General features: G+C 52.8%; 830 protein-coding genes, 17 tRNA genes, 1 other RNA gene and 1 pseudogene (1 of these 849 only partly in view). 435 read left to right on the plus strand and 414 right to left on the minus strand.

Going from position 1 to position 922,746, the window contains the following annotated elements:
• The 11 genes from pheA to E0F26_RS06390 all read left to right on the plus strand — a co-directional run.
• Window positions 1-574: the 3' portion of a prephenate dehydratase gene (gene pheA / locus E0F26_RS06340; RefSeq protein ID WP_279240827.1), read on the plus strand. The gene continues 521 nt to the left of window position 1, outside the view; the window shows 574 of its 1,095 coding nt (coding positions 522-1,095); its start codon lies off the left edge, out of view; it ends in the stop codon at window positions 572-574.
• Entirely contained in the window at window positions 574-1,476 is a 903-nt protein-coding gene (locus E0F26_RS06345; protein WP_279240828.1) for a prephenate dehydrogenase, read from the plus strand. The genes pheA and E0F26_RS06345 overlap by 1 nt, the downstream gene beginning before the upstream one ends.
• On the plus strand, window positions 1,473-2,771 hold the full coding sequence (gene aroA / locus E0F26_RS06350; protein ID WP_279240829.1) for a 3-phosphoshikimate 1-carboxyvinyltransferase: 1,299 nt from the start codon (window positions 1,473-1,475) through the stop codon (window positions 2,769-2,771). The genes E0F26_RS06345 and aroA overlap by 4 nt, the downstream gene beginning before the upstream one ends.
• A gap of 2 nt (window positions 2,772-2,773) precedes the next feature.
• Window positions 2,774-3,460, plus strand: coding sequence for a (d)CMP kinase (gene cmk / locus E0F26_RS06355; RefSeq protein ID WP_279240830.1), 687 nt, complete (start codon window positions 2,774-2,776; stop codon window positions 3,458-3,460).
• Between the two features lie 95 nt (window positions 3,461-3,555).
• Window positions 3,556-5,229, plus strand: a complete 1,674-nt coding sequence (rpsA, locus tag E0F26_RS06360; protein WP_279240831.1) for a 30S ribosomal protein S1 — start codon at window positions 3,556-3,558, stop codon at window positions 5,227-5,229.
• Between the two features lie 343 nt (window positions 5,230-5,572).
• A complete protein-coding gene (locus tag E0F26_RS06365) occupies window positions 5,573-5,869 on the plus strand; it encodes an integration host factor subunit beta (RefSeq protein WP_279240832.1) in 297 nt (98 codons plus the stop codon).
• Window positions 5,869-6,162, plus strand: coding sequence for a LapA family protein (locus E0F26_RS06370; protein WP_279240833.1), 294 nt, complete (start codon window positions 5,869-5,871; stop codon window positions 6,160-6,162). Before E0F26_RS06365 ends, E0F26_RS06370 begins: the two co-directional genes overlap by 1 nt.
• Window positions 6,155-7,336, plus strand: coding sequence for a hypothetical protein (locus E0F26_RS06375; RefSeq protein WP_279240834.1), 1,182 nt, complete (start codon window positions 6,155-6,157; stop codon window positions 7,334-7,336). Before E0F26_RS06370 ends, E0F26_RS06375 begins: the two co-directional genes overlap by 8 nt.
• A gap of 20 nt (window positions 7,337-7,356) precedes the next feature.
• Window positions 7,357-8,046: an orotidine-5'-phosphate decarboxylase gene (pyrF, locus tag E0F26_RS06380; protein WP_279240835.1), complete on the plus strand. Its 690-nt coding sequence runs from the start codon at window positions 7,357-7,359 to the stop codon at window positions 8,044-8,046.
• Between the two features lie 111 nt (window positions 8,047-8,157).
• The gene (locus tag E0F26_RS06385) at window positions 8,158-8,490 is read left to right on the plus strand and encodes a ComEA family DNA-binding protein (RefSeq protein ID WP_279240836.1); all 333 of its coding nucleotides are present in this window, start codon (window positions 8,158-8,160) and stop codon (window positions 8,488-8,490) included.
• 78 nt (window positions 8,491-8,568) lie between these two features.
• Window positions 8,569-9,522: a DHH family phosphoesterase gene (locus tag E0F26_RS06390; RefSeq protein ID WP_279240837.1), complete on the plus strand. Its 954-nt coding sequence runs from the start codon at window positions 8,569-8,571 to the stop codon at window positions 9,520-9,522.
• Window position 9,523: 1 nt separating this feature from the next.
• Here E0F26_RS06390 and E0F26_RS06395 read toward each other — a convergent pair whose 3' ends face one another.
• Entirely contained in the window at window positions 9,524-10,195 is a 672-nt protein-coding gene (locus E0F26_RS06395; protein ID WP_279240838.1) for a TetR/AcrR family transcriptional regulator, read from the minus strand.
• A 154-nt stretch (window positions 10,196-10,349) separates the two neighbouring features.
• Between E0F26_RS06395 and E0F26_RS06400 the strand changes: the two genes are divergently transcribed.
• The 9 genes from E0F26_RS06400 to E0F26_RS06440 all read left to right on the plus strand — a co-directional run bounded on the left by E0F26_RS06400 (window position 10,350) and on the right by E0F26_RS06440 (window position 21,488).
• Window positions 10,350-12,140: an acyclic terpene utilization AtuA family protein gene (locus E0F26_RS06400; RefSeq protein WP_279240839.1), complete on the plus strand. Its 1,791-nt coding sequence runs from the start codon at window positions 10,350-10,352 to the stop codon at window positions 12,138-12,140.
• 1 nt (window position 12,141) lies between these two features.
• Window positions 12,142-13,764, plus strand: a complete 1,623-nt coding sequence (locus E0F26_RS06405) for an acyl-CoA carboxylase subunit beta (RefSeq protein ID WP_279240840.1) — start codon at window positions 12,142-12,144, stop codon at window positions 13,762-13,764.
• 2 nt (window positions 13,765-13,766) lie between these two features.
• Window positions 13,767-14,570, plus strand: coding sequence for an enoyl-CoA hydratase/isomerase family protein (locus tag E0F26_RS06410; RefSeq protein WP_279240841.1), 804 nt, complete (start codon window positions 13,767-13,769; stop codon window positions 14,568-14,570).
• A gap of 2 nt (window positions 14,571-14,572) precedes the next feature.
• Window positions 14,573-16,576, plus strand: coding sequence for an acetyl-CoA carboxylase biotin carboxylase subunit (locus E0F26_RS06415; protein WP_279240842.1), 2,004 nt, complete (start codon window positions 14,573-14,575; stop codon window positions 16,574-16,576).
• On the plus strand, window positions 16,573-17,724 hold the full coding sequence (locus tag E0F26_RS06420; RefSeq protein ID WP_279240843.1) for a nitronate monooxygenase: 1,152 nt from the start codon (window positions 16,573-16,575) through the stop codon (window positions 17,722-17,724). Before E0F26_RS06415 ends, E0F26_RS06420 begins: the two co-directional genes overlap by 4 nt.
• The gene (locus E0F26_RS06425; RefSeq protein WP_279243202.1) at window positions 17,724-18,521 is read left to right on the plus strand and encodes a TIGR03084 family metal-binding protein; all 798 of its coding nucleotides are present in this window, start codon (window positions 17,724-17,726) and stop codon (window positions 18,519-18,521) included. Before E0F26_RS06420 ends, E0F26_RS06425 begins: the two co-directional genes overlap by 1 nt.
• Window positions 18,522-18,587: 66 nt before the next feature.
• Window positions 18,588-19,256 carry a hypothetical protein gene (locus E0F26_RS06430; RefSeq protein WP_279240844.1) on the plus strand — a complete coding sequence of 223 codons (669 nt, stop codon included), beginning with the start codon at window positions 18,588-18,590 and terminating at the stop codon, window positions 19,254-19,256.
• A gap of 178 nt (window positions 19,257-19,434) precedes the next feature.
• On the plus strand, window positions 19,435-20,238 hold the full coding sequence (locus tag E0F26_RS06435; RefSeq protein WP_279240845.1) for an enoyl-CoA hydratase/isomerase family protein: 804 nt from the start codon (window positions 19,435-19,437) through the stop codon (window positions 20,236-20,238).
• A 32-nt stretch (window positions 20,239-20,270) separates the two neighbouring features.
• Complete coding sequence (locus tag E0F26_RS06440; protein WP_279240846.1) at window positions 20,271-21,488, plus strand: serine hydrolase domain-containing protein; 1,218 nt, start codon at window positions 20,271-20,273, stop codon at window positions 21,486-21,488.
• Between the two features lie 31 nt (window positions 21,489-21,519).
• Here the strand turns inward: E0F26_RS06440 and E0F26_RS06445 are convergent, their stop codons facing one another.
• The 3 genes from E0F26_RS06445 to E0F26_RS06455 form a co-directional block, all read right to left on the minus strand.
• Window positions 21,520-22,326 (minus strand): enoyl-CoA hydratase-related protein, encoded by an 807-nt coding sequence (locus E0F26_RS06445; RefSeq protein ID WP_279240847.1) that lies wholly within the window; start codon window positions 22,324-22,326, stop codon window positions 21,520-21,522.
• A 110-nt stretch (window positions 22,327-22,436) separates the two neighbouring features.
• Window positions 22,437-22,661, minus strand: a complete 225-nt coding sequence (locus tag E0F26_RS06450) for a helix-turn-helix transcriptional regulator (RefSeq protein ID WP_279240848.1) — start codon at window positions 22,659-22,661, stop codon at window positions 22,437-22,439.
• A gap of 105 nt (window positions 22,662-22,766) precedes the next feature.
• Complete coding sequence (locus tag E0F26_RS06455; protein ID WP_279240849.1) at window positions 22,767-23,156, minus strand: DUF6249 domain-containing protein; 390 nt, start codon at window positions 23,154-23,156, stop codon at window positions 22,767-22,769.
• A gap of 273 nt (window positions 23,157-23,429) precedes the next feature.
• Between E0F26_RS06455 and dbpA the strand changes: the two genes are divergently transcribed.
• On the plus strand, window positions 23,430-24,827 hold the full coding sequence (gene dbpA, locus E0F26_RS06460; protein ID WP_279240850.1) for an ATP-dependent RNA helicase DbpA: 1,398 nt from the start codon (window positions 23,430-23,432) through the stop codon (window positions 24,825-24,827).
• 285 nt (window positions 24,828-25,112) lie between these two features.
• Here the strand turns inward: dbpA and E0F26_RS06465 are convergent.
• Window positions 25,113-25,188, minus strand: a tRNA-Asn gene (locus E0F26_RS06465).
• A 127-nt stretch (window positions 25,189-25,315) separates the two neighbouring features.
• Between E0F26_RS06465 and uvrB the strand changes: the two genes are divergently transcribed.
• From uvrB to E0F26_RS06480, 3 genes are read left to right on the plus strand one after another with little or no spacing between them, the layout of a single operon-like run.
• Window positions 25,316-27,340 carry an excinuclease ABC subunit UvrB gene (gene uvrB, locus E0F26_RS06470; RefSeq protein WP_279243203.1) on the plus strand — a complete coding sequence of 675 codons (2,025 nt, stop codon included), beginning with the start codon at window positions 25,316-25,318 and terminating at the stop codon, window positions 27,338-27,340.
• Between the two features lie 8 nt (window positions 27,341-27,348).
• A complete protein-coding gene (locus E0F26_RS06475; RefSeq protein WP_279240851.1) occupies window positions 27,349-28,053 on the plus strand; it encodes an OmpA family protein in 705 nt (234 codons plus the stop codon).
• Between the two features lie 17 nt (window positions 28,054-28,070).
• On the plus strand, window positions 28,071-28,319 hold the full coding sequence (locus E0F26_RS06480; RefSeq protein ID WP_279240852.1) for a hypothetical protein: 249 nt from the start codon (window positions 28,071-28,073) through the stop codon (window positions 28,317-28,319).
• A gap of 33 nt (window positions 28,320-28,352) precedes the next feature.
• Here the strand turns inward: E0F26_RS06480 and E0F26_RS06485 are convergent, their stop codons facing one another.
• Window positions 28,353-28,694 carry a hypothetical protein gene (locus E0F26_RS06485; RefSeq protein ID WP_279240853.1) on the minus strand — a complete coding sequence of 114 codons (342 nt, stop codon included), beginning with the start codon at window positions 28,692-28,694 and terminating at the stop codon, window positions 28,353-28,355.
• A gap of 440 nt (window positions 28,695-29,134) precedes the next feature.
• On the opposite strand from E0F26_RS06485, the gene E0F26_RS06490 reads away from it, so the two are divergent.
• The 12 genes from E0F26_RS06490 to E0F26_RS06540 all read left to right on the plus strand — a co-directional run bounded on the left by E0F26_RS06490 (window position 29,135) and on the right by E0F26_RS06540 (window position 37,998).
• Window positions 29,135-30,547: a cytochrome ubiquinol oxidase subunit I gene (locus E0F26_RS06490; protein ID WP_279240854.1), complete on the plus strand. Its 1,413-nt coding sequence runs from the start codon at window positions 29,135-29,137 to the stop codon at window positions 30,545-30,547.
• The gene (gene cydB / locus E0F26_RS06495) at window positions 30,540-31,550 is read left to right on the plus strand and encodes a cytochrome d ubiquinol oxidase subunit II (RefSeq protein WP_279240855.1); all 1,011 of its coding nucleotides are present in this window, start codon (window positions 30,540-30,542) and stop codon (window positions 31,548-31,550) included. Before E0F26_RS06490 ends, cydB begins: the two co-directional genes overlap by 8 nt.
• A complete protein-coding gene (locus tag E0F26_RS12515; RefSeq protein ID WP_420887683.1) occupies window positions 31,537-31,662 on the plus strand; it encodes a DUF2474 family protein in 126 nt (41 codons plus the stop codon). Before cydB ends, E0F26_RS12515 begins: the two co-directional genes overlap by 14 nt.
• 161 nt (window positions 31,663-31,823) lie before the next feature.
• Window positions 31,824-32,366 (plus strand): translation initiation factor IF-3, encoded by a 543-nt coding sequence (infC, locus tag E0F26_RS06500; protein WP_478210046.1) that lies wholly within the window; start codon window positions 31,824-31,826, stop codon window positions 32,364-32,366.
• A gap of 79 nt (window positions 32,367-32,445) precedes the next feature.
• Window positions 32,446-32,640, plus strand: a complete 195-nt coding sequence (gene rpmI / locus E0F26_RS06505) for a 50S ribosomal protein L35 (RefSeq protein ID WP_040801095.1) — start codon at window positions 32,446-32,448, stop codon at window positions 32,638-32,640.
• A 25-nt stretch (window positions 32,641-32,665) separates the two neighbouring features.
• Window positions 32,666-33,025, plus strand: a complete 360-nt coding sequence (gene rplT / locus E0F26_RS06510; RefSeq protein ID WP_279240856.1) for a 50S ribosomal protein L20 — start codon at window positions 32,666-32,668, stop codon at window positions 33,023-33,025.
• A 92-nt stretch (window positions 33,026-33,117) separates the two neighbouring features.
• The gene (pheS, locus tag E0F26_RS06515) at window positions 33,118-34,137 is read left to right on the plus strand and encodes a phenylalanine--tRNA ligase subunit alpha (protein WP_279240857.1); all 1,020 of its coding nucleotides are present in this window, start codon (window positions 33,118-33,120) and stop codon (window positions 34,135-34,137) included.
• Window positions 34,138-34,146: 9 nt separating this feature from the next.
• Window positions 34,147-36,513 (plus strand): phenylalanine--tRNA ligase subunit beta, encoded by a 2,367-nt coding sequence (pheT, locus tag E0F26_RS06520; protein ID WP_279240858.1) that lies wholly within the window; start codon window positions 34,147-34,149, stop codon window positions 36,511-36,513.
• Between the two features lie 7 nt (window positions 36,514-36,520).
• The gene (ihfA, locus tag E0F26_RS06525; RefSeq protein ID WP_279240859.1) at window positions 36,521-36,820 is read left to right on the plus strand and encodes an integration host factor subunit alpha; all 300 of its coding nucleotides are present in this window, start codon (window positions 36,521-36,523) and stop codon (window positions 36,818-36,820) included.
• Window positions 36,813-37,175 (plus strand): MerR family transcriptional regulator, encoded by a 363-nt coding sequence (locus E0F26_RS06530; RefSeq protein WP_279240860.1) that lies wholly within the window; start codon window positions 36,813-36,815, stop codon window positions 37,173-37,175. The genes ihfA and E0F26_RS06530 overlap by 8 nt, the downstream gene beginning before the upstream one ends.
• Window positions 37,176-37,348: 173 nt before the next feature.
• Window positions 37,349-37,425 (plus strand) — tRNA-Pro (locus E0F26_RS06535).
• A 147-nt stretch (window positions 37,426-37,572) separates the two neighbouring features.
• On the plus strand, window positions 37,573-37,998 hold the full coding sequence (locus E0F26_RS06540; protein WP_279240861.1) for a hypothetical protein: 426 nt from the start codon (window positions 37,573-37,575) through the stop codon (window positions 37,996-37,998).
• 309 nt (window positions 37,999-38,307) lie between these two features.
• Here the strand turns inward: E0F26_RS06540 and E0F26_RS06545 are convergent, their stop codons facing one another.
• Window positions 38,308-38,499: a hypothetical protein gene (locus tag E0F26_RS06545; protein ID WP_279240862.1), complete on the minus strand. Its 192-nt coding sequence runs from the start codon at window positions 38,497-38,499 to the stop codon at window positions 38,308-38,310.
• Between the two features lie 174 nt (window positions 38,500-38,673).
• On the opposite strand from E0F26_RS06545, the gene E0F26_RS06550 reads away from it, so the two are divergent.
• Together E0F26_RS06550 and E0F26_RS06555 are read left to right on the plus strand one after the other, a co-directional pair.
• Window positions 38,674-38,949: a hypothetical protein gene (locus E0F26_RS06550; RefSeq protein ID WP_279240863.1), complete on the plus strand. Its 276-nt coding sequence runs from the start codon at window positions 38,674-38,676 to the stop codon at window positions 38,947-38,949.
• 115 nt (window positions 38,950-39,064) lie between these two features.
• Entirely contained in the window at window positions 39,065-39,430 is a 366-nt protein-coding gene (locus E0F26_RS06555; protein WP_279240864.1) for a hypothetical protein, read from the plus strand.
• 44 nt (window positions 39,431-39,474) lie between these two features.
• Here E0F26_RS06555 and E0F26_RS06560 read toward each other — a convergent pair whose 3' ends face one another.
• Window positions 39,475-39,609 carry a hypothetical protein gene (locus tag E0F26_RS06560; RefSeq protein ID WP_279240865.1) on the minus strand — a complete coding sequence of 45 codons (135 nt, stop codon included), beginning with the start codon at window positions 39,607-39,609 and terminating at the stop codon, window positions 39,475-39,477.
• A 3-nt stretch (window positions 39,610-39,612) separates the two neighbouring features.
• Complete coding sequence (locus E0F26_RS06565; protein WP_279240866.1) at window positions 39,613-39,798, minus strand: hypothetical protein; 186 nt, start codon at window positions 39,796-39,798, stop codon at window positions 39,613-39,615.
• Between the two features lie 175 nt (window positions 39,799-39,973).
• On the opposite strand from E0F26_RS06565, the gene E0F26_RS06570 reads away from it, so the two are divergent.
• The 4 genes from E0F26_RS06570 to E0F26_RS06585 all read left to right on the plus strand — a co-directional run bounded on the left by E0F26_RS06570 (window position 39,974) and on the right by E0F26_RS06585 (window position 43,330).
• Window positions 39,974-40,408, plus strand: coding sequence for a hypothetical protein (locus tag E0F26_RS06570; protein WP_279240867.1), 435 nt, complete (start codon window positions 39,974-39,976; stop codon window positions 40,406-40,408).
• A gap of 477 nt (window positions 40,409-40,885) precedes the next feature.
• Window positions 40,886-41,422 (plus strand): DUF2059 domain-containing protein, encoded by a 537-nt coding sequence (locus E0F26_RS06575; RefSeq protein ID WP_279240868.1) that lies wholly within the window; start codon window positions 40,886-40,888, stop codon window positions 41,420-41,422.
• A 239-nt stretch (window positions 41,423-41,661) separates the two neighbouring features.
• Complete coding sequence (locus E0F26_RS06580) at window positions 41,662-42,774, plus strand: energy transducer TonB (protein ID WP_279240869.1); 1,113 nt, start codon at window positions 41,662-41,664, stop codon at window positions 42,772-42,774.
• Between the two features lie 55 nt (window positions 42,775-42,829).
• Window positions 42,830-43,330 carry a hypothetical protein gene (locus E0F26_RS06585; RefSeq protein WP_279240870.1) on the plus strand — a complete coding sequence of 167 codons (501 nt, stop codon included), beginning with the start codon at window positions 42,830-42,832 and terminating at the stop codon, window positions 43,328-43,330.
• A 297-nt stretch (window positions 43,331-43,627) separates the two neighbouring features.
• Here the strand turns inward: E0F26_RS06585 and E0F26_RS06590 are convergent, their stop codons facing one another.
• Window positions 43,628-43,903, minus strand: a complete 276-nt coding sequence (locus E0F26_RS06590; protein WP_279240871.1) for a hypothetical protein — start codon at window positions 43,901-43,903, stop codon at window positions 43,628-43,630.
• 100 nt (window positions 43,904-44,003) lie between these two features.
• Here E0F26_RS06590 and E0F26_RS06595 point away from each other — a divergent pair.
• Window positions 44,004-44,080: transfer RNA gene (locus E0F26_RS06595), tRNA-Pro, on the plus strand.
• A 409-nt stretch (window positions 44,081-44,489) separates the two neighbouring features.
• Here the strand turns inward: E0F26_RS06595 and E0F26_RS06600 are convergent.
• The 3 genes from E0F26_RS06600 to E0F26_RS06610 all read right to left on the minus strand — a co-directional run bounded on the left by E0F26_RS06600 (window position 44,490) and on the right by E0F26_RS06610 (window position 47,498).
• Entirely contained in the window at window positions 44,490-44,897 is a 408-nt protein-coding gene (locus E0F26_RS06600; RefSeq protein ID WP_279240872.1) for a globin, read from the minus strand.
• Window positions 44,898-45,024: 127 nt separating this feature from the next.
• Window positions 45,025-46,443, minus strand: coding sequence for an aldehyde dehydrogenase family protein (locus tag E0F26_RS06605; protein ID WP_279240873.1), 1,419 nt, complete (start codon window positions 46,441-46,443; stop codon window positions 45,025-45,027).
• A gap of 50 nt (window positions 46,444-46,493) precedes the next feature.
• The gene (locus E0F26_RS06610; RefSeq protein WP_279240874.1) at window positions 46,494-47,498 is read right to left on the minus strand and encodes an NADP-dependent oxidoreductase; all 1,005 of its coding nucleotides are present in this window, start codon (window positions 47,496-47,498) and stop codon (window positions 46,494-46,496) included.
• Between the two features lie 254 nt (window positions 47,499-47,752).
• Between E0F26_RS06610 and E0F26_RS06615 the strand changes: the two genes are divergently transcribed.
• From E0F26_RS06615 to E0F26_RS06650, 8 genes are all read left to right on the plus strand, one after another.
• Complete coding sequence (locus tag E0F26_RS06615) at window positions 47,753-48,937, plus strand: acyl-CoA dehydrogenase (protein ID WP_279240875.1); 1,185 nt, start codon at window positions 47,753-47,755, stop codon at window positions 48,935-48,937.
• 27 nt (window positions 48,938-48,964) lie between these two features.
• A complete protein-coding gene (locus tag E0F26_RS06620; RefSeq protein WP_279240876.1) occupies window positions 48,965-49,600 on the plus strand; it encodes a hypothetical protein in 636 nt (211 codons plus the stop codon).
• Between the two features lie 233 nt (window positions 49,601-49,833).
• Complete coding sequence (locus E0F26_RS06625; protein ID WP_279240877.1) at window positions 49,834-51,234, plus strand: carotenoid oxygenase family protein; 1,401 nt, start codon at window positions 49,834-49,836, stop codon at window positions 51,232-51,234.
• Window positions 51,235-51,445: 211 nt separating this feature from the next.
• On the plus strand, window positions 51,446-52,564 hold the full coding sequence (locus E0F26_RS06630) for a TauD/TfdA family dioxygenase (protein WP_279240878.1): 1,119 nt from the start codon (window positions 51,446-51,448) through the stop codon (window positions 52,562-52,564).
• Entirely contained in the window at window positions 52,557-53,105 is a 549-nt protein-coding gene (locus E0F26_RS06635; RefSeq protein ID WP_279240879.1) for an HD domain-containing protein, read from the plus strand. Before E0F26_RS06630 ends, E0F26_RS06635 begins: the two co-directional genes overlap by 8 nt.
• A gap of 85 nt (window positions 53,106-53,190) precedes the next feature.
• Window positions 53,191-54,459: a molybdopterin molybdotransferase MoeA gene (locus E0F26_RS06640; RefSeq protein ID WP_279240880.1), complete on the plus strand. Its 1,269-nt coding sequence runs from the start codon at window positions 53,191-53,193 to the stop codon at window positions 54,457-54,459.
• Window positions 54,456-55,079, plus strand: coding sequence for a molybdenum cofactor guanylyltransferase (mobA, locus tag E0F26_RS06645; RefSeq protein WP_279240881.1), 624 nt, complete (start codon window positions 54,456-54,458; stop codon window positions 55,077-55,079). Before E0F26_RS06640 ends, mobA begins: the two co-directional genes overlap by 4 nt.
• A gap of 97 nt (window positions 55,080-55,176) precedes the next feature.
• Complete coding sequence (locus E0F26_RS06650) at window positions 55,177-56,277, plus strand: pyridoxal phosphate-dependent aminotransferase (RefSeq protein WP_279240882.1); 1,101 nt, start codon at window positions 55,177-55,179, stop codon at window positions 56,275-56,277.
• A gap of 65 nt (window positions 56,278-56,342) precedes the next feature.
• Here the strand turns inward: E0F26_RS06650 and E0F26_RS06655 are convergent, their stop codons facing one another.
• Window positions 56,343-58,058, minus strand: a complete 1,716-nt coding sequence (locus tag E0F26_RS06655; RefSeq protein ID WP_279240883.1) for an amidohydrolase — start codon at window positions 58,056-58,058, stop codon at window positions 56,343-56,345.
• Window positions 58,059-58,144: 86 nt separating this feature from the next.
• Entirely contained in the window at window positions 58,145-58,828 is a 684-nt protein-coding gene (locus tag E0F26_RS06660) for a M15 family metallopeptidase (protein WP_279240884.1), read from the minus strand.
• Window positions 58,829-58,891: 63 nt separating this feature from the next.
• Between E0F26_RS06660 and E0F26_RS06665 the strand changes: the two genes are divergently transcribed.
• The 4 genes from E0F26_RS06665 (at window position 58,892) to E0F26_RS06680 (ending at window position 63,240) form a co-directional block, all read left to right on the plus strand.
• Window positions 58,892-59,917 carry a S66 peptidase family protein gene (locus tag E0F26_RS06665; RefSeq protein ID WP_279240885.1) on the plus strand — a complete coding sequence of 342 codons (1,026 nt, stop codon included), beginning with the start codon at window positions 58,892-58,894 and terminating at the stop codon, window positions 59,915-59,917.
• 195 nt (window positions 59,918-60,112) lie between these two features.
• Complete coding sequence (locus tag E0F26_RS06670) at window positions 60,113-62,062, plus strand: S9 family peptidase (RefSeq protein WP_279240886.1); 1,950 nt, start codon at window positions 60,113-60,115, stop codon at window positions 62,060-62,062.
• A gap of 153 nt (window positions 62,063-62,215) precedes the next feature.
• Window positions 62,216-62,794 carry a carboxymuconolactone decarboxylase family protein gene (locus E0F26_RS06675; RefSeq protein ID WP_279240887.1) on the plus strand — a complete coding sequence of 193 codons (579 nt, stop codon included), beginning with the start codon at window positions 62,216-62,218 and terminating at the stop codon, window positions 62,792-62,794.
• Window positions 62,795-62,859: 65 nt separating this feature from the next.
• Window positions 62,860-63,240, plus strand: coding sequence for a PaaI family thioesterase (locus E0F26_RS06680; RefSeq protein WP_279240888.1), 381 nt, complete (start codon window positions 62,860-62,862; stop codon window positions 63,238-63,240).
• A 15-nt stretch (window positions 63,241-63,255) separates the two neighbouring features.
• Here E0F26_RS06680 and E0F26_RS06685 read toward each other — a convergent pair whose 3' ends face one another.
• The 3 genes from E0F26_RS06685 to E0F26_RS06695 form a co-directional block, all read right to left on the minus strand.
• Complete coding sequence (locus E0F26_RS06685) at window positions 63,256-63,729, minus strand: NfeD family protein (protein ID WP_279240889.1); 474 nt, start codon at window positions 63,727-63,729, stop codon at window positions 63,256-63,258.
• 4 nt (window positions 63,730-63,733) lie between these two features.
• Window positions 63,734-64,678: an SPFH domain-containing protein gene (locus E0F26_RS06690; RefSeq protein ID WP_279240890.1), complete on the minus strand. Its 945-nt coding sequence runs from the start codon at window positions 64,676-64,678 to the stop codon at window positions 63,734-63,736.
• A 109-nt stretch (window positions 64,679-64,787) separates the two neighbouring features.
• Window positions 64,788-65,228: a BLUF domain-containing protein gene (locus E0F26_RS06695; RefSeq protein WP_279240891.1), complete on the minus strand. Its 441-nt coding sequence runs from the start codon at window positions 65,226-65,228 to the stop codon at window positions 64,788-64,790.
• Window positions 65,229-65,371: 143 nt separating this feature from the next.
• Between E0F26_RS06695 and acsF the strand changes: the two genes are divergently transcribed.
• A complete protein-coding gene (gene acsF / locus E0F26_RS06700) occupies window positions 65,372-66,436 on the plus strand; it encodes a magnesium-protoporphyrin IX monomethyl ester (oxidative) cyclase (RefSeq protein WP_279240892.1) in 1,065 nt (354 codons plus the stop codon).
• Window positions 66,437-66,572: 136 nt separating this feature from the next.
• Here acsF and E0F26_RS06705 read toward each other — a convergent pair whose 3' ends face one another.
• The 5 genes from E0F26_RS06705 to ppsR form a co-directional block, all read right to left on the minus strand.
• Window positions 66,573-66,842 (minus strand): hypothetical protein, encoded by a 270-nt coding sequence (locus E0F26_RS06705; protein WP_279240893.1) that lies wholly within the window; start codon window positions 66,840-66,842, stop codon window positions 66,573-66,575.
• 3 nt (window positions 66,843-66,845) lie between these two features.
• Complete coding sequence (locus E0F26_RS06710; RefSeq protein WP_279240894.1) at window positions 66,846-68,048, minus strand: geranylgeranyl diphosphate reductase; 1,203 nt, start codon at window positions 68,046-68,048, stop codon at window positions 66,846-66,848.
• Complete coding sequence (locus tag E0F26_RS06715) at window positions 68,045-69,412, minus strand: BCD family MFS transporter (RefSeq protein WP_279240895.1); 1,368 nt, start codon at window positions 69,410-69,412, stop codon at window positions 68,045-68,047. The genes E0F26_RS06710 and E0F26_RS06715 overlap by 4 nt, the downstream gene beginning before the upstream one ends.
• Window positions 69,405-70,316 carry a chlorophyll synthase ChlG gene (gene chlG, locus E0F26_RS06720; protein WP_279240896.1) on the minus strand — a complete coding sequence of 304 codons (912 nt, stop codon included), beginning with the start codon at window positions 70,314-70,316 and terminating at the stop codon, window positions 69,405-69,407. Before chlG ends, E0F26_RS06715 begins: the two co-directional genes overlap by 8 nt.
• A gap of 67 nt (window positions 70,317-70,383) precedes the next feature.
• The gene (gene ppsR, locus E0F26_RS06725) at window positions 70,384-71,760 is read right to left on the minus strand and encodes a transcriptional regulator PpsR (RefSeq protein ID WP_279240897.1); all 1,377 of its coding nucleotides are present in this window, start codon (window positions 71,758-71,760) and stop codon (window positions 70,384-70,386) included.
• 270 nt (window positions 71,761-72,030) lie between these two features.
• Between ppsR and bchF the strand changes: the two genes are divergently transcribed.
• From bchF to E0F26_RS06785, 12 genes are all read left to right on the plus strand, one after another.
• Complete coding sequence (gene bchF / locus E0F26_RS06730) at window positions 72,031-72,564, plus strand: 2-vinyl bacteriochlorophyllide hydratase (RefSeq protein WP_279240898.1); 534 nt, start codon at window positions 72,031-72,033, stop codon at window positions 72,562-72,564.
• Window positions 72,561-73,850: a ferredoxin:protochlorophyllide reductase (ATP-dependent) subunit N gene (locus tag E0F26_RS06735; protein ID WP_279240899.1), complete on the plus strand. Its 1,290-nt coding sequence runs from the start codon at window positions 72,561-72,563 to the stop codon at window positions 73,848-73,850. Before bchF ends, E0F26_RS06735 begins: the two co-directional genes overlap by 4 nt.
• Window positions 73,841-75,397, plus strand: a complete 1,557-nt coding sequence (gene bchB, locus E0F26_RS06740) for a ferredoxin:protochlorophyllide reductase (ATP-dependent) subunit B (RefSeq protein WP_279240900.1) — start codon at window positions 73,841-73,843, stop codon at window positions 75,395-75,397. The genes E0F26_RS06735 and bchB overlap by 10 nt, the downstream gene beginning before the upstream one ends.
• On the plus strand, window positions 75,369-79,103 hold the full coding sequence (locus E0F26_RS06745) for a magnesium chelatase subunit H (protein ID WP_279240901.1): 3,735 nt from the start codon (window positions 75,369-75,371) through the stop codon (window positions 79,101-79,103). The genes bchB and E0F26_RS06745 overlap by 29 nt, the downstream gene beginning before the upstream one ends.
• Entirely contained in the window at window positions 79,100-80,005 is a 906-nt protein-coding gene (gene bchL / locus E0F26_RS06750) for a ferredoxin:protochlorophyllide reductase (ATP-dependent) iron-sulfur ATP-binding protein (RefSeq protein WP_279240902.1), read from the plus strand. The genes E0F26_RS06745 and bchL overlap by 4 nt, the downstream gene beginning before the upstream one ends.
• Entirely contained in the window at window positions 80,005-80,709 is a 705-nt protein-coding gene (gene bchM, locus E0F26_RS06755) for a magnesium protoporphyrin IX methyltransferase (RefSeq protein ID WP_279240903.1), read from the plus strand. The genes bchL and bchM overlap by 1 nt, the downstream gene beginning before the upstream one ends.
• Window positions 80,703-82,133: a BCD family MFS transporter gene (locus E0F26_RS06760; RefSeq protein WP_279240904.1), complete on the plus strand. Its 1,431-nt coding sequence runs from the start codon at window positions 80,703-80,705 to the stop codon at window positions 82,131-82,133. Before bchM ends, E0F26_RS06760 begins: the two co-directional genes overlap by 7 nt.
• A gap of 24 nt (window positions 82,134-82,157) precedes the next feature.
• Window positions 82,158-82,916, plus strand: a complete 759-nt coding sequence (puhA, locus tag E0F26_RS06765; RefSeq protein ID WP_279240905.1) for a photosynthetic reaction center subunit H — start codon at window positions 82,158-82,160, stop codon at window positions 82,914-82,916.
• Window positions 82,913-83,533, plus strand: a complete 621-nt coding sequence (gene puhB, locus E0F26_RS06770; RefSeq protein WP_279240906.1) for a photosynthetic complex putative assembly protein PuhB — start codon at window positions 82,913-82,915, stop codon at window positions 83,531-83,533. The genes puhA and puhB overlap by 4 nt, the downstream gene beginning before the upstream one ends.
• Window positions 83,534-83,565: 32 nt before the next feature.
• Window positions 83,566-84,048, plus strand: a complete 483-nt coding sequence (gene puhC, locus E0F26_RS06775) for a photosynthetic complex assembly protein PuhC (protein WP_279240907.1) — start codon at window positions 83,566-83,568, stop codon at window positions 84,046-84,048.
• Window positions 84,048-84,827 carry a putative photosynthetic complex assembly protein PuhE gene (gene puhE, locus E0F26_RS06780; protein ID WP_279240908.1) on the plus strand — a complete coding sequence of 260 codons (780 nt, stop codon included), beginning with the start codon at window positions 84,048-84,050 and terminating at the stop codon, window positions 84,825-84,827. Before puhC ends, puhE begins: the two co-directional genes overlap by 1 nt.
• Before the next feature lie 200 nt (window positions 84,828-85,027).
• A complete protein-coding gene (locus E0F26_RS06785) occupies window positions 85,028-86,341 on the plus strand; it encodes a coproporphyrinogen-III oxidase family protein (RefSeq protein ID WP_279240909.1) in 1,314 nt (437 codons plus the stop codon).
• A 4-nt stretch (window positions 86,342-86,345) separates the two neighbouring features.
• Here E0F26_RS06785 and idi read toward each other — a convergent pair whose 3' ends face one another.
• From idi to E0F26_RS06850, 13 genes are all read right to left on the minus strand, one after another.
• Entirely contained in the window at window positions 86,346-86,918 is a 573-nt protein-coding gene (gene idi, locus E0F26_RS06790) for an isopentenyl-diphosphate Delta-isomerase (RefSeq protein ID WP_279240910.1), read from the minus strand.
• Window positions 86,919-87,138: 220 nt separating this feature from the next.
• Window positions 87,139-87,339: a light-harvesting antenna LH1, alpha subunit gene (gene pufA, locus E0F26_RS06795; RefSeq protein WP_279240911.1), complete on the minus strand. Its 201-nt coding sequence runs from the start codon at window positions 87,337-87,339 to the stop codon at window positions 87,139-87,141.
• Between the two features lie 73 nt (window positions 87,340-87,412).
• Window positions 87,413-87,565: a light-harvesting protein gene (locus E0F26_RS06800; protein ID WP_279240912.1), complete on the minus strand. Its 153-nt coding sequence runs from the start codon at window positions 87,563-87,565 to the stop codon at window positions 87,413-87,415.
• Between the two features lie 232 nt (window positions 87,566-87,797).
• The gene (gene pufC / locus E0F26_RS06805) at window positions 87,798-88,889 is read right to left on the minus strand and encodes a photosynthetic reaction center cytochrome PufC (protein WP_279240913.1); all 1,092 of its coding nucleotides are present in this window, start codon (window positions 88,887-88,889) and stop codon (window positions 87,798-87,800) included.
• Window positions 88,886-89,860, minus strand: a complete 975-nt coding sequence (gene pufM / locus E0F26_RS06810) for a photosynthetic reaction center subunit M (protein WP_279240914.1) — start codon at window positions 89,858-89,860, stop codon at window positions 88,886-88,888. Before pufM ends, pufC begins: the two co-directional genes overlap by 4 nt.
• Window positions 89,861-89,876: 16 nt before the next feature.
• The gene (pufL, locus tag E0F26_RS06815; RefSeq protein ID WP_279240915.1) at window positions 89,877-90,701 is read right to left on the minus strand and encodes a photosynthetic reaction center subunit L; all 825 of its coding nucleotides are present in this window, start codon (window positions 90,699-90,701) and stop codon (window positions 89,877-89,879) included.
• 110 nt (window positions 90,702-90,811) lie between these two features.
• A complete protein-coding gene (locus E0F26_RS06820) occupies window positions 90,812-91,075 on the minus strand; it encodes a hypothetical protein (RefSeq protein ID WP_279240916.1) in 264 nt (87 codons plus the stop codon).
• A complete protein-coding gene (bchZ, locus tag E0F26_RS06825; RefSeq protein WP_279240917.1) occupies window positions 91,072-92,517 on the minus strand; it encodes a chlorophyllide a reductase subunit Z in 1,446 nt (481 codons plus the stop codon). Before bchZ ends, E0F26_RS06820 begins: the two co-directional genes overlap by 4 nt.
• Window positions 92,517-93,980 carry a chlorophyllide a reductase subunit Y gene (bchY, locus tag E0F26_RS06830; RefSeq protein WP_279240918.1) on the minus strand — a complete coding sequence of 488 codons (1,464 nt, stop codon included), beginning with the start codon at window positions 93,978-93,980 and terminating at the stop codon, window positions 92,517-92,519. Before bchY ends, bchZ begins: the two co-directional genes overlap by 1 nt.
• Window positions 93,967-94,968, minus strand: a complete 1,002-nt coding sequence (locus tag E0F26_RS06835; RefSeq protein WP_279240919.1) for a chlorophyllide a reductase iron protein subunit X — start codon at window positions 94,966-94,968, stop codon at window positions 93,967-93,969. Before E0F26_RS06835 ends, bchY begins: the two co-directional genes overlap by 14 nt.
• Window positions 94,965-95,915: a chlorophyll synthesis pathway protein BchC gene (gene bchC, locus E0F26_RS06840; RefSeq protein ID WP_279240920.1), complete on the minus strand. Its 951-nt coding sequence runs from the start codon at window positions 95,913-95,915 to the stop codon at window positions 94,965-94,967. The genes E0F26_RS06835 and bchC overlap by 4 nt, the downstream gene beginning before the upstream one ends.
• Before the next feature lie 94 nt (window positions 95,916-96,009).
• Window positions 96,010-97,164, minus strand: coding sequence for a methyltransferase (locus tag E0F26_RS06845; protein ID WP_279240921.1), 1,155 nt, complete (start codon window positions 97,162-97,164; stop codon window positions 96,010-96,012).
• On the minus strand, window positions 97,164-98,042 hold the full coding sequence (locus E0F26_RS06850) for a polyprenyl synthetase family protein (protein ID WP_279240922.1): 879 nt from the start codon (window positions 98,040-98,042) through the stop codon (window positions 97,164-97,166). The genes E0F26_RS06845 and E0F26_RS06850 overlap by 1 nt, the downstream gene beginning before the upstream one ends.
• A 114-nt stretch (window positions 98,043-98,156) precedes the next feature.
• Here E0F26_RS06850 and E0F26_RS06855 point away from each other — a divergent pair, with 114 nt between their 5' ends.
• Window positions 98,157-99,161, plus strand: a complete 1,005-nt coding sequence (locus E0F26_RS06855; RefSeq protein WP_279240923.1) for a hypothetical protein — start codon at window positions 98,157-98,159, stop codon at window positions 99,159-99,161.
• Here the strand turns inward: E0F26_RS06855 and E0F26_RS06860 are convergent.
• From E0F26_RS06860 to bchI, 5 genes are all read right to left on the minus strand, one after another.
• Window positions 99,111-100,157 (minus strand): phytoene/squalene synthase family protein, encoded by a 1,047-nt coding sequence (locus E0F26_RS06860; RefSeq protein WP_279240924.1) that lies wholly within the window; start codon window positions 100,155-100,157, stop codon window positions 99,111-99,113. The genes E0F26_RS06855 and E0F26_RS06860 overlap by 51 nt on opposite strands.
• A complete protein-coding gene (locus E0F26_RS06865; protein WP_279240925.1) occupies window positions 100,147-101,673 on the minus strand; it encodes a phytoene desaturase in 1,527 nt (508 codons plus the stop codon). The genes E0F26_RS06860 and E0F26_RS06865 overlap by 11 nt, the downstream gene beginning before the upstream one ends.
• A gap of 67 nt (window positions 101,674-101,740) precedes the next feature.
• The gene (gene bchO / locus E0F26_RS06870) at window positions 101,741-102,604 is read right to left on the minus strand and encodes an alpha/beta fold hydrolase BchO (protein ID WP_279240926.1); all 864 of its coding nucleotides are present in this window, start codon (window positions 102,602-102,604) and stop codon (window positions 101,741-101,743) included.
• A gap of 11 nt (window positions 102,605-102,615) precedes the next feature.
• The gene (locus E0F26_RS06875; RefSeq protein WP_279240927.1) at window positions 102,616-104,409 is read right to left on the minus strand and encodes a magnesium chelatase subunit D; all 1,794 of its coding nucleotides are present in this window, start codon (window positions 104,407-104,409) and stop codon (window positions 102,616-102,618) included.
• Complete coding sequence (gene bchI, locus E0F26_RS06880; protein WP_279240928.1) at window positions 104,354-105,370, minus strand: magnesium chelatase ATPase subunit I; 1,017 nt, start codon at window positions 105,368-105,370, stop codon at window positions 104,354-104,356. Before bchI ends, E0F26_RS06875 begins: the two co-directional genes overlap by 56 nt.
• A 179-nt stretch (window positions 105,371-105,549) precedes the next feature.
• Between bchI and E0F26_RS06885 the strand changes: the two genes are divergently transcribed.
• A complete protein-coding gene (locus E0F26_RS06885; protein WP_279240929.1) occupies window positions 105,550-106,416 on the plus strand; it encodes an alpha/beta fold hydrolase in 867 nt (288 codons plus the stop codon).
• Here E0F26_RS06885 and crtD read toward each other — a convergent pair.
• Window positions 106,413-107,897 (minus strand): 1-hydroxycarotenoid 3,4-desaturase CrtD, encoded by a 1,485-nt coding sequence (gene crtD, locus E0F26_RS06890; protein WP_279240930.1) that lies wholly within the window; start codon window positions 107,895-107,897, stop codon window positions 106,413-106,415. The two genes, E0F26_RS06885 and crtD, sit on opposite strands and share 4 nt — an antisense overlap.
• Complete coding sequence (locus E0F26_RS06895) at window positions 107,894-108,643, minus strand: hypothetical protein (protein ID WP_279240931.1); 750 nt, start codon at window positions 108,641-108,643, stop codon at window positions 107,894-107,896. The genes crtD and E0F26_RS06895 overlap by 4 nt, the downstream gene beginning before the upstream one ends.
• Window positions 108,644-108,691: 48 nt before the next feature.
• On the opposite strand from E0F26_RS06895, the gene E0F26_RS06900 reads away from it, so the two are divergent.
• The gene (locus tag E0F26_RS06900) at window positions 108,692-110,068 is read left to right on the plus strand and encodes a cytochrome P450 (RefSeq protein WP_279240932.1); all 1,377 of its coding nucleotides are present in this window, start codon (window positions 108,692-108,694) and stop codon (window positions 110,066-110,068) included.
• Here the strand turns inward: E0F26_RS06900 and E0F26_RS06905 are convergent.
• On the minus strand, window positions 110,040-110,435 hold the full coding sequence (locus E0F26_RS06905; RefSeq protein WP_279240933.1) for a hypothetical protein: 396 nt from the start codon (window positions 110,433-110,435) through the stop codon (window positions 110,040-110,042). The two genes, E0F26_RS06900 and E0F26_RS06905, sit on opposite strands and share 29 nt — an antisense overlap.
• Window positions 110,436-110,442: 7 nt before the next feature.
• Window positions 110,443-111,330, minus strand: a complete 888-nt coding sequence (locus E0F26_RS06910; protein WP_279240934.1) for a sterol desaturase family protein — start codon at window positions 111,328-111,330, stop codon at window positions 110,443-110,445.
• A 130-nt stretch (window positions 111,331-111,460) separates the two neighbouring features.
• Here E0F26_RS06910 and E0F26_RS06915 point away from each other — a divergent pair, with 130 nt between their 5' ends.
• Window positions 111,461-112,744 carry an alkyl sulfatase dimerization domain-containing protein gene (locus tag E0F26_RS06915; protein ID WP_279240935.1) on the plus strand — a complete coding sequence of 428 codons (1,284 nt, stop codon included), beginning with the start codon at window positions 111,461-111,463 and terminating at the stop codon, window positions 112,742-112,744.
• Here E0F26_RS06915 and E0F26_RS06920 read toward each other — a convergent pair.
• The gene (locus E0F26_RS06920) at window positions 112,741-114,144 is read right to left on the minus strand and encodes an MATE family efflux transporter (RefSeq protein ID WP_279240936.1); all 1,404 of its coding nucleotides are present in this window, start codon (window positions 114,142-114,144) and stop codon (window positions 112,741-112,743) included. The genes E0F26_RS06915 and E0F26_RS06920 overlap by 4 nt on opposite strands.
• A gap of 214 nt (window positions 114,145-114,358) precedes the next feature.
• Between E0F26_RS06920 and E0F26_RS06925 the strand changes: the two genes are divergently transcribed.
• From E0F26_RS06925 to E0F26_RS06935, 3 genes are all read left to right on the plus strand, one after another.
• Entirely contained in the window at window positions 114,359-115,567 is a 1,209-nt protein-coding gene (locus tag E0F26_RS06925; RefSeq protein ID WP_279240937.1) for an acetyl-CoA C-acetyltransferase, read from the plus strand.
• 22 nt (window positions 115,568-115,589) lie between these two features.
• Complete coding sequence (locus E0F26_RS06930; RefSeq protein WP_279240938.1) at window positions 115,590-117,734, plus strand: 3-hydroxyacyl-CoA dehydrogenase NAD-binding domain-containing protein; 2,145 nt, start codon at window positions 115,590-115,592, stop codon at window positions 117,732-117,734.
• A 127-nt stretch (window positions 117,735-117,861) separates the two neighbouring features.
• Entirely contained in the window at window positions 117,862-118,257 is a 396-nt protein-coding gene (locus E0F26_RS06935; protein ID WP_279240939.1) for a DoxX family protein, read from the plus strand.
• An 11-nt stretch (window positions 118,258-118,268) separates the two neighbouring features.
• On the opposite strand, the gene E0F26_RS06940 is transcribed toward E0F26_RS06935, so the two are convergent.
• Window positions 118,269-119,435, minus strand: coding sequence for a saccharopine dehydrogenase family protein (locus E0F26_RS06940; protein ID WP_279240940.1), 1,167 nt, complete (start codon window positions 119,433-119,435; stop codon window positions 118,269-118,271).
• 191 nt (window positions 119,436-119,626) lie between these two features.
• On the opposite strand from E0F26_RS06940, the gene E0F26_RS06945 reads away from it, so the two are divergent.
• Both E0F26_RS06945 and E0F26_RS06950 read left to right on the plus strand, forming a co-directional pair.
• Window positions 119,627-121,309 (plus strand): DUF1800 domain-containing protein, encoded by a 1,683-nt coding sequence (locus tag E0F26_RS06945; protein WP_279240941.1) that lies wholly within the window; start codon window positions 119,627-119,629, stop codon window positions 121,307-121,309.
• Window positions 121,306-122,664: a DUF1501 domain-containing protein gene (locus E0F26_RS06950; protein ID WP_279240942.1), complete on the plus strand. Its 1,359-nt coding sequence runs from the start codon at window positions 121,306-121,308 to the stop codon at window positions 122,662-122,664. Before E0F26_RS06945 ends, E0F26_RS06950 begins: the two co-directional genes overlap by 4 nt.
• Here the strand turns inward: E0F26_RS06950 and E0F26_RS06955 are convergent.
• The 4 genes from E0F26_RS06955 to E0F26_RS06970 all read right to left on the minus strand — a co-directional run bounded on the left by E0F26_RS06955 (window position 122,661) and on the right by E0F26_RS06970 (window position 125,945).
• A complete protein-coding gene (locus tag E0F26_RS06955) occupies window positions 122,661-123,515 on the minus strand; it encodes a class I SAM-dependent methyltransferase (protein WP_279240943.1) in 855 nt (284 codons plus the stop codon). The two genes, E0F26_RS06950 and E0F26_RS06955, sit on opposite strands and share 4 nt — an antisense overlap.
• 11 nt (window positions 123,516-123,526) lie before the next feature.
• Window positions 123,527-124,138, minus strand: a complete 612-nt coding sequence (locus E0F26_RS06960; RefSeq protein ID WP_279240944.1) for a nucleotidyltransferase family protein — start codon at window positions 124,136-124,138, stop codon at window positions 123,527-123,529.
• The gene (locus E0F26_RS06965) at window positions 124,131-125,150 is read right to left on the minus strand and encodes an XdhC family protein (RefSeq protein WP_279240945.1); all 1,020 of its coding nucleotides are present in this window, start codon (window positions 125,148-125,150) and stop codon (window positions 124,131-124,133) included. Before E0F26_RS06965 ends, E0F26_RS06960 begins: the two co-directional genes overlap by 8 nt.
• Before the next feature lie 135 nt (window positions 125,151-125,285).
• Window positions 125,286-125,945 carry a TetR/AcrR family transcriptional regulator gene (locus E0F26_RS06970; protein ID WP_279240946.1) on the minus strand — a complete coding sequence of 220 codons (660 nt, stop codon included), beginning with the start codon at window positions 125,943-125,945 and terminating at the stop codon, window positions 125,286-125,288.
• A gap of 181 nt (window positions 125,946-126,126) precedes the next feature.
• Between E0F26_RS06970 and E0F26_RS06975 the strand changes: the two genes are divergently transcribed.
• Together E0F26_RS06975 and E0F26_RS06980 are read left to right on the plus strand one after the other, a co-directional pair.
• A complete protein-coding gene (locus E0F26_RS06975) occupies window positions 126,127-126,618 on the plus strand; it encodes a (2Fe-2S)-binding protein (RefSeq protein ID WP_279240947.1) in 492 nt (163 codons plus the stop codon).
• A complete protein-coding gene (locus tag E0F26_RS06980; RefSeq protein ID WP_279240948.1) occupies window positions 126,611-128,887 on the plus strand; it encodes a xanthine dehydrogenase family protein molybdopterin-binding subunit in 2,277 nt (758 codons plus the stop codon). The genes E0F26_RS06975 and E0F26_RS06980 overlap by 8 nt, the downstream gene beginning before the upstream one ends.
• An 84-nt stretch (window positions 128,888-128,971) precedes the next feature.
• Here E0F26_RS06980 and E0F26_RS06985 read toward each other — a convergent pair whose 3' ends face one another.
• From E0F26_RS06985 to E0F26_RS07015, 7 genes are all read right to left on the minus strand, one after another.
• On the minus strand, window positions 128,972-131,182 hold the full coding sequence (locus E0F26_RS06985; RefSeq protein WP_279240949.1) for a xanthine dehydrogenase family protein molybdopterin-binding subunit: 2,211 nt from the start codon (window positions 131,180-131,182) through the stop codon (window positions 128,972-128,974).
• Window positions 131,179-131,691 (minus strand): (2Fe-2S)-binding protein, encoded by a 513-nt coding sequence (locus E0F26_RS06990; RefSeq protein ID WP_420887704.1) that lies wholly within the window; start codon window positions 131,689-131,691, stop codon window positions 131,179-131,181. The genes E0F26_RS06985 and E0F26_RS06990 overlap by 4 nt, the downstream gene beginning before the upstream one ends.
• A gap of 366 nt (window positions 131,692-132,057) precedes the next feature.
• Window positions 132,058-135,159: an efflux RND transporter permease subunit gene (locus E0F26_RS06995; protein WP_279240950.1), complete on the minus strand. Its 3,102-nt coding sequence runs from the start codon at window positions 135,157-135,159 to the stop codon at window positions 132,058-132,060.
• 41 nt (window positions 135,160-135,200) lie between these two features.
• A complete protein-coding gene (locus tag E0F26_RS07000; protein WP_279240951.1) occupies window positions 135,201-136,286 on the minus strand; it encodes an efflux RND transporter periplasmic adaptor subunit in 1,086 nt (361 codons plus the stop codon).
• Between the two features lie 183 nt (window positions 136,287-136,469).
• Window positions 136,470-138,014: an acetolactate synthase large subunit gene (locus tag E0F26_RS07005; RefSeq protein ID WP_279240952.1), complete on the minus strand. Its 1,545-nt coding sequence runs from the start codon at window positions 138,012-138,014 to the stop codon at window positions 136,470-136,472.
• 126 nt (window positions 138,015-138,140) lie between these two features.
• Window positions 138,141-139,061 carry a glycosyl hydrolase family 17 protein gene (locus tag E0F26_RS07010; RefSeq protein ID WP_279240953.1) on the minus strand — a complete coding sequence of 307 codons (921 nt, stop codon included), beginning with the start codon at window positions 139,059-139,061 and terminating at the stop codon, window positions 138,141-138,143.
• 8 nt (window positions 139,062-139,069) lie between these two features.
• Window positions 139,070-139,978: a glycoside hydrolase family 17 protein gene (locus E0F26_RS07015; protein WP_279240954.1), complete on the minus strand. Its 909-nt coding sequence runs from the start codon at window positions 139,976-139,978 to the stop codon at window positions 139,070-139,072.
• A 325-nt stretch (window positions 139,979-140,303) separates the two neighbouring features.
• Here E0F26_RS07015 and E0F26_RS07020 point away from each other — a divergent pair, with 325 nt between their 5' ends.
• Window positions 140,304-143,771 (plus strand): hypothetical protein, encoded by a 3,468-nt coding sequence (locus E0F26_RS07020; RefSeq protein ID WP_279240955.1) that lies wholly within the window; start codon window positions 140,304-140,306, stop codon window positions 143,769-143,771.
• A 212-nt stretch (window positions 143,772-143,983) separates the two neighbouring features.
• Here the strand turns inward: E0F26_RS07020 and E0F26_RS07025 are convergent, their stop codons facing one another.
• The 3 genes from E0F26_RS07025 to E0F26_RS07035 form a co-directional block, all read right to left on the minus strand.
• On the minus strand, window positions 143,984-145,438 hold the full coding sequence (locus E0F26_RS07025; RefSeq protein WP_279240956.1) for an MFS transporter: 1,455 nt from the start codon (window positions 145,436-145,438) through the stop codon (window positions 143,984-143,986).
• Window positions 145,435-146,706 carry a glycoside hydrolase family 2 TIM barrel-domain containing protein gene (locus E0F26_RS07030; RefSeq protein ID WP_279240957.1) on the minus strand — a complete coding sequence of 424 codons (1,272 nt, stop codon included), beginning with the start codon at window positions 146,704-146,706 and terminating at the stop codon, window positions 145,435-145,437. Before E0F26_RS07030 ends, E0F26_RS07025 begins: the two co-directional genes overlap by 4 nt.
• A 246-nt stretch (window positions 146,707-146,952) precedes the next feature.
• On the minus strand, window positions 146,953-149,040 hold the full coding sequence (locus E0F26_RS07035) for an acylase (RefSeq protein ID WP_279240958.1): 2,088 nt from the start codon (window positions 149,038-149,040) through the stop codon (window positions 146,953-146,955).
• Window positions 149,041-149,264: 224 nt separating this feature from the next.
• On the opposite strand from E0F26_RS07035, the gene E0F26_RS07040 reads away from it, so the two are divergent.
• A complete protein-coding gene (locus E0F26_RS07040; protein WP_279240959.1) occupies window positions 149,265-150,476 on the plus strand; it encodes a sterol desaturase family protein in 1,212 nt (403 codons plus the stop codon).
• Window positions 150,477-150,481: 5 nt separating this feature from the next.
• On the opposite strand, the gene E0F26_RS07045 is transcribed toward E0F26_RS07040, so the two are convergent.
• Window positions 150,482-150,919, minus strand: coding sequence for a c-type cytochrome (locus tag E0F26_RS07045; RefSeq protein ID WP_279240960.1), 438 nt, complete (start codon window positions 150,917-150,919; stop codon window positions 150,482-150,484).
• Window positions 150,920-151,240: 321 nt separating this feature from the next.
• On the opposite strand from E0F26_RS07045, the gene E0F26_RS07050 reads away from it, so the two are divergent.
• Together E0F26_RS07050 and E0F26_RS07055 are read left to right on the plus strand one after the other, a co-directional pair.
• Complete coding sequence (locus tag E0F26_RS07050) at window positions 151,241-151,660, plus strand: acyl-CoA thioesterase (protein ID WP_279240961.1); 420 nt, start codon at window positions 151,241-151,243, stop codon at window positions 151,658-151,660.
• 78 nt (window positions 151,661-151,738) lie between these two features.
• Entirely contained in the window at window positions 151,739-152,308 is a 570-nt protein-coding gene (locus E0F26_RS07055; protein WP_279240962.1) for a DUF2452 domain-containing protein, read from the plus strand.
• Here the strand turns inward: E0F26_RS07055 and E0F26_RS07060 are convergent.
• A complete protein-coding gene (locus E0F26_RS07060) occupies window positions 152,267-153,727 on the minus strand; it encodes a M20 family metallopeptidase (RefSeq protein WP_279240963.1) in 1,461 nt (486 codons plus the stop codon). The genes E0F26_RS07055 and E0F26_RS07060 overlap by 42 nt on opposite strands.
• Before the next feature lie 236 nt (window positions 153,728-153,963).
• Between E0F26_RS07060 and E0F26_RS07065 the strand changes: the two genes are divergently transcribed.
• The 7 genes from E0F26_RS07065 (at window position 153,964) to E0F26_RS07095 (ending at window position 161,058) form a co-directional block, all read left to right on the plus strand.
• Window positions 153,964-154,554, plus strand: coding sequence for a TetR/AcrR family transcriptional regulator (locus tag E0F26_RS07065; protein WP_279240964.1), 591 nt, complete (start codon window positions 153,964-153,966; stop codon window positions 154,552-154,554).
• 135 nt (window positions 154,555-154,689) lie between these two features.
• Complete coding sequence (locus tag E0F26_RS07070; protein ID WP_279240965.1) at window positions 154,690-156,360, plus strand: sulfatase; 1,671 nt, start codon at window positions 154,690-154,692, stop codon at window positions 156,358-156,360.
• 63 nt (window positions 156,361-156,423) lie between these two features.
• Window positions 156,424-156,852 (plus strand): DUF1330 domain-containing protein, encoded by a 429-nt coding sequence (locus E0F26_RS07075; RefSeq protein WP_279240966.1) that lies wholly within the window; start codon window positions 156,424-156,426, stop codon window positions 156,850-156,852.
• A gap of 11 nt (window positions 156,853-156,863) precedes the next feature.
• Complete coding sequence (locus E0F26_RS07080; RefSeq protein WP_279240967.1) at window positions 156,864-157,718, plus strand: type 1 glutamine amidotransferase domain-containing protein; 855 nt, start codon at window positions 156,864-156,866, stop codon at window positions 157,716-157,718.
• A 27-nt stretch (window positions 157,719-157,745) separates the two neighbouring features.
• The gene (locus E0F26_RS07085) at window positions 157,746-158,120 is read left to right on the plus strand and encodes a hypothetical protein (protein WP_279240968.1); all 375 of its coding nucleotides are present in this window, start codon (window positions 157,746-157,748) and stop codon (window positions 158,118-158,120) included.
• Window positions 158,121-159,929 (plus strand): arylsulfatase, encoded by a 1,809-nt coding sequence (locus E0F26_RS07090; RefSeq protein WP_279240969.1) that lies wholly within the window; start codon window positions 158,121-158,123, stop codon window positions 159,927-159,929.
• Window position 159,930: 1 nt separating this feature from the next.
• On the plus strand, window positions 159,931-161,058 hold the full coding sequence (locus E0F26_RS07095; RefSeq protein WP_279240970.1) for a glutathione S-transferase N-terminal domain-containing protein: 1,128 nt from the start codon (window positions 159,931-159,933) through the stop codon (window positions 161,056-161,058).
• Window positions 161,059-161,142: 84 nt separating this feature from the next.
• On the opposite strand, the gene E0F26_RS07100 is transcribed toward E0F26_RS07095, so the two are convergent.
• Window positions 161,143-161,772, minus strand: coding sequence for a hypothetical protein (locus tag E0F26_RS07100; RefSeq protein ID WP_279240971.1), 630 nt, complete (start codon window positions 161,770-161,772; stop codon window positions 161,143-161,145).
• A gap of 37 nt (window positions 161,773-161,809) precedes the next feature.
• The gene (locus tag E0F26_RS07105; protein WP_279240972.1) at window positions 161,810-162,853 is read right to left on the minus strand and encodes a glutathione S-transferase C-terminal domain-containing protein; all 1,044 of its coding nucleotides are present in this window, start codon (window positions 162,851-162,853) and stop codon (window positions 161,810-161,812) included.
• Between the two features lie 94 nt (window positions 162,854-162,947).
• Between E0F26_RS07105 and E0F26_RS07110 the strand changes: the two genes are divergently transcribed.
• Complete coding sequence (locus E0F26_RS07110; RefSeq protein WP_279240973.1) at window positions 162,948-163,982, plus strand: glutathione S-transferase N-terminal domain-containing protein; 1,035 nt, start codon at window positions 162,948-162,950, stop codon at window positions 163,980-163,982.
• A gap of 85 nt (window positions 163,983-164,067) precedes the next feature.
• The gene (locus E0F26_RS07115; protein WP_279240974.1) at window positions 164,068-165,285 is read left to right on the plus strand and encodes an acyl-CoA dehydrogenase family protein; all 1,218 of its coding nucleotides are present in this window, start codon (window positions 164,068-164,070) and stop codon (window positions 165,283-165,285) included.
• Window positions 165,286-165,362: 77 nt separating this feature from the next.
• Here the strand turns inward: E0F26_RS07115 and E0F26_RS07120 are convergent, their stop codons facing one another.
• Window positions 165,363-166,445 (minus strand): haloalkane dehalogenase, encoded by a 1,083-nt coding sequence (locus E0F26_RS07120; RefSeq protein WP_279240975.1) that lies wholly within the window; start codon window positions 166,443-166,445, stop codon window positions 165,363-165,365.
• Between the two features lie 155 nt (window positions 166,446-166,600).
• On the opposite strand from E0F26_RS07120, the gene E0F26_RS07125 reads away from it, so the two are divergent.
• Entirely contained in the window at window positions 166,601-167,272 is a 672-nt protein-coding gene (locus tag E0F26_RS07125) for a nitroreductase (RefSeq protein WP_279240976.1), read from the plus strand.
• Between the two features lie 106 nt (window positions 167,273-167,378).
• Here the strand turns inward: E0F26_RS07125 and E0F26_RS07130 are convergent, their stop codons facing one another.
• Window positions 167,379-167,840, minus strand: coding sequence for an Lrp/AsnC ligand binding domain-containing protein (locus tag E0F26_RS07130; RefSeq protein WP_279240977.1), 462 nt, complete (start codon window positions 167,838-167,840; stop codon window positions 167,379-167,381).
• Between the two features lie 174 nt (window positions 167,841-168,014).
• Between E0F26_RS07130 and ald the strand changes: the two genes are divergently transcribed.
• The 6 genes from ald to E0F26_RS07160 all read left to right on the plus strand — a co-directional run bounded on the left by ald (window position 168,015) and on the right by E0F26_RS07160 (window position 174,745).
• Window positions 168,015-169,130: an alanine dehydrogenase gene (gene ald / locus E0F26_RS07135; protein ID WP_279243206.1), complete on the plus strand. Its 1,116-nt coding sequence runs from the start codon at window positions 168,015-168,017 to the stop codon at window positions 169,128-169,130.
• A 43-nt stretch (window positions 169,131-169,173) separates the two neighbouring features.
• A complete protein-coding gene (locus E0F26_RS07140; protein WP_279240978.1) occupies window positions 169,174-169,713 on the plus strand; it encodes a demethoxyubiquinone hydroxylase family protein in 540 nt (179 codons plus the stop codon).
• 151 nt (window positions 169,714-169,864) lie between these two features.
• The gene (locus tag E0F26_RS07145) at window positions 169,865-171,181 is read left to right on the plus strand and encodes an MFS transporter (protein WP_279240979.1); all 1,317 of its coding nucleotides are present in this window, start codon (window positions 169,865-169,867) and stop codon (window positions 171,179-171,181) included.
• Window positions 171,171-172,661, plus strand: a complete 1,491-nt coding sequence (locus tag E0F26_RS07150; protein ID WP_279240980.1) for an acyl-CoA synthetase — start codon at window positions 171,171-171,173, stop codon at window positions 172,659-172,661. Before E0F26_RS07145 ends, E0F26_RS07150 begins: the two co-directional genes overlap by 11 nt.
• 50 nt (window positions 172,662-172,711) lie before the next feature.
• Window positions 172,712-173,779, plus strand: a complete 1,068-nt coding sequence (gene dinB / locus E0F26_RS07155) for a DNA polymerase IV (RefSeq protein ID WP_279240981.1) — start codon at window positions 172,712-172,714, stop codon at window positions 173,777-173,779.
• Window positions 173,780-173,986: 207 nt separating this feature from the next.
• Entirely contained in the window at window positions 173,987-174,745 is a 759-nt protein-coding gene (locus E0F26_RS07160) for a VOC family protein (RefSeq protein WP_279240982.1), read from the plus strand.
• A 152-nt stretch (window positions 174,746-174,897) separates the two neighbouring features.
• Here E0F26_RS07160 and E0F26_RS07165 read toward each other — a convergent pair whose 3' ends face one another.
• Together E0F26_RS07165 and E0F26_RS07170 are read right to left on the minus strand one after the other, a co-directional pair.
• The gene (locus tag E0F26_RS07165; RefSeq protein ID WP_279240983.1) at window positions 174,898-176,097 is read right to left on the minus strand and encodes a serine hydrolase domain-containing protein; all 1,200 of its coding nucleotides are present in this window, start codon (window positions 176,095-176,097) and stop codon (window positions 174,898-174,900) included.
• Window positions 176,098-176,172: 75 nt separating this feature from the next.
• The gene (locus tag E0F26_RS07170) at window positions 176,173-178,278 is read right to left on the minus strand and encodes a S9 family peptidase (RefSeq protein ID WP_279240984.1); all 2,106 of its coding nucleotides are present in this window, start codon (window positions 178,276-178,278) and stop codon (window positions 176,173-176,175) included.
• A 275-nt stretch (window positions 178,279-178,553) separates the two neighbouring features.
• Between E0F26_RS07170 and E0F26_RS07175 the strand changes: the two genes are divergently transcribed.
• Entirely contained in the window at window positions 178,554-178,898 is a 345-nt protein-coding gene (locus E0F26_RS07175) for a hypothetical protein (protein WP_279240985.1), read from the plus strand.
• Here the strand turns inward: E0F26_RS07175 and E0F26_RS07180 are convergent.
• Entirely contained in the window at window positions 178,885-180,804 is a 1,920-nt protein-coding gene (locus E0F26_RS07180; protein ID WP_279240986.1) for a DUF3604 domain-containing protein, read from the minus strand. The genes E0F26_RS07175 and E0F26_RS07180 overlap by 14 nt on opposite strands.
• A 228-nt stretch (window positions 180,805-181,032) precedes the next feature.
• On the opposite strand from E0F26_RS07180, the gene E0F26_RS07185 reads away from it, so the two are divergent.
• The 7 genes from E0F26_RS07185 to E0F26_RS07215 all read left to right on the plus strand — a co-directional run bounded on the left by E0F26_RS07185 (window position 181,033) and on the right by E0F26_RS07215 (window position 191,701).
• On the plus strand, window positions 181,033-182,922 hold the full coding sequence (locus E0F26_RS07185; RefSeq protein WP_279240987.1) for an NAD(P)-binding protein: 1,890 nt from the start codon (window positions 181,033-181,035) through the stop codon (window positions 182,920-182,922).
• A 168-nt stretch (window positions 182,923-183,090) separates the two neighbouring features.
• A complete protein-coding gene (locus E0F26_RS07190) occupies window positions 183,091-183,564 on the plus strand; it encodes a cupin domain-containing protein (protein WP_279240988.1) in 474 nt (157 codons plus the stop codon).
• Between the two features lie 48 nt (window positions 183,565-183,612).
• Entirely contained in the window at window positions 183,613-184,038 is a 426-nt protein-coding gene (locus tag E0F26_RS07195) for an ACT domain-containing protein (RefSeq protein WP_279240989.1), read from the plus strand.
• A 440-nt stretch (window positions 184,039-184,478) separates the two neighbouring features.
• Window positions 184,479-187,565: a TonB-dependent receptor domain-containing protein gene (locus E0F26_RS07200; protein WP_279240990.1), complete on the plus strand. Its 3,087-nt coding sequence runs from the start codon at window positions 184,479-184,481 to the stop codon at window positions 187,563-187,565.
• Window positions 187,566-187,770: 205 nt separating this feature from the next.
• Window positions 187,771-189,063 carry a purine-cytosine permease family protein gene (locus E0F26_RS07205; RefSeq protein WP_279240991.1) on the plus strand — a complete coding sequence of 431 codons (1,293 nt, stop codon included), beginning with the start codon at window positions 187,771-187,773 and terminating at the stop codon, window positions 189,061-189,063.
• Between the two features lies 1 nt (window position 189,064).
• Window positions 189,065-190,606: a hydantoinase/oxoprolinase family protein gene (locus E0F26_RS07210; RefSeq protein ID WP_279240992.1), complete on the plus strand. Its 1,542-nt coding sequence runs from the start codon at window positions 189,065-189,067 to the stop codon at window positions 190,604-190,606.
• 3 nt (window positions 190,607-190,609) lie between these two features.
• The gene (locus E0F26_RS07215; RefSeq protein WP_279240993.1) at window positions 190,610-191,701 is read left to right on the plus strand and encodes a DUF917 domain-containing protein; all 1,092 of its coding nucleotides are present in this window, start codon (window positions 190,610-190,612) and stop codon (window positions 191,699-191,701) included.
• Between the two features lie 8 nt (window positions 191,702-191,709).
• Here the strand turns inward: E0F26_RS07215 and E0F26_RS07220 are convergent, their stop codons facing one another.
• The 3 genes from E0F26_RS07220 to E0F26_RS07230 all read right to left on the minus strand — a co-directional run bounded on the left by E0F26_RS07220 (window position 191,710) and on the right by E0F26_RS07230 (window position 197,311).
• Entirely contained in the window at window positions 191,710-194,886 is a 3,177-nt protein-coding gene (locus E0F26_RS07220) for an efflux RND transporter permease subunit (RefSeq protein WP_279240994.1), read from the minus strand.
• 10 nt (window positions 194,887-194,896) lie between these two features.
• Window positions 194,897-196,063 carry an efflux RND transporter periplasmic adaptor subunit gene (locus E0F26_RS07225; protein WP_279240995.1) on the minus strand — a complete coding sequence of 389 codons (1,167 nt, stop codon included), beginning with the start codon at window positions 196,061-196,063 and terminating at the stop codon, window positions 194,897-194,899.
• A gap of 147 nt (window positions 196,064-196,210) precedes the next feature.
• Complete coding sequence (locus E0F26_RS07230) at window positions 196,211-197,311, minus strand: Rieske 2Fe-2S domain-containing protein (protein ID WP_279240996.1); 1,101 nt, start codon at window positions 197,309-197,311, stop codon at window positions 196,211-196,213.
• A gap of 187 nt (window positions 197,312-197,498) precedes the next feature.
• Between E0F26_RS07230 and E0F26_RS07235 the strand changes: the two genes are divergently transcribed.
• The gene (locus tag E0F26_RS07235; RefSeq protein WP_279240997.1) at window positions 197,499-198,710 is read left to right on the plus strand and encodes an acyl-CoA dehydrogenase family protein; all 1,212 of its coding nucleotides are present in this window, start codon (window positions 197,499-197,501) and stop codon (window positions 198,708-198,710) included.
• Window positions 198,707-199,810: an acyl-CoA dehydrogenase family protein gene (locus tag E0F26_RS07240; RefSeq protein WP_279240998.1), complete on the plus strand. Its 1,104-nt coding sequence runs from the start codon at window positions 198,707-198,709 to the stop codon at window positions 199,808-199,810. Before E0F26_RS07235 ends, E0F26_RS07240 begins: the two co-directional genes overlap by 4 nt.
• A gap of 218 nt (window positions 199,811-200,028) precedes the next feature.
• On the opposite strand, the gene E0F26_RS07245 is transcribed toward E0F26_RS07240, so the two are convergent.
• The gene (locus E0F26_RS07245; protein ID WP_279240999.1) at window positions 200,029-201,036 is read right to left on the minus strand and encodes an aromatic ring-hydroxylating oxygenase subunit alpha; all 1,008 of its coding nucleotides are present in this window, start codon (window positions 201,034-201,036) and stop codon (window positions 200,029-200,031) included.
• A gap of 195 nt (window positions 201,037-201,231) precedes the next feature.
• Here E0F26_RS07245 and E0F26_RS07250 point away from each other — a divergent pair, with 195 nt between their 5' ends.
• A complete protein-coding gene (locus E0F26_RS07250; RefSeq protein ID WP_279241000.1) occupies window positions 201,232-202,911 on the plus strand; it encodes a class I adenylate-forming enzyme family protein in 1,680 nt (559 codons plus the stop codon).
• 81 nt (window positions 202,912-202,992) lie between these two features.
• On the opposite strand, the gene E0F26_RS07255 is transcribed toward E0F26_RS07250, so the two are convergent.
• Window positions 202,993-203,763 (minus strand): SDR family NAD(P)-dependent oxidoreductase, encoded by a 771-nt coding sequence (locus tag E0F26_RS07255; protein WP_279241001.1) that lies wholly within the window; start codon window positions 203,761-203,763, stop codon window positions 202,993-202,995.
• Window positions 203,764-203,880: 117 nt separating this feature from the next.
• Entirely contained in the window at window positions 203,881-206,610 is a 2,730-nt protein-coding gene (locus E0F26_RS07260) for a TonB-dependent receptor (RefSeq protein ID WP_279241002.1), read from the minus strand.
• Window positions 206,611-206,999: 389 nt separating this feature from the next.
• On the opposite strand from E0F26_RS07260, the gene E0F26_RS07265 reads away from it, so the two are divergent.
• Window positions 207,000-208,046 carry an alcohol dehydrogenase catalytic domain-containing protein gene (locus E0F26_RS07265; protein WP_279241003.1) on the plus strand — a complete coding sequence of 349 codons (1,047 nt, stop codon included), beginning with the start codon at window positions 207,000-207,002 and terminating at the stop codon, window positions 208,044-208,046.
• A 57-nt stretch (window positions 208,047-208,103) separates the two neighbouring features.
• On the opposite strand, the gene E0F26_RS07270 is transcribed toward E0F26_RS07265, so the two are convergent.
• Window positions 208,104-208,853 carry an SDR family oxidoreductase gene (locus tag E0F26_RS07270; RefSeq protein ID WP_279241004.1) on the minus strand — a complete coding sequence of 250 codons (750 nt, stop codon included), beginning with the start codon at window positions 208,851-208,853 and terminating at the stop codon, window positions 208,104-208,106.
• A gap of 235 nt (window positions 208,854-209,088) precedes the next feature.
• Here E0F26_RS07270 and E0F26_RS07275 point away from each other — a divergent pair, with 235 nt between their 5' ends.
• Together E0F26_RS07275 and E0F26_RS07280 are read left to right on the plus strand one after the other, a co-directional pair.
• A complete protein-coding gene (locus tag E0F26_RS07275; RefSeq protein ID WP_279241005.1) occupies window positions 209,089-209,868 on the plus strand; it encodes an SDR family oxidoreductase in 780 nt (259 codons plus the stop codon).
• A gap of 157 nt (window positions 209,869-210,025) precedes the next feature.
• Window positions 210,026-210,502 carry an SRPBCC domain-containing protein gene (locus tag E0F26_RS07280; protein WP_279241006.1) on the plus strand — a complete coding sequence of 159 codons (477 nt, stop codon included), beginning with the start codon at window positions 210,026-210,028 and terminating at the stop codon, window positions 210,500-210,502.
• Between the two features lie 16 nt (window positions 210,503-210,518).
• On the opposite strand, the gene E0F26_RS07285 is transcribed toward E0F26_RS07280, so the two are convergent.
• The 9 genes from E0F26_RS07285 to E0F26_RS07325 all read right to left on the minus strand — a co-directional run bounded on the left by E0F26_RS07285 (window position 210,519) and on the right by E0F26_RS07325 (window position 220,269).
• A complete protein-coding gene (locus E0F26_RS07285; RefSeq protein ID WP_279241007.1) occupies window positions 210,519-211,670 on the minus strand; it encodes a sulfotransferase family protein in 1,152 nt (383 codons plus the stop codon).
• Window positions 211,671-211,689: 19 nt separating this feature from the next.
• The gene (locus E0F26_RS07290; protein ID WP_279241008.1) at window positions 211,690-213,102 is read right to left on the minus strand and encodes a DUF1214 domain-containing protein; all 1,413 of its coding nucleotides are present in this window, start codon (window positions 213,100-213,102) and stop codon (window positions 211,690-211,692) included.
• A 35-nt stretch (window positions 213,103-213,137) separates the two neighbouring features.
• The gene (locus tag E0F26_RS07295) at window positions 213,138-214,223 is read right to left on the minus strand and encodes a DUF1214 domain-containing protein (RefSeq protein ID WP_279241009.1); all 1,086 of its coding nucleotides are present in this window, start codon (window positions 214,221-214,223) and stop codon (window positions 213,138-213,140) included.
• Window positions 214,224-214,233: 10 nt separating this feature from the next.
• Entirely contained in the window at window positions 214,234-214,743 is a 510-nt protein-coding gene (locus E0F26_RS07300) for a nuclear transport factor 2 family protein (protein WP_279241010.1), read from the minus strand.
• Window positions 214,744-214,745: 2 nt separating this feature from the next.
• Window positions 214,746-215,519: an acetoacetate decarboxylase family protein gene (locus E0F26_RS07305; RefSeq protein ID WP_279241011.1), complete on the minus strand. Its 774-nt coding sequence runs from the start codon at window positions 215,517-215,519 to the stop codon at window positions 214,746-214,748.
• An 85-nt stretch (window positions 215,520-215,604) separates the two neighbouring features.
• Window positions 215,605-216,489: an SDR family NAD(P)-dependent oxidoreductase gene (locus tag E0F26_RS07310; protein WP_279241012.1), complete on the minus strand. Its 885-nt coding sequence runs from the start codon at window positions 216,487-216,489 to the stop codon at window positions 215,605-215,607.
• Complete coding sequence (locus tag E0F26_RS07315) at window positions 216,486-217,451, minus strand: Rieske 2Fe-2S domain-containing protein (protein ID WP_279241013.1); 966 nt, start codon at window positions 217,449-217,451, stop codon at window positions 216,486-216,488. Before E0F26_RS07315 ends, E0F26_RS07310 begins: the two co-directional genes overlap by 4 nt.
• 30 nt (window positions 217,452-217,481) lie before the next feature.
• On the minus strand, window positions 217,482-218,699 hold the full coding sequence (locus tag E0F26_RS07320) for an amidohydrolase family protein (protein WP_279241014.1): 1,218 nt from the start codon (window positions 218,697-218,699) through the stop codon (window positions 217,482-217,484).
• Window positions 218,700-218,892: 193 nt separating this feature from the next.
• Window positions 218,893-220,269 (minus strand): MBL fold metallo-hydrolase, encoded by a 1,377-nt coding sequence (locus E0F26_RS07325; protein WP_279241015.1) that lies wholly within the window; start codon window positions 220,267-220,269, stop codon window positions 218,893-218,895.
• A gap of 116 nt (window positions 220,270-220,385) precedes the next feature.
• Between E0F26_RS07325 and E0F26_RS07330 the strand changes: the two genes are divergently transcribed.
• From E0F26_RS07330 to E0F26_RS07340, 3 genes are all read left to right on the plus strand, one after another.
• The gene (locus E0F26_RS07330) at window positions 220,386-222,005 is read left to right on the plus strand and encodes a sulfatase-like hydrolase/transferase (protein ID WP_279241016.1); all 1,620 of its coding nucleotides are present in this window, start codon (window positions 220,386-220,388) and stop codon (window positions 222,003-222,005) included.
• Between the two features lie 194 nt (window positions 222,006-222,199).
• Window positions 222,200-223,450 (plus strand): cytochrome P450, encoded by a 1,251-nt coding sequence (locus tag E0F26_RS07335; RefSeq protein WP_279241017.1) that lies wholly within the window; start codon window positions 222,200-222,202, stop codon window positions 223,448-223,450.
• A 72-nt stretch (window positions 223,451-223,522) separates the two neighbouring features.
• Complete coding sequence (locus E0F26_RS07340) at window positions 223,523-224,293, plus strand: SDR family NAD(P)-dependent oxidoreductase (protein ID WP_279241018.1); 771 nt, start codon at window positions 223,523-223,525, stop codon at window positions 224,291-224,293.
• A 25-nt stretch (window positions 224,294-224,318) separates the two neighbouring features.
• On the opposite strand, the gene E0F26_RS07345 is transcribed toward E0F26_RS07340, so the two are convergent.
• Window positions 224,319-225,617, minus strand: coding sequence for a hypothetical protein (locus E0F26_RS07345; protein WP_279241019.1), 1,299 nt, complete (start codon window positions 225,615-225,617; stop codon window positions 224,319-224,321).
• A 286-nt stretch (window positions 225,618-225,903) separates the two neighbouring features.
• Between E0F26_RS07345 and E0F26_RS07350 the strand changes: the two genes are divergently transcribed.
• The 4 genes from E0F26_RS07350 to E0F26_RS07365 all read left to right on the plus strand — a co-directional run bounded on the left by E0F26_RS07350 (window position 225,904) and on the right by E0F26_RS07365 (window position 230,597).
• Window positions 225,904-227,136, plus strand: coding sequence for an NADH:flavin oxidoreductase (locus E0F26_RS07350; RefSeq protein WP_279241020.1), 1,233 nt, complete (start codon window positions 225,904-225,906; stop codon window positions 227,134-227,136).
• A gap of 65 nt (window positions 227,137-227,201) precedes the next feature.
• Entirely contained in the window at window positions 227,202-227,648 is a 447-nt protein-coding gene (locus E0F26_RS07355) for an SRPBCC domain-containing protein (protein ID WP_279241021.1), read from the plus strand.
• Window positions 227,649-227,677: 29 nt separating this feature from the next.
• Window positions 227,678-228,556 carry an SDR family NAD(P)-dependent oxidoreductase gene (locus E0F26_RS07360; RefSeq protein WP_279241022.1) on the plus strand — a complete coding sequence of 293 codons (879 nt, stop codon included), beginning with the start codon at window positions 227,678-227,680 and terminating at the stop codon, window positions 228,554-228,556.
• Between the two features lie 130 nt (window positions 228,557-228,686).
• Window positions 228,687-230,597: a DUF3604 domain-containing protein gene (locus E0F26_RS07365; RefSeq protein ID WP_279241023.1), complete on the plus strand. Its 1,911-nt coding sequence runs from the start codon at window positions 228,687-228,689 to the stop codon at window positions 230,595-230,597.
• 11 nt (window positions 230,598-230,608) lie between these two features.
• Here E0F26_RS07365 and E0F26_RS07370 read toward each other — a convergent pair whose 3' ends face one another.
• Window positions 230,609-231,580, minus strand: coding sequence for a phosphatidylethanolamine N-methyltransferase family domain-containing protein (locus E0F26_RS07370; protein ID WP_279241024.1), 972 nt, complete (start codon window positions 231,578-231,580; stop codon window positions 230,609-230,611).
• Here E0F26_RS07370 and E0F26_RS07375 point away from each other — a divergent pair.
• Genes E0F26_RS07375 through E0F26_RS07390 form a run of 4 tightly spaced genes read left to right on the plus strand, consistent with a single transcriptional unit; the run spans window position 231,564 to window position 235,696 of the window.
• Window positions 231,564-233,027, plus strand: a complete 1,464-nt coding sequence (locus E0F26_RS07375) for an FAD-dependent oxidoreductase (protein ID WP_279241025.1) — start codon at window positions 231,564-231,566, stop codon at window positions 233,025-233,027. The genes E0F26_RS07370 and E0F26_RS07375 overlap by 17 nt on opposite strands.
• A gap of 12 nt (window positions 233,028-233,039) precedes the next feature.
• Window positions 233,040-233,681 carry a nuclear transport factor 2 family protein gene (locus E0F26_RS07380; RefSeq protein WP_279241026.1) on the plus strand — a complete coding sequence of 214 codons (642 nt, stop codon included), beginning with the start codon at window positions 233,040-233,042 and terminating at the stop codon, window positions 233,679-233,681.
• A gap of 12 nt (window positions 233,682-233,693) precedes the next feature.
• Window positions 233,694-234,773 carry an alkene reductase gene (locus E0F26_RS07385; protein WP_279241027.1) on the plus strand — a complete coding sequence of 360 codons (1,080 nt, stop codon included), beginning with the start codon at window positions 233,694-233,696 and terminating at the stop codon, window positions 234,771-234,773.
• A 53-nt stretch (window positions 234,774-234,826) separates the two neighbouring features.
• A complete protein-coding gene (locus E0F26_RS07390) occupies window positions 234,827-235,696 on the plus strand; it encodes an amidohydrolase family protein (RefSeq protein ID WP_279241028.1) in 870 nt (289 codons plus the stop codon).
• A 111-nt stretch (window positions 235,697-235,807) separates the two neighbouring features.
• Here E0F26_RS07390 and E0F26_RS07395 read toward each other — a convergent pair whose 3' ends face one another.
• Window positions 235,808-236,269: a MaoC family dehydratase gene (locus E0F26_RS07395; RefSeq protein WP_279241029.1), complete on the minus strand. Its 462-nt coding sequence runs from the start codon at window positions 236,267-236,269 to the stop codon at window positions 235,808-235,810.
• Between the two features lie 243 nt (window positions 236,270-236,512).
• Here E0F26_RS07395 and E0F26_RS07400 point away from each other — a divergent pair, with 243 nt between their 5' ends.
• Complete coding sequence (locus tag E0F26_RS07400; RefSeq protein ID WP_279241030.1) at window positions 236,513-237,289, plus strand: SDR family oxidoreductase; 777 nt, start codon at window positions 236,513-236,515, stop codon at window positions 237,287-237,289.
• On the opposite strand, the gene E0F26_RS07405 is transcribed toward E0F26_RS07400, so the two are convergent.
• From E0F26_RS07405 to E0F26_RS07415, 3 genes are all read right to left on the minus strand, one after another.
• Window positions 237,264-239,276, minus strand: a complete 2,013-nt coding sequence (locus E0F26_RS07405) for a DUF3604 domain-containing protein (protein WP_279241031.1) — start codon at window positions 239,274-239,276, stop codon at window positions 237,264-237,266. The two genes, E0F26_RS07400 and E0F26_RS07405, sit on opposite strands and share 26 nt — an antisense overlap.
• Before the next feature lie 90 nt (window positions 239,277-239,366).
• Window positions 239,367-240,125, minus strand: coding sequence for an SDR family oxidoreductase (locus E0F26_RS07410; protein ID WP_279241032.1), 759 nt, complete (start codon window positions 240,123-240,125; stop codon window positions 239,367-239,369).
• A 28-nt stretch (window positions 240,126-240,153) separates the two neighbouring features.
• Window positions 240,154-240,966, minus strand: a complete 813-nt coding sequence (locus E0F26_RS07415; protein ID WP_279241033.1) for an SDR family NAD(P)-dependent oxidoreductase — start codon at window positions 240,964-240,966, stop codon at window positions 240,154-240,156.
• 166 nt (window positions 240,967-241,132) lie between these two features.
• On the opposite strand from E0F26_RS07415, the gene E0F26_RS07420 reads away from it, so the two are divergent.
• Window positions 241,133-241,894 carry an SDR family NAD(P)-dependent oxidoreductase gene (locus E0F26_RS07420; RefSeq protein WP_279241034.1) on the plus strand — a complete coding sequence of 254 codons (762 nt, stop codon included), beginning with the start codon at window positions 241,133-241,135 and terminating at the stop codon, window positions 241,892-241,894.
• A gap of 18 nt (window positions 241,895-241,912) precedes the next feature.
• Here the strand turns inward: E0F26_RS07420 and E0F26_RS07425 are convergent, their stop codons facing one another.
• The 3 genes from E0F26_RS07425 to E0F26_RS07435 are packed head-to-tail and all read right to left on the minus strand — an operon-like array spanning window position 241,913 to window position 245,085.
• Window positions 241,913-242,695 (minus strand): SDR family NAD(P)-dependent oxidoreductase, encoded by a 783-nt coding sequence (locus tag E0F26_RS07425; RefSeq protein ID WP_279241035.1) that lies wholly within the window; start codon window positions 242,693-242,695, stop codon window positions 241,913-241,915.
• 22 nt (window positions 242,696-242,717) lie between these two features.
• Window positions 242,718-243,404: a hypothetical protein gene (locus E0F26_RS07430; protein ID WP_279241036.1), complete on the minus strand. Its 687-nt coding sequence runs from the start codon at window positions 243,402-243,404 to the stop codon at window positions 242,718-242,720.
• Window positions 243,397-245,085: a class I adenylate-forming enzyme family protein gene (locus E0F26_RS07435; RefSeq protein ID WP_279241037.1), complete on the minus strand. Its 1,689-nt coding sequence runs from the start codon at window positions 245,083-245,085 to the stop codon at window positions 243,397-243,399. Before E0F26_RS07435 ends, E0F26_RS07430 begins: the two co-directional genes overlap by 8 nt.
• A gap of 165 nt (window positions 245,086-245,250) precedes the next feature.
• On the opposite strand from E0F26_RS07435, the gene E0F26_RS07440 reads away from it, so the two are divergent.
• From E0F26_RS07440 to E0F26_RS07450, 3 genes are all read left to right on the plus strand, one after another.
• A complete protein-coding gene (locus E0F26_RS07440; protein ID WP_279241038.1) occupies window positions 245,251-246,321 on the plus strand; it encodes an NAD(P)H-dependent flavin oxidoreductase in 1,071 nt (356 codons plus the stop codon).
• Window positions 246,322-246,331: 10 nt separating this feature from the next.
• Window positions 246,332-247,078 carry an enoyl-CoA hydratase family protein gene (locus E0F26_RS07445; RefSeq protein ID WP_279241039.1) on the plus strand — a complete coding sequence of 249 codons (747 nt, stop codon included), beginning with the start codon at window positions 246,332-246,334 and terminating at the stop codon, window positions 247,076-247,078.
• A gap of 66 nt (window positions 247,079-247,144) precedes the next feature.
• Window positions 247,145-247,516 (plus strand): nuclear transport factor 2 family protein, encoded by a 372-nt coding sequence (locus E0F26_RS07450; protein ID WP_279241040.1) that lies wholly within the window; start codon window positions 247,145-247,147, stop codon window positions 247,514-247,516.
• Window positions 247,517-247,565: 49 nt separating this feature from the next.
• On the opposite strand, the gene E0F26_RS07455 is transcribed toward E0F26_RS07450, so the two are convergent.
• From E0F26_RS07455 to E0F26_RS07490, 8 genes are all read right to left on the minus strand, one after another.
• Window positions 247,566-248,708 (minus strand): helix-turn-helix transcriptional regulator, encoded by a 1,143-nt coding sequence (locus E0F26_RS07455; RefSeq protein WP_279241041.1) that lies wholly within the window; start codon window positions 248,706-248,708, stop codon window positions 247,566-247,568.
• A gap of 74 nt (window positions 248,709-248,782) precedes the next feature.
• Window positions 248,783-249,805 (minus strand): 4-hydroxy-2-oxovalerate aldolase, encoded by a 1,023-nt coding sequence (gene dmpG, locus E0F26_RS07460; RefSeq protein ID WP_279241042.1) that lies wholly within the window; start codon window positions 249,803-249,805, stop codon window positions 248,783-248,785.
• A 10-nt stretch (window positions 249,806-249,815) separates the two neighbouring features.
• Window positions 249,816-250,700 carry an acetaldehyde dehydrogenase (acetylating) gene (locus E0F26_RS07465; RefSeq protein ID WP_279241043.1) on the minus strand — a complete coding sequence of 295 codons (885 nt, stop codon included), beginning with the start codon at window positions 250,698-250,700 and terminating at the stop codon, window positions 249,816-249,818.
• 13 nt (window positions 250,701-250,713) lie between these two features.
• On the minus strand, window positions 250,714-251,520 hold the full coding sequence (locus E0F26_RS07470; RefSeq protein ID WP_279241044.1) for a fumarylacetoacetate hydrolase family protein: 807 nt from the start codon (window positions 251,518-251,520) through the stop codon (window positions 250,714-250,716).
• Between the two features lie 42 nt (window positions 251,521-251,562).
• Window positions 251,563-252,396: an alpha/beta fold hydrolase gene (locus E0F26_RS07475; RefSeq protein ID WP_279241045.1), complete on the minus strand. Its 834-nt coding sequence runs from the start codon at window positions 252,394-252,396 to the stop codon at window positions 251,563-251,565.
• Complete coding sequence (locus tag E0F26_RS07480) at window positions 252,396-253,526, minus strand: acyl-CoA dehydrogenase family protein (RefSeq protein WP_279241046.1); 1,131 nt, start codon at window positions 253,524-253,526, stop codon at window positions 252,396-252,398. The genes E0F26_RS07475 and E0F26_RS07480 overlap by 1 nt, the downstream gene beginning before the upstream one ends.
• Window positions 253,527-253,638: 112 nt before the next feature.
• The gene (locus E0F26_RS07485) at window positions 253,639-254,544 is read right to left on the minus strand and encodes a VOC family protein (protein WP_279241047.1); all 906 of its coding nucleotides are present in this window, start codon (window positions 254,542-254,544) and stop codon (window positions 253,639-253,641) included.
• 69 nt (window positions 254,545-254,613) lie between these two features.
• Complete coding sequence (locus E0F26_RS07490; protein ID WP_279241048.1) at window positions 254,614-256,197, minus strand: FadD3 family acyl-CoA ligase; 1,584 nt, start codon at window positions 256,195-256,197, stop codon at window positions 254,614-254,616.
• A 136-nt stretch (window positions 256,198-256,333) separates the two neighbouring features.
• On the opposite strand from E0F26_RS07490, the gene E0F26_RS07495 reads away from it, so the two are divergent.
• The 13 genes from E0F26_RS07495 to E0F26_RS07555 all read left to right on the plus strand — a co-directional run bounded on the left by E0F26_RS07495 (window position 256,334) and on the right by E0F26_RS07555 (window position 269,916).
• Window positions 256,334-257,206, plus strand: a complete 873-nt coding sequence (locus E0F26_RS07495) for a CoA transferase subunit A (protein ID WP_279241049.1) — start codon at window positions 256,334-256,336, stop codon at window positions 257,204-257,206.
• Window positions 257,207-257,218: 12 nt separating this feature from the next.
• Window positions 257,219-258,010, plus strand: a complete 792-nt coding sequence (locus E0F26_RS07500) for a CoA-transferase subunit beta (RefSeq protein WP_279241050.1) — start codon at window positions 257,219-257,221, stop codon at window positions 258,008-258,010.
• Window positions 258,011-258,024: 14 nt separating this feature from the next.
• On the plus strand, window positions 258,025-258,900 hold the full coding sequence (locus tag E0F26_RS07505; protein WP_279241051.1) for an enoyl-CoA hydratase: 876 nt from the start codon (window positions 258,025-258,027) through the stop codon (window positions 258,898-258,900).
• A gap of 4 nt (window positions 258,901-258,904) precedes the next feature.
• The gene (locus tag E0F26_RS07510; protein WP_279241052.1) at window positions 258,905-260,071 is read left to right on the plus strand and encodes an acyl-CoA dehydrogenase family protein; all 1,167 of its coding nucleotides are present in this window, start codon (window positions 258,905-258,907) and stop codon (window positions 260,069-260,071) included.
• 10 nt (window positions 260,072-260,081) lie between these two features.
• Window positions 260,082-261,173: an acyl-CoA dehydrogenase family protein gene (locus E0F26_RS07515; protein ID WP_279241053.1), complete on the plus strand. Its 1,092-nt coding sequence runs from the start codon at window positions 260,082-260,084 to the stop codon at window positions 261,171-261,173.
• A gap of 33 nt (window positions 261,174-261,206) precedes the next feature.
• On the plus strand, window positions 261,207-262,364 hold the full coding sequence (locus E0F26_RS07520) for an acetyl-CoA C-acetyltransferase (RefSeq protein WP_279241054.1): 1,158 nt from the start codon (window positions 261,207-261,209) through the stop codon (window positions 262,362-262,364).
• Between the two features lie 25 nt (window positions 262,365-262,389).
• Window positions 262,390-263,274: an SDR family oxidoreductase gene (locus E0F26_RS07525; RefSeq protein ID WP_279241055.1), complete on the plus strand. Its 885-nt coding sequence runs from the start codon at window positions 262,390-262,392 to the stop codon at window positions 263,272-263,274.
• A gap of 8 nt (window positions 263,275-263,282) precedes the next feature.
• Entirely contained in the window at window positions 263,283-264,428 is a 1,146-nt protein-coding gene (locus E0F26_RS07530) for an acyl-CoA dehydrogenase family protein (protein ID WP_279241056.1), read from the plus strand.
• Entirely contained in the window at window positions 264,419-265,615 is a 1,197-nt protein-coding gene (locus tag E0F26_RS07535; protein ID WP_279241057.1) for an acyl-CoA dehydrogenase family protein, read from the plus strand. Before E0F26_RS07530 ends, E0F26_RS07535 begins: the two co-directional genes overlap by 10 nt.
• 15 nt (window positions 265,616-265,630) lie before the next feature.
• The gene (locus E0F26_RS07540) at window positions 265,631-266,419 is read left to right on the plus strand and encodes an SDR family oxidoreductase (protein ID WP_279241058.1); all 789 of its coding nucleotides are present in this window, start codon (window positions 265,631-265,633) and stop codon (window positions 266,417-266,419) included.
• A gap of 97 nt (window positions 266,420-266,516) precedes the next feature.
• Window positions 266,517-268,217, plus strand: a complete 1,701-nt coding sequence (locus E0F26_RS07545) for an FAD-binding protein (RefSeq protein WP_279241059.1) — start codon at window positions 266,517-266,519, stop codon at window positions 268,215-268,217.
• A 9-nt stretch (window positions 268,218-268,226) separates the two neighbouring features.
• The gene (locus tag E0F26_RS07550) at window positions 268,227-268,685 is read left to right on the plus strand and encodes a nuclear transport factor 2 family protein (RefSeq protein WP_279241060.1); all 459 of its coding nucleotides are present in this window, start codon (window positions 268,227-268,229) and stop codon (window positions 268,683-268,685) included.
• Window positions 268,686-268,731: 46 nt separating this feature from the next.
• Window positions 268,732-269,916: a thiolase family protein gene (locus tag E0F26_RS07555; RefSeq protein WP_279241061.1), complete on the plus strand. Its 1,185-nt coding sequence runs from the start codon at window positions 268,732-268,734 to the stop codon at window positions 269,914-269,916.
• A gap of 188 nt (window positions 269,917-270,104) precedes the next feature.
• Here E0F26_RS07555 and E0F26_RS07560 read toward each other — a convergent pair whose 3' ends face one another.
• The 4 genes from E0F26_RS07560 to E0F26_RS07575 form a co-directional block, all read right to left on the minus strand.
• Complete coding sequence (locus E0F26_RS07560; protein ID WP_279241062.1) at window positions 270,105-271,475, minus strand: FAD-dependent oxidoreductase; 1,371 nt, start codon at window positions 271,473-271,475, stop codon at window positions 270,105-270,107.
• A 127-nt stretch (window positions 271,476-271,602) separates the two neighbouring features.
• Window positions 271,603-272,526, minus strand: coding sequence for a YeiH family protein (locus E0F26_RS07565; protein ID WP_279241063.1), 924 nt, complete (start codon window positions 272,524-272,526; stop codon window positions 271,603-271,605).
• A 152-nt stretch (window positions 272,527-272,678) separates the two neighbouring features.
• Entirely contained in the window at window positions 272,679-274,004 is a 1,326-nt protein-coding gene (locus E0F26_RS07570; protein WP_279241064.1) for a M20/M25/M40 family metallo-hydrolase, read from the minus strand.
• Window positions 274,005-274,019: 15 nt separating this feature from the next.
• A complete protein-coding gene (locus E0F26_RS07575; protein WP_279241065.1) occupies window positions 274,020-277,316 on the minus strand; it encodes an amidohydrolase family protein in 3,297 nt (1,098 codons plus the stop codon).
• 153 nt (window positions 277,317-277,469) lie between these two features.
• On the opposite strand from E0F26_RS07575, the gene E0F26_RS07580 reads away from it, so the two are divergent.
• Entirely contained in the window at window positions 277,470-279,080 is a 1,611-nt protein-coding gene (locus E0F26_RS07580) for a sodium:solute symporter family transporter (protein ID WP_279241066.1), read from the plus strand.
• On the opposite strand, the gene E0F26_RS07585 is transcribed toward E0F26_RS07580, so the two are convergent.
• The gene (locus tag E0F26_RS07585; protein ID WP_279241067.1) at window positions 279,058-280,089 is read right to left on the minus strand and encodes a sterol desaturase family protein; all 1,032 of its coding nucleotides are present in this window, start codon (window positions 280,087-280,089) and stop codon (window positions 279,058-279,060) included. The two genes, E0F26_RS07580 and E0F26_RS07585, sit on opposite strands and share 23 nt — an antisense overlap.
• Before the next feature lie 409 nt (window positions 280,090-280,498).
• Between E0F26_RS07585 and E0F26_RS07590 the strand changes: the two genes are divergently transcribed.
• Window positions 280,499-282,733 carry a TonB-dependent receptor gene (locus E0F26_RS07590; RefSeq protein WP_279241068.1) on the plus strand — a complete coding sequence of 745 codons (2,235 nt, stop codon included), beginning with the start codon at window positions 280,499-280,501 and terminating at the stop codon, window positions 282,731-282,733.
• A gap of 159 nt (window positions 282,734-282,892) precedes the next feature.
• Window positions 282,893-282,969, plus strand: a tRNA-Arg gene (locus tag E0F26_RS07595).
• Window positions 282,970-283,121: 152 nt separating this feature from the next.
• Here the strand turns inward: E0F26_RS07595 and E0F26_RS12520 are convergent.
• Both E0F26_RS12520 and E0F26_RS07600 read right to left on the minus strand, forming a co-directional pair.
• A pseudogene (locus E0F26_RS12520) lies at window positions 283,122-283,547 on the minus strand (PAS domain-containing protein); the annotation flags it as partial.
• 55 nt (window positions 283,548-283,602) lie between these two features.
• Window positions 283,603-284,094 carry a hypothetical protein gene (locus E0F26_RS07600; protein WP_279241069.1) on the minus strand — a complete coding sequence of 164 codons (492 nt, stop codon included), beginning with the start codon at window positions 284,092-284,094 and terminating at the stop codon, window positions 283,603-283,605.
• A 171-nt stretch (window positions 284,095-284,265) separates the two neighbouring features.
• Between E0F26_RS07600 and E0F26_RS07605 the strand changes: the two genes are divergently transcribed.
• Window positions 284,266-285,264, plus strand: coding sequence for an Ldh family oxidoreductase (locus tag E0F26_RS07605; RefSeq protein ID WP_279241070.1), 999 nt, complete (start codon window positions 284,266-284,268; stop codon window positions 285,262-285,264).
• Window positions 285,265-285,331: 67 nt separating this feature from the next.
• Here E0F26_RS07605 and E0F26_RS07610 read toward each other — a convergent pair whose 3' ends face one another.
• The 8 genes from E0F26_RS07610 to E0F26_RS07645 all read right to left on the minus strand — a co-directional run bounded on the left by E0F26_RS07610 (window position 285,332) and on the right by E0F26_RS07645 (window position 295,431).
• Window positions 285,332-285,892 (minus strand): aminomethyltransferase family protein, encoded by a 561-nt coding sequence (locus E0F26_RS07610; protein ID WP_279241071.1) that lies wholly within the window; start codon window positions 285,890-285,892, stop codon window positions 285,332-285,334.
• Complete coding sequence (locus E0F26_RS07615; protein ID WP_279241072.1) at window positions 285,889-288,834, minus strand: FAD-dependent oxidoreductase; 2,946 nt, start codon at window positions 288,832-288,834, stop codon at window positions 285,889-285,891. The genes E0F26_RS07610 and E0F26_RS07615 overlap by 4 nt, the downstream gene beginning before the upstream one ends.
• On the minus strand, window positions 288,831-289,127 hold the full coding sequence (locus E0F26_RS07620) for a sarcosine oxidase subunit delta (RefSeq protein ID WP_279241073.1): 297 nt from the start codon (window positions 289,125-289,127) through the stop codon (window positions 288,831-288,833). The genes E0F26_RS07615 and E0F26_RS07620 overlap by 4 nt, the downstream gene beginning before the upstream one ends.
• Before the next feature lie 8 nt (window positions 289,128-289,135).
• Complete coding sequence (locus E0F26_RS07625; RefSeq protein ID WP_279241074.1) at window positions 289,136-290,383, minus strand: FAD-dependent oxidoreductase; 1,248 nt, start codon at window positions 290,381-290,383, stop codon at window positions 289,136-289,138.
• 81 nt (window positions 290,384-290,464) lie between these two features.
• Window positions 290,465-291,220, minus strand: coding sequence for a DUF3726 domain-containing protein (locus E0F26_RS07630; RefSeq protein ID WP_279241075.1), 756 nt, complete (start codon window positions 291,218-291,220; stop codon window positions 290,465-290,467).
• Window positions 291,217-292,947, minus strand: a complete 1,731-nt coding sequence (locus E0F26_RS07635) for a hypothetical protein (RefSeq protein ID WP_279241076.1) — start codon at window positions 292,945-292,947, stop codon at window positions 291,217-291,219. Before E0F26_RS07635 ends, E0F26_RS07630 begins: the two co-directional genes overlap by 4 nt.
• An 18-nt stretch (window positions 292,948-292,965) precedes the next feature.
• The gene (locus E0F26_RS07640) at window positions 292,966-293,973 is read right to left on the minus strand and encodes a membrane dipeptidase (RefSeq protein ID WP_279241077.1); all 1,008 of its coding nucleotides are present in this window, start codon (window positions 293,971-293,973) and stop codon (window positions 292,966-292,968) included.
• A gap of 15 nt (window positions 293,974-293,988) precedes the next feature.
• Window positions 293,989-295,431, minus strand: a complete 1,443-nt coding sequence (locus E0F26_RS07645) for an aldehyde dehydrogenase family protein (protein ID WP_279241078.1) — start codon at window positions 295,429-295,431, stop codon at window positions 293,989-293,991.
• Between the two features lie 232 nt (window positions 295,432-295,663).
• Here E0F26_RS07645 and E0F26_RS07650 point away from each other — a divergent pair, with 232 nt between their 5' ends.
• Window positions 295,664-296,410: a pseudouridine synthase gene (locus tag E0F26_RS07650; RefSeq protein WP_279241079.1), complete on the plus strand. Its 747-nt coding sequence runs from the start codon at window positions 295,664-295,666 to the stop codon at window positions 296,408-296,410.
• A gap of 123 nt (window positions 296,411-296,533) precedes the next feature.
• On the opposite strand, the gene E0F26_RS07655 is transcribed toward E0F26_RS07650, so the two are convergent.
• From E0F26_RS07655 to E0F26_RS07670, 4 genes are all read right to left on the minus strand, one after another.
• Window positions 296,534-297,934, minus strand: coding sequence for an L-serine ammonia-lyase (locus E0F26_RS07655; protein WP_279241080.1), 1,401 nt, complete (start codon window positions 297,932-297,934; stop codon window positions 296,534-296,536).
• 160 nt (window positions 297,935-298,094) lie between these two features.
• On the minus strand, window positions 298,095-299,300 hold the full coding sequence (kynU, locus tag E0F26_RS07660) for a kynureninase (RefSeq protein ID WP_279241081.1): 1,206 nt from the start codon (window positions 299,298-299,300) through the stop codon (window positions 298,095-298,097).
• Window positions 299,297-300,133 carry an alpha/beta hydrolase family protein gene (locus E0F26_RS07665; protein WP_279241082.1) on the minus strand — a complete coding sequence of 279 codons (837 nt, stop codon included), beginning with the start codon at window positions 300,131-300,133 and terminating at the stop codon, window positions 299,297-299,299. The genes kynU and E0F26_RS07665 overlap by 4 nt, the downstream gene beginning before the upstream one ends.
• Window positions 300,134-300,204: 71 nt before the next feature.
• Window positions 300,205-300,642, minus strand: coding sequence for a phosphate-starvation-inducible PsiE family protein (locus E0F26_RS07670; RefSeq protein WP_279241083.1), 438 nt, complete (start codon window positions 300,640-300,642; stop codon window positions 300,205-300,207).
• A gap of 160 nt (window positions 300,643-300,802) precedes the next feature.
• Between E0F26_RS07670 and E0F26_RS07675 the strand changes: the two genes are divergently transcribed.
• Entirely contained in the window at window positions 300,803-302,344 is a 1,542-nt protein-coding gene (locus E0F26_RS07675) for a class I adenylate-forming enzyme family protein (protein WP_279241084.1), read from the plus strand.
• Here E0F26_RS07675 and E0F26_RS07680 read toward each other — a convergent pair.
• The 5 genes from E0F26_RS07680 to E0F26_RS07700 form a co-directional block, all read right to left on the minus strand.
• The gene (locus E0F26_RS07680) at window positions 302,341-303,621 is read right to left on the minus strand and encodes an amidohydrolase (RefSeq protein ID WP_279241085.1); all 1,281 of its coding nucleotides are present in this window, start codon (window positions 303,619-303,621) and stop codon (window positions 302,341-302,343) included. The genes E0F26_RS07675 and E0F26_RS07680 overlap by 4 nt on opposite strands.
• 146 nt (window positions 303,622-303,767) lie before the next feature.
• Window positions 303,768-305,219: an MFS transporter gene (locus E0F26_RS07685; protein ID WP_279241086.1), complete on the minus strand. Its 1,452-nt coding sequence runs from the start codon at window positions 305,217-305,219 to the stop codon at window positions 303,768-303,770.
• 134 nt (window positions 305,220-305,353) lie between these two features.
• Window positions 305,354-309,004 carry an SDR family NAD(P)-dependent oxidoreductase gene (locus tag E0F26_RS07690; protein ID WP_279241087.1) on the minus strand — a complete coding sequence of 1,217 codons (3,651 nt, stop codon included), beginning with the start codon at window positions 309,002-309,004 and terminating at the stop codon, window positions 305,354-305,356.
• Window positions 309,001-314,412: an AMP-binding protein gene (locus tag E0F26_RS07695; protein WP_279241088.1), complete on the minus strand. Its 5,412-nt coding sequence runs from the start codon at window positions 314,410-314,412 to the stop codon at window positions 309,001-309,003. The genes E0F26_RS07690 and E0F26_RS07695 overlap by 4 nt, the downstream gene beginning before the upstream one ends.
• 209 nt (window positions 314,413-314,621) lie before the next feature.
• Window positions 314,622-315,596 (minus strand): threonine ammonia-lyase, encoded by a 975-nt coding sequence (locus E0F26_RS07700; RefSeq protein ID WP_279241089.1) that lies wholly within the window; start codon window positions 315,594-315,596, stop codon window positions 314,622-314,624.
• A gap of 116 nt (window positions 315,597-315,712) precedes the next feature.
• Here E0F26_RS07700 and E0F26_RS07705 point away from each other — a divergent pair, with 116 nt between their 5' ends.
• A complete protein-coding gene (locus tag E0F26_RS07705; protein ID WP_279241090.1) occupies window positions 315,713-316,126 on the plus strand; it encodes a hypothetical protein in 414 nt (137 codons plus the stop codon).
• A gap of 15 nt (window positions 316,127-316,141) precedes the next feature.
• Here the strand turns inward: E0F26_RS07705 and E0F26_RS07710 are convergent, their stop codons facing one another.
• Both E0F26_RS07710 and E0F26_RS07720 read right to left on the minus strand, forming a co-directional pair.
• Window positions 316,142-316,591 (minus strand): YcgN family cysteine cluster protein, encoded by a 450-nt coding sequence (locus E0F26_RS07710; RefSeq protein ID WP_279241091.1) that lies wholly within the window; start codon window positions 316,589-316,591, stop codon window positions 316,142-316,144.
• 47 nt (window positions 316,592-316,638) lie between these two features.
• Window positions 316,639-317,940 (minus strand): NAD(P)-binding domain-containing protein, encoded by a 1,302-nt coding sequence (locus E0F26_RS07720; RefSeq protein WP_320416183.1) that lies wholly within the window; start codon window positions 317,938-317,940, stop codon window positions 316,639-316,641.
• A gap of 52 nt (window positions 317,941-317,992) precedes the next feature.
• On the opposite strand from E0F26_RS07720, the gene E0F26_RS07725 reads away from it, so the two are divergent.
• Together E0F26_RS07725 and E0F26_RS07730 are read left to right on the plus strand one after the other, a co-directional pair.
• Complete coding sequence (locus tag E0F26_RS07725; protein WP_279241092.1) at window positions 317,993-319,774, plus strand: gamma-glutamyltransferase family protein; 1,782 nt, start codon at window positions 317,993-317,995, stop codon at window positions 319,772-319,774.
• The gene (locus E0F26_RS07730) at window positions 319,764-320,486 is read left to right on the plus strand and encodes an SDR family NAD(P)-dependent oxidoreductase (protein ID WP_279241093.1); all 723 of its coding nucleotides are present in this window, start codon (window positions 319,764-319,766) and stop codon (window positions 320,484-320,486) included. Before E0F26_RS07725 ends, E0F26_RS07730 begins: the two co-directional genes overlap by 11 nt.
• 30 nt (window positions 320,487-320,516) lie before the next feature.
• Here E0F26_RS07730 and folE read toward each other — a convergent pair whose 3' ends face one another.
• The gene (gene folE / locus E0F26_RS07735; protein ID WP_279241094.1) at window positions 320,517-321,200 is read right to left on the minus strand and encodes a GTP cyclohydrolase I FolE; all 684 of its coding nucleotides are present in this window, start codon (window positions 321,198-321,200) and stop codon (window positions 320,517-320,519) included.
• A 123-nt stretch (window positions 321,201-321,323) separates the two neighbouring features.
• On the opposite strand from folE, the gene E0F26_RS07740 reads away from it, so the two are divergent.
• Window positions 321,324-321,893 carry a lipid-binding SYLF domain-containing protein gene (locus E0F26_RS07740; RefSeq protein ID WP_279241095.1) on the plus strand — a complete coding sequence of 190 codons (570 nt, stop codon included), beginning with the start codon at window positions 321,324-321,326 and terminating at the stop codon, window positions 321,891-321,893.
• Between the two features lies 1 nt (window position 321,894).
• On the opposite strand, the gene E0F26_RS07745 is transcribed toward E0F26_RS07740, so the two are convergent.
• Window positions 321,895-323,106, minus strand: a complete 1,212-nt coding sequence (locus E0F26_RS07745) for a saccharopine dehydrogenase family protein (RefSeq protein ID WP_279241096.1) — start codon at window positions 323,104-323,106, stop codon at window positions 321,895-321,897.
• A 136-nt stretch (window positions 323,107-323,242) separates the two neighbouring features.
• Between E0F26_RS07745 and E0F26_RS07750 the strand changes: the two genes are divergently transcribed.
• Window positions 323,243-324,412: an efflux RND transporter periplasmic adaptor subunit gene (locus E0F26_RS07750; RefSeq protein ID WP_279241097.1), complete on the plus strand. Its 1,170-nt coding sequence runs from the start codon at window positions 323,243-323,245 to the stop codon at window positions 324,410-324,412.
• 3 nt (window positions 324,413-324,415) lie between these two features.
• Window positions 324,416-327,496, plus strand: a complete 3,081-nt coding sequence (locus tag E0F26_RS07755) for an efflux RND transporter permease subunit (RefSeq protein ID WP_279241098.1) — start codon at window positions 324,416-324,418, stop codon at window positions 327,494-327,496.
• A gap of 182 nt (window positions 327,497-327,678) precedes the next feature.
• Here the strand turns inward: E0F26_RS07755 and E0F26_RS07760 are convergent, their stop codons facing one another.
• Both E0F26_RS07760 and E0F26_RS07765 read right to left on the minus strand, forming a co-directional pair.
• Complete coding sequence (locus tag E0F26_RS07760; RefSeq protein ID WP_279241099.1) at window positions 327,679-329,223, minus strand: peptide MFS transporter; 1,545 nt, start codon at window positions 329,221-329,223, stop codon at window positions 327,679-327,681.
• A 70-nt stretch (window positions 329,224-329,293) separates the two neighbouring features.
• Complete coding sequence (locus E0F26_RS07765; protein ID WP_279241100.1) at window positions 329,294-330,289, minus strand: tRNA dihydrouridine synthase; 996 nt, start codon at window positions 330,287-330,289, stop codon at window positions 329,294-329,296.
• Between the two features lie 107 nt (window positions 330,290-330,396).
• Between E0F26_RS07765 and E0F26_RS07770 the strand changes: the two genes are divergently transcribed.
• From E0F26_RS07770 to E0F26_RS07820, 11 genes are all read left to right on the plus strand, one after another.
• The gene (locus tag E0F26_RS07770; protein ID WP_279241101.1) at window positions 330,397-331,347 is read left to right on the plus strand and encodes an acetyl-CoA carboxylase carboxyl transferase subunit alpha; all 951 of its coding nucleotides are present in this window, start codon (window positions 330,397-330,399) and stop codon (window positions 331,345-331,347) included.
• Window positions 331,348-331,351: 4 nt separating this feature from the next.
• Window positions 331,352-332,650 (plus strand): tRNA lysidine(34) synthetase TilS, encoded by a 1,299-nt coding sequence (tilS, locus tag E0F26_RS07775; protein ID WP_279241102.1) that lies wholly within the window; start codon window positions 331,352-331,354, stop codon window positions 332,648-332,650.
• 100 nt (window positions 332,651-332,750) lie between these two features.
• Entirely contained in the window at window positions 332,751-334,376 is a 1,626-nt protein-coding gene (locus tag E0F26_RS07780) for a CTP synthase (RefSeq protein ID WP_279241103.1), read from the plus strand.
• A complete protein-coding gene (kdsA, locus tag E0F26_RS07785) occupies window positions 334,376-335,227 on the plus strand; it encodes a 3-deoxy-8-phosphooctulonate synthase (RefSeq protein WP_279241104.1) in 852 nt (283 codons plus the stop codon). The genes E0F26_RS07780 and kdsA overlap by 1 nt, the downstream gene beginning before the upstream one ends.
• An 18-nt stretch (window positions 335,228-335,245) precedes the next feature.
• The gene (gene eno / locus E0F26_RS07790; RefSeq protein WP_279241105.1) at window positions 335,246-336,538 is read left to right on the plus strand and encodes a phosphopyruvate hydratase; all 1,293 of its coding nucleotides are present in this window, start codon (window positions 335,246-335,248) and stop codon (window positions 336,536-336,538) included.
• On the plus strand, window positions 336,539-336,835 hold the full coding sequence (locus E0F26_RS07795; RefSeq protein WP_279241106.1) for an FtsB family cell division protein: 297 nt from the start codon (window positions 336,539-336,541) through the stop codon (window positions 336,833-336,835).
• A complete protein-coding gene (ispD, locus tag E0F26_RS07800) occupies window positions 336,832-337,539 on the plus strand; it encodes a 2-C-methyl-D-erythritol 4-phosphate cytidylyltransferase (RefSeq protein WP_279241107.1) in 708 nt (235 codons plus the stop codon). Before E0F26_RS07795 ends, ispD begins: the two co-directional genes overlap by 4 nt.
• Window positions 337,536-338,030 (plus strand): 2-C-methyl-D-erythritol 2,4-cyclodiphosphate synthase, encoded by a 495-nt coding sequence (gene ispF, locus E0F26_RS07805; protein WP_279241108.1) that lies wholly within the window; start codon window positions 337,536-337,538, stop codon window positions 338,028-338,030. Before ispD ends, ispF begins: the two co-directional genes overlap by 4 nt.
• A gap of 20 nt (window positions 338,031-338,050) precedes the next feature.
• Window positions 338,051-338,683: a protein-L-isoaspartate(D-aspartate) O-methyltransferase gene (locus E0F26_RS07810; protein WP_279243208.1), complete on the plus strand. Its 633-nt coding sequence runs from the start codon at window positions 338,051-338,053 to the stop codon at window positions 338,681-338,683.
• Window positions 338,680-339,609 (plus strand): DUF368 domain-containing protein, encoded by a 930-nt coding sequence (locus E0F26_RS07815; RefSeq protein ID WP_279241109.1) that lies wholly within the window; start codon window positions 338,680-338,682, stop codon window positions 339,607-339,609. Before E0F26_RS07810 ends, E0F26_RS07815 begins: the two co-directional genes overlap by 4 nt.
• A gap of 14 nt (window positions 339,610-339,623) precedes the next feature.
• Window positions 339,624-340,544, plus strand: a complete 921-nt coding sequence (locus E0F26_RS07820; RefSeq protein WP_279241110.1) for a peptidoglycan DD-metalloendopeptidase family protein — start codon at window positions 339,624-339,626, stop codon at window positions 340,542-340,544.
• Between the two features lie 223 nt (window positions 340,545-340,767).
• Here E0F26_RS07820 and fdxA read toward each other — a convergent pair whose 3' ends face one another.
• Window positions 340,768-341,091 (minus strand): ferredoxin FdxA, encoded by a 324-nt coding sequence (gene fdxA / locus E0F26_RS07825; protein ID WP_279241111.1) that lies wholly within the window; start codon window positions 341,089-341,091, stop codon window positions 340,768-340,770.
• 67 nt (window positions 341,092-341,158) lie between these two features.
• Window positions 341,159-343,723 carry a DNA mismatch repair protein MutS gene (mutS, locus tag E0F26_RS07830; protein ID WP_420887684.1) on the minus strand — a complete coding sequence of 855 codons (2,565 nt, stop codon included), beginning with the start codon at window positions 343,721-343,723 and terminating at the stop codon, window positions 341,159-341,161.
• Between the two features lie 190 nt (window positions 343,724-343,913).
• On the opposite strand from mutS, the gene E0F26_RS07835 reads away from it, so the two are divergent.
• The 4 genes from E0F26_RS07835 to E0F26_RS07850 all read left to right on the plus strand — a co-directional run bounded on the left by E0F26_RS07835 (window position 343,914) and on the right by E0F26_RS07850 (window position 347,941).
• Window positions 343,914-345,203, plus strand: coding sequence for a metal-dependent hydrolase family protein (locus E0F26_RS07835; protein WP_279241112.1), 1,290 nt, complete (start codon window positions 343,914-343,916; stop codon window positions 345,201-345,203).
• Window positions 345,200-346,189, plus strand: coding sequence for an isoaspartyl peptidase/L-asparaginase family protein (locus E0F26_RS07840; RefSeq protein ID WP_279241113.1), 990 nt, complete (start codon window positions 345,200-345,202; stop codon window positions 346,187-346,189). Before E0F26_RS07835 ends, E0F26_RS07840 begins: the two co-directional genes overlap by 4 nt.
• Before the next feature lie 217 nt (window positions 346,190-346,406).
• Window positions 346,407-347,450 (plus strand): recombinase RecA, encoded by a 1,044-nt coding sequence (gene recA, locus E0F26_RS07845; protein WP_279241114.1) that lies wholly within the window; start codon window positions 346,407-346,409, stop codon window positions 347,448-347,450.
• 8 nt (window positions 347,451-347,458) lie between these two features.
• Window positions 347,459-347,941 (plus strand): regulatory protein RecX, encoded by a 483-nt coding sequence (locus E0F26_RS07850; RefSeq protein ID WP_279241115.1) that lies wholly within the window; start codon window positions 347,459-347,461, stop codon window positions 347,939-347,941.
• A 72-nt stretch (window positions 347,942-348,013) separates the two neighbouring features.
• Here E0F26_RS07850 and E0F26_RS07855 read toward each other — a convergent pair whose 3' ends face one another.
• From E0F26_RS07855 to E0F26_RS07870, 4 genes are all read right to left on the minus strand, one after another.
• The gene (locus E0F26_RS07855; RefSeq protein ID WP_279241116.1) at window positions 348,014-348,853 is read right to left on the minus strand and encodes a DUF3014 domain-containing protein; all 840 of its coding nucleotides are present in this window, start codon (window positions 348,851-348,853) and stop codon (window positions 348,014-348,016) included.
• Between the two features lie 88 nt (window positions 348,854-348,941).
• Window positions 348,942-349,577, minus strand: coding sequence for a flavin reductase family protein (locus tag E0F26_RS07860; RefSeq protein WP_279241117.1), 636 nt, complete (start codon window positions 349,575-349,577; stop codon window positions 348,942-348,944).
• On the minus strand, window positions 349,574-349,981 hold the full coding sequence (locus E0F26_RS07865; protein WP_279241118.1) for a thiol-disulfide oxidoreductase DCC family protein: 408 nt from the start codon (window positions 349,979-349,981) through the stop codon (window positions 349,574-349,576). The genes E0F26_RS07860 and E0F26_RS07865 overlap by 4 nt, the downstream gene beginning before the upstream one ends.
• Before the next feature lie 78 nt (window positions 349,982-350,059).
• Window positions 350,060-350,605 (minus strand): TlpA family protein disulfide reductase, encoded by a 546-nt coding sequence (locus E0F26_RS07870; RefSeq protein ID WP_279241119.1) that lies wholly within the window; start codon window positions 350,603-350,605, stop codon window positions 350,060-350,062.
• A 306-nt stretch (window positions 350,606-350,911) separates the two neighbouring features.
• Here E0F26_RS07870 and E0F26_RS07875 point away from each other — a divergent pair, with 306 nt between their 5' ends.
• Window positions 350,912-351,352 carry a type IV pilin protein gene (locus E0F26_RS07875; protein ID WP_279241120.1) on the plus strand — a complete coding sequence of 147 codons (441 nt, stop codon included), beginning with the start codon at window positions 350,912-350,914 and terminating at the stop codon, window positions 351,350-351,352.
• A 73-nt stretch (window positions 351,353-351,425) separates the two neighbouring features.
• Window positions 351,426-352,193: a hypothetical protein gene (locus E0F26_RS07880; protein ID WP_279241121.1), complete on the plus strand. Its 768-nt coding sequence runs from the start codon at window positions 351,426-351,428 to the stop codon at window positions 352,191-352,193.
• Between the two features lie 272 nt (window positions 352,194-352,465).
• Here the strand turns inward: E0F26_RS07880 and E0F26_RS07885 are convergent, their stop codons facing one another.
• The 7 genes from E0F26_RS07885 to E0F26_RS07915 all read right to left on the minus strand — a co-directional run bounded on the left by E0F26_RS07885 (window position 352,466) and on the right by E0F26_RS07915 (window position 359,942).
• Window positions 352,466-353,449, minus strand: coding sequence for a hypothetical protein (locus E0F26_RS07885; RefSeq protein WP_279241122.1), 984 nt, complete (start codon window positions 353,447-353,449; stop codon window positions 352,466-352,468).
• Between the two features lie 14 nt (window positions 353,450-353,463).
• Complete coding sequence (locus E0F26_RS07890) at window positions 353,464-353,961, minus strand: hypothetical protein (protein WP_279241123.1); 498 nt, start codon at window positions 353,959-353,961, stop codon at window positions 353,464-353,466.
• A 125-nt stretch (window positions 353,962-354,086) separates the two neighbouring features.
• Window positions 354,087-354,845 carry a PilW family protein gene (locus E0F26_RS07895; RefSeq protein WP_279241124.1) on the minus strand — a complete coding sequence of 253 codons (759 nt, stop codon included), beginning with the start codon at window positions 354,843-354,845 and terminating at the stop codon, window positions 354,087-354,089.
• Complete coding sequence (locus E0F26_RS07900; RefSeq protein WP_279241125.1) at window positions 354,839-355,342, minus strand: pilus assembly FimT family protein; 504 nt, start codon at window positions 355,340-355,342, stop codon at window positions 354,839-354,841. The genes E0F26_RS07895 and E0F26_RS07900 overlap by 7 nt, the downstream gene beginning before the upstream one ends.
• Window positions 355,343-355,470: 128 nt before the next feature.
• Entirely contained in the window at window positions 355,471-357,618 is a 2,148-nt protein-coding gene (locus E0F26_RS07905; protein WP_279241126.1) for a TauD/TfdA family dioxygenase, read from the minus strand.
• A 165-nt stretch (window positions 357,619-357,783) separates the two neighbouring features.
• A complete protein-coding gene (locus tag E0F26_RS07910) occupies window positions 357,784-358,980 on the minus strand; it encodes a hydroxymethylglutaryl-CoA reductase (protein ID WP_279241127.1) in 1,197 nt (398 codons plus the stop codon).
• Between the two features lie 2 nt (window positions 358,981-358,982).
• On the minus strand, window positions 358,983-359,942 hold the full coding sequence (locus E0F26_RS07915) for an NAD(P)H-dependent flavin oxidoreductase (RefSeq protein WP_279241128.1): 960 nt from the start codon (window positions 359,940-359,942) through the stop codon (window positions 358,983-358,985).
• Window positions 359,943-360,114: 172 nt separating this feature from the next.
• Here E0F26_RS07915 and E0F26_RS07920 point away from each other — a divergent pair, with 172 nt between their 5' ends.
• Together E0F26_RS07920 and E0F26_RS07925 are read left to right on the plus strand one after the other, a co-directional pair.
• Window positions 360,115-361,905 (plus strand): ExeA family protein, encoded by a 1,791-nt coding sequence (locus E0F26_RS07920; RefSeq protein WP_279241129.1) that lies wholly within the window; start codon window positions 360,115-360,117, stop codon window positions 361,903-361,905.
• Entirely contained in the window at window positions 361,905-362,933 is a 1,029-nt protein-coding gene (locus tag E0F26_RS07925) for a general secretion pathway protein GspB (RefSeq protein WP_279241130.1), read from the plus strand. The genes E0F26_RS07920 and E0F26_RS07925 overlap by 1 nt, the downstream gene beginning before the upstream one ends.
• A 234-nt stretch (window positions 362,934-363,167) precedes the next feature.
• Here E0F26_RS07925 and E0F26_RS07930 read toward each other — a convergent pair whose 3' ends face one another.
• Complete coding sequence (locus tag E0F26_RS07930; RefSeq protein ID WP_279241131.1) at window positions 363,168-364,196, minus strand: NADP(H)-dependent aldo-keto reductase; 1,029 nt, start codon at window positions 364,194-364,196, stop codon at window positions 363,168-363,170.
• Window positions 364,197-364,198: 2 nt separating this feature from the next.
• Complete coding sequence (locus E0F26_RS07935; RefSeq protein ID WP_279241132.1) at window positions 364,199-365,569, minus strand: alkaline phosphatase; 1,371 nt, start codon at window positions 365,567-365,569, stop codon at window positions 364,199-364,201.
• A gap of 211 nt (window positions 365,570-365,780) precedes the next feature.
• Between E0F26_RS07935 and E0F26_RS07940 the strand changes: the two genes are divergently transcribed.
• Window positions 365,781-367,037, plus strand: a complete 1,257-nt coding sequence (locus E0F26_RS07940; protein ID WP_279243210.1) for an ammonium transporter — start codon at window positions 365,781-365,783, stop codon at window positions 367,035-367,037.
• Between the two features lie 65 nt (window positions 367,038-367,102).
• Here the strand turns inward: E0F26_RS07940 and E0F26_RS07945 are convergent, their stop codons facing one another.
• The 3 genes from E0F26_RS07945 to E0F26_RS07955 all read right to left on the minus strand — a co-directional run bounded on the left by E0F26_RS07945 (window position 367,103) and on the right by E0F26_RS07955 (window position 370,684).
• Complete coding sequence (locus tag E0F26_RS07945; protein ID WP_279241133.1) at window positions 367,103-368,635, minus strand: Ppx/GppA phosphatase family protein; 1,533 nt, start codon at window positions 368,633-368,635, stop codon at window positions 367,103-367,105.
• Window positions 368,636-368,707: 72 nt separating this feature from the next.
• Window positions 368,708-369,793, minus strand: a complete 1,086-nt coding sequence (alr, locus tag E0F26_RS07950) for an alanine racemase (protein WP_279241134.1) — start codon at window positions 369,791-369,793, stop codon at window positions 368,708-368,710.
• A gap of 27 nt (window positions 369,794-369,820) precedes the next feature.
• On the minus strand, window positions 369,821-370,684 hold the full coding sequence (locus E0F26_RS07955; protein WP_279241135.1) for an aminotransferase class IV: 864 nt from the start codon (window positions 370,682-370,684) through the stop codon (window positions 369,821-369,823).
• Window positions 370,685-370,776: 92 nt separating this feature from the next.
• On the opposite strand from E0F26_RS07955, the gene E0F26_RS07960 reads away from it, so the two are divergent.
• Window positions 370,777-372,294 (plus strand): acyl-CoA synthetase, encoded by a 1,518-nt coding sequence (locus E0F26_RS07960; RefSeq protein WP_279241136.1) that lies wholly within the window; start codon window positions 370,777-370,779, stop codon window positions 372,292-372,294.
• Between the two features lie 55 nt (window positions 372,295-372,349).
• Here the strand turns inward: E0F26_RS07960 and E0F26_RS07965 are convergent, their stop codons facing one another.
• Window positions 372,350-373,711, minus strand: a complete 1,362-nt coding sequence (locus E0F26_RS07965; RefSeq protein ID WP_279241137.1) for a GntP family permease — start codon at window positions 373,709-373,711, stop codon at window positions 372,350-372,352.
• A 123-nt stretch (window positions 373,712-373,834) separates the two neighbouring features.
• On the opposite strand from E0F26_RS07965, the gene E0F26_RS07970 reads away from it, so the two are divergent.
• Window positions 373,835-375,571, plus strand: coding sequence for a response regulator (locus E0F26_RS07970; protein WP_279241138.1), 1,737 nt, complete (start codon window positions 373,835-373,837; stop codon window positions 375,569-375,571).
• On the opposite strand, the gene E0F26_RS07975 is transcribed toward E0F26_RS07970, so the two are convergent.
• On the minus strand, window positions 375,568-376,581 hold the full coding sequence (locus E0F26_RS07975) for a phosphotransferase family protein (protein ID WP_279241139.1): 1,014 nt from the start codon (window positions 376,579-376,581) through the stop codon (window positions 375,568-375,570). The two genes, E0F26_RS07970 and E0F26_RS07975, sit on opposite strands and share 4 nt — an antisense overlap.
• A gap of 160 nt (window positions 376,582-376,741) precedes the next feature.
• On the opposite strand from E0F26_RS07975, the gene E0F26_RS07980 reads away from it, so the two are divergent.
• From E0F26_RS07980 to E0F26_RS07990, 3 genes are all read left to right on the plus strand, one after another.
• Window positions 376,742-378,451: a class I adenylate-forming enzyme family protein gene (locus tag E0F26_RS07980; protein ID WP_279241140.1), complete on the plus strand. Its 1,710-nt coding sequence runs from the start codon at window positions 376,742-376,744 to the stop codon at window positions 378,449-378,451.
• Window positions 378,452-378,531: 80 nt separating this feature from the next.
• A complete protein-coding gene (locus E0F26_RS07985) occupies window positions 378,532-379,320 on the plus strand; it encodes an enoyl-CoA hydratase/isomerase family protein (RefSeq protein WP_279241141.1) in 789 nt (262 codons plus the stop codon).
• Between the two features lie 30 nt (window positions 379,321-379,350).
• On the plus strand, window positions 379,351-381,216 hold the full coding sequence (locus E0F26_RS07990; RefSeq protein ID WP_279241142.1) for a DUF3604 domain-containing protein: 1,866 nt from the start codon (window positions 379,351-379,353) through the stop codon (window positions 381,214-381,216).
• Between the two features lie 42 nt (window positions 381,217-381,258).
• On the opposite strand, the gene E0F26_RS07995 is transcribed toward E0F26_RS07990, so the two are convergent.
• The 3 genes from E0F26_RS07995 to E0F26_RS08005 form a co-directional block, all read right to left on the minus strand.
• Window positions 381,259-383,961 carry a helicase-related protein gene (locus tag E0F26_RS07995; RefSeq protein WP_279241143.1) on the minus strand — a complete coding sequence of 901 codons (2,703 nt, stop codon included), beginning with the start codon at window positions 383,959-383,961 and terminating at the stop codon, window positions 381,259-381,261.
• A gap of 8 nt (window positions 383,962-383,969) precedes the next feature.
• Entirely contained in the window at window positions 383,970-384,773 is an 804-nt protein-coding gene (locus tag E0F26_RS08000) for a TatD family hydrolase (protein ID WP_279241144.1), read from the minus strand.
• A gap of 62 nt (window positions 384,774-384,835) precedes the next feature.
• Window positions 384,836-385,777: a LysR family transcriptional regulator gene (locus tag E0F26_RS08005; protein ID WP_279241145.1), complete on the minus strand. Its 942-nt coding sequence runs from the start codon at window positions 385,775-385,777 to the stop codon at window positions 384,836-384,838.
• Between the two features lie 230 nt (window positions 385,778-386,007).
• Here E0F26_RS08005 and E0F26_RS08010 point away from each other — a divergent pair, with 230 nt between their 5' ends.
• Window positions 386,008-387,153 carry a hypothetical protein gene (locus E0F26_RS08010; protein WP_279241146.1) on the plus strand — a complete coding sequence of 382 codons (1,146 nt, stop codon included), beginning with the start codon at window positions 386,008-386,010 and terminating at the stop codon, window positions 387,151-387,153.
• A 4-nt stretch (window positions 387,154-387,157) separates the two neighbouring features.
• Here the strand turns inward: E0F26_RS08010 and E0F26_RS08015 are convergent, their stop codons facing one another.
• From E0F26_RS08015 to E0F26_RS08035, 5 genes are read right to left on the minus strand one after another with little or no spacing between them, the layout of a single operon-like run.
• Window positions 387,158-387,772: a class I SAM-dependent methyltransferase gene (locus tag E0F26_RS08015; RefSeq protein WP_279241147.1), complete on the minus strand. Its 615-nt coding sequence runs from the start codon at window positions 387,770-387,772 to the stop codon at window positions 387,158-387,160.
• Between the two features lie 43 nt (window positions 387,773-387,815).
• A complete protein-coding gene (locus E0F26_RS08020; RefSeq protein ID WP_279241148.1) occupies window positions 387,816-388,031 on the minus strand; it encodes a cold-shock protein in 216 nt (71 codons plus the stop codon).
• A 55-nt stretch (window positions 388,032-388,086) separates the two neighbouring features.
• The gene (locus E0F26_RS08025) at window positions 388,087-390,849 is read right to left on the minus strand and encodes a valine--tRNA ligase (RefSeq protein WP_279241149.1); all 2,763 of its coding nucleotides are present in this window, start codon (window positions 390,847-390,849) and stop codon (window positions 388,087-388,089) included.
• Between the two features lie 42 nt (window positions 390,850-390,891).
• A complete protein-coding gene (locus tag E0F26_RS08030; protein WP_279241150.1) occupies window positions 390,892-391,314 on the minus strand; it encodes a DNA polymerase III subunit chi in 423 nt (140 codons plus the stop codon).
• Window positions 391,315-391,331: 17 nt separating this feature from the next.
• A complete protein-coding gene (locus E0F26_RS08035; protein ID WP_279241151.1) occupies window positions 391,332-392,816 on the minus strand; it encodes a leucyl aminopeptidase in 1,485 nt (494 codons plus the stop codon).
• A 121-nt stretch (window positions 392,817-392,937) separates the two neighbouring features.
• Between E0F26_RS08035 and lptF the strand changes: the two genes are divergently transcribed.
• Entirely contained in the window at window positions 392,938-394,068 is a 1,131-nt protein-coding gene (gene lptF, locus E0F26_RS08040) for an LPS export ABC transporter permease LptF (RefSeq protein WP_279241152.1), read from the plus strand.
• Entirely contained in the window at window positions 394,065-395,126 is a 1,062-nt protein-coding gene (gene lptG / locus E0F26_RS08045) for an LPS export ABC transporter permease LptG (protein WP_279241153.1), read from the plus strand. Before lptF ends, lptG begins: the two co-directional genes overlap by 4 nt.
• Before the next feature lie 116 nt (window positions 395,127-395,242).
• Here the strand turns inward: lptG and E0F26_RS08050 are convergent, their stop codons facing one another.
• Window positions 395,243-395,797: an RDD family protein gene (locus E0F26_RS08050; protein WP_279241154.1), complete on the minus strand. Its 555-nt coding sequence runs from the start codon at window positions 395,795-395,797 to the stop codon at window positions 395,243-395,245.
• 23 nt (window positions 395,798-395,820) lie between these two features.
• On the minus strand, window positions 395,821-396,204 hold the full coding sequence (locus E0F26_RS08055) for a hypothetical protein (RefSeq protein ID WP_279241155.1): 384 nt from the start codon (window positions 396,202-396,204) through the stop codon (window positions 395,821-395,823).
• A 61-nt stretch (window positions 396,205-396,265) separates the two neighbouring features.
• On the opposite strand from E0F26_RS08055, the gene E0F26_RS08060 reads away from it, so the two are divergent.
• On the plus strand, window positions 396,266-396,577 hold the full coding sequence (locus tag E0F26_RS08060) for a BolA family protein (protein WP_279241156.1): 312 nt from the start codon (window positions 396,266-396,268) through the stop codon (window positions 396,575-396,577).
• Window positions 396,577-397,521 (plus strand): oxygen-dependent tRNA uridine(34) hydroxylase TrhO, encoded by a 945-nt coding sequence (gene trhO / locus E0F26_RS08065; RefSeq protein WP_279241157.1) that lies wholly within the window; start codon window positions 396,577-396,579, stop codon window positions 397,519-397,521. The genes E0F26_RS08060 and trhO overlap by 1 nt, the downstream gene beginning before the upstream one ends.
• A 1-nt stretch (window position 397,522) precedes the next feature.
• Here trhO and E0F26_RS08070 read toward each other — a convergent pair whose 3' ends face one another.
• The gene (locus E0F26_RS08070) at window positions 397,523-398,191 is read right to left on the minus strand and encodes a trypsin-like serine peptidase (protein WP_279241158.1); all 669 of its coding nucleotides are present in this window, start codon (window positions 398,189-398,191) and stop codon (window positions 397,523-397,525) included.
• 130 nt (window positions 398,192-398,321) lie between these two features.
• Here E0F26_RS08070 and rarD point away from each other — a divergent pair, with 130 nt between their 5' ends.
• Entirely contained in the window at window positions 398,322-399,230 is a 909-nt protein-coding gene (gene rarD / locus E0F26_RS08075) for an EamA family transporter RarD (RefSeq protein WP_279241159.1), read from the plus strand.
• Here rarD and E0F26_RS08080 read toward each other — a convergent pair.
• The gene (locus tag E0F26_RS08080) at window positions 399,192-402,599 is read right to left on the minus strand and encodes a DUF1631 family protein (RefSeq protein WP_279243211.1); all 3,408 of its coding nucleotides are present in this window, start codon (window positions 402,597-402,599) and stop codon (window positions 399,192-399,194) included. The genes rarD and E0F26_RS08080 overlap by 39 nt on opposite strands.
• A 97-nt stretch (window positions 402,600-402,696) precedes the next feature.
• On the opposite strand from E0F26_RS08080, the gene ung reads away from it, so the two are divergent.
• Complete coding sequence (gene ung / locus E0F26_RS08085) at window positions 402,697-403,380, plus strand: uracil-DNA glycosylase (RefSeq protein ID WP_279241160.1); 684 nt, start codon at window positions 402,697-402,699, stop codon at window positions 403,378-403,380.
• Here ung and ygfZ read toward each other — a convergent pair.
• Window positions 403,377-404,192: a CAF17-like 4Fe-4S cluster assembly/insertion protein YgfZ gene (gene ygfZ, locus E0F26_RS08090; RefSeq protein WP_279241161.1), complete on the minus strand. Its 816-nt coding sequence runs from the start codon at window positions 404,190-404,192 to the stop codon at window positions 403,377-403,379. The genes ung and ygfZ overlap by 4 nt on opposite strands.
• 63 nt (window positions 404,193-404,255) lie before the next feature.
• Here ygfZ and E0F26_RS08095 point away from each other — a divergent pair, with 63 nt between their 5' ends.
• Entirely contained in the window at window positions 404,256-404,546 is a 291-nt protein-coding gene (locus tag E0F26_RS08095) for an FAD assembly factor SdhE (RefSeq protein WP_279241162.1), read from the plus strand.
• Here the strand turns inward: E0F26_RS08095 and nadB are convergent.
• The gene (gene nadB, locus E0F26_RS08100) at window positions 404,517-406,139 is read right to left on the minus strand and encodes an L-aspartate oxidase (RefSeq protein ID WP_279243212.1); all 1,623 of its coding nucleotides are present in this window, start codon (window positions 406,137-406,139) and stop codon (window positions 404,517-404,519) included. The genes E0F26_RS08095 and nadB overlap by 30 nt on opposite strands.
• A 179-nt stretch (window positions 406,140-406,318) precedes the next feature.
• Between nadB and rpoE the strand changes: the two genes are divergently transcribed.
• From rpoE to E0F26_RS08200, 20 genes are all read left to right on the plus strand, one after another.
• Window positions 406,319-406,897 (plus strand): RNA polymerase sigma factor RpoE, encoded by a 579-nt coding sequence (gene rpoE / locus E0F26_RS08105; RefSeq protein ID WP_279241163.1) that lies wholly within the window; start codon window positions 406,319-406,321, stop codon window positions 406,895-406,897.
• Window positions 406,898-406,899: 2 nt separating this feature from the next.
• Window positions 406,900-407,538 (plus strand): sigma-E factor negative regulatory protein, encoded by a 639-nt coding sequence (locus E0F26_RS08110; protein ID WP_279241164.1) that lies wholly within the window; start codon window positions 406,900-406,902, stop codon window positions 407,536-407,538.
• Between the two features lie 3 nt (window positions 407,539-407,541).
• Complete coding sequence (locus E0F26_RS08115) at window positions 407,542-408,414, plus strand: MucB/RseB C-terminal domain-containing protein (protein WP_279241165.1); 873 nt, start codon at window positions 407,542-407,544, stop codon at window positions 408,412-408,414.
• A 2-nt stretch (window positions 408,415-408,416) separates the two neighbouring features.
• Window positions 408,417-408,896, plus strand: a complete 480-nt coding sequence (locus E0F26_RS08120) for a SoxR reducing system RseC family protein (protein ID WP_279241166.1) — start codon at window positions 408,417-408,419, stop codon at window positions 408,894-408,896.
• A 104-nt stretch (window positions 408,897-409,000) separates the two neighbouring features.
• Window positions 409,001-410,344 (plus strand): Do family serine endopeptidase, encoded by a 1,344-nt coding sequence (locus E0F26_RS08125; RefSeq protein WP_279241167.1) that lies wholly within the window; start codon window positions 409,001-409,003, stop codon window positions 410,342-410,344.
• Between the two features lie 89 nt (window positions 410,345-410,433).
• The gene (gene lepA / locus E0F26_RS08130) at window positions 410,434-412,230 is read left to right on the plus strand and encodes a translation elongation factor 4 (protein WP_279241168.1); all 1,797 of its coding nucleotides are present in this window, start codon (window positions 410,434-410,436) and stop codon (window positions 412,228-412,230) included.
• A 25-nt stretch (window positions 412,231-412,255) separates the two neighbouring features.
• The gene (gene lepB, locus E0F26_RS08135) at window positions 412,256-413,095 is read left to right on the plus strand and encodes a signal peptidase I (protein ID WP_279241169.1); all 840 of its coding nucleotides are present in this window, start codon (window positions 412,256-412,258) and stop codon (window positions 413,093-413,095) included.
• Complete coding sequence (locus E0F26_RS08140; protein WP_279241170.1) at window positions 413,092-413,475, plus strand: DUF4845 domain-containing protein; 384 nt, start codon at window positions 413,092-413,094, stop codon at window positions 413,473-413,475. Before lepB ends, E0F26_RS08140 begins: the two co-directional genes overlap by 4 nt.
• Window positions 413,476-413,494: 19 nt before the next feature.
• Window positions 413,495-414,184, plus strand: a complete 690-nt coding sequence (rnc, locus tag E0F26_RS08145) for a ribonuclease III (protein ID WP_279241171.1) — start codon at window positions 413,495-413,497, stop codon at window positions 414,182-414,184.
• Window positions 414,177-415,085, plus strand: a complete 909-nt coding sequence (gene era / locus E0F26_RS08150) for a GTPase Era (RefSeq protein ID WP_279241172.1) — start codon at window positions 414,177-414,179, stop codon at window positions 415,083-415,085. The genes rnc and era overlap by 8 nt, the downstream gene beginning before the upstream one ends.
• Window positions 415,082-415,825: a DNA repair protein RecO gene (gene recO / locus E0F26_RS08155; RefSeq protein WP_279241173.1), complete on the plus strand. Its 744-nt coding sequence runs from the start codon at window positions 415,082-415,084 to the stop codon at window positions 415,823-415,825. Before era ends, recO begins: the two co-directional genes overlap by 4 nt.
• Window positions 415,826-416,188 carry a holo-ACP synthase gene (gene acpS / locus E0F26_RS08160; RefSeq protein ID WP_279241174.1) on the plus strand — a complete coding sequence of 121 codons (363 nt, stop codon included), beginning with the start codon at window positions 415,826-415,828 and terminating at the stop codon, window positions 416,186-416,188.
• Between the two features lie 45 nt (window positions 416,189-416,233).
• A complete protein-coding gene (gene cysM, locus E0F26_RS08165; protein ID WP_279241175.1) occupies window positions 416,234-417,133 on the plus strand; it encodes a cysteine synthase CysM in 900 nt (299 codons plus the stop codon).
• Entirely contained in the window at window positions 417,130-417,954 is an 825-nt protein-coding gene (mazG, locus tag E0F26_RS08170; protein ID WP_279241176.1) for a nucleoside triphosphate pyrophosphohydrolase, read from the plus strand. The genes cysM and mazG overlap by 4 nt, the downstream gene beginning before the upstream one ends.
• Window positions 417,955-418,025: 71 nt before the next feature.
• Window positions 418,026-418,664 carry an adenylate kinase gene (adk, locus tag E0F26_RS08175; RefSeq protein WP_279241177.1) on the plus strand — a complete coding sequence of 213 codons (639 nt, stop codon included), beginning with the start codon at window positions 418,026-418,028 and terminating at the stop codon, window positions 418,662-418,664.
• Window positions 418,665-418,718: 54 nt separating this feature from the next.
• The gene (locus tag E0F26_RS08180) at window positions 418,719-419,642 is read left to right on the plus strand and encodes a glutathione S-transferase family protein (protein ID WP_279241178.1); all 924 of its coding nucleotides are present in this window, start codon (window positions 418,719-418,721) and stop codon (window positions 419,640-419,642) included.
• A gap of 90 nt (window positions 419,643-419,732) precedes the next feature.
• The gene (locus tag E0F26_RS08185; protein ID WP_279241179.1) at window positions 419,733-420,494 is read left to right on the plus strand and encodes an SDR family NAD(P)-dependent oxidoreductase; all 762 of its coding nucleotides are present in this window, start codon (window positions 419,733-419,735) and stop codon (window positions 420,492-420,494) included.
• 89 nt (window positions 420,495-420,583) lie between these two features.
• Complete coding sequence (locus E0F26_RS08190; RefSeq protein ID WP_279241180.1) at window positions 420,584-420,901, plus strand: 2Fe-2S iron-sulfur cluster-binding protein; 318 nt, start codon at window positions 420,584-420,586, stop codon at window positions 420,899-420,901.
• Between the two features lie 25 nt (window positions 420,902-420,926).
• Complete coding sequence (locus E0F26_RS08195; protein ID WP_279241181.1) at window positions 420,927-422,177, plus strand: cytochrome P450; 1,251 nt, start codon at window positions 420,927-420,929, stop codon at window positions 422,175-422,177.
• A 35-nt stretch (window positions 422,178-422,212) separates the two neighbouring features.
• A complete protein-coding gene (locus E0F26_RS08200) occupies window positions 422,213-422,965 on the plus strand; it encodes a DUF429 domain-containing protein (protein WP_279241182.1) in 753 nt (250 codons plus the stop codon).
• Here E0F26_RS08200 and E0F26_RS08205 read toward each other — a convergent pair.
• Window positions 422,962-424,725 (minus strand): N-acyl-D-amino-acid deacylase family protein, encoded by a 1,764-nt coding sequence (locus E0F26_RS08205; protein ID WP_279241183.1) that lies wholly within the window; start codon window positions 424,723-424,725, stop codon window positions 422,962-422,964. The two genes, E0F26_RS08200 and E0F26_RS08205, sit on opposite strands and share 4 nt — an antisense overlap.
• A 180-nt stretch (window positions 424,726-424,905) precedes the next feature.
• Here E0F26_RS08205 and E0F26_RS08210 point away from each other — a divergent pair, with 180 nt between their 5' ends.
• The 4 genes from E0F26_RS08210 (at window position 424,906) to E0F26_RS08225 (ending at window position 429,109) form a co-directional block, all read left to right on the plus strand.
• Entirely contained in the window at window positions 424,906-426,171 is a 1,266-nt protein-coding gene (locus E0F26_RS08210; RefSeq protein WP_279241184.1) for an acyl-CoA dehydrogenase family protein, read from the plus strand.
• Window positions 426,172-426,176: 5 nt separating this feature from the next.
• The gene (locus tag E0F26_RS08215) at window positions 426,177-427,568 is read left to right on the plus strand and encodes a phosphotransferase family protein (protein WP_279241185.1); all 1,392 of its coding nucleotides are present in this window, start codon (window positions 426,177-426,179) and stop codon (window positions 427,566-427,568) included.
• Between the two features lie 84 nt (window positions 427,569-427,652).
• Window positions 427,653-427,728: transfer RNA gene (locus tag E0F26_RS08220), tRNA-Arg, on the plus strand.
• Window positions 427,729-427,975: 247 nt separating this feature from the next.
• Window positions 427,976-429,109: a class I SAM-dependent RNA methyltransferase gene (locus E0F26_RS08225; RefSeq protein ID WP_279241186.1), complete on the plus strand. Its 1,134-nt coding sequence runs from the start codon at window positions 427,976-427,978 to the stop codon at window positions 429,107-429,109.
• Between the two features lie 66 nt (window positions 429,110-429,175).
• Here the strand turns inward: E0F26_RS08225 and mnmH are convergent, their stop codons facing one another.
• Both mnmH and selD read right to left on the minus strand, forming a co-directional pair.
• On the minus strand, window positions 429,176-430,330 hold the full coding sequence (mnmH, locus tag E0F26_RS08230) for a tRNA 2-selenouridine(34) synthase MnmH (protein ID WP_320416184.1): 1,155 nt from the start codon (window positions 430,328-430,330) through the stop codon (window positions 429,176-429,178).
• The gene (gene selD / locus E0F26_RS08235) at window positions 430,323-431,378 is read right to left on the minus strand and encodes a selenide, water dikinase SelD (RefSeq protein WP_279241187.1); all 1,056 of its coding nucleotides are present in this window, start codon (window positions 431,376-431,378) and stop codon (window positions 430,323-430,325) included. The genes mnmH and selD overlap by 8 nt, the downstream gene beginning before the upstream one ends.
• 201 nt (window positions 431,379-431,579) lie before the next feature.
• Between selD and E0F26_RS08240 the strand changes: the two genes are divergently transcribed.
• Both E0F26_RS08240 and E0F26_RS08245 read left to right on the plus strand, forming a co-directional pair.
• Window positions 431,580-433,388, plus strand: coding sequence for a transglycosylase SLT domain-containing protein (locus E0F26_RS08240; RefSeq protein WP_279241188.1), 1,809 nt, complete (start codon window positions 431,580-431,582; stop codon window positions 433,386-433,388).
• A 118-nt stretch (window positions 433,389-433,506) separates the two neighbouring features.
• The gene (locus E0F26_RS08245; RefSeq protein ID WP_279241189.1) at window positions 433,507-434,622 is read left to right on the plus strand and encodes a zinc-binding dehydrogenase; all 1,116 of its coding nucleotides are present in this window, start codon (window positions 433,507-433,509) and stop codon (window positions 434,620-434,622) included.
• A gap of 13 nt (window positions 434,623-434,635) precedes the next feature.
• Here the strand turns inward: E0F26_RS08245 and E0F26_RS12500 are convergent, their stop codons facing one another.
• On the minus strand, window positions 434,636-434,866 hold the full coding sequence (locus E0F26_RS12500) for a translation initiation factor (RefSeq protein WP_320416185.1): 231 nt from the start codon (window positions 434,864-434,866) through the stop codon (window positions 434,636-434,638).
• A 227-nt stretch (window positions 434,867-435,093) separates the two neighbouring features.
• On the opposite strand from E0F26_RS12500, the gene E0F26_RS08255 reads away from it, so the two are divergent.
• Together E0F26_RS08255 and E0F26_RS08260 are read left to right on the plus strand one after the other, a co-directional pair.
• Window positions 435,094-435,318 carry a SlyX family protein gene (locus E0F26_RS08255; RefSeq protein ID WP_279241191.1) on the plus strand — a complete coding sequence of 75 codons (225 nt, stop codon included), beginning with the start codon at window positions 435,094-435,096 and terminating at the stop codon, window positions 435,316-435,318.
• A 56-nt stretch (window positions 435,319-435,374) separates the two neighbouring features.
• A complete protein-coding gene (locus E0F26_RS08260; RefSeq protein ID WP_279241192.1) occupies window positions 435,375-437,081 on the plus strand; it encodes an amidohydrolase in 1,707 nt (568 codons plus the stop codon).
• Between the two features lie 4 nt (window positions 437,082-437,085).
• Here E0F26_RS08260 and E0F26_RS08265 read toward each other — a convergent pair whose 3' ends face one another.
• The 3 genes from E0F26_RS08265 to E0F26_RS08275 all read right to left on the minus strand — a co-directional run bounded on the left by E0F26_RS08265 (window position 437,086) and on the right by E0F26_RS08275 (window position 440,318).
• Complete coding sequence (locus tag E0F26_RS08265) at window positions 437,086-438,243, minus strand: epoxide hydrolase family protein (protein ID WP_279241193.1); 1,158 nt, start codon at window positions 438,241-438,243, stop codon at window positions 437,086-437,088.
• A 149-nt stretch (window positions 438,244-438,392) separates the two neighbouring features.
• Entirely contained in the window at window positions 438,393-439,811 is a 1,419-nt protein-coding gene (locus tag E0F26_RS08270; RefSeq protein WP_279241194.1) for an SDR family NAD(P)-dependent oxidoreductase, read from the minus strand.
• A 177-nt stretch (window positions 439,812-439,988) separates the two neighbouring features.
• The gene (locus tag E0F26_RS08275; protein ID WP_279241195.1) at window positions 439,989-440,318 is read right to left on the minus strand and encodes a hypothetical protein; all 330 of its coding nucleotides are present in this window, start codon (window positions 440,316-440,318) and stop codon (window positions 439,989-439,991) included.
• 132 nt (window positions 440,319-440,450) lie between these two features.
• Between E0F26_RS08275 and E0F26_RS08280 the strand changes: the two genes are divergently transcribed.
• The 21 genes from E0F26_RS08280 to E0F26_RS08380 all read left to right on the plus strand — a co-directional run bounded on the left by E0F26_RS08280 (window position 440,451) and on the right by E0F26_RS08380 (window position 463,569).
• A complete protein-coding gene (locus E0F26_RS08280) occupies window positions 440,451-441,200 on the plus strand; it encodes a lysophospholipid acyltransferase family protein (protein WP_279241196.1) in 750 nt (249 codons plus the stop codon).
• Window positions 441,201-441,276: 76 nt separating this feature from the next.
• On the plus strand, window positions 441,277-441,900 hold the full coding sequence (locus E0F26_RS08285) for a class I SAM-dependent methyltransferase (RefSeq protein ID WP_279241197.1): 624 nt from the start codon (window positions 441,277-441,279) through the stop codon (window positions 441,898-441,900).
• Window positions 441,901-441,995: 95 nt separating this feature from the next.
• Window positions 441,996-443,525 carry an acyl-CoA synthetase gene (locus E0F26_RS08290; protein WP_279241198.1) on the plus strand — a complete coding sequence of 510 codons (1,530 nt, stop codon included), beginning with the start codon at window positions 441,996-441,998 and terminating at the stop codon, window positions 443,523-443,525.
• Between the two features lie 55 nt (window positions 443,526-443,580).
• A complete protein-coding gene (locus tag E0F26_RS08295; RefSeq protein WP_279241199.1) occupies window positions 443,581-444,228 on the plus strand; it encodes a hypothetical protein in 648 nt (215 codons plus the stop codon).
• The gene (locus tag E0F26_RS08300; protein ID WP_279241200.1) at window positions 444,213-445,340 is read left to right on the plus strand and encodes a hypothetical protein; all 1,128 of its coding nucleotides are present in this window, start codon (window positions 444,213-444,215) and stop codon (window positions 445,338-445,340) included. Before E0F26_RS08295 ends, E0F26_RS08300 begins: the two co-directional genes overlap by 16 nt.
• A complete protein-coding gene (gene rlmKL, locus E0F26_RS08305) occupies window positions 445,337-447,529 on the plus strand; it encodes a bifunctional 23S rRNA (guanine(2069)-N(7))-methyltransferase RlmK/23S rRNA (guanine(2445)-N(2))-methyltransferase RlmL (protein WP_279241201.1) in 2,193 nt (730 codons plus the stop codon). The genes E0F26_RS08300 and rlmKL overlap by 4 nt, the downstream gene beginning before the upstream one ends.
• Window positions 447,530-447,805: 276 nt before the next feature.
• Complete coding sequence (gene leuC, locus E0F26_RS08310) at window positions 447,806-449,233, plus strand: 3-isopropylmalate dehydratase large subunit (RefSeq protein WP_279243214.1); 1,428 nt, start codon at window positions 447,806-447,808, stop codon at window positions 449,231-449,233.
• A gap of 3 nt (window positions 449,234-449,236) precedes the next feature.
• Window positions 449,237-449,887, plus strand: coding sequence for a 3-isopropylmalate dehydratase small subunit (gene leuD / locus E0F26_RS08315; protein WP_279241202.1), 651 nt, complete (start codon window positions 449,237-449,239; stop codon window positions 449,885-449,887).
• Window positions 449,884-450,969, plus strand: coding sequence for a 3-isopropylmalate dehydrogenase (leuB, locus tag E0F26_RS08320; protein ID WP_279241203.1), 1,086 nt, complete (start codon window positions 449,884-449,886; stop codon window positions 450,967-450,969). The genes leuD and leuB overlap by 4 nt, the downstream gene beginning before the upstream one ends.
• A gap of 15 nt (window positions 450,970-450,984) precedes the next feature.
• Window positions 450,985-452,004, plus strand: a complete 1,020-nt coding sequence (locus E0F26_RS08325; RefSeq protein ID WP_279241204.1) for an aspartate-semialdehyde dehydrogenase — start codon at window positions 450,985-450,987, stop codon at window positions 452,002-452,004.
• A 52-nt stretch (window positions 452,005-452,056) separates the two neighbouring features.
• Entirely contained in the window at window positions 452,057-453,988 is a 1,932-nt protein-coding gene (locus tag E0F26_RS08330) for a motility hub landmark protein FimV (protein ID WP_279241205.1), read from the plus strand.
• A 5-nt stretch (window positions 453,989-453,993) separates the two neighbouring features.
• Complete coding sequence (gene truA, locus E0F26_RS08335) at window positions 453,994-454,824, plus strand: tRNA pseudouridine(38-40) synthase TruA (RefSeq protein WP_279241206.1); 831 nt, start codon at window positions 453,994-453,996, stop codon at window positions 454,822-454,824.
• A 29-nt stretch (window positions 454,825-454,853) separates the two neighbouring features.
• Window positions 454,854-455,483, plus strand: coding sequence for a phosphoribosylanthranilate isomerase (locus tag E0F26_RS08340; RefSeq protein ID WP_279241207.1), 630 nt, complete (start codon window positions 454,854-454,856; stop codon window positions 455,481-455,483).
• Entirely contained in the window at window positions 455,480-456,709 is a 1,230-nt protein-coding gene (gene trpB, locus E0F26_RS08345) for a tryptophan synthase subunit beta (RefSeq protein WP_279241208.1), read from the plus strand. The genes E0F26_RS08340 and trpB overlap by 4 nt, the downstream gene beginning before the upstream one ends.
• Window positions 456,709-457,533: a tryptophan synthase subunit alpha gene (gene trpA, locus E0F26_RS08350; protein ID WP_279241209.1), complete on the plus strand. Its 825-nt coding sequence runs from the start codon at window positions 456,709-456,711 to the stop codon at window positions 457,531-457,533. The genes trpB and trpA overlap by 1 nt, the downstream gene beginning before the upstream one ends.
• 47 nt (window positions 457,534-457,580) lie before the next feature.
• Complete coding sequence (gene accD / locus E0F26_RS08355; RefSeq protein ID WP_279241210.1) at window positions 457,581-458,447, plus strand: acetyl-CoA carboxylase, carboxyltransferase subunit beta; 867 nt, start codon at window positions 457,581-457,583, stop codon at window positions 458,445-458,447.
• Window positions 458,448-458,456: 9 nt separating this feature from the next.
• Complete coding sequence (locus tag E0F26_RS08360; protein WP_279241211.1) at window positions 458,457-459,719, plus strand: bifunctional folylpolyglutamate synthase/dihydrofolate synthase; 1,263 nt, start codon at window positions 458,457-458,459, stop codon at window positions 459,717-459,719.
• Complete coding sequence (locus E0F26_RS08365) at window positions 459,712-460,290, plus strand: SPOR domain-containing protein (protein WP_279241212.1); 579 nt, start codon at window positions 459,712-459,714, stop codon at window positions 460,288-460,290. The genes E0F26_RS08360 and E0F26_RS08365 overlap by 8 nt, the downstream gene beginning before the upstream one ends.
• 6 nt (window positions 460,291-460,296) lie before the next feature.
• Window positions 460,297-460,857: a CvpA family protein gene (locus tag E0F26_RS08370; RefSeq protein WP_279241213.1), complete on the plus strand. Its 561-nt coding sequence runs from the start codon at window positions 460,297-460,299 to the stop codon at window positions 460,855-460,857.
• A gap of 11 nt (window positions 460,858-460,868) precedes the next feature.
• Window positions 460,869-462,371 (plus strand): amidophosphoribosyltransferase, encoded by a 1,503-nt coding sequence (gene purF, locus E0F26_RS08375; protein WP_279241214.1) that lies wholly within the window; start codon window positions 460,869-460,871, stop codon window positions 462,369-462,371.
• Window positions 462,358-463,569 carry an O-succinylhomoserine sulfhydrylase gene (locus tag E0F26_RS08380; protein ID WP_279243215.1) on the plus strand — a complete coding sequence of 404 codons (1,212 nt, stop codon included), beginning with the start codon at window positions 462,358-462,360 and terminating at the stop codon, window positions 463,567-463,569. The genes purF and E0F26_RS08380 overlap by 14 nt, the downstream gene beginning before the upstream one ends.
• Window positions 463,570-463,706: 137 nt before the next feature.
• On the opposite strand, the gene acnB is transcribed toward E0F26_RS08380, so the two are convergent.
• Complete coding sequence (gene acnB / locus E0F26_RS08385; RefSeq protein ID WP_279241215.1) at window positions 463,707-466,319, minus strand: bifunctional aconitate hydratase 2/2-methylisocitrate dehydratase; 2,613 nt, start codon at window positions 466,317-466,319, stop codon at window positions 463,707-463,709.
• A gap of 90 nt (window positions 466,320-466,409) precedes the next feature.
• Here acnB and E0F26_RS08390 point away from each other — a divergent pair, with 90 nt between their 5' ends.
• Both E0F26_RS08390 and E0F26_RS08395 read left to right on the plus strand, forming a co-directional pair.
• Window positions 466,410-466,961, plus strand: coding sequence for a DUF1289 domain-containing protein (locus E0F26_RS08390; RefSeq protein WP_320416186.1), 552 nt, complete (start codon window positions 466,410-466,412; stop codon window positions 466,959-466,961).
• Window positions 466,962-466,970: 9 nt separating this feature from the next.
• Complete coding sequence (locus E0F26_RS08395) at window positions 466,971-467,588, plus strand: MiaE family protein (protein WP_279241216.1); 618 nt, start codon at window positions 466,971-466,973, stop codon at window positions 467,586-467,588.
• A gap of 13 nt (window positions 467,589-467,601) precedes the next feature.
• Here E0F26_RS08395 and E0F26_RS08400 read toward each other — a convergent pair whose 3' ends face one another.
• Together E0F26_RS08400 and E0F26_RS08405 are read right to left on the minus strand one after the other, a co-directional pair.
• Entirely contained in the window at window positions 467,602-468,327 is a 726-nt protein-coding gene (locus E0F26_RS08400; protein ID WP_279241217.1) for a UDP-2,3-diacylglucosamine diphosphatase, read from the minus strand.
• A gap of 2 nt (window positions 468,328-468,329) precedes the next feature.
• Window positions 468,330-468,839 carry a peptidylprolyl isomerase gene (locus E0F26_RS08405; protein WP_279243217.1) on the minus strand — a complete coding sequence of 170 codons (510 nt, stop codon included), beginning with the start codon at window positions 468,837-468,839 and terminating at the stop codon, window positions 468,330-468,332.
• Between the two features lie 149 nt (window positions 468,840-468,988).
• Between E0F26_RS08405 and E0F26_RS08410 the strand changes: the two genes are divergently transcribed.
• Window positions 468,989-470,641, plus strand: coding sequence for a glutamine--tRNA ligase/YqeY domain fusion protein (locus E0F26_RS08410; RefSeq protein ID WP_279241218.1), 1,653 nt, complete (start codon window positions 468,989-468,991; stop codon window positions 470,639-470,641).
• Window positions 470,634-472,007, plus strand: a complete 1,374-nt coding sequence (gene cysS / locus E0F26_RS08415; RefSeq protein WP_279241219.1) for a cysteine--tRNA ligase — start codon at window positions 470,634-470,636, stop codon at window positions 472,005-472,007. The genes E0F26_RS08410 and cysS overlap by 8 nt, the downstream gene beginning before the upstream one ends.
• A 5-nt stretch (window positions 472,008-472,012) precedes the next feature.
• Here the strand turns inward: cysS and E0F26_RS08420 are convergent, their stop codons facing one another.
• Window positions 472,013-473,014, minus strand: coding sequence for an alpha/beta fold hydrolase (locus E0F26_RS08420; protein WP_279241220.1), 1,002 nt, complete (start codon window positions 473,012-473,014; stop codon window positions 472,013-472,015).
• A gap of 36 nt (window positions 473,015-473,050) precedes the next feature.
• The gene (gene folD / locus E0F26_RS08425; RefSeq protein ID WP_279241221.1) at window positions 473,051-473,896 is read right to left on the minus strand and encodes a bifunctional methylenetetrahydrofolate dehydrogenase/methenyltetrahydrofolate cyclohydrolase FolD; all 846 of its coding nucleotides are present in this window, start codon (window positions 473,894-473,896) and stop codon (window positions 473,051-473,053) included.
• Between the two features lie 134 nt (window positions 473,897-474,030).
• Between folD and E0F26_RS08430 the strand changes: the two genes are divergently transcribed.
• Window positions 474,031-474,107, plus strand: a tRNA-Pro gene (locus tag E0F26_RS08430).
• 56 nt (window positions 474,108-474,163) lie between these two features.
• A tRNA-His gene (locus E0F26_RS08435) sits at window positions 474,164-474,239 on the plus strand.
• 20 nt (window positions 474,240-474,259) lie between these two features.
• On the opposite strand, the gene E0F26_RS08440 is transcribed toward E0F26_RS08435, so the two are convergent.
• A complete protein-coding gene (locus tag E0F26_RS08440) occupies window positions 474,260-475,327 on the minus strand; it encodes a Glu/Leu/Phe/Val dehydrogenase dimerization domain-containing protein (protein WP_279241222.1) in 1,068 nt (355 codons plus the stop codon).
• 251 nt (window positions 475,328-475,578) lie between these two features.
• Here E0F26_RS08440 and E0F26_RS08445 point away from each other — a divergent pair, with 251 nt between their 5' ends.
• Window positions 475,579-476,058, plus strand: coding sequence for an Lrp/AsnC family transcriptional regulator (locus E0F26_RS08445; RefSeq protein ID WP_279241223.1), 480 nt, complete (start codon window positions 475,579-475,581; stop codon window positions 476,056-476,058).
• Between the two features lie 12 nt (window positions 476,059-476,070).
• Here E0F26_RS08445 and E0F26_RS08450 read toward each other — a convergent pair whose 3' ends face one another.
• Window positions 476,071-477,459, minus strand: a complete 1,389-nt coding sequence (locus tag E0F26_RS08450; RefSeq protein ID WP_279241224.1) for a cytochrome P450 — start codon at window positions 477,457-477,459, stop codon at window positions 476,071-476,073.
• A gap of 360 nt (window positions 477,460-477,819) precedes the next feature.
• Between E0F26_RS08450 and E0F26_RS08455 the strand changes: the two genes are divergently transcribed.
• The 4 genes from E0F26_RS08455 to E0F26_RS08470 all read left to right on the plus strand — a co-directional run bounded on the left by E0F26_RS08455 (window position 477,820) and on the right by E0F26_RS08470 (window position 481,042).
• A complete protein-coding gene (locus E0F26_RS08455) occupies window positions 477,820-478,443 on the plus strand; it encodes a class I SAM-dependent DNA methyltransferase (RefSeq protein ID WP_279241225.1) in 624 nt (207 codons plus the stop codon).
• A gap of 323 nt (window positions 478,444-478,766) precedes the next feature.
• Entirely contained in the window at window positions 478,767-479,180 is a 414-nt protein-coding gene (locus E0F26_RS08460) for a VOC family protein (RefSeq protein ID WP_279241226.1), read from the plus strand.
• A 604-nt stretch (window positions 479,181-479,784) separates the two neighbouring features.
• The gene (locus E0F26_RS08465) at window positions 479,785-480,690 is read left to right on the plus strand and encodes an energy transducer TonB (protein ID WP_279241227.1); all 906 of its coding nucleotides are present in this window, start codon (window positions 479,785-479,787) and stop codon (window positions 480,688-480,690) included.
• A 148-nt stretch (window positions 480,691-480,838) separates the two neighbouring features.
• Window positions 480,839-481,042, plus strand: a complete 204-nt coding sequence (locus E0F26_RS08470) for a flagellin (protein WP_279241228.1) — start codon at window positions 480,839-480,841, stop codon at window positions 481,040-481,042.
• Between the two features lie 125 nt (window positions 481,043-481,167).
• On the opposite strand, the gene E0F26_RS08475 is transcribed toward E0F26_RS08470, so the two are convergent.
• The 5 genes from E0F26_RS08475 to E0F26_RS08495 form a co-directional block, all read right to left on the minus strand.
• Window positions 481,168-481,244 (minus strand) — tRNA-Arg (locus E0F26_RS08475).
• A 40-nt stretch (window positions 481,245-481,284) separates the two neighbouring features.
• Complete coding sequence (locus E0F26_RS08480) at window positions 481,285-481,602, minus strand: hypothetical protein (RefSeq protein ID WP_279241229.1); 318 nt, start codon at window positions 481,600-481,602, stop codon at window positions 481,285-481,287.
• An 88-nt stretch (window positions 481,603-481,690) separates the two neighbouring features.
• Window positions 481,691-482,299 carry a TetR/AcrR family transcriptional regulator gene (locus E0F26_RS08485; protein WP_279241230.1) on the minus strand — a complete coding sequence of 203 codons (609 nt, stop codon included), beginning with the start codon at window positions 482,297-482,299 and terminating at the stop codon, window positions 481,691-481,693.
• The gene (locus tag E0F26_RS08490; protein WP_279241231.1) at window positions 482,296-485,421 is read right to left on the minus strand and encodes an efflux RND transporter permease subunit; all 3,126 of its coding nucleotides are present in this window, start codon (window positions 485,419-485,421) and stop codon (window positions 482,296-482,298) included. Before E0F26_RS08490 ends, E0F26_RS08485 begins: the two co-directional genes overlap by 4 nt.
• Window positions 485,422-485,429: 8 nt before the next feature.
• Window positions 485,430-486,554: an efflux RND transporter periplasmic adaptor subunit gene (locus tag E0F26_RS08495; protein ID WP_279241232.1), complete on the minus strand. Its 1,125-nt coding sequence runs from the start codon at window positions 486,552-486,554 to the stop codon at window positions 485,430-485,432.
• Window positions 486,555-486,735: 181 nt separating this feature from the next.
• Between E0F26_RS08495 and ffs the strand changes: the two genes are divergently transcribed.
• The 10 genes from ffs to E0F26_RS08545 all read left to right on the plus strand — a co-directional run bounded on the left by ffs (window position 486,736) and on the right by E0F26_RS08545 (window position 496,892).
• Window positions 486,736-486,832: signal recognition particle sRNA small type (ffs, locus tag E0F26_RS08500), an RNA gene on the plus strand.
• Window positions 486,833-486,860: 28 nt separating this feature from the next.
• The gene (gene dnaX, locus E0F26_RS08505) at window positions 486,861-488,762 is read left to right on the plus strand and encodes a DNA polymerase III subunit gamma/tau (protein ID WP_279241233.1); all 1,902 of its coding nucleotides are present in this window, start codon (window positions 486,861-486,863) and stop codon (window positions 488,760-488,762) included.
• 19 nt (window positions 488,763-488,781) lie between these two features.
• Window positions 488,782-489,387: a recombination mediator RecR gene (recR, locus tag E0F26_RS08510; RefSeq protein WP_279241234.1), complete on the plus strand. Its 606-nt coding sequence runs from the start codon at window positions 488,782-488,784 to the stop codon at window positions 489,385-489,387.
• Window positions 489,384-490,487 carry a ribonuclease D gene (rnd, locus tag E0F26_RS08515; RefSeq protein ID WP_279241235.1) on the plus strand — a complete coding sequence of 368 codons (1,104 nt, stop codon included), beginning with the start codon at window positions 489,384-489,386 and terminating at the stop codon, window positions 490,485-490,487. The genes recR and rnd overlap by 4 nt, the downstream gene beginning before the upstream one ends.
• A gap of 9 nt (window positions 490,488-490,496) precedes the next feature.
• Complete coding sequence (locus tag E0F26_RS08520) at window positions 490,497-491,876, plus strand: MATE family efflux transporter (protein WP_279241236.1); 1,380 nt, start codon at window positions 490,497-490,499, stop codon at window positions 491,874-491,876.
• A gap of 22 nt (window positions 491,877-491,898) precedes the next feature.
• On the plus strand, window positions 491,899-492,144 hold the full coding sequence (locus E0F26_RS08525) for a YcgL domain-containing protein (protein WP_279241237.1): 246 nt from the start codon (window positions 491,899-491,901) through the stop codon (window positions 492,142-492,144).
• Window positions 492,141-492,476 (plus strand): hypothetical protein, encoded by a 336-nt coding sequence (locus E0F26_RS08530; protein ID WP_279241238.1) that lies wholly within the window; start codon window positions 492,141-492,143, stop codon window positions 492,474-492,476. Before E0F26_RS08525 ends, E0F26_RS08530 begins: the two co-directional genes overlap by 4 nt.
• A gap of 96 nt (window positions 492,477-492,572) precedes the next feature.
• Window positions 492,573-493,421, plus strand: a complete 849-nt coding sequence (locus E0F26_RS08535; protein WP_279241239.1) for an AAA family ATPase — start codon at window positions 492,573-492,575, stop codon at window positions 493,419-493,421.
• Between the two features lie 11 nt (window positions 493,422-493,432).
• Entirely contained in the window at window positions 493,433-494,608 is a 1,176-nt protein-coding gene (locus tag E0F26_RS08540; protein ID WP_279241240.1) for a vWA domain-containing protein, read from the plus strand.
• Window positions 494,609-494,678: 70 nt separating this feature from the next.
• Window positions 494,679-496,892 carry a PQQ-dependent dehydrogenase, methanol/ethanol family gene (locus E0F26_RS08545; RefSeq protein WP_279241241.1) on the plus strand — a complete coding sequence of 738 codons (2,214 nt, stop codon included), beginning with the start codon at window positions 494,679-494,681 and terminating at the stop codon, window positions 496,890-496,892.
• 13 nt (window positions 496,893-496,905) lie between these two features.
• Here E0F26_RS08545 and E0F26_RS08550 read toward each other — a convergent pair whose 3' ends face one another.
• Window positions 496,906-497,649 (minus strand): TrmH family RNA methyltransferase, encoded by a 744-nt coding sequence (locus E0F26_RS08550; RefSeq protein WP_279241242.1) that lies wholly within the window; start codon window positions 497,647-497,649, stop codon window positions 496,906-496,908.
• A 60-nt stretch (window positions 497,650-497,709) separates the two neighbouring features.
• Here E0F26_RS08550 and E0F26_RS08555 point away from each other — a divergent pair, with 60 nt between their 5' ends.
• Entirely contained in the window at window positions 497,710-497,928 is a 219-nt protein-coding gene (locus tag E0F26_RS08555; protein WP_279241243.1) for a glutaredoxin family protein, read from the plus strand.
• A 2-nt stretch (window positions 497,929-497,930) separates the two neighbouring features.
• Here the strand turns inward: E0F26_RS08555 and E0F26_RS08560 are convergent, their stop codons facing one another.
• Window positions 497,931-498,368, minus strand: a complete 438-nt coding sequence (locus E0F26_RS08560; RefSeq protein WP_279241244.1) for a universal stress protein — start codon at window positions 498,366-498,368, stop codon at window positions 497,931-497,933.
• A 72-nt stretch (window positions 498,369-498,440) separates the two neighbouring features.
• Between E0F26_RS08560 and E0F26_RS08565 the strand changes: the two genes are divergently transcribed.
• The 4 genes from E0F26_RS08565 (at window position 498,441) to E0F26_RS08580 (ending at window position 502,549) form a co-directional block, all read left to right on the plus strand.
• Window positions 498,441-498,893: a hypothetical protein gene (locus tag E0F26_RS08565; protein WP_279241245.1), complete on the plus strand. Its 453-nt coding sequence runs from the start codon at window positions 498,441-498,443 to the stop codon at window positions 498,891-498,893.
• Between the two features lie 120 nt (window positions 498,894-499,013).
• Window positions 499,014-501,728, plus strand: a complete 2,715-nt coding sequence (gene topA / locus E0F26_RS08570; RefSeq protein ID WP_279241246.1) for a type I DNA topoisomerase — start codon at window positions 499,014-499,016, stop codon at window positions 501,726-501,728.
• Window positions 501,729-501,794: 66 nt separating this feature from the next.
• Window positions 501,795-502,208 (plus strand): hypothetical protein, encoded by a 414-nt coding sequence (locus tag E0F26_RS08575; RefSeq protein WP_279241247.1) that lies wholly within the window; start codon window positions 501,795-501,797, stop codon window positions 502,206-502,208.
• 80 nt (window positions 502,209-502,288) lie between these two features.
• A complete protein-coding gene (locus E0F26_RS08580) occupies window positions 502,289-502,549 on the plus strand; it encodes a hypothetical protein (RefSeq protein ID WP_279241248.1) in 261 nt (86 codons plus the stop codon).
• A 13-nt stretch (window positions 502,550-502,562) separates the two neighbouring features.
• Here the strand turns inward: E0F26_RS08580 and lexA are convergent, their stop codons facing one another.
• A complete protein-coding gene (lexA, locus tag E0F26_RS08585; RefSeq protein ID WP_279241249.1) occupies window positions 502,563-503,156 on the minus strand; it encodes a transcriptional repressor LexA in 594 nt (197 codons plus the stop codon).
• 112 nt (window positions 503,157-503,268) lie between these two features.
• Here lexA and E0F26_RS08590 point away from each other — a divergent pair, with 112 nt between their 5' ends.
• The gene (locus E0F26_RS08590; protein ID WP_279241250.1) at window positions 503,269-504,357 is read left to right on the plus strand and encodes a mechanosensitive ion channel family protein; all 1,089 of its coding nucleotides are present in this window, start codon (window positions 503,269-503,271) and stop codon (window positions 504,355-504,357) included.
• Here the strand turns inward: E0F26_RS08590 and E0F26_RS08595 are convergent.
• Together E0F26_RS08595 and mfd are read right to left on the minus strand one after the other, a co-directional pair.
• Entirely contained in the window at window positions 504,347-506,179 is a 1,833-nt protein-coding gene (locus tag E0F26_RS08595; protein WP_279241251.1) for a hypothetical protein, read from the minus strand. The two genes, E0F26_RS08590 and E0F26_RS08595, sit on opposite strands and share 11 nt — an antisense overlap.
• Window positions 506,161-509,634, minus strand: coding sequence for a transcription-repair coupling factor (mfd, locus tag E0F26_RS08600; RefSeq protein ID WP_279241252.1), 3,474 nt, complete (start codon window positions 509,632-509,634; stop codon window positions 506,161-506,163). Before mfd ends, E0F26_RS08595 begins: the two co-directional genes overlap by 19 nt.
• A 147-nt stretch (window positions 509,635-509,781) precedes the next feature.
• Here mfd and E0F26_RS08605 point away from each other — a divergent pair, with 147 nt between their 5' ends.
• The 12 genes from E0F26_RS08605 to E0F26_RS08660 all read left to right on the plus strand — a co-directional run bounded on the left by E0F26_RS08605 (window position 509,782) and on the right by E0F26_RS08660 (window position 521,784).
• The gene (locus E0F26_RS08605) at window positions 509,782-511,263 is read left to right on the plus strand and encodes a glyceraldehyde-3-phosphate dehydrogenase (RefSeq protein WP_279241253.1); all 1,482 of its coding nucleotides are present in this window, start codon (window positions 509,782-509,784) and stop codon (window positions 511,261-511,263) included.
• Between the two features lie 249 nt (window positions 511,264-511,512).
• Window positions 511,513-512,859, plus strand: coding sequence for a Na(+)-translocating NADH-quinone reductase subunit A (locus E0F26_RS08610; protein WP_279241254.1), 1,347 nt, complete (start codon window positions 511,513-511,515; stop codon window positions 512,857-512,859).
• Window positions 512,860-512,862: 3 nt separating this feature from the next.
• Window positions 512,863-514,062 (plus strand): NADH:ubiquinone reductase (Na(+)-transporting) subunit B, encoded by a 1,200-nt coding sequence (locus E0F26_RS08615; protein ID WP_279241255.1) that lies wholly within the window; start codon window positions 512,863-512,865, stop codon window positions 514,060-514,062.
• Window positions 514,052-514,828 (plus strand): Na(+)-translocating NADH-quinone reductase subunit C, encoded by a 777-nt coding sequence (locus E0F26_RS08620; protein ID WP_279241256.1) that lies wholly within the window; start codon window positions 514,052-514,054, stop codon window positions 514,826-514,828. Before E0F26_RS08615 ends, E0F26_RS08620 begins: the two co-directional genes overlap by 11 nt.
• Window positions 514,828-515,487: an NADH:ubiquinone reductase (Na(+)-transporting) subunit D gene (locus tag E0F26_RS08625; RefSeq protein WP_279241257.1), complete on the plus strand. Its 660-nt coding sequence runs from the start codon at window positions 514,828-514,830 to the stop codon at window positions 515,485-515,487. Before E0F26_RS08620 ends, E0F26_RS08625 begins: the two co-directional genes overlap by 1 nt.
• Window positions 515,487-516,095: an NADH:ubiquinone reductase (Na(+)-transporting) subunit E gene (nqrE, locus tag E0F26_RS08630; protein ID WP_279241258.1), complete on the plus strand. Its 609-nt coding sequence runs from the start codon at window positions 515,487-515,489 to the stop codon at window positions 516,093-516,095. The genes E0F26_RS08625 and nqrE overlap by 1 nt, the downstream gene beginning before the upstream one ends.
• A 58-nt stretch (window positions 516,096-516,153) precedes the next feature.
• Window positions 516,154-517,347 (plus strand): NADH:ubiquinone reductase (Na(+)-transporting) subunit F, encoded by a 1,194-nt coding sequence (gene nqrF / locus E0F26_RS08635; protein ID WP_420887705.1) that lies wholly within the window; start codon window positions 516,154-516,156, stop codon window positions 517,345-517,347.
• A 10-nt stretch (window positions 517,348-517,357) separates the two neighbouring features.
• Window positions 517,358-518,395 carry an FAD:protein FMN transferase gene (locus tag E0F26_RS08640; RefSeq protein ID WP_279241260.1) on the plus strand — a complete coding sequence of 346 codons (1,038 nt, stop codon included), beginning with the start codon at window positions 517,358-517,360 and terminating at the stop codon, window positions 518,393-518,395.
• A complete protein-coding gene (gene nqrM / locus E0F26_RS08645) occupies window positions 518,395-518,658 on the plus strand; it encodes a (Na+)-NQR maturation NqrM (protein WP_279241261.1) in 264 nt (87 codons plus the stop codon). Before E0F26_RS08640 ends, nqrM begins: the two co-directional genes overlap by 1 nt.
• A 5-nt stretch (window positions 518,659-518,663) precedes the next feature.
• On the plus strand, window positions 518,664-519,893 hold the full coding sequence (locus tag E0F26_RS08650; RefSeq protein WP_279241262.1) for an ABC transporter permease: 1,230 nt from the start codon (window positions 518,664-518,666) through the stop codon (window positions 519,891-519,893).
• The gene (locus E0F26_RS08655) at window positions 519,890-520,564 is read left to right on the plus strand and encodes an ABC transporter ATP-binding protein (protein WP_279241263.1); all 675 of its coding nucleotides are present in this window, start codon (window positions 519,890-519,892) and stop codon (window positions 520,562-520,564) included. Before E0F26_RS08650 ends, E0F26_RS08655 begins: the two co-directional genes overlap by 4 nt.
• Window positions 520,552-521,784, plus strand: coding sequence for an FtsX-like permease family protein (locus tag E0F26_RS08660; protein WP_279241264.1), 1,233 nt, complete (start codon window positions 520,552-520,554; stop codon window positions 521,782-521,784). The genes E0F26_RS08655 and E0F26_RS08660 overlap by 13 nt, the downstream gene beginning before the upstream one ends.
• Here the strand turns inward: E0F26_RS08660 and E0F26_RS08665 are convergent.
• On the minus strand, window positions 521,781-522,320 hold the full coding sequence (locus tag E0F26_RS08665) for a DUF2062 domain-containing protein (protein ID WP_279241265.1): 540 nt from the start codon (window positions 522,318-522,320) through the stop codon (window positions 521,781-521,783). The two genes, E0F26_RS08660 and E0F26_RS08665, sit on opposite strands and share 4 nt — an antisense overlap.
• A gap of 216 nt (window positions 522,321-522,536) precedes the next feature.
• On the opposite strand from E0F26_RS08665, the gene E0F26_RS08670 reads away from it, so the two are divergent.
• The 11 genes from E0F26_RS08670 to E0F26_RS08720 all read left to right on the plus strand — a co-directional run bounded on the left by E0F26_RS08670 (window position 522,537) and on the right by E0F26_RS08720 (window position 533,712).
• Complete coding sequence (locus E0F26_RS08670) at window positions 522,537-524,741, plus strand: DNA internalization-related competence protein ComEC/Rec2 (protein WP_279241266.1); 2,205 nt, start codon at window positions 522,537-522,539, stop codon at window positions 524,739-524,741.
• A 72-nt stretch (window positions 524,742-524,813) separates the two neighbouring features.
• Window positions 524,814-525,431, plus strand: a complete 618-nt coding sequence (locus E0F26_RS08675; protein WP_279241267.1) for a MotA/TolQ/ExbB proton channel family protein — start codon at window positions 524,814-524,816, stop codon at window positions 525,429-525,431.
• A 2-nt stretch (window positions 525,432-525,433) separates the two neighbouring features.
• Window positions 525,434-525,853: an ExbD/TolR family protein gene (locus E0F26_RS08680; RefSeq protein ID WP_279241268.1), complete on the plus strand. Its 420-nt coding sequence runs from the start codon at window positions 525,434-525,436 to the stop codon at window positions 525,851-525,853.
• A gap of 2 nt (window positions 525,854-525,855) precedes the next feature.
• Window positions 525,856-527,679, plus strand: coding sequence for a lipid A export permease/ATP-binding protein MsbA (msbA, locus tag E0F26_RS08685; protein WP_279241269.1), 1,824 nt, complete (start codon window positions 525,856-525,858; stop codon window positions 527,677-527,679).
• A complete protein-coding gene (gene lpxK, locus E0F26_RS08690) occupies window positions 527,676-528,686 on the plus strand; it encodes a tetraacyldisaccharide 4'-kinase (RefSeq protein WP_279241270.1) in 1,011 nt (336 codons plus the stop codon). Before msbA ends, lpxK begins: the two co-directional genes overlap by 4 nt.
• Before the next feature lie 11 nt (window positions 528,687-528,697).
• Complete coding sequence (gene kdsB, locus E0F26_RS08695) at window positions 528,698-529,441, plus strand: 3-deoxy-manno-octulosonate cytidylyltransferase (RefSeq protein WP_279241271.1); 744 nt, start codon at window positions 528,698-528,700, stop codon at window positions 529,439-529,441.
• The gene (murB, locus tag E0F26_RS08700) at window positions 529,438-530,460 is read left to right on the plus strand and encodes a UDP-N-acetylmuramate dehydrogenase (RefSeq protein WP_279241272.1); all 1,023 of its coding nucleotides are present in this window, start codon (window positions 529,438-529,440) and stop codon (window positions 530,458-530,460) included. The genes kdsB and murB overlap by 4 nt, the downstream gene beginning before the upstream one ends.
• A 2-nt stretch (window positions 530,461-530,462) precedes the next feature.
• Window positions 530,463-532,295, plus strand: a complete 1,833-nt coding sequence (gene uvrC, locus E0F26_RS08705) for an excinuclease ABC subunit UvrC (RefSeq protein WP_279241273.1) — start codon at window positions 530,463-530,465, stop codon at window positions 532,293-532,295.
• Between the two features lie 14 nt (window positions 532,296-532,309).
• Complete coding sequence (gene pgsA / locus E0F26_RS08710) at window positions 532,310-532,879, plus strand: CDP-diacylglycerol--glycerol-3-phosphate 3-phosphatidyltransferase (protein WP_279241274.1); 570 nt, start codon at window positions 532,310-532,312, stop codon at window positions 532,877-532,879.
• Between the two features lie 33 nt (window positions 532,880-532,912).
• Window positions 532,913-532,988: transfer RNA gene (locus E0F26_RS08715), tRNA-Gly, on the plus strand.
• A 79-nt stretch (window positions 532,989-533,067) separates the two neighbouring features.
• The gene (locus E0F26_RS08720) at window positions 533,068-533,712 is read left to right on the plus strand and encodes a LysE family translocator (protein WP_279241275.1); all 645 of its coding nucleotides are present in this window, start codon (window positions 533,068-533,070) and stop codon (window positions 533,710-533,712) included.
• Between the two features lie 11 nt (window positions 533,713-533,723).
• Here E0F26_RS08720 and E0F26_RS08725 read toward each other — a convergent pair whose 3' ends face one another.
• From E0F26_RS08725 to E0F26_RS08745, 5 genes are all read right to left on the minus strand, one after another.
• Entirely contained in the window at window positions 533,724-534,698 is a 975-nt protein-coding gene (locus E0F26_RS08725; protein WP_279241276.1) for a serine hydrolase domain-containing protein, read from the minus strand.
• A 51-nt stretch (window positions 534,699-534,749) separates the two neighbouring features.
• On the minus strand, window positions 534,750-535,088 hold the full coding sequence (locus E0F26_RS08730; RefSeq protein ID WP_279241277.1) for a hypothetical protein: 339 nt from the start codon (window positions 535,086-535,088) through the stop codon (window positions 534,750-534,752).
• 18 nt (window positions 535,089-535,106) lie between these two features.
• On the minus strand, window positions 535,107-536,732 hold the full coding sequence (locus E0F26_RS08735; protein WP_279241278.1) for an acyl-CoA synthetase: 1,626 nt from the start codon (window positions 536,730-536,732) through the stop codon (window positions 535,107-535,109).
• Window positions 536,733-536,863: 131 nt separating this feature from the next.
• Window positions 536,864-538,603 (minus strand): DEAD/DEAH box helicase, encoded by a 1,740-nt coding sequence (locus E0F26_RS08740; RefSeq protein ID WP_279241279.1) that lies wholly within the window; start codon window positions 538,601-538,603, stop codon window positions 536,864-536,866.
• Window positions 538,604-538,741: 138 nt separating this feature from the next.
• Window positions 538,742-540,019, minus strand: a complete 1,278-nt coding sequence (locus E0F26_RS08745) for a spinster family MFS transporter (protein WP_279241280.1) — start codon at window positions 540,017-540,019, stop codon at window positions 538,742-538,744.
• Between the two features lie 117 nt (window positions 540,020-540,136).
• On the opposite strand from E0F26_RS08745, the gene moaC reads away from it, so the two are divergent.
• The 18 genes from moaC to E0F26_RS08835 all read left to right on the plus strand — a co-directional run bounded on the left by moaC (window position 540,137) and on the right by E0F26_RS08835 (window position 557,178).
• Complete coding sequence (gene moaC / locus E0F26_RS08750) at window positions 540,137-540,631, plus strand: cyclic pyranopterin monophosphate synthase MoaC (RefSeq protein ID WP_279241281.1); 495 nt, start codon at window positions 540,137-540,139, stop codon at window positions 540,629-540,631.
• Window positions 540,615-540,869, plus strand: coding sequence for a molybdopterin converting factor subunit 1 (gene moaD, locus E0F26_RS08755; protein WP_279241282.1), 255 nt, complete (start codon window positions 540,615-540,617; stop codon window positions 540,867-540,869). The genes moaC and moaD overlap by 17 nt, the downstream gene beginning before the upstream one ends.
• Window position 540,870: 1 nt before the next feature.
• Window positions 540,871-541,335 carry a molybdenum cofactor biosynthesis protein MoaE gene (locus tag E0F26_RS08760; protein ID WP_279241283.1) on the plus strand — a complete coding sequence of 155 codons (465 nt, stop codon included), beginning with the start codon at window positions 540,871-540,873 and terminating at the stop codon, window positions 541,333-541,335.
• On the plus strand, window positions 541,332-541,880 hold the full coding sequence (locus tag E0F26_RS08765) for an NUDIX hydrolase (protein ID WP_279241284.1): 549 nt from the start codon (window positions 541,332-541,334) through the stop codon (window positions 541,878-541,880). Before E0F26_RS08760 ends, E0F26_RS08765 begins: the two co-directional genes overlap by 4 nt.
• A 51-nt stretch (window positions 541,881-541,931) precedes the next feature.
• Complete coding sequence (gene bcp / locus E0F26_RS08770; RefSeq protein WP_279241285.1) at window positions 541,932-542,408, plus strand: thioredoxin-dependent thiol peroxidase; 477 nt, start codon at window positions 541,932-541,934, stop codon at window positions 542,406-542,408.
• Window positions 542,405-543,106, plus strand: a complete 702-nt coding sequence (locus tag E0F26_RS08775; protein ID WP_279241286.1) for a glutathione S-transferase family protein — start codon at window positions 542,405-542,407, stop codon at window positions 543,104-543,106. The genes bcp and E0F26_RS08775 overlap by 4 nt, the downstream gene beginning before the upstream one ends.
• A gap of 4 nt (window positions 543,107-543,110) precedes the next feature.
• Entirely contained in the window at window positions 543,111-543,881 is a 771-nt protein-coding gene (locus tag E0F26_RS08780) for an exodeoxyribonuclease III (protein ID WP_279241287.1), read from the plus strand.
• Window positions 543,882-543,932: 51 nt separating this feature from the next.
• The gene (yajC, locus tag E0F26_RS08785; RefSeq protein ID WP_279241288.1) at window positions 543,933-544,265 is read left to right on the plus strand and encodes a preprotein translocase subunit YajC; all 333 of its coding nucleotides are present in this window, start codon (window positions 543,933-543,935) and stop codon (window positions 544,263-544,265) included.
• Between the two features lie 40 nt (window positions 544,266-544,305).
• A complete protein-coding gene (locus tag E0F26_RS08790; protein ID WP_320416199.1) occupies window positions 544,306-545,274 on the plus strand; it encodes a 1-aminocyclopropane-1-carboxylate deaminase/D-cysteine desulfhydrase in 969 nt (322 codons plus the stop codon).
• A 37-nt stretch (window positions 545,275-545,311) separates the two neighbouring features.
• Window positions 545,312-546,676: an alanine/glycine:cation symporter family protein gene (locus E0F26_RS08795; protein ID WP_279241289.1), complete on the plus strand. Its 1,365-nt coding sequence runs from the start codon at window positions 545,312-545,314 to the stop codon at window positions 546,674-546,676.
• A gap of 38 nt (window positions 546,677-546,714) precedes the next feature.
• Window positions 546,715-547,617 (plus strand): 5'-nucleotidase, encoded by a 903-nt coding sequence (locus E0F26_RS08800; RefSeq protein WP_279241290.1) that lies wholly within the window; start codon window positions 546,715-546,717, stop codon window positions 547,615-547,617.
• A 67-nt stretch (window positions 547,618-547,684) separates the two neighbouring features.
• Complete coding sequence (gene cysB, locus E0F26_RS08805; protein WP_279241291.1) at window positions 547,685-548,659, plus strand: HTH-type transcriptional regulator CysB; 975 nt, start codon at window positions 547,685-547,687, stop codon at window positions 548,657-548,659.
• A gap of 167 nt (window positions 548,660-548,826) precedes the next feature.
• A complete protein-coding gene (locus tag E0F26_RS08810) occupies window positions 548,827-550,536 on the plus strand; it encodes an acyl-CoA carboxylase subunit beta (protein ID WP_279241292.1) in 1,710 nt (569 codons plus the stop codon).
• Between the two features lie 29 nt (window positions 550,537-550,565).
• Window positions 550,566-553,340, plus strand: a complete 2,775-nt coding sequence (locus E0F26_RS08815) for an ATP-binding protein (RefSeq protein ID WP_279241293.1) — start codon at window positions 550,566-550,568, stop codon at window positions 553,338-553,340.
• Window positions 553,341-553,355: 15 nt separating this feature from the next.
• A complete protein-coding gene (mce, locus tag E0F26_RS08820) occupies window positions 553,356-553,766 on the plus strand; it encodes a methylmalonyl-CoA epimerase (RefSeq protein WP_279241294.1) in 411 nt (136 codons plus the stop codon).
• A complete protein-coding gene (gene scpA / locus E0F26_RS08825) occupies window positions 553,766-555,913 on the plus strand; it encodes a methylmalonyl-CoA mutase (protein ID WP_279241295.1) in 2,148 nt (715 codons plus the stop codon). The genes mce and scpA overlap by 1 nt, the downstream gene beginning before the upstream one ends.
• The gene (gene meaB, locus E0F26_RS08830) at window positions 555,891-556,865 is read left to right on the plus strand and encodes a methylmalonyl Co-A mutase-associated GTPase MeaB (protein ID WP_279241296.1); all 975 of its coding nucleotides are present in this window, start codon (window positions 555,891-555,893) and stop codon (window positions 556,863-556,865) included. The genes scpA and meaB overlap by 23 nt, the downstream gene beginning before the upstream one ends.
• A gap of 4 nt (window positions 556,866-556,869) precedes the next feature.
• Entirely contained in the window at window positions 556,870-557,178 is a 309-nt protein-coding gene (locus E0F26_RS08835) for a Rieske (2Fe-2S) protein (protein WP_279241297.1), read from the plus strand.
• Here the strand turns inward: E0F26_RS08835 and E0F26_RS08840 are convergent.
• From E0F26_RS08840 to E0F26_RS08865, 6 genes are read right to left on the minus strand one after another with little or no spacing between them, the layout of a single operon-like run.
• Window positions 557,175-558,284 carry a cupin domain-containing protein gene (locus tag E0F26_RS08840; RefSeq protein WP_279241298.1) on the minus strand — a complete coding sequence of 370 codons (1,110 nt, stop codon included), beginning with the start codon at window positions 558,282-558,284 and terminating at the stop codon, window positions 557,175-557,177. The two genes, E0F26_RS08835 and E0F26_RS08840, sit on opposite strands and share 4 nt — an antisense overlap.
• Before the next feature lie 4 nt (window positions 558,285-558,288).
• The gene (gene purB, locus E0F26_RS08845) at window positions 558,289-559,659 is read right to left on the minus strand and encodes an adenylosuccinate lyase (RefSeq protein WP_279241299.1); all 1,371 of its coding nucleotides are present in this window, start codon (window positions 559,657-559,659) and stop codon (window positions 558,289-558,291) included.
• Window positions 559,660-559,702: 43 nt separating this feature from the next.
• On the minus strand, window positions 559,703-560,362 hold the full coding sequence (gene hflD, locus E0F26_RS08850; protein WP_279241300.1) for a high frequency lysogenization protein HflD: 660 nt from the start codon (window positions 560,360-560,362) through the stop codon (window positions 559,703-559,705).
• Window positions 560,359-561,474 carry a tRNA 2-thiouridine(34) synthase MnmA gene (mnmA, locus tag E0F26_RS08855; protein WP_279241301.1) on the minus strand — a complete coding sequence of 372 codons (1,116 nt, stop codon included), beginning with the start codon at window positions 561,472-561,474 and terminating at the stop codon, window positions 560,359-560,361. The genes hflD and mnmA overlap by 4 nt, the downstream gene beginning before the upstream one ends.
• A complete protein-coding gene (locus tag E0F26_RS08860; RefSeq protein ID WP_279241302.1) occupies window positions 561,471-561,923 on the minus strand; it encodes an NUDIX domain-containing protein in 453 nt (150 codons plus the stop codon). Before E0F26_RS08860 ends, mnmA begins: the two co-directional genes overlap by 4 nt.
• Window positions 561,913-562,578, minus strand: coding sequence for a pseudouridine synthase (locus E0F26_RS08865; protein ID WP_279241303.1), 666 nt, complete (start codon window positions 562,576-562,578; stop codon window positions 561,913-561,915). Before E0F26_RS08865 ends, E0F26_RS08860 begins: the two co-directional genes overlap by 11 nt.
• 147 nt (window positions 562,579-562,725) lie before the next feature.
• Here E0F26_RS08865 and icd point away from each other — a divergent pair, with 147 nt between their 5' ends.
• The 4 genes from icd to infA all read left to right on the plus strand — a co-directional run bounded on the left by icd (window position 562,726) and on the right by infA (window position 567,267).
• Window positions 562,726-563,982 carry an NADP-dependent isocitrate dehydrogenase gene (icd, locus tag E0F26_RS08870; RefSeq protein ID WP_279241304.1) on the plus strand — a complete coding sequence of 419 codons (1,257 nt, stop codon included), beginning with the start codon at window positions 562,726-562,728 and terminating at the stop codon, window positions 563,980-563,982.
• A 328-nt stretch (window positions 563,983-564,310) separates the two neighbouring features.
• Window positions 564,311-564,673, plus strand: coding sequence for an ATP-dependent Clp protease adapter ClpS (gene clpS, locus E0F26_RS08875; RefSeq protein WP_279241305.1), 363 nt, complete (start codon window positions 564,311-564,313; stop codon window positions 564,671-564,673).
• 3 nt (window positions 564,674-564,676) lie between these two features.
• A complete protein-coding gene (gene clpA, locus E0F26_RS08880) occupies window positions 564,677-566,959 on the plus strand; it encodes an ATP-dependent Clp protease ATP-binding subunit ClpA (RefSeq protein WP_279241306.1) in 2,283 nt (760 codons plus the stop codon).
• 89 nt (window positions 566,960-567,048) lie between these two features.
• Window positions 567,049-567,267 carry a translation initiation factor IF-1 gene (infA, locus tag E0F26_RS08885; RefSeq protein ID WP_007233846.1) on the plus strand — a complete coding sequence of 73 codons (219 nt, stop codon included), beginning with the start codon at window positions 567,049-567,051 and terminating at the stop codon, window positions 567,265-567,267.
• Window positions 567,268-567,269: 2 nt separating this feature from the next.
• On the opposite strand, the gene E0F26_RS08890 is transcribed toward infA, so the two are convergent.
• Window positions 567,270-568,040, minus strand: a complete 771-nt coding sequence (locus E0F26_RS08890) for an arginyltransferase (protein WP_279241307.1) — start codon at window positions 568,038-568,040, stop codon at window positions 567,270-567,272.
• 370 nt (window positions 568,041-568,410) lie between these two features.
• Here E0F26_RS08890 and E0F26_RS08895 point away from each other — a divergent pair, with 370 nt between their 5' ends.
• A complete protein-coding gene (locus E0F26_RS08895; protein WP_279241308.1) occupies window positions 568,411-569,064 on the plus strand; it encodes a hypothetical protein in 654 nt (217 codons plus the stop codon).
• A gap of 43 nt (window positions 569,065-569,107) precedes the next feature.
• Here E0F26_RS08895 and aat read toward each other — a convergent pair whose 3' ends face one another.
• Both aat and trxB read right to left on the minus strand, forming a co-directional pair.
• Window positions 569,108-569,749: a leucyl/phenylalanyl-tRNA--protein transferase gene (gene aat, locus E0F26_RS08900; protein WP_279241309.1), complete on the minus strand. Its 642-nt coding sequence runs from the start codon at window positions 569,747-569,749 to the stop codon at window positions 569,108-569,110.
• Window positions 569,750-569,763: 14 nt separating this feature from the next.
• The gene (gene trxB, locus E0F26_RS08905) at window positions 569,764-570,711 is read right to left on the minus strand and encodes a thioredoxin-disulfide reductase (RefSeq protein WP_279241310.1); all 948 of its coding nucleotides are present in this window, start codon (window positions 570,709-570,711) and stop codon (window positions 569,764-569,766) included.
• 189 nt (window positions 570,712-570,900) lie between these two features.
• Between trxB and E0F26_RS08910 the strand changes: the two genes are divergently transcribed.
• Genes E0F26_RS08910 through serS form a run of 4 tightly spaced genes read left to right on the plus strand, consistent with a single transcriptional unit; the run spans window position 570,901 to window position 575,556 of the window.
• On the plus strand, window positions 570,901-573,234 hold the full coding sequence (locus tag E0F26_RS08910) for a DNA translocase FtsK (RefSeq protein ID WP_420887685.1): 2,334 nt from the start codon (window positions 570,901-570,903) through the stop codon (window positions 573,232-573,234).
• Window positions 573,231-573,827 carry a LolA family protein gene (locus tag E0F26_RS08915; RefSeq protein WP_279241311.1) on the plus strand — a complete coding sequence of 199 codons (597 nt, stop codon included), beginning with the start codon at window positions 573,231-573,233 and terminating at the stop codon, window positions 573,825-573,827. The genes E0F26_RS08910 and E0F26_RS08915 overlap by 4 nt, the downstream gene beginning before the upstream one ends.
• Entirely contained in the window at window positions 573,824-574,198 is a 375-nt protein-coding gene (locus E0F26_RS08920) for a fluoride efflux transporter FluC (RefSeq protein WP_279241312.1), read from the plus strand. The genes E0F26_RS08915 and E0F26_RS08920 overlap by 4 nt, the downstream gene beginning before the upstream one ends.
• A 59-nt stretch (window positions 574,199-574,257) precedes the next feature.
• Window positions 574,258-575,556, plus strand: coding sequence for a serine--tRNA ligase (gene serS / locus E0F26_RS08925; protein ID WP_279241313.1), 1,299 nt, complete (start codon window positions 574,258-574,260; stop codon window positions 575,554-575,556).
• Window positions 575,557-575,596: 40 nt separating this feature from the next.
• Here the strand turns inward: serS and E0F26_RS08930 are convergent, their stop codons facing one another.
• Window positions 575,597-577,693 (minus strand): carboxy terminal-processing peptidase, encoded by a 2,097-nt coding sequence (locus E0F26_RS08930; RefSeq protein WP_279241314.1) that lies wholly within the window; start codon window positions 577,691-577,693, stop codon window positions 575,597-575,599.
• 239 nt (window positions 577,694-577,932) lie between these two features.
• On the opposite strand from E0F26_RS08930, the gene E0F26_RS08935 reads away from it, so the two are divergent.
• Window positions 577,933-578,847, plus strand: coding sequence for an MBL fold metallo-hydrolase (locus tag E0F26_RS08935; protein WP_279241315.1), 915 nt, complete (start codon window positions 577,933-577,935; stop codon window positions 578,845-578,847).
• Window positions 578,848-578,910: 63 nt separating this feature from the next.
• On the opposite strand, the gene E0F26_RS08940 is transcribed toward E0F26_RS08935, so the two are convergent.
• From E0F26_RS08940 to nudC, 3 genes are all read right to left on the minus strand, one after another.
• Window positions 578,911-580,131 carry an acyl-CoA dehydrogenase family protein gene (locus E0F26_RS08940; RefSeq protein WP_279241316.1) on the minus strand — a complete coding sequence of 407 codons (1,221 nt, stop codon included), beginning with the start codon at window positions 580,129-580,131 and terminating at the stop codon, window positions 578,911-578,913.
• Between the two features lie 133 nt (window positions 580,132-580,264).
• On the minus strand, window positions 580,265-581,344 hold the full coding sequence (gene sohB / locus E0F26_RS08945; RefSeq protein WP_279241317.1) for a protease SohB: 1,080 nt from the start codon (window positions 581,342-581,344) through the stop codon (window positions 580,265-580,267).
• A 16-nt stretch (window positions 581,345-581,360) separates the two neighbouring features.
• Window positions 581,361-582,173, minus strand: coding sequence for an NAD(+) diphosphatase (nudC, locus tag E0F26_RS08950; RefSeq protein ID WP_279241318.1), 813 nt, complete (start codon window positions 582,171-582,173; stop codon window positions 581,361-581,363).
• Between the two features lie 210 nt (window positions 582,174-582,383).
• Between nudC and nhaB the strand changes: the two genes are divergently transcribed.
• On the plus strand, window positions 582,384-583,889 hold the full coding sequence (gene nhaB / locus E0F26_RS08955) for a sodium/proton antiporter NhaB (protein WP_279241319.1): 1,506 nt from the start codon (window positions 582,384-582,386) through the stop codon (window positions 583,887-583,889).
• Between the two features lie 27 nt (window positions 583,890-583,916).
• Here the strand turns inward: nhaB and dnaQ are convergent, their stop codons facing one another.
• The 3 genes from dnaQ to E0F26_RS08970 are packed head-to-tail and all read right to left on the minus strand — an operon-like array spanning window position 583,917 to window position 585,866.
• Complete coding sequence (gene dnaQ, locus E0F26_RS08960; protein WP_279241320.1) at window positions 583,917-584,630, minus strand: DNA polymerase III subunit epsilon; 714 nt, start codon at window positions 584,628-584,630, stop codon at window positions 583,917-583,919.
• A 1-nt stretch (window position 584,631) separates the two neighbouring features.
• The gene (gene rnhA, locus E0F26_RS08965) at window positions 584,632-585,072 is read right to left on the minus strand and encodes a ribonuclease HI (RefSeq protein WP_279241321.1); all 441 of its coding nucleotides are present in this window, start codon (window positions 585,070-585,072) and stop codon (window positions 584,632-584,634) included.
• Window positions 585,069-585,866 carry a class I SAM-dependent methyltransferase gene (locus E0F26_RS08970; RefSeq protein ID WP_279241322.1) on the minus strand — a complete coding sequence of 266 codons (798 nt, stop codon included), beginning with the start codon at window positions 585,864-585,866 and terminating at the stop codon, window positions 585,069-585,071. The genes rnhA and E0F26_RS08970 overlap by 4 nt, the downstream gene beginning before the upstream one ends.
• A 62-nt stretch (window positions 585,867-585,928) precedes the next feature.
• On the opposite strand from E0F26_RS08970, the gene gloB reads away from it, so the two are divergent.
• The gene (gloB, locus tag E0F26_RS08975; protein ID WP_279241323.1) at window positions 585,929-586,690 is read left to right on the plus strand and encodes a hydroxyacylglutathione hydrolase; all 762 of its coding nucleotides are present in this window, start codon (window positions 585,929-585,931) and stop codon (window positions 586,688-586,690) included.
• Between the two features lie 158 nt (window positions 586,691-586,848).
• On the opposite strand, the gene E0F26_RS08980 is transcribed toward gloB, so the two are convergent.
• Both E0F26_RS08980 and E0F26_RS08985 read right to left on the minus strand, forming a co-directional pair.
• Window positions 586,849-590,184 carry a UvrD-helicase domain-containing protein gene (locus E0F26_RS08980; protein WP_279241324.1) on the minus strand — a complete coding sequence of 1,112 codons (3,336 nt, stop codon included), beginning with the start codon at window positions 590,182-590,184 and terminating at the stop codon, window positions 586,849-586,851.
• Window positions 590,177-592,828: a PD-(D/E)XK nuclease family protein gene (locus tag E0F26_RS08985; protein ID WP_279241325.1), complete on the minus strand. Its 2,652-nt coding sequence runs from the start codon at window positions 592,826-592,828 to the stop codon at window positions 590,177-590,179. Before E0F26_RS08985 ends, E0F26_RS08980 begins: the two co-directional genes overlap by 8 nt.
• Before the next feature lie 120 nt (window positions 592,829-592,948).
• Here E0F26_RS08985 and E0F26_RS08990 point away from each other — a divergent pair, with 120 nt between their 5' ends.
• A complete protein-coding gene (locus E0F26_RS08990; protein WP_279241326.1) occupies window positions 592,949-594,019 on the plus strand; it encodes a 3-deoxy-7-phosphoheptulonate synthase in 1,071 nt (356 codons plus the stop codon).
• Between the two features lie 14 nt (window positions 594,020-594,033).
• On the opposite strand, the gene nfuA is transcribed toward E0F26_RS08990, so the two are convergent.
• A complete protein-coding gene (nfuA, locus tag E0F26_RS08995) occupies window positions 594,034-594,609 on the minus strand; it encodes a Fe-S biogenesis protein NfuA (RefSeq protein WP_279241327.1) in 576 nt (191 codons plus the stop codon).
• A 113-nt stretch (window positions 594,610-594,722) separates the two neighbouring features.
• Here nfuA and E0F26_RS09000 point away from each other — a divergent pair, with 113 nt between their 5' ends.
• Window positions 594,723-594,905 carry a DUF2970 domain-containing protein gene (locus E0F26_RS09000; RefSeq protein WP_279241328.1) on the plus strand — a complete coding sequence of 61 codons (183 nt, stop codon included), beginning with the start codon at window positions 594,723-594,725 and terminating at the stop codon, window positions 594,903-594,905.
• Here the strand turns inward: E0F26_RS09000 and E0F26_RS09005 are convergent.
• Genes E0F26_RS09005 through E0F26_RS09015 form a run of 3 tightly spaced genes read right to left on the minus strand, consistent with a single transcriptional unit; the run spans window position 594,902 to window position 596,724 of the window.
• Window positions 594,902-595,012, minus strand: a complete 111-nt coding sequence (locus tag E0F26_RS09005; RefSeq protein ID WP_279241329.1) for a methionine synthase — start codon at window positions 595,010-595,012, stop codon at window positions 594,902-594,904. The genes E0F26_RS09000 and E0F26_RS09005 overlap by 4 nt on opposite strands.
• Window positions 595,013-595,045: 33 nt before the next feature.
• Entirely contained in the window at window positions 595,046-595,975 is a 930-nt protein-coding gene (locus E0F26_RS09010; protein ID WP_279241330.1) for an electron transfer flavoprotein subunit alpha/FixB family protein, read from the minus strand.
• Window positions 595,972-596,724: an electron transfer flavoprotein subunit beta/FixA family protein gene (locus E0F26_RS09015; RefSeq protein WP_279241331.1), complete on the minus strand. Its 753-nt coding sequence runs from the start codon at window positions 596,722-596,724 to the stop codon at window positions 595,972-595,974. Before E0F26_RS09015 ends, E0F26_RS09010 begins: the two co-directional genes overlap by 4 nt.
• 179 nt (window positions 596,725-596,903) lie before the next feature.
• On the opposite strand from E0F26_RS09015, the gene E0F26_RS09020 reads away from it, so the two are divergent.
• Window positions 596,904-598,553: an electron transfer flavoprotein-ubiquinone oxidoreductase gene (locus E0F26_RS09020; protein WP_279241332.1), complete on the plus strand. Its 1,650-nt coding sequence runs from the start codon at window positions 596,904-596,906 to the stop codon at window positions 598,551-598,553.
• 14 nt (window positions 598,554-598,567) lie between these two features.
• Here E0F26_RS09020 and E0F26_RS09025 read toward each other — a convergent pair whose 3' ends face one another.
• The 18 genes from E0F26_RS09025 to E0F26_RS09110 form a co-directional block, all read right to left on the minus strand.
• A complete protein-coding gene (locus E0F26_RS09025) occupies window positions 598,568-599,158 on the minus strand; it encodes a DUF1285 domain-containing protein (RefSeq protein ID WP_279241333.1) in 591 nt (196 codons plus the stop codon).
• 23 nt (window positions 599,159-599,181) lie between these two features.
• Entirely contained in the window at window positions 599,182-601,056 is a 1,875-nt protein-coding gene (locus E0F26_RS09030; RefSeq protein WP_279241334.1) for a SurA N-terminal domain-containing protein, read from the minus strand.
• A gap of 98 nt (window positions 601,057-601,154) precedes the next feature.
• Complete coding sequence (locus E0F26_RS09035) at window positions 601,155-601,430, minus strand: HU family DNA-binding protein (RefSeq protein ID WP_009470833.1); 276 nt, start codon at window positions 601,428-601,430, stop codon at window positions 601,155-601,157.
• 130 nt (window positions 601,431-601,560) lie between these two features.
• Entirely contained in the window at window positions 601,561-603,981 is a 2,421-nt protein-coding gene (gene lon / locus E0F26_RS09040; protein ID WP_279241335.1) for an endopeptidase La, read from the minus strand.
• A gap of 102 nt (window positions 603,982-604,083) precedes the next feature.
• Complete coding sequence (gene clpX, locus E0F26_RS09045) at window positions 604,084-605,361, minus strand: ATP-dependent Clp protease ATP-binding subunit ClpX (protein ID WP_279241336.1); 1,278 nt, start codon at window positions 605,359-605,361, stop codon at window positions 604,084-604,086.
• A gap of 96 nt (window positions 605,362-605,457) precedes the next feature.
• Window positions 605,458-606,075, minus strand: coding sequence for an ATP-dependent Clp endopeptidase proteolytic subunit ClpP (gene clpP, locus E0F26_RS09050; RefSeq protein ID WP_279241337.1), 618 nt, complete (start codon window positions 606,073-606,075; stop codon window positions 605,458-605,460).
• 27 nt (window positions 606,076-606,102) lie between these two features.
• Complete coding sequence (gene tig, locus E0F26_RS09055; protein ID WP_279241338.1) at window positions 606,103-607,431, minus strand: trigger factor; 1,329 nt, start codon at window positions 607,429-607,431, stop codon at window positions 606,103-606,105.
• 64 nt (window positions 607,432-607,495) lie between these two features.
• Window positions 607,496-607,580, minus strand: a tRNA-Leu gene (locus tag E0F26_RS09060).
• 133 nt (window positions 607,581-607,713) lie between these two features.
• A complete protein-coding gene (locus tag E0F26_RS09065) occupies window positions 607,714-608,058 on the minus strand; it encodes a PilZ domain-containing protein (RefSeq protein ID WP_279241339.1) in 345 nt (114 codons plus the stop codon).
• A 41-nt stretch (window positions 608,059-608,099) separates the two neighbouring features.
• Window positions 608,100-609,062 (minus strand): AAA family ATPase, encoded by a 963-nt coding sequence (locus E0F26_RS09070; RefSeq protein ID WP_279241340.1) that lies wholly within the window; start codon window positions 609,060-609,062, stop codon window positions 608,100-608,102.
• A complete protein-coding gene (gene tmk / locus E0F26_RS09075) occupies window positions 609,055-609,702 on the minus strand; it encodes a dTMP kinase (protein WP_279241341.1) in 648 nt (215 codons plus the stop codon). The genes E0F26_RS09070 and tmk overlap by 8 nt, the downstream gene beginning before the upstream one ends.
• Window positions 609,702-610,736, minus strand: a complete 1,035-nt coding sequence (gene mltG, locus E0F26_RS09080; protein ID WP_279241342.1) for an endolytic transglycosylase MltG — start codon at window positions 610,734-610,736, stop codon at window positions 609,702-609,704. Before mltG ends, tmk begins: the two co-directional genes overlap by 1 nt.
• Before the next feature lie 20 nt (window positions 610,737-610,756).
• A complete protein-coding gene (gene fabF / locus E0F26_RS09085) occupies window positions 610,757-611,998 on the minus strand; it encodes a beta-ketoacyl-ACP synthase II (protein WP_279241343.1) in 1,242 nt (413 codons plus the stop codon).
• Between the two features lie 97 nt (window positions 611,999-612,095).
• Window positions 612,096-612,332 carry an acyl carrier protein gene (gene acpP / locus E0F26_RS09090; RefSeq protein WP_009470843.1) on the minus strand — a complete coding sequence of 79 codons (237 nt, stop codon included), beginning with the start codon at window positions 612,330-612,332 and terminating at the stop codon, window positions 612,096-612,098.
• Window positions 612,333-612,434: 102 nt separating this feature from the next.
• The gene (gene fabG / locus E0F26_RS09095) at window positions 612,435-613,175 is read right to left on the minus strand and encodes a 3-oxoacyl-ACP reductase FabG (protein ID WP_279241344.1); all 741 of its coding nucleotides are present in this window, start codon (window positions 613,173-613,175) and stop codon (window positions 612,435-612,437) included.
• Between the two features lie 81 nt (window positions 613,176-613,256).
• Entirely contained in the window at window positions 613,257-614,189 is a 933-nt protein-coding gene (fabD, locus tag E0F26_RS09100) for an ACP S-malonyltransferase (RefSeq protein WP_279241345.1), read from the minus strand.
• 4 nt (window positions 614,190-614,193) lie between these two features.
• Window positions 614,194-614,376: a 50S ribosomal protein L32 gene (rpmF, locus tag E0F26_RS09105; protein ID WP_279241346.1), complete on the minus strand. Its 183-nt coding sequence runs from the start codon at window positions 614,374-614,376 to the stop codon at window positions 614,194-614,196.
• Window positions 614,377-614,442: 66 nt separating this feature from the next.
• A complete protein-coding gene (locus tag E0F26_RS09110) occupies window positions 614,443-614,973 on the minus strand; it encodes a YceD family protein (RefSeq protein ID WP_279241347.1) in 531 nt (176 codons plus the stop codon).
• 82 nt (window positions 614,974-615,055) lie between these two features.
• On the opposite strand from E0F26_RS09110, the gene E0F26_RS09115 reads away from it, so the two are divergent.
• Window positions 615,056-615,628: a Maf family protein gene (locus E0F26_RS09115; RefSeq protein WP_279241348.1), complete on the plus strand. Its 573-nt coding sequence runs from the start codon at window positions 615,056-615,058 to the stop codon at window positions 615,626-615,628.
• Window positions 615,629-615,651: 23 nt separating this feature from the next.
• Here E0F26_RS09115 and rluC read toward each other — a convergent pair whose 3' ends face one another.
• Entirely contained in the window at window positions 615,652-616,587 is a 936-nt protein-coding gene (gene rluC, locus E0F26_RS09120; RefSeq protein ID WP_279241349.1) for a 23S rRNA pseudouridine(955/2504/2580) synthase RluC, read from the minus strand.
• A 391-nt stretch (window positions 616,588-616,978) separates the two neighbouring features.
• Between rluC and E0F26_RS09125 the strand changes: the two genes are divergently transcribed.
• Window positions 616,979-619,726 carry an Rne/Rng family ribonuclease gene (locus tag E0F26_RS09125; RefSeq protein WP_279241350.1) on the plus strand — a complete coding sequence of 916 codons (2,748 nt, stop codon included), beginning with the start codon at window positions 616,979-616,981 and terminating at the stop codon, window positions 619,724-619,726.
• Between the two features lie 60 nt (window positions 619,727-619,786).
• Window positions 619,787-619,874: transfer RNA gene (locus E0F26_RS09130), tRNA-Ser, on the plus strand.
• 258 nt (window positions 619,875-620,132) lie between these two features.
• Here E0F26_RS09130 and E0F26_RS09135 read toward each other — a convergent pair.
• On the minus strand, window positions 620,133-623,066 hold the full coding sequence (locus E0F26_RS09135; RefSeq protein ID WP_279241351.1) for a reprolysin-like metallopeptidase: 2,934 nt from the start codon (window positions 623,064-623,066) through the stop codon (window positions 620,133-620,135).
• Window positions 623,067-623,346: 280 nt separating this feature from the next.
• Window positions 623,347-624,750 carry a M20/M25/M40 family metallo-hydrolase gene (locus E0F26_RS09140; RefSeq protein WP_279241352.1) on the minus strand — a complete coding sequence of 468 codons (1,404 nt, stop codon included), beginning with the start codon at window positions 624,748-624,750 and terminating at the stop codon, window positions 623,347-623,349.
• A 127-nt stretch (window positions 624,751-624,877) separates the two neighbouring features.
• Here E0F26_RS09140 and E0F26_RS09145 point away from each other — a divergent pair, with 127 nt between their 5' ends.
• From E0F26_RS09145 to E0F26_RS09180, 8 genes are all read left to right on the plus strand, one after another.
• Window positions 624,878-625,588: an SIMPL domain-containing protein gene (locus E0F26_RS09145; RefSeq protein WP_279241353.1), complete on the plus strand. Its 711-nt coding sequence runs from the start codon at window positions 624,878-624,880 to the stop codon at window positions 625,586-625,588.
• A gap of 78 nt (window positions 625,589-625,666) precedes the next feature.
• Window positions 625,667-626,341, plus strand: a complete 675-nt coding sequence (locus E0F26_RS09150) for a Bax inhibitor-1/YccA family protein (protein WP_279241354.1) — start codon at window positions 625,667-625,669, stop codon at window positions 626,339-626,341.
• 50 nt (window positions 626,342-626,391) lie between these two features.
• Window positions 626,392-626,706, plus strand: a complete 315-nt coding sequence (locus E0F26_RS09155; RefSeq protein ID WP_279241355.1) for a DsrE family protein — start codon at window positions 626,392-626,394, stop codon at window positions 626,704-626,706.
• A complete protein-coding gene (locus E0F26_RS09160; RefSeq protein WP_279241356.1) occupies window positions 626,699-627,052 on the plus strand; it encodes a DsrE family protein in 354 nt (117 codons plus the stop codon). The genes E0F26_RS09155 and E0F26_RS09160 overlap by 8 nt, the downstream gene beginning before the upstream one ends.
• Window position 627,053: 1 nt before the next feature.
• Window positions 627,054-627,320, plus strand: coding sequence for a hypothetical protein (locus E0F26_RS09165; protein WP_279241357.1), 267 nt, complete (start codon window positions 627,054-627,056; stop codon window positions 627,318-627,320).
• A gap of 1 nt (window position 627,321) precedes the next feature.
• Window positions 627,322-627,648 (plus strand): TusE/DsrC/DsvC family sulfur relay protein, encoded by a 327-nt coding sequence (locus E0F26_RS09170; RefSeq protein WP_279241358.1) that lies wholly within the window; start codon window positions 627,322-627,324, stop codon window positions 627,646-627,648.
• 2 nt (window positions 627,649-627,650) lie between these two features.
• Entirely contained in the window at window positions 627,651-628,760 is a 1,110-nt protein-coding gene (gene trmA, locus E0F26_RS09175) for a tRNA (uridine(54)-C5)-methyltransferase TrmA (RefSeq protein ID WP_279241359.1), read from the plus strand.
• Entirely contained in the window at window positions 628,757-629,041 is a 285-nt protein-coding gene (locus tag E0F26_RS09180) for a 4a-hydroxytetrahydrobiopterin dehydratase (RefSeq protein WP_279241360.1), read from the plus strand. Before trmA ends, E0F26_RS09180 begins: the two co-directional genes overlap by 4 nt.
• Window positions 629,042-629,049: 8 nt before the next feature.
• Here the strand turns inward: E0F26_RS09180 and E0F26_RS09185 are convergent, their stop codons facing one another.
• The gene (locus E0F26_RS09185) at window positions 629,050-629,904 is read right to left on the minus strand and encodes an alpha/beta fold hydrolase (protein WP_279241361.1); all 855 of its coding nucleotides are present in this window, start codon (window positions 629,902-629,904) and stop codon (window positions 629,050-629,052) included.
• 75 nt (window positions 629,905-629,979) lie between these two features.
• Window positions 629,980-630,594 (minus strand): dUTP diphosphatase, encoded by a 615-nt coding sequence (locus tag E0F26_RS09190; protein ID WP_279241362.1) that lies wholly within the window; start codon window positions 630,592-630,594, stop codon window positions 629,980-629,982.
• A gap of 78 nt (window positions 630,595-630,672) precedes the next feature.
• On the opposite strand from E0F26_RS09190, the gene E0F26_RS09195 reads away from it, so the two are divergent.
• Both E0F26_RS09195 and E0F26_RS09200 read left to right on the plus strand, forming a co-directional pair.
• Window positions 630,673-631,107: a PaaI family thioesterase gene (locus E0F26_RS09195; protein ID WP_279241363.1), complete on the plus strand. Its 435-nt coding sequence runs from the start codon at window positions 630,673-630,675 to the stop codon at window positions 631,105-631,107.
• Between the two features lie 129 nt (window positions 631,108-631,236).
• The gene (locus tag E0F26_RS09200; protein ID WP_279241364.1) at window positions 631,237-631,608 is read left to right on the plus strand and encodes a glycine zipper family protein; all 372 of its coding nucleotides are present in this window, start codon (window positions 631,237-631,239) and stop codon (window positions 631,606-631,608) included.
• 49 nt (window positions 631,609-631,657) lie between these two features.
• On the opposite strand, the gene E0F26_RS09205 is transcribed toward E0F26_RS09200, so the two are convergent.
• Window positions 631,658-632,971: a serine hydrolase domain-containing protein gene (locus tag E0F26_RS09205; RefSeq protein ID WP_279241365.1), complete on the minus strand. Its 1,314-nt coding sequence runs from the start codon at window positions 632,969-632,971 to the stop codon at window positions 631,658-631,660.
• Window positions 632,972-633,411: 440 nt separating this feature from the next.
• Between E0F26_RS09205 and E0F26_RS09210 the strand changes: the two genes are divergently transcribed.
• Window positions 633,412-635,034 carry a PKD domain-containing protein gene (locus E0F26_RS09210; protein ID WP_279241366.1) on the plus strand — a complete coding sequence of 541 codons (1,623 nt, stop codon included), beginning with the start codon at window positions 633,412-633,414 and terminating at the stop codon, window positions 635,032-635,034.
• Window positions 635,035-635,088: 54 nt separating this feature from the next.
• On the opposite strand, the gene E0F26_RS09215 is transcribed toward E0F26_RS09210, so the two are convergent.
• Window positions 635,089-635,176 (minus strand) — tRNA-Leu (locus E0F26_RS09215).
• Between the two features lie 110 nt (window positions 635,177-635,286).
• On the opposite strand from E0F26_RS09215, the gene E0F26_RS09220 reads away from it, so the two are divergent.
• Window positions 635,287-636,633 (plus strand): sodium-dependent transporter, encoded by a 1,347-nt coding sequence (locus E0F26_RS09220; RefSeq protein ID WP_279241367.1) that lies wholly within the window; start codon window positions 635,287-635,289, stop codon window positions 636,631-636,633.
• Between the two features lie 181 nt (window positions 636,634-636,814).
• Here E0F26_RS09220 and E0F26_RS09225 read toward each other — a convergent pair whose 3' ends face one another.
• A complete protein-coding gene (locus tag E0F26_RS09225; protein ID WP_279241368.1) occupies window positions 636,815-637,816 on the minus strand; it encodes a MerR family transcriptional regulator in 1,002 nt (333 codons plus the stop codon).
• A 179-nt stretch (window positions 637,817-637,995) separates the two neighbouring features.
• Between E0F26_RS09225 and E0F26_RS09230 the strand changes: the two genes are divergently transcribed.
• Complete coding sequence (locus tag E0F26_RS09230; RefSeq protein ID WP_279241369.1) at window positions 637,996-639,285, plus strand: sigma-70 family RNA polymerase sigma factor; 1,290 nt, start codon at window positions 637,996-637,998, stop codon at window positions 639,283-639,285.
• Window positions 639,286-639,287: 2 nt separating this feature from the next.
• On the opposite strand, the gene E0F26_RS09235 is transcribed toward E0F26_RS09230, so the two are convergent.
• On the minus strand, window positions 639,288-640,166 hold the full coding sequence (locus E0F26_RS09235) for a TIGR01777 family oxidoreductase (protein ID WP_279241370.1): 879 nt from the start codon (window positions 640,164-640,166) through the stop codon (window positions 639,288-639,290).
• A 57-nt stretch (window positions 640,167-640,223) separates the two neighbouring features.
• Here E0F26_RS09235 and E0F26_RS09240 point away from each other — a divergent pair, with 57 nt between their 5' ends.
• Window positions 640,224-641,081, plus strand: coding sequence for an NAD-dependent protein deacetylase (locus E0F26_RS09240; protein ID WP_279243220.1), 858 nt, complete (start codon window positions 640,224-640,226; stop codon window positions 641,079-641,081).
• Complete coding sequence (locus tag E0F26_RS09245) at window positions 641,078-642,523, plus strand: cryptochrome/photolyase family protein (RefSeq protein ID WP_279241371.1); 1,446 nt, start codon at window positions 641,078-641,080, stop codon at window positions 642,521-642,523. The genes E0F26_RS09240 and E0F26_RS09245 overlap by 4 nt, the downstream gene beginning before the upstream one ends.
• Here E0F26_RS09245 and E0F26_RS09250 read toward each other — a convergent pair.
• Window positions 642,520-643,308, minus strand: coding sequence for a cyclase family protein (locus E0F26_RS09250; protein WP_279241372.1), 789 nt, complete (start codon window positions 643,306-643,308; stop codon window positions 642,520-642,522). The two genes, E0F26_RS09245 and E0F26_RS09250, sit on opposite strands and share 4 nt — an antisense overlap.
• Window positions 643,309-643,459: 151 nt before the next feature.
• Here E0F26_RS09250 and E0F26_RS09255 point away from each other — a divergent pair, with 151 nt between their 5' ends.
• Window positions 643,460-644,833 (plus strand): amidohydrolase, encoded by a 1,374-nt coding sequence (locus E0F26_RS09255; protein WP_279241373.1) that lies wholly within the window; start codon window positions 643,460-643,462, stop codon window positions 644,831-644,833.
• A complete protein-coding gene (locus E0F26_RS09260) occupies window positions 644,830-646,056 on the plus strand; it encodes an amidohydrolase family protein (protein WP_279241374.1) in 1,227 nt (408 codons plus the stop codon). Before E0F26_RS09255 ends, E0F26_RS09260 begins: the two co-directional genes overlap by 4 nt.
• A gap of 1 nt (window position 646,057) precedes the next feature.
• On the opposite strand, the gene hldE is transcribed toward E0F26_RS09260, so the two are convergent.
• From hldE to E0F26_RS09275, 3 genes are read right to left on the minus strand one after another with little or no spacing between them, the layout of a single operon-like run.
• On the minus strand, window positions 646,058-647,500 hold the full coding sequence (hldE, locus tag E0F26_RS09265; RefSeq protein WP_279241375.1) for a bifunctional D-glycero-beta-D-manno-heptose-7-phosphate kinase/D-glycero-beta-D-manno-heptose 1-phosphate adenylyltransferase HldE: 1,443 nt from the start codon (window positions 647,498-647,500) through the stop codon (window positions 646,058-646,060).
• A complete protein-coding gene (locus E0F26_RS09270) occupies window positions 647,493-648,560 on the minus strand; it encodes a glycosyltransferase family 9 protein (protein WP_279241376.1) in 1,068 nt (355 codons plus the stop codon). The genes hldE and E0F26_RS09270 overlap by 8 nt, the downstream gene beginning before the upstream one ends.
• Before the next feature lie 7 nt (window positions 648,561-648,567).
• Window positions 648,568-649,785: an O-antigen ligase family protein gene (locus tag E0F26_RS09275; RefSeq protein WP_279241377.1), complete on the minus strand. Its 1,218-nt coding sequence runs from the start codon at window positions 649,783-649,785 to the stop codon at window positions 648,568-648,570.
• 148 nt (window positions 649,786-649,933) lie between these two features.
• Between E0F26_RS09275 and E0F26_RS09280 the strand changes: the two genes are divergently transcribed.
• A complete protein-coding gene (locus E0F26_RS09280) occupies window positions 649,934-650,584 on the plus strand; it encodes a sulfotransferase family 2 domain-containing protein (RefSeq protein ID WP_279241378.1) in 651 nt (216 codons plus the stop codon).
• 57 nt (window positions 650,585-650,641) lie between these two features.
• Here E0F26_RS09280 and E0F26_RS09285 read toward each other — a convergent pair whose 3' ends face one another.
• The 4 genes from E0F26_RS09285 to E0F26_RS09300 all read right to left on the minus strand — a co-directional run bounded on the left by E0F26_RS09285 (window position 650,642) and on the right by E0F26_RS09300 (window position 652,899).
• A complete protein-coding gene (locus E0F26_RS09285; RefSeq protein WP_279241379.1) occupies window positions 650,642-651,184 on the minus strand; it encodes a D-glycero-alpha-D-manno-heptose-1,7-bisphosphate 7-phosphatase in 543 nt (180 codons plus the stop codon).
• 2 nt (window positions 651,185-651,186) lie between these two features.
• Window positions 651,187-651,762: a D-sedoheptulose-7-phosphate isomerase gene (locus E0F26_RS09290; RefSeq protein WP_279241380.1), complete on the minus strand. Its 576-nt coding sequence runs from the start codon at window positions 651,760-651,762 to the stop codon at window positions 651,187-651,189.
• A gap of 260 nt (window positions 651,763-652,022) precedes the next feature.
• Entirely contained in the window at window positions 652,023-652,355 is a 333-nt protein-coding gene (locus tag E0F26_RS09295; RefSeq protein ID WP_279241381.1) for a YbjQ family protein, read from the minus strand.
• Between the two features lie 13 nt (window positions 652,356-652,368).
• Window positions 652,369-652,899 (minus strand): RidA family protein, encoded by a 531-nt coding sequence (locus E0F26_RS09300; protein ID WP_279241382.1) that lies wholly within the window; start codon window positions 652,897-652,899, stop codon window positions 652,369-652,371.
• Here E0F26_RS09300 and E0F26_RS09305 point away from each other — a divergent pair.
• Complete coding sequence (locus E0F26_RS09305; RefSeq protein WP_279241383.1) at window positions 652,898-653,518, plus strand: LysE family translocator; 621 nt, start codon at window positions 652,898-652,900, stop codon at window positions 653,516-653,518. The genes E0F26_RS09300 and E0F26_RS09305 overlap by 2 nt on opposite strands.
• On the opposite strand, the gene E0F26_RS09310 is transcribed toward E0F26_RS09305, so the two are convergent.
• Window positions 653,515-654,441: an alpha/beta fold hydrolase gene (locus E0F26_RS09310; RefSeq protein ID WP_279241384.1), complete on the minus strand. Its 927-nt coding sequence runs from the start codon at window positions 654,439-654,441 to the stop codon at window positions 653,515-653,517. The genes E0F26_RS09305 and E0F26_RS09310 overlap by 4 nt on opposite strands.
• A 60-nt stretch (window positions 654,442-654,501) precedes the next feature.
• Between E0F26_RS09310 and E0F26_RS09315 the strand changes: the two genes are divergently transcribed.
• Complete coding sequence (locus E0F26_RS09315; RefSeq protein WP_279241385.1) at window positions 654,502-655,527, plus strand: 2OG-Fe(II) oxygenase; 1,026 nt, start codon at window positions 654,502-654,504, stop codon at window positions 655,525-655,527.
• A 112-nt stretch (window positions 655,528-655,639) separates the two neighbouring features.
• On the opposite strand, the gene E0F26_RS09320 is transcribed toward E0F26_RS09315, so the two are convergent.
• From E0F26_RS09320 to E0F26_RS09345, 6 genes are all read right to left on the minus strand, one after another.
• A complete protein-coding gene (locus E0F26_RS09320) occupies window positions 655,640-657,343 on the minus strand; it encodes an FkbM family methyltransferase (protein WP_279241386.1) in 1,704 nt (567 codons plus the stop codon).
• Between the two features lie 42 nt (window positions 657,344-657,385).
• A complete protein-coding gene (locus E0F26_RS09325) occupies window positions 657,386-658,741 on the minus strand; it encodes a M24 family metallopeptidase (RefSeq protein ID WP_279241387.1) in 1,356 nt (451 codons plus the stop codon).
• Window positions 658,742-658,846: 105 nt separating this feature from the next.
• A complete protein-coding gene (locus E0F26_RS09330; RefSeq protein WP_279241388.1) occupies window positions 658,847-659,368 on the minus strand; it encodes a protein tyrosine phosphatase family protein in 522 nt (173 codons plus the stop codon).
• A gap of 118 nt (window positions 659,369-659,486) precedes the next feature.
• Window positions 659,487-659,825 (minus strand): hypothetical protein, encoded by a 339-nt coding sequence (locus E0F26_RS09335; RefSeq protein ID WP_279241389.1) that lies wholly within the window; start codon window positions 659,823-659,825, stop codon window positions 659,487-659,489.
• A 365-nt stretch (window positions 659,826-660,190) separates the two neighbouring features.
• The gene (locus E0F26_RS09340; protein ID WP_279241390.1) at window positions 660,191-660,676 is read right to left on the minus strand and encodes a hypothetical protein; all 486 of its coding nucleotides are present in this window, start codon (window positions 660,674-660,676) and stop codon (window positions 660,191-660,193) included.
• A 50-nt stretch (window positions 660,677-660,726) separates the two neighbouring features.
• On the minus strand, window positions 660,727-660,885 hold the full coding sequence (locus E0F26_RS09345; protein ID WP_279241391.1) for a hypothetical protein: 159 nt from the start codon (window positions 660,883-660,885) through the stop codon (window positions 660,727-660,729).
• Between the two features lie 328 nt (window positions 660,886-661,213).
• Between E0F26_RS09345 and E0F26_RS09350 the strand changes: the two genes are divergently transcribed.
• Entirely contained in the window at window positions 661,214-661,744 is a 531-nt protein-coding gene (locus E0F26_RS09350; RefSeq protein ID WP_279241392.1) for a hypothetical protein, read from the plus strand.
• A gap of 27 nt (window positions 661,745-661,771) precedes the next feature.
• Here the strand turns inward: E0F26_RS09350 and E0F26_RS09355 are convergent, their stop codons facing one another.
• Window positions 661,772-662,731, minus strand: coding sequence for an alpha/beta hydrolase (locus tag E0F26_RS09355; RefSeq protein ID WP_279241393.1), 960 nt, complete (start codon window positions 662,729-662,731; stop codon window positions 661,772-661,774).
• A gap of 194 nt (window positions 662,732-662,925) precedes the next feature.
• Between E0F26_RS09355 and E0F26_RS09360 the strand changes: the two genes are divergently transcribed.
• Entirely contained in the window at window positions 662,926-663,705 is a 780-nt protein-coding gene (locus E0F26_RS09360; protein ID WP_279241394.1) for an SDR family NAD(P)-dependent oxidoreductase, read from the plus strand.
• On the plus strand, window positions 663,705-664,430 hold the full coding sequence (locus tag E0F26_RS09365) for an SDR family NAD(P)-dependent oxidoreductase (protein ID WP_279241395.1): 726 nt from the start codon (window positions 663,705-663,707) through the stop codon (window positions 664,428-664,430). The genes E0F26_RS09360 and E0F26_RS09365 overlap by 1 nt, the downstream gene beginning before the upstream one ends.
• Before the next feature lie 164 nt (window positions 664,431-664,594).
• On the opposite strand, the gene E0F26_RS09370 is transcribed toward E0F26_RS09365, so the two are convergent.
• A complete protein-coding gene (locus E0F26_RS09370; RefSeq protein WP_279241396.1) occupies window positions 664,595-665,044 on the minus strand; it encodes a PaaI family thioesterase in 450 nt (149 codons plus the stop codon).
• A 157-nt stretch (window positions 665,045-665,201) separates the two neighbouring features.
• Here E0F26_RS09370 and E0F26_RS09375 point away from each other — a divergent pair, with 157 nt between their 5' ends.
• Window positions 665,202-665,945 (plus strand): NUDIX hydrolase, encoded by a 744-nt coding sequence (locus E0F26_RS09375; RefSeq protein WP_279241397.1) that lies wholly within the window; start codon window positions 665,202-665,204, stop codon window positions 665,943-665,945.
• A gap of 354 nt (window positions 665,946-666,299) precedes the next feature.
• Here E0F26_RS09375 and E0F26_RS09380 read toward each other — a convergent pair whose 3' ends face one another.
• From E0F26_RS09380 to cysG, 8 genes are all read right to left on the minus strand, one after another.
• Window positions 666,300-666,731, minus strand: a complete 432-nt coding sequence (locus E0F26_RS09380; protein ID WP_279241398.1) for a hypothetical protein — start codon at window positions 666,729-666,731, stop codon at window positions 666,300-666,302.
• Between the two features lie 35 nt (window positions 666,732-666,766).
• On the minus strand, window positions 666,767-667,234 hold the full coding sequence (locus E0F26_RS09385) for a hypothetical protein (RefSeq protein WP_279241399.1): 468 nt from the start codon (window positions 667,232-667,234) through the stop codon (window positions 666,767-666,769).
• Between the two features lie 327 nt (window positions 667,235-667,561).
• Window positions 667,562-667,635, minus strand: a tRNA-Cys gene (locus E0F26_RS09390).
• Between the two features lie 75 nt (window positions 667,636-667,710).
• Window positions 667,711-668,079, minus strand: coding sequence for a DUF934 domain-containing protein (locus tag E0F26_RS09395; protein ID WP_279241400.1), 369 nt, complete (start codon window positions 668,077-668,079; stop codon window positions 667,711-667,713).
• Entirely contained in the window at window positions 668,076-668,840 is a 765-nt protein-coding gene (locus tag E0F26_RS09400; RefSeq protein ID WP_279241401.1) for a phosphoadenylyl-sulfate reductase, read from the minus strand. The genes E0F26_RS09395 and E0F26_RS09400 overlap by 4 nt, the downstream gene beginning before the upstream one ends.
• A complete protein-coding gene (locus tag E0F26_RS09405; protein WP_279241402.1) occupies window positions 668,818-670,470 on the minus strand; it encodes a nitrite/sulfite reductase in 1,653 nt (550 codons plus the stop codon). Before E0F26_RS09405 ends, E0F26_RS09400 begins: the two co-directional genes overlap by 23 nt.
• A complete protein-coding gene (locus E0F26_RS09410) occupies window positions 670,470-670,781 on the minus strand; it encodes a DUF2849 domain-containing protein (protein WP_279241403.1) in 312 nt (103 codons plus the stop codon). The genes E0F26_RS09405 and E0F26_RS09410 overlap by 1 nt, the downstream gene beginning before the upstream one ends.
• Window positions 670,768-672,171: a siroheme synthase CysG gene (cysG, locus tag E0F26_RS09415; protein ID WP_279241404.1), complete on the minus strand. Its 1,404-nt coding sequence runs from the start codon at window positions 672,169-672,171 to the stop codon at window positions 670,768-670,770. The genes E0F26_RS09410 and cysG overlap by 14 nt, the downstream gene beginning before the upstream one ends.
• Before the next feature lie 148 nt (window positions 672,172-672,319).
• Here cysG and E0F26_RS09420 point away from each other — a divergent pair, with 148 nt between their 5' ends.
• From E0F26_RS09420 to E0F26_RS09430, 3 genes are all read left to right on the plus strand, one after another.
• The gene (locus E0F26_RS09420) at window positions 672,320-672,769 is read left to right on the plus strand and encodes an Lrp/AsnC family transcriptional regulator (RefSeq protein ID WP_279241405.1); all 450 of its coding nucleotides are present in this window, start codon (window positions 672,320-672,322) and stop codon (window positions 672,767-672,769) included.
• A 74-nt stretch (window positions 672,770-672,843) separates the two neighbouring features.
• Window positions 672,844-673,125: a PepSY domain-containing protein gene (locus E0F26_RS09425; protein ID WP_279241406.1), complete on the plus strand. Its 282-nt coding sequence runs from the start codon at window positions 672,844-672,846 to the stop codon at window positions 673,123-673,125.
• 8 nt (window positions 673,126-673,133) lie between these two features.
• Complete coding sequence (locus E0F26_RS09430; RefSeq protein ID WP_279241407.1) at window positions 673,134-673,628, plus strand: cytochrome b/b6 domain-containing protein; 495 nt, start codon at window positions 673,134-673,136, stop codon at window positions 673,626-673,628.
• Between the two features lie 103 nt (window positions 673,629-673,731).
• On the opposite strand, the gene E0F26_RS09435 is transcribed toward E0F26_RS09430, so the two are convergent.
• Both E0F26_RS09435 and E0F26_RS09440 read right to left on the minus strand, forming a co-directional pair.
• A complete protein-coding gene (locus tag E0F26_RS09435) occupies window positions 673,732-673,995 on the minus strand; it encodes a hypothetical protein (protein ID WP_279241408.1) in 264 nt (87 codons plus the stop codon).
• Window positions 673,996-674,484: 489 nt separating this feature from the next.
• The gene (locus tag E0F26_RS09440; RefSeq protein WP_279241409.1) at window positions 674,485-675,459 is read right to left on the minus strand and encodes a serine/threonine protein kinase; all 975 of its coding nucleotides are present in this window, start codon (window positions 675,457-675,459) and stop codon (window positions 674,485-674,487) included.
• Between the two features lie 154 nt (window positions 675,460-675,613).
• Here E0F26_RS09440 and E0F26_RS09445 point away from each other — a divergent pair, with 154 nt between their 5' ends.
• The gene (locus tag E0F26_RS09445) at window positions 675,614-676,315 is read left to right on the plus strand and encodes a VOC family protein (protein ID WP_279241410.1); all 702 of its coding nucleotides are present in this window, start codon (window positions 675,614-675,616) and stop codon (window positions 676,313-676,315) included.
• Window positions 676,316-676,499: 184 nt separating this feature from the next.
• Window positions 676,500-677,093 carry a DUF938 domain-containing protein gene (locus tag E0F26_RS09450; protein ID WP_279241411.1) on the plus strand — a complete coding sequence of 198 codons (594 nt, stop codon included), beginning with the start codon at window positions 676,500-676,502 and terminating at the stop codon, window positions 677,091-677,093.
• An 8-nt stretch (window positions 677,094-677,101) separates the two neighbouring features.
• Here the strand turns inward: E0F26_RS09450 and E0F26_RS09455 are convergent, their stop codons facing one another.
• Entirely contained in the window at window positions 677,102-677,899 is a 798-nt protein-coding gene (locus E0F26_RS09455; RefSeq protein WP_279241412.1) for an enoyl-CoA hydratase/isomerase family protein, read from the minus strand.
• Between the two features lie 209 nt (window positions 677,900-678,108).
• Here E0F26_RS09455 and E0F26_RS09460 point away from each other — a divergent pair, with 209 nt between their 5' ends.
• The 3 genes from E0F26_RS09460 to E0F26_RS09470 all read left to right on the plus strand — a co-directional run bounded on the left by E0F26_RS09460 (window position 678,109) and on the right by E0F26_RS09470 (window position 681,001).
• Entirely contained in the window at window positions 678,109-678,243 is a 135-nt protein-coding gene (locus tag E0F26_RS09460) for a hypothetical protein (protein WP_279241413.1), read from the plus strand.
• A 107-nt stretch (window positions 678,244-678,350) separates the two neighbouring features.
• Window positions 678,351-678,878 (plus strand): hypothetical protein, encoded by a 528-nt coding sequence (locus E0F26_RS09465; RefSeq protein ID WP_279241414.1) that lies wholly within the window; start codon window positions 678,351-678,353, stop codon window positions 678,876-678,878.
• 113 nt (window positions 678,879-678,991) lie between these two features.
• The gene (locus E0F26_RS09470; protein ID WP_279241415.1) at window positions 678,992-681,001 is read left to right on the plus strand and encodes a TonB-dependent receptor; all 2,010 of its coding nucleotides are present in this window, start codon (window positions 678,992-678,994) and stop codon (window positions 680,999-681,001) included.
• 10 nt (window positions 681,002-681,011) lie between these two features.
• Here E0F26_RS09470 and E0F26_RS09475 read toward each other — a convergent pair whose 3' ends face one another.
• Window positions 681,012-684,266 (minus strand): VPS10 domain-containing protein, encoded by a 3,255-nt coding sequence (locus E0F26_RS09475; RefSeq protein WP_279241416.1) that lies wholly within the window; start codon window positions 684,264-684,266, stop codon window positions 681,012-681,014.
• A gap of 308 nt (window positions 684,267-684,574) precedes the next feature.
• Between E0F26_RS09475 and E0F26_RS09480 the strand changes: the two genes are divergently transcribed.
• From E0F26_RS09480 to E0F26_RS09495, 4 genes are all read left to right on the plus strand, one after another.
• Window positions 684,575-687,577, plus strand: a complete 3,003-nt coding sequence (locus E0F26_RS09480; protein ID WP_279241417.1) for a carbohydrate-binding domain-containing protein — start codon at window positions 684,575-684,577, stop codon at window positions 687,575-687,577.
• 9 nt (window positions 687,578-687,586) lie between these two features.
• A complete protein-coding gene (locus E0F26_RS09485; protein ID WP_279241418.1) occupies window positions 687,587-688,900 on the plus strand; it encodes a DUF1501 domain-containing protein in 1,314 nt (437 codons plus the stop codon).
• A gap of 532 nt (window positions 688,901-689,432) precedes the next feature.
• Window positions 689,433-689,714 carry a hypothetical protein gene (locus E0F26_RS09490; RefSeq protein ID WP_279241419.1) on the plus strand — a complete coding sequence of 94 codons (282 nt, stop codon included), beginning with the start codon at window positions 689,433-689,435 and terminating at the stop codon, window positions 689,712-689,714.
• Window positions 689,715-689,826: 112 nt separating this feature from the next.
• Complete coding sequence (locus E0F26_RS09495) at window positions 689,827-690,147, plus strand: hypothetical protein (protein ID WP_279241420.1); 321 nt, start codon at window positions 689,827-689,829, stop codon at window positions 690,145-690,147.
• A gap of 62 nt (window positions 690,148-690,209) precedes the next feature.
• Here the strand turns inward: E0F26_RS09495 and E0F26_RS09500 are convergent, their stop codons facing one another.
• The 3 genes from E0F26_RS09500 to E0F26_RS09505 form a co-directional block, all read right to left on the minus strand.
• Window positions 690,210-690,692 carry a hypothetical protein gene (locus E0F26_RS09500; protein WP_279241421.1) on the minus strand — a complete coding sequence of 161 codons (483 nt, stop codon included), beginning with the start codon at window positions 690,690-690,692 and terminating at the stop codon, window positions 690,210-690,212.
• A 6-nt stretch (window positions 690,693-690,698) separates the two neighbouring features.
• Window positions 690,699-691,298, minus strand: coding sequence for a DUF4328 domain-containing protein (locus E0F26_RS12525; RefSeq protein WP_420887686.1), 600 nt, complete (start codon window positions 691,296-691,298; stop codon window positions 690,699-690,701).
• Between the two features lie 191 nt (window positions 691,299-691,489).
• Window positions 691,490-692,410, minus strand: coding sequence for a tetratricopeptide repeat protein (locus E0F26_RS09505; protein WP_279241422.1), 921 nt, complete (start codon window positions 692,408-692,410; stop codon window positions 691,490-691,492).
• A 175-nt stretch (window positions 692,411-692,585) separates the two neighbouring features.
• Between E0F26_RS09505 and E0F26_RS09510 the strand changes: the two genes are divergently transcribed.
• From E0F26_RS09510 to E0F26_RS09560, 11 genes are all read left to right on the plus strand, one after another.
• Window positions 692,586-693,152: a hypothetical protein gene (locus E0F26_RS09510; protein WP_279241423.1), complete on the plus strand. Its 567-nt coding sequence runs from the start codon at window positions 692,586-692,588 to the stop codon at window positions 693,150-693,152.
• Window positions 693,152-693,325, plus strand: a complete 174-nt coding sequence (locus tag E0F26_RS09515) for a hypothetical protein (RefSeq protein WP_279241424.1) — start codon at window positions 693,152-693,154, stop codon at window positions 693,323-693,325. Before E0F26_RS09510 ends, E0F26_RS09515 begins: the two co-directional genes overlap by 1 nt.
• Before the next feature lie 83 nt (window positions 693,326-693,408).
• On the plus strand, window positions 693,409-693,822 hold the full coding sequence (locus tag E0F26_RS09520) for a hypothetical protein (RefSeq protein ID WP_279241425.1): 414 nt from the start codon (window positions 693,409-693,411) through the stop codon (window positions 693,820-693,822).
• Window positions 693,823-693,866: 44 nt separating this feature from the next.
• The gene (locus E0F26_RS09525) at window positions 693,867-695,090 is read left to right on the plus strand and encodes a hypothetical protein (RefSeq protein ID WP_279241426.1); all 1,224 of its coding nucleotides are present in this window, start codon (window positions 693,867-693,869) and stop codon (window positions 695,088-695,090) included.
• Complete coding sequence (locus E0F26_RS09530; protein WP_279241427.1) at window positions 695,087-695,395, plus strand: hypothetical protein; 309 nt, start codon at window positions 695,087-695,089, stop codon at window positions 695,393-695,395. Before E0F26_RS09525 ends, E0F26_RS09530 begins: the two co-directional genes overlap by 4 nt.
• Before the next feature lie 3 nt (window positions 695,396-695,398).
• Window positions 695,399-695,767: a hypothetical protein gene (locus tag E0F26_RS09535; RefSeq protein WP_279241428.1), complete on the plus strand. Its 369-nt coding sequence runs from the start codon at window positions 695,399-695,401 to the stop codon at window positions 695,765-695,767.
• 73 nt (window positions 695,768-695,840) lie between these two features.
• On the plus strand, window positions 695,841-696,170 hold the full coding sequence (locus tag E0F26_RS09540) for a hypothetical protein (RefSeq protein WP_279241429.1): 330 nt from the start codon (window positions 695,841-695,843) through the stop codon (window positions 696,168-696,170).
• A gap of 26 nt (window positions 696,171-696,196) precedes the next feature.
• Window positions 696,197-697,249, plus strand: coding sequence for a S1C family serine protease (locus tag E0F26_RS09545; protein ID WP_279241430.1), 1,053 nt, complete (start codon window positions 696,197-696,199; stop codon window positions 697,247-697,249).
• 96 nt (window positions 697,250-697,345) lie between these two features.
• Window positions 697,346-697,621, plus strand: a complete 276-nt coding sequence (locus E0F26_RS09550; protein ID WP_279241431.1) for a hypothetical protein — start codon at window positions 697,346-697,348, stop codon at window positions 697,619-697,621.
• Entirely contained in the window at window positions 697,612-698,487 is an 876-nt protein-coding gene (locus E0F26_RS09555; RefSeq protein WP_279241432.1) for a hypothetical protein, read from the plus strand. The genes E0F26_RS09550 and E0F26_RS09555 overlap by 10 nt, the downstream gene beginning before the upstream one ends.
• Window positions 698,488-698,719: 232 nt before the next feature.
• The gene (locus E0F26_RS09560; RefSeq protein ID WP_279241433.1) at window positions 698,720-698,914 is read left to right on the plus strand and encodes a hypothetical protein; all 195 of its coding nucleotides are present in this window, start codon (window positions 698,720-698,722) and stop codon (window positions 698,912-698,914) included.
• 264 nt (window positions 698,915-699,178) lie between these two features.
• Here E0F26_RS09560 and E0F26_RS09565 read toward each other — a convergent pair whose 3' ends face one another.
• The 11 genes from E0F26_RS09565 to E0F26_RS09615 all read right to left on the minus strand — a co-directional run bounded on the left by E0F26_RS09565 (window position 699,179) and on the right by E0F26_RS09615 (window position 707,885).
• Window positions 699,179-700,183 (minus strand): AAA family ATPase, encoded by a 1,005-nt coding sequence (locus E0F26_RS09565; protein WP_279241434.1) that lies wholly within the window; start codon window positions 700,181-700,183, stop codon window positions 699,179-699,181.
• Window positions 700,173-700,586, minus strand: a complete 414-nt coding sequence (locus E0F26_RS09570) for a CHC2 zinc finger domain-containing protein (RefSeq protein WP_279241435.1) — start codon at window positions 700,584-700,586, stop codon at window positions 700,173-700,175. Before E0F26_RS09570 ends, E0F26_RS09565 begins: the two co-directional genes overlap by 11 nt.
• Window positions 700,574-700,750 carry a hypothetical protein gene (locus E0F26_RS09575; protein ID WP_279241436.1) on the minus strand — a complete coding sequence of 59 codons (177 nt, stop codon included), beginning with the start codon at window positions 700,748-700,750 and terminating at the stop codon, window positions 700,574-700,576. The genes E0F26_RS09570 and E0F26_RS09575 overlap by 13 nt, the downstream gene beginning before the upstream one ends.
• Window positions 700,751-700,838: 88 nt before the next feature.
• Window positions 700,839-701,018 (minus strand): helix-turn-helix transcriptional regulator, encoded by a 180-nt coding sequence (locus E0F26_RS09580; protein ID WP_279241437.1) that lies wholly within the window; start codon window positions 701,016-701,018, stop codon window positions 700,839-700,841.
• 170 nt (window positions 701,019-701,188) lie between these two features.
• The gene (locus tag E0F26_RS09585; RefSeq protein ID WP_279241438.1) at window positions 701,189-701,953 is read right to left on the minus strand and encodes a hypothetical protein; all 765 of its coding nucleotides are present in this window, start codon (window positions 701,951-701,953) and stop codon (window positions 701,189-701,191) included.
• On the minus strand, window positions 701,950-703,119 hold the full coding sequence (locus E0F26_RS09590) for a tyrosine-type recombinase/integrase (protein ID WP_279241439.1): 1,170 nt from the start codon (window positions 703,117-703,119) through the stop codon (window positions 701,950-701,952). Before E0F26_RS09590 ends, E0F26_RS09585 begins: the two co-directional genes overlap by 4 nt.
• 134 nt (window positions 703,120-703,253) lie before the next feature.
• Window positions 703,254-703,341: transfer RNA gene (locus E0F26_RS09595), tRNA-Ser, on the minus strand.
• A 94-nt stretch (window positions 703,342-703,435) separates the two neighbouring features.
• Window positions 703,436-705,334 (minus strand): N-acyl-D-amino-acid deacylase family protein, encoded by a 1,899-nt coding sequence (locus E0F26_RS09600; protein WP_279241440.1) that lies wholly within the window; start codon window positions 705,332-705,334, stop codon window positions 703,436-703,438.
• 93 nt (window positions 705,335-705,427) lie between these two features.
• On the minus strand, window positions 705,428-706,195 hold the full coding sequence (locus tag E0F26_RS09605; protein WP_279241441.1) for an NADPH-dependent 7-cyano-7-deazaguanine reductase QueF: 768 nt from the start codon (window positions 706,193-706,195) through the stop codon (window positions 705,428-705,430).
• 2 nt (window positions 706,196-706,197) lie between these two features.
• The gene (locus E0F26_RS09610; protein ID WP_279241442.1) at window positions 706,198-706,971 is read right to left on the minus strand and encodes an ABC transporter permease; all 774 of its coding nucleotides are present in this window, start codon (window positions 706,969-706,971) and stop codon (window positions 706,198-706,200) included.
• Window positions 706,968-707,885, minus strand: coding sequence for an ABC transporter ATP-binding protein (locus E0F26_RS09615; RefSeq protein WP_279241443.1), 918 nt, complete (start codon window positions 707,883-707,885; stop codon window positions 706,968-706,970). Before E0F26_RS09615 ends, E0F26_RS09610 begins: the two co-directional genes overlap by 4 nt.
• A 141-nt stretch (window positions 707,886-708,026) precedes the next feature.
• On the opposite strand from E0F26_RS09615, the gene E0F26_RS09620 reads away from it, so the two are divergent.
• The 5 genes from E0F26_RS09620 (at window position 708,027) to E0F26_RS09640 (ending at window position 711,309) form a co-directional block, all read left to right on the plus strand.
• Window positions 708,027-708,102: transfer RNA gene (locus E0F26_RS09620), tRNA-Glu, on the plus strand.
• Between the two features lie 6 nt (window positions 708,103-708,108).
• Window positions 708,109-708,184, plus strand: a tRNA-Gly gene (locus tag E0F26_RS09625).
• Window positions 708,185-708,265: 81 nt separating this feature from the next.
• A complete protein-coding gene (locus tag E0F26_RS09630) occupies window positions 708,266-709,579 on the plus strand; it encodes an O-acetylhomoserine aminocarboxypropyltransferase (protein ID WP_279241444.1) in 1,314 nt (437 codons plus the stop codon).
• Window positions 709,576-710,370 (plus strand): alpha/beta fold hydrolase, encoded by a 795-nt coding sequence (locus E0F26_RS09635; RefSeq protein ID WP_279241445.1) that lies wholly within the window; start codon window positions 709,576-709,578, stop codon window positions 710,368-710,370. Before E0F26_RS09630 ends, E0F26_RS09635 begins: the two co-directional genes overlap by 4 nt.
• 24 nt (window positions 710,371-710,394) lie before the next feature.
• A complete protein-coding gene (locus E0F26_RS09640) occupies window positions 710,395-711,309 on the plus strand; it encodes a homocysteine S-methyltransferase family protein (RefSeq protein ID WP_279241446.1) in 915 nt (304 codons plus the stop codon).
• 36 nt (window positions 711,310-711,345) lie between these two features.
• Here E0F26_RS09640 and msrB read toward each other — a convergent pair whose 3' ends face one another.
• The 5 genes from msrB to E0F26_RS09665 all read right to left on the minus strand — a co-directional run bounded on the left by msrB (window position 711,346) and on the right by E0F26_RS09665 (window position 714,532).
• On the minus strand, window positions 711,346-711,735 hold the full coding sequence (gene msrB / locus E0F26_RS09645; protein WP_279241447.1) for a peptide-methionine (R)-S-oxide reductase MsrB: 390 nt from the start codon (window positions 711,733-711,735) through the stop codon (window positions 711,346-711,348).
• Between the two features lie 62 nt (window positions 711,736-711,797).
• Window positions 711,798-712,925: a 4-phosphoerythronate dehydrogenase gene (locus E0F26_RS09650; protein ID WP_279241448.1), complete on the minus strand. Its 1,128-nt coding sequence runs from the start codon at window positions 712,923-712,925 to the stop codon at window positions 711,798-711,800.
• A 21-nt stretch (window positions 712,926-712,946) separates the two neighbouring features.
• Window positions 712,947-713,462, minus strand: coding sequence for an elongation factor P hydroxylase (locus tag E0F26_RS09655; RefSeq protein WP_279241449.1), 516 nt, complete (start codon window positions 713,460-713,462; stop codon window positions 712,947-712,949).
• Window positions 713,463-713,696 carry a sulfurtransferase TusA gene (tusA, locus tag E0F26_RS09660; RefSeq protein WP_279241450.1) on the minus strand — a complete coding sequence of 78 codons (234 nt, stop codon included), beginning with the start codon at window positions 713,694-713,696 and terminating at the stop codon, window positions 713,463-713,465.
• 2 nt (window positions 713,697-713,698) lie between these two features.
• Window positions 713,699-714,532 carry a class I SAM-dependent methyltransferase gene (locus E0F26_RS09665; RefSeq protein WP_279241451.1) on the minus strand — a complete coding sequence of 278 codons (834 nt, stop codon included), beginning with the start codon at window positions 714,530-714,532 and terminating at the stop codon, window positions 713,699-713,701.
• Window positions 714,533-714,634: 102 nt separating this feature from the next.
• On the opposite strand from E0F26_RS09665, the gene E0F26_RS09670 reads away from it, so the two are divergent.
• The gene (locus tag E0F26_RS09670) at window positions 714,635-715,156 is read left to right on the plus strand and encodes a glycine cleavage system transcriptional repressor (RefSeq protein ID WP_279241452.1); all 522 of its coding nucleotides are present in this window, start codon (window positions 714,635-714,637) and stop codon (window positions 715,154-715,156) included.
• An 18-nt stretch (window positions 715,157-715,174) separates the two neighbouring features.
• Here the strand turns inward: E0F26_RS09670 and E0F26_RS09675 are convergent, their stop codons facing one another.
• The 15 genes from E0F26_RS09675 to sdhC all read right to left on the minus strand — a co-directional run bounded on the left by E0F26_RS09675 (window position 715,175) and on the right by sdhC (window position 732,213).
• Window positions 715,175-715,387 (minus strand): hypothetical protein, encoded by a 213-nt coding sequence (locus E0F26_RS09675; protein WP_279241453.1) that lies wholly within the window; start codon window positions 715,385-715,387, stop codon window positions 715,175-715,177.
• A gap of 8 nt (window positions 715,388-715,395) precedes the next feature.
• The gene (gene aroC, locus E0F26_RS09680) at window positions 715,396-716,481 is read right to left on the minus strand and encodes a chorismate synthase (protein ID WP_279241454.1); all 1,086 of its coding nucleotides are present in this window, start codon (window positions 716,479-716,481) and stop codon (window positions 715,396-715,398) included.
• A gap of 33 nt (window positions 716,482-716,514) precedes the next feature.
• The gene (prmB, locus tag E0F26_RS09685) at window positions 716,515-717,405 is read right to left on the minus strand and encodes a 50S ribosomal protein L3 N(5)-glutamine methyltransferase (RefSeq protein WP_279241455.1); all 891 of its coding nucleotides are present in this window, start codon (window positions 717,403-717,405) and stop codon (window positions 716,515-716,517) included.
• Between the two features lie 212 nt (window positions 717,406-717,617).
• A complete protein-coding gene (locus E0F26_RS09690; RefSeq protein ID WP_279241456.1) occupies window positions 717,618-718,520 on the minus strand; it encodes an alpha/beta hydrolase in 903 nt (300 codons plus the stop codon).
• Window positions 718,517-718,990, minus strand: coding sequence for a SixA phosphatase family protein (locus E0F26_RS09695; protein ID WP_279241457.1), 474 nt, complete (start codon window positions 718,988-718,990; stop codon window positions 718,517-718,519). The genes E0F26_RS09690 and E0F26_RS09695 overlap by 4 nt, the downstream gene beginning before the upstream one ends.
• Window position 718,991: 1 nt before the next feature.
• Window positions 718,992-720,884 (minus strand): molecular chaperone HtpG, encoded by a 1,893-nt coding sequence (gene htpG / locus E0F26_RS09700; protein WP_279241458.1) that lies wholly within the window; start codon window positions 720,882-720,884, stop codon window positions 718,992-718,994.
• Window positions 720,885-721,060: 176 nt separating this feature from the next.
• Window positions 721,061-721,933, minus strand: a complete 873-nt coding sequence (gene sucD / locus E0F26_RS09705; protein ID WP_279241459.1) for a succinate--CoA ligase subunit alpha — start codon at window positions 721,931-721,933, stop codon at window positions 721,061-721,063.
• Window positions 721,930-723,099, minus strand: a complete 1,170-nt coding sequence (gene sucC / locus E0F26_RS09710; protein ID WP_279241460.1) for an ADP-forming succinate--CoA ligase subunit beta — start codon at window positions 723,097-723,099, stop codon at window positions 721,930-721,932. Before sucC ends, sucD begins: the two co-directional genes overlap by 4 nt.
• Window positions 723,100-723,182: 83 nt before the next feature.
• A complete protein-coding gene (gene lpdA, locus E0F26_RS09715) occupies window positions 723,183-724,619 on the minus strand; it encodes a dihydrolipoyl dehydrogenase (RefSeq protein WP_279241461.1) in 1,437 nt (478 codons plus the stop codon).
• Window positions 724,620-724,636: 17 nt separating this feature from the next.
• Window positions 724,637-725,863: a 2-oxoglutarate dehydrogenase complex dihydrolipoyllysine-residue succinyltransferase gene (odhB, locus tag E0F26_RS09720; protein WP_279241462.1), complete on the minus strand. Its 1,227-nt coding sequence runs from the start codon at window positions 725,861-725,863 to the stop codon at window positions 724,637-724,639.
• A 36-nt stretch (window positions 725,864-725,899) separates the two neighbouring features.
• Window positions 725,900-728,749 (minus strand): 2-oxoglutarate dehydrogenase E1 component, encoded by a 2,850-nt coding sequence (locus tag E0F26_RS09725; RefSeq protein ID WP_279241463.1) that lies wholly within the window; start codon window positions 728,747-728,749, stop codon window positions 725,900-725,902.
• Between the two features lie 192 nt (window positions 728,750-728,941).
• Window positions 728,942-729,649, minus strand: a complete 708-nt coding sequence (locus E0F26_RS09730) for a succinate dehydrogenase iron-sulfur subunit (protein ID WP_279241464.1) — start codon at window positions 729,647-729,649, stop codon at window positions 728,942-728,944.
• A gap of 18 nt (window positions 729,650-729,667) precedes the next feature.
• Window positions 729,668-731,431 (minus strand): succinate dehydrogenase flavoprotein subunit, encoded by a 1,764-nt coding sequence (sdhA, locus tag E0F26_RS09735; RefSeq protein ID WP_279241465.1) that lies wholly within the window; start codon window positions 731,429-731,431, stop codon window positions 729,668-729,670.
• 39 nt (window positions 731,432-731,470) lie between these two features.
• Window positions 731,471-731,830 carry a succinate dehydrogenase, hydrophobic membrane anchor protein gene (sdhD, locus tag E0F26_RS09740; RefSeq protein ID WP_279241466.1) on the minus strand — a complete coding sequence of 120 codons (360 nt, stop codon included), beginning with the start codon at window positions 731,828-731,830 and terminating at the stop codon, window positions 731,471-731,473.
• Window positions 731,824-732,213 (minus strand): succinate dehydrogenase, cytochrome b556 subunit, encoded by a 390-nt coding sequence (sdhC, locus tag E0F26_RS09745; RefSeq protein ID WP_279241467.1) that lies wholly within the window; start codon window positions 732,211-732,213, stop codon window positions 731,824-731,826. The genes sdhD and sdhC overlap by 7 nt, the downstream gene beginning before the upstream one ends.
• A 191-nt stretch (window positions 732,214-732,404) precedes the next feature.
• On the opposite strand from sdhC, the gene gltA reads away from it, so the two are divergent.
• Both gltA and E0F26_RS09755 read left to right on the plus strand, forming a co-directional pair.
• Complete coding sequence (gltA, locus tag E0F26_RS09750) at window positions 732,405-733,700, plus strand: citrate synthase (RefSeq protein ID WP_279241468.1); 1,296 nt, start codon at window positions 732,405-732,407, stop codon at window positions 733,698-733,700.
• Between the two features lie 2 nt (window positions 733,701-733,702).
• Window positions 733,703-734,836, plus strand: a complete 1,134-nt coding sequence (locus E0F26_RS09755; protein WP_279241469.1) for a beta-ketoacyl-ACP synthase III — start codon at window positions 733,703-733,705, stop codon at window positions 734,834-734,836.
• Between the two features lie 10 nt (window positions 734,837-734,846).
• Here E0F26_RS09755 and E0F26_RS09760 read toward each other — a convergent pair whose 3' ends face one another.
• From E0F26_RS09760 to ttcA, 22 genes are all read right to left on the minus strand, one after another.
• Entirely contained in the window at window positions 734,847-735,914 is a 1,068-nt protein-coding gene (locus tag E0F26_RS09760) for a pyridoxal phosphate-dependent aminotransferase (protein WP_279241470.1), read from the minus strand.
• A 47-nt stretch (window positions 735,915-735,961) separates the two neighbouring features.
• Complete coding sequence (phoU, locus tag E0F26_RS09765) at window positions 735,962-736,675, minus strand: phosphate signaling complex protein PhoU (RefSeq protein ID WP_279241471.1); 714 nt, start codon at window positions 736,673-736,675, stop codon at window positions 735,962-735,964.
• A gap of 18 nt (window positions 736,676-736,693) precedes the next feature.
• Window positions 736,694-737,497: a phosphate ABC transporter ATP-binding protein PstB gene (gene pstB, locus E0F26_RS09770; protein ID WP_279241472.1), complete on the minus strand. Its 804-nt coding sequence runs from the start codon at window positions 737,495-737,497 to the stop codon at window positions 736,694-736,696.
• 11 nt (window positions 737,498-737,508) lie between these two features.
• Window positions 737,509-738,459, minus strand: a complete 951-nt coding sequence (locus E0F26_RS09775) for a PstA family ABC transporter permease (protein WP_279241473.1) — start codon at window positions 738,457-738,459, stop codon at window positions 737,509-737,511.
• Window positions 738,460-738,535: 76 nt separating this feature from the next.
• The gene (locus E0F26_RS09780; RefSeq protein WP_279241474.1) at window positions 738,536-740,281 is read right to left on the minus strand and encodes an ABC transporter permease subunit; all 1,746 of its coding nucleotides are present in this window, start codon (window positions 740,279-740,281) and stop codon (window positions 738,536-738,538) included.
• Complete coding sequence (locus E0F26_RS09785) at window positions 740,268-741,140, minus strand: PstS family phosphate ABC transporter substrate-binding protein (protein ID WP_279241475.1); 873 nt, start codon at window positions 741,138-741,140, stop codon at window positions 740,268-740,270. Before E0F26_RS09785 ends, E0F26_RS09780 begins: the two co-directional genes overlap by 14 nt.
• A gap of 40 nt (window positions 741,141-741,180) precedes the next feature.
• Window positions 741,181-742,467: a phosphate regulon sensor histidine kinase PhoR gene (gene phoR, locus E0F26_RS09790; RefSeq protein WP_279241476.1), complete on the minus strand. Its 1,287-nt coding sequence runs from the start codon at window positions 742,465-742,467 to the stop codon at window positions 741,181-741,183.
• The gene (phoB, locus tag E0F26_RS09795) at window positions 742,464-743,174 is read right to left on the minus strand and encodes a phosphate regulon transcriptional regulator PhoB (RefSeq protein ID WP_279241477.1); all 711 of its coding nucleotides are present in this window, start codon (window positions 743,172-743,174) and stop codon (window positions 742,464-742,466) included. Before phoB ends, phoR begins: the two co-directional genes overlap by 4 nt.
• A gap of 63 nt (window positions 743,175-743,237) precedes the next feature.
• Window positions 743,238-743,831 carry a transglycosylase SLT domain-containing protein gene (locus E0F26_RS09800; RefSeq protein WP_279243221.1) on the minus strand — a complete coding sequence of 198 codons (594 nt, stop codon included), beginning with the start codon at window positions 743,829-743,831 and terminating at the stop codon, window positions 743,238-743,240.
• A 14-nt stretch (window positions 743,832-743,845) separates the two neighbouring features.
• Entirely contained in the window at window positions 743,846-745,861 is a 2,016-nt protein-coding gene (gene ligA / locus E0F26_RS09805; RefSeq protein ID WP_279241478.1) for an NAD-dependent DNA ligase LigA, read from the minus strand.
• Entirely contained in the window at window positions 745,861-746,736 is an 876-nt protein-coding gene (zipA, locus tag E0F26_RS09810) for a cell division protein ZipA (RefSeq protein WP_279241479.1), read from the minus strand. The genes ligA and zipA overlap by 1 nt, the downstream gene beginning before the upstream one ends.
• Window positions 746,737-746,748: 12 nt before the next feature.
• On the minus strand, window positions 746,749-750,246 hold the full coding sequence (gene smc / locus E0F26_RS09815; RefSeq protein ID WP_279241480.1) for a chromosome segregation protein SMC: 3,498 nt from the start codon (window positions 750,244-750,246) through the stop codon (window positions 746,749-746,751).
• A gap of 104 nt (window positions 750,247-750,350) precedes the next feature.
• A complete protein-coding gene (locus tag E0F26_RS09820) occupies window positions 750,351-751,553 on the minus strand; it encodes a tetratricopeptide repeat protein (protein WP_279241481.1) in 1,203 nt (400 codons plus the stop codon).
• Between the two features lie 2 nt (window positions 751,554-751,555).
• The gene (locus E0F26_RS09825; protein ID WP_279241482.1) at window positions 751,556-752,023 is read right to left on the minus strand and encodes a cytochrome c-type biogenesis protein; all 468 of its coding nucleotides are present in this window, start codon (window positions 752,021-752,023) and stop codon (window positions 751,556-751,558) included.
• On the minus strand, window positions 752,023-752,547 hold the full coding sequence (locus tag E0F26_RS09830) for a DsbE family thiol:disulfide interchange protein (RefSeq protein ID WP_279241483.1): 525 nt from the start codon (window positions 752,545-752,547) through the stop codon (window positions 752,023-752,025). Before E0F26_RS09830 ends, E0F26_RS09825 begins: the two co-directional genes overlap by 1 nt.
• Window positions 752,528-754,501, minus strand: coding sequence for a heme lyase CcmF/NrfE family subunit (locus E0F26_RS09835; RefSeq protein ID WP_279241484.1), 1,974 nt, complete (start codon window positions 754,499-754,501; stop codon window positions 752,528-752,530). The genes E0F26_RS09830 and E0F26_RS09835 overlap by 20 nt, the downstream gene beginning before the upstream one ends.
• Window positions 754,498-754,941 (minus strand): cytochrome c maturation protein CcmE, encoded by a 444-nt coding sequence (gene ccmE / locus E0F26_RS09840; protein ID WP_279241485.1) that lies wholly within the window; start codon window positions 754,939-754,941, stop codon window positions 754,498-754,500. Before ccmE ends, E0F26_RS09835 begins: the two co-directional genes overlap by 4 nt.
• Window positions 754,925-755,158 carry a heme exporter protein CcmD gene (gene ccmD, locus E0F26_RS09845; RefSeq protein ID WP_279241486.1) on the minus strand — a complete coding sequence of 78 codons (234 nt, stop codon included), beginning with the start codon at window positions 755,156-755,158 and terminating at the stop codon, window positions 754,925-754,927. Before ccmD ends, ccmE begins: the two co-directional genes overlap by 17 nt.
• A 1-nt stretch (window position 755,159) precedes the next feature.
• Window positions 755,160-755,894, minus strand: a complete 735-nt coding sequence (locus E0F26_RS09850) for a heme ABC transporter permease (protein WP_279241487.1) — start codon at window positions 755,892-755,894, stop codon at window positions 755,160-755,162.
• A gap of 37 nt (window positions 755,895-755,931) precedes the next feature.
• A complete protein-coding gene (gene ccmB, locus E0F26_RS09855) occupies window positions 755,932-756,630 on the minus strand; it encodes a heme exporter protein CcmB (protein WP_279241488.1) in 699 nt (232 codons plus the stop codon).
• On the minus strand, window positions 756,620-757,222 hold the full coding sequence (gene ccmA / locus E0F26_RS09860) for a heme ABC exporter ATP-binding protein CcmA (RefSeq protein WP_279241489.1): 603 nt from the start codon (window positions 757,220-757,222) through the stop codon (window positions 756,620-756,622). Before ccmA ends, ccmB begins: the two co-directional genes overlap by 11 nt.
• Window positions 757,219-758,121, minus strand: coding sequence for a tRNA 2-thiocytidine(32) synthetase TtcA (gene ttcA / locus E0F26_RS09865; protein WP_279241490.1), 903 nt, complete (start codon window positions 758,119-758,121; stop codon window positions 757,219-757,221). Before ttcA ends, ccmA begins: the two co-directional genes overlap by 4 nt.
• A 185-nt stretch (window positions 758,122-758,306) precedes the next feature.
• On the opposite strand from ttcA, the gene E0F26_RS09870 reads away from it, so the two are divergent.
• Complete coding sequence (locus E0F26_RS09870; RefSeq protein ID WP_279241491.1) at window positions 758,307-759,287, plus strand: malate dehydrogenase; 981 nt, start codon at window positions 758,307-758,309, stop codon at window positions 759,285-759,287.
• Between the two features lie 76 nt (window positions 759,288-759,363).
• On the opposite strand, the gene E0F26_RS09875 is transcribed toward E0F26_RS09870, so the two are convergent.
• Window positions 759,364-761,838 carry an ABC transporter permease gene (locus tag E0F26_RS09875; protein WP_279241492.1) on the minus strand — a complete coding sequence of 825 codons (2,475 nt, stop codon included), beginning with the start codon at window positions 761,836-761,838 and terminating at the stop codon, window positions 759,364-759,366.
• Complete coding sequence (locus tag E0F26_RS09880; RefSeq protein ID WP_279241493.1) at window positions 761,835-762,500, minus strand: ABC transporter ATP-binding protein; 666 nt, start codon at window positions 762,498-762,500, stop codon at window positions 761,835-761,837. The genes E0F26_RS09875 and E0F26_RS09880 overlap by 4 nt, the downstream gene beginning before the upstream one ends.
• On the opposite strand from E0F26_RS09880, the gene E0F26_RS09885 reads away from it, so the two are divergent.
• The 4 genes from E0F26_RS09885 (at window position 762,499) to E0F26_RS09900 (ending at window position 769,013) form a co-directional block, all read left to right on the plus strand.
• The gene (locus E0F26_RS09885) at window positions 762,499-763,239 is read left to right on the plus strand and encodes an arylesterase (RefSeq protein ID WP_279241494.1); all 741 of its coding nucleotides are present in this window, start codon (window positions 762,499-762,501) and stop codon (window positions 763,237-763,239) included. The two genes, E0F26_RS09880 and E0F26_RS09885, sit on opposite strands and share 2 nt — an antisense overlap.
• Window positions 763,236-764,099: an ion transporter gene (locus tag E0F26_RS09890; protein ID WP_279241495.1), complete on the plus strand. Its 864-nt coding sequence runs from the start codon at window positions 763,236-763,238 to the stop codon at window positions 764,097-764,099. Before E0F26_RS09885 ends, E0F26_RS09890 begins: the two co-directional genes overlap by 4 nt.
• Before the next feature lie 74 nt (window positions 764,100-764,173).
• Window positions 764,174-766,207: a YgiQ family radical SAM protein gene (locus tag E0F26_RS09895; protein ID WP_279243222.1), complete on the plus strand. Its 2,034-nt coding sequence runs from the start codon at window positions 764,174-764,176 to the stop codon at window positions 766,205-766,207.
• A 247-nt stretch (window positions 766,208-766,454) separates the two neighbouring features.
• Window positions 766,455-769,013, plus strand: coding sequence for a TonB-dependent receptor (locus E0F26_RS09900; RefSeq protein WP_279241496.1), 2,559 nt, complete (start codon window positions 766,455-766,457; stop codon window positions 769,011-769,013).
• Window positions 769,014-769,027: 14 nt separating this feature from the next.
• Here the strand turns inward: E0F26_RS09900 and E0F26_RS09905 are convergent, their stop codons facing one another.
• Window positions 769,028-769,933 carry a hydrogen peroxide-inducible genes activator gene (locus E0F26_RS09905; protein ID WP_279241497.1) on the minus strand — a complete coding sequence of 302 codons (906 nt, stop codon included), beginning with the start codon at window positions 769,931-769,933 and terminating at the stop codon, window positions 769,028-769,030.
• Between the two features lie 180 nt (window positions 769,934-770,113).
• Between E0F26_RS09905 and E0F26_RS09910 the strand changes: the two genes are divergently transcribed.
• The 3 genes from E0F26_RS09910 to E0F26_RS09920 all read left to right on the plus strand — a co-directional run bounded on the left by E0F26_RS09910 (window position 770,114) and on the right by E0F26_RS09920 (window position 772,551).
• Window positions 770,114-770,533, plus strand: a complete 420-nt coding sequence (locus E0F26_RS09910; protein WP_154015538.1) for a rubrerythrin family protein — start codon at window positions 770,114-770,116, stop codon at window positions 770,531-770,533.
• A 77-nt stretch (window positions 770,534-770,610) separates the two neighbouring features.
• Window positions 770,611-771,939: a heterodisulfide reductase-related iron-sulfur binding cluster gene (locus E0F26_RS09915; protein ID WP_279241498.1), complete on the plus strand. Its 1,329-nt coding sequence runs from the start codon at window positions 770,611-770,613 to the stop codon at window positions 771,937-771,939.
• A gap of 15 nt (window positions 771,940-771,954) precedes the next feature.
• Entirely contained in the window at window positions 771,955-772,551 is a 597-nt protein-coding gene (locus E0F26_RS09920; RefSeq protein ID WP_279241499.1) for a DUF3501 family protein, read from the plus strand.
• Between the two features lie 63 nt (window positions 772,552-772,614).
• Here E0F26_RS09920 and E0F26_RS09925 read toward each other — a convergent pair whose 3' ends face one another.
• Window positions 772,615-773,865 carry an NAD(P)/FAD-dependent oxidoreductase gene (locus E0F26_RS09925; protein ID WP_279241500.1) on the minus strand — a complete coding sequence of 417 codons (1,251 nt, stop codon included), beginning with the start codon at window positions 773,863-773,865 and terminating at the stop codon, window positions 772,615-772,617.
• A gap of 244 nt (window positions 773,866-774,109) precedes the next feature.
• Between E0F26_RS09925 and E0F26_RS09930 the strand changes: the two genes are divergently transcribed.
• The 4 genes from E0F26_RS09930 to E0F26_RS09945 all read left to right on the plus strand — a co-directional run bounded on the left by E0F26_RS09930 (window position 774,110) and on the right by E0F26_RS09945 (window position 777,080).
• The gene (locus E0F26_RS09930; protein WP_279241501.1) at window positions 774,110-774,934 is read left to right on the plus strand and encodes an HAD family hydrolase; all 825 of its coding nucleotides are present in this window, start codon (window positions 774,110-774,112) and stop codon (window positions 774,932-774,934) included.
• 461 nt (window positions 774,935-775,395) lie between these two features.
• Complete coding sequence (locus E0F26_RS09935) at window positions 775,396-776,124, plus strand: alpha/beta hydrolase (protein WP_279241502.1); 729 nt, start codon at window positions 775,396-775,398, stop codon at window positions 776,122-776,124.
• 111 nt (window positions 776,125-776,235) lie between these two features.
• On the plus strand, window positions 776,236-776,778 hold the full coding sequence (locus E0F26_RS09940; protein ID WP_279241503.1) for a glutathione peroxidase: 543 nt from the start codon (window positions 776,236-776,238) through the stop codon (window positions 776,776-776,778).
• An 8-nt stretch (window positions 776,779-776,786) separates the two neighbouring features.
• Entirely contained in the window at window positions 776,787-777,080 is a 294-nt protein-coding gene (locus E0F26_RS09945; RefSeq protein ID WP_279241504.1) for a hypothetical protein, read from the plus strand.
• A gap of 112 nt (window positions 777,081-777,192) precedes the next feature.
• On the opposite strand, the gene udk is transcribed toward E0F26_RS09945, so the two are convergent.
• From udk to tpiA, 6 genes are read right to left on the minus strand one after another with little or no spacing between them, the layout of a single operon-like run.
• Window positions 777,193-777,804 carry a uridine kinase gene (udk, locus tag E0F26_RS09950; RefSeq protein WP_279241505.1) on the minus strand — a complete coding sequence of 204 codons (612 nt, stop codon included), beginning with the start codon at window positions 777,802-777,804 and terminating at the stop codon, window positions 777,193-777,195.
• Between the two features lie 45 nt (window positions 777,805-777,849).
• Window positions 777,850-779,616 carry a carboxylesterase/lipase family protein gene (locus E0F26_RS09955; RefSeq protein ID WP_279241506.1) on the minus strand — a complete coding sequence of 589 codons (1,767 nt, stop codon included), beginning with the start codon at window positions 779,614-779,616 and terminating at the stop codon, window positions 777,850-777,852.
• A gap of 57 nt (window positions 779,617-779,673) precedes the next feature.
• Window positions 779,674-780,441: a crotonase/enoyl-CoA hydratase family protein gene (locus tag E0F26_RS09960; RefSeq protein ID WP_279241507.1), complete on the minus strand. Its 768-nt coding sequence runs from the start codon at window positions 780,439-780,441 to the stop codon at window positions 779,674-779,676.
• A 30-nt stretch (window positions 780,442-780,471) separates the two neighbouring features.
• Window positions 780,472-781,245 carry an SDR family NAD(P)-dependent oxidoreductase gene (locus tag E0F26_RS09965; RefSeq protein ID WP_279241508.1) on the minus strand — a complete coding sequence of 258 codons (774 nt, stop codon included), beginning with the start codon at window positions 781,243-781,245 and terminating at the stop codon, window positions 780,472-780,474.
• 26 nt (window positions 781,246-781,271) lie between these two features.
• Window positions 781,272-782,807 (minus strand): hypothetical protein, encoded by a 1,536-nt coding sequence (locus tag E0F26_RS09970; protein WP_279241509.1) that lies wholly within the window; start codon window positions 782,805-782,807, stop codon window positions 781,272-781,274.
• Between the two features lie 5 nt (window positions 782,808-782,812).
• Window positions 782,813-783,535: a triose-phosphate isomerase gene (gene tpiA / locus E0F26_RS09975; protein WP_279241510.1), complete on the minus strand. Its 723-nt coding sequence runs from the start codon at window positions 783,533-783,535 to the stop codon at window positions 782,813-782,815.
• Between the two features lie 86 nt (window positions 783,536-783,621).
• Here tpiA and E0F26_RS09980 point away from each other — a divergent pair, with 86 nt between their 5' ends.
• Window positions 783,622-784,896 carry a valine--pyruvate transaminase gene (locus E0F26_RS09980; RefSeq protein ID WP_279241511.1) on the plus strand — a complete coding sequence of 425 codons (1,275 nt, stop codon included), beginning with the start codon at window positions 783,622-783,624 and terminating at the stop codon, window positions 784,894-784,896.
• Here E0F26_RS09980 and sat read toward each other — a convergent pair.
• A complete protein-coding gene (gene sat, locus E0F26_RS09985) occupies window positions 784,885-786,075 on the minus strand; it encodes a sulfate adenylyltransferase (RefSeq protein WP_279241512.1) in 1,191 nt (396 codons plus the stop codon). The genes E0F26_RS09980 and sat overlap by 12 nt on opposite strands.
• Window positions 786,076-786,143: 68 nt before the next feature.
• Window positions 786,144-786,761 (minus strand): adenylyl-sulfate kinase, encoded by a 618-nt coding sequence (gene cysC, locus E0F26_RS09990; protein WP_279241513.1) that lies wholly within the window; start codon window positions 786,759-786,761, stop codon window positions 786,144-786,146.
• A 94-nt stretch (window positions 786,762-786,855) separates the two neighbouring features.
• Between cysC and E0F26_RS09995 the strand changes: the two genes are divergently transcribed.
• On the plus strand, window positions 786,856-787,740 hold the full coding sequence (locus E0F26_RS09995) for a LysR substrate-binding domain-containing protein (protein ID WP_279241514.1): 885 nt from the start codon (window positions 786,856-786,858) through the stop codon (window positions 787,738-787,740).
• Window positions 787,741-787,785: 45 nt separating this feature from the next.
• The gene (locus E0F26_RS10000) at window positions 787,786-788,394 is read left to right on the plus strand and encodes an NADPH-dependent FMN reductase (RefSeq protein WP_279241515.1); all 609 of its coding nucleotides are present in this window, start codon (window positions 787,786-787,788) and stop codon (window positions 788,392-788,394) included.
• 31 nt (window positions 788,395-788,425) lie between these two features.
• Here E0F26_RS10000 and E0F26_RS10005 read toward each other — a convergent pair whose 3' ends face one another.
• Window positions 788,426-788,890 carry a flavin reductase family protein gene (locus E0F26_RS10005; RefSeq protein WP_279241516.1) on the minus strand — a complete coding sequence of 155 codons (465 nt, stop codon included), beginning with the start codon at window positions 788,888-788,890 and terminating at the stop codon, window positions 788,426-788,428.
• Between the two features lie 310 nt (window positions 788,891-789,200).
• Here E0F26_RS10005 and E0F26_RS10010 point away from each other — a divergent pair, with 310 nt between their 5' ends.
• Window positions 789,201-790,370 (plus strand): isovaleryl-CoA dehydrogenase, encoded by a 1,170-nt coding sequence (locus E0F26_RS10010; RefSeq protein WP_279241517.1) that lies wholly within the window; start codon window positions 789,201-789,203, stop codon window positions 790,368-790,370.
• 137 nt (window positions 790,371-790,507) lie between these two features.
• Window positions 790,508-791,554, plus strand: a complete 1,047-nt coding sequence (locus tag E0F26_RS10015; protein WP_279241518.1) for a 3-deoxy-7-phosphoheptulonate synthase — start codon at window positions 790,508-790,510, stop codon at window positions 791,552-791,554.
• A 207-nt stretch (window positions 791,555-791,761) separates the two neighbouring features.
• On the opposite strand, the gene E0F26_RS10020 is transcribed toward E0F26_RS10015, so the two are convergent.
• Window positions 791,762-792,427 carry an enoyl-CoA hydratase/isomerase family protein gene (locus E0F26_RS10020; RefSeq protein WP_279241519.1) on the minus strand — a complete coding sequence of 222 codons (666 nt, stop codon included), beginning with the start codon at window positions 792,425-792,427 and terminating at the stop codon, window positions 791,762-791,764.
• 105 nt (window positions 792,428-792,532) lie between these two features.
• Here E0F26_RS10020 and tal point away from each other — a divergent pair, with 105 nt between their 5' ends.
• A complete protein-coding gene (gene tal / locus E0F26_RS10025; protein WP_279241520.1) occupies window positions 792,533-793,438 on the plus strand; it encodes a transaldolase in 906 nt (301 codons plus the stop codon).
• Window positions 793,439-793,545: 107 nt separating this feature from the next.
• On the opposite strand, the gene E0F26_RS10030 is transcribed toward tal, so the two are convergent.
• Complete coding sequence (locus E0F26_RS10030) at window positions 793,546-794,328, minus strand: crotonase/enoyl-CoA hydratase family protein (protein ID WP_279241521.1); 783 nt, start codon at window positions 794,326-794,328, stop codon at window positions 793,546-793,548.
• A 435-nt stretch (window positions 794,329-794,763) separates the two neighbouring features.
• Here E0F26_RS10030 and E0F26_RS10035 point away from each other — a divergent pair, with 435 nt between their 5' ends.
• Entirely contained in the window at window positions 794,764-796,233 is a 1,470-nt protein-coding gene (locus tag E0F26_RS10035) for an aldehyde dehydrogenase family protein (protein WP_279241522.1), read from the plus strand.
• Window positions 796,234-796,307: 74 nt separating this feature from the next.
• On the opposite strand, the gene E0F26_RS10040 is transcribed toward E0F26_RS10035, so the two are convergent.
• Both E0F26_RS10040 and E0F26_RS10045 read right to left on the minus strand, forming a co-directional pair.
• Window positions 796,308-797,888 (minus strand): sodium/sugar symporter, encoded by a 1,581-nt coding sequence (locus E0F26_RS10040; protein WP_279241523.1) that lies wholly within the window; start codon window positions 797,886-797,888, stop codon window positions 796,308-796,310.
• A gap of 44 nt (window positions 797,889-797,932) precedes the next feature.
• Window positions 797,933-800,431 (minus strand): glycoside hydrolase family 3 protein, encoded by a 2,499-nt coding sequence (locus E0F26_RS10045; protein WP_279241524.1) that lies wholly within the window; start codon window positions 800,429-800,431, stop codon window positions 797,933-797,935.
• A 407-nt stretch (window positions 800,432-800,838) separates the two neighbouring features.
• On the opposite strand from E0F26_RS10045, the gene E0F26_RS10050 reads away from it, so the two are divergent.
• The 5 genes from E0F26_RS10050 to E0F26_RS10070 all read left to right on the plus strand — a co-directional run bounded on the left by E0F26_RS10050 (window position 800,839) and on the right by E0F26_RS10070 (window position 808,717).
• Window positions 800,839-803,790, plus strand: a complete 2,952-nt coding sequence (locus tag E0F26_RS10050; RefSeq protein ID WP_279241525.1) for a TonB-dependent receptor — start codon at window positions 800,839-800,841, stop codon at window positions 803,788-803,790.
• A gap of 106 nt (window positions 803,791-803,896) precedes the next feature.
• Window positions 803,897-805,465, plus strand: coding sequence for a tryptophan halogenase family protein (locus E0F26_RS10055; RefSeq protein ID WP_279241526.1), 1,569 nt, complete (start codon window positions 803,897-803,899; stop codon window positions 805,463-805,465).
• A gap of 10 nt (window positions 805,466-805,475) precedes the next feature.
• The gene (locus tag E0F26_RS10060) at window positions 805,476-806,192 is read left to right on the plus strand and encodes a SapC family protein (protein WP_279241527.1); all 717 of its coding nucleotides are present in this window, start codon (window positions 805,476-805,478) and stop codon (window positions 806,190-806,192) included.
• 4 nt (window positions 806,193-806,196) lie between these two features.
• Window positions 806,197-807,219 (plus strand): cupin-like domain-containing protein, encoded by a 1,023-nt coding sequence (locus tag E0F26_RS10065; protein WP_279241528.1) that lies wholly within the window; start codon window positions 806,197-806,199, stop codon window positions 807,217-807,219.
• A 7-nt stretch (window positions 807,220-807,226) separates the two neighbouring features.
• Window positions 807,227-808,717 carry a tryptophan halogenase family protein gene (locus E0F26_RS10070; protein ID WP_279241529.1) on the plus strand — a complete coding sequence of 497 codons (1,491 nt, stop codon included), beginning with the start codon at window positions 807,227-807,229 and terminating at the stop codon, window positions 808,715-808,717.
• Here the strand turns inward: E0F26_RS10070 and E0F26_RS10075 are convergent.
• From E0F26_RS10075 to E0F26_RS10100, 6 genes are all read right to left on the minus strand, one after another.
• A complete protein-coding gene (locus E0F26_RS10075; RefSeq protein WP_279241530.1) occupies window positions 808,714-811,962 on the minus strand; it encodes a putative Ig domain-containing protein in 3,249 nt (1,082 codons plus the stop codon). The two genes, E0F26_RS10070 and E0F26_RS10075, sit on opposite strands and share 4 nt — an antisense overlap.
• A 482-nt stretch (window positions 811,963-812,444) precedes the next feature.
• The gene (locus E0F26_RS10080; RefSeq protein ID WP_279241531.1) at window positions 812,445-816,077 is read right to left on the minus strand and encodes a glycoside hydrolase family 16 protein; all 3,633 of its coding nucleotides are present in this window, start codon (window positions 816,075-816,077) and stop codon (window positions 812,445-812,447) included.
• A 132-nt stretch (window positions 816,078-816,209) separates the two neighbouring features.
• The gene (locus E0F26_RS10085) at window positions 816,210-816,995 is read right to left on the minus strand and encodes a LytR/AlgR family response regulator transcription factor (protein ID WP_279241532.1); all 786 of its coding nucleotides are present in this window, start codon (window positions 816,993-816,995) and stop codon (window positions 816,210-816,212) included.
• Window positions 816,992-818,146: a sensor histidine kinase gene (locus E0F26_RS10090; RefSeq protein WP_279241533.1), complete on the minus strand. Its 1,155-nt coding sequence runs from the start codon at window positions 818,144-818,146 to the stop codon at window positions 816,992-816,994. The genes E0F26_RS10085 and E0F26_RS10090 overlap by 4 nt, the downstream gene beginning before the upstream one ends.
• A 30-nt stretch (window positions 818,147-818,176) precedes the next feature.
• The gene (locus E0F26_RS10095) at window positions 818,177-819,472 is read right to left on the minus strand and encodes a 3-hydroxyacyl-CoA dehydrogenase (RefSeq protein WP_279241534.1); all 1,296 of its coding nucleotides are present in this window, start codon (window positions 819,470-819,472) and stop codon (window positions 818,177-818,179) included.
• A 110-nt stretch (window positions 819,473-819,582) separates the two neighbouring features.
• Window positions 819,583-819,732 carry a hypothetical protein gene (locus E0F26_RS10100; RefSeq protein ID WP_279241535.1) on the minus strand — a complete coding sequence of 50 codons (150 nt, stop codon included), beginning with the start codon at window positions 819,730-819,732 and terminating at the stop codon, window positions 819,583-819,585.
• An 81-nt stretch (window positions 819,733-819,813) separates the two neighbouring features.
• On the opposite strand from E0F26_RS10100, the gene E0F26_RS10105 reads away from it, so the two are divergent.
• Window positions 819,814-822,504, plus strand: a complete 2,691-nt coding sequence (locus tag E0F26_RS10105) for a glycoside hydrolase family 3 N-terminal domain-containing protein (protein ID WP_279241536.1) — start codon at window positions 819,814-819,816, stop codon at window positions 822,502-822,504.
• 85 nt (window positions 822,505-822,589) lie between these two features.
• Here E0F26_RS10105 and E0F26_RS10110 read toward each other — a convergent pair whose 3' ends face one another.
• Both E0F26_RS10110 and E0F26_RS10115 read right to left on the minus strand, forming a co-directional pair.
• Complete coding sequence (locus tag E0F26_RS10110; RefSeq protein WP_279241537.1) at window positions 822,590-824,050, minus strand: NAD-dependent succinate-semialdehyde dehydrogenase; 1,461 nt, start codon at window positions 824,048-824,050, stop codon at window positions 822,590-822,592.
• Between the two features lie 45 nt (window positions 824,051-824,095).
• Complete coding sequence (locus E0F26_RS10115) at window positions 824,096-825,229, minus strand: CaiB/BaiF CoA transferase family protein (protein ID WP_279241538.1); 1,134 nt, start codon at window positions 825,227-825,229, stop codon at window positions 824,096-824,098.
• Between the two features lie 272 nt (window positions 825,230-825,501).
• Here E0F26_RS10115 and E0F26_RS10120 point away from each other — a divergent pair, with 272 nt between their 5' ends.
• A complete protein-coding gene (locus tag E0F26_RS10120) occupies window positions 825,502-826,455 on the plus strand; it encodes a cyclase family protein (RefSeq protein ID WP_279241539.1) in 954 nt (317 codons plus the stop codon).
• Between the two features lie 72 nt (window positions 826,456-826,527).
• Here the strand turns inward: E0F26_RS10120 and E0F26_RS10125 are convergent, their stop codons facing one another.
• From E0F26_RS10125 to E0F26_RS10145, 5 genes are all read right to left on the minus strand, one after another.
• Entirely contained in the window at window positions 826,528-827,676 is a 1,149-nt protein-coding gene (locus E0F26_RS10125; RefSeq protein ID WP_279241540.1) for an acyl-CoA dehydrogenase family protein, read from the minus strand.
• 161 nt (window positions 827,677-827,837) lie between these two features.
• Window positions 827,838-828,887: a zinc-binding dehydrogenase gene (locus tag E0F26_RS10130; RefSeq protein WP_279241541.1), complete on the minus strand. Its 1,050-nt coding sequence runs from the start codon at window positions 828,885-828,887 to the stop codon at window positions 827,838-827,840.
• A gap of 79 nt (window positions 828,888-828,966) precedes the next feature.
• A complete protein-coding gene (locus E0F26_RS10135) occupies window positions 828,967-829,725 on the minus strand; it encodes a CDP-alcohol phosphatidyltransferase family protein (RefSeq protein WP_279241542.1) in 759 nt (252 codons plus the stop codon).
• On the minus strand, window positions 829,722-830,423 hold the full coding sequence (locus E0F26_RS10140; protein WP_279241543.1) for a phosphatidylserine decarboxylase: 702 nt from the start codon (window positions 830,421-830,423) through the stop codon (window positions 829,722-829,724). The genes E0F26_RS10135 and E0F26_RS10140 overlap by 4 nt, the downstream gene beginning before the upstream one ends.
• Window positions 830,424-830,568: 145 nt before the next feature.
• The gene (locus tag E0F26_RS10145; protein WP_279241544.1) at window positions 830,569-831,510 is read right to left on the minus strand and encodes an N-acetylmuramoyl-L-alanine amidase; all 942 of its coding nucleotides are present in this window, start codon (window positions 831,508-831,510) and stop codon (window positions 830,569-830,571) included.
• Window positions 831,511-831,808: 298 nt separating this feature from the next.
• Here E0F26_RS10145 and E0F26_RS10150 point away from each other — a divergent pair, with 298 nt between their 5' ends.
• Window positions 831,809-832,912 carry a DUF2855 family protein gene (locus E0F26_RS10150; RefSeq protein ID WP_279241545.1) on the plus strand — a complete coding sequence of 368 codons (1,104 nt, stop codon included), beginning with the start codon at window positions 831,809-831,811 and terminating at the stop codon, window positions 832,910-832,912.
• 20 nt (window positions 832,913-832,932) lie between these two features.
• Complete coding sequence (locus tag E0F26_RS10155) at window positions 832,933-833,619, plus strand: hypothetical protein (RefSeq protein WP_279241546.1); 687 nt, start codon at window positions 832,933-832,935, stop codon at window positions 833,617-833,619.
• A 10-nt stretch (window positions 833,620-833,629) separates the two neighbouring features.
• On the opposite strand, the gene E0F26_RS10160 is transcribed toward E0F26_RS10155, so the two are convergent.
• Window positions 833,630-834,238 (minus strand): 2-hydroxychromene-2-carboxylate isomerase, encoded by a 609-nt coding sequence (locus E0F26_RS10160; protein ID WP_279241547.1) that lies wholly within the window; start codon window positions 834,236-834,238, stop codon window positions 833,630-833,632.
• A 164-nt stretch (window positions 834,239-834,402) separates the two neighbouring features.
• Between E0F26_RS10160 and E0F26_RS10165 the strand changes: the two genes are divergently transcribed.
• Window positions 834,403-835,044 carry a glutathione S-transferase family protein gene (locus E0F26_RS10165; RefSeq protein ID WP_279241548.1) on the plus strand — a complete coding sequence of 214 codons (642 nt, stop codon included), beginning with the start codon at window positions 834,403-834,405 and terminating at the stop codon, window positions 835,042-835,044.
• Between the two features lie 80 nt (window positions 835,045-835,124).
• Here E0F26_RS10165 and E0F26_RS10170 read toward each other — a convergent pair whose 3' ends face one another.
• From E0F26_RS10170 to E0F26_RS10205, 8 genes are all read right to left on the minus strand, one after another.
• Window positions 835,125-836,492, minus strand: a complete 1,368-nt coding sequence (locus E0F26_RS10170) for a DsbA family protein (protein ID WP_279241549.1) — start codon at window positions 836,490-836,492, stop codon at window positions 835,125-835,127.
• A 163-nt stretch (window positions 836,493-836,655) separates the two neighbouring features.
• Entirely contained in the window at window positions 836,656-837,252 is a 597-nt protein-coding gene (locus E0F26_RS10175) for a TetR/AcrR family transcriptional regulator (RefSeq protein WP_279241550.1), read from the minus strand.
• A gap of 245 nt (window positions 837,253-837,497) precedes the next feature.
• Window positions 837,498-838,280, minus strand: a complete 783-nt coding sequence (gene fdhD, locus E0F26_RS10180) for a formate dehydrogenase accessory sulfurtransferase FdhD (protein WP_279241551.1) — start codon at window positions 838,278-838,280, stop codon at window positions 837,498-837,500.
• The gene (gene fdhF, locus E0F26_RS10185) at window positions 838,273-841,131 is read right to left on the minus strand and encodes a formate dehydrogenase subunit alpha (RefSeq protein ID WP_420887687.1); all 2,859 of its coding nucleotides are present in this window, start codon (window positions 841,129-841,131) and stop codon (window positions 838,273-838,275) included. Before fdhF ends, fdhD begins: the two co-directional genes overlap by 8 nt.
• Window positions 841,128-842,687, minus strand: coding sequence for a formate dehydrogenase beta subunit (locus E0F26_RS10190; protein WP_279241552.1), 1,560 nt, complete (start codon window positions 842,685-842,687; stop codon window positions 841,128-841,130). Before E0F26_RS10190 ends, fdhF begins: the two co-directional genes overlap by 4 nt.
• Window positions 842,684-843,175, minus strand: a complete 492-nt coding sequence (locus E0F26_RS10195; protein ID WP_279241553.1) for an NAD(P)H-dependent oxidoreductase subunit E — start codon at window positions 843,173-843,175, stop codon at window positions 842,684-842,686. The genes E0F26_RS10190 and E0F26_RS10195 overlap by 4 nt, the downstream gene beginning before the upstream one ends.
• 296 nt (window positions 843,176-843,471) lie before the next feature.
• Window positions 843,472-844,083 (minus strand): SOS response-associated peptidase, encoded by a 612-nt coding sequence (locus E0F26_RS10200; protein ID WP_279241554.1) that lies wholly within the window; start codon window positions 844,081-844,083, stop codon window positions 843,472-843,474.
• A gap of 44 nt (window positions 844,084-844,127) precedes the next feature.
• Complete coding sequence (locus E0F26_RS10205) at window positions 844,128-844,991, minus strand: dienelactone hydrolase family protein (protein ID WP_279241555.1); 864 nt, start codon at window positions 844,989-844,991, stop codon at window positions 844,128-844,130.
• A 397-nt stretch (window positions 844,992-845,388) separates the two neighbouring features.
• Here E0F26_RS10205 and E0F26_RS10210 point away from each other — a divergent pair, with 397 nt between their 5' ends.
• A complete protein-coding gene (locus E0F26_RS10210) occupies window positions 845,389-846,492 on the plus strand; it encodes a hypothetical protein (protein WP_279241556.1) in 1,104 nt (367 codons plus the stop codon).
• 108 nt (window positions 846,493-846,600) lie between these two features.
• Here the strand turns inward: E0F26_RS10210 and E0F26_RS10215 are convergent, their stop codons facing one another.
• From E0F26_RS10215 to E0F26_RS10225, 3 genes are all read right to left on the minus strand, one after another.
• Window positions 846,601-847,080: a hypothetical protein gene (locus tag E0F26_RS10215; protein ID WP_279241557.1), complete on the minus strand. Its 480-nt coding sequence runs from the start codon at window positions 847,078-847,080 to the stop codon at window positions 846,601-846,603.
• Between the two features lie 91 nt (window positions 847,081-847,171).
• Window positions 847,172-847,405, minus strand: a complete 234-nt coding sequence (locus E0F26_RS10220; RefSeq protein WP_279241558.1) for a hypothetical protein — start codon at window positions 847,403-847,405, stop codon at window positions 847,172-847,174.
• Window positions 847,406-847,657: 252 nt separating this feature from the next.
• Window positions 847,658-847,734: transfer RNA gene (locus E0F26_RS10225), tRNA-Arg, on the minus strand.
• Between the two features lie 114 nt (window positions 847,735-847,848).
• On the opposite strand from E0F26_RS10225, the gene E0F26_RS10230 reads away from it, so the two are divergent.
• The 5 genes from E0F26_RS10230 to E0F26_RS10250 all read left to right on the plus strand — a co-directional run bounded on the left by E0F26_RS10230 (window position 847,849) and on the right by E0F26_RS10250 (window position 852,136).
• The gene (locus tag E0F26_RS10230; RefSeq protein WP_279241559.1) at window positions 847,849-848,202 is read left to right on the plus strand and encodes a hypothetical protein; all 354 of its coding nucleotides are present in this window, start codon (window positions 847,849-847,851) and stop codon (window positions 848,200-848,202) included.
• Entirely contained in the window at window positions 848,199-849,416 is a 1,218-nt protein-coding gene (locus E0F26_RS10235; protein WP_279241560.1) for a multidrug effflux MFS transporter, read from the plus strand. The genes E0F26_RS10230 and E0F26_RS10235 overlap by 4 nt, the downstream gene beginning before the upstream one ends.
• An 84-nt stretch (window positions 849,417-849,500) precedes the next feature.
• Window positions 849,501-850,847 (plus strand): pyridoxal phosphate-dependent decarboxylase family protein, encoded by a 1,347-nt coding sequence (locus tag E0F26_RS10240; RefSeq protein WP_279241561.1) that lies wholly within the window; start codon window positions 849,501-849,503, stop codon window positions 850,845-850,847.
• Between the two features lie 9 nt (window positions 850,848-850,856).
• Window positions 850,857-851,732, plus strand: coding sequence for a helix-turn-helix transcriptional regulator (locus tag E0F26_RS10245; RefSeq protein ID WP_279241562.1), 876 nt, complete (start codon window positions 850,857-850,859; stop codon window positions 851,730-851,732).
• 95 nt (window positions 851,733-851,827) lie between these two features.
• A complete protein-coding gene (locus E0F26_RS10250) occupies window positions 851,828-852,136 on the plus strand; it encodes a hypothetical protein (RefSeq protein ID WP_279241563.1) in 309 nt (102 codons plus the stop codon).
• Window positions 852,137-852,144: 8 nt separating this feature from the next.
• On the opposite strand, the gene ppk1 is transcribed toward E0F26_RS10250, so the two are convergent.
• Complete coding sequence (ppk1, locus tag E0F26_RS10255) at window positions 852,145-854,289, minus strand: polyphosphate kinase 1 (RefSeq protein ID WP_279241564.1); 2,145 nt, start codon at window positions 854,287-854,289, stop codon at window positions 852,145-852,147.
• A 75-nt stretch (window positions 854,290-854,364) separates the two neighbouring features.
• Window positions 854,365-855,189, minus strand: a complete 825-nt coding sequence (locus E0F26_RS10260; RefSeq protein WP_279241565.1) for an alpha/beta fold hydrolase — start codon at window positions 855,187-855,189, stop codon at window positions 854,365-854,367.
• Window positions 855,190-855,285: 96 nt separating this feature from the next.
• Here E0F26_RS10260 and E0F26_RS10265 point away from each other — a divergent pair, with 96 nt between their 5' ends.
• Window positions 855,286-856,788: an amidohydrolase family protein gene (locus tag E0F26_RS10265; protein ID WP_279241566.1), complete on the plus strand. Its 1,503-nt coding sequence runs from the start codon at window positions 855,286-855,288 to the stop codon at window positions 856,786-856,788.
• On the opposite strand, the gene E0F26_RS10270 is transcribed toward E0F26_RS10265, so the two are convergent.
• The 5 genes from E0F26_RS10270 to pspA are packed head-to-tail and all read right to left on the minus strand — an operon-like array spanning window position 856,785 to window position 859,347.
• A complete protein-coding gene (locus E0F26_RS10270; RefSeq protein WP_279241567.1) occupies window positions 856,785-857,252 on the minus strand; it encodes a PspC domain-containing protein in 468 nt (155 codons plus the stop codon). The genes E0F26_RS10265 and E0F26_RS10270 overlap by 4 nt on opposite strands.
• On the minus strand, window positions 857,249-857,494 hold the full coding sequence (pspB, locus tag E0F26_RS10275; protein WP_279241568.1) for an envelope stress response membrane protein PspB: 246 nt from the start codon (window positions 857,492-857,494) through the stop codon (window positions 857,249-857,251). Before pspB ends, E0F26_RS10270 begins: the two co-directional genes overlap by 4 nt.
• 32 nt (window positions 857,495-857,526) lie before the next feature.
• Complete coding sequence (locus tag E0F26_RS10280; RefSeq protein ID WP_279241569.1) at window positions 857,527-857,943, minus strand: hypothetical protein; 417 nt, start codon at window positions 857,941-857,943, stop codon at window positions 857,527-857,529.
• A gap of 53 nt (window positions 857,944-857,996) precedes the next feature.
• Complete coding sequence (locus tag E0F26_RS10285; protein ID WP_279241570.1) at window positions 857,997-858,659, minus strand: GIN domain-containing protein; 663 nt, start codon at window positions 858,657-858,659, stop codon at window positions 857,997-857,999.
• Entirely contained in the window at window positions 858,652-859,347 is a 696-nt protein-coding gene (gene pspA / locus E0F26_RS10290; RefSeq protein ID WP_279241571.1) for a phage shock protein PspA, read from the minus strand. The genes E0F26_RS10285 and pspA overlap by 8 nt, the downstream gene beginning before the upstream one ends.
• Before the next feature lie 204 nt (window positions 859,348-859,551).
• Here pspA and pspF point away from each other — a divergent pair, with 204 nt between their 5' ends.
• Window positions 859,552-860,562, plus strand: coding sequence for a phage shock protein operon transcriptional activator (pspF, locus tag E0F26_RS10295; protein ID WP_279241572.1), 1,011 nt, complete (start codon window positions 859,552-859,554; stop codon window positions 860,560-860,562).
• Window positions 860,563-860,615: 53 nt separating this feature from the next.
• On the opposite strand, the gene E0F26_RS10300 is transcribed toward pspF, so the two are convergent.
• The 5 genes from E0F26_RS10300 to E0F26_RS10320 form a co-directional block, all read right to left on the minus strand.
• The gene (locus E0F26_RS10300) at window positions 860,616-861,698 is read right to left on the minus strand and encodes a glycosyltransferase (protein ID WP_279241573.1); all 1,083 of its coding nucleotides are present in this window, start codon (window positions 861,696-861,698) and stop codon (window positions 860,616-860,618) included.
• Between the two features lie 16 nt (window positions 861,699-861,714).
• Window positions 861,715-863,061 (minus strand): aminotransferase, encoded by a 1,347-nt coding sequence (locus tag E0F26_RS10305; protein ID WP_279241574.1) that lies wholly within the window; start codon window positions 863,059-863,061, stop codon window positions 861,715-861,717.
• A gap of 311 nt (window positions 863,062-863,372) precedes the next feature.
• The gene (glpK, locus tag E0F26_RS10310; protein WP_279241575.1) at window positions 863,373-864,863 is read right to left on the minus strand and encodes a glycerol kinase GlpK; all 1,491 of its coding nucleotides are present in this window, start codon (window positions 864,861-864,863) and stop codon (window positions 863,373-863,375) included.
• Window positions 864,864-864,898: 35 nt separating this feature from the next.
• A complete protein-coding gene (locus tag E0F26_RS10315) occupies window positions 864,899-866,329 on the minus strand; it encodes an aldehyde dehydrogenase family protein (protein ID WP_279241576.1) in 1,431 nt (476 codons plus the stop codon).
• 53 nt (window positions 866,330-866,382) lie between these two features.
• Window positions 866,383-867,261 (minus strand): phytanoyl-CoA dioxygenase family protein, encoded by an 879-nt coding sequence (locus tag E0F26_RS10320; protein ID WP_279241577.1) that lies wholly within the window; start codon window positions 867,259-867,261, stop codon window positions 866,383-866,385.
• Window positions 867,262-867,333: 72 nt separating this feature from the next.
• On the opposite strand from E0F26_RS10320, the gene E0F26_RS10325 reads away from it, so the two are divergent.
• Both E0F26_RS10325 and E0F26_RS10330 read left to right on the plus strand, forming a co-directional pair.
• Entirely contained in the window at window positions 867,334-868,485 is a 1,152-nt protein-coding gene (locus tag E0F26_RS10325; RefSeq protein ID WP_279241578.1) for an acyl-CoA dehydrogenase family protein, read from the plus strand.
• Window positions 868,486-868,516: 31 nt separating this feature from the next.
• Window positions 868,517-870,289 (plus strand): DUF885 domain-containing protein, encoded by a 1,773-nt coding sequence (locus E0F26_RS10330; protein WP_279241579.1) that lies wholly within the window; start codon window positions 868,517-868,519, stop codon window positions 870,287-870,289.
• Here the strand turns inward: E0F26_RS10330 and E0F26_RS10335 are convergent.
• A complete protein-coding gene (locus E0F26_RS10335) occupies window positions 870,286-871,107 on the minus strand; it encodes a PhzF family phenazine biosynthesis protein (RefSeq protein ID WP_279241580.1) in 822 nt (273 codons plus the stop codon). The two genes, E0F26_RS10330 and E0F26_RS10335, sit on opposite strands and share 4 nt — an antisense overlap.
• 35 nt (window positions 871,108-871,142) lie before the next feature.
• Entirely contained in the window at window positions 871,143-872,459 is a 1,317-nt protein-coding gene (gene aptA / locus E0F26_RS10340; protein ID WP_279241581.1) for an omega-aminotransferase AptA, read from the minus strand.
• A 180-nt stretch (window positions 872,460-872,639) separates the two neighbouring features.
• On the opposite strand from aptA, the gene E0F26_RS10345 reads away from it, so the two are divergent.
• Window positions 872,640-873,113 carry a c-type cytochrome gene (locus E0F26_RS10345; RefSeq protein ID WP_279241582.1) on the plus strand — a complete coding sequence of 158 codons (474 nt, stop codon included), beginning with the start codon at window positions 872,640-872,642 and terminating at the stop codon, window positions 873,111-873,113.
• Window positions 873,114-873,224: 111 nt separating this feature from the next.
• Here the strand turns inward: E0F26_RS10345 and E0F26_RS10350 are convergent, their stop codons facing one another.
• Together E0F26_RS10350 and E0F26_RS10355 are read right to left on the minus strand one after the other, a co-directional pair.
• Window positions 873,225-873,887, minus strand: a complete 663-nt coding sequence (locus E0F26_RS10350; protein ID WP_279241583.1) for a cytochrome b/b6 domain-containing protein — start codon at window positions 873,885-873,887, stop codon at window positions 873,225-873,227.
• Window positions 873,887-875,218, minus strand: a complete 1,332-nt coding sequence (locus E0F26_RS10355) for an amidohydrolase (RefSeq protein WP_279241584.1) — start codon at window positions 875,216-875,218, stop codon at window positions 873,887-873,889. Before E0F26_RS10355 ends, E0F26_RS10350 begins: the two co-directional genes overlap by 1 nt.
• A gap of 181 nt (window positions 875,219-875,399) precedes the next feature.
• Here E0F26_RS10355 and E0F26_RS10360 point away from each other — a divergent pair, with 181 nt between their 5' ends.
• A complete protein-coding gene (locus E0F26_RS10360; RefSeq protein ID WP_279241585.1) occupies window positions 875,400-875,933 on the plus strand; it encodes a hypothetical protein in 534 nt (177 codons plus the stop codon).
• On the opposite strand, the gene E0F26_RS10365 is transcribed toward E0F26_RS10360, so the two are convergent.
• Complete coding sequence (locus tag E0F26_RS10365; RefSeq protein ID WP_279241586.1) at window positions 875,914-876,321, minus strand: protein tyrosine phosphatase family protein; 408 nt, start codon at window positions 876,319-876,321, stop codon at window positions 875,914-875,916. The genes E0F26_RS10360 and E0F26_RS10365 overlap by 20 nt on opposite strands.
• 20 nt (window positions 876,322-876,341) lie before the next feature.
• A complete protein-coding gene (gene purC / locus E0F26_RS10370) occupies window positions 876,342-877,436 on the minus strand; it encodes a phosphoribosylaminoimidazolesuccinocarboxamide synthase (protein ID WP_279241587.1) in 1,095 nt (364 codons plus the stop codon).
• 126 nt (window positions 877,437-877,562) lie between these two features.
• Here purC and E0F26_RS10375 point away from each other — a divergent pair, with 126 nt between their 5' ends.
• Window positions 877,563-879,593: a TonB-dependent receptor gene (locus E0F26_RS10375; protein ID WP_279241588.1), complete on the plus strand. Its 2,031-nt coding sequence runs from the start codon at window positions 877,563-877,565 to the stop codon at window positions 879,591-879,593.
• Between the two features lie 18 nt (window positions 879,594-879,611).
• Window positions 879,612-880,091: a hypothetical protein gene (locus E0F26_RS10380; protein WP_279241589.1), complete on the plus strand. Its 480-nt coding sequence runs from the start codon at window positions 879,612-879,614 to the stop codon at window positions 880,089-880,091.
• Window positions 880,092-880,233: 142 nt separating this feature from the next.
• On the opposite strand, the gene trpS is transcribed toward E0F26_RS10380, so the two are convergent.
• The 7 genes from trpS to E0F26_RS10415 form a co-directional block, all read right to left on the minus strand.
• Window positions 880,234-881,241 (minus strand): tryptophan--tRNA ligase, encoded by a 1,008-nt coding sequence (trpS, locus tag E0F26_RS10385; RefSeq protein WP_279241590.1) that lies wholly within the window; start codon window positions 881,239-881,241, stop codon window positions 880,234-880,236.
• A gap of 147 nt (window positions 881,242-881,388) precedes the next feature.
• On the minus strand, window positions 881,389-882,195 hold the full coding sequence (locus E0F26_RS10390; protein WP_279241591.1) for an undecaprenyl-diphosphate phosphatase: 807 nt from the start codon (window positions 882,193-882,195) through the stop codon (window positions 881,389-881,391).
• The gene (tsaB, locus tag E0F26_RS10395) at window positions 882,195-882,917 is read right to left on the minus strand and encodes a tRNA (adenosine(37)-N6)-threonylcarbamoyltransferase complex dimerization subunit type 1 TsaB (RefSeq protein WP_279241592.1); all 723 of its coding nucleotides are present in this window, start codon (window positions 882,915-882,917) and stop codon (window positions 882,195-882,197) included. The genes E0F26_RS10390 and tsaB overlap by 1 nt, the downstream gene beginning before the upstream one ends.
• A 53-nt stretch (window positions 882,918-882,970) precedes the next feature.
• Window positions 882,971-883,405 (minus strand): DUF3429 domain-containing protein, encoded by a 435-nt coding sequence (locus E0F26_RS10400; protein ID WP_279241593.1) that lies wholly within the window; start codon window positions 883,403-883,405, stop codon window positions 882,971-882,973.
• A complete protein-coding gene (locus E0F26_RS10405) occupies window positions 883,390-883,944 on the minus strand; it encodes a DUF3833 family protein (RefSeq protein WP_279241594.1) in 555 nt (184 codons plus the stop codon). The genes E0F26_RS10400 and E0F26_RS10405 overlap by 16 nt, the downstream gene beginning before the upstream one ends.
• Before the next feature lie 228 nt (window positions 883,945-884,172).
• Window positions 884,173-887,019, minus strand: a complete 2,847-nt coding sequence (locus E0F26_RS10410; protein ID WP_279241595.1) for a hypothetical protein — start codon at window positions 887,017-887,019, stop codon at window positions 884,173-884,175.
• Window positions 887,020-887,066: 47 nt separating this feature from the next.
• Window positions 887,067-890,234 carry a TonB-dependent receptor domain-containing protein gene (locus E0F26_RS10415; RefSeq protein WP_279241596.1) on the minus strand — a complete coding sequence of 1,056 codons (3,168 nt, stop codon included), beginning with the start codon at window positions 890,232-890,234 and terminating at the stop codon, window positions 887,067-887,069.
• Between the two features lie 358 nt (window positions 890,235-890,592).
• Between E0F26_RS10415 and olsF the strand changes: the two genes are divergently transcribed.
• From olsF to E0F26_RS10430, 3 genes are all read left to right on the plus strand, one after another.
• Window positions 890,593-892,332, plus strand: coding sequence for a bifunctional ornithine lipid synthase OlsF (gene olsF / locus E0F26_RS10420; RefSeq protein ID WP_279241597.1), 1,740 nt, complete (start codon window positions 890,593-890,595; stop codon window positions 892,330-892,332).
• A gap of 312 nt (window positions 892,333-892,644) precedes the next feature.
• Complete coding sequence (locus tag E0F26_RS10425) at window positions 892,645-893,952, plus strand: DEAD/DEAH box helicase (RefSeq protein WP_279241598.1); 1,308 nt, start codon at window positions 892,645-892,647, stop codon at window positions 893,950-893,952.
• A gap of 268 nt (window positions 893,953-894,220) precedes the next feature.
• Complete coding sequence (locus tag E0F26_RS10430; RefSeq protein WP_279241599.1) at window positions 894,221-894,706, plus strand: CIA30 family protein; 486 nt, start codon at window positions 894,221-894,223, stop codon at window positions 894,704-894,706.
• A 210-nt stretch (window positions 894,707-894,916) separates the two neighbouring features.
• Here the strand turns inward: E0F26_RS10430 and E0F26_RS10435 are convergent, their stop codons facing one another.
• The gene (locus E0F26_RS10435) at window positions 894,917-895,219 is read right to left on the minus strand and encodes a hypothetical protein (protein WP_279241600.1); all 303 of its coding nucleotides are present in this window, start codon (window positions 895,217-895,219) and stop codon (window positions 894,917-894,919) included.
• A 72-nt stretch (window positions 895,220-895,291) separates the two neighbouring features.
• Here E0F26_RS10435 and E0F26_RS10440 point away from each other — a divergent pair, with 72 nt between their 5' ends.
• The 7 genes from E0F26_RS10440 (at window position 895,292) to E0F26_RS10470 (ending at window position 902,335) form a co-directional block, all read left to right on the plus strand.
• Window positions 895,292-895,435 (plus strand): hypothetical protein, encoded by a 144-nt coding sequence (locus E0F26_RS10440; RefSeq protein ID WP_279241601.1) that lies wholly within the window; start codon window positions 895,292-895,294, stop codon window positions 895,433-895,435.
• Window positions 895,436-895,614: 179 nt separating this feature from the next.
• Complete coding sequence (locus E0F26_RS10445) at window positions 895,615-896,571, plus strand: AAA family ATPase (protein WP_279241602.1); 957 nt, start codon at window positions 895,615-895,617, stop codon at window positions 896,569-896,571.
• 10 nt (window positions 896,572-896,581) lie between these two features.
• Complete coding sequence (locus E0F26_RS10450; RefSeq protein ID WP_279241603.1) at window positions 896,582-897,508, plus strand: DUF58 domain-containing protein; 927 nt, start codon at window positions 896,582-896,584, stop codon at window positions 897,506-897,508.
• Window positions 897,505-897,960 carry a DUF4381 domain-containing protein gene (locus tag E0F26_RS10455; protein WP_279241604.1) on the plus strand — a complete coding sequence of 152 codons (456 nt, stop codon included), beginning with the start codon at window positions 897,505-897,507 and terminating at the stop codon, window positions 897,958-897,960. The genes E0F26_RS10450 and E0F26_RS10455 overlap by 4 nt, the downstream gene beginning before the upstream one ends.
• Window positions 897,953-898,945, plus strand: coding sequence for a VWA domain-containing protein (locus E0F26_RS10460; protein ID WP_279241605.1), 993 nt, complete (start codon window positions 897,953-897,955; stop codon window positions 898,943-898,945). The genes E0F26_RS10455 and E0F26_RS10460 overlap by 8 nt, the downstream gene beginning before the upstream one ends.
• Complete coding sequence (locus E0F26_RS10465; RefSeq protein WP_279241606.1) at window positions 898,942-900,702, plus strand: VWA domain-containing protein; 1,761 nt, start codon at window positions 898,942-898,944, stop codon at window positions 900,700-900,702. The genes E0F26_RS10460 and E0F26_RS10465 overlap by 4 nt, the downstream gene beginning before the upstream one ends.
• Complete coding sequence (locus E0F26_RS10470) at window positions 900,683-902,335, plus strand: BatD family protein (protein WP_279241607.1); 1,653 nt, start codon at window positions 900,683-900,685, stop codon at window positions 902,333-902,335. The genes E0F26_RS10465 and E0F26_RS10470 overlap by 20 nt, the downstream gene beginning before the upstream one ends.
• Before the next feature lie 151 nt (window positions 902,336-902,486).
• On the opposite strand, the gene pepN is transcribed toward E0F26_RS10470, so the two are convergent.
• From pepN to E0F26_RS10510, 8 genes are all read right to left on the minus strand, one after another.
• Window positions 902,487-905,093 carry an aminopeptidase N gene (gene pepN, locus E0F26_RS10475; protein ID WP_320416187.1) on the minus strand — a complete coding sequence of 869 codons (2,607 nt, stop codon included), beginning with the start codon at window positions 905,091-905,093 and terminating at the stop codon, window positions 902,487-902,489.
• Window positions 905,090-905,917, minus strand: coding sequence for a DUF2797 domain-containing protein (locus E0F26_RS10480; RefSeq protein WP_279241608.1), 828 nt, complete (start codon window positions 905,915-905,917; stop codon window positions 905,090-905,092). The genes pepN and E0F26_RS10480 overlap by 4 nt, the downstream gene beginning before the upstream one ends.
• Before the next feature lie 14 nt (window positions 905,918-905,931).
• Window positions 905,932-906,183, minus strand: a complete 252-nt coding sequence (locus tag E0F26_RS10485; RefSeq protein WP_279241609.1) for a DUF1315 family protein — start codon at window positions 906,181-906,183, stop codon at window positions 905,932-905,934.
• Window positions 906,184-906,189: 6 nt separating this feature from the next.
• Window positions 906,190-906,822 carry a rhomboid family intramembrane serine protease gene (locus E0F26_RS10490; RefSeq protein WP_279241610.1) on the minus strand — a complete coding sequence of 211 codons (633 nt, stop codon included), beginning with the start codon at window positions 906,820-906,822 and terminating at the stop codon, window positions 906,190-906,192.
• Window positions 906,806-907,690, minus strand: coding sequence for an NAD(+) kinase (locus tag E0F26_RS10495; RefSeq protein WP_279241611.1), 885 nt, complete (start codon window positions 907,688-907,690; stop codon window positions 906,806-906,808). Before E0F26_RS10495 ends, E0F26_RS10490 begins: the two co-directional genes overlap by 17 nt.
• A gap of 11 nt (window positions 907,691-907,701) precedes the next feature.
• A complete protein-coding gene (locus E0F26_RS10500; RefSeq protein ID WP_279241612.1) occupies window positions 907,702-908,889 on the minus strand; it encodes a glycosyltransferase in 1,188 nt (395 codons plus the stop codon).
• A 12-nt stretch (window positions 908,890-908,901) separates the two neighbouring features.
• Window positions 908,902-909,903, minus strand: a complete 1,002-nt coding sequence (gene lipA / locus E0F26_RS10505; RefSeq protein WP_279241613.1) for a lipoyl synthase — start codon at window positions 909,901-909,903, stop codon at window positions 908,902-908,904.
• A gap of 835 nt (window positions 909,904-910,738) precedes the next feature.
• Window positions 910,739-912,058, minus strand: coding sequence for a spinster family MFS transporter (locus E0F26_RS10510; protein ID WP_279241614.1), 1,320 nt, complete (start codon window positions 912,056-912,058; stop codon window positions 910,739-910,741).
• Between the two features lie 228 nt (window positions 912,059-912,286).
• On the opposite strand from E0F26_RS10510, the gene E0F26_RS10515 reads away from it, so the two are divergent.
• Window positions 912,287-913,645 carry an MFS transporter gene (locus E0F26_RS10515; RefSeq protein ID WP_279241615.1) on the plus strand — a complete coding sequence of 453 codons (1,359 nt, stop codon included), beginning with the start codon at window positions 912,287-912,289 and terminating at the stop codon, window positions 913,643-913,645.
• Window positions 913,646-913,859: 214 nt separating this feature from the next.
• On the opposite strand, the gene E0F26_RS10520 is transcribed toward E0F26_RS10515, so the two are convergent.
• The gene (locus tag E0F26_RS10520) at window positions 913,860-914,309 is read right to left on the minus strand and encodes a GNAT family N-acetyltransferase (protein WP_279241616.1); all 450 of its coding nucleotides are present in this window, start codon (window positions 914,307-914,309) and stop codon (window positions 913,860-913,862) included.
• A gap of 170 nt (window positions 914,310-914,479) precedes the next feature.
• Between E0F26_RS10520 and E0F26_RS10525 the strand changes: the two genes are divergently transcribed.
• Window positions 914,480-915,598 (plus strand): NAD(P)/FAD-dependent oxidoreductase, encoded by a 1,119-nt coding sequence (locus tag E0F26_RS10525; protein ID WP_279241617.1) that lies wholly within the window; start codon window positions 914,480-914,482, stop codon window positions 915,596-915,598.
• A gap of 11 nt (window positions 915,599-915,609) precedes the next feature.
• Here the strand turns inward: E0F26_RS10525 and E0F26_RS10530 are convergent, their stop codons facing one another.
• From E0F26_RS10530 to argE, 3 genes are all read right to left on the minus strand, one after another.
• Window positions 915,610-916,644 (minus strand): hypothetical protein, encoded by a 1,035-nt coding sequence (locus tag E0F26_RS10530; protein ID WP_279241618.1) that lies wholly within the window; start codon window positions 916,642-916,644, stop codon window positions 915,610-915,612.
• Window positions 916,645-916,853: 209 nt separating this feature from the next.
• Window positions 916,854-917,828 carry a quinone oxidoreductase family protein gene (locus tag E0F26_RS10535; RefSeq protein WP_279241619.1) on the minus strand — a complete coding sequence of 325 codons (975 nt, stop codon included), beginning with the start codon at window positions 917,826-917,828 and terminating at the stop codon, window positions 916,854-916,856.
• 24 nt (window positions 917,829-917,852) lie between these two features.
• Entirely contained in the window at window positions 917,853-919,025 is a 1,173-nt protein-coding gene (argE, locus tag E0F26_RS10540) for an acetylornithine deacetylase (RefSeq protein ID WP_279241620.1), read from the minus strand.
• 93 nt (window positions 919,026-919,118) lie between these two features.
• Here argE and E0F26_RS10545 point away from each other — a divergent pair, with 93 nt between their 5' ends.
• Window positions 919,119-920,084, plus strand: a complete 966-nt coding sequence (locus E0F26_RS10545) for an aldose epimerase family protein (RefSeq protein WP_279241621.1) — start codon at window positions 919,119-919,121, stop codon at window positions 920,082-920,084.
• 81 nt (window positions 920,085-920,165) lie between these two features.
• Here the strand turns inward: E0F26_RS10545 and E0F26_RS10550 are convergent, their stop codons facing one another.
• Both E0F26_RS10550 and E0F26_RS10555 read right to left on the minus strand, forming a co-directional pair.
• Window positions 920,166-921,014, minus strand: coding sequence for a crotonase/enoyl-CoA hydratase family protein (locus E0F26_RS10550; RefSeq protein ID WP_279241622.1), 849 nt, complete (start codon window positions 921,012-921,014; stop codon window positions 920,166-920,168).
• Window positions 921,015-921,110: 96 nt separating this feature from the next.
• Window positions 921,111-921,497 carry an SRPBCC family protein gene (locus E0F26_RS10555; RefSeq protein WP_279241623.1) on the minus strand — a complete coding sequence of 129 codons (387 nt, stop codon included), beginning with the start codon at window positions 921,495-921,497 and terminating at the stop codon, window positions 921,111-921,113.
• A gap of 145 nt (window positions 921,498-921,642) precedes the next feature.
• Here E0F26_RS10555 and arsC point away from each other — a divergent pair, with 145 nt between their 5' ends.
• Window positions 921,643-921,990 carry an arsenate reductase (glutaredoxin) gene (gene arsC / locus E0F26_RS10560; RefSeq protein ID WP_279241624.1) on the plus strand — a complete coding sequence of 116 codons (348 nt, stop codon included), beginning with the start codon at window positions 921,643-921,645 and terminating at the stop codon, window positions 921,988-921,990.
• Window positions 921,991-922,082: 92 nt separating this feature from the next.
• On the opposite strand, the gene E0F26_RS10565 is transcribed toward arsC, so the two are convergent.
• The gene (locus E0F26_RS10565; protein WP_279241625.1) at window positions 922,083-922,223 is read right to left on the minus strand and encodes a hypothetical protein; all 141 of its coding nucleotides are present in this window, start codon (window positions 922,221-922,223) and stop codon (window positions 922,083-922,085) included.
• 182 nt (window positions 922,224-922,405) lie between these two features.
• Between E0F26_RS10565 and E0F26_RS10570 the strand changes: the two genes are divergently transcribed.
• Window positions 922,406-922,603 carry a hypothetical protein gene (locus tag E0F26_RS10570; protein WP_279241626.1) on the plus strand — a complete coding sequence of 66 codons (198 nt, stop codon included), beginning with the start codon at window positions 922,406-922,408 and terminating at the stop codon, window positions 922,601-922,603.
• Window positions 922,604-922,746 lie beyond the last annotated feature (143 nt).

Consider the following 922,746-nt stretch of genomic DNA (forward strand, 5'->3'; position numbering starts at 1 on the left):
CGTGGTTCATCATCTTCTCGCGGGATCCTCGCAATCGCTCGATGACATTACGGTGGTCTGTGGTCACGAGCAGGCGTTAGGTCAGTGTCGCGACTGGCTCGACGCCAACTTGCCGGGTGTTCCTCGGGACGTGTGTCGCAGTAACGGGGAGGCGGCGCAACGTGCGAAAAACGAGCCAAATGTTGCGGCCATCGCGGGCGACCTTGCTGTTGAAAATTACGATCTCGCTAAACTGAGCGAGGCGATTCAAGACATTGCGCACAACACCACGCGCTTTTATGTCATTGGACGGGAAACCGTACCCGCCAGCGGCGCGGATAAAACCTCGATCTTAATCGCCAGTCGAAATCGACCGGGTGCTCTGCTTAATCTGTTGCGGCCGTTTGAAGAGCGGGGCATTAGTCTGACACGCATTGATTCCCGGCCGTCCAAAACGGAAAAGTGGACCTACATGTTCTTTATCGAGTTCGAGGGCCATCTCTCAGATGACTTGGTGAAGGGCGTCATGTCCGCGCTCGAGGAAAACTCGATTTTATTGAAACCCTTGGGCTCATACCCGAAAGCGCCCATCTGATGACTGCTTTTCATGCGCGCACCGTGGCGTTGGTTGGATTGGGGCTGATTTCTGGGTCGCTCGCCCGTGCACTTAAATCCAGTCAGTGGGACGGCAGGCTTATCGCCTGGGGCCCGAGGGAGCCGAGTCTTAAGCGCGGGCTTGAGCTGGGTGTCATCGACGATTACTCCCTGATGCTGAGCGATATCGTAGAGCAGGCGGATGTGATTGTTGTTGGTGCGCCACCCATTGCAACGGCTGAGGTCTTAAGCGAGCTAACAGCGCTTGTTGTCGACGCGACACGAAAACCGGTCATTACCGACCTTGCCAGCATTAAAGGCTATGTGGTGGACGCCCTGAGCGTTGATTATCCGGACTTTGTACCTGGTCACCCCATTGCTGGGTCAGAGCACAGTGGTGTTGAAAATGCGGATGCTGCGCTCTTTAACGGACGCGAAATCATTCTCACGCCGTTACCAGGGACTAATCCTACGGCCATCGAGACAGTCAGTGCGATGTGGGCGTTAACCGGTGGCTATATTCGTCATATGTCGGTAACAGCGCACGACGCCATGCTGGCGGCGAGTTCTCACATGCCTCATTTAGTGTCTTATGCCCTAACAGGTGCACTCGAGCGCGATGAATCCGACCCCATGGTTCATGGGGGTGGCGCTCTCAGGGATATGACCCGGATTGCCGCGTCTGACCCGCTTATGTGGACGGATATTGCGATCACGAATCGCGATGCTTTGCTCCACTCCATTGACCAGTTTGAGACAGAGATGCAATTGCTGAGAACAATGGTGGATGCACAAGATGCAGAGGCCCTACAGTCGTATTTTGCCAGGTGTCGAACGCACCGGCGCGAGCACGACAGTATTCTTAACCCTTTACTTCAAAGTACGACAGAGGAGACGTCATGAGGTTTTTGGTCGAGCCGGGTGGCTCGCTCACCGGCTCTGTCCGAGTGCCGGGCGATAAATCAATGTCACACCGTACCGTCATGTTGGGCGCCCTAGCCGAAGGGACCACGGTAGCGACTGGTTTTCTAGAAGGTCAAGACGCGCTCTGCACGGTCCAGGCATTTAGGGGTATGGGCGTCACCATACGCGGTCCTGAGCAGGGAAAAATCGAAATTGACGGCGTGGGCATGCATGGGTTGAAGCCCCCCGTTGACGTGCTTGATATGGGAAATTCAGGTACCAGTATTCGTTTGCTCAGTGGGTTACTCGCGGCACAGTCGTTCGACTCAACCATGACGGGCGATGTGTCGCTGCAAAAACGCCCCATGGGGCGGGTGACAACACCGCTGGCGGCCATGGGCGCCGTGATTGATAGCGACGAGGGTCGTCCTCCGCTGCACATAAAAGGGGGCAAATCGCTCAGAAGCATTCACTACGACATGCCGGTTGCCAGTGCACAGGTAAAGTCATGCGTTTTGTTGGCGGGACTGTTCGCCGAGGGTCGAACCTCCGTGACGGAGCCTGCGCCAACGCGCGATCACACTGAGCGGATGCTGCGTGGTTTTGGTTACGACGTAGAGTGTGAAAATGAAGTGATCAGCTTGCAAGGCGGTGGCGCCTTAAAAGCAGCGACACTTGATATCCCCGCGGACATTTCGTCAGCGGCCTTTTTCTTGGTGGCTGCCTCCATTGCCGAAGGCTCTGACCTGACCCTTGAGCACGTAGGCATGAACCCAACACGCTCGGGTGTTATCACTATCCTGACGCTGATGGGTGCAGATATCGAGGTATTGAATGAGCGCGAGGTCGGCGGTGAGCCTGTGGCTGATTTGCGCGTTCGGTCTGCTTCCTTGACGGGCATTGAAATACCGCAGGATCTGGTTCCTCTCGCAATCGATGAGTTTCCGATCCTCTTTATTGCGGCTGCGTGTGCGGCTGGAACGACGACATTGTCCGGTGCCGAGGAACTCCGTGTGAAAGAGAGCGATCGCATTGCATCTATGGCCGAGGGATTGACGCGGCTGGGTGTTCAAAATGAGGTCAGGTCGGACGGTATTGTCATAACAGGTGGCCAAATGACGGGTGGCGAGGTGAATACCTTTCATGACCATCGGATCGCCATGTCATTTTCCATTGCGGCGTTGCGCGCAAACGGTCCCATTCAAGTCAACGATTGCGATCACGTCGCCACTTCCTTCCCTGGCTTTGCGGCGCTTGCACAGGGCGCGGGATTGCGTATTTCCGAGGTGTTTTAATCGTGAGCACCACCGTAATATGTGTTGACGGGCCTAGCGGCTCGGGCAAAGGCACCTTGTCACAGCGCTTAGCAGAAGCGCTTAATTTCCACCTTCTGGACAGTGGAGCGCTCTACCGCGTAGTGGGTTATGCCGCCACGGTTAATGCTATCGACTGGTCTGATGAGGCCGGCGTGACACAGATTGCCCGCTCATTAGACGTAGCGTTTCTCAGTTCAGCGACCGGTGTACGCGTCATCTATTCCGGTGCCGATGTGACCGACTCCGTGCGAAGTGTGAGAGGCGGTGAGGGGGCTTCCGCGGTTGCCGCCATCGCGTCGGTCAGAGATGCACTGTTATCGCGTCAGAGGGAGCTTGCTTGTCCCCCGGGGTTGGTGGCAGATGGTCGCGATATGGGTACGGTCGTTTTTCCCAAAGCACCTCTAAAGATTTTTCTTGAGGCGTCAGCAGCTGCGCGGGCTCAAAGGCGACAAAGCCAGTTGCAGCAGCAAGGCGAGAATGTTAGTCTGCCGCGCCTTTTGGAGGCCATAGAGGCTCGTGACCTGCGGGATAGGACCCGCTCAGCGTCACCACTCATGCCAGCAGAGGACGCGGTGATTGTCGACAGCACGGCAATGACAGCGGACGACGTTTTCGCGCATGTGATGTCTCTAGTAACTCTAAAAGGGCTAGTGCACTCAGACGGATAAAGGCCTTACCCCTCGACTCAGTGCGTTTTTAACCGACCCAACCGGGTAAGATGGTTGGTGCTGCGTTGTTTGCAGCGACACGACAGGTATATTCAATGAGCGAATCATTCGCCGAGTTATTCGAAGAAAGTTTAAAGACAGTAGACATGGAGCCCGGCTCAATCGTAACGGGCGTTGTTATCGACATCGATAACGAGTGGGTTACTGTCCACGCAGGTCTCAAATCTGAGGGTGTCATTCCTCGCGATCAATTCACCAACGCCGGCGGCGAGTGCACACTTAACATTGGTGATGAAGTTCAAGTAGCACTTGAGACCGTTGAAGACGGTTTTGGCGAGACGAAGCTGTCGCGTGAAAAAGCGAAGCGCGCCGAAGCGTGGAAGACCTTGGAAGCCGCGCATGTTGCGCAAGAGGTTGTTATTGGTGTCATTAACGGGAAAGTCAAAGGCGGCTTCACAGTCGACGTGGACTCTATCCGTGCCTTCCTACCTGGCTCACTCATCGACGTACGTCCGATTCGTGAAACAGCGCATCTCGAAGGTAAAGAACTCGAATTCAAAGTGATCAAGCTCGATCAGAAGCGCAACAACGTTGTTGTCTCTCGTCGCGCGGTCATGGAAGCAGCTAACAGCGCCGAGCGCGATGAGTTGCTGGAAAACCTCCAAGAAGGTCAGAGCGTCAAGGGTGTGGTCAAGAACCTCACCGACTACGGTGCGTTCGTTGATCTGGGTGGTGTTGACGGCCTACTGCACATCACAGACATGGCGTGGAAGCGCATTAAGCATCCAAGCGAAGTGGTCGAAGTCGGTCAAGAAATGGATGTCAAAGTACTCAAGTTCGACCGTGAGCGAAACCGTGTATCACTTGGTCTTAAGCAATTGGGCGAAGATCCGTGGGTTGAGATCACTAATCGTTACCCAGAAGGTAGCCGTGTGAATGCACGCATTACCAACCTCACTGATTACGGCTGTTTTGCTGAGATCGAAGAGGGTGTTGAAGGTCTGGTTCACGTCTCCGAAATGGATTGGACTAATAAGAACGTTCACCCTTCCAAGATCGTCAATTTGGGCGATGAAGTTGAGGTGATGGTTCTTGATATCGACCAAGAGCGTCGTCGTATCTCACTCGGCATCAAGCAATGCCAGCAGAACCCGTGGGATGCGTTCGCCTCGCAGCATGCGACAGGCGATAAGATTTCAGGTTCGATCAAGTCGATCACTGATTTCGGTATCTTCATCGGTCTAGCGGGCAACATCGACGGCTTGGTTCACCTCAGTGATATCAGCTGGAACGAGACTGGCGAAGAGGCGGTCCGCAACTACAAGAAGGGTGACGAGATCGAAACTGTCATCTTGAGCATCGATCCTGAGCGTGAGCGTATTTCTCTGGGTATCAAGCAACTCGAGGAAGATTCATTCTCCATTTACTTGGGTGAGTCAGACAAGGGCAGCATCGTTACAGGCGAAGTTACCGAGGTGGATGCTAAGGGTGCGGTCGTTAAGCTTAACGAAGAGGTCGATGGTTACATCAAGGTAGCTGATCTTAGCCGTGATCGCGTTGAAGACGCGCGCTCGGTTCTGAGTGTCGGTGAAAAAGTTGAAGCTAAGATCGTCGCGATTGATCGCAAGACACGTGCTATTGGCTTGTCGATCAAAGCCAAGGATATGGACGACGAGAAAGAAGCAGTTCAGTCACTCAAGCAGCAAGACGGTGCAGCATCTCCGGGTACTATCGGTGACTTGATCAAGGCGCAGATGGACAACCAGTAAGTCGGTTCATTTGTTGCAACACCTAAAAAAGCCGGCATTGCCGGCTTTTTTTTTGGCAAGTACAACGATAATGGTCTGGTCGAACTGGGAAGGTTTGAGGGTTTTAAGGTCACTAAAGAGTGCACCTGAATAGGCGCCTGAGCGCGCGAGTCTACACAGCACATGCACTCATCGATGTCGTTCACAAAGTTAAAACAGCAGATGTCGAGTCTGTTTTAATAAAACCCTTACACTGTAAGTCCCCGAAAATTCTCTCGAGCGACTCTGAAAGAGAGCAGGTAAGGGTTTTTGCCCTTGTGTGTGCCCGCTATGGTGTGGACAATACGGCAAGGAGCGAGGAAACATGACACGTAGCGAACTTATCGACTTAATGGCGTCACAGCACAACCAGCTAACCACAAAAGACGTTGAGCTGGCCGTGAAGTTAATGATTGATCACATGGCTGACTCGCTTTCATCTGGAGAGCGTATTGAGATTCGTGGCTTCGGAAGTTTTTCTCTGCATTATCGCGAGCCGCGTAAAGGTCGCAATCCCAAGACGGGCGATACCGTCGACCTCGAGGGTAAGCATGTTCCGCATTTCAAGCCGGGTAAAGAGCTGAGGGAGCGGGTGAATCGCTCGATCAAGGCGGTATTTTAATGCTCGGTTGGCTGCGTGCCGCGCTAGCCTTTAGTCTCCTCGTCGCATCCGTATTTATCGGCGCTGTCTTTGCGACCCAAAACACCTCAGTGGTGCCGCTTTCCCTTTTTGTGATCACGCTTCCTGAGCAAACAATGGCGGTTTGGCTGCTCTTGTTTTTGATTGCGGGCCTCGCCACGGGGAGTCTTATCAGCAGTGGCATTGTTTTGCGTCAACGCGCAGGCCTCGCGGCGCTAAGACGCGAAAATACGCGCTTAAAGCAACGTATGGAGCGCGCGCCGAGCAATGGCTGAGCCGAGCACACTCCTTCTTGCCTTGCTGTTTCTTGCAGTGGCGGCTGGCTGGGTGCTTGGCCGCGGTGCGTCTGGGCGTGATGACGAAGTGGATCAAACGCCTCCCTCGCAATATTACTTGGGTTTGAACTTCCTGCTCGATGGTGAGCAAGAGTCGGCGTTGAAAGCCTTCAGTGAAGCATTAGCTGTTAATGCTGAGACCTTCGAGACGCATATCACATTTGGCAGTTTGCTGAGAAAACGGGGGGAGGTGGATAACGCGATTAAGATTCACCAGTCACTGTTGTCTCGAACGAAGCTTCCTGACGCACAGAAGAATCAGGCACACCTTGAATTAGCGAAGGATTTTATTGCAGCGGGTTTATTGGATCGCGCAGAGCAACTATTAAAGGATCTAATCGACTTGTCAGAAGAGCACGAAGCCGATGCCAAAGTGCTTCTTCTTGACGTGTTTGAAGCGAGCCGAGACTGGGCTCAAGCACGTCGTTTGGGGGAGTCACAACTTAAAACGGCGCTGGCGGCGACGGTGTCGCCAACGTCAAAAGCGAAGGCGGATAAGATAAAAGCACGTCTTGCAAATTACTGTTGTGAGGCCGCAGAAGACTTAGAAGCCAAAAAGTCTTGGGCCTTGGCGCGTGAGGAAGCCGCCGAGGGGTTGCGGTGGGATGATACGAGCATCTGGCCACATTTAATCATGGCGCGGATCGATGTCGAGGAGGGCGCACTAAAGCAAGCGTTTGATCGGCTACTCTCTGCGGCGACTGTGGCACCATCGCGCATTCCTGAGTTCATCGATGTGTTTCGCACGGTTTGTGATGCCCTCGATTACAGAAGTCGGTTGATTCCACTTGTTTCGGGGTTTCTTGGGGACCGTGATGATCCCCAACTTAGAGCGCTACTCGCTGAGGAATATCTCGCAGAAGGCAGGGACGCTGAAGCGCTTGAGATCATCGTTGAGGGCCTCGACCACAAACCCACATCAGCTCTCCTAGAAAAAGCGCTTGATCTCATGAGTGAACAAGTCAGCCGTCCAGAGGTTATTAAGGCCGCGCGTAAATTGTCAGCGAAGCAGTCAACTTATCTCTGTGGGGTCTGCGGATTTCATGGGCCCAGTTTTTACTGGCAATGTCCTGGGTGCAAAAATTGGGATACGCTTTACCGACCCGCCCGTTAACTTTGTTTTAAGAGAATGTTATGCGAAGCCCTCTGATTGTCGCGCTCGACTTCCCGACACTTGACCAAGCTGTTGCCTGCGCCCAGCTGCTGGACCCAAAAGTTGTTCGTGTGAAGGTGGGTAAACAATTGTTTACGAGCGAGGGCCCAGCTGTCCTCTCTGCACTTCATAATTTGGGGTTCGACGTGTTCTTGGATCTCAAATTTCACGATATTCCCAACACCGTTGCAGGCGCGGTTAGCGCAGCTGCAGATTTGGGCGTCTGGATGGTTAATGTTCATGCCTCGGGCGGGCGACGGATGATGGAAGCCGCTGCGAATAGTGTGGCGCAGAGGGGAAACAAAACACAGCTCATTGCTGTCACGGTCCTGACGAGTATGGACGATGCGGATCTGGCTGACCTCGGGATTACAGAGACGCCTGCGGAGCAGGTGTTGAGGTTGGCCACACTTGCGCAAAGTAGTGGTATGGATGGCGTTGTTTGTTCCGCGCAGGAAGCGACATTGCTTAGTCGGCAGTTTGGGCGGGATTTTTCGCTGGTGACACCTGGCATTCGTCTGCCCGAAGACGACGCGAGTGATCAGCGCCGCGTGGTTACACCGTGGGACGCCATCGATGGCGGTGCCACCCATTTGGTCATGGGGCGCTCGATTACCGGGGCATCCTCTCCTGCGGACGTTGTTGATCAAATCATCGCACGGCTCGCGTAATCTCAACCCGCCTAATTTCATCAATATGAGGCAGCGATCTCCTTGGAGCGGCTGCATCATACCTATTCTCAATCAGACTCATTCCAGTCTTTATTTACGAGGATAGAAACGATGGTTAGTAACACTATTTACAGTAATTCGAGTTCAAGCTTGGCGGCGTCTCACGGGTCACTTGCACGCCATGTGTTCGGTATTTTTCTGACGGCGGTACTCACATTTTTTGTTGTCGATTCGGTCGGTGCGGCAGAGACTGTCAACATCAATACCGCAGACATCAGTACCTTAGCGGCGGAACTTGTAGGTGTGGGGCCACAGCTTGCGCGCCGAATCGTTGAGTTTCGTGAGCGCTATGGTGATTTTGAAACCGTTGAAGCACTTAAAGATGTTCAGGGTATTGGCGAGGCGTTACTTGCGAGAAACGTAGATAAAATCGCCCTGCAGTAGTCGGTGTCGATTTGAGGACCACGACATTTATGAAGACAATCTGGTAGCATGCGCCCCGCGAAAAAGGGGCGTTTTTACATGGATTACGATGTTTTTAATGGCGATGCGGACGGTATTTGCGCACTAATCCAGTTGCGCCGCGCTGATCCGAGGCCCAACGCTGAGCTTGTTACCGGTGTTAAACGCGACATCCAATTACTCGAGCGTGTTCCCGGTGTGGCCGGCGGACAGGTCACTGCACTAGACATCTCTTTCGATAAAAATCGGGATCACGTGAGTCGATTGCTCGACGCGGATGCCAAGGTCTTTTTTTGCGATCACCATTTTGCGGGTGACATTCCGCAACACCCTTTATTAGACGTATTGATTAGTCCCGCTCCCGAGGTTTGTACCAGTGCACTCATCAACGGACGGTTACGAGGGCGTTTTACCGAATGGGCTTGTGTTGGTGCGTTTGGGGACAATTTCGATTCAACGGCTGACAAGCTCATTGAAAATCTCGATATCACTGTCGATCGCGATGCACTGCGGCAGCTGGGTGTGTGCGTAAATTACAATGCGTACGGTGCAAGTCTCTCTGATCTTCATTTCGCACCTGCTGAGCTTTACCAACGCATGGCTCAGTTCGACACTCCCTCAGTGTTGATCGAGGAGGATGGCGCCCTATTCGAGACATTGACCGATGCTTATACGCAAGATATGCACGCCGCGAACACGGCGCCTCGTGCAGTGGAAGACGATGACATTGCCGTGATTTCACTACCTGACGCGGCTTGGGCGAGAAGGGTCAGCGGTGTGTACGGCAACGACCTTGCTAATCAGTCTCCGGGCAGGGCCCATGCCGTGCTTACTGACATAGAAGGCGGCTACTTAGTCAGCGTGAGAGCCCCGCTCAATAATCGTTCAGGTGCCGACGCGGTATGCCGGCAATTTGAGACGGGCGGTGGTCGTGCAGCTGCTGCGGGGATTAATAAGTTACCGCACGCTGAGCTGGGTAGGTTTATTGATGCGCTTCGCGCACAGTGGAGCTAGTTCACCAGCGCGTAATCTCGTTTTCTAAGCGACGTAGCAGTTCAAGCGCTGCATCTTTCGACCCGACTTCTTGCTTGCTCGGCTTATGTTTTAAGCGATAGCCGTCGAATAAGCTAAGTAAGTTGTCTACGACGCGCGTGTCGAAGGGTTTATTGCGCAGCACCAGTGTTCGTGCAGAGTGCTCTAAGGTGCCATAAAATACGTCGCGCATTTGCCATACAGGTGTTGCCGCCTCCAGTTCGCCCGATGTGATTCCTCGTTGCATAATGAGGTCAAACACCCGAACGTATTCCCTGATCTGAGGTAATTGCCGTCCCGGTTCACCATGGCGCTGACGCGCGCGCGAGGTGATTTCAACAATCTTAAAATCGTCAATCAGTGAGCTTAAGTGGTAATTCGCCAGTTCGGTTAGTTGCTGACTTAGGGGCGCATCAGCTGTAATTGCGGCTTTGGCACCTTTTGTAAGCTCGCGCCAAAACCGGTCTACAACAGCTTCTAAAAGTTCATGCTTATTCTTGTAGTAGAGGTAGACCGTTCCCTCCGCGACATCGGCCCGTCGCGCAATTTCAGCCATGCGAGCACCGTCGACGCCGGACTCACCAAAGAGTGAGGTAGCGGCTGCAAGGATCGCCTCCTCGCGCGCTTCAAGTCTCTGTCGTTGGGTATCGCCCAAAGTACCGCCTTTTTCAGTTTGTATCGCAGGCAGATGACGGCCTAAGTGCAGTCACCTCATATTGCTTGCTGTAATTTTTAATAACACCTATAGTCAATGAGTATGCCTCATTATTAATGAGGCGCAATCATTTTTGCGGGAGGCTTCGGCTAAAGTGGCAAATAAAACAATCAAAATTGGCGGGGCGACAGGGTTTTGGGGTGAGACGGATATGGCCATGGCGCAATTTTTGCGCGAGGGTAACCTTGACTACATCGTCTTTGACTATCTCGCCGAAATAACGATGTCCATCATGGCGAGAGCTCGGGCCTCAGATCCAACGCTGGGTTATGCGTCCGATTTTGTATCGGCCATCGTGAAGAGGAATCTCGAGCGTATTGCGGACGCTGGCATCAAGTTGATTAGTAATGCTGGGGGAGTGAATCCGGAGGCCTGTGGTGAGGCACTTCGCAAGGTTATCAGTGATGCAGGATTGGACCTGAAGGTTGTTGTCGTGACCGGTGATGACTTGATAGCTGATCTGGACCGATTGGCGGCGAGTAACGCTTCCGAGATGTTTACGGGCGAGACATTTCCACCAAGAGAGAAAATTGCGAGCGCGAATGCCTACATTGGCGCCTTTCCTATTGCTGCGGCCTTAAATGCAGGGGCTGATATTGTTGTCACGGGTCGGTGTGTGGACAGCGCCGTGACACTCGGTGCGTGTATTCACGAGTTTGGTTGGTCAGCCGACGAGCTCGACAAGTTGGCTGCAGGCTCTGCAGTGGGACATCTGATCGAATGTGGCCCTCAGGCGACTGGCGGTAACTTCACGGACTGGGAGCAAGTTGCTGGATCACTGCATGAGGTGGGCTACCCCATCGCTGAGGTTTATGAAGATGGCCGTTGCGATATTTATAAGCCCGAAAAAACAGGTGGGATTGTTAATCGCGGCAGTGTGGCTGAGCAGTTGCTCTACGAAATTGGCGACCCTGCGGCGTATATATTGCCGGATGTAATTTGCGACTTTACACAAATTCAGCTTGAGCAAGTTGGGCCCGACCGCGTGCAAATGACAGGCGCAAGGGGTCGGGGTGTTCCATCGACGTACAAGACAAGCATGACCTGGGCAGATGGCTTCAGAGCGGGTTCCACATTTTGGTACGTGGGTCGGCGCGCCGCGGACAAAGCCCGTATTTTTGCCGATGAGGCCGTGGCGCGTGCACGCAGAAAGCTGACGGCAATGGGCGCCGACGATTTTGACGAGATCGCTATTGATATCGTTGGTGAGGAGCATTTTTGGGGTGCACATTCAGCGGTATCTGACACCCGAGAGGTAGCGTTAAAGGTCGCCTGTAAGCATCAGGATGCCCGAGCTGTGGGTCTCTTCTTGCGAGAGATGACGGGCTGCGCACTGGGTGCACCTGCCGGGATGGCCTTTTTTGCGGGTGCCCGGGCAAAGCCCTCTCCCGTTATTCGCTTGTTCTCATTGCTGGTCGATAAGTCATCACTCGCTCTCAAACTTGTCAGTGACGATGGCGAGTTCGACTTTACGCCGCCCGCGACGCGAACAGATGTTCTCGCCGCCAATGCGGATCCCATTCCACAGCCAACGAGCACTACTGACTTGATTGACGTGCCCTTAGAAACACTGGCGTGGGGTCGGTCTGGTGACAAGGGAGATAAAGCCAATATCGGAATCATTGCGAGAAAGGCGGAGTACTTACCTTGGATTGCTCAAGCGCTTACCGCCGACTATGTGCGTGACCGCTTTGCTCATTTCATGACAGAACCTGCTATCGATCGTTTCTACATGCCCGGGCTGCCGGCATTGAACTTTTTACTCCACAACGCGCTTGGTGGAGGCGGTATTGCCAGTTTGAGAAACGATCCTCAGGCAAAGGCCTACGCGCAAGTTCTACTGGATACTCCCATCTCTATTCCTCACCATTTGCTGGAGGCCTGATATGACAACGTTGACCTCAACTGTTCAGCCATCGAGCGACAGTTTCAAAGAAAACAGAGCGAGCATGTTTGAGCTCATTGAACACTGGCGTGGACTCGAACAACGCACGATTGACGCTTCAAATAAGCGACTGAAAACCTTTAAGTCTCGGGGTCAGCTCTCACCGCGTGAGCGACTCGAGCGACTGCTTGATCCGGGCATGCCGTTTTTGCAGATGCACTCTATGGCCAACTACTGTGTTGAGAATCCGGATCGCGAGACGAGTGTGCCCGGGGCCTCCGTTATCGTGGGAGTTGGGTTTGTCGAGGGCGTGCGTTGCATGATCTGGGTTGACGACTCAGGGATTTCAGCCGGTGCAGCGACAGAATCTACAGGGTTTGTATCGACCTCCATCCTCGAGATGTGTATGCGACAAAAGTTACCGGTAATCCATTTGGTCGAGTCCGCCGGTGCAAACCTTCTGAAGTACAAAGTCGAATTGTGGTCTCGGTTTGGCAATGTGTTTAGGGATCTTGCAAGGCTGTCAGCTGCGGGCATTCCCACCATGGTGGTTTTACACGGCGGCTCCACGGCGGGAGGAGCCTACATGCCTGGCATGTCTGATTACGTTATAGGCGTTAAGGAAAACGGTATGGCCGCCCTTGGTGGTGCCGCTCTCGTTAAAGCCGCGACGGGTGAAGAAGCCAACGACCGCGAGCTAGGCGGCAGCGAAATGCACGCGAGTGTCTCCGGTGTGGTGGAGTACCTGGTGGAGGACGATGCCCACGGGATTCTCAAGGCGCGCGAGGTGATGAAAAGCATCGATTGGAATAAGCGTGTAACGACTGTCGTGCGACGACCTTATGAGCCACCCAGGTATCCAGCTGAAGAGCTTGCAGGTGCGATTCCAGTTGATCCCAAAGTGCCTTACGACTTCCGGGAAGTGCTGACTAGGATCGTTGATGACTCTTGCGTGGAGGAGTTTAAGTCACGCTATGGCGTCTCCACGGTATGTGGTTATGCCTCCATCACGGGCATTAGCTTTGGCTTCATTGGTAACAACGGACCGATTGACCCCAATGGAGCGACGAAGGCTGCACAGTTCATACAGCTTTGCGACGCGGCTGACATGCCTATTTTGTTCTTCAATAACACCACCGGCTACATGGTGGGCACCGAGTACGAGCAGGCCGGAATGATTAAGCACGGTGCAAAGATGATTCAAGCCGTCTCGAATGCGCGGGTGCCCAAAATCTCACTCTATATCGGCGCAAGCTTCGGTGCCGGAAATTACGGAATGTGTGGCTGGTCGTACCAGCCCGATTTCTTATTCGCGTGGCCGAATGCTCGCACCGGTGTCATGGCGGGACAAAGCGCCGCCGATACGATGTCTGAGGTGGCTCGAGTGGGTGCCGCGAGGAAGGGGCAAGAGATTCCAGAGGGGGTGCTGGAGCAGCAAGCAGCCACCATTCGTGCGCACTTTGACGCACAGGAAGATGCCTTCTTTACCTCCGGCCGCGTACTTGATCACGGCATTATTGATCCGAGAGATACGCGAAAGGTCTTGGCATTTTGTTTGGAGACAGTGCTTGAGAGTCGTTTGAGAGAGACAAGAGCCAACGCCTTTGGCGTTGCGAGGATGTGATCATGGCGACACTACCTGAGACAAAAACTCTCGCGCTTGAGCTCGATCAGGGATGGCTTACCGTTTGGTTTAACCAACCTGAGCGACGCAATCCGCTAACGGATGAGGCCGTGGAGGACCTGGCGACCGTCATCACGTCGATTGCTCCGCAACGTGATATTCGCGGTATGACCATTCGCGGCAAAGGTGGCTTTTTCTGCGCGGGCGGCGATCTCAAGGGCTTTAAGGCCCTGGCATCTGGCGAGAACGACGCCTCGATGACCATGAGTCGTCGCATTGGCGATGTGCTTGCCGATCTTAATGCGCTACCGCAGGTGACCGTGGCGGTCATCGAGGGTGCAGCTATGGCAGGCGGCTTGGGTGTTGCTTGTTGTTGCGATGTCACGATCGGTATGAAGGATGCAAAATTTGGATTCTCTGAAACCCGCATCGGCATAACACCTGCCCAAATCGCGCGATATGTTTTACAAAAGTGTGGGTACTCAACAGGTCGTCGTCTCATGGTGACGGCCGCGCGCTTCAAAGGGGAAGAGGCGGGTAGATTGGGTGTCCTCGATTTCGTGGCTGAAACTGCCGAGGATCTGGCTTCAACAGAAAAACGTGTGAAGCAAGACGTACTCGAATGCGCTCCCGGTGCAGTGGCTGCCTGTAAAGCGTTAATTATTGGTATGCCCGGTACGCCGGATACGGAGAAGGTCGAGTTCGCCGCACAAAATTTCAGCGGATGCTTGCAGGGTGATGAGGGTAAAGAGGGCGTTGCCTCCTTTCTCGAGAAACGAAAGCCCAATTGGCACACGGAGATCTAAAGATGAAAGCATTAACGACATTACTCGTTGCCAACCGCGGTGAAATCGCCGTAAGAGTTATGCGCACCGCCAAAGCGATGGGTATGAAAACCGTAGCTGTTTATTCAGAAGCTGATGCAAACGCTCAGCATGTACGCGAGGCTGATCAGTCTGTCTGCATTGGTCCCGCTCCGGTTACCGAATCTTACCTGCAAGTCGATGCGATACTCGATGCGGCTGCACAAACGGGGGCAGATTGTATCCATCCTGGCTATGGTTTCCTGTCCGAGAACCAAGCGTTTGCATCAGAGTGTGAGGCACGCGGTATCGAGTTTATTGGCCCACCAAATGCGGCTATTGAGGTGATGGGCGATAAAGCGCGAGCAAAACGCGCGATGATCGAGGCCGGTGTCCCATGTGTGCCCGGTTACCAAGGCGATGATCAATCGGTTGAAACGCTGGTGGCTGAGGCGACGCAGATGGGTATGCCGGTAATGGTCAAAGCGGCAGCCGGTGGTGGCGGTCGTGGTATGCGACTCGTCAATGATGCCTCTGAACTTGAGTCAGCGATTGATCTCGCCCAGTCAGAAGCTCAAAACGCGTTTGGCTCGAGCGAGCTGATTATTGAAAAAGCGGTCATGCGACCACGGCACGTTGAGATTCAAGTTTTTGCAGATAAGGCGGGTAACACCGTTTATCTCGGCGAGCGCGATTGCTCCATTCAGCGGCGACACCAGAAGGTGGTGGAAGAGGCGCCTTGCCCTGTTATGACGCCTGAACTCAGAGAGGCCATGGGGCAAGCCGCGGTGGATGCGGCTAAGGCGGTTGACTATGTGGGTGCTGGCACAGTGGAGTTCTTACTCGACGAGGCCGGTGAGTTTTATTTTCTCGAAATGAATACGCGCCTTCAGGTCGAGCATCCGGTGACCGAGATGGTGACTGGCTATGACCTCGTCGAGTGGCAGATTCGTGTTGCCCGAGGTGAGGCGTTACCCGCCGAGCAAGACGACATTGAGCTTTTTGGTCACGCCATAGAGGTTAGGCTCTATGCTGAGGACCCTGCAGCGGGTTTCCTGCCAAGCACGGGTCAAATCAAACTCTTTACGCAGCCACAGGGCGAGGGTGTTCGTGTGGATGCAGGTGTGGAAACGGGTGACGAGGTAACACCGTTTTACGACGCGATGGTCGCCAAAATCATCACTTACGGCGAAACACGTGAAGACGCTCGCATGAAAATGCGCTCCGCCCTTCAAAAAACGGCACTTTTTGGCCCCGAGAATAATCGTGATTTCCTGATCGATGTCATGGATAAAGATGAATTTATTCGAGGCGATGCGACCACCGCATTTATTGGTGATAACTACGGCGAAGCGTTCTCTCCGAGGGCGATCGACTCCTCAGACCTGGCGGTAGCTGCTGCAACTCAACATGTCGTGGCTATGGAGACGCATCACAGCCAGGCGGCCTCAGTAAACGAGGAGCTGCTTGACTGGGTTTCGATGGGGCGCGTCACCGACACAAAGTGTTACGAAGCCAATGGTGTGCCTCAGGAAGTGACATTGATTCCTTTAACTATCGGTGAGTACGAAGTGTCAGTAGGTGACAAGACACATCACGTCACTGTAAGCGAGATGGGTGAGAACGACTTGTCTGCTGAGGTGGATGGACTGATGCAGCGCTATCACTACGTTAGCGAAGCTCCGGCTTCGCTATACCTCGCTTCGAGTGACCGCTCAGCATTATTGGCCGACAGCACGCGCATTCCACCAGAAGCAGAGGATGCTGCTGGCGGAGGAACCATCGCGGCACCTATGCACGGTCAGCTGCTTTCTATCGATGTTGAGACGGGTGCACGTGTTAGTAAGGGCCAGCGAATAGCTGTACTCGAGGCCATGAAAATGCAGCACGAGTTGACCGCGCCCGGTGACGGTACGGTCGTCGATATTGCGGCTGTGGCGGGTAAGCAGATTGGTGCGGGCGACCTGATTATGGTGCTGGAACTAGAGGGTCTGGAGAGCGAAGAATGAGCGCGTCTCTAACCACAACATTTGATATCGAGTTTCCACTCTTTGCCTTCAGTCACTGTCGCGATGTGGTGGCAGCCGTCTCGCGAAACGGTGGATTCGGTGTATTGGGCGCTGTTGAGCTAACCCCGGAGGAGCTCAGGGTGGAGCTTGATTGGATAGTCGCTCACACGAACGGTCGTCCCTTTGGGCTGGACCTAATCGTTCCGAATAAAGTTGAGGGACGGGGAGAGCAGATCTCGGATGAGGCGATGATTGCACGCATCCCCGACGAGCATCGGGAATTTGCCGCTGCGGTACTCGATGCTCAAGGTATTGACGCCGGTGATCTTGATGAACGACGCAAGGGCCAGCTGACTTTTCACCACAATGTAAGTGGGGATAAAACGGACGCCATGTTGGCAGTGGCGGCTGAGTATCCCATCGCATTACTTGTGAACGCATTGGGGGTTCCACCCCCTGAGATGTTCGATTTCGCACGGCGCCATAACATCAAGGTTGGGGCGTTAGTTGGGACCGTAAATCACGCTTTAAATCAGGCTCGCGCAGGCGTAGATGTACTCATTGCGGCGGGCGGTGAAGCGGGTGGGCATTGTGGCGCGGTAAGCACGATGGTGTTGATACCCGAGGTGTGCCGTGCGTTGCACCAGCACAATTTAGAGGTTCCTGTGCTTGCAGCGGGCGGCATTGCAACGGGTGAGCAGATGGCGGCGGCTATGGCGATGGGCGCAGAGGGGGCATGGTGTGGCAGCGTTTGGTTGACCACAGTCGAAGCTGAGACAACGCCGACGGTGAAAGCGAAGATGCTGCAAGCGTCTGCGAGCGATACGGTGCGAGCGAAATCTCGAACGGGCAAACCGTCGCGACAGTTGCGTTCCGTCTGGACCGACGCTTGGGAGAGGGTTGATGCACCTGCACCTCTCCCCATGCCCTTACAAGGGCTGGTGTCTGAGCCAGCACTTAAAAAGGTCGATGCGGCTGCCGCAGCAGGTCACCGAGGTGCAGAGGCTTTGGCAACCTACTGGGTTGGGCAAGCGGTGGGCCTCATGAATGAGGAGCGCTCCGTTGCTGATGTCATGATGGAGTTTAAAAACGAGTATTTAGAGGCCTTTCAGCGTGTTGAGAGGTTCTTGGTGGGAGTGGGTGAGTGATGCAACAGGCAAACGATTTTCGTGAGGAAAGCCTCACGCTGAAGGCTGTAATCAAGGATCTCGACGATGGGGCCTTTGAGGCGGTGACACAGTTCAAGGGTTGGACCATTAACGATGTTTTCCGGCACCTCCACTTTTGGAACAAAGCTGTGATGGTGGCGAGTCAGGGGGAAGAGGCCTTCGGTGAATTCTTTCAAGGCGTTGGTGCCCACATGACCAAGGGCGGTTCTCTACCGGAGTACGAAAAGCAATATCTCGAGGGGTTGAGTGGTGGGGCTTTGCGTTCAGCGTGGTCTGACTTGGTCGATGAGACGGCGAATGCGTATGCCGCCATGGATCCAAGTGCTCGTGTGCCTTGGGCGGGTCCAAGTATGAGTGCACGTTCGTCTATCTCTGCTCGGCAGATGGAGACTTGGGCTCACGGGCAAGAGGTCTTTGATGCGCTCGGCGCTGACCGTTGTGAGCACGATAGGATCCGAAATATTGTGGTCTTGGGTATTAATACTTTCGGCTGGACCTTCAAGGTACGTAATGAGGCGCCGCCTGAGCCTATGCCATACGTAGAATTGGTCGCTCCCAGTGGTGAGCTTTGGACCTACGGTGACCTGCAAGAGGACAACTTCGTGCGTGGTGCCGCGGTCGATTTTGCTCGAGTTGTCACCCAGACACGTAATGTGGCCGATACGGCGTTGACGGTGATGGGCGACCCCGCAGAAACATGGATGTCAAAGGCACAGTGTTTTGCAGGCGCAGCAAATCCCCCCCCGGCTAAGGGCTCGCGCTTCAAAGTCGCGTAACCAGCATTGAAAACGGTTGTTATTCAGTCCGCCCCCCCAACGCGACCCGATTGGGTCGAAGGCTGCATGGCGGGTGTCAAGCAGTGGGCTGAAAATAATGACTTTGAGTACAACTGCTTGGCCGATGAGTTCTTTGACGTTTTGCCCATCGGGTACAGACAGAAGCTGGAGGGTAGAGGGCCTATCCTCGCCGACCTAGCCCGCTTGATCCATGCAAGAGCCGCGTTACAGGACGGTTATGAAGCCGTGGTTTGGTGCGATTCAGATACGCTCGTCATTGAGCCTGATTGGCAGCCCACCACGCCTTCCCACAGCATCTTTGGCCAGGAGCTCTGGCTACAGCGGGATAAAGCAGGGCGCTTAGAAATACGTAAGCAACCGCACAATGCCTATTTCATGTTTACGGCGAGCTCCCCTGTGCTCGACTTTTTGATACACACGGTCGAGTCGATTATCCACCGCGCAGATCCAGCGCACATAGCGCCCCAAATGGTCGGGCCAAAGCTGTTAAAAGCCCTCAATACGTTTGCCGATTTTGATCTGGAGCCGGGTGCAGGTGCGATGAGCCCATTACTCAGTGAGTCCTTGCTGAACGATCAGAGCGATATTACTTCCTACTTTAAGGCGGCTCAGCAGACCGCACCGAAACTCATAAATCTTTGTGCGAGTTTAGTGGGGGCCGATTCCTTGGATATCGATAAACTCAAGCTAAGCGTCAGACGCGCCTTGTGGTAACGAGAAGTGATCGATTCAAGACACCACTTTCTTTTGGGGTCCGGATCGCTTGATACTTCAGGCGGTTGAGTGAATCGAATACCAAGCGCTGGCAATAAGCTAATATGAAAACGCCGGTGAGGAAGTTGACGTAGAGATCAGTGGTGCTGACCGTGCCACACAATAATAGAGAGCCATTATGTCCACAGTTGAAGAGAGGTCGCTGATAAAGCTAAACGTCGAGGCCGATGTTGCAACGATCGTCTTGAATCGTCCCGATGTAAGAAACGCGCTAAATCGGCAGCTAATGATCGATTTGATCGACGTCGCCCAGTCCGTATCCGACCGAGAGGATATACGTGCGGTTCTGCTTACCTCAGAGGGCCAAGATTTTTCGGTTGGTGCCGACTTAAAAGAAGTCGCTGGTATGGACCCTGCAGGTTCTCTCCTACGTGCGCGCCGAGACGCCGAGTTGGGTCGAAAGCTGTTGACGACCATTAAAAGTATCCACCAACCAACGATTTGCGCCGTAAGAGGGGTTACCACGGGTGGTGGTGCCTGTCTCGCTGCCGCCTGCGACTTTCGCATTGCGAGTCAGAGTGCTCGCATAGGCCTTGGTGAGGTGAAGGTGGGAATGAACCTTATGTGGAATGCCGTCCCATTATTTGTGGAGTTGCTGGGTCTATCACGGGCAAAGCGCCTCATCATGTCGGGCGACCTGCTCGGTGCCGAGACGCTGGAGCAGTGGGGGCTGCTGGATGAGGTTTGTCCGGACACTGAGCTTAAAAACGTCGCTGTTCAATGGGCTCGTCAATACGCCGACCTGCCACCCGTTGCTGTGCAAATGATCAAGCGCAGTGTGAATCAATATGCTCTCGCTTTAAGCGAGGCAGTAATGCACATGGATGAGGATCAGTGGATCTTGGCTGCGCGCAGCGACGACTTTAAAGAATGTGTTAGCGCTTTCGTTGAGAAGCGTACTGCTAAGCCGACAGGTTTCTGATCACCCAACCTATAAAACACAGGTAAAACAAAATGAGTGAACGCATTGTCTCGGGCTATTGCGACCCCAGGTTCGCCGCTATCGAAGACGAACTTTCGAAGGCCATTCAGAGCGGTTTCGATACGGGTGCCTCCGTCGCCATCGAGTATCAAGGCGAGATGGTGGTTAATCTATGGGGTGGTTACAAGGATCGACAGCGAACGCAACCTTGGCTTGAAGACACCATTGTGAACGTTTTTTCGACCACCAAGGCGATTACCGCTACCTGCATTTTGCAACTTATCGAGCGTGGGAAATTGGACCTGAACGCCCCTGTCTCGGATTACTGGCCTGAATATGGCTGCAAGGGTAAAGAAGCGACAAAGGTGAGCGATTTTCTATGTCATCGCGCAGCTATGCATGGGTTTCAGGGGGGGGTTCCACAGTTTGACTACCGTGATTGGGACAAATGGACTGCGGCCCTTGCGGCACAGGCGCCTTTTAGAACGCCCGGTACCACTCAGGGGTATCACGCACTGACTTACGGTTGGTTGGTGGGTGAATTAATTCGTCGTGTAGACGGTAGGAGCGCTGGTAGATATTTTCGCGAGGAGATTGCAGAGCCGCTTTGCCTTGATTTTCACATTGGCTTAGACGAAGCGGCGATGGCGCGTTGCGGCGACATTTTGGTCGATTCGTCGCCCAAACCTTGGGCGTTGATGGCCCTCACCTTGGTTCCCGATTTCTTGTTGTCACCGCAGTTGCGTCACGTAAAAAAATACGTGCGCTTGGGCGATATGAAAGTTGCCTTTTCGTCGAGAGGGAGTTCGACCGGCGGGTTCGAGATGAACACAGAAGAATGGCGGCAGGCGGAGATTCCCTCTGCCAATGGTCATGGAACAGCCGCGGCCTTAGCGAAGTTGTTTGGTGTGCTCAGCACAGGTGGTGAACGAGATGGTCATAAAATCATGGATCCAGAGACCATTGAGCTCGCTGTTACTCCCCTTTCCGAGGGTCCAGACACCGTTATTCTGGGGGCTCCGATCCGCTTTGGCGTAGGCTACGACCTCGGCCTTGGTACGACCACGATAGGCTCGGAACCACATCCTGACCGCCTCTTTGGGCACTGCGGTATTGGCGGCACAGTGGCGTTTGGTGATCCCGAGCATGGGTTGGGTTACGGATTCTTATGCAACCGAATGCATAACCCTAGAATGCTTTATCGCACGTCGAATCAGTTAACCAAAACGCTACTGGAGATCGTTGGTTGAGTTGACCTCGGGCGTTTACACGTTGGGAGAATTAACTTACATCGCGAAAGTTTGGTTTGCGTTTTTCGATAAAGGCACGAACACCCTCTGCGACATGGGGGAAGTCGAATAACATCCTCTGAGTTTCCTTCTCGTATTCTAATTGTTCACTCAAGGTGTTGGAGAGAGCGCGGTCATGAGCCTTTACGACAGCCTTTAAACCAATTGTTGGGCCATCTGCGAGACGCCCTGCAATCGTTTGAGCTTTCGTGAGAAGTTGGTCATCGGGCACACAGTCCCAAATAAGCCCCCAATCCTTTGCAGTCGCAGCGGGCAGGTCATCTCCGAGCAGCGCTAAACCGTTGGCACGGGCTCTACCAACGAGATTGGGCAGGAACCAAGATGCACCCATATCGGGGATGATTCCCAAATTGGGGCCAAAGACAAGTTTGAACTTGGCCGATTCGCTGGCGATGGTAATGTCGCCTGCGAGCGCCAGGCCAACGCCGCCACCCGCCGCGATACCGTTGATAGCAGTCACGACAGGCTTTGTGGATTGAGAAACTGCTTTCACAAGCGGGTTGAACCCGCGATCCATACTAGCCGCCGTCGCCTCGCCTGCAGATAAACCTTTGGGCGATGGCCAGCTCTTGCTGTCGAGGTCGGCTCCTGCACAGAATGCGCGTCCTGAGCCAGTAATGACGATCGCCCGAACGTCTTTGTTTGCTCGCGCATCGTTCAGTGCGCTGAGTAAATTCATGGTTAGCGTTTCGTTGAGTGAATTGAGAACTTCTGGCCGGTTGAGCGTGAGGGTAAGGACACCGTTGTCGGCAAGGTCTGTAAGCAGGGTAATTGACATAATTTACTGGTTCTTTCTGTTGTTTTACCCCGTCAACTTTAATCAGCTATGGTTATGAGGACCAGTTATTTGGCGCCTTACTGACCATTGAGTCGGCCGATTGACGCTGTTTAAGATTCGGCCCGTGGGAGTCGGAACAGGTCCTCAACTGAGCACCCAAGTGTCCGAGCGATTTTGAGCGAAAGGACGGTTGACGGCACATACATGCCATTTTCGATCGCGTTAATGCTTTTACGTGAGACACCGGCAAATTTGCTGAGCTGTGCCTGCGTTAGATTTGCTTCACGCCGCTTAGTCTCGAGGTTGTTGAGCAGTTTTGGGTGGTGTTTTCCCATAATAAAAGCCTTTAGCTATCTCGAAAACATGCGATTCAGGTGGCTCGCCGCCAACCACTGGATGCGCTCAACGACGGCGAGTTAAGTCGCATGTGTGTAGGGTGCTTATCGCTCCTCGAAGTCTTCAACAGCCTGATTGATTTCATTGCTGGACGGTGGGTAGAGGTAACCTGCGGCCGTAATGCCAAAGCCGATAAAACCGACGAGTGCGCCGGCGGCCTTGAAAAAATTGCCAAACGCATAAAAACCCAGGGCGTAAATACCCAGTCCGACAAATAAGGTGATGAGACCACCTCGCCGGTAATCGGTTGGTTCTTCTTTTTTTTCATCGAGCATCTTGAGCAGTTCATCGAGCTTATCGGGATCGTCGATGGTGCGAGATATCTCTAAGATCGTCTCTCGACGCTCTCTGCCTTCTTGGTATTGCCAGAAGAAGACTGACAACGGAATGATGAGGCCGGTCAACATGCCAAATATTGGAATTAGTTCGCCCATTTGATTACTCCTCAATACTCAATATGTAACGTAAAGGTATCATTTCATGGTTGGGAAGTAAACGTTACATTTCTCTCGGCCATCAGGCCATCAAAATGGACGCACATTTCGAATCAATTTAGTGCTTTTTAACAAACGAAGGGACGCCGACAGGGTCGCAATACGCGAAGTCTGTTTGAAATTATGGTAATGCGTCGGATCTTCCCTTGATTCATAACCACCCTTTGCTGTCCTTTTGCTATGGTCGCGTCTCACAAAACTTGTTTCCCTGCCATGACTTCACTTGATTTTTCATCACTGCCTATCAGTCCCGAGCAACTCGAGGCGTTGGATGGGGCCGGTTTTACTAAGATGACGCCTGTGCAGGCCGAGAGTTTGCCGCTCATACTTGAGCGAAAAGACGTGATTATTCAAGCACAGACAGGCAGCGGAAAAACCGCGGCGTTTGGTATTGGTTTGTTGAACCATTTAAACCCCCGGTTTTTTGGCGTGCAGGCCTTGGTGATGTGTCCCACTCGTGAGCTTGCTGAGCAGGTCTCCCAGTCGATACGACAGTTGGCGAGTCGAATGTCGAACATCAAGACAGTGCTCTTGTGCGGCGGAAAACCGTTTGGCCCACAGCGAGATTCCTTGCGGCATGGTGCTCATATTGTTGTCGGTACTCCTGGGCGTATCGAAGATCATCTCCAACGCGGTAACTTGGAGCTGAAGGGGGTTAAGACCTTTGTGCTGGACGAGGCTGATCGTATGTTGGACATGGGATTTGCTCAGGTGATGGCTGATATCACAGCGCGCTTGCCAAAAAACCGACAGACGCTTTTGTTGTCGGCTACTTTTCCAGAAGACATCAAAAAAGTCAGTCGATCAATTCAACTAAACCCTCTGCAAATCCGTGTTGAGGAGCCGGCAAGACGTGAGAAACAGATTGTTGAGCAGCTTTTCTTTGAAGTTCAGAAGCATGAGCGTGACCGGTGTTTACTCGCGTTGTTTGAGCATTATCGTCCGCGAAATGCCATGGTTTTTTGTAACACCAAACAGCAGTGTGCCGAAGTTGCTCGCTTTCTAAGAACGCATGATATTGAGGCGGCCGCGATTCATGGTGACCTTGATCAGCGCGAGCGAGACCAGGTGCTACTGCAATTTGCCAACGATTCGTGCCCTGTTTTAGTGGCCAGCGACGTTGCCGCTCGTGGACTAGACATTCCTTTGCTAGAGATGGTTGTCAATTACGAGTTACCTCGAGACGCTGATACGTACGTACACCGAATTGGGCGTACGGGAAGGGCTGGCGAGTCTGGTCAGGCGTTTAGCTTGGTGACGCCTCCTGAGGCCCCGCGTATGAGGGTTGTAGAGGAGTACTTGAGCACTAATTGCATCTGCGATGTACTTTCCTCACTCGATCGAGATCCCAATTATCAATTGCAAGGCAGTAGGGTCACGCTCCAATTTGACGCTGGCAGAAAACAAAAAATTCGCCCGGGCGACCTACTGGGTGCCCTGACCGGCGACGCGGGTCTGTCGGGTGGTCAAATCGGCAAGATTACAATTGCCGAAACCAGCAGCTACGTTGCAATTGATCGCTTAGCGCTGCGTCAAGCGATGAATTACCTCGCAAACGGGAAAGTCAAAGGCCGAGCCATACGCGCAAGACGTTTGAAGGCTCAGCAGTAGCCGCGCGTGCAGGCACATATTTCAGCGGTGGACGTGCAGTTCCCGCCCTAAGTGTTTATCAAGGCTTACTCTGTACGGTGATCGTTGTGCTCAGGCGGGCTTGAGCCGAACCGTCTACGTTATGCGGTTTACCGAGCGTCGCCCCAATCCCAAAATGGTGAGTGATAGAGGTGGGACGAGGGGTTCCGGATAGACGGATTCCTTGGTCTTGTCGCCTGCAAAGCGATCGTTTCAGACAAAAAAAAAGAGTCAACACCTAAAGATGTCGACCCTTCTTATTTGATTTGGCTCCGGCTGCTGGGCTCGAACCAGCGACCCAATGATTAACAGTCATTTGCTCTACCAACTGAGCTAAGCCGGAATAGTCTCTTTCGAGGACGCGGACTATACACGTCCGGATTTTCTTGCGTCAAGAAGAACAGAGCGTACAAATCACACAGACAATTCCGTTAAGCTATGTGGCCGTCAAAACCGAGCATCATTGGATCGTGGCCAAACAATTTGATCTTCAATCTTCGTATCAACCGGCGGGTGATCAGCCCGGCGCGATAGACCAATTGATTAATGGCATTGGAGCGGGCCTCGCGTCACAGACACTGCTGGGTGTAACCGGTAGTGGTAAAACCTTCACAATGGCCAACGTGATTCACAAATTGCAGCGTCCAACGATTGTTATGGCGCACAATAAGACGCTGGCTGCGCAGTTATACGGCGAATTTAAAGAATTTTTCCCTAATAACGCGGTTGAGTATTTCGTGTCCTACTACGACTACTATCAGCCAGAAGCCTACGTGCCTTCCTCTGACACATTCATTGAGAAGGACGCGCAGGTAAACGACCATATCGAGCAGATGCGACTGTCGGCAACGAAAGCCTTGCTGGAGCGGCCCGACTGTCTCGTGGTTTCAACCGTTTCGTCAATTTATGGTCTTGGCGACCCGCAGTCTTATTTCAAGATGATTATGCATTTGTCGCGCGGTGAGATTATCAATCAGCGCGGTATCTTGCGGCAGCTTGCCGAATTGCAATACACCCGAAATGACTTGGACTTCAAGCGCGGTACTTACCGAGTGAGGGGTGACGTTATTGATATCTTCCCGGCAGACTCCGATGAGCTTGCTATTCGGATCGAGCTCTTTGATGAAGAGATAGAAAATATTTGCAGCTTCGACCCTCTCACGGGCGCAGTAGAGGAAAAACTTCCCAGAATCACGATTTTCCCTAAAACCCACTATGTTGCGTCAAGAGACACCATGTTAAGTGCTGTTGATCTGATCGAAGAAGAGCTTGAACTGCGCGTAAAGCAGTTTAAAGAGGCAGAGAAGCACCTAGAGGCACAACGTATTGCCCAGCGCACTCGATACGATATCGAGATGATACGAGAGTTGGGTTACTGCCAGGGTATCGAAAATTACTCTCGGTACTTATCAGGTAGGGCGCCGGGTGAGCCGCCACCGACGCTTTTTGAATATTTGCCCGATAACGCGCTAATGATTATCGATGAGTCGCACGTGACAGTGCCACAAATTGGCGCTATGTATCGCGGAGACCGCTCTCGAAAAGAGACGCTCGTGGAGTATGGGTTCCGGTTGCCTTCAGCGCTTGATAACCGGCCGATGAAATTTGAAGAGTGGGAGTCAATGGCCCCCCAGGCAATTTTTGTCTCTGCGACACCGGGCAAGTACGAAAACGAGAATGCGGGTGCTACGGTTGAGCAGGTGGTCAGACCAACAGGTCTTGTTGACCCTATTGTTGAAATAAGACCGGCCCGTACCCAGGTCGATGATCTTCTAGCTGAGATCAGAGAGACCACCGCCAAGGGCGACCGCGTGTTAGTGACAACACTGACGAAGCGTATGTCAGAAGACCTTACCGAGTACTTGAGCGAGCACGATGTACGCGTCCGTTACTTACACTCTGACATTGATACCGTTGAGCGAGTGGAGATCATCCGAGATCTTCGGCTCGGCCATTTCGATGTTCTTGTGGGCATTAACTTGCTTCGAGAGGGGCTCGATATGCCGGAGGTGTCACTGGTCACTATTTTGGATGCGGATAAGGAAGGGTTTTTGCGAAGTGACAGATCCCTGATTCAAACCATTGGTCGTGCAGCGCGAAACCTGAATGGCCGCGCGATTTTATACGCGGATAAAATGACGGGCTCGATGGAGCGTGCCATTAACGAGACCCAGAGGAGGCGTGACAAGCAACTCGAATTTAACGAGCAAAATGGCGTAGTGCCAAAGGGTATTGAGAAGTCTGTCCGCGATATTCTAGAGGGTGCGAGGCGGATGCCCACAAAAGCGCGAGGTGCGCGTGAGACAAAGATTGCAAATGACAGAGCAAGCTTTGCTCAGGAAATAATGAGCATGACGCCAGCGGCGTTGTCGCGTAAATTAAACGCGTTAGAAAATACTATGGCTGAGCATGCGAAGAACCTAGAGTTTGAAGAGGCGGCATCGGTGCGAGATCAGATCGCAGAGCTGAAACAAATCGCCTTCATCGGTGCTTAAAGGTCAAAATGAGTGTAACCGCAGGGAAGCCGGCAAACCGGTTGTTGAGAATGATGAAAAACCTCGTATTTCCGCTTTTGGTGTTGGGCTTGCTCAGTGCATGCGCTACCAGCACGGATAAGGAATATATTCGATGCCTGCAGGGGTTTAATGACCCCAGCACGGGTGCGGGAATTCCCGGTGGTAAGGCGGCTTCCGTAATCGGGGCCGGTACAGTGGGAGCGGCAGCGGCACTCGTATTGTGCGAAGAGCCCGAGATCACCGAATCTCCAGATATGTTAGACGTGAGTGTTGAGGGAAACCTTTCTCAGCCCTTAGAGGTGCGTGAGCCACTGCTCGTGTTCGAGGCGCCTGCCCCCGCAGCCCAGCCGGTGCTTTTTACATTCGACTCTCGGACGCTTCAGTTTGAACTCGACCGCGCCGAATTGATGCCTGGCTCTAAAGAGGCGTTAGTGGCCGTCGTCGACTATCTTCGTGAACTGCCGGAGGTCATCGTCACCATCGCAGGACATACTTGTTGGCTCGGGACTGAGGCACATAATCAAAAACTCGCTGAGCAACGCGCAAAGGCGGTAGCGAACTTTATTGTGAGTCAGGGTATCGGGCCCGATCGTCTGGTGGTAGAAGCGTTTGGCGAAGCTCAGCCGGTGGCTACCAATCAGACCGAAGAGGGGCGCAAACGTAACCGACGCGTTGAGGTCGTAAAGCGTTAGCCCTGACAGGAGTTAGCATGGAAAATAGTGACCAGTCAGGCGTCCAAAAAGACGCCCCCCGCGGGTTCCTCTCCGCCTTGCTCGCATTTATTAGCGATATTTTCAAAGACGTAGCGTCCAGTATGTTGGTCGTTGTGTTGACGTTTTGTTTTGCTACGGTGGTTACCGCAGGGATGCTCTGGTATTACCAATGGCCCCTGTTTTTATCGCCTGTCGGCGGGTTTATTGTTCTGGGTGTCATACTGCTACTTTGGAATGACAGCTAGGGCACCCAAGCGACTTGTTCATGAGCCTGCGATTTAAGCGTCGGGTATATGAATCAACAGGGCGATGGCCCCGTTCAAAAAACCTGATCCGTACATCGTCAGGTCGTAGAGCGCATTGAGCTCGCCGGCGGGGTACGCGGCGAACGGCATGCCAATAAGTGAGATCACGATGCTAGGGAGGAAAACCCAGCGGGCTTTGGTGCTACCCACAAGTATGAGGAGCAAGCTGACGAGGTAACCTAGCGAGCCGATCGCGGTGAGGGTATTCCCCCAGTTCGCTGGCTGTTCTGGGATCGGCGTCACCATCGCAGCTGCTGCAAGTATTGCCAGCGATGCGACGACGAGAACACGAAGTGGCGTCAGGTGATTCATCATGTTTGACCCATTTTTTATTGTTTGAAAACCATACTCCTTTTCTTTACTTCGATACACTGGGAACGTGTCACACGTGAGCCGCTTTAAGACTCTGGGTTCCGGCTTGTTTGAGTTGCGATGTATAGAGCCGCTAGTTGAATTTTCCGCTGTGAAGCTTTTCGTGCCCTGACGTGTCGTCTATCCGCCGTGGCACAACGCTCCGGTGCGATTTACGCAACGTCTCTACTCAGAACAGGCTCTTTGAAATCTCGGTATAGATTTTGGGAATGGCCCTCTGTCACTGTATTCGCTTTATGGATTTTAGAAATTGGGCTCAACTTGGGCTCATCCTTATTGCGGGCGTCCAAATCCTCTATAATCCGGCGCGAAAGATCGGGGATCCGTAGCCGCGATCTATTACCACGTGGTGACATAGCCACCTCAAACACAGTGACATGATCATGTTCGAATTGTTCGATGCCTTGCTGCTTGCACGCATTCAATTTGCGTTTACCGTTGCATTTCACATCATATTTCCGGCGTTTTCGATTGGGCTAGCAAGCTACCTCTTTGTTCTTGAAGGGCTTTGGCTCTGGACGGGCCGAGATGTTTACTTACGGCTTTTTAAGTATTGGTTGAAGGTATTCGCTATCGCATTCGGTATGGGGGTCGTGTCGGGCCTAGTGATGTCCTATCAGTTTGGAACAAACTGGAGTGTTTTCTCCGATCTTGCCGGTCCGGTCATCGGGCCGCTCATGGCTTACGAAGTGATGTCCGCCTTTTTCCTGGAGGCCGGTTTCCTTGGCATTATGCTTTTCGGCATGAACCGGGTAGGCAAAGGGTTGCACTTTGCGGCGACTGGAATGGTGGCTTTCGGAACCGTACTGTCGGCCACCTGGATCCTAGCCGTTAACAGCTGGATGCATACGCCAGCGGGCTACGAGATAAATGAGGTAGGGCAGTTTATTCCGGTTGATTGGCTCGCTGTTATCTTTAATCCTAGTTTCCCCTATCGACTCGTCCACATGACGCTCGCCGCTTACCTAACAACGGCCTTCGTTGTTGGCGCGACGGGAGCCTGGCACTTATCGCGCGGAAGTCAGACCAAAGATGCGAAAAAGATGCTGAGTATGGCAATGTGGATGGCCACTTTCGTGGCGCCCCTGCAAATATTAGCGGGCGATTTTCACGGTCTAAATACGCTAGAGCATCAGCCCATGAAAGTGGCTGCGATGGAAGGGCATTGGGAGCGCCAGAAGGGGGCGCCCTTTATCATCATTGGTTTTCCTGATGAAGAGACCGAATCAAACGGGTTCGAGCTTGAAATCCCCTACGCGTCAGCGCTGATCCTCACCCACGACTTGAACGGTGAGACCCCGGGACTTAAAGACGTGCCTCCCGAGGAGAGGCCACCTGTTGCAACCGTCTTTTGGTCGTTCAGGGTAATGATTGGGATTGGTACCCTCATGATGCTGATTGGCCTTGTGTCACTCTGGTTACGCGTCAAAGGTAAGCTGTACACAAGCCGACCCTTCCTGCAGTGGGCAACGTTTATGGGGCCTTCAGGGTTCATTGCCGTCGTTGCAGGTTGGATCGTGACTGAGGTCGGGCGTCAGCCTTACACGGTCTATGGCGTGCTCACGACAGCTCAATCTGCTTCCCCGATCGAGGCACCTGCCGTTGCGGGATCTCTCTTAGCGTTCATCGTCGTATACTTCCTCCTCTTCGGAGCGGGTGTTATGTACATTTTGAGAATTCTCGCAACCTCACCTAACAAAGATGAACTGCCCATGGGGCAGCCTACTCGCGCCGCCGGGACAACACCGGTCGCTTCAATGCTGAACGTGGGAGAGGTGGCACCACAAAATGGGTGAGGCAATTGATCTACCGCTGATTTGGGCCGCCATACTCAGTCTTGCTGTCTTCATCTACGTGGTATTGGACGGCTTTGACTTGGGTATCGGTATTTTATTCCCGTATCTACAGAGCGATACCCAGCGCGATGTAGCGATGAATACTGTTGCACCCGTTTGGGATGGGAATGAGACTTGGTTGATTTTGGGTGGTGGCGGCCTTTTCGCCGCATTTCCATTGGCCTATGCCATTGTCATGCCCGCCTTGTACGCACCGTTCATCCTCATGATGCTTGCGCTTGTGTTTCGCGGTGTATCGTTTGAATATCGCTGGCGAGACCCCGATCATCGTAAGTGGTGGGACTTAAGTTTCCACTGGGGATCGGTGGTGGCGACGTTTATGCAAGGCATTGTCCTTGGTGCTTTTGTTCAGGGCATTGAGGTTGACGGTCGTGCTTACGGCGGTGGCTGGTGGGATTGGCTGACGCCCTTCACCATTATGTGTGGGTTTGCTCTGCTTGCGAGCTACTCCTTACTGGGCTCAGCCTGGTTGGTGATGAAAACGTCTGACGATATACGGGACATTGCGTACAAATACAGTTTCCGAATGGCGCTCGTTACTTTGGGCTTTGCCGCGGTGGTAAGTGTGTGGGTGCCGTTTCAGTCGCCGCTTGTCTGGGATCGCTGGTTCACCACGCCCAATTTCTGGTACGTCGCGCCGATTCCTGCGCTGACGCTATGGACGGCTGGCATTATCTTTAGCGCCATCCGCAGACGCCGAGACTACATGCTGTATCCTGCCGTTATCGTACTGAACACACTCGGTTTTGTTGGGCTCGGCGTAGGCTTGGCCCCCTATATCGTGCCGCATGCGGTTACGATCCACGAGGCGGCGGGACCCGACGTAAGCCTAGGGTTTATGCTGGTTGGCGCGGGCTTGTTACTCCCCGTCATCTTGTTGTACACCGGGTACTCTTACTACATTTTTCGCGGCAAGGTGACGGCAGAAAATGGCTACCACTGAGTCGAAACCCAGTTGGCTTAACCGCATTCTATGGTTTGTCGGAATCTGGGCTGCAAGCGTCGTATCGATGAGTGTTATCGCCTTCTTGCTGCGATCAATTTTATTGCCGTAATGCGCCGTCGATGACTTGGAGGCGTTGTTCTTCGAAAAAGCCAGCTAAAACAAGGCGTCAGCCTTGTTATCCCAGCCGCTTCACTATAAAATCGCCGCCCTATTTTGGGTGGTGCGTGCGGCTATAACTGGTTTCTCTAGTCGCGGCACCAAAACCTGTGTTTGGAGAGATTCAGTATCAAGAACGACAGCAAGAGCAAAAAAGCTCTGACGAATGAGCAGATCGAAGCGCCAAATGTGCGTTTGATTGATGCCGATGGCAGTCAGGTCGGGATCGTGACCAACGCGGAAGCGATGGGCAAGGCAGAGGCCGCGGGAATGGACTTAGTCATGATGGCAGACGGTGAAACGCCTGTTTGCAAAATCATGGACTACGGAAAGCACATTTTCGAGTCTAAGAAGCAGAAAGCGGCTCAGAAAAAGAAAGCTAAGCGGACACAGATTAAAGAGATGAAATTTCGCCCTGGTACAGACGAGGGTGATTATCAGGTCAAGCTTCGCAGTTTGACCCGATTCTTGGAAAACGGTGATAAAGCCAAAGTGACGCTGCGTTATCGCGGTCGTGAAATGGCTCACCAGGAACTCGGCATGGAAATTCTCAAACGCGTTGAGAGTGACCTGAGCGAGTTGGGAGCAGTCGAGCAGTTTCCAAAAATGGAAGGTCGTCAGTTGACGATGGTGATTGCACCCAAGAAACGAGGGTAGTGGCCCGTGAATGCCCTATACCTCGGTTGATGAAACGCTTGAGCAGTCCGCTGCGAGAGCCCTAGTAGGAGTATCTAAGATGCCTAAAGCAAAAATTCACAGTGGTGCCGCTAAGCGGTTTAAGAAGACGGCCAGTGGTTATAAGCGCAAAAGTGCTTATAAGAGCCACATCCTGACGAAAATGACGACGAAGCGTAAGCGTCAGCTTCGAGGCACATCCATGATTCACAAGTCCGACGTGGTACTCGTGGATCGTATGTTGCGCGCCAAGTAATCGTTAACCAGTTAGGAGATAAGACATGCCTCGTGTAAAGCGTGGTGTCACGGCTCACCGTCGACACAAGAAGATTTTAAAGCAAGCGAAAGGTTACTACGGCGCACGTTCACGTGTATTCCGCGTAGCAAAGCAAGCAGTCACTAAAGCAGGCCAGTATGCCTATCGCGACCGTCGTCAGCGCAAGCGTCAGTTCCGTGCACTTTGGATTACGCGTATTAATGCGCAATCCCGTGCTAACGGCATGACCTACAGCCGACTCATAAACGGCCTCAAGCGTGCTGAAATTGCTCTCGATCGCCGCGTATTGGCTGACCTGGCTGTCCATGACAAGCCGGCGTTTGCAGCGGTGGTAGAACGAGCAAAGTCTGCCCTCGCGGCTTAAACGCACTTCGGACTACCAACCCAAAACAGGTAGAGCGAACAGTGTAAAGGAGGCTACGGCCTCCTTTTTTGAATGAGTGGAGCTAGCGCAACATGCAGTCACTGGAAGATATCAAGGCGGAGGCGGCAGCGGCGATCGATGCGGCTGCTGATATCGCATCCCTCGAGGAGCTGCGTGTCAGTTACCTGGGCAAAAAGGGGGCGCTTACCGGCTTGCTTAAGGGCTTAGGTCAGCTCTCCGCAGAAGAACGACCCAAGGCGGGTGCGGAGATTAATGCCGTCAAGCAAGTCTTGAACGAGCAGTTAAATTCGCGCAGATATGCCCTGCAGAGTGAGGCTTTATCGGCGCAACTCGCGACCGAGGCCATCGACGTGACCCTCCCGGGTCGTCGCGCAGAGGCGGGAGCCTTGCACCCAATTACCCGCACTATTCAGCGCATGGAAACGTTTTTCGCATCCATGGGCTTTGACGTTGTTGAAGGTCCAGAAATTGAGGATGACTATCACAACTTCGAAGCGCTCAACATTCCTGCGCACCATCCAGCGCGTGCAATGCACGATACGTTTTACGTCGATGACACCCACGTGCTGAGAACTCATACCTCGGGCGTGCAGGTGCGCACAATGGAGACGCAGTCACCACCGATTCGCGTGATTTGTCCGGGCCGCGTTTATCGCTGTGATTCAGACTTAACCCACTCGCCGATGTTCCATCAGGTCGAGGGGTTATTAATCGACGAGACATCTAATTTTGGCCATCTCAAAGGACTGCTTGAAGATTTTCTACAGGCCTTTTTCGAGCGAGATGATCTGTCGGTCAGACTACGTCCCTCATATTTCCCATTCACCGAGCCTTCTGCAGAGGTCGATATTCAGTGCGTGAAATGCTCGGGCGAGGGCTGTCGTGTTTGCTCGCACACAGGATGGATTGAAGTACTCGGTTGCGGCATGGTCAACCCAAAAGTCCTCGAAATGAGTGGCATAGACCCCGACAAGTATCGCGGCTTTGCGTTTGGTATGGGCGTCGAGCGACTCTCCATGCTGCGCTACGGGATTGGCGATTTACGCCTGAATTTTGACAATGATTTGCGCTTTTTAGCGCAATTTATGTGAGTTAGCACCATGATTATTTCGGAGCAGTGGCTGCGTACTTGGGTGGACGTCTCGGTAACGACACAAGAACTGAGTCATAAGTTAACAATGATCGGCCTTGAGGTGGACAGCATCAACGCCGCTGCCGAGCCTTTCTCTGGTGTAGTCGTCGCTGAAATTATCAGTGCAGAGCAGCACCCGGATGCTGATAAGTTGCGGGTTTGCAAGGTTAACGTCGGTGATGAAATTGTACAGATCGTGTGTGGTGCGCCCAATGCTCGTGCAGGACTTGTAGCGCCGCTGGCGCGAGTCGGCGCCGTTTTGCCTGGCGGTTTCAAGATCAAAAAAGCGAAGCTACGTGGTGTTGAATCGCAGGGTATGCTGTGTGCAGGTGCTGAACTGACGATATCTGAAGATAACGACGGTTTAATGGAGCTGCCTTCTGACGCGCCCATAGGTACTAATATCCGAGATTATCTCGGTCTAGACGATCAGGTTATCGAGCTGGGTTTGACACCTAATCGCGCCGACTGTCTAAGCATGCGGGGTGTCGCCCGCGACGTTGCTGTCGCACTCGATGAGGCGCTTCTTGAGCCAACAATTCCTAATGTCTCACCCGTCGTTGATGATGAGTTTCCTGTGGTCATCGAAGCGACAGCTCAATGTCCTCGCTATTTGGGACGGGTTATCAAAAATGTTGATCTGTCGCGCCCAACGCCTGATTACATGCGTGAGCGCCTGCAGCGAGCGGGGCTCAGATCTATTGATGCAGCCGTGGACGTTACCAACTACGTGTTGCTCGAGCTTGGCCAGCCACTTCACGCGTTTGATCTTGATCAGTTAAGTGGCGGTATTGTCGTCAGGGAGTGTCTAGAGGGCGAGGTACTCACATTACTCGATGGTGTGGAGCAGAAACTGCAAAAGGGTACCCTCGTGATTGCAGATCACGACAAACCACTCGCGATGGCCGGAATTATGGGTGGCGAGGCGAGTGGCGTCAGCGACGAGACCCACAACCTATTTTTGGAGAGTGCTTTTTTCACGCCCGAATTGATGGCGGGAAGAGCCCGTTCTTACGGTTTACATACGGACGCATCACACCGATATGAGCGTGGGGTGGATTTTCAACTGCAGCGTCAAGCGATGGAGCGTGCTACAGCGCTGTTCCTCGACGCGGTGGGTGGGGAAGCAGGTCCAATTACTGAGGTCTGCTCAGAAGACACGCTCCCAGTTAACGAGGCGGTACTCTTGCGCGAGACCCAAATTGAAAAGGTGCTGGGTGTTTCGATTGGGCGCATTGATGTCGAGCGTATTCTTCGAGGGCTCGGATTTTGGGTTGTATCACATGAGCTGGGTTGGTTGTGTACGGCACCAAGCTGGCGTTTTGACATGGGACTCGAGGTCGATCTCATTGAAGAGCTCGCCCGCATCATTGGCTACGACGCAGTACCCTCACAGCCTATTACAGCCAACCTAATTTCAACGCCAGTGCCCGAGCATATAAGGGTGCTCCGCGAAGTGAAAAACGAGCTGGTAGCGCGAGGTTACTACGAGGCGGTGACTTTTAGTTTTGTCTCGCCTGAAATTCAAGCTCTCTTCGATCCGGAGCTCTCCCCAGTCCCATTGCGCAATCCCATCTCAACGGATCTCGCCGTGATGCGCACCAGCTTGATACCAGGCTTGGTGAAAGCCATTGCGCACAATACAAGTCGTCAACAGAACCGCGTTCGCCTGTTTGAAACCGGTCTCAAATTCCTTCCTACGGAGCAGACCGAGCAAGTTCCTATGGTGGCGCTCGCCATGTCGGGGCTTAGGGATGTTGAAGGTTGGTCGAGCGAGAAAGCAGCCGCTGACTTTTATGACTTGAAAGGTACCGTTGAAGCGTTACTCGCAAGTCTTGGCGATCGTATTACTTTCGAGGCGCGCGTCTATCCAGGGCTTCATGATGGGCAGAGCGCAGCTATATTGCTTGACGGTCGTGAAGTAGGGCGCATGGGAGCCGTTCACCCTACGATTCGTAAAGCACTGGGTGTGCCTGTTAACACCGTTGTTGCAGAGCTCGAGCAAGTCGTTGCGACTGAAGTGGCGATGCCGGCTTATCAGGATATCTCCAAGTACCCCGAGACTCGTCGTGATCTTGCGCTTGTGGCCGATCATGCCGTTTCTTCTGGTGAGGTCATGAAGCTGGTGCACGAGGCCGCGGGCCCACTTATGAAAAAGCTGGATTTATTCGATGTCTATGAAGGTGCAGGATTAGCGGATGGCAAGAAAAGTCTTGCTATAGGTTTGACATTCCAAGACCAAAGTCGCACCCTCGACGAGTCAGAGGTGGCGAGTGCTGTTGATCACGTGCTTGCTAAGCTGAAGTCTCAACTGGATATCGAACTGCGAAGCTAAGAGTAATATGTCCGCGTTAACCAAATCAGAGATGGCCGATAAGCTTTTTGAGGAACTTGGTTTCAATAAGCGCGAGGCTAAGGAACTGGTTGAGCAGTTCTTTGAGGAAATTCGGATCTGCCTCGAGAACAATGAGCAAGTGAAGCTCTCGGGCTTTGGTAACTTTGACCTCCGCGACAAGGGCACTCGACCGGGTCGTAACCCAAAGACGGGTGAAGAAGTGCCGATCTCGGCGAGACGCGTGGTCACCTTCAAGCCAGGTCAAAAGTTGCGGGCACGAGTAGAGAAGATCCAAGGCGATGCTTGAGCCAAGTCATAACAACGAACTGCCCCCCATTCCAGGTAAGCGCTATTTCACGATCGGTGAGGTAAGCACGCTGTGTGCTGTTAAGCCCCATGTACTGCGCTACTGGGAAGCCGAATTTCCTCAGTTAAAACCCGTGAAACGCCGCGGTAATCGTCGTTATTATCGGCGAGGCGACGTTGAACTGGTGCGCGCAATCCGAGGCCTGCTGTACGAGGAAGGCTACACGATTGGTGGTGCACGTCAGCGATTGACGAGTGAAGATGGTCCCAGCCCTGTTGAACTTATGACAACCGTTCGAGATTCTTTACGCGATTTGGAGTTGGCAAGGGGACTGTTGGCTCGAGATCCGGACTAGCCGGCGCCTCCTAAAAATAAGTCATTTCTTTCATGTCATAGCTCGGGTATCGGGGTTTTTCCGATGCCCCGCGCTTGTCTGAAAGCGCACGATCGCCCTATCGCTTAAGAGGCGTTCCCATGGGTTAATTGCGATTCCCTATCGTTGTGAATACCCGTATAATCCGCGATCTTCGGGGCGTAGCGCAGTCTGGTAGCGCACCACACTGGGGGTGTGGTGGTCGCAGGTTCAAATCCTGCCGTCCCGACCATTTTTTTAGCTTACCTAAGCCATTTTTAGCGATTTCCCTCTACAAGCTAGTCGCTGTTTGGTAGTGCGCTACATTCCTAAATTTTCTTGATTTTCCAAGGCTTTCTCGTAATTCTGTTACCCAAAAGTTACCCAGCGACTTTTGCAAATGAAACAGATAAAGCTCACCAAGGCTAATCTAGAGAAGTTAGTGGCCAATCCACCGTCTCAACGTGATGAGTATCGAACAGATATCGGTGGGTGCTATTTACGTGTCGGTCCTTCTTCAATGTCCATTTCAGTATTGAGAAGAGACTCTAAGAAAAAGCAGGTGAGGGTAAGCATTCCAATAGACACCTTGGACTTACCGAATTTGCCTGCGCTGAAGAGACTAATCAGACAAGCTAAAGAGTCTGACAGTCATTCGATGAAGCGAGAGAAGCTCTTAAAAACCTCTCTTCGCAGTGCTGGAGAGTACGTCATTGAGGCCAAGCAGTTAGCAAGTGGAACAGAGGCAAACTACCTCAGGTGTTTAAATCAGCTAGTTGCCTTTACCGACGATAAGGTGCCAGAGAAAGGAGTGGATATTAAGTAAGAATAGATAAGTTTTAATAGAGAAGAGTCGCCAGCAAGCTAGCGACCCGCTGTGAGAGTATGTTGGTGTAGAGTGCGTACCGATGAATAAACTTTCAGTGCTTTTTGGTTCGTTGGCAGTTCTATTTTTGGGATTGTCGGTGTTCGCACCACCTTCTTGGTATGAGTGGATACCTACGAGAGGGGGAGACCCAGTGGTCTGGTTCCCCTCGTTATGTGCAACCTTCACCCTTATATGGTTGGCACAAATACCCCTAATCAACAAATACCTAATGAGAAAAGGTATTTTGGTTGATCCATCAAAGAAGGATTAGTCCTCACTCTTATCCTTCTTCCACATCGGATGAGATGCGAGACGCATTATTGCAATGAGGAATACTAGATTTGCGAGACCACCCATCCATCCATCACCTGTTTTGTATTCACCAAAATGCAAACCAATGATGACAAGAAAGGAAAACCAGAACTCGTGTTTGACGATGAAATCCCAAAGTGTCTTCATGGTGACTCTCAACAATTAAACCCGCCTCGATTGAACATTGAAGCTAAGTGGTGCCAAACAATCAAATTCCAGCATCGAAATTGACACAGTTGGGTATCACTTCAGATGGAGCCGCGTGACTTCGTGGATTGAGGTTTCTACACTGCTTTTAGAGCCATCATGGAGAAATTTGTTATGAACAAAGCTTTTGGGGCCAGTGTGTTTTTGATGCTGGTGTCAGCAATTGCGTTATCTGAAATCGACGATTATTTCGGTTCTTGGGCGTTTTACGCGCTCGGAACAATAATGGTGACAGTTGCATACCTTCGAAAAGGGGATGCTATCTACTTCTGGGCAGGCATCTTTATTATGGGAGTGACTTTTGGCGCCGCAAACATAACGAGCGAAATATACCGTGAGACGAGCGACATGTATCAAGAAGCCGCTGGGTCGACTGAGTCAGATTACTAACAGAGATTGACCTAAATTGCTGGATACGCTTAACGATTTTTTGAGGGTATTTATTCGCTTCGAAAGCTTTTTATTTCGTCTTTCATATTTAAGTTTGACAGCACTAGCATTATTGGTGGTTGACATTCATCAAGCTGACTCGATTGAGCTGTTTTGGGAAATCAAAAGGGCTGAGTCAGAGGCGCCTTTCTTCGGCTTGATTACATTACCTTTTTGGCTTGACGTGCTTGCTTGGTCAATCACTATCCCTTCTTTTATGGTTTTAATTGCCTATTTTTGTGACATGCGGGGGAAGGGTATCTTCAAATATACGCCACTGCGGTTTGTCATCGTCTTTCTTCTGTATCTTATTTTCTTCACCTTCATTTTTTCTTTCCGAACAGCATCGAACCCCATCATCATGGAGTACGTTGGCCTATGGGTGATTGTGAACCTTCTTACTTTTCTTACGTTCAATCCCAGCTACGGCTATTCATCATAGCTGTCCCAAGAGGCGATAGGGTGCTGGTGGCTAGCTTGGCCCTGTCAGCTGAATAACCACTGGCGGTAAGTCCACCAACTCTGTTTCTTCTTTAGCCGCTGGCTTTCCATACGCTCGGTCGAGTAGGGCGTTAGCGGCTGAGACTCTAGCGGCATCTGTACGACCATTTCTGGGCTCACAACTTAGTCTTTACTCTTCTTCCACATTGGGTGCATTGCTAGACGAATTCCTGCAATCAAAAACATTACCAGTGCGAGATTACCCATCCTCATCTCACCTGTTTGGTCTTCAGCAAGATACAAACCAATGATGACGAGACAAGAAAACCAGAACTCGTGTTTGGCTAGGAAATCCCAAACTTTCTTCATAGTGACTCTCAACAACTGACCTCGCCTCGATTGAACATTGACGCTAGGTGGTGCCAACGAGTCAAATTACAGCATCGAAATTGACACAAAGGGGTATCACTTCAGATGGAGCTGCGTGACTTCGTAAGTTCCGCCTTCTAGACTGATTCAAACTTTGATGCTTGAACGGTATGCCATGAAAAGATTAGCAATCTGTTTTCTCTTTATCGCTTCACCTCTTTTCGCTGACGAAGGGTTGTCGCCACAGCAGGTCGTCGAAAACTACTTCGAGTTTTTCAACAATGAAGACAGAGCGTCACTTAACTCGTCTTCAGGAGAACCCTTTGTATTCATCATTGGGGGAAAGCCTACTGCTTATCCAAAATATGGTGATGCTGTCGACTTCGATGGGATGAAGGCGTCGGGATGGTCTTACTCTCGAATCCATAAGAATGAGCTCGTTTATCAAGACGATATATCCGCAATGGTCGATATCAACTTCTCGCGATACAACGACGATGACGAAGTGATTTCCACCACAGATGTCGTTTATTTGCTCGTCATGCGAGATGGCGTGTGGAAGGTTAAAGGTGGTTTCGTAAACGGGAGCCTAACGCTTGGTAGAGATTGACTCGAAACCATGTCTTCAGACCTCCATGTGAGGGTTAGATTATGAATGACGAGTTCTTGGGTAGATTAATACGGTTTAAAAGCTTTGGATTTTGGTGAGGGGGTGAATTAAGTGGTTACAAGAGAAATGAATTTGGTCTACGGGTACCTAAATCTTTTTGCTGCTGCATTCGGCGGTTATGGCTGGTACTCAGGCGATTTTGGTCAAGTTAGTGATGCAAGACTTTTATTTTTTGTGGCAGTACTTGGCTCAATAGTGTTTTTTTGGAAGGCGAGAAAGCGTAGTAGCGAATGAGAGATGCATTGTGCGTGGGGAGTCTCTATGAAGGTCTTTTTGTACATGCACCTCCTGACAATTATTACTACTGTGTCTGAGTTGTCACCTATCACTCTGCGCTCCCTAAAAAAGCTTTACATCAATATCTCGCCCCCATTAGCGTAAATAAGCAACGCTATCGCCATTTCTAGGAGAGAAGTTATGTTTATTAGCCGTCACATGGTTATCAATGTTTACAAGGGGCTCGCCACTCTAGTTTTGGGAGTGACGATCTCAACTGCAAGTGCCAGTAATGAGGATTTGGTTTGGGAAATCATTGACGCGTCGGGAATGGTTGAAAGCATGGAAATTGCGCAGACTGAAGGCTTGAAAGCCGCCATTGCTCCCATAGCACAGCAGCTAGAACCTCTTGGTGAATGTGGTGACCCAGTGCTGAAGGCTCTGGAATCTGATGTGGCTTCTCTAATGACAGCGTTTACTGACAAAACCCTTTTGGAAGCAACCGCGAAGATTTATGCAGAGAAATTCTCTGAGGACGAGTTGAGAGCAATGCTGGACTTCTATAAGAGTCCGATTGGTAAAAAATTGAAAGCAATGGCGCCAGACTTGGCGCTTGCGGGTGTCGAAGCGGGACAGAAAGCGATGATGGATGTCATGCCGACGTTCCAATCTAAAATTCAAGCAACAATGGTCAGGGTCGGTGCGGAAGCGCAGCAGTGTATGGCTGCCAAAGGTTGAGGCTACCTCCTCACTTTGAATAAAGAGATCTCCGCTATCGAATATCTGAAAAAGGGGGACATATCAGCATCCTTTGAACAAAGGTCAGCTTGAGTCGGAGTTGAGACTGTCGTGACCTCTGAAGCTGCTCCTAAAAATATTTTCTTTTTGATCACCTTAATTGTGATCATTACCTCTGCGGTTTATGGACTCGCCGTGATGCCTACGCCGTATAAGGGGTACTCATTGTGGAGGGCGTCATGAAATACATATCGGCATTGGTCTTCTTTACAATCTGTAGCTCATCCCTCTCGTTTACAGCTCAAGCCAGCGACTCTAAAGACGCGTTGAACCGCGGATTTCAAAAGCTTTATTTGCAGGAGCTTAATCGGTATATCGCGTGTCGCGAGGAGAGTGCTGAGCGTTGCCAGTTTAGTGAGGTAGAGTTTTATCTAGAACTCATGGGTCTCAAGAAGGTTAGGAAAACTGCGCCTGTTAAGTATCCAAAGTCGGCTCAACTCAGAGGGTACGCGGCTGTTGTTGATAGTTTAATTTCGATTAATGAAGACGGATCTGTCGAGAGCGTAGAGGTTTTGTATTGCAGTTCAGGGAAGGGAGATCCACGCCTGCAGTTCAATTGGTCGGAGGGTGGTCAGTACTGTAGTAATTTTGCGAAAGCCAGCGTCAAGGCACTTGCCGAGTGGAAATTTAAGCCACTGCCTGAGCGTCTACAAAGCATTCCTCGGAAGTTTCAACACAGAGTCGTCTTCTCCCTCCCAAACCAGAGTAGTCAGGATATCAATATCCAGATTACTGAACTCAAAAAGTCGCAGGTGCGGAAAATCCAAAAGTTGACTGCGGCAAAAGAGTGGTCGGAGCTTGAGGCTTACGCACTAAAAAATATCGATAAAAATCCAGTATTTCGGTACTACGCCGCGGACTCAGCGTGGATGATGGGTAATCAGGCGCTGGCAATAGAGCGTTTTACCGAGTTTCTTGAAAACGGTGGCAACAGTTATTGGCACTTCGGTATCAAGGCGGCCGCGATAGTCATCCCCCATTACTACGAGTTAGGAAACGATAAGAAAGTGGTGGAGTTGGCAAGACCGTCGCTGTTAGGGCCATATCTCAGAGAGGGCAATGTCGTCAGCAAGAGTGCCGTTGCTCAGGCCATTATCTTCTATGCCACATCGCTGATGTTCCAAGATAAGCCAGAGATATCCTACGCATTAACTCGTTTTAAAAGCTTGAAGAAATATGGCAGACGCTACGGCGGAATTACTAGCGATCAGATGCGCATGATTAACGAACAAATCGCCAATTTAGAGGCGCAGGTGATCAAAATCGGTCAGAGCGATAGCGGGGCGAAGTGATGCTTACCCACGAGTCCAGAAGACACTTTTAGAATTCCTATAAGAGGTTTAGGTTATGAACGACGAGTTCTTGGGTAGATTCATACGTTTTGAAAGTTATCGATTCCGAATCGGATATTGGGTGAGTCTCGTTGTTGGCTTTTTCTTTTGCGTGGTTGAGCAGAAGGGATCGATTCATATCGTTCGTGCGCAAGCCTTAGAAGCCGCTAAATCTCCCCTTTTTGGTTTGGTCGACGCACCCTTCGTGGTTGATGTGTTCGCTATTCTCGTAGTTATTGCACTGCTGATAGCTTTCTTTGCCTACATAACGAATCCAACGTTGGGTACAGGGTTAATTGCCTACACGCCCAGAAGATTTCTGATTTGTATGATGCTCTTCATGTCGGTCAGCCTTGGCCTGATGTTCTACAGAGGCATTGTCGATATGACGGAGTTTACCCCTTATTTTTCGGCTTTTGGAATCTCATCTTTTGCAGTACTTTTTCTGGTATTTGTCGAGCCTCGTTCTGTCGGCAGAATGATTGGAAATTCGTTTGTGCGGAATCGAAATGGCTGACAGAAATCGCAATCCCTTGGTTTGGATTTTGTTACGCATACTTTTTTTGAGAGGCGGGTTCTGGGTGGGAGACTTAACGCGGCTATTTTTTCTTTTGCCTATTTGCCATTCTCGAATTTTTTGCTCCGCCACCATTGGATTTTTGGTTTCAGGGCGATTACCAATTTAAAAATGGCAGAGGGGAGGTTTTTTTCTTTGAGCATCTGTATGGGTTTCTCTGCCTGTTGAGTTTGAGTGAGGTGCTTAAAGAATTCCCTAGGTGGCGAGCGCGACGCAAGAAAAAATGCTAGCGGCTCTTCATTTTGTAAGCTGAATAACCACTGGTGGTAAATCCACTATCTCTTGTTCTTCTTTAACCGCAGACTTGCCGTAGGCTCGGTCTAGTAGGGCGTTAGCGGCAGAGACTCTAGCGGCATCTGTACGACCGTTTCTGGCAGCCTCCACGAGTGTTTGGAGTGCTTCCTCGGTGTGTGCCTTGGCAAGCTCTGAGAGGCGTTGAGATTGCTCAGGAGAGGATTTATTGGTGGAGCCTGATGGACGCCCTGCTCCTTTTCGAAAGCCGCCACGAGCCATTTACAAGCCTCAGAAATCAAACCAAAATCAAAGCTAACTATAGCTCGATGTAGGCGCTTAATTCCCGAAAAATGTTACCCAATTGTTACCCAGCCACCTTCGGGGCATAGCGCAGTCTGGTAGCGCACCACACTGGGGGTGTGGTGGTCGCAGGTTCAAATCCTGCTGTCCCGACCATTTTTTTCCTTTGCCTAAGTCAATATAAGTGCTTATCTACGCCTTTGTTAGGTGATCGCGTCGGTTGCTCGTTTCTCTTTGGCCATCTTGGCCTGTCCCCGAATTTTTCTCCGCCTAATTGCGCCGGCTTCCGTCTCCTCAGCGTTAGGGTCTTAGTCCCTCAACTGATTTCTCATCACTCAAACTGAAGCATGCATTTTGCTCTGTAAGCTCTTCATAGTTTCGCGTCAAACGTAAGTCACCGCACTCAAAATCCCGGCTCTGTTGGTCTTGAAATCATCCGCAGAACAGCGAGGTAACGATGTTGATTTGATGATCCCTAAGCAAGCGGCCTTCCATAGGCTCGTTCGAGTAGGGTATTCGCCCCAGAGACTCTAACAGCCTGCTCGTTGTGGTTTATCACATGCGGTCAGAACTGTGCGACTTGCTGCATGATGCGGGCTATACGGCTCGCCCAAGCGTGTTGCCACTCGGGTCGCCATTCGGCGCCTAAGTCTTTTTCGAACACGTCACGCATACTTTGGAACAAGCTTTCGTACATGGCTGTGGTCGTAGAGTAGGCCTTGATGTGGTTTTCTAACTCCCACGCCAGATAGCCGCCTGGATCCAAGTGTTCATCTGATAGAAAGAGTTCGAGGACCGATGCAAACATACGTCCCCGCATGTACTCATCCGAGTACTCCATTAGCGCTGCAGCCTCAAGATTAAGCTCGAAAAAGCGCATGTAGACTCTAGGCGCTATATCACCATGGCGCTCGGCATAAAGCTCGAGCGAGTCTGAAATAAGTTCAATCTCTTTCGCGGTATCGGTTACCAAGGGCTAGTACCGAGGTGCTCTCGCTGGTGCGCTTTTAGGGGCTTGTTGGCACATAATGTCTTTTCATGCTCACCCTCGTGAGGCCAAAGCAGTCGTATCGGCTACAAAGCACCATGATACGCGCTGGCTAACTCAGTTTTGTGATGACATCACCGAATAGTTCTTCGTCATTTGGCAGTGTCTTCGCTTGCGCGAGCGGCTTGGAGACCCAGGTGATGTTCACCAAATGCTTCCAGTTAATGTTTTCATTGGTGGAATTACCGCCCCAGCTACCGCAACCGAGAGAGAAGGTTTGGCGCATGCCATTCCACAGATTGCCACTGTTCGACGCTGCCTGAGGCTGATTGACCATGACGCGCGAGGTTTTGGTGCCACTCGCGAGGGTGATGATGTTGTCATCGCTGTTGGAGTAGATGCCACAGGAGTGGCCCATGCCCTGGTATTCCTGGATGGCGTTGGTGAGCGCAACGGCTTCGTGAATATCGGCGACTTTATAAAATGCCATAACGGCAGAGAGCTTTTCGCCCGAGAAGGGGTGGTCCGGACCAACACCCTCGTATGGCACGATAATAAATTTTCGGTCTTCCGGAATGGAGAACCCAGACATCTCAGCGAGTACCTGCGGCTGCTTGACGACTGCCGCGGTGTTGAGCGCGCCATTGTGCCAAAGGACCGTTGCAATCTTCTCGGCCTCTTCTGGTGAGGCAACATAACCGCCTTCGGCGATCAGATTTCCAAGAAGTGCGTCATAGACGCTCTCAAGAACAATGACTGAGTTGTCTGATGAGCAAGATGCAGCGAGATCGAGTGTTTTGGAGATGCGAATCTTTTCAGCAGTATCAATGAGGTCGGCGGTGTCGTCGACCGTAATAACGGCATTGCCGGCTCCAACGCCCAGCGCGGGTGTACCGCTTGAGTAAGCTGCAGTGACCATTCCAGGTCCACCCGTGGCAAGAATAAGGTCACACTGACGCATCAATTCCTCAGTTTTCCCGATCGACGGTTGCGCCATAGTTTGGACGAGGTCCGCTGGCGCACCCATTTTTACAAGGGCATCGCGCATCTTGTTAACGATGGTCATATTGATGAACTTTGCACGGGGGTGTGGGGCGATGACGATGGCGTTGCGACCTTTCACAGCATTAATGCTCTTTATGACGGGTGTCGCTTCAGGGTTCGTGGAGGGTGATAGCGCGCCGATAACACCAACCGGCTTACAAATCTTGATGATATTGCGCTCGACGTCTTCCTCGATAACGCCAACCGACTTATCGGGAAGGATATCCATCAGTGATGCACGGGTTTTCACCGAAATTTTCGCAAATTTACCGTTGTAGTCGCCGAGTTGTGTCTCATCGAGTGTTTGCTGCGCAAGCTCCTCGGCTACGCCTGGTTGTGCACACGACCAAACCATGGCTTTTAGAAGCTGGTCGACCTGGTCTTGTGTGTAATCAGCAATGGCTGCTTGAGCGGTTCGTGCACGACTAATAAGCGCTTCGACCTCTGCTACTTCCTCGGGCAGCGCCACTGTTGCGGGTGTAGCCATGAAAATCCCCTTATCGTTTTTATGACCAGATTATAGGTGCATGCTGAACATTACGCGACACGAATCATGCGCTTCCCGCGATTTTCGCCGGCCAACAGGCCGATCAATCCGGCCGGCGCATTTTCGAGCCCTTCGATGATGTCCTCGAAGAGCATGAGACCACCTTGGTGCTCCCACATTGAGAGGTCATGTAGGGCGTCTGCGTCGAGGTGCGCATAGTCGCTAACAATAAAGCCCTCCATTCGGAGCCGTTTGGTTACGAGCAGACCGGGCACGCCAAAAGGCCCCGGCTTAGGCTTTGTGTCATACATCGAGACGGCGCCACAGCAGGCTATACGGCCCTTTAAATTCATAGCAAACAAAGCGGTTTGAAGAATATCTCCGCCTGTATTGTCAAAGTAAACATCAATGCCATTGGGTGCTGCAGCTTGGAGTTGGTCACGCAATTGCCGGTCTTCACTTTTGTAGTTTATGCAGACGTCAAACCCCAGCTCGCGCTCGACCCACCGACATTTAGCGTCATCGCCTGCGACACCAATAATACGCGCACCTTTTATGCGCCCAATCTGGCCGACAATCGATCCAACCGAGCCTGCCGCAGCGGAGACGAGTAAGGTCTCGCCCGCGTGAATCCCAGCCACATTGATTAAACCGTGATAAGCCGTTAATCCCGCGACGCCAAGGAGTGATAATCCGTGGCTTATTGGGCCTTTGTGATTTGGCGCTGCGGTCACCTGTCCGCCGTCGATCACGGCGTATTCTTGCCAGCCGATATCCGCCATCACCAGATCACCGGGTTTCCACGCGGCATCTTTGGACTCAATGACTTCTCCAATCCCATAGCTTGCCATGACATCACCGCCGACAAGCGCACTGCGATAGGTAGCACCCTGCATCCAAGCTCGATTCGCGGCGTCTTGAGACAGCAAAAGAGTTTTTATGCAGACCTGACCCACTTCAAGATCCGGTACCGGGACTTGATCGCTGTCAAAGCAATCGAGACTCAGTTTATCGGTCGGTAATTGGCTAAGAAGAATTCGTTTATTTGTTAGCATAGCCACCTCAGATTCGGTCACTGATGAGGGGACCGATTTAAAGCCACAAAAATTTGAGTGTACCTTCACGCGTAGACTTATTCGCGCAAACGCGATCCAAAGTCGTTAATTTAGCGGAAATACGAATTGCCTTGCGCGCTCTTGGGTTTACTCGCAGGTCGACCCACACCCACTGCGGGTTAGGTCTTCATTTGTGGCGTTGGCGCAGGGACATCAATAATTTAACCTATGTCTTTTGCGAGTAGGTAAAGTCGATGGGATCAGCCACAAATTGGACAAAGCTCAATTGGGAAGACCCGTTCGAACTCGACGCGCAGTTGACCGAAGAGCAGCGGATGGTGCGAGAGTCTGCGCGGCAGTACGCTCAAGATAGGCTTGCTCCTCGAGTGACCGACGCTTTTAGGAGCGAGAGCACGGACCCCGCTATTTTCCGAGAGATGGGGGAGGTCGGCTTGTTGGGTCCAACCATTGAAGGTTATGGCTGTCCCGGTGTCGATTACGTGAGCTACGGTCTCATAGCCCGCGAGATAGAGCGCGTTGATTCGGGTTATCGGTCAATGTTAAGCGTCCAGTCGTCGCTCGTAATGTATCCCATATTTGCCTACGGCAATGATACGCAACGAGAGAAATACCTCCCCAAGCTCGCCACCGGTGAGTGGATAGGTTGTTTCGGTTTGACTGAACCTGATCACGGGTCTGATCCGGGTGGAATGATTACACGGGCTCGCACAACTGATGGTGGCTACCGTCTGACAGGCGCTAAGATGTGGATTTCCAATAGCCCTATTGCTGATGTCTTCGTCGTCTGGGCGAAGACCGACGATGACATTATCCGCGGTTTCATTCTCGACAAAGGTATGCCGGGGCTCTCTGCGCCAAAAATTGAGGGGAAATTGGCGCTACGTGCATCGGTTACCGGTGAAATCGTTATGGATGATGTCTTTGTCCCTGAAGAAAACTTACTCCCCAATGTGTCAGGTCTTAAGGGACCATTCGGTTGTTTGAATAACGCCCGCTTCGGTATCGCTTGGGGAACGCTGGGTGCAGCAGAAACCTGTTGGCACACGGCGCGCAATTACACGCTAGATCGAAAGCAGTTCGGTAAGCCACTTGCGGCAACACAGCTTGTTCAGAAAAAGTTGGCCGACATGCAGTCGGAAATCGCGATTGGATTACAGTCCTGCTTGCGAGCTGGCCAGATGTTAAGTGATGGGGCAATCTCTCCAGATCTCATCAGTTTGATAAAGCGCAATTCTTGCGGCAAAGCGCTGGAGATAGCGCGTACCGCGCGGGACATGTTGGGGGGCAATGGTATTTCCGACGAGTACCCGATTATGAGACACATGGTTAACCTTGAAGTCGTCAATACCTATGAGGGTACGCATGACATTCACGCGCTGATACTGGGCCGCGCGCAAACGGGGATCGCCGCCTTTTAATCAAATCGAGTTACAGGATGGGTAGTTATGGGACGATTACTGTTGGCTTGCGCGTTTCTTGCCGTACCCTGTTTCGCTGACGATACCGCATCGGTTGATGCAATTATTGACGCTTATTACGACGTGATATCAGGTCCAGAGGGGTTTGTTTATGACGCCGACCGAGATGCGAATATTCATGCCAAAGAGGCGTTGATAACCAAGTTCTCACTGGACGGATCAATGCAGCAACACCCGTTTGAGACAGAGCAAGCCTTGGTTGTCAGTCCTTACGAGTCCGCGTTTTTTGAGGTTGAAGTCGACAGGCAGGTAAAGCGGTTTGGCAACGTGGCTCATGTCTGGAGTGAGTTTGAGATGAAAACGGCGCCAGAGGGCCAAGCCTATGGCGGAGGATTTAACAGTATTTCATTGCTCTTTATGGCGGATCGATGGTGGATTTCGTCCTGGGCAACTCAGTACACAGAACCGGGTGCGAAATTGACTAATCTGCCGTCAGCTCAGCTCGTTGATCTCGATACAGACGAATTTGCCGAGGTCGTCAAGTCGATCGTTCAAGATACGCTTCAGGCTTGCGAGGTCCGAGGAGGTATGGAAGGACGGGCTAAAATGAATCTTGCCGTTGTCGGCGAGGTCAAAGCTAAATTGATTTGTGCCAAAGACTGATACTGCGGTTGTGATCCTCTAAGGGCTGGCTTTAGCATCTAGATTGCTTCATTTGGTCAGTCACGCGGATGGTGTGATGCCTGACTAGGCGCCGCTGAACTTAACGAACTATGTCATCTCCGCCGGTTTGGCTATTCGGCTCGGAGCCTAGGTGTGCCCTCGTTCAGTTGCTATCCGAAAGTACTGAAGTTGCGTAAGATCGATAGACACTCCAGTAACGAGATTTTCAGCTTATGGCTGCTCCACTCCCGAATCATCCACAACTTCGCGGTAACTACGGACCCATTAATTTCGAGGCGTCATGTGACGACTTGGTCATTGAAGGCAATGTCCCCGCTGACTTATCAGGTTCGCTTTATCGAATAGGGCCTAATCCAAAATTTGTCGAGGGAACCTACCACTGGTTTTTTGGTACCGGCATGATTCACGCATTCCATGTCGACCAGGGAAAAGTCGGGTACGTGAACCGTTGGGTAAGAACGCCGAAGTTTGAGAAAGAGATTGAGCTGGGAAGGGGCCTTAACCTCGAAATCAATATCAACAAAGAAACAGGGCAAATTGAAAGTAACCGCCGTAATGGTGTTGCTAATACTCATATTATGGCGCACGGCGATCATTTGGTGGCCTTGGAAGAGGGCAGTCATCCGTTTAGCGTGGCTCCCCAATCACTTGAGTCAGAGGGTTATGGTCACTATGCGGACGGTATAAAAGGCGCTATGACCGCGCACCCTAAAATTGACCCTGAAACGGGTGAGCTTCACGGCTTCGGCTACATGACTGACCATTTTGGTAGTAAGACGATGACCTATCATGTTATTGATCGAAACGGTCAGATGCTACGCTCAGATGTTTTCGAAGCACCGTACGCCGCGATGGTCCACGACTTTATGATCACTCGTGATTACGTGATTTTCCCTCTGTTTCCTCTGACGTGTGATTTGGATCGCGTTGCCAAATTTGGTTTCCCTTTTGCATTTGATCGAAGCGCCGGCGCCTACATTGGCGTCTTAAAGCGAGGCGCACCGGTCTCGAGTATTCGTTGGCTAGAGGCCCCCGTCTGTTACGTCTTCCATTACCTAAATGCATGGAATGAGGGGTCAAAGGTGACCTTTGATTCGGTCGATTTTCCCGTTGCGCCCAACTTCCCTAATGCCGATGGCAGTATTCCAGCTCACGCGGATGCGCAGGGTAAGTTGACGCGGTGGACCTTGGATGTCGACACCGGGGCGATAGATCGATACCAGACGCTGGATGTGGCCTCAGAATTCCCGCGCATCGATAATCGGTTTGCTGCCTCCCGTCACCGTCATGGCTATATCGCCGCCGCTTCACAGCGCGCCAAGGGGGATGGTGGGTTGTTCCATGAGATCACGCACATTGACTGTGATACGGGTGACGTCAGCACCTGGGACGCGGGTTTTGGTAACGGTGTTTCGGAGCCTGTATTTGTTGAAAAGAATAGTGGCGCAAAAGAGGGAGAGGGCTGGCTGCTCGCGACGGTGTATGACAGCCAGAAAAGCACATCCTCGCTGGTGATTCTTAACGCGCAAGCGGTCGGCGATGGGCCCGTCGCAGTCGCTATGCTAGACCATCGCATACCCTACGGCTTCCACGGCAGCTGGCGCAATAACTGAACGTAAGTAGCTTCGAGGTCAGACTCAAGGGGTGAGATTCCCTTGGTATTACGTCCCTGTAATGTCCGCTAAAGGCGGGTGTTTTTGAAGAGAAAAATCGTGGCAATAGCGGCAGCGTGTAGCTCGTTTAGGGCCCTTCATTTTGCGTCGAGATGCCGTCGGTTTTTGTCTTGATTTCGCCTTTATTTTGGTTTTCTATAGTGCGAGATAGGTGCTCGTAGTCGCAGAGGAAAACCATGCGGGATGCCACTCAATGAATGCCGAGGCACTCGGTAACGTTCAGGTCAACTGGCCCGATGGCGAACGTATGAGTTTGCCCATCTTGTGGCTTCGTGATGTTTGTCCCTGCGAGGCGTGTCGGATTGCTCAGACACAGGAGAAACGCTTTCATCTCGCAACCCTTGAAACCGTGAGTATTGAGACGCTTGGGGTCAGCGATGAGGCACTTTGGGTTGCGTGGACAGGTGGGCATTCGAGTCAATACCCCAGAAGCTTTCTCGCCAAGGATCATGCTCGTGTGATGCCTCAGTGGCAGCCTTGGAGCGATGACTACACGCCTGCTTATTTCGACTTTCAGGCGTTTCAAGCGAATGACCGAATGGCCTTGCTGGCTATCGAAGAATTTTTGAGGTCCGGTGTACTCATACTTTCAAACGCACCAACCGAAGAGGCGACACTGGAATTACTGGCCAAGCGGCTTGGCCCTATCCGTGAAGTGCTGTTTGAGCGCATCCACAATGTGAAAGTAGACCCTAGGGGCTACAACGTCGCCCACACCAACTTAGGTCTGCCGCCGCATAACGATTTTGCAAGCTATTCATGGCCGCCAAGTGTGCAGGCGCTTCATATGCTAGCCAACGAGGCGAGCGGCGGGCGATCGACGATTTTTGATGGCTGGGCACTCTTGGAGGAGTTTCGATCAGCGGAGCCCGAGGCTTTCGATGTCCTATGCCGCGTGGAAGTACCCTTTAGAGAGTTTGATGAGAGCAACGAGACGTACGCTTGTGAACCCATCATCCGGCTAAATACTAAGGGCGAAATTGTTATTTTCCGTTATTCGAATCAGTTGATGCAGGTAATGAACCCTGCAGATCCTGATACGGCTGTGTTTTACGATGCCTATTACAAACTAAGCCGCCGCTTGTTCAGTAGTGACAAGGTGAGGCGCTTTCGGTTGGAGGGTGGGCAGATATTGATTGTCGCAAGTCACCGAGTCCTTCACGGACGCGAGGTCATCGACGATGCGGGTTATCGGCATCTACAGGATGCGTATTTCGAGCACGATAATGTGCGCAACATGCTTACGGTATTAGCGAGGTCGCATGACTGAAGTTTCATTTACCCAAATGAAAGATGGCACCCAAGCCGACTATGTATTTTTGGAGCAGCTGGAGGACGACCATATTAAGGGGCTGCCGGGTCGCATTATGAAAGCTTTAGCTGGCTTATCGGATGGGCTAGCCGGGTACAAGATTGATCGGTTGCACCACTCTCTGCAGACCGCAACGCGTGCGGAGGATGAAGGCGCGAGTATTGATTGGATAGTCGCGGCCTTGGTGCACGACATCGGCGATGAGCTTGCCCCATTGAGTCACGCAGAGTTTGCGGCGGCACTTTTGAAGCCGTTTGTCAGCGATGAGATCGTCTGGGTGGTAGAGAAGCACGGCTTATTTCAGGCGTACTATTACGCCCATCATGTCGGTGGCGATCGTCACGCGCGAGACCAATACAAAGATCATCCGTTTTATGATCAATGCGTTCACTTTTGTGAGGCATGGGATCAGGCATCCTTCGACCCGACGTACCCCACGCGCTCGCTTGACCATTTCGAGCCCATGGTCAGAGAGGTTTTTTCGCGAAGAGCGCACTGACACCCTCCTGATAAGAATGCACTGGCTCTGTTGCCCCGTAAGCGGCGCGACAGCACAATAGCGGCTCGATCTTCGAGGCTCACCTATGATTAGCTTTGCACAAGCACAGGAAAATTTAGAGCGTTTATGCCGGTCATGGTTGGCATCAAATCCTGAGGTGAGTGAGACGCTGTGCTTGGGTGAGGCACTTGGCCGTTACCTGACGGCAGACATTGTTGCCGCGCTAGAATTACCGAGGTCAGATGTTTCAGCGATGGATGGCTACGCTATCTGCTCCCCCGACGCAGTGGGTGCCAAATCCTCCCAGACCTTTACGCTAAAGGGAGAGTCTCGCGCTGGTGAACCCTTTGAAGGTGGAGCATTGGCGCCGGGTGAGTGCATTCGTATTTTCACAGGGGCAGTGGTCCCCGCATCCGCGGATACGGTGGTCATCCAGGAAAATGTTGAGCGCGACCATGACCTGATTCACATGCGCCATGACACGCCAACTGGTTCGAATATTCGTCGTCGAGGCGAGGAGATAGCCAGGGATACCGTTATTGCAAGATATGGCCAATTGATAAGGCCCAACATGATTCCGCTACTCGCGAGTCAAGGTATAGCGCAGGTGGAGGTTCGACGAAAACTGCGTGTTGCATTTTTTGCCACAGGAGACGAATTGAAAGCCGCCGGCGAGGTCTTAGATGAGGGGGATATCTACGAAAGTAATCTCGCGTCTATCGATGCCGTGCTTCAGCAGTATCCAGTTGAGCTCATAAATATGGGCGTCATCGAGGATACGCCCGAAGCCATAAAGGCGTGTTTAACAAGAGCAAGCACCGAGGCAGATGTCGTCATCAGCAGTGGAGGCGTGTCCGTTGGAGACTACGACTACGTGCGACAGTGCGTAGAGTCCATGGGTGTCATTTCCGACTACAAAGTCGCCATGAAGCCTGGCAAACCTGTCTGTTTCGGCCATCTTGATCGAGGGCAGGGCAGTAAGGCGCTGTTTTTTGGCCTGCCCGGAAATGCCGTCTCCTCTTTTGTTGTCCTGACTGAGCTTTATCTGCCTGTGATTAAGCTCCTTTCAAACCGAGAGGTTGTCGTAGCCAATACGCAACGAGAAGCTGTGCTGGATGCTGACCTCACTCGACGTGGTGGTCGCTTGGAGTTTCAACGCGGCATCTTACGAGGCGATATTGATGACGCCGGGAATCAAGTGATGCGTGTCGCAGCCTTAGGTAGTCAAGATTCTCATCGCGTTTTTGGCCTTGCTCGCGCCAACTGCACCATCAAGATCGATGCAGATATCGAACACATCTGCGCAGGTTCCAAGGTTTCAGTTTCCGTCTTTCCGTGGGCAGAGGATCTGTGAGCGATCTTCGCTCCGTCATTGCCGTGGCCATCCTCGCCGGAGGAAATAGCCGCCGTATGGGTGAAGATAAGGCGGCCCTAGTAGAGGCGCATCAATCGCTTATTTCACATCAAGTTCTCGACCTTCGCCGCGTATTGCCAGCTCTTCCGGTCTTTGTTTGTGCGGGCTCTCGGCGTTACCCGGAGCTTTTGCCTCACGGTATTCATTATGTATCAGACAAGGTCGATGATGCGGGTCCCTTGGCGGGAATTGCAGAGGCCTTGAAGGCAGCCAAGGCATTAAATGGCGGTGATGGGTATGTTTTGGTTATGCCAACAGATTCGCTGATTCCACCCTCACAGATACACCGCCTATTAGTCGATACCGCGACAGAATCCGCGGACGTAGTGCTGCTAAAAGGGCGGCGATTACATCCATTGCATGGCCTTTTCTCGACTCAGCTCGCCCCCAGCATGGAGCGCTATCTGATAGCTGGTGGTCGGGCCGTTATGGGCTTTTTAGATAACGAGCGTTGGCAAACTGCGCTCGCGCCCGACGACTGGGAGCCTTGTCTCAATTTCAATACGCCCGAGGAATATACGCACGCGCGCTCAGCATTGGCGGAGACTACTGTCGTATAGCTTTGTTTTGAGGCCGACAATCTGCACGGGAAAAAATCAGTTGAGAGGCTTATAGTGGTGCTGGGCGTTTAGTGAAGTAAACCGCAGGGTATCAACAATGAAACGACGACATTTTTTATCTGCATTGGGGACCGCGACACTGGCAGGCTCTGCCATGCCCGCCCTTGCTCAATACCTTGTTCCCGAGGGGCAGGTGCGGCTGGTGTTTAATGAAAACCCTTATGGGCCCAGTCCTCGGGCGTTGGCTGAGGTGCGAAAAATTCTGCCATTGAGCGCCTACTATCCGGATTCCCCCTACGATTATCCGATTCGCGATGATTTATTTGACGTCATCGCCGGTAACCATGGGCTTGACCACGAAAACGTGTTTGTCTCATCGGGATCCAACGAGGGACTTCAAGCGGCTCTTATGGCTTATGGGCAACGCGGTAAAGTCATGACGCCAAGTCTGACCTACGATGCGCACCTTGGCTATGCTGAGGCCCTGGGTGTATCGGTTACGCGGGTGCCATTACGCAGTGATCTACAAGTCGATTTGGACGCCATGGAAGCCCAGCTTGATGATTCAGTAGCCGTGGTTTACCTCGCTAATCCAAATAATCCAACGGGCTTGCCAATCGATGCGGAGCGGTTGCGCGCATTCTGCCGCTCGGTAGGTCCCAAGGCGCTGGTAATCATCGACGAGGCCTACAATGAGCTTACCGACGAGCCTGAGAAAGATACGATGGTCGATCTGGTTCGAGAGGGACACAACGTTCTCGTTACGCGCACGTTTTCGAAAATATTCGGAATGGCAGGGTTACGGGTGGGCTACGGGATTGCGCGCCCAGACATCATTAAGAAAACATCCAAGCACATCATGGCCTGGCCAAATGGTGTGGGCCTGACCGCCGCTTACCACAGTTACATTGACTCAGATTTCATTCGATTTTCGCGGGAGAAAGTTCTCCAAGGCCGAGCCATGGTTGAAAAAACATGTGCGCAGATGGGTCTGACGCCCGTGCCATCACAGACCAATTTCGTCTTTGTGGATGTGGGCCGGGACGCGATGACCGTAAGGCGTGCCATGGCGAAAGAGGGCGTGCTGATTAACGCAGGATACGACGGCTACCCGCAACACTTGAGAGTCAGTATGGGTAGGCTTGAAGATTTGAAGACCTTCGATCGCGTGTTCAAGCGGGTCATGTCAGGCGCATAAGAGCGCTTTGACAGACTCAGGCAGCACATGCGCGACATACGATCATTGCAGTGAGGGTGAGGCGCCTATTTTTCGTGAACGATTTCTCCGTTCACCACCGTCATAGCCACATTCGTTGCGCTGATTGTCTCAGCTGGGATGTCAAACAAGTCCTTTTGCAAGAGAACCAAATCAGCCAACTTGCCCTCGGTAATTGAGCCTAGGGAGTCGAGTTCACCCACCTGAATCGCAGTATTTCGTGTCATCGCAATAATAGCTTCAGCCAAAGAAACAGATTGAGCTGGATTGCGAGGAGGCATTTCTGGCTGGCCAGGCAGACGACGCGTGATAGCAGATTCGATCAGCTCAAGTGGTTTATAGGTTGAGAGATAGGCTGAGGCAGGCCAATCCGCGCCAAAACTTTGATTGACGCCTGCATCCATAATGGATCGGACGGGGTAAGCATTTTCAACCTTCTCCATGCCGACGAACGAGCCGATATTAAAATAAGAGGGGTCTCGCGCCGCCCACTGAATTGACGTTTGCGCGGTTACGTTGAGCGCCGCGAAGCGTTCTATGTCATCGGGATGTACGAAGTCCATATGCGCGATGGTGGCCCTAACGGTTTGGTTCTGGGTGGCTGCCCGAGCCGCTTCTATCGCATCGAGTGATTGACGCACAGCAGCGCCGCCTATGGCGTGAATATGAATCGGTATATTTTGGGCAAAGTACGTCTCAATATTCGCCTTCATTTCGGCTTTTGACATCATGGGCTTGCCAAAGTCTTCATTAGAAGAGTCGACATAGGGGGTGAGTAAATAGGCGGTGTGCCCCTCTGGTACGCCGTCAGCGGCCATTTTCACCGCTTCCGGGCGAACCATGGAATTGCTGTATTGGGCAGTGTAATCAGCGAATCGCTCTGCAATGATATCCGCATCATCGAGCTCACGAACCGCCCCGAATACCCTAAGCGAGAGTGCTCCACGCGCATTTAATTCCTGCCAGATCTGATACGCCTCTTCCTCCGTGGGCGCACCGGCCCAGGCATCAAAGACACTGGTGAGTCCCGCAGCTGAAGCTCTGGGCAGCCAGCTTATCAATCGTTCCTTGTAGGCGGCTTTATCACCGGGAATAAAGGCCTCCTTAATATGATTGCCGGCTTTTTCTCTTGCTGTCCCCAAGGGTCGATTCGTCAGTGGATCTCGCTCAAAAAAGCTGACGCCGGGTTCAGGATCAGGGAAGGACTCGTCCACGCCACCTTCTAAGAGCGCGCGAGAGGAGAACCAGGTGGAATGTCCGTCAACAGATTGGAGAATGACGACCCGATCCCCAAAAATGGTATCGAGGATCTCTGCCTCAGGGCCTGATTTGGGAAATAGATGATTTTGCCAGCCGCGTGCATAAATGGGTTCCTCGCCCGGCTGATCGTCTCTAATTTGTTCCAATGCCACTTGTAATTTTTCGGGTGTATCGGCGTGACTAAGGTTAACTCCTACATCGGTAAATGAACCCATGAAGATGTGCGTATGCGAGTCCATGAGGCCGGGGATTAATAATCCGTCGCCGATGGGTATCTGGCGCGTACGCTCATCCACAAAAACCTCAACACCCTCTGAGCTGCCTACATATACGATTCGGTCATCTCTGACGGCGACTGCCGAGGCTTGGGGCCTTAGAGGGTCTGCTGTGAAAATATGGCCACCAGAGAAGACAAGGTCGGCTGGTTCGACCTTATCCGAATTTGAACAGGCACTGAGAAGGGTCAAGCTGACTAAGCTTAGAGCAAGGTGTACGAGGCGCATACAGGGTTTCCTCAGTCCGTTATTCTTGGGCGTAGTCGATAGTATCGGATTCTTGAGACTCGAGGGAGGTCTGATTAAGTAGGGGTTCACTCGATGGGTATATCGAAGTACGTGTTGGGAAACGGTTCGTTTACAAGGCTAAAGTGCCACCATTCCGCGAAGTAGCCTCTGAAGCCCGCACCTTCCATGATTCGCTTAAGCGTGTGCCGGTTTGCCCGGGCGTCGGCACTCACCAGATTACTTTGTGTGTGGGAGCGCTCGTCAAAGAAATCCCAGGGCGTTCCCATGTTGAGCGTCTCGCCTGTCTCAGTCGAGACAAGCGTGAGGTCAACCGTGCTCCCCCTCGAGTGTCCCGAGCGTTCTGCTATGTACCCTTGTTGGATCAGCTCTGCTCGCGGTATGTGAGGATAATAGATTGCTTTTGTGGGCTCTTCTTCATGGCTGTTGACCCAGTTAACGAAGTCATCAACGGCACGCTGTGGGCGATAACAGTCATAAATCAAGAGCGCCATACCTTCCTTTTTAGCGAAGTCTTGGGCGCGAAATAAAGCTTCTGTGGCCTCTGGAGTGAGCAGGCAGTGGGCTTTTCCATAGCCCTTTGCGGAGCGTCCCAAAAAGTTAGCAGTACCGGCGTAGCGAATGTCTGTCATGACGCCTTCAATCGCGCCTCCAGCGTTGATCAACACACGGGGCTCTGCGAGCGCCGACGTTATCGTCAATACAATGAAGCCTGCGATTAATTTGGCGCTTACATAGCGTGGCTCAATCATGTGGCTAGCTTGCCGTGCGCAGCCTGCTCTGCCAAGCTCGGATCGATGAATTGAGGGGGAATTATGAAACGACGATCATTGCTTCAGCTCAGCTCAGCAGCGGCGCTTCTTGGCACTGTGCCGGCTTATGCTAAATCCGATGTGGTGACGCGGCCGAGACGGCTTCGCAAGGGTCAAACTGTTGCTATTGTGGCGCCTGCTTCGGTGACCTATGAGTCGCTGCAGTTACAGCTCGCACTTGAGGCCTTGGAGGCCATGGGTCTGAACGCAAAAGTCGGTGATCACGTGATGGACCGTTTTGGCTATCTTGCGGGTCAAGACAGTGATCGAGCGGCAGACATCAACGAGGCTTTTTTGGACCCTGACGTGGACGCGATCTTCGCGCTTCGAGGCGGCTGGGGCGCCAGTCGATTATTACCTTTTATCGATTTCGACGGCATACGGGAAAACCCTAAAATTTTACTGGGCTACAGCGATATCACGAGTCTGTTAAATGCGATTTACGCAAGAGCAGGGGTCGTTGCATTTCATGGCCCCAACTTGATGTCACGCTGGAATCAGTTCACATATGACTCCATGCGTGAGGTCCTATTCGATGCGAAGCCCGCCCGATACATGAACCCTACAGAGCCAGATGATGACCTTGTTGCACGCAAGCACAGAATCCAAACCATTGTGCCGGGGCGCGCAGAGGGGCATCTTATCGGCGGGAACCTCACGCTCATGAGCGCGCTGGTGGGCACGCCTTATCTCCCTAAATTTGATAACGCAATTCTCTTTCTCGAGGATGTCGGTGAGGCTATTTATCGTGTCGACCGGATGCTCACACAACTTAAATTAAGTGGGCACTTGCAACGAGTAGCCGGCATTGTTTTCGGGCACTTTACCGGTGTGAAGCCCAACCCCGGGCTGGGTAACTTCGCATTAATGGATGTTTTAAAGCAACACTGCCTGCCTTTGGGTGTGCCTTGCTATTTTGGTGCCATGATTGGTCATCTCGAGCAACAGAGCACGGTACCGGTTGGTGGACTGGCGCGCATGGATGCGTCGCGAGGCGTAATTGAATTAACTGAGCCGGCGGTGAGGTAAATAGTCGAGCTAAATAGGGCGGTGAGACACCGATAGTTGAAGCGTGACACAGCGTGTACAGGTGCGAAAGCGTTGATCACTCAACGCACGACAGGTGGGTGGTGACTGCAGTTGGATGTGAGGGCCATTGAGGATCCGCTTCGATAGTTAAGTGCGGCTTCATTGGAATAATTGTTTTAAGGGAGGAATAGGGTGGTGTTGAGAAGAAGTGTCAGTCTGAGTTTGCTCTTGTTCGCCGTGAGTTTGGTCGGGTGCTCTGGAGGGGAGGACGCCGACACGCTTGAGGCCATTTTGCCGCAGAAGGAAGCGTTATCTGTGGGAATGGCTGGCGATACGCCTGCAGATATCAGTCGTTACCTATTAGCGAGTGGTGCTTCGGCACCTCAGCTATCGCCCGACGGTCAAGATGTCGTTTTTCGGTCGTCTATAACAGGCACGCCGCAGTTGTGGACGCTGCCCGTCGCGGGTGGCGCACCTCGCCAGTTAACTTTTGGCAACGGTGTCACGTTCGCGAGATGGATGCCCGATAGTTCAGGGATTCTCTATGGGGCGGACAACAACGGCGATGAGCAGGAGTCGTATCTATTCATCAGTCGTGATGGTTCGTCCGAGCGCGAGATCTTCTCTGCAACGCAAGGCGGTTTTCGATCCCTAGGGGATATTGGTTCAGACAACGATAGCCTATTTCTGGCTTCAACCGAGCGCACAGGACTGCACTACGATATTTATCAGGGATCCATCAGCTCGGGCGATTTACAACTCATTTTTGAGGGTAACTACGGAAATTTCGCCCGTGCGCTCTCGCCTGACGGTCGTTATCTGGTCGTTACGGAAACAGTTGGGGAGGACTCTGACTACCTCTACTTGCTGGACACAACTACCCGTGAGCTGCGTGTAGTTTCCCAGCCAGAATCGCGAGCAAATCACGGTGATGGCGGGTTTGCCTGGTCGCCAGATAGCCAGACGCTTTATATGAGTAGTAACACTGATCGCGAATTTGCTGCCGTCGTTGCTTACGATGTCATCGATGGGCGTTTTGAGTCCCTAGTCGAGTCTGAGTTTGACTTAGCAGATGTGCAATTGTGTGGCGAAAATGGAGCCTTCCTTGTATGGACTGAAAACCGGAATGGCTTTGATGTGCTTGGTGGCCGTCACCTTGCGTCGGGTTCGTCCATCGCGTTCCCCGCCATACCTGAGGGTGTCTACTCACTTAGCTGCTCCCAACAGAGCAGCACCCTAATCGTCGGTGTGAACGGCTGGCAGACCCCTGGGGATATTCACGCGATTGATTTGTTGGGGGGAGTAGGAAAGCCGTTGGTCGATTCTAATCTAGCCGGGATCCAAGTCGAGTCACTCGTGCGACCAGAAAGCATCACCATGGTGGCGAGAGATGGGGTAGAACTGCAGGGCTTGCTCTACCTTCCGCTCGGCGGTGATCAGGCATCGCCACCACCCGTTATTTTTGAAGTTCACGGTGGACCAACAGCGCAATCACGCGCCAGCTTCGACCCTGTCTCCCAATATCACGTCGCGCGCGGCATTGCTGTGTTTAAGCCCAATGTTCGCGGCTCCACAGGTTTTGGGCGCACTTACGTAAAACTGGATGACCAAAAGCAACGACTGGACAGTGTTAGAGACTTAGTCGATATGCTGGACTTCTTTAAGACAGATGGACGCGTTGACGCTTTTCGAGCGGCGGTATCAGGAGGCTCTTACGGCGGCTACATGGTCAATGCTGTGCTGGCTAACTACCCCAGTGCATTTGCCGCGGGCGTGTCTCGTTATGGCGTAGCAGATTGGGTGACGGCCTTGCAGGTTGCATCGCCCGCACTCAAGGCGTCCGATCGCATTGAATACGGCGATATCCGTGATCCGAAGTGGCGAGCGTTTTACACGGTTAATTCGCCGATCCGTCAGGCGGATAAGATTCGGGTTCCAGTGCTCTACTCTCATGGTGTGATGGATCCAAGGATTGATATTTACGAAACCGAAGTGATGGTTCGTACCCTGCGAGCAAATGGTATCGAGGCACCTTATATAAAAGTGCCAGATGAGGGGCACGGTTGGCGAAAGCTCGGGAATCGTCTTTTTTATTACCGCCGACAAGCTGAGTTCCTCGAAGCACATCTTGGTATTAGAGATTGAAAGGTGGGAGGTCTGAGGTGTTAAACGCCCCTTTATAAGGCGTTTCATAAGGCGTCTCATAAGGCGTTTTGAAAAATAGGGGGCAAGTGTACTCATCGCACTGCCGGGGCACAGGAAGCGACGAGTGCCGTGACTTAAAAATAGGAGGTCAACATGGCACGAATTTCAACCTTATCGAGGGAGCAGTTACCCGACTTTGAACCCATGTTCCAGATCTTGGACAACACAATGGGTTACATCCCCAATAACTTTTTATCGATGGCGCACTGGCCAGAACTGTTGGGGGCTTTTAGTGGACTTGGTGCGACTATTCTCCAGACTGGTGAGGTTGATTCGGGTCTCAAGCAACTTGTGGCGATGGTCGCCAGCGCAGCGAACGGTTGCCATTACTGCCAGGCCCACACCTCGCACTCGGCAAATAACCTCGGTGTATCGTCAGAAAAGATCGCTGCTGCATTTGAATTTGAGCACTCGCCTCTTTTCTCGGATGCGGAGCGAGCCGCATTACGGCTTGCCTGGCACGGTGCATTACAGCCTAACGCGTCAACCGATGCGGACTTCGAAGCGCTGTCGGTCCATTTTAGTGAGCGAGAGATCGTTGAGATCGTGGCTGTAATCAGCTTATTTGGATTTCTTAATCGCTGGAGTGACACAATGAAGTCAGACCTTGAATCCAAGCCCCTCGAGTTCGCGCAGGCCATCGAGTTGGCAGATAAACAACTCTCGGATTGACTACAGCGAAGGTGGCTTGTTGACGATATACTCGCGCGCGTCCGAGTCAGTAGTGAGAGCGTTTTATGCAACATGAGGGTTTTGCCGAGTTAGTTGGTCTTGAGATCTTTCCCGAGTCAAATGGCACAAGTGTTGGGTCACTCCTTATCCAAAAAGCGCACTTAAACCCTAACGGCGTTGCTCATGGTGGCGCCCTGTTTACTTTGGTTGATACATGCTTAGGAGCGGCATTAATGCAGCGCCTGGATGCGGGGGAGATATGCGCGACGCTTCAGATTTCGATGAACTTCCTGAAGCCTGTTCTCGCGGGAGAGGTGAGTTGTAAGGCTTACGTTGTCAGTAAAGGGAAGCGCGTTGCGAACGTGCGCGGCGAGCTTTACGTCAAAGAAAAGCTCGTCTGCACGGCCGATGGTAACTTTGCCATTATGCAGCCGCCCAAGGCATAGGGCTGCACTCAAGCCCTAGATTGCGGCAACCACCAGGATTCCGGGGTGCAATGCAACGACACGTACCCTGTCGCCCGCGGCAAGTGATTTGTCTTGATCTTCGCGAGCGAGCTCCACGCGCCATGAGACACCCGAGAATTGATGAGTCGAGGTGTTTTCAACATCGAGCAGGCTCGAGAGCGTGAACTCCATGCCCAGGAAGTCAGAGCTCTCCCCAGATCGGGGGACTTCCGCCTCTTGATACCGCTTAAGGGGTTTCCACAATAAGACGCCTGCTGCAAATGCAATGATGCCGGTTACAGCCGTTCCCAATAACCAGCCCTCTCCTAATATGCCCATGTACATGAGCGTGCCGGTCGCAAGAGCGCCAATACCCAGCATAAATAAAATAATGGTGCTCATACCGAGCACCAATAACTCAACGATGAGAGCGAGCGCACCTAATGCAAACCAAAAACTCGCTTGATTTTCATTAAAATACTCAAGCATTGGCTCAGCCCTTTTGATTCACGTCATTAAGACGATTGACGATGGTCATTGCCTCGGCAACCACATTTGACGCATTAGTCTGACTGTCGCTCAGGAGTACCACTGAGGAGTCTCTGGCAATGGCTTGCTTGGCTGATATCGCTTGCTCTGCGAGGTCAAGCTGAACCGCTTTTTGCCCGTCTTCAGTGTTAGCCGCGGCCCCCACCTTATTGAGCGCTTCAGCTTTCGCCTCAGCGACGGCAATAATCGCGTTTGCCTCTCCCTCTGCCTTTAATATCTGCTCAGCTTTTTCGGCTTCAGCTTTAAGGACGCGGGCTTGCTTCTCACCCTCAGCGACGTTGATAGACGATTGACGATCGCCCTCGGATTCTAAAATAGCGGCACGCTTCTCTCGCTCTGCCTTCATCTGGCGCTCCATCGCGTCGAGGACGGTTCGCGGAGGCTCGATGTCCTTTATTTCATAACGCAGCACCATCACACCCCAAGGGCCCGCAGCTTCATTAATTTGCGACACAATATTGTTGTTGAGTGCTTCTCGCTCTTCGAAGGTCTTATCGAGTTCGATCTTACCGATCTCGCTTCGCATGGTGGTTTGAGCGAGCTGCGTCACCGCATAGACGTAGTCATCAACGCCATAGGAGGCTTTGTAGGGGTCCAACACTTTCAGGTACAGCACGCCATCAACTATCAGTGAAATATTGTCGCGTGTAATGGCCCCTTGGGAGGGTACATCGACAGCTTGTTCCTTGAGTGTTCGGTTGTAGGCAACCCGATCGAAAAAGGGATTGAGAAAGTTGAGCCCCGCCTCCAGCGTCCGCGTGTATTTGCCGAAGCGCTCAACGACAAACGCTCTATTTTGTGGGACGAATTTTACGGCTTTGGCCAGAATGACGACCAATATTATGGCAACCGCCAAGGAGCTGACGAGGCCGAATGAAATGATTTCCATCTTGATTTACCCCCAACTTATTTAATGATTACTCAAGTTATAGGGGCGTGCGGTATGTATTTCAAGGCTGAGAGCCAATAAGGTTTGCCTTAGTGACGATACTGACGGGTTATTCCATTGAGCGAAACATGAGGGCTAAACGCTTACCGCGACTGAGATTCTCGAGGAAATCTTTGGCGTTATCTTCGCGACTCAAAAAGTCTGAATAGCCTGTTAATGCGCTGAGCTCGACACCGTCTAGATTGATAAAGCCCATTTGCCAGTCGGCGAACTCGCGTTGTTCAACCGTCCCCTCGAAGAGGACGTCTACCGCGGTGTGTCGATCGTCGCGTTCTATCCCCTCGAAAGTGCGTTTTACTTCTTCTTCAGGGCCCTCGAGAACTTGATAAAAAGACTTCTCTCGATGTAACAAAAGGCCGGTGAGATTGCGCTCAGTGTTAACACGACGCGCCTCTATTAGCAGCTCGACCATACCTTGGGTGCCAAGGTGGCCTGTTTCGGTGCTCACGTATCCAAGATGAAAGAGGGGCTCAGCAGGTGCGCTAGACATGAAAATAACCTTTTGGTTTAAGCATAGGGTCCCCTAACTTGATTGAACTGCCAAGGTAAAATAAAGTTGACAGCAAATTAATCTAAAAATTTGTACTAAGAGCTATTCGAAACACTCCACCTTAGTGCATATACGGGGGAAACATGACACAAGATTCAAAAGCTGAGGCACTGAATACCAGTACGGCACAAGCCCTGGAAAGTCGAGCGCTTGCTCCCCGATTCTATACGACTAACTGCAAAGAGATTGGTGAATACGACATCGAGCCCGTTCGTAGCGAGTGGGATGCAATGATGGCCGCTTTTGACCTTGATACGAACCGAGAGCATTTTAAGCAAAATTACGATTTCGATCCTGCGGAACTCGATGCGGATCCTGAGCTAAAAGCGGAGTTTCTCGATTTACTAGTCAGTTCAATTACTGCGGAGTACTCGGGGTGTGTTTTGTATCAGGAAATTGAAAGTAAGGTGGGGAATCCTGAGATCGCCAAACTTTTTCGGTACATGGCGCGAGATGAGTCTCGTCACGCGGGCTTCATTAATCGAGCGCTCAACAAGTTAGGTGTCGCGGTCGATTTAAGTGTTCTGAAGCGCGATAAGGAGTACACCTATTTCCGCCCTAAGTTTATCTTTTACGCCACCTATCTCTCCGAGAAGATCGGCTACGCTCGCTATATAACGATATACCGTCACTTAGAGCGTAATCCTGAGCGTCGATTCCATCCCATATTTAAGTGGTTTTTAGAGTGGTGTAATGATGAATTTGCTCACGGAGAGGCGTTTGCCTTGCTGATGCGGGCAAACCCTAAGTTGCTCACGGGAGTCAATAAGCTCTACATCAAAATGTTCCTGGTGCTGGTGTACACCACAATGTACGTGCGAGACCACTCTCGGCCAAAGCTTTATGAGGCGTTTGGCATGGATGTCACGGAGTTTGATCACACTGTTTTCGACATCACGACTGAGATTTCAAAGCAGGTGTTCCCGCTCACACTGAATACCCGATCGCCAAAATTCCAACGGGGTCTCGAGCGGCTGCTCGATCTGAATATTCGAGTGGATGCGTTAGAGGGGCAAACAGGACTGTTCACAGGTTTACGTCGGCTCGCTCTTCAAGCCGGTATCGCAACGACAATATTGCGGCTGTTCTTGCTGCCTGCGTCCTGCAATGAGATGCCAAAGCAAGTGGCTATGCAGCCGGCCTGGTAATGGGCGGATGTTCGTAACTGGGGCATGACAGCTGGGCGCCTTGCCTCCCTTTTTGGGGAGGCGAATTTGCTCGCGAACCTGGCGCTAAGGTCGTGTTTGGGGTGCCTCTCTGAGTCGGTAAGGCTTCAAGAGTCGTTTAATCCCCGCGCCAGTATTCGGTAAATTCCCTCAGATGAAAAATGCCGGCGAGCCCAAGGAGTATGAGTAATAGGGCGGTCGAGGCGTCCCACACGGCTGATTGAACCGCCAGCATCAACGTAGCCCCTGCAGCAAGATTTAAAACAAAGCGACGCGGTATTTTTCCCCGTCCCGTTGTGCGGTATCGGCGCGAGAGAATAACCGCCTCGCTTATCATTAATACACCGATGAAGGCGATTAATAGCCCCGATTCGAGGAGTGATTCCACAAACTAGGCAGCCGTTTTGGATAGGCCGAGTAACTGCGCCACATCTTTCAGAAAAACCCGGATGTGCTCTTTGCGCTTCTTTTTCACCAGTTTTTTCTGCGTGTACGACTGCCAAGTGAGCGTTTGCACATCTTCGTCTTTACACATCTCTACAAATTGTTCTCGGCGCTTGTCGCTGTGGTACCAAAAGTATTGCAGGAGGCCCAAAGCCCAGAAGGTGCGTCCATGCAATTTCATGAATCGTTTGCGTGGTGCCTTGAGCGCAGAGGCTTTTCCAGTAACGAGGAATTCTTTTATCGCGTCAGCGCTGAGTCGCCCACAGAGCATTGCGTAGTAGATGCCTTCACCTGAGGCTGGTGCCACAACGCCTGCAGCGTCTCCTGAAACTAAGATCCCTTTTCCGTCGTCCCAGCGTTTCATGGGCTTCATAGGGATTGGCGCGCCCTCTTTTCGGATGGTCGGTGCATTATCTAACCCTGAGATACTTCGTAGCTCAGCTACCGAATCTTTGGCAGAGAAGTCTTTAAAAGCACTGCCCACACCGATGCTCGCGGACGTCCCGTGCGGGAAGACCCAAGCATAGAAGTCCGGTGACAACTTTCCTTGATACCAAACCTCGCAGCGCTCGGGGTCGTAATCTTGTGTCGCGGTACTCGGCGCTTCGACAATCTCGTGGTAGGCCAAAACCCAAGGGATATCGGCGTACTTTGGCACACCTTGTCTGGCGACTTTGGAGCGAGCACCGTCGGCACCGAGCACACAGCGCGCGGTGGCTGTGCACACTTCCGATTCCTCATCTTTGGAGACGTAGGTAACTTCGATTGTGTTGTCATCGAGGTATTTGAGTGATTTGAATGCAGCAAGCTCTAGCTCTGCGCCAGCACGTTGGGCGCGAAGTCTCAACCATGGGTCGAATTCATCCCGATCGACCATTCCCACAAAGGTTCCTTCGATCGGCATATCCACCTTTTGAGCTTTCGGCGAGATCATTCGCGCTGATTGAATTTCAGCTTTTAGCAGAGACCTCGGGATATCGAACTCACCCAGTATGCAGGGTGGAATGGCACCTCCGCATGGCTTGATTCGGAAGGCACGTTCAAGAAGAAGAACGCGATGTCCCGCGAGCGCGATCTCGTGGGCTGCTGTGGCGCCGGATGGCCCTCCACCTACGACAATGACATCAAAATCGGACTTTGCGTCGGTCATGGGTTGATACCCCCTAATGGATTTTCTAGTGGAAACCGTTCTGTGGTTACTTCGTTTTCCCGGTCTGTATTTTGAACTTGTTGATCAATGTCAAAAATAAGGCTGGCGGCCCAGACGAACAGGGCTGCTTCAGCAAAAAACACCAGTCCGTAGGCGGCTGGGTTGTCTAGCCATAGACTTGCAACGTCAACAGCGACAGTTCCGAGGAACCCTCCCAGCGCAAAAGAGATGGCTTGAGCAGCGCCCCACAGCCCCATTCTTAGCCCATCTCGTTGCGAGCGACCCTGACTCGCCAGCATCATCATCCCGCCAATGGCCGCAACGGCAAAGCTTCCGTTAGCAACACCCAGAATGAATACATTCAGGTTGATGGGCCAAGAGGTGCCTCCTATGAGACCGCCAAGCGCCAATAGGGCCAGAGATGCTGCCGATATCAGGCATCCGCCTCTGATCCATAAATGTAGGATGTGGCGCGTTCTAGACTTGAAAGCATAGGTCGAAAAAGCCATGGCGAACATGCCCAGCAACATACCCGCATGTTGCATGCCTGCCAGTGCAGTCGTCTCGCCCACAGTCCAGCCAAAGGTGAGGCCTACGAAGGGCTCCAAAATGAGATCTTGTGCGCTGTAGGCGAGCATGGAGGCAAAGACAAAAATGGTGAAGCGCCGAGCGTGATCCTCGCCCCACACCTCTTTAATAGCCACACTGAAAGGAGGCTTCTTTTCGACAGCTCCGGCTGCGTCAGGCTGCGAGTTGTTCTGTGTTTTCTCAATACCGATCACGGCGATAAAGCTCATGACGAGGGCGATTACGGCTGTGCCTGAAACGACCCACAGCAGCCTCATTTCTGAGAACGGATCGAGCAATTGCCCCGTTACGCCGCCGGTAATAGCAAAGCCCATGATCATCATAAACCACACTAAAGAAGCCGCAGCGGGTTTGCGGTCATCACTTACTTGTTTAGACAGAAGTACGAGTAGGGAAGTACCAGCAGCGCCCGATCCCACACCGATGAGCAGGTAGCCGAGTGCGGCAATTAGGTGACCTCCAATGCCGAGAGAGGGAATCAGTGTTGCGCCCAGCGTGGCGGTGAAACTCCCCGCAGCCAGGATGATCATCCCACCAACGATCCAAGGGGTTCTTCGACTGCCGCCGTCGCTGCCATAACCTATGTATGGACGCGCGAGTTGCACGACATGGTGCAGCGTAATTAAGAATCCTGGAATTGATGCGGCGAGCGCGTACTCGACGACCATGATTCGATTCAGGGTGTTGGTCGGCAAAAAGACGAGTGCACCGAGCGCCGTTTGAATCAGGCCCAATCGAAAAATGGCAAACCACGACAGCGTCTGAAAGTTAGACAAGGTAGCCTCCCATTGCACTGGCCGTAACCATCATTCCAGCGACGTATTGGGTAACGCCAATACCGTTGTACCAAGGCGCGAGTGATTTTGGGTCGCGAAGAAAGCGTGACATGGCCAGTACTTGGCCGACAACTAATACGGCAACCAAGGTGGCGGCGAGGGTATGCCCCCAGTTTTGCATTAGGACCAAGACGGCAAGTTGAGGCGTTAGCATGACCCCGCAGGCGAGCCGAGCAGCGCGCTCGGGGCCAAGTTGGACGGGCAGCGTTCGGATACCAATGGCAAGGTCGCCTTCAATGGCTTTGAAGTCGTTGAGCGTCATGATGCCGTGAGCGCCTAAACTGTAAAGAAAGGCAATCAGTAAAATACTGCTGCTAGGGAGGTCACCGCCGATGGCGATGGCCGCGCCTGTCACCCATGCGAGGCCTTCATAGCTTAGCGCCACGGATAAGTTGCCCCACCATCCGTTTTGCTTCAGTCGAAGCGGCGGTGCGCTGTAAGCCCAAGCGAGAATGAGGCCGACGGCTGTAGCGCAAGCCACCCAGATTCCAAGGCTAAAGCTCCATATTTGAGCGATGAGCGACCAGAGAAAAGCGAACTGCAGGGCGCGTCTTTCGTGGACTCGCCCAGAGGGGATGGGCCTGTCGGGTTCATTAATGGCATCGACTTCCCTGTCGCACCAGTCATTAATGATTTGACTCGCACCACAGACCAAGGGCCCCGTAAGTATAATTCCGAATGCAAATAACCAGGGATCACTGATTGGTGTGACACCGGCAGAGACAAGGCCGCACATGAGTGCCCACATGGGAGGAAACCATGTGATGGGTTTAAGGAGCTGAATATAGTCGCTGATCGATGATCCGGACGTCGCCCCCGCTGTAACCGTCGTCGAATTTGCCATCTCAGCATGGTGTACATGCCGAGAGAAACAGTCAACAAATCATTACAAATTATAAGTAATTATTTATTTACACCGCTTCGCGGTCAATGTCGACCTCGGCATCGCCCAAGTCAAAACGTCGAAGCTTTGTGTACAAACTCTGACGGCTTAGGCCCAGAAGTTCAGCTGCTGAAGCACGGTTGCCACTCGTAAGTTTTAGCGCAGCTTCGATGCAGAGCGCTTCGATAACATCTGTTGATTCGCGCACAAGTTCTTTCAATGGGACCCGCCCCACACGATCCGTAATTTGTTCAATCGACCTCGGCAGGTGATCGTCTACGGATTGGTCTGGTGTGATTCTTCGACTGATATCGCGGATAAATAAAAGAACGCGAGTGGAGCCATTTTTACCGACACGCGCAACCGAGAGCTCTATGTCGACCGATGATTCGGTCTCAGTTCGCAGGGTTGTGGAATAAAGCCGAACCGATCCCTCTTGCTTTGAGTGGTCGAGCACAATATTCAGGTCAACTGCGGATCGACCGATCCATCGGTCGGCTCGTCTACCTTCGATGAGCTCAATAGACGCGAGTCCGGCCATTTCGAGGAACGAGCCATTGGCCGCGGTTACAATTCCCTGCTCGTCGAGCTCTAAAATACCGTCCGGTGCGTCGTTGAAGAAGGGTTGGAATTCAGCCCCGGCGACATCTCGCTCACTGTCATCTCTGAGCCTGACGAGTAATCTGCCTTCGCCCGATTGTCGGAGGTAGGTCATCGCTATATTGAGCTCAAGACCCCCGTCATTCCTCAGCATACCGTCTACGGTAGTAGTGACACTTCGCGCTTCGCGGGTCAGTCGCTCGACAATACTGCGAGCGGCATCATCCAGACCCACAGGGAATGCTTTTCCGACTAAGTTGGCGCCGGGCGCCGCCAGCAACATCGCAGCGACCGGATTGGCTTCAAGAATTCGACCGCTGTTGTCATCGACAACAACAAACCCATCGGAAACCATATCGAGTAGTCTGCGGTACCGTGCTTCTAGTCTGCGCTTCGACCAATAGTCACGTTCCATAGCATGCTGAGCATTGAGTAATTGATGGCGAAGGCTCGCCTCGGGCAATAAGTCTAGCGCGGCCACTCGAACGTCGTCGTTATTACTCTCGCAGCACAGCCAGCAAAGTAGCGGTACGGAATTGCTGCTACGGGGTGTTAGGGTGATATCGCACCGAACCGCGGTGCCCTTGTTTCGACGCGCTTCAGTAAGTTTGGCGCTCAATGCCGGCGCCGATTCAGCGGCAATTACCTCGTTGATCGAGCTTCCAACCAGGTCGTCGGGCTGCAACGTGCTGGAGGGATTGTTCACATCGGTATCGACGATGAAGCCCGTACCACTGATGGTGAATTGAATGCTCGCGAGATGCTGAAGCAAAAGTTCAGAAGAGGGCGCTGATACGGTATTCACTGCGTGCGTAACTCCGAGACTGCTTTAAGCGGCTGTGCCGACTTTATTGTCTTGTAAATCCAAATGTTACACAGCGTTCGACGGGTCGTCATCAGTCTCTTTACACTTCAATGGCAATATCTTTAATACGTCCAATCTTTAGTTCAGGATCACTGTAATATTTAGTTGACACTGTTTAGGCCGAACACTACTCTGCAAATTCATAAGATGACGCGAAATCTGCGTGCGATGCGCCGGTAAACGTGTCACGTGCATAGCGGGGTTAATGCCGTGAGTGACAATGCGAGAGACTCGATAAGTGGTGGCCTGTATACGCCCGAGCAAAAGAAGCGTCGCGATGAGACGGTGTGGACGCTCGTCCAAGGTGTACTGGCTCCGCTTCAGTTCTTGGTGTTCGCCATTAGTACGGTTTTCGTGGTGAACTTTCTGCTTAACGGCACCGGTCTTCTCGCGGCCACGGCATCAGTCATATTAAAAACATTCATTCTGTACTCGATCATGGTCACAGGCGCCATCTGGGAGAAGGTGGTGTTTGGGCGTTATCTGTTTGCGCCGGCGTTCTTTTGGGAGGACGTGGTAAGTATGGGGGTAATCGCACTGCATACACTTTACTTACTGATGTGGCTCTCAAGTTTCGGGACGCCACAAGAGCAAATGATGGTCGCGCTTGCGGCCTATGTTGCTTACCTAGTCAACGCGATTCAGTTCCTAATGAAATTTCAGCAAGCACGGTCGGCCTCGCCCGATGTGTCAAGCCAGCCTGCTTATGCGGGACTCGATTTAAATAATGGAGCTAAGTCATGAGTGGTGTGATCGCAAGTTCGGTTGAAGAGCACCATCCGGGCCCGCAAACCCAAGAGCGCGGGCAACGCGCAGTATTTTGTGGCCTTACCTCGATTATCTGGCTTCACCGCCGAATACAGGACGCCTTTTTCCTCGTCGTTGGATCAAGAACATGCGCCCATCTCATTCAGTCGGCTGCAGGCGTTATGATTTTCGCTGAGCCCCGATTTGCGACGGCCATCCTTGGTGAGCGTGACTTAGCAGGTATGGCTGACTGTCACGAGGAGCTAGATCGTGTTGTATCCGAGTTGATTGCTCGCCGATCTGGCATCAACCGCCTATTTTTGGTTGGCTCCTGCCCATCTGAGGTCATCAAACTTGACTTGGAAACCGCGGCAGTCAAGTTGCAAGCCAAGCATGAAAACAAAGTCCGCATTTCAGCGTTTAGCGGCAGTGGTATTGAGACAACTTTCACGCAAGGGGAAGACCAATGCCTAAAGAGCACGGTGGCTGAGCTGCCCTCGTTGGCGAGCACTGAGGAGAATTTAATCGTTCTCGGTACAGTCTCTGACATCGTTGAAGATCAATTTAGACGATTGTTCGATGATCTGGGTATCGCCAATGTGCACTTCTACCCTGGTCGCAAAGCCGGTGATTTACCCGCAGTCGGGAAAGGCACACGACTTGTTGCGGCACAACCGTTCGTTGGAGAGACGGCTCGCGCCTTAATTGAGCGTGGCGCAAATCTCATAGAGGCGCCTTTCCCACTGGGTGCCGAGGGCTCAAAGTCGTGGTTTGAGGCCATTGCAAAAACGCACGGTGTCGATGATTCCCGTACACAGCAAGTCCTCGAGTTACCTTATCAGCGGGCAAAGCGTGCTGTTGCCTCGCACGCGTCTAAGCTTGACGGCAAGCGCGTACATTTTTTACCCGACTCCCAGCTTGAAATTCCCATGGCTCGCTTTTTAAGTGAGGAGTGTGGTCTGAGCATCAACGAGATCGGGACACCCTTCCACGATCAATTGATCATGCGAGGTGAGCTGCGACGCCTGTCTCCCGATGTTCGGATTGTCGAGGGCCAAGATTTAGATCCGGCGCTCAATCGTGTTCGCGAGGCGCGGCCTGACCTCACTATCTGTGGAATGGGTATTGCGAATGCGCTGGAGTCAGAAGGACTGCGAACAAAGTGGTCGATTGAGCTCGTATTTTCGCCGGTGCAGGGGTTCGACCAAGCAGGTGATCTCGCAGGGCTCTTCGCTAAGCCTCTGGTTCGGGAAGCGATTCTGGAGGTCGGCTCATGGAGCTAACACTCTGGACATACGAGGGGCCACCTCATGTGGGGGCAATCCGGATCGCGGCCTCTATGCGCGATGTACACCTTATGCTGCACTCGCCCCAAGGCGATACCTATGCTGATCTCCTATTTACGATGATCGAGCGCGATGGGCAACGACCGCCCGTTACCTACACGACATTCCAGGCTCGTGATCTTGGAGCATCCACCGCGGAGATGGTTATTCAGTCGCTTCGCGAGTCTGCTGAGCGATTTAAGCCGCAGGTTCTGATGGTGGCTGACTCTTGCACTGCAGAGCTTATTCAAGATCAACCCGGGGCATTGGCCCTTGGTGCAGATTTGCCTGTCCCGGTTATTCCGCTGGAAATGGCCGCGTACACACGTAAAGAAAACTGGGGCGCGTCAGAAACGTTTTATCAGCTCGTGCGCGGACTGCTCTCGCGGCAGGCACCCGCACCCGGTACAGAGCGACCAAAACGAGACCCGGCTGTCCGCCCAAGCGTTAACTTGCTGGGCCCGACCAAGTTGGGCTTTAGGTGTCGTGATGATGTGGTGGAAATTGAGAGACTGCTCGCCTCAATGGGGGTTGACGTAAATGTTGTAGCACCACTGGGTGCTTCGCCATGGGACCTGCAATCGATACCGAATGCCGATGCCAACGTTAACTTGTGTCCTGAGGTTTCAGATCTCACCTGCAGCTGGTTGGCGCGAACATTCGGCATGCCAACGATCCAAACGATGCCAATGGGATGGGGTGCAACCCGCGATTTCATTGCTGAAGTAGCTCAAGTGTTGGGCCTGACTATCAATATCGATTCAGTGGGTGACTCGCGGCTTCCGTGGTACTCACGATCTATCGACTCGACTTATCTTACGGGTAAGCGTGTCTTTGTCTTTGCTGATGGCAGTCACGCGATAGCCGCGGCGCGGATAGCGCGCGATGAGATGGGCTTTGAAGTGGTGGGCTTGGGTACTTACAGCCGCGAGCGGGCTCGCGATGTGAGAGCCGCAGCCAAAGAGTACGGCCTTGAAGCACTCATTACTGACAACTATTTGGAAGTCGAAGCCAGAGTTCAGGAGCTCCAACCTGAGATGGTTTTAGGTACGCAGATGGAGCGGCATATTGCCAAACGACTGGGCATACCGTGTGCCGTTATTTCAACGCCAGCGCATGTCCAAGATTACCCTGCTCGGTACTCGCCACAAATGGGTTTTGAAGGGGCAAATGTACTGTTCGACACCTGGGTACATCCACTGATCATGGGCCTTGAAGAGCATCTACTGCACATGTTTCGTGACGATTTTGAGTTCAATGACAGTGTGGGTCCCTCTCACTTGGGAAGTGAGGGAGAGGGCGCTCGCTCAAAGAGCGAGACTGGTGAAGTAATTAACGAAAGCAACATTGTTTGGGCCTTCGAAGCGGAAAAGGAGTTGCGAAAAATTCCGTTCTTCGTAAGAGGTAAGGCGCGTCGAAATACAGAGCGTTTTGCGGAAGAGCAGGGCATTTCAACGATTCAAGTAGATACGCTATATGACGCGAAAGCACACTTTAGCAGCTGACGCCGCGACGCCTATCAACGTCGTTCTCGTCACACTTGATAACCATGTCAATGGCGCGATCACGCGCGCCGAGAAACGCCTTGTCTGCGACCTACCTGCCGTAAATTTCAAAAGCTTTGCCGCCACAGAGTGGGAGGCGGATGCCTCAGCGCTGAAGCACTGTAAGGATGCGATCGCCTCAGGCGACATCATTATTGTGACGATGCTGTTTATGGAACCCCATATCAAAGCGATTTCTGATGCACTCGCTGCGCGTCGAGACAACTGCGATGCCATGGTCTGCTGCATGTCCGCACCCGAGATCATGCAATTTACTCGAATGGGTCGATTCACCATGGATGGGGAGCCCTCGGGCCCCGTAGCACTTCTCAAGCGTCTTCGTGGTGCCCCAAAAGATGGAAAACCCGGCGCATCCGGGGAGCGCCAGCTCGCTATGTTGAGGCGTTTACCTCGCATTCTTCGGTTTATTCCCGGAACGGCACAGGATGTTCGTGCCTACTTCCTAACACTGCAATACTGGCTCGCAGGCTCAGAGGACAACTTAACCCGGCTTGTGAGTTTTCTGATTCATCGCTATGCAGCGGGACCACGTGAGGTACTGAGAAAAGTGGCTCGCGAGGAGCCGCCGATTGAGTATCCCGATGTGGGTGTCTACCACGTCGACGGCAGGCAGCGTATAAGCGATACCGTGGCACCCGTGGATGATGCGGCTCAAACGCAAGGGACGGTGGGTTTACTGTTGATGCGCTCGTATGCGCTGGCGGGGAATACGCGCCACTATGACGCGGTCATTCGCGCCATCGAAGCGCGCGGGCTGCGCGTAATACCTGCCTTTGCATCTGGCTTGGACGCGCGTCCTGCCGTCAAACGATTTTTCATGAGCGAGGGCGAGTCAATTGTTGACGCGGTGATCTCGCTTACGGGATTTTCACTCGTTGGCGGGCCAGCCTACAACGATACGGATGCCGCACAAGAAATGCTGGCTCAGCTGAATGTGCCGTATTTGGCCGTTCAGGCGCTAGAGTTCCAGAGTATTAACCAGTGGCGAGAATCGCCCATGGGGCTTATGCCTGTTGAGGCAACCATCATGGTGGCGATACCCGAGTTGGATGGAGCCACGGGACCGATGGTATTCAGCGGCCGTGACCGAGAGGACCCCAAGCGTTCGTTTGACATGAGTCCCGAGACCGAGCGCATTGATCGCCTGGCGAGCCGGGTATCAAAGCTCGTTGCGTTACGACGCAAGCAAAGGTCAGAGAGAAAGATCGCAATTACGCTGTTTAATTTCCCACCTAATAGCGGCGCAATGGGAACGGCGGCGCACCTGAGTGTCTTTGAGTCGCTCTACAATAGTTTGAAAGCCCTGAGTCGAGCGGGTTACGACGTCGAGCTCCCAGAGAGTGTTGAGGCGCTTCGGGATTCTCTGTTAAAGGGTAATGCCGAGCTTTATGGCGCTGAGGCAAATGTCCACGCAACCATTTCTGTAGATGATCATGTGGCCCGTGAGCCTTACCTCGAGGAGATTGAAAAACAATGGGGACCTGCCCCGGGTAAGCATTGGACCGATGGCCGACGTTTATTTGTTTTGGGTCAATCGTTTGGAAATGTATTTGTCGGGGTACAGCCTGCCATGGGGTACGAGGGAGACCCTATGCGACTGCTCTTTGAGGGCGGTTTGGCGCCGACCCATGTTTTCTCCGCCTACTATCGCTGGTTACGGGAAGATTACGCGGCGGACGCGGTTCTTCACTTTGGTACCCACGGTGCGCTTGAATTCATGCCCGGGAAGCAGGTGGGACTCTCGAGCAAATGCTGGCCAGACAGGCTCATAGCGGATCTACCCAACTTCTATCTTTATGCGGCCAATAATCCGTCAGAGGGTTTGATAGCCAAACGCCGGTCTGCTGCCACCCTAATTAGTTATCTGACACCACCGGTTACAAAGGCTGACTTACACAAAGAGTTTCAAGAACTGCGTTCAATGATTGATCTGTGGCGGGGTCGTGAGCCGGGTGCGACAGAGACTCATCTTCAGCAACTGTTGGAAGCCATCTCCGCCCAAGCCGACCGTTGCGAGCTCGTCCATGATCCATTGGAGGCCTCTGCACTTGAAGCGGACCTTTGGATTTCAAAACTCAGGTCACAGCTAGATGAAATAGAGCAATCACTCATCCCATTTGGGATGCACGTCATTGGTGGGTCCCTTCTCGCGTCAGAACGCGCGGAAACCATTGCGGCCATTGCAGAGGCAGGTGGTGCGCACGAGATTGATCCCGCCCGATTGGATGGCTATCTGCAGTCCAACGACATGGGAGGGCTGAAAGGACTTCTTGCAGAGCATCTGGTCCCGTCGGATGATATTGATGAACTCGCCAATCGATTGCTGACAGCCTCAGAGAATTTAGGCACCGAGCACGAATTACCCGCTCTCATTAGCGCACTTGATGGTCACTTCATCTCGCCCGTATCAGGCGGTGATCTGATCAGAAACCCAGAGAGCCTCCCGACGGGGCGCAACATCCACGGTTTCGATCCCTTTCGTTTGCCTAGTGCATTCGCTGTGATTGAGGGACGCCGCCAGGCCGAGCAGTTAACGCAGAGACATTTTGAGGATGCTGGCGTGATGCCGACCTCTATCGCCTTGGTTCTCTGGGGCACAGATAACTTAAAGAGCGAGGGTATCGCTATTGGGCAGGCCCTCGCGCTCATGGGTGCCAGACCGCGGTTCGACAGCTATGGCCGTCTGAGTGGCGCAGAGTTAATCGATCTCGAAGAATTGGGCCGACCGCGTGTTGATGTCGTTGTGACGCTCTCGGGGATCTTCAGAGACCTCCTTCCTATGCAAACCCGGCTTCTGGCTGAGGCGGCGTATCTAGCGGCTGAAGCCGATGAGCCACTCGACTTAAATCCAATACGACGAAATGCGCTCGCTTATCAAGCGGCAAATAACTGTGATCTTGAAACAGCAGCTTTGAGGGTTTTCAGTAACTCAGAAGGCGCTTACGGCTCGAACGTGAATCTATTGGTGGATTCAGGACGCTGGGATGATGAATCTCAGTTTGCCGACACCTACACGAACCGTAAAGGCTTCGCCTATGGACGATCGGGCGCGGTATCTCAGCAGACAGAATTACTCAACGACGTGCTTGGAAATGTCGATCTCGCCTATCAGAACTTGGATTCTGTGGAGTTGGGCATAACCACCGTCGATCATTATTTTGACACCCTTGGCGGAATCAGCAGTGCTGTGCAGCGTGCCAAGGGCAATACGGTTCCAGTTTACATCGCAGACCACACGGGTGGTGGCGATGGAAAAGTCCGTACGCTCGACGAGCAAGTGGCGCTCGAGACGCGTACTCGGCTTCTAAATCCCAAGTGGTATGAGTCTATGCTCGATCACGGGTACGAGGGTGTTCGCCAAATTGAGGCACATCTGACCAATACTATGGGGTGGTCCGCCACAGCAGGCGGCGTTGCTCCATGGGTCTACAAGCAAGTTTCAGAAACATTCATTCTTGATGAGGACATGAGACGTCGGTTGGCCGAGCTAAATCCGGTCGCGGCATCGCGTGTAGCAAACAGGCTCATCGAAGCACAAGAAAGAGACTATTGGGGAGCCGACGAGGAACAGCTGGAGGCGCTACGGCGCGCTGGCGAAGACCTTGAAGACCTTCTTGAAGGGATCACGGGGGAGGTTGCAGCATGAATTCACCAAATCAGTTTATTCCAGTTAAGAACGTAGGTCCTGGGGATGGCGAGGGGAGCCTCCAGGTTCACCTTGACGAACAGATCGATGTCGCCAAAGCGAAGGTATTTGCGATTTACGGCAAGGGGGGCATCGGGAAAAGCACGACATCATCTAATTTGTCGGTGGCGTTCTCCAAGCTTGGCAAGCGCGTCATTCAGATTGGATGCGACCCGAAACACGATTCTACGTTCACACTTACGAAGGCATTGATGCCGACGGTTATTGACGTTCTTGAGTCTGTCGAATTCCATGCTGAAGAGCTACGGACTGAGGATTACGTGCACGTTGGCTACAACGGCGTTATGTGTGTTGAAGCAGGTGGTCCCCCAGCGGGTACCGGTTGTGGCGGATACGTCGTGGGCCAGACGGTAAAATTGCTCAAGCAACACCACCTCCTCGACGATGCAGATGTCGTTATTTTCGATGTTCTGGGCGATGTCGTGTGCGGGGGCTTTGCGTCACCACTGCAACATGCAGAGCGCGCGATGGTTGTGACGGCTAATGATTTTGACTCTATTTTTGCGATGAACCGGATCGCTGCTGCGATTGAAGCAAAATCCAAAAATTATGGGGTCCGTTTGGGTGGCGTTATCGCGAATCGAAGTGCTGGTACTGACGAGATAGATCGCTTCAACGATGCCGTCGGTCTAAAACGAGTGGCGCACTTTCCTGACCTCGACGTCATCCGCAAAAGTCGTCTTAAAAAGTCGACGCTATTTGAGTTGCCAGATTCGCCTGAATTGAAGGCGGTTCAAGATGAATACATGCAGCTTGCCGAAGGGATGTGGAATGGGGCTGAGGCGCTTGACGTAAAGCCTATGAAGGATCGCGACCTGTTTGATTTCTTGGGGTTTGATTGATGGCAACGGCTAACTATCAACAAAGGCGCGAGCAGATCGAACATTACTTTGATCGCACCGCTGCTGATGTTTGGGCTCGTCTTACGTCCGATGAGCCCGTTAGCGGCGTCCGCGAAACGGTCCGTGCCGGACGCGAATCTATGCGCAATTTATTGTTGAGCTGGTTGCCGCAAGATCTCACCGGTAAGCAAGTGCTTGATGCGGGCTGCGGGACGGGTGTGATCTCTATTGAGCTGGCAAAACGCGGTGCTGAAGTGATCGCGGTCGATCTTTCTCAGTCCTTAATCGATCTGGCCAACGAGCGTTACTCCGGTGTTGATGAATACCATCGTATCCAGTTCGTTGTTGGCGATATGCGCCAAGTTCAAGGCGAACGCTTTGATCATGTTATCGCAATGGATTCGATTATCCATTACGCCGCCCGCGATGGCGTAAAGACGCTGGAGACACTCGCGCAGAACGTAAATGACTCTATGGTGTTTACCTTCGCACCTAAGACACTGCCACTCGCTGCGATGCATGCCGTCGGAAAACTTTTTCCGCGAGCTGATCGCGCACCGGCTATTGAACCGATCTCTCCGCATTCGTTGACGCAGGAATTGTCTAATTCTTCTGCATTGCAAGATTGGAAAATAGGCAAAGGGCATCGCGTTTCGACAGGCTTTTACACCTCGCAAGCCATGGAGATCGCGCGAATATGCTGATTTCTCGAGAGCAATTCATGGCACTGACTGCGCGCATTAATGCGCGCTATCTGCCATGGCTAAATGTTGTCGAGGGTGACCTAACCCTGTCGAAATTAGCGAGGCTCTCCCTGTTTCAGGTGTCAGTCGGTATCTGCTTCGTCCTACTTAATGGCACATTGAACCGCATAATGGTTGTCGAGTTAGGAAGAGCGGCTTGGCTTGTTTCCGCGATGCTCGCACTGCCGCTTTTGTTAGCACCTGCGCGAGTACTTATAGGTTACCGGTCAGATAATCATCAATCGTTCTTGGGTTTCCGGCGCCTACCGTATCTCTGGATGGGCACCATGGGGCAGTTTGGTGGGTTGGCACTCATGCCCTTTGTATTGATACTCATGACATCGGGCGACCCCAGTTCCGCATGGATGGGTTTCGTCATGTCATTGGGCGCGCTGTTTTTAGTGGGCGCGGGTATGCATGCTACGCAAACGGCAGGGCTTGCTCTCGCTACGGATCTGGCGAGCGAGAAGACTCGGCACCAGGTTGTCACGATGCTTTATCTCATGCTTTTGGTCGGCATGGTGATAGGCGCTCTTGGCTTCTCGCTGCTACTTGAGCCCTTTAGTTACTTTCGACTTATTCAAGTCATTCAAGGCTCCGCTTTAGTCGTTGCAGGCCTTAATTTGATCGCTATGTGGCAGATGGAGCCGCGGCGTCCCGACTTAACCGACTTTAACATCGCTCGCCCAACGTTTATCGAGTCATGGAAAGCGCTCTCCGCAAGTGCAGGCGCGCATCGACTGTTAATCGCCGTCGCACTTGGGACGCTTGGGTTCAGTATGCAAGAAATTCTATTAGAGCCCTATGGCGCTGAAGTGTTGGGTATGACGGTCAGTCAGACGACCCGCCTAACCGCTATGTTTGGCGTTGGAATGCTTCTCGCTATGGCACTCTCAGCGCGGTATCTGGGTAACGCAGGCGAACCTATTCGCCTCGCCGCTTATGGCTCTGTCGTGGGTGTGTTTGCGTTTGCCGCCGTCATTATCGCAGGTGCGACCGACTCGCTCGGACTTTTTGCTGCGGGAACATTTTTAATTGGTGTGGGTAACGGCTTGTTTGCTGTCGGCACGCTCACCGCTGCCATGCTGCTGGCAAGCAACGCCACGGCCGGTATTGTGATCGGCACATGGGGTGCCGTTCAAGCAACGGCGGCGGGCATAGCGGTATTTATGGGTGGGGCTCTGCGAGACATCACTGAAGCCCTCATCCTGCGCAGCGGCTTTACGACCGACCTATTTGGGTCAGCCACACCTTACGGCGCTGTTTATCACCTAGAAATAATCGTCCTATTCGCCTCTCTGATTGCACTGGGTCCATTGGTGCGCCGGTTAGGCAATAACAAAAACCAACCACTCACTATGCAACTTGCAGATTTCCCAAGCTGATAACCACTACCAGGAGGACACACCATGGGTACTGGAGAATTTTACTTTGACTTTGCAGCTATTATGTTCACCGCATTTTGCGGGGCATTTGTTTACCTAGTGCTTTACCTTCACAAAGAAGGTAAGCGCGAGGGCTTTCCGATTCGACACGACGGTGTCGTTGATAACTACAGTGACGGCGTCGGCGGTTTACCCGACCCCAAAACCTACAAGCTGGCGCATGGTCAGGGGGAGCGAACCGTTCCCGGTCCCATGCCTGAGCAGTATGAATTGAAGGCCAAGCCAGTCCACCCGCATCCGGGTTCACCATTAGAGCCAACCGGCGACCCGATGGTCGACGGCGTTGGTCCTGCGGCGTACGCAATCAGACCTGAACACCCCGATCTTACCGTTGACGGTGAGCCGCGAATTGTTCCGCTGCGTGTTGATGCCGACCATAAGGTACATGGCAACGATCCCGATCCAAGAGGGAAGGCGGTATTTGGTTGCGATGGCGCAAAAGGTGCCACGGTTGTTGACCTATGGGTTGATCGAGCCGAGCCACATTTTCGGTATGCGGAACTAGACGTTGGTGAGCGCCGTGTGTTGTTGCCGATGACCATGGCACGCGTCAAGCGCGACGGTACTGTGCATGTTAAATCGATTCGTAGCGATCAATTCCAACAGGTGCCCGGATTGGCTAACCCTGACCAGGTAACCCTTCAAGAAGAGGATAAGATCGTCGCCTTCTACGGGGGCGGCACGATGTACGCCATGCCCGGTCGTCAAGGTCCAGTGTTGTGAACGAATATTCACATGAACCCATTCCTGGGTTGCCGGGTGAACTGCCGGAGGGCGAGCAGGTCCTCTGGCAGGCATCTCCAAGTTGGGACGCAATGGCAAAACGCGTGTTTCAAGTTTATACAGCGGCTCTGTATTTCTTGATACTGATTGTTGCCCATCTCATCTATCGAATAATGGATGGAGCGCCTTTATCAATGTTGACGGGCACCTTGGCATGGCAAGGCGGATTGGCACTGGCGGTGGTGGGCATATTAGCCATTATGTCCAAGCTCTATGCCGCTAGCACGCTTTACACCATTACGAGCCGAAGATTGATTATTCGCTCGGGCGTAGCGCTACCAATGATTGTCAATCTGCCACTAACCAAGGTTGAGTCAGCAGGATTGCGACGCTTACGAGATGGCACGGGCGACATAAGCTTTTTGCCTGTTGAAGGCACTAAGGTGTTTTGGCTGATGTTGTGGCCGCACGTGAGACCGCTACATTTCAGTCGAGTTCAGCCCTTGTTGAGAGGTGTAGAGGACCCGGATGCGGTGGCTAGACTGTTAGTCAATGTCATAGAAGATATTCCCAAAACATCAAACGAAATCGAAGCGACGCAGATCGCAGCGGTCTAAACACGCTAGCGTATTGCTAGCTGGGGGGTAATGTGGGTTGGTCCGGAATGTTATTCGGGGTGCTTAGGCATCCCATTTTTCTTTTGCTCGCCGCAGTAGGCTTGGGGTGGGCCCTCATTTCTGTAAATAACGAGGGATACCAAGGGCCACCAGAGAAACCAGAGTCCAACGTCGTTGCGAGTGTAACCTTGGCTGTTTTGGACGGTGATAACGGGTCGGTTAAGGTCCTAACTGCCAATAACTCGGTTGAGGTTCGCGCTTATGGACCGGGCGAGGGCAGCTTTCTCAGAGGGGTGATTCGGACGCTGGTTCGTGAGCGCACCGCTCGCAATATTGAGAGTGCCCCGACTTTCGATCTCGAGCTAACTGACCGGGGCGGTCTATTTTTGATCGATCAGACCACAGGGTACTGGATCGCTATAGAGGCCTTTGGCCCAACCAGTTACAAAGAGTTCAGGGCCATTTTTGACCGAGCGCATAGAGAATCTGCACCCATTTTGGCGGATCGTCTTTAATGCTAGTACCGGCCATAGTCATCGCTGTGTCCGCTTGGTGGCTGTTGACCGGTCTAGCTCTTTTGTTGGTTCATCAAAGTCAGAAAGTCGCACACCGAGGCTTCATCACGCATTCGTTGTTTACATTGGTGGCCTGGCTTTGCCTTCCCTTAAACGCATCGACAACGACGCCGATAGCGGTAGCCGCTGGCTTTTTAATTGGCTTGGTTATTTGGGGCTGGCTCGAGCTCAGTTACCTATTGGGTTACGTCAACGGCCCCAACCACTCGGTCTGTAAGGCTGGGGCCTCGACTTGGAGCCGATTTAAAGGAGCGCTTGCAACCACGATTTACCACGAGGCCGCGGTTATTGCGTCGGTGGCTTTGTTAGCGGCGGTGAGCGCAAGCCAGCCCAACCCGACCGCCTTCTACACTGTGGCAGTGCTTTGTTTGATGCGTTGGAGTGCAAAACTCAACCTATTTTTTGGTGTCAGGGTATTCAACGACCGATGGTTACCCAATCACCTTCACTACCTGACATCCTATTTGCGCGTTGGAAAGTCGAGCTGGTTATTGCCGGCAAGCGCGATGCTTGGCTTTTTTGTAACGATGCAAATTTACTCATTAGCAGGCGCATCTGAGGTGGTTTCGTATCAGCTATCCCTTTATCTTGTAGCAAGTTTGATGCTTCTGGCGTCAATCGAGCATGTTTTCCTTATGTTTCCTGTTAATGAGTCGACGCTTTGGCGGTGGGCCAAGCAGGATACAAACGAAATCCGGGTAGTCCGACAACAAAAATAACCGTGTGTCTACTATCACCGTGTCTAGATGATGTCCAAGTTTCCTTGACGATCTTATTTTGGAGGTCTAGGGTAGTGGAGTGGGAGAAGGTTTTTTTTTCGCCTACTACTGACTGGTGCTCCAGTAGCGCTTCCGTTTGCGGTCTTCGGTCGATGAACCCAGCCAGCGATTAACGCGGTATTGAACGGGATGCAATGAACATGAAATGGTCGAAACATAAGCCTCCGGGTTTGGACGATATCTTCGAAAGACACCATAGTCCTCATGCAATAGCAGGGGACGCAGTGGCTGTCATCGATGCTAAATCACACCAGATACTCACCACGGCGATTACGGAATCCCCGGTAAAAGGGATAGGGCTCTATGTCCACATTCCGTTTTGTCCGAGCCGTTGCTTGAGCTGCGACCATCTCACACTGATTGAACATGATCGGACAGCCATCGATAACTACTTAGACGTCTTGGCTGCTGAGCTCAGTATGATGGCCAGTGCTTCAAAACGCCCGATCACGGTCGAGCAGCTGCACATCGGTGGCGGTTCTCCGAACTACTTAAATGATATCCAGCTTGCGCGTCTGATGGCATCGATTCATAGCGCTTTTGATGTGGCACCCGATGCGAAGATCTCTATGGAGATCAACCCGAGGCGAACATCGCGCTCGCAGTTCGACTTGCTTCTGGGGCTGGGTATTCGCCATTTACATCTCGAGGTCAGAGATGTGGACTCCAGGGTTCAAAGTGAGCTGGGTCGAACACAGTCCTTTAGTATTTTGGAGGACGTCTTTGGTATGGCGAGGGACATGAATTTTGACTCGCTGACCATGGATCTCCTGTTTGGATTGCCAGGCCAGACGTCCGCCTCAGTGAAAGAGAGCGTTGCGATGATCTGTGAATTGGGGCCTGACGTGCTGGTTTGTCAGCAATACACCCGCCGTCCCCACCAATTCCCGCATCAGGCCGCGATCGACGAGGCAGCTTTGCCTAGCCTCGCTGAGAAATTATCAATCTTTAATTCCGTTGTTGTAGGGCTAGAGAATCGAGGCTACGAGTGGGTTGGACTGAATGCGTTTGTGACAAAAGGGCATGCTTTGTCTCAGGCTCAGCAGAATCAAACGCTTGAGTACAGCGCGCTGGGTTACAGTGCCAAAAAAACCGAGCAAACATTGGGTGTTGGCATTGGCGCAGTGAGTGAAGTTCAGGATATTGTCGGACAAAATTACGTTGATCTTGACGCTTGGCGTATTGCAATTAAACAAGGTCATTTGGCCACGCAATACCTCATCGAGGCGAGTGAGTTTGAGGTGGCGAGGCGGTCTGTGATGCGTCGTCTTATGTGCAACGCCAGCGTACCGCTCTCAATCCTTTCTCAGCCGAAGGTGGCGGAATTGGTTGAGTCGCTAGAAAGTCAGGGATATGCCGAGCGAGAGGAAGGGGTCGTTAATATTACGTCTTTAGGCCGGCTTGCGTTACCGCATTTTTGGTCCGACTCTTCGCCGATGTATCGCTGGCTTTAATCGCTCAGGCTGATAATTTCAGGGCGGACTCGAAGTCAGCCCTCAATCGTTCCCATTCCATAGCAAACCAAGGGGTGGTTCCGATGAGTTCACTGTCAAGCCAGCCGCTGACCTCATCAGAGTCTAACCATTGGCAGTCTTGGATTTCTGATGCGTTATAAGACGGCTCTGGACGCCCATTGACGTGTCCAATGAATACAGAACACAGCTCGTGTTCGCTACCCACGTTTTTGAATTGAGCTTGATATTCGAACTTGAATAGAAAAGTGAGTTTTGCCGAAAGGTTTAGTTCTTCTCGTAAGCGCCGCCGCGTCGCTTGTTCAAGTGTTTCGCCGCGTCTTGGGTGGCTACAGCAAGTATTCGACCAATACCCAGGCCACAAGGGCTTCAGTTCACTTCGTCTTTGCAGTAGTACCTCGCCCATGTCGTTGAAGAGGAAAATAGAGAAAGCTCTGTGCAATTTTCCACGACCTTTGTGAGCGTTTAATTTCTCTTCAAAGCCAATGATGTTGTCGCTTGGGTCAACAAGCATGAGGGGTTCGTCGTCAAACGATACAATCGTGGTGTTGTCTCTCATTGGGAGTACCTACTGTCGTTGACGCGCAAAATAGAGTAAAAAGACCCACTCCTTGGGGAAGGACGCGCGAATTTAGCAATTCGGGTGGAGATCGGCGATCGTAGCTCTGGGGGCAGGGTGATCGCGAAGTCCCGATTGGATTCGCACTGCATCGTCTGGGGGCAGCCGGTGCGTGGGTCGAAACATCGGGGCCCTAAAGGGCCCGATTAAGTGACGGTACTTACTGCCGTGAGGGAGGGAGTGCCTCCGCCATGGCTGCAGGTGCCGCATATGGACCATCGATCCAGTTGTACTTCGCAGAGCTCAACAGGACGAAGTGGATCAGTACAGCTACTGAGAACAGGAACACGCCCTGCGCTACAAGTACCCGACGTGGATCAAATATTCTCCAGATCCGTGAGAAGGGTTGAGTTAAGATCATTTCATCTCTCCATTTGGAATCACGACGAGCCCGTCAAGCCGGACAGTCGCTAAGTTAAAGTGGTAGTCCCGGATTACATTCCGAACCAGGGCTGCCACTCCCATACGGCCCAGTGGGCTACGCTTGCAATAAACACAAACGTCCACATGCCTTTTTCGTAAGACCGCATGAACTCGCTAGCTTCGCTAGCTGTGAGTCCTGACATGCCTACATTTTCATCACTCATGGTTTTACCTCCCATGTAGTAGTTCGCGATCTGTCGCAGCTCAGTAATGAATACCGTGTTACGACGTTCTTCATCGGACCATCCCTGTAGAACATGTCAGGTCTGATGATCTTCCTAAAGAGGCGTCTGTGTTAGCACGCAACCTCGGGTAGATATGTCCACAGTTAACTGTGGTAACGAGGGCAGGGCAGGTGCCCTCGTCAAATTATTCATTCACTCCCTGCCGAGCGCTTTACTGGTCACCGCCGGTTGTCATATCAGCCGCTGCATCAGACATGTCTGTTGAATCTTCGGCGGGCGCCTCTTCAGGCTCTGCTTTGGCGAGCTTTGCAAGGTTCGGGTAGTCCTTGATCATGTTCGCGCCAAGTAGGGGCTTGAAAGCACCTTGGTGACAGGTTTCGCAGTTAACTTTTTGTGCATCACCGAGCTTTCCTAGGCGGTGAGGGGGTAGCCAGTCTGTGGTGGGATCAACGTATTCGTTGTTCATCTCACGGACCATGCGGATACCGTGCCATGCCCTTACGCGCTGTGGTGAGCTCTCTTCCCAAGCGAAGAATGCACGCGAGTTGTGGCAGTAAGTACAGTTGACGCCCAGTGCGCTTGAGAAGTGCATCATGAGACTGTAGCCCCACTCTGATTCTTTCAGCGATACACCGCCCTCATCGCGAAGCGCAGTCGTTCCCGCGTGACGTCCATTACGGTCATCTAAGAGGTAAGGCGTAAAGGGATCGACAGGAAGTGACGCTAGACCCGCTGCAACCGATGACACGTTTTGCATCTGGTTTTTCATGCCGCCTGCGACCTTGTGGCCAGGGTTTATATTCCACACATACTCAGGAACGTTGTTACCACGGTGGCAGGTGTAGCAGGTTACCCCTGCTCCGCCGACGTGCTGGCTCCAGTTTTCGTTGGCATTCTGGGTCATCTGTATCATTACCCGAGCCACCTTCTTCGTGTAGAGCGTGTCTGCAGCGAAGCCTTCGCCCGCTACGTGACAGTAGTTACAACCTTCTTCGGGCGATACCCACTGTGTTATGGCCGCCATCAGTCGTGTGAACTCACCAACAGAGAGGTCGCCCAACACTTCAACATTTTGATAAATGTCTTTCGCCTTGGGTCCAACAGCCGGTACGGCGGGTATCGCTTCTGGCATTACGTTGTCAGAGGCGAGCTCATCGAGACGATCAGGGTTGTATAAACCCTCCATTCCGGTGCCTCGATAGCCCCATTGAGTTGATTCGGGTGGTGGCATTTCACAGCCGCCGAGCAATAGAGCAGTACCCAGACCAACAGTTGCAAAGAGTTTGGTCATTAGCGTTTTCATTGTGCACCCTCAGTCAGTAGTGGATCGACGACTGCTTCGCCAATCATTGGATAGCTTGGAACCAGGCCATGCTTCATGCCCCATAGGTACCAGTTTTCAACGACGGTGCCGGTCAGGATGATGCCGATACCGCCGGTAACGCAGGTCAGCACACCGAACCACCACGCCCACTTATGGATTGACTCCATTGAGGCGTTGAAGCCCATGGTCCATCTCCAGAACAGGGCGCCGCGCTCAGCAGCTGTACCGCGATCGGTGATTTGATCGATTTCCCGGTCAGCGCCATAGCGGCTTGTCGCCAAAATAGTCGCACCGTGCATAGCGAACAGGACCGCTGATCCATAGAGGAAGAAGATGCTCCACATGTGGAAAGGGTTGTAGAACAAGTTTCCGTATCTCAGTGAGAACGCCGCTGTCCAGTCGAGGTGCGGGAAGATCCCAAAGGGCACCGCTTCGGACCAACTACCCATCAATACTGGACGGATAAAACCTAGCACTAAGTAGAGCCAAATCGCGGCGGCAAATGCCCAAGCCATTTGGTTACCCATGCCATAGTTGTTGCCGAGGGCGAAGGTTCGCCACCACCACAACATAATCGACAGTGTCAGGAAGGCGCCCGCAATGAGCCACCAACCGCCATCGTTAAGCGGTGGGAAAGATAAGCCGTACTGAGGTCCGGGCGGCTCTAAGGCAAGCCAGAATAGCTGTCGCACGAACTCAATAGGATCCCAATTCACTGACGCAAACATGTTGAGTCCAATGATTAGGAAGGCAATGGTGCCGGTAAAGAGGGCTGCGACGCCCAACGGACCCAGATAGATGGGGCCGATCTGAGCATCACCCAATTTGCCCATCAAGTAGCTGTGAGTCAGGACACCGGTCCGATCATCATGCGTATTCTCGACGGGGACGCCTTCGTAGTCCGGTGCTGCCACCTGAACCGTTGTAAAGATATTTTGATATTCAATCATCGTAGAGATCCCCTTATCAGTACCAGATTGGTAGCGTTAGCCACCAGTTCCACCATTCAGGCCATCCCTTTGTCCAGAATGGTCCACTGATGACGATACAAACAGCGCTCCAGAAGGCCGCTGAAATAGCCACAAACGTACCGAGTCGGTGGATGCCTAAGGCGCCGATGGAGTAGCCAATGTCATCACGGAAGTAGGTGTTCTCGTGTTCACCGGTCTTCACGGTTTCGCCTGCCCGAGGGTTGGTTGCCATGAGGATGAGAGAACCGTGCATTGACAACGCCAGTGCAGTCGTAAAGAAGAACGTCACCGCCAGCATGTGTGCTGGGTTGTAGTGGAAGTGGAGGAACTGATAGCCCACATTCGAAACCCAGTCTAAGTGGCTCATGATGCCGTAGGGGAAGCCGTGACCCCATGCGCCAAGCAATACGGGTCGAATGATGACCAGTGTTACGTATGCCAAGACGGCAAAGGAGAAGGCGAAGGGAACGTGCAGACCCATACCGAGCTTTCGTGATATCTCAACTTGACGAAGGATCCACGATACGAAGGCACCCGTCGCGCAAATCGTAATGATTTGCCAGAGTCCGCCCTCCTTCAACGGTGCCAAGCCCAGACCGTATGACAGGTCAGGTGGCGCAATATTTATCCGCCAAATATTCCACGTATCACCCAGGGCCGCTCCATAGAAAATCAGGGCTGTTCCTGTGACGGCGAAGAAAAGGGTCGTTATCCCGAAGAAACCGACGTAAAACGGCCCCATCCAGAAATCGAAAAGATCTCCGCCGAGAAGGGTTCCCCCTCGGACTCGATACTTTTTCTCAAAGCTCATCATCGACATTGCATACTTCTCCCATCCGAGCGCTAGACGCTCCGTTCTCCTGGTCCTCGGTGGCGCTTCGGACCGTGTTATCTATTTCCAAGCTCCGAGGAGCCTGGCACCACACAAAGCTAAATTTTCATAAAAGCGTAAGGCGCCACGCTGCTTGCAGCCCGTTTTGCCTCTTGCCAACAGTTGAGTTCGTGCTGTCGCACCAACTTCACCCGATTAATCACCGCCTGCCCCAAAAACCACATGAACATCGTGATAAACAGCATCCGAAACTGAAGGTGTTCCCATACAGTTTTGCGTTCTGTGTTTCGCTTGGTTGTGGTCATGCTTCCTCCCGTCATCGACGTTTGTCGTGCCGTGTTGTTGTAATGTGTTTTCCTCATGCAGCCCCCCTCAATTGAAGGTCTTGGCCTGCGTTGAGTACATGCATGTCCGTTACGGAGTCGGAGTCAGCGGCTCGAGCCGCTTGCTCGGCGCTATCGCGCAGACGCTTGGCCGCAGAGATGCGTACTAAAACGGGTTGCTCTTCGATAATCTGATCAAGCAGCGCTTGCGCTTCGTCCAACCAGGGGAGGCTGGCACGCGCCGGTGTTGAAACCGTTTGGTCAAGGTCTGTGCCCAAAGGCAATATGTTAAAGAGGGCATCAAAGAGTGCGTTGCATACTTCTTGAATGAGGTAACAGGCACCGGCGTATCCCATGAAGGGCGTACCCGTGTGACGACGAATAATCGTGCCGGGCAACGATGCAGGAATGAACATACTTCTACCGCCTGCTTCTGCCGCATACATCCGCTCGTTGTAGCCACCAAAGACAATAAGAGGGCCTTTGCTGTGAATCGCCTCTCTTACTTCTTTGTTATCAGGTTTTACGCCAGCTTTTCGCGAATAGTGGAATGCGCAGGGCAGCCCCAGATCCTCTTCTAGGAAGTGTCTGAGTCCGCGGGTATAGGTTTCGGTCGCCACAACCCCAAAGTTCGCCGTTGCGAAGAAATCTTGTGTAACAGACCGCCATAAATCCCAAACGGGCTTGAGCGTCGTCATCTTTTCTTGCGCGATGAAGGGCTCTGGGTCGATATCGAGCAATTCCCCGAGCTTTTGCAGGAATTTTGTCGTGCTGTTTAGACCAATTGGAGCCTGGAGATAAGGCTTATCAAGGGCCTCGCACAGTTTCCTACCGAATTCCCGATACATACAAATATTGACCGCTGCATCGTCGAGCTTTGGAATCTCATTAAGGTGGCAACCCAATGGGAAGACCATGTTTACCTCAACGCCCATTCCTGCGAGAAGCCGCTGAATTTCGGCGAGATCCGACCAGGTATTGAAGTAACCGTAGGCGGGTCCAATGATATTGACCTTCTTGGAGGGTGTTTCAGGTGCCTTTTTCGCTTTGCGCTTTTTGTTGGCGCCGTATTGCTCCCAAAGCCATACCAATGCGCGATCAGCACTTTGCCATTGATCCTCGTCAATGGTGCGAGGTAGGAAACGTTTGATATTTGTATCTTCAGGCGTTACTCCGCCACCAATCATCTCGGCAATCGATCCTGTTACCACAACCGATGGCTTTTTCGGGTCGAGTGTATGGTGCGCCCGTCTCAGTGCCCCTTCAGTTCCGTGCTGGCCGAGTTCCTCCTCAGCGAGTCCTGTGACAACAATGGGAAGTTCGTGGGGGGGGAGGCCGTCTGTATAGTGAAGCACCGATGTAACAGGTAGGTTTTCACAACCCACCGGTCCGTCGATAATCACTTGCAAGCCCTTTACCGCCGTGAAGACGTAAACGGAGCCCCAATATCCACCTGCGCGATCGTGATCAAGTACAAGCATTAGCAGGTACCTCCCACGCCGGTTTTGGCGATTATTTCGGGGGTCCAAACGCCACTGGTTGGGCCTTCGCCCACACCTTCGAAGAACGATTCCATCGCAATCATGCGGGGCTGGTTCGCTAGAGCACTGTTGATTACCTGGGCAACGGAACCCGCACCCGCAGCACCCATTAATGGGCGAGCAGAAATGAGGTTCGTAAAATATAAGCTCGGGATTGATCGCTCTTTCGCTTTCTGCACGATCGGCGTCGTCCCGATAACAAGATCGGGCTTGAATGTCTCCATCGCGATGAGATCATCCTCTAACGAGGCTCTGAATTTGACAGAGACGCCCTTGCTTTCAAGCCATTCGGCGTCCAGCGCTGAGAATTCGGTTTTCGGGCAGGCAGAGCCCACATAAGCAACATCAGCTCCGCTCTCAATAAGCAGTCGAGCCACTAATAGTTCGGAACCCTCGTAGCCAGACAAGGTTATTCGCGCATCGATAGGGTTGTTATCCAGAGCCGCCCTAATGGCGCTTTTCTGTGTGGCGACAGCGGCATCGATAGACGCTTTATCTGCGCCTAAGAGTTTGCCCATGGCTTCGAGCCATGCGGCCGTGCCATCAACACCGACAGGCGCTGAACCAATGAGTGGCCTACCGGCCGCTCTGAACTGCCTCGCTGTAGCGGCATAAAAGGGATGGATCATCGCCGCTGCTTTGCAGTCGAGTGCGCCATAAAGCTCGCGCCACTCTCGGGTAGGTACAACGGGGCCCGCTGCACCACCCAATGAGTCGAGTAGCCGATCAATGGTGATTGCATCCACGGGGAACATTTCACCCACGAGCGCGACCGTTGGCTTGTCTTTTTGTGATTCACTCTGGACGGGACGGGCGACGGGACCCGCTTCGATTTCACCTCGAGCGTATTCCAGCATGGCGCCAGCGAGTACGTCTTTTGCCTCAGCGTGCGTCGGCACACCGAAACCAGGAACATCGATACCGACAATTCGCACCCCATTGATTTCCTTAGGCAGGAGATCAAGTGGCACACCTGAAGCCGTCGGCACACATAAGTTAATGATAACCACTGCGTCATTCGCGTCCGGATCCGCAAGATCATGTGCAGCTTCGCGAATATCCTCAAAGAGCTTACCTGTTACCAGGGACTCTGAGTCGAACGGAACGTAACCAACGGTGCGCTTTGCTCCGTAGAAGTGCGAGGTAAAGGTCAGGCCGTACACACAGCAAGCTGATCCAGAGAGAACGGTTGCCGTTCTGCGCATTCGTAGACCGACCCGCAATGAGCCAAACGCAGGACACATGCTCTGCGGTTGATCGTGTGGACCCTTGGGGTAGTCCTCAGCAAATTGTGCCATGAGCTCATTTTTACCCGCCGCCGTTGCCGCGGCAGCTAGTTGCTCGGCACTCGCGTGGCACCCAAGGTCCGTTGTCTCGATGATATCGGCGTCAGACGTTGTCATAGACGACCTCGAGAGATGGTTTGTTGAGTGTTTCGACACTGCAAAGATCCGCAAGGGTGGCGGGTTGGAGTACGACGTCACGACCGACCTCATCACTGTCAAACAGTCCCAAGAGTTCGTCTTGAGTCATTGGAGTCGGTCTGTGGGGCGATGATTCGGCCGCATTTTGTGCCAGTCCCGCAAAAAGAGGACCCCAGTCACCATCGGGGTGACCGATGATCTCGTAACTTGCACTTTTGCGACGAATATCTTCATTTGCTGGGATGGAGGCGAGCTCGGGGATCCCAACCGCCTTGCAGAAAGCTTGCGCTTGACCGGTTCCGTCATCCTTATTGGTGACCATACCTGCAACGCCGACGTTGCCACCGAGCTTTCGGAAGTATTCAACCGCCGAGCAGACATTGTTGGCCACATAAAGCGATTGCAGGTCATTGGATGCGACAACAATCACTTTTTGACACATGTCTCGGGCGATCGGCAGACCAAAGCCACCGCAAACGACATCACCTAGGAAGTCGAGCAATACATAGTCGAAGTCCCAGTCATGAAATCCAAGCTTTTCTAAAGTTTCGAAGCCATGAATGATCCCGCGGCCGCCACAACCTCGGCCCACTTCGGGACCACCTAGTTCCATGGCGTACACGCCGTCGCGCTTAAAGCAAACGTCTTCGACGCGGCACTCTTCCCCCGCCGCTTTCTTTGCTGAAGCGGTTTCAATGATGGTAGGGCAGGCTTTTCCGCCGAAGAGGAGTGACGTGGTGTCACTTTTAGGGTCACAGCCGATCAGCAACACTTTTTTGCCTTGCTGGGCCATCATGTAGCTCAAATTCGCGAGCGTGAAGCTTTTGCCTATGCCGCCTTTGCCATAAATGGCGATAATTTGGGTGCCTTCGGCACTATCAGCTGAGGTTGCAAGTAGGTCTGCCCGTTCTCCACTTGCTTCTAAGCCTGGATCATATTCTGTTGCGCTTGCAATCGTTGTACTCATATCGATCTCCAGTCGATGACCATTTTTAGGCAGCTTTTATCGTTAAAAGCTCGGTTATAAGCTGATTCGGCTTGAGCAGCCGGCAGCATGTCGGTGATTAAATCTGAGAGATTCAAGTCACCGTCCGATGCGAGTTTTGCCGCTTCTTGTAGGTCTTGTGGTTGCCATTCCGCACTCACTAAGAGATTGATTTCCCTCATGAATGCAGGTGGAAAGTCGAATGTCACAGCGGATGAGTAGAACCCGGCCATAACAACAGTCGCGCCAGGGCGGCAGCGAGAAATCATTTGGTTTAATGCGCTTGCACTGCCACTAACATCGCAAACAACGCCATAGTCTTGGCGTGGGTCAGTTTCCAGGTCGCAAACGCGATATTTGCCTTTGCTGGCTTTTCGCTGTGGGTCTATCTCCCAAACCACGGGGGACTGGCCATGCAAGGTCTCGGTGAGTCGAGCGATGAGCTGTCCTAGTACGCCGTGCCCAACAATGAGCTCGGGAGGCCCAACAGACTCGCATCGCCTGAGCGCATGTCTGGCTGTCGCGGCGAGAGCAAGTAGCACACCTTCTTGAGCGAGATCATCGTTGATGGGTACAACCCGTTCTTGCGGGCATATGACGTGGCGCGCACTGCCACCGAACAGATTTTTGGCATCGGTAAATCCAACACCTCCAGGGACGAAAACGCGCATACCCTCTGAGATGGGAGAGTTGGGAGGCGCACTGATGACTCGACCTGTCGTTTCGTAACCCGGTACCAGTGGATAACCTAAGCCGGGGAAGGGCGGCATTTGGCCTGTAAGCATCAGTCGTTCAGTGCCCGTTGAGATTCCAGACCAGTCGGACTCGATAAGACACTCATTAGCGGCCGGCGCGCGCAGAGAAGCCTCACGAAGCTCTAATGCTCCGGGCTTTTCAAAAATAACCGCTGTAGTCTTTTTATAAGTCACGGTTTTACAGGCCTCATTGCCAGTCGAGTGCGAACTGGGTCTGTCCAAAAACAATTACGCTAATACTGTAAGTTTAATAGTACATATAAAAGTGTCAACAAAAAATGACATTTGGTTTTTTTGCTGTGATAACGCGTACTAGCGCCGGAATATGGGTCTTCTTCTCCCGAATTCCTGCGAAGCCGGCGTGCTCCAGCATGCGATATAGCTCAGATTTTTCTCTTGGGCGTCCGCTGCCCATCGCCCAAAGGTAAAATCCGAAATAGGTATGACCAATCGATTCGGCGCCACGGGTCCCTGCCATCGGTTCAGCAATAATGATCTGGCCTCCGCTTGGAAGGGCATCAAAACAACGTGCCAATAGGCGCTCGACCGGCAGATCGTCATGATCATGTAAAATTCGAACGAGGCTAATGGTGTTGAACCCCTCTGGGAGCGTGTCGTTGAACATGTCGCCCGAATAAGCTCGGAGTTGCTGGCTGTGTTTGGGGGGTATTGATGCAATGACTTGAGGTAGATCGAAGACGGCCGTTTCTGAGTGGGGGAAACGGTCTGCCGCTAAACGCGCAAACGTGCCGGTACCACCACCAACGTCGAGAAGACGTGATGTTCCCGTCAAGCTGATCGAGTCTAAAATATGATTTGCGATGAGGTGTTGTGAGTCCGCCATCAGCTCGCTGTATCGCGCAGCGGCAGCTGGATCGTTGTGATCGCCGTCCACGTAGGGCCAGTAGCCACGTAAGGATGCGTTTTCCCTGCGCCGAAGCAGTTGAGCGGGGTCTGCCATGTCGCTGTACAGCAAATCATGGTGCCTCAGCATGCTTTGAACCCCGGGGTTTCCGTGGATAGAAGCGCCAAGCTCACCTAGCGTCCAGTGCGCATTGTCGACTTTTTGAAGCAGGTCGATCGCGACCGCCGCATTGACTAGAGTAAAAGCGGCTTCTTTTTCGAGCTCACAGTACTCAGCTATTTCATCAAGTGTGGCGATGCGATCTTTTAAACACTCCAGTAAGCCCAGCTTGTAAGATGCGCTAAGCGTTTGGGAGTAAACAAAGCCAGCGAGAATGTGGTGTAGGTCCGTCGCGCGTTGCCGGGCAATCGATTGACTCAGGGGTAATCTTGCCGCCCACTTTTGAAAAGAAGCGCTTCTTAGTAGCCGATTTCTCCAAAGTAAGAACCGCGCGTAGCGACTTTTCGGTTTATCGCTGGTAAGCGCAAAGCCTTCACTTGTAGCCGATCGTGAGGGCATTAGGCGGCCACTTGACCGAGCTTTTCGGGAATAAATCGACTCGATTGTGCGCGAACCAGTTTATACAGCATATTCTGACCGGCACAGGAGGGCATGCTGTCGAGGCCGGATTCAAGGCAGTCTTTTAAGCGACTGACGGCGCCTTCAAGGCCCAGCTCACGCACAGCACTGGGTCGGTCAAGTTTTACATCGATACCAACTGGTTTTCCTAATGTTTCAGGGTCAGATACGGCGTCTTTTATATCGTCGGCGATTTGATACGCTTCACCAATACTTGCGCCTAGGTTTACCCAAGGGCCAGGGTCTACACCTGCTGAAGCTGCACCGGCGCAGGTGGCTGCCACGAACAAAGCGCCGGTTTTTGCGCGGTGGTATCGCGCAAGATCGACTCGTTGCTCGCACTCCCATGCCTGACCGGCACAAATGCCGTGCGGAGCGCCAACGCCTCTTGCAACAATGGTTGTGACAAGCGGTACTCGTTCGATTCGTACTGCGTGCACTGCGTGCGCCGCAAGTGTTTGAAATGCAGCGACGATGAGTGCGTCTCCAGTCAGGACCGCAATGCGTTCGCCAAACTTAGCGTGTACCGAGGGCTTTCCTCGTCGTTGAGTCGCGTCGTCAAAGCAGGGAAGGTCGTCGTGTACTAGCGATGCACAATGTAAAAGCTCAACGGCAGTAGCTGCCGCGCTTGCCAGTCCGACATCGCTGGAATTGTTGGCTAGCGCTACAGCTTTACATAGCTGTGGCCTCACGCGCGCGCCACCCGGGAATACGGCGTAGTTCAGGGCCTGAGCCAGTAGTGGAGGGCATTGAGCTGTGGCGTGCTCGGCCATTGCGTCTTCGATGTGCTGCTCGCAATCAAGTAATGAGCTGTCCATGGCCGCTACCTCGCGTGTTAGTGTTATTTTAATTGTACATTTATAACTGTCTATATTAATTTACACATTACGCCGATCTTGCAGGCCCTGCAAGCGAAGAGCGAGAGATAACTAATGAAGCAAGGGTTGTTAGCGCACAGGGAAGGTTTGGGTTTCGATTCTCCCGTTGGGAAAAATGGCTACCGGTGGTGGTATGTCGACGGCTTCAGTGACTGTGGTCGCCATGGTGTTACGCTCATCTTCTTTATTGGTACCGTGTTTTCGCCTTTTTATGCCGCTGCGAGAAAGCGGGGAGAGGCTGACCCGCGCGAATTCGTCTGCGTAAATGCCGTATTTTATGAGCCGAGGCGCAAGTACTGGGCCATGACCGAGCGTCGCCTTCGCGACTTGGCGGTGTCCCCGAATACCCTCGCTATTGGGCCGTCTTCAATGTCATTCGATGGCCGCTACTTGCAGGTTGCTTTGGATGAGCGTTCGGCACCGATGCGTCGTCCTATTAGAGGGACTGTGCGCGTCGACCTCCAGCACAGGACAGAGACGTGCTTCGGCTTACATTCAGAGGGGCAACACAGATGGTGGCCCATTGCGCCGGCAACCAAGGTTGAGGTAACGCTTGATGCGCCTGAACTCAGCTGGTCGGGTCGGGCTTATATGGATACGAACGGTGGGACGGTACCGTTAGAGCAGACTTTTAGCGACTGGCACTGGTCCAGGTCCGACTTGGGAGAAAACTGTCGTGTTGTTTACGAGGCACATGCCCGCGACGGTGAGAGTTGTTTGCTCAGTTTGTTTGGTAATGGCGAGGCCGGGATGGCATCTGAGCATTCAGCGCCTCGACGCGATCTTTCTACAGGCCCCCTCTGGCGCGTTAAGCGACCAGCGCGAAGTCATCAGGGCTTCACAGTGCAGAAAACACTTGAAGACACACCTTTTTACACGCGCAGTCATCTTCATGATGCGTTAGGCAATAGTGTGATGCATGAAAGTTTAGACTTGGACCGCTTCGCCTCACCTTGGGTGCAGCGCTTGTTACCCTTCAGGATGCGCAAGATATTGTACGGTTTTCCCTTAACGGGCGATTCGCGCGTTACGATCCCGTTCTCTAAGGGTCTCAAATAGATCGAGCATCCAGAGTGTTCGAACCTTAAAAGGATCCGATTTTACGTGTGGAGCACCCACCCCTGTTTCTACGACTGAATCAATCAGGAACTGATTGTGTGGGAGTGCGGGGGTGTCCATGCCTTCGCTGCGAGGTTGTTTAAAGGCAATCGCGGTAGAGAGTAGGCTGAACTTTTTGCTCGTTGCAACGATCGCACGCTCGTCAACGGAGTTGTAACCGATCTCGCCGACTTTTTCTCCGATAGCAGCATAAAGCTTGCGCGCGGCTCGAATACCGGGTTGGTATTTGCGCGGTAATTGCGCGATGCCGTTGTCTGCGCGGTGATATAGCCATTGCGCCCGTTCGAGAAGGCGTTTTGTGACAACGCCAACACCTTCGCTAAACTGCGGCACCGTAAGCAGCTCTTCTGGATTCACGCCTTCGGCAGTTAGCTCATCCAAAGGCAGGTAAATTCTTCCCAGGCGCGCGTCCTCACCTACATCTCTTGCAATGTTTGTGAGTTGCATAGCTGTGCCAAGATCCGCTGCACGTGCAAGGGTTTTGGGGTCGCGTACGCCCATAAGGACCGACATCATGACGCCAACCGCACCTGCAACGCGTGCGCTGTAGTCGTATACATCATCTATTGAGTGATAGATTTTGCCTTCTGCGTCCCAGGCAAAGCCTTCTAGGAGCGCATTTAAAAGACCACGCGGCATATGGTAGGTGTGCACAATTTGGGTCAGTACTCGATCAGTGTGCCGATATTCAGGCTTTCCCTGATAAATTTTATCGAGCCGCTCATGCAGAAGCGCAAGAGCTGCTTTTGGGTCGTCGCCCTCGTCGACAAGGTCGTCGGCTTCTCGGCAAAAAGCATAGAGCCCGCAGGCCGCATGCTGCATGACTGACGGCAGTAGGTGAGAGGCAAAATAAAAGGAGCGCGAGCCATTAGACAGCTGCTGCTTGCAAAGGCCCATATCCGTGCTGGGCGTCGGTAGGAAGGCGTTAACTGACATGACTAACCGCGGGAATCAGATTGTCGATCACTTTGGCCGATGACAACACAGCGGGCATACCCGCGCCGGGGTGGGTGCCAGCGCCCACAAGATAAAGCCCGTCAACCTCTTCGCTTTTGTTGTGAGGTCTGAAGTAAGCGCTTTGGGTAATTCGAGGCTCGAGTGAAAAGCCTGCGCCTTTGACGGAGTTGAGTCTGTTTTGAAAGTCCAATGGTGTCAGCATTAGCGATGTCGCGAGGTTTTCGCTAAGTCCTGGAAGACCCGTTTCTTCGAGTCGCTCCTCGACCGCTTTTCTGAAGGTTTCAGCGTGCGTAGTCCAGTCGGTACCGGAGTCGAGATGCGGGACGGGAACGAGAGCGTAAAAAGCATCGCAACCCTCGGGCGCCATGGAGGGGTCCGTGGCGGTCGGTCGATGCAAATAGAGGCTGAAATCATCCGTTGGTTTCTTATGCTTAAAGATGTCGGTGAGCAGACTCTTATATCGTGGTCCGAGGATTATCGAGTGGTGCGGAATATCGGGATACTGTTTCTTGGTGCCGAAATACCAGACAAAAAGGCCGTTTGAGTAGTGAGCCTTGTCGATTCGGCGCTCTGTCCATTTACGTTTGACGGTCTCTGAGAGCAGGTGCTTGTAGGTCCATGCAGAGTCTGCGTTCGATATAACGAGATTAGCTGCAATGTGCTCGCCCGATTTGAGTCTGACCCCGGTAACCTTGCCGCCTGCGGTAGTAATTTGATCGACTTCGGTGTTGACGCGAATGTCCGTTCCCTGGCCTTTGATGAGATTTCCCATGGCCTCAACGATTCGGCCGGTTCCGCCCATGGCTGACCAGACACCGCCGGTAACCTCGAGGTGCGAAATCAATGAATATAAACTGCTTGCCGTAAAGGGGTTTCCGCCAATTAGCAGGGGGTGAAAACTAACGGCCTGTCGGAGCTGCTCATTTTTGATGTATTTGGACACTAAGGTATAAACGCTTTGATCTCCCCTTAATCGAACGAGATCGGGGGCGAAACGCATAAGTTGTGCGAGCGTGCTAAAGGGTTTGTCCAGTAAGTCGAATCCTACTTTGTGGCGCGCTTCGCTCGCCTTGAGATATCGCTCATACCCCCGCGCGTCATCGGGGTTGTATTCTCGGATCTGTCTGAGGTTTTCTGACTTTTCATTTGAGTAGTCGAAAATACGTCCGTCATCAAAACGAATCCGATAAAAGGGATTCATGAGTCGTAGATCGACATCACTGCTCATGGTTTTGCCGCAGAGCGCCCATAATTCCTCGAACAGCTCGGGGACGGTGACGATAGTGGGTCCCCCATCAAAGGTGAAGCCATCCTGTCGATAGGTGTATCCGCGGCCACCTAAAGCATCGAGCTTCTCCAGAAGCGTGACATGGTAGCCTTTCGCTGCGAGGCGGATTGCTGCGGCTAATCCACCAAAGCCACTGCCAATAACAATGGCGCGCTCATTGGGGTTGGCATGATGGAGCTTGTCGAAGTCCGGATGCGCTGTGTTCATTATTAGTTACGCCAATCATGTCCATTTATTTGGACAGTCTACCACCGGATTTCATATTGCACACCCGTTAATTGAAGCGATCAGAAAGCCGCATAAATTCGGCAAATACGCGCTCTGGAGCTGCTTCGTGTACGAGATGTCCCGCATTGTGAAGGGTTATGGCCGATGCGCTTGGGATAAGTCGCTTAACGCGGTGCGCCCGCAGGGCGGGAACAATATGATCCTTATCACAGCCAATGAGATGAATTGGGGTCCTAAGCGTGGGAAGATCCTTGGCAAGTTGGCCTAACTCCCATCCCCCCATCATCCTGAGTGCGCCCTCGATATGGGATTGTTGTGAAATAAGGAATGAGTAACGAGCGATCATAGGCTCTGATATTTCAGCACCTGTGTCTCGAAGGGCCCTTCTGACATCTGCCGTACCTGTGCCACGCCGAGCGAGAAAGCCAGTTATTGAGTCCGATCGACTCAAGAATCGGGCTGTTTTCAGCATGATGGGCTCAATGAAGGCGCCAAAGGGGAGTAGGGCGCCGTTTATCGAAAGTAATGCAGCGGGTGATGCGCGAGTATCCAAACACATTCGAATGGCGACGGCGGCGCCGGCAGAGTGCCCGATAATAAACCGGGGTTCGGTCTGAAGGGACTCACACAGACTTTGGACGGCCATGGCCATCGCGGGCAATAGATGTTCCCGCTCAGGAAGCGCCGTTGTTAATCCATGGCCGGGCAGGTCGACCAATACGCAGGTGTAGTGATCGCTCAGTGCCATCGCTAAATCGGCCATAGAGTGTGTTGAGGCACCGGTGCCGTGGAGCAATAGCACCGGTGGTCCCGAGCCGATGATTTGGACGTGCCAGCGAATGCCCTCGCGTTCAATCAGTTGGCTCGCGTGCCTAAGCGGCCAGTCGGATGGCATATCGGAGAGCTGCAAGTGACGCTGCCTTAGCTAAGTGCTCGCACAGAGTCATTGATTGACTCAGCCGAAGCGTTGGGGAGCGGTAAATAGGTAGCATCCATTGCATTCGCTAGCTCGCGAGCTCTGGGGCTCGGTCGTGCAGCCGTGTCAACGAGTATGCCGCGATAGTCTGCGCAGGCAATCACCTTTGCGGCCTTCATGGCATCCTCGGTCCCGGCGCTACGGCTTTTCGTCCCGTCTCTAGCTACGTTTGCCGCACCATCGGTCAGTAAAATAAAGCTCGGTGTGGCACCTGTAGTTGCTGTGGCAACCGCTAGGTCGTGCATGGCTTGAAGTGCGGCACCCATGGGTGTTCCGCCGCCACCCGGTAGTTGCGCTAATGTCCGTTTTGCTCTGACTAGCGATCTTGTGGGGGGGAGAAGTAGCTCAGCGCTCTCGCCTTTAAAGGCAATAAGTGCAACCTCTGTGCGATGTGAATAACAGTCGGCCAATATAAGCTCAATCGCGCCTTTAGCTTCCGCCATTCGCTGGTAAGCACTGCTACCCGATGCGTCAACGACAAAGATCATCACGCTGGATTTGCGCTGCTCGAAACGCTTTACACGAATGTCCGATGCTTCGATGTATAACCCGCGTTTTGTCTGCCCGGCATCATCCCACCGCGCGCGTGCGCGTTGAAAGGGAGCGGCTGTTCTGAGTGTCGCAGGAATATCAATCCGGTGGCCTCGCTTGATATCGCCGCGGCGAACTCCCACGGGCCTACCACGCTGCTTATCCTGTGACAGGTGTCCTGCATTGCCCGCTTTGTTTTGTCTCTGTCGGCTCCGCTCAGCTCGACTTAGTAACATCGCAAGGAGGTCAGTCGGAAGCGCTGCCATCGCAGCTTGCACTAATTCTTCGGTATTGCTCTGAGGTTCTGAAGACGGTTGGGGTGGTTCGCTCTCGTCGGTGTCCTCTGGTTGCTGCTCAGCCTCTGGCGGCTCAGGTTCGTGTTGCTGCGGTATCTGAGTTGCTCGAGGCAGCAGGACCAGACGAATCACGGGCCCAATAACGTGTTCATGGGTTTCGGGTAACCCAAGCAGGAGCGCGACGCTCTTGCAGGTCTGTGCGGCAAAGAGAAGCGGTCTCGTCGAATGAACCCCCAAAGAGGCTGCGAGCTCTGCAAGTAGCTTGACTGTTGAGTCCGCCAATTTGTAGTGCCGGAGTTTGTCTCGAGCTTCGACAATACAGCTTGGTGTGAATTCGGTGTCCTCGACGCCATGAATCGAGATTGCCTCGAGTTGGATGTTGAGTGCCAAGCGTTCTATGAGTACTTCGGGGGGCGCTTCCTCTTCGATGCCCTCGTCCATTGCAATAACGGTAATCGCTGCATCGGAGGTATGGTTTATGCCATCTCTAGCTACGTTGACTTGCCCCGAGTCAAGCGCGGCACACCAGTGCCCTGCATACTCGCTTGGTAGTCTTTCCGCCATGGGCAGAATAATGGTTCTGTTGTGGCATTCAGCCAGGACACCGGTTGAGGAAACGGGCTTGCCAAGGCGCATACTCTGCGTGATATCCATTCCGCCCAATAAGCGATCTGTGGGTGTGTTTGCTGGTATTTTTCTTAAGGGTGATTGCTGAAGATCCTCTAGCATCTGAAGCCAGAAGTCTCGTACCGGCCCTGGCTGCGCAGATAATCGGACACCGCCACACCGGTGGCCAAGCACGGCAACGACCGCTGCGGCTAGCTGTGCGTCCCGCCAAAGACTCGAGACTTCGAGCTCAGGGGAGGACGGTTGCGATGGTGCGCTCGACGCGAGCATCAGCACTAGACTCATCCATGGGGTCGCGTCTTAAGCGGTGGCGAAGCACGAATAAGGCGACATGTTTTAGGTGCTCTAGTGAGGCGGTGTTCTCGCCTTCCAAAGCGGCGAGGGCGCGAGCACTTCTGATGAGCGTGAGCTCGCCACGCAGTCCATCAGTTCCCAGCGCCAAACAAAGCTCAGCTGCCTTTTCGAGTACCTCGGCCGGTATATCAACCGTTTCGACCACTTCTCGGGCGGCATCAATTTTTCGGCGAAGTGCACCTTCTTTTCGTGAGAATCGTTTGCTGAAGCCTTCAGGGTCAAGGTCAAACGCGTCGCGCATCTTTATAATTTCTACACGGGTGGGTATATCTCGTGGCGTTCTCACATCGAGGGATAAACCGAACCGGTCTAGTAGCTGTGGCCGTAATTCGCCTTCCTCGGGGTTACCGCTCCCCACCAGAACGAATCGCGCAGGGTGCCGAATGCTCAGGCCTTCTCGTTCCACAACGTTGGTGCCGGAGGCGGCAACATCAAGCAGTGCATCGACAATGTGATCCTCGAGTAAATTCACTTCATCAATGTACAAAAAGCCTCTATTGGCAGCGGCAAGAAGACCGGGTTGAAAGGCCTTTTCTCCATTGTGAATGGCTTTTTCGATATCCAGAGCGCCCAGTACGCGGTCTTCTGTGGCGCCCAATGGAAGATCTACGACGGGAATCGGGATTTTGTGAGTCTTGGACTTTGTGACGTCCTGACATTTAGGACATGAATTTTTGACTGACGCGTCAGGCGAACATTGGTAAGGACAATCTTTGACTGCGGTTATCTTGGGAAGCAACTGGGCAAGGGCGCGAATCGTGGTTGATTTTCCAGTGCCGCGCTCTCCAAATACCAGCACGCCGCCAATGCCTGGGTCCACCGCTGCAATGGCGAGCGCAAGCTTCATATCATCCTGCCCGACGATCGCCGTGAAGGGATACGCTACAGTCATGACAAGTCCCCCAACTTGAGCCCGTTTGTACACAGGCGTCTCGGCCTATTCTTGGTTAGCCGTATTAGTGTCAGTTTATTTAAACACAAATAATGTAAAAATTTATTTATTTTTTCGCGTGGGTAAGTCGAGGCGTATGCGATTGCGTATACATGACGTTGAGTAGGGAGTTATTCAAAATGTATCAATTAGATAGCGCTATCGATTGTGGGGGAGCGTATTTCCAGGGCCACTGCGGACACAATCTTTATTGGTACTTTGACACCCAGGGGACGGAGAGGCCGGTACTCTTCATTCACAGCATCAACGCTGCGCCTAGCGCGATTGAGTTGAAGCCGCTCTTTACCCATTTTAAGTCGTCGAGGTCCGTTTTTGCACCGGACTTGCCCGGTTTCGGGCGCTCGACCCGAAACATAGGTCACTTCACGCCCAAGGATTTTGCACGTGAAATTGCTGCCATGATGGAGGCCATACCGGGTGATGAACCGCCCGATGTCATTGCCCTCTCTCTCGGGTGTGAATTTGTGGCGCGAGCCATCACTGATTTTGGTGCGCGAGCACGAAGTCTCACGTTTATTTCTCCCTCAGGGTTTTCCGCGCGAAAACCACCCTCACAAAAAGCGCAAAAGCGATTGAAAGGGGTTCTAAATTTTGCGGGGCTTGGACGAAACGCATTCAAATTGCTGCGCACTGAGCGAAGTATTCGCTATTTTTACGGTATGAATTTTTCGGGTGTCATACCGAGTGAACTGGTGGACTACGCCTTAAAAACGACGAAAGCACCGGACGCCCATTCGATGCCGCTGCAGTTCCTATCGATGGGTTTGTTTACTCAAGACGCCGTGGACACCCTGTACAAGCGCTTAAATCTGCCTGTGCTAGTTATTTTTGATCGTGACCCAAACGTGTCATTTGAGCGCTTTGCGGACTTTAAAACGGATACTAACTGGCAATTTTCTCGCGTCACACCGAGTTTAGGTATGCCGCATTGGGAGCATCCGCAAGAGACCATTTCGGTGATCGAAACATTTTACGCCCAGTGCTAGACAGCGCGTCCAAGAATTTCACGGGCCGCCAGCGACCCTGAGAGCGTCGCCATGGGCACGCCCGGTCCGGGGTGAACACTTCCACCGGCCAAAAAGAGACCGCGCACCCGACTTTTCGCTGAAGCGCGGGTAAAGCTGGAAAACATACCGTGCGATGCGGCACCGTAAAGCGAACCGCCGCTTGCAGGGAAGCGCGCATGCCAATCGTCGGGGCCTGTCGCGACACAATTTTCTTCCTCGACTAAAATGTCGACTCCGCCACGCTTGATCACGTCCATCGCACGGTCTCGCTGCTGGCGCAATGTGTCAGGCGTCCATGTGCTGCGGTCGCCATCGGCTGGCGCGTTAACCAACACCAACAGTCGCTCACCCTCAGTCGATTTGCATTCCCCATTCACTCTGTCTTGAGCGCATACATAGACTGTGGGTTCAGCACAGATGCCGCGATGATCGAAGATGCTCGTAAACTCGCGTTCGTAATTTTCGGCAAAGAAGACGTTGTGATGATCGAGGTCGAGTCCCGATGTGCGAGCGCGCATGCACCATGTGATGGCCGATAACCCCCGTTCTTTGCGGCTGCGTGGCGCCGCTGCTTTACGAACACGGTCACCCAATAGACCGTCGTTTAAAGCGGCGGCGTCGCCATTAAAAATAACGACATCGGCTTTATAGGTCTCCCCTGACTTGAGCCGCACGCCAGACACACTGTGTGCATCACCCGTGATTTCCTCAACTGGGCTGTTGAAGTGGAAGTTGGCGCCGTTGTCGAGGGCGACCTCCGCCATCGCGTGGGCCAGTGCACGCATACCGCCCTCCACGCACCACACACCCTGGCGTTCAACATGGGCGATAAGCATAAGGGTCGAGGGTGTGAGCAGCGGCGATGAGCCGACATAAGTCGCATACCTACCGTAAAGCTGCCTCAGCCGAGGGTCACTAAAATAACGACTTAGCGCTTTCCATAAAGATTGATGAGGCGCGACGGCGAGCGCGTTCTTGCCGCCGTCCCTAAGTAGCCGATACCCCAGTTTTGCAGGGGAGGGTTGGGGGCAGGCCATAAAATTATCTTTTAACAGGTCGTGGATAATCTCGCCATGCTCACAAAATCGTCGATAGCCCTCGACATTTTCCTCGTCCGAGAAGCGGGCTATGGCGTCACTGGACAGGTCGATGTCGTGAAATAAATCGAGGTGACTGCCATCCGTCCACGCGTGTCTCGCTAAGCGACGACTCTCGGTGAGTGATACACAATCGTCGATGTGTCTGCCGCCGCGTTTAAACAATTCTTCAAAGACCCAGTGCATCGTAAACACGGTTGGACCACCGTCTATTCCAACCCCTCCCACGTCTCGCTGATGCATCTTACCGCCGGGTTCAGGGTGCGCTTCGAAAACGTCTACTTGCCAACCGGCTGCAGCGAGCTCGATAGCGCTTGAGAGTCCACCTGCACCTGCGCCAACAACAATGGCCCGCTTGCTCATCCGGTGGGCTGGATGCGGCGTTGCGGCGCCATGACAGCCCGCTGGTGATAAATGATGAGCGTGAGTCCTGTAACCAGAGGGATCGCCCACAGTCCGGGTGTGAGTGCAATTTCGGGCAGCAGTCTAACGGCGCCAAATGCGAAGAAGGCGGTGTAGACGGAAATGCCAGCACCGACCAGCGACTTGATATGTTCTTTAATTCGCGCCTTGGGTGTCAGTGGCTTTCGGTAGATGAACCAGAGGTTGGTGGCGACGGTTGCGAAGCCGACGAATGCGATCCCCATCATCATTGGCTGGTTAAGCTCGAAGCCTCTGACGAAGCAATTGGCGGAAGTGGCAGTCAGTACGGCTTGCGAGAGGAGGTTATGCCAGGCGGCATTTTTGTGGTGCGCACGTTTGTTGCGCATACAGAGCCAGCCATGCCATGCCAGATTGATCGTCAATGTGGCTAGATAAAGCATCATCCACCCGAATATCCCAGCAATGAGCTTTGGGTCGCTGAATAACGCATGGTCGGTGAGATGCGGATGAGTGCCGGTTGGGTCAGAAAGGGTTGTCAGAGATATACCTGTGGCGACGAGTCCTGTGGTCAGCATGCTAGTGATGAATATATTTCCAGCTTGCCTGTGAAGTAGGCCGCCCTTTTGACCTGCAATGGGAACCCAGACAGAGATAAGCCCTACGGTCCCCGTAATGATGTGCATGATCACCAGCGATTCAAAAATGCTATGGGTCGACAGGCCCATGTTGGCGCTCCATACTGTGCATAGTGTCAATACTATTGGATAGTTTCCGTGGATGAAACACTTTACATACCGCCAAAGCCAAACTCTCTGCCCGCGGTCATTGCGCTAATCCGGTCGTTGTGGAAGGGAGACGGCAATTTGTTGGAGCTCCTTCCCGCTGAGGCTTACCACTTCGATATCGGGCATCTTGGTCGTTCTCGGCGGGGAACCGTGCTCTTTAACCGCCCCTCGGCAGTCAAAGAAATTATGCGCGACGAACAAGGCGTCTTTCCTAAGAGCGATTTAATGGTGGGGGCGCTTGATCCACTTATTGGCGAGAGCATGTTTGTGACAGACGGTCCTAAATGGCGTCGTCAGCGTGCAATGATCGACCCCGCATTCAGTTTGATGCGCTTGAACATCGCGTACGGTGCAATGTGCGCCGCGACAAATGACCATGTTGCCGCGATCAGTGAGCTGGCAGATTCAGGAGAATCCTTTTCATTGGATTTGGCGATGAGTCACCTAACGGCAGACGTTATCTGTCGCACGGTATTTTCAACACCACTGGCCTCGAATGTCGCCAAAGAGGTTTTCGAGGACTTCACGCTCTTTGAAAAATCAGTGGCGCAGGTCGACATACTCGGAATGATCTTGAAGCCGGCTTGGTCGGAGATAAAACAAACCCCTGAAGTCCTTGGGGCATGTGAGCGAATCAGACATCACATTGGGTCGTTGATTGATACCCATTTAAATGCGGCGGAGGGTGAGTTCAATGATATCGCCTCAGCCGTAATCGAAGCGAAAGATAAAGATACAGGATTACCCTTCAGTCGCGATGAGTTGATCGATCAGTTGGGTGTTTTTTTTCTTGCAGGTCACGAGACCACGGCAAGCGCGCTGACCTGGGTCTTTTACATGTTGGCCGAGCGACCCCAGTGGCTCGCGCGATTACGCGAAGAGATTGATCCCTACATGAGTGAGGGTGATCTGTCTTTTGAAGCCACGAAGAAGTTGCCGTTGACGCGGGCGTTTTTCAAAGAGGCGCTGAGGCTTTATCCGCCCATCACCTTTGTCCCGCGTGTCGCCCTTGAAAAGGTGGAGATTGAAGGTAAGCGACTGCCCAAGGGAGCTCTGGTAATGATCGCGCCCTGGACCTTACAGCGTCACAGCAAATACTGGGAAGACCCCCACGCTTTCAAGCCCGAGCGGTTTCTACCTGAGAATGAAAAAAACCTCACTCAGGGGGCCTATATACCGTTTGGCCAGGGCCCCCACCTTTGTGTCGGTGCGGGTTTTGCACAAGTTGAGAGCCTGCTCATTATGTCGCAACTTGTGAGTAAATTTGATTTTGAGCTCGTCCCAGACCAAACCGTTGTACCAGCCGCCAGACTGACAACGCGACCTGCAGAGCAGGTCATGATGCATGTACGCCATCGGACATAGCGACGTGTCTTGCTAGCGCTTGGGAAAGCTTTTTATCGAATTGCGTGACATCGCCGTTGCAGGCACCGAGTTCATCATCGTTAAGCAATGTACGGTAGCCACCAGCTGAGTCTTTTAGTACGACGCACGGCAGTTGGCTGGACAGTGTCGTCCTCGTTTTACTGTCCAAATCGTTGCGGTGTATCCACTCGATGTCGGGACGTGTTTCACAGTATTGGTGCCAGTTCTTTTTTCCAAAGGGGTTCAACCCATGCGAGATATCGCACAGCGAGCACTGGCGCGTACCCGTGACTTTGCCTATGGCATAGGCAATTTCGCCAAGCACAGTAAAGTCCGCATCGTATATAGCCAAAATTTGATCAGTCACAGAAAGCTTACGCGTTCCTCAGCGTGTCAGATCGTAGGTCAGGTCCATCGTGGCTCCATCCTGGCGCCTTGAAAATATAACCCAGCTTGTCGCACCACGTGGCTGCTCGACGAAAATCGCGCCACATAGCACCGTACTCGCCAAACGCCACGCGCATGACTTTGTGAGTCTCGATGTTCTTCGTAAGACCGTACCGTACGGGCTCCTCCGGTACTTCCTCAGAAAAGGTACCGAATAGCCGATCCCAGATGATGAGCGTCGCACCGTGATTACGGTCGAGATAGCGTATGTTTGACCCGTGGTGTACGCGGTGGTGCGAGGGCGTGTTGAAGATGAACTCGATGGGTCTTGGAAACTTGTAGAACGCCTCTGTGTGGAGCCAGTACTGATAGATCAGGCTCACGCTCAGCATGGTAACAATCATGGCGGGGTGAAAGCCCATGGCAGCTAGCGGGAGCCAGAACGGGTACTTCAAGATGCGCTCACCAACACCTTGTCTCAGCGCTGTGCCCAGATTGTAGTACTGGGAACTGTGGTGAGAGACATGACCTGCCCAGAGTAGGCGGACTTCATGGTTGCCCCGGTGAAAACAGTAATAGGTTAGATCATCGAGAAAAAACAGTAACACCCACCAGTACCAGCTGGTGTCGACAAGCCCCTTCAAGGGTGCGCGCGAATAGACCGCGAACATTAAACCAATACCGATAGCTTTCGGAATCAAGTCGACAAAAACGGTGAGCAACATGACACGCATGCTCGTCCAAAAGTCGACTGACTCGTAATGCTTCGTAGTGACGTTGTAGGCCCACAGAACCTCAAGGGCAAGCGCGCCAAAGAAAAATGGCAGGGCCATCATGACCCAGTCGTCTTGCATAACCGCCATTACTTGGTCCATCTCTTCTGCCCCCAGAATGTATATGTGGTTATCGTTCGCGGATTAGTCGTTGCACTGAGTGTAATCGAAAATTTAGAGTGTAGGCACAGCGTATTCCTGACAAAAGCTGAAATAACAACGAGGAAGCAACATGGCTGATTTACTCAAGATGTCTGCGGATATCATCGATGGACGCACTGATATAAGCGAAACCGGGCCGATTAATCGCATAAATCATCAGCTATCGGAGCTGTCCTCAGAGGTGGCTGTGGTTGAGGCCTTTTCGCATTCCATCGTGTTCAAAACAGATGATGGACTGGTGACCTTTGACACATCGAATGAGCATGGCGGCACAAAGTGTGTCCACGCCATTCAGTCGTGGACGCGCGATCCCTTTAATACGGTGGTCTTCACGCACGGGCACATTGACCACGTGGGCGGATGTGGCGCATTTTGCGCGGCCTATGAAGGGCGTAAACCTACGATCGTAGGGCACGAGAATGTAGCTGCACGCTTTGATCGCTACCGAATGACAAATGGGTATAACCATGTCATCAACGAGCGGCAGTTTGGTCAGTTCAAGAAAAAAGGATACGACCTTGCTGGACAGTCTCACTTTTTGCCAATCGATACGCCAGCGCCCGACGTTACCTACAAAAATGACCTGGCAATGTCCGTAGGCGGGCTCGAGATTCAGCTTAACCACGCAAAAGGTGAGACCGACGACCATACCTGGGCCTGGATTCCCAAGCACAAAGCGATTTGCGCTGGTGACTTTTTCATTTGGGCGTTTCCCAACGCCGGTAATCCTCAGAAAGCACAGCGATACCCAAAGGAGTGGGCCGCCGCATTGAGGGATATGGCCTCTCGGGATGCAGAGCTCTTTTTACCGGCACACGGCTTACCCATCGAGGGTAAGGATCGCATTAAACAAGTGTTAAACGAGGTTGCCACGGTTCTGGAGACCATGGTCAGTCAAACGCTGGCGTTAATGAACGAAGGGGCCTCGTTGAACGATATTATCCATGCGGTGCAGGTTGCGCCGGAGTTACTGGCAAAGCCGTACTTGGGCCCCACCTATGACGAGCCAGAGTTTGTAGTCAGAAATATTTGGCGTTTATACGGCGGCTGGTATGAAGGCAATCCCGCCAATCTGAAGCCTGCCCGCGATGCAGCGGTTGCGGCGGAGCTTGCGAAACTCTCCGGTGGTGCGCTCAAGCTGGCGCAGCGTGCGCGAGAGATAGCTGAGACCGACACGAGACTAGCCTGTCATCTGGCGGAATTTGCGGCGCAAGCGGAACCAGAAAATAAAGCCGTTCATCATTTACGCGCGGAGGTGTATCAGAAGCGTCGTGAGGGCGAAACATCACTGATGGCGAAGGGTATTTTCGGTACGGCAGCAAACCAGTCGAAGCAGCAGTGTGATTCAGACTAGACCTGACTGGTACTCACAGGTACTTGCCGGCGCCACGCGCCGCCTTTCATCGAGGCCGTTACGATAGCGGAGTAGGCAAACATCCCCCCGACCGCGCCGATAAACACCCCTGTCATACCCATGTCCATAGGACCGAGTAAAAAGAATGCCAGGCCAATCGCTACTACCGGGCGGGCGATCAAGGCTGCGACAGGGCCCCGCATGGCACCCGCCCCCTGCGAGGCGAAGTAGAGCGCCCAACCAACACCATGGATGGCGAGACAAGGGCCGACGATTTGAATGAATCCTTTGGCCGTTTTATAGACCATCGGATCATCGGTGAAAATGGGTATCCAGACGTGGGGGAAAACCGCAAGTAACGTGCCGATAACACCCCCTAAGATGAAGGACATACCTGCGCCAGTCCAACCAATTTCTTCCGCACGATCGGCGTTCTTGGCGCCAATACTCATACCCACCAGCGATGTCATTGTCGCTCCAATGCCAAAAATGAGCGATGACATTAAGAACTCGATGCGTGAGCCAATCCCATAGCCAGCGAGAGCCTCCTCACCGAATTGTCCCACCAGTCCGGTGAGCACCAAAATAGTGGTGACGGTTGAAATGGGGGACAGTGACGCGGGCAAGGCGACACGACCAATGTCCTGAAAGTGGTGCCGCTGAAGCTTTAAGCGAGAGAGTCGCAGGTTCGCGGGCAATTTTGCCTTTACGAGACGCGTAAGGATGACGATAGCCATGACAGCGCTCGTTGCTATGACGGACACCGCCGCGCCAAATAAACCGAGCTTCGGTGCCCCAAAGTAACCCAGGATCAAGGCACCCGAGAATGGGACTTGTATCAGCGATGCGACAATCATCATTCGAGCGGGGTAGCGCATGTCCCCTAGGCCTCGAAAAATGGAGCTTGCCACGCCCATCATCCAGATCGTGACGCTGCCTCCGAACAACATGGCGCTGTAGGCAAAGGCCAGATCGAGGATTTCGCCGGTGCCGCCCAGCAGAGATAAAAAGAACTTTCCTGAAATCAAAAATGCGATGAGCAATATGATTGGCCCCACCACAGCTAAGATCAGCCCATGCCACATTAACTCCTCAGCGCGCTCTTGATGGCCGGCCCCTAAAGCCCGTGCGATTGCTGATGAGACGGCGTTCCCCAATGCGCCCACTGACAACATCTGCATAAGCATCAGCATTGGGAAAACCAAAGCCATGGCTGCAAGTGGGGTGCTCCCGAGCTGACCTACGTACCAGACCTCGGTCAAACTCACCGTCGATTGCACAATAAAAGCGACGCTGCTCGGTAGCGATAGTTTCGTAAGCAGGGGGAGTGCTGGTGCCGTGAGTAGGTATTGAGTGCGCTGGTCCATCCACGCATTAGCTATGAACTTGGTCTGCGGCACAAGTCTTTTCGAAGTTTAGTCAGCTTATGGCGATCGCAAACAGACATCCCATTTGTTTGACGGGGTTTTGCGAGAAGTACGCGAGGCATGCTCAGAATTTAAAAAACATACTCAAAGTTCAAATTTATCGCCGTAAATTATCGATTTTCCTGTCGAGTTTTGGCACTGTGTACGACCGAAAAATGATGAAACCTCACTCAGTTGGAGACTCTCTATGCCACACGCAGCTTATATATTTGATGCGATTCGCACGCCGCGGAGTAAAGGAAAAAAAGACGGTACGCTTCACGAAGTAAAGCCCGTGGATCTGGGGGCGGGCTTGCTGCGGGAGCTTCAATCACGTCAGGACCTCGATACGAGTTATGTGGATGATGTCGTTATGGGGTGTGTGACACCTGTCGGCGAGCAAGGATCTGACATCACAAAAATGATCGTTCAAAACGCTGACTGGGATGAGTCCGTTCCCGGCGTTCAGCTGGACCGGTTTTGTGCGTCTGGGCTTGAGGCAGTCAACACGGCAGCGCAGAAAGTTGCGTCAGGCTGGGATGATCTGGTGGTCGCCGGCGGCATCGAGTGTATGTCTCGCGTGCCTATGGGTTCCAATGGCGGTGCCATGGCCAGTGATCCCGCGTTTGCACTGAAGACGGGTTTTGTTCCGCAAGGCATTGGTGCCGATATGATTGCCACCATTGACGGGTACAGCCGTGAAGATGTCGACGCGTACGCAGTAGAGTCACAGCGAAGAGCTGCACACGCACGTGATAGTGGCTGGTTCGACAGATCAGTTGTGCCGGTTAAAGACGCATCGGGCATCACTATTTTAGAGCGCGACGACTTTATCAAAGCGGACACCACGATGGAGGGTTTGGCAAGACTCAAGCCTTCGTTTGAAATGCCCGGGCAGATGGGCTTCGACGACGTGATCCTTGCGAAGTACAACGAATACAGCAAAGTAGAGCACGTGCATACACCGGGCAATTCCTCGGGCATTGTGGATGGCTCTAGCGCCGTTCTGATTGGCAGTGAAAAAGCCGGAAACGATTTGGGCCTTACGCCCCGAGCTCGGGTCGTTGCAACGACTGTCTTATCGACGGACCCCATCATTATGCTGACCGGGCCGGGGCCCGCCGCAAAGAAGTGCCTGAAGAAAGCAGGCCTTACGCCAGATGATATTGATCTGTGGGAGATAAACGAGGCCTTTGCATCAGTGGCACTTCGCTATATGAAGGATCTCGGAATCAGCCACGAGATAACAAATGTTGTCGGTGGCGCTATTGCAATGGGACACCCACTGGGGGCAACAGGTGGCTGTCTGGTCAGTGCCATGGTTGATGAGCTTGAACGTCGTGATTTAAAGCGCGCCATGCTCTCACTCTGTGTTGGCGGTGGTATGGGTATTTCGACAATCATCGAACGGGTTTAAGCGGTAACAGGAGTTTTACGAAATGAGTTTCCATTACGAAAAAGACAGCAACCACGTCGTCACCGTCACCATGGACATGGACGGTCCAGTCAATTCGATGAGCGACGCCTTTCTGCCGCTTTTTGAAGCAACGCTCGATAGGTTAGAAGCTGAGACAGAACTGGCAGGGGTTGTTTTGACGTCGGGCAAATCTACTTTTTTTGCCGGCGGTGATCTGAATATGCTGTGTGAGGTCACCGAAGAGACCGTTGAAGATTTTTTCAACGGAATGTGCGCAACCAAGGCCGCTATGCGTCGGCTGGAGAAGTTAGATGCGCCGGTATGTGCCGCTATCAATGGTGCCGCTTTGGGCGGTGGCCTTGAGCTTGCGCTGTCATGTCATCACCGGATTGCGTGGAACCATCGCAGCGTGCAGCTTGGCTTTCCTGAAGTCACTCTGGGTCTTCTTCCCGGTGGTGGCGGTAACGTCAAGGCGGTTTACCTCATGGGGCTCATGGCGGCAAACGAATATATCGTTGAGGGCAAGCGTGTTGCGCCTGAAAAGGCATTGGGGTCGGGTTTGATTGACGCCGTTGTCGATACCAAGGACGAACTGCTTACTGTCGCCAAGCAATGGGTGCTGGATAACAAAGATGATGAGGCGGCGCGAACTCAGCCATGGGACACAAAGGGTTACAAGATCCCCGGCGGTAATATTCGTAATCCCCAAGTTGCCCAGATGGTGACCATGGGTGCACCCATGATTCGAAAGAATACGCGCGGTCTGCTTCCCGCTCCCGAAAAGATTTTTGACGTGGCTGTGCAGGCGCTTACGGTCGATTTTGAAACGGCGATGCGTATTGAGAGCCGGGGTCTGGCCGAGCTTGCGCTTACGCCCCAAGCTAAGAACATGATCAATACGTTCTTCTTCCAGATGAACAAGATCAATGGTGGTGCCTCGCGTCCCAAAGACGTTCCCCCACAAAAAACCGAGAAGGTTGGTGTGCTGGGCGCGGGTATGATGGGGCAGGGGATCGCTTATTCCTCTGCCATGGTGGGGATTCAGGTCGTGCTTAAAGACATTAGTCTGGAAGCCGCAGAAAAGGGTAAGGCGTACACAGAAGCGCTGCTTCAAAAGCGAGTCGACAAAGGTCGAATGACTACGGAGAAGATGACAGAAGTCTTGTCCTTGATTCACCCAACGGCCTCGGATGAGGACCTCGATGGTTGCGATCTAATTATCGAAGCCGTGTTTGAGAACATGAAGCTCAAACACCAAATGACACGTGATCTCGAGCCTCGTCTCGCAGAGGGAGGTATTTGGGGTTCAAATACGTCTACGCTGCCTATTACCCAGCTTGCTGAGGCGAGCCAAAACCCCCAAAACTTCGTCGGAATTCATTTCTTTTCTCCGGTCGACAAGATGCCGCTGGTTGAGATCATCGTGGGTGAGAAAACAGGCGATGTCGCGCTTGCGAAGGCTTTCGATTACACCAAGCAGATCAAAAAGACGCCCATTGTGGTCAACGATTCGCTTGGTTTCTTCACTTCACGCACCTTTGGCACTTACCTCGATGAGGGGGTGCGGATGCTTGTGGAGGGTGTGAAACCTGTCCGTATCGATAACCTCGGTAAAGCAGTCGGAATGCCCGTGGGACCGCTTACAGTCTACGACGAGGTCAGTCTTGAGTTATCTCGCAAAGCACAAGAGACATGGAAAGAGATGGGCCTTGTTATTGACGGAGACGATCGCTCTATTACCGCGGGTGTTGTTGATACGATGATCGGTGAGCACGCCCGCGGCGGCCGTTATCACGGTGGAGGGTTCTACGAGTACGGTGCTGACGGGTCTAAAGAGGTCTGGTCAGGACTTGAAGCGCTTTACGGTAAAGAGGGTGTCGAGATCTCAGATCAAGACGTCAAAGAGCGTTTGCTGTTCCGTCAGGTGATTGAGGCCCTCAAGTGCTTGGAAACGGGTGTGCTGCGCAGCGTGGCTGACGGTAATATCGGTTCTATCATGGGGATCGGCGCCCCTGCGTGGACCGGTGGCCTTTTACAGTTCGTCAACACGTTTGGGCTACAAAACTTCATTGATCGGTGTGCGCAGCTGAGTGCCGCGTACGGTGAACGCTTTGATGCTCCAGCCATCGTGGCTGAGAAACTGGCGGCGGGGGAAACCTTCGCTTAAGGCGATCTACTTCTTTTTGAGGGCGCTTCGTGCGCCCTTTTTTGTATTTGCGCTTGATGCGTATTTACGTGGGCAAGCGAGTCGAGACAGTGTTAAATGGGGGCACAATCAAAGGAGAACAATAACAATGCGTTTTGCCGTAACCCTCGGCCGATTTTTGCTCGGTCTGTATTTTTTCCTTCCCGGTATTTCCAAAGTAACGGGCTACGCTGACACCCTAAGTTACATGGCGCTTCACAACATACCGGCTCCAGACTTGCTTCTCCCGATTACTATCGTTCTTCAAATCGGCGGTGGGGTAATGTTGATGATTGGAATGCGCGTTAGCCAGGTGGCTTTGATGTTCGCGGGTATGACCTTGATTATTAATCTCGGTATGCACGACTTTTGGAATGTCTATGAAGGTGTAAGCCAGGCGCATGAGACGCAGAATTTCGTTAAGAATCTGGCGATTTTTGCGGGTTTGCTTGTGATGAGCGGCGCCGAGGACCTACCTCAGCACCGCTTGTTGAGTCATAAATAATCGCGTGAGGCTCAGGCGCCCAAGTTGAAGGTGAGCCCAGCGTTAGCAACTAGACGCTCAATCAGTTTCTCACCCATCGCGGGCGCTGGTGTGTAAACACCCCCTGGCAGATCAGTACAGTCCTGCACGATGCAGAGCGCACTCTCAGCGATCATCTTAGAGGTCGAGCCGTAACCGGGGTCCATATCGCCGGTTACTGTGGCTTCCATCCGATTACCGTTCGCGTTGGTGCCGACAAACAGCACGTCGTAATGGCCCGCCTCGCGACTCTCTTTGGAGGGTCCCTCTCCGGGTTTGGGTACATCATCACCCTCAAGCGGGTTGCTACTCGCCACCATACTGGCAGCGGCTGCCCCCTGCTCACCGGGACCTGTCACCATCATCTCGTCGTACTGGAAGTCTTCGCCGTAAAGGTGGTTTAGCAGTGCGTTGGAGCGATGAACATTCTTGGTATTGATCGGCGCCATGATGAAAGGTGCGACCCATGAACCGATTGCATCGTCCTCGTAGGGCTTCGCATCGGAAGGCTGCTCAGGACCTTGAAATCCGTTGGCGAGCGAGAAGGGGTTTGCCAGTACTTTTAGCAACCCTGGATTAGTTTTCAGAGCCGCCATAGTGGCGCCCAAGGACGCTGCGGTACCACCTGAGAACTCACCGTTCATTGCGCGAACACGACCACGAATGCGGTTCATAGGGGCGCCAGTCTGACCGATTGACGCTTTTTGGAGGAAGTAGACACCGAGATCAAAAGGTATCGAGTCAAAGCCGCAGCTATGGACAATGCGTGCACCTGACGTGCGAGCTGTCTCGTCGTGGGCGGCGATCATCTCGTGCATCCAACCGGGTTCTCCAGATAGATCGACGTAATGCGTACCTTCCTCTGCGCAGAGTCTGACCAACTCCGAGCCGAAGAGCTGATAGGGCCCGACGGTTGTGCAGATGCACGAAGCGCGCTTAACCATATCGCGCAGAGACTCCTCGTTGCCCGCATCAGCGGTTACAAGCGGTATGTCGGTTGATACGCCAATCAGCTCACGTACTTCTGCGAGCTTGGCCTCACTTCTACCGGCCATTGCCCATGGCACACTCGTGCCGTAGGTCTTTCCCATGTACTCGGCCACTAACCGCCCAGTAAATCCACTTGCACCATAGACGATAACGTCGAACTCTCTGCTCATAATTCATCCAGTTTAGGGGTAATAATTAGAAGGCCCGAGAATACAGGTTCGTTATCAACTGTCCAGCGCAAGGCTGATATTGCGCAACCGTCCCAAGACTGAGCGGAAGCGGGCGATACAAACGGGCGGAGCGACGGGAATATGCTGTGATAACGTAGAACATGAACTTAACGCGTGTGGATTTGAATCTGATGAAGCAGTGGGTAGTCAGCTTAATCTTCCTAGTACTCGTCGGCTGTGGAGGAGGCGGTGGTGGTAGTTCAGCTCCCTCGGGTCCGGCAGCAGGAAGCGGTTCGGGCAGTGCGCCGACCTCGCCAACACCCTCTGAACCCTCAGCTGAAGACTATGAAGCCGCTGCCGTTATGTTAGATCTAGCGACGTTTGGTGTAACAGGCGAGAGCCTCGAGGTAGCCGCAAAAATTGGGCCGGACGACTGGCTCGACGAGCAATTCGATACACCGCCCAGTTACCACTTGCCTATTGTCTATCGTTACGGCTCGGAATACGGCTACGATGTTCTCAATGGAGCTATTCCTCCGGCGTTGTACCGCAGATTTGCCTTTTTTGAGCGAGCGTTCACCGCGCCTGATCAGCTTCGCCAGCTGACCGCCTATGCCTTGTCTCAAATTCTAGTGGTGTCCGATTCAGGCGCGCTCGGCGTAAATCCCGTGGGTTTGTCTAGTTATTACGACACGCTTCTTGAGCACAGCTTTGGCAATTATAGAGATCTACTTCTTGCCGTGACGCTGCACCCCTCAATGGGGTTTTTCCTAAGCCACGTGAACAACGCTAAGACTGATACGGCTGCCAATACGTTCCCAGACGAAAACTATGCTCGCGAGGTAATGCAGCTATTTTCTATTGGTTTGTATGAACTCAATGCTGACGGCAGTCAGAAGCGTGATGTACAAGGAAACCCTATCGCGACATATGACAATGAGGATATCCAAGAGTTTGCAAAAATCTTTACGGGGCTCGCTTACGACTCGACTAATAGAGAGCCGCAATTTGGTCGTAATCAGCCGGTCTTCGCGCTTCCGATGGTGATGTTTAACGAGTATCACGAACCTGGGGAGAAACACTTGTTGAATGGTCAGATAGTTTCTGACGGTCAAACAGGCCTGGAGGACATCGATGATGCGATCGATAATTTATTCAATCACCCAAATGTCGGTCCATTTGTGGGGAGGCAGTTAATACAACGATTGGTGACATCAAACCCGTCGCCTGAATACATCGCTAGGATTTCAGCCGTCTTTGCTGACAACGGTGAGGGTGTTCGCGGCGACATGAAAGCGGTCGTTCGGGCTATATTGACCGATGAAGAAATCGCCGATGCAAGTCGCGTGCGCGAACCTTTCAGGCGGTATCTCGCCGCGGGTAGGGCGTTGAATATAGCTCCCGCCGAAGGTTATAAATATGGTGTAACGGGTTACATCGTGCAAAATCTTACTGGGCAAATGGTGCTTACCGCGCCCAGCGTGTTCAATTTTTATTCGCCCTTTTATCGACCTCAAGGTGGCATGGGCCTTATCTCACCCGAGATGCAAATTACGACTGAAGACACGGCGATCGGGGTAACAAACGTGATGGCGAACTTGGTCTACGGCGACGCGCCCATGGCTACGCATCCCGAGCTTTCGCCGGTGGCCTTAAATCTAGAGCCTTTGGTCGATTTGGTTGACAACGAAGACGTTTTCTTTGATCAGCTGGATAGATTGTTCTTCGCCGGCAATATGAGCGACTTTACTCGTACCGTCCTCTCAGAAGCGATGGCTGAGCTGTCCTCCTCGCCCAATGAGGAGAAGGTAAAACTAAGCCTGTATTTGTCCCTCATTTCCCCTGAGCAGGCGGTTTTTGGAGGTGTCCAATGATGATCAACCGTCGATCTCTACTGAGACGTGGCGCTCAGTCTGCTGTCTCGCTTGGGATGTCGTCTGTGGTCCCGTTTTCCCTTTTGGGAAGTGCGGGGGCTCGCGCGTCAGATGATTATCGCGCAGTAGTGTGTGTGCTACTTGCGGGTGGCGCGGACAGCTACAATATTTTAGTCCCGCGATCTGAGCAGGCGTATGCGCAATATCAAACTCGACGCTCAGACTTAGCACTGAGCCGCAACGATTTGCTGCCTTTAGAGGGGGCTCTCGATGGGGTGAGTTTTGGTTTACACCCGGCCATGTCGAGTCTTCAACAAAGGTTCAATGCTGGGCAGGCAACGTTAGTCACCAACATTGGTCCCCTAGTGGAGCCCACTACTCGCGCGGCGCTCGAGACAGGGAATGTGCGATTACCTTTGGGTTTGTTCTCGCACTCAGATCAAATACTGAGTTGGCAGACAGCGACACCTGCAAACCGTGCGGGCACCGGTGTTGGTGGTCGAATGCTCGATGCGATGCCAGCCGCGAACGCGGGCTTGGCACTCGCAGGTAACATCTCTCTGTCAGGCAATAATTCTTTTCAAGCGGGTGCTGCCACGGGCAGCTATGCCGTGAGTGCCGCGGACGGTGTGAGGCGCATTGCGGGCTACGAAAACGATGTTTTTAGGCGCTACTTCGATCGTTTCTTAGAGGACCCCAACACTTCAACATTGCGCCGTGTCTATGGCAATAAAGTTCAGTCTGCGATTGACGCCGGCGATGTATTTAATTCGGCACTGGAGGGCGCGACAGCCCTCAGCACGCCTTTTTCGGAGCACTACTTTTCAGCAGCGATGAAACGTATCGCCGAGCTAATGAGTGTGCGCGAATCGCTCGGTGTTACACGCCAGACATTTTTCGTGACCTACGGCGGTTGGGATCACCATGAAGATACCTTGGGCCAGCAAGCCGATATGCTGCCCGCCCTTGATGCGGGTCTTGGGCAGTTTCAGGTCGCCCTTGAGGAATTGGGTCTGAGTCAATCGGTGACGACATTTACCATTTCTGATTTCGGTAGAACCCTAACCTCAAATGGTAAAGGCTCAGACCATGGTTGGGGTGGTAATGCGATGATCATGGGTGGTGCGGTGCAAGGCGGTCAGTTATACGGTCATTTCCCCGAGCAGGTAGAAGACAATCCGCTGGATGTTGGTCGTGGCCGTTTTCTACCAAGTACCCCAACCGACGCCATGTATGCTGAGATCTCTAGATGGATGGGTGTTGCGCCTGAGTCACTCGGATCGGTGCTGCCCAACTGGGCAAACTTTGAGGGAAGCACTCAGGGTGCAGGGCTAATGGGTATGCTAACTGGCTAGCGCTGTGCCGTTACCAACCAAAAATTAGCCTCGAACCCTATGCCATCACCGGGCGAGTAAAAGGCCCGCAGACGTTCATAGACGGCTTCTCGTGCGCGATCCTTCAGAGATGGATCGCTTTCTGCGATGAGGGCCGCTGCAGGCCCAATCTGAATGAGTTCCTCGAATATTTCTTCAAAGGGCTGCGATGCGCCTACGGATAACTCAAGTGCCAGAGGCTCAATTCTTGGCTTGTTGAAGCCCGCTTCCGCGAGTACATGCTTAATAACGTCTGGGTCTGCCAACCCAAAGGGTCCGGGTGCGCCAGGTTTTGCAGGTGGCGGCGCTGGAAGCACTGAGAGGGCGGCTTGCAGGGGCGCTGTAAAGAAAGGATTAAGCGACGGACTTTGCCAGCATACAAAGCCCAGTTGACCCTTGGGTTTGAGCGCTTCACGCAACGTTGCGAAGGCGGCAGGTGGATTGTCAAAAAACATCACCCCAAAACGTGAGTAGATGGCATCGAAGGACTCATTTGGGAAAAGCGAATCACTTGCGTCTCCCACGATAAATTCCACCTGAGCTTGGAGCTCATTTTGATTGGCCGCTTTCAGTTCATTGGCCAAAGTGAGCATAGGTTCGGAGATGTCGACCCCCGTAATCTTGGATGAGTCGTCCAAGCGCGACGCCCATTCCAAGGTCTGATTACCACAGCCACAGCCTACATCGAGCAGCCGTGCGCTGGGGGGTAAAGAGAGCGAGTCCATGCAACGACGTCCGGGCTCCGCAAGCAGCTGCTCAAGAAGCGTATTGTGTCTCACCCAACTCGCCCCAGCTCGGCCATTCCACATTTCTTTTTGTAGTTGATTATTCATAGGCAGAACCTTTAATTGCCAAAAATGTAGGAACCGACGTCCTCAAGTTTTTCGAGATCATCGGGTGAGTCGATATCCCAGCCAGCCGATTGCATAGGGATCACGCAGACCTGATGGTTGTTATTTGTAAGCAGCTGTTTCGCACCGTTCTCGGCGTCAAGCGATAACAGATCGGGATAGTACGAGCGGCCAAATACTGCGGGCGGCCCAACGGTGTTTCGGAACCCTGAGCACGCCATACCTGTGCTGTCTGTACTATTAATCAAGGTGGAAAGCTCCTCGGTAGATACTAAAATTTGATCTGAAAGTAGGACGAGGAGTTGATCGCAGTCAGTTGCTAGAAGCTCACACCCAAGCCGAATAGCGCTGCTCATACCCGCTTGCCAGTCAGGGTTGTAAACCAACTCAGCACCGATAAATAAACCGGTGTCAGCTGCGCGCTTTATCTCTGCATCATACCTTCCCGTCACGATGATCAATCGCTTGTGAGGTAAGGGGAGTGCGGCATCGACAACGTGTTGCAGGAGTGGTTTTTTTAAAAAATGTGCGAGCTGCTTGCACGCACCGAATCGGCGCGCTTCACCGGCTGCAAGGATCAGAATACCTAATCGCGATTCAGCCATTTCCTCGAAGGCCCCCATCTTGGACGCTCGGACCGAAGATGGCGTTGTGGCACTTAGCAATGATCGAGAGGGCAATACTCTCAGGAAGCTCGCCTCCGATATCAAAGCCGGCGGGGCCATCGACGGTCGGTTTGAAGTCATCGTCGATGAGACCTGCTTCGTCAAAGACTTCCTCCCTCCGATGTGTCGGACCGAGCAGCCCGACGTAGTCTAGACGTTGGCCCGAGAGTGCGAGTAAGCATTGTGCGTCCATCGGCACGCTGTGAGTCATCACCATAGCCGCATTTATCGATAGGTCTTTGACCTGGTCGGCAAGCGCTTCCGCCGAGCAGCGGAGTCGGTGATCTGCCATATGGAAAAACTCATCCCTCGCATTAGCGGGTCTTGGATCCCAAACGGTTGTCTCCCATCCAAGTTGATTGGCTAACACGACGACGGGCTGTGCATCGATGCCGCCCCCTGCAATCAGTAAATGAGGCGCGGGCGTAATGTGTGAGATGAGCCAAGTTTTACCCTGTAATTCCTCGAGTCGGCTCTTTTTACGCTTGCGAGTCAGCATTGAATCTAGGGTGTACTCACTCGCAAGACTCACTTCGCCTGGGGCAGGGATGTGTTGCCGGAAGTAGCCACTTTGCCTGCTCGTCAGTGAGCGGTGGATCTGTAAGAGGCCTTGGTAGTCATTGTGTTCATTTACTGGCTCGAGCAGTACGTGGACGACACCACCGCAGCCAATGCCCAGTCGGTACGATAGATCATCCTCGTCGTCGCCGTCGTATCGTATGCAAACGGGGAGACCTGAGGCCATCACTTTGCGCGCGTTGAGTCTTATATCTGCTTCGAGACAGCCGCCGCTCAAAAGTCCGAGTTGTTCGCCTCCCGAGCTAATAAGGCTCATTGCCCCGGGCTTTCGATAACTTGAGCCCTCGGTCTTGAAGACCGTTCCGAGAACCCATTCCTCATTGTCTCGTTTGGGTAACCACTTCGAGAGCATGGCGGCTAATTGCATTGTCATGAAAAAAGCCGCCTGCATAGCGCTTCGCGTTGCAACTGCTCGGGACAACGGCTTGGAGCGTCGTGATGCTTTATGGGCAGCAACTTAAACCTGACATGTTCATCGCATTTAATAAAATAGCAGTTCACAAAAAGCTCATCTCTCTGAGGCTCGAATTCCTTGGAGAATGTAGCGCGCATTTTTTTCAAAGCGAGCCTTCATATTGAAGTATCCCATAAAGGTTGCCACATCTTGCGGAAGGGTCTCGGTCGTGATGACTGAATTGGAGGCGCCATCGTACGAGCCGGTTAGCAAGGCCGATATCCCACTCAGCGCGGCGAGCGTTTGGTCCTGTTTTAGGGCGAGGGGTTCTGCGAGTTTCTCGACCATGGCGTGGAAATGATCGGCCATAGCCCGCTTAGATGTGATCAGTGCATCCAATGAGATATTTTGATCGATTACGGTACCCAATCTGGCGTGCAGTGCGAGGAAAATGGGGTCAGAAATACTGGTTTCGTACAGATGTGATACGAAGGCTGCGTCGGTGGTGTGAGACGTCACACCCGCTGTGAGTTCACGACAAAAGCGCTCAAATTCCAGGGTGTAAAGCGAGAGCAGTACCTCCTCCTTTGTACCGAAATAGAGGTAGAGCGTCCCTTTTGCAACACCGGCACGTTTCGATAAGAGCCCCATTGAAAAGCCCTCATAGCCGGCTTCCATAAAGAGCGTCTTAGCTGTTGCGAGTATCGTATCCCGTCGATCGTTTTTCTGCTCCGGGGTTCGCGCTCGCTTAATTTGACCTATTTTTGCACTCATGATGCGATGGTAGCTCGCTTGACAAATGACCGCTAGTCATTAAATGTAACACTGCGAGATCACCGCGGCCCTTTTTACTCCCATCGCGATCGTAAAAGCGGGCGACTACAGAGCGAGTCGATCATATTAGTGAGGTAATGGCGTACGAATGTCGGGCGCTTTGATATCGAGGAAACTACTAATGACAACGTTTACGCTCAACGGCGAAGTAAGGACAGTTGATGCTGATCCCGAAACGCCGGTGCTCTGGGTTATCCGGGAGCAGCTCGACCTAACTGGCACAAAGTTTGGCTGCGGTATGGCGCAATGCGGTGCGTGCACCATCCATGTGAATGGTCGAGCACAACGGTCCTGCATGACGCCCCTCGCCTCGCTCGAGGGTGCAAGCGTCACAACGATTGAAGGGCTCAAGAGCCCAGATGGATCGCTTCATGCGCTTCAACAAGCGTGGATTGATCAGCAAGCCCCTCAGTGTGGTTACTGCCAATCAGGTCAGTTGATGTCAGCGGCAGCGCTGCTAGCAGAGAACCCAAACCCCTCGGATAGTGACATTGATAACGCAATGCGGGGAAATGTCTGCCGCTGCGGCATGTATGGACGAATTCGCTCAGCCATTAAGCAGGTGGCTGGTGCGTCGTTCTATGATGCGATGGAGGGCCGTCAGAATGGGTAAATGGACTAGACGGGGTGTTTTATCGGCGGGTGTTCTTGGTGGCACTGGCTTGGTTATTGGTATCGCTGTTCGCCCGGGTAATCCCACAGAAACAGCGGGGCATTTAGTGGCGGGCGAAGGTGAGAGCCTGTTACATATCTACCTAAAAATTGATGACCAAAATCGTGCGACCGCCATTTTGCCGCACTCAGAGATGGGGCAAGGCGCACAGACAGCATTGACTCAAATGCTGGCGGAAGAGCTTGATGCGGACTGGGACATGATGGGCTTCGAAGAAGCGCCTGCCGACGCTGAGTACGCGAATATGGCGCTCGGACGCGGCTACCTCTTCAAGGGCGTGGACTTCCCCGATGCAGTGGTTCCCACAGTAGATGGACTCATGCTGAACTTAGCAGATGCCATTGGTATGCAGGTGACAGGCGGAAGCATGAGTATCCGCACCACGGGGCAGTACTTCCTACGTGCGGCAGGCGCATCGGTACGCGAGATGCTGGTCAAAACAGCCGCGAAAGCCTGGGGTGTTCCTGCCGGTGAGGTTCGAACTGAGAAGAGTACGCTGCATCACGATGCCAGTGGCAGATCAGCACCTTATTCGGAGTTTGCGGCCGCAGCTGCAGAAATGACACCGTCTTCAACGCCTAAGCTCAAAAAGACCAGTGAGTTTTCTGTCATGGGTCAGAGCAAGCCTCGTCACGATATTCCGTCTAAGGTCGACGGTACCGCGATGTTTGCAATGGACGTTAAACGCCCCGGCATGGTTTATGCCGCTGTTAAGCGAACCCCTGTTGCGGGTGGCTCTTTGCGACGCGTTGATGACAGCGCAGCGCGCGCCATGAAAGGTGTCATCGACGTCGTAAAGATTGGTCCGTCGAGCGCAGCGGGTTTGGTAGGTTCATACTCAGCGGGTGATGCCATTGCGGTTGTTGCCGACAGTTACTGGAAGGCTGAAAAGGCGCTCGCTACGCTGGATCTCGACTGGAATACGGACGGTAAAGAGCAGGTTTCCAGTGCGTCTATTTTTGAGCAGTTTGACCGCGACATCACGGCAGGTGTGGATCGGGCAAACGATGTGGCCTTAGGTGATGCAAATGACGCATTTAATGGTGCTGCAACGGTGCTCACTGCAGATTATCGCGTGCCTTATCTGGCACACAGCTGCATGGAGCCGCCAAATGCAACGGCAGAAGTGACAGCCAATCATGCTGAAATCTGGATAGGTTGTCAGAACCCACTTGGCTTCCGACAACACCTTGCCGCCAGCCTTGGGCTGGATGTTGAGCAAGTAACCTTGCACAACTATTTCATGGGTGGAGGCTTTGGACGAAAGAGCAACGCAGATTATGCGTTGCAGGCCGCGATGATCGCTCGTCAAGTGGGGAGGCCTGTGCAACTGGTTTATTCTCGTGCCGAGGACATCAAGCAAGATTTTTATCGGCCAGCGGTCCAAAGCCGATTCAAGGCAGGTCTAGACGCCGAGGGTAAGTTGATTGCTTGGCAAAACACCTACGTTGACAAGCATGAGCCCGTCGAGGCGCCACTGATTCCTTACGCCGTCGCGGCACAGGATATTGGCCATGTCGCGAGTCCAACGCATGTACCTTTCGGTGCCTGGAGAAGCGTTGATCACTCGCAGCACGGGTTCTTCACCGAATCGTTCGTTGATGAGGCGGCACATGCTGCGGGACAGGACCCTTACGCGTTTCGTGCTGAAATGCTGAAGGACAAGCCCCGACTCTTGGCTGTTCTGAATCGAGTCGCAAAAGAAGCTGGCTGGGGTCTTCCCATGGAGGAGGGGCGCGGTCGGGGTATCTCGCTACAAGAGTCCTTTGGCTCGATCGTTGGCCAAGTTGTGGAGGTGACGGTATCAGGCGGAAAAACATGGGTGGATCGCGTGGTCGCTGTTATCGATGCTGGTTATGCGGTATCACCCGATGGCATGAAGGCACAGATTGAGTCCGGTATTGTCTATGGCTTGAGTGCGGCCATGTACGGTGAAATTACGATTGAAAACGGCGCGGTAGCGCAGAGTAGTTTTGCTGACTATGACGCCATTCGTATGCATGATTCGCCGGTAATTGAGACGCATATTATCAATAGTGGTGCTGAGATCGGGGGGGCGGGTGAGCCTGGCACGCCGGGAGTAGCGCCTGCATTGGCGAATGCGATCTTTAATGCTACCGGTGCGCGTGTTCGAACCTTGCCCATTATCAAGGCGGATCTGAGAAGCGATGCAGAGGCATCGCCATCGGTTGCTGCATTCGGCACCTGAAAAGCATGGTGAGACCTGAAAATAAAAAGCCCCCAGTCGGGGGCTTTTTTTTGTTCAAACCAAGTTGCCAAGACGCGTGAGCTGTTAAACGATGCTGAAGCCTTCTTTGCTGATAGGAAGCGCACGAATACGTTCCCCGCAGGCGTTAAAAACGGCGTTACAAACGGCGGGCGCCAGTGGCGGTAAGGCGGGTTCGCCAGCACCGGTAGGTCTGTAGCCGGAGTTCAAGACAGTCACATGGACGCGAGGGCTCTGCGGCATTCTTAATAGAGGATAATTGTCGTAATTGCTTTGGACGGCGGCGCCATTCTTGATGTTGATACGCTGAGCGGCCAGGGTGCTCAAGCCATCGACCACTGACCCCTGCAATTGATTCTCCAGACCGGACAGATTCACTGCCTGTCCCACATCAGCCGCAACCCAGACATCATGTACGGTGATGTTCTTGCCTTCTACGCTGACTTCAGCGACCTCTGCTATGTGACCGGAGTGGCTCAAAAAGAAGGCGAGGCCTAAGCCACGACCCTCTGGTAGCTTGCGCCCCCAGCCAGCTGCTTTGGTTGCAGCCTCGATGGTGGCTCGCGCTCTTGCCGTATTGAGGCTGGCCATATCGCCTTCACTAATCCATCCCTGGTCACCAATCGCATTTAACAGAAAGTCACGGTGGTCCTGTCCGGCCTTGTCAGCCAGTTCGGCGATAAATGATTGCTCGGCAAAGGCATAAACGTTGGATATGGGCGCCCGCCACGCGCCGGTTGGTGTCTGGGATGTCACAAAACTTTGCTCGATCGCCAGATTGGGTACGACCTTACCGGGGAAGTCGTAGGGCCGGTAACTCGCGCCGTAGTTTGCAGTTTTACCATCGGCAGACGCCGCCGCAACGAGGTTTTTCCAGCCTACGAGCTGACCACTCTTTGAGATGGCTCCCTGTAGACGATAGTAGGTAGGTGCTCTGTAGTAGTCGAACGCCATGTCGTCTTCTCGTTTCCACTGAAGTTTGACAGGCGCGCCAACACGTCGAGAGATGAGCGCGGCTTCGAAAACGTATTCGTTCGACAAGCGGCGGCCGAAACCGCCGCCGCCACGGAGCTGATTAACGGTGATATTGCCCGGCGCGACATCAAGCAACTTCGCCAGATTGGCAGTGATGAAGACCGGAGTTTGACTGCTAGTCCAGACTTCTACGTTGCTCGTTGCAGCTGAAACCAACACCCCTTGAGGTTCTAACTGCGCGTGAGAGACAAAGTCCGTTGAGTAGGTAGCATCCGCCGTTACTTCTGCATGGGCAAAGGCTGCGTCAACATCGCCCGCGCGCTCTATTTCAGCTTCCACTTTTCCTGAAGCTAGGGCGGCCAGCGCCTCTGCCTCAATCGCATCAGAGTCGTCTCTGGATGCGGATGACAAGTCCCAGTCTACCTCGAGGGTCTCACGGGCTTTAAATATCGACCATGTGTCTTTTCCGACAATCGCCACGCCGCTCTGAATGGCATGGGACTCTCTTATGTCAAAGTTATACGGTCCCGGTGTGCCATCAAGAATAAAGGCGTCGACAATGCCGGGTAATGCTTTTATGCGTTCAAGATTGGCGCGCTTTGCGGTGCCACCAATGGATGGACATTTGACGAAGCTGGCGTAAACCATGCCATCGACTTTGGCATCGATGCCAAATATGGGCTTGCCGGTAGCAATGTCTTTCGCTGAAGCATTGGGAATACGCTTACCCAATAAGCGGTACTGCTCTGGCTTCTTCATCTGGACGTCGGCTTCATCGGGAACTGGCATGAGCGATGCGAGAGCCACAAGGTCTTTGTAGTGGGCTACCTTGCCCGATGGCCCATGTCGAACCACCGATTCGGAGGCTGTCACTTCCTCGCGTGGCACGTTCCACTCTCTTGCTGCTGCTCTTAAGAGCATTTCCTTGGCTGTTGCGCCCACTTTCCGCATTTCGTCCCAGCGCATCGGAATCGACAGCGAGCCGCCAGCAAACTGCATTCCGTATTGCTGTTGCACGGGGGCCGCCTGACACACGACATCATCCCAGTTAGCGTCGAGTTCCTCCGCCACAATCATCGGTAACGAGGTGTTAACGCCTTGACCGACTTCAGGGTTTGGACCGTAAATGGTGATGCTGCCATCAGCGTTAATACCAACATAAGCATTCAAGACCCCTGATGCTTCTGCTGAAGCGAGCGACATCATGGAGATACCGCCCGAGGATGACAAAGCCAGACCCAGTGAGACCTTTAAAAAATCTCGTCTGTCGGTGCTTTTAATCTTGTTAACTGACGGGTTCATGCGGACACCTCCTCAGTTTGCACTGCATTGTAAAAAAGAGCCGACGCAGTCATGACGTTACTGGCTGCTTTTATGGCTGACTTGATTCGCACGTAGGTACCGCATCGGCAAAGATTACCGGCCATCGCTGCATCAATTTCATCATCTGTTGGGTTGGGATTTCGCTCAAGAAGTGATGCAGCCGACATGATTTGACCGGCTTGGCAGTATCCGCATTGCGCCACATCATTATCGATCCACGCTTGCTGAACCGGGTGCAAGGTATCGCCTGACAGGCCCTCGATGGTTGTGATCGAACGACCGTCTAACGCGCCAATGGTCAGTTGACAGGAGCGCGTTGCAAAACCGTCGAGCCAGACAGTGCATGCGCCACACTGTCCGACGCCGCAACCATATTTAACACCTTGCATACCCGCATGATCCCGAAGGGCCCAAAGCAGTGGCATTGAGGGATCGATCTCCTCAAATGATTGGTTTTGTCCATTGATCTTCACGGTTATCACCAGCATCACCTCAGTCATTTTTCTTTGCGTTAATAGTGGCACAAATGAGTCTCAAAGACAGGCAGGATGCGAGTTTGATTTGCCAGCGGGTATCGACCATAACGCGTCTGGTATTCATTGAGCGTTTATGACGCGCATGCCCCAAAACGACCCAGCGCACGAGGAGAAGCCACCCAACGAAGAAAATTGGGAGAGGCGCGGGTAACTGTCTCGTTGACCGGGTTGCGTTTAAACAGACAGGGTGGCTCTGGTGGCTATGTGTATAGAGCGGCCCTGCAGCTAAAGGGCCCTTGCTGTACACCGCACTGGAATTAAGGCGCTGTGCCCCTCGTTATGGCTGAGAGGCGCGGAGGTGCTTCTGCAAAGCCGACGTCAAAGCTCCTGGGCAACTTCAAGTTCCTGCTCCAGCTTCTGCCGTGAATCAGCGCGAGGCTTTGAGAATCGTGCAACGCCAAGGTAAATGACAGGGGTGAGGAACAGGGTAAAGAATGCCGTCAGCCCCAAGCCGCCAAAGACGACCCAGCCCACCGCTTCACGCGCTTCAGCGCCCGGGCCAGACGAGAGAATGAGGGGGAGAGCACCCAGCACAGTCGAGATCAGGGTCATTGCGATGGGTCGAAGGCGAATATTGGCCGCATTTTCAATCGCTTCTCGCACTGAGGCGCCTGCATCGCGCTGCTGATCGGCAAATTCCACCAGTAAAATGCCGTTTTTCGCTATCAAACCGATGAGCATAACGAGACCGACTTGGGAATAGACATTGAGCGATATCCCTGTAACGAACAGGGCAAAGATGGCGGCAGCAAGTCCAAAAGGCACAATGGTCATGATGACCAGTGCAGATGTCAGACTTTCAAATTGTGCCACTAAGACAAGAAAAACAATCAGCAGTGCGAGACCGTAGGCGTAAAGAGAGTCACGCCGGGACTCGCCTAATCGCGCAGCCTCGCCCTCAGGCACTACCGAAATGCTGGGCGGAACCACTTCGCGAGCCAATGCGTTGAGGTCATCGACAGCAGTTTGAAGATCAACCCCCTCAACGGTTTGCATGTCGATACTGATGGATCGTCGCTGATACAAACGCCTGAGCTCGTCGGGAACACCTTCCTCAACCACTGTGACCAAGGAGGAAAGGGGTATCAGTTGTCCGTCTTGAGAGCGTACAAACAGATTTATCAGATCGCTCGGTCCTTGAATGCGTTTTTTGCCCGCTTTCAAAATGACTGGAATTGACTGGTCGCCCCCATTGAGATCAACAACTTGCACGCCATCAACCATGACTCTGAGTGTTTGTGCCAACTCGTCGATGGACACATTGAGGTCAGCTAGTCGCTCTCGGTCAATACGAATAGCGACTTGGGCTTGGGAGGGCGTGTAGTCGATTCGTGGACTGGAAACACTTGTAAGCCGCTCTCTAATAGCGTCGGCATAGACCCGCGCTGCCGCGTAGATTTCCTCATAGTCGCTACCCAAAAGCACAAATTGGATACCGCCGCGCCACGAGCCTCGCATGTTGAGGCTGTTACTGCCATACACACGCGCAGTGACACCAGGGAGTTGACTCAGCTTAGGTTGAATTTCGGCCGCAATATCTTGCTGTGAAATATCCCGCTCTTCCCAGGGTTTTAACGTGCCAACAAGGTAGATGATGTTGGGATCCCAACGTCCCGCAACGCTGTAAAGGCGGTCAATGACGCCAGAGTCGAGGTACGGTTGAAAGATGGCTTCTATTTGATCAGCTTGTCGCTCGGTATAAGGCAATCCGACCCCGGCGGGTCCCCGCGCAAACATATTGATTTTACCCCGATCCTCGGTGGGTAGGATCTCGCTTTCCAACTGAGTAAACGCACTACCTGCCAGGCCTGCTATTGCAACCGAGATCACGGCCGCGGCCCACGGGTAGTTAAGTGCCTTTGTAAGGATAAATGCGTAACAGCGCTGCAGAATATTGGGCTTCTGAGTGATGTCTGTCTTGGCTATCTGCTCTGATTTGCCCAGACGAGCCATCAGGGCGGGAACCAATGACAAGGCAACGAACGAAGAAATCGCAACAGCAACCGTTAGGACGAGCCCAAACTCTCTAAATAATCGACCCGAGGTGCCAGGCAGGAAGGCTATGGGAACGAAGACGGCTACCAGTACCATTGTCGTGGCTATCACGGCAAAGAAAACAGACTGCGTGCCAAGCACTGACGAGGCACTGGTGCCTTCACCGCGCTGCTGTCTTCGCTGAATGCTCTCTAGCACCACGATAGCGTCATCGACAATCAGCCCTGTTGCAAGCACCAAGGCAAGAAGCGTGAGGATGTTGATGGAGAAACCGAGCACCCAGCTGGCCGCTAGCGTCCCCAGTAGTGAAATAGGGATGGCGACGGCAGGTACCAGCGTAAATCGCCAGCTGCCAGAAAATAATCGGATAGTGAGGATCACGATGAGTACTGAAAACCCTAGTGTCCTCAGCACCTCGGTCACCGCACCATTGATGAAGACCGCTTCGTCGGAGATGACCTGCAACTTTATATCGTCGCGCTGTGCGTTGAAACGCGCTACGGCTTTATGGGCGCCCTCCGAAATTTGTATCGTATTCGACCCCGCTTGTCGCACGATACCCACGCCTAGGATACGCTGACCATTGAGTCGCACAATGGACGTGGCGTCATCGGGTGTATAGGCGATTCTCGCCACATCCTTCAAGCGCACCTTATCGGTGAGGAGCAAGTTGCCAATATCGGCCTCCGAGTCCACGGCCGCGTCAGCGCGCACTAGCAGAGTCTGGTCACTTGTCTTGAAACTACCCGCTGGGACATCAAGGGGCGCCTGAGAAAGTACCGCTCTGACATCGGTCACCGTTAGGCCATAAGTGCTCAGGCGTCCGGGATCGAGCTCCACTCGCAGGATTTGGCGGCGGGATCCAAAAAGGGGGACGTCAGCAACACCAGGAAGTGAAATAAAAGCAGGTACGACGTCTCTTTCGACGACTGTTGCGAGATCCTGCTCTGAAAGACCCTCAGCCATTACGGCGACCCGCATGATCTCCTCAGCGTCCTCGTCAGCCTTAAAGACGGCGAGCTGCTCAACACTGTCGGGCAACTGACGCTGCACGCGGCTTATGGCCTCCCGAACATCCGCAGCGGCTCTATCGACATTTGAACTTGGGTTAAAGACCGCGCGGATTCGGGTGTTTCCTTCCTCGCTGTTCGAGTTAACCTCTTTCACACCGCTTACACGCGCCACGGCGCCCTCGAGGATCCGGGTAACCTCCGCATCCATGGTTTCGGGTGAGGCGCCTGGGAAGTTTGCGCGGACGTTTACGACAGGCTCATCGACATCGGGCAGCTCACGAACCTCAATAGCAAACATGGCTACCAGACCGGCGATGGCAATCAGCAGGTTCATCACCGTTACCAACCAGGGACGTTTCACCCCAAGTGAGGGGAGTCCGGCGCCGGCGAGATTATTTAAGGTTGTTTTCACGCGCGAATCTCAGCGAAAGTGGGTTGGAGTAGGGGGTCGTCTCAAGATCCTTGACGGTTGGATGCAGCATCGTCGGCTTTGGGCTTTGCCGAAATTTGAGTTGCAGATAGGTCGTTTATCTTCATCCCTGGCCGCACACTCTGGATTCCCTCAAGGATGACGCGCTGCCCTTCTACTACGTCTCCTCGAATAAGCATGCGCCCGTCTACCCTGCGAACCATTTCAACTGGGCTTCGTTGCGCGCGATCGTCTATCGCGGACCAGACATACGGGCCATCTGCACCCCATTGAACGGCTAATTCGGGGACACTTAGATAATCACCTTTGGCAATAGAGGCATCGATCTCAAACGCCATACCGGGTCGGAGATTGTCCGAGCTGTTGTCGAGCGCTGCACGAGCGCGGAAGGCGCGTGTGGATGAGTTAACTCTTGAGTCAACAGCGACAATGGTTCCCATCGCGTTGTCATCAGGCGACTCCCATTGTCGAGCGTGTACCTGCAGGCCTTCAACAATTTTCCCGATGAAGCTCTCGGGCACCGTAAAGTCGACAAGCAAAACGCTGCGATCGTCGAGCGTTGTGACCATAGTGGATGTGTCGACGCGATCGCCAATCTCAACGTCGGTGATACCGATGCGGCCTGAAAACGGCGCTGTAATCTGACGCCGTGAAAGTTCAACCTGCCTCTGGGAGAGACGAATTTCAGCAAGATCGACGCCGCTTTGTGCTGTATCGATTGTGCTCTGAGGGATATTGGCCTCGGTGGCGTTGAGCGAAATATAGCGCTGGAGCATTCGCTTCGCTTCCTGCAATTCCACCTCAGCCTGACGAACCGCAAGCGTTTGATCTCGATCATCGAGCTTCAAAAGCGTCTCGCCTTTAGATACCGGCATATCGGGCGCAAGCTTCGCGTACGAGACGACACCAGCACTCTCTGGGTAGAGCGTTACACTCTGCTGAGCACGGGCTGTCCCTACCGACTTAATCGTATCGATCAGCGGCGCTCGCTGAATCTGTGCCGTTGTTACAGGGAGTTCTCTTGAACCCCAGGATCCACGGCTGTTTTTTGATTGGGGTTCATTCTCTTCGGAGCAAGCGACAGACAACACAGCTACCACCGTAGCCATCAGTATGCTTCTCATTGCGCGATCATAGGTCTGTTTCATGTGCGCAGTATACGAGACAACGCTCAAATACCCGCCGTTTATTTGTCACCCACTGCCGCTATTGTTGCCTTTGTCTTGGTTCTGACAACCTACCTGCCCGTTAACTCGGCCAAACGTGTCAACTTCCTCTGACCTTGCGTGGGGCTACAGCATCACTTCGATAAGGCGAGGACCTCGCTCATTCATCGCGCGCTCAAGGGCACTATCGAGCGCATCCACAGTATCGACACGCTCAGCTGGCATGCCCATTCCTTTCGCAATATCCGTCCACTCAATAGCGGGGTTGGTAAGGTCCAGTAATGACAGGGCAGTGGGGCCTGGCTGTTCTACGCCCACTCTTGCGAGTTCGATATTTAGTATGGCGTAAGATCCGTTGTTTAAGATCAATACTGCAATATCCAAATCCTCACGGACCATGGTCCAAAGGGCCTGAACGGTGTACATGGCTGATCCGTCAGCCTCTAGACCAATGACTTTTCGATCTGGACAGCCAAGGGCGGCCCCAACCGCCATGGGTAAGCCTGCACCAATGGCACCGCCTGTCAGCGTCAGCCAATCGTGAGGCGCAGCATTTCCCGTCATCAGGAAAGCCCCTAGACCATTTGTCGCACCTTCGTCGACCACAATTGCGTTTTCTGGAAGCCGATTGGCAAGAACTTTGCCTAATTCCACCGCATTAATTGGACCGGCTTCCAGTACATGTTCCACTCGTTGCGCAACCTTCTCAACGGTCTCTGGCGCATTCAGTTCATTGGCGATTCGCGTGAGGGTGTCTATTGAGTCAACGGTGTGATCGCCCATTCGAAGCAGGTTTACACCCTCGGGCGATAACCACCCGGGTTTGCCGGGGTAGGCAAAGAATGAGACCGGCGGTTTACTGCCGATGATGACTAACGTATCTAAATCTTGTAAGTGCTCAGCAGCCATCTCGCCAAAGTAGGGCAGACGCTCAGTTTCTACTCTCCCTGCACCGCGCTGTTGTCGGGTAAAAAAGGTCTCCGTGATAAGCCTTGCGCCCGTCGCTTCTGCGATGCGCCCCGCTTGCACAAGACCATTCTCTCGAAGCGCGTGACCACCCATAAACAACGCCGCGGCATCACTGTTACGCAATGCGTTTGCGGCCTCGCGTATCTGTTCATCACTCAACGTATTAGGGGCTGGCGCTTCGGGGATCGCTGCATCGGACGTTGCCGGATCCCAAGCGTGGTTCGCCGGAGCAACGAAGGCCGTCACTTGGCCCGGATAGGCCATACTGGCTTGCCACGCTTTTAATCCCACTTCTGCGAGGTCATCAGAACTGCTTGATACACCTGTCCATGCACAGACGGCAGATGTCAGCCCGTCAATATCGGAGGTGAGGGGCGCGTCGAGTTCGAGATGGTGAGTTGCGTGGTCACCAATCATATTCAGCACGGGGACGCGCGCGCGTGATGCGTTATGGAGATTAGCGATACCGTTCGCATACCCCGGACCCAAGTGAAGCAGTGTGAGCGCGGGTTTGTCAGTCATACGTGCAAAGCCATCCGCGGCACCGGTTACGACACCCTCGAAAAGCCCTAGTACTGCCTTGATTCGTGGCTCCTTGTCGAGGGCCGCAACGAGCTGCATCTCAGACGTGCCAGGGTTCGCAAAGCACGCGGTTACCCCTGCATCCGCTAACTTTTTTATCAGTAGATCTGCACCATTCATTACCGCTTTACTCCCCATCGCTATTATCTTTATCTAGGTCTGTCGCCGCTTTTTACCCGTCAGCTGGGCCGCGAAAGACTATACAGTAGGCCAGCTACTTCCCCTGGGTCTACTTAGGTGGAGGCTTTATCGTTGTAACGAGAGTGCGGGCTTTGCTGAGCGGTCCGCGCGATAAATGCCCCAATGCTTTTCTGGTTCCAATGGGTGGTCGGACCCTTTCCAGTTCTCATCGAACGCCTCGAAAATATAGACCAAAATACGCTCTCGCTCAGCCCACTCAAGCAATTCCCGAAGATAGGCTTCCTGATAAAGCTCACCGACGTTTTCGGGCGGAATTCCCCGCCCATTGGACGCCGTTGCCCATCCTGCTTCGGTGATGATGATTTGCTTTCCCGGGTGCGCCGCTTGCACGACCTCGTAGTTTTTTCGGGTGTAATCCATCGCTTCTGCGACGGTCTTATATTCCCAGACGGGATAGGTATGAATCGCAATCAAGTCAAGCTCTTGTGCTAGCGATTTGAGCTTGTCGAGCCAGGGGACATAGTTCTCGCAAAACGTGACAGGCTGAGGAATGCGAGAGCGCAAATACGCGGCATATGCCTTGACAGTCTCTGGATCAATAAGGTGATCGGTCCAGTCTACGGTTGCTTCATTGCCGACTGAAACGACATCGACGATGGATTCGTAACGATTAGCCCAAAGAACAGCTCTATCGAGTTCCTCTTTGTTCTGCTGACGATTTTTCTCGAGGGTCTCTTCGCTGTAGACGCCTCCCCATGGGCAACCCTGATTGTTCACCTCGGCGCCAATGTAAGCCCCTAGCATGACAGTAAAAGGCAGTCGTTCTCGCTCAATTACCTTCAATACTCGCTCAGTATGGAGATCGCAGGCGTAGACACGAAGTGCATCCCAATGCCCCTCGAGTAACTGCAAATCCTCGAGTATTTCAGCTTCCGAGGGGAACACGCCGTCGTCTGGGCTCTGCCCGTCACGAAAGCCTGAGTAGCAGATGGCACGTTTATAGGGGAGGGGCATACGTTGCATCATTGGCTCACTTATAAAAGATTCGAGTACTTAAATTGCTCATTTTGATTCCAAAGACCCCAGTGCGCTCCGACATCACCTTCACCAGCATCACCCGCGATCTTCCACTCTTCGTCAAACGAGGCGAAGTAGAACATCTCGATGTTATCGTCTTCTGCCCATTCCATTGCTCTTAGAAAGTATAGATAGGCTCCTTGTAAGGATGACTCAGCGCCGTAGAACTTTCCACCCGCGCTTGGCCAGCCCGTCTCGGACACGATGACCCGCTTGCCGTTGGCTACCTTCTGTACCCGCCGATACATGTCCTGCATGTAAAGCGTCGCATAGGGAAGGGCGCACCCTTCCCAAAAAGGATAGCAATTGGTCAGCAGTAGGTCACAGGCCGCTGTGATCTGAGGACGATCCTCGAATTCATAGTACGCATCGACGTAGCCCATGGGTACATTGGCAGGCAGCCGCTCTTTGACCTCCGCCATGAGAGCCAAAAGTTCTGCTTCTTCCAGATCTCCTCGATACAGGACTTCGTTGCCGACAGCCGCCACATCAACTGCTCCCTCGTGGGCAAGTTCGATCAGATTTTCAATCTCATTCCGATTCTTCTTTGCATCTTTGCCGAGCCAAGCACCGACAAGCGTGCTCAGTCCCATTGCTTTGGCAACTTGCGGGATATACTCATTACCCTGGGTAGTCGAGAAGGAGCGAATCCAATTGAAGCGGGGGGCAAGGAGCGCCATTCGATGTTCGATTTGGCCACGCGACAGTTCGTCCCCAGGTTTTTGGCCGCTTGTGTAGGCACTAAAGGAAATACCGTGCATTTTTTTCGTGAGCAACTGCTGCAACCGCGAATCCAAATCCAGTTCCTTCGCGCCACGCGCATCTTGCCCAATCAAATAATGGTGTTTTCCTGCTCGCTTACCCATGTTACTCCCTGCGTGTTTTGACAAAGTGTTCGTTAAAGTTGAGACGCGATGCTATGCGCGGATGCTGTTTTAGACATCTTCAATACGACGAGACGAACCTTTCACTGGTTAAGTCGGAAAAATTCGGTATCGCCACGCTAGGCCCGTGATTTAGCATATCGTCCCAAGTAAAGCGGGCGCCTAGACCGAGTCACCGGTCTGTACCTGTCAAGCGGACTGATGCGTGATCCGATGAGATAACCAGCCATCCCGGGGTGTGAGGGTGAATCCAACCGCTCCCGATCCATGCACAGCTCGAACATCATAAAATTAACGAATTAGAGATATGACCAATAAAATGCTGTACTTGGGTAACCATCCGCTTAATTCATCTTCCTCATCCGTAACGGGCGACTATGTGGTCCGTAATGGTGAATCTTTTTATCGTATTGCTAACGTCGACGGCATGGATGATTTTTTCATTAGTGTCGTTAGTGATTCGAATCACTGGATGTTCATCTCGACACGGGGCGGCCTGTCTGCGGGTCGAACAGACTGCGACAGCGCACTGTTCCCGTACTACACCGAGGACAAGATTCAGGATAATTCGGGTAATACCGGGAGCCGCACGATTGTCATTGCAGAGCAGGACGGCAAAAGGAAACTTTGGGAGCCTTTCTCGCGATCACACGCCGGGATCTACAACATCACGCGAAACCTGTACAAAAATGTCCTCGGCGACAAGCTTGTTTTTGAAGAGCTCAATCACGATTTGGGTCTACAGTTCACTTATTCTTGGTCGACATCCGATCGCTTCGGGTTTGTGAAGCAAGCAAGTATCGCCGCCTTGGGAGAGGTAACGAGTCGTGTGGAAATGCTCGATGGTATTGAGAACCTACTCCCTTATGGCGTGTTAGCGGGGACTCAAAACGAGCTGAGCTGTTTGGTGGATGCCTACAAGAAAAATGAGCTTGTACCCAACACGGGCCTCGCCATTTTTGCCATGAGCTCGATTCTCTCGGACAAGGCCGAGCCAAGTGAAGCACTGTCAGCGACCACCGTTTGGTCCTATGGTACCGAGGGTGCAACGTACTTAATCAGCTCTAACCAGCTGAGCCAATTCCGCTCGGGGCAAACAATTAGCGAAGAGCAGGAAGTGCTGGGCCGCCGAGGCGCCTACTTCATCCATCAGTCATTCGAGCTAGCCGAGGGTGATGAGCGGAGCTGGGGTATTGTGGCTGACGTGAATCAGGGCCCCGCTGCTATTCGAGACACGGCCGCTTTGATTGAGGCTGACGCCGACATTGCGGCGCTCATTGCCAAAGACATCAAGGTCGGTTCTCAGAATCTTGAGCGTTTGGTGAGTACGGCAGATGGTATACAGATGACGGGGGATACCCTGAGTGCTAACCACCACGCATCGAACGTGCTGTTTAATGTTATGCGGGGTGGTTTGTTTATCGATAACTACGCCATCGACAAATCTGATTTGACATCGTTTTGTGCACAGTGGAACCAGCGCGTCTTTGAGGCCAATACGGCGTTTTTTGAAGCCTTGCCAGAAACCCTCAGTTATCACGACCTCGATGCCGCTCTGCTGGCTAATACCGATCTGCAACTCGAGCGTTTGTGCAGAGAGTACTTGCCACTGAGTTTTAGTCGTCGCCACGGTGATCCATCGCGTCCCTGGAACCGATTTGCGATTAAAGTGAAAGATGAAAAGGGTAAAAAGCTTCTAAATTACGAGGGGAATTGGCGCGATATTTTCCAGAACTGGGAAGCGCTGAGTTCCTCTATTCCCTGCTTTGGCGCGAATATGATCTCGAAGTTCGTCAATGCAACTACAGCGGACGGTTACAACCCGTATCGCATTACTCGGCAGGGAATCGATTGGGAACGTCCTGAACCTGAGAACCCCTGGGCTAATATAGGCTACTGGGGTGATCATCAGCTGATTTACCTTCTCAAGCTGATAGAGCAATCGGTTGCTCACAACCCAGCTGCATTAGAGTCGATGATGTTCAGAGACGCATACGCTTACGCCAATGTGCCCTACCGAATTAAGTCTTACGCCAGCATTCTGAGTGACCCCTATGACACCATCGAGTTCGATGAATCACTTGATCGTGTCATCGATAAGCGGGTGGAAGAGATGGGTGCCGATGGTCGGTTGATGCCGGATCCAAACGGCGGGGTCTACCAAGTAAACCTTGCTGAGAAAATTCTGGTCACTCTGCTATCTAAAATTGCCAACTTCATCCCCGACACGGGTATTTGGATGAATACCCAGAGACCTGAGTGGAACGACGCAAACAACGCGCTGGTTGGGACCGGCGTTTCCGTTGTGACTCTCTGTTATCTGCATCGATTCCTCAACAAGGTTGTGCCACTCTTTTCGGCGCTTAGCCAGGAGACCGTGCAACTATCAGAGGAGGTGGCTGAGTTTTTAGGTGAGGTGAGATCCGTTTTAGCGAGTCATCAGAGCTCAATCGGCGCAGGTCCGGTGTCAGATGCGATTAGAAAGGACGTGATGGAAGCGCTGGGTACTGCCGCTGAGCGATACCGAAACCGTATCTACGAGCAGGGCTTTTCCTCCGTAAAACAGACGGTTAGCTTAGCGAACGTTATTGACTGTTTGGTGCGAGCACGTGACGTCAGCGCGGTCAGTATTCGCTCAAACCGCCGTTCTGACGGGCTGTATCATGCATACAACCGCATCGCGGTGAATACCGATGGTGTTCAAATTAAGTATCTTTACGAGATGTTAGAGGGGCAGGTCGCGGTTTTGAGCTCTGAGCTATTAGAAGCGGACGAGTCTCTTTCGCTACTAAAGACACTGAGAAACTCACCTTTGTACACAGCGCGTCAACACTCGTATTTGCTGTACCCCAACCGGCAACTCCCCTCGTTCATGGCGCGTAACCTCGTTCCCCGAACCTTTGTGGAGTCCTCAAGGTTGATGACCACCCTGCTTTCAAGCGGAAACACTGACCTGGTAGAGCAAGATCAGTCAGGGCAGGTTTATTTTGCCGGAAAGTTTAACAACACGGCATCGGTCGCAGCAGCCTTAACGAGGCTGGCAAGTGAGGGATATGCTGAGGATGTTGCGGCCGAGAGAGTCGCTATTGAAAACTTGTTCTCGGATTTGTTCGACTGCGCCAACTTCACCGGTCGCTCAGGCGCGATGTATGCCTACGAGGGCTTAGGCTCCATTTATTGGCACATGGTTTCCAAGTTGCTTCTTTCGGTTATGGAGACCGTTAGGAGTGCTGAGGCGGCGGGCGCTCAATCCGATGTACTGGCAGAGCTTCAGCGCGCTTATTACGACGTTCGCGAGGGAATTGGTTTCAACAAGGCGCCCGATGTTTATGGCGCATTCCCAACGGACCCGTACTCGCACACGCCGGGGTTCGCGGGCGCTAGACAGCCGGGTATGACAGGACAGGTGAAAGAAGAAGTACTGACTCGCTTGCTTGAATTGGGTGTTCAGGTCGCGGGGGCACGTGTTGCGTTCAAACCCTCTGTGCTTCGACGGTCAGAGTTTTTGGATGCGCCTGCCACACTTCACTATTTTGATACCGCAGGGATAGGGCAAGAGCAGTCGCTTCAAGCGGGGGAGCTTGGGTTCACCTACTGTCAGGTACCTGTTGTCATGGTTATGGCAGACAAAGCCTCGATCACGTTACATCGAAACGATGGTACGACCGAGTCGGTGGCTGGAAATGAACTTTCTGCAGCGCAATCGGAGGCGCTGTTTAAGAAAAACGGACATTACGTGCGAATTGATGTGCGAACTGATCGAGTCATGGATTAGCAACGCGTCACGAAAAAAGCCCGCTGTTGCGGGCTTTTTTTTTTGACCTGTGATCACTGAAACCGTTAGCCGCGCAGGGTTTCTTTTGTTTGCAATGGCTACTTGGCTACTTGGCTACTTGGCTACTTGGCTACTTGCTTAGGGATAGGCATTAGGGGCCTACGACGGCGTCGAGACCGCAAAATTCTGGCCTTCCTCGATTGAGCGCAGCTTTATGTGTTCTGCCTCGCGTCCAACTCTGAACGTATAGACCTTACTTGTTCTTCGTTGAGGTCATAATTCCACATGGCCCATATGCCCAACAGAGTGCCCGTAGCTGGGACGATAATGAAGGCAGCTCTCAACCCCGCAAGCGCTTCATCACTCTGTACGTCCAGTGTTTGGTCGAAGCCAACAAACGCCAGAATGAGACCACTCAAAAGGCCCGCAAAGGCTGCTCCAAACTTCACCATCCACCAATAAATAGCGCCAAATAGCCCCTCTCGCCGCTCAAATGTCTCGAGCTCGTCGAGGTCGCAAATATCGGCCGTCATTGACATCATGATGGTGAAAAGACCACCAATGCCAAATACAAAGAGTGGGATGGGGACGAACATTAGGTATGGGTTTTCCGGTGTAAAGCTCCACCAAAACATCGCGTAGCCTAAAAGTGACATTCCCTGGGTGATGAGGAATGTTTTGTGCTTCCCATGGACTTGACACATATAGTTAACGATGGGAATCACGAGGAAGCAGGTAAATAACGCAGAGACACTGCCAAACAGTGCAGGCCAATTCCCTGCGGCAACCGGATCGCCTCCGTTCATGTAATAAACAATGATGAAAAAGGTGAACCCCGCGACACAGTTATAGGCATTAAAGATAAAAAATGTAGCCATACAAATACGTTGGAAAGGTTTATTTTTTAACGTAATGGCAATGCCATGAAACAACTCTCGAAAGGTCTCAGCCAGAGTTAACCCGGACGACTCTTCACTGTCGTTGGTTGTATCGACAGAGTTGCAGAAAATGGCGGGCACCATAGCCATCGCCATACAGCCCAACCCCACGTAAATTGAGAGTGTTCGTGCCCCCTCGGTTGCGGATTCAAACCAATTTGGATCGTAGAGAACGATCCAAAACCACGGGGCGATTACCCAAGCCCACTGGCCAATCCATTGCGCAATAGCCATCAACCGCGTGCGCTCGTGGTAGTCGTCACTCATTTCATACCCCATGGCGACATAGGGAACGCTGAAAATCGTCATGCCAATGAAAAAGACAATAGACCAGCCCAAGAAATACCAGAAATTGTACAGTTGGCTGTTTTCCGCTGAGAGTTGCCACATCGCAATGTAGGAGAGCCCAGCGACGAAAGCGCCGATGAATATGAAAGGACGCCGCTTACCCCATCTGGATTCTGTTCGATCGGAGATGTAACCCATCAGTGGGTCTGTTAACGCATCCACGAGTTTAGGGAGAAAGAAAATGAGCCCCCACAAAATGGGACTCATACCCAGGCTCTGAACTAGGATGACCATAAAGATGCCCAGCGCTGCTGGGAACATCTGATTGGCCAGCATGCCAATGCCAAAAGCAATCTTTTGCGGCATTGGGATGTGGCTGCTACGAGTCAGCTTTGTGCCGGCGTTTGGTGCGGCAGTGGTCGATAATGTGTCGGTGTTCATGCGGCTTTTCTTCCGAACAGGTTGAGGAATCTCTTTAGCTTTAGAGGTTTAGGTTTAATAAGAAACGGAATATTCGATACGGCACTGGTTTTCTCGGGCGCATCGATCTGACAAAACAGGCGGTACTCGCCGGGCTTGGATAGCTTAAAACTAAATTCCCGAGCGTGCGTCCCTGTCATGCTGTGAAGAGTAGGGGGCGTGGGCTCAAAATCACCTCCATCGCTCTGAAGCGCTGCTGGGACTTCCTCACGTACCCGCCAAGAGATCAGGTGATTGTCATTCCCAGTCAGCATTACCTCGGCGCTGAGGACTTGATCGACGTCGGCCTCAATACTCACCGGTGCCTCTTGTTGGTTTAAAAACAGGGATTGAATTTTGGGCGCCTTGTGCGTGGGTAAATTGCCTGTCCACATTTTCTGCATGACCTCTACGGCCTCAGTGCGCTCACCGGTCTCTAGGAACATCCCATACCAAGTTGGGGTTCGCTCCTGTTTTTGGCCCCACAGGAAAATATAGGAACCGAGGCACCGCTTGGCGTCTGACAGGATAATGTCTTCGTATCGACGAAGGATGTCGTTGGCTTTTTCGGTGCTCGATGGTTCGAAAGGCCTTCCCCATGCGGTTTCAGGGCTCTCCCAATGGCCGGTTGGCCCCCACTCTGTGATTTGGTAGGGACCGTCGTAGCCGGCCTCGTCTAAGATTTTTGGAAGATGATCAATCTCGCCATAAATTTGGAATGACAGAAAGTCGAGTGACGGCGCCCGTGCAGCAATGGCCTCGACTGTGTGAGCATCGATGCCAGCTAACATGGTGGTCACCGGATGATCAGGGTCCTCAGCTTTAATGCGTAGCGCGAGTGCCTCGACTGCATCCCACACACCCTCATTTTTGGCGCGCAGGTTCAGCTCGTTGCCCAGTCCCCACATGAGGAGTGCTGGGTGATCTTTCAGCCGCAGAACGTCCTGCATCATTTGTTCAGTTTGGGCGTCGACTGCTGTTTGATCGGAGTAATCGAAGCCATGTCGCTCGCGGGCAATATCAAGTCCCATACAGACCTTCAGACCCAGCGCTTGTGCCTCATCAAGAATGTCCGTCGCATCGCGCTCGCCATTGGTTGCGCGCCATGTCCTAAAGGCATTGCCCCCCGCCAGAGCTAAAGATTCAAGACGACCGAACTCCAGCCCCGCTCCTTTAATGAAGAAGGGCGCACCGTCAACGATTAGCTGATAGCCGCTAGTCTGATTGCCGAGGAGTTCTACCTTTGCCATGAGTGCTTGTATGTGACGCTTTTATTAAGGACTTTTGATAATTCAGGATAACAATCGGTCGCGGGGCCGATAGGTAAAAGCGGTCAAAATGGTATTCTGGTGAGACCAATGGGCGCAGAGTCACTCAGGGGTCAATAAGGCACTGTTTTTACAATTCATTTGAAGCATTTATGGGTAAATCGATTGGGCTCAATTTGCCGAGAGGGAAGCCCGAGCACCCTGCGTTCAGCACCCTTTAGTGGACGATCAATTTGAGGAGACCGTGTAGCGCCGGCTAACGTGGCCTTGACGACTTTCCTCAGTAAAGCGCGGTTCATGAAGAATTTCGTTCGTATAATCCTCTGCCTGATCCAGATAGTGCGGTGAGTCTGGGTTGGTCATGTCGTTACCGTATTGGTGAGTGCCGAGAACCCGTTGTTCACCATCGGGTGTCCAGCGAATGAAGTAATAAAGGCCATCACCGGCGACAGCGGTGAGATGGTCGTCGCCCTCGAGCCGTCGAGAATAAATAGCTCTCAGCGTGTCTGGGCCACCTGCAACCGGCCAATGTTTGCCGTCTCGTCCGTGACGATTCACATCGCCCCAGGCGGGGTCTAGACGCCCCCCGATAGCCAGGGTTTGCTCAATACATTCATTGAGGATTTCGTTTGCATCCGGGGTGCTGGTGCCACCACTTTCTGCCTGCCATTCGGCTGCAAGCACACAGACTCCCAGTGCCGCGCCGCGGTTGGCTTTATCTGTTCCGCGATCCCAAGACGATAAAATATCGATGGCGCTTGCGACTGCCTCGCTTGAAGGTGGCAACGCTGTTACCTCGTCGAGGAAGGCCATCCCACGATAATTAATGGAATAACGGTTGTCGTGTTTCAATTGCCACGCTTCATCAAAGGAAATTTGGTCAAACTCCTCAAATAGCTCGAGTCCACGCGTTGCACGGTTGGTCATGCGTGTCTGCCATCCGCCATTTCTTGGGGCGTTAGCAGGTAGCGGATTATCCCGCGCCTCGCTTATGTTAAAAGGCGTCTGATTGGCACTGTGCACAAATCCCGATTGAGGATTAGTGACTTGGGGCAGGACCGAAGTAGGGTGGTAGTCCCGCCAAATGAGCTCCGAGCGGTCGCCGGGTAGGTATTGCTGCCAATTCCAGCCAGGGGCCCTTACGGGTAGCTGAGCATTGTGAATAAAGTGGATGTCACCGTGTTTGTTGGCATAGACAAAATTAAAGCTCTGGATGTGGTTTAAGGCGATGGCATCTTTCCATTGTTGGAAGTTCTGCGCTTTGTTCATGGCCAGCCATTGTTCGACTTGCTTCATCTCGTTGATGCCAGCGTAACGGATGGCATAAACACCATGGTCAGTCCGCAGTGCGGGACCATGCTCTGAGTGGAGGACCTCTCTGGTTACAGACCAAGGTATGAATCCCCAAATTTTCAGCTTGAGCTTCACTTTTCCTACTTCAAGGTCTCGCCACTGGCCATCAAGGCGGTATTGGTTGGGGTTGTCAGGATTCATTTCGAGCACATAAACATCCACGAGATCAGGCTTATTTACCGTGGCGCCCCAGCCATGCTCCTCAGTAAATCCAACGCCCATGGTTGGTGCTCCGGGGAAGAGTCCGCCCATAACATTGAGCCCCTCGTTCGACTCGATATGTGCTTCATACCAGGCGACAGGACCTGTCAGGGGTTGATGCGAATTAATAATGAGGTAAGTCGAGCCATCATCCGTGCGCTTGGGTGCAATCGCGGTCGCGTTAGAACCAATGGGGTCTTTGGGCTGTGGGTTGTAAGGCGCCTTGCTAACCGTGTTAGGTCTCTCATCACCAAAAAGCGCCAGCACCGGCTCATTGAAACCATAAAAAAGCGGGTGGCGAAGCATGTGGCCCGCAACAATATCTTTACCCGTTACGGGCAGCAGCTCCGGGTATTTAACTTCTGACGGATTATCCGCTGCAAAGGCGTTAAAGCCCGCTGCAAAACCCTCAACATAGGCACGGATCTTGGGCGACAGATCGCGCTCGTAGTTTTTATCAAGCGTTCCCCATAAGTCGAGCCACTTAACTAGATAGTCGGTTTGTGCCCCCTCTTGCCCCTCATAGAGTCCTGCGGTACCGCGGTAAAAGGGCAGGCTGCCTTCCATAATGGGCCAAGCATCCTCTGCCTGCGCGTAGGCTAATCCAAAGGCAGCGTCTGCGTCGGTGTCACCGTAAATATGCGGGACGCCATAGTTGTCTCGTTCGATGGTCGCTTCAAAGGCTGTTGCGGATACCCCGCTCATTAACAGTAGGCTAAGCGATGCAAGGGACGAAAATACTCGGAGGACGCGTGTCATCATTTTATTGTTCTCTAACTGTTATCAAAATAGTGCATGCAAGCTGAGCGCACTGCGGTTTGAACGCTGAGTGGTTGAACCCATAAAACGAACTCATGTGCCGCAACTTGCCGCAATGATGTGTCGCCCACCGGGGTGTACGCAAAGTAATTCCTTATGGTCGCATGCTAAAGCCTTTGTCCAGCTTGTGACGTGGGGATTACCTGTGCACGCGTTATACTCGCACCATGAATCTAATTGCGTTGGCCGTTCCCTTCTTCTTACTTGCAATCGCTATCGAGTGGTTGTGGGGCCGTTGGTCTGGGCGAGACACCTACAGACTCACGGATGCGGTGAGCAGTCTCACGCTGGGTGGACTATCGCAAGCCCGTCGGTTTGTTGCACTGGGTGTGGGCGGTTCGGTTTATGCCTGGTTGTCTTCCGTTACGCCCTTTGCGACCTGGACGGCAGAGGGCTGGGAGGCATGGATAGTTGCCTTTTGTTTGTATGATCTTTGTTATTACTGCTCGCACCGAGCAGGGCACGAAATAAAGCTCTTTTGGGCTGCCCATGTCGTTCATCATCAGAGCGAGGACTACAACCTATCGACTGCCCTGCGGCAGACGAGCTCAGGCTTCTTGTTTGGTTGGATTTTTTATACACCCCTCTTTTTTATCGGTGTGCCCGTTGAAATGATGGTGACGGTAGGCGCTTTGAATCTTATCTATCAGTTCTGGGTGCATACCGAGCATGTTGGTGAGCTCGGTTGGTTCGAATACGTTTTTGTATCTCCCTCGAATCATCGCGTGCACCACGCAAGAAACACCTGCTATCTGGACCGAAACTACGGTGGCGTATTTATTATATGGGACCGCTTGTTTGGCACTTATCAACGTGAATTACCTTCTGAGCCTTGTGTCTATGGCATTACTAAACCCATAAGATCGTGGTCACCTGTCGAAGCGTGGATTCACGTTTACAGAGACATACTCAGCGATATGGTGCGCACCCGACGTTGGGGAGAACGCCTATGGGTGCCTTTCTCTCACCCAGCATGGCAGCCATCTGATTTGAGGCCTGACGCAACATCGAGGGGGGAAGAGCACGGCCCTTTTGAAAAGTACGATCCAAAAATTTCACGCGTGAGGAAGATGAGTGGCGCTGCAAATTTGATTCAGATCACGGTGCTTTTGCTGCTGGCGCAACAGAGCGAGATACTAGTGGGCTTTGAGGGTTATGTATGGGCTTTGATGCTTTGGCTGGGTGTCGCAAACGCCGCCTTGCTCAGCAACGCCGACTCTCGGCTGTTTAGGTTACAGGAGATAGTGAAAGTCCTGACATTGAGCGCTTTTGCGCTGCAACTACCAACCTTCACTGCCGTGCTTGTTATTTCGCTGGCATTATTGGGTACAGGTTGGCAGTGGATAGGTAGCAAAGAGGTGGCTGTCGCCACCTCTTGAAGCGATCAAAGCGTGCCGATATAAGCCGCTAAATTCCCGATGTCGTCATCGGTCATGGGTTTTGCGACAGGCCACATCATAGCGGACTGTGCACCTCGAGCTTCACCCTCACGATAGGCTGTGAGTTTGCTGGAGATGTCACTCATCGCCTGACCCGCTAATTGAGGTCCAATACCGCCCTCGCCATTGCCGCCGTGACAGGCAACGCACTGTCCGTAGTAACTCTCGCCCAGCGCCTCAGGTGATGCTGCCGCAAGCGCTTCCTGTTTAACACGCTCAATGTCGGCGATACTGCCGCCGTTTTCGGCCTTCCATTCCTGATAGCAATCACCCACGCAAGCATTGCGGTTACCAGTCCATGACTCGTCATTGGTGGTGGTTCCCACCCAAATTATTGCGGTGATAGCAATCGCGAACCCCGCGACGATGACGTTTGTATTCATTAAATTCCCCCGGGTACAAACTGTGGTGTTTTTGTCGGCGCGAATGATAAGGCCTTTACCTGGTTGATGTAAGTGGCTCCGTCGTTTAGCGGGCAATTTCACCTTTATCCGCGCTATAGCCGATCGCTATTTCGTGACCACAGACAGTCAACCTGCGCTGCGGGCTATGAGACGGCAGGTCACCTCATGGGGGGTATCGCCGCGCAACGGCTGTACAGGCGGGTAGGACATTCCTTGGGCAGCATGGAAAGCGAACTTAAATGCCTCCATACTCGGCTCCGTCAAAAATCGTCAACAGAAGATGAGAGAGGACCCACGATTGTGAATGCTGCTTACACGGGACAAATTAAAGTTAGGTTTGCCGATACTGACGCTAACGGGCACACCTACTTCGGAAGCTACTTGGTTCTCGCCGATGAGGTCGTGTCCGAATACCTCGCACAGGTTGGCTGGGACGGTGGGACAGACGGGGATTTCTTGACCTTCACAGTAAATGCCAATATCGACTTTGTTGGCGAATGTATGGCGTGGGACATTTTGGAAGTGTCGTGTCGTTTCACTAAAATAGGTAACAGCAGCTGTGCACTTGAGTTTGAGATGTTGAATACGTCGACGAATGAGGTGGCCACTCGAGGGTCGTTTACCTACGTTTTTGTTGATAAGGCAACGCGCAAGAGTCGCCCAATTCCACAGGCCATCAAGACTGCAATCATCGCGGCACAGCCAGAGTTGGCAGGTTAAGTCAGGGCAATACAGTCGCGCTTGCCCTGCGTATCACACAAGCACGAAGAGACCGACTAAACAGGATAAGAGTTATCTATGGACGACACGGTGAATCCACAAGGAAATCCGCAAGGAAAAGGCGTCGTCATGGTCTTGCAACAAATGGCGGCCGCAGCGCCTGCCGAAATTCGCCCTAAGTCAGCCGATGAGGCGCTTTTGGACTATTGGTGTTCGAGTCTGGTGTTGTCCGCCGCATTCAAATTCAGGGTTGCTCCGGATAACACCTATTTTTTGTATCGGGTAGGTTTGGACTGGCAGCTCTCTTTGATTGCCCCTAATGAGTGGGGCGCACGAATCCCCGGCGAATTCGTTGCCGAGTGTCAGCTGAGTCCTGATATGACATGGCAATTGCAATTTGACGACAATTTGAGCCCCTCGGTGCGCGCTGCCTTGGTGTCGTTTCTTGAGGGGTTTCAAGCACAGGCTGCGTCGTCAGAAAGCTTTGACGAAATGCTTCCCGATTACGTTGAGAGCCTGCCCTATCAACAACGGGTTCTGGCTTCTGCGCTCAAGCGGTCCTTGAAACATTCTTTGCGGCTTGCGGGCGACAATGGGGTGGGGCTTTTAGCGGCGGTAGTCGAGCGGCGGCTCTCTATCACCCAATAACGCCTCGTATTCGAAGTCTCGACCACGCCGTGAGTAAAACTCGTCTTTTGCGGCACTGAGAAGCGCTGGGTTTTTGAAGAGATCGACGGCGGTCAGTGCCATCGATTTCGCGGCGACGATCATGCCTTTGTGTCCAATGGGTGTGCGTCCCGCCGCAACCGCCTGCCAAGTGTGTGCGCCTGTGCCGGGGACCCATGTCGCCGCACTCATGCCCACCGTCGGTACCGTCCAGCTCACATCGCCAACGTCTGTTGATCCGTTTCCGCGAACGCCGGAGGTGTAGGGTTTGATTTGTGCTGCTCTTTCGGCCAGTAGCGCGTCGTCGGGCAAGGTCTTGGCAATCTCCTTAGCAAAGGCTAGGTCGGTCTCGGTGTAGTGCACGCCACCCACCGCCGAAAGGTTTTTATGCATGACCTGAGCGAGCGTGTCATTGGGTAACACACTGTAATTACCATGAATGACTTCATAGCTCATTGTCGTACTCGTGCCGAGCGCCGCCGCTTCGGCTGTGGCAACCACGCGGTCCCAGATGGCTCTCAAACTGCTCTCATCGGGATGTCGTACGTAATAAAAACTCTGGGCTTTGTTCGGAACGACGTTAGGTGCAGAGCCTCCATCTGTGATGACGTAGTGCAGCCTCGTAGAAGCCGGCACATGCTCTCGTAATAGATTGACCATAAAGTTCATCGACTCGACCGCATCGAGGGCTGATCTGCCCCGCTCTGGCGCCGACGCAGCGTGTGAAGAAACCCCCGAAAAGGTGAATTTTGCAGAGCGATTGGCAAGCGTGCTGGCTGAATCAGCTGCATTAACCGATGCCGGATGCCAATGTATGACAGTGTCGACGTTGTCAAAAAGGCCTGCTCGTACCATGTAGACTTTTCCCGATCCGCCTTCCTCCGCCGGCGTGCCGAAAAACTGAATCGTGCCCGATGTGCCGGTTTGTTCGAGCCACTCTCTTGTGGCGATGGCCGCACCGAGTGACCCGGTGCCAAATAAGTGGTGACCGCAGGCTTGTGCCGAATGTTTTCCCTCAACCGCTTTTGGATACGGCAGCGCGGCTTGACTGATGCCCGGTAACGCATCGAATTCACCCATGACAGCGATGACAGGTTCCCCCGATCCATAGCTTGCGATAAAAGCCGTGGGAATTTCCGCAACACCACTCTCGATGGTGAACCCCTCGGCTTCTAGTGCGCTCTTGAGAGCGGCGCTTGAGCGCGTTTCCTGATAGCCCACTTCGGCGAGGTCCCAAATGAGATCACTCAAGTCCGTGAGCTGATCCGATCTTCGCTCGATACTGTTGAGCACGCTCTCGTTGGCATTTGCGATTAGTGAACACAGTGATAAAAACAAAGCGGCGACCGTGACGCCTCGGTGTTGAGTAGTTGTCATGACGATGCTCGTGTTGTCAGGCATTGGGCAATTCTTTAAGTCCAGTCAACGTTGTGTTGCTTCTTGCGCATACTAACAGACCGAAAAGTGGGTGGCTTTTTGGGTGGAATCAGGGCGGATATCAGCGGATTAATTCCTGTGTATCGCCCTACGCACTGAAATCTTGTGAGCGAATTTCTCCGTTTTTTGACGAGTGCCTTGGTTTGGTTGGTGGGTGTACACTTGAGGTTTCGTAACGTTGAGTTTCACCAGAGGACTTCATGGCGGGCAGTAACCAAGGCATCTCTATAGATGGGCGAAGGCAACGCGGTGAGCGCACGCGCCTCGCCATTATCGACGCGGCGCTCTCCCTTCAGGAAGAGGGCATATTGGTCCCTACCGCTCAGCAGATATCAGATCGTGCCGGCGTTTTAATACGTTCGTTCTTCCGTCATTTCGACGATATGGAAACGCTCTTCAAAGCGGCCGATGATCAATTACGTGATTCTTATGAAGCCTTGTTTATCGGTGGCGACAGACAGGGTTCGCTCAAAGAACGAGTCAATCGGGCCGTTGAGCGACGAAGTGCTGCGTTTGAGCAACTGAAAAACGTGGTATTGGGCACTAAAGCGCAGCTATGGCGCTACGAGACACTTCGAACAAACTACGCGCGGAATCAGCGAGGTTTGCGAAAAGATCTGGAGGTGTGGTTACCGGAGCTACAAGACTTGACTGAGGTTGATTGCGAGTCCATCCATGCGAGCGCGTCGTTTGAGATGTGGCACCGGCTTCGTAGCGAGCAAGGCTTATCTTTAGAGGCTAGCCGCACGGTCGTAATATCGTTGCTGATGGCTTTGCTCACCTCGGATTGATTTGGCGACCCTAACGTCTGCCAAGGCTTTAGATACAAATCATTTGCGCCTTAGTTATAAATTGACATAATCTATGACTAAATAATTTTCGGTCGCAGATGAGAACGGTGTGCCTGCGCCTTTGGGGACTCAAGCGTGAAAAGAACAGTGTTATTCGTCACCGTGTTGCTGGTCGTTGCGGGGGTAGTTGCTCACCAAAATCAAACGCCGCTTCTTCTAGCGCTGCTTAAATATCAGTCGGCGAATGAGTACCAGGTGGGCCCGCCACGTGATATTCCCTGGAACCAAGGTCCTGAAGAAGCGGTTGCGCCTCTGGGTGAGCGGCCACCTAACATCGTTTTAATCGTCGCTGATGATCTGGGTTACAACGATATTTCTATTTTTGGCGGTGGGCTGGCCGACGGGCGGGTTAAAACGCCGCATATTGATCAGTTAGCACAAGATGGCGTTGTCTTTACGCAGTCCTACTCTGGTGCCGGTACCTGCGCGCCGTCACGCGCCATGTTAATGACGGGACGTTACCCGTCGCGCACCGGATTTGAATTCACGCCAACCCCCTCGGGTATGGCACCAATGGTCTCGCGCATATCGGCTGAGATGGATAGCGGACTTCCCTCTAGCTTGTATGACAGTGATCTTGACCATAGTAAGCCACCCTATGAGCAGCAAGGCTTACCGCCTGAGGAAGTGACGATTGCTGAGGTGCTTAAAGGGCAGGGTTACGCGACTTTTCATATCGGCAAATGGCACCTTGGACGGCAAAACGGCATGGCTCCCCATCAACAGGGGTTTGATCAGAGCTTACTGATGGCGAGCGCTTTATACCTTCCAGAAGATGATCCGAATGTCGTTAATGCAAAGCTCGATTTTGATCCCATTGATCAATTTCTCTGGGCGCGCTTGGGGTTTGCTAATAGCTTCAATTCGGGTGATCAAGATCGATTTGAACCACGAGGCTACCTAACTGATTACTGGACAGATGAGTCGATCAATATCATCAAAGCCAATAGAAATCGGCCTTTCTTTTTGTATTTGGGTCACTGGGGTGTGCACACGCCCTTACAAGCGACGAAAGAGGATTACGAGGCTGTGGGGGATATTAAGCCCCATCGTAAGCGAGTGTACGCCGGCATGATCCGTTCGCTGGATCGCAGTGTGGGTCGCATCAATGCGGCGCTGGAAGAAGCGGGCCTGGCCGATAACACGCTGGTCATTTTCACAAACGACAACGGCGGTCCTGGCTACATTGGGTTACCCGATATCAATAAGCCATTTCGCGGTTGGAAGCTCAGCCAGTTTGAGGGCGGCATCCGTGTGCCACTCATGATGAAATGGCCCGCTAAGATTGCAGCGGGCACTGTTGCCGAAGAGCCCGTGGCGCATATTGATGTCATGCCAACACTGACGGCCGCGGCTGGGGCAGCGCAGCCTCAAAATGTGATCATCGATGGTAAGAACCTGCTGCCGCTGGCGACAGGTAAGGGCGAGGAAGCCTGGAGCCGCGACACTTTATTCTGGCAAAGCGGACACTACCGCGTGGTGCGTCATAAAGACTGGAAGCTGCAGGTGACGGCGAGACCGGATAAACAGTGGCTCTTTAATCTTGCCGAGGATCCTAATGAGAAAAACAACTTGGCGGCGAGCGAGCCCGAAAAGGTGGCCGCATTGATGACTCTGCTTGATGCGCATGCAGCGGCATCGAGACCATCGCTTTATCCGCCAGTTAGTGAGCAGCCGATTGCCATCGATAAAACGCGCCATGAGCGTTTTGAGGAAGGTGACGAATACATTTACTGGCCGAATTAGTCTCGGCCGATCCGTAGGTTCACTCTTAAAATTACAAATGACGCGTCAAAAGGTACGAAGAGGATGAAAGTAGAGAACAGTGTGATCCCAACGCAGGAGCAGATGGCGGGCTTCTTGGCCCCCGGTCCAGAAGGTCCCATCAGCATGGTTAACCTCCTCAAATTCAGAGATAAAGCCAGCTACGAAGACGGCCGAGAGAGCGAACTGACCGGGGCAGAGGCTTACGCTATTTACTCCAAAGGTGTCACGAAGACCCTCTCCAAGGTAGGCGGGGAGATCATATTTTCCGGTGAGGTAAACCGACTCATGCTGGGTGAGGTCGAGGAGCTCTGGGATTCAGTGGCGATAGCCCAGTACCCCTCGCGGGCGGCGATGCTGGAGATGATGCAGTTGCCGGAGTATCAAGAAATTGCTGTTCACCGTGCCGCGGGGTTGGCCGGACAGCTCAATATTGAGACTACCCGTTCCGTCGTTTTTGAAACAGATAAATAGGAGGGTAGGGCATGGGCAAGACCCTAAAGATAGGTCTGGCTGTCGTCTTTTTTATCGGCGTTTTCGTGATTTCGTTGCCCAGCTTGGTTCACAAGGCCGGGTTGCACCCTGACTACGTCGGGCCGACTGTCAACTTACCCGGTAAGCGGGCGCTTATCATCACCACTAGCCATCGTGTGTTGGCGCCGGTTGGAGAAACAGAGGGAGACCCCACCGGCGTCGCGGCGTCAGAAATGACGCATCCCTACTACACCTTTCTCGATGGTGGGATGGATGTGGATCTGGCCAGTATCAACGGGGGTGAAATACCGATAGACCCCGAAACAATTAACCGCGTTGTAAGGACAGCTGAAGATGAGCGGTTTCTCAACGACAGTATTGCGATGTCCAAAGCCAAGTACTCGATTCCTATCGCAGACGTCGATATCACTGCTTACGACATTGTCTTCATATCAGGAGGATGGGGTGCCTCTTACGATTTGGCACAAAGCCCTGTCCTAGGTGAGATGGTCAGCGATGCGTACTACGGTGCTAAAGACGCCATCATCGGCGGCGTGTGTCATGGCGTGTTGGGCTTGGTCAATGCGCGAACGACGGATGGTAGTTTGCTTGTTGCGGGTCGCCGCATGACAGGCGTGACCGATAAGCAAATAAAGGAACTCGGTATCGAGGTGACCCCTAAGCACCCCGAGACTGAGTTACGCAAGGCGGGCGCCCTTTTTGAGAGTCAAAGCGCCTTTAGAGACGTGTTTGCCACCCATGTTGCGGTGGACGATGAGCGACGCTTCGTGACCGGCCAGAATCAAAACTCGGGCCTCGAAGCTGCACACGTCATGATGCAGGTATACGCAGATCGTGAGGGCTAGGGCATGGCCAATGAGAGGAGTTCAACCATGAGACGGGTAGTTTCACTCGTTATATCGCTCCTCGCTGCGGTGTTCATCGTTATGGGCGTTCGATGGTTGATCGCGCCTGAAGGTATTGCGCCCGAGTTTGGGCTTATCTTGGGCGATGGTCTGGGTCTCAGCTCACAGATCGGCGACATGTCGGGCTATTTTTTGTTTCTGGGTATCTCGATGGTGCTCGGTGTCGTCACGGGACATCGCCCCTGGTTCTACGCTGCGGCCATTCTCCTGTCACTAACGGCCGTGGGGCGCACCGTTGCTTGGCTGGTTCACGACGCAGCACTTGCGAGTCAGGTTCGCTCAGAGGTCGTTATTGCGGCGCTGTTATTAATCGCTTCGCGGGTTTTAGGCGAGGACGATTGAGTGTCCTTTAGACATATGCTGTGTCTGTTTATTGTAGCGGCGCTTTCGAGTGCGCCCTCAATGGCCGCTGAAATTGCAGACAGCGCAAGCAGGTCATCCATTGATACCTCCCAGCGCACCAACATTGTTTTGGTGTTGGCTGATGACCTAGGTTTTAGTGACTTAGGATCTTACGGCAGCGAGATAAGCACCCCTAACCTCGATGCCATAGCAAAAGAGGGCCTTCGGTTCAGCAATTACCACACGGCAGCCAACTGCGCGCCGGCGCGTGCGATGCTGTTGACCGGTGTCGATGCACATCTTGCCGGCGTTCCCAACATTCCTGAGATGTTGCCGCCTGAGCTACAGCAGTATGAGCACTATCAGGGCGTGCTAGGCGACAACGTCGTGACCGTGGCCACGCTTCTTGAGGATGCTGGTTATCACACCTATTTCGCCGGAAAATGGCATTTGGGCACGGGGCCGGGGAAACTTCCCAGTCAGCGAGGTTTCGAGCGTACTGTTGCGTTGGCAGATTCCGGTGCCGATAACTGGGAGCAGCGGCCCTATATCCCGCTATATGACACTGCGAACTGGTATGCCGATGGTGAGCCTTACCAACTGCCAGATGATTTTTACTCCTCTCGGTTCTTAGTCGATAAGACCATCGAGTTTGTCGACAGTAACCTCGCCGATGGCGAGCCATTCTTTGCCTATTTACCGTTGCAGGCGGTGCACATCCCCGTGCAAGCGCCACAGGCCTACATCGATCGTTACATGGGCGTGTACGACGAGGGATGGGATGTATTGCGAGAAGCGCGTCGATCTCGATCGATCGAGCTGGGTCTCGTTCCGCCGGAAACCGACATGGTTCGTATGTCGACCACTGACGATTGGTCAGCCCTGAGCGACGAGCAGCGGCGTTATGAGTCAAAACGGATGGCGGTTTACGGCGCTATGGTTGAGGCGATGGATCACCACTTAGGTCGATTATTCGACTATCTCAAGGCGGCAGGCCAATACGACAATACGCTGATCATTTTCACCTCAGATAACGGTGCTGAAGCCAGTGGCTCTGCCGATCCGTCGTCATTTACAGCACGGCAAGGGCCAACGTCAGTGGGGTACAACATTGACTATGAATCCTTGGGGTTAAAGGGGAGTTACAACACCATTAGCCCCAGTTTTGCCAGTGCAGCCGCCAGTCCACTGTCGCTTTTTAAATTTTACGCGGGGGAGGGTGGTATGCGAGTACCGCTGATCCTTAGTGGGCCCTCTGTCACGAAAGCTGGTGAGATCAATCATTCCTTTTCTTTTGTCACCGATATCACCCCTACGCTGCTGAGTGTGGCTGGCGTTACCGCCCCGCAAGATCGCTACCGAGGCAGGCCTGTCGAACCCATGGTTGGCAGGGATCTCATGCCGTTAATTACCGGCGAGGTCGACCGGGTATACGAAGAATCTGATTCTGTTGGCTACGAACTAGCGGGCCATGCGGCGTTGTTTCAGGGCGATTACAAGCTCCTGTTTACTCGAGGTGCTCTGGGCGATGGACAGTGGCATTTGTATGACATTGTTCGAGATCCGGGTGAGACCCATGATCTCGCCGCCTTGGAGCCAGCGCGTCTACAAACGATGCTGTCGGCCTATCAGCGCTATGTCAGAGAGAATAAGGTGTTGGAGGTGCCAGCTGGCTACAGCCACACCAAACAGCTTCTGATCAATGTCCTACACCACCGATTCAAGACCCCAGTGCTAATCGCAATGCTGACGGCGCTGATATTGCTGCCCTTTTGGGTGGCCTACCGAATGAAAAAGAGGCCTAGCTAGGATGTCAAACCCCCATCGACTTTATGCGATTACGCACTCTCTGTATTCGGGTCGTGCCCGCAGTTACCTCATCAAACATCAGATCGCTTTTCAGGAGCTCTCGACAGGTCACGAGAGCTTCAAAGCAGAGGTCTTACCCAAGGGGAAATTAGCGACCATTCCCACACTGGTGACGCCAGAGGGTGAGGTTATTCGCGATGGCGCCGCCATCATCGAACACTTCGAGGCGACAAATGGTCGACCGAGTCAGCCGAGAGGTCCCAGGCAGCGCATTATCAGTGCGCTGTTTGATGTCATTGGCACCGATGGCTTATTGCGGCCAGCCATGCACTACCGATGGAACTTTCCCGAGGACAATCTAGCCTTTGTTCGGTACCACTTCCTTCACTCACAGCGCGACACACCGGAAAGGGCTGAAAAGACCGAAGCCATGATGGATCGCATGCGCTACGCAGCAATGATTTTTGGCGTTACCGAGCACAGTCAGGATGTGGTCGAGTCACTCTATCTTGACTATTTAGACGCGTTAAATGCGCATTTCGAGCAGTACCCGTACTTACTTGGGTGGCGCCCCAGCGTGGGGGACTTTGGTCTCATCGCGCCGATGTATGCGCATTTGGGCCGCGATCCGCATCCGGCAAAGCTGATGCAGCAGCGAGCGGTCTCAGTGCATCGATGGGTCGAGCGAATGAATCGTGCCGATCAGGACGTGCCGGAGTTTTTTAACGCAGGCACAGAGTTTATTGATGACGATGAGGTGCCTGAGTCCTTGATGGCTGTCTTGCGGGTCTTGGCTGAGGATTTTGTGCCGGAAACCCTCGCTGCAGCAGAGTCGATTAATGGCTGGTTGGCTGAAAATAAACCAGAGACAGGTGCCCCGGCAGTGGGCCGGCTCGCTCAAGCACGCGGGACGGCCACCTTCGCTTTGCGTGGGCAGACCATAGAGGCCCTAGCCCAACCGCATCGTTTTTATCTTTTGCAGCGAGTTCAGGACGATTACGCGAGTCTGTCTGAAACCGAAAAGGCCGCTGTCGACGCGGTGCTTAGCAAATCGGGCATGACTGCCATTCTCGACGCAGCCCTAAACCGGCGCATTGAACGTGCCGATAACCTCGAGGTTTGGGTTTAGGCCTTGCATGAATTCGCTGCGTTTAGCCGCGGGGGCGAACAGTAATCACCTCGGTAGAGTAGGCGAAGGTCGTCGTCGCTTATCCTAATCGCCCTGTGATGAACGTCGAGCGTCCGCCAATGCGGTTACGGCAAGAAGCAAAAGGCCAATGAGTAGCCGGGGATCTCCCAGATTGAAATCGGGCTCGACGGGGAAAGCGATGGTTTTCTCCAGTGCTGCTGCTTTGAAGTGATGTTTACCGCTAAATGCCGGATCCGTCACGATCTCGAGGAAATCGCGTCGACTACGGTAGCGTACTAAACCGCCCATATCCCATATGTCCACACCCTCAACGCCAATGACATCGATGCTGCGATAGGCGGCCGGCCCCATCATGACAGGGTGTGAGCCTCGAGAGAGCATGGCCGGGATCATATGTCCCATGTAGCGGTCCATGAGTTGCTGTGCATTTTCGCCCGGCGCTGCACCGGCGACGTTCCCAGGCGTCTCGTCGTAGTCGATGTTATTGATCATGATGAAATGCTTGCCGGTATCTTCTTCACCAAATTGTCTGATCATCGCGATTGCTTCCGGTGAGCCCCCGTTTGCTTCCATTTTCACAATGAAGTTATCGACCTCAGCGTCAGAGAGAGGGCCGCCAGACGGGGTGTACCAAAAGAGGAAAAGAGCGAAGAGGAGGGCAGGTAAAAGCCAGATTTTCATGCGAGTCGTCATGACGAAGTCCTAAGGAGATCTGAGCGATCGTCCGTTGTTATTGTAAGTAGTAAGACAAGATACCGGTTTGCTCGAGAAGTGTCCGAACCGAGGGGTCTTGAGCGGCATTCACGAGATTCAACTCATCTTTTACATGCAAGCGCGCCTGATTCAGCCTCCTGGCTGTTCGAGCCCTTGTCACGCCGTAGCCAATGTCATATTCGTAAAATTTCTCTCCCGCCAGACCTGCGGCAATATTTGCCGACGAGGACACGAAATAGGTCCGCGCAAAGTAGTTCACTATCGAAGCGACCGTATCGGGCAACTTGTCGTCGTCGCACCAAGCGCCAGCTTCGATCACATCATCTGTAAAAAAGGACTCGGTGTACTGCGTTAACATAGCTTCATATTGCCCTAGCCAGCTTTTGGGCTCGGGATCGGTAATAAAATGTGCTTTGCTCGCGCCTGCTAACGCAAAGTCTGCGAGGCACGGCCGGTTGCCGAGGAGAAAGGGGTGCTGTCGCAAGTGGCTTGACAGAACGTCGAGCATGTCTTGAAAGTCAGCTTGCACCGCCGCTGCTTGTTCTGCGCCAACGCCATTGACGGCGCAGGCGTTTTGTCCGAATCCCTCGTTCATGGCTGGACCAATAGGGCTTAGCTGCGCTAACTCCTCATCGCTAAATGGCGTATCAATGGATCGATCAAGCGAGATGTTCGCACCGAAACGAGGCCCAACCCAGGCTACGTTGTCGGGGTAGCACCAGCGTGAATGCACGCAGACACGCCCAAGCCAGTGATTGAGTGCATCTTCCAAGATAAAACAGAGCGATCGCTGAAGCGGAGTGTTCGGTATGACGGGGGTTTCACTAAAGCGCTCGTGGAGGAATGGCCCGATAGAAATGGTGTCCTGTAATAACCATCGGTCGGGCGTGGACAGTAATGGGATGAAATGCGTGCCAGCTTTGGTCTCGAGCGCTTCCCGCCGGGCTTCGGTTTTGAATTGGTAGCGCCAGGGAATCCGCTGGAAACGCAGCTGAGCCTCGAGTTTGCGAGTGAAAAAGCTCAGCTCAGTGCCTATTAAAGTGTATTCCCCAGGGTACATAATGACGTCCTCATATAAGCAGCGAGGCTTACATATTGACATCAATTATGTCAATATTTACCGCCTTCGATGCAGATAAAAAAAGAGACTAATAATGACATTACAGACCCCACTTAAATTAGTTGGCGGCACGGGTTCACCCTATACGCAAAAAATGGTGGCGCTGCTTCGCTACCGCCGAATTCCTTACAGTATTCAGTGGGGACAACCGGATGCGGCCTGCGATGCCATGGGCGTGGAGAAGCCGCGCCCCATCTTCATGCCTACTTTCTTCTTTGATGGCGATGCGGGTACCACGGCCGAATGTGACTCGACTCCCATTATTCGAAGACTCGAGGCAATGTACCCGGGTCGATCCGTGTTGCCGGAGGATCCGGCACTCGCCTTTATCGATTACCTGATTGAGGATTTCGCTGACGAGTGGTGTACCAAATACATGTTCCATTACCGCTGGCACTTCAGTGACGATGCGGACAATGCGGGCACCCTCTTGCCGCTGGGCATGGATGTCAGCATGCCCACCGAGTTTTTTCAGCAATTCAAGCAGCATATTTCAGAGCGTCAGATTAGCCGGCTCTACGTCGTGGGCTCGAATGACACAACGGCCCCTGTGATTGATGCAAGCTACCGACGTTTTCTTTCCGCGATGGAAGCGCATTTGGGGAATCAGAAGTTCATGCTCGGTAATCGGCCGGGCGCAGGCGATTTCGGTTTGCACGGCCAGCTAACGCAGCTGGTTGGGTTTGATCCTACCTCGCGTGCAATAGCGCATGAAGTGTCGCCTCGAACCGTGGCCTGGGTGGATCAAATTGAAGATCAGAGTGGGCTGGAACCCAAGGAACAAGATTGGACTGATCTTAAGGAGCAGCCCGAGAGCTTGAAGGCGCTCTTGTCAGAGATTGGCCGAGTCTATGCCCCCGCGCAACTGGCTAACGCAAAAGCGGTGGAGCAGGGTGAGAGGACGTGGGAATGCGACATTGACGGCGCGCCGTGGGTGCAGCAAACCTTCCCCTACCAGGCCAAGTGTCTTCGGTGGACGAACCAGCAGTATCAGGCGCTCTCATCATCGGACCGTGCATTAGTTGACTCGATACTGCAGGGAACGGGTGTCGAAACAATGCTGTTTTAGTCCAGGATTAACGAGTACTTGAGCGATAAAAAGCGCTGCGCAAAAAAATTGACAGCGCATCTCATTTGATAAAGGAATGACATAGATGGGTTTTGAGTTAAATGATCGGGTGATGGGATTAAACGTTCAGCTGCAAGCATTCATGGACAAGCATATTTATCCGCGTGAGCATGATTGGCACGAGTGGTGTTTGGATCAAGATAACCTCTGGGTCACACCGCCTTGGTTTGATGAACTCCGTGAGCTGGCGAAAGCTGAGGGTCTGTGGAATTTATTCTTGCCGCGTGAGTATGCGCCATGGAGTCCCGGGCTCAGCAATGTCGAAATCGCACCCTTGTTCGAGACCATGAGCAAGGTCTTGTGGGCGCAGCCCGTATTCAACTGCAACGCACCTGATCGCGGCAACATGGAAGTGCTGGCGAAGTACGGTACCGAGGCTCAACAAAAGCAATGGCTTGATCCTTTGTTGGCCGGCGAAATTAGAAGTGCGTACGCCATGACCGAGCCTCAGGTGGCCTCTAGTGACGCCACCAACATGGAATTAGAGATAACGCGTGACGGCGATGAGTACGTGCTTAACGGGCGTAAATGGTGGACCACAGGCGCTATCAATCCACGATGTAAAATCATGCTGGTCATGGGTAAGTCGAACCCCGAGAACCCGCGTCACCGGCAGCACTCGACCATACTAGTACCCAGAGACACACCCGGGATAACGTTGGTGCGACCACTGCGCGTATTTGACAGTCTCCATTCGCCGGGCGGCGAGGCTGAGCTTTTGTTTGAGAATGTGCGCGTACCGGTCACGAATATGATTAAGGGCGAGGGATGCGGGTTCGAGATTGCCCAGGGCAGATTAGGACCGGGCCGCTTCCAATACGCCATGGGCCTCGTTGGTATGGCGCAGCGCTGTCTAGAACTCATGTGCGCGCGTGCAGAGGAGCGGGTGGCGTTTGGGGAGCCGCTTATCAAAAAGACAAGTGTCCAGCATGAAATTGCCCGTTGCCGCTGCGACATTGAACAGGCGCGGTTGCTAACGTTACAGGCGGCGCATGTAATGGATACCGAAGGTATGACCGCTGCAAGACCCTACATCAGCATGGTGAAGATTGTGGCACCCAACATGGCGCAGCAAGTGGCTGATCGGGCCATGCAAGTATTTGGCGGTATGGGCGTTTCTCAGGACACCTTGATTCCAGATGTATTCACTCTGGCCCGTTTTTCGCGCATCGCCGATGGTCCCGATGAAGTGCACATGTCACAACTGGGTAAAATGACGGCCCGGGAACTCAACGAATCTTAGGTGGGGTTGGGGGCGCTCGCTTGAGAGCGGGCGCATAGGCTCTCTGTCGTGTGCGGTCTTCAGAACATTGGGTCGGCCTAGGCGGCCGACCGTGCTACGACGTCAATAATGACCTGAGACACCTCTTTGGGGCGTGTCTCCTGCAGGAAGTGCCCAGCTCCTTTGATGGTGGTGTGGGGCTGGCCCTTGGTGCCGGGTACTCGGTTTAAGAAAATGGCGTCACCCCCTTTGGTGACAGGGTCATCGTCGGCAAAGGCACAGACGAAGGGCTTATCGAAGCTCTCGAAAAACTCCCAAGCCAATCGTTGCTGCTCGAGCGACGGCGATGTCGGTAACGAGGGCACCTGGCTCGGCATAGCGCGTGGTCCCATTGCGTACTCGGCGCTTGGGAAGGGTGCGTCATAAGCCTTGGCAACGGACGATGGCAGCGGCGCTCGCATGCCCAGTTTGTGGAGTAGCGCTCTCGCGACTTTCATGAGGGTCGGTTGTTGCTCGCTCATCATCGATAACATCAGTCCAAACGGTGGATGGACTGTCTCCCAGCAGAACTTTTGCCAGACCGCAAAGATAAGCGCTGGATTAGACGCCTTGCCACCCCATGATAGCGATCGCAGTTCCTTGGACATGCCGAATAGCGTGGGAGTGGGGGCGTTGGCACGGTAGTCCTCGACCTCATCAACCATTGCTTGCGGCACATCTGGGTTGTAAGGCAGGCCGGTATTGCCAATGACCACGTTATCGAAGCGATCGGAGTGGGCGGCAACCAGTCGAAGACCAATGAGACCGCCCCAGTCTTGACCGAAAAAAGTCAGCCCCGAGAAGTCATTTTGCTCGAGCCATGCACCCATCCACTCGACCTGTCGCTCGTAGGTGTAGTCTTCTCGTGCCGCGGGCTTATCGCTTTTTCCATAGCCCACGAGATCCGGGCAAATGACACGAAGGCCTGCAGAAGTAAGGTGTGGGATCATTTTGCGGTAGAGATAACTCCAGACAGGCTGTCCGTGTATGCACAGCACAATGGCGCCATCGCGCGGTCCTTCATCGATATGGTGAATTCTTAAGTCCTGACCGTCATGCGTTTTTATTGTCGTGTACTGAGGCTCGAACGGATAGTCCCTCAGTCCTGCAAAGCAGCTATCCGGTGTGCGCAAAATTTTCATATCGATGGCTCTTTAGGTTAAGACATATATTGTGACAATATATAACAAATGTTCAATACCCATGCTTTTGTCCCGGTCTTTAGACTACCGAATCATGTTGCTTCAGTTGCGTGGGTTCAACGCCGTATTCGCTAACTCATGAAGGGAAAGGTCGCATGGATTTCACCCAATTTGCCAAATCAAGAAAAAGTGCTCGTGGTTTTTTGGATAAGCCAGTACCGAAGGAGCTTATCGATGACATCATTGAGACGGCGAAATGGGCCCCAAGCTCCTACAACACGCAGACGTGGCGCGTACACGCTGTTACGGGTGATGTGCTAGATAAAATTCGCAGAGGAAATACGGAAAATACGTTGGCTGGAAAGCCGCATGTGCGGGACTTTCCTTACAAGGAAGAATACGAGGGTATTCATCGACAACGGCAAATCGATGTGGCGATTCAACTTTTTGAGGCTATGGGTATTGAGCGCCATGACAAAGAAAAGCGCATGGATTGGATGTTGCGTGGATTTCGCCAGTTTGATGCGCCAGTGTCTTTGGTGCTTACTTACGATAAGTATCTGGAGCCCGCAGCGATTAGCCAGTTTGCTCTTGGCTCCCTGGCCTACGGCATCGTCTTAGCAGCATGGGAGCGTGGCCTGGGCTGTGTCATCAATGGTCAGGGCATCATGCAATCTGATGTTGTACGCGAACATGCTGAAATTCCGGATGACGAGAGCATCATGATTTGCATCGCGATGGGTTATCCCGATGACAGCTTTCCTGCGAATGCTGTGCGCTCTGATCGCGCCGATAACAGCGACTTTGTTCGCTATCGGGGGTTTTGACGGGGGGCAGAATATTAGACAGGGTATTTACGAGCTCGAGAGTCAAAGAGTCTCATTGGGAAGGGTGGTTGCCGCCCGTGACTCAGTAGCACAGGGGACGGTATTACTACAGCCTTATACCCGAGCGCTGCACAACTGATTCCATAACAGGGTAGCTCTTAGACTCCTGCACATTGGGCAGCTGAAGTAATGATCCTGCCAGCAAGTCCTTGTAGTGCGTCATGTCCTTTACCCGCGCTTTGACTAAGAAGTCGAATTCCCCTGATACAAGATGGCACTCTTCAACCTCGGGAATGAGTTCGATCGCTCCCGTGAAGGCTTTAAATGCGTCCCCGGCAGTGCGTTGTAAGGTCACCTGAACGAAGACTACGAGGCCAGCATCCAGTTTGCTGGGGGCCAAGCGCGCGTAGTAACCCGTAATCACCCCCTTGCCTTCCAACCGTTTGATGCGATCGGCGCAGGGCGACGGTGTGAGGCCAACACGACGACCGACCTCAGCTACGCTCATTCTGCCGTCTTTTTGAAGCAGCGAAAGAATCTTTCTATCCGTTTTTGACAGGCTTTCCATCACTAATCCCTTAACAGTTGGTTGCAAAAAAATATCGCATTATAAAAGTTGATTCCACTGCTGATAGTGTGAATTTAGTGAAAATAAAGTCGCAAATAGCCATTAATATCGCAATATCGCCTGCTTGTTTAAGAGGTCTAATCCAGTAAACATCGAGTAGAAAGGTTAATGGTTATGCGTATTGGTGTGCCAAAGGAAATTAAGAATCACGAGTACCGTGTAGGGCTGCCTCCCGCCGGTGTTGTTGAGCTGGTTAATCATGGTCATGAGGTCGTGATCGAGACAAACGCAGGCGAAGGAGCCGGGTTTTCAAACGAAGATTATGTGACCGCGGGCGCATCTATCGTCGACGCTCCTGAAACTATTTTCGCCAACTGCGACCTGATCGTTAAGGTTAAAGAGCCACAGCCCGGCGAATGCCGACAGCTTCGCCCGGGGCAGTTACTTTTCACTTACCTTCACTTGGCTGCCGATCGTCAACAAACCGATTTGCTCATGGAAAGCGGGGCAACCTGCATTGCCTACGAGACGGTCGAGGGTTCAAACGGCGGTTTGCCATTGTTAGCTCCCATGTCGGAAATTGCTGGCCGTCTCGCTGCTCAGGCGGGTGGCGACTTCTTAAAGAAATCGAGCGGTGGCCGCGGCGTATTGCTCGGGGGCGTACCCGGTGTTGCGCCTGCCAAAGTGGTGGTTATCGGCGGTGGCGTTGTGGGTACCAATGCGGCTCGGGTAGCGCAGGGGATGGGCGCGCGCGTTGTTGTGCTGGATCGCTCGCTTGATCGACTTCGTTACCTCGACGATATTTTCATGGGCCGTATTGAAACGGTTTGGTCGAGCGCAGCAGCGCTTGAAGAGCAGGTGTTGGATGCAGATTTAATCATCGGTGCTGTGTTAATCCCCGGTGCTGCTGCGCCCAAGTTGGTTAACCGTGCGCTGGTTTCCAAGCTTCAAAAAGGCAGTGTTATGGTCGATGTGGCCATTGACCAAGGTGGATGTTTTGAAACATCTCGAGCCACGTCTTATCAAGATCCGACTTATGACGTCGATGGGGTTGTCCATTACTGCGTGGCCAATATGCCAGGCGGAGTAGCAAGAACCGCAACGCTTGCATTAACCAATGCAACGCTACCTTACGTTGTGCGGTTGGCCAATCAGGGTCTTGATGCGCTGCGAGATGATGCACGATTTGCCCTTGGTTTGAACGTGCATGCAGGAAAGCTTACGCACGCGGGTGTCGGGGAAGCGTTCAGCTTGGATGCGATCTCACCAGCCGAAGCCCTGACTTCCTAGAGTAATTCGTTATAGTTGGCTCGCGTTTCCACTGCGGTCAACTATGAATACAACGTCCTTACAATCAGCCTCGGCTTTACCGACTCACCTTGCAGGCGAGATGCGTTCTAATCATGCGGGCGAGACGGGGGCAGTGTGGATTTACAGAGGTGTTCTAGCGGTATCGCGCAACGTCGAGATTCGGTCGTTTGCAGCGCACCATCTTGCGACTGAGCAGTTACACCTTCAGTTCTTTGACGATTGGCTAAGCGCGCCTCAGAAAAGTGTTCTACTGCCCCTGTGGCGCCTTTCGGGGTTCGTTCTCGGCGCCGTCTCTGCAATTGGCGGGCGACAATGGGTTTACGCCTCAATCGAAGCGGTTGAGACGTTTGTCGTGAAGCACTATGAGTCGCAATATGGGGCGCTAGAAGCCTACGGCGACGAAACACTTACCGCAGCTATACATCGGTTTTGCAATGATGAAGCCGACCACCGTGACGAAGCAGGTGGTGAGGCGCAGGCTCCTTCTAGCCTTCTTAAAGCGTGGTGTTGGGTCGTCGGATTTGGCTCTGAGCAGGCAGTTAAAATTGCGCGCAAGATCTGAGTCATCTAACAGGTAGTCTCAGGGTACTCATGTCCCATCGGCGGACAGAGACGCCCGTTTCGTTTTATCATCAAGATTATCGATAGGTTGTTGAGTCGGCGTCCTTTTTCTGGGTGCGATCGACAGCCGCAGGCCGGAAGAAGGACTTACCATGAGTGCTGAGTTGGTTAGAGCACGAATCGATGCGGGCCCGACGGTGCCGCTCATGTGGCTGGTCGTCTTTTTTGGCTTTCTGCTGAATCTCGCCGATGGTATAGATGTCGTTGCTATGTCCGTCACCGCTCCAAGTGTGGCGGTATCGTGGGGGCTCGAGCGTTCGGCACTGGGCTCACTATTTAGTTCTGCGCTCTTTGGTATGGCGATTGGCGCGGCAGGTCTTGCACCTTTATCAGACCGGTTGGGTCGCAGAGCGTTGTTAGTTGCGGCCATATTCTTGGTGGGCCTGAGCATGCTCGGTGTCAGTTGGATTGCAAGCAGCGGCTCGGTGACACTGTTTGCGATGTTGCGTTTCATTTCGGGTCTGGGTATCGGAATCATTTTTGGCAGTGCCCCTGCTTTGGCCTCTGAATTTATGCCAAGTCGATACCGAAGCCTTGCGGTTTCCCTAGTAGTGATGGGGTATCCCGTGGGTGCGGTACTCGCAGGCCCTATCGCCAATGCCTTAATTCCTGATTACGGTTGGCCCGCGGTGTTTACCGCTGGGGGTGCCTTAACGTTAACGATTGGCGTTGTAACGTGGATGCTTTTGCCTGAGTCTCCTGAGTTTTTAGCGAGCCGCCCAGGGGACAGACCTGAGCGGGAGAGTACGGTGAATGGTGTACTGGCACGTATGGACCGGGGGCCTATTCAGGGCTTACCCAGTGATGTAACGCCACCGTCCTCAACGCCAGTGGCGCAAATACTGACGGCTGACCGACGATTTAAAACCCTCGCGCTCTGGACTGTGTATTTCATGGGGTTTTTGACCATGTATTTCATGTTGTCTTGGATACCGACTTTATTCGTCGATTCAGGCTATACCCGATCTCAGGGCATTGATGCACTGACGGGGTTCAATATTGGCGCGATACCCGGCATTTTAATTCTAGCTTTCCTTACGACGCGGCTACCGTTGGTGCCATTGCTCTCACTCTTTTTTCTGTCCGCGGGTGGGGTATTGGTGTTCGTAGGTCTCACTGAACCCTCTGAGCTGGGCAGTCTCATGGCCCTGATGTTTTTTGCGGGGGTGTTCTTGCACGGGGGCTTTACCTGTCTGTATGCACTGGCAGCTCAGGTTTATCCGAGTGATGTGCGCGCAGCCGGCGTGGGTTGGGCTGCAGGCTTGGGCAGGACCGGTGCAATTGTCTCGCCGGTATTCGCCGCGGCACTGATTACGGCTGGTTGGGACATGTATGCGCTATTTGTGTGCTTTGCACTCCCGCTGCTCGCTGTAGGCTTTTTGCTATGGGTATTTTCAAATGATGACTGAATCTTTTTCATGGTTTCCTAGTCTCGAAGAACGGGGTAGCGCAACAGCGCTAATAGACCGTGAACAGTCGATTTCCTATGACGCACTCAACCAGTCGGTGGATCGCGTTATTGCGGGCTTATTGAACGCTGCGGATTCACTTGACGAGGAGCGAGTGGCTTTTCTGTATCCGGCAAGTTTCGACTATGCGGCATTGATCATTGGCGTCGTGGCAGCGGGGGGTATTGCGGTGCCGCTGAGTGTCCATGCGAGCGCTGATGAACTGTCGCATTGTCTTTCTGTGGCTGGGGTCAAGCGATTACTCCTGCCCGATGCGTTGCGTACACCGGCACTCGACACTGTTTGTGATCAGTTGGGTGTGGCGCAACTGAGTGTCGAGGCTTTACCCGACGCCGATCGACCGAGTGCCTTGCCACTCAAAGCCGAGCAGGGCGCATTAATTGTGTTCACCAGCGGTACCACAGGCAAACCCAAGGCGGTCGTTCACACGGTTGAGAGCGTGTCGGCCATGATTACATCGCTTATTGAAGCGTGGGGTTGGCTCGAGACCGATCACATTCCATTGTTTCTGCCGCTCCATCACGTCCACGGTATCGTTAATATCTTGCTGTGCGCGCTGTGGCGCGGCGCCAGCGTCGACCTTCATGCGCGCTTTGATGCCGAGAGAATCTGCTCCAATGTGGCTTTGGGGCGTTACTCAGTATTCATGGCGGTACCCACTATTTACGTGAAGCTGATTGCCCACATAAAGACACTCGAGCACGATCGGCAAACACAAGTCACCCAGGGGTTTGCCCGAATGAGACTGAACGTTTCAGGATCGGCTGCCTGCCCTGTGCCGCTGTTTGAGGAGTGGGAAGGCCTTACCTCTCAGCGCTTTCTGGAGCGATACGGGATGACTGAGTTAGGCATGGCGCTATCCAATCCTTACCGTGGTGATCGCCGACCGGGGCACGTGGGCCAACCCTTACCTGGCGTCAAGATTAAACGGGTCGATGAGAGCGGTAATGACATCCTTGACGACGCGACCCCGGGTGAGTTGGCGGTGAAAAGCCAAACAGCATTTAGAGAATATTGGGGGAATGTCACGTCTACTGACAGAGCATTTGCCGATGGCTGGTTTTTAACCGGGGATATCGCTGTGATTGATGAGGGTGCCTATCGAATATTGGGTCGTGCCTCGATCGACATTATTAAGTCAGGCGGCTTCAAGCTATCGGCATTAGAGATAGAGGCGACGTTACTTGAGCACCCCAATGTGAGCGAGGTTGCCGTGATCGGTGTGCCTGATCATGAATGGGGTGAGCTCGTTGCGTGTGCGCTAGTGTTACATGAGCAGGTCTCGCAAGAGAGTCTCATAGAATGGGCGCGTGAGCGGATGAGTGCCTACAAAGTGCCCCGCAAATGGCATTTTACCGACGCTTTACCTCGTAACGCCCTTGGAAAGGTAACGAAGCCATCTCTAAGGTCTTGGTTTTAGCGGGGACACAGCATGTTAGTTGACTTGACGGATCGTTAAGTAATTCATTGATGCAGCGCAAAATCATTCATATCGATGCTGATTGTTTCTACGCCGCCATAGAGATGCGCGATGACCCTAAGTTGCGCGGTATACCCATGGCCGTTGGCGGCAGTGCGGACCGTCGTGGTGTGTTGACCACAGCCAATTACGATGCGCGGAAATTTGGTGTCCGCTCAGCGATGTCGACGGCCCACGCTATGCGTCTTTGTCCGCATCTCACGGTGGTGCCGCCGCAGTTCATGAAGTATCGCGAAGCGTCGAAAGCGATGCGCGCGATTTTTGAGGAGTACACGGACATCATCGAGCCTTTGTCACTGGACGAGGCCTTCCTCGATGTCACCGAGTCCAGTGGGGAGAGCCTCACCGCGACAAAAATCGCCAAAGAAATCCGTGCGAAGGTAGAAAAAGAGATCGATATCACCGTGTCAGCTGGCGTATCCGTAAATAAATTTATTGCCAAAGTCGCCTCCGACTGGGAGAAGCCCAACGGATTGACGGTTGTCACGCCCGATCAAGTTGACGCTTTTGTCGGCGCCTTACCAGTTAAAAAAATTCCGGGCGTAGGGGCTGTGACGGCTGAAAAAATGCATCGCTATGGATTAAAAACCTGTGCTGATGTGAGGGTTTGGGGTCTCCACGATCTTGTTCGACGATTTGGAAAATTCGGTGTAGTGCTTCACGAACGCTCGCGTGGTCGCGATGAAAGGCCCGTTCAGCCAAGCCGGATTCGCAAGTCGATCAGTGTTGAAACCACTTTTGGAGAGGATCTCGCTGGACCGAGCGTGTGGGAGCCCTACGTCGATAAGTTATTTGAACAGCTACTTGGGCGCATTGAGTCTGCCAAGGCAAATGAGAGCATTCATAAAGCGTTTGTGAAGCTAAAATTCTCCGATTTCAGCAGTACCACGGTCGAGCGTGTGGGAACAGCCGCGGTCGAGTCGGATTATCGACAGTTATTGATAGAGGGTTGGCACCGCCGTGAGATGCCGGTTCGGCTCATTGGTATTGGCGTGAGGCTACAGGATGGTTGGGAGCATGCATCACGCCGGTTGCCGTTTGAGCAGGGCGAGGACTGAGTTGCATCGAGTGATGCTGCCGAGCGAGCGTTATTTGGTACAGGAAATGCCGGGTGTTTGATCATTGACCGCACGAACAGCCTGGGTGTGTCTCGATCTGTTTGTGTTATTGAGATTATCGATTTGGCGATAACACTTGGGTTTGAAAAAACAGCCACGTATCCTTATGCGGTCTCAACTAGCCAAAAAAGCCCAAGGAACGGCGGTATGTCCCGAATGATTTCTCAGCTCGATTCTGTGGTTGTCGGTGTTAACGATCTGTCTGCTGCGACAGCAGATTATGCGGCGCTGACAGGGAGCCAAGCACAGGAAGTGGCGTTTCGGGGTGGATCTTCAGTCAGCTTTCAGCTGGCGAATACCTGTTTGCGATTGGTTGAGACGTCTGAGCGACAGGGCCTCAAACAGCTGGTCTTTGGCTGTCCTGACCTTGACTCCGCGCGTCGCCGGCTACCCAATGTTGGCATCGAGATTATTGATGAGGCGTCGGATGACGGGTTTCTTGCGCTAAACCCCGAGACCACCCGGAGTGTGAACCTGGCTTTGACGGCAGCGCGCGAGACCGAGTCACGCGATTTACCCAGTGCGGGCGCCTTATCGGGACTTGATCATGCGGTGGTTGCCAGCGGTGATGGTGATTTTACGTCAGCGCTGTTGAGCGGTCGTTTGCAGCTCGACATGCGCCTCGATCTCACTAATGAGAACTGGGACGCGCGCCTCATGTTCTTTCGCTGTGGCGATCTCATCATTGAGGTTTATCAGCCGCTGTCCAAGCCCTTGGGTCCCGAGCGCGATCGTTTCTTTGGCTTGAGCTGGCGCACGGACAATATTGAAGCGACCCATAGCGAACTTACCGAGCGTGGGTTTGATGTCTCAGAAATCCGGACGGGTCGACGTCCTGGTACCCAGGTGTGCACGGTGCGTGACAAAACCCATGGTGTACCCACGCTGATACTCGGCAGGGACTAAGGCTTCATCGAATCCTGAAGGCCCAAGGTTTACTGCTGTTTAAGTGTCGCTGTTTAAAAAAATTCTGTTTAAAAAACGGCTGTTTAAAAACGTTCATTAAAAAAAGGTGCACGAAATCAACATGCACCGCTTCAGCGCGTTTGAGTCAGAGCTTATGAGCCTAACGCCGCCGCAATGGCCGTCATCGCCGCATTGGCATGAGCGTGGTAGTTGGTATCCACGGCAGCAGGCGCGTTACTGTGCATCGAGATCACGACGTCTCGATTTGGATCGATAAAGATAAACTGCCCAAAGATGCCTTCCGCCATATACGTGCCACCGCCGTACAGCCACCACTTGTAACCGTAGCCCTCATAGCCTTTTGAGGGCGATGTGGCCTCGGCCATCCAGCCGTCGGGCACGATGGATTCACCTACCGCATTCACAGCGCCGTTTTTCACGAAAATACCGAGTCGTGCATAGTCACGGATGGATGCGCTGATGCAGCAGCCACCGGTTTCGCCGGCAAATGGGGCCGATTGCATCCAGTTACCCCAATGCTCCATGCCAAAGCCCTGCCAGACTTTGGCGTTCATGTAGTCAGTGGCTGAGTTGCCGACGGCCGCTCTTAACACCTCACCCAAGAGGTTGCTCTCGGCCGTGTTGTAGTTAAAGACCGCTCCGGGTTTGTGTTTCTGAGGCAGCGTTCCCAAGTAGTCCGTCAGTTGGGTTCCTTGGAAGGTGCCCGCTTTTGCGACGTCGGAATCCGGATCCGCGTAGTCCTCGTTCCAGGCAACGCCCGAGGACATTTGCAGAATGTTTTTAATCGACACCGCGCCGTAAGCTGTGCCCTTGAGTCGCGGTAAATAGGTCTCTACCGTGTCTTCAATACTGCCGATGAAGCCATCTTTAACCGCGGCACCAATGAGCGTTGAGGTAAAGGACTTGGTCACGGAGAAGGAGATCCAAACAGACTCTGGGCTATGGTCTTCAGCGTAGTGCTCAAGCTTGATGGTGTCGCCCTTGACGACCGCCATGCCCAGGAGTGGTTCCCGCTTCAGGAAATCACCGACCGTGAATGTTTCACCACCAACCTGATAGCTCACGCGCTCAAGATCGCGATCGATCTCAGTAGTCAGCGCATAGGGTTTCTCGGATGGAAACAAAGGACGCGTCGGCATCCAAGCGTTGATATGCGCAAAGGCGACGCGTCGATCAGCAGTGGGGTAGAGCAGAACATTCGCATCAAGGTCGCCCGATTTTAGTCGCTCCAGGAAACCTTCGACTTCTTGGTTCGTGGCGGCGCTGGCGGGCAGTGCTATAGCACTAAGCGTAATGACGCTCAGGGTGAGGGCAGTGAGGAGTGATCGCATGGGTTTACCTTTTTTAGAATCGTCTCTATTCGTTGTTATTAAATCGTTGGTCCGTTTGCGTTGTGCGGGTGCAACTTACTCAGTCGAACCGTCCTGATCATCACTCGAATCCTCTCTATAACGCTCAAACCACGCCAAGATGTTGTTGACCTTGGCGATGAGGTTCGACGGCCGCGCATAAATGCTATGGCTCGCGCCGGGGATGCGGACCATGAGCGTATCGATACCACGATGCTTTAGGGCTTGGTAGTACTGCTCGGTCTCACTCATGGGCGTTCGATAGTCCGCTTCGCCCGTGAGAAGCATCGTGGGCGTTGACACATTACCTACCAAAGACAAGGGGGAGCGCTTCCAATAGCTCTCGTAGTCTTCCCAAGGTGGAGCGTCAAACCAAGTGGTAGCAAAGTAGTAGTTGAGGTCTGCCGTTAAAACAAAGCTCGCCCAATTGATGACGGGTTTGGCGACTACCGCAGCGCGAAATCGATCGGTTTTGCCCACAATCCAGGCCGTGAGTACACCACCACCCGAACCACCGGTAACGTAAAGCTGATTCGCGTCGACATAACCCCGGTCAAGAAGTACGTCCACACCCGACATCAAGTCATCGTAATCATAACCGGGGTAGGCCAGATCTATGGTGTTCGCAAATTCTTCGCCGTAACTCGTGCTACCGCGGGGGTTTGTATAGAACACAACATAGCCCGCCGCTGCATAGAGCTGAGCTTCGGTTGAGTAGTTGGGGCCATAGGCAGAGTGGGGGCCGCCGTGGATCTCAAGAATCATTGGGTAGGTTTTGTTGGGATCGAAACCGGGTGGTTTCATCACCCAGCCTTCGACTTCAAGACCGTCGTGCGAAGAGGCCCAGGTCATCCTCTCTACGCGCGCCATCTCACGTTGACCCATGAGATCGCTGTTGAGGTCGGTGAGTAAACGCGGCGCTTTTCCGGGCCGCATCAACGCGAGATCAGCGGGGCGATCATCGCGACCTAGGGTAAATGCTAAATGGCCTTTTCCACCGACCGAGAAAACGCCGCTGGTATAGGGGCGACCGAGTGCGGTACCGCCGAGAACAATGTCGCTTTGCTTCAACCTTCCTTTCACATCAACCTCAGCAACTCGGGTCATACCAAGGTCGTTGAAGCTAATCCAAAGACGTTTGCTATCGGGCGTCCATTGAACATCAGAGACTGACCGATCGAGATCTTCTGTAAGCGAGCGGTCCTCACCCGACTGCAAGTCTTTGACTCTCAGTTGAGCACGGTTGTAGCCCTGACGGGTATCAGCGGCTGAGGTATATGCCAAATAACGTCCGTTTGAGGAGATGACTGGGTTACTCTCAGAGCCGGCGCGGTCCGTCACTTTCACAAGCTCTCCGCTCACCAGCGAGGCGCTAAAGAGATCGGTTTGGCGCGGGTGATACTCGGCATCGTCACGTCGATTACTCGAAAAAATAATCGACTTGCTGTCTGGCATCCACGTCACAGGCCCGCCGATGGGGTAGTCACCATTACTCATTTGCCGAGGCGTGCCACCGTCTGCGGGAACCACAAAAACTTGGTTATTACCCGTTGGCAGATAGCCGCCCCCGTCACGTCTAAAGGTCATGCGATCTATCACAGTTGCAGGTTCCGCCCAGCTAGCCCCTTTTGGCTTTGCAGGCATCTCAGCTAAGGTCGGTGATGCTTTGGGAACAAACCGTGTGAAGGCAATAAATTTCCCGTCAGGAGACCAGACAATGCTTCGGGGTGATTGGGGCAGGGTGGTGACTTTTGCCGTCTCGCCGCCATCTAACCATTGAACAAACAGCTGATTTTTACCGTCACGGTTCGAGAGGTAGGCGAGCCGATCGCCTGAGGGAGACCAACGGGGAGAGCTGAAGTTGCCTGGGCCACTGACAAGTGGTCGATGATTGTCACCGTTCGTATCCACAACCCAAATCGTCCGCCTTGCTTGGTCAGTCATAATATCCATAGATGTACGCACGTAGGCGACGCGCGAGCCATTCGGTGAAACCTGTGGATCGTTGGCGTACTCCATCTCAAACACATCTTCAGCGACGAATACTGGAAGACTTGCCGCCTGAGAAATCTGTACCTGCAAGGCAAAGGAACTGACGATGACGGTCAGCGATAGGTTGAGAAGGACGCGGGAGCGTGCGGGATACCTTAGTTTTAGGGGCATACTGTCTAAGCTTATTCTGTGTGTTTGGTTGAGTATTACTGATGGCGAATCAAGCGAAAAGGGGTAAAAGCTGGGAACGGTGTCGTTGGGTCAGTCTGTCACACCCTCAAACACTTTATTAGGTGTGAGATACGACCGGCCTTGGCGCTGAGAACGTTTAACCCTGGTTAGCCAGTATTCAGCGCGATGTGCAGGAAATAGCTTCACGGTGGGGGTGCTCGAACACAACAAACATACGTTGTAAGCTAAACCGACCCTTACCGAGGCGAGTCAGTATGCGAAGTAGCTTACGCATTTTAATGATAGCGGTAGCCTTGAGTGCGTGCGCCACCCCTGAAGAGCGCGAGGTCGCAGCACTTGAGAAAGAGTTGGGCTTAGATGTGGCTCCTTATTTCCCCAAATGTTTGAGCGAGGAGGTCTCGCCACGCGCAGCTGTGAGAGCCGGTGACTACAGTGTTGCTCATACAATCGATAACCCTCAAGGCGACGTCGCCATCGATCGCTGCGCGCGGTGGGAAACCGATGAGCCAACCGGGAGTAAGAAGAAAAAACCGAAAAAATTGGTGCTAAAACCGCAAGAAGAGGTTGCTCTCCCAAAGGAAGATATTATTGATCGCTAGCGTTCATCCAAATCGGCGAGCTCCAAGCCATTTCGGTAACCGTAGCAGGGACGTCGCTGGGTGGCATTAGTCCAAGTCGTAAGCTGTCGTAGGTTGTCCAGCGACAGGTAGGTATTTGCATAACACGTGCGTAATAAAAGGCGTTGTGGCTCGGGTCATAGTGTGGGTCTACCCAGTCCGCTCGCAGTTCCGGCGATCCTGCCGTCGTTGACCACGAACAATCTGCAAGATCAACTGGGGCTGTTGTTGCAAGACATGTGCCTGCGGCATCCACATCGGCACAAGCAACATCAAACACCTTCTCGTACGTTTCACCATCGTTGAGCCAGCCCTTGATAATTTGGATCTTTGCCAGCGGTGCATTGTCTGGATCTTGCGTCGCCCAAACGAAAAGCCGAGGTGCTTCAGCAGTTGCCTCTAGTGTGCCACCCATGGGAACCCCAGCGTCATAAGCAGCCGCAAGGTCACCTGTGTCGGGGAGGTCCGAGGGTAAGTCAGCACCACCAAAAAGACGAAGCGAGAGACGAGTGCCACTTGTTGCATAAACCTCGCGTCGGCTCATGGCATCAAAAAGTGCATCTCGGGTATTCTCCGGTGCCCACACAGCTGCTAAGCCTCCAGGGTTGGCCACCTTCGGTTGTCGCAAGCCGTCTTCGAGTCGGTTCTTAGCAGGCGAGCCCAGGTAAGAATTCGCACCGCGGTAGTCCCATTCTTCTGCATCGCCCGGGTTTGAGTTGTGCGTGTCGGTCGATGCCATGAGACCAAACTTCAGAGGGTTAAAGCCCAGCGATTCCTTCAGCGCCAGTCCTTTTTTTAGACCGTCACGGGCCATTGAGGTGGGGTGAATGCAGAGCGTTACCTGGCCTTCCTCGCACACAGGCCAGAACTGCTCGAAACCACACTCTTCGTCGGTAGCACCAAAGCCAAGCACACACTCGGAATTACCCTTTATCTGGAACATCTCAACCAGAGGCTCAAATTTCTCTCTTAGACGCCAGTCGTCGCGGGTGTAGGGTATGCCATCGATGGTTTCGCTGGCGAAGGCCAAGCCCCAGCTCTTATTCGGGTTGTGCGGAATCGTCAGAAACTCACACCCCTCACCACAAGTTGCCTCGAGTTGCTTCCAGAGATCAATCTCCGAGTCAGCGTCATAGGCCGAAACGGCATAGTCGGGCGTGACATCACTGCGGAAGATAACGTTCCGGTGATGCTTACCCCGATCAACCATGGCAGGGGAATACTCATACGCCGCAAAGGTGGTGAAGACACCGGGTTCGTTGTGTCGTTCGGCGGCTGCTTTAATGGCCTCCCAGGTGTCGAGGTGATACTGACGCTCTGTCGCTTTGTCATTACCGAAGTAGCTAAGGTTTTCGACCAACGGCCGGTTCTCAACATTCGCTCTTAGTTCCAGAAACGAGAGTACATTGGGGTTGTTGACCAGTTCACAGTCTTTTGCGATCTCGGGCGTCGATGGCTCCAAGCACGCCATGACCCGTCCAAAGCCCTCCGCATGATCCGTGACCGCGGCAAAATCCAAGGGCCGGGTAAGTTCGATGATCTCACCGGTCTCAATTGAGGCAGACTCCCCCTTGGCAAACCGGTAGGTCGCATCGAGATCGCGCCGGTTACCAAATAGGTAAGCATCCGCAGATAGATTGGAGTGGATGTGTAAGTCTCCGAAATAGACATTGTTGAGCGGGCTAGCGGGTTGCACAGATCGAGCACTCTGAGGCGGTTGGTAGAAGGCGTTCTCGTCTTGTGCCGCTACCTCCTCACGGATTGCCGCGCGCTCTTCAGCTGTTGAAGGTATAAATTTAAGGTTGGTCTCCACGAAGTCGTAAGCAAACCAACCACACAGTAGGACAACGGGGGTTGCGAGAAGTAGGGTCTTTTTAACGGTCGACATCAATACACCTTCCTTACTTTTTTACTTTTGCTACGTGTCAGACAAGTAAGCGTCGTTACCTTTGAGTAAACGACAACTCGATTCTGAGTGCCAGCGCTTTTACACTGGTAAGGCGCCCGCCTTCGGTGCTGAACGAATCAGCGCGAAATGCGTGCACGTCTGAGAAGGGACGGTGAGTGCAACTCAAAAGCGTTCAAATAACAGCCGAGGGGAGCAAAGACGAAACCAATGAAGCAGCCAGTTAAGCCAAAACTCACACGCCGTGACTTTATTAATGGCGTGGCCATCGGTGCGGCAGGACTCCACCTCTCGCCACTCGAGGCGCTTGCGCAAGGTTTACTCCCCCTCCACTCACTGGGCCCTGACTATTACCCGCCCGCGCTCACTGGCATGCGGGGTAGTGTGGATGGCACCTATGAAGTGGCTCACGCACTGGCACGCGAGGGCAGGGCGTTTAGTCTGCCCAAAGAGCAAACAGAGACGACCTATGACCTGGTGGTGGTTGGGGGAGGTATCTCCGGTCTGGCGGCCGCGAAGTTCTTCAGAGACCGCCATGGAAGCGACAGCAAGATCCTGGTACTGGATAACCACGATGATTTTGGCGGACACGCGCGGCGTAACGAGCTCTCGGTCGATGGCGAGACACTGATTGGCTACGGCGGGAGCCAGGCGATTGATACACCCTCCGCCTACTCACCGGTGGCGAGCCAGCTTCTGAAAGACCTCGGTATCTTTGTTGAGCGGTTCTACGACTACCACGACCAGTCGTTCTTCGAAGATCGTGGTATGACCCGGGGCATCTACTTCGATGAGGCGACGTTTGGGAAACGTGCCATCACTGACAACCCCATTCAGGATTGGTGGGATCGCTGGGGTTTTCAGCTCAATAACATCACTGGTGATATGCCCATTCCTAAAGAGGACCAAGAGGCCTTCGCCAGCCTATTAAAGGGCGGGAAGGACTATCTGAAAGGCCTCTCGAACAACGAGCGCGAGGCGGTCCTTCGTGAAACGAGTTATCTTGATTTTCTCAAGAATTACGCCAATCAACCTGCGTCTGTCAGACGCATTCTGCAGGACTCGTGGCTTCCCATGATGGGTGCAGGCTGGGAAGCTATTTCGGCCTGGGAAGCAATGATTTACTGGTTCCCGGGAACGGACGAAGTGGGGGTGCGACCACCGGAAGGAAAAGAAGAGCCTTACATCTTCAAGTTTCCGGACGGTAACGCCAGCATTGCGCGTGCCTTGGTCCGAAACCTGATTCCAGACGCCATGCCCGGCAGCACCATGGAAGATCTCGTGACCGCTAAGGCGGATTACAGTCGACTCGATCGGTCAGGTAATCGCGTCAAAATTCGCCTCAACAGTACGGTGGTCAGGGCGCAGAATACGGGCGACGGGCACTTCGTCGATGTTACCTACGTTAATGGTGGTAAGACCTACCGTGTGCGAGCCAAACACGCGGTCATGGCCTGCTATAACCAGATCATTTCGCACCTCTGTCCTGAGGCCAGTCAGGCGCAGACCGAGGCGATAGGGCAGGCAACCAAGATCCCGTTCGTGCTGGGCACGTTTGCACTCCGAAACTGGCAGGCGTTCAAGGATGCTGGGCATTTCATGTTCTATTCGCCCGGCAATGTGATGTTCAAGTATTTGCACTTGGACTACCCAGTAAGCATTGGCGATTACGAATACGCTCAAGAGATCGACAGACCCATTGTGGTCACGGCTTGGTACTCACCGACAGCCGCAGGCCTTCCCGCCATGGATCAGTATCGAGCAGGGCGCATGCAACTACTACAGATGTCCTACCAAGACTTTGAAGACGACATCATCAAACACTTTGATGGCATGCTTGGCCCTTACGGGTTTGATGTTGAGCGCGATATGGCCGGTATCACGCTCAACCGCTGGCCGCACGGCTATGCCTATGAATTCGAGGGGATTGGCATTAACCCTAGCTACAATCGCTACAACGGGCCGCATATTGCCGGGCGTGCGCAAATTGGGCGCATCAGCATTGCTAACTCGGACTCCGAGGCGCACGCCTATGTGGATGGTGCCATTGATGCGGCGGATCGGGCCGTTAATGAACAAATAAAAATGGCCGGCGCGTGACAAGCGTAATGACAGCCACAGTCACAACACGACAGCGCGTCAGATGCCGATGAACTGCAGTGAGAGCCAGCAAAGCGACAGACCACAGAACAAAAGCAAAGAAAACAACTGAAAAACCACTACAGCGCAAGCAATGGATGAAAGCAAAAAAGATAGAAGGATAAGAAGATGCAAGGAGCTAGGATTGCTATATACAATAAGGGCGGTTTCTGGGTGAAACTGACGGCGTTGATGAGTCTGATTAGCCTCAGCACTCTGGCGACGGCTGAGACAGTGCACCCAGCCAAACTATCGAGCACCGAGCTGGCGGGCTATGCCTTCAAAAACCCCAACACCATCGTGACGGAGACACCAACCGGTAAGATACACGACCTTACTTCGCTCAAATCCTCCGACGGCAAGTTTGCCTCAGGTATGTATAGCGCCGGGAAATCCCGCTTTGACATTACCGAGCCCTACGGCGTGGACGAGTTCATGTTTTTCCTTGAAGGCAGTGTGACCTTGACCTCCGATGATGGCACTCAAATGACCGTCAATGCGGGCGAGGCTGTCACCATTCCAAAAGAGTGGACTGGCGTCTGGGAAACCGAGGGGTATCGAAAGATCTGGGTGATTTATTCATCCTCCGGCGAGGGACTTTGATTCTTAGGACATGACCAAGGCGAATAAAACGAGCCTTCTAGGTGACAGATGACAATCGGGGAAACTGATTTAGCAACCTTACTACGCACGCTTGACCCCGTGCTCGATGGCAATGAGTGGGTTTTTGTTAGGGTAGGGGATAGCGAGGTTCCCAAGTACATGCCGTACGCCCTCGCAAGCTTTAGAGAGCCAGAGGGTATGACGCTTGTCATGCCGCGCATTAAAGCTACTGAGATTGAACACAGCAGTGCTCCCATGGCGCGGATCACATTACGTGTACATTCGAGTCTCGAGGCCGTAGGCCTAACAGCAGCCGTATCGCGTGTGCTGGCCAATGACGGCATCAGCGCAAACATGATTGCCGCCTATTATCACGATCATGTCTTTGTCCCGCAGGCTTTGGCCGATCGTGCTATGAACTGCTTACGCGGCTTATCGCGCGCAGGTAACTCGTTTGACCCACGAGCTTGTTAGATTAAGCGTCGCCTCGGGCAACTTGGCGAGTGCAGACTGCTACGGCATTACTCAACAGCTGAGCGCTTCATTTACAGCTTAGGTAATTGGCCAGAGATGCCCGTTTCATCGGGCCTCATTACGTCGATAAACAGAAAAAAGGGATGCACTGCGTCGGTGCGCTCACATCGCCAATGTCACTTCCATGGTGCGGTGAACGAAGCAGATAGGGCGAAATTAGAGTAAAAGTGTCATCTTTCCGCTGTCGGTAAAATTTCAAGTAATTGTTTTTAATTGATTTTCTTCTTTTGGTGTACGCTTGGCTTGTCACATTTGCGCACAGATATATACTTCGAGGTGCGTTAATAAAACAGGTGCCTGCAAGCGCTTGAAGACAAACCGCACGACGCGCGTTGACCAGCGTTGTGCAATGAAAGCTAAAAGTAAAAAAGGACGCCAAAATGATCAAATCATTGTCTAGAAAGCCGAGCTTTGCGTTAGCTGTAATGGCGGTTGCCGTCGCAACTGCTGCTCCAAGCGCTTTTTCCCAGGAGGAAATCGAAGAGGTTGTTGTCACTGGATCTCGTATACCAGTTAACACCAACACCATTTCTTCGGTTCCCGTTCAGTCAGTCACCGAAGAGGACATCCGCAACTCCGGTGAGATCAACATTGCTGATATCGTCTCCGATATTCCCGCACTGGTCTCGTCACTCACTGCTGAGAACTCGTTAACCGGTGCTAACAGCTTGAACCTTCGTGGTTTGGGCGGCGATCGTTCGTTGACACTGGTTAACGGCCGCCGTCACGTTGCGGGCTTCCGCGGTAGCCAGGCTGTAGACGTGGGTACTATTCCTCGCGCGCTTGTCAAAAGTGTTGAAGTCACGACAGGTGGTGCATCAGCCATTTACGGAGCTGACGCGGTAACAGGTGTTGTTAACTTCATCCTCAAAGACGACTTCGAAGGCTTCCAAGTTGATCTGTCGGGTGGTGTACCCGAGCGCGGCGGTGCCCAGACAACAACCCTTGACCTGGTATGGGGTTCAAATTTTGCTAATGGTCGTGGTAATGCGGTTGTGACGTTCTCATCTGAGATGGATGAAGGTCTCCGTTTTAGAGACCGAAGCTGGTCACGCGATAACGGTATTGCCGAGACACTGGTGAACCCAGATCCGAATGGTCCGCCTCGCGCAGTGGTTCAGGATCCACGATTCTGGCTGACCTCACAGGAAGGTTCTATTGCCCCGGGGTTCGGCGGTCGTAGTGATATTTACGTCGACATTAACGGAAACGGGATTGCTGACTGTCAGGAATCTGAGGGCGGTCGTGTTGGCTACCTTGCGGGCTGCTGGTTGGTAGGCCCAGACGGAACGGTTCGTGTTAACCAAGACGGCGTCGTTGTTGACGGCTTGTGGGGCACGGGCGGTGACGGTGGTCGGGTGAACTTCAACCGCGACACGCTGTTCCCAGAGACCGATCGCCAGGTAGTGAATTTCAACGTTAACTACGAGTTTGCTGACAATCTTCGTGGCTTCTTGGAAACCAAATATGTTCGCGCCGAGACGACAGTCTTTAACGAGCAAGATACCTTCTACGACACCCTCGAAATACGTGCTGATAACGCCTTCATTCCCGATGCGTTACAACCTGTTGTTGACCAAACTGGTTACCTTTTGTTGACTCAGGATCCTCTGGATTTGAGTGACAACAACAATCAGAAGTACACGCGAGAGACGAGTCGCTTTGTTGCAGGGCTCGAGTGGGAGCCTGCCGATGGTCACAGCGTTGAAGTTTCTTTCAACCGCGGTATGTTCCAGCAGACGGATAAGACGAACGCCATTTATTTGGATCGATTCTACTCAGCGATTGATTCGGTCGTTGATTCCAGTGGCAACGTGGTGTGTCGTTCAACCCTCGATCCAACAACTGACTACCCGCTAGACTACTTCGCGGGTTCAAACGGCTTTGCTGATGGCGACTACTACAGCGATCGTTACTACTCGTTTACGCCGGGGGACGGTCAGTGTCAGCCACTGAACCCATTTGGCACGTATTCTGCCAGTGAAGCGGCTCAAAACTTTGTGACGGCGGATCTTGAAAGCACGCTCAAAATTCAGCAGTGGGTATTCAACGTGACAGCCGTGGGTCAGTTTGAAGTGCTTCAGTCAGTGCTTGACGGACCGGTTGGCTACGCTGCCGGTGTTGAGCGTCGTGAGGAGTCAAGTGACAACCGACTCGATCCACTAACGTTGGGTGTAATTCCTGAAGGAAGCCCTTACGAAGCGGGCCAGTCGGTGAACTCAATATCACCTTGGCTGTATTCGTTCATTTCGTTTGACAACACACAGCAGTACGACACGAAAGGTGACTATGACGTGACTGACGTGTTTGCAGAGGTGCGGCTGCCGATCTTCCTTGATCGTGACTTCACGCGTGAGCTGACGCTCGACGCCGCGGTTCGCCAAGCGGATTATTCGACATCGGGTAAAGCGAACACATGGAAAGTTGGTGTGACCTGGGCGCCGATCGACGATATCCGTTTCCGCGGTACGGTATCGGAGGCGGTTCGTGCGCCAAACATCTCTGAGCTGTTCGATCCTCGTCTGCCTATTACGGTTGCAGCGAGTTCTGACCCCTGTGCGTCGACCAACATCAACAACGGTACCGATGCGCGTGAAGCAAACTGTGTGGCGGCACTGACGGCAATTGGCGTCTCACAGGATGCGATCTTCACTGACGGTGTCTACGACTGGACTAACCCGCTGACTGCACGCTTCAACGGCGTATCCGGCGGTAACCCTGCGCTTGATGTGGAGACAGCGGATACCACTACTTACGGTGTTGTTATTGTACCTAGCTTCGCGCCAGGGCTAACGCTGTCAGTCGACTACTGGGACGTGGCCATCGATCAGGCAATCGCGGCCGTGAGCTCAGACGATATCCTTAAAGGTTGTTATGACTCCTCTAACTACCCGAGCCTCGATTTCTGTAATGCGTTTACACGTCGTGGTGATGGTGGCTTGAACTTCCTTGAGACCGGTACGATTAACTTTGCAAAGCTCGAAGCAGAAGGTGTTGACGTGTCAGCGTCCTACGACTGGGCAATGGGCGAAAACGACTTCCGCGTAAGCCTGGTAGGTTCGCGCCAGAAGCGTCTCGATCGTTTCTTTAACCCACTTGATACCTCTGACGTCGACCCAGAGCTGCAAGAGCTCCAGCGTCCACGTGTCACGGGTTCGTTGAGCCTCTCATGGGATCGTGGCCCCTGGAGTGTAGGCATCCAGAACGTATACCAGGGTAAGCAGGCTGTTGATGAGATCGAGGAAGTCCTCGGTCTTGGAGACAACCAGGCGGTTTATGGAGACGATGGCTTCTTTGATTCGATCGTGATCACAGACATTAACGGTAGCTACCAGTACAGCGATGAGCTGACTATTTATGGCGCGGTTAACAACGTGACTGACGAAGAGCCATGGTCAACGCAAAATGCATGGCCTGTGGGCCCACGCGGTCGCACATTTGTGTTGGGTGTTTCTTACTCAATGTAAGTACGCCATCGTCAGAAGAGCCCGCGCTTAACACCGCGGGCTTTTTTTTGTCTCACGTCATGAGGCGGAGTATTGCCTCGCTCTTGGCACACACGCATTATGTCAGGGCGATGGATCTTGGTTAGAAAGCTAACAATAAAAGACGATTAGCAGGGCCGTCGCGAACGATTGGTACGTCATGCTGCGTTTGTGAGTGAAAAAAATAATGAGTGGTATTTCAGAGCACGACGAGTTCTCGACCCATGCAGTGCCTACCGATGCCCGAGTTGCGACCTTCAGAGTGGCTGCGGTGTCATCGATGGTGTCCTTTTCCCTGCCTACATTCATAGCGGGTATTGAAGTCGCCTACGGCGTAGGGGAGGCCATGGCCCTCTGGGCTATCTTAGGCGGCTCGTTTATCATTTTCCTTGTTGGCTGGCTTATGGGCTCGATTGGTGCCCGCACAGGCTTTAACTCTTATCTGCTCGTTCGGCTGGCCTTTGGTGACACGGGCGCACGAATCGTTAATCTCGCGTTCTCCATTTCTTTACTCGGTTGGTTCGGTATAAACCTGAATCTGTTTGGCCGTGCCATCGCGGGCCTGAGTAGTGATGTCTTGGGTGTTGTTCCGCCGGAGCTTCTCGTCACGATTTGTGCGAGTGTGTTGATCACGGTGACGACCATTATTGGGTTTCGGGCGATCAATTTTGTGTCGACTTTGATGATCCCTGTTCTCATGTTGGTTGCCGTGGTGTTCTTGGCCGCGGTTGTTGGGCAAGGTGGGAGTCATTCGATAATGTCAGAAACCCAAATGAGTCTCGGGGACGGTATCTCCTCCATTGTCGGCTCGATTGTTATCGGCTGCATCATTATGCCCGACATCACGCGCTTCTTGAGGTCGTCTAATGGGGCGCTTGTGACAAGCGGCGCAAGCTACATGGTGTTTCAGCCCTTTGTAATGTGGGTGGGGGCAAGTGCCGCTTTTGCTTTGGCGACCGATGACATCACAACAATCATGTTGACGCTGGGTTTGGGGCTTGGCGCTTTTGCCATCATTATCGCGGGCTCTTGGGTGCTCAATGCACTGAACCTTTACAGTGCTGTGCTTGGCGTAACGGCGTCTTTTCCTCGGGTTAACGCTAGAAACACGGCTATTTTACTCGGTGCTTTGGGCGTTACCGCCGGATTGATGAATATTCTCGACTCGTTCGTTGAGTTTCTTTTCTATCTGTCGATTGTATTTATTCCGGTGGCAGGCGTGGTGATCGTTGATCATTTTGTAGTGCGCCAGAGTCATTACTCGGTCGACGTGGTCGCAGACAATCAGCCACTTAATGCGCGGGGTTTATTCGCGTGGTTTACGGGTGCCGCCGTTGCATTGGCAGGGTCCGAGGGGTTGATTGTAAGTGTCACCACGGTAGCTGCAATCGACGCGATGATAGTTTCGGCTTTGCTTTATTTTGTGCTCGCAAAAGCCCTGGGTCCGCGACCTTCAGCTCACAATGGGACGGGTCAATAGTATGCGTATTGGGCTCGATGTCGGCGGTACGCACACCGATGCCGTCTTAATGGATGGGCAGCGGGTGGTGGCGCACACGAAAGCAATAACCACGGCCGATGTCGGGTCGGGTATCGAAACGGCGCTCGAGACGATCCTCAGCGGCGTAAGCCCCACTGATGTAGAGCTTCTCACCATTGGTACGACACAATTCACCAACGCCGTAGTTGAGCGAAAGCACTTATCCACGGTTGCTGCGGTGCGCGTTTGTCTCCCTGCCGGACGCGGGCTTCTACCCCGTGCGGATTGGCCTGCAGATCTCGTGAGAGCAACGGATGGTGGAAATTATTTAATCCATGGTGGGCACTTATACGACGCTCGTGAGCTTGCGCCGGTCAAGGAGGCGGAGCTTGACGAACTATTGCGGACACTCGCGAGCACGAAACCGAGTGCGGTTGTTATTTCGTGTGCGTTTTCCCCTTCGCAACCCGAGCTGGAACAGCGTCTCGCGGCGCAAATAGCAAAGGCGTTACCAGCGAGTCGTGTTATCGCGTCCCATACTATGGGTGGACTGGGTTTAATCGAACGTGAAAATGCGTCTATTTTGAACGCCGCGTTACTGAATTTTGCTGACCACGTTGCGTCTGCGCTTGTCGCTTCGAGTGCGCGTCTGGGTTTGCGATGCCCCGTTTATGTGAGTCAGAACGACGGCACTCTGATCGATTTAGAGCGCGTGAGACAGTATCCAGCGTTGACCTTCGCGTCTGGACCCACCAATTCACTCCGTGGCGCCTGGGCGCTTACCGGGCTTTCAGATGCCTTGGTTATCGACGTCGGCGGTACGACGTCTGATATTGGCGTGCTGAAAAATGGATTCCCAAGGCAATCTAACCTTGTGATCGATGTGGGCGGTGCGCGGACCAATTTCCGAATGCCAGACGTTTTAGCGATTGGGTTGGGTGGTGGCAGCGAGATAGGCGAGGGCGGTGTCAGTTGCGGTCCACAGTCGGTTGCCCGAGAGCTCAGGGAAAAAGCCCTTTGTTTTGGTGGCGAGGTCATGACACTTACAGATATTGCCGTGTCTCAGGGGCGACTGACGATTACTAGCGCCGTTGAACCTCATCCTGTGGATGCTGAAGTTTGTACTGCGGTCGATCGGCTTATTCTTGAAAAGTTAAATGCGGCGGTAGATCTTATGAAGCCCGGTGGTGCGATATTGCCAGTTGTGTTGGTTGGCGGGGGTGCGCCGCTTATTCCGGGCGACACCCTTGCAGATTGTCCGATCATTCGCCCTCAGTATGCGGACGTCGCAAACGCTATTGGCGCGTCAATTGCGCAAGTGAGCGGTGAGGCAGAGGGCTTACATGTGCTCACAAGTCAGTCGCGAAGTGAGATGATCGATCAGTTGACGCGTGAAGCAACCGAGCGTGCGATAGCCGCCGGAGCTGCCGAGGCGAGCATTACTACAGTCGATGTCGAAGAGATCGATATTCCCTATATGGCGAATGAAACGACCCAAATTAGTGTTCGCGTTGTTGGCGATCTCTTGTTGGGAGCAAACTAGTTGATGAAAATTTACGCAACCGACCTTGATGATTTAGCACTTGGCGCCGTCTTTTTGGCAACGGGTGGCGGGGGTGATCCCTACTTACCGACATTGATTGCCAAGCAGACGCTTGAGCAGACGGGGCCCGCGACCCTCATCGACGCTGAGGCACTGAGTGATGAGGCCTTCGTGGTGCCTGTAGGAGGTGTTGGCGCCCCTACTGTGTCGTTAGAGTTGTTGCCGTCGATCGATGAGGCATCACGTGTTCTGGATGCCTACGTAACACTGATTAGTAAAGAGATAGATGCGGTTGCTTCGTTTGAGATAGGCGGGGGGAATTCATTGATTCCTCTCATGGCGGCAGCCGTACGGGGACTGCCCGTCATTGACGGTGATGGTATGGGCCGAGCTTTCCCCGAGGCACAAATGATGAGCTACGCCATCTCGGGCGTAAAACCAACGCCTGCGCTAGCAATGGACTACGCGGGCAATACAGCACTTTTTGATACCTCAGATACCACAACCTATGAGCACCACATTCGATCGTTTGCCGCCGCCGCAGGTGGAATGGTCACCGTCGCCGAGCATCCGATGACGGGGGCACAATTGAAACGTTCTGTCATTCCGAAAACCGTGAGCTTCTCCCTGACCTTGGGGCGCCTACTGCGTGAAAAAAGAGGCCCGATTGGCGATCTACTGCCTCTGCTTCGTGACGTGTTCGCCGATTCGGTCTATGGCGCTGTCCATCAAATTTTTACAGGTAAGGTCTCGGGTAAGAGCACCCGTACCGTCGGCGGTTACGATATTGGGGAGCTTTCCATCGAGTGTTTTGACGACCCGACTGCTGTCTGCAATATCACCATTAAGAACGAATACTTAGTGGCAACTGCCGGCGGAAAGCCACTCGCCATGGTGCCTGACTTAATTGTGATCGTTGATGCCGAGACGACGACGCCAATTAATGCAGAGCGACTTCACTTCGGGCAGCGCGTGGCGGTGCTTGCAGTTGGTGCACCTGATTTTTATCAAACCCCCGAGGCGCTGGCGGCCACACAACCTCGTTGTTTTGGCATCGATCTCGATTACACGCCACTGGCTTCATTGGTGAGGTGAGAAATTATCTATTGAATAAGCGGCGTGTCCTCGCTGCCCGAGACGGCCTCTTTTTCGCTGCCTAGCAGAGAAGAGAAATCTTCAAGGATCACGTACAGAGCAGGTATCAAGATAAGCGTCACGCCCGTAGCCAAAATAACACCAAAGCCCAGCGAAACAGCCAGCGGCACAAACGGCGCAGTATCGAAGTCCCGGGTAACCATCAGTGGCATCAGTCCCATGAAAGTCGTTACTGAGGTCAAGAAAATTGGCCTGAAACGTGACATACCTGAGTCAATGACCGCGTCATGCAAGTTCATTTTATGAATGCGTCGATTTCGATTAATGAAATCAACAAGGACAAGGCTGGAGTTAATCACAACGCCCGCTAAAGCGATCATCCCAAGGAGCGAGAAGAAAACGAGGTCATAATTCATGATCTGGTGGCCGATGATCGCGCCAATAAACCCAAAGGGGATGCTCGCCATTACGACGAGAGGTTGAAGGTATGACTTCAGGGGTACGGCGAGCAACGTATAGATAACCATGAGGGCCACAAGGCTTGAACTAACGAGTCCGCTTATTGCACGTGCGCGTTCCTCAGCCTCGCCTGCTTGCCCCACTGTTACGCCTGGGTATGCCTCGATAATACGCGGCACATGTGTTCTGAATACTTCTAGGAGTATTGTTTCAGGCGCCACTTTATCGCGATTCGCTGAGGCAATAACATTAATGGTTCGTTGGCCGTCGGTGCGATTAATCGTCGAGTTGCCGGTGGTCGGCGCAAGCTCTGCCACCGACAGTGCGGGCACCTCAGTGCCGTCTGCGAGTCGGATACTCATGTTTTCGAGGCTTGCCAGCGACGTACGGTCTTCTTTTGGGAAGCGCACCATAACGCGTACGTCATCTCTTCCACGCTGAACGCGTTGGGCTTCGTGACCGTAGAAGGCGTCGCGTATTTGATTCCCTAGATCCGCCTGCGTCAGGCCCAGCGTTTCGGCTTCTGGTCGTATACGCATGGCGAGCTCACGCTTACCCGACCGGTAGGTATTACTGATATCGTAAAGGCCATCATAGCCTTGGAGGACCTCGGTAAGTTCAGCCGCCGCGCGGCCCAGCTGTTCGATGTCCCGTCCGCGTAATTCGAGATCGATATCCTCTCCAAGGGATACGGCGTCCGCTGAGAAGCTCAGCTCCACTACATCGGGGAGGGGGGGCGTCATATCTCGCCAGAGGTTCACCACTTCTTGTGGTGTCATCCCGCCCCGCTCTCTAAAGGGCACAAGGTTCAGAGAGACCTCAGCTACATGCGACCCTGTGGCGCCGGTCATCACCAAGGCGCCTTGTGTGATGGCCACCCCTACAGAAGAAAGCTCATTTTTAAAGGTTGATGTACCGTCAGTGCGCTCGCCGTCCACGATACGACGTGTCGCTTCACCTGAGGCTTGAAGCTTCCTCACAATGGCTTGTGTGCCAGCGAGTGGATAACCCTCGGGCATGACGACTCTGGCGACGACATTGTTTCCTGAGACTGAGGGAAAGAACTGAAAAACGACTCTTCCACTTGCCATCATGCCGCCCATGACGATCATCAGGGCCAAAGCGATAGCAAATGTGGTGTATCGATTTTCAATACCCCATTCAATCCAGCCTTTGTAGTGGGTATGGGCAAAATGTTCGAGCGATCCTGCGATACGATCCTGAAAGCGTTCCCAGCGCTTGCCAAAGCCTGACTCGCGCTTCGTATTACTCCGGTGTGCTAGGTGGGACGGCAAAATCAATTGTGATTCCACGATGCTGAAAATGAGGCACAGTACGACGGTGCCACCGATCGATATAAAGAACTGCCCAAGATTACTGTCAACGTTCAGAAGCGGCATAAAGGCGGCAATGGTCGTTAACACGCCAAAAAATACGGGGACCGCCACCTCACTGGTGCCCTCGATAGCGGCACTTCTTGCATCCATGCCACTTTGCTCTTTCGTATAAATTCGCTCACCCACTACGATAGCGTCGTCCACCACAACACCGAGCGATAAGAGCAGCCCCATCAGCGAAAGCGTACTGATACTCAGGTCGGTAGCGGGGAATAGGGCGATAGCGCCGAAAATGGCGACAGGAATTCCAGCGCTCACCCAAAGCGCAAGTCTGACGCGCAGGAATAAACTAAGGCTGATAATGACCAGTAGCAAGCCGCCAAGTGCGTTGTTGATCATGGTGCCCAGTCGACCGATAAGCTCGTCTGCCTCGTTGTTCCAGACGGTGAAGTGGATCCCTTCAGGGAGCTCCCGCTCTTTTGCGGCAACGTAGTCGATGACCGCTTCCGAAATCTTAATCGTGTCGTCACTACCGATACGAAATATCTGAATCATCATGGCCTGTTCGCCATTAAATTCACCGTATTGGTCTAGCTCCTCGAATCCGTCAACGATGTGAGCAATATCTTTGAGTAATAAACGCGCTCCGCTCGCCTCGCGTGCAACAACGATATTTTCCAAATCTTCGCCACGATAGCGTTGCCCGGTGCTTCGAAGTCTTATCTCCCCCGCATCCGCTTTTACTGCGCCGCCCGGAATATCCACACTGGAGCTGCGAATCGCCTGGGCAATTTGAGCCAGCGTCAGTTGATGGCGTCGTAGCGTCGCCTCTGAGACTTCGACTGAAATTTCATCGGGCCGCATGTAAAGCGTCTCAACGAGGCTGACTTCAGGCAATTCAAGTAAATCCGTTCGAATGGACTGCGTGATATTTTTCAGTGAGCGCTCGTCGGTGTCTCCGTGAACGGCGATCTGGGCAACCATACTGCGCATCGTGACCTGGGATACGATAGGTCGCTCGGTGTTGGCAGGAAAGGTTGAGATAGCGTTGACTTGGGCTTTGATGTCATCCAGCGCTTTGGCTTTGTCGGCCTTCATATCGAGCTCAATGGCTACGCTGCATGCGCCCTCAGCTGCGGTTGTTTTAACTTTCAATATGTTTTCAATACCGTCGATCGACTCCTCGATCCGTGTGCAAACGCCCGTCTCGACTTCCGCGGGTGCGGCACCTAAATAGGGGACCATAACCGTCACCACCGGCGCTTCGACGTTAGGAAATTCTTCTTTTCGTACGTCCTGAAGTGCCAGTAAACCCGAGGCAATCAGGATGAACATGAGCAGATTTGCAGCGATGGGGTTATCAACGAACCATGCGATTAGTTTTGGCATTGTTTACGGCTCAGTTGATAACTTGCACGGGCATGCCTTCTACAACGAACTGTAGAGGCGATATGTTCACGTGTTCACCCTTTTCCAGCCCGTCTGATAGGAGGACCTCGTCCGCGGTGAGTTGGAAAATTTGAACATGCCGGAAGTGCAATTGATCGTTTTCGTCGATAACCATGACCGTATCGTCCGCTCTCAATGCAGTTCTCGGAATGCGAACGAGCCCCTCGGCATCCCGTCCCGATATGGTGGCATCCACGAATAGACCGAGCGGTAATTGAACGCCTCTGTCGCTGGTTGTCTCGCTAACCTCAGCGATGACGTGTAGGAAGCGACTTCGTGTCGAGATATCTCCCTCAGTGCGAGTCAGCGTTGCCTCCCAAGTCTGCTCTGCACCTGCAAAATTCGCAGTGAGAGTGACCTGAGCTGGATTTTCACCTGCGCTGCCCACATTGGCATATTGCGGCGCAAGGTAAGCGAGTTGAGCGTCGGCGAGCGGCAGTTTGACCTCGAGTCGCTCGGTGTCATAAACGGTCGCAATACTTGCGCCCTTTTGCAGGAATTGGCCAACGTCAACGGACTCGTTGCGCACGCGGCCATTGAAGGGAGCCCTGATGAGCGTGCGCTCAAGATCAATATTGGCGCGCTCGAGCGCCGCTGTGGCCTCCATCGCCGATGCCTCAGCCACCGCAAGTAGGCGCTCTGCGCCCTGCAGGTCGGCCACGCTTGCGAGTTCATCCCCATAGAGCGCTCGCACACGCCCAGCTTCGAGACGTGCAAAATTCAGCTCGGCTTGCGAGCGACTGAGACTCGCCTGGGCTCTATCCCTTGCGATTTCATAATCACGTGGATCAAGCTTTAGCAACGTATCGCCGAGTTGAAATTGACCACCCGATAACATCGTATCTGCCACGTAGATGACCTCACCAGCCACCTGCGCCAAGAGGTTTGTTTGCGAGCGTGGCTGCACATTCCCCTCTGAATAGACTTTCAGATTGACCGTCTCTGGCTCAACGGTTATCGCCCTGACAGCCACGGGAACAGGTTCCTTGACCGTTGTATCCAGCTCAGCCGTTGTGTTTATGAGTCCCAGGTAAATACCTGACGCGATGACAAGCACGATAAGGGGCGCAATAAGCTTCTTGAGCCGGAGTGAGCGCGGAGTAGGGCTTTGATTCATTGTAGGTCTCGTATCATTACAGCGTGTGGGCCTTCCTTTTCCCGCGGCAACTATACGCTTTATGAGCAGTTGGCCGTCTCATTCCAATCAATTACGACAATAAGTAGATAGCGAGCCTACCGATAACGAAAAGCAGATCACCGGTGGCTAGATGGGTAATCCCTCGTCAATAGCATGGTTTCGCTCCGCGGGCGTTTGTACACCGGGTACGTGGTAAAGACCATTCACTGCGTCTTGGGTGGACTTTACGTCGGCTCGATCCGCGTAGAACTGGCTATACCACTTACGGCCCTTAAGGAAGGGACCTTCCGTTTTCATTGCCATTGGCTTTAGAGCGGGTTTCTTATGCTGCCAGATTTCAAAGTCTTTGGAGAAGGCCTCCAATGCACCGGCTTGGATGGCTTTCGCCATTTCTTTATCTTCTGCGGTGATGGTGCCGGTTGCGGATTTGACGAGACACCCGTGCCAGGCCTTGATTCTCCCGTCACCTATGGGCGTGTTCGCGATCATTTCGAACTGCGTTGCGTCGCCCCAGACTTGCTTCGACAGTAAAACGCCGGGTCCGGTATACCACGTTGTCGTGTACAACATGGCGCCGCCATAGAGTGTCATTGCACCACCTTGACGTTGAATTAAAACATGGTCCCGCATTTCGTTTTCAAAATATTCGCAGGGTGCGCCGTGGGTGGGTCCTAGGTGTCGGTTATCGCACATGTTATCGAGGACTTCCTGCGGGTGTAGATCTAGTTCTGGTAGGTGGTCAAGGTCCCAGTGCACCCAGCCTCCCTCGTCCCACTGCTCGAGATAGGGCGGCGCATAATCCGGGGCTGCACCCTCTTCATCAAACCACATCATGATGCATCCCATGTTATCGACAACGGGGTAGGAACGAATCGACGCAGATTTAGGGCAGGGGCCATCGTGATAGGGGATATCGTCGACCTGCCCCTCGGAGTTGTAGCGCCAGCCGTGATAAGGGCAGCGAATCGAATCTCCCTCGACATGTTTACCGCCAACATCGGCAACAATGAGCATCGCACTGGTGTTTTTGGCGAGGTGAGTCCCCATATGTTTGCAATACGCGTCAAGCATCACAGGGTTGCCACTTTCGCCTCTGTAAAGGGCGAAGTCACGGCCGAAAAAGGTAACTCCGATAGGGCCGTTATCAATCTCCCGACTCTCCGCCACGATGAACCATCCTCGAGGATAGGTGTTGGGGCCAAGGCCATACTCTGCTGCTGTTGCCACGGTGAGTCTCCTGTCCGCGCCTGGTGACGCTATTATTCCCTGCAATGGAGATAAACTAGGTGAAATGCGGACTTCGGTCAAAACACGAAGGCGCCGTTGCGTAGACAAAAAGGACGATGACACAAAGGTGTGTGCCAACGAGCATGGGCGCCCTAAAGTAGCCTGCGAACGCCTCGAGGAGTTTGGTTTGTACAATGAAGAGTTAACGCAATTCAGAGCTGAGACCGTCGCGTGGCTAGAGGCTAATTGTCCACAGTCACAGCGACAACCCATTGTCCGAGACCAGCAGATCTGGGGTGGGCGACGGCGAGTATTTCCCAGTGCAGAGGCTCAGCAGTGGTTTGAGGCATGCCGTGACAAGGGCTACACCGCACCCGAGTGGCCAAGTGAGTACGGTGGCGGCGGCTTATCTTCAGCCCAGGCAAAAGTCTTGCAGCAAGAGATGGCAAGGATGCGCTGCAGACCGCCCCTCTATTGCCAAGGTTTATGGATGTTAGGGCCCGCACTGTTGGTCTACGGCAATGAAGCCCAGAAGCGGGAGCACCTTGGTGCCATCTGTCGTGGTGAGATTCGCTGGGCCCAGGGTTATTCTGAGCCCTCAGCCGGTTCTGATCTTGCAAACCTCAAGACTAAAGCCGAGGATTGCGGCGATCACTTTCTCGTCAATGGCACTAAGATTTGGACGACAAAAGCGGACGAGGCTGATTGGATTTTTTGCCTAGTTCGCACCAGTGATACGACCCCCAAGCAAGCGGGAATCAGTTTTCTTCTTATCGATATGGAAACCGAGGGCGTTTCTACGTCACCAATTCCCCTAATTAGTGGAGAATCCGAGTTCTGTCAGACCTTTTTTGACAGCGTGAAAGTGCCTAAGGCGAATCTTGTTGGCGAGTTGAATGGCGGCTGGGCGGTGGCCAAAGAGCTACTCAAGCACGAGCGCAAGATGATGGCGGCGTTCGAGGGTATGCTCGAGAAGCCAGCAATGGAGCTACTCGAGCTTGCGCAACATGCGGTTGGCGTTGACGACTCGGGAGCATTGGCAGATGACGAGTTAAGAAGTGATATAGCGCGTCACCTCATGCGCGAAACAGCCATGGGTCAACTGGGCGAACGCATTTACAGACAAGGCAAGGCGAAGCAGTCCGATCCGAGGCTCCCGCTCCTGATGAAGTATCTCGGTACCTCTGAAGCGCAAACGAAAGACGAACTTATTTTGCGTGCACTGGGCGATGAAGGCTTATCGATGGATGATCCCACTGTTTCTTTGGGTCTTAGAAAAATGGTCAAGCAGTGGGCCTTCAATAAATCGCTGACAATCGCCGGCGGCACCAGTGAGGTCCAGCTCAATATCATCGCGAAGCGGGCCTTGGGTATGCCGTCCGCGGAGGGTAAGTCATGATCTTGAATGAAGAGCAGGCGATGCTCAAAGAGACCGTGGCTCAGTTTTTTGCCGAGCAAGCCCCTGTTGCATGTTTACGTCAACTGGGGGAGGGATCATCAAGCGTTGCATACGACCCACACCTTTGGTCAGAGATGGTTGCGCTGGGTCTAACAGGGATAACAGTGCCCGAAGAATTTGAGGGGTTGAACTTCGGTTGGTTGGCGGTTGGTGCTATCGCTCAAGAGGCGGGTCGCAGGTTAGTCGCCAGCCCCTTCCTATCCAGTGTGGTGTTTGCTCAAAACCTACTTCTTAACTGTGGCTCACGCCATCAAATAGAAACGTATTTGCCGAAACTCATATCGGGAGATCAAACGGGCAGTGTTGCGTTGGATGAGGGTCGGTTTTTCAATCCACACGCCACTGAGCTGTCAGTGGTCGACGGCCGTCTCACGGGCGTTAAGACCCGTGTTTTAAATGGGCAGACCAGCAATTTGTTGCTGTGTGTGGCGAGGCGCGCATCGGGTGCTCTGGGCGTAGCCCTAATCCCGCGAGATCTGGCGGGTGTTGAAGTCGAGGCTAAGCGGGCAATGGATCTCCATGGTTATGCCAGCATTAGTTTTAACGGCGTTAACGACGCCCATATTGAGTGGCTGGAGGGTGAGTCAGTCGATACGGGCATAACGAGAGCTATCGATCAGGCGACCATCGTTTTAGCGGCAGAGATGATGGGGAGTGCCCGCGAAGTCCTTAAGCGAACTGTCGAATATCTGGGAGAGCGGGAGCAGTTCGATGTGAAACTGGGCAGTTTTCAGGCACTACAGCATCGTTGCGCCCAAATGTTTTGTGAACTCGAACTGGCTGAGAGTGCGGTGAGTGCTGCATTAACAGGTTTAGATGAGAACGCGGCTAACCTGAGTCTTCTTTGTAGTGCGGCAAAGGCGCTTGCCAATGACTGTTTTACCTTGATTTCGTCTGAAGCGATCCAACTGCACGGTGGTATGGGTGTCACCGAGGAGATGGATATGGGGCTGTTCCTGAAACGATCGCGAGTCTGTAATCAGCTCCTCGGTTCTTCGAGCTACCACCGAGATCGATTTGCACGCCTTCACGAATTCTGAGGCGGGCCGACTGCGTTAGCGCCAAAAATTTGAGCTCAGTAACGATTCAAGCGTCGTTGAGTGAGGAGGGCAGGTAGTGGATATAGCTTCGCGCTAAGCCCCCCACTAAGTAAGCCCCCCACGCTAGGAAAAAAGGTGCTAAGCGGCCACGTAAGGCGAGCGCTGTTGAGAGGCATCCAACCGGCATGCCTCGCCGCAACTTAGCTCACACAGTGCTTCTAGGCGGTAGGTTCCACCAAGAACTGACTAAACCACCGTCGAAACTTAGCAAAGGGGCCGTCACCATCGCAGAGTAACGGACGTTCAAAGTATTGCTTTCGATCCCAAATAATTTGATCTTCAGCCATTTGCTGGCAGATATTGCCGATAATGGCTTGTCCGACAGTTTTCCCGAGTGTTTCCTGTGTGGCCCGCGGTTGAATAAAGGCGTAGGAAGCATAGGTTTTTTCAGGCCCTACGGGCGTCACATTAGCGAGCAGCAGGGTATCGTAGATTCCTGTAAACCGAACGACGGAGAGTCCTGCACCTTGACTGCGGGTTTCGATGGCACCGTCGACCACACCGCGAGGCGTTGGTTGGCGAGTGATGAACTTTCCCTCTCGGATATGACCGTCGAAGTTTTGAAACGCGGCCTCTGGTACATCGTCCGTGCCATGAACATAGTGAAAATGAGCAGCATCTACGGCGTTTTCGCCCATTTCCTGCATGTGCGTATTGATATCCCAGGTATGGATAATCATCTCGCCCCAGTCAGGGTGATTGGCTGCCGCCTCGGGGATGACCTCGGGTTCCCAGGTTGGGGCTTCTTTCTTCGGGTGATACCAAACAAGTATTTGCTGATTAACTTCACGAACATCCCAAGCCCCAAGGATCGTCTCTCCCTTGGCAACCCGTGGCGGCATATTCTTGGCATAGGGGATGTGGGTGCATTGACCCTCACCATTCCAGCGCCAGCCGTGAAAGGGGCACTCAATACTGTCACCGACGATACGGGGACCTTTCCCGGTTTGCTCACGAATGCCGTAACCGAGGTGTGCGCCCATGTGCGGACAGAACGCATCAACCACCTTTGGCTCGCCCGCTTCAGTGCGAAAAACCACCAATTCTTGCCCAAAGTATTCAACGGGAATTGCGTCGCCCACCGCTAACTCGTGGGAGTACAGTACTTGAAACCAACCCATCGGCATGGGGAGTGGACATCTGGGGGTATCGGTCGCAATCATCATAGAACGTTGTCCGGCAACTGAAGCAGAGCGTGAAGTATAACGGCTGATGCGCCGCTGCCCAGCCGGGCCAGAGGTGCAAACGGATTATGGTGCCTTCAAATGGATTATGCGCAGGGAGATAACCTGATCGATTTATAGGTGACGATCTCAGTACACTCGAAGCTTCGCGAGCCGGCGCAATAAAAAGGAAAACGTGTGTCTATTAAAGCGACGATAACGGAGCTCACAGGTGTTGGCGCCTTTTTTGAAGTGGAGCAACTTCAGACTGAGCGCGGCGCAATGGATGGTTATAAACACGCACCGCAGACACTTACAGAGATTATTCAAAATGCCCGTGGACACGGTGATCAGGGATTCATTGTCTCGGGTGATACGCGATTAACATTTGCACAATTCTTTGACCGAGCAGACCGGCTGCGCGCCTATTTGCAGGAAAGTGGTCTCAACGCAGGCGATCGGTTTGCCATTGCCATGCGCAATAATGCCGAGTGGTTGGTGGGCTTTACAGCGGCCTTTTTGGCGGGCGCAACAGTCGTCCCCATAAACAGTTGGGGGCAAGCTGACGAGCTGGCTTTTGCGCTGCAAGATTGCGGTGCATCGTGGCTACTGTGTGACGACCAGCGTGGAACCATGCTCTCTGGCGAGCTCGATACCAAAAAACGACTTATCGTTTATGACCGTGCGGTACCCGGGTCGCTACGGGGTATCGATTTCAACGACGCGACAAGTAATGCATTACCAAAAGAGGTCGCTACGCCCGCTGCGGACGACGTCTGCTTGATCTTGTACACCTCGGGCAGCACCGGGACGCCGAAAGGTGTTGTGCACTGTCAGCAGGCGCTGTCTCAAGCGGTATTCAATATGATGTTTACGGGCATGCTGACGATGACCGTAGAAGGGGGGTTACGCGAGTTAAGGGGCGGCGCGACTCAAGAAAAGGCGTTACTGAATGTCCCGCTATTTCACGCTACGGGTCTGCTGGGATCGTTTGTGCTGCCGCTGGTCACTGCGCAGGGGATTGTCATGATTTCCAAGTGGGATGCGCAAGAGGCGTTACGTTTGATAGAGGCCGAGCGCGTAACCCTCTTTAGCAGCGTTCCCGCTTTGGTAAAGGATTTATTGACTCAGCCGAATTTGGCGAATTTTGATATTTCATCACTACACCGCGTGTCCTCAGGCGGCGCTGCAATGCCGTCAGATCTACCCGGAATCATCGAGGGGACAATCGACAAGGCCTACGCATCAGGAGGCTACGGGTTGACCGAGACACTCGCCGTCGGGAGTCAGGCGGCGGGTGCGGTGTTTGACGCAAAGCCCGCTGCTGCAGGTGTTCAGTCGCCAATCATGGCCATTCGCTGTAGCGGCGCCGATGGATCCGTATTGCCGCCGGGGGAGGCGGGTGAGATCGAGATGCGTGGTGTGGCCTGTACCCTCGGATATTGGAATAAGCCAGAGGCAAATGCCGCCGTGTTCACCGAAGATGGATGGATGAAAACGGGCGATGTGGGTTATGTGGCCGATGACGGTTATGTTCATATCACGGGCAGAATTAAGGACATCGTTATACGCGGTGGTGAGAATATTTATCCCGGGGATACCGAGCAGGCCTGCTATCAGATAGACGGTGTACAGGAGTGCGTGGTCTTTGGTGTGCCCGATGAGCTGATGGGAGAAGAGCTGGCTATGGTTGTCAGGGTGGCTGCATCTTCTCTGTCAGAAGATGACGTCAGAGCTGGGCTCAAAGCCCGCATAGCGGGCTACAAGGTACCTAAGTTTATCGAATTAACGGATCAGCCCTTGGCTCGAGGCGCTACTGAGAAATTCGATAAGCGCGCTATTCAGGCCGCTTTTGTTGCGACGCAAAAGCGTCAGTGATCAAGCAGGCAATAGCGCCCGATTTTGAACGGCCCGCGTATTCGGCCGAGCGCTCGGCTTGTCGTTGAAACGCCGCCTTTTTTAAACGCCAAAACCACCATCTACCGGTATGAGCTGTCCGGTGGTGTAGGCTGCGTTATCGGAGGCAAGGAATACGGCCATCTTTGCAACCTCTTCAGGTTGGCCGAATCGATTCAGCGGAAGGGCACTCTTAACGCCTTCAATCCAAGCATCATCAAAGACGCCTTGTTCTTTGAGGCGCAGGAAAATGCCGGTCTCGATGACGCCAATGGCGATGCTATTTGCCCTGATATTGTTGATGCCTTCCTCTTTTGCGACGCCTTTTATTAACTCCTCGACAGCCGCCTTGGGCGCAACGCTCAGGATATCAAGCGGCGGATACTTCAGAAGCCCAGCGGAGCTTATGTGTACGTAGCTACCGCCACCACCATCACGCAGGTGCGGTAATGTTGCATGTATCGCGTTAAAAGCGCCCTCGGCATCTGAACGCATAACCCGCTGCCAAAGCTCTGGGGTGACTTCTGAAATCGGCGATTGTGGAATGTCGTAGCCAGTGGCAATAAAAACCGAATGTAAACGACCGTACTGAGCGATACCGCGGCTAATGGCACGGTTAAGGGTAGTAAGGTCTTGAAGTGTGACCTGTTCGCAGGACACGGACGCTTGGCTCCCACCTAATTCATTCGATAGTCGCTCGGCGCGCTCACGGTTGCTGTTATAAGTCAGCAGCACCGGTATGTTGTTGGCTACCAATTCCTGGCAAATAGCGGTGCCCACACCTCCGCTACCACCGATGACTAAGGCAAATCCACTTGGGTAAAGATCATTCATGGTTCTGGATTCCTCCGAGTACCTTTTCGAGCATATACCGTCTTATCGCTAACAGATAGCCACGAACTTTGGTCAAAAAAAACCCGCCGTTAGGCGGGTTTTGGTCGAGCAGGCAACTTATAGGTCGAGTCGAATATCGACACCATACGTTGCAGGGTTGCCCCACTGGTGAACGGCGTATCCGAGATCAGGACCATAGTTGAATCCAAAGGTTCGGTACTCTTCATCTGTGATGTTACGACCCCATAGTGCGACGTTTACATTACGCCCGTTATCCATCTCCGTATTAAACGTCAGGCGGGCATTAACAAGATCACGCTCTTGGTTAGTGGGCTGACTTAGGTTCACAGGAATAGATGGCTGTCCTGCTGCCGTGTAGTTACCCGGTACAGAGTTGATGCTGACGGTCTCGTCTGTATGCGAGGTGGAAATTTGCAGGTCGAGTGTGCTTCCACCTGAACTCCACATCTGCCAATCCATCACCAAGCTGTATTGGTTATCCGGCGTCAGACCTTGACTAGGCTGAATGTTCAGACCGAGATACGCGGGATAATCGTCAAAGTCCCGGTTGGTATAGGCGTACTGAGCACGGAACTGCAGACTGTCTGTAGCAAGCCATGCCACGTCGAGTTCCAGGCCATCTGTACTGAAGCTGGCGGCATTTACAACGTCTGTTGAAATGGCGCCCGCATCAGTCTTAACAACACTCACCTGTACGTCATCGTAGTCATAGGTATAGTACGCAGCGTTTATGCGCACTCGACCATCGGCCAACATAGACTTCATACCCACTTCGAAGCTCGCAATGGTCTCCTCGGTGTAGTCATCGCCTGTGCCCGTGTCCTTATTAAAGGCACCTCCATTGAAACCGCCCGCTCGGTAGCCTGTTGTGTAACTGGCGTAGAAGTTGGTGTTGTCGTCAAGATTGTATTTGGCGACTAAACGACCCGATGTGTTGTTAAAGTCTTGCTTGTTGTAGTTGCCATAGACTCCCGGTGTTTCTGCGATATCGCTTATGTTCTCAAGTCCGCCAACGTAGGCGTCTGTAAGGCTGCGAGGGACAGATATAGGATCTACGCCAGGGGGTAAGAAGGCGTTCGTCAACGCTTCTTCAATCACAGCGCCGATCCATGAACCGATCGCGCCCGGGTTATCGCGCCAACGATAAGTCATGTACTTCGTTTCATCGTTGTAGCGCAGACCTGCGGTGAATGACCACTTGTCAGAAGCTCTCCAAGTCACCTCACCGAAGACGGACTGGGCGTCACCACCGACGTCAAAACCACGACTTGCTGATCCTGCCAGGGTGTAGGTAGGATTCTGCACGTTTCGCATTTCACCGTAATCTTCCCAATCGTAGAGACCGACAACCCAGTCAATGGAGTCCGTTGAACCTAAAATCTGCAGCTCATGGCTCTCTTGCTCATAACGGTTTGCGAGATCTGTCCAGAATACGCCATCACCGTTATTCGCGTTGATAGCACCCATCATGGCTAAGGCAAGCTCGAAGTCGTAGGAGTTAGGGATATCGACCTGGAAGGGAGGCGGTGTCCCGGCGGGGCATGCGCCAACCGACTGCGTTGCCGCGCAGAACGTGTCAGGGATAACCTGGCCGAAGAACGCACCACCGATCGTTTGCAAGGTCAGATCGCTACGCACACCAGACGATACCGAGTTATCAATGCCGTCTAAGTCACTGAGTGATCGATCATTCATGGTGCGATCACCATAGATGTACTTGATGCTGACCGCATCACTCAGCTCGTAATTCAGCGTGAGTGTGTGTGCTTCATTTTCCACGTTTGCAAAGCTGTTTATATCTGTAGAGCCTGCACCAAAGTGTGAATCAGTATTGTCCAGAACACCATTCGCCCACGCCACGTAGTCATTTGACCAACCCAGGAACTGCTGGATTTGGGGAAGTGGTGGTAACAGACCAAACTGGGCCGCTTGAGCAACGCCGCCGGCGATTGCCTGCACGGTTTGGATACGTGATGTGCTGTCAATCGGTACGTTGGCTTGATCGCCTCCGGCGGCAAGATAACCGCCAAGCGCCGCATAACTGGGGTTCAAGCCACTTGGTCGGTTCCAGTTGTCGAGCTCTCCATTTACATTGCTCTTCGCATAGGAGTAGTCAACACTCAGGCGATCAGTCGCGTCCCAGGCGAACGCAACACGAAAGCCATCGCGGTCGATACTATTAAAACCATCGATGTCCGGGTTGGTGTTGTCATAGAACGGATCCCGCTGCCGATCGTTAAACGAAATAGCCGTGCGGAAGGAGTCGGAGAAGGGGATGTCGGCGCGGACAGAATACTCCTGAGTGCCGTAGTTGCCCATCGTTCCACGCAAGGTAAGGCCCATCTCATCCGAGGGCGCTTTACTGATGTAATTGATTGCACCCGATGTTGAGTTTCGGCCAGACAGTGTTCCTTGCGGTCCCTTCAAAATCTCGATTCTGGCGAGGTCAACAATGTCGGGGGAGCTGCCTTGGTTTTTACCGATGTACACGCCATCGACGTAGCGACCAGCCGCGGGATCAAGCGAAATCTGAGGCGCGCCATCGCCAATACCGCGGATGATGAAAGCTGTAGAGGAACCTCCCTGCGGCGATCCGTAGCCGTTTACACCAACCACTTCATTAATCATATCCAAGTTGTTATTGATGCCGCGCTCCTGAATGTCTCTTTCAGTCAAGGCTTCAATTGAAATGGGCGTATCTTGAAGACTCGCTTCACGACGCTCAGCTGTTACGACAACCTCCTCGAGCTGCGCAAAGGCGGTTTCCGCTGTCATCACGGCCATTACGGCTGCTGCTAATAGCGTCTTTGGGCTAGATGGGTTCATGGTTTTAACCTCTTTTTAGCGTTATTAAGTTAAGAACTGCTTCATCAATTAAAAGATATGTCATAAATTGTGTCAAATAACTGATTTTTCCTTTCAGTACCGCCTTTGGCCGCAATTTTCAGTGAATGGATCCAAGCCTGCGCGACCGTTATCAGAACCAATGAAAAGCAGTACTTTGTCATTATTCTGTCACGATAGTGTCTCTCAGGGGCGAGATCGAGGGAATGCCTGTTTCGCGTTGTGTTTAGAACAAACGGACTACCTCAAATAGGCGCGGTTGGCGTGTGGTGGTGGGGTGCGAAGCGCCATGCCGTGACGGAGTCGGCGCGACATAACCTAAAAACCCGCATAAAGTGTGACCGACGGTTTGGTGGAGTGAAAGTAAGCGTATGAAAGCCTTAGTGTTCAACGGTCCGCGAGATGTGCGGTACGAGCGTTTTCCTGACCCTGAATTAGCGACCGATAATAGTGTCATCGTTAAGGTCGAGCGGTGCAGTATTTGCGGCTCTGATTTGCACATGTACCACGGCGATAATGTGGGTGTCGCCAACTACAGTGAAGGTGTAGAGCCCTTTTGTGTTGGGCATGAATTTGCGGGCGAAGTTGTGGAGGTAGGAAAGAGCGTCCATCGACACAAAGTGGGACAAAAGGTACTTGCCTCTGGCGGTGCGCCCTGTGGTCGCTGCGAACACTGTCTTTCGGGGCATACAGCGCTGTGTAAGCACTGGACAGCGTTTGGACTAAGTACTCGCTTGAACGGTGGCCAGGCAGAGTTTGTCAATGTGCCAATGGCGGATCTCACCTTGCAGCCCATTCCTGAAGGGGTAAGCGATGAGCAGAGTATCCTGCTGACTGATGCAATGTGCACGGCCTACTTTGGTCTGACGCGAACAGCGATGGAGCCGGGCGACGCGGTCGCTGTTGTAGGCCTTGGCCCTATTGGACTTATAGGCGTTGAATTGGCGTATGTGCTGGGTGCCTCAAAGGTCTACGCCATCGATCCTGTGGCAAATCGTCGGGCGCACGCGGCGAATCTGGGCGCTGTGGCTTTGGCGCCCTCGCAAGCACTACCCACCATCATGGAGGCAACAAAAGGGGCGGGAGTACCGCGTGTCTTCGAGGCCTCAGGTGCTAAGTCGGCCGTCGAACTCGCCATTAAAATTGCGGGGCGAGGTAGCACCGCATCATTTATTGGACTGCCCCAACCGGATGTACAGCTGCCTATGCTAAAAGTGCTCTACAAAGACATCACGATTCGCGCGGGTGTGGCCTCAGTGATTGATCAATGGCCTCACCTGATTCCGCTCTTACAACACGGACGTTTAAAGGCGGAGGGGCTGTTTTCGCATCACATGTCACTCGCACAGGGCACCGAGGCCTATCGAATCTTCGACGCCAAAGAGGACGACGTTGTTAAAATCATGATGACGCTCTAGCCACAGGCTATGTATCGCGCGTGCCAATGTCTAATTTTGCCCTGCGCTGTTGTGGGTTTAGAGGTAAGGCATTTGGATAGTAGAGCTGTTATCAACCCTGATTTCAGCTCCGTTAATGTGGCGTGATTCATGACTGGCTAGGAAGTAAATAACGTCGGTAACGGCTTCGGGTTCGCAGGCAAAACTGAAGGCTTTCATCGCCTGATGAGGCTCCATTTCTGGGAAGGTCCCCTCCATATTGTTGGTCATATCCGTCAGAATGCCATCAGGGTGAACACTGTTGCAGCGAATCGGTAACTGGTTGGTTTGACAGTGGACCGCCACACTCATAGTGAGGCTTCTCACTGCCGCTTTTGCTGCACCATAGGCGATGAAGTGCGGGTAGCCCGCCAAGGCCGATGACGAAGAGATGTTAACAATCGATGCAGCGTCGCTTTTCTTCAATGCATCGAGCATGAACTTCATACCCAAAAAGACCGATGTCGAGTTCACTTCCATCATTCGCTTGTAGTCATCAACAGACGAAGTCTCAATGGTGTAGGTCATCAAAATAGCCGCGTTGTTGACCAGGACGTCGAGCTTTTCGTGGTCGGCAATGACAGAGTCTGACAGTGCTTGCCAGTCTGATTCACGAGTCACATCACAGGCCCGATAGGACACCTCTGGGTGTTCGAATAAGCCGTCGGGCACTCTAATGTCGGTGCCAATTACTGTGTAGCCGTGCTCCGCAAACTTCTTTACCGTCGATTGACCGACGCCACCTGCGGCGCCCGTTATGACGGCTACGCGTTTATTTTGAGTAGACACCGAAGGCCTCCTATTATGGGTTTTTGAACTCTCGACCAGAGGTCCTAGAGTGCCAATCATGCCCGGTGTTTAGCAAGGGCAGCGATAGGGTGCGGATGCGCAAATGGACCATGCTGAGGCGCCAAGGTCGTGGGATGGTTGACGTAAATTTCGCACTGACAGCGCAGTTCGTCACGTGGCGGGTATGTCGCGAAGGTAATTCGCACGCTTTGAGGACTTTTTGAGGAAAAGCACCATGTTGTTGAAGGATAAAGTAATAGTGATTAGCGGCGTGGGCCCCGGCCTTGGACAAACACTCGCCAAATTAGCGGCGTCTGAAGGTGCGAAGGTTGTTCTTGGCGCGCGCAATCAGGCATTCCTTGATGAAGTCAGGGAGTCGATAGAGGCGATGGGGGGGGAAGCGGTCGCGCTTAGCACGGACGTTACTTCAACAAAACAGTGCAAAGCCCTTGTGAGCGCCGGTGTCGAGGCTTTTGGCCGAATCAATGGGTTGGTGAACAGCGCCTATGCCCACGGTGACTGGGCTGCTGCTGATGCATCAGACCCTGACAAGATGGGAGAGGTTATCAATGTGATATGCCAAGGTGCCTTGCGTATGGCGCAGGCCTGTGCGCCTCACATGCAAGCTGCTGGGGGCGGATCAATTGTCAATGTATCGACCATGTCGACCGTAAAGCCTTTCTCTGGTGAAACCATGTATGCCGCAGGCAAGGGTGCCTTGAGTGCATTAACGCGGCACATGGCTAATGATTTTGGAAAGCATGCCATTCGAGTTAATGCACTGAGAATGGGCTGGATAGGTGGTGCGCCTGTTTACGGATTCATCGATGCCCAAGTTGAGGCCGGTGCAGATCGCGATACCGTTGTTCGAAGCATCACGGATCGAATCCCCCTTGGCATCATCCCGCCAGAGGCGGATTGTGCCAAGGCGGTACTTGCTTTCCTATCTGATTATTCAGCGGTCATTACCGGTACGTCTGTCGATGTGAACGGCGGCGAGTACATGGCACCGTAATGTCCACTACACGGTCGTACTCCCGCGCTCGTGGTAGACAGGGTAGGTGCTTAAAAGGTTGAAGACGACGGGTCACAGAGCGAATGGCAAACCGCGGTATTTTACGGGAAGTTCGCGTGACGCTCGGTTTTATCGAAGTGCGCAGAAGGAGTAAGTCATGACTGAAGACGAAAAGTTGGCCGTGGATCCAAAGGCCATTGTTCATTCAATCACGGTGCAAATTGATGCACCGGCACAGGTCGTCTGGGATGTACTCGTTGACTTTGAGCGCTATCGCGAGTGGAACCCCTTTTGTGTGGAGGCCTCGGGTGCACTTGAAATAGGCGCCCCATTAACCATGACGCTAAAAAGCTACACAGAAGAAGGGCAGTATTTCGATAATGTGGAGTTCATTACCGAAATTGACGAGCCTCGCTTGGTGTCGTGGTCGGCGCCTTGGGTAGATGAATGGCCCTATCCGGCGAGGAGAGACCAATTTGTCATCTCTACAGGACCCGATACCTGCGAGTACTACTCTACTGACGCGTTCTTGGGGCCTCACGGCATTCACGTTATGCGCTTTGCCGGACCTTGGGTTAAGCGTGCCTTTGATGACACAGCCCATGCGTTAAAGGCTTATATTGAGAGCAAGTGATGCTTTTTAAGGGGTATTAACGCGCCGTATGTCGCGAAATATACTCGCCAAACTGGTCTTCGATACCCGCGGCTGTGAAACCATAATCTGCTAACTGGTAATGGTGCTCGGGGCGGTTCTCGCGCGCATTCATATCTCGCCAACGGGCCATTTCCGTTAGCGCCCCTTCGGTTAGCGTTTGCCCCGTGAATTCATAGATCCGCCGAATCGTCGCTTCAGGGTCGCTCACTGAGTCTTGGAACCACAGGTCTAAATAGTGATGGTCATGGCCGTTGTCGCGGAACTCCCGAGTCTTGGCGAGGCCGACCTGCCACTTATTTGCCCAATGTTGGGCCATGGCAACAGGGTCGAGCTTGTCGGTAAAGGGTGACGCCAGAGCTGACATCATGCTGCCGTACGAGGGGATGACCTCGAGCGGGTGGCGGTGAGTTTGAATCACTACCGCATCGGGGAATCGTGCAAAAAGATGTTCAGGGTAGTGAAGGTGATGCGGTGTTTTTAAGAGCCAGCGCCTGCCGGTTAGCCCTTTTCTTCGTTTCTGCCACTGTAAGAACTGCAGCTGTAGGTAGAGATAGTTGTAGCCGGCAGATTGATCTTGGTTGTAAAGGTTGTCGCCGTACTTAGGCATGAAGCCATAACATTCAGGAACGGTGCTCATGAAGGCATGCTCGAGCAGCATGATCTCTTCATCAGCAGCAACAGGGTCCATAGGGTGGATGGCTGCAAGTTCAGGTGAAGCCTCCAGCATGGCAGCGACTTCTGCCTGAGCAATTGGAATTCGATCGTCTTCTTGCTCAAAGTCGTCGTTGAGCGGACTCGGTTGGCGAACTTCATACCAAAGCGGTGCGAGAAGTTGGTCATCAGCGGCAATGCTTCGGTGCAACATCGTCGTACCTGTGCGAGGAAGTCCGATCACAACAATGGGGCTGAGAATTTCCTCTTCTAGAATCTTGGGATAGCGCTCAATCCATTGCTCAAGTCTAAGTCGATTTGCGAGCAAATCTATCAAACGAGCCGCATGGAACTGTCTGCCAATCTCGTTAAGGGCGGCCTCGGTATTTAGTCCCTCGATCAGGGATTCGAAGAGAGGTAAGAAACGCAGATCGCTGAATGCTGAAGCGTTCGCCACTTCCAGCGCCTTGGTTACGAGTTGATCAGTATTTAGCACAATCTGGTCCCCATGGGATTTACAGCTCCGATGCGCTCTGAGCCGTGTCGTTAGAGCCACTGTTGAGCGTTCTTAGCCTCGCGGTTGGCGCCGGTGCCTGATCAGATAGTAAATATCGTATCGCCACCAACCCCTCTGACGCACCGCCGGTATTGAGCCAGTCCTCACCTTCTGGCGGTGGAGTATCGCTAATCCAAACACGATAGTTACCTTGTCGGTTTGTGATTTCACTGCCCTTGAGCGAGGCGGGTTCTCCATTAGACTCGATAGACTGCATCCAATGGTCTTGTAAGGTGATACTCCAGAAGGCGGCCACAGGTACTTCGCCCTCAACAACGAGGGCGTCACCCGGCGCGAGCGAGAAAGAGCCGCCGTGGTAGTCATTGTCGGGCGTCGGATAAAAAATGCCGACGAAATCCGGAGACACGGTAGCGGGACGATCAAAACTATTCGTTGTTTCTTTGAGTGCGTCTGCAAGTGCAAGACTGCCTTGCCAAGTCTGATTGAAAAAGTTCACAGCGTTCTCTGCGCGCGTTTCAAAGGAGGTAGCGTCCTGACCAGGGGTGCCTGTCTGAGTTATTAATCCTGCAATAGAGGTAGCCGAGGTTCTCAAGCGTTTAATTGTGAGTCTCGAAGGCTGGCGAGGCTCTGAGTCAAAAAAATACTCCCGAACCATGATCAGGTGACTGCTAGCACTGAGCTTCAGTGTCGCTTGCTGGGAGTTTGACCCTATGTTCCGCATCCGAAAGCCTGAAACGTCGTCGTGGGAAAGGATAGATAACGCACTTTCTGCTCCCTCTGATATTTCTGTACTTCCTGCGCTCTCTCCCAAAACAGTATCTAATTTCTTGCTCTGAGACGTCTTGTCACTCGATTCGCTGGTCAACCGGATGCGGAATACGCTGTTTTCTGCATCGGGGACGATACTGGTACTGTCCGCTGCGCGATTCCACCCGATGATGGGATTACGCTCATAAACAACGAACCCTAGATAGTCGGCGGACCCTGTGGTTATCGCTACCTCGTACTCCCCATCAGCTTCGATTGGCGCTGTTGAGTAAATGGCATCAGGGCTGTCCCCCAAGAATTTTCGATAATCACTCATCCAGTTGGTGAATTCTGGCTGTAACGGGTCCCCTTTGGCGATATGCATCTCCACTGATGCTGCCAACAACCCACCTAGGTAGTCATAGGCTTTCCCTAGCGAGGCTTCTGAAGCTTTCGGATTACGCTCACGGATGGCGTTTGCCGCATGCTCGAGACTAATCGATAAATCACTTATTTTTATGGCAGCAGCCGAGCCCAGAGCCCAGCTCATATCCGGTCGACTGATCGTATCTCGTGCGTTAAAGGTGCCTAGTGCGTAACTGACCGACGCCACAATAAGTATGGCCGCAATGACACTTGCCAGCCGACCGAGGCGCCTGGTCATGAAGGTTCGGGCGTGAGGTGCGGATATCTCCTGGGTCATGCGCTAGCGTCCGAAGCGTGGATGACTCGGGTGGTCGGATTTACGGGGTCTTTGCAGCCCACCCATCGGAAGCAGAGTGTGCCCTCCACGTGACCGCCGGTGCTGAGCCAGTTTGCGTGTCCGCTGTCTTTCACTGCGATGTGTATATCAACTGACCCGTCAACCTTAACGCTGGCTGTGTGTCGGTTGATTGAAATCTTGTGATATCGGTAGTCGAGAGACTCCATCCAGTAGTTATCAACTTGCAGGTTCCAGGTCTGGCACTCGGGAACAGAGGGGAGTGTCACAATCATGACCTCATCCGAATTCAGACGAAAATGACCATGGTAGTAAATGATATTGGGATCTCCACCCACAGCTTGGCAAAAAGCCTGATCCCAAAGTGGGAGACTATTTGGGTTCTCCCGGATTTCTTTACTCCACTGTGAAAACAAACCGACTGTATTGCGATAAAAGGCCATCGCCTTGTCGAAGTCGGCTGTGACTTTCTCTTTGCTTAAGGGAGAAGGTATCGCCGTCGTATCAACCCGATGAATCTGTATATCAGCCGATGTCTCAAGCGATCGGTCTAAAAAGGTCTGACGAATCAGCAGTGATTCGGATTCTGTATCCATGGCTAGCCAGTTGCCCGACTGCTCGTTGGCGCTAAGGATGATCTCGAAGTTGCCCTCAGCGTCGATCTCAATCGTATTGCTGTCGAGGAACCCCGTTTCGATTTGTTTGAAATTCTCTGCGTAACTGCCTTTGCTCGTCGCAAAGCTGATGTAGTCGATCGATCCGCGTTTTCCCGTCAGCCGGTATTCAAACCGACCGTCGATAACGGCTTTTTGGTAGATATTATCGGGGTTGTCGGCGCCTAACTTAATAGTTTCATGCGCGGGTTGGTAAAGCACCGGGAATGCCGCGTCGTTGAATTCCACGTACCACTCCAGCGCGGCTCGTGCCATTCGGGACAAATAACGCAATCCCTCCGCCTGGCTTTGCTCGTCCTGAGGGACGTGATCCTTTGTCAGCTCTTGTCCTGCCACTTTTAGTGTGTCGCAGAAGGCATCCCATGTGGCAGCCATATCGTTAGCGGCCATACGACTTTCCTTATTGTTCAGTGACCAAACCTGGCGCGCTGCCGATTTGTTCGATTGCAACGACGCCCTCAGCAGACGAAAGAAATAGGTTGGACATCAACGTGTACTTGGAGACGCGCATTTTCCACTCGCCATTAACTCTAGCGTACTCATCTTCGTAGTAACCGCTCATCAGCTGCACTTGCTTTTGCTCGGTCTCCAGCAGTTGGAATCGCATCCGCCAGCGACCTTTCGCTGTATCCGGCCCCGTCATCTCAATTTCAGGGGCTGTGCCGTGGTGCATGTCAACGTGTGTGGGGTGGCAGGCGAGTGACTCGAAGACGCCGATGAAGGCGTCCATGTCAGTGAATTCACCGATGAATCCAAAATCGATAAGGAAATCATCTTCGTCGTAACAGCTGCGCATCCCTGCAAGATCACGCGTATCACAGGCGAACCACCACCGTGCTTTGAGCCGCTTTATGGCCTCAATGTCTTCGAGTGCTTGGACCCTTAAAGCGAGATCAGTTGCTGCAGACACGGTTATTTCCCGGGCGCACCATTAACACCGGGCCATCGTGAGCCAGAAATGGTGTCTGCGAAGGGCAGGAATGCCTCGGGATCAAGCGGTTTTGATAATGTGACAGAACGATCCAAGAAGATTGGCCACCACAGGTAGGCCGATAGCTGCTCACGCATAGGCAGCTTGCTGGCCAGGGGATCCCATGGACTGTCGCGCAACACTAGCTGGCCTTGTACGTTCTCTTTCCACGCAGTGCCATATTTGCTGGCCACGTGGACCACGTGGGGAGGGAAGTCGTAGCCTGTCGCAGGGCCACCAATGCTGACCGCGCGGGAAACCTTAATCCACCACTCATTTTGCACGAATTCGTCACCAGTATCGGTTGGTCCTTCGCTCATGCCGTCAAATTCGAGGAACGTATAGCCTTGGTGTGTGCACTTTGCTCGGACCATAGGACCCAAGCGGTGATAGTCAATTTCGCAGGGGTATTTAGGCTGACCATTCGTCTCTTGTGAGATAAAAATGGCCGACTCCTGATCGATGCCGTAGCCGAGTGTGAATTCACCTTCGACGCCATCAAAATCCGCATTAACAGTGGTTACAACGCCGTACTCGGGTACGTCTGGAACCGGGAAATTGTAAACAGTCAGGTTTACGTTTGGCTCTTTGCCCACCGTGATACCGGGCGGCAAGAGCGCGGCGATTGCCTCAGGATCAGTACGGTAGTGAACCTTAAGCATTGGCCAATTAATAATATCGCCTGGTGCGCCCATTGGGGCTTGTGCGTCACTCATAGTGTTGTTCCTTCTTATCGTTCTTTTAGAATTTTTGTCACTGTACGGACTGGTTTTATCTGCGCTTCATAGGTTTAGCGGGCGATCAACCCACCGATTCGGGCACCGGCGTCGTTTTATTAATAATCATATCGGCTCGGCGCTGAACCTTCGCCATACTCTCTTCAGTATGTGCCAGGAGCCAAAAGTTACCATCTGGAATTCCGGCAAGCGCCATCTCAGCGACTTCGTCGGGATGCGTTGTCTTTAGGTCGAAGCCAAATTCCTCGGCCATTCGTTTCATGTCCTCAACGGAATTGATTCCCGTTTCGTTTCCGGTCACACCCTTATCGAACTCTTCAGGCCGCACTCGACCTGAGTTGAATAAACCCGTTTCCACGACGTGTGGGCCAGGGAATAGCGCGCTTACCACGACGGGTAATCCACCCATTTGCACTTGGTAGTGCAGGTTCTCAGTGATGGTGTGGACCGCCGCCTTGGTTGCTGTGTAGATGGGAACATCGGGTAGGACGGTGTAAGCGCCGTTGCCCGAGCCGGTAATGATGATATGAGTACGCTCGGGGCGTGTAATCAGGTAGGGCATAAATACGCTGATACTGTTTACCGCCCCCCAAAGATTAACGTTAAAACACCATTGCCAGTCTTTTTCAGAGAACCCCCAAATCGGGCCGGCTTCACCCGCTCCGATACCGGCGTTGGCGAAGACAAGATCCACCTTCCCAAACGTTTCGAGGGAGGCATCGAGAAGCGATTGAAGACTCGCCTTGTCGGTGACGTCACAGCGTTCAATTCGATTGGAAATGCCCTCACTGGACAGATCCTTTGCCATTGATTCCATGGCACTTGCGTCCACATCGCCAATGACTACGTTGGCACCTGCGCGACCCAGTCCAAAGGCAAGCGAGCGTCCTACACCGCTAGCGCCACCCGTGATGACGGCCGTTTTCCCTTCGTAATACTCGTTGCTCATTGCTGACCCCGCGGGCTTTCTGGTAGGTAAAATTGTCTTACCCATTTTCTAAAGAGCACGAGTGTCTCGTCGCCTTTGCAGAAGATGGGTTGTTTCCTGTGCACCTTGTTTTCCCAAATAGGGTAGTCATCGGACAGGCCTTCAATAATGCCGTCCATGACTTGATCGCCTACAAACTCGGCGATTTCATTGCGAACAATAAGCGTCCAGCGCAGAAGCGTTTCATTGCGCGAAATCGGTTGGGCTGAGTTGTAAACCAGCATTTCAGCACCGGGACCATAGCTCGTCATGACCCGTGCCAAACCGGGCTGGAACATCGTTGCGTGGAGATCGCCTTTCATACCTTGTGCTTCGATTTCTGAGCGAAGGTGAACGGCCCCGTCGTCCTCTACCTCAACAGAGGAGGGCGGTGTCTGATTTTGCTTGTGAACGTATTGGAAGTGCTCGGGGTCGCAGGAGTTTTCAGCAATATCCTGTATGTGAACAGGAATGTTGAACTCGACTTGGCGCGGCTCCGTCCAATGCTCATCGCCAATCTGCTCAATGATAGGCACTTCGCGGTCGGGGTCAGCGCCTGTGGGATGGAACCACATGTAAATTTCGCCATTGACCTCGCTGACGGGCCAATTTTGTACCTTCGCGCGGGAGGGAATCGTCTCGCAGTAGGGGATGTGGTTGCACTTCCCGTCACCGCCGAACTGCCAACCGTGGAAGGGACACTGGATAGACTCGCCAACGACTTTACCGTTTACACCCAAATGCGCGCCGAGGTGCGGGCAAAAGGCGTCATGCACGCGTGCCTCACCGGAGTCTGTTCTGTAAACAACGAGTTCACGATCCAGCGCACTAACGGACTTTACATCGCCTGGCTCGAGTTCATGGCTTCTCGCCACTGACCACCAGCCAATAGGGAAGTCAGGCGCAGTATTTGTTTTTGAATCACAGACAGCAATGAGTTCCATGTGAGTTAAATCCTTTCTTTTTGTTTTTGATTAAGCCGCAAATATATCCTTGGACGGTCCAATATTGGCGGCAAGGCCATCAAGGTAGGCTCGGTCGAGTCCGTAGAACTCGATGGCATTACCGCCCAAAATCTTGCGTCCTGCTTCCGCGTCAAATCCTTTGAACGTATCGAGATAGTATTGGGCTGTGTTTGGCCACGTGCCTTCTGGGTGTGGGAAGTCGCTGCCCCACATGATTTGCTCAAGGCCGATTTGATCTCTCATATCGAGGTCTCGTCTTGGCACACACGACGCGCCAATACCGCAATTACGTGCGAAGTATTCACTCGGCGCCATAGAGAGGTGTGATCGGAAATCGCCCAGCTTTGCCGAGAACTGAATGTCCGTGTAGTTGTGATCGAGGAGCATCAGCCAAGAGGGCACCATAAACATTGTGCCGCCCTCGACTACCATGGCCTTGAGGCGAGGGAATCGCTCGAATACACCGCCCCAGAGCATGAAGGTCAACGGCCGATAGAGCCAGAACATGACCTCTGAGACATAAGCGCCCATGGCCCCGGGCAACTCCGCGCTTCGGTCTTCATTGGGGAATGCGGGGCCGAAGTACTCATTGTGTGGCGCCGGTCCCGAATGGAAGTGGATAACAATGCCCAGATCTTCGCAAATCTCCCAAAATGGATCGTATTTGATGTCGTGGTACGCCGCATGCTCGCCCCACATCGTTGGCAACATAACGCCTTTGAGGCCGTTCTCGTGACACCATCGTGCCGCGTCAACAGCTTGTTGAACGTCGAAAAGAAGCGGAATTGAGGCTACGCCAAAGTGTCGCTTGGGGTCATTCTCGACCAGCTCGGACAGCCAGCGGTTGTGTGCCATGGCACCCGCCCACTGAAGCTCAGGCACGGCGTCTTTGGGCGATAAGCCAAGTCCTGCACCAAACGGTGGCGTGTTTTGCTCTGTAATACCGTCAGGGAAGATGATCTCGGCCGCGATGCCATCTTTCGCCAGCATCTTGTGCCGCTCGCTGTATTCCCAAGCACCGGTAAGCTCCTGCTGAATGGGTGCTCGCCACTCATCGTTGATCTCTTTGATGAGAAACTGTTGTTCAGCCTTATCCATCATGTCGATCTGTACGTCGACAGCCATGTCGATGAAGTCGTGATACTTCGAATCGACATAGGGTTTGTATTGAGCAATCGGCAGTCCGGCGTGGCAGTCCGTGGAGACGACGGTTAAACGGTCAGTCATAGGATCCTCGTTGTATGCGTTTTGTTATCACTAGATACGATGAACATAGGGGACGGGATGCGTCAGAGCAACTCGTGGTGAAGTCTTGTCTTAGTCCGGTTGAGGGGGGCGAAAATTCTTCCTTTCGGACTGATATCTGCTTTGACAGCACGAACGACACGTCCACGCGGCGTCTCGAGCAATGTTTTGTGCGTCATTGAAGCTTTTCAAGCTCGCTGTCCAGCCAATAAAGCTCGTAGTCATTGCCCAGCGGCTCAGCTTGCTGCTTGAGTTGTAGCAGTGTCTGTGTGCGCAGCGCTCTGAGTGTCTCTGAAGCCCTACTTCCCTCGAGCAACTCAAGTAGCAGTAGCGCTTTTTCGGGCTGTGCGTCATTCAAATAGGTTCGTACCTGTAATTGGGCCGCCTCAAGGTCGATGAGCCTAGCGACATCGGCCAAAATGGCGCGCTGAGAAGTGGGGTATAGCTCGCTAGTACGATCAAAGTGAAACCAAGTCGCGTAGTACTCCCAAATCGATTTAACCGCCCAACTGACCTTCCCGTGAGATTGTGACAACGTTAAGTCTTTAGGCAATGCAATTTCCGCCATGACGGTTTCGAGCGAATAGCCTGCATTCATGCCAGCCACGGTCTCGTCATGAACGTATTGCACTGCATCGCGAATTTTCCGCATATCAGCTGCGATGTTTTCTGCGCCCCTAATCGGTGCAAGGTGGCTGGGTAGGATCACTTCTGGCTCAAGAGCGAGGAGCGTGTTGAGGGACGCGATGTACTCAATGGGTTTGCGGACCTTCTCGCCCCGCATCGTAAAGATGTTGGGAAATTGCGGAAACTGAGGACCGAAAAAATCGCCCGAGAGCAGTATTTTTTCATCGGGTAACCACAGAACAACGTTGTCTGCCCCCTCGGCTCCCGGCATTGCGTGTACTTCAAATCGTCTGCCACCAAGCGAAAAACGGTAGGGCTCGCCATTACGCACCCGCGTATCGGGAATAAGCCCTCGAAAGTTCATGCCTACAAGCGTGCGGGGTGACTCAGGAATCCACGGAAATAAGACCCTATTTCTTTGGTGGAGGTAAGGATTGAGCTCCGTTAGATAGCGCTGTTCCTCTTCAAATTCCTCATGCGCGATTAGTTCGGCTTGACCACGGTCCCAGAGCCGTGTGCCACCGACGTGGTCTGCATGGCTGTGGCTTAGAATGATCTTTTGGGGCTCTGCATCGCCAATCAGGGCTTTTAATTTTGTCACCTGCTCGCTGGCCTGAATAATCAGTCCTGTATCGAATATGACGTTGCCATCACGGGTTGTTACGGCGAAGGAGTTACCAACGCCCGATGCTTGGAAAATCCCACTTGCCACTTCAGTAACGGATATGGGGAGCGTAATGAGCTCGGCCGCAGCAAGGCCACGCTCGTTGTTCTCGGCAACGAGGGATGACATGTTTGACACGGCTGCCTGGCCCGCGAAACGCGTAACCGTCTCCCGGACCGCTTGCTCGAGGGTATCGCGCTCTGTAACAGCCGCGATCAAGGCAACGGCACTCAAACTGACTAAAAGATTTCTTCGCCGCATACTGTTCACTCTTGTTCTTGGCAGGCTAATCTGTGGCCGTTCGCCAAATCATCGTTAATGGCATCGACAGGCGACAGAGTAAAAAACAAGAATAAGCGAGAATAGGAAGGTGCAATATGGTCCGAATAGGGGCCTTCGCGCTGCTCTTTAGCGCGACATTCGTATCCCTTGTGGCTGCGGCGTCTGAGCGACCCAACGTGATCGTAATGGTGGCGGATGATCTTGGCTGGGCCGATGTCGGATTCCATGGAAACCCGATTATTGAGACACCCGCACTGGATCGGATTGCCGCGGAGGGCGTGCAGCTCAACCGTTTTTACACAACGCCCATATGTTCACCCACTCGTGCGGCATTGATGACGGGTCGGGATCCCATTCGATTGGGCGTGGCCTATTCAACCATTATGCCCTGGCAAAATAACGGTATTCATCCCCAAGAGACCTTTCTTCCCGAACTGTTCCTCGGTGCCGGTTACCAAACGGCTATGGTGGGTAAGTGGCATTTGGGACACGCGCAACAGACGTATCACCCGAACTCTCGGGGTTTTGAGCATTTTTATGGCCACCTGCACACGGAAGTCGGGTTTTTCCCGCCGTTCGCAAGCTTAGGCGGGAAGGACTTCCAGCGAAACGGGGTGTCAATCGACGATCAGGGCTACGAGAGCTACCTACTTGCAGAAGAGGTCAGTCGCTACATTTTGGAAAGAGACCCTGAGAAGCCTTTTTTCATTTATATGCCGTTTATTGCGCCTCACACACCGCTTGATGCGCCTGATGAATTAAAAGCCAAGTACGCAGATATGGGGGACGACCGCGGTAAATCACGGAGTGAGCGGGCCGATCAAACGCGATTTATGGCAAAAATAACCGGCCGCGAGAGCGCGCGGCCCATGTATGCCGCGGTCGTCGACGGCATGGATCAATCCATTGGTAGAGTCCTGGACACGCTGGATGCTGAGGGACTTGCGGACAACACCATCGTACTGTTCTTCTCCGACAATGGTGGTGCTGTTTATGCCACCGGTGGGGCTGACAATGCGCCACTTAGGGGCGGCAAGGGCGATACCTTTGAGGGTGGCATCCGCGTCGTGGCCGCGATGCGCTGGCCTGAGAAAATTATCGCGGGAGGCCAGGTCAATTCGATTATGTCGGTGATGGATGTTTTACCGACATTGCTTGCTGCCGCAGGAATCGAACCCATTACACGTTATCGATTGGATGGCCGAAATTTACTCCCCGCCATCGTTGAGGACGAAGCCTCGCCCAGAGAGCGGTTGTTATTTTTTATTGCCGAGTCGCCTTTTAAAAATACGGTCAATGTCACGGCGTTCAATGATGAGTGGAAACTGGTACAGCGGATCGAGACAGGGTTTAGCTCAGTAGAAGTCAGTAACTTTCTTTTTGATATCAACACTGACCCCAATGAATACACGAACCTTGCATCAGAGCATCCCGATATAGTCGATGAACTGGCCAGAGAGATTCGTCACTGGCGTAATCTGTATCCGGTTGCCGGTACGCGCTCCGAGCTCATGCCACCGCCTGGGTGGAGGGCGCCGCTGGATTGGGCGCGTTATCCGCTACAAAACAGTGCCCTGCAGGATAAAGCGTCGGGAGGCATGCCACCTGAGAGTGCGATCAGGGTGCTCGATTGGCAGTACGGCGAAAATGGGCGTCTCATCTACAACTGCGAGCCGTACCGTTGGGCTGGGGGCGGTTTGTGCAAGGGTCAGTGAGGTGCAAACCCGATAGTGTGTGGCGTTAATGCGTAAGTTGAGCTACGCAGCTGCTAAGAGAGACAGCTCTACGCATTTCAGGTTTTAACAACGTGATCAGATTTGGATGGGTCGACGCCCTGTTGTGCAGGTCTGAGTCGATGTTTGCCCGTATTAAGAACATCACCATCACTCAGCATTAGAGGGATTACATTATGTCTGGTTGTCCGTTTACCCATCCGCTTGACCTTGATGCGTATCGTTCTGGTATGCCCTATGAGGCACTCGCTGCTGCGCGTCAAAAAGGAAGCTTTGTCCGGTATGAGGACCCCGCGACGGGTGTTCCCTATTGGGCCGCGGTGAAACGAGATGCGCTGGATTTTGTTTCACAGAACCCTGCGCTGTTCTCATCGCAAACGGAAGGTCCTTTCCCCATGGAACCACCGGACGAGACCGCGCGCGAAGTCACCAAAATCATGAATGACAACAGTTTCATTGCGATGGATCCGCCTAATCACGTCACGCATAGACGCGTTGTGAAAGACGCGTTTACACCTAAGGCTGTGGCTGCCATGGAGCCATGGCTTCGTGAGCAGGCGAAGAATATTATCGATCGCGTCGCACAGCGCGGTGAGTGTGAGTTTGTCGAGGAGGTGGCGGCTGAATTACCCTTGATGGCGATCCTAGAGCTTTTAGGTGTGCCACTTGAAGACCGCGCGCAGTTCTTTAAATGGACCAATACCATGGCATTCGCCGATGACCCAGATGTCGCAGGGGGTATGGAGGACGCGCAAACGGCCTCGTTTGAAGTCATGATCTACGCCGCTGAGCTTGCCCAGAAACAACGCCAGGGTTTTACTGGCCCGATTATCCAAGCGCTCCTCGAGGGCGAAATAGACGGTCAACCCATTACCGATGACATGTTTTCATGGGTGTTTATTCTGCTGATGGTTGGCGGCAACGAAAGCACGCGGACTGCCATTGCGCATGGTTTGAGGCTGCTCATGGAAAACCCAGATCAACTGCAGCATCTTGTGGACCATCCTGAAGATATTGCGGCTGCCGTTGAGGAAATGCTGCGCTACAACACAGCGTTCATTGCCATGCGTCGGACCGCCACGCAGGACATTGAGTGGCAGGGCTATCGATTCAAAAAGGGCGACAAGATCGTCATGCACTACCACTCGGTGAATCATGACGAAGACGTGTTTGGCGATGACGCGCTCACCTTTGATATTCACCGGATGAAGCGCATGCCAACGCTCAATCGCGAGATTCGCTCCTTTGGTATTGGCCAGCACTTTTGTCTGGGCATTAACCTTGCGCGACTTGAAATGCGCATCATGTTTGAGGAGTTGCTGCCGCGCCTGAGGAACCCGCGACTAGCGGGCGATATTACCTATATGCGATCGTTCTTCATTTCGACAATCAAAGCGATGCCGATCGAATTTACACCGGAGCCTTAGCGTCCAATACGAGAACCAATTTAATAACGAGCGGGAAAGCGCGACGATAAAAGTGAAACAGAGGGGGTCGTCATGGCATTCACAGGTCAGTTAGCCGTCATAACTGGGGGTGGTAGCGGAATGGGTCAAGCCTGGACGAGACAGCTTGCCAAAGAGGGTGCAACCGTTGCCATTCTCGATGTGAATAGTGAAGGCATGGCTGAGACGGCTTCGGGCTTTGATACCGTGCATCGGTTTGAAGTCGACATTACGGACTCAGACGCAGTGGCTGGCGCTTTCAAAACAATAGAATCATCGTTAGGCCCCATCGAGCGAGTCATCAATGCAGCGGCCATCATGCCCTTTGGGCGTCTCGTTGACGAAGATCCGCGTGTCACCAATAAGGTAATGTCGGTCAACTATGGGGGCTTAGCGAATGTTGCCACCGCAGCTTTACCACCCATGCTCGAGCGAGGCTACGGCGACTTCATCAGCTTCTCGTCGATGACGGGAATCATCCCCGGGCTACTTATGGGCGCTTATGCCTCGAGTAAGGCTGCGGTTCAGCATTACAGCGAAATTCTCTACCACGAAAATCGCGACAGTGGTCTGCGCTTTTGTTGCGTTTGTCCGCCGGCGGTTGCAACGCCTCTGTGGCGACAAGCGGAAGCCACTGTGGTACCGAAGTTGCCGGCCAAGGGTGAGACGTTGACACCCGATGAGGTAATTGCCGAGGTAGAGCGGTGCCTCGAGAGCGGCAGGCCCTTTGCTTATCCGGGCAAGCAGACCAAATTCGGTGTCATGATGCGGCGCTTGTTCCCGGGGCTAGTATGGAAAGCGTCCCATGAGGCAGAGGGTTTCTAGGGTTTTGAGCGCATAGAGCTAGGCACTAGCCACCAAAGCGCTCATGAACTGCTCTGCGCCTGACCTGAACCGCGCTGCGTCGCTCCTTGGGTGATACCTTGGGAAGGTTCTCAATGTAAGTGGCTAACTCTTCAGGGGATAACACGCGCGTCCGTGGCTGATCTGCTTTAGTAGGTGGTGAGTCAAGACCCTGCCACCGCATAAAAATGAGCCCCTCATTATGGCCCGCCGGATCTAGCCAGTTTGCAACACCCGGATCCTCGAGTGAGATCAGTGCATAACAGCGGCTCTCGTCCTCACGACATCCCAACTGATTCATATTCAGGGTGCTCGTGTGGTTCTCGTAATCCATACTGACGAACCACCGATTGCCTAATTGAATCCCCATGTAAGGCGCGCCAGTATCTCCAAATTCAATGAGCATGGTCTCTTCAGGGGCGAGCTTGAAGTTGCCGAAGGCTGAGTATTGACCAACCAGACCACCCGGGGTTACCCGCATATTGAAAATAGAGTTATTGGGAACCAGCGACCACATGCGATCGGCGATTGCGATCCAGCTCGCGGTTCGATCGTACATGGACTGTGAGGTGCGTTTTAAACCGGCAGCCAACGAGGCTTCCGTTAACGGTGCGGGAGGCTCTCCATCGGTATCGAGGCGTTCGATGTACAAAGGGTCAATGCGCTCGGTTTCCCAATTGGAGTGCGTGAATCTGACTAATAGCGACTCGGCCCCCGGTGCATTTTTCATCCAGTTTTTGGCGTCATCGGGCCGCTCAGGGCTGACTATAATCTCAAAATTGCCCTCTTCATCGAGGACGAGGTCTTCGTCATACAGCACATCGACATTGGTGCTGGAGCCTGCGTTACCCACTCCTGGGACACCAATAACCAGCTGAAAAATGAGCTGAGTGGTATTGCCGCGCTTTCCATGAAGCCGATAACTACCTTCGTCGTCGAGCAGAGCGAAAAAGTAGTTATTATCGGGATTGTCGAGACCTGCCTTACTGGTCCAGTCGACACCGCGCATAGCGCGAGGGTATTCATGCGACATCAGCGCCCCCGATTTGATGGAGCCCACAATGGTGTACAGGACGCCGCGATAGGCCTCTGCCGCCGCTAAGGGATCGTCAAAATTTTCATGAGCTTTGTAAAGAGCCAAGGTATCGCGTTGAGCCTGAATAAACTCCTCGAAGGCAGCATCCATAGGATTCGAGGTATCTACTGTTTGTGCATCGAATCGTGGGGCAGGGGCCGTAAATCGGCCTGCGGTGAACCCCGCTGCGGTAACCGCTATGACAACGAGTAAAAGGGCAATTTTCTTCACGGTCGACTCCTGTGCCGTTAGAGGTTCTCTGTGCGATACCAGCGGATGGCATAGGACGGTGTCGGAAAGAGAGCGGGGTGTCCAGCCGAGCTCCTTAAACACTTTTTCATGACTCATTGCGCCAAATGCTGCCGATAGGAACATGGAGGTTCGGCTGAACTGGTCGTCCTGCATTACCCGCAGTAATTATCGTATTTCTACCCGTCTTCGGCTCGGTGTCCACCCTCCAAAGGGACGATGGTCTGGTAGGAGGGCTGGGTATACTGAGTCTCTATGACATTTATGGTTGAACGACGACATGTTATCGACAGCTTATGAGCCTTTGACCCTCGGTCCCATTACGTTGCCCAATCGCTTCATCAAAGCGGGCGCAAACGAAAACATGTCCAAGAGAGGGCGTCCCACACGCGCCATGCGCATGCATCATGAGGCGCTCATTAAGGGCGGCGTTGGTATGACCACCATGGCCTATGTGGCCGTTGAGAAAGACGGCCGAACACTGCCTGATCAAGTGTGGATCCATGACGAGGCTATGGCTGACCTGCGCGCGGTGACAGATGCTGTCCACGGTGCGGGCGGCAAAATTGCGGCACAAATCACTCACGGCGGTAGTTTTGTGACCGGTGTCTTTGTACCTAGACGCTTACAAAGCTCGGTTTCGGGGTTCAATCCCGCGGGCTTGCTTCGTGGGAATATGTTTCGTCGTGCGATGAATGAAAAAGACATGGCCCGTATGGTCGACTTATTCGTGAACGCTGCCGAGCGTTGCTTCGACGCGGGATTCGATGCCGTGGAGATTCACATGGGGCACGGCTACCTTTTGAATCAGTTCCTCTCCCCTCTCGATAACAACCGAAAAGACGAGTACGGCGGAAGCGCCGAGAACCGAGCGCGATTCCCGGCACGGGTGTTGAAAGCGGTCAAGGCCGCGGTAGGGGACCGCATGGCGGTCATCGCTAAGATCAATGTCGCGGATGGCCGAAGCAAAGGCGCGCAACTCGAAGACGGCATCGTTACCGCCAAAGTCCTTGAGGCGGCTGGCGCTGACATGTTGGTGCTCTCGGGTGGCCGTAACGTGGAGTCCGGCTGGTTTACCTTTGGCAGTAATATGAACTTGGATGCCATGCTGCGCGTGATGGGTAAGTGGTCTTTGAGCGGGATGGCGATCGCTTCAACCCAAGCCACTGTCCCCAAGATAGAATTCAAAGAGCTCTATTTCTGGGAGTACTCTACCAAGATCCGTGAGGCGGTTAATCTGCCGTTGGCGTATCTGGGAGGCATCAAGTCGGCGGACAATGTCGCGCAATGTATGGCCGCAGGCTTTGAGGCTGTCCAGGTTGCTCGAGCCTTTTTACGAGAGCCTGATCTGGTGAATCGCTGGCGCGAAGAAGGTGGTGAATCGTTGTGCGATAACTGTAATAGCTGTGTTGCCTACATTTACCACCCTGCGGGCACGTGGTGTATTCACCAACCAGCTAATAAGCTTGAAGATAATCAAATACTCGCATCAGCGGGTTAGCACGTGTTGATTCAGAGGCGTTAATCATTGCGTCTGACGACAGCACTAACGAGGGCGTCAATACGATGAAGATTGAGTTTTTGCGGGAGATCGCCGCGCCAAAAGAGATCGTATGGCAAGTAATTACCGACTTTTCGAGCTACGGTGAGTGGAACCCCTTCGTGACTGCATGCGATGCCGAATTGCGCGTAGGTGCACCTATTTCCATGACAGTTGCACTTGGAAGCAACACGCGTGATCAAGTTGAATTTGTGAGCCGGGTCGTCGAGGGCGAGCTTTTTGAGTACCGAATGAAACCTGTGGGCCTGCTGCTTCACAGTTATCGCCAACATGAAATTGCCGCGTCTGGCGATGGAAAAACAATGTACCGGTCGACCTTTGAGCTCAGGGGTTGGCTGTCGGGCCTCGTTAGTATGAGTTTGGGTTCTGCGCTGCGCGATGGCTTTCATGGCATGACCGATAGTTTGGTGAGTCGCGCCGAGAGCTTGGTGGAGCCCAGTGTCAGGGCCTAACGGGCCCTGGTTTTTTATCGGAGGAACTTATGGGTATCACTGATACACCTGTAGCGCTCGTAACAGGCGCGAGTCGAGGTGCCGGCGCGGGTATCGCACGCGCATTGGGGCGTCATGGTATGCGTGTTTACGTGACGGGTAGGGCGGAGACTGTCGGTAAGGCCAAAGGCTGGGATGGCGCGCCGCTTCCAGGGACAATTCATAGCACAGCCGCTGAAGTAACGGCGGCGGGCGGCGAGGGTATCGCCCTTCGTTGTGACCACGCAGACGACAGGCAGGTCGCTGCAGTGTTCGAGGAGATTCAACGTCATTCTGGGCGTCTGGATATCTTGGTGAACAACGCGACGATGATTCATCCGGAGCTGATTAGTCCTAAGCCATTTTGGGAAAAGGGTTTGGATGCGGCGGGTATATTAGAGGTAGGGTTGCGATCGGCGTATGTGGCGAGCTGGCACGCAGCCCATATCATGGTGCCGCAGGGTTCGGGCCTGATTGCCTTCGGTTCGTCCTTTGGTGCGAACTGCTACATGCATGGCCCTGGCTATGGGGCTCAAAAAGCCGGTATCGATAAATTTGCGCACGACATGCAACACGACTTTTCGAATACGGGTGTCAATGCTGTCTCGATTTGGATGGGCCCGTTGAAAACCGAGCGTGCACTCATGGCAGCCGAAGTGCATCCGGAGCAGTATGAAGAGATCATGAAGGTCGCAGAGACCCCTGAGTACACGGGGCACCTCCTTTACGCACTCTCGATCAGCCCCGATATCGATAAGTATGCAGGTAAGACCTTAGTTGGTGCCGAGTTGGGCATGGAGCTTGGCATACGCGATGAGGGCGAGTTCCGGGTGTCTCATAGGGCGATGCTGGGTGGTCCACCTGAGCGATCCGAGGCCATCATCTATTAACGCGGGGATAAAGCGTCCCTGTCACGTTATCGCAGCATGGACGCTCAGGAAGGGTAGTCAGAGTCACACAAGCCGGGTGAGCGAGAGAGGACCCAGAGCTTTAGAGGGATGAAGGAAACGTATGCAGCGAGTGACATCAAAAAAAGGTGCAACCCGAATTACGGCGCTAGTGGTTCTTGCGCTTCTTCTCTCTTATCTGACATACCAGCTGCTGACACCTATTGATGATCCATCGCTCGATGGGCCCCGCGTGACAGTGGTGCCTGTCCCAAACCCTAATGGGTTCGATGCGCCGCATTCGGTCGTCGCAGAGACCCCCCAAGTCTTCTGGGGTGATCTTCATATTCACACGTCGCTCTCCAGCGATGCTTTCACGATGGGCGTGCGAGCAGTACCCGACGATGTCTATCGGTTCGCCAAAGGTGAGACGCTGACACATGGCGCAGGGTATCCCGTGACCATTAGCAGGGCCCTTGATTTCGCAGCGGTTACCGACCACGCGGAGTACTTGGGACAAGCCAAACTCTCTGACTTAGATGTGCCCACGACGCGGCAGGCGCTGTCGGATATTCTCCGGCGAGAGAATCGACTCACGGTAACCCGGTCCTGGTGGGAGATCATGAGTCTGATCCGAGACAACGGCTTCAAGCTGACGCTCGAGGGTGTAGACGCCGACATAAATCGATTGGCTTGGGAAGAAATTATTGCGGCAGCAGAGCGCCATAATGCCCCAGGTGTCTTTACGACCTTTGCGGGTTGGGAGTGGTCCGCCGATGCGGGCGACGTTGGAACGCACCTCCACCGCAATATCATCTATGGCGGAGGGGGTTTGCCTGACATTCCCTTTAGCGCTATCGATGGGCCAACCCCTCCCGAATTATGGGCATTTTTGCGAGCCGAGCGAGCCCTCGGACGGCGAGTAATGGCGATTCCTCATAACCCCAACCTCAGCGAAGGACTCGCTTATCGCATTGCAGACGAGACAGGCAAACGACTCGAGTCGTTATCACCTGTCGATCGATCTGAGCTGGAACCTCTGAGCGAGATTTTGCAGATCAAAGGTAGCTCAGAGACACATCCACTGCTGTCGAGCCTTGATGAGTTCGCTGACTTCGAAATAGCGGGCACAGTACCGGGGCGTGACATGACATTGACGAGCGTCAAAGGGGCTTATGCGCGTGATGCGCTGCGAAGTGGCATCTCGATGTCGCACAGTGAAGGATTCAACCCCCTGAAGTTTGGTGTCATTGGATCAAGTGACAGCCACAACGCGACCTCCCCGAGTAATGAAAAGGGGTATACCGGAAAACTCCCCATGATGGATGGATCTGCCGGTCTCAGAACTGGCGCGGCAGGGCTTGGGCTCAACATAATGACGCCCGCTCGCAAGTGGGGCTCGGGTGGTCTGGCAGGTGTTTGGGCGGCTGAAAATACCCGAGAAGCACTCTTTGACGCCATGCAACGCCGTGAAACATTTGCCACATCAGGACCTAGAATCGTGGTGAGTGTTTTTGCGGGCTGGAGTTTCCCAAACCAAACAGCGACGTCGCCTAATTTTGATGCGATTGCGCGGGGTAAGGGCGTCCCCATGGGGTCTACTCTGGTAGCAAGCGGCGAGAATGAGGCGCCCGAATTTGTGGTGGTGGCCGAGCGTGACCCGGTGGGCGCGAACCTGGACCGCATTCAAATGATCAAGGGTTGGGTCGACGCCAAAGGTGAGAGCCAAGAGCGAATATATGATGTCGCTTGGTCTGGGGATCGCGTTATTGACAGTGTCACTAAACGACTCTCGCCTGTTGGATCCACTGTCGATGCCGCTGTAGCTACGTTTGATAACAGCATTGGCTCGCCTCAACTGCGGGCTCAGTGGAAAGACCCTGACTTTGACGCCAGTCAAGAGGCTTTTTATTACGCACGAGTCTTGGAAATTCCAACACCTCGATGGTCGACCTACGATGCTGTTCAGCTGGGTACCAAGCCCATGGCGCCTGTCTCGATTCAGGAACGCGCCATCAGCTCAGCCATTTGGTACCAACCCTAGTTTAGCAATACCTACAAGATGCCGGGGATGATGGCTTTGCGAGCCTTAGGGTAGTCATCGAAGTTTTTGTGGAACCACTTGTGCGTGAACAAGGCCCTCGGGATCAAGTTGCCCGCGGTCATAGCCAACACAAAGACAGCACCTAGGTTCCAAACCATAATGGCGAAGCCGGTGAAAGATAGAATTTCACCGAAGTACTGAGGACAGGTCACCCATTTGAAGCCGCCGCCATAGGGAATCTTATAGCGTGGCTCGTCTGGACTCGGATTGGGTGCGCGAAGATTTCTTAAAATGCTGTCTGAGTGCACATTGAGCGAGAAACCAATGACATAGACCACAAGGCCAATTTGAAAGCGGGGATCACTAAACCATGCGTCAGTATATTGCTCACCGAATTGTGTCAGGTAGGCGGCATTGAAGTAGCCGTGTAAAAAAAGTGTTGCCCACCCTGCAATGACAACACCGAGCGAGAAGCTCGCAGTTGAGCCTGGCTGAACCCTCATCAGCATCGGCGCCACAAGCGCGCGGTTGGTATAGTGGAACATCCAGACGGCTAAGAAGAACAGCGGCACACTTTGATCGGCGTTAGGCCCCATGAAAAAGACGACGGGGAATACCAGTAGTCCCGGTAACTCCATAAGGATCCATCCAGTTTTAGAACCTAACTTGATGCCCTTGGCTCGCTTGCCACCCCCAAATCTGCCGCCATAGGCCGCCGTGCCAAAAACGCTAGAGACCATGACGAGTAACGAATAAGCGAAGCCGACGATGAGAAGCGTGTCGTAGAGTGTATTCCCGGTATACCACTGCATATGCGATGTCCTGTTATCGATTAGTGCCGCGGCGCTAAAGGTCGCCCCGTCGCGATGTATACGCAAGGGTTCACCATCGTCCAAACGGAGGCAGAGACGCGCAAAGGTAGTCGATACATTGGTGGCTATACCGATAAAAACAGCGAGGAGCACCGTGTCCTTTTCACCCATATTAGAAAAAGACGTCGTCACTTGGACTGATAAGAAAGACGTGCTGGTTGTCGGGTTTGGTGGTGCCGGTGCCTGCTCGGCGATCGAAGCGTTTGATAATGGTGCATCAGTTGCCATTTTTGAGGCGGCCTCGGAGAGTGGTGGGTCAACAAAGTTGTCCTCAGCGGAGCTTTACTTGGGCGGAGGCACAACGGTACAGAAGGCCGTCGGTTATGATGACTCGGTGGAAGATGTCTACGGATACCTGATGGACTCCAACGGCCCACAAGCGGATGCAGCGAAGGTTAGGGCATACGCAGAGGGCGGTGCGGCACATCTTGATTGGCTCATGGCGCTCGGCGTCCCTTTTAAGATGTCAGAGTATCCTCAGCGCGCAATGATGGCGTTGACCGACGACTGTTTGTTGTACACCGGCAGCGAGAAGGCCTGGCCCTATGTTGATAAATACAAGCATGCTCCGCGCGGTCATAACCTCTATGTTGAGGGAGATAATGGTGGGCCCTTATTCGTCAAGATTATTACCGAGGCGGTAGAACAGCGCGATATCGATATTCATATTGAGGCGCGGGCTTTGCGCTTGATTGTTGACGCTTTTGGGCCTGAGCAGCGTGTCGTCGGACTTGTGGTCCGAGAAGATATGCAAGAGCGGTATTACCGTGCAAATAAGGGCGTCATTCTCTGCGCTGGTGGCTTTGTGATGAATGCCGAAATGATGCAGCAATATGCGCCTGAGCTCGCAAAGGCGGGAACTGTTCCGATCGGTAATCCAAACGATACTGGTGGCGGCATTCAAATGGGATTAAGCGTTGGAGCGCGTGCAATTAATATGCACGAGGGGTTTTTGAGTGTTCCTTTTTATCCTCCGGCTACGCTAACCCATGGAATTTTTGTCAACGGACAGGGGCAGCGCTTCATTAATGAAGATGCCTACCATGGACGCATAGGCTGCTACCTCGTGAGACAAACCTACCCGGTTTACCTCGTTTTGAATGTGGAAGATTACGCAGACTACGAAACAGCGAGTTGGCTTGCGGCGCCGGTGGCTGGTACAGGGGAGACAGTGGCAGAGCTCGCCGAGGAACTCCGTTTGCCGGACAGCGGGTTGATCGACACGATAAACACTTACAATCTCGCGGCACAGAGCGGTAATGATGAGCAATTCCATAAGTCTAAGGAATGGCTAAAGCCCCTGACGGGGCCCTTTGTCGCGCTGGATTGCACGCCGGGAGCCGGCGCTTTCCTACCGCACTTTACCCTTGGCGGCTTGGATACCACGGTGGACGGTCAGGTCTTGTCAGTGCAGGGTGATGTCATATCAGGACTTTACGCCGCGGGTAGGACGGCCTGTGGTGTGCCGCGTCGCGGGGACGGCTACGCGTCGGGAAGCTCTGTCGGTGACGCTACGTTTTCCGGACGTCGCGCGGGCCGTCAGGCCGCTATCGCTTAAGAGGAAAAGAGGATGACTGACTCAGCACTAATGGCTCGCATCGATCGCTTAGAGTCTATCGATGAAATTCGCCAACTGGCTGCGAAATACTCGTTGGCGCTCGATATGCGCGACATGGACGCTTTAGTGAATCTCTTCCCCGAAAATGTCCGTGTTGGCAAAGATAAAGTCGGGAGGGCGCATTTTAAGCAGTGGATGGACGAGACGTTGCGAGTGCAATTTACGGGGACTTCGCATCATATTGGCAATCACATCATTGAGTTCGAAGACCCTGACCGCGCTGTCGGCGTCGTGTACTCAAAAAATGAGCATGAAACGCCCACGCAGGACGGTGGGTGTGAATGGGTGATCATGCAGATGCTCTACTGGGATCATTATGAGCGTATCGATGGGCGTTGGTATTTCAAACGGCGGCTTCCCTGTTATTTTTATGCCACTGACCTCAACAAGCCGCCCTGCGGTGACAATAAAATGCGATGGCCAGACCGCGATCATTACGATGGCGCCTTCCATAGCTTGTTTCCGAGCTGGCAAAAGTTTTGGAGTGAGCCTCCCTCTGAGGAGCTTCCCACGGTGGCGGCACCTGCGCCTTACGAGCAGTTTTTGAAAACGATGCGGGCGGGTGTTGAAAACCCGAGTATCCGAACGCGTTAAAGGATTTTCTCTATGAACCTTGAGCACTTGCTGTCGCCCCTGACGGTCGGCGATATGACACTCAAAAACCGCGTCATCATGGCACCGATGACGCGTAGCCGGGCGTCACAAGTTGATGATTGCGTCTCGGCGCTTCATGAGGCGTATTACTCGCAACGGGCCAACGCGGGCTTGATCATTACGGAAGGAGTGCACCCCTCATTTGATGGCAAGGGTTACAACCGTACCCCCGGTATTTGCAATGACGAGCATGTCGCGGCTTGGTCAAGGGTGACATCTGCCGTTCATAGAGCAGGTGGTCTTATTGCCTGCCAGCTAATGCATTGCGGTCGTGTTGGTCATCCCGACAACAAAGCGACGGGCACACGGATGCTGGCGCCGTCAGCCATTGCCGCGCGAGCCGAAATTTTTACCGAGCAAGGTATGCAGGCCATGCCTGAGCCTGAGGCGATGACGGTCGATGAGATTGCGGGGGTCATCGAGGATTACCGTCAGGCGGCTGAACGCTGCAAGGCGGCGGGCTTTGACGGCATTGAGCTGCATTGCGCATCGGGTTACTTGCCCGGGCAGTTTCTCGCATCAGGCAGTAATGTGAGAGAAGACGAGTACGGTGGCTCTCTTGAGAACCGGTTGCGGTTTGTTGCGCAAGTTATCGATGCGTTAGCGAGTGTGATGGGTATAGCGCGAGTTGGACTTCGAATTTCTCCTGGAAATCGTTACAACGACCACGTCGATGCGGACCCTCAAGCAACCTATGGTGCTCTACTGAGAATGGCACAAAGAAAAGGAATAGCGTGGATTCACGCGATTCGCATGCCCTCGACAGGGATCGACAGTCTCGCTCTGACCCGAGACAATTTCTCAGGCGTACTTATCGGAAGTGACAGCTTTACGGCAGAAGAGGCCGAGACACGCATCGCGGCAAACGAGGTTGATGCGGTCTCCTTTGGGCGCTTGTATATCGCCAACCCTGATCTTGTTGCGCGTTTTGAATCGGATGGGCCTTACAACGACATGGACAAGCGCACCATTTACGGGGGGGAAGGCGCTAAGGGCTATACCGATTACCCCCTTCTTTCGGGTGATGCATAAATGAGCGTCAGCTTGTAACGTACGCCAACGACTGAGAGACCAAGGAAAGCACCATGCCTATGCCGACGGATGTGCCTGTCATCGACCTGATGCTCGCCGTACCCAATGATGACACGTCGAATTTTTACGACTTTATTCGCCCGTTGTTGATGGATGAGCAGAGCCGGCAAATGTTCAAGATGCCCGCGCAATACATGTTCAAAGACCTCCCTAAGGTTGGTAAGCGCGATGATTACATTGCCTATACCTTGGAGAAGATGGACGAATTCAATATCGAAAAAGCGATGCTGGGTGTCGACGAGGGGCAGTACGAGACGCAGTGCGAGGCGGTGAAAAAACATCCCGATCGTTTTTTTGCGTCCTACGACTGCAATCCCAATAACGGGATGGATGAAGTCCGCAAAATTCGTCGCCTTAAAGAGCAGTACGACATCAAGTCAGTGAACGCTTTTCCTTCGGGGCTCTGCCCTCAGGTCTCGCTCTCGGATAAGAAGTGGTATCCCATCTTTGTCACCTGCATTGATCTTGATATTCCTTTTTGCCCCTGCGTTGGTGTGCCCGGTCCCCGTATTCCCATGGAGCCTCAGAAAGTGGAGCACCTCGACGAAATCTGTTGGTTTTTCCCCGAGCTCAAGGTGGTCATGAAACACGGTGCGGAGCCCTGGACAGACCTGGCTTGGAAGCTCATGCTGAAATATGAAAATCTGTATTACATGACCAGTGCGTTTGCACCCAAGCACTACCCCAAAGACATTGTGCATTTTGCCAACACACGCGGTGCTGAGAAGATCATGTACGCCGGCTACTTCCCCATGGGCCTCTCGTTGGAGCGCATCTTTGGCGATATGCCCAACGTCCCGTTCAAAGACGAGGTTTGGCCGAAGTTCTTACGGGAGAACGCAAAACGCGTGTTTAAGGTCTGAGTACCCGCTGGACACAAAAAACCCCGCTCCAGGCGGGGTTTTTTTAAATTGAGGCTGCGGTGTTATGACCGCAGCTCTGTTTCTCCGTTTGGCGTTTGTTGATGAGGGACCTCAGGCAGGGAAGTAAACGCTGATGGCGTCGACAATACAGGCGGGTTTCTCGGCGCCTTCTGCCTGCATAACAATGCGCAGGATCATTTTGATGCCGCCGCTTGCCTCTTCAACCGATACCACCGTACCCGTTGCCGACAACTTCGAACCCACTGTGACCGGGGAGGGGAAACGCGTTTTCTCAGTGCCGTAGTTAACACCCATTGCGATGCCGCGGACTTCGATGATCTCCGGCATGAATTTCGCAGCAAGCGACATGGTTAGGTAACCGTGGGCAATCGTGGCGCCAAACGGGCCATTGGCGGCTTTCTCTGCGTCGATGTGGATCCACTGATGGTCACCGGTCGCATCCGCAAACTGATTAATGCGCTCTTGCGTGATTTCCATGCTGGGGCTTGGCCCTAAGGTCTTTCCTACAAGGTCGTAGAGGTCAGCGGGTGATTCGATAACAGTTTTAGTCATGCTTTGTTCCTTACAGATTTCAGCAAAATGCTGTCGCGATAATGCGATGGGTTGCGATTAGCAGGCTCTACTGTGCCACATCTGCTGCTCCGGTGGAGCTACCCCAGAGTCATGGGCATCATTGTTTCAGACGATAAATACGATTGGTGACTCACTGCGCGCAAGAGGCATAATGCCTATGGAATATACAAGCTGATGCGTAACGGAGTTTGCGCGCAGTAATTGGGTGCAAGTGGGGCGTTTATGTCAGATCTATCCGGAAAAGTATGCTTGGTGACAGGCGGTGCGGGTCACATCGGCCGAGCGATCTGCGAGTCGCTACTGGCACAGGGAGCAGAAGTGATCGCTGTGGGCCGGCGCGAGCCCGCAGAGCCAGTCGCCTCTCAGGGTAGCGAAGCCACGTTCTACAGTGCGGACATTCGAGATCCCGCGGCATCTCAAGCGCTCATAGAGTTTGTTGCTGAGCGCTTTGGACGACTCGATATTTTGGTTAATAACGCGGGCGGCGGGCCGCCGGTGGCTGCAGCTCATGCCAGCGCTGAGCTGACTCAAAAAATCATCTCGTTGAATTTGCTGGCACCGCTTGTGCTGTCGCAGCAGGCGCATCCGCTTCTTACGAAGGCTTCGGGTGGTGGCGCTATCGTGAACATCGCAAGCGTCAGCGGTGCGCGCCCATCCCCGGGTACAGCGGCCTACGGTGCTGCGAAAGCCGGATTGCTTAACGTGACGAAGTCGCTAGCGATGGAATGGGGACCACAAATACGCGTTAACGCGTTGATCGTGGGTTTGGTTCATAACGAGGCGGGCGTTGAACACTACGGTGGTGAGGAGGGCTTTAAGCGGGTGGCCGATATGTTGCCCCTAAAGCGCATGGCTTCACCACAAGATGTGGCTAACGCAGTACTGCTGATGTGCTCGGATCGCGCGTCCTACATCTCCGGCGCCAATTTGGAGGTTGATGGAGGTGGTGAAGTTCCCGTCTTTTTGCACCTCGCTAACGAGTCGTCGAAAGCCAAATAGGGGACGTCCAGGCGCGCTCACGAATCGTGGGCGAGTAAAACGGATCAGTTTCTGGGTTAGTACAGCAGATACCGTATATGTTCCCTGAGTCGCCGTTCTCATTCGCCAGCAAGTTAGCGGCGTCAGCTTCGGTGGCACAACTTTCCGAAAAGGGATTTACACCCGCGGCTTGGCACTGGAGTGTGCTCCAGCGACAGCTTGGTGTCTCTAAGATCCGGGCGTAGTAAAACGCGGACTCGCCGGGGCGATACGTTGGGTCTTCCCAAACAGTGCACAGGCTTGCATGTCCAGGTGCAGTGGCGGCACAGCTATTCATATCGACGCCGAGGCCTTGCGTTTCGTTTCCTAAAACGTCCACCACACGCTCATGTGTTGACCCGTCTTCATCTACCCAGCCCTTGATGATTTGAATGCGCTCAAGCGGGTTTGCAGGGTGAAGATCAGTGCCCTGATCGCGCTGCGCACTGACGAAGAAGCGTGGTGTTGCATCCCCTTCGCTCCGCGCTAACACGCCGCCCATCGGAACGCCTGACTTGTAGGCCTCGTCCAGTGCGTCGGGATCATCACAGAGGTCCGTTTCATAGTCGCCCGCGAAGAATCGCACAATCGGCCGTGTGCCGGAGGTTGCGTAGGTTTCCCGATTGCGCATGGCTTCAAAGAGCGCGTCACGACGGTTTTCTTCAGCCCAGACAACAGCGAGACCGCCGGGGTTTGAGACAAAGTGATCTTGGACGTTTCGGAATGTCGCGTCCCGAGAACCGAGATGCCCCACATAGTTTTTTTCCATCGCGCCACCGGAGGTCGCGGTATGCGTGTCGGTGCTGCCAATAAAACCCTGTCTGAATGGGTTGAGCCCTGTCTTTTGCTCGAGTGCGAGCCCGTCTTTCAGGACGTTGCGCATCATATTGCGTCGGTGGAAATTGGCGACGTTGACGGGGAGTCCGCGATCTGACCACATCTTCCCGTTCACACTGCCCAGCATCGCTAGATTGTCAGACGGTATTTGCTCAAAGTCACAGAGCTCGTCCTCAGTGTCGATGCCGACACCGGCTAACCGGTCGAAGCGACACTCTGAGGCCCCCTTGTGTTGAACCAGCTCAACCAAGGGCTCTATTTCAAGCCGGTTGATGGCTTCTTCCTCAGTGGCGGGGTCGGGGAACATAAGACCTCCCCCTAAGTTCGGGTTGTGGGGGATGGCGAGTACATCGCAGCCGGAATCTGACTCTAGGCACTGCGAACGAAGCCGTCGCCATAACTCGGGTACTGAGCTGTCTGTATCAAAGACCGAGATAGGGAGCCGCGTCACTTCCTCGCCTTTGAAAATCACATTTCGGTGAAGGTTGGCCATTTCTTGGCCTTGGGTGTACTCATAACCTACAAAGGTTGTGAAACTGCAGTCCTCAGAGCGATCGTAATGGCGCTCAGCGGCCTGCTGAATGTCATCCCATACATTGAGGGCGCTCTCCTCGCAGTTGCCTAGCGAGCACACGAGGCCGCGCTCGGGCGCCTCACCTTCCATCCCACCTGATGCGGTCCATAAACTTGCCGCGTAAAGTTGTACCCAAAGATTCTGAGCGCGGGACATGAGGCAGACCGGTGTCCACCAGCCAGCTTGCGTCCAGTCGCTGTCACACAGCGCGACTTCACCTAAAAACTCACCGTGATCGGTGACGGCTGCAAAGTCGATAGGGCGATCGATTTGGGCAGATACGGTCTGCTCCCCATAGGCATCGGGGAGTGTGATGACGTTACCTTTGGCGTATTCATAGGCGCCATCGGGGTCGTTTTTTTGATTCGAAAGAAAGGAATCGAAGGAGTATCGGGTGTGAATATGGAGATCGCCAAAGAACGGAAGCTTGGTGTCGGATGAGACGGCACAGGGGACTTCGCTTGATTGAGCAGACAGGCTTCCCAGTATGCTCACTGCGATAATCGACGCTGAGACAAGGCGCTCGATACGCGCGCTTAACGTGTATTGGGTGCTCATATCGGGATCTCCCTATCGCGGGCAAAAGGGCCAGCGTATCGAGCGCAATCGCTGTGATGGGGTCCCATTCACAGACCGCGCGTTTAGTGTTTATAAATTGGCATCTGGCCGCATCATGGCATCGTGTGCGCCGTCGATAACGAGCGTTGATCCCGCGACATAGGCCCCCTCAGGCGAAAGCAGAAACAGAGCGAGATTGGCAACGTCTTCGGCCTGTCCCGGTCGACCAATGGGTATAGAGTCCACGAAAGCCTTAATCAGCGGGCCATATTCCGCGTCATTTTCGACGCTTTGTGTCATTGGCGTGGAAATATATCCTGGCGCCAGTGCATTGAATGATATGCCTCTTTGTGCAAGTCCCGGCGCTTTTCGTCTCATGTAGCGAGCCACAGCGCCCTTACTGCTGGCGTAGCACTCGTGGCCGTGGAGGTTGCCGCCTAGCTCCACCGTCTTCTCTTCTGAGCCCTCTAGCATCGCTTCAATAAGATCTGGGCGCGTGCTCATAGGCGCCGAGTTCGAGCTGATGGCGATAACGCGGCCCCCCGGGATGATATTACCCTCAAGCCCTTCGATGACCTCGGTCGTGCCGAAATAGTTAATCTGGAGAATTTTCCCCGGGTCGGGAAACTGAGAGGCCACCCCTGCGCAGGTAATAAGACCGTCGATAACAGGGACTTCGGTGGCAACCTTCGTAATGGTGGCCTGGCGTGCTTTGGGGTCTCCAAGATCTGCAAGGTAGTCACCGTCTTTTAGATCGATGATGACAACCCGGTGCCCTTGGGCGCGAAGTTTTTCTTTGATGGCGGCCCCAATGCCGGTAGCACCACCCGTTAGAACATAAGTTCCCATTGTTATCTCCTATTACGTCAGCGTCGGCTCAATCAGTCGTGGTTCGCGCGATATTCGCTTCGATTGCTGTTCCGGGTAACGCCGCCATTCCGCCGTCTACTTCGAGTATCTTTCCGCTCACAAAGCCTGAGGCATTCGATGCGAGATAAAGTGCCGCCAGTGCAATATCGTCAGGTTTCCCCAGTCGCCCCTGCGGTATCCACCGAACAGTCGCGTTGTACATGTCTTCATTTTGCGTAATGAACGCGGTACTGGGTGTTTCGATAGCCCCTGGCGCGATGCCGTTGACCCGAATACCCGGTGCCAGTTCGTAAGCGAGAATCCGCGTCATTTGGTCCATACCCGCTTTGGCGGCTCCATACGCCGCAAAGTTTCGATCGACCATCCAACCCAATGCTGAGGACACATTGACAATGCTTCCTTTCGGGGCGGCTTTGAGAAGCGGTAAGGCAAGGTGTGTCAGTGTATACGCCGAGGTAAGGTTGATATCGAGGGTGTTTTCAAACCGCGCTTTGTCGACTTTTTTCAGTGATCCATAGCCCTGACCCGGCGCGCCTGCGTTGTTAATAAGAATGTCGAGCGATCCCCAGCTGTCTGAGAGTTCCCTGACGACCGCAGCGAGTGCAGCCTCGTCGGTGACATCGCAGGCAAAGGTCCGTACATCCCTGCCGAGAGCCCGGACTTCACTGGCAACCGCATCCAAGTCGCTCTGAGTTCGGGCAAGCAATGCCACATCGGCACCCATTTCGGCAAAGGCGGTTGCGATGCGGGCGCCTATGCCTTTTCCGGCACCGGTTATGAGCGCTCTTTTTCCTTCGAGGCTGAAATAATCTGTAATCAAAATGGGTTCCTTGATGCCCGGGCTTTAACAATCCAATGGCTCTAGTCCATTTGGGCTTGTGGACAGTGCCGTGCACAAGATAGAACGAAGCGTGCGAGCAAGGAATAAGCGTGCGCGTGGATACTTAGTCTAAATTGACCATTAAAAAGAGCAGGTGGTAAGCAGGGTGGCAGAGCTAGCAGGTAAAACAGCATTAGTAACGGGTGCAGGCGTCGGTATTGGCCGGGCGATTGCAATGAAACTCGCAAGCGAAGGTGCGCGAGTGCTTGTCGTTGACTTCAATGAAGAGACTGCAGAACAAGCAGCGAAAGATATTGCAAACGCAGGAGGTGAAGCGGAGGCGTTTGTTGCCGACGTGAGTGATGAGGCTCGAGTGGCCAGCATGGTTCAGGCCGCTATAGAGCACTGGGGGTCACTCGATATCGCTTGCAATAGCGCGGCGGTGAGTCGAGGCTCGGGTCCGATTCATACGTTTGAAAAGGCGGTCTTTGATCAGACCTTGGATTTATGTCTTACCAATACATTTCTCTGTATGAAACACGAGATAGAAGCCATGCTCGCTCAGGATACGGGTGGCAGCATTGTCAATATTTCATCTAACGCCTCACTGCGCGGTCAGCCCTACAATACGGCTTACGCTGCTGCGAAGAGCGGCGTCAATTTGCTCACTAAAAGCTCGGCTTCTGAATACGGTCATAAAGGGATCCGCATCAACGCCGTATCGCCCGGGGTGATCCGTACGCCAGGTGTTGAGAAATACTTCGAGGAGCAACCTAAGATTGCCGAGGGCCTCAAGCAAGCCGCTGTAATGCGACGCTTAGGCGAGCCCTCAGAGATCGCCGAGGCGGTGTGCTTCCTTGCATCAGATCGCGCCTCGTTCATCACGGGACAACTGCTCAGTGTTGACGGTGGTGCGTCCGTTAAATAACGCAGATGGCGTGAGGGTTCACCCCATATTGACCTGACCCCCATCGATGGCGATGGATTGGCCATTCACGTAGCGTGACTCGGGAGAGCATAAAAGGGCAACAAATTCGCCAATGTCGTCTTCACAGTGACCAATTCGCTTCATTGGGACAGTGTCGGCAAAGGCTGCGGCTTCCTCGGGGCGCCATTGCTCCCACATTTCTAACGCAGGGGATTTCGCCAGCGGTAAAATGGTATTTGTTCGAATACCCATGCCGCCCCATTCGCAGGCTGCGCCGCGTGACAGCGCGCGAATCGCTTCTTTTTGCGCTGCATAAACCCCGTAGGTCGAGCTATCCCAACGTTTTGCCGCGGCAGTGGCGAGATTAATGATATTGCCGTCCCTAGAGGCGAGGAGGTGCGGTTGTGCGAGCTGCATCATGCGAAGCGTCGCCATAGGGCCTACTTTGTATCCTCTCTCGAAGTCCTCAAGTGTTGTGTCCATGAGTGAGTTAATCGTTGTTGTCACCGCGTTATTGACCAAGATGTCTAAGCGACCGTAGGTAGCAACCACGCGCTCAATTAGGCCATCAAGGGCGGCTAGATCAGAGATATCGCACTCTACGGCAATGGCCTCGGTGCCAAACCGCTCGCTGATTTGAGCGACCGTATTTTCACATTTGCTCAGGGTTCTCCCGACGGCTGCCACTTTGACGCCACGCTTTGCCAAGGAGAAGGCAATGCCTTGCCCAATACCTTGGCCAGCGCCAGTGATGAGGGCAACTTTACCCGCTAATGGTGAAGTTTCGCTGTCATTACTCATTAAGATTCCTCGGTCTTGCGCGCTAAAGCAGGCGCTGCTCGGTCATGTGGATAACGGATGACTTTTCCAAGTCGAGCACACGCTCACTACTCTCGGTCAGTCTCTGGATGTGATTCATCATTTTTTCAGGGTCATCGCCGTCGGCAAAAAAGTCAGTCAGCGAGGCAGCAGCGGCAATGGGGAAGAGCTCCTCGACAATGCCATCGAGCGGACTGTGCGAGGAACTGAGCACTAGGTTCTGCCGGTAGCCGACGTTGTTCTGCGTCTCAACCGCAACGGGCGCGTGCTCGTTGAACCAAATGTGCTTGAGTTCCTCATCTGGCAATCCCTCTCTACGCTCGAAACAGCAGAGTTGGAGCGTGCCCGAAAACGTAAGGGCGGGGTTCAGAGGATGCGCTATTGGACTTGCACCAAGGCACCAGTGCGCCTCGCCACCGAGTGTGTCTGCAAAAGCTGTTGCCGTCTTCCAGTCGAGTGCCTCGCTCGCGTATTCGAGGGCAAGACGACCGACAGGTAGGCGGCCTGTGGGGTTTCGGGTCCACATTGCTGCGCGCTCGCTGTGGGCATCGCACTGGGCTAGATGAACAGCTGCGGGCCGCGGCAGTTTATCGACGGCCGCCTTGATTTGATTGACGCCCGGTATGGCCTCAAAAAATAAAACGATGAGCCGGTGGCAATCGATCGACGGCGTGCTGTCCATGCTAGCCAAAGTAGCGCTCCCGGATCTGTGCTTTGAGGAGCTTCTGAAGCGCGTTTCGCTCCAGTGGCTCATCGGTGAATACGACATGTGCAGGGACTTTAAAGCCGGCGAGACGCTCCTTACAAAATGCGGTGACTTCGCTCGCATCGGACGACTGACCGTGGGACATGCGAATGACTGCAGCGACTTCCTCGCCCCAAGTGTCGTGAGGTAGTCCGATCACGGCCGTTTCCTCGCAGCCGGGAAGCTCGAGCAGGCATGCCTCTACCTCTGACGGATACACATTCTCGCCGCCGCGAATAATCATGTCTTTTACGCGACCGCAGATGTAGAGAAATCCTTCGTCGCTGATGTAACCGACATCACCGGTTGCCATCCATCCATCAACGGGTTCATCGGAAGGCTTGCCTCCTGAAAAATAGCCCTGAATGGCAGCAGACGAGCGCACCCAAATTTCGCCGGGTTCGCCCGCAGGGACCACATTGGCGTCTTCATCGCGGAAGCTAAATTCGACGATAGGGCTGGGGAATCCTGATGCATCAGGACGCTCGGCGAAATAGCGACCCGTAAAAGCTGCGCCTGAGCCCATGGTTTCGGTCATTCCCCAGCCACCGCCTGACATTGCAGAGCCGGTTTTATTCGCATAGAGCTCTGAGAGCAGCTCGGGTGTCGCAGCGCCACCGGCACTGACATTGGTCAAAAAGGCCGCGTGCTCGTCGCCGAACTGTTCGTTTTTCAGGAGCTCTAGCAGCATGACGGGCGCGCCCATCAAGACGGTGATTTTTTCGTCCTTGACGATTCGAATCGCTTCGTCAATTTCCCACTTGTACATCATGTAGAGCGCACGCCCGTGCCTCAGGTTGATCAGGGCTTGGGAAAGCAAACCACTAATGTGGAAAAGCGGGACTGCCAGCAATGTTTTGGGCGGGATAGGGCTGGCAAGCTGTTTGTTCATCTCCTCCATGTTGGTCATGTAGGTACCAGCACCGATGAACTCGATGTTCATTAAGGCTTGGCAACAATTGAAATGACTGAGGAGAGCACCTTTTGGCCTGCCCGAGGTGCCTGATGTAAACATTAGGATGGCGGGGTCGTGTCGATCGATCGTAACCGCCTCAGTTGGCTCAGCGACGGCTGTGATGTCGCGGCCGAGGATTTGGGTCATTAGAACGGTGTGTTCTGAACGAGCGCCGTCAGCACAGACCACGGGCAATGTGTGGTTCAGTTCTCGAATGAACGCAAGCCGCGCGTCGTCTGCAAAAACGAGACGGGCCCCACTGTCTTCCAAGCCTTGCTGTAATTCCTGAGCCTTACCCCAGCTATTAAGCGGTACCGCTACAGCGCCTATCGTGACGATCGCAACGAAAGCGACCAACCATTCAGGTCGGTTGCGCATGGCGATGGCAATACGATCACCTTTGGCGATCGACTGCTCATGCGTTAACCAATTGCAAACTTGATCGACTGCATGAAAAAACTCGACGAAAGTCCAGGCCTCACCCTGATACTGCAGGAAGAGGGCGTCACCGTGGTTTCGTCCTGCTGCGAGAAATGAACCTAAACTTGTCTCTGCATTCTTGAACGCTTTGAGAGGGACGCCGCCGACGTTCACGGTTTCAACCTCGAAAGGGGCTGTTGGCGCCATCAGTTGCGCAATCGCGTCGAAATAGGGTTTCGTAAACTCGTTCATTGCAGGCTTATCAGCGACATTTCGCAAACTCTAAACCAGAAGCCGGAGGGCGCACAGCCTCCGTTTGGATCCCATAGTCTGATCAGCCTATCGTCCCATAACGTCTCAGATTGAAGTAAATTATGGCTCGGATACTGTGCGGGTATATAAAACGTGAGTGCAACGATGAACACGAGGCTAACGGAGCTGTTGGGGTGTCGCTATCCCATCATTCAAACGGCTATGGGCTGGGTCGCCGACGCAAAGCTTGTAGCAGCCACAGGCGAGGCGGGCGGTTTTGGCTTTTTGGCCGGTGCTGTGATGACGCCCGCTGAGATTGAGCAAGGCATTCGCGAGATAAAATCGCTTACTGCGGCCCCGTTTGGTGTGAACTTTCACATGTATGTGCCGCACGCGGAGGAAATAGTCGATCTGTGTATTGAGCATAAGGTGCGAGCGGTCAGTTATTCCCGATCCCCATCACCTGCCACGGTCGAGAGATTAAAGGCGGCGGGCATCGTTTGCATCCCAACAGTGGGTGCCAAACGTCACGCCGTTAAAGCGGTTGAGATGGGCGCAGATGCTGTTGTAATTCAAGGCGGTGAAGGTGGCGGACATACAGGCTCCGTCGCGACGTCAATCTTGGTGCCACAAGTCCGCGACGCGATTGACGTCCCCATTGCGGCGGCCGGTGGTTTTCGGGATGGACACGGTCTTGTGGCTGCCCTCGCGATGGGGGCGGACGGTATTGCTATGGGGACACGCTTTTTACTGACCCAGCAGTCGCCGGTGCCCGAGGCAACCAAGCAGATTTACTTGGGTACACCGCCCGAAAAAATCGTGGTCAGTACGAAGCTTGATGGCTTGCCACAGAGAATGATCGCGAACTCCTATTTGGACAAGCTGATTCAAGCCAGTCAGATCGGTCTTCTCGCCCGTGCATTGAAGAATGGATTGGCGTTTAACCGCATGCAGGGTGGCTCTCTGATGGCAACTCTTGGGGGCGCCTGGAAGATGTACCGGAGCGGTGATCTGTCGTTTGGACAAACCCTGATGGCGGCCAATGCACCGATGATGATTCAGGAAGCAATGGTAAAAGGTAAGCCCGATGCCGGTATTTTACCCTCAGGGCAGGTGGCAGGTTTGATTAGCGACTTGCCATCCGTGGCAGACTTAATGGCCGATATTATTAAAGAAGCCCAGCAATCGGCGAATCGCATATCGGTAACGATATCGTCTGAAGAAGACAGTAATTAGGAGGTCTGATATGGCGTTTACGTCATCCGTCGAGGCGGGTATTGCACAGCTGGTTTTTAACAAGCCGCCGGTGAACGCGTTCAACAGTGCCGAATGGGCCTCCATCGCCGCTGAGATTAACGCATTAGGTGAGCGGGATGATGTCACGGTCATCATCGTTCGTGCCGAGGGGAAGGGATTTTGTGCGGGTGTCGATATTAAAGAGTTAGGTGCTGATCCGAACATGATCGTGCCGGTCAATAAAGGGAACTACGATACGTTTGAGGCGATCCATAGAAACCCCAAGCCCGTCATCGTTGCATTGCATGGTTTTGTCCTCGGTGGCGGCATCGGCATCGCAGGGGCTGCCGATATTATTGTCGCTTCAGAATGCGCGTCTTTTGGGGTGCCAGAGGTAGACCGTGGCGCAATGGGTGGAGGGGCGCACTTACAGCGTATGTTCCCAGTCCAAAAAGTCCGCTACATGTACTTCACGGGTGAGTTTATCGACGCGCAGGAAGCTTACCGCCTTGGTGCAGTCGAGCGCGTTGTACCAAAAGAGCAGCTCGTTGATACGGCGCTCGAAATCGCAGCCACGATTGCTCAGAAGAGCACCATCATGATCACGCTTGCAAAAGAGGCGTTAAACGGGATTGAGGATGGCAATCTTGAGGCAAAATACCGGAGCGAGCAGGGCTTCACCCTGGAAGCCTACCGACATCAGGACTCGCAGGAAGCGCGCGATGCCTTCAATCAAAAGCGCGATGCAGATTTTTAATTAAAAACATTAAAAAACAAAAGTTTAAAGTAATAATAATAAGTAATTTATTAGGATTTATTTGCCATGATCGACTACGAAACTGCTAAGCAAGCTTGCGAAACTTACGTGCGTTCACTTGAGAACAGTGACTTAGAAACCCTGCTGGATCTATTCGCTGATGACGCCGCGATTGAGGACCCGGTAGGTACCGATTTAAGAGAAGGAAAGGATGTATTGCGGGCCTTTTACAGCGAGGCCTGCCAGGGCGTTGCCAAAGCCGAATTGACGGGTAATCCGCGTCTGGCCGGCAACGAGGTGGCATTTCCATTTAACGTGACGGCGGGGGCACCGGGCCAAGAAGTGGTGATTAACATCATCGATATTTTCAAGTTCAATGGCGACGGAAAGATTGCCACAATGCGCGCTTTCTGGGGGCCGAACAATATGACCAGCTAGCCCGCCCAGGGCTTTTCGGCGCGTTCAGCTTCCAAGGTTCCGGTCATGATCAGGAGTAGGTCACAACACTCTTTAACAGCAAGCTGACCAACATCGACTGACGCGAGACCCCCGTTTTAGCAAAGATGGATCTAAGCTGCGCTCTTGCCGTGTTTCTCGCAATACCCAGTTCGGCAGCCGCCTGATCGAGGTTGGCGCCTTCTGCCAAAAGTTTCGATAGAGCAACTTCTGCCTTTGTCAGCCCATACAGCGACATGAGAATGCGCGTTTCGATCTGGAAGCTACGCTCGGGCTCGTTGATGAAAACAATCATGTGGGGCGTGTGACCGGGTTCCACCGTCTTATCGATCATCATAGGCTTGAGCAGAATCTCGAGGTCCGCCTTACCCGAAGGGCGCTCCACGGACAGCGCATTCGTTGGTGCCGGCTCTTGGTTGCGTTGCGCCACCACAATGTCCTCGATGAAGCCGTTGAGCTTACTGCGCGAGGAAGGGCTCTCAAGATGAAGTTGATCATTGATAACCGATAGCCCGTCTTTTTCTCGGATAAGTTGATCAGCTACCGCATTACGCGACACGATCTTTCCACGCTCATCGAGGGTTACAACCCCTACCGATTGCTTTGCAATCGTTGAGCTGTAAAGCTTTCGTTCTTTGTCGAGCTGAATGAGTTGCATGCCATTGGCAACCGCACGTTGTATATGGCTTGCGAGCATCTCCAAGAATTCACGCTCCGCCACACCAAAGTTACTCGCTGTTTTGGGGCGACAAAAGCGTACACTGAACCGAAGCCCGTTGGCGTTTCGCAGGTCCACACCGATCATGTGATAGATATCGATGGGTGCCATGCAATATTTATAAAGCTCGGTGCGCTCTAAGGTCCGATACGGAACGCATTCGTCCAGCGACACAACCTTGCCCCAAGGCAGGTTGGTCATCAGGTTTGAGGTGTAATATCGGTCGGTGTAAGGGTTGTCGTGATCGTCAACGAAGGTTTTGGGAAGTGCTTCGCAGGATACGAAAAGCAGACCGCCGTCATCGCCTTGTGGCTCGCGCATGGTAATGGATGCGAAGTTTGAATCGATAATACGGCGCGTCTCGCCCAAAAAGGCGCTGTATGGGTCTTCCTCGATGTGGCCATCGTAAAGGAACCCAATCAGTTTTGAGAGCTCTGCAATATTCGGCTGATTCATAGAGCTACTTACAGACATCCCGCCCCTTTTTCTTGAGTTACTTAGTTATCAGAAACATCGAAACGCGTCCAGCCTTAGTGGCTTTTAGACGCCATTTCGATCGCTATCTCTGCTATGAGGTCTTCTTGCCCGCCAACCGTTCGCCGTCGAGCCATCTCCAACAAAATTTCATGCGAGGGGACGCCATACTTCTCTTGCGCTCGCTTTGCGAATAGGAGGAAGGATGAGTAGGCACCCGCGTAACCCAACACCAAGGCATCGCGACTCAGGCGGACTGGTTCATCCATTATCGGTAGAACATGATCTTCGGCGGCATCGGCTAGTTTGAAAATATCAACGCCGGTCACTGCCCCCATACGCTCTAATACCGCCGCCATGGCCTCAAGAGGCGTGTTGCCTGCGCCGGCACCCAGCCCCGCGGCGGACCCGTCAATACGGTTAGCACCAGCGTCAATGGCTGCGAGGGAGTTTGCGACGCCCATGGCGAGGTTGTGGTGCCCATGGAAGCCCAGCTCGGTCTCCGGTTTCAGTGAGCGGCGGAGGAGGGTAATACGGTCCGTCACGTCCTGAGGGAGCATGTAGCCCGCCGAGTCCGTACAGTAAATGCAATTGGCGCCGTAGGACTCCATAAGCAGTGCCTGCTCGAGCAGTTCCTCTGGCGAGATCATATGCGCCATCATGAGGAACCCAACCGTGTCGAGCCCCAGGTCGCGGCTCAAATTAATGTGCTGTCGCGACACGTTCGCCTCGGTGCAATGTGTCGCTACTCGAATGGTTTTAACACCGCAATCCGCCGCCATTCTCAGGTGATCAACAGTGCCAATGCCCGGAAGTAAGAGGGCAGAGATCGCAGAATTCGTGACCCGCTCAACAACGGCACGCAAATAGGTTTCATCACTTGCATGTGGAAAGCCGTAATTAACCGACGCACCACCGAGGCCATCACCGTGTGTGACTTCAATAAGCGGAACACCTGCATCGTCAAGTGCACCGGCAATATCGACCATTTCCTCGACGGTAATTTGATGTTGCTTTGGGTGCATGCCATCGCGAAGACACATGTCATGCAAGGTGACCTTACGTCCTGTTAAATCCATAACTAACCCCTTAAGCCTGTCTTCGCTGAGCAATCATTTCGGCCGTTCGAAGTCCGGCCGCTGTCATGATGTCGAGATTACCCGCGTATTTGGGTAGGAAGTCGCCCAGTCCCTCGACCTCCACGGAGATCGTGATGCGATTGCCGTCGATGATCGGTGCGTTATTGAGCTTGTAGCCCGGAACATACCGTTGCACCTCGCCAACCATGGCGTCTATCGAGGCACGAATTTCGGCTTCTTTCGGATCATCTATCGTCAGACAGTGAATGGTGTCCCTCATGACCAATGGTGGCTCGGCCGGGTTTATAATGATGATGGCCTTGCCTTCATCCGCACCACCAATTTGGGCGATTGCTGAGGAGGTGGTGCGCGTGAATTCATCGATATTATCGCGCGTGCCCATACCCACCGACTTAGAGGCAACTGTTGCGACAATTTCGGCATACTTCACGCGTTGTACACGGCTAACGGCGAACACCATGGGAATGGTAGCCTGACCACCGCAGGTCACCATATTGACGTTCTGAGCAGGTCCCGTGTTGAGCAGCGCTTCGAGGTTGACCGGGGGTATGCAAAAAGGTCCGATAGCGGCAGGGGTAAGATCAATCATGGTGGCGCCGAGAGCGGTGACTTTGCGACTGTTCTCTGCATGCACGTAAGCGGAGGTCGCGTCGAAAACAAAGTCGACAGGCGCTTCATCGAAGCCTGCAACAAGTCCGTCGACACCTTCTGTGCTCGTGCGCAAACCGAACTCTCTCGCCCGCTGAATGCCGGCTGATTCCTCGATACCGACCATCCAGGTGGCCTCAATAAAATCGCTGCGCTGACATTTCATTAGTAAGTCAGTGCCGATATTACCGGGGCCAATGATGGCGGCTTTGGCTTTTATTGTCATAAATCACCCATTGTTAAATGAATCGACAGCTAGCGCTGCAGGTCTCAAACTCGTTACCTGACATCGTCAAGCTCATGATGTCTCCTGCTTGCACGGGTTCCAGTGGGACAACCGACCCCGATAGAATGACCTCGCCGGCCTCGAGGGCGATACCGTAGGCGCCCAAGGTATTGGCTAACCACGCGACGGCGGTGAGGGGGTTGCCCTGAACGGCGCTACCGAGCCCTGAACTCAATGGCTGACCGTTTTTACTCACGTCGATTTTTATACTGGGTAGGTCCACGTCGTTTGGGTCGATTTCACTGTCGCCTAATACGTAAACACCGCAACTGGCGTTGTCAGCAATGGTGTCTTGGATGGCGATTTGCCAATTTTCGATTCGGGAGTCGACGATCTCAAAGCAGGGCATAATGCTCTTTGTGGCAGCCAGGACGTCAGCTTCGGTGTTGTCTGTTCCGGTCAATGTGGATTTAAGGCGAAACGCTATTTCACCCTCCGCGCGAGGTGAGATCATATTGCCTGCTATCGGAATCTCGGCGTTATTTTCGTAGGCCATCGCATCCGTCAGAAAGCCAAAGTCGGGCTGAAAGACGCCGAGCATCTCTTGCACGGCGGCGGAGGTCACTCCGATCTTTTTCCCCACAACGATTTCACCATCGTTAACTGTTCGGTGTGAGAGCATGATCCGTGATATCTGATAGGCATCCTCGATCGTAATTGAAGGATGCGTCTCACGCAGCGGCTTAATGGCGGTTTCTGTGCGCATGGCATCATAGAGTGCACGCCCAAGGGTTTCGTGATCGGCGAACGTAAGACTCATGCGTGGCTCTCGTTGTTTAAATAGACCGTATTTAGACCGGCATTAGTGAGAAAGAAAAGACAGACAGCGTTCGTTGAAGAGATCTGGATACTCCGACATGACCCAATGACCACAGTAATTCACCAGTTCAGCTTGGACACTTCCCTTCATCCCCAGAATTTTCCACGTGCCTGACGCTGGACAGAAACGGTCCTCTGTACCCCAAAATACCAATGTATTGATATCGATTGAGGCCAGTTGATCGCTTAAATCAGGTATCTGCATTGTGGCAAGAACGTGAGCATTTTGTGTCTCCAGTGTCGCCCATCGTTCGTCGACCAGTTCATCGTCAACATTTGCCGGGTCATGAACGAGTTGAGTCAGCAGTTGAGCCAGCACCTCTTTGGTGAATTCAGGAGAGCCCATGGGATACTTCACCATGGCTTGAATGCCGGGCATGGAAAAGTAGTTCTCGCGTGATTCAATGCCACCGGGCGCCATGAGAATGAGTTTTTCCACACGCTCAGGATGGCGCAACGCCAAACCCAACGCCACCGCGCCGCCCAGTGAATTCCCTACGAGTACCGCTTTGGCGATACCCGTACGGTCAAGGAGTGAGACAAGTCCATCGACGAAAAAGTCGAGGGTATGGTCTACATCCTGTGGTTTTGAGGTCTTTCCATAGCCCCACTGGTCGAAAACGATGCAGCGGTAGCCCGCGCCTTGAAACGCCGAAACGTTGTGCTTGAAGTTACTCCAACCGCTAGCCCCCGGGCCGCTACCATGAATGAAGACCGCAACACCTTGTAAGTCCCCAGTGGGCGCATGGTCGGTGTAGTGGATGACCCGTTCTGGCTCAACTTCATGGTATTGCGACGTCTCGGGGTTGGCAGCCATCAGATGAATACGTCCTTGTTTTCCATCCCGAGGGTGACGCTACCCAAATTTCGCGCAAACGCAGTAGGGTTGTTCGCGACGTGACACCGTGCAATGTGAATATCGTGCCAAAGTTGCTGCAGTGGGTGGCCATTGAAGACAGAGCGCCCACCGGCAACGTCAAATAAGGTGTCAATCGCCTCAATGGCTTTGTCGATAACGATCGACGCTTGGTACCGGTACATGATTCGTTCTTCAAGTGTTGGCTTCCAGTTAGCAGCCTCCATCTTGTTGAAGTTATGGAACATCACCGCTTCAAGCTCACCGATGGTATTCAACACTTTAGCAAGGCGTTCTTGGGTCTCTACATCACCCGCGAACTTGGTCATATCGGTGGTTGAATTGCCTTGTTTGGCGTCAACAAAGACTTTTACCGCTTTCTTGAGTGCGCCGATAGCCGCCGAGTTCACTACACGGACAAACGTCTGCGCCCATGATAAATCGTACATGGGGTTTTCTTGGTCGTTGACGCAGTTGAAGCCGTCCATCTGCTTGTGCGTACGATGTTCTGGCACAAAGATAGGCTCAGAGATGACCACATCATTAGAACCGGTCCCTTGGAGGCCCATAACGTCCCAGGTGTCTTCGATATCATATTGCGATCGGGGCACAAGAAATGTGCGGTAGCCGTCACCGGGGATAACCCCGCCTAACAACGCCCAAGTGCAGTGGTCAGAGCCCGAACTCCAGCCCCAGCGTCCGTGAAGCATAAATCCGCCTTCACACATTTCTGCGCGGGCACCAACCGGGTTATACGAGCTGCTGATGAGCGTATTGGGGTCATTTTCGTACACTTCACGCTGAGCTTCTTCGGACATCAATGCGAGTTGGAATGCGTGGACAGCTATAATGCCGCCAGCCCACGCCGTGCTCATGTCGGCTTCTGCGATCCGCACTTGCTCAGCAAAGAATTCCTGCGGCTTGCGTTCGAGCCCACCCCATTGCTTTGGGAGTAACATGGTGAAGAAGCCGCATTCTTTCAGCGCATCGACCACATCTTTAGACATGCGCCGCGACGCACGCTGCTCGTCTGACTTACTCGCAATCAAATCGAGTATTTGCTTTGTGACTACTGGCTCGTGTGTGCTCATTTCAAATTCCTAATGGTATTTCCGTCTGGTTGCGGTTTTAGGGCATTGAGCACATCGTTGCAAAGCGTTGCGCTCGTCACATACCTCGTATGTACTAACCTTGAATATCGACCTAATCCGCGTGGCCTACAGAGAAATCATGACCCCAGAAGCTGACAACCGTGCTTTCGAAGACTTCGTACGCATCCCATTCATCAATCGTCCGACCCTCTGCACCGTACTCAACATCGAAACCAGCGGGACTTTGCATGTAAAAACTGACCATATGATCGTTGGCGTGACGCCCTAAGGTGCCTGTGAGTTTGACGTCGGCGGCAATGCGCCGATCGTTGCACAGACCCACCTCATCGACATTGTTCACCTCGGTCATCACGTGGATGCAACCGGCTGGATGCGGCAGTTCAAGTAATCCCAGACTGTGATGGCGACGATTGCAGTGCATGAACCACAGCCGTTTTACGGGCTCATCTGGGTCAGGTGTAAACCGCAGTTTCATCAAATCAGATAAACCAAAGCCCAGGACATCGATAAAAAATTGCGATGTTTCATCAAAGTTAGGTGCGGGGAGCACAATGTGTCCAAGTCCTTGGTCGCCCGTGACAAAGCCGGAAACACCTTGGGGGGAGTTGAGGCCTTTGAAGTCAGAGACAACGCCCCAATAGGCTTCGTGATGATTGCCGGCGGGGTCAGTGAAGCTTAGAAGGTTCTGTACACGGCGCTTTGCAATAGTGGCGTCGTCACCCCAAGTAAAGGAGACGCCTGCCGAGGAGAGAGCGGCTGCCACATCGTCGAGACCGTTTTGATTATTGGTCTCCCAGCCACAGACGGCCAAGCCATCTGCCTCGGCTGCCTGAACGAAGACCCTGTAGGGGTGATCATCCATTTTGAAATAGTGGGTTTTATCGTCACCGAGCCTTGACGACACATCTTCAAGGCCCATGACGTCACAGGCGAAGCCCTTCCACTGACTCAGCGTTGTTGCATTTACCCCTATGTATCCCAAGCTTTTAATACTCATTGCGCTAATCTCTTCTCTTTTTTAGATGGCTCGATGTCATTTTTGGCTGCTTATCCTAACGGTGTAAACTCAGAGCATCGCTCTGAGCTCCGTCTTTAGCACCTTGCCCGATGCGTTTAACGGCAGCGTCTCAGTGAATATGATCCTTCTTGGAACCTTGTAGTTCGCCATGTTCTGACGACTCCAGTCGATGAGGTCAGCTTCTAGTAACTGGCTTTTGGGGGTTCTCACCACAAAGGCGGCAGAGACTTCCCCCATGCGTTCATCGGGCATGCCAACGACCGCCGCTTGAGCGACCTCGTCATGGTTTAACAATTGATTCTCTATCTCTGCGGGGTAACAGTTGAATCCCCCGGAGATAAACATGTCTTTGAGCCGGTCTGTTATGCGAATGTTACCAGCACAATCAAGGGACCCGATGTCGCCCGTATGCAGCCAGCCATGTTTGTCGATTGTTTCGGAAGTGGCTTGCTCGTTGTTGAAATAGCACTGCATGACATTAAACCCTCTGACCACGATTTCTCCGGTTTCATCAGGCGGGGCAAGGGTTCCATCATGTCGCATGATGCCAACCTCGACCTCGGGAATCGCGCGCCCCGATGTTTTTGCAATGATGTCAGGCGCATCGCCTCGTCGGCACATTGTGACCAAGCCGCAGGTCTCGGAGAGACCGTAGGCGGTGATGACGGTATCGATGCCGAGGGTCTCTCTCATCGCGACAATCAGTTGGGTCGGTATGGTCGCTGCACCCGTTGTCGCTTTTTTGAGCGACGAGATATCGAAGGCGTCCCTATCTGGATGCATCAAGATACTTTGAAAGAGGGTGGGCGGCCCCGGCATCACACTGATTCGATGTGTGCTAATAGCCTTGAGTACCGCAGGAACATCGAATACGGCCATTGGGTAGACCGTTGCACCGCGCAGCAGGGCGGCGAGCCAGCCAGCCTTGTAGCCAAAGCTGTGAAAGAACGGATTGATAATGAGGTAGTGGTCGGTCTCGTCTAATCCTAAAATATCGCTAAAGACGTCGAACGCGTGAATGTTTTGACCGTGCGTGGTGACAACACCTTTGGCGCGCCCAGTTGTGCCCGATGTAAACAAAATATCCGAGACCGTATTGGGTCCTGTGGCCAAGCGTTGTGTATCGCGTTGCGCACAGAGGGTATCGGGCGCGCGCTCCCCCTCGTGAATCCATCGATGGTAAGTCGTTTCATTTAAGGAGTTTGGTGCAGGTAGGGCAACAATGTGTTCCAGGCCCACAATATTTTCGTTCTCAAGTTCTTGAGCATAGTTTGAGCCCAAAAACTCATCGACGACGAAGGCTACAGAGCTGCCGCTATCGGCAATGATGTCCCGCGCTTCGCCAGCCTTATAACGGGTGTTTACCGTAACCAATGTACCGCCGACATACTGGATCGCGAGCGCTGCAATAATCCATTCTGCGCAATTGGGTGCCCAAATGGCCGCCCGGTCACCGGACCCGAAGTCTCTTGCCACCAGTGCATTAGCCAGATGCTGTACCTGCATAAAAACCGTTTCAAACGACAAGTTTCTGCCGCTGTCGTGGATAAAGGTTTTCGCTGCATAGCGCTGCGCCGCATCCTCGATAAGGTCTGCGGTTGTGTTGTGGCCTGTTGGACATGCCGTCGTCATAAATGTGTTTACCGTTAGTCTATTTGTGCACGCTAAGTTGCTTAGCATTTCTTGTCATAGTCTCAATGGGGGATGCTGGTCAGATGGTGCACTTTGATACTGGATTCATCTGATCAGTCATATAGGAAATTCGCGCATGAATAAGTGCGTCAGCGCTGCTGAGGCGGTGTCTGCTATTGAGAGCGGAATGACCATCGGTATCGGTGGTTGGGGGCCTCGTCGAAAGCCAATGGGGCTTGTGCGCGAACTGTTGCGTTCTGATGTGCGCGACCTAACGGTTGTGGCTTACGGTGGGGCCGACGTGGGGCTCTTGTGTGCTGCGGGTAAAGTGAAGAAAGTGATCTTTGCCTTCGTGTCATTGGACTTTATGCCACTGGAGCCCGCTTTCAGAAAAGCGCGTGAGTCAGGCGCCATAGAGGTACGCGAAGTCGATGAGGGCATGATGCTGCTCGGTTTGCGAGCTGCCGCCTGGGGGAGTCCTTACATTCCCACTCGGATTGGCATTGGGACCGATGTCGTGACGCGCAATCCAGACCTTAAGCTGGTTGACAGCCCCTACGACGATAAAGAATGGGTGGCGATGCCCGCGCTAAGTCTCGACGTGGCTCTGATCCATGCAACCAAGGCAGATGAACGAGGCGTTTGCGAAATCGCAAGTCCCGACCATTACATGGATGATTGGTTTGCACGAGCATCCGACACGACCATTGTCTCGGTCGACGAGATGGTCTCCACGGATTATTTTCATGATCCCGACGTCGCTCGTCGCGTGTACTGGGAGCGCAATTGCACCAGCAAAGTTGTCCACATGCCGGGTGGTGCGCATCCGTCCTCATCTGACCCGCTGTACGGTTTTGATATCAAACACTACAAGGAATACGGGGCGTTGATTGCCGAGGGCGGCTTCGATGCTTGGTCAGAGGCCTTCTTGGGCGATTCCGAGGCAGATTATCAAGCGGCTGTTGGCGGACTAGATACCATTCAATCACTGCCGTTACCGGTTTACTAACAGGAGCGCCTTATGACGTTTTCTCTCGCAGAGCTCATGGTCTGTGCAGCGAGCCAAAGCTTCGATGATGAAGGAGAGGTGTTGGCAACCGGAATTGGCTTATTGCCACGGCTGGCTGCCAGCCTCGCAATGCGGACAACGAATCCCGACATGATGATGACCGACAGTCAGTCATATATGCTGTCGCGACCCAACCCCGTCAGTGGTATGACTTCTCACGCGGGGCAAGCCAATGAAAATTGGATGGGGTTTGCTCGTATTTTCGACAACGTATGGAGCGGTGCGCGACATGCACTGGTTGGCCCGAGTCAGGTCGACCGTTTTGGGCAGACTAACATCGCGGCACTGGGCGGAACGTACGACGCGCCGAAGGTGCAATTATTGGGTGTGCGGGGTTTTCCCGGCAACTCCATCAGTCACGCTAACTCGTTCTTCGTCCCGAAGCACTCAACACGTGTATTCGTTGCGGGGGAGTGTGATGTGGTTTGTTCAGTGGGCTATAACCCTGATCGCCTGCCACGAGGCTATAGTTTTGACGATGTCGATATTCGACGTGTCATTACCGACTTGTGCGTGATGGACTTCAATGGGCCCAACAAACAAATGCGCGTGATTAGCCTACACCCAGGCGTACAGTTAGCTGAAGTGCAGGAAAATACGGGCTTTGAGCTTGCCGTAGCTGATACCGTGGCGGAAACAGCGTCACCGACGCATGAGCAGCTGGCGATTATTTCAGAGCTGGATCCATTGAATTTCCGTGCAAAGCAACTCAAAGACAATCCGCCCGGCGTTCGAAGCGCCTGATGGGAGAGAGCACTATGACAGACGCAAACACTGACTACGTCGAAGAGAGCGATATTGTGACCTATGAGGCGGCCGATGGGATCGCCTGGATCGCAATGAATCGACCAAAGTACAACAACGCGCAGAACGGACGGATGACTTACGAGCTTGATGCCGCGTTCATGCGCGCCGTGGCGGACGATGACGTCAAGGTGATTGTACTCAAAGGCGAGGGAAAGCACTTCTCGGCAGGGCACGATATTGGAACACCCGGACGCGATGTGCACCTGAGCCAAGAGCGCGTAACAAGTTGGTATGACCACGCGAATAAGCCCGGCGGTGAATATTTATATGTTCGCGAGGCGGAGGCGTATCTGGGGATGTGTCGCCGGTGGCGAGATATTCCCAAGCCGACCATCGCTGCCGTCCAAGGAGCCTGTATAGCCGGTGGCCTCATGTTGGCGTGGGTTTGTGACCTTATCGTTGCGACTGACGATGCGTACTTCTCAGATCCGGTGGTGAGGATGGGTATCCCCGGTGTGGAATATTTTGCTCACCCTTACGAATTAAACCCCCGGATCGCAAAAGAGTTTCTCTTCACTGGCAATAAAATGGGTGCCGAGCGGGCGTATCAGATGGGCATGGTGAATCAAATTAGTTCACGAGAGACCCTGACAGATGATGTGACGGCTTTGGCGACCAAGATCGCCGGCATGCCGCGCTTAGGTCTTGCGCTCACCAAACAGGCCATTAATAACGTTGAGGAACTTCAAGGTAAGCGCCAGGGAATGGAGGCAGCCTTTGCTTGGCATCACTTCGCGCACGCTCACAACGATGTCGTTTCGGGTGACAAGTTGGGGGGGTTCGACGCGAAAGCCATGGCCAAAGCTAACAAGTCAGAGGACAGTTGATCTCATGGAGTTGATGTATACACGGGAGCAACAAGCGTTCCGCAGTGAGGTCCGTACGTGGCTCTCGGAAAATGTCCCCCCCGAGCGATTGCCCTCGTTCGATACGGCGGAGGGCTTTGCTGCGCACCGAGAGTGGGAGCGCACGCTTGCCGAGGGGAACTGGGGAATGGTGACCTGGCCAACTGAGTATGGGGGCCGCGGCTGTGACCTCATTGAGTGGCTGATCTTCGAGGAAGAGTATTACCGAGCAGGGGCACCTTTGCGGGTTAATCAAAACGGCATCTTTCTGCTCGGACCCACGCTAATGGAATACGGCACGGCAGAACAAAAAGCGCGTTTTATCCCCGCCATGGCGAGTGGTGATGAAATATGGGCACAGGGATGGTCTGAGCCAAACGCCGGGTCCGATATGGCTGCGATTCGCTGTCGCGCTGATCGCGATGGTGATGAGTTTGTGATCAATGGGCAAAAGATTTGGTCGACGCGCGCAGTTTATGCTGACTGGGTGTTTGGTCTGTTTCGCACCGACCCTGAATCATCGCGACACCACGGACTGTCGAAAATTTTGGTTCCCCTTAATTCTGAGGGTGTGACCGTTCGTCCAATTCAACAACTCAATGGACTGCCGGGATTTGCGGAAATCTTTTTCGATGACGTTCGTGTCCCCGCATTTAATTTGCTAGGTGGCGAGGGTGAAGGGTGGCGGATTGCGATGGCAACCGCGGGTTTTGAGCGAGGTTTGATGTTGCGCAGTCCGGCTAGATTTCAGCAGGCATCAAAGCGACTGGTTCAGCTGTATCGAGAGCATGGCTCCGATGTTATCGACCCGTCGATCGAGTCTGCCGTTGTTCAGTGCTACATGGATGCGGAAGCTTATGCGCTGTCGACCTATCAGACAGCGTCGAAGCTGTGCTCGGGTGGCTCCATCGGCGCGGAGGCAAGTTGCAACAAAATATTCTGGTCCGAGATGGACTTACTGATTCATGAAACAGCGATGAATCTGTTAGGTGCTCGGGCTGAGATAGAGCCTCAGACTGCAGCAGAGTTTGCGGAACTCGGCACATGGCTCGACGGATTCATGTTTGCGCAGTCAGGCCCGATTTATGCGGGCACCAATGAAATTCAACGCAATATTATTGCCGAGCGTGTGCTTGGCATGCCTAGAAAGTAAGGAAGCGGATATGAACTTTACTTTCACTCAGGACCAACTCGATTTTCAAGAGGCTATCGCCACGATGCTGAAAAGCGAGGTGACTGCTGACTCGATTCGCGAACGGTGGTCCGCTGATGGTGGTGTAGATGATGCATTTTTGAAGCAGGCCCACGACCTAGGGTTGAACAGCATGCTTGTTCCCGAGGCACTCGGAGGCCTTGGATTGCAAGCTGCCGATTTCATCTTACTGGCTGAGGCCTGTGGTGAGGTGGCGCTGCCCGAGCCGTTGGTTGAGTCTGTCATGACCACGACACCGTTGTTGGTGGATATTCTTGATCAAGGCTTAGGTAATTCAGACGTTCAGCGTGTCATTGACGGTGTGCTTGCGGGCGAGTCGAGGGTGGCAGTGGGGCACTCGATTAACCCTTACATCAACTACGCTGACTGTGCGGATTGGTTCGTACTGCCTGACGGCAATAGTCTCTATTTGATGCCGCGCGAGGCGGTGACACTGAACGAGAAGAAAAGTGTTGACCCCTCACGACGACTCTTCGCCGTATCGTTTACACCCGATAATCAGTATCGGGTGGCTGACGGCGATGCCGGCGCGAATTTGCAGCGGGCGACGCTCAATAGGGGCGCCCTCGCCACTGCTGCCCAGCTTGTTGGGTTGTCCAAAGGGATGATTGCGCAGAGCGTTCAGTACACCAGCGATCGAGAGCAGTTTGGTAAAGCCATTGGTGTGAACCAAGCCGTAAAGCACCTGCTTGCCGATGTGGCGGTTCAAATTGAGTACGCAAAGCCAGTGACATACCGAGCGGCTTATACGGTTGGTGTGTCGCCAACGCGAGCCGACTTTGCTGTGTCTCACGCGAAGTCAGCTGCAGCGAGAACCGCACTGATGGCATCCCGGCATTGTATTCAAGTGCACGGTGCGATGGGGTACACCTGGGAGTGCGACGTCCAAATCTGGGCCAAGCGCGCTTGGGCACTGGCCAGAGAGTGGGGCGATGAAGGTTTCCACAACAATCGGATACACGAGTGGTTATTGCGCAAAAATGCGCTGCTAGGACCTGAGTTCACGTTCGGGCGCGGATCACTCACAGACGTTGCGCAATAAGGCGCAGCAACACATTTACAGCGGAGAAAAATAATGGGACAGCGTGCAGAAGCCTACATTGTTGATGCCATAAGGACCCCCACGGGTAAGCGTCGAGGCTCACTCGCCACAGTTCATGGTGCAGACCTTGGCGGCTTCATATTAAAGGCGCTCGTAGACCGGCACACAATTCCTGATGACGAGTACGACGATGTCGTATTTGGTTGTCTCGATACCATTGGTCCGTTAGCCGGTGATATCGCACGCACCTGTTGGTTGGCAGCGGGGTTGAGTGACGTGGTACCCGGTACAACGGTTGATCGTCAATGTGGCTCCTCTCAGCAGGCCGTGCATTTCGCAGCCCAGGCCGTTATGTCTGGGACGATGGATGTGGTGGTAGCGGGCGGTGTGCAGACTATGTCGTCGATACCGATTTCCGCGGCCATGTACGCGGGTCAACCCTATGGCTTTGATAGCCCCTTTACCGGCAGTGAAGGGTGGGTAGCGCGTTACGGTACACAGGAGGTCTCACAGTTCAAATCAGCGCAAATGATTGCTGATAAATGGGACATTTCCCGCGAGGAAATGGAGGCGTTCTCGCTTGAATCGCACCGGCGTGCGCGTGCCGCGACTGACTCGGGTTACTTCGAGCGAGAAATCATCCCTTTTGACGGGCTGGGTTTTGATGAGACGATTCGAAACACATCGATGGAAGCCATGGCGGGGCTCGAGCCCTTAGCGCCAGGCGGCACCATCACGGCCGCTGTCTCGAGTCAGACCTGCGACGGTTCCTCCGCGGTACTGATCGTATCGGAGGAGGCTCTTAAACGTTATAACTTGACGCCAAGGGCGCGGATCGCGCACATGTCAGTGCGCGCAGATGATCCGATCTGGATGCTGACAGCACCCATTCCGGCGACGACTCATGCCCTGAAGAAATCAGGCTTCTCCCTTGACGATATTGACCTTGTTGAGATCAATGAGGCCTTTGCTTCGGTGCCGATGGCGTGGCTGAAGGAACATGATTACGCGCATGAGAAAACGAACGTTAACGGCGGTGCGATTGCCTTGGGGCATCCGTTAGGTTCGACAGGCACCAAGTTGATGACGACGTTGCTGCACGAAATGGAGCGTCGGCAGGTTCGTTATGGCCTCCAGACGATGTGTGAAGGCGGTGGTCAAGCGAATGTGACTATTCTTGAGCGCTTATAAAGCGCAGGTGTAGTTAGGAGGCTTTATGGGAATCTGTGATCAACGCGTTGTCATTGTTACCGGTGCAGGGGGTGGTTTGGGTGCAGCGCATGCCCGTGTCCTTGCCAGTGAAGGGGCTTCGGTACTTGTTAACGATATTAATACTGACGCGGCACAAGCCGTTGTTGACGACATTATTTCGGCAGGCGGCCGGGCTGTGGTCAATGACTCGGACATTACCCATTACGAAAGTAGTGGGATGGCCGTGGCGCAAGCCATTGAAACCTTCGGTGACCTGACGGGGGTCGTCAACAACGCCGGTAACAACCGTGACCGAATGTTTGCGTCGCTTTCAGAGGCAGATTGGGATCAGGTCATTGCCGTCCACTTGAAAGGACATTTTTGCATTGCCTCTCATGCAGTTCAGTACTGGCGTCATCAATCGAAGCTGGGCAACGCGGTTTCTGGGCGCATCGTTAATACAACGTCGGGTGCGGGCCTACAGGGGTCTATAGGGCAGTCGAATTATGCGGCTGCTAAGGCGGGCATTGCCGCGCTGACTTTGAATCAAGCTGCTGAGTTGGGCCGGTACGGAATTACAGCGAACGCGATATGCCCTGTTGCTCGCACCGGCATGACCACTGCTGTGCCGGCTATGGCCGAGCGCATGGCCATCCCTGAGGATGGGTCTTTCGATCACTTTGCACCAGAAAATGTGTCTTCCGTCGTTACCTGGCTGTGTTCTGAGGCGTCGAGTCGCGTTACGGGTCAGGTAATTGAGGCAGAGGGGGGTCGGATTGCTATCGCCGATGGCTGGCGAAGCACCCGGGGTGTCGATAAAGGGGCACGTTGGGCACCGGCTGATGTCGGTGACGCGCTCGACGAAGCTATGTCTACTGCCGTACCGCCCCAACAAGTCTGGGGCAGTTAGGAGCTGTTTTGAAGTTCGCATTTACCGATGAGCAGCGCATGCTCAAGGACACAAGCCAAAGCTTTTTAGCGGCCGAGTCAAACTCGTCCGCCGTTCGCACTGCCTCTACGTCTGAGAAGACTTACGACCCACAACTCTGGCGCAAGATCTGCGAAGACATGTATTGGCAGGGCATTCTAGCGCCCGAGGCCTGCGAGGGACTGGGTCTTGGCTGGGTGGAAATGGCAATTGTACTCGAGGCCGCAGGCGAAGCATTGCTTACCGCGCCGCTGTTCTCCAGTACCCAGAGTACAGCTGCGCTTTTGTTGTGTCCGCAAAGCGCCATGAGAGATGCACTGCTGTCCTCTATCGTGACGGGCGATGTTATCAGCTTAGCAATGAGTGATCAGCGCGAGGGCTGGTCCTCGTGCGGCGTCGTGGCAACCGATAAAAGCAACACCACATTGCTGTCGGGTTCAGCACGTTTTGTCCCCTTTGGCGCGGCAGCCTCAAAGTTATTAGTGGTCGCTGTCGATGCCTTGGGTGCACATTCATTGTGGGTTGTTGACCCGTCGCAAGAAGGTGTCGTTGTGACACATACGCCAACTATGGATCAGACCCGTGCGATGGCGAGCGTCAGCTTGGAAAATGTGGCAGTCAGTGTGGACCAGTTGCTTGCCGATGATGCACAGGCGTTGATCGAACCGATATTGGCGTTGAGCCGAATTTTAGTGGTCGCAGACCAAGTAGGGGTAGCCCAGGCGAGTCTCGACATGAGCGTTGACTACACGAAAGAGCGGTCGCAATTCGATCGCACCATCGCTTCGTTTCAAGCTATTAAGCACAAAGCGGCTGACATGATGCTCAAAGTCGAGTCTGCACGCTCATTGCTTTACTACGCGGCCTGCGTCGCCGATGCGTGGTTTGCAGGTGAAGCAAGTATTGAGGCGCTCCAAGAGGCGGCCTTTATGGCCAGCTCCTGTGCGAGTGAAGCGGCGTTCTTTAATGCCGGTACAGGTATTCAAATGCACGGTGGCGTGGGCATTACGGAGGAGTACGACATACAACTTTACTTCAAGCGAGCCCGTGCCACTGAGAGCTTCCTCGGGAGACCCGCAGAGATGCGCGAGGCAATCGCTCGACAGCTGTTAGACGGAGGTGCGGCATGCAACTGAGTTTTACCGCAGCCGATGAGCACTTTCGCGAGGAAGTCGCGGATTGGTTGAACGATAACCTTCAGGGTGAATTTGCACAGGTTCGCTACCGCGGTGGTCCAGGTGACGAGCATCACTTTGTAAACGAGCGTAAGGCTTGGGAGCGTCGTCTTGCTGAGGGTCGCTGGACCTGTATTGGCTGGCCTGAGGTGTGGGGTGGGAGAGCTGCATCGATCGAGCAGCAGGTCATTTTTCACGAGGAATACGCCAGAGCAGGTGGGCCTGGTCGAATGGGACACATTGGGGACACCCTCACCGGGCCGACGTTGCTCGCTTTCGGTAGCGAAGCTCAGCAAGCGAAATATTTGCCAGCGATTCGAAACGGTGAGGCATTTTGGAGTCAGGGCTACTCCGAGCCCGGTGCCGGGTCAGACCTCGCTGCGATCAGAACTCGCGCCGTCTTCAACGAAACCTCAGGTCAGTGGCAAATCACTGGCCAAAAAGTATGGACGTCTTTGGCCCATGAGTCGGATTTTGTCTTTGTTCTTGCGCGGATTGAGCGCGATAGCCAGCGTCATCATGGGCTTGGGTTCTTTTTGGTGGCGCTCGACCAGCCCGGCGTGACCATAAGACCCATTACACAGCTGACGGGAACCGCAGAATTTAACGAGGTGTATTTCGATGAGGCTGAGTGCGGTCCGGACGATATTGTGGGCGCACCGGGCGAGGGTTGGAAAGTCGCTATGGGGCTTTTGGGCTTCGAGCGCGGTGTTTCGACGCTTGGCCAGCAAATGCTGTTTCAGACTGAGCTCGATGAAATCATTCGCATTGCCAAAGAGAACGGCGCCGCAACTGACCCAGATATCCGTCAGCGAATAGCTGAGGCTCACATTGGGTTGCGGACCATGCGGTATAACAGCATGCGCATGCTGTCAGGGGGTGAGGACGGTACTCTGAGTCGAGAAGCGATGATCTATAAGCTGTACTGGTCAAGCTGGCATCGTAACCTTGGAAAGCTTGCGATGGATGTGCTCGGACCAGAGTCAGAGTTAATCGACGTCGCACCCTACGAACTGAGCAAATTACAGTCGCTATTTCTATTTACTCGGGCCGACACGATTTACGGTGGGACCAACCAGATTCAACGTAACCTCATTGCAGAGCGCGCGTTAGGGATGCCTAAAGAGCCTCGAGGATCAGCTAAATGATGCAGGGAACTGACTATGAGTAGAACGATTCCAGCCTACGTCGATGGGCACAATCTCCTTGCAGGAAAGTCTGTCTTGATCACGGCAGCTGCGGGTGCAGGTATTGGGTTTTCTGCGGCGACCCGTGCTGTGGAAGAGGGTGCGCGTGCGGTTGTCATTAGCGATGTTCACGAGGGGCGTCTCATGCAGGCGAAGGACACGTTGGCTGCGATATCGGATGAATGCTCGGTAGGTGCCCATCTGTGTGACGTTACCGACGAGACCCAAGTTCAAGCGTTGATAGCCTATGCGGAGTCCCTGATGAGCGGCGTCGACGTGCTTATCAACAACGCGGGCCTTGGGGGTTCTTGCCGCTTGGTCGATATGAGCGATGAAGAATGGTCGCGGGTGTTGGACATCACACTAACCGGCACAATGCGGATGACCCGCGCGATGTTGCGTGAGATGCAACCCCGAGGCCAGGGCGTTATTGTCAATAATGCCTCGGTGCTCGGTTGGCGGGCACAGGAAGAGCAGTGCCATTACGCGGCAGCAAAAGCTGGTGTAATGGCCCTAACACGCTGTTCAGCCATGGAAGCCGCCCAGTCAGGCGTTCGCATTAATGCGGTGTCGCCCAGCATTGCGATGCATGACTTTCTCAGAAAGACGTCTTCGCCCGAGCTGTTAGAGCGCCTCGCGTCTCGAGAGGCTTTTGGGCGTGCGGCGGAAGTTTGGGAAGTAGCGAATGTCATGATGTTTTTGGCCTCGGATTACTCGAGCTATATGACGGGCGAGGTGGTTTCTGTCTCGAGCCAGCATGCTTAGGGTGAGGTGCATCGTGGTCGATAGGGCATAGCGCGGGCACAACAATAAGAAGCGCAGCAACAAAAAGGCAAAAAATAGGTTTAAGAGGGCAGATGAGATGAGCGAGATGAATTGGGACCGAGAGGTTGACGTACTCGTTGTTGGAACGGGAAACGGTGGTTTGACGGCGGCTGTCTGCAATTGGGAGATGGGCACTAAAGACATTCTCATCATCGAGAAGCAAGACAAGGTGGGCGGTACAAGCGCGACCTCTGGCGGGGGTATCTGGATTCCAAACAACCACTATGCGAAAGAGGTCGGTGCTGAGGACAATCCTGCAGATGCCAAGGCCTACCTGACGAACACGCTTTTTGGTGAAGACGTCCCAGAGGAGATGATCGATGTCTACCTCCAAAAAGCACCTGAGATGCTCAAATATCTCCACGATCGAACCGATGTTCGCTATGAGTCACTGGCGGAATACCCTGACTACTACACGAATGTGGAAGGGGCGAGAGAAGGCCATCGGTCGCTTGAACCGTCCCCCATCATGGCGTCAGAGCTTGGCGAAAATTGGAAAAATATGACATGGACGCACTTCATGATGCGCATGTTTAATCGTATCCACTTTACGCAAGTGGAGGCTCACTTGTTGATGGTGCAGCTCCCAGGTTGGAAGACCTTGTTAGCGAAACTTATGTGGGATTACGTGCGCGACATACCATGGCGCTTCAAAACGCCTATTTCACGTCGCTTGGCATGCGGTTCAGCCGGTGTCGCAAGGCTTTACCTGTCGGTTTTAAAGCGCGAGATCCCGCTTGAGTTCAACACGCAAATGGTTGAGCTGATTGCAGACGGGGATACGGTGTTGGGCGCGGTTATTGAATGCAACGGTCAGCGTCAGCGTGTTCGCGCAGCTAAAGGCGTGATCTTGGCATCGGGCGGGTTTGAGAAAAACCAGACCCTCAGAGAACAGTATTTACCGGCTCCGACCAACACCACTTGGTCAGCAGGGAACCCCGGTAACGAGGGCGACGCGCTCTTAGCCGGTCTCGAATTGGGTGCGAAAACGCGTTTGATGAACGATGCTTGGTGGACGACCACGCTGTGCGTGCCTGATGAGCCAGCGCCACGACTCGCGATTATGGAGAAATCGTTTCCAGGGTCCTGCGTCGTCAACCGTGATGGCAAACGATTTGCCAATGAGTCTCAGAACTACATGGCTTTCCAGAAGGATCTTTTCAAAACCCATACGGATGAGCATCCGAATGCACCTGCATGGCATGTCTTTGACGCCACATTCCGTGAGAATTTTATGGTGGGGCCGCTGATGACCAAGGCCATGAAGCCGGACTCTCAAATCCCCAAAAAGTGGTTCGATGAGGGCTTTGTCGCTAAGGCAGACACCATTCGCGAGCTAGCCGACATGCTCGGCATCGACGCCGACGGTCTTGAAGGAACCATCGGCAAGATGAATCACTACGCTGAGACCGGTAAGGACGAGGACTTTGGTCGAGGGGATTCGGCATACGATCGTTACTATGCGGATCCGGCGATTAAACCCAATCCCTGTCTCGCGCCCATCGTCAAAGCACCGTTTTACGCCATGCGCATCGAAGCGGGCGACTTTGGTACCTTGGGTGGTTTGGATACCGATACTGATGCTCGGGTCAAGAAAGCCGATGGTGGTGTCTTTGAAGGGTTGTTTGCGGTGGGTAATTGCTCTGCAGCCATTTTGCCAACCTATCCCGGTCCCGGAGCAACCTTGGGTCCCGCAATGACCATGGCGTATCAAGCCGCCTGTCACATGAACGCCTAGGGGGCTGTTATGTTGGATCTGGAGTCAATTGAACTCATTAAACAATTGAAGGCACGCTACTTTCGCTTTCTTGATACGCGCAACATCGAGGGCCTACAGACGGTCTTTACGAGCGATGCGACCGCGTCTTTTGTGGGCGGTGATTATGACTTTCAGCTGGATGGCTGGGAGCAGCTGGAAGCGTTTTATAAAAAGTCATTCACGGGCCAGAACTTCGGCATGCACAACGGGCATCACCCGGAAATCTGTGTCGATGGCGATACCGCGACAGGCATCTGGTACCTCCAGGATATTTTTGTCTCCCTCGAGCATGACATCACCATCACAGGAAGTGCACTCTATGAGGACGAATATCGCCGCGAGGGCGGCGAGTGGCGCATTGCGCGAACCGGTTATCAGCGGCTGTGGGAAGAACATCATAAACGCGGCGACAACGTTCGTTTGCGGGTGAAGCCGATTGCCGACTAAGGTGAGCGGCAGAAAAGGTGAGCGGCAGAATAAGAGAGGATTGGATATGAAAGATGTAGTGGTAGTAGATAGCGTTCGGACTGGTTTAGCGAAGTCGTTTCGTGGGAGTTTCAACTGGACGCGCTCCGACGACATGGCGGCCTTTTTGATCGATGCATTGATCGAACGGAACCCCCAGTTTGACCCCGGTGAAGTCGATGACATTATCCTGGGCGCCGCGAATCAGTCGGGTGAGCAAAGCGGCAATCTGGCCCGCATGGCATCCTTTTTATCGAAGCTCCCCATTGAGGCGACGGGCACCACAGTCAATCGTTTCTGTGCCTCGGGCCTCCAGACCATCGCAATGGCGGCAAATCAGATTGGTTCGGGCTATACCGATGTGATGATGGCCGGTGGCGCGGAATCTATTTCGATGCGCGTACGCCAGGAAGAGGGTAAGTCCCAGCAGAACTGCACGCTGCTCGAGAACAAGCCCGAGGTGTTCATGCAGATGGGTAATACCGCTGAGGTGGTTGCTCGCCGTTACGATGTGTCCCGCGAGTCTCAGGATACCTATGCACTTCAGAGCCAGCAGCGCTACGCGCAGGCTTGCGAGAGCGGCGCGATACAAGAAGAGATCGTTCCCATGCCTGCGACCATGAAGCTGGTTAACAAGGACACGGGCGAGGAGGCGTTCAAAGATGTAATGGTGGATCGCGACGAATGTAATCGCGTCGACACCACGCTCGACGGTTTGTCCATGCTAAAGCCGGCTTTCGAGGAGGGCGGTAGTGTCACTGCTGGCAACTCGTCGCAGCTCAGTGATGGCGCCTCGATGACGCTTCTCATGAGTGCTGAACGCGCGGAACAATTGGGTGTGAAACCACTGGGGTATTTTCGCGGGTTTGTGACAGCAGGCTGTGAGCCAGACGAGATGGGTATTGGCCCCGTGTTTGCGATTCCAAAACTCCTTAAACGGGCGGGTTTGAGCCAAGATGACATTGATTTGTGGGAGCTCAACGAGGCGTTTGCATCGCAATGCGTTTACTGCCGTGACTTCTTAGGCATCGACAATGCTAAGTACAACGTCAATGGTGGCAGCATCGCCATCGGTCACCCCTTCGGCATGACGGGCTCGCGCATGGTAGGTCGCGTTCTGCGTGAGCTGAAACGCACAGGCGGTCGCTACGGTGTAGTAACCATGTGTGTTGCAGGAGGGCAAGGTGCCGCGGGGTTAGTCGAGGCCTGCTAGATACCGGGTAAGCCGGTTTTGTTGTACCGACCACTTCTCGAGCGATTCGCACGGGACACGAGAAATGGCCCCGTCTCGTCGCGGAGCGATACAGCAAAAAGGCGCCTAGGGCGCCTTTTTTATTTCGTGAAGCTCACCGTGGAAACAGCCGTTTTACGAGCGCTACATTGAGACTCACAGCGGCTTCATCACAGAATGGGTGGTAACTGCTTCGTCAGCGGCATGCGCTCTTTTATCGCCTGACCTGTCAGCGCAAAACCGAGTAACTCACCCTCGGGGCTGTGGAATAACGCTTTGACGTCTTGTCCATCAGCCTCAATGGTCCATTCGCCCTCAGCGTCACGCGCCACAGGAGACACACAGACCGGACACGCGGGTGTTTTGATGGTTACCGGCATGGCGGGATAAGCGACTTCAGTTGGCGTGCCCGTCAGCGTGGCTGCAAGTGCGCGCGCAGCGGCCATGAGTGGCGCCACATAGACCAAGACATGGCCTTCAACCTCCGCACAGTCACCAATGGCATAAACGTTGTCGACGTTGGTGCGAAGAAACTTATCAGTCTTTACACCACGTCCACACTCAATACCCGCATCAGCTGCGAGTTGCGTGCGTGGACGAACACCCACGGCAGACAGCACAGCATCGGCCTCAATGCTCTGGCCGTTATTAAGTGCAACGCTATAACCATCCGCCGTTTTGTTGACGTCGGTTGCAAGAGGACCAAAGTGAAAAGTGGCGCCTTTTGCCTCCAGTGCGCTCTGCACCGCGCGACCAGCAGTCTCAGGTAAGAGCGTTGGTAAGCAGTAGTTCATGGGATCAACGGCTTCGACCGCATAACCGCCATTTAAAAGGTCGTTCGTAAACTCACAGCCAATAAGCCCGGCGCCAATTACAGCGACTTTATTTCCACCGGTGCTGGCGAGCGTTTCACGGAATCGTCGGTAATCGTCGAGATCATTAACACCCATCACCTCATCCGCGGCATCGCCTCCCATGGGGGGACGAATTAGTTCAGCGCCGAGCGTCAATACGAGGCTTGAGTAGGGCACTCGCTCTCCAGTTGTTAGGACAACTTCACTCGCTGTTGTATCGAGCAAGGCGACCTCGGTACGCGTTCGCACCGTTACACCGAGGTTGTCTGACATGTTCTGTGCTGTTTGGGTTGCTAGCTGATCGGGTGTAAATTTCTTGGTGAAACCGGTAGAGATCATGGGTTTTGAATAGTTTTCACCGCCATCGCGTGTAATGAGCGTAATGGCTGCTTCTGCATCCGTTTTCTTAATCGCGTTAGCCAAACCGTAGGCCGCCAAGCCAGAACCGACCACAACGATAGGATGATCAGAGGGTCCGGTGTCGCTCGAAGCAGGGGCGTCCTCGGAATCTGCCTCGTCCTCAGTGCCGGGAATCAGTTCAAAGTCATCTTTGCCAACACCGCAGTCGGGGCAGGTCCAATCGTCAGGCACGTCCGCCCACTTGGTGCCGGGTGCGATACCGTCATCGGGCCATCCCTCTTTCTCATCGTAAATGAGTCCACAAACAATGCATTCCCACTGGGCCATGAAAATTCCTTTTAAAAACTTTGGTGCGTCATCGAGTCGATTTAACGCTGCGCAGTTTGCCTAACTTGTGGTTCACAGTCATCTACTGCAGGGACTAGAGCAACGCCGAAATTGGAAAAAAGCTGAACTAAAGGTTGAGAATCCAGAGGAGACTGGCTGTGCTCAACCCGCCCCACAAAATGAGCGCCATGCCAATGAGGCGCGGACAAATGGTCCTGAGTGACTCTAATGACATTTGAGAGCCGATAAGAAAGAGTGCCAACGCAAACAAGCTTTTGCTGATCATGGAAAAGCCAGTGGTGACTACGCTCTCGAACTGGAAATAGCCACCAATCAGACTGGCGATGAAAAATAAGGCCACGAAGAGCGGAACGCGCACTTCATTCGCAGTAACCCGTTTCATCGAATAGCTAGCAAGTATGATGACAGGTATGAGCCAGAGAATACGAAGGACCTTTAATGTTGCGGCGGTCGTCATCGCTTCATCACCGTATGCAGCCGCCGCACCCACAACAGAGGAAGTATCGTGGATCGCCATGGCCGCCCACATGCCAAATTGTTGCTGGCTCAAATTTAACTGCTCGCCAATAGCGGGAAACAAAAGAATGGCGATGCCGTTAAGTACAAAAATGATCGTCAGGGTCTGTGCGACCTGCCTGTCTTGAGCTTGGATGACCGGTGCCATCGTAGCCACTGCAGTGCCCCCGCAAACGGCGGTGCCTGTTGTCAAAAGCTTACCACTCGTCTCGTCAGTGCGGATGACCTTTAGAAGCAGATATCCCGAAAACAAGGTTGCAACGACCATTACCGACACGATCAGTCCGTTGCTTGAACCGAGTGTGACGACCTCACGAAAGGGGAGTGCTAACCCGAGAATAACGACGCCGCTCTGAAGGGCGCCTCTCGACAATTTTGATGCATGACTCATTGGGGCGGGGCCAAGCGTTAGCGCAAGGCCGATACCGAGAAACAGTGCAACCGCTGCTTGCTGGGTATAGATCGATAGCCCTGCGGCCAATGAATAGGCAATAACGGTATGCATTTTTGTCATATGCAAATTATGACAGTTATCTCGGTAAGTTCCAGCCTCAAGATAGCTCTTTTGAAGTATCTGTCGGCGGCCGAAACCGAACCGAGGAAGCGTCTTTTTACCCGACGACGGCGAATTGATATTCCCCGCCGATTGAAACGTCAGCGGGCGCTCTACTGTTCTTGCGCAGCCTTACCTGAAAGACGGTATATGAGTATGGCGGCGCGCTTAATCGCTAGGGCCATGGAGTCTAGTGCGAGGCTTTCATTGGGCGTGTGTCCCCCCTTTCCTAATGCACCCATACCGGCTAGGGCATCGGTATAAGGTGCAACAAAGGAAATGTCGGCGGCGCCACGTCTCAGTGGATCCCACGTTTTCATAGCCCCACGTCCCAATGCTTGATTGATCGTAGAGAGCTCGTCGGCAAGGGCACGATTGCCCGGTGAGGGTGCCATCGGTGGGTAGCTGTCAGTGAATGTGATTGACGCCGACGTCTTTGGAAGATGGCTTGCTACGATAGCTTGCATCTTTACTTTTGCGCGAGCCAACTGCTCGACAGACAGCGCACGTATTCCACCGTGCGCGATAGCTGTATTGGGAACAACATTGGTTTTACCGAATGTTTTGCCGCGATTTTGGCTCGGGTCATAGCTGACTGTCGTCCCGCCTTGTAGCGTGCCCGCATTAAAGGTCAGTCCATAATCGCCCCGAACATCTGAATAAAAAGCGTCAATGATGCGGGCTGCTTCGTTAATAGCGCCTGCACCTGTTTGCTCACTGAAAATGCTCGAGGAGTGGGCCTGCTTACCCTCGACTTCAAGCATCCAACTGCTTGAGCTCCGGCGCGCAATGGTCGCCCAATCTGCCCCTTCTGTGGTGATGGCACCCTCGAATCCAAGCGCGATATCGGCCCATTTTCCCGCCTCAATCAGATCTCTTCGGCTAATTGACAAAGGTCTCCCTGACTTTTCTTCGTCACCCGTGTACGCAACGGTGATAGGAATGCCGTCGAGCGCACCAATGTGTTGCAGTGCTCTGAGTGCGTAGACGATCACAGCGTTACCGTCTTTCATGTCTGCAATGCCGGGGCCTGTTGCGATATTGCCGTTCCGTGAGAAGGCTTGAAAATCGTCGTCGGCCTCAAACACTGTATCGAGATGTCCGATCAGCAGGAATTTCTTACCTTTGCCTTTTTTTGTCGCGAAGAGGTGTCCCGCGCGGTTCATTTCCTCGGGCATATCGATCCATCGTGTCTCTAATCCCAGTGAATCAAGTTCTCGGGCCATGACATCACCCACAGCACGAACCCCTGCGTGATTCATCGTTCCGCTGCCGATATTGACCGTCTCTTCGAGTAGCGCTATCGCTTTATCTTGGTGCGCGTCAATCCAGCTCACCATGGCTTTCTCGTTCTCGGACAGTTGTCCCCCTTGCGCTGACACACTCGCCGAGACGGCAACCAAAAGCGCGCTGGCACAAAACCTTTTCATCCCTTTCATTCTGTCGGTCCTTACTTATCGTATTTCGTGTTGCGGCAGACCATGCCACCAAAGCGTGGGTGCTTCGGAATCGCCCGTCACCTCCTCGCCAAGATCACTCGCACGGTAAAGGCGACCATTGAGCATGACATGTGTTATCTGATCGGTGACCTTAACGTTCTTAAGCGGGTTACCGTCGACAACCTGCAAGTCGGCTAGCTTGCCTTTCTCGATAGACCCCAAGTCACTATCCATGCCCAAATATTTCGCCGGATTAATGGTGGCCGTTGAGAGCATTTGCATGGGGCTCATTCCGCCTTCAGCAAAGCTCCACATTTCCCAGTGAGTAGCCAAACCCTCACGCTGACCATGTGCACCCGTGTTTACGATGACACCGAGTTCCATTAACTCCTTCGCCGCGGCAGCCGCGTCGTCATCTCTGAAATCTGGCTCGGGCGAGGTGACACGCCGAACAGAGCGCGGCTGGAGCACGGTTGGTGGTACAAATTGCGCGAGTAGGGGGTGTTTCCACACCTCGGTATCACGGTAGAAGCGGTCTTCTGAGGTCAATCCGCCATAGGTAACAACGAGGGTTGGTGTATAGCCCACATCGGTTTGTGACCAAAAGTCCCGCACGTCATCGTAAATGTTCAGTGTCGGAATATTGTGCTCGATACCGGTTGAACCGTCAGCCACCAAGTTCATGTCGAGGTTGTAGAGCGAGCCACCTTCAGCGACAACGAGCATTCCCGCATCGCGCGCTGCTTCAATCACCATTTGGCGTTGCGCACGGCGTGGTTGATTGTAGTTTTTAACGCTGATGGCCCCCTGTGCTTTCAAACGCGCGACGACTGCCTTGGCATCGTCAAGTGATTCAATGGGATCAAAGCCCGTGCTTTTGGCACCATAAATAATTTCGCCGGTAGAGAAAATTCTTGGGCCCAAGGTCACCCCGGCACGTTGATATTCGGCGGCCGGAAAAACCTGAGCCGCTCTGCTCGAGGGATTGTGGACTGTCGTGACACCCAGACCTAAATGGGCCAGCAACGACCAATTTTGCTGAGGGATAATGTCGTCGCGAGCGTAGGGTCCGTGTGCGTGCGCATCAATGTAGCCTGGCAATAAGGTTCGTCCCGCCAGATCGACGATTTTGGCCTCTTCAGGGATCGATACACTCCCCATCTCCCCAACGGCAGAGATTCGGTTTTCGGTCACAACAACCGCGCCGTTTTCTATCGTCTTTCGCGCGTCATTCATGGTGATGACGTGTGCGTTGATGAAGGCGACGACGCCGTCGGGTCGATCAGCCTCAACGGATAAGCTTAAGTCCGCGAGCTCGACAGACTTGCGCGAACTGGTTCCTAGCGAGCCGTCGAGGCGATAGGCCATAAACTTAGGACCGACACTCCACGAGACCTGCTTGGAGTCGGCACTCCATTTAACAAACTCACCACCGGGTGCGCTGATGCGCTCAGTCGCGAACGCTGAAGGTCCGGATGTGTTGTCAGCAATACTCGATAAGGCAATAGAACGCCCAGTTACCGGTAAGGCTGCGACGTAAAGGCGTCCGGCCTCTCTGTAGGCAACATGGTGTCCGTCGGGTGATATAAACATTACTGTCGCAAGGGGTGAGTGGGCATGCGATTTGATGTCCTCGCCAGCACGGTTCATGGAGATAAGTTCACTCGAGGCGTCGTCACTACCTCGTCCGACGGCTGAGCTCACGCGCTCCGTGGCAAAAATACGGTCGTTAGGCCCAAAGTGCGGTGAACGACCACGCTTGCTGACAAATTTTGCCGTCTTGTCACCGAGGGTGTAAGTGTAAATCCCCGGTTTTTTTCCCCAGTAGGGATTTGTCAGCGAGCTACCGCTTAGTTTGGTAAATAGCAGCGTTTTTCCATCGCTTGAGACGCTCAAGTCAACATAATGCCCTGGGGTACTATAAACCGCGGCAGAGCGCCCGCCGGTGGCTCTCACTTTGCGGACCGAGCCGAGCCCTGAGTCCGTCCATGAAAGATAGAAAACCGTCTTTCCATCTGGCGAGAAAGCGGGAGAGAGCTCTCGCGAGTTGCCGTTGTCTCGGGTAAGTCGCTTTGTTTTACCGTCCGGATATCGACTGTAGAGCTTACCCATGGATTCAAAAACAACGGTGTTGCTGCTGGGGCTTTGGACGGCAAACCGCGGCATTGATGTTTTGAGTGTATCGGGCGCGACCTCCACGGCGACTTGAACAGCAGGGTAAGCCGTACGTTCATCGTTGACTTCAAACGGAATGTTCACCGACCTCTTCGTTGCGACATCGACCCGCCAAATTTTACCTTTCGACCAGTAGACGATTTCTTGGCTATCCGGCATCCACGCCATGGTGGGGTAGGCACCTTGAACAGCCCAGGTTTCTTGCATATCCGGATCCAGATCATCCACCAGCATCGTTTGCTCACCTGATTCAAGGTCCATGACAAACAGACGCGAGGCGGCTCTGACGCGTTTCACGAAGGCGAGTGACTTGCCGTCGGGGGAGGGGGTTGGCCTCACTGCGCCACCGGCTCCACCAACCACTTTGCTGGTTTCACCGCTCTGGAGGTCGTAGCGTTTAATGGCCATGACTTCTCCGTTACTGTCCTCGTGGTAGATGAAGGTGTTACCCGGCGTTGTATTTTGAATGTAGAACACGGACTGGCCGTCTGCACTGAAGGTGGGTTCACCTAGCTCTTTTTGAAAGGCCGCGCTCGGTCGCTCTACCAGCACCGACCCCGAGAGGTTTTCACGCGCTATACCTGCATCGATATTGGCGTCATAAAGCCAGACTTCGCCCGTTCCGAGAGATCGAGATGTCGTAAAGTGCTTTTTGGCCACTAAGTAGTTGCCCGATGGATGCCAGCTTGGGTTGTTTAGGAGGCGAAACGTCTCGTGTGTTATCTGCTGTTTATTGCCGGGGTTAGAGAGGTCCATGACCCAGATGTTGTCAGCCCCATTACGATCCGATGTAAAGGCAAGGAATCGGCCATCGGGACTGTACTGTGGTTGAATCTCCCAGGCATGTCCGCTCAGTAAGGGTTCAGCTTTCCCGCCTGAAATCGGTAATTGGTAAATGTCACCGAGCATGTCGAAAGCGATATGACGGCCATCTGGGGAGACGTCAAGGTTCATCCATGTCCCCTCGCTTACGTTCAATGGAAGCGTTTGGGCGTCAACGGAATAGTGAGGGGCCGCAACGTCCCATGTCGGGCTGCTGGACTCGTCATCGAGCGCCTGGCTTGCACTAATGTATGAGGTACTTAGGAGGAACACTGCAGCGAAGAGCTGCGAACGATATGGGAGTGTTTTCGACATAGAACTCAACCGTCTATATTTTGACTATTTGACACAGAGAAGTATCACACTGACTCTCTGTTTTCGACCCGCATTTGGAGGGGTGAGTTGTAAACATGGGTGTTTTGGATTATCCCGTCCTTACGGTCTGCGTAGTGCTGTAGGAGGCATGCATTGTTATCGATAATTGATTGGGCGGTGGTCGCGCTCTATTTGCTGGGACTGGTGACGATGAGTCTTTACCTGTCTCGCCAACAGACATCTGCTGAGGATTATTTTGTCGCTTCCAATAGTGGTAATGCACTGAGCATTGCTTTGTCCGTCATGGCGACCCAGTGCTCCACCAACAGTATTTTGGGGGCTCCAGCTTTCGTTGCCTTTGTGGTTGGCGGCGGGCTCGTATGGCTGCAGTATGAGCTCGCTCTGCCACTCGCGATGATCTTTATCGCTATTTTCCTCATTCCAATCTTTCACCGGGAACGCCTTGTCTCGGTATATCTGTATCTGGGCCGCCGATTTGATGACAAAACACAGTGGCTTATCAGCGGTCTGTTTCAGGTTTCTCGCGCCGCTGTTGCTGGAATCACCGTCTACGGTGTCGCGAGTATGGTTTCTGTTGTGACGGGGCTTTCCTTCACACAATCCGTACTGCTCTTTGGTGCCATTACCATCGTCTATGACGTTCTTGGGGGGATTAGGGCTGTGATTATCAGCGACGTCGTCCAGATGGTGATCCTGACCAGTGTTTTGGGTTATCTCGCGTACTTATTGATTGCGTCCGCTGGGGGAGTTGAGGCGATGCTGGCGCAAATTCCAGCCGAGCGTACTGCGGCTCTCTCATTTCGTCATCACGGTCTGGGTGACGGTCATGACTTTGCTTTCCTGCCCATGCTGATTGGCGGGTTTTTCCTCTATGTCGCGTACTACGGTTGCGATCAGAGTCAGGTGCAGCGCCAACTGTGTGCGGCTACGCAAGATGATAATCAGAAGATATTGCTGATCAACGGGGTTCTGCGTTTTCCCCTGGTGCTCCTGTATTGCCTCATTGGAGCGGGGCTTGCGGCTTATGCAACCTCGCACACCGACTTCCTGTCTTCCCTCCCCCTTATCAATGATGCGCCAAACTACAACATGGCGCTGCCTGTCCTCTTTTCTCGGGAGTTGCCCGCAGGCGTGGTGGGGTTAGCGGTCGTTGCGCTGTTGGCTGCCGCGATGTCCTCACTCGATTCGGTCATCAACAGTCTATCGGCGACCACATTGAAGGACTTTGTTAAACCGGCGATGAGGGAGCGAATAGCAACGCCAGCGCAGGAGCTTTGGTGGGGTAGGGCACTCACGGTGGTTTGGGGGGTGTTCGCCTTGGTCACCGCGTTTTTTGTCGATGATATAGCGTCTACCGTTATTGTGGCGGTGAACAAGGTGGGGTCCTTGATTAACGGTCCCATTCTTGGCGTATTTCTCTTGGGATTGCTGACTCAAAGGGCGACCGGAAGAGGCGCTCGAATCGGCTTCTTCGTCGGCCTTGCGGTCAATGGGTTCCTGTGGGCGGCGATACCCTCTGTTTCGTGGCTGTGGTGGAACGTTATCGGGTTGGCGGCGACTATGGGGGTCGGGCTGATGACCAGTGGCGAGGCATCATCAGATCCAGAACCCACTGATCTTATGTGGAGCCCTGCCTTCTACCGCAGTGCGGGTTTTACGAGAAGCTGGGCACCTGCTTATGGGTTCCTTGGACTTTGGACACTGCTACTTATGGGCGTACTCATGGTGTTTGGAGCACGATAATTAGCGCACTTTCGCCTTTACATCGGTCTGTGTGGCACCGCCAGTCAATGGATTGGTCGATCGCATAGAGCCCCCTGTAAGCATGGCGAACCAATCTTTGAATGGGCCGGCGGTATTGTGCCAACACGTTCGATATTGATCTTGTGTCTCTGGGCCCAGACCCCAGTGTGTGCTCACCTTTTTCGGGAATATAAAGCGTTCCGAAGAGTCGATCCCAAAGACTCGTCACCGCAGCAAGGTTAGTGTCCCAGTGCTTTTCCAGATAGCTGTGATGAGCGTGGTGCATCACCGGGCTGTGCAGCCACTTCGACAACCACACGGGGTAAGGAAACGCGCCGTGATAATGCCGGAAAGATCCATTGAATCCGAAAAGTAAGGAAAAGAAACCGATGTTAAACAGCGTCGCATGCGTAACATCACTCTCGAATAACCAGCCAAACAGGCCACCTGCAATGCCGTACGCTAAGGCAGCGCCAGCCGCATAGATGGGCCCTTCGAGGAAGTGCTCTCGGTAACGTGTTAACGGCGTTAGGACCTCTGCTGAGTGATGCACTTTGTGGATGACCCACAGTGCCGGCACTTTATGTTCGGTGTAGTGAATGATGGAAAAGATAAAGTCATACAGCAACAGCGTTACCAAGCTGAAGAGCAGCATCCATCCGTAGCTTATGTCCAGCGTAGGTCCGGTACCCCAAGTGTCTGCCAAGCCATTCATAACTAGGGTCTCGGCGAAGGTGCCAACACTTAAAATCAGGGCGGTGGCCCAAAAGGGTCTTAAAAAGCGCTCAAAGACATAAAGGGTGATATCAACACGAGCAGATACATGGGTATAGATATCGCGTGGTATGAGAAACTCAAGTAAACCGGCGGGGCGCTCGCTACCTGACGCATCCTTCGAGCCACGGCCGCCACGAAAAAGCCAGATCGTTACAGCAAGCACCAGCGTGAGTAATAGTAAGGGCCAAGTAAGATCTCGCGGTAAATTGTCCCGCAGTAGCGTGAGCAGCACGCTCGAAATATCGGCTAGTGGTCCGATGACAAGACTCCGGCTCTCATGCGTTGATAAAAACGATACTTGGACTGAGTTGGAGGGTCCAGTGGCGTGGCTCTAATGCATTGAACTTTTGGTCGAAGTTTACAGACCTCAAACCTTGTCTGTGGTTTCTGGATTGGCGGAATTACGTGCCTGACATGCAGAGTAGTTGGGAACCGATGCGTGACTCTGTGAGAAGTTAAAACGTCAAATTTTTTACTACGGCTAGTAAAACCCCGGTTTCCATCGTTAAAGCGTTAAGTGTCTGCGTTCGGTATTTTTGTTTCGCAACCCCCGAATTCACCCATAGGGATTAAGTCTGACGCTTGGCGTTCGATCGGTTTTGGATTTCTATAGCCGTATAACAAAAGCTAATGAGGAAACCATGAAACTACCGTTCAAAAAGACTGTATTAATGGCGGGATTGGTCACGGCTGTGCCGCTTGCGCAGGGCCAATCGATCTTGGAAGAAGTGTTGGTGACGGCGCAACGGAAAGCTGAGAGCTTGCAGGACGCGCCGATTGCGATTACCGCCTTTCAAGGGGAGGATATTGCGGCTCGTGGTATTAGAGATGTGCAAGATATCAGTAATTTTGTTCCCAATATCAACATTGCTCCCTCTCCGGGGGGTGACACGGGTGCAACCATTGCGATTCGCGGCTCAACAACAATTAACCCAGCGCTCACATGGGAGCCCACAGTTGGTCTCTACTTGGACGGTGTGTTTCTGGGGAAAAACCTCGGTGGTATTTTTGAGGTCGCTGAACTTGAACGAGTTGAGGTACTGCGCGGTCCGCAGGGAACACTCTATGGAAAGAATACGCTCGGTGGGGCAGTTAATCTCGTTACCCGCACACCGGGAAAGGAGTTTGGTGGATATGTGGAAGGCGGCTTCGGTAACGAAGGTTATAAAGCTCTTCGCGGTCGTATCGACACGGGTGCCTCCGGTGTCGTGGGAGAGGGGCTTGGTGAATTTCGAGCGAGCATTGCTTATTCAACGCAAAGTCGCGATGGTTTCTATGAAAATAAAGATCTAGACCCTACCGGTGGTTTTAATCCCTTTGTCAATCAAAAGTCCAGTTCGACCTTCTCTGACATGGACAGTGATGCGTTTCGCTTGGATGCCGTTATCGAGGCCTCCGATACGCTGTCATATCGGTTTAGTTTCGATCAAAGCGATGTCAGCAAAGCCCCCAGCATGGGCCAATTAACAGACGTCAACGAAGCGTTTTTTGCGGGATTGGATCTGGGTTTTCTCGGAGATCTGCAGGCGCTTTATGAGACCTCACCGGATCGTCGCGCGACTGCGATAAGTAACGACCAATCGGGATTTGAAAAATCTAAGGTCAGAGGCACCTCGCTTACCGTGACCAAGGAGTTTGAGGCCATGACCTTCAAGTCGATTACGAGTCAGCGCGATCTTGATTGGTCAGATCGATTGGATATCGACGGTACGCCAATGAACCTGTTTACGTCGCAGCGTCAGGTCGATTACGAGCAGTTTTCTCAAGAATTTCAGTGGTTGGGACAAACTGACTCCTCAAACTGGGTTGCTGGGCTGTACTACTTTGCGGAAGAGGGCGACGTTTTTAATCCGATCTCTTTCTTTGGTCTGTTTGGCGCACCCGCGGATAACAACGAATACGGTCTCAATAACACGTCTTGGGCTGTCTACGGACAGTACGAGCGGCAATTGAGTGACCGACTGACGGCCACTGTGGGGCTTCGCTACACGGACGAAGAAAAAGATCAATACGTCTTCCACCCGCAGGCCTCGACTGGCGGCGTTGGAGCGTTTAACGTATCCGACTCTGATAGTTGGAATAACACGACCGGAACTCTGGTGGCGACCTATGCGCTGTCTGATAACGTCAACGTGTATGGAAAACTGGCCCAGGGATGGAAAGCCGGTGGTTATAACGGCGAAGCGCCCTCGGCTGATGCCTTCTTTGAAAGTTATGACCCTGAGGAAGTGCTGTCTCAAGAGCTGGGTTTCAAGTCTCGATTGATGGATGACCGAGTTCAGCTCAATGCCGCGGTGTTTATGAACGATGTGTCAGATATGCAGTTCAGTGTATTTCTGGAGGGTACGGGTGGGGCAGCGTCTACCGTTGATAACGCGGGCGCCGCGACCATCAAAGGAATTGAGATTGAGTTGATCGCTCAGCTGTCAGAGTCACTTCGATTGGGCGCTAATCTCGGCACCCTCGATACGCAATACGATGAGTTTATTGAGCTTGGTCAGAACGTTAAGGACGCTAAAGACTTTCCGTATGCGCCTGATCGCACAATGAGCATCGACCTCGATTGGGCAGTGATGCAATCAGACTGGGGTAGCATCGACGCACATGTCGATTGGAGCCGAAAAAGTGATTATGTGGCCTACACAAACCCGGATCAGAACGTCACGGGCCAGCTTGGGTCGTACAGCATTCTTAATGCACGGGTAAGTGTCAGTGATGTGCAACTGGGCGATAGCGCGCGGTTACAGGTATCTGCATGGGGTAAAAATATCACCGATGAGGAATACCGAGAAAACATCATTCCATTTGGGCTCTGGACGGTTAGCTATTGGGGACAGCCGGCGACTTACGGAGTTGATTTACGCGTCGATTTTTAGAGCGAGCCTCGCCCCTTGTTGATGGTACCGGGTATTCGTTTTCGTCACGGTGATGTCATGCATTGTCCAAGCGAAATCAACTGGCGTATGGGCTCATTTGGACAATCCGTGTCTTCGGACTTGAAAAAGACAAGGTGAGGAGTATTATCGCACCTCTTCGCGCCCGTAGCTCAGCTGGATAGAGTACCTGACTACGAATCAGGCGGTCGTACGTTCGAATCGTACCGGGCGCGCCATACAAGAGAGCCTCACCCTTTGGGTGGGGCTTTTTTTTATGGCATGTTTTTTGGTCGAGACAGCTTAGACGTTCTACCGAGGTGGTCATCTCACCCATTGCTACCAATCGTGCGGAATGTGCGGCCGCTTGTTGTGCTTGGCGACTTGAAGTTACGTCTTGTCCAATACAGATAAGACCAGCCAGACGCTGCTTATCGTCCTGGTAAGGAGTTAGGTTCCACACATAGGAGCGATAAGAGCCACGAATGTTTAATTGCATTTCATGCTCTGATGTCGTTTTACCTGCCAGACCCGCGTCCATTGCTGCTAGTAACTTATCGGCGCCAGGCCCGCTTTCGAGTACATCTTTAATCGGTATCCCTGCCTTTGGTTGAAGGTGTGTTTCAAACATGGGCAGCGAACCCTGATTCCAATCTTTAAGTTTCATGGAATGATCCAAGACTAGAATGGTCGCCGAAGACTGCTCGATGAGCGCGGTTCGATAGCTAGCTTCCGTGAGCAAATCACCCATCAGGGCCCTCTGATGGTGGAAAATTGTTGATAGGCCTCTGGAGATGAAGCCACCCAAAAAGACCATGGTTACTGTGGCCGTAATCCATGTTTGCGCTGATTGTTGGTAACTCGCCTCTTGGCTAATGCCCGAGGGTATGCCTGCGACGTACAACCAACCGAAAATAGCTATCGTTGCTGAACTTAGGCCGACTGCCCCCGAGTGCAACTTTGGACCCTGTCAACATACCTGTGACCACGATGAAGACCAGTAACATCAACTTACCACCACCCAGGTGACCGAATGACCAAAGCCCAAGTACAGCTAAAACGTACAGACTGGATAGCAGGGCAACTAGTCTCAGCTCATAGGAAAGTCGATGCCGCAAGAGAGTAACGATGATCATAAACAGCAGTAACACTGCCTGCATGACCATCACAGGAGTAACGCCAAAAGATGCTGCTCTTGAAAAACTGGCCAGTAAGCCGGGCAAACCCAGAATGCACAGGACGATTAAGATCGCATTGCAAATTTTGCTGTTAAGGGACTTTGTTTGAGTCTCAATCGATGTGTTGCTCGAGGGCCCGACGCTGGTGAACGGAGAAGAGTTATCTATGTCGGGTGCAATAGTCACTTCTCAGCCCCATCTCTTTTATATTCTGCTCTTAGCCTACTACTTTTTGATCTACCAACGAGAAGCTGAGGGTCGATTTACTTAGGAATTATATTGATAGGACTAATTTGACTTGCTCTGAAATGAACTCCTGCCTAGTGTTTGCAGTTAAGACGGCTATAGGAGAACTTTGTGCCCACACTCACACTGACCCAAATCGAGACTCTCTGCAGAGATGCACTGCTCAACGTGGGCGCAAGCCAAGAGCAGGCGGATATCGTAGCGGCGGAAATAGCGGATGCGGAGGCTGAAGGCATCAGGAACGTGGGTTTGGGTTACATGCACCTGTACCTGAAACACCTCAAGGTGGAAAAAGTAAAACCGCACGCGTCTCCAAAGATTGTCAAAACCTCAGCTGCGAGCACGGTGATCGATGCGGACTTTGGTTTTTGCCATCACGCCTACCTAGTGGGCGAGGCACGATTGATCGAGACAGCCAGAGAGCAAGGGGTTGGAATGATGTCGATTCATCAGTCGTCCTCTGCCGGCGTCCTTGGTTGGTTTGTGCGTCGACTCGCGAAAGAGGGGCTGGTGTCATTGATGTTTGCAAATAGCTCCAAGGCGGTTGCCGCTCATGGGGGGAAAGTACCTTTCTTTGGGACCAATCCGTTTGCGTTTGGCGCGCCCAGAGCCACGGATGAGCCGCTGGTGGTTGATATGGCTACCGCCTCGACCGCGCGTGTCAATTTGGTCAAAGCGGCAGCTGAGGGGCGAGAGATAGAGCCTGGACATGCGATAGACAGTGACGGCAGACCCACAACTGATCCGGCCGCAGGACTCAAAGGCGCGCAACTGCCGGTCGGTGGTCCCAAGGGGTTTGGTCTTGGGTTGATGGTTGATGTTCTGGGCGGTGTGTTAACCGGCAGCAATTGTTCCTACGAAGCATCGATGTTTGCTACCACCGAGGGCGGTCCGCCCAATGTGGGGCAAACCATTATTGCTATGGACCCCGCATTTTTTGCGGAGGGTTTCGTTTCGCATTTGGAGTCCATGCTCGGTGAGCTAACTGAGGACAGCGACGTGCGAGTTCCCGGCGCGCGGCGCGCCGAGTTGCGACGCATTCACGAGGAGAAGGGCGTGGATGTTCCCGATAGCCTGCTTGCGCAGATTGCTGAGTTGTCAGCCGCTTAGCTTAGTGGCCACCCCGGCCACCCCGGCCACCCAGGCCTCCGAGGTGAGGAGGGTGGTTGCGTCGTCGTTAGAGGAACTCTAATCGAGCGTCGAGCAGTGCTTCATGTGCATATTCTGCGTAAGAGTGATCGAAAAGTAGTGAAAATACGTCATCTCCGTCCAAATCATGCCGGACGATGATGCAGTTAATGAGCGCGATCTGAGTTTGCGCGACATCGCCCGTATGAAAGGTGTCGGGGCTTAAGTCCACACCACAGAGCTTGGCCATCATCAGCGCTTTTTGTTCCCCTCGAATGACGAGCCAAGCGTGACTGTGTTGGCAAAAGAGAGGATAAGCTGACTTTTTGAATGCATCGTCCGCTGAAAGGGGCAAGGTTGCGCCGTTGCCGGGGTCAAGAAACCAAAATTCGCGCTGGCTCAACGCCATCACGAGGGTGTTGTCTTTTGTATTTATAAGCCGATTAGGTCGGTCCGGTAGGTCCCAACCCTGTTCGCGCAACACACGAGCGGCTTCTTTGCCTCTCAGACCCCATCGACGCCTCTCAGTGTAGTCCTCTACCGAAATCGCGCCGTTTTGCTTCGATCCTGATAATGGCGATTCAAAAATAGTATCGAGGTACTCGCTCATAGTGCTTGCCTCGAATTGTCTGGATCATAAAACGGGGTGTCGGTTACCTGCGCCTGTACCTCTCGGGATCCGTCTGTGCGAATACGGACGGTCGCCCCGGTGCTGGCATCCTCAGGGTGGACATAGGCGAGACCAATGATCTTATCCAAGGTGGGTGAGTACTCGCAGGAGGTCACAGAGCCAACGATATTGCCCTCGCGAATCACCAAGTGTCCCTCTTTAGGTTTTGGATCTGCAGCGCTCAGTTCGAAGCCCACTAGTTTTCTCTCCACCGCCACCTTAGATAGGACTTCAACACTCTTTCCACCGACGAAGAAAGGCTTCTTTTTAGCAATCGCCCAACGCAGCGATACTTCATCGGGTTGCGTCATACCGTCGGTATCTTGGCCCACGATGATGTGGCCTTTTTCAAGGCGGAGAAGCCGCTGAGCCTCAACACCGAACGGACGGATACCGGCTTCCTTACCTGCTGCAATCAGTCGGTCCCACAAAAAGCCAATAAGGGGTGACGGGACATGCAACTCGTAGCCCAGCTCACCCACAAATCCCACTCGCATAGTTCGCGCGGGTACGCCCGCCACACTGGCCTCACGGTAAGCGAGGTAAGGAAAGTCGTCCGGCTCAAGACTTATGTCGCAACCTGCTAGAGCGAGTACCTCACGTGACTTGGGCCCCGCTACATTGACGGCACTAAATGCGCTGGTGACATTGGCAATATCAAGGTCGAGTCGCCACTGCGCATTCCACCGCAGCATGTCTTGGTAGACGCGATCTACCCCGCTGGACGTTGCGGTGACATAGAAGTGTTGCTCGCCAATCCGGGCGGCAACACCGTCATCGGCTACTACGCCCTGTTCGTTGGTAAGCACCGCGTAACGTGTTTTACCAATGGGCTGCTTTACGAAGCCAAAGGTGTAAAGCCGATTCATAAACTCAGCCGCATCGGGCCCACGCAATTCTATACCGCCTAGGGTGCTGACATCGATAATGCCAACGCCGCGTCGTACGGCGTTGACTTCCTTTTGAATCTGGATCTCGCGCTGCGCTGGACTGCCGTAATAGGCAGGTCGTTGCCAATTGCCCGCCGGCATCATTTGGGCATTCAATGCGAGGTGGCGGTGGTGCAATGGCGTTCGCCGGAGAGGGTGAAAGCGCCGACCGGCCAGTAAACCCAGGGGCTCCGGTGCGAGTGGCGGCCGTGCGGTTGTGACGCCCGTCTGACTGACAGAGCGCTGCGTTGCATTTGCGACTAAACGTGCCGTTGGAAGTGCTGAGTGGCGCCCCTGCGAGGGACCCATACCCACGGTAGAAAAACGCTTTACGAGCTGAATATCGCGGTAGCCCATGCGGGTGGCATTTACGATGTCCTTGATCTGGAGGTCCTCGTCAAAGTCGACAAACTCACGACCTTTGGGATGCTTCACGAACGGCCACGGAAAATTAACCTTCTCATCGCATGACGTATCTTCGTCCACGCCGATCTCGGCCTGTGCAGGGAGGTCAAGCGCTCGCATTGCTTGGCGAGCGGCGTTCCTTCCACTTGCCTCAACGGATGCGAGGGCAAATACGCTGTTCACACTGCCTGCAAGGTGCAGGCCCTTTGGCAGATTAGACAGCTGGAACTGGGCGGTATCGTCGTCATAACTCAGAGAAGCCCCCGCTTGGCAGGCCAGCTGATAGGCGGGCATGAAGCCTGCCGACATGGCGAGGACCCCGCAGCGAATCGTAGCGAGCTTTTCTCCTACATCTGATGTGGCATCAAGTTTATGGACGTCCACCTCAGACAAAGCGTGGCCTAGGGCGTCGCTTCGTGCCTCAAAAACGGCTGCGTGCGAGTAGACCGTGATATTGCGCTGAATCGCCTGAGCAAGGAGCTCTCGATCGTCAGGGGTTTCACGAAGGTCGATGATGCCACCTACAGACGCGCCACCATCTTGGCTACTGAACGCTGTTCGGTACGCGTGGTCATTACCCGCTAGCACGACAATAGGGGCCTCAGGAATGACCCCGTATAAACGCGTCAGGCGATCGAGGGCACTGCACAGAACAACGCCTGGTAAATCATTATTCCGGAAAACGACATGCTGCTCACTGGCGCCTGTTGCCAGAATGGTTTGCTTCGCTCTGAGTTTGACGAGTCGCTTGCTTTGAAGAATCGGCAGGTAATGGTCGCTAAACCACGCATTGCAGGTGGACGAGCGGAAGACACGTATACCTTCGTGTGCTTCAACAGCCTCAACTAAGGCATTGCGCGCGCTTTGCGTTGTTTCGTATGTCGCCTCATAAGATGACCCACTTGCACTGAAGGATGCATACCCAAACGCGTGGTAGTTAAGTGAGCCGCCCAGGTGCGCCTCCTGCTCGATCAACGCAACCTGTGCGCCGGCATTGGCCGCGAGCAAGGCAGCGTTTAGACCCGCTGGCCCACCGCCAATGACTGCAACATCACAAAAGACGTAGGTTTTATCGTTGTACGGCGCCTCAACCGATAAATTACTCACGCCTAACCCGGCCGCTTTCCTGACAATGGGCTCCCAATAGGCCCAGATGCCACGCGGCTTAAAAAACGCTTTGTAGTAAAAGCCCACAGGCAAAAATCGACCGACCCAGTCGAGCGCCCGAGATAGATCAAACCGCAGACTCCCTGTGTAGTTTTGCCCTGTTACACACAGATCATTCTCTGCAGACAGGTGGTCGGCTAGCACGTTGGGCGCTTTGGATGTTTGCACGAGGCTATTGGCGTCGTGCCCACACAGTGTCAGTGGCCCTCTGGGTCGGTGATACTTGAAAGACCGAGATTGGAGCCAATAATTATTGGCGAGCAGCGCCGAGGCAACTGAATCACCCTCTAAGGCTTTGATTGCCTGCCCTTCGAATGTAAATCGCACAGCCCTTGAAGGGTCGATCCACTGCCCAAAGTATTCGTTACTCAAACGCTTCATGCGTCGCGCTCACTGACAGAGAACTCAACCCGATCTTTGAATATCTCCTCCGGGGGATAGGTGCGAATAATCTCATCGGTCACGTTATGTCGCTCGGCAATGAACCAGTAGCTACTCGGGCTATGAAGCCACCATTCGGTAACAATTCCAGTGTCATTTTCTTCATAGAAGACGTATCTCGCCCAGTCTTTATCCGAAACATCATGAACGTCGGGCATCGCCTTAACCTGCCCGCCGTAGACAAATTCACTGATATTTCGCGGCCCGTTTAGTGGACAGTTCATGATCTTCATTGACTACCTCAGTGACTCGCCGCCGTCGCGCCCATTTCATTAACCTGTTTAAACCGGTCAAACCGCGATAACTCGAAGGGCTTGATCAGCTCCGGCACTTTCCCACCACTCGCTACGAGCTCGGCCATTGTTTTTCCGCAGATAGGTGTGGCTTTAAATCCCCAAGTGCCCCAGCCCGCATCGATGTAATAATTTTCCACCGGGCTCAAGCCCATGATCGGGCTGTAATCCGTTGTCATGTCTGTGATACCCGCCCACTGTCTTAGCAGCCGCATTTCACTTAAAAATGGGAACATTTCGACGGCGCTAGAGAGCAAACTCTCCTTCAATGGTAGCGACGCACGGCTGTTGTAGAGCGGGTAGGGGTCCGAGCCTCCGCCGATGACTATTTCCCCCCGACTGGTTTGCTGAACGTAGCAGTGCAGGGCCGAGGAACTGACGAGAGGCGTCAGAAAAGGTTTCACGGGTAAGGTGACCATCGCTTGCAACGGGTAGGCAACAAGCGGAAGTTCAAATCCGGCTTTTCGTGCCATCGGGGCACTGTGCCCGGCGACAGCTTGAATCACTACACCGGCCTCTATGGGACCTCGGTTCGTATCCACACCCGTGACACGGCCACTCTTCACGTGTACGCCGGTGACTTCGGTCAGCTGGTGTAACTCAGCACCGCGCTGCGTTGCGCCCTTTGCGTACCCCCAAGCTACCGCGTCGTGGCGCGCTGTGGCGCCATCCTTGTGCCACAAACCGGCGAGCACGGGAAGATTAGCAGGATTGAGATTCAGCGTTGGCACAAGCTTGGCGATATCGGCCGGATCGATTAGCTCGGTTTGCCCACCAAAGTGTTTGTTTACCTCAGCTCTTTGTCGGAACGCGCGAACCGTAGCGTCGGTGTGCGCGAGGGTAAGCTGACCTCGCTGTGAGTACATGATGTTGAAGTCAAACTCATTCGAGAGTGCCTCATATAGCTTTACCGAGGCACTGTAGAACTTAACGCCTTCTGGAGTGAGGTAGTTGGAGCGAATGACGGCCGTATTTCTCGCCGTATTGCCGCCACCAAGATAGCCTTTCTCGAGAACCGCGACATCAGTGATGCCGTGATATTTTGCCAGGTAATAGGCAGTAGCGACTCCGTGGCCACCGCCGCCAATGATGACGACATCATAACGACGCTTGAGCGCCGTTGGGGCCGGCAGGTCGGCGTCTTTTTCGAAAGGGTAGTCCTTTGATAATCCGTATTTAAGGAGGCCAAACGGCATTGAGCACGACCTTATAACTTGCGTTATTTTTTTTTGATGTTAGCTGAATCTCTTCCGAAAACCTTTTCATTTTTGCAGTATTTAGTCTGCAGGGCCTGCGCCCAAACGTGAGCTAGACGTAGACGCTACCAAGGTTAATTTTGCAAGGCCCTGCAGCTGCTCCCAAAGCGCGGTGTCGACCGTTATGCCGTCACGTTCTGTTTTGGATCGGACCTCTAAAAGGTCGCTCTCATCATGACGCGCCAAGAGGTCGTATTCATATTCGGAGCGCATGGTGGGCAATAGGTCGACGTGATTGGCCATCACGACTGTAATACCTGTATTGGCTTTGTTTTCATCAGGAAGTTCCGATACCGCATAGATTCGAATGGACGGTACCGTCGAGCTCGCTCGGAACCCAATAACCTGTTCGGTTAGCGGCGTCTGCGAATTGCGCCAAAATGCCGTGACGTTCATACCGCGATTGGCGAGACGTGCGAGATATCCCATGACCAGCTGGCGTTGGCGACATTGTCTGATTTTTAATACGGAAAAGCCGCGTGCTCGTGCTTGAGTAAATGCCAGCTCAAGAGGCAAGTGAGAGCAAGCTAGAACGCTCACATTGTGCGCATCAAGCACCGTAATGTCCGTATCCTTATACAGGATGTCGGGAGGTGAGTAAGGGTGCTCAAGAGAGTATTGCTCGAGCGCTTCTTTGAGTGTCTTAACACCGTCGAGTCCAAAGCTCTCCATCCAACACAGCATGTCTGCGGCATCGGTAGCTTGCCCGTCCGAGAAGCCCAAGCCAATAAAGGCTTTCCAGGAAAGTGAATGGAGTTCGTTAAAGGAAACTTTCATGGTGCGGCTTGGGAGCGGGAGTGCTCAGGTGCAAGGGCAAAGCTCCAATCGTCGAAGTCGACCAGATCGACAGGTTCAGCGTTAAGCTCTGAGATCAGCGGAGCACCTTGAAAGAATGTGACTCGAACCCAACGCTCACCCTTTGGGTCGAAGCGTTGAGCACCCAAAAACGAGAGCTTCGTGCGTAATAGGTGCATCGGTTTCATGTCACGATGCCAGAGGTTTGCTCGAATTTCGCCGTAGGCGGATACGGCCATGGTTTGTATGCGACGAATAATGTCGCTGTCACGGGGATTGGCCATCAGGAAGTCGATAGTAAGTGCAGTGGGGTCCTCTTCAAGATGCCTATCTAAGTTTGCATGCACACGCTGGATGCGGGGACCGATAGCGATCGAGAGCTCTTTCTCTTCACCTTCATCAAGACCCCGGACACCCAATCTAGGTTCTTCCTTCTCGATGGAGCGATACCAAAACCAAAAGCGCTCATCAGGCGCCGTTAAATCCACCTGAAGCGCCCAATCCATATGCGTTTCGATCAGTTGCTTGAGCTGTATTAAGGGCATATCTGGAATCAGATCTAAGGACTCCTCTGCCGCCATGTAGTCTTCAAGCGCATCCGCGTGGTCTGGGTATAGTTCAATGAGAAGTGTGTTGATGAGCTCTTGGGTTTCCACCGTGAATGCGGCCTCTGCCCAGTCTGTAAGCTGTAACCACAGGTCGCTCTCTGGGGATACTTGATCAAGCCACGCCGTCGCCATGGATAATTCGTTAACCACATCCACATTTTTGGCGCGTTGATCGGCGTCCTCGATGTCGCATTCCTGCAGGCTTTGAATTGCGCGTCGCATGAGTGCAAGTAATTGCGCTTGAGACTGCTCATCGGCCACTTCTTGCTTGGTCAGGCTCAGTGCCGTCTCTCGCATATGAACCCACTGGTTAATGAGCAAGGGATGGTTGATGAGAAAGGGCGCCATGCCCAAACCCGTAGAGTTACCGATGCCAACGTACCGTTTTAGCTCGTCTGACAAGGGCACAGCGCTCGGGCTCTTTTGCCGCGCGATGTGCTCGACTTGATCGATGGAAAACTGGCGCAGTACATAGACCGCAGTCATTTGTGCAGAGAATGGCTGCCTGAAATCGGGGTTTTGTCGCAGTCTCGCAAAGTCAGCGATACCAAATTTCCCATTTCCGTAAACGGCCGTTGTTCGGTAGAGATACCCTGCAGTTTTGAGTAAGGATTCACACGGTTGTTGCCCTTGACTCAGCTGCTCAACGAAGGAAGAAAAATTTCGCATACTGCGGTTAGCGCGGGAGATGACGAGCAAATTCGAGTGTTGTCGACCGGCTTCCTGCAACGGTACATTTTCCGCTAGCGATGCCATCAACTCATCTTCAACATCACCCTCAACGAGACCAAATGTAAGGTCCCAAGCTTCAGCGATCACACGGTCGGAGCGATTGGCATCGTCTAGGTATCGAGAAAAAATAACCACGTGGTATCGCGCCTGCGGTGTCTGTATCCGATAGATAACTTCACCGTACCCATTGGCGTCCAAATCGAAACGCGTCTGTGTCACTTGCCAGCGCTGTCTTCCCATTTTACGAATGAGCGAGCGCGCGAAACTCAATCGACTACTAGAGAACGCACCTAAACGTGGCAGCTCCATAACCGATGACGGCGGTCTGAGCCATAGATTGGTAGGTTGTAATGAAGGATCAAGATTCACGTTTGAATGCCGCTCGAGCTATGGGTGCTGTAAGAAAGGTGATGCCGGAGTCGCCGCGCGATTAAGCAAAGATACCCAATTTCCACCCATGATTTGACTGAGTTCCCCGTCCGAAAACCCGCGCTTAGAAAGCGCATCGGCGATACCGGGGAAGTCCCGATTATCACCAAACCAAGAGAGGCTATCGGGCCATCCTGAATTGGACGATGAGCCCTCACCGTAATCCATGGTCTTCGACCAGCGACCATTTCGCATCCACTCAAGTACAGTCGTAGGCTGGCTTTGGCAAAGATCAGAGCCAAGGCCGATACGATCAATGCCCATACGCTCTGCAGTCCATACAACCATGTCGCAAAAGTCATCGAGCGTACATTTGGGACCGTTTTTTAAGTGGAATGGATACAGTGAGAACCCCAAAATTCCCTCGTTGGCTGCGATTGCGTCGATGACCTTGTTGGATTTATTTCGAAGCGCTGGATGGAAGTGACTTGGGTTTGCATGGGAGACAATGACGGGGCGCTCTGAGTAGTCAATCGCCTCAAGCGTTGAACGCTCGGCGCTGTGAGACATATCGATCACCATGCCGACGCGATTCATTTCTTTAATGACTTGCTTGCCAAAGCGGGTAAGGCCGCTGTCTTCGTCTTCGTAGCAGCCGCAAGCTAACAGGCTTTGGTTGTTATAGGTCAGTTGCATGATCATCAGACCGAGACGACGCATGACCTCAACAAGCCTGATTTCGTCTTCAATAGGGGAGCAATTCTGTGCGCCGAAGATAATGCCGATTCGCCCCTCGGCCTTAGCCAGCGCTATGTCACTGGGCTCATAGACAGGTCGGATGAGTTCAGGCATTGATTCAAAGCGCTGGTTCCATTCTCCGATTCGTGTCAGCGTTTCCCGCGTGTTCTCGTGGTAGGCAATGGTGACGTGTACACAGGTGAGACCGCCTTCGTGCATTTGCTCAAAGATCTCGCGCGACCACGCCGAGTATTGCAATCCATCGATGACTGTCCAATCTTGATTCACAAAATGGCTCCGGAGTTAGGCCTGAACATAGCTTGTCTTGATCGTTGTATAGAATTCTCTTGCATATTGCCCTTGCTCGCGGGGGCCAAAGCTCGAGTTTTTACGACCCCCAAAGGGCACATGATAGTCGGTTCCTGCCGTGGGCAGATTGACCATGACGCAGCCCGCCACGGCACGCTGTTTAAAATCGGAGGCGGTCTTCAAACTTTGGGTAATGATGCCAGCGGTGAGGCCGAATTCGGTGTCATTGAGAATGGATAGGGCATCCTCATAGCCATCGGCTTTAATGACACAGGCAATCGGTGCGAAGAGCTCCTCGCGGTTGATGCTCATATCATTGGTGCTGTTAATGAAAAGCGTGGGCTCCATGTAAAATCCCTCCGTTGGCGCTTCGATTCGGCTGCCACCGAAGGCCAGCGTCGCACCCTCGGACTTTCCCTTTTCAATCCAGGCTAAATTTTCACTGAGTTGGGTTTCAGAGGCTACAGGCCCCAGGTCAACGCCCTCACCGAGCGCGTGCCCAACGGTGGTTGTTTCGAGTTTAGCGATCAGTTTTGCGACGAATTCGTCATGCACGCTTGCATCGACAATGAGTCGGGAAGAGGCTGTGCACTTTTGACCGGTGCCGCTGTAAGCGCCCACGAATGCGGCGTTGACCGCCACGTCTAGGTCGGCGTCTGCTGCCACAATCAATGCATTCTTAGAGCCCATCTCGAGCTGACATTTAACCAGGTTTGCGGCCGTTGCCTTGGCCACCTCGCGCCCCACTGGAAGCGATCCTGTGAACGATACTGCGTGTATATTGGGATTGTTGATAATTGCGTCACCCACCGCACCACCGGATCCCATAATGAGGTTGAAGGTGCCTGCGGGCAGAACGGCTTGACGCGAAATAATCTCGGTGAGCGCCCAGGCACTCGCGGGGACGAGGTTAGCCGGCTTAAAAATGACAGCGTTTCCAAAGGCGAGGGCGGGCGCAATTTTCCATACCGCTGTCGCCATCGGGAAATTCCAAGGGCTGATGATGGCGACAACGCCGACCGGCTCGCGGCGAGTGTCGATCTCGATACCGGGTCTGACAGACTCGGCACGATCGTCGATTTGTCGATGCACCTCGCCGGCAAAATAGTGGAAGAATTGACCCGATCGGTATACCTCCCCTACGCCTTCCGCTCGGGTTTTCCCCTCTTCGCGAGCAAGCAGCTCTCCAAGTTCCCCACTGCGGGCGATGAGCTCGTTACCGATTTCCATCAGTGCGGCGTAGCGCGTCTCAAGTGCAGATTGTCCCCACTCAATAACGGCTGCGTTAGCCGACGTAATGGCCGCCTCAACTTGCTCGGTGGATGCCTGAGCGTAATGTCCAATCACATCACTGGTATCTGAGGGACTTACGTTGGTCACTGACGCATTGGTCTCGATCCACTCTCCATTGATATAAAGCTTATGTTGGTCGGTCATTGGCTCGTCCTTGCGTGGGCATATTCAAAACGTAATTGCGTGGTGTTTCGGCTGTGTCGATGGACGACATACTAAAGCCATAAGTGCCAGTAATACATTGAAAAAAACACCACCTTGGGGTGGGTGAAGCGATACACTTAAGTCGCTGATAAAGAGGGCTCAGAAGGGCGGTAGTGTATCGGGCTTCCTCTTTGGAAAAGTGGCAGTTTAAGGGTCCCTGAGCAGATAAATTTTGAGTGATTTTGGATGTAAACTCCGGCTTTGTTACCGCGATAGCGTAATCGTCATTGTCGACAAGCCTGCAGGAATGTTGGTACATCGCAGTGGCATCGATGCGGGGGAAACGGTCTTCTTGATGCAGACATTGCGCGACCAGCTAGGACAACATGTTTTTCCCGTACATCGTCTGGATAAACCCACCTCGGGCCTCGTGATGTTCGCCCTAAATTCACCGACAGCGCGTGCCTTGTCACAATTATTTGAGCAGGGAGAGGTGCAGAAAATCTACACGGCCTTCGTCCGAGGCCACACACCCCAAACCCTAAATATTGATCACCCTCTGCGTGATGAAGTTGATAGCCAAGGACGGAAGACGAAGGAGGGGACAGTTCGGGAGGCAGCGACTGAATTGCGAACGCTCACTTCGTGGACGGTGCCCGAACCTGTGGATCGATATCCTGAAGCCCGTTACTCACAGGTTGAGCTGAGACCACTGACGGGCCGGTATCGGCAATTAAGACGCCACATGAAACATATCTCTCACCCGATTTTGGGTGATGTTAGGTACGGAAAAGGAACACACAACCGCTTTATCCATGAGCGTTTAGGCCTGAAGCGGTTGTGGCTCCATGCCAACAGCCTGGCATTTCAACATCCGGATACAGGTGAGTTACTGACAGTTGAATCCGACCCGCCAGAGGACTTCAAGGCTATGCACACTTGGCTAACTAACGTCGCTGAGGGGCATGATCATGGCTGAGGGGTTAGGAGTGTACCGAGACGCCACCGAGTGCGGCTGTCGTATGGCAGTACAAAAGCATTCACTTTCGCGGGGGTAGACAAGTTCCGTGACTAATGCGCGGTGAGGTATGCGCTGGAGCTTTCAGCATTCAACCGTCGTAACAGGTATTTTTAACCCGTGAATAGCGAGGCCGCCGCGAGCGGTCTCTTTGTAGCGACTGTCCATGTCTCTTCCGGTCTCTCTCACTGTTTCGATCACTTGATCCAAAGAGACCATAAACTGCCCATCTCCGGCCAGTGCGAGGTCTGATGCCGCGATAGCCTTTACCGCACCCATGCCATTTCGCTCAATGCAGGGTACTTGGACCAAGCCGCCGATGGGATCGCATGTCAGGCCAAGGCAGTGCTCGACGGCTATTTCTGCTGCGTTTTCGATTTGCTTTGGACTGCCGCCCATAGCAGCAGTCAATCCTGCAGCCGCCATTGACGCAGCTGCGCCAACCTCGCCCTGACAACCGACCTCAGCGCCTGAAATAGAGGCATTCATCTTAAACAGACCGCCAATGGCTGTCGCTGTTCGCAAAAAGGTACTGACGTGTCGATCAACGCCTGCGTTATTGAGTTTGTGTTCGTCTAGGTGTGCCCGTAAGACGGCAGGTACGATACCGGCCGCGCCGTTCGTAGGTGCGGTGACCAGGCGTCCGCCCGCCGCATTTTCTTCATTGACGGCCATAGCGTAGACCATAGCTCGTTGTGCGGCGTTTGCGGGAGCCTTGTCGCCTTGCGAGTTGTTGAGTAGGCGCTGCCAAAGCGTTGCTGCTCGTCGTTTTACCTTTAAGCCACCCGGTAACTCGCCCTCGCACGCGAGCCCGCGCTCAATGCAATCGCTCATGACATCCCACAGTTTTGTTGCGATGGGGTCGCGATCAGCGCTCCTTAAACACAAGTGCTCATTACGCGCTTGTAATTCAGCTATGGTGAGTTGCTCACGGTCACACAGGGCTATCAGCTCGGCCATGGTCTTGTAGGGAAAGGGAGCAGGATCCAGCGTATTTGCCGTGGTAGAAAGCGTTACGCCTTGTTCATCCTCCACCATACCACCGCCAACGGAAAAGTACTGCGCGCGGGCCACCTCCGTTGTGTTTTCCCACGCTATGAAGGTCATGCCATTAGGGTGCCCTGACAGCGGCGTCATATCCCTTAACAGGTCGGTTGAGCCATTAAATTGAATCGAACTACCCGTCAGCGTCGTCAAGTAACCACGGCTTACCGATTTTGCCCAGGCAGCCTCAATATCGGGCAGTGTTACCGTCTCGTAGTGATAGCCCATTAGCCCAGCAGTGACTGCGCCGGGTGTGCCGTGACCATCCCCCGTTGCTGCGAGAGATCCGTGGAGCGTGACTTGGACTTTTAGGGGGATATGGCGCGCGCGACTGTCGATTTTGCTGAGAAAATGCTGGGCTGCGTGCATGGGGCCCATGGTGTGACTCGACGAGGGCCCGATACCAATTTTGAATATGTCGTTTAAAGCGAAACCCTGCATCTCTCGCCCCTTTCTTTTAGGCCGTCAACCTATCTGAAAGCGTTGTCCTAAAGTAGCGATTTTCTGCTTTTGGACTAACAACTTTGGGGTATTTCGCCTAGGCCAAATTAAAGGGAATCAAGGGTTCCATTGAGCGCTATAAACCCCTCAAACACACGGCTCAGGTTACGGTAGCTCGGACTTGATATTCCGGTGCCTCGAAGCGTCTTGTGTCGATAATAGTTTCCAGCGCCTCGAGCGCCTTGGTTGTATCCGTTTCGGTGTTATAAAGCGGCGAAAATCCGAAACGAATGATATTAGGCGCGCGAAAGTCCACGATGACGCCCGAGTCAATTAACGCCTGACTGATTGAAAACGCATCGTTCAGTGCGATGCTTACCTGTGAGCCACGCTTCGCGTCAGATCGGGGTGTCAGCAAGTCAACGGACACACTGAAAGAGCGCGCATCCAGTTGTCGAATGAAATCGCCGGTCAAGGTTAGGCTCCGCTGTCGAAGAAGCGAGATTGGCACATTTTCGAAGACCGACAGCCCTGATCTGACTGCGCTCAAAGCCAGCACACTTTGCGTTCCTGTCAGGAATCGCCGAATGCCATCGGCAGGGCGATAGCCCGATTCAAAATCGAACATGGCCGCGTGCCCCATCCAGCCTGAGATCGGATTGGCGACCGATTGATGTCGCTTTTGCACGTAGAGGTACCCGGGTGCGCCAGGACCGCCGTTCAAAAATTTGTAGGTGCACCCAACAGCAAAATCAACATCGGTTGTGACAAGGTCTATGTCGATAACACCCGCGCTGTGTGCCAGGTCCCAAATTACAAGTGAGCCCGCTTGATGGGCCGCTTCTGTGATCTTTTGCATGTCACGTAAGCTTCCTGTCTTGTAATCGACGTGCGAGAGGATCAGCACGGCAGCGTCATTCAAATTGTCTGAGGTCATGTCAGAAATCGATAGCGCTCTGATGGCACACCTGTCCTCGCCAAGGAGTCGAGCGATACCGGCGGCGATGTAGTTATCGCTGGGAAATTGCTGGTCTTCCACACAGACCACGCGGCGCGACGGATTTAATTCCAGGGCGGCGAGCAACGCCTTGTAGAGATTTATGGACAAGTTATCGCAACAGACGACGGTGTCTTTTTCGGCGCCAATGATGTGCGCTATCTCATCGCCTACAGTGAGAGGGAGCTCAATCCAATTGTGACTGTTCCAGCTTGCTATGAGGTCGGAGCCCCATTGCTGCTCAACCGTATTGGCTAAGGCTGCGGGGGTCGTTGTTGGAAGAGCCCCAAGAGAATTGCCATCGAGATAGACCCTGTCCTCGGGTAGGTGAAATCGAGAGCGAAGGTGATCAAAAATAGACTCGCTCACCGGTCTTTACCGCCGTCGTTCGAGCTCAGTACCTCAATCGCGGATGTAATGCGGCTAAAGGCACTGGTTTGCGGATGAATCAAGTCAAAATGACCGGCTCCCGATGCGACCGCAACGTGCGATGGCGCAAAGGGCGCAACTTGCTCGAAACGTACGATGGGATCCTCCGAGCCGATAATGATTTTAACGGGTACACGAAGTTTTGAGCGTGTCACAGATGCTTCTTGATAGCGTGTGTCCGGTGTGTACGCGTCATCGCCCATTAATTTTGCCACCATTGATTGGCAGCTTCCTTTCTCTTTCCCGTAAGTCACTAGATCAATAATGGGCGCCAGCGCAACGACGGCACGGATGTTTAACTTAGGGTCCTCGCTTGCTTTGAGCGCAAGGTGCCCACCGGCGGAATGGCCAATGACCAGTGGGGCGACCCCAGTATTGTGACTTACATAATCGATTGCCCGCTTAACGTCCGTTAGCGTACCGGGCCAGCCGCCACCGGCATCGCCCACTCGCCGATATTCCGCAGCCCAGACGTCATAGCCTAATTGCGCTAGTGCCTGTGCCATGGGGAGAGCGTGATCGACACCGTAAGCATTTGACCAGCAGCCACCATGAAAGACGAGGATGGTTCCTTGTCCCCCATTACTTTGGCTAAAGCGCGTCAGTGTTTGTTCAGCTGCGTCGCCGTAGGAAACTTGTGTGAAAGGCGCTGTGACTTTTAGGTCGGTAACGTCGGTAAAAGACACGGGTTCCGGTAAGGCGGGCGTGGCCATTAAGCAGGCGGAAAAGCTCGTGAGCCAGAACAAGGCAATGGAACGGTGAATAAGAGTCATACCTCAGTCTAGCTGATTTTTTTAAACCACCGGAGTAACTGCGACGACATGTTCATTGGGTATTGGCAATTTTAGTGTTTGCGGCCGGCTTTAAAGTTGCTCGCGGCCCAGCTCAGTACTCCATAGGCAATAGCGAGCAGCAGTACCGCGCCAGCTTCATACATAAGCTTCGTGGGTTCTGAGTCCTTGCTCAGAAGAATGAGTCGGGTAATCCCTGTGATCGCGATTAAGACAGGCAGGGTCACCGGTACGCTGTGGGTGGAGTAGTAGGCATAGGCCATGCCAAGGACTTCTAGGTAGATAAATAGCAGCAGTAAGTCCGCGAGGTTTATGTCACCGGTTGTCGTAAAGTCCGACAGCTCAAAGCCAACCGCAACAATGGCAAGCCCCCCAATGAGAAGTAGCAAACCTCGCTCGGCAAAGGCAAAGAGCCCCAGCACTACCTCGTCAAAGCGATCGACAAATTTCGGTGCAACGGGACTCTCTGAAGATTCGTGTTCTGTGCTCACAATACGTTTCCTGCAAATGCTTCGATAGGGTAATTACGATGCAACTCCAGCTCTCGTTTAAATTCCAAGAAAATTTATGATTAGGGACCTATCTGGGAAATGCTTTGATATTGTCTGCACACAAAATACGTAAACCAATAAAAATATGAGGTGCGAGCGAGTGACAATTTCGTTATGTGAAAGACTTGAGCAGCGGCGCGAGTCGAAGCCCGACGCACTTGCCTACATTATTGATGGCGTTGAACGAAGCAATCTGAACAGCATCGATCACGTGTTTCGCATTGCCAATGGGTTAATCGCCGCTGGCATAGGAAAGGGCGATCGCGTCGCGGTGCTGTCTCGCAATAGCGTCGAATGCGCGGAGGTGATGACAGGTATCCTGTGCGCGGGCGCCAGTATGGTTCCCGTTCCTAATACGGCGACGCCAGAAGCTCAGCGCAATATGCTGCTCGACAGTGAGGTGAAGGGTTTGTTCGTGTCAGACCAATACCGCGACGCCGCTCTAACCAACTTTTTAACCTTGCCGTCAATTAGCAAAGCGCTTCGTTTCGCCCTTGAGACGCCCTGTGAACAGTTTGCGGATTATCATTTGTGGGCAGAGGCATTCTCCAGCGAGTCACCGGATGTTCACATGGAACTCGATGAGGAATATGACATCCTCTACAGCTCTGGCACCACCGGTATTCCCAAAGGGATTATTCACAGCCATTTAGCGCGTAACTTATTGATTTCTGGCACACAAAGCATGGCGTTCGATGAGGCTGTTGTGCTGACCAGCACACCACTTTACTCAAACACTACGATCACCACCTGGTGGCCCTCGGTATGGATGGGAGCGACACAAGTGATCATGCGTAAGTTCAATGCTGAACGTGCTAACGCGCTCATCGCAGAGTACGGCGTTACGCATGCCATGTTGGTGCCCGTGCAGTATCAGCGTATGTGGGCTGCCGAGAATCACAGGCCCGAAAACTGGCGCAGCGTGCAATGGCTGCTCTCAACCAGTGCACCGCTGTCTGCTGAGATGAAAAAGAAGATTCTGCGCGACACCCAAGCGCAGCTTCTCGAGTTTTATGGACTCACTGAGGGTGGCGTTGCCACCACGCTTGTGGCGAGAAAGGCGGCTGAACTGGGCAAGTTGGCGTCGGTTGGCCAAGTGCAGGCAGGCGGGGAGTTGCGCATTCTCGGAGAGGGGGGTGAGCTTCTTGGACCCAATGAGGCGGGCGAAATTGTGGGGCGTACCGGCATCATGAGCGATGGCTATCTCAATCGTGAGGAGGCCACAAAAGCAATGCACTGGTTTGATGAGGACGGAAGACTGTTCTATCGCTCGGGTGATGTGGGTTACCTCGACGAGGACGGCTGGTTGTTTTTGAGTGACAGAATCAAGGACATGATTCTCTCAGGTGGTCAGAATATCTATGCAACCGATCTCGAGCACGCCTTGAACGCAATGTCGGACGTTATCGAGTCAGCAGTCGTTGCCAAGCCTTCAGAGCAATGGGGCGAGACCCCTTGGGCCTTCGTCGTGAGACGCGCCGGGTGTGACAAAACCGAGGATGAGATCCGTCTTGAAGCCAACGAAGCCCTGAGCCCTATTCAAGCCATTGCGGGCGTAACGTTCATGGACGAGTTACCTCGAAGCGACATTGGGAAAATACTGAAACGTCAACTTCGAGATAACTTTAAGGTTACGGCTTAACGCTCTGACACCATGTAGTCCAGAGTCATTGAAGTTAAGGCCTCGACACCCACTGGAAGCGCTCGCTCGTCAGCGTAAAATCGGGGTGAGTGATTGGGGTGGATAAGGGTAGGGTCGTCTGGTGCGACGCCCAAAAATAAGAATAATCCCGGCACCTCATTCGCGAAGTAAGAAAAGTCCTCGGCCGTGGTTGTTTGTGTGGCTTCAATGAAACGGTCACCGGCAACGATCTCCAATGTCGGTGCCATTTGTCGATAGAGCGTTGGGTCGTTGCGTGTCACGCCATAGCCTTGATCGATAACAATGTCCGCTGTTGCACCTGCAGCCTCTGCAATATTGGAGGCGGTTCGGCGAATGCGCGTATGGATGTCATTGCGCGTCGCTGCATCAAAGGTTCGAATGGTGCCCTCTAGCTCGACAGATTCAGGGATGATGTTGTTTCGAACCCCCCCCTCAATGCGTCCAACTGTCACAATGGAAGGTGTGAGTGTGGCATCGAGTTGGCGCGAAACAATGGTCTGCAGCCCCATAACAACTTGACTGGCTGCAACAATTGGATCGACGCCCGCCCAGGGCACTGCCCCGTGCGTCTGCTTGCCTTTGATCGTGATTTGATGACGATCTGAAGAGGCCATCAGCCCGCCTGGGCGTGTTGCGATGGTTCCCGCTGGGAATGGAAAAACATGAAGTCCAAACACGACATCGGGGCGAGGATTCTCAAAGACACCCTCCATAAGCATCAGCTCTGCACCGCCGATAGAGCCATCTGGCGTGCCTTCCTCCGCTGGCTGGAATATGAATTTAACCGTGCCGGGTAACTCATCGCCCATACCAGCGAGCACTTCAGCCACGCCCATTAATATGGCCACGTGATTATCGTGCCCACAGGCGTGCATGACGCCCACCTCTCGCCCTTGATAGACACCCTTGGCTTTCGATGCAAAGGGGAGGTCAACCAATTCTGTTACCGGTAAGGCGTCCATATCGGCACGTAAGGCGACAACGGGTCCGTCACCACCGCGTAAGGTGCCAACGACGCCAGTGTGCGCCACCTCTGTTTGCACCTCCATACCCAGAGCCCGCAAATGGTCTGCAATGATCTCAGCTGTTCGAAACTCTTGATTACTCAACTCTGGGTGCTGGTGGAAATCACGACGCCAGGTCACGACCTTGGGCATCACCGCGTCTATTTTTGGTTGAATATCAGCGGGGAGGGCATAGGAGAATGAACTGTGCAGGCACACCGCAAGACAGAGCAGGGATTTGAGAGTGTTCATGAGTTTCGGTCCTTGCTGTTGAGTTAATTGGGATAACACGCCGATATCGTCGCTCGGTAGGCGCAAAAAATCCATCTTTGGGGTCATCATTATCGTCAGTGCCCTCGAGTTTCGTGCGTGAAAAGAGGCGTGCTCAGCACCACAAATTAGGCTTCTTGGGCGTTCCCGGCCAGGCCCGCCAGACGATCCGCATGTGCTTGTCGGTCCTCGCGGACCCTCGCAATCAAAACTAAACCAAGCAGCCACAGCGATGCAGACGCTAATACGGTGTAGGTGCCAACGGTATCGAGTGTCGCCTGAGATACCAAACCAGGCTTTGCGTCCTCGGGCCATGCAGCGAAACTCAAAATAAGGCCCGCGGAGAAGGCGCCCACGCCGGCCATGCACTTCTCAGCGAAGGAACGAGCCGCGAGGAGGGTGCCTTCCATGCGCTTCTTGGTTACCGCTTCTACTTCCTCAACGGTATCAAACACCATGGAGCCGATGGCTGTGCTCGCAACAATAATGCTGCAAATGGCAGCGAGATGACAAAAGAGTACCGAGCCGAGTATTACCTTGGACTCGTTGGACGGCAGTAAATCAAAAATGCGAAGCGAAATCAGCGCATTCTCAAGCACCATAGCGCCCGCAAAAAAACCAATAGCCGTATTTCGTTTTCCAAAAAGGCGCGTGCACATTGGCGCCAGTTTTAGACCCAAAATGGGCGCGATAAACAACGTCATACCGATGGTTAGAATATCGATCGGCTCGAATTCCCAGAAATAGCTGTAATAAAAAAGCGTGAGGTTGGTGAAGAGCCCCGATGCGGCCTTACAGACGATGTACGCGACAAACAAGATGCGATAATTCCGACTGACATTCAGCGTCATCCAGATATCCTTGAGGATATCGAGCACCACTGACTGTTGAGTCGTCTTTTCCGCTTGCTTCGGTATGTGCAGGTCAGGAACATGTCGATGCGTTCCGATACCCGTAACGAGAATGGCTATAACCATGACGATGCCACAGGCGATGCCATAAACGACCCAGGTGTCCGGGTTATATCGTGCGTCTTCTGTCCCCTTGTAACTGCTGTAAACAACAAACAGCCACAACAAGTTCCACATGACTAAGCCGCCCCACCAGCCAAACCACATACGGAAGGCAATGAGCGAGCTGCGCTCAACATAATCTTGGGTCAGTTCCGGTCCTAATGCAGTACTGGGTATTTCGTAGAGCGTGATCGTGGTGCGGATCCCAATACCCATTAGCAGTAAATACCAAAATAGCCCTTGGTTTGAAATGCCCGCCGGTGGATCCCAAATAAGGAAGAAGGTGAGTGCTACTGGGATGGCTGAGCCGTATATGAAGGGATGACGCCGTCCCCAGCGAGAGCGAGTATTGTCCGACAAGTAGCCGATGAGTGGGTCTGAGATGGCATCGAAGATCAACATGATCAGGATGGCGAGACCAGCTAAATCGGGCGCGAGCCCAAAGACTTGCACGTAAACAAATAGCAGGAAATAGGCGAAGGCGTTGTCTTTAATTCCGTAGGCAATCGAACCAAACCCGTAAAGGAATTTGGTGCTAAAGGGGAGTGCCGAACCGCTCGATTTCATCTGCACTGTCTTTATTCTTAGAGTCCTCTGAGACTACTGACAAAGTGCGGCGGGTGCAAAGAAATGTGACAGGCAGAAATCGGCAAAAAAAAACCGGGGCAGAGCCCCGGTTTTGGTGATCACCCTGCCCTGAGTTACACCGTAACAGCATTTCCTCGGAAGATTTTCGATAGGTAGCGACTTTCCGACGGTGCCGGTGCCGGTACCGAGCACTGCAGAACCGCGTGCACCAACCGAATCATTTCTTCTTCGAGTTCCTTATCGTTAGAGGGCTCCTCCGTATGAGCCCGGCGCGTAAGCTGTACTTGGTTAATAGCCGGTACGGTAGGAAGTCGCTCGCCCTCAACACCCAATGTGACCGTAAAGGCATGGAGAGAGTTTTTAACGAACAGTGCAAGCGCGAACTCCTCACGAGTCGATGCCAACGAGGTTTCAGGCGTAATTAATACGATCTGAGAGTTGGGCACCAATGCCGAGGTTCGCGCTACACGGAAGTGATGCGTAAGCTGATCGTGAACAAGCTTTCTGAATTCGTGGTCGCTGAGGACCCGATCCCATGGCTCATTGGCGTTAGCAGCGAGTGCGTTCAGCGGTAACCGCTCAAACGGGCTGCTTACGACTACATCATAACCACCCTCATTGCGGAGAATGTCGTCAAGGCTACGCTCCAAGTCATCGCCTATGGCACGACACTCGATGTCGATACCGTTAGGATTATCAACACTGTGTGTCATGGCATTCGCTGAATCTTCCGACTTTGTGAGAACCCAGAGTTTTTCAACGTTTTGGGCAAGGAAACCGTTGGCTATGTGCGTCAATTCATTCCGCATAGAGTCGCCAATCAAGACGATGCGCTTGCCCTTTAGTTTCGCAACTTCTGTCTCATTGGGTGGTAACAGCAATTCTCCCTCGGTCACCGACCGGTCGAACTTGAGACCGCCCGATGGGTGGAAGGTTTCCCCACTCACAATGTCATCGGCGAGGTGGAAAACGGTCGATAGCCCCACTTGCTCATCCGTTGGCATCTTATGAAGGTGCAGACGATTGAGAATGCCGGTTTCGATTTGCTCCGCCTGTTTCGAGGTTTCTGAAAAGTCAAAGAACGGCGCCGGTGCATCGATAAACGTACCGAGGAACTGCTCTCGTTGTTCGTCGCTCAATATGCCTGCACGAACCAGGCGTGTCATGAGCTTAGACGCAATCCCCGTGTGCATAAGGTACTTCGATGAGTTACCCAAACCACTGGAGTCCCTAATCTTCAGGACAAGGCGTGCAATAGGCTTAGGCAGCGCGTCGATATCAATACCATCCACTGCATTACTTGCAAGTGACATAACGTCATCAGCACTGAATCCAGCGGACATCCCAGCTAAAATGGCCTTGTGCACCTCGTTGAGGCGCTTGTTCTCAAGTACCAATCTACCGCGCCGATCAAAGAGTCCGGGCGCTTCGGCAGAACCTCGCAGACGCGCACCGTCAACGGGGCCGGGTGCGAGGGCATTGATTTGAATCTCCGGACCAAGGTGGCGGGAGAGAATCTCAGCAAGTACGCGCTGACCTGCTTTAGACACGGCGTAGTCGGCACGATTTGGGTAGGCCACAGCAACGTATTTTTCACCACCGAAGTAGCTCGATACGTTGAGTATTGAACCCTTTCCGCCGGCTTTCATTGCGGGGCTGAATTTACGAATAAGCGAGTAGTTGGAAATCAGGTTCGCTTCCATCGTGCGATCCCAATCCGCACGTGTCATGTCCACTACCATTTCCTCGGCACCTGAGATGCCCGCGTTGTTAATGAGGAAGTCCACATGGCCTAACTCGGCAACCGCGTGGTCATGTAAACGATCCAGTGCTTCGGGGTCACCCACATCAATGCCACCGAGAATGGTCACGCGTGTCTCCGGCCGCGGGTAGCCAATGTTGCGCAATTCATCGACGATGTCGTCGCGCGCCTCAGCTAATTTCCCTTCGCTTCGGGCGCTCAGAAGGACGCGCGCTCCCGCGATCGCAAGGAAGCGACCAAGCTGCAGGCCAATGCCTAAGCTACCGCCAGTGATGACGGCGGTTCGGCCCTTGTGAAGCCCGGGCAGCACTCTCGAAATGGAGGACGGCATTGAGCTTTTACCGGTTGAGCGTTTGATGCTCCGAGGCAACCACAAATTAATCGAATCCATTTTTCGGACCCGGTTTGTGAGTGTTGCCGCCCAATCGGCAGCAAACGTCAGCGCCTCTTCATCTTCGGTATCGTAGCGGACCATCTGATTGGGCTGGACTGCCCAAGTGAGATCACCCGCGTTTGCCAGAGTCTCATCTTCATGACGCCAGCCACGAATCAACGCCTCGACCGAGGCCCGGATGATCTCGTTCATTAAGTTACCGTGACGATCAGACGGGTTGGTTACGTAGACAATGGCCGGTGGCTCGCCGTCCGTAAACAAGCGATCCATGTTGCGCGCGAAGCTTGACGCGAACGCAACGGGTGCGACCACTTCATCGCGAACAAAGTTAGCGACGTCTTCATCGTTGGCCGTGCACAGCGAATACCCGTACTCGCCATTTGGCTTTTGCGGCAGCAATATGACGCCATCCAGACGTCCGAAATGATCCGACATCAGCTGCATAGAGCGATCAACCGACTCTCTACGCAGGGGATCTAGGTGTGACAGCTGCACATCATCGAGATTGCGCGACTGCAACAGAGAACGCGCGTGACCAACTGTGGTCAGATTTCTAAAGGCGAGCATGACGCGGGCGCCGCTCTGAATCTGGCGCTCTGCAAATGTCACGGCCTCCTGGTAGTCATCGCCGCCCAAAATAAGGACTACTTGACCCGAAAGATCCTCGAGACGCTTATCCGGCCAAGAAACGAGTTGTGAACGGCTCTGTGCCGGTACCTGCATGCCGTTGGTGACTTCGATGTGGTGCCCTGAGAGCGCTGAGGACTCATCTGATGCAAGCCATATAATGCCCGATGCAACGTCGGTCGGCGTGGGGTACTTGTATTCAAGTCCACCGTCCGATGTGCGCGTTGTAATCATAAGGTCCCGGAACTCTTTGCCGGTACTGCCGGGCTCGACACCCTGCAGTTCATCCATTCGCGCAAAAACACTTTCAATGCGCTCTGACTCGATGGGACCGGGGAATAGCGTATTTACGCGAATACCCTGTTTCTCGCCCAGTTCAAGCGCGAGGCCCTTGCCCAGTGCATTGAGGCCGGACTTGGGTACAACGTATGGAATACGCCCGTAGTAATGTGTTCTTGAGAAGATCGTAGAAACGTTGATGATGCTGCCACCGGCCGACATATGTGGCGCGGCCGCTCGGGCCATGTTCCAGGGTGCGCCCAAGAGATTCATTGCGGAGTCAAACATCGTTTGATCTGAATCAGCCGCGCGCTTTTCTGCCTCGGTGAAAGGGATATCTCGGAGCGTAAACTTAGGTCCCGCAGCGCCCGCGTTGTTGACCAATACGTCGATCGGTCCGAAGGCGGCAACGGTTTTTGCAACGATCTGACGGCAGACCTCGGGATCCGCGCAATCACCTGTCGCGCTGACCATGAAGGTTTCTTCGAAGCCTTCGCCGACCAGATCGCCTATGAAATCATCGAGTTTGCTCTGATCTCGACCGGTTAGCATCACACGTGCGCCTTCGCGCAGGAGCTGACGGGTGATGTAGCTGCCGATTGAGCCGGCGGCACCCGTCAGGATGATGCATTTGTTGTCGAGTCGACGCCCAGCAATGGACTGCGTCAGCAAATCCTGGGGAATATCGCTCATATCATTCATCGAAGTGCTCCTGCTGATCCTGTTTCTACTTTTGTGAGTGTTTCGCCCCGCTCCATAGCGTCGCGGATTGCCCAAGCGCGATACAGCTCGTCTCGGGACTTTAGGTTGGTACGAGGTAATGCATGCATGGCGACATAGTTCGCACCCGCATGACGGTTTTCCCACATGGCCTGGTGCGCTTCAGGCACGCCTTCCATCGGGATAATGGTTGGCGGCAAGACGCTGATGTGACCTGCGGCGATTCGCTCTTGCATCTCTGCAAATTCACGGGCCGTATTAAGGTGCGTTCCGCGTATCTCCGCAGTGGGCATCAGAATGCGGCGTTGGCGCATCCAGACTTGCGGAGCATAAAAACTAAAGCGTGCGCCTTTAAGGTCCTCTGAGTAGACAATTTTGCCGACATTGGGTTTGACTAAAGAGGTCGCTAACGCGAGGCCATCGCGACCTGCTCGCTCGAATACAACGTCTGGTAGTCCGCGCTTGTCCAATGTATTGCGAAGTAGTGGGGCGATGGCTGAGCCAATTGGCTTGAGCGTGCGATCTGAAAAGGCACGGACCGATTCCTTAAATGCGGCCGACTCCGTGAACGGGTTGGGCATTTTTTGGAAGGGACCGGGTGGGTCAAATTCATCACCGAGTCGACGCTCGATCTCTTCGAGACTGACCACTCCTTTCATTTGAGCGCCGAAGCCAAGGGACGTAACGAACTCGCGCTGTGAGACCGTGTCGACCAGTACCGCCACTTGTGCACCGCGCTGGCACCCAACCTCGATCGCTTCGATCGCGACGGGGTCAACAATACCGTCCTCGGCACCGGGGCCGTAGACCACGAGTAACGACTGACCTGCTCGCAGTCCCGCTTTCGAGAATTGTGAGGCGGGGGTGGAGGCCCCGGCCTTGCCCATAAAGGTAAAGCGATAGCCCGATGAGGCGCCATAAAAGGTGAGCACACCATTTTCTCCAAGCAACTGGAATGAACGTGGGAATGCGGTTTCACCTGCGTGTGAGACAGAGTAATCAATCTGCCCACCGACTTTCTTTTCAGCCTCGGCAACAAACGCTTCGCCTGCCGCCTCCCAAGCGTCCCATTCTTTGGGGTCATCGGGTACGGCCGTGAAAATATCGGACCAACGGCTGTCTTTTCGGTTGATGGCGTGACCACCCACGGCTTCGACACGTTCGCCTCGGTTTTCACTAGAAACCATACCCAGCGCACCACAGCTGGAGGAAAGCGCACTGCGCAAGCAGTCATAACCCGTACCTGTGGAGGCTCCCTCGACAAATAGACGTTTACCGGGTTCGATAGCCAGCGTGTTGTACAGAGCACGATGAATCGTGCCCATGGTTAACCCATAGGATCCCGCTTCCTCGATACTGATTCCCGGCAGTTTGGCGTGGAGCTGCGGTCCTTGTACCGTCAAGAATTGAGCGTGGCTGCCATCGTTGCGTTCGTAGCCCTGAATTCGGAAGTCCGCCGCCATGGGGTCAAGCCCCTGATCGGGCGCCATAAGCTCGCTCTGCCCTGAGTAAATGGTGACGATGTCGCCGACTGACAAACGGCCTTCGCGGACCAAGTCTTGCCCGAGCTGAGCGACAATACCGACACCACCCGAACCGGTTACCTGCACGTCGGCATCGCGCGCATCAAAGGGTGATACAGGAATGCCGGTGATTGCCCAAATGTCGTTGAAATTCATCTCTGAAGCGAGAATGTAGACCAAGGCTTCGTTGGCGCTGGGTAAGGGAGTTGGCAACACTAACTCTTTCTCAGCAACCTCAGGGTCGCCGTGAAGAGGACTGCCGTCTTCATGCGATCGCATGACACCGTAGCCCAATTGGTATTGAGGAATGGGCGTAATGCCGGGGAAAAAACTGGCGCCCATGGGTAACAGTTTGCCCTCATCGATCAGTGCTGCGCGTTCATCCTGAGACGCATCGGGCTGCACTGCTTTAGGTTTGGGCGGTAGCGGTGCGCTACGCTTTTCAAGGAAAGCGGAGATACCCTCAGGGCCACACTCGGGGTCACAAACACCCTTAGCGAAAAGCTCAGCCTCGCGACGCAAGCCGGCAGCTTGTCCGTCACGCGCGCCGGTCAGCATCGCATCGATGATGAACTCGACGGGTTTTGTACGCCCACTATTGCGAATTTGCTCGAGTGCCCCAGCAACGCCGGAGTGGGTCGTCAGCGACTCGTCGATTGCAAGAGCCTGCTCTCGTTGATCCTTAAGTTTCTTCCTGCGCGCCATTGATACTTTTAGGGCATCACCACCTGAAAAGTGGTCCCTGAGCGCTGCCATCGCAGCTTCAACCGTGGACAGGCCCTCAGTGGTCACAATGTCGTCGATCAGCCCGATTTCAAGCGCTTTTTCGGCATCAATCGTGCGACCATCGAGCATCATGCGCAACGCTTCTGCGGCACCGTCTACACCCTGTGCGTCAAAAAGCTTCCGGGTTAAACGCTGTGTGCCGCCATACCCCGGTAACAGATTCAAATTGATCTCAGGCTGTCCGAACTCCGCGTGTTGCGCGGCAATGACGTGCGAGCAAGCAAGAACAAGCTCGTTACCACCACCAAGGGCAGGGCCATTAACGGCGGCGATAATGGGGATATCGAGGTTTTCTAACGTGGCAAAGGCGGTTTGCGCGGCGTTAGGAAGGGTTTGAGCAGATTCTAAATCACCCTTTTCACCGATCTTTAGGAGCTCCTTCACGTCAGCACCTGCAACGAAGGTGTTGCGTGCGCCCGTTACCACCATGGCTGACAAATCGTCTTGGTGGGCAAGCTGCGTTAGCGCCGTGTGCAACTCGTCGAGTGTGCGCTCGCTTAAGGCATTGACCGGTGGACTGCTAATGACCACAAGGGCCACCAGGCGACCGGGCGCAATTTCGTGCGTTTCCACGCGGAGATATCGCCAGGTCTGCACGACGCGACGCGCCTCGGTTAAGCGGCCGAAGTCCTTCCACTGCGTGACAGCGGTGCGGATTTCATCGACCGATTCGGGGTTCTTCAGTGTCGAAATGTCACCCAGCGGCTGATCCAGCAGAATCGAGCGCAATGTCCGGCGCATGTATTTTCCAGATCGCGTTTCGGGGAAGGCTGAAACCACCAAGAAGTCAGATGGGACTGCCGTCGCACCCTTTTCGGATCGGACTAACGACTGAAGTCGCGCCAGATCGTCATCGGATAGCTTTCGCCCGGCTGCAGCAACCAAAAACGCTACTGGCGTTTCGCCTTTTTCATCGTGAGGGGCGCCAACGACAACCACGTTGCCCACTGGCGAGTCCTCTCGCAGCGTCTTGTCTCTGAGGATGGCCCCTTCGATTTCCTCGGTGCCGATGCGATGCCCCGATACGTTGATAACGTCGTCAGAGCGACCATGGAGTGTGAAGGCGCCGTCGTCGTGCTGACGTGCGTAGTCGCCCTGCGTATAAGTAAGTTCACCACCCCATCGATTGAAATATACCTCTGTGAAGCGGTCGATATCGCCACGCCAGCTGTTCTCGAATAAATTGTCGGCATCGCCCCACAGCGTTCTTGCCAGATAGGGGTAGGGCTGTGTGATAACGAGCTCTCCTTTTTCTCCGGACTCGGCTGTACGCCATTGGGTTACCGTACCGTCCTGAGCGGTTTCCTCTGCAACGCGTACCTCCGCCTGCACCCAGGGAAGTGGCCATGTTTTTGCATCAGCAGAGAGCGGCTTGTATCCGCCCCAAGGGCAGCTGAAGACAATGCCACCATGCTCGGTTGCCCAGTAGGAGTTGATGTAGTGCTTGCAAATATTGTCCATCGCAAACTGCTGAACAGCGGGGGAGACCGGTTCCGCACAGAATGTCCCGACACGCAGCGACGACATGTCAAAGTCAGCCATTTCTCGCGCACTTGCGGGGTCTGTCATTACCGCTTTGAGGAAGGTTGATCCCGCCTTGAACAGCGTTACTTTGTACCGTTCGATAATCGAGGAGAATCGACCTGCATGCGGAAACAGGGGTGAGCCCTCTGCGATAACCGTGGTCATACCCTGAACCAGCGGTGCGGCAATAAGATAGCTCTGACCTGTAATCCAGCCGGGGTCGCCAATGACGTAAAGGGTGTCATCCTCGGTAGCGCTGAAGACGGTTCGCATCGTGTGGCTCACACCACTGAGCCAACTGCCGTGTGTGTGCACGACACCCTTGGGCTTGCCCGTAGAGCCTGACGTGTAAATGATAAAGAGGGGGAAGTTGGAATCAACACTCTCTACCGGAAGCACGGCGTTAAGCTTGGCCCACAACTCCGCGGCACTATCACCTGAAAGATCGGTAAAGGAAGAGAGACCCAAATGCCCAGCAATCCTTGCCTTCGCTGTATCGACCAGGTCGTTTGACCACTTATCCCGAGCATGCTCCACGATCTCTTGCCCGGTGTAGTCGACCACTATCACGTTGTCGATGTCGTGCTTTGCGTCGGCAAGCTGGCGTGCAACAGCCGTTCGCAGTTCCGCCGTCATCTCGGCGGGCAGTGCATTTTGCTTAGCTATCGAAGCACCAAGCTCACGCATCAAGTCCGAACGTTCTAGGGTGATTTCTCCTGCCAACGCCTCGTGAACATCGTTGTAGAGGGTTTCTGCTAAGGCACCCAGATCGTAGGTTGCCAAAACGGTTTGCAAGGTTTGTAACGCTGTCTCCCTCGGAATGTAGTTATCGAGCGCGGGGTCGGTATACGTACCCTTGTAAGCGACAACCTCGGCGTTTCTGTAACCACCGTCAGCGGTAATCACTAACTTAGCGCCTGCGTCGTGGATGCGGTCGGAGAGCGTTTTGGCGGAGAATCCGCCAAACACGGGCGTATAGACTACCCCCATGCGTTGGGCTGCGAGCATGTAAAAGACCTGCTCGGGAATATTGGGTAGGTTAAAGGCGATGCGATCGCCTTTCGAAAGCCCCAAGTCTTTCAGAACTTGCATCCGCGCCACGACTTCTTCAAAAAGGACGCGGTAACTGAAGTGCTGCTCGGTAACCGGTCCGCCACGACCCTCGTTCTTCGATGGATCCCAGCGATCACCTTCAAAGATAATAGCCGTCTTGTCAGCGCGGCCCTGTAGCAAGTGACGATCGACTAAGTTAAAGCACGCGTTTGTTTGTCCACCCGTAAACCATCGGTAGTAGGGCGCCGCAGATTGGTCCAGCACGGAGGACCAAGGGGTCCAGTCCTCATCGTCCAATGCCACATTTTCACCGCGAGAATCCCAGCCCACCCAGCCGCTATCGCCGGTGCGAGCAAGCCATGCACCGCTGGAGGCGTTCTGCCAGTGAATCTCTCTCGAAGCGACTTCCGCATGAAACTGATCGGCATCGTTCTGTATGTGGTTTCTAAGCGCATCCTCATCGGACTGTGACGGTAAAACGCCCCAGGTACGGTCATCGCTCATGCTTTTCTCCCTCTCGAAAAATCGTTGACGGAGGAGGCCGATTCAGCAGACGTCTGCAACGAATGCGACTTGCATCCAGAGCACACCTGCCAACAAGCACCGGAAGCCCGGTTCTCCCCACCGCTTGATTACGCCCAAGGTACGTGAGGAGGTAGTCGGTAGATCACCGGAATTGGTAATTTGTCACATGGTAAATACTGAGTATTGAGCTACCCAAACTGAAGCGCTTGCTGAAAAACGCGCTCATCAACGTTCCCACCGGAAGCCACCACGACGAGCTCCTGGTCGTCTGGCAACGTAGCCGGGTCGAGCGCGGCCGCTAGAGCGACAGCGCCACCGGGCTCTATTACCAATTTGAGCGTATCGAAGGCTACTTTCATGGCATTCAAAACGGCCATGTCACTGACGGCAAAGCCAGGCCCAGCGTAACGCTTGAGCACGGGGAAGGTGAGCTCCCCCGGGGTTGGCGTTACGATAGCGTCACAAATCGATCCTTGCTCAGTGGCATTCGTAACGCGCTCGCCTAAACTCAGTGATCGAGCGGTATCGTCAAAGCCCTCAGGCTCTACCGTATGGAGCGTTATGTCTTTGGCCAATGAATGGAGCGCCGTTGCCAGTCCAGCACTGAGGCCGCCGCCACCGCAACAACAGAGCAAGGAGCTTGCCTTGGCACCTGCATCCCTCAGTTGGTCGACGAGCTCAAGTCCGATACTCCCTTGGCCCGCGATGACATGCGGGTCGTCGTAGGGTTTTATCAGATGTAGCCCTTCCTGTGTTGCGAGCTGTGTGCCAATCGCCTCTCGACTCTCAACGCCGCGCTTATAGCGGACGACCCGGGCGCCATAAGCCTCGGTATTGGCGACCTTATTTGCCGGGGCGTCGTGAGGCATGATGATCGTAGCCCGAGCCCCCCATATTTTTGCAGCAAGCGCGACGCCTTGAGCATGGTTGCCTGAGGAATAGGCGACGACACCTCGTTCAAGCACTTCGCTTGAGAGTGCACTGACGGCGGAACATGCCCCTCTGAATTTGAAGCTACCGGTCACCTGAAGCGGCTCAGCTTTGAGCCAAAGTCTTCTCCCAGCGATAGCATCTAGCCGCGGCGAATTGAGCAGTGGGGTTTTTACGATATGGCTCTCAATGCGCTGATACGCGTCTTGAATTTCCTTCAGGGTAACGGTCACGGTGTGTCCTCTGGGCATGGAGTGCGAAATGTTTATTGTGTTTTCGCCACGCCAAAATTGATCCGGTTGGCATGAAATTTCGAAGTAAGACTAATACATACGGTGGGGCGCGTGCAGTGTTGGATTATGTGCAGCACGACGGGGGAAGAGAGGATGCCGGATTTCGGGGCAGGTCAGACTGTGTCGTGCGGGCCATCTGCTTGATTACGGGCGACGCTTACACCGATGTTCGACAGGACTTGTCGTACCTTCAGAAAAAGATGACAGGCGGTCTTTATCCCTCGATCTCCGATGGTGTGATGACACCGGTCCACTATTTATATCTAACCAGTAAAGGCTGGGAGCTTACGCTTACAAAAAGTGCCTATCTCCCTGACATTCCTCGCGACGGACACCACATCGCCGTTATCCCACGTCATGTGATGGCGGTGAGAGAGGGCGCTGTCTGGGATGCCTGGGATTCGCGGTTTAGTCGTCGCACAAAGAGCGGCTATCCCCGCTTGCTTGGCTATTACACCCCGCCAGTTTGAGACTGACTATCGGGGTCAGGCATCAATCCAGCGGACGATGTAATCCTCTAGCGCATCGAGGTCGACCTCAGACTCCGATACTACTTTTCCTCTTATGCCACGCGGATCTTTCCTCACCGACGAAACGTGGCCGCTGATAAGCGGGTGCCATAGTGGGAGTTCTTTGTTCTCGGATCGCAGCCTGTATGCGCAGGAGGCGGGCAACCACTTCATCTGATCAGGCGTCATCTTGCCTACGTCCATACAGTCAGGCACGCGGTTAAACCGCTCGCGATAGTCGCCGCATCGGCCACTTTTGACATCGAGTAGGTGGCAGGCCACTCGCGTGTAAAACACCTCTTCGGTGTCCTCATCCTGCAGTTTGTGCAGGCAACACTTTCCACAACCGTCGCAGAGCATTTCCCACTCTTGCTGGCTTAGCTCAGAGAGCGGTGTCTTATTCCAGTAATTAGCATCTTGCGACATGGCTAACTTTCCCAAATTATCCGCTTAGCTTGGCCGGGCACATTGCGTCATTGCCCTTCCTTGGAAAGGTGTGCCAACGAGCCTGCATTTTTCTCCCAATTGCGGCCATCGAAGGGCGTGTCGTAAATGGCGTCGATGGTCTCGGGTTTAATACATCGCGCGTTGACGCTCACCCCGTCCGGATTGGACCGTGGGATATAGAAAGACTTAACGCCACACCGGCTACAGAAGTAATGCTTCGCCATACCGCTGCCGAAGGTATACAGGGATAGCAATTCCTCGCCCCGAGTCAGTGTAAAGCGGCTTTCCGGAACTAGCAGGTGCTGATAGTGATTGATCTCGCAAATACTGCAGTTGCAGGTATGAGTCACCAGCACTGCGGGCGCCTCAACTGTCCACTCAACGCTGCCACAGTGACATCCTCCTGTGTGCGTTACACGTGGACCGGCCTCAGCCGCCTCTACTTTTTGGCGCCTGATGCGAATCTGTTCAATCAGACCGGAGGTGTCCCATCGACCGCCACCATTCACTTGCACATCCGCATACTGCTCATCGACCAGTGTGGCGATGGGTAAGTGCAGACCCAATCGGTCGGCAACATCGAGCGCAAACCCTAAGTCTTTTCGCATCCAATCGATGGCGAAGCCAAAATTGTATTCTCGCTTTGCAATCGTCGCAGCCCGATTCGTCAACTGCCATGATTGCGCCGCACCGCCTTGTATCGCCCTCGTTACCTCGTCTATGTCGAGGCCTGCACATTCAGCAAAGTGGAGTGCCTCCGATAGGCCACCCAAAATACCGGCGATAGCAAGTTGGTTTACCATCTTTGTTGTCTGGCCACTTCCCACACCGCCCATGAGCTGAGCATGCTTTGTGTAACAGCCCATGACCGGTTCCACTTGATCAAACGCTGCACTGTCTCCGCCCACCATTGTCGTCAGGACACCGTTCTCCGCGCCCGCTTGTCCGCCGGATACAGGGGCGTCCAAAAAGTGAACCCCAATGGCGTCGCAGGCATCGTGCATCTCTAATGCAAGTTCTTTCGATGTCGTGGTGTGATCTACCAGCAGTGCGCCTTGCGTCATCGTGGACAAAACACCTTCAGACTCAGACGTGACCGCACGAACGTCGCTATCATTGCCTACGCACAGAAAGACAACGCTTGCACCGACGGCCGCTTCTGCGGGGGTTGGTGCGGAGGATCCACCAAATTCGTCGACCCAGGCGAACGATTTAGTCTCGGTGCGGTTGTAGACGCATACGTCTAAACCATGACGCTGTAAGTGGCCAGCCATGGGATAGCCCATGGCGCCAAGGCCGATAAAGGCAACGCGTTGTTGACTCGACATGGGAGGGGTTCCTGATGCAAGGTTTAGACACAATTTCCGGAGTTAGTTGACCATGAAAACAGTGATAAGGCGATCTTTCGCCGCGTTATCGACCATGATTTTAGCGCTCAATGTGAGCGCCCAGGATTTGGGTCCAGGTGCACGGCCCGTTGGCGAGAATTGGTCTCGAAGCCCCGTGATGGCGACCAACGGGATGGCGGCGACGGCTCAACCCCTGGCGTCTTTGATTGCAATAGATGTACTCAAGGCAGGAGGCTCTGCTGTTGATGCAGCCATAGCGGCAAACGCGGCTTTAGGATTGATGGAACCCACCGGTAATGGCATTGGAGGTGATCTGTTTGCCATCGTCTGGGACCCAGAATCCAAGCAACTCTATGGTTACAACGGCTCAGGTCGCTCCCCTAAAGGCCGGTCTTATGCGCAACTTACAGCCGCAATTGCGAAGATGAAGGCCTCAGGTAAGCTCCCCGAGGACTACGTAGGTATACCGTCGCACGGCTCTCTTTCCGTGACAGTGCCGGGTACGGTGGACGGATGGTTTGCGCTGCATAAGCGTTGGGGGCAGTTGCCAATGAGCACCGTTCTTCGAGATCCCATTAAGTATGCCAATGAGGGTTTTCCATTATCGCCAGTTATTGCCGCAGGCTTTGAGGCCAATCGTCGTCGCTTCGAGACCGTGGCGCCGATGGTGGAGGAACGCGACAATGCGACGAACACCTACTTCAAAGGCGGTGTAGCGCCCAAGGCCGGAGAAATCTTCCGCAACCCTGACTTAGCCAAATCGCTGGAGGCCATCGCTAAGGGCGGGCGAGACGCGTTTTACAGTGGACCTATCGCGCAAAAAATGGCGGCTTATTTTGAAAAAATCGATGCCGATTTGACCCTGGCCGACTTCGAAAGTCACGAGGGCGAATGGGTCGAACCAAGGGGCGTCGATTACCATGGATACACACTTTTTGAGCTGCCGCCCAATGGTCAGGGATTCGCCGCATTGATGATGCTCAATATCCTCAAGCAAATTGATTTGCGTGAGTTTGAGCGTGGCTCGACTGAAATGTTTCATTACATGGTGGAGGCCAAACGTCTGGCCTTTGAGGCTATGGCGGGTACGTTCGCAGACCCTGACTTCGCACAGGTGCCAATTGATCAGCTCCTAAGCGATGGATTTGCAAAGCGTCAGTTCGATCGCATTGCACAAGATAGGGTGATATCACCGTCTCAGCTGGCCGTTGAACTAGAAGGTGAGGGTGATACGACCTACCTCACGGTCGTCGATGGAGACGGCATGATGGTATCGCTCATTCAGTCTAATTACCGCGGTATGGGGAGTGGGCTCGTTCCGACAGGGCTCGGATTCATGTTGCAAGACCGTGGCGAGTTGTTTTCCTTAGAGGCGGGACACCCCAACGTTTATGCCCCGGGCAAGCGTCCGTTTCACACCATTATTCCTGCCTTCCTTTTCAAGGACGGAAAGCCTTTTATGAGTTACGGGCTCATGGGAGGGGGAATGCAGCCGCAGGGGCATGTCCAAGTGCTCGTGAATATTGCAGATTTTGGAATGAACCTGCAGGAGGCGGGTGACGCAGCGAGATTTCTCCACGATGGCGGCTCGAGCCCCGATGAGGGTAAGGACACTGACTACGGAACTTTATTTGTCGAGCCGGGTGTACCCGAAGGTACGGTAAAAGCGCTGCGCGCATTAGGACACAGAGTTGAAGTGGACGACACGGCGGGTAAGTTTGGTGGCTACCAGGCGATTAGCCGAAATGTGCAGACAGGCGTGTTAACGGGGGCTACGGAAATGCGTAAGGATGGAACGGTTGTTGGCTACTGACACGCGACCACTTGCCGTCGTGGTCGGAAGTGGTGGGGCCATTGCTCGATCACTCCTAGCACGGTGGTGTGAGTCAGGTCTCTACGACGTGGTTGCTGTGGGTCGGTCTCACTGCGATATTCAGGGTGTGCACTCGCTCACCACGGATTACTCAGAGGCATCACTCGCTGAGGTTACTGCCGCCGTCTCAGCACTGGGGTCAAACATTGAGCGCTTGGTTGTCACAAACGGCGTGTTGTCGGGTGAGGATTTCAGTCCTGAGCGCAAAGTGGGCGATCTAACGACGACATCCTGGCAGCATGTTATGACTGTAAACGCACTGACTCCCATGCTGATCCTCTCGGCACTGTGGTCGCTTATGCGCTCGTCGACCCAGCCGCGTGTCGCGGTTTTGACTGCGCGCGTCGGCAGCTTGTCGGACAACGAGTTGGGTGGGTGGTATAGCTACCGCGCCAGTAAAGCGGCACTCAATATGATGCTTAAATGTGCTGCCATTGAAGTGAGGCGAATCAACAAGAATGCCAAATTGATCGCTTATCATCCGGGCACGGTAGATTCTCCGCTGTCGAAGCCTTTTCAGCGATCTGTACCTGAGGGGAAACTATTTTCCCCTGAATTTTCAGCCGAGCAACTCGACAATTTGATGACTAGCGCGGTGCCGGACGGCACGCTTTCTTACTTAGATTGGGCGGGGCAAGCCATAGACTGGTAGCCCGCCAACGCAAGGTTCGGACGTTTACGCCTACGACAAAAATTCAGCGCGCGATGCTGGATCCGTTTTGAATACACCACCAAGTGACGTTGTTCGCGTTGTCGAGTTGCCATCTTTCACGCCACGCGCTTTCACGCAGTAGTGGACCGCGTTCATTGTTACAGCGACATTATCCGTCCCCAGAAGGGTCTGCAATGCCACAAGAATTTGCTGGGTGAGGCGCTCTTGGACCTGTGGGCGCTGCGCGAAGAACCGGACTAAACGGTTGATTTTCGAGAGCCCGATAACTTTTTCGTTTGGAATGTAAGCGACTTTCGCAGAGCCATCGATCGTCACGAAATGGTGCTCGCAGGTGCTTGTTAGATCTATTTTATCGACGCAGATCATTTCCTCGACATCCATTTTGTTGTCGATCACAGTGATCTTTGGGAATTGCGAGTAGTCGAGACCCGAAAAAATCTCGTCGACATACATCTTCGCGATACGATGCGGTGTTTCTTCGAGGCTGTCGTCCGTCAGGTCCAATCCCAAGGTATCCATGATCGTCTCGAACGATTCGCGGATGCGGTCGTATTTTTGATCGCGTGATAGATTATTCACCACCATCGGTGTTTCTAAACCACGCTCAAGGAGTGCTCCGCGCACAGCGATGGCCTCTTCAGAGAGCGAACCGGGCAGCTTAGTGGTCTTTGCTTTAGTTTGAACTTGATGCATCGTCCGTTGTCCTTAGAATTAGGTGTAAACTTGTTACGGCAGTGTTTTGGGCGCGGATGCCATCTCCAAGCCGTTAAATAGAGTTTGTTCTCATTTGTAGATGTTTTGCATAGGTGTAAAGGTATGTTGACACGTTTTTCATGGTTTTTCGCGGTCGTCGCGCTAATTTCGTCGCCAGCAATGGCGGCGGGTAAGAATGAATTGGCGCTTCAAGCGTTTAGAGATGCGGGTGCGGGGTCGTACATCGATGCATCCTATGGGTACGCGGTTTTCCCCAGCATCGGTAAAGCGGGCTTAATCGTCGGCGGCGCACACGGCAAAGGCGCTGTGTACCGTGAGGGGACGGTCATCGGTAATTCCACAATGACGCAAGTCAGCTTAGGCCTTCAGTTTGGTGGGCAGGTCTATAAGCAGATTATCTTCTTTGAGGATGCCCGTTCGATGCGAGAATTTACGTCTGGTGAGTTTGAATTTAACGGCCAGGCTGCTGCTGTCGCGCTTAATTCAGGTGCTTCAGCTGCCATCAGCACGGGTGGTGGTGGCCGCGTGTCAGTGACAGCCGCCAATGGGGAGAGCGCAGAGGTCGACAGTGCCGGGTTTGTCGACGGCATGGCGGTCTTCACGCTCTCGCAGGGCGGCTTTATGGTCGAAGTTTCGATCGGTGGACAAAAGTTTAGCTACGACCCGCTTTAATTCAGGGCGAAACGTCCTCGAAGGTGATGTCCACATCGGCGAGTCGATTCACTAGATGATTGCCAAGCGCAGAGGCGGGTGTCCAAATCCCGCCTTCGACGTCGAGATCATCAAATGCCAGCGATAATCCTGCCTGTGCGAGCATTCGCGATGTCGCACCGTAACCGGGATCACGCTTACCCTTTACACAAATCCGAACGTCTTTCTCACTGTCTGTGGGGTGGTGTGCGTGGACAAAAAATTCAAAAAATCCATTCTCTTGCTCTGATACAGAGGGGCCTTCTCCCGGTTGCGGCAGTCGCTTGCTAATCAGGCGTCGAAGCGGAGGGATTGCTAAGGCGGTCATTCCGATTGACATACCGCCCGCCATTAATAGGCCAGAGCGTCGATTATCAACAAGAAGTGATTCGTCATAAGAAAAGTCAGCACCGTAAACAAGGCTGGCAAGCGCGTTGGAGCGTCTGACGACCTTGCTGTTAATGGCGGCCATCACAAACGGACCTGTCCAGCTCTCAAAGTGATCGTCCCAACGTACACCGCGTTGATCGGGACCGTCCGAGCCAGGGCTAAGTTCCGACGGGTAGAGACCGTAGGGGTCATTTAGCACCTTTCGAGCAATCGGATCGCTAACGGCTTGCTCGACAGCGAGCAACATGCTCGCGACAGTGCCACCGCTTACCGCGCCTTTGGATTTACCCATTCGCCCACTCACCTTGGTTGCGAATAGCCCATGCTTGTTCATCATGCTCTGCTGCGCAACGAAAACGCCTAGATCGGAGGGGATACTGTCGAACCCGCAGCAGTGAATCAGGCGCGCACCTGTCTCCTCGGCAAGCGGGCTCACGCGCTCAAAAATTGACGCCATCCACTGGGGCTCGCCCGTAAGGTCGCAGTAGTGTGTGCCTTCGGCGGCGCAGGCTTCGACCAGCGGCGTCCCGAAACGCGCGTAAGGACCCACGGTGCTGATGACAACTCGGGTAGATGTCACGAGGCGCCGCATATCATCCGGACTTTCGCTGTCAGCGACGATCGTCTCGAGATCTGGAGCGTTGATCCTGTCTTTCAATAAATCAAGTTTACTCTGCGACCGTCCAGCAATGGCCCAGGAGAGGCCAGATTGCGTTTGATGGAGATACTCTGCTACGAGTGCGCCGGTAAACCCTGTAGCGCCGTAGATAACCAGATCAAAACTTCTGTCTAAGGTGTCGTTCATAATGCCCCCGTGCTGATTGTTCATAGTGTAACAGTGTGACGAAAAATGGCGGGTATTAATCACGTTGCACGCGAGGGGTGTGATAGCCTAACGGCCTTGCAAATCCGTCCTAAACAGGGGGTTGATGGTGGTCTTGTTGTTAAAGCGGTTGGTTGGCCCAGTGATTGTTCTGTTGCTAACACTGCTCCTGGTAAAGGTACTCATCGAAAATGCGCCTCAGCCTGAGGTCGGTGAGCCGGAAACCGTAAGAATCGGGGTTTATACCCAGCCTGCGAAACGAACAGGTGCTTCCGCCGAAGTGACGGTATACGGTGAAGTGAGACCCAGAGTACAGATCGACGTCATCAGCGAAGTCGCTGGTCGTATTACGGCAGTGTCTCCCAAGTTTGCAGAGGGCGGCAGTGTCCTGGCGGGTGAGCCCCTTATTACTATCGAGCAACGTGACTACAATGTTGCGCTGTCTGAGGCGAAAGCGCGTTTAGCCGCGCGTGAGTTAGAGCTAGCCCAAGCGCTAGCCGATGCAGACGTGGCTAAAAAGCAGTTGGCAGCAGAACCATCCCCGTCCGATTTAGCGCTTAAGAAGCCACAGATCGCCCAGGCGCGAGCGGCTTTGGAGGCTGCTGAAATAGGCCTTGAGCGCGCAGAATCAGACTTGCAAAGAACACGTGTCACGCTGCCTTTTGATGCGCGAATCATTGAGACCGCGGTCGATGAAGGGCAGTACCTCGGGCTCGGGCGAACAATTGCATCGGTCTTCTCAACAGACGTAGCCGAGGTTCGATTGCCTTTAACGGACGCTGACATTGCCGCGCTGGGCGTGCCCATTGGTTACGAGGCCGATGACGATGAGGGTTTGCGCGTCAGACTCTCAGCCGATGTTGCGGGGGCTGCAAGGAGATGGCAGGGAAGACTTGTGAGGCTCGACGCATCGCTTGATCCGCGCACGAGAACCACCTTTGGCACTGTGGAGGTGAAAAATCCATTTGCCCCAACCGATGGCGCGATGCCTATGGTGCCGGGACTGTTTGTAGCCGCTTTGATCGAGGGTCGATCGCTGTCCGATGTATTGGCCATTCCAGCCGCAGGTCTCCGCGCTGGTGGACGCGTGTTTATTATGAACGACGAGAGTCTGTTGGAAGTCCGGAGTGTCCAAGTTGCTCACGCAACAAACGAGGTGGCCTATTTGAGTGGCGGTATCGTCGAGGGTGACCGAGTAATTGTCTCACCTATTCGTAACCCTGTTCCCGGTATGGCCTTGAAGGCTATTCAGGACGCTGCTGACCCCGTACAGCTGAGCGCGGGGTAAGTTATGAACGGAGTCATCGCGTGGTGGGTAAGAAACGCAGTTGCCGCTAACCTTCTGATGGTCTTCATTTTTGTTTCGGGTCTCATCGCGTGGGGCACGATAGAAAAAGAAGTTCAGCCGATTGTTAAACTCCCTTTAGTTCAAATATCGCTTACTTGGCCTGGGGCGTCGCCCAAGGAAATTGAACAGCAGGTGGTTCAGCGGGTTGAAGCCGCGGTCAAGAACTTAGACAACGTTCGTCGTTACAACTCGAGTGCGCGTGAAGGCTTTGGCAGTGTCCGGCTCGAGGCGGTGCCCCGTGCAGACATGACGAAGTTTAAGGAAGATGTGCGCGACGCTGTCGACGCCATCACCTCCTTTCCGAGAGATTTAGAGCCCCCGCGAATTCGCTTATTGGAGTGGAAGGAGACGATCCATTACTTAACGGTAATGGGGAATGTGGGCGAGCGAGAACTGGGTCGACTCGCAGAGGAGTTGCGTGATGAGTTACTGGGTCTTAGCCATGTAAGCGATGTTGATATCAGTGGATCGCGCAACGAGGAAGTCACCATAGAAGTGTCCGAAGAGGCCCTTCAGCGTTATCAGCTCAGTTTTGCCGAGGTCTCCACCGCGATCCGCGCCTCGTCTATCAATCTGTCGTCAGGTGACGTGAAGACACCCACAGGTCGTGTCCAGTTAAGAGCCGAGAATCTGGCGGATAGTCAGACCGACTTTGAAGATATTGTCATCCGCGAACTACCTTCTGGTGCGCAATTGAGGCTGGGCGATGTAGCAACCGTGATCGATGGCTTTGAGGACTTTGATATCACGGCATCAACCGATGGCGTTCCCGCGGTGATGCTCCAGATCGAGCCCTCGGACCGCCTATTTATTACCAAGACCTCCAAGCAGGTTAATGACTGGATTGAAGCGAAGCGACCTGACCTGCCCCAGGGTATCGAGATTATGAGTTTGGCCGATATGGCCGACGCCTACGACTCCCGTATGTCACTCATTTTCGACGCAGCGTGGATGGGGCTTTTACTGGTAATGGCTATTTTGCTGCTGACGCTTCGTTTCACCGTGGCGCTTTGGGTGACAGTGGGCATTGCCATCTCCTTCGTGGGCGCGTTCATATTCCTACCGGCGGCTGATGTGTCGATCAATTTCTTATCGACCTTCGCATTCCTGTTGGTTCTTGGGATCGTGGTTGACGATGCGATCGTGGTTGGCGAGAGCATTCACCACCACAGGGAAGATTTGGGTTTGCCCGCCGAGGAAGCGGCTATTCGTGGTGCGAGTGCCGTCTCAAGGCCCGTGATCTTCGCAGTGCTAACCACGGTCGTCGCCTTTGCACCGTGGGCGTTTCTTACAGGTCCACAAAGTGAGTTTTTGCGTCATTTGTCGGCCGTCATTGCATTTGCCTTGGCGTTTTCCCTCATCGAAGCTTTTTTCATTTTGCCCGCGCACCTTCGCAAGCTGCCCGCGCGGCAGGAGGAGTCAAAAGGCTTTGGGTTACAGCGCAAAATTGCCGGTGGCATTACGTCATTTGCTGCCAATACCTATGCACCGCTGCTAGAGCGGATACTCAAGATTCGATATACCGTAAGCGCTATTTTCCTCTCGGGGTTTGTCGTCGCGTTGACGCTCGCCTACACAGGCTGGGTTAAGTTTTATTTTTTCCCGCAGTTAGAGAGTGAGACCTTGGTGGTCAATGTTGGGTTGCCAACGGGGGTCCCCTTCGAGCGCACTGAGACGGTTATGGCGCAACTTAACCGAACCAGTGAGGCCTTAAAAGACAACTACCCGGTCATCGGCTCGTTCACCTTTGCTTATGAAAATGAATTAGAGCAGTACATCCAGCTACCGCCACCCGACGAGAGTAGCGTCTCGATGCGCGATGTGGCGGAGTCGTATCTAGAAACCATGGGAGAGATTCCTGACGCCGAGAATATCAATGTCCAGTACACCGCGAACCAAGGAGAGGCGATTCTCACCTTCGTTCTTGCTCACTCAAGCGAAGAGCGTTTAAAAGCGGCGGCGTCAGACCTGAGGAATTACTTGATCACCTTTAAAGATGTGTTCTTCGTAAGAGATAACCAGCGTGGTGAGATCGATGAACTCAATATTCAGTTGAAGCCCGGCGCCCAGACTTTGGGTGTCTCTTTGGCGGACGTGTCTCGGCAAATCCGGCAGTCTTATTACGGTGAGGAGGTGCAACGACTTCCACGCCAGTACGGCGACGTGCGGGTTATGTTGCGTTACCCAGAGGCCGCGAGAGAGTCACTGAACTCCCTCCGTGAACTTAACGTCCGGACCGACGATGGTCGGCTGGTGCCTCTGGCAACCGTTGCGGATATTGAGGTGCGTAAGGCATCGCAACAAATTGTACGTCGTGATGGTCAGCGTATTTTTGAGGTGTATGCCGTTGTGACACCGGACACGATGACCGACATTAACGATACCGTCCGCGACGAGTTTATGCCTGAGCTGCAGTCGAAGTATCCAGCGCTGGAAATAATCAAAGGTGGCTGGGAAGAGCAACAGGCTGAATTTTTGGCGGAAGTTACGCGCTTGTTTACCCTGGCTATGCTGACAATTTATGCGTTGCTTGCGGTGGCGTTCAGGTCTTATTCACTTCCAGTCATCATCATGTCAGCGATTCCTTTTGCGTACATGGGCGCTGTTTTTGGTCATCAAATGCTGGGGATCCCGCTCGATATGTTCTCGTTCTTTGGGATGGGCGCTGCAGCGGGTGTGGTGGTCAACGACAATTTGGTTCTCATTGATTACATTCTCAAGCGAGAAGAGCAGGGCGATGACCGCTTCACGGCAATTATCAATGCGGCGAAGAACCGATTTAGGCCCATTCTCTTGACGACGTTGACGACCTTTGTCGGTTTATTCCCCATCATTATAGAAACGTCACAGGCGGCGGCATTCCTAAAGCCATCGGTTATTTCACTCGCGTTTGGTGTCTTCTTTGCGTTCTTTGTGAGCCTGATTCTCGTCCCAGCGCTTTACTTGATCGGGGATGACTGGGGGAGAGCCAAGCGAGTGCTGTCCGGATTTTTCCCTCGGCTACCACGTCAGGACTCGGCATAAGCTGGGCACCTCGCAAAGCGCAAGACGACGCATTGAATCTCCAAGACGCCGATCTTTTCAGGGGAGTCGTTGCATAAGCAGCATCCCCTCCGCCCAAGGTTAACCTAGCCTTTTGCCCCGCTTGCTGGGCGCGTAAAACGCGCCTGACATTGAATATTGGCTGAAGAGCGTAGGTCTAACTGTCAATGCACATCGCGCATCATTCGACGCACCAATGGCGATATTGCCACAACCACAAGCCCCACGCCTACGCCGTAGAGAAGCAGTTCGGTAAAGAGTGCGGTGAACCCGTCTAAACCCAGTCGTCCGTCGCCTGGTCCATCGATACTTGAGAAGAAAATAGCGAGTTCAGAAGCAAGGTAAGAGCCGTATGCACTGGCGAGGAACCAAGCGCCCATCATTACGCCAACATAGCGAGCAATGGATAGCTTGGTGACGGCAGACAGCCCAATTGGGCTCAGGCAGAGTTCAGCAGAGGTGTGGAGAAAATAGGCCAGTACCAACCACCAAGCAGAGACCAATCCCGCTGCGTTGGGGTTGTTCAGTCCAATGAGAAGGGCGCCAAAGCCAAGGCCAACCTGAATGATGCCGAAGCCAAATTTTGCAGGCGTTGAGGGTTCTATATTATTCGACAGCAACGCAGGCCACATCAGCGCAAACAAGGGCGAGAGCAGGATAATAAAAATCGCGTTTGCGGAGCCGAACTGCGCGGCAGTGAGTTCGGCGCCGAAGAGCGTTAAATCGGTTGCCCTGTCTGCAAACAAGGTCATCGACCCGCCAGACTGCTCAAACATCGACCAAAAAACGGTGCTGATTACGATAAGGAAAAATAACGCGCTCATTTTTCCCCGTTCCTCGGCATCGCATTGCGTCACTAAAAGCCAGATAAACCAGGCGAGAAAGAGGGCGGCGACAATCGGTAGCATCAGGCCCACACCACTCGGGCTCTGTAAAATGACCCAGACGACCAAGACGGACAAGAGGCTGTACAAAACGATAGCCCGTTCTACATTGAGCAAACCTAGGGCCGCCGGTGCGGGTTGTTTCAGTACTTCAGGGTCGTTTGGATCACCGTGCCCCTCTAACCAGTCCTGTCCGAGAGAGAAAATAACGAGGCCAATCAGCATGCCGATACCGGCCGCACCGAAGCCGTAGGCCCAGCCATAGGCACTCGCGAGCCAGCCACACAGTAATGATGCACTGGCCGCACCGATATTGATGCCCATGTAGAAGATGGTGAAGCCGCCATCCCGCCTAGGGTCGTTCTCACCGTAAAGGCGACCAACAACGGTCGATATATTGGGCTTGAGCAGGCCGACACCGACGACAATGAGTGCTAGAGCAAAATAGAAAACACGGATTGCCTGATCGTCACGCATTATTTCACCGGCGGCTGTTTGCGTGGCGGGGATTCCCTCAAATGCCATGGCGCAGTGACCCAGCACAAGTAGGATGCCACCTAATTTAACCGCCTTGGTTTGCCCCAAATAACGGTCCGAAATCACGCCTCCCAGCAGGGGCATTGCGTATACCAAGGCGGCATACGACCCCAGTATTCTCAGCGCTTCGCCGTCAGTGAAGAGGTGGTGCTGGACCAGGAACAGTACGAGTAAGTACTTCATTCCATAAAAAGAAAATCGCTCCCACATTTCTGTGGCAAAGCATACAAAAAGCCCTCGCGGGTGGCCAAACCACTGCGGGCCGGCGGGTAGGGTCTGTGATGTCATGATCATCCTTATTCTTGGTTATAAACCCACGCGCAACGCTCTGCACTTTAGGTAGGTTGGGTGGCACACATTAAGCGGCCATTGCGGCGGTTGCTCCCAGTAGCGCATCACGCATGTCATCAGGATCGCGGATTCGTTTGACTTGTGCAAACAGCGCTGCGGCCTGCGGATAGCAGTGTTGAAGGTAGACCAGCCATTGTTTCAGCGGGTTGATGGCATATTTGCGCTGATAGAGCGCCCCATTAGCCTCGAAAAAATCGATAAGAAGCTGGCTGACTTCGGGCCAGGTCATCGGTTCAATGGGGTCTCCATTGCAGTGGGCATGGACGGCTCTCGCGAGATCGGGCCTGCAAAGCGCCCCTCTTGCCAGCATGAAGGCATTGCAGCCGCTTTGCTCTTTACAGTCAAACAGGTCGCTAGGCGTCCAAATTTCGCCGTTGGCAATGATCGGAATATCCAGCGGGTTAACGATGTCTTGAAGGCGTTGCCAATGTGCTGGGGGACGATACGCTTGGACTTTTGTCCTGGCGTGCACGGTCAATTCGTCAATTCCGCTCAGCAGCGCTTGCTCAGCGATCTCCTCAAATCGGGTGTCCGAGTCAAAGCCAAGGCGTACTTTCGCCGTCACAGGAATCGCTGCTGGCGTGGCGTCTCTGACCGCTGCGCAAATTTCATACACGGCCTTGGGCGTCCTGAGTAGGGTGGCGCCCCCGCGAGACTTATTAACCGTCTTCGCAGGGCAGCCGAAGTTAAGATCGATTCCCGGCGCACCCAGTTCGGCAGCCACTGCGGCGTTCGCAGCCATTAAGACGGGATCTGAACCCAGCAATTGAACGTACACTGGAGTACCGGCCGCTGTTCGTCCTCCCTGTTTGAGTTCGGGGCAGAGCCGATAATAAACTTTGGGTGGGAGTACCGTACTGGAAACGCGAACAAATTCTGTGACACATCGCTCGTATCCACCGATGCGTGTCAGCATGTCTCGCATCACGGATTCCATAACCCCTTCCATGGGTGCGAGCAGAATGCGCGGAGGGTCGATGACTAATTTGCTCATAAGTTCCATAAAATTTCGGTATTTCGTAGCGTAAATCTTACAGATGACGCCATCGTTCTACGTTTGTAGACTGTAGACCGTCGCAATATTAGCCGTTTGTAACAGGGCAAGTCACAATGAATCCCAATTATTTGGATTTCGAGCAGCCAATCGCTGAGCTCGAAATGAAAATCGAAGAGCTCAAAACCGTCGTTGATGATTCCGAAATCAATATCAGCGATGAAATAGATCGACTCAAAGCTAAAAGTCACAAGCTGACTCAGTCAATCTATCGAGATTTGAGTGCCTGGGATATTGTCCGCGTTGCGCGCCACCCGCTTAGGCCCTACTCGCTGGACTACATTCCCTTGGTTTTTGAGGACTTTGACGAGTTGCACGGTGATCGGCATTTTGGCGATGACAAAGCGATTGTGGGTGGCGTTGCCCGCTTGAATGGCCGCCCAGTAATGGTGATCGGTCAGGAGAAGGGCAGAGGGGTTAAGGATAAAGTCCACCGCAATTTTGGTATGCCAAAGCCTGAGGGGTACCGAAAAGCCCTGAGACTGATGGAGATGGCTGAGCGGTTCAATATGCCAGTTGTCACCCTAATCGATACGCCGGGAGCTTATCCGGGAATCGATTCCGAGGAGCGCGGCATTTCCGAGGCTATTGCTCAGAACCTGGCCGTCATGTCGCGTCTGCGGACTCCGATCATTTGTGTTGTTATTGGCGAGGGTTCCTCAGGCGGTGCCCTAGGTATCGGCGTGGGTGATCATCTCGCCATGCTGCAGTACTCAACGTATTTCGTTATTTCACCCGAGGGCTGCGCCAATATCATTTGGAAGAGTAGCGAGTTTGCCCCACAGGCGGCAGAGGCGATGGGGGTTACCTCGTCCACGTTGCAAGAGCTGGGGATCGTCGATACGACCATTGAGGAGCCCATGGGCGGTGCTCACCGAGATGTTGATGAAATGGCGCGGCGCATCAAAGAGCATGTATCAGGTCAACTGGATCGTCTTTGCAGTACGGATACAGATGAGCTTGTCGAGGCGCGCTATCAGCGGCTGATGGCCTACGGTAGTCACTAATTCCATGCCTACGCCGTTGCTCGAGGCCCTAGAAGAGCATTCGGCGGCCCTTCGCTCCGCTACGCGAGTTTATGTCGGATTCTCAGGTGGTATCGACAGCCACTGCCTATTGCATGCTTTAACGACCTTCAGTCAAAACGAGCCGCTTCCACCGGTTACGGCTATTCACGTCAATCATGGTCTTCATGCTGACGCCGACGCATGGGAAATGCAGTGCCGGAAAATAGCCGGTGAATTAGGCGTCGATATTGTCATCGAGCGTGTTGGGGTTAAATCCAAGCCCTCGTTAGAGGCTCAGGCGAGGGCGGCGCGTTATCAGATTTTTCAAAAATACCTGACTGAGAATGCGCTCTTATTGCTAGCGCATCATTTGGATGATCACGTTGAAACCGTGCTGTTCAGGCTGATTCGCGGGGCAGGCTCTACAGGGCTCAGCGGTATCCCCAAAACTCGTCAAGTGGGAGCTGGGAGCCTATTAAGGCCGTTTTTGGGCGTTCACCGCTCAGAGATCGAGGCTTATGCGTCTGAGCTGGGCCTACAGAGCATCCATGACTCCAGTAATGACGACCTCGCTCTCGACAGAAACTTTTTGCGCCACCAAGTGTTACCAATGATCGAGGCGCGCTGGCCAGGTTATCGCTCAGGTATCTCTCGTACCGCACAGATCATGGGTTCAATTGATGATGCATCGACAGACGCCTGGTATCAGTGTCCCTTTGGCTGTCCAAGCTTGGATATTGATTTTCGTGAAGCGGAAACATTGCATGCGGCCGTTCACGCGAAACTCAAGGTCATGGGCCTCGACTTGCCAGCCTTCGATGCACTAAGAGAGTTGTCTCGGCAATGTCTAACCGCTGGACGAGACAAAACACCAACCTTGTATACCGATGCCTATGCGCTTAGTTGTTGGCGAGGCAGACTGCAAATTTTACCGGCGACCATTGCGCCATGCGAACCGGAAGAGGTCGTGGTAGGTCGGGTTATCTCACGCGCTTGGGGCAGCTTATCTTGGGTCGCTGCCAACACCGGTCTTCCCGAGGGCTCGCGGGTTTCACTCCGCCCGATAGACGAGGGAGAGCGGGTCAGATTTCCCGGAAGACCGAGTCGGCCTATCCGCCATGGCATGCAAGAAATGGGTATAGCACCTTATTGGCGTGCCAGCGTGCCCACGATATGCGTCAATGCGGAGGTGGTGGCAGTCGCCGGTTTAGGCTGCACCGAACAAGGCGCGCACATTTTCAATGAGAATTCAGAGGGATTAGTACCGATCTGGACCCCGCCAAAAATCCGCATTGGAAATTGAGCCAGCCTGCACTCTTTGGTAAGCTGAACGCCCATCGGAGCTATGCTATCGGCAACACCTTGTTAGCCGCCCCACAGTTCCCGTTGCTTTGGTGGAGTCCATGACGCGATACGTATTTGTTACCGGTGGTGTTGTTTCCTCGTTAGGGAAAGGCATAGCCGCAGCATCCCTTGCAGCAGTGCTTGAGGCGAGAGGCCTCAAAGTCACACTACTGAAACTTGACCCCTATATTAACGTCGATCCCGGGACGATGAGTCCATTTCAGCATGGTGAGGTCTTCGTTACCGACGATGGGGCTGAGACCGACCTTGACCTTGGTCACTACGAGCGGTTCACGCGGGCGACGATGTCCAAGCGTAATAACTTTACCACCGGGCAAGTTTACGACGAGGTCCTGAGGAAGGAGCGCCGTGGCGACTATTTAGGTGGCACGGTTCAGGTCATTCCACATATAACAGACGAAATTAAGCGACGTGTCATCGCAGGTGCAGAAGGCGCGGATGTGGCGGTTATTGAAGTAGGTGGCACCGTAGGTGATATTGAGAGCCAGCCTTTCCTTGAAGCATTACGGCAACTGAAGTTGGAAGCGGGGTCTTCAAATGCACTCTTGATGCATTTGACGTTGGTGCCTTATATCCCGACGGCCGGAGAGATTAAAACGAAGCCTACCCAGCACTCGGTAAAAGAGCTCCGATCAATAGGTCTTCAGGCGGATGTACTGCTGTGCCGCTGTTCTGTGGAAATCGATGACAGTGCGCGCCGCAAAATCTCCTTGTTCACGAATGTCGAAGAGCGGGCTGTTATCCCAGTGCTGGACGCGGATTCCATTTATAAAATCCCCAAGAGCCTGCACGAGCAGGGGCTTGATGATTACATACTCGAGCGCTTTGGCATGTCACCGGGTGAAGTTGACTTCAGTGAGTGGGACGACGTTGTTGCCAAAGAATTCGCGCCTCGACGGGCTGTTGTAAGAGTGGGTATGGTCGGTAAGTACACCGACCTCGTTGACGCTTATAAATCGCTCAATGAAGCCCTCGGTCATGCAGGTCTGCAGACCAACACCCAGGTCGAAATCGATTACATTGACGCCGAAGACCTTGAGACCCAAGGTATCGGCGTGCTCGACTCCCTCGACGCTATTTTGGTCCCTGGCGGTTTTGGCGACCGAGGTATCGAAGGGAAGATTGCGGCAGTTACCTACGCTCGTGAGAACAAAATCCCTTACTTAGGTATTTGTCTTGGTATGCACATGGCCATGATCGAGTTTGCGCGAAATGTCTGCGGAATGGCGGATGCACACTCTACTGAAATGAACGCGAAGACACCTTATCCGATAATTGGTCTGATAACAGAATGGCAGACCGAGACGGGCGGAATCGAGGTGCGAGACGAGCACTCGGACCTTGGTGGCACCATGCGTTTGGGTTCACAGCCCTGCTATTTGGTCGATGGCACCAGAACGCGCGAGATATATGGCAGTGATGTTGTCCGTGAGCGTCATCGTCATCGCTACGAGGTCAACAATACGCTGGTGCCTCAGCTTGAAGCGAACGGGATGACGATCTCCGGTTGGTCTCAAGATAAGGGGTTGGTCGAGATGATTGAGCTCGCCGACCATCCCTGGTTTGTCGCCTGCCAATTCCACCCGGAATTCACGTCGCGACCACGAGGTGGACATCCCTTATTTTCTAGTTTTATTGATGCGGCCGTTAAGGGGCAGTCTTGATGAGCTGCAAGACCGTTTCGACCGCTGGAATTGACTTCGCTAATGACAAGCCCTTTGTTTTGGTAGGCGGCGTCAATGTTCTGGAGTCTGAGCAATTTGCGGTAGATGTTGCCGGTGTTTACCAAGAGGTCTGCAGTAAGTTGGATATACCGCTTGTCTTCAAGGCGTCTTATGACAAGGCTAATCGCTCTTCCATACACTCGTTTCGTGGGCCGGGGCTCGAGGCAGGTCTGGCTATCTTCGAAGCGGTGAAGAAAGCCACAGGGTTGCCGACGATTACCGACATCCATAGTCCGGAGGAGGCAGCACCTGCCGCGAGTGTCGTTGACATTATCCAGTTACCGGCATTTTTGGCACGACAAACAGATTTGGTGCGCGCAATGGCGGAAACAGGCGCAGTCATTAATATCAAGAAACCGCAGTTTTTAAGCCCTGAGCAGATGAGCAATATTGTTCAAAAGTTCGAAGAGTGCGGCAACGATCGGCTCATCCTGTGCGAGCGTGGTAGCAACTTTGGGTACGACAACTTGGTGGTCGATATGTTGGGTTTTGGTGTTATGCGCAAAACCACGAACGAGGTGCCGGTGATCTTTGACGTGACGCATGCCTTGCAGCGTCGTGACCCCGGTGATGCCGCCTCTGGCGGGCGTCGTGCTCAAGTGGTTGAGTTAGCCAGAGCGGGCATGGCAACGGGTCTTGCCGGGCTGTTTTTGGAGTCGCATCCGGATCCAACAAAAGCGTTATGCGATGGGCCCAGTGCCTTACCGCTATCGCAGTTAGCGCCTTTCCTAGAGCAGGTTAAAGCAGTCGATGACGTGGTTAAATCGTTGCCGAGCCTAGAGATTAATTAATACCCTTTGGAGTAACGAGTGAGCGAAATTGTAGATATCCGCGCTTTTGAAGTTATGGATTCCCGCGGGAATCCCACCGTCATGGCTGAAGTCACACTTGACGATGACACCGTTGGTACTGCCTATGCGCCATCTGGCGCGAGCACGGGCTCGCGCGAGGCGCTCGAGCTTCGAGATGGGGATGTTGCGCGCTATTTGGGCAAAGGCGTTTTGAACGCTGTTGCCAACGTCAATGGCCCTATTCGAGACTGTTTGCTTGGGCACGATGCTATGGATCAGCGAGGCGTCGACACAAGAATGATCGAAGCCGATGGCACTGAGAATAAGGCCAAGTTTGGCGCAAATGCCGTGCTGGCGGTCTCATTAGCAACGGCTCGAGCAGCTGCACAGTCCTCTAAGACGCCGCTTTATCAACACATTGCCAACCTCGCTGGTACGACTCAGCTCACCATGCCGGTGCCGATGATGAATATCCTCAATGGCGGGGAGCACGCGGACAATAACGTCGATATTCAGGAGTTTATGATCCAGCCCGTTGGTGCGAAGTCATTTGCCGAAGCGCTGAGAATCGGAGCCGAAATTTTTCATCATTTGAAGAAAGTGTTGAGTTCACGCGGTTTAGCAACGTCGGTCGGAGATGAGGGGGGATTTGCACCTGATTTGCCCTCCAATGCAGCCGCGCTAGAAATCATTGCTGAGGCGGTCTCGAAAGCCGGTTATTCATTGGGCAATGACATTACCTTAGCCCTTGACTGTGCGGCCTCGGAATTTTACCGAGAGGGCGAATATCATCTATCTGGAGAAGGTCGCTCCTTCTCCAGTGAAGGCTTTGCCGATTACCTTTCGGACTTGGCAGCTTCCCATCCCATTGTCTCGATTGAAGATGGTCTTGATGAGTCGGATTGGGCTGGGTGGGCTTATCTCACTCGCAAACTAGGGGATAAGGTACAACTCGTTGGTGACGATTTATTCGTGACGAATACTCGGATCCTCAAGCGCGGCATTGACGAAAATATTGGTAATTCAATTCTTATTAAGTTCAATCAGATAGGTTCGCTTAGCGAGACGTTGGATGCGATAAAGATGGCGCAAGACGCCGGATTTACAGCGGTCATATCGCATCGCAGTGGCGAGACAGAGGACGCGACTATCGCTGATCTGGCCGTCGGTACCGGGGCAGGTCAAATTAAGACGGGCTCATTGTGCCGATCTGACCGAGTCGCTAAGTACAATCGATTACTTCGTATCGAAGCCGAACTCGGTATGACGGCCCCTTACCGTGGTCGGGCTGAGTTGGAGCGAGGCGCCTAAGTGCCACGCGCCTTGCTACTTGTGCTGCTGGGGCTCTTAGCCCTCCTGCAGTATCAGTTGTGGTTGGGTGACGGTGGTATTAGTGAGCGTCGATCGCTTGAATCTCAAGTGGCGAGTGACAGCAAAGAGAACCAGAGTCTTAGGCAGAGGAATGAGGCGTTGGCGGATCGCGTCATTGAGCTTCAGGAAGGCGATGAAATGCTAGAGGCGGTCGCTCGGGAGGACCTTGGTTTGGTGCGAGAAGGAGAAGAATTTATCCTCTTCGTTGACGATAAGAGCGGAGAGAAATCGCCGTGAGTAGTGTATGGGCTGTTGTTCCGGCTGCGGGAAGCGGGCGACGGATGGCGGCTGAGGTGCCCAAGCAGTATCTCAAACTTAATGGCGTGCCGATCCTTGAGCACACGCTTCGCGCCTTGCTAGCCTGCCCCGATATCAGGGGTGTTATGGTCGTTCTCGACCCCAGCGATCGTCGTGCAGACGCCATTCCCAGTCTCTCCGATCCACGCGTATCAACTGCAGCGGGCGGGGCAGAGAGAGCGGATTCCGTGTTGGCGGGGTTGCAAGCGGTTTCTCTGGAGGCGAGTGAGCAGGACTGGGTTCTTGTTCATGACGCAGCACGACCCTGCGTATCAGTCGCGCTATTGCACTCGCTTATCACCGCTTGCGTGTCGGAGAACGTCGGGGCTGTAATGGCTCAAGCATCGGTCGATACGCTGAAACGTATTTCCGATGATAATCGAGTGGTTGAAACACTCGATCGGAAAGCGATCTGGCGTGCACAAACCCCGCAGATGTTTAAACTTGGCGAGCTCAGCGCTGCTCTGTCAGAGGCATTGGCGAATGACATAGCGATAACCGATGAGTCGATGGCAATGGAGCGAGCCGGTTACCCGGTCTCTATACTTGAAGGGCCGTCAACCAATATCAAAGTAACCCTGCCTGCTGATCTTGAGTTTGCGGAGATTATCCTTCGTCGATTAAACGAGGAGTCAAAGGTATGAGTCTTAGCATGAGGATTGGGCATGGATACGATGTCCATGCGTTTGGCGAAGGCGATTTCATTGTCCTAGGCGGTGTTAAGATCCCGCACTCGGCAGGGCTCTTAGCCCATTCTGACGGCGACGTTGTACTCCATGCATTAAGCGATGCACTGCTCGGTGCACTGGCATTGGGCGATATTGGCCATCACTTCCCCGATGATGACCCGGCGCTGAAAGGTGTCGACAGTCGTATTTTGTTACGTCGCGTTGTGGCGCAAATGGGAGACCGGGGATATGAGATCGGCAACGTTGACATCACGATTGTTGCGCAGAGACCTAAGCTTGCTGACCATATTGCGGCGATGCGCATGAATATCGCGTCAGACTTAAAAACGGATGATTCGAACTGCAATGTCAAAGCAACAACCACCGAAAAGCTGGGGTTTGCAGGGCGAGAGGAGGGCATCGCGGTTCATGCGGTAGCTCTAATAAAAGAGACCGAGCGCACGTGACAGATATTCGCGGTATCGGCATGACCTCACAGCGCACCCGTATGCGATTAATTGATCGACTGCGCAGTCAGGGTATTTCAGATGAAAGCGTTCTTGATGCGATGGGGGAGACCCCCCGGCACCTTTTCGTCGATGAGGCACTGGCACACCGCGCTTACGAGGACACGGCACTGCCTATCGGTTTTAATCAGACGTTAAGCCAGCCGTATATCGTGGCGAGAATGACGGAGCTTGCGTTGCAAAACGGCAAGCCCAAAAGGGTGCTCGAGTTGGGCACGGGATCGGGCTACCAAAGTGCGGTTTTAGCGCGTGTCGCGTTGGAGGTGTTCTCCATTGAGCGGATCAAGCCGCTTCTCGATAAGGCCCGCCAGAGACTGAGGGCCTTAAAGGCGAGAAATGTGCGCTGTAAACACGGTGACGGCTTCGAGGGATGGGCCGAATTTGCGCCTTTTGATGTCATTCTTGGCGCTGCGGCACCGGAGACGCTTCCTGAAAATTTGCTAAGCCAGCTCGCGCCAGGGGGTGTCTTATTGTTACCCGTCGGCGGCAGTTCGCAAAAACTGATTCAGGTGACGCTTACAGACGATGGATTCGAGCAAACGGTCGTTGAGGATGTATTTTTTGTTCCGATGCTGGAGGGGGTTCAACGATGAAGCTCTCGGGACTTGGCGTCTATTTGCGCGGCATTGCCATGGGTGCGGCCGACCTTGTGCCCGGTGTGTCAGGTGGCACCGTCGCGCTCATCACAGGAATTTATGGGCGTCTTATTTCCGCTATTGCAAGTGTTGGAATCGATATGCTTTCACTGGTGCTGCGGGGGAGAATAGCTGAAGCATACAAAGCGATCGACGGTAACTTCTTGCTCTTATTGGCAGCAGGTATCGGAACGGCCATCGTCGGTTTTGCCGCTATATTGAACTGGCTGTTACTGCACTACCCGTTGCCTTTGTGGGCTACATTTTCTGGCCTCGTGTTGGCAAGCGCGCTGTCGCTCGTTAAGCAAAACTACCGCTCGTGGAGCCTTAGAGATTGGTCTTTCTTTACCATTGGTGTCGCCGTCGCGGTATCTGTGGGTTTAACCCAAGCCATTCAAATGCCCTTAACGCCCCTGGGTATATTCTTTGCCGGAAGTATCGCGATCAGTGCCATGATTTTACCCGGTATATCGGGGAGCTTTTTGCTGTTATTGATGGGTGTGTATCAACCCATTATTGCCGCCGTCGTTAATCTAGAGCTCGTCACACTCGCGCTCTTCGCGCTGGGTTGTGGTGTGGGACTGATATTCTTTTCAAAGCTACTACATCGTCTGCTAGCGGTAGCTGAAAAAGCCACCATGGCAACCCTATTCGGCTTCTTACTGGGTTCACTGGTTATCTTATGGCCGTGGCAAATCACAGTGAGCAGCGTCGTTGACCGCCACGGAGATATAAGAGCCGTGCAGACACTTCCCGTGAGTCCCACCTATTATGCACAGCAGGTAGGGGACTCGATGTTGCTAATGTGTATTGGTGGCTTCATCGTCGGTGTAGTTGCGGTACGGTTACTCATGTCCTTATCTGAGAACCAAAGGGCGGATTGAGGGTCACTGGCGCCATGCGTTACTCCCAGCACATCTCGATGCTCCTGTTACTGACCTTATTGGTCGGTTGCGCCGGAACCGCACCGCGTGATCTAAAACCGTGGGAGGCGAATCAGGATGCCGCCTCAAGCCGCGCCTCCTCCAGTGGTGCAAAATCGCTGAAACCGGAATACGGTCCAAAGCTCTCTGTTGGGGAGCCTTACACCGTCAAACGTGGCGATACGCTCTATGCCATCGCATTTAGACTCGGAATTGACTTTCGCCAGTTGGCTGCGCGAAATGGCATCAAGTCACCGTATACCATCAGTGTTGGACAAGTCTTAGCAACATCAGAACCCGTCGTCGTGGCTTCTGGCCAGTCCAGAGCGCGGGGAAGCGCTTCAGCGCAATCCAACAGCGGCACTCAGTCCTCTAAGCCTAAGTCTAAGAGCTCGACCTCAAAAGGGACTGCCACAAAGGCGGTGTCAAAACCGGCCTCAGCGGCTACGCCCAAAACCAAATCGGTTGCAAGAACTGCGTCAAAACCGCAAAAAAAATCAGCTTCAAAGTCGGTTGAACCAAGCCGACCTGTGTCACGCTGGCGCTGGCCTTCTCGGGGAAAGGTTATTCGAACGTTCGCAGCCAACGTTCATAAGGGTATTGATATCGCGGGTAAGCGGGGAGACCCCGTGACAAGCGCTGCCGCCGGCAAGGTTGTCTATGCCGGCGCAGGTGTTACAGGGTATGGATCGCTCATCATCGTAAAACATAACGACACGTATTTAAGCGCGTACGGACACAATGAACGCTTATTGGTGTCTGAGGGAAGTGTAGTGAACGCCGGACAGCAAATCGCCACGATGGGTAGTAGCGGCACAAATTCGGTAAAGCTCCATTTCGAGCTTCGCAGGCAGGGTAAGCCCGTGGACCCGTTAACACTGCTGCCTAAGCGTTGAGTTTTCAGCACATTGCCTGAATGGAATGGACTCAGTCTTTTTGACAGTCAGCCAGTTAGACTGCCCCTGCAGCATCACACGCTCACATCGCACCGAAGATGAATGCCCTTGGGTGAGGACTGCGCGTCAGGCGAAAGCTACCACCGAATAAACGAGCGGCACTGGTGGAGAAAATCAGGCCTCCGCGCATAGGGAGACAACAAGGTCGTTGCGGTGTCGGTGTCTAGCGTTCGAGTAATGCCAGCTTGCCGGGTTTGCCTTCCCATTCGGCGGCATCGGCAGGCGCGTCTTTCTTTTCAGTGATGTTCGGCCAAACCTCAGCTAGCTCAGCATTGAGCTCAAGGAAGTTCTCTTGATCGGCGGGTAGTTCATCTTCCGAGAAGATCGCGTCAATAGGGCATTCAGGCTCACAAAGAGCGCAGTCAATACACTCATCCGGATGAATGACGAGAAAGTTAGGTCCCTCGTAAAAACAGTCTACCGGGCACACTTCTACGCAATCAGTGTGCTTACATTTAATGCAATCTTCGCCAACGACGAATGTCATAATACTTCCCCCAATACCCGCTTTTTTACGTAATTTAGTGCGGTGAGTGTCAAAATAATAAGTCGATCTAAGTGTCTAGTAAAGTTTTCAGCATATAAAGCGCGTCAAGCGCTTCTTTTGGTGTCATTTGATCTGGATCAATATCGGATAACACATCAAGAGCGGGGCTTTTATGCACCGGTGCGACGAACAGATCTGCTTGTCCGCCCGTGGTTTCACCGGGCGAAAGAACCTGTTGATTTTCCAGCTCCGCAAGTTTTTGCCGCGCGTGCAGCAGTACGCCATTTGGCACACCTGCTAGTTTAGCAACTTCTAACCCAAAACTGCGATTCGCCGGTCCCTCTTGAATATGGTGCATGAACACAACGTGGTCCTCGTGCTCTGTAGCATCCAGATGCACATTCGCCATGGCGACGTAGTCATCGGGTAGTGCGGTGAGCTCGAAGTAGTGTGTCGCAAAAAAGGTAAGAGCGCGAACTCGCTCGGCCAGTGCGACGGCGGCCGCCCAAGCAATGCTCAGCCCATCGAAGGTGCTTGTGCCGCGACCGACCTCGTCCATAAGCACCAGGCTGCGATCTGTCGCATTGTGAAGAATGTTCGCCGTCTCGGTCATTTCAACCATAAACGTCGAGAGGCCACTGGCGAGATCGTCGGACGACCCAATTCGGGTAAAGATGCGGTCGACTAACGATAGGGTGGCGCTTTGTGCAGGCACGAATGCACCGCAGTGGGCCAGCAAGGTAATCAGCGCATTTTGCCGCATGTAGGTCGACTTACCGCCCATGTTGGGGCCCGTTATCAATAACATTCGCCGAGCATCATTGAGCAAGGTGTTGTTGGCGATAAACGGCCTGTCACTGACTTGCTCAACGACCGGATGACGACCGCCCGTAATATCGAGTTGCACCGCGTCACTAAAGGTTGGCCTATTCAGCGTCAGCGCATCTGCACGCTCGGCAAAGCAAGCGAGTACGTCGAGGTCGCACAAAGCGTTGGACGTTTTTTGGAGAGCGAGAAGGTCATCTGCGACGCGCTCGACAAGCGCATCGTAGAGGTGTTTCTCCCGAGCGAGTGCTCGACTGCGGCTCGATAGTGCTTTGTCCTCAAACAGCTTCAGTTCAGGCGTTATGAAGCGCTCGACGTTTTTAAGTGTCTGGCGACGCTGGTAGGTATCGGGTGCGAGATCAGACTGTTGGCGACTAATCTCAATGTAATAACCGTGGACCCGGTTATAGCCGACCTTGAGTGTGGAAAGCCCCGTAGCCTCTCGCTCTCTGCGCTCGATATCAACGAGGTATTCACCGGCGTTCTCGCTGATACCGCGCAACTCATCTAGCTCCTCATCATAGCCCTGAGCGAGCACACCACCATCGCGAATGACCACGGGGGGGGCCTCCACTAGCGCTTTGCTCAGCAGCTCACAAAGAGCAGGATAATCACTGATATCCGCTACGAGCGCATTCAGCCGCTCAGAGCCTGCTGGAACGGCTGATACCAAGGTGGGCAGTGCCCATAAGCTGTCGCGCAGGCGTGTTAGATCCCGCGGGCGAGCAGAGCGAAGCGCCACCCGCGCGAGAATGCGCTCCATATCGGCAATAGGCTTGAGTTGCTGGCGTATTGCCTCGTAGCCATAGTTACTTTTGAGCTGCTCTACGGCGTCAAGACGCGCTTCTAACTCTTCGCGCAGGCGAACGGGACGATGCAACCACCTTTTAAGGTGGCGTGTACCCATTGCCGTTACCGTGGCGTTGTAGACCGAAAAGAGTGTGTTGTCCTCATTGCCGTGGATATTTTTATCAATTTCAAGGTTACGACGTGTCGCCGCGTCCAACACCACGGCTTCGCTTTGGCGCTCGTGGCGAATTGCGGCCAAGTGAGGCAGTTCGTTGCGCTGAGTATCTTTTACGTAGTCCAGCAAAGCGCCAGCCGCTGAAATGGCCAGCACCAAGTCTTCACAACCAAAACCGCTTAAATCACGGGTCTGAAACTGCTGGTTGAGCGCACGTCGAGCGGCTTCCTCGTCAAACTGCCACGCTGCGAGCCGACGGATTGCCACATGATCACCCAGCGAGGGTAGGGTCGCATCTTCGGACACCAGTACCTCGGCAGGAGCGAGCCGCTGCAGCTCTGCGGCGAGCGCTTCTTCTCCCGACATTTCCGAGACCAAAAAACGGCCACTGCTCACGTCCATCCACGCGACACCGCAGTCCATTTGCTGTCTGAAGACGGAGACAATCAGTGAGTCGCCACTGGCATCGAGTAACGACTCATCGGTCAAGGTCCCGGGGGTGACGATTCGAACAACTTTTCGCTCTACGGGGCCTTTTGACTCAGCGGGGTCGCCGATTTGCTCAGCGATAGCGACCGAGAAACCGGCTCTGACTAATCGGGCAAGGTAACTCTCCGCTGCGTGAAACGGCACACCCGCCATTGGGATCGGTTCCCCTGCTGACTTTCCACGAGATGTCAGCGTGATATCCAATACCGGCGCAGCTATCTCAGCGTCCTTATAGAAGAGCTCGTAAAAGTCACCCATCCTGTAAAACAGGAGTTCATCAGGATGCGCCGCTTTGATGGCCAAAAACTGACGCATCATCGGTGTGTGTTGGCTTGTGTCGGGTGATGAGGACATGGATGCCTATAGGCTAAAAATTCAAAGCGAGAGGATAGGTCAAAAGGCGCTCGCTTTAAATCCCGTCAAGCAATATCGGTGGGGTTTCTTGCACGCTGGTGGGTTCAAAAATCTCAGGCCTGGGCGGATCTGGTTATCTTGTTCGTTTACCGTTATTGTCGCTGAAATTACAGTCACCCTGGGGTAGGTCATGCTTAAAAGAAGCCTATTTATCTGCGGTATTTTCGTCGCACCTTTCACATCAGCTGCAACCATTATTCACGCCGGACACCTGTTCGATACCGAGAGCGGCAAGTTGCTTGAGAAGCAATCTGTGATTATCGAATCTGGGCGTGTTACGTCGGTGCAATCGGGTTTTATTGAATCCCAGGGCAACGAGGTGATCGACCTTAGCGCGTCCTATGTGTCTCCTGGATTCATGGACATGCATGTGCATCTAGACGGCGAGCTCAACCCGCCCGCAAGTTACTCGGAAGAATTTTTCATGAATTCGGCTGATATTGCATTGCGCTCGAGCGTTTTCGCTAAGCGAACTTTGGATGCAGGGTTTACAACGGTGCGCGATTTGGGTGCGGGCGATATCCAAGCGATCTTTGCATTAAGAGATGCGATTGCAAAAGGGCTCGTTGACGGTCCGCGCATTTTTGCCGCGGGTAAGGCCATGGCCACCACGGGAGGCCATGCTGACCCGACTAATGGCATACGCGCGGATTTGCGTGGTGACCCCGGCCCCAAGCAGGGCGTTATCAATGGCCCTGACGACGCCTATAAAGCAGTGCGTCAGCGCTATAAGGACGGGAGCGATGTCGTAAAGTTGACCGTGACCGGCGGTGTGCTCTCGTTAGCAAAGAGCGGTGATAACCCACAATTCACGGACGAGGAATTGCAGGCGGTTGTCAGCGCCGCGAAAGACTATGATTTTGTCGTGGCAGTTCACGCCCATGGCGCGACGGGTATGAAACGAGCGATTCGAGCCGGCGTCGACTCTGTAGAGCACGGCACGTACATGGACGAGGAAGCAATGCGTCTTATGCGTAAGCAGGGCACTTGGTACGTCCCTACAATTTCGGCCGGAAAATGGGTGGGTGATCTGGCCGAGCTCGATGACAAGCTTCCAGCTGTCGTCAGGCCCAAAGCTGCAGCCATTGGCCCTTTGATTCAGGACACCTTCGGCGAGGCCTATAAAGCCGGTGTGAAAATAGCCTTTGGTACCGACGCGGGTGTCTCTCCACACGGTTCAAACGGGAGAGAGTTTCGCTTCATGGCAGAAGCGGGTATGCCGGTCATGGAAACCATTCAGGCGGCGACTGTTAACGCCGCGAAGCTTCTTAGGGTAGAGGACGAGCTGGGACAGATCGCTCCCGGTTTTCATGCTGATATCGTGGCATTTGATAGTAACCCTCTCGAAGACGTGGGGGTGTTGGAGCGTCCCAGTTTTGTAATGAAGGCGGGCTCAGTATTCCGGAATGACGGCGCATGAGGGGCCGGCTATTTTTTTTACTGCTGACGTTCTTCACCTCGCCCATAAGCGCTGAAGAGCCGCCCGTTGCGATAGCACTGCACGGCGGTGCGGGGACGATCGAGCGCGCGCGAATGACACCAGAGCAGGCAATGGCGTATTCCCGCTTCTTAGACGAGGCGATTGTTGAGGGACATCGCCAGCTGAAAGCGGGCGCGGTGGGCCTTGATGTTGTTGTGAATATTATCCAGCGCATGGAGGACTCTCCGCTCTTCAATGCAGGGCGTGGTGCGGTCTACACATGGGAGGGGCATCATGAGCTCGATGCATCGATCATGCATGGCGCTGAGTTGGATGCGGGAGCCGTTGCGGGCGTGACGACCGTTAAGTCTCCGATCGCCCTTGCGCGCGCTGTCATGGAGCGGTCTCCTCATGTCATGTTGGCATCTCGCGGTGCTGAACAGTTTGCTGCGGAACAAGGGTTTGAAGGGGTGCCAGAGGACTACTTTGACACCGAGCGTCGCCAAAAGGCGCTTGAGGCCTACAAGCGGGCACGGCAGGCGGGCCTGTCGCCCAAACCCGATTACAAGTTTGGAACGGTTGGCGTTGCCGTCCTTGACACTATGGGTAACTTGGTTGCTGGTACCTCCACCGGTGGTATGACAGGCAAACGTTGGGGGCGCATTGGTGACGCCCCTGTGATCGGCGCAGGTACCTATGCAAATAACGCCTCCTGTGCGGTTTCTGCAACGGGTCATGGTGAGTACTTTATTCGACATACGGTAGCTCGCGACGTGTGCGCGCGGATGGAGCTTGCCGGTGAATCCTTGAGCCAAGCCGCTGACGAGGTGGTCAATAAAACGCTCGTCAAGGCGGGTGGGGACGGGGGAATTATCGCCGTCGACGCCAAAGGGAATGTGGCGCTCACCTTTAATACACCGGGTATGTACCGCGCCAGCATCAATGCGTCGGGAGAGAAGGTGGTGGGTATTTTTGGCGATGATTGACCGCACGCTGGCCTAAATAGGGTTCGCTTCCAAATCAATTTCCCCCTCTCGCTGCTGTGTGCAGCGCATTGTCTGTCGCCTTTGACGACAGGTGTTAGGCAATGATGTTTTTTTTTCTTCGTTTACCTCTAAACTCGTTTGCATTCAGGAAATAAAACACTGATTATATATACAGTATTCGTTAAGCGGCATCGAAGTGTGCCAAAGGGAGAAACTCATGGATCCTAATAAGCAAAAAGCGTTGGACGCAGCACTGGCCCAAATTGAGCGTCAGTTTGGTAAAGGTACAGTCATGCGCATGGGTGACTACGAGCAGGTGGCGATTCCCGCCATCTCAACCGGCTCGTTGGGTTTGGATATTGCGCTCGGTATCGGCGGTCTTCCCCGAGGCCGAATTGTTGAGGTCTACGGCCCAGAGTCCTCGGGAAAAACAACCTTAACCCTACAAGTCATTGCCGAAGCGCAAAAGCTTGGGGGTACGGCGGCCTTTGTTGACGCGGAGCACGCGCTCGATCCGCAGTACGCAGAGAAGTTAGGCGTGCAAATGGACGATCTCATCATGTCTCAGCCTGATACCGGCGAGCAGGCCCTGGAGGTCGCTGAAATGCTGGTGCGCTCGGGTGCTGTTGATGTCCTAGTGGTTGACTCAGTTGCCGCGCTAACTCCAAAGGCTGAAATTGAAGGCGACATGGGTGATTCGCATGTGGGTCTGCAAGCTCGCCTGTTAAGTCAGGCTATGCGTAAGTTAACGGGAGCGATTAAGCAGACAAATTGCCTCGTGATCTTTATTAACCAGATTCGCATGAAAATTGGTGTGATGTTCGGCAGTCCAGAGACAACGACCGGGGGTAACGCGCTTAAGTTCTATTCATCGGTACGTCTCGATATTCGCCGCATTGGCGCCATTAAAGATGGCGATGAAATTGTAGGGAACGAGACGCGGGTAAAGGTGGTCAAGAACAAGGTGTCGCCACCCTTTAAGCAAGCTGAGTTCCAGATCATGTACGGCGCCGGCATTTATCATATGGGTGAGGTGCTCGACTGGGGCGTAAAGCTGAACCTGGTCGACAAATCGGGTGCGTGGTATGCCTACAAGGGCGACAAGATTGGTCAAGGAAAGGCGAACGCAGCGAAGTTCCTCGATGAGAACCCCGCCATTGCCTCTGAGATCGAAGGCGAAATTCGGCGTCAGACTATGAATATCCCCTCTGATGAGTCCGATGCACCTGCTGAGCAGACCGAAGAAGTGACCGCCGAGTAAGCACCGACGTGGAAGTAAAACCGTCGGATGTACGCCTTGCGGGTATGGACTTACTCGCGAGGCGAGAACACTCCTCCCAAGAGATCATTACCAAGCTTAAAAAACGGTTTGGTAAACGCTTAGAGAGTGATGTCGTCATCCACGATGCAGTGGACCAGCTGACTCGTGAGGGGTTGCTGAGTGATCAGCGTTACGCGGCGTCGATGGCTCGCCAATTGGTAAATCGCGGCGCAGGCCCCTCCAAAGTCGCTTACGAGTTGCGTCAGAAGGGCTGTGATCCTGATGCGGCACTCGTTGATGCGTTTCCAGACGGGGTTGACTGGTTTGCCGCGGCGGAGGACGTTTACGACCGCAAGTTTGGTGCAAAGCCAATGCCTGAAGAATGGGAGCTTAAGCAAAAGGAGCGCGCCAAGCGTGGGCGTTTCATGAGCTCACGCGGGTTCGCGCCGTCGCACTTCATGCATCTTCTTGAAGCCACGTCTGACGAGTGAGTTAGTTGCAACTAGACAGAACGGGTTGAACTCGTGCTGGTGTCTTGCCACCGAAGACTTAGAGGTCCGCAGCTACGGTAGGTCTCCAAGTAGCGCACCGCGCAGTTCGCGCGCTTTTTGTTGAACAAGCTCCGCGTTGTCGGGCCCCATGCGAAGCACTTGCTTCTGGAGTGGGGTGAGCGACTCCAACTCAGGGTCTTTGTACGCCCAGTTCGCTTCGTCGCGCACCAGCTCGGCGTTTTCGGGCAGGGTGGGCGTTGCCAAAATATGTGTGGTCGCAGCAAGTGCGGCGCCGCCAATATCAAAGTCGTTGACACCCATGCGCGACAGAGCCGTTGTAGCCAATGACTCATAGTCATTGAACACCGCCATGATGGCAGCGACATCTAGGCTATTGACCCAGTTAGCAAAGCCGTCGTAACGGGTGAAGCCGGTAGGGTTCATCGTCACTCGCACGCCATCTTCCAACGTCGGGAATACGCTCGCCGGTTTTCCTACGGGTAAAAGCTTATACGGCACCTCGCCACGACGCAGGGCATCGACGATGGCGACACTGCGTTCAACAACGTAATCGCCCGCGACAAACTGCTTGAGTGCTTTGCCGCCATTAAGAGTGTCGATGACCTCTCGCGCAAAGCTGTCTGCAGTCTCCTCTGTTACCGCAGGTGGGGGTGGGGGTGGGGGTGCAACAGGCTCGGGAACGAAAGCGGGGACAGATTCTGGCTCTGGCTCTACTTCCACGACGACGGGCTCTGCAATTTCAACCGGCTGAATGACCGTAAAGTCTTCCATTGGTTGCGACTCGCCGTAATCCCCGGTCGCCAAAACAAACACCAGTGTGGCGAGAATCAGGGCGAAGATGATCCCTAAGATGACTGGTTGAACTTTCGCGTCTGGCTGCTCATCTGACATTGGTTTACCCCCGGTTGTTTTTTATAGACAAGAGGGTACCCAAGAAAGTTCATTGGATCGATATGGTCCGGCAACTTAAACCCACGTTTTACAGTAGTTCAGGTGGTCTATCTGCCTTGGCGTACGCATATCGTTGCCCTGGAGCCACCTCATGATAGGCGTCCAGTCCCACTGCCGCCACGAGACCCAGTGTGTGCAGGTCTACCGAGCCGTCGTCTCGAAGTGCGTCGTCGCTGAATTGAACACTCTCGACGCCACCTATGATTAGATGCGTCCCATTAATATCCAGAGGTTGGTGTTCTGCTAGTTTGAGACCGATCTGCAGCGGTGACTCCGCCACAAAAGGTGCTTTGATGGGCATCTGCCAGCTGGGCTCAAAACCACAGGCTTCAAACTCTGACTGTTCACGTGGGAATCGCGCTGATGTGTGATGCCCGCGCTGAGTCATCTCGGGTGTCAACGCGTTGAATGTGTACCATCCCGTATCAAGAATATTTTCGAGTGTATGACGTTCAGTGCCCTCAGGTGCGGGCCGGATGATCATGCCGAGAAGGGCAGGGACTGCGCCGACATGAAAACACGAGTTGATGGCTGAAAGGTTTGTGTGGCCTTTCGTATCCGCGGTTCCGGCTAGCACAACTGGTTTGTAGCCAGGAAGGCTGTTGATTAACGCCGCGCGGTACCGCCGGGGTAGCGCCTCAATCTCACGTTTTCCGAGAATCATTTTGCGGCCTGATTTTCTGTACTCGTCGCAGGGCGTTGGCGTTCTCCGTAGAGCCCCTCATAACGACGTTGTGCCCAGAAGGCATAGACCGGATCGACAATGTTTCGAATAACGGGCCAGCGTAGCCATGCCCACAGTGCACCAAATCGGGTGTGCTGCCAGGCCGCAACGTTCGCGTCGGCCCCGACTACCCACTTGTCACCTCGTTTGAGGTGTAAGTTCAAGAGTAGGTCTTCTTTACTTGGCATACCCTCAGACACCTCAATCCCGTGAATATCAACGAGAGCGAGGCTGTCTCGCTTCAGTTTTGCCAGATGTTTCATCTCGCGTGCGCACAAGGGGCAAGCGCCGTCGTAATAAAGGGTTTCCTGCTCGGTGTTGCATGACTCAGTGTCAGATTGCATAGCAAGGCTCTCGATGTCCGCAGACCTGTGTACAGGCCGCGAACTGTAAAGGCTCGCAACGCAAAGGGGGAGAACTGCTCAGGTCTCGTCCACCTCTGACGTCACCAGATCGGACAGTAAGCGTTTTATGCTCTCTGCAAGTTTGAGCTCATCACCGCGCTTAAAACCAATGTGAATCTCTCTGACACGACCCTGTCCGTCGAGTAAGTATCCAGAGGGCATACCATCAACGGCGAAGGTGCGTGCAATATCGCCCTCTGTATCGATGACGACAGGGTAGTCAACAGAGTAGCGCTTAAGAAAATCCCAGGCGTCCTCCTCGACTACGTCAATACTAATAGCAAGGAACTGCACGGGATCATCGGCAAACTGCGAATTCAGTGCATTTAATGCCGGCAGAGAGAGACGGCACGGCCCGCACCAGGACGCCCAGAAATCCACGTACGTGATCTTTCCACGGAAGTCCGACATCGACAAATTGCCCTTCGCATTTTGAATGGCCGGTAGGGTCCAATCTGGCGCTGGAATAGGGGGGTTCACTGTTACAACGGAGTTGCCACCTGCGCCGTAAGTTGCCACGGGCGAAGTTAGAAGTATGCCTAGCAGTAAAGCACGTAATTTCATTCAATAAGACTCGCTGTTTTTACTATCTACGTTACTAGGGACGGACTCGTTCAGCATTTTAACTTCTTACGCAAAGAACCGAGCTCGGGGGCTGAATCCGATTGTAGCGAAGTACTTAGGTTTCTTTGTCCAAGTCGTGTATTTGGCTTCGTCTGCGACCGTGCGATGTGTTTAAGCCCCGAGAGATTTAATGTCGCACTAAAAGAGAAATCAATGACAGTTCAGTGCAAAGTCGCTAATTTAAGCATTGAGAGTATGAAGAACACTTACGTGAGTGCCACCGTATATTGCGCCGAGGGGGAGGTAATGGCTTTTAAAAAAAGTCGCCAGCATGGCATGACGCTTTTGGAGCTTATGATCGTAGTGGCCATCATTGGTATCTTGGCGACTATCGCCATTCCGTCTTTTAACGATCAGGTTATGAAGTCACGCAGGGCTGAGGCCAGAAATGCATTGTTTGACGGTCAGTTGAAGCAGGCAGAATACTTTGCAAATAATTTCATGTATGGCTGGCGAGCCCAGATTGGCGCAGATGAATTCACCGCAAACAACTATTACCGTATTACCGTCAGGAAGCCCGATGGTGAAGACTTCACTACAGGTTTTGAAATGCGCGCGACACCGGTGAGCGGTGAAGGGCAAGAAAACGACGCTCCATGCACTGGTAGTAGCAGTCCTCTGTATTTTTGTGTTGATGAAACGGGGGTTATCAGCACTGGGGATTGTGCTCCACAGTCTTGTTGGTGATTACCAGTGCTTTACTTGCCTTATTCGTGGTGTTCGCTTGTAGTTGGGTTCGTTTGAGTCACTGGGGGAGCATATGCTTACTTTTGAAGTAAACGAGTATTTATTGCCAAAAAAGCTGTTCTGGTATTTGTGGTTTGTTTGCTGTGGATTAGTCGTGTGCGATTCCGTATTCACATTTCACGACGTCACGGGCTACTACGTTTTCTATCGTGTTTTCGATATGACAAGAGAGGAGAGCATCCCTAATTGGTATGCCTCAATTCTTCTATTCTGCATTTCACTCACCTGTGCTCTTACATACGCGATTCAAAGATATCGCGTTGAGAGACATGTCGCAGCGCCGTGGTTGTTTTTTAGCGCCTTTTTCATCTTTTTGTCGATGGATGATGGCGCAAAAATTCATGAGCGTCTGGGCAGTTTTTTTAGGGAACTTACGGAGGAGAGCAGTGGTATGTTCACAGTTTTCCAACCCCTGCTGGAGGGCGCATCTACTTACTCTTGGCAAGTCTTTGTATTGCCAGTCTTCCTCTTCTGCGCCTTTTTTATATTGTTATGGGGATTCAACAATATCTCGGTACCTGAAACACACCGATACATGATCTTGGGCGGATTCTTCATAGCAATTGCTTTGGGATTAGACTACTTCGAGGGTCTTGTCGATAACGAGGTGATTGATCTAGATGGAAGGGCTCTGTCTGTAGACGCCATAGAGCATTACCAGCGCGTCTTAGAAGAGTTTTTAGAAATAACAGGTTTTCTTTGTATCCTTCGCGGACTGTGGATACACCTATTGAGCTTGGAATCTCAAATAAGCCTGTCAGTACGTGAGGTTGGGAATTAGGTTTGATCATACGATTTCATACAGGCGTGCCTGCCGCGCATTTTCATGGCGCCGCCTAATTCATGGAACATTGATCACTGGGCTAAGGAAAGCAAACCAATATCCCGCGAAGCGATATGCACCGCAGTAAATGCAAGGGGACTTTATCGGTTGGTAGACACACCGGCGCGCCCACTGTCCAATCCGTTTGCTCCCACGCGATTTGAGTATAGATCGCCGATTAGGGTCGATGTTTCAAAACAACTTGATCGATACGAATACTTGCCCACAACCTAGCTATTGCTATTACTACTGCTACTACTACTGCTACTACTGCTACTGCTATTGCTACTACTTCCGTTGCAGCTTTTACTGCTTATGCCGCCACTACTTCTGCTGTTACTGCTACCACTATTTTTATCCCATGAAGGGCCTCTTGTGCACAAGCTCGCGTCGTTTGTCAGCTGGATATAAAATTTTTGTTTGTAGTCACTCGCAGTAAGATTAAACGTGACTGAACACATCCCGGAGCTAGCGGTACCATTGCCCGTGCAGTACATATTAGTGGGGTTCAAAGTAACGACAGAGGATGTGTCCTGAGATATTTTGTCGCGTTTACACTTCGCTTTCGAGGCTCCGCTCTTTGACCGTTCAAAATCGCAAAAAGATGTCGATATCGTGGCTACGAATTGCCCGTCGTTGGGGCAGGTCATGTCGGTCCCATAGATTTTTATCTCAGCATTTTTCCCCTTGCTACCCCATGACTTACTTTTGCTACTCCCAACGAAGGGTAGCGTCGTGCACGCGGGAATTGAGTCGTCGGTGCCCATGAACACTGACAGGGCCTCATGATCCCCCGCAATGGCCGTCTTTAAGGCGATCTTGTTAGTGCCATCCATAATGGCGTAGTCACCACTAGTCTTGATAGATAATTTTGTTCCGTCCTGTTCATAGGTCGCTTTTAATGCCGCTAGTTTTTCCTTATCTGCATCAAGAAGTCGCTGACGATCTATAGTACGGCCGGCATCATTATTTGCATTCGCAAGATTGAAGTTCTCCCCATCGGCATATACGTCATGTCTAGCCTTCTCTATTGACGAGACATTTTCCGATAGCATTGCGACCCTGGCGTCTCCTTTCGCTTTTGACTTGATCGTGTCTGAAGCCACGGTCAGACCCGTAACGACGACGACGGAAAGGGCTGCGGAGGCAAAGACCGTTTCGATCAAACTCATGCCTCTGACGTACTTCAAATACCGCTTCATGTGTTTACTCATTCAGTTTTCTCCAGTTAAGGGAGGGCACACGGTGCTAGTCGATCACTCCAAGTGGCCGGCAACAGGTATACAGTGTTCGAGCTATCCACTTCGACGCTTACTATTTGCGAGACGGTAGCGGAGGCTACACGATAGGCAGCGCTAGCGTAAATTCTGTAAAGATATCGCGTTTCACTACCTACTGTGTTGGCCCCTAGTGGTTTAGCTCGGTAACTTGCAGTTGCTTCAAGGTCCGTATCAATTTCCACGTTATCAAGCATTACCTCGAAACAGTTTGAGGTAGCGTCAAGACCACTTCGGGTTTCCATCTCCGTTATCGAGTCTTGTAGCGCCACCTCTGCAGCATAGAGCGAAGTTGTGAGAGCTTGTGAGTAGCCCGCCGAGCGGAAGTTGTCCACCGTGGCGACGATCATGCTTCGTGTGGCAAAGAGCGATAATATCGCGAGTATGCTAACGACTGCTGTTGTAACGTAACCCGAAGAACAGCCGTTTGCAGCGTCTTTACTACCCAAGCGTCTAGTCGCTTTTGTTGCTACTCTTCTGCAAAAATAATGAGCATACGTTCGAGAGGGAGCTTTCGGCACCGTTATGGAATCGCGGCTTTGCAAGTCGCTTTTAATGGATGAATCTGGGTTTATCATGGCGTTGCCCCCGTCAAAAGAGGGTTGCGGGGTGTCACCAAAATTTCGCTGAAATAGGCCGACGTGGTGTCATCACACACTACCGCATCAGAACCAGGTGGAAGCGCGCATAGCTCTAGTTGCCATAGTTGTTCGATTAGGCAGTTGTTTGCCCTGCTTGAGTTGTAACACTCTGCTTCGGTCAACGCCGACAGTGTCGGAGAATCTGCATTTACGAAGGCGTCGTTACCGTCTTTGGTAACTTTGAGTGACTGAAACTCTAAAATGTCAGACACAGTGAGGTCGGACCAGGTTCCACTGTCACAAGCCACACTAACTCCTCGGCTGGTTTGCACAATATCACTCTGAATTCTAAAGCCGTATTGATAGTAGACCTCGTTTATATCTGAGGGATCTGAGCCTGTAGCCGTTCCGATCTCGAGAATAACGCAATTAAGTGATGTGTTTGGAAAGACAGCAGCGGCATAAGCTTCCGCTGTGGGGGCTGATGTATTGTTGTAACCGCCAGTCGTCGTCAGGTGAGTCGTAACGTTCGACAGTGAGCCCAGATAGCCAGATTCCCTGATCGCAGAACTGATCACATACTCGGTTTTTGTGAATTGCTCCGTTCTAAGCGCACTATTTTGCGCGTTTATGGTTGTCCGGTAGGTGATTGTGTAATGCGTGGCTGCGGCAAGGACAATAAAACTACTCACCGCTAACGACACCATTAGCTCCGTGAGACCCACGCCTTTTTGCACTGCCGCTATCAACATGAGGCACTCGAATCTAGAGTTCCGACATTCCAGATACCCGTGGTGCTGTGGCTAATAGTGACCTTTCCCGCTGAATTACAAAACGCAATGCTGCCTGCTGTAGAGTCTGAGAATTGCCGCAGGTTATCCTGTGACATAGACATCTCCGCCGGACTGAAAGTAGTCGACAGCTCAATCCCGTCAGCAAAATCCGCATAGCTTCTCGTTAGGTCATTTGTTCCGTCAGCCCCAAGATCTTTATCGACTGACCATTGATTTCCTGTTGTAAACGAGATCGTTGCAGTACCCGTGGCGCCAGTTGCGAGGACATCCCTCTGAGCTTGTCTGAGATCGGTGACAACAGTTTCAACAACAAGACGTAGGCGAGCTTGCGCAATAGAGCTCGTAAAGGATGGGATCGCGATGCTTGCTAGAATCGCTATGATGGCAACCACTACCATGAGCTCGAGTAGCGTAAACCCTTGCTGGTTTATTTCCTCTAAAGCATCTCTCGTCATGATTGTGTGCGCTGATAAAAGATGTATAGAGTGTGTCTGTTTGCGCCATAGAAGCAAATAAACCGTGTCAAAAATGTGACGTTTGTAATGGTTTTGGATATTAAATGAACGTTTTTAGGTGAGATGGCTCACCGCTTTTTGCTTCGTACACTGATCATTTGATTAAAGGCTTCACTGGCCCTGTCATGCGCAGGTTTTATGTAAGGGGCGGTTTTTACATGGTCATAGTGGTGCCGCATGGCCGGGTTCGCCTCAAAAATAACAAGTTTTCCGTCAGGGCCGACAGCGAAGTCGACGCCGCAAAAGTCGAGGCCAATGTCACTGAGAAAGGCGAGTAATGCGCTGTAGTGGGTGGCGCCAAGGTAGGCAGCGAGGTCATTAAGGCAGCTTGCCTCGTCTTCCTGCATCCACGTTTGTTCACTCATGATCTTCAAGCGATCACCACGGCGACCGACCTCCCAATGCTTTGCGCGCAGTAGGTGGACAGGATAGAGGTCCCCATCGATGTAAAAGCCCCTAATTTTGTGAAATACACCCTGTTCGTTAGCAACGTTAATAAATTCGGTCACGTAAAGGTCTCTCATCGAGGAGAGTCCCTCCAGCGACTCGCGCAGCGCCGTGTCAGTGTCGCACTTGCTTAATGTCGAGCCCGTGTGTGTTCCGACCGATCGAACTAGAAGTGGGAACGTCAATTCCGACTTGATCTGTTTGACCAGCTTGGCTACGTCAAAGAGGGCCGATCCGAGATAGCGATTTGTCCTCCCGGATCTGAGGTGGGGCGATGCGTTGGCAAGCTTGGCTATATTGTCGCGGGTGCTGCGACGCAGCGCAGCGGGTTCATTGATCACCCGGGTCACGCCGTGATTGGCGATGAAACCTTCAAGCCCTAAAAGCGCGTTAGGTGAGGCGTCAACGTCACTGATCGCGTTAAATAAGACGTCAAAACGCGGCAAGTTTGCACCACTGAATGCGAGGTTGGCCGCATTACCAAGCGTTATGTGGAAACGCGCTTTATCGATCCAGTACTTAGTCGATATTTGACCGCCCACCAGCCGTGTTTTTATCGCGCCGTCATCTGCGAATCGAAACTTAACTTTTGTTCCCTCAAAGGCTCGAACCTTTAACACCACAGGTTTGAGGGATTCGCGACCCGCCTTCAAAAAAGGTCGAGCGGCGGCAGCATTCTCTAGCAAGGCCGCGGCTTTAGCGTCCTCATTACCGCGAGTGGCGAGCGCACTGAGAAAGTAGGGTACGTCGAAACCCGGGTCTGGTTTTTGGGCCATTAGCTGTAGCAATGATTGAGCTTTGGTGAACTGTTTAGCCCTTAATGCTTTCCTGACGTCTGTCATCGATGATTCGGGCGTTAACGACTCAGTGCTTGAAGCTACTGAACTGGGTGTTGTTAAGGCATCAAAGCTGACTCTCTCATCGCTGCGTAAAATACGCGCCTGGGTTTTGCGCCCCTGTTCCTCAAGACGAGACGCGCCCTGGATCACTCTTTGTCGGATGTGTTCTGTCGGCAGCCCATCCGCATTCAGGGCGCGATGGCATGAGGTGAAGTCAGTTCTTAATCGATAGCGGATCATCAGACGATCGCTGTCTTCTGCCAAGGCAGTGCGACCGTGAAGCACTTTGCAATTATTGATTAACAGTGTTTCACCCTTTTGGAGTCGAAACGAGCGGTGCGCCGAGAGGTGAGTGATTGCCGCATCGAGAGCCGACAAGGCGGTTATTTGCTGCGCTGACAATGAGGCACCGAGTTCCAGACTTCGGTCCAACTGTTTCCGGTAGTAGCTGATGCGAGTTTCGTCGCTAGCAGACCCTGTCTCTAGAATCGGTTTTGGGTGCCTACCCATTGGCCAGATAGGCTGTCGTAGGAGTTCGGCTGTCTCGCTATCGAGTAAAGGTAGCAGCTCATCGATGACCACCATCTGTGTTTCACCCCCGGATTCATCGGGGCGTGACATGCCAAAGATGACAATAGAGTGTGGATTCTTTTGTTGACTGGAGTCGGTGTGGGGCTCGAGCGCGATGGTAGTCCGGCTGTAACGTGTAACGGCGTCTTCGACCGAGGAGGCTTTTGGGTTGACGGTAACCCTAGTGGCACCGAGCCGGGAGGGCAGCTCCCCGCTGATTGAACCGATGCACTCCAACGCGAAAGCAATGGCACTCGCCTCTTGCCACGACGCATGACCCTTTGTGGGGGGCATGACCATGTAATAGGGGAAGGTCGTAAGCGCCTCGAGTATTTCTCGTGATTTTGCGAGAACATCCATTTCCGTAGCCTAGCTCAGGGCACAGGTGATTAGTACAGCTTGTTTGGAAGCAACGGCAACTTTTTTTGGGGACCACAAAGAGAGACGGACCACATAGCGAGACATACCCATAGCCACAAAAAAGCCGGCGTCTTGCGAGGCCGGCTTAGCGAGCAGTTCTGCGACTTAGCGATTTCTACCCAGACGCTCGTGCGCATCAACCCATTCGTTGGTCCGCGTTGCTTTATCGACCCGGGTTGCGGCAGCGAGTGAGAGCTCGCCTGCGACCACAAGACCCGCCGCGATTTCACAGAGCTTCAATGCACGATCTTTACCAAAGCAATCCATCATCTCAAGGCACTCACGTTGCGTCGGCAAATTCGTCCCGCCGCCATAGCTCGCCATAATGATCGAGGGAAGGGTAATGGAGAAGTAATGATCGCCTTCACGCGTCATGCGCTGATACACAGTGCACTGGTTGGACTCTCCGATGTTAGCGAGGTCCTGTCCGGTTGCGGCGTACAGTGCGGCCAAACCGTTTGCAGGGTGGCTTGCGTTATTAGAGCTTGAGGTCGTTAGCGCGGACAACGTAGTGATTTGATAGCCGTATTGCATCTGCTCCGGCGTGATACGGAGGTTGTCCATCAGGACCTTACGAGGAATGGTAACCTCGGCAGTCACACGACGGCCTCGCCCCTTGAGCATATTGACGGCTGAGGTTTTCTTTTCTGTGTCCCAGTTGCCCGAGAGCATGTAGTTCTTGAGTGCGCCCGGGTAGTTCTTACGAATCCACTCACACGCAAAGAACGTCGCTCGGCTGGTCATATTTTGACCTGCAGCATCGCCAGTAGAGTAATCAAACCGGCAGGCCACGAAGTTGTGAGTATGGTAGTTCTCAAGTTCTAAGAGCTTACCCACTGACGTCGTGCTCTCTGCCTGCTCCTTTATGACCTCGAAGTTGGCTCGAAGCCATACTTGGAAGTCGCGGGCCTCACGCGCATCGTTGAAAATAAATAGGGGTGCGCGCTGCATAGACTCCGCAGAAACGGTTGTCTTTACGCCGCCTGACTCGCGAATCACTTTCATGCCGCGGTTGTAACTGGCAAGCATGGTGCCTTCCACGGTTGCCATGGGAACGAAAAACTCACCTTTGGCGTATTCGCCATCGACTAAAAGCGGACCTGCGATACCAATGGGTATCTGCGAGACGCCCCAGATATTTTCAATGTTGCCCGACATGACATGCGGATCATACGAAAACTGCTTGGTGTGATTGAGCGTTACACCGGTCTCCGCCTCGATGAATGCTTGTCGCTCGGCAATAATCTCAGGACTGTAATCGTCCTCCCGTGAGCGAGGAATCTTGGCGCGTTCGTCACTCATAATTACAGAATCCGTGCTTTGGCGGCGTTGTATTGGTTGACTAAGGTTGCGATGTATTCGCCCGCTGTTTCACGTGCTTTTACCGCGCCAATGCCTTGACCTGAACCCCAAATATCTTTCCAGGCTTTGGCGTCAGTGTTGCCACCAGAACCAAAGTCCATCTTAGTTGGATCGCTTTCGGGAAGGTTGTTGGGGTCAAGACCTGCGTTCTCGATGGAGGGCTTTAAGTAGTTGCCATGAACCCCGGTAAACAGGCTGCTGTAAACGATGTCATCGGCGCCACAGTCAACGATGGCTTGCTTGTATCCTTCGTCCGCGTTGGCTTCTTCGGTCGCAATAAAGGCAGAACCGATGTAGCCCATATCGGCGCCCATCGCTTGCGCCGCCAGCACTGAATCACCCGTGGCCATAGACCCTGACAGCAAAAGAGGACCGTCGAACCATTCACGGATTTCCTGAATAAGGGCAAAGGGAGAGAGCTGGCCTGCGTGGCCACCTGCACCGGCCGCTACCGCAATAAGGCCGTCTGCGCCTTTGCTCACCGCGCTCTTAGCGAAACGGTTGTTGATGATGTCGTGAAGCACGATGCCACCCCAGCCGTGAACCTGATCATTCACCCATTGCTTTGCACCAAGGGAAGTAATGATGACGGGCACCTCGTACTTCTCGCACATGTCCATATCGTGCTTAAGACGGGCGTTAGAGCCGTGAACAATTTGGTTAACCGCAAAAGGCGCGGCTTTATTGTCCGGGTTGTTCTTGTCGTGATCTTTAAGTTCTGAGGTGATGCGCTCCAGCCACTCTTCCAGCACGGGCTCGGGACGGGCATTGAGCGCAGGGAAGGAGCCAATGACACCGGCCTTACACTGTGCGATCACGAGATCAGGGTTCGAAATAATGAACAGTGGTGAACCAATAACGGGGATCGACAGGTTGTCTTTTAGAATTGCAGGTACGGCCATGTGAGTCTCCAAATAACGCAGGAATTGCTGTCGCGGTGGACAGTCGACAATTTTTTCGGATTTGAACTTACAGTATGTTTTTTTGGCCAGCAAGCCAACACGTCATGATTCCTCGTGTTCATCATCATTTTGCCCGTGCATAATGTTGTCACTTAGCCAGTGGCGAGCACTTATGTATCACCAGCACTTTGGACTCAACGAGGCCCCGTTTTCTATCGCGGTGAACCCTCGCTATTTGTTTATGAGTCAGCGACACAGGGATGCGCTTGCGCATCTTCTCTACGGCGTGAGCGGTGGCGGTGGATTCATTTTGCTAACCGGGGAGGTGGGGACTGGGAAGACAACGGTCAATCGTTGCTTGCTCGAGCAGTTGCCCGATACCACTGACCTGGCCATCATTTTAAACCCCGCATTGAGCGCCGTGGAGTTGTTGGCCACTGCCTGTGATGAGCTAAAGATTGACTACCCTCGTGGTACGCAAAGCCTCAAAGAGTTGACGGACGCTTTGCACCGGTACCTGCTTGATAACTATGAGCGCGGCCGAAAGACCGTTCTTATGATTGATGAGGCGCAACACCTTGATTTTAATGTGCTCGAGCAGATTCGGTTACTTACAAACCTCGAAACCAATGATGAAAAATTGCTACAAATTATTCTCATTGGCCAGCCTGAACTAACAGAGAAATTGTCTCGTCCCGAGCTACGCCAACTGAATCAGCGGATTACGGCGCGCTATAACCTTCAGCCACTGAACCTGCAGGAGACAACCGCGTACATCAAACACCGGCTGGAGGTAGCGGGATTGCGAGGTGGTGTAAGCCTTTTTGAGACTGCAGCGATCAAGCAGATCCATGCCCTGACGCGGGGGATTCCAAGATTAATCAACGTGCTTTGCGATCGTGCGTTGCTGGGTGCTTACGGTCAGCAGCGTGGAGGTGTGAATAAAAAGCTAATCGCCCAGGCTGCATCGGAGGTGTTTGGTGGGCCAGCCACCCAGCCTTCATCTTCCCCGGCCCTTCCTCTATGGATTTTGCTGGTGACGGTCATTGCGATTGCGGGCCTGGTCATTGGAGTGTGGATCAGCCAAGCGAGCGGGCCTTTAGACAACGCGGACAGCGTATCTTTGAATGACGAGCCACCGGTAGAGGGCGAGCCCAAGCTATCCTCAAGTTCAGCACCAACTGAGCCTGCTGAGTTAGTCCCTTCAACCTCATCATTACAACCCCTACAGCCAACACCCGCGGTCGGTGACACAACAAATCGTGCTGTCGTCGAAAGCGACGGTGCTGCAACAGTCTCGCCAGCGGTCTCGACACCGCGGTGGCAACTCAGTTTACAAGAGGCGAGTAATGTTCTTTGGCAAGCGGCGATGGATTCGCCCGTCCCGACATCAGTCTGTCCACCCCCTCAAATCACCGGTTTACAATGCACCCGTGAAACTGTTCAGGTTTGGAATGAGTTGATAAAACTAAACCGACCCGTTCTATTGGAAATGGTGACTGAAGATAAATTTGCCGCTGCGGCCTTTGTATTGTCTTTTGCTGACGCTTCAGCACTCACCTGGACGCGCGAGGGGCTTTTAGAGGTCTCGTTGGCGGAGCTTGCTAAACGATGGTCTGGGGGTGTGCAATATCTATGGCAGCCGCCCAAAGGTTGGAAGGGCAGCGTGGGACTCGGTGATAAATCGCCCATTGTGAACGTGCTTGCTCAGATGTTTGCAACGCTTGATGGCATGAGCGTGTCAGAGGTTAAGGCTTACGGTCCGGCTCTAGAAGCTCGCGTTCGACTGTTTCAGGAGGCTGAGGGTCTTGTTTCCGACGGTGTTGTTGGCGAACAAACAATACTGAGACTGAATGATCGCTTGGGTATTGGCTTAACGTCACAACGAGCGGTTAATAGAAGCGCAATGTGGCCCGTTGAAGCGGCGAGTGCGAACACTCCAGACCTGCGAGATCTGCGCTGATGTCGATGATTCTTGATGCGATGAGGCGTTCAAAGGAGGGTGAGACGAATGGCTCAGATGTCCCAACCGTTGATACCGTACATTTCATGCCAGAGCCTGAGCCGCGGTTCTCTCGATGGCAGCTGCTCGTTTTGATTGCCGTTTTAGTGGCGCTTATTGGTATCTCAGTTGGGGTGCTTTCCCCGTTTGAAGGCGAGTCTCGGGCTGGGAGCGGCACAGCGACTAACTTGACGCCCACTCATCCCACAACGGACGCCCGGGCGCCTAGTAAGGCGCCAGCTGAGTTGTTATCTCAACGGCCGGGTGCTCCTCAAAAGCCGGTCGACGCGGCCCGTCCTTCCGGCGATGAGCGCCCGAGTAAAGCGCGGGAATCTGCCGCGACTGCTCAAGTGGGTCGTTCTTTGCAAAGCACGAATTCAACGCCCGAGACAGAAGGTGAGAGCAGGGGGCAGCCGGTCAGTGGGCGCACGCTGGACACCGCCCCAGTTGCCTCTGAGCCACCACGTCCGAATTTGCTTGATGCATCCGGGGCACGGGTTAGTGCAACAGTGCCGCGCAAATCTGCGCCTAAAACTGAAGAGCTTGAGTCGATTTATCGTGCAATGCAGGAAGAGGCGAGCGATGTCACGCCTTCAGAGGGTGGGGGCAAAAGCGCATCGATAGCGGAGCAGAAGCCTGGTGAGGGGGCATCACCGTCTGAGGAGAGCGAATCTCCACCCATTGATTTTGCAGATATCCTAGCCGCTGCACAAAATGAGTTCGGTGTGACGCCTTTAGTAGAGAGTACTGAGCCGTTGCTAGAAACCCTGTCTCAACAGGTTAAGGACGATATTCCATCGCTGATTTACAGCGAACATAACTATGACCCGTCGGGCGACTCTTTCGTGATCCTAAACGGAAAATCACTTAGAGAGCGTCAACGCGTGGGTGCGTTTACCGTAATCGATATCCTGCCCGACAGTGTGGTGCTGCGATGGCGTGAGACTCAATTTAGGGTCCGTGCGAGAAATAGCTGGATAAATATGTAGTTATGAAGGCCTGTCAGTCCGGGCACGTCTGTAAAAGTAAGCCTCGCCACAGAGCAGGCGTTTATACCAAGTGGGGACTGTTGTGACTGTTGTGACTGTTGTGAATGTTGTGACAGTTGTGACGCCACGCGACCCGAGCTACGCCACACCTTGGCAAATCCGCAAGATGTTTCACGAGCAGCCCCTTTTGAGAGGGCTCAGCCCGTGTTGCTGATGGTGCCAGACTTACGGCATTTAGGGTGCGGGGTTTGGAATGCGTTGTTGTATTGCCTCAATGCCCTTTAAGACCTCTTTGTCTAGCGTCACATCGAGACTGTCTATGTTCATTTTCAGCTGTTCCATGCTGGTGGCACCGATAATATTGGTCAGTACAAAGGGGCGCGTATTCACAAAGGCAAGTGCCATATGCGTTGGGTTCAAGCCATGCTGGTCAGCAAGCTGAAGATATTGTTCGGTTGCTTCGAGCGTTTCTGAGCCGTCGTATCGTGTGAAGCGCTCAAACACAGCCATTCGCGAGCCCTCGGGCTTGGCACCATGTCGATATTTGCCTGTGAGCAAACCCATACCGAGGGGTGAATAGGCGAGAAGTCCTACATCCTCTCGGTGAGACACCTCGGCCATAGCAATTTCATAGGTTCTGTTTAGAAGTCCGTAAGGATTTTGAACGCACTCAACCCGCGGCAGGCCCTCGCGGTCAGCAAGCTCCAAAAACTTCATGGTGCCCCAAGGGGTTTCATTGGACAGGCCAATTGAGCGGATCTTGCCAGCAGACACGAGCTCTTGGAGCGCGCGCAGCGTCTCTTCGATGGGTGTCTCAGGTTGGTCGCGATGGAAATAGCCCCGCTGGCCAAAGAAGTTGGTGTACCGGTCGGGCCAATGGAGCTGATAGAGATCAATGCAGTCTGTTTGCAGTCGCCGTAGCGAGCCGTTAACCGCCTCGACAAGTTGCTCTTGAGTGAAGCGAGGTCCGCCTCTCAAATAATGGAACTCTGGGTTAGGGCCTGCCGCTTTGGTGGCCAGCACATACTTGTCGCGCAGGCCTGTTTTTTTAAACCAGGTGCCAATGTATTCCTCTGTGCGCCCCTGCGTCTCAGCGCGTGGTGGCACCGGATACATCTCGGCCGCATCCAGCATATTGATGCCCCGATCGAGAGCGTAGGAGATCTGCTCGTGCGCCTCAGCCTCGGTATTTTGTTGACCCCACGTCATGGTCCCGAGACAAATTTTTGAGACTTCTTTTGAGTCGATAGTTCGTAAGGTCATGGTTACAACTCCAAGTATTGCATCATTGCTTGATAGATTTCGCGCTGCCGCATAAAGGGCGTGAGTACCGCATTGCCTTGCTCGTTGGCAAAGAGAGGTACATTCGCGCCCGTGTGCTCTTCAGAGCGGATGTTGTTGGTTGCGTAATTGATACGCATTAGAGAGCCCTCTGGCGTCTCTACTCGGGCGACTTTGCCGGGACTAAAGACCGGTATAGGAAGCCCCGTATACAGGGTTGGATCGGGGACGATTTGTGCCGCTTGAGCGTGATCTGCGGTCACAATAACCAGCGTGTCAGGGTTGCGCGCCGCATAGTCGTTGACGACCGAGAGAGCCCGCTCGAGTTGCTCTATTTCACCAATAGACCCACAGGGGTCACGGACATGACTTTGCTTATCGATCGATGCGGACTCAATGGTCAGAAAAAACCCTTTTTCGTTATCGCGGCTCAGGTGATCAATAGCGAAACGGGTCATGGTCTCAAGAGGTGGTATCGCCTCAAATGACGGGTTGTCTACACAGGCAATCGTGTCTGGTTGGGTAATGGAGCCGATCATTTCGTGTGCGAGGTTGAGCCAGCTGCGTTCGATATCCTCGGCAGAGCGGCCGTTCGACCCCTGCCATTTTACGGGCATCGTATCTTCGGCGAAGAGCCCGACCACGCGCCCCACATAGCGATCGTCGAGCTGGTCTTTGCGGGTCAACACGGTCGCGCCAGCTTCAGTGGTCATATCGAGGGCGCTGGGGTTGTTTTCGAAGCGAGCCGCAAAGTGCTCCATGCCACCCCCTAAGATCAGATCGACATTGGCATTTGCGAGTTGCTCCGCTATTGACCCTGCGCCGCCGTTTTCGACTAGGTCGCGTGGGCATCCCTCAAAGGTAACACCATATTTTTTTCCGCCTCTGATGGAGACGGGGTTCTCACAGGCCCTCACCCCTACGTGCGCTGCAAACGCGGCAGGTGTTGCGTCGGTAACAGAGGCAGTGCTGACGATACCCGTCTTGTAGCCGACGGCCGCGGCGGCTTCTAGTACCGTTTGGACCCGTTCGTCGTCTCTGTCTTTACCGACACGACCAATTATCGTAACCGCACCCGTGGCAAGTGTCGTGGCGGTGTTCGCGGAGTCTGCAACATAAATAGCGCTTCCCGCTGCATCGACCGTTTCGACTTGAACGGCGCCCCTGAAGGGCATTGTGTCTAAGATCAAGGTGCCGCTTTGGCCCGATAGATAGTTTCGGCCCATGGTGACGTGCTGATCATCAAAGCCATCGCCAATAATGAGAATGACGGATTTAGGGTTGGCGTTTGCGAGCGGCCCCATTGCGAGACAAGCAAAAGCCGCGAGCAGGGCGGGAGCGTTGAATAATTTCATGCGTTAGAAATCCGCAGGCAGTGGTGTGAAGCGCAAGAGCATAAACCCATCACGTTCGGATAAAAACCCTGACAAGGCGGGCGAGGCTTGAGACAAGGTGGTCGCAAGGAAACGTCTGATATGCCATTATCCGGCGCTGGTTTGATTGGAGGTCCCTCTGGTGAGAAAGTTTCGAAAAAACACCCAAGCGATAATCGCGACGCCTTTGCTTATGTTCGCGCAGCCTAGCTTAGCTGCAGACACTGGGCACACAGCGTGGATGCTCACCGCGACAGCACTTGTGCTGTTCATGACCATCCCTGGCTTGTCCCTTTTCTATGCCGGCCTTGTGCGTGCAAAGAACGTACTCTCTGTCTTGATGCAGTGTTTCGCCATAACGGGGCTGATGTCGCTGCTCTGGTTCGTGGCGGGCTACTCGATTGCTTTCGGCACCGATGGCGTAGAGCCGGGCGCCTATATTGGTGATATGGGGAACTTGTTCCTGGCTAATGTCTCTTTGGATTCAGTGCGCAACGGCATTCCAGAAACCTTGTTCGTTATGTTCCAAATGACCTTTGCGGTCATTACACCCGCCTTGATCGTTGGTGGTTTCGCTGAGCGAATGAAGTTCTCAGCGATGCTCCTTTTCAGTGCGGCTTGGATGCTTTTGGTTTATGCCCCCGTTTGTCACTGGGTTTGGGGCGGTGGCTGGCTCGGTAATATGGGACTGCAAGATTTCGCGGGTGGAACCGTTGTCCATATCACGGCGGGGGTTGCTGCTCTGGTTGCCGCTGTCATGATGGGACCGCGCCGCGGATTTGGTCAAACGGCTATGCCCCCTCATAACCTAACCATGACTGTGACCGGCGCGGGTATGCTCTGGGTAGGCTGGTTTGGGTTTAATGCAGGTTCAGCGCTGGCGGCAGACAACAGCGCCGCTATGGCCATGTTAGTCACGCACCTCTCTGCGGCTTGTGGCTCGCTTGCGTGGATGACCATGGAATGGATTCGCCACGGCAAGCCCTCGGTGTTGGGTATCGTTACCGGTATGGTTGCAGGGTTAGGTACGATCACACCCGCTTCGGGCTCGGTCGGGCCGGCAGCGGCGGTTGTCATTGGTCTATCGGCAGGTGTGGTTTGCTACTTTGCGACGATCACACTCAAAAACACACTCAAGGTCGACGACAGCCTCGATGTTTTCCCCGTGCACGGTGTCGGCGGCATTTTGGGTACGATCTTGATTGGTGTCTTTGCCGCACCATCGCTGGGTATCTTCAGTGGAAACGGTTTCTCTGATGGTGTCAGCTCGATGGGCGGACAGCTTTATATTCAAATTTTCGGTGTCGTCGTGACGTTCGTGTTCGCCTTGATCGGAAGTTGGCTGCTTCTCAAGGTAGTCGATCAGCTTGTTGGCCTGCGCGTGGATGACGAACAGGAAACCGAAGGTCTGGATCTTGTTTTGCACGACGAGCGAGGTTACGACCTCTAAACGGCTTGCTCAGCCATGGGGCAACGTGTCGGCTTCGGCGGCGTTGCCTCGCGCCTTACCTAGAGTTACTCCGCATCTTTAGGCATTTCAACTGAGATGCCTAGCTTCTCAAACACCGAGAGCGATTCAGCGACTTCCCAGATAGTAAGCGGGTGAGATTCCCTCCAATTCTCACTGAAACTGACTTTCAACTTATCCCCCTTTGCCTGTGCAGAGAATTCAGGATGGGCGGGTGGGGCATCAGCGTGTTTTAAGGTGACCGCCAATCGAAGTAGAACAAGCATTCTCGCCAGTTTTTGTTGCTTACCTCGCGGAATGTCATCCAGAAGGTAGCTTGGTAGTTTTCCTCGATGTCCGCGCAATAGCCGGCTGATAAAAATTTGGTCACCTTGTGAGAAGCCTGGCATGTCAGAGTTTTCAATGAGATAGGCCGAGTGACGGTTGTAATGTTTCTGTGAAATGGCGATGCCAATTTCGTGCAGCCTTGCAGACCAAGAAAGTAGATCGATATCGTCCTCGTCTAGATTCCAGGCGCCTGCCGTCTGGGCGCAGAGGTGTCGCGCGTAGGTGCCCACCATATCTGAATTTGCCGTGTCCGCGGCGTATCGTTGAATCATGGCCTGTACGGTCCGCTCACGGACGTCCTCATGGCTACGTCGGCCAATCAGGTCATAAATAGCGCCCTCTCGAAGGGCTCCGCTGGAGGTTCGCATGATGTCGACTTGCAGCACATCAAAGATCGCAAGCGTAATGGCAACCCCCGCAGTAATGACGCCTCTGCGCCGTTCATTGAGGCCTTCGAGATCAATCTCCTCAACGGACTCAAACTGTAAGAGTGCTTTTCTTAATTTTTTTAGTGACTTTCGATCGATGCCGTCGTTGCGCCACCCGGCAGCTGAGATGAGTAATTCCACAGCTTGAAGTGTGCCTGAGGAGCCCACCGCTTCTGCCCAGTTTCGTCGCCTGAAGTGGCGCCTGATGTGAGACACTTCGATGCATGCTTGCTCATACGCGCGCTTGAACCGCTTCTTATCGATTTTGCCGTCAGGGAAAAACTGCTCGGAGTAACTGACGCACCCGAGCTGCAAACTTTCAAGCCGCTTAGGCTCGAATTGCGTACCCAAAATGAATTCCGTGCTACCGCCACCAATGTCGACAACCAGTCGGCTACGCTCGTCATCGGCGAGCGTATGCGCAACGCCCAAATAGATGAGTCTCGCTTCTTCCCTCCCGTAGATGACGTCGACCGGCACCCCAAGAATCGCCTCGGCGGGATCGGTAAACACATGACGGTTATGGGCCTGCCGCAGCGCGTTTGTTCCGACAGCGCGGATTTTATCGGGCTTAACCGACGCCAGGAGTTGTTGGAAGCGTTCAATGCAGGCCAACCCTCGCTGGACAGCATCGTCCGTCAGTTGATGGTTCTTCAGTCCCTTACCCAACTGCACTTTCTCGGCGAGAACGTGAAGTGGGCGAATTTCTCCGTGCTCCAAACGCGCAACAATGAGATGAAACGAGTTGCTACCAATATCAATGGCGGCAAAAACGGGCTCTGCCGAAGGGGCGTCAACGCTGGGTTGGTTACTGTCGGTGCTCACATCAGACGTCCGCGACTACTACCAGCACAAGCATATAGGAATCCGTAATCTCACTGGACATAAAAACGCGCATTAGCGATTAAATAGTCGGGGTGTGCGGTCAGTGATCCGTGTGCACAATTCATAACCTATTGTGTCACAGTGAGTGGCGACCTCATCGATTCTCGGTGAATCCCCCCATAAAGTGACCTCGGTACCAAATTCAATGTCAGGCTTATCTGTAACGTCTGCCGTAATCATATCCATCGATACTTTGCCCGCGAGCAAAATCGTACCGTAGGGCGTTCCGATGGGGGTTCCATCTGCCGCGGATCGAGGGTACCCATCGCCGTAACCGACCGGTATGGTGGCGATGCGGCTTCGTCGCTTTGCCACCCATCTACCGCCGTATCCCACTGTTTCACCGGCCTCGATCCAGCGCGTTGCCATGATTCTGGACGAAAAGGTCATGACCGGGCGTAAATCTAAGGTAGGAGGGGGGGCGACTAGGGAGCCACCGTAGAGCGAATAGCCAAGGCGTACCCATGACTCTTCAAACGACAGCTGGCCCACGGTGCCCGCGGAATTTGAAAAGCTGGCGTTGGGATAGCCATCACTCGCCCCCGTATTTCGCTCCAGCAAATTCTGCCAGCGTTGTTTTTGACGATGATTGAGCGTGGAGTCACTGTCCTCAGCGTCTGCGAGGTGACTCATAAGCGTAATGCGCTGTATGCCCATAGCGGTGAGTACGGCGTTAATCTCGCCAACTTCTTGGGGATCAAAGCCAAGCCGATGCATCCCTGTATCGACTTTTAGCCACACGTGCTCAAGATTGGGTGTTTGATGTTGTAACCAGTGTATCTGCTGTCGATTTGATAGGGCAGGCCACAAGCCATAACGCGCGATCTCGGTCAGATCATCACTCGAGTGAGGGCCTTGAAGCACAAGGATCGGCTTGGTAATGCCTGCTTCTCTCAAAGCGATAGCTTCTTCTGTGAGGGCAACAGCGAAGGCGTTTATTTGGTTCTCCAGCGCCTTTGCACACCCTAGCGCCCCGTGACCGTAGGCATTTGCCTTGACTACAGCCATTGTCTTTCGCGGCCCGGCGAGACGACTTAATTGCGTGAGGTTATGCTCAAGGTGAGCAAGATCAATAATAAAACGACTCGGACGGGGCATCTCAGCAGACTCTCGCTTCTTCGATGCTCAGGCGAAGTCGTCAAAGCGGTGCTGAGCAAACAACGCTTGTGCCGCAGACCATACAGGCCCCGGTTTCCCGGTCCCGACACTTTGACCGTCAATTAATACAACGGGTTCAAGTTCTTTGGTCGAGCTGCTCAACCACACTTCATCCGCACTCATAACGTCTCGGCGTGAGATGGTTTCTTCGCGCACCTCAATCGAACTGTGTCGTCTCAGAATGGCCAGTGCCATATCTCGGGTTACGCCCGCTAGTTTGTGGTTGTCGAGCGCAGGGGTGCGAACGACACCTTTTGTGACGACGAACACGTTACAGGCGGCGGCCTCAGTTAAATTATCCTCAGCGTCAAAGAGAAGGATTTCACCCGCGCCAGACTCTACTCCTTCCATCATGTGCAAAACATTGCCCAGCAGAGACGTGCTCTTAATGTGGCAACGCTGCCACCTAAGGTCTCTACCTGAACTTACCTGCCATTGGGTGACGGTTTCACTGTTTCCATTGTCGGGCTCTGGAATATCAAACGTGTAGGCAAATATTGTCGGCGTCGGTGATTTTGGGAACGCGTGGTTTCGCTTCATCGTGACGCCGCGGGTAACTTGCAGGTAGATACCCAAATTACCATTGCCGTTTCGCGCTAGAAGCTCGTCAAAGATGGCTTTAAGGTCAGTCCGGCTCCAGGGAGTATCGATGCCAATCTCGCAAAGACCCTTTTCAAACCGAATAAGGTGGAGCGCTGTACCGATGGTCTTACCGCCATAGGAGGGGATGACTTCATAGATGCCATCACCGAACAAAAAGCCGCGATCCATAGGTGAAATTTTTGCTTCTTCCAGCGGAATATACTCGCCGTTAAGGTAAGCGATTGTCATTTTCGGATCCTTCACTCAGTAGGGCTTTTTTCGGGCTGTGCAATCGCCTTATAGTAGTGCAGCGAAGCGTTACATAAAAAGGATAAAACACAATGCCGACAATTACTGAGCAAGCACGCGCCACCCCCGATAAGCCCGCTTTCATTATGGGGGCTTCCGGTGAGGTGGTTACCTTTGCCGAACTCGATGCTAAGGCCAACCAGATTGCTCAGTTATTGCGGGCATCAGGGATTCAGACGGGTCAACATATCGCCATGATGCTCAAGAATTGCCGAGAATTTATAGAGGTTGTTTTTGGCTGTTCAAGGGCAGGCGTGGTGTTTACCCCCATTAGTACGCACCTTAAAAAAGAAGAAACCGCCTACATTATCAATAACTGTAATGCGCGTTTATTCATTGCGTCGGCATCATTGGCGGACGTGGCGACAGAGGCCGCAGAACATGCGCCAGAGCTTTTAAGAAAGTTCATTGTCGGTGGTGAAACCGCCGGTTTCGAGGATTGGCAGAGCGCCGTAGCCTCACAGCCGAGCGATGAGATTTCCGATCAGAGTCTCGGGGTGCCGATGCTGTATTCATCGGGTACGACCGGCAAACCCAAGGGTATTTTTCGAGCGCCGCAGAATACGGATCTCGATGCGCCACACCCGCTCAAACTGGTGGGTGCCTACTACGGCTTCAGCGATGTCACCGTTTATTTGTCACCCGCGCCGCTCTACCATTCGGCACCCCTCTTTTACAACACGTTGAACATGACGGGTGGCGGCACATCGGTCATCATGGATCGTTTTGACCCCGAGCAAGCACTAGCATTGATCGAGCGCTATGAAGTAACCCATAGCCAGTGGGTTCCATCAATGTTTATCCGCATGCTTAAGTTGCCCGAAGGTATTCGCGAGCGCTACGACGTCTCAAGTATGCAACGTGCAATCCATGCCGCGGCGCCATGCCCCATCGATATTAAACGACAGATGATCAACTGGTGGGGTCCTGTTATCTGCGAATATTATTCATCGACTGAGGGCGTCGGTTTTACGCTGATTGACTCGGAGGATTGGCTCGCCCATCCGGGATCGGTGGGCCGGCCTTTGACCGGCGTGCCGAAAATTTTAGATGACGAGATGAAGGTTTTACCCCCGGGAGAGGTCGGACAGATTTATTTTGATGAAATCGGTCGTTTTGAGTATTTCGATGAGCCGGGCAAAACCGACGAGGCTTTTGATACACGAGGCTGGGGAACGGTAGGGGATATGGGTTACCTCGATGCGGACGGGTATCTCTATCTGACTGATAGGAAGAACTTCATGATCATTACGGGTGGCGTCAACGTCTATCCCGCCGAGATCGAGGGTTTGTTGGTAACGCATCCGCAGATCGCCGATGCGGCCGTATTCGGCATCCCGAACGAGGAGTACGGCGAGGAGGTGAAGGCGGTCGTGCAGCTTCTGGATCATGATGAGGCCGGCGACGCGTTAGCCGGCGATCTCATTTTGTGGATGAAAGAGCGACTGTCCTCTGTAAAAGTCCCTAAAAGTGTCGATTTTATGGAGCAACTGCCGCGTATGGATAACGGCAAGCTCTACAAGCGGCACCTGATGGAGGCTTACAAGTGATCCTTGGGCAGCGAAACGGACTGATTAAGGCGGCGAGAGCCGCCTTTTTAATGGCTCATCGGACACCAAGGGTGGCGGCGACCATAATGGTTAAGGTGGCGATGACGGGAATAACAACCGTGATCACCGCGGTATCACGATAGGCTTCTTTGTGGGTTAGCTGCGTGATGGTAAGCATAGTAATCACCGCACCGCAGTGAGGGAGAGAATCGAAGCCGCCCGCCGCCACCGTTGCCACGCGGTGCACCACTTCGGGATCTAAGCCCATCGCGATGTAATCTTGGGCCATGGTCTGCATGAAAATTTGCAAGCCCCCTGACGCTGAGCCGGTTATCGCCGAAATGATACTAATTGAGCCAAACAGGGAAAGAAGCGGAGGTAAACCCGAATTCATGACGATGTCACCGAACTGCTGAAATCCTGCGGTTTGAACCACAACACCGCCGTAGCCGATGATGGCGGCGCTATTGAGCATTGGCATTAATGAATCGTTAGTCCCGTTCCCTAAGGTGGTAAAGGCGGTCTCTCTAATATTTCGGAACAGGCCAAGGCACAAAATAGTACCAATCCCGAGTGAGATGCTTGGCCACATAATGGGTTGGCTTCCCGCGAACGCCATGAGTTCACCCAGCTGACCTCCACTTGATGGGACCAACCGAGGAGAAATAATGAGGCCTATGACGACAAACAGGGGTAAGACGGCCGCGCCCCATGTGGGTAGATTGTCGTCTGCCGCTTCTTGCAGAACATCCCGCGGGCCAGGGACGAAGCCTTCACCGGCGGCTTTTGCCTGTACCCGTTGGTACTCGAGATACCAGATGCCCAGACCAATCATGACTGCGGCGGCGAGAAGGCTAAGCCCCGGCGCGGCAGTCAGCGAAGTGCCGAGTGCGGAGGCCGATATCGCGTTGTGAATTGAAGGCGTACCGGGCAACGCTGTAAGCGTGAATGTTCCAGCGCCGAGTGCGAGTGCGGCACAGAAGAGCCGCTTGGGTATATCTGCCTCTCGAAGCAACTGAAGACCAAGCGGGTAGACCGCAAAAATAACCACGAAGACAACAACACCGCCGTAGGTCAGTGCCGCACAGGCAAGGGTTGTAATGATCAAGGCTTTGTCGGCGCCGAGCTTTCGAACAAGCGCCATGGCAATACTGGCCGCTGCACCGCTATCGCCCATCGCTCGGCCGAAAATCGCACCGGCGGCAAATAAGAAGAAAAACTTTCCCGCAAAGGTAAAAGCCCCCAATGGGCCTGCAGCAAACCCTGTGAGTAACGAGTCGGCGAGGGGCATTACGTTAGTAATGATAACAACCAGCGCGCTGAGAATGGCCGCAAACATAATGTCCACGCCACGTAACGCCATCCATATCAGCAGTGCAACACTCCCTATCAAACCGAGGTAGCCGATGATCTCCATCTTGAATCCCTTTTCAATTTTCTGATTATTATTGATGCCGATTTAGCAAACATTGAAGTCTTGTGATGAGTGAACATACACTAGAGTTCGTGAGCGATCAGCTATCAAGGTGCGGTGACGAGAATGGAAAAGGACAACGCCGCCGTAATTGAGCGTCACCGTTATCTTGAAGTTCTGCACGAATTCACCATGCGCCAAGCCTCCATGAATTCAGTGGACGATATTTGCTGGAATATCGCCAAAACAGCCATTGGTGAACTGGGCTTTGTCGATTGCGTTGTTTATCTCATGAACGAGGCGCACTCAGAGCTGGTTCAGCGCGCGGCTCACGGCAATAAAAATCCCGGTGAGCGAGAGATCCTGGATCCGATCGCCATTCCCGTAGGGGAGGGTATCGTTGGCTCCGTTGCTGAGACCGGCGTTCTCGAGAGAGTTGAGGACACGCGAGACGACGAGCGTTACATTCTTGACGACTCGTTTCGATGCTCAGAACTCGCTGTTCCCATCTTGCGGGAGGGGAAAGTGATCGGCGTCCTCGATTCAGAGCATCCAGAGCCCCATTTTTTTTCCGACGAGGACGTCAAACTCTTCACAACGATTGCCGCATTGGCGTCGACACGAATTGACACAGCACTCGCGCTTGAGCGACTGGAAAAGCAAGCCGAAGAACTCATTGATGCTCGGCGAGAGGCCGAGGCGGCGTCGAAAGCAAAATCCCGCTTTTTAGCGAGTATTTCTCACGATATGCGAACGCCACTTACCGCTATTCTTGGGTACTCAAAGCTTGCAGAGGAGGGGGCGAGTAGCCAGGAGCAAATGGCTGAATGGCAACGCGCGATTGTGACAAACGCCGAGTATATGGCTGACATGGTCGGAAATGTCTTGGATCTGACGGTGCTCGAGAGCGGTCAAGTTAGCGTATCTTATGACGTCATTGTGCTTGCCGATTGGGTGGCAGACCTTGGATCGTTGCTTAACCCACGGATTTTACAAAAGGGGTTGAGCTTCAGAAGTTCGATGGCACGAGATGTCCCGGGTCAGATTCAGTGTGACAAAGCGAAGCTCACAGAGCTCACAATGAACCTGCTCACCAACGCAGTAAAGTACACCGTGTCGGGTCGTGTTGAGTTTTTCATGGGCTTGAGCACTCTGGACGGGCGAGCCGCTCTTAACCTTAAAGTGAGCGATACCGGGATTGGTATGAGCCCCGATGACTTGAGAGTCATCTTCGAGCCATTTACCCGGGTTCATGACCATGAGGGCTTCATGAATGTTGAGGGCACCGGGCTGGGCCTGAGCATTGTTGAGTTGTATGTGGATGCACTGGGAGGATCAATAACAGTCACTTCAGTTCCGGGTGAGGGAACTTGCTTCGACGTGGTCATTCCGGTTCTTCCAGCTGAGGAAGGCGAAGGCTCTGCCGCAGAGACGGAACTCGTTCAGGAGCCAAAGGGTGTTGCGGTCAAACCAACAGCGGTGCTTAAAGATCGAAGGATTCTATTGTGTGAAGACAGCGAGACCGTCGCAACGCTGGTGACACTGATTTTGGAGCGAGATGGCGCCTTGGTGATACATGCCGAAAATGGTGAGAGCGGCATGAAACACTTTTCCGATTCGAAAGAGCACTTTGATGTGGTTATCACGGATATTCAAATGCCGGTCATGGACGGCTATGCGCTAGCAAGTGCACTGAGAACTGAGGGTTGGTCAAAACCGATTATCGCGCTCACGGCATTCGCGACCGACCAGGATGCGGACAAGTGCCTGAATGCGGGGTGCAGTCACTACATAACCAAACCCATCGATGTGGCGACGTTTGCGTCTCAGGTGGCGAGGAGCCTAAGCGATACGCACGCTTAGTCGGTGTACGCTGCACCCATCGACGAAAGTGGTCCCACCATTGCTGCTTTGGCTTCTGCCTCTGGGCTCGATGCGGTTCCGATCAAAGCGCGCTTCCGGATGCCTTGGGTAATGGACGCGAGTCGAAAGAAGCAAAAGGCCATGTAGAAGTTCCAGTCCTGGATTCCCGGTTGACCGGTTCTTTCGCAATAGAGCTTGATGTATTGCTCATCTGAGGGGATGTTGAGCGCTTCGCGCGACAAGCCTGCGAGTCCGTTTATTCCAGCCTCACGCGGGAACTGCCAGGCCATGAGCTGGTACGCAAGATCCGCTAGCGGATGCCCCAAGGTCGATAGTTCCCAATCCAAAATGGCAATGATCCGAGGCTCTGTCGGGTGGAAAATCATATTATCCAGGCGGTAATCGCCGTGTACGAGCGACACGCGGCCATCGTCTACAGGCATATTTTTGGGTAACCAGTCGATGAGTTTTTCCATTTCAGGAATCGTCTCAGTCTCAGCGGCGCGATACTGCTTTGTCCATCGCCCGATTTGGCGCTCGAAGTAGTTTCCCGGTTTACCGTAATCGCTGAGGCCGACTTCGTTGATGTCTACGCTGTGCATGTCGGCCATGACACGATTCATTTGGTCGTAGATTTGGGCCCGATCTTCATCGCTCACCTCAGGCAGAGCAGGATCCCAGAAAATGCGGCCTTCTAGGTATTCCATGATGTAGAACATGGAGCCAATAATGGTTTCGTCCTCGCAGAGCGCAACGGGTATTGGCACGGGTACATTTGTTGGTGCGAGGGCGGCGAGGACTTTGAATTCCCTATCTACGGCATGCGCTGAGGCAAGTAACGTGCCCTGTGGCTTGCGCCTCAATACATATTGATTTTCGCCCGCAGTAAGCTTAAACGTAGGGTTTGACTGTCCTCCCGCAAACTTTTCAGCCTGCAAAGGTCCCTCAAAGGCCGGTACATGTCGCCTAATCCATGTATCAAGCTGTGTTAAGTCAAGACCCTGTGCCATTTTTCACTCCCCAACCTAGCTAACTTGAGCTGGTTTCAGTATTGTTCTTGAGCGCGTTATACACCCCGCGATGAAGACTCGCAATTGAGGCTCCGCCACGCGCACTACCGAGCTGTCGCTCAATAATGATAATCAAGCGTTGTATGGAGAAAAGTACGGTATGTCAGTTGTAGCTAATTTCAAAGAAGCACTTTCAATGGCCACGGCCGATGGTGGATTACTGGAGATCACCACTATTGAGCGTGATGGGGTGCCCGTTAAAGCCTTCGCGCAAGCTCCGGGATCTATGAGGGACCTCTGGGCATTGTCGACCGGCCACGGCGATGCGGAATATTTGATTTACGGTGAAGAGCGGTGGACATACACACAAACGGCAAAGGTTGTTGCCGAATTTGGTGGCTGGCTAATGGAGCAAGGCGTAGGGCCCGGCGATCACGTGGCCATTGCAATGCGCAACTATCCGGAGTGGATGATGGCGCATTGGGCGGTCAATAGTATTGGCGCCGCGATTGTTGGCATGAATGCGTGGTGGGTAGCCGATGAAATGGACTACGCGTTAAATGATTCGAAGCCCAAGGTATTGATTGCGGACGATCGTCGGCTAGAGGCTTTCGCGCAAATTCAAGATAAGTACCCAGACATTAAGGTCGTGTCGGTTCGTGAAGCTAATTCGCCGGTAGCCGCCGTTGATTTCCATTCAGCGATGGTCGACGGCGCACAACTCCCGGATATTGAAATCGATCCCGACAGTGTCGCGTGTATTTTTTATACCTCGGGCACCACGGGTCGGCCAAAAGGTGCACAACTGACCAACAGGGGCTGCATTACCAATGTTTTGAATGTTGTTGCAATGGGGCGGGCCTTTGCGACCGCGTCAGCGCTCGCAAAGTCGGGCGGAGATAACGAGGTTGCCGTACAGTCACCGCCGTCAGGCACTGGATTGATAGCGACACCGCTATTTCATGTGACCGCCAATAACTGTGCGGTGCAAGCAGGGACCCTGGCAGGCAACCGGTTTGTGCTGATGTACAAGTGGGACACCGTTGAGGCGCTAAAGCTGATAGAAGCTGAGAAGGTTAATACCGTCAGTGCCGTGCCCATGATGACACGTGAGCTTCTGACACACCCCGATTTCGAAGACTATGACACGTCGAGTTTAGCCAGTATGGGAGGAGGGGGTGCCGCTGTGCAGCCGGACCTCGTCAAAAAGGTTGATGCAGTGACCAAGAAGGCGCGACCTGCGCAAGGCTACGGTATGACCGAAGTGTGCGGCATCATTACGTACATCGCAGGAGACGTCTTCGTTGAACGCCCCTCAAGCTGTGGCTACTTAGCACCGACGTTCGATGGAAAAGTAGTCGACGAGTCAGGAAAGGAGCTTCCTGTTGGTGAGCTTGGGGAGATTTGCGTCAAAGGCGCTGCGGTCATCAAGGGGTACTTGAATCGGCCCGAGGCGACAGCAGACACGATCGTGGATGGTTGGCTCCATACTGGCGATATCGGCTACTTCGATGAAGACGGCTTCCTCTATCTCGTTGATCGCGCTAAAGACATGATTCTGAGAGGCGGGGAAAATATATACGGTGCCGAAGTTGAATTTGCTGTCTTCGATCACCCTGCGATATTGGAGTGCGTAGCCTTCGCCGTTCCCGACGAGCGTTTGGGTGAGGAAGTGGGTGTTGCTGTGCACTTGAAAGACGGCGCGATGCTGGATGCTGCAGGGTTGCGCGAGCATCTATCAACGCGCCTCGCTGCTTTTAAAGTACCTAAGTACCTTTGGTTCTTGGCTGAACCACTTCCGAGAAATGCGAACGGTAAATTCCTTAAACGTGAATTACGTGAAGTGCTTGACCCTGCGTCAGCAGACTGAACGGCCGGCTGCAAGGCCGCAAAGCGACAGAGGGCGTTACTTTGGTGTGACGTCCTAGACCTTATTTTGAGAGTACGACAATGTCCGATTACCAAACATTAGAAATCACCCGAGATGGCGCGGTGATGACGATAGCCCTAAACCGACCCGAGAAGATGAATACGTTCAACACGGTGTTGCGACGGGAGATTGCTAAAGCCGCCATCGAAGCCGATCTTGATAAAACGGTGCGCGCTGTTGTTTTGACCGGTAATGGTCGTGCCTTCAGTGCGGGCGCGGATTTATCTGATGACGATGGCATGGGAGACGGCAAGTCTGTTGAAAGCGATCTAAACTTTGAATACAAGCCCGGCGTCCTAGCCATTCACAACAGTTCGAAACCCTGGATTGCCGTGATTAATGGCCCCTGCGCGGGTATTGCCTACTCCTATGCTATGGCCTGTGATTTGGCATGCATGGGCGAGAGTGCCTATTTATATCAGCCCTTTTCAGCGATCGGGCTTGTGCCCGATGGCGGAGCGACCTGGTTGATACCGCGGTTAGTCGGTACTAAACGAGCGTATGAATTGATGGCGCTGGGTGAAAAATTGAGTGCTGACAAGGCATTGTCTATGGGGATGGTGAATCGCGTGTTCCCAGATGAGACCTTACGACAAGATGGTATTGCCTTCGCGCAGGAGCTCGCACAGCGATCGCCCTTGGCGCTCAGTCACACAAAAAGTGCAGTGAACTTTGGGCAATCGCACAACCTTGACGAGACAATCAGCAAAGAAGCTGCATTACAGTCGATCTGCATCGACAGCGATGATGCGAAAAATGCCGTAATTTCGTTCTTTAATAAGCAAAAGCCAGTCTGGCAGGGGCACTAATTTTAGTGCCCTTCCCCGGGGGGGGAACTTATGAACAAAAAACCACTGTTGATCCTACTGGCTGCGATGTTGACGACGTCGGTCCAAGCGAATGAAAAGCAAATTTACTGGGGTGATACCCATCTCCACACGAACCGCTCTTTCGACGCCTTTACCAATCGAAACTTTTCTGTGGGGCCTGATGAGGCTTATCGTTTTGCACGAGGGTTGCCTGTTGAGCACCCAGGCCACAAGGCAAGGGTCCAACTTGAAACGCCCCTCGACTTTCTTGTGGTGTCCGATCATGCGGAGTTCCTAGGAGCTGTCCGACATGTATACAACGAGGGTCTACCCACGAATGGATTGGGATGGGTTCAGAAAATTAAACTTTGGTACTCCCAATATTTAATCCGAGATGCGATCAAAACAGGCAACGGTCGCGAGTTTTTTTACAGCCAACTCCCGGACCCCTACGATACACCACAGGAGGCTGTCGCTGAGTGGGAGAAAAACATTGGTACCTCCGTTTTTCCGAAAATGCCTGTCATTGAAGATAAGGCCTGGAGCGATATCGCTGATGCGGCTGAGGCAAACAATAGGCCGGGTGAGTTTTCAGCCATTCTTGGCTGGGAGTACAGCCTGATTCCGGGGGGCGCCAATTTACACCGGGTCGTGATGACGGATCTCGACGGTGAATCGGTCAAAGTTTTTCAGCCCTTTGGCTCCGACGACAGTATGTATCCTGAGGATTTATGGGCGTGGTTGGATGAAACGAGTCAAGAAACGGGCGGAAATTTTATTGCGATCCCTCATAACTCCAACATCTCTAAGGGCGCGATGTTTGACACCATTACCATGCGTAATGAACCGGTAGGGCCCGCTTATGCACAGATACGTAAGCGTTGGGAGCCAATTGTAGAAATCACTCAGTACAAAGGCGACTCCGAAACACACCCAAGTTTATCGCCCGAAGACCCTTTCGCGGACTTTGAGGATTACCCCTTCTACATTCAAAAAGGATGGACGCAATATAAGCCGGAGAAAGGAGATTTCATTCGCTCGGCTTTACTTCGAGGTATGCAGCTAGAGCAAGAAATAGGTATCAACCCTTACCAGTTCGGGGTGATCGGATCGACGGATGCGCATACGGGACTTGCCGCCGCGGAGGAAAACAACTTCCATGGGAAGTTTGCGACGGACAGTACGCCTGAGATGAAGCTGTACAAGTGGTCTGACAACGCCAATAGCTCGTTTGGCTGGGCCATGGGGGCGCAGGGGCTCGCGGCAGTGTGGGCCGAGGAAAATACGCGCGAAGGTATTCTTGCTGCAATGAAACGGCGAGAAACCTACGCAACGACGGGATCACGAATTGGTCTGCGTTTTTACGGGGGCTTTGGTATTGATGAGTCGCTTCTTCAAGCGACCAAGCTCTCTGCCGATGGCGTCAACCTCGTCCCTATGGGGGGAGAGCTCAACGCGGTCGATGCACGCCCCCCCACGTTTATTGTTCACGCCATGGCTGATCCAAAGTCAGGTGCGCTCGATCGCATTCAAATTGTGAAAGGCTGGATTAACCCTCAGGGTGAGGCGCTTGAGAAGGTTTTTGACGTGGCCTGGTCTTCTGACGATAGACTCAACCCTGATGGTTCGCTCTCGCCGGTTCCCAATACGGTGAATCTTGAAACGGGTGCTTGGAGCAATGCAGCCGGTGCGGCGAGTTTATCGACTGCTTGGCAAGATCCTGAGTTTGATCCGGCGATACAGGCTTTTTACTACGTGCGAGTTCTTGAGGTACCCACACCTCGCCATAGCTTGCTCGATAAGATTGCCCTTGGAGGGGAGGTCGACACGAGGCGTCCTGATGTCATTCAAGAGCGAGCCTATTCGTCTGCGATTTGGTATCAGCCAGCGCGCTAAAGGCAGTGGTTTTGGTTGCGCAGGCTGCTTGGCGAAGCCTTTTTAAGTCGCAACCACCACCCGAATGCCTTGTAGACGAGGCTCTGCGCGCGCCATGGCATCTTTTGTCTCGGTTAACAGTTGATTCACTGCTTCCACTTCGTCTTCACGCACTGACCCATTGCGTGCACCAAGTGCTGCGAGACGCTGTGCTTCGCTTTTCAGTGCGTTATCAACACTGAGCTGTGCCGCCTTCTGAAGTGTCCTGACGTGTGACACCGCCCGCGCGTCCAATTCTGTAAGGGCCGAAACAAGCTTAGGGCGAAGCTCTCTAATGACGCCGGCGCTTTGCGTAATGCTCACTGGTTTGATCAATCTTGTTAGGTTTTCACAAGAAATGGCTGTGCCGAGGTCGCGACCGTCTAATGTAATGAGTGATCTGAGCGGCGTCTGGTCCAAGTAGCGGCCAATTTCAAGGCGTTTGGGCGCAGGGCAGTCAGCGGTGTGCAGGGTTTCGACCATTACCGTTCCGGGCTTGATACTTTTCGCTTTAATCATGGCGACTGACGCATTTCCCAGCTCGGAGTGATAAACGACATCGATGGTTTCTCTCACCACCGGATGCTCCCAGGTCAAAAAATGCAGATCATCTCTTGCCAAAGCGAGGTCTCGGTCGAAGGTGCAGGTAATGCCACCATCATCTAGAAAGGGTAGCTCACCGGTCACCAAATTCTCAGAGGGTTTTAGTATGAGACAGCGTTCTGAGCCTTCCTCGGTATGAATTCCCAAGCGATCAAATAGGCTATCCGTGAACCGTTGGAGTTCGACAGTTCGCTCATTGGACTGTATTTCTGCGATGAGCTCGCTGGCACGCGCGGGGTTGTGAGAGGTGAGTTCCAAAAGGCGGTCACGCCCGCGATCCATCTGCTGATTTAACTGTTCCCTGAGCGCTTGAGTTCTTGTTAACAACTCATCTGACAGCCGTCCCTTTTCTTCACAGACCCGAAGTTCGTCACCGAGCTCGTCAAAGATCAAATGGCCAATAGAGCAGCTTGTCTCGAATCCATTGATGCCCTCGTTAAACCAAGCAAAACGGACAGATTCTGTTGTGTTGGGTGTGACCGGGACATGAATATTAACATCGCCTCGTTGTCCGATTCGGTCTAACCGCCCAATGCGTTGTTCGAGTAAGTCCGGATGATGCGGCAGGTCAAAACAGACTAAATGCTGACTGAATTGGAAGTTGCGCCCCTCGCTTCCTATTTCAGAGCAGATTAGCGCTCGGGCGCCGCTCTCTTCATCTGCAAAGTAGGCGGCGGCGCGGTCTCGCTCAAGTAAAGAAAGATCTTCATGGAACGAGGCGCATCGAATGCCCGCTTGCAGGTGCAGATAATGCTCCAATGCCATAGCAGTCGTTTTATCGCGGCAAATGACAAGTACCTTCTGCGACTTGAGTTGCTTTAATAACTCGGCAAGCCACTTAGTCCTGTGACTGTCGGCGACAGACAATGAGGTATCGTCTTCAGGTAAATCGTATTGGTGCAGTACTCGCGTTGGGAAGCCCGACACAGACTTTCGCGAGTTGCGAAACAGCACGCGGCCTGTTCCATATTGATCCACGAGCGATTGGATTATCTGATCGGCGGGTTGTGAGGGGTCAATGTCAGCGGGAAGACCCTCGACATCTTCATCCCGACGGAGCTTTTCGATCAAATCGAAGGTGTCTTCAAATTGCCGCTGCTCATCGATGAACCTAGCGAGGTCAGAGAAACGATCGGGGTCAAGAAGTTGCAGCCGCGAGAAGTGGCTATCGATCCCTGACTGCCCTGGTGTCGCTGTCAGTAAAAGGAGTCCGCGACTTTTCTGAGATAGTTGGGTAAGGGCGGTATCAAGATCATTTTGGGCGTCTAAACCCAGGTTGAGATGGTGCGCCTCATCCACAATCACAAAGTCCCAGTCTGTCTCCAGCAAGCCTGCTCGGGCGCTTTCGTTGTGTTCAATAAATGACCAAGGTGAGAGCACGAGTTGGTCGTTAGCAAAGTCAAAGTCCGATTCTTCGGCTTCACAGCGTGCGTCATCGTAAATAGAAAACTGCAGGTTAAAGCGACGTAACATTTCCACCAGCCACTGGTGTAACAGCGGATCTGGCACCGCGATTAATACGCGCGCAGCGCGACCGCGCATTAGCTGTTGGGAAAGAATAAGTCCTGCTTCGATGGTTTTGCCCAAGCCGACCTCATCGGCGAGAAGTACTCTCGGTGCCAATCGGTCACCCACCTCGCTTGCAACGAAGAGTTGGTGCGACAAGAGCGAAGTCCTTGCGCCGATAAGCCCTGAGCTGTTGCTGGCCTGATAGCGAGCACGCTCTATCAGTGTCTCGTAGCGGAGCTGAAAGTCACCGATCTTGTCTAGTTGGTTGTTAAGTAAGCGATCTTGGGGCGTATTGACCGATACTTCAGGTGCTATGAATTGCTCATGAACGGAAAATGTATCGCCGGTCTCAGGTTCCACTGCCTCGTAGCTCAGTGTATTTCCAAGCGGACAGGTCTCGGTCACCTCCAGCACTCGGCCGTCGATATGAGTCAATTTATCCCCCGCTTTTAGTTCATAGCGAGTCAATGGTGCGCGATCGAGCGCGTAGGTTCGCTCTTCCTCAGCTGAAGGGTAGAGTAGGGTGACACGTCGTGAATCGACCTCAACACAAATACCCAAGCCGAGCTCAAGATCAGCGTGGCTGATCCACCGTTGTCCAATATCAAACGTCATAGAGAATCTTAAAAAAAGCAGTCAAGGCTATTTTGGTAGGTGATCGAAAGTAATTCTTCTACGCTCACTTGCTTTAAATCAGCCACAGTTTGAGCGATGAAAGGGAGGTAAAAAGGCGCATTCGGTACGCCGCGATACGGTACGGGTGTGAGGTATGGCGCGTCGGTCTCAAGCAGAATGCGCTCGATAGGTGTTTGTCGAACGACTTCCCTAACATTATCCGCGTTCTTAAACGTGACAATGCCATTGAAGCCTAGGTAGAAACCCTCACTTAAACAAAATTCGGCCAAGTCTGGGCTGCTGGTAAAGCTGTGGATCACACCCTTTTTCGATAATGACCTCGACACGCCTGAGAGCACAGCCTTTGTGTCGTCTTCTGCCTCGCGAGTATGGATGACAACAGGTTTGTCGCATTCGATGGCAACATGAAGTTGGCCTTCAAATGCTGCGATTTGCGTCTCAGGCTCTGCGTGTTCGTAATAATAATCTAGGCCAATCTCGCCGACGGCGACCACTTTTGAGTGGTCCGCATTTGATCGAAGATCGTCGTTGAAATCGGGGCTCCAGGACGCGGCTTCATGTGGGTGCAAGCCCTGTGTACACCAAACGTTGGGGTCCGAGTCGGCAATTTCACGCACCGTTGATTGGTTATCCCGTGAGACGGCAATCGTAATGATCTTCTCAACCCCAACCGCGCGTGATTGCCTTAGGGTGCTAACGAGCTCCTCCTTGCTTAGGTAATCAAGGTGGCAGTGAGTCTCTATGATTTTGCCATCTAAGTGCGGGATTGGCGGTCTGGTTTTCTTACCCATGCGGGGCTCCCGAAAAGTCGGCGCGAATTATCGCACAGGTATGGGTCAATAGGGGGAGAGGATTAACCCCGGTGAACCGTACGAACTCTAAGCGCTCTCACTGCGTCGATTACCTCATTCCAGAACCACTGGTGAATAGGAGACCGCTCGGTGCGTTGATGCGCAACTAACGAGTACTCAATGGTTCTACCTAAATGCTCGGGTATCGGCAGGGTGACGAGATCTCTGGTTGCTCCGTCGTTGCGCGCCATATAGGCCGGGCACACCAGCGTATAATTAGTGCTTCGCAGAATTTCGAAGGCTGTCAGGAGGTGCGAGGTTTCCAGGCTGCCTTTTGCACCCCCTAGTATTTCTGAAGCGGATTGATCCACTTCAGCCACTTCATTTCTGTCGGCGATATACAGATTAATTTGCGGGAAGAGGCTTAGATCGTTTTCGTGAACAGGCTGTTTCGTGAGCGGGTGGTCCCTGCGTACAAAAACCGCAAGTGGCGAGCTCGCCAGCTCATGGTGACGAAACTCACGCGAGTAGTTCGTGCGACTGAGTTGAATGGCGAAGTCTAGCGACCCGTCAGCCAGCAAGTCGAGCTGGTGTTCAGCGCGCGTAATGGTTCTTAATTTGAGTTTTGGCGCGCGAGTTTCAAGTCGCGATGTCAGCGAGGGCAACAACGTAAAGCCCACATACTCGGAGATGGCAATGACAATCTCCCCACGAAAGGCATTAGGGCTGAATTCTCCTGCGTCCAAAAGTGACTCTATATCACTGAGCACGTTCACAAGCTGACTGGCGAGTGCTTCTGCACGAGGTGTTGGTTGAATACCGCGTTTACTCCGCGCAAAGAGCGGGTCGTCAAATGTATCTCTGAGCCGGTTCAACGTTTTTGACATCGCCGGTTGTGTTACGTGCAAGCGTTCCGCGGCGCGAGAGACACTTTTCTCCTCGAGCAACACATGCAGGGCAACCAGAAGATTCAAATCTACGCGCGATAATTGGCTGGTATCCATATGATATAACCCAAAAGAATGTTTTAGATGATAATAATAAATTTGAATAAATAAGACCGCAACCTTATCTTCTAACTTGCGCGGTTTAAACGCACGCGCCCAGGTTTTGTTTGCCCGCCTCCGCGCGGGCTTTTTTTTGCGCTATATTCGTAATTATGAATTCCTGTAAAGCGCTCCTAGCTCTCTTATTATCAGGCTCCTTATTTTCGCCACCTGCTGTGGCGGTGCTTGTGCCGCAACCGCTCGGTATGTACGTCGAGGCAGTCAAGGGTGAGGTGCTGCTAAGCGATTCGATCATTGACTCGGTGGAACTGCTTGCCCACGAGCAGCGGGTGCAGGAGGTCGTCAAACGCCAAGTGACGCTCGGCGCTTACCATGAGTCATTAAGCGAGACATGGCTTGACCTTGCGCACGATGCGGTCAGGTTAGAGCAACCTGAGTCAGCGGCTCGTTTCTTTCAGCAAGGTCTTCATAACTTGCGATTAAATGCGGGGTTGACGACGAAGGGGCAAGTTGAGGCGCTTAGTGATTGGATTGGTGTTCTTCGGCGCCTAGGTGACAGCGATGCGTTGGGCGAGCAGTTGAGATACCGCTATCGAATTACGGGATTTGGCATGTCTGACTGGACCGAGGAAACGTTAGGTTACGCGCTTGAGTACTTTGACAATCAGCTCGCACGGTTCGCAACGACGGACTGGCTCGCTAACGAGAGCGCTGTGTTGCGATTTGAGCGACATTTGAAGGGTGTGACCGAACGCAGCTGCGAGGGAGAAAAGTCGTCTGCTGCTTGGTGCGGCGCCCTGGTCAAGCGGCGCCTCCATTTGCTGTATCTGATTGCATTTGCTGTGGAGCCGTTTGTTGAAGATCGTGAAGTGCGCGGCAGTTTACCGTCGAAGTTTCTGGCGGATCGATCGGTCTATGACGATCAATTGGTGGCACTTGAGCGTAACGCCTACCAGTCAGGTGTGCGCATGCTAGAGGACGCTATAGATCTGGCCGAGGGACAAGTTGATTTGGAGCTTGCACTGGCAGATTGGCGTTGGTACTTCGGTCGTCGGGGAGCGGCGCGAGATATTTATCGCGACTTACATCAGATGAACCCTGGAATGTTTCGGACTCCCAAGCCACTGCCGCATGGACTTACAGGGTCAGTTGTATCCCGTGCAGACGACGATGCGTTCGTGTCAACCTACCGGTTTATGGTCACTGAGCGCGGTCGCGCCAAAGACTTCAGCTTGGTATCCCCAAAAGTTGAGGACTCTGATGCGAACCGGATTCGCAAAGCACTAAGAGATATGCGGTTTCGGCCATCGCTCGATTCTGAGGGAGAGGTGAAAGAGCATGAACTAACGGGGCAGTATCGTTTTCTCCGCTAGGCGCTCAGGCATTTTCGATAACGAGTAGGGCGCCGACAGTTTTTGTTGCGGGCGCCCGCCATTCAATCAGTTCTCCACCAAAGTATTCCAGAATGTGCTCGCACACCGCGAGAAACGGAGCGCGTTGTGGATCCGCAATGACGACTCGCTTGGTTCCACTCTCAATGGCTGTCGTGATCATGGCTATAACCGGGTCAACCAGCTCGTCCCAGAAACAAATGTCCGCACCGATTAAAAGGTCGGTAGCCGACAGAAGATCTGAGCCCAAATCTTCGAAGCGCCCAACGATCGGTGTCACTTCAGCGCCATTGATCTTTGCGGTGAGCTCCAAATAGGGGATGACATCGGGATCTGCATCAAGCGATGCAACCGTGGCTTGGAGGTGCTTGGCGCACCAGATACCTGAAAGTCCCCAGCCGCAACCCGCGTCAATGACCGTCTTGGGCTGTGTTTGTGTGGTTGAGGCGAGATAATCCATGAGGATCTGACTCGCCCCCCATAGCTTCGTTCCGTGAAGGGAAGGGCGTCGACCACTGCGCTTGAGCGCACGAACCTGCGGGTGAGACGCGTAGGGAACGCTTAAGCCAGATATTACTCTGAGGTGTTTGTTTGTCGTCAACTTAGCTCCTTAACAACGGCTTGGGAGCGATCGACAAAATACCCTAGCTACGCTTTTTAACCGCCTCGGCTTGCAGTCCCTTGGGGCCTTCTGCGAGCTCGAATTCCACTTCTTCACCTTCGGCAAGGCTTTTGAACCCCTCGCCCTCTATGGCACGAAAGTGGACGAAGATATCTTCGGTGCGGTCAGGCATCGTAATGAAGCCAAAACCTTTTGCATTGTTGAACCACTTTACGGTGCCGACACATTTATCTGCCATCAGACGCTCCGCTTATTAATTATTATGTTTGCGTAGCTATAACAGCGCTCAGCCTTTAACGCAACTCCTCAATTTTCGATTTTTGAGCCGATATTGAAGAAATACCCGTTTCAAGTTCCTCAAGCTTCACTTTTTCCTTGTCAACAACCGCCTGCGGTGCTCGATCGACAAAATTTTGATTCCCAAGCTTTGCGGCAATACGCGCCTGCTCAGTTTTCATCCGTTCAAGCTCTTTTTCGAGTCGCGTCAGCTCTTTCTCGATGTCAACAACGCCGGCCATGGGCACCATTACTTCGAGCGTACCGGCCAGCGCACTGAGAGCGGGAGGCCTATCGTCTGAATTTCCCAGCACGGTCGTACGTTTTACCTTGGCCATTTTTTCAAGTGACTGTCCCAGTTTCTCGACGTTTGCCTTGTCTGTTTCTGTTGCATTGCCAAACAGCACTTCCAAGGCTTCCCCGGGCGGAATATTCGCTTCACTCCTGATTGTTCTCACGGCAGTAATAACGGTTTTTAGCCACTCGATATCGTCCTCCGCGGCGGTGTCGACCTCCTCAGCATCGCTCGATGGCCATTGGGCCAACATGATGGTGTCGCCATGGCGATCAAGGCGTGGCGCGACGTTTTGCCAAATTTCTTCCGTGATGAAGGGCATCATGGGGTGGAGAAGCCGCAAAACGGTTTCCAGCACCTCGAGCAAGGTGAGCAACGTCCCGTGCTTTTGGGAGGCTGAGGCATCGTCGCTCCAAAGGACCGGCTTCGAAAGCTCAAGGTACCAATCACAGTATTCGTTCCAAACAAAGTCGTACAGTGTCTGCGCGGCGTGGTCAAAACGGTAATGCTCAATATTACGGCTGGTCTCTGCGATGACTTGTTGCAGTTGGCTGCGAATCCATCGGTCAGCGAGGCTGAAGCTAGGCTTCTCGCTTGTGAGCGCGAACGCCTCAGTATTCATCAATACGTACCGTGACGCATTCCATAGCTTGTTGCAGAAATTTCTGAACCCTTCCATTCGTCCGAGATCGAATTTGATATCACGACCGGTCGATGCCAGAGAGTAGAAGGTAAATCGCAGTGCGTCGGTACCGTATCCAGGAATGCCGTCCGGGAACTGTTTGCGGGTCGCCTTTTCGACTTTCTGCGCCTGCTTTGGTTGCATCATGCTCGATGTTCGCTTTGTAACGAGATCCTCAAGTTCAATGCCATCGATCAGATCGATTGGGTCTAATACATTGCCTTTGGATTTGGACATTTTCTGCCCTTCCGCATCGCGAACTAGACCGTGTACATAAACCTGCTTGAAGGGTATTTCCCCCTTCAGATGCAGTGTCATCATGATCATTCTGGCTACCCAGAAGAAGATGATGTCAAAGCCTGTCACAAGTACCGACGCCGGATGGAACCTCTCTAGTTCCTCGGTTTCTTCTGGCCAGCCCAGCGTTGAAAAAGTCCAAAGTGCTGAAGAGAACCAGGTATCAAGTACATCATCGTCTTGGCGAAGTTCTACATCGTTATCGAGGCCGTTCTCCTGTCTAATTAGGGTTTCATCCTCGCCTACGTAGACATTGCCATCTGTGTCATACCAAGCGGGTATTCGGTGGCCCCACCAAAGTTGGCGACTGATGCACCAGTCTTGAATATCACGCATCCAAGCGAAATAGGTGTTCTCCCATTGTTTTGGGACGAATTCGATCGCACCCGATTCGACCGCTTCAATTGCGGGCCCCGCCAGTTTCTTCGCGTCCACGTACCACTGCAGCGTTAGCCAGGGTTCGATAACGACACCTGATCGATCGCCTCGAGGTACCTTTAACGTATGGTCTTCTGTTTTTTCTAAAAGACCCAAATTTTCCATAGCTGAGATGACAGCCGCTCTTGCTTCGAAACGCTCCAGTCCTCTGAAGGCCTCTGGTGCATTATCGTTGATGTGCGCGTCTGCTGTGAGAATGTTGATGAGCGGTAAGTCATGTCGCTCACCCATGGCGTAATCATTGAAGTCGTGCGCGGGCGTGATTTTGACGCAGCCCGATCCGAACTCCGCATCAACGTAGTCGTCGGCAATGATGGGGATTGCTCTGTTACAGAGCGGCAGCGCGATCATCTTTCCAACGAGGTGTTGGTATCGTTCATCGTTTGGATTTACAGCGACGGCCGTATCGCCAAGCATCGTCTCCGGACGGGTGGTTGCCACGGTGATGACCTCGTCGGAGTCAACCACTGGGTATTGCAGGTGCCATAAATGGCCAGATTCTTCCTCCTGCACCACCTCTAAATCGGAAATGGCCGTGTGTAACTTCGGGTCCCAGTTGACGAGGCGTTGTCCCCTGTAGATCAACCCCTCGTCATAAAGACGAACAAATACCTCGCTGACCACTTTGGATAAGTCTGGATCCATCGTAAATCGCTCGCGCGTCCAATCCACTGACGCGCCCAGTCGCCGAAGCTGTTGGGTGATAGTGCCCCCAGACTCTGCTTTCCATTCCCAAACCTTGTCGATGAAGCCTTCTCTGCCTATGTCATGGCGGGAGATGCCCTTCGCCTCGAGTTGTCGCTCAACTAACATTTGGGTGGCAATACCCGCGTGGTCGGTACCGACCTGCCAGAGTGTGCTTTTTCCCTTCATTCGGTTGAAGCGTATCAGCGCGTCCATAATGGCCTGCTGGAAGCCGTGACCCATGTGAAGTGTGCCGGTCACGTTGGGAGGCGGAATGGGAATGCAATAGGCGCCGTTTCCTTCTTGTGGCGCAAAATGGTTTTTCGACTCCCACTCTGAATACCAGTGGGCTTCGATTGCCGCCGGCGAAAACGTTTTATCCATGATGTTTTATTACCTTATCGCCAGTGGCGATTATTTGTTGAGTCAAGGCAGTTCATGCTTCTGCAAAGGGTAGCCTCTGTCCCGGTAGTGCCTCCAGGCACTTCTTAACGCATCCAGCGACGCCTCATCCTGGGTCACGACCTCCGCCACGCGCTCAAACTGTGCAAAATATGAGGGAGGCGATAAGGCAAGATTGATGAGCACGTCGTTATGTGTCTCAGGTCCTTGTTCAAACCCTAAAACCACCCGTTCATCTGTCTGGTTACTGGCGACCTCATGGGGGACGAAGCTCGTAGCCTTAAATTCCCATAGATAGCTATCCAATGCGCTGAGTTGCTCGGCTGATTCACAATTTATGAAAATACGGTGACCGCGCCCGAGCGCTTTTTCCGTAAGCCTTGCGGCGACATTTAGTCGTGCATCAGCCCCCGCCGTTTTCACAACATAAAAATCAATCCGAGTCATTCAAGAGCGCTCAGCGATTACTTTTGGCGTAAATACTCAACAAGTAGCGGAACCGGTCTACCGGTAGCGCCTTTTTGCATGCTTTGGAACGCGGTCCCAGCGACGTCAAGGTGGGCCCACTTATAGTTTTCGGTGAACCTCGCAAGGAAGCAAGCCGCTGTGATACTCCCTGCGGATCCTGTACCTATATTTTGCATGTCCGCGTACTTGGTGTTGAGTTGCTTGTCATATCGCTTGTTAATCGGTAACCGCCACGCCTCATCTCCTGACGCTTGCCCCGCCGCTGTGAGTGCCTCTGCAAGGCTATCGTCGTTCGCAAAAAGCCCTGTCGCTTCATGACCCAAAGCCACAATAATCGCGCCGGTCAACGTTGCGATATCAACCACCTCCGCGGGTTTAAAACGCTCTACATAGGTCAGCGCATCGCACAGTACCAATCGTCCCTCTGCGTCTGTGTTCAATATTTCAATTGTTTTACCTGACATCGAGGTCACAACATCGCCAGGCTTCGTGGCACAGCCACTCGGCATATTCTCAGCCGCAGCAACGACGCCAATAACGTTTATCTTCAGATTCAGTTCTGCGACGGCCTGCATTACCCCGAATACCGAACCCGCGCCACCCATATCGAATTTCATCGACTCCATGCCTTTCGCGGGCTTAAGCGAGATACCGCCGGTGTCAAAAGTGATGCCTTTTCCAACCAAGCAATAAGGCGCATCTTTGGCGTTGCCTCCTTGGTACTTAATGACGATCAGTTTTGAGGGCTCATCACTACCGTTCCCGACGGATAAAAGCGACCCCATGCCCAGGGACTCCATCTTTTTTTCGTCCAGTACAGACACAGAGAGTGCGTCATATTTGCGCCCGAGTGTGCGCGCTTCTTTTGCGAGATAGGACGGTGTGCAGACATTGCCGGGTAGATTGACAAGTTCTCGTGTGACGTTAGCGCCTTGCCCAATGGCTAAACCATTATGTAAAGCGGCCTTTGCTTTTGCCGCACTCAACATGTCACCGACTGCCACACTGAGTTTGGTGAGCACAGGACCTGGTTTTGGCGATCCAACTGTTGCGGTGTAGTGATAACAGCCCATCGCCACATCGCGCGCAAGGAACTCCAAAAAAGAGGCTGCCGAGTCGGCGTCATCGCTGACATTATCGGTCACGATGGTTGCCGCTTTGGCTTTGCTTGCCGCAAGTGATCGTCCGATGGCACCAGTGACAGCAAGCTGCGCGTCGCGGCCAAATTTTTCGCGATCACCGCATCCCACTGCAACAATGCGGGCAACAGACTCGGTTCCAATCATACTCGTGACTTTTCCAAGTTTTGCCTCGGCTTCTCCCATGTCAATGGCCCGCTGCAGCACGCCCCCTGCGGCTGCATCAACAGCGGCTGATTGCCCCGCAACGGCTTGATTGGTGAAAAGCGGAACAACGACGAGCTCGTGCTTTGCATTTCCGACTTTTATGGCTTTGGCTGCTGTCACCGTCAGTTTTGTCATGGTATTTCCTTACGTAAAACGAGCTAGTCATTCGGTCGCGTAGTGTATGATGATGCGAGAGAGAACTAAACCTTGTGGCAGGTATTTGCCTACCTAATCTGGGATTAAATGCCGGTATAAAATGAGAGCAGCACGGTACTTGACCTACGACGTGATGACACACACCGGAGCCGTATCCCTGGTTCTGTTCTTGGTGGTGTTTAGCGGGCGCTTTATCAAATATCTCGCGGAGGCTGCCATTGGTGATCTGTCGGCGGGCATATTGCTTCCCATAATGATCTACAAACTACCCGCGTTTTTCGAGTTGATTCTACCGCTGGGTTTCTACATCGGCGTTTTACTGTCATTTGGCCGTCTCTACGCTGATAGCGAAATGGTGATTTTTCGTGCGAGTGGCACCAGTCAATGGCAGTTACTGAGTCGGATCTCGATTGCAACGGTCGTCACAACAGTGCTGGTTGGGACGCTGGCGTTATTTCTAGGCCCTAACGGCGCTGCCAAGGCGAATGCGCTGTTGGCCGAGCCGCGATCTGCGGAGGGAATGCACGTACTGGCCGAAGGCCGTTTTAAAAAGCAGCGCGGGGGTGATTATGTGACCTACGTGGAGCAAATCGATGAAGATGGGGTCATGACCACCGTTTTTGTCGCGGAGCGGCAGCGTTCGGAGACCGGTACGGTGCTCTCTACGACGCTTGCAGCGCGCGGTGCAATTGAGATTGACCCTGATTCGGGGCGCCGGTATCTGCAATTATCGAATGGTAATCGCTATAGCGTTAGCCCTGGGAGGGCTGAACTGACACGAGCGCGATTTGATGGGTATCGATCACTCATTCCAGAAGTGGAGGGCGGACTTCGATCTCAAGCACAAGTCGAGACACTTCCGACGACGGCGCTCCTTGGCAGTGATAATCCCGAACACATTGCGATTCTGGGGTGGCGTATCTCACTGGCCTTCATTGTTCCAATTATGGTGCTATTTGCCATACCGCTCAGTCGGACGGACAGCAGGGGTGGACGCTACGCTAAATTGGGCCCAGCGCTGATCGTTTTTTTGCTGTATTTCGTTGCGTTATCCCAGGCGCGGTCGATCGCAGAGGAGGGAGGTTCTTTCTCTGTGTTTGCGATCGTTCATTTGATTTTTGGGCTCATGGGTGCGCTGCTCATGATGTCTGACGATCTTCCTCGTCTATTTAGTCGGAAGGGCTTTAAGGGTGACGGCCCCCAGAGCAATCACAAGGTGACGGCATCGTGAGACAGCTTGATCGCTACCTCATGACTAACCTCTTTTGGTCAATCCTGGGGGTTTTGGGCGTTCTGGTCGGATTGGATGCATTGAGTCAATTGATAGATGACTTGGGTGACCTGAGTGACACTTATCACTTTTCTGATCTACTGGTCTTTATTGGCTTGACGATTCCCAGACGAATTCAAGAGTTTGTGCCTTACGCGACGCTGATTGGTGCGCTTTTCGGCCTCGGTAGATTGGCAACGACCAGTGAGTTAACCGTTATGAGGACGGCCGGTCTCTCGCTTCCAACGCTCGCTTGGATGGCGATTAAGCCCGCCTTGATCATCGCTCTCGGGGGATTTTGCGTTGGCGAGTACGTGGCGCCCGTCTCCGAACAAATGGCGATTAGCCAGCGAGCGCTTGCTCAGCGAGATGATCCGAATATGGCAGGTCGCTACGGTGCCTGGAATCGCGATGGTAATACCTTTATCAACGTCGAGGCAGTTCAGCGTGGCGGACTCATCTTTGGCGTTATATTGATTGAGTTTGACGAGCAAGGAACGCTGACACGAACGGTCAGTGCTGACAGAGGGACGTATCAGAGCCAGCAATGGCTGCTCGAGGGTGTATCGATTACGGAGGTGTCAGAGACGGGCACGCGCGTTGAGCGGTTGACAACAAAAACCTGGGAATCCGAAATCACCCCGAATCTTTTAACGCTCGATGCGGTGAAACCAGAGAGCCTACCGGCGACTCAGCTTTGGCAATACGCTGCTTACTTGAGGGGGCAAGGTTTGCTAGCCAATGACATCGAACTGGCGTTCTGGAATAAAGTACTGCAGCCGCTATCGTGTGCAGGGCTCGTTGTTTTGGCGATGTCATTCATCTTTGGCCCTCTGCGTGAGGGTAATATGAGTACACGAATCTTCGTCGGTGTCCTCGCGGGCGTCATTTTTAGGATTAGTCAGGACTTTTTTGGGCCACTGAGTTTGCTTTTAGGCTTGGGCGGCGGGGTCGCGGCCTTGTTAACGGTGCTGTTGTGTTGGGTGGCTGGAATCGGGCTGCTACGCAGACAGCTCTGACGATGCACTTGGTTGGTTGTTATTACCGCCTTTTAGCTGATTTATCCGATTGACCGCTGGCGAGAGCCAACCAACGTTAACCGCTTTCGATATCAGTAGTTCCAGTAGGTGTCGATCTACTGCTTCTTCTGTTTTGCTCGCTTTGGCGTTTGCCGCAACTCAGTACCCGAAAGGACGTCATGCAAGTAGTGTCTAGGCCGATTGGTAAAGCGCCAGAGTATCCCCATTACAGCAAGCGTCCCTGAGAACAGGTATACAGCTATGTGAGCATTGTTGATATCGGTATAGACGAAGGGGATCAAGGCCGCCAAAAGAGGTAGGCCTGCCGTGGCCACCCTAATGAGGACCTGTTTCCAAGTGACTTGCCTTTCTAAATCAGCTTGAACCACAAGCTTGACTCGCCATGCCTGCATACCGAGGGTTTGACCTTGCTGACGCCAAAAAACGCCAAAAAACGCCACCAATGCAGCGAATGAGAGTACCCACTGCTGCCACGCAGGGACCGCTCGTTCGGAGGCACTTTCAACAGGACCATAAAACCCCACGAGCAATGCGGCCGTGACCATCAAAAGGGGGATGATGAGAAAAAGGTCGTAGATCATGGCTAGCAGGTGGCGCCACACAGGTGCTCGTGGATAACGGGCCATATCATCGGGGGAGGAAGCGCTCAATTTTTGATCCAGATTGGGTGTTACTAATCTGCCAAGTGTAAATGATCTGTCTTTATAGTGGGCGCTGTTTTCTCTCCCGCAAGATTAGGAATAGTGTCACCGTGTGGTGCAAGTGTGAGCGCTATCTTGTCTTGTGACGTTTGCGCGGAAGTTAAGGGAGCCGGTTTGCCAAGTGAGCTCGGCTCGATTCTTAAGTCGATACCCCATGTTGAGAACTGCATCGCGAGGCGCTCGCTGTCCTCGCGGGAGCAGGATCGTTTAATTCGGTGGGAGTTACCATTAACTAACACCTCAGCCTGTTCGCTTGGGACGCGCAACTCGTTAATGAGTCGTTCCTTTAGGTGCAAGAGGGTTTCTTTGTCATACCCCGCCGAATCCAACCATATGTCCATGGCAGTGTCAGTCATTGTTGCTCGCTCAGTTTTGTCTGTGTCTGGTATCCTTCGCCCAGCTTTAGGAGTCTAGCCCATGCAGAGTATCCAGAATCAACTCCAAGATCGTCTCGAGGCACATTTCTCGCCAGTTTTTGCTGAAATTGTGAACGAGAGCCACATGCACAATGTGCCGCCCGGATCGGAGAGTCACTTTAAAGTCACTTTGGTCTCTGACAGGTTTGAGGGCTTGAGGTTAGTAAAGCGGCACCAAGAGGTTTATGGCTTATTGACGGACCTGATGCAGGGACCCATCCACGCGCTTGCGCTGCATACCATGACGGCATCGGAGTGGGCGGCGAAAGGCAGCGTACCCGATTCACCAGATTGCAGAGGCGGAGGTCGCTAATGATCTCAGATGCTGCCACGACACAAGTCGCTGCACTGTATCGCTTTGTTCGTCTTGAAAATTACGCGGATCTGAGAGAGCCGTTACTCAACCTCTGCGAGGCGCGAGGTGTTCGAGGCACACTATTGCTCGCCCACGAAGGGATTAATGGCACGATTTCGGGTACCACGCAGGCTATAGCTGAGGTGTTGGCTTTTCTTCGCAGTGACGATCGACTCGCGGATCTCGATTGCAAGTTTTCCTACAATAGGGAACGGCCCTTTTTGCGTATGAAGGTGAAACTCAAAAACGAGATAGTCACCATGGGTCGCTCTGATATTGACCCGAATCACTGTGTCGGTCGCTACGCGTCTCCTGAGCAATGGAATGCACTAGTCGATGATCCCGATTGCCTAGTGATCGATACCCGTAACGACTACGAGGTGGAAATAGGGACGTTTCAGGGCGCGGTTAACCCGAATACAACGAGTTTTAGAGAGTTTCCTGACTGGGTCGAGAAGAACCTTGATCCCACTAAGCACAAAAAGGTCGCGATGTTCTGTACCGGTGGGATTCGATGCGAGAAGTCCACTTCATTGCTCGTATCTTTGGGTTTTGAGGATGTGTGGCACTTGAAGGGTGGGATATTGAACTACTTGGAGAAGACGCCGCAAGAGCAAACGCGCTGGGATGGGGAATGCTTTGTTTTTGATAGTCGAGTCTCAGTCGATCATCAGTTGCAGAAGGGTCGCTATGACCAATGCTACGCGTGCCGATTCCCAATTGATGAAGCGCAGAAAGCGTCAGCGCTTTATGTTCCGGGGGTGTCGTGTCCGCGCTGTCATGACGCTCATAGCGATGAGCAGAAGCAACGCTTTAGGGAGCGACAAAAGCAAATTTCGCTCGCTCGGGCTCGTGGAGAGGCGCACATAGGCGCGGACGCAGCCCAGAAACTTGTTGAGTAATTCAGTTCCCTTCTTCGGAAAGGGCCTTGAGGAGTTGTCCGGGGAGTGCTGAGAGGGGGTAAGCAAAAGTGATCGTCGAAGAGTCCCCGGCTGAAATAATGCCAACCGCCTCGTAACGTCCCTTCACTTTTCTGGCTACAAGGCCTCCCGAGTCGCCTTTGGCAAAACCGCAATTTAACGTGAGCTTACGACCCACATCGAGTGCAAGGCAGGTTAATTCCTTGGGAGCAGACGCCGGATTTTGCAAATGTCCCCCCCAACCAAATCCGTAAAGCGTTTCCCCTTTTTGTACTTCTTCACTTGCAGAATGAACGAGCGTAAGACTGTCACTGAATACATCATTCGGTGTTCTTAAAATAAGCCAGTCCTCATCCATACTTCCCCCAGATTCACCTAATGTTGGGGAAATAGTTGTACCCGCGTGCGAAATTTTTGGGAGATTCAAACGATCGTATAAACCGTCGATACAGTGCCAAGACGACAAGAAGACATAGTGCTGGGCTGTCTTTTTTACTGCATAGGCGCTGCAGTTTTCAATGAAATTCCGACGCTCATGATTTTCAATGCGCTGGATAGGCACGGTAAGCTTCACCACGCTTGTAGCCGCTGTCCCTTGAGCCTTTATGTGTAATGATGCGGTCAAAACTAGGGTGCCTGCGAGCAGTGCCACGCAGCGCATCGCTTGATGGTATGCACTGCAATTTTTATTTGAATTTCTTCTAAGCGTTTCTTGCACAGTGGTCGTCTCAGTGTTTAATTAGCGCCGCGTACATTAATGCCGAGAGCAAGAAGGTAACTAGGTGACTCAAGCCGGAACAGCCAAAGGCATATTACTTGCTCTCATCGCTAACTTCATCTGGGGCATTGCAGCGCTTTACTGGATTCAAACTAAACCCATTGGGCCTGTCGATGTCATGGCGCACCGCGCGCTCTGGACCTTGCCGGTAACGTTTTTTATCGTCCTGTTTTTCGGCCGTTTATCTGAAACACTCGCGTTGATGCGCTCGCTCAAGTTTTGTTTCTGGATAGCGCTGGCGGCTTTGATGCTGACGATCAACTGGGGGGTCTATGTCTTTGCTGTGACTAACGAGCGAGCGACAGAGGCGAGCTTGGGTTATTTCATGTTGCCGCTGCTGACCATAGCCCTGGGTGTTTTCATGTTCGGAGAGCGACCAAAGCCGGTCCATATACTGGCTATTTTATTGGCGATAATTGCAGTGCTCATTCAGTTAGTTGCGTACGGAAGTTTGCCTTGGGTTTCGTTGACCCTCGCGATGAGCTTTGCTCTTTACGGCGCCATTCGCAAGCAGATAAGCGCCGACTCAATGCAAGGGCTATTCCTCGAATCACTCTGTATGGCACCGTTCGCTGCAATATGGATTCTGAGTCACGACGGGGCTGGGATGGGAGTTCATGGTTTAAAGGTGGATCTCTTCTTACTTTGCGCGGGAGCCTTCACGGCGGCCCCCTTGTTGACTTACGTTGCGGCCACGCGTGTTCTTGCGTTATCTACCATCGGCTTACTTACCTATGTCGGGCCTTCAATACAGCTCATCGTGGCGCTATTTGTGCTCAAGGAGCCGATTACCACGATAACGATAGCGACATTTGGCCTTGTTTGGTTGGGAGTGATTGCCGTAACCGTAGAGGCGGGCTATAGCGCGCGTAAGTTACGAAAATTCAGAACTGAGACTTCGCAAAAGCTCTGAGGTTGAGAGCAGTACATCTGATTCGCGCTCGATAAAATCTATTCCGGTATGTTCTATGTTCTCGGTAATACTCGGGTCCCTCACCGAAACGGCCTGCCCGAGAATGTGATGCGTGTCGGCTATTAGTTGAGGAAGCAAGCTTCTCCAGGGCTCTGACTGCGCCGCGCGCTCCCAAAACGTAGTATCGATCACAATCTCGGACACGTTGAGCAGTTCGGTTGATCTGTCGCTGACCCGCTCGGGGCTGTAGTCATCCAAAATAATATGGCAGCCGATGGACCGAAGAGCTCGAGTAAGACGCTGACAGGTATTTGATTCGCGCAACTGCAGGGAGTCAGACACGAGGAAGCTTAGTTGCGACGTGCCAATTGCGTACTCTGAAATGAGTGACAGGATCCGGTCTTGGGCACCTGCGTATAGGCAGGTATCTGCATTGAGTCTCAGAATCAAGTGGGGGCGAGCTCGCTGTTGGTGTTCGCATTCGCGGAGCAACCTACAAAGCTCATGCAGTTCAATAAGATTAGCTGCAATGCACAGAGAACGCTGCTGCGCGGCGGCCTCGCTTATCTCGCTCCCAGTGCTAACCTGCAGGCTCTCTACCCGGAAGGCTGTCTCAATATTTGATGCGTCAGCTACCGGTACGCGAATAATTGTTCGTAAGCGGAGTTTGTTCGCAAGAGGCGCTATTTGATTCTCGGCTTCCTCTACTGCTTGCTCGAGTAAAAAGGGCGTAGAAGAGGCGTCATTGGACTCAGTTAAGGCTGACTTTCGCGAGTGGTGACTTTGATTTAGTGCATGCAAAAGGCCGTCGATGTTAGATGCGTCGTGTTCACTTAGCTTTTTGAAGAAGAACTCATACTCATTGGCGATGCCGTATGTTTCGTGCACGATGCTGCGCAGTGTATCGGGCTCAAATGAGCCGACCAGACAGACGCGTGACGTGGAGAGTCTACAGACGGCGCCTGTTGCACTATTTGTGTCTGCTAAAGCCTTCTCCACAGGTTGGGAAGGTTGATCCTCTGGGAGCGTAAACGCGGCGATAACGATATTGTCGCCTGAGCGTCTGACACGACGTAGGGCGCGCTCGAGTTCATGTGTGAGTTCTTTAACCGAGTCTTTATTTAAGCGGCTAAAGCGCTGGCTAACGTCGTCCTGAATTGCGGAGAGTTTTGAGAAGAGCGTCTGCTCAACCAAGCTCAACCTTTCGACGGTCGTGAGGCGCTTCAACGAGCGATCGAACTCCAATGCGAGCTGGATAATACTGAGATCACGCTGCTTAAGGCCCCGCTCGTCGGTTAGAACAAAGCGTGTGCCATGGCGGTTAACCCAAACTATTTGTAAGTAGCGATAGCCGCTTGGTGTCTCGTGCCTGAACCAGGTGTCAACTGCGAGTTTTTGTACGGATTGGGCGGCTCTTCGCAATCGAGGCTTGTTTTCAAGCAAATTATCGAGCTGATCAGGTGTTAAATCGATTTGTAGACCCCAGTTTTCGGGAGCTAAAATTTGTTCGTCGCTGGGCTGAGTCAGGGACGTGAGCGCTCGCTTGGCCTCCTTGGTGAGCTCCGATGGCACATCGATTTTTGATGCAAGCTCGATTGGTGTGATGTCAACGGCCCGGGGTTCGTTTGCTTCGGATGAAACCCCATACAGTGTTTCGATATCCCCTCGTATCGTGGTGAGCGGGATGCCCTTTAACAGTGCGACGACCCACCTATCAACAAAAACTGTCGTGATGGTCTCGATCAGACCCCGTTTGGCAGGCTGATGGTTGAAGAAGGCGTTGAGTGTTTCGATCAACATCACACGTGCATTGTCGATTTTATCTCTCGCGTTCTCTCGCGTTATGAGTCTTTCCCTGTTTTGTCGTTGCTGCTTAATCAGCTTTAGTGATAGGTCACTCAGCGTATTACTCGCTATGGCGAGGGTGCTTGCTGTGCCATCAAATTTACGTGTCAGCTCAATGAGCACTGAGACTAAGCCTTCCAAGTATTTGGCATCAGCTCGGGGAAATAAGGTGGCGAGATCAGTGAGACGATCGACTAACACGCGTCCCGGATGATCCCCGTCGATCAGGAAGTTTGCGTCGATCAGCGCGAGTTCCAGAAAACAAATCTCAAGGTGAGCAAACGCGGGTGCTTGTTTTTCAGAGGGGGAAAGTCGTTGCAACAGGTAGTCAATTAGTCGGGCGGTGATCTTGTGCGCTTCGCGAAGGCGCTCAGCTATGAGCGGCTGCGGCTGAAAACCAATGAGTGAGATGAGGGCATCGTAATCGAAGCGGGAATGGGTTTGCTCTAATCTCAAGGCCGCGAGCGCCCTGGCAATCCGCAGGCATTCTGACTCCATTTCCAGGCTTGGGGGTGGGTGCTGCTCAAGTAGTTGCTCAGTCGATTGCAGGAGCCGATTTCGCGCGGCGTCATCACGACTGGGGGGAATGATTCTCAGTGGAACAAAGCTGTGCTTGCCGCCTGAGGCAAGTAGTTGATCTGGCGAAGCAGGTGATACCGACGCTGTCTCTCGGTTGAAAGGCTGCGCGCTCACGGTTGAAGACGCGATATCAACCGATAAGGCGTTGATCCAATCGGTGTCATGCAGTAGCCGTCGATTATCACGAGCCTCAGCTTGATCGACGAGCTCAAGGTTATCGACGTGGGTAGCCGACGGCTCTGGCGCTGATTGCCTGAGTTCAGTCGGGCGTTTGCCCAGTGTAATGAGTAGTCGAGAACCCGTCTGGTTGAGCTCTTCCTCGATATTCGGCAGCAACCCGTGCTCATTGAGATAACGATTCATGTATTGGTAGATCTCTGCGAGCTCAGGAAGCAATTTCCTTGCGAAGGCGCTGTCAGCGTCGATTAGGAAATTTCTTGGGAATTCGATGGCTCGAAGCGCTTGTCGGTAGGCCGAGCACAGTAGGTGAGGGCTCACGGGGAGCCTTATATTGCTTGCTGGGGTATCAAGCAGGGCGCCCAGTCTGAACATTAAACTCTCTAAATCTACCCAAAATCGCTCAGTGCTTGCGTTCACGATTTTTTCGATAGCGAGCGTCTCCTCAAATACCTCTAGATCGAGAAGTTCGAGCTCAGGGGGCTGCTCTGTAGGGGCGTTGTCGATATCTGCGACTTGGGGCTTGCCAATTGCGCCGAAGGCACTCTCGACATTGCCGCAAATGTCGGCCACCACACGTTTTGTTTCAGCCTGCAGGTTCAGGAATGCGTCGTAGCACTGGTTTTGATTTGCAGGGTCGAGTCTGGCACTCGTCGACAGGGTTAGTAGGTAGTCAGCTGTTTCTTCGATGACAAGCGATAGGCAGGGTTTTAGCCGATCAAGGGTCTCCTTTTTTAGCGATAAAACAACACTGTTATTGCCTGTCACGTCATTCAAACCTAAGGCTCTTCAAATTCCCCACGTGTCGGTAGAGTGTTACAGTTGCGGGTCGCTTCAGCAAGCTACTGGGATCTCACTTTCGCTAATGATTAGACTCTGGGACCACTGCCCAATCGCATGGCGACCGACACTCGAAGATCTTTTGATGGGAGGTGTCGGTAAGGGCTTAGAGGCGTTGCTTTGTTCGGAAGTGGAGCAAGGAAAAGAGGTCTATCCCGCATTAGAGTCCGTGTTTAAGTGCCTGAGCCATCTAGAGGTCGGGGACATCAGGGCGGTGATTCTCGGTCAAGATCCCTACCATCAACCGGGTCAGGCGACGGGGCGTGCATTCGAAGTGCCTGACGGCGTGGCTGCGCCGCCCTCATTGAGAAACATATTGAAACTCGTGGCGAGGGATTTAGGTCGTGAATCAAGTCACCCCGGACTACTGGCACACTGGGAGAGCGAAGGGGTACTGCTACTTAATACGGTGCTGACCGTGAACAAGGGGGAGCCAGAGTCGCATCGCAACCAAGGGTGGGAGGTCATCACAGATCGTCTCATTGAGGCGGTTGCGCAATCCAGCACACAGACGGTCTTTTTTCTTTGGGGCGCTCATGCACAGAAAAAGGCAAAGCTTATCGAGGGAGAACAGAATCTTGTGCTAACTGCCCCCCATCCCTCGCCACTGAGTGCATACCGAGGCTTTTTCGACTCTCAACAATTTAGTCGCGCTAATGAATGGCTCTCATTGCGAGGTCAACCGCCGATTAACTGGCTTGGTGACTAAAATCGCTGAAGCGCGCTCGGCGTAGCTACGTGGTCTTGAATGCTCGCCTTGTGGCTGTCGATATCAATAACGGTCTCGCACAGGCACAGGCATTCGTCACCGTGAGCGACGCACTCTACAACCGTCCCAATGGATTTGCCCTCGACGTTCAAGATTTTATCGCCAGCGACGACGTCATTTTGGCTGGCAAGGGTGAGCAGGCGTAAGCGCCGCTTCGGTTGGCCACGGTAATGTAATCGCGCAATTATTTCTTGGCCGGTGTAGCAGCCCTTGTCGAAGTCGATGAGCCCATTGATATCAAAGTTGAGGTCTTGGGGTAGGTATTTTCCAATGGTTGCGCTGCGTACTCTTGCTTCGCCATGCGTCAGCCGATTCGCATGGTAGGTATTGGCATCGATCACCTCATTGGGACGGGGGTCTTCGTTACACCAAACCTCAGTAAACTCCCCGTTGCGAATGACGGTTACTTTTGACTCGCTCACGCTATTCGAGTCGCTATCTGCGGTTTCCCTAGAAGCCCATACCGACAGTTTGGAGGCGGTCATGCGCGTCTTTGAGAACATCAGGTACTTCTGAAGATGAGACTGAAGATAATTCGCGACCTCAGTATCGGTGCGCAGCAAAATATGGTCATCTCGCACAATAGCCGCGCAAAAGTCAGCAATGACGCGTCCCTTCAGGTCGCAGAACGCACCCTCCAAGACGCTCCCTGTCTCGGCGGCGACAAAATTTCGTGTCGTTTGACCTTGCAAAACAGTGCGCGCGTCGCTGCCTGTGAACTCCAAAATGGTATCGCTCAACTTTTGACTCATCTTCCTGACCTCAGTGATGATTGCCCACTCGAAGAATGTTCGAGTTTCGAGTAGTGTGGCGCCATGATAAACCATGATGATCACAATAGGATGCGATGGGCGAGCCGAAGGGGCTTGCTGGAACTCGATTTATTTTTAGAGGATTTTGTCGCCAATGCGTACCCCCATTTAAGCGATGACATGAAGGGGCTTTACAAGGATTTAATGGGTGAAGCCGACCAAGACCTCTTTGAGTGGCTCATGGCGCGGTCTGAACCTGCTGATGTCCTGATGCCAATCGTGATGGAAATCCGCGCACATAAAAAAGCAGAGGGTGAGCGTCGATCAACGACTGTAACGGGGCAGGACCGTTAGCTGAGATCGGCTGTTTACTGGGACCAGTACACTGTCAGCGCTGGCCTTGAGTGTGTCTGGGTAGTCGCTGTTGTAATGCAAACCTCGCGATTCCTTGCGTTCACGTGCGCATTCCACCATCAGTCTCGAGACCAACGTTAGGTTTCGCAATTCCAGCAGCTCTTTGGTGATCGTGAAGCTTGAGTAGTAATCATCAACTTCTTGCTCGAGCACCTTGAGATGGTTTGCGGCCCGCTTCAATCGACGATTCGTCCGCACAATACCGACGTAGTCCCACATCAAACGGCGTAAGGCCTGCCAGCTGTGCTTGATGACAATCGCCTCGTCAGACACTCTAACGCGGCTATCATCCCAGCGAGGTAGATTATTATATTTTTGCTGTAGACGATTGTTTTTAATATGTTTTGCCGCACTTAATGCATAGACAAAGCACTCGAGAAGCGAGTTGCTCGCCATCCGATTGGCACCGTGAAGTCCCGTGCAGGCGGTTTCCCCAATCACGTAGAGTCCGGGCAGGTCGGTAGCGCCGAATTGGTCGACAATAACGCCTCCACAGGTGTAATGCGCTGCAGGCACAACCGGTATTCTCTCAACCGCCATGTCGATGCCGAGCGCCTGACACCGGGCCTGTACGGTTGGAAAATGGGCCTCTATTTCCTCACGTGACTTATGTGTGACGTCGAGGTAGACGCAGTCGAGACCTAACCGCTTCATCTCGTAGTCAATGGCGCGGGCAACAATATCTCTTGGTGCAAGTTCGGCGCGAGGATCAAAGCGAGGCATAAATCGCTCGCCATTAGGTAAATGTAGAGTCGCGCCTTCACCCCGTAACGCTTCGGTTAGTAAAAAGGTGCGAGCCTTCGGGTCATAAAGGCACGTTGGATGAAACTGATTGAATTCTAAGTTCGCGACCCGACACCCCGCTCGCCAGGCTAGAGCGATCCCGTCCCCGGTGGCACCGTCTGGGTTGCTGGTGTAGAGGTACGCTTTACTCGCGCCACCCGTTGCAAGCGCTACCGTTGCAGCGCCAATCGTCTCCACATAGCCCGTTGTGGTGTTGAGAACGTAGGCCCCTTGAACCCTGTTGCCGTCACTAATGAGGTCGACTACGCACTTGTCTGTGAGGATTTCAACGTTTTCGCACTTTGCGATGCGCTGATTCAAGGCCTTTGAGATCGCGCTACCCGTTTGATCCGCTGCGTGAAGGATTCTTCGTATAGAGTGTCCTCCCTCCATCGTGAGGTGGAACTCTTGGAATTCATCATCGGGCTGGTCGTTTCGTAGATCGAAGTCAACGCCTTGGTCAACTAACCAGTTCACTACGTCTGTGCTTTGTTCCACGGTAAAGCGAACGGCGTCCTCATGGCAGAGCCCTGCACCCGCCTGCAGCGTGTCATTCACATGTGAGTCTACTGTGTCTCGCTCGTGTAATACCGCCGCCATGCCGCCTTGGGCCCAGGCGGTCGATCCAGAGTGCACCCCCGCCTTCGACAACAGACCGATACTCAAAGAGTCGGGTAGTTGCAACGCGAGACTAAGGCCGGCAGCACCACTGCCAACAATCAGAACGTCAAATTGTTTTGTTTCCAAGATGGACTCCAATGGATCGCTACGGCAAGCTTGGGGGCCGCGTTCCTACTATTGTTGCAAACATTATGAACTTTTCGGAAGCGGTGAAGTCATAGAATTCAAGAATTTGCGCGGCGCCCGTTAGGGACCTCTGGTTATTTGACCGATAAGCGACGCAGGCTCTGATAAAAGGAAGCGGTACGTTGGCACTGGGCGATGGGGATGACAAGCTTGTAAAACGGGCCAAAAGGGGAGACTCGAGGGCATTTGATTTACTGGTGCTTAAGTACCAAGGGCGGGTTGCGCAGTTGGTTGGGCGCTATGTAAACAACCATGCTGAGGTGGAGGATGTCACACAAGAGGCGTTCATCAAGGCTTATAGGGCGTTACCTAACTTCAGAGGCGATAGCGCCTTTTACACGTGGTTATATAGGATTGCCGCGAACGCCGCTAAAAACCATCTGGTGGCGCAAGGACGACGTCCATCGTCGGATGTCGCACTGGACGACTCGGAGTCTATTGAGATCCCGAATCGATTGAGAGACAACGAATCCCCTGACGCGGTAATCATGGGGCAAGAGCTGGAATCACTGATTTCGGCAACAATTGAAGGACTGCCAGCAGAGTTGCGTGCAGCCCTGACATTGCGAGAATTTGATGGGTTAAGTTACGAGGAGATCGCTGAGGTGTTGGAATGTCCGATCGGTACAGTGAGATCTCGTATATTTAGGGCGCGGGAAGCCATCGATTTAAAGGTGGCCGCCCAACTGCAGGGGAATTGAGTTTGAAAGAACACAATAAACAAAGCGTTTCGGGCACTTCGCCCACAGGTCGTGAAGGCGTTTCCGCGTTGATAGATGGTGAAGCAAACGACTTGGATCTCGCCAGAGTGTTGAAAGGTGGCGAGGAATCTGACGAGTTGCGCAATTACTGGCAACGTCAACAACAGTATCGTGAGGTGATGCGCTCGGGGGCTGCGTCGTTCAGCGCTGTTGATGTCAGTGGTGCAGTGCGCGAGGCTATTTCGAGTGACAAGCGTCGCTTTGCGAATCCGCTGGTGTCAATGGCCGTGGCCGCCTCCGTCACCATTGCGGTGGTCTTAGGGGGCCAGCAGGCGCTTCTTTTCTCTGACGAGCCGTTACCGATAATTACGGCACCAGGTGCTGTTGTTCAGCTTCCGGGAACAGGCGCGGTTCAGGCTAGCTTTGCGCAGCCAACATTGCCCTTATCGCAAAATTCGAGGGCTGCGCAGGTGGATAAAAGCGCTGGCCGTAGAGCCGAGGCGGCAACGACGCGAGCGTTCTACAATGAGCTTGCCGAAAAACGCTCATCTTCATTGGGTGCTGTTCATCAGGCGACCGCGGCTGATGTCAGTATCTCCCCGTTCATTGCGCGACTGGCAGAGCCTCAGGTGGATCAGTAAACATTGACCACAAAGAAGCTGTTAATACCGCGTTTTTTTCTTGTTGTCGGCGTCTTTTTAGGGGGCGGGCTTTCACAGGCCGCGGGCGCTCAGTGTGGCGTTGACCCCGAAGCCGCGAGCTATCTAGAGAGGCTGCAGCAGTCACGAGATACGTATGCTGTAAGCGGAACATTCTTGCGAGAGTCTGCAGGTGCGCGCGATTTCATATCAGTGAATCGAAGCGATGCGCCCGAGGGCACCGCGGAGTATTTCAATTCAAACGCCAATAATGCACAGCAATCATTTGGCTTGCCTCTGGGGAGATACCTCGATCCCTGTGAGGTATTCGAGTTTTACACACTTGCGATCACTGCTGGTCCAAAGGTCGCCGGCAAGTCGACCCGCGTTCTCCAGTTGAGACCAAGAGACACCCTGAGGCTTGGTTATAGCCTAGCGCTTGAGGAAAAGTCTGGTGTGATTTTAAGATCGGACACCATCAGCGAAAAAGGCGAGTTACTCGAGCGGCACGAATTCGCAACGGTGACCATTGCATCGTTGTCGAAAGAGCCGTCGCCGGAGCAGGCGGCGCCAACACGCCCACGCTTTGTCAAAGTGGCGGGTTTGCCAAACGGTTATCGCGCACGTCTTGCTCGTGGTTTTGAGGAGCGAGCTTTATTCGTCTCCGATGGTATCGCGGCGGCGACGGTTATTTTTGAACCCCTGCCGAGCACCACGAAGCCAGGTGAGGGTGCTGTGCGGCGCGGGGCGACCTTGACGTACACTCGAGGCAGTGTCGTCTCTGGAAAGAACATCCTTGTCACCGTCATCGGCGAAGTGCCCCTGGCGGCAGCGCGAGTCATTGCTGACGCGGTAAAGCTCACAGCTGGACAGCAATAAGCATGGATATCATTGAATCAGGACGCGTGGTTGCGATTGAGGAGAGCGGCGTTTGGGTCGAGACGATTCGCAGCTCCGCTTGTGGGTCGTGTGCGGCAAGGTCTGGTTGCGGGCACAGAACGCTTGCCGGGATGCTTACGGGCGATAAAGGCCTTGTAAGGGCAAGGAATTCGGAACGGCTGCAGGCCGCTTTGTGTTCAATCAATGACAGGGTTGAAATTTCGATCCGTGGATCCACATTAACGAAAAGCGCGTTAACCTTGTACGGTGGTCCGCTCGGGTTGGGCTTAGCGTTGGCAATGTCACAGGCTGATCGCAGCGATCTTTACGTGGCAGGTGCTTTTTTTGTTGGGCTCGCTGTGGGTTTTATATGCCTTCGTTGGATGGATGCGCGCGGTCTACTTGGAAATACTGAGCCGGTATTAGAACGGCTAGTAGAGACCGCCGTACAGCCCGTTATGGTCGTCGATCCAACGCAGTAACTCGTTGGGTAAGAAAAAAGCACGGGTTAACTAATTCTCGGAGTTTTCATATGTTGTTAAGAGCCATTTTGTGTTCTTTGTGTCTCTCTTTAAGTCCTCTCACCATGGCGTCGCTGCCAGATTTCACAGGTATCGTTGAGGATTCCTCGCCAGCCGTTGTCAAAGTTGTGGCAGAGGCGAGAGCGCCGGCCTCAAATAGCTCAGATCAAATGGAGCAGTTTGAGGAGTTAGACCAACTACCCGAGGCGTTAAAGCGATTTTTTCAAAACCGAAATCCGCCCGCACCCCGAGGCGGCTCCGGGTCGGGGTTCATAATCTCCGCTGATGGGTACATCGTGACCAACCACCACGTCGTCGATGGTGCGGACCGCGTCATAGTGAGACTTTCAGATCGCCGAGAGTACGATGCGGTGGTCGTTGGGACGGATCAGCGGTCGGACTTGGCATTATTGCGGGTCGATGCGAAAAAGCTGCCCTATGTGAAGTTGGGAAAATCGGGTGATCTCAAGGTCGGACAGTGGGTGTTGGCCATAGGGTCTCCGTTTGGATTGGATTATTCAGTCACGGCTGGCATCGTAAGCGCTAAAGGGCGCAGCCTCCCTACCGAGCGTGGCGAAAACTACGTACCCTTTATTCAAACCGACGTCGCGATTAATCCCGGCAATTCGGGTGGTCCATTGTTTAATCTAGACGGCGAAGTCGTGGGTGTTAACTCCCAGATCTTTACGCGCTCAGGCGGCTCGATTGGCTTGAGTTTTGCCATTCCATCTAAAGTCGTCAGAAACATTGTTGAGCAATTACGCGAAAATGGAGCGGTGGTTCGTGGCTGGCTGGGCGTCAGTATTCAGAATGTGGATCGTACACTTGCTGAGTCCTTTGATTTGGATCGTCCACGAGGCGCTTTAGTGGCTCAAGTGGGCGAGGGGTCACCGGCTGAGCGAGCAGGTATTCAGTCGGGTGACATCATTGTCGAAGTGGACGGCGAGTCAATAGAGGTGTCCGCGGATCTCCCGCATGTAATAGGCTTAATTTCCCCTGGATCAACGGTTTCCATGACGCTTATTCGCGAGGGTGACGCCGAGACGATTTCGGTGGAAATCGGTGCGCTGGAGGCTGACCAGACGCCGCGTGTCGTCGCGAGTGTATCGGAACCCGGTGTCTTGAAGGCGCTGGGGATGAGCGTCAGAGACCTTGATCGTGAGAGCGAGGCAGAAGGTGAGTTGCGCGGTGGCGTGGTCGTTATGGAGGTTGCGATCAATTCTGCCGCGTATGAAGCCGGTGTCAGAGAGGGGGACGTGATCACACGCTTTGGTCGAAAAGCGATTAGTCGCTTGGCCGATATGGAGGTTGCGCTGGATGGAATTGAGTCGGGTGACTCCGTGTCGCTGAGACTCATTCGCCAAGGTGCGCCTTTGTTCATTGGTATCAAAGTACCGGAAAATGACTGACGCCTAAGTGGGCATCGGACTCGCGCCTGCGCTAAACTGCGCGCGCTCGGGGCGCGGTTCAGCGCCCCCATTATTCAAAGGGAGTTAGCGTGACCGAATTGAGTCACATTCGAAATTTTTCCATCATCGCGCATATCGATCATGGCAAGTCGACGCTCGCGGATCGCTTCATACAACACTGTGGGGGCTTATCTGACCGAGAAATGGAGGCGCAGGTTCTTGACTCCATGGATCTAGAGAGAGAGCGCGGTATTACCATTAAAGCGCAGAGCGTTACTCTCAATTACACCGCCCGGTCAGGCGAGGTCTATCAGCTCAATTTCATCGATACGCCCGGACACGTTGATTTTTCGTATGAAGTTTCTCGATCGCTTGCCGCCTGTGAGGGGGCGCTGCTCGTTGTGGACGCAGGGCAGGGGGTCGAGGCGCAGTCCGTGGCTAACTGTTATACGGCCATCGAGCAAGGCTTGGAGGTGCTCCCTATCCTGAACAAGATGGATCTGCCGCAAGCGGAGCCAGAACGTGTTCAAAATGAAATCGAAGAGATTATTGGGATTGAGGCCAGCGAGGCAGTTCCTGTCAGCGCGAAAACGGGCCTTGGTATCGAAGATGCTCTGGAGTATCTCGTTGAGAATATCTCAGCACCCGAAGGGGACAGAGAAAAGCCGCTGCAAGCATTAATCATAGACTCCTGGTTTGACAATTATCTCGGTGTCGTCTCACTTGTACGTGTAAAAGAAGGACGGCTCAAGAAGCGCGACAAGTTTATGGTGAAGTCCACCAAGAAGGTGCATCAAGCCGACATGGTAGGCGTGTTCACACCGCGGCGTACCGTCACTGATCAACTTCAAGCGGGTGAGGTTGGATTCATTGTCGCCGGTATCAAAGATATTAAGGGCGCCCCTGTCGGCGATACGCTCATTGCGTCTAATGCGCCAGATACTCAGGCTTTACCGGGTTTTCAAGAAGTAAAACCGCAGGTTTATGCGGGTATTTTTACGATCAATGCGGACGATTACGAAGACTTTCGTGACGCATTAGGCAAGCTTACACTGAACGACGCATCGTTGTTTTATGAGCCCGAGACTTCCGACGCACTTGGCTTTGGGTTCCGCTGTGGATTTCTTGGCATGCTGCACATGGAAATCATTCAGGAACGGTTGGAGCGAGAGTACGGTCTGGACCTCATCACAACCGCACCGACCGTTATTTACGAGGTCGTGAAAAAGTCGGGCGATGTCGTGAATGTTGATAATCCATCCAAACTTCCGGATTTAGGTGATATCGAAAGCATGCGAGAACCCATCGCGCGCTGTACGATACTGACGCCCCAAGACTACCTCGGTGCCGTCATTACGCTCTGCGTCGAAAAGCGTGGTGCGCAAGTAGACCTTCAATTCTTGGGGCAACAGGTCCAAGTTATCTACGACGTACCCATGGCCGAGGTTGTCCTCGACTTTTTTGACCGGCTAAAGTCGGTAAGTCGCGGTTATGCATCGCTTGATTACGGTTTTGAGCGCTTTGAAACTGCCCCGTTGAGTAAGTTAGATGTCCTCATTAATGGCGACCGAGTCGATGCTTTGTCCGTAATCGTGCATCGCGATTACATCCAAAGTCGTGGTCGCGTTCTGACAGAGAAGATGAAAGAGCTTATTCCTCGTCAGATGTTCGACGTTGCCATTCAGGCCGCTGTCGGAGGGAAAATCGTAGCGCGTCAGACGGTTAAGGCATTGCGTAAGAACGTTACTGCGAAATGCTACGGCGGCGATGTCACGCGGAAAAAGAAGCTCTTAGAGAAACAAAAAGCGGGCAAGAAGCGAATGAAGCAGGTCGGAAATGTCGAAATTCCTCAATCAGCGTTCCTTGCAGTGCTTCAGGTAGACTAGAAGCCAATTAGAGAGGGCCCAGCTTTTGAATATAGACCTACCCCTTATTTTAACGATCGTCGTTGGGGTGAGCGGCAGTATCTGGTTGCTTGACGCACTGTTTTTGGCGCGCCCGCGCGCGGCTCGCTTAGCGGTGCTACAACAGCAGTTCCCAAAATGGAACGACCCCGAGTCAGCGGATGCGAAACTATTCATCGAATCGGCTGTAGGGGAGGCGAGTGAACCTTTGGTAGTGGAATACGCCAAGTCATTCTTTCCCTTACTGGCCTTTGTTCTCGTGCTTCGCTCCTTTTTATACGAGCCCTTCCAAATTCCCTCATCCTCAATGGTCCCAACGCTCCAAGTGGGGGATTACATTCTGGTCAATAAATACAATTACGGCTTGAGGTTACCGGTGACACGAACCAAGGTTTGGGATGTTTCGAGTCCAGACCGAGGTGACGTCATGGTGTTTTATCCGCCGCATGCCAATGAGACGTATTACATAAAACGCGTGATAGGCATTCCTGGGGATCGCATTCAGTACCGCAATAAGCAGCTCACGGTGAACGGCAAACTCGTTCCAAGGGAGTGGTTGGCTGAGATTCCGGGCACGCGTCGACTGCAAATCGGACTTGAGCAACCAAGAGACGACAAGTCTCACTTGGTTCAGGTGGATCTCTCGCGACCCATTCGAGATTTCAGTGTGGTCGTAAGGCCCGGGCACTACTTTATGATGGGTGATAACAGGGATAATAGCCTGGACAGCCGTGTTTGGGGCCAGGTTCCTGAGCGAGATATCGTTGGTCAGGCTGTGGCGATATGGATGCATTGGGAGTCGATCTTCAGTATCCCAAGTTTTGATAGGGTAGGCGGCCTCAATTGAATAAGTCTTGGACTGCAACGCGTCAGAACCAGTCTGGGGCGTCCACCGTTCAACTGCTCTGTTACGCGCTGTCGGGCTGGCTCGTCCTTACCGTGCTCTTAAGGTTAACGCCCATTTATTTAGAGCACAGAGTCATTGTGTCGGTTTTAGAGACGATAGTTCAGGAATACGATCCAGCGGACGATACCTCCTTGCAGCTTCGTAAAAAACTCAACAATGCGTGGTCTCTTAACTCAGTCGATCAAGTGGACGCATCCGAAGTGAAAATCAGGCGCCGCAGAGCTCAGCTTACCCTCCAGCTCGAGTACGAGGTTGATTTTCCCCTTGTGGGGGGCGTTCGCGGTGTGTGGTCGTTTGAAGAGAGATTAACGACGCCGTGATCGTTTTCGGAGAGACGCCTTGCCGACACTGACACTCAAACCTAAATTGGCGAACCTCGAGCGGCGCATCGGTTATCAGTTCGAGGATCCTGCACTTTTATTGCAAGCACTAACCCATCGAAGTTTTGGTGCCACGAATAATGAGCGCTTGGAGTTCATTGGCGATGGTTTGGTTAATGCGGTGGTCGCGATGCTGTTGTTTTCGGCGCACCCGTCGCTGGATGAGGGTAGTCTGAGTCGGCTGCGTTCAAAACTCGTTTCCAAGGACGGTCTCGCTGTCATTGCAAAGCGCTTTGATCTTGGGTCACTGCTTCAGCTGGGCACCGGTGAGCGTAAAAGTGGTGGGCGGCACCGAGACAGTATTTTAGCGGACGCCGTAGAGGCCATAGCCGGCGCTATTTTGGTGGAGACGGATTTCGGACGAGCAAGTGCAATCGTCTCACAGTGGTTTGTAGAGGGTGTTGCCAGCCTTGACACTACCTCGACCCGTGACGCTAAGACGTTATTGCAAGAGTGGCTGCAGGGAAAGGGTTATGCCTTACCTCAGTATACGGTCGTATCCGTTACCGGAGAGGACCACAATCAACAGTTTGAAGTATCGTGCCACAGCGACGTAGGTGACCTTGTAACGTATGGGCGTGCGTCCAGCCGCAAAAAAGCTGAGCAGGCGGCAGCGCACGACCTTTTGGAGATTCTGATTAATGAATAATGAGTCCGCCACCCGTTGCGGTTTAGTGGCTTTGGTTGGCCGACCCAATGTTGGGAAGTCGACATTGCTTAATTTCCTGCTGGAACAGAAATTGAGCATCACTTCACGTAAACCACAGACAACCCGTCAGCAGGTCTTAGGTGTCAAGACTGTAGACAGTGATCAGATGATTTTCGTCGATACACCAGGACTACATCGCAACGAGCCCAAGGCCATTAATAAGGCTATGAACCGCTCGGCAACTTCGGCTATGTCGGATGTGGATCTGGTGCTTTTTCTGATCGATCGAGCGAAATGGACTGAGGAAGATAGCTGGATTTTGGAGAAAATCGAGTCAGCGAGCGCACCTGTCGCGCTGGTCATCAACAAAATGGATTTGCTGGATGACCCGAACAGTTTGTTGCCAGAACTCGAGACGCTTCAAGCGCGGAGCAATTTTGCAGGCGTATTTCCGGTGTCAGCTCTGAGGCAAAAGAATCTGGATGTGTTGGAGTCTTTCGTTCGAGAGCAGCTCCCCGAGGGACATCACCTGTTTCCTGAGGGACAAATCACAAATCGCACCGAACGTTTCCTCGCCGCTGAACTTATTCGTGAGAAAATAATCCGGCAACTCTGCGACGAACTACCTCATACCTCCGCTGTTGAAATTGAGGGATTTCAGAGCGACGACCGCGGCGTGTTGCACATCAGCGCTATTATTTTTGTTGAGCGTGACGGGCAGAAGCGTATTGTCATTGGTACTGGTGGTGCGAGGCTTAGATCAATTGGTACTGAAGCGCGGCGTGACATGGAAAAGGCGTTCGACAACAAGGTCATGCTCAAGCTTTGGGTGAAAGTAAAGTCTGGTTGGTCTGATGATATTCGTGCGCTGCGAAGTTTGGGATTAGAAGGTGATACGTGAAAACCTCCGTTCAACCGGCTTGGGTACTAGGACGAAGAGCCTACCGCGACTCAAGCCTGTTAGTTGAATTGCTGACGGCGGACAGCGGTCGCGCCTCAGTCGTAGTAAAGGGCGCACATCGAAAGCAGCGCGGCGGGTCGTTTGCGAGCTTAATGCAGCCCTTTTGCCCGATCCTTGTGGCGCTCGGTGGACAGTCCGAATTGAAATACCTCTCATCTGCTGAGACAGCCGGTGTGGCGATTTCACTGCCGGGAGAGCGGCTTTTTTCAGGCTTGTATATGAATGAGTTGCTAGTCCGCTTACTCCCCAAGTGGGACTCGGTACCCCAATTGTTTGCGAGTTACGGCGCGTCATTAGTTGAACTTGGCGAAAGGGCGGACCTCGATCTCACGCTGCGTCGCTTTGAAATAGCGCTTTTTGAGGAGCTGGGTTATGAAATCCAGTGGGACTCTGATCACAGAGGTCAGCGTTTCAAAGCGGAGTGTTCGTATCTATTTGTTCCTGACCGAGGGTTTGTTGAGAGCGAGCAAAGTCAATCTGAGGGGCTATTGTCAGGGGCTGAATTAATAAAGCTTAACAGTTGGTATCGTGAGCGGACTGCGTTGGATGAAGGTGCCCGCAGAGTACTTAAAAAGATGATGCGACAAGCCATCGACTACCGTCTTGACGGTCGGCCCTTGAAGGTTAGGGAAGCTTTTGGCCAATGGCGTGATCTGAGTCAGCCCAAAGGAGATGAGTAAGTGCTTGGCATTGGTGTTGATATTGTGAAAATAGCGCGTGTTGAGCGCGTATTTGAAAAGTTTGGCCCTAAATTTACCCGTAAAATTCTATCGAATAGAGAGATGGGGCAGCACTCGGTGGATGCACGCTTTCTCGCCAAGCGCTTCGCAGCCAAAGAGGCGATCGTGAAGGCCCTGGGTACTGGGTTTCGTGATGGCGTCACCATGTCCTGTATCAGTATTGAGAAAAACAGCTTAAATCAGCCGCAGGTGATATTGGACGGTGCAGCTCAGGCACGTTTGATCAGTATGGGGGGCCGAGATGTGTTGTTGTCGCTTTCGGACGAAGTAGATACCGTCGTGGCATTTGCCGTTGTACGATAATGATAGACCGCCGCCTGTCCGCGTGATTGCTGAGATTTTGAAGAAATGTCGTTTGAAGCTTACCCAACCATAGAGTCCACGATTGGTCAGACTCCGCTGGTACGTCTTCAGCGGATGATGCGAAATCCAAATAGTGTCGTTTTAGCGAAGCTCGAGGGCAACAATCCTGCGGGCTCTGTGAAAGATCGACCGGCCATGAACATGATTCGTGAAGCCGAGATGCGCGGCCAGATTAAGCCGGGAGATACCATCATTGAAGCAACGAGTGGCAATACAGGCATAGCGCTCGCTATGGCGGCCGCAATTCGTGGGTACAAGATGAAATTGATCATGCCGAGTCATATGAGCGCAGAGCGAAAGTGGTCTATGGAAGCTTACGGCGCTGAGCTTATCGAAGTGAGTCAGCAGGAAGGCATGGAAGGTGCTCGTGACCTCGCAGCAAACATGGCAACGCGAGGCGAGGGAATTGTGCTCGATCAGTTCGCTAACAACGACAACCCCCTTGGACATGTTAGTTCTACAGGTCCCGAAATTTGGGAGCAAACGGACGGACAGGTCACGCACTTTGTTAGTTCAATGGGCACAACGGGAACAATTATGGGTGTTTCCGCTTTCTTGAAAAGTAAAAATAGCGACATTGAAATCATTGGTTTACAGCCCATCGAGGGCTCACAGATCCCGGGAATTCGGCGTTGGCCTGAGGCGTATCGGCCGGCTATTTTCGATCCGGCAGCTGTCGATCAAGTCATTGATGTTTCGCAGACTCGCGCGGAGGAAACAATGCGCCGAATGGCGCGCGAGGAGGGTATCTTTGCGGGTGTGTCGTCCGGTGGCTCCATTGCAACGGCGATCGATATTGCCGAAGCGAACGACGGCGTTACGGTGGTGGCGATTGTCTGCGACCGCGGTGATCGTTATTTGTCTACCGGTGTTTATCAAGGATGAAGGACAAGACTTACGGTATCACTGAGTTGCAGCGGCTCATGGAGCGTCTTCGGGACCCTGATACGGGTTGTCCATGGGACCTTAAGCAGACATACCAGTCGATCGCGCCTTTTACGCTCGAGGAATGTTTGGAGTTGATCGATGCGCTTGAACAGAACGACTTTGACCATGTCGAAGAGGAGCTCGGCGATCTGTTGTTTCAGGTGATCTTCTACGCTCAGCTGGGAAAGGAGGAGGGCCGTTTTGATTTCGATACGGTGGTCTCACGCATCACAACGAAGTTATTGCGCCGCCATCCCCATGTATTCAAAGACGGTGACTTAGAGGGTGTGATAACCGATCGAGCTTCGATCACCTCTATCAAGACCAACTGGGAAGCAGAAAAAGCGGCTGAGAGAGCGGCTCGATCGCAGCAGAGTGCCATGGATGATATCCCTATGACACTGAGCGCACTTGCACGGGCTCAAAAGCTTCAAAAGCGCGGTGCGTCTTTGGGATACGACTTTTCGTCTTCAGACGGGGTTTTATCTCGACTTGATGATGAGCTTGACGAACTGTCCCGGGCCCGTGAAAACCATGACCGGGAAGAGATCGAGAATGAGTTAGGCGACGTATTATTCACCGTCGTAAATCTAGCGCGACACTTGAAGGTTGATGCTGAGGCCTCACTGCGCAAAGCTAATCGTAGGTTTGAGCAAAGGGTTAGGCGAGCTGAGAGTGCAGCGATTGACGCGGGCAGTCGACTTCAAGATGAATCGGTTGAGCGTTTAGAAGAGCGATGGTCTGCAGCTAAGGCTGAAGAGCGAAAAGACGACTTGTAAGCAAAGCGCTCACTGTGTATTTTCTCGCTCTTCGGTCGCAATGCTGACGAATAACAGCAAATAGGAACAACATGCGAATTATTCTTTTGGGTGCCCCTGGTGCCGGTAAAGGCACTCAAGCCGCTTTTCTGTGCGATCACTTCGGTATCCCTCAGATCAGCACGGGTGATATGTTACGTAGCGCTGTCAAAGCCGGTACGGAGCTAGGCAAGCGAGCTAAGATCATTATGGATGAGGGCGGCCTCGTTTCCGATGACATTATCATTGGGCTGGTAAAAGATCGCCTTTCTGAGGCGGACTGCCTAAATGGTTGTTTATTCGATGGTTTTCCAAGAACAATTCCGCAGGCTGAGGCTATGGTCGAGGCGGGGATCGACATTGATCAGGTCATTGAGATCGACGTCGACCATGAAGAAATTGTGTCACGCATGAGCGGGCGCAGAGTCCATCCCGGTAGCGGACGTGTTTACCACGTCGAGCACAATCCCCCTCAAGTCCCCGGCGTTGACGACGTGACGGGCGAGGCACTAATTCAGCGTGATGATGATGCTGAAGAAACCGTTCGGCATCGCTTGAGTGTGTATGAGAGTCAAACTCGGCCCCTGGTCGACTTTTATACAAATCTAGCGGGACCCGAATATCACCGCATAAACGGTGTGGGACTGGTTGATTCGGTGACGCAGAGCATAAGAGCGGCCCTGGGTCAGTAGTAATCCTACCCTTAGGCGACTAAGCTTGATTCCCAATCGATCTGGGGACCTGTCATGCGACATAACGAAATAATTCTGTACCACTACCCGGCGTCACCGTATGCCGAAAAAGTGCGTTTGATGGCGGGGTGTTTGGGGGTTCCATGGCACTCCGTAGAGGTGCCTATACAGCCTCCCCGTGAGACCTTGTCACTGCTTGCTGGCGGCTACAGACGGATTCCAGTGGCACAGGTTGGCGCCGATATCTATTGCGACACGGCCCTGATTTCAGAGCAAATTATTGCCCGCACCACCTCGCCCCTTGCAACCGACAGTGAAGCGGTGGTGGCACTTGCTGATCACGCAGAGCAGCAGGCCTTTTTTGCCGCGATTCGACAAAATTCTCAATTGAAAACCGCGATGGGATTGATCTTCAAATTAGGTTTCAAGGGGATGATGGCCTTTGCAAAGGACAGAGCAACCTTTGCGGTGGGCTATGCGCCTGCGATGCTGACACCCGCCGAGGCCAAGGCGGTCTTTAAGCAATACTTGGAAGATCTCGCTGCAAATCTATCAAGCGCGCGCTTCTTGGGTGGCGATACGCCATGTTTGGGCGATTTCCGCTGCTACCACCCTATTTTTCTTGCCATCGCGTTTCAAAGTGTCAAGGAAGCCCACTTACCCGAAGCGGTTAGGGCATGGATGAAAAGGGTCGAAGCGTTCGGTTGGGGGCAAGTATCAGTCATGACAGACCTCGACGCCCTTGAAGTTGCGCGCTCAGAGACGCCAGACCCTATGAATGAAGCGGCAGCAGCGCACGCCGACGTCGGAGAATGGGTAACGGTTTCGCCAACGGATACCGGGAAAGTCCCTGTCACGGGAACCCTTGTGGGTATGGATGCTGAGCGAATCAGTCTGCTGCGTCGGTCTGACGATGTGGGCGATGTGCACGTACACTTTCCAACAGCAGGCTTTGAGTGCATAAAAATCAATCAATAGGCTGCAACCTGTGCACGCACTGATGGCAGCGAGCAAATTCAAGGATCCCCGGGATCTGGCTATGTTTTTCACACTCAGGAAAGGACTTCGATGAGGGGCACAGCACTTATTACCGGCGCATCATCAGGATTGGGTGCCGAATTTGCGAAGCAACTCGCAGTGTCAGCCGATCATTTGATTTTGGTGGCTCGCAGGGGAGACAAACTCCGTTCGTTAGCCGAATCGGTCTCAACGTCGACCACAATCATTGAATGCGACTTAAGTTTGCCGCAATCGCCCAAGTGGCTTTGCGAGCGCATTGCCGAGCTGGGACTGTCTGTTGATGTGTTGGTGAACAATGCGGGAATCGCAGGCCCAAATTTACTCGCGGTAAGTGATTTCAACGAACAACATGCGTTTGAGCAGTTGATGATGACAACGGTGGCGGAACTGTGTGCGCGCTTGGTGCCTGAGATGCAGCGGCGTGGCTACGGTCGGGTGATCAACGTTGCCTCGGTCGCTGGGCGCTTTCCGAGTTCAAATACGGGTAACTATGGGCCATCAAAAGCGTACGTGATCGCCGTATCAGAGGAGTTGAATCTGGCGGCAAAAGCCGACGGAGTTTTCGTTTCCGCGTTATGCCCGGGCTTTACGCACACCGAGTTTCACGAGGTCGCGGGTATGATGGATACGAAAAATAGCTCACCGAAGTGGATTTGGTACGAAGCAAGCACCGTCGTAACGGACGGTATCAATGGCTGCGAAGCAGGTCGCGCTGTGGTTATTTCGGGACGACTTTATCGGTGGCTTGATCCCTTCCTTCGCTCAGGACTTCTAAGGCCGATCATATTGCGGATGACCGGTACCCGATAGAAGCACTGGGCCTTCGGTAAAGACTAGCCTAGTCGACTGAAATAATTCACAATCCTTCGCCGAAGAATCACTCAAATTAAGGTTATGTAATGCCAGTCATTAAGTTTATTGAGTTTGATGGTACGGAACATGAGGTCGATGCCGATGGTGGTATGAGCGTCATGGAAGTTGCTATGAAATACGATGTTCCAGGTATCGACGCTGACTGTGGCGGAGGCGCCGTTTGCGGCACCTGCCACTGCTTTGTCGAGGAGTCAGCAGGCCCACTGCCAGACGTGGACCCTCAAGAGGAGTCGATGCTTGGCTTGCGTCCCGACCGTGAGAGCAATTCGCGACTAAGCTGTCAGTTGCAGGTGAGTGACAGCATCGGCGATATGACGATAAAACTACCTGAATTTCAGATGTAAATCGACTGACTTAGGTCGTGATCAAGTGAGTGCCGCCTACGCAGATATCAGTAAAACACCGCTCTGTGAGTTGGATGTGTCAGATCCGTTGCGCTTTGAAAATGACACGTGGCAACCGTTATTTGAGCGCTTGCGAGCAGAGTCGCCTGTGCACTATCAGGCGGACAGTCCAGCTGGACCTTTTTGGTCCATATCGCGATTCGAAGATATCGTAGAGATAGAGAAGAATACCGAGGTCTTTTCCTCGGAGCCCACAATCGCCATTGTTGATCCACCGCCGGATCGTCGCTCTCCCATGTTCATCGCCATGGACCAGCCTGAGCACGACGTGCAGCGAAGAGCTGTCCAGCCGGTCGTCGCACCTAAGAATCTACAAGAGTTTGAAGCTCTGATCCGTAAACGCTCTGGGGAGGCCCTCGACGCATTGCCTGAGGGTGAAACCTTTGATTGGGTGGAATTGGTGTCGCGAAATCTCACAACGCAGATGTTAGCGACGCTTTTTGATTTTCCTTGGGAGCTGCGCCACAAGTTATCAGAGTGGTCAGATGCGGTGACCTCGGACGAGCGCATGACAGCGGGCCAGGGTTTGACACGGGATGAACGGATCGAGGTCATCATGGAGATCCTCGAGGTTTTTACAAGACTCTGGCACCAACGTAAAGACGATGGTGTTGAGTCGTTTGACCTCATTCGGTTGCTCCAGCGAGACCCTCACACCGCTAACATGGTGGATGACCCCAAGAATTATGTTGGCAATCTGATGCTGTTGATTGTTGGCGGTAACGATACGACCCGTAACTCTATGTCTGGCGGAGTTCTATTTCTTAATGAAAATCCCGAGCAATTTCAGCGCGTTAAAGACGATCACTCTCTGATATCGGCGATGGTATCTGAGATTATTCGCTATCAAACACCGCTGTCACACATGCGAAGAACACTCACACGAGATGTCGAGTTTCGGGGTCAGCAAATGAAGGCTGGTGACAAGGTCGTTCTCTGGTACTGCTCAGCGAATCGTGATGCGTCCGTAATAGAAAATGCCGACGCCTTTCAAATTGATCGCCAAAGCGTGAGAAACCATGCGTCTTTTGGGTTCGGTATTCATCGATGCATGGGGAATAGACTTGCAGAGATGCAGCTTCGTGTCGTCTGGGAAGAGGCATTGAAGCGTTTTAGCGATATCAAATTGATGGCGCCACCCACTCGGCTTTGTCATAACTTTGTAAGGGGTTATTCCGCGATGCCGGTACAAGTCACTCGGTTATCGAACGGATAGACTCCGCCCCTCGTTCTGAGGTCCTCAAATTACCCATGCCAACCTTGTCAAAAGACTCTCTGGATTTATCGGGCATCGGCCCGATTAACGCCGCAGGCATAGATGGGTGCCGAGCGGGGTGGGTTGTTGCCTATCGAGAGGGCGAGGAAGTAAACCTGGTTGTGATTGACCGTCTCTCGGATATCAATGTGGTGCTTGCGCCCGATGCGAGCGTGATGATCGATATGCCCATTGGACTCACGGATGATAACAGCGTAAGAATTTGCGATGCCTCTGCAAGAGTTGCGCTAAGACCCTATCGCTCGTCCAGCATATTCGGCGTGCCGGCGCGAAAAGTAACGCGCTGTAGTGATTACCCTGAAGCAAATAGGCTGTCACGAGAGATGTCAGGTAAAGGCATCAGCAAGCAGGCCTTCTACTTATTTCCAAAGATTCGCGAGCTGGACGACTGGTTGCTATCGAAAGAGCGCAACGGACAGTGGTTTGAGTGTCACCCCGAGGTCGCGTTTGCGCGTTTAAACGGCGCAGCGGCGTTAGCAGAGTCAAAGAAAACGGTTATCGGGAGCACGTTACGGAAAAAACTGCTTTCGGAGCTCGGGAGTGTTGAATCAACAATTCAGCGCGCACTCGACACCTATCGCCGTAAGGATGTGCTCGCCGATGATTTAATCGATGCACTGGTTTGCTTGCTGACCGCGGAGCGGCCATCAAACGAGCGACTACAGATTCCCAACGATGCCCCTGTCGATGCCAGGGGCCTCACGATGGGTATTGTGGCGCCGGCTTAACTGGCGGCTTTTAGAGCCGAGTTACTGCCACTTTGGTCAGGGTTAGATTGCGGACCACGAATCAAACCACCCGGTGTGGCGCCTGAATATTGACCGTTTTCGAAGGTTAAATGCCCCGATTTAAAGGTTGCCTTGTACCCTGTTGCAGACTGGAGGAGTCGTTTGCCGCCCGCAGGTAAATCATTTGCCACCCACGGTTTGCTCATTCCAATCTTATCGAGCGCGATGACATTGATGTCAGCGAGGTAGCCAGGAGCCAGCACGCCCCGGTCCTCCAATCCGTAGACCCTTGCAGTGTCTGCACACTGACGCTTAATAGCCTCGCTAATACTCAATCGGAAACCCTCACGATCACGAACCCAATGCTGCAACATGAAAGTGGGTGATGCGGCGTCGCAAATTGTCCCGCAATGCGCCCCGCCGTCTGAAAGCGAGTTTATGCAATCGTCAGATTGTAAAATGGGCTCGAGGAAATTTAGGTTCCCGTCGGCGTAATTGAGTAATGGGAAATAAATAAACCCATTTCCGCCGTCACTCATCATAAGGTCATAGGCATATTCAGCACCCGATACGCCAGCCTGATTAGCCAGATAGGCGATCGATTGCTCCTCACTCGGCTCGTAGTTAAACCCATCGCCAAGTTCGTATTGTAGGGTAAAGGCGTTTGCCATGAGTTCCGCCAATAATTGGACGTCACTTTCGGGGAAGACGGACTCCTCGGAAATTAACTTGGCTTTGAATTCAGGCTCGGCAAGTTTTGCCAGTTGGTCTGCGGTATCCAATTCGGCCACTTCGGCCCAGCTTGGTTTGAATGAGAACGGGTTGAAAGTCGTTCGCCATCCCAATATGAGCCCGGTACCCCGCATCGATATCTGGGCGAGGATATTGGCACCTTTCATATTCTGCTCGCGCATCTTGGCCATCTGATCGTCAAAGCTCATTGCTTTGATTGGAGATTGAAGAGCAGTGAAGGTGACCGGTAACCCCGTTTCGCGGCTGAGATCGCCCATCCAGCCAAACTCGTTCCACTCGGGAACAAGGTCGCTGGCCATCTCGAACACACCATGACCGACGCGCGCCATGCCACGGCCGATGCCAATAAGTTCTTCGGGTGTTGCGGTGGTCCCAGGTACGAGCTCACCATCGACCGACTTGTGCAGTACGGTGCGCGATGTGGAGAAACCCAAAGCGCCTGCGCGAAGACCCTCCTCGACGATATTTGCCATACGCGCAATATCCGACTCGGTTGGACTTTCGTTCGCCGCACCTCGATCACCCATCACATAGGCACGCACAGCACCGTGTGGAACATGTGTGGCAACATCGACTGCTCTCGGCATTGCCTCCAGTGCATCTAGGTATTCAGGGAAAGTCTCCCAGTTCCATGACATACCCTCAGAGAGTGCAGAGCCGGGAATATCCTCGACGCCCTCCATCAAGCCAATGAGCCAGTCGTGTCGATCGGGTGCTGCGGGGGCGAATCCGACGCCACAATTCCCCATAACGACAGTGGTAACGCCGTGCCATGAAGAGGGCGCCATCTCCTGGTCCCATGTTGCTTGGCCGTCGTAGTGCGTATGAATATCAACAAAGCCTGGCGCCACAAAGCAACCACTGGCGTCATAGACTTGTTTTGCATCACCGAGGTCGAGTCCAACGGCGGCGACGGTATCGCCTGTAATAGCGATATCGGCTAAATAGGGTTCGCAACCAGTACCGTCGACGACCGTGCCCCCTTTGATCAGAAGGTCATAACTCATAGTGTTTCCTCGTTGCCTAGCGTGGTTATTTCCTGCATTCATCCAGAACAGTGAATGGGGTGTCAAGCGTGAATGGGGGTCTTCTCGGTAGGGTTAGTCAATCCAGAGAAATACGGTTGAGTTTGTTAGTTAAGATCCGTACGGTTTAACCGTGATCTTAGAACGGTATCTGGGGCAGCTATGAATTTTGATATCCCGTTGGAAATACAACAGTTTCTCGATGAGGTGGATCGCTTTATTGAGCGTGAAATCAAACCCTTGGAGGCCGCTGACGACAATATTCGGTTCTTCGATCATCGACGCGAGGACGCGCGAACCGATTGGGAACGGCAAGGCTTGCCTAATGAGGATTGGGAGGCGTTGCTGGCTGAGGCGAAACGTCGTGCGATTTCAGCCGGAATCTTTAGTTACCCCTTCCCAAGTGAACATGGCGGGCGGGATGGTGGCAACTTAGGGATGGCCATCATTCGCGAACATCTGGCTGCAAAGGGGCTTGGTCTACACAACGATTTGCAAAATGAGCATTCAGTCGTGGGCAATAACATTGGCCTATTATTGATGCTGGAATACGGGACGCCCGAGCAGCAGTCTGACTGGTTGCCCGGTCTGAAAAATGCGACGCGAGGTTTTGCCTTTGGTATTACGGAGCCAGACCACGGCTCGGACGCGACCCATATGGAAACAGTGGCCCATCGCGATGGCGATGACTGGGTCATCAATGGTGTGAAGACGTGGAATACCGGGGTTCACACTGCACACAGTGACATGGTGATGGCCCGGACCTCGGGCAATGCCGGTGACGCTGCCGGGATCACGGCCTTCATGGTGCCGATGGGTGCCCCTGGCGTAGAGGTTGAGGAGTACCTGTGGACGTTCAACATGCCTTCTGACCATGCTCGGGTTCGGTTTACCAATGTGCGCGTTCCCGACTCAGCCATCTTTGCCGGGGAGGGCAGAGGCCTTCAGGTGGTGCAGCATTTCTTTAACGAAAATCGAATTCGTCAGGCGGCCTCAAGCTTGGGAGCGGCCCAATATTGCGTCAATGAAGCCGTTGCTTATGCGAAAGAGCGTAAGCCCTTCGGTAAACCCTTGGCGAGTAACCAAGCGATTCAGTTTCCACTTGTGGACCTACAGGCTCGTTGTGAAATGTTGCGAGCGCTGATTCATAAAACAGCTTGGCTTATGGATCGCGATGGTGCCTTTTCGGTATCGGACAAAGTCTCTATCTGTAACTACCAGGCGAATCAGCTTTGCTGCGAGGCGGCGGACACGGCTATGCAAGTCCATGGCGGTATTGGTTACTCGCGATATAAGCCCTTTGAACACATTTACCGTCATCACCGCCGGTATCGAATAACAGAGGGCGCAGACGAGATTCAAAAGCGAAGAGTTGCGGGCTATATGTTTGGCTTCATGGATCAACGTAAGCCTAAAGGCGTTAGTTGAAAACCGTGGATCAAACGTTTGAGGAAAGTCTGTCGGCGCTCATTTCGCGCCATTTCGAAGGAGCGAAGCTGATCTCTTCAAGCCAGCTCACTGCCGGCGCATCACAGCAAACGTTTCGTATTACGATCGAAGGGAAGGGCGGCGATACGCAGGTCTTTGCGCTGCGTCGAGCGCAGCCTGGCTTGGCGTCATCCTCTTACGGACAGTTACCGCCTAGTGTAGAAGTCGAATTACTGCAACTAGCCGCTCATGGCGGTGTGCCCGTGCCCGGTATCGAGTATGTGCTGTGTCCCGGAGATGGTCTGGGCGACGGCTACATCATGGAATGGTTAGAGGGCGAGACCATGGGGCAGCGGATTGTAAAACGCCCTGAGCTGAGTGGTGCCAGAGCATCATTAGCTTTTGACTGTGGTCAGGCGTTGGCGCGAATCCACGCCTTGTCTGTGCCTTGCTCTCTCGTTGAGCGGTTGCACAACGTCTCGCCCGAGGCCTTAGTGCGCGAGACTTGGGAGGCCTATATTGTGTTGGACACGCCACAACCGATGATCGACTTTACCGCTCAGTGGCTGCTCAGCAATGTTCCCGCTGATTTTGAGACGACGTTGGTTCACGGGGATTTCAGGAACGGTAATTTAATGGTAACGCCCGATGGCATAGGTGCTGTGCTTGATTGGGAGCTTTGCCACATGGGTGACCCCATGCGAGACCTCGGTTGGCTGTGTGTCAATTCATGGCGATTTGGTAACCGATCTTTGCCTGTTGGGGGCTTTGGTAAGGTCGAGGATCTTATCGCGGGCTACGAATCGGAAACCGGCCAGCCGGTAGATCTCACGACACTGCGGTTCTGGGAGGTCTTCGGTTCGTTTTGGTGGTCAGTGACGACATTGGGTATGGCGAATACCTGGCGAAGTGGCGAGACACCGTCAGTGGAGCGGCCCGTTATTGGTCGACGCAGTAGCGAAGCGCAAATGGATTGCGTCCACCTCCTCATCCCGGGTGAGCTACCCGCCCACCCCGATAAGATAAGTGATGCAAATCTCCCATCTGTCAGTGAGATTATCCGATCGGTAAAGTCGCATTTGACTGAGCATGTTGGCGAAAAGCTCGAAGGGGCAGACCAATTTTTGATGCGTGTCGCGGTCAATTCACTCTCCATTGCAGAGCGCGAGCTTTCTTTCGCACCCGCTGCAGAGCGTGCCGAACTCGCCGGGTTGAAGTCGTTGTTTTCGGGGCTTGAAGGTAATGAGGACCTGGAGCAGCTAAGGTGGAATCTCGTGTCGGCGCTTCGGTCTAACGAGCCGATGGATGTTGATATCCTCGGTGCACACCTTCGTCAAACAGTGGCTCACAGACTTTATATTGATCAGCCAAAATACTCGGCACTCACGAATTCATGAGCGGATTTACCCTAGTCCGCGCCTTCGATAAGGCCTACTTTTTCGTTAGGTTTTTGTGGGGGAGTGTCCTAGACTTACGCCTGTGCCGTTGTAGCTCAGTCGGAAGAGCGTTTGCCTCCTAAGCGAAAGGTCGCAGGTTCGATCCCTGCCAGCGGCGCCATCAAACGCGCAATCAATTGCGCTAGCGCGTATTCACGTAAGCATCTGAGCCCCCGACATCGGGTCAACGTGCAACTCAGCCCTTTTTTGAGGACGCCCGCCATTATTTCTGTCAGACGTATTTGCTTTTTTTGCCGTCGTCTTTGGCGCCTGCTGATAGACTAGTGAATCCTCGGCCAGTACGGCAGCCCACATTAATGTCATCGCGGAAAGTTAGAATTAAGGCGCCCGGTAAAGCTCGTCGGCGGGTGCCACCAAAAACCGATGAACTCGAGATCCTTATTCGTGATTTAGCGAGCGATGGACGTGGTGTCGGCGAGGCGCCAGATGGACAAGTCATATTCGTTGCGGGCGTTTGGCTCGGTGAGCGTGTCCGGGTTCGAAGAACCCGCCAAGGCGCCATGACGGAAACGGTACTTCTTGAGGTAACTGAGGCGCACGCCCACAGAGTGACACCCGCCTGCATCTATCACACGCAGGGTGAATGCGGTGGTTGCCCATGGATGTTTATGGACTATGAGGCGCAGGTTTCTGCCAAACAGGTAAAACTGGCATCGGCGTTGGCGTCTCTCAATGCAACGCATCTTAGCTGTCCTGTAAACGGCTCAGTAAGACAATTGGGTTACCGCAATCGCGCCCAACTTAAAACCAATGGGCGGGAGCTGGGCTACCTGGGGGCGAGCTCCCACGACCTGGCTGACATAGAGACATGCGCCGTATTAACAGACGCTAATCAGGCGTTATTAAGCCGTCTGCGCGACAGCTTACCGAATAGTGCGTGGCGCCCGAGGTCGAAACAGAAATGGATTGCCCTCGATATAGATGACAAGCGAGATGCGCCCCTCATAGACAAGAGGCAACCGTTTAGACAGGCAAATGATAGTCAGAATGCGGTCATGCGTGACTGGCTCGCCGATAAGCTCGCATCGCTCGTACCCGAGGGCCCCGTACTCGAGCTATTTTGTGGTAACGGCAATTTGACGTCGGTGGTAGCTGAGCGAAACCCGCACGCGCAGGTTGTGGCAGTAGAGGGCGATGAGGTGGCGCTTGAGGCGCTTGCCGCACTCAACTTAGCCACGGTTACCACTCAGCGGGTAAACCTCTTTGACGATCGACAAATACGCGCGTTGATATCGTCGCTGCCGTCGATTAACGGTGTCGTTCTCGACCCTCCGCGAGATGGATTAAAGGCGCGAGACGCTTTTGGCTCCGTGTTCTCCGAGTGCTCATGGGTTGTTTATATCTCGTGTAATCTTGCCACTTGGCAGCGCGATGCACAGTTTTTACAAGACCAAGGTTTGCGACTGACTCAGGTAGAGGGCTTGGATATGTTTCCGCAGACACCTCACTTAGAGGTGCTCTCCGTCTTTGAACGGCAGTGACAAGGGGTGAGACCTAAAAGGAGTCGAATCGCTGATCCATAGTGTGGTTGTCACGTTATTTCGCGTTTAAGCATTTAGCCAAGGAGAGGGGCTTTGCTGGAGATACTGTGCAACCGCGTCAAAATCACCACTAAAAACGACTCTGCGCTGCTTGGACTTCAGCTGGTAGTCGTACATGGGGTCGTAATAGTCACGCAATAAGATCTCTATCCAGGCTTTATGTGTCTCGGAACGACCTAAACGATGCTCTGAGATGGCTGTCTCTAGAAGCCCCGATAATTCCGAATACCTGACGCCGCCCAGACGCTTCTTGATGTTTTCCAAGCTGTTTCTTAGTGATGCAGCGAAAACCTCAAAAGTATGCTCATCATCGCCCGCGACTTTCACCAATTCACTGTGATTTTGAAGAATATAATTTTGCCAGGAGTGTTCCACACGTTGCGCTAAGCTTGCCTCGACGGTTATGACAGGTGCCTTGGCGATGCACTCTTGAAGCAGTATCGGGAGGGCGCAGCGACCAATAAGCCGACTTTCATCCTCTACCGCTACGGCCGATGCATCAGATTTAATTGCCTTAAGAAAGGCAATTGCTATCGCATTTTCAAAATCAATCTGGCTGGGCTGCGGTGTAATTCGTTTACCAAAGGCACTGCCTCGGTGATTCGCCAAACCCTCTAGATCAATCGTTACGAGTCCCTGTGATGAGCCACAAGACTCCGCGCATTGATTCAGGAGTGCCGTTTTGGCGACACCTGTTCGGCCTGCTACCACGACAAGGTTTGATGCCTGTAACGACGCCGCGAAGCTGTCAATGAGAAATCGGCGTAATGCCTTGTAGCCACCCTCGATAATCGGTACGTGACAACCTCGCTCCGCCAGCCAAGCCTGCGTTGTTTGCGATCGCAAGCCGCCCCTGAAACAAAATAAAGCGGCCTCCGGTGCACTTTTTATGGCACTGATCCACTGCTCAATGCGTGCTTCCTTCGCAGTACCCGTCACAAGTTCATGCCCGAGTGAAATGGCCGCTTCCTGCCCGCGTTCGGCGTAACAGGTGCCTACTTGTTCACGCTCTGAGTTACTCATAAGCGGAAGGTTGATTGCCGCAGGAAACGAGCCTTTTTCAAACTCAACCGGCGCACGCGTGTCAATGAGCAAGCGGTTCTCAGTAAAAAGGCTGCCGAATTCGGAGGCCAAAATGCGGCTTTGGGAGGAGCTAGGCACGAAGTGTTAACTTAGGTTGGTCCGAGGTCGCGATCGATAGTTCGCCAATGGGCCTACCTGGGAGCCCCGCCGCGTGTAATCTTGATGCAATCTCATCACGTGCATCAGGACGCACAGCGATAAGTAGGCCGCCGCTGGTTTGTGGATCGCAAAGAACGGCTCGCTGAAAATCGGTTAGAGGCGGCAAGTGCGTTGCGATGGAGCCAAAATTACGGTCCGTACCACCGGGAACACAGCCCTCTGCTATGTAGCGTTCTAAATCACCCATTGTGGGGATTGCTGACCAGTCGATGCTCGCGTCGAGACCGCTGCCACGCATCATTTCACTAAGGTGGCCGGCCAGCCCAAAACCTGTGACATCGGTCATCGCCGTGACGCCCTCCAGGGACGATAATTCGGCGCCAATGTTGTTTAACGTGCGCATGCTATCGCTCGCAAGCGTTAAATCTTGTTGGGTTGCGCGCGCTCTTTTGCCCGCCGTGCTGATGATTCCCACACCGAGCGGCTTTGTTAAAAAGAGAGCATCGCCGTCGATCGCCGTATCATTTCGTCTGAGGTGATTAATGTCTACTAGGCCGGATACGGCCAGCCCAAAAATGGGTTCGGATATGTCAATGCTGTGGCCACCAGCTAATGTGATTCCTGCCTTGGAACAGATGGCTCGGGCACCTGATAAGACCTCCCTTGCAACTTCAGGCGCTAACTTATCCACGGGCCATCCCAGTATGGCGATTGCGACCGTTGGCGTGCCCCCCATTGCATAGATATCGCTGATCGCGTTGGTGGCGGCAATCTCACCAAATTCTCGAGGGTCATCCACAATGGGTGTAAAGAAATCAGTTGTGCTGAGTAATGCGCGACCGTTACCGATATCAACGGCTGCTGAATCGTCCCGCGAGTCGTTACCTACTAACAGCGAGGCTTGAGTGTTTTCGGGTGTTCCTGTCTCAACTCCGCTTAGAATGCGACGCAATATGTCAGGGGAGAGCTTACAACCGCAGCCAGCAGCTGGACTGAATTGCGTGAGGCGAATACTGTCTGTCGTCATGTGGCTCTCGGATACTCCTGCGTTGGTTTTCATTCGTTTAATTCATTGAAAAAAACGTGCGCTCGCTTCATGCTCACACTGATGTTCTGCGTTACCCCACTAAACTCTCGCACAGTCCTCACGGCTTGTCTCCTAACGGTCCTTTCTTTCTTAGGATTCGATTCTCGATTGGCTGTCGCGTCTAGCGTATCTGAGCCCTCAGTGCAGCGACAAAAATTCGAACTCGCGGTCAAAGAGTTGAGGACAGGGGTTGGACCTCGTTATCAGTCGCTGCGAGATGAGCTCTCGAACTATGCATTAGCCATCTATCTTGATGCCCTCGTAATTGAGGGTAACTTACATTACGCGAGCAGCGAGGAAATGAACCAATTCATGGCGACGGCTGATGGATCACCGCTCGCTATGCGCACGCTCCGAAGTTTTGTGCGTCACAAGGTTGAGGACCGCCGCTGGCGGACCATCATTGCGGTAACCAACCGATCTGACTTGAGCACTGAGCTCTCATGTCATCGAGCTCATGCGCTACTAAGTATGGGAAGGGTCGATGCGGCTAACGTATTGCTGAACACGGCTTGGAGCGTTGGGAAGTCTCAGATCAAAGCCTGTGACCCCGTATTTAAGGCCTGGATAAAACACTCGGGTCCAACCGACGATGTTGTCTGGGAACGCGCACTCAAGGCAGCGGATGCGCGCAACAGTTACCTGCTTCGTTATCTGCAACGATTTGCGTCAAAAGAACTAAAACGAAGTCTTGCTGACTTGGGGGAAATTTACCGAAGACCTGACCGCGTTACGCAAAAGGTGCGTGGACAAGAAATGCATCAACGCGATATCGCTTACTTAGGTGTTAAGCGTCTTGCTCGCGTCAACCCAGGTAAGGCCTTTACAGCGCTACAAACGCTCTCTGAGCGGTTTGAATTTCGCGCAGATCAACTAAGCGAAATGCAAAGCCTCATTGCGCGACACAGCTTGTTTGCGAAGAGCGCTGCGCCACAGGAATGGGTTAAAAAGACCTTAATTTTGCTTAAGGAGGACGAGCTCAGCGAAATTTATTTACGGGCGCAGATCGATGCGGCGGATTGGGCGGCTTTTCGAGAAGGTTTTGACTGGTTGTCAGAAGGCAAACAGGCGGCGGATGAGTGGCAATACTGGCGCGCCATTGCCGCAGGCCCGGGCGAGGCCGAATTTGCGCAGTCTACCTTTGAGCGCCTTGCAATGGGGCGTGGATTTCACGCCTACCTCGCTGCGTCGACGCTGAGTAAGCCGCCGACATTAGGCTCTGCCTCCAAGCGAGAAAATGCGGTAACGCCCCATCAAAAAATGTTAGTTGATCGGGTGAGAGAGCTGTTAGCGTTGGGAAGAAAATGGGAGGCTCGCACTGAATTTCGGGCAGCGCTCGCTGATAAACAAGTGGCGCTTTTGCTGGCGGAGTTAGCGTCTTCAGTCGGGCTTCATCCATGGGCAATTGAGGCCGCGGCAGCCGCCGGTGCCTGGGATCGTGTAGATCTAAGGTTTCCCGTTGTTTTTAGTGAGGAATTCGCGAATGCCGCCTCAGAATCCGGGTTAACTGCTGAGTCACTCATGGCCGTTGCGCGCCGCGAGAGTGCGCTATCGCCGGATGCGGTCTCGAAAGTGGGGGCACGTGGATTGATGCAACTGATGCCCAGCACGGCTCGACTCACAGCGCGCAAACACAATTATCGTTATTCACGGTCACGTCTGATGCGTCCGGGATACAATACGGCGGTCGGTGCGCTCTACTATGCTGATTTGATCGACAACTATAAGGGTAATCGCGTACTCGCATTGGCTGCATACAACGCGGGTCCCAATCGTGTCCGTCGCTGGTCTGAGGGCACCATGAGTATTGCGCGCTGGGTTGACACCATTCCCTTTAAAGAGACAAGGGAATATGTTCGCGCGGTTTTAGCCTACACCGTAATATATCGGCTCAAAGCCGGTAAGCCCGCAGAAATGCTAAGTGACCTTGAGCGCGATTATCAGTATTAATTGTTGTCGCCAGGGCAAGAGTCATTTGCCACTGTAAGCATTGCTCTAAAAAATGATGTTTGCTCTACTCGGCGCAGTAAAAACGACTCGCGCTAAAATAAACCGATAGGAAATTAATATGAAAAGTCTCCAAATGCAGTCTTGTGTCCACGAAGAGGGCACCATCGAATGTGCCTTGTTTGAGGTCGACATTGCATCGCCCAAAGATAACGAGGTGATGGTGAAAATTGAGGCATCACCCGTTAATCCATCTGATTTGGGTCTCATGTTTGGGGCGGCCGATGTCGACTCCATTAGAGCCTCAGAACGCAACGGGCACCCTTCCATTATTTTAGACGTCCCCGCACCTGCGATGCGCGCGATGGCAACACGTATTGGCGAGTGGCTCCCTGTTGGCAACGAGGCCTGCGGTACTGTGGTTGAGGCCGGCGCAAGCCCCGAGGCTCAGGCGCTTATTGGAAAGCGCGTGGCGCTCTTCGGTGGCGAAATGTACGCAGACTATCGCACGGTCTCCATTTTTCAGGTCATCCCCTTGCTCGATAGCACGACGCCTGAGGAGGGCGCTTCATGTTTCGTCAACCCGATGACCGCATTAGGTTTCGTTGAAACAATGAAAATGGAAGGTCACAAGGCGATCGTTCACACCGCCGCGGCGTCAAACTTAGGTCAAATGCTAAATCGTATCTGTTTGAATGACGGCATTCCTCTCGTGAACGTGGTTCGAAGTGAAGAGCAGGTCGCGCTTCTAAAGGGGCAGGGAGCAGAGCACGTAGTCAACAGTTCTGCGGAGGATTTCACCGCTCAGTTAAGCGCGGCGCTTAGCGCAACGGGTGCTACATTGGCATTTGATGCAATTGGGGGTGGAAAGCTGGGTAACGCAATCTTGATGGCTATGGAGGCTGCCGCGGTAGAGCGTATGACAGAATGGTCACGCTATGGCTCCAATGAGTTCAAGCAGCTTTATATTTACGGTGCTCTGGACTTGGCGCCAACAACGCTCAATAGAGGCTACGGCTTCTCTTGGGGGATCAATGGATGGCTGTTGACTCCCTTTATGATGAAGGCTGGTAGAGAGATTGTTGGGCGTATGCAGTCACGGGTTGTGGCTGAACTCACCACAACCTTCGCAAGTCACTATTCAGATCGCATCACCTTAGCTGAATCTGTCACACCGCTTGCAGGCGCAAAATATGGCGTTCGCAGGACAGGGCAGAAGGCGCTTATTACTTTCTAGTCTGATAAGTGCCCTAGCCACCGGCTAACTTGCAGGTATATCCCAGGGCCTCCAGCGCGTCCTTACAAACGGTCCGCTGGTCGCCCTGTATTTCGATAGTGGCCTCCTTCGTGGAGCCGCCGACACCGCAGCGTTGCTTAAGTTTTTTTGCGATGATCTTTAACTCTTCAGGTGAGACGGGCAGTCCGCTAATAACGGTGACGGCTTTCCCGCCACGACCTTTCGTTTCTCGGGTTATTCGCACAATTCCGTCACCCGCTGACGAAGGGCGATCTTTTCCACAAACGCATTCCGCCGCGTTCCTTAGACACTGGGGGCATAACCTGCCTCGATCAGTACTGTACACAGCACGAGAGTTCTTTTTTGCCTTCACCGTTGTCGCCTTAACGCCTAATCGAGCGTGCAGAGTTTATCAGTTGATATGCTTCGTCTGCGCTTTGGATAACAAAAAACACAGGGTAGGATACCGCCATGGATGATGAAGAAATCAAATCTGAATTGACAGACTTACAGGCTAAAATCGCATTTTTGGAAGTAGCGAATGATGAGCTAGAGCAGGTGCTGTTAAGCCAGCACAAACGGCTGGAGCAGGTGGAGGTGACGCTAAATGAGTTGCGCAATCGCCTCAAGGAGCAGGCGGCCCTCATCGAGCATTTGGGGGACTCCGATGAAGAGCCAGCCCCCCCACACTACTGAGGCAAGGCCAAATCGTTAAAACCATAACAATAAAAATCAAAAAGTAGGTACTTGGTATGTTAAAGCGCACTGTTATCGCATTGGGGGCCGCACTACTCGCGGGTGGCCTGTACGTCAAAACGCTGATAAATGATCCGGTGCCGCCGCGGCATCAAGTATTTTACAACGGTGAAGTGCTCACGATGGACGCTGACAACACCGTAGCGCAAGCAATCAGCGTTCGCGACGGCCGCATTGAGTCGGTCGGTGCGAATGCGGTTATTAGCAAACTCATAGCAGAACACACCGAGGTTATAGACCTCGCCGGTAGAACGTTAATCCCCGGTTTTGTTGACGCCCACGGTCATTTCCCGGGTTCGGGGCAAACGGCCTTCACGGTTGACTTAAACAGTCCACCCATTGGCGACACGAAATCGATCGATGAGCTGCTAGATAAACTGAGGGCATTCGGTGCCGAGAGAGTTGATGGTTGGTTAGTGGGTAGTAATTACGATGACACCTTACTTACCGAGAAGAGACATCCAACACGAGACGATTTGGACCAAGTCTCAGCGACGCGGCCAATCGCCATCGTTCATGTGTCGGGCCATTTGATGGTGCTCAACTCAGCAGCGCTTACAGAATTGGCTATTGACGAGACCACCCCAGACCCAGAGGGCGGACACATTGTTCGAGATCTGAGCTCGCCCGACAAGCGAAGGCCCAACGGGATCCTTGAGGAGACCGCCACTCACGATGCTCGGCAAAAAACCCTTGATCTTTCAGCAGGTGATGTATGGAAGATGACCCAGCTAGCGTCGGCGGAGTACTTGGAATACGGGGTTACTACGGCCTCGTCTGGCGGCATGCCAAAGGCGCTTGCGAGCTTGTTGGGACCAATGTCTGAGTACAACCAAATACCCTTGCGAGTTGCCTTGTTCCCTTGGTTCGACGAGGTGGGGGAGCAGTTAATAAGCGGTGAGGTTGGCCTTGCCGAGTTCGAGGGCGGCAGGGTGGTTGTACCTCGCGTAAAGATCATTGCGGATGGGAGTATTCAGGGATTTACAGGGTACTTGAGTCAACCTTATCACCATGCTTACAAGGGCGACGAAGAATATCGAGGTTATCCTGCGGTATTACGCGACGTGCTTTTTGAGCAAGTTGCGGGCTTGTACAAGCAGCGAGTTCAGGTCGCCATTCACGGTAATGGAGACGCCTCAATCGAGGATGCGTTAGATGCTATTGAGGCCGCGGGCAAAAAACATCCTTGGCCTGAGGCTCGGCCACTTATTATCCACGCGCAAATGGCGCGCCAGGATCAGATTATCCGAATGGCCGAGTTAAACGTCACACCCAGTTTCTTCGCCGCTCACACGTTCTTTTGGGGTGACAGGCACGCGGGTATTTTCATGGGGCCCGAGCGCGCGGCAAATATGAGTCCTGCGAAATGGGCGCAAGACGCGGGCGTTCGCTTCTCGTCGCATATGGACACGCCCGTGACGCCTATGAGGCCATTACAAGCCGCATGGAGCCCTGTAGAAAGAAAAACGAAAACGGGCGTCGTGCTGGGGCCAAATCAGCGAATAGACCGTATGAGCGCTTTGAGGGCTGTCACGATTGATGCGGCTTGGCAGGTCTTTATGGATAATGAGATAGGATCCATTGAGCCCGGTAAAATCGCTGATTTAGTGGTGTTATCGGGCAGCCCACTTACCGCGCCGGACATGCGAGAACTCGCGGTAGATATGACCGTTATTGATGGTGTTACGCACTTTGAGCGGTAAGTTTCTACGGCGTTGTGGATCGCCACGCACGTAGCTCATCGATCAAGGTTTCAGGCACTTCCATCGCAGCAAAGTGACCGCCGCGCTCGAACTGATTGTTAAAGTGAGTGAGCTGTTTGAATCGACCCCGTGCCCACCGTTCTGATGTGCGCATAATTTCCTTTGGGAAGACACTCAAGCCAATGGGACGAGAAATGGGATCGAGGTTCGTTTTGTTAAAGCTCTCCCAGTAGAGTCTTGCGGAGGACGCCGCCGAGTTAGTCATCCAATACAGCATGACGTTATCGAGAAGAACATCCTTGCTAATAACGTTCTCCGGATGTCGGATACCGTGCGACTCACAATCCATCCAGAAAGCAAATTTCTCAACAATCCAAGCCATCTGCCCAGCGGGAGAGTCGGCTAACCCATAACCGAGTGTCTGCGGACGGGTGCTTTGCTGCTTTGAATACCCACAATCCCAATCGTTATAGAATTGAAACGATTCGACCGCATCAATCTCCTCGGGTAGCGGGTTGTCTAAGGTAGATGGGTCGGGTGGGACAACTGGAAGGGTGCAATGACCGGCTGAGCATGCCGTTTCTGATTGCAGTAAAATTGCCTGTGTAACGATAGAGCCCCAGTCGCCGCCATGCGCATGGAAATGCGCATATCCCAGTCGCGACATGAGTCGTTCCCACATACTGGCGATTTGAGGCACACCAACTCCGGGCCCTCGCGGTTTTTGGGAGAACCCAAATCCGGGCAGTGCCGGTAAAACCACATGAAAAGCGTCGCTTGCTGACCCACCGTGTTCCGTCGGATTGGTCAGCGCTTCGATGACGTCTAAATATTCCAATACGGAACCTGGCCAGCCGTGCGTTATCAGTAAGGGTGTAGCGGAAGTATGTCGACTGCGGTGGTGTATGAAATGAATATCCAATTCATCAATTTCAGTCTGAAAGTTCGAGAACACATTCAGCCTTGAAGGGACCCGCTGATGATCGTATTCATGAATCCAATAGTCGATGAGTTCTTGTTGATAGGAGAGGGGTATACCCTGAGACCAGTCCTCAACCGTTTCGGCATTTGGGAAGCGGGTGCGTTTGAGCCGAGAGGTTAAGTCGTCAATATCTTCGACCGCGAAGCTCGGTGTGAAGAGGTGTATTGGCGTTGTTTGCATGACCCGAGCCGTCCACTATCGAAAGCACCACGTTAAGCAACGACGTAGGGAGTCTCAAGTCTCTTTTTTCAAATAAGTGAATAAGACGGTTAACTTTCGGCAGGCGTAGGAGGTGGGGCGAAAGCAAACAATTGTTCAGTCCCAGAATCTCAGTTAACTGTATTTAGCGCGGCTGAAAAATCGCTACGGAGCATGGGCTCGAGGCCGGCTCGAGTATCCGGTTGTTCAACGTTATTGCCCAACAGATAGGTCGAGCGGGGTTCTCTGTCTAAGAACAGTTTGCCCGACGATAACGCTGCCTGTTTGGACCGGGCCATCCAGACAATGGTGTCCGCCCCCTCCTTGTGCGACCTCAGAACAAGCTGTGTAATTCGCCGGAATAGGGGTAGGGATTTTTGTACGCCCGGGGTATCTGACCAGCCGGGGTGCATGGCATTTACGACGATATTATCGTCTGCCCAGCGCTCTGCCCATATTTCTGTCAAAACGCTTAAGGCTCGCTTGCACTGTGCATAAGCCCGCGCACCGCGGTATCCCTCAGCAGCCATATTTAAGCGTTTAAGATTAAGTCGCTCCGCATACATGCCTCCCGATACAACATTGATAACGCGGGCGGGTCCCCAAGCGTTAACCAACAGCGGCTTTAGTGCTTCTGTGAGTCGCCAGGGAGAGAGGAGTAGCAGCGCGTAGCTTTGTTCTAGCCCCTCATCTGTGCGCGAATGCTCGTTAAACAATGCACCCGCATTGTTGATCAGGACATCGATTTTGCGGTCTGTGGTTAGCAGTCGCTCGATCAGCGCCTCGGTGTCGCTCATCAAGCTCAGGTCCGCAAGTTCAAACGCAATATCGGTTCTTCCGGTTTCTGCGGCGATAATTTCAGCGGTTTTTTCGGCCTTGGTGTGACTCCGGACCACGAGCGTAAGCGCCGCGCCGGCTGCGGCGAGATCGATAGCTGCCGCAAGACCGATACCGGAGTTTGCACCAGTTAGCACCACATGTTGTCCCTCTAAGCGTTCAGACATGGGTAGCCAAATGCGTCGACCCGACAGGTAGCCAAACCGCGTAAAACAGGCGAGAGCACGCCAAGTAACTCCATCAGCCTTGGCGTTGCGGGGGCTTAACGTCGCCTCGCGCTTTTCATCTTGCAGTGCACTTTTAAGTTGCGCCATGAGTCGGTCGGAATGTTGATTCAGGCTGCTTTCGGCGCGACGCAACAATGCGGTAAAGCCAAATTTTGGATGGAGCTCCATTTGGTAGCTGATGTCTGTCGTTTCTTCGCCCTCATCGAGCTCAATCGTGTCTTTGACAGTAAAAAAGGCGCTCCTGCCTTCGATAATAAGCTTTTGAGAAGGCGTCCAGTGAGTTATCACATAGGTGATTGGGTAGGTAAACCATCCTGCGACTAAGTGCACCGTGAAAGTGCTTCCGCGACCTACGGGACCGCCGCCTAACTTACGTGATGTTTTTACCTGGTTGTCCCATTCGATCAAATTCCTAAGGTCGCTTAGATATTGAAAGCAGTCATAGCCCGAACGGTTTACGGTTATCGATCGTGAAATACTTAGCATGGGTATGGATTCACCTTAATACGGTCATAGTGCGGTCATGAGGTTCGATTCATCGCACCGTGGCTTGCGTGAAGTGCGTTGACTGACACCTTCGCTTTGATGCGTCACTTTCGTATGGGTCGTCATGTAAGTTGCCAGAGAGCTTACGCCCAGCGGCCGGTCTTAGTTCACCCGGCGCTATTCGTCGTGGTACACCACACGCAGTGGTTCACCAAAATCGTCGTAAAGAATCTGTTTGCGCCGCGTGGTTTTGCGCTTTCTTGTGGCCGATGGCTTTCGTCGCAACTTCGCCTCTCGACGACGTCTCAGCGTTTCGATGACATCGTTTACCGGTGTTCGGGTCTGCGGTTTACCCGAAAAAATGGGTGTCTTGATGGGTGAAACGGCCTCATCAACGGCACTTGCACCCAAGGGGACCGACTCGATCTCACCGCCATCGTCTAGAAACGAACGAGTTTGACGCTCAAGTCGCTGCCGAATGTCTTGTTTTGATGGTGGTTTCTTCAAAATCGTGCCCTCAACGACAGTATAGACCCTGAGACTTCTCGTAAAAACCGTATTGACGCTGTTTGCGCTTGCGACCGTGACGAGAATTGTTAGTATCGAGCGCCACGTTGTGGCGTCAGTTTGGGGGGGGTAATGCGAGCACTCAGGTCGGTTTTGGTTTTTTTGATCATGGCCACGACGGTCGTACCACTGGCGTCGATTCTCGTCGTATCCTCGTTTTTAATGCCCTATCGAGTGACCTATTTTTGGATCGGTCGACCCTGGCTGCAGCTTGCTATTTTTGCGGTCAGATGGGTGGGGGGTGTGCGAACTCGCGTAACGGGCTACGAAAACCTTACACAGGCCGCAGACGCAGGTCACCGAGTCATCATTTGCAGTAAACACCAGTCCACGCTCGAGACGTTTTTTTTTCCAAGCGTGATGAATCATCCCGTTGCTTATGTTTACAAAAAAGAGCTGAACTTAGTGCCGTTCTTCGGGTGGGCCATTGGTCGACTTCATATGGTGCCCATTGATCGGAGTGCCAAGGGGGACGCCTGGCGACGCGTAGCCAGCATTGGTGCGCGGCTTATGGATGAAGGTAAGTGGATCATTATGTTTCCTGAGGCAACGCGCTCAGCGCGCGGTCAACAACGGCTCTATAAGTCAGGGGCTGCACGTTTAGCATTGGAGACCAATGCCGTTATCGTTCCCATTGCGGCAGCGACCGGGCGCTGCTGGCCAGCTAAGTCGTGGACCTTCATTCCCGGTCGTGCTGACTTTTCGATTGGTCCAGCCATCGTTCCCAAGAGCGGTGAGGATGCGATTGCGCTGATGTCGCGAGTCGAGAAATGGATCGAAGACGAGATGCGTGTGATCGACGCTGACGCTTACATCGACTAGTCTTTGAGCGACTGCCTAAGGCGATGCGTCGGTCAGGCCGATAAAAAGTCTGTTAACAATAAAAAAGGGGATTGAGATGGGAATGTATAACGATTACGTGGTGCCGCGCTTGGTGACCTGTGCTTGTGGTACGAAACCGGTGCTCAGACAACGTCAAAAAGTTGTACCAAAGGCATTTGGCACTGTGCTCGAGTTTGGCATCGGTGCGGGTCAGAATCTACCTCACTATAACGCCAATCAGGTGGATAAAGTCATTGGGGTTGACCCGTGTTCCAAGTCATGGGAACTCGCCTCGGATCGTGCGCGCGACGCGCAGCTAGATATTGATTTCATTCAGGGTTCGGTCGAATCGATTCCGCTAGAAGACGCCTCCGTCGACTCGATTCTTATTACCTTTACGCTTTGCACCGTACCGGATCCGGATGCGGCACTTGCCGAAGCCCGGCGAACGCTGAAGCCCGGAGGCAAACTCTTCTTCTGTGAGCACGGTATAGCCCCAGATGAAAATGTTGCTAAGTGGCAACGCAGAGTAAATCCCATTTGGAAGCGTATTTTTGGCGGCTGCCACATCACGCGAGACACCAAAGCGCTTCTGAGTGGTGCGGGTTTTGGTATCGATGCTGTTGAGCAGATGTACCTGCCAGGCACACCCGCTATTGCGGGCTTCAACACGTGGGGGGAGGCGACGATTAGGCGCTAAGCCGGCAGCAGACGCTCCGGATGCTCCAGACTGATGATGGAGATTTGACATTACGAGGCGACGCCTCATGTAACCAAGCCTGAGAGACACAAACAATGCATCGACCCGAACCCAACTTTAACCTTGCTGCCCAAGTGTTAAAACAAGCTGAGCAACGTCCGAGTAACATAGCTATTGTTTACGAGGGCCGTGAGACGACTTACGGTGAGTTTGCCGGGCGAGTGCGCCGACAAGCCGGATTATTGCGGGACTCGGGTGTCTGCGTTGGCGACAGAGTGGGTTTTTTGGGCTTCAACCAGCCCACTTTTATTGAAACACTTTTCGCAACCATTTCATTGGGGGCCATTTTTGTCCCATTGAATTTCCGACTGACGGGTGACGAACTCACGTTTATCATTGGTGATGCGGGTGTGCATTCACTGGTTGTTGATTCTGAGTTGGCGCCCGTTATTCAGAGCGTGAAAGAGCGATTGCCGTGTCGTCATTACTTTTCAGTCGGTGATGATGTCGAGGGTTTTACCTCGCTCGACTCAGCAATGGCATCCGTGCCTCAGCTCGATGATGTGGTCGCTCTCGCTGCCCACGACACCCTGTTGATCATGTACACCTCGGGCACGACCGGATTACCCAAAGGCGCGATGCTGACGCATGGCAATATCGTCTGGAATAACGTCAATGCGAATCTTGCGTTTGGTGCGAAGAGTTCTGATGTATTGCTTACCGCTGCGCCACTTTTTCACATTGGTGGCCTGAATGTCATGACGATTTCGGCGCTACAGATGGGAAGCCCGCTTGTCCTGTTGAGGCACTTCGATCCGGGTGCTGTTTTGGCCGCTATCGAGTCGTACAAGGTGACACACATGTTCGGTGCGCCCGCTATGTTTTTGTTCATGGCGCAACATCCCGAGTTTGACTCAACCGATCTTTCATCCATTGAAATTTTGATTGTTGGTGCCGCACCTTGCCCAGCTTCGCTCATATCGCTTTATGGCGAGCGCGATGTGAGTTTTTGTCAGGGTTACGGGCTAACAGAGACCAGTCCTTTTGCCTCATTCCTCGGGCCGGAGAGATGTTTAGAAAAACTGGGATCGGCGGGGTTATCACCTGTGCACACTGAACTGAGGATTGTCGATAGCAATAATATCGCCGTCGGTCCGGATGTGCGTGGGGAAATCTGTGTAAAAGGCCCCAATATCATGAAGGGGTATTGGAATCGGCCCGAAGCGACAGCAAAGGCTATTGATGCACAGGGGTGGTTCCACTCAGGTGATGTCGGCTATCTCGACGATGAGGGCTATCTCTACATTTGCGATCGATTAAAAGACATGGTCATTTCGGGTGGCGAGAATATTTACCCTGCGGAGGTTGAGAGCGTGTTATTTGAGCACCCTGCGATTGCTGAAGTTGCCGTGATTGGTTTGCCTGATGACAAATGGGGTGAAGCCGTCACCGCCGTAGCGGCGCTTAACGCTGAAGAGACTCTCACATTGGAGGAGCTTCGCTCGTTTGCTGAATCGAAGCTTGCTCGATACAAACTTCCCTTGAAGCTCCATTTGGTACCTCAATTGCCGCGTAATCCTGCAGGTAAAGTTTTGAAGTTTCAGCTTCGTGAGCAGTTGAGCTAGGTTTTTCAAAAGCGTGAACCAAAAGCGGAGGCAGCCTACATTTTACGTGCTCATCATGCTGTTGGTGACACCTCTAGTAGGCTGTAGTACGGCTCCCATCGAGGAGGAAATTACTCGCGAAGCTATGCCCGTCGATATGTCCGGTCACTGGGAAATTGACTTTGCCAGAAGTGATAACTTGCAAGATCAGTTAAATGCGGTTGGACGTCAAATTCGCCGTGAGGCAGCTCGGCGAGAACGGTTGGCCAAAGAAGGGCAGGGTTTTGCGGGTGGCCCTCTGCCGGGCCGGCGCGACCTACTTACCTTGGCCCGTTTAGCTGAGATCATAACTGAGCCCAGTTTGCTCGAAATCATTCAGGCAACGGGACGCACGCGGGTAAAGCGTGAGAATAGTTTTGCCCTCGTTTGCGAAACGGATGGCTCAGCGATAGCGGTTACGACTGATCTGCTCGGTGAGCAACGCTGTGGTTGGGATGATTCCCAACTCTTTTTTATGTTGACACTTCAGGAGGGGTTAGAGGTTACCCACCGGTTATCCCGGTCCGAGGAAGGGGAGGTTCTGTTGCTGGTGACATCCGTCGAGACCCCTGGCACAAGATTCCCGTTGGTCGTTAGCCAATTTTTTAAGCGCTACGACCCGGATAATTTAGGGTTTCGCTGTGAGCGGAGCTTAACCAAAGGCAAGGTATGCACCACGCGTTAAGTAAGACAAGGTCGATACACCAAATAAACGGTCAGCTGTTAATCCTTTTTGCGGCCTTTTATTCGAGCCTGGCAAACGCCTTTGCGGCACCTCAGTCGCCAGATAGCGAACGAGAGAAGTCGGCAATTTTGGTCGCGAGCTCAGAGCGAGGCGTCGTGACACTCACATCCGACTTGGATATTGGTATCACGATCAGTTCGGATATTCCCTTGCAAAGTGGGACCGCAATGGAGGGGGCATTTCGCGAAACTGAAGCGCAACTCTTAGGCGCCAAGCAGCGACGGGTATTTGAGAATGCGGGTCAGTGGGGCGTCGTTAGGTTGTATCCCCAGCCCTCTCTGATTCCGCAGTTAATGCTCGATATGGTTGTTTTACAATCGGATGGGAGACAACTTCGTGTTCATGCGATGTTAACCGGGGTGCATGGGGATACGCTCTTAAGCGACACCTATTTGGATTATGCAAGCAGTGAGGGTGTTTTAACCGCAGACAACGAAGACCCTTTTACCGATTTGTTTCACCGTATTCACAATGATGTGGCGACCAAGGTTGCTCTGATGCCGGAGTCTGAGGACTATCTGAGGCAGCTTTCCTTTCTGCGGTATGCCCAGCAACTTGCGCCCCAAGCGTTTGAGGCCTACCTCAGTCGTGAAGGTGAGAGCTGGCAACTCCTTCGGGCGCCCGCTGAGCAAGACCCAATGTATCAGCGCATTTCAAAACTCAGGGAGTATGAGTTGCTCTTTGTTGATACTATTGACGAGCAACTGACGAGCGCGCTTCGTGAGATTGATACGGCGTATCGCCTGTGGCTTCGAGCGAGTAAAGAGCAGCTCGACTGGCTGGAAAAGCGAAGAGCGCGTGGCGTAAACGCAGAAGGCCTTGCCGACGATTCTGCGTTTGCACGTCATCAGGCTGTCTATGCGGCTTATCGATCGTTAAAGATTCATGAGCAAGAACTTTTCGAATTGGTTTTAGATCTGGAGAGCGAGTCACGCTCCACGGCACTCGAGATCGAGGAAACCGTCGTCACGCTCGAGGGAACGCTTGAGCAGCAATATCGGGAGTGGCGCGAGGCACTGGCGAAAATAATGATGTTGGAGAACGTGTTTTGAGCAGTAGCCTCTCATTTTTAGCGACCTGTCCAGTTGGGCTCGGGACGTTACTGGTAACCGAGCTCGAAGAGTTGGGTGCCACGGGCTTGCGGGAGACGCCAGCCGGTGTTCACTTCGAGGGTTCACTCGCGATCGCTTACCGGGCTTGTTTATGGAGTCGGCTGGCAAACCGAATTTTACTGCGCATCAGCGATACGGCTGTGGCCACAGCAGACGATGTCTACACCAGTGCTCGCACTGTTAGATGGTCTGAGCATCTCGGCGTAAAAACGCGGTTTGCCGTTGAGTTTAAGGGGCAGAGTCATGCCATCAAAAATACGCACTTTGGCGCGCTCAAGGTTAAAGACGGCATCGTTGACTTTTTCCGCGATCGTGAAGGTATTCGGCCCTCAGTAGACGCTAAGCGACCTGATTTGCGGATTGTAGCGCAGCTGTCGAAGGGACGATTAGTTCTAAATCTGGATCTGTCTGGGGACAGCTTGCATCGCCGAGGCTATCGACTCGAAGGTGGCAAGGCGCCGCTAAAAGAGAATGTGGCGGCCGCCGTGTTGATTCGAGCGGGATGGCCGCAAATCGCTCAAGAGGGCGGTTCACTCATTGATCCCATGTGTGGATCCGGAACGCTGCTATTAGAGGCTGCCCAGATGGCGATGTCGATTGCGCCCGGTCTAGGAAGGGAGCGTTTTGGTTTCCACGGTTGGCTTGGGCACCGCGAGGACCAATGGCTCACGATTCGATCCGAAGCGCAGTCCAAAAAATGCAGCGAGTTACCCGAGAATGTCGAAATACGTGGCTACGATGGTGATATTGGGGCGATTCGGAAGGCCGAGGAGAACACGCAGCGAATGGGTATGGCGTCCTGCGTTAGGGTAAGAGCACGACAGCTCTCCGATGTGGCGAAGCCTACTCACAGAGAGATGGGCAAGGGGTTGCTCGTGGTTAATCCGCCTTGGGGCGAGCGATTGGGGCACGATGAGGCTGTCCAGAAACTTTACGCGACATTGGGGCGGGTCCTGCATAGCGAATTTTCGGGTTGGCAAGCGGCGGTTCTCGCACTGGACACAAAGCATGCTCGCGCCACGGGTCTTCGGAGTCACAAAAACTACAAACTCAAAAGTGGCCCCCTTGATATTGCCGTGTATTTGTTCGATTTAGCCCAAGATAACGAATTGCGTGAGTTGGTTAAGGAGAAAAAGGGCACCGTGGCGGAGACTCCTGCCTTACCTGAGTTATCAGCGGGCGGCCACATGTTTGCAAACCGCCTTCAGAAAAATTTAAAACGGCTTAAGAAATGGCGTCAGCAGAGCGAAACTGCGTGCTTTCGTCTCTATGATGCCGATATGCCCGAATACGCGGTGGCGGTTGATGTCTACGAAAGCTGCGTCCACGTGGCGGAGTATGTGGCACCTAAGTCTGTCAGCGAGTCGGATGCTACACGGCGGTTTAACGAGGTGGTGGATGCCTGCCAAGTGGTTTTCAATATTGTTGATCGAGACCAAATTGGCGTGAAGCGGCGAGAGCGGCAACGTGGAACGCGACAATATGAGCGAGTGTCGCAACGCGGTGAACGATCTCAGATAACTGAGTTGGGCGCTCGCCTATGGGTCAACCTCCACGACTACCTGGATACGGGATTATTTCTTGATCACCGACCGATACGCAGAAAGATTCAGAGCGAGGTACGAGGCAAGCGCTTTCTTAACCTTTTTTCCTACACGGGCGTCGCGAGTGTTCAAGCAGCCCTCGGCGGGGCGAGGTACACGACCAGTGTTGATTTGAGTAATACCTACCTCAACTGGTTCAAGGAGAATCTGGCGAGTAACGGCCTAGCTGAGTCGCAAAACCGTGCCATTAGAGCGGATGTGATGGCTTGGCTAGAGAGCGAAGAATCGGTCTACGATATTATCTTGCTCGATCCACCTACGTTCTCCAACTCCAAGGCCACTGAACAGCATTTTGACGTCCAGCGTGATCACCCTGTCCTTGTCACCCGGGCGATGGCGCGCTTGGAGCCGGAAGGGGTTCTTTATTTTTCAAATAATCACCGCAAGTTCGCGTTGGATGATGAGCTGGCGACACGTTTCGCTGTCGAGGAGATTACTCAGTCGACGATTGACCCGGATTTTCAACGGTCCGCGGGCATCCATCGATGCTGGGCAATTCGTCATACGCCGCCGACGGTTCAGTGATTAGGGCGGACACTCACTTTCCAAAGAACGATTGCTTGAGACGCATGTCATTGGGTGCGGGACCCGCAATCGATGGAACCTGCATGACCTGTTTCGACGCCTAAATTTTGTGTGCATTTGTCCCGATCTTGGACCGCCAATCGACCTATTTGCCCGGTCTCAAGGATCGGCAGATCCCAGCGCTTTATGATAGACTCCGCGCCGTTTGTGCCCCTCGGGCGTTTTCATGGAAGTAGCTGAGCAGTGGGGCTGCTCCACACGTTTACAAAGGATCTTATTATGGGACGCACGCTTTACGACAAGCTGTGGGATGCACACCTTGTTGATGAACGCGATGATGGCTCTGCGCTGATATACATCGATCGACACCTCATTCATGAAGTGACCTCACCACAGGCCTTTGAAGGGCTTCGGTTACAAAATCGACAACCTCGACGCTTGAATGCAAATGTTGCAGTCCCTGACCACAATGTCTCGACCGACCCGCACGAGCGCGCACTTAAGGGTTACTCGGGTGTCGCTGACGATACGAGCAGGCTGCAACTCGAGACGCTCAATGAGAACTGTGATGCTTTTAACATTCCGCTGATTGACCTCGCTGATCAGCGTCAGGGCATCGTGCATGTAATGGGTCCAGAGCAGGGTGCTACCTTGCCCGGTATGACTATTGTGTGTGGCGACTCGCATACCTCCACGCACGGCGCATTTGGTGCGTTGGCGCACGGCATCGGCACATCGGAGGTTGAGCACGTGCTTGCCACTCAATGCCTACTGACGAAAAAAATGAAGAACTTCCGTGTGCGAATAGAAGGCGAGATACAGCCGGGAGTCTCAGCAAAGGATCTTGCGCTCGCCGTCATTGGTCGAATTGGCACAGCAGGCGCCACGGGTTGCGCCGTAGAATTTGCGGGATCAGCCGTCACATCGTTATCGATGGAAGGCCGAATGACCCTTTGCAACATGGCCATCGAGGCAGGAGCTCGCGCTGGTATGGTCGGGGTTGACGACACCACACTCGCCTACGTCGAAGGACGTCCGATGGCGCCTAAGGGTGAACAATGGGCACAAGCTCGGGCGTATTGGGAGACACTGCACAGCGATGAGGGGGCTGTCTTCGATCACGAGGTTGTGTTGGATGCAGGTGATATCGGACCGCAAGTCACCTGGGGGACTTCTCCTGAAATGGTGACATCGATCACCGGGCGCGTGCCGAGTGGAGCCGATTTAAGTGATGAGACTGCTAAGAAGTCCTTGGCGAGGGCTTTGGAGTACATGGGGCTTGAAGAGGGCACTGCGCTTTCGGATGTGCCGGTGGATATGGTGTTTATTGGTTCGTGTACCAATGCACGGATTGAAGATATGCGTGCCGCCGCAGAAATTGTCCGCGGCCGGCAGAAAGCGGAAAACGTAGAACGCGTTTTGGTCGTACCCGGATCGGGTTTGGTTAAAGCTGAAGCAGAAGCCGAGGGGCTCGATAAGGTTTTCATTCAGGCGGGGATGGAGTGGCGTGCGCCGGGATGCTCAATGTGTCTTGCGATGAATGCTGACAAAGTAGAGCCAGGTAAACGATGTGCATCGACGTCGAATCGTAATTTTGAAGGGCGTCAGGGGTTCGGAGGACGGACACATCTCGTCAGTCCTGCGATGGCCGCCGCCGCGGCGATATCGGGGACCTTCACTCATCCTGCAGAGTTGGAGGGCTAAATAGTGCAAGCTTTTACCGTTCTTGAAGGTCTTGTTGTACCGCTCGATCGTGCAAATGTTGATACCGACCTCATCATTCCCAAACAGTTTTTGAAATCCATCAAGCGCACAGGCTTTGGTCCTAATTTGTTTGATGAGTTGCGTTACTTAGATCCTTATGACGAAACCAATCCAACCGGCTCGCGGCAGGTCAATCCTGATTTCACGCTTAATCAAGCTCGGTATAAAGGTGCGACGATACTGCTGGGGCGCGAAAACTTTGGCTGTGGGTCGAGTCGCGAGCACGCCGTCTGGGCTTTGGATCAGTTTGGCATCAAATGCGTCATTGCGCCGAGCTTTGCTGATATTTTTAAGAACAACGCTTTCAAAAGTGGTCTATTGCCCGTGGAACTGCCTGAAAGTGAAATCGATGCGTTGTTTGCGCGCATTGCGTCCGGCGAGACACTTCAGTTGAGAGTCGACTTGGTTCAAGAGCAAGTGTGGGTCGATTCGTCTCGCAGTGTGAGTTTCAGCGTAGATCCTTTCCGGCGTAACTGCTTGCTCGAGGGGCTCGACGACATCGGTATTACCCTGCAGCGTGAGGAGGCCATCTCGCGATTTGAGGCACAGCATAAAGAATCACAGCCTTGGCTTTTTAATGAGGTGAACTTGTGAAGCGACATCACGTCTTACTTTTGCCGGGCGACGGTATCGGTCCGGAGGTCGTCAATGAGGCGAGGCGCGTGATGGAGGCCGTTGCAACGTTGCATAGTTTTGGCCTTGATTTCTCCGTTGCAGACCTTGGTGGCGTTGCGATTGATCGCTGCGGTGATCCTTACCCTGAGGCCACAAGAGAGCTGGCCAGAGCCGCCGATGCGATTCTGCTTGGAGCAGTCGGTGGGCCGACTTGGGATGATTTACCCGCTCCTGATCGCCCCGAACGGGGTTTGCTCGCGATACGAGCAGACCTCGACCTATTCTGTAATTTGCGTCCTGCGCTTTTGTATCCGCAGTTGGCGGACGCGTCGAGCCTTAAGCCCGAATTAGTTGCAGGTCTTGATCTACTTATCGTGCGGGAGCTCACCGGCGGAATTTATTTTGGAGAGCCGCGTGGCATAGAGACCGACGACGTGGGCTTACGCCGGGGCTTCAATACAGATGTTTATAACGAGGATGAAATTCGGCGGATTGCGCATCTCGCCTTTCAGTTTGCTCGCAAGCGTGGAGGTCGCCTCTGCTCAGTGGACAAAGCTAACGTGCTTGAAGTCACCATGCTATGGCGTGAGATTGTGTCTGAGTTGGCCGACCAATACCCGGATGTGCAGCTGAGTCACATGTATGTTGACAACGCAGCTATGCAGTTGGTTCGGGAGCCTAAGCAGTTCGACGTGGTGCTCACAGGTAACTTGTTTGGCGATATTTTGTCCGATACGGCTGCGATGCTTACGGGTTCCATTGGCATGCTGCCATCGGCGTCACTGAATTCAGAGTCCCGAGGGCTTTACGAGCCGGTTCATGGCTCGGCGCCTGATATAGCCGGACAGGGCAAGTCGAATCCACTTGCGACAATCTTATCCGCTGCGATGCTTCTGCGTTATTCACTCGATGAGGATGCAGCAGCTCAGGCGATAGAGGGTGCAGTGGAGCGTGTACTCGATAGTGGATTGCGGACAGGTGACATTGCAGCGCCCGATGAGTCTGTGTGTACGACATCGGAGATGGGTGATGCGGTGGTGCGTGAGTTGAGAGCGGTATAGAGAGTTAGATTGAGTATGAAGACATATAATGTAGCAATTGTCGGCGCAACCGGCGCGGTCGGTGAGGTCTTACTCGAGCTGCTCGAGGAACGGGATTTTCCGGTGGACAAGCTGTTTTTGCTGGCCTCGCAGCGTTCTGCTGGGAGCACCCTGAGCTTTCGTGGCAAGCGAATTACGGTTCAAAATCTTGCAGAATTCGACTTCTCGCAGGTGCAAATAGGGCTTTTCTCTGCGGGCGGCTCGATTAGTGCGGAGTACGCACCCAAGGCCGCAGCGGCCGGTTGCGTCGTAATCGACAACACGTCGCACTTCCGGCGAGAAGCGGACATCCCACTCGTTGTTCCTGAAGTAAATAGTCACGCGATCGCACGGTTCGCTGATCGAAACATCATTGCTAATCCCAATTGTTCTACGATTCAGATGCTAGTGGCGCTTAAGCCCATTTACGACGCGGTTGGGATTTCTCGTATCAACGTGTCAACCTACCAAGCGGTTAGTGGCACAGGGAAGTCCGCGATAGAGGAGCTCGCCGCTCAGACGGCGCGTTTACTCAACGGGCAACCCGTGGAGTCAAAGGTCTATCCGAAGCAGATTGCGTTCAATGCGTTGCCGCATATTGATACGTTTCAGGATAATGGCTACACGCGGGAAGAGATGAAAATGGTGTGGGAGACACAGAAGATTTTTGAGGATGACACCATCGCGGTGAACCCCACCTGTGTTCGAATCCCTGTCTTCCATGGTCACTCTGAGGCTGTGCACATCGAAACGAACAGCCCAATAACCGCTGAGAAGGCTCGCGAGTTACTGGAGAATGCACCGGGTGTCTGCGTGATAGATACCCAAGAGGATGGTGGCTATCCCACCCCTGTTTCTGATGGCGCGGGTTCTGATCCGGTTTATGTTGGACGTATTCGCGAGGACATCAGTCATGAGATGGGCCTAAACCTCTGGGTGGTGTCAGATAATCTTCGCAAAGGTGCGGCGTTAAACTCTATCCAAATTGCTGAAGTATTGATTGAAAAATACCTCTGACAAAGACTCAACTTCCCGTTACCATCGAGACATCTTGGGGAACGGTAAGGTCATGACGAGTCGACGTTTTTATAGATTGTTTTCTGGCGGTTTGGGCCTGTTTTTGTCACAAACCGCATTGGCAATTGGCATAGGCGATATCGCCGTAGATTCCTACGTTAACGAGCCGCTCAGCGCTCGCATCGCTATATTAGATCCCAAAGACGTATCGGAGTCGGAAGTCATTGCTTCACTCGCCTCATTAGCTGACTTCGAGCGGCTGGATGTAGAACGCCACTATTCGCTTAGCTCACTGGTATTTGAGGCCGACATCGGCAGTTCCGAATCAGCGAATATTCGCGTCACGACCAAAGACCCAGTTCGTGAGCCATACCTGAACTTCCTCGTTGAGTTGAAGTGGCCTGAGGGAAGGGTGCTTCGGGAGTACACGGTTTTCCTGGATTTGCGCCCTGATCAGGTAGCACAGGTAAGACAGAGCGGAGGCGCGATCGCTCGCCGAACTCGCGCTGAAGAAAGGCTGGCACCGGGCACCTATCGCGTTGCGCCTAATGACACCCTCGGGGCAATCGCCGCGAAGTTTCGGGTTGACGACTTATCCATCGATCAAATGATGCTGGCGATTAAAGAGGCCAATGCAGGGAAGTTCTTGCGGGACAACATTAACGGCATCCGAGCGGGTGTCCTTTTGGATATCCCCACAAGTGTTAGCCCATCGCTAACGGCGGGTGAGGCGGCTCAGCAAGTAGTGGACCAATGGGTGGAGTGGAAAAATCCCGCAGCGCCGCGAGGGTTGCGGATTGTTGCGGATAACGAACTTGAGCGACCCGAAGAGGACATGCAGGTTCCCAGTGGCTCTCAGAGCATCGTCGCGGTTAATAGTCCGCCGGCGGTGTTGCCTGCTGGTGCCGCGTCTCCTGCTCCAACCCAAAATCCTGTCTCCAATGGCGATGTGGCAGATTTGGCGGCGATAGAGGCGCGTCTTGAAACGCTCAGCGAACAACTCATTGAGATCCGGAGTGTTGTGGCCGACAAGGATCAGCAGATCGCATCGCTCAAAGCTGAGCTGGCTGCGCGTCCCGTCATAGCATCCGAACAACCGAGTACAGCTGCCGACCAAGCCGCTGAGGCGGCGGAAGTCCAGTCCGACAGCAATGTCGTTTGGTGGGGACTTCTTGCCTTGGCGCTGGGTGCCGCGGGGTATCGCCTTCGTCACAGACTGAGCTCCTCGAGCGAGGCAGTTTCCGGCCATTACGGAGCTTCTGACGCTAAAAAGACCGATAACGCGCTCGATGAGCTACTACCGGTGCCTGCACAGAGCAGTAAATTGAACCCAAGAAGCGACTCTGAGGCATCAAAAGGCTACGGCGAGTCGCTTCTCACGGGCTATGCGGCCGACCAATCCCTGTCCGATGCCATTGCCGAGGCTGATATCTATGTGGCGTACGGTCGCCACCAACATGCGTTAGATACCTTGGAAGCAGCGTCTGCAGCGGAGCCAACTAACGCATCGGGTCTTTTAAAGATGCTCGAAATCTACATCAGCCTTGATCGGATCGAAGAGGCGCAAGGTTTGCTGCAAGCGATTGAGCAATCGGGAGACCGAGACGCGCTTTTAACAGCCACTGATCAGCTGTCTAACATAAGTGGCGTTCTGACAGGCGATTCAGCATCACAAGCGCTCGCCGCAGAGGTATCTCCGCCAGAGGTCGCTGTCGACTCAGAGGCCTCTCTTGATGTGGACATATCACTGGACATCGAATTTCAGGAAGCAGCGCAGCCCGAAAGCGTGACGCCTAAAGAGAGCGACGCTTCCAGTATGCTCGACACTGAAGAAGATCCCGCAGAGACAGCGCTTGACCTGGCGCGAGCGTATCTTGATATGGGCGATAAGACGGGAGCAAAGGAGCTACTTGAGACGGCTATTTCAATGGGGGATGACGCGCAGGTAGAGGTCGCGAAGCAACTGCTCGCGTCGATCGAGTAAGTTCCATGCTGTTCTCTGATATGCCCCTCGCGCCCAATACGAGGGTGGCACTGCGGGTGGAGTACCACGGCGGGGCTTTCAATGGTTGGCAGGCGCAAACCAAACTCGATGTTCCAACGGTTCAGGAGGCACTTGAGGCTGGTTTGTCCAAAATTGCTGCCGCGCCGGTAAAAACTTCATGCGCTGGTAGGACCGATACAGGCGTTCATGCATCGGGTCAGATCGTGCATTTTGATGACCCTGTAGGTCGAAGCTTGAAGTCATGGGTCTTTGGCACAAATAGCGAAACCCCTGATTCGATATCAATTCACTGGGCTGGCGATGTCGCCTCGGACTTCCATGCTCGCTTCAGTGCAACGTCACGGCGCTATCGCTACATCATCTGCAATACACCAACAAAGCCTGCGCAGCTAACGGGTTTAGTTTCCCCCTACAAACGACCATTGGACGCTGAGCTGATGAATCAGGCAGCGCAAATTCTTGTAGGTGAAAACGATTTCAGTGCCTTTCGTGCTGCGAGTTGCCAGTCATCAACACCTTGGCGAAATATGACTTCGCTGTCGGTCAGGCGCCGAGGGGACTTTGTCTGGGTTGACCTTGAGGCAAATGCCTTTTTGCATCACATGGTCAGGAACATCGTAGGTAGTCTCTTATTAGTCGGAGCGGGCTTGCGTGATGCGGTTTGGTTGTCAGACGTGTTTCATGGGAAAGACCGGACGGTAGCCGGTGACACCGCCGCTAGCGCAGGTTTATACCTTGTTGGTGTTAAGTACCCGAGAGAATTCAATATTCCTTTCGTGGCTGAGGCCCCCGCCTTCATGGCGCTCAGTATTTGATACACTAGCCCACTTTTGGGAAGACCAGCGTGCAAGTAAAGATTTGCGGTATTACAAGGACTGAAGATGCCGTCGCCGCCATCGAGAGCGGGGCCGATGCGGTTGGCCTTATTTTTTATCCAGGAAGTAAGCGCTTTATTAATCCCCCCTCGGCGGCCAACGTGATTGCCAACCTCTCGCCCTACACCACGGTCGTTGGTTTATTCGTTAACGCTGATGAGTCTCAAGTTAGAGAAGTTTTGGCCTGCTGCGCGTTGTCACAACTGCAATTTCACGGTGATGAGTCGCCCGATTTCTGTGCCTCCTTTGACAGGCCTTATGTGAAAAGTGTGCCCGTATCGGATACGAATCAAATGTCAGCTATTGTCGCGGCTCACACGGCTGCGCGGGCCTTCTTATTTGACACGCAGGTGCCGGGTGAGCACGGCGGAACGGGCAAAGCATTCGATTGGAGGCTTATGCCGGAAAAAAATATTGGACATCGTGTGTTAGCAGGCGGATTAGACGCGGAAAACGTCGCGGAAGCCATTAGAATAGCCAGCCCGGACGCCGTGGACGTCAGTAGCGGGGTGGAGCTCATGGCGGGTGTTAAAGACCACGACAAGATGCATCGATTTATACGAGCGGCTGTGCAAGCCGGCAAGGTAGCAAAGCAATGACAATAGATATCAATCCAGACCTGTATGCCCAGGTTCCAGACGAACATGGCCGATTTGGTGTTTATGGCGGTAAGTTTGTCGCTGAGACGCTCATGTCGGCGTTGGCGGAACTCGAGGCTCTGTACGACTCCTTGAAGGATGATCCCGTCTTTATCGAGGAGTTTGATACGGATTTAGCGCACTACGTGGGGCGTCCGTCACCCTTGTACGAGGCGGCGAGATGGTCAGATATGATCGGTGGCGCACGCATTTACCTAAAGCGTGAAGACTTGAACCACACGGGCGCTCACAAGGTAAACAATACGATCGGGCAAGCGCTCCTCGCGAAATACATGGGGAAGAAGCGCGTCATTGCAGAAACCGGTGCGGGTCAGCATGGTGTGGCGAGTGCAACGGTAGCCGCACGACTAGGCCTTGAGTGCCATGTCTTCATGGGCGAGGAAGATGTCCGTAGGCAAGCGCTGAACGTGTATCGAATGAAGCTTCTGGGTGCGACAGTTGTGCCCGTATCGTCGGGCTCCAAAACCCTGAAAGACGCAATGAATGAGGCATTGCGCGACTGGGTGACCAATGTCGACGACACCTTTTACATCATCGGGACAGTGGCTGGCCCACACCCTTACCCGATGCTCGTACGTGACTTTCAGAGTGTGATCGGTCGTGAAGCACGCGCCCAATCACTGGCGATGACCGGAAAATTGCCCGACGCACTTGTTGCTTGTGTTGGTGGTGGTTCCAACGCGATCGGCTTGTTCCATCCCTTCCTCGCGGATCAAGACGTAGCGATGTACGGCGTTGAGGCAGGCGGGAAAGGAGTTAGTACCGGCGAGCACGCGGCACCGTTGAGCGCAGGGATTCCGGGTGTGCTACACGGAAATCGGACCTATCTCATGCAAGATGAGAATGGCCAAATTATGCATACGCACTCGGTTTCAGCGGGGCTAGACTACCCCGGTGTAGGACCTGAGCACGCATGGTTGAAGGATATCGGTCGAGTGAATTATGTTGACGCGACTGACACCGAGGCACTTGCTGCCTTTCATCGAGTGACGCGCATCGAAGGCATTATGCCGGCGCTTGAGACCGCGCATGCGCTTGCCTATGCTGAAAAGCTGGCAGCGACCATGACGTCCGACCAGCACATTATTGTGAATCTCTCCGGCCGCGGTGATAAAGACATTTTGACCGTCGCTGAAATCGACGGTATCGAATTGGGGGCTAATTAATGTCTCGGCTGGCTCCGCTGTTTGAGAAACTGAAGCAAGAGGGGCGGCGTGCGGTGATTCCCTACCTCGTAGCGGGTGACCCTAACGAGGCGCTAACCGTTCCATTGATGCACGCTCTGGTTGATGCAGGAGCGGATATCATCGAGGTGGGTGTGCCTTTTTCGGATCCCATGTCTGAGGGGCCTACGATTCAAAAAGCACATGAGCGCGCGTTGGAGGGTGGAACCAGTCTCAAATCAACACTTGCGCTTGTTGAGGACTTTAGAAGCACCAATGCAACGACACCCCTGGTGCTAATGGGGTACGCAAATCCGTTAGAGCGTCAGGGCTACGCTTATGTTGCCGATGCCTGTGCTGACGCGGGTATCGATGGATTGATCACGGTTGATCTGCCGCCCGAGGAAGTTGCGGCAATGAACACTGAGCTTCAGCGACGTGAGCTCGACAACATTTTCCTTATATCGCCAACAACCAGTGACGAGCGCGTTGCCACTATTACACAGCAGGCTAGCGGTTTTATTTACTACGTGGCACTCAAAGGCGTTACCGGGGCGGGGAACCTCGACACGGCAGCCGTTGAGGCGCATCTTGCCATAATTCGTGCTCATTCAGATTTGCCTGTGGCGGTTGGCTTCGGAATTAAAGATGCTGAAACCGCCGCGACGGTCGCAGGCTGTGCTGATGCTGTCGTCGTCGGAAGTGCCATGGTTGACTGCATCGCAGCCCAGTACGCACGTGAGTCTGATCCGGCAGCGGCGACAGAAGCAGCGCATTCACTGATCTCAACGATAAGAACTGGCGTAAATTTGGCAACTTCCAAGTGAAACCGTCAACGACGTATACTGCGCGCTGAGTCGAGCAGGGGGCTTAAATGAGTTGGATCGATAAAATAATTCCGTCTGGTGTTAGGAAGGCGGATGCCGACCGACGTGCCAACGTACCAGAAGGCCTATGGCGCAAGTGCGCGAAGTGCGAGTCTGTGCTGTACCGCCCCGATTTGGAGCGAAACGCCGAGGTCTGTCCAAAGTGCGGTCACCACATGCGCATCACTGCGAGGCGTCGCTTGGATATATTTCTGGATGAGGCAGGCCGGACAGAGCTGTTTCCAGAGCTGGAAACGGTCGACCGTCTTAAGTTCAAAGACAAGAAGCGCTACCGCGATCGCCTTACAACGGCGCAAAAAAGCACGGGTGAAAAAGACGCGATCATTGCTTATCGCGGCGCATTGCACGGTCTTGATGTCGTAGCCGTTGCCTTCGAATTTAATTTTCATGGCGGTTCTATGGGCTACGCTGTTGGCGAGAAGTTCACTCGGGCGGCGGGCGTCGCGCTTGAAAACGGTATTCCTTTAGTCTGCTTTGCGGCTTCAGGCGGTGCTCGCATGCAGGAAGCGCTCATTTCTCTCATGCAAATGGCCAAAACCTCAGCGGTGATTGAGCGCATGAAGGCCGCAGGTGTGCCGTATGTTTCGGTGATGACGGACCCCATTTACGGTGGTGTTTCGGCTTCGCTCGCACTATTGGGTGATATCAATGTCGCAGAGCCCGACGCGCGCGCCGGATTTGCGGGACCGAATATCATTGAGCAAACCATCCGGCAGAAGCTACCAAGAGGATTCCAGCGTAGCGAGTTCCTGCTTGAGCATGGCGCCATTGATATGATCGTGCCTCGTGCAGAAATGAGAGACACGTTGGCAAGAGTGCTTTCAAAATTCACTAACGCGCAGTTAGCCTCTTAAGCATCAGGGGTGAAGGCAAAATCCCTCGAGGCTTGGCTTGCTGAACTGGAGCAGCGTCATCCTACGGCGATAGACCTAGGCTTAGACCGCTGCGGCGAGGTCGCAAGTCGACTTCACCTGTTGGTGTCCACTGCGACGACAATCACGGTTGCCGGAACGAACGGCAAGGGCAGTACCGTCGCGATGATGGAAGCCCTGCTATGCGAGCAAGGCGTGAGTTGTGGCGCCTTCACGTCACCTCACCTCATTAAGTACAACGAACGAATCCGCGTGAATGGTCTCGAGGTCGAAGACAGCCTTATCGTGCGCGCTTTTGAGGCGATCGAAGCGGCGCGCGGAGAGATTTCACTGACTTATTTTGAGTTTGGTGCTCTCGCAGCGCTGTGGGTGTTTAACGCGTTAGGGGTGGAGTACCAACTGCTCGAGGTGGGGTTGGGTGGCCGCTTAGACGCGGTCAATATCATTGATGCCGACGCCAGTGTGATTACAGCCATTGGTTTGGACCATCAGGAGTGGTTAGGCCATGACGTCGATACGATCGCGATTGAAAAATGCGGTATCGCCCGCGCCGGTAAGCCTTGTGTCGTAGCAGATCGCGCCGCACCCAAAACCGTAAACGAAAGCTTACAGCGGATTGGCGCGAAAGCGATCAGAGCGGGTGAGGCGTATCACTTTACCCAGGAGCTGTTTTCGGGATTCGAGGATCAGACGTTTTCATGGAAAATACCTGATGGCATGATTCCCTTAAACGCCGCGGCTGCCGTCGCAGCTTTACTTGCTGTGGGGGCGCGAGTCGATAGCGAGGTTTTTAAGGCTGCGTCTAAACGCCTCAGGCTACGGGGTAGAAGAGAGCACACAAGCGTTGACGAGCTAAGTGTGGTCATGGACGTGGCGCATAATCCAGACGCCTGTCACGAGCTGCACGGTTTTTTACAAAGGTTGCCAAAGGTGCACAACACGGTTGCCGTCTTTGCCGTCATGTCCGACAAAGACTGTCGTGATATGATCGCCGCGCTTGATGGGGACATTGATTTTTGGTGTTTACCGCATGGAGTGGGTGGCAAGCGTGGGCAAAGCCCGGATGAGCTTGTGGGCTACGTAAGGGGCAATGGTCAGGTGTTCGAAACCTTTAATGAGTCGTTAGAGTTTGCAATTGCGCGCTTGGCCGGCTCTGGACGACTTCTGATTTTTGGCTCTTTCTTCACAGTCGCTGCAGGCATTTCAAGCCTGAGAGAGTTAACAGTAACCAAGGTCGGTGCTGTCGATGGTTAAACAAAGGATCGTCGGCTTTATTGTATTAGGAGCGCTCGCGGTCATTTTTTGGCCAATTGTTTTCGTGTCTCCCGAACCGGAACAAGAGTTGGTATTGCCTATCTTTGAAATGCCGGAGCGGCCGGTAGTCGCGATGTCAGAACGAAGAGAGCCTGTGCTTGAGCGTGTAGACAGGTCGCGATTGCCCTCTATTGAGCGGACAGCTCCGAGCGAAGGGGTGGGGATTGATGAGGTGACCATTAATCCGTCTCTTGAGTTAATTGCGGCAGATACAGCGCCGCGGAGTCAGGATTCGTCGCGCCAGCGCGCCGATTTTGATGGTCAGGGCCTACCCATAAGCTGGGAGTTACAGGTGGCCACCCTGAGTGTTGCAACCCGCGCAGAAGAGATTGCAGCTGAACTCCGTAATAAAGGTCACAAAGCTTATGTATCCCCTGTTACTATAGGCACCCAGCAGCTGTTCAGAGTGCGAATTGGGCCAAATTTGCAGCGGCAACGGCTAATAGAGATTCAGCCTGATATCGATGCTTATTTCGGGGTGGAGTCAACGATCATTAAATTTGAGGTTTGAGCAGCCTTGGAAACGACACTCGTAGAGTTTTTTCAAGACTTTAATCAATTCGACTGGATCGTTTTGGGCGTTGTTATCATTTCTGCGCTCTTCGGTCTCTCTCGCGGGTTTGCTCGAGAGGTGACTTCGTTTCTTGGTTGGGTAGGTGCCTTCTTGCTCGCAAATGTTCTCGCACTTCCTGTTTCGGAGACGATGAGTGACATTATCAATGACCGGTCGATTCGCTATATCACAGCTTGGGGTGGGGTGTTTGTAGCGGTTTTGTTTTTTTTCGGCAGTGTCGGTCGCTGGCTCTCGAATCAGTTACGCCAGCCGGGCCTGAACTTCGGTAATCGTTTGCTGGGTGCCTGCTTTGGTGCCGCCCGTGGCGTTATCATTGCGGCCGCGCTCACCTTATTGTTTAAGGGGGTGATCCCCGATTCGGAGGCGACGCTTCTGAAGGAGTCGGTTGTTATCGACGACCTGGAGATCGTTGCCGAGTGGTTGGCCGATAATTTTGATGATGTATTGAACGGCGATGTTCCGAACGTGGTCGATGAGACGATTAAAGAAAGCAGCATGCTTTAGGAGCAACTGAAATGTGTGGTGTGGTTGGAATTTCCTCTAACGAGAGCGTCGCTGCCGATATTTATGATGCATTGACGATGCTTCAGCATCGCGGACAGGATGCAGCCGGCATCATGACCTGTCATCGCGGCCAGTTTCTTCAGCGAAAAGGTGAGGGATTGGTGAGAGATGTCTTTCAAGCCCCGCACATGGAGCAATTAGCCGGTAACTTTGGGTTAGGCCACACGCGATATCCAACACAGGGAAGTTCAGGGTCTGCGCTGGCGCAGCCATTTTACGTTAACTCGCCCTACGGTATTGCACTCGCACATAACGGGAACCTGACAAATTCGTCGGCGTTGTCAGACGAGCTTTATCAAACCGATTTACGACACCTAAATACCGATAGCGACTCGGAAGTGCTCTTGAACGTCTTTGCTCACGAACTTCAGCGTCAGGGCAAGTTGAGTCCCGAGGCAGATGATGTCTTCAAGGCGGTGTCCGCGCTTCATGCGCGTTGTGAGGGCGGATACGCTGCAATCGCAATGATTGCAAATGTGGGTTTGGTTGCTTTTCGCGATCCAAATGGCATTCGACCGCTTGTTGTTGGAGTCAAGTCACAGGGTGAGCACAAAAGCTATATGGTGGCATCCGAGAGCGTAGCACTGGATGTGCTGGGCTATAGGCTCATTGGTGATGTGGATCCAGGTGAGGCACTGTTCATTGACGCGGCGGGCGAATTCTCTCGACAGCAGTGTGCTAGCAACCCGAAACTGAAGCCGTGTATTTTTGAGCATGTCTATTTTGCGCGCCCCGACTCTCTTATGGACGGTATTTCCGTCTATAAAACTCGCATGCGGCAGGGGGAGCGTTTGGCGCACAAGATAATGCGAGAGCGTCCCAATCATGACATCGATGTGGTCATACCCATCCCTGACACGAGTCGTGTGGCAGGACAAGCACTGGCGCACGAGCTGGGTGTAAAGTTCCGTGAAGGCTTTATGAAGAACCGTTACATAGGCCGTACCTTTATCATGCCGGGCCAGACTCAGCGTAAAAAGTCTGTCCGCCAGAAACTCAATCCCGTTCCTTTGGAGTTTGAGGGAAAGACAGTGTTGTTGGTCGATGATTCGATTGTCCGAGGGACAACCTGCCAGCAGATCATTCAAATGGCGCGGGACTCGGGTGCGAAGCAGGTTTATTTTGCGTCTGCGGCGCCGCCAGTGAGATTTCCCAATGTGTACGGCATCGATATGCCAACCGCATCCGAGTTGGTCGCTCACGGGCGGACCATTGATGAAATTAGCGAGCACATTGGTGCTGATTGGCTGATTTATCAGGAAATCGACGACTTGATCGAGTGCTCCAGAGAAGGGAACTCGCTTGTTGATGGCTTCGAGCTGTCCGTTTTCGATGGTCAGTATCAAACGGGGATTATCGACGATGCGTATTTAATCGGCTTAAGCGACGCGCGCTCTGATGATTCTGTCGACCGCGCTGACGGTGCGCTGGTTGGCCTGCATAACCGGAGTTAGCGCGTTGTCAGATGAACCTTTATCCGAAGCTGGATTTGAAACCCTAGCCATCCGCGAGGGGCTGACTAGAGGGTTTGAGCAAGAACACTCAGATCCCATTTACGCCACATCGAGTTTTGTTTTCGAATCTGCTGAAGAGGCGGCCGCAACCTTTGCAGGTGACAGAGCTGGCAATACCTACTCACGGTTTTCAAACCCTACGGTATCGGTGTTTGAAAAGCGTTTGGCAGCCTTAGAGGGCGGAGAGGACTGTGTTGCAACGAGTTCCGGCATGAGCGCTATTTTGACCTTGTGTCTTACCGTTCTTAAGAGTGGCGACCACGTGGTCTGCTCGAAAAATGTATTTGGTAGCACCGTTAGCTTGTTTAATAACATTCTGACGAAGCTGGACATTGAGGTGTCGTTTGTCTCGCTTCGAAATCTTGAAGAGTGGCGCGCAGCCGTGACGCCAAGGACCAAACTCTTTTTCTGTGAAACGCCTTCTAATCCTATTTGTGAGGTGGGCGATATCCGTGCGATTGCCTCGATCGCGCATGCGTCAAACGCGCTACTTGCGGTCGATAATTGTTTCTGTACGCCAGCCCTTCAACGGCCTTTAGCGCTCGACGCCGATGTTGTGATGCATTCAGCGACCAAATACTTAGACGGACAGGGTAGGGTGCTCGGTGGGGCGCTCGTCGGTACCACCGAATTAATGGCCGATGTTCGTTCCTTTGTGCGGGTGTGTGGGCCTTCAATGAGTCCATTTAATGCCTGGGTCTTTAGTAAAGGCTTAGAGACCCTGCAGCTCCGAATGAACGCGCACAGTGCGAGCGCTATGGCACTGGCCGAATGGCTGTCAGCGCACGAGCGGGTCACCACAGTAAACTACTGCGGACTCGAGTCGCATCCGGATCATCAACTGGCGGCGTCGCAGCAGTCGGCATTTGGCGGCGTCTTATCGTTCGAGATGGCAGGTGGTCAAGATGAGGCATGGGCCTTTATCAACGGTGTTCGTCTCATGTCGTTAACGGCCAATTTGGGAGACGTTAAAACAACGATTTGTCATCCAGCCTCGACCACACATGGGCGGCTGTCAGATGATCAAAAGCGCGAGGCGGGTATTACGCCGTCTTTAATACGCATAGCGGTTGGCTTGGAAGACGTTGCAGACCTTATTAAGGACTGCGAACGCGGGTTCAAAGCCCTTTCAGCGTAAAGCTTCGATACTGAATGCTGTCCCTGTGTGCCGTATCGGCTCGACCTATTCTTTAGCCCGGCATCTTGAGCGTTCAATGGGACAAAAAAAAGCCCCTGTTAGGGGCTTCGAGTAGCAGTTGCTGATTAGGGCACGGGTTAAGCCACTTCCTCAATCAGTGTCGCTGCGATTTTTTGTCCATCTTCGGCTAACGCTTGGAAGCTCTGGATTTCATTGAAGTTCATGTAGCGATAAATCTCCGCTGACATGGAATCGAGATCATTGGCATAGGCCATATACTCTTCAGGCGTTGGTAATCGACCAATAATGGCTCCCACGGCAGCTAGCTCAGCCGATGTTAGGTACACATTGGCGCCTTCTCCTAGTCGATTGGGGAAGTTGCGGGTTGAGGTAGACAAGACCGTGGATTTTGGTGCGACGCGAGCCTGATTTCCCATACACAACGAGCAGCCAGGCATCTCTGTCCGCGCTCCGGCGCGACCGAAGATGGCGTAATAGCCTTCTTCCATGAGTTGGTATTCATCCATCCGTGTGGGTGGGCAAATCCACATTCGGGCAGCGACACCACCTGTGTGCTGATCGAGTAACTTGCCGGTCGCACGGAAGTGACCAATGTTCGTCATACAGCTACCGATAAACACTTCATTAACTTCATCACCGGCAACCTGGCTCAGTAAACGAGCATCGTCAGGATCATTAGGCGCACACACGACAGGCTCAGTGACCTCCGCGAGGTCGATCTCGATGACCGCAGCGTATTCGGCGTCTGTATCGGCTTCCAGAAGATCTGGATTATCCAGCCACTTTTCCATATTTCGAACGCGCCGCTCAAGCGTTCGAGGATCGCCATAGCCCTCTGCGATCATCGACCTCAAAAGGACAACATTTGATTTGAGATAATTCCCGATGGTGTCTTCCGACAGCTTGATCGTGCAACCAGCGGCAGAGCGTTCAGCCGATGCATCGGATAATTCAAAGGCCTGTTCTACCGTTAGGTCTTCTAAGCCTTCAATTTCGAGAATCCGCCCCGAGAAAATATTTTTCTTCCCCTTCTTCTCGACGGTTAACAAGCCCTCTTGAATTGCGTAGTAGGGGATGGCGTGTACAAGATCGCGAAGTGTTATTCCCGGCTGCATATCGCCCTTGAAACGAACGAGCACGGATTCAGGCATGTCGAGTGGCATGACACCGGTTGCCGCAGCAAACGCTACAAGACCCGATCCTGCGGGGAATGAGATGCCCAATGGGAATCGAGTATGCGAGTCACCACCCGTTCCGACGGTGTCGGGCAGAAGCATACGGTTTAGCCAACTGTGGATGATGCCGTCTCCGGGACGCAAGGATACGCCACCACGATTGCGGATAAAGTCAGGCAACGAGTGTTGTGTGTCGATATCAACCGGTTTTGGATAGGCGGCAGTGTGGCAGAAAGACTGCATGGTGAGATCGGCAGAAAAGCCAAGGCATGCGAGGTCCTGTAGCTCATCACGCGTCATGGGGCCAGTGGTGTCTTGGGAGCCAACCGTCGTCATCTTTGGTTCACAGTAGGTACCCGGACGGATACCCTCGACGCCGCAGGCACGGCCAACCATCTTCTGGGCAAGCGTAAACCCGGCGTCTGTGGCTTCGGGTAGATCCGGCTTACGAAAGAGCGGGCTTTCGCTTAAACCAAGTGCCTCACGCGCTTTTGCAGTTAAGCCACGCCCAATAATTAAGTTAATTCGACCGCCCGCACGGACCTCGTCCAATAAGACGTCAGATCTCAGGTCAAACTCTGAGATGACCTCACCCGATTCATTCAGAACTTGTCCGTCGTATACGCGAATGTCGATAACATCGCCCATACGCATCTTCTCAACGGGGGCTTCAAATACGAGGGCCCCGGCGTCTTCCATGGTGTTGTAGAAGATGGGCGCGATTTTACCACCAATGCAGACACCACCCATTTGCTTGTTAGGTACACCTGTCACAGGTTGGCCGAAATACCAAAGGACACTATTTGCCGCGGACTTTCTAGAGGAGCCGGTTCCAACAACATCACCGACGAAGGCAACAGGCAATCCCTTGGACTTGACCGCTTCAACCTGCGCCATAGGACCTACTTTTCCGTGTTCCTCAGGCTCGAGCCCATCGCGAGTCATCTTGTACATGGCGCGGGCATGTAAAGGGATATCGGGGCGCGACCAAGCATCAGGTGCAGGTGACAAATCGTCTGTATTGGTTTCACCCGTAACTTTGAAAACCACCATTTTTAAAGACTCAGGCAGTTCATCACGTTTGGTAAACCACTCAGCGTCGGCCCAGGATTGCATCACTGACTGCGCATTCACGCTGCCTTCTTTGGCCATCGCAGCCACATCGTAAAACGCGTCGAACATGAGCAATGTATGCTTCAGTTCGGTTGCCGCCTGAGCGCCTAGCTCGTCATCATTTAAGAGCTTTACAAGTGTCTCGATGTTGTACCCGCCGTGCATATCGCCCAGTAGGTCAACCGCTGTAATTTTATCGATCAGCGGAGAGGCTACATTACCGAGGGCGACGTCAGATAAGAATGCAGCCTTTACATAGGCGGCTTCGTCAACACCGGGTGGAACGCGGTTCGAGATGAGGTCAACCAAATAGTCTTCCTCACCTACCGGTGGCGCCTTCAACAGCTCAACAAGATCAGCGACCTGTTGTGGTGATAGTGGTTTTGGTGGAATGTTCATAGCAGCCCGCTCGGCTACATGTTCACGATAAGCTTCAAGCACAGAATTTTCCTCTTCCCCAGAATGTGTCGGAGCGCTCGCTTTTGTTGGCGCTTCGCTCTTTTGCGCGCGGATTATAGCTTGTGACCAAGTATGTCGACAGCGATTCGATCAATTCTGTGCATTCATGCGATGTTTATCCTAGACTTCGGCGCTATGTCGGCAGCCAATCCCAAACAAGTTCAGCTTAAGCCCATTAAGACACCCTGCATCGGCGTGTGTTCGACCGGTATTGGCGACAGTGTATGCAGAGGCTGTAAGCGATTCAGCCACGAGGTTATACATTGGAATGGTTATACACAGGATGAGAAACGCTTTGTGGACAAGCGTCTATCAGGTTTTCTCTCTCAAGCCTGCTCGCATAAATGCACTGTTATCGATCGAGATCTATTGCAATGGCAGCTCGATACCCAACTGGTAAGATATAACGAAGAGCATGACGAGTATTGTTGGCTGTTTCAGCTGTTAAAAGCGGGGGCGAGTCAGATCAGGGACCCCAGTAAATATGGATTTCGTGTGCATCCCGGTTGGTCAGACCTATCGCTCGTCGCGCTGAGAGATAAAATCGACGAAGATTTTTGGATCTTGTCGACCGCTCACTACGACCGTTACCTTGCCACGCCTGATATGTTTGACGAGGTCTGACTCCACAATATGGCCGCCGCTGTTGATCTAACCCCTGTCATTGAGTTTTTGCCCTGCAGGACGCCCGATGCCTGGATATCGGCTGCGGTAGGGTGCTTGCCTGTATTAATGATTGATCACGCGAACTGTGAGAAGAAAGCGGCGGCAACGGCAATGAGTCTGATGCACCGGTATACCGATAACACTGCATTACTCAACAAAATGTCCCGACTTGCGCGCGAAGAGCTGCGACACTTTGAACAGGTGCTGAAGCTAATGTCACAGCGCGGCATTGCTTATGAATCTGTGACTGCATCACGGTATGCGCAAGGTCTTCGCGATAAAGTGTGCAAAAAGGATCCCCATAAACTTGTCGATACCTTGGTTGTGGGCGCATTAATCGAGGCGCGGTCTTGTGAACGGTTTGCCGCCCTCGCTCCCCACGTAGATTCGGAGCTTGGGGACTTTTATGTCTCACTGCTCAAAAGTGAGTCACGCCATTTTATGGACTACATCACTCTGGCGAATTCGCTTGAAGATCGAGACGTTGTCGAGGAAAGACTCGCTCTATTTCGCAGCATTGAAAGAGGCCTCATTGAAAGTCCCGATACTGAAGTGCGATTCCACAGTGGTGTTCCCGCAATGTAGGAAAAGGGTCTCGTTACGAAGCGAACGCCTTTAGATCAAACTCCACGAGTTCAAGGGTGTCGCCTTGCTCGTGCAAATACCAACCCGTCTCGTTCCAGTCGCCAAGTACCACGCGCTCAAAGTTTTCAGATAAGTGCCTGCGGGGTCTGTGTGTATGCCCGTGGATCAACCGTGAAGCGCTGTGCTGAGTCACTGCACGTTCAACCGCCGCCTGGTTAACGTCCATAATGTCCTCGGCCTTGTTGCTCGCAGCTTCCTTACTCATTGTACGAAGTTGCTTGGCAAGTTCGCGTCGTTCCTCAAGGGGTTTCGCAAGCATATCGGCCTGCCAAGCGGGGTCGTGCGCTACGACGCGAAACGCCATGTAATCGGTGTCGTCAGTGCAGAGGAGGTCGCCGTGCATGATAAGCGTGGGTTCTCCAGCCACTACAATTTGGGCCATATCACTGAGTAGCTCTGCGTTGAATTTGTCGAGATAGTCAGCGCCGACCAAGAAATCTCTATTGCCGCGCATAAAGTAAATGCGAGTACCCCGGTCAGCCATTCGTTTCATGGCTGAGGTAAAGCGCTGCGCTAATGGGCTATCGTCATCGTCGCCTATCCACGCCTCGAAAATATCGCCCAATAAAAAAAGGCGATCAACACCGCCTTTTTGTTCGAGAAACCGATATAGCCCCTGCTCAATCCGCGGTGTTGCCTCGCTCAGGTGGAGGTCGCTGATGAACAGAGAGGTCGTCATAGTTAGTCTGCAAGCACCGTTACAGACTCGATGAGAATTGGGTCGTTTGGAACGTCCTGATGACCTGCTTTGCTGCCTGTTGGTACAACGCGAATCTTGTCCAAGACATCCTCGCCCTCTACGACACGGCCAAAGACAGCATATCCCCAGCCCTGCATGTTCTCACCGGAGAAGTTTAGGAAGTCATTGTCCGAAACATTAATGAAGAACTGCGCAGTCGCTGAATGGGGATCCATCGTCCGTGCCATAGCAATTGTTCCGCGATCATTTTTGAGGCCATTATTGGCTTCGTTTGTGATGGGGTCATTACCGGCTTTTTGGCGCATCTCGGTATCAAAGCCGCCACCTTGAACCATGAAGTTATTGATCACGCGATGAAAGATTGTGCCGTCGTAATGACCGGCCTCGGCATAAGCAATAAAGTTGGCGACGGTAGCAGGCGCCTTTTCTGCATCGAGCTCGAGGGTCATTTCGCCGAGGAGTGTTTTCATGAGTACGCGTGTCATCGCCATTTTTGTAGCTGCCATATTGAGGGAAAGCGCGAATGATACAGATACGTAGAGTTGCATTCGAGTAAATTACTACCAGCCTATACCGGTTGAGCGAAACTGACTTGAACGTAATCCCTTGCTAAACTCGCGCATCACATCAAGGGCCGCCCATGGACACAGAACCACGCAGTAATTTCCTGAGGACTCAAATTCAGAGTGATTTGGATGCCGGTGTTGTCGAACGCATCGTAACCCGTTTCCCGCCAGAGCCTAATGGCTTTCTCCACATCGGACATGCAAAGTCCATCACGGTGAATTTTGGGTTGGCCGAGCAATACGGTGGTGCGTGCAACCTTCGGTTTGATGACACCAACCCGGAGAAGGAAAGTCAGGTCTTTATCGATGCGATTCAGGCTGATGTAAAGTGGCTGGGGTATCAGTGGAGCGGTAACGTTCGGTTCGCATCGAATTACTTTGAACAGTTTTACGACTGGGCGCTACACCTCATCGATGAAGGAAAGGCATACGTCTGTGATCTGAGTGCAGAGGAAGCTCGTGAGTATCGCGGTTCCCTTACAAAGCCTGGCAAAAACAGCCCTTATCGCGATCGAGAAATTAGCGAGAACAGGGCATTGTTTACGGCGATGAAGGCGGGTGAGTTTGAGGATGGCTCTCGGGTTTTGCGCGCAAAAATTGATATGGCCTCTCCCAATATGAATTTGCGAGATCCAACCCTCTACCGAATCCGGCGGGTCGCTCATCACCAAACGGGTGATGACTGGGTCATCTATCCAACTTACGACTTTGCGCACGGCCAGGAAGACGCCATTGAAGGCATTTCGCACTCTATTTGCACGCTCGAGTTCGAAGACCACAAGCCGCTATACGACTGGTTCATCGATAATCTGCCCGTCCCCTCGAGGCCGCGGCAATATGAATTTGCGCGTTTGAACGTTAACTACACGGTGACCAGTAAGCGAAAGCTAAAGCTGCTGGTCGATTCCGGTGTTGTCAGCGGGTGGGATGATCCGCGCATGCCAACCATTGCGGGGATGCGTCGACGTGGTTACACACCCACTGCGTTGCGGCACTTCTGCGAGGAAGTTGGTACGTCCCGGTCGGACGGTGTTGTTGACGTTGCCATGCTCGAGAGCGCGGTTCGTAATGACTTGAATGCCACAGCGCCTCGCGCCATGGCGGTACTGAATCCGCTAGCGCTGGAGCTCACGAATTTAGAGAAACCAGAGCTGCTGTTGGTGCCCAATCATCCCGGTGATGAAACGAAAGGCAAGCGTGAAGTCGCCCTAGGGCGCGAAATCTGGATAGACAGAGAAGACTTCAGACAAGAGGCGAATAAAAAGTTTAAACGGCTGGTACTGGGAAAGCGGGTTCGCTTACGGGGCGGCTATGTGATCGAGGCCGAGCGATGTGACACAGATGATGAGGGTCAAGTAACCAAGGTATACGCCTCGATTGTTCCGCAAACACTGGGCGAGGACCCAGATGATGGGGTTAAAGCGAAAGGTGTGATCCACTGGGTCGATGCGGCGACAGGTTGCCGGGCAGAGATCCGAAGTTACGACCGATTGTTCAACGTTGAGGACCCCTCTCGGGCCGACCGTATGGATGATGTGATCAATCCCAGTTCCTTGGTCGTCAGTGAAGCGGTCTTGGAGCGAGCGCTAGAGTCGGCGGCGCCCGAGATGCGATTCCAATTCGAGCGAGAGGGTTACTTCGTCGCCGACCGTTACGATCACGCACGAGAGAAGCCCGTTTTCAATAAAGTTATAGGTTTGCGCGATACATGGACAGGTAATGACTGATTTATTGCTTACTAACAGTGCTGGCGGCGATAAGTCAGTATTTGAGCCCATCGATCCAGAACACATTCGTATGTACGTCTGTGGTCCTACAGTCTATAACCTTGTGCATATTGGCAATGCCCGGCCCGTTGTTGTCTTCGATACCTTGTTTAGGGTGCTTAACGCGCTCTATCCCAAGGTGACCTATGCGCGCAACATTACCGATATTGATGACAAAATTATCGTTGCCGCTAGAGAGCGTGCCATCGACATAACGACACTCACTCAAGAGTTCACGGAAAAATTCCGTGCCGATATGACCGCTTTGAATAACCTAACGCCATCGATGGAGCCTCAGGCGACTGAACATGTGGATGCGATGTTAGATTTGGCTCGGCGTCTGATTGAAAAAGGGCACGCTTATGTTGCCGAAGGGCATGTGCTATTTGATGTGACGTCTATGGACGACTACGGGGCGCTCAGTGGTCGCCAACTCGACGACATGCTGGCGGGCGCTCGGGTAGAGGTCGCTTCCTATAAGAGGCATTCGGGAGACTTTGTACTCTGGAAACCGTCAAGCGACGACGAGCCGGGTTGGGACAGTGACTATGGTCGTGGTCGGCCCGGATGGCACATAGAGTGCTCAGCAATGATTCATCAGCACCTCGGCGATAATATCGATATCCATGGGGGCGGCCGCGACCTCATTTTTCCACACCACGAAAACGAGCGGGCGCAAAGTTGCTGTGGCTACGGGGGCGGATTTGTCGGAACGTGGATGCACAATGCCTATGTCGACATGGACGGAGAAAAAATGTCCAAGTCGCTGGGAAATGTGAAGACAGTCCGTGAATTACTGGAGCATTACGCAGGCGAAACGTTGAGGTTTGCACTATTGTCAGCCCATTACCGATCGCCCCTAAATTTCTCCAGCGCGCTCTTGGATAACGCGCAGTCGACTCTTGATAGTTTTTATTTGGCCCTGCGTAATGTGGCTGACATCGAACCGACAAGGGTTGCAACTGCTGAGTCGCCTGTTTTCAAAGCGATTCTTGACGATTTAAATACGCCCGCCGCGATTGCAGAGCTACATCGGCTGGCCAAAGCGCTAAACAAAGCTCCTGAGTCACAAAAAGCCGCGGCGAAAGGTGCGCTCCTTGCCGGTGGGGCTGTGTTAGGGATTCTGGGAGAGTCTCCGGACGAATGGTTGTCAAAAGGGCGCCCTGACGAGTTGTCCGCTGAGGCGATTGATCAGCTGCTAGTTGAGCGCGCTGAAGCAAAAGCCAGCCGCGATTTTTCAAGGGCTGATGCGATTCGTGACGAGCTCAACTCAGCGGGTATTATTATTGAAGACAGTGCGACGGGCGCAACGTGGCGCAGAGGATGATGGACTTAGTCGCAGCCGTGTACGCGCGCTAAGAACTCCAACAATATTTTATTGACGTCTCTAGGCGCTTCTTCCGCGGTCCAGTGGCCAACATTCGGCAGCTCTTTGGCAATGAGTAGGTTTTCGTAGTTCTTTTTCACATGCTCTAAAAAGCTCGTGCTCAGGGGAACAAAGTGGCTCACCGGGTCCAATTCCCCCGTAATGAAAAACGCGGGTTGTGAAATCTTTGCGTCGCTTAAGTGGGCGAGCTCCTCCCAATCCAAGTTTTGCGCCCTATAACGGTTATAGGGCCCCCGCTTTCCACTGAGTTGAAATTGGCTGACGAGATAATCTAGATCCGTCTGTGAGAACCAATCGGGGAAGGTTTCGAAGTGCGTCATATCGTCGAGCAGCTTGGCGTCGGCCGCTTTCAGACCCATGAAGCCACCTTGTTTATTTTGCTGTTGATGTTTCATGCCGCGAGCATCGATTGCGGTGTATACGAGAAACAACGATCTCGCAAGATCAGCCTCGAATTCGGCCTCTGCGGTACCCTCATTGAGAAAGTACAGCTGATAGAAAAATCGGTCTTTATAAATTGCGCGCCATAAATCGAGAGTCGGTAGCGGTGGGCGAGTTAAGTGAGGTACAGACAACGAGCCAGTAGCATAAACCCGCTCAGGGTAGAGTAGGGCTGTCGTAAGGGCGATTGGACCGCCCCAGTCGTGGCCTATGGTGATGAAGCGCTCAAAACCAAGCGCGTCAGCGATGCCTATTACATCGGCGGCCAGTTCTTTCAGGGTATAGGCTTCGATTTCATGCGGCTTCTCTGACTCACCGTAACCACGCACGTCATAGGCGACCACCGTGTATCCCGCTTCGGCAATGACGGGGATTTGGTGGCGCCAGCTGTACCAGCTTTCCGGCCAACCATGGCAGAGTATGACGAGTGGCCCGCTACCTTGCATGGCGAGACGGAGTCGAACACCGTTTGCCGTGACAATCTTGAAGACTACGTCAGATTCCAAGCCGCTGTATTCCTTGGAAGGACCGGTGTGGGGGGGCTAGGCAAACGCCTTCTCGCCCGACTCGACTGTTTGCATAATCAGCGTATTGATCGTCATAGGACCCACGCCACCCGGCACTGGTGTATAGGCCGCAACGCGGTCTACGAGAGGCCCCATTTCAATATCCCCAACGCCGCCTGGGTGGTAGCCGGCATCGACCACAACAGCGCCATCTTTAATCCATTCAGCCTGAATGAACTCAGGACGACCTACCGCGCCCACGATCACGTCGGCTTGTCGGATATGAGCCTCTAGGTTTTCCGTTCTGGAGTGGCAGATCGTCACTGTCGCATTAGCCTGGAGCATCATCATGGCCATGGGCTTCCCGAGAATAGGACTTCTTCCTACGACAACTGCGTGCTTGCCGGAAAGCTTGATTTCATAATGCTCAAGAAGTCGCATAATGCCCTGTGGCGTGGCACATCCATAGGCGGGTTCCCCCATACTCATACGCCCAAACCCCAGGCACGTAACACCATCCACGTCCTTCTCAAGCGCAATCATGTCAAACGCTGCTCTCTCATCGATGTGAGAGGGAACAGGGTGCTGGAGTAGGATGCCATGTACATCGGGGTTCGCATTGAGTTGCTCTATTTCTCTCAGCAAATCGTTGGTCTTAGTTGAAGCGGGGAGTTCTATCGCCATTGACTCCATGCCGATACGTCGGCAGGCGTTGGCCTTCATCTTCACGTACGTGGCAGATGCAGGATCATCACCGACCAAAATGGTCGCGAGAACTGGCGTTCGGTCTCCCGTTTTAGCCTTGAGCGCGGCGACGCGTTCTGCCAAGTCGGTTTCGGTCAATTGTGCTACGTGTTTTCCATCCAAAAGCGTGGCTGGCATAAAAATTCCCCCCGTTGAGTGGCGCAATTCTTTCAGAATTCAAATGTATGCGAAAGTCGATTACTGCAATTGACCCGCCGGCAAGAAAAGCTGTAGACTCGCCGCCCGCGAGGTGATGATCACGTCGCGAATTTCGGGGTGTAGCGCAGTCTGGTAGCGCGCCTGCTTTGGGAGCAGGATGTCGGGGGTTCGAATCCCTCCTCCCCGACCACTTTTTTTCGGCCACATCAACACGGCTGAAAGCCTTGGGAAGCGTCCCAATCAGTGGTGGCTGTAGCTCACCAGGTAGAGCACCGGATTGTGACTCCGGAGGTAGCGGGTTCAAGACCCGTCAGCCACCCCATTATCAAATTTGGACCTTGTTCAAGCCGCTTCGGTAACTTTCGGTGTCAGTAGAGCCGCGCTAATAAGTTGCTCAGCACGCTCTTGCGCAATCGCTTCAGCGGACATGCCTCGCGACTTTGCCTCCTCAAGCACCGATCTCAGCCGATCCGGAATGTCGGCTATCCCACGATCAATGATAGCTTGAGAGGCGCCTTGACGCCGATGATAAACATCGATGACACCGCCAGCGTTGATGAGGTAGTCGGGGCAATAGAGAATACCCGCTCGATCTGCTGCCTGGTGATCGTCACTGGTGAGTAATTGGTTGTTAGCCGCACCGGCAACGATTGCGGTGTTGAGCGTTGGAATAGACCACTGGTTTATCACGCCGCCCAACGCGCAGGGCGCGAATACCTCACAGGCCCCATTCATAAGCTCACTATTGCTTGCAATCTTTACGCCAAGTGTTTCGTTTGCTCGGATACAGTTGTCGTCATTAATATCGCTAGCGGTCACTGCTACCCCCTCATCAATGAGCAGTCGCGCCAGTTCATATCCAACTTTTCCTAAGCCCTGAATGTTCACCCTAAGCCCGGTAAGTGCGGACTCATTAAATCGAAAGCGGACTGCCTCACGAATACTCAAAAAAACACCGAGTGCGGTGCTTGGAGAGGGGTCACCGCTATTGGTATCTGAGTCGAGGCCCGCAACAAACTGTGTTGACTCAGCCATGACAGCCATATCTGCAGGTGTGGTACCGCTGTCTTCTGCTGCGATATACCTGCCTCCGAGTGACGCGATGGCTTCACCCATTGCCTGAAAGAGGCGCGGTGTCTTGTCGGTCTTTGGGTTGCCGATGATGACGGATTTTCCGCCGCCACTACTAATACCTGCAAGTGCATTTTTATAGGTCATACCTCGCGACAAACGGAGAACATCGGTAAGGGCCGCATCGGCGCTGTCGTAAGGCCACATCCTGCATCCTCCCATGGCACTCCCTCTAGTGGTGTTGTGTACCGCAATGATGGCTCGCAGCCCCGATGGTTTATCGTTAACGAATACAACACGCTCATGATCGGAGAACTCGGGGTGAGTAAAGGTATTCATGGATTCCTCTAAAGTTTAAGTTTGTAGTGAGAGATGTTTGTTGAGTGCAAGTTCCGCACTAAAGCGCAAACGCGTGCCTAACCGGCCCTTCGGATTTTTCGAGCGAGCATGCGCTATCACCTAGAGTGCTTTTTTGGCCTCTTTTCTGATCGAATTGTCTGCCTTAATAAGGGAAAAAATATTTCTTTTTTATTGAAATTCGCTCATTTAATGAATATTTTTTGCGTTCAATTGGGTTTATTGGACTAATTATGTCTGAGAAGTGGAGTAAGCAGGACGTCGCAATTATGTCGTCTCTGCAGCAAGATTCGAGCGTGTCTACGGCAGCACTTGCCGAGCGCTTAAATAGCTCACAGTCACCGATTTGGCGGCGTATTAACCGGCTAGAGGAGGAAGGCGTGGTTCAAGGGCGTGTGGCCCTTTTGGACAGGAAGGCTCTGGGCATGGAGATCGTTGTTTTTGCCACGGTGAATTTAACTCAGACCGGCAGGCAAAACTTGTTGACGTTCGAGCGCGAGGTTGAGCGACACCCAGAAGTTGTTGAATGCTACACGATGGCGGGCATATGGGACTACGTACTAAAGATTATCTGCCGTGACGTTCGACACTACGAGGACTTCGTAAGGAACACGCTGTTAAGCGGTGACTTAGTTCGCGAGATGCACTCCCACATTGCAGTGACAGAGATCAAAAACACGACGGAGCTCCCCATCTCAACCCAGCTGGTGTGATGCCCCTAGTACTCACCGAGGCACAGCAACTTGAGTCGGACGTTTGGCGCCCTTGCCATAAAGATTCACTTTAAGGCTTGATATGGCGTGCACGAGGATGATGGGCTCTATTTTCTGCTTACCCGTCCAATGGATATTGGGGAAGCGCTCAAGAATGCGCTCGTAGGCCATATTGAGCTGCATCTGAGCAATGCGATTGCCCAAGCACCGATGCACACCGTGACCGAATGCTACGTGCTTCTCTACGTTTTTGCGTGTCATGTCAAAGACGTCTGGGTTGGGGAAAACAGCGGGATCTCTATTCGCAGCGCCATACCACATGATGACTTTTTCATCTTCGGCGATCTTTTGGCCGGCGATTTCTGTGTCTTGAGTCGCTGTCCGGCGCATGTGCATGACCGGTGACGTCATTCGTAAGGCCTCATGCGACATGCGCTCAATGAGCGAGCGGTCATTGATCACCATTTGTCTTTGTTCTTGGAATTCGGTTAGGAGTCGTATGGTGCCTGAGAGGGAGTTTCTCGTCGTATCGTTGCCCGCGAAAATAATAAGAAGCCATGACCCGTCTAGGTAGTTCTGAGAGAGCGGCTTCCCATCGAGCGTCGCGTTTGCAATAACAGTCAGCAGATCTTCTCGTGGATTTTTAATTCGGTCTGCCATGACACGCTCGCCGTAGTCGAACATATCTTCCAGCATTTGATTGAAGCGGAAAAGAAACATAGGTTCCGCCATGAACATCCGGAAGGGGTGTGTTAGAAATTGTGGCGCAAGCTCCAAATAATGCATCCACTTAATGATGTTTGGACGGTCTTCCTCATCGACACCCAGCATCTCGCAGAGCGTATACATTGGCAGCTCGGTCGAGAACATTTTGGCGAAATCGACCTCTGGACCCTGCCGCTCCATATTGTCTAGCAGCTCATCTATTTTTGCGCCGACTCTTGCCTTTAAGGTTTCAACGTATTTTGGGAAGAAGAATTCAGACTGTTGAATTCTGAGATCTCGGTGTATGTCGGCGTCTAGATTGATGAGTGAGTTGTGCGCCGCGTACATTAAGCGATCGGCCTTCCCACTTGGTGGTAGAACCGCCATATGCATGCTTCCGCGCTGCGACGAAAAAATATCGGGGTTGAGTTCAACGTGCTTTACATCGTCGTAGCGTGACACTGACCAGAACCCGGAGGTGGGCTTTCGGCCCGGCGTCCACATAACGGGAGACTCTTCACGCATTCGTTTGTAGTAGTCAAATGGCTGTCCTCGGGTCCACGCGTTGGTCGAACCGAGATCAAATCCTTTGAGTCGCTGGTATATCTCGCGGTGCATCGGATTGATGGCGCCAGTGTCTACAAGGATATCGTCACTGACAGACTGATAATGCTCGGGATTTTGCCGCTGGTTCATGACTACACTCTTTGGGTCGATTGCTGATCTCAGCGCCTAGAGTATCGAAAAAATCCGGTGGCGGCGTAGCCTCGTCCAGGTTTTCTCACGACTATGAGTCGAGTGCCCTCAGCGAGTTGAAGTTAGGGCAGTACGTGGGTCTTTGGACTTAGCGCAAAAGCCCGGTTACTGTGTTAGTGAATTTCCATTTGGAGAGGCGGGTGTTTAAGAACGAGACAGAGCGCGCTTTCGTTTTGGTAATGCTGATGTGTGGGTTTGTATTCCTTTGGTTGACAGTGAGCGATCTGGCCTTTGGGAGCCGCTGAAGGGTTCGTAGCGGTAACGAAGCAGCGCGATCGAATATAAGACTCGGTGAAGTTCATGGGTGAGCAGGCAGATATTCACGTCAAAATCTTATCAGCAGAATCGACAGATGAGTTGATGGAGGTTTATGACGGATGGGCAGCACGCTACGACGACGAGCTGCTTGAAGAGTGGGGTTACACGAGCCCGCAAAAAGCAGTGGACTTGCTTTGTGCATCTATGAAGTTGAGCGACCTGCGAGTTTTAGATGCAGGCTGCGGAACCGGATTGGTTGGATCGCTTTTGAAAGGGGCTGGCGTACCCAACATAACGGGCATTGATTATTCCTCGGGGATGCTCGCAAAAGCGCAAGAGAAACGTATTTACGATGCGCTTCACATGATGGATATGAACCAAACGCTCGAGTTGGCCTCAAACAGTTTTGATGCGGTGACCTGCATCGGCACCTTCACCTCTACGCACGTAAAGCCCGATGCGGTTCGTGAGCTTGTCCGTGTTACTCGCCCAGGCGGTTTGGTGATTTTTACAGTCAGAGACGACTACTGGAGAGCCACCCATTTTGTTGACTTGGTTGTGGAGTTGCACGCGACAAAATCTGTGTGCCTTGAGCAGATTCGGCTTGAGCCTTACATTCATTCCGAAGGCTCTGAATGTCGTTTTGTTGTGCTCACGGTCCTCTGAAAGCGAGATACGTGAGCTGGCTCGAATGCGATAACCCCGCACTACCACTCCGGTGACTGTAGCGATGGGAGTGTCGTGATGAGGGCACCGCAACGACCCCAAACGGCGCTTAACTGTGATCACGATGTGACTGTGCTGCTTGGAGGACGCTGCAAACTGTGTCGGCGGCGTCCCGCTATAAAGCGCGGGCAAAATGGTGGGTACTTAAGTTAGAGAAGTTTTTGCCCTGGTGGGCTTTCGACAAATAAAGTGCTCGTTTTTGCTGGTGAGTTCGTACACCATCTCCTTTAAGTACGGATTCGAAAAATAAGAAGAGAATTGTTATGTCAAACACGTTTCACTTAGCGGTACCGGCAGGGGACTTAGCCGACACACTGCCTTTTTACACTCAGGTATTGGGCTGTGCGAGCGGTAACAGCGAAAAAGGCAGATGGATCGATATCAACTTCTGGGGAAACGAGTTGACCCTGCACCAGAGCGAGGAGCGCCTCCCCGGCGTTCGCCACGACGTTGATATGGGCAACGTTAGTGTTCCACATTTTGGTGCGCACATGCCTGAGGAAGAGTTTCAGGCACTCAAGAAGCGCATCGAAAGCAGTCAATTTGACTATCTAGATCCGCCTTATCGACGATTCAAAGGGACTGAGTTTGAACAAGAGACCTTTTTTATCTCCGATCCCAATGGCAATGTCTTGGAGATGAAAACGATGGTAAACCCCGCGGTTTTGTTTGGTTAAATATGTCGTATGTGCGTCTGCGACGCATGTGCAACGGGGGCTTATAATCAGCAGCTCACGGTAGTTGGGGCTAGTGTTCTATCGTTGGTTTTAGCATTTTTCAGTGCTGGGTCATCACAAGATCTAAGCCGCAACTAAAAGAGGGGAGGCAGAACTCTCGTCACTGTCGCAGTTGTTCCCCGCTCGATACTTCAGAAGCAAATTCGGAAAGATAGGTCTTTAGACGCCAGGCCGGGATTGGGATCGTTGGACTGGTGTTGGATTTGGGTTGGTCCATCAGAGGCTGACTTTCTTTCGGCTGTCACCATCGTCACCTCAAGGAGTTGCAAACTTGATTTTCCGATAGCGTGATATAGCTTTTAAGTACTCCCATTTGTAACGACCGTCCATGAGATTCCTGCTTTACACTTTTTTTGCTTCTACCCTGTTCGCCTCCAGCACGGTCGCTAGTGATAACGGTCGCTTCTTACAAAAAGGACTCGAGGTCCTGTACCAACAGGAGGTGAGTCGTTATCGCTCGTGTCAAAGGGCGGATAATTCCTTCTGTCGATTTTCGGAACTAAATTTTTTCCTGGGGCTTTTGGATTTAGCCGGCCCTGTTTACATGGCTGACCCCAAATACCCTGCAGTAGCAGAGCGATCCCGGTGGCAAGCAGTGGTAGAAGCCGTTTTGGTGATATCAGACCAGGGCACGGTAAGCGATGTAGAGACCCTTTACTGCGAGTCAGGGCGAACAAGAGATATTAAGCTTCGTTGGCGATGGGAGCTAGAGGGTCCCTTTTGCAAAGAATTTCGATATGCCGCTGAAAAGGCATTCAGTGAATATAAATTCCTAAAGACTCCGGAGTCTCTAAAGGGTGCTGAGAGGTTGGCGAACGTTGGATTGGCCTTTCGAATGCTCGATCTTACGGGGCGAACCGACCATGACGAGAATCAACAGTTATTGGATCTTAACAAAGGCCAAGTACGGACATTGCAGAAGTTCTTCGAATCTGAAGACTGGGAGGGCCTTAGAGAATATGCGCTCGAGCGCCGAGATGAGAGTGACGTTTTTGAATACTACCTTGGTAATGCCGCTTGGGAATCAGGTAACAAAACCGCGGCTATTCAACACTTCTCTACGTTCTTGAGGGAAGGCGGAGATCGATATTGGCACTTTGGTACAAAAGCGATGGTAATCGCTATAGATCATTTTTACGAAGTGGGGGATGACCAGCAGGTTGTTGATCTAGGAAATGCATTTTTACTCGAGGAATACCTCAATACGGGAAATTCAGTCGCTAAGCCCCTAGTTGCTGAGGCGCTGACAAAATATGCGATTTCCTTAACGTTAATTGACGATCAGGAGCTTGCTCAATCCTTGTATTTGTTACGAGCAATGGAGAACGTAGGGCTTTACCGTGGAATTCCCAAGGAACTTAACGAGGTGATTCAAACGCAAAGAAACCATCTAGAGTCGCAGATCATCGCCATTGGCAGATCCAAGGTCGAGCAAGAGCGGACCGAATGAAATGCTCAGAAAAAAGGTGACCCTTGGGCTGAGGAATACCCTTTAGTGCCATGAGATTGGAGGTAAAACCCTCGTTTAGCCTCTCAATGGCCGCTGCACACCGGAGTATAGAAAATTTAAATTTGGCAAGTGAGAAGTAGGCGTTCAAATGAGCCGTGTTGAGTGGCCCTTAAGCACCGTTCAGATCACCAGAGGAGATTCTGCTGCCAAGCCTCGTATTGTTGATGCTGACTACGCAGCTGAAAAAGCAAAGCTGGCAAAACATCAGATACTGCAACAGGCGTCTATGTCTATGTTAGCTCAGGCTAATTCGCGACCAGAGATGGTTCTAAGGTTACTGTCGGACCTTTAATTCACCTGATACAGCTATATGCCTCGTCTCAAGCCCTCGGTCCTGAGGCTCTAGCCTTAACGCTAGTAAATATGAGTGCAGATCACCCTCAAGGCATTTGATATTTATTATTTTTTTTTGGGAGGTGGCGCGCCCACCAGGACTCGAACCTGGAACCTGCCGCTTAGAAGGCGGCTGCACTATCCGGTTGTGCTATGGGCGCAGAGGGTATGCGGGCGCGAGTATGGCATAAACTATCGGGGTTATTCCACGATATCGCGACCTTGGCAGTCCTTACCAGGCATCGGTTTTTCAGTCCAAATTTGCAGCAGTTGCATGATCGCGGTTACAGCGGCGATTAGCAGACAACTGATCTGTATAGAGCTTGGGAGCGAATCGGTTGTGGCCACCTCTACCAGAATCGTCGTGATCGATAAGCAGTAGGTGGTTACAAGCGCCCGGGCCGTGTTGGGAGCTCGGGAATCAGCGGCGCCTTCATGCATTGAGTGACTGAGCCTAAAACCCAGCCAAAGACCAATAAATGAGGCGATAAGCCAGAGAGATGTAGAGGCGTCAGCCATGTTTTCAACCGCACATTGCATTTACAAAATTAGTCACGATGGGGAATGTATAAAACCTTCGTCGCCGAGTCGAGCCTCATGGGAAGCCTCAGACCGCAACGCTTAAAATGGCGCGGGTTGCAGTCCGTAGTAGCGCATCGGCATCCGCATCTTCGTCAAAGGTATCCAAGAGGCGATTATGTTGCAGTGTGGCAATACCATGCGCGGTTGACCACAAAAGCGTGGCGGTCTGTAACGCCGTATCGACAGACTCAGGTCGGTGCTTTCTGAAGTAGAGCTCAATGGCCTCATGAACTAATTGAAACCCTGTTCGTTTTGCCCGTGCTTCAGCGCGTCGCTCATCGGCATCGCCATGGTTTTCCCACATGAGGCCAAAAAACGCTTTTTTGTCCATGGCAAAGCGCAGGTACGCGGCGCCAAGTGCATCGAGGTGCTCGAGTGTCCCGTGCTCGACTTTGTCTTGTGCGCTAGTGGTGTATTCCATAATGCCAATATGAGCGAGCTCTCGCACTGCGGTCAGCAGCGCATCTTTGTCCTTAAAGTGTCGATAAAGCGCGGGAGCACTGACACCCGTGCGCTTAGCAACTTGAGCAATGGTGATGTCGTAGCTACCCATGGCCTCAATAAGCTCTGCCGCGGCGATGATCGCGCAGTTACGTAAATCGCCGTGATGATAGGGCGTGATTGCCTGATTCATGCGAAAGCTCCTTTGGACGCCTTAGCCTGAGCTCGTTCGATTCGGTTGTCCCTTGGCGAGCCAAGTAGCACATAGGCGGGTGGCACCAAATAAAAGGAGATGATGGTCGATAATAAAACCCCACCGGCAATGGCCATCGCAAAGGGCGGCCAGAACTGACTGCCTTCAAGGATGAGAGGTAAAAAGCCGCCAAAGGTGGTCAACGTGGTCGATATGATGTGACGGCTCGAGTCGATGACCTCATCGCGCATGGCTCTTTTGTCACCGCTCGCAGCCGCGGAGGATTGTTGGAAGGACGTTAATATAATGATGCAGGCGTTGATGGCGACACCAATGGAGCCAACAACTCCCACGAGCGCCATAATGCCCAGCGGATAGCGGAAGAGCGCGAGGGCAAGAAAGCTGAGTCCAAATGCACAGGTAAGTACCCCAAAGGCGAGTGCAGTCAATCGCCACGAATTAAAAGTCAGCATAATGGTTGCTAGCAGCAGCGAAATCACAAGCCCCACGGGTCCAATTAAGTCGTTGACGACATCGGCTCGTTCACCACTGTCGCCACCAAAGCTATAACGGTAGCCATTTGGAAGTGGAATAGGGTCCTCTTTTAGTGATTTGCGAAGCAGCTTGAGTGCCTCCTCGGGCAGTACACCGCGCGTCAGAAAGGCTTGAATTTGATTGATGCGTTCGCCGCCTCGTCGACCTATTGGTGCATCGTCGGGCACAATATTGAGTCCTCCCAACGCTGACAGAGGCACGAAACGCGGTTTACCCGGCTGCCCAGGAAGCGGAATTTGCAGGTCGAGTAGCGTATCGCTTTTTTGCCAAGTGTCTCGCTCCAGCTTCGTCCGCACAGGAAGCTGCTCGGTGTCCTCGATGACCGCGCCGCCAAACCGGCCGCGCAAATAACCATCGACTAGCGAGGCAATTTGACTCCTTTCTAGACCCAACCGCCTAAGCTTTTCATCGTCAAGTTCGAACTCGACCTTGGGTGCTGCAGGACTAATGGAGAGTTTGGTGTGTGTAATGTCCGGTAGCTCCTGTAATCGCTGCCGAAATTGCTCTCCTAAAACACGGAGTGTGTGTGTATTTGGCCCATAAAGAATCACCTCCAGGGGCGCATCAACCGGTGGACCTTGATCAATCCCCAGTACGAGTATTTGTGCTAATGGATACTTGCGATCGAAGTCTTTCTGAAGGCGTCGAATTAACGCATTGGTTTGATTTTCATCCCGGGTAAGGACCATGCCCTCGGCCCAGTCCGGCGCGTTACGTTTGTTGGAGCGCAAATTGTAGTAAAAAGCAGGGGGGCTCTCGCCAACAGACCAATCAACCCGCCGTATTAAGGGCTCAGCCTTGAGGTCATCATCAAGCTTTCGGACAAGTTCGAGCGTTGACTCAATTCCTGCGCTTTTTGGCATCTCTACCCGCAAGTACAACTGATCTCTATCGGTGCCCGGGAAAAATTGCTCGGTCAAGGTGGATACGCTGGCAAACCCCAGCAGTGGTATGGAAGCGGCGAGAAGTACTGATGCCATGGGGTATTTCAGTGACCAGTCGATTGACGCTGCGAACAGGTCTTTTGTTCGTGGCAAGACAATCCCTGACCGCCACCAAGTAGGATTCTCGCTTAGGGCACCAGGCAATAAACGACCGCCGAGCGCCGGCGTCACAGTGAGTGCGAGCAATAGGCTCATGATAAGCATTACGATGACACAGGTCGCCAAACTCCCCAGAAAGTCACCGGACGGACCCTCTAATATCGCCATGGGGGTAAAGGCGAGAACAGTGGTGGCCGTGGCACTGACGAGCGGGACCGTCATACGATTCACGGCCTTTTGCAAAGCCTCTAGCGGATCGTCTCCTCGGAGCAGATTTTTCCGGACTTCATCGGTGACGACTATCGAGCCATCTACCAACAAACCAAGCGCGACGACTAGCCCTGTCAGTGATAGCTGATGGATTGGGACGTTTAAGTAGTTCAACACCAACATGGATAACAAGGTGCACAGAGGAAGGCTGACGGCGACGATGAGGGCCGCACGCCATCCGAGGGTAATAAAAAGTACGGCAACAACGATGGTGATGCCGGCAACGATGTTAGAGGCTACGCCTGCGAGTCGAGCTTCAGTGTAGCCACTCTGATCATACGTAGTCTCAATACTCAGGCCCTCAGCAGCATCAGCGCGATACGCCTCTAGAAACGCATCGAAAGCTGCGCTGTATCTATCGACCTGGTAGCCCTCTTTCATCTCGACAGCAAGCAGCACAGATCTGCGTCCGTTAGATAAGGCTAAACGGGATGGTGGATCGGATTCTGACTTGCTTACCGTCGCGATATCACTGATTCGAAGCCCCGTAAGGTTATCGCGATCTGACTTGATGAATGTTTCTCTAACCGCCTCTACATTGTCAAAATCGCCTGAGACCTCGATAGTTAACGCTGTGGTAGGTGCTGCGAGTTTGCCAGCAGGTACTCGCGCGTCGGCCAGCGAAAGCGTTCTCGCTACATCCTCGATGGAGAGACCCAGCGTACTCAGTGCGGTGCCGTCAATCTCAACATTAATCTCTTCATCGGGCAGGCCATAATGCTTGACGCGCCTGGTCTGCGGCACTTTACGCGCCGCGTCGGCGAGCCGAAGTGCCTCACGTCGCAACAGAGAGGGCGAGATGTCGACGCCTTCATCGGTGCTTACGGCCACGATTTTGACAAAGCTGGTGAAGAGGTCGTCATCAAAAACAGGTTTTGTCGCGCCATCAGGAAGGTCAGCGGCAACGCGATCGACCTTGCCCCGCAGTTCCGACCAGACACGTTTTATATCAGCGCGAGATAAATAGTAATCCGCCTCGATGATGATGCTTGACACGCCATTAATCGAAGTCGAGTCGATCTCCTTTACATCTGGGTGTTCGCGCAGAGCATCTTCGAGTGGCTTTGTCACCAAACTCTCCACTCGCGCGGGACTGGCGCCGGGGTAAAAAGTCTGAACTGAGGCAACAAACGGGGTGATCGAGGGGTCTTCCTGGCGTCCCAAGCTGCTGTAGGAAGTCACCCCAACGACAATGATGGACAGTATGAGCAGGGCGAGATAACGCCCATTTTGGTAGAGGCTTGTGGCAATCATGGGCGTACTCAGTTAACGGTGCGAATGTCAGGGACGATCTCAACGGGTGACCCCGGGCTGAGGCGTTGCATGCCCGATGCAATGACATTCGTTTTGTTTGCTACGGTTCCACGGACGAAGACGCGATCGCCTTCGCTGTGGACAACTTCCACACTCTCTCGCGCAGTGACGGTCTCGCCTTCAGCATTTTCCTTGGTAACGAGAACGGTCCAGAGACCCTTGTCGCCCTCAAGAAGCGCGGTTATTGGGAGCCAGCCACCTTTGGATTGCACGCGCTCCACAAACGCGAGGGCAAGCGTTTGACCCACTCGCAAGGCATGTTCCTCAGGAATCGTTAAAACAGCTAAGACCGTAAGCGTCTGGGGGTCAACATCAGCGCCTATGCTTCGCAGTTTGGCGGTTATCGCCTTGCCCTCTACCAATAAGGTGTATTCCTGTCCTACTAGCGCAATATCCGCAGATTTTGGGGAGATGCCGACATGGGCTTCACGCTCACCGACCGAAACTAATCTGAGGACAGGGACATTTGGGCCTATGATACTTCCAGGTTCACTTATCTTTTGTGAAACGACGGCGTCGAAGGGTGCAACTAAACGACTTTTCTCGATTACGATTTCCGCATTACGAACACTTGCTTGAGTCGTTTCGAGGCGAGCGCTGGTCGCTTGGAGAGTTAGACGGGCATCGTCAGCGTCACGCTGCGAAACCAGCGATTGGTCTAACAGGGCATCGACCCGTTCGTAATTTAATTCGGCCAGTCGTAGTTGTGCAGCAACCTCTTTTTCTTGGGCACGCGCCAGAGACAGTGCGGCGCGCTGCTGTCGAGTATCGAGTTCACCCAATACTTGACCGGTAGTTACAAAGTCGCCTTCCTTTGCTGTGAGGCTCGCGAGCACGCCCGCCACCTCAAAGCCCACATTACTGTCGGTCGCGGCCTCCACGACGCCAAGAAAGCGAGTCGTGACGGAGTAGCTCTCCTCGAGGTTGTAGGGCGTCACCTTCACGGGTAAAGGTTGTGCCTCGCTGGAGATCGTGGGTTTTACGTTGGCTTCTATTGCGTTTGAGCCAAAAATGACGATACCCGCAGCGCCCAAAGCACTGAAGAGTGTTGTAAAGAAAAATCGTGGCGTCATGGTCAAGTCCCATGTTAACAGCATTAACTTATATGTTATCAATATTAACATTGGAGTGCGACTGTGCCCGCTTACTGTCTACGTCGACAATGACTACCATTTATCGCTTATTCACTTGCTTAGGGAGGACGATTTCGAGACACTTTGCGACCTTGCCCAGCGGCAAGCGTTATGGTGGCTCGAACGGTCCCCTCGCAGCGATAGGTAGCGAACCCCGCCAGGCCCGGAAGGGAGCAACGGTAGTTATCAACTCGGGTGCCGAGGTGTGGCTGTTCGAGTCACCTCCATATAACCATCGGGCACACTATGAGTTATCAAGTTCTTGCGCGAAAGTGGAGACCATCCAACTTCTCAGAGATGGTTGGACAAGAGCACGTAGTGAGGGCACTCACGACCGCGTTGGAGTCAGAGCGCCTGCACCATGCTTACCTCTTTACGGGCACGCGTGGTGTGGGTAAGACGACGGTTGCTCGACTTATCGCAAAAAGCCTCAATTGCGAAGAGGGTGTTACTGCAACGCCCTGCGGCGTGTGCGCAAGTTGCGTTGAAATTGCCGAGGGCCGAAGCGTTGACGTGCTGGAAGTTGATGCGGCATCGCGCACTAAGGTTGAGGACACACGAGAACTACTCGATAACGTGCAGTACGCGCCGACACGATCACGTTTCAAAATCTACCTGATAGACGAAGTGCACATGCTGTCCAACCACAGCTTTAATGCGCTGCTCAAAACGTTAGAGGAGCCACCCTCCCACGTTAAATTCTTGTTAGCGACAACAGATCCACAAAAACTCCCAGCCACCGTCTTATCGCGCTGTCTGCAGTTTAATCTCAAGAACATGGTGCCTGGGCAAATAATAGAGCACCTGAAACATGTTTTGAGCGAGGAAAGTGTAAGCTTTGATGACGAATCGCTGGCCCTGTTAGCCCGGGGCGCCGAGGGTTCAATGCGCGATGCCTTGTCTTTGACGGATCAAGCTATTGCCCATGGATCCGGGAAGTTGGTCGGTGATGACGTCCGTGCAATGTTGGGTACGGTCTCGCGTACCAAAGTGTTGGATTTACTCCAGGCCATTTCAACGAGCGATGTGCAGCAGGCCTTAGCCGTGGTTGACGACTTGGCAACACATTCGCCAGATTACTCCGGAGCGCTCGACGAGTTGAGTGGAATTCTTCATCAAATTGCGATTGAGCAGGCCGTGCCAGGCAGCTTAGACGAGGCCTCACCAGAGTTTTCTCGATTACAGGAGCTGGCCAAGCACCTGACAACCGACGACACACAGTTACTTTGGCAAATGGCGGTTGCGAGTAAGCGCGACCTTGTTCTTGCATCGGATCCACGAAGTGGTCTTGATATGGCGGTTTTACGGATGATTGCCTTCCGTCCGGCGGTCATCATTTCTGATGCTCACGAGGCACCCCCAGCAAAAAAGTCTGAACCACCGGTGATGCCGGTGGCGACTCCGGTACCGTCAACTCAGGTTGCACCAACAGCCTTGGGACGCTCTGATTTACCTACTGATGCCACGGCGTCAGACTCATCTGTCGTGCCGCCATCGAGCGCTTCCGAGCCCGATTCGGCTATCGGCGGTAACCGAGTTAGTGGTGATAACGCCGCAGTAGGTGGCACGCATGCTTCGAACCGAAATCACGGTTCGAGGCCATCTGGAATCTCTGAGGAGCCCAACGCTGAGAGCGTATCGCGTGCTGAGGAAAAACCTGCGGTTGTCGTGAAAGATAATGACGACTCCGATCGCTGTGTCGAGCAACAGGCAAGCCCAATTCCTGAGGGCGCTAAAGCGCCTGACGATGACTTGCCAACGCCAGGCTCTTGGCCCGACTTCTTTAACGGCTTGGACCTCAAGGGCGTGATACACAACGTTGCGTCGCATTTCGAGCTCATTAAGACCTACGACCGAACGCTTTGCTTTGCCATCGCTCAAGATAATGCAACCTTGTATAACGAGCGACATCAGCGAGGCTTGGCGTCTGCCATGGAAGAAATGCTCGAAGATGCGGTTGAGGTGCAAGTGTCAATTGCAGCGACGAGCGACAATACACCGGCGAGGCATCGTGAAATTCTAGAGCAGCAGCGTCTGCAGGCCGCTCAGACAGCGCTGGAGGAAGACGATTGTTTGTCGGCACTACTCGTTGATTTTGATGCCGTCGTGATACCTAATTCGGTTAAGCCGCCGCTGACAGAGCTATGATGCAAGGAGCGATGTCTCAATGAAAATGAGTCCCGCAATTCAGGATTTAATCGATGCTTTACGTCATCTCCCTGGCGTGGGCCCCAAATCTGCGCAGCGTATGACGCTCCACTTATTGGAAAGAGATCGAGAGGCAGCCGAGTCGTTGGGCGAGGCTTTGTTGGCCGCGCTTTCGCGCGTCCAGCAATGCCAGCGATGCCGGAACTTTACCGAGCTCACCATTTGTGAGATCTGCGGTGATCCCAAGCGGGACGATTCACTCCTGTGCGTTGTTGAGACACCGGCCGATGTTCTGGCGATTGAGCACACCGGAAGTTACCGCGGGCTTTATTTCGTTCTTATGGGGCATTTATCACCCCTCGATGGTATTGGCCCAAAGGAGCTAGGTTTGGACAGCTTAGAGGTTCTGCTCGAGCAAGAGACAATAAGCGAGGTTATTTTGGCAACGAATCCAACGGTCGAGGGTGAGGCCACCGGGCATTACATTGCTGAAATGGCGAATCGCAATAAAATCCTTGTGAGCCGGATTGCCCACGGTGTTCCCCTGGGTGGCGAACTCGAATATATCGACGCAACGACACTTGCTCATGCATTGGGCGGCAGAAAAGTGGTGAGCCCAGAATGACGTTTGAATTAATTACATCCGATAGGCGACTCAATGAGGTTCTTGCGGAGCACGAAAGCGAGCGCTTCGTTGCTGTCGACACGGAGTTTCGGCGGCGAGATACGTTTTATCCGCAAGTTGCCTTAGTTCAGCTTTGCTGGAGAGATGTTTCATATCTACTTGATCCTACAGAGCTTTCTGACTTTTCCGGACTCAAGGTGCTGCTGTTAAATGAGTCCATCGTCAAGCTTTTACATAGTCCAAGCGAAGACTTAGAAGTATTTGCCCACTGGCTCGGCATCCTTCCCACGCCACTCTTCGATACACAGCGGGTGATGGGGTACCTCGGATACGGCTTTGGCGTTGGCTACCGGCCGATGGTTGAGCAGTTTGTCGGCGTTGAAATATCAAAGGAGGAGACCACTTCAGATTGGTTGAAACGTCCTCTGACTGACAAGCAACTCAATTATGCAGCGCTTGATGTAAGCCATCTGCGCAAGATCGGTGAGGATCTGCATGACGAGGCAGACGAATCTGGGCGACTCGCTTGGGTTTATGAGGATACCGCTAATCAAAAACCGGGTGGCAGGGGCGTTGCGAGCAAATTTAAGTCGGCTTGGAAGTTAAGTACCAGTGAGCAGGCCATACTTGCGGCGCTTATTGCTTGGCGAGAAGGTGAAGCGCAACGCCTAGACAGGCCTCGGACTTGGATTTTACCCGATAAGGTCATGGTAGCACTCGCTCGCCGAGCGCCCGATCATATTTCACAACTTAAGCAAATAGAGGGCCTTCAGGAGGCGATTATTCGCAAGCGTGGCGAGAAGCTAATCTCGATCATTTTGGAGTCGCTCGGCGGCTCCACGACCGAGGTGATCTGGCCCGCGCCCGCGCGAGGGATCGAGCGAGATTGGATCGTCACTATGACGGAGAGAGTCCAAGCACTCGCCGATGTGCTGGGTGTTGCGCCTCAACTTTTGTTATCGACACGAGACTTTGAGTCGCTTATTCAGGCAAAAAAGCAGACGATCCCCTTACCGAAAGAGCTTTCGGGATGGCGGTACGAAATTATCGTGGCTGAGTTACTCGAGTCACTTAACACCGCCACCGCACCAACGAGCTAGCCCCTTTACGTGAATACGCGAGCCGAGGACGCTGGTGCCAGCACCAAACATCCAGAACCCAAAAACTATGCCGATCTCATTGCCATGGCGTGGCCCTTTATTTTGGCAAATGCGTCGGTACCGTTATTGGGGCTTGTCGATACGGCTGTTATCGGGAATACAGGATCGGTAGTAGATCTTGGGGCAATAGCCCTCGGCGCACTGATTTTCTCATTCGTTTACTGGAGCTTTGGTTTTCTTCGCATGGGGACGACCGGGTTTGTTGCGCGGGCATTTGGCGCGGGCGATGAAGAGGAGGTGCGAGTAATTTTTGGGCGGGCCTGCCTAATGGCACTCGTGGTGGGAGGCACACTTCTTCTACTGCAGTTACCGATTGGCACACTTAGTTTTGCACTCTTATCTGGGGATGAGGGGGTCGAAAGTGTGGCAAAGACATACTTCTTTACGCGAATTTGGGGCGCACCTGCGACGCTCGTCATCTTCGTCATTATGGGCGTGTGGATCGGCTTGGGCGAGCCTCGAGAGCTTCTGAGGTTGCAGGTCTTTCTCAACGCCCTGAATATGCTCCTCGATATTATCGCTGCGGGCGTACTCGGGCTTGGCGCCCAGGGAATTGCCATAGGAACCGTGATTGCCGAGATAAGCACCTGTCTCATTGCGTTCTATCGGCTCCGAGCTCACCTGAGTCAAGTGTACGAGGCCGGGGACACTGTCAGTGCCCTCTGGCCTTGGCAACGGATCCGTGACTTGTCGGAAATGTCAGCCTTAATCCGTGCAAATATCGACATTATGATACGCACGTTACTACTTGTTTTTGCCTTTGCATATTTTACCAACGAGGCGGCGAAGTACGGTGTGGTTGCCTTAGGTGCAACCCACATTGTGTTGCAAATAATGGCGTTTACCGCGTTTTTCTTAGATGGGTTTGCTTACGTGGCAGAAGCAGAAGCCGGGCAAAGTTATGGCGCAAAAAACAAGCCGTTTTTTGATGCCGCACTGCGCAAAACAACCGTTCTTGCGGGCCTGACGGCGTTTGTTCTGGCGGGGCTCGTCGCCCTCGCAGGTGGGGTTTTAGTGGAGTTAATTACCGACATCGACGAGGTCATTGTTTTATCGAAGACGCTCTTATCGATTTGTGCTGTTTATGTCTTCGCGTCGTTCCCGGCATTCCAACTAGACGGTGTTTTTATTGGAACGTCCAAGACACGAGAAATGCGGGACGCGTCTATACTGTCGGTAATGGTGTTTCTGGCCGCCGTCTGGTGCCTTGGCGATACCCTGGGCCTGCAAGGTCTCTGGTGGGCGATGGTTATATTTGTTGTGGTGAGAGCTGTCACTCTCTCGTTTTACCTAAGGCGAGTTACTGACCGGTTCATTGCGGTAAGCTAATAGGGTTCAAAGGAATAGTTGTATGTTGGTGAGAGTGCTCGCAGGTCAGCGCAAGGCGGATACGTATTTGTTCGTGCCGGCCGATCAGGATGTGGCAGAACTCCCCGAGGCGCTCTTGTCGTTGTTAGGTGAGTTGAGAGATGTCGTGGAATTGGATCTGGTGCCAGAGCGGCAACTGGTCCGATGCTCGGGCAGCGAGGTGCTAGCCGCCATCGCTGAAGTTGGTTACTACCTTCAACTACCACCTGCGGAGTTCGCGCGGTCATGATGACATCGATCAGTTACGTATTCGCCATGGCCATCTACATCGTCGCAGCCTGCGCGGGTGCGAGGCTCATTCACCGCATGCTGCTCTCGGGGCTCTCATACCGACTGGGCTGCGCTTTAACAGGTTTGATCTCGGGGGTGCTGTTGGTGCCCAGTTACGCGTCAAGCGAGGCAGAAACATTGGCGCCTGCCTTGGTCACAGCCTTGTTCAACTGGTTATTTGCCGGTGGGCTCGAAGCAGCGGGTGGCGCACTTATGATGCTAGGCGCCGGTGCAGTGACCGGCGTGATCTGCGGTCTAATTTGGGCGCGGCTGTCTACTTCTCGTCTATAAGCGTACTGATCTCAAATAACGTCCCACTGGGTAAAACATCTCGAAAACCACCACATCATCCGTTAGTCTCACGTCTCGACTGTAGGGAGCTGTAAAATGAAATTCACCGGAACCGAAAACTACGTAGCAACTGACGATCTCCGCATGGCGGTAGATGCCGCGGTTGCGTTGCAAAGGCCACTGCTTATCAAGGGAGAACCGGGTACCGGCAAAACCATGCTTGCAGAGGAAGTTGCCGGCGGTTTGGGAATGAAGCTGATTCAGTGGCACATCAAATCTACGACCAAGGCACAACAGGGCCTGTATGAGTATGACGCGGTGTCTCGACTGCGCGACTCGCAGTTGGGTGGAGAGGGTGTGCACGACATCGCTAACTACATCAAGCGCGGGAAGCTCTGGGAAGCATTTGATGCCGACGAACAAGTGGTTCTTCTTATCGATGAAGTGGATAAAGCCGATATTGAGTTTCCAAATGACTTGCTGGTAGAGCTCGATAAGATGGAGTTCTTTGTCTACGAGACGGGAGAGACTGTTAAAGCGAAGCACCGGCCCATTATCATTATCACGTCAAATAACGAGAAAGAATTGCCTGACGCGTTCTTGCGCCGCTGCTTCTTCCACTTCATTAATTTTCCTGACCGCGACACCATGCGGCAGATTATTGATGTTCATTACCCCACCATTAAGCAAGACCTTGTGCAGGAAGCGCTCGAGGTATTCTTTGAGCTACGCGGAATTCCAGGTTTAAAGAAAAAGCCCTCAACCTCTGAGTTAATCGACTGGCTGAAACTCCTCATGGCGGACGATATTCCGGATGAAGTGCTCAAGAACCGTGATCAGTCCAAAGCAATCCCACCACTTTATGGTGCACTTGTGAAAAACGAGCAGGATGTGCAACTCCTTGAGCGATTGGCGTTCATGCACCGTCGTGAGAGTAATCAGTAAGGGGTAGTTCGATGCTCGTCAATTTCTTTCAGGCGCTAAAAGATGGCGGTGTTCCCGTAACACCAAGAGAGCTATTGGACTTGCTTGCTGCAATGAACAAGCAGCTCGTCTTTGGCAGCATTGACGATTTTTACAACCTGTCCCGCGCGGTCATGGTGAAGGACGAGAAATATTACGACCGGTTTGACCGAGCGTTTGGTCTGCACTTTCGTGATCTGGAGGGGGTCGACGATGTGATCGAAGCCTTAATTCCTGACGATTGGCTTCGCTCTGAGTTCGTCAAGCAGCTTTCGGAGGAAGACAAAGCCAAGATCGAGTCGCTGGGCGGGCTAGAAAAGCTGATTGACGAGTTTAAAAAACGGCTCGAGGAACAGGAAAAGCGCCACGAGGGAGGAAACAAATGGGTCGGTACCGGCGGAACCTCTCCGTTTGGTAATGACGGTTTTCACCCTGAAGGCATTCGGGTCGGCGGACAAGGTAAGAACAAGAAAGCCGTTAAGGTTTGGGATCGACGAGACTTTAAAAATCTCGATGATGGCGTAGAAATTGGTACCCGAAACATCAAAGTGGCGCTGCGTCGCCTGCGGAAGTTTGCACGAACGGGCTCAGCCGATGAGCTCGACCTCGACGACACGATTAGCTCGACGGCTCGAAATGCCGGATTTTTAGATATCAAGATGGTTCCGGAGCGGCATAACGCGGTTAAGGTTTTGCTGTTTCTAGATGTGGGTGGCTCGATGGATCCGCACGTTAAGGTGTGCGAGGAGTTGTTCTCAGCTGCGCGAAGCGAGTTTAAGCACTTAAAGCACTTTTACTTCCACAACTTCCTTTACGATAACGTTTGGGAAAATAATATTCGTCGTCATAACCAGCGCACGGCACTTCATGATGTCATGCACAAGTTCGGACACGACTATAAAGTGGTTATCGTTGGTGACGCCTCTATGTCGCCGTACGAGATTGTCCAGCCAGGTGGCAGCGTCGAGCACTGGAATGAAGAGCCAGGTGCCATGTGGTTAGAGCGTTTACGCGGCACATACGAGAAGTGTGTCTGGCTAAATCCGGTTCCTGAGGATGAGTGGCAATTTACGCAATCTATCTCGATCACAAATCAACTGATGGAACAAAAAATGTATCCTCTGACCCTAGGCGGTTTAGAGGATGCGATGGGCTTTTTGGCCAAATAAACGAGGTTCCACATCCTTCCGACATTGGCTAGACTCAGGGAAATAACAACAAAACTCTGAGGACCCTTGGATGTCTACAAAAAACGTTTTTGCAAGTCTGGTTACCATTGCCATGCTCTCTGCGTGTGGTGGCTCTGACGCGCCTGCTGATATTGCCTCCGAGGCGGGTGTGGCTCCAGAGAATGGCGCCGCTGCGGTTGATATGGCACGACTTATGAATGCAGCCGAAGAGCCTGAGATGTGGCTGAGCTACGGCGGTTCCTACGATGAGACACGCCACTCTTCTTTGGCCTCGGTCAACGGAGACACCATTCAAGAGTTGGGCGTTGGTTGGGTTTACACGATGGATAAACCACGTGGCGCTGAAGCCACTCCGATTGTGGTTGACGGGGTGATGTATGTGTCAGGCTCTTGGTCTGTCGTCTATGCAATCGACGCGAAGACGGGTGAGGAATTGTGGACCTATGATCCTCAGGTTTCGGGTGAAGACGCGGCTAAGGGCTGTTGTGACGTTGTGAACCGAGGAGTTGCCGTGCACAACGGCAAAGTATTCGTTGGCGTATTTGACGGGCGCTTGGAAGCGCTTGATGCAGAAACGGGCGCGGTCTTGTGGAGTAATGTCACGGTAGATCAATCCAAGCCCTATACCATCACAGGTGCTCCCAGGGTCTTCAAAGACAAGGTCATCATTGGGAACTCAGGTGCTGAGCTGGGCGTGAGAGGTTACGTGACGGCTTATAATGTCGAAACGGGTGAGGAGGCTTGGCGCTTCTACACCGTACCGAACCCCAACAAAGAGCCGGACGGCGCAGCTTCAGATGCGATCTTCGCTAAGCTAGCAAACGACAGCTGGGGGGATACCGGTGCGTGGACCACAGACGGTGGGGGCGGCACGGTTTGGGACTCGATTGTGTATGACACGGTGAATGATCAGGTGCTGATAGGCGTCGGTAATGGCTCACCCTGGAACGCGTCGGTGCGCGACCCAGAGGGCGACTTCAGTGGCGCGTATGACAACCTCTTTCTCTCTTCAATACTTGCGGTGGATGCTGATACCGGCGCTTACCGCTGGCATTACCAAACGACACCGCGCGATCAATGGGATTACACTGCAACACAGCAAATGATACTCGCTGAGCTCCCAATGGGAGTCGACGGCGCTATGCGCCGTGTTGTCATGCAGGCGCCTAAGAATGGCTTCTTCTACGTGCTGGATGCCGCCGACGGTGAGCTGCTATCGGCAATTCCGTTTGCAGAGCAGAACTGGACAACCGGAGAGGTCGACGAGAATGGCCGCCCCGTCATCGTACAGGAGGCGATCGACCTCGATAATTTTGCTGTTTACCCCGGACCCACAGGTGGTCATAACTGGCATCCCATGTCATTTAATCCTGACACAGGGCTGGTTTACATCCCCACCAATGTTCAGTTGCCTATGGTTTACGCACGAACCGAGCAGGGCGAGAACGCGAATTCTCTTTGGAATATTGGCTACGACTATGCTGCCGGCTGGGCGTTTGAGTTCCCGGAGGGCACGCTGGAATTTACCAAGACACTCGACGGTGGAACATTAGTTGCCTGGGACCCGGTAAAAGGGGCGCCAGCTTGGATGGTGCCATTTCCACAGGCGTTCAACGGAGGCACCTTGAGTACCGACGGTGGCCTTGTTTTTCAGGGTAATAAAGCAGGTGAGTTTGTTGCTTATGATGCAACGACTGGGAGCCGCGTATGGTCCAGTAAGTTGTCGGGAGATGCATCAGCGGCTCCGATGACCTATGAGATCGATGGTGAACAATACGTATCTGTCTTGTCCGGTTGGGGCAGTACGTCGAATCTCATTTACGGTATTGCGCTCGATAAGCCCGTTTCCGCCGAACCCGGTAGGGTGATTACATTTAAGCTGGGCGGCACGGCGGAAATGCCCAACCCACTCGATTACAACGTTGTGGAAACCCCTAAGGCTGCGCTCGCGGGTGATGCAGGATCATGGCAGTTAGGAATGCAGCGCTTCGCCGAAAACTGCATGTTCTGTCACGGTGCCTACGCAATTGGATCTGGTGTATTACCCGATCTCCGGTGGTCGGCTATGGCTGCCAGCGAGCAGTCATGGCAGGCGATTGTCCGGGACGGTGCACTGACCGACACGGGTATGATCGCGTTTGGTGATCGTCTCGATGACAATGAAATTGAGGCGATAAGAACTTACGTTCTGCGCCAGGCCTGGTTAGCAGTAGAAAATGGGAACGCTGAGGCGCCAGACTTGGCGGTGGCCGGCGATCAGTAGACCTCGCGGGCGCTTATTGGCTTAAAAATCCGATAAGCGCTGCGGTTACAGCGACGTTTAGGGATTCAACGCCATTCTTCATAGGTATACGTAGCGACAAGTTCGCTGCGTTTTTTATTGTCTCGGAGGCGCCCTCTGTTTCGCCCCCCAATACGAAAACCGTGCTCGCTTCCTTCTGATGCTCAAAGAGTGACAGCGTCGCGTGGCTATCCATAACGGCGATCTGCACGCCTCGCGCTTTGAGCGCTGTCGCGCAGCTAAATGCCTCCTCACAAAAAACGATAGGTGCTCTGAAGGCTGTTCCAACCGACGCTTTAATGACCAAAGGCCCCAGTGTGGCTACTGATTTTTTTGGATAAAAAATGGCATCAATGCCTGCAGCACAGCTTGATCGGATGATCATGCCGACATTTTGCGGGTTTGTGATGCCATCCAAAAGCAGGGCCTTGAACTTCCTCTCGGGGTTTCGCTCAAAATCCGTCAAAAATATATCGAGTGTGCTGAAGTTAGGGCAGAAAAGGTCCAGCGCAACGCCTTGGTCTTGTTTGCCATTTTTTGAGATGCGGGACAACGCCAGTCGGTCATGGTGAGCGATTGGAATTGACCGATTTTTTGCGGCTGTTTCGATCTCACTTATAATGCCGCCCGGCTTGTTTTTATCGGCCAGGTGCAGGCGATGAGGGTCGAGTGTAGGGTCCCTCAAGGCCTCGAGAACGGGCTTTCGACCATATACAGTGAGAGTTTTCGATAAATCCATGCGCGGCTCAGTTTAGTATTTGGCTGCTTATCACACAAACGAGAGAGGGTAGTTGGCTCAATGAGTCTGACACTATATACGAGTCCGGGTTGTCATCTGTGTGAGCAGGCCGAGGAGATGCTTGATTACTTAGGTTTGGCATTTAATGCGGTCGATATTAGCCGAGATGTGGATCTTATAAGAATTTACGGTGTTCGTATTCCCGTCTTGCAGCGTAGCGATAAAGCTGAGCTCGGGTGGCCGTTCGACACGCTTGATATAGAGCGGTTTTACGCTTAATCCTATTTTTCGCGATCGACTCTGACGGCCAAGACATCGCAGTCTGCAGCGCCCAGAACACTATCGGTCGTGGTCCCCAGTAGCAGCTCTAAACCCCATCTACCGTGGCTGCCTAACACGATAAGGTCGGCACCGATTTGCTTGGCCAAAGTGGGGATCTCATGCTCTGGTCGTCCGCTTCGCAGATGGCAGTGCTGCTCTGGGATGTTCAGGTGTGCTGCCAAGCGAGTAAGGTGGGTGTCGGCCTGCTCGTTGATCTCCTCTTGCAGCTCCGAGGTGTCAAGATGAAGGTCCGCTCCATAAGTGAGTGACAACGGCTCCACAATGTGAAGAACGTGAATTTCCGCCTGTTGATTTCGTGCCAACGTCGCAGCTTTAGTTGCAATTTTATCGGATGTTGCGCCCAGATCGATGGCAACAAGTAGTCGTTTATAAGCCATAATAAAACCTGCGGTATCCCCTAGTAAGCAGAGAATACCGCGCTCGGATTTCCAGCACTAGTAGAGGCGCCTATGTCGATCGTATGGATCTTATTGATTATTGCAGTTGCGATTGCCCCATTGGTGTCTGCGTTACCGTCGGAAGCTCAACGCTATGAGGCGAAGGTCAGGGAGCATGCAATGGACAGGGGGGTTATCGTGAAATTAGGGTCGACCCCGGATATTCCCGCTCGATTTCGGATGCCCTCAGACTTGTCCCTCGTCGCTTACCGGCGAAGACGTGTTGACCGACATCTGTCGTTCGATCATCCCCAAGTTGCGGTCAGGTCATTGGGCGTCTGGTGCAGTGTTCCTCTCGAAAAACCGCTAACAGGAAGTGTGCTATCGCTCCCTGACGGTGCTCACATTGTTGAGCTTAGTGAAGATTATGTCTCGGTTTTCTGGGACGAAAAAGGGAACGTGGAGGCCGTGGATAAGGTCATCACAGTCATTGACTCCTTAGTGAGTGACCACGGTTTTGAATAGCTTTGACATAGGCAAATTCATATTAAGTGCTTGACCTCTGCCCGTCTTTGTCCCGTACACTCCGCCGTCAACGACGATCCTGTCGTCCCTAAATGTCATGTCGGAAGCAAAAGTTAGCTCATGGGTAAATCACTGGTTATCGTCGAATCGCCCGCAAAAGCAAAGACGATCAATAAATATTTGGGTTCAGACTTCATTGTGAAGTCGAGTGTCGGGCACGTTCGTGATTTGCCTACGGCAGGCAGTGCACCGACCTCAGATCCAAAAGAGCGTGCTGCCCAGGCGGCGATTACCCGCAAAATGGCGCCTGATGAAAAGCTAAGATACCAAGCTAAGAAGAAGCGAGAGCAACTTGTGCGACGAATGGGTGTTGACCCTAAGAACGGTTGGGCCGCTCGCTACGAGATATTGCCAGGCAAAGAGAAAGTGGTCGATGAGCTCAAGAAGCTCGCAAAGTCTGCCGACGCTATTTATCTTGCCACCGATTTGGATCGAGAGGGGGAGGCCATTGCATGGCACCTCAAGGAGATCATTGGTGGCGATGACGCTCGTTACCAACGAGTGGTTTTTAACGAGATTACAAAGCGTGCGATTCAAGAGTCTTTTGCTAAACCCACCCAGCTCGATACCAACCGTGTTTATGCGCAACAAGCGCGACGATTTTTAGATCGAGTTGTTGGCTTTGAAGTGTCACCGCTTTTATGGGCAAAGATTGCGCGAGGTCTTTCTGCGGGACGTGTTCAATCCGTAGCGGTACGCCTCATAGTCGAGCGCGAACGAGAGGTTCGCGCTTTCGTCCCAGAAGAATATTGGCAACTTCATGCTGATTTACAGCGAACGGGCGATCCAAGCGTTCGATTTGAAGTGGTCAGATACCAAGGGAAGGCATTCGAACCAAAGTCAGAGTCTGATGCCGCATTGGCGGTGTCGGCCCTGTCAGATGCGGCGTATACGGTGTCTGATCTGGAGGCGCGTAAAACGACGTCACGTCCTTCAGCCCCCTTTATTACGTCAACGCTGCAACAAGCCGCAAGCACACGCCTTGGTTTCAGCGTCAAAAAGACCATGACGCTGGCACAACGCCTTTATGAGGCAGGGCATATTACTTATATGCGAACTGACTCTACGAATTTGAGCAGTGAATCGGTGGCTTCCTGCCGCGATTATATTACCGAGCATTTTTCAGCGGCGTACTTGCCTGACGCGCCTAATCGTTACGGCGCGCGAGAAGGCGCTCAGGAAGCCCACGAAGCGATACGTCCATCCAACGTCCGATTGCGGGCGGAGACGCTAAAAGACGCGGAGAGAGACGCTCAGCGCTTGTACGAGTTGATATGGCGGCAATTTGTAGCCTGTCAAATGACACCGGCACGCTATTTGAGTACGACGCTCACTGTCACTGCCGCTGAATACGATATGACAGCAAAAGGCAGGGTAGTTGAGTTCGACGGATACACACGCGTTCAAACGCCTGTGGCGCGAAAAGGCGATGACGCGATATTGCCAGATTACAAGACAGGTGATGCGCTTATTCTGAGTGAGCTGTTGCCTTCACAGCATTTTACCAAGCCTCCAGCTCGTTACGGTGAAGCAAGCCTTGTAAGGGAGCTTGAAAAGCGCGGCATTGGACGTCCATCGACTTACGCGGCCATTATTTCAACCATTCAAGATCGTGGTTACGTCAAGCTTGAGAACCGCCGATTTTACGCCGAGAAAATGGGCGACATCGTGACCCAACGTCTTCAGGAGAGCTTCGAAGACCTTCTCGATTACGGGTTCACGGCTTCAATGGAAGAGAATCTCGACGAGGTTGCAGAGGGCCGAAAAGACTGGCGTGATGTACTGGATGCCTTTTACGACGATTTTCGCAGCAAGCTTGAGTTAGCAGAAAGCCCGGGCGAGGGCAGTATGCAGGCTAACGAGCCCACCGCGACGGGGATTGCTTGCACAAAATGCGGTCGGCCAATGCAAATTAGGACCGCCAGTACCGGCGTATTCCTAGGTTGTTCGGGTTACAACTTGCCGCCAAAAGAGCGGTGTAAGAACACCATGAATCTGATTCCCGGCGATGAGGCAGTCTCCGCGGATGCTGATGATGAGGCGGAATCACGCTTGTTGCTTAGCAAGGAGCGTTGCCCCAAATGCAATACGGCGATGGACAGTTATCTGATCGATGAGACACAAAAGCTTCACGTGTGCGGTAACAACCCCGATTGCGACGGTTATCTCGTTGAGCAAGGTAGTTTTAAGATCAAAGGCTATGATGGTCCAACACTTGAGTGCGACAAATGCGGTTCTGAAATGCAACTCAGGACGGGGCGCTTTGGCAAGTATTTTGGTTGTACCAATTCTGAATGCTCAAACACCCGCAAGCTACTGCGAAACGGGGAGGCGGCGCCACCTAAAATGGATCCGATTCCCATGCCGGAGTTGCAGTGCGTAAAGGTGGAAGATCATTATATTTTGCGCGATGGTGCGGCCGGTTTGTTTTTAGCGGCGAGTCAGTTTCCGAAACATAGAGAGACGCGAGCGCCGTTTGTTGACGAGCTTCTTGGGCATCAGGCTGAGTTGGACCCCAAGTATCATTTCTTATTGGATGCGCCGCGGGTCGATGATGCGTCAAATCGAACACAGATCCGCTTTAGTCGAAAGACCAAAGAGCAGTACGTCATGACTGAGGTGGATGGCAAGGCAACGGGCTGGAAAGCTTACTTCAATGCATCCGGATGGGTAGCGGAGGGGTCGGGTAAGCCTGCTCCGAAAAAGAAAGCAAAGGCCAAACCACGTGCGAAGGCGAAATCGAAAGCCGCCGCTTCGTCTAAGTCCAAGAAATAAGTCAGAGACCTTAGATTGAGTCAGGCCCAATCCTACGCAAATCACTCTTTGTATATGGCATCAATCATGATTGATGCTTGGCGGCGGGCTGAAACAGCGAAGGAGCAGGCGGCGCCAGCCATCGACGCCGCTTTTGCACCTGCAACGAGACTGCACTTACTCAATGCTTACGGTTGGCAGCTACTTGCTTGTCAACGCGTGGTAAATTTGCCCAACGATCCACCGCACTCAGCACGCGCGCTGCCGTCTCTCGCAGCTGGCATAGCGGTATCACCTGAGGTTCGCGAGATGGCGAACTTGGAGCAAGACGGTTGGCTGGCCGACCTCTTGCAACCCATATCCCCGGGATTGTCCCCTCGGCGTCCAAAAAATGTGTTGGCGGTCACGCGTCAGCAATTTAATTCGGCGTCAGCGGCAGAGATCTATGAGAAGCTTGAGGCCCTAATTGGTCGGGTTGCTGATGCGATTGACGAGTCATGAAACTACCGCGCCTTTGTGGCAAAACCCGATCTATAGTGTTACTGTCGGTAAAACAACACGACATATTGTGAGGTTGTCAGATGTCTACGTCGCTTTTAGAAATTGTTGATTTGGGTGATGGTGAGGTCGTTCTGCAAAGAGCAGACGACGATTCAGAGCCATTAGTGAGCATCCAATTTTCGGAAGAGGCGAGTGCCTATCTCATGGAGAATAACCTCGAAGTTGCAAAGGTTATGATTCAAGCTGGGATTCAAGCGGCAGCAAAGATCGCGGAGATGACTGGTGTAGAAATCGAGTCTTCGGACGCTGCTGAGGCATCTGAGTCGCGAACGCTGCATTAACAAGCGGTTCGCACTACCGGCGGATCACGCCGACACTTATCCCCTCTATCGCGACAGAGTCTTGGCTTAAGTCCAGCTGAATGGGCTCGTAGGCGTCGTTTTCTGCAACCAAGTCAACGCGAGTATCACTGAGCCTGTTCCAACGCTTGACCGTCACCTCGTCATCGATACGCACGACAGCAATTTGGCCTTGTCGAACCTGTGAAGTGCTGTGCACGGCGAGAAGGTCGCCATCGAAGATTCCTGCATCGACCATGCTGTCGCCGCACACCTGTAAAAAGTAATGCGCAGGCGGTGAGAAAAAAGTTGAGCTCAAATCGCAATAGTCCTCAATGTGTTCCTGGGCCAGTAGTGGTGCGCCCGCCGCCACGCGGCCAACAATTGGGATGCCGTTTTGCTCTGTTAGTCTAATACCGCGAGATGTGCCGGCGACTAACTCAATCACGCCCTTTTTGGCGAGCGCTTTTAAGTGCTCCTCTGCGGCATTTGCCGACTTAAAACCGAGTGTTCGTGCGATATCAGCGCGGGTAGGCGGCATGCCGGTTGTGTCGATACTACCCTTGATGACATCCATTACTTGCTGTTGGCGCGCGGTCAACTTTGCCATAGTGCTACTCCTTTCGATTTCCTGATGATAAAGGCAGTATGTATAAATGTACAGTATTGGCCGATCGGGTTTCGATGGGTAGGTTAGGCGTCATCAATTCATTGGAGTCGTCATGGAATCCATTCTCAGTTTTGTTTTGCCCTTGAGTGATTATTTGGGGACTCCCGCGGTCCCAACTGCACTGGTGTCGCTATTGTTACTTGGTGCTGTGGCTCATGTGCTTATTCGAAAGCTTGTCCAAAAGCTGGGTTCATTTGCCGATACGACGGCCGCTCGATGGGATGATGTCGTTTATTACGCGATTTCGCCGCCAGCCGAATGGGCGATGTGGATTTGTGTCCTCTACCTTTCGTTGGGGTTATTTGAACAGGCTCAGAGTCTGCGGATGGGGCTGTTGCACCTCGCCGATACGGGCGCCATATTGCTCATTGGTTGGTTGTTGCACCGGGTATCAGCGGGAATTGAGGCGGAGTTATTAGCGGATCATCGAGGCCCAAAGGGATCCGATGATCGTGCGTCCATTAACGCCGTTGCACGCTTGGCTCGCATTACTATTTGGGTGCTGGTTGTACTGATGGTAATGCAATCTCTGGGTGTGTCAGTGTCTGGCTTGTTGGCCTTCGGCGGCGTTGGCGGCATCGCGGTTGGTTTCGCAGCGAAAGACCTTCTGGCAAACTTTCTTGGGGGTGTCAGTATCTATCTGGATCGTCCCTTTGCCGTTGGTGACTGGATACGGTCTCCTGACCGGAATATCGAGGGAACTGTCGAGGAGATTGGTCTAAGAATGACGAGAATCCGGACTTTCGACCAGCGACCGTTGTATGTTCCAAACTCGACGTTTTCAAGTGTTTCCCTCGAAAACCCTTCAAGAATGACGAATCGACGCATATACGAAACGGTAGGGGTGCGATACGAGGATGCCGCAAAGGTGGCGGACATTGTAAAGGCTGTGCATACCATGTTGCTCGAGCACCCTGACATCGCTCAGGATAGAACGCTCATCGTGAACTTTAACCACATGGGGCCGTCGTCACTCGACTTCTTTTTCTACACGTTCACTAAAACAACCAATTGGGTGGAGTACCACAGCATTAAGGAAAATGTGTTGCTCAAAGTCCTCGAAATTGTCGCAGCACACGGTGCAGAGGTCGCGTTCCCGACCCAAACAATACATCACACACCGATTGAACCTAGCGAGTGATTTGAGCTGGCTCTCGTTCGGCTGTAGACGGCTTTTGGGGCGCCGACTCGGTGTTAATGAGCCCGCGAGTTAGGCTGTCGATGTCTCGGCGCACACGCTGGGCCTCACCGAGCTCAAAAAGCTCAGCGTACGTGAGTTCCCGCCAAACTGCGGCGACTTGTATGACGGGGTGGTCAATGTACCTCACATAACCCTCTCTCAGGTCGCGCTGGTCCATAAGCGCAATTGCGTGTTTCGGTAACGCCGCTACCACGGGGTCTTCATCCTCCGTCGTCACCGTGTCAATCGGCTCAGGTCTGAGAGTATTTAACCCGGTCGTGATATCAATGAACTCTACTGTCGGCTCCTCAAGCACCTGAGTGATTACCTGCTCAGGCTCAATTAGCAGGACGCGCGTAGGCGGGGCAGGCAGCGCAAGCGGGGGTAACTTTTGGGGCAGATAACTCCCCGTTGTGTTGGTCCACAGGTTGGTGGCCAAACGATACTCACGCGATGAAGCCGAAGGCCCGTTAATTTGCAGCGTCCCCTGAATATGAGGTTCCCTGTCGCTCTGAGTCCATTTATCCACGACAACCGCATCGCTTTCGGCACTTATGGGTTGTAGCCAAGATAAGACAGAGACTGGCGCTCTTCCCGTGTCCTTCTCAAGTTTTCGCAAACCGGGTTTGAGTATTTCATAAGGCATGAGTTGATAGCTTGCCGGCAGAGGCGGCGGCGTTGGGTCACCGGCAAGCGCTTCGCTATCCGATGGTTCCTCAGTTTCGAAATCTGACAACCAGTCGATACCGCCCCCTTCCGCGCTATCTTCGAGACCGGGGAGGGCGGTTTCGTCCCCACTTGAAAGCCCACTAAAGTCTTCTCCAAGTCCATCGATGGCAAAAAAGTTCTCTGACTCATCAGATGTCTCGTTGCGGCCATTTTCTGCAATCTCGATGCCCGCTTCATCGATCTCAGTGTTGGGTACTGTCAGTCCCTCTGATGAATCTATTCCTGATAACGCATCAGCGCCACGCTCATCGCTGAGCGGACGGCGATTCATAGGGTCGGCGACAGCAGTTGCTGGATCGGGTATTTCGTTTGGTGAAAACGACCCTATGTTCTCGTTTCCACTCAGCGTGGCTAGGTTCTCTAGGGGAATCTGCCCTGTGCGCTCGACGCTGTCGTCCTCTGGGCTCTCATCTGAGGTTTGGCTACCCAGCTGAGGCATCTCCGCTACGCTGTTTGTCAAACTCTCCGCTCCGATACGGTCCTTCAGGCTCGCGTATTTCGCTGTCTCGGGTTGTGCAGAGGGGAGAGTATCGGCCGGCTGAAAGTCGCTATCTGAGCCTCCTGCTGCGTCGTCAACTAGTGTGACCCCCATTGCCCCGTCGATTGTCGGCTCAAAGTCTGAGGCCGCATTAAATAGCGGCTCAATAGCATCACCAACAAGACTTTGCTCTGCATCTGAGGCGTTAACCAGCATCGATTCTGTTGCTGGTGCTGGTGCTGGTACTGGCGCAATGACGATAGACCCATTCGGATCTATTTTTACAGCTTCCTCACCCCATTGATCCATTAGGGTCTTTATCTCGTTGTAGTCAGTCAGCCAGCGTTTATTAGGGGGATAAGATAGGCTTGGCTCGACAGCCCAAAGTTCGGATGCCAACGCCGTCGAACTGCTATCAACGAAAATGGCGACTTCGATATGCATCCAACCAGAGGGCTCGTCACTGTTGTCAGCTATGGCGGCCAGCGGTTCGTCGATACTTTGGCTTAGCGTATTGAATGAAACGGTGAGCAAGGCGACGCTCGCGGCTATCTTGCCTACTGAAGATCGGGGCATGCTTTTTCCCATCGCTGCAAAAGGTCGTCCACGTAGTCTTTTCTCTCGGCAACGCCGTCTAGATTTTTGACGAATCGCAACGTGTCGGATCCCCCTAGTTTGAATTCCTTGGGGTTGCTCTGTAACAGTTGTATCAACGCATTTACCGGCACTGGCGTCGATTCCTCAAACTTGACGCTACCACCTACGGCGCTCACGTCAATATTTGATATGCCGAGCCGCTGCGCACGAAGGCGAATTTCCGCTTGAGCGAATAACTGTTTTGTGGCGTCGGGTAATAGCCCGAAGCGATCGATCATTTCGATTTGTACTTCGTCGAGCTGATTCTTGGTTTTTGCCTGAGCAATGCGTTTGTATAAAACCAGCCTAGTCGAAATATTTGGCAAGTAATCATCTGGGATGAGTGCCGGCACATGAAGTTTTACCTCGGTACCTGTATCAAGCGGGGCGTCCACGTCAGGAATTTCACCCTTACGCAGTGACTCAACCGCGCGATTTAGCATTTCAAGGTACATCGAAAAGCCAACCTGCTGGATCTGTCCCGATTGCTCGTCGCCCAATAATTCTCCGGCGCCGCGTATTTCTAAGTCATGGGACGCCAGCATGAAACCGGCACCTAATGCGCCTGCTGATTCAATCGCCTCAAGGCGTTTTTCGGCATCACTGCTCAACCCTGTCCTGGGAGGCGTCAATAGGTAGGCATAGGCCTGATGATGAGAACGTCCAACACGGCCGCGAAGTTGGTGTAGCTGAGCAAGGCCAAACTTGTCGGCCCTCTCGATGATGATGGTGTTGGCGTTGGGGACGTCGATCCCAGTTTCTATGATCGTGGAACAAACGAGCACGTTGTGTCGCTGGTGGTAAAAGTCGGACATGACTTTCTCAAGCTCTTGCTCGCGCAACTGGCCATGTGCCACCCCAAACGATATATCAGGCACCAGCTCGCGGAGCTTTCGAGCCGTCTCCTCGATGGTCTTCACTTCATTGTGAAGGAAGTAAACTTGGCCCCCACGAAGCGTTTCGCGCAAAATGGCTTCTTTGACTAAGCCAATATTTTGCTCGCGTACAAACGTTTTAATCGAGAGGCGTTTGGCAGGGGGCGTCGCAATGACAGACAAGTCCCTTAATCCGCCCAGGGCCATGTTGAGGGTTCTGGGAATAGGCGTGGCGGTCATCGTGAGAATATCGACTTCAGCCCGGAGTGCTTTGATCGCTTCTTTTTGCTTTACACCAAACCGATGCTCCTCATCGATAATGAGGAGGCCAAGATCAGAGAAGCCGAAATCGGTCTGCAACAACTTGTGCGTGCCCACTAAGATGTCGATGTCACCTGCCTGAAGTCGTCGAGTGATATCTCGAATATCTTTTGCTGTTTTAAATCGCGAGACGACTTCGACAGTGATCGGCCAGCCGGCAAAACGATCGTTGAAGTTTTTAAAGTGCTGCTGGGCAAGCAATGTGGTTGGGACAAGAACAGCGACTTGCTTGTGATTGTGGGCTGCAATGAAAGCGGCCCGCATGGCAACCTCCGTCTTGCCGAATCCAACATCTCCGCAGACCAAGCGATCCATCACTTTCTCAGCGCACATATCCGCTTTGACCGACTCGATTGCAGCGGCTTGATCAGGCGTTTCTTCAAAACTGAAACCGGTGCAAAACTCATCCCATGCTGCGTCATCGAGTTCGTGCGCATATCCGACGCGCGCCTCTCGCTTTGCATATACCTCAAGTAATTGCGCGGCAACGTCTGACGCTTTTTCGGATGCTTTCTTTCGGGCCTTAACCCAGTGCTCTGTGCCCAGTCGGTGCAGTGGCGCCGTATCTTCATCACCACCCGAATATCGGCTAATGAGGTGCAGAGAGCCGACGGGCACGTACAACTTGTCATCGTTGGCATACTCGAGCAGCAGAAATTCCGCATCGTGCCCGTCAATCGTTAGCATCTCGAGACCGGTGTACCGACCGACGCCGTGTTCTAGGTGCACAACCGGCACGCCCGGGCGAAGCTCGGTGAGGTCACGAATAATGACCTGTGTATCGGTTTCTTCTTCGCGCTTTCGTCGCCGCTTCTGAGCGACGCGTTGACCGAATAACTGATCCTCAGAAATGAGCGCCGGTCCGTTGGGCGTTGTAAACAGCTCGCGACTAATGTCGGTGACAGTGATGCCAAAGGTCGTACCGCTCTGGTTAAACTCGCTCCAACTCGAGACAGCGGTTGGTTTGAGCCCCTCCTTATTTAAGGACTCAAGTATGATTTCACGACGTCCTGCACTTTCGACACTGAGTAAAACAGGTGAGTCGTGGGACTCAAGCAACACAGAGAGTTTTCCTACGCCTGACACGTTGCGGTAATTCTCAGTCGCTGAGAAGGGCTCAGGTCTGTAGTCACCGAGTTGATAATGGAGCGAGGCATCGGTGTTGTCTCTAAATTCAATTGCGCAGTAGTCCCCGAGTCGCGCGTACAACTCCTCAGGAGCGATAAACCCGCGGGGCGGCGGGACCAATGGTCGTCTGGGATCAACACCGTACTCTTCGTATCGATTATTCACCTCTGCCCAAAAGCGTTTAGCAGATGCAAAATTATTCCCAACCATGATCAGTGGAATGTCGCTGGGTAAATAGTCGAAGAGCACTTCGCACTCGTCAAAGAAGAGCGGCATATAGTACTCCGCTCCTTGAGGCGCGCGGCGCTGACTGATATCCGTAAACACGCTGCATTTTTCTGGATCGCCCTCAAAGCTGCGATACCAGTCAATTTTGAAGCGCTCGATTGCATCGGTATGAAGGGGGTATTCGCGCGCGGGCAATAAGTCTACCTTCTCCAGCCGTTCGGTTGTTCTTTGAGTATCCGGGTCGAAACTTCTGAGCGTTTCTATCTCGCCGTCAAACAGATCAATGCGAAGTGGCGCATCGCTTCCCATGGGGAAAACATCAAGCAGTGAGCCGCGCGTAGCAAACTCTCCATGCTCATAAACGGTATCGACGCTTCGGTAACCGTTCTTGGTGAGATTGCGAGTAAAGCGCTGAAGATCCAGTTCTTCTCCAATAGCCAAACTCAAAACGCCCGTCTCGATAAAGTGTCGGGGAGGTACGCGATGCATTAGCGTTGTTATCGAGACGATAACAATGCCCTCCGTGAGCGAGGGAAGGCGGGAAAAAGCCTTCAGTCTGTCGGAGATAATGTCTTCATGGGGGGAGAAATTGTCGTACGGAAGGGTTTCCCAATCCTGAATTAAAAGGGTCTCTTTTTTGTCGTCCATGAAAAAGGGCAATTCAGACGCCAAAATATGCGCAGCCGCAGTATTTTCAGTGATAACGAGAATCAGTGGGGTCGTTTTTGCGAGCTCAGCAACGAAGTGTGACTGCGCAGCACCCGTTACGGGTCCAATGGCGGTGCGCTTACCTGTTGCGTTTGGCCAAGGCAGCGTGGATTGGATGTCAAAAAACGAGGTCATGATTGCTCCTACTGGGGACGCGGATTTTACGTGTCACGTTGGTCGCTTACTAGGGCTGAACGGTTGCTGTTCGGGTGGTCTGAGAGCGATAATCCAAAAACACTCACACGTTGGCCATTCAACCGGCCAAAAACAAAAGGAAAAAGCATGGCGCCCCAAAGAAAGCGTCAGCGTCCTGACGATTATTTCGTAGATTGGAAAGAGCGAGAAGCTCTGGCTGAATCCATGATCCCTATCGTCGGAGCACTGGCACGTGAACAAAATGTAAAGTGCTACATTTATGGGAAATCTCTCGTAAACCTTAGCGTACTAGACATCATGAAAGCCCATCGTTGGGTACGTCAGGTTGAGGATAACGAGCTCTCTGAGTTTGAGACTATTCGAATTCTCGAAGCGATGGCGAAACTTCATCTCGGACCGTGTCACATTGATATCGGTCGCCTGTCGGTTGAATATTTTGATAAAGAGCAGGGCGAAGGTGCGTCCTTGGACGACTTCGTTGCGAGCCGCCTGTCACACCTTCTTGATTCGGGCGAGCAAGCAGAGGGGCCCGTTGATGTTGTTTTGTTCGGTTTTGGTCGGATCGGACGCCTCATGGCACGCATACTCGTTGCCAAGACAGACGGTGGCGACAATTTACGGTTACGTGCAATCGTTGTTCGTAAAGGCAGTGCACCCGACGACCTCGTGAAACGAGCAAGTTTGCTGCGACGAGACTCGGTGCACGGCGTGTTCCAAGGGACTATTAGAGTTGACGAAGAGCGACAGTCGTTCGTTGCCAACGGTAATGAGATAAAGGTCATATACGCAAACGCGCCTGAGGATGTCGATTACGAAGCGCATGGCATCAGTAACTGTCTTGTCGTTGACAATACGGGTGTTTGGCGTGATCGCGCGGGCCTCTCGAGACACCTGAGCGCGAAAGGTGTCAGTAAAGTGATTTTAACCGCGCCCGGTAAGGGCGATATCAAAAACATTGTCGCGGGTATCAATCACAACGAGATCGACGCTGGCGATGAGGTGCTGTCCGCTGCATCGTGTACGACAAACGCCATTGTTCCGCCCCTTAAGGCCATTCATGATCAATTCGGCATCGAGTCGGGACATGTGGAAACCGTTCATGCGTTTACCAATGATCAAAACCTTATCGATAATTATCACAAGGCGGACCGCAGAGGGCGCAGTGCGCCGTTGAACTTAGTGTTGACTGAGACAGGGGCCGCAAAAGCCGTTGCAAAGGTGCTGCCTGAGTTAACAGGTAAATTGACCGGTAATGCTATCCGAGTGCCGACACCGAATGTTTCGATGGCGATTCTTAATGTCACGTTATCCAAGGATACGACGAAGGAAGAGCTGAACGAGTTCATGCGGCAGACGGCCCTACACAGTGAGTACAGAAAACAGATCGATTTCTCGAACTCGCCAGAAGTTGTCTCTACTGATTTTGTGGGATCTCGCGCAGCCTGTGTCTTCGATGCACAAGCGACCATCGTCAATGGCCGACACGCCGTGTTATACCTTTGGTACGACAACGAATACGGCTACAGCTGTCAGGTTTACCGCGTTTTAGAGAAAATGGCTGGCATCAAATATCCTACCTATCCACCGACGGACAGGGGTGGTCTCTGACAACTTAATTCAATGGTCATTTGAATTGCAGAGAGTTGTGGTAACTCGGCGCCAGCTTGGTTAGAATTCGCGGCGCCGGGTGTATATAAAACTGAGCTGAAAACAGCCGCCGGCAAACCTGTAGTTCACTTCGCTGGGGGGAGTGGCCACTCACATCAGGCAGCGCCTGATCCGCTTCAGTGCAAGCTGACTACATGACAGCCAGCGGAGGCGCGTGCGCGCGATATGCGAACGATGATAGGGAAAGGCATGATTAAAATTCGCCGGGGACTCGATATCCCATTGGCCGGAGCTCCAGAGCAGTCAATCGCTCGTGAGTTCTCGCCACGAAATGTAGCACTCGTTGGAGCCGACTACATTGGTATGAAACCAACCATGGCCGTGTCAGAGGGCGATATCGTCTCTAAGGGCCAAACGCTATTCACAGACAAAAAGTGCGAAGGTGTAGCCTACACGGCGCCGGCATCTGGCAGGGTTGCAGCCATCAATAGAGGCGCGCGACGAGTCTTTCAATCGCTTGTGATTGAGATCGACGAATCTGTCGAGCCTAAGCGCTGGGATGCGGTTGCGCGCGAGGCCATCGCGTCACTTACCGCCGAGAGCGTGAAATCGCGGCTCCTTGAGTCGGGTGAATGGACGTCACTGCGAGTGCGTCCCTTTAATAAGGTAGCTGACCCATCAACTGAGCCTGCGGGCATCTTTGTGACAGCGATGGATACCCGTCCTCATGCCGTGAATCCAGACTGGGTGATCGCAGAGAACGCGGATACCTTCGTTGCTGGGCAGGAAATATTGGCTGCACTGAGTGACGCTCCTGTGCATGTGTGCATGGCAGCCGGAAGCGAAGTGCCTGTTGCAGGGCACCAACGTGTTCAGGCAGCCGAATTTTCAGGCCCTCATCCCGCGGGATTGGCTGGAACCCATATTCATTTTCTACAAGGTGCCTCGCTGACTAAGCTGGCGTGGACCATCGATTATCAAGACGTGATAGCGATCGGTAACTTGTTCCTCAACGGAGAGATCGATTCGGCGCGTGTTGTTTCTGTTTCAGGTCCCGCAGTGAGCAATCCCGAAATCGTACGCACCGTTCGCGGCGCTGATATTGAAGCCCTCACGGCAGGCAATCAGGCCGGTGGTGAAAACCGTCTCATAAGCGGTTCTGTTTTGGGGGGGCGCAGTGTGCAGGCGCACTCGGCTTACCTTGGACGCTTCCACAATCAGATTTCCCTGCTCTCAGAGGGCAGAGATCGAGCATTTATGGGCTGGTTATCACCCGGCGCAAAGAAACACTCAGCCATGGGCATTTACCTATCGAGTTTGTTCGGCAATAAGCCACTCGCCATGACAACGACCACCAACGGCTCGGAACGGGCAATGGTTCCCGTTGGCGCCTACGAGCGGGTTATGCCGCTTGACGTGCTTCCCACTCAATTACTAAGGGCGCTTTTGGTGGGTGATACCGAGACAGCTCAGGCCTTGGGGTGTTTAGAGCTCGACGAGGAAGACTTGGCCCTGTGCACCTACGTGTGCCCGGGAAAATATGAATACGGTCCGGTGTTGCGAGACAACCTGGCGAGAATTGAGAAAGAGGGATAAGTCGTGGGATTACGCAGTACATTAGACAATCTTGAGCCTCATTTTAAGCCCGGTGGTAAGTACGAGTCGTGGTATGCGCTCTTTGAAGCTGTCGACACGATCTTTTACAGCCCATCAAGTGTTACCAAGGCTTCGGCACACGTGCGAGATGGCATCGACCTCAAGCGCATCATGATCACGGTTTGGTTTTGCACCTTTCCGGCGATGTTTTATGGCATGTACAACATTGGGTACCACGCCAATGAAGTGATTGCAGCGGGCGGTTACGGTCTAGAGGGTTGGCGAGGTGCGATTGTCGCCAGTTTGGGCGGTTTTAATCCAAACAGCCTGTGGGATAACTTTTTATACGGTGCCGTCCACTTTCTGCCCTTGTACGCGATCACCTTTATTGTCGGTGGGTTTTGGGAAGTCCTGTTCGCGATGAAGCGCGGACACGAAATCAATGAAGGGTTCTTTGTTACCTCGATTCTTTTCACACTCACACTGCCGCCAGACCTTCCGTTGTGGCAGGCGGCGATGGGTATTTCCTTCGGTATTGTGGTCGCCAAAGAGGTGTTTGGTGGCACAGGGAAGAACTTCCTGAACCCGGCGCTGACAGGTCGCGCTTTTCTGTACTTCGCTTATCCAGCACAACTTTCAGGCGATACCGTCTGGACAGCGGTCGATGGCTACTCTGGTGCGACAGCATTGAGCGTCGTAGCAAGCGATGGCATGGCCGGTCTTACCTCAGCCTACACTTGGTCAGAGGCGTTTTTGGGCGCGATGCCAGGTTCAATCGGTGAGACTTCAACGCTTGCGATCATGATTGGCGGTGGCGCGCTACTGCTTATGGGGATCGCGTCGTGGCGTGTCGTGGCTGGCTGCTTCGCCGGCATGATTGGCTTCTCACTACTGCTTAATGCGATCGGTTCCGATTCAAACCCCATGTTTGCCATGCCTTGGTACTGGCACATGGTCATAGGAAGCTTCGCATTCGGTGCATTTTTCATGGCAACCGACCCCGTTTCCGCTGCCATGACCAACAGCGGGCGATGGGCGTACGGTGCATTGATCGGCGTTATGTGTGTATTGATCCGTGTTGTTAACCCCGCCTTCCCCGAGGGGATGATGCTCGCCATCCTATTTGCGAATCTGTTTGCTCCGCTTTTTGATAATTTCGCGGTGCAAGCCAATATTAAAAGGAGACTAGCTCGTGTCAGCTAATAACGAGACGCTGTCCCGCGTACTTACGGTCGCTCTTGGACTCTGTATTGTCTGCTCTGTCGTCGTGTCTACAGCGGCGGTTGCCTTGAAACCGCAACAGGAAGCCAACAAGGCCAGAGACCTAAAGCGCAACATATTGATGGCCGGTGGTTTGTACGATCCCGAGCGATCGGTAGAAGAGCAGTTCGAAACGATCGAAGCCCGCGTGGTTGATCTAGACACCGGCTTGTTTGTCGATGATGTCGACCCGGAAACCTTTGATCAGCGCAAATCATCGAAAGATCCCTCGCAGTCACGGGCATTGAGTGGCGATGAGGATCCAGCAAAGATCATTCGGCGTGAGAATCGAGCTGTGGTTTACCTCGTAAACAACGGAAACGGTGGTCTCGACCGCATCATCTTGCCTATTCATGGATACGGTCTGTGGTCGACGCTCTATGGCTTTGTGGCGCTAGAGTCTGACGCCAATACCATTGTCGGTCTCGGGTTCTACGAGCACGGAGAAACGCCTGGGCTCGGTGGCGAGGTTGATAACCCAAGCTGGAAAGCAAAGTGGTCGGGCAAGCTTGCTTACAAAGAAGGCGACGTTGCCATTACTGTTCTGAAGGGGACGGTTAACCCTGCGTCTGCAAACGCGCAATGGCAGGTCGATGGACTCTCTGGAGCAACGCTGACGACAAAAGGTGTAAGCAACCTAGTTCAATATTGGCTCGGGGACGACGGCTTTGCGCCGCTTCTCGGTAACCTGCGCGGAGGTAATGTGTAATGAGTGTTCGCGAGACCTTATTTTCCCCTGTTATTCAGAACAACCCGATCGCGTTACAAATTCTCGGTATTTGCTCTGCCTTGGCGGTGACCTCATCGCTGCAGGTAAGCCTCGTAATGTCAGTTGCTTTGACTGCGGTGACAGCCTGCTCCTCATTCTTTATTTCGTGTATCCGGAGCTACATTCCATCGAGCATTCGTATCATCGTTCAGATGACCATCATTGCGTCGCTGGTTATTGTGGTCGACCAGATTCTCAAGGCTGTTGCCTACGATATTTCTAAGCAACTCTCGGTATTTGTCGGTTTGATCATTACGAACTGCATCGTTATGGGTCGTGCAGAAGCCTTTGCGATGAAGAACCCACCGGTACCGAGCTTTTTGGATGGTTTGGGTAACGGGCTAGGTTATTCCTTTGTACTGATCGCTGTGGGCGTAGTTCGTGAACTCTTCGGTGCTGGCTCCTTGATGGGTATTGAGATCCTGCCAGTGGTCACAGAAGGTGGCTGGTATAACCCTAACGGCCTGCTGCTGCTTCCACCGAGCGCTTTCTTCCTCATTGGCTTCCTCATCTGGGCAATTCGAGCGGTGCAAACAGAGCAAGTTGAAGAGCCTGAGTTCAAAATTGCCAAGCACACAGCCGCAGAGGAGAGTGCGTAATGGAACATTATTTAAGCCTCTTTGTGCGGGCGGTATTCATTGAAAACATGGCCTTGGCGTGGTTCTTGGGCATGTGTACCTTCCTCGCCGTCTCCAAGAAAATTTCTGCTGCGTTTGGTCTGGGTATCGCCGTGGTCGTGGTTCTCACGATTACCGTCCCCGTAAACAATCTGATTTACCAAAATCTGTTGGCGGAGGGCGCCTTGGCCTGGGCGGGCTATCCTGATCTCGATCTGAGCTTCTTAGGATTGCTCTCGTATATCGGCGTTATCGCAGCGATGGTCCAAATTCTCGAGATGTTCCTCGATCGGTACGTTCCTGCGCTGTATTCTGCGCTCGGTGTTTTCCTTCCGCTCATCACAGTGAACTGCGCGATTTTGGGTGCATCACTCCTGATGGTTGAGCGAAGCCTCGATTTTGGCGAGAGCGCTGTGTTTGGGTTCGGTGCGGGCGTCGGCTGGGCACTGGCAATTGTTGCGCTGGCAGGGATTCGTGAGAAGTTGAAGTACAGCGATATTCCCGATGGGTTGCAGGGGCTTGGCATAACCTTTATCACTGTGGGATTGATGTCGCTTGGCTTCATGTCCTTTGGTGGTATCGATATTTAATTGGCTACATAAGCTCTAGGAGAGATCTGTGTATACAACTATTTTCTTTGGCGTTGGCATGTTTACTGCCGTTGTTGTCGCCTTGGTGATGGTCATTCTTGCAGCACGCAGTAAGCTGGTTGCAAGCGGCAATATCAGTATCGAAATTAATGGTGAGAAGACGATACAAGTCCCAGCGGGCGGCAAGTTGCTGCAGACGCTAGCGGATGCTGACTTATTCCTCGCCAGTGCCTGTGGTGGAGGTGGTACTTGCGCACAGTGCAAATGTGTCGTCTCCGAAGGGGGCGGTTCTTTACTCCCAACGGAAGAAAGCCACTTCACGCGTCGAGAGGCGAACGAAGGTTGGCGGCTGTCTTGTCAGACACCTGTCAAACAGGACCTGAAAATAGAGATTCCGGAAGAAGTCTTTGGTGTTAAGCAGTGGGAGTGCACAGTTGAATCCAACGACAACGTGGCCACCTTTATTAAGGAGCTAGTGCTTAGACTTCCAGAGGGCGAGACCTGCGACTTCCGAGCGGGGGGCTACGTACAGCTCGAGTGTCCGCCGCATGCGGTGAAGTTCTCGGACTTTGAGATCGGTGAAGAGTACCGGGGTGACTGGGAGCATTTTGGCTTCTTCAAACTCGAGTCCTCTAGTCCAGACACCACGATTCGTGCTTACTCCATGGCTAACTATCCCGAAGAGAAGGGCGTCGTGAAGTTCAACATTCGGGTTGCTACTCCGCCGCCTCGAACCGAAGGTTTACCCCCGGGCATCATGTCGAGCTGGGTCTTTAATCTTAAGCCCGGTGACAAGATCAATGTTTACGGCCCGTTCGGAGAATTCTTCGCAAAAGAGACCGATGCTGAGATGGTGTTTATCGGTGGTGGTGCTGGTATGGCGCCAATGCGTTCGCACCTGTTCGATCAGCTACGTCGGATCAATACTGATCGTAAAATTAGCTTTTGGTACGGTGCGCGGTCGCTTCGCGAGATGTTTTACGTCGAAGATTACGACACGCTCGCGGCCGAAAATGACAACTTCGACTGGCATGTGGCGTTATCGGACCCCCAGCCTGAAGATAATTGGGATGGCTTAACCGGCTTCATTCACAACGTGTTGTATGAGCAATACCTGAAGGACCATCCAGCGCCTGAAGATTGCGAGTTCTATATGTGTGGGCCACCCATGATGAACAAGGCCTGCATCGACATGCTCGTCGACCTGGGCGTTGAGCGCGAGAATATTTTCTTGGATGACTTCGGTGGGTAAGCGCCGACCATTGTCAATCACAAGGCCAGCCATCGCGCTGGCCTTTTTGCTTTTTGCTGCTGGTTGCAGTGAGTCATCAAGCACAGAGAAGTTATCGGGCCGTATTTTTGGAACCAGCTGGAACTTAACCTTTCACACCTCACCAGAGGGCTTAACGCCGGACCAAGTTGAGTCAGCAGTAATGGACGCGTTTAAGGTTGTTGATGACAGCATGAACAACTATCGCGACGATTCAACAATCAGTCGTTTAAATGCTCTCGATGCCAATCAAGTCTTTGAGGTTGACTGGGACTTTGCGCTGGTCTTTAACACAGCCCTCGATATTTATTACGCGACCGGAGGCGCCTACGACCCCTCGGTATCGCCGCTCGTCAATTTATGGGGGTTTGGGCCAAAGGGAGTTACGCAAAGACCCTCTGAAGACGCGCTCGATGCACTTGAGCCTATTATTGGTCTCGAAGAATTTGCCTGGGATTTATCAACACGGGCTTTTGTGAAACAACATGCACAAGCCGAGCTCGATTTTTCATCGATCGCCAAGGGCTATGCCGTTGATCTCGCGTCTGACGCACTGCTTGAGATGGGTATTGAGCACTTCATGCTGGAAGTAGGGGGTGAGGTGCAGGTGCGCGGATTGAGTCCTCGTGGTGATCGGTGGCGACTAGCTATTGAGAATCCCGTACCCGCGCGCGCGGGCGCCGTGTATGCGGCGATAGCCGTAACGGACGTTGGTATTGCGACGAGTGGGGACTATCGCAATTTCTTTGTCGATAAGGGCACTCGTTACTCTCACCTTATTGATCCACGAACCGCGCTACCGATAGAGCATGACCTGGTATCTGTCACTGTCGTGCATCCTTCTACGATGGTGGCCGATGCTTGGGCGACGGCCCTTATGGTCGTTGGCACCGAGGAGGCTTTACGCTTGGCTGATCTTTATGAGCTGGGCGTTACCCTGATTTCTCGCGATGGCCAGCAGCTGGTAAGCTCGGACAACGGGGTCATGGCACAGTGGTTAACGACATCAACGGGAGAGGATGCCCTCTAATGATTTTTCTGATTAGTTTTATTGTTTTTGCATTCATTCTTAGCGCTATGGCCGTGGGTGTTATAGCGGGTAGGGCGCCTATTAAGGGTTCGTGCGGCGGCATCGGCGCGCTGGGTATCGATCAATCCTGTGACCTGTGTGGCGGTGATCCTCAGCGTTGCGAAACAGAGACGCGGGACCACTTTGAGGCAAGTAGCTCCGAGGCTGGGGCCAGCAACAAGGCCGATAAGGGTGCGGTTGTTTTCGATCCTGCTGAGCGGTAGGACACTTGCCATTTGAATTAGACATAGCGCAGAGGCTCAGCTTTGGCGCCGGACAGCGATCTTTTACGCGCTGGGTGGCTATTTTGTCCGCGACGGGCATGGCTATTGGTGTCGCGAGTCTTATTGTTGTGCTGTCGGTAATGAATGGACTGGCTGGAGAGCTGACTGGGCGGTTGTTGAACGCGACGCCTCACATTTCTGTAACTCCAGCGGGAACACTGTCTGAGGCAGAAATTCGTGCCACCGATATTGAGCGTCGCTGGGCGGCGGTAAGCGCCTCTCCTTTTTTGAGTCGGCAAGTTATGCTGAGGTCATCCTTTACCTCGGCCGGTGCCGAACTAACGGGTTATGCCTCCGGTCCCTCTGGGCTTTCTGGCGTGACGGTGGTGGGCGGTGATTTGTTATCGGTGTCAGGTGCTGGCTATAACGTCGTCTTGGGTCAGTCGCTTGCGGAGCAGTTGGGAGTTGGCATTGGCGACCAGGTAGACGTCGTTCTTCCAAACTTATCCGTGACCCCCTTGGGTTTATTACCCCGCTACCGAAGGCTCACCGTATCCGCGATTGTTACGGTGGGTGCGTCACCAGATGGAATTCTGGCATGGACCTCCTATGAGACACTCCAGAAATTAGCGAGAGCCGACGCACCCGATGGAGTTCAAATTCGGCTGGATAACCCCGATCGTGCCGGCGCCATCGCTGCGCAACTTAAACTGGAAGCCTCAGAGCCCTCGACGGTCACGACGTGGGCCGATACGAATCAATCACTTTTTGCGGCGATAAGAATGGAAAAGGTGTTGGTGAGTATCCTGCTGTCAGCCCTTATCGGCGTGGCGGCGTTTAGCGTTGTATCGTCGCTAACGATGTCCGTATCTGAGAAGCGATCAGACATTGCGGCGCTTCGTGTGCTTGGACTGACGCCCCTAGGCGTGATGCGTGTTTTCTTATTCCACGGTTTGCTTCTGGCCGTACTCGGCGTTGTGGTCGGCGCCAGTAGCGGGCTACTGATCGCTACCAATCTTGAGTTGGTGATGACATTCATTGAGACGTTATCGGGATGGACACTGTTTGATCCGAGCGTCTATTACATTGGCGGTCTGCCGACTGAGATCCTGTATTCAGATGTTGTAACTATCATCTCAGGGGCCTTAGTGCTCAGCGTTATTGCCGCGATTTACCCCGCGATCAGAGCAAGCCGGGTATCCCCTGTGAATGCGTTGGAGGGTATCAGCCTATGAGCGTTAAGCTAAGTGCACAGCACGTACGCAAGGTGTATGGCACTCACGAAGGTGCTGTAGAGGTTTTAAATGAGCTCTCACTTGATCTTTATGCAGGAGAGAAGGTGGCCATTGTCGGCGGATCAGGTGCAGGGAAGTCGACACTGCTTAATATTCTAGGTGGGCTCGACAACCCCACATCGGGCAAAGTGTTATTGGAGCAAGCCGATCTCTGGGCGTTAAATGAGCTAGAGCGAAGTCAGTGGCGCAATCGTCATCTTGGGTTTGTTTTTCAATTTCACCACCTAATGCCCGAATTCAGTGCGCTGGAAGCCGTAGCGATGCCGGCTCGAATTGGTGGCAAAAGCAAGCAGGTGGCGGTTGATTCAGCAAAACGGCTGCTCGAGGAGCTTGGGCTTGCGGATCGAATGAATCATCGCCCCGCTCAGTTATCTGGTGGAGAACGACAACGCGTCGCTATTGCCAGAGCACTGATAAATCGCCCCACTTGCGTTTTGATGGACGAGCCCACTGGAAATCTAGACCCGGCAACAGCCGAGCAGGTACTTGCACTCATTCACGATCTCACCTTCACCGATACAGCCTTTGTCATCGTCACCCATGATCCGAGAATTGCTGAGCAGATGGATAAACGGTATCGACTGCAGGACGGACAGCTGTGTCCCGAATAGGCACGAATTTGTGGCCCCGCGCTGTCCATTACGAGATGGCTTATCGGCAGTCGTTAGGTGAAGGCCCTGGGTTGTCGGCGTTTTTGTCAAAATTATCAATTGTAGGCATGGTGATCGCGGTCTCTTTTCTCTTGGCGTCACTGTCAGTGATGAACGGTTTTGAACAGGAAATGCGCTTGCGCATTCTTAACCTTGTTCCCCACGTTACCGTTCAAAGCTATGCAGGTACCTCCGATAACCGTGAGACGGCGAAGTATTTTAGTGAAATGCCTTCTGTTGTCAGAAGCCATCGATTTGAAGAGGCTAATGCGCTTTTTTACGCTAATTCGGGGTCACGTGTGGGCCGGCTGGTGTTTGCTGAGGCCGGTGCGCTCGGGCCGTTATCGGAGCACCTCCGACCGAAGGTTGAAGATGTAAAATCGAATGAAATTGTGCTCGGAAGTAAATTGGCCCAAGCCCTCGATATAAAGGTTGGAGAGTCCGTTGTTGCTTTGATCAGCGAGAAGGGCAGTGAGCGTCGGTTTTCACCGTTATCACTCACCTTGGTATCGACGCTTGAGTCTAATACCGAAATTGATCGGGTTTTCGCATTTTCTGCCGCCTCGGCGAGCGTTTACTACACGTCGGCGCCACCACCGGCTTGGGCTATTACGATCGAGGACCCGCTGGATGCCCCTGAGGTGGCGCAAGCGCTTCGCCGGAGCTTGGGTCCACAGTATTGGGTTTCCGACTGGACTCGCTCGTTGGGAAATTTGTATCAAGCTATCCAACTATCAAGGCAGATTGTGGGGTTAATGCTCGTCGCATTGCTTGTCGTTGCGGTATTCAACGTCGTTACGTCGCTCGTGCTCGTGACAGCGGATCGTCGCCCCGGTTCTGCAATGCTACGGACTATGGGTGCAACGCCTGCAGACGTTTTAAAGATTTTCACTATCCAAGGAACGATCATCGGGGCCGGCGGTGCGACAATCGGTGCGGCTCTGGGAGCCATGATTGCACTGGGGATACCCTCTCTCGTAGCGCTTATGGAGAGCGTTAGCGGCCAACCTTTACTCGATACCAGTGTCTACCCACTCGCGTATGTCCCCGTCGATTTGAGAGCAGTCGATTTCATCAGTATTTCAGCCACGGCTTTCGTTCTATCACTCTTGGCCTCTGTGTTACCGGCCATTAGCACATCGCGGTCTTCGATTACCGAATCACTGAGGCAGTCGCGTTAACGGGGGTGGGAGCGTTTACGAGCTAATCGCTTTCGCGCGCGTTCGGTTATTCGTTGACTAATTCGTAGGCGCCACAAGCCATCGGCCATTACATACCCAACAAACGCGGCTGCTACGCCGATCACTGCGCAGCCGAGTACAAACGCGGGCAGGATGCCCAGAAACTCGGCGCTCAGCGGGTATAACCAGTTTACAGCCGTCACATCCAACACCGGTGTGCCTAGCAGGGCGCAACCCAGGAGGTATGCTCCCAAGTAAATGACGGGCATGGTTATTGGGTTGGTTATGAAGATCAGCATGAAGGACAGTGGCACATTTGCGCCGAGGCGGATGGCCAAGAACACGGCGACGAACATTTGCCCTGGGAGCGGTATCATTGAACAAAACAAACCGATAGCCGTCGCTCGGGAAATCGATATTCGGCTGACATGCCACAACTCTCGTCGCTCTAGCAAATTCCCAAAGCGCTCAAGTCCATTGACACGCATGAGGCGCGTCGGACTCAGCAGAAATTTTCGTAATGACCGTTTCGGCATTTCTCTTACTTAGTTATCAGCAATATCAGGGCTTTATCGCCTAAAAAGCCACCAAAGTAGCCAATGCTATGCCCTCTGAACGGTTGATGTGAAGACTGAGGACACGCGCATCTAGTATGAGGCTCCAGCTCAGGTTCTTCCAGCTGCTGTCAGGGAAAATTGCGAACATTCATCCGGGAAAATGACACGTTATTGGTGTATGGGTTCGTATGCGTCGTGGCGCTGTTAACCCCGTCGAATGGCTTTTACGGCGTTAGCCTTGCCATTGCACTGTGTATGACGTGGCGGCAAATACCGACACGAATCACCATCGCGGGTTGCATGGGCTTATTGGTTAGCACAGCTCACGCTCATCACTACACACATTCACAACTCCCTTCCTCTTGTTTTGACCTCCCGATGCAGGCGTCTGGCACGGTGGTGTCATTTGTTGAGCGGCACCAAGGCGCCGGCGAAGTTCCTTATCTAACCTTCGATTTGGCAATTCGATGGTTAGCGGCTGACGATTGCGGCATTGGCAATACCGTTAGAGCTTTCGTTAGCACGTCGCCTGATACGCCCATGTTCAAGTTGGGCGATTCGATTACCGTCAAACTCCGGTTAAGACCCGTGGCGTCTATTTGGAATCGGGCCCAACTGCCCAGAAACATACTGTCATTAGCGCGAGGTATCGCCGCTACGGCCAGCATCAGTGACCTTCAACACATCGAGCATGACACGACGTTGCTAAATGCTCTGCGCCATAACGTAAGTGAGCTCATTACTGAAAATTCGGGCACGGGTGATGCAGAGCGGGTGTTACAAGGCTTGCTACTTGGGCGAAAAAGCGCGATGACACAGGACGATTGGGCGCTTTTACGAGGTATTGGGATCGTTCATGTATTAATTGTGAGCGGTGTCCATGTCTCCTTGTTCGCATTATGGGCTCAATGGCTTTTATCGCTACCAAGGCGTTTCGCACTCTATCCCCGGGACTCTGGGCCTAGTGCATTTTATGCACTCGTCGTGTGCGCGGTAACTGGCGGGTATGTCTTGCTTACGGGTGCATCATTACCGGCACAGCGAGCATTCATCATGATGAGCTTAATAATGCTTATGCGCGCCACGCTGTGGCCTGTTAATCCGCTTTCTGCTGTCGTTCTCGCCGCCGCGATCTTAATTACCATCAATCCCTTCTCGGCCTTAACACCTGGGTTTTGGTTAAGCGTAGTGCTAACCGGTGTCATCCTTGTTGAAACGGAGCGAGTAGCAGTGAATACACTAGGTTCTTGGTTTCGCCTTACTTCGATTATGACCCTTGTCTCATCCCTCTTAAGTCTTGTGTTCTTTGACCAGTTTTCGCCCATTGCACTGCTAGGTAACCTTGTTATAGCACCGATTTTTACGCTGGTCGTGCTACCCGTAGGGCTCCTTGGCGCGGTGTTGGGTGGGGTCTTTGGTGAGCGAGCTGGGTGGGTGATAGAGGGAGTTGCCTATTTGGTATCCGCGGTTTTATCGACAATCAAAGAGGTGATTCCCCAAAACGCGGACGACTTATTGTTATCTGTTTATGTGCATCCCGGTATTTGGGTGTTGGGAGCCCTCATCGGAATGGCGAGTATTTTGAGATCTGCAAAAGCGGTCGTGGCAATCTTGGTCGTTCCTCTGTGTCTAGCAGGCTCCACGCATTTCAACCCAAGAACCGAGGTGGTTATTGCCGACGTTGGTCAGGGCACTATGGGTGTTTTATTTCATGGAGATTTCACCTTGGTTTACGACACAGGGCCTGCTCACGGCTCGGGTGATTCGGCGGCCGAGAGAGACGTCATTCCATGGCTTAAAGCACGCGGTATCCGTCGCATAGATCTCCTTGTGGTCAGCCACAGCGATCTCGATCATTCAGGTGGCTTGGCCGCATTGCGGCAACATTTTGAAATAGCGCGTCATTGGGGCTTTGGTGGAGAAGGTTGCGTTGCGGATCGAAGGCTGAGACTGGCCGACTCACTTTATACACAAGTCATCATGGGCACGGGGCAATCGACGACAACACCAAACGCCGATTCGTGTGTGCTTTTCGTCGAGGCACATGGCACAACGATACTCTTTCCCGGGGATATTCCAGCTCGTGCCGAACTACAACTTATCGCCAGCGGGAGTTTACCCGAGCAAATAGACATATTAGTTGCAGCCCACCACGGGTCAGACACCTCAAGTTCGCAGACGTTTATCGATCGTGTTGACCCTAAACACACCGTGTTTACGACCAAGCAGGCCAACCGTTTCAACCACCCCAGCCCCCAGGTTTTAGGGCGATATCAGGAGAGTGGGGGCGTCCTGTGGGATACAGGCCGTCATGGTGCGGTTAGCTTTAGAAAGCGGCCGGCCAGGAACCTTTCAGCGACAGCTATGCGCATAGGCTACCTGCCATACTGGGCAAAATAGTCGTACTAAAGCATCGCTTGGCTCACCTCTTAAGCAAGGTATACTCAAGGTCGTGCTATGGGGTGTTGATAAATGTTAGACCTAATAATCGCCGGTGGATGGGTGATGCCGCTCATTGTTTGCTGCTCAGTCGTGGCCGTCAGCATTTGTATCGAGCGCTATATCGCCTTAGACCGGCAAAAAATAGCGCCTTCGCATCTCCTTGCAACAGTATGGCGTGACCTAAAACAGGGAGAGCTTAATGCCAAAAAGCTCAATGATCTGAGAGCGAGCTCCCCACTGGGTGCCATCTTGGCCGCGGGAATTAGCAATAGATCGCAAGGACGAGACGTGATGAAGGAGAGCATCTCTGAGGCTGCGAGCCACGTGGTGCATGACCTCGAAAAATACTTAAATTCGTTGGGCACGGTGGCGGCAATCGCCCCATTACTGGGTCTGCTTGGCACTGTAGTAGGTATGATTGATGTGTTTACTCAGATTACGACCGTGGGGACTGGTAATGCCAATGCGCTAGCAGGCGGCATCTCCGAAGCGCTTCTGACAACCGCCGCGGGGTTGATCGTGGCCATTCCGGCACTCGTCATGCACCGTTATTTTACGGGCTTAGTTGACACCCTCGTGGTCAATCTTGAGCGCGAAGCCATAAAGTTGGTAGATGCGCTTCACAGCGGTACGCACCAGGAATACTGAGCATGAAGTTCAAGCGCCAGCGTAAAGAAGCTTTGGCGGTGAATCTAACGCCACTTATCGACGTTGTTTTCTTGTTGCTTATTTTCTTTATGGTCTCAACAAGCTTTACTGACCTCAGTGAGCTTGTCGTTAACTTACCTGAGGCCGATGGCGAGCAAAGGCAAGCAGAGACTAAAGGGCTGGAGCTCGTTATTACGGCAAGCGAAGAAATGTTTCTTAATGGCGTACCGTTTCCAGCTGACGAGAAAAATTTACGGTTAATACTCGTTGAAAAAGCAGGTTCTCGTCGCGATATTCCCATATCAATCATCGCCGATGCCGATACACGTCATGCAATGGTTGTTATGTCGATGGACGCAGTGAGCCAGTTGGGCTTTAAACAGCTGTCTATCGGAACACAAAAACCACTATCGGGTGATTAGCCTTGTCAAATAAGACAAAAAACGCACCAAGTGATTCACAGCTTTATGGGCGACTGTTGAGCTACGCGTTTCAGTACAAAGGGTCACTGATTCTGAGCTTTTTTGGCTTCGTTGTTTACTCACTGGGTAATGTGCTGCTTGCGGATTTAACGCAATTTCTGCTCGACTCCCTCGGCGGCGAACAAATGCTGAGCTTAGGGTTTGTGGCTCAAGCATCACAGTGGGTTTGGCCCGCGGGGGATAAATCTACAACGGACTACGCACGCGTAGCTGTCCCTATTGCGGCCGTCGTGTTGTCATTGGGGCGTGCGCTCGGTTTTTTTGCCGGCAGCTATTTCATGAACAAGGTCGCACGGTCCGTTGTCCACACCGTCAGAACCGACCTGTTTAGCGCATTGGTTCGAGCACCGAAAGCTCACCTCGATCAATTTTCAACGGGCGAGCTGTTATCAAAAGTGACGTTCAACGTTGAGCAAGTCAGTGGCGCCGCCTCCGACGCGTTAAAAACGCTGCTTCGTGAAGGGCTAACGATCATCGCTCTCGTTGCTTACATGCTTTATCTCAATTGGGAGCTTACCGCCGTCTTCTTTGTGGTCGCGCCTGCAATTGGTCTCGTCGTGCACATTGTTGGGAAGCATTTTCGCCGATATAGCCGTCGTATTCAGGAATCGATGGGATCTGTAACCGAGGTGACCGCTGAGAGCTTGGCCGGGCTGGATGATATTCGCATTTACGGTGCGACCGAGCAGGTTAATGCACGATTTGAATCGGCTAGTGCTTTCAATAAACAACAGAGCTTGAAGCTAGCATTTGTGCAAGCGGCCTCGACACCCATCATGCAGACGCTTCTTGCACTGGCGCTTGGTGCGCTTTTTTGGTTTGCATTGGACCCGACGGTCCTCAGGGAATTCAGTGCGGGCTCGCTGGTTGCCTTTATCACTGCCGCTGCGCAACTCGGCAAGCCCATCAGGACATTGAGTAGCATTCAAAGCATTGTGCAGCGGGGACTAGCAGCCGCTGAGGATATTTTTGAGCAGCTTGATGTGCCTGCTGAAGTTGATGACGGAGAATTTCAGCCTGCTGACGTGACAGGGGCTGTGGAATTTCGGGACATTGACTTCAGATACCCAGGTGCCCAAATTAATTCGCTGTCTAATGTCGGTTTCAAGGTCGATGCGGGTCAAACGGTCGCTGTCGTTGGGCGTTCTGGAAGTGGAAAAAGTACCCTCGTAAAATTGTTAGCGCGTTTTTACGTGCCGACCTCGGGTGAAATCCTGCTGGATGGTTGCAACATTCAGGACATCGACCTCGGACATTACCGTGAGCACCTGGGCTTTGTTCCCCAAAATATAACGTTGTTCAGTGATTCAGTCGCAGCGAATATCGCGCTAGGGTCAATGGAAGGACGAAGTCCTGAGGAAATTATCGTCGCTACAGAGCGGGCGCAGGCCGATAAGTTCGTCAATGATCTAGAGCACGGCTACGACACACTCATTGGCGACCAAGGCCTGGGGCTATCGGGCGGGCAGCAGCAACGTATTGCGATCGCTCGGGCGCTGCTAAAGCAGGCGCCAGTGTTGATTCTGGATGAGGCAACATCTGCGCTCGACACGGAATCAGAGGCGCTTATTCAGTCAGCACTTGATGCGAGTCGAGAGGGCAGAACGACGTTTGTCGTTGCTCATCGACTTTCCACTATTGAATCGGCAGACACCGTGCTGCTTATGGATGAGGGGCGGGTGATAGCGCATGGCTCTCACACGCATTTATTGGATACAGAGCCTCTATACCGCGGACTTCACCAGCAGGGATTCACCGACGCATGACAAATCGTCGAGATGGGCTTGAGAGAGCACTAAACGATGCCTGGTATGGCAGTGCCCGTTGGACCTACCTGTTTCTTCCGCTCCTTCCTTTTGTTGCGGTCTTCGTTGGGTTGAAACGCATTTTTCGCCCCAGATCAAAATTTGCGGTGCTTGGTGCTCCGGTCATTGTGGTGGGGGGGCTCACAGCAGGCGGTACGGGTAAGACGCCCACGCTGATTGCGATAGCGCGGTATTTGTCGGGTCGCGGGTTTAAAGTAGGTGTTGTGAGCCGAGGTTATGGTCGTGAGCCAGGACAAAGTGCGTTACTGATCCAATCGGACCACACTGCCGAGAAGGCGGGGGATGAGCCACTGCTCATCAAGCGCTCGGTAGAAAAAGCATCAGTGATTGTTGGAAATTCCCGGCGTGACGCGGCCACGAGTCTGTGTCGGGAGCAAGGGGTGAGTGTTATTTTGTCGGACGATGGTCTACAGCACTACGCACTCCCAAGAGATTTTGAAATTGCTGTCCTTGACGCTGAGCGAGGCGTTGGGAATGGCAGGTTGATGCCCGTAGGGCCCTTACGGGAGCCTACCAGCCGTTTACGGTCCGTGGATTTCGTGCTGGAGCGTAACGGGTCAGATCCGATGCGCTCGCTTACCTATCGCTCGCGACGTCTCTTAAGCCTCAATAGCTCCCTGTACATCGAAGTAGAAGACGCGCTAAAAGAGTGGCGAGGCAAAAAGGTTGTAGCAGCAACTGGCCTTGGGCAGCCCGCTCAATTTTTTAAGACGCTTCATGATCTCAAAATTGAGTGTGAGACTGTCAGTGTTGCTGACCACAGCAAGCTCGATCTTGCCTTGATACAGAGGGAGTACGAGCCCGATATTATCGTTGTTACCGCCAAGGACGCGGTAAAACTTGAGCATGAGCCATGCGATAATGTTTGGGTACTGGAGATCGAGGCAATATTGCCTGATTCACTGTACTCGGCGATCGAGCAACGACTGGCACAGGTCGCTAATTAACGAGGTCTTTCATGTACCACATTGTGATTCCTGCGCGATATAGCTCTACACGCTTGCCCGCTAAAGCGTTGGCTGAAATAAACGGTAAACCTATGGTTTATTGGGTGTGGCGGCAGGCGCTTCAGAGTAGCGCCGTCTCCGTAACGGTTGCGACGGACGATGAGCGTATACGTTCCGCCTTGAGCGTTCACGGCGCGGAGGTTGTTATGACTGACCCCGCCCACCCATCAGGCACAGATCGGCTAGCGGAGGTGGGGCGATTAAAGGGCTGGGACGATGGCAGTGTGGTGGTCAACCTGCAAGGTGACGAGCCGTTAATGCCCGTCGCCAACCTCGAGCAGGTGGCTGAACTCCTGTTGACTCACCCTGAGGCGTCGATCTCGACGTTATCTGAACCTATCAGTTCGTATTCTGCCTTTACAGATCCCGCCGTGGTGAAGGTTGTTTCGGACCGTGTTGGGCGTGCGCAATACTTTTCACGCGCTCCAATCCCGCAGTTGAGAGGCGATACCAATAACATCGTTCCAACGGAGGCGCGGCGACACATTGGTTTGTATGCCTACAGGGTGAGCTTTTTGCGTGAGTTTAGCTCGCGCTCAGTGGCACCTTATGAACAACTTGAGTCGCTTGAACAGTTGCGAGCGCTGCACTACGGGCATGAAATACGCATAGCGGATGCCTGTGAGACGGTTCCCGCGGGTGTCGATACGCTTGCTGACTTAGAGGCGGTAAGAGCCATCATGGCTGACCGATGAGCAAAGTCCGAGAAGGTGTCCCACTTCGTGAGCTCAATACGTTAAAGCTTGAGTCACAAGCGACGTACTTTTTATCTGCGTCCTCAATTGAAGAGGTTCGGCTAGGGGTCATGGAGGCAAAAAAACATGACCTTCACATTACTGCGCTGGGAGGTGGGAGCAACGTCATTTTGAGCCCTGTCATCGAGGGTCTGACCCTCCATCTCAATATAAAAGGGCGTGAAGTTGTCGAAGAAGGAACAGATCATATTGTGGTTCGCTTAGGTGCTGGAGAGTCTTGGCACGAATGCGTTCTATGGGCACACTCAAAAGGCTATTACGGACTCGAGAATCTGGCACTGATACCCGGTAGTGTAGGTGCGGCCCCTGTGCAAAATATTGGCGCCTATGGCGTTGAGATTCAGGATTTAATAGCGGGCGTAGAGGTCGTTGATGGGCATTGTGGTGAAACGAAAACGCTGACGAAGGACGATTGTGCGTTTGGCTATCGCGACAGTGTTTTTAAGCGCGAAGTTGGTCGGCATTGGCTGATCGTGAGTGTGGATGTCCGTCTCTCGAAGCAAGCCGTCTGTTGCATCGAATATCCGGGTTTACGCGATCATATGTCGGACGATCCTATGAGCCCTGAAAGCGTGCTCCAAGCTGTCATAGCCTTAAGAAAAGCGAAATTGCCAGATCCACTTGTTGACCCAAATGTTGGTAGCTTTTTTAAAAACCCTATAGTGAGTCAATCTTTCGCTAAACAGTTAAAGGCAACGTATCGTGACATGCCGCAATTCACAACGCATGACAACCAGACCAAACTGTCGGCTGCGTGGATGATCGATTACCTAGGGTGGCGGGGTGTCGAGGAAAACGGGGTTATCGTGTCGGTTAATCACGCGCTGGTGTTGATCAATAAGTCAGCCCTCTATGCTCCGCAGATAACCCAGTTTGCAGGCAAGATTTCGGCGTCTGTTAAGGCGACTTTTGATGTGACCCTCGAGGTGGAACCTCAACTGATTGGCTCGGGGTGCTAGCTATGGCAAGCGGCGTATTTGAGGCGGAGCCCTTTCTCAAGCAACTCACGACGCGTCCAGGCGTTTATCAAATGTACGATAGGTCCGGTGGGCTGCTTTACGTTGGCAAGGCGAAAAACCTTAAAAACCGTGTGACGAGCTATTTCCGCGCAAGTGGTCTGTCAGCGAAGACCATGGCCCTCGTGGCTAGAATTCAGGACATACAGGTTACGGTCACAACAACGGAACGCGACGCGCTGCTCCTTGAGCACAATTTAATCAAGGAGTATCACCCGCCTTACAACATTTTACTTAAAGACGATAAGTCATACCCCTACATCTATCTTTCTTCTGAGGACAAATGGCCGAAACTCGGTTTTCACCGAGGACCGAAACGACGCAAGGGTGAGTACTTCGGTCCCTACCCGAGTGCGGGTGCTGTTCGATCAACACTGCATCTGATGCAAAAAGTTTTCAAAGTTCGCCAATGCGAGGAATCGTATTTTCGTAACCGCTCTCGACCTTGCCTTCAGTACCAGATTGGTCGCTGCTCGGGTCCCTGTGTCGGTCTAGTCAGCGATGAGGACTATCAGAAGCAAGTTGAGAACTCCGCATTGTTCTTAAGCGGAAAGTCCCAGAAGGTAATGAAGCGCCTTGCTGATGATATGGAACGTGCCGCAGAGAAGCTTGAGTTTGAAAAAGCGGCTGAGTATCGCGATCAACTCCAGCGGTTACAGGATGTGCAGGCCAGTCAGGGAATAGAAGGCTCGCGCGGTGAGCTCGACCTGTTGGCGGTAAAGCAAGCCCATGGGCAAGCCTGTGTTCAAGTGCTGTTCGTTCGAGAGGGCCGAGTTCTTGGGTCTCGTACCTATTATCCGGCAACTCAGCTTGAGGAAGACGAAAGCTCGGTTCTCGATGCATTCATTCCCCAGTTTTACCTGTCAGGTCGTCAAACAATTCCGCAGGAGATTGTTGTAAGTCACAAGCCCAACTTCGCAGATTTGTTAGCCGATACCCTCATGGAGCAGAGTAAACGGAAAGTGGTTTTAAAAACCTCGGTTCGTGATGCGCGAGCGCGTTGGCTGCAGCTGGCAAAACAGACAGCCGAGAGCAACCTAGATTCATTTCTCAGCGGCAAGCAAACGATGGCGGGGCGCTTAGAGGCACTGCGTAGAGAACTGGATTTGGAAATGTCACCGACCCGTATGGAATGTTTCGATATCAGTCACAGTTCCGGCGAGGCAACAGTGGCTTCTTGCGTTGTTTTTGACAGTAACGGCGCGCGCAAGGCGGATTATCGGAAGTTTAACATTGACGGTATAACGGGTGGGGACGATTACGCTGCCATGCAGCAGGCGCTTGAGCGTCGTTACCGGCGCCTCTCAAAGGGTGAAGGCGTGCTACCCGACGTGTTGTTTATCGACGGCGGCAAGGGACAGGTCTCGCAGGCACAACAGGTTCTCGAGCAGTTTGAGTTGACGACTGTTAAAGTTGTGGGTGTCGCCAAGGGTACGACCCGAAAGGCAGGTTTTGAGACGCTTATTGATGGTGATACCGGGGCCGAGACACAATTGCGTGGCGATAACCCCGCATTACATTTGATCCAGCAGATTCGTGATGAGGCTCACCGCTTCGCGATCGGTGGACACAGGGGGCGGAGATCAAAAGCGCGCAAGCAGTCAACCCTAGAAGGTATATCGGGGGTGGGTGCTAAACGCCGACGGGACTTGCTTCGTCACTTTGGCAGTATAAGAGGGGTGGAGAACGCATCCGTCGATGAGATTTGTAAAGTTGACGGGGTCAGTGCAACTCTCGCCCAGAGTATTTATGATCACCTACACACTGTTGAACAGTAATTTTTGGAGCCTATGTGCGTTGGACGCTTCCTAACATTTTGACCTTATTGCGCGTTGGCTGCATTCCCTTTCTGGTGGTCGCCTTCTATTTAGCTGGGCCCTATGCAGGCTTCCTATCGGCACTTATTTTCCTTATTGCAGCGATTACGGACTGGCTTGATGGCTGGCTTGCCAGAACACTGAACCAGGAGAGTGAATTTGGGGCTTTTATGGACCCCGTGGCTGATAAGCTGATCGTGGCCACCGCGCTTGTCTTACTCGTGGCTCATTACGATAATATTTGGATAACACTGGCTGCCATGGTCATTATCGGCCGAGAGATCCTGGTCAGTGCTCTGCGTGAGTGGATGGCTCGAAGCGGACGAAGTGAATCGGTAGCTGTGACCATCGTTGCAAAGTTCAAAACCACCCTCCAGATGACAGCGATTACCTTGTTGCTTTGGCGGGCCTTTAAACCCAATAACGATATCTGGCTGATGGCAGGTTATGTCGCCATGGCAATTGCGGTTTTCTTGACGCTTTGGTCGATGTGGAACTATCTGCAAGTTATGTTGGGAAAGGCTACCGACAACGAAACTGCTTGACCGCTAAGTCCTAGCGAATACACTCGGTACTATGCGGGAATAGCTCAGCTGGTAGAGCGCAACCTTGCCAAGGTTGAGGTCGCGAGTTCGAACCTCGTTTCCCGCTCCAATTTGTCAACTTGAATTCTACTCGGCCGTCGTTGAGCACAACGGGGTCTGACAAATGCGAGACCTTCTGGCGACTTCCCGTGACACTTGAACTTTGGCTACTACTTATTATTACCTTGCTCGCGGGGGCCATGTCACCGGGTCCTAGCGTAGCGCTTGTCATGCGCACCACCATTGTCCACGGACGCAGAAGCGGCGTACTCGTTGCGCTTGCCCACGGTGTGGGAATAACCGTTTACGCCCTTGCTGTGGTCTTAGGTTTGGCCACCGCAATTCAGAGCTCTAGTTCCTTAAATATAGGCTTACGAATAGGTGGCGCGCTGTTTCTTTTTTACCTGGGTTATCGGATGTTATCTAGCGGGATTAAAACCGCGAAAAAGGGCGAGGATGTGGTCACAGAGGCGCCCGCAGAGCGCGATCATCAAAGCCTGACTCAATGGCAACATGTGCTCAATGGATTTTTCATCGTCTTTTTGAATCCGAAAGTAGTGTTGTTTTTTGTGGCGATTTTCAGTCAGTTCTTAACGCCTAATCAATCGATAACAACCCAGTTAATGGCTGCGAGCATGGCAGGAGGTATCGATGCTGCGTGGTACGCGCTTGTGGCTTTTTGTGTCAGTAACCAACGCTTAGCCGGGGCTCTCAGCTCGGCATCTCCCATGATCGATGTCGCATTTGGAGCGTTGTTTATGGCGTTCGCAGGCTTTGTTTTGCTTAACTTCTAACGTCGTACGGCTTACTCGCTTATGGCCGACACCACTCTGGTGTGAAACTCAGTGATAGAAAAGGTCGACGGCGCCTGAATTGCCATGGCATTGGGTACCGAACCTAGCCAGTTCGAAGTCGCTACCGAGCCAGGTATGAGGAACATTTTTCGGTCGTCTGAATGGTTGAGATAGGACTTGTACAGGCTTGCACGAACAATGATCAGGTTGTTCTTGAAGTCCAGGACAACAAACTGCCCATCGAACCCAGAAGTGTGAATGACGCGATTGAGGCAATTGCCGTCAGCGTTTTGCTCTGCGCAGAAGCTCCAAAACTGTTTGTCGTAGAAGCTATCCATGGCGAGGATGTCAGAGACGTAGCCACTGTATTGAGTCCCGCTTTCAACCTCGATGCCACCTAACTGCATCAGGTAGCCGAATTTCGCAAAATCCTGTGCTGTGGCATCAAGGCAACAATATGAGAGGTAGTTACCGTTTGCCTGACCGCTCTCAACGTTATCGCGCCACCAATAGGCGGTCATATTGATGGGCTCAAAGAGCTCAGCTTGGGCAAATAATCCCGGGTCTTGGCCTGTGGCTCGAAACAGGATTTCTCCCAGTACTTGAGTGTCGCAGTTTGAATAGAGGAACTCGCCTTCTGTGTAGATACCATCAGCGTCCCAGGGGTAGGGAGCACCATCAACCGCAAGGCCTCGATTGATACAACCGGTCATTTGATCGGGGTAGAAAACAATATTCCCACCCGCCGCGGCATCCCCCTGGTTAGTGCACTCGCCGAGCGCACCCGAGTCGAGTAAAAAGCAAACCGGGACCAGGCCTGAACGCATATCCAATAATTGCTCGATCGTAATATTGATACGATCGTCCGCCTTCCACTCGGTAATGAAGTCAGATGCCAATTGGTTGGTAGAGGTTATAAATTCCTTTTCGATTGCCATACCGATCAACAGGCTTGTGAATGACTTAGCTGTAGACCACGAGGTCATGAGACTTGTGCTGTCACGCGCACCATAATTCTCCGTCCAAAACGCTGGATCTTACGCGCCTGGATCTGAGGCTAGTGAGACCAGCGTGTCGATTTCCCCATCCGCAATTCCGCGGTATTGTTCTTCAATGAGCTTGCCGTCTCGTATAACAATGGCTGCCTGGGTAAACGAACCGTCTTGCATCGCGTAGTTAAAAGCATCTGATAATGCGGCTGCGTTGAAGCCCGCGTCTGTGGGTGCTTGTGTCTCCCACGTTTCCGGATGCGGAGATACAAAACCTGGGGGCGGCGTTATTGCCGCTTGAGACGATGGCGAGCTACCACCACCACCGCCACCGCAAGCCTGGACAGCAAGCGCGATACAACAAACTAGGAAAGTCCGTTTCTTCATGTGGTAGCCGTAGAAAGCTTACTGATGGGCTTCAGCCGTCGCTTTTGCCCACTTGTAGTCGGCTTTGCCGTTGGGTGCCCTCTGTACAACTCCGACCAAAATGCATTGTTTGGGTGCTTTATAGCCGGCTAATTGAGTTTTGACATGCATCCGTAGACCTTCTTCGCCGATCGGTGCGGTGCCTGGCTTTTGTGAATAAACAGCAATAACACGGTTGCCCAAGCGCTCGTCGGGCAGCCCGACGACGAGGCAATCTTCCACGTCAGTGTGGCGCTTAATCGACTCCTCAACCTCTTCTGTGAAGACCTTTTCACCGCCTGTATTGATGCATTGAGAGCCGCGGCCTAAGAGCGTAATGGAGCCGTCAGCCTCAACCGTTGCAAAGTCTCCGGGGAATGAATAGCGAACACCATTTACTTCCCGAAATGTGCGTGCCGACTTTTCTGGATCTTTGTAATAGCCTCGGGGAACAATGCCTGCGGTCGCCACCATACCCATTTCACCGGAACCAGGTGTCACCGGCTGATCATTCTCGTCGAAAACCTTGACGTATTCGGCGATGGTGAACTTTGCGGTTTTTGCTGCGTTTCCGCGTGTACTGATCGATCCGCCCATGGACCCTTCGGTGGAACCCATCAAGTCGTTCAGGACCATATCTTTATGTCGTAAAAGGCCTTGCTTAATCTCACTGGACCACATGACGCCTGATGACGCCATCTGGCCGAGTTTAGACAGATCATAAGGCTCGCCCGCTGTCTCAGCGGCGTCCAGCGCCCCCAAAATCGGCCGAGCGAAGGCATCGCCGACTATTGTAAGGTCGGTAATCTCGTTCTCTACAACACAGCGCAGAAGGGCATCTGGATCAAGCCTGGATGTACGCTGCGTGACGACAGTACCGCCGCAGTTTAGGGCGATCATCGTGCCGATCCACATGCCAGTACCGTGCATTTGGGGGCATGCGGGCAAACTTCGATGAACGGCCCCCATTTGTGTCAGCGTACGTGCCGCCTCCAAGGCTTCGTCGGTGGTAGTGGGAGGTGCCAAGCCACGCGAGGTGAAGCCACCAACCACAAGCCAGTGCGCGAGGGCGCCGTTGTCGTACATGACACCTTTGGGCATTCCGGTGGTGCCGCCCGTGTACAGCATGTAACGATCGCCATATTCACTCGGGCTAAAGGGCAATGGCGTGGCTTCAGCCAGCGATGCTTCGTAATCCAGAGCACCCTCAAGGAGCCCCACATCTGAATCGTCTTCGACCTGTATGTAGAGCTTGATTTTTGGCAGGCTTCCCCGGATTTCTTGGATACGTGGCGCGTAGCTAGCGTGATAGATAACAACCTCAGAGTCGCTGTTATCGAGCAGGTAAATTAACTCCTCGGCACGGTAGCGGTAGTTCACATTTACTGGGCAAACGGACTGTTTAAAGCAGCCGAAGTGCGCCTCGGTGTATTCGTTACAGTTGAGCATATATAAGCCCACTGAAGCGCCATTGGTAACGCCGTGTGCGGCAAAAAGCCCGGCAAGCCGAGCGGCTCTATCGTTGAATTGGGACCATGTGACGGTCTTTCCTTCACAGATCAGCGCGGGGCGATCCGGAAACTCCTCAGAAAGTGCCGTCCAAACGTTATTGAAATGAAAATCCATTGCTTGCTCCGCTGACTTTATGTTTTTTTTACAGCGCGGCGCAGATCATGAATCAAACGCCGATCCATGAGGAAGAGACTCTCATGAGCAGGCGAAAATTTCTAGCCCGCGATTGGGGCGGGCGGGCGAGTTCAGGCGGAGTGGGAGTCCACAACTCGCACGATACCGAGGTTTGTACCCTTCACCCGAATTTTCTTAAGGTGTTTTAGGATGGGCTTGGGCATCCCCTCGGGCAAGTCGATTGTTGCGTAGTGTTCGAAAATATTAATGCTGCCGATAAACTGTCCTTCGATTCCCGCCTCGTTTGCAATGGCACCAACAATTTCGCGCGCTTTCACGCCTTGTTTGTTACCCACGGCTAACCAAAACCGCTCCATAAGTACATCGGGGTGCTCGTCTAGCGGTCGCGCTCTTCCGAGTTCCTTTACCGTATAGGTAAGTGGAACAACACGCTCTTTACCGTGCTTGTCCTTGATCGGGCTTGGCTCTCTTGAATTACCACGAGACGGCCGATTGTCTTGGTCATCGCTGACCTTCTTCGGGCGTCTTGATTCCTTCGCGGGTTCGGCTCCGTCGATCACAAGGCCAGCGAGGGCCATGGCGATATCCTGATGAGTATGGCCTTCATTAATGAGTTGCTCGATTGCCTCGCCAGCACGCGGATGGACGGGGTTCGTCATGGCTGTACGCAACTGGTCGATCAATCGCTCGCGCGCTTTCGCATCGATATCAGCAAAGCTTGGAAGCTCGATGGACTGGATTTTTTGCCTTGTAACGCGCTCAATATTTTGGAGCATACGACGCTCTCTTGGTGCGACAAACAAGATGGCTTTTCCGGCGCGACCCGCGCGGCCTGTTCGGCCGATTCGGTGCACATACGATTCTCTGTCGAAAGGGATATCGTAGTTGATAACGTGCGTTATTCGCTCAACGTCCAATCCACGTGCCGCGACATCGGTCGCCACGATGACATCGAGTCGACCATCTTTCAGCTGTTCTACGGTTTTGATTCGGGTTTTTTGATCGATATCACCGTTCAGTGGTGAGGCACTGAAGCCACGCTGCCTTAACTGATCGGCGATAGCGGACGTTGATTCTCGTGTACGCACGAAAACAATGACGCCTTGTGTGTCTTCCACACTGAGAAAACGTCCGAGGGCATCGAGTTTGTTGGTGCCTTTTACAAGCCAGTAGCATTGCTCAATATTGGTATTGGTCGTTGCCTGAGAGGTAATAGAAACCTCGACTGGGGCCTGCAGGTGCTCGCTTGCGATCTCGCGAATCCGCTGCGGCATGGTGGCTGAGAAAAGAGCAACGCGTCGACCAGTCGGCGTCTGAGAAAGAATTTTATCGACATCGTCGATGAAACCCATCCTGAGCATCTCATCGGCTTCATCGAGCACGACAGTCTTGATCCTGCTGAAATCAGCCGTTCTGCGATTGAGGTGATCGAGAAGCCTTCCCGGTGTTGCAACGATGACATGAACCCCGTCTTTAAGTTGGCGCAATTGCTGGCGCATATCGTTGCCCCCGCAAAGTGCGACGACCTTGCAGCCCTTAGACCGTTTTGCGTAGCTCCTGAAGGCATCAGCGACTTGCATTGACAGCTCGCGAGTAGGGCATAGCACTAATATTTGCGGTGTCGCTGTATCAAAGTCCAAGCTTGCCAAAGAGGGAAGCGCGAAGGCAGCTGTTTTGCCCGTCCCCGTTTGTGCAATACCCACGACATCTTGTCCGCTCAGCATCGCTGGAATCGTCTCAGCTTGAATAGGGGTAGCGGCTTCGTATCCCAATTCTTTGAGTGAATTGAGTAAAAAAGTCGGTAGCCCAAGGCTACTAAAAGCCGTGGGGGAAGGCGCAGATTCGGTCATGGGTAATATACGGGCTGGGAAAGCGCGCAGACTACGCTCAGTTGTATAACTGAGAAAGGTAAATCCTGCCTATATTTAGATTTAAGTCTCACGAGACTCTGTTGTGAAGTAATCAAAAGCGCGCAGGAGCCAGCTATCTCAACCGTCTTGCGACAAGCTCTTGGCCTTCTCGATATCACCGAGCAAGGCTTTTTGGGCTTTCCAAAAAAAGAACAGACCGGATGTACCCAGTGTGAGTGAGGTAATCATTGCGAAGCGCAAATTTTCATCGCCGAAGTGCGCACTGTAGGCATCGGACAAGGCTCCGACAAAGAGTGGCCCCAAGCCTAAGCCGATCATATTGATCACGAACAATAAGACAGCCGAGGCGCTTGCTCGCATCGCAGGCGACACTAACGTGTGGCAAATTGCGATGCAGGGACCCAGGTAGAGTGTGTTGAGAATGTGCCCGGGCGCATACGCCATGATGACATAAAGCGGCTCACTCCCAAGGAGCGTGAGATACGACAGCGGGAACGACAAGGCAAGACCGTACAGTGGGATTCTCACGTACCAGCGCTTATCGTGTTTGCCCCAACGATCGGCAAGGTATCCCCCCAAGAAAGTTCCCAGCATACCGGTGGTGCCACCGATCACCCCTAAAACGATACCGGCCTCTGTCACCGATAGCCCGTAGTTTCGAATAAGCAGAGACGGGAAGAAGTTACCGTTTCCATAACCGACAAATGAGGCGGTAGAACACCCCAGTGCTATCCACCAAAACGCGGGACGCCTTAGTAGGACCGAAATGGTTTCCTTAAACCGGGGCTTTGACGACACGGTCGACGCAATGGGTTGAGTGCGTGGGGGTTCTCGCACCAAGAGTAAAAGTAGCAGTGCAAGTGCGATGCCAGGGATCCCGACGATAAAGAAGGCCTTGCGCCAACCAAAGCTTTCGGCAATCCAGCCACCTGCGAAATAGCCAAAAAAGATACCGAAATAAATCCCCGTGGTGTAAATGGATAGGGCAGTTCCACGTTTCTCCTCGGGAAAATAATCACTCAGCATTGAGTGTGAGGGTGGAGACCCACCAGCTTCCCCGAGACCTACGCCAAGCCGTGCGAGCAGTAATTGAGTGTAGTTTTGAACCAAGCCCGAGAGGGCAGTCATAACGCTGAAGATACCGAGCGATGCGGCCACGATGTTGCGACGATTACTGCGATCTGCGAGCCATGCGATGGGGATGCCGGCTGTCACGTACACAACGGCAAAACTGAACCCGGTCAGTAGCCCCAGTTGTGTATCGCTTAGGCCCAAATCAGCTTTAATGGGTTCCTGTAAAATGACCAGGATTTGGCGGTCTATAAAATTAAAGGTATAGACCAGTGTGAGAATTCCCAATACAAACCACTTATAGTTCGATGATTCTCGGTTCACTTCGCAATCCACTCCATTCCCGCGTTTCCCATCTTTGACGTTATTGAGGACGTCGATATCACAGCATGCCACAGTTGAGTTAAGCTTCCAGCTTCTTATAGTGCGATGGGCTGCGCCATGAATAACGAGCAACAGTTAAGCCATCTCGACAGGCGAGGAGAGGCTCACATGGTCGATGTGGGCGACAAGCAGGTTACTCAGCGAGTGGCGGTTGCCCGCTCCAAAATCCGCATGGCGTCTCAGACCTTAATTGCCCTCGAAGCAAGCGAATTAAAAAAAGGCGACGCGCTGGCAACCGCAAGAATCGCAGCGATTCAAGCCGCAAAAAAGACGAGTGACCTCATCCCACTTTGCCATCCGCTCCCTATCACAAAGGTGTCGGTCGACTTGCAGGTGGATCATGATCTGCCCGGTATCATTACGCACGTAACGTGCAAGGTGCTGGGCCAGACGGGCATCGAGATGGAGGCGTTGACGGCGGCATCAGTTGCAGCCTTGACCATTTATGACATGGCGAAGTCGCTCGATCGCGGGATGGTGATAGAGGAGGTGGTTTTGCTGGAAAAAATGGGTGGTAAATCGGGAGAGTGGCGGCATGACGATCACAGTTAAATTTTTTTCGCTTATCCGAGAAGCGGTAGAGACCGAGCAACTTTCGCTCGAGCTCGACGCCAGTATGTCAACCGTTGCCGGCTTGAAAGAAACTCTGGGCGCGCGAGGTGAGGCGTGGGTAGAAGCTTTGTCACACCCAAACCTCATCCAAGCAGTGAATCAACGCGTTGTATTTCAGGAGGAGGCGATTAACGACGGCGATGAGATCGCTTTCTTCCCACCCATGACCGGTGGCTGAAGTGTCGGTTATTGTCACCGATAGCGACATAGATCCGGGCCGTCTTGCTACTGCCTTCTACGCGCATAATCCGCATGGAGCCGTAACCACATTCACTGGGTTTGTTCGCGACTTCAACGCGCAGGGTTCTGTTCATACTCTCTACCTTGAGTGCTACGTGGAAATGGCGGAGCGTGTACTACATGACCTCGGAGTAGAGGCAGAGCAGCGTTTCGGTCTGAAGTCTTGGCAAATCGTCCATCGTTTCGGCTGTCTCTCCGGTGAAATGCCCATCGTCTTCGTCGCCACGAGCGCGGATCACCGTGCCGAGGCCTTCAGTGCCTGCGAGTTTGTTATGGACACACTCAAAACAGAAGCGCCTTTTTGGAAGCGAGAAGATTTCGAGGGCGAGGGGCAATGGGTTACAGTGGCGACACGAGATATTGACCGTAAAAAGCGGTGGGAAACAAAGGACCCGAGTTCATGAAGTTTTGTTCCAACTGCGGCGCAGAAGTCGAGCGAAGAATTCCCGAGGGAGAGGATCGCGAGCGCGATGTGTGTCCCGCTTGCCACACCATCCATTATGTCAATCCCAAAATTATCTGTGGCTGCATTCCCACGGTTGGTGACAAGGTGCTTCTTTGCAAGCGCGCAATAGAGCCTCGATACGGTAAGTGGACATTGCCAGCGGGTTTCATGGAAAACCGCGAAACAACCGAAGAGGGTGCAGCGAGGGAGATGTGGGAAGAGGCCGAGGCGAGAGCCGTGGATATGAGCCTCTATCGCATTTTCGACGTGCCTCATATCAGTCAGGTATACGTTTTCTATCGCTGCGAGGTGCTTGATGGGGAGTTTGGTGCCGGTTCTGAAAGTCTAGAGAGCAAGCTTTACGCAGAGGACGAGATTCCCTGGGATGAGCTCGCTTTTCCTGTTGTCATTGAGATGCTGCGAGAATTCTTTGAAGATCGAAAGACGCAAGACTTCCCGATTCGCAATAGCACAATCCGATACCAGCATCGCCGCTCGGGCTAACGCTTACTGACGCGGCGTTTTACGAATAATCACCTATATGAGGTTTCGAAAATGGCTTTACCAACTACCGGTGCACCTGCACCTGAGTTCACACTCCAAGATCACACTGGCACTGAGATTTCACTCTCTGATTATCAGGGCGAAAAGAACGTGCTTGTGTATTTTTATCCAAAAGCAATGACCCCCGGGTGTACGGTTCAGGCGCAAGGTCTTCGTGACATTGCTGAACAACTTGCAGCGCACGACGTGGTTGTCTTCGGTGTCAGCCCCGACCCAGTGAAGCGTTTGGCTAAATTTGTCGAGCGGGATGCGCTCAACTTTCAGCTATTGAGCGATGAGGACCATTCGGTCGCCGACGCTTACGGCGCATGGGGCCCCAAAAAGTTCATGGGGAAGGAGTTCGATGGCATTTTGCGGACCAGTTATCTGGTCGATAAAGCCGGCAACCTCTGTGAGATCATCAATAAGTTTAAGACTAAAGACCACCATGAGGTTGTGCTGAACACCTTGCAAGAACTCGGACTATGATCGATCTGTTTACATCGCCAACCCCCAACGGGCACAAAGTGTCGATAGCTTTGGAAGAGATGGGCCTCGATTACGAAGTTCATACGATCGATCTCAGGTCAGGAGAACAGAAAGAGGAGCCGTTTCTGGCGCACTCGCCCAATGGACGGATTCCAGCAATTTATGACCGAGAGCATGATCTTTCTATTTTTGAATCGGGCGCGATCATGATTCACTTGGCGGAGAAGAGCGGCAAATTCATGCCCAGCGATGTGGTGGGTCGTTCGCGCGTTATTCAATGGTTAATGTTTCAAATGGGGGGAGTAGGACCCATGATGGGACAAGCGAATGTGTTCTTTCGCTACTTTCCCGAGAAAATCCAGCCAGCAATAGACCGTTACCAGAGCGAAGGGCGTCGATTATTTGAGGTTTTGAATACGCAGCTGGGCAAGACCGAATATTTGGCCGGCGAATACAGTATCGCGGATATGGCTAATTGGGCTTGGGTCCGTTCCTATCGCTGGAGCGGCATCGAAATCGATGGCTTAGAGCACTTGCAGCGCTGGCACAAGGCAATCAAAGTGCGACCCGCGGCGGAAAAAGGCATAACCGTTCCAGTCGATATGCGATTGTTGCGAGATGGAAACGAGAACTCGAAAGAGACGGAGGATTTCATCAAGGGTGCGCAAACAATGGTGCAGGGTTTAAAAAAGGACTGACAGCGTGTTTAGAGTAATTACCTGTAATACCAACGGAATTAGGGCTGCGCAGCGAAAGGGCTTCTTTGAGTGGCTTGCGAAGCAAGATGCCGATGTGGTGTGCATTCAGGAAACCAAAGCGCAGGAGCATCAGCTGGTTGATGAAGCGTTTCGCCCTGATGGCTACCACTGTTATTACAACGACGCGGAAAAAAAGGGCTACAGTGGTACCGCCGTATACGCTAAGCGAGAGCCCTCTCGGATTGAAACCAAAGTAGGATGGGACCCCGTCGACTCGGAAGGCCGCTATTTGAGGGCTGATTTTGAGGGCCTGAGCGTCATTTCGCTCTATGTCCCATCGGGCTCGAGCAATGAGGCGGCCCAGGCGCGCAAAGACCTATTTATGAAAAAGTTTACGCCGCACATGAAAGCTCTCCTAGATGAAGACCGTGAATTCATTATTTGTGCCGACTGGAATACCTGCCACCAAAACATTGATATTAAGAACTGGCGCAGCAATCAAAAGAATTCTGGTTTCATGCCGCATGAGCGAGAATGGCTTACCGAGCTTTACGATGAGCAAGGCTGGGTTGATGTGTTTCGCCAAATGACCACAGAGCCCGATCTCTACACTTGGTGGTCGAATCGTGGTCAGGCGTGGACGAATAATACGGGTTGGCGACTTGATTATATGCTTGTGACGCCCGGATTATCCGGAACCGGTAAGGCTTTCTCGATACTCCGAGATGAGCGTTTTTCTGACCACGCACCGGTTACCATTGATTTTGAGCTCTAAATTTTTCTAGAAAAGCACCCTTACCAACTGATTTAAAAGAGGTAAATTTATATGTTTATTAGCCAGGCACATGCGCAAGCAGGTACACCGCCACCGGCAGGCGGGGAGTGGTTCCTTCCGGTCATGATGATCGGTTTGTTGGTTTTTATGTATTTCACGACCATCAGACCGCAGCGCAAGCGCCAAAAGGAACATGCGGAATTGGTGAGCTCATTGGGTAAGGGCGACGAAGTCCTAATGAGTTCTGGGATGATGGGTAAAATTGTTGGCTTATCTGAGCTCTACGTGGTTGTTAACGTGTCCGACAAAGTTGATCTCAAGTTTCAGCGAACGCATGTCACTGCCACACTACCCAAGGGCACGATTAAGAATTTAGGGGCGTAAACCTATTATTAGCTATCCACCTAGAGAGACCCTCGCGGTTCTGCCGTCACCCTTTCAGTGCTTGCATAGAGCCTCAGAGCGGTGGGGGAACGGGCGACGTATTTGGTGTAAGCGTGATGATCTCACGGGGTCTCTGCTCACCGGCAATAAGGTTAGGAAGCTGGAATTCCTTGCTGCGGACGCGATTAATCGAGGTTGTACTGTTTTAGTCACTGCAGGCGCACTGCAAAGCAACCATTGTCGCGCAACAGCTGCGGTTGCGGCACAGCTAGGACTTAAGTGTGAACTGATATTGCGAGGACATGAGCAGGAGCTTAGCGGCAATTATTTGCTTAGCCGACTGCTTGATGCGGAGATAACCTATGTCTCTCGGGGGACCACGGGTGACGAGATGACGTCGTATTTGGCGGACGCTCAAGACAGGTGGGCTAGGAGAGGTGAGAAAGCACTGACAATACCGATCGGCGGCAGTGATGCGATGGGCATCTGGGGTTATATCTCAGCGGTAGAGGAGCTGATGTCCGATATGCACAGGCATAGCTTACAGCGGGCCGCAATCGTTCATGCGACGGGTTCAGGCGGCACACAGGCAGGGTTGAACGCGGGTGTGCTGTTACATGGTGTAGACGCCGATGTGATCAGCTATGCGGTCTGCGATGACGAAGCCTATTTCAATGACAAGGCGCAGGCGGATTGGGATAATTTACGTGCCAACCGAACCGACCTGCCTAATAAGCCAATTAAGACGCTCACAAATGATCAATATATCGGTCCAGGCTATGGCAAGGCAGGTGAGGAAGTATTCGATACGCTCGCCGAGCTTGCGAGGCTCGAAGGCATAGCACTTGACCCGGTCTACACAGGGAAAGCGTTTTATGGTCTGGTCACCGATTTGGCGAAGCAGTCTTTCGCATCAGAGTCCCCAGACATCATTTTTATGCATACGGGAGGGGTATTCGGTATCTTTCCTCATGCATCGGAAGTTGAGGCCGCACTGGGGCGAGCCTGAGCTTCTTTTCAAAAGACAATAACGACGAGGCAGAGTGATGCTTGAGACAATTATCCGTGACGTGAACGCAGTGGCTTGGGGGCTTCCCATGCTGATTTTACTATTGGGCACGGGTATTTATTTAACCCTTGGGCTGGGTTTCATGACCTTGCGCAAAGTGCCGCGCGCCGTCTCTCTTTTGTTCTCAGGTGTGTCCGGTCGAGGTGAGGGCGATATTGTCCCGTTTAAGGCGCTAATGACATCACTGTCGGCGACCATCGGTACCGGTAACATTGCGGGTGTTGCCACGGCGATTACATTAGGTGGTCCTGGGGCATTGTTTTGGATGTGGATTACGGCGCTCTTCGGCATGGCAACCAAATACGCTGAGGGTGTTTTGGCCGTCCGCTACCGGGAGCAAGACGATCAGGGTAGTTACTCCGGTGGCCCTATGTACTACATACGAAATGGCCTAGGAGAGCGCTACGGGTCATTTGCAACGGGCCTCGCCTTCGCGTTTGCCCTGTTTGGTGCCACGGCAGGTTTCGGCCTCGCCAACACGGTGCAGTCTAACTCCGTCGCGCAGGTCCTTACGGACAACGCAGGTATTCCCTGGTGGATTACCGGTGTCGTCCTTATGTTGTTAGTAGGAGCCGTTATTTTGGGCGGTATCAAGCGAATTGCTGATACGGCCGGAGCTGTTGTCCCGGCCATGGCCATTTCGTACATCCTTATGAGCCTTATCGTCATTTTGATGAATATTTCTGATGTCCCCGCTGCCTTCAGCACGATCATTGATAGCGCCTTTAATGGTGCTTCAGCCGCAGGTGGTTTTGCTGGCGCTACTGTGTGGGCAGCCATCCGTTTTGGGGTGGCACGCGGAATTTTCTCTAATGAGGCGGGCCTTGGAAGCGCCCCGATAGCCCATGCGGCGGCCAAAACAGATGAGCCAGTCGAGCAGGGACTCGTGGCTATGCTGGGGACGCTAATTGATACCTTGATCGTCTGCACGATGACGGGTCTCGTCATTGTCCTAACAGGCGTGCTCGATTCAGGTGTGTCAGGTGCTAGCCTGACATCGATGGCCTTTGGAGCCGTTTTGCCGGGCGGAGAGTGGGTCGTCACCGTTGGTGTCGTCGTGTTCGCCACGACAACCATGATGGGATGGGCATTTTATGGTGAGCGCTGCGTTGTCTATCTCTTTGGTACCCGAGGAATTATGCCTTTTCGTGTGCTTTGGGTTCTGGCGATCCCGGTTGGGGCCGGCGCTGACTTAGGTTTGATTTGGTTGGTCGCTGACACGCTCAATGCATTCATGGCCATACCCAATCTGGTGGGTCTCTTACTCCTGTCACCGGTGGTCTTCGCCTTAACGCGCGAGTATTTCGGACGTAAGCCATCGGGCGACACAGTGAAGGGTTGAGGTCTGCAAGCCTGCAAAGAGAGGGTTAGACTGGCGTCATGGTAAATCTCGCACCCGAAAAACTCGTCATCGCCATTTCTTCGCGCGCCTTGTTTGACTTGGACGCAGAGCACCTCGTTTTCGAGAAACAGGGGCTTGAGGCCTATGCTAGCTATCAAATAGAGCATGAGGACAAACCGCTTGAGCGTGGCCAGGCGTTTACCCTTGCCAAAAAACTCCTGGCACTCAATGAGACCCTAGAGGCTCCCCTTGGTGTAGAAATCGTTCTACTTTCGCGAAATTCAGCTGATACAGGTCTGAGAATATTCAATTCGATTGAACACTATAATCTACCCATTACCCGCGCGGCCTTTTGTGGTGGCGAGTCGCCTTGGCGGTATATACAGGCGTTTGGCTGCCATCTTTTTCTATCATCTGAGCCCGATGATGTGCGAAAGGCGCTAGAAAATAATGTTGCCGCTGCCACCTTGGTCTCTAAGCCTGTGACAGAGTCCGATGATGCGGTTATTCGATTTGCCTTCGATGGCGATGCGGTGCTTTTTTCGGATGAGGCCGAGAAGGTTTACAAAGCTGAGGGGTTAGAGGCGTTCACGAAAAGTGAGCGGGAGCAGAGAAACCAACCCCTTACCGGCGGACCTTTTAAAAGCTTTTTAAGTGCGCTTCACCTCCTTCAAAAATCCTTGCCGGAGGAATCACCATTGATTCGAACGGCGCTTGTCACGGCCAGGTCGGCTCCTGCACATGAGCGGGTAATACGAACCCTGCGCGCGTGGGACGTGCGACTCGACGAATCGATTTTTCTCGGTGGATTACCAAAAGTTGAGTTTCTTAAAGCCTACGACGCCGACGTCTTTTTTGATGATCAAGAGACGCACTGCCATTTAGCGGCGGACCATGTGGCCACGGGTCATGTACCTCACGGTGTTGCCAACGAGCCTTAACCTAGGCTGTACAGCTGCTTAGAACTTAAGTATCTTTTAGACGTCATTTTAATGCCTTTCAATTATTATGAAGCTACAGCAGCTGAAGTACATTTGGGAAGTCGCGCATCACGACCTAAACGTTTCCGCAACCGCTCAGAGCTTATTTACCTCTCAACCGGGAATCAGTAAGCAAATTCGATTGCTCGAGGGTGAACTGGGCGTAGAAATTTTTTCGCGCAGTGGAAAACACCTCACGCACATTACGCCGGCGGGAGAGGCGATCATCGAGATGGCGGGCGAGATCCTTCGTCAGACCGAGTCCATAAGACGGATAGCGCAAGATCACTCTGACAATGTTTCAGGCAGTATGTCGCTCGCCACAACCCACGGTCAGGCGCGTTATGTCTTGCCCGATTCGATTTCCCGATTCTCCGTTGAGCACCCCGATGTCTCGCTCGAAATGCGCCAAGGGAGCCCGCAGCAGATCGCCGAAATGGCTGCGAAAGGGAGCGTGGACTTTGCTATTGCAACCGAGGCATTGCAGCAATACGCGTCTTTAGTGACCTTACCCTTCTTTCGCTGGTCGCACTGCGTAGTGGTGCCCAGTGGCCATCCGCTTGCAGAGGCTGATTCGCCGACGCTCGAGCAAATTGCACGCTATCCGTTAATTACCTACACAGAGGGTTTTACTGGGCGGTTCAGAATCGATGAGGGATTCCAAGCGCGTGGCCTGACACCGAACTATGTTGTGACCGCAGCTGATGCAGATGTCATTAAGACGTATGTCCGCAGAGGGCTTGGTGTAGGCATTATTTCGACTATGGCTTATGAGCAACACAGTGACGCCGATCTTATAAAGATAGGCTCTCCCAATTACTTCGCCTCTTTGTTGTCTTGCATTGCATTTCGCCGCGGGACTTTCCTGAGAGGATTTATGTTCGCGTTTATCGAGCAGCTTGCGCCTCACTTAACGGCCGATATTGTCAACCACGCAATGGCTATTGCTGATCCCGAAGAGCGTAATGAGTTTTGCGCAAGACTCGAAGTTCCACGCATTTAGACGATATAAAGGATAAAAATACGACCATTTGAAGGGGTTTTTTCACGCGGCTTTGTGCGACTATTGTGCAGGTCATCGGATATCGCTGGCCTGCGTATGAACCCCTAGCGACTAATCTATAGCGATTGACCACGCCCACGTGCGATTTTTAACATTCAAGGATAAGAATGGACACTACTCACACCAATGACGTGACGCCCACGCTCACGAATCCCTTTGCTGACAGGGACCAAGACCTCTCTCCCTCTACTGACTACCAAGCCGCTATAAAGCGGGGTGTTGAGTTGCAAGCGCTGCCCCGCACTGCCGCGACGGCGAAAAACATTCAACGCCAACACAGTAAGAATCGAATGACGGTTTGGGAGCGCATCGAGTTCTTAGTCGATGAGGCGCCCACGATTTTGTATCAGAACTGGGGTCCCAATTTAGACGGTGCGTCTCTGGTGACCGCGGTAGGGCGAATTGGTGGTCGTGACGTTGCTATTTATGGACATGACTTTACCGTTCGCGCCGGCTCCATGGACGCAACGAACGGTGAAAAGCTGGCACGGTTGTTCGAACTGGCTGGAGAGCGAGGCATTCCACTGATCGGACTTAATGACTCAGCAGGTGCCTACATTCCCGCAGGTGTTGGGGGCTTAGATGGCTACGCTGAGGCCTTTACAGGACTGCGTAAAATTTCCGGCGTTGTACCGAGCATTATGTGCATGTTTGGCTTTAATGCCGGCGGTGGTAGTTACCTGCCACGCCAGGGTAGCTTCCTTATTCAACCCAAAGATACCTTTTTTGGCCTAACGGGCCCGGGCGTTGTTAAGTCGGTGCTCGGAGAGGACATAACCCCTGATGAACTGGGGGGGCCTGGCGTTCATAGTCAGACCGGTGTGACCGATTTTGTCGTTGAGGACGAAGTGGCTGCGCTACGAAAGGTTCGAGAGATCCTTCGCTACTTGCCCGATAACAACGGCCAAGCACCGAGTGTTCAGGTGTGTTCTGACCCGATCGATCGAGGTACCAGTGATATTGACACCTTGCTTAAGACAGCCTTCGAGTCGGCAACCGGTTTCAACACACCGGTCGATAGCTCAATAGTGATTCAGCAGCTGTGCGATCACGGCGACTTTCTGGAGATACAGGAGGAGCGGGCTAAAAATACAATTACTTGTCTAGGGCGAATCGGTGGACACGTAGTGGGCTTTGTCGCCAACAACTCTGCCGTGGCTTCTGGTCAGATTGATGTTGATGCGGCGTTAAAAAATGCGCGCTTTATCCGATTTTGCAACCTTTACAATATTCCCGTCATGTTTCTCGAGGACACAACCGGATTCTTACCGGGAAGGGAGCAGGAGCACCGGGGCATTGTTCAAGCTGGGCGGGCAATGCTGGATGCAATCGTTGATCTGCGCACTCCACGCTTTCTTATTCTTATTCGCAATGCCTTTGGCGGCGCTTATGCGTCGTATAACAATTACCCAACAGGTGCAGACTTCGTCGTCGCACTCCCGACAACACGAGTGGCTGTGATGGGTCCAGCAGGTGTTGAGTACGTTTATAAAGATGAGCTAAAAGCGATTCGCGCATCCATTCCTCAGCGCCTTGAAGCGATGAAAGCGGAGTTGCTCTCACAAGGTGTTTCGGATGAGGACGCGCAGTCTCAAGCACAGAGCGCAGCGGCCGATTGGGCAAAAGCGACCGAGGCCGATTTGGCGAAACGCTATGAGAGAGAAATCATGAATCCGGAAGAGGCATTAAGCCTCGGATCTGTCTCACAGATTGTGATGCCGCAAGAGCTCCGTTCGGTCATTGCGAAACATCTTATGTTTTGTCTCCGCCATTACACACCTGAGCCAATGTCTGGCGTTCAGCGTGAATTCCATTAAAAATCAGCGAGTTAGATTGGAGTTTTACTGTGTCAAACGAACACTATTTGCATAATTCGCTGATTCATCAGGACCGACGTCTTGGTGCCAGTGATAACGATTGGGTTAAGCAATTTGATTGCACCCACATAAAACCTCTCATCATTTGTCGTGGCCCTATCCGAAAAGAAGCCATGGACGTGTTTGATGAGATGGGTATCGATAATTACGGGATCTTGCTCTCCGAAAAGGATTCGATTGTCTATCCGAGAGCTATTGCACCCGAATTGAGAACGATCACAGATCCCAGTCGGGTTCATCGAGTAAGCGATTATTCCGGCGTTGATAAGGCCGATCGTGAAGCGCGCATTCAGGAGATCATTCAGATCGCGCACGACAAGGGTTACAACGCCATCTTTGCTGGTTATGGGTTCATGGCCGAAGATGAGGCGATGGTTGCATCGATGGAAAATGCCGGCCTTAACTTTATCGGGCCGTGCTCGCGAACGGTGCGTCAAGCTGGTCTAAAAGACGAGGCTAAGCGAACGGCGCTAAAGGCCGGTGTATCGGTTACGCCGGGTGTCGATAACGCAACAGCACTAACGCTGCTGAAGAAATACCCAACAGCCCAAGCACTCACGGCGCTGTGCGCCGATCGAGGCCTCAGTGAGGTTGATTTGGATACAGACGATGTCGAGGAGCTTGCCGACAGGGTGCTGACTGCCTCTTACAAAGCGGGTATCGACATCTACTCAATTGACGAGCTCATTGCTACGCTGAAAGAGGCGGTTGAGGGCATGAATAAAAAGTACCCGAACAACCGGGTACGTCTAAAAGCCATTGGTGGCGGCGGTGGTAAGGGCCAGCGCATTGTTGAGCGGGGCGAGTCGGCACGAACAGGGGAGCTCGTTAAAGAGATACTGCAAGAGGTGAAGGCCTCCGGTGTTGGCGACAATAAAAACGTTCTAGTAGAGCTCAACATCGAATCGACCCGTCACCAAGAGATTCAAGTTATCGGCAATGGCGATTGGTGCATGACTCTGGGTGGCCGTGACTGTTCGCTGCAGATGCACGAGCAAAAATTACTGGAAGTTTCCGTAACGCGCGAGTCTTTACTCGAGGCAGCAGACGAGGTCTCGGCCGCGGGCCTGAGCGAAGAGGCGGCGGTTTTGAAGGCAGATGTCGTCACGCTCGACACAATGGAAGAAGAGGCCTCGCGATTCGGTGGGGCCGTCGGTCTTGATTCGGTATCCACGTTTGAATGCATTGTCGACACCGACAGTCACTTTTTTATGGAGATGAATACGCGGATTCAGGTGGAGCATCGCGTGTCTGAGCTTTGTTACGCGCTGGAGTTCAGCAACCCCGACGACCCCACCCAGAGCTTCATCGTCAACTCGTTGGTGGAAGCCATGGTGCTGCTGGCAGCTCACGGGCCAGCGCTACCAAAGCCCAATCGCGTGCTGCGGAATAACGACAGCTTAGAAGCCCGGATGAACGCCACAAATGACGCCCTACAGCCGCACGCTGGCGGTCAAATTGAGCATTGGTCGGACGCAGTAGCGGGCGAAATACGCGACGATCAGGGTATTTGCGTCCACAATCCAGACACTGATGTCTTCATGAAGTACACCTTGGCGGGTGCTTACGACTCAAATATCGCATTGATTCTAAGTGTTGGGGATTCACGGCTCACGTCTTACGAGAGAATGGCGGAGATACTGCGAGTCACCACTTTGCGTGGTCGAGATCTGAGTACCAACCTCAATTTCCATTACGGGCTGGTGCATTGGTTCTTGAATCGAACGGTTCACGCGCGTCCTACGACGAAGTTCATCGTCCCTTACCTGACAGCGGTGGGCGAGTTAGCTCAGGATGCGAAAAAGATCGACCTCGAGGCGGCCTGGAAAGTTTACAGCCAGCGCAATAGCGATACACCAGGGTCCGTCTTGGAGGCTAAGAAAACGCTTATCCTGCGGCCACTGCAGAAGCTGCTTGACTGTCCGCATACGCTTTCGGGGTGGCTAAGCGCCAATAAAGATGCGTTTAGTGTGGATGGCGACAAAATTACGTTCGCTGAAAACCCAATCGACATCTTGGTTGATACCTACCACTTCCTCAATCTTGATGATGAGGGTCGGGCTGCCGCCTCAGAGCAAATTTGGTCCCACGATGCTGAAATACTCGATACGGCGGACGCCTTTTATCTGGATGCGATAAATGAGCTCGACGTCGATACCTGGGACGAGTTGTGTGGCGCCTTTGGTGCTCAAGCGCCCGAAGGCGTTGACGCCGATACCTGGACCGCCATTCAAGGTGCTCATAAAGGTCATCAGGCGGGACTTTCGCTCTTACTCTTGTTGCCCGCATTGGCCCACAAGACGGGGTTCTATGACCTTTGTGTTAATAGGGACCTCAGCATCTTTATTCCAGAGCGCTTGCTCGATGACGACCACCAAGAGGCGATGGCCAAAGCACTGGCTCCACCACCTGTGGCAAATGCTGATGAGATCGTCGCAACCAGCGGCGGGATGTTCTATGGTCGTGAGGCGCCGGGTGAGCCGCTTTATGCGGAGGCAGGCACAACGTTCAAAGCGGGCGATCCCTTGTTCATCGTTGAAGTCATGAAGATGTTTAACAAGGTCAACGCACCGTTTGATGGGGTAGTGGATGAGGTGCTGGTCGAGGGTGATGGCGTAATCATCAAGAAAGGTCAGCCGATCTTCAAGGTCACACCCAGTGAACGCCCAGAAGTCCTTTCCGAGGCAGAAATTCGCGCCCGTCGCGAGGCCAGCACCGCAGTATTAATGGACGCTATTGCCTAAACAGCGGAGAGAAATATGATTACAGGTTTAGACCACATAGCCATAGCCGTCCCTGATTTAGAGGCCGCTATCGAGCGTTTCATGACTGACTTTGAACTCGATTACCAGGGAACGGAGCCCGTAGAGGCAGCCAAAACGACAACCGCCTTTTTCCCTTTACCGCCGTCGAGCATCGAGTTGGTTCATCCCTTGGGTGGTGAAGGTCCCATCGCGAAATATCTCGAAAAGCGCGGCGGCGGCATACACCACCTCTGTTTTAGAACCAATGATATCGATGCGGATGTCGCACGCTTAAAAGGCAAAGGTTATCAATTCCTGAGTGATGCACCGACGCCCGGAGCACATGGCGCGCGCGTCATCTTTATCCACCCCAAAAGCTGTGATGGCGTGCTAGTCGAACTCTCGCAGCCACAGGAAGACCATTAATGTCGATTTATGACCCCAGTAAAGCGAACAAAGAGAATTGGGCTTCGCTCGTAGAGAAGCAGAGCAAGGGCATAACGCCTGACGAGTTTACGTGGTTTACGCCCGAGGACATCCCCATGAAAGTCCTCTACACGGCTGAGGACACCGCTGAACTACCCTACACCGATACAATGCCCGGTATGAGCCCCTACATCCGGGGCCCTCAGGCAACGATGTATGCGGGTCGGCGCTGGACCATTCGGCAGTATGCAGGATTCTCGACGGCTGAGGAGAGTAATGCCTTTTACCGCAAGGCGCTTGCGGCAGGAGGGCAGGGTGTCTCGGTCGCCTTTGATCTAGCGACGCATCGAGGTTATGACTCAGACCACCCACGTGTTGCGGGTGATGTGGGAAAGGCGGGCGTCGCGGTTGATTCTGTCGAAGATATGAAGGTGCTCTTCGACGGTATTCCACTCGACAAGGTGTCGGTCTCGATGACCATGAATGGCGCCGTTCTTCCGGTTCTGGCCGGCTATATTGTGGCGGCTGAGGAACAGGGCGTTGGGGCAGAAGCGCTCGCTGGGACCATTCAGAATGACATTCTTAAGGAATTCATGGTCCGCAATACCTATATTTACCCGCCGTCACCGAGTATGCGCATCATCGGGGACATCATTGCTTATTGTTCTAAGAACATGCCGCGGTTTAATACGATCTCGATTTCTGGCTACCATATGCAAGAGGCCGGTGCGAATGCGGCTCTCGAGTTGGCTTACACGTTAGCTGATGGAAAGGAGTACATCCGAACCGCCATTGCGGCCGGTCTGAATATCGACGATTTTGCGCCCAGACTCTCTTTTTTCTGGGGAATTGGCATGAACTTCTACATGGAAATCGCCAAGATGCGCGCAGCGCGACTTTTATGGGCCGAGATTGTGGGCGAGTTCTCACCTGAGAATCCGAAAAGTTCAATGTTACGCACGCACTGCCAAACTTCGGGATGGTCGCTGACCGAGCAAGACCCTTATAACAACATCGTGAGAACGACGATCGAGGCCATGGCGGCCGTATTTGGAGGCACCCAGAGTCTGCATACGAATGCGCTCGATGAGGCCATTGCGTTGCCGTCGGATTTCGCGGCGCGGATAGCCCGAAATACACAGCTCGTTCTGCAAGAAGAGACTGGCATAAGCCAGGTCGTCGATCCCTGGGGCGGCTCGTACATGATGGAGTCGCTAACCAATGAGATAGCCGAAAAGGCTCGGGCGTTGATCGAAGAGGTAGAAGATGCCGGGGGCATGGCGCAGGCCATTGAAACGGGTCTTCCTAAACTGCGCATTGAGGAGGCGGCAGCCAAGAAACAAGCGCGGATTGATCGAGGCGAGGACGTCATTGTTGGTGTCAATAAGTATCAAATTGATGAACAAGATCCGGTCGATATTCTTGAAGTCGACAATGATGCAGTGCGCGACTCTCAGGTAGCGCGATTGAAGCACATTCGGGAAACGCGGGACGCTGCTGCGGTTTCTGCCTGTCTCGACGCACTGTCGGCGGCGGCTGAAACGGGTGATGGCAATCTGTTGGAGCTGGCGGTCAATGCGACGCGGCATCGTGCTACGGTAGGGGAGATTTCAGGAGCGCTGGAGAAGCATTTCGGTCGGTTTGTCGCCAGTGCGCAGACGGTATCGGGTGTTTATGGTGCGGCCTATGAACAGGATGAAGACTGGAAACAAATTTCCATGGATATAGAAGGCTTTGTTGCACAACACGGCAGACGACCCAGACTGTTGGTAGCAAAAATGGGGCAGGATGGTCACGATCGCGGTGCCAAGGTCGTCGCTACCGCATTCGCTGACGTCGGCTTCGACGTCGATTTGTCTCCGATGTTCTCCACGCCTGAGGAGGTTGCTCGTCAAGCCGTTGAGAATGATGTGCATATTGTAGGCGCATCGAGCTTGGCCGCTGGTCATAAAACACTCGTGCCGCAACTTATCGATGCGCTCAAAGCAGAGGGAGCGGAGGATATCGTTGTCATAGCCGGTGGGGTAATCCCCCAGCAAGATTATCAATATCTTTACGACGCAGGTGTCACACTCATCTTTGGTCCAGGAACGCCGATTCCTGAAGCAGCACGAAAGGTGCTAGATGCCGTCAACGCCAACCGCTGAAAGCATTCTTTCGGGTAACAGACGAGCCCTTGCTAAGGCGATAACCCTTATCGAGAGCTCACGTCCCGAAGACCGAGAGGCCTCACAGGTTCTTTTAAATCAACTACTCCCGCAGACCGGAAACAGTCTCAGAGTGGGTATCACGGGTGTCCCGGGTGTTGGGAAATCGACCTTTATTGAAGCGTTTGGGCAATATTTAATCTCGCAGGGGCACAAGGTCGCCGTCTTGGCAGTGGATCCCAGTTCCCCTATGGCTGGCGGCTCTATTCTGGGTGACAAGACTCGAATGGAGCGGTTGTCCCGTGAGGCCGATGCATTTATACGACCGTCTCCTGCAGGAAGAGCACTAGGCGGTGTCGCGCTGAAAACCCGAGAGTCCATGTTGCTTTGTGAGGCGGCGGGCTTTGACGTGGTTCTGGTTGAAACCGTGGGTGTCGGGCAGTCTGAGCATCAAGTTGGCAGCATGGTCGATTTCTTTCTCATGCTCCTACTTCCTGGAGGAGGAGACGAACTCCAAGGCATTAAGAAAGGTATTTTAGAGCTTGCCGATGCAATCATGATTAATAAAGCCGATGGCGAGAGTTCGAGTCTTGCGAGAAAAACCAAGCTTCACTACCAAAGCGCTATGTCGCTCCTTGCAAGTAATGATTTCTGGAAACCCGAGGTTCACACGTGCTCTGCGTTAGAACAGGATGGGATCGCGGAATGCTGGGCAATGATGAAGCGTTATCGGGAGCAGGGTACGCAAAGGGGCGCGTTGGAGCGTCGCCGCGCAGAACAAAATCTCCAGTGGATGTCGCAACTTACAGACGAGATGTTACGACAGCAACTGAGTGATAACGCTGAGATCCAGCAGGTTTTGCCCACGATAAAAGAAAAGGTAAGCACCGGAACGTTGACGCCGGTCAGTGCGGCGATCGACATCATCAATATGCTCGGTTCGAGGTCATAGATCCATGCGTTTCCTGGCACTGGATAAGCTTATCAACATTGAGGATGGCTACCGCAAGCGATTTAAGATCGATTCACTGGAGCTTATTTTGGCGAAAGAGGGCGACGAATTTTTCGCCTTTGGCGCAGTATGCCCGCATCAGGAACAATCACTCGATGAGGCCATGATCGAGAATCAGACAGTAATCTGTCCGCGACACAACTTTGGTTTTTCCTTGCAGTCCGGGGCTCACGTTGAGGGTTTTTGCTCGTCGCTACCCGTCTATACCGTTCACTTCGAGGGAAATGAGGTCGGTATTATACTGGCGTCTTAGTGGGTATCATTGAGAAAACGTTCCTCTAGAAAGCCCAGAGACCACCACTGTCTGAGAATATCAATTTGACAGCTGTCGGTCGTGGTTATATCAATGAATTCGCCCGCACAGAGCGAAGTGAGCATCGTCTCATCTTGTAATCGTAGCGTGTAGAGCTCGCCCCCTAAGTAAGTCGCAATGTGCTCGCTAGTCTCTTGCCAGACGAGACGCTGACTCGGATTGAGTTCGACAAAGCGCGCTATGGGTTCTTCACAGGGCTCAGGCGATGGTCCCATATCAGAGAGCAATTCCCCATACCAAGCATCATCTGTATCGAGTGCAGTGAGTGTGTTGAGGATAGCTCTTCGCGCATTGTCAGTGTGACTACGGGTGAGCTCACCCGGACGAGGTTGCACCTTCATCGAGTCCCAGTCCTCTAACAACAAATCGTCTTTGATCTGATCGATCAGGGTATCGGAGAGACGCGCGATTAAATCTTTAATCCTGGGCGCTCTAAACCCCAGGGAGAAGGTCATACTTTCGCCAATAGCCTCGCCCCAATGCGCGTATCCGGGGGGAATGTACAGCACGTCTCCTGGTTTGAGCACGTGAGTCTCTATCGGCTCAAACTCATCGATTAATCTAAGATCGCTGGAACTAAGTGTCGGGGTAGTGCTGTCGCATTTTGGGCCTATTTTCCAGCGCCTTTCCCCTGCACCTTGAAGTAAAAACACATCGTAGAGATCAAAGTGAGGCCCGACGCCGGCACCATCGGTTGCGTAACTCACCATAATGTCGTCAAACCGCCACTGAGGTAAGAAATCGACGCAGCCGCGAAGCGCCATAACCTCTGGGAACCATTCGTCAACGCGTTGAACTAAAAGACTCCATTGACCCTGTCGCTGAAAATCTTGCTCACTGAACGGGCCGTGCGCCAATGTCCACTGCGATCCATCAAAAGAAACGATGCGCGCGTCAGCCTGTTCCTCCATGGCCAATCCACCGAGTTCCTCGGGCGTAATCGGTGATTGAAAGCCGGGTATCGCTGCGCGAATCAGTGTTGGCTTTTGTTGCCAGCAGTCGACAAGAAATGCCTGTGCGTCAAACTGAAAGCGGGGCGAAATCAACGCGTTAGTCCAACCACTTTTGCGTCAATGTATCAGCCATACCGATGTAGGTAGCGGGCGTCAGCGCCCTGAGCTCCTCTATGACTGGTGCTGGTAGCTCGAGGGTGTCGATGAAGGCCTGGAGCAGCTCTTTGGTTATGGCTTGTCCTCTTGTGAGCGCTTTGAGCTTCTCATAGGGCTCTGGTATGCCATATCGCCGCATGACGGTTTGGATTGGCTCAGCCAGCACTTCCCAGCTGTTATCAAGATCAGCGGCGAGTTTTGCTGCGTTGACCTCGAGCTTACTAATGCCTTTTAACGTTGATGCATACGCTAAGAGCGAGTAGCCGAAGCCAACGCCCATGTTTCGCAGAACCGTACTATCCGTGAGATCACGCTGCCACCGACTTAACGGTAGCTTTTCAGCAAGGTGGGCGAGTATGGCATTGGCAAGTCCGAGATTCCCCTCAGAATTTTCAAAGTCTATGGGGTTAACTTTGTGCGGCATTGTCGAAGAACCAATTTCTCCGGCAATCGTTTTTTGCTTGAAGTACCCGAGTGAAATGTAGCTCCAAATATCACGATCAAAATCAATGATAATCGTGTTAAAGCGCATGATTGCCTGAAACATCTCCGCCATGTAGTCATGGGGTTCAATCTGCGTCGTCATTGGGTTCCAAGTGAGATTCAGCGATTCAACGAACTCTCTCGATATGCGCTCCCAGTCGAGCGAGGGGTAGGCGCTCATGTGGGCATTAAAATTGCCGACGGCACCATTAAATTTCCCCAACGGCTCGACCGATTCAACGGCCTCGAGTTGTCGTTTCAGTCTCACCGCAACATTGGCCATTTCTTTACCCAAGGTTGTGGGGCTGGCGGTTTGGCCATGGGTTCGACTGAGCATCGGTAGCGTCGCATGTTCTCTCGCGATCGCTTCGATTCCTGCGATTATCGCCCGCATTTCTCTCGCAATAACGGGAACACCATCCCTGAGCATTAGCGCATGAGACAGGTTATTGATGTCTTCGCTCGTGCACGCAAAGTGTACAAATTCGCTCGCCGCGGCAAGGCTGGGATCAGATGCAATCGCGTCCTTGAGATAATACTCAATCGCCTTCACGTCATGGTTCGTGGTCTTTTCAATATCCTTGACCTGCGCCGCACCGTCTACATCAAAGGCAGTCAGGACCGCTGATAACATGGATTCAGACTCAGCGCTGAACTGTGGAACTTCCGTGATTTCAGGGAGTGAAGACAGTGTTTGTAACCACTTAACCTCCACCTCCAATCGTCGAGCGATAAGTCCGTACTCGCTGAAAATAGTCCGTAGTGGGTCAAGTTTGTTAGCGTACCGCCCATCGAGTGGTGATAGGGCAGTGGCGGTTTGATAAGTCATATTAGGGCTCCGAGCATGCCCTAATAGTTTAACACGCGAGCGCCTAGTGAAGGGAGTCATTCCCCTCGACGGGTGAAAGCTCTCGGCTCAATGATTCAGCAGCAGTGACGAGCTGGCGGGTACGTAGAATAAAGTGGCGTTGACGTCCTCCTAATTGATGCCAAAGGTGCGCTGAGCGCAAGCCAGCCAGTAAAAGTGTTCGCACTAAATCGGAATTTTTGGTTTCTTGCAGGTGCTGCACGCTACCTTTTACTTTGATTCGGTAGGGTAAGTGACTGATCGTGTCCTGATAAATTGAGCTTATGCTCGCCGCCAACTCAACCGCGTCGTCGCTAAAGTGCTGCGCTTTGAAGTTTACGTGCCCTAGGCGTGTAGCAACGACCTCTTGCAGGTCAGCGCGTTTTCTAAACTGAGTCTCAAGCTTAAATAAGCCACGCAAATACAGGCCCATCGCGACATTATCTTCATTTGCCGCATCGGTGAGCATATCGACAATGCAGCGAAGCCCCAGTTTGACGCCTTGTATATTTCCAAAAACGGCCTCCGTCGAGGGCACATCGAATGCAAAAAGTGACCGCAACGAGGCTTCGAAAAAAGCGCTAGGGTAGGTGCCCGTTTTGGCAACTTGATCAACCATTCTCGCCGCCTGAGCAACGCCCGCTAAGGCGATGACTTGCTGTTCAATGTCCGACCGATCACTCACTGCCAATTCTCTCCCATGCGCGCGGAAACCTGTTCAATTACTCCTCCGCCAAGGCAGACCTCTCCCTCGTAAAGGACGAGCGATTGTCCGGGCGTTATGGCCCGTTGCGGTGTCGCAAACACAACCTCATACCCATCACTGGCTTTGCTGACAGTGCAAGCTTGATCGGCTTGACGGTATCTGACTTTAGCACTGCAGTTAAGCGGCATCTTAGGTTCCGACCCACTTACCCAAAAAAGCTCCGAGACGTGAAGACTGCAAGCGAATAGCGCCGGATTTTCGTTGCCCTGACAAACCCACAGCGTATTGCTTGGCACATCTTTATCAACGACGTACCAAGGGGCTTCTGTGGCGTTTTTTAATCCGCCAATACCCAGACCCTGACGCTGACCAATCGTGTGATACATCAGTCCTTGATGCTCTCCAATGACGTCGCCGTCCGTGCTTTTTATGGGGCCAGGGTTCTTCTTGAGGTATTGCGAGAGGAAGTCCGAAAAGCGGCGCTCCCCAATGAAACAAATACCCGTGCTGTCTTTTTTGGTGGCAGTACCAAATTCATGTTTTTTCGCTATTTCACGAACCTCTACCTTTTCCATTTCTCCGATTGGAAAGAGGGTGTCTGCCAGGGCTTCATGGTCTACCTGATGCAAGAAATAGCTTTGATCTTTGCTCTTGTCACGCCCTTTGATAAGCGTGGTTCTTTCTTGGCATATCCCTGTCTGTACATAATGACCGGTCGCGATTTTGTCTGCTCCAAGTGACTTGGCGAAGTCGAGAAAGGCTCTGAATTTGATCTCTTTATTACACAAAATGTCAGGGTTTGGTGTGCGGCCAGCGCTGTACTCCTTAAGGAAATGTTCAAAAACGTTGTCCCAGTACTCCGCGGCAAAATTTGCTGCGTGCAGACGTATTCCGAGGGCATCTGCCACGCTCTGCGCGTCAGCAAGGTCCTCTTTTGCCGTGCAGTATTCGGTTCCGTCGTCCTCGTCCCAGTTCTTCATGAACAGACCTTCGACCTGATAACCCTGCTCTTTAAGCAGCAAGGCGGAAACAGAGGAATCGACGCCGCCAGACATACCGACGATCACTTTAATAGCGTTGTTGTAATTCATAGGCTGCGAACGAGATTCAAAGACACGGCCTTATTCTCTAAATACTGATCGATGATGTCGAGCACTACTGGATGCCGAAGCGCGATTGTGGATTCTTGAATCTCGTGGCGTGTCAGCCAATGGGTGTCGATGATCTTTGCGTCTCGCTCGAAGCTTTCACTGTATTCGATGGGTGTGCCCACAAAGCTATGACGCAGGTAGCATACGCCATTTGCGCCATTCACAATGGTCACACCCAAATACCCAGTAAGCGCGATCTGCCAGCACGTCTCCTCAAGCGTTTCCCTCACGGCAGCCTCGAGCAGCGTTTCATTCGGCTCGAGATGTCCAGCAGGTTGATTAAGCACTCGCTTGCCCTGACTGTACTCTTCGACCAGAAGAAACTTGCCGTGGCGCTCTATTACCGTCGCAACGGTAGCGTGCGGGGTGAATCGGTCATCAGTCATCATGTGTGTTCTGCCTAGGCTTGCTATCACGGGTTGATCTTGTTCTTGCCCGTTTTGAAAAGCTACTCGGTTGGCGCTTACTCGTGTTATTCCCGCTTTGAGCTGTGATGGGTTCCACGTAGGTGTGCTCACCCGGCGCCAGGCCGTCGACGGAGTAGGGGCCTATGCTTTTTCGGATTAACCGCAACGTTGGAAAGCCCACCGCCGCGGTCATGCGTCGTACTTGACGGTTCCGCCCTTCACAAATGGAGAGCTCAATCCAGCTGTCAGGAACCGATGCACGGTAACGAATGGGTGGATTTCTATCCCAAATAGTCGGTATTTGCAAAAGTCTGCAGCGTGCCGGCAGGGTCGCCCCATCTTTGAGTAAGACGCCTTGCTCGAGTGCTCTGCACGCTTTAATAGTTGCCTTGCCCTCTACTTGCACCCAATAAGTTTTCCACTGTTTGTGTTTGGGATTGGCTAACTGATCCTGCAAAACCCCGTCATCAGTGAGGATCAGTAATCCCTCAGAGTCATAGTCAAGACGCCCAGCGGCTCTAAATTCAGGCGCAGTGAGGTAATCTGCAAGTGTTGCTCTGGGATTGTCAGGCCGATCACGGTCGGTGAACTGCGAGAGCACTTGAAAGGGTTTGTTTAACAATAACAGGCGATTCATCGCGTTAGTCTTTGGCAAAAAGTGGTAAACTTACGACATAAGAGGTGGATAACCGCCACACAATAAACGAATCGCTTGAGATGATTCAATCGGGGGCGAGCGACAGCTCAGCCAGCCAGTCAATCAAACAGAAAGGATCTGACTTTTATGGCCTATCAGCACATCAAGGTTCCTGCAGAGGGAACACCTATTACCGCGAATGAGGATCACAGCCTCAACGTACCGAATACACCGATTATCCCCTACATTGAAGGGGATGGTATTGGCATTGATATTAGCCCGGTCATGATCAAAGTGGTCGACGCGGCGGTTGAAAAAGCGTACGCCAAAGAAAAGAAAATCGCTTGGATGGAGATCTACACCGGTGAGAAAGCGGCTGAACTCTACGAGGGCGACTGGTTTCCACAAGAGACGTTAGACGCAATCAAGTCTTACCTTGTGGCGATTAAAGGCCCTCTGACCACACCGGTTGGTGGCGGCTTCAGATCGCTCAACGTGGCCTTACGACAAGAGCTCGATCTCTACACCTGTTTGCGACCTGTTCGTTGGTTCGAGGGTGTTCCCTCACCCGTGAAAGCGCCTGGCGATACCAACATGGTTATCTTCAGGGAGAATTCGGAAGACATCTACGCGGGTATCGAATACCAAGCGGATTCCGATGAGGCTAAAAAGGTGGTCGACTTTCTGATCAACGAGATGGGCGCGACTAAGATCCGGTTCCCACAAAATGTCGGTATTGGTATCAAACCCGTATCTGCAGAGGGCACTAAGCGATTAGTCAGAAAGTCCATTCAGTATGCCATTGATCAAGATCTGCCTTCGGTAACATTGGTCCATAAAGGCAATATTATGAAGTTCACCGAGGGTTCATTCCGCGATTGGGGATATGAACTGGCGATGGAAGAGTTCGGTGGAGAACTTCTTGATGGCGGCCCTTGGGTGAAGATCACCAATCCGAACACTGGCAAAGACATCATCATCAAAGACGTTATTGCTGACGCCATGTTGCAGCAGGTTTTGTTGCGTCCCCGAGAGTACAGTGTCATAGCGACCTTGAACCTCAATGGTGACTATCTCTCCGACGCATTGGCCGCGCAGGTGGGCGGTATTGGAATCGCGCCTGGCGCAAACTTGTCTGACGATATTGCCTTATTCGAGGCAACACACGGCACCGCGCCTAAATACACAGGTCAGGACAAGGTGAATCCCGGATCTTTAATTCTGTCGGCAGAAATGATGTTGCGGCATCTGGGATGGAATGAGGCCGCGGACCTCGTGATAGACGGTATGAATGGTGCTATCCAAGCTAAAACAGTGACCTATGATTTCGCACGTCTCACGGATAACGCGACAGAGGTTTCATGCTCTGCCTTTGGCGACGCCATTATTGACCACATGAACTGAGTTCAATGGCTAATGAGAGAGCCCGCAGTAGCGGGCTTTTTTTTGCCTCACGAAAAGCAGCTTCTACTGTTTCTTCTTTGAGACACTCTGATGTTTCGATCAAAAACAATGCGGCCTTTCATACCGTGGGAGCGGCAGAAAATCACCGTCGAATTAGAATCTTGACCGCTAATCACTGGGATAAGCGTTGTCGATGGTCTGCTGACGATCAGACTTGTCCCATTTGATATCAGATTAGTAGTGACAAAGTATCGACCAGAACACAGCGATTTACGTACTAGACTATACTGTGCAAACGCTGTTACACATGTGACCCATGATTTATCAAATGAACCGACTGTCTATTAATGCATCTGCGTCCTCTCCCGATCGTGATGATGAGGGCGATCTTGCGGTCGCGCCTGCCAAACCGAAAACCAAGCGGCCCCCGCTGTACAGAGTTGTGCTCCTCAACGACGACTACACGCCTATGGAGTTTGTCATTGAGGTGCTGGAGCACTTTTTTTCGATGAACCGTGAGAAGGCGACGCAGGTCATGCTGGCCGTGCACACCCAAGGAAAAGGCGTGTGTGGTATTTACACACGCGATGTCGCCGAAACTAAGGCAGAGCTTGTCAATCAAGCAGCTAGAGACAACGGCCACCCGCTCTTATGCGAGGTAGAGCCCTCACAAGATGATGAAGGAGAATGAACAGTGCTGAGTAAAGATCTTGAGCGGGCTTTAAATGAGTCTTTTAAGCAGGCCAGGGCCCAGAGGCACGAATTCATAACGGTAGAGCATCTGTTGCTCGCACTGCTCGATGACCCTGCGGCATTGAAGGTGCTATCGGCTTGTAGCGCTAATGTGGACGGGCTACGCGGCGATCTGGTCGAGTTTATCGATGCGACAACCCCGATGGTCTCGGGCGATGAGGAGGTGGATACACAGCCGACGCTCGGATTTCAGAGGGTCCTGCAACGCGCTGTATTCCATGTACAAAGTTCTGGCAAAGCCGAAGTAACAGGTGCCAATGTTCTGGTCGCTATATTTTCCGAGCAGGAGAGCCAAGCCGTCTATTTCCTGAAAACCCAAGATATTTCGCGGCTTGATATTGTTAATTTTATTACGCACGGAGTGAGCAAATCAGAGGACGAGGAAGAGGGCGCCGATGACGAGTTTCCGACCAGCGCAGGCACGAATGAGGGCGCCGATGAAGAGGAAAGCCCACTTGATAAATACGCAACAAATCTCAACGAAGAGGCCATTCAGGGGCAGATAGACCCGCTGATCGGCCGCCTTGACGAGGTGGAGCGCGTCGCACAAATTTTGGCGCGTCGTCGGAAAAATAATCCCTTGCTTGTGGGCGAGTCAGGCGTTGGAAAAACGGCTATTGCCGAAGGTCTGGCGAAGCTCATCGTAGACGGTCAGGTGCCCGATACATTAAAGACTGCAGAGGTTTTCTCGCTTGACCTTGGCGCACTGCTCGCTGGTACTAAGTATCGAGGTGATTTTGAAAAGCGCTTTAAGGGTGTTCTGGCTGACTTGAAGCGTCGCGATGGGTCGATCCTCTTCATCGACGAGATCCACACTATTATTGGTGCGGGCGCCGCATCCGGTGGCGTGATGGACGCAAGCAATTTGTTAAAACCCCTGCTGAGTTCGGGCAAGCTACGGTGTATTGGCTCTACGACCTATGCGGAGTACCGAGGTATTTTCGATAAGGACAAAGCCTTGAGCCGGCGCTTCCAAAAGGTCGATGTACTCGAGCCATCGGTAGATGACGCCTATAAGATTTTGAAAGGGTTGAAATCGCGTTTTGAAGAGCATCATGGCCTTCGTTACACCGATAAAGCGCTTCGAACGGCAACCGAGATGGCAGCACGGTATATTACCGACCGATTCCTGCCGGACAAGGCGATTGATGTGATTGACGAGGCGGGCGCTTTCCAGCAGCTCCAGCCGGTGAGCAAGCGAAAGAAGGTAGTGGGACCAGGCGATATCGAGGCAGTGATCGCGAAGATTGCGCGAATTCCACCTAAAACAGTCAACAGTGATGATAAAGAGCTCCTTGAGAAGCTGGAGTCCAATCTTTCTTTGGTTGTGTTTGGTCAAAACAAGGCCGTAAGCCAGCTAGTAAGCTCGATTAAGTTAGCGCGAGCCGGGTTACGCTCTGGTGATAAACCTATCGGTAGCTTCCTGCTTGCCGGCCCCACAGGTGTGGGAAAGACGGAGGTGACCAAGCAGCTCGCAATGCAGCTGGGACTTGAGTTGTTGCGCTTCGATATGTCGGAGTACATGGAACGACACACCGTGTCACGTCTTATTGGGGCTCCGCCTGGCTATGTCGGCTACGATCAGGGTGGGTTATTGACCGATGCGGTCACGAAGCATCCTCACTCGGTCGTTCTATTGGACGAAATCGAAAAAGCCCATCCAGAGGTCTTCAATTTACTGCTCCAAGTCATGGACCACGGAACGCTGACAGACAACAACGGCCGAAAAGCCGATTTCCGTAACGTCATTGTTGTGATGACCACGAATGCGGGTGCAGAAAGCATAGCGAAACGTTCTATCGGCTTCTCTACGCAAGATAACAGCACCGACGCGATGGAGGCGATCAACAAGCTGTTTACACCGGAGTTCCGGAACCGCCTTGATGCGATAGTGCCCTTTGAGCCACTGGATCAGGACGTCATTCTTACGGTAGTTGATAAATTCCTAACCTCGCTTCAGACCCAGCTAGACGAAAAGCGTGTTCAGTTACACGTAGATGAGAGTGCCCGTGAGTGGCTGGTTGAGGAAGGGTATGATCGAAACATGGGCGCCCGTCCCATGGAGCGGGTAATTCAGGAGCACATTAAAAAGCCTCTGGCGGATATGGTCCTCTTCGGGGAGCTGTCAAAAGGGGGCATTGCTCAAGTGAGTGTCAATGCTGAGGGGGATGGTCTGTCGGTATCGGCCGTTGTCGAGATCTCCGAGGAAGCAGTTCCAGCGTAAGAAATTACGCGTAATGCCAGCAACTGATGGTTTTCCCAACGCGCACTTTGAGATAGAGTGCGCGCCATCAGTTCAATTAGGTAGGTTTAATGGCTAAAGAAGATCAAATCGAAATGGAAGGGGAGATTATCGACACACTCCCTAACACCACGTTCCGCGTACGCCTGGAGAACGGACATGTCGTTACAGCGCACATCTCAGGAAAGATGCGCAAGAACTACATCCGGATTTTGACTGGGGACAAAGTGCGTGTTGAGGTGACCCCATACGATTTGACCAAAGGCCGAATTACTTATCGCGAGCGGTAAGCTCAGAGATCGGACGGTAATGTAACGACAGGAATGGGTGACAAATCACTCGGTTTGTCACCTGTATCCCCGTACCACCTTCCTTGTATGAGCATCTCTAGCGGTTGAAAGCGCGTCTTGTAGCTCATTTTTTGGCAGTTTTCTATCCAGTAGCCGAGGTAGATGTAAGGCATACCACGCTTTTTCGCATGCGAGATTTGCAGCAACACGGCGTACGTGCCCAAGCTTCGCTTTTCTAAGTTTGGGTCATAGAAGGTGTAAATCGCCGCGAAGCCATCGAGCATCTCGTCAGACACGGCAACACAAACGAGCGTGTTGTTTTCATACAACTTAAAGTAGCGCGTCGAGCCGAGACTGTTATTCAAAAATGACTCGTACTGCTCCCTGTCGGGTGGGTACATGTCACCGTCAGCGTGTTTCCCCGTAATGTAGCGTTCATAAAGGGCGTAGGCCTCGTCGTCCCCACTTACCGAGTCGGTGATTTCGAGCCGTAAGTCTCCGTTGGCATTAATGACCCGACGTTGACTTTTACTGGGCTTAAAGCCACTGGTAACAACGCGGGCAGCAACACAGGCGCTACAGTTATTACAGTGGGGCCGGTATATATGATCGCCGCTACGTCTAAAGCCCATGAGGGAAAGCTCTGTGTACAGCTCGGGACTGATCGTCTGGCGGGGATCCACAAATAAAGTCGTTGCCTCCTTCTCGGGGAGGTAAGAGCACCGATGTGGGAAGGTGGTAAAGACCTTAATTTCCCGGAGATTCGCCGTCACTGCATTGCTCGCGTCTGTTCTTGTATCCGAGCGCCCAACATAACGCCCTCTCAATAACGCCTAGTGTAGTGACATAACCACTCCCGGCAAAGACGCCAGTGCTTATTTTCACACTCGAGGTGAGTCATAGTCACGACGCATGCAGCACCCCGGCTAGCGTCTCAAGCTTCCTCGGGTGGCTTAACAACCCTTATTTTGCGATCATTCAAACGATAATGACTCCGTCGGTAAAAGCTTTTTCACCCGGTTAAATGTGAGACGGCCCGCGGATGAAGCAACGCTGACGTTGCGCTAACGCTGAACGTTAAAAACCCATCGAGAAACGAAATGGCTTTGAACCGGTGTTCTGAGCAACTAAACGAGGTCTCCCATGAGCCAAAGTAAGTACTTCACGTATTACGGTTATGTCGCCGTTGGCCTGGCTTTGCTGAGTGCAATTGTCCTTGGGTTTCGAGAATCGGTCGAACATATCCTGCTGACCGAGTCCGGCCTTATTGAGCGTGCATCAGCCTTTGGCTACTTCGCCTGCGCCGCCTTTATGCTTGCTCGAGGAGGGCAGCAGTTTCTTCGTTACCGGGCTTATTTCGCTGTATTAGTGACCCTTTTTGGCTGTCGCGAGCTTGATTTTGATAAGGCTTTTACGACCATAGGTATTCTAAAATCGCGCTTTTTCATCAGCCCAGATGTCCCAGCGGGTGAGAAACTTGCTGGGTTAATCGTCGTGACAATATTGATCTGGTCTGTCTACATGATCCTATCTCGGCACTTCACGGGATTCCTCTCGGGTTTAAAGCAAAAGACACCCGAAGCCGTTGGGGTTGCAATTGTGTTCTTCTTACTCGCTTTTTCTAAGTCGATAGACGGTCTTCCTCGCAAATTGCAGCCACTGGGTATCGACGTCGCTCCCGAGATTGGTGCGTTCCTTGGGGCACTGGAGGAGGTGCTCGAGCTCGGCATACCTATTTACATTGCCCTTGTGACGCATGCTTGGTTCAAGCGCGAGGTGAGGTCGGGACAAGACTGAGTGAATCGCTGGGTTTATCAATGACCCTTGTTGGACTTGAGTGTTATTCAAAAGGCCCTAAGTGGTCCCGGAGCAGTCCTTCAAACTTCGTTCTCGAAATAAGCGTCATGCCCAGTGACTCTAGGTGCGCATTCGGCATTTGACAGTCTATGAGCTCGAGGTCAGGGAAGGGCGCTTTTGAGCAAAGGTAGTGAAGTGCCACCTTCGATGCATTGGCGCGCCGCGAGAACATGGACTCGCCAAAGAATACCCGCCCAAGCACGACGCCGTAGAGGCCACCAACGAGCTCATCGCCATCGAAGACTTCAATACTTTGCGCATAACCCAAAAGATGAAGTTGAGAATAAGCGGTTGCAATATCGCTGCTTATCCATGTCGCTGATCGCTCCTCAGTAAGGTCCGCACAGGCTGACACAACCTCATCGAAGCAGCGATTAACGGATACTTCCCAATTGCACTTCGAAAGAAATCTACGCAGCGATCGCGATACATGGAGCTCATCTGGGAACAGCACGGCGCGAGGATCTGGCGTCCACCATAGAATAGGCTCTCCCTCTTCATACCAAGGAAATATGCCTCGCTGATAAGCGTGTAACAGCCGCTCAGCGCTTAGGTCGCCGCCTACGGCTAAAAGACCGTTAGGGTCTTTTAGCGCATTTTCAGTAGGCGGAAACGGCTCGATCATATCGAGAGGGGCCGCTACTGTGCGTCGAGATACTTTTCAGCGTCCAACGCTGCCATACAGCCAAAGCCTGCAGAGGTGATCGCTTGTCGGTATACATGATCGGAAACATCGCCTGCCGCAAACACGCCCTCTACCGAGGTAAGCGTGGCGTTCCCGTCCAATCCCGAGAGGGTTTTAATGTAACCGTCATTCATGTCCAGCTGCCCCACGAACATATCCGTGTTGGGTTTGTGGCCTATAGCAATAAAAACACCATCAACCTTAAGTTCCGCTGACGGCTCACCCTTAGCTGAGGCCAATCGAACCCCCGTAACGCCACTCTCATCTCCAAGCACCTCTTCTAGCTGTCGGTGCCAATTAAGCGTTACGCGCCCCTCTTCGGCTCGAGAGAAGAGGCGATCTTGAAGTACTTTTTCTGCTCTTAACTCATCGCGACGGTGGACGAGGTGTACCTTACTGCACAAATTGGACAGGTAAAGCGCTTCCTCTACCGCGGTGTTACCCCCGCCAACGACAACCACTTCTTTATTTCGGTAGAAGAAGCCATCGCAAGTGGCACAGGCACTAACACCTTTGCCCATAAAGGCGCTTTCGCTGGGCAGCCCCAAGTATTGTGCCGACGCCCCTGTCGCAATAATCAGCGAATCACAGGTATAAGAATGTGTTCCAGACAATGTGAAAGGACGCTGAGCAAGATCCACGCTTTCGATATGGTCAAAAACAATAGCGGCCTCATAGCGTTCAACATGCTCTTGCATTTGTTGCATCAACGCGGGCCCCTGAAGTCCCTCAGGACCACCTGGCCAATTCTCAACCTCCGTTGTGGTTGTGAGTTGTCCTCCCTGCTGCATACCCGTTATGACAATAGGGTTGAGGTTCGCTCTCGCCGCGTAAACAGCGGCGGTGTAGCCGGCGGGGCCAGAGCCCAAAATAATTAAACGGTGGTGATTCGATGTACTCATTCTCAAGGATTTTCCATGGTCAAAAAATGCGAGGGCAGAGCCTACCGCATTACAGGCGCCAGCGAAATATTATTCCATTGCTCGAGGTTTTCAATGCGACTTCAAGTGATTGATTAATAATGTTAATTTTCAAAAAATAGCCGAAATATCTTTATGGTATGATGCCGCAAACCACTGGGGGATTCAGAATTGCCTACTAAGAACACTCCTTCCAAGGTGCCACAAGGGGACACTGAAGCGAGCGTGCCGGGTGCTATGGCGAGCGTAGGCTTCATTGCCGGTCTTGCGGGCGCCTCTTTTGCGCTGGTTAGTCTGTTGACATTCAGTACGTCTGACCCCAGCTGGAGTTCAAGCGGGGCGGGTGACGTTCTCAGTAACCAAGGCGGCGTCGTTGGGGCCTATTTTTCCGATATGGTCTACTCGCTGGTCGGGTTTCTGGCGCTTGGCGTCCCGTTGCTTCTTTTACTATTGTCATACAGGTCGATTCGTCCGGTCGTGAGCCGTGGCGTTACCTCCACAGATCGTGTCATCTCGAGCTTTGGGTGGGTTACATTCCTGGCTGCCAGTGCCGGTCTAATCCAGATAGTCGTACCTCAGGAAGCGTTTCTGCCACAGGGGACCGGGGGGATTATCGGTTATGGTGTCGCTTCTTGGTTCACAGCCGCATTCTCTGACTTTGGAGCGAGGTTGCTTCTGAGTTTTTGCGTGTTGCTGGGTGGCACCCTAGCATTTGATATTGACTGGATGCGCGTCGCAGAGAAGTTGGGTAGCGTAACGATAAACACAATGAACACCCTGAGATCACGTATCGATGATTTCAATGACCGTCGGAAGTTACGGACGGAAAAGGCGAAGCGAAGTGTGCAAATCGCAGCGCATGTAGAAAAGGAAAAGCTGCGTACACCGCCAAAAATCAAAGCACCTAAGCTTCTTGAAAATGTCGGCAAGAAAGCCGAGCGGGAAAAACAAAAGCCCCTTTTTGAGTCCGCTGAGCTCACCCCCATGCCGCCCTTGGCGCTGCTCGATGCACCCACACAAACGGGTCCCAGAGGCTACTCAACGTCAGAGTTGGAGTCTTTATCGCGACTCCTTGAGATAAAGCTCGCCGACTTTGGTATTACGGCCGAAGTTGTATCGGTTTATCCCGGCCCTGTAGTTACGCGCTTTGAGATACAACCTGCCGCTGGAGTGAAGGTCAGTCGGATTTCCAATCTGGCTAAGGACTTAGCGAGATCCCTAGCCGTGAATTCGGTCCGGGTCGTTGAAGTGATCCATGGGAAGAGTGTCGTCGGCATTGAAATTCCGAATGCAGATCGGCAGACCGTTAATTTCCGAGACGTCTTAAGCTCTGCTGAGTTTGATGATGCTAAATCGCCGCTTACCATAGCCCTAGGACACGATATTGCGGGAACACCCATCGTCGCGGACTTGGGCAAGATGCCGCACGTTTTAGTTGCGGGTACCACGGGGTCGGGTAAGTCGGTCGGCGTGAACTGCATGTTGGTAAGTCTGTTATACAAGGCCACACCCGATGATGTGCGATTAATCCTTGTCGATCCTAAAATGCTCGAACTCTCGGTCTACGATGGTATTCCGCACCTTCTTACCCCGGTAATCACTGACATGAAGGACGCAGCGAATGGCTTGCGATGGTGCGTCGCCGAAATGGAGCGTCGCTACAAGCTCATGTCGTTGCTCGGGGTTCGTAACCTTGCCGGATACAACCGAAAGGTGAGAGATGCGGAAAAAGCAGGAACCCCGATTGACGATCCACTGTGGACTCCCGACCCCGTGCTCGAATTAACCGGTGAAGAGCAAGTGGCTCCCGCGCTAGAAACCTTGCCAAGCATCGTGGTGGTGATAGACGAATTTGCTGACATGATGATGATCGTGGGCAAAAAGGTAGAAGAATTAATTGCACGGATCGCCCAGAAGGCGAGAGCAGCAGGCATTCACCTGGTTCTGGCCACGCAGAGGCCATCGGTGGACGTCATCACGGGTCTCATCAAGGCAAACATACCCTCGCGGGTGGCATTTTCGGTTTCCTCAAAAATAGATTCCCGCACAATTCTCGATCAAGGTGGTGCGGAGCAGTTACTTGGCTATGGCGATATGCTTTATTTGCCGTCTGGCTCAAGTACGCCCACCCGTGTTCATGGCGCATTTTGCTCGGATGACGAGGTGCATAGGGTCGTGGCCGATTGGCGCCGCCGTGGCACACCTGAGTTCATAGAAGGATTGCTCGATGAGGGAGGCCAAACACCGGTAACTGCCCAAGAATTGCAGTCTGCTGCCTCATCCGATGACGATCCGGAGAGCGATGCACTCTACGATGAGGCGGTGCACTACGTGTGTAGCAGTCGCCGCGCCTCAATCTCGTCAGTTCAGCGCAAACTCCGAATTGGTTACAACCGTGCCGCGAGACTTATTGAGACCATGGAGGCGACGGGGGTCGTTTCCGCCATGGGTAGTAATGGGCAGCGTGAGGTTCTCGCTCCGCCACCGCCAGGGGGTGATGATTGATCCGCAACATGCTGGGCCTTCTGTTGCTGATCACGTCACTGTTTGCGCAATCAGAGGAGATGACACCCTGGCCCTTTGACGGTTTAGAGGGTGTGTCGGGAACGTTTACTAGCGAGACTCAGGGACCGTCCGGTGACACGCTGAGAAGCTCGGGTCGATTTTCAAGTCTCAAACCCGATCATTATTTATGGGATATACAAACCCCGGATAGCCAAATGTTGGTGGTGAACTCTACCGGATTTTGGCAGGTTGATCGGGATTTGGATGTCGTTATTCTTCGTGATGTACCCAGTTCAGCACAGCTGCCACTTTCTAAAATTTGGCTTGATGAGGCCGAACTCACTGCCTTCTCTAAAGAGGTGACCGAGGGTTCTATGGAGGCCATCAGCGCCTTTGAACTGCGCGTCGTGAGTCCAACGTTTTTGGAAATGCGCCTCGCTGACCCGCTCGGGCGTGAGACGCTTTTTCAGCTAACGATCGAGTCTACGGTTGCCCCCACACGTGAGGCGTTTGACGTTCGAGTGCCCGCTAATGTGGACTTTTTTGACGAGCGCAGCATCAAACCCACGTCAAACGCCGAGGCATTCAAATGATCGCTTTCTATATCGCGTTGGGTGGCGCCATGGGTGCGTTGGCACGATTTGGTGTCCATCAATGGATGCTCGCCAGCGGCGTCGGTGCATTCGGTTTGTCCACGCTAACCGTGAATGTTGTAGGTTCACTTGCTATCGGTTGCTGTTTCATTGCTTTCGAACGCTTAAATGTCTCAGAAGCGGTCAGATTGGGGTTGATGGTCGGTTTTTTAGGTGCGTTCACGACCTTTTCAACCTTTTCGCTAGAGCTTCTTACCGAGCTTCAAGCTGGTAATTATGTCAGGCCGGGTATTTATGCGGTGTCTTCCGTTCTGTTGTGTCTGTTCGGTTGCTATGTTGGTTTTACCGTTACGCGCGCAATCATCGACTAATCCATTTTTGACGGTAAACTACCGGCCCTAATGCACTCTAGGTTAAATCCCATTTACTCATGCTAGATCTGAAACTCGTCCGCAAAGACCCACAAGCCGTCGCTAATGCCCTGGAAAAGAAACACCACAGTTTCCCGGTGTCGCGTTTCATTACGCTCGACGCTGAGCGCAAGGAGGCCGATATTCGGTCCCAGGAACTATTAGCCGAGCGAAAGAAGGCCTCTAAGCAAATTGGCGCATTAATCGCGTCCGGCAAATCGGTGGACGACGCGAAGGCAGAGGTCAACGAAGTACTTAATCGTCTCTCTGACGAGCTTGATCAGGCGGTAGCGCAAGCAAAGGAAATTCAGACAGCACTTGATGACTTGATGATGCAAACCCCAAACCTTCCTGATGGGGCCGTGCCCGAAGGGCGAGATGAGGACGATAATGAGGAGATTTTAAAGTGGGGCACACCGGCTGAGCTGTCTTTTACTCCCAAGGACCACGCCGATCTTGGTGAAGCCTTAGGTCAACTCGATTTTGAGCTGGCAGGCAAGATTACCGGTAGCCGCTTTAGCGTTATGCAGGGCGGATTAGCGCGACTACAACGTGCGTTGACCCAGTTCATGCTGGATACACACACGCAAACACACGGCTACACAGAGGTTTATGTGCCGTTTATTGTCAATTCTGACTCGCTATATGGTACGGGCCAGCTACCGAAGTTCGCCGAGGATTCCTTCAAGCTTGAAGGGGATTCCGATTATTATCTAATACCAACCGCCGAAGTGCCTGTCACCAACATGCTGAGAGACCGTATCGTTGAAGATGCGGAGTTGGGGGAGGGCGGACTTCGCTTCACAGCACATACGCCGTGTTTCCGGAGCGAGGCGGGGAGTTACGGGAGAGATACACGCGGGTTGATTCGCCAGCATCAATTTGAAAAAGTTGAGTTGGTGCAAGCCGTTCGACCCGAACAGTCTGACGAGGCCCTGGAAGCCCTTACCGGTCATGCGGAAGCGATCTTACAGGCTCTGGAGCTTCCTTATCGTAAGGTGCGACTGTGCGGTGGCGATCTGGGATTCAGTGCAGCCCTTACCTACGATCTAGAAGTGTGGTTGCCCGGTCAGAGTGCATACCGTGAGATATCAAGTTGTTCGAATTTTAGAGACTACCAAGCAAGAAGAATGCAAGCACGATGGCGAAACCCCACGACGGGCAAGCCTGAGCTCCTTCATACCCTGAACGGTTCCGGTTTGGCAGTGGGTAGGACGCTGGTGGCGGTGGTTGAGAACGGACAACAAGCTGACGGCTCCATTGTCCTTCCCGCGGCAATTGCGGCCTACATGGGCACCGATATCATTACCCCACGTTAATAAGCAGATTTCGCTTTACACAGCAGTTTAGGCTGGGCTTTTAGCGAACACTCGCCCTAGCCATCACAGGTCCCGAAAGGTTGATGGCATCGACAAGAATGCGTGCTGTTTCGGTGATCAATGCATCTTCATCATCGATACTTGCGGACTCTTCATCAGATTCAGACTCCGAGCCCGGATCCAAGGTATCTTCAGCTGTGTCGAACATCTCATCAAGCGATAGCAGGGCGTCCATCCCCTTCGCTTGCCTTCTTGTATTTTCGATGGCGAGGTACTGAGCTTCTTGATCTTCACGCTGCGCTACTCGCGCTTGCTGGTTCAGCGGCAATTGCTCGGTCCCATTGATGTCTTCGGCTAACGCTTTCTGATCCCAAATGTACTGAAAATCCGCATTAGCGTTTGCCCGCTCGGTGTGGTTCGCAAGCAATGTCGGCAAAATAGCGTCAATGGCACCATAATTTTTGTGGCGAACGGGCGCTATACGATCCCAGTCAAGGGCCTTCTCCAGTGAGCTTTCACCGATTTCGTCGTGCTGAAGCAGGGAAGGGTAGCTAATGTCAGGAATAACACCCCTGTGCTGCGTACTCTCGCCTGAGATTCGGTAGAACTTGCTCTCGGTAATCTTAAGCTGACCCTCGGGCAGATCGAGCAACGTCTGCACAGTGCCTTTGCCAAAACTCCGATCACCAACAATTATGGCGCGTCCGTAGTCCTGTAGGGCGGCAGCAAAAATCTCAGAGGCAGAGGCGCTCAAGCGATCGATCATGACCGCCACGGGGCCCTCGTAAAAGGGGCCTCTACGGCGTTTTCCGTCACGCCACACTCGTGAGCCAGTGCCCTTAATTTGCACTGTAGGGCCGTATTCGATGAAAAGACCTGTCAACTCATTGGCCTCTCTTAGCGATCCACCACCATTGCCCCTCAAGTCGATTACCAATCCGTCGACTCCCGCTTCATTCAGTTCAGCAACGAGCTTACCTACGTCCCGTGTGGTCGACCGAAACTCAGGATCTCCTTTTCTGTACGCGTCAAAGTCGAGGTAAAAAGCCGGTACGTCTATAACACCTATTTTTCTAGGTGAGCCGTCTAAATCATTGATTTCTATTATTTTTGACTGAGCAGCCTGCTCTTCCAAGCGGACTTCGTTGCGTGTAATAACCAGCCGACGAACCTCGTCCGCACGACCGGCCGCAGGAATAACATCAAGGCGGACCACCGTGCCTTTTTTTCCTCGCACCAAATCAACAACGTCATCCAAGCGCCACCCAATGACATCCGTGATGGGGCCGTCGTCACCTTGCCCGACACCAATAATAAGCTCAGCAGCCGCAAGGTCGCTTTGCTGGTCGGCTGGACCAGCAGGGACGACCCTAACAACTTTGACGTATTCGTCCTCGTTCTGAAGCACAGCGCCAATTCCTTCAAGACTCAAACGCATGTCAATATCGAAGTTTTCGGCGCGACGTGGCGAAAAATAACTGGTGTGAGGGTCAAATTGAGAGGTGAGGGCGTTCGCGTATACCGCAAAGACGTCCTGCGCATTGTATTGCTCTAGGCGCTTTAGCTGGTTTTCGTAGCGTTTTTTAAGCGTCGGTGCGATCTCATCCTCAGCTTTATCCGCCATTTTAAGGCTCAGCACCTGGTTCTTTAACCGTTTTCGCCAGCGTTCAGAAAGCTCGGCGGAGGAGGTTGCCCACTCACGCTCGGTGGGATCGCGTTCAATAAACTCCTCTTTGTCGTAGTCAAAGCGCTGAGCAACGTCATCCATGTCGTCAATTATGTTGCGTAGCTGCGCGGAGGCAATCGATCGATACCGGTCATAAACCTCGATAGCAGGGTATAACTCACCTTTGCGACCTAGGTCATCAAGCGTAGTCTGATATTCAGAGAACGCATCTACGTCAGATTGTGTGAAATACAAATGTGAAGGATCAAGCCGCTCCAAGTAGGTCTGCAGGTGCGCCTGTGCCATTTTGTCGTTGTAGCGTTTATCAACGAAATGCGTGTCTTCGAGCTCTGTAATGAGTGCACGAAGCGTCCATTTCTGTTCACGGGTGGTTTCTAGCTCTGCATATGCGAGTGGAGCGCTGAGCGCGAATACACAAACGATATGAGTGAGGAGTTGCTTGTATCGCATCGAAAAAGCTTCCATAAAAGTAAAAACAGAGCGCGCCCGTGTGCTCAAACAGCGCGTATTCGTATTCGTAAGCGTAGCGTAATTGCTGCCATTACCACAGATACGAAAGGGGCCTTTACCTGGACTGCACTGTATCCTTTTCTCATATTTAACATAATATACATTATGCGCATTTTAAGATGGTGCTTTGGGGTGTAGGATACGCCTGACACTGTGAGTTATCGGTAACGCTCTCACCTATGCAAAAGCCAGATCATTCAACGCCTCATGTAGAAGCCTTTTACGACGAAGCGACCTCTACACTTTCTTACGTCGTGGCCGACACGGACAATAAGGTGTGCGTGGTAATTGACCCAGTGCTGGACATAAACGATGGCGCCGCCGAAATTTCGACACATAGCGCGGACCGAATTGTCAGGTTCATTGAGGAGCGCGAGCTGCGCGCTGTCTACGTTTTTGAGACACACGCGCATGCAGACCATCTGAGCGCCAGTTATTACCTTAAGCAGAAACTCGGTGCAAAAATCGGGATCTCTAGCCTTATCGGTGATATACAGCGTAAGTTCGCTGACATTTACTCTGAGTCACCACATTTTGCCGTCGACGGCTCGCAGTTCGACATCTTGCTCACAGATCAGCAAACACTGTCGCTTGGCGCACTTCAAATAACCGCATTGCATTCTCCTGGCCACACACCTGCCTGTATGGCGTATCACATTGGCGATGCGCTGTTTGTTGGGGATACATTATTCATGCCTGATTCGGGCACTGCGCGCTGTGACTTTCCAGGTGGCAACGCGAGTGAGTTGTATTTCTCTATTAAACGGTTGCTTGAGTTGCCAGAATCGACCCGGGTTTTCGTTTGTCACGATTATCAGCCGAACGGTAGACCGCTGGCCTATGAAGCGAGTATCCGCAGGCATCGTATGGAGAATATCCATGTGCGAGACGGCGTCTCTGAGATTGAGTTTGTAACGATGCGACAAGCGAGAGACAGGCAGCTTCCTATGCCAAAACTCATGATTCCTTCCATGCAGGTCAATATTCGCGCAGGCGCCCTTCCCAGGCATCCTGTGTCAGCGCGGCCCGTTATCACCCTGCCAATCAACGCTTTCGGCGGCGAAGATCTTAGCGAAATTGTTGAAAATCAATAAGTAACGCTAGATTTCTTCGCTTGATTTAAGGAAGGAGACATCCTACGGAATGGGGCTGCCGACTCATTCCGAATAACGATCGATGATTTGCTTGCCCAAGGCCATTTGATGCACTTGATCGGGCCCATCTGCCTGTCGACACCATCGTGCGTAGTTGTATGCCTCTGCCATCATGTAGTCCTCGGTTAACCCCCCTGCCCCATGAATTTGCATGCAACGATCAATGACCTTTTGCACGAGAAATGGGATGGTGGTCTTCGTCGCTGCAATCATATCGACGGAGGCGGGAACGCCCTGACTGTCGATTTTGTGGCATGCCTTGAGGAGAAGTAATCGGGCCATCTCTATTTCCGAGAAACATTTCGAAATGTCTTCTCTCACGCTTTGGTGCTTACTCAAAAGCCGTCCGAAGGTAGTGCGGCTATTGGCTCGCTGGCATGCAAGTTCCAAGGAGCGTTGAGCCGCACCAATTAATCTCATGCAGTGATGCATGCGACCTGGACCAAGCCGCCCTTGGGCTATTTCAAAACCCCTACCCTCGCCTAATAAAATATGGTCAAGGGGCACTCGGACGTCTTTAAAAATGATCTCTGCGTGTCCAATGGGGGCGTCGTCGTAACCCAGTGTCGTGAGCGGTCTTACGAGCGTAACGCCAGGAGTGTCCTTTGGCACCAGTATTTGGGACTGCTGTAGATGTCGATTTGGATTTGTGGGATCAGACTTCCCCATCACAATAAGGATCTTAGTGCGTTCATACATGGCGTTTGTAATGAACCATTTGTGGCCATTAAGAACCCACTCCTGACCCTTTTTCTCTATCCGTAGTTCGACGTTTGTCGCATCGCTTGAAGCCACCTGAGGCTCTGTCATTGCGTATGAGGAACGTATCTGACCCTCAAGCAATGGTGTTAACCACGTATCACGCTGTGCCTGGGTCGCGTAATTCATGAAGACTTCCATATTCCCCGTATCCGGAGCGTTACAGTTAAATACCTCTGGTGACCAAATAACCCGACCCATAATCTCAGCAAGTGGCGCGTAATCGAAAAATGACAGACCGCCGTGATCACAATATTCAGCATGCTCCTCAGGCACAAAGAGGTTCCAAAGCCCGGCCGCTTGGGCGTGGGCCTTCAACTCATCCATCAACGGCAAGGGTGCAAAGCGATTGGTGGCGCCACGAAGTTGTGCGGCGTAGGCCTCTTCGTTTGGGTAGATATACGCTTCCATGAAGGCCGTAAGGCGCGCTGATAACTGCTGTGACTTCTGACTGAACTCGTACATGACTGCCTCTGCCTTAATCGCTGTTTTCGTATTCCCTGAATTTGTTAACGCCGCGGTCCTTTGACCGAATCAACTAGCGCTGAGGACAGCGCCGCGGTCAAGGACGAGGCTTGTCCGAGTTAAAAATGAGCGCTTAGAGGTAACGTGACTCGGTTAGTCGCTGCCACAGTCTTATCACAAGACGGTCAAAGGTGACTTCTGCTGCGAAGCCCATGCGCTCAGCGAGCTTTTGTTTTCGGCGGTAATGCACCTCGAACAAATCTCTTTCCTCTGTTTGGGACTGCAGATAGCTATCCGATGTTGAAATGGCGTCTATTAATCCCTCGTTGAGCGCCTGAGAGCCGTACCACACCTCTCCCGTGGCCACCTGGTCAACGTTAACAGCTGGGCGATTAGTGGCTACAAACTGCTTAAATAGACCGTGGGTCTCCTCGAGCTCGTTTTCAAACTTTCTGCGCCCTTTATCGGTGTTCTCGCCAAACATGGTGACCGTACGCTTGTATTCACCGGCGGTGAATTGCTCAAAGTCGACGTCATTTTTTTTGAGGAGGCGGTGGAAGTTAGGAAGTTGTGCGACGACACCAATCGACCCCAAAATGGCAAACGGCGCCGCTAAGATGCGATCTCCAACACACGCCATCATATAACCGCCGCTGGCAGCCACTTTGTCGACCGCAATAACTAGGGTGACGCCCGCATCTTTAATGCGCGAGAGTTGACTGGCTGCAAGACCGTAACCGTGGACGACGCCTCCAGGGCTTTCGAGTCGAATCAGCACTTCATCACCCTCTTGCACGTTGGGTAATATCGCCGATATCTCCTCGCGTAACGCATCCACCTGCGATGCCATAACGTCACCTTCAAAGTCGAGCACGAAGGTCCTAGGGCGTTCACTCGCAAGGTTCAGCGTATCGGTAGACGCTTGTGCACTTGCTTTTAATCGCGCCTTCTCTGCTTTTGCTTTGCTCTTGGCTGATTTCTTATCGTGTTTTGCACGAATCTGAGCGGCCTCGGGAGTTTCAGATAAATCGCGGATTGCGGCTGTGTAAGCATCAAATCGATCGTTGATCGACTTAACTTCTATATACCCTTCGTCGGGCCCTTTACCTTTCTGGCCCGCTGTGCCGGCAATGAGAAGCACAATTGCTCCGACAGCAACAACAATGAGCAGTGTTTGCGCGGCGAAAAGACCGAGTTCGTATAAAAATTCCAAAGTATGTCCCTAAATCTTATGCGTTTTGTGCGTTAAGAAAGCTATTAATCAGTTGTCCGGCTATTGAAAAAGCGGGGGGAACAGGCGGTAGATTGTCAGGCTTACACCAAATAGCCTCATCGATCTCCTCAGGATCGATATTGATCTCACCCGAGCGCCATTTGGCCGTAAAACCGAGCATCAATTGACCGGGGAACGGCCAGGGCTGTGAGCCATGATACTGGATATTGTCGACCTCTAGCCCGACCTCCTCCATGACCTCACGTTGGACCGCTTGTTCACAGGTCTCACCCGGCTCGACAAAGCCTGCGAGGCAGCTGTAGAAGCGCCTATTGGCACCTGCCCCAGCCGCTAAAAGAATCTCATCATCGCGCGAGATGAGTACGATGACACAAGGTGATAAGCGAGGGTACACGCTTAATCCACAGGGCTCGCATGCACGACTCTGCCCCTTATCTGCAAGAACCGTTTCGCGCCCACATCGTCCACAGTACCGATGATCTCTTTCCCAATTCAGTAGCTGATAAGCGCGCCCGACAACATCGAATAGGGCTTGGCTAGAACGCCCAAGAAGAGCAAAAAGATTTCCACTTGTGTACTTCATGACGTCAAGTTCGTTTGTCCGAACTTTACAAGCGTAAACGGGTTTTTCATCCAAATAGCCCACTGACGTGAGGTCACTGACCTCGTCGAAGTCTGCTTGGAGACTGGCAAGTGGAATGGGCGCGCCTTGGCTACCCATCAGTTCACTGACTAAGTTTCGCCCATGAAAGGCCCAAACCAAGTCATCTGGACTTGCGGGGGCCGTGGGTCTTGAAAAATTTAACATGCGCATCTCCTCGGGCGACCATACTAGGTGCACAGCACATCTTGCTCAAGTATTGTTAAGCACCAGTTGGCCTTGCCCCCACATCGACCTTCCAAGGACTCGCGGCTTCGTTTAACCTGATCTAACACTCACTCGTCCAACCCTGCGCGCACTGCGTATAGCCACTGCGTTTTGGGCGCTTGAAAGCTAACTATAAAAGGACACAGCTGTATGAATACTGCCCTAGCCAATCCCTATTGGCGCAATTTCCTCGGGTCTTCGCCCGATTGGTACAAAAAGACCATAATTGCCTTCTTGATCATCAACCCCATTCTTTTTCACACGGTTGGTCCTTTTGTCACCGGCTGGGTCCTGATTGGACAGTTTATTTTTACGCTAGCTTTGGCCCTGCAGTGCTACCCGCTTCAGCCCGGTGGCTTGTTAGCGATTGAGGCTATAGCTATTGGCATGGCCGATCCTCACACCGTCTTTCACGAGGCAGAAGCAAACTTTGAGGTGATCTTGCTACTTATGTTCATGGTGGCCGGCATCTACTTCATGAAGGAGCTTCTACTCTTCATCTTCACCAAAATACTTCTGCGCGTTAAGTCCAAGAAAGTGCTGTCACTCCTCTTTTCATTAGTCGCAGCTGTATTGTCGGCTTTCTTGGACGCACTTACGGTAACCGCCGTACTCATTAGTGTGGGTGTTGGATTTTTTACGGTTTATCACAAAGTGGCGTCAGGGACTGTCTTTGACGATGCTCAACACGATCACACGACGGACGATACTGTAAAAGCCGAAAACGAAGCGGATCTTGAGCAGTTCAGAGCGTTCCTGCGAAGCTTGCTAATGCACGGTGCGGTTGGCACGGCGCTTGGCGGCGTGTGTACGCTAGTAGGTGAGCCGCAGAATCTACTGATTGCAACGGTCGCAGACTGGGATTTCGTTGAGTTCTTCCTGCTTATGGCGCCGATTACCATGCCCGTTTTGGTTGCGGGATTACTGACATGTCTCATCCTCGAGCAAACGGGTGTGTTTGGGTACGGCGCACTTTTGCCACCAAAGGTGCGTTCGGTGTTAGAGGAGTTTCAAGCGCAAGAAAACGCCAAGGCGACCCCTGCATCAAACGCACGTCTCGTCGTTCAGGCGTTGGTAGCCCTCGTTTTGGTCGTAGGTCTAGCGCTTCATTTGGCCGCAGTTGGCCTAATTGGCTTGATGGTTATCGTGCTGCTCACTGCCTTCAACGGCATTGTCGAAGAGCACAAGCTCGGACATGCGTTTGAAGAGGCGCTGCCGTTCACAGCCTTGTTGGTTGTCTTCTTTGCCATTGTCGCCGTGATTCATGAACAGCACCTATTCTCGCCGGTGATTGAGGCGGTACTGGCAATGGAGAGTAGTGTGAGGCCCGCGATGTTCTTCCTCGCTAACGGTATCTTGTCGATGATCTCTGACAATGTATTCGTCGCAACGGTATACATCTCTGAAGTCAAAACAGCCCTGGACAATGGTGTTATCACCCGAGCGGAGTTCGATCAGCTTGCGGTGGCGATTAATACGGGAACAAACCTACCTTCGGTTGCGACGCCCAATGGGCAGGCTGCCTTTTTGTTCTTACTGACCTCTGCCCTCGCTCCGCTTATCCGCCTCTCGTATGGCCGCATGGTCATCATGGCATTACCGTACACGGTTGTATTAACGGCGGTAGGTTTAACGGCGGTTATCTACACGCTCTGAGCATAACGTACGTTGCAGTGAGGCGCTTTAGCGGCGCCACACTGCACCGTCGTCGCAACGCTCACTCAGTACGTCCAGCCTAGCTTCGTGATCGGCTAATTCCTCCTCAGAGGGGCTTATGACGCGTAATCGCGGCCGGCCTTCGGGGAGCCGTCGAATGGCAGAAGCGGATCCAGAACCAATCCCTGCCCCCTCCTCATCTGGAGAGAGCCCAAGACTCGTTTGCCCACCCGTCATGAGTAAGTAAACGTCTGCCAAGATCTCAGCATCAAGCAATGCACCGTGCAGCGTGCGGTTACTGTTATCTACCGCGTAACGCTGACACAGTGCATCGAGGTTGTTGCGTTGACCTGGGTGTCTACTGCGCGCTAGCTGCAAACTGTCGGTCACGTTGCAATAAGAGGAAACGGGAGCACTGGCCGGATCTAAAAGCTTAAATTCGGCTTCAATAAAGCCCACATCGAATGGCGCATTGTGAATGACTAAGTCAGCGCCTCTGATGAACTCGAGAAACTCATCCGCAACCCGGGAAAACACCGGTTTGTCTGCGAGGAATTCTTCAGTGATGCCGTGAACTTCGAGGGCACCTTGGTCAATGGCTCGCTGAGGCTTGATGTACTGATGATAGTGACGCCCTGTCAGCTTACGATCGATAATCTCGACACAACCTATCTCGATGATGCGGTGGCCTTGACTGACTTCAAGCCCGGTCGTCTCTGTGTCTAGTACAACTTGTCGCACGCTAACTCTTCTCCAATAAATCCATCGCCGCATTCGCAAGCGCGTCAGCGCGCTCATTCTCAGCATGACCTGCATGACCCTTCACCCAGCGCCACTCCACCTGATGATGACTGCATTGCGCATCGAGCATCTGCCAAAGGTCTTGGTTTTTCACGGGCTTCTTCGCGGCAGTGCGCCAGCCATTCGCCTTCCAGTTTTTAATCCACTTCGTAATGCCGTCTTTGACGTAAGTTGAATCCGTTGTTAGGACAACAAGGCAAGGCTCGCTCAGCGCCTGCAGCGCACTTATGGCTGCAAGGAGTTCCATTCTATTGTTTGTGGTCTCTGGCTCCGAGCCGTTTAATTCACGCTCGTGGTCTCCAAATCGCAGGATGACGCCCCAGCCACCTGGACCGGGATTGCCGCGGCATCCGCCGTCTGTGAACGCTTCGACAGATTTCATTTGGTCGGTTCGTTACGCGGGTGAGTCTCTGCCCCCACCGCTGGGCGCGATACGGGAATTGGGACAAGCTTCGGTCTGGCTTTTTGTCGGTGAAGGCCCTTTATACCTGCCCCAACCTGCTTGCGCGCATGGAGAACGAATGCGCCACCCATGGGTACCTGATGATCAACCAGCCAATCATCAAAACGCGCCATCCAGCGAAAGAGTCGCCCACGTCCAACGGGGCGTACAATCAGCTTGTGCTTCGGCTTAGCGGCCTGAAAATTCAAGAGTGATAACCAATCGAGTAGTTTAGGAATCCTTTCTAGCTTCAACCCACGCCATTTCGAGGGGAATACGAACCGGTTTATTAGCCATCCCAAACCAAAAACACTCTCGGGATTAAAGCCCACAATAATTAAATTACCGTTTGGGACAAGCACACGATGTACTTCCCTCAACGCCTGATGGGGCTCCTCGCAAACTTCAAACCCATGGAAGACAACGACCGTATCGATGGACTCCGTATCAAACGGTAGGCTTTCGTCGAAAGAGATAACGGTCTGGGCCCCTCCTACTCGGGCGCCATCAGGTGTGGCTATGAGCTTTGTCTGAGAATGAGCAAGCTCCTCTACAGACACAGTCGGTGGCACGCCTAAAAATAACGTGTGATACCCAAAAAGCCGCTCAAGCTGATTGCCCAACTCGCGGGTAATTTGATGATGCAGCCGTCTTCCCACTGGCGTTTTCTCATACCATTGGGCGAGGTGATCCTTTGTGCTGAGGCGCGCTTGCGATGTGGTTTGCTTTCCCATGACACAAGGGTATCTTTTCCCACAGCGAGTGCAAACACCTTGTAACGATCGAGAGCCGATTTATGAATATTGTACCGATACCTGCCTTCTCCGATAACTACATCTGGATGCTGGAACAGGACGGACGTGCCGCCGTGGTTGACCCCGGAGATGCTCAGCCTGTCCTGAGCACGCTCGCGTCAATGGGGTTAGCGCTCGATACCATCATCATTACACATCATCACTTCGATCATACGGGGGGAGTAACTGCACTGAAATCCGAAACCAACTGCAGAGTAATCGGCCCTGACAACCCCAAGATTCAAGGTGTCGATCAAGTGCTGAGCGAGGGACATTCGGTAAGCGTCCTGGGTTACGCATTTGAGATTCTCGAAGTGCCGGGACACACGCTCGATCACATTGCACTCTACTGTCGCCGTGAATCCGTCTTATTTTGTGGCGATACATTGTTTGTTGGTGGTTGCGGGCGCGTTTTTGAAGGCACTTTCCCCATGATGCAGGCGTCCTTGGCAAAACTCGCGGCGCTACCGGGCGATACAGCGGTCTACTGCACACACGAATACACCCTCGCAAACCTCGCTTTTGCGCAAAAGGTTGACCCGCATAATGAAAAGCTTGCCGCACACGTTGCTGAGTGCGAGGGCAAACGCGCGCAGGGCGTGCCTACAGTCCCCTCGACCATTCAAAATGAACTGGAAATTAATCCCTTTTTACGCTGGAACGCTTCGGCAATTATCGCGCAACTCAAGCATCAAGGCCGGCACAGGGGTGACTCCCCCGCTGATGTTTTCGGAGCTGTTCGTGGTTGGAAGGATGAAGGCTAAGCCTTGGGGCTAAAACGTCTCAATCGCAACGATTCTTTAGTGCTTGAGGGCACTACACGTTAGTTTTATACCGCTTGCGCTCGCCACCGTCGTTATGCGTCAGTGCCAGTATTAGAGCCTAATAGCCCGCCCGGTAGTATTAACGTCCTAAGAACCGTTTAGAGCCCCACTTCTACCAAGGCAGCCACTCTTGGGAAATACAGTGCCGTTCTCGTGGCGATAACGGTGTGTCCTTTAGATTCATCATATTCGGCCATGAGTTCGCGATACTTTTCTAGTTGGCTTTGATACTTCGTCAATTCCCGTTTGGTGAAGTCGGCTATGGGCTCATCTTGGTGCGGTTGACTCGACTTGTAGTCAACAATCCACCTAATCCCCGACGAGCGATCAATAAACGTTCGATCAATAATGAGCTCCCGCTGCGTCTCACGATGCCACAGCGAAAGCTCACTGTGCGCGTCGACCTGCTCACTCGATATGAGCCAGCGACCCGTCTCGTCTGACAGCAGTGTATTGAGGTCCTTCTCGATATTAAGCAGGTGACCTTCTCGCACGCGCGCGGGCACCCCGGCGTTCACAAGCTGAAATCGAACGGCAGACAGAATATTGGGCGGGCAGACTTCAGGGGTTTCAGAATAGTGGCACAAAAGCTCTATCCCTCGGTGGAGTGCAATGCCATAACGTCGAGAATTGAGGTTGCTACTGCCGAGATTGCTTTCCTGCCCTGCAAAAGCAGGCGCTTTCACTAAGCCTTGCGACTCAGACGGGAGGTCTCGCAACCGCCTGAACATCATTACTGACGTATTCGGTCCTTCTGTCTTGGTTTGATGCGGCTCGGAAACAGGCTCGTACACCGTATCTTTTGCGGCGTCGCAAAAAGTCGACCAAAAAGACGATGTCTTTGACGGTGGCCAAACCTTATCGGATTTTTGCGTGGCCGTAATCGTGCACGACAACTTGGCGCGCGTAACACCCACGTAGAAGAGCCGGATTACCTCCTGGCGTTCTTGCGCTTTGTTAAGAAAGCCAAGGTAGTCGTAGACGGAGTCTGACTGATTCGACTCTGGCTTTGCAGCAATCATGAGCCCTTTATTTCCATCACGATACCAACGCAGTAGGGGTGAATCGTTCGACCGTCCTGTTTTCGCAGCCCCCACAATGAAGACATGATCAAACTCCAGCCCTTTACTTTTGTGCAGCGTCATTAGTTCAACGCGCGCAGTTGCCGACTCGGCCTTTGAATAGCCTCGGTCAAACCAGTCGGTCAAGGGTGTTATGTCTAAACGGTTCGAAGACAGCTCCTGTCGACGAATCTCGCCAAGCAGTGCGTTTACATCCAACATCTCCCCCGCTGAGTAAGCCCGGTTTCCACCGAGTCGTATCCAGGTCTGCTCGACCCACAGCGTCAGGTCGAGTCGATCACGCTTTGATTCAGCCCACGCAAGTGTGTTCAACGCATACAGAAGGCGGTGACATCCATCATCGGACAGGCCAGAGCCACCCGCGCTTATCACATCGATAAGCTCAAGCACCGACGCGTCGTCTAGCAAAGGGGCGAGATAACCAATATCCCTTAGCGTCACGCCAATCATCGGTGTTCGCAAAAGAGCGATAAAGGCAATTTTATCTGCCGGATTGGCTAACCACCGTGCGACGGATATCAGATCAGCAACCGCTGATCGTTCACTGTAGGGCGTTAAATCTGAGCCAATAATATCGACGTCAGCGTGAACCAACGCCTCACTAATTGGGGTAATCGCTGCACGACTTCTGCCTAGCACCGCAATAGTCGCATCCGGGTCTTGCGCCTGTAGGCGTTTAATTTCATCAGCGACAAACAGTGCCTCTCGTTGAGGATCGTCTGGAAAAACGCGCACGGCAACGGATTGGCCGGGCACACTGGGATTAACGGCATGCGCCTCAGTGAGTGGAACCACACCGAGACGCGGATCTCCGTTCTCGGGAATTAACGCCTTAAATTGGCGATTCACCCATGAGACAACACTCTCTTGTGTTCTGAAGTTTTGTGTCAGCGCCCGCGCCCGAAGTTGGACCCCGGCAATCCCCTGCTCCTGCGCCCTTAAAAACAGTCCAACGTCTGCGTAACGAAAGCCATAAATACTTTGCATCGCATCGCCAACAATAAATAGGGTTCGGGGAGACTGAGGATTTATAAAGTTGTATTCGGACCATCCACGACACAGCTTCTCAAGCAGCTGAAATTGTGTCAGAGACGTATCCTGAAACTCGTCAACCAAAATGTGCTGTATCTGATAGTCCAAGCGCAATGCGAGATCTGTCGGCTCAGATTCGTCCCCCAGCGCCGCATCAGCGGCCATGGCCATGTGGGTATGATCGACCATACCGTGTGATTGGAATACAGCGAGCAACTGTGCTGCAAGCACGGGCAACACCCGCGACAACCGGAGAACGCCCTGCCATTCTTCCGAAGCCAAGCTCAATGTCGGTAACGCGGCGATTTCTTTGAGCATCTCGATGCAGTCATCGTTATCGTTGAGCTCTGCAACTAAATCAATGGCCTGTTGCTTAACCTGGGAATCAACCTTCGCCCTGAAACCCCAGTTTTTATCGAAAGTTTTCCGGGGCGCACCCTGCTGTGTTAGCACAAAGCTCACAAACCACTTCCAATGTCCAAGTGACGTGAGCTGGGGGGTCAGATGGAGCGCGTCACCGTCAAACGTTCTCGCTTTCGCTTCCTCCAGCGAACCATCCGCTATGGAGGATGCCACTCTCTGCTTTGCCTCGTTTGCAGCATCTGTAACCGAGCGCAACCAGTGCCCGGGTAGCGCAGCTATAGCCGTTGCCAATCGTCCTGAGACTATGCGTTCAAGGGTCTTAAGCGCGAGCTGAGCCGCGGCCTTTGGGTCTTCGTGTTGACCCAGAGCGGAGAGCCAATCGCCTCTCTGACTCAACAAAGCCACCAGCAGATCACTGCATCGTTGCCAGTTGTTATCCATCAGAAGTAGGAGTTCTCGCAGTGCGACGCCTCGGTCTGAATCCTCGCCGATCAGACCGTAAAGATCATCGACCGCCTCAGCATATAGCCGTGAGGCATCATCGGCTATCAGCGCTCCGCCACCGAGCCCGCTTGTGACCGGCATAGATCGATTCAATTGGGCCGATAAGCCATCTATCGTTCTTATATTGAGTCGCTCAGCACCGAGTGACCAACCCATACGCTCAGCATTATGCAGCGCGTTTTTAGCCAGCTCCATGCTCAGCGCCTCATGCGCGGACGCTGCACCCTCGCCGCGCGCTGCTCTCTCGAGCGTATCGAGAACCCGGCTCCGCATTTCAGCAGCGGCTTTGCGTGTAAACGTAATGGCAAGAATCTGCTCTGGGCGCTCAACTCGAGACAGTAAAGCGAGAATCCTTTGAGTTAAAAGACTCGTCTTACCTGAGCCTGCGGGTGCCGTGACACAGAAGCTCTGATCGACCGACAGCACTTCTCTTCGAATCGCTTGATCAGTCACCCGATGCCCCTTCTATATCACCTGCTCCATCTTCGACAATTGAGCTGATTTTAGCTCTACAAATCGACGCAAAATCGCAATACCGACAAGCTTTGGCTGAAGGCGTCGCTCTCGCATCGCCCGCAATGAAATCAGCCACCAATCGATCGAGCTCGATCCGCCATTGCTCTCTAAGCTGAGCCCAAGAAAGGTTAGCCTTTTCCTCGAGTTCCCTGCGAGATGATTGATCGCTCCTACCAACGCCGATCTCCGTGCCGAGGGGCCGGTAACCCGCTTTTTCATCGGTGACCGACGCTATGGCTACAGCGACAACATCATCGATGACCTCGCTATAGCAGGGTAACTGCGGTGCTTTTATGGGGTTATCGGTCCAGTCCCTCAGGGTGTTTGTAGCCTTAGATTTGTAGTCAATGACAAGCCTGCCTCCGTCAGACAACTCATCAACACGATCGACTTTGAACGACAGCGTGAGTCCCTGTGATTGCCATTCGTAACTCGTTTCACGCTCGATCACCTCAAAGGGAATCTCACGTTTTCTCTCTATTTCCACCCAATTAGCAACGCTGGTTTGCAGCCTCTTTCGTTCAAGGTCAATTACATTAAGACCAACCCGATCGCGGGTTGATGCACGGATATTGGTAATCGCCCTATCAACTGCACGACTTACCACGGCGGTTTGCTCGCTCAGGGCAATGCTTAATAGCTTTTCTGAGTTACTCAGCTCGTCAAACGTATGGAAAAGTGCCGAGTGCAGCAGTGCACCCCGCTCCGCGGCAGATAACCCCGTTTGCGCTTCGCGCAAGGAGGATATATCCAGTCGGTGCTTTAAGTGCGCTTTGAGCGGGCATAGCGCTTGGTCCTCAAGGAGTCCCACTCCCCCGGTTTGGGGCACGGGTGTCGCGACCTCAAAGCCCCTGTCATCCAATATCTCTTCAAGCGTGCCCCGTGAAGCAATGTTAAGCGATGACTGCATCTGGGGCATTGGTGTTGGCGCGGCGCAAAACCGACTAGGCAGCGCCTCAAGTCCGTCGATCATCCGGGTGAATGACAGTAACGTTGGCGCACGCTCGTTAAGCCGTCCAAGCAAACGTCGAGCTATCACCTCCGGCTCACTCTCAAATACGGATCGAATGTTGTAGTCATGGCAGATTTGCCAAGGTATTAAACTCAGCGCCTGCGGTGCCGGCGGAAGCGACTCCGTTACGGCACCAACCACCCTACACACTTGGAATGAAAGACCGAAGGTGTCACGCAGAAACATGACCTGCAGTGGCGACGCCTCTGTTTGCGGTTGAAAGATACGCTGCGCTAGTGAGTAATTCAGTTTTTCCACGAATCTGAATAACGCAACAGGCCCGTGATCAAGCGGATTAACCTCTATTTCATCAAGTAGGTCTGAAAACAGCTCGTATTGCTGATATTCCACTGAATCGAGACCTGCCGCACCTGGCCAGCCTGCGCGTGTCGTAAGGGTTATCAGTACCTCGCGCCAATCATCAACCGTATTTCTCGCGGTATTGAGTCTCTCCACACGTGCCCAATTGAGCCCCTCAGCCAAACCCGATTGAGGCGCCACTTGCGTAAGTTGCGCCAGCACCTGCTGAAGTGAAAATTGTCGCTCCTCAGTTGAAAACAACCCACGGATAACCGTCGCTTTATCGGCTAGTCGATTCCAACGAAAAAAAGGTGACCGTATCAGTGCTAACACATCTTCTCGTGAGAGAGACCGGGTAACCAGCCGTAGCAATAGAAGTAGGTCCCGATACATGGGCGTTTTTGCGAGCTCAACACCTCTACTGAAGTTCACGGGCAGCTGGGTAAAGGACTGCCCCTCCACCTCAAATTCATGCCTCAGAAACTGCTCTAGTTCCGCTCGGTCGCGATGGTAATCGACCAATACAATAACAGCGGACAGACCCTTGTCGTATTGGGCCTTGCCCCATTGAGCCGCGGCCGCTAATTCATCAGGCCGTGTGTCAAAGACGTGCGTCTCAAGTGTCTCGAGTAGCGGCTGCGAGTGGTGCCAAGTTGCGCAGGAAAAGCAACGTTTGAGAACAGCTGACAGCGCAGGCCCCGGGGCCTCTTCTGACAAGAACAAAACCTCTCCGGCGTTTTTCGGCGCTTGTTGAGCGATGATCTCGTAGGTGTCCTCAAGAAGTAGCCAGCCCTCTCGCCTCAATTTTGCATCAAGTGAATCGAGCCAGCTCAAGAAGTTCTGTGTATCGATTTCCGATTCAAAATAACGTCGATTTGCCTCATGAGCCACCGACACAGTATAGGTCTTCAAAGCTGTACGACATCGTGCAGCCAATTCGGCCGCAGCGTCTGATCGTAAAAGGCTGAAGGACTGCGTTGTTATAGCGTGGTCGTCTATGACCCGGCGCCAAAGCTCGCTCGCCTCTGCGCTAGATAGGAGCCTCCGCGGGTCGCTATTGCTCTCTTCAACACGACTCCACGTGTCAATGAGCCAAGCCTCGAGTGACAGTATCGCGGGCTTCTCGATGACAGTCGCACCCTCATTGGCGACCTGTTGTGTCAGCTGACGAGCGAGTCGCTGCGTAGCTGTCATCACCACGCCACCACGAGCCAAGATCGCTAAAATAGCCTCGGTAGAAGGAAGGTTTGTTTCAGCTGGAAGCGTCATAGTGTTCTTATACAGCAACCCACGAGGCGAATAAATTCGCTTTAAATCCCGAGAGTGCTGTGACTACAGAATTTGTACGGGTTATCCTCCGCGCTCTTTTTTTAAACACTATAGTGAGTCATGACCCAAGCATCCGTACACAACGTCAACGTAGCATCGCAAACAACTCTCATAGCGCCCAGCGCGCTGAGAGCATCAGTGCCTGTCGATGAAGCTACCTTTGATTTTGTCAGTAGTTCGCGAGCCACCATAAGCAATATCCTTGACCGAGAGGACCATCGGCTGATTGTCGTGGTTGGGCCTTGCTCGATCCACGACCGAGATGCCGCAATTGACTACGCTACACGACTGAAGTCGCTAGCCGCTGAGCTGAGCGATACGCTCTATATTGTGATGCGGGTCTATTTCGAGAAGCCGAGAACCACAACGGGATGGAAAGGTTTGATCAATGATCCCCACCTCGATGACTCCTTTGATATCGAGGAAGGTCTGAAGATTGGTAGAACGCTTCTTCGGGACCTACTGGCAATGGGGCTACCCACCGCGACAGAGGCTCTTGACCCGATAACACCTCAGTACTTACAAGATCTTATTTCCTGGTCTGCCATTGGCGCACGCACTACCGAATCACAAACGCATCGTGAAATGGCTAGCGGGCTCTCGTCTGCAGTGGGTTTCAAGAACGGTACCGACGGAAGTTTAGATGTTGCCATCAATGCCTTGAAATCAGTAAAGCATCCTCACCGCTTTCTCGGTATCAATTCTGAAGGGGTCGTGTCTATTTTTGAGACCAAAGGGAATCCCTATGGACACGTGGTATTGCGGGGAGGCAGCAACGGACCAAATTATGACAGTGTGAACATCGCCAAGTGCGAACATGCTTTGGCCTCCGCAGAGCTACCTCAAAACATCATGGTGGACTGCAGCCACGCAAACTCTAGCAAAGACCACAATGTCCAGCCGCTCGTTGCGCGCGATATTGCCAATCAAATCGTCAAGGGCAACAAATCCATCGTGGGACTCATGCTCGAGAGTCACTTGCGTGAAGGGCGCCAAGCGATCCCGGGAGACTTGAATGATCTTGAGTATGGCGTATCGGTGACCGATGCCTGTATTAACTGGGCAGACACACAAGCCTCCCTGCGGGAGCTCGCAGACGCTGTCCGCGACGCGTTACCGCAAAGGACGTAGAAGGGTCGCTTCTCTCAATAAAAAGCGTTTGTCCGGTCGGTGTGGTCCGTCATGTCACGAACACCCGCCAGCTCAGGGATCTGCTCAATTAATGTTTTCTCGACCCCGTCTTTAAGTGTAACGCTTACGGCACTGCACCCCTGACAACCGCCACCAAACTGCAAAATAGCGACCTGCTCGTCTGTGACTTCGACCAGTGAGACATCACCTCCGTGGGCAGCCAGCGATGGATTAACCTCGTTGTAAAGAACGTAATTGATACGATCTTCAATCGTGCTATCCGCATCAACACGTGGCATTTTTGCGTTCGGTGCCTTGATCGTGAGCTGTCCGCCCATTCGGTCCTTCGCGTAGTCCACTACTGCGTCTTCTAGGAAAGGGATGCTTCGCTCTTCGATCCATGCCGTGAACAGCTCGTAATCCTCTGAAACGTCACTGGCCTGCATATCGCCTTCGCGACAATAAGCTATGCAAGTCTCCGCTCGGGGGGTGCCGGGGTTGTTGATGAAAACTCTTACACCCAGCGCGTCGGCCTGCTTTCCCAGCAGCTCTTTAAGATACTCTCGCGCCGATTCCGTTATTGTCACCATAGCCATCTCCCGTTTGACGCACCAAGATTACCAGATGCGCTCGCCTTTGTAGTATCACCTTGCGTTTATCCTAGCCGTATTTAGAATAAATCCGCGATTTTCAGGGATATAAAATGAGTAAGGCAATCAAAATAGTTCAAAGCACGCTGGCGGCCGCGATTGGAGTCCAAAGCAAAAAAAATCGCGAACGCGATTTTGAGGAAGGTAATGCCGGTGCGTTTATCGCCGCCGGCATTATTTTCACTGCACTATTCATCGCCACGGTTTTGGCTGTCGTGCAGTGGGTGCTTGCTTAGGCAGGTAGCCCGGACAACCACTCTACTACTGCTAGTACGGCAACAGACACGATCACAACAGCCACAATAGCGTCTGCTGTACTGTCATCAATATCACTTTTAGCCATCAAATCCCCCTAACGACTGATTACAACGGCGCTTTAAAGCGCCGTCTCGAGTTCTGGTAACGCTGAGAATAAGTCAGCTACAAGTCCGTAATCGGCAACCTGAAAGATAGGCGCGTCCTCGTCCTTATTAATCGCAACGATGACCTTGCTGTCTTTCATTCCCGCAAGGTGCTGAATCGCGCCGGAAATACCCACAGCAATATACAAATCAGGCGCTACAATCTTGCCTGTCTGTCCTACCTGGTAGTCGTTCGGTACGAAACCCGCGTCAACAGCCGCCCGCGATGCACCAATCGCCGCGTTTAGCTTATCTGCGATGCCCTCGAGCATTGAGAAGTTATCGCCGTTTTGCATGCCTCGACCACCGGAGATAACAACGGACGCTGAAGTGAGCTCCGGACGGTCCGAAACAGCGACTTCCTCACCAATAAAGCTGGAGACACCCGCATCGTGCGCTGCAGCCATAGACTGAACAGTTGCGGTGCCACCCTCCGCCGGCGCCGCGTCAAACGCGGTTGTGCGTACAGTAATGACTTTTTTGCTGTCGGAACTTTTAACCGTTGCAATAACATTGCCGGCATAGATCGGACGCTCGAACGTGTCAGCGTCGATGACCGCTGTTATGTCCGAAATCTGAGCAACGTCTAACAACGCTGCAACGCGCGGCATAACATTCTTACCGTTTGCTGTCGCGGGCGCCATGACGCAATCATAGCTGGACGCGGCCTCAGCCACAGCGAGACTCACATTCTCAGCAAGCTGATGCTCATAGGCACTGTTGTCGGCACAGAGCACTGTACCCACGCCTGCTACGGCGGCTGCAGCGTTAGCCGCGCCTTCGCAACCACTTCCCACTACAAGCACATCAACGTCACCGCCGAGCTGCTGTGCAGCGGCCACTGCGTTGAGCGTCGCAGCTTTGAGTGACTGGTTATCGTGTTCAGCAACAATTAATGTCTTCATGAGATCACCTTTGCTTCGTTCTTGAGCTTATCTACCAATTGCTCTACTGATTCAACTTTGATGCCTGCGGATCGTTCAGCCGGTGGCTGAACGCCGACAAGGGCTACGTGTGACTGGATGTCTACACCTAAATCTGCCGGAGACAGTGTCTCGAGCGGCTTTTTCTTCGCCTTCATAATATTAGGTAATGATGCGTAGCGCGGCTCGTTGAGACGTAAATCAGTGGTCACAACCGCAGGCAGCTTAAGCTCTACTGTCTGCAACCCGCCGTCTACTTCGCGCGTCACCTGAACGGTACCTTCACCGATGTTAACTTCTGAAGCGAACGTGCCCTGTCCCATGCCCGCTAGTGCCGCAAGCATTTGCCCGGTTTGGTTGTTATCGCCGTCAATCGACTGCTTGCCGAGAATGACAAGATCCGGAGACTCAGCGGCAACTACGCCCTTGAGCAACTTGGCAACCTCAAGCGGCTCAGGACGACCCTCCGCCTCGACGTGAATCCCGCGGTCGGCACCTAAGGCCAGAGCGGTACGAATCTGCTCCTGGCAGCTCTTGTCACCAATAGAGGCCACAACAACCTCGGACGCTGTGCCCGCTTCTTTAAGGCGCACCGCTTCCTCTACTGCGATTTCACAGAATGGGTTGATCGCCATTTTTACATTGTTCAGCTCTACATCAGAGCCGTCTGCTTTGGCGCGAACCTTGACGTTGTAATCAACAACGCGCTTCACTGCGACGAGTACTTTCATAGCATCTCCACTGAAAGTTAACGTGTTTGAATTTCTTTATGATCAATGATCATTTTGTTGCTCGCCTTACTACACCTGCGAGGCGCGATACTTTAACATACTGAAAGTTCAAAAAAGCTATTGTTGCCGCATATTTTATGTAGATACGGCCTATTGCGAGAGTTAATTGGAGGTTAGTCGTGGAACGCGAATCAATGGAATTCGATGTAGTCGTAGTTGGTGCAGGTCCTGCGGGACTGTCAGCAGCTATAAAACTCAGCCAACTGGCACAACAGCAGGAGCAAGAGATCAGTATCTGTGTTGTGGAAAAAGGCTCAGAGGTGGGCGCGCATATTTTGTCTGGCGCAGTACTTGAAACCTCAGCACTCGATGAGCTGCTTCCAGATTGGCAATCCATGGGTTCTCCTTTGACCACGGAGGTCAAAGAGGACGTCTTCTACTACTACACCTCTGGCAAATCTGCGTTTCAGATTCCTAATCTCTTTTTGCCTGCGCCAGTCCACAACGATGGCAACTATATCGTTTCCATGGGTAACGTTTGCCGCTGGCTGGCTGAGCAAGCCGAAAACATGGGCATTGAGGTGTATCCAGGTTTCGCTGCGGCGGAGGTGCTTTTCAACGATGATGGCTCCGTAAAAGGTGTTGCCACTGGCGACATGGGGATCAGTGCTGAGGGCGAGCAGAAAGACTCTTACATGCCAGGTATGGAGCTGCATGCCAAATACACCCTTTTCGCTGAAGGGTGTCGAGGACATTTGGGCAAGCAGTTAATCGCGCACTTTGGTCTCGATGAAGGTAAAGACCCCCAACATTACGGGATTGGAATCAAAGAGGTTTGGCAGATCAAGCCCGAGTTACATGAGGAAGGTAAAGTCATCCACGGACTGGGCTGGCCGCTGGCTGAGAGTGGTTCTTCCGGGGGTGCGTTCATGTATCACGCCGAGAATAATGAGGTCTACATTGGTCTGATTACGGATTTGAACTATTCAAATCCTCATGTGAGTCCCTTTGAAGAGTTCCAACGCTGGAAGACACATCCGAAGACCGCCCAATACCTCGAGGGCGCGGAGCGTCTTGCTTACGGCGCCCGTGCACTTGCCAAGGGAGGTCTGAATTCGCTACCAAAAATGAATTTCCCAGGGGGGCTCATTATTGGTTGTGATGCAGGCACCTTAAACGCTGTAAAGATTAAGGGTAATCATACCGCAATGAAGAGCGGCATCTTGGCGGCGGAAGAAGTAGCGGCGGCACTCATGTCTGACAGCCCCGCGGCGGATCTTGCTAATTTCGAGGCGAGAATCAACTCATCGTGGTTGGGTAAAGAACTCAAGTCGAGCCGCAACTTTGCGGGATATATGCACACCTTTGGCGCTCTAGTCGGTTCAGCCGCGGTTTGGTTCGATCAAACTATCATGCGAGGCAATATGCCGTTCACGCTTCGTGATCGTAAACCTGATCATGCCTGCCTGAAGCCTGCCGCAGAGTCTAAAAAAATCGACTACCCCAAGCCCGACAACGTCCTCACATTTGATCGACTGTCGTCTGTGTTTTTGTCGAATACCAACCATGAAGAAGATCAACCGTGTCACTTGCAGTTAATGGACACATCGGTCCCGATTCAGGTCAATTTGCCCATGTACGATGAGCCCGCTCAGCGTTACTGCCCTGCTGGCGTTTATGAAGTCATTACAGACGGTGATGAGCCTAGGTTCCAAATAAACGCGCAGAACTGCGTTCATTGTAAGACCTGCGATATCAAAGACCCGTCTCAAAACATCCGTTGGGTGACGCCCGAAGGTCTAGGCGGGCCTAACTACCCGAACATGTGAAGCTTATTAGCGACTTAATCCCTGCCTGGGTCATCACCCAGCAGGGAAAAGCGCTCTTTACCGCTCACAACGCAACCTTCGTCATCGGCGATTTCCACGAGACGGTACCAAGCTGCTCGGGTGAAAAGCGCCGTCAACCCGTTGGGCAGTTTTATATAAGCGGCCCCCGCTGCCCGCGGTTCAGCGTGCAACCCCACTGTTAGATCGAGCTGAAAGATGCCGCCGGTATTGAGAACGAGCGCAAGCACCTGCTCGGCCCCTGACCCCATGGGAGTCGCATCGACTACCATCAAAGGATGAAGTGCAACCGACACCTCTACTTTCTCGACCGGGGTAACAAGGTAATAACACCCGTCTTCTTCTCGACGCAGAAGCCCCGCAAATAAACTAACCAGCTCAGCGCGCTTAATTTCAGAGCCTTCGTGGAACCAACGTCCGTCACGATCGATGGCGATATCGACATAACCACAATGAGACGGATTCCACTTCTCTAGCGGATAGGGCTGACGTCCATTTACGCTGCCCGAAAAAGCAGGGGTGTCATCAGTCGTTTTCGATGCATCTGATGCATTCTGTATCAATCTCGCGTACGCATCATCCTGCATCAAATAGCATCCTTCGTTGCTACTTATCGAACAATGACGGTACCACGACGTCGCAGGTCTGCTAGAAATTCAGTGAAGAGTAAATCACTCTGGACCTGCTGAACCTCATCTACCAGCGACTGTCTCTCTGCCGTAAGTAACGTCTCTTCACTGCCCGGTGTCACCCTGGCGAGCTGCACTAACGCGTACCCAGCAGATGACACGTCAACAGAAGTCACCGAATTTGTGTCATCGGCTGCCTTGGAGAAGGCCGCCTGCAACACTTCTGGCGGCAACAGGGTGTTTTGGCGTGTGGCTGCTAGTTCAACTCGCCACTGCAAACCTTTCTTATCAGCAATCGCCTCTAAGGTGTCACCATCGGCTAAGGCTTGGTTCACGTCAGCCACCAGCGCTGCCAGTTCGCCCTCTCGCGCTTTTTGCTCAAGCGTGGCCAGAATGTCTTCTTTCACCTCATCGAGCGTCTTGTAGCCCTCTGGGAGTCGCTCACCGACACGAAGTGCCACGAATCGACTGCCGCTAAGTTCAATAACATCACTGTTATTGTTATCCACAAACACATCGTCGGAGAAAGCGGCCTCTCGAAGGGCCATCTCCGAAAACAGGTCCGCGCCCGTGTCTCGAGAAAAGGGTGTCGATACGCGTACTTGAACACCCAGCTCGTTAGACGCTAGGCTCAATGTATCGGAAGTAAAAGCCGCGTCACGCAGCTTATCAACGGCTAACAGTAAGTCGCGCTCTGCTTGCGTCGCCTGCAAATTACCTTCGATCTCAGCTTTAAGAACGTCATCGGCAACCTGTGCAGCAGCTGTCCGCTGTTTTAACAAAATAAAGTGCGTGCCCGCATCCGTCTCAACGGCATCTGAAATCTCTCCAACAGCCAACGCTTCGATCGCTGATTCCATCGCATCGGGAAATACCGATCCATCGGTGTAACCAAGATCACCACCGAGTGAAGCAGAGCCAATATCATCGGAGAGCTCTTGCGCTATCGTGGCAAATTCTTCTCCGGCAGCAAGTCGGGCACTTGCTGCTGTTATTCGGCTCTGATAGCTCTCGTCGTCTTCATCATCCATTTGTGTGATAAGGACGTGCGCCACCTCTGACTCGGCTTTAGCGTCATACTCGGCTAACGCTGCCGCAAGTTGTGCCTGAACCTCTTCGGGGTCGACAGGCTTGGTATACATGTCAGGTGTTAATAATATGTACCGAGCTACTACCCGCTCAGGTTGAGCAAATGCAGCCCTGTTCGCGTCGTAGTAGTCAACGATCGCACTGTCGGAGAGCGCTTCCTCAGCAACGAGAGATGCCTCTTCAATGACAAGATAACGGACGTCCCTGCGTTCAGCCGCGACGTTAATTGAGGCTTGAGTTTCCATCGGCGTAACAAAGGACGCGTCACTTACAAATGACTGAAGCTTCTGGAGTCGGTCTAGATTCTCTTGATCTGCCCTGTACTGAGCGTTAGTAAGGCCGTTGGACCTTAATATGTCTCGATAATAGTCAGCAGAGAAAGCGCCTTCTAATTGAAACGCCGGATTGCTCGTTATCGCACGCCCGACCGCCCTGGGTGAGGGTGCAATCGCTAGTGCCTCAGCATAATCTGACAGCAGTGCTTGCTCGATGAGTCCATTTAGGACTGACGGTCTCAGCAAATCGTCATCCAAAAACGAAGGGTCGATTTGATCTCCATAGATTTCGCTCAGCTGCCTTCGTTGTCTCTCGATAGCAAACTGGAGTTCGTTGACAGAGATTTCTTCCCCGTTGACCTCGGCCGCACCGGACTGAGATCCATTGAAGGTTAAGGACTCGGCACCTGTCAGCACAAAGCTAAGCACGATGAGGCCTATTACTACCAAAATCCAAGGGCTTCGAGCCCCCTCACGCATGCTTTGAAGCATTCCCGTCTTCCTTCCTTCTTCTTTTCTCTAGTCTATAGATGCAAAAAGGGCGCCCTAGAGCGCCCTATTATCCCAGCCCCAGCTAGGATTTTACACGATTACGAATTGCACGCGTCTTTAAGTGCTTTGCCAGCTTTGAAGCCAGGCGTGTTAGACGCCGCAATCTTAATAGTTTCGCCAGTTCGTGGGTTACGACCATCACGAGCTGCGCGTGGCTTGACTGAAAACGTACCGAAACCGACAAGCGATACACTACCACCTTTAGCAAGTTCAGCAGTAATGGCTGCTACTGCTGCATCGAGGGCACGACCGGCGGCGGCTTTAGGGAGATCTGCTTCGGATGCCATAGCATCAATTAATTCATTTTTATTCACGATAGTTCCTCGTTAAATTGCTTTTGGAAATGCTTAGAACGCTTACTGAGCCTACCTTTGCCCCATGTAAGGGTCAATCAACAAATGTAAATTTTTCAGGTTTTTTTCGTTTAATCGGACCATAAACGCGTCAATGTGCCACGGAAGGTTTGTCGCTCCCCTCTTCTTCGCCAGCTGAGGCGACTTTGGGGTCGTTTTGACCGGCCATGTAAAGCTCGTCTGAAAGCGGCGTTGGCGAGCTCTCGAGCGCTATTTCGAGTACTTCATCGATCCACTTTACGGGTTTGATAGTGAGGTTGTCGGTAATTTTATCGGGAACCTCCGCCAAATCGCGCTCATTCTCCTTGGGAATGATGACGGTCTTAATGCCCCCGCGTCGAGCGGCCAGCAATTTCTCTTTCAGGCCACCAATCGCCAAAACCTCTCCCCGAAGAGTGATTTCACCTGTCATCGCCACATCGGCTCGAACAGGAATACCGGTCGCTACGCTGACCAGCGCTGTGCACATGCCGATACCGGCACTGGGTCCGTCTTTGGGTGTCGCACCCTCAGGAACGTGAATATGCAGATCGTGGCTATCATGATACTTCGCGGGGATACCCAGCCCTTGAGAGCGGGATCGAACAACGGTCATAGCAGCTTGGATCGACTCCATCATCACGTCGCCCAAACTGCCCGTTCTCACATGACGTCCCTTACCACTGACCGATGCCGCCTCTATCGTAAGCAATTCCCCGCCGACCGAAGTCCAGGCCAGACCGGTCACCTCGCCCACTTGGTTGGCCTCATCCGCCACCCCGAAGTTGAATTTACGGACACCCAGCAACGATTCAAGGTTGGCAGAATTGACTTCCTCACCCGACTGCCATGCTTCAAGGGCGATCTTTTTTACGACCTTTCTGCATACTTTTGATAGCTCACGCTCCATTGCTCTAACGCCCGCTTCGCGGGTGTAATAGCGAACAATATCGAGGATAGCTTCGTCGGCAACGGATATCTCATCTGCTTTGAGACCGTTCACTTTTACTTGCTTTGGCAAAAGATACTTACGCGCAATACTCAGCTTTTCATCTTCCGTGTAGCCCGGAATACGAATGACTTCCATTCGGTCAAGTAAAGGCCCCGGTATGTTCATTGTGTTTGAAGTACATACAAACATCACGTCCGAGAGATCATAGTCGACTTCGAGATAGTGATCGTTAAATGCATGATTCTGCTCTGGATCAAGAACTTCAAGCATTGCCGATGCAGGATCCCCGCGATGATCCATTCCCATCTTGTCTATTTCATCGAGCAAGAAAAGTGGGTTGCGCACCCCTACTTTCACCATTTTTTGAATCAGCTTACCCGGCATTGAGCCGATGTAGGTCCGCCGATGCCCTCGAATCTCCGCCTCATCGCGTACGCCACCTAACGCCATTCGCACAAACTTTCGATTCGTTGATTTCGCTATGGATTCCCCCAGCGACGTCTTACCGACACCTGGCGGCCCCACCAAGCAGAGCACAGGTCCCTTGAGCTTGCGGACTCGTTTCTGAACAGCGAGGTATTCGAGGATCCGGTCCTTGACCTCCTCGAGCCCGTAGTGATCCTGATCCAAAATGGTTTGAGCGCGCTTGATATCGTGCTTGACCTTGCTGCGCTTCGACCATGGGACACCGACTAGCCAATCGATATATCCGCGGACCACCGATGCTTCAGCCGACATTGGCGACATCATCTTAAGCTTACTGAGCTCCGCGTTCGCCTTCTCGCTCGCCTCCTCTGACATCTTCGCATCGACGATCTTCGTTTGAAGCTCATCTATCTCATTTGGCGCGTCATCCATCTCGCCAAGTTCCTTCTGGATGGCTTTCATTTGCTCATTCAGATAATACTCGCGCTGACTTTTCTCCATTTGTTTCTTAACACGACCACGAATCTTCTTTTCGACCTGGAAGAGATCGATTTCAGAATCCATAAGCCCCATAAGGTGGTCGATGCGGCGCTTCACAGATGACATCTCAAGAATGTTTTGCTTTTCTTCAAGATCAACTGACATGTGCGCTGCGATGGTATCCGCCAATCGGCCTGGGTCATCAATTCCCGAAAGCGACGTTAAAACTTCGTTGGGTACTTTCTTGCTGACATTGACGTATTTCTCGAAATGACCAACCGTCTCACGAACCGTTGCATCAACCTCGTCTTGGGGAAGCTCATCGCACTCAAGCTGTCTGACCGTCGCAAGCGAGAACTCCTCACCGCTGTCGATCGCCTCAACGACGGCTCGCTCGCCCCCTTCGACAAGTACCTTAATCGTCCCGTCGGGGAGCTTTAATAACTGAAGGATCGTGGAGATGGTTCCCACCTGATACAGGTCGTCAACGCCTGGATTGTCATCGCCGGCTTCTCGCTGGGCGACAAGCAGAACCTGCTTACTTCCAGCCATGGCGTGCTCTAGCGCTTCGATTGATCGCTCACGACCAACAAACAGTGGCAGAACCATATGGGGGTACACGACAACATCGCGCAAAGGTAATAACGGTAATTGCATTGGACTCGTTTCGCTCATGATCATCTCCAAGGTCACAAGTAAGAGATGGGGGGGCTATAAGGAAACTCAAGCCCTCAACTCAATAAATTTAGGCTCACGAGATGTTACGTCTAATTGAACTTAGGCGTCTTGAGCAGCAACGGACTCGTCGGGCGTCTCGTAAACTAAAAGCGGCTCGGAATCGCCATTAATGACTGACTCATCAACCACAATTTTAGCCACTCCCGCCTGCGACGGAATGTTGTACATCGACTCAAGCAGAACATTCTCTAGAATCGAGCGGAGGCCTCTAGCGCCCGTTTTGCGCTCCATGGCTTTGGTGGCCACGGCTTTGAGTCCGTCTTCGCGGAAGTCGATCTCGACACCTTCCATGTCAAACATCTTATGGTACTGCTTGGTGAGCGCGTTCTTGGGCTCTGTTAGGATCTGTACCAGCGCTGCAACGTCAAGCTCTTCTAACGTAGCAATCATTGGGAGTCGGCCCACAAACTCGGGAATCAGCCCGTACTGAACCAAATCCTCGGCTTCTAAGTCTCGGAGGCTTTCTGCAAAATCTTTCTTGTCGGACTGTGCCTTAACGTCTGCCGAAAAGCCGATGCCGCCCTTATCCGAACGGTTCTGTATCACTTTATCTAGCCCGGCAAACGCACCGCCGCATATGAACAAGATGTTGCTCGTATCAACCTGCAAGAACTCCTGTTGCGGATGCTTGCGGCCGCCTTGAGGCGGAACAGACGCAACAGTCCCTTCAATGAGTTTCAATAGTGCTTGTTGAACACCTTCTCCGGAGACATCGCGTGTAATCGACGGGTTGTCTGATTTGCGCGAAATCTTGTCGATTTCATCGATGTATACAATGCCCATTTGCGCTTTGTCGACATCGTAGTCGCACTTTTGCAACAGCTTTTGAATAATATTTTCGACGTCCTCGCCCACGTAACCCGCTTCCGTGAGTGTCGTGGCATCGGCAATGGTAAAGGGCACATCGAGCATGCGTGCAAGCGTTTCAGCTAGAAGTGTCTTACCCGACCCCGTGGGTCCCACGAGCAAGATATTCGACTTGCCCAGCTCCACTTCCGCATTCTGCGATTCGCCAGTGCGCAACCGCTTGTAGTGGTTGTATACCGCCACCGATAACACGCGTTTCGCGCGGGCTTGTCCAATGACGTACTCATCGAGAATTTCGTTTATTTCGCGTGGTACTGGCAGTTTGTCTGACGCCTCAGGAGCGGCCGTTTCCTGAATCTCTTCCCGGATAATGTCGTTGCATAGGTCCACGCACTCGTCGCAAATAAAGACCGAGGGCCCAGCAATGAGTTTGCGCACCTCATTTTGACTTTTGCCACAGAAAGAGCAGTAAAGCAGTTTTCCGTCTTCGTTAGTGCTGTCAGCCGTCATTCGTTCTAGCCCTGTGCTTGTTCTTCGTTGAATCACAAAGATGATAGGTTTCTACGCCTAATGCAAGGCGGCAGATCTGGTTTCCAGAAAATGCGCTCAGCGCGTGCTGATAACCTGATCGACCAAACCGTATTCAACACTTTGCTCTGCACTCATGAAACGGTCTCGCTCGGTGTCCCGCTCAATAACGTCAAGTGGCTGTCCGGTGTGATCAGCTAGGAGGCGATTAAGCCGCTCCCTCAAGAACAGAATCTCTTTTGCCTGGATCTCAATGTCAGTCGCCTGACCCTGTGCTCCGCCGCTAGGCTGGTGGATCATGGTGCGTGCGTTAGGCAATATAAGGCGCTTGCCCTTCGTGCCGCCGCTCAGCAAAAAAGCACCCATTGAGGCCGCTTGGCCAAGACACATGGTGCTCACCTCGGGCTTAACAAACTGCATCGTGTCATAGATCGACAATCCCGCGGTCACTGAGCCGCCCGGGCTGTTGATGTAGATATGGATGTCTTTGTCTGGGTTCTCAGATTCAAGAAACAGAAGCTGCGCCACCACCAAATTAGCCATCTGGTCTTCAATGGGACCGACAATAAAAATGACACGCTCTTTCAAAAGGCGGGAGTAGATATCGAAGGACCGCTCACCCCTCGATGTCTGCTCGATGACCATTGGCACTAGCCCCAGCGCTTGCTCGTTTCCGACGTCAAATCGTTGTGCCATGACCGGCTCCTTTTATCTCTGTTTCGACTATTGCTGAGACGCTTCTCGGGCGCGTTGTAACGCGTCCTGATAGCCCGTCGCTTCCTCAGTGACAGCTGCACTCTCCAGAAGCTTATCAACCACCGCGTCTTCTAGGACACGAGATTCAATACCCATGAGCTGGTCGTTATCTTCGTAATACCAATTTATAACCTCAGTCGGGTCTTGGTATGTTGAAGCGATATCTTCAATCAGCTCCCGCACTTTATTGGGTTCTGCACGCACACCCAACTCCTGTACGAGCTCACTGACGAGTAAACCCAGCTTAACGCGAGTCTCAGCTCTCTCAGTGAACATCTCATCTGGGAGAATACTCTTCAGATCCATGTCTGGACTTACGGCACCGCCAAATTGCTGAAACATTTGACCACGAAGTGCATCCGTCTCCTGAGCAATAAGACTGTTTGGAATTTCGAGTCCAGGGTGCGCCTCTACAATTGCATCCATCACCTGTTGTTTGACGTGCCCGTCAACGGCCGCCTTTAACTCGCGTTCCATGTTTTTCCGCACTTCAGTTCTGAAGGCCTCGACATCGTCGTCCTCGACACCGTAGGAGGCAAACAGCTCTGCATTCAACTCGGCAAGCTCTAACGCCTTGACCTCTTTTACGGTTACTTTGAACTCAACCGCGGCACCCTTGAGCTCTTCGGCGTGGTAATCGTCAGGGAACGTTAGATCGAGCGCCCGCTCGTCACCCGCTTTTGCACCAACAAGCCCGTCTTCAAAACCGGGGATCATTCTTCCTGAGCCTAACTCAAGTGCCGTATCAGTGCCCGAACCACCCTCGAAGGCTTCACCGTCTTTGAAACCCTCAAAGTCAATTGTAAGCGTATCGCCCTGCTCAGCTGCCCGATCTACTGCTACGAGTTGACCCTGCTGCTTCTGAAATATCTCGATAATCTCGTCGACATCAGTCTCAGCAACGTCACACACTAATTTCGTTACATCGAAATCCTTTACCTCGTTCAGCGTCACCGTAGGGTAAATCTCAAACGTTGCAACATACTCAACGTCCTCACCACTCTCGAAGGTCTTAATTTCAATGTTGGGCTGTCCCGCGGGCCGCAGGTTCTCCCCCATAACCGCTTCTGAGAAAGAGCGATTTACAACGTCACCAAGTACCTCCTGGCGAACGCCGGCACCAAAGCGCTGCTTCATGACTCGCATGGGCACCTTGCCAGGGCGAAAACCGGGCAAGCGGACGTTCTTCGCTGCCTCAGCTAATTTTTTGTCGACCGCCGAATCTACATCATCAGCGGGAACGCCAACTGTTAATTTACGTTCCAAACCCGATGTTGTTTCTACCGAGACACGCATCCTCGTCTCCTAACTCTATAACCTGATAAAGCCTCGTGATGAGGCGTAACTCAATATTGGAATATGGTGCGGAAGGAGAGACTCGAACTCTCACGTCGTAAGACACTGGAACCTAAATCCAGCGCGTCTACCAATTTCGCCACTTCCGCGTAATCGATCACTCTTTCGAGTGTTTCGGTGCATCCCGACCTAAGGGCGCGGATGGTGTCACATTAGATGGTTTGATTCAATGCGATGCCAAAAAAACGCCGCGAGACACACAAAAAGCTTGCCCGCCGAGGGTCACATTGTGTGTGTTGGCCTATCGGACACCAAACCCGTGCCTAAGTGATCTTCTATCTTAGTGGCCGCAGCAAAGTCGGCTTCAGAAAATTGCACGCCAATACCTGCTTGACGGTTTCCCTGCGCACCCTTTGGCGTAATCCAAACCACCTTGCCAGTAATTGGGATTTTTTCTGGTTCATCCATCAGCGCGAGGAGGATAAATACCTCTTCCCCCAATTCGTAACGTTTATTCGTGGGCACGAACAGCCCGCCGTTACGAACGAACGGCATATAGGCTGCATAGAGAACAGCTCGGTCCTTAATGGTTAGCGACAGTATGCCTTGCTTATTTTCTTCACCCACTACAGCAACATCCTTGCTTATAGACTCTTTCGCCACACGACTTAAATGCGCGCAACGCCCATTAAGTGTAAACCCTCTCTCACAACATTGATCTTGTTTTCGCTCGCACCAGCGGTCAACACCCCAATTTCATAACAGGCAACCTCGCGTGCGGGCGTAGCACCGCCGCGAATACGCTGCATCAAAGACGCAATTAGGCGATGCAGAGTAATAAGTGTCGGCAGCCCATGCCCCGTAGCGTCAAGGTTAGCAAGTCGCTCCTCTAACGCACGCACCACCGCTTCAACGGCCTCAGATAGCTCAAACTTCATCAAACATTCAGTCAGTTCTCGCGCGCTTAAATCCCGGTCAAGCACCTTGTTCAAAACTAACCGAACTTCTCGATGTGCTTCAAGGGTGCCACCCAAGGCAGAAACCAACCAGTTTTCAAGAAAGCGGGACGTTTGCTCTGAATACGATTCGGATGTCAGCCCCTGCTTTGCAAGTTCAGCTTTGCAGGTTGCCTCGCTTAAGCGCGGAAGTTTGCGAGCTTGACAGCGAGAACGAACCGTTGCGGGCAGTAGCCAGGGCCTCCGACTCATCAAAATAATGAGCGTATCGCCCTGGGGTTCCTCAAGGGTCTTCAGTAGTGCGTTCGCTGCCGCCGACGTAAGTTTGTCTGCTTCCTCGACAACCAATACTTTTAGCGTGCCATAACCTGCAGTTTTGGAGACAAACTCGCAGGCAACACGCACCTGATCGACGCCAATACTTGACTTGCCATCAAGGGTCGCAACCCAACGAAAGTCTCCATGCGTTCCTGCAGACAGTAACTCAGCAGTGTCCGCCTCCGATGCTTGCCCTGCCCTCTTAAGCAACGCCTGTGCTAAATGTTGACAAACCGCTTTAAGGCCCAGACCCGAATCGCTGGTCAGTAGCATCGCGTGAGGAAGACGGTCAACATCTTGAAGCTGAACAAGCTCAGCAACCAATGCCTCGTGTTCTGGGTAGAGCTCGCTATCCATGAAACTCACTTCCAAAATAGGGCTCGAGCGTCTTTTGGAGTGCTCGCTGCACAACATTCACAGGTTGCGCCGCGTCAATCACAACGAAACGCGGATTGCCTTTCGCTCGCGTCAGATACCCATCCCTAACGCGCTCAAAAAAGGCCAGCTCCTCTTCCTCAAAACGATCGAGTTCGGCACGCTTACGAGCGCGTTCGATTCCGATACCCGGATCAAGATCAAACAGCAACGTTAAGTCAGGATGGCGCCCTTTCTGTACCATTTGCTCGAGCAACTCAATTGCGCTCAGGTTGTACCCTCGACCAAACCCTTGGTAGGCGTAGGTCGCGTCGGTAAAGCGATCACACAGAACCCATGTTCCCTCCGCGAGCGCAGGCTCAATAATTTCGTGTAAATGTTGCGCGCGCGCCGCAAAGATCATAAGCAATTCGGCTTCGACAGACGGAGCAGGTCCCTCTTTAGTGAGGAGTAGCGACCTGAGCGCTTCGCTAAGTGCCGTACCACCAGGCTCTCGGGTTTGCACAAACGGGATATTACGGGCATCAAGTAACTCAACGATAAATTCACGGCTGGTAGATTTTCCGGCGCCTTCTCCACCTTCTAAGGTGATGAACTTTCCTTCGGAACGTAATGTAGCCATTAGCGCGGACTCGATCGATAGTTTTGCTTTCGGTTTAGCTGATAGCGTCTCACATTTTCCTCGTGCTCAACGAGGGTTTTACTAAATGCGTGGCTGCCATCGCCTCGTGCTACGAAGTATAACGTCTCCCCCGGTTGTGGATGCGTTGCCGCGATCAGTGCCGCCTTGCCGGGAAGCGCAATGGGTGTGGGGGGAAGACCCGAAATGCGGTAGGTGTTGTAGGGGTTTGTATCATCCCGTAAATGGCTTCGCTTCAAGTTGCCATCAAAGTCAGACCCTAAGCCATATATGACGGTTGGATCGGTTTGCAGTCGCATTCCTTTCTTGATCCGTCGTGTAAACACGCCCCCGATCTCAGGACGCTCGGACCCTAGCCCTGTTTCTTTCTCGATAATGGACGCCAGTATTAACGCTTCATAAGGCTCTATTAGCGGTATGCTCGGATCTCTTTCTCGCCAAAGCTGCTGGAGCTCACGCTCCATCGCAGCCCTCGCCTGTCTCAGCACCTCGATATCCGATGTGCCTCGTGAAATGAGATAGGTCTCAGGTAAGAACAGTCCCTCTGGAGAGATCTGGGGCGCTATTAAGGAACCAATAGCCTTATCGTTTGCAGTGCTTAGCGTTCGAGTGACCTGGGGATGACGCCATAACCTCTCTAGCATCCACTGAAAGGTCACGCCCTCGGGGATCGTAACGCTGTATACAACCACATCATTATCGTTAAATCGCTGGAGCAAGGTATGCAATGTTTCGCCACGGCGCAGACGATACTCCCCAGGTTTCACCGAAAACGTATCACCACGAAGCACCATCGATAATCGCGACAAAACACCTGATCGGATAATCCCTTGCGCCTCGAGCGCCGTCAGCACTCGAATCACACCATCACCTTGTTGTACAAAAAACACCTGGGACGGATCGGTGACCTGTACCTCACGATCAAGTTCGTTAGCAATGTAAGCACCCACAGCCATAAAGCTTAGGGCGAGAGTAAGCAGAAAAAGAGGTAGTCGGGGGCCGAAAAAACGACTCAACGGTGACGCCCTAAAACCATTTACTCAAACTTTTTAAAGATGAGTGTGCCGTTGGTGCCGCCAAAGCCAAATGAGTTCGACATTGCAACACGGATATCTCGCTCCTGAGCGACGCCAGGCACGTAGTTGAGATCGCAGCCATCATCAGGATTTGTCAGGTTTATCGTCGGTGGCGCAACCCCATCCCTGATGGCAAGTGTGGAAAAAATCGCCTCTACGGCACCCGCTGCACCGAGTAAGTGCCCGATCATCGACTTGGTAGAACTGACTGCCACGTTGTGGGCGTGGGCGCCGAAGACGCTTTTAATTGCCAGCGTCTCAGCGACATCGCCGGCGGGCGTCGATGTGCCATGCGCATTGATGTAGTCGACTGCGTCAGCGTTCATACCTGCGCTAGTCAGTGCATTACGCATCGATAACGCCGCACCACGTCCGTCTTCGGGGGGAGACGTCATGTGATAGGCATCCCCACTCATACCGAAGCCAACGACTTCAGCGTAAATATTAGCGCCACGGGCCTGCGCACTCTCTAGCGACTCGATAAGCATCACACCTGCGCCATCGCCAAGAACAAAACCGTCTCTATCCTTGTCCCAGGGTCTTGAAGCGGTGGCCGGATCATCATTGCGGGTGCTTAGCGCGCGTGCGGCGGCAAAACCACCGAGCCCCGCAGGTGTTGTCCCCATCTCTGCACCACCAACTAGCATCGCATCTGCGTCACCTGCGGCGATTAAACGCGCACCCAACCCAATGCTGTGAGTGCCCGTGGTACATGCGGTGACCATCGCTAGGTTTGGACCCCGTAAATTGAACTCAATCGACAGATTGCCAGCGACCATGTTGATGATGGAGCCGGGCACAAAGAATGGTGAGATCTTTCGGGGGCCAGACTTATTCATCAATAAAGACGTTTTCTCGATCAGCCCAATTCCACCAATACCCGCGCCAACATTACAGCCAACCCTATCCTGATTGGCCTCGGTAATTTCCAACCCAGAGTCGCGCATAGCCTGAATACCTGCGACCATGCCATACTGAATGAACAGGTCCATGCGCTTCGCATCACGAGGCTCGAGGTAACCCTCAGTAGAGAAATTCTCTAGGCTGGCACTGAAGCGTGTCGAAAAAGCACTCGCATCGAAATGCTCAATCGCTTTCACGCCGTTGCGACCGTTGACCACACCGGTCCAAGTCGACTCCGCGTCCAAGCCTAACGCTGTTACCGCCCCCATTCCTGTGACGACAACTCTTCGGTTGTTCATAGAAACCCCCAGACTTCGTTAACTTCAGTGTATCAGCAAAAAAAAAGCCGCTCTTCTATAAAAAAGAGCGGCTTTTTCTCGAGAAATTTGTCCGTGTTTAGGCCAAGTTCTCGTTAATGTAGTTAATAGCGAGCTGTACCGTTGTGATCTGCTCGGCTTCTTCGTCAGGAATTTCAGTATCGAATTCCTCTTCAAGCGCCATGACCAACTCAACAGTGTCAAGTGAATCAGCACCCAAATCGTCGACGAAAGATGAGGCATTGTTCACTTCATCTTCCTTTACCCCAAGCTGCTCTGCCACGATCTTTTTTACGCGATCTTCAATGTTGCTCATGACGTTCCCTTTTTAGTTTCCGTTTCTTCTAAGTGGCTCTTCAGCCAATTGCGTGCGGATTTTACCGATATATCGACGAATTAAAACCCGCATTTTTTCGCATCACATGTACATACCGCCATTCACATGAATGGTTTCACCTGTGATGTAGCCACCGGCGTCACTTGCTAGAAAAGCAACGACCTTAGCTATCTCCTCGGGCGCACCGAGCCTCCCGAGAGGAATTTGACCCAAAATTAGGCCTTTTTGTTCCTCGGTGAGGACCTCGGTCATATCTGTAGCGATGAATCCGGGCGCAACACAATTCACCGTTACCGATCTTGAACCCAATTCCTTTGCCATGGCCCGCGACATCCCTTCTGCACCGGCTTTACTCGCCGCATAGTTTGCCTGACCGGCATTACCCATGGATCCCACGACAGAGGAAATATTGATAATCCTTCCCCAGCGCGCTTTTGTCATCCCCCGCAAACACGCTTTACTAACGGTAAACAGCGCGTTTAAGTTGGTGTTGAGTACATCGCCCCACTCGTCGTCTTTCATGCGCATCATCAAATTGTCGCGCGTAATGCCCGCGTTATTCACGAGAATAGTAGGCGCGCCGTGCTCTGACACAATAGCTGCAACTGACTCTCTCACCGCTTCAACATCGCTTACGTCCAATCGAATGCCAGCACCACCCGCTGCACGCAAATTCTCCGCAATTGTGGCTGCTCCAGCATCAGAGGTCGCCGTGCCAATGACTTTGTGACCTGCCGTCGCCAACTCATGAGCAATGGCTTTTCCGATTCCACGCGTAGCCCCAGTAACCAGCGCTACACGATTCACTTCGGTATCAGACATCAAAGCACTCCTTTCGTCTTAAAATTGACGATCACTGGCAAAGGGTAAGAAATGCCAATGATCTAAAAGTATGGCTGTTCTCTAAAGGTCAGATAAGCCCGCTTCGAGCGCAGCGACAGATTCGATGGATTTGATAGGTACTGCTTTGTCGATTCGCTTGCTCAATCCACACAGGACGTTACCGGGACCACATTCTATAAATTGGTCACAGCCTGCGATTTGCAGCGTCTTGACACACTGGGTCCAAAGCACGGGCATAGAAATCTGCTTCACCAAACTTGCTTTGATCGCCTCTGTAGAAGTTTGTAGCGCGCCGTCCACGTTGCTTACGACAGGGAAACTCGGCTCGCTCCACGCCACCCCATCAAATGCGTCCGCCATGACCACTGCGGCTGGCTGCATTAGGGGCGTATGAAAAGGCGCTGAAACCGGTAACGGCATAGCCCGCCTGGCACCCGCTTCTTTTAACGCAGACACAGCGCCGGCAACCGCCTTTGCGTCACCGGCGATAACGACCTGCCCCGGCGCATTGAAGTTCACTCCGCCAACAAAAGCGTCGGGGGTGGATATAGCGTCACACACCTGAGAAACCACAGCATCTTCTAGACCGAGAACGACCGCCATACCTCCCTCACCCACTGGAACGGCCTTTTGCATTGCTGCGCCCCGCTTGCTGACAAGCGTTGCGCCATCGGCTAGCGACAGCACGCCCGCGGCTACAAGCGCGGAGTACTCGCCGAGACTGTGCCCGGCGGCAGCAATAGGAGAGATTTGGTGCTCGGCCACACACGCGCGATAAAGCGCTACGCTCGCCGTGAGAATGGCAGGCTGCGTGAATTCTGTCAGACCCAACCGCTCTTGGGGGTCTTCAGACACCAGTGACCATAGATCGTATCCGAGCGCATCGCTCGCTTCGGCGAACGTAGCCTGAACCACCGGATACGCTCCGGCAGCCTCAGACAGCATGCCGACACGCTGAGAACCCTGTCCAGGGAAAACGACACCCAGAGTCATGGTGTTAGTCGTCGTTGTTAGTGTCTAAGACTTTCTCGCCCTTGTAGAAGCCATCTGCACTGACATGGTGACGACGGCGCGTCTCTCCCGAGGTGCTATCAACGGTTAATGTTGACCCGCCTAACGCATCGTGCGAACGACGCATGCCACGCTTTGAACGCGTTTTTCGATTCTGCTGAACAGCCATAGTGCTCTCCTTTTTACCAACGCGTCGCTTTAGGGCTAGCGCGATGGAATAATTTTAATCCATTGTTTACGTCTTTGTTGCGTTGTCTTTAAGTAACTCTCCCAACGCCGCAAATGGTTTTTCGCGCTGAGCAGGGACCGCCTCGACGCCGTTTCCAAATTCCGTTCCGCTGTGCCCACAGTCTTCCGGCTTGTGCATCGGCACAGCAGGCAGGGCTAACAACAGCTCTTCCTCAACCAGGGCATGCAAGTTCGTTACATCCCCTGAAATCAGTGGGTCATAATTCGCCGGCAAGTCATTTGCCGCTTCATCATCCCAAAGTACGCACAGTGTAGCTGAGGTGCGCAAATCTACATCGCAAGGTTGCAGACACCGCTGGCACTGCATAACCACCGTCATATCGGTCGTTATATCCACCAAGTAACGGTGCTGTTCATCTCTACGGCAAGCCAGCACTGCATTAGCATCAGATTTTGCACCCAGTGTTGCGGACGCAAGGCGTTGCATTTTCTCAAGGCTGACGACACCCTTTGCGCTTAACTCACGCGCAGCCCAATTCCGTAACTCAGCTTCCTTGGGTATAGAGGTTTGCGACATGGCGGCGGACTATACGTATGGGTGCGGATGCTGTCAAAATTCAATGCTGTCAAAAACTCACATCGAACATGGGCCACCGCACGTGAAAAATATCATCCTAGCATCGACCTCCCCTTACCGCGCGGCCTTGATGGAGCGATTGGGACTTCCCTTTAAAGCCATTGCGCCTAATACGGACGAAACCCCCATTGACGGCGAGTCGTTCACAGCGCTTTCACTTCGTCTTGCTGAAGAAAAGGCTCGGTCTGTTTCGGTAAATAACGCGCTCGTTATCGGCTCAGATCAAGTGGCCGTCTTGAGCGATCGTCAGCTGCACAAACCCGGCACCCCTGAAAAAGCAGAAGCACAACTCAAACAGGCGCAGGGACAGACCATTACTTTCTACACGAGTCTTGCCCTCTTAAACACGGTTACTGATCACTGCCACCTCGATTACGTTGTCTATCGCGCATCCTTAAGGCCATTGTCAAACGACGAAATTACTCGTTATGTCGAGGCAGATACGCCACTGGACTGCGCTGGCTCTTTTAAATGGGAGCGGCTAGGCATCTCACTGATGCGGGAGCTAGAAGGTCCGGACCCCACAGCGTTGGAGGGACTGCCTCTGATAAAACTCTGCGCGATGTTGCGTGATGAAGGCGTTCCTGTTCCCTAGGCGTCCACTCAGGGCAATGGGAATCAAGTAGGTGTTATCGCGTCGCAAACTCGCTTCAATTCGTCATCCATAGGGGCCTCAAACGAGTAACGCTTTCCGTCGAGTTTAAACGACAGGCGGTGTGCGTGAAGAAACAGTCGCTTTAACCCTATGGACTTGGCAAGCGCCAGCTGCTCCTCAGTGGTGTATTTTGAATCTGCCATTATGGGGTGCCCCGCGTGCTGGGCATGCACTCGAATCTGATGGGTGCGACCCGTTATCGGCTTGGCCTCTATTAAGGTAGCCCCAGTCAGTCGCTCCAACACCTTAAAATCAGTGACACTTCGCCGCCCTTCAGCCGATACGCGGACAATGCGCTCCCCCGAAGAAAGCCCCGTCTTTTCGAGCGATGCCTCAACCCGGACACGGTAAGACGGCCACTTGCCGTGCACGAGCGCAAGATAACGCTTATCGACTCCGTCTCCTCTGAGTAATTGATGCAGCTCCCTGAGGGTAGACGCCCGCTTCGCTATCATAATCAAGCCGGAGGTATCCCGGTCCAACCGGTGTACAAGCTCCAAATAACGCTGGTTTGGATATAGTTGACGCAACGACTCAATCAGGCCAAAGGTCACCCCGCTGCCACCATGAACCGCAAGTCCTGTCGGTTTATTTAGCACAATGAGATCTTTGTCGTCGTAAACAATGCTCTGCTCTATCCGACGGAACCATCGGTCAGGAATCGAAGCCGCAGCCTTTACATCTGCCACGTCCAGGGGCGGAATTCTGACGAGATCTCCTGCCACCAGTTTGGTTTCAGGCTTTGCTCGCCCTTTATTAATCCGCACCTCACCCTTACGTATCGCTTTGTAAATTCGCGTCTTAGGCACGCCACTTAAGATGCGAAGTAGGAAGTTATCCAGGCGTTGGCCTGACTCCTCCTCCGAAAGCGTAATGAACTGCACGCTGGTTTTGGTCACGAGTGGTTTCGAGCCTCTGTTGGGTGATGTAAATGTTATGTTGATTGATGTCCCACTTGCGCGGTGCTATGCTCCCGCCCCGGCGAGTCTGCGCGCGATACTTTACGCGAAAGCGAACCGCAGGGCACTCCCTGCTCGCGATAGACCCCGCCAGGAACAGTAAACCGCTCGAAGCGCCGGCGCGTTGGAATCGAGAGAAAAGCAGTCACGGCAGCTCAGAGCGATAAGTTAAACCGCGATCCAATAGCGCGGAGAGAATTTAGCTGGATTTGTAAAAAAAAATTCAGTTGCGACAAGTAGATAGCAACGTAGCCAACTGGCTCGTCAAACCTCAGTGTCGTGCACGAAAGTGCGCTCGCCTGCTGTTGGGTTGCCTTATGGAACCTAACAAATGAAGAAGATGTTAATAAACGCCACCGAGCGCGAAGAAGTTCGCGTTGCGCTCGTCGATGGCCAGCGACTCTACGATTTAGATATCGAGAATCGCGCCAGACTCCAAACCAAGGCCAACGTATACAAAGCGAAAGTAACGCGCGTCGAGCCCAGCCTCGAGGCGGCATTTGTAGACTTTGGCGCTGAGCGCCACGGTTTTTTGCCACTCAAAGAAATTGCTCATCAGTACTACCGATCCTCGTCACCCTCTGACGGTAAGATGCGCATTAAAGATGCCATCAAAGAAGGTACCGAAGTCATCGTTCAAGTTGACAAGGAAGAGCGCGGTACTAAGGGTGCAGCGTTAACCACCTATATCAGCCTCCCCGGCCGTTACATGGTTTTGATGCCCAACAATCCTAAAGCGGGTGGTATCTCACGTCGCATCGAAGGTGACGATCGAACAGAGCTTCGTGACGCACTAAACCAACTCGAAATACCCAACGGGATGGGTGTCATCATTCGAACCGCAGGTGTTGGTCGCTCTGCAGAGGAGCTCCAGTGGGACCTGGACTACCTTTTAAAATTATGGGCAGCCATCTCTGAGGCTGCAGATGAGAACCCCCCTCAGACGCTCTTGTACCAGGAGAGCGACGTCATTATCCGCGCTATACGTGATTACCTTAAAGACGATATCGATCAAGTTTTGATTGATGACGCGCACGCTCACCGTCAGGCGCTTGATTTTGTAAGCATGGTGATGCCGAAATATCAAAATCGCATCAAGGCTTACGATGATTCGTTGCCCCTCTTTAACCGCTTCCAAGTGGAAGGTCAGATTGAGACTGCATTCCAAAGAGAAGTAAGACTCCCGTCAGGTGGATCGATTGTGATTGATCCGACCGAGGCGCTTGTCTCTATCGATATCAACTCTGCCCGCGCGACAAAAGGCAGCGATATTGAGCAAACAGCACTGCAGACCAATTTAGAAGCAGCAGAAGAGATCGCTCGACAGCTACGGCTTCGGGATATGGGCGGCCTTGTCGTAATCGATTTCATCGATATGAATGCGTCTAAGAATCAACGTGCTGTCGAGAATCGGATGCGTGATTCGCTTGAAATTGATCGAGCGCGCGTACAGCTGGGTCGGATATCTCGATTTGGATTGCTCGAAATGTCGCGACAGCGCCTTCGTCCCTCATTGGGTGAGACAAGCGGCATGGTATGTCCTCGCTGTAACGGTCAGGGCACTATCCGAGACACCAAATCACTCGCTCTCGCCATTCTCCGCCTGATTCAAGAAGAGGCGTCGAAAGAGCGAACAGGTGAAGTAAGAGTAATTGTTCCAGTCGATGTCTCTGCGTTTTTGCTAAACGAAAAGCGTTCGGCGGTTGGAGAAATTGAGCAGGCAACCAAGGTTCGTGTCCTCATTATTCCTAATCCCAATATGCAGACCCCCCACTTCGAAGTCATTCGCTTAAGAGACGATGAAGTCGAGGAGGAGCAACGCGAGAGCTTTGAGATTGACCTTACGGCCTTCGAGGCGGAAGCGGCGGTCAGTGACGAGGATAAAGGAGCACCGGCGCCACAGGCGCTTGTGCGAGGTGTGACGCCCGATGCACCCCCTCCTGCAGCATCACCTGCACCAGAGACCGAAGCGAAGAATTCAGAGCCAGCGTCCGCACCCGAAACGGCACCCGTCAAGCCTGGGTTATTTCCTCGGTTGTGGGCTGCTTTATTTGCGCCGATACCCAAAGACGAAGAACCGGAAGAAAAGTCCGGCGGTGAGGGCAAGAAGACCGGCGAGCGCGCAGGAAACAAGCCCAAGCGACGAAATAATCGTCAGCGCAAACGCCCTGCTAAGCAAGCAGTGGCTGATGCCGCGGCGACAGAAACCGTCGTCGTTGCGGAAACACCGTCGGTAGCGGAGAAAACCAGCGACGACAGTAGCGAAGGTGAGCCCAAGAAGCGTCGCAGACGCGGTCGACGGGGCGGTCGTCGGCGCGGTGCTGGCGAAGTTGCGGCAGAGGGTTCGGCCGCGACTGGATCGGAGGGAACTGAAGCGTTAACCGACGACGTCGACAACCTGGTGGGCAATGAAACAGATAACGCCGACGCAGTGGCTTCCAATGACTCCGACGGTCATAGCGAAGCAGAGCCAAGACACCGACCTTCAGATAAACGTTCTGAAGGCCGTCGTCGTCGCAGGCGTGGCCCAAGAACAGACAATTCGTCAACAGAGTCAGCAGCGACAACAGACGGCACCTCCCCTGAGGTCATCTCTGCGTCTACACTGTCTTCGGTTGCCGAGGTAGAAGAATCAGGTGCGTCGGGTGAGTCAGGTGATCTGTTTGCCAACGTCACCTCTGCAGCAGTTGCGAAAGAAGATGATCTGGCGGCAAATGTTCAGTCAAGCGAGCCGGTAAAGCCTGAAGAGGCTAAACCTGTTGCGCCTCATACTGACAAGCGTTTGAGCGATGGTTCAACATCTGAAGCGGCGGCCTCAGACGCACCAGCAACGGTTCTCGACCGAAGCGGTGTAACTGAGACTGGCAGAGCGATCAATGACCCACGCGTTGAAGCAAATCCCGTTACTGAAGTCGTTGTTGAATCAGGAATGCGCGCCTTGTTTAACGTTGCCGCCTCCCCTGATGCGGTCAAAATCGCGAACAACCCGGCGCGCGCGGCTAACGATCCACGAGGTCCGAGGGAGAGCGACGAACCAATGGATTCATCTTCGGGAGAAAATAACGCTCAGGAAGCTTGATAGTCAGGGTGGCATCGCTATAATGCGGCGCTTCCTTCGACAGTCGTCGATACAGGTTTAGGTGGGCTGGCTGAGTGGTCGAAAGCGGCGGTCTTGAAAACCGTTGAACCGAGAGGTTCCCGGGGTTCGAATCCCTGGCCCACCGCCATCTTGAAAAACCGCCCTTATGGGCGGTTTTTTTATTCCGCTAAAGCTTGCGAATGCCAGTACTCGCTCGAATTACTGAATGTTTAACATGCCTATCCGAGACGGCCGAATGACGGATAGCGTAAGACCCTCCTTGAACACTGGAGCAGCCACAACTAAACCCTTTTTCCACCCCTTCTGTATTTGAGTCCGCCTGAATACAACAACGAACTAGCCGGACTCGATACAGAGCCTGTCTGCCGCCCTCAGTTCAGCGAGCTCAAGGACTCGACGTCGCGGCAGCATCGATAGCCGCCTTGAAGATGAGGATGCTGCTTCCTGCCACAGGCGCATCAGCGGCACTCGTCGGGGAGGTGCCCTCGTCTACTTCCTCACCATCTGTGTATCCGTCGCCATCTGTATCCGATACGGTCGGGTCCGTACCCAACGCGACTTCAGCGCCGTCCTCGAGACCATCGCCATCGGAGTCGGCATTGTCTGGATCGGTACCCAACTCAACTTCTTGTGTGTCTGTCAGCCCATCGTTATCGCTATCTACGGGTGCATTGAGCGTCGGCGTAACGAAACCCATTGCCACGGTCTCACTCGGATCACTGCCGGCATAAGCTGTTATCTCGCAACTGTAGGTCTCGTCGTTCTGCATACCCGTCAAGACGATCGGTGAAGACGCCCCCTCGTTGGCCACGAGATCACCCGGCGTAACCGATGACAATGAAACGCCCCAGGCGTTTAAGGTTCCCGTATCGACTTCAAAAAAGTCAGTGGCCGTCAGTTTCCATTCGCCCAGCGATGATTCACCCGCCAATGTATCCAGTGAGTCCTCCGGCGCAAGCGTGTCGGGGAACACCCCCACAACGTTCTGCCCGCTGTCAGACCCCAATGAATTTTTAAGACTTAGGACCGTGCCCGTCGGCGACTGAAGCACAAGCACAATATCCCCGCGGTAGGTGTGAGATATATCCATAGGTATCTTCACGCCCCCCTCACTCATCGTGATGTCGGCATCAACTTGAAGTGTGGATTCGATCGTACCTTGATCAGGGATAGCAACCGCAGGCGAGACAGAGTAGACATACTCATCGACGATGTCTTCGGTGCGACACTCAACCGAATAAGAGGTAATCGACACCCCGTTATCGGCACCGGGCGTAAACGCCACACTCACGCCACCGTTCGTGGGGGTAAGTGCGGTCGATGTTGGCGCTGGAGGAACAAGCTTGTCAGAATCCAACTCAAAATTAGTATCAGATACATCGTAGAAGATGTTGTCCTTCGCGCGAATCATGATTCGCGCACTACTACTTTGAATACCAGAGGGAAAGCTGATCGTGGCAAGCCCATCATTCGCCGTTTCACCCAGGGATGTATCGAACGAAACACCACCGTTTGTCGACAATAAAATTTCAACGAGCGATACATTGATAGGCGCTTCGTCGGTGTTTGATACGTCCCAGCGAATTGTCTTTGACTCGCCCACGACCTCACCACCATTAGGGGACGTTAAGGTAAACGGACCAGATGACCCACTCACGGTTACCACGATATCGTCAGAATCTACGCCACCAACGCCATCACGTGCCGTGAGCCTAAGATTCATGTCCCGCGCGACCTGCGGAATCTTCTCCGAGCTGTCAAAGGTGCCCGACAAAACCGAGGGTAACCTAGGCAGATACCTTACTGGACTTGCAGTTGGTGTAAGAACACGAAACAACGGAATTTCACCATCGTCAGGCGCCGCAAGTGCGGCTTGCGACCCGAGGTCGCGCTGTTCCCACAAGTAGGTCAGGCTGCTCTGTTCCGAGTCAGTTGCTGATCCTGACACGACGAGTGGCGTACCTTTTGGCACAACATAATCACTACCCGCATCGACTACGGGTGGAGTATTACCCGTGTCCTCTAACACACCGCAAGAGGACCCCAAGCCCTCAGATACATACGTTCGTATTTCCTCAAAACTCTCCGAGTGATAAATAGGATCCACTGAGTTTTGCAAATCATCAACGCCACACAGGCTTGGGTACGCTTGGATTGTCGATCCGCTGCCTGGCTCATACGCGGTCAAGTAGTTGCGCGTGCTACCTGCGCAACCGCCGTTACTACCGTTAAACGTATGGTTAGCACCTAACTGATGGCCAATCTCATGGGCGACAAAATCAACGTCATAATAGTCACCCGTTGGCTGCGAGCTTCCTGTGACCCCTTGCGCTTTGTAAAGCGGATTACATACGGACCCTAGGGATGCCAGTCCTCCGGCGCCCGTACTAAAGGTGTGCCCGATGTCATAGTTTTCAGTGCCGATAATCAAATCGATTTGAGTTTGAGACTCGCCAATCAGGGTGGACGCATTGCTATTGCCTGTGAACGGTGAGGTGGCAACCGATGTGAACAGAATTTTGTCGTTATCAGGCACCAGTGTCAGCCTCAGCGCCATCTCTTTCTCGAGGATGCCCGTTACGCGGTTAATCGTCGTTGTAACGGCCGCGAGAATGCTGGCCTTTTGACCACCGTGGAACGCACCGTATTCACCCGTAGCGGCAACGGCTAATCTGTATGTTCGAAGTTGACTGCCACTATTCTTTGCGCCCGACGCCTTGGGCGCAAAGAGCTTTTTTTCGAAAGCCTCTTGAGAAATGGGGTCAGCTTTGTCGCCTTCAAATTCACAAAAAGAGCTGTCAGCACTCCGCTTCGTGTTCTTTGTGTAATAGACAACCGACACACCCTTGTAGGCCCCCGCCACAGGGTCAATCATCCAGCGGTTACCAGGTTGCAAAACTTGAGCACTCAAACCCTTATCAGTCAGCTCAAGTCGAAGGGTGGTGGCGGGATCAGTTACGGCATACCCCTTAAACGCCGCTATGGAGGGATACTTTTCTCGAAGCTCGGCAGGCAAAACATTCGACGGCTCTACAACGAACGCCAGCGCATTCCCTCCGGGAGTGGGTAGCGTTAACGTTGGTAAGACACCCGATTTGCTCGTAACGCCTTGAGTTAGCGAACGGATACTTGGAAGATCCAGCATAACGAGCCGACGCTCTTTGATTGCTGATACCTTCTCAAAACCGGGCTGCGTCGAGAGCTCGCTCAGGTCGCCAACTTCGCTCCAGTATTGTTCTGCCAGTGCAGACGTTGCAGAGAATAAGAGGGCTAAAACGCCGCTGTAGCCCACGTACTTGATTCGCTTGTTTCTTATCATAAAACCGCCCACGCTCTCTGCTCCGGTAATTGCGAAGTGGGCCCCTAACGAAAGCAAATCAGTTAGAGGCTCAGTTCACGCCGCACGTCACGTCACAACTACCCTTACCACCGTGTTGGCGCGGCACCGATCAATCCTGTCAATTTATATGCAGTCCTCTCGCGCCTAGCGCACCTCACAACTGACTGCTTACTCACTCTTCACACTACAAACTTTAGCTTAGATAGACCGTAAGGTCATCGTTACACTATTTTATAACCCGCCTTAATGGATCAGCGACTCACTCAGCAACCGTCCAGCCCCAATCGCTCACGTCGCTGTTTGCCGCCAACCAGACGAAAACCAAATACGCTGCGACATTTTGATCCATTGCTGCCGGATCGATCTTGTCGAGCGTATCATCTGGGGTGTGATGCAAGTCGAAGTAGTCGCTGCCATCTTGCACGAACCGGAAGCCGGGAAACCCCAAGGCATTTAACGGGCTCAGATCTGGACCGCTAGACCTCGCGGTGTCACTACCCGGTGCAATGCCAAGCGGCTCTACGAGTTCTGCTATTTTGTCGGCTACCGGCGCGGCCGCCTCGTTTATATTTCGCGTGATCTTCCAGATTCGTCCGGCACCAAAGTCGCTCTCTGTGCCAATAACGTGCTTTCTAAGCTCCGCCTTGTGGGCTTTTGCGTAGGCGTATCCTCCCAACAGTCCCACCTCTTCCGCACCCCAGAGAACGAGCCGTATGGTTCGTCGCGGTTTTAGCCCTCGACTTTTAATCTGACGCAGCACCTCCATCGTGATCGCAACACCCGCGCCGTCATCAACAGCCCCCGTGCCTAGATCCCAACTATCAAGGTGGCCTCCGATAACAACAATTTCATCTGCAAGGTCCGTTCCCGGAATGTCCGCAATGACATTTCCACTCTCAACCACCCCCGTGTAATGGGGCGTCAGCGTCATCTTCACGGTAATTGTCTGGCCTCTTGCGGAAATTCTCTCCAGCTGGTCGGCATCGGGATTTGATAAAGCGGCGATGGGAATGGGTGTAACGTCGTCTGCATAGCTCATATTCCCCGTATGAGGCATACGATGGCTATCGGTTCCGATCGACCTTATCAGTGTTGCTATGGCGCCCCGACGCGCAGCCTCAACGGCACCCGCTGATCGAAGGCGGACGAAATGACCATAGGATGAACCGTCTTGTGTTTTCTGCATTCCATGACCGACATACGCTATTTTCCCGCTCAGGGAACCTACCTCTGCTGCCATCAACTCCGCGAGGGTTTCGAAAAGAACCACCTCTGCTTCCACCCCGGCATCAGCCGTTGCTATGCTGTTCCCGAGCGAGGTTATAGAGAGTTTTTGAGGGAAGGGAGCGACGATTTCAGCGACTTCAGTACCCCTCTCCCAACCATCCATGGCAAAGCGTTCAACTCTTACATTCTCAAAGCCATAGGACGCGAGCTTGGTTACCGCCCAAGCGCGGGCTCTCGCCTCCGCTTCGCTACCAGCCAGCCGCGGCCCTACTTCAGTTGTGAGGCTCTCCACGATATTCCACGCTCGCGACCCTACCAACGCCTCATCACGGAGTTGTTTGGCAGTGGATATTGTCTCGTCCGATAAAGGCGTTGCGCTTACTGTAGCGGCCCACCAGGACATGACTACCAAGGTCAATGATGTTCGTCGTTTCATGCTGCGAATCCCCGTTTTTGTCCTTTGTACCATAGCAAAATCGTTTTCAAGACGGATAGATTTGCTTGGAACTTTTGACCACCGTTAATGATCTAAACGGATCACATCACACAAGCTAGGCGGTGGAATGAATCGACATCTAGACTCGAGACCCAAAGGCGCAGCTCTCCTGGGACTGCTTTGCATCGCCTCGATGACCGTAAATGCGGAAACCCGCTTCGAAGTAACGGGGAAAGGATTTATCGACGTAGCACCGGATGAGGCTACCTTTCAGGCTACGGTGACGGAAGTGACCGAAAACGTAAAAGACGCGCAAAGTGCCGTGAATAATGTGATTGCAAATCTGGAAAACGCGGTAGCCCAATACGACCTTAAAAAAGGTAGCGTTGATTCAAGTGCACTCTCTTTTAATCCACAATATGAATGGGACCCGTCATCTAAAAAGCAGGTATTCGTCGGTTACCGCGTTTCGCGAAACTTAACGTTCACAAGCAAAAGTGTTGCTGACGTGGGCTCGATTGTACAGTCACTCGCCGTCTTCGGCGCAACGCAAATCAGTCCGCCGATTTTCGGTTATTCTCAAGGGGAGCAAGCAACAGCAGATGCCATGCGCAACGCCGTCAAGCATGCATTGGGAAAGCTTGAGTTGATGGCCTCAGCGGCCGATATGTCCGTTGATAAAGTCGAGTCCATTACTGAGATCACAGGATACTCACGTCCCCCCGTACAAGGTGTTGCGCGTTTCGAGTCAGCGGATTACTCAGACGCGCCCCCTTCCGTCTCGGTGGGAACAATTCGGTACTCTTCCAAGGTGCAAATTATTGCAACGGCTTATTAAATAAGTAGGGCTTGGATATCACATCACTCACCCCTATTATTACCTAACTATTCATGCAATGAGATCAGGAGATTGATCATGGCGGAAAGACGTGTAGATGTGGCAGCGGCTCGCTTTGACAGTGCGACGCTGGAAACGAACAAAGTACTCAAAAATACCTACATGCTCTTGGGTATGACGCTGGCCTTTAGTGCAATTACCGCTGGCGTATCGATGGCACTGAATCTTCCAGCCATTATGGCGCTAGTATTTTCCATCATCGGATTTGTTCTTTTGTTTGTGGTTCAGCGGATGGCCGACAGTTCAAAAGGTTTGCCGGCAATTTTTGCCTTTACGGGTTTCATGGGGGCAAGCCTTGGACCACTCCTCAATGTCTACCTTGCAATGCCCGGTGGCGCATCACTCGTAACACAGTCGCTCGCGGGTACCGCCTTTATTTTCTTCGGGCTCTCTGCTTATGCGCTTCAAAGTAAGCGCGATTTCTCCTTCATGCACGGCTTTTTGTACGCGGGCCTAATAGTTGTGTTGGTAGCGATGATCGCCAACATTTTTCTTGGTATTCCTGCTCTCTCGCTGACCATCTCAGCAGCAGTCGTAATGATCATGTCAGGATTAATTTTGTTTGATACGAGCAGAATCATCAACGGTGGCGAGACAAACTATATCCGCGCGACGGTGGGTTTGTACTTAAGCATTTACAATATTTTCATTCATCTACTCTCTCTTTTAGGCGTTTTGGGCGGCGACGATTAAGTCGTGTTGCTTCGCACGAACCCCGGCTTGCCGGGGTTTTTTATTCCTTCATGAAACCAATTGCCCTACTTATTAAAGCCGATGCCACTGATACGCCAGCGGCTTTGCGCTATGCCAACGCACTCGTCAATGCGGGAAATCCGCTGGTCGGCGTATTCTTTCTTGGTAAAGGTGTCCGTCAAGCGGAGCAACTAAGCCACCAAGACTGGAGAGACCTCAAGCATCGCTCGGGTGCCCCTCTTACGCTTTGCAGCGCGTCGGCCGATAAATTCAGCGTTCAAGGTGATGAAGACTTCATCATTGCAGGACTTGGCGAACTGATTACAAGTGGCTTGCACGGTAACAGGGTGGTCAGTTTTGGGTGAGGCGTCCTCGTGGTTATTCGTCGTGACCTGCGCCCCCTATCAGCACGGTCTGGACAGTGATCCTGCCATTGATACGATTATGGCGGCTGGCGCGTTTGGGCAGGAAGTCGCAGTGCTGTTTATGGATGACGGACTTCAGTACCTGCACACCGACTTGGCTCCAGCTGAGGGACAGAGTGATCTCAGGAAGTTATTAAAATCACTCCCACTGTACGATGTGGAGCGGGTTCACGTGCTCGCTCAAAGTACGCCAGAAACTGCTGCTCTCAGCCTGCCGGCGGATTTCATCTCTAAACCTGATGTCTTAGCGCTAATTGCAAGCGTTGATCATGTGGTGACGTATTAATATGACAGTGCATTTAGTCAATAGAACTGAGCACCTTGCAAGTGTTGCAAAACTCGTCGCGCGGGATGATGTTGTCATCTTTACCGCCCCTGAAATCGATGCAAAGCTCCTTCACATTCTTCCCAATGAGTCGGTTACCGTCCATGTCCTTGAGGGTACTCTGATACACAATGCGCACCCAGGCAGTCATCAGACTCCGGGGCAAATCTCGGAGACGGATTGGGTACGCTACACTTCGGCTGACGAGGCCGTTATTAGCTGGGGGTAACGTGCAGTCGCCTATCACCAATGACATGCTTGATAACAACGGATTTCTCGCTGATCGGGGGCTGTGGTCGCCCGAGGCGGCACACGCGTTTGCAGAGCTAGAAAATATTCAGCTAACCGATGCGCACTGGGAAATACTCACATTGATTCAGGCCTTCTACGATGAGTACGATGCCTCGCCCGCAAATCGAGCGCTGGTAAACTACGTAAAGGCTGCACTTGGCGCCGAAAAGGGTAACAGTATTTATCTAATGACATTATTCCCCGGCTCCCCAACCCGTCTTGCGAGTCGAATTGCCGGCTTGCCCAAGCCCAAGAACTGTTTATAACCGTGCTACCCAAAGATTTCGCTCCACAAGCCTACGACACACTGCTAAATGAAAAGATCAGTGCTATCGCTCCACGGTTTAACGCGCTAGGCGCGCCTGCCCCTAGCGTTTTTGCGTCACCCACAGCGTCCTTTCGTATGCGGACTGAATTTCGCGTATGGCATGACGGAGACTCCCTCGACTTTGTCATGTTCGACAGAGAAGCACCTAAGATCCCTGTACCCATTGCTACATTCCCCATAGCAAGTGAAGCGGTTCAGGCTGTTTTCACGCCGCTTAAGGAGGCGCTAAAAGCGAGCCCTGAGCTTAAAAGAAAGCTTTTTCAGGTTGAGTTTCTCTCTACGCAGTCGGGTCAGGTTTTAGTGACGCTTATTTATCATCGTCAACTCGATGGAAAGTGGGAGCAAGCTGCACGGGGGCTTTCTGAACAGCTAAACATTTTGATGATTGGTCGCTCTCGTGGCCAAAAGATTACCCTCACTCAAGATTGGCTTGAGGAGACGCTCACGATCAATACGCGAGTATTTAAGTACAAGCAGCCAGAACAGGCCTTCATTCAGCCCAACGCCTATGTCAACGAGCGCATGATCGAGTGGGCGATGAGTCAGATATCAGGTCCAGACTCGGATTTACTAGAGCTTTATTGCGGTATCGGAAATTTTACTATCCCATTGGCAACCCAATTTCAGCGTGTTCTCGCTACAGAAGTGTCTAAGGTTGCCACCCGGGCTGCCGTTGAGAATCTTGCATTGAACGGCGTTACAAACGTTGAGTTTGCGAGGCTGTCTGCCGAGGAAATGACTATCGCAATGGCGGGTACACGCACATTCAGACGTTTAGCATCACTAGAGACCGCCCTTGAGGACTACAATCTTCATACTGTGTTTGTGGATCCCCCCCGGGCTGGCCTTGATACTGGGACGCTCGATCTTGTCAGTGGGTTTGAAGAAATTCTCTATATAAGCTGTAACCCCATGACATTATTAGATAATTTAGAAACGCTAATCAAAAGCCACTCGATCGAGTCACTGGCATTTTTTGATCAGTTCCCCTACACCCCTCACTTAGAATGTGGCGTTCATCTAAAGCGTCATCAGGACTCAAAAGCATGAAGCAGTTAAGTACGACTCAAATTGATTACGCTTTAAAAACGAGCTTAAGTCGCTGGCATCAAGACGGCGATTTTCTCCGGCGTGACTTTGAATTCAAGGACTTTGTAACCGCCTGGGGTTTCATGAACCGCGTCGCCTTACTCGCCGAGAAGGCTGATCACCATCCTAACTGGGAAAATGTCTACAACAGGGTCACCATTCGCCTATCGACGCACGACGCGGGGGGGCTAACCGACAAGGATTTACAACTCGCCGGCAACATAGACAAATGCGTGGTCTAAACTACCGACTAGGTCAATAAAAAGTTCTCTAAAGCCTCGGTTACCGCATCGTCAATCAGCATTGGCGCGTGACCCACATCGGCCACCTCTAAATAAAGCAGGTCAGGAACGCTTTGGATCATCCTGTCCTTTATGTCGGCATCCAATAGATCCGAAATAGCACCGCGTATTAGCATAAGGGGCTGACTCTCCAGTTGGGCGTATACCGACCAGAGATCTGGCGGTAACGCACTACCCTCATCCGACCTGACCGCCTGCGATATGGCAGGATCGTAATCTAGAAAAGGGGCGCCGTTTCGCTCCCCAAAGAGCTGCCTTGTGAAGTCCCTCCATTGCTGATCGCTCAGAGACGGAAATGCGACAGCGTTAATCGCACGATTGTACGCAACGGCCTCCTCCCACGTGGAGATAATCCCGCCCTGCCCGACATAGCCACTAATTCGGTCTAATCCCTCTTTGGACAGTTCAGGTCCGATGTCATTGAGAACGACATGGGTGAAAACCCCGGGACGCATCGCGTTCATCACCATAGCCATCAGGCCACCCATCGAGGTTCCCACCGCGGCAACATGGTCTTCACCTACCGCTTCCAAGAGTTCGAACATGTCGTTGACGTACGTCGGAATGCCATAGCGGTCTGGCTGAGAGTCCCACTCTGACCTACCGCGTCCGCGCTGCTCAGGTACTAAGACTCGGAAATGCAGGGATAATCTATCGGCTAGCACGTCAAAATCGCGAGAGTTTCGAGTCAAACCATGCATTAACAGCACGCAACCAGCACGATCGTCTGGGCCCGTATAATCCCTCGCATAAAGTGTGAGTCCATGCGGCACTTGGTAATAGAAATCGCTAAAACGCCTCATCGCTCACCTCGCACCCACTCCCCGTGCGTTACCGCAGACGCCACAGAGCCACGAGCGCTTGCACACGAGTGCATATCAGCCGGGATAAACGCTTGAAAGGCCTTGATAGACGGCGTCGGCAAAGTCCTTTTCTGTGGCATCTAAGCCACTCAAAATGTCAGACAGGTGCTCGTTATCCTCGCGTCCATTCCAGACTTTTATGTAGGAACCATCCTTGTAACCGTGGTCTTGTCGGAAAAAATTAAGTACGTTTTTACCGACATACATCCGATACAGCTGATCGAAGCTAAGGTCGCTAGCTCGCATCAACGCCAAAAACGCCGGCGTCGAAAAAGACCCACTGGTTATGCAAGCGGCCGCCAGCGCTTCCGAGGCAGCCAGCAAACTTAACTCAGGAGCGGGTTCGCCACTGAGGTCTTCACAGATCGTGGTCGCCAGTGCTTCAGTGTCGTTCGCGGTGACCATCAAGGCTGACATGCCAAAGTGCCAAATATCCACCACTTCAAGCTGAATCTGTTCGATGTCCGGTTCGGCGTGCTTCCACCACTTGTAACCTGCGTGGTCCATGAGTTCAGCGCACTCGATCCAGGCTGCGCGGTACCACTCGTACCCCTGCTTCCGCCAGTTTGGATGAACCTTAGTGTTCATCTTATCTTGAAGATCCAGCATGGTAAGCACAGCGGTGAGCATCGATTTTGTCCTATGTGTTTTCAGGTAGTGACGTTAACATGGCGCGCGTTTTCTTAACTACATTTTCGGGAATGAAATATGAGCCATGCCGACCCCATTGAACGTTTAAACAGTAATCGCCCACCCTTTATCGAGTTACTGAATGGTCGTGTCATTGCCAGCGATAGCGAAAAACAAAGCTGCACTTTTGAGTTCCGGCCCACCAAAGATCACTGCCACTCCATCGACGTTGTGCAAGGCGGCTTCATTACGGTCATGCTCGATGCTGCCATGTCGCACGCCGTTTTCGCGCATTTAGGTCCAGAGGGCGTTATCGCACTCTCCAGTTATGAGGTGACGACCCGATATCACGCCGTAACCCGAGGGGAACAGGGCCCGGTGTTCGCTAGAGGATGGATTCGCCAGGCAACATTTAAAACAGCCTTTTTAGAGTCGGAGCTACTCGACGAACACGGCAACCTACTCGCCACGGCCCAGAGCGTGGCCAAAATCGTCCGAGCAAAACCGGCATAGCGCTGAGAAGGCAGTCCGCTCGATGCTTTAGACTGTCAACATTAGGCCGGAATATGTAATTTCTACTCTTCAATCGACGGGCCATCGGCGACATAGTCGTAAAATAGATAACTTCCGAGGTGCTGGCTTATGAAAACAATCACTCTTCTCTTGGTAGCTGCAATGCTCGCAGGCTGCGCTGCGTCTAAGCGCTTTGTCGACGAGCCCATCATCGATCGCAAGGGTGTTGACATGACCAAGTACGCAATCGACAAGGCCGAGTGCCAGCAGTACGCCGAAGAGGTGAAGCAGGGTGAGAAAGTCGCTCGCGGGGTCATAGGGGGTGCTGTTGTAGGTGGTGCTATCGGCGCGATCGTCAACCGTAGCTCTAATTCAGCTGAGCGTGGTGCAGGCGTCGGCGCCGTGACGGGCGGTGTGAGAGGAACCCAAGAGGGAATTCGCGAGCAGGAAAAAGTCGTTAAACAGTGCCTTCGTGGAAGAGGCTACCGGGTACTTAACTGACCCAAAAGGACCAGGAGCACCCCGTGAGCCCGTTCAGCTTTTGGGTGCCCTACTCGTAACTTTCGGTAAGGGCTTGGTATACCGCAATTTTGACATCTGCGCGAAACGGCCAAGGGCTTTGCATCAGCTGAATCATACTTACGACCACCAGCTCCTCGACTGGATCGACCCAAAATATAGTCCCGGCCGCACCGCCCCAGTTGTACTCACCATCACTACCCAATACGCCAATAGCGGCTGAGTCGGTGACCACACCAAGTCCCAAGCCAAAACCAAATCCCGGCCGGCCAATATCATCCGTTGGCGTCTGTCCCCAGGCCGCATGCATTGAATCCTCAGCTAAATGATTCCGCGTCATGAACTTAATAGTTTTCGGGCCCAGAATTCGCACACCGTCCAATTCACCACCACGGCGCAACATTTCCGCGAACCGCGCGTAATCCATAGCTGTAGAGACAAGACCCGCTCCACCAGCAAAAAGCGTCACATCGAAGAAGTCTGAGAGTGCGACCCCCTTCCTGTAACCATAAGGCGCTGGCGCATAGTCAGAGTTGACCAAAGTTCCGGTTTCTGGATTTATGAAGTGGTTCTGCGTAAATCGATCGCGCTTATCTTCTGGCACCTCAAAAAAGGTGTCATTCATCTCTAGCGGCTCAAGAATGTGCTCCTTGATGTACTCATCAAGTCGTTGACCCGAAATGCGCTCGACGATCAAACCGGTCACATCCACCGCGACCGAATAGTGGTAACGCTCGCCGGGCTGAGACCGCAAGGGTAGCTTTGCAAGCCGCACAACAAATTCGTCAAGGTTAGCTGCCGAGGAAAGGTCCGCACGAAGATACAGCTGGTCGACTAGATCATTTTGTGCATTAAACCCGTAGGACATTCCCGCCGTGTGCATCAGCAACTGATGCATCGTCATCACTTGTTTTACTGGCTCAAACTGACCGTCTTCGTTCAACACTTTGAGATCTTTAAGCTCAGGCACAAACTTGGTAACAGGGTCTGAGAGCTGGAACTTCCCCTGCTCGTACAACTGCATTGCCGCCACCGACGTCACAGGTTTAGTCATGGAGTAGATACGAAACAAATCGTCAACCTCCATGGCCATCTCGTTTTCCGAGCCGCGCTTGCCCGTCGCTTCGTAGTGGACAACATTACCGTTGCGTAGCACGAGATTGACGATGCCGGCTACCCGCCCCTCGTTTACGTATTTCTCGGACAATGCCGACAGCCGCTCAAGGCGCTCACTAGACACCCCTTGCGATTCAGGAGAGGAAGTTGCGAATTCCTCAGCGACGCTAAGTGAAGACAGGTTTACGAGTGCGGTAAGTGCAATAATGCGAAAACGCTTTGCTTTCATAAAAACTTTGCTCTTTTTTATTTGAAATTTGGTTTGGTTTGGTGAGTGGCTACTTGTGTCAGTAAACCGGCGCAAACATAGCACAAGACCACCAGAAGTGAGCTTATGTCACGACGTCGACTCGCTTATCGATAAAGTCTGGGGACCGGTTTGAGAGGGGTGCAGCCACTTAATTGATTGAGCAAAGCGGCCCCCGAGGCCGGGACATAAATATTATTAAAAACAATAAGTTACTAGCCCCCAATCTACTTTTTACCCAATCATATAAGCCTGTAAAGGAACAGTGTTCCGGTTAGCCAAACTCCCGTACCACCGTATTGTAAAACTTTACTAAGTAGCGACGGGCTCCGGTTTATTGCTCCGTATAACCACTAAAAATAAACCGCTATCGCACTCAACAGACACAGCGGCGGCTGATACATCCCAATTTAGGAACGATAATGAACGACTTCAGAAAGCATTACCTCGCCGTAGTTCTGATTAGCGCCACCCTGGGGGGCTGCAGCGGCGGCGGAAATAATGGATCAGCCGCAGTGGTCGACCCAGAGCCCTTACCACCTCCAACTGCCACGCCAGCCGTTAATGCTGGGAATGATCAAGATATTACCGAAGATGCCCTTGTCAGCCTTGAAGCTACCACCTCAGGGTTTAGCAGTAACGCATCCCTCACCTACAACTGGCGCAGAGTCGACGGCCCTTACATGATTTTTAGCGATGCGAGTGTCGCTGATCCTCAGTTTATAGCTCCAGATGTAGCATCAGAACAGCAGATAAGTCTGGAGGTTACTGCCAGCGACGGCACAACCACCGTCACGGACACCTTGGTGGTCACTGTCGCGCCGGGAGAAGAATCACCGCTGACCAATGCCATATTTAATGGCGAGTTATCCAGTGCCGACTACTGGCATGCTGAGCCAAAAATCCTCTCCGCAGGCATGGGATTCGACAACATCATTGGTGTTAACGAGATCAGTGAAGCAGCAGCATTAGACGCTGGGGGCGCCTGGTATGGATCTGTGGCGTGCACCAGCGGTCAAGAAGCCTCCGATGCCAGTCGAACCACCATGGCTGCCGCAGCTGGGGTGAGTAACGTTTCCAAAGGCTACGCGGATTTTGACGATGGGCTGCCGATCGTATTCAGTTGGCCAATTGCCACTGAAACTGCTGATGTCAGCGATTTTCAGTTCACGCTCAATACGGGCGAGGTTGTGTTTCCAAACGCAGTCACCCTGCTACCTAACTGGGAATTGAATGAGCGCAATACGATCGTTGCATTCGGCGCCTTCGGGAATAGAGGGAAGCCATCAGAGTCTGATGCGGTCTATCCTGTGCGGCTCGATATTGCGGAGGACGCAACGCCACTGTTGCTGGTAGGACCCGGCGGTCAAGAATTCAACGCCGTGGGTTCAACGTGGACTTCTCCAGACACCACGGGCTATGGCGCGGGCCCCATACTGGTCGGTGCAAAGCTCAATGTCGTTGAAGCGATCCCCTCAGGTGAAGGTGGCCTTCCGCTTATAGAGCAAAACTCTGCTGCAATGCCGAATGACGAGGTCTCACTCTATGGCGAAGTTGCGGATTTCAGAATTCGCGTGCTAACCAGCGGTGGCTTCTCACCAGACGGCATAACAGGCTTACATCCCGACGATTATGAGGATTTCTTCCGCATACATGCTCGGGGGGTAAACGGGGAAACAGTGCTACTTGAGAGCACGGAACAAGATTATGCCGTAGATGGGGGCATGCTGCGGGTCTTGGGCCTATCGGATGTTGGGCAAGGGGTTGATGAGGGGAACGGCATCTTTTACGACGACTGCTACTCGGAAGATCGCGACAACTATATTGACATCATTCTTAGTGGCGACCTGGATGCGGCGCGGAGTGTTACGCACGTTGAGATCCCGTCACTTGCAGCTGGTTATCGGGCCTTCTACAACCCCGGCGGCCCTGGGCCAGAACCCTTTGAGGGAATCAGGTATACCGAGCCAGGCCCCGCGGATCTAGAACCCGTAATCATCGCCATCGACGACCCCATGCGGGTGTCAAGATCGCCACAGCAGTAGCCTACAAACCCGGAAGTTTTGATCGCTCACCGCGTATTTACAGCAGTGCTTATATGGTCCCCGGGGCCGGACTTGAACCGGCACGCTCGCAATGAGCGGGGGATTTTAAGTCCCCTGTGTCTACCAATTTCACCACCCGGGGTGCGGGCGAGCGCGCGATGATATCACGTCGAACGGGTGACGCACGCCCAAATGAGAGTGTTAAAGTACTCACAGTACAAAAAATTTTAAAAAGAAAAGGGGCAGAAGCCAGTGTCAGCGCAACGCGGAGAATTTGGATCTCGTTTTGGTTTTATCATGGCGGCCGCAGGGTCAGCCGTTGGACTCGGCAATATTTGGGGGTTTCCGACGCAGGCGGCTAGCAATGGTGGCGCGGCCTTTGTACTCGTCTATCTTGTGCTCGCTTTTTTACTCGCATACCCCGTTCTCATGGCTGAGCTGACACTAGGCCGTCATGCCCACGGCAATATGATTGCAGCGCTTGCTAAAGTGTCCCGAAATGGCACACAACGTGGCATCGGCACACTGGTTGGTATCGTCGGTATCTTCACTGCAAGCCTTATTCTGAGCTTCTATGCAATCGTATCGGGGTGGATGCTCGGTTTTGGTGCCGCCTACCCTCTTGCTGCGATGGGTGCCTCAGACACCTCAACGTGGCTTACTACCTTTGGCGAATCACGTAACTTATTGCTAATGCTTATCTTCATGGCGCTGACGATGGTCGTTGTCGCCGGTGGTGTTGAAAAGGGAATTGAACGATGGTCAAAACGGTTGATGCCCGCCATGATCGTGACGCTTGTGCTGCTATCGGGCTACGTGCTGACGTTAGACGGCGCGAGTAAAGGTCTCGCCGTCTACCTCATCCCCGATGTCTCCAAAATCCTTTCCACAGAATTGGTCTTCAATGCCATGGGCGCGGCCTTCTTCTCACTTTCACTCGGCGTTGGCACCATGCTTATTTACGGCTCGTACATTTCCGATGAAGAGCACTTGCCTACGCTCGGCGCACAAGTCGCGCTGGTCGATGTGGGTATTGCAGTACTGGCGGGCTTTTTGATTCTCCCCGCCATGTACGTCGCCGCTGAGCGTGGCGTGATGATTTTTAACGACGCGGGCGGGCTGCTGTCGGAAGACACCCTGATTTTCACCGTATTGCCAGCGTTGTTCGAATCGATGAACGAATCTGGGACCTTTCTCGCCTTAGCCTTCTTCGGTTTAATGAGCATTGCAGCTCTTACCTCCTCCATATCCATGCTCGAAGTGCCAGTCTCATTTTTGGTTGAGCGCTTCAATTGGGGACGTACGCAGGCGGCGTTCGTAGCGACCCTCATTATCACCCTCATGAGCGCGGCTATTGTCCTCAACTTCGACGACTTATTTGGCTTGGTAATAACGGTTAGTACACGCTTCTCTCAACCCTTATTAGGCTTTGCACTATGCATTTATGCGGGGTGGGTATGGCGTCGCGATAGCTTGTTAACGGAGCTTGCTCAAAACGAAGCCTCTGGTGAGCTCACGCTGTTTATGAAGTGGTGGCCGCTGTACGCTCGATTTGTCTGCCCAGCGATTATCGCACTCATACTTCTGCGTTCACTCTAATGGCTAAGTAAAGCGGCCACCGCGCCGCTTCCACGAACCCATCAGGTAACGAAATGGTAGGCGTATCATGTAGAGAATGGGTTTGAGACCAAAAAAAAAGCCTCCAGCGTCGCCGCTGGAGGCATGTACTTCTTACTACGGTCTGGACCGGTTTAACAAACTACAAAATCGACGACAGGACTTAGCGGGGACTGCGAATGATCCGCGTTAGCTCCTCACCGCGCCCCTCTAGTGCTGCTTGAAGGGCCTTCTCCATGAGGTACCGCGCTTGGGCGGTGTAGGCATAGATGCAGGAGTGCACGGCTGCCTCGTGCCAGTTCTCGACGCTGCAAGCCGTTGAGTAGGTTTCAAACTCACTCAACGTCTTGATAAGGTCGGAAATGTGCTTTGGGCATTCGCAGTCAAGTAAGCTTTTTAACTTACCCGCCGCGTTAAGCGTGCTGTCGTCGTACATCCGTGGCTTGGCTTGAATGAGCTCGCCCAAGTTAATCTCGCCCTGCTTAGCCTCGTGATCAATAGCCACCCGACCTAACTCGAAAGCCAAACGTGCTGATTCCGGCGGGTATTCGAGAGCCGACATACCGCGGCGCTCGATTTCTTCGATCCACCGTTGGTTGCACAGTTGATACAACACCAATGTTCGTTTGGCGCCAAGACGATTTGCGAGTGTGTCCATGGCGTTGATATTCGTCATGGATACTGAAGGGCAATGAACGACAAGCATGTCCGCCTTTTCGTCCTGATCGAGCGTATCGACAGCATTCGCCAACGGCATGCGAGACAAAAACGCGCTGATATTCGAGAGACAGCCTTGGTGTCCGTCCAGCCACTGACACAGTTCAGGGCCCACAAAGACGACTTTTGACTTCGATGCGGGTATTGCCTTGGCCATTCGGCTCCCGCGATTACTAACAAGCAGTTCAAGTGTCTTTCTGTCAGACGAAGCAATTTCGCCAATACGAACACCGTCCTCGACGAGCGCCGTGATCAACTGGAGATGCTCAAGGTCTGACTGGGTAAACAGCCGCCGCCCTGATGCCGATTTGTAGCTGGCCCCCAGGCCGTACCGTCTCTCCCAAACGCGGAGCGTGTCGGGCTTCAAGCCGGTTAATCTTGCGACCGTACCAATCCCATAAAGCGGGCGTGGCTCTAAAATATTTGGTGCCTTAGCTGGTGCGTTCATGAATTTCCCCGGTTGTTTGTTCGGTAACTGTCGTGATTTACGGGACAAATTGCGGTTTAGATCAGGACATATTGCGCGCGTCCAACTCTTGTTCAACTCCTAGCTGGACAATGTCCAACTTTCGCTGGGCAGCGCCGAGGTAGCGCCGTATAGATGGTATTCCTATCGAGGCACCGGTCATGATCGACAACACTGACGAGAAAGACATCGAATTAATGTTCGCCGAAGCGCGGCGTTATGACCTCCTGACAGCTGAGCAAGAGCAGCAAATAGATGCCGCCAAATGGCAGGCGGTTCGCGAGCTGTATGCGCTCATCGCGAATGAGGAAGAATTGAGCGACTACTTAGCCACGTTTTGCGATCAGTGTTTGGTCAATCCACCGCAGATACAGCGGTTTCCGAACCGTGACCTCCATTTCGTTTTGAGGCGAGAACTCGCGGCCCTTTTTAGCGACGGCAGTCACAGTGCGCAATCACGTGAGGCCGCCCAGAAACTCGGCACACTGAAAACGTCCTCCGCGCGACTCAAATACGTTGAGGGACTTGAGTTGCCCGCAAGCCTTACAGTGGGGATTGCCGTGGCGATACTGCGTCGAGCAGGCGGGCAGTTTGCCGATACGGTGTCTGATGCTATCGGCCATTGGCAGCGACACTGGCAGACCCCCGTGCCCTCCTTTGCACTTGAGCAGGAGACATTGGCTCAACTAAAACAGAAGCTCCGCAGGTATACCGAAGCCCGCGATCGTCTCGTCATGCATAACCTGAGGCTGGTTTACTCCATCGCCTCCCGCTACAAAGGGCGAGGGGTCGGCTACCTCGATCTGGTGCAAGAAGGTACGCTGGGACTCATTCGCGCAGCGGAAAAGTTTGAGTACGAGAAGGGCTTTCGCTTCAGTACCTACTGTTTTAATTGGATTACCCAGGCCGTTAGGCGTTACGTCGGCGACGCCGGCACACTGATTCGCTTCCCCACACACGTCCAAGAACAGATTGGTAGGCTCTACAAGGAGCGGTACGCGGAGCAGGCAAGGACCGGTCAAGAAGCGGATACGGAGACCTTGGCCGCAAACGCAGGCATGGATCCGGAAAAAGCACGAGAGCTTCTGCAACTGCGAAACTTAACGGTCTCGCTGGACGCACCAAAATACGATGATGAAGACGACCAAAGCATGGTCGACACCCTCGTGGGTGAGACGTTTGGCGGGGCAAGCGATGACGCCGAGCAGGAGTCCTTAGGTAAGTTTTTGGGCCATGCGATATCGCGCCTTGAGTCAAATGAACGCGAGGTGGTAAGTGCGCGCTGGGGACTAAACAATGCCCCTCCCCTGAGCCGAGCAGAGATAGCAGACAAGCTGGGCGTAAGCCGAGAGTGGGTGCGTCAGCTGGAGCGTTCGGCTTTAAAGAAGCTCAAAGGACAAATTGACGTTCAGAAAACCTTCGATGACTACCAGCACAGCAGCAATTGGTAGCGTCACCGCGTCAAGGCGGACACTGCTGAAGCAATCGTTGGGTGTTTGAAACCAAAGTCATGTGCAGTCAGCGTATTGGGTAACACCCGCTGTCCTGTCAGCAGCAGTTCGTCCGCCATCTCCCCCAACATCACTCGCATCACGGGGGCTGGCACGCCCAGTTTTAGCCAAGTGGACGAGCAGGCCTCCACGGCGGCTGCGAACGTGCGGTGTGTAACCGGTTCGGGCGCCGTCATGTTTACCGGCCCTCTTAGTTGCTCATGATCTAAGCAAAAGCGTATCGCGCTGACCATATCGTCGATATGGATCCAACTTAACCAATGCCGCCCTCGGCCCATCCAAGACGACACACCGAGCTTAAAGGACTGCGTCATTTGGGGGTAAGCACCCCCGTTTGCCTCAAGTACCACACCCGTTCGAAGCAACACTACCCGCGTGTGTTCTGATGCCGCTTTTTGAGCCTCGGCTTCCCAATTTGCGCACAGCTCCGCTGAGAACCCCGAGCCCTTGCTGTCGGTTTCAGTGAACGATGCACTATCACTCTCACCATAAAAGCCAATCGCACTGCCGCTAACAAACACCTTCGGCATGCCTATTTGCGTCAAATGCTCGATTAGGTCTCGTGTTAAGGCGATTCGACTACTCAAAATTTCGCGCTTGTACTGTTCGCTCCAGCGGCGATCAGCCAGCCCTGCCCCCGCGAGGTTTACCACCGCATCGAGGTCCTCGGGTATATCCTTTAGTTGCCGGATGTACCGAATGCGCTCTTCTGACCGAAGTGTCTGGCGGGTAAATACAGTGATTACGTGTCCGTCCAACAGCAAACTTTTGACCAAGGCACGTCCAATTAGTCCTGTGCCACCTGTCACCAATATGTGCATAGCCGCTATATCCTTTCGCGTCATTAAGCCCAACAACCAACGAGCAGTAACCAACGTATACGTACAATGCAGAAAACGGTTGAATCACTTCCTACTTGGCTTCGTCGCATTGAGCGCTGGACCGTTCTTACCGGCGCCGGTGTCAGTGCGGCCTCTGGCATACCAACGTATCGCGATCGAGATGGGCGATGGCTTCGCGTTGATCCGATTCAACATCGAGAATTTGTCGAATCTTACAGTAAACGGCAACGCTACTGGGCGCGATCTATGGTGGGCTGGACGGGCGTGGATGCGGCCATACCAAATGCTAATCACTATGCGCTGGCGGCGCTGGAACGTGCGGGTAAGATCGATACGCTGATAACGCAAAATGTCGATCGCTTGCACCAGCGGGCTGGATCAAAAAATGTGATCGATCTGCATGGTCGGCTGGACCGTGCGGTGTGTCTTGATTGCGGCGCCCACGAGACAAGGGAGTCTTTGCAGGCACGGTTACTGGCAAATAATCCTTTTGTTCCAGAATACCGCCACATAGCGCGGCCCGATGGTGATGCAGACGTTCCCGAGGATTACATCTCGCGAATAAGCATCCCCGATTGCCAGTCTTGCGGCGGTACACTCATGCCTGACGTGGTGTTTTTTGGGGGCACAGTGCCAAAGCCACGGGTCGAGCTCTGCTCTGATGCCATCTCACGCTCGAGTGGATTACTGGTCGTCGGTAGTTCCTTGCAGGTCTATTCGGGTTTTCGGTTTTGTCGTCAGGCGGAAAAACACCGGATTCCAATCGTCATTGTTAATGAAGGCCAGACACGTGCAGACGATCTGGCCACCCTTAAAATCTCAGCTAATGCGATGCAACGTTTGGTTGCCGCCGTAGACGAGCTTGTCCCTTCAACGGAGAAAAAAACCGCGTGAGCACGACCATTGTTTTATTCAGGCAGGATCTCAGGCTTCACGACCACCCAGCGCTCACAGCAGCCTCACAACGCGGTGCCGTCATTCCCGTGTTCGTTCTTGACGATGAAGCCTGCGGGGATTGGCCCATGGGTGGCGCGAGTCGCTGGTGGCTCAAACAGAGCCTCCTAAAACTGGGACGTTCGATCGAGCAAATGCAGGGCAAGTTGGTGCTTCGCAAAGGTGACACAGTGGAGGTGCTGCGTGAGCTTCAAGCGGCGTCAGGGGCTGATGCGATCTATTTCTCTCGACAATACCAGCCATGGGCTGCAGGAACGGAAGCCGCCATCAATGAAGCCTTCAATGAGATTGGCGTCTCCGTGAAACGCTATCCGGGGACACTGCTTCATGAGCCAGGATCAGTACTCACTGGCTCGGGTACAGCATTCAAGGTCTTCACACCCTTTTGGCGAGCGGCGCTAAAAATGCCGATCGCCGCGCCGCTTCCTGCTCCGGCGGTTCAGTGGTCTGACGCCATGCCGGTCAGCGATGAGCTAGACGACTGGAAGCTGGACCCGAAGCAACAACATGGGATCCCCGATTGGGCGGATGGCTGGGAGGCGATGTGGGAGCCGGGTGAAGACGGCGCTCACCATGCTTTGGAGAGGTTTTTAGAAGCACCTGTTGCGCACTATTCCGAGGGCCGGGACATACCGGCAAAACGTTATACCTCACGCCTCGCGCCGCACCTTAAATTTGGGGAAATGTCACCCCGACAAGTCTGGGCCTCAGCACAGCAACGAAAGCTATCTGCGCCGCAGTGGAATGGCGCTATAGATAAGTTTCTCGCCGAAATCGGATGGCGAGAGTTTTGCTACCAACTAATCGATCTGTTCGGTGCCATGCCTGACCGCCCATTTAAACAACAGTTTTCAGGTTTTCCCTGGGATAACAGTGTCGATCATCTGCGCGCTTGGCAACGTGGCATGACAGGCTATCCCATCGTCGATGCAGGGATGAGAGAACTGTGGCAAACGGGTTTCATGCATAACCGCGTTCGGATGATCGTTGCCTCATTTTTAACGAAGCACTTGCTTGTCCATTGGATAGAAGGTGAACGGTGGTTCTGGGATTGCCTTTTAGACGCCGATATCGCCTCAAATGCCTGCAGTTGGCAATGGGTTGCCGGCTCCGGGGCTGATGCGGCACCCTATTTCCGTATCTTCAACCCCATTGCTCAAGGCCAAAAATTCGATCCTGAGGGCGACTACGTTAAACGTTGGTGTCCGGAACTGGCAGAACTTCCAAAGAAGTTCCTCCATGAACCCTGGGAGGCGCCTGCGTTGACCCTAGCCGGCGCCGGTGTCGCGCTTGGCGAAAACTATCCGCACCCCATCGTTGACCATAAAACCGCTCGGCAAGGAGCTCTTGACGCCTACGAAGTCATCAAGAAAGCAGGCTAAGCCTCATCGATAATCGCCACTGCTCGCGTCCACCCGGCCGAGCCACCGCGGACTTTGTGAGGGAAGCAGCTGACCGTGAAACCATGGTCGGGCAAAACCTCTAGATTGTGCATCTTCTCAAGGTGGCAGTAGCCGATATCGCGTCCGGCCTTGTGCCCCTCCCAAATAATACGTGCGTCTTTGTCTGCGGCGTAGCGCTCAGCGGTATAACTAAACGGCGCATCCCAACTCCACGCATCGGTCCCGGTGACACGAACACCCCGCTCTAGCAGGTACATTGTCGCTTCATAACCCATCCCAGCCCCTGCATTCACATAGTCTTCGCTTCCGTAACGCTTACCTGCGGAAGTATTGACAAGAACGATGGTTAAGGGCGATAGATCGACCTCTATTCGCGCAAGCTCAGCCTCAACGTCGGCCGCAGTCACGACATACCCATCTGGCTTGTCTCTGAAATCCAGCTTCACTCCGGGCTGGAAACACCATTCAAGGGGCACCTCATCGATGGTGATTGCCCTCTCAGCACCTCCCGCTTTGTTATTCATGGTGCTGTGGTAGTGGTAAGGCGCATCAAGGTGCGTTCCGTTGTGCGTGCAGAGCTGAACCATCTCGATCGCCCAGCCCTCGCTGTCTGGCAGCTCAGATTTATCGAGGCCCTCAAAGAAGTCAGCCATTTGCTCGGCTCCCGCATCGTGCCGAATGTAGTCAATTTTTGGACGCATGGGTGGTGGGTCACTCACCACGTCATTTTCGAGATAAATAGACAAGTCGATGAATCGGCGCACGGTTGGCCTCCTCTGCTAGCTCATAAACAATTCGTTGCAATCATGTCTGACTTTACCCGCACTAGCAGGTGACATCTAACACTTATGCATCTTGGCAAAATTCATTCTCGAGACTAATGTTCACGACAAATTAATGTGTTGTGGATGCACTATGAATTTCTTCAATAAAAAACTACTGCTTCTGAGCGCCGCATGCTTGAGTCCACTCGCCAACGCCGAGGCGCCCTATCCGTCAACCTACACGGCACCTGAGCACAATCCAACGCTGATCACCAACGCTACGGTGTTGACAGGAGATGGTCAGCGTCTTGAGGGCGCCAGTGTTTATTTTGTGAACGGCAAAATCGTCGAGGTAACTGACAGTGCGCCCGAATTGGCAGCCAATACACGAGTGATCGATGCGAAGGGACGATGGGTCACGCCCGGCGTGATTGACGTGCACTCGCATTTAGGGGTCTATCCCTCCCCTGATGTTGACGCGCACTCAGATGGAAACGAGGCGACAGCGCCCGTCACGGCCGAAGTTTGGGCAGAACACAGTATTTGGCCACAGGACCCCGGTTTTGGCCGCGCGCTGGCCGGTGGCGTCACGACGCTGCAGATCTTGCCAGGCTCGGCAAACTTGTTCGGTGGACGTGCCGTCACTTTAAAGAATGTCGCTTCGGTGTCCTATCAAGGCATGAAGTTTCCCGGCGCGCCCTATGGCCTAAAAATGGCCTGCGGCGAGAATCCAAAACGGGTCTACGGCAGGAAAGGCAGTGGGCCGTCTACGCGCATGGGTAATATCGCAGGCTACCGAACAGCATGGATCAAAGCGCAAGACTATCGTGATGAGCACGCCCAATACGCTGCGCTAACTCGCGAAGAACAAAAAGAGACCACAAGGCCAAAACGTGACCTCGAACTTGAGACACTCGCCGGGGTGCTCGACGGAGAGATCATCATTCACATGCATTGTTACCGAGCGGACGAGATGCTAACCATCTTAGATCTCGCTAAGGAGTTCGATTACAAGGTGGGTACATTCCACCACGGTGTCGAGGCCTACAAGATTGCCGATGAACTTGCAGAAAATGATGTCTGCGGGGCGCTGTGGGCTGACTGGTGGGGCTTCAAGATGGAAGCCTACGATGGAATTCAGGAAAATATTGCCCTCGTTGATCGTCCCGACGGCAGTTGTGCCGTCGTGCACTCCGACTCTGATGAAGGCATCCAGCGACTGAATCAAGAAGCAGCCAAAGCCATGAGCCGCGGGGTCAAGGCGGGATTAGACATTCCGCCCGAGCGTGCGATCACGTGGATTACATCTAACGCCGCGAAGTCACTCGGCATTGAAGATAAAACGGGGACACTTGCAGCAGGAAAGATGGCTGATGTTGTGCTGTGGAGCGGTAACCCTTTTAGCGTGTATACCAAAGCCGACCACGTCTTTATTGACGGCGTCCACCGCTACGACAGGTTGAACCCTGAGTTACAGCCGGTTTCTGATTTCGAGCTTGGACAACTACTGGAGGCGGGAGAATGAAGCGTTTATTGATTGGCCTTTTGATTGCCCCATCCGCTTTTGCAGACAGCGTTCTTGTCACAAATGCAAATTTGATGAGCATGGGGCCGCTGGGTACGCAACATGGCGTCAGTGTGCTGATCGAGGATGACGTTATTGCTGACATTGGGACAAACATTACGACTGTTGCAGATACCGTCATCGATGCCAACGGCGCGATTGTGACACCCGCATTATTTGCAGGCGCTACCGCCACCGGTTTGGTGGAGGTCAATGCGGTTCGAGAATCAGCCGATGGCTCAATGAGTGACACCAAGGACAACACGGTCCAGGTCGGGTTCGACGTACGAGACGCCTACTCCCCAATGTCGTCGGTCGTGGGCGTGACGCGCGTGGAGGGCTTTGGCTATTCGTTGCTAATGGCGAGTGGCGGCCAGTATTCTGTCGCAGGTAGAGGATCGCTTGTGGACTTTGACGGCGGGTTCGAGAGCTTTAATGGCAGCGATGTTCTATTCGTCGATGTCGGTGGCTATGCCGCTGACAAGGTCGGTGGCTCGCGCGCTGCCCACTGGATGTTACTCGACGGGATCATGGCTGACTTAAAGCGTCGGAGTTCCGAGCGGGAGTACTTGAGTCAGTCAGGTAAAGAGCACCTAAAAGATCTTACCAAGAATGGCGTATTCGTATTTAGTGCAAACCGTGCGGCCGACATCAGAAAGGTCATCTCCTTTTCAAACGAATACCGTCTGAACAGTGTTATCACCGGAGGCCGTGAAGCTTGGCTTTTAGCTGATGAATTAGCAGCGGCAGACATCCCCGTGATGGTTAATGGGCTCGATAACCTGCCCTCAAATTTTGATGCGCTTGGTTCCCGCTTAGACAATGCGGCTCTTTTACATGACGCAGGTGTGCAAGTCCTGTTCACCAGTGGCGAGACTCACAATGCACGTAAAGTTCGCCAAGGTGCCGGGGCAGCGGTAGCTCATGGCATGCCGCACGAAGCCGCTGTCGAGGCCATGACGACTACGCCTAGCCGTGTTTTCGGTGGCCGTGTCAGAGCACTAGAGGTTGGAAACCGCGCAGATATGGTTATCTGGAGTGGCGATCCGCTTGAGGTCACAAGTTATGCCACCAGTGTCATCCTAAAGGGTGAAGTGACCTCAATGGCGACGCGTCAGAGTAAACTACTTGAGCGCTATCTTCCCGAAGATGCAGGTCTTGGTCGGGCGTACATCAATCGGTGATTTAGTCACTCGACGATTCGTTTATGCGCGATAGGGTTGCGGTCGTCGAATGACCCTCAAGAAAATCCAGAATAATGACTTCGCCACCCGTGGCGATGACATGTTCATGCCCTGCGATGTCAGCGACGGCGTAGTCTCCCCCTTTAACCAAGACATCTGGTGAAACTGCCTCTATCAAACGCGCAGGCGTATCTTCAGTAAACGGCACGACGTAGGAAACCGACCTGAGGCCCGCTAACACCTCCATGCGCGCGCTCAACGCGTTTACTGGCCGCTCTGGGCCTTTTAAACGGGACACCGAGGCATCGTCGTTGACCGCAACGATCAACACATCACCGAGCGCTGAAGCGGACTCTAGATAGCTAACGTGCCCTGGATGAAGAAGGTCAAAACAGCCGTTCGTCATAACCACACGTTGATTGTTAGCTTTGATTTGCGACAGCGCCGCCAACAACGAAGTCTCGTCGACAACACCAAAATCCGGCGGCACGTTAACGACGGACTCGCCATTTGCCGCAAGCGCCAATTCATCACGAGATATGGATGCAGTTCCCACCTTACCAACAACCAACCCCGCGGCAATGTTGGCAAGTCGCGTTGCATGCTCGAGAGAGGTTTGACTGGCAATACCCGCTGCAACCGCCGAAATAACCGTATCGCCCGCCCCCGTTACATCAAACACCTCTTTGGCCAGCGCGGGCAGATGCAGTGCTTCCCCCGCTCTAGGCTGGAGCGTCATGCCACGCTCGCTTCGTGTGACTAAAACGGCGTCAAACTCAAACTCCTGACAAAGCGCCCTCGCTGCCGCACTAATTTTGGTATCTGACTGCTCGCAGGGACCCGCAACCGCCTCAAACTCCGAAAGATTAGGCGTGATCATTGTGGCACCACGGTATCGCGAGAAATCGCTACCTTTTGGATCGACAAGGCAGGGGATTTTTTGTGACCGACAGACCTCTATCAACGCCTCAACGCGGCATAAAGTGCCTTTTGCGTAATCGCTGAGCAGGACAACATCGTGTTCAGCAATAAGATTGCTTACGTATTGAATGAACATATCGTCAGCGTAGTCGTCGAAAGGGGCTTCGAAATCCATGCGAATGAGCTGCTGATTCCGGCTTAAGACCCTAAGCTTGACGATTGTTTCAGCGGCGCATGGCATCACCGACCATCTCACTCCACGGCTTTCGACAGCCCTTCGTAAAACGTTTGCGTGCTCGTCGTCACCCGCCAGGCCCGAGAGCGTGGTACTTACGCCTAAAGCAGCCAGATTCACCGCTACGTTCCCTGCACCACCGGGACGGTCGTCAACCTCACCAACATTGACAACGGGCACTGGGGCCTCCGGACTCATTCGCGTTGCGCTGCCATGCCAGAATCGATCCAACATGACATCGCCAATGACGAGGACCTTCGCCTTTCCAAAATCCGGGATATTAGCCATGAACTATTTCTCTTTCCTTATCCACCTGCTGAGGTGGCACAGCCAAAACATGCTCTAAGGCATCCAACACCTCCGATGGGACTAACGCAGCCATGCAAGTAAACGCGCCACCACAACTCGGCCGTCGCTTACAGGGCGCACAGTCTAGATCGTGGTAAATCACACGGACATTATTGCGCTCTGTTTCCGTGTAGGGACAGGTAGACCCAAAAAGCGCCACCGTTGGTACCCCTGCAGCAACTCCCATATGCGTAAGGCCGGTATCGACTCCGATAACTGCTCTGGCCTTACTGACCAAGCTCGCACTGACACCCAAAGGGTGGGTCCCCACCCAACTTTCTGCGTTCAGCCCTTTGAGCATTTCGGCCGCCTCGGCACGATCCGCAGGTCCTCCAAGGCAGGCCACTTTATGTCCCTGAGCAACCAGTGTCTGAATGAGGGAGCGCCAGTGCGCCCTCGTCCAATGCTTCTGAGGTCGCGTGGTAAAGGGCGCTACTGCGATATAGCTCATTGGCGCGGCAATCGCCTCAGCTCTTGATTGATCTTCATCCGTCACGCCAAGAACCATCTTAAATTCCTGAGTATCCCAACCCAGTTCTTCGGCTAACCCAAGGTATTCTGAGCTGATTCTGGACGTTATTTGCTTGGGGTATCGTTGGGTGAGCAACAGTCCATTAGGCTCCTTTGAATGAAAGCCAACGCGCTGGGAGCTACCCGTCAGCCAGGCCAAAAAAGCACTTTTTAGCAAACCCTGTGCGTCTACCACCAGGTCGTAATCTCTCGATCGAAGTTCTCGCCTGAAACCGGTAATGGCCTTAAAAAGCGCTACTAGGCGCTTCTCTTCCCAAAGCGCTCGCCATTCTTGGCGTGGCCAGAGAATAACGCGTCCAATAGACGGCATACCTACGAGTAGCGGCCGTACCACGCCCTCTGCTAACCAGTCGATTTCAGCATCTGGAAATTGACGTTTACAGGCTTCAACCAATGGCGACGCAAACACCACATCGCCGATTGCACTAAGACGGATGATCAGAACACGCTTTGGGGAAGATACTGACATTGTCGAATCAATCGGGAGCGATAACCGGCGGCTTCACGGGGTATGAGCAGTCTCTGTCCAAGGCAATAAGCAGTGTGAAGGTGAGAAAAATCAGATTGCCGCCAATATAACTGTAAATACCGACGGCGGTCCCAATGGGAAATATTGCGAGTATCGCCACTAAGCCCGCAACGGCCACGGGCATCCGCTCATCCATCAGGTAGCCCCAGAGAAAATAAAGCAACAGACCGTAGCCTACTAACCCCACAACACCCGTTTCTGCCATGATTTCGAGCAACGTAAGATGTGGGTGCCACGTCTCAGATACCCCTGTCCCGAGGAATATTTCCTGTCCCACAGCAAAGGTACCAAAACCTCTCATACCAACGCCGGTAAACCAATGTTCCTTGAACGCTATCCAGGCACTCTCCCACAACTGGGGTTGATATAAGATCGATTGGTAACGGGCCGGTGCTTCCGCGATCGTGCTCACTTGTCCCGTTACAATCGACAAGTATGAGCCTATGAGCAACCCAATAATTCCGGAGACAACAAAACCTGTAATTTGTCGTTTAGCGCCGACTTCGGGGTGCCGTAATGCCAGCACCGCCCACGCCGCAAGGCCAATTAATGCGAGCACGGCCGAGGACTGATGGCTGCTCATGACAATGGCGGCGTAGACTGGCAAGGAAAGAATTCCAATACCAATCCCACCGGCTCGTCGCAGCGCCTCCAAAAAGAAAGGCGACAGAATGGCGATGGTCGCACCGTAGCCCAGCTGCAGCGAGCCGGTTACCACCGCGCCAGATTCCCCTAACTCTATCAGTGGGTCGCCCAACAGACTTACCCCTGTCAATAACTGGATAAAGCCATCAATTGCCCACGCTACGAGCAAAATACCCAGCCAGGACATGATTTGTTTTGCATCGCCCTCTTCTAGCTTTGCGCTGAGTACAACCCAGGCAGCAAAGCCGTAAGCTGCAAAACGGAAAGCCGCGGATAGACCACGATCCGGATTGACCGACATGATGAGACTAATAAAACCCGGTATCGCTATACACGAAAACAGTAACGCGGCGCGCTTCATGCCCTCTGTCGATACGACCGCCTTACGGTCGGTCAACAAGCCACCCAGGGTCACCACCACCATAAGCCAGATCAACTGGCGCGTAGCGACACTCACAGCGAGCGAGAAAAATAAAAACACCCACATTAGCGGGGCTGGAATCAACGTTTGCTGCGGCATTATTGTGACTATTGGGCTGCTTTGAGTTCCGTGGATACGTTCTCGAGAGTAACGAAATGCATAGCCCAACTCCAGCTAACACCCGTTAATAAGCGGAAAATCAACAATTTAACTTGCACCGTTCATCGACAGCGTGTTTCATCGCCACATGCTGTTATCACATCGAAAGAAATTCTTATTTATCCACATAGCTAAGACCGGTGGGACCAGCGTCCGCTCAGCACTGCAGAAGTATCGATGGCGCGACCCCTACTATGCGCCGATTTGGCTCGCAAGTAAGCTAAGCGGAATGGCAAACCACGAACTGGCGATCAAGTTGCCTCGGCACTCAAAGGCCATTGCGGCCAAAGAAATGCTTCCCCGCGAGTTCTATGAGTCGCTGTTTAAGTTTGCGTTTGTTCGCAACCCCTGGGACTTACAAGTCAGCTCTTACCATCACATTCGGCGTGAGCGACCTCAGCTTATGAGGCCGAACGAGAGCTTTGCTGAATTTCTCTACCGCAAATTTGATCCCGATCGCGAGTGGCAGTATCACCTCGATACGTCGATAACGCCGCAGTCGAATTATCTGGTGGACCTAAACGGCGACTTGATTGTCGATTTTATTGGGCACTATGAAACGCTTCAGCAGGACTTTGACCATTGCTGCAAGACCATTGGCATTCCTAGGATAGAACTTCCCCACAAGCGCAAAGCAGGCGATCGCCTTGCTTACCGTGAGTACTACACGCCGGAGACACAAGCGCTTATAGAAAAGGTGTTTGCCCGTGATATCGAACTATTGGGGTACAGTTTTTAACCGCTATGCTATTGCACTCTCACAGAGCAGTGAGGCGATCGACAGATACTTCCTTTACTACTTAAGGCCCGCCCGCACCATCTCTGCCGCCTGAAGAAGCCCCGCTGCCTTGGTAGCGCCGTCATGCGCAGCACCGCTTGTCACGTGGAAACGATATGGTACTGCGGCGCGCTGGGCGGCAACCATATCCGACACCTTGTCCCCAACCATAATGGATCGGGACAGATCGAGGTCGTGTTCCTGAGCCGCCAAGAGCAACATGCCGGGTTCGGGCTTTCGCAAAACCGACTCAACCCGATAAGGCTCACTTTCTGCATCGGCTAAGTAGGGGCAGTAGTAGACCGCCGATAGATCAACGCCTCTGCTCGACAGATCCTCTTTCATCGATTGCGTGAGCCTGAGGAAGTCTTCCTCAGTGTAGTACCCTCTCGCAATACCCGACTGATTCGTAACAACTACGAGCTTAAAACCTAAGTTCTGCAGCAAAATTAAGCCGTCGATTGCATCCGGCAGGTATTCAAAATCCTCCCAGCATCCAACGTAACCGGAGTCCACGTTGATAACTCCATCCCTATCGAGAAAGGCTGCCGGCGTAGCCATGACTAGACGTCGTCGAGCTCAAGACGATGTTCGATCAGGGCGCACAGTAAATGTCCCACCACAATGTGCATTTCTTGTATGCGCGCAGTGACGTCAGAGGGCACAACAAGCGACAGATCAGCCACACGGTGAAGCTCACCGCCCGATTTACCCGACAAACCAATCGCCAGTACCCCGCTCTTCTGCGCTGACTCCACCGCATTGAGAATATTCATTGAATTCCCGGAAGTAGAGATCGCAAGTAAGACGTCTCCCGGCTGAGCAAGGCCCTCCACCTGCCGACTGAAAACATGGTCGTACCCGTAGTCATTACCAATAGCCGTGAGCGCCGAAGTGTCAGTCGTCAGGGCAATGGCCGGAAGCGAGCGCCGATCTGAAACGAAACGCCCGATCAACTCAGCGGCTATGTGCTGTGCGTCCGCCGCAGAACCCCCGTTGCCGCAAAGATAAATGCGTTTACCTGCGCGCAACGCTTCAGCACAGATCTCACCCGCTTGAGCAATATCATCCTCTAGCACACTCATGGCCTGAGCGACCGAAATGTGTTCTTCTAATGTACTGCGGACTATATGCTGCACCGCGCCCCCTCTTTTCCCTGCTTCAAATTATCCATTTAACTCAGCGACACTTTTTACTCGGGCCAATGCATGCAGAACGCGCCGATAAGCTCCCTGTCGATATGTGAAGTTTACAGTACTGGCGCAAAACCATTTTAGATTTGGCGCGCGAATCGTCTAATTATCTCGTTTCTCAAAACGCTCAGAGCGCTTTTCACCGAGACGTTTATACGCAACCGGTACGCACAAGATAGCAATTATCAGCAGTGTCCACATAGCCTCTAGTCTCCTGAGGGGCCCACGGCGGTGCCCCAGGCAACCATCTCTGAGACGCCTTGAGTGATCATGGACGAGGCAAAGCGAACGCCCACGACCATCGTTGCATTCAATTGGGCCGCATCCTCTTGCATACGATAAATGGCTTCCTCTCGCGCATCAGCCATCAGCTGGGTGTAGGACTTCACCTCTCCTCCCACCACATTTTTAATAACCGCAGTGATGTCACGAGTGATATTACGGGATCGAGCCGTGCTTCCTCGCACGAGACCAAGCGGCTCCATTCCGGCGGGAATGCTTTCAATACTAAGAAGCTTAATGGTTTTAGGGTCTGTCATTACTCAGTGAACTCTATTTTGAAGTGGGTGGGTAGGCTGCAATACACTCAACCTCGAGGGCCGCTCCCAGCGCTAGGCCGTTTGCCCCTAAGGCAGATCTCGCAGGATAAGGCCGAGAAAAATAGCTTGTGTATACCTTGTTGAAGTCGCCCCACTGGGCAACATCGGCAAGAAATACGGTGCACTTAACCACATCGCTCATCTGTAAGCCCCGGCGGTGGATAATGTCTCTGATATTACGCATGACTTGGTGAGATTCGGGTCCGATACCCCCATCGACCAGAGCGCCCGATTGATCGGTACCTACTTGACCCGAGACAAACAGTAAGTCGTTTACGCGGACCGCCTGCGAAAACGGAAGACTTTGGTCCGCATCGGGACCGTCATTGAAAAATACTGTTTGTGCATGACTTACGGACGCAAGACCAGAGAAGACAAGGAAAAAAACGACTCGACAAGGCCTTTTTTGGCGGTTTTCTGAACCAATTGACGGCTTCAGCAAACTAAATCCTGCTAACATCGCGCTCCGCACAGAGGTAATCATGTCGCTAGATCTCATCCTTTTATTCATCCCCACCATTGCTGCGGTGTCACTGACACCGGGCCTGTGTATGACATTAGCATTTACACTCGGTCTTTCAATAGGCTACCGGCGAACCCTCTGGATGATGTGGGGTGAAATGGTCGGAGTCGCAACCGTTTTTATTTCAACGTTTTGGGGTTTAGGCTGGCTGCTATCCAGAGATCCCCTCTATTTCAAGCTCTTTTCGCTCATCGGCGGAGCGTATTTGTTATACCTTTCGTTGATGCTTGTCAGACAGCCACCAGAAAAACTCGTGGCAAAGCAGCTGGGCGACACCAGCGCGGCGTCGTTGGCCGGGCTGGGCTTTATTACCGCTATCAGCAATCCAAAAGGCTGGGCATTTTTGATCGCTTTACTGCCGGGATTTGTCGTAACTGAGTCGCCTCTGGCCCCCCAATTCACGATCATGCTTCTCATTATGCTCTCTACCGAGTTTCTGTCGATGACACTGTATGCGACAGGCGGTCAATGGTTGGCAACCCGGCTTAGTAATGACTCAGGCCTACTGAGTGTTAACAGAATCGCTGCTGGCATGCTTGCTTTGGCTGCAGTTTGGGTCCTATCTGGCGTCCTGAATTAGCTGGCGCCCTGCGGATGATCAGCGATAAATTCCTGAATGAAATTCACGAGCTGCTGGGGAATATCCTCCTGACAAAAGTGCCCTACCCCCTCGACTTTTATTACGCGACGATCCGGAAAAAGTCCTTTGAAATCGGAGATCGCGTGGTCCTGAGCAATGCCGTAGTCTTTATCGCCAGAAATCAAGATGGCGGGCTTCGCTTTTAAGGCGTCGATATCGCCGGTTTCCATGGTTTCAAAGACAAAGGGTAAAAACCGACCGTAGTGGACATCGAGCGGGAAGTTAATCCCGCCAATACACGACTCTCTATCGGGAAAAGGGGCTGAATAGGCGCGAATCCATGTATCGTCGACAGCGGCAGAATTCTGAAAGCCAATGATCTTCATCACCGATAGGATCGTGCTACCGAGTTCGCCAAGAATACCGTTAAGTGTCCCCGCCTCTTCGTGTTTAGCAATCCATTCAAACCAAGGCGTTCTTCCTGCCGCCGCCTTCCCCCCGCCATAACCAAGTACCGTATTAGCCATAAATAATCGGCTCACTCGACTGGGATTTCGTGCTGTGAAAGCGCCGGCTATTGGACCGCCCCAATCCTGACAGACAATTGTAAGGTCTTGTAAGTCGAGGTCTTCGACAAAGCGCTCTAAGTTTTCAACATGGGTCTGAAGTGTGTAGACGCGATCTTGTGGCGTCTCTGACTTACCAAAGCCCATATGGTCTGGCACTACGACTCGATAGTTCTCGGACAGCGGACCGATCATCTTGCGATAAAGATACCCCCAAGTCGGCTCGCCATGGAGGCATAGGATAGTTTCTGCGCCCCTTGGCCCTTCGTCAACATAGTGCTGTTTAAAACCAGATGCTGAGGTAAAGCGCGGGCGGAAGGGCCATGTGCCGTCGAATGTTTCATTCGCATCAATCATCAAAAAGTCATCCAAAAATGATAGCGTTGTACGAAGACTACAATCTAAGCCGAGATAAGTGTGCAAAGCGATTCAAATTTAGCTCTGAGTTCTCGTCTCTCGATCGGGGATTACATTCCTCATGCGTTGATCGAGACAACTGAGCAACGCCTTGATATTCAGAGCAAAGCTGGCGAGCCTAATATTTTTGTGGTTCTGAGCGAGGCGCACGGCGCCCTTGCACCTCAGGCACTAGGGCTCGCTTTTCCGTATCGTCATTTTGTGCTCACCGAAACAGCATCGGATTCGACCCAACATAAGCGTGTTTTTTCAAGTGCGGCTCTCTGCCGTCTCTTCCTGCACCCCTTAGTCCCGATCAGTGCTTTTGTCACCGACGCGAATCTCAAAATTGTTGACTACGTGGACGCTCAAAACCTTAACGAGTTGCAGGCCGAGTTGACAGAGATTCGGGTACCTACCCTCAACCTGCCTGCGCCGGTACTGGTTATTCCAAATGCGATCGACGAAGCGCTAGCAGAAGATCTCATGCGCTACGTCGACAACCACCAGGAGGCTGGCTTCGTTGCCGATCAGGACTTCAAGCGACGGTTACACATTCACCCAGATAGGGACCTTGAATATCGATTAGACGACAAGCTATGCAAGTCGGTTTTACCTGAGATTGAAAAAGTTTTTTATTCAGAAATCACGCACAGAGAAACGTACAAAATCTGCCGCTATGATGGCGCAAACAGCGGGAAGTTTGGAAAGCACCGGGACACAATTGCGCCACATCTGCATCGGCGGTATGCCATCACACTGGTGCTTAACGATGACTATGAAGGAGGTGGAATCGCCTTCCCTGAGTACAACTCAGACGTACTTTCGGTGCCAAAGTACGGAGCTGTAGTGTTCCCCGGTGCTTTGTTTCATCAAGTTGACGAGATCGCCTCTGGCAGCCGATACGTCATCATTAGTTTTTTCTTCGGAGAGGCAGAAGCGGCAGTAAAGGAAGACAGCGAACGATACCGGTTTACCGTTAAACGACGTGTTGAGGGTTTGACACTGACCTCGTTAATGCCCAATCAGTCAAAGCCCGCCCCGTAGCTCACTTTACCTCTTGCAACTTAGCTTCGTGTGGGCCTCCCAGGAGGCTTCCTCGAGTCAGATCCGCTGATGGCTGTCAGCACTTGGGCTTTATTGACGAGGACTTGCGGAGCTATTCGTCGCGGTACAGATAGTTCGGGAAGGTCTCCTTCAGCTGATCGTGAATGCCTGCATAGCGGTAGTAATCCAGAAGCGTACGTTCATCACCAAGACCATACCGCTGGATGCACTCTGCCAAGGAATCTTGGTATACCAAATCCACCTGCTCTCGCGTATCTAAGCCCAAGAGGAACTTTGCTTTCGACCAAGAAGCTTGTGGCCAGCCAGCGCGATTTGAGTTGCTGATGCGCTTGACCTCGTCGGGAATACGATCGCGCGAGCCCTCATAATCAGTCGCCAGGGCGTGGCGTGTCGGACAGAAGATGTCGTAGCCATGGGTCCACAATCTAACGGCATAAAGCACCTGTTCTTCGGCATGCAGACCAAAATCGAGTTCTGGGTCATAGGGAAAAAGACGACGAACCTCGCCACTCATGAAAAGCATCGCTGCACTGATTCCAAGCGATGCGATGGGTGTCTCAGGAAGCGTTACCAATGCGCCATGACTTTTAATCGAGTCGACGTCGATGTGACGATACCGATTTACATGGCCAATTCGGTCAAGATGCTCAGGGGACTCCATATTGATGATATTCACCGGATAGTGGGAGAGAACAGCTTTGCCATTAAGACAGGACGCTTTGGCGAGCTCTGCAATCAAAATATCATCCCACCCTCGGAAAAAGCGCGAGTGGCAATCAATTTGCAAAAAGAAATCGGCATCAAGCATAAGCTTCTCACAACGCGCTCGAGCATAGATCGGCCCTTTTGCCTCACTCACGTCAATTCGATCAACTGATACTTGCGGGAGAGCGTCTAATGCATCAAAGGCCCTATCAGTCGGCTGTGCCTGCAGACAAATACCAACCGTTACTCGGTCGGGGTTAACCGCATTTTCAAGGCAGCTTTTAACGGTATCGACGACATCCGGGTCGGAAAAGCAAGCAATTGACACGAAGATTTTTTCGGCCGATGCCGAGCTTGTTTCGCTTGCTTGAAGAACCTCGGGGGTTAACTCCACCAGATCAGTCAGTACGTGTGGCGCGGATTCAGTACGGTGATGCCCGACAACATTCGGCCCATGGCGGTATAAACGGTAGCCCAATACGTTCACTGAAAACGAGAGAATTTCTTCTTTAAATTCAGGCCGGTTGTACTCGAAGTAAAGAAAAGGACGAGTACGCTCAATCGTTGCAACAGCACCCTTTAGAACCTGTAGCTCCATGCCCTCGACGTCAATTTTAATCAGGTGACATTGAGGAGGCGCGATGGCATCGAGCGAGATGATATCCCCCTCTTCCTTGAACGTATCAAACGACAACGAATAGCCACCAAAGTTGTTTGGACGTTCATAATTGGGGACTGGCACCTCGACCCTACCTTGCTTATCACCCACCGCTAACCGGTAGGGCCAAACGTTTTGATGCCGCCCCAACAGAGCGTTCGCGCACAATATTTGAAACAAGAAGCGCTGAGGCTCAAAGGCAAGCACACGACCCTTGACACCCACGCAGCGAGAAAAGAATAACGTGTGGTTACCTACATTTGCCCCAACATCGACAACCGTGTCGGACTCAGATAGTAATTCACCCAGGAGCGCTTTTTCGTCAGCGGCATAATCGCCTGTCGCGCGAAGACTTTCGCAGATAACAGTATCCGTCTCGAGAAGATACATGGGGCCGTTTACAGTCTCGTGAAGCCTTACAAGCTCGTTCATTTCAGAGTTCAATCCTTAAGGTCCTTTGAACGGATTCAAGGGCTAATACCTCACCAAGTGCAACGATTTCTGACGACCCGCGAGGTAAATCACCTTACTCCCATCAAAGAAAGCACTTTGCTCGAGCTTCATCTGAGCGCGCTGACCGTCCCACTCTGGGATGCGAACCGTGACATTACCCTCAATGGCATAACCCGTCATCGCATGTAGCGGCCAATCACCCCTTCCGGGAGTCGGCCCCTGATTATCCCACATACCAATTGTGGGCCCCGGCGCATGGCCAAATAAACCCAAAGGGTGAGTATAAATGGCGTGCTCGATACCTTCATTCTCAATGGAGCGCTGTGCCGCCGCCAAGATCTCATTACCGGTTCTACCGACTCGAAATTCATGGGTTAGCAAGTCTTGCCACTGGTTGCCTAGCGCCATAGCACTTGAGAGCCCTTTTGGCGGCTCTGCCTCTCCAAGGTTCAACACATAACCCATTTCTTGGGTATCCGTGCACAAACTCAAATAACACAGCCCAACGTCCGTGTGCAGCAAGTCTCCGCGCCTAATAATCGAATTCGGAGAGCCATCGCCTAGAAAAGCGGCATCCTGTGCAAAGTCCGCCCCGCGCCATTGACGGTTTACATCTGGGTGAAACCACGGCTCTAAGCCTTCTTCCTCAAATCGTGTTCGTATAAACCAGGAAACATCGCCCAATGTCGTGACGCCTGGCGTGATGACTTCGCTACTAAAGGCTCGTGCAATGGTCTCTCGTGCAATGCCAACAGCCCGTTGCCAGACTTCCACCTCACTCTTTAGGCGCGTCTCCATCCATCGAACAACAAGCGACTCAGACGAAATCACACGCTCGCCAAATTCCGTTCCAATGGCACTCATTAACTTGCCATGCAGACTGTGGCTCAAACCATCGGCCACGGGCCATGTATCGCTTGTATTAATGGCAATACGTTGTGGGTTACGTTCCCGAACAACCTCACCTAGGCGAGCCCATTGTGCGCTCAAATCACCGCCTTCCCAGGCAGCTTGATAGAGCGAACCGAGAGGGTAGCGGCTTACAGTGAGTCGCTCAACACCCTGCTCGCCCCGATCAAAAAACACCAAGATCGTCGTGCGCCGCGCGGTGAATCGCGGTTTTGGCACGAGCGACATGAATACGGGATCATCGTTGTACTCGCGAGCAATAACGAGCCACATGTCGATCCCGGATTCACGCATCAAGCCCGGTAGTAGCGTGTCTAGGCGCTCTTCAATGATCGCATTTTCAAGAACGGGACGATTTTCATAAGGCTCAATCGCAAGCGTCTGCGCTTGACTCAAAGGTGAGACGGCACCCAAAAATACTGTTATGCCTAGCAGCCAAAAAACCGACTTGAGCTTAATCGTATACATCCCCACTCCTTCCTGCCCGGGGTGAATCCCTTTGTTTCAGGCGTTGAATGCTGCCAGGTAGTTATTGGACTTACGGGTCAACACCTCTATTGAATAACTCGAACCTCACCGCTCCTCAATGAACGCTTGCCATACGCCCATGACCTTAGCGGGCTCCCAAACCTTATCCATATCAACCTTGGCCGCTGATTCAGACCAAGCTAAACGCTCGACTCTGTACTTATAAAAAAATGCTGAGACGCGCATATTTGCAGCACAGTGAACCCATATTGGGTCATCACCACATGCTTCAAAAATCTTTATAAAGTGCTCAAAATCCTCGCGTGTCGGGTTTGTGAACACAACCGGCAGATGGAAGTACCGAACCCCCAGTTCCTGCAGTAACTCGTCCTCGTTACCTAAGGCATTTTCGTGGTCTTTGGGGGCGAGGTTAATGATGGTTGTATAACCCGCGTCTTTAATTAGCCTGAGCTGTTGCTCAGTTGGCTGACCTGAAGTGGCAACCCTGTCATCGAGCTGCACGTAATTGAAGATATCTTCAAGGCCGCGAAGGTTACCCGACCATCCAAGTCGCTTCCTAACGCGTGTCGCGTAATAGCCAAGTACTGTATTGAAGGTATTTGCCATCCTGTCTCCAGTGGGCCCAGATGCGACGCGTGCGCGAGCACCTTGATCCCCCTCACTCCGTTTAGGTCATTCTGAGGCGCTAACTAGGCAGCTCTCATGGGCGCCCAGTCGTCTCCTTTCAGAGCGACGCGGGTAACGGTTTGTTGATGGGCTGAGTGAGCGTCGAGGGATCCTGAGCAAACCCGATAATGGCGGTATAACCTTCACTTTTCTCGCAATGAGCGAAACCCTTTTGACCAACAAGTTTTGTCCCTGCGCCGCAGGTGTAAGTGACACCCTCTTCCACGTCGACAACAGTGAGCTCACCGGCGACAATAAAGGTCAGCGAATCAAAATCGTGCCAATGCGGCTCGTTTTCCACTGCAGGGAAATCGAACTTGTGTGCGGTGTACCCCGCAGCTTCACATTGCGCATACGCGTCAGCTTCATCGTTAAAGGTTCCCAAACGCTCTTTCATAGCTCGCTCCTCGTTTCTCTTTTTTTGCAAGGCCTCACGACGTTTTATCATTTGTGGCGTGAGTGCGCTGCTGATTTTCCTTGGGCATTATTTGTCGCTCACCGTCGATGGTGGCATTGATCACGACCAATAACCACCTCCACATGAGACGACTGAATCTCCTTGCTTTGACACCGACCCCACTCGAAAAATTTCACCCCAAACTAAGAGCGCCAGGTTACAAGGAGCGGAACAGGCTCAAGGAAAATCGACTGTGCAGGCAGAGAACCTTTAGCCTTCAACGCCTCTCAACTGAGTCAGACACCCTTTTACCGCCCCCGACTTAGTGCGCAAGGGTAATAACCTTGGGCACGCAGCCCCTCTCTTTACTGAGCCGACCGTCGTAGTTTGAGGATCTGAAAGCCAACGCCTAGGACATAAAGCATCAAGAACGCTAGATGGAACCCCTGCAGCACCGGTGAATCAAACGAATCGATAAACGGATCCCCAACTGGCAATCGACGCAAGAAGTCTGTGATCGCGGGAATCATGTGAAAAAGAATGGTGGCGCTGTAAGCAATCGCCTGAAAATAAGGCGATGCCCGACCAAAGAGGTTGAAACGCTCCAGTAAGAAGCCACCGAGAGCCGCGCCCAAGGTAAGCAACCCTAGGATATGCGCGACGCCAAACCCACCTTGGTTGTAAATACCAAGTGCTGAACCGGCAACAATCACCGTCACAATTAAGTACCACGCACCAGTCTGGGTAGACGCTTTAATGACGCCGTGCCTTGATATTGCAGCGATCGCTAAGAGCAATGCCGCTATACCCATCATTGTGTGAAACCATCCAAGCCATGTCATTGCAGGCATATCTTTCCCCCAGTTATTGATGTGTTGTTATAAAAACGCTTTTAGAGCGTCTAGGACCTCGAAAACTTGTGGATGAGCGCTAAAAATAGACTGCCAAACGCGGCGTACGCCAAATTACTGCCGACCCTTCCCCAGTCCAACCCAGCGTATTCAACCCAAAACATAATACCGACGCCCACGGGCATGAAGGCAATAAAAAAACGCTTCATGTTCTGAGACGTATCTTTGAACTCTCCTAGAGCCCAGAATAACGGAATATAAAACGTAAGGAGGCAGATGACCGAGAGTGCAAAGTATGAGTATCCGGGCATTGTGAAAAGTAGAACCTCCGTAGGCAAAAAGTGCAGGCCGAGCGGGCCTAGCCTAACCTTTGGGTGCCAACACTTAAACAATAAAAACGATTTGGTCTTGTGCCATTACGTCAGTAACAAGGGCGTTTGAACCAAAAGCGTGTGACCCCGAGGGTCAGCAAAGCGCTTGTTGAGTAATGAAAAAAGGTGCACATTGACGGCAGTTAGGCATTAGAAAGGTTTTCTGGTGGAGCTCTTATACCAACAGCAAGATAGCCAGCAAACACTGCGAGAAGCGATTGAGGAGTACCATCGCTACTTGACCCATATTGGTCGAAAGATACTCTCCGACGCGCCTGATAACGCTAAGACCGTTTGGCGATACCACGACGCAACACATGCTTTATTTGGGCACGACACCTCCATCGAAGGCGAAGCAACGCTCGATTTTTGGGTGCTTTTTGGCACCGATATCTCTTGGCAAGTGCTCCGCGAATATCAACAAATTCCAGAGATCAAAAACCTTAGCCGAGCCGTCATTACTCAACTCGGCGTGTTATTTATTCCCAAGCTTTACTGGCGAAACAGACGCGCCCTATGGCAAGTGTTTAGAAATTCTCGGCAAATGACGAAGAAGTGGCCCTTCGAAATGCCCGTTGAATCTTTGGATCAGACACTCGTGGATCTGAGAGCCGAGTATGGCATCAAATTGCTAACACCTGAGCAACGAAAACCTAGCCAAGCCACTTACTTTGACTACACCATTGTGAGCACATAGCCGCTCTATCTACACTGCTTAGAAGGCCTAAATGGCAAATCGATCGTAATATTGAGCGAAGGAATCGAACGTAAACTTTTGTGCCAAGGCGCCAATATCACCGCCATCACCAATGTATTCGAAAGCGTGATAGCAACCCTCAAAAACCGTGCTCACAACCTCCACGCCATCCCCGGTTAGCCGCTCAACGTAAGTCTGTGTCTCCCAGTAGAACGGATCCTTATCTCCAACGTAGGTGATAGTAGGTGGCAGCCCTTTAAAGGTGCTAGCTCGAGCCGGAGCCGCATAGGCACTCAGCTCTTCCCTGCCTTCCCTCACATCTTTGAGGTAGGCACTCCAGCCAATGCGATTGAGTCCGGTATCCCATACCGGAGGGTCGATGTTGCGGTCTGGATCACTGGGCTGAGTCTCGTCGATCATGGGATAAAAAGGCATTTGAAAGACCGGCGAAACATCACCGGAATCTCGCGCCTTCAACGCAACTGCAGCGGTTAAACCGCCGCCGGCGCTATGACCCCCAATGATGAATCTATCCGTACACCCAAGCGTCTGTGTATTGTCGCGCGCCCAAATAAGCGCGTCGTAACAGTCCTGAAAACCGCCCGGGTACGGCCGACTTTTCGCCTTCCGATAATCAGGCGCTACGACGACGCAGGGTCGAGTCTCAATAAACCTACGTATGAGTTCAGAAGAGCCCTCCGGCACCCCCATGATGTAACCGCCCCCATGAAAATAAACCAAGCACGGAAGCGGACCGACACTATTCTTTGGACGATAGATGCGAGTGCGAATCGGGTAGTTATCCAAACTACTGGCAATGTTACGCGTCGAACAGTCTAAGCTCTCAACGTCTTTCCCCATTTCCTTTCGCCTATACCAGTCAACAAGACGAACAAACCCCGGAATCTTCATGAGACGAGCCATGCGCCGTAAAGCAGACACTTGCGGCTGTAGGTCTGGATGAAATTCCTCGTCTCTAATGTGCATGGGTGCCCTCTTCAATCTTGGCAAGTCGCTTGCGATTTAACTTTACTTTCAGGCGTCTTAACACCGCTCAGTGATTTGTCTGAACGCGATTTACAGTTTGCTCGGAATGAGCGGTGTTACAAATTCAAACTTGCATTCTCAATCAGTGACCCACATCTTTACTTCTCTTAAATAACAATGACAAGTGAACGACGATGTCCGATTTTCCGCTTCCCAATGTATCAACCGATTTGTCAGGTCAAGTTGCCTTCGTCACAGGCACCACATCGGGCCTGGGTAAGCGCTTCGCTAAAGTGCTTGCAGCCTGTGGTGCAAAAGTAGCATTAACAGGTCGTCGTGCTGACCGTTTAGAGAGCCTTGCCCAGGAAATAAGAGCCGACGGCGGTGTATGCGAACCCATTCCGCTCGATATGACATCACGAGAAAGCATTCGCTCAGCGCTTGCTCAGGCAAAGGCGAAGCTTGGGACCGTGCAGATCTTGGTCAATAACGCCGGCATTCCCGATGCGGAGCGCGCCATTAAGATGTCAGATGAGCTCACTGATGCGGTATTTGATACAAATTTAGTCGGTCCTTGGGTGTTGTCGTGTGAAGTGGCCCGCGAGCTCATCGCGCAAAAAATGACCGGGAGGATCGTCAATATCGCCTCTGTTGCTGCCTTCAGTATTACGGGCGCCGTGGCGACAACGCTCTACTCGACCACCAAAAGTGCGGTTGTGCGGATGACCGAATCGCATGCTATGGAGTGGGCACGCAACCACATCAATGTAAATTGCATTGCTCCCGGCGCTTTCTCGAGCGAGATGATGGACGGGATGCTTTCTCGGGTGGGTGATATATCTCAAGGATTCCCCCGAAAACGCATTTGCGACCCAGCACAAATGGATAGCACGTTGCTCTTCCTCGTGTCGCCCGCCTCAGAGTGTGTCACGGGCACCGTGATTAAAATTGATGACGGACAGGGACCACGCTGATGAGCTTAGTGGGCGCGCTGAATTTTTCCGGGAAAAAAGTGCTCGTATGCGGAGGCTCCGATGGTATCGGCTACGGAGTGGCTATAGCGTTTCTCGAGGCAGGAGCGGAGGTCTCGATAACAGGTACGCGACCTGCTGATCATTACGAAAACGACTTCAGTCATTTCACCTACCATCAATTCGATGTACAGAACCCAGATGCCATTACTGCCCTAGCTTCCAAATTCAGCGAGCTGGATGTCATGGCTAATTGCATTGGCGCTGTTCTCTGGAAAAAGGAGGAGTTTGAGCGCGCAGGTTTTGAAAAGATCATCAGTATCAATCTGACAGGCGCTATGCAGCTCTGTACTGAGTTCTACCCACTTTTACAGGTCAATGCCGGCTGCATAGTGAATGTTGATTCGGTGGTCACCCTCAGCGCAGCCGTAAACAATCCTGCGTATAGCGCAAGTAAGGCAGGCCTTGTTCAGCTCACCAAAGCTCTTGCGAAAAAATGGGGGCCCACTGGCGTTCGTGTCAACACAGTCGCACCGGGTATGGTCCCCACTAAGATGACCGTGAATCAGTCGGGGGAGGAGAACGAGGCAAGGTTTAAGCAGACAAACCCAATACCCCGATTTGGGCGCCCAGAGGATATCGCCGGCGGTGTTCTATTTCTCGCCTCACCCTTGGCCGCCTATGTCACAGGTCAGCAAATCGTGATTGATGGCGGACTGACGCTATAACCTGAAGAGCCCTCGCGTTGTATGTCGTTTGCGCCGTCGTGTTGGGCGAGGCTGATCCAATTTCTGGCATCTATTATTCTCGCATCTCAAACACAACGACGCACCGCGACGTGGGCCACTTGGCTTTTATAGCCCGTCAGAGCGATTTGACGGAGTGCGCCGCGTTACCCCATAAAGTTGCGAAGTGCGTAAGACCCCAAGGTTTCGGCAACTACAGTGCCATTCGTGTCGGTGAGCACTGCCTTCTGTTGAAAATCGTACCTTCCCGTCTCCTCAAGTTTTGAATTCATTTCAAGTGCTTGATCGGCACCAAAATATGCCGTCGCAGTGATATCAGTCATGGCCGGCGCTTTAAAGTCAATCTTGAGATCACGAACGACTGGCTGGAACTTGCGCGGATTATCCAGATACCGTGCCGTAATCAGCCCACCTAAAAACTCGCCCAATGAGAACAAAACACCGGCATGCATGATGCCAATGTGATTGCCGGCCGCCTTAGAGTTGGGAATTGTCGCCTTAAAGACCCCATTCTCCGCTTCAAGAACAGTAAGTCCTAAGAACTCGTAGATGGGGCAATTTTTCTTCGCCCCAGCCTCAAATGCGACTAAATCCATTACTCACTCCTTGCCTAAATTATTGACGTTCGTATGAACCGCTGACCGTTGAAGGGTCGCACGACGATAGTCCAGATGACAACACCGTGCGAGTGCATATGTCGCGAAAATCACCTATCGTTGGAACGACCAAAAATAATAAATCGTGGTATCTGAAATGCGTCGTTATGGCACAACACCCGGTAGACCAGAGGAATATCGTCAAGGCAGTGAACGAGCGGTGCGGCCCAAAGACGCTTCCACGCTGATCATTGTTCGGCAGGACGATGAGCCGCGATTACTCCTCGGGAAACGCTCGATGCAGCACAAGTTCATGCCGGGGAAGTTTGTCTTTCCTGGCGGTCGCCTAGATTTAATCGACCAGCGGCTAAAGGTGCCGACTGAGCTCCCCGAGCCTGTCATGCAGCGTTTACGAAAAAAAACGCAGTCACACGTTAGTGACGCGAAACTTAGAGGGCTCGCGCTCGCGGCTATTCGGGAAACATTCGAAGAGACCGGGCTTGTGGTGGGGCGGCCCACAACCGCAATCGTTCATACCGCCAATACGGGCTGGCAAGACTATCTTTCGCACGGTGTGATTCCACCGTTAGAGTCAATGGATTTCATCGCTCGGGCCATAACGCCGCCGTATCGTACGCGTCGCTTTGATACGCGATTTTTTATGGTTTATGAGGATGTCATCCACTCGGATCCCAGTGCGGTGGGTAGCGCTTCGGGAGAGCTCCTTGATCTTCATTGGCTTACACTAGACGAGGCACGAAAAACCGACTTGCCCGCAATAACACGCATGGTGATCGATATTATCGAGGAGCGATTAACCCAACCGCGCAAGACACAGCTGACAGAGAATGCGCCCTTTGTCCGCTTACTCCACAACCAATGGGTCAACGAGAAGTTATAAGTCGAAAAGCCAGCGGCTCGGCTTGAGGTAGAAAAAGACAGCATCCAGCGAAGAATAATAATGAAGAGCAGCAACGTGATCGCAAAAGCTAGCACCGGACAATCACAGTTTCATTATCGAACGTGCCATCTCTGCGAGACGATGTGCGGTATCGAAGTCGAGCATGATGGGGAAATATCATTGCAATCCGCGGTCATAAAAACGACGTTCTTAGCAAAGGCAATATCTGTCCCAAGGCCACGGGATTTCAAGACATTCACACGGATCCCGATCGTCTTAGGCCGAGCTACATAAGAACCACACACTTCCACTCTTCCAAGAAGAAAAAATATCGAAATGCTTTTGAGGGCGGATTCAATCGTTCGCCCGAAGAAACTTAATCATGGCTTTTTCATGCGCGCGATCTCGGAGTCGATAAACGGCAATAACATCCCTTGGAACAAGGTTTTCTCCATCAGAAATATGCAGACGCGACTTACCGGGAATGATGTACCGAGCAAGGCGGCCGATGTCCTTACTTCTGGGGTGTATTGGTCGATCAAGAACCAGTAAGAAATTGCCCTGATCCTTGGATCGAATAATGATGGACTGGCGGTCGCCATCGCGAAAATTTTTGTACTGGAAATCATAGATCCCAGTCACCGGCTCTAATCCGAGACTCATGTATCGGTCGGGTATTTGGCTGGACTCAACAGCAGCAACCCTCAACGGAGCCAGAAGCTGAAGCGTTGTGAGGGCAACAACAAATGACAAGCACATAGCGTTACCCAATCGAAATCTGCTCATCACGCTGCCATTATCAAGTCAGCACGCATTTTGACTCAGCGATTGAATAAATTGGCAATGTCTTGAACATGCTCTTTGTCTTTGAGTTGGAAAATAGCGATCGCACGGGACTCTCGACGCTCGTATGGACCGCCTATGAACTCCCGGTTTGTATAAGCCTGCGATCGCGTTTTACGGTCATTAGTGAGTGTCAAAATGGAGTCACCTAACACTATTTCCCTCCCGTCTAAAAGGTAGACCTCATCGCCTTGAGCACCACCGAGAGGCCTGGCAAGGCTTACTAAATAGTATCCCCCCTCAGAATCAAGGAACACCGCTGACTTGTCGTTGATCAGCTGACCTATCGGTATGACTCTCACTCGCTTATCGGTAATTTCGGGCAAGCCCAGCGCTACTATCTTCGGCTCTATAGCTTTCCCTCTTGCGTATCGCTGCAGTCCTTCTTCGGAAGCACAGCCAACCAATACAACGCTCAGCAAAAGCTTTGTTAGGGCGTGGCGCATAATATTTCCTCTACTCGCGAACGAAGTGAAAGCAACAAAAAACTATCTATTTCGAGTGTGCATCAATAGAAACTTGAAAAACCAGCTGTTCATTAGGACCCGTGACAAGTCCGACGACTGGCATCCCTTGAAACGAGGCTTACCGTGGCATCTTAGGACAGCTAAATAACACGGACATCGCGTATCGACATTACTCAGTGGATACGTCGCGAGACGGTAGCTCACTAAATTTCGGCTCTGGGACCCATTGGTTGGGGAGCCATTTTAAGTGGGGAGCACTTACAGCGAAAAAAACCACTTCGACTGCGCGGTTATTTATAGAAATAATGGAGGCTCGGGTCGGAATCGAACCGGCGTAGACGGATTTGCAATCCGCTGCATCACCACTCTGCCACCGAGCCATTCAGGGGCAAGCGCCCCGAAGAAGCGCGAAGTATACAGACTTCGCCTCCTTTGTCATCAGACATTTCGGGGTTTTAACCCGCCAAGCGACTTTGATAATTCCCTTGCGTTCGCGCCGCCTGGGCAATCCACTGATCTTCAGTACAGCGGGCCCCATGAGCCTCCGTAATCTCGGCTGAGTCGATCCCGAGCTTTAAAGCCATAGGGAACTGATCGGGCAACAAACTTCCCACTACCCGAATGTGGCCGGCGTAGCCCCGCAGTCTGAGCTGACGGCCCAACGTTAGAAAGCGTCCGTCGCCGCAGCTTTCAAAAATAATTCGCACACCCGAGGCATCGAGTAGGTCGTCGAGTTGGCTCACATCAATAGCCGAATCAATATCAATAAAATCCAGAGCTTCACTGTTATCGAAACGCCCTTCCTTGTTTATAACAATACTCATGCAACATGCTCCGAGCTCGCAATGATGTTGGAGCGATTATGTAAACCGCACTCCAATTTCTCTTTCCCCCGCCAGCGCCCTGATCGCGGGTCCTCCCCTACTTGCACTGCCGTTGTGCAAGGCTCACAACCAATCGACGGGTATCCTTTTGTCACTAGGGGATGCTCTGGTAATCGGTGCGTGATCTTGTAGGCAGCAATCTCGCTGTCACCAAAGTTCGCCAATGGATTAAACTTTAACTTTCCGCGAGCCTCGTCAACCTCAACCAAAGCAACCGCAGAGCGTGTGGCAGACTGCGCTCTGCGTTGACCGGAGACCCACGCATCGTTCATCCGTAGGTGCCGATCAAGCACTGACACTTTCCTAAGCTGACAACACTGATCAGGCTGGCTTAGGTGAAGACGGCGCGTCGGATCCCTTCGTTTTATGGCGAGCGGGTCGACGGACGCGGTGCGAACGTTTTTTAGCCCGAAAGTACTAATCAAATGATTTCGATAACGAATGGTTTCTTTAAAGTGAAAGCCCGTATCAAGAAATACGACCTGCGCCTCAGGCTGAATCTGGCTGATCATATGCAAAAGCACCGCACTATCAGCGCCAAAGCTCGAGACCACCGCCGGGTTCCTCACGAAACGATTATCAACCACTATCTCTTGGAGCATTTCGCTTACAGACAAATTGCTCCATGCCATTGAGAGTCTTTCTGCGATAGATTTGAGTCGCGTCAGCTCTACTTGACTAGGCGGCTTGATCGACGACATAGAGTGCCTCCTGAAACGGTCGCGTTCCCAGTCTTTTAATCGCCTGAGCAAAGGTTTCTTCGGTACTCAATCGATGCATCAAATAAGCGTCAATCAGTCTATCTAGGGCTGGCATTAATTCATCGACATTAAAGCCACGCCCCATCTTCTCTCCAATCGAAGCATCATTTCCCGCACTCCCACCAAGCGTGATCTGATAGTTCTCAACGCCCGCCTTATCGAGCCCAAGAATGCCTATATGGCCGACATGATGGTGTCCACACGCATTGATGCAACCGGAAATCTTAATCTGCATAGGGCCGATCTCTTGTTCTCGGCTTTCGTACCGGACGGCAATATCCTGCGCTATCGGGATAGACCGAGCCGTAGCCAACGCACAATAGTCCATGCCGGGACACGCAATGATGTCGGAGACAAGACCAATGTTTGCGGTGGCGAGTCCTATTGACTTAAGGGCCTGATAGACCGCCGGCAAGTCGGCCTGCGCGACATGAGGTAAGACGATATTTTGCTCGTGACTAATTCTCAGCTCGTCATGTGCCAAGCGCTCTGCGACATCGGCGATTGCACGCATCTGCGCTGAGGTGGCATCGCCCGGGGTGTCACCGTGCCCTTTCAAACTAATGGTAACGCTCGCGTAACTAGGGTGTTTATGGGCAAAAACGTTTCGTTCAACCCACTCCCTAAAACAGCTGTCACCATCGAGCGCGTCGAAATACCGGTCTTTCGACTTCTCAACATATTCCGGGGGCATAAAGCCCTTTTGAATGTCGCCTAGCACAGCGAGATCTTGACCACTAAACTCCGCCCGAAGCCGCTGGAATGCCTCGTCAACCTTGGCACGAAAAGCGTCAATCCCCATCGCACCAACCGTAATCTTTATCCGCGCTTTGTACTTGTTATCTCGGCGCCCAGCGAGGTTGTAAATAGACAGAACTGCTTCTAAGTAAGGCAAAAGGTCCTCGGCTGGCAGCCGGTCAGTGAGCTCCTGACCAATAACCGGTGTCCGACCTAGTCCACCGCCAACAAACACCTTAAACGCAATACGCCCCTCGTGTTCGACAAGCTGCAAACCGATATCGTGAGCGCGAACGACAGCACGATCCTCGAGAGCACCTGTAATGGCAATTTTAAATTTACGCGGTAAAAACTGAAACTCAGGATGGTCTGTAGACCACTGCCGAATGAGCTCTGCATAAGGCCGAGGATCAGCAATCTCGTCAATCGCCGCCCCTGCAAACTGATCTGTCGTGACGTTGCGAATTGTATTTCCGCTGGTCTGAATCGCATGCATATCGACATCCGCGAGCGCGTCGAGAATGTCGGGCGTATCGATCAAACGTGGCCAATTGAATTGGATATTTTGACGGGTCGTAAAGTGGCCGTAACCCTTATCCCATTTATCTGCGATGTAGGCCAGTTGGCGCATCTGCTGACTTGAAAGCGTCCCGTAAGGGATGGCAACTCGCAACATATAGGCATGAAGCTGCAGATAAACACCGTTCATGAGCCTTAGAGGTTTAAACTCATCCTCAGTTAATGCCCCGTCCAGTCGGCGTCTTACCTGATCTCGGTACTGCCCTACCCGGTCGCGCACGAACGCACGATCAAACTCCTGATAGGTATACATCAGGCCGCAACCTCTGCACCTTTGACCGTTTGCTTTCCATGGAAATAGTTGCTCGGCCCTCTTTGTCTAAACCCCTCCCTGTAATGTCGCGGCGAAATCGACGCACCCACCAATACTTCAGCTAAGTACGCGCCGACAACATCGGCTTCTTTCGCCATCGCATCAAGCTCAATCGTGGCATCTTCCACCACCTCAAATACTTTCGCTGCGCTCAGTTCGACCGACCAGCGGTGTGATGCATCGAGGTAAACAACCTCTCCTGACAACAAATCGTTTGCTGTAATGACCACAGGGGCCTTAATACGAGACATGTGAAAGCTCCTTTAGTGAGGTTGCATTGGCAGCGTGAGATACCTGCTCCTTGCCAATACCTACAAAAATAATAAGAGGACCGTTCCAGTTGTCGTCATCTAGACGCTGGGCGAACTGGGTAAGTGTCGATGTAAATCTGCGCTCCTCAGGGCGAGAGATATTTTCCACACAGGTAATGACGAGATCGTTGTCCGCGCCCGCCATAAGTAGTCGGGCTTGTAAGAAGCTGGCAGACTTTCGACCCATGTAAATCGCGAGGGCCTGCCCGGAGCGAACTAACTGTCGCCAATCATGCTCCGCATAGCCTTTAGCGTCATGCGCAGTCATCAGAGTAATACTTGAGTTACGGTCTCGTCGGGTGAGCGACTGCTTGAGGCTTGCGGCACCCGCCGCCGCGGAGGTGATGCCCGGAACAACGCTACAGGCGATACCTGCATCTGCGAGCGCCGACAGCTCCTCGTCTAAACGTCCGAAAACCGAAGGATCGCCACCTTTTAAGCGGACGACTTTGGAACCGGCCTGAGACTCACGAACCAAATGCTCATTAATGACCGCTTGCGTCACCTGTTCGCCAAAGCCCTTTTTACCCACATCGATGAACTTCGCTTCCCGTCTCGCCAGCTCAAGAACTCCGCGACTGACCAACCGGTCGTGGATAACGACCTCAGCTTCGTGAAGTAATCGTCGCGCCTTGAGCGTCAGCAGATCAGGGTCACCCGGCCCCGCGCCGACAAAGGCCACGGATCCCATCTCGTGCTCCGCACCCATGTGTCGGGCTAAGAGCGTTTCCAAGTCCAGCCTTAGGGTCTTATCACTTGTACCGCTACTAAGACGTGTGGGGGAAAAGAAGTCCTTCCAAAAATTACGACGTGCCAACCCTTCCGGCAGCGCGCGGACCTTCGCGCGAAAAGAATTAGCAAGCCTCGCTAAACGCCCTAGGTCAGCTGGAAGCATGGCTTCCACATCGGCCTTTATCTGCCGAGCCAGGACAGGAGCAGAGCCCTCAGTGCCGATTGCTACAACGACAGGATCACGATCAACTATTGCCGGTGTAATAAAGTCACATGCGTCGGTACGATCCAAAACATTCACAATGGCCCCCGCGTCTCGTGCCAATAACGCAAGCTCATCATTAACCGCGTCACTCTCATGGGCCGCGTAAAACAGCGTCACAAACTCAAAGTCACTCGCAATTGGCAGACCACAACGCAACGCGATACGACCCTGCTCGGCCCACGCGAGCGCCTCATCACTGGGACTGTCTGTGTAAACGGTTACGCTTGCGGCCGTCTTCAACACGCCGCGGCATTTAGCGTCAGCCATCTGCCCGTCGCCAACAACAACGACCTTACGATCTTTTGTTGCCACGAAAATCGGTAAGAAATCCATACGATTGCCACATTAAATTTGAGGCGCGATGTTAGGAGTAAATTCCTTTGGCATGTCCTTATAACCAAAAAATAAGGAAAAAATTCTTGCATGGATGATAATATTGGAAACTTATCCTTTATTTGCGCCATTTAAGGAATACGCCACCATGGACTCAACCGACAAGGCCATCCTCAAGCTCCTACAGGAGGACGCCACCCTCTCTTTAGACGACATTGCAATACGTATTGGTGCCTCTAAAACACCTATTTGGAATCGAATAAAACGCCTCAGAGAATCAGGAGTCATATCCCACCAAGTGGCCATCGTTAGCCCGCAAGCCGTAGGTTTAGATACCTGTTTTTTTGTTCTGGTAAAAACAAGCGAGCACGATTCGACCTGGCAGTCTCAATTTCTCGATGCACTTAGAGCGCGCAATGAGGTGGTTGAGGCGCACCGACTTGCAGGCGAAATTGACTATCTACTCAAGGTTCGAGTCTCCAGCCCACGCGCCTACGATCAGTTTTATCAAGGCCTCATTGCGGACGTAAAGGTTTTCAACGTTACCGCTTTACTCAGCATGGAAGAATTGAAGTACACCACCGCATTGCCGATCTAAAAATTGGGGTAGACTGTGGCCCGCCGCAATAGCATAATGAGAATGATTCTCAAATCCAGATAAGGACCCGCATAATGAATTTCAAAGTTAAAACCGTATTCTTCGCAGCACTTGCAGCACTGCCATCCGTCGTATTTGCAGGTGCTGACTGCACTGAACACCCAAAGAGTGAGTGGATGAACGTACTCGATCTTCAAAAGCGCATTGTTAACGAATACGGCTTTTCAATCGCAAAATTTAAAGTCGACGACGAGTGTTACGAGATCTACGGTTGGGAAACCGATGAGAACGGTAAAGAGCAGAAAATCGAAGTATATTTCGATGCAAAAACAGGTGACATTGTTAAGAAAAAGTAACTTAAACAATGTCTTGGGACCACTTCATAAAAGTGTTTCACTGGTCTCTGGCCACAGGGATTGTGGCCAACTATTTTTTCCTCGAGGACGGTGATCAACTTCACGAGTGGCTTGGTTACGGGCTCTGTGCACTGATCGTCTGTCGTATTCTTTGGGGGGTGTTTGGCCCCACGAGCGCGCGGTTTACATCCTTTCTTAGAGGCCCGCGCACCCTCTGGCGAGAGCTCACCGGGTTGGCCACGGCACATGAGTTGCCTGATACCCACACCGCAGCGGGCGGCTATCAACTCGTTCTGGTAATGACCCTCGTCGCTGGATTGGGAATTACTGGCTGGATGCACGACCTCGACGCCTTCTGGGGCGAAGATTGGCCCGCAGAAGTTCATGAACTCCTCGCTAACGCATTGCTAACCCTGGCATCGTTGCATGTAGCGGCAATCATGTGGATGCAGTGGGTACTGAAAATGCCCATCATTCGGCGTATGTGGTTTAGAAAAACCTAAGTAACTCACACCCCCGAGAGACCAAACGCGCTGCGTTTAACACCGGGCAATGCAGTCCGAGTTTCGGGACGACATAGGTCCGGTACTACCTAGAACGTTTTCGCTAGGTGTCGGGGGACACATCGTCTGCCGACTCACCGTAACTGCCATTAAGTGCAACGGGCACGCCACCTAACGCAAAGCCACAGTTCTGGCACACAGCGACATCCTTCAGACCGCGCCGTGTCATCTCAGGAAGCCCCTGCGTATCACAGTTTGGGCACACCACTTCTGATTCGAGTCGCGAAGAAAACACACCGACCGCAATCCAGGCCGCAAGGGCCAAGAAAACCAAAACCACAAAAAAGTCAGTCGTTATGTAAAACATAAAACTCGCGTGCGCTTGGATATAACCGGCTTAAGTGTGCCGCATTTGACGGAAGAGCACACGCTGAAAACCGAGATCGGCAGACAGCCAGTGCGATGAAATCACTCAATTAGCGCCACGCGCCCAGACACAGAGCCAAACGAGAAACAAAGTGAGCGCCATGCCGCTAAAAAACAACAAGGTGGCTACATCCATAACAATGCTCTCAGATGTAAGAAAGACACCCTTAGACTAAGGGGTGAAATTTCGTACACAAGCAAGAGAGCGGATAACTGTGAACTCGCTCAAGTTTGGACCGGCGGTTCACCAACCCGAAGCGATGCGTGTTCTAAGCGCCCTCTCACTGAGCTGATTGGCATAATCTTCGGTGCATACCGACGACCTACCCTCCGTCTTTAACGCCCTTTTTTAACGCCCTTTTTAACGCCCTTTCGCTCCGAGCTCTTAGCGCTTGCGACGCCTAGTCTGGGTCTAGAGTCAGGCACTAACCTACAAAAGACGCAGGGGCTCATCATTCATAGCCCCCAATTGCTCACGCAACTCAAGTATGTGATCAGACCAAAATCTGCCCTGCCCAAACCAAGGGAAGGCTTTGGGGAATGCAGGGTCGGTCCAGCGCTCAGCCAACCATCTCGCATGATGCATGATTCTCAGCGTCCTCAGAGCCTCGATCCAACCCAACTGACGTGTGTCAAAGTCGTGGAACTCTTCATAACCCTCAACGAACTCACTAAGTTGCCGTTCTTGCTGATGTCGCTCGCCGCTGAGAAACATCCACACATCCTGAATAGCCGGCCCCATCACGCAGTCGTCGAGGTCGACAAAATGAGCCGTGTCATCTCGCCAGAGAATATTCCCGGTGTGGCAGTCACCGTGAATACGTTGCTTATCGCCCTCTCCCATACTGGCCAATATCTCGCTCGCCAGTGCATCGCAATCGGCAGCTAACGTGGTATAGGCGGTCCTGAGCTCCAGAGGCACAAAGGCATCCTGGACAAAGTGTCGTGAAGCGGTGGCCATGCGCTCAGCACTGATATCACGTCGATATTTAAAGTCGCTTGCAGCGCCAATCCGGTGGATGCGACCCAGCGTTTGGCCCAACCGGTACAAGTGGTCAAGGTTATCTAGTTCAGGCGGATGCCCACCTCTGCGCTCGAAGACACTAAAGCGTTGACCATAAGCATGATGAAGCGTTTGGTCGTTGATTTTAAGCGGCGCTACAAACGAAATCTCGTGATCGACCAATTCCTGAGAAAAGGCGTGCTCTTCAAGAATCTGATCATCGCTCCAGCGCCCCTCGCGGTAGAACTTAGCAATGACGGGCGCTTGATTCTCGATTCCCACTTGGTAAACCCGGTTCTCGTAGCTGTTTAAAGCCAGAAGCCGTAAGTCGCTAATCAGCCCCGTACTTTCAATACAGTCAATGACACAATCCGGAGTTAACGCGTCGTAGGGGTGTTTCATAAAAGAATAAGCCCCGTAATCAGACTGAAGTGGAGGGATGATCTACCCGCGCAGTCTACCTCAACTGAGAGGCCCGCGTTGCCCCAGGGAAGACATAAGACTGCGATAGCGCTATCGTTGCGCTCTGCTAAGAAGAAGCCCTAGGACGCAATTTATGTTGCTCGATCATGTGGTTTTGTTCGTGGATGATCTTGAGGATGCCGTGGACACGTTTTCACAACACGGGTTTACCGTCACGCCCGGTGGGGTGAATGGTCCTACACACAACGCATTGATCGCTTTCTCTAATGAGACATACATAGAATTAATCGCATTGCAGTCTCGTAAAAAGCGCCTCCTTTTGAGACTTCTGGGACAGTTGGGCCTATTGAAGGTGCTGAGGCCAAAAAACCGGAATCTGAATACCCGGCTGTTGAGTTGGTTCAGCGGATCGCAAGGCTTCACCGATATCTGTTTGCGGGTAGTCTCACTGGAGGCATTTGCAAGTACTCCCCCCGAGACACTGGGCGCCCTAACCCCCGTTACTGCGTTCAAACGACATCGTCCCGACGGCATTCATGTTTCGTGGCGATTGGCCGGCGCAGTCGACTTGATGCAGCCGTTTTTTATTGAAGATGACACACCACTCAACTACCGCATTCCTGATGGCCCGTCTCGACACCACGCTAATGGCTCACAGGGAATCACAGAGCTCATTACGCGCTCTGAACTCAGCGTTAGACCTGAAAACGCCATAATTCGGACAAGCGTTGCTTCCAGCCGGAGCAAATTTAGTATTGGTATTACAACGACCGGTTTGGCCAAGGAAATACCCCTCGGCAGTAAGTACAACGCAGACATAAGATTGATCAACTAACCTACTTGATGCTTTGCTCGTCTGTCCCATGAAAACCGAGCAGGCCCCAAAGATAAGTGAGCCTAATGATTGCTTAACGTCACAAAAAATTCGATTCCGAGAACGCAAAACGAACGAGCACCCGAGTCGCAAACAAGTTTCCTCATACTCATTGCTAATCCAACTATTTTTAAGTAGGTCATAGATGCAAGGTTATTCACCCGCGGCAGACAAGAACAAGTCGCCCATTCTTTCAGTGCTCTCAAACTACCTCAGAGACGCTGATCGCGTATTTGAGATTGGAAGTGGTTCGGGACAACACGCTATCTACATGGCGGCATCTTTACCCACCATAGGTTGGCAGCCCAGCGATTGCGCGAGCGTTCTACCCCTCTTGACTAAAAATATAGAGACCTACGGGACACCTAACCTCTCCCCACCCTGGGAATTCAATCTTGAGAGCCTGTCGTCATTAGAAAAAATTGAGGTGGATTGCGTCTATGCTGCAAACGTAATGCATATTGTCAGCAAATCTCTGAGTGAAAATCTTATTCGCTGGGCTGGTAGTGCACTCTCACAAAACGGATACATGATCCTGTATGGCCCCTTTACCTATGACGGGCAGTTCACCACTCAATCCAACCAAGACTTCGATTTTTGGCTAAAAAGTCGAGACCCCAACAGTGGTGTCAGAAGCTATGAGTGGGTAACAGAACTTGCGGCAGCGGCTAAACTCAACTTGGTCAACGACCATGCTATGCCCGCAAATAACCAGTGCTTGATTTACCAGCGCACATAAATACAGCGTCATAAATCCCTGTAGACGGGCTTTCGCTTCTCAATAAACGCTTGCATACCCTCTTTGAAGTCCTCTGTACCCGAGCACATTATTTGGTTGCGATTTTCAATCGCCATGGCCGCTTCCAGACTTGCCGCGTCGATCGCCATGTTGAGTCCTTCCTTGGTCATTCGAAGCCCCATGGGAGAGGCTGCCAAGAGATCATCCACATAGCCCTGAGCCGTTTTCTCAAGGTCCTCATCCGCAACCACCTCACTCACCAAGCCCGTGGCGAGCGCTCGCTGTGCCGTCACAAAACGCCCCGTCATCATCATCTCTGACGCAACACTTACGCCGACTAAGCGCGGCAAAAAGTAGCTTACCCCCATGTCACATGAGGAAAGCCCTAATTTGATGAAGGCCGAATTCATTTTGAGGCTCTCCCCGGCTATTTTGATATCGGTAGCCAATGCAAATGCGAAGCCGCCGCCGCTCGCCGCACCTTGTATGCAAGATACAATGGGCTGAGGGCAGCGTCTCATCCGAATGTAGACGTCCGCAAGATGCCCTTGGAAGCCAAACCCGCCCCCAAAGGGAGCGTCTCTCAGACCTTCATGATCTTTTATATCGAGGCCCGCACAAAACGCGCGCCCGGCCCCTCGCATGACGACAACGCGGCAGCTCCTATCCTGAAAGAGATTACCGAAATAATCGCGAAGCTCAGTTGCCATCTGCGTATTTATTGCATTGAGGCTATCAGGGCGATTAAGTGTTAACCAATGGACTGATCCGCGCACATCAACGTCAATAGTTTTGTAGCTATTCATAAAAGGTCTTCCCTGATGTTCTCCATAAAGCAGTGTGGTTCCTGTGTTCATCAATGGCAATGACCTTACTGAATTAAACCCCGTCAACCTGTGAGGTATGGGTCACAGCTATTAAACGGTACCGTAGCGCGCGGATATTTTTCTGGTAATGTCGACAATGTAGGAAATATACAGACTGATAACTTCAGCCATACAAAAAAGGGGGTACAGTGGAAGAACGACGTAAAGGCGAGGACCGACGCCAGGAGGAGCGCCGTAAGGGCGATCGACGTGAGACACCCAGAGAGTCTCCGGACCGGCGTAAGGGCGAGAGACGACAAGGCGAGCGACGCTCTGGCGAATGATTCAGACGGACTGAACGCAACACAAGTGCATCGTCATCAACGCTGAATGTCCCTTTCTGACGACGATCTTGTTGCACCAACAACACAACGCTTGAGGCAGCTTCTCTATGCGCAATCGATCATCAGCTTTGAAACTATCGCTTCTTGTCAGCCTAACCTCTGCCCTACTTGGCGCATTTTCGACAGCACAGGTGGCCGCACAGAGCTTGGGTAATCTTGCTCAGTACCCTCCCCAGCCTATGAAAATGACGATCACAACATCTGAGCAAGGCGCGCCTCTTGTGACTCCCTCCACGCTTAAGCTTAATGCTGGACGTTACTACCGGCTAACGTTCGACTGCCCTGATGTGCGAGGCGATTTGAGCGGATGGCGTATAGAAATGCCCAAGCTTTTAAACAACGCCCATTTAAGGCTCGTGGCTGTAGGCGATATCGAAATCCACCTTCAAGGGCTTAGCTTTAATGCGATTGAGTGCGATGAAATTGGATCCGCTTCGATGAGCTTCGTACCTATAAAGCCGGGCACCTACGATCTCTATGTTGGGAATGTCCCCATGGCCTTAGGTCGACCCATGGGAGAAGCGGGCGTCCAATCGACCGGCAAGTACGTCCTTTCAAAGGTGATTGTGCAATAAACGCGATGTAGGGCGTCAATCGATCTGCCGATTGACGAAACGCGGTCATGAGAGATCAAAAAAGGGTAAGATGCGCGCCTCTTATTTACAGCGCCTAATCGCTACCACTACCCATGATGATCGCCACAAAGCCACCAATTAACCGGACAGCAGAAGCAAGCTCGATAGCACTGCCCGTGTCAAAAGCCTGTGGTGGCTCTTCATCGGAAATGCTGACCGCAAAGAACACCCAATTGCGCCGAATGCACCCCATGCTCTTAGTGCTTGGTGTCGTGCTGAGCTTAGGCGCTTTTTCAGCGAGTACGCATGCAAATACGGGCGTTCTTGAGGAAATCCTCGTCAGTGGCAAGGCCGACCCGCGTCTCAGCTCTTTGCTTACTGGCACTGAAGTCCGAAGTATCTCTGAGGACGAACAAATTACTTCATCCCACTCCCCCGCTTCACTTGCCGAGGCTATTCCGGGGGTATCAATGAACGGTCAGGGTGGTCTTTTTCAAAGCTACAGCCTGCGCGGTTTTAGTCGCTGGCGAATTCGCACTGAAATATCCGGCGTGCCAATTCTTACTGATCGCAGAGCTGGTAATTCCCTTTCATTTTTGGCGCCGGGTCTTATCGATACTATCCGGGTCAATATGGGCCCCGCCTCGAGCTTATATGGCTCTGGTGCAATGGGCGGTGTGATGAATGTTTCGCTCGCGCGACCCAACGAAACATCGCTTCGTGTCGGTGTGTCGTCGATGGGTAATGCGCACGATATCCTCCTCAAAACGCCTGTCAGCGAGACTACGGCATTGGTGGGTAGTTTTCGGTCGGCCAATTCGTCCAAGTCGGGCAACGAGACAACGTTAAATAACGGTTATGAACAATCAATGGTTTACGCAAGTGACGAGGGTGACCTTGGACAAGCCACAGTCACAACCGAGGCGTTAATCAGTAATGGGCGCGATATAGGAAAAAGCACGGCCTTATTTCCCACTAGCCGCGTCACTGACTATCCCCATGACGATCACAGGCTAGTCAACGTTCGCATAACGACACCCAATCAATGGTTTTTCCAAGCCTACGGGCACCATCAAGACTGGTCCTCACGCACTCAACGCCCAAATGACCGCCAAAACACGAGTTTGTATTCGAGCACCACAGTCGGAGGCTTAGTGTCCCACTCAAAGCGCGCAAGCCATTATTCGGAGCGTTACGGACTTGACGCGACTCGCCGTTACAATGTCGATATCGTAGAGCAAAGTGTGCGCCCCGGAGAGAGTACGACATCATCTACGCTCGTTGCAGGAGGCAGCGAGTGGAGCACTGGACTATTTTGGGAGCGAACATGGTATCTGGATGGGCTTGCGCTTCAGGCAGGCCTTAGAGCCGATAGGGCCGAGGCCAAAGTCGCATCATCATCCAGAGCCCGCTCAGATTTAAACCTTCAGATAAAAGCCGACTTTCAACTCACACCTGACTTCGCGCTGAGGGCTGAACTAGGCTCCGGTTACCGCCTACCAACGCTGAGTGAGCTCTACTTTGAGGGTGAAACCCCACGCGGGCGCTTAACAGGCAATGAAGAACTTCTAAGCGAAGAAACAGTCGGTGCGCAGGTCACGCTTGTTTACGAGGGAAGTGACACAACGTTTGAGATGACGGCCTCTGCCAATCAAGTCGATAACTACATAGAACGTGTCTCGGTGGCGCCAGGCCTTGAATCGTACCGAAACCTCAGTAGCGGCGATATTCGTGGTGTCGACGGACAGATAACGCGGCGCGGTGACAAAAGCGACCAAACCTTCTCATGGCAATGGTATGAGGGCGAATCAGCGTTGGGTGAATTCATTGCTGATTTGCCTCCTCCTACTCTGCGTTACGCCGTGACTCGGCAACTTTCAGATTATTCACTAGGAATGGACCTGAGATACCGTTTTTCAAGACGAAACACAGGGCCCGGAGAAGCACCTATCTCCAGTGCCGTCATTCTGGGGGTATCCGCCACCTGGAATATTTCTCATCAATGGCGTGCGCAAGCCTCTGTCGCCAACAGTCTCAACCGCAACTACCGCACAAGCGCATCGGATAATGCGCCTTTTGAAATGGGGCGCGCAATCAATATCAACATCGATTGGCGCCCCTGAGCCGCCCGATTTAGGGCGCTATCGACTCCCCAATTGTCCAAGGGGCGCCCGCTTGGCGCAGTGTTGCCCTGAGGGCAGGAATTTCTGTTTCAACAAGCGCATTCAGACGCTCTTTAGCGGGTGCAAACGCTTCTCGCGCATACGCCACGCTCTGTCGATGGCTTGGCGTTGGCCCGTAACTCGAATTCGACACACCCCGGAGCGCGTGACCGAGCCAAGTTGAAACGCTCGTGGGCGCGTAGCCGCCAATGTCATCCTGCACGCTGTTTCCAAATACCGTCTCCTCGATTTCATGAAGCGCCGTCGTCATCGCGGTAAGCTTGGCATGTACATCGGGAACGGGTGCCCGCATACGTGAGACCATTGTTCCAAGGTCAGCGATCTCTTTTCGCGCGGCCTTTATCGCGTAGCGAGCCGCCTGAGACTGACCGTACAACTCGCTGAGCTCGTTATTGAACGCCTCCATTTGCGCAAGTGAGGCACCCTGAAGTGATCCTTCTCGCAATTGCTCGACATTGAAACTTACGGGCTCGGCAAGGCTTCGCTGCTGCCCGCCTTGGGTTACCACCAACTCAGCTTTGTAAGTACCCGGTACAACCATAAAGCCAGTCGGCGAATCGCCGCGCCAATTCTTGCCGGTCTGCACGGGGCCAAGGTAGGACCGTCGTAAATCCCATGCAACGCGGTTTATGCCCTTGCTATTACTCGCCGCGACACGCCGCAACACAGTGCCCTGCTCATCAGAGACCACCAACTCCACCTTAGGCTTTGCCTCTCGTGTCTCATCGGTAACCGCATCCCAACCCGGAAACGTCACTGACTTACCTGCTTTCTTTGCCTCCTTTTCCGCAGCTTGGCGGCTTTGTTTTTGCGTCTTAAAGCTATCGGCGAGGTAATAAGTGAAAACAGCACCAAAGGGGGGATTCTCAGCCACATAAAGCGAATCACCCTGCGAACCCTTTGGTCTGTAACCCAATGGTCGTTTTTGGAAATACCAGTGCGCTGTACGCGGCTCAAAAAGCACTGCCGTATCGGCAAAGGTATCTTCGTCCATTGACCTCAGTGCAGTGTAGTCATCCAATACAAAGAATCCGCGACCAAAGCTTGCCGCAACGAGATCATTCTCGCGTCGCTGTATTTGAATATCGCGCACGGAAATGGTGGGCATCCCCCCGGATAACTTATGCCACGAATCGCCCGCGTTAAGCGTGAGGTAAACCCCAAACTCAGTAGCCGCAAACATGAGTGACGCGCGTTCATGATCTTGCACAAGCCTCCAGACTAAATGTTTGTCTGGGATGCCATCCGTAATCATCTTCCAGCTACGACCACGATTTTTACTGACCAAAAGGTAGGGCTTGAAATCACCGTACTTGTGGTTGTCTAACGCCAAATACACCGTGTCGGCATCGTGCAGATCGGCCCTTATATCGTTAACAAAGGCTGTATCGGGAACGCCGGGCATTGCACCGACCTTGATACTTCGCCAGCTTGCGCCGTCGTCCTGAGAAATATGGACCTGCCCATCGTCAGTACCCACATACAGTAATCCAGCAACAAGTGGCGACTCTGCCAACGAGGTAATGGAGTTGTAGTTAGACATGGCATACATGTCCCAAGGTGAGTCCCAGCTCTGCGTATCGCCCATAATGGGCATTGCAAATCGTTCTTCATCACGGGTTAAGTCTCCGGAAATCGCCGTCCAACTGTCCCCGCGATCCTCAGACTTCCAAACCCGTTGAGACGCAAAGTAAAGACGCGTTGCTTTGTGGGGACTGACGAGGATGGGTGCGTCCCAGTTGTAGCGCTCAGCAGGCTCACCCGGCGCTGCCTGTGGCTGGATGTAAACCGACTCACCTGTTTGTCGATCGATGCGCGTCAGATTTCCCTGCTGCGATTGCGCGTAGACGATATCGGGGTTGCCCGGCTCAGTGGCTGGCTGATGTCCGTCTCCACCTAATAAGACGAACCAGTCCGCCGTACGAATGCCGCTTACGTTGTCTGTTCGCGAGGGCCCACCCTGGGTGTTGTTGTCCTGGGTACCGCCGTAAATATTGTAAAAAGGTTCCGCGTCGTCTAACGCCAGTTTGTAATATTGCGTTATCGGTAAATTCTCCATGTAACGCCACGTCGCACCGAGATCGAAACTTTCATAAACCCCCCCATCAGTGCCCATCATGATGTAATCGGGATCGGCCGGGTCAAACACAATCGCATGCATATCACCGTGCTGATTGGGGTGCTCCATGTACGAGAATGTCTTGCCGCCGTCCGTTGATTTCTGAACGGTCGGGCCCACGAGATACAACCAATCGAAGTGATGCGGACTAGCAAAAATCTCTTGATAATAGTGAGGACCCGTTCCGCCCCCCACCGCATCCGCACCTTTGGACCAGCTAGCACCCCGGTCATCTGAGCGCCAAACACCGCCTTCCCGCCGATTAAGCTCGATAGCGGCATAGACTACGTCAGAATCTTGTGGCGAGATTGTAAGACCGATCTTTCCCATATTTCCTGTGGGAAGACCTGTTTTGAGACGCTGCCACGTCTCTCCACCGTCGGTTGACTTATGAATGCCGCTCTCGGGACCACCGCCCATATACGCGGCGACCGTTCGGTGATGCTGCCAAGTGGCAGCGTACAAAACATCTGGATTCGCAGGATCAATGACCACGTCGGTAACGCCCGTCCACTCGCCTGCGCTTAAGACGTTGCGCCATGACTGCCCGCCATCATCCGTCTTATAAAGCCCTCTCTCGCCGCCGGGCGTCCACAGCGGACCTTGTACTGCCGCCCAGACAATATCTGAGTTCTGTGGATGCACGAGAATGGTCGAGATATGTTGCGACTCAGTTAAGCCCATATTGGTCCACGTTGAGCCGCCGTCATCGGAGCGGTAGATGCCATCACCAAAGCCTACGTGACGACCTCCGACATCTTCACCGGTGCCCACCCACACCGTATTGGGATTAGACGGATCCACCGTCACGTTACCAATGGAATAGGAACTCTCAGCATCAAAAATGGGCGACCACGACACCCCAGCGTTTTTGGTCTTCCAAACGCCGCCTGAACCCACCGCTACGTACCAAACACTGGAGTCCTTAGGATCCCAGTCAATATCTGAAATCCTGCCAGACATAAAAGCGGGGCCAATGTTGCGCCACTTTAGACCACTGAAGTCCATTGAACTGTCTTTGTCAGCGAGTGCTGAGAGAGGCATTACTAAGGCTGCAACAAACGTCAAATAAAGCGCCCGAATCATGAGTGTGCTCCTACTTATTTTGAATTCGTGAGGTTAGCACTCCTTCACAGCGACTGGCACTCCCTGGGCGAGCCGCATCTCTGTTTTTCGCCACACATTGCCCTATCAGATCGGTCATACGAGGCAAAGACCTGAGCACAGAGCGTCGAAATCGCCTACCTGCGGTAGAAGGCCACAGAAGTCGCGGGGCGTACTTTAATCGTGACAATCAGACAAATGCATTAAGGCGCGCGCTCAGAAATTTTGCGCTTTGTTGCACCTGCGATATCTTCCTCGTTGAACCCAAATGCATTCGTGTTGGACAGTGAATGAAGATTACGCAATCGGCGAGAACAGTAATCTCCTGGAGTGCTGACATTGCGTCACAAGCGCTAAGCGCTCTCACGCTGCTATCGGTTTTATTTGTCGGCACAAGCACCCCTATAGCAGAGGCATCAGCTACGCAGCTTACCCGCGAGCAAATCGCGATTATTTACATGCTGCTGCGGGACTCCGGGAGCTCAGAAGAGCCATCCTTACCGAATCCTAACGCCGCAGCGGACTACTACGCCTCTACTGTGCAAACCCAAGTTGTGGAGGCGATTTGTCTTGGCTGTCATGTCATGAATGGTTTTGCGTCATCCAGCGATCTCGTTTTTTCCTCTGGCGCCGAGGATGAAAACTTAGAAGCGATTCGCAGCTATTTGCGACTACGCAACGATGGCGGTGAAACACTTCTCACAAAAGTGACCGGAGGGCTAAGTCACGGGGGTGGTGTGCAGCTTTCGGTGGGGAGTGACGGATACGAAGCGCTAGCGGAGCTTGTGTCGCTTTTGGTAGCCGAGGGAGACGGCAGTGGGAGTACTTCCGAAGACCTATTTTTTAAGGAGGTCCTGCTCACTGATGCAAAAGAGACATTACGCCGCGCCGCCCTTATTCTTGCGGGAAGACTACCCCTTGAATCGGAACTGACACTCGCCCAGTCCGGTGAAGAGGGTCTTCGGTCAGCCGTCCTAGGCCTTATGCAGGGTGAGGGATTTCACGATTTTCTCATTCGCGGCGCCAACGACCGACTTCACACTGACGCCTTCGTCAATGGCTCTTTCTCCGAGGTCTCTGACTTAAATGGCTTAGCGGGTGATCGCTACCCCATGGGCGAAACGCTGTGGGAGTTAGAAGGTGCGATTTGGGGCTATCGAACTGGCATAGCGCGGGCGCCACTCGAGCTGATTGCCCATGTGATTGAGAATGATCGACCGTACAGTGAAGTGTTAACCGCTGACTACACCATGGTGAATTGGTTTACCTCACAAGTCTTCAGGAGCGATGTTGAGGTAGGTTCATTCGACGACCCTAAAATCTTCGCTCCGGGGCAAAATCGGGGGTCTGTCGCCTACGACGATCAATATTTCAGCGAGAGCGTGCCCGGTTTTGGCACCCGCGTACTCGAACACAGCGGATTCATAGATTACCCCCATGCCGGTGTTCTCAACGATTTAACATGGCTACATCGATACCCCACCACCGAAACGAATCGCAATCGCGCGAGAGCGCGTTGGACGTTCTATCATTTTTTAGGGATCGACATTGAAACCTCTGCGCCGAGAACAACCGACCCTGTAGCCCTTGCTGACACGGACAATCCCACCCTGAAGAACCCCGCGTGTACGGTTTGTCATGATCGCTTGGATCCCGTGGCAGGGGCCTACCAAAATTATGGGAATGAAGGCTTCTATCGCGATAAATGGGGTGGTTTAGATTCACTACCCGACACCTACAAATACCCAGAATGGTTTGATATTGCAGAGCCGACGTTGTACCGCGAGGGCGACACCTGGTTCCGGGATATGAAGCCTCCTGGGATAGACAATGCGGTACAGCCTAGTGACCGAGTTGACGACAGCTTGAGCTGGCTCGCTGAGCAAATGGTCAATGACTCGAGATTTGCTATCGCGGCGGTAAAGTTTTGGTGGCCCGCCTTAATGGGTGCCGAAGCCCTCATCGCACCCGAGGTAGAAACTGATGCCGACTACCAAGCGCGACGTAATGCTTTCCGTGCTCAGGAGCTACAGATATCAACACTTGCAAGTCGATTTCGAAGCAATAACCTCAATGCACGCGAGTTGATGACGGATATGATTCTATCGCCGTGGTTCAGAGCAAAAGCCGCGACGCCCGAAGCATCCGATCGATCGGTCGAGCTTGCGGACCTTGGGGTTGACCGTTTACTCACACCCGAAGAGTTAGACGCCAAAAACGAGGCCATACTTGGCTACAAATGGGACAAATGGGAGGATGATTGGCTCGGTAATGTGAAGGGCTTCTATACGGCACTTCACGATCGATTCCGCCTGTATTACGGTGGCATTGATTCAATTGGCATCAAAGAAAGAGGCCGCCAGCTAACCCCTCTCATGGCCAATGTTGCAGAGCGCCAGGCCCTCTCACTTGCCTGTGGGGTGACCGCTTTGGATTTTCACGACAACGAAAAGCTGAGCGATCGACGCCTCTTCAACATGGTAGAGGCATCAACCACCCCATTAAGCGAGAAAGCACTAAGCGTTGACGTCACCACTGGTGCCTACCTTGACAGAGGTGCGCATGAAATCGACCTCCCCCTCTCTGCAGGAACCAAAGAGCTCCGTATTCGTTTCAACAACGACGCCTATGACGAAGGCAGTGGAAATGACCGAAACTTGTACGTCGACGCTGTCGAAATCTACAGAGATAACCAGCTGGTTACTGTGATTGAAGGCGAAGACTTCCAAAACACCACCGGATTCTCTCAAACGATCTATGGTGATGGCACCGCAATGGGCGGCGTAGAATATGTCGATCTAGATGGTTCATGGACACCTGTCGCTTGGAATCTATGGGGAACGGGCTACGTCTCATTCAACGTGAATGTGGCCACCGCTGGCGACTATCGTTTTAGAATCATCGCCTGGGGCAGCGACTATGGTGACGGTATCCCCGCCAATATGACTGCAACGGTTGGAGCCACAAACGTCGCAGATCAAACCGTAGGCAGTGAGGCCATCAAGGCACAGATACAGCACTTCCATCAGCTCATGCTAGGAGAGACCGTCTCGCGATCAGACCCTGAAGTGGAGGCTGTCTATCAGTTACTCCTCGAAACCTGGCAAGAGCGCAAGACGCACACTGACAACAGTCATGCCTGGAGCAGCCCGTCGGAGGAGTGTCTATTTCCGAGAGATATTAATCAATCGGACTGGGAGTCAGGTCTGGGGCTCGACCCACAACAAATGATTTACGCCTGGACTTCAGTCATGCACTACTACCTCACTCACTTCGACTATTTGCATGAATAGGTTAGGCCGATGAAACGACGTATTTTCCTCCAATCAATGGCCGCCTCTGCGACGCTCGCGGGCTTTTCATCGCTCTCGAATCGGGTCTGGGCTGCGCCTGAGGAGTACGAGGGCCGCTTCTTAGTGGTCATGCAAATGGATGGTGGATGGGATGTGACACAACTGTGCGACCCCAAAGTGAATACGCCGGGAGAGCCCGACATCAACAAGTGGGCGAACGAATCTGACGTTCAAACGGCAGGTCGTATTCAATATGCGCCGGTAGCCAGTAATCAGCGACTTTTTGAAAACCATCACCAAAAAATGTTAGTGATTAACGGTGTTGATGCACAAACTAACTCCCATACAACAGGGGTTCTTCACAACTGGTCTGGACGAAATGCCGCAGGCTTACCAACCTTGACTGCACTGTTCGCTGCGGCAAAGGCACCTGATCTCCCGCTCGCTTACGTCAACAATGGGGGGTTCTCTGCAACGGCTGACCTGATTCGATTTAGTCGACTCAACGACCACAACGCACTGGTTGATCTTCTCGACCCAGGGGCGGTCCCCTGGGACAGCAGTAGAACACTGCGACGGACCTCAGACATCTCACGAGTACAGCGCTATCAACAAGAAGCACTAAAGCGAAAGCTCGCAAAAAATTCGCTCACACCCCGACAGCGAGCTAACGCGAACGCTTACCTAAGCGCGCGAACTAACAGGGACGCCCTGGACCGTCTAAAAAGCATTATCCCGGCAAGTGACGCTTTTCAGCCCAATGTGGTACTGCCCTATGTGAATTTTGAGAGTGACCTTATGCGTCAGATACAGCTCTCTTTGCTGACATTCAAGGCGGGTGTAGGGGTCTCTTGTGACTTAATGTGCCACGGCTTCGACACACACAACGAACATGATTTACAGCACGAGGCACTTTACAACCACGTTGCGGACGCCATTGACTACTTCTGGAACTTCGCCGGTGAGTTAGGCATCTCAGATCGTATTACTTTGGTGGTCGGATCTGATTTTGGGCGAACTAATTTTTACAACGCTGAAAATGGGAAAGATCATTGGCCCATTGGAAGCTACATCGTTATGGAAGAGTCGCCAGTTTGGGGCAACCGCGTCGTCGGGGTCACCGATGGGCTCCACAACGCACTCAAAGTAAACCCGTCCACACTCAAGGAAGATCCTGACAACGGCATCCTCATGTATCCAAAACATGTTCACAAGGCACTGCGTCGTTACCTAGGCGTCGAATACCTTGCGCAGCAAGAGCGACTGGCCTTCGCAGCAACTGAGGATATTGATCTATTCAACCCAAATAAGTGGACGGGGTAGCTTTCAGCTCCGACTTGAAAGATCGGCGTGAAAGGAGAGATAACACTTAATGGCCCCCAAAGCGGCTTTCACCCCGGGACGGACGCCAACAACATCGCTCAAAGGCAAATGATCCTTGATTCGCATTGGGTCGGGTCAAGCGATTCTCAGCAAACCCCTCTCCAAAACAATAAAAAAGGGACTCATTGAGTCCCTTCTGCTGTATTGGCGGAGAAGGAGGTATCACTTGAACCCAGTATCCAAGCTATTTATTCGATATTTGACCACCATTTTGCCCACCATGCCGAGTTAGCTGATACAGCCAAAGATTCATAAGTCACTGATTTTAAGACACTTTCATTTTCACAAAAAAACGTAAGTGAGTTAGGAGTAACTTGCTACTTTCCAGCGACAAACGTGACAAAGACCTGAGCTTAGCCGACCGAGCTTTCTTAGCCAGCCAGATACCTAGTTTTTCCATATAAATCAGTAGCTTGTTATACTTACCTGCGAACACTTTTGAATTTAATTTTGATTTCTGCAGAGGTTCAACATGGCTCGTGGTGGCTTTCGAGAAGGAGCAGGACGTCCATCAGGCTCCACCAACAAATCCTCTCCTGAGCAGTATCAGCGCCTCTCAGAGCTTGCCAAGACTTATTCCGAAGAAGCACTACAAACACTCGTGGATGTCGCCAAAAACGGTCGTACAGATGCCGCTAGAGTCTCAGCCGCTAACGCCCTACTCGACCGAGCTTATGGCAAGCCAGCTGCAAGTGAAGAGAGATCGATAGCAGAACTGCCGCCGATGGTGATCGAGCTGACAGGGCCGAGCTAGCGACATACTATTCAACGTGACATTTGCCGCATCGGACTAGAGCTAAAAAAGTGGTTTGCAGATAGTATCTGGGACGTTGACAGTTGCTGTCTATCAAGCTTTAGGAATCAGAGTGACGGTTAGAGAGCTTTTAAGTGACGTTATTGATGGATTAATCCTCTTCCTTGGCACGCTGTGGGAGCAAACCGTTGGCTCCTTGAGTGTGGCCTTTTCGCCCTTTGGTTTTCTGGACGCGGAGTTGGCTCATGCATTAGGAGGCATATCGATTTATGCCTTTGCTTACCTGATGTATAGAACCGTGAGAGATGTCGAGTCAGACAGTTCACTGACGGAGTCCCGCGAGGAATTAGCGGCTCGAATAATTTTCGCAGTTTGTTGCACTCTTGGCTTGGTGCTGGCGTTTATCGGACCTAAAAGTGGTGCCATGGCTTAAATATGAAGGCCGCAGAGGCACGCTATGCGGAAGTCAGAAGAGACTTCGACGAAACAATCTAATCATGAGACGCTGTCTTCCTCTATAGCCTTCACTCGCCGCCACGGTAAAAGTCTCGCTTGTCCCACCAATAAATAGTTCAAGATAAATGCGGCGATCCACGAACCTCCGAATATCAAAAACTGGCTCTCAAAAGCACGAAGATTCACATAGCTGTAATCACTATTCATCTCCGCGAAATCACGCCGCGAGTAACCACCATAGGAGTCACTGTAAGCTATGGTGATATCTCCTTTAAAACGCCATATGTTGACGTACCCACCGTAACCTTCGCACTTCTTAAAATTTAACTCGACTCCTAACTCACCTATCAATTCGGTGTCTCGCTGGTAACCTTTATAGCCGATCAGGTTGCAAGGTATGCGCACGACTTTCTCTGGATGCTCTTTTATGGCCTCAACAACAATGAATGGCACCGTGGCTAAGATAACTAATAAGCATAGGAAGCCGCCCAAAGATATTAGGTTGCTTAACCGCTCATTCATTCAGCATTACTCCTGGCCAGCTGTGAACTGCCTCATAATCTTAATCAGAGCCAAGCAACTTAGAATCTGCGCAATGTCAGCCGCAATGCTAAAAAGAGAGTACGTGACTAGTATCTCGCCGGAGGAGTACGTCTCGGAATATCTCGGAAGCATGGCTCTGCCAGCGATATTCGCTAGTAAGTTTGAGCCAAGGAAAGCAAACCACCATAGGTGAAAGGTTGTCTTCGAGTTCATCGAAGGGAAGCTATCGCACTTAAGTCTGGCTAAATACTGCTCCTTGACTGCGAAATAAGGTTTCCAGAGATTCATTACAGGCACAAAAAACCACGCCACACTTGAGACTGGGCTGTAATTCAACCCCTCAATACCTGCATCTCGATTTGTTTTTGCCGCGAGGTATATCCACCTAGCCACAATCGCAAAACTAGTGAATAGGAAAATCGCGTAGACAGGTGCGAAGCTATCTTTAAGAGAGATAAGCGAGGCATGGTCAGTATATTTTGTGGCTCGATCTGCTATTGAATAGTCAAGAACAATATTTATAAGGCTTACGGCGATTACCCCGTAAAGCAGGTAAGTCGTATCTCTGGTTTCTCTTCCCAACATCTAGTTATTTACCCCCACCTGAGATTACTGTCCTGCGTCAGAATACACTCAAATACGATGATTAATCTTGCCTTTAATCGTCGGAACCATTCCGTAACGCAAGTACACCAAACACAATTAAGGTGCCAATCAGCCACAACCAGTACCCCACATTTCCTGAGGCCAACCCTGACGCATAATCGAGCATTTACTTACTTCCCCTCACCACAGTTTTTGTAGTTATTTTCAACACATTGTCGCGCGAGGCGTTGGGCTAACAAAATTTCCTGCCTAGTCATCTCGCCCTCAATAATTTCTCTTGCCTCAGACGCAACCGATTGACCATTAGCACTAGCAATATTGAGCCACATATGTGCCATGACGTCGTCACGCGCGAAAGCCCGTCCTTGGTGATAGTACAAACCAATTGAATATTGAGCGTCAGCCAAACCGCTTTCGGCTGCCTCGAGGTATAAACCCGCTGCTCGCGAGTAATCCTGAATAACCCCATTACCCTGCTGATACATGATTGCAAGATTTACTTGAGCTTGAGCATCGCCCTGCTCAGCCGCTTTGGCATACCACTTTAAAGCCTGCTTATAATCACGCTTTGTCCCCATTGCCTCGTCATAAGCCAATCCAAGACTGAATTGGGCATCCAGATTTCCAGACGCCGCTGCTGGAAGCCAGTATTCAATCGCTAATGCTTGGTCTCTCGAAACGCCTCTTCCATGGGCGAGTAGCAAGCCATATTCGGCCTGCGCGTCCGTATATTTTTGATCGGCTGACAACTTCATCAAGTGTGCTGCCTCAGTGTAGCTTCGCTCTACGCCAAGCCCCTCTATATACATTTTTGCCAACCAATACTGCGCCTCTGGAACACCCTGTTTGGAAGCCTTTTCCAACCAAAGTGCAGCTTTATAGTAGTCTTTGGCGCCTGAAGGGGTTGCTCCTAGTAGATGTATCCATCCAAGGAAAAACTGAGCATTTGCGTCTCCCCGCTGACTCGCTTCCTCAAAAAGAAGAAAGCTGCCAGCTTTGTCCCCCGAAAGGTAAAGCTCTCTCGCGTCTTCGAAGCTAGCGTTAACCTTTAAAGACAATACGGCCAGGAGGAACAGCGCTGATTTTTTCATGCCACACAATTCAAACATCAACGTTTGGGTCAGTGTAGTAAAGCCGAATGTATAAAGTCACGCGGCTTCATCTGAAAAGATAACTCCAGCGTGTCAATTGCGACACTCAGATTTGATGGTTGAAGCCCGCTGAGTTTGACTAGTTAACCAGCCAAAAAGTTACCCGGGATTACAAATGCGCACTATTACCCTGCTAGCCCTAGCCTTTATCGCAGCATGTGGCTCTATCCAGCAGTCACAGAGGGTCCTCACGGGAGGTGTCGAAATTGGTGGCGTAATGGTCGCAGGGGTTGGAGACACGATTCTTGAGGTGAAAAAGGAAGAGTCCATGCCCAACGTCTTCGGGAAGGCTGATATGTATGGACGTAAGCGTGCGACTGGAGTTACTTATCTTACCTACGACGGCGTTTTAGATGGAAAGGCATCGTTCTTGCGGCGGGACATTGGCATTGCCTCAGAAAAAACCACGATGAACTCTTCTCCAATTGTCATACCTAATACAAGCACTTCAACAATAACTGGCTCCTTAAATGGCCAACCTATTTACGGAACACTTAGGTCTTCCGTACCACCCACCGTAATTCCGGCTTCGGCGCCGACTGACCAAATATCAGGAACCAGTCAAACTCTTTTGAGGGTTACCCCAGACTCGAGTGAACCGCTGATAATCGAGGGCCACATGCTTACAGTTATCGAAGCGTCGGAAAACCTGGTTCGCTTCACCATCGAGAAACTCAAATAATGAATGGTACGGCATCAATCACAGTCCTCACGGAAGACCTCTGGTCAGCCTTAGATGTGTTAGACGCTATGCCAGAGGCTCAACACACCGAGTGGTACAAAAGGCTTGAAGAAGCTGCTGATGCGGCTACTCAGGTTATGCTGTTGGACAAGGGAGTTATTACGGAGCAATAGCGTCACCCTCGTCACAAAAGCCCCCTCGACCTAAAAAAAGGAAACTTCTTGAGCTAACCTAACTCTGTGAACGGAGTTGGTTAATGAGACATTTATTCGTCCTAGTGTTTTCGGCCCTATTGAGCGCTGAAGGCACCGCACAAACTGTCCAAGATGGCGACAGCGTAGTCCCAATAAGCCTCTGCATCATTCAGTCGAGACAGTTTAGTAATGTCATTCAATTGCGTATGGAAAATAGGTCTCGCGCTGAGGTTTCATCTCAATGCTCATTGAATGGTGCGCTAGGGGTCACCGACGAAGGGCTTCAGCAGTATCAGATAATGCAACGCGCATTCGAAGCAGAGATAATAGTGTCCTCACCCCGCGAATCTTGCGATGCTTTCAGCGAGATCGCGTTTGAGCAGTTTGAACCAGAGGACATAGATGACGCTAGCTTTTGGGTAAAAGAGGCTGAAGCTTTCTGGTTAAAACGGTGCATGGGTGAGATCAAGAATTGATCGCTGGGACCCGCATTTTGTTGATGAGGAATTAGGGTAAGTCTGTGAATGTTTTGAACACAACACGATGGTACATATTTCTATTCCATATTTTATGGATAAATACTCCAGCACAGGCGCAAAACGTTTACGACATGACCGCACTGGATATCAGGTCTCTTTGCGTCCTGGCCGACGAGCATTCGAGCAACCTTATTCCCGTGCATAAAGAGTTAGCACGACGAGGCGCGAAAGAAGCTTGCGCGGGTATAAGAGCGCCAAAGGACTATCAGCACTTAGACCGAGCCGCCTATTTGACCCAGTCCGCTTTGGACCGAAAACTGGTGTCTTATCGAAAAGACGACCAAGACTTTGAGAAGCTGTCCAGCGTCAATTTATGCTCAGGGTATTTCAGCTTTCTGGAAACTCCGGATCAACTTATGGATGAACTGATAGAGAGAAAGCTATCTCCTAATATTTGTGAACAAATTATTGAAAACTACTTGCAGCGCACTTGCGCAGCATTCGTAGATGAGATCGACAATCTCTCCTTTGCTGACTTGAGGAAACATAGACAAACCAATGAGGGCCTTGAGGTCGAACTGGCAAGCAATGGCTTTAGCAAGAATGATTGCAGCACCATTTCCTCAAATAAAACATCCAGCTTGTCCGTTGAAGGTAAAGCCGTTGAGGAAGTCTACAACATCGATTTGTTGAGAATAACCACCATTTCTAAGGAAGATCTAAGGTGTGCGTCTGGAGCCAATCAAACGCTTATTCTTGAGGGCCAAATTGGTCCTGATAGCAGCTTTGCTATGAATAGATTACTGGAAGAAATGGAGTCATGTCGTGATGCCGAAGGTACGTTGGTCAAACAAATAGAAGCACAGCTGAGTTCCGGTGGGGGATTTTTACGTGACGGATATGAGCTTGGAAGAACCTTTAAAAAATACAATGTCCGAGCTGTGATCAAGGACGAAAAGGTATGCGCTTCCAGCTGTGCAGTAGCTTTCTTAGGGGGCGCCAATCGGAGTATAGAAGACAAGGGAAAAATTATGTTCCACGCGCCGTATTTCTCAGGAAAAAATGAATACGGGCGACAAGACATTGACTGTGATGTCGGCGAAGAGGCTCTTGCTGAGTTGAACGACTACTACATCTCAATGACTGACAAAGAAACTGGCGACCGGTTATTTGAGAGAACCATGTGGTACTGCAGCGCTGATGACGGCTGGGTTGTTACAGGTGGCGCAGCTGCCGAGCTTTATGGGATTGCAACAGAGCGATGACTAATTACGACCCTCCATACAAAACCTTGTTTTTTGTCTGCTATTCAGCAGTCGCGGCCACTGTTGCCACCGAAGCAGGTCTCTTGAGCCGCTCAGATTCATATGCCGCAAATCAGTCTTATGACGCTGTAGCTTTTGGGCAGGAGTGGCAGCTACTAACCGAAGAGGAGCATCCTTGGTGTGGCTTTGGGCGAATGGATAATGTTGAACTTGGGTATATGGTACCTGATGGAGACGATGGTATTCGTTTAATTAATGAAGATGAATACCAGAAGTTGATAGCGGCGGGACTCGAGAAGGGCTGATATATGAAGAATCTGAGTATTCTTATCTTAATACTGTCATTCATATCAGCCGATATGGTGAATGCAGAGGTGATTACTTACCAATGCAGCTTTGACAGATACGAAGGACCAAATGGCGGTGGCACTGAAGACTTTCGATTTACGATCCAATTAGACTCGGTTACTAAGGATGCTTACATCGTAGGTAGCCAAGGGCTGGCAAAGCTAGCCCATATTCCCGCGGCTTTCGGTCGATCATTTATAGAGTTCTCAGATACTGGAAATGTAATGGTCACTACTATCGCTGAAGACGGCAAGGCGGTTCATAGTCGCAACACCATGATGTTTGGTGATCTTATTCCGTCGCAGTATTACGGCGAATGCAAAAAATAAGGGTAGATCAGAAGAAGCGTATTTTATGGGCTGAGGAAGATACTTTGGCGCCTTGGGACCGGAGGAGACAGAAATGAAATTGTTTAGCGGATTAATGATTCTTTTGTTCAGTGCATCCGCACAAGCGTTTTGTTTTCAACCTACGATGTATGAATCAGAACCCTCCCCGCCACTTAGCTTTTCTAAACCTAGTGTCCCTTTTTGTTTTTCTGGTTATGAGTTCTCAGGTACGCACACATGCGAATCGTGGGAACTACAGAACTACTTTGATGAGTTGGAAGCGTATGTGGACGAGTTGCGTGATTACTCTGAAAAGGCGTGGGAGTTTGCGGAAGCAGCAAGTGTTTTCGCCTCAGAGGTAACAGATTACGCTAACTGCGAAATAGAAGCAGTGTCACCCTAGTGAGTCAGCGATGATGGGGTTTGAATGTGAAGCGAATTAAATTGAGTCGGTTACTCGTACTTGTGCTTACGGTACTCGTCGTGGGTTGCGCAAATACGGCAAAGCGAATGGGATCTCTTACGGTAGGGATGAGTAAGTTTGAGGTTTATCAGCTTCTTGGACAGCCTGAAAGTGAGTTAGCAGTGGAGCCGTACGAGTACCTAGAGTACTCGCTAAGCGAGGCGCCGCCCGCGACGATGCAGACTGTGTGCGCCGTAGGGGGACTCTACACGATCGCAATTACAGCTGTTTTTCGTGTTGATGAATGTAGGTCTAAGGTTGATAAATACTTTGTCAGGCTCAAGGGCGCCAGAGTAGACAGGTATGGGCAAGGTGACGTCTCAAGGGAGATTGCGTCGTTGCCCTCGGGCGGAAGTTCAGCAGAAAAACCAGAGTCGCCAGAGGAAGCCTCCTCTTCCGGGACCGGATTCTTCATCACTAAATCTGGCTACCTGTTGACGAGCCAACACGTTGTCGACAGAGCGGATCGAATAATTGTGGTACTTGAGTCCGGTCAAAACCTAGAGGCCAGCCTCTTCAGAGAAGACGAAGCAAATGATATTGCTGTCCTAAAGGTCGTTGCGGATACAGACTTCCCCTTTGTTTCATTTTCGTACACTGAAGGGCTAATGCGCGGTGATGAGGTTATGACGCTCGGTTACCCCTTGGTGGATCTACAAGGTCAAAATCAAAAAGCCACGTTTGGTCGAGTAAACGCGAAATCTGGAATTCAGGACGATTTCCGATACCTTCAAATAGATATTCCTATCCAGCCTGGGAACAGTGGCGGACCTCTGATTAACAAGAGAGGCGAAGTAGTTGGCATCATAGCTGCAACACTCAAGTTCACGGCTACTTTGAGAGAGACAGGCTCGCTACCTCAAAGCGTAAATTATGCGGTGAAGGCTGATTATGCCCTCCCTATTATTTCCGACTTGGAGATTTCAAAATCCTCACAGCCGAGGCAGACCAACGATTTCAGTGAGATAGTTAGTGCAATTGAAAATTCAGTTGTAAGAGTTATAGCGATAAAAGATTAGCGTCTTTGAGAAGAAAGGATGGTCCGACCAATGTATATGCGGAATTCTTGGTGGGTGCCAGCGCACGCTTATCGTAAGTATTGATAGAATCCCAAGATGCCAACTCAAAGCTATATCAAAAGCCAGAAAGCCTACCGTGTAAGCCTCAAGCACAAGCTCAAGAAACACCTACTCCTTCAGTCAGCCTCAGCGAACCAGGTTGACCGTCGCTGGCTAAATGGCTTTATGGCCGCTGGCTTCCATAGTGGACTTATAAGCCTGTCCGAACTGAAGCTCGAGTTCATGAAGGCACATCGTAATGCCTATGGTGAACGCATGACGGAAGCTCAGGAACAGCAGCTGGAGAGAAGGCTAACGAAGTTATGTCAATAAACATGAGCAGGCTTATCTTCTTTTGCTTTGGGGTGATGCTTTCTAGCGCGGTATGGATGGCCGCTCTGGAAAATAGAAATCATTTTGACTACGAATCTTGTTCGGAGATGGCGGGGACAAATGCCGCATTTAGTGAGGCACTTGATGCTCTACTCGCGTCATGTGCTGACCAGTATCCCGCAAGGAGAGATTCATTAGGGGACGGTTACATATACGTAGATGAAATGTCTGGTCTCAGTTTTGCAATCCCCACTCCAGTTCCTTCAGCGACCAACTGGATAGAGATTAGAAGTGCTGTGGAAGCGCACGCTAAAGAGGTTGAAAAAAGTCGATTAGCGGAAGAGGAGGCTAGGTTAAGGGAGCTTGAGCTGAGGGAGGAACAAGATCGACAACGACGTGAGGTAGCCGCAGCTCTGGCTGAGGAGCGTGAATGGAGAAGACAAGAATGTCTAAAGCTTAATGATAAAAAGCGCCAATATTTCGCACGCGAACAGCAAACGGCCACCAAGAATATTATAGTTACCAAGCGAACAATGGTCAGTAACAAGCTTTTCCAGACAGACAGACCTGTGGTTAAAGTAACCAACCTCTCGGGATTTCCCGTTTCTTCTCTGAAACTCCGCTTTCAATACATGACTCAGCGTGGTGAATATGACTCTTGGCAAAATATAGTTTGTCCTACCGTTCCTCAGTATTCATGGACGGCTTTTAGTTCACAAAACTCGCTATTCCCAGTCGGCGGGACAATGCAGGTGGTGGTGCCGGATAGCCAGATTGTAGGCAGGGCTGGTGACTGGTTACTATGCACGTCCGTTGAATCAGCAGAATTCCAAAGGCCGAAGTTGAATCTCGAGAATTGCTACTAGCTCGCATCTGGTATGCTTTTCAACTTCATTACGCTGGATAATTTGAAGACGAACGGCAACCCCTGTATCAAACGCATGACCGAGACTTAGGAGCAATAGCTGGAGAGAAGGCTTACGAAGTTATGTCAGACGGATTAGTTCCAATTGACACTCTTGACCTAATTCCTGGCACAGAGGTAGAAGAAGCGCTTAACTATTACAAAAACGGTTATCCAATTTTGAGGTGAGCTGTATGTTAGAAAAATTGAAAGCACTGAACGCCATTCAAAAGTTCGCCTTGGTTGCGGCGTTTTTTACTGTTTTTACCAGACCAATGTTTTGGCGCCTCCGGGTTGATGAGGTGTGGCAAGAAACCATGATGTGGCTTGCCCTTATCGCCTCTTTCCTTCTGATTGCGGTTCTATTTGGGGATAAGAAAGAGGATTGAGCGTAACGAGACACCGCGGAACACTCAAACCAGATCAAACAAATCGCCTAACGCCTCCTCCAATCCCATGGCGCTAAAGGCCGTAGAATCAACAAAGTAAGTCAGTCCTTAATACAAGTCTCTACTACCAGTGATCCATCACGCCTAGGATGTATTTAAGAATAAGCTGGCCCTCGCGGGCAAAGGGCAAACCTGACCAACCGATATAACGGGACAAACCCAATATCCATGCGGTTTACCCACTTTGGCCACTTTGCCCCTTTGTTAGGGGGAGTGGTCAAGTGATATGTACCGCAACTCGTTATTTTGGAAGCCACGCTCGCAAGTCCAATGTCTGTTTCTGTAGGCGCGTAACACTCGCATCGTTGGTTTTCGATTACCCATGCCCGCATCCTTACAGGCTGCGATAACGCCACTTTGATTCATGGGCTTTAGAGAAATCAGGTCTTTTATGAAATCGATAACCTCAGAATCATTGGCTTCCTGTCTTCGCACATGTTCAAGCTCACGAGTGTTTGTGTAATCACCACTCAGCGTGACACTCCGAGACGAATCAATGACGAAGGTTTGAGGCTTTACAAGCGCCCTCTCCTTCTCAAACTCAGTGGATACTGTGAGTTCCGTATCAGTCTTTGAAGGATAAAGCATCATCATGATGTCGAAATCAGCCTTCAAGTCACCCGTACCCTCGTATACCAACTTGCCGTCACTGTCGGGGTGCTTGTTTGTGTGAGCTAGTGCAATAACGGTACATCCGCGGATAGTTAAACCTCGGACGTTTGCATAAAACTTCTTTGAGTTTTGTTTGGAAATAACATCGGTAAACTTTTTGAGGGTATCTAAAAACACCACGCAATCTGACAAGTCGTCGTCTTCTAGCATCTGTGTAATGACACTTATGCAATCAGCTTCAGATGTCCCCGCCTCTAAGGGCGCTATAAGGCGATATCCCGAACTTTCTGCTAGTCCCTGATAGTGCTTCAAGTCTGCGGCGCCAGCATCCAGATTGAAGTACAGAACCTCATAGCCATCGTTCGCTAGTTCTGCCGCCGCTGAAGTTGCTATCGTGGTCTTTCCTCCATTTGGAGGAGCCACCCAAACATGAGACTTCTGATGAAATATGCTGTCACACCACAGGGGTTGAGAGTCTGATATCTCTTCGACTTGTTCATTAGTCACCGTTAACTTGTCCACTGAACGCCTCCAGTCTCGTTTAGGCTCTAACTGAGAAACCTTGTTTGGTAGGTAGGAATAGTCGTCAGAGGCCATTGGTTGCGTCCTCGACTACATCTAGGTAGAAATCATGCGCATGAACCGCGAGTACCCTCAGATAAGCTTCCATCTGAGTCGTATCCTCACGCGCTAAGTTTTTTTTGTTCCGCACTGACCCATTCCACGCAAGACAAAAAAATCTCATGTATGTCAGTTCATCAGAGGAGTAAGGAATAGAACTCTTGTTAGATTTCTTGTGCCAAAGCCCGAGTGCGACTAGCGCATTGATAACTTCTGCTTGCGTACATCCCGCAAAGCAATGCACCAGCAGCTTATCCTTGCCCTGCGTAATAGACAGACTTGGGTTCCTATCGTCATGAGCTGGACAACACGCGATATATCTATTTCCGCCAAGCTCCTTAAATCTCTCGAGATTGGATAACTGGGCTACTGACGACATTCGAGGTACCTCCTCACTGCTATCGCAGTCTGTTCTTGAAGGTAGTGAATGCGCGCACGCTCCTCTTCGCTTGGATTCCAAGGCGTTGGAATGTGTTTGATGGCTGAAGCAAGTCGCTGTTTCCACATCTCAGCGTCTTGCCGTAATTCTTCTAAAGAGTTCATAGGAGCCTCCCGATATCAGAAAGCCCCACCTAAGTGCGGGTTTGCTTGCTTGTGTAGCAAAGGACGACGCCCACATTAAGTGAGGACGTTATCGAACGTTTCTTTGCTTAAGGTGTTCTTTTAGCTCTTCTGCGTCCCAATATGGGCGCTGTCCCATCTGATAGGTTGGCTCAGGTATGTAGCCCTTCTGACGCCATTTCCAAAGCGTTACTCGAGAGATGCCGAACTGGTCGGCAATGTCGTTGGTACTCAGCACCGTCTTTTTCATGGTATTTACCTCATCAAGCACCTGACCTACCATTGACGGCAGGGTGTGCTTTCATTCGTTGGTTGCTCATCTGAGGTACGGGGCCATTGCAGTGGTTACCCGTACCGCCTTTACAATTGTTATTAAACCTTAATGCTTATTTAAAAACTCCCCGATTCCCAACTCGGCAATCAGGCGTTTCGGCGCCTGTCCCCTCTTTGCTCGACCGTGAGCCAACTCCAAAGCTCATCAATTTCGCTCTCTTTGTTTTCCCATCCCACAATAGGGTCTTCCCAAACATCACCCCAGTCTAGCCAGTAAGCCTTCAACTCCTTCCACTCCGCGCCCTGCCTCTTCATCGACCAAATGTCTCTTGCGACGAAATTCGCCTGCGCCCACTTTCTTCTGGCAGACCAGTCCTCATCGGGGACATGCAGAGCTACAAGGCGCACCATTATTTGAATTCTCTCCTCGCGACGATATGCCTCAGATTGTGACCCTTTGGGCGAACCGAATAAGTTATAAAGTTCCTGCTTGATATCGTTGGCATCGTGACCCATCCCTGAGCGGGACTGAACGGTCACAATTCGATGAACTTCACGTAAAAAACTCAAAATATCACGAGTATCGACACTTAAATCTCTCACGCTATCAACAAGTGGTTTGCGAGGAATCAACTCGTGCATCTCACTCTCCTTTAAGTCGACTGGGTCATAAACCGCCAAGAACTGGTCTAGCACGCTGCGGACATTCAAAATTCCATCCAATAAAAGGCGAGAGTCGAATTCCTCTGGCGTGTAAAGGCCCTCATGTGCCATGGCGGCTGTGTGCTGGATGTAGAAGTCATTCATTTCGTCTAACGGGAGCTTTTCTTTTTCAAACGCATCAATGGCTTCATCTAAGCGCCTCCGATACTCCTCGCGCTTAAGTCTCTTTTGCTCCTCTGACAGACTCATGTGCGACCCACTACAAAATCGCACCACATTTGGGATGCGCGGCGTCTCTGCTGAACATATTTCGCGCGGTTGTACGCCGCTCGAACCCTCGATTTTTCGGGCTGATGCCCCTGCATCGCCTCGATAACTCGATCGGAGAATGGAACCTCGAACTCTTCTGCCCAAGTCTTAAAGGATGCCCTGAAACCATGGAAGACTGGCACGTCGCCATCAGGCTCACCGAATCGACTTAGGTATTGTTCTTTTACTGACTTGTTTAGAGTGTTGTCAGACTTTGGCTGACCGTTACGCGACCAAAAGATGTATGGGCCATTTTCTAGCTTTTTTGCCTCCTCGAGGATTTCTATTGCCCTGTCGCTAAGGAAAATATCGTTAATTTCCCTCTGCTTAGTCCTCTCAGCAGGAAGCGTCCATACATCACCTGATACCTCCTCCCAACGCGCTTTCCTTACCTCGGCGGAGCGAGCGACGGTCAAGCATCCAAACTCTATTGCAAGCCGCGTGAGAGGGTCTGTCTTTCCATTGGTTCTCAAGTGATTAAAGAACTCTGTGATATTTTCTAGGGGCATCATCGGATGGTGACGCGGCACGTGCTTTACGTCGGGCAAATCGGCAAGAATCCCAGTGGCGACGTTCTTAATACAGTGGTCATGGTCAACTCCACGCTGAAGGACTCTCGTGACGCGCATCCTGACTCTATCCGCAGTGACATGTTTATCTAGCCAAAGCACTCCGCCATCAACTTTTTGAAGAAGCAGCTTTTCGATATCCCACCGAAAGATCTTGTCGACGTCCTTTTCACCGATGTAGGGATAGACATAAGCCTCAAAATTGCTCCTCCACTGGTCAACAGTTCTAAGAGCCTTGTTTGCTAGCTTAGTTTCGATGTGTTCTTCCGCTAATTCGCGGAATGTGGGGACTCCCTTGGGGTTTCTGGGGTCGTAGCCCATCTTCGCTAATTCGCGCCACTCTCTAGCTTTTTCTCTTGCCTGAGAGAGACTTAGCTGAGGGTATTTGCCCAAATAATATTCTTTGCGCTTACCATTTCGTTGAACTCTCAGAAACCAGTCACGAGTCTTTCCTTCCGTTACACGGAAAATAAGACCATTCCCATCAGAGTATCTGCCCACCACTTTTTTGGGTAGTTCTGAGGCCGTTAGCGCCATTGATCACCACCTTCGTACACCACTCAGTGTTGACACAATGAAACAAAAAGAAATGCTTTTCAACAAATAGATAAGCAATTAAGCGGCCTGAAGCAGCTATAGGCTACAAGGCTTAACAGTTGCAAATAGGGGGTTGGCGGAGAAGGAGGGATTCGAACCCTCGATACGTTGCCGTATACACACTTTCCAGGCGTGCGCCTTCGACCACTCGGCCACCTCTCCGTGGGCCAGAAGTCTAGCACAGGCCTTATTAAAGAAGCATCGACGGCGGGCATCAATGCAAGAAATACCACATAAAAAGCGTATTGCTCGCGCCTTAAGCCGCTCGAGTTAGTTGCTCTGAAGAACCACCGCTGTGAAGGTATCTTCCGAGCGGCTGCTTCCCCAAGGCCTCGCTCGCACCCTCGTCGCCCTGCCACGCGACCTCACCTGAAATATAAACGCTGTCTACGATACCTTCAGGCCGATTAACCATTTGCTCGTGCTCAAAAATTTCTCGATGTACCAACACCCTTGTTTGATCAGGCTCCCAGCCATCGAATGCGTCGGGGTTAATGAGCACCATGTCGGCGCGCGCACCGATATTCAGGCTCCCAGCGTCGAGACCAAAGGTTTCCGCTGGATCCTTGGTCAGTCGCTTTACGACCTTGGCAATCGTCTCCTCTCCGTGTTCTCGCGCCAGCTTTAAGGACATGAGATTGCTGTCAAAAAATGCCATGTTGGTAATATGTGCCCCCGAATCGTTAAACCCGGGAAGCGTATTTTCGTGGAGTAAAAACTCCAAAGTAGACCGATTACCCGCGTTCGCCACATCCGCATAAAAACGGAAACTTTTGTCGTAAGATCGCAGCATGTGAAGCGCAAAATCAGCGTCATCTCGCAGTTCGATCTCGATTCTCTCAAAAGCCTCTCGCTCTGATGCAGACCGCGCAGCCTCAAGATCGCCTGCCTTAAATTTCTGAGCCCTCGCCATGACCTGAGCAAAACTCTCACCGTCCCAGTCAGTGCAAGGTGCCCCATCGAAAATAAGTTTCTCCGGCTCACGAATAACCAAACTATCTGGCAACCCTCGCGCCGCCTTCCAGCTTGCGAAATCGTCACCCGTACGCCCGTGACGCCACTCCCTACGGAATCGCTCAACCCACTCAGGATCGTGCATTAATCGCTGCCTTCCCTCGTAGTCGTCGTACTCTAATGCAATGAGCTCCGCCGTAGAGGTCAACTCCTCAAACAACGGGCTGACAATTCCATCGGACCAAACTCTAAAGTTGGTACCCAGCGCTTGAAAATGCAGGCGCCCATCCATGAACTTGCTGTTAAGAAGCTTGGCGACGCCGAGAAATAGTTTTGACGAGTTAGGGGCGGCCGTCATTTCCATTGCCGATAGCGCCGATGTCTTAAGCGGCTTTCCAAATAATCGACCACTGGTCAAGGTGAAGTAAAATAATGCCTTGAGGCGGTTTTCGATAATCGGCGTTGTTTGCCACACACGATCGTATTTTCTCACCACTTTCAAAAGGCGACGAAGCTCGCTAAACGATGCAAATTGGGTTGGGATTCGTTTATCCGTGTGGGGATCATTGGAGAGGTAGTGAAACGGCAAACCGTCTGTGCTCAACCCCAAATAACCGAGCTGCATTGCCCCCTCAAGAATCTGCTCCATTTTCTGAAGCTCACTCTCGGTTGGTGCACGGCTAATGCTCGCGTCCAACCCCATCACCTCGATTCGCAGCATCGAATGTGGCACGAAGGCCGCGATGTTGGGACCTAAGTTGAGATTATTAAAATGCGCCAAATAATCCTCTGGATTGTCCCAGGTCATCGCCTGCGCGCATTTTCGTAAAACCGACTTTGGAATATTTTCTACGCGAGTGAAGCAGTCAACAATCGGCTCTTGCCCGTTCGTTTCTTGAGAACCAAAGCAAGTGCCAAGACTGCAATTCCCCACAAGCACCGTGGTTGTCCCGTGACGCACAACCTCATCGAGTGCGGGTGCAACCTCCACTTCAAGGTCGAGGTGCGTATGGATATCCAGCATGCCCGGAATCAACCACCTACCCGCCGCGTCCACGCACTGCTTGGCCTGTGACACAGGCAAATTTGCACCGCGAGCCACAACGTTGCCAGCTGCAACAGCCACGTCTTCGATTCGCCCCGGCGTACCTTCACCGTCGAAGACCTTTGCACCCCTGATGAGTAAATCCCACTGAGCCATGGTTATCCTGCCCTATATTTCGTTGTTATAAGGCTCAGGATAACGCTTTTTCACCCTGCTTGATAAGCTGGAACAACCTGTTATCTGACGAACTTATTGCTCAAACAGACGCGTAATTACAGGGGCTTTCGCAAAGGAAGAGCGCCAAGGGGTGATGTCGATACCACCGCGACGCTGGAAGAAGCCCACCACCTGAAGTTGGTCAGGCGCTAACAGACGCTCCAAACGAGAATATAAATCCTCGACGCATTGCTCGTGAAACCCCTGATGGTTCCTCAAGCCTTCTACTGTCTCACGGATAACTTCCTCGTCGAAGTGCTCAGCTGACACATCGATAACGAGCGTCGCCCAATCAGGCTGCGATGTCACAGGGCACAAAGAGCGAAAACCAATGGATGTAAAGCGCCTGCTTTCTTGAAGCCGCGACGCGTCATCCTGCCAGACGTTTAGCTCTAGCTCTGTGGCTAATCGTGAACTTTCTTGAAGCGCCTCAAATGTCAGAAGTTGCAACGTAACCCTCGATTGGGTGAGCGCAGAAAGATCGCATTCGATACAGGCAACTGCTTCCTCGTCACTGACAAATTCGTGTGCATTTAATGAATTCAGGTAAAGCTTAAGCGACTTGGACTCAACCGTATGCGCGCTGGACGCTGGAATAATGAGTGCACCTGTCGTGTAGCGAACCTCGCCTGATGACAACAACCAGCTCAGCTCGTAACAGTGCCAAACGTCGTGACCCAGTACCAAGCGAGGCGATGGATGCGCAATACCTGCACGCCCTCTTTCACGATCTATGGGCTCGAGCACCTCAGGCGAATACGTCGCCGGGGCGGCAACCGTGCTACCCAGTACACCGACCAAGGCTAAGTTCTCAACCGTGTACCCGTTCCCAAAAGATGCATCGCGTAGATAAAAGACACGATCGTAAGTGCAATCAACATGGCAAACGAAACAGTAATGTCGACATCACTAACGCCCAATACACCAAACCGAAAGGCATTAACGACATAAACGAGCGGATTGATCTGAGAAATGCTTGCCCAGAAGTCAGGCAGCAGATCGAGCGAATAAAACACCCCACCCAGATAAGTCAGAGGGGTTAAGACGAAGGTCGGTACAATGTTCACATCGTCAAAGGTGTTCGCAAAGACCGCATTAATGAGGCCCAAGAGAGAAAAAGATACAGACGTTAGGCTAACAACGCCGATGACCACAAGCCAGTTGTGGATATCGAGGTCGGTGAAGAAGAGCGCTACCGAGGTCACAATAATCGAAACCAAAATACCTCGACTCACGCCACCTGCAGCATAACCCAGCACAATCACGTACGTAGGAGTCGGAGAGACCAACAGCTCTTCAACACTGTTGTTGAATTTCGCGCCGAAAAATGAGCCCACGACGTTTGCGTAAGTGTTGGTAATGATGGCCATCATAATCAGGCCCGGCACAACAAACTCCATATAACTCACACCACCCATCGTGCCGATACGCGAACCGATCAAGGTGCCGAATATCAGAAAGTAGAGTGACATTGTGATCGCTGACGGCAGTAAGGTTTGCGTCCAAATTCGCAAGTACCGACGCACTTCCTTGCGCATAATCGTCAGAAAGGCGATCCACTGTTCGTAGGGACTCATGACGCACCCTCCAAGACATTCACAAACATTCGCTCAAGTCTGTTCTCTTTGTTGCGCATGCTCACAATAGTGACACCCAGCTCGCTTAAGGCTGCAAATACGTGCGCCAGGTCCTGCCCTTTCTGCAGATCCACCTCCAAGCACTGAGGCTCAACTTGTCGCAACTGATAACCCGCAATAGCGATACCCGGAGGTAATTCGGTTTGCGTATCAAGTAAGAAGGTCTCGCTTTTAAGATCGCGTAGCAGATCTCTAATTGAACCCTTCGTCACAATTTTACCTTGATTGATAATAGCGACGTTACGACACAGCAATTCAGCTTCTTCGAGGTAGTGAGTGGTCAGGATAATAGTGCGCCCTTCCTTGTTGGTCTCGCGGAGAAAGTCATACATGCTCCGGCGCATCTCAATATCGACGCCGGCCGTGGGCTCATCAAGAATGAGGACGCGAGGTTCGTGCACCAAGGCTCGCGCAATCATGAGTCGACGTTTCATTCCGCCCGACAGCATCCGCATTTGGACTTTCTGTTTATCAGCAATGCCTAGCTTCTCGAGATAGTACTCGGCGCGCTCGCGCGCCAACCCAATCGGAATACCGTAGTAACCCGCTTGATGGATCAACACGTCTTCGACACTCTCAAAGACATTGAAATTAAATTCTTGAGGGACGATGCCGATTTGCTTCTTCGCAAGCGAGAAATCCTCATCAATATCGATACCACAGATTTTTACCGACCCACCCGTTTTTGACACGAGTGAGCTCACGATACCAATGGTGGTCGACTTTCCTGCACCGTTGGGCCCGAGAAGCGCGTAGAAATCACCCTCCTCAACCGCGAGATCAATTCCTTTTAGCGCTTCGAACCCATTCGCGTAGGTTTTCTGCAAATTTTTAATTTCTAAGGCGGGCGGCATGAAGGCTCCACTACAAACTGGAGCGCGGAGTTTACATAAATCAGATTAGTTTTTCGAAACCTTTACGAGAATGCTTGACGAGTCGATGTTGTCTCACTACTATGCCGCACCTTACGAAGAGCACTACGTGCACCACGTTCCGTCCCCTTCGTCTAGTGGCCTAGGACACCGCCCTTTCACGGCGGGAACAGGGGTTCGAACCCCCTAGGGGACGCCATTTTTTGCGGGAATAGCTCAGCTGGTAGAGCGCAACCTTGCCAAGGTTGAGGTCGCGAGTTCGAACCTCGTTTCCCGCTCCATTTTTTTTCTCACGTCTGTCAATAAGCGCGTACAATGCGGCGCGTTGAAGCGCATTGAGCGCGCAGATGTGAGCAGAAATCATGAAAGACTACTCCCCCGCAGAACTCGACACGCTGGCACTTCATGCTGGCGGCAAGCCCGACCCCACAACTGGCGCACGTGCGACACCAATTTACCAAACCGCGTCGTACTGCTTCCCCGACTCTGACTACGCAGCTGCGCTGTTCAATATGGAGCGTCCAGGCCACGTCTACTCGCGCCTGAGCAATCCAACAACCGCTGTACTTGAGGAGCGTATTGCGGCGCTTGAAGGCGGCGTGGGTGCAATTGCCACCGCAAGTGGTCAGGCGGCCTTACAGTTGGCCATCATGACGATTATGGACGCCGGCGCGCACATCGTAGCCTCGAGCGCACTCTACGGCGGCAGCCACAATTTGCTCGCGTATACGCTCCCGCGCTTTGGAATAACGACGACATTCGTAGATCCACGCGATGAAGAGGCGCTGCGAGCAGCGATACGGCCTGAAACGCGACTTATTTTTGGTGAAACCGTGGGTAACCCTGGGCTTGATGTGCTGAACATACCCCGCGTATCGGCCATTGCCCACGAGCATGGGCTCCCGCTTCTTGTCGATTCAACCTTCACCACGCCCTATCTCATAAAGCCCTTTGAGCTCGGTGCCGATCTCGTTATGCATTCCGCCACTAAATTTTTGAGTGGTCACGGCATCGTTATTGGCGGCTTATTGGTGGACGGCGGGCGTTTCGACTGGGATGGATCGGGGAAATTTCCGCAGTTATCTGAGCCCTACAAAGGTTTTCATAACCTTGTCTTTACCGAGGAGTTTGGCCCAGCGGCGTTTATATCAAGAGCACGCAAAGAGGGACTTCGTGATTTCGGTGCCTGTCAGAGTCCGACCAGTGCCTTCTACATTTTACAGGGCATGGAAACGCTGGGTGTGCGCATGGAAAAACACATTTCCAATACACGTGCAGTCGTGGACTTTCTGAGCACTCACGCGGCTGTGAGTGGCGTCGCGCACCCGGACCTTTCGAGTCACCCCGATCACGCCCTGGCCCAAGAACTTTTTCCCAAAGGGACCAGTGCGGTCTTCACTTTCGAAATAAAAGGGGGCCGAGCGGCTGGAATCGCCTTTGTTAACGCACTCAATTTGTTCTCACATCTTGCCAACGTCGGTGACGCAAAGTCCTTAGTCATTCACCCAGCGAGTACCACTCATTTCCGAATGGACGAGGCAGCGCTTGCTGCGGCGGGAATTGGCGAGGGAACCATTCGCCTGTCGGTTGGGCTCGAAGACCCGAAAGACCTCATCGCCGACCTCAAAGCAGGTCTGCGCGCCGCAGAAAAGGCGTCTGGGGGTGCCGGCGCATGAAGTTGACGATTAACAATGAAACGGCCTATCTCTACACCAACAACAAAGAGATTGACTCTGCAAAACCGTCCGTCGTCTTTATTCACGGTGCCGGCTTTGATCACAGTGTCTGGACGCTTTTTGCGCGACACTTTTCACGCCATAACTGGAATGTCTTGGCTATCGATCTTCCAGGCCATGGCCGATCGTCAGGCGACGTGCTGACCTCCATTGAGGCCATGTCCGACTGGATTATCGAAATTGTCGATCATCTCGGACTCCAACGTGTTGCGTTGGTTGGCCACAGCATGGGAAGCCTTATCACGCTTGAGACGGCTGCAAAAATGCAGGCTCGCGCAGTGAAGGTGGTACTGATTGGGTCGATCGCCCCAATGCCTGTTTCCGACCCGATACTCGACGCAACGGCAAACCGCCCTGGGTCGGCGCACGCTATGCTCACATCCTTTAGTTTCAGTAAGCGGAATCTGATGGGGGGTAACCCCAACCCGGGCATGTGGATGGTGAGCGACAGCATGCGACGGTATGAGGAAGAAATACAGGCCGCACTGGATGTCGATATGCGCGCCTGCAATGCCTATCGGAATGGACTCGAAGCCGCCGCTATGATCACAGCACCGAGTTTAATGATCCACGGCGATGCCGACCGTCTAACACCATTGAGAGCGACGCAGACCCTGCAAGCGGCGCTCAACGATGCAAGATTTTGTGTCGTCCCGGGCGCTGGCCATTCGCTAATGGTCGAAGATCCAAATTTGGTACTCGATCAGCTCAAAACCCACCTTTTGTCATAAACTCAGAAATGAGAGCAAGAACGCATGTCTAAAATCACCCTGCTCGATGGTGGCCTTGGCCAAGAACTCATCAAGCGCAGCTCTGCCCCGCCTCATCCGCTGTGGTCAACCAAAGTAATGCTGGACGAGCCCCATCTCGTAGCTGATATTCATCGAGACTTTTGTGATGCAGGTGCGCGCGTTATCTGCCTTAACACCTACGCGATAAGTCGCCATCGCCTGAAAACGTATGCACCGGAGTACTCGGTGAAGGAGATGCTTGACGCGGCAGTCAGCACAGCGCGCCAGGGCATCGGCTCAGCGTCTTCAGGGGACTCGGTATCGATCGTTGCATCGCTGCCACCACTTAATGCCTCTTACGATCACACCGTCGCACCCGATTTTGACAGCGCCTATGAACAGTACAGCGAGCTTGTCACGTTGCAGAAAGATGCCGTCGATGGATTTTTACTCGAAACCATGAGCAACATCACTGAGGCTACAGCCGGCGCGAAAGCCATACGCGACGCCGGTGTTGTGGGCGCCGTTGCGTTTACCTTGAACGACAAAGATCCTCGAGAGCTACGATCAGGGGAGACGCTTGAAGAGGCCATTGCAGCGGTTAAGCCCTATACACCAGACGCCATTATGGTGAATTGTTCAACACCGGAGGTGGTGACCGAAGGGCTCAAAATAGCTTTGAAGTCGGGTGTCCGTTGCGGTGCCTACGCCAACGGATTTACCTCAGTGGAGGCTTTGGTGCCTGGCAGCACGGTGGACCGCCTATCGAGTCGGGTAGACCTTGGCCCCGCTGAATATTTAGCCTTCGTCAAAACGTGGCTCGAGATGGGCGTCCAGATTATTGGTGGTTGTTGTGAAATTGGCCCCGATCACATCAGAGCCATACGAACGTATCTTGACGAGAAGGCTATTGAGACGACGGACGCGTTAATTCCCTGACTCGTTGTAGCCGGCGGATTACCGCGCGGGCTCCGTTTAGCCCTCCTTGTCGAGATCGATAGATAAACTGTTAATGCAATATCGTAAGCCCGTTTCGGTGGGCCCGTCGGGGAAGACGTGTCCGAGATGCCCGCCACATTTTTGGCATAGCACCTCCGTTCGAACCATCCCGTAACTGGTATCGCGCTCCTGCGCGATAGCCGCATCACCGACTGGACGATCGAAGCTCGGCCATCCACAACCGGCATCAAATTTGCTCTCCGATTGGAAAAGCACCTCACCGCATCCGCGACACTTGTACGTCCCCGTATCGGTGGTATCCCAATATTCGCCAGTAAACGCGCGTTCGGTACCTTTCTGCCGAAGTACATGGTACTCGTCTGACGTTAGCTTCTCTCGCCAGTAGGCGTCGTCTTTGTCCTTCATAACCGGCTCTCCGTGTGCTTTTTCGCTTTCTGTCTGCTGATATAAGGGGCAATTACCCAATTTCAATGTCTCACCGTGACACCAAGCGCCTCAAGCCACCCATTCAAGCGCAATGATGAGGCTTCTCCGCTAACCAAAAGCTCCTCAAGTTGTTGGCGCATGGTGTATTCGCGCCGCTGTCGCTCAAACGTATCGGGACCCTGGTCTCGTGCCCATGCCGCGCGAAACTTGGCGTCATCAGCCTCAATTCTCCCAACCGAACTAAGTAGAGAGGCCAGCACGCTGTCATCTGTACTCCCAAAAGGCAAAACGGTATGACTACTCTCGCCCTGAGGGACAGCTCCGTGGTCTTCAAGCTCCAGCGTTTCAATAAGGGGCGGGATGAGGAAATCCGTCGCATTGTTTTTGGCTGTCTCGGAATAACCCGCGATGTGGGGGGTCGCGTAGCGCGCGCCCTTTAACAGCTCGAGCGATACCCGGGGCTCATTTGGCCATGTATCAAGTACAAGGTCGACACCCCGCTCCACAAGATAGAGAGCGGCCTCCTCGCTCAGCAAACCGCCTCGTCCTGCATTAATAAACAAGGTATCGCGCCCGATGACCTTGGCCTCTTGTACACCAATCATCCCAAAACTCGGAAATGGCTGGGAGTGATGTAGCGCCGCATGCAGACTAACAACACCGCAAGAGAGAACCCCTTGCAGGTCCGTTTCCTGCACATGTGAGTCGAACTGTGTTGTCCAAGGATCATAAACACGAACTCGGGCTCCAAGCGCTGCCAATCGCTTTGCGAGCCCCCGCCCTACGTTGCCATAACCAACGAGTCCAACCTCGGCGCCAGCTAAGATAGGCTCTAACTTCCCACACAGTGCAATAGCAGCGAGCACGTAGTCTCCAACGGCGGATGCATTGCAGCCCGCAGCGCTTGAAAAAGGAATGCCGCGTGCCGCCAGGTAGTTCAAATCAATATGATCTGTACCAGCGCTCGCGGTACCGACAAAGCGAACATCGCTACCATCTAAAAGCCGCCCATCGATACGCGTGACCGTTCGCGTTAGCAAGGCCTGCGCGTCAACCAGCGCATCGCGCGAAATATCGGTGCTAACCAGTGGGACAAGTTCTATGGGTAGCGCTCGAAGCCTTGGTGTCACCCGGATAGCACTATCGATAACGACTCTAGGCTTACTCATGGCAAGGTAACGCGCCTCCCTTCACTCAGACCGCTGAGTACATTGGGTCAATGCTCTGTGAAATAGCTCAGCTCTCTCAGGTAAACCACACCTCGATAGCCGGTCAAACTCGTCATTAACCGCCGCAGTGAAGGATGCAATGGCCGGATCCGAGAGCGACACTGACAAGTTATCGACACTGACCTTAAAGTCGATCCCTAGCGCCTCACAGAACATTTTTTCGATCGCCTGTGGTCTCACTTCAACGCCATAGAAAGCCGCCTGCTGCGCCTCGTCACGGCCGTCGGGCGCGTACCAGTAACCATAGTCAGGCAGTCCTCGCCTTGCAGCGCCTGCAACGCACCAATGTGCCACTTCATGAAGCGCGCTGCGACTATAGTCTTCCCTGAAATAAATGACGTTTGGCGAGCCGGGGCGGTAATAAGGCTCATTCGCACCCCCCTGGAGAACAGTGTTCTCAGTGAGACTAAAGGCGCGATTAAAACACTCAGTAACGCAGAGCACAGACGGCTCAAAAAATAGCTTATTAACAACCATTTAGCCTGCTTTCTTCACTCGATAAATAAATTGCTCTTGAGTAAGATTCGTCTCCAGCAAGCTATGTCCGAGAAACTCACAAAAACTGGGCACGTCGCGCTGTGTAGAGGGGTCTGTCGCCGTTAAACAGACGACATCACCCACACCCGCCCGACGTATCGCTGCATGGAGCATCATAACGGGCTCCGGGCACTTGAGGCCCGTCGCGTCTACTTGTTGATCGTCGTTGGACACACTTACTTGCCTAGACCAATGGCTTTCTGGGGCTTCTTAAAGCGCAGTGTCATTCGATCACTTTCACCAATCGCCGCATAACGCTTGCGGTCCTTATCCCCCTCAGTAAACGAGGGCGGCAACGTCCAAACCCCCCGAGGGTAGTCTTTCGTATCTTTTTGGTTCGCATTGATCTCGCTTTTCGCATCGAGAACAAACCCTGCCGCCTGAGCAAGCGAAATAACCTTTGATTCCGGGACGTAAGCTTTGCGTTTCATATCTTCAAGGGTCGTGCCTTCAACACCTCGGTGTTGAACAATCCCCAGTGTGCCGCCAGGCTTCAGTGACCGAAAAATATCAGCAAGTGCCGCTTCGGCATTATCCGCGCGAAGCCATGAGTGCACGTTCCTAAACACGACAGCCAAATCAATGGACTCGGCCGTAACATCGATGGGGGTTTGCGGCGGCTGCATTACACGGACGTCTACACTCGCGTATACGTCATGGTTTTCGCCTAGCTTTTGCAAATAGCGACCCAATGAGCGACGACTGTAGGCACTGCCGTTGGGTGACCCATGACCGGCCACAAGCCTTCCCTGCTCAGCAAGAAGTGGCGCAAGTACCTCAGTATACCAACCTCCGCCAGGTGAGACCTCAAGAACGGTCATATTGGGCTTCAAACCGAAGAACTGTAGTGTTTCCTGCGGGTGCCGGTGTGCATCACGCGCCTTGTTTGCATCGCTTCGATGCTCACCCGTAAGCGCAGCATCCCAATCTAACGAAACATGTGCACTATGATGTCCATCAGCAAAAACGCTGGGTGCAATAGCGATCAACAGTAAAGTTAGCCATCTCATAGTCAACTCCTTAAGCGAAAACTGCGTATAGTCCCGCACAACTTGCGCAGAAACTGGTTAGTGGAAAGTGATCATACCCGTAACGCGTCTGAAGGGGGATGCATGAAACAACAATACGTTATTACCTTTGCCGGCGCAGACCGCACAGGCCTAGTCGAAACATTGGCAGATATGGTGGTCGCTCACGGTGGTGACTGGCAACAAAGTGAGCTGACACGTCTCGGAGGGGCCTTTGCAGGCGCGATTTTGATCAACGTTTCGGAGTCTGGCTTTAAGAACCTAAGCAGTGCTATCGAAGCCAATTACACCGACGATTTGGTTGTGAGCTTAACTGCTGTTGATGCCTCGCCAAGGCACGAGCCCAATCTTTACCTGACATTAACCGGCCCAAACCGGGCAGGAATCGTCTACGAGGTTACCCACGAACTGAGCGATTCAGATATCAATATCCTGCAATTAAGCTCACGGGTGGAGAATGCCGCGTGGTCCGGTGGCGATCTTTTCATCGCAGAACTAGCCACCCGCGCTCCTGAATCACTGGATATCGGCGAGCTTAGGGAACGATTAGATCAGCTAGAAAACAAAATGACGCTAGACATTGATATCGAAGCAGGCGCTCACTGAGATACGCCGACCGGAGAATTATTTCCGGCCTCGCAACGAGCGCAACAGCAGCGCGAAAGGAATGGCTCCCAACACGATTAAGACCACGCCTTGCGCGCTGATCCATAAGTACCCCATCAGTGCCTCGCCAGAGACCCCAACAATATCAACAGCACCCCAGATTAGCGCTGCGGTGGCCAAAATACCGAGGGTTGCTGTTCTAAGGGCTTTTACGTAGCGTCGCTTCAACATCGCAGCAATCAAATAACAGGCGTCGGTGAGGCAACATCGGCATTCTGACCTCGTTGTCTCAACGCGTGGTCCATTAGCACCAGCGCCAACATCGCCTCAGCAATCGGCACCGCACGAAGCCCGACGCACGGGTCGTGGCGCCCAGTGGTGATGACGTCAGCTACCTCACCGTTTACATCGATGCTTTGGCCCGGGACCTGTATCGAAGAGGTTGGCTTTAGCGCGATCTTCACCGTCAACGGCTGACCACTGGAAATTCCACCCAAAACGCCCCCGGCATGATTGCTCAGAAAACCCGCTGGCGTGAGTTCATCGCGGTGCTCGCTGCCACGCTGATTGACGACGTCAAATCCATCACCAATTTCGACACCTTTGACCGCATTAATGCCCATCATGGCCGATGCAATTTCAGCATCGAGGCGATCAAAAATGGGTTCGCCCCAGCCAGGCGGAAGCCCGTCAGCGATAATTTCAAGTTTCGCGCCTATCGAGTCACCCTCTCGCCGAATCTGGGTCATAAACGACTCAAGTTCGGGAATTAACTGCGCGTCGCCACAAAAAAATGGGTTCGTTTCAACAAGGTCCCAATCGGTATCTGTTACCTGCAAAGGCCCTAGGGCGCTAAGACAGCCGCGAATCCGAACGCCATAGCGCTCAGCGAGCCATTTTTTGGCCACCGCTCCCGCCGCCACACGCATCGCGGTCTCTCTGGCAGATGATCGCCCCCCTCCCCGGTAGTCTCGAACACCGTATTTTTGCTGATACGTGTAGTCTGCGTGCGCAGGGCGAAAGACATCCTTAATCTTGCTGTAATCTTTGGATTTCTGATCGGCATTCATAATCAGTAATCCAATGGGAGTCCCCGTGGTTTCACCCTCAAAGACCCCCGATAAAATCTGAACTTCATCCGGTTCTTTTCGCTGCGTTGTGAACCGCGAAGTGCCTGGCTTTCTGCGATCCAGATCGGGCTGAAGATCCGCGGCACTCAGCGCCAATCCCGGCGGGCATCCATCAATAATGCACCCGAGCCCCTGTCCATGACTCTCACCGAAAGTCGTAACGGTGAATAATTTCCCGAATGTATTACCAGACATATCGTTTCCTAAACCTGCAACGCATGAACCGCCCTAGGGGGTGTTCGACTCCTGAGCGGCCCATTGTGCCAGATCTTGCGCCATAAAGACGGCAACGCCATGACCGCCCTGCTCTAATTCAACCCACAAGGGCGGAAGAACCTCTGAGAGCCCTTCCAGCGCATCGATACTGTTGCCGACCTCAAGGATCAAAATCCCCGCAGGACTCAGGATTCGCGCAGCATCAACGAGCATCACTCTCACTAAATCCAAACCATCCTCGCCACCGCTCAAAGCAAGGCCTGGCTCGTGAAGATATTCAGGCGGCAAGTCGCGCATATCCTCAGCATCAACATACGGGGGATTAGCTAAAATGATGTCAACAACGTTATCGGCACACCAAGAAAGCAAATCTGCCCTGACAATCGCATCGACATCGTGAATCGCAGCATTATCCCGAGCTAAGCCGATGGCGTCGGAATCGATATCACTTAGCAGTACCACAGCCTCTGGAAATGCCGACTTTGCCAGCATGCCAAGGCTCCCTCCGCCACAACAAACATCAACAATAACCTGAGGACTGGTGTCTTGGTACCAAGGCTCAAATCGATTCAGTATGAGCTCAGCAACAGGCGATCGCGGCACCAACGCTCGAGCATCCGATTTGAAACAAAGCGGACCGAGCCAGGCCTCTCCCGTGATATAGGCAACCGGTAGTCGCTCGACACAACGCTTGCTCATAAACGCGTTTAAGACATTTACAGCAAAGTCAGGGTAAGGCTCATCAAGGATCTCAGCACCCGTATTCACGACCGACAGGGACGCTGCTGTCAACACCAACGCTACCGCCTCATCATGCTCCGACTCATACCCGTGACCGCAAAACACACCGGCGGCGATGAGCTGTTCCTCAGTAGCAATAAGCATTTCACGAAATGTTGTCACGCGACTTTCCTGTGTTGGTACGGACGAATTCTACCATCTTGAGGGAAAGGAGACTTGATCGGTCTATCCGCGTCGTACACTCAAACTCGAGCGAGTGACATCATCGTGAGACCGGCATTGAACCAGGCCGCTGTTGAGTGACGTCGGCAGTAAAGACCGCCGCTCTATGACTTTGGGCTATTGGCTCCCTAGCGGATATGAAGGCAGGGAAATCAGCTTGCTTGCCGAATGGAGGTAGACCTCTGCCCTATAACACCTGTGGCAAAGAAGCCGACAAGCATATCTGCAAGCGCCTGTACGTCGCCTTCCATATGGAAGTGGTGAGGCCCCGCTACAACGACAGGGTAGAAGCGATCGACCAAGGCTTTGATTCCAGCGATCCTCGCCTGCGCATCGTCACTGGTGAAAAAACCCTCGTCACCGGTTATGGCCGCAACGGGCGCTTTCATCGCTCGGTAAAATGAGTCTGACGCCTCCTCTGACAGCTTCACGGTGCTGCTGCCAAACAATTTGGGGTCACTCAACAAAAGCCACCCGCCCTCAACCTGCTTTAACGCTCGTGGGACCAACAATTCGGCGTTCTCTCGTGTAAAACCATAGCGTGATCGGGAGTTGATAAAGTCTTCAACGGAGCTGAATATTCGCGGCGGCCGTGACATATATTTTTTTCGTTCGGCGATTGAACCCTTAAACAACTCGGCGCCATTGTCGTTCTCGAACGACCGCGAAATCATCCCGTCCAACATCGAGAGAGATGCGCACTTGTCTTCGAGAGCCACCGCGAAAGCACCTGCTACAGCGGCGCCACGGCTATGCCCAACAACATGAAGGGAGTCGACGCCCATCTGCTCAACAATATCCAGTAGCTGCGGAATATCATCCCAGATATGGTAGTTCGCATCAGGCGATCGATGACTGCTCAAACCGTGACCCGATAGATCGATGGAGAGCACTCGATAACCTTTGAGCAGTGGTGCCAGGCGAGCGAAACTCAGCGCATTATCAAGCCAACCATGAATTGCAAACACAAGCGGATCGGCAGGATCACCCCAAAAGAGTCCCCGATAAGTCAGCCCGTCCACCTCAAACCCAATCTCATCGGCGTGACTTGTCAAAATAAAAATCCCTCTGGCTCGTAGTAAAGCAATTCACCGCCACCGCGACTCGGCATGAGTAGGCGAATGATCGCAACACCACTGGTTGACAGCCCATGGTATTGCGCGGTGTCGCACCATACATTAATGAGCTCAGAAAGATAGGGCTGATGGCCCACGATCAACTGATGGGCTACATCGGCCTCAAGGAAACGTCCTTGACTATAGCTGCGCTGACCCGGCGCCAGCTGGTCATGAGATACCAATGTCTCAAAACACAAATGGGCGTCTAAAATGCTCGCTGTTTGACACGTGCGAGTCAGCGGGCTGTGGGCGCAGTAACTCGGTAGTTCAACTTTAGTGTTTTGGCACCAGTCTTTGTAAGACTTAACCGTCATGCCGACATGTTCGCCACCACGCACAGTCAATTCACGCGCGGCGTCTGAGGCGGCCTGTCCCGCCTCGCCATGTCGCCACAGGGTAACGAGCACTCTAGGCGCTCATCTCCACAAGGAGTTTATTCATCCGCGCGACGTAGCTTGCCGGATCTTCAAGCTGTGAGCCCTCTGCCAGCGTTGCTTGATCTAGTAAAATCAACGCAAGATCCGCAAACCTGTCTTCATCCTGCTCTGCATCCATGCGCTTTACCAGACCGTGACTCGTATTCACTTCTAGAATCGGTTCACTGTCAGGGAGTTCTTGACCGGCGGCCTCTAAAATACGTCGCATCTGGGCCCCGAGCTCATGTTCTCCCACGACAAGACAAGCCGGCGAGTCAGTCAAGCGAATGGTAGGTCTAACCTCGCTCACCTTGCCCTCGAGCACCGACTTGAGCCTTTCCAGAAGACCTTCGTTTTCGGTCTTAGCAGCCTCAAGCTCCGCCTTCTCCTCCTCGGTACTCTCACCTAAGTCCAGCTCACCTTTTGCGATATCCTTCAGCGACTTGCCATCAAACTCGTTCAAGTGCCCCATTAACCAGTCGTCGATACGATCTGACAGCAACAGTACTTCGATGCCCTTCTTGCGGAACACCTCGATGTGAGGGCTGTTCTTGGCTGTTACATGATTGTCGGCCACGACGTAATAGATCGCATCTTGCCCGTCTATCATGCGTTCAACATAGCCCTTGAGTGAGACGTTCTGTGTGGCGTCGTCAGAGTGCGACGAGGCAAACCGAAGAAGTTCCGCTATTTTTTCTCGATTAGCGAAATCCTCGCCCGGGCCTTCCTTAAGGACATTGCCAAAGACATCCCAGAAACTCTGGTACTTCTCGCTGTCCGACTTTGCCATTTTGCTGAGCATATCAAGCACGCGCTTTGTCACAGCGTTGCGAAGCGAATCCACCTGAGGGCTCTGTTGCAAAATCTCACGTGAAATATTGAGCGGCAAGTCCTGAGAGTCGAGCACACCTTTTACAAAACGAAGGTAGAGGGGCAAAAACTGCTCCGCATCATCCATGATGAAAGTGCGTTGAATATAGAGCTTGAGTCCGCGTGCTGCCTCACGATTCCATAGATCGAAGGGCGCTTGGCTTGGAACATACAGAAGTGATGTGTAGTCCAGTTTGCCCTCGACGCGGTTGTGACTCCAGCTCAGTGGGTCTTGATAGTCGCTTGATACGTGGCGATAAAACTCGGTGTACTCATCATCCGTCACCTCGGACCGACTTCGCGTCCACAATGCCTTCGCCTCGTTAATTCGTTCCCACGAGGGCTCGGGCGCCGCTTCCTCGTCGTCTTCGGTCGAGGGCGGGGTCTCGAGCATCAACACAGGAACCGAAATATGGTCAGAGTACTTTTTGATGACGCTGCGTACTCGCCAAGACGATGCGAACTCTTCTGCCTCGCCGTCTAGGTGCAAGATAACGGTTGTTCCAGGCGCATCACGCTCAGCCGCGTCGATGCTAAACTCGTCTTCCCCAGTGGATTCCCAGCGAGTCGCTGTTTCCTCACCGACTTTTCGAGAAATTACCTCTACGCGGTCAGCAACAATAAAGGACGAATAAAAGCCGACACCAAACTGTCCAATGAGCTGGCTGTCTTTCTGCTGATCACCACTGAGTTGATCCATAAAGGCCGCGGTACCTGATTTGGCAATGGTCCCAAGGTTTTCAATGATGTCATCGCGCGACATTCCAATGCCGTTATCAATAAGGGTGAGCGTTTTTTCATCCTCATTCACATCTACCCGGATCTCATAACCCTCACCACCTACATCAAGCGAGCTATCTTCAATGGCCGCAAAACGCCGTTTATCGATCGCATCTGAGGCATTCGAAATTAGCTCCCTCAAAAAGATCTCTCTGTTTGAGTAAAGTGAGTGAATCATCAACTGAAGCAGACGCTTCGCTTCAGTTTGGAATCCCATGGTTTGTTTGTCGGACATGACGAACTCCTGTTATTTCGCTTAGCTTACAAATGGGGAACGATGCGGCCGTTTTCAAGGCGTTAGAGTGAAATTTCCACCAAGCGTTTGACATGAGTCTCAAGACGCCCACTCCTAAGCCTCGAGCACAAAAAAGCCCGCATAAAGCGGGCTTTGAGCTTGCTGCTGCCTGTTTCTTACCAGCCCGTTATCTCTGCCATTGCCGAGCCAATTTCAGCGAGCGAACGAACGGTCTTAACGCCCGCATCTTCCAGCGCCGCAAATTTTTCATCCGCTGTGCCTTTTCCACCTGAGATAATCGCACCGGCATGACCCATGCGCTTACCTTTCGGGGCAGTCACGCCAGCGATATAGGATACGACCGGCTTTGTAACATTATCCTTAATAAAGGCGGCGGCCTCTTCTTCGGCTGACCCGCCAATTTCGCCAATCATCACAATTGACTGAGTAGCATCGTCTTCCTCAAATAAACCGAGAATATCGATGAAGTTAGACCCAGGTATCGGGTCTCCACCGATTCCAACACACGTAGACTGGCCAAAGCCCGCATCAGTGGTCTGTTTCACCGCCTCGTACGTCAAGGTACCAGAGCGCGAGACAATGCCGACCTTACCGGGAAGGTGAATATGCCCAGGCATAATACCGATCTTGCACTCCCCAGGCGTGATAACACCAGGGCAGTTTGGACCAATAAGACGGACACCCAGCTCATCGCAACGCACCTTTGCATCGAGCATATCCAGAGTCGGAATGCCCTCAGTAATGCAGACAATCAGTTCGACACCTGCATTAGCCGCCTCCAAAATGGAGTCTTTACAAAACGCCGCAGGAACATAAATCACCGACGCATTGGCACCTGTTTGCGAAACCGCATCACCAACGGTGTCGAATACAGGCAGTCCAAGATGCTCCTGACCGCCCTTACCTGGCGTCACGCCGCCAACCATTTGTGTACCGTAAGCAATCGCCTGCTCAGAATGGGACGTGCCTTGAGAGCCTGTGAACCCTTGGCAAATAACGCGTGTGTTTTTATCGATAAGAATACTCATGCTGCACCCCCGGCCGCAGCGACGACTTGCTGAGCCGCATCGGTCAGACTGGTTGCCGCAATAATATTTAAACCACTGTCCGCGAGGACCTGACGACCGAGCTCTGCATTGTTGCCCTCGAGGCGCACAACCACAGGTATTTCGACCCCTACTTCATTTACGGCACCGATAACACCCTCCGCAATCAGGTCGCAGCGAACAATTCCACCGAAGATATTGATCAGAACGGCTTTCACGTTTTCGTCACTCAAAATAATTTTGAATGCTTCCGTAACCCGCTCTTTAGTCGCGCCACCCCCTACGTCGAGGAAGTTAGCCGGCTCTCCTCCATGAAGTTTGACGATATCCATTGTCCCCATCGCCAAGCCCGCGCCATTAACCATACAACCAATATTGCCCTCAAGCGCCACGTAGTTTAGGTCCCAAGCGGCGGCGGCAGCTTCGCGCTCATCGTCTTGCGACGGGTCATGCATCGCCTGCAAGTCTTTATGGCGATACATCGCATTAGAGTCGACAACCACTTTCGCGTCGAGGCAATGCAAGTTGCCCTCGTCGGTAATAACGAGTGGATTAACTTCGATGAGCGCCAGGTCTTTATCTTTAAAAAGATTCGCCAAGCCATTGAAAATATGAACAAACTGCTTCACTTGCTGACCGGTGAGTCCCAGTTTAAAAGCCAGCTCACGCCCCTGAAAAGGCTGAGGTCCTACCAGCGGATCGATTGCTGCTTTGAGAATCTTCTCAGGCGTCTCTTCTGCCACCTTCTCAATTTCAACACCGCCTTCCGTCGAGGCCATAAATACAATGCGGCGCGAAGATCGATCAACGACGGCGCCCAGATAGAGCTCATCGGCGATGTCTGTGCAGGTTTCCACCAAAATCTTAGACACGGGCTGACCATTGGCATCCGTTTGGTAGGTAACCAAGTTTTTACCAAGCCAGTTCGCCGCGAAAGCGCGAGCCTCGGCGGGCGAGTCGACAAGCTTGACGCCCCCTGCCTTACCGCGTCCACCGGCATGGACCTGAGCCTTTACAACCCACTTATCACCACCGATTTCATTAGCAGCAGCCTCTGCTGCTTCCGGCGTATCCACGGCCTGTCCGACAGATACGGGCAAGCCGTACTCTGCAAACAGTGCCTTGCCTTGGTACTCGTGCAAGTTCATACATTCCCCTTTTATGGTTTATACAGACTGCACCTTCGTACAGTCGCAACCCCAACATGAGTACGCTGGGGATTTAAATTGATTTATCGTTTTTTTCGATTTGGCATGTGAATCGCCATGCCATCGACCGCTAACGCCGCCTCGTGAACGGCTTCGGACATCGTAGGATGACCAAAGACCATGAGCTGCAAGTCTTCAGTGCTGCCACCAAACTCCATGGTAATCACCATTTGCTGCACTAAATCAGCCGCTGAAGGCCCAATCGCGTGAGCTCCGAGAACACGATCCGTCTTCGCGTCCGCGAGAATCTTAACAAAGCCGTCTGTCTCGCCACTCGCCAAGGCGCGCCCAATGGCTGCAAAGGGGAACGAACCCGCTTTGTAGTCAATGCCCTCTGCTTTGAGCTCTTGCTCCGTCTTTCCGACACCGGCAATTTCGGGATGGGTATAAATGATGGATGGCACACAATCGTAATTGAGCTGCACGGGTTTACCGTGAATGCGCTCTGCCACCATCACGCCTTCTTCAGACCCTTTATGGGCGAGCATTGGGCCACGAACAATATCGCCAATAGCCCAGACACCCGGCGCCTCAGTCGCACAATAATCGTTAACGAAGACAAAGCCGCGCTCATCGGTTGTGACACCCGAGTCAGTAGAGAACAAATCCTTCGTACGCGGTCGGCGTCCAACCGCAACAATCAATCGATCAAACTCCGCCGTCTTCGTTTCGCCTTTTTCGGTGTAGGTAACGGTCACTGCATCGCCTTTCACATCGGTACCTGTGACCAAAGCGTTTAAGCGTATGTTCAACCCTTGTTTCTTGAAAACTTTGGCCGCTTCCTTGCTAACCTGCGCGTCCATCATGGGAAGGAAGGTATCGAGGGCCTCAAAAAGTACGACGTCTGATCCAAGGCGACCCCAAACACTACCCAGTTCCAGGCCAATCACACCTGCTCCGATGACACCGAGCCTCTCTGGTACAGCATCAAAAGTCAGCGCACCCGTACTATCAACAATAACCTTGTCGTCTGTGGGCGCAGGTGGAATGGTTACGGGTTCGGACCCTGAAGCAAGTACCACATTTTCAGCAGACAGCACCTGCTTACTGCCATCTGCGGATGTGACTTCGACTTGGCGTGCCGCCATTAGCTTTCCGGTGCCTTGAACAACCGTAACACCGTTATGCTGAAGTAATGATGAGACACCGCCAGTAAGCTGCGTCACAATCTTACTCTTGCGCTTCATCATCGCCGCAACGTCGATTGAAGTTTCACCAACGCCGATACCGTGAGCAGCAAAATGATCGCTTGCCTCCGCAAACTTGTGCGAGCTATCGAGCAGTGCTTTTGAGGGAATACACCCAACATTTAAGCAAGTGCCGCCAAATACGGGCTTCCCCTTGGTGTCACTCCACGTTTCTACTATTGCCGTGTTCATCCCCAGCTGTGCGCACTTTATGGCGCAGACATAGCCTGCAGGTCCGGAACCGATAATGACAACATCGAAAGAATCACTCATAAGGTTTACCTCTCCCCTTAAAGCTGTAACAGGATGCGTGAAGGATCTTCAAGCAACTCTTTAACCGTCACCAAGAACTGAACCGCCGTCTTTCCGTCGATCAGTCGGTGGTCATACGACAACGCGAGATACATCATCGGCCGGATAACGACTTCGCCGTTGACTGCCACAGGTCGCTCTTTAATCGCATGCATACCCAAAATAGCGGTCTGTGGCGGGTTTAGAATTGGTGTTGATAACAGCGAGCCAAAGACGCCCCCGTTAGATACCGTAAAGGTCCCACCCGTCATCTCTTCGATGGTGAGCTTCTTGTCGCGAGCCTTGAGGCCAAAATCACGAATAGCCGCTTCGACATCAGCAATACTCATGAAGTCCGCATCTCGCAATACAGGAACAACCAAACCGTCTTCGGTCGAAACTGCCACGCCAATATCCTGATAACCGTGGTACACGACATCGTTACCGTCGATCGAGGCATTAACTTCTGGATAGCGCTTGAGTCCCTCACAACATGCTCTGACAAAGAAACCCATAAACCCGAGACGCGTGCCGTTGTGCGTTTTCTCAAACTGCTCTTTGTACTGTGACCGGAGCTTCATTAATGGCGCCATATCGACTTCATTAAACGTGGTCAACATGGCGGTTTGCTGAGTGGCAGATAAAAGACGCTCAGCAATGCGCGCACGCATACGCGTCATGGGGACCCGACGTTCAATTCGCTCACTTGTTGGACCTTGAACATCGTTTGACCCTGTAGCAGCCGCTTGAGTGCTTGCGGGTGATGAAGCAGAAGCGGGTGCGGGTGCAGCGGCCGTCGTTTTTGCGGCGAGATGCGCAAGGACGTCTTCTTTGTTGATGCGCCCCCCTTTACCTGAACCACTGATGGCGCTCGGATCAAGTCCGTGCTCCTCGACTAGCTGACGCGCAGCGGGGCCCATGGGAAGATCTCCCGCCGCTTCAGCCGACGTTTCGGCTGGCTCAGTAGCGGGCGCAGCCGCCTCACCCTCGCCGGGTGTGATTTCAGCCAACAACGTCTCACTCTCAATCGTACTGCCTTCAGAGACGTGAATGCGATCAAGTCTGCCCGCTTCAGGCGCCACAACTTCCATCACAACCTTGTCGGTTTCTATCTCGACAAGTAGCTCATCGCGTTGAACGAAATCCCCCTCCTGTTTGTGCCACAGCGAGACTTCACCGTCTGCCACTGACTCAGGAAATGCCGGCGCCTTAATTTCTATTTTCATGTTAGTCGTCCGTTTTATGTTTCGTTGATTGGCCACTCACCCAAGGGCCGCTGAAATAAATGCATCTTGTTCTTTCACGTGCAGTGCCATGTATCCGGCTGATACTGAGGCCGACGCAGTGCGACCGATATACCGAAGTTCTGCACCAAACATCGACAGCGACACTAGGCGGCGCAGTGGGTCCTGTATGGAATACCACGCACCCTGATTCATCGGCTCTTCCTGACACCAGACGACATTTGCTTCACGAGGATAGTTACTGAGGACCTCTTTTAGCTGCGCCTCCGGTAACGGGTACAACTGCTCGATGCGCACCAAGGCAACATGCTCAGATCCCTTTTCGTCCCGCGCTGCGTCGAGGTCATAAAAAACCTTGCCCGAACACAAGACGACGCGCGTAACCGCTGACTTGTCTGCAACATGTGGATCGTCGATCACGTTTTGGAATTGCCCTGTGGCAAGTTCGTCCATGGTAGACACGGCAGCCTTGTGTCGTAACAGGCTCTTGGGCGACATGACAATTAACGGCTTGCGCAGCGGTCTAATCGCTTGACGTCGCAGCATGTGGAAAACTTGGGCGGGTGTGGACGGAACACACACCTGGATATTCTCTTGCGCAGACAGTTGCAAGTAACGCTCAAGGCGCGCAGAGGAGTGCTCGGGACCCTGCCCCTCATACCCGTGTGGCAGAAGCATGGTTAATCCACACAAACGTGCCCACTTGTACTCGCCACTCGTGATGAACTGATCGATGACCACCTGAGCGCCATTCGCAAAATCGCCGAACTGGGCTTCCCAAATAACAAGCCCTGTGGGTGCTGTCGTGGCATAGCCGTATTCAAAAGCCAGTACAGCTTCTTCGGATAGCAAAGAGTCGTAAATGTTGAACTCTGCTTGATCCTCAGAGAGGTGTTGAAGCGGCACATGGGCGTGGTGCTTGTTTTGCGCATGCAATACGGCGTGTCGGTGGGAGAATGTCCCTCGACCCACATCTTGCCCCGTCATGCGAACTGGATAACCTTCGGCAAGAAGCGTCGCGTAGGCCATGTTTTCCGCAAAACCCCAATTGACCTCCAACGCACCCGCCGCCATTTTATTGCGATCTTCGATGAGCTTTTTGACCTGGCGTTGGACTGCAAAGCCCTCAGGAACCTGCCCCATACCCTCGGCTAGCTCGCGCAAGCGCGATAGCGCCACGGTCGTGTCGCACTCTATGTCCCAGCTGTGGCCGATAAAGGGCTTCCAATCGACGAAAAGACCTGTGTTGGGTTCCATGACGAGCTGCGCCACCATCGGCTCGCCTCGATCAAGAGACTCTCGATAACGCTCCATGAGCGCATCGTCTTCATCCTTCGTCAGAACATCCTCAGTAATGAGTCGCTGCGCATAGAGGTCTCGCGTCGACGCGTGCCCCTTAATCGTCGCGTACATCATTGGCTGTGTCACCGACGGTTCATCCGCCTCGTTGTGACCGCGCCGTCGATAACATACCAAGTCAATAACGACATCTTTTTTGAACTGATTACGGAAATCGACCGCCAGCTGGGTAGCAAATACCACCGCTTCTGGGTCATCACCGTTTACGTGGAAAATGGGTGCCTGCACCATCTTGGCAATATCAGTGCAGTACTCTGTTGATCTTGCATCCTCTTGCCGGCTAGTGGTGAAACCCACTTGATTATTAATGACAATATGCAGCGTGCCACCGGTTTTATAACCGCGGGTCTGAGACATTTGAAATGTCTCCATGACCACACCCTGACCTGCAAAGGACGCGTCACCATGAATGACAATCGGCACTACGGCATCGCCTGTTGTGTCCTTTCGACGGTCCTGACGGGCACGAACCGAGCCTTCAATAACCGGCGACACGATTTCGAGGTGTGACGGGTTAAAGGCGAGCGCAAGGTGAACTTCGCCACCAGGCGTCATGATATTGGAGGAAAATCCTTGGTGGTATTTGACGTCACCCGACCCAAAGTAGGACGCCCGTCCCTCGAACTCATCGAAGAGCTCGCTGGGGTTTTTTCCAAGGATATTAACCAGGACATTAAGGCGACCGCGGTGGGCCATACCAATACACACTTCTTTGGCACCGTAGCCGCCACTGCGTTGTATGGCCTCGGCCATCATCGGAATGAGGCTCTCCCCACCCTCCAGGCCAAAACGCTTGGTCCCGGGGTATTTAGAAGCCAGAGACTTTTCAAGTCCTTCGGCTTTAATTAGGCGACGCAGGATCTGAATGCGGCTCTCGCGATCGAGCACCGGCGCGCTGCGCACGGATTCCATTCGGCTCATGATCCAGTGGCGCTCATCAGTATTCACAATATGCATGAATTCGGCGCCAATCGTGTTGCAGTAGGTCTTTTCGACTGCCGCTCTTATTTCAGCAAGCGTCGCATCGGCCTTGCCGATGTATAAGCTACCCACCTGGAACACGGTATCTAAATCCGCCTCGGACAGTTCGTGGAACTCTAATTCTAGATCGGGTACCGGTGCTCGCGGATGAAGCGCGAGTGGATCGAGCTGAGCTTTTTGGTGACCACGCTGCCGGTAGGCAGAGATCATCTGAACAACCCGAACCTGCTTGCGTTCGTATTCCGTCGCTTGAGAGTCCTGACTGCGAGTTGCCTCAGTGCGAACACGCATCTTGCTGATGCGCGCAAACTGCGCTCTGAGCACTGAATGTGGTAAATCGCGAACGGCGTGCGTAGTCGACTCGACCTTTGGAAGTCGGTCGAAATACTCGCGCCACTGCTGTGGTACATCGTTTGGATCTTTTAAGTACGCCTCATATAAATCCTCTACGTAGGCTGCATTACCGCCAGAGAGGTGAGACGTACTTCGCTGCTGCTCCATGCTAGGTAGGTCTTTCGACTCATCCATGGACACTTCCCCCGAAGTCTCACGCAGTGACCTTTTTGATTTGTGTATATATCACTGCTTTCGGAGGAATATCTTACGCTCTTCACCTCCAATTTCCCACGAGTTCAGGCCCCTAAAAACGGAAAAACGCCGCAAAAGCGACGTTAATTTTCCATAATATTCCTTAGGGGAATATAATACATAACCAGGGTATCAGGCGGCTCGATTAAGCAACATAGTCCGGATATGACCGATGGCGCGAGTGGGATTCAAACCCTTAGGGCAAACATTCACGCAGTTTTGAATGCCATGACAGCGAAATACGCTAAAGGGGTCATCTAGTTTGGACAATCGCTCGTCAGTCGCTTGATCGCGACTGTCTGCCAGGAACCGGTAAGCCTGCAGCAGGCCAGCCGGACCGACGAAACGATCGGGGTTCCACCAGAAAGACGGGCAACTCGTAGAGCAACACGCACACAAGATACACTCGTAAAGCCCATCGAGCTTTGCGCGATCCTCGGGCGTCTGAAGCCGTTCGATTGCAGGCGCGGGCGTATTGTTTTGCAGGAACGGTTCAATTTTCTCGTACTGAGCGTAAAACAAACTCATATCGACTACGAGATCGCGCACGACCGGCAAGCCAGGTAGTGGCCGAATCACTAGCTTGTTGTTCTTCACAGCCTCTGACAGCGGTGTTATGCACGCCAGACCGTTTCTGCCGTTCATGTTGAGACCATCCGATCCACACACACCTTCACGGCAACTCCTGCGGTAGGTGACGCTCGCATCGTAGTCGGCTTTAATCATCTCGAGCACATCAAGAACCATCAGGTCCTTGCCGCTCGTGTCGACATTATAATCCTGCATTTTTGGTGCAGAATCGGTTTCAGGATTGAAGCGATACACGCTGACCTGCAACATTACTTATCTCCTAGCAGATTAGTAGGTACGAATTTTCGGTTGGAAAGTTTCGACAGTCTTCGGCGTGAAGTTAACCGACCGTTTGCTGACCGTGCGCCCTTCACGGTGATATATCGAGTGGCAGAGCCATTCGTCATCGTTACGCTCTGTGAAGTCCTCTCGGGCGTGTGCACCGCGACTCTCTTTCCTTGCCTCGGCAACGATAGCGGTCGCCTCAGCCGTTTCAAATAGGTTCTGAAGCTCTAAACACTCGACGCGCGCAGTGTTAAACGCGTTACTCTTGTCTTCGAGCTTAACGTTTGCAATACGCTCCTTGAGATCATCAAGCTTCTTAATGCCCTGCTGCATGAACTCGCCGTTTCGGAAAACACCGAAGTAATTTTGCATAACGCCCTGCAATTCTTTGCGCAGCGCCGAAACGTTCTCACCGCCCTCGCGCTCATTGAGCGCAACCAAACGCGAATTGGACTCTTCTATGTCACTTACCGTGGCGTCGCGCATGTCGATTCCCTGCCGGAGCGCATCCTCGATAAACAAGCCCGAGGCGCGTCCAAAGACAACCAGATCGAGTAGTGAATTACCGCCTAAGCGGTTAGCGCCGTGTACCGACACACAGGCGATCTCACCGCAGGCATACAGGCCAGGAATAACTTCATCGTTGCCAGCCGCATCGACCGTTAGGGCCTGACCGTGAATATTGGTTGGAATACCACCCATCATGTAATGGCAGGTTGGCACCACAGGAATCGGCTCTTTAACGGGATCAACGTGTGCAAAGGTGCGCGACAGTTCACAAATACCAGGTAGCCGCGACTCCAATACCTCTTCTCCAAGGTGATCGAGCTTTAACTTTACGTGATCACCATTTGGGCCGCACCCGCGCCCCTCAAGGATCTCCAGAATCATGGATCGTGCAACAACGTCTCTGCCCGCAAGGTCTTTTGCGTTCGGCGCGTAACGCTCCATGAAGCGCTCGCCGTCCTTGTTTACCAAGTAACCGCCCTCTCCACGACAACCCTCAGTGACCAAGGTGCCTGCACCGTAAATACCGGTGGGGTGGAACTGCCACATTTCCATGTCCTGCACTGGAACACCGGCCCTGAGCGCCATACCTACGCCATCGCCCGTATTGATGTGGGCATTGGTCGTTGACGCGTAGATACGTCCCGCACCGCCAGTAGCGAAGACAGTCGCTTTAGATTTCACATAGACGGTTTCGCCGGTTTCAATGCAGATCGCAATGACACCTACGACTGCACCATCTTGATTCTTCACCAGATCAGTGGCAAACCACTCGTTGAAGAAAACCGTCTCGTTTTTGACGTTGTTCTGGTAGAGCGTGTGCAACAGTGCGTGCCCTGTTCTGTCGGCAGCTGCGCAAGTCCGCGCTGCCTGACCACCTTCGCCATAGTTCTTCGATTGACCGCCGAAGGGACGCTGATAAATGCGGCCCTCTTCAGTTCGAGAGAACGGTAGCCCCATGTGCTCGAGCTCGAAAATAGCCTCGGGGCCAACTGAACACATGTACTCAATAGCGTCTTGGTCGCCAATGTAGTCGCTACCTTTGACTGTGTCGTACATGTGCCAGCGCCAGTCGTCCTCGGGATCTGCACTGGCAATGGCGCAGGTAATCCCCCCTTGCGCACTCACGGTGTGAGACCGCGTTGGAAACACTTTCGAAATCACGGCCGTCTTATAGCCAGATTGTGCAAGTTGCAGGGCTGCGCGCATACCTGCACCGCCGCCGCCTACAATTACTCCGTCGAACGAGATAGTTCGCATTGCTCTGCTTCTCCCAAGCACGCCACGCTATTGCGCGGCTTATCCCCAAATAACTTGAATAACCCAGATGGCATAGACCACCAACGTCAGTACGACTGCAATTTGTAACACCGGTCTAACAACATTACCGATAGACCCAAGCATGTACTCCGTTAAGTAGTCAGTGAACACCGTCCACAGACCAATCCAGGCGTGCGACACATACGCACCGATCGCAAGAAGTGAAAACACCTTCATTGCGGTGGAGTCGTGCAACGCTCTCCACGAAGTGTAGTCAATCCCAGTAGCTATCTGGAAACCAATAAACAAAAAATATGCCAGCATGATCAGCGAGCTCACCCGCTGAATGAGCCAGTCCGATAAACCGTTGCGGCTAAAGCTTGTTACCTGCGTTACCACAGCACTACTCCCCATGCTACGGCGGCAAGAGCTGCCGCGACGAAAAGAATACGAGCACCGAGGGCACCCGTTTTGAAATCTTCTCCTACACCCATATCCATAATAAGGTGCCGGATACCTGCAAGTACGTGATACGAGAACACCACCAAAAATACCCAGAGGATCAGCTTAGCTGTAGCAGAACTCATGATCGCCACGAGCGAATCAAAGCTCTCCTGAGACGCTAAGCTCATATCCAGAGCCCACACCAACAACAGGCTTGATGCGAACAACAACACCCCCGTGATCCGGTGGGAAATTGATGCCACCGCCGTGATTGGCAGCTGGATGGTGCTGATGTCTAGATTGACAGGACGGCTGTCCTTACTTCCGCGTGGTTTCACTTCATAGCCCCCAGAGCATTCAAGTGGTCTGAAATTGAGGCGTGAGTATAGGTAGTCGCTTGGCAACTGACAAATTCATATGGCAAAAGACGATCATTAGTGCGGTGTTCGTAGTTCGATTGATGTAAAATTGACAGCAACAGTCAGCGCCGCTAGTTTGGCGCCACAAAAAATTAGTCGGGGGACTCTCAATGACAAGCAAGACGGCAAAACTTTCTATACCGCAGCGCGACAATACGACGATGGATATAGACTTGCCGGTCTATGAAGGCTCAGAAGGTCCCGACGTAGTCGATGTCGCAAAACTCACCGCTCAAGGTCACTTCACCTTTGACCCGGGATTTACATCAACCGCCTCTTGCGAGTCTAAGATCACATACATCGACGGCGAGAAAGGCATTTTGCTCCACAGGGGCTACCCTATCGAGCAACTTGCAGAGCAATCCGATTATCTCGAGACGTGTTATCTCTTGCTAAATGGCGAGCTTCCAAACGCCGATCAGAAAAGAGAATTTGTCGACATGGTCACGAACCACACAATGGTTCACGAGCAGATTCGAACGTTCTTTAATGGCTTTCGACGGGACGCTCACCCTATGGCCATTATGTGCGGGGTTGTAGGCGCACTCTCGGCTTTCTACCACGACTCTACTGACATTTCAGACCCTTATCATCGAGAAGTCGCCGCGTTCAGACTAATCGCTAAAATGCCTACGATCGCAGCCATGAGCTACAAATTCTCAATCGGACAGCCGTTCATGTACCCGCGAAACGACCTCGATTACTCGGCAAACTTTCTGCACATGATGTTTGGCAACCCCTGCGAGCCGTCCGTTATTTCGCCTACGATCGCACGCGCAATGGATCGTATTTTCCTTTTGCACGCGGACCACGAGCAAAACGCGTCTACATCGACAGTTCGCCTGGCTGGCTCGTCACAGGCCAACCCATTCGCCTGTATCGCAGCAGGTATCGCTGCGCTCTGGGGCCCGTCGCATGGCGGAGCTAATGAAGCCGTAGTGAAAATGCTCGATGAAATTGGTGACGTATCGCGCATTGATGAGTTTGTTGCAAAAGCAAAAGACAAGAATGACCCGTTCCGCCTCATGGGTTTTGGACATCGCGTTTACAAAAACTTTGACCCGCGGGCTAAAGTGATGAAGCAGGCGGCAGATGAAGTGCTTGCAGAGCTTGGGATCCAGGACGAAAACCTTGAAATCGCCAAGCGACTCGAGGAAATCGCCCTTAACGACCCTTACTTTATCGAGAAAAAACTCTACCCCAATGTGGATTTTTACTCGGGCATTATCCTCAAGGCACTGGGCATTCCAACGTCCATGTTCACCGTCATCTTTGCCGTAGGTCGAACGGTTGGCTGGGTCGCACACTGGAATGAAATGATTGGCGGTAGCTATCGTATCGGGCGACCTCGCCAGCTCTACACTGGCTATTCTGCCCGTGATTTCGTATCGGTAGAGGACCGATAACCATGTCTGGCGTCAATAAGCGCGTTGCCCTTTCCGGCGCGGGTCTCTATACGCCAACCGAATCGGTCAGTAATTCCGAGCTCGTGGAATCATTCAACGCCTGGGTCGATCTGTACAACACGGAACACGCGGCGGCGATCGAGGCAGGAGAGATAGAAGCGAAAAGTCACTCTAATGTCGAGTTCATTGAGAAGGCCTCAGGTATCAAGTCGCGCTTTGTCATGAATAAGTCTGGAATCATTGACCCCGAGCGTATGGTCCCACGTCTCCCGCCTCGCTCTAATGACGAACCCTCGATTATGTGCGAAATGGGGGTGATCGCCGCGAAGCAAGCGATGGCACAAGCGAATGTTACCGCTGACGACATCGATGCGGTCCTCGTTGCCGCCTCCAATATGGAGCGCGCCTACCCTGCCATGGCCATTGAAGTGCAGGCTGAGCTGGGCATCAAAGGTTTCGCCTTTGACATGAATGTTGCTTGTTCCTCCGCTACGTTCGGAATTCAGCAAGCTTACGATATGGTTGTCTCAGGTAGTGCGCGACGCGTACTCATGGTGAATCCGGAAATCTGTACGGGACACCTCAACTTCCGCGATCGCGACTCGCATTTCATCTTTGGTGATGTTGCCACCGCCGTGGTGGTAGAGGCCGTAGAGGGGTGCCAGTCGTCTCACGCGTTTGAAATTCTCGATACGAAGCTGCAAACCATTTTTAGCAACAACATTCGCAACAACTTCGGCTTTCTAAATCGGGCGACCGAAGAAGGTGTGGGCCAAGTCGACAAGCTCTTCGTGCAAGAAGGCAGAAAAGTGTTCAGAGAAGTTTGCCCAGCTGTTGCGGACCAAATCACCGAGCAACTCCAAAAAATGGACATAGAGCCCGATGGCTTAAAGCGCATTTGGTTGCATCAAGCCAATCGAAATATGAATGAGCTTATTGCCAAGAAAGTACTTGGAAGAGTACCCAGTGATGAGGAATCTCCGACTATTCTTGATCAGTACGCCAATACATCGTCCGCCGGCTCTGTCATTGCATTTAAGAAATACAGCGAGGACTTTCAGCCTGGTGACTTGGGTGTCCTATCATCGTTTGGTGCGGGTTACAGCATCGGATCGATCGTACTCAAGCGTATATAAGCCGAGGCGACTAAGCCTCACCCATTCGAATCATTAACTCAGCCAACAGTGTCTGCTGTTGGCTTTTCGTCCCTACCGTAATGCGGACCCAGGGCTTCAAATCCTCGCTGGACCAACTGCGAACGAGAATCCCCGCCTCTCGAAGTTTCTCGGTCAACTCAACACCCGAAAAATTTGGGTGTCTTGCGAGAAGAAAATTCGCCTCTGAGGCCAAAACACTGAACCCAAGATCCTCGAGGCCAGCCTTCAACTCGCGACGGTTTTCTTTAATCGTATTTGACGCTTGCTCGAACCATTGAGTATCCGCGATCGCTGCGGCGGCTACGGCCTGTGCGTGTGCATCGACTGGGTAGGAGTTAAACGAATCTTTCACTCGTCGGAGACCTTCAATCAATTCGGGTGCACCGAGGGCGTAACCGACTCTTAAACCGGCCAATGCATGGCTTTTAGAAAAGCTTCGTGTGATTAATAAATTATCAAAACGTGCAATCAGTGGCGCCGCCGTCTCTGCCCCGAAACCGTGATAAGCCTCATCGATGATTACCAAACGATCGCGATTACCGGCACAGAGGGTTTCGATATCAGACAGTGAGACAGCCATTGCCGTCGGCGCATTTGGGTTGGGGAAAACCGCCGGACCAGACCACAAAGCCATTGCTTCGAGGTCGATCGATAAATCGTCTTTCATGGGCACACGTTGCAGCCCCTTACCCAGGAGCTGTGCCCATACGGGGTAAAAGGTATAGGTCATTGCCGGTATGGCGGGCTGCCGCTCGCTATCGGACAGAAAGGCCGTCCAAGCGAACGCCAGAATTTCATCTGAGCCGTTTGCTACGAGTACGTTTTCGTCTAAGACGTCACAAACGTCAGCGATCGCGCTCGTTAGCGCCTTTGAATGCGGATCAGGGTACTTGCGAAGACGCTCAGGATCGAGGCTACGACCGATCTCTATAGCCGCGTGCGAGGGCGCTAACGCGTGTTCATTCGTGTTTAGCTTGATCACATCGTCGCGCTGCGCCTGCTCACCAGGCACATAGGGCGACAATCGGTTCAGCGTCGTTGACCAAAAACGATTCATAATTAGACCCGAGAAAACGCCGAGTGTATTCAGTTAGCCGGAGAATGTCAGCTCACTAAGTCCCGAACCGCCATGGCATCCAAATGCCTGACATCAACCCCGCGCGTTAAAAAGATCACTTGTTCTGCAATGTTGGCAGCGTGATCGCCCACGCGCTCCAGACTTTTCAGGATACCTAGGTAGGCCAGCGATACCTCTAAAGCCTCGGGTTTCGCATGGATTTCGGCTGTAAGCCAATCTTTCGCAGCGACGTAGGCCTCATCGATATCATCGTCTCGCAGGATTAGAGTTGCCGCTGCATTGACCTGAAGCCGCGCAAAACTGTCCAGCGCTTCTTTCAACATGGCGTTTACCTGCCCTGCAATGTCGCGAACCCGAGCCCCGGCCTCTTCTTGAGCACCCGCCTCAGTGAGGGATATTGCTTGTCGTCCAATCTTTACGGCTTCGTCCCCGATCCGCTCTAGATCATTGGTTACCTTAATGGTCGCCAGCACTAAGCGCAGATCGCCCGCAGCAGGCTGTCGCAATACGAGGATGCGCGTACATTGCTCGTCGATCGATCGCTCGAGTGCATTCACATCGAGATCTAAATCTATCGCCTCCTCTGCCAGCGACGAATCACCTTCCAATGTCGCATCGATCGCCCGCTCAATTTGCGATTCGACAAGGCCACCCATTGTCATGAGATCGTTTCTAACACTTTCTAACTCCGCGCTGAACTTCGCCGAAATATGTAGTCTTTGTGGTGATTCTCGCTCCATAAAATCTAACCTTGGGTGTTAGCCATATCGCCCAGTGATGTAATCTTCTGTCTCTCGATTTTCCGGAAAGGTGAAAACGTTTTCCGTCATACCAAACTCAACGAGGCGCCCGTCATTCATAAAGGCAGTGTAGTCGGCGACCCTCGCCGCCTGCTGCATATTGTGGGTGACGATAATGATGGTGTAAGAATGTTTCAGTTTGTATATCAACTCCTCGATTCTGAGGGTTGAAATCGGATCCAAGGATGACGCAGGTTCATCCAATAGCAACACTTGAGGCTCTAGCGCAATGGCACGGGCTATTACCAGTCGCTGCTGTTGCCCCTGAGACAATTTCAACGCAGAGTCGCCTAGACGATCCTTTACCTCGTCCCACAAAGCAGCGGACCTAAGAGCCTGCTCAACGAGCTCCTCTAACTGACGCAGACTCTTCACCCCACTCAACTTCAATCCATAGGCGACATTGTCAAAAATGGACTTAGGAAAAGGATTAGGCCGCTGAAAAACCATTCCTATTTGACGACGTAGGGCAGTGACATTGGTTTTCGCGCTGAGAATATTTGACTGCGAAAAAATAACTTCACCTTGATAGTGAACGCCGTCAATAAGATCGTTCATGCGGTTAAGGCAACGCAGCAACGTGGACTTGCCGCAACCGCTCGCGCCAATAATTGCCGTGACAGATTTTTCCGGAATATCCAAAGAGATGTTCTTCAATGCCACAGGATTATCTCTATACCCAAGCGAAAGATCGCGAATACTCAAGATTGGCGATTTATCAACTGAGGTACTGTTTCCCTCCAGTCTGTCGTCTCTATCCATCTTTAGTTACCTTAAAAAGGGTTCAACGGCACGCGCCGCCGTAAAATAATGGCGCGTAATGCGACAGCAATAAGATTCAGGGTCAAAATCAGGACCACAAGGACCAGAGCAACCGTCGCAATCCAACCTAAATCGCCCGGCCCTACACGATTGAACAAAACGGCATCAAATAATTGAAACCCCACGTGCATGAATTTTTGTTCTAACTCGATGAAGGGCGCTTTGGCTGAGAAAGGCAACGAAGGCGCGTACTTCACCGCACCCACCAACAGTAATGGTGCGACTTCACCGGCGGCTCTCGCGGTGGCCAAAATGAGCCCCGTAAATACACTGGGTAAAGCCGCCGGAAGAACAGCTCTAAAGACTGTCTCTCCCTTGGTAGCACCCAAGGCTATACTGGCCTCTCGCAAGTCACTGGGCAAGGCGTCCAACCCTTCTGTTATGGCGACAATGACAACAGGTAGATTTAACAGAGCGAGCGTCAAGGCCGCCCATAGTAATCCGGGAGTACCAAATGTCGGACTCGGTAAACGGTCGCTAAAGAAAAGTTCGTCCACCTGGCCACCGAGACCATAGACAAAGAATCCCAAACCAAAGACACCGTAAATGATGGCTGGCACCCCTGCCAAATTCATGATGCTGATTCGGATTAATTTCGTATACCAAGTTCGACGGGCGTACTCGGTCAGATAAAGCGCTGTCGCGATGCCCAATGGGGCTATGAAAAGCGTCATGAGCATCACTAAAGCAAGCGTGCCAAAAATGGCGGGCAAAATTGCCGAGAGTCCGTAACTTAGACCAACACCGGTGAATACAGTGTCATACAACAACTCAATTGCAGAGATGTCCCTGCTAGCGGAGACACTTATTAACCACTGCACCGCACTGCCGAACAAAAGGAGAAATAAACCGGTTGCTATCAGCATGATGGTAGACACCATCGAGGCTGACAGACCGATCATAACCAGTGACCACAATCTATCTCGACGGGACCCCATCAATTGCCGCCGACTGCTCGATAAAGGCGCTTTAGGGTTATTAGACACCTCGCGCTCTCGCTTTTACTCGGTCTTTAATCAGTTCTGCCGCCGTATTTATCGCAAACGTGCAGGCGAACAATAACAACCCCATGACAAACAAAACGTGGTAGTGAGAGGAGTTTCTCGGTGCCTCAGGGAGTTCAAGCGCGAGCGATGCACTAACTGACCGAAGCCCCTCAAAAATGTTGCTATCAATGACCCCCGCATTTCCAGACAGCATCAATAGGATCACTGTCTCTCCCGCCGCGCGTCCGAATCCGATCATTACTGCGGCAATCATTCCCGGCATCGCTAGCGGCAAGACAATGTCTCTGTAGCTTTGCCAAGGGGTAGACCCCAGAGCCAAGGCTCCAGATGATAGGTTTTGCGGAACAGAGTGAATTGCCTCCTCGGCTACCGAGAAAATCGTGGGTGTAATGGCTAACGCAAGAATTAAGCCCACCAAAAGAGAATTGAAGTAACTGAGGGTTATCCCCTGTGTTGCGAGAAAACCACCCAGCGATCCACCAGGAAGCGTGGATGCGACAGAAACCCCACACCAGCCACCCACGATCAGGATAACAAATACCATTGGAAGTAATTTCAGGGGCCAATCATCCAGTGCATCAAGTCTTACTATCCGTAATCCCCCACTTCGCAGTAAAAAAAAAGCGAGTGTTGCCAAAAGGGGAAAAACGACGGCAACGCCTATTAACCCGGCTAAAAAATACTCGAAGTAAGGAGCGACCCAAAACAAGCCGATAGCACCAAGCACCACGGTAGGGAAGGCCGTTAGTAATTCGATCGTTGGACGAATGCGGCGGCGCTGTATCTCCGACATGAAGAATCCAACATAAATCGCAGCACCCATACTTAAGGGGACAGCAAAAATTAGGGCGAGGACTGCCCCTTTAAATGTCCCAAACAGTAGTGGCGCCAACGAATATTTTGGCTCCGCTTCCTCGGAGGCCGGAAGGGGCAACCAGAAATAGCCAGGCTCTTCGTAGCCCCCATAATGCACTGGGGTTACCAGTCGACTCCAAGCGCCCCCAATGTCTGTGGTTTTAAAGTCAAATGCGCGTCTTTCTTCTGCGCCGACAGCCTCCACGCGAGCGGAAGACTCCCAATACAAGGCGGTGGGAGCGAAGCCTACGTCTTGTGTAAGTAGCGTCTCAGGACTCCGAAAGTCGAGTATCTCAATTGTGTTGAGCGAGGTGGCTATAGCAACGACTGACAGTCTTGGATGGCCCTCGAGCAAGACAACGTCACTTTCAACGCTTCGTTGCCCAACAAGTTTCGTGCTGGGTGCATCCCCTTCCAGTTTTGGCTCGATATAGTAATGATGGCTGATACCACCCTCCTCTGATAACAGCACCAGACCTCGACTACTCCCAACCACTGTAGCCTTTACCCAATCGGTCGGCAGGGTGGTATTTTCAATGCGAAACCCCGTAAATTCGTGAACCCAGAACCAAGGCTTACCTGAGTCACCACGAAGCTCCCAGCTTCCGGCGACGGTGAATACCACACCTTGATTCGACGGACTCGACGTCTCTTGAGTCGAGCTTGAGAGAGGGGGGCTGGAGGTATCGAATACAACGCTGGGCGCTGCGGGGGTCAGCGAGCTCGACGCCAAAATGGGATAGGCAACCGTCACCATTTGAATGAACATGCCGAGCAATGCAAACATAACGAGAAAGCCAGCCAAACGGATGAAGAAGCCCAATAATCCCGACCGTATAGCTCTCCACTCAGCGACAAACATCTGCAGCCTCAGCGAGGGTAAGGGAGCCCTCTGCTTTTATGGGTTGCTCGAATCCTGCTGCACGCAATGATGTGAGCCCCGTCGGACCCGCAATAAACTCGATAAAACGACATTCGGTAGAGTCTTTAGCGTTTGCTAACGACGTTACGGTATACATGTAAAGGACGCGTTTAAAGGGATAGTCAGGTGCACTCGGTGACAGAATGCGTCCGTCGCGCGCAATAATGTTGAGTATTTTTACGCCTTTATCAACCTGTGCTTGGGGTGCATACGCAAGCCCAGTGGGTAGTCGAGCAACAGTATTAACCACACCACTGCTTCCCGGAATTTCATTTGTGAACACGCCCGGGTCACCATCACAGAGCGCTGCTCGGCGAAAATATTGATAGGTACCAGACGTTGCACTTCGGCCGAAGACCTGAATCTTTTGATGGCCAAACGTATGCATCGGACTCAGCTCTGACCACCGCGATACTCGCCCACTCGTCCCACAGGTGCCCGGCATGCCAAAAACGCGAGCCACCTTATCGTATGAGATTGAATCCATAGGGTTTGATGGATGAGTGATCAACACAACCGTGTCGCTAGCGATGGCAATTTCTGTCGGTGGGTACCCTCTCGTCGCCACAAACCCAGATCGCTCGTCAGCATTCATAGGGCGGCTCATACTGCCAATATTCGCCGTGCCATGCTGTAAGGCAGGAGGAGCTGCAGCTGAACCTACGGCCTGAACCTCAACAGAAATAGAGGGGTATCTCGTATAAAACGCCTCGGTCCATTCAGTCATGAGACGGGAAAGCGTATCTGAGCCCACAATCGTAAGGCTACCCGTCTCTGCCTGCTCCGACGCGGCCCCCACAAACCCCGAGCAAGGCAGGAGAGCGGCTATGAAAACTCTTTTAAGCCACGTCATTAGTATTAAAGATAAGCGAGAAGCGAGACCCCTCTCCCAATTCGCTTTGAATTCTGAGTTCCGCATTGTGAGCGAGCGCAACGTGCTTAACGATCGCAAGCCCCAGACCTGTGCCGCCCGTCTTTTGACTGCGGCTCTTGTCCACGCGATAGAATCGTTCGGTTAACCTCGGAATGTGGACGGGATCAATGCCCTCGCCTTTGTCGATGACACTCAGCGCAGGTTGCCCCTCTTTTAACGTCCACTCGACAAGAACTTCGGATTCTTCGTCACTGTATTTGAGGGCATTCACTAAAAGATTACTCACGGCACTGTGTAATTCCATCGGATCACCAAGAACCAATCCATTGAATTCATGCACCAGCAAGATGTCCCTCTCTGGCCATGCGGCTCTAAGATCACCTACCAATTCTGTGGTCAGATCACACATATCAACAGGGGTCGTCTTGTCAGAGTTTTCAATCGACTCAATTCGCGAAAGCCAGAGGAGGTCCTTAAGAAGCATCTCCATCCGAACAACTTGCATATCCATTTGAGCAAGTGGCCTTTCAATAGGGGCCACAATATGGGCATCTAAAGACTGTATTGTTTGTACATAACCTTTGAGGACGGTCAGTGGTGTTCGCATTTCATGCGACACGTTACCGACGAAATCTCGGCGCATTACTTCTAACTTGTATTGCTCTGTGACATCTTTGAAAAAGATCAGACGATCACCACCCGAAAATTTCGTTACCTCAACTTGAAGGCAGCGATCTTGTTCCGGTGTCGGAGGTAACCTCAACGGAATTTGATAGTCACCCTCAGCGAGATAGTCTGATAGCTGTGGAGCACGAACCAAATTTACGAGGGAGCGTCCTACGTCACCGGGTAGTTCAATGCCGAGTAACGTACCCGTCGAATCATTCACCCAAGAGATGTTCCCACGCTGGTCAACAATAATTGCCGCGTCACGAAGTTGTTTCAGGGAGTCTTGAAGATAGTTTACCGACGACTCTAAACGACCTTGGGTTTCTTTACTTTGTCGCTGCAGTCGGTATACGTGATCAAAGAGGCGGCCCCATATCCCACCGGCCTCAGGCGGTACTGATTGACTGTTCTCTAACCACCGCTCTAGCCGATTAAGTTGCCAACCCCAATAGATCACCAACGCCCCGAAAACTACGATAAGCGTTAGGCTGAGTAGATCGAAAGCGTACCCAATCGCCGCCAGTACAAGAATGATAAGCGGCGTGCGCAGGGAGGTACGCCAATTACGGCGCAGAGCGGTCACGTATTTATCACACCCTTTGTTGAAAATCGGTAGCCGGTACCACGGACCGTTTGAATGAGATCGCTGTAATCTTTGACACCGCCTTCTAGGGCTTTTCTGAGACGCCTGATGTGTACATCAACCGTTCGCTCTTCGACATAGACGTTGGCACCCCAAACATGGTCAAGAAGCTGATTCCGCGTGTAAGCGCGTTCTGGGTGCGACATGAAGAACTGAAGTAGGTTGAATTCAGTTGGGCCCATCTCAATCGGTGTGCCTGCCACGAAAATCCGTCGACTGTCCATATCCAACAGGAGATCTTCAACCTCAAGACGGTCTCGTTGCTCTCCCCCGGCAACACGGCGTAACTGCGTTTTTATCCGTGCAATTAGCTCTCGAGGTGCGAAAGGTTTTGTGACGTAGTCATCAGCGCCCACGTCGAGACCTTGAATAACATTGTCTTCGGCCGCTTTCGCCGTAAGCATAATGACCGGTATTTCAGCGGTAGCGTCGTTTCGCTTAAGACGCCTGAGTAACTCTAACCCGCTCCCGCCGGGTAACATCCAATCGAGTAAGACGATTGCGGGGCGTTCGTCGACAATTAACCTGTGCGCATCTTGGATGTTCTCGGCTTCTATGCACTCAAATTCAGCGATTTCCAAAGCCATTCTGAGCATGTCACGAATCGAAAACTCGTCGTCGACAATTAGAACTTTTTTTCCTGTCATGCCTTTAATCCTCTAGACCCATGCCCATTAAATGAAAAAAAAATGACAGAAACATGACGGTGACTACCACCAATCCAACCAACCCTTCTTTTTAAACTCGTCTTGGCAGGATGCTAGCTGCCGATTGTAAAGATTCGCCCTGCGATCAACCTTTCTAGCCACCTCCACTAACCATGGCTTTGCTCGGTACGTTCCGCGCTTATAACCACCATGACCTTCGTGATAGGCGAGGTAGAGTCGAAAGGCATCGTCTTTCGCAATACCGTTCGTTTGGTGTGTTGTGTGGTTATACCAGCCCACGAAGTCAATGGCGTCATCAAAGTCATCGCGGTCTGCACCGTGATTACCTGACTTGGTTTTATACCAATCCCATGTGCTGTTTTTAGCCTGAGAATAGCCGTACGCATCGCTAGGACGCGGACCCGGAATAAAACCCCAAATTTGCTTCCGCGGCGGTTTTGCCCCCGCCACAAAACGTGACTCCTGATGCATAAATGCCATCATTACTGAGATAGGCACGCCCCATTTCTGCCGCGATGCTGCGGCATCTTGGTACCAGTCATCTTTATCTCGAAAAATATCGCAGATATTGTCGAGCTTGGAGGGCGGCTTTGTCGCACATCCGGCCATGGCCAATATCGCCAGGAATATGCCCATGGTCCAAAGTCTATTCACAACGGCACCTCCCCAATAAGTGCTAAGAAACCGGCTTCATCAATGATGGTAATTCCCAGCGATTGTGCTTTGCTGAGCTTTGAACCTGCGCCAGGACCGGCGAGTAAGACATCTGTCTTCTTGCTGACTGATCCAGCCGTTTGTCCCCCGTGACGACGAATAAGGCTCCCCGCCTCATCTCTGGACATCGACTCCAGCTTGCCCGTTACGACCCACGTTTGATCGCTGAGAATGCCATCGCCGGTGGCATCGTTACTCGCCGATTCCCAGTGCAAACCGGCATCTAAAAGACGTTCCACTAACACCGTATTTGGCTCATAGTTAAAAAAATGGTGGATGCGTGCCGCTACGACAGGTCCCACGTCGTCCACCGCTTCTAAAGCGTCTCGAGAAGCCTTACTTAACAACTCCAAGCTGCCAAAATACGTTGATAAATTCCGGGCAGTCGCCTCGCCCACCTCGCGAATTCCCAGGGCATAAATAAATCTTGGTAATTCCGTCTTCTTACTCGTGTCGATGGCACTCAACGCTTTTTTGGCCGACTTCGCACCCATTCGCTCAAGGTTAGCCAGAGTATCGAGGTCAAGACTGTACAAATCAGCTGCATTTTTTATCAGCCCCGCATCAAAGAGTTGATGTAGCAACTTTTCACCGACGCCATCGATGTCCATGGCTTTTCTTGATACGAAGTGCTCCAGGGCTGCTTTTTGCTGAGCAGGACAACCCGATGCGTTTTCACAGCGAACAGCGGCCTCGTCCAGATCGCGCGTAAGTACTGAATGGCAATCGGGGCAATGTATCGGATACATAATTTTAGGCAAAGGCTCGCTGCGACGATCAGCAAGCGCCCTGACAATCTGAGGGATAACATCCCCAGCACGCCTCACAATCACCTCATCTCCCACCCGCACGTCGAGTCGGGCAATTTCGTCTGCGTTATGTAATGTCGCGTTACTGACCGTTACGCCGCCAACGAAGACAGGCTCGAGCCGTGCAACGGGTGTTACCGCCCCTGTCCGTCCAACTTGAAAGTCAACATCGATTAATCGCGTTACCTCTTCCTGTGCCGGAAACTTTCGAGCGATCGCCCATCGAGGCGCACGCGCAACAAAACCGACCGCGTTCTGCTGGTCATAGCTATCAATTTTGACCACCACCCCATCGATATCTACACCAATAGCATCCCGGCGCTCGAGAATACGGGCAACGTATGCCTCCGCGGCCTCCCAACCCTCGGCGAGCTCGATAAGATCGGACGTTTTAAAACCCAGCTCGTTAAGGTAATTGAGTGTCTCTCTATGCGACTCGGGCAACTGGGCCTCTTCTGAGTAACCCACCGAGTACGCCATAAAAACAAGCGGACGTTTTGCCGTAATTCGGGGGTCAAGTTGACGCAAACTGCCCGCCGCTGCGTTTCTGGGATTTTGAAAAACAGACTCACCGCGCTCAATTAAACGCTCGTTCATCTTGGCAAATTCGGCGCGAGGGATCACAACTTCACCACGAACTTCCAGTACAGGCGGCGGCTGATTTATTGATAATTGCAACGGCACCGTGGCGATAGTGCGCGCGTTGTGGGTAATGTCTTCACCCACGCTACCGTCTCCACGACTTGCCGCGCGCACAAGGATGCCCTTTTCGTAAACCAAACTCAGTGCCACCCCATCGAGCTTGGGCTCACAACAAAACGCCAGTTTTGACAGGTTCAACTTGGCCGCGTTACGTTCCTCGAAGGCCTTCAAGTCTTCGCCACTAAAGGCGTTATCAAGACTCAACATGGGCATCTTGTGCACAACGCTCTGAAACTCGCTCAGCGGCTTATCGCCCACTCGTTGTGTCGGTGATGTTGGCGACAATAAATGCGGATTTTCGGCTTCGAGCTCACGTAGTAAGCGCAGCGCTCTATCGTATTCGGCGTCGCTAGCAATGGGGTTGTCGTCGCGATGATAAGCAAGTGACCATGCGTCGAGCTTGGTGACAAGTTCTCTAATTTCTTGCTCTATCGCCCGCATTAACGAGGCTCTATTTTACACTTGGCTTCAAATTCTCTAATTGCTTGGCGCGCGCGCTCTACATATTGTTTTGTCAGCACGCTGCGGGTCTCATCCAATACGTCGCCACCCAGGTTTTCCGCAACCGTTTGCGCTGTCTGCAACATCAAGTCAAAAGCGCGTGTCATGTCAGCAGGCCCTGGAAGCGTTACGAAAAACATCAGGCCTTTGGTCGACAGCACCTCCATGTCGTCAAGATCAAAGACACCGGGCTGCATCATATTCGCCACGCTGAACTGGATCGTTGGCGCACCCCCATCAATCTCAGAAAGATGAAAGAAATCCATATCGCCGAACCGCAAACCACAGCCAAGCAATGTTCGAAGTACATCGTCTCCGGAGAAGCCTTGTTCAGCTCGCGCAACCACGTTAAGGGAGTAGACCTGCGCATCTTCATGCCTGGGAAGCTTGGCTGTTTGACCGCCTACCGGAACCGCTTCAATCTCATCGAGCCAATCCACTGTACCGGGCTTTTCATCTACGTCATCAAGGGCAGTGGTATCGGCCTCGTCTATGCGGTCGTCGAAGACGCGGCTGGGGACGAATACTGCCTCGTCGTCGAACTCCGGAGTAGCCATGCCGGTCGCGGACTCATCGAAGGTCCCAAAAGTAGGATCTTGTCTGCCGACAACACGCGCCCCCCCATTTGGGAGCTCTCTTGCAGACCGGTCATGAGGGTCGGGCACGGGTGCGTCATCACGCACGACACGCGCATTCATTTTGTAGCCTTGTCGACGCCGCCGACGCGCACTAACAATCAGTGCCACACACAGCACCAACACAAGTATCAGTGCTAATACCGTCTCAGTAGTTAAGGCAGAGAGTACCCCTGACATCGCTTTTCACCCCTAGCTAGCCGCCAATTTTGCAGCTTCCTCAATATCAACCGTTACCAGTCGGGAGACTCCTGGCTCATGCATCGTCACACCCATTAGCTGCTCGGCAGCCTCCATGGTGATTTTATTGTGCGTTATAAATACAAACTGGACTTTTTTGGACATCTCAGAGACCAGTCGCGCATAACGACCCACATTTGCGTCATCGAGCGGCGCATCCACCTCATCCAGCATACAAAATGGCGCTGGATTTAACTGGAAAATAGAGAATACCAAGGCAATGGCCGTCATGGCTTTCTCACCACCCGACAGGAGGTGAATCGTACTGTTTTTCTTACCAGGGGGACGGGCCATTATCGCGACACCCGTATCCAATAAATCATCGCCCGTCATTTCCAAGAAGGCAGTTCCGCCTCCAAATACCTTCGGAAACAGCTCGCTGAATCCCGCGTTTACCGTGTCAAAGGTGTCTTTGAAGCGGCTTCGTGTCTCTTTATCGATTTTCTTTATTGCGTTCTGAAGCGTTTCCAACGCCGTCCGCAAATCGTCGTCTTGCTTGTCGAGATACTGCTTACGCTCCTGTGCTCGGCTTGTCTCATCGATAGCCGCCAGGTTAATGGGGCCGAGACGATGGATCTTCGCGCCGATTCGCTCAACACGAATCTGCCACTCGCTCTCATCAGCGTCCTCGGGGAGTTCAGCCTCTACTTGCTCAACCGTTGCTTCAAGTTCTCTTAACGAAGCGTCGATTTGTTCCACCCGAACCCCTGTTTCGGCGAGCTTTAGACGCGCACCTTCACTTTGAGTCTGCACGCCCGCTGCCGCCTGTTCAGCCTGCATACGAGTCTGCTCGCGTTCACGCAAGGTACTCTCTAACTCAGACAATACCTGGCGAGCCTGTGTGAGCTGAGCCTCAACACCAAGGCGACGTTCCAAGAGTTCACTCAGCTCGCGCTGAGCCTCGCGGTCGGGATCCGCCTCGGTTGGCATTTCACTTCTGATTGAAGCTTCACGTTGCTCGTAACTCTCCAGCTGCTGCCGAGCACGATCGATCGACTGAGAGAGCGCTTCTCGCTGTGTCAGCAACTCGCGATGCCTTACTTCGCTGCGATTAAGGGCGACATCCGCTTGCTGCTTTGCCTGCCGACTTTGACGAACAACATCACGTGCAGACTGGCGTTGATCTTCTAACGCCTCACGTGAAGTCTCATCGGACGCCACCTGCGAACGCGCGCGCCCCAGCATCTGGGTGGCCTCAGAGATGACAGACTGCTCTTCAGAGACACGCACTTCGGCGTCGGCTAAATCCTGTTTCAACTGCTCTTCACGCGCCAGTCGTTGAGCTTGCTCCGCAATGAGCGCGCGCTTTTGCGATTCAAACTGAATCACTTGCTGCTGCGATGCCTGCAAGATTTCCTGCTGCGTATCAATTGCTTGTTCTGCATCAGCTCGGTTACGACGCAGCGTCTCAAGAGACTCATCGACCTCGGCGAGCTGCGTCGAGACACGCTCAAATTCCTGTATTATCGCCGCCAGACGCCCTTGCCGAGCGATCATGCCCTGCTCCGCGTCGGCTTGTGTTCGAGAGCGCATCCATGAGCGGCCGACCCACAAACCATCCTGTGACACCACAGACTGCCCGGACAATAGGTGTGATCGCGCTGCGATAGCTTCTTGCCAAGTTTTAACTACCCGCACACCGGCTAACACATCTTCAATCCCAGAGGGTCCACTGATGTAATGTGACAACATCGTTGGATCCGCGCTCGCTTCGGATAGCGTCGAGTCAATCAACGAAAGGCCCGACGGTGGCTGCGAAGGCTCGGCGGGCATGTGCTCGAAATCGGCGCCTATTGATGACAGCCACTCTGCTAACACCAGATCCGCGGCCGATTCATATCCGCTTTTCACGGACACCAAATCAAGTAGCGCATTTCCTTGAGAAGACAAGGTCTTTTGGAGCCACGAATTTGCTTGGGCCTCAGCATCCTCATCCCTTGCATCCGCTTGAAGGGCCTCTAGAGAAGCTCTCTGCCCTGCTAGCACCTGCGTTTGGCGCCGCAACTCGTCTTGCTCTTCCCGTTTTCGACCCAATTGGTTGCGCGAATCGACCAAGACCTGCCGTGACTGCTCCAAATCATTGCGCTGAAGTGTTGCTGCAGCCTCTGCCTCGGCCAACGATTCGACAATAGCATCCAGTGATGCTGTCTCCTCGTGCGAACTCAAAGACTGGAGCTCCTGGCCAATACGATCCAACCGCTGAGTCAGCGTCGCCAAATTGCGCTCCGCGTTTGCTTTTCGACCCTGCTGGACTTCAACCTGCTGTTTAGGCAGCGCCGCCTGTTGCGTAAAACTTTCCCAACTGCCATCGGCGGTTTGGGCCGCTTTCTCTGCTTCAGCAAGCGCTACATCAACCCTAGCCACCTCTTCTCGCTCCCGAGCCAAGGTGGGCTCAATGGAGGCTAATGCCTCCGCTAACTCGGTCAATCGCTGACTGTCCGAATCAACCAAACCTAATTCTCGCTGCTTACCGTCGAGGGTTTGCTCAAGATCACGTGCAAGTGAATCGCGTCGCTGCTTCGCAAACTTAATCGTCTGCTCGATACGACTAACCTCGCTGCCCAATGCGTAAAAATTCCCCTGGAGACTACCTGCCGACTCATTGGCGTCAGTGATTTGCTGTCGCAGCGACTCTATTTCCGAGACCGCGGAAGAAACCTGAGCTTGGTGACGTTCTCGCTCGGTCGCAAAATCATCAATTTCACGCTGAGCGCGGGTCGCTACAGTGCTTTGCACTCGCCGCTGCAAGACCAAAAGCTGCGCTTTGAGCTCCCGCTCCTGCTCCTTGTATTCTCCAAAACGCTCGGCCGCCTGAGCCTGACGCTTAAGATGCGATAAATTACGCTCTAACTCCTCGCGTAAATCCGTCAGTCGGTCGAGGTTGTCTAGCGTGCGCTGCATGCGGTTTTCAGTCTCACGACGGCGCTCTTTGTATTTCGATATGCCAGCAGCTTCTTCAATGTAGACGCGCAAATCTTCGGGACGCGATTCGATCAACCGCGAAATCATGCCCTGCTCGATGATGGCATAGCTTCGAGGCCCTAGCCCGGTGCCTAAAAAGAGATCTGTGATGTCGCGACGACGACACTTGTTACCGTTGAGGAAATAGTCTGACGCACCCTCGCGACTGACAACACGGCGGACTGAAATCTCGTTATAGGCCGCGTATTCGCCGCCGACCTTCCCCGTCGAGTTATCAAACAGAAGTTCAATACTTGCCTGCCCGACTGGTTGTCGGTGGGTGGTGCCGTTGAATATGACGTCCGTCATGGACTCTCCGCGCAAGGTCTTCGCCGAGCTTTCACCCATCACCCAACGAACCGCATCAATGATGTTGGACTTACCACAACCGTTCGGTCCAACCACTGCACACATGTTGCTTGGCAGCGTGACCCGGGTTGGGTCAACGAATGATTTAAAGCCTGCGAGAGAAATCGACTTTAAGCGCATTTACTCTAGAATCCCGGCGCCACAACGCGCCACCGCTTTATTATTAAAAACACTAGATGTAGTGTACCTACAAAGAAGGGCTAACACTATATGCAAAACGCATCTTATTGAGCGTTAGCGCGAAGTACGATCTCAGAAATATCCTTGCCGCGCACCGAAACCCCTCGCAACTCGCCAGTAAAACGCGCGTTGTCGAGGCCAGGCTGGCCGTTATCAGAGACCTGAACCTCCAGGTCGACCAGGGCCAACGCTGATAGTTTCTGACCCGCCATACTGTTTTCATCCGTAAGTGTTGCACGCAATGGCCAGTCAGCGGCGATAACTCGAGCCACGGCTGTCGGCATTCGCGCAGTGCTACCTGCCGGCCGCGCGATGATAAACACGGTTTTACCTGTCACGGCGGCGGCTTCCAAAGCCTCTGGCAACCTGACCAACAGGGTTACCGACGCTGTCAGTGCAGGCGTTTCAGTGACGCTCACGGGCGCCTGATTGGGTGTTTCCTCATTCAACCGCGCTTGAGCTTCGACAATAGCATTGAGCATCAGCTGGTGGCCCTCGGAGCCCGGCACTTCCAAATCTCTCAAAACGCGCATGTAACCGATGGCTTCCTGATATTGCTCAGCCCCAAAGGAGCCCATCGCCAACGTCGCCAGCGCCGACTTTTGACGAGGGTTACCCGCAAGCGCCTGCTCTGCTCGCGCCCGTGCACGCTCGGTCAATACCTGCCCTTGTGCAACAAACTCGGCTTGCGCCGCTCGACCCAACACATCGGGTGCGTTCGGTGCTTCAGCCAGGATCAGCTCAAATCGTTCCAAGGCCCCTGCCGCGTTACCGGTCGCCACGTAATACTCACCCAATAGCGACTGATAATCGAGATTTGTAGGTCTAGCAGCAGACCTTGCTTCAATTCGTTCAATCAGGGCCGTCACGTCATTGGGCGTCGCCTCGCTGAGCGACGCGATTGCGCGTGTGATTTGAACGTCTTCATACGCGCCAAGTCGGTCGTAAAGAACGAGGGTTGCTAGCACTATGGCGCCCGCTAGCGCCACTTGATATCCGGGCCTAGACACGGCTCTCGTAACCAACGGACCGGCATCATCAACCTTGTTATCGGCTTCCTTGTCGTCCCAAACTCTGAGCTGAGCATCGGATAAAAGCGTCTCGTCGGTTATCTCCTCTCGCCGCACGGCCAGCCAATCTTCGACCGTCTCACCCTCAATTTGGCGACGCCAGATCATCGGCAGTCCAACGACAAAAACCACTGCTAGTGCGCAGAGTGCAACCACTATTGGCCATAACTCAGTCATTATTATTTTCCGTCGTACTTTTCGCGCAACTCACGCGCGCGCTCAGCGTTGGATTCAACTGTTGTGACGTCACGGTCGCCCCGAATTTGTAACCATACGACGGCAAAAGCCATCAGAAATAAAATGATCGGCGCGGACCAAAGCCAAAACGTATTGCCGTCGACGCCAGGCCGATATCGAACGAATTCACCATAGCGGTCTACGAGATAAGTAATGATCTGATCATCACTTGCGCCCGCCTCTAACTGCTCATGGACAATTGCTCTGAGATCGCGAGAGATCGGGGCATTGGAATCGGCAATATTCTGATTCTGGCACTTGGGGCAGCGCAGCTCTTGACTCAAGGCCTTATACCGAAGCTCGAGCTCGGGTGTACTGAATTCGTAGGTTTCTATAACCGCGATCGCGTTCATCGAGGCTATCGACATCATGAGACTCACTAGAACAGATGAAAAAAGCACTCGGATCATTAGTCGGCCTCAAAAAAAGGTTGAAGTTGCTCTGTCCAGACCTGCGCGTTCACCACGCCCACGTGCCTGTGCCTAATGATCCCATCAGCGTCAATCACATAGGTCTCTGGCGCACCGTAAACGCCCAGATCGAGTCCAAAATCGCCACGTTGATCCACGATCGTCTCCGCGTAGGGATTGCCTAAATCGACTAACCATTGGGCGGCCTTTTCAGGCTCATCCTTGTAATTAAGCCCGTAGATGACAACACCCTGTCCAGCAAGCTCAAGTAAATACGGATGTTCCACACGACAGGAGAAGCACCAGGTGGCCCAAACATTGAGTAGTGCGGGCTGGCCTATCCAATCATCAGGACTGCGCCGGTCGTCGGTATTCAAAAGGGGCAAATTAAAAGCGGGAATCCTGTCGCCAAGTCGTGCAGACGGCAGGTCAGTCGGATCCAAAGACAGGCCCCGCACAAGCAGCAGTACAAGGACTAGAAATGCCACAAGTGGAAGAAACCGTTTAAGTAGCAAGCGCCTCATCTCCCCTCAGATGCCGTGCGGCCGATACTCTCCGGTACCGTCTATCCAGCGCGGTGGTCAAACCACCCAAGCCAATCATCAAGGCACCCAACCATATCCAGCGGATAAGCGGCTTGTGTTGCACGCGAACGGACCACGCGCCATCACCCAGCGGCTCACCCATTGCAATGTAAAGGTCGCGCGTAAAGCCCGCATCAATGGCCGCCTCCGTCATGATCTGCCCACTGGCAACATACCGCCGCTTTTCCGGCAACAATGTTGTGAGTAGTTCGCCGTTGTATTTCACCTCAAACACGCCCCGGTCGGCTGCGTAATTAGGACCTTCGACGACGGTAAGCTCAGTCAGCGTAAAGGTGTAGCCATTTAACTCAACCGCGTCACCCGCCTCCAGGCGTAAATCACGCTCAGCGCTGAACTGCGTAACAAAAACGGCACCAACAATCGTAAGAGCAAACCCAGTATGCGCTGCAAGCATCCCGATATAAGAAGGTGAAAGTCGAGCCAGCGCACTGCCAAGCGCCGTCACACCGCGCATGCGTTGCTGTAAATCGCGACCAAGACCTATTACCAACCAGCCAGCCAGCAGAACAGCAAGCGATGCCCACACATTCACCTCGCCAACGCTTAGATAGGGCGCAATAACGGCAACAGCCAGGCAGACAATGGCAGGGACCAGCAACTCACCGAGCCAGCGGGTCGCCGAGTCAGCCTTCCACCGTGAAATGGGACCAACCGCCATGAAAGGCGCTAACAGTGCCATAGCGGGCACAAAGACTGCATTGAAGTAGGGAGGACCGACCGAATACTTGCCCTCACCCAGTGCGTCCATCAGCAGGGGAAACAGCGTACCCAAGAGGACGACGATTGCGGAAACCGCAAAAATGAGGTTATTGGCCAGCAGGAGTGACTCGCGGGACTCCAGTCGATAGTTGATGGGACTTGAAACGGTCGGCGCTCGAAATGCGTAGAGCGTCAGAGAACCCCCAACAACCAGAACAAGAAAGACCAAAATGAACAAGCCACGCTCCGGATCAGCGGCGAAGGCATGAACAGAGGTCAATACACCCGATCGCACCAAAAACGTTCCCAGTAAGGAAAGAGAGAACGCGGAGATAGCAAGGAGCACTGTCCAAGACCGAAACAACCCTCTTTTTTCGGTTACCGCTAAGCTGTGAATCAGCGCTGTGCCAACCAACCACGGCATAAACGATGCATTCTCGACAGGATCCCAAAACCACCAGCCACCCCAACCTAGCTCGTAATACGCCCACCAGCTTCCCAACATGATACCGAGTGTCAGAAACGCCCACGCCACGTTAGTCCACGGCCGAGACCACTTCGCCCAAGCCGCATCCAATCGCCCGCCAAGTAACGCGGCGACCGCAAACGCAAAAGGAACGGCAAGCCCAACGTACCCCATGTATAACAGCGGAGGATGAATGATAAGACCCGGATCCTGCAGCAAAGGATTTAAGTCCTGTCCCTCGGCAGCAACGCCTGGAAGCAAACGTTCGAACGGATTTGAGGTAAACAAAGAAAAGGCGATAAACCCCACCCCAATGAGTCCAAGCACGCTGAGAACACGAGCCAGAACCACCAGCGGTAGACCGCGACTTGCAATGGCAACCGCAAGCGCCCAAGCCCCGAGCATCCAAACCCAGAGGAGGAGTGATCCCTCATGATTACCCCACACAGCGGAGAACTTATAGATCGGGGGTAATAAGGAATTCGAATTACTCGCTACCACCTTAACGGAGAAGTCATCCTGCAAAAAAACCACTGCTAAGCAGGCAAAAGCAATGCTCAAAAAGACAAAAACACCCGCCGCGAGGCTTGGTGCCAAGTTCATGGCCCAGCGCTGACCTCGCCACGCGCCCGCCATTGGAACCACACCCAGCAAGGTTGACAGGCACAGGGCGAGAATGAGCGCAATGTGGCCGGCTTCAGGTATCACTCTGACGCCCCTGCCGCATTGGCCTTCTCAAGCGCCTCTGCCACCTCAGGCGGCATGTAATTCTCATCGTGTTTTGCCAGCACCTCGCTCGCGGTAACAACACCATCTGCACCCAGAACACCCGTTGCCACAACACCCTCACCCTCAGCAAAGAGGTCGGGTAATATGCCGTCGTAGGAAACGGTCACTGAATGAACAAAGTCGGTGACGTCAAAGCGGGTCTCAAGACGGTCTGAGGCACGCTTGACACTGCCCTCGACCACCATTCCACCAACCCGGAGTTTCCGCTCAAGCGGCGCTTCCCCAGATGCCACTTCAGACGGTGAGTAAAAAAGATTGATATTGCCGCTTAAGGCATACGCTATTAGGCCAATGGTGGCGCTAGAGAGAGCGACAATAGCCAGTGCAATCAGAAGTCGCTGCTTACGCTTGGGGTGCATCGGCCACCTCATTAGCAGGACCTGTTGCTGCGTCGCGCATCGTCTGGCCTTGCTTCCTTGACAACTCTTGTCGGATCACGCGCTTCAATCTGCGTGTAACAAGCCAAGGTCTAAGAAGGCTTATACCCACAACAACGAGCGTAATAGCGTAGGCACTCCATACATAAGCGCCATGCCCACCCATTGTTATCGCCTCTGAAACGGAATCGAATTGCATTCTATTGCGCCAACCTTTTACCCAGCCAAGATGACTTCGCGTGCTCTTCAGTCAAAAGCTGCCTCAAATTGAGCATCATCAACACCGCAAACAGTGCATAAAACGTGACGATCATGCCTAGCAACGGATAGAGCATCGACGAATCGATAGCCGACTCGCCTGTAAACTTAATCGATGCAGGTTGATGCAGCGAGTACCACCAGTCCACTGACTTGTAGATGATGGGAATATTGACCGTGCCCACAAGACTCAAGATCGCACAAGCGCGCGCGGCAATGGCCTTATTTTCATAGGCCTGAAACAAGGCGATGACGCCCACATAAAGAAAAAATAAAATGAGCATTGAAGTAACACGCGCATCCCACACCCACCAAGCGCCCCACGTGGGCTTTCCCCAAATGGCACCTGTGACCAATGCTACCGCTGTAAATGCAGCACCAATGGGTGCAGCGGCTCGCATGGCCGTGTCCGCAAGCTTAATTCGCCAAACCAAACTCACGAGCCCCGCAAAAGCCATAACGTAATAGCCTGCAAGTGACACAACAGCTGTCGGTACGTGAATATAAATGATTCGATAGGAATCGCCTTGCTTGTAATCGGTGGGCGCATACAAGAGCCCCCAGACGCTGCCCGCACAGAGCGCCAGCAGCGTCAGTGGAAGCAGCCAAGGAATAACGCGATCACAGAATCGATAAACCCAAGGAGGAGAGCCAAATTGATGAATGATGCGCCACATAAACGAAGTATATAGGGTTAATCCAATAAAAGGAGTCTCAGAGTTCCAAAGACACTCTGAGCCCCGCCGCGATCGCTACCGGCGCTAAAATCAAACCGCCCGTAACCCCGGCACCTAAAAGTGCGAGCGCGACTGTCGGATCCCCTTGATGAGTCGCCTCCTCGAGCGCGCGCGTACCTGCAATGAGGATGGGGACGTAGAGCGGTAGAATCAAGAGCGCCAGCAAAATCCCACCTCGCTGAACGCCAACCGTTAGTGCGGCGCCCACCCCCCCCAATAACAGCATGATGAGCGTTCCAAGCAGTAAGCTCACTACCAGTGTCGAGGCGGCACTGAGTGGTAAGCCCAGCATCACCCCGAAAAGCGGTGAAACAAGACTGAGTAGGAACCCGCTCGCCAACCACGAGGCTAAAAGCTGTGGGAGCACAGCAACAGGTAGCGGTAACGGGGCCATCGCCAGCTGCTCAAGACTGCCATCTTCGTAGTCGTCGACAAAGAGACGCATACAGATCATCAGATTCGCAAGTAGCGCTACGACCCAGAGGATACCGGGTGCAAGTAATGCCAGCTGTGCTGGATCGGGTCCAAGTCCAAGCGGAAACAAAATCACCACCAGCAAAAAAAACAGTAAGGGATTGACGATTTCACCAGGCGACGCGATCAGTAACCCCAAATGTCTGCGAGTTTGACCCCACAGGAATTGAGGCACGTTTAGCTCGCCGGATTTACTCACCATTGAACTGCTCCAAATCGACAACTTGCAGCTTATCGCCCAGGTTCGCTGGCTGATGGCTGGTAAACACGACCGCTCCACCTTGATCCACGTGTTCGACGAATCGATTCTCCAACACCTTGACGCCGCGGCTATCCAGCGCAGTAAAGGGTTCGTCTAGGAGCCAAAGCCGACCACTTGGGAGAAACAAACGCGCCAGCGCCACGCGTCGCTTCTGGCCCGCCGAAAGTTGCCCGGTATTGACGTGCTCGTAACCCTCAAGCTGAACGCGGGCAAGGGCCGCGTCAACCTCTGACGGCGCAGGCGAGCCGCTACCTGAGGGGTGCGAGATCAGGTTGTCTCGAGCCGATAACGCGGATTTCAGTGCCGCAGCGTGCCCCGAGTACAATACGTCATCACAACGCGTAATGCTTCCAAACACCTCTACGCGCGCAAGACCCGCCATCGCGCGCAACAGTGATGTCTTTCCAACGCCGTTACTCCCTCGCAATTGCCATATCTCGCCGGACCTTACGACAAGATCAACGCCTTGCAATAGCTGACGAATACCTCTCTGGATGGTGACATCACTGACCGCCAGCAACGTGTCACTCACAGTGACACCGTTTTAATCAATGGAAGAGTGAGTTCACTGCCACGCTCGCGTTGGAGTGCCAAGGTCTCAAAATCGAAAAGCGTCCCATCGGCAAGCTGAGACGGCGACACATTCTTGAGGGACTTGAAAATGGTTTCAGTGCGACCGGGATAATCACGCTCCCACTCGGTCAGCATTTTCTTTATTTCGACGCGCTGAAGATTTTCCTGAGAACCACACAAGTTACAGGGGATGATGGGGAACCCTTGCTGACTTGCGTAGCGCTCTATGTCTGTTTCCTTGCAATAAGCTAGCGGCCTGATAACGATGTTCTGTTTGTCGTCGCTTAGCAACTTCGGGGGCATCGCCTTTAGTTTCCCTCCGAAAAACATATTGAGAAACAGTGTTTCAACGATATCGTCACGGTGATGCCCAAGCGCTATTTTTGTCGCCCCAATCTGCTCAGCGAAACCGTAGAGTGTACCGCGCCGCAATCGGCTACACAGGCCACAGGTTGTTTTCCCTTCGGGAATGACCGATCGCACAACACTGTAAGTATCGCGCTCCAAAATATAATAAGGAACGCCCAAGTCCTCTAAATACTCCGGTAGCACGTGCTCAGGAAATCCCGGCTGCTTTTGATCAAGATTAACGGCAATGATTTCAAAATCGATCGGCGCACTTCGCTGCAGGTGAAGCAGAACATCGAGCATCGTGTAGGAGTCTTTCCCTCCCGACAAACACACCATGACGCGGTCACCCGCCTCGATCATGTTGTAATCAGAGATTGCCTGTCCCGTCAGTCGGCGCAGCCGCTTAATCAGTTTGTTCTGGTTATAGGCCGCCTTGCGCGGATCACTCACGGGTCCCCTCACAGTGTTAGGCGTGTGCTCTTGGACCGAATTGGCAGGCTGAGACATAGGGAAATCGTCGCTAGAAAACGCGGATAATAATTGTCCCAGTCGAACATCGCAAAATTAGCTGTCTGAATACAGGCCATTGGGTAGCAAAACGCACTTGCAGTTTGGCGCTCAGACCACGAGAATTCGCGACGCAACGTTGTCCACGTCCAGCGGTCTGGGGCCGCTTCATCAAGGAGAGTCAAATGAAAACACCTGTCACAGTTACCGTAACCGGCGCAGCCGGACAAATTGGTTATGCGCTTCTTTTTCGCATTGCGTCAGGTGCTATGTTGGGTACAGACCAGCCGGTGCGCCTCAACCTCTTGGATATCACACCCGCCTTGGATGCACTTGAAGGTGTGAAAATGGAGCTTGATGACTGTGCCTTTCCTCTATTAGCGGGCATCACATGCAGCGACGATCCCACTGTCGCATTTGCAGACGCCGATTACGCTCTGCTGGTCGGTGCGCGGCCCAGAGGTCCGGGTATGGAGCGCAAAGATCTCCTTGAAGCCAACGCTGCCATTTTCTCTGCACAAGGCCAGGCCATGAACGCCGTAGCAAGCCGAAATATAAAGGTTTTAGTGGTCGGTAATCCCGCGAATACAAATGCTCTCATCGCCATGCACAACGCACCGGATATCGCGGGAAGCCAGTTCACCGCTATGACGCGTCTAGATCATAACCGTGCTATCACGCAGATCGCTCAAAAGACCGGTTCGGTCAATACTGACGTCACCAATATGACGATCTGGGGTAATCATTCGGCGACGCAATACCCCGACCTCTTTAATGCACGCATCAAGGGCCAGTCTGCGATCGAGTTGGTCGATCAAGCGTGGTATGAAAACGACTTCATCCCTACGGTTCAGCAGCGCGGTGCCGCCATTATCAAAGCACGTGGCGCTTCATCGGCAGCCTCTGCGGCGAATGCAGCCATCGATCACATGCGCACATGGGCCTTGGGCACTGCGGATAACGATTGGACGTCTATGGGCATCTTATCCACTGGCGCTTATGGCGTGCCCGAAGGGTTAATCTACTCCTTCCCTTGCACCTGCAGTGACGGCGTTTACAGCGTCGTTGACGGAGTGGCCGTAAACGATTTCAGTCGTGAGAAAATGGACGCAACAGCCCAAGAACTGAGCGAGGAGCGTGACGCAGTTCGACACCTGCTCGGCTAAGAAGCCTGCCGAGGGCTGACATACGTCACAGCGTCAACACGCGCGGTAGGATCATGCGAGAAGCTTTGAAACCCAATCAAAGCTCTCGCAGCACCTGTAACGGAGGGGCGTACACGACGCGCCGACACGCATAGGTCCCCAAGCTCCCAATGATCACTGCACCTAGGACAACACCCAAGGGCCATAGCATCCATTGAACTTGGTAGTCCAACTCTAACATCTGAGTCTGTAGTACCCAGCCGGCCGACTCAGAGCCCATTATTGCCAAGACCCCAGCAAGCGCACCCATTGCCGCAAACTCGATTGCAACGGCACCCAATAACGTCATGCGCCCTGCCCCTAAAGCCCTCAGGATGGCACTCTCGTGAAGTCGTTCATCAACACTTGAACTGACCCCCGCGATGAGCACAAGCGCACCTGCAACGAGAATAATAAGAAGTACAAGCTCAATTGCCTGACTGACCTGATCGATGATTGTTTTGATTTCCTCGATAGCAACATCAACCTCAATCAATGTAATCGTCGGCATAAACTCGAGCAGCTCAGACACGCGATACTTTTCATCAGGCTCCAAATAAAAACTGGTAAAGAGCGTCGTTGGAAATCTATCGAGCAGCTTTTCTGGGAAAATCACGAAAAAGTTCGGCTGCATGGACTCCCAATTCACCGAGCGTATGCTCGCAACAGTGACCCTAAACTCGTCCGCCGCAATTCTCAGTGTCAGTTCGTCTCCAACCTGTGCACCGATATCTGCGGCAAAGCCGTCCTCGAGGGAGATCAGTGCCTCATCGACACCCACGTCCCACCACTCGCCACTAAGGATCTCATTACCTTCAGGCTTTGCATCGGTGGAGGTAAAGTTAGCTTCCCTTTGACGAGGGCCTGTTGCATCTGGCCCCCAGTCGGGCAGGACCTCACGGTTGACCTCCATGATACGGCCGCGCGCCGCGGGATAAAGATCGCCAACCTCAATGTCTCGATCAGCGAAAAACTGCAACAGTGGCGCCTCATCAATTGGTGCCACATTTAAAATAAAATGGTTTGGAGTGCCCTCGGGAATTTGGAGGCGCCATTGGTCTAACAGGCTCGTACGAACAGCCGTCAGCACCAATAACAACATAATTGCGATACCAAAAATGACGACCTGAAAGGCACTCGCTGTGCCACGACGCTGCATGCCTGCGAGCGCAAGCCGCCACACACTACCGGCACTGCTTCCAATTTGGCGAGTCCCACTGAGCAGGCCCTTCGCCACAAAAAATCCCAAGCCAACAGTCAGTCCAATGGACCCGAGCAAAGCCCCTGTTAACTTGATGTCACTGCTATACCAAAGCATGAGTGCGCCCAGTGACAGGGTGCCGAGCAAAAGATCTGCAGCACGTGTTGAGTCAGCAATGGTGGTTTCCCGTCTGATAACACGAAGCGGCGATATAGCTCCCAAACGCGCCAGGGGTGGCCATGCGAAAAAGGCCACACATACCATTGCAGTCACGGCCCCAGTTATAAAGGGCGTTACACCCACCCGCGTAATCTCACCGGGAATCTGATCCGCGAGAGCTGCAAACATCGCGTCCTGCGCCAACCAGCCAATACCACTGCCAATGGCAATGGCAAACAGTCCAAGCCACGTAAGGCTCAGCGCGTACAGCGTGCGGATGGTATTTTTTGTTGCGCCAAGACTCTTCATCACCGCCACCTGATCAGTGTGACGCTCGCCAAATCGGCGTGCGGCAACCAAGATGGCAGCGGCAGCCAACATGACGCCCAAGCTTCCGGCAAGAAGCAAAAAGCCGCGCGCCCGATCCAATGTGGCACCAATACCAGGCTGCGACTCGTCGACCGAGAGTAGACGCTGTCCTTGAACCAGCTGCGGCTCTACCCAACTTCTATACTGCTCTAACGATGCCGCATCCCCTGCGAGTAATAGCCGGTAAGTCACTCGGCTACCCGGCTGAATAACCCCCGTCGCCGCGAGGTCATCAACATGCATAACAAGGCGAGGACCGTAGCCGAAAAACCCCGTCGTTGAGTCGGGCTCCTCAAGAAGCGTTCCCGCGACTTGCAGTGTGGCGTCGCCAACATACAGTGCGTCACCCACCGAAGTGCCGAGTTGCTGGATAAGACGGGGGGCAAGATAAACCTCACCGGGAGTGGGAAGGTCGGCGGTTAAAACACCGTCCCCTATCTCAACACGCAAAGCACCTCGAAGCGGATAACCACCTCCGACTGCTTTCACCGAGGCCAAAAACATCTCGTCGGTCTCGGAAATCACCATTGACGAAAACGTAACCGTCTCACCTGTTAACAAAAACGTATTGCGCGCCTGATCATGCCACTCAGATGGCATCTCACGGGAACTCGAAACGACGAGATCTGCTGCAAGGAAACTTGCAGACTCTCTCTCAAGATTAAATTGCAGTCGATTTACAAAACCGCTTATCGCCACTACGAGGGATACAGCCAGCACTAGCGCACTCAACAGAACGCCTAACTCGCCCCCACGCCAGTCGCGAATGAGCAGTCTCAACGACGCACTAAGGGGTGACTTCATACCGCTTCACTTAATTGGCCGGCCGCCATGACAAATTTTCGTTGGCAGCGGTCTGCTAAGGCATTGTCATGCGTCACGAGCACCAGCGTCGTGCCCTCCTCCTCGTTCAACCCAAACAGCAACTCTATGATCGTAGCGCCGGTCGCGGTATCCAGGTTTCCTGTGGGCTCATCAGCAAACAATATCAACGGCTTAGCCGCAAATGCTCGTGCGATCGCTACACGCTGCTGCTCGCCGCCAGACAGTGTTCGAGGGTAATGCTGCAGGCGCTCACCCAGTCCAACTCGTGCAAGGTAATCCTCTGCCAAAGGCTTAGCATCATCGCGGCCAGCCAGCTCGAGCGGCAACATGACGTTTTCAAGTGCAGTCAATGCAGGCAGCAGCTGAAAGCTTTGAAAAACAAACCCCACTTTCTGGCTGCGTAACACCGCGCGCTCGTCTTCATCCAACAGCACGATATCGGTGCCATCGAGGTGAACCTCACCGTCCGTTGGACTGTCTAATCCGGCCAGCAGTCCAAGCAGCGTTGATTTGCCTGATCCTGACGTACCCACGATGGCCGCGGTCTCGCCACGCTTGATTTCCAAATCGATCCCTCTCAGGATCTGTAAATCCGCCTCGGCGGTTTTTACGGACTTATTCAATTGGGATGTTTTGATCATGCGTCATTACCTCTGGCATCACTTACGACGTTACGTTGGCGTCGGATTGACGACTGTTTCTACCTTCCTGTTGCCCACACTAACGACCGTCGGAGTAACTTCTGCGTCGCAAACCCTGCTTAAAGCAACGATACTGGGCCCTCTCCTCGTTCTTGCTTCCCTTGCCCAAGCAGACTCACCCACCAAAGTCCTCGTGGTCGGAGACAGTCTGAGTGCCGCTTATGGCTTAAATATGGATCAAGGTTGGGTCAATCTCTTGGAGCAACGCCTCCAAGCAGAGATCCAAGGTACCACCGTTATCAATGCAAGCATATCGGGAGAGACAACCCGAGGGGGCGCGTATCGGCTCCCCGCCTTGCTCGACGACTACAAACCGGCACTGGTTATCATAGAGCTTGGCGGCAACGATGGGTTGCGCGCAATGCCGATAAAGCAAATGCGGGAGAATCTTGCTGCGATGACTGAAGCCTCACTCGCTGTTGGCGCACAAGTACTCCTACTCGCCGCCGAGGCACCACCCAATTTGGGTCGTCGCTACACAGAGCTTTTCAGGGGTATTTACACGTCACTCGCAGACTATGAGGGTGTTGAGACACTACCTTTTATCGTCGAGTCGGTTTTTTTAAACCCCAGCTTGATGCAAAGCGACGGCATCCATCCAAATGCGACCGCACAGCCGCTGCTCGTTGAGGTTGTTTGGCCAACACTAGTTACTATGCTCAAGGAATCATCGCAATGAGCCACGCTCGGCCGATACGAGATCGCATAGAAACTATCATTTTCGGCACGGAGACCCGCGCCGGGAATATCTTCGATCTCACACTGCTCATTATGATTTTGGCGAGCGTTTTCATCGTAATGTTAGATTCAATCGAAGCGTACCATTTAGCCTATGGTCATATCTTCCGATGGGTCGAACTGGGCTTCACCATCGCCTTCGCAGTCGAATACCTTACGCGCCTTTGGTGTCTGCGAAGGCCTGCGGTTTACGCCATCAGTTTTTGGGGGGTGGTCGACCTACTCGCCATTCTCCCAACCTTCCTCACGTTATTTGTGCCCGAGGCGTCCTCGCTTATTGTGATCCGTGTTTTGCGCGTCCTCCGTGTATTTCGGATTTTGCATCTGTTTGAGCTTCACGAGGAGTACATCGAGATCATCGGACTCATGCGAGCCACCGCGAGATCGATAATGGTGTTCTTTTCGATCGTCATGGTCACCGTTGTCGTTTTCGGTTGTTTACTCTACGTGATCGATGGTCCAGAACACGGGTTCGTCAGTATCCCAATGAGTATTTACTGGGCGGTTGTGACCATAACAACCGTCGGATATGGCGATGTGGTTCCCGGAACACCGATGGGGCGTTTCGTCGCATCAATTGGTATTTTGATCGGTTATTCAATTTTGGCTGTGCCGACGGCTATCGTAACCAGTAAACTGTGGGAAAGATTGGGAGCTCGCCGTGCCGCACAAACGCTGTCATGGAATTGTCCCGTGTGTGCAGGCGTTGACCATGCCTTGGATGCGCAACACTGTAAGCACTGCGGTGCTGACCTAGAGGTCCCTGACGAGCTGAGAGAGCAGAAGCCACAACTCCCGTGAACGAAAAACCGATAGACATTTTCTCGCACCGCAAGTACTGGGCTGAGTGCTTTGGTCCCGCGCCGTGGCTTCCAATGTCCCGCGCAGAGATGGACCAGCTTGGCTGGGATAGCTGTGACATTATCATCGTCACAGGAGATGCCTATGTCGATCATCCGAGCTTTGGTATGGCCGTTATCGGCCGTGTCCTCGAAGGCCAGGGCTTCCGCGTGGGCATCATCTCTCAGCCGGACTGGCGAAGTGCAGATGCCTTTAGAGCGCTAGGAAAACCCAATCTCTTCTTTGGCATCGCGGCCGGCAATATGGACTCGATGATCAATCACTACACCGCAGATAAGAAGCGGCGTAACGATGATGCCTACACCGCCGGAGATCTTGCTGGCAAGCGACCCGACCGAGCGGTGACGGTGTACAGTCAACGTGCCCGCGAGGCTTACAAAGACGTCCCAGTTGTTATCGGTGGAATCGAAGCTAGCTTAAGACGCATGGCCCACTACGACTACTGGAGCGATAAAGTACGACGCTCCGTCCTCGTCGACAGTAAGGCGGACATTCTGCTCTACGGTAATGCAGAGCGCGCCATTGTAGATCTAGCACATGGCCTCGCAGATGGAAAATCCATCGAGGAACTCCGCTATCTTCGCGGCACCGCTTATGTCACCAACGCGCCTGAACCGGGTTATCGCCTCATTGATTCAAGCTCAGTGGATCAACCGGGAAAAGTCGAGCCACTGCTCAATCCCTATGAGGGCATGGAGCCAGAGGTCTGTGAGACTGAAGCCTCGAAGTCAGATGCAGACGCTTCCGACGCATCGGCGGTACAGATTGTCTCGCTACTAGCCAGCAGCGCGCCGTCGCGTGATGTCATTCGATTGCCGAGTTTCGAGGCGGTGAAAGACGACCCCGTCCTGTATGCGCACGCGGCACGGGTGATGCATAAAGAGACCAACCCTCACAATGCACTGGCGCTTATCCAAGCACACGGCGATCGCGAAGTCTGGTTCAATCCCCCGCCCATCCCGCTGAGCACGCCGGAATTAGATTGGGTGTTTGAGCAGCCCTACCGGCGGCGACCCCATCCCATTTATGGGAAGGCAAAAATCCCCGCGCTGGAAATGATCCAGCATTCGGTCAATATCATGCGAGGGTGCTTTGGCGGCTGCACCTTTTGTTCGATCACGGAGCACGAGGGGCGCATTATCCAAAATCGTTCCGAAGACTCGATTGTGCGCGAGATTGAAAAGATTCGCGATACAAGCCCAAGCTTCACGGGTGTTATATCGGATCTTGGCGGACCCACGGCCAACATGTGGAGATTGGCGTGTAAGAGCGAGGAAATTGAAGCAAAGTGCCGCAAGCTTAGCTGCGTTTTCCCAGGTATCTGTAAGAACCTAAATACAGACCAAACACCGCTGGTACATCTGTATCGCAGAGCACGGGCAATTCCAGGCGTGAAAAAAGTGCTTATCGCATCAGGGCTGCGCTACGACATCGCGGTGGAAACACCCGAATACGTCAAAGAACTCGTGACTCATCACGTGGGAGGCTATTTAAAGATTGCGCCCGAGCACACAGAGGATGGCCCGCTCGATCAAATGATGAAGCCGGGAATAGGCACTTATGATCGATTCAAAAACCTGTTCGATAAGTACTCCAAGGCGGCGGGAAAAAAACAGTACTTGATCCCCTATTTCATTGCTGCACACCCAGGCACTACCGACAACGACATGGTGAACCTTGCACTGTGGCTTAAGCGCAACAAGTTCCGCGCAGATCAGGTACAAACTTTTTATCCTTCACCCATGGCGCTGGCAACCGCCATGTATCACAGTGAAAAAAACCCTCTCAAAAAAGTAGACCGAGACAGCAAATACGTCCCAGCCGTCAGGAGTATCAAGCAACGACGCCTTCACAAGGCATTTTTGCGCTACCACGACTCGGACAATTGGCCCGCACTGCGTGACGCACTTAAGAAGATTGGTCGGCGTGATCTGATAGGTAACGGCCCCATGCACCTTGTACCGTCTAGACAACCTCCAAAGCGGCATCGAGTCGTCAAGACGAGAGGCACCACCCCCTTTAGGACAAAGCACACCAAGCAGTTCTAATAACAGACATGTTGGCGGACCCGAACACTGCGAGCCACCCTCGCCCGGGTTCCAAAAGGCATCTGCAAGCTAAAGGGCCAGTCACCCCGTCTGAGTCGCTATCCGTAACTGATATCCGATCATTTTCGGTCAAGTTGGCAGTATAGAGGGCTGTTTTGGGACATCTCTGAAAAATACTGCTAACGTAGGCGGCATTGAATAAAACAAATAATCTAACAAGCCATCAAATACAAAAAGAGGTACCCCAATGCGGTTTTTATCAAAATCCCTGAGCGTAGCTGTGGCGGCGGCGATAAGTATTCCAGCGTTTGCGCAACAGCCCATGGAAGAAGTTGTCGTTACAGCGACAAAACGCGCCGAATCCATTCAAGACGTTCCGTTATCGGTCAGTGTCGTGAGCGGTGAAGTCATCGAGCGCGCAGAAGTGCGGGATCTCATTGACCTGCAATCTGTTGTTCCCTCGTTGAGAGTGCCTCAGTTCCAAAACTCGATCCAAACTAATTTTGTGATCCGTGGCTTTGGTAACGGAGCGAACAACCCGGGAATCGAACCCTCCGTTGCTGTTTTCGTTGACGGCGTATACTTCTCTCGATCGCAGGCACGTATTTCGGACCTCCCAAACATCCAACAAATCGAAGTGCTCAAGGGGCCTCAGAGCACCCTTTACGGTAAAAACGCCTCCGCAGGCGTGATTTCGGTAACGACCAAGGCACCTGAGTTCGAAAGTAATGGATCAGTGGAAGTTGGTTTCGGAAACTACAATCAGAAATCACTTCGTGCGTTCTACACGGGCCCACTTTCTGACTCGGTAGCGTTTAGCTTAAGTGGAAGCTCGCTGGAGCGGGATGGATACTTCGATAACGTGCCCACCAACACCACCTTCAACGACCGCGACCGCTGGAGCACTCGCGCTGACTTCCTCGCGGAACTCAGCGAAACCAGCGAACTGCGTGTCATCTTTGACTACGATGAGATTGATGAGGTTTGCTGTGGTACCGCCAACCTAGTGAATGGCCCAGCAGGCGGCGCACTCTCCGCGCTGTCCGTGGTCCCCGGTGAGGCGTATGTGCCAGAAGATGCCTTTAATTTTAGGCACTACGGTAACTTCGACACGATCAACCGTGGTGAGAACAAAGGGATTACCGTCGACTACAAAACGTCATTTGGTGATGTTGATGTTCGCTCAATTACCGCTTACCGGGATTCTTACTTTAACCAGCCCGCTGGCGATGTCGACTTCACAGCTGCTGATGCCATTGGCAATAGCACGGGCGAAACCGAAATCAAGACCTTTACTCAGGAAATACGGGTAAGTGGACAGTCCGGTAACGTGGACTGGCTTCTTGGTGGCTTTTATTTTGATGAGTCTATCGATTTCGAAAACAGCATTGAATTCGGTGCCCAATGGCGGAACTACATCAACCTACTTGTAGGTGGAGGCGACATCGTCGCTGGAGACGCCGCGACAAGTGGATTCGAAGCGCTACTTGGCTATGCGCCGGGCACGTTCTTTGCCGATGGTGACGGCGTCATCGAGACAGCGACACAGGACAACGAATCATATTCTGTTTTTGGTCAAATGACCTTCCCATTGTCGGACAAGACTGATTTTACGGTCGGCCTAAACTACTTAAATGACGACAAAAACATCACCCTAACCCAAGAAAATAATGACGTATTTTCCAAGCTCGATATTCGTGGGGCAGACGGCGTCACTGCGCTTACGAACCTCGCCTACACCGGTGGATTTGCGGCGGCCGGCATTCCCGCCATCACGGCGATCCCACCCGAGGCAGTCCCTGGCTACATACAGACGGTAGCAGCAACTGTTGGCGCAATAGCACCCACGGATGCCAACCCCTTTGTGGGTCTTGAGGCGCTGCAGTTCCTACCGCAGCTATTGGGGGTCCCCAACCCTTCAGAGCCGGGCACTTCAACGGACAGCAAGACCACGTACACGGCGAGCCTGTCGCATGCATACAGCGATGATCTGAATGTTTACCTAACATACGGTACGGGTTTCAAAGGTACTTCCTGGAACCTTTCTCGTGACTCACGTCCAACGATGGGTGAGCGAGACAGTCTTGCGGCATCGGGTTTCGGATTGCCAAACAACTTGACGTTGGGTACGCGACTTGCAGGACCGGAGGAAGCAACAACTCTGGAACTAGGCGTCAAGTACTCGGCTGACTGGGGCACCCTCAACGCCGCTATTTTTGAGCAAAGCATCGAAGGTTTCCAATCGAATGCTTTCCTTGGTACCGGCTTTGTTCTAACCAATGCGGGTAAGCAGTCAACAAAAGGAATCGAAGTCGATTTGATGGTTCAAGCGACAGAAGCTTTGACACTTGCTGTGTCGGGCACGTTCCTAGACCCCATCTATGACGACTTTACCGGTGCACAGCTCAACGGTCAGCCGGCTGACTTCACTGGACTCACGCCCGCCGGCATTCACAAGCGAAGCATCAGTGCGGTTGCGACCTACAACTTTGTTGTTGCGGGTATGAATGGTTTCTTGCAGGCCGACTACCAATACGACAGTGCAGTTGATATCAACGGTGGTGGCGATCTCGCATTGAACAACCTAGCACTTGAAGAGCGTGGCTTCCGTCAACGTGAAGTAAGCATGGTCAATGCAAGCTTTGGACTGACGCGGGGCAACTGGAATCTGCGTGTATGGGGCCGCAACCTGACCGATGACCAATGGCTCATTACATGGTTCCCAGCGGTTGCTCAGACAGGCAGTCTGACAGGCTATCCTAACCAGCCACGGACCTACGGCGCGTCTCTCAGATACAAATTCTAAGTCCCGAGCAGTGCCTAGTCGTTATCTAGGCACTCCTGAATAAACGCCCCGAGCAAGCCAAATTCATGCTTGCGGGGCGTTTTTTTTCGCCACATCAACCCTATCTGACGGCCCACATCCGGCTCGTCAAAGGGTCTTAAAACAAGGTTTGTCCCATCCGCGATGCCGGCATCGGTCGCCATTTTCGGGAGCAGCGTTGTGCCGATACCGTTTGCTACCATTTGGACAATCGTCGTTAAACTCGTTGCTTGATAGGGAACCGTCACATCCTTCTCCCTGAGCTTACAGGCTTCGAGTGCGTGATCACGCAGACAATGCCCTTCCTCAAGGAGTAGCATTTCAGCGCCTTGTAGATCGCGCGTACGCAACTTGCTGCTCTGCACTAGTCGGGAGTCTGGCATTGCTGCGAGGTAAAACGGGTCTTCAAACAAATTAAGTGTGTCGGTTTGGTCAGCCGGAAACGGTAAGGCGAGTAACAACACATCAAGCTCACCTACCTGAAGCGCATCGACCAACGATTTTGAAAGGTCTTCGCGAACAAAAAGCTTGCACAGAGGATACTGAGCTCTCAATGACTTCAGCATCGAGGGCAAGATAAACGGCGCAATCGTGGGTATGACACCTAAGCGAATAGTGCCTTGAAAGGGCTCTCGAGAAGCCTCGCAGAGCGATACGATATCGTCGACGTCAGTCAAGATTCCCCTTGCTCGTTCCACCACCTCACTACCCACCGAGGTCAGCAATACCGAACGATTATTGCGTTCGACAAGACTGATGGACAGCACCTCCTCCAGCTCCACGATAGACGCGCTGAGTGTGCTCTGACTGACATGACATGACTTCGCAGCGTTACCGAAGTGCTGGTGCTGTGCGAGTGCACACAAATATCTCAATTGTTTTAAGGTGGGCTGTCGGGACATAGGTTAATCTCAAGCAAGTCATCGGCATTGTCGCGCATTTGTCCTATGTACGATCGGAAAATTCGATTGGTTTTGCCGGGTTTTTTTCGAACCATTTTGCTCGTATCTCGGTATAGTTACCGTGCAGTCGGTGATTCGACCGCGTCATGACGTAAAACGATCAAACATGGAGTAAAAGCAATGGAACTGAAAGGTAGTCAAACCGAACAGAACCTCAAGGACGCCTTCGCGGGTGAGTCTCAAGCGAACCGTCGCTACCTCTACTTCGCCTCAAAAGCGGATGTGGAAGGCTACAATGATGTTGCGGCGGTATTCCGCTCAACAGCTGAAGGCGAAACAGGACACGCGCACGGTCACCTCGAGTACCTCGAAGCCGTAGGCGATCCCGCAACAGGCCTCCCTATGGGTGACACTGTTAAGAACCTCGAAGCGTCAATCGCTGGTGAGACCCACGAGTACACAGACATGTACCCAGGCATGGCGAAGACCGCACGCGATGAAGATTTCGACGAGATCGCAGACTGGTTTGAGACACTGGCAAAAGCAGAGCGTAGTCACGCTAACCGCTTCCAAAAGGCGCTTGACAACCTCGACGCATAAGCCGCGGCGGTCAAATGTTTACGGGGGGACATCAGTCCCCTCTTTTGGTTACCCCCAAACTGATTAAGGATTAAGTGATGCGTGAAGGTAGCGTTGAAGCACCTACTCGGCACCCCATAGAGTGGAAGACAGAGGCGTTTTGGGACCGAGATGCCCTTAATGATGAGCTTGCACGCGTCTATGACGTATGCCACGGCTGTCGTCGTTGCGTGAGTTTATGCGACTCGTTTCCCACACTGTTCGATCTGATCGATGAATCCGAAACGTTTGAAGTAGATGGCGTAGCGCTGGACGACTACAACAAAGTCGTCGACCAGTGCTACATGTGTGACCTTTGCTATCTGACGAAGTGCCCCTACGTGCCACCACACGAGTTTAACGTGGACTTCCCGCACCTCATGCTGCGTGCGAAAGCACAGAACTTTAAGGACAAAGGCGCAAACTTGCGCGACAAAGTCCTGACCTCTACGGACGCGCTAATGAGTACCATCGCCACAATCCCGCTGGTAGATGTAACCGCGAATGCGCTCAACAAAAACGCCACCTTCAGGAAGGCGTTAGAGAGTAGTTTCGATATCGCCGCTGAGGCGCCCTTACCCGAGATTCACCGAAACACCCTGATAAAGCGCGCTAAAAAGCTTGTTACCGAGATCGAAGCTGCACCTGTTGGTGCCACGACCGGCAAACTTGCCTTGTACGCTACCTGCTACGGAAATTATTCAAGCCCCACCATTGGTGAGGATTTCATCAAGGTCTATCAGCACAACGATGTCAGTATCGACGTTATTCCAAAAGAAAAATGTTGCGGCATGCCAAAGTTAGAGCTTGGCGATTTGGATGCCGTTGAAGCACTTAAAGAGGCAAACATCCCGCTTCTCGCAGGGCTAGTAGATCAGGGTTACGACCTTACGGCACCCATTCCCTCATGCGTTCTGATGTACAAGCAAGAGCTCCCACTGTTGTTTCCAGACGACCCCGATGTGCTGAAGGTCAAAAATGCATTCTATGACCCATTCGAATACCTGTGGATGCGACACAAAGGGGAAGCATTAAAGACCGACTTCGCGCAGAGCCTAGGCAACATTGCCTATCAGGTTGCGTGCCACCAACGGGTGCAAAACATTGGTCTCAAAACCCGGGATATTCTATCGCTTATCGAAGAAACCACTGTGATCGCGCACGAACGCTGTTCTGGCCACGATGGTACTTATGCGGTGAAAAAGGAAACACGCGACAAGTCCGTTAAAATAGCGCGGCCAACGGTACGTAAGGTCAACGACCAAAAACCCGATCATTTTATTTCCGATTGTCCAATGGCCGGGGAACACATCGCCAACTTGGCAGACAGCGTTAGCACTGCTCAGCATCCTATGACGCTGCTTCGCATGGCCTATGGACTCAATTAAACAAGGAGATTATTGATGCCTCTTTTGACACGCAGCGATCTCTGGTCGCTAGAACAGTACTCAGAACAACGCGAAAACTTCCGCTTGGAAGTCCTCGCGCACAAGAAAAATCGCCAGCTTGCGTTGGGTGATAATGCGCGAATTTATTTTGAGGACACGCTCACCATTCGCTATCAAATCCAGGAAATGCTGCGTATCGAGAAAGTGTTCGAGGTGGCCGGTATCGAAGAGGAGCTAGCCGCATACAACCCTTTGATTCCTGATGGTACAAACTGGAAAGCCACCTTCATGATCGAATTTGGTGACCCAGAGGAGCGTGCCGAGCGACTTAGAGAAATGCGCGGTATTGAGAATTGCATTAATCTCGAAATTGAAGGGCACGGCGTAGCTCAGGTAATTGCCGACGAAGACTTAGAGCGTGAGACCGAAGAGAAAACCTCCGCGGTCCACTTTATGCGGTTTGAACTCAGCACGGATCAAATTGCCGCGCTGAAAGACGGTGCAAAACTCTTCGCAAGTGTTGAGCACGCCGCTTACCCCATTCCTCGCTTTGAAGTGTCGCAGACAACGCGAGACGCGCTGACTAAAGATCTCGTACTAACATCGCACTAAGTCGGCGCAGATAGGATTCAGGGCCCTTCTGGGGCCTTGAACTAACTGTCCTTACCCGCCCCGTCAATACCGCTGTATGCGCTGAAAACTCCTGTTAGGGCGATACGGTTCTAATACTGAGGACGGCACGCCTGTGATCAGCTCCTGTGAAACCAATTCGCCTACGATGGGCGCCAAGGACACACCGCTGTGCATAATGGCGATGTAACTCTTAGGTTGCGTCGGGCTTACCCCCAAAACCGGGTGCCCATCGAGCGGGAGCGGTCGCCAACCAATTAGGACTTCTTCAAGCGCGATATCGGTGGGCAGCGAAGGCAAAAAATGTCTCGCTGTCTCCAGCAATCGACTCGCATGTTGCTGAGCAAGCGTGGTCGATGGAAAGTGAGTGGGGTGCGCAGACAGGCGCTTTGCATGTGCCTCGGTCTCAGGCGGCCCCTCCTGTTCGCCAAGAACAAGTCGACCGTCCCCACGCTGATGAATGTGCACACCAGGCGCGACAAAGATCGTATTAAGCAGTTTCGGCACTGGCTTGGTGATCACAACAACACCAGGTGTCGTACGCTGGGGAATATCAATACCCGCCAGATTCAATGTTGCTTGTTGATTTGCCCCTGTCGCCAGTACGTACTTGTCCACGACGATCTCACCGCAGTCGGTCTCGAGAACCGCAAGCCCTCCGCCCCCTTCCCTCACCCTGTTGACACTGCAGTTGTCCAGTAATCTGAGCCCTAATCTCTCGGCGGCGCTGACCAGCCGCTGCGACGCACGCGTAGCGTCCACGGCACCATCTCGTGGTGAATAAGCCACCTCTGTGGCGCCACGAAAATCCGCCATGGGTTCAAGCGTCTGAGCCTCGCTTAGGTCAATCATTTTTGCCGGCTCACCCCACAACTGCTGTTCGAGGATATCGCGTGCTAAACGTCTCTGACGCGCCTCACTTTCGAACCATTCGAGCGACCCACCCCACTTGACCTCTAGGTTCAACTCGGCCTGCAAGCGCTGCCAGGCGGCAATGCCTGACTGATTGAATGCGTGGTAATGCCGTGGTTGCTTGGCCCATGTCGCGTTAATCCACGCGAAGGTACCTCGACTGGCGCCACCACCGACAGTAGATCGATCGATCAAGGTCACGCGCGCGCCCCGCTTCACCAAATTGTAAGCGATACTTGAGCCCACGATACCAGCGCCAATAACCGCTATGTGGGGCGACTCACTCGTCAGATTGCGGGCATTTGCGACACCGCTCAACGCCGTCGCAAAGAAAAGCCAACGATTGAACATCCGACGGTGTATACCCTTTTTCCCTTGCGACACGCGGCCTCCGTTAACTCACTTAAAGTATCTGTTTGGATACCCCACCTGTTATATCTGATATCCGTTGCTCGGTGCGACACAACAAAGCAGCCGTTAATCCAAAAATACTAATAAATGCCACAGTTCTGACCTCTTACGATTACCGAATTTACCCATGTGGCGCTGGAATAGGTTGCTCACAACCGATAGGCTTCGGTGCTCGTATTTTTTACGTTCTCGCTTTCACTTTTTAGGATGCAGCGCAATGACACTCGTGGTTTTTGATATGGATAGAACGCTGCTGAACGCTCAATCCCAAATCTCGGCGTACACACAAGACACTCTCCGTATGATGCGGCGAGAAGGCATCGATTACACCATCGCAACAGGCAGGACATTACAAGCAGCCCTACAACCACTCGATGACAACGGTTTCGACCGATCTATGGTGCTCAAAAACGGGGCTGTCATCTGGGAGCCGAGCCTGGGCTCTTACAGTCACCATCACCTGCTAACCCCTTCTGAGGTCAATAATGTCATTGGCATCTTCACCCAGAACCTACTCACACCGTTCGTGTTTACACTCGAACAGGGTGTACGACACGCGGTGTATCACGCCCCTCTCAAGGAAGGCTACGAAACAAAACTTGCTCATCTTTTCGAAAAAGAACGGGAATTACCGCTTCAACGTATCGAGGAGATGCCCCAGGACGCGCACGTTATTAACGTATCGGCCATGGGCACACAGGACGCGGTTAATTGTGTTGTGGATTTCGTCGCTCATCATCCTCATCTTGTTGCTTATTCGGGAATTGCGCTGAAAGAGCAGGGATTGGCGTGGCTAGACGTCCATCATAGCGAGGGATCAAAAGGAAACGGTGTCAGTCACGTTGCAAAGCGTGCAGGCTACACGGAGATCATCGCCTTTGGAGATGGGGACAACGACCTTAGCCTTTTCGAAGTGGCCACCGAAGCCTATGCCGTGGAGAACGCAGACAATGAGCTCAAAGAGATCGCAACGGAGATCATTGGGCATCATGATGAGGATGGCGTTGCTCAATTTCTACGCAAACGATTTAACCTGTCTTAGTCGGCAACTAGGCGGCTCGTCGGTAACGATGCGGATCAACTCTGGGGTCTCCGACCGACCGGTTTAAAAGGCCGTCTATCGGTGATGCGTCTCAGACCATCGTGTACTCGACGACAAGCGAATCATGACGGTCGTCGCTGTGACTCAAAATACTGAGCTTCTATTTACCGTCGCGGCAGCGAGTCGCCCTACTGACAAGCCCCTGATTGAAGCTCGCGCTATACTCAAGCCGGGCGAGCGAGCCACCCACTATCCATGGAGGATTTAAACCAGTGCTATCTGCGATGACTGCTCTTAGGTACGGACTTTACGCAGTCCTTTTACTCGGTTTCATATTCGGAATCGCTCTCCCATGGCTCGGTTTAAAATCGGGATCTGAGCCACTCCTTGACAAGCGACCTAGTCGAGCTTTTGAAGATATTGTTATCGATAGTGAGGGTTTACGCCTTGAGGGATGGTGGATGCCGGCAACAAATCCACGGGCGATTGTCCTGTTCGCCCATGGCGCCGGGTCGAGCCGATTCTCTCCTTTTTTCAACACGCTAGGGTTTTACGATCATCTGAACAGCCAGGGCATTTCTGTTCTTACGTTTGATCAACGCAACCATGGGAATTCGGAGTATACCGACGGATACCTGCGCATGGGTGCGACCGAATACAGAGACCTTCAGGCCGCAAATCGCTGGCTACAAAATCGAAAATCTGGCGACGTTCCAGTCATTGTATGCGGTCTTTCAATGGGCGGCGCTACAGCGATCTACGCCATTGCAAACGGAATGTCCGCCGACGGCTTATTACTATTTGATCCAATGTTAAACACCTACGATGCGCTCGCTCAGGGCGGTTACGTCGGTTACGGACTGTCGCCAGCACTGTTTAAGCCTATGGCTTGGCTGGCGCCCTATTTCTGGGGCCTCCCCAGAGGAAAAAATGATGCGTTGAGGTTGGGTGCAGACCTATCCCTTCCCATTCATATTGTTCAAAACAAAGATGACCCCATTACTCGCGCCGTGTGGAGCGAGACGTTAGCGGCAAACAATAGCTCGGCAACATTGACCTATGTGCCGCGCATCGAGCCAGATCACCCCTGCTTGGCTGATAAAGGACGATGGGGCACGCACGCATCGTCCTATCATTGTCATCCCGAGTGGACCATGGCAGAGGTTGAGCGGCTCCTCGGTCGACTCTGACGCGCTTGTTGCGCAAGCAGCTAGCTGGACAGGCGTTCGACGAAACATTCGACTAATGAACCGAATGGTTCGGTTTGACCTATACTTCCATAACTCAACGGAGGAACTCCCATGAAACGCACGTTACTAGCACTGACACTCGGTATGACAGCCTCGGCGACAACGCTCGCATGCCCAGAGTTTTTGAACACAGAAATGCGCAAGCTCAGCTCCAAAGACACGGTTAACTTTTGCGAGAGTTACGCAGGTAAGCCTATGCTCATCGTGAACACAGCGAGTAATTGTGGCTACACCCCGCAGTTCACGGGGCTTGAACAGCTTCACCAAGATTACAAAGACAAAGGCCTCGTCGTCGTCGGCTTTTCGTCGGATGACTTCTTCCAAGAAGAGAACGATGAAGCCGACGCGGCAACCGTGTGCTTTGAGAAATACGACGTTTCGTTCCCCGTTATGGCAACGACGTCTGTTCGTGGTCGTAACGCTAACCCCGTCTTCCAAGGCTTGGGCGAGGCGAAAGGATACCCACGTTGGAATTTCAACAAGTATGTCGTCTCAGGAAGCGGTGAAGTGGTTGCAAAATTTGGTTCAGGCGTCGGGCCCGATAGCAGTGAATTACGCGATCTCATTGACGAGGTAACTGTCGGCGGAGAGTAGTCTCCTGGATGGTTAATCACGCCGCCCTACCGCCCTGTGCTTGTTGTGGCAGGGTGGTGGCACTCACCTTCCATCACTTGATCCCCAAAAAGGTTCATCGACGAAAAGGCTTTCGTAAACGGTTTTCGAAAGAACAACTCAATGTGGGCGTCCGCATTTGCCGTAAATGCCACAAAGGCGTCCACACTCTCTACGATGAAATAACACTCGCTACGCGCTTCAACACCCTTGAGAAATTGCTGACTGACGAGACACTGGCGGCACACTTTCGCTGGGTTTCTAAGCAACGAGAGTCACTTTGAGCGCATAAGCAACAAAAGGTAATTGGCTACCGCCTTTAAGAACCGCATGCTCACCGTCAATACCGAGTTGTGCTTCCGATGGATGAAAAGCCAACAAAGTGAAGCGTTGGCATCACTGACTCGTGTCAGCGAGTAACCACGCGCTCAATTGCTCATGGGCCGCAGACAGGTCGCGCTCGCCACTCAGCACCAGATCCGCTCTATCCCTCCAGGGTGCAACATACTGCAAAAACATAGGCGCTGCCCGCGTTTCCCAGAAATCACGGACTGATCGCTCTGAGCGCCCCCTCTCTGTCCTGTCACGCTCGATCCGCCGCTTGAGGCAGGTAGCAAGCGACGTCTCGATAAAAACAATCTTATCGATCAGCTCAACAGTGATGGGATCCGCCAAGACGAGGATGCCTTCTACGATCACGACATCCGTTGCATCTATCCCCTGAGTCTCAGCTGCACGGTTATGCACACTGAAGTCATAAACCGGTGCCTCGATGCGCTGCCCCGCTTTTAATGATCGGAGATCTTTGCACAGCCGCTCAAATTCTATGGCATCCGGATGATCGTAATTAACGCGGTCACGCTCCTCAAATGTAAGGTGCGAAAGGTCGCGGTAATAACTGTCGGCATGAACGACCGAAATACGGCCTTCGCGGCCTGCTGTAAGTCGCGCGACCACACTGCTCTTGCCACTGCCCGATGCGCCGACTACGGCGATTAATTTCGTCATGATGCACGAACCCAACGCTTATCGATGAAGCGGGAGTCAGTCAGCTCAGAGTACCGAAGTGGTTCCAAACTCATCCTCAAGCGCCTCACGAATCGATTTACGCAATGCACGCACGTCAACATCGGCACATTCACCACCGTTCCAGCGCCGGTAGGCGCCATAGGCCGGATCAGCGAGTGCTGTTGCGAGCTCCCAAGCGAGAATACAACGATCATTGGAAGATAAAAGATCGGTATCAGCGACCTCGGCAAAGATGGCCTCCATAGAGGCTGCGTCGGCTCTTAGCTCGTGATCCCCCAGCGAATCGAGCACCATGTAATGCGGTGCCCGGGACACAAAGGGTGCCCAAGCGTCGCCCTTGACCGTACCCGGCCTACCATCGCGCGCAAAATTACCCCAAGCGGTCATCATGATATCGGTCATATCGCGAGCGGACTCGCTGTCCGGATACATGTAAGAACCAATCGGCCCGTACATCGCCTTCCCTTGAACAAATGAAATTTCACTCGCGTGAGCGGCACCTAGTACCTCAGAAAATTTAATGAGGAAGCTGTCTTCTTGATCATTCCAGTCGTAACGATAGGCGTACAAGGATGAGTAACCCGCGGCCTCGAGTGCAACCAAAGGGCGGTCAACGCCCTGCGCTTTCCAGCCTTCTGAGCGTTGTCTAACCCAAAACTTATACAAATCAGGGTTTTTCAAAGTGACTTTAGGCGGTAACCACTTGGTGAGTGGATACGATGCATTCACAAAGTAACGATTTAAGCCCATCCACAAAGTGACTTCCTCGTTATTAGCGCCAGCCATGACGGATACGCCCGGCTTCGCATACGCAGGATTACTTAGTGCTTGGGCAAAACCCTCTGTTGGTATTACAACGCCGTCATTGATAATGCCGGGGCTACGATGATCAGATGGCATATCAAAGAAGGTAGAAATAATAGTGTCTGCGTCAATCGCTCGGAGTGTACTCGCCGTTGCACGCTCATCGTCTAAACCGAGTTCTTGCGTAAATTCCCAACTTCCGCGATCGATCTCTGGGAATTCGCGATCCCGGTTAAACGCTTCGCGAGGACTCATCGATCGGACATAGCCCGACTGCGAAATCGCTTTGTGAAACAACCCATTGGATAGTGGCGAGGCCAACAGTGTGAACACATTGTGTCCCCCAGCGCTCTCGCCAAATATCGTCACGTTATTCTTGTCACCACCAAAGCCATCAATATTTCGCTGAACCCAGCCCAGCGCTGCAATGATGTCGAGCGTGCCAAAGTTGGCGATTGCGCCTGGCCCAGTATCGAGCGCTGGGTGACTAAACCAACCGAGAGGCCCAAGGCGGTAATTGAACGTGACAACCACCACGTTTTGCTTTGCAGCCAATTTGGAGAAGTCGTAGTCGTTTTTGTGCCCTGCCGTGTTACCGCCACCGTGTATCCAGAACATTACGGGCAAACTGCCGTCTGCATCGGCCGGTGCAGTCACGTCAAGATAAAGGCAATCTTCAGCGCCTATACTTGACTCACCTTCAACCCCACTCACATAGCCCGCTTCTTGAGGGCACATAATGTCATCTGAGCTACGTCTGATGCGCCCATCGGTCACGGCAAGGGCTTGTGGTGCTCGCCATCTCAGATCACCCACAGGCGCCTGAGCGTAAGGAATGTCGAACCATTGCAGTACATTGTCTTCAGACTCGTATGCCAAAACCGAACCCGTATCCGTAACCACAGCCTCTTGATTTGACAATTTTTGGCTGGGCGAGGCACACCCTGACAACCACAAAAAGACCACTACAAATCCAATTAAACGCATATTCATATCCCAGATAAAAAAAGACCCGGCATTGCCGGGTCGTTTTACTAACTTAGCTTAGCGACCTTTCCAATTAGGCTTGCGCTTCTCAGCGAAGGCCGTCGCACCTTCAATCGCATCTTCGCTCGAAAAGACAGGGTTCACGATCGCCTGCTGCTTCTCGAACATTTCGTCCTGCGACCAGTCGATCGATTCCTTGATCACTTGCTTACTCCGTTTCACTGCAAGTGGACCATTTTCCGCTATCTTTGCTGCCAAAGCTTTGGCTTGAGCCAGGGCTTCGCCCGCAGGTGCTACCTGATTGATCAGGCCGAGGCTCAACGCGCGATCTGCATCCATGAAATCACCCGTGAGGGCCATCTCCATAGCAACACGGCTTGGGATTTGACGAGGAAGGCGCACAAGGCCACCCGCCGCCGCCGCTAACCCGCGCTTTACTTCAGGAATGCCAAACTTGGAATTGTCTGCAGCGACGATAAGGTCACATGTAATCGCCAATTCGCATCCACCCGCAAGCGCGTAACCTTCGACAGCAGCGATTAGCGGCTTGTCGGTAGAGCGTTGAACCATACCGGCGAATCCGCGCCCCTCGACGTAAGGTGTCTCGCCTGTAACGAAGGCCTTGAGATCCATGCCCGAGCAGAAAGTACCGCCCGCGCCCGTCAGAATGACCACATGGGTATTCTCATCCGCGTCAAGCTGATCCAGAGCCGCCGCGATCCCTACCGCAACGTCCTTATTCACTGCATTCTTTGCGGCGGGACGGTTAATTGTAATTGTCATGACGCCATCGGCGACGTCCGTTAATACAGCTGGTTCACTCATTATCGTTCTCCTTATCGATTCACCGTAACCTTAACGGGGTTGCATACGGATGCCACCATCCATACGGATAGTTTCGCCGTTAATGTAGTCATTATCTATAATTGCTGCTGCCAACTTACCAATTTCCTCCGGCGCACCTAGGCGCTGAGGATATAGAACTGCGGCCGACAAGGAATCGATAGAATCTTGTGGAAGACCTGCGAAAAGCGGTGTGTTGATCATGCCGGGAGCAATCGTATTCACTCTAATACCCATTTTTGACAAATCACGCGCTATCGGCAGAGTCATACCCACGATGCCGCCCTTGGTTGCACTATAGGCTGCCTGCCCCATTTGTCCTTCAAAGGCCGCAACCGATGCTGTATTGATAATCACACCCCGTCCCATGTACTGATCAACAGGCTCGTTGTGCTGCATTCTAACCGCGCATAGGCGAATGACATTGAATGTACCGGTGAGGTTGACGGCAATGACCTTGTTCCACAGATCAAGGGGGAATGCACCGTCCCGACCAACCGTACGCGACGCATTTGCAATACCTGCGCAATTGACCACCGCGTAGATCGCACCAAATTTCGCGATTCCCGCTTCAATACCCGCTTCAACAGTGGCCTCATCAGCGACATTGACCTGCGCAAAGACACAACGATCTGCGCCCATTTCCTCAACCATCGCATTGCCTGCGTCTGCATTGAGATCAAATATGATGACATTGCCACCATCGGCATAAATTCGTCGGGCAACTGCCTGACCGATACCTGATGCACCACCTGTGACAACGGCCGCTCTTCCTGAAATATCCATATAAATCCTCTGTAACTAACGTTGCGTCAGGCAAGCCCGACAACTTTGTGCGTGTTTTGCGTATCAGGTTCAATGCGAACCCTTGCACCGACAGGATCGCCTTCGACACAGAGGTCTTTCAGGTCACCCGGCTGCAATAGTGAAGCTGCGACAACACGCTCTCCAGCCTCGTTTAAAGCGAGCACAGCAAGCCAAGTCCCCTCGGCCAGCTGCTTCATCATAAAAGTCTCTACTACGGCAGTGCCGCTGAATTCTGCGGCAAGCACTCGACTATTTCCAGCACCTTCGAACTTCAAGTCGCTCGCTCTTGGGTCGACACCACCCGGCGTACGACTGTAGATGCCCACAGCATGCTTGGACATGTGACCACCCAGTGCGCCAACGAGCACTGTCTGATGCTGTTTACGCTGAATCGTTGTTACCGCCGATGCGATGCCATGCATTGAATAGTTGTTTCCGGGCCCACCGAAAAATGGCAACCCGCCCGTGAGACTGACGGCTCGTTGTTCACCTACCTCAAGTCCCAGAGCCTCCATCGCCTCAATGACAGCAACAGGAAAGCAACTGTATAAGTCGAACGCGTCGACTTCCGAGAGCGTCAAATCCGCGGAGATGAGCGCATGCTCATAGGCCCAACGCAGCGCTGGTGATACTGACCAGTCAACCCGCTTTAGAAGGTCCTGCTCGGTGGCCTCTGCGAACCCTCTTAAAAAAACCGCCTGATTCTCAAGGCCCAGCTCACACGCCCTGTCATATCGCATGACAATGACAGCCGCAGATTGATTGACACCATCCTTAGCAACCATGGATTTAAGATGAGGATCCCCGACCACGCGATTTCGCCCCGATGGCGTTGAGATTTCATTTGCCGCTGGCACCGACTCAAACATAGTGATGGGGTTCTCGCGCGCTGTATCTGCAAGCGGCGCGAGAACATCACCCAAAAATGTCTGATATTGGCTACGACTCATGCCACGAGAGACGCGTTTTTTGTGCTCCATCAGGGGATAAATATCGATTGGAGCGATCACCTTGTGCGCGGCCAGGACGGGAACGAATTGATCCTCAAGGCCCATGCCGTGATCCTCGGATGTGCCCTCGGGGCTTTCCGACCAGTCGAGCGTTTCGCCAGATCGTTGATACGCGCGCATTGTCGCTATCGCTTCCGCACCACACAGTGCGATGACGTTGGCACGGCCTTGAGCGATCTCAGAACAGGCCGTTGCAACATACTGCTGCGGACTCTGCCCACCTGCCGTCGCATAAACAGCCTTTGCGCCTTCCATACCCGCTCGGTTCGCAACCGATCGGGCAAACTGATCGCTTGATCCAAAGGGTGCTAACAAGGGCTTAATCCGCTCTGGTACAGAGTCCACGAAGGTCCGCATCACCATCAACTGATCAACCGTGCTAGCAAGATCTGTCACATTGGTTGCTGCCACGGCCGCGTTCAGCGCTTCGGCAGCGAGATCTGCGGGTGATAAACCGCGCCAATCGTCACCAAGTCGATCAACAATCTGGCCCGAGGCCACTAAGACCGGCGTATTGTCACTGATCTGCATTAACCCTAACTCCCAACCGATTGACAGATATTTAAAAACGTTCTGGCGTTCAAGGATGCTCCTCCCACGAGAAGCCCGTCGATGCTATCGCAGCTTGTAAACTGACTCGCATTACGTTCATTGACACTCCCGCCGTACAAGACAGGCACAGGCTTGCCAAATCTTTCCCCCAAGGTTGCTTTAATCGCAGCGTGCATCGCTTCTGCTATCTCGGGTGTTGCAGCCTCTCCGGAACCAATCGCCCACACGGGCTCATAAGCAATGACCGGAGCGCTTTTCAATAACGCACAGCTAGCTAGGACCTGCGCGGCCACAACCTCTTCTGCCCTGCCGCTCTCTCTATCGGCTTTCGACTCGCCAACGCAGATCACAGGACATATCTGCAACAGCTCAAGTTTCAGCGCTTTTTTGGCTACCAAAGCATCAGACTCGCTCCACGAAGAGCGCCTCTCCGAATGTCCGACTAATCCGTGGCTGCAACCAAAATCATTCAGCATCTGCGCCGACAATTCTCCGGTGTGCGCGCCCGGCTCGTTGGCTGAAACGTCTTGCCCACAGAGCGCTACACCCGCCATACCGTCGAGGTCTGACAAAAAAATGGCGGGAGGCGCTACGAGGATTTTTGCCTCACAAAACGCCTGATTCGCTTCCCATTCATTACGGAAATGGCGAACTGAATCCCGATCGATCGCCATTTTCCAATTGGCTATTACGAGCTTTGGTATCATTGTTGTTTCGTTCTCTTTATTGCAACGGTAGCCGCTCGATCATCGTCGAGGTGTGAGTGAGCACCACGCAGAGGTATTTGCTCAACGTGAAATTTTCGACTTACGCGCAACATTACAGTAGTGAAAGTGGAATCGTCCAGCTCATGCAGGATCTCACGATCGCTGCACCGCCTGGAGGGCAACTTTACCCTATGGGTGGCGGAAACCCAGCCCACATTCCAGAGGTTGAGGACGCGCTTCGCCAAATCGCCAGTGAGGTCGTAGACGATACGAAGCGCTTCACACAAATGGTGGGCGACTACGATGCACCACAGGGTCATGAGCGCTTCAGAGCCGCGTTAGCAGAGCGTTTGTCAGGCCTTTTTAAAAAAAACCTTTCGGCGTCCAATATCGCGATTACCAATGGTAGTCAGGCGAGCTTTGAGGTTCTCTTTAACGCCTTCGCGGGGGCTTTTAGCGATGGAAGCTGGCGACACATTGAGCTCCCCATAGCGCCCGAATATGTCGGCTATAACGACATGGGTCGTCAGGCGCGACCCATTCTTCGATCAACCCCCGCTCGCATCGACCTTATTGGCGATCAGCAATTCAAATACGGCATCGACCTAGAACGCTTTGAGCTCAGCATCAAGACCAGTGGCGCTGTGTGTCTCTCCAGACCCACAAACCCCTCAGGGAATGTCGTGACTGATGCAGAGCTTACGCATGTGGCTCAGCAATGCGCCGCGACCAACGTACCACTCATTATCGACGGCGCCTACGGTCTTCCCTTTCCCGGCATGATTTACACCCAAGCCACTCCTTTCTGGGACGACAACACGATCCTCTGCCTCAGTCTGTCGAAACTTGGACTACCGGGTGTCCGGACTGGCATTGTTGTTGCCGCAACAGAGGTGACTGAACTGATACGAAACGCCAATGCAATCAATGGACTTGCACCCACTAGGGTTGGCCCTGAGCTAGTCCTTCCACTACTTGCAAATAACCGTTTGGATGAGCTCTGCGAGACGGTAATCAGACCCCACTACTTATCGAAACAGTCGCTTGCGTTGAATACATTATTAGAAGCCGCAAAGGGGCTCCCAATCAGAGTCCACCGGCCGGACGGTGCCATGTTTTTATGGGTTTGGTTCGAAAATCTCCCAGGCGGGACTCAAAAGCTGTACGAGCTTGCCGCCGCAGAGGGGGTGGTAACGGTAGCGGGACATCATTTTTTCCAAGGGCTAACCCGCCATTGGCAGCATGCTAACGAGTGCTTGAGGGTCAACTACGCCGGCGACCCCAACACTGTCGAGATGGGTATAAAGCGTCTCATTAACCTAGCGAGACGCCTTTATGATCAGGACTCATCAAGCGTCTAAGGACTGATAATAATCCATCAGAATTTGTGCCACCTCGGGACGCGAGAATTCGGGTGGAGGCGCAATACCCTGCCCCAGCATTTCACGCACCTTGGTCCCAGACAGTAAAATAAAATCCGCTTTGTCGTGATCGGGTGCATCTTTCATCATGACCACACGATCCAATTTTTTGCTATACGCCGTGTGATCTGCTCGGTAGATACGAATCGCCAAAGCGTCTTGAGGCACACGATCATCGAATATGGTTTGAGCATCAAAGCCACCATAATAATCGCCAACACCGGCGTGATCGCGGCCGACAATGAGCTCCGTACAACCGGCGTTCTGCCTGAATAATGCATGCAACACTGCTTCCCGCGGCCCCGCATACAACATGTCAAATCCGTATCCTGTGACCATCACTGTATTCGCAGGAAAGTAGTGCTCGACCATGGTTCGGATAGCGTTATCACGCACCTCTGCGGGGATATCGCCAGCTTTAAGTTTACCCAACAACATATGGACCAAAATACCGTCGGCATCCAGGTCATCCATTGCCATCCTGCACAACTCTTCGTGGGCTCGGTGCATCGGGTTACGCGTTTGGAAGGCAACCACGCGTTGCCAACCCCGTTGCGTAATCTCATCTCGAATTTCCATGGCCGTTCTAAACGTCTCGGGAAAATCGGCCTGAAAATAAGAGTAATTCAACACCTCGACAGGTCCCGACAAGAGCACTCGCCCCTGACTGTTAAACGTTGCCACACCTGGATGCGCGGGATCCTCAGTGCCAAAAATTTCGCGCGTCATAAGCGACATATCATCGTCAGATAACGTTTCGATGCCCGTAATTTCCATCACAGCAAGCACAGGGTTGCCATCCACATTAGGGTCTCTCAACGCGACTCGATCCCCAACTTCCCCCTGAAACTCCGGTACCATATTTAAGACAGGAACAGGCCAAAACAGCCCCCTGGTCGTGCGCAGATCGCGGGCGACGCCCAGGGCGTCAGCTCGATCCATGTACCCGGATAAGGGTGTGAAATACCCTGCAGCGAGCATCACGGCGTTCGCAGCAGCGGCAGACGAGATGGTTATCGCCTTCAAATCTGTCGCCTCTTGTGTCAGCGCGTCCAAGCGCTCGCCTGTCACGATTCTGGGTTTCAGTGCCTCAGCACCATGAGGTTTAATTAAGCTCATTAGATTCTCTTGTTCTCGTTCAGATAAGGGGGTGATGGTGGGCGTTGCTATCGAGCTTGAGGCAATAGCTACTGGGGAATTAAACCGCGCGCTTGAAGCTGCTCAATAATTTCAGCGACCTCTTGTTCCAGGCTTTGCTCATCCGTTCTCAGGTGAATTTCTGGATTTTGTGGCGCCTCGTAAGGATCGTCGATGCCCGTGAAGTTTTTGATTTCGCCCGCTCGTGCTTTTTTGTATAACCCCTTCGGGTCGCGCAACTCTGCAGCATCCAAACTGCAGTCGACGAATACTTCAATAAAGGCCATACCCGCGTCCTCATGAACTTGTCGAACCAGCTCACGATCGCGCACATACGGCGAGATAAAACTCGACAAGACCAACACGCCCGAGTCGACAAACAGCTTAGAAATCTCGCCAACACGCCGAATATTTTCTGCACGATCTTCCTCGCTAAAGCCAAGATTCTTATTAATCCCGAAGCGGACATTGTCCCCATCTAGTCGGTAACAAAGCACCCCCCGATCATGAAGCACGCCCTCAAGGGCCACCGCCACAGTGCTTTTCCCGGAACCGGACAAGCCAGTGAACCAAAGCGTTGCCCCCCGATGTCCAAGAAGGCCAGCACGCTCATCCCGAGTCACCTCTCCCTCGTGCCAGTGGATATTCGTTGCTTTTTGCTCTGCCATGTTTTTCTCCAAAATTCTGGCGCAAGTCTAGGGGATATCATTTATAAATAAAAACGGTTTAAATAGATTAAATCTATCGAAATTACTGGTTAATATGCAGTACACACTCAAACAGCTAAGCGTATTTACAACCGTCGCAACGCTCGAATCGACCACCGCTGCCGCGAGAGAATTGTCGCTATCACAGTCCGCTGTGAGCTCCGCGATACAACAGCTTGAATCACAGATTGGACAGAAATTATTCGATCGAATCGGCCGACAGCTAAAACTAAATCGGGTCGGTGCGTCGCTGTCACCCGCTGTCACCGAATTACTCGCCCATGCAGAGCGCCTTAATCTGCAGTTAAAGGGCGAGACGATAGCGGGCACAGTATGTATTGGTGCGAGTTACACCATCGCCAACCACATCATCGTGGATACCATGGTGGACTTCCAAAGAGAGCATGCGAATGTCGATATTGAAATAAATAGTGATAATTCTCCCGGCATTATCGACGCCGTCATCGAGGGGAATGTTGACTTTGGTCTAATAGAATCGTCTGTTGATGACCCACGCGTTTTAGTCGAACCCTGGTTGGAAGACGAACTCGTGGTGTTCGCGAGCCCCGATCACCCACTTGTTCGTCAAGGCCGCGCCTCGGTACGGGAGTTAGAGCGCGCCGCCTGGGTTTTGAGAGAACTGGGGTCCGGTGCGAGAACCGTATTTAATGACACGTTCCGAGGGGCACTGGCCAATCTTCAAATCGCCATGGAGTTCCGTCATAACGAGCCGATTAAACGGGCTGTTGCCAAGGGTGTGGGAGTTGGCTGCCTCTCCGCTCGTGTCCTGGAGCGTGAATTAGTCGACGGCACACTCGTTGCGCTCAAAACCCCTAAGGAACGAAAAATGCCTCGACGCCTAGCCATGATACGGCGACGCGATAGCGTGCTCTCTGCCCCTGCGCAAGCGTTCTGGCAACAATGCCTAGCTATGCGGTAGCTGGCTCCGTATTATTCACAACTCACCAAGTACCGAGATTTCAGTATGCGCATAGGCATCATAGTGGGTAGTCATCGTAAAGATTCGCAAAGCGCGAAGATTGGTCGCTTTTTGCAGGCGCAGATCGAATCGATTGGCGATCACAGCTGTTGGACCTGTGATTTAGGAAAGCACCCTTTGCCGCTGTGGGATGAGGAGATCGGCACCGACGCCACCCACTGGGCGCCGCTTGGTGAGCTCAATGCGCAGCTGCACAGCTCTGAAGCGATCATCGTCATTTCACCCGAGTGGCACGGAATGGTGCCCGCTGCAGTCAAAAACTTCTTTTTGGTCTGTGATGGCACTGCTTTATCGCATAAACCAGCGCTGGCGGTCGGTGTGTCTGTGGGCCCTGGAGGCAGCTACCCGATCACTGAGTTACGGGTCAGTAGCTATAAGAATAATCGCATGTGCTACCTGCCTGAGCACTTGATCGTTAGGAATTGCATGGTAGTTATGAATGACGATACGGCAGCAAATGATACCGATGAACACAGCTACATATCAGAGCGGAGCTTGTACTGCCTCAGGCAGCTCATCGCCTACGGTGATGCGTTGATTCAGGTCCGAGCATCGGGTGCTACAGACTTAGAGGCCTACCCGAACGGCATGTGATGCCTTGGCTGCCAGCAAAACAATCCGCCATTTAAGACAGGCGTGTATAGCCCCCGCCAAAGAATAACAGCGGCTCACCGTCCACTGTCGTAAACGCCTCAACCTCACCGACAATAATATGATGATCACCCCCTTCGTGGATGGCCTGCGCGCGACAGGAGAACGTTGCGAGCGCGTCTTTTATCAGCGGCGTGCCGTTTGCATCGTGAGTCAAATCTGAAGATTCGACTTGATGATCCATTGAGCGGGCATATCGGTTTGATATGACTTCCTGCGACTGCTGCAGCACGGAAATACCGTAACGTTCACACTGAGTAAATTCCTCAAAACAGTCCGAGTTATTTTGAATACTCCACAAGACCAAAGCGGGTTCGAGTGAGACCGCGGCGAACGAGTTCACCGTCATACCAATTGGCCCCTTACTCGACTCGGTCGTTAATACGCAGACACCCGTAGCGAACTGCCCTAAGGTGTTTCTAAGCTCTCGTGTATCCAAAATACGCCCCTTTTCCACAGCGTGAGACTATCATTAGCGAAGCGCAATTAAGGCGTCCTTTTAGGGTAACGAGACCATCGTCCAGATGGCCTACGACGTCTTCAATCGATATGAGCAACTAGAAACAGCGGCTTAAATCCGTTTTACGCTTAACATACAAGCACGAGATCACCCCGACGGACATTAAAGCAAATACCCACTTATTTTTTTAGCTCGATTTCGTCTAATGTGATGATCGAGTTCGATCGCGCGTTGACAGCGCCTTCCGACTGCCTAAGCTGTGGCCTGTGAAAATGAGGTGCTAAACACAATGAGTAACCCCCTAAAAAGCCTAAACCACGGATTGAGCGAAGAGCTCAATATGCTCCGAGATACCACGCGGCAGTTCGTAGAGAATGAACTGCTTCCCATTGCGAGCGAGGTAGATTCATCAAACGACTTCCCTCATCACCTATGGCGCAAAATGGGGGATATAGGTCTTTTGGGCATTACGGTGGACGAGCGCTTCGGTGGATCGGCGATGGGGTATTTGGCGCACATCATCGTCCTAGAAGAAATCAGTCGTGCCTCGGCATCAGTTGGTCTGTCCTACGGCGCGCACTCCAACCTGTGTGTTAACCAACTCCAGTGCAACGGTACTGAGAGTCAAAAAGAGAAATACCTACCGGACCTCTGCTCAGGCGCGAAAGTGGGTGCGCTCGCGATGAGCGAGCCCAACGCGGGCTCTGACGTGGTCAGTATGAAGTTGCGCGCCGAGCGTCGCGGAGATCACTTCATTCTCAATGGTAGTAAAATGTGGATCACGAATGGTCCCGATGCACACACCTACATCATCTACGCAAAGACCGAGCCAGAAGCCGGCTCACGAGGCATCACCGCCTTCATTGTAGAGCGCGGCTTTACCGGATTTTCGCAGGGAAAAAAGCTCGACAAATTAGGCATGCGTGGTTCGAATACGGCGGAACTTATCTTCGAAGATTGCCCCGTCCCGGTGGAAAACGTCCTGGGTGAGATTAATGGAGGTGTAGCGGTACTCATGTCTGGACTCGACTATGAACGCGCTGTTCTCTCCGGTGGACCCGTTGGGATTATGCAGGCCTGCTTAGACACCGTCGTGCCCTACGTTCATGAGCGACGACAATTCGATCAACCCATCGGCGAGTTTCAGCTCATCCAAGGGAAGCTCGCTGACATGTATGCCTCGACCGCCGCCTGTCGCGCGTACCTCTACGAGGTTGGTCGTGCACTCGATCGCGGTGAGGACAGTCGCAAAGACGCCGCTGCTGTCATCCTCTATACCGCAGAGGCTGCGACAAAAGCCGCACTCGATGCGATACAAATACTGGGCGGCAACGGTTACACAACCGACTACCCAACCGGACGTTTTTTGAGAGATGCAAAATTGTATGAAATCGGTGCAGGCACCTCCGAAGTGAGGCGGATGCTGATCGGGCGAGAGATATTCCAAGAGACTGCCTAATTAAAAAGGCTTTCCCAGCATCCTCGGGGACGCGGGACGCGGTACTTGCCCTCAATAAGGAGGGCAAACGAAAGAGCAATAGTTGATCGCAGGCGATATACTGGCGATTCACACCAATGAGTAAATTAGGAGTAGTTGTGTCCCTTGAAAACGTGTCCACCATCGATGACGTACGAATCGATGGAATCGACGACCTCGTCTCTCCTAATGAGATCATCGCTCGTTACCCGGTCCCCACTGAGACAGCCGCGTTGATCGAGACAACTCGCAGCCGCATTGCCAAAATCATGCGTGGAGAAGACCCTCGCCTACTGGTCGTGATTGGTCCCTGCTCCATTCATGATGCTGATGCAGCGCTTGACTACGCGCAAAAGCTCATGCGTATTCGGGAGCAATATGCCGATAAACTCGAAATAGTGATGCGCACCTACTTTGAAAAGCCGCGAACGAGTCTGGGTTGGAAAGGCTATATCAACGACCCGTTCCTGAACGACAGCTTCAAAATAAACGACGGCTTAGCGCTCGCAAGAGAGCTCTTACTCTCGATCAATAATATGGGATTACCTACTGCGGGTGAGTTCTTAGATGCAATTACACCTCAGTATGTCGCGGACCTGATGTCTTGGGGTGCGATTGGTGCACGAACAACAGAAAGTCAGAATCATCGTCAGCTCGCTTCTGGCTTGTCATGCCCTGTTGGCTTTAAAAACGGAACCGAGGGCAACGTTCAAATTGCAGTCGACGCAATCAGAGCGGCTGGCGCGAGCCACCATTTCTTGTCCGTCACAAAGACGGGCTCTGCTGCGATCGTTAAAACAGCGGGCAACCATGACTGCCACTTAATTCTACGCGGCGGACTCAAACCTAACTATGATTCGACGAGCGTCCGAGAGGCCGAACTTCTGTTGGAAAATGCGGGACTTACCACAGGACTGATGGTGGACTGCAGTCACGCAAACAGTCAGAAAGATCACGCGAAACAAATCGGTGTTTGCCAAAGCATCGTTGATCAAAGGCGCCAAGCAGGCTGCCCTATAAAAGGCGTCATGATCGAAAGCCATCTGGTTGGTGGAAATCAGCCCATTGCGCGACCTGATGCGCTCACCTACGGACAAAGCATCACCGACGCCTGCCTCAGTTGGGCAGACAGTGAGATGCTGTTAGACGCCCTCGCTCAGGGATGACTCAGGGGCAAGACCGCCCGGCATATTCTTCGCGAGTGGTCCCATTTTCCTTGAGATCGACTCTGACAAGGTAAAGTAGTGTGTCTCGAGCACCCCAAATGCGCCGCAACAAGGCATCGATCGCTAAAGATCTCTTCGCCTTCAGCAAGGGCGCTTTGGCGTGGCTTGCTTAGGGGCCTCACCCAGCGCGCTTTCTCACCGTAGACGCTAGGAGAATGCGGGGGCCGAAATAGGCCCATCAGGCTCATCTGACTCAATTAACTCAATGATAGGCTGGTTAAAACCACGTTTCAGTCCTGCAAGCGATCGCCGGTTTTTACCCATCATAGGGGCTGCCAACTCGAGTCCCATCGCTTCTAAGTCGTCCATGGATCCCGTAGCATCGACGACCTCGAGGTCCAAGGCCCGACTCGCTGTTAGGCGCTCCCCCGTTAACAGCGCAGCCCTGATTGCCAATGGGCTCAGCTTGCTGCACACAAGCTCGTTCATTCGCACGGTCAGCGTCATGTTCAGATCGACCTCAGGTAGGCAGAAAAACCCTCGGTCTTCTCTCATCACACTGTAGTCAGACGCCAAAACAATCATCGCCCCCAAACCAAACGCATGCCCTGTCACCACTGAAACCACTGGAAACGGCGCGTCGAGTACGCGAGCAAGGACGCGCATACACAACTCAGTGAACTCCTTGTCGCCACTTGCCATCAAGTAATCTAAGTCCAGTCCCTGACTGAAGTTTTTTCCCTCGCCCGCGAGCAGCAGAACTTGGCATTCCTCATCCGCTATGGCGTTGGTAATTGCCTCATCAAACTGACCCAAGGTTTCAGGGTTGAAGCGGCCTTCTCCGATAAATTGATGGCGATGGATAGCTGGCATGGCAGACACTCTCGAACAAATTGTTAGCGGCGAATACTACATGAGCCGGGCCGCTATGAGTTAGACTTGTCACTCTTGTTTTAATTCAAAACCATAGGGGGGTGCATGACCAAGCTTGAGCAGCTAGCTGCCATGAGTACAGTAGTCGCAGATACAGGTGACATAGACGCAATAGCCAAGCTAAAGCCGGTTGACGCGACCACCAACCCCTCATTGTTGCTCAAGGCAGCTGGGCTTGCGCGCTTTGAGGCAGATGTAGCTTCGCTAAAAGGCACGCCAAACGCGGCTGACGAATTTGCTGTAAGAGTTGGCTCACAAATCGTGGCCCTGGTTCCCGGAGTCATCAGTACTGAAGTCGACGCTCGGCTTTCTTTTGATACCTCACGCACCATCGAGAAAGCAGAAAAGCTCATTGAGCTTTATGACAGAGAAGGCGTGGCAGCTGACCGTGTACTGATCAAGATCGCCTCGACTTGGGAAGGCATTCAAGCCGCTGCTGAGCTGGAAAAGCGCGGTATTCACTGCAATCTGACGCTATTGTTTGGCTTTGAGCAAGCGCGGGCCTGTGCGGATGCAGGCGTTTTCTTAATTTCGCCTTTCGTTGGCAGAATTACTGACTGGTATAAAGCCAACACGGATAGGGTGATTGACACACCTGCTCAAGATCCCGGCGTGCAGTCGGTGTCCAAGATCTTCAATCACTATAAAACCCACGGCTACGACACGGTGGTTATGGGCGCGAGTTTTAGAAATACAGGGCAGATTGAGGCGCTTGCGGGTTGCGATAGGCTTACCATTGCACCCGATCTTCTCGACGCGTTAGGTGCGAGCGAAGGTCACTTGCCTGAGGCGCTGAGTAAAGCGCAGGCGGCATCAGCTGTAGGTCAACCCATATCAGAGGCCGAATTTCGTTTTGAACACAACGAAAGCGCCATGGCCAGCGAGAAGCTCGCTGACGGAATTAGGCGCTTTGTCGCTGACCAGGTGAAGTTGGAAGCGGCGCTCGCCTGATCAAAGATCGTTGCTTGTTCCCGAAAGGATAACCGTGTCGATATAAAAAAAGCGCCCGTAGGCGCTTTTTTTAGGAACGTTTGTGGCCCGCCCGCCCCTTGATTGTCCTAGCCAAACTTCGCCTCGCGCTTCTCGAAAAACGCCGCCACAGCCTCAAGTTGATTGGGCTTATAGATAATCTCAGTCTGCTCAACTGACTCCGCCAAAAGCAGTTCGGCATCGGAAGCCTCACCCATCATATTCGAGATCTTTTTTGCGGCGCGAATGGCATCTGGATTTTTACCCGCAATGATTCGAGCCAACTCCAGCGCCCTAGCAAGGGGCTCCTCGTTAACCTCGGTCGCAAAACCATAGCTCTGCGCATCCTCACCCGAAAAAATCTCATTGGTGTAGACAAGGCGGCGCAGAATATCGTCACGTACGTTACCCCGCCACAGTGGATAGCCGGACATATCAGGAACGAGCCCCCATCGCATTTCCATAACGGCACAACGGGTATCAGGGTGAATGATCTTTATGTCGGAGCCCGCCATCAATTGAAGTCCACCGCCAAAACACACGCCGTGCACAGCAGAGATAACTGGCACAGGCAGTTGTCGCCATCCCCAACCGAGATTCTGCACCCAATTAGCTTTTCCATGGGTACGAGGAACAAGGTCTGAGGGCGCGTCGTCCTTTAGGCCAAAGCTTCCTAAGTCGAGTCCGGCGCAAAATGCGTCGCCCTCACCACTCAACACAATGGCACGGACACTACCATTAACCGCAAGTGTCTCCAGCGCCGCAGTGATGCCCTCAAACATCGCGGGATCAAGCGCGTTCATCTTATCGCCCCGGTTTAGCCGGACGTGACAGACACCGTCTGTCGTGGTCATTAATACCCGTTCTGCCATCTCTCTTCCTCTCTTTTTTCTGTTACGCGCGGCGATAAATACTGCGAAATGCCATCATAAAGAGATGCCAATCGACCGGCAATTCATTCTCTCAATCGCGGTAATTCGACGTTGCATTTCCTAACAGCGATTTCTGCAAAATGCGATACGCCAAGCGTTTGTAAGGTGGCGCGAGACCCTGCTCGATTGACCTCCAAAAACGCCGCTAGCGCTGTCCCCTTGGGGGCGACCTATTCCACCGGATGTGTTTTGCTCACCCGTTAATACGTTGCCCACGGGCCAATCGGCGCGGCCTCGACCCGACATGATGGTAGGGGTGAACCGACTATCGACACGAGTCGCCATCGTGTAGGCGATTCATGAACTCGCTGATGATTTGCAAACCATTGAGCACAGCGGTATTTTCCTGACTCCACCAACAATAACGAGAACGTCATGAACTCGATCGCTGATATCAACCCAACGATTGCCGGGTCAATCGAACAGGCCGAAGCCATCCGCGGCTCAATGCAGATGAAACTGGACGAGATGCGCCGGGCGTACCACCAAGATCCTAACCCCAGCGAGGCAGACCGTAAGCACCACTTAAAGCAGCTCAAGAAGCTCATTGGGGAGAACAGCGAGGCTATTTCGAAGGCGATCTCTGAAGATTACGGACACCGCTCAGAGCACGAGACCATGTTTGCCGAATTTATTGGTACCGGCGGCGGTATTGATGACATTCTCAAAAATCTTAGAAAGTGGATGAAGCCCGAGAAGCGACACATCGATTCCACCATGTTTCCCTTCGCCAGCAACACGGTCATTCCACAACCTCTAGGCGTCGTTGGTCTCATTATCCCATGGAATTTCCCTGTGTTTCTCTCGGTATCCCAGATTGCGATAGCGTTTGCGGCGGGTAATCGCGTGATGGTTAAAATGTCGGAAAACAGCCGCTCGCTGACCCGCCTCCTGAGGGAGCTCTCCCCCAAGTACTTGCCAGAAGACAAGCTCGTGTTTATCGAAGAGACAGGTGGCGTCGGCATCGAGTTTTCCAAGCTTGCCTTTGATCTCATTATCTTTACTGGCTCTGGCGCCACGGGCAAAAAAGTCATGGCCTCCGCCGCAGAAAATCTGACACCCGTTATTCTGGAGTTAGGAGGTAAGTCACCTGCCATTATTGATCCTGACTATGACCTTGCCAAAGCGGCCGAGCGCATCATGTTTGCAAAGCAGTTCAACGCAGGGCAGATATGCGTGAACGTCGATTACGTCATGGTCCACAAATCACAGCTGGATGAATTCCTTGAACACTGCAGTACTTGGCTAAAGACTAACGTACCGACGATTAATTCTGACGACTACACGTCCATGATTGATCAACGAGCCTATGACCGGATGATGGCAACACTCGACGACGCACGTGCTCAAGGTGCAAGAATCATCAACCCTACGGGCGAGGAGCCCAACCCTGACACACGCAAAGTGCCGGTTCAGTTTGTCGTTGATACATCTCCCGAGATGATCATCCGAAACAGGGAGACCTTTGGCCCGCTTCTCATGATCATGACCTATGAATCGGAAGATGACGTGATTGCGCACGTGAATTCAGGGGACCGACCGCTCGCGATGTACCCCTTCACAAAGAGCAAGAAACTCGCCGAACACTACATCAAATACATCATGTCCGGTGGCGTGAGCATCAACGATGCCCTGCTACATGTGTCCCAGCACGATCTGCCCTTTGGAGGCGTGGGTGGCAGTGGAATGGGTCATTACCACGGAAAGGAAGGCTTTACGTCGTGCTCTAAGATGCGTCCTGTGTTCCACCAGGCCAATTTCACGATCAATAAGTTCATGGGGCCTCCCTATGTAGGGTTTAAAGATAAGATGTACCGGTTTCTAACAAAGAAGAGTATGAAATAAGATTCCGCGCCGAAAGCTCCACAAAAAAGGCCCCATCTGGGGCCTTTTTTGTGTCGCAACTTAGGGCTAATTATTTACCAAAATGCGACGTAAATAAGCACAAGGATCAAGCATATCGCGATGGAGGCAACGTTGAATCCTTGTGTAGTGCCAAATCGAATATCTCCCAACACAACAGGCTGCGCCTCCTCGGGCGCGCGTGTCAGGCGTGACACGACAACACCGAATGCCACGTTTAGCAGAAACACCAGCCAGATACGCAAGACAAAGGGCAAATCAGGCATGCTCATTTTCAGGACTAGACTTGCTACCACAGAGCCAACAAGCACGGCGTAAGCGCTTGCCTCATTAGCACGACGATCGAAAAAGCCGAGTAAGAAAATGATTACCACGCCGGGGGCGATAAAGCCTGTGTATTCCTGAATGGTTTGAAAGGCGCTCTCCATGCCACCGAGAAATGGCCGAGCAAGCACCAAAGCGAGTAACATCGCGACAAAAGCAACCACGCGACCAACTGTGACAAAGTGCGCCTCGTCTTTGTTTCCCGCCGTGTATTGCCGATAAATATCCATCGTGAAGATAGTGGCAATCGAGTTCATCATGGACGCGAGTGATGACACTATCGCCGCAATTAATGCCGCAAAAACGAGCCCACGGAGCCCCTCAGGCGCGAGCTTCATCAGCTCCCCATAGGTTCGATCTGACTTCTCATTCAGCACGTCGTAGGCGAGAGCACCGTCTTGCGCAAGAACGAGCGCCGCGATACCGGGTATCACCACGATAAGTGGAATCAGCAGCTTTAGAAATGCGGCGAAAGCCAGCCCTTTTTGCGCCTCAGCTAAGCTCTCTGCACCGAGTGCTCGTTGAATGATGTATTGGTTGAATCCCCAGTAAGAAAAATGAAGCACCCATAGGCCGCCCAGTAGGGTCCATATTCCTGGTAGGTCGCTATAATTTGGGTGCGATTCGTCGAGAATCATTTCAAAGTGACCCGGCACCTCTTCACCCAGTCTCGAGAGTCCTGCGCCTGCACCATTACCCGCGCCTACGGCATCCAAGGCTATCCAGGTAATGGCTAAACCACCAAAGATGAGTATGACGACCTGAATAATATCGGTCAGTGCCACAGCCTTGAGACCGCCATAAATGGAGTAAATGACCGCGAAGGCCGCAAGCGCCATCATCGCTAGAGTGACATCAAGACCCGTAAGGCTCTCTATCGCCAAACCGCCTAACCATAAAACGGCTGTCAGGTTCACCGCGGTGTAAAGTACTATCCAATAAAACGACATTAGCGTCTTCACGCCGGTGCCATACCGCGTTTGTAAAAACTGCGGCATGGTATAAATCTCGCGCTTCAAGAAAATGGGTAGGAAGTACTTGGCGACCAGCAGCAGTACAATGGCAGCCTGCCATTCATAAGCTGCAATCGCCAAACCGACAACAAAGCCTTGACCCGACTGTCCAATGATTTGTTCAGCCGAAATATTTGCAGCAATAAGAGACGCGCCGATCGCCCACCAAGGCAGCGTTCTGCCTGCAAGAAAATAGTCCTCGGTGGTTTTCGCTTGTCCTGAATCGCGTGAAACCCACTGAGCGATAGCAAATAAACCAATGGCATAAACTGCCACAATTGCCAGATCAATAGAGCCCATATTTCCCCCTTTTATTCTTCGTATACGACAAGCAAACCGTCATGCTAGTCGAGCAGCAGTGTGTCGTTAACGAGGTCAGCACACGACGCGATCGAGCGAATCTCTGGCATCGTTGTCAACTTAATCTCCGATATGTCGAGCGTTATATCACCCTCAGTCGCCAGAACGAAGGCTGTATTTACTTGCGCTAAGTTCAAGCCTGCCTCTTGGAAACACGCCACCGGAACGGCCCGCTTAGTCCACTCACCGAGAGGTGAATCCAGCAGGACTTTCGTGAAGCGCACAGCGCCCGAACATGGGTATTTACAGTCCATGCGCAGTTCCACCACCGACGTCGGCATACGCTGAACTCTAAACTCGATAGACAAGGCTCCGCCCGCGTCATTGAGCGCCGTTAAATCCGTCGGGTACTCTGACTGCATGTAGACTTGGGATACACCGGCCCCATTCCCTACGAAAGTAACTCGACGCGCGTCCTCTTGAACCAACCGGTCAATAGCCTCAATCGTGACGCTACCCGTTGATGACTGTGAACTGCTCGAAGTGGCCTCCACTTCCCAGTCACTCGCATCGCCGGAAAAGAGTCGCCAGGATCCGCGTGGGCCGCCATTAAATACTTCTTGGTCCAAGCTGTTATCGGCTCCGATCATTACCTCAGAGAGCGCGACCCAGGGACGGGACTCATCTACTGTAAGTCCATAGCCAAGAGGGAAAATGAACTCGTCCACCGGGAGATCCCGATCACGTGCATTAACGTCCAAACCGGGCCACGCCATGGGTAGCTTTCCCGCAAAGTCGTATTGCACACGACCCGCGGCATCTCGCAGAAGAACGTCAGCAACGCCCTGCCCCTCGCTTCCGGGAAGCCAGGAGACCACGAAGGCATCGCTGAGATTGAGAATATCGTTTACCCACATTGGGCGACCTGTCAAAAAGACCGCTACTACAGGAATACCGCGTTGCTTCAACGCTTTCATACGAGACCGCTCTGCGCGCTGGTCATACCAAGCGACCGAATAGACGTCCCCCTGCATCTCAGCATAAGGCGTCTCTCCGAAAACAAAGATCGCCGCATCAACCTCCGCCGACTCGTCAGTGGTGACGCTACCTCCTGCCGACTCGATTTGCTGGGTCAAACCCTCCAATATTGACATCGCGCCCGGAAAGTCTGTGTTGGCGTTGCCAGTACCCTGCCAGCTTATGGTCCATCCACCGCTTTGCTGTCCAATATTGTCAGCGCCAGGTCCCGCTACCAAATAGCGGCGATCTGCATGCAAAGGCAGCAGGTTGTCGCTGTTTTTGAGTAGAACTTGCGATTTGCGCACGGCCTCGCGCGCCAGAGCGCGGTGCTCAGGATGTCCAATCTGATCGCGATACTCCGCGGCAAAGGTCGATGGCTGCCCACGAGTAAATAACCCCGCTTTTATTTTCATTACGAGAATGCGCGATACTGCTTCATCGATCCTCGCCTCAGCAATCTCGCCAGAGGCTACTTGCGCGAGCGTATTGTGATAGAGCGACTTCCACTCGGCAGGCACCATGAGCATGTCCACGCCGGCGTTAATCGCTTGCGCGCAGTCATCGTTGGTGCAGCCCGCAACCTCACCAATACCGTTCCAGTCGCTAACGACCATACCTTCAAAGCCCATCTCACCTCGAAGCAAATCGGTAAGAATTGCTTTGCTGCCGTGAATTTTGTCGCCATACCAGCTATTAAAGGATGACATGACACTCATAACATCCTTATCAATCGCTTCCACATACCCCTGTCCATGGACTGCAATTAACTCATCCAAAGGTAGAGTCGTTTCGCCTCGGTCATCTCCACGCAACGTACCGCCGTCCCCAATGAAGTGCTTAGCCGTCGATGCGATCCCTTCGGCCTGCATCGCTTCGACGATTGGAGCAACGAAACTGCCGGCGATGGCTGGGTCCGAGCTGAACGATTCGTACGTTCGTCCCCATCTGGCATCCTTCGCAACCGCAACGGTTGGCGCGAAAATCCAGTCGATGCCCGTTGCTTTGACCTCTCGGGCCGTGGCTCCGATGATCTGTTTCACAAGCTCGGGGTCACGCGTCGCACCCAGACCAATGTTGTGCGGAAACAACGTCGCGCCCATCACATTGTTGTGACCGTGAACGGCATCTGTCCCCCAGACGATAGGTATACCTGCGCTGCCTTCTGTGGTGTCTACCGACGCTTCATAGTAGGCATTAGCAAGATCGACCCAATCCTCCACCGTCGCGTATTTGTTTTCCTGAGGAAATGACCCACCGCCGTTTAAGACGCTGCCTAAACCAAACTCGCGCACATCCTGCGCAGAAACATCGCGAATTTCGCCCTGAATCATCTGGCCGACTTTATGCCGCAAGGTGAGTTGACTGGTTATGGCGTCGGCACAGGCTTTTATGTCCACTGAAGTGGTCGCAGCTTGAGCACAGCTCAAATCAACATGGGCGCCCTGTGTCGCTGGCTTCGTGCCGCAAGCTGCCAAGGTCATAACTACTAATGTGGAATAGGTGAGGTGTCGTGCAAGGCGCATAGATTACCGCTCGCTCATTGTCAGGAACGCATTTACCACCCCGGCGGCACTGTCTCACTACGTAAGAAGTCTCGCCGGATGTGACTGAGCCCCGAATTTACTGCCGGAGGATGGGCTGTCGCGAGTAATTTGCGACGGCTGGGGCACCAGAAAAGTCTAACCGGACTCAGTCTCGTCCAACAATGCACCGACTAGTCCGTCGCGCTTATCCTCTGGATTTTTGAGTAGACCGGGACGCCTCAAAAGCTCGCCACGAGAACGCCTTGCAGCGACTGCATTCAGAGCTTCCCATTTACCGCACCGATATCCCGACTTGTCTCAAGCTCCCTGTCCTACCGCCAGCGCTCATGGGATGTTAGCGTCTGGAAAAAATTCAAACCAATAAACTAGTCGGGGTTACTCCAAACATGGATCGTCACTTGTTTGCAAAAAAACGCGTTTCGCTTGCCGTCTCTCTTGCTCTCGGAGCAGTGGCCGCATCTCCTGTCATGGCACAGGACGGCGAGAACGCCAATGGCCAGATGATGGAAGAAGTCGTCGTCACGGGTATTCGTTCAAGTCTCAAGCGCGCAATGGACACGAAGCGAGATGCGACTGGTGTCGTAGATGCTATTACGGCTGAAGACATCGGTGACTTCCCCGACACAAACTTGGCCGAAGCGCTCCAACGTATCACTGGTGTCGCAATTGACCGGGACCGCGGTGAAGGTGCTCGAGTCACGGTTCGAGGTTTTGGCGCCGACTTCAACTTGGTCACGCTAAACGGCCGCCAGATGCCAACGCACAGTGGCCTTGGACGCTCATTCGACTTCGGTGATATTGCCTCGGAGAGTGTTTCGGGCGTCGAGGTATACAAGACGGCGCAAGCCAGTGTCCCCACGGGTGGCATTGGTGCAACCATCAACGTGCTGACAGCGAAGCCGCTGGATAATCCCGGCCTGTCTGCATCGCTCGCCGCTCGAGGCGTGAAGGATCAAAGTTCCTTCACCGGTGATGAGTGGACTCCCGAAGTGGCGTTCCTGCTCTCTAACACATTCATGGACGACACTGTTGGTATCGCAATAACCGGTAGCTTCCAGGAGCGACAATCGGGACAGGCGTCTGGATCAAACGGCAACTGGCTCGAGCGCGATGGCGTTGGCGTGCCCGATAACGGTCAACAGATCAATGGCCCCGTACCGGGCGACATAGTGGGCTTGCCACAGCAGCAGACCTACACACTCGACGAATGGGACCGTGAGCGAACAAATGCGCAGGTCACGTTGCAGTGGAGCCCTATCGAGACACTAACGGCAACCCTCGACTACACCTACGCGGAACTTGATCTCCGACACACGGCCAACAGCATGTCGGTTTGGTTCAGCCCAACAGGTCAATCGGGTAACTGGGTTCGCGAGGGCAACGTCGTTAGCCCATTGGTTTACACCGAGACAAACAACCAGCCCGACTTCTCTATGGGTGCGTTCTCTGATGCATCGATTAATGAGCGCAAGTCGACTGGCTTAAACCTCAAGTGGGATCCTACGGACCGCTTGAGTCTGGAACTCGACTACCACGACTCCGAAGCAACACGAAACCCCAACAGTGCATTCGGGAGCTCTGGCCAAGTTTCAATGTCAATCTTTGGACGCGAATTGACCTCGGTCAACTACACCAACGAGCTGCCTGTGTTAACCCTTGGGATGGCCGAGCCTATTTCGCCTGACGACCTACAAATCTCTGGGTCAGTTTTCAATAACAACTGGGCAGACATGGGCATCGAGCAGGTCCAGTTCGACGGTAGCTTTGAGCTGACAGACACGCTGGTACTGGACTTTGGCGTGGCTCAAACAGAAGTGGATAACTACACGGCTGGCTCAAACGTACAGCGGAATACATGGGGACAAAACCAGACGTCTGCGTTTGGCAGTGTTGCCGACCTCGTTGTACCGGCCTCTTTGGCGGGCGTTTTCAGCGAGTTATCAGGTGGCGATCAAGTCAACAACAACTTCTTTATGGCCAATATGGAGGATCTCGCAGCACGTGCTGAGTTCCTGCAAAGCTTGCCCGAAAGTAACCCAATGCATCTGGCGACCGCCTCCAATTTGGGTGACTGCGGTACCGGCTTCTGTGCGAGTTCAACGCCTGACAGCGAAGATTTCTTTGAAGAAGATACATTCGCTGCTTATTTGCAACTTAACTTTGCGGGCGAAATTTTTAACCGCCCCTTCAACGTTCGCGCTGGTGTGCGACACGAAGAGACCGAGGTGGTTTCAAGTACAGCGGCACAAGCGTACGACCGCGTTGAATGGCGCTCAACGAACGAATTCGAAATTATCCGAGCAGAAGGAAGCGTACCGTCTGCGCTCGCGGGCGAGTATGACTTCACACTCCCTTCTATCGACTTCGATATGGAGTTAACCGACAACTTGGTATTACGCGCATCGGCAAGCCAAACGATTGCTCGCGCAGGATACGGGTCGCTCGTCGGCACCTTGAACCTTCCCACCATCACGCGGGTTGACCAAGGTATTCCAGGCGAAGCGATTGCATCGGTCGGTAACCCAGGTCTCTTACCTTACGAGTCGGATAACCTCGATTTCTCGCTAGAGTATTACTACGGAGAGGCGAGCTATATCTCTGCAGGATACTTTGACAAGAAAGTCCGCAACTGGATCGCCGGAGGTATTCTCGAAAACGTCATCCTGAATGATCAGCTGGCAAGTCCAGGTCTTGGCCCACTCTATAACGATGCGGCTGCGGCACTGCAAGCTCAGAACGGTGTCTACCCTGGAAACGCAGAGATTCGTGATTACATCTTCGCCAACTTTGCTGATCAACCAGGTGTGGACGCTGCGAACCAGGTTATTACGGGTGTTGTCGGTCGAGATGATGCTGTGCCCTTCAACGTCAATACGCTCACCAACAGTGATCGTGAAGAAGGGATCGACGGCTGGGAATTGGCATGGCAACACAACTTCTGGGACACGGGCGTTGGCTTCATTGCGAACATGACCATTGCGGATGGCTCTGCTGTCTACGATAACCAGCTGAACGAGAGCCAGTTCGCGCTTGCGGGCTTGTCCGACACACGTAACTTCATCCTGTTCTACGATAAGTATGGACTTCAGGCTCGTGTTGCCTACAACTGGCGTGACGGTTACTACACAGGTGGTGATCTCAAGCCTGGCTACCAGACCGAGTATGAGCAGTGGGATGCCAACATCACGTACGAACTTACCGATGGTTTGGTTGTGTTCGTAGAGGGCATCAACATTACCAACGAGACATTCCGCTCTCATGGTCGTAGCCAGTACCAGACCTACGGCGTTGGTCAGATCGGTGCGCGCTACAACGTAGGCTTCCGCTACAACTACTAAATCGGTACCGCAAAATCCTATTGAAAACCGCCCTTTTGGGCGGTTTTTTGTTTGTGTAGATGACGCAAACTCTTACACTCACCGGACATCCATTGCGCAATTCACCATGGCTCAACACGATATCAAAGACATTGTAATTGTTGGCGGAGGCACCGCTGGCTGGTTGACCGCGAATATTATTGCGGCTCGATTTTGCCCTGAGAAAGGTCGCGGTCTCCAGGTAACACTTGTCGAGTCGCCCAACGTGCCCACCGTTGGCGTAGGCGAAGGCACATGGCCGTCGATGCGAACAACCCTTAAAGATATTGGGATTGCCGAGGCAGACTTCATTCGCTCATGTGATGCCTCGCTTAAGCAGGGCACATGGTTTAAAGATTGGATCACAACGGGCGATACACCCTACTACCACCCGTTCTCACTGCCAGAAGGGTTTGACACCGTAAATCTTGCTGAGCACTGGCTCGCGGGAGCGGCGGGCAATGTGCCCTTTGCAGAGGCTGTGACCCCACAGTATGCCGTCTGTGAGCTTGGGAGGGCGCCGAAACAAATTGGCATTCCTAATTATGCGTATACCGTTAATTACGGATACCACCTCGACGCGGGTAAATTTGCAGCGCTGCTCACAAAAAATGCCACCGAAAAACTTGGAGTCAAGCACCTTCATGCGGACGTGGTCAGCGTTAATACCGATGAAAACGGGTACATAACAGGCGTAGTGACTGAGCAAGCAGGTGAAATCTGTGGAGACCTATTTATCGACTGCTCCGGCTTTCAAAGTCTACTCCTTGGTCAGCATTATGGTACTGAGCAAGTGTCTGTTGAGTCGATACTCTTCAATAACGCGGCCGTGGCCGTACAAGTGCCCTACCCCGACGAAACAACGCCTATTGCGACAACGACACACTCTACTGCCCAAAAGAACGGTTGGGTCTGGGATATAGGACTTCAGCACCGTCGTGGTGTTGGACACGTCTTCTCTAAAGACTTCCAGTCTCATGAAGAAACCCTTCAGGTCCTTGATCAGTATCTCAAAGACACAGGTCGATCGAAGGGACTGGAAGATCTGAATCCCCGACTGCTGAGTTTCGATCCAGGTTACCGCGAAAAGTTCTGGGTAAAGAATTGCCTTGGCATTGGTTTGTCGGCGGGCTTCATTGAACCGCTGGAAGCATCCGCGTTGGTACTTGTAGAGCTAAGCGCAGCCGCCCTGGCTAATCAGATGCCACGTGATCGGAGCGATATGACGGTGATTGCGGATCGCTTCAATCGAGAATTTGAGGGGCGCTGGTCGCAAATTATTGACTTCCTCAAGCTCCACTACGTGCTATCAAAGCGAGATGATTCAGCCTATTGGACCCGTAACCGCGCCCCTGCCTCCATACCCGATACACTGCAAGAAAATCTCATTGTTTGGGCTAATCGCGCGCCTTGGTATCATGATGACCTGCGGCGTGATGAGATGTTCCCTGCAGCCAGCTACCAGTACGTATTGTATGGTATGGGGTTCGAATCGCGACTGACCTTTGATGCCCTTCGCTCTAGCGAAGATAAACGGTCAATGGCAAAGCAGCTATTTGCGGAGACGCAGAAAAAGGCGCAAAAATATGGGCAGTTTCTGCCGCCTACACGCTTTTTAATGAATCAAATACGCGAGCAGGACTTCGCGAGAATTTAGGTGGATAACGTTGGGAAACATACAAAAGTTAAACAATGTTGAGCATGCTCAACTAAAAATAAAGCAGTCAGCCTGCGACGCCGATCACGTCATGTTCTCGCCAATTTACACCACGGAAATGCGGGCACTACAAAGCAATTTTCCGCTCATGTTTTATAAGTCACCCAACGATGGAAGTTTTTCACCCGTCGCACTTTTTGGGTTTGAGCAGGGTGAGAACCTGTTTATCCATGAGAATCGTTGGACAAGCCAATATATCCCTATGCTGATTCAACGTGGCCCCTTGATGATTGCGACAGAGGGGCAGACCGCGACAGGCGAGACATCGCGTGTGATCGCGATCGACATGGAGCACCCCAATGTATCCGATATCGAGGGCGAGCCACTTTTCTTGGAGTTTGGGGGCAATACGGCTTACCTGGACCGGCTCGCCGCAATGCTTGAAGGTATACATCAAGGGCACACCCTAACACCGTCCTTTGTAGACGCCCTTAATCAGCACAACCTCATTACAGCCATAACGCTTAAAATCACGCTCAACAACGGGCAGGAGCATGCACTAGAAGGGTTCTACGCCATCGACGATGAGACGCTGCAAACGCTCAACGAAGAGGCGACCACTGACCTCCACCGCCGAGGATATCTGCTTCCCGCCTACATGATGGTGGCGTCCCAATCTCAACTAAAGCGTTTGATAGAATTAAAAAACGCCAAGGTTACAACTTAGGTTAATGCCTGTGCTTAAGCACGCAACTGCTATAACGGAAGTCCAGCTATCACCAGGCACCCCGCCGTCTGAAGCACTCTTGCTTTCGGATACGCCATGGGTGGCCCGTGGCTATGTCGCTGACTGGCCGCTGGTCAAAGCCGCAGCACGTGGAGCGGACGATGCGCTTGCCTACATTGCCGGCTTTTACCAAGGTCGGCCGGTTAATGCTTTTTTAGCAGAGCCTGAATTCGAAGGCCGTTTCTTTTACAACGACGACCTCACCGGCTTTAACTTTATACAGGTTAATACGCAATTAACGCAGGTCTTTGAAAAGCTGTTGGCGTTTTCGACGAGCAATGAGAAAAACCCCGCCCTCTATGTTGGAAGCACTCAAACGAGTGCTTGGCTACCGGGCTTTAACGAGGCTCATCCACTGCCCTGCAATTTACCGGAACCGATGACCAGCCTATGGATTGGGAACGAATCACGGGTTGCAGCGCACTTCGATTTTCCACGTAATATTGCGTGCTGTGTACTGGGTGAGCGACGATTTACAGTGTTCCCTCCGGAGCAAGTAGAGAATCTTTATGTTGGACCATGGGACCTAACGCCCGCGGGACAGCCCATCAGCATGGTAGATTTTCACAGCATTGATTACGCACAGTTTCCTAAATTTAAGGAAGCCGAAGAACACGCTCAAACGACAACTCTAGAACCTGGCGATGTCATTTATCTGCCAAATATGTGGTGGCACCAAGTAGAGTCTCTTAGTCCTATCAATGGACTGGTCAACTTCTGGTGGCAAGAGACACCGGGTGTTTATGGGTCACCAACTGAAGCCCTCAAGCATGCATTTCTGAGCATACGCTCACTACCCTTACATCAGCGTAAGGCCCTTAAGACGATGTTTGATCACTACGTCTTCGCAGAGACCACAGAACATCTCGAACACCTGCCAGAAGCAAGCTGGGGCCGGTTGGGCGGTATCTCTGACACACTCGCCCGACAGCTACGTGCTGAACTCACTAATTCGTTAAAACGGTAGCCAAACCATGAAGCAGCGCACAGTAAACAATGTTGTTATCGCAGGCGGTGGAACCGCGGGCTGGATGGCGGCCGCCGCGCTATCACGTTTAGTGGGCCGGAAGATTAACGTCACGCTCGTCGAATCGGAAGAAATTGGCACCGTGGGGGTTGGCGAAGCGACGATCCCCACCATACTTACAATTAACCGTCTCCTTCAAATACCCGAGCCCGACTTCATTAAATTAACCAGTGGCACATTCAAGCTAGGAATTCGCTTTGAGAACTGGCGCAAGCAAGGCGAGGATTACATACACTCCTTTGGTGACACCGGTAAGGGCAGCTGGGCTGCTGGCTTCCATCATTTTTGGCTACGTGCAAAAGAAATGGGCCTTGCGGAAGAGTATGGCGAGTACTGCACCGAGCTTAAGGCGGCAGAGGCGGAGCGATTTGCAATCACCAGCCAGAATAAGTTGAACTACGCCTATCACCTTGATGCGACGAAATACGGTATGTATCTCAGGAGGCTCGCCGAGTCGTCAGGTGCCACACGTATAGAGGGCAAGATTAAGCGTGTTGAGACGTCGTCTGAAGATGGTTTCATCGAAGCACTTCACCTCGAAGATGGTCAGCGCATTGAGGGCGATCTATTTATCGACTGCACAGGTTTCAGAGCGCTCTTAAGCGAAGGTGCCCTCGCTACTGGTTTTGATGACTGGAGTCACTGGCTCCCCGCAAATCGCGCTTGGGCGGTGCAAAGCGAGTTAAAGGAACACCCCAAGCCTTACACACGGGCTATCGCTCATAAAGTCGGCTGGCAGTGGCGGATCCCGCTGCAACATCGAGCAGGCAATGGGCTTGTCTACAGCAATGAATTCATGGACGACGACACCGCGAGAGAACTTCTACTCTCGAATGTGCCTGATAAGCCTCTCACCGAGCCGCGTCCTATCAAGTTTGTAACGGGACAGCGCAAGCAGTATTGGAACAAGAACTGTATCGCCATTGGTCTGTCGAGTGGCTTTATTGAGCCTTTAGAGTCGACGAGCATTCACTTCATTCAAAACGGCATCATGTGGCTACTACTGATGTTCCCAGATGCCTGCATCGAGCCAAGCACAGTGAACGAGTACAATCGAACGATGCGCTCGGAGGCAGAGCATATTCGGGACTTTATTGTCCTTCATTACACTCTGAATCAGCGCCATGGTGATCCCTTCTGGGATTATTGCAGAAATATGGATCTGCCCGATTCACTCAAGCATCGTATGGAACTCTTCGAGCGCTCCGCGCGGGTATTCAAACCCCAGGACGATGTCTTTGCAGAGAATTCGTGGGTTCAGGTAATGATGGGCCAAGGTATGGAGCCGCAGGGCTATCACAACATCGCTCAAGCAATGTCTGAATCCCAAATGACGGCGTTTTTAAAAGGCATACAGCACGAGGTCGCCCAAACCGTTGCCAAACTTCCTGAACACGGCGCGTTTGTTAAGACCCTTGTCCAGCACGCCCGTGTTTAGGGTCGAGGCTGAATCTCTTTCTGAAAGGGAATAAGGTCGTCTGGTGGCTCAGGCTGATAAGGCTTAATCGACTCTAAAGCCGCCCAGATCAACACTTGACTGAGGGGGCGAATAGGCTCATCCCTTGGATCAAGAGGATTGGATCCTGCCTCCACCTCATCGAGGTCAGCGAATCCGTCATTGTCATCGTCCAAATCTTGGTTATTTCCCAGTCCATCTCCATCAGAGTCGATCGACTCACTGTCATCCAGAGGAAATTGATCAGCTTGATCACCGACGCCGTCACCATCACTATCGGCGGTTTCTGTAGGGTCATCCGGAAATTGGTCCGAATTATCACCCACACCATCCTGATCCGTATCTAGGCTCTCTGTTTCATCGGTTGGAAAAGCATCTGTGTTGTCACCAACACCATCACCGTCGGTATCGACGTCTTCCGTTGGATCAAGCGGAAACGCATCTGCATTGTCCCCTGTTCCATCACCGTCACTGTCTGCTGATTCAGCGGGGTTCAGAGGAAAGGCATCATCGTTATCACCGACACCGTCTCCATCGCTGTCGCTGGTTTCCGAGGGATCGTCAGGAAATTCGTCCGTATTGTCACCGATACCGTCGCCGTCAGAATCAACGGTCTCAGTGGGGTCGTCGGGAAAGGCATCAGCATTGTCGCCCACGCCGTCGTTATCGGTGTCTGCGGACTCGTTTGCGTCGTCTGGAAATTCATCCGAGTTATCGCCAACGCCATCACTATCGGAGTCTATCGTTTCGTCTGGATCCTGAGGAAACGCATCAGCGTTGTCTCCCACACCGTCACCATCAGAATCTGCCGATTCGTTTGGATCAAGTGGGTACAAGTCACTGTTGTCCCCTACCCCATCACCATCAGTATCTGTGGTCTCCTCTGAGTCTTGAGGAAATTCATCAGCATTGTCACCAACGCCGTCACCGTCAGAGTCTGCAGACTCATTGGGATCTAGCGGGTATAGATCGCTATTATCACCAACGCCGTCACCATCAGTGTCTGTCGTTTCAGAACCGTCATTTGGAAAGGCATCCGCATTGTCTCCTACCCCATCGCCGTCAGAGTCAGCCGACTCATTAGGGTTGCTCGGGTACAAATCTGCATTATCGCCAACCCCATCGCCGTCTGAGTCAGCTGACTCACTAGGATCAAGAGGAAACAGATCTGTGTTATCGCCAACGCCATCACCATCCGAATCAAACGCCTCAGTTGAATCCAATGGGAAGACATCCGCATTGTCTCCAACACCATCGTTGTCGCTATCGACAGACTCAGATGCGTCAAGCGGGAAGGCATCATCAATGTCGAGCACACCGTCAGCATCATCATCGCTATCTTGAGAAAAACCCGCATCCAGACAAGCCAGCGAGCATTCATTGGGCAAGCCGTCGAGATCAAAATCGGCAAGCACTGTGAGGTCAAATTGCGCGACGACAGAGAGTCCATGCCCATCGTCTACCCATAAGCTCACATCCTCATGAACCCCCACATTTTCAGCTCCGGGCGTACCGAAAAGTAGCCGCTCAGAGGGGTCAAAATCAGACCATTGGGGTAAATTCGTGGCTGAATAGCTAAGCGCATAATAGTCGGATTCAAGTTCAAAGGTGTAGCTGTAGGGCGTAGCCACAACCGCCACCGTGTTAGGCGCGATATTGGGCACGTATACATCCTTAATAACATTAAAGCCCGTTATCTCACCTGAGTTTAGACCCGTGATATCGCTGTTAGGTGACCCCGACACAAGTACCCGTGCGTCCTCAGACAGCGCAACTGACCAGCCCAAGTAGTCGCCCGCGTCACCCAAAATGGGTTCGCTGGTTGCTATCCACTGCCCGTTGTCAAAGTGAAAAACTGACGTCTCTCCGGAACGGTCGCCATTGCCGTCACTAAGCTGCGAGCCAACGGCAATCCGATACCCATCGCCTGACAGGGAAAGGGAAGAACCAAAGTTATCGCCTGCGGACCTCCCATCTAAATCATTTCCCAGCTGACGCCATACAAATCCATCATATTCGTATACACGCACGTGACCGGCACTCTCTCCACTACCGCTATTGGACCGCGCGCCAATTGCGACCACATTACCGTTCGAAGATAACGCTATGGATCGGCCCGACCGGTCGAGTAATGACTCACCATTTAGGTCGGATCCTTTCTGTATCCATTGATCGTCTGAGAGTTGAAATACTTTAACTTGACCAGCGAGTGTATTTGTTCCGTCATCGCCAATGGCGCCAAATGCTAGCGTCGAACCATCTGACGAGAGCGCTACACTCCAGCCGGCATAGTCTCCCGGCTCATCACCATAGAGGACAGGAAAGGGCACAAGCGTCCCATTATCAATCCGGTAGGAATGAACTGCGCCCGCACTGGTCCCAGCGTCATCGTTGTACGGTGCGCCAATAGCAATGGTCTGACCATCCCGCGATATGGTTGTGCTGGCACCGAATTCGTCCCCAACGTTGGACCCACTAATCGACTCAATAATTGGCTCCCACCCCGCGTCGCTTAATGTATACACTGACGCAGACCCAACCCTGCCACTAGCGTTGGACGCCTTTGGGGAGCCTACAATGACCGTTGAACCCGTGGCATCCATATCCAAGGAGGAACCAAGGCGCTCAAACAATCCGGTCCCAAACAGTGGCTCACCATAAGCCCGCCACTCTCTATTGATCCATTTGTAGGCTTTGATAGATCCTCGGTCTGATCCCTCAGTGCTGTCTCTTGGTGCACCTACAACAAGTGTCTTTCCATCCGCAGACAGGGCCACTGAGCTACCGAATTGGGCGTTCGCTGAAGCTCCAGGGACGGTTGCATCTAAAACTGTAGCTGGATCTCGGTATTCCCCGAACACATAAATATTAACGTTCTCACTAATCCCTCCGACCTCGAGACTCAAAAGATCGTCACCTAGAAATAAAACGTCAGGGATGTAGGTAATATTTTGGTCAGGGACCACACTTCCCAAAGACAGCGCAACTCCCGAGCTATCGAGCAACTGCCCATTGTCGGGTAATTGCGTCACGGTAACCGAACCAAGGCTTATTTCTTGCTGCCACGGCAGGTAGATGGGTATCTGGGAGGTCAAAATGGGGGACTCGCTGGTCCGTCCGCTAACGAAGAGATCATCAGCGGCTAAAGCGCCACTTACACTGAGTATCGAGACTGTAAGTATCGAAAGTAAGCGTTTATTAAAAGCGCTTGGTAGTCCCTTAACCATCTGGACACATCTATGTAACGACACCACAAAACGATTCCCGAGAAATTCAGAAGGAATGTGGACCCACAGATCAGTCTTACTGCGCCGCGAATGCTTGTCACTTACGTACACTCCTGCCATACGTAAGTTTGCGGCAATTTCGCTAGTTATCTTAGTAAAAACGCCTTTCTAAGCGTTAATTAGACATCAATGTGACATCCCCCGAACCCAAACGTCGTTGAGGATTGCTTTTTCGATACCTATCTTCGCTCACTGACCAATGGTTTTAGCTCGGATTACCTCAACCCGAGCCCACGTCTGTTCATCCCGAAGTTTCTAGTCTCACGTTCGCTGATATTGGGTAAGAGACGTGTGGTTGAAATCCCTTATTCCTGAGCCCTCTTTACGTCTGCGCTTAAGCCCAGCCCCCATATTGAGATCGTCCAACCCACGAGCAAAAAAAAAGCCGGGCATAGCCCGGCTTTAATTTGCTCGTAGTGACCTTAACGCGTCAGCAGGTAATTCCACCAAACGCCATCACCTGCTTCAACAGTGACCGACATCGTGCCGTCTTCGTTTAAGTAAGCGTTGTAGTCAATGCCCGCTGGTACCGCGGCGGCCGAATCGATTTCCGCACCGTTAATCGCTTTAGGAATGCCGATGTAGGCCCCTGCACCAGAGAGAGATAGCGTATTCATTTCAGCATCGAATACAAACGATGCCGGAGCCGAGCCATCATGCGGAGCGACAGGAGCACCACACTCTTCCGCACCACCTGACTGCCAGGGCTCAAGCCATGTATCGCCATCTTGAACGTTACTGAATGAACCATCTGCGCCAAAGACGTAGGCATCATCGAAGTAGCAGGCGCGAAGGGCTGTGACACCCGCGTCGTTACTCCACCACGTTACGTCAAACTCAGCCGGACCCACACCCAACGATCCATCGGATTGCGCCATGTACCAAGTACCGGCAATCGGTGATGGCTCAGCAGGACCTGCCGTCTTAACGATTTTGTAGTTCCACCACACACCGTCTCCAGCCTCAACCGTGACAGCATAGGAGCCATCCTCTTGCTCGTAGACGTTGTAAGTGATGCTTCCTGGTACGTCAGCTGCTGAGCTGATCTCCGCACCATTGATCGCCTTTGGTAACCCAATGTAAGACCCTTGACCACCAATAGTCAGCGTACCCGCTTCTTGATCATGGCTCCATGTACCGGGAATCGAGCCGTCGTGTGGAGCTACAGGTGCCCCACATTCCTCAGCACCACCAGACTGCCATGGCTCTAGCCACGTCTCATCCTGATACTCGACTTGGAAACTACCGTCTGAATTAAAGACGTATTCATCATCGAAGTAGCAAGCACGCGCAGCAAGAACGCCCTCATCAGCCATCCACCAAGTGACATCAAACTCGGCAGGTCCCACACCCAAGGAGCCGGCTTCTGGAGCCATCATCCAAGTGCCCTCAAAGGCAGATGGCGCGGGTGGTTCAGCCGTCTTGATGAACTTGTAGTTCCACCAGACACCTGCACCGGCTTCAACCGTGACGAGAAGCGAACCGTCGTCTTCTTCGTAAGCGTTGTAGACAATGCTTCCGGGCGTATCACCAATTGACGCGAGCTCTGCACCATTCACAGCCTTAGCGAGACCCATGTAGGAACCCTGACCGTTAATAGTGAGTGTTTGAGCCGCTTCATCGTACTCAAAGGTGGCGTCGATAGACCCGTCATGCGGTGCAATAGGCGCGCCGCAAGTGTCAGCCTCGACACCCTGCCATGCCTCTAGCCACGTCTCATCGCCGAGGACGTTTCGGAATGATCCGTCGCGGCCAAAGACGTATTCGTCATCGTAGTAGCAAGCACGGAGCGCAATAACGCCGTCGTCACCGTTCCACCATGTCACGTCAAATTCCGCAGGACCCACACCAAGTGAACCCGCCTCAGGCGCTAACATCCACGTCCCAAGAATGCCGGTGTCCTCTACTTCCTCACCTGCAAGACGCTCTAAGCGAACATTCGCCACTTTCAGAGACTTCCCACCCTGCTCACCGTTGGGTGAGAGGACGAGGAATGCCTTGACCGCTGCGAGGTTAAGCCGCCCACCTGGAGGGTTGTTTAACTCCGCATTCGTAGAAAGCAGTAAATCTGCAATCGGTATCTCGAAGCTCTTCCAAGTACCTGCAACATAGCCGGCAAGGTCGAGTTCAATAGGACCCGTGCCCTGCGGATACTCGTTCTCAACCTTGTAGATGACTCCATCCGCCGCAGTCGCAGCCGTAAGGTTAATGTCGAACTTGAGTGTGCCGCCGTTAGAGTCGCTCAAATCGAGACCCTGGTCATCCTTCACAAACCAAGCACCACCGACGCCTGCACCGAAGTCAACCTGCACAGCATTAACGCCAATCGAATCATCACCCGTCGGAACAACTGACCAAGTGACCTGATTCGAAGTATTACCATCGCAGTAATCATCAGCGAACGCATTTTCAGCAGAGACTGCGCAAATACCGGGTGACCAAGCTGAACCCGCCTGACCGTTCTCATCAATGACCGTAATCACTAGATCATCAGTGGCACGTGCCGGTGCGGAAACACCACAATCGCCACCTGGAGTACCACAGACAAGACGAATGTTGTCCAGTTGAACGTGCGCTGCAGCGCTCGGCTCAATCACAACAAGGTTTTGTACCGCGCCTAGCGCCAAAGTGCGGTCTCCGCGGTTCGCGAGTAATTGATTAATCGAGACACTGTAGGAGAACCACTCGTTTGTCGGCATGTCGGCAACATTGAGCGACACGAAGCCCAGCGCCGGGTAGCCGCTGTCCATTTTGATAGCAATAGAGCTGCCGGGAGCCGTCATTGAGCTGTCAATGTACATGTCGAACTTGAGCTCACCACCACCGCGGTGGCCATAGACATCAATGATTTTGCCATCAGCGGCATTAATGACGACGTTACCGCCACCGTCACTCATAACATCCAGAACGTTGCCTCGACCTTCTACGGCAACCTCTGACACAGTTATGCCGATGGCGCCGTCGTTGTCATACCCGACCATAGCCTGGAGATCGCGCGTCACGTCACCTGTAAGGAATTCCCAAGTAAGGGGCCCAACTGAATCAGTGTAGATATCAGTGGTAACAACCTCGGGGCTTTGCGCATCAGGGGACTCTAAAGAACGATCAGCGTATGTGTTACAGCCCGTACCGTTACCCGTCGCGTAGTTACACTCATAAACGCGAATGTAGTCGACCACCATCTCACCGGGGACGGCCGCAGGGTCTAGTTCAACGCCGGGTCCAACACCACCTACTGCGAGGTTCACGAGGAGGTGAAAATCTCGGTCAAAGGGTGCGGCAGGATCAGTTGCGAGTTGATAACCGTCCGTGCTGTCTTTGAAGTAGTAGCTGTAGTACACGTCCTTGCTAACCGTGCGCAAATGCTCTCCATCAACAAACCAACGCAGGTAGTCGCCGGACCACTCAAGCGCGTAGGTGTGCCAATCACTCGCGTCGTCCACGTCGGCTCCAGCGGTTGTGATTTGGTTCAATGGCCATTCAAAACCGTAGTGCGCCGCGAGGAATACACCTTGGTTCTCGGTGCCTGCGTTGACCACTTCCATGATATCGACTTCGCCACTGGCAGCCCATACACCGTAGGGTGAGCTGGTTGGCAACATCCATATGGCAGACCACATACCATCACCCGGTGCGGCCTTAGACCTAATTTCTACGCGACCGTATTGGAAGTCGAACTTGTTAATCGAACGCATGCGAGACGACGTGTAGGCGCTGTTGCCGACACTTTCCTGTCGCGCTTCAATGACCAGAGAGGACTCCCCGTCCACCTCTTGGATAGACGCGTTGTCGGCTTGGTAATACTGAAGCTCGTAGTTACCCCAGCCTGGCAGACCATTGTCACTTCCGTCCCCAGTCTGAAATGTCCAATTGCTCGAATCAACGCTGCTTCCGTTGAATTCGTCGGCCCACACAAGACTCCACTCTTCCTGCTCTTCTATATAGAACGGCTCGGTCTCAGGCGACGAAGCACCTCCCCCACCACAAGCGTTCAGTAGTGCTGCCGCTAAGCCAATCCCTATCAGACGGCCATGACGATGCAAACGATCAAACATGAGTAACCCCAATTCATTGAATATTTAGTTAGTTTTAGCAGTGTGCTTTATCCCATATAGATGCGGGTCGCTTAATACAAACGCGACGATAGGGACTTGGGGCGAGACAAGTGGGAAAGGCGTTGTTTTGCCTTATCCCATGAGGTCTTGAACGGCGGAGCGGTAGTTACGACTGACCTTTAAACTGACCTCATCATCGAGGTGCAGCAGGCACTCACCCTTCGGAATGGCATCCACAGATCGCACCTTATGTAGGTTTACAATCGTTGAGCGATGAATCCTGACAAACTGCGAGGACAGCTTTTTCTCCAACTCTTTCATAGTCGAGCGCAGGATGTAGGTTTGATTGCCCGCGTGCACACACATGTAGTCACCCGCAGCGTCAATCCAGTCAATAGTCTCCAATTCGACGAGATGGGTATGCGGCCCATCCTTAATAGGAAGTCTCGCAGGACGCTCCTGAACATCGCCAGCAAGCAGCTCCGAACCTCCTTCAAGCCCTGCAATTGCAGCGACCGCCGCCTCTTTTCCACTCTGTAATGCGACGGATAAGAGACGATCCTTTGCGCGAGCCACCGCTTCTATAACGCGCTCCGACTCGAAAGGTTTTAGCAAGTAATCGACCGCGTTCGCCTCGAATGCGCGGACTGCGTATTCGTCGTACGCAGTGGCAAAAACCACTGCCGGCATAACATCACTCTGGCAACGCTTCACCACATCCAGTCCATTGAGACCCGGCATTTGGATGTCGAGAAACATAAGATCAACACTTTGTCTTTGTAGTTCGGCTAAGGCCTCTCTGCCGCTGCGGCATCGGGCGATAATCACAATATCGTCCACCGCACCCAACAGCCGCTCCATGTAGTCCAGTGCCAGGGGTTCATCGTCAACGATGAGCACTCTCAATTTTTCTGTCATCTTCGTCGCCCTCTGGTAGGCAAGTGTAACGCAAGTTTCAGACCTCCGAGGCGCGATGTGCCTGCGTTAAAACTGAAGGAATCCCCGTATAGGTTTTCCAGGCGCTCGGCAGTACTCCTCAATCCAAAACCAGGTGCGTCAAAGAGCTGATCAAGTTGTGGCTGCTTCTCCTCACCACCGGAACCGCTATCCTCAACAGTGACAACAAGTTCCTGGTCGCTCAGTTTCACTGTAATCAAGATTCGACCGCCATCCTCAGCTCTACCTATCGCATGCTTAATTGCATTTTCAACCAGTGGCTGCAGGAGCAAACTGGGGACCTGCTCCCGCAGTGCGCGTGGGTCTATCTCCTGTTCCACGACTAACCGATCAGAAAACCTCACCTGCTCGATGCGCAAGTAAAGGTCAAGCGCCTCAATTTCGTCTCGCAAAGGCACCGTAATGTTGCGATCTGTCTCCAGCGAGAACCTCAAAAATGTTGAAAGTTCAGCAATCATACTCTGGGCATCATCACTTCTATGGGCACTGACAAGCGATGCAATGGAATTGAGCGTATTGAACAGAAAATGGGGGTTCAATTGATACCGAAGAAGCTTCAGCTGAGCCTCGCGCGCTGCCGACTCAGCTGATACCAGCTTGAAGGCTTCCTTACGTCTGCCGGCTTCTAGTACCAGTAATGACTCTCTTTCGCTCTGCAAGAGCTGCGCATATTTCACGAGGTGATAAAGCGCAACCCAGGCCAGAAACACGAACAGAGAAGGGAATAAAAACCCTCCGAAATCATCCCAAAGATCGGTCTCACCGGCGATCACAATGAGAAGCTCAAGGCGCAACGCCGCCCAAACCGTCGCAAGAACAAGAATTAACAAAATGGCGATGATAACGCGAGTCGTAGCACTCCAATTCCACGTAGCTTTAAAGGCTTGTCTCAGTGGAATGCTCAACAAAAACCCAAGGACAGACTGAAGGATATTATGCGCAATGTATGCGAACTGAAGCTGATCATAGGGGAGAGACAGACTCACATAGGTGACGACCGACAAACTGATCCAGCCGCCACTATTCAACAGCCAAAATAGCCGGTCAGAGTCGGTGACCGTCTGCGAAAATAACCGAGGTACAAGCCCTGTACTAGCCGACGTCTGATTCAAACCGTATCAACCTACCAAATCACTGCCCGGTTAGACCTTCAAGCCGCCGGTGTCGATATCGACAAACTTACCGCCGCTTGCAACCAACTGAGTCAGAATCGGAGAGACTCTGATGCTATCGTCACCGGCAGCCAATGCAGTCATAACTTCTAGGACTTTTTCAGCACCCAACGTATCGGCGTAGTACATCAGACCACCTTTACCCAGTGGCCACCCATAGCCATTTAGCCACACAACGTCGATATCAGAGGGCCGCTGCGCTTTATTTTCCTCGAGAATCGCCAGCGCCTCGTTGATCATAGGCACGACGCACTGATCAATTATCGCAGCGTTTGACATCGAAGCATCCGCAGCGCCCGTAATGTCACGAATGATGCCAGCCGTCACATCGGATGGGATGTTTTTCCTGCTCTCGTCATAGTCGTAGTAGCCAGCACCGGTTTTTTGGCCTCGTCGATCGAGTTCACACAGCGCATCACGGATTGGGTTCGCTGTTTTCGCGCCTTTTTTCCAGCCAATATCGAGCCCCGCGAGGTCAGACATTTGGAAGGGGCCCATTTTGAAACCAAACTCATTGAAAGCAGCATCGATGTCCCAGGGCATGATGCCTTTATAGACAAGTGCGTTCGCCTGATACTGACGTGCAAATAGGATTCGATTTCCAACAAAACCCGGGCATACGCCCACAAGCGCAGCCACCTTTCCTATCGTTCGGGCAAGATCGACCGAGGTAGCGACGACATCGTCAGCGGTTTTCTCTGCGCGAACGATTTCGAGCAGACGCATCACATTGGCAGGCGAGAAAAAGTGCAATCCAATAACGTCCTCGGGCCGAGAGGTCACTGAGGCAATCTCATCAATATTCAAAGCAGAAGTGTTGGTCGCCAAGATAGCGCCTGGCTTCGCAATCTTATCAAGCTGGCTAAAGACGGACTTTTTAATGTCCATGTCCTCGAATACCGCTTCGATAATAAGGTCACAGCTTGCAAGCGCAGACAAGTCCAACGACGGCGTGTAACGACTCATACAAATTCCCACTTCCTCTTGAGGGAAGCGTCCTCGATCGGCGCTGCGCTGGTAATTTTTTTGTATGACGCCCAGTCCACGCTCGAGTGCTTCCTGTTTTGTCTCAACAATCGTCACAGGAATACCCGCAGAAGCGAAATTCATAGAGATGCCTCCACCCATGGTCCCTGCTCCAATGATCCCCACTCTTTCTATAGAGCGGCGGGGAAGATCGTCAGAGATCCCATCCACATTCCATGCCGCCTTTGCAGCTTGTTGGATATAGGCGGCGACTTGAGCATCGGAGCTTGGGTTCGTCATGTATCGTATCTCTCGTTGTTGTTTTTGGATGTTGGTGTCGTTTTAGAAGACAACCGCTAGTGTATCGCCTTATCAGCACAAGCACAGCGTTACAGGTTTTAGGGCGTAGCTTATTCTGGGAAGCGCGAGGGATCCACCGAGAATTGCGGCACCGGTGTCTCAACAACCGCCTGTCGACCTGTGTTTGTGCTGTCTTTCCATCTGCGCTCAATCTGGTCACCGGCATGGCCATCGCTAAGCCACGTCGCTTTGCAACGCATAGTTGGTCCGTCTAGTCTCTTTGGTGTTGCGGCGACAAACGGGTTTCATCAGGCTCACGCTTCATCACTTAAAGGTGCACCATGAGCTTATCGATTCCTCTCCTCTGTGCTGCGGTTTTGTCTGTTTGTTCAAACGCTGGTGACCCAAATGCAGATACCACGCCTCCCGCCATCACGCTGAATACAACCGGGACAGTAACCCTGTTCGCTGGGGACGAGTATATCGAAGCGGGGGCTGTTGCACTGGATGACCGCGATGGCGAATTATCCGTGGTCGTAACAGGCTCTGTTGGCTCTGAACCTGGTACCTACACCATCACATACACGGCGACAGATTCAGCGGGCAATACCACGCAGGTAACGCTGGAGGTTGTGGTCATTGATGGAGACTTTGATCTATTTTCGGCCTCAACCGCCCGGATCGTGTCTGAGATGACGCTTGAGCAAAAGGTTGGGCAAATGATTCAACCCGAAATTGCCTATGTTAGTGCACAAGACATCCGCCAATATGGCATCGGCAGTGTGCTAAACGGAGGGGGCAGTCATCCCTATGGCGACCGTGCCGCCACACCCGAAGATTGGCTGCAGTTTGCACGCGAACTCCGTGAAGCATCGCTAGCCACTTCGAACAGCAGCCTGGGAATTCCTTTGATTTGGGGAACCGACGCCGTCCATGGCCATAATAATCTGCGAGGCGCCACCATTTTCCCACATAACATCGGATTGGGAGCGGTCAATGACCCCAATTTAATTGGGGAAATAGCCACCGCAACCGCACGGGAGGTCGCCGCAACAGGCATCGACTGGACATTCGCCCCCACACTCGCGCAAGCCAAAGATTATCGATGGGGGCGCACTTACGAGAGCTATTCCGACGACCCTGCCATTGTAGAAGCCTATGGGCGCATCATGGTCGAGCGGATCGAGGCAGAGGGAATCGCAGCCACCGCAAAGCACTTTATCGGAGACGGTGGTACCCAAGCGGGTCGAGACCAAGGCAATACACTCGTGTCATCTAGCGACCAATTAATGTCGGAGCATGGCTCGGGCTACACCGGAGCGTTTGAAGCGGATGTCGACACGGTTATGGCAACGTTTAACAGCATCAACGGTCAGAAAGTCCACGGCTCCAAATCACTTTTGACGTCTTTGCTGCGAGATGAACTGAACTTCAATGGAATGGTTATTTCAGACTGGAATGGGATTGGTCAGGTTACTGGCTGCTCCAACGCCAGCTGTGCACAGGCGATCAACGCCGGTATTGACATGATTATGGTACCGACTGAGTGGCTTGCTTTTCGCAATAATTTGCTCGCCCAAGTCAGACAAGGCGAAGTAAGCGAAGCGCGAATCGACGAGGCTGTTACCCGTATTATCGATCTAAAGCAGAAATTGGGGTTGATCAACCGGGACTTCGATCCGGCACGTCAACCCGTAAGCGTAGTGGGCAGTCCTGAACATCGGGCCATTGCGCGTGAAGCGGTGCGACGCTCTCAAGTTTTGTTGAAAAATAACGATGCAACGCTACCCATCAAACCGAATCAGCGGGTCTTACTGGTAGGTTCCGCAGCAGACAGCATTCCGCTCCAGGCGGGGGGTTGGTCGGTAACCTGGCAAGGTACAGGCACGACAAATGCTGACTTCCCCGGCGCGACAACGATTCGAAAGGCGTTTACAGATGTCGTTGAAGCAGCGGGAGGCACATTAGATTACTCACCCACGGGTAGTTACGCTTCCGTACCTGATGCCGTCGTCGTGGTGCTCTCAGAGCAGCCCTATGCCGAGGGCAATGGTGATCTACAAAATCTAGACTGGACGGCAAACGCTCCACTACTTCAAGTCCAATCGCTGCGTGATTTAGGCGTACCCATAACGACCTTGCTCATGAGCGGACGCCCCATGTTCGTCAATCCAGAGCTGAACCTATCGGACGCATTTGTAGCAAGTTGGCTGCCTGGTTCTGAAGCCACGGGCATCGCAGACGTGCTATTTAGTGACACCCAAGGCAATGTCGTCTTCGACATGACAGGCAAGCTGAGTTTCAGCTGGCCGGGCGGTGCCATCAATCCCAATAATGCCGATGCACCCGTCGCCGCTAACTTGTTCGACCGTGGGTACGGGTTGAGTTACGCCGACACAACCCAGCTACCCTCTCTTACGCAATCACCGAACAACAGCCAGTCCGGTATTATCGCGGGATCAGGTTCAAACGAGGGGAATGAGGGCGACGGCAGTGGCTCAGGCGACCCCAATGCGGACCCATTCTGGGTGCTCGAAAATGGCAATTTTACTTCTTCATTTGATCTAGGCACGCGAGCTTTTGACGCTGCAATCAACTTTGACTTGTGCGCTAACGACAACGGCGCTGCCTGCCCTAGCATCAGTTGGTCATATCCTAGTGATAATGAGCGCGGTACCGTGCTTGAGATTAAACATGAACCCTCCGCGTCTTTTGCCGCGCTGTTCACGGAATCTTCCGCAGGCATAGATCTCAGTGATTATCAGTCTGGCCACCTGGTACTGGATCTGAGACACATAGAAGGCCCTAACGACTATCGAGTAAAACTCGACTGCTTTTACCCGTGTGAGTCGGCGCACATCGATTTAGCGGTGTTACCGGGAACTCAGTGGCAAACCATAAAAGTGCCCATTAGCGCCTTTACATCGACGGGTTTGGAGCTGTCGAACGTCAATACGGGCATCGTAATTTGGGCGAGAGACCACAATGGCACAAGATTTCGCATCGATCAGGTGCGGTTTGAGGCCAACTAAGGACGCGACTACGCCCTCTCGCCCCCTTAACCTGTTGCGCCTAAAAACGCGTCCTCAGACTGGGAATGAGGACGCCGGTGCACACCTAAGCTAAACCACCCATGAGTACGTATTTAATCTCGAGGTAGTCCTCAATGCCGTATTTGGACCCTTCGCGACCCGACCCCGATTCTTTTACGCCACCAAACGGCGCCATTTCATTAGAGATAATGCCCTCGTTAACACCCACGATCCCGTAATCAAGGGCCTCGCTAACGCGCCAAACCCGACCGATATCGCGGGTGTAGAAATAACTGGCCAGCCCAAATTCGGTGTCATTAGCGAGCTGGATGACTTCTTCCTCCGTTTCGAACGTCGTAATGGGTGCCACAGGGCCAAAAATCTCATTGCGAAAAACAGCCATATCTGGCGTAACGCCCGTTAAGACGGTAGCTGAATAAAAATTGCCACCAAGTTCGCTTGGAGCCCCGCCACACGCAACTGTGGCCCCTGCCTCAACCGTTGCCCTGACCAAGGTATCGACGTCTTGAACGGCGCGCGCATTAACCAAAGGACCAAGGTCAACACCGTCGGCAAGACCATTCCCTAGGTTGAGCTTTTTCGTCGCGGTGACTAATTTATCCGTGAAGGCGTCCGCAACCGAGGACTGAACCAAAATGCGGTTTGAGCACACGCAGGTCTGACCACTGTTTCGATACTTAGAAATCAGTGCACCTTGCACCGCCGAGTCTAAATCAGCATCCTCAAATACAATGAACGGTGCGTTCCCGCCCAATTCCATAGACGTTTTTTTGAGCGTCGGCACACACTGCGCTTCAAGTAATTTCCCAACTTCTGTGGAGCCTGTGAAAGATAATTTGCGCACGATCGGATTACTGGTTAGCTCGTTACCGATATTCGAGGAACTACCCACCACAACATTCAGTACGCCATCGGGTATGCCCGCCCGCCTAGCAAGCTCTGCCAAGGCAAGGGCCGAGAGCGGCGTTTCACTGGCGGGTTTAATCACGATAGAGCACCCTGCTGCAAGCGCGGGGGCGGCTTTACGCGTAATCATGGCGTTGGGGAAATTCCACGGCGTTATGGCCGCACAAACCCCTACCGGCTGCTTGATGCAAACAATACGCTTATCCGCTGAGGGAGCCGGAATCACGTCACCGTCAATCCGCTTCGCTTGCTCGGCGAACCATTCAATATACGACGCACCGTAGGCAACCTCACCACGGCTCTCAGCAATTACTTTGCCTTGCTCGAGCGTCATGATGAGCGCAAGGTCTTCCTGATTCGCCATGATAATGTTGAACCAGTCTCGCAGAATATTTGCGCGCGCTTTTACTGGCAAATCACGCCAGTGCTTCATAGCCTCGGACGCCGCTTCAATGGCCGTAGCGGTCTCAGCCGAGCCGACTTTTGCAACGCTGGCAATGACCTCTCCTGTTGCGGGATTGATTACATCGAGCGTCGCGCCGTCATTCGCATCGACCCAGCGCCCATTGATGAACGCCTGAGTTTGCAAAAGACCCGGATCTGACAGTTGTTCTATCACTTGCAAGTTCCCCCTGACGCGAAATGCACTCGCGTCATCTATTAATTAGCTAACCAATTTCTCCAGTGTCGCAGAATCGAGACTCAACGCACCCAACACCTCAGCGGTATGTGCACCGGGCACAGGTACCACCCCTGCCGAGCCAGGCGTCCCACTCAACTTTGGTGCGGGGCTTGGCTGTGCAATCCCATCACGGGTGAAGAAGGTTTCACGCGCCACGTTATGAGGGTGAGCCAGCGCCTCGGAAAAATTCAGAACTGGGGCGAAACAGACATCAGTTCCTTCGAACTGTTCACACCACGCTTTGCGGGTCTTAGCGGCGAAAATGGCTCTGAATTTCTCCTTGCCAGCCTGCCATTGATCTTTGTCCCATTGATTGGCAAACGTTGGGTCTTCGGTCAGATCCAAGCTCTGGATTAACAGCGCATAAAACTGTGGCTCTAGCGCGCAAACAGTGATGTAACCTCCGTCTGAGCATTCGTAAGTATCGTGCCATGGCGAGCCGAAATCCGCCCAACCCGAGCCGGGCTCATCCGTCATTTGCCCCGAGTTATGCATGCCCCATAACAACGTTGAGATATAAGCAGCCCCGTCAGTGATCGCCGCGTCCACGACCTGCCCCTTCCCTGTGCTTTTAGCATGGATAATCGCGCTCAAAATGCCAAAGACCAACATCATGGTGCCACCGCCCAAATCGCCAATGAGCGTTAAGGGGGCCGTTGGACGATGCTCGTGACTCCCACCCGCCCATAGCGCGCCCGTGAGCGCAATGTAATTAGGGTCGTGGCCCGCTGCGTGTGATAACGGACCCGTTTGTCCCCAGCCAGTCATGCGTCCGTAAACCAGTCTTGGGTTTCTAGCGCAGCAAATCTCGGGCCCTAAGCCAAGCCTCTCCATGACGCCCGGACGAAACCCCTCGATAAGGACATCGGCGTCATCAATGATTTTGAGTAACGCATCCACCGCGTCGGGATCTTTAAGGTTCAAGGCCACCGAGCGCTTGCCCCGATTAAACAACGCGTACTTAGCAAAAGCGGCAGCAGCCTCGGGATCTGGAACAGGCCGATCGATGACGGTGACTTCGGCACCCATATCGGCAAGCATCATGCCTGCACAAGGTCCTGGACCGATCCCTGCGATTTCTACGACTTTGATTCCGTTAAGTGCACCTGCTGTCATGTTATTACCCCTCATTTTGAAGGCACTGATGCTCGCACCTAGCGTGAAGCGATGCAATCTACAAACGATGCTGAGAAGCCCCTTCCCCTATCCAAGGCTAAACCGGGCTTACGCTCTCGATTTACCCACAAGACTCGGGTTGCGCCTAAGACTTCAATTCGGGCTCTTGGCCCGCGCAACCACTCACGCTATCTTAGTCGGGAGATGGTAAGCCAAATCTTTTGGGGGCCGTCGCCAAGCCAGACCCACTTACAATAACAAAGGGAATCGCTATGAACTTTTTCATCACACACAGTAAAAACGTCCTTGCCCTAATAATGGTCTTTGCAGCATCCACGGTGTCAGCGACCGAGTGTGTACCCTCACACTGGGGGGCAGATGATCAGATCGGTGCCGCCAATCGAGTGAACCCGGATAGAACAGTGGCCGCTGCAAAACTCATTAAAAAGGGTATAAGCCATCCGCTAGGTATTGAAATCGATCCGAGCATGCCGGCTTACCCACCGCGCTACACGCAGCTGCAAGTTGTCCAGCCTACCCAGCAGTTTGGCGCTGATATGGGTGTGGGTTGGAACGGAAGCTACAACGACGACATACTTCAAATGTGGCTTGGCACGGGGCCTCAACTCGATGGACTTGGGCATATGGGTGAGGCGGGACAGTTTTATAACTGCAACGAAGGAAAAGACTTTTCGTTTATCACCGGCCTAACAAAGCTTGGTATCAGTGACATTCCACCCATTGTTGGCAGAGGGGTTCTGATCGATATCGCCAAACAGATGGGCGTTGATTCACTGAGTGCGGGACAGCCCATTACCTCTGATGATATCAAGGCCGCAATGAAAGCCCAGAAAGTCACCGTCGGCGAGGGTGATATTGTGCTGTTACACACGGGATACACGGACGCCAATCTCAAAAACAACCCTGCGCTTTGGGCCGGTAGCATTCCGGGGATCACCAATGAAGCCTCGGTATTTTTAGCGAGTCTGAAACCAACGGCAGTTGGCGCTGACACCTGGGGGTTGGGTGCGGTTCCTCCCAGAGAGGGTGACAAGGTGTTTTATGATCATGTCGTACTGCTAAAGGAGAACGGCATTTACATCCTTGAGACCATGAACACTGGGCGCCTGGCAGCGGAATCAGTTCATGAGTTTATGTTTGTACTCGGGCAAGCTCGGCTCAAGGGTGCGGTCCAAATGATCATTAACCCTGTCGCCATGTGGTAGCAGGACGTAAAGCATCGCAAGTACAAAAAAGGCAGCCTTGGCTGCCTTTTTTACGCGCTTATAGACAGTCACTCATGACAGGAGGTCACGCCCAATGATCAACTTCATAACCTCGCTGGTACCGCCGTAGATACGCTGGATCCGAGCATCGGCGTAAGCGCGTGTGACTGGATACTCCCACATGTACCCGTAACCACCATGCAACTGCAGGCATTGATCCGTCACGCGACCTTGTAGCTCTGTTGCGAGCAGTTTTGCCTTTGACGCATCAACGGTCGTCAGCTCGCTTGTCAATAAAAGCTCCGCACATCGATCAATAAAGATGCGCATGGCCGTGACCTCAGCTTCGAGCTGAGCCAATGTGAACTGCGTGTTTTGGAAATCAGCAATGCTCTTTCCAAATGCTTTTCGCTCTTTCACATAATTTACCGTTTGCGCCATAACCGATTCACATCCAGCCACCGCAGACACGGCAATACTTAGCCGCTCCTGAGGCAATTCACGCATCAGATAAATAAAGCCCATGCCCTCCTCGCCTAAAAGGTTTTCCTTGGGGACCTTCACATCGTTGAAGAAGAGCTCTGACGTGTCCTGCGCTTTCTGACCCAACTTGTCGAGGTTTCGGCCCCGCTCAAACCCCGGCATATCACGCTCTACAATTAAAATACTGAAGGCCTTTGCGCCGGCTTTTGGGTCAGGATCAGTTCGGCAAACGACCAAGACGATATCTGCCTGTTGGCCACAGGTGATGAAGGTTTTGGACCCGTTGAGGAGGTAGTGATCCCCCATGTCGACTGCGGAGGTCTTGATTCCCTGGAGGTCGGAACCGGTACCCGGTTCCGTCATTGCGATGGCGACAATGCAGTCACCCGAGATGCACCGCTGCAGGTACTTCTGCTTTTGCGCCTCGTTTGCCACATTGGTGAGATAGGGCGTCGTTACATCGTTATGTAACGAGAATCCGATTCCCGTAAGCCCCAACCGAGACACCTCTTCCGAGACAACCATGTTGTAACGGAAATCCGCGCCGACACCACCGTACTCTTCCGGAGCACCGGGACATAGCATCCCCTGCTCACCCGCTTTGTACCAAAAATTACGGTCGATCTGACCGTCCTTTTCCCACTGAACATGCTGCTCGTAAGCTTCTTCCATAAGAAACTTTCGAACCGTATCTCTGAAAACATCGTGTTCTGACTCGAAGATGTGACGCGGTATCATGGCTGCCCCCTTTTTATTGAATTAGTTTAGCGCACTCACTCGTGCTCTGCGGCTGTTTTAGCGCACCGGTACAGCACCAATGTCCGATGACGCACTATCCCACGACCACCCGATCAGATTGAGAGAGACCCAAAACACGACCGAGTGAAGATGATAAATTTCTAGGGAATCCTGAGGATGAGTTTACCTACATGGGCTTTGGATATGAATGCTTCCTGTGCCTTGGTAATGTCAGCCAGCGGATATATTGCCGCTACCACAGGCTTTACACCGCCCTCCTCAATAAGACGGATCACCCTCGCAAAGACGCCCTCATCGACAATTGTGCAGCCGAAAAACGACTGGTCTTTTAGATAAAGTGTACGCAGATCCATCGTAACAAGAGGGCCTGCAATAGCCCCAGCAACGGCGTATCGGCCAAAGGGCTTGAGCACATCCGGCAATTTAGACCACTGATCTCCCCCAACCAAATCAACCACCACGTCCACCGCATTGGCACCCAGCGCATCCAATAAACACTCATTACGATCAAGGGTCACGTCAGCGCCAAGCGCTCTGATTGGGACTGCCTTACCGGCCGAGACCACGGCAATTACATGAGCGCCTCTGGCTTTCGCTAGCTGAATAGCCGCCGAACCCACACCGCCTGATGCACCCGTAATCAATACTGTCTCGCCGCGGGAGAGCCCCGCGCGAGTCAGTATGTTCTCTGCTGTCGAATAAGAGCAGGGAAACGAGGCTAGCTCCTCATCACTTAACTTAGAGTTAATGTGGTGCGCATGAAGACTCGCCACCTTGGTGAATTGCGCAAAGCCGCCATCACACTCGGAGCCGAAATAATGCGCATGCTCTAAGGTTTCACCAGCAACTTCGCGTAAGACAGGTTCAATAATGACACGTTGTCCAATCCGTTCAGTGGACACATCTTGACCGACAGCAACAATTTCCCCGCAGACATCGGCACCCTGTATACGAGGCAGTGTGAGCGGTACACCATTCCAAGCGCCATCATCAGTGTCGCTTGATCCCTTTGAGTACCAACCGGTTCGGGTGTTGATATCAATATTGTTGATACCGGCGGCTCTCACGCGAATCAATACCTCGCGATCCCCGACTTCGGGGACGGGAATTTCACTCGAGGCCAACAACGCATCAAATCCTCCGTGCCCTGTCAGCAGTACTGCAGTCATATGGCTCGGAACTGAACTCATGGCAGCGCGCTCCCAGACGATGGTTTCTCAGTAGTGCTCGGCTCAGGAAACCCCAGTCGAGCGATGATGGCGATAGAGTTTACTGACCACTCTCAGGGGATTCACGATGCCGATGAGCGTAGAGAGGGAGCGCAATCAAATAGGTCAGGCTCAAGATCGTTAGCGTTTCCCAAGGATAGATCAACAAACTGGCGATCAATAAAGTGAAAAGCGGTACTACGAGAAAACCATAGGCTCTCGGGAAGACCAGTGACTTCAACGACAACGTCGGCAACTGTGAAACAGCTAGAAACCCGCAGCCAATCACATACAGCGACACCACCGCCGGCCACTGAGTAATACACTCAAATTCCAGTAGGTGCAGGTACACCGGTAACAAGGTAAGAAGAGCGAGTACCGGCGCGGGCACACCTTCAAACGTCTGGGCGGTTTGCGCGTCCTGACTCGCATTAAAGCGCGCGAGGCGAAACGCACAACAGGCGGCTACCAGCATGATCGCGACCCATGTGAAATCTACGCGTGTCGACTGATTGAAAAGTGCCAAATGAAGAATGAGGCCTGGGGCAATACCAAAGTTGAAGAAGTCGGCGAGGGAGTCGAGCTCCTTTCCTATGAGCGATGTCGAATTCAAGGCACGCGCCAAGCGCCCATCTAGGCCATCCATAAACATCGCAACGACCAGTGCGATGACCGCGAGATCAATTCGCTCATCTAATGCAAAGCGGACCGCCGTAAGGCCGACACAAACAGCCCCCAGTGTCACCATGTTGGGAATTAGGTGTGCAAGCCGATCTCGACCGCGCAGTGCCCCAGTGTCAGGCTGAAGCTCATTGCTCATTTAGAGACGCCGACCCGTGCGATCGAAGCGTCGAGAGCGGCCAGTATGGTTTCTCCCGCTACCGTCGTCTGGCCCAAGCACACCGCAGGCGCAACGCCCTCAGGCAAGTAAATATCAAGGCGGCTACCAAATCTGATGAGCCCGAACCGCTCTCCCGCCGACAGCGAATCACCCTCTTTGACAAAACAGACAATTCGCCGCGCAACGAGGCCGGCTATCTGCGTAATACCAATGGCGGTTCCGTCATCGCGCGTGATGGTGATCGAGTTGCGCTCGTTGTGTTCTGATGCTTTATCTAACGATGCGTTCAAAAACTTTCCGTGGTGGTAGGTCACGTTCGTTACCGTACCCTCAATACAAGCCCGATTAACGTGGCAGTTAAAAACATTCATGAAAACAGAGACGCGAGTCAACGGTTGATCACCCAAGCCCATCTCAACGGGTGGCGTGACGTCTTGAATCAAGGAAACGACGCCATCCGCTGGGCAGATAACCAAGTTTTCACCTTGAGGCACAACACGCGCGGGGTTACGGAAGAAGTAGTAGCACCAAACGGTCAGTCCAACGCCGATCCAAAACAAAGCCTCGGAAATCAATCCAAGCACTAGCGCTACCGCTCCGAAAATAGCCACGAACTTGCGCCCTTCTGGGTGCATCGGAACGATCACCGCATCCATCATATTCATAGTTTGCCCCACACCGCCTGCACGGTCTTGATTTGCCGAGTCTGTCCTCGGGGTCGCAAGTATAAAAGGTCTGAAGAGACTGTCGAGTTTACTTTTTTCATAAAGCGCGCATTGCGGGGTGTATCTGAGCCTTGTCAATAGGAAGCAAGCGCCGCGCTTATTGCTTTGACGTATGAAGTGCGGGCGGGAAATCATCTAGCGACGCAAGGACCCTAGGCCGGTATCGTTCGAGCAACGATATTAGTCGCGCCGTGGATTCGTTATCGAAGAAGCCCGAGTAGTTGGCTGGACGAAAGTGCATCTGAAATGCTCTGACGGCAAGCTGTGAGCGCTCATCTTCAAGCCCTGTTATCGACAGATCGTAGCCATAAGCGGCAAGCAACGCCTGTTGTTGACTTATCGTTAAGGGGTGCTGCTCCAACAGCAGGGCAAGCTCAGATGCGCGCGACTCATCAAACCAAGCACCAATACCCGCATCGTGTAATGTCTCCCATGGAAACAAAGGTCCCGGATCGACTTTTCGACCGGGTGCAATATCCGCATGACCTACCACGGACTCGGGCTTGATATCTGGGTACTGCTTAAGAAGCTCTTTTAGCAGACGGGTCAACAACACAATCTGCTCATCTCGAAACGGCAGGAACTGACAGGCGGCACCGAACTGTGCGCTGTTCCCAAGCTCGGCAATGTCCCGGTTACACCCTGACAAGTTTACGATTTCAATGCCAATCGACTGATCATTCAAGCCCGTCTTTCCTGCCCAATAGGACTGACCCGCATGCCATGCCCGGTCTGAGGTATTGACCAAGGCATACACGTTCAACTTCGTCGATAAATAACTCTTGTCCGCCGGGTCAGGTAGTAAGAAGTGTGCACTCACGCTCCGGTCTGTTTGACCTGTCAAAATAGCGAGGGAGCGCTCGAAATCCTCTGATGTGAAGTGAATAACCAGATGATTAACACGCGAATTAAAATTGTCAGACTGGGAATGGACCAGGGGGAAACCGCTGCAGGCAGTCAAAACGAGGCCGGCCGTAGTAACCAAAAGTCTCCTCAGAAGTTGAACAATACTGAACGAGCGGTCATCCGCACACACCATAAGCCACCTCCGTCACCAAGTGATACCTTCTCCAACCCAACGGCACGGTAACGTTATCATGGCGTCCACTGGCTGATTAGCCCGTGACTTCCACCGTATAAAAAATGCATATCGAAAAGCGCTGACAGTAAAAAACCTACTTGCTCGCACATCGAGGACCAGCTTACTCAGACATCAAAGCATAAAGGCAGCCAACAAATTGGCTTAAGCGTATTCTGGGAACAGAGCTCGCCCAATATTGACAGTATTTATGCCATAACATACCGTCTCATGAGCCCATTCTCACGAGCGTATAGCAATGACTCAACCCCCCTACACACTGTCACTGGATCTCGAGGACTTTCGACAACACAAAGTGGGGAATGCCATGCGTGAAACGGAACCACTGAACGAAGGAGAGGTACTATTTCGCGTCGATAAACTCGCGCTCACTGCGAACTCCATCAGCTACGGCTTTGCAGGTAAGTCAGGGTTAATTCGTTACCTGGACATCTTCCCTGCGGATGAGGGTTACGCCAACCTCCCCTGTTGGGGCTATGCTGACGTGGTGAGTTCTAAACACCCATCGCTCAGTGTTGGGGACCGTGTCTATGGCTTTCTGCCGATTGCATCTCATGTCGTTATGAAGCCCGGTAAAGTCAGCCCAGGCGGCTTTACCGATATGCGAACATGTCGCTCGGTCGTACCGCCTTTTTACAACGAGTATGCGATGACAGCTAGCGAACCGGGTTACGCCCCAGAGTTTGAAGAAGCAATCATGCTCTTTAGGCCCCTGTTTGGGACATCCTTCCTCATGCAGAGTTACTCAGAAGATCACGCCTTTCATGGCGCCAAACGCATTATTGTTACCTCAGCGTCCGCTAAAACCGCTATGGGTTTCGGGTACTTAATGGGCAAGAACTATGCCGGAACGATAGAGACTATTGGCCTCACCTCGCTCAAAAATCGATCTTTTGTAGAAAGCTTGAATTGCTACTCCCAAGTACTGACATACGACGAAATCGACACCATTTTGCCGGGTGAGCAAACGATTATTTTTGATGTCGCCGGAAACCAAGAGGTAGTGGAAAAGCTTCATCGACGCTTTGGTGAGTCGATTTCCTACTCTGGATCAGTGGGTAAAACACATTGGGATGCAGGTGCCTTTGGTGCGGTGACAAACCTACCGGGTGCAAAACCGCAATTCTGGTCTGCCCCTGACCAAATTGCGGTGTTACGTGAACGCATCGGTTCGGGTGAGATGATGCGGCAAATGAGTTCGGCCATGGCGGATTTTTTGCAAGCGGCGCAGGGCTGGATCCAAATTTCTGAGTCACGGGGTCCGAACGAAATAGCCGATAAAATAGTTGCGATGCTGGACGGTAGCGTGAACGCACAGGATGGCATCATCCTTCGGCCTTAGGTGATAGGAACCAGACCTCTATGCTAAAAGTTCTTAAATACGGCGTCATAGCAAGCACAGGTCTGGTGATTGTCATATTTTGGCTGGCCTATTTGTCACCCAGACCGCCTCTAACAACCGATCCTGCAACCCTATTGGGCGATGGTTCAGAATTAAACTATTGCCAATTACCCAAGCTCGATAGCACAGGGTTAGTGGCAAGTGAAATCCCCAAGGGCAACACACCCGGCTGCGGCTATGATCACTTTCCGCTGCCCATTTTGAGGGAGTGTACCGAACCGCTCACTGAGGGTGCAGATGATATTAGAGGGCTGTGGCGGGCCGTGAGTGGCGCGCGAACAGGGCATGTTGAACGCGTTGAGCAATGCGGTGAGCGTGTTGTGATTACGACCGCGGGCGTCATTCATGACTACGGCCCCAACAGTTCGGGTGGACTCAATACTAACGACACAGAGGGAAGCGTCTTCTTTACCGCTGGCAATCGAGAATTCTGCATGCGGTCATCAGCCTCGATGATTTGGGAAGACGAGGTACTCAACTTTCATGTCTTCGGTTGGGGTCCCAAAGTCGTGAGGCGGTACAGAGAAGGTGACGTTCTCATATGGGAATACGCTGACGGAAGCATCAATAAAATGGAGCGGCTTTGCCATTTACCTGAGGGCCATCAGACCCCCAAGCCAAGAGGTCCCCGCTACAAGCTCTTCTGAGGTACCTCACTCAACCGGCAATGAGTGCCTGACGGACAAGGGGAAGCTGATCATTTCCAAAATAAAGCTGCCCATCGTTGACGATCATTGTGGGCGATCCGTAGGCACCCTTGACGATGGCCTCCTCTGTATTAGCTCGCAGCCGATCTTTGACGTCCTGCTCGCTCGTCCTTTGAATCAACGCTTCGCCCTCTACCCCAACGCTCTCAGCAATATCCGCCACCACCTGAGGGTCATCGATGTTTTGTCCATGAGCAAAGTAAGCATCAAATGCTGCTTTGCTAAAGGCATGTAGCGCCTGTTGATCATCTTCAAGCGCACAGCAAGCGCGCATGGGTAGCACAGACTTAACCGGATGGTGTTTTGTTGGAAAATCCAGTTTGAGATTTGCCAGAGAAGCCCACTCGTGAAGCCAGGTGAAGTTATGTTGAACTTTCGGATCGCTGGGATTCGAACGGGCGGCGTAAACGCTCTGATTAACCGCATTAAAAACACCCCCCACCAGAAAGGGGCGCCAGGTCACCTTCGCACCGGTCTCCGCCAAAATAGCCTGAATATTATTAAACGCCAGATAAGTCCACGGCGAAGATAAGTCATAAAAGAAGGTCAACTTGGCCACGAGCAGCTCCCCAAGAAAAATAGCAGTGAAATAGTCTGACGGTTAATAGTCAGGGCTTGAACGACAGCTTGCAAGCGTGCGCGCCACGAAGCGCTAAGTGGTGCTAGAGTGTGGCCTCCTACACAAATCGTTATCGAAACGACAGCGCTTGCTAAGAGGTCTACATGCTAAAAGTCCACGGTGTTCACGGCTCTCCCTTCGTCCGGAAAGTGCTCATTGCACTAGAGATCAAAGGGCTCGAATACGAACTAGCAGTTCAAATGCCTTTCACGGGTTCCGAGGAATATAAAAAGTTAAATCCATTAGGGAAGATCCCAACGCTGGTCGATGGAGACCTCACATTAGGGGACTCTAAAGTCATCTGTCGTTACCTCGAGGCAGCATACCCTGAGGTGCCCATCTACCCGTTGGACCTCAAAGACAAAGCGATGACAGATTGGTATGACGACTTTGCCTCCGGCGCAGTTGCCCAACACGCTGCCGGCATTTTTTTCCAGCGCTTCATGCGCCCGAGAGCCTTTAAACAGGAGCCCGACGAGGCACTAATTAGCGACATTATCGAGAAGAAACTGCCACCATTGCTCAGATACATCGAGGGCGAACTTCCCGAGCAAGGTTTCGTATTCGGAGCGTTTTCGCTTGCTGACTTGACGTTGGTTACCCCCTTCATCAACGCAAGCTATGCGGGCTATGACATACCCCGGGAGACTTATCCGAAATTTACGACGCTATTTGACGCAGTCAAAACACAAACGGCCGTTGCAAAAATTCTTAGCCAAGAAGCTAAAGCGCTCGGTTTCAGCTAGTTTGACACCGCCGCGGGGCGGGCACGCAACATGGCTTCACCGCAAAGTCATGCTCTGCGCTCCAGCCAAAAATGAGCGCCTCAGCCTGCCTTGTGTAACCGACGAATCTCGCGCGCCACAAGCCACAGACGATCCTGCCCCCATATCTCTAGGTGAACATTGCCCTCAGCGTCGATTAGACGATAGCTCGGAACGCCCCATAAACCGCCCTCGTACATCGAGAGCCGGTTACCCTCAAGTATGTCTTGCCACTCTGATTCGTCGAGGTGGGTTTTCGCCGCATGCCAGTCTAAGCCGGCAGCCTCGACAACACGTTTAAGACCTCGATCGGTATCCGTGTTCACGCCCATCGCAAAGGCATGCTTAAGGAAACTCGAAAGGAGGTGTGCCCCCCGCCCCTGACGCTCAGCCCACGGATAAATCGCATAACATCTGCGAACAGGATTCCCTATCGGGTCATGAAAACGCCCATAAGGCACGCCACGCCGCCTCGCCTCACGCGCCGTGTCTGAGAAGATGTAAAACCCTTTTTCGAAGGTTGCTGGGACACCTCTCATGACCATGGGGAGCACCGGGCGCATGACGAAATTAACGCCCGTACTTTCCGCCAGCGCAACGGTCTCATCAAAGACGATAGACGTGTAAGGACTCCGAAGCGAGGGAAAGAACTCGAGTGTCAATGAGGACGCATTTGAGACGTCCAGAACAGAAACGGCAGGACAAGGTGCTATGAGAGCACCAGATGAGCGCGACGCACCAAGCGCTTTGAGCCGCTCCTCAAGGTAATGAAGCCGATCAATCCCCCAGTACCACTCGCCCTCGTAGTGAAACATCGCGCCTGAGTAGTGACGTAGCTTAGCTCTCAACTCGGTACCCGCGTTAAGCGCCGAGTCAATGGTATCGGCTGAAGCCTTTCCCGTAACCGCTGCAAGCGATTTAAGCTCTGACCTGTCATTGCGCCACAACGCATGCCCCACCTTTGGCAATAATTCTGGCAAGTGTGACTGAGGAACAGAGGCTGCAATCGCCTGAGCCAGTCCGATACTCTCATTATCGGGGCTCGGACCCGCCGCCGGAAAATCTAACCCATACTCTGAGGCAATCAAGGATGAGTCGTAGCGTGACAGCCTGAGTAGCATAGCCGCATCTGGCGCGTTATTTCCCTCTGGTCCTCGTACAAGATGGCACCTTAGTTCCACATCGTAACGCTCAGCCAGTCGGCAGAGCAGCTGGGCCGCTAAATAGCTGTACCCATCCTCCATTTGATGGAAGTAGTCAACAACATGACGCCGACCCGCTTTTTGCCGCGCATTTTCTGCCTTCTTCCGTCGTTTCTCTAAGCGCCGGTCGCTGTTCAAATGCATAATAACTTTTGAGCTAAGCCAGCGCTTTAGGGGCGATGGATCCATTCCAGCAGCGCCACCTTGTTCTTTGAATTGATGCGACATTAGCCTCCCCTTATCGGACGATGATCAGCGACAACGCGTGTTGGATTTTTTGACCCGTTTTATTCATATTGTTGCCGCATCAAAAATATGGCACACAGACTGCCATATTACTACCGCAGTTAATCTCATACACCACACGCCATGGGAATGCGCTGTTACTTGGTCAGATCAGTTTTAGAAAGACCCTCAAGATCACTGACCGGGCCTCGGTAATCGGCAGACCTTGGATTTCGCGCAGGCGGTGCCACATTTCAAAAGAGAGGCAGGCATCAAGTAGCTGACGATCTTCCTCAGGAAGTGATTTGAGTTCAGGAATCCATGCCTCTTTATTGTCTCGTGACAAAACCTGGTAATGGGCATAGTTGTCTTTTAATACCTGAGAGCTCCAGCGCAATGACTTTGTGGCTAATAGGAGTGCGCGATGCGTCTCAAAAGCCTCGGTATAGGTAAGTACCAAGGATCCCAGCCGTGTCTCTAAGTCCCCCTCCCTGTCACCCCGGTGTAAAAAGCTGCTTACGACGGATTCTGATATTTCTTCATCAACCGCCAAGAACAAGCTATCCATGTCCTCGAACTGCCGAAAGAAGGAACGGATACCGACGCCGGCTCGTTCTGATATCTCACGCGCGGTGGGTGCGAAGTTGCCTTCTTGGATCAATGCAAGTGCCGCATCAATCATTGCTTTACGGCTTCGCTCACTGCGTTGTCGGCGCCCATCAGCTATTTGCGTAATTGTGGTCATGGTTGGTCTAGATTTCACTGTCCTGTCTTGACGGTTGTACCACAAAGTCGAGATTGGCGTGAGCTTCTAAGAAACGAAACGTTATTGCCTACACCTAGGGCTTGTTGTGACCCGGCACGGTTTCAGAAAGGGCATCTCGTCTATGAACACAATCGGCACGGGCACAAAGCGCTTCCGCTAATAACTTAGACGCAAGTTCACTATGGGATGCAGCGTTAGACCCTAATGGCATTATCCGTTGTGTATCCCATGACCTATCTCGATCAGGAATAGCGCCCGGACCGGCCTTCGGACGCAAATGCGATCAATGTCATTCCAACTTGCTTCGCCATATCAACCGCGGCCGATGTGGGTGCAGAGACAGCAACCAAGACACCCACTCCAGCTGTTGCAGCCTTGCTCACCATCTCAAAACTAGCTCGGCTACTTACAAGTAAGAAGCCCTCACTTGAGGTCATAGCCTGCCAACCAAGGAGCTTATCAAGCGCGTTGTGGCGACCCACGTCCTCTCGCAAGGCGAGAATAGTTCCATCAAGCGCACACCAAGCAGCCGCATGAGCCCCTCCCGTTTCACGCGACACCGTTTGTAATGGACGAAGGCCGGCAAGTGCTTTGTTTAATGCGCGCCCCGTCGGTGCTTCGCCACGACATACCGGTTGTACATCGCGCCTTATCTGCTCAATGGATTCAACACCGCATAAGCCACAGCCACTGGGACCCGCCATCGATCGTCGACGATCCTTTAAACGAAAGGCTGTCTCATTGGATACGGTCGCATTCACGTCTACGCCATGCGCTGAGCGGCTGACCTCAATATCGTAAATTCCGCTAGGAGACGTAACAATGGCCTCGCCGATTGCGAAACCTCGGATAAAGTCCTCGAGATCTGAGGGCGTCGCCATCATCACAGCATAGGAAATGCCATTAAACGACAGTGCCACCGGCATCTCACAGACGACAAGATCCTGAGTCTCGCTCGACCCCGTTTCATCACACAGCGTTCGTATGACAGGGACGGACGAGGCCGAAGGCTTACTCTCAACCAAGAACGGCTTCCTTGGCGAAGCGCTTTTGCTTTCGGTCAAAGGATTTCTGACGTTCCTGCCACTGGGAGGGCTGTGACACCCTTGTTACCTGAACGGCTGTCACTTTATATTCAGGACAGTTAGTCGCCCAGTCAGAGTTGTCGGTAGTAATGACATTGGCTCCCGAAACAGGGTGGTGGAAGGTGGTGTAGACCACACCGGGACGCACGCGCTGCGACAATTTGGCTCGCAGTACGGTATCGCCGATTCGACTAGAGATACCCACCCAGTCGCCCTCGCAAATACCCCGCTCCTGCGCATCTTCGGGGTGTATTTCTAGGACGTCCTCGTCATGCCAGGCCGAATTCTCTGTGCGACGTGTTTGCGCCCCGACGTTATACTGACTCAAGATGCGACCCGTCGTCATGATGAGCGGGAACCGCCGTGTGCACCGTTCATCGGTCGGCACATACTCCGTCACAATAAACTGACCGAGTCCGCGTGTGAACGTCTCCTCGTGCATGGTCGGTGTGCCTGTCGAGGCCTCATCAGTGCACGGCCATTGCACGCTACCCAACCGTTCGATTTTCTCGTACGTCACGCCGCTGAAGGTAGGCGTCAATCTCGCAATTTCCTGCATGATTTGCTCGGGGCTGTCGTAATCCCAATCGCATCCCAGGGCTTGCGCCAGACCCAGCGTCGCTTGCCAATCGGCCTTACCGCCGAGGGGTTCCATCGCTTTACGGACGCGCGAAATTCTGCGCTCCGCATTAGTGAATGTTCCGTCCTTTTCCAGAAACGAAGAGCCCGGTAAGAACACATGTGCAAACTTGGCCGTTTCATTCAAGAAAATATCCTGCACGATCAAGCATTCCATTGCCGAGAGCGCTGCCTCAACATGCTGGGTGTTGGGGTCTGACTGCGCGATGTCCTCGCCTTGGCAGTACAAACCTTTGAAGCTGCCTGAGAGCGCTTCCTCGAACATATTAGGAATACGGTGGCCGGGCTCTGGATCGAGCTTCACACCCCAAGCCGACTCGAAGCTTCCGCGAACCTCGTCGTTACCCACAGGTCGATAACCGGGTAACTCATGCGGAAAGGAGCCCATATCGCAGGAACCCTGAACGTTGTTCTGTCCCCTAAGCGGGTTTACACCGACACCCCGACGTCCGATATTTCCTGTCAACATGGCGAGATTCGCAATCGCCATAACCGTAGTCGACCCCTGACTGTGCTCCGTTACGCCCAGCCCGTAGTAAATTGCCGCGTTCCCACCTGTTGCATAGAGTCTCGCAGCTGCTCGCACATCCTCGGCGTGCACACCCGTGTGCGCCTCCATCGCCTCGGGAGAATTCTCTCGCTGTTGGATAAACGTCATCCAATTAGCAAAAGCCACCTTCTCGCAGCGCTCGTCGACGAAACCCTGATCGACCAATCCTTCTTCAACGATCGTGTGAGCTATCGCGTTGAGCAACGCCACGTTGGCTCCAGGCCTTACAGGTAAGTGGTAATCCGATTTTATATGCGGTGCACCAACCAGTTCGATCCGGCGTGGATCGATAACGATAAGCCGCGCACCTTCTCTCAAACGACGCTTGAGCCTCGACCCGAAAACCGGATGCGCCTCGGTAGGATTCGCCCCCATCACGACAATGACATCCGCGTCGGCAACCGAGGCAAAATCTTGTGTTCCCGCGGACTCTCCCAGTGTTTGCTTCAAGCCATATCCGGTTGGCGAATGGCAGACACGAGCACAGGTATCGACATTATTGTTACCAAACCCCGTGCGCACCATCTTTTGCACCAGCCAAACTTCTTCGTTCGTGCATCGTGATGACGAGATTGCTCCGATACTTTTCTGACCGTATTTATCCTGAATACCGCGTAAGCGCGCTGAAGCGAAGGACAGTGCCTCTTCCCAACTCACTTTTTTCCAGGGCTCGTCAATGGAGTCTCTAATCATCGGCTCGGTCATACGGTCTTTATGGGTGGCATAACCAAAAGCGAAGCGACCTTTCACACAGGCATGTCCCTCGTTCGCTTTACCGTCCTTCCAAGGGGTCATCCGAATGACCTCCTGACCACGCATTTCGGCTTTGAATCCACATCCAACGCCACAGTAGGCACAGGTAGTTGTCACTGAATGCTCGGGGATTCCGTGATCAATGATGCTGTTCTCAGTCAATGTGGCTGTTGGACAAGCGGCGACGCACGCACCGCATGACACGCAGTCTGAAGACAGGAAATCCGACTCAGCGCCGACACTCACACGAGAATCAAAGCCACGCCCCGAAATCGTCAGTGCAAACGTGCCTTGAGTCTCCTCACAAGCACGCACACAGCGAGAACAGACAATGCACTTGGAAGAGTCGAAAGTGAAATAGGGACTACTCTCGTCTTTCTCGAGCTGAGTGTGATTTTCGCCCGCAAACCCATATCGGACATCGCGCAAGCCCACTTCTCCCGCTGTGGATTGTAGTTCGCAATCGCCGTTTGTCGGACAAGTAAGACAATCCAGTGGGTGGTCGCTGATATACAGCTCCATGACACCTCGACGGATCTTTGCTAGCTGATCACTTTGGGTGGTGACCGACATGCCTGTCTCCACCGGCGTCGTACAAGAGGAGGGATAGCCGCGTCGACCTTCAATTTCAACAAGACAAACCCGACAAGAGCCAAAGGACTCTAGACTGTCAGTCGCACAGAGCTTTGGCACTTTAATACCCGCTTCAAATGCGGCTCGCATCACCGACGTTCCCTCGGCAACCGTTACATCGCGACCATCAATGGTCAGCGTCACGGTCTTATCAGACTGGGATTTGGGCGTACCAAAGTCGGCCTGCGGCTGATAAAACTCCACCATGCTATTCATACTGCCACCTCATAGTGATTGTCTGTGACACGAAAATCTTCCGGGAACTTGTTCATTGCACTTTTAACGGGTAACGGCGTAAGCCCACCCATGGCGCAGAGTGATGCTTGCTCCATGGTCTCGCAGAGATCGCGAAGTAAAATCAGATCATCGCTTGATGCAGTATCGGCACAAACGCGATCAAGTACTTCGCGACCACGCACAGCACCAATCCGACAAGGTGTGCATTTGCCACAGGATTCCTTGGCACAAAAGTCCATCGCAAAATGTGCCTGCTTAGCCATATCAACCGTGTCGTCAAAGACCACAATGCCCCCGTGCCCAAGCATGCCGCCGATGGCCGACAGCGCCTCGTAAGTCAGGGGCACATCCAGCTGTTCAGCCGAAAGGTAGGCACCCAGCGGCCCTCCCACCTGGACAGCTCGAACAGGCCGCTGCGAGCGCGTGCCCTCACCCCAAACCTCAATAATTTCACGCAAAGAGATACCAAACGGCACTTCAATCAGTCCGCCGTATTTCACATTACCCGCCAACTGAATGGGTAGCGTTCCAGTGGATCGGTCTACACCGTGACGCGCGTACTCGCTACCGCCGTCGGCCAGAATCGACGTGATTGACGCCAGAGTCAGCACATTGTTAACCACTGTTGGTTGACCAAAGAGACCCTCGATCGCAGGCAGTGGCGGTTTTGCCCGCACGACACCGCGCTTTCCCTCAAGCGAGTTCAACAAAGACGTTTCTTCACCGCAGATGTATGAGCCCGCGCCTAAGCGAACTTCAAGTCTGAAAGAAGCCTTCGAGCCACAGATATCATCACCAAGCAAACCTGACTGCTCGGCGATCTTGATAGCACTCTCTAAGGCTAGCCGGGCTTTGGGGTATTCTGAGCGCAAATAGATGAAGCCTCGAGTCGCACCAACGCCAAGCCCCGCAATTGTCATGCCTTCAACAAGCTGAAACGGATCTGCTTCCATCAACAATCGATCAGCGAAGGTACCGGAGTCCCCCTCGTCTGCATTGCACACAATGTATTTCTGTTCAGAGTGTGTATCGAGAACGGTTTGCCACTTGATACCCGTTGGAAAGGCCGCTCCGCCACGCCCACGCAGCCCCGACGTTTTGACCTCATCGACAATGGCTTGAGGCGACAGTCTAAGCGCGCGCTGCAAACCTCCGTAACCACCCAGCGCACGATAGTCGTCGAGGCTCGTTGGCACCCCGATGCCACAGCGCTTAAAGGTAATTCGCGTCTGAGCTGAAAACCAGGGGATATCTGCAGACGACCCAAGACATGTTTCGTGCTCATATGAGCCGCTCGTGAGGCAGTCAACTATGCCCGGCACGTCCGAGACCTTGACCGCGCCAAATGCAATACGGTCCTCTCCCCTCTCAACTTCGACCAGGGGCTCGAGCCCAAAGGCCCCTCGCGAGCCGTTGCGAATGATTTGAAGATCAACATTTAAGGCCTTAGCGCGCTCTAAAAAAGCGGCAGCGACACGATTCGCACCAACGGCAACCGCGGTGGTGTCTTGCGGAATAAAGATCGTAAGCGTCACGCGTCAGCTCCTTGTGCAACAAGGCCCGATAATTCAGCCAGGTTCACACGCCCATGAACGACATCACCTACGCGAACCGAGGGTCCACAGGCGCAATTACCGAGGCAATAGACCCGTTCCAGTCGATAGGCGCCCGACGCGTGCGTCTCGCCAAAATCCACCCCTAGTGTTTGGGGCGCGTGTGACTCCAGCTCACGAGATCCCACGGCCTGACAGGCTTCAGCACAACAGATCTGCACGGCAAGCTTTGATGCTGGGGCATCTCGGAAATCGTGATAAAAGCTGATAACGCCGTGTACTTCCGCCGCAGAGAGTGAAAAGGCCTCAGCTAATTGACCGTGGGCCTGAGCGGGAATGTATCCAAGGCGCTCTTGAACCTCGTGCAAACACGGTAAAAGCCCACCCATCTCGCCAGCATGTTTTAGTGCAATATCGAGAACAACATCATTCATATTTCCCGGACAATAAACGCCTTTGCTGGCGCCCATTACCCTCCCCCTGTTGCTTCAAGCGACGATCGCAATGTCAGTCGTTTGTTATTGATTATTTGGCGGATAGTATCAACGTCGAACCAACGGCACTACAACGTTTTAGTGGTAGTTCTGCCGCTATTTTTGACGTACGTGAGCCGGCGGAGTCGGCGAGCCAGAAACGGCAGCGAGTGCCGCACTAAGGGTTGGGCAATACAGAGTCAATACACACGGAAGTGGACCTATTGGTTCCACCTAAACACGACGTCTGCACTGAACCCATACTTAGTTAAAAAGCGCCTCCGGAACGTCCTTCAAAAAAGCGACCCTTGAACATCGTCTGAGGTCTCTATTTTTATCGGTAACGTTAAATCTGACGAGTCGAGCCTTGCATCGTTGACGCTACTCGATACTTTATGGACAGCAACAGGGTAATGGCTCATACAGTCACTCGCGGGTGCACCGTCAAGCCAGCCCGCAGCCGCTTGGGCCGTCAGCAACACGGGTTGCCTGTGATGAATATGTGCGATCTCAGGCTGTGCCGCCGTCGTGACAATCGCACAGCCACTCAGGGGGTGATAGACGCCCCCAAAGCGGATCAATTCACCTTCTCTGTGGTGATACCAGGGGTGTTTCGAGTGCGCAAAGCGCTGCCATTCATACCAGCCATCCGCCATAAACACACAACGCAAACTGCCTTTGAAGGATGGTTTTTCATCGAGCGTCTCAAGCCGGGCATTAAATAAATGCATTGGCGCCGCAGCCCATGGCGGTGAGAGTGACCATGGTTTCACAGTCAGCCCATCGAGCTGAGTTTCCACCACGACGTCTGACTGCGGGGCGATATTAAAACGATCAGGAACTTCGTGTGTTAAGGCCGATAAATCGAGCTTATTTGATGCCGCTAATGTATAGCGCCCACACACGCGTCACTGCCCCTGATGAGGCTGGCAGGTACTCAGAGTCATATTCACAACGCGGCGCTAAAGAGGTCGAGGGTTTTCTCCCACGCCAATTCCGCGGACGCCTCGTTATACACTCGGGAGTCAAGCACACACCAGCCGTGCAGTGCACCCTCGAATACACAAACCTCTGCGCTAAGCCCCTGAGCGGCAAAGGCCTTATTTAGAACGGTCTTATCCTCAGGGTTGCGCTCATCGTCGTTCTCAGCCAGTGCAATGAAAAATTGTCCTCTCATCTCAGGAATGAGCCTATGCGGACTGTCGTTATCCTCCGTAGCCAGTGAGACGGGGTGATACGTACAACCAGCGCCGATGCGATCGGCGCGCTCCGCCGCAGCCCTCATCACCATGGGGCCGCCCATGCAGTACCCCATCGTTCCCATTGGTCGCGTCGTATCCACAGAGCGTTGCTCATCGAGCCAATCGACAAATGCGCGCGCATCCCTACGGTGGGTGTCAGGGCTTAAGTTACGATACATCGGCAGGACCTTTTGCTGGGTCGATGCATCGCTAAAGCTCTCCCCTGTCTCTACCACGGGCGCAACGGCGTCTCGATAGTAGGGATTGATGCACAACACTGTGTAACCGCTCTCTGCGAGCCTTGTTGCCATGGCTTTGAATGAGGCTCTTAGGGCTAAGATGTCGGGCCAAATCAATACAGCGGGATGTCTGCCTTCTGACGGGTGTACGAAAAAAGCATCGCAATGCCCATCCGAGGTTTGAATCCTAACGTCGCACCCCGACACAGCTTTTGCATTGGCAAGAGGTGGCAAAGCGAAGGTAACGGCCGCACCCGTCGCCAGGGTATTAAACTCCCTACGCGTAATCGGTTCTGATTTATTCTCGTCGTGCACCGTTTTGTCGTCACACATACCGTCGCTCTCTTGATAACAATGATGTGTCTACAGTACATAACATTCCTCATAACACATTCAACCAAAACACTTCTGCGGCCACCCCCGCTGCCCCTGGTTTTGAGAAAGTGACTTAAGCGTCATCAGATACATCTGAGGCGCTTTGCTGTCGCAAGGCTCAAGGAGCATTAGTGCAGACAAACAGAAGCAGATAGACAAAAGAGGCCTATCGGTAAAACGCGGGACAAGCAAAAACCAATGAATACGGCCTACTAGAGGCGTGACGGCACGCCTTAAATACAGCAGAACTTTGTCGTGATTATCTGATTTGAAGCAAGAGTTCGCCTGGCTCGATAAAACACGCCGTCTTCTCCCGTACACTCAAGCTCACGCATTAAAAACGAGGGGTGAACTGATGTGTTTTCACAAGAAGAGGCCACAATCAGCAACACGCCGGTCGCTTCGAGTGCTTGCAGCGAGTACTTTTTATGCCGTCTTCACCGTCCATGCATTAGCGAGTGCTGACCGAATCTGTCCCGCTACAACCGACGAAATATTATTGGCCCAAGACCTCGCCATCGCTGCGGGTGACCTCAGAACCTCTCGGTTTCTCTCCAATTGCAGGCCGCAGTCCGTACACGAAGCGTGGGTACTGGTTGAAGGTGAAGGACTTGAACTGCCCGAGCAGGCAGCAGAAACACACACCATCCCAAGCGAGCCGTCACGAAGCCTCCTAAACTTCCTACGCGATAAATGGCAGGCAGCTATTTCTGGCTGGCACGAAGGTATGCCGAAGTGGTGGCATGCCCGCCTCAGCTGGATTTTCGCCATCCTTCTCTTTATTTTACCGCTCATAATTCAACCCTTCTGGCTTCGATCACACATAAAACGCGACAAAGCGCAGCGTATTCGAATTCAAGCCCAACAAATGGGGCTTCGTTTTCAACCTCAAGGCACTGCACCCGCGTTTTGTGATAACAAAAGATTCGTTCTTTTTTCCAATCCAACCCGCCTCTTTGAGGCAAAGCACTCTTGTAACGACTTCTTTTTCTCAGGTCAGTTTCCCACGATCTTCAATTACCACTTTTATCGCTATTCATTCCTATCAGACTTCTCTAGTCGCTTTGGGCAAACCGTTTACTGTTTTAAAAATCGTCGGACACGTTTCAATTATAAGATCATGCAAACGTTCGCAGCGCGGGACCTTGCGAAAGCGCAAGGCGAGTGGACTTCCTTAAAATTTCGTCTTGGCTTTGAGGCAGGTCGCGAGGATTTATCGGTAGGCGATGCAGCCTTTGATGATCTCTTTCACATAGAGGGTGATTCTGAAGTCGAACTTCGCCACCTACTAGACGGCCATGTAAGAAGGCGTCTGACGAATGAAATTGGCCCGCTATTAATCATTGAAGCCACGCCTGAAGTCACTATTTTCTATCGTTTCAGAAAGGTCGATCGTGGTGATGAATTATTGAGTAATTATCGCAAGTATCGAGATCTGCACGCGGCAATTGACCGGTGAAATAGACCCGCTTTTGCTCCGAATGATGACCGCCTCATGCAGCCGCTCGCGCCTATGGCAAGCCTACCACTCGCGAAACGCCTCCGGTCGTAAACTTACCACCCGTGGTTATCGAAGTTGTAAGTAAATCAGTAGGCTAATGAACATCAAGGGAATGTAAGTTAGCACCAGTATCACGAGAGGAAGCCAAACCGCCTTCCAAAATATCGCCCATTTTGAAGGCGCTTTATGTAACCAATGCTCCACGGGTGAGCCCCGAAAATAAAAGACTCGCACCTCGTAGCCTTTGGGGTATTCCTCCCGCATTCTGTCTTCTACCTCGTACATACTTGTCTTCCACGAGACACCATCGACACCCCATATCGAAGGGTTAAAGGCTCCGTAGAAACGAGTACCTTTGACTGAGTAAGCATACGAAACAGAGATGTAACCCCCCCCTTCTGATGCCACATAACCAACACTAGTAACTTTGCCAGTTACAACATCATCACCAAGGGTGGCAGTCCACCGTTTGGCGAGGCGGTCGTAAATCCACAGACTAATTAGGACTGCGATCGCGACTTGTATGGCATATATGACGTCGGTCATTCAATTTCGCAACGATTTAGATGACCGGCACCAGTGATTACGCAACCAGTCAAAGCAAACAGAAATATGAAAATAATGTGTCTCATAGACGCTACCAATATCGCAGATTCGCTTGGCATCGGTTGTCTTTTTCCAATTCATACTGGCTGTGGCACTCAGCGACCGCCTGACCAGACGCAATACATTCAAGTTTTCTTCGCTCTGCAGACGCTTCGCAGTTCTCCCTACTCGTTGGAAGTACAATTAACCCGGAGCCAGCAATGGCGATGATGGCAATCAAGGTCATTAGAATAAGCACTTCTTTAAGGGTGGTTTCAGAGGTCATACTGGTCTCAATCCCGACTCAACCTTTACCTATCGCCACTGTCTTTGAAGTGTTTTGGAAACTTCGCGCACTCGAAAACTCATGCCCTGCTCCACCGAGTTTGGGCTTTCTGGGCGTACGGTCCGCGTACTCTTTTACAGTGATGTGGGGCATTTTTACCCCCATTTTGCCCCCACTTTTTAAGGACCATATGGGGACTATAGGAAGCATTGGGACGGTAAATCAACAGCTTAGGGGCCATCCCTAGAGAAATGGCCCGCCCGGAGAGATTCGAACTCCCGACACCCAGGTTCGAAGCCTGGTGCTCTATCCAGCTGAGCTACGGGCGGAGCGGCTGTCACATTCGACAGGCGGCGAAGTCTACCATGCCTTGAGCGAACTGCCAGTAGCGCATCGAACTTTAGTTAGTGGTACACTCGCGCCCGCCTTGGGGGAGGAACTATATGACTACACAACAACGCTATGTTTCAGCCACGCTCACGGCCGACCAAAACAAAGCAGCCATAGAAGCTCATTTACATGAGGTTTTAGAGTGCTCCCTTACCCCTATGGAACCCGGTCAAGCAAAAGTTTACATGGAACACACGGCTGTTCGCATGGCGGAAGAAGCTGGCGCCGGCGTGACGACATTCCAGATGGTAGAGGTCAAGCACGCGAGTACAGCCTATATGATTAGGCTCGCGGTACTCAGTAACGGACACGCGATAGGTCTCGATCTTATGGATCTGGAGAACGGGCAGTTCTTCATCCCCGAGGTGTGTCCCGTTATCCCGCTTGAGACACCCACCGTAAATTGAGTAAGCCTAAACGCGGACTCGATCAACGCGAACTGCTAATCCTCGCAACTATTACAGGGCTTCTTGCCCTCATTCCTGTCTCCACCGACTTGTACCTTCCCGCTATAACGGCCATGTCTAGCGCGCTCGTAGCCACGGTGTCCGAAGGGCAATTGACCTTGTCGCTCTTCATGATCGGCGTTGCCCTCGGTCAACTCTTCTTTGGTCCCTTGTCCGACAGTTTTGGCCGCGTACCCGTCGTGCGTGCGGGATGTTTTGTCTTTATTGCTTTTTCGCTTTTGAACTCGCTCGCCTGGAGCATCGAATCAATGTGGGTGGGTCGGATCTTTCAAGGTGCGGCAGCAGCAAGCGGTGCTGTCATTGCACGCGCGATGATTCGGGATCTTTATGAAGGAGACCGAGCCGCCCAGATCATGGCCTTAACAAGTGCCTCGATGGCTTGTATACCGCTATTTGCACCCACGATTGGCGCCCTGATAGCGGTAGAATTGGGTTGGCGATTTACGTTTGTCGCTCAGGCCATTTTCGCCACAGCCGTTTTGCTTGGTCTCGCGACTTTCCAAGAAACAGCGAAAATATCGAATAGCGATACACGGCAAAAACTGAAGTTGAAGGATGTGTTCAACTCATTCAAAGATTGCTTATCAAATCCGTCATTCATTGGATATCAGCTGAGCGGCACGTTTTCGTTTTGCGGCGTCTTTGTGTACATCTCGACCGTTGCGTTTTTTCTACGCGATGTATTTGCCGTATCTACCGAGTACTTTGGGGTCGTCTTTGCCATGACCGCAGCGGGATTTATTATTGGCAGCCTCTCGAGTTCGCGCTTGGTCCTTAAGTGGGGACAAGATCGCACACTGCGCCGAGGTGCTTTTACTTGCGCAACATCGACGACGTTGGCGCTCACCTCTCTGACCCTGTCAGGTTCAGAGCCCCTCCTCCTGGCAGTTATATCCACGCTCTTTTTCTTTGGAGTCGGACTCATCGCACCCAATGCCTCGATGGGTGCCGTCTCGCTTTACCCCCACAAGGCCGGTGCCGCGTCAGCGGTCTATGGAAGTATTCATTCTGTAGCCTCGGCCGCCGTAGGCGCACTCGCTGGCGCCACCTACAGTGGCCGAATGCTCGAGCCTATTGCAATTATGTTCTGTTGCTCACTCGGCGCGCTAATAGGCATCTTTGTACTTGGGCGTTATGAACAAAAACCCGTCTAAAACATCAAAGTAAACCCACTGGGGTAGTTAGCAGCTCAGGAAACTACTGATACGATTCTTTTTGAATTCGTTGGGGGCATTGCGATGCACGAACTCACCAAAGACATGGAAGTACTTCAGCAGGCGATTGTTCGATACAGCGTCGAGCGCGTGCGGATGGATCCGCCTGAATTAGACTCGCCGAGAGACGCTGCAGAGTTGTCGGCCATGGCAGGCCAAACCATTACTGAAAAAGGATTGGGTGGATTAGAAGCGTTGCGCCTGTTCACCGATGTTTTAGCGCCGGCATGTATCTCAACGGACCACCCAAAATTTCTCGCTTTTGTACCGGCAGCCCCGACAGAAGCGGCGACCTTGTTTGATTTAATTGTAGGAGCCTCCAGCATTTGTGGTACGACCTGGCTAGAAAGTGCCGGTGCCACCTACGCTGAGAATCAGGCGCTAAAGTGGATTGCAGATCTTGCTGGATTTGGTCCCGAGTCCGGCGGCACATTTGTAAGCGGTGGTACGGCGGGCAACCTATCGGCGTTAGTAACCGCTCGACATAAATGGCGACGAGGAAATGAGGGCCGAAATGCATTGCGTGGCCTCGTCATCTCCTCGAAAGGCGCGCATGCCTCGATCAAGCAAGCTACCTATGTCATGGATGCTGACCTGCTCGAAGTGGGCGGAGACCAACTGACTGGAGATCACGTAACAGAGACCATCGAGAGTCTGAGTCCACTCGACAGAGAGCGCCTCGTTGCCGTCGCGTGCACAGCGGGCACGACCAATCTTGGGATCATTGACGATTTATCAGGTATTGGCCAAGCCGCTAAACACTATGACATTTGGATGCACGTCGATGGCGCCTACGGCGCTGCGGGTCTCGCAGCACCCAGTGTCCGGGATCAATTTAACGGTATGGAGTTGGCTGACAGCTTCATCGTTGATCCTCATAAATGGTTGTTCGCGCCCTTTGATTGCTGTGCGCTCATTTACCAATCGCCCGCCCTCGCGCGCGAGGCGCACCAACAACAGGGCGCCTACCTTGAAGTGGTCTACGACGGCGTCTGGAACTCCTCCGACTACGCCCATCACTTGTCTCGACGGGCGCGCGGGCTGCCGCTGTGGTTTAGTCTTGCGACACACGGGACACACGCCTACACCGATGCGGTAGAGCAGACGCTGCTCGTCGCAAGAGAGGCCGCCACACGCATTAGTAATCATCCACATTTAGAGCTGGTAGTAGACCAAAGCTTATCAATTTGCGTGTTTCGCCGTATCGGTTGGGAACCCACTGATTACAAGCAATGGAGTGATGACCAGCTTGAGCGAGGCGAATCGTTTGTCACGCCAACAAAGCACAAAGGTGAAACCGTTTTACGATTTTGCATTGTGAACCCAAGAACAACTGTCGCCCATATTGAGGAAATTTTAGCGACCCTGTAGCGTTGTGCTATGACTGACATACCGCGCCCGCAACTCACCAATCCGCGTTGGGAACAACTCCTCCGATATCGATACATCGAGCTCATTGCTCTATGGGAGGGCCGACTCACAACGCGTCAACTTTGCTACACCTTTGGCATTGGTCGCCAGCAGGCGAACAAAGACCTCACAAGTTACCGCCGAGGCCTCAGTAGTGGCGATTTACTCTACGACGCGGTGGCTAAACACTATTATCCGTCGGACCAATTTGCGCCCACGCTTACTCAAGGGCTGGCGTCTGAGTATTTGCAAATGGCCGCGCAACAGAGCGACGTCCAGCAGATACTCGGCGATCTTCCCGTCGCCAGTGCAAAGGTGGAGGTCATCGCCGCGCCGCTTCGCGAGGTGCCCGCCAGCCTTCTTCGGCCGATTATCCGGGCCATGTCAGAGTCCCGACGCATCGATGTTGACTACGTTTCGCTGAATAACCCCGATAGAGAAGGCCGAATCATCGTACCCCACACCCTAGTTTGGACGGGATATCGGTGGCATGTACGTGCTTGGTGCGAGAAAAATCAAGATTTTAGGGATTTCGTTCTCAGTCGATTTAGAGGTGATGCCGACCTCATGGACCAAAGCGATTATGGGGAATCTGACGATCAGGATTGGCAAACCCGAATTACGCTTGAGATCAGACCGGACAATCGGCTTAGTTCGGACCAACAAGAAGTCATAGCACATGACTACGGCATGCGCTCTGGGCAACTCAGCCTGCGGGTGCGTGCAAAACTCGCCCCGTATTTACTGCAACTACTCAACCTCAATGTTGGCAAGCAACTCGACGATCCGCGCGCGCAGCAAATCGTACTGGCAAACCATGAAGACATTAGTCGATGGCTGATCTGAACCAACCGCCTGAGCATACTGTACTGTGAACTAGCTCACGCCTCGCAACACCTATCGTTTGCTCAATACGCTAACTTGCTAAGATTGCGGCGGTTATGAAGGAAAGTAGTCAAGAAATGAATGCAGTCGAAGACATGCAACCAAAGAATGTGGGCGGCGTTGTTGAACGACGCATGCGCATGCCCCCTATTCCCGACGACTTCTCCAGCCTGATTACCCACGAGCAGCGCATTGCGCTGAACCAAAAGCAGCAGTTTGGCTGGTTTGTGAAATTCGTTCGCCGACCACTGTTTCAACCCATGGAGGTTGTACTGTCTAACCCGGACGGCAGTGAGTTCCTGCTTCTTGAGACAGATGGCATTACACGCCCATTCTTCAACGTGCGCACCGACGACTTAAGGTAACGAAACGGCTACTTTTTGTGCCCTTTTTTGCGTCGAACTGAGGGCTTACGAATATCCGACTGCGGCATTCTTGGAAGCTTACCGGTCTCGATGTATCGATGTATCGTTTCTTGCGATCTGACAGACGTAGCCTTCCCCGCTGACGACACCATCTTATTCGCTTGACCTGAATCAATGACCCGCGCTTTGACGTTGTCATTCCATTGTTGGTCAAGGATGTCTTGAAGCATACGCTGTGCGGCGGGGTCATGGATGGGACACAGCACCTCGACGCGATAATCAATGTTACGCGTCATAAGATCTGCCGACCCCATAAGGTATTTGGGATTACCGCGATTGTAGGCAACGTACACTCTCGGGTGTTCAAGGTAACGATCGATGATGCTAATAGCGCGGATGTTCTCTGAAATCCCAGCAAGCCCTGGTAGCAGTGAACACATACCCCTGATAATGAGCTTAATTTCAACGCCTGCTTGGCTGGCCTCATATAATTTGAGTGTCAGCTGACGATCCACGAGATTATTACACTTGAGAAAAAGCTGGGCCCGGAAGCCATTGCGTGCATTCTCTATTTCCGCCTCTATGAGCGCTATCAGGCCCTCGCGCGTGGTGTGTGGAGACACCAACAATTCTTGATAGTCAGGCCGCCGGTAATTGTATTTCAAGAAATCAAACACCTGACTGATATCTTCTCCAATGACCGGGTCTGCAGTCAGAAGCGTGAAGTCTGTATAAAGCCGAGCGGTTTTTTCATTAAAATTACCCGTACCAATATGGCTATAGCGGACGACGTGCCCTAGCTCCATCCGTTCTATTAGAAACAGTTTGCTGTGGACTTTTAAGCCCGGGATACCAAAGATCACTTCGATCCCCGCTTCAGTCAGCCGCTCAGACCAGGCAATATTTGCTTGCTCGTCAAAACGCGCCGCTAGTTCCACCACGACTCGAACCCGTTTTCCGTTGTACTGCGCGTTGATCAAGGCATCAACAATCTGTGAATTGCTCGCGACCCGATAAAGGCAGATCCGGATAGAGCTGACGGAGGGATCAATGGCAGCCGTTTTCAGCACATCCACCACGTAGTCAAACGGGTGATAGGGGTAGTAGAGAAGGTAATCTCTCTCCCTCAATTCATTGAATATATTACTGCTTGTGTCGAGCTCAGGAATGCGCGCCGGCACAAAGGGTTTAAACTCAAGATACTTCGGGCCCGCGTTGGGAAACCCAATGTAATCCTTGGAATTGTGATATCGACCGCCAGGAATCAGACTGTCGTAGCGCCCAAAGCCGAGGCGTTTTCGTAGGTGCTCAAGGAGGGGTTCTGGCATCGCGCTGTCGTAGACAAAACGGACTGCATCGGCCTTTCGGCGCTGCTTCAAGCTGGTCGCCATTTTCTCAATAAGGCTCTCGTTGATCGAGGCCTCAATTTCAATTTCAGCATCACGCGAGAATTTAAAACAATAGGCGTCCGCTGACTGAATATCGAATACGCCACGAAATACACGCACAAGACAAGCGCGGATAATATCTTCCAGCAAGATATAGACTTTACCCTTACGGTCCTTCCCACGCGGAATGGCTACAAAACGTCCCAACACATCGGACGGGACTTCCATAACCGCATACTGCACACCTTGGTCAGTCAGCATATCGACAGCGAGATACAATGATTCGTCCGCAAGCGCTGGAATCGCAAGCTCGTCACTTAACAATATGGGCTCAAGCGTTGGGAGCACTTTGTCAGCGAAGTAGCCCTCTACAAACTGGAGCTGCGACCGAGTTAGAGCCTTCTCATCAGTGATGTAAATATGGCGTCGTCGAAGTTCTGCCATTACGCCCACCTGAATCCGATCGAATTCGCGTTGCAATTCGCCAATGCGCTGTTGGATGGTCGCTAAAAGCTCTTTCGCTCGCTGACGCTTCCCACCTGTGGAGACCACAATAAGTCGACGAATTTCCGCGACTCGCACCCGAAAAAACTCATCCAAATTACTGGAGAAAATGCCCAGATAACGTAGTCGCTGGATCACCGGCACCTCCACGTTTTCTGCTTCTTGAAGCACTCTGGCATTAAACGAGAGCCAACTGAGTTCTCGAGGCATGAATAATCTCTCGTCGAGATCAGCTAACCGCCCGTCTATTGGATCAATCATGGCAATGCTCGCTCATGAGATTTCTCGTACTCCGTCTCAAACTGCACGAATTTAGCGGATCAATATGACACATCGTTACCCTTGTCGTGACATTTTGATGACGCGACTAACAAAAGCGGCGGTTTCGATTGGCTTTTCCATTGGAAGCAGATGGCCCGCGTCCATCATCTCAACACAAAGGTTGTCGTACCCCCTCAGTCGAGCTGCCACGGTTGGCGTCACCACGTAGGATGAGTTACCCCCAAGAATATGAATAGGCATCGTTAATTTTGATAAGGTCGACCAAAGACTGGGCGGTGAACGGTAAACACACGCCTCCCATTCACCTGAAAATCGGAGTGTCACACCCTGCTCTGTAGGGGCGTGCGCGGCGATGACGTAGTCCTTAAGTTCCTTATCAGCTATACCGGAAAATGCGCGTTTGCCTCGATAAAACTCAAACGCTGCATCATGACTTTCGAAGTGATGCGGACGTCCAAGAGCACCCTGAATCATTCGCGGTTTGTTCGGCCAAAGACGAAATGCCAATCGAGACCATGTTAGAAACGGTGAATTAATGGTTACTGGATCAAGCGCCACAACGCCTTTTACCAGCTCGGGCGCTTTACGGGCAATGAGTAAGCTGATTGCGCCACCCATCGAGTGTCCTACCAACCAGACAGGACCTGAGACCTCGCGCCTCAGCGTCGCGATAGCGTCTTCTGCATAAACCTCCCAACTCAAAAAGGTTGGCGCCTTTTCCTGCCAAAGTGGCCGGTGCTCGACGGTACTAATTCGGCCAAGCGGCTTTAACGCATCGAGTAATGAGGCGTAGGTTCCGGGCGGAAATCCGTTAGCATGCATAAATACGAGGTGCTCTGAGGGCTCCTCAGAAGCAGAATATAAAGACAGGGTTTGCAATCCACTACTCCAAGACAAACATTCGATGAGTGACTATGATCAGCAGAGCCCAATGATAAAAATAACCCGCTCAAACTACGCACTCACAGGGGCATCATGCGCACGTCAACTAGCCAATTAATCACCGCGACGCTGTTTTGCAGCTTGATCTTTTCCTCATCAGCGCAGACCAAGACCTACAGCTCTGAAGTATACGATACGGTTGTGATGAATGGTCGGGTCATGGACCCAGAGACGCAAACCGACCGTGTGGCCAATGTCGGCATTCAACAGGGTCAAATTGCGCGAATAACAAGCGAAAACATAAAGGGTAAGCAACTCATTGACGCTCAAGGTCTCATCGTCGCACCGGGGTTTATCGACATCCACTCGCATACCCCGACCCGCCTCGGTGAGCACTTGAGCGTTTTAGACGGCATCACAACTCAGCTTGACCTAGAGGCTGGGTCCTATCCACCTACAAGCTATGGCTATCAGTATCGCGGCGGCGCACAACTGCATTACGGGTCATCAGTCGGACACTTCGCTATTCGCGGGCTCGTCATGGAGGGCGCATCTCAAAGCTACTTCTTCGATGAAACCGGCTTCATCACGTTGGGTGGCGATATGTGGCGCAAGCAAGCAACGTCGGCTCAAGTCGAAGCGATGCGCAAACACTTGCGCAATGGCCTAGACCTAGGCGGCCTAGGGATTGGCGTGCTCTTGGATTACATGACCGAGGCAGTCAGCGAGAGTGAACTGAGTATGATATTCGCCACCGCGGCTGAATATGACAAACCAGTCTACGTGCACGTTAGACGCGGTATGCCGGGCGATCCAACCGGTCTCGACGAGATAATCGCCCTCGCCGAATCGCATGGGGTTGCAACGCTGATTTGCCACATAACTCATTCTGCGATGGGTGGAATCGAACAGTGGCTAGCAAAAATTGATGCTGCCAATGCGCGCGGCGCACGAATTACAACAGAGACCTTGTCATACCTTGCCGGTGGTACTTCGATTGCCGCTGATGTCTTTGTCAATCGCGACTGGCGGGCGATATTTGATATCGAGTATGAGGACGTTCAGTGGGTACCAACAGGAGAATGGTTAGACGAGGAGCGGTTTCTGCGCTACCAGCGCGACTATCCAACGAGCTCTATTAATCACCATTACGTCAAAGAAGACTGGCTGCTCAAAGCACTGGCCTGGCCTGGGATGATGGTATCGACCGATGCGCTCCCCGCATTCGATATCGACGTCAAAACCAATCCAAACATCGCGGGAACCTATGCTCAATTCCTCGGACGCTACGTTCGCGAATTAAAGGTCATGTCGCTCATGGAGGGTCTGCGGCGTATTACGCTATTGCCGGCGCAATGGCTCGCGTTGGCGTCTGATGACTTCTCTAGAAAGGGTCGGATTCAAGTCGGCGCCGATGCGGATATTGTGATCTTCGATGCCGGCAAGATCTCACCACAAGCCCAGTACGGTGATCCTTACAAAGCCTCGCAAGGCATCCATCACGTTCTTGTTGGTGGCCGCCCTGTTGTCACTGACGGTGAGCAAGTTGAGGGGCGCTATCCAGGGAAACACCTGTTAGCGCCGACGGTACGCTAAAGTTTGGAGAATTCTTCGTCGAGATCGTAGCGATTCGACGTGACATAACGCTCCATTGCCGCAACTCGCCGTTCAGCGTCTCGCACCCGATCGCGCGCCCTGTCCATGCGGGTTCCGGGCGCTTCTGAATATCGAAAAGCAGCACGCTTACGATACTTTTGGCGATCTTCGTCGTATTCACGAACAACCTCACCCTCGTACACATCGTCACTCCAACGCGAGTTACGCTTGCTAATAAGAACCCAAGCGGCGATGTAAAGCCAAAACATGACTGATCCGGTAAACAAGAAAAGCGCAAAGGCCGACAAACGCGTAACCCACGTCGGCACTTCCCAGTAGTCAGCCAACCCAGCACAAATGCCACCAAACCAACCGTCTGAGGGATGCCGATAAAGCCCAATACCCCAGCCGTTTTTCCGACCTTCATTGAAACTTTGATATTGGTTACGGTTTCTACGACTCATCGGCCACCTTCCTTTTCATTTCGCCAGTTAGGACGATCCGCGTCCAATATGGCTTCAAGATTTATAATGCGATCCGTCATGCGATCAACCGTTTCAAGCATCTCCTCAAGCGACTCCCGATCTTCATCACTGAGCGCGCGACTTGAATTATTGAGGCTCCGGTAATGCAGTGTTATCCATATGGGCACTACGATCGTGAGAAATACGATCATGGGGACAAACATAAATTCAAAAAAACTCACTTACTTCTCCAATCTGTAAAAAGCCGAGTTGGTTAGGACAAGGCCTTGCCCGTTGCAGCACCTAGTTCATCGGGTTCGCCAACAGCAGAAACGCGATTTGCCAACAGCATCCCGAAGCCTAACGCGCCCAGGACAATTGAGGCCAGCAATAAGGGCTCCACCCCGCCTAAGAAGCTGGCTCCACATACACCGAGCGCTGTGGCAACAAGAATAATGCCCCAGCGTTGCAACCCCCCTTTCCCCCTTGCGTTTACAAGAGAGCGACTAATTTCGTCTACACCGATGGCCTCACCCGAAATTCGAGACATCTGTACCAAGGCATCCAGTCGCTTTTCGAGGGCATTTTGTTGGGCGCGCAACACCAAAAACACGATGATCGCCGGTGTTAAGATAACCACATAACCCACACCGATCGCCATGACTCCTTCCATATTCTCTATACCTTCCATAACGTTGATTACCTACCCTTTCGAAGAATCGACGTGCACCTTAAATTGATACCTTAAATAAGCTCGCGCTCGCCTCGCCGGGCAATTCGTGCCCCCGACGATGTATCGGAATCAAACAACGTTGGTGTACCGAAGACATCCACACTCGCACCGCTCGACGCATCGCCCTGGAAATTGGCTGAGGCAAAAACATCGATACGTGCGCCGCTAGAGGCATCAACAGTCACGACTTCCACTTTAAAAGCGCGTGCGTCGATAACTGCGCCGCTCGATGCGTCGACCTCTACCTCATTGCAGCCCCCGCTAACGACTATTCTGCTCCCACTTGAGGCGTCGAGGGAGAGTTCCTCACAGTCAACCTCAACCGCTGTTACCCTCGCACCCGTGCTCGAGGACAAACCTTCCAGCTCTGAAACAACAACGTCTACCGAGACCCTACCGCCAGAGCTTCTCCAGTTCCAAATACTGGAGGACCAAGAGCCACGCCTGATACGAAGCTCACCATGGTCGACTTCAATTTCGAGCCGTTCTAAATCTTTTTCAGTTTCTGCTCTTGCAACGACCTGAGTTGACGAACCCATAGTGACGTTGACTTCAATACCTTGTGAGGCGGCGACTCGGGTAAAGTGCTCAACATCGAAGGACTGTTCGGTATTTGCTTGTGCCGATAGGGATACGGATAGTGAGAGGCATAAAATGGCGTTGGTATTACGCATTGTTACTTGCCTCATCCCCTTTTTTGCTCACTGCCATCGACTGTTTGAGGACTTCCAACTCTTCATTCAGCACATCGTCCTCCGACAGGGCGTCAATCTCATCGGCAAGACTGGGCTTCCCTCTTCCAAGATTCATGGCATCTAGCTCACCTTCCAGACCATCAACCCGGCGTTCGAAACGCTCGAACCGATCGAATGCTTCGTCAAGGTGAGTACGGTGAATCTGATGCTGGGTTCTCCGACGCTGAGTCACTGAGTCCGCGCGCATTAGGATGGCTTTTCGCTTCGCTTTGGCGTCATCCAGCTTTAGCTGGAGCTGGCCTACTTCGTCATGCAGCTGTTGAATGTGCTCATCCGCCAGCACCAGTTCATCCTCGAGCGCTACGGCATCAGTCTCTATACGACGCTTCTCGTTGAGTGCCGCTCGCGCAAGATCTTCTCGATCCTTGGAGAGTGCCAATTTAGCCTTCTCTTCCCAATTGACTGCTTGTCCTCGGAGTGCGCGTAACTGCCGCTCCTGAGTTTTCTTATCAGCGAGGATCTTGGCCGAAGCAGAGCGCACCTCTACTAATGTGTCTTCCATCTCTTGAATGATCAGCCGAATCATCTTTTCAGGATCTTCTGCGCTGTCACACATCGCGTTGAGATTAGAGTTAATAATGTCCGAGAGTCTCGAAAAAATACCCATAGTGTTTTCCTAAAGCGTTTAGCGATTTTCAGTGCAGTGTTTGCGAGAACTAAGCCAGCAATGATTTTTCAATAAAAATCAGCGGCTTAACGGGCAGACGAAACAGAGCACCACATCAAATAACACCTTTAAAGGCTTTTAAAACCTTTTGAAGGTGGTTAAAATAACCTTTAATAAGGCGTAAATTACCCAAATTTGAGAGTTATGGCAGACGTTCAGAACGTTATTGGAGAGAGTGTCGCTCTTAATCATGCACTCGATCACTTATCGAACCTGGCGCCCATCGATCGGCCTATTCTGGTTATCGGGGAGCGAGGGACGGGCAAAGAGATCGCGGCTAATCGCCTGCATTTCCTGTCCCACCGGTGGCAAGCCCCCTTCATAAAGCTCAATTGCGCGTCATTACCTGAGACCTTACTAGACAGCGAATTATTCGGTTACGAGCCAGGCGCGTTTACAGGGGCGCGAAAAAGCCACGCCGGCCGATTCGAGCGTGCAAATCAAGGCACCCTTTTTCTCGATGAGCTGGGCACCATGCCACTTGCGCTGCAGGAAAAGCTGCTACGAGTGATCGAATATGGCGAGCTCGAGCGAATTGGCGGGTCCGATACGATAAAAGTGGATGTGCGAATTGTCGGCGCAACGAATGCCGATCTAAAGCAAATGGCCGAGGAAGGTTTATTCCGTTGGGATTTACTCGACCGCCTCAGTTTCGACGTCGTGCACATGCCTCCACTGCGAAAACGGGGCCATGACGTCCATCTCCTAGCCGAACACTATGCCATACGGTTCGCGTCTGAATTTGGCTGGTACCACTTCCCCGGGTTCTCAGATGAAGTCCTTGAGACATTTCATACCTACCCCTGGCCTGGCAATGTGAGAGAACTCAAAAACACGATTGAACGCTCGCTCCATCGTCAAGGTGATGACGGCGCCCGCCTTCAGAAGCTCGTCATTGATCCCTTTGACGTTGGCGGACAAACGACAAACAGCCTAAACCCCACTCAGACTACCGAACAGAACGAGGCCACAGCCGCAATACCCAGCGATTTACGCAAAGCCCTCGAGGCGCAAGAAAGGGCCTGGCTTTCATTAGCGCTGACACGCAGCGGTCAAAATCAAAAGCGGGCCGCTGAGCAGCTGGGTCTAAGCTATGACCAGATACGCGGACTTATACGAAAGCATGGGCTGCGCACGCGAGCGAGCCGCTCCTGAAAACAACGTATCGACAAGGCACGCCTGTCATCGACAACGAAACGGTCGATAGATCAGACTTCGAGACGCGATTTATACACCGCGAGATTGCCCTCTACCATCGCATCGATAGAAAACGCAGAGGTTGCTAATCTTCGCCCCTCTACACCCAACCTGTCTCGTAAGCCGCGGTCAGATAGTAGATGCGCCAAATGCTGCTTTAGCGTTCCAACGTCACCAACGTCGAATGTAAGTCCATTCTCATCATGTCGCACAATCTCGGGAATACCACCGGCACGCGCGGCAACGACTGGAACCGCGCAAGCGGAAGCCTGCAGCAGCGCCACTCCGAGCCCTTCCTTCTCCGCTGGATGAATCACCGCATACAAATTAGGCATCACTCGTCGCAAATCATTGCGAAAGCCAACCATCTGAACGCGACCATCAAAATCAGGCTGTTGCACTGCCTGTGTCAGTTCAGACTCAAGAGGGCCTTGACCAAAAATCAAGACGTGAAGATTTGGATAAGCAACAAGTAACTCCGGAAGAACCTCCAGCAGGTAGCGGTGACCTTTGCGGGGGATTAATTGCGCAACGATGCCAAAGGTCATTTCATCCGAGGGCAAAGAAAATTCTTCCTGAAACCACGACCTTTCAATGGGGAGGTTGTAGCTGTCGGAATCAACAGCGCTTCTTACTGCTGTAATAGAACGGGCGTCCACTCCGCATTCCACCAGCACCCGACCTATCGCCTCTGAAATGACAATTACTCGGTCATAGAGCCTATATTTGAGCGGTGCCCACCAGCGCGGCTCGACGTTATCAACCCGGCGTGACAGCACACAGGGAACGCCCGCCATTCGCGCGGCAATGCCACCAAAAATATCGGCACCGCGACGACTGTGTATATGAATCAGGTCAGGTGCCTCGGCTCTAATTATCGACAGGAGCCTAAGAACTAAGCCGACATCTAAATCGCCTTTCATGGGAATGGCGTGAACACGCGTCCCCTCGGCAACGGCGTGCTGGATTGCACCGTCCTCCGGGCAGACAAGCACATTTTGAACGCCCTTCGCTGCCAGCCCGTGTATGAGCCAAGAGACCTGTTGTGCGCCGCCATAAAGAAAACGACCAGCTTCAATGTGAAGGATTTTCACAGCAAAATTGATCGGGTTATGCCAGGAGTTTTTCTTGCTTCGCAAATTCCAGCGTCGCATTAACCGCAATGGTCAGCTTGTCGACAAGCTCATCAACGTGCTCACGCTCAAGAATAAGCGGCGGACAAAGAGCGACTCTGTTTCCGCCTAGCGGCCGCACAATGAGCCCCGCGGCCTCTGCGGCTTTTGCGCAGTACGCACCAACGGCCATACCCTCGAAAGCCTGCTTGGTTTCTTTGTTCGCAACCAGTTCGAGTGCACCAATCATGCCCTTGCCTGACACCTCACCCACGAGCGGATGGTCAACAAACGCTTGCAGTTTCTCTTGAAGGTAATGCCCCACCTCCGCCGCATGTTCGAAAATCTGATCGCGCTCGTAAATCTCAAGTACTTTGTGTGCCACAGCACAGCCGAGCGGATGTCCGCTATAGGTATAGCCGTGCCCAAAGACCCCCATATCGGAAGCTGCACTCTCAACCGCCTCGACAAAATCTCCACTTACAACCGCCGCACTAACGGGGACATAGGCAGAACTCAGAGCTTTAGCAAACACCATCATCTCAGGGCGCATCTCGAGAGCATTGGCACCAAAATCAGCGCCAAGGCGCCCAAATCCACAGATAACCTCATCATCCCACAGTGCTATATCGTACTTATCCAGAACCGCTTGAATCGCTTGATAATAACCAGGCGGTGGAATGAGTACGCCTCCCGCCCCAGACACTGGCTCGGCGATCATCGCCGCTATCGTATCCGGACCTGCTTCAAGTATTTGCGCCTCGAGCTCTGCAGCACGACGGGCCACAAAATCGGATTCGTTTTCGCCGGCTATCGCGCCGCGGTAGAAGTGCGGCGAGCCTGTGCGGATAACGCCGAGCGCGTCGAACGGCAACTGAAAGTGGTTATGGTTTGTTGGAATGCCTGTCAACGACGCCGAAGCCACTGTGACGCCGTGGTAGCCCTTGTCGCGCGCAATAATTTTTGTGCGCTCGGGTCGGCCCGTTGCCGTAGCGTGGTATCGAATCAGTTTCACCAATGTATCGTTCGCATCGGAACCACTGTTTCCCAAAAAGACCCGAGCATCCTTCATTGGTACCATGCGGGCCAGCTTGTCAGCCAACTTCATTGCACTGTCGTGGGTTTTACCACCAAACATGTGACTAAAGCTCAGCTCACGCATCTGCTGTGTAGCGGTCTCGATAATTTCTTCGTTGCCATAACCCAGTGAGGTGCACCAAAGCCCCGCCATACCCTCTAGGTAGCGCTTACCATTGCGATCAAAAATGTAAGGACCTTCGCCGCGTGCGACGACCATTTGCTCAGAGGCAGACGGATTGGTGGTTGGATATAACATGGATGTCATTGCAGCTTCCCCTTTGACGCTTTTACTTTGACCTGCTTTAGCGTCTTAACCGTTGAGACAGACTTTAGTTTGACTCACCTTCCCGATGAAAAAATAGTACACAGTGGGGGTGCTTTTGTCGCGACCACTCCACGGAGATTGCATCGATAAGACAGCGCTTAACGGGCCTTGTTTCGCTCTTTACCGCAACGCTCACAACGTTGTCGCATGACAACTTCCCCGCGCAATAAAGCCAGACTATCAGGCTTTACCTCGCGCCACTTATGTCGACCACGCAGACAAGTCATCGAGGCTTGCTGTTTTCGCATCACCTAATTTATGAGCGTTTTGGCAACCGCCGATTGCCATGATGAAAATCGCGCGGCGCGTTCCTCTTCCGTGATTTCAACATTGAAGGATTTATCCGAGCGCCAGACGTTTGTCACATCGGTCTCTGAACGCCACACACCCTCACCCAAGCCCGCCAGGAAGCATGCTCCGGCAACGGTCGTCTCTATCACCTCGGGGCGCGTTATAGCGCGGTTTAAGTAATCCGCCTGAAGTTGCATCAAAAAGTTATTAGCCGAGGCTCCCCCGTCAACTTTTAACGACTGCATGGCTTCCCCGATATCCTGTTCCATTGCCTTAAGAATATCGGCGTTTTGTAGTGCCATTGCGTCGAGCGTCGCTCTGGCGATCTCTCCCCGGCCCGAACCACGCGTCAAACCGCACAACATACCCCGCGCCTCGGGCGCCCAGTACGGAGCACCTAACCCCGCCAAGGCCGGAACAAATTCAACACCGCCCGCGTCCTTGACGCTTTGCGCCAATGCTTCAACTTCAGGAGCCGTCGCGATAATCCCCAACTGATCTCGTAGCCATTGCACAGCCGCACCACAGACAAACGCGCCCCCCTCAAGGGCATACACGGCCGGCTGACCTTCGCGCTGCCAAGCAACCGTGCTGAGTAAGCCATTATTTGACGCAACGGGTGCGTCACCCGCGTTCATTAAAATAAAAGACCCGGTCCCAAATGTGCATTTAGCATCACCTACAGCAAAACAAGCTTGACCAAAGAGCGCCGATTGCTGATCGCCGGCAACCCCCGAGATAGGGACACCGTCGGGTAACCCCGGCACACACTCAGTGACGGCAAATCGGCCACTCGAGGGACAAATTTCACGCAGAATCGTGCGGGGGACACCAAAAATGGACAACAGCCTGTCATCCCAACTAAGGCTATCCAGCGCCATTAGCGATGTGCGCGAAGCGTTAGAGACATCCGTCTTGTGGGCCTTTGCATTGCTCAGCCGCCAAATTAAATAACTGTCTATCGTCCCTGCACGGAGTTGGCCCTTTTCGAGTAGCCGCTGGGCATCCGGCGCATGATCAAGTAGCCATTTAAACTTTGTCGCTGAAAAATAGGGATCAAGCACCAAACCACTGCGGGCTTTAATCAGTGCTTCATGGCCGTCTGCCTTAAGTTGCTCACAGACATCGGTAGTTCGACGACACTGCCAGACAATGGCGTTATGGATCGCTTTGCCTGTCTGCGCATCCCACAAAACAGCGGTCTCACGCTGATTGGTAATACCGATAGCCGCAACGTTCTCAACAGCATATAGGCCGTCCGCAAAGACGGCTTTTAAGCCTTTAAGAACGGAATCCCAAATCGCCTCAGGATCGTGTTCAACCCAGCCAGGCTGAGGAAAAATTTGAGGGAACTCATGGTTTACCGAGGTCAGTAATTGACCCTCAGCATTCATTAACGCAACCGTAGAGCCCGTGGTGCCCTGATCTATCGCCAGTACTAAGTCAGACACACCACACCTCCAAAAACGATTGAATACCGACTGATTTAGGCCGCGGTATAGCCCTCAATGGCTTTAATCTCGAGGTAGTCGGTGAAGCCATGCGCGCCCCACTCTCGACCATTACCCGACTGCTTGTAACCCCCGAACGGAATATCGGGGCCACCGCTTGCACCATTGATGTGTATATTTCCCGCACGAATCTTGCCCGCCACAGCGCGCGCATGGTCCATATCGCCACTTTGAACATATCCAGCGAGTCCATAGGGCGTATCGTTAGCAATGCGAATGGCTTCTTCTTCGCTGTCATAAGGGATCATGGTTAGGACGGGACCAAAGATTTCCTCTCGAGAAATCGTCATATCGTTGTTGGCCTCCGAAAATACGGTTGGACGCACATAATGCCCGGCGTCGACGCCATCGGGCAGACCCGTACCGCCGCAAACCAGCTTTGCCCCCTCATCGATACCCTTCTGGATGAGCCCTTGGATTTTGTCCCACTGCACTTTCGAGACGACGGGACCCATAGTGGTGTCTTTGTTGGCGGTATCGCCGACAACAACGGTCTCCGAGACAGCCGCCGCAATTTGCTCCGCTTCTGCGAGCCGTCCACGCGGAACCAACATCCGCGAAGGTGCGTTACATGACTGTCCTGTGTTGTTGTACATATGCAGTACACCGCGAGTAACCGCCGCCTCCAAGTCAGCGTCATCAAGCACGATGTTGGGTGACTTACCACCGAGTTCCTGCGTTACACGCTTCACCGTTGGCGCTGCATTCTGAGCCACCAATGAGCCCGCACGTGTCGAGCCGGTAAATGACATCATGTCGACGTCTGGATGCTTTGAAAGTGCTGTGCCGACTCCGGGTCCGTCCCCGTTGACCATATTGTAAACGCCCGCTGGCACACCCGCCTCATGCATGATTTCGGTAAAGATGTACGACGACAGTGGAGCGACCTCACTCGGCTTCAAGACCATGGTGCATCCAACAGCCAGGGCCGGTGCCACTTTGCAGGTAACCTGATTCATTGGCCAGTTCCACGGTGTGATCAGACCGCATACACCAATAGGCTCCTTAACCACGCGGTGCGCACCCAAGTCTTCTGAAAAAGCAAAATTACGGAGGATTTTTGCCGCTTCAGTGATGTGCGCGAGACCCGCATAGGCTTGGGCGGTGGAGGCCAAAGAGATCGGAGCTCCCATCTCCTCACGAATCGCCTCAGCGATGTCGCCGATCCGCGCCATATAAATCTCGGCAATTTTATCAAGGAGCGCTGCGCGCTCTTCAACCGAGGTCTGACTGAAGGTTTCAAACGCGGCCTTTGCGGCTGCAACCGCCGTGTCGACATCAGAATCATTCCCAATGGCGATCGTTGCGCACTGCTCTAGTGTCGCCGGATTTTCGACCGCCAGCGTGTTGTTGGCAGTAGGCTCGACCCATGAGCCGTTGATGTAGAACTTTGTGTAGTCACGCATTGTTTTTCTCCAGTCTTACGACGTTTTTGACGTTATCAATAATGTAGTTAACTTTACTGTAGAACTCGGCTCGGATGCATCCCGTCGACATAACCCATAAATGGTGTGTGAATCGAATACCCCAAAAGCTCCTGCGTCCGCTTGGGGAAGTTTGCTGCTTTCTCAGGCGGCACAGCGAGTAACATGGTCTCAAGCGGTCTCGCCCAGCCAGCGCAGTACTGTGGCGTCACGATCATACGGTCCTGTTCCGAATGATTGGCACCACCTCGGTGCCAGGTATCCCCGCGCATAATCATGACTGAGCCAGCCGGCATTTGGGCTTTTACTGCGGCCGAGTTTTGAGTTGCCTTCGCATCCAAGTCGTCACGCTGTGAGAAATGCGCATCATTTAACCTGCCTTCGATTTCACTGCCGGTCCATCGATGGCTGAACGGTAGAATTTCCGTCGCGCCATTGTGCTCGTCAGTGTCGTCTAGGGCCCAGAACGCAGAAATCCCGAAGATATCATGTGGCTGAGGTATGGAAATGTGGCTATCGTCGGTATGCCAAGGCTGTTCCGTTTCACCCGGGTGCAAGTTGATTGAGAGGCAAGCCGATAAAAGACAGCTTGATCCGAGGAAGTGCTCGGCGAATGCCATTGCCAATGGATGCTGAATCATGTCAGCAAACATGGGCGATTTCGCTAGCAGTGCGTAGAGCCTATGACTCCTTGTGCCCTCGAAGACATTACGCCCTGTAGGGGACTGATCCATGTGCGCATGCAACACCTTGCGATACGCCTCGACCTCGCTCTCATTCATCACATTTTTGATCACCGCATAGCCGCAATCGTGGACATCACGCAGTGCCGTCAAAAAAGCCTCCTGCGTTAACCAAGGTGACACGGCCTGAACGTGTTCAGACGATGGAGTGGCGTGATGAATGGCTGTCATTATTATCTCGAGTTGGTGCGACGCGCCGCTTTAATTCATACTAAGACAAACCAACATACTGAGGCTTCAAACGTGAATCAAGCAGTAGACTTAGACGAACTCACCTTATTTCGCGACATGGCGCGCCGCGCCTTTGACAAAGAGATAACGCCGTTCTACGAAGAGTGGGAACAAGACCACATGGTCCCTCGCCAATTGTGGAATACCCTTGGCGCCGCGGGCCTTCTCTGCCCTGATGTCGATGAGACATACGGCGGTGCAGGAGCAACGCCTCACGTCACCCTCGCCATGATCGAAGAGTTGTCTCGAATGGGATTTGGTGGGTTTGCATCGGGCTACGGAATTCACTCCAACATCGTTGCGCCCTACCTGAGCCGACACGGCACAGAGGCGCAAAAAGCGCACTGGTTGCCGCGCATGGTCACAGGTGATGTCGTCGGTGCGCTTGCCATGACCGAGCCAGGTGCAGGTTCTAACGTACAGGGCATCAGAACCAACGCGGTCCGCGATGGTGATGAATGGGTCCTCAATGGCTCAAAGATATTCATCACAAACGGCATTCACGCTGATCTCGTTATCGTCGCGGCGATTACTGACCCCGGTAAGGGTGCAAAAGGCACATCATTATTCCTCGTTGACGCGCATGCGGCGGGCTTTGAAAAATCGAGAAAAATTGACAAGATCGGCCAGCATGCGTCGGACACAGCCCTACTGTTCTTCACGGATGTTCGCCTGCCTGCAGACGCGCTGCTTGGCGAGGAGAACAAGGGCTTCGCTATTCTGATGGATGAGCTGCCCCGTGAGCGCCTTGGTATTGCAGCCCAAGCCGTTGCCGCCTCGGAGGGCGCACTGGATATCACGATCGAATACGTTAAAGAACGCGAGGCGTTTGGACAGAAGGTCGGTCAATTCCAAAACACTCGCTTTAAGCTGGCCGATGTCAAAACACAAGTGGCGGTTAATCGGGCATTTTACGAACAGTGCGCGCTTAAATATGCCACTGACGAGCTCACTACCGATGAGGCCGCCATGCTGAAACTGGCAAGCTGTGAAATGCAGTGTGACGTGGCCGATCAGTGCCTTCAGCTGTTTGGAGGTTACGGTTACACCACGGAATACCCGATATCTCGCTTCTATGTCGATGCGAGAATCCAGACGATTTATGGCGGTACATCTGAAATCATGCGCGAACTAGTCGCTCGATCCATACTGGGTCGAGACTAACATCGCGCCCCACTCGACTGCGGAAACTCTCATGAACTACTTACCCCTGAGCCGGCTCTTTTTGCCGGCTTTTTTTATCGCATCACTTGTCACACAAGCGGCCATTACGCAGGCGTCTGACGAGAGCTTGGACGCGATTATTAGCAATCACTGGGATTGGGTCCTCGAGCAATACCCTGAATACCGTCGTGAATACGGTGACATGTCCGGCAATCAGAGCTGGACCGATTTAAGCGCCGACGTACTCAAAGAGCGCAATGCCGACACTCAAGCGTTTATTGCTGATTTGTCACGTATTGATCCGTCGTCTTTGAGTCCAACGGCGCAGCTTAACCAGCGAATGCTGAAAACTGCCTTGCAAGAAGAGGTCGAATCGTATGAAAACGGTTTGCATTTGATTGCGTTAAACATGCGTAGCGGTCCACAGCACCGCTACACCATGGTCGAGCGGCTTCCCATGGCGACTGAGACCGACTACATCGATTGGTTAGCTCGACTGGAAAAGCTCCCCGAGCAACTGTCGCAGTATCAGGCGTTGTTAGAAGAAGGGGCAGACCGTCAGCGCACGCAAGCGCGAATCATTATTGAGCGAATTCCCAAGCAACTCGATGCGCTCATTGTTGAGAAGCCACAAGAGAGTCCTTTTTGGGGTGTTTTCGAAACCCTTCCCAACTCGATTTCGCCATCGCGCGCTGAGGAGCTGCAGGCACAGGCAGCGGACATCATCGAAAATAAGTTAATCCCGGCCTACGCACAGTTCAAAGCCTTCATCGAAGAGACGTACCTTCCTAATAGTCGAGCGCACCCAGGAATTGGCTCGCTGCCCGGCGGAAAGGAAGTCTACGCCATGCTCGCGAGACACTTCACAACCACAAATATGACCCCAGAGGAGATCCATAATGTGGGTCTGGCTGAAGTCGCTCGGATACGCGGTGAGATGATAGAGGTTATCGAGGAAGTAGGATTTGACGGTGATATCAATGCCTTCAATGACTTTCTTCGAAGCGATCCACAGTTTTACTACGAGACGGCGGAGGAACTGCTTGAAGGCTATCAAGCGGTCTCAAAGCGCCTCGATCCACAACTCGTCAAGCTATTTGGACAACTGCCTCGCATGCCGTATGGCGTGCGTCCCATTGCTCCGGAGCTAGCACCTGACACCACGACCGCCTTCTACATGCGCCCGGCACTCGACGGTAGTCGTCCCGGTTGGTATTACGTCAATCTGTACAAGCCGGAAGTCCGCCCAAAGTACGAAATAGAAGTACTGTCCGTTCATGAGAGCGTACCGGGCCATCACCTACAGATAGCCCTCGCGCAGGAAATTGAGGGGCTTCCTGAGTTTCGGCGAAACAGCAGTGTCACCGCCTTTATAGAGGGCTGGGGACTGTATTCCGAACGCTTGGGTTATGACATGGGTCTCTATGAGGACCCCTACTCCCGTTACGGGCAACTCATTTATGACATGTGGCGAGCCGTCCGTTTGGTCGTCGATACAGGTATTCACTATTTCGGTTGGTCTCGGCAAGAGGCGATCGACTACTTCAAGGACAATGCCGCGAAGACCGAAGCCGATATTATTAATGAAATCGATCGATATATTGGTTGGCCTGGGCAGGCTCTGGCATACAAAATTGGGCAACTCAAAATGCTGGAGCTTCGTGCCTTGGCTGAGCAAGAGCTTGGTGAGCGCTTTGACATACGCGCATTCCATGATGAATTACTTGGGGTCGGAGCTATTCCGCTGGATGCGCTTGAAGTAAGAATGACCCGCTGGATCGAACAAGAAAAAAGGAAGCTTTAAATGGAATCAGAGGGAAGAAACAATCTTCCCTCTGAAAACATCGAGCAATGTCCGGCCAGCACGACACGATCACCCTTTAGCCAACCCTCTATTTCGCCACCGCGCGCCGAGATTTGTCTCGCGCGCAGCTGACTTCGTGACAAGCGTTGCGACCAAAAAGGTATGAGCTGACAGTGGGCTGATCCCGTAACGGGGTCTTCATTAACGCCCAGCTGCGGAATAAAAAAACGTGATACATAGTCAACGTCTGACCCCGCCGCCGTTACGCTCACTCCCATCGAAGTCGCTGACATAAGCGCTTCAAAATTAGGCGAACAGTCTCTAACCGCTGTTTCATCTTCGAGCTCGCAGACCATCTGCCATGCCCCCTGAATAGGCTGGAAGCTGCGGGAAACGCTGACACCCAAAGCTTCGGCCAGTCTTGGCGGCGTTTCAATCTCAACCATGAGGACGGCGGGAAATTCAATAAGATAGCGTCCTGATTCGCGCGTTACGAAAAGCGGACCGCTGGCGGTATCAAAGGTTAATCGCGTGCCTTGCCAGTGATCCCAGTAATCGAGTGCAAACGCTGCAGCTAAGGTCGCATGACCGCACAGCGGCACTTCGTCCGTTGGCGTAAACCAACGCAGGCGAAAGTGATCGTCTCCTTGGCTGACGAGAAAAGCGGTTTCGCTTAGATTATGTTGCTCGGCGATAGACTGCATTATCGTCGGAGAGAGCGGTTGCTTTGTCTCGACGACAGCCGCCGGATTCCCACCAAAGGCGCTCTGGGTAAAGGCATTAACGACTAATACTGGCACCTCGTTAACAGCAGTCATTTATCAATTCCAACAAGCCAATGCCATACTCTGGATCACGCAAGACGATCCAAACAGTCAGAGAGCGTTCCCACCAACCGCTCCAGCTCAGGTCGCTGCATAACAAAGTGAGGGGCCATTTGAATGGTGTCACCGCCATACCTTACGAGAACACCTTGCTCCCACATAGCCATGGCTAACTCAAAAGGCCGTTTCAAGGGCTCATCTCCTGCAGCCTCGAGTGTTATTGCACCGGCGAATCCGTAGTTGCGAACGTCCGTTACGAAGGGTTTTTCACTCAGCTGCTCGTGCAGCAGGTCCTCGAAATATGGCGCTTCCTGCGCCACCCTCTGCGGTAGCTGTTCGTCAACCAAGACATCGAGTGCCGCCAGACCAGCAGCACAAGCCACTGGGTGAGCCGAATAGGTATAGCCGTGTGCAAATTCCAGCAAGTAATCGGGACCGGCCGTCTCCATAAACGTATTGTGAATTTCAGAGGAAGCGATGACCGCCCCCATGGGGATAACACCGTTGGTCAATTGTTTGGCCACGTTTAAAATATCTGGCACCACCCCAAACGCATCGGATCCGGTCATAGCACCGCAGCGACCAAAACCCGTAATCACCTCGTCAAAAATAAGCAAAATACGGTGCTTGTCACAAAGCTCGCGCAGTCGTTTCAGGTAGCCAGTGGGAGGAGGTAAAACACCGGCTGAGCCCCCCATTGGCTCAACAATAACCGCCGCGATAGTCTCCGCCCCATATAGCTCAACAAAACGCTCAAGCTCTTGCGCTAGGTGAGCGCCTGTCTCGGGCATACCTCGCGAAAAAACGTTTTCAGGGAGCATGGTATGAGACAGGTGATCTGTCTCTAATACCTCGCCAAAAAGGTGTTTATTGGCGGGTATGCCTCCCACGGCAACCCCGCCAAAATTGACTCCGTGATAGCCCTTTTGACGGCCAATAAAGCGCGTCTTTTTCGTCTCACCCTTTAATTGCCAGTAAGCGCGCGCCATTTTCAAGGACGTATCTGCCGACTCAGAACCAGAGTTGGTGAAGAAGACATGATTGAGGCCTTCAGGCATGAGCGAAGCTATTTTTGTGGCCAGCTCAAACGCTTTTGGGTGACCAAACTGAAATGGCGGACAAAAATCGAGGGTCGCAACTTGCTCACTGACAGCCTTTGTAATCTCAGGACGTGCATGTCCGAGACCTGAGGTCCAAAGTCCGGAGTGGCCGTCTAGGACTTTCCGCCCATCGCTATCGGTAAACCAAACCCCGTCGGCGCCCGTTATGATGCGAGGATCCTGCTTGAACTGGCGATTACCCGTATACGGCATCCAATAAGCGCTTAAGCCAAAATCTGTTTTCATAACATTCTTCAAGTTCAGTTGTTGATTCATGCTTTCAAGCATCAAGAGGCAACGCTCGATTTTTGAGCGGAAACTCAGCCATACTGGCAAGGCAATCTGCACACCCAGTCTTCGCGTACTTTATCCAACGAATCACGCTGGCGCTACGCGTGACGATCACAAATGTAAGGAGATGAGTCCATGAAAAACGCTCGATTGAAAACAATACTTACGGTTTCATTATCGGCGGCAATTGCCCTACCCGCACTCGCGCACATTGAGCGGTCAGAACCCTTGCAGTCACTGCGCCAATCTTACTTTGCGCTCGTTGGAATGACGTTTGGTCCAATGGGTGACATGGTTAAAGGGAAGATTGAATGGAATGGCGACCAATTTGCAACATGGGCGAACGACTTAGCCGCCATTTCTAGCGTAAGCGTCGAGCGTGGTTTTGCGCCCGGCAGCGACAAGGGTAAAACACGCGCTAAACCCGCCATTTGGGAGAATCCTGAAGACTTCGCTGAGAAGTTGGCCGCATTACGCACGGAAGCGGCAGCGCTGTCTGCCGCAGCAAAAAGTGGCGACAAAGCGGCGGCCGTTGCCCAGTTCAAAAAAACGGGCGGCACTTGCAAGGCCTGTCATGACGAGTACAAAGCGCGCAATTACCTCTATTAACGATGAGCGAGGGCCTTGTGGAACCTCGTAGCTTCCGATTAAGTCCCAGCTAACACGGTGCCCGCTGGGCACCTTTATCACAGCGGCTCTCGGCATTCTGACAGTGCGCGCTTAGTAGTAGCTCGGAGCCTCAGGCGCGAGCAAAATGGTGGCGGCCAGAACACCGCTCATGGTCAGCACGGTCAAGATGGCGCGCCACCCAGCAACCGGCGCGTGTACGGACTCTCTACCCGAATGTGACCCAAACCACATAGTCTGAACTAGGGGTCGACGCTTTTTAAACTGATACCAAGCAATGGCACAAAGATGCAGTGCGATAAGTGCTTGCAGAACGACCCACCCAATGTCGTGCCACTGCAGGGCTAAGTCGATGTACTCACCTCCAAAGTAATAAGCCAGGGGGCCGTCAAAGGCGACGTCATCAATGCTGAACATCCCCGATAGTCCCTGCACCAGCACCGCAAACAGCAGCGCCAGTACCGAGTAAGCACCGAGTGGGTTATGCCCAACTGATGGCGCCTCTGCCTCTGGGGCAGCCTTTAAATAGGCAAGCACCGCATTAGGGCTGCGAACAAAGTGCGCAAAACGACTGTGAAAGCTGCCGACAAAGCCCCACATAAATCGCGTCGTGACTAAAACAATGAGCGTGTAGCCTCCATAGCTGTGCCACTCCATCCGGCCCGTCTCACCGGTCCACCAAAGAAAGCCAATACCGACCGGAAAACACCAGTGAATAAGCCGGGTGGGCAAATCCCACACCGGATGCACAACCATTAGGGCGCCATCACGTTAAGCAACGCACTAACCGAAGCCTCAACACCCAAGGTTACCGAGCCCTCGGGCTCTATTTTGAATAGCGGCGAGTGATGGGACGGTATAGGAGCGCCACCATTGGCCGCGGCTTTAAATGCCGACTCTGGGGTGCCACCAACCGCAAAATACAAGCTGGGGATGTAAGGGTCTGTCGTAAAGAAGCCAAAATCCTCAGCACCCATACCAAGCCTTTCACCGTCATTGAAAATTTGCGAACCAAAATACTCATTCCATCCGCTGCGAACCTCTCTCGTGAAAGCCACATCGTTAATGGTTGGAGGTACACCCTCTCCTTCATAGACAATCACTTCCGGCAGCATTTCATCAGGTAATCCGGCGACGCGGCCCATATTGATTGCGACCCGTTTTATGCCCTCTAGTAAGACCTGTCGATCCTCCGGGCTCTCGCTGCGCACGGTAAGCTGAAGTTTTGCCGCATCTGAAATAATGTTGTGCTTGGTACCGCTGTGAAATGACCCCACGGTAATAACCCCGGGCCGGCGTGGCGCAAGGTTGCGACTGACTACCGTCTGCAAACCCATCACGATTTGCGATCCAAGTACAATCGGGTCAACACCTGTGTGTGGGCTCGCCCCATGGGCGCCTACGCCCTTGATCAGAATATCTACCGTATCAGCGCCCGAGTAAGCCGACGTCTCAGGTGCGGCAAGCTGCCCTGTCGGTAATGCGCTCGTAACATGAAAGGCCATGGCGTAGTCAGGTTTCACGACGCGGTCCCATAGACCGTCCTCCATCATGACCCGCGCACCCGCCACTCGCTCCTCAGCTGGCTGACCTAGCAGCATCAGTGTTCCTGACCACTGGTCCTTGCGCTCTGCCATCAACTTTGCTGTACCCACCAAACTGGTTATGTGAACGTCGTGCCCACAGGCATGCATCACATAAACCTCGTTACCATCCCAATCCAACTGCTTCGCTTTCGATGCATAAGCCAGTCCAGACTTCTCCTGCACGGGCAAACCATCCATGTCGGCGCGAAACATTACGGTAGGGCCAGGTCCATTTTCCAACATTGCAATGAGACCGGTTCCGCCGATGCCCCTGTGAAGCGTGTACCCCAAAGCCTCAAGCTCATCCCCGAGACGGGCGGCTGTTTTGTCCTCTTTAAATGACAACTCAGGGTTTTCATGAAAATGGATGAATAAATCCTTAAGCTGCGTGTCGTACAGTGACTGCACATCTTCAGCAAGGGTTGCAGCATTAACTGCATAGCTAAAAAGCGCACTCAGAAAGGCAGCAGCCACAGAAAGAGAGGTCTTTATGTTGTTCATTGATTCACTGTCCTATTATTTTTTGGAGCGTTACGGTTATCCTGCATCAAATTCGCTGTTCGTTCATCACCCATAAAAGAAACGTCAACTTTTTGAGTCGTATATGTATTTGCATCGACGGGCCTTGGCCCTCATCCTATTGGCCTTTGTATGCACAGCTCGAGCAGAGGTAACCCCGACATTGAACAGTGACGCAATAGAGGCGGCCTTTGGCAGTTACGGCGTAGAGGTCATTGACCAGGGGCTCGGTACCCGGGTTGCTAACCTGTTTAGCGGCCGAGACTCAGAAAAGGTGTGCCGCACGCTCGCCGTAACTGAATTTGTGCAACCAATAAACCCGGCGTTATTAGGCAGCCACCAAGAAATCCTAGACGGTAACAGCATCGGTGCAACGTTACGGTCTGCCGGTTTCACTATTAATAAGAAGCTACTCATCAAAACAGAAATCCCTGCAACCGCAGCCTTCATTGCCTTAGCGCGTGGCACCGTCGGTGAGGGGCAAAACTTGTTCACTAAGGTTTATGCACTTTACGCAGAGACGCCAGACGATTCACTGCCGTATGCCGTGATCGCGGAGGCGTATCATCCAGCGCATTATCCACCCGTTCACAAAGAGGTAACGGAGATTGCCGACCTAAAAGAGGCGGCCCAACGCGCCCTCAAAACATTGCAACGGTTCCGCCTTAAAGAGGGGCTTAAGACCCCAGCTGCATAACAAAGCTTAGCGGAATACCCAGCTGACTTGCCCTTACTGCAGCCGTTTTTCGGTCCTCACCTGCTAGGGTCGCCACCCACAAGTTGGTAGAGCGCGCTCCCGAGCGGCAATAGGCCAGTGTTTTTTTACCGCTGTTCATTGCATCGTCCATAGCGGCGAGGTCATTACCGGGGAATGTAAACGCATTGACGGGGTAACGGACAAAAGCCACGCCGGCGTCGGCACAGGCGTCTTCAATACTGTCCATAGACGGCTGATAGGGCTCTTCATCATCTGGTCGATTACAGATAATCGTCTCGTAGCCCGCCGCGGCGAGCTGAGCAACATCTGCGGGTTGGATTTGACCCGCCATTGAGAGTGTATCGGTCAGTTCTATCAACGCTGTCATGGAATCCCCTATTTCTTAAGTTAGTTTTGAATGATGCCCAACTCTTCTCTCAGCACACGAACAATGTCGTCGCGTGGATTCTCAGAGACATCCAGCGGTCGACCGGTAATACGCTCTGCAATATCGATGTAGGTGGAAGACACATCCATCATCATCTGCCTGGGCAACACAGTGCCTGTTGCAAAGGCATAGCGTTCGTCCATCCGGTCTTTGTTGATCAGAATGTCCGGATCATCCGCATAGGCCAGCAACGCCTGCCGAAACCCTTCTTTACTGTTCTCGACCACCTGCCCCTGAGCGTAGGCTTTAGCGTCCCAAATTCGTGAGGAATCCGGCGTGCCAACCTCATCCATGTAGATCAATTCATCCACCCCGTCACGGTTTGTGGCGTAGCCAAACTCAAACTTAGTATCCACAAAAACTTGTCCGAGACTGTCGATCTCCTCAGCAATGACCTCAAAGCCTGACGCCAGCAACGAAGCGTAGTGGTCGACATCGGTTGCAGATTGAAATTTAAACGCCTCCCAATGCGTGCGCAGAATGTCTTGACTTACGTTGACATCATCCACTTCGGGAACGTCGGGAACCCCCGTCATTATGCCTTTTGTGGATGGTGTAATGAGGAGATGTTCTAGTCTTTGATCGCGCACTAACGCCTCAGGTAATCGGATTCCACAAAACTCCCGCTCGCCTCGCTCATAGGCCCTCCACATAGAACCCGTGATGTACTGCCGTGCAATCGCTTCAATCATGATTGGCTTTGCACGCTGTACCACCCATACCAGCGGGTGAGGTGTTTCTAAGATATGACTTCGCGCAAGTCCCGCTTCGCCAAAGCGTTGGAACCAGTGACCAGAAATCGCATTCAGTGCAGCGCCCTTACCCGGCACGCCGTCCAATCCGCCCTCAGCACGCCACATACACTCAAAGGCTGAAAGACGATCGCTAATGACCATAATCGCGAGTTCAGCTGACGGGTGCGCGGGATAGTCACGCTCCTTTATTAAACGGGCGCTATCCGCTTTTGTCAGCCAATAAACAGACCGGACCTTCCCCGAATGGACAGATTGCTCCGTACGAATGGGTAGATCGTTGTTTTGAGCCAAAACACGCAACTGAACAACACCGACGAGATGTGGGAAGACTTACTATTGTCCAATATCCGTTAATGTTTGACCAGTGAGTCGATGGCGCTATGCTTCGCGTTGATTTTTTACCGATAACAAAAAACGGGACTCTTTATGTATCTTCGCAAGACAGCATGTCTCCTCTTGATCATCGCTTCGGCTAGTTCGTGGGCTGACACATCTGAACCTGCACTTGAAACCATCATCGTTACAGCGAATCGCACTGCTGACAGCGGCGCAACACTGGGACAAGCTTGGTCAGCACTCTCGGCCGAAGACGTTGCCGCTGTGGACTTGCAGCACAGTAATCAGCTGTTTAATCGAGTTTCGGGTGCCTGGGTTAGCCGAGGAAATGGACAAGAATCCCTTATCTCATTGAGATCTCCAGTTCTAACCGGTGCGGGTGCCTGTGGCGCATTTTTCACAGCAGAGGACGGTATCAATCTGCGCGCACCCGGCTTTTGCAACGTCAACCAGCTGTTCGACGCAAACTTGCTTCAAGCCAGTGGCGTTGAGGTGGTGAAAGGCCCGTCGAATGCAACCTACGGATCCAATGCGGTAAACGGCGTGATCAATGTACTGACGAAAAGTGCAGAGCAAACGCAAGACTCTTTTGGTCTGCAACTGGGTAGCAGAGATTTTGGTCGTGCGCGCATCGCCGCGAGTAACGGCGGCGTTGCGTTGAATGCTAACGCAACAACTTATGGCGGCTACCAAGCGGAATCCGGTTACGACCAGCAAAAAGCAAATCTCAGATTCGACGGCGAAGTCGACGACTGGCAACTCACAGGCGTTGTTTCAGCGTCGAATCTGAACCAAGAGACCGCGGGCTACATTCAAGATGGCAAAGGCGCCTATCGAAACAGTGCCGCGCGCAAGGTCAATCGAAACCCCGAGGCCTACCGCGATGCGCGTTCGCTGAGAGCTCATCTGCGCTTCGAGCGTGAATTGGGTGATCGCACAGTTAGTATCACACCTTATTTACGCTCCAACGAGATGGAATTTCTGCAGCATTACCTACCTTGGAAGTCTCGCGAGATGAATGAGCACGACAGTTTAGGCTTGCAGGCTCACCTACGAGGGGTGAGTGCCTGGGGTGAGTACATAACGGGCATCGAATTCGACTCAACCGACGGTCGACTGAAGGAAGACCAGGCAGAATCTTTTAGTCCTAACCAGCCTGCTGGTATCCATTATGACTACCAGGTGGATGCGACAAACGTTGCCCTATTTGGGCAAATAGAGGTCGCCCTTGCTGAAGACTTGCTCCTGCAAGCTGGACTTCGCTCGGAGCGCACCGATTACGATTACACAACGCGAGAAGCGGCGGGATCAGCTTGTGCCCCGGAGGCCAGTGCTTGTCGTTTTTATCGCCCCGAGGACCGGTCCGACGACTTCTCAAACCTATCTTCTAATCTCGCCCTGGTTTGGACTCGCGGTAGCCACAATCTCTACGTGCGAACAGCGCAGGGATTCAGAGCGCCGCAGGCGACCGAGTTGTATCGGCTTCAGGCCGGCCAGCAAGTTGCCGACATTGATTCTGAGGAGGCCACCTCGCTCGATATCGGATGGCGATTCAGCAACGAACGAGTGTCGACTGATATTTCTTTCTATGGGATTGGTAAAGACGAGGTAATTTTCCTCGACCGAAATCGTCAAAGTGTCAGCGGCGCCTCAACGCGCCATCGCGGTATCGACATCGATCTTTCCTGGAGTATCGATGACACGCTAAGTGCGAGTCTCAATGCATCCTTCGCTGATCATACGTATGACAGTGACATCCAAATCCTAGGCAGTCGTGATTCAATAAAGGGCAATGACATTGACACTGCACCTCGTCACTTTGGTAGCGCTCGAATTAAAAAATCGATAACACTAAGCGACCGTCCAGCAAGTCTCGAGCTCGAGGCAGCTTGGGTAGATGAGTACTTCATCGACCCCAATAACCAGCATACCTACCCCGGGCACGAGCTTATTAACGCTCGCGCAGAGTGGCTGATAAGCGAAAAAGTCTGCTCAACACTTACCGTGACCAACCTATTGGACACAGGTTATGCCGAGCGAGCCGATTACGGGTTTGGTAACTACCGGTACTTTGTGGGGGAACCAAGAAGCGCCGTTCTCGGTCTATACTTCGCGCTATAACAAAAACAAGGTACGTTTATGAACCAGTACGGTCCTGCAATCGTTGTCGGCGTGCTTATCGGCGGTGCGATTCTACTCGATGATTATGTGCGACCCCATCCACCGATACCTCCTATGATGGTTGAAGCGATCGAGATGGGTGATAGGCCGTTTTTCCCCAAAGACATCCACGAGTTCGATATGGCACCCGATGGGGACACCCAATCCAAGGTTTGGATCCATAAGCGCGCCGATGGTGACGTCACAGAAAAAATGCAAATCACCATACTCGATGATGATGCCGAAGTTACCGAAGGCGTCACCATGATTAAAGTGAAGGTCGACGGGACTGCCACACAAGATTTAGCTGGTCAGGTGACGGCGCTCATCGATCAGGCGCGAAAAGAGGGGCGAAAGCCAAGTCCTGATGAGTTGAAAGCGATTGTCGCCGAGACACTCGGTGCCGGTGATGCGGGCGCAACCGTCGAGGTTGAAGTCGACGTCGAGGAGCCTCAGTAATAAGCGCTCCCCGCCTCGAAAATCGATAGCAGGCCGGCAGCGTTAACCGCCTCGTGCGTGTTATTTTTCTCTCAAGCAGTCTGGGGGAACGACTGACGTAAATGCGCAAGCACAAGCTGCGGAATTAACGCATCGAGGATTATCAGACGAACGTGCGCAAACCTACTGCGTGTCTCACCTTATCTAAAAGCGCTGCACTCTGTGGTCTGAGGCGCTCAGCACCCGCCTGTAAAACGGCTTCAACTTCTTGAGGGTTGGCCATTAGCCGGTCGTACTCATCCCGTGCAGGCGCTATTTCATCGTTAATGCGCTCAAATAGGCGTTTCTTCGCCTCACCCCAGGCAAGACCGCCCTCAAACGCTTCGCGCATCTCCTGGCGTTCGGCCTCGTTGGCAAATGCGCACCAGATCTGGAAAACGGCAGAGGTGTCTGGATCTTTTGGCTCGCCGGGCTCAAGCAAATTGGTCTTTATTTTATTGATACCTTTTTGCAGTTTTTTGGGCGTACTGAAGAGTGGAATGGTATTGCCATAACTCTTACTCATTTTACGCCCATCAAGCCCTTGCAAGACCGCAACCTCATCATCCACCACAGCCTTCGGTAGCACGAAAGTCTCTCCGTAGTGGTGATTGAAGCGCGCTGCAATGTCCCGTGCCATCTCAACGTGCTGAATCTGATCGCGCCCCACAGGAACGTCATTTGCGTTGAAAATTAATATATCCGCCGCCATGAGGATCGGGTACGAAAAGAGTCCCATTGTAATGGCGTGATCAGGATCCTCCCCTGCCTCCTCGTTTGCCTGCACCGATGCTTTGTAGGCGTGCGCCCGGTTCATCAGACCTTTGGCTGCATTACAGGTGAGAATCCAGGACAGTTCCGTGATCTCAGGGATGTCTGACTGTCGATAAAAGTGAGCTGACTCGTGATCAAGCCCCAAAGCTAGCCAAGTCGCCGCAATCTCCCTACTGGACTGAGCAACTAAGGCAGGGTCTTGTGACTTGATGAGGGCGTGGTAGTCAGCAAGAAACAAATACGCATCGACATCTTCGCGTTGTGACGAGGCTATCGCAGGACGTATGGCACCAACATAGTTTCCTAAGTGTGGCGTACCTGTCGTGGTGATCCCCGTTAATACACGATGACGTGCCATCTAAACCTTCCCCAGTGCTGCCGCCCCATCAACACATTAGGGCGAGCAATTGTCTTTAATTTGGCGAGATTGTAAGAGCCAGCATCCATTTCTACCAGTATTTCCGCGTGGAGCGCCCCCCACAGTCTCCCACGCATACGGCGAGATCTAGGTGGCCGACGCCACCAACAGAAGTGCCACAGCCAGCAAGACCCGGTACACCACGAATGGCATCATACCGACACGCGTTACCAGTCCTACAAAAAAGGCAATAGTCATATAGGCGCTAATACCAGCAATCGCCATCGCCGTTACCGTCTCAAAAATCAAACCGGCGTCTAGGGCATTGGTTTGAGTGACGAGCATAAGTAGCAAGGCGCCACCAATGACAGGAATCGATAGCAAGAACGAAAATCGTGCTGACGTCGCGATGTTGTAACCGAGAAATGACGCAGCCGTAATGGTGATTCCTGATCGTGACGTGCCCGGAATGACGGCGAGGGCCTGCGCCAGCCCGATAATAAGCGCATGATCTACACGCGTAATTGACTGCTCATCTCCGTCCGAACCGCGAAAACGATAAGCAACCCCCAGCAGGATGCCAAAACCCAGGGTCGCCCAAGCGATTGTTGTCAATCCGCGCAAATGCGCATCGATAAACTCCATGAACAAAAAACCGACCAACATAACGGGTAAGGTGGCTATTCCGAGACACCCTATTTCCCGCAAAGCGCCGGCAGAGGCAACGGCATCATTTCGCCGCGTCACAGCGAATAGAAGTTCTTTCAATGTGCTTCGGTAATAAATAAGCACCGCGAACAGTGTTCCCGCGTGAACAGCGACATCGAACGCCAGGCCTTGATCAGACCAACCTAAAACCTGCGAAGGTAAAATGAGGTGTGCTGAGCTCGATATGGGCAGGAATTCACTGAGTCCTTGGATTAAAGCCAGTACGACCAGCTGAACGGTATCCACTACGCTTTTTTCCCCTGCTCTGAAAGTTTTTTCCAGCTAATGTCTTTCTGCACATACCGGGGCTCCAATTGAGCCGCGTCGAGGAGTACAGAAGGGTCAATGCTATCAAGAAACGCAAGGGCTGCTCTCGACGGTCTCGGCCGAGCCTCGCCGAGTAACTCAACATCGCAGAGCCCCGCATGACTCTCGAGAAGTAGATGACCGCCGTCACCTGCAATCGCAAAAACATCACCCGACTGAGCCAGCGCTTGCCCACCGGGCCCAGTTACCTCTGAAGGGATACTGACCGTAGGGCCTTTCAATTCCGCGACACCCGTCGCCGTCATTTCAAACCACGCCCAGTACACCTGACCAATTTGTGCATCCATAACGCTTAAAATGCGCGATCCAACGGGTCGCGAGACCGATTGAGCCTGAGATGCCAAGGAACAAACAGGGAGAACAGGAACATCGAGAGACCAACCCAAACCCTGTGCCACACCCACAGCCACACGGATCCCAGTAAACGAGCCAGGACCGACACCACAGAGTATTAGATCGATATTACCTACAGCCCGCTCACCCAGCGCCTCATCAATCATCGTTAAAATGTGCTGATTGTGTGCTCTGGGAAGGTCACGTTGTATTTCGATGACATTCTCCTGCGAAATCACCGCGACGGAACACAGATTCGTCGATGTATCGAGAGCGAGAACAGTCGGGTTATCAGGCAGATCCTTCATGGCGCGCAATACTCGCACACTGCGCAAAAATAAGCAGTGGTTAACCCTACCTTTTACGCACCAGTAACGTGTAATCCGACAAAAATAATATGCGCAACGACCACCCCTAGCGTCAATCGCTGTCGCATGCGCTGATACCAAAGCTCAAGTGACGATATGCGTCGTTCGTACCAAAGCAATGCCATGTAACCCAACATCAAAAACACCGCTGCCATCATTGCCTGTGCAGTAAGGATTGCAGCAACACCGAACAGCACCAGGCCATTACTTACGATCAACGTACTCACAGCACCGTCGGCTTTAACGGTTTGAACCTGTCCCCACAGAGCCCCGGCCAAAAACGCGAAGATGCCTAGCGAGTAAATAATAAAGCCCTGAATGGAGAGCGATCGAGGCCAATCCTCGAGCGAGCTAAAACCAAGACAAAAGCCGAAAAAGGGAACTAGACCCGCATAGCCTAACAGCTGGGAAATTAGTCGACTGGACACTCGACCGTTACCTCTGGATGACGAATGATAGTGAGCAGAATACCACCTACGGGCAGACCAAATTTCGTTAGCGTGGACTCATTAATTAATACGTTCTCGCTGACCCGATACATTCGATCATCGACTGCGACATCGATTGAGCCGTCTTCGAGTTCAATAGTCAAAACGTAATCCAGGAACATCGAGTTACCCGAGAGTGTTGCCCTGCCCTCGCCACGCACGTCCCCCGCCGTCGCCGCGTACGAACCATCAGCAGACTCAGTGAGTCGCCAGACTCGTGTTTGATTCTCGCCATCGTCAAAGACGAAACGCTCATCGAGCGTGCCCACACCGTTCTGCCAACAAGCGGTGATATCCGCAACAAACGAGCGGCTCGCATAACCTCGATAATTCTTAACAACACCGTGCGCCGTCAGTGACCCGTCGAAAAATGACTCCGCGGAAAATACGGGTCCTCTACCCTCGTACTCCTCGACACCAACACCCGTGCAAGCGCTAAGTGTTACCGCCAACAACAGCAGTACTATTGTTTTCCGCATTTTCTACTCCATCTTTTTGACATACGTTTGGGCAAAAAAAACCCCGGTCAATGATGACCGGGGAATCAAAAAACCATCTGGGGGAAGATGGCTTGGAAACCAAGTAAGGTTGCGATTGTTACGACCCTGAAAACTGGGTGGATCACCAATTTATTCGGCCAGTGCGTAAAATATGAACAAAAAAAGGGCGACCCGAGGGCCGCCCTTTCCTGAGTTGCTGCTTGGTACTTAAAGCGAACCTGGAACTGTCCAGCCAGCCCACCAAGGGTTCGAGCCGTCGGGGTTCACAGCACCGATGAAGTCAGTCGCGTCGAGGAAGCTCGTATTCGCAGTTGACTCCGGGTATGCCGCGTTGATTTCAGTCCAGTTAAGCGGTGCAGCGAGTACCGCCTCTGCAGCTTGCGAAGCAAGGATCGCGTCAAGCGCAGGTGCAACAACAACCATTGTTGCGTTACCTACAGCGTCAGCGCCCGCTTCACTATCCGCAGACACCAACAGACCGCCACTGCCGTCGTTCGCACAGTCTTGAATCCAGTTGTTGAATACAAGCGCTGTGTTGACGTTAGCACCCGCGCCGCCTGTGATTCGTGCACAAGACTCGAAGGTATTAGGTGTATCAGCCGCGACCGTTGCAACGACGTTGTGGAAGAAACCGCCTGACTTCTTCTTGAACTGCATAATGAAGGAGTCATCGTTAGCCTGCTTGTTAGCGATAATGGTTACGTTAGACACGGTTGGCTTAGACAAAGGCTCGTCCGCGCCTTGAGTATCCATCTCGAACGCTTCACCACTGCCCTCAGCAGACTGCTTAACGATCACGTACTGCATGTTGCCTCGATAGGCCTCGTCCCAGTCGACTGAATCGTCACGTGCGCCAGTTACAACAGCGTACTTAACGTTGACATCACCGCCATAGAACTCAATGCCATCGTCCGCATTGTCGTGGACTTGGATGTATGACATCTCTGTACCACTACCAACGCCGTTCAGCGACAGGCCGTTGATTTCGTCACCGTCCGCATTGATCAGGTAACCACCTTCAGCAATAACAACGTACTTGAGCGTACCGCTGTCGTCGTTTCGTGTTTCACCGTTAATTTGACCAAATCGCCCAGCACCGCCTTCGGCAGTGATGTTACACAGGTCATCAGTACAGGTGTTGTGACGACCGAAACCAGAGATGATTAAACCACCCCACTCAAATGGGCCGTCTAAACCTTCGTCTTCCGAGCTGAAGATAATTGGCGCTGTCGGTGTACCCACGGCTTCGATGTTCGCACCGCGGTTGATCTGCAATACCGCCGCAGTTTGAAAAGTGCCGTCAGATGCTTCGAGCCCCTTAACCTCAACACCCGCTTCGATAGTCAACGTCGGTGTAGTGAGCTCAGCACCGCCTTGCGTGAAGCCTTGTGCGTCGAGAGTTTCGGCACCATTGCCGAACTGAACACGCCCGTTGAGTGTGTAAGTGTTACCTGCAACTAACGTCATGTCGTCGTTGTAGATACCTTGGAGCTCACAGACGTTGTCTGCAGTCTCTGTAGTACCTGCAGGACACTCGATTGCAACAGCTTCTGGCGTGCCTACTGAACCTGCGATAGTCCAGCCGTCCCACCAAGCTGTGGTTGCGTCTGGGTCAACCGCACCGATGTAGTCCGTAGCGTCGAGGTAATCGGCGTCAGCAACAGACTCGCTGAACGATGCATTAATTGCAGCCCAGTCCATCGCTTCCGAGAGCTTGGCAGCCTCAGCCGTAGCGGCCGCAAGCGAGTTCAAGTTGGCAAAGGTAACAGTGACGTTTAGTGCGGCACCACCCATATCAACCGTTGCAAGTACACCCTGATCACCCGGTGCGTTAGCACAATCCTGAATCCAGTTATTGAACACGAGTGATGTGCCAACGTTCGCTTCGGATCCGCCCGTAATGCGTGCACACGTGTCAAAGGTGTTTGGCGAGTCCGCATCAACCGTGGCGACCACGTTGTGGAAGAAACCACCGGACAACTTTTTGAACTGCATGATGAACGAGTCATCGTTAGCTTGCTTGTTCGCAATGATTGTTACGTTCGATACCGTTGGCTTGGACAGTGGCTCGTCTGCGCCCTGTGTATCCATCTCGAACGCCTCACCGCTGCCTTCTGGAGACTGCTTGACCACGACGTACTGTAAGTTGCCTTGGTAACCCTCATCCCAGTCGATAGAGTCATCACGCGCACCCGTCACCACGACGTGCTTCGCGTTTACATTACCGCCGTAAAACTCGATGCCGTCGTCCGCGTTGTCGTGGACTTGCAGGAACTCAATCTCAGTGCCGTTACCAACACCATTTAGCGACAGCCCATTGATCTCGTCACCGTCAGCGTTAATCAAATAACCACCTTCTGCGATGACAACGTACTTGAGCATGCCACTGTTATCGTCAGGTGTTGATCCAGAAACTTGGCCAAAGATCCCCGCACCACCTTCGGCAGTGATATTGCAGATTTCATCATCACAGGTGTTGTGCGGACCAAAGCCGCTGACAATTAGGCCACCCCATTCGAATGGGCCTTCATAACCCTCGTCTTCCGAGCTGAAGATTATGGGATCATCAGCTGTGCCCACAGCCATAATGTTGGCGCCCCGGTTAATTTGAAGTACGGCGGCGGTTTGGAACGTGCCGTCTGAGGCGCTCAGCCCCTTGACCTCGACACCGGGCTCAATTGTGAGTGTTGGTGTGGTCAGAGCGTCACCATTTTCGAGTGTTGTCGCCGATGACATGCGCGCAGCGCCATTACCAAACTGAACGCGACCGTCCAGTGTGTAGGTATTTCCGGCTACCAAGGTTAGGTCTGTCTCGTATGTACCGGTGAGTTCGCAAATATCGGTCGATGTTTCTGTTGTGCCCTCGGGACAAGGGACATCGTTGGGCTCTGGTTCGGGCTCGGGTGCGGGTGCTGGCGCGGGAGTCCCCCCCGATCCACCATCGTTTGTTGGTGCCTCGATAATAATCGTTGTATCTCCTCCTCCGCCGCTGCAACCGCTGAGTCCTACCAGGGCTCCAGAGGCGAGTAGCGCCATCACTAACTGCTTATTCATCTACATTCACTCCTAATGGAAATGGTTTTCGCTGGTTTGGTGCTGCTCTAAAGTTTCCAGTCGATACCGACTTGAAAACTTGTTCCTCGTTCGTACTGCTGGAAAACCTTGCCTCCCTGCGAGTACTCGTAATCTTCATTCAGTAAATTGTTAACCTTTGCGCGCACTGATAGCGCTTCGTTAACGTCCCACCGATAGACCAATTGCACGTCGAGTCGTGGTTCTAAAATGACATCTGCTGCGCCCTGAATTCCGCGATCGGCAACCGTTTTACCGTTCTGGTTGAGCAATAAAGTCACCTGCTGCTCTGCCGCAAAATCGTCGTAGCCAAAGACAATGTTGGCTGTGTAGTCGGGTTGACCCTGCATAGCGCGAATCACGCCGCCGCCGATGTCAACTTCGGACTCGATAGATGCCGCGTTGAAATCGATAAAGATCTCGGAGTCAAAGTCGTCCGAGAGCGAGAATGAAATCCGCCCTTCGACTTCAATACCGTTAAGTTCTGCAAGATCAGAGTTTTGGAACGTACGCGCGTTGGCTGCCGTGCCCGAAGCTGCGATCACGACTCGCTCAATAGCGTCCTCGATTTCTTTGTGAAATAAAGCGACGGAAATGCTGTTACCTGCGTCCTCGTCGAAGTACCACTCCCAGCGAATATCGGCATTGGTGATGGAAGAGGTTTGGAGAAATGGATTACCAAAGACCTGAGCGCCGAACTCAAGATCCTGGTAGTAGGCATTCGCCGTCTCTTTAAAGTCTGGACGCGCAATCGTCTCACTCAATGCGACTCGAAGCTGTTGATCATCGGTAAACGACCAGTTCACGCCAAAATGCGGCAGTGGCGTGATTTCATCGATAACAGACTCCACGGGTTGACCATTGAAACTGCTAAAAGTCTCGGTAGTCTGAACGTACTCCTCAAATCTGATGCCTGTGATGACCTGCCATTCCAACCCAAGCGTATGGTCATAGAGCGCGTAGGCGCTGTTGTAGGTAAGGTCCGCACCATAATTATCAGAGGGAAGCGTTGACTCCGTGAAGGTGAGGCCGCGCGTCACTGAACCCTGGACACCACCTATAACGGATGGGTCATTACTCGCCGCGTAAACCACGTCCGAGACGACCCCATTAGGCGCCGCTAATATGTCCCCTGCCAAGATCGTGGAGTAGCCATAAATGGCCGCTTCTGCCTCTCGATCGCGCTCAATGGCACTGAGTCCCATCTTCAATGAACTAAACGAGTCGCCATCGTCGAAAACATCCCATGTCAGATCGAATGAGAGTTCGTCGTTGTTATCGACCAAGTTATTGAAGCGTCGATTGCTACCGCCGTAGTTGAAAAAGAAGCCTGTGAACAAGTCACCCTGTGATGCATTCGTTGCACTAAAATCAAACCCGGCGACCAGGTCACTGCCCAGTGTCTGCGACTGACTTGCAATGAACGAAGAGTTGCGGCGATCAGGCACATCGCGTTCAGCTTGGCTTACGGTTGCTTGCCATTCGAGGAACAATGAACCGGATTCGTTGAGAAAGTGCGATCCGGCGACCTGAGTCGAGGCATATTGACGCTCTTCCCACTGTACACTTGTGCCCACAACGGACCGGAACTCGTCACCCTCGACACCCACGTAGCGCTCAACGAAAGAGTCCGTCACGCGGGAGACAATGGTGTTCCATTCATAGGTACTATCTCCAATGCCCACGCCCACTGAAACCAAACCACTGACTTCAATGTTGTTGGTCGCTGTCTGATAGGTGAAGTCGTCCGCCACGATGTCAGAGCCACCGCCGTACGACCGGCGGATGCCATTCTGTCGTTGACTCCAGCTATTGGCATAACTGCCTGCAGCAAAGTAGCCGATCTCAGCGTCGCCGATGTAGAAGACATCACCAGCAGAGATACCCAAATCAATAGCCGGCGTCACAGACGCAGTGTCGGCATCCCAGCCATCCATCATCAGAAGACCAGCTGACTGTCGAAGTTGACCAGAAATGTAACTATCCACAACGAAGGTATTGCCGTCGCTGTCAGTAATGCTCCCTGCTTTGAGCGCGTCGGCAATAGCTGCAATTGCTCCGTTCTCTTCTCGCGTTCCATCATCCCAACCCAGAAAATCCGAATCGCCCTCCAGCGCGTCAACAGCAACCGAGCTTCCAGTAAGGCCTGTAACGCCGCCCAACTGCACTGACAAGTCAATAAAGGCCTCATCAGGGAACGTCTTGGTGTTTATCACCAAATTGCCGCCAGTAGACTCACCCGGCATTGACGCCAGATAGGTCTTCTTAACGTCTAGCTGATTTACAAAACTTGACGGAAAGAGGTCCAATGGAACCGTTCGTCGAGAAGGGTTGGTTGAGGGCATGGCAGAGCCATTGAGGTTCGCCGTGACATAACGATCACCTAAACCCCGAATCACCACATACTTATCGTTCTGCACTGATACACCAGGAACGCGTACGATCGATGCCGCCACATCACTGTCTCCGTAACGCGCGAGCTGCTCCACGCCAAGTGTGTCGACAATATTGCCTGTGTCTCGCTCGCTTAACTCAAAGGCGCCGGGATCAAAGCTACCCAGAACCACCACCTCTTCTAACTGCGGCCGCTCCAGCTCAAAAGAGATAGACTCACTCGCCAGCCTGACCGAGAGACCTCGAGTCACTCCGGCGAAAACGCGGCTGGTGTAGCGATTGCCATCAACAGTTACTGTGTAGCGCCCGCGTGGCGCCTCAATCGTTGCTACACCGTCCTCATCGGAGGCCGCTCGTCCCCCACCGTTGGACAAGTTGACGACAGTACCCGTTACGGGCGAGCCATCTCTTGTCACTGTAATTTCTAGACTTCCTTTGGGTTGATCGCGTCGCTCAGGAGCAGACTCTCTACTACCGTACACATCGACAAGCGGCGATGAGCCGGGGGCTAATTCGATCACGACATCGGCTAATTGGCCTGATTCCAGGGCAAAGCGAACAACGCGTTGATCACCGCTCGCGTCAACAGCCACAACGTGGCCGCCTGCATTAAGGTCTGCCGTGAATGACCCATCCAGTCGTGTGGTGCCAGCGACTTCACCGTCTATCGTAATCGTCGCTGAGCGCTGAGGCTGGCCGCCTTGGAAAACATAAAGTAAAAGTTCATCCTCGGCCGTGGCTAGTTGGGGTAACAACAACCCTGCCGTGATCAACAGCAGACGCGCTAACGTACTTTTTATCATCGGTGCTCCTCAAGCGATTAACACTCTCGACTTCAGAGTGGCTTGGGCGAGCACTTTATTAACCGCAGATTACAAATTCCTTGCTGAAAGATGATTGTTTTATGACAACCGTTAAGTCGAAGATGATCAAATACCGCTAACACATTGTTTTTTCGAGTCTTATATGCCTGTAAGGGCAATACAACGTCACAAAAACTTCACATGCACTGCACGCCAATCCGGTTAAAGTCCACGTGACCATCATGCGGATGCACTGCGCTTCATATCTGTCCGGTAACGGGAAAAATTCCGGCTGGTTTGAAACCCCAGATTGTGTTCAGCATGACGAGATCTGCGACCTAAAGCAGCGGAGTTATGGATGCTTAACTTTCAAAACTTAGTGCAGCAGTACTTTCCTGAATTCGCGAGTCGCCATTCAAGGCTTGCCCGTATTGCTGGAAATGCTTTGAACTTTTTATTTTTTCAAAGACGTTTCGAACAGTTTGATCGTGAATTCCCAGGGAGTGAGGGCTTTGACTTTGTTGAATCGGCGCTCACTTTTTTCAACTTCCAACTCCGTACACGAGAATCCGAGCGAGCACGGATCCCCACCACCGGTAAGGTAGTGATCGTTGCGAATCATCCGATAGGCTCACTCGACGGGCTCGCTCTCCTCCGCCTTATCCGGCAGATACGACCTGATGTAAAAGTTGTTGCAAACAACATGCTGATGCAAATAACACGCTTACACCCCGTTCTCTTACCTGTCGACAACATGGGGGGAAAAACCGGCCGCAAGCATTTGTTAGCGATAAAAGAGCATCTCAACGATGAGTCTGCGCTGTTGATCTTCCCTGCAGGTGAGGTTTCGCGGTTCGGCGCCAAAGGTGTTCGAGACCCGGCCTGGCAAAGTGGTTTTATCAAGCTTGCCTCCGCCACCAGGGCACCGATCCTGCCGATCTTCGTGGGTGGTCGAAACTCTGTCTTCTTTTACAGCCTGAGTTTCCTCGCAAAGCCGTTATCCACGGCCTGGCTCATTAGGGAGATGTTTAAGCAAAGTCACAACACAATCGATGCCCGCATAGGAAGCGCTATCCCGTACGAGGTTTACTCGGCAAACAAATTTTCCGCGACGACCTTGGCGGATATGTTTAAACAACATGTCTACCGACTGGCGAGAAATCGCAAACCGATTTTTGACTCAGTGGAAACGGTAGCCCCGCCGGAGTCGCCAGTGCTGATTAAGCGTGAGGTTTCGCTCTGCGAGCGTTTAGGTACAACGCCCGACGGTAAGCGCATTCTCCTAACGACGGCCCAGCAATCACCTTGCATCATGCGCGAAATAGGCAGGCTCCGAGAAATGACCTTCAGACTTGTCGGCGAAGGGTCAGGTGCGCCAAGAGATATCGATAGTTTCGACGATACCTATGACCAATTATTCCTTTGGGACGAGGGTGAATTGGAGATTGTCGGTGCCTACAGATTGGGCGATGCGCGCTTACTAACTGAACGAGGCGGAGTCTCGGCCTTGTATACAAACACGCTTTTTGAGTTTTCATCCTCGATGCAGTGCTACTTCGCACAAGGACTCGAACTCGGTCGAAGCTTTGTTCAGCCAAAGTATCAAACGCGCAACGCGCTCGATTACCTGTGGTATGGCATCGGCGCCTACGTATCGAAAAGAACTCACATTCGATACCTATTTGGCGCGACATCTATCTCGCGCTTTTACAGCCCAGAGGCCATAGCGCGGCTCGCGTATTTCTACTCAGAAAACTACAACAGCCTTCCCGTTGAGGTGCATCCTAGAACGCCTTTCATTATTTCCGATGAGGTCAAAGCAAAGCTTGATACCGAATTTTTCGGAATCGACCGAGACGAGGACTTCAAGGCCTTAAAACATTACCTCGCATCGGAGGGTTTGAAGGTGCCGACGCTTTACAAGCACTACTCACAAACAACCGAGGAAACTGGTGTTACCTTTTGCGCCTTTAATCGAGACCCGGACTTTGGTGATTGCGTTGATGGCTTTGTCATCGCGGATCTCACCCTGCTGAAACCAAAGAAAAAAGCCCGTTATTTGGGACACGACTGGTGTTATGAAGGAGAGCAAAGCTAAAAAACTCATACGAAGTCAGAATCCTCTCTAACCTTAAAGATGGCGCAGGAAACTCAAGATGACCCCCTCGTGAGAGTCATTCACTCGGTTTTTGCGCGCATAAATACCAGAGTCCGCCCGCATCGCTTCCCATCCTCACAAAACTTTGCAAGTCTACGCCTATCAGGTGCCCTTCGGTCTGCACCTATCCCAGCCCTAGATTCCTTTAGGGCTCGTTACCTAACAACCCCAGTCTGGGCCGAGCCTCTACGTCATAGGTTGACTGTAGCTTGGCAAGACGATCCGCAAGACCACCTATTAGGATATTGATCTGTGTATTTTAAAGACCTCGACCTGTCGTCGGAACTGCTGCGTGCTATTGAAAAAAAAGGCTACAGCGAAGCCACCCCAATCCAGCAAAAAGCCATCCCGCTGGTATTACAAGGCAAAGATTTACTTGCCGGTGCTCAAACAGGCACTGGCAAGACCGCAGGTTTCACACTACCGCTGCTGCAACAACTTCAGAGAAAGTACCCAAATACCAAACACAAGAGTTACCCCAAAGTACTCATACTAACGCCGACGCGCGAACTCGCTGCACAGGTGCACGAGAGTGTTCGGGACTACAGCAGTTACCTCAACTTTCGTTCGGCGGTCGTTTTTGGTGGGGTGAGTATTAATCCGCAAAAGCAAAAACTTATTCGAGGCGTCGACATAATCATTGCAACACCCGGGCGGCTGCTCGATCACGTTCAGCAACGCAGCGTAGATCTATCAAGAATTGAAACGCTCGTACTCGATGAAGCCGATCGCATGCTTCAAATGGGGTTTATTCATGATATTCGTCGGGTGGTAAAAATCATACCCAAGCAACGCCAAACGCTGCTTTTCTCCGCCACGTTCTCTTCCGAGATAAAACGCCTTGCCGCTGATTTCCTGAACGATCCAAGCGAGATTCAAGTCACACCGGAGAACACGACTACCGAGCGTGTCAGTCAAGTGGTGTATCCCGTCGATAAGCGTCGTAAGCGCGAGTTGCTGTCACAACAAATAGGCGAGAATAATTGGCAACAAGTATTGGTTTTTACGCGGACCAAGCACGGCGCTAATCGATTGGCGACGCAACTCGAAACCGACGGTATTTCGGCCGCGGCAATTCACGGAAATAAATCTCAGGGGGCTCGCACTAAAGCTCTGGCCGATTTCAAGTCCGGTGCGGTCCGCGTGCTGGTGGCCACTGATATCGCAGCCCGCGGTATTGATATTCATAAGCTTCCCCATGTTGTGAACTACGAACTGCCCAATTCGGCTGAAGATTATGTGCATCGCATCGGTCGTACAGCACGTGCAGGACAGACAGGCGGTGCCATCTCACTTGTCTGTGTCGACGAGCTAAAGCTGTTGAGCGACATTGAAAAGCTCATCGGCACCAAAATTGAGCAAGTGAAATTACCGGGTTACGACGTGGACCCCACCATTAAACCAGAACCCATTCAAAACGGTCGTACAGGCCGAAGCAACGGCCGCCAAGCCAATGATCGGCAACCCGGGGGCAAGCGCTCTAGTGCTCAGGGTCGCGGCGCTAAGTCGGCTGGTCAAAAGCAGGGTCGATCTCGCAACGGTCGTGGGCGCGCAGCATAATGTTTAGGCCGGCGCTTAAATGACCAGAGGGGTAACACTGTTGAACGAATTGTCTGTACGGTCTGTATCGTCCACTTCGCAACCCGCTGCGTTAGGGTTAAGAGTGGTGCCGTCGGATGTGCCACCATCGCGCACGGCAAGCGGTCGAGGAAAACTGAGTGTCGAACTGCGACGTCGAGCCTGTGCCTCGCTCCTATTTTGGCTGTGCGCGTGCTTTCTAACTGTTGTTTTAGGTGCAGGTGCATCAAGCGCGCGAGGGCAAACCGTGATGTTAGATAATTTTGAAAACGACCGCGGCTGGCGCGCGGTCAATGACAACGTTATGGGAGGTCGCTCGCTGGGCCAGGTCATCGTGCGTGATGGGCGTCTGCAATTCGAGGGATCAATCAACACCCAAGGGGGCGGGTTTGCGTCCATTCGCAGAACCATTGAGGTGGGAGAGCTCCTCGGCGCTAAGGCCGTATCCCTGCGCCTGAAGGGCGATGGACGCCAGTACCGGCTGACATTGCGGGATAATAAGCAAGTGAGAGGGCGTTCCGTGAGTTATCAGGCCGGTTTTTCAACGTCTCCAAAAGGTCAGTGGCAGAACGTCCGAATTGAACTCAACGGACTGCGAGCATCGTTATTCGGCCGGCCCATGGCTGTCGGCGAGGTGGATTTAGGCTCGGTTTGGTCAATCGGCATTATTATCGCCGATGGGCAGGATGGCCCGTTCGCACTGCAACTAGATAAGCTAGAGTTTCTGTTCGAATAAGCCGCTATCAGCGCAATGAATGCGCAGGACTGGTTGTTGAGATTACGTGATATCGGTTGGCGGGTACTGAGCGTTTCGATACCTATTGCTTCACCTTTTTTGCTCGCCCCACGAACCCGCAACATCCGTCTTGATATCGACTCTCCCAACTCCTCGCGGTTAGCCTCTGGTGGATGCGTTTGGTTGCGGTCCGAGCCCTAGTAAGACGCGCTAGACATTCTTCTGGCGCCCCGCTTTGGCGTCTCGACGGCCACGCTTGGTGAGCGGCACACCGTTGGCGTCGACCGTGCTCTTGGGTTTCTCACCTTTTGCTTTTTTGGATGCGCGGCTCAGTGTAATGAGTGAGAGCGTTTCTTGATCACGCAGCTTGACCGCGTTTTTCTCCAAGGTATCCAGTTCCTCAAAACTGTAGAGGTCGTTTTTGAGTTTTTCTAGTCGATTCATGGTGGCGGACTCAGAGGTATCGGTGGACGATGGATATCTGCGTTGCAGCACCCGAGACGCGCGCAACATACGGGGTTTTGTCCGCAAAGCGAAGCAGTTATTGCAGTTTCTCGGTGATGTCGATTTCAGGCGATGACCAATATGACCAAAAATGAAAATTTCGACGGCGGCGCCCAAGGGTATCTTCCTCGCTCTTCCATTCGAGAGGCAGACGCAATCGGCGACGTCAATAACGGCGCAGAAGTCGAAAATAGCTCAACCCTGAATGAACCCAGCGAAAGGTAAATCCGTCCCAGCACAGGGGTTTCGCATCCTGAATCTGCCAAAGAAATAATCTATGTCGACGCAACTCACGAATTTACCCGATAATGTCGTTAATAATTCATTGAGCGAAACTTTGAGTACTTGAGTTTGTCTCAGAATAGCCCCATGTTTTCGGGGACATCGCTGTAGGTAAGGAACACATGACACACGCTGCAATATCCGGTCTAGAAAACTGGCTCGGTCAACAAATCATTGGTCAGGCAGACCTCGTTAGAAAGCTGCTCATCGCTATACTAGCCGACGGTCACCTATTGGTTGAGGGGGCTCCGGGACTTGCTAAAACCCGCGCCATTAAGATGATGGCCGAGGGCGTTGAAGGCGATTTTCATCGTGTTCAGTTCACGCCGGATCTTCTGCCCGGGGATATCACCGGAACTGATATCTTTCGGCCACAACTTGGGACCTTTGAGTTCCAAGCCGGACCTATATTCCACAACCTTATCCTCGCTGATGAAATCAACCGCGCGCCTGCGAAGGTGCAATCCGCGCTGTTGGAAGCAATGGCCGAGCGACAAGTGAGTGTGGGGGGGACAACCTACCCTCTTCCACCGTTATTCTTGGTGATGGCGACCCAGAACCCCATCGAGCAAGAAGGTACCTATCCGCTACCCGAAGCGCAGCTCGACCGATTCTTGATGCACGTAAAAGTGGATTACCCCAATTCGAGCGCGGAGCGAGAAATTCTTAAACTGGCGCGCAGGGAAGCATCGACAGGTGAATCTTTTGATCAGCCCGAAGTATCCGAGGCGACTGTTTTCGCTGCACGTGAAGAGGTGTTAAAGCTCCACATGTCTGACGCGGTTGAGGAATACATCGTCCAGCTCATCATGGCCACCCGTCAGCCCGAGGCGTATGACGCGGAACTTGCGAGTTGGATCGAATACGGCGCATCACCGCGGGCCACCATTGGGCTCGACCGGTGCGCTCGGGCCCATGCCTGGCTTTTAGGTAAGGACTTCGTAAGCCCCGATGACGTGAAAGCCATGGCCTACGATGTATTACGACATCGGCTTGTGGTGAGTTACGACGGCGAAATTGCGGGCGTCACCTCCGACAGTGTCATCGATAAGTTGCTGGATCTCGTTCCCGTAGCGTGAGTTAGCTTGCATGTTGGATTTTCTCCCCAAAGGTCACAAAGTCTCGGCAGAGCGACTCATAGAAGGTCGTCACGTCGCGCAGTCGATTAATATCAACGCGCAATCAAAAGCGCTCGCGCTGCTTGCCGGGCGCCGTAAAATTCGCCAACGCGGACGGGGTGTCGACTTTGAGGAAGTGAGGCTTTATGCACCGGGAGACGACGTACGCTCGATTGACTGGCGCGTTACCGCACGCTCGGGCGATCCCCACACGAAGCTATTTCAGGAAGATCGCGAGCAACCTATTGTGCTGCTTGTCGATCTCCGCTCCCCAATGTGGTTTGGCTCCAAAAATTGCTTCAAGACCGTTCTAGCGTCGCACATCGCCTCTGTGCTCGCATGGGCGGGACTCGATGCGGGGGAACGCGTCGGTGGTATCGCCATGACGAATTCAGGTCTCGTCGAAATAAAACCGCAGCGATCAAAACGATCCGTCTTGCGGTTGTTGCGCCTAATGGAGTCAGCCCCCTCGCCCTCAGCTTCACTCGGTGATGATGCCCCAGATACATGGTCCGTCGCCTTGAGTCAGCTAAAAAGCCTTTCGCGGCCCGGTGCTCGACTTATGGTGATAAGTGACTTTACCGACCTACTCTCGGACACAACGGTCGAAAAGACGCTCCGCGATATCGTGAGCCACAGACAAGTGGTCTGCTTCAAAATAACCGACCCTTTGGATGCGGAGCTACCACCATCAGGGCGATACGCGCTAACAGACGGTAACAAACAGATTAAGATTGACACATCGATGCAACGCTTGCGCAACGCATACAAAGTTGACTTCGAAAAGTCCCAAGCTGCAGTCGTAGATTACCTTCGACGCTATCAAGTCCCATTGGTAACGGTTGATACCAGTGAAAATCCCAACGAACTGTTGCAAAGGGTGTTTCCAAAACGATGAATCCAGAGCAGCTACTAGAACAACTCGAGCCGCTGCGGGCTCCGAGCACCATCGGGTTCTTCCCCTTGGCGCCGGGCTGGTGGCTTGTTGTTGCGCTGGTTAGTATTGCGATTGGATTACTTATTTTTTTCGCGCTTCGCCGATATCAACGCGGCGCTTATCGGCGTCAGGGCCTGCAATGGCTAAACGAATTAGAGACACAAGCAGCCGATATCCAAATGCTTAGTCGTGCACTCAAAGCAACGGCGGTGAAAGTCTACGACCCCAGTGGTGTCGCGGGACTCTCAGGTGATGACTGGCCAACGTTTCTTAGACGAACCTGCACTAAACTTGACGAAAAAGCACTGAGCATTCTCTCTCAGGTTCATCACGCGGAACCTGATCACCCCACTTCCGCCGATTGGCATCATGCCCGCCTTTGGATGAAACAGCATGAGGTGCCGCGTGCTTGATTTTCTCTGGCCCTGGGCTTTCACGTTGCTATTGCTGCCGCTTTTGGTTCGACTCCTACCGCCTGCATCAGAGTCATTGGGAGCGGCTATTCGCGCGCCGTTTAGTGCGCGCTGGCAGCGACTCCAAGGGGAAGGAAGAGTATCGGCATCAGTCAGCACATTGCGTGTTGTGGGGTTATTTCTTGCCTGGGTATGTATTGTCACAGCTATTGCCCGTCCACAGTGGGTAGGTGAGCCCATAGAACTCCCCAATACAGGACGTGATCTCATGCTCAGCCTTGATTTGTCGGGGAGCATGCAAATTAGAGATATGCAGGTAGGGAATCGAACTATTTCTCGTGTCGAGGCTGTGAAGGCAATCGCCTCCGACTTTACCGAGCGACGCGTGGGTGACCGCGTGGGATTAATCCTCTTCGGATCTAAGGCCTACGTTCAAGCACCGCTGACCTTTGATACGACGACGGTCACGCAATTTATTCGAGAGGCGCAACTTGGCTTTGCGGGCGAGGACACCGCGATCGGCGATGCCTTAGGCCTTGCTATCAAGCGCCTACGCGACAGACCGGCAGCGTCCCGCGTGCTTATTTTACTAACCGATGGTCAAGACACAGCGAGCAGTGTTGAGCCAATTGAGGCCGCAGCACTGGCAGCGCAGCAAAATGTGAAGGTATACACCATCGGCATCAGTCGAAATCTGGGCACCACAAGTGCCCGGGGCGGAGAGGTAGACGAGGCCCTTCTTCGGGCGATTGCAGAGGCTACCGGCGGCGAATACTTTCGCGCGCGAGACCCCAAGGAACTGCAAGCCATTTACGGCATCATTGATCAGTTAGAGCCCGTCGAACAAGATGCGAGCACCTTTAGACCACGAAGATCATTGAGTTACTGGGCCATGCTTGCAGGGCTGCTGCTGGGTAGCCTAGTACTGCTGACGGGTGGTGTGTTGACTGGTCTTACGCCACGTAATGTCGGTGCCACGTCATGATGGATATTCACCTTATCCGTCCAGAGCTTTTATGGCTCTTACCCGCCATACTGCCCCTTCTGCTCATTGCGTGGCGCCGGCAGGTACACGGCGGAGATTGGTCCAAAGCGATCGACAGCGATCTTCTCCCGCATCTGATTTCCGAGGAAGGCACACGTGGAAATCGTCTGCGGCAACTCTGGTGGCTCGCGCTACCCATCCTTGTCATAGGCGCTGCAGGGCCCTCGTTTGAGCGAGCTGAGCTACCCGTTTTTGAGAAGTCAGATGCGCTGGTTATCGTGTTAGATCTGAGTCAGTCCATGTGGGCAGCGGACACACAGCCAAGTCGTGTGCGCCGTGCGCGCCAGAAAATTATGGATGTATTGGATACACGTGCCGAGGGTGTTACTGGCATGGTCGTTTTCGCGGGTGACGCGCATGTCGTCACGCCATTAACAGACGATGCGCGCACTATCGAAAACCTACTGAGCGCGTTGTCACCCGATATCATGCCGCTTCAGGGATCGAACGCTACCGAAGCATTGATACTCTCCGCCGGACTATTGGAAACAGCAGGCCTTACAAACGGAAATATTCTGCTTATAACAGATGGTCTGCCGAAGTTTTCGGTCAGTGAGGCAGCCGATGCGCTACGCAGTGTAAATGCCACTTTGAGTATTCTGACCGTTGGATCGACAACGGGCGCGCCCATTCCCCTGCCCGAGGGGGGCTTCCTTCGCGACAGCGACGATCAAATCGTCATTCCGTCTGTCGATAAAGAGGTCATTGAGCGAATAGCGTCACAACTGGCCGCTAAAACAGCCGAAGTCTCTGTGGATGAGTCAGACATTCGATACTTACTGGCGGGTAATGAATCAAGTATCACCGCGGAGGACTCACTTGAGCGGAAAACAGATACGTGGATTGATCTGGGATTTTGGCTCGCCGCCCTCGCCGCGCTAATGATGCTGCCGCTTTTTCGCAGAGGTGCCTTGAGCGCCCTCCTCGCGGGTCTCTTCATAACGCATGCAGACACGAGCGACGCGAGCGTTCTCGACAACTTTTGGTCTACACCCGACCAGAAGGGTGCAAAAGCACTCGAAGCAGGTGAGGCAGAAAGAGCCGCTACACTTTTTGAAAACACGGACTGGCGCGGTACGGCTCACTACACCGCGGGTGACTTCAGATCAGCGTCGGCAGAATTCGGCAAATCGGACTCAGCCGATGCACTCTACAATCGTGCGAACGCGCTGGCGCTTGCCGGCGATTTACAAGGTGCCATCAGTAGCTACGATCGTTCACTTGAACTTGAACCAGACAAGCAAGACGCCATTGCGAATCGAGAGCTTGTGAAGTCACTTCTTGAGCAAGAACAGCAGCAACAAGAGAACACCGAACAAGACGGTGATAGCGATCAGTCCGAGGATCAGAGTGACTCCCAAGACGCTCAGAGTGACTCATCAGCAGAAGATCAGCAAAGTGAGAGTGAGTCGCAAGAGGGAGAGTCAGAGTCGCAAGATCAACAGCCGAGTGACCAAGACGCGCAGCCCGGGGCTGAAGGGGAAATGAGTGAAGACATGGAGATGTCTGAGCTAGAGCAAGCCACACAAGAGCAGATGGCGCGCTTTGATGAAGCTCTCGAAGAACAGCAAGCGCTTGAGCAGTGGCTGCGTCGCGTACCGGATGACCCAGGCGGCCTGTTGCGCAGAAAATTTCGATATCAAACTATTCAACGCCTAAGAAACGGAGAGGAACCTGATGACGACGTTCGCTGGTAGGGTTTTAGTGGCGATTTCGCTCGTGACCTTGACGCTTCTGAGCTCTTTAGCAAGCGCCGAGATTCGCTCAGACGTGGATCGAAAAACGATCAGTATGGGGGAGTCCTTAAGGCTCACTATTACGGGTGATGCGAGCGAGCGGTTGGATCAGCTGGACCTTGCAGCGCTACAGTTTGATTGGGAGATACTCAGTAGCAGTAGCTCGACCAACACATCCTTTATCAATGGGTCGCGAAGTACGACACGCACACTCACGCTTGATCTTCTTCCGTTGCGTGACGGTCTTTTATCGATTCCGGCGCTCAGTACAGGCGGAAAGCGAACCACCCCGATTGGTGTCACGGTGAACCCACAAACTGTAAGTGCTGGGGGCGGCGATTCGGTGAGATTCAGCATCGATATTGATAAGCAATCCGTTTACATCCAGGAGCAAATTGTCCTCACCGTCACCATAGAACAGGCTATCAACCTCGACGGTGCGGAGGTAACACAGCTAGAGCTCGAAAATGCCATTGTAGAAGAGCTTACACGCCGGAATTTTCAACGGCAGATCAATGGCCGCCTCTGGCGAGTGACACAACTTCGATACGCCATTTACCCTCAACAGCGAGGCACACTCGAAATTCCCGCCTTGGCATTAACTGCGCGAGAGGTACTGCCCGGACGATCCCTACTTGGAGCGAGATTGGGCAAACGTTTTCGATTATCCGAAGACCCCGTCACAATTAATATACAACCTGTACCTGAGTCGTTCCCCGGCAGTATCTGGCTACCTGCGACCTCACTTGAGCTAACGCAGTCATGGTCAAAACCGCCGGAAACTATGGAGGTGGGCGACTCCACTACGCGAACACTCTCGCTGACCGCAGATGGGCTTCTTAGCAGCCAGCTACCGCCCATAACCAGTGTGAGCGAGAGTGGCTCGATAACGGGAATTCGTGTCTACCCCGATCAAGAATCGAGTGATCAAATAGAGCGAACAGAGGGCTTTCTTGGTAAACGAACCCGGAGCGAAGCGCTTGTCGCTAGCGGATCCGGCTCATGGACACTCCCTGAAGTGAGGGTCCCTTGGTGGAATACAGAAACCAATAGTCTTGAATACGCCGTACTGCCCTCGACGACAATTTCGGTGGGTAGCCCAGCCGTCACCATACCCGATATAGCCCTAGCTACAGCGCCCGAAAAAGGAGCCGCAGGCGAACTGCCTTCGTGGATAGGCTTCGTTGCCGCGGCGGGTTGGTGTCTCGCCCTTATACTGAGCTTGTTGTTGTGGCGTGCTACGAGAATTAAGGCGAGCTCCGAGCCCGTTCACAATGTCGAAGAGACCCTACGTCCATTAATGTCGGCGCTGAAAGCAAGCACGGGACAAAACGACGGATTAAAAACTCGAGACTTACTGGTTCGCTGGGCATCATTACATGCGGGGCGTCCTGTCAGGACATTTGAGGCGATAAAATCTCTCTGCTCAAGCAGCTTAAAAGATGAGATTGATAACTTAGAGCAGAGTCTCTACTCACCCCAGAATTCAAGTTGGTCCAGGGGAGCTGCCCTCTATCGCGCTGTAGCGAGCGAGTCGGTATGGCTCTCTGAGGATAACGCGACGCAATCCCGAGCACTCTACCCTACCGCTTAAGCCATGAAGCATGGCCCGTCACCGGGTACCTTTGGGGGTTTTGATACATCGCGGGCGCAACAGACCGCTGACCGTCCTACCACCTGCCCCGGCGCCCTGTAACGAAGCCACCCGTGCGGCTTCAGAGCGTAAGCGTCGGCGCGGATAAAACCTAATCATCACCCAGTGAGCGCTGTACCACTTCGAAAACGTCTTGAGAGAGGTTCTTCAACGCGGCGATCGATTCTAACTCGGCACGCATTTGATCTTGCCCGTGCGCATAACGTCGAAAACGCGTCATCGGAGCGAGCATTCTTGAGGCAATCTGCGGATTACCGGACTGCAACCGCCTTACTGCATCACCTAATAGTGTGTAGCCACTGCCATCAGAACTGTGAAATGCGACGGGGTTAGCACCGGCGAAAGAACTGATCAGAGATCTCACCTTATTCGGGTTTCGCCAATCGAATGCTTCATGCTCGGTCAACGCCATGACATCTTGAACAGCAGACGGCGCAGGTCGTGTCGATTGCATAACAAACCACTGATTTACCACTAAATTCTCTGACTTCCATCGGTCAAAGAAATGCTGAAGAACCTCAGCACGATGCACCTCGTCACCGTGATGAACGACAAGCCGAGCTGCGCAAAGACGATCAGAGAGATTCGTTGCCGCGAAATAAAGCTCGCGAGCCGTGGCAAGCCAACTTGCGTCACTCGCCACCAGCAAACTGAGCGCGGTGTGGACTAGAGCGCGCTGACCAATTTGAGCCGCCGAGGGAGCGTACACCTCAGCACTCGCCATACCCGCACTGACAATATCGGTAAGCTCTTCCCTAAGCCCCGTTCCCAAAGCAGCAGCGACTCTCATTTTTGCTGAGTGAATGGCATGCACGTCCACAAGTCCCACTTGCGCATGCCGGTCGGCAATTGATGCCTCTGTCGGTAGTGCGAGTAATTGGGACTTCATTGCAGCCTCAGAAGAGCCATCCAAAACGCGACGCAATGCATCAACATAGTCGGCCGCTAGATGTCCTGTACCGTCATCAATAGCCTCGAAAGCAAGCCGCTGAGATGCATCCCAGCGGACATAAGGGTCGTCATCAAAGCCGATAAGCGAAACCAAGTCATCTTGCGATTGCTCAAACTCTAGACGAACAGGCGCTGAGAAACCGCGTAAAACCGAAACAACAGGTGCTTTTGAAAGCCCAGTAAAACTCAGCCTTTCTGATTCGTTTGTGAGCTCTAATACCTGCTCAGTCTGGCCGCCGCCAAACTCATGGTGCTTCCCATCTACCAGTAGCGATAAGGCAACCGGTATGTGCAAGGGTGGTTTCGAATCTTGACCTGGTGTCGGCGGATTGCGCTGAGTCAACGTCATATCGAGCTGACCCGATGCCTCGTTAAACGTAGCGTCCACGGAAATAATGGGGGTTCCCGCCTGCTCATACCAACGACGGAATTGACTGAGATCCTTACCCGAGGCCTCTTGCATCGCATCCACGAAGTCATCACAGGTAACGGCCATACCGTCAAAGCGCTCAAAATAGAGCTTCGCGCCGCGATAGAAGGCATCGTCACCTAACAGCGTATTGAGCATCCGTACAACTTCTGCGCCCTTTTCATAAACGGTCATTGTGTAGAAGTTGGATATTTCAATGAAGGAGTCCGGCCGAACCGGGTGCGCCATGGGGCCCGCATCCTCAGCGAACTGGTGTGTTCGCAGAAATGCGACGTCCTCGATTCGCTTCACACCACGTGAATTCATATCCGCCGAGAACTCGGCGTCACGATAAACCGTAAAGCCCTCTTTCAGGCTAAGCTGGAACCAGTCCCTGCAGGTGACTCGATTGCCCGAGAAATTGTGAAAATACTCGTGGGCCACGACGGATTCGACGCGCTGATAGCCCAAGTCAGTCGTGATGTCTGGATGAGCCAAAACGCAAGATGTATTGAAAATGTTGAGGCTCTTGTTTTCCATTGCACCCATATTGAAATCATCAACGGCGACAATGTTAAAAAGATCAAGGTCATACTCGAGACCGTAACGCTCCTCATCCCAACGCATCGACGCTTGTAGGGATCGCATCGCATGCGCGCAATAATCTATATCCTTTGCCTCGACCCAGATACGTAGATCGACAACCTTACCGGACAGAGTGGTAAAGGTGTCTGATACAACCTCTAGATCACCGGCGACAATAGCAAAAAGGTAGCTCGGCTTAGGATGGGGGTCATGCCACACAACCGTGTGTCGGCCATTTTCGGCGTCGTATCGACTCACTTCATTGCCGTTGCTCAGCAGCACAGGGCAGTTTGCCTTATCGGCCGTTAAGGACACGGTGTACGTTGACAATACGTCCGGACGATCCAATCCAAAAGTGATCTTTCTATACCCTTCTGCCTCGCATTGCGTGCAATACATTGTTCGAGAGCGATACAAACCCTCGAGCGAGGTATTTTCCTCGGGAACAATGTCTACCTCAGCTTCGAAGCAGAACTGATCAGCCACATCCATGATCGTCAGCTTGCCGTGAACGTATCGAAAGTCTGTCTGGTCAAGCTCGCGACCGTCGATCTTGAGACCCACAATCTCCAGAGCCTCACCATCTAACACCAAAGGTGCGTTATTAGCGCCGTTTCTGTGGATATGAAGCTTGCTCGATACACGAGTCCTACCATCGAAAATATCAAATGCGAGCTCTACCGAATCGATCAGAAAGTCCGGGCTCAGGTAATCCTTCCGATAAATCGTTTTGGGTGCCCCATCTCTCATCATTGCATGGTCTCCAAGTGAACGTGGTACCCACCGAACTTACGAATGTTCAAGACGCCGGTATCAAACATCAAATACTGACCTTTAATACCCATAAGCCGTCCCTCCACCCTCGGTGTCTTGTCAAAATTGTGTGCTTTCACCTTCGTTGGAAACTCCATAACTGGGTACGTAATATCCACCGTCGGCTCACCCTCTAGCAACGTAATTGCTTGCAGGCCAAACCGATCCTGTAAAGCTGAAATATCATCGGCACACAGATCCATAAGCAGCTGTCTCTTCTCCTCTAACGAGACAGGCTCTCCATCGCCCTTGAGCATGGTCTGCCATGCGGTTTTATCCTTTACGTGATTCGCGAGCGCCGTCTCCAACAGTCCCGAAAGCTGACGGTGGCGAACACGCGCAATGGGCTGCGCTTGGGTAGCGCCTTGATCCATCCAGCGCGTTGGCACTTGGGAATGGCGCGTGATGCCCACTTTTACCCCTGAGGTATTAGCAAGATAAACAATGTGATCAACAAAACAATTGTCTTCAGCCCATTCGGGCTCGCGGCATGTTCCTTGGTCGAAGTGGCACTTTTCGGGGCTCATAATGCAAGTGTCACAGGCTGCAAGCTTCCTAAAACAGGGAAAACAGTGCCCTTGATTAAAGCTTTTACTCGTCTTTCGCGAACAGGCAACGCAATTTATCGTTCCCGTGAATTCAAACGCGAGGTGACTGCCAATGAGTGGATTTAGGTCCACTCGCTCTTCACCAATCGGTAACTGATAGTGAACTTGGGTACTCAACTGCGTGAGCATCTTTCGTAGATTTCCCGAAGCAATCATTTACGCGTTCTCTCTTATTGCCATTTCAGTGGGACGGGATCATCGCAGGTATCACCCGCTTTTTCGCCCTTATCGATGAAACCCACGCGCTCTTCAGGCGGCAAGTGGAATTCGCCCCACAACAACACCGCGTCCATGGTTTCTTTTCTCTGCGCCTCAGTCAGCGTTCGACCGTCTGGCCAGCGCCCAGTCGATACCGCATCGACCATTCGCTGGTAGAGTTCTCTTGGCATAGATTTGACTGCGTCTTCATAGGCATTTGACATAGTGACTCATGACCCTCTAGGGAAAACTCGGGCAATAATGACGCCTGTTAGGATACCAACCAATAACCCACCCAAATGTGCGCCATTGGCGATCGATCCAAGGCCCAAGTACTTTAATACATCGGTAAATCCCACGAATAACCAGATCCACATGAAGGTAAAAATAGATGGGACTGGAATGGACACAAGCCCCGGCCGAAGCCGCCAAAGTATCCAGAGACAGCCCATGTACGCGTAAACGACGCCAGATAGCCCGCCAAAAATAGACGGACCCGCCCACCAGTACTGCAATAGATTTCCACCAACAGCACCTGCCAGAAAGAGGTTCAAAACAAAAATAGAACCAAGTCGAAGTTCTAGCCGGCTGCCGAATTCCCAGATCCACAAGGCATTGAATACGATATGCATTACACCAAAATGAACCAAGGCAGGGCTTACATATCGCCAATAGTCTGTGCCCGGACTTACAAGCTCGAAGCGTCTACCGTTATATTCAACCTTGTTGAAGGCCAGCCAATCTAAGACAACAGCCTCTCCAAGAACCTCCATAAGGAGAAACACCACGCCAGCCAGCGCGAGAACCAAAACAGTGATGGGAACACGACGCCAGTGCGCCATGAGGTCAGGATGTGAGTGCATCAGACCATCTTAATTTGTCTCGACAACTCGCATAGAAGCTATAGCCCGGTGGATGCAGCAGCCGAAGCGCTCTGGATTTCTTCTTAACCATTACCGAGTCACCCGGTTTTAAGGTGAGCGATACTTGACCATCACAGGTGACCAACGGATTGTTTTTGTTCCGCTCAAGCGTATCAATTTGAATAACACTGTCACCGTGAACCACCATTGGACGACTGTTCAGGGAATGCGGAAACATTGGTACGAGAGCGACCGCATCGAGACGAGGGTTCATGATGGGGCCACCCGCAGACATCGAATAGGCTGTGGAGCCCGTCGGTGTCGCGATAATCAAGCCATCTGCATTCATTCGATAAACGAAATCATTGTCTACTTGCAGCTGAAACTCGATCATTTGCGCTGAGGTCCCAGAGTTAACGACAACATCATTGAGCGCCTCAGCTTGACCGGTCACTTCATTTCCACTGGTAACTTCAACATCGAGCAGGAAACGGCGATCCGTTGTGTAATCACCATTGAGGACACTGCTTACCTGAGCAGTCAACTCATCATCGGGACTCACATCAGTCAAAAATCCCAAGCGGCCGCGATTGACGCCAATAACCGGGCAATCATGGCGCACTAATGTTCGCGCGGCACTCAGCAAACTTCCGTCACCCCCGATAACAATCGCCAAATCAACATTGGCCCCGATCGCATCTCTGGGTTGCATGGCTCGGGTTTCAAAATGGGCTAATGTCGCCAGCCGATCCTCTAAAACAACGTCGATACCGCGGCTATCCAATAGTTCCAAGAGATGCGCAACTACCTGTGATACGCCCGGATGCTCTCGTCGCCCCAGCAAGCCCACTCGTTTAAATTCGCTCATGTTCTGCATCCCTACTCGCCTGAATTCTGCGTTGCGATGTCCCGCTTCAAATAACGTCTCATTGCATGCGCCACCTCGTGATAAGCCAGCAATTCCTTACCCCTTTGCAATGACCGATCGCTCAGGGCCTGCCAAAGCGTGGCCTCTGACAAGATACGCCTAAGATTGAGAACCATATGCGCCACACTGTCGGCTACTGACACCCTATCACCTAGTTCAAGGCGTGCTGTAGCCATCGCCTCACGTGTTGTGACAACGGGTATCCCTCTTGCCATCGCGTTGACCAGCTTTGCTTCGATATGGGTCTCATTTAACAACGGTTCAACCATTGCACGGATACCCAATTCAGTAATCTTCAGGTCGTTACTTCCACGATGGAGGACCACGTCACTTCTAGACGCCAAATCAGCGATCAACTCATCACTCGCGTCGAGTCCCAAGACATGGAACTCTAAACCCGGGATGGCATCACGAATACCGCTCCAAACATGATCCAAGAACCAAATTAAACTACTGACATTGTCGGCGTCCCCTAAGTAGCCGGCATAGCCGATTCGCATGCGAGTGGTTGTAAAACCTGACACCACAGCCGTTGGACGAGCGAGTGAGGGAGGTGTCGATTCATCGACCAACTTCCCAAGTGGAATGCCCAATGCCAACAATTCTTTTGCCATTTCCGTTGTTGAGAACACCCGATCACAGCGAGAGAGGCTGTTGTGCTCGAACCGCCGAACACGTTTGACCCTTTTTGATCCCAACAATCCCTTTGCAAGTGCGGGTAAATTCGATTCGACGCGCTGCGCAAAGAAGACAGTCTGCCCTGTCACGCCCAGCGGTAAGTAAGCTACTCCCTCTAAGGAGTCCACAACGACAGACTCAAAGTCTGCCGCTCGCCGCTGAATCGCAGCCTTGAGACGGGCGTTAATATTCGGTGTGTGCCCCGAGCTTTCAGACAGGAGTTTGAGCTCAGTATCCACAGGTGTGTCGTCATCGGTCGGATCGAATCCACCCGCCACGCGTACGACACCAAGCTCTCCACGCAACGCGCTGAGACCCGAAGCATTTACGGGCCCCAGGACGGCTAAAGAAATCTCAAAGTCACGTGCGAGAATACTGATAATCGAGCTTGCCGCCGCCGTGAGCGCCGGTTCTTCTGCCCGAGGTTCAACAGCCGTGATGTAGAGTAGCTTTCGTCTCACCGCCCGGCGCTCCTAGGGGGACTCGAGGCCAACATTATTGAATTCTAAAACGCGCTCTGCACGATAGCTCGATCGAACAAAAACGCCTGAAACAACCTCTTTGAAGCCTTTTTCCAAGCCCCATACACGGTACCGTTCGAATTCATCAGGCGTCACAAAGCGCTCAACAGGCAGATGATTTTTCGTTGGTTGAAGATACTGTCCCAGCGTTAAGACATCGACCGATGCTTTTCGAAGATCATCCATACACTCACGTAGCTCATCGTCGGTCTCACCAAGGCCCAACATGAGCGATGTTTTAGTGATGACGTCAGAGTTTCTCGCAGCATATTCCAAAACGTCCAGCGTCTGTCGGTACCCGGCGCGCGGATCACGCACTGGATGCGTGAGCCTCTGTACGGTTTCTACATTTTGGGCAAACACATCAAGGCCCGAATCGAGAAGCGTATCGATAGCGGATTCAAGACCCAGAAAATCGGGGGTCAGCGCCTCGACACCTGTATTGGGGTTGAGTCGCTTTACCTCTCTTACCGTCTGGGCGTAATGTCCCGCACCACCGTCGGGTAGATCATCCCGATTGACTGAGGTCAAAACGACATAGGACAAGCCCATTAACTCAACCGCTTTCGCGGTATTTTCGGGCTCTTCATGGTCTAGCCATCCCTTAGGATTGCCCGTATTTACAGAGCAGAACCGACAGGCACGAGTGCACACGTCGCCCATGAGCATAATTGTGGCTGTTCCAGCACTCCAGCATTCACTGATATTTGGGCACTTTGCCTCCTCACAAACAGTGGCTAACCGGTGCTGTTTTACGATGTCCTTCACTGATTCGTATTTCGGAGAATGACGCACGCGCATCTTCAAAAAATCAGGCTTTTTTAGGCGTGTGGCGTCAGACTTCCCTGTCTTAATGCCGTCCTTGATAGCGTGGATACCAGAAGGCGTAACAAATTTCTCACCACTAGCCACATTGACCGCAGGGATTAAATTTGACTCGACTTTTTCAACCATGTTTTGGCAACTCCGCCCGACCACCCATTTCTCATGCGAAGTCTACACCAATGTGGCCCTCAACTACTGCCCCAAAAAAGTGAGCAGTAGCACTTCCTTCGGGCTAAATCCCCGCTCAGCCTAATGGCGCACCGATACAACTTAGAACCGTCACCATCTCAACATTGAGACACGCCAAAGCATCTCAAGCCTTTGGACAGCGGCCGATGGTTGTTGGCGTTAGAGGCTCCGGTTATCAGGTCTTGGTGAACTGCTTAGACGCCGTGGCAGTAAAACTCCGGGATGAGCCGAGACAAAATATGCCACGATTGCAGTAAGACACAGCCCGTGCTGTTTCGATCGCGCTGTCGCAAATCTGAGCCTTGGCGTTTCAGATGTGAGCTTTGCCTGTTAGCCCTCAAAGAAAGCCACCCCAGTGACTACCAGTACGGAGGTACTTGGAAAGCCAAAAAGCGCTGAGGCAAAGCGTGACGGCTAACAGCACCCCAAAAGCCACACACCAATGAGTTACGTGACGATCCCTTTTAGATAGGCATACCAAAGCGCCGCGTAATAGGACATCCCCAATTTTTTCAGCCACCGGTCTGTCTGGCATTCATGCCATCGAAAGACCTTCACAAAACCCGCTCCCATCAATCGGCCTGGTCATCTCTGGATAATACGAGATGAAGCCCTCGGCTATATTTCTGTTAACCCACCATAAGAATTATAAGCCCCCCCTTGAGAACAACCGAAATAACGCACGTTAGGCTCTATTCCGACGCATTTGATCGGCTAGGGGTTCTGCGCAATCACATTCCCACGCATTTTTAGCGGGTCGTACGCGTCCGCGGTATCAGCCTTTGTTTTCGACAGCACGGGCATAAAGCGTGCTCCCGCGCAGGTATGCGATACCGCCCACAAGGCTGAGGCTCACCCCGATAGACAGACCATAACGTACGGAACTATCACCGAACTGCGAGAGAAGATCACTCAGCATACCAACCAGTAGTGGGCCGAGCCCCATACCCAGGAGGTTAATGGCCAGCAGCATCAGTGCTGACGCCTGCGTGCGCCAGTATTGAGGCACGAGATTCTGCACCGCGGCATAACTCGGCGCGATCCAAAAACTTGCGAAAACAGCCGAGAGCGCCATAAAGACGAGCGCGAAGGGTACGTCGACATCTCCCATGACAAGCCTGTGTTCAGCGGGCCACAGTAAAAAAGCGAGCTGCGTTGGCAAGGCTAAAAAGATCCCAATAGCCGGCAACCATAATTGCCAGCGCTTGTCCCGGCGCGCGAGCCTGTCGACAAGCAGCCCGCTGGAAATTGTTCCAAGCCCGCCACCAAAAACACCAATGAGGCCCAAGTAGAGCCCCGCATCCACGAGACTCATGTTGTGTACACGCACCAAAAAGCTTGGGGACCAAACGCCGAGGCCATAACCCGCTATGCCCGTAAAACCAACCCCCACCATGATGTGTGCGAAAGAGGGAAGCCTAAAGATATTACCCAAGGTAGAGAACAGCCCAGCCCCTTCTTCAGACGCTGATGCAGTAACTTTTAAGGGCTCTTTGATCGTCAATTGAATGAGAATGGCGAGGAGGATCCCGGGAATACCAAAGACGAGGAATACCGATCGCCATCCGTATGCTTCTGCTATCAGGGCTCCACCGAATAATCCGACCAAAATGCCAATATTTGGCGCCGTAGCCAAAATTCCCTGTGCGAAAGCACGTTTCTCAGGAGGAAAATAATCGGCAAGGAGCGACTGAGAAGGTGGTGTTCCACCCGCTTCGCCAATACCCACACCGATTCGCAATAATAGAAGGTGCCAAAAGCCCGTGGCTGTCGCACAGAGCGCCGTGACTGCACTCCAGGTGGTCATCGAAATGGCGAGTACATTTCGGCGTGACCAGCGGTCGGCAAGACGTGCCACCGGGATACCAAGCGTCGCATAAAACAGGGCAAAGGCGAGCCCTGACAACAGCCCCATCTGTGTATCAGACGCACCGAATTCCATCTTTATCGGCTCGATGAGGATCGTCATGACCTGTCTGTCTACAAAGTTAAAGACATAGCCCAAGGTAAGTAACGCCAGTACGTAATAGCGGTACCTATTTGTGTAGGCCTCATGCGGAGCCGCCGTCGCTTGGTACACAGATGTGTCAGTCACACTTAGACCGCCTTATTCTTGTCGTTGTGGTTTTGTTGTCATTCACCTGTCGGTATCACGATGCCGTAACCCGACGTCTGAAGACTATCGCGAAAAGCGGCCTCACCACATAGTCCAAATCAGTCGCCCTAACCCGTTTTAGACTTCGATTAGTATTGCCTATTGACCGCCACCGGTAATCGCTATCACTGGTATAGTGCTTCTTGACCACACTAGGGCGACTTCGCTATGACCAACACCCAACAGATGGCGCAGACGCCCGTATTCGCCTCTCGGCGTATTCTGTCTAATTTCATTTTGATCACACTCTGTTCTCAATTCACCTTTGCGCTTTTGGCAATGAAAGGGGTCTTACTCCCCCAAATACTCGAATTATGGGACGTCTCAAAAACCCAGTTTGGGTTACTGCTCTCAATCTACGGACTTGCCAGTAACTTCATGTATGTATTGCTCAGTTGGGCGCAGGATCGTTACGCGCCGCGCCAGCTTATCTCGGTGACCATGATCATAGGCGGCATAACCACGTCGTTTTTGGGTAAGACATCCGACTTCTACGTTCTTCTGAGCTTACTTCTGGTTCTCGCGATTTGCTGCGAAGGTGCGTTCTGGCCAGCGATTTTGTCTTCGGTAAGAAAGTCCGCCTCCGATGAAAACCAGTCAAAAGTCTTTGGCATCCTTGAGGGGGGGCGAGGGCTCATCGAATTTCTGCAAAATGCTATTACGCTTGGGCTCTACGCGTGGTTGGGTAACAGTGTCCTTGGACTCGAAGTGGCGTTTATGCTGAACGGCGGCGTCATGGTGTTGCTTGGCATCATATGCTGGTTTGTCCTACCGAGAGAGCCCCTGCTTAAGTCCAGCGATACCTCTGGTGACATGATGGAAGAGGTTCGAGAAGGGATGAAGGTCACATTGGCGATGCCTGAAATTTGGTTGGCGGGGGTCAGTGGATTCTTCATCTACTTTGCTTATACCAGCCTACCGTTCTACGTTACCTACCTTGACGAAAGCTTCGCCTTGCCGGCTCTCGCCGCATCGATCTTTGCAATTTTATCGACCTCGGTGGGACGCATAAGCTCAGCCTTTGTCGCAGGATTCGTCACTAATCGTCTGTTTGGAAGCTCAGCGGGCGGTATGCAGGCGGGACTCATCCTGATTGCCTTGTTGGGTACAGCACTGGCTCTCATGCCGACATCACAATCGTTAGTTTGGATCGCAATGAGCTTACTGATGCCGCTCGTTTTCATTATTTTCTTCATGCGTGCGCTGTACTTTGCGCCTTACGGAGAAATGGGCTTACCTCCGCGCTTCTCGGGGTCGGTAATCGCCGTGGCTGCTTTCGTCGTGTACGCACCCTCTTCCTTTGGGTACCTGCTCTGGGGCTATCTGCTCGATACCTTCCCCGGCGACAGCGGGTATCGTTACCTATTCGCCACGCTAGCTATTATTGGCATAGCCGGTGCCGTTTCAGCGATCTTTCTGAGACGCAGAATGGGCGAAGGACTCAGGGAGCGCATTGCGCGAAAGGTAACCCAAGTGGATGCGAAATTAGGCCTCAAAGGCGAGGAAAAGACCTTCGCAAAACCCTAAGTGTTTTTTAGTTTAGGTTATTGCCGGCGCCCCTCACTTGGACGGGGCTCTACTCAATTTGAGAAGTCGTCACTGTATTCCTCGTCCTTCCATTATCGTGATTCTATGACGACTCTATGGCGACTGTGCTTAAACGATGAGGAACAACAGCTCGGCGCTGGCCTTTCAAGGCACCCTTGGAACACGGCCACTTATTCAACCTTCTGGAGAAAAGCTACCCAGAAGTGATTGGAAAACTGTATTTCCTAAACTCAATATCGAGCCTATAACCTATGTTTTCGTAGACTGATTGAGCTTTTTGATTGGTATGCGCAGTCTCAAGCACAACCTGAAACGCACCTTGCGATGCAGCCCAAGCATGCGCATGGCTTAAAAGCGCAGAACCTGCGCCTATCTGCCGACTCTCTGGCGCTACAAATAAATCATAAAGAACATAGAAGGGCTTCATTTCAACCGAGCAAAATGCCTCGTAAAGCTGCGTAAAACCAACGGTGGAATCCGCCACGTCGCAAACAAAAATAGTCGAGCGCCCCAAGGCCAAATTCTCGGTAATGCAGGTATTAGCCCCGTCCAAATCGCTTTTCTCACCGTAGAATTCCCGGTATGCATTAAATAAAGGCACAATGTCTGGCACATCATTTTGTCCTGCTAATCGTATCCGCATAAGGCCTCCAATTTACTCAAGCACCGCCTATCGTCCCGACAGCGGCATGTTTTTCTCGCGGCGAGATAAGGATCAAACACTGCCACCATGCTTTCAACTTACAAAGAGAAATTTAAAAGCCCAATGGAGAGTGTAAAACGTGACAACCTGGCTGGATTGAAAACAACGCAATGAATAAGAAACCGACACCACGACCGACGGTTGTCATTTTGGGAATGGGTGACACCGGTGTACTCGTTGCCTCTCGATTGAATAAGCGCTTTCGGGTGATTGGCGTTAGTACAAAAACCAACCTTGTCAGCGGTCAGGAGCTTGGGAAGCGCCTCGCCGATTTGCCCTGGTGGCAAACGAACTACAATACGCCCCTTCGCCAGTTCAAAGCACTCGCTGGCGTAACCCTTGTACACGGCAAGGCCGAGCACCTCGATATATCGACTAATTCAGTTCGTATTGCGCTCTCTAATGGTGAGACTGAGTCGATTGACTACGACTATCTTGTAATCGCCTCAGGGACCTCCAATGGGTTTTGGCGAACCGACACAGTGCAATCCGCCAGTGAGATAGCCGCAGACCTCTCTCACCAGGCTCAGCGGGTAAAGGCGGCCTCATCGATTACGGTCGTTGGCGGCGGTCCTACTGGGGTTAGTGTGGCTCTCAATATAAAACGGGCTGATCCGAGTAAGAAAGTCTCACTGTGCGTGTCCGGTACATTGCCGTTACCGGGCTACCATTCCAACGCAAGAGCGTTCTACCAACAGGCTCTCTCCGACGCTGGTGTGGATTTACTATGTCAGGATCGCGTGGTCGCAGTCGATGAAAAACAGTTATCGGGCTCCGTAAAATTCGCATCAGGGGCAAGCATCTCTAGCGATGCCATCATCTGGACCATAGGTAACCGAAAGGCTCACACGGACTTTCTGCCCGAGCATTTGCTGGACGAAGACAGATTCGTCAAAACACTACCCACGCTCGAGGTTCAGGGCACTGAAAACATCTTTGCGATAGGTGATGTGGCGTCGACCGACCCCGAGCGTTCATCAGCCCGCAATTGGGCCTACGGCGTCTTAGTGCACAATTTGAGGCGCAAAGCCAAGGGAAAACCGGCAAACAAGGCGTATGTTCCGCCGGCTAACCGCTGGGGCTCTATCGTCGGGCCACAAGAAAATGGCCTCACACTTCATCAGGCGGATGGCAAACGCATAAGACTATCGAAACGTCTCGTCGACACGGTTTTATTACCCATGATCGTTCGCCGCTTTATTTATCGCGGGGTAAAGCCCGACCATTGAGGCGAGGTGAACTACGCGGACTTTTTCGTTGGAAAGCGGATAAACGTGTCAACGAGTAACTGTGCGAAGGTGGTCGGCTCCGGTCGAGACGTAGACAACACCCCTCGATGTCTCAATTCTCGCTCGAGGACATCCAATATTAGCGCCAGGGTCAGGTCATCTGACTTGCTCGCCCACGTTGCTTCCTCCGACTCATCCTGGAAGCAGTAAGCTTTCCAAGAAATTGAATAGCGAAGATCCGACCAATCGTACCGAGCAACTTCAACACCCTTCGGATCAGCCAGCGACCAGTGTCCATCCCCTTCAAACGTGAGCGTCGCTCCCTTATCAATCTCGGGGAAATGCGATTTTGGCGTCACGCGCTCGACCCCGTGAAATACCTTATCGGTATCAATAAGGATCGCAGTATTGTGCGTTGCCGCCATGGACTCGCGTGGCCCCTGCCCACCCTCAGGATAATAGGCAAACGCCCCGCCAGGATTTGCGCCAAACCAAGAAACACAGGTTGCGATAGGGATACGGTAGTCATCAAATAAGCCAGAGTGAAGCATCGTTACAAGCAGCCACTGAGGCATGCGCTTACGATCGGCACCACGAAATTCAGGCACGTCCGTATGAATCGCTAGCTCTTGCCCAGGTGTAAGAATATTGGCATAGACAATCGCAGGAACAACCAGCGCTCTGCCGGTAACTTCGCTCGCCACGCGCAGCAGATCGGGGTGTGTAAAGAAGGGTTCTACGCCGGGTGCTTGGATATCAGTCCCGTATGCATAGGTTTCACGGAAGTAGTTCGTGCGCTGGGCTGCAGTCCTCACATCGTCGCTGTTACCCAAGCCATCAATACCGTGCTGAATGTAGTTAAATGCCGCATCAAAGCGCTGGGGTAAGGCCTCGCCAATACCCTCATTGAGTGCTTCTTCGGCATAGGTTCGAAAAACGCCCCGCTCTTCAGCGATACGCAACATGCGCTCCGCCTCAACGGACGTCATAAATGGTTTCATCGCTTGGTAACTTGCTCGCATATTGTCACTCGGCCATTGGCTCATTTTTATTGTTTGGAGTTCTCGTGCTTCTCAGCCCGAGTCACCATGTTCACATTTTTGCTCCGTCACGCGACGCTGGCGCGCCGTATTCCTTTTCAGCGGACCGGCGCTGCAACAGCAAACCGCCAGTCTCAGCCGCGCCCAACAAGCGTCTTAACGGTAAGCGGCTGATCATCACAAGGCAAATGCGCGCGCGACTTCGAGTTACAGGCCTAAGGGATGAGGAGCGAGCTGCCGGTCGTCAAGCGGCCCTCAAGATCCTTATGTGCTCGAACCACATCCTCCAGGGCATATCGTTGATTAATCTCTACAGTTAGGGCCCCAGCCGCAATCAAACCAAAAATTCGATCTGCTGATGCTTGCATCCAGCCAGGTCGCGCCATGTGCGTGGCCAAAGTCGGTCGCGTAAAGTAAAGAGAGCCACCCAGCGCAAGCTCCCCCGGCACAACCGCGTCAATGGGACCCGAGGCATTACCAAAGCTAACGAACGTACCCAGAGGCGCCAGTAGCCCTAAGCTTAAGCGATAAGTCGATTTCCCAACGCTGTCGTAAACCACCGGGTAACCCTGTGGCGCATGCGCTCGGAGGTTGTCAGGCAGATCGGGTGTGTCGCTCAGATAACAGTGTGACGCGCCGTGACTTTCGGCAAGTTCACACTTCTCTTGCGTGCTGGCGGTACCAATTAACTCAACGCCTATGTGCTTGGCCCACTGGCAAGCAATCAGCCCAACACCGCCTGCAGCGGCATGGAAAAGCACCCGCTCTCCGCCCTTCAGAGGGAACGTATCGTTGAAGAGATAATCCACCGTCATGGCTTTGAGCAACACGGCGGCCGCTTGCTCATCGGACACGTCAGCAGGCACCCGAACCAATGAGGCTCTCGGTAGAACAATAGACTCCGCATAGGCCCCCATAGCCATCGCAAAAGCCACCCTATCACCCACGACAAGGTCATCCACTCCCTCACCCACAGCGTCCACGACCCCCGCACCCTCGCAGCCAAGACCCGTGGGCAACGGCAGCGGATACAGACCAGACCGGTGATAGGTATCGATGAGATTGATGCCGCAGGCGCTCATTCGAATTCGCACTTCTTTTGGACCCGGTGCGGGCTCAGGAATAGCCTGGACCGTCATTTGTTCTGCGGCGCCACAAGTCTCTACCCTTACCGCTCTGATCGTACTCACAGCTTCACTCCCAATCGTTTGTATTCATAAACAATAGCGCCTAATGAGCTCACGCAGCGTTTCAATCGCCGGTTGAATCTGCTCCATCGGCATGTATTCATTCGGTTGGTGAGCGACATCGATCGAGCCAGGCCCCATGACAATGGTCTCTAACCCGAGTGACTTCAAGAACGGGGCTTCAGTCGCAAAATTCACTGCATCGGAGGTTTGACCTGAAGCCTGCTCACAGGCAATGACTAATTCACTGTCAGCGGCTTGCTCAAAAGCCGGGACTGGCTCAACTAATCGCCGCATTTCGATATCGATATCGTGCAGCGCCGCGATTTCGACCAGTCGGGCATTCAGCGCTCGTTCAACATCTTGATACTCAAGACCGGGAAGCATTCGCACGTCGAAGCTGAAATCAAGCTCACCGCAAATACGATTGGGGCTGTCACCACCATGGACGCAACCAAAGTTGATCGTCGGCACGGGCACTGCCATTAATTCACACCTAAACGTTTGGGCCAGCTCGTCTCGGTAGGTCGACAAAACAGACAACAAGGTCGGAAGCGCGTCGATCACATTGTTTCCCAACGAGGGGTTTGACGAATGACCACTGCGCCCTCGCATTTTAACGCCCTGCATCATAATGCCTTTGTGCATGCGCATTGGGCGAAGGTCCGTTGGCTCTCCCACCACAGCAGCGCGTGCCAGCGGCAAGTGGTCTCTGCGAAGCGCTCGCGCTCCGTGCATCGTGCTCTCTTCATCCGCGGTGGCTAAGAGGTAAAGCGGAGCCTTAAAGTCTTTTGGGTTGAACGCAGACGCCGCCTCCAGTGCAATCGCAAAAAAACCCTTCATATCGGTACTGCCAAGTCCATACAGACGCCCATCGCGCTCGCTGAGTTGCAGCGGATCAGTGTCCCAACCCTGCGCGTCAAAGGGGACCGTATCGGTATGGCCCGAGAGCACCAATCCCGCTGGTTCCTCCCCCTCTTTCGTCACATCGCCCAGCGTGGCTATCAAGTTCGCCTTGCCATCGACACCTGTATCGAGCGCTTGCACCTCGACGGACCAGCCGTCTTGCTCTGCGTAGCTCGAGAGATGAGAGATGACCTGTCGATTGCTGCTGTCCCAATGAGGGTCGGGCGAGCTGACGGAATCTGCTGCTACGAGTTCGGATACGCGTTTAACGATTTTCTGCTCGCTGGTAGGCATTCGCGGTTACTTTTCTTGGTTTATTCAAGAGTAACGGTATCGAACATCGTCGTCATCATCGATAGATGAGTCCCATTTCAGTTAGGCTAAGGTATGAGTAACCGTCATACGATTTCACAGACATCTCCCGACGCTCGGAGAGGGATTACTGTTGACCTCCTTAATAGGGGCGCGGCCATTGGCAGAATCCAGTTGCACGGAATGGGTCGCCAAAGAGATATCGATGTTGTTCTTGGTTATGCATCCACCGAGGATTACGACCGAGACCCGTTTTATCTCGGCTCGACAGTGGGGCCAGTGGCCAATCGAATCGCGGACGGTAAGGTGGCGTTAGCTTCCGGCACTTTCTCTATAGGTATTAATGAGCCGTCACGCTCGAACGCGTTGCATGGTGGAGAGCTGGGTTTGCATCAACAACTATTCCAGCCCTCCCCAACGAGCGACGCTCAAAGTCTGACGCTCTCGCGCCAACTTCCTCATCTATCAGATGGCTTCCCAGGTAACCGTTTGGTCACGGTGCGTTATGAGCTTACTGACGCCACCAGTTTGCAGTGTGATTTTGCAGCAACCACTGATCGCGAAACCGTTATTAACTTAGCCAATCACGCTTATTTTAATTTGGGTGGACGCTTAGCCGACCATGAATTTCGAACTCATTTGGAGCATTTTACCCCTGTTAATGAGCAATCGATTCCAATCGGAACAATTGCTTCGCTCGTTGGGAGCGAGCTCGATTTTCGCCAATGGCGCCGCCTCGGCGATAGCGTGCTCGATCATAATTTCGTTTTGCGCAAGGACAACAAACTACAAAAAGCCGCCAGCCTTCGCCTACACGACACCCAACTGCAGCTCGATGTCCTCACAACGCAGCCTGCACTTCAGGTGTACACCGGCGACGGCTTAACAGCCCCCTTCAGCGCAAGAGCGGGCATCTGCCTTGAAGCACAAGCCTTCCCAGACGCACCAAATCAACCCGGCTTCCCCAGCATCGTCCTAACGCCCGGGCGAACATATCGCCAGCGAACAATCTATCGATTCACAGAGCTCTCAGATCACTAAACCCGTCTCGGTCTTGCTCGCCAATGCCCTTTGGTTCTCGCGGATCCCTTCAGTTCTGATAGTCTTCAGCTCTGATGATCTTCAATTAAAGTCGCGCGGCTCCCACCATGGAAAAAATTCGGGCATATCACTGCTTACTTTCCCGGGGTAGTTGGCTGGCCGCTTTTCTAAGAATGACTTAACACCTTCTTGTGCATCTTCCGACTTGCCAGTGAAGTAAACACCTCGAGAATCTATCTGGTGCGCTTCCATAGGATGGTCAGCACCCAGCATTTTCCACATCATTTGGCGCGCCATAGCGACAGAAACGGCAGATGTCTCGTTACAAAATTCTTTCGCCAAAGCCCGCGCTGCAGGCATCAGCTCATCGGCAGGGTATACGGTTCGGACGAAGCCTCGACTCCGCGCCTCATCCGCTGGAAATACGCGGCCAGAAAATGTCCACTCCAACGCCGTGCTGATGCCAACCACCCGCGGAAGAAACCAACTTGAAGCCGCTTCCGGAACAATTCCTCGCTTGGAGAATACAAAGCCGTATTTCGCATTTTCCGACGCCAGCCGGATATCCATCGCGCACTGCATCGTGGCGCCGATGCCGACAGCCGCACCGTTACAAGCTGAAATCACAGGCTTTAAGCACTCGAATATTCGCAGCGTCAGCAAGCCGCCGCCGTCACGCGGTATACCGGGATCTTTAGGCTTGTAATTAAAGGTATCTCCTCCTCCCCCTAGGTCGGCACCGGCACAAAAGGCGCGGCCTGCGCCCGTAAAGATAATGGCTTTCACCTCATCGTCTGCATCCGCCGCATCAAGAGCCGCAATCACCTCATCGCGCATGGCGTTGTTAAAGGCGTTTAACCGCTCCGGACGATTGAGCGTAATCGTTAGAATGCCGTCCTGCACATCGTACAAAATAGTTTTAAAGTCCATTACCGAGTTGCTCCTTCACTCTCTTATCGTTTTTTAACTCGTGGCTTACGTGGTGAGCTAGACAGATTCCCCACAATGCCGGCGATTCGCTTTTCGCTAACTCGGGTTCAGCATTTGTTCCAAACGGACAATGCAGCCCTCCATACTCCCCTTGATAAAAGGCTCGATCGCCACCGGTTCTACGGACGCTTCCCATTGGAGTCTGCAGCCACCGTCGGCCGCGGTGATCTCCATTTTTGCCCGATGAGATTCCAAGTTTCCGGGGCTTTCAAAGCACGAATACTCAATGATTCTAGCGTCATTATCGTGGCGTAAAATTCGCTCCTTGATCGCACCTGCGCCGGGCAAATCAAGTGATCGGACCTCGCCATCAAACGAGCAACTCGTTACGCCCGGCACCCAATCCACCCTATCTGGGGTTCCTAAGATTTCCCAGAGCGTCTCTGGAGCCACCGCAAATTTATGATCAATTATCACTGCCACACCGGAACCCTTTTATCTGACATTAAGGGCTGAGACAGTAACGAAAAATACACGGCATGGGCAATCGCGCTCGAACTAAGCCACTCCCTCAATTAACATGAAGGATGATTTTGTAACGCGTCATCAGCCCAAAGGAGAACGATCAGTGAACCGCATCACCATATGGCATAACCCACGCTGCTCGAAGTCGAGGGCCTCGTTAGCGTTGCTCGAGGAAAACGGCGTTACGCCTGAGCAAGTACTCTATCTGGAGACACCCCCTAGCAAGGATCAAATTACCCAGACCCTGTCTTACTTAAATGCTAAGGCTATCGACATTATGAGAACCACAGAGCCAACGTTTAAGACGCTTAATTTATCCAAAGACCTTGATGAATTGGTTCTGATAGAAGCCATGGTTAACAACCCCATTCTCATCGAGCGCCCCATTGTCATTGCAGGAAATCAGGCTGTTATCGGTCGTCCGCCTGAAAATGTATTGCGCTTGCTCTGAAGGATCGATCGCCAGGCGGTTAGCAATTTTAAGCGCCCACACCCATCCCGTCCCTGCACCCTAAATGACTTGGCCTTCGCCTCTTAAACACTTTATGCACCGCCCAGGATGGACACAGCGAATGACACTTTGTGCGGTCCGTACTTAGCGTCGCCCAAACCGAGCTCGCCCGCCTCACCGCATGAAAACCTTGTGGCCAAGTAACCACCTACCACCTCATGATAAGTAGGCATTTTGAGCACCATGCCTCCACTTACCGCTTGTGATGGCAAATTTGAGCCCCTATTTCAGACGTGCATAAGCCCTGAAAACGCCCGGTGAAGCCGTTCCGGAGCTGCATAAACATCGTTGTGTTTTAACAGCAAAAAACTGCTACCGTAAGAGACACTCTCAAATCAAGTGATGTGACAGACCGATGATGCACTCAAAGCTTGGTTACAAACTACTAGACGCTGAGCGCAATACGCTCGAAAAACACATTGTTTGGTCGCTATGTCGATGGCGGATCTATGGCGAGCGCGAGGACTTCCAGGGCGCCATGGCGAGCCTAGACGAGTTAGCATTGATCAAGTCTCTGGCTTCAATGCGTGATGATGTTTTCGGGACTTGTTAACGAACGCGTTAAAAATCGCTAATCGAGCATAGCGCCACCAGCTCCTCTGCCCGTATTTGTTTAGCGGTTATTAGGGATGAGCTGCCTATGCCGAGCAGCGAGCCCCTATAGCGAGAAAGTAAGGCGCAACGGCTTAAATCACT

Source organism: Candidatus Paraluminiphilus aquimaris, from assembly GCF_026230195.1.
GTDB classification, from domain to species: Bacteria; Pseudomonadota; Gammaproteobacteria; order Pseudomonadales; family Halieaceae; genus Luminiphilus; species Luminiphilus aquimaris.

Excerpts from the sequence above, each read along its gene's own strand:
- E0F26_RS06345 (WP_279240828.1), top strand. The coding sequence starts at position 574 with ATGACTGCTTTTCATGCGCGCACCGTGGCGTTGGTTGGATTGGGGCTG.
- aroA (WP_279240829.1), top strand. The coding sequence starts at position 1,473 with ATGAGGTTTTTGGTCGAGCCGGGTGGCTCGCTCACCGGCTCTGTCCGA.
- rpsA (WP_279240831.1), top strand. The coding sequence starts at position 3,556 with ATGAGCGAATCATTCGCCGAGTTATTCGAAGAAAGTTTAAAGACAGTA.
- E0F26_RS06365 (WP_279240832.1), top strand. The coding sequence starts at position 5,573 with ATGACACGTAGCGAACTTATCGACTTAATGGCGTCACAGCACAACCAG.
- E0F26_RS06370 (WP_279240833.1), top strand. The coding sequence starts at position 5,869 with ATGCTCGGTTGGCTGCGTGCCGCGCTAGCCTTTAGTCTCCTCGTCGCA.
- E0F26_RS06375 (WP_279240834.1), top strand. The coding sequence starts at position 6,155 with ATGGCTGAGCCGAGCACACTCCTTCTTGCCTTGCTGTTTCTTGCAGTG.
- pyrF (WP_279240835.1), top strand. The coding sequence starts at position 7,357 with ATGCGAAGCCCTCTGATTGTCGCGCTCGACTTCCCGACACTTGACCAA.
- E0F26_RS06385 (WP_279240836.1), top strand. The coding sequence starts at position 8,158 with ATGGTTAGTAACACTATTTACAGTAATTCGAGTTCAAGCTTGGCGGCG.
- E0F26_RS06390 (WP_279240837.1), top strand. The coding sequence starts at position 8,569 with ATGGATTACGATGTTTTTAATGGCGATGCGGACGGTATTTGCGCACTA.
- E0F26_RS06405 (WP_279240840.1), top strand. The coding sequence starts at position 12,142 with ATGACAACGTTGACCTCAACTGTTCAGCCATCGAGCGACAGTTTCAAA.
- E0F26_RS06410 (WP_279240841.1), top strand. The coding sequence starts at position 13,767 with ATGGCGACACTACCTGAGACAAAAACTCTCGCGCTTGAGCTCGATCAG.
- E0F26_RS06415 (WP_279240842.1), top strand. The coding sequence starts at position 14,573 with ATGAAAGCATTAACGACATTACTCGTTGCCAACCGCGGTGAAATCGCC.
- E0F26_RS06420 (WP_279240843.1), top strand. The coding sequence starts at position 16,573 with ATGAGCGCGTCTCTAACCACAACATTTGATATCGAGTTTCCACTCTTT.
- E0F26_RS06425 (WP_279243202.1), top strand. The coding sequence starts at position 17,724 with ATGCAACAGGCAAACGATTTTCGTGAGGAAAGCCTCACGCTGAAGGCT.
- E0F26_RS06430 (WP_279240844.1), top strand. The coding sequence starts at position 18,588 with ATGGCGGGTGTCAAGCAGTGGGCTGAAAATAATGACTTTGAGTACAAC.
- E0F26_RS06435 (WP_279240845.1), top strand. The coding sequence starts at position 19,435 with ATGTCCACAGTTGAAGAGAGGTCGCTGATAAAGCTAAACGTCGAGGCC.
- E0F26_RS06440 (WP_279240846.1), top strand. The coding sequence starts at position 20,271 with ATGAGTGAACGCATTGTCTCGGGCTATTGCGACCCCAGGTTCGCCGCT.
- E0F26_RS06445 (WP_279240847.1), bottom strand. The coding sequence starts at position 22,326 with ATGTCAATTACCCTGCTTACAGACCTTGCCGACAACGGTGTCCTTACC.
- E0F26_RS06450 (WP_279240848.1), bottom strand. The coding sequence starts at position 22,661 with ATGGGAAAACACCACCCAAAACTGCTCAACAACCTCGAGACTAAGCGG.
- E0F26_RS06455 (WP_279240849.1), bottom strand. The coding sequence starts at position 23,156 with ATGGGCGAACTAATTCCAATATTTGGCATGTTGACCGGCCTCATCATT.
- dbpA (WP_279240850.1), top strand. The coding sequence starts at position 23,430 with ATGACTTCACTTGATTTTTCATCACTGCCTATCAGTCCCGAGCAACTC.
- E0F26_RS06475 (WP_279240851.1), top strand. The coding sequence starts at position 27,349 with ATGAGTGTAACCGCAGGGAAGCCGGCAAACCGGTTGTTGAGAATGATG.
- E0F26_RS06480 (WP_279240852.1), top strand. The coding sequence starts at position 28,071 with ATGGAAAATAGTGACCAGTCAGGCGTCCAAAAAGACGCCCCCCGCGGG.
- E0F26_RS06485 (WP_279240853.1), bottom strand. The coding sequence starts at position 28,694 with ATGATGAATCACCTGACGCCACTTCGTGTTCTCGTCGTCGCATCGCTG.
- E0F26_RS06490 (WP_279240854.1), top strand. The coding sequence starts at position 29,135 with ATGTTCGAATTGTTCGATGCCTTGCTGCTTGCACGCATTCAATTTGCG.
- cydB (WP_279240855.1), top strand. The coding sequence starts at position 30,540 with ATGGGTGAGGCAATTGATCTACCGCTGATTTGGGCCGCCATACTCAGT.
- E0F26_RS12515 (WP_420887683.1), top strand. The coding sequence starts at position 31,537 with ATGGCTACCACTGAGTCGAAACCCAGTTGGCTTAACCGCATTCTATGG.
- rpmI (WP_040801095.1), top strand. The coding sequence starts at position 32,446 with ATGCCTAAAGCAAAAATTCACAGTGGTGCCGCTAAGCGGTTTAAGAAG.
- rplT (WP_279240856.1), top strand. The coding sequence starts at position 32,666 with ATGCCTCGTGTAAAGCGTGGTGTCACGGCTCACCGTCGACACAAGAAG.
- pheS (WP_279240857.1), top strand. The coding sequence starts at position 33,118 with ATGCAGTCACTGGAAGATATCAAGGCGGAGGCGGCAGCGGCGATCGAT.
- pheT (WP_279240858.1), top strand. The coding sequence starts at position 34,147 with ATGATTATTTCGGAGCAGTGGCTGCGTACTTGGGTGGACGTCTCGGTA.
- ihfA (WP_279240859.1), top strand. The coding sequence starts at position 36,521 with ATGTCCGCGTTAACCAAATCAGAGATGGCCGATAAGCTTTTTGAGGAA.
- E0F26_RS06530 (WP_279240860.1), top strand. The coding sequence starts at position 36,813 with ATGCTTGAGCCAAGTCATAACAACGAACTGCCCCCCATTCCAGGTAAG.
- E0F26_RS06540 (WP_279240861.1), top strand. The coding sequence starts at position 37,573 with ATGAAACAGATAAAGCTCACCAAGGCTAATCTAGAGAAGTTAGTGGCC.
- E0F26_RS06545 (WP_279240862.1), bottom strand. The coding sequence starts at position 38,499 with ATGAAGACACTTTGGGATTTCATCGTCAAACACGAGTTCTGGTTTTCC.
- E0F26_RS06550 (WP_279240863.1), top strand. The coding sequence starts at position 38,674 with ATGAACAAAGCTTTTGGGGCCAGTGTGTTTTTGATGCTGGTGTCAGCA.
- E0F26_RS06565 (WP_279240866.1), bottom strand. The coding sequence starts at position 39,798 with ATGAAGAAAGTTTGGGATTTCCTAGCCAAACACGAGTTCTGGTTTTCT.
- E0F26_RS06570 (WP_279240867.1), top strand. The coding sequence starts at position 39,974 with ATGAAAAGATTAGCAATCTGTTTTCTCTTTATCGCTTCACCTCTTTTC.
- E0F26_RS06575 (WP_279240868.1), top strand. The coding sequence starts at position 40,886 with ATGTTTATTAGCCGTCACATGGTTATCAATGTTTACAAGGGGCTCGCC.
- E0F26_RS06580 (WP_279240869.1), top strand. The coding sequence starts at position 41,662 with ATGAAATACATATCGGCATTGGTCTTCTTTACAATCTGTAGCTCATCC.
- E0F26_RS06585 (WP_279240870.1), top strand. The coding sequence starts at position 42,830 with ATGAACGACGAGTTCTTGGGTAGATTCATACGTTTTGAAAGTTATCGA.
- E0F26_RS06590 (WP_279240871.1), bottom strand. The coding sequence starts at position 43,903 with ATGGCTCGTGGCGGCTTTCGAAAAGGAGCAGGGCGTCCATCAGGCTCC.
- E0F26_RS06605 (WP_279240873.1), bottom strand. The coding sequence starts at position 46,443 with ATGGCTACACCCGCAACAGTGGCGCTGCCCGAGGAAGTAGCAGAGGTC.
- E0F26_RS06610 (WP_279240874.1), bottom strand. The coding sequence starts at position 47,498 with ATGCTAACAAATAAACGAATTCTTCTTAGCCAATTACCGACCGATAAA.
- E0F26_RS06615 (WP_279240875.1), top strand. The coding sequence starts at position 47,753 with ATGGGATCAGCCACAAATTGGACAAAGCTCAATTGGGAAGACCCGTTC.
- E0F26_RS06620 (WP_279240876.1), top strand. The coding sequence starts at position 48,965 with ATGGGACGATTACTGTTGGCTTGCGCGTTTCTTGCCGTACCCTGTTTC.
- E0F26_RS06625 (WP_279240877.1), top strand. The coding sequence starts at position 49,834 with ATGGCTGCTCCACTCCCGAATCATCCACAACTTCGCGGTAACTACGGA.
- E0F26_RS06635 (WP_279240879.1), top strand. The coding sequence starts at position 52,557 with ATGACTGAAGTTTCATTTACCCAAATGAAAGATGGCACCCAAGCCGAC.
- E0F26_RS06640 (WP_279240880.1), top strand. The coding sequence starts at position 53,191 with ATGATTAGCTTTGCACAAGCACAGGAAAATTTAGAGCGTTTATGCCGG.
- E0F26_RS06650 (WP_279240882.1), top strand. The coding sequence starts at position 55,177 with ATGAAACGACGACATTTTTTATCTGCATTGGGGACCGCGACACTGGCA.
- E0F26_RS06655 (WP_279240883.1), bottom strand. The coding sequence starts at position 58,058 with ATGCGCCTCGTACACCTTGCTCTAAGCTTAGTCAGCTTGACCCTTCTC.
- E0F26_RS06660 (WP_279240884.1), bottom strand. The coding sequence starts at position 58,828 with ATGATTGAGCCACGCTATGTAAGCGCCAAATTAATCGCAGGCTTCATT.
- E0F26_RS06665 (WP_279240885.1), top strand. The coding sequence starts at position 58,892 with ATGAAACGACGATCATTGCTTCAGCTCAGCTCAGCAGCGGCGCTTCTT.
- E0F26_RS06675 (WP_279240887.1), top strand. The coding sequence starts at position 62,216 with ATGGCACGAATTTCAACCTTATCGAGGGAGCAGTTACCCGACTTTGAA.
- E0F26_RS06680 (WP_279240888.1), top strand. The coding sequence starts at position 62,860 with ATGCAACATGAGGGTTTTGCCGAGTTAGTTGGTCTTGAGATCTTTCCC.
- E0F26_RS06685 (WP_279240889.1), bottom strand. The coding sequence starts at position 63,729 with ATGCTTGAGTATTTTAATGAAAATCAAGCGAGTTTTTGGTTTGCATTA.
- E0F26_RS06690 (WP_279240890.1), bottom strand. The coding sequence starts at position 64,678 with ATGGAAATCATTTCATTCGGCCTCGTCAGCTCCTTGGCGGTTGCCATA.
- E0F26_RS06695 (WP_279240891.1), bottom strand. The coding sequence starts at position 65,228 with ATGTCTAGCGCACCTGCTGAGCCCCTCTTTCATCTTGGATACGTGAGC.
- acsF (WP_279240892.1), top strand. The coding sequence starts at position 65,372 with ATGACACAAGATTCAAAAGCTGAGGCACTGAATACCAGTACGGCACAA.
- E0F26_RS06710 (WP_279240894.1), bottom strand. The coding sequence starts at position 68,048 with ATGACCGACGCAAAGTCCGATTTTGATGTCATTGTCGTAGGTGGAGGG.
- chlG (WP_279240896.1), bottom strand. The coding sequence starts at position 70,316 with ATGGCAAATTCGACGACGGTTACAGCGGGGGCGACGTCCGGATCATCG.
- E0F26_RS06735 (WP_279240899.1), top strand. The coding sequence starts at position 72,561 with ATGAGTGGTGTGATCGCAAGTTCGGTTGAAGAGCACCATCCGGGCCCG.
- bchB (WP_279240900.1), top strand. The coding sequence starts at position 73,841 with ATGGAGCTAACACTCTGGACATACGAGGGGCCACCTCATGTGGGGGCA.
- E0F26_RS06745 (WP_279240901.1), top strand. The coding sequence starts at position 75,369 with ATGACGCGAAAGCACACTTTAGCAGCTGACGCCGCGACGCCTATCAAC.
- bchL (WP_279240902.1), top strand. The coding sequence starts at position 79,100 with ATGAATTCACCAAATCAGTTTATTCCAGTTAAGAACGTAGGTCCTGGG.
- bchM (WP_279240903.1), top strand. The coding sequence starts at position 80,005 with ATGGCAACGGCTAACTATCAACAAAGGCGCGAGCAGATCGAACATTAC.
- E0F26_RS06760 (WP_279240904.1), top strand. The coding sequence starts at position 80,703 with ATGCTGATTTCTCGAGAGCAATTCATGGCACTGACTGCGCGCATTAAT.
- puhA (WP_279240905.1), top strand. The coding sequence starts at position 82,158 with ATGGGTACTGGAGAATTTTACTTTGACTTTGCAGCTATTATGTTCACC.
- puhE (WP_279240908.1), top strand. The coding sequence starts at position 84,048 with ATGCTAGTACCGGCCATAGTCATCGCTGTGTCCGCTTGGTGGCTGTTG.
- E0F26_RS06785 (WP_279240909.1), top strand. The coding sequence starts at position 85,028 with ATGAAATGGTCGAAACATAAGCCTCCGGGTTTGGACGATATCTTCGAA.
- idi (WP_279240910.1), bottom strand. The coding sequence starts at position 86,918 with ATGAGAGACAACACCACGATTGTATCGTTTGACGACGAACCCCTCATG.
- pufA (WP_279240911.1), bottom strand. The coding sequence starts at position 87,339 with ATGATCTTAACTCAACCCTTCTCACGGATCTGGAGAATATTTGATCCA.
- E0F26_RS06800 (WP_279240912.1), bottom strand. The coding sequence starts at position 87,565 with ATGAGTGATGAAAATGTAGGCATGTCAGGACTCACAGCTAGCGAAGCT.
- pufC (WP_279240913.1), bottom strand. The coding sequence starts at position 88,889 with ATGAAAACGCTAATGACCAAACTCTTTGCAACTGTTGGTCTGGGTACT.
- pufM (WP_279240914.1), bottom strand. The coding sequence starts at position 89,860 with ATGATTGAATATCAAAATATCTTTACAACGGTTCAGGTGGCAGCACCG.
- pufL (WP_279240915.1), bottom strand. The coding sequence starts at position 90,701 with ATGTCGATGATGAGCTTTGAGAAAAAGTATCGAGTCCGAGGGGGAACC.
- E0F26_RS06820 (WP_279240916.1), bottom strand. The coding sequence starts at position 91,075 with ATGAGGAAAACACATTACAACAACACGGCACGACAAACGTCGATGACG.
- bchZ (WP_279240917.1), bottom strand. The coding sequence starts at position 92,517 with ATGCTTGTACTTGATCACGATCGCGCAGGTGGATATTGGGGCTCCGTT.
- bchY (WP_279240918.1), bottom strand. The coding sequence starts at position 93,980 with ATGACAACGTCTGACGCCGATATCATCGAGACAACGGACCTTGGGTGC.
- E0F26_RS06835 (WP_279240919.1), bottom strand. The coding sequence starts at position 94,968 with ATGAGTACAACGATTGCAAGCGCAACAGAATATGATCCAGGCTTAGAA.
- E0F26_RS06845 (WP_279240921.1), bottom strand. The coding sequence starts at position 97,164 with ATGCCCTCACGATCGGCTACAAGTGAAGGCTTTGCGCTTACCAGCGAT.
- E0F26_RS06850 (WP_279240922.1), bottom strand. The coding sequence starts at position 98,042 with ATGGACAGCTCATTACTTGATTGCGAGCAGCACATCGAAGACGCAATG.
- E0F26_RS06855 (WP_279240923.1), top strand. The coding sequence starts at position 98,157 with ATGAAGCAAGGGTTGTTAGCGCACAGGGAAGGTTTGGGTTTCGATTCT.
- E0F26_RS06860 (WP_279240924.1), bottom strand. The coding sequence starts at position 100,157 with ATGTCAGTTAACGCCTTCCTACCGACGCCCAGCACGGATATGGGCCTT.
- E0F26_RS06865 (WP_279240925.1), bottom strand. The coding sequence starts at position 101,673 with ATGAACACAGCGCATCCGGACTTCGACAAGCTCCATCATGCCAACCCC.
- E0F26_RS06875 (WP_279240927.1), bottom strand. The coding sequence starts at position 104,409 with ATGAGTCTAGTGCTGATGCTCGCGTCGAGCGCACCATCGCAACCGTCC.
- bchI (WP_279240928.1), bottom strand. The coding sequence starts at position 105,370 with ATGACTGTAGCGTATCCCTTCACGGCGATCGTCGGGCAGGATGATATG.
- E0F26_RS06885 (WP_279240929.1), top strand. The coding sequence starts at position 105,550 with ATGTATCAATTAGATAGCGCTATCGATTGTGGGGGAGCGTATTTCCAG.
- crtD (WP_279240930.1), bottom strand. The coding sequence starts at position 107,897 with ATGAGCAAGCGGGCCATTGTTGTTGGCGCAGGTGCAGGTGGACTCTCA.
- E0F26_RS06895 (WP_279240931.1), bottom strand. The coding sequence starts at position 108,643 with ATGGGCCTGTCGACCCATAGCATTTTTGAATCGCTGGTGATCATGCAC.
- E0F26_RS06910 (WP_279240934.1), bottom strand. The coding sequence starts at position 111,330 with ATGGACCAAGTAATGGCGGTTATGCAAGACGACTGGGTCATGATGGCC.
- E0F26_RS06915 (WP_279240935.1), top strand. The coding sequence starts at position 111,461 with ATGGCTGATTTACTCAAGATGTCTGCGGATATCATCGATGGACGCACT.
- E0F26_RS06925 (WP_279240937.1), top strand. The coding sequence starts at position 114,359 with ATGCCACACGCAGCTTATATATTTGATGCGATTCGCACGCCGCGGAGT.
- E0F26_RS06930 (WP_279240938.1), top strand. The coding sequence starts at position 115,590 with ATGAGTTTCCATTACGAAAAAGACAGCAACCACGTCGTCACCGTCACC.
- E0F26_RS06935 (WP_279240939.1), top strand. The coding sequence starts at position 117,862 with ATGCGTTTTGCCGTAACCCTCGGCCGATTTTTGCTCGGTCTGTATTTT.
- E0F26_RS06940 (WP_279240940.1), bottom strand. The coding sequence starts at position 119,435 with ATGAGCAGAGAGTTCGACGTTATCGTCTATGGTGCAAGTGGATTTACT.
- E0F26_RS06945 (WP_279240941.1), top strand. The coding sequence starts at position 119,627 with ATGAAGCAGTGGGTAGTCAGCTTAATCTTCCTAGTACTCGTCGGCTGT.
- E0F26_RS06950 (WP_279240942.1), top strand. The coding sequence starts at position 121,306 with ATGATGATCAACCGTCGATCTCTACTGAGACGTGGCGCTCAGTCTGCT.
- E0F26_RS06955 (WP_279240943.1), bottom strand. The coding sequence starts at position 123,515 with ATGAATAATCAACTACAAAAAGAAATGTGGAATGGCCGAGCTGGGGCG.
- E0F26_RS06960 (WP_279240944.1), bottom strand. The coding sequence starts at position 124,138 with ATGGCTGAATCGCGATTAGGTATTCTGATCCTTGCAGCCGGTGAAGCG.
- E0F26_RS06965 (WP_279240945.1), bottom strand. The coding sequence starts at position 125,150 with ATGACAATGCAATTAGCCGCCATGCTCTCGAAGTGGTTACCCAAACGA.
- E0F26_RS06970 (WP_279240946.1), bottom strand. The coding sequence starts at position 125,945 with ATGAGTGCAAAAATAGGTCAAATTAAGCGAGCGCGAACCCCGGAGCAG.
- E0F26_RS06975 (WP_279240947.1), top strand. The coding sequence starts at position 126,127 with ATGACAACGTTTACGCTCAACGGCGAAGTAAGGACAGTTGATGCTGAT.
- E0F26_RS06980 (WP_279240948.1), top strand. The coding sequence starts at position 126,611 with ATGGGTAAATGGACTAGACGGGGTGTTTTATCGGCGGGTGTTCTTGGT.
- E0F26_RS06985 (WP_279240949.1), bottom strand. The coding sequence starts at position 131,182 with ATGAACCCGTCAGTTAACAAGATTAAAAGCACCGACAGACGAGATTTT.
- E0F26_RS06990 (WP_420887704.1), bottom strand. The coding sequence starts at position 131,691 with ATGCTGGTGATAACCGTGAAGATCAATGGACAAAACCAATCATTTGAG.
- E0F26_RS07000 (WP_279240951.1), bottom strand. The coding sequence starts at position 136,286 with ATGGCTACGGTGGTAGCTGTGTTGTCTGTCGCTTGCTCCGAAGAGAAT.
- E0F26_RS07005 (WP_279240952.1), bottom strand. The coding sequence starts at position 138,014 with ATGAATGGTGCAGATCTACTGATAAAAAAGTTAGCGGATGCAGGGGTA.
- E0F26_RS07010 (WP_279240953.1), bottom strand. The coding sequence starts at position 139,061 with ATGATGCAACGTATGCCCCTCCCCTATAAACGTGCCATCTGCTACTCA.
- E0F26_RS07015 (WP_279240954.1), bottom strand. The coding sequence starts at position 139,978 with ATGGGTAAGCGAGCAGGAAAACACCATTATTTGATTGGGCAAGATGCG.
- E0F26_RS07020 (WP_279240955.1), top strand. The coding sequence starts at position 140,304 with ATGACCAATAAAATGCTGTACTTGGGTAACCATCCGCTTAATTCATCT.
- E0F26_RS07025 (WP_279240956.1), bottom strand. The coding sequence starts at position 145,438 with ATGAACACCGACACATTATCGACCACTGCCGCACCAAACGCCGGCACA.
- E0F26_RS07030 (WP_279240957.1), bottom strand. The coding sequence starts at position 146,706 with ATGGCAAAGGTAGAACTCCTCGGCAATCAGACTAGCGGCTATCAGCTA.
- E0F26_RS07035 (WP_279240958.1), bottom strand. The coding sequence starts at position 149,040 with ATGATGACACGCGTCCTCCGAGTATTTTCGTCCCTTGCATCGCTTAGC.
- E0F26_RS07040 (WP_279240959.1), top strand. The coding sequence starts at position 149,265 with ATGAATCTAATTGCGTTGGCCGTTCCCTTCTTCTTACTTGCAATCGCT.
- E0F26_RS07045 (WP_279240960.1), bottom strand. The coding sequence starts at position 150,919 with ATGAATACAAACGTCATCGTCGCGGGGTTCGCGATTGCTATCACCGCA.
- E0F26_RS07055 (WP_279240962.1), top strand. The coding sequence starts at position 151,739 with ATGGACGACACGGTGAATCCACAAGGAAATCCGCAAGGAAAAGGCGTC.
- E0F26_RS07060 (WP_279240963.1), bottom strand. The coding sequence starts at position 153,727 with ATGCCTGACAACACGAGCATCGTCATGACAACTACTCAACACCGAGGC.
- E0F26_RS07065 (WP_279240964.1), top strand. The coding sequence starts at position 153,964 with ATGGCGGGCAGTAACCAAGGCATCTCTATAGATGGGCGAAGGCAACGC.
- E0F26_RS07075 (WP_279240966.1), top strand. The coding sequence starts at position 156,424 with ATGAAAGTAGAGAACAGTGTGATCCCAACGCAGGAGCAGATGGCGGGC.
- E0F26_RS07080 (WP_279240967.1), top strand. The coding sequence starts at position 156,864 with ATGGGCAAGACCCTAAAGATAGGTCTGGCTGTCGTCTTTTTTATCGGC.
- E0F26_RS07085 (WP_279240968.1), top strand. The coding sequence starts at position 157,746 with ATGAGACGGGTAGTTTCACTCGTTATATCGCTCCTCGCTGCGGTGTTC.
- E0F26_RS07095 (WP_279240970.1), top strand. The coding sequence starts at position 159,931 with ATGTCAAACCCCCATCGACTTTATGCGATTACGCACTCTCTGTATTCG.
- E0F26_RS07100 (WP_279240971.1), bottom strand. The coding sequence starts at position 161,772 with ATGACGACTCGCATGAAAATCTGGCTTTTACCTGCCCTCCTCTTCGCT.
- E0F26_RS07105 (WP_279240972.1), bottom strand. The coding sequence starts at position 162,853 with ATGTACCCTGGGGAATACACTTTAATAGGCACTGAGCTGAGCTTTTTC.
- E0F26_RS07110 (WP_279240973.1), top strand. The coding sequence starts at position 162,948 with ATGACATTACAGACCCCACTTAAATTAGTTGGCGGCACGGGTTCACCC.
- E0F26_RS07115 (WP_279240974.1), top strand. The coding sequence starts at position 164,068 with ATGGGTTTTGAGTTAAATGATCGGGTGATGGGATTAAACGTTCAGCTG.
- E0F26_RS07120 (WP_279240975.1), bottom strand. The coding sequence starts at position 166,445 with ATGAAAATTTTGCGCACACCGGATAGCTGCTTTGCAGGACTGAGGGAC.
- E0F26_RS07125 (WP_279240976.1), top strand. The coding sequence starts at position 166,601 with ATGGATTTCACCCAATTTGCCAAATCAAGAAAAAGTGCTCGTGGTTTT.
- E0F26_RS07130 (WP_279240977.1), bottom strand. The coding sequence starts at position 167,840 with ATGGAAAGCCTGTCAAAAACGGATAGAAAGATTCTTTCGCTGCTTCAA.
- ald (WP_279243206.1), top strand. The coding sequence starts at position 168,015 with ATGCGTATTGGTGTGCCAAAGGAAATTAAGAATCACGAGTACCGTGTA.
- E0F26_RS07140 (WP_279240978.1), top strand. The coding sequence starts at position 169,174 with ATGAATACAACGTCCTTACAATCAGCCTCGGCTTTACCGACTCACCTT.
- E0F26_RS07145 (WP_279240979.1), top strand. The coding sequence starts at position 169,865 with ATGAGTGCTGAGTTGGTTAGAGCACGAATCGATGCGGGCCCGACGGTG.
- E0F26_RS07150 (WP_279240980.1), top strand. The coding sequence starts at position 171,171 with ATGATGACTGAATCTTTTTCATGGTTTCCTAGTCTCGAAGAACGGGGT.
- dinB (WP_279240981.1), top strand. The coding sequence starts at position 172,712 with ATGCAGCGCAAAATCATTCATATCGATGCTGATTGTTTCTACGCCGCC.
- E0F26_RS07160 (WP_279240982.1), top strand. The coding sequence starts at position 173,987 with ATGTCCCGAATGATTTCTCAGCTCGATTCTGTGGTTGTCGGTGTTAAC.
- E0F26_RS07165 (WP_279240983.1), bottom strand. The coding sequence starts at position 176,097 with ATGCGATCACTCCTCACTGCCCTCACCCTGAGCGTCATTACGCTTAGT.
- E0F26_RS07170 (WP_279240984.1), bottom strand. The coding sequence starts at position 178,278 with ATGCCCCTAAAACTAAGGTATCCCGCACGCTCCCGCGTCCTTCTCAAC.
- E0F26_RS07175 (WP_279240985.1), top strand. The coding sequence starts at position 178,554 with ATGCGAAGTAGCTTACGCATTTTAATGATAGCGGTAGCCTTGAGTGCG.
- E0F26_RS07180 (WP_279240986.1), bottom strand. The coding sequence starts at position 180,804 with ATGTCGACCGTTAAAAAGACCCTACTTCTCGCAACCCCCGTTGTCCTA.
- E0F26_RS07185 (WP_279240987.1), top strand. The coding sequence starts at position 181,033 with ATGAAGCAGCCAGTTAAGCCAAAACTCACACGCCGTGACTTTATTAAT.
- E0F26_RS07190 (WP_279240988.1), top strand. The coding sequence starts at position 183,091 with ATGCAAGGAGCTAGGATTGCTATATACAATAAGGGCGGTTTCTGGGTG.
- E0F26_RS07195 (WP_279240989.1), top strand. The coding sequence starts at position 183,613 with ATGACAATCGGGGAAACTGATTTAGCAACCTTACTACGCACGCTTGAC.
- E0F26_RS07200 (WP_279240990.1), top strand. The coding sequence starts at position 184,479 with ATGATCAAATCATTGTCTAGAAAGCCGAGCTTTGCGTTAGCTGTAATG.
- E0F26_RS07205 (WP_279240991.1), top strand. The coding sequence starts at position 187,771 with ATGAGTGGTATTTCAGAGCACGACGAGTTCTCGACCCATGCAGTGCCT.
- E0F26_RS07210 (WP_279240992.1), top strand. The coding sequence starts at position 189,065 with ATGCGTATTGGGCTCGATGTCGGCGGTACGCACACCGATGCCGTCTTA.
- E0F26_RS07215 (WP_279240993.1), top strand. The coding sequence starts at position 190,610 with ATGAAAATTTACGCAACCGACCTTGATGATTTAGCACTTGGCGCCGTC.
- E0F26_RS07220 (WP_279240994.1), bottom strand. The coding sequence starts at position 194,886 with ATGCCAAAACTAATCGCATGGTTCGTTGATAACCCCATCGCTGCAAAT.
- E0F26_RS07225 (WP_279240995.1), bottom strand. The coding sequence starts at position 196,063 with ATGAATCAAAGCCCTACTCCGCGCTCACTCCGGCTCAAGAAGCTTATT.
- E0F26_RS07240 (WP_279240998.1), top strand. The coding sequence starts at position 198,707 with ATGATCTTGAATGAAGAGCAGGCGATGCTCAAAGAGACCGTGGCTCAG.
- E0F26_RS07245 (WP_279240999.1), bottom strand. The coding sequence starts at position 201,036 with ATGATGATTGCGACCGATACCCCCAGATGTCCACTCCCCATGCCGATG.
- E0F26_RS07255 (WP_279241001.1), bottom strand. The coding sequence starts at position 203,763 with ATGAATGATCTTTACCCAAGTGGATTTGCCTTAGTCATCGGTGGTAGC.
- E0F26_RS07260 (WP_279241002.1), bottom strand. The coding sequence starts at position 206,610 with ATGAACCCATCTAGCCCAAAGACGCTATTAGCAGCAGCCGTAATGGCC.
- E0F26_RS07265 (WP_279241003.1), top strand. The coding sequence starts at position 207,000 with ATGAAAGCCTTAGTGTTCAACGGTCCGCGAGATGTGCGGTACGAGCGT.
- E0F26_RS07275 (WP_279241005.1), top strand. The coding sequence starts at position 209,089 with ATGTTGTTGAAGGATAAAGTAATAGTGATTAGCGGCGTGGGCCCCGGC.
- E0F26_RS07280 (WP_279241006.1), top strand. The coding sequence starts at position 210,026 with ATGACTGAAGACGAAAAGTTGGCCGTGGATCCAAAGGCCATTGTTCAT.
- E0F26_RS07290 (WP_279241008.1), bottom strand. The coding sequence starts at position 213,102 with ATGACCAGGCGCCTCGGTCGGCTGGCAAGTGTCATTGCGGCCATACTT.
- E0F26_RS07295 (WP_279241009.1), bottom strand. The coding sequence starts at position 214,223 with ATGGCCGCTAACGATATGGCTGCCACATGGGATGCCTTCTGCGACACA.
- E0F26_RS07305 (WP_279241011.1), bottom strand. The coding sequence starts at position 215,519 with ATGAGTGACGCACAAGCCCCAATGGGCGCACCAGGCGATATTATTAAT.
- E0F26_RS07310 (WP_279241012.1), bottom strand. The coding sequence starts at position 216,489 with ATGAGCAACGAGTATTACGAAGGGAAAACGGCCGTCATCACGGGTGGC.
- E0F26_RS07315 (WP_279241013.1), bottom strand. The coding sequence starts at position 217,451 with ATGGAACTCATTGCTGTCTGTGATTCAAAAACAAATACTGCGCCTGAC.
- E0F26_RS07320 (WP_279241014.1), bottom strand. The coding sequence starts at position 218,699 with ATGACTGACCGTTTAACCGTCGTCTCCACGGACTGCCACGCCGGACTG.
- E0F26_RS07325 (WP_279241015.1), bottom strand. The coding sequence starts at position 220,269 with ATGCGGCGAAGAAATCTTTTAGTCAGTTTGAGTGCCGTTGCCTTGATC.
- E0F26_RS07330 (WP_279241016.1), top strand. The coding sequence starts at position 220,386 with ATGGTCCGAATAGGGGCCTTCGCGCTGCTCTTTAGCGCGACATTCGTA.
- E0F26_RS07335 (WP_279241017.1), top strand. The coding sequence starts at position 222,200 with ATGTCTGGTTGTCCGTTTACCCATCCGCTTGACCTTGATGCGTATCGT.
- E0F26_RS07340 (WP_279241018.1), top strand. The coding sequence starts at position 223,523 with ATGGCATTCACAGGTCAGTTAGCCGTCATAACTGGGGGTGGTAGCGGA.
- E0F26_RS07355 (WP_279241021.1), top strand. The coding sequence starts at position 227,202 with ATGAAGATTGAGTTTTTGCGGGAGATCGCCGCGCCAAAAGAGATCGTA.
- E0F26_RS07360 (WP_279241022.1), top strand. The coding sequence starts at position 227,678 with ATGGGTATCACTGATACACCTGTAGCGCTCGTAACAGGCGCGAGTCGA.
- E0F26_RS07370 (WP_279241024.1), bottom strand. The coding sequence starts at position 231,580 with ATGGGTGAAAAGGACACGGTGCTCCTCGCTGTTTTTATCGGTATAGCC.
- E0F26_RS07380 (WP_279241026.1), top strand. The coding sequence starts at position 233,040 with ATGACTGACTCAGCACTAATGGCTCGCATCGATCGCTTAGAGTCTATC.
- E0F26_RS07385 (WP_279241027.1), top strand. The coding sequence starts at position 233,694 with ATGAACCTTGAGCACTTGCTGTCGCCCCTGACGGTCGGCGATATGACA.
- E0F26_RS07390 (WP_279241028.1), top strand. The coding sequence starts at position 234,827 with ATGCCTATGCCGACGGATGTGCCTGTCATCGACCTGATGCTCGCCGTA.
- E0F26_RS07395 (WP_279241029.1), bottom strand. The coding sequence starts at position 236,269 with ATGACTAAAACTGTTATCGAATCACCCGCTGACCTCTACGACCTTGTA.
- E0F26_RS07400 (WP_279241030.1), top strand. The coding sequence starts at position 236,513 with ATGTCAGATCTATCCGGAAAAGTATGCTTGGTGACAGGCGGTGCGGGT.
- E0F26_RS07405 (WP_279241031.1), bottom strand. The coding sequence starts at position 239,276 with ATGAGCACCCAATACACGTTAAGCGCGCGTATCGAGCGCCTTGTCTCA.
- E0F26_RS07410 (WP_279241032.1), bottom strand. The coding sequence starts at position 240,125 with ATGGGAACTTATGTTCTAACGGGTGGTGCTACCGGCATTGGGGCCGCC.
- E0F26_RS07425 (WP_279241035.1), bottom strand. The coding sequence starts at position 242,695 with ATGAGTAATGACAGCGAAACTTCACCATTAGCGGGTAAAGTTGCCCTC.
- E0F26_RS07435 (WP_279241037.1), bottom strand. The coding sequence starts at position 245,085 with ATGAACGAGTTTACGAAACCCTATTTCGACGCGATTGCGCAACTGATG.
- E0F26_RS07440 (WP_279241038.1), top strand. The coding sequence starts at position 245,251 with ATGAACACGAGGCTAACGGAGCTGTTGGGGTGTCGCTATCCCATCATT.
- E0F26_RS07445 (WP_279241039.1), top strand. The coding sequence starts at position 246,332 with ATGGCGTTTACGTCATCCGTCGAGGCGGGTATTGCACAGCTGGTTTTT.
- E0F26_RS07450 (WP_279241040.1), top strand. The coding sequence starts at position 247,145 with ATGATCGACTACGAAACTGCTAAGCAAGCTTGCGAAACTTACGTGCGT.
- E0F26_RS07455 (WP_279241041.1), bottom strand. The coding sequence starts at position 248,708 with ATGAATCAGCCGAATATTGCAGAGCTCTCAAAACTGATTGGGTTCCTT.
- dmpG (WP_279241042.1), bottom strand. The coding sequence starts at position 249,805 with ATGGATTTAACAGGACGTAAGGTCACCTTGCATGACATGTGTCTTCGC.
- E0F26_RS07465 (WP_279241043.1), bottom strand. The coding sequence starts at position 250,700 with ATGACAATAAAAGCCAAAGCCGCCATCATTGGCCCCGGTAATATCGGC.
- E0F26_RS07470 (WP_279241044.1), bottom strand. The coding sequence starts at position 251,520 with ATGAGTCTTACGTTCGCCGATCACGAAACCCTTGGGCGTGCACTCTAT.
- E0F26_RS07475 (WP_279241045.1), bottom strand. The coding sequence starts at position 252,396 with ATGGCTGCCAACCCCGAGACGTCGCAATACCATGAAGTTGAGCCAGAA.
- E0F26_RS07480 (WP_279241046.1), bottom strand. The coding sequence starts at position 253,526 with ATGAGCACACACGAGCCAGTAGTCACAAAGCAAATACTCGATTTGATT.
- E0F26_RS07485 (WP_279241047.1), bottom strand. The coding sequence starts at position 254,544 with ATGAGTATTAAAAGCTTGGGATACATAGGGGTAAATGCAACAACGCTG.
- E0F26_RS07490 (WP_279241048.1), bottom strand. The coding sequence starts at position 256,197 with ATGACGACGGCATGTCCAACAGGCCACAACACAACCGCAGACCTTATC.
- E0F26_RS07495 (WP_279241049.1), top strand. The coding sequence starts at position 256,334 with ATGAATAAGTGCGTCAGCGCTGCTGAGGCGGTGTCTGCTATTGAGAGC.
- E0F26_RS07500 (WP_279241050.1), top strand. The coding sequence starts at position 257,219 with ATGACGTTTTCTCTCGCAGAGCTCATGGTCTGTGCAGCGAGCCAAAGC.
- E0F26_RS07505 (WP_279241051.1), top strand. The coding sequence starts at position 258,025 with ATGACAGACGCAAACACTGACTACGTCGAAGAGAGCGATATTGTGACC.
- E0F26_RS07510 (WP_279241052.1), top strand. The coding sequence starts at position 258,905 with ATGGAGTTGATGTATACACGGGAGCAACAAGCGTTCCGCAGTGAGGTC.
- E0F26_RS07515 (WP_279241053.1), top strand. The coding sequence starts at position 260,082 with ATGAACTTTACTTTCACTCAGGACCAACTCGATTTTCAAGAGGCTATC.
- E0F26_RS07520 (WP_279241054.1), top strand. The coding sequence starts at position 261,207 with ATGGGACAGCGTGCAGAAGCCTACATTGTTGATGCCATAAGGACCCCC.
- E0F26_RS07525 (WP_279241055.1), top strand. The coding sequence starts at position 262,390 with ATGGGAATCTGTGATCAACGCGTTGTCATTGTTACCGGTGCAGGGGGT.
- E0F26_RS07535 (WP_279241057.1), top strand. The coding sequence starts at position 264,419 with ATGCAACTGAGTTTTACCGCAGCCGATGAGCACTTTCGCGAGGAAGTC.
- E0F26_RS07540 (WP_279241058.1), top strand. The coding sequence starts at position 265,631 with ATGAGTAGAACGATTCCAGCCTACGTCGATGGGCACAATCTCCTTGCA.
- E0F26_RS07545 (WP_279241059.1), top strand. The coding sequence starts at position 266,517 with ATGAGCGAGATGAATTGGGACCGAGAGGTTGACGTACTCGTTGTTGGA.
- E0F26_RS07550 (WP_279241060.1), top strand. The coding sequence starts at position 268,227 with ATGTTGGATCTGGAGTCAATTGAACTCATTAAACAATTGAAGGCACGC.
- E0F26_RS07555 (WP_279241061.1), top strand. The coding sequence starts at position 268,732 with ATGAAAGATGTAGTGGTAGTAGATAGCGTTCGGACTGGTTTAGCGAAG.
- E0F26_RS07560 (WP_279241062.1), bottom strand. The coding sequence starts at position 271,475 with ATGGCCCAGTGGGAATGCATTGTTTGTGGACTCATTTACGATGAGAAA.
- E0F26_RS07565 (WP_279241063.1), bottom strand. The coding sequence starts at position 272,526 with ATGACAAAAATGCATACCGTTATTGCCTATTCATTGGCCGCAGGGCTA.
- E0F26_RS07570 (WP_279241064.1), bottom strand. The coding sequence starts at position 274,004 with ATGAAAGGGATGAAAAGGTTTTGTGCCAGCGCGCTTTTGGTTGCCGTC.
- E0F26_RS07575 (WP_279241065.1), bottom strand. The coding sequence starts at position 277,316 with ATGTCGAAAACACTCCCATATCGTTCGCAGCTCTTCGCTGCAGTGTTC.
- E0F26_RS07590 (WP_279241068.1), top strand. The coding sequence starts at position 280,499 with ATGAAACTACCGTTCAAAAAGACTGTATTAATGGCGGGATTGGTCACG.
- E0F26_RS07610 (WP_279241071.1), bottom strand. The coding sequence starts at position 285,892 with ATGAGCGAGTACCTCGATACTATTTTTGAATCGCCATTATCAGGATCG.
- E0F26_RS07615 (WP_279241072.1), bottom strand. The coding sequence starts at position 288,834 with ATGAAGCGTTTGAGTAACGAATACTTTGGGCAGTGGATCGACCCTTCA.
- E0F26_RS07620 (WP_279241073.1), bottom strand. The coding sequence starts at position 289,127 with ATGAAGATCATGAACTGTCCACTAAACGGGCCGCGAAATATCAGTGAA.
- E0F26_RS07625 (WP_279241074.1), bottom strand. The coding sequence starts at position 290,383 with ATGCCGTTTGGCCTCCTTAAATACGGATTATCAAAGGACTACCCTTTC.
- E0F26_RS07630 (WP_279241075.1), bottom strand. The coding sequence starts at position 291,220 with ATGAAAGTTTCCTTTAACGAACTCCATTCACTTTCCTGGAAAGCCTTT.
- E0F26_RS07645 (WP_279241078.1), bottom strand. The coding sequence starts at position 295,431 with ATGACCGACCAACATAAGCTTTATATCAATGGAGAGTGGATCGAGACC.
- E0F26_RS07655 (WP_279241080.1), bottom strand. The coding sequence starts at position 297,934 with ATGCAGGGTTTCGCTTTAAACGACATATTCAAAATTGGTATCGGGCCC.
- E0F26_RS07665 (WP_279241082.1), bottom strand. The coding sequence starts at position 300,133 with ATGACTCTTATTCACCGTTCCATTGCCTTGTTCTGGCTCACGAGCTTT.
- E0F26_RS07680 (WP_279241085.1), bottom strand. The coding sequence starts at position 303,621 with ATGAACACTCTCAAATCCCTGCTCTGTCTTGCGGTGTGCCTGCACAGT.
- E0F26_RS07685 (WP_279241086.1), bottom strand. The coding sequence starts at position 305,219 with ATGAAATCGAGCGGTTCGGCACTCCCCTTTAGCACCAAATTCCTTTAC.
- E0F26_RS07690 (WP_279241087.1), bottom strand. The coding sequence starts at position 309,004 with ATGAATGATATGAGCGATATTCCCCAGGATTTGCTGACGCAGTCCATT.
- E0F26_RS07695 (WP_279241088.1), bottom strand. The coding sequence starts at position 314,412 with ATGAGCGATGACCGTACCTGGGGCGTTTTACCGTCACAGTCCGATGAG.
- E0F26_RS07710 (WP_279241091.1), bottom strand. The coding sequence starts at position 316,591 with ATGTCGCAAGATGCTAATTACTGGAATAAGACACCGCTCTCTGAGCTA.
- E0F26_RS07720 (WP_320416183.1), bottom strand. The coding sequence starts at position 317,940 with ATGTCGAGTCAACAACGCGTTGCCTTTATCGGCCTTGGCGCCATGGGC.
- E0F26_RS07725 (WP_279241092.1), top strand. The coding sequence starts at position 317,993 with ATGAAAACAGTGATAAGGCGATCTTTCGCCGCGTTATCGACCATGATT.
- folE (WP_279241094.1), bottom strand. The coding sequence starts at position 321,200 with ATGCATCAAGTTCAAACTAAAGCAAAGACCACTAAGCTGCCCGGTTCG.
- E0F26_RS07740 (WP_279241095.1), top strand. The coding sequence starts at position 321,324 with ATGTTGACACGTTTTTCATGGTTTTTCGCGGTCGTCGCGCTAATTTCG.
- E0F26_RS07745 (WP_279241096.1), bottom strand. The coding sequence starts at position 323,106 with ATGAACGACACCTTAGACAGAAGTTTTGATCTGGTTATCTACGGCGCT.
- E0F26_RS07755 (WP_279241098.1), top strand. The coding sequence starts at position 324,416 with ATGAACGGAGTCATCGCGTGGTGGGTAAGAAACGCAGTTGCCGCTAAC.
- E0F26_RS07760 (WP_279241099.1), bottom strand. The coding sequence starts at position 329,223 with ATGACATCACAGACCCTACCCGCCGGCCCGCAGTGGTTTGGCCACCCG.
- E0F26_RS07765 (WP_279241100.1), bottom strand. The coding sequence starts at position 330,289 with ATGGAACTTATGAGCAAATTAGTCATCGACCCTCCGCGCATTCTGCTC.
- E0F26_RS07770 (WP_279241101.1), top strand. The coding sequence starts at position 330,397 with ATGAATCCCAATTATTTGGATTTCGAGCAGCCAATCGCTGAGCTCGAA.
- tilS (WP_279241102.1), top strand. The coding sequence starts at position 331,352 with ATGCCTACGCCGTTGCTCGAGGCCCTAGAAGAGCATTCGGCGGCCCTT.
- E0F26_RS07780 (WP_279241103.1), top strand. The coding sequence starts at position 332,751 with ATGACGCGATACGTATTTGTTACCGGTGGTGTTGTTTCCTCGTTAGGG.
- kdsA (WP_279241104.1), top strand. The coding sequence starts at position 334,376 with ATGAGCTGCAAGACCGTTTCGACCGCTGGAATTGACTTCGCTAATGAC.
- ispF (WP_279241108.1), top strand. The coding sequence starts at position 337,536 with ATGAGTCTTAGCATGAGGATTGGGCATGGATACGATGTCCATGCGTTT.
- E0F26_RS07810 (WP_279243208.1), top strand. The coding sequence starts at position 338,051 with ATGACCTCACAGCGCACCCGTATGCGATTAATTGATCGACTGCGCAGT.
- E0F26_RS07815 (WP_279241109.1), top strand. The coding sequence starts at position 338,680 with ATGAAGCTCTCGGGACTTGGCGTCTATTTGCGCGGCATTGCCATGGGT.
- E0F26_RS07820 (WP_279241110.1), top strand. The coding sequence starts at position 339,624 with ATGCGTTACTCCCAGCACATCTCGATGCTCCTGTTACTGACCTTATTG.
- fdxA (WP_279241111.1), bottom strand. The coding sequence starts at position 341,091 with ATGACATTCGTCGTTGGCGAAGATTGCATTAAATGTAAGCACACTGAT.
- mutS (WP_420887684.1), bottom strand. The coding sequence starts at position 343,723 with ATGTCCTCATCACCCGACACAAGCCAACACACACCGATGATGCGTCAG.
- E0F26_RS07835 (WP_279241112.1), top strand. The coding sequence starts at position 343,914 with ATGCTTAAAAGAAGCCTATTTATCTGCGGTATTTTCGTCGCACCTTTC.
- E0F26_RS07840 (WP_279241113.1), top strand. The coding sequence starts at position 345,200 with ATGAGGGGCCGGCTATTTTTTTTACTGCTGACGTTCTTCACCTCGCCC.
- recA (WP_279241114.1), top strand. The coding sequence starts at position 346,407 with ATGGATCCTAATAAGCAAAAAGCGTTGGACGCAGCACTGGCCCAAATT.
- E0F26_RS07855 (WP_279241116.1), bottom strand. The coding sequence starts at position 348,853 with ATGTCAGATGAGCAGCCAGACGCGAAAGTTCAACCAGTCATCTTAGGG.
- E0F26_RS07860 (WP_279241117.1), bottom strand. The coding sequence starts at position 349,577 with ATGATTCTCGGAAAACGTGAGATTGAGGCGCTACCCCGGCGGTACCGC.
- E0F26_RS07865 (WP_279241118.1), bottom strand. The coding sequence starts at position 349,981 with ATGCAATCTGACACTGAGTCATGCAACACCGAGCAGGAAACCCTTTAT.
- E0F26_RS07870 (WP_279241119.1), bottom strand. The coding sequence starts at position 350,605 with ATGAAATTACGTGCTTTACTGCTAGGCATACTTCTAACTTCGCCCGTG.
- E0F26_RS07875 (WP_279241120.1), top strand. The coding sequence starts at position 350,912 with ATGGCTTTTAAAAAAAGTCGCCAGCATGGCATGACGCTTTTGGAGCTT.
- E0F26_RS07880 (WP_279241121.1), top strand. The coding sequence starts at position 351,426 with ATGCTTACTTTTGAAGTAAACGAGTATTTATTGCCAAAAAAGCTGTTC.
- E0F26_RS07885 (WP_279241122.1), bottom strand. The coding sequence starts at position 353,449 with ATGAGTAAACACATGAAGCGGTATTTGAAGTACGTCAGAGGCATGAGT.
- E0F26_RS07895 (WP_279241124.1), bottom strand. The coding sequence starts at position 354,845 with ATGTTGATAGCGGCAGTGCAAAAAGGCGTGGGTCTCACGGAGCTAATG.
- E0F26_RS07900 (WP_279241125.1), bottom strand. The coding sequence starts at position 355,342 with ATGACGAGAGATGCTTTAGAGGAAATAAACCAGCAAGGGTTTACGCTA.
- E0F26_RS07905 (WP_279241126.1), bottom strand. The coding sequence starts at position 357,618 with ATGGATGTTCTCGCAAAATCACGAGAAATACTCGAGGCGCTTACGACC.
- E0F26_RS07910 (WP_279241127.1), bottom strand. The coding sequence starts at position 358,980 with ATGAGTGACGAACGCGCCAAGATTCCTCGCTCACGGGAGGACGATTAC.
- E0F26_RS07915 (WP_279241128.1), bottom strand. The coding sequence starts at position 359,942 with ATGGCCGTACCTGCAATTCTAAAAGACAACCTGTCGATCCCCGTTATT.
- E0F26_RS07920 (WP_279241129.1), top strand. The coding sequence starts at position 360,115 with ATGTATCACCAGCACTTTGGACTCAACGAGGCCCCGTTTTCTATCGCG.
- E0F26_RS07925 (WP_279241130.1), top strand. The coding sequence starts at position 361,905 with ATGTCGATGATTCTTGATGCGATGAGGCGTTCAAAGGAGGGTGAGACG.
- E0F26_RS07930 (WP_279241131.1), bottom strand. The coding sequence starts at position 364,196 with ATGACCTTACGAACTATCGACTCAAAAGAAGTCTCAAAAATTTGTCTC.
- E0F26_RS07935 (WP_279241132.1), bottom strand. The coding sequence starts at position 365,569 with ATGAAATTATTCAACGCTCCCGCCCTGCTCGCGGCTTTTGCTTGTCTC.
- E0F26_RS07940 (WP_279243210.1), top strand. The coding sequence starts at position 365,781 with ATGTTCGCGCAGCCTAGCTTAGCTGCAGACACTGGGCACACAGCGTGG.
- alr (WP_279241134.1), bottom strand. The coding sequence starts at position 369,793 with ATGCCCCGTCCGAGTCGTTTTATTATTGATCTTGCTCACCTTGAGCAT.
- E0F26_RS07955 (WP_279241135.1), bottom strand. The coding sequence starts at position 370,684 with ATGACAATCGCTTACCTTAACGGCGAGTATATTCCGCTGGAAGAAGCA.
- E0F26_RS07960 (WP_279241136.1), top strand. The coding sequence starts at position 370,777 with ATGCCGACAATTACTGAGCAAGCACGCGCCACCCCCGATAAGCCCGCT.
- E0F26_RS07965 (WP_279241137.1), bottom strand. The coding sequence starts at position 373,711 with ATGGAGATCATCGGCTACCTCGGTTTGATAGGGAGTGTTGCACTGCTG.
- E0F26_RS07970 (WP_279241138.1), top strand. The coding sequence starts at position 373,835 with ATGGAAAAGGACAACGCCGCCGTAATTGAGCGTCACCGTTATCTTGAA.
- E0F26_RS07975 (WP_279241139.1), bottom strand. The coding sequence starts at position 376,581 with ATGGCACAGGGTCTTGACTTAACACAGCTTGATACATGGATTAGGCGA.
- E0F26_RS07980 (WP_279241140.1), top strand. The coding sequence starts at position 376,742 with ATGTCAGTTGTAGCTAATTTCAAAGAAGCACTTTCAATGGCCACGGCC.
- E0F26_RS07985 (WP_279241141.1), top strand. The coding sequence starts at position 378,532 with ATGTCCGATTACCAAACATTAGAAATCACCCGAGATGGCGCGGTGATG.
- E0F26_RS07990 (WP_279241142.1), top strand. The coding sequence starts at position 379,351 with ATGAACAAAAAACCACTGTTGATCCTACTGGCTGCGATGTTGACGACG.
- E0F26_RS07995 (WP_279241143.1), bottom strand. The coding sequence starts at position 383,961 with ATGACGTTTGATATTGGACAACGGTGGATCAGCCACGCTGATCTTGAG.
- E0F26_RS08000 (WP_279241144.1), bottom strand. The coding sequence starts at position 384,773 with ATGGGTAAGAAAACCAGACCGCCAATCCCGCACTTAGATGGCAAAATC.
- E0F26_RS08005 (WP_279241145.1), bottom strand. The coding sequence starts at position 385,777 with ATGGATACCAGCCAATTATCGCGCGTAGATTTGAATCTTCTGGTTGCC.
- E0F26_RS08020 (WP_279241148.1), bottom strand. The coding sequence starts at position 388,031 with ATGGCAGATAAATGTGTCGGCACCGTAAAGTGGTTCAACAATGCAAAA.
- E0F26_RS08025 (WP_279241149.1), bottom strand. The coding sequence starts at position 390,849 with ATGGATAAAACGTTTTCGCCGGCGGCAATCGAAGCCCACTGGTATTCA.
- E0F26_RS08030 (WP_279241150.1), bottom strand. The coding sequence starts at position 391,314 with ATGACTCGGATTGATTTTTATGTTGTGAAAACGGCGGGGGCTGATGCA.
- E0F26_RS08035 (WP_279241151.1), bottom strand. The coding sequence starts at position 392,816 with ATGACAAAACTGACGGTGACAGCAGCCAAAGCCATAAAAGTCGGAAAT.
- lptF (WP_279241152.1), top strand. The coding sequence starts at position 392,938 with ATGAGAGCAGCACGGTACTTGACCTACGACGTGATGACACACACCGGA.
- E0F26_RS08055 (WP_279241155.1), bottom strand. The coding sequence starts at position 396,204 with ATGACTGACACTGCCATGGACATATGGTTGGATTCGGCGGGGTATGAC.
- E0F26_RS08060 (WP_279241156.1), top strand. The coding sequence starts at position 396,266 with ATGCAGAGTATCCAGAATCAACTCCAAGATCGTCTCGAGGCACATTTC.
- trhO (WP_279241157.1), top strand. The coding sequence starts at position 396,577 with ATGATCTCAGATGCTGCCACGACACAAGTCGCTGCACTGTATCGCTTT.
- ung (WP_279241160.1), top strand. The coding sequence starts at position 402,697 with ATGATTAGACTCTGGGACCACTGCCCAATCGCATGGCGACCGACACTC.
- ygfZ (WP_279241161.1), bottom strand. The coding sequence starts at position 404,192 with ATGAGTCAAAAGTTGAGCGATACCATTTTGGAGTTCACAGGCAGCGAC.
- E0F26_RS08095 (WP_279241162.1), top strand. The coding sequence starts at position 404,256 with ATGATAAACCATGATGATCACAATAGGATGCGATGGGCGAGCCGAAGG.
- E0F26_RS08120 (WP_279241166.1), top strand. The coding sequence starts at position 408,417 with ATGGATATCATTGAATCAGGACGCGTGGTTGCGATTGAGGAGAGCGGC.
- E0F26_RS08125 (WP_279241167.1), top strand. The coding sequence starts at position 409,001 with ATGGCGTCGCTGCCAGATTTCACAGGTATCGTTGAGGATTCCTCGCCA.
- era (WP_279241172.1), top strand. The coding sequence starts at position 414,177 with ATGAATAATGAGTCCGCCACCCGTTGCGGTTTAGTGGCTTTGGTTGGC.
- cysM (WP_279241175.1), top strand. The coding sequence starts at position 416,234 with ATGTCGTTTGAAGCTTACCCAACCATAGAGTCCACGATTGGTCAGACT.
- mazG (WP_279241176.1), top strand. The coding sequence starts at position 417,130 with ATGAAGGACAAGACTTACGGTATCACTGAGTTGCAGCGGCTCATGGAG.
- adk (WP_279241177.1), top strand. The coding sequence starts at position 418,026 with ATGCGAATTATTCTTTTGGGTGCCCCTGGTGCCGGTAAAGGCACTCAA.
- E0F26_RS08180 (WP_279241178.1), top strand. The coding sequence starts at position 418,719 with ATGCGACATAACGAAATAATTCTGTACCACTACCCGGCGTCACCGTAT.
- E0F26_RS08185 (WP_279241179.1), top strand. The coding sequence starts at position 419,733 with ATGAGGGGCACAGCACTTATTACCGGCGCATCATCAGGATTGGGTGCC.
- E0F26_RS08190 (WP_279241180.1), top strand. The coding sequence starts at position 420,584 with ATGCCAGTCATTAAGTTTATTGAGTTTGATGGTACGGAACATGAGGTC.
- E0F26_RS08200 (WP_279241182.1), top strand. The coding sequence starts at position 422,213 with ATGCCAACCTTGTCAAAAGACTCTCTGGATTTATCGGGCATCGGCCCG.
- E0F26_RS08205 (WP_279241183.1), bottom strand. The coding sequence starts at position 424,725 with ATGAGTTATGACCTTCTGATCAAAGGGGGCACGGTCGTCGACGGTACT.
- E0F26_RS08210 (WP_279241184.1), top strand. The coding sequence starts at position 424,906 with ATGAATTTTGATATCCCGTTGGAAATACAACAGTTTCTCGATGAGGTG.
- selD (WP_279241187.1), bottom strand. The coding sequence starts at position 431,378 with ATGACGACAGACAGTATTCGCCTCACGCAATTCAGTCCAGCTGCTGGC.
- E0F26_RS08245 (WP_279241189.1), top strand. The coding sequence starts at position 433,507 with ATGAAAAGTCTCCAAATGCAGTCTTGTGTCCACGAAGAGGGCACCATC.
- E0F26_RS08255 (WP_279241191.1), top strand. The coding sequence starts at position 435,094 with ATGGATGATGAAGAAATCAAATCTGAATTGACAGACTTACAGGCTAAA.
- E0F26_RS08260 (WP_279241192.1), top strand. The coding sequence starts at position 435,375 with ATGTTAAAGCGCACTGTTATCGCATTGGGGGCCGCACTACTCGCGGGT.
- E0F26_RS08265 (WP_279241193.1), bottom strand. The coding sequence starts at position 438,243 with ATGCAAACAACGCCAATACACCTCTTCACACCGAGCTTCGCGGTCGAA.
- E0F26_RS08270 (WP_279241194.1), bottom strand. The coding sequence starts at position 439,811 with ATGCTAAGTATTTCACGATCGATAACCGTAAACCGTTCGGGCTATGAC.
- E0F26_RS08280 (WP_279241196.1), top strand. The coding sequence starts at position 440,451 with ATGCGAGCACTCAGGTCGGTTTTGGTTTTTTTGATCATGGCCACGACG.
- E0F26_RS08285 (WP_279241197.1), top strand. The coding sequence starts at position 441,277 with ATGGGAATGTATAACGATTACGTGGTGCCGCGCTTGGTGACCTGTGCT.
- E0F26_RS08290 (WP_279241198.1), top strand. The coding sequence starts at position 441,996 with ATGCATCGACCCGAACCCAACTTTAACCTTGCTGCCCAAGTGTTAAAA.
- E0F26_RS08295 (WP_279241199.1), top strand. The coding sequence starts at position 443,581 with ATGCTGTTGGTGACACCTCTAGTAGGCTGTAGTACGGCTCCCATCGAG.
- E0F26_RS08300 (WP_279241200.1), top strand. The coding sequence starts at position 444,213 with ATGCACCACGCGTTAAGTAAGACAAGGTCGATACACCAAATAAACGGT.
- E0F26_RS08325 (WP_279241204.1), top strand. The coding sequence starts at position 450,985 with ATGAAGACATATAATGTAGCAATTGTCGGCGCAACCGGCGCGGTCGGT.
- E0F26_RS08330 (WP_279241205.1), top strand. The coding sequence starts at position 452,057 with ATGACGAGTCGACGTTTTTATAGATTGTTTTCTGGCGGTTTGGGCCTG.
- truA (WP_279241206.1), top strand. The coding sequence starts at position 453,994 with ATGCTGTTCTCTGATATGCCCCTCGCGCCCAATACGAGGGTGGCACTG.
- trpB (WP_279241208.1), top strand. The coding sequence starts at position 455,480 with ATGACAATAGATATCAATCCAGACCTGTATGCCCAGGTTCCAGACGAA.
- trpA (WP_279241209.1), top strand. The coding sequence starts at position 456,709 with ATGTCTCGGCTGGCTCCGCTGTTTGAGAAACTGAAGCAAGAGGGGCGG.
- accD (WP_279241210.1), top strand. The coding sequence starts at position 457,581 with ATGAGTTGGATCGATAAAATAATTCCGTCTGGTGTTAGGAAGGCGGAT.
- E0F26_RS08365 (WP_279241212.1), top strand. The coding sequence starts at position 459,712 with ATGGTTAAACAAAGGATCGTCGGCTTTATTGTATTAGGAGCGCTCGCG.
- purF (WP_279241214.1), top strand. The coding sequence starts at position 460,869 with ATGTGTGGTGTGGTTGGAATTTCCTCTAACGAGAGCGTCGCTGCCGAT.
- E0F26_RS08390 (WP_320416186.1), top strand. The coding sequence starts at position 466,410 with ATGTCGACAGCGATTCGATCAATTCTGTGCATTCATGCGATGTTTATC.
- E0F26_RS08395 (WP_279241216.1), top strand. The coding sequence starts at position 466,971 with ATGGCCGCCGCTGTTGATCTAACCCCTGTCATTGAGTTTTTGCCCTGC.
- E0F26_RS08400 (WP_279241217.1), bottom strand. The coding sequence starts at position 468,327 with ATGACGACCTCTCTGTTCATCAGCGACCTCCACCTGAGCGAGGCAACA.
- E0F26_RS08405 (WP_279243217.1), bottom strand. The coding sequence starts at position 468,839 with ATGGCGATGACACGCGTACTCATGAAAACACTCCTCGGCGAAATGACC.
- E0F26_RS08410 (WP_279241218.1), top strand. The coding sequence starts at position 468,989 with ATGGACACAGAACCACGCAGTAATTTCCTGAGGACTCAAATTCAGAGT.
- cysS (WP_279241219.1), top strand. The coding sequence starts at position 470,634 with ATGACTGATTTATTGCTTACTAACAGTGCTGGCGGCGATAAGTCAGTA.
- folD (WP_279241221.1), bottom strand. The coding sequence starts at position 473,896 with ATGCCAGCCACGCTTTTGGATGGAAAACACGTAGCACAATTGACCGAA.
- E0F26_RS08440 (WP_279241222.1), bottom strand. The coding sequence starts at position 475,327 with ATGAATACCTTTACTCACCCCGAGTTCTCCGATCATGAGCGTGTTGTA.
- E0F26_RS08445 (WP_279241223.1), top strand. The coding sequence starts at position 475,579 with ATGTCTGAGAAGTGGAGTAAGCAGGACGTCGCAATTATGTCGTCTCTG.
- E0F26_RS08450 (WP_279241224.1), bottom strand. The coding sequence starts at position 477,459 with ATGAACCAGCGGCAAAATCCCGAGCATTATCAGTCTGTCAGTGACGAT.
- E0F26_RS08455 (WP_279241225.1), top strand. The coding sequence starts at position 477,820 with ATGGGTGAGCAGGCAGATATTCACGTCAAAATCTTATCAGCAGAATCG.
- E0F26_RS08460 (WP_279241226.1), top strand. The coding sequence starts at position 478,767 with ATGTCAAACACGTTTCACTTAGCGGTACCGGCAGGGGACTTAGCCGAC.
- E0F26_RS08465 (WP_279241227.1), top strand. The coding sequence starts at position 479,785 with ATGGCTGACCCCAAATACCCTGCAGTAGCAGAGCGATCCCGGTGGCAA.
- E0F26_RS08470 (WP_279241228.1), top strand. The coding sequence starts at position 480,839 with ATGAGCCGTGTTGAGTGGCCCTTAAGCACCGTTCAGATCACCAGAGGA.
- E0F26_RS08480 (WP_279241229.1), bottom strand. The coding sequence starts at position 481,602 with ATGGCTGACGCCTCTACATCTCTCTGGCTTATCGCCTCATTTATTGGT.
- E0F26_RS08485 (WP_279241230.1), bottom strand. The coding sequence starts at position 482,299 with ATGAATCAGGCAATCACGCCCTATCATCACGGCGATTTACGTAACTGC.
- E0F26_RS08490 (WP_279241231.1), bottom strand. The coding sequence starts at position 485,421 with ATGATTGCCACAAGCCTCTACCAAAATGGGCGTTATCTCGCCCTGCTC.
- E0F26_RS08495 (WP_279241232.1), bottom strand. The coding sequence starts at position 486,554 with ATGACGCCACGATTTTTCTTTACAACACTCTTCAGTGCTTTGGGCGCT.
- dnaX (WP_279241233.1), top strand. The coding sequence starts at position 486,861 with ATGAGTTATCAAGTTCTTGCGCGAAAGTGGAGACCATCCAACTTCTCA.
- recR (WP_279241234.1), top strand. The coding sequence starts at position 488,782 with ATGAAAATGAGTCCCGCAATTCAGGATTTAATCGATGCTTTACGTCAT.
- rnd (WP_279241235.1), top strand. The coding sequence starts at position 489,384 with ATGACGTTTGAATTAATTACATCCGATAGGCGACTCAATGAGGTTCTT.
- E0F26_RS08525 (WP_279241237.1), top strand. The coding sequence starts at position 491,899 with ATGTTGGTGAGAGTGCTCGCAGGTCAGCGCAAGGCGGATACGTATTTG.
- E0F26_RS08530 (WP_279241238.1), top strand. The coding sequence starts at position 492,141 with ATGATGACATCGATCAGTTACGTATTCGCCATGGCCATCTACATCGTC.
- E0F26_RS08535 (WP_279241239.1), top strand. The coding sequence starts at position 492,573 with ATGAAATTCACCGGAACCGAAAACTACGTAGCAACTGACGATCTCCGC.
- E0F26_RS08540 (WP_279241240.1), top strand. The coding sequence starts at position 493,433 with ATGCTCGTCAATTTCTTTCAGGCGCTAAAAGATGGCGGTGTTCCCGTA.
- E0F26_RS08545 (WP_279241241.1), top strand. The coding sequence starts at position 494,679 with ATGTCTACAAAAAACGTTTTTGCAAGTCTGGTTACCATTGCCATGCTC.
- E0F26_RS08550 (WP_279241242.1), bottom strand. The coding sequence starts at position 497,649 with ATGGATTTATCGAAAACTCTCACTGTATATGGTCGAAAGCCCGTTCTC.
- E0F26_RS08555 (WP_279241243.1), top strand. The coding sequence starts at position 497,710 with ATGAGTCTGACACTATATACGAGTCCGGGTTGTCATCTGTGTGAGCAG.
- E0F26_RS08560 (WP_279241244.1), bottom strand. The coding sequence starts at position 498,368 with ATGGCTTATAAACGACTACTTGTTGCCATCGATCTGGGCGCAACATCC.
- E0F26_RS08565 (WP_279241245.1), top strand. The coding sequence starts at position 498,441 with ATGTCGATCGTATGGATCTTATTGATTATTGCAGTTGCGATTGCCCCA.
- topA (WP_279241246.1), top strand. The coding sequence starts at position 499,014 with ATGGGTAAATCACTGGTTATCGTCGAATCGCCCGCAAAAGCAAAGACG.
- E0F26_RS08575 (WP_279241247.1), top strand. The coding sequence starts at position 501,795 with ATGATTGATGCTTGGCGGCGGGCTGAAACAGCGAAGGAGCAGGCGGCG.
- E0F26_RS08580 (WP_279241248.1), top strand. The coding sequence starts at position 502,289 with ATGTCTACGTCGCTTTTAGAAATTGTTGATTTGGGTGATGGTGAGGTC.
- lexA (WP_279241249.1), bottom strand. The coding sequence starts at position 503,156 with ATGGCAAAGTTGACCGCGCGCCAACAGCAAGTAATGGATGTCATCAAG.
- E0F26_RS08590 (WP_279241250.1), top strand. The coding sequence starts at position 503,269 with ATGGAATCCATTCTCAGTTTTGTTTTGCCCTTGAGTGATTATTTGGGG.
- E0F26_RS08595 (WP_279241251.1), bottom strand. The coding sequence starts at position 506,179 with ATGCCCCGATCTTCAGTAGGCAAGATAGCCGCGAGCGTCGCCTTGCTC.
- mfd (WP_279241252.1), bottom strand. The coding sequence starts at position 509,634 with ATGACCTCGTTTTTTGACATCCAATCCACGCTGCCTTGGCCAAACGCA.
- E0F26_RS08605 (WP_279241253.1), top strand. The coding sequence starts at position 509,782 with ATGGCGCCCCAAAGAAAGCGTCAGCGTCCTGACGATTATTTCGTAGAT.
- E0F26_RS08610 (WP_279241254.1), top strand. The coding sequence starts at position 511,513 with ATGATTAAAATTCGCCGGGGACTCGATATCCCATTGGCCGGAGCTCCA.
- E0F26_RS08625 (WP_279241257.1), top strand. The coding sequence starts at position 514,828 with ATGAGTGTTCGCGAGACCTTATTTTCCCCTGTTATTCAGAACAACCCG.
- nqrE (WP_279241258.1), top strand. The coding sequence starts at position 515,487 with ATGGAACATTATTTAAGCCTCTTTGTGCGGGCGGTATTCATTGAAAAC.
- nqrF (WP_420887705.1), top strand. The coding sequence starts at position 516,154 with ATGTTTACTGCCGTTGTTGTCGCCTTGGTGATGGTCATTCTTGCAGCA.
- nqrM (WP_279241261.1), top strand. The coding sequence starts at position 518,395 with ATGATTTTTCTGATTAGTTTTATTGTTTTTGCATTCATTCTTAGCGCT.
- E0F26_RS08655 (WP_279241263.1), top strand. The coding sequence starts at position 519,890 with ATGAGCGTTAAGCTAAGTGCACAGCACGTACGCAAGGTGTATGGCACT.
- E0F26_RS08665 (WP_279241265.1), bottom strand. The coding sequence starts at position 522,320 with ATGCCGAAACGGTCATTACGAAAATTTCTGCTGAGTCCGACGCGCCTC.
- E0F26_RS08675 (WP_279241267.1), top strand. The coding sequence starts at position 524,814 with ATGTTAGACCTAATAATCGCCGGTGGATGGGTGATGCCGCTCATTGTT.
- E0F26_RS08680 (WP_279241268.1), top strand. The coding sequence starts at position 525,434 with ATGAAGTTCAAGCGCCAGCGTAAAGAAGCTTTGGCGGTGAATCTAACG.
- lpxK (WP_279241270.1), top strand. The coding sequence starts at position 527,676 with ATGACAAATCGTCGAGATGGGCTTGAGAGAGCACTAAACGATGCCTGG.
- kdsB (WP_279241271.1), top strand. The coding sequence starts at position 528,698 with ATGTACCACATTGTGATTCCTGCGCGATATAGCTCTACACGCTTGCCC.
- murB (WP_279241272.1), top strand. The coding sequence starts at position 529,438 with ATGAGCAAAGTCCGAGAAGGTGTCCCACTTCGTGAGCTCAATACGTTA.
- uvrC (WP_279241273.1), top strand. The coding sequence starts at position 530,463 with ATGGCAAGCGGCGTATTTGAGGCGGAGCCCTTTCTCAAGCAACTCACG.
- E0F26_RS08725 (WP_279241276.1), bottom strand. The coding sequence starts at position 534,698 with ATGACCTCGTGGTCTACAGCTAAGTCATTCACAAGCCTGTTGATCGGT.
- E0F26_RS08730 (WP_279241277.1), bottom strand. The coding sequence starts at position 535,088 with ATGAAGAAACGGACTTTCCTAGTTTGTTGTATCGCGCTTGCTGTCCAG.
- E0F26_RS08735 (WP_279241278.1), bottom strand. The coding sequence starts at position 536,732 with ATGGATTTTCATTTCAATAACGTTTGGACGGCACTTTCTGAGGAGTTT.
- E0F26_RS08740 (WP_279241279.1), bottom strand. The coding sequence starts at position 538,603 with ATGACCGAATCTGCGCCTTCCCCCACGGCTTTTAGTAGCCTTGGGCTA.
- moaC (WP_279241281.1), top strand. The coding sequence starts at position 540,137 with ATGAATAACGAGCAACAGTTAAGCCATCTCGACAGGCGAGGAGAGGCT.
- moaD (WP_279241282.1), top strand. The coding sequence starts at position 540,615 with ATGACGATCACAGTTAAATTTTTTTCGCTTATCCGAGAAGCGGTAGAG.
- E0F26_RS08765 (WP_279241284.1), top strand. The coding sequence starts at position 541,332 with ATGAAGTTTTGTTCCAACTGCGGCGCAGAAGTCGAGCGAAGAATTCCC.
- bcp (WP_279241285.1), top strand. The coding sequence starts at position 541,932 with ATGGCTTTACCAACTACCGGTGCACCTGCACCTGAGTTCACACTCCAA.
- E0F26_RS08775 (WP_279241286.1), top strand. The coding sequence starts at position 542,405 with ATGATCGATCTGTTTACATCGCCAACCCCCAACGGGCACAAAGTGTCG.
- yajC (WP_279241288.1), top strand. The coding sequence starts at position 543,933 with ATGTTTATTAGCCAGGCACATGCGCAAGCAGGTACACCGCCACCGGCA.
- E0F26_RS08795 (WP_279241289.1), top strand. The coding sequence starts at position 545,312 with ATGCTTGAGACAATTATCCGTGACGTGAACGCAGTGGCTTGGGGGCTT.
- E0F26_RS08800 (WP_279241290.1), top strand. The coding sequence starts at position 546,715 with ATGGTAAATCTCGCACCCGAAAAACTCGTCATCGCCATTTCTTCGCGC.
- cysB (WP_279241291.1), top strand. The coding sequence starts at position 547,685 with ATGAAGCTACAGCAGCTGAAGTACATTTGGGAAGTCGCGCATCACGAC.
- E0F26_RS08810 (WP_279241292.1), top strand. The coding sequence starts at position 548,827 with ATGGACACTACTCACACCAATGACGTGACGCCCACGCTCACGAATCCC.
- mce (WP_279241294.1), top strand. The coding sequence starts at position 553,356 with ATGATTACAGGTTTAGACCACATAGCCATAGCCGTCCCTGATTTAGAG.
- scpA (WP_279241295.1), top strand. The coding sequence starts at position 553,766 with ATGTCGATTTATGACCCCAGTAAAGCGAACAAAGAGAATTGGGCTTCG.
- meaB (WP_279241296.1), top strand. The coding sequence starts at position 555,891 with ATGCCGTCAACGCCAACCGCTGAAAGCATTCTTTCGGGTAACAGACGA.
- E0F26_RS08835 (WP_279241297.1), top strand. The coding sequence starts at position 556,870 with ATGCGTTTCCTGGCACTGGATAAGCTTATCAACATTGAGGATGGCTAC.
- purB (WP_279241299.1), bottom strand. The coding sequence starts at position 559,659 with ATGACTTATCAAACCGCCACTGCCCTATCACCACTCGATGGGCGGTAC.
- mnmA (WP_279241301.1), bottom strand. The coding sequence starts at position 561,474 with ATGAATTACAACAACGCTATTAAAGTGATCGTCGGTATGTCTGGCGGC.
- E0F26_RS08860 (WP_279241302.1), bottom strand. The coding sequence starts at position 561,923 with ATGATGACTGATGACCGATTCACCCCGCACGCTACCGTTGCGACGGTA.
- E0F26_RS08865 (WP_279241303.1), bottom strand. The coding sequence starts at position 562,578 with ATGAATCGCCTGTTATTGTTAAACAAACCCTTTCAAGTGCTCTCGCAG.
- icd (WP_279241304.1), top strand. The coding sequence starts at position 562,726 with ATGGCCTATCAGCACATCAAGGTTCCTGCAGAGGGAACACCTATTACC.
- clpS (WP_279241305.1), top strand. The coding sequence starts at position 564,311 with ATGAACCGACTGTCTATTAATGCATCTGCGTCCTCTCCCGATCGTGAT.
- infA (WP_007233846.1), top strand. The coding sequence starts at position 567,049 with ATGGCTAAAGAAGATCAAATCGAAATGGAAGGGGAGATTATCGACACA.
- E0F26_RS08895 (WP_279241308.1), top strand. The coding sequence starts at position 568,411 with ATGAGCCAAAGTAAGTACTTCACGTATTACGGTTATGTCGCCGTTGGC.
- aat (WP_279241309.1), bottom strand. The coding sequence starts at position 569,749 with ATGATCGAGCCGTTTCCGCCTACTGAAAATGCGCTAAAAGACCCTAAC.
- trxB (WP_279241310.1), bottom strand. The coding sequence starts at position 570,711 with ATGAGTACATCGAATCACCACCGTTTAATTATTTTGGGCTCTGGCCCC.
- E0F26_RS08920 (WP_279241312.1), top strand. The coding sequence starts at position 573,824 with ATGATCGCTTTCTATATCGCGTTGGGTGGCGCCATGGGTGCGTTGGCA.
- serS (WP_279241313.1), top strand. The coding sequence starts at position 574,258 with ATGCTAGATCTGAAACTCGTCCGCAAAGACCCACAAGCCGTCGCTAAT.
- E0F26_RS08930 (WP_279241314.1), bottom strand. The coding sequence starts at position 577,693 with ATGCGATACAAGCAACTCCTCACTCATATCGTTTGTGTATTCGCGCTC.
- E0F26_RS08935 (WP_279241315.1), top strand. The coding sequence starts at position 577,933 with ATGCAAAAGCCAGATCATTCAACGCCTCATGTAGAAGCCTTTTACGAC.
- E0F26_RS08940 (WP_279241316.1), bottom strand. The coding sequence starts at position 580,131 with ATGTACGAGTTCAGTCAGAAGTCACAGCAGTTATCAGCGCGCCTTACG.
- nudC (WP_279241318.1), bottom strand. The coding sequence starts at position 582,173 with ATGTTAAATTTTTCAAGACCCACGGCCCCCGCAAGTCCAGATGACTTG.
- nhaB (WP_279241319.1), top strand. The coding sequence starts at position 582,384 with ATGAATACTGCCCTAGCCAATCCCTATTGGCGCAATTTCCTCGGGTCT.
- rnhA (WP_279241321.1), bottom strand. The coding sequence starts at position 585,072 with ATGAAATCTGTCGAAGCGTTCACAGACGGCGGATGCCGCGGCAATCCC.
- E0F26_RS08970 (WP_279241322.1), bottom strand. The coding sequence starts at position 585,866 with ATGGGAAAGCAAACCACATCGCAAGCGCGCCTCAGCACAAAGGATCAC.
- gloB (WP_279241323.1), top strand. The coding sequence starts at position 585,929 with ATGAATATTGTACCGATACCTGCCTTCTCCGATAACTACATCTGGATG.
- E0F26_RS08985 (WP_279241325.1), bottom strand. The coding sequence starts at position 592,828 with ATGACGCTTCCAGCTGAAACAAACCTTCCTTCTACCGAGGCTATTTTA.
- E0F26_RS08990 (WP_279241326.1), top strand. The coding sequence starts at position 592,949 with ATGACCCAAGCATCCGTACACAACGTCAACGTAGCATCGCAAACAACT.
- nfuA (WP_279241327.1), bottom strand. The coding sequence starts at position 594,609 with ATGGTGACAATAACGGAATCGGCGCGAGAGTATCTTAAAGAGCTGCTG.
- E0F26_RS09000 (WP_279241328.1), top strand. The coding sequence starts at position 594,723 with ATGAGTAAGGCAATCAAAATAGTTCAAAGCACGCTGGCGGCCGCGATT.
- E0F26_RS09005 (WP_279241329.1), bottom strand. The coding sequence starts at position 595,012 with ATGGCTAAAAGTGATATTGATGACAGTACAGCAGACGCTATTGTGGCT.
- E0F26_RS09010 (WP_279241330.1), bottom strand. The coding sequence starts at position 595,975 with ATGAAGACATTAATTGTTGCTGAACACGATAACCAGTCACTCAAAGCT.
- E0F26_RS09015 (WP_279241331.1), bottom strand. The coding sequence starts at position 596,724 with ATGAAAGTACTCGTCGCAGTGAAGCGCGTTGTTGATTACAACGTCAAG.
- E0F26_RS09025 (WP_279241333.1), bottom strand. The coding sequence starts at position 599,158 with ATGCAGGATGATGCGTACGCGAGATTGATACAGAATGCATCAGATGCA.
- E0F26_RS09030 (WP_279241334.1), bottom strand. The coding sequence starts at position 601,056 with ATGCTTCAAAGCATGCGTGAGGGGGCTCGAAGCCCTTGGATTTTGGTA.
- lon (WP_279241335.1), bottom strand. The coding sequence starts at position 603,981 with ATGAGCGAAACGAGTCCAATGCAATTACCGTTATTACCTTTGCGCGAT.
- clpX (WP_279241336.1), bottom strand. The coding sequence starts at position 605,361 with ATGACGGCTGACAGCACTAACGAAGACGGAAAACTGCTTTACTGCTCT.
- clpP (WP_279241337.1), bottom strand. The coding sequence starts at position 606,075 with ATGGCACAACGATTTGACGTCGGAAACGAGCAAGCGCTGGGGCTAGTG.
- tig (WP_279241338.1), bottom strand. The coding sequence starts at position 607,431 with ATGCGTGTCTCGGTAGAAACAACATCGGGTTTGGAACGTAAATTAACA.
- E0F26_RS09070 (WP_279241340.1), bottom strand. The coding sequence starts at position 609,062 with ATGGATAGCGAGCTCTACCCAGAACACGAGGCATTGGTTGCTGAGCTT.
- tmk (WP_279241341.1), bottom strand. The coding sequence starts at position 609,702 with ATGGCTACATTACGTTCCGAAGGAAAGTTCATCACCTTAGAAGGTGGA.
- fabF (WP_279241343.1), bottom strand. The coding sequence starts at position 611,998 with ATGAACAACCGAAGAGTTGTCGTCACAGGAATGGGGGCGGTAACAGCG.
- acpP (WP_009470843.1), bottom strand. The coding sequence starts at position 612,332 with ATGAGCAACATTGAAGATCGCGTAAAAAAGATCGTGGCAGAGCAGCTT.
- fabG (WP_279241344.1), bottom strand. The coding sequence starts at position 613,175 with ATGTCTGATACCGAAGTGAATCGTGTAGCGCTGGTTACTGGGGCTACG.
- fabD (WP_279241345.1), bottom strand. The coding sequence starts at position 614,189 with ATGACTCTGGGTGTCGTTTTCCCTGGACAGGGTTCTCAGCGTGTCGGC.
- rpmF (WP_279241346.1), bottom strand. The coding sequence starts at position 614,376 with ATGGCTGTTCAGCAGAATCGAAAAACGCGTTCAAAGCGTGGCATGCGT.
- E0F26_RS09110 (WP_279241347.1), bottom strand. The coding sequence starts at position 614,973 with ATGTCGCAAACCTCTATACCCAAGGAAGCTGAGTTACGGAATTGGGCT.
- E0F26_RS09125 (WP_279241350.1), top strand. The coding sequence starts at position 616,979 with ATGAAGAAGATGTTAATAAACGCCACCGAGCGCGAAGAAGTTCGCGTT.
- E0F26_RS09135 (WP_279241351.1), bottom strand. The coding sequence starts at position 623,066 with ATGATAAGAAACAAGCGAATCAAGTACGTGGGCTACAGCGGCGTTTTA.
- E0F26_RS09140 (WP_279241352.1), bottom strand. The coding sequence starts at position 624,750 with ATGAAACGACGAACATCATTGACCTTGGTAGTCATGTCCTGGTGGGCC.
- E0F26_RS09145 (WP_279241353.1), top strand. The coding sequence starts at position 624,878 with ATGAATCGACATCTAGACTCGAGACCCAAAGGCGCAGCTCTCCTGGGA.
- E0F26_RS09150 (WP_279241354.1), top strand. The coding sequence starts at position 625,667 with ATGGCGGAAAGACGTGTAGATGTGGCAGCGGCTCGCTTTGACAGTGCG.
- E0F26_RS09155 (WP_279241355.1), top strand. The coding sequence starts at position 626,392 with ATGAAACCAATTGCCCTACTTATTAAAGCCGATGCCACTGATACGCCA.
- E0F26_RS09165 (WP_279241357.1), top strand. The coding sequence starts at position 627,054 with ATGACAGTGCATTTAGTCAATAGAACTGAGCACCTTGCAAGTGTTGCA.
- E0F26_RS09180 (WP_279241360.1), top strand. The coding sequence starts at position 628,757 with ATGAAGCAGTTAAGTACGACTCAAATTGATTACGCTTTAAAAACGAGC.
- E0F26_RS09185 (WP_279241361.1), bottom strand. The coding sequence starts at position 629,904 with ATGAGGCGTTTTAGCGATTTCTATTACCAAGTGCCGCATGGACTCACA.
- E0F26_RS09190 (WP_279241362.1), bottom strand. The coding sequence starts at position 630,594 with ATGCTCACCGCTGTGCTTACCATGCTGGATCTTCAAGATAAGATGAAC.
- E0F26_RS09195 (WP_279241363.1), top strand. The coding sequence starts at position 630,673 with ATGAGCCATGCCGACCCCATTGAACGTTTAAACAGTAATCGCCCACCC.
- E0F26_RS09200 (WP_279241364.1), top strand. The coding sequence starts at position 631,237 with ATGAAAACAATCACTCTTCTCTTGGTAGCTGCAATGCTCGCAGGCTGC.
- E0F26_RS09205 (WP_279241365.1), bottom strand. The coding sequence starts at position 632,971 with ATGAAAGCAAAGCGTTTTCGCATTATTGCACTTACCGCACTCGTAAAC.
- E0F26_RS09210 (WP_279241366.1), top strand. The coding sequence starts at position 633,412 with ATGAACGACTTCAGAAAGCATTACCTCGCCGTAGTTCTGATTAGCGCC.
- E0F26_RS09225 (WP_279241368.1), bottom strand. The coding sequence starts at position 637,816 with ATGAACGCACCAGCTAAGGCACCAAATATTTTAGAGCCACGCCCGCTT.
- E0F26_RS09230 (WP_279241369.1), top strand. The coding sequence starts at position 637,996 with ATGATCGACAACACTGACGAGAAAGACATCGAATTAATGTTCGCCGAA.
- E0F26_RS09235 (WP_279241370.1), bottom strand. The coding sequence starts at position 640,166 with ATGCACATATTGGTGACAGGTGGCACAGGACTAATTGGACGTGCCTTG.
- E0F26_RS09255 (WP_279241373.1), top strand. The coding sequence starts at position 643,460 with ATGAATTTCTTCAATAAAAAACTACTGCTTCTGAGCGCCGCATGCTTG.
- E0F26_RS09260 (WP_279241374.1), top strand. The coding sequence starts at position 644,830 with ATGAAGCGTTTATTGATTGGCCTTTTGATTGCCCCATCCGCTTTTGCA.
- hldE (WP_279241375.1), bottom strand. The coding sequence starts at position 647,500 with ATGGCTAATATCCCGGATTTTGGAAAGGCGAAGGTCCTCGTCATTGGC.
- E0F26_RS09270 (WP_279241376.1), bottom strand. The coding sequence starts at position 648,560 with ATGTCAGTATCTTCCCCAAAGCGTGTTCTGATCATCCGTCTTAGTGCA.
- E0F26_RS09275 (WP_279241377.1), bottom strand. The coding sequence starts at position 649,785 with ATGCCGCAGCAAACGTTGATTCCAGCCCCGCTAATGTGGGTGTTTTTA.
- E0F26_RS09280 (WP_279241378.1), top strand. The coding sequence starts at position 649,934 with ATGCTGTTATCACATCGAAAGAAATTCTTATTTATCCACATAGCTAAG.
- E0F26_RS09285 (WP_279241379.1), bottom strand. The coding sequence starts at position 651,184 with ATGGCTACGCCGGCAGCCTTTCTCGATAGGGATGGAGTTATCAACGTG.
- E0F26_RS09295 (WP_279241381.1), bottom strand. The coding sequence starts at position 652,355 with ATGACAGACCCTAAAACCATTAAGCTTCTTAGTATTGAAAGCATTCCC.
- E0F26_RS09305 (WP_279241383.1), top strand. The coding sequence starts at position 652,898 with ATGTCGCTAGATCTCATCCTTTTATTCATCCCCACCATTGCTGCGGTG.
- E0F26_RS09300 (WP_279241382.1), bottom strand. The coding sequence starts at position 652,899 with ATGATTACCTCTGTGCGGAGCGCGATGTTAGCAGGATTTAGTTTGCTG.
- E0F26_RS09310 (WP_279241384.1), bottom strand. The coding sequence starts at position 654,441 with ATGATTGATGCGAATGAAACATTCGACGGCACATGGCCCTTCCGCCCG.
- E0F26_RS09320 (WP_279241386.1), bottom strand. The coding sequence starts at position 657,343 with ATGAACGAGCTTGTAAGGCTTCACGAGACTGTAAACGGCCCCATGTAT.
- E0F26_RS09325 (WP_279241387.1), bottom strand. The coding sequence starts at position 658,741 with ATGTATACGATTAAGCTCAAGTCGGTTTTTTGGCTGCTAGGCATAACA.
- E0F26_RS09330 (WP_279241388.1), bottom strand. The coding sequence starts at position 659,368 with ATGGCAAATACCTTCAATACAGTACTTGGCTATTACGCGACACGCGTT.
- E0F26_RS09335 (WP_279241389.1), bottom strand. The coding sequence starts at position 659,825 with ATGAAAGAGCGTTTGGGAACCTTTAACGATGAAGCTGACGCGTATGCG.
- E0F26_RS09340 (WP_279241390.1), bottom strand. The coding sequence starts at position 660,676 with ATGCCTGCAATGACATGGCTTGGATGGTTTCACACAATGATGGGTATA.
- E0F26_RS09345 (WP_279241391.1), bottom strand. The coding sequence starts at position 660,885 with ATGAAGCGTTTTTTTATTGCCTTCATGCCCGTGGGCGTCGGTATTATG.
- E0F26_RS09355 (WP_279241393.1), bottom strand. The coding sequence starts at position 662,731 with ATGCACATTAGAGACGAGGAATTTCATCCAGACCTACAGCCGCAAGTG.
- E0F26_RS09360 (WP_279241394.1), top strand. The coding sequence starts at position 662,926 with ATGTCCGATTTTCCGCTTCCCAATGTATCAACCGATTTGTCAGGTCAA.
- E0F26_RS09365 (WP_279241395.1), top strand. The coding sequence starts at position 663,705 with ATGAGCTTAGTGGGCGCGCTGAATTTTTCCGGGAAAAAAGTGCTCGTA.
- E0F26_RS09370 (WP_279241396.1), bottom strand. The coding sequence starts at position 665,044 with ATGGATTTAGTCGCATTTGAGGCTGGGGCGAAGAAAAATTGCCCCATC.
- E0F26_RS09375 (WP_279241397.1), top strand. The coding sequence starts at position 665,202 with ATGCGTCGTTATGGCACAACACCCGGTAGACCAGAGGAATATCGTCAA.
- E0F26_RS09380 (WP_279241398.1), bottom strand. The coding sequence starts at position 666,731 with ATGAGCAGATTTCGATTGGGTAACGCTATGTGCTTGTCATTTGTTGTT.
- E0F26_RS09385 (WP_279241399.1), bottom strand. The coding sequence starts at position 667,234 with ATGCGCCACGCCCTAACAAAGCTTTTGCTGAGCGTTGTATTGGTTGGC.
- E0F26_RS09395 (WP_279241400.1), bottom strand. The coding sequence starts at position 668,079 with ATGAGTATTGTTATAAACAAGGAAGGGCGTTTCGATAACAGTGAAGCT.
- E0F26_RS09400 (WP_279241401.1), bottom strand. The coding sequence starts at position 668,840 with ATGTCGTCGATCAAGCCGCCTAGTCAAGTAGAGCTGACGCGACTCAAA.
- E0F26_RS09405 (WP_279241402.1), bottom strand. The coding sequence starts at position 670,470 with ATGTATACCTATCAGGAGTTTGATCGTGCGTTCGTGCGCGACCGGGTA.
- E0F26_RS09410 (WP_279241403.1), bottom strand. The coding sequence starts at position 670,781 with ATGTCTCGTATTAAGGCCCCTGTGGTCATTACAGCAAACGATTTGTTG.
- cysG (WP_279241404.1), bottom strand. The coding sequence starts at position 672,171 with ATGGATTTCTTACCGATTTTCGTGGCAACAAAAGATCGTAAGGTCGTT.
- E0F26_RS09420 (WP_279241405.1), top strand. The coding sequence starts at position 672,320 with ATGGACTCAACCGACAAGGCCATCCTCAAGCTCCTACAGGAGGACGCC.
- E0F26_RS09425 (WP_279241406.1), top strand. The coding sequence starts at position 672,844 with ATGAATTTCAAAGTTAAAACCGTATTCTTCGCAGCACTTGCAGCACTG.
- E0F26_RS09430 (WP_279241407.1), top strand. The coding sequence starts at position 673,134 with ATGTCTTGGGACCACTTCATAAAAGTGTTTCACTGGTCTCTGGCCACA.
- E0F26_RS09435 (WP_279241408.1), bottom strand. The coding sequence starts at position 673,995 with ATGTTTTACATAACGACTGACTTTTTTGTGGTTTTGGTTTTCTTGGCC.
- E0F26_RS09440 (WP_279241409.1), bottom strand. The coding sequence starts at position 675,459 with ATGAAACACCCCTACGACGCGTTAACTCCGGATTGTGTCATTGACTGT.
- E0F26_RS09445 (WP_279241410.1), top strand. The coding sequence starts at position 675,614 with ATGTTGCTCGATCATGTGGTTTTGTTCGTGGATGATCTTGAGGATGCC.
- E0F26_RS09450 (WP_279241411.1), top strand. The coding sequence starts at position 676,500 with ATGCAAGGTTATTCACCCGCGGCAGACAAGAACAAGTCGCCCATTCTT.
- E0F26_RS09455 (WP_279241412.1), bottom strand. The coding sequence starts at position 677,899 with ATGAATAGCTACAAAACTATTGACGTTGATGTGCGCGGATCAGTCCAT.
- E0F26_RS09465 (WP_279241414.1), top strand. The coding sequence starts at position 678,351 with ATGCGCAATCGATCATCAGCTTTGAAACTATCGCTTCTTGTCAGCCTA.
- E0F26_RS09470 (WP_279241415.1), top strand. The coding sequence starts at position 678,992 with ATGATGATCGCCACAAAGCCACCAATTAACCGGACAGCAGAAGCAAGC.
- E0F26_RS09475 (WP_279241416.1), bottom strand. The coding sequence starts at position 684,266 with ATGATTCGGGCGCTTTATTTGACGTTTGTTGCAGCCTTAGTAATGCCT.
- E0F26_RS09480 (WP_279241417.1), top strand. The coding sequence starts at position 684,575 with ATGAAGATTACGCAATCGGCGAGAACAGTAATCTCCTGGAGTGCTGAC.
- E0F26_RS09485 (WP_279241418.1), top strand. The coding sequence starts at position 687,587 with ATGAAACGACGTATTTTCCTCCAATCAATGGCCGCCTCTGCGACGCTC.
- E0F26_RS09490 (WP_279241419.1), top strand. The coding sequence starts at position 689,433 with ATGGCTCGTGGTGGCTTTCGAGAAGGAGCAGGACGTCCATCAGGCTCC.
- E0F26_RS09500 (WP_279241421.1), bottom strand. The coding sequence starts at position 690,692 with ATGAATGAGCGGTTAAGCAACCTAATATCTTTGGGCGGCTTCCTATGC.
- E0F26_RS12525 (WP_420887686.1), bottom strand. The coding sequence starts at position 691,298 with ATGTTGGGAAGAGAAACCAGAGATACGACTTACCTGCTTTACGGGGTA.
- E0F26_RS09505 (WP_279241422.1), bottom strand. The coding sequence starts at position 692,410 with ATGAAAAAATCAGCGCTGTTCCTCCTGGCCGTATTGTCTTTAAAGGTT.
- E0F26_RS09510 (WP_279241423.1), top strand. The coding sequence starts at position 692,586 with ATGCGCACTATTACCCTGCTAGCCCTAGCCTTTATCGCAGCATGTGGC.
- E0F26_RS09515 (WP_279241424.1), top strand. The coding sequence starts at position 693,152 with ATGAATGGTACGGCATCAATCACAGTCCTCACGGAAGACCTCTGGTCA.
- E0F26_RS09520 (WP_279241425.1), top strand. The coding sequence starts at position 693,409 with ATGAGACATTTATTCGTCCTAGTGTTTTCGGCCCTATTGAGCGCTGAA.
- E0F26_RS09530 (WP_279241427.1), top strand. The coding sequence starts at position 695,087 with ATGACTAATTACGACCCTCCATACAAAACCTTGTTTTTTGTCTGCTAT.
- E0F26_RS09535 (WP_279241428.1), top strand. The coding sequence starts at position 695,399 with ATGAAGAATCTGAGTATTCTTATCTTAATACTGTCATTCATATCAGCC.
- E0F26_RS09540 (WP_279241429.1), top strand. The coding sequence starts at position 695,841 with ATGAAATTGTTTAGCGGATTAATGATTCTTTTGTTCAGTGCATCCGCA.
- E0F26_RS09550 (WP_279241431.1), top strand. The coding sequence starts at position 697,346 with ATGCCAACTCAAAGCTATATCAAAAGCCAGAAAGCCTACCGTGTAAGC.
- E0F26_RS09555 (WP_279241432.1), top strand. The coding sequence starts at position 697,612 with ATGTCAATAAACATGAGCAGGCTTATCTTCTTTTGCTTTGGGGTGATG.
- E0F26_RS09560 (WP_279241433.1), top strand. The coding sequence starts at position 698,720 with ATGTTAGAAAAATTGAAAGCACTGAACGCCATTCAAAAGTTCGCCTTG.
- E0F26_RS09565 (WP_279241434.1), bottom strand. The coding sequence starts at position 700,183 with ATGGCCTCTGACGACTATTCCTACCTACCAAACAAGGTTTCTCAGTTA.
- E0F26_RS09570 (WP_279241435.1), bottom strand. The coding sequence starts at position 700,586 with ATGTCGTCAGTAGCCCAGTTATCCAATCTCGAGAGATTTAAGGAGCTT.
- E0F26_RS09575 (WP_279241436.1), bottom strand. The coding sequence starts at position 700,750 with ATGAACTCTTTAGAAGAATTACGGCAAGACGCTGAGATGTGGAAACAG.
- E0F26_RS09580 (WP_279241437.1), bottom strand. The coding sequence starts at position 701,018 with ATGAAAAAGACGGTGCTGAGTACCAACGACATTGCCGACCAGTTCGGC.
- E0F26_RS09585 (WP_279241438.1), bottom strand. The coding sequence starts at position 701,953 with ATGAGTCTGTCAGAGGAGCAAAAGAGACTTAAGCGCGAGGAGTATCGG.
- E0F26_RS09590 (WP_279241439.1), bottom strand. The coding sequence starts at position 703,119 with ATGGCGCTAACGGCCTCAGAACTACCCAAAAAAGTGGTGGGCAGATAC.
- E0F26_RS09600 (WP_279241440.1), bottom strand. The coding sequence starts at position 705,334 with ATGGCTCAGTGGGATTTACTCATCAGGGGTGCAAAGGTCTTCGACGGT.
- E0F26_RS09610 (WP_279241442.1), bottom strand. The coding sequence starts at position 706,971 with ATGAGTCCCTACGAACAGTGGATCGCCTTTCTGACGATTATGCGCAAG.
- E0F26_RS09615 (WP_279241443.1), bottom strand. The coding sequence starts at position 707,885 with ATGCCGCCCGCCTTAGAAATTAAAAATTTGCAGAAAACCTACGCGAAT.
- E0F26_RS09630 (WP_279241444.1), top strand. The coding sequence starts at position 708,266 with ATGAAAGACTACTCCCCCGCAGAACTCGACACGCTGGCACTTCATGCT.
- E0F26_RS09635 (WP_279241445.1), top strand. The coding sequence starts at position 709,576 with ATGAAGTTGACGATTAACAATGAAACGGCCTATCTCTACACCAACAAC.
- E0F26_RS09640 (WP_279241446.1), top strand. The coding sequence starts at position 710,395 with ATGTCTAAAATCACCCTGCTCGATGGTGGCCTTGGCCAAGAACTCATC.
- msrB (WP_279241447.1), bottom strand. The coding sequence starts at position 711,735 with ATGAAGGACAAAGACGACGCCTACTGGCGAGAGAAGCTAACGTCAGAC.
- E0F26_RS09650 (WP_279241448.1), bottom strand. The coding sequence starts at position 712,925 with ATGAGTAAGCCTAGAGTCGTTATCGATAGTGCTATCCGGGTGACACCA.
- E0F26_RS09655 (WP_279241449.1), bottom strand. The coding sequence starts at position 713,462 with ATGGTTGTTAATAAGCTATTTTTTGAGCCGTCTGTGCTCTGCGTTACT.
- E0F26_RS09665 (WP_279241451.1), bottom strand. The coding sequence starts at position 714,532 with ATGAGATGGCTAACTTTACTGTTGATCGCTATTGCACCCAGCGTTTTT.
- E0F26_RS09670 (WP_279241452.1), top strand. The coding sequence starts at position 714,635 with ATGAAACAACAATACGTTATTACCTTTGCCGGCGCAGACCGCACAGGC.
- E0F26_RS09675 (WP_279241453.1), bottom strand. The coding sequence starts at position 715,387 with ATGTTGAAGCGACGCTACGTAAAAGCCCTTAGAACAGCAACCCTCGGT.
- aroC (WP_279241454.1), bottom strand. The coding sequence starts at position 716,481 with ATGTCTGGTAATACATTCGGGAAATTATTCACCGTTACGACTTTCGGT.
- htpG (WP_279241458.1), bottom strand. The coding sequence starts at position 720,884 with ATGTCCGACAAACAAACCATGGGATTCCAAACTGAAGCGAAGCGTCTG.
- sucD (WP_279241459.1), bottom strand. The coding sequence starts at position 721,933 with ATGAGTATTCTTATCGATAAAAACACACGCGTTATTTGCCAAGGGTTC.
- sucC (WP_279241460.1), bottom strand. The coding sequence starts at position 723,099 with ATGAACTTGCACGAGTACCAAGGCAAGGCACTGTTTGCAGAGTACGGC.
- lpdA (WP_279241461.1), bottom strand. The coding sequence starts at position 724,619 with ATGAGTGATTCTTTCGATGTTGTCATTATCGGTTCCGGACCTGCAGGC.
- odhB (WP_279241462.1), bottom strand. The coding sequence starts at position 725,863 with ATGAAAATAGAAATTAAGGCGCCGGCATTTCCTGAGTCAGTGGCAGAC.
- E0F26_RS09725 (WP_279241463.1), bottom strand. The coding sequence starts at position 728,749 with ATGGATGAGTCGAAAGACCTACCTAGCATGGAGCAGCAGCGAAGTACG.
- E0F26_RS09730 (WP_279241464.1), bottom strand. The coding sequence starts at position 729,649 with ATGTTGCAGGTCAGCGTGTATCGCTTCAATCCTGAAACCGATTCTGCA.
- sdhA (WP_279241465.1), bottom strand. The coding sequence starts at position 731,431 with ATGCGAACTATCTCGTTCGACGGAGTAATTGTAGGCGGCGGCGGTGCA.
- gltA (WP_279241468.1), top strand. The coding sequence starts at position 732,405 with ATGACAAGCAAGACGGCAAAACTTTCTATACCGCAGCGCGACAATACG.
- E0F26_RS09755 (WP_279241469.1), top strand. The coding sequence starts at position 733,703 with ATGTCTGGCGTCAATAAGCGCGTTGCCCTTTCCGGCGCGGGTCTCTAT.
- E0F26_RS09760 (WP_279241470.1), bottom strand. The coding sequence starts at position 735,914 with ATGAATCGTTTTTGGTCAACGACGCTGAACCGATTGTCGCCCTATGTG.
- phoU (WP_279241471.1), bottom strand. The coding sequence starts at position 736,675 with ATGGAGCGAGAATCACCACAAAGACTACATATTTCGGCGAAGTTCAGC.
- pstB (WP_279241472.1), bottom strand. The coding sequence starts at position 737,497 with ATGGATAGAGACGACAGACTGGAGGGAAACAGTACCTCAGTTGATAAA.
- E0F26_RS09775 (WP_279241473.1), bottom strand. The coding sequence starts at position 738,459 with ATGATCGGTCTGTCAGCCTCGATGGTGTCTACCATCATGCTGATAGCA.
- E0F26_RS09780 (WP_279241474.1), bottom strand. The coding sequence starts at position 740,281 with ATGTTTGTCGCTGAGTGGAGAGCTATACGGTCGGGATTATTGGGCTTC.
- phoB (WP_279241477.1), bottom strand. The coding sequence starts at position 743,174 with ATGACAGGAAAAAAAGTTCTAATTGTCGACGACGAGTTTTCGATTCGT.
- E0F26_RS09800 (WP_279243221.1), bottom strand. The coding sequence starts at position 743,831 with ATGGGCATATTCCTGGCGATATTGGCCATGGCCGGATGTGCGACAAAG.
- ligA (WP_279241478.1), bottom strand. The coding sequence starts at position 745,861 with ATGCGGGCGATAGAGCAAGAAATTAGAGAACTTGTCACCAAGCTCGAC.
- zipA (WP_279241479.1), bottom strand. The coding sequence starts at position 746,736 with ATGTCAGGGGTACTCTCTGCCTTAACTACTGAGACGGTATTAGCACTG.
- smc (WP_279241480.1), bottom strand. The coding sequence starts at position 750,246 with ATGCGCTTAAAGTCGATTTCTCTCGCAGGCTTTAAATCATTCGTTGAC.
- E0F26_RS09820 (WP_279241481.1), bottom strand. The coding sequence starts at position 751,553 with ATGACTGAGTTATGGCCAATAGTGGTTGCACTCTGCGCACTAGCAGTG.
- E0F26_RS09825 (WP_279241482.1), bottom strand. The coding sequence starts at position 752,023 with ATGATCCGAGTGCTTTTTTCATCTGTTCTAGTGAGTCTCATGATGTCG.
- E0F26_RS09830 (WP_279241483.1), bottom strand. The coding sequence starts at position 752,547 with ATGAGGCGCTTGCTACTTAAACGGTTTCTTCCACTTGTGGCATTTCTA.
- ccmE (WP_279241485.1), bottom strand. The coding sequence starts at position 754,941 with ATGCACCCCAAGCGTAAGCAGCGACTTCTGATTGCACTGGCTATTGTC.
- ccmD (WP_279241486.1), bottom strand. The coding sequence starts at position 755,158 with ATGCAATTCGATTCCGTTTCAGAGGCGATAACAATGGGTGGGCATGGC.
- E0F26_RS09850 (WP_279241487.1), bottom strand. The coding sequence starts at position 755,894 with ATGTGGCGCATCATTCATCAATTTGGCTCTCCTCCTTGGGTTTATCGA.
- ccmB (WP_279241488.1), bottom strand. The coding sequence starts at position 756,630 with ATGGTGAGTAAATCCGGCGAGCTAAACGTGCCTCAATTCCTGTGGGGT.
- ttcA (WP_279241490.1), bottom strand. The coding sequence starts at position 758,121 with ATGTCTCAGCCTGCCAATTCGGTCCAAGAGCACACGCCTAACACTGTG.
- E0F26_RS09870 (WP_279241491.1), top strand. The coding sequence starts at position 758,307 with ATGAAAACACCTGTCACAGTTACCGTAACCGGCGCAGCCGGACAAATT.
- E0F26_RS09875 (WP_279241492.1), bottom strand. The coding sequence starts at position 761,838 with ATGAAGTCACCCCTTAGTGCGTCGTTGAGACTGCTCATTCGCGACTGG.
- E0F26_RS09885 (WP_279241494.1), top strand. The coding sequence starts at position 762,499 with ATGCGTCATTACCTCTGGCATCACTTACGACGTTACGTTGGCGTCGGA.
- E0F26_RS09880 (WP_279241493.1), bottom strand. The coding sequence starts at position 762,500 with ATGATCAAAACATCCCAATTGAATAAGTCCGTAAAAACCGCCGAGGCG.
- E0F26_RS09890 (WP_279241495.1), top strand. The coding sequence starts at position 763,236 with ATGAGCCACGCTCGGCCGATACGAGATCGCATAGAAACTATCATTTTC.
- E0F26_RS09895 (WP_279243222.1), top strand. The coding sequence starts at position 764,174 with ATGTCCCGCGCAGAGATGGACCAGCTTGGCTGGGATAGCTGTGACATT.
- E0F26_RS09900 (WP_279241496.1), top strand. The coding sequence starts at position 766,455 with ATGCGGTTTTTATCAAAATCCCTGAGCGTAGCTGTGGCGGCGGCGATA.
- E0F26_RS09905 (WP_279241497.1), bottom strand. The coding sequence starts at position 769,933 with ATGTCCCGACAGCCCACCTTAAAACAATTGAGATATTTGTGTGCACTC.
- E0F26_RS09910 (WP_154015538.1), top strand. The coding sequence starts at position 770,114 with ATGGAACTGAAAGGTAGTCAAACCGAACAGAACCTCAAGGACGCCTTC.
- E0F26_RS09915 (WP_279241498.1), top strand. The coding sequence starts at position 770,611 with ATGCGTGAAGGTAGCGTTGAAGCACCTACTCGGCACCCCATAGAGTGG.
- E0F26_RS09920 (WP_279241499.1), top strand. The coding sequence starts at position 771,955 with ATGCCTCTTTTGACACGCAGCGATCTCTGGTCGCTAGAACAGTACTCA.
- E0F26_RS09930 (WP_279241501.1), top strand. The coding sequence starts at position 774,110 with ATGACACTCGTGGTTTTTGATATGGATAGAACGCTGCTGAACGCTCAA.
- E0F26_RS09935 (WP_279241502.1), top strand. The coding sequence starts at position 775,396 with ATGCCGGCAACAAATCCACGGGCGATTGTCCTGTTCGCCCATGGCGCC.
- E0F26_RS09940 (WP_279241503.1), top strand. The coding sequence starts at position 776,236 with ATGAAACGCACGTTACTAGCACTGACACTCGGTATGACAGCCTCGGCG.
- E0F26_RS09945 (WP_279241504.1), top strand. The coding sequence starts at position 776,787 with ATGGTTAATCACGCCGCCCTACCGCCCTGTGCTTGTTGTGGCAGGGTG.
- udk (WP_279241505.1), bottom strand. The coding sequence starts at position 777,804 with ATGACGAAATTAATCGCCGTAGTCGGCGCATCGGGCAGTGGCAAGAGC.
- E0F26_RS09955 (WP_279241506.1), bottom strand. The coding sequence starts at position 779,616 with ATGCGTTTAATTGGATTTGTAGTGGTCTTTTTGTGGTTGTCAGGGTGT.
- E0F26_RS09960 (WP_279241507.1), bottom strand. The coding sequence starts at position 780,441 with ATGAGTGAACCAGCTGTATTAACGGACGTCGCCGATGGCGTCATGACA.
- E0F26_RS09965 (WP_279241508.1), bottom strand. The coding sequence starts at position 781,245 with ATGGATATTTCAGGAAGAGCGGCCGTTGTCACAGGTGGTGCATCAGGT.
- E0F26_RS09970 (WP_279241509.1), bottom strand. The coding sequence starts at position 782,807 with ATGCAGATCAGTGACAATACGCCGGTCTTAGTGGCCTCGGGCCAGATT.
- tpiA (WP_279241510.1), bottom strand. The coding sequence starts at position 783,535 with ATGATACCAAAGCTCGTAATAGCCAATTGGAAAATGGCGATCGATCGG.
- sat (WP_279241512.1), bottom strand. The coding sequence starts at position 786,075 with ATGAGCTTAATTAAACCTCATGGTGCTGAGGCACTGAAACCCAGAATC.
- cysC (WP_279241513.1), bottom strand. The coding sequence starts at position 786,761 with ATGGCAGAGCAAAAAGCAACGAATATCCACTGGCACGAGGGAGAGGTG.
- E0F26_RS09995 (WP_279241514.1), top strand. The coding sequence starts at position 786,856 with ATGCAGTACACACTCAAACAGCTAAGCGTATTTACAACCGTCGCAACG.
- E0F26_RS10000 (WP_279241515.1), top strand. The coding sequence starts at position 787,786 with ATGCGCATAGGCATCATAGTGGGTAGTCATCGTAAAGATTCGCAAAGC.
- E0F26_RS10010 (WP_279241517.1), top strand. The coding sequence starts at position 789,201 with ATGAGTAACCCCCTAAAAAGCCTAAACCACGGATTGAGCGAAGAGCTC.
- E0F26_RS10020 (WP_279241519.1), bottom strand. The coding sequence starts at position 792,427 with ATGCCAGCTATCCATCGCCATCAATTTATCGGAGAAGGCCGCTTCAAC.
- tal (WP_279241520.1), top strand. The coding sequence starts at position 792,533 with ATGACCAAGCTTGAGCAGCTAGCTGCCATGAGTACAGTAGTCGCAGAT.
- E0F26_RS10030 (WP_279241521.1), bottom strand. The coding sequence starts at position 794,328 with ATGGCAGAACGGGTATTAATGACCACGACAGACGGTGTCTGTCACGTC.
- E0F26_RS10035 (WP_279241522.1), top strand. The coding sequence starts at position 794,764 with ATGAACTCGATCGCTGATATCAACCCAACGATTGCCGGGTCAATCGAA.
- E0F26_RS10040 (WP_279241523.1), bottom strand. The coding sequence starts at position 797,888 with ATGGGCTCTATTGATCTGGCAATTGTGGCAGTTTATGCCATTGGTTTA.
- E0F26_RS10045 (WP_279241524.1), bottom strand. The coding sequence starts at position 800,431 with ATGCGCCTTGCACGACACCTCACCTATTCCACATTAGTAGTTATGACC.
- E0F26_RS10050 (WP_279241525.1), top strand. The coding sequence starts at position 800,839 with ATGGATCGTCACTTGTTTGCAAAAAAACGCGTTTCGCTTGCCGTCTCT.
- E0F26_RS10055 (WP_279241526.1), top strand. The coding sequence starts at position 803,897 with ATGGCTCAACACGATATCAAAGACATTGTAATTGTTGGCGGAGGCACC.
- E0F26_RS10065 (WP_279241528.1), top strand. The coding sequence starts at position 806,197 with ATGCCTGTGCTTAAGCACGCAACTGCTATAACGGAAGTCCAGCTATCA.
- E0F26_RS10070 (WP_279241529.1), top strand. The coding sequence starts at position 807,227 with ATGAAGCAGCGCACAGTAAACAATGTTGTTATCGCAGGCGGTGGAACC.
- E0F26_RS10075 (WP_279241530.1), bottom strand. The coding sequence starts at position 811,962 with ATGGTTAAGGGACTACCAAGCGCTTTTAATAAACGCTTACTTTCGATA.
- E0F26_RS10080 (WP_279241531.1), bottom strand. The coding sequence starts at position 816,077 with ATGTTTGATCGTTTGCATCGTCATGGCCGTCTGATAGGGATTGGCTTA.
- E0F26_RS10085 (WP_279241532.1), bottom strand. The coding sequence starts at position 816,995 with ATGACAGAAAAATTGAGAGTGCTCATCGTTGACGATGAACCCCTGGCA.
- E0F26_RS10095 (WP_279241534.1), bottom strand. The coding sequence starts at position 819,472 with ATGACGAACCCAAGCTCCGATGCTCAAGTCGCCGCCTATATCCAACAA.
- E0F26_RS10100 (WP_279241535.1), bottom strand. The coding sequence starts at position 819,732 with ATGCGTTGCAAAGCGACGTGGCTTAGCGATGGCCATGCCGGTGACCAG.
- E0F26_RS10105 (WP_279241536.1), top strand. The coding sequence starts at position 819,814 with ATGAGCTTATCGATTCCTCTCCTCTGTGCTGCGGTTTTGTCTGTTTGT.
- E0F26_RS10115 (WP_279241538.1), bottom strand. The coding sequence starts at position 825,229 with ATGACAGCAGGTGCACTTAACGGAATCAAAGTCGTAGAAATCGCAGGG.
- E0F26_RS10120 (WP_279241539.1), top strand. The coding sequence starts at position 825,502 with ATGAACTTTTTCATCACACACAGTAAAAACGTCCTTGCCCTAATAATG.
- E0F26_RS10125 (WP_279241540.1), bottom strand. The coding sequence starts at position 827,676 with ATGATACCGCGTCACATCTTCGAGTCAGAACACGATGTTTTCAGAGAT.
- E0F26_RS10130 (WP_279241541.1), bottom strand. The coding sequence starts at position 828,887 with ATGAGTTCAGTTCCGAGCCATATGACTGCAGTACTGCTGACAGGGCAC.
- E0F26_RS10135 (WP_279241542.1), bottom strand. The coding sequence starts at position 829,725 with ATGAGCAATGAGCTTCAGCCTGACACTGGGGCACTGCGCGGTCGAGAT.
- E0F26_RS10145 (WP_279241544.1), bottom strand. The coding sequence starts at position 831,510 with ATGGTGTGTGCGGATGACCGCTCGTTCAGTATTGTTCAACTTCTGAGG.
- E0F26_RS10150 (WP_279241545.1), top strand. The coding sequence starts at position 831,809 with ATGACTCAACCCCCCTACACACTGTCACTGGATCTCGAGGACTTTCGA.
- E0F26_RS10155 (WP_279241546.1), top strand. The coding sequence starts at position 832,933 with ATGCTAAAAGTTCTTAAATACGGCGTCATAGCAAGCACAGGTCTGGTG.
- E0F26_RS10165 (WP_279241548.1), top strand. The coding sequence starts at position 834,403 with ATGCTAAAAGTCCACGGTGTTCACGGCTCTCCCTTCGTCCGGAAAGTG.
- E0F26_RS10170 (WP_279241549.1), bottom strand. The coding sequence starts at position 836,492 with ATGTCGCATCAATTCAAAGAACAAGGTGGCGCTGCTGGAATGGATCCA.
- fdhF (WP_420887687.1), bottom strand. The coding sequence starts at position 841,131 with ATGAATAGCATGGTGGAGTTTTATCAGCCGCAGGCCGACTTTGGTACG.
- E0F26_RS10195 (WP_279241553.1), bottom strand. The coding sequence starts at position 843,175 with ATGGGCGCCAGCAAAGGCGTTTATTGTCCGGGAAATATGAATGATGTT.
- E0F26_RS10205 (WP_279241555.1), bottom strand. The coding sequence starts at position 844,991 with ATGTGTGACGACAAAACGGTGCACGACGAGAATAAATCAGAACCGATT.
- E0F26_RS10210 (WP_279241556.1), top strand. The coding sequence starts at position 845,389 with ATGTGTTTTCACAAGAAGAGGCCACAATCAGCAACACGCCGGTCGCTT.
- E0F26_RS10215 (WP_279241557.1), bottom strand. The coding sequence starts at position 847,080 with ATGACCGACGTCATATATGCCATACAAGTCGCGATCGCAGTCCTAATT.
- E0F26_RS10220 (WP_279241558.1), bottom strand. The coding sequence starts at position 847,405 with ATGACCTCTGAAACCACCCTTAAAGAAGTGCTTATTCTAATGACCTTG.
- E0F26_RS10230 (WP_279241559.1), top strand. The coding sequence starts at position 847,849 with ATGACTACACAACAACGCTATGTTTCAGCCACGCTCACGGCCGACCAA.
- E0F26_RS10240 (WP_279241561.1), top strand. The coding sequence starts at position 849,501 with ATGCACGAACTCACCAAAGACATGGAAGTACTTCAGCAGGCGATTGTT.
- E0F26_RS10245 (WP_279241562.1), top strand. The coding sequence starts at position 850,857 with ATGACTGACATACCGCGCCCGCAACTCACCAATCCGCGTTGGGAACAA.
- E0F26_RS10250 (WP_279241563.1), top strand. The coding sequence starts at position 851,828 with ATGAAGGAAAGTAGTCAAGAAATGAATGCAGTCGAAGACATGCAACCA.
- ppk1 (WP_279241564.1), bottom strand. The coding sequence starts at position 854,289 with ATGATTGATCCAATAGACGGGCGGTTAGCTGATCTCGACGAGAGATTA.
- E0F26_RS10265 (WP_279241566.1), top strand. The coding sequence starts at position 855,286 with ATGCGCACGTCAACTAGCCAATTAATCACCGCGACGCTGTTTTGCAGC.
- E0F26_RS10270 (WP_279241567.1), bottom strand. The coding sequence starts at position 857,252 with ATGAGTCGTAGAAACCGTAACCAATATCAAAGTTTCAATGAAGGTCGG.
- E0F26_RS10280 (WP_279241569.1), bottom strand. The coding sequence starts at position 857,943 with ATGGAAGGTATAGAGAATATGGAAGGAGTCATGGCGATCGGTGTGGGT.
- E0F26_RS10285 (WP_279241570.1), bottom strand. The coding sequence starts at position 858,659 with ATGCGTAATACCAACGCCATTTTATGCCTCTCACTATCCGTATCCCTA.
- pspA (WP_279241571.1), bottom strand. The coding sequence starts at position 859,347 with ATGGGTATTTTTTCGAGACTCTCGGACATTATTAACTCTAATCTCAAC.
- pspF (WP_279241572.1), top strand. The coding sequence starts at position 859,552 with ATGGCAGACGTTCAGAACGTTATTGGAGAGAGTGTCGCTCTTAATCAT.
- E0F26_RS10305 (WP_279241574.1), bottom strand. The coding sequence starts at position 863,061 with ATGACATCCATGTTATATCCAACCACCAATCCGTCTGCCTCTGAGCAA.
- E0F26_RS10315 (WP_279241576.1), bottom strand. The coding sequence starts at position 866,329 with ATGCGTGACTACACAAAGTTCTACATCAACGGCTCATGGGTCGAGCCT.
- E0F26_RS10320 (WP_279241577.1), bottom strand. The coding sequence starts at position 867,261 with ATGACAGCCATTCATCACGCCACTCCATCGTCTGAACACGTTCAGGCC.
- E0F26_RS10330 (WP_279241579.1), top strand. The coding sequence starts at position 868,517 with ATGAACTACTTACCCCTGAGCCGGCTCTTTTTGCCGGCTTTTTTTATC.
- E0F26_RS10335 (WP_279241580.1), bottom strand. The coding sequence starts at position 871,107 with ATGACTGCTGTTAACGAGGTGCCAGTATTAGTCGTTAATGCCTTTACC.
- aptA (WP_279241581.1), bottom strand. The coding sequence starts at position 872,459 with ATGAAAACAGATTTTGGCTTAAGCGCTTATTGGATGCCGTATACGGGT.
- E0F26_RS10345 (WP_279241582.1), top strand. The coding sequence starts at position 872,640 with ATGAAAAACGCTCGATTGAAAACAATACTTACGGTTTCATTATCGGCG.
- E0F26_RS10350 (WP_279241583.1), bottom strand. The coding sequence starts at position 873,887 with ATGGTTGTGCATCCGGTGTGGGATTTGCCCACCCGGCTTATTCACTGG.
- E0F26_RS10355 (WP_279241584.1), bottom strand. The coding sequence starts at position 875,218 with ATGAACAACATAAAGACCTCTCTTTCTGTGGCTGCTGCCTTTCTGAGT.
- E0F26_RS10365 (WP_279241586.1), bottom strand. The coding sequence starts at position 876,321 with ATGACAGCGTTGATAGAACTGACCGATACACTCTCAATGGCGGGTCAA.
- E0F26_RS10375 (WP_279241588.1), top strand. The coding sequence starts at position 877,563 with ATGTATCTTCGCAAGACAGCATGTCTCCTCTTGATCATCGCTTCGGCT.
- E0F26_RS10380 (WP_279241589.1), top strand. The coding sequence starts at position 879,612 with ATGAACCAGTACGGTCCTGCAATCGTTGTCGGCGTGCTTATCGGCGGT.
- trpS (WP_279241590.1), bottom strand. The coding sequence starts at position 881,241 with ATGGCACGTCATCGTGTATTAACGGGGATCACCACGACAGGTACGCCA.
- tsaB (WP_279241592.1), bottom strand. The coding sequence starts at position 882,917 with ATGAAGGATCTGCCTGATAACCCGACTGTTCTCGCTCTCGATACATCG.
- E0F26_RS10405 (WP_279241594.1), bottom strand. The coding sequence starts at position 883,944 with ATGCGGAAAACAATAGTACTGCTGTTGTTGGCGGTAACACTTAGCGCT.
- E0F26_RS10410 (WP_279241595.1), bottom strand. The coding sequence starts at position 887,019 with ATGAATAAGCAGTTAGTGATGGCGCTACTCGCCTCTGGAGCCCTGGTA.
- E0F26_RS10415 (WP_279241596.1), bottom strand. The coding sequence starts at position 890,234 with ATGATAAAAAGTACGTTAGCGCGTCTGCTGTTGATCACGGCAGGGTTG.
- olsF (WP_279241597.1), top strand. The coding sequence starts at position 890,593 with ATGCTTAACTTTCAAAACTTAGTGCAGCAGTACTTTCCTGAATTCGCG.
- E0F26_RS10430 (WP_279241599.1), top strand. The coding sequence starts at position 894,221 with ATGTTAGATAATTTTGAAAACGACCGCGGCTGGCGCGCGGTCAATGAC.
- E0F26_RS10435 (WP_279241600.1), bottom strand. The coding sequence starts at position 895,219 with ATGTTGCGCGCGTCTCGGGTGCTGCAACGCAGATATCCATCGTCCACC.
- E0F26_RS10440 (WP_279241601.1), top strand. The coding sequence starts at position 895,292 with ATGACCAAAAATGAAAATTTCGACGGCGGCGCCCAAGGGTATCTTCCT.
- E0F26_RS10445 (WP_279241602.1), top strand. The coding sequence starts at position 895,615 with ATGACACACGCTGCAATATCCGGTCTAGAAAACTGGCTCGGTCAACAA.
- E0F26_RS10450 (WP_279241603.1), top strand. The coding sequence starts at position 896,582 with ATGTTGGATTTTCTCCCCAAAGGTCACAAAGTCTCGGCAGAGCGACTC.
- E0F26_RS10455 (WP_279241604.1), top strand. The coding sequence starts at position 897,505 with ATGAATCCAGAGCAGCTACTAGAACAACTCGAGCCGCTGCGGGCTCCG.
- E0F26_RS10465 (WP_279241606.1), top strand. The coding sequence starts at position 898,942 with ATGATGGATATTCACCTTATCCGTCCAGAGCTTTTATGGCTCTTACCC.
- E0F26_RS10470 (WP_279241607.1), top strand. The coding sequence starts at position 900,683 with ATGACGACGTTCGCTGGTAGGGTTTTAGTGGCGATTTCGCTCGTGACC.
- pepN (WP_320416187.1), bottom strand. The coding sequence starts at position 905,093 with ATGATGAGAGATGGGGCACCCAAAACGATTTATCGGAAGGATTACCTG.
- E0F26_RS10480 (WP_279241608.1), bottom strand. The coding sequence starts at position 905,917 with ATGATTGCTTCGGGAAATCTACGAAAGATGCTCACGCAGTTGAGTACC.
- E0F26_RS10485 (WP_279241609.1), bottom strand. The coding sequence starts at position 906,183 with ATGTCAAATGCCTATGAAGACGCAGTCAAATCTATGCCAAGAGAACTC.
- E0F26_RS10490 (WP_279241610.1), bottom strand. The coding sequence starts at position 906,822 with ATGCACTCACATCCTGACCTCATGGCGCACTGGCGTCGTGTTCCCATC.
- E0F26_RS10495 (WP_279241611.1), bottom strand. The coding sequence starts at position 907,690 with ATGAGCGAATTTAAACGAGTGGGCTTGCTGGGGCGACGAGAGCATCCG.
- lipA (WP_279241613.1), bottom strand. The coding sequence starts at position 909,903 with ATGGTTGAAAAAGTCGAGTCAAATTTAATCCCTGCGGTCAATGTGGCT.
- E0F26_RS10515 (WP_279241615.1), top strand. The coding sequence starts at position 912,287 with ATGACCAACACCCAACAGATGGCGCAGACGCCCGTATTCGCCTCTCGG.
- E0F26_RS10520 (WP_279241616.1), bottom strand. The coding sequence starts at position 914,309 with ATGCGGATACGATTAGCAGGACAAAATGATGTGCCAGACATTGTGCCT.
- E0F26_RS10525 (WP_279241617.1), top strand. The coding sequence starts at position 914,480 with ATGAATAAGAAACCGACACCACGACCGACGGTTGTCATTTTGGGAATG.
- E0F26_RS10530 (WP_279241618.1), bottom strand. The coding sequence starts at position 916,644 with ATGAGCCAATGGCCGAGTGACAATATGCGAGCAAGTTACCAAGCGATG.
- argE (WP_279241620.1), bottom strand. The coding sequence starts at position 919,025 with ATGCCTACCAGCGAGCAGAAAATCGTTAAACGCGTATCCGAACTCGTA.
- E0F26_RS10545 (WP_279241621.1), top strand. The coding sequence starts at position 919,119 with ATGAGTAACCGTCATACGATTTCACAGACATCTCCCGACGCTCGGAGA.
- E0F26_RS10550 (WP_279241622.1), bottom strand. The coding sequence starts at position 921,014 with ATGGACTTTAAAACTATTTTGTACGATGTGCAGGACGGCATTCTAACG.
- E0F26_RS10565 (WP_279241625.1), bottom strand. The coding sequence starts at position 922,223 with ATGCCTACTTATCATGAGGTGGTAGGTGGTTACTTGGCCACAAGGTTT.
- E0F26_RS10570 (WP_279241626.1), top strand. The coding sequence starts at position 922,406 with ATGATGCACTCAAAGCTTGGTTACAAACTACTAGACGCTGAGCGCAAT.